At 68.3% G+C, this 686608-nt stretch carries 697 protein-coding genes, 13 tRNA genes, 3 pseudogenes and 1 riboswitch (1 of these 714 running past the window's edge); of the genes and pseudogenes, 383 read left to right on the top strand and 330 right to left on the bottom strand.

Annotated features, from left to right (window positions below):
* Together AB0F51_RS15310 and AB0F51_RS15305 are read right to left on the bottom strand one after the other, a co-directional pair.
* Positions 1–431 (bottom strand): IS3 family transposase (locus AB0F51_RS15310; RefSeq protein WP_360279707.1); only part of this gene is annotated, 431 nt, incomplete at its 3' end.
* Between the two features lie 80 nt (positions 432–511).
* Positions 512–841, bottom strand: a complete 330-nt coding sequence (locus AB0F51_RS15305; RefSeq protein ID WP_360279705.1) for a transposase — start codon at positions 839–841, stop codon at positions 512–514.
* A 316-nt stretch (positions 842–1157) separates the two neighbouring features.
* Between AB0F51_RS15305 and purD the strand changes: the two genes are divergently transcribed.
* Positions 1158–2447: a phosphoribosylamine--glycine ligase gene (gene purD, locus AB0F51_RS15300; RefSeq protein WP_360279702.1), complete on the top strand. Its 1290-nt coding sequence runs from the start codon at positions 1158–1160 to the stop codon at positions 2445–2447.
* A gap of 62 nt (positions 2448–2509) precedes the next feature.
* Here the strand turns inward: purD and AB0F51_RS15295 are convergent, their stop codons facing one another.
* Positions 2510–3181: a TetR/AcrR family transcriptional regulator C-terminal domain-containing protein gene (locus AB0F51_RS15295; RefSeq protein WP_360279699.1), complete on the bottom strand. Its 672-nt coding sequence runs from the start codon at positions 3179–3181 to the stop codon at positions 2510–2512.
* A 104-nt stretch (positions 3182–3285) separates the two neighbouring features.
* Here AB0F51_RS15295 and AB0F51_RS15290 point away from each other — a divergent pair, with 104 nt between their 5' ends.
* The 9 genes from AB0F51_RS15290 to AB0F51_RS15250 all read left to right on the top strand — a co-directional run bounded on the left by AB0F51_RS15290 (position 3286) and on the right by AB0F51_RS15250 (position 11788).
* Positions 3286–4254, top strand: coding sequence for an NAD(P)-dependent alcohol dehydrogenase (locus tag AB0F51_RS15290; RefSeq protein ID WP_360279696.1), 969 nt, complete (start codon positions 3286–3288; stop codon positions 4252–4254).
* Positions 4255–4330: 76 nt separating this feature from the next.
* Entirely contained in the window at positions 4331–4834 is a 504-nt protein-coding gene (locus AB0F51_RS15285) for a SigE family RNA polymerase sigma factor (protein WP_360279693.1), read from the top strand.
* Complete coding sequence (locus tag AB0F51_RS15280; protein ID WP_360279690.1) at positions 4827–5405, top strand: hypothetical protein; 579 nt, start codon at positions 4827–4829, stop codon at positions 5403–5405. Before AB0F51_RS15285 ends, AB0F51_RS15280 begins: the two co-directional genes overlap by 8 nt.
* Positions 5406–5417: 12 nt before the next feature.
* A complete protein-coding gene (gene purB, locus AB0F51_RS15275) occupies positions 5418–6863 on the top strand; it encodes an adenylosuccinate lyase (RefSeq protein WP_360279687.1) in 1446 nt (481 codons plus the stop codon).
* Positions 6864–6866: 3 nt separating this feature from the next.
* A complete protein-coding gene (locus AB0F51_RS15270; protein WP_360279684.1) occupies positions 6867–7223 on the top strand; it encodes a hypothetical protein in 357 nt (118 codons plus the stop codon).
* Between the two features lies 1 nt (position 7224).
* A complete protein-coding gene (locus tag AB0F51_RS15265) occupies positions 7225–7623 on the top strand; it encodes a hypothetical protein (RefSeq protein ID WP_360279681.1) in 399 nt (132 codons plus the stop codon).
* Between the two features lie 63 nt (positions 7624–7686).
* On the top strand, positions 7687–8919 hold the full coding sequence (locus AB0F51_RS15260; RefSeq protein WP_360279678.1) for a bifunctional glycosyltransferase family 2/GtrA family protein: 1233 nt from the start codon (positions 7687–7689) through the stop codon (positions 8917–8919).
* Complete coding sequence (locus AB0F51_RS15255; RefSeq protein WP_360279675.1) at positions 8919–10901, top strand: glycosyltransferase family 39 protein; 1983 nt, start codon at positions 8919–8921, stop codon at positions 10899–10901. The genes AB0F51_RS15260 and AB0F51_RS15255 overlap by 1 nt, the downstream gene beginning before the upstream one ends.
* A gap of 467 nt (positions 10902–11368) precedes the next feature.
* A complete protein-coding gene (locus AB0F51_RS15250) occupies positions 11369–11788 on the top strand; it encodes a hypothetical protein (protein ID WP_360279673.1) in 420 nt (139 codons plus the stop codon).
* On the opposite strand, the gene AB0F51_RS15245 is transcribed toward AB0F51_RS15250, so the two are convergent.
* Positions 11761–13188: a hypothetical protein gene (locus AB0F51_RS15245; RefSeq protein WP_360279670.1), complete on the bottom strand. Its 1428-nt coding sequence runs from the start codon at positions 13186–13188 to the stop codon at positions 11761–11763. The two genes, AB0F51_RS15250 and AB0F51_RS15245, sit on opposite strands and share 28 nt — an antisense overlap.
* Positions 13189–13243: 55 nt before the next feature.
* Positions 13244–13879 carry a TetR family transcriptional regulator C-terminal domain-containing protein gene (locus AB0F51_RS15240; protein WP_360279667.1) on the bottom strand — a complete coding sequence of 212 codons (636 nt, stop codon included), beginning with the start codon at positions 13877–13879 and terminating at the stop codon, positions 13244–13246.
* A 47-nt stretch (positions 13880–13926) separates the two neighbouring features.
* Here AB0F51_RS15240 and AB0F51_RS15235 point away from each other — a divergent pair, with 47 nt between their 5' ends.
* Complete coding sequence (locus AB0F51_RS15235) at positions 13927–15027, top strand: FAD-dependent monooxygenase (protein ID WP_360279664.1); 1101 nt, start codon at positions 13927–13929, stop codon at positions 15025–15027.
* Complete coding sequence (locus AB0F51_RS15230; protein WP_360279661.1) at positions 15024–15899, top strand: phosphoribosylaminoimidazolesuccinocarboxamide synthase; 876 nt, start codon at positions 15024–15026, stop codon at positions 15897–15899. The genes AB0F51_RS15235 and AB0F51_RS15230 overlap by 4 nt, the downstream gene beginning before the upstream one ends.
* 15 nt (positions 15900–15914) lie before the next feature.
* Here the strand turns inward: AB0F51_RS15230 and AB0F51_RS15225 are convergent, their stop codons facing one another.
* On the bottom strand, positions 15915–16403 hold the full coding sequence (locus AB0F51_RS15225; RefSeq protein ID WP_360279658.1) for a hypothetical protein: 489 nt from the start codon (positions 16401–16403) through the stop codon (positions 15915–15917).
* Positions 16404–16478: 75 nt separating this feature from the next.
* Entirely contained in the window at positions 16479–16991 is a 513-nt protein-coding gene (locus AB0F51_RS15220) for a PadR family transcriptional regulator (RefSeq protein ID WP_360279656.1), read from the bottom strand.
* 114 nt (positions 16992–17105) lie between these two features.
* Between AB0F51_RS15220 and purS the strand changes: the two genes are divergently transcribed.
* The 6 genes from purS to AB0F51_RS15190 are packed head-to-tail and all read left to right on the top strand — an operon-like array spanning position 17106 to position 23590.
* Complete coding sequence (purS, locus tag AB0F51_RS15215; protein WP_360279653.1) at positions 17106–17357, top strand: phosphoribosylformylglycinamidine synthase subunit PurS; 252 nt, start codon at positions 17106–17108, stop codon at positions 17355–17357.
* Positions 17354–18025, top strand: a complete 672-nt coding sequence (gene purQ / locus AB0F51_RS15210) for a phosphoribosylformylglycinamidine synthase subunit PurQ (protein ID WP_360279650.1) — start codon at positions 17354–17356, stop codon at positions 18023–18025. Before purS ends, purQ begins: the two co-directional genes overlap by 4 nt.
* Positions 18025–20100, top strand: coding sequence for a hypothetical protein (locus AB0F51_RS15205; protein ID WP_360279647.1), 2076 nt, complete (start codon positions 18025–18027; stop codon positions 20098–20100). The genes purQ and AB0F51_RS15205 overlap by 1 nt, the downstream gene beginning before the upstream one ends.
* Positions 20078–22339, top strand: coding sequence for a phosphoribosylformylglycinamidine synthase subunit PurL (gene purL / locus AB0F51_RS15200; protein ID WP_360279644.1), 2262 nt, complete (start codon positions 20078–20080; stop codon positions 22337–22339). Before AB0F51_RS15205 ends, purL begins: the two co-directional genes overlap by 23 nt.
* 1 nt (position 22340) lies before the next feature.
* Positions 22341–23033 (top strand): tyrosine-protein phosphatase, encoded by a 693-nt coding sequence (locus tag AB0F51_RS15195; protein ID WP_360279642.1) that lies wholly within the window; start codon positions 22341–22343, stop codon positions 23031–23033.
* A 59-nt stretch (positions 23034–23092) separates the two neighbouring features.
* Complete coding sequence (locus AB0F51_RS15190) at positions 23093–23590, top strand: DUF1707 domain-containing protein (RefSeq protein ID WP_360279640.1); 498 nt, start codon at positions 23093–23095, stop codon at positions 23588–23590.
* Positions 23591–23612: 22 nt separating this feature from the next.
* Here the strand turns inward: AB0F51_RS15190 and AB0F51_RS15185 are convergent, their stop codons facing one another.
* Both AB0F51_RS15185 and AB0F51_RS15180 read right to left on the bottom strand, forming a co-directional pair.
* Entirely contained in the window at positions 23613–24476 is an 864-nt protein-coding gene (locus tag AB0F51_RS15185; RefSeq protein ID WP_360279637.1) for a hypothetical protein, read from the bottom strand.
* Complete coding sequence (locus AB0F51_RS15180) at positions 24463–25074, bottom strand: sigma-70 family RNA polymerase sigma factor (RefSeq protein ID WP_360279634.1); 612 nt, start codon at positions 25072–25074, stop codon at positions 24463–24465. Before AB0F51_RS15180 ends, AB0F51_RS15185 begins: the two co-directional genes overlap by 14 nt.
* Positions 25075–25178: 104 nt before the next feature.
* Between AB0F51_RS15180 and AB0F51_RS15175 the strand changes: the two genes are divergently transcribed.
* The 3 genes from AB0F51_RS15175 to AB0F51_RS15165 are packed head-to-tail and all read left to right on the top strand — an operon-like array spanning position 25179 to position 26713.
* A complete protein-coding gene (locus tag AB0F51_RS15175; RefSeq protein WP_360279631.1) occupies positions 25179–25511 on the top strand; it encodes a YnfA family protein in 333 nt (110 codons plus the stop codon).
* Between the two features lie 15 nt (positions 25512–25526).
* Entirely contained in the window at positions 25527–26078 is a 552-nt protein-coding gene (locus AB0F51_RS15170; protein WP_360279629.1) for a GNAT family N-acetyltransferase, read from the top strand.
* On the top strand, positions 26075–26713 hold the full coding sequence (locus AB0F51_RS15165; RefSeq protein ID WP_360279626.1) for a hypothetical protein: 639 nt from the start codon (positions 26075–26077) through the stop codon (positions 26711–26713). Before AB0F51_RS15170 ends, AB0F51_RS15165 begins: the two co-directional genes overlap by 4 nt.
* 33 nt (positions 26714–26746) lie before the next feature.
* Here AB0F51_RS15165 and ptsP read toward each other — a convergent pair whose 3' ends face one another.
* The 5 genes and pseudogenes from ptsP to AB0F51_RS15140 all read right to left on the bottom strand — a co-directional run bounded on the left by ptsP (position 26747) and on the right by AB0F51_RS15140 (position 31408).
* Positions 26747–28750: a phosphoenolpyruvate--protein phosphotransferase gene (ptsP, locus tag AB0F51_RS15160; RefSeq protein ID WP_360279745.1), complete on the bottom strand. Its 2004-nt coding sequence runs from the start codon at positions 28748–28750 to the stop codon at positions 26747–26749.
* Positions 28748–29128: pseudogene (dhaM, locus tag AB0F51_RS15155) on the bottom strand (dihydroxyacetone kinase phosphoryl donor subunit DhaM); the annotation flags it as partial. The pseudogene dhaM and the gene ptsP, both read right to left, overlap by 3 nt.
* A 43-nt stretch (positions 29129–29171) precedes the next feature.
* The gene (dhaL, locus tag AB0F51_RS15150) at positions 29172–29792 is read right to left on the bottom strand and encodes a dihydroxyacetone kinase subunit DhaL (RefSeq protein WP_360279742.1); all 621 of its coding nucleotides are present in this window, start codon (positions 29790–29792) and stop codon (positions 29172–29174) included.
* 2 nt (positions 29793–29794) lie between these two features.
* Positions 29795–30799 (bottom strand): dihydroxyacetone kinase subunit DhaK, encoded by a 1005-nt coding sequence (gene dhaK, locus AB0F51_RS15145; RefSeq protein ID WP_360279623.1) that lies wholly within the window; start codon positions 30797–30799, stop codon positions 29795–29797.
* Between the two features lie 48 nt (positions 30800–30847).
* A complete protein-coding gene (locus tag AB0F51_RS15140) occupies positions 30848–31408 on the bottom strand; it encodes a sigma-70 family RNA polymerase sigma factor (RefSeq protein ID WP_360279620.1) in 561 nt (186 codons plus the stop codon).
* Positions 31409–31469: 61 nt separating this feature from the next.
* Between AB0F51_RS15140 and AB0F51_RS15135 the strand changes: the two genes are divergently transcribed.
* The gene (locus AB0F51_RS15135; RefSeq protein ID WP_360279617.1) at positions 31470–33221 is read left to right on the top strand and encodes a serine/threonine-protein kinase; all 1752 of its coding nucleotides are present in this window, start codon (positions 31470–31472) and stop codon (positions 33219–33221) included.
* A 74-nt stretch (positions 33222–33295) separates the two neighbouring features.
* On the opposite strand, the gene AB0F51_RS15130 is transcribed toward AB0F51_RS15135, so the two are convergent.
* Positions 33296–34486 carry an MFS transporter gene (locus tag AB0F51_RS15130; RefSeq protein ID WP_360279613.1) on the bottom strand — a complete coding sequence of 397 codons (1191 nt, stop codon included), beginning with the start codon at positions 34484–34486 and terminating at the stop codon, positions 33296–33298.
* A gap of 65 nt (positions 34487–34551) precedes the next feature.
* Here AB0F51_RS15130 and AB0F51_RS15125 point away from each other — a divergent pair, with 65 nt between their 5' ends.
* Positions 34552–35295 (top strand): winged helix-turn-helix domain-containing protein, encoded by a 744-nt coding sequence (locus AB0F51_RS15125; protein WP_360279610.1) that lies wholly within the window; start codon positions 34552–34554, stop codon positions 35293–35295.
* Here AB0F51_RS15125 and AB0F51_RS15120 read toward each other — a convergent pair.
* The 3 genes from AB0F51_RS15120 to AB0F51_RS15110 all read right to left on the bottom strand — a co-directional run bounded on the left by AB0F51_RS15120 (position 35288) and on the right by AB0F51_RS15110 (position 37391).
* Positions 35288–35989 (bottom strand): hypothetical protein, encoded by a 702-nt coding sequence (locus AB0F51_RS15120; protein WP_360279607.1) that lies wholly within the window; start codon positions 35987–35989, stop codon positions 35288–35290. The two genes, AB0F51_RS15125 and AB0F51_RS15120, sit on opposite strands and share 8 nt — an antisense overlap.
* Positions 35990–36054: 65 nt before the next feature.
* Positions 36055–36783, bottom strand: coding sequence for a hypothetical protein (locus AB0F51_RS15115; RefSeq protein WP_360279604.1), 729 nt, complete (start codon positions 36781–36783; stop codon positions 36055–36057).
* Positions 36780–37391, bottom strand: coding sequence for a transcriptional regulator (locus AB0F51_RS15110; RefSeq protein ID WP_360279601.1), 612 nt, complete (start codon positions 37389–37391; stop codon positions 36780–36782). The genes AB0F51_RS15115 and AB0F51_RS15110 overlap by 4 nt, the downstream gene beginning before the upstream one ends.
* Positions 37392–37586: 195 nt before the next feature.
* Between AB0F51_RS15110 and AB0F51_RS15105 the strand changes: the two genes are divergently transcribed.
* From AB0F51_RS15105 to AB0F51_RS15085, 5 genes are read left to right on the top strand one after another with little or no spacing between them, the layout of a single operon-like run.
* Positions 37587–38879 (top strand): extracellular solute-binding protein, encoded by a 1293-nt coding sequence (locus AB0F51_RS15105; RefSeq protein WP_360279598.1) that lies wholly within the window; start codon positions 37587–37589, stop codon positions 38877–38879.
* Positions 38876–39817: a sugar ABC transporter permease gene (locus tag AB0F51_RS15100; protein WP_360279595.1), complete on the top strand. Its 942-nt coding sequence runs from the start codon at positions 38876–38878 to the stop codon at positions 39815–39817. Before AB0F51_RS15105 ends, AB0F51_RS15100 begins: the two co-directional genes overlap by 4 nt.
* Complete coding sequence (locus AB0F51_RS15095; RefSeq protein ID WP_360279592.1) at positions 39814–40641, top strand: carbohydrate ABC transporter permease; 828 nt, start codon at positions 39814–39816, stop codon at positions 40639–40641. The genes AB0F51_RS15100 and AB0F51_RS15095 overlap by 4 nt, the downstream gene beginning before the upstream one ends.
* 4 nt (positions 40642–40645) lie before the next feature.
* Positions 40646–42241: an alkaline phosphatase D family protein gene (locus tag AB0F51_RS15090; protein ID WP_360279589.1), complete on the top strand. Its 1596-nt coding sequence runs from the start codon at positions 40646–40648 to the stop codon at positions 42239–42241.
* Positions 42238–43080 carry a discoidin domain-containing protein gene (locus tag AB0F51_RS15085; RefSeq protein ID WP_360279586.1) on the top strand — a complete coding sequence of 281 codons (843 nt, stop codon included), beginning with the start codon at positions 42238–42240 and terminating at the stop codon, positions 43078–43080. The genes AB0F51_RS15090 and AB0F51_RS15085 overlap by 4 nt, the downstream gene beginning before the upstream one ends.
* On the opposite strand, the gene AB0F51_RS15080 is transcribed toward AB0F51_RS15085, so the two are convergent.
* Positions 43074–44516 carry a family 43 glycosylhydrolase gene (locus AB0F51_RS15080; RefSeq protein WP_360279583.1) on the bottom strand — a complete coding sequence of 481 codons (1443 nt, stop codon included), beginning with the start codon at positions 44514–44516 and terminating at the stop codon, positions 43074–43076. The genes AB0F51_RS15085 and AB0F51_RS15080 overlap by 7 nt on opposite strands.
* Positions 44517–44611: 95 nt before the next feature.
* Between AB0F51_RS15080 and AB0F51_RS15075 the strand changes: the two genes are divergently transcribed.
* Positions 44612–44869, top strand: coding sequence for a hypothetical protein (locus AB0F51_RS15075; RefSeq protein WP_360279580.1), 258 nt, complete (start codon positions 44612–44614; stop codon positions 44867–44869).
* Here the strand turns inward: AB0F51_RS15075 and AB0F51_RS15070 are convergent.
* Positions 44830–45531, bottom strand: coding sequence for a hypothetical protein (locus AB0F51_RS15070; protein ID WP_360279578.1), 702 nt, complete (start codon positions 45529–45531; stop codon positions 44830–44832). The genes AB0F51_RS15075 and AB0F51_RS15070 overlap by 40 nt on opposite strands.
* Positions 45532–45749: 218 nt before the next feature.
* Here AB0F51_RS15070 and AB0F51_RS15065 point away from each other — a divergent pair, with 218 nt between their 5' ends.
* The 12 genes from AB0F51_RS15065 to AB0F51_RS15010 all read left to right on the top strand — a co-directional run bounded on the left by AB0F51_RS15065 (position 45750) and on the right by AB0F51_RS15010 (position 57093).
* The gene (locus AB0F51_RS15065; RefSeq protein ID WP_360279575.1) at positions 45750–45983 is read left to right on the top strand and encodes a hypothetical protein; all 234 of its coding nucleotides are present in this window, start codon (positions 45750–45752) and stop codon (positions 45981–45983) included.
* 82 nt (positions 45984–46065) lie between these two features.
* Entirely contained in the window at positions 46066–47460 is a 1395-nt protein-coding gene (locus AB0F51_RS15060) for an FGGY family carbohydrate kinase (protein ID WP_360279572.1), read from the top strand.
* Positions 47457–48074 (top strand): histidine phosphatase family protein, encoded by a 618-nt coding sequence (locus tag AB0F51_RS15055; RefSeq protein WP_360279569.1) that lies wholly within the window; start codon positions 47457–47459, stop codon positions 48072–48074. Before AB0F51_RS15060 ends, AB0F51_RS15055 begins: the two co-directional genes overlap by 4 nt.
* The gene (locus AB0F51_RS15050; RefSeq protein WP_360279566.1) at positions 48071–48868 is read left to right on the top strand and encodes a DeoR/GlpR family DNA-binding transcription regulator; all 798 of its coding nucleotides are present in this window, start codon (positions 48071–48073) and stop codon (positions 48866–48868) included. The genes AB0F51_RS15055 and AB0F51_RS15050 overlap by 4 nt, the downstream gene beginning before the upstream one ends.
* Positions 48869–48895: 27 nt before the next feature.
* A complete protein-coding gene (locus AB0F51_RS15045; protein WP_360279563.1) occupies positions 48896–50347 on the top strand; it encodes an FGGY-family carbohydrate kinase in 1452 nt (483 codons plus the stop codon).
* Positions 50347–51375 (top strand): 2-hydroxyacid dehydrogenase, encoded by a 1029-nt coding sequence (locus AB0F51_RS15040; RefSeq protein WP_360279560.1) that lies wholly within the window; start codon positions 50347–50349, stop codon positions 51373–51375. Before AB0F51_RS15045 ends, AB0F51_RS15040 begins: the two co-directional genes overlap by 1 nt.
* On the top strand, positions 51372–52139 hold the full coding sequence (locus tag AB0F51_RS15035; RefSeq protein WP_360279557.1) for an inositol monophosphatase family protein: 768 nt from the start codon (positions 51372–51374) through the stop codon (positions 52137–52139). The genes AB0F51_RS15040 and AB0F51_RS15035 overlap by 4 nt, the downstream gene beginning before the upstream one ends.
* Complete coding sequence (locus AB0F51_RS15030) at positions 52136–53023, top strand: sugar ABC transporter permease (protein ID WP_360279554.1); 888 nt, start codon at positions 52136–52138, stop codon at positions 53021–53023. Before AB0F51_RS15035 ends, AB0F51_RS15030 begins: the two co-directional genes overlap by 4 nt.
* The gene (locus AB0F51_RS15025) at positions 53020–53835 is read left to right on the top strand and encodes a carbohydrate ABC transporter permease (RefSeq protein WP_360279551.1); all 816 of its coding nucleotides are present in this window, start codon (positions 53020–53022) and stop codon (positions 53833–53835) included. Before AB0F51_RS15030 ends, AB0F51_RS15025 begins: the two co-directional genes overlap by 4 nt.
* Positions 53832–55154 carry an ABC transporter substrate-binding protein gene (locus AB0F51_RS15020; protein WP_360279548.1) on the top strand — a complete coding sequence of 441 codons (1323 nt, stop codon included), beginning with the start codon at positions 53832–53834 and terminating at the stop codon, positions 55152–55154. The genes AB0F51_RS15025 and AB0F51_RS15020 overlap by 4 nt, the downstream gene beginning before the upstream one ends.
* Positions 55151–55828 (top strand): glycerophosphodiester phosphodiesterase family protein, encoded by a 678-nt coding sequence (locus AB0F51_RS15015; protein WP_360279545.1) that lies wholly within the window; start codon positions 55151–55153, stop codon positions 55826–55828. The genes AB0F51_RS15020 and AB0F51_RS15015 overlap by 4 nt, the downstream gene beginning before the upstream one ends.
* A gap of 68 nt (positions 55829–55896) precedes the next feature.
* Positions 55897–57093, top strand: a complete 1197-nt coding sequence (locus AB0F51_RS15010; RefSeq protein WP_360279543.1) for a Gfo/Idh/MocA family oxidoreductase — start codon at positions 55897–55899, stop codon at positions 57091–57093.
* A 9-nt stretch (positions 57094–57102) separates the two neighbouring features.
* Here AB0F51_RS15010 and AB0F51_RS15005 read toward each other — a convergent pair whose 3' ends face one another.
* Positions 57103–57780: a GntR family transcriptional regulator gene (locus tag AB0F51_RS15005; RefSeq protein WP_360279540.1), complete on the bottom strand. Its 678-nt coding sequence runs from the start codon at positions 57778–57780 to the stop codon at positions 57103–57105.
* A gap of 81 nt (positions 57781–57861) precedes the next feature.
* Here AB0F51_RS15005 and AB0F51_RS15000 point away from each other — a divergent pair, with 81 nt between their 5' ends.
* From AB0F51_RS15000 to AB0F51_RS14970, 7 genes are read left to right on the top strand one after another with little or no spacing between them, the layout of a single operon-like run.
* Positions 57862–60705: a UxaA family hydrolase gene (locus AB0F51_RS15000; protein WP_360279537.1), complete on the top strand. Its 2844-nt coding sequence runs from the start codon at positions 57862–57864 to the stop codon at positions 60703–60705.
* A 23-nt stretch (positions 60706–60728) separates the two neighbouring features.
* The gene (locus AB0F51_RS14995) at positions 60729–61619 is read left to right on the top strand and encodes a fumarylacetoacetate hydrolase family protein (protein ID WP_360279534.1); all 891 of its coding nucleotides are present in this window, start codon (positions 60729–60731) and stop codon (positions 61617–61619) included.
* Positions 61616–63070 (top strand): aldehyde dehydrogenase (NADP(+)), encoded by a 1455-nt coding sequence (locus AB0F51_RS14990; protein WP_360279531.1) that lies wholly within the window; start codon positions 61616–61618, stop codon positions 63068–63070. Before AB0F51_RS14995 ends, AB0F51_RS14990 begins: the two co-directional genes overlap by 4 nt.
* A gap of 32 nt (positions 63071–63102) precedes the next feature.
* The gene (locus AB0F51_RS14985; RefSeq protein ID WP_360279528.1) at positions 63103–65052 is read left to right on the top strand and encodes a dihydroxy-acid dehydratase; all 1950 of its coding nucleotides are present in this window, start codon (positions 63103–63105) and stop codon (positions 65050–65052) included.
* Positions 65052–66359, top strand: coding sequence for a DUF2088 domain-containing protein (locus AB0F51_RS14980; protein WP_360279525.1), 1308 nt, complete (start codon positions 65052–65054; stop codon positions 66357–66359). The genes AB0F51_RS14985 and AB0F51_RS14980 overlap by 1 nt, the downstream gene beginning before the upstream one ends.
* Positions 66356–67240, top strand: coding sequence for a U32 family peptidase (locus tag AB0F51_RS14975; protein WP_360279522.1), 885 nt, complete (start codon positions 66356–66358; stop codon positions 67238–67240). Before AB0F51_RS14980 ends, AB0F51_RS14975 begins: the two co-directional genes overlap by 4 nt.
* Positions 67237–68631 (top strand): FAD-linked oxidase C-terminal domain-containing protein, encoded by a 1395-nt coding sequence (locus tag AB0F51_RS14970; protein ID WP_360279519.1) that lies wholly within the window; start codon positions 67237–67239, stop codon positions 68629–68631. The genes AB0F51_RS14975 and AB0F51_RS14970 overlap by 4 nt, the downstream gene beginning before the upstream one ends.
* Before the next feature lie 109 nt (positions 68632–68740).
* Here the strand turns inward: AB0F51_RS14970 and AB0F51_RS14965 are convergent, their stop codons facing one another.
* Together AB0F51_RS14965 and AB0F51_RS14960 are read right to left on the bottom strand one after the other, a co-directional pair.
* Positions 68741–68938, bottom strand: a complete 198-nt coding sequence (locus AB0F51_RS14965; protein ID WP_360279516.1) for a hypothetical protein — start codon at positions 68936–68938, stop codon at positions 68741–68743.
* Positions 68939–68976: 38 nt separating this feature from the next.
* Positions 68977–69059 (bottom strand) — tRNA-Tyr (locus AB0F51_RS14960).
* Between the two features lie 127 nt (positions 69060–69186).
* On the opposite strand from AB0F51_RS14960, the gene AB0F51_RS14955 reads away from it, so the two are divergent.
* Positions 69187–70002 carry an MBL fold metallo-hydrolase gene (locus tag AB0F51_RS14955; RefSeq protein WP_360279513.1) on the top strand — a complete coding sequence of 272 codons (816 nt, stop codon included), beginning with the start codon at positions 69187–69189 and terminating at the stop codon, positions 70000–70002.
* Positions 70003–70026: 24 nt separating this feature from the next.
* Here the strand turns inward: AB0F51_RS14955 and AB0F51_RS14950 are convergent.
* The 11 genes from AB0F51_RS14950 to AB0F51_RS14900 form a co-directional block, all read right to left on the bottom strand.
* A tRNA-Ser gene (locus tag AB0F51_RS14950) sits at positions 70027–70116 on the bottom strand.
* 83 nt (positions 70117–70199) lie between these two features.
* Entirely contained in the window at positions 70200–70586 is a 387-nt protein-coding gene (locus AB0F51_RS14945; protein ID WP_360279510.1) for a hypothetical protein, read from the bottom strand.
* A gap of 5 nt (positions 70587–70591) precedes the next feature.
* Entirely contained in the window at positions 70592–71212 is a 621-nt protein-coding gene (locus AB0F51_RS14940; protein ID WP_360279507.1) for a hypothetical protein, read from the bottom strand.
* 134 nt (positions 71213–71346) lie between these two features.
* Positions 71347–72489 (bottom strand): RtcB family protein, encoded by a 1143-nt coding sequence (locus tag AB0F51_RS14935; protein ID WP_360279739.1) that lies wholly within the window; start codon positions 72487–72489, stop codon positions 71347–71349.
* Positions 72490–72806: 317 nt separating this feature from the next.
* Positions 72807–72879: transfer RNA gene (locus AB0F51_RS14930), tRNA-Gln, on the bottom strand.
* Positions 72880–72910: 31 nt separating this feature from the next.
* Complete coding sequence (locus AB0F51_RS14925; RefSeq protein ID WP_360279504.1) at positions 72911–73357, bottom strand: HNH endonuclease; 447 nt, start codon at positions 73355–73357, stop codon at positions 72911–72913.
* 83 nt (positions 73358–73440) lie between these two features.
* Positions 73441–73514 (bottom strand) — tRNA-His (locus AB0F51_RS14920).
* A 2-nt stretch (positions 73515–73516) separates the two neighbouring features.
* Positions 73517–73590 (bottom strand) — tRNA-Arg (locus AB0F51_RS14915).
* Positions 73591–73736: 146 nt separating this feature from the next.
* Positions 73737–73812: transfer RNA gene (locus AB0F51_RS14910), tRNA-Pro, on the bottom strand.
* 91 nt (positions 73813–73903) lie between these two features.
* Positions 73904–73972 (bottom strand) — tRNA-Trp (locus AB0F51_RS14905).
* Between the two features lie 72 nt (positions 73973–74044).
* Positions 74045–74188: a hypothetical protein gene (locus AB0F51_RS14900; protein WP_360279501.1), complete on the bottom strand. Its 144-nt coding sequence runs from the start codon at positions 74186–74188 to the stop codon at positions 74045–74047.
* Between the two features lie 178 nt (positions 74189–74366).
* Between AB0F51_RS14900 and AB0F51_RS14895 the strand changes: the two genes are divergently transcribed.
* Both AB0F51_RS14895 and AB0F51_RS14890 read left to right on the top strand, forming a co-directional pair.
* Positions 74367–74762, top strand: a complete 396-nt coding sequence (locus AB0F51_RS14895) for an NUDIX domain-containing protein (RefSeq protein WP_360279498.1) — start codon at positions 74367–74369, stop codon at positions 74760–74762.
* Between the two features lie 125 nt (positions 74763–74887).
* Positions 74888–74963, top strand: a tRNA-Thr gene (locus AB0F51_RS14890).
* A 203-nt stretch (positions 74964–75166) separates the two neighbouring features.
* Here AB0F51_RS14890 and AB0F51_RS14885 read toward each other — a convergent pair.
* On the bottom strand, positions 75167–75946 hold the full coding sequence (locus AB0F51_RS14885; RefSeq protein WP_360279496.1) for a hypothetical protein: 780 nt from the start codon (positions 75944–75946) through the stop codon (positions 75167–75169).
* 275 nt (positions 75947–76221) lie between these two features.
* Between AB0F51_RS14885 and AB0F51_RS14880 the strand changes: the two genes are divergently transcribed.
* A tRNA-OTHER gene (locus AB0F51_RS14880) sits at positions 76222–76298 on the top strand.
* Between the two features lie 109 nt (positions 76299–76407).
* Here the strand turns inward: AB0F51_RS14880 and AB0F51_RS14875 are convergent.
* Entirely contained in the window at positions 76408–76554 is a 147-nt protein-coding gene (locus AB0F51_RS14875; RefSeq protein WP_360279494.1) for a hypothetical protein, read from the bottom strand.
* Positions 76555–76700: 146 nt separating this feature from the next.
* On the opposite strand from AB0F51_RS14875, the gene AB0F51_RS14870 reads away from it, so the two are divergent.
* Entirely contained in the window at positions 76701–77315 is a 615-nt protein-coding gene (locus AB0F51_RS14870) for a VOC family protein (RefSeq protein ID WP_360279491.1), read from the top strand.
* A gap of 4 nt (positions 77316–77319) precedes the next feature.
* Here the strand turns inward: AB0F51_RS14870 and AB0F51_RS14865 are convergent, their stop codons facing one another.
* The gene (locus AB0F51_RS14865; RefSeq protein WP_360279488.1) at positions 77320–77991 is read right to left on the bottom strand and encodes a GAF and ANTAR domain-containing protein; all 672 of its coding nucleotides are present in this window, start codon (positions 77989–77991) and stop codon (positions 77320–77322) included.
* A 390-nt stretch (positions 77992–78381) separates the two neighbouring features.
* On the opposite strand from AB0F51_RS14865, the gene AB0F51_RS14860 reads away from it, so the two are divergent.
* A complete protein-coding gene (locus AB0F51_RS14860; RefSeq protein ID WP_360279485.1) occupies positions 78382–79251 on the top strand; it encodes a family 16 glycosylhydrolase in 870 nt (289 codons plus the stop codon).
* A 10-nt stretch (positions 79252–79261) separates the two neighbouring features.
* Here AB0F51_RS14860 and AB0F51_RS14855 read toward each other — a convergent pair whose 3' ends face one another.
* Together AB0F51_RS14855 and eno are read right to left on the bottom strand one after the other, a co-directional pair.
* On the bottom strand, positions 79262–79894 hold the full coding sequence (locus AB0F51_RS14855; RefSeq protein WP_360279482.1) for a LysE family translocator: 633 nt from the start codon (positions 79892–79894) through the stop codon (positions 79262–79264).
* A 29-nt stretch (positions 79895–79923) separates the two neighbouring features.
* A complete protein-coding gene (gene eno / locus AB0F51_RS14850) occupies positions 79924–81207 on the bottom strand; it encodes a phosphopyruvate hydratase (protein ID WP_360279479.1) in 1284 nt (427 codons plus the stop codon).
* A 91-nt stretch (positions 81208–81298) separates the two neighbouring features.
* Here eno and AB0F51_RS14845 point away from each other — a divergent pair, with 91 nt between their 5' ends.
* Both AB0F51_RS14845 and AB0F51_RS14840 read left to right on the top strand, forming a co-directional pair.
* Positions 81299–81733, top strand: a complete 435-nt coding sequence (locus AB0F51_RS14845) for a VOC family protein (RefSeq protein ID WP_360279476.1) — start codon at positions 81299–81301, stop codon at positions 81731–81733.
* A gap of 8 nt (positions 81734–81741) precedes the next feature.
* Positions 81742–82029, top strand: coding sequence for a CPCC family cysteine-rich protein (locus AB0F51_RS14840; protein WP_360279474.1), 288 nt, complete (start codon positions 81742–81744; stop codon positions 82027–82029).
* A 21-nt stretch (positions 82030–82050) separates the two neighbouring features.
* Here the strand turns inward: AB0F51_RS14840 and AB0F51_RS14835 are convergent, their stop codons facing one another.
* The 5 genes from AB0F51_RS14835 to AB0F51_RS14815 form a co-directional block, all read right to left on the bottom strand.
* Positions 82051–82491 (bottom strand): NUDIX domain-containing protein, encoded by a 441-nt coding sequence (locus tag AB0F51_RS14835; RefSeq protein WP_360279471.1) that lies wholly within the window; start codon positions 82489–82491, stop codon positions 82051–82053.
* Between the two features lie 38 nt (positions 82492–82529).
* On the bottom strand, positions 82530–82838 hold the full coding sequence (locus AB0F51_RS14830) for a hypothetical protein (protein ID WP_360279468.1): 309 nt from the start codon (positions 82836–82838) through the stop codon (positions 82530–82532).
* Positions 82839–82903: 65 nt separating this feature from the next.
* Positions 82904–85294, bottom strand: coding sequence for an excinuclease ABC subunit UvrA (locus tag AB0F51_RS14825; RefSeq protein WP_360279466.1), 2391 nt, complete (start codon positions 85292–85294; stop codon positions 82904–82906).
* Positions 85295–85357: 63 nt separating this feature from the next.
* On the bottom strand, positions 85358–85768 hold the full coding sequence (locus tag AB0F51_RS14820) for a VOC family protein (RefSeq protein ID WP_360279463.1): 411 nt from the start codon (positions 85766–85768) through the stop codon (positions 85358–85360).
* A gap of 5 nt (positions 85769–85773) precedes the next feature.
* Positions 85774–86223: a helix-turn-helix transcriptional regulator gene (locus AB0F51_RS14815; RefSeq protein WP_360279460.1), complete on the bottom strand. Its 450-nt coding sequence runs from the start codon at positions 86221–86223 to the stop codon at positions 85774–85776.
* 102 nt (positions 86224–86325) lie between these two features.
* Here AB0F51_RS14815 and AB0F51_RS14810 point away from each other — a divergent pair, with 102 nt between their 5' ends.
* The gene (locus AB0F51_RS14810; protein WP_360279457.1) at positions 86326–87579 is read left to right on the top strand and encodes an MFS transporter; all 1254 of its coding nucleotides are present in this window, start codon (positions 86326–86328) and stop codon (positions 87577–87579) included.
* A 51-nt stretch (positions 87580–87630) separates the two neighbouring features.
* Positions 87631–89592, top strand: a complete 1962-nt coding sequence (locus AB0F51_RS14805) for a heparinase II/III family protein (RefSeq protein WP_360279454.1) — start codon at positions 87631–87633, stop codon at positions 89590–89592.
* A 9-nt stretch (positions 89593–89601) separates the two neighbouring features.
* On the opposite strand, the gene AB0F51_RS14800 is transcribed toward AB0F51_RS14805, so the two are convergent.
* Complete coding sequence (locus AB0F51_RS14800; RefSeq protein WP_360279451.1) at positions 89602–89970, bottom strand: VOC family protein; 369 nt, start codon at positions 89968–89970, stop codon at positions 89602–89604.
* 128 nt (positions 89971–90098) lie between these two features.
* On the opposite strand from AB0F51_RS14800, the gene AB0F51_RS14795 reads away from it, so the two are divergent.
* On the top strand, positions 90099–90509 hold the full coding sequence (locus AB0F51_RS14795) for a VOC family protein (protein ID WP_360279448.1): 411 nt from the start codon (positions 90099–90101) through the stop codon (positions 90507–90509).
* 78 nt (positions 90510–90587) lie between these two features.
* On the opposite strand, the gene AB0F51_RS14790 is transcribed toward AB0F51_RS14795, so the two are convergent.
* Positions 90588–91076: a DUF2199 domain-containing protein gene (locus AB0F51_RS14790; protein WP_360279445.1), complete on the bottom strand. Its 489-nt coding sequence runs from the start codon at positions 91074–91076 to the stop codon at positions 90588–90590.
* Positions 91077–91094: 18 nt separating this feature from the next.
* Positions 91095–92060, bottom strand: coding sequence for a 2-hydroxyacid dehydrogenase (locus AB0F51_RS14785; protein ID WP_360279443.1), 966 nt, complete (start codon positions 92058–92060; stop codon positions 91095–91097).
* Between the two features lie 122 nt (positions 92061–92182).
* Between AB0F51_RS14785 and AB0F51_RS14780 the strand changes: the two genes are divergently transcribed.
* Both AB0F51_RS14780 and uppS read left to right on the top strand, forming a co-directional pair.
* Positions 92183–92620: a VOC family protein gene (locus AB0F51_RS14780; RefSeq protein ID WP_360279440.1), complete on the top strand. Its 438-nt coding sequence runs from the start codon at positions 92183–92185 to the stop codon at positions 92618–92620.
* Between the two features lie 229 nt (positions 92621–92849).
* The gene (uppS, locus tag AB0F51_RS14775; protein WP_360279437.1) at positions 92850–93626 is read left to right on the top strand and encodes a polyprenyl diphosphate synthase; all 777 of its coding nucleotides are present in this window, start codon (positions 92850–92852) and stop codon (positions 93624–93626) included.
* 3 nt (positions 93627–93629) lie between these two features.
* Here the strand turns inward: uppS and AB0F51_RS14770 are convergent, their stop codons facing one another.
* The 4 genes from AB0F51_RS14770 to AB0F51_RS14755 form a co-directional block, all read right to left on the bottom strand.
* On the bottom strand, positions 93630–94139 hold the full coding sequence (locus tag AB0F51_RS14770) for a hypothetical protein (RefSeq protein WP_360279434.1): 510 nt from the start codon (positions 94137–94139) through the stop codon (positions 93630–93632).
* Complete coding sequence (locus tag AB0F51_RS14765; RefSeq protein WP_360279431.1) at positions 94139–94642, bottom strand: hypothetical protein; 504 nt, start codon at positions 94640–94642, stop codon at positions 94139–94141. Before AB0F51_RS14765 ends, AB0F51_RS14770 begins: the two co-directional genes overlap by 1 nt.
* Positions 94643–94663: 21 nt before the next feature.
* Positions 94664–95086: a hypothetical protein gene (locus AB0F51_RS14760; RefSeq protein ID WP_360279428.1), complete on the bottom strand. Its 423-nt coding sequence runs from the start codon at positions 95084–95086 to the stop codon at positions 94664–94666.
* A gap of 115 nt (positions 95087–95201) precedes the next feature.
* Positions 95202–95690: an Lrp/AsnC family transcriptional regulator gene (locus AB0F51_RS14755; RefSeq protein ID WP_360279425.1), complete on the bottom strand. Its 489-nt coding sequence runs from the start codon at positions 95688–95690 to the stop codon at positions 95202–95204.
* 201 nt (positions 95691–95891) lie between these two features.
* Between AB0F51_RS14755 and AB0F51_RS14750 the strand changes: the two genes are divergently transcribed.
* The 3 genes from AB0F51_RS14750 to AB0F51_RS14740 are packed head-to-tail and all read left to right on the top strand — an operon-like array spanning position 95892 to position 99411.
* Positions 95892–96980: a thiamine pyrophosphate-dependent enzyme gene (locus AB0F51_RS14750; RefSeq protein ID WP_360279422.1), complete on the top strand. Its 1089-nt coding sequence runs from the start codon at positions 95892–95894 to the stop codon at positions 96978–96980.
* A gap of 2 nt (positions 96981–96982) precedes the next feature.
* Positions 96983–97969, top strand: coding sequence for an alpha-ketoacid dehydrogenase subunit beta (locus tag AB0F51_RS14745; protein WP_360279419.1), 987 nt, complete (start codon positions 96983–96985; stop codon positions 97967–97969).
* Complete coding sequence (locus AB0F51_RS14740) at positions 97966–99411, top strand: dihydrolipoamide acetyltransferase family protein (protein ID WP_360279417.1); 1446 nt, start codon at positions 97966–97968, stop codon at positions 99409–99411. Before AB0F51_RS14745 ends, AB0F51_RS14740 begins: the two co-directional genes overlap by 4 nt.
* A 17-nt stretch (positions 99412–99428) precedes the next feature.
* On the opposite strand, the gene AB0F51_RS14735 is transcribed toward AB0F51_RS14740, so the two are convergent.
* Positions 99429–100136: a TetR/AcrR family transcriptional regulator C-terminal domain-containing protein gene (locus AB0F51_RS14735; protein ID WP_360279414.1), complete on the bottom strand. Its 708-nt coding sequence runs from the start codon at positions 100134–100136 to the stop codon at positions 99429–99431.
* Positions 100137–100538: 402 nt separating this feature from the next.
* Between AB0F51_RS14735 and AB0F51_RS14730 the strand changes: the two genes are divergently transcribed.
* Complete coding sequence (locus AB0F51_RS14730; protein ID WP_360279411.1) at positions 100539–101489, top strand: hypothetical protein; 951 nt, start codon at positions 100539–100541, stop codon at positions 101487–101489.
* Positions 101490–101544: 55 nt separating this feature from the next.
* A complete protein-coding gene (locus AB0F51_RS14725; protein WP_360279408.1) occupies positions 101545–102246 on the top strand; it encodes a sortase in 702 nt (233 codons plus the stop codon).
* A gap of 205 nt (positions 102247–102451) precedes the next feature.
* On the opposite strand, the gene AB0F51_RS14720 is transcribed toward AB0F51_RS14725, so the two are convergent.
* Positions 102452–103249 (bottom strand): serine protease, encoded by a 798-nt coding sequence (locus AB0F51_RS14720; RefSeq protein ID WP_360279405.1) that lies wholly within the window; start codon positions 103247–103249, stop codon positions 102452–102454.
* A gap of 568 nt (positions 103250–103817) precedes the next feature.
* On the opposite strand from AB0F51_RS14720, the gene AB0F51_RS14715 reads away from it, so the two are divergent.
* The gene (locus AB0F51_RS14715; protein WP_360279402.1) at positions 103818–104744 is read left to right on the top strand and encodes a hypothetical protein; all 927 of its coding nucleotides are present in this window, start codon (positions 103818–103820) and stop codon (positions 104742–104744) included.
* Position 104745: 1 nt separating this feature from the next.
* Here AB0F51_RS14715 and AB0F51_RS14710 read toward each other — a convergent pair whose 3' ends face one another.
* On the bottom strand, positions 104746–105930 hold the full coding sequence (locus tag AB0F51_RS14710) for an MFS transporter (protein WP_360279400.1): 1185 nt from the start codon (positions 105928–105930) through the stop codon (positions 104746–104748).
* Positions 105931–106063: 133 nt separating this feature from the next.
* Here AB0F51_RS14710 and AB0F51_RS14705 point away from each other — a divergent pair, with 133 nt between their 5' ends.
* Positions 106064–106531: a MarR family transcriptional regulator gene (locus AB0F51_RS14705; RefSeq protein ID WP_360279397.1), complete on the top strand. Its 468-nt coding sequence runs from the start codon at positions 106064–106066 to the stop codon at positions 106529–106531.
* A 21-nt stretch (positions 106532–106552) separates the two neighbouring features.
* On the opposite strand, the gene AB0F51_RS14700 is transcribed toward AB0F51_RS14705, so the two are convergent.
* From AB0F51_RS14700 to AB0F51_RS14680, 5 genes are read right to left on the bottom strand one after another with little or no spacing between them, the layout of a single operon-like run.
* The gene (locus tag AB0F51_RS14700) at positions 106553–109405 is read right to left on the bottom strand and encodes a bpX6 domain-containing protein (RefSeq protein WP_360279394.1); all 2853 of its coding nucleotides are present in this window, start codon (positions 109403–109405) and stop codon (positions 106553–106555) included.
* Positions 109402–110997, bottom strand: coding sequence for a hypothetical protein (locus tag AB0F51_RS14695; protein ID WP_360279392.1), 1596 nt, complete (start codon positions 110995–110997; stop codon positions 109402–109404). Before AB0F51_RS14695 ends, AB0F51_RS14700 begins: the two co-directional genes overlap by 4 nt.
* Before the next feature lies 1 nt (position 110998).
* Positions 110999–111373: a hypothetical protein gene (locus AB0F51_RS14690; RefSeq protein ID WP_360279389.1), complete on the bottom strand. Its 375-nt coding sequence runs from the start codon at positions 111371–111373 to the stop codon at positions 110999–111001.
* Positions 111370–112497 (bottom strand): AAA family ATPase, encoded by a 1128-nt coding sequence (locus AB0F51_RS14685; protein ID WP_360279387.1) that lies wholly within the window; start codon positions 112495–112497, stop codon positions 111370–111372. Before AB0F51_RS14685 ends, AB0F51_RS14690 begins: the two co-directional genes overlap by 4 nt.
* 47 nt (positions 112498–112544) lie before the next feature.
* The gene (locus AB0F51_RS14680; RefSeq protein WP_360279384.1) at positions 112545–113429 is read right to left on the bottom strand and encodes a LysR family transcriptional regulator; all 885 of its coding nucleotides are present in this window, start codon (positions 113427–113429) and stop codon (positions 112545–112547) included.
* 71 nt (positions 113430–113500) lie between these two features.
* On the opposite strand from AB0F51_RS14680, the gene AB0F51_RS14675 reads away from it, so the two are divergent.
* From AB0F51_RS14675 to AB0F51_RS14650, 6 genes are all read left to right on the top strand, one after another.
* Positions 113501–114556: an SDR family oxidoreductase gene (locus AB0F51_RS14675; RefSeq protein ID WP_360279382.1), complete on the top strand. Its 1056-nt coding sequence runs from the start codon at positions 113501–113503 to the stop codon at positions 114554–114556.
* A gap of 53 nt (positions 114557–114609) precedes the next feature.
* The gene (locus tag AB0F51_RS14670) at positions 114610–115200 is read left to right on the top strand and encodes an XRE family transcriptional regulator (RefSeq protein WP_360279379.1); all 591 of its coding nucleotides are present in this window, start codon (positions 114610–114612) and stop codon (positions 115198–115200) included.
* 79 nt (positions 115201–115279) lie between these two features.
* Positions 115280–116446: an FAD-binding oxidoreductase gene (locus AB0F51_RS14665; protein ID WP_360279377.1), complete on the top strand. Its 1167-nt coding sequence runs from the start codon at positions 115280–115282 to the stop codon at positions 116444–116446.
* On the top strand, positions 116443–118188 hold the full coding sequence (locus AB0F51_RS14660) for an FAD-dependent oxidoreductase (protein ID WP_360279374.1): 1746 nt from the start codon (positions 116443–116445) through the stop codon (positions 118186–118188). The genes AB0F51_RS14665 and AB0F51_RS14660 overlap by 4 nt, the downstream gene beginning before the upstream one ends.
* On the top strand, positions 118185–119087 hold the full coding sequence (locus AB0F51_RS14655) for a dihydrodipicolinate synthase family protein (RefSeq protein WP_360279371.1): 903 nt from the start codon (positions 118185–118187) through the stop codon (positions 119085–119087). Before AB0F51_RS14660 ends, AB0F51_RS14655 begins: the two co-directional genes overlap by 4 nt.
* Positions 119084–120085 carry a proline racemase family protein gene (locus AB0F51_RS14650; protein WP_360279369.1) on the top strand — a complete coding sequence of 334 codons (1002 nt, stop codon included), beginning with the start codon at positions 119084–119086 and terminating at the stop codon, positions 120083–120085. Before AB0F51_RS14655 ends, AB0F51_RS14650 begins: the two co-directional genes overlap by 4 nt.
* Here the strand turns inward: AB0F51_RS14650 and AB0F51_RS14645 are convergent.
* The 4 genes from AB0F51_RS14645 to AB0F51_RS14630 are packed head-to-tail and all read right to left on the bottom strand — an operon-like array spanning position 120082 to position 123583.
* The gene (locus tag AB0F51_RS14645; protein WP_360279367.1) at positions 120082–120906 is read right to left on the bottom strand and encodes a biotin-dependent carboxyltransferase family protein; all 825 of its coding nucleotides are present in this window, start codon (positions 120904–120906) and stop codon (positions 120082–120084) included. The two genes, AB0F51_RS14650 and AB0F51_RS14645, sit on opposite strands and share 4 nt — an antisense overlap.
* On the bottom strand, positions 120906–121505 hold the full coding sequence (locus tag AB0F51_RS14640) for an allophanate hydrolase subunit 1 (RefSeq protein WP_360279364.1): 600 nt from the start codon (positions 121503–121505) through the stop codon (positions 120906–120908). Before AB0F51_RS14640 ends, AB0F51_RS14645 begins: the two co-directional genes overlap by 1 nt.
* The gene (locus AB0F51_RS14635) at positions 121505–122257 is read right to left on the bottom strand and encodes a 5-oxoprolinase subunit PxpA (protein ID WP_360279361.1); all 753 of its coding nucleotides are present in this window, start codon (positions 122255–122257) and stop codon (positions 121505–121507) included. The genes AB0F51_RS14640 and AB0F51_RS14635 overlap by 1 nt, the downstream gene beginning before the upstream one ends.
* 18 nt (positions 122258–122275) lie before the next feature.
* The gene (locus tag AB0F51_RS14630) at positions 122276–123583 is read right to left on the bottom strand and encodes an NRAMP family divalent metal transporter (protein ID WP_360279359.1); all 1308 of its coding nucleotides are present in this window, start codon (positions 123581–123583) and stop codon (positions 122276–122278) included.
* A 169-nt stretch (positions 123584–123752) separates the two neighbouring features.
* Between AB0F51_RS14630 and AB0F51_RS14625 the strand changes: the two genes are divergently transcribed.
* From AB0F51_RS14625 to AB0F51_RS14615, 3 genes are all read left to right on the top strand, one after another.
* Positions 123753–124487 (top strand): GntR family transcriptional regulator, encoded by a 735-nt coding sequence (locus tag AB0F51_RS14625; protein ID WP_360279357.1) that lies wholly within the window; start codon positions 123753–123755, stop codon positions 124485–124487.
* A gap of 98 nt (positions 124488–124585) precedes the next feature.
* The gene (locus AB0F51_RS14620; protein ID WP_360279355.1) at positions 124586–126010 is read left to right on the top strand and encodes an aminopeptidase P family protein; all 1425 of its coding nucleotides are present in this window, start codon (positions 124586–124588) and stop codon (positions 126008–126010) included.
* A 220-nt stretch (positions 126011–126230) separates the two neighbouring features.
* Positions 126231–126467: a hypothetical protein gene (locus AB0F51_RS14615; RefSeq protein WP_360279352.1), complete on the top strand. Its 237-nt coding sequence runs from the start codon at positions 126231–126233 to the stop codon at positions 126465–126467.
* A gap of 28 nt (positions 126468–126495) precedes the next feature.
* Here the strand turns inward: AB0F51_RS14615 and AB0F51_RS14610 are convergent, their stop codons facing one another.
* Positions 126496–128019, bottom strand: a complete 1524-nt coding sequence (locus AB0F51_RS14610; protein ID WP_360279350.1) for an alpha/beta hydrolase — start codon at positions 128017–128019, stop codon at positions 126496–126498.
* A gap of 122 nt (positions 128020–128141) precedes the next feature.
* Here AB0F51_RS14610 and AB0F51_RS14605 point away from each other — a divergent pair, with 122 nt between their 5' ends.
* Positions 128142–128474, top strand: coding sequence for a DUF3817 domain-containing protein (locus AB0F51_RS14605; RefSeq protein WP_360279347.1), 333 nt, complete (start codon positions 128142–128144; stop codon positions 128472–128474).
* On the opposite strand, the gene AB0F51_RS14600 is transcribed toward AB0F51_RS14605, so the two are convergent.
* Positions 128471–129154 carry a hypothetical protein gene (locus AB0F51_RS14600; RefSeq protein WP_360279345.1) on the bottom strand — a complete coding sequence of 228 codons (684 nt, stop codon included), beginning with the start codon at positions 129152–129154 and terminating at the stop codon, positions 128471–128473. The genes AB0F51_RS14605 and AB0F51_RS14600 overlap by 4 nt on opposite strands.
* Before the next feature lie 396 nt (positions 129155–129550).
* Positions 129551–129643: riboswitch (glycine riboswitch) on the top strand.
* 78 nt (positions 129644–129721) lie between these two features.
* Here AB0F51_RS14600 and AB0F51_RS14595 point away from each other — a divergent pair.
* Positions 129722–131095 carry an L-serine ammonia-lyase gene (locus tag AB0F51_RS14595; protein ID WP_360279343.1) on the top strand — a complete coding sequence of 458 codons (1374 nt, stop codon included), beginning with the start codon at positions 129722–129724 and terminating at the stop codon, positions 131093–131095.
* Here AB0F51_RS14595 and AB0F51_RS14590 read toward each other — a convergent pair.
* The gene (locus tag AB0F51_RS14590) at positions 131057–131749 is read right to left on the bottom strand and encodes an alpha/beta fold hydrolase (RefSeq protein WP_360279340.1); all 693 of its coding nucleotides are present in this window, start codon (positions 131747–131749) and stop codon (positions 131057–131059) included. The genes AB0F51_RS14595 and AB0F51_RS14590 overlap by 39 nt on opposite strands.
* 100 nt (positions 131750–131849) lie before the next feature.
* Between AB0F51_RS14590 and AB0F51_RS14585 the strand changes: the two genes are divergently transcribed.
* The gene (locus AB0F51_RS14585; protein ID WP_360279337.1) at positions 131850–132422 is read left to right on the top strand and encodes a hypothetical protein; all 573 of its coding nucleotides are present in this window, start codon (positions 131850–131852) and stop codon (positions 132420–132422) included.
* A 29-nt stretch (positions 132423–132451) separates the two neighbouring features.
* Here AB0F51_RS14585 and AB0F51_RS14580 read toward each other — a convergent pair whose 3' ends face one another.
* The gene (locus AB0F51_RS14580) at positions 132452–133426 is read right to left on the bottom strand and encodes a hypothetical protein (protein WP_360279334.1); all 975 of its coding nucleotides are present in this window, start codon (positions 133424–133426) and stop codon (positions 132452–132454) included.
* Between the two features lie 142 nt (positions 133427–133568).
* Positions 133569–136922: a bifunctional lysylphosphatidylglycerol synthetase/lysine--tRNA ligase LysX gene (lysX, locus tag AB0F51_RS14575; RefSeq protein ID WP_360279330.1), complete on the bottom strand. Its 3354-nt coding sequence runs from the start codon at positions 136920–136922 to the stop codon at positions 133569–133571.
* Between the two features lie 58 nt (positions 136923–136980).
* Between lysX and AB0F51_RS14570 the strand changes: the two genes are divergently transcribed.
* From AB0F51_RS14570 to AB0F51_RS14555, 4 genes are all read left to right on the top strand, one after another.
* The gene (locus AB0F51_RS14570; protein WP_360279327.1) at positions 136981–137664 is read left to right on the top strand and encodes a DUF998 domain-containing protein; all 684 of its coding nucleotides are present in this window, start codon (positions 136981–136983) and stop codon (positions 137662–137664) included.
* Positions 137661–138410 carry an alpha/beta hydrolase gene (locus AB0F51_RS14565; protein ID WP_360279324.1) on the top strand — a complete coding sequence of 250 codons (750 nt, stop codon included), beginning with the start codon at positions 137661–137663 and terminating at the stop codon, positions 138408–138410. The genes AB0F51_RS14570 and AB0F51_RS14565 overlap by 4 nt, the downstream gene beginning before the upstream one ends.
* 88 nt (positions 138411–138498) lie before the next feature.
* A complete protein-coding gene (locus AB0F51_RS14560) occupies positions 138499–138684 on the top strand; it encodes a hypothetical protein (RefSeq protein WP_360279321.1) in 186 nt (61 codons plus the stop codon).
* Complete coding sequence (locus tag AB0F51_RS14555; RefSeq protein WP_360279319.1) at positions 138681–138860, top strand: hypothetical protein; 180 nt, start codon at positions 138681–138683, stop codon at positions 138858–138860. Before AB0F51_RS14560 ends, AB0F51_RS14555 begins: the two co-directional genes overlap by 4 nt.
* A gap of 37 nt (positions 138861–138897) precedes the next feature.
* Here AB0F51_RS14555 and AB0F51_RS14550 read toward each other — a convergent pair whose 3' ends face one another.
* From AB0F51_RS14550 to AB0F51_RS14535, 4 genes are all read right to left on the bottom strand, one after another.
* A complete protein-coding gene (locus AB0F51_RS14550) occupies positions 138898–140127 on the bottom strand; it encodes an ROK family transcriptional regulator (protein WP_360279316.1) in 1230 nt (409 codons plus the stop codon).
* 181 nt (positions 140128–140308) lie between these two features.
* Positions 140309–143227 (bottom strand): AAA family ATPase, encoded by a 2919-nt coding sequence (locus tag AB0F51_RS14545; protein WP_360279314.1) that lies wholly within the window; start codon positions 143225–143227, stop codon positions 140309–140311.
* Between the two features lie 112 nt (positions 143228–143339).
* Positions 143340–143555: a hypothetical protein gene (locus AB0F51_RS14540; protein WP_360279311.1), complete on the bottom strand. Its 216-nt coding sequence runs from the start codon at positions 143553–143555 to the stop codon at positions 143340–143342.
* On the bottom strand, positions 143552–146467 hold the full coding sequence (locus AB0F51_RS14535; protein ID WP_360279309.1) for a type 2 lanthipeptide synthetase LanM family protein: 2916 nt from the start codon (positions 146465–146467) through the stop codon (positions 143552–143554). Before AB0F51_RS14535 ends, AB0F51_RS14540 begins: the two co-directional genes overlap by 4 nt.
* Before the next feature lie 525 nt (positions 146468–146992).
* Between AB0F51_RS14535 and AB0F51_RS14530 the strand changes: the two genes are divergently transcribed.
* Together AB0F51_RS14530 and AB0F51_RS14525 are read left to right on the top strand one after the other, a co-directional pair.
* Positions 146993–148021 carry an MsnO8 family LLM class oxidoreductase gene (locus AB0F51_RS14530; protein ID WP_360279306.1) on the top strand — a complete coding sequence of 343 codons (1029 nt, stop codon included), beginning with the start codon at positions 146993–146995 and terminating at the stop codon, positions 148019–148021.
* A gap of 55 nt (positions 148022–148076) precedes the next feature.
* Positions 148077–149537 carry an NAD-dependent succinate-semialdehyde dehydrogenase gene (locus tag AB0F51_RS14525; RefSeq protein ID WP_360279303.1) on the top strand — a complete coding sequence of 487 codons (1461 nt, stop codon included), beginning with the start codon at positions 148077–148079 and terminating at the stop codon, positions 149535–149537.
* Here the strand turns inward: AB0F51_RS14525 and AB0F51_RS14520 are convergent.
* From AB0F51_RS14520 to AB0F51_RS14500, 5 genes are all read right to left on the bottom strand, one after another.
* The gene (locus tag AB0F51_RS14520) at positions 149534–150331 is read right to left on the bottom strand and encodes a hypothetical protein (protein WP_360279300.1); all 798 of its coding nucleotides are present in this window, start codon (positions 150329–150331) and stop codon (positions 149534–149536) included. The two genes, AB0F51_RS14525 and AB0F51_RS14520, sit on opposite strands and share 4 nt — an antisense overlap.
* 80 nt (positions 150332–150411) lie before the next feature.
* Complete coding sequence (locus tag AB0F51_RS14515; protein ID WP_360279298.1) at positions 150412–151638, bottom strand: glutathionylspermidine synthase family protein; 1227 nt, start codon at positions 151636–151638, stop codon at positions 150412–150414.
* On the bottom strand, positions 151638–152066 hold the full coding sequence (locus AB0F51_RS14510; RefSeq protein WP_360279295.1) for a hypothetical protein: 429 nt from the start codon (positions 152064–152066) through the stop codon (positions 151638–151640). The genes AB0F51_RS14515 and AB0F51_RS14510 overlap by 1 nt, the downstream gene beginning before the upstream one ends.
* Positions 152063–153424 (bottom strand): APC family permease, encoded by a 1362-nt coding sequence (locus tag AB0F51_RS14505; protein WP_360279292.1) that lies wholly within the window; start codon positions 153422–153424, stop codon positions 152063–152065. The genes AB0F51_RS14510 and AB0F51_RS14505 overlap by 4 nt, the downstream gene beginning before the upstream one ends.
* A 52-nt stretch (positions 153425–153476) precedes the next feature.
* On the bottom strand, positions 153477–154145 hold the full coding sequence (locus AB0F51_RS14500) for a polysaccharide deacetylase family protein (protein WP_360279290.1): 669 nt from the start codon (positions 154143–154145) through the stop codon (positions 153477–153479).
* A 61-nt stretch (positions 154146–154206) separates the two neighbouring features.
* Between AB0F51_RS14500 and AB0F51_RS14495 the strand changes: the two genes are divergently transcribed.
* On the top strand, positions 154207–154434 hold the full coding sequence (locus tag AB0F51_RS14495) for a hypothetical protein (protein WP_360279287.1): 228 nt from the start codon (positions 154207–154209) through the stop codon (positions 154432–154434).
* 39 nt (positions 154435–154473) lie between these two features.
* On the opposite strand, the gene AB0F51_RS14490 is transcribed toward AB0F51_RS14495, so the two are convergent.
* Positions 154474–155031, bottom strand: coding sequence for a GNAT family protein (locus tag AB0F51_RS14490; protein WP_360279284.1), 558 nt, complete (start codon positions 155029–155031; stop codon positions 154474–154476).
* A 52-nt stretch (positions 155032–155083) separates the two neighbouring features.
* On the opposite strand from AB0F51_RS14490, the gene AB0F51_RS14485 reads away from it, so the two are divergent.
* Entirely contained in the window at positions 155084–155677 is a 594-nt protein-coding gene (locus AB0F51_RS14485) for a TetR/AcrR family transcriptional regulator (protein WP_360279281.1), read from the top strand.
* Here AB0F51_RS14485 and AB0F51_RS14480 read toward each other — a convergent pair.
* From AB0F51_RS14480 to AB0F51_RS14465, 4 genes are all read right to left on the bottom strand, one after another.
* Positions 155658–158135, bottom strand: a complete 2478-nt coding sequence (locus AB0F51_RS14480; RefSeq protein WP_360279278.1) for a glycoside hydrolase family 2 protein — start codon at positions 158133–158135, stop codon at positions 155658–155660. The two genes, AB0F51_RS14485 and AB0F51_RS14480, sit on opposite strands and share 20 nt — an antisense overlap.
* A gap of 97 nt (positions 158136–158232) precedes the next feature.
* Positions 158233–158841, bottom strand: a complete 609-nt coding sequence (locus AB0F51_RS14475) for an SGNH/GDSL hydrolase family protein (protein ID WP_360279275.1) — start codon at positions 158839–158841, stop codon at positions 158233–158235.
* On the bottom strand, positions 158841–159938 hold the full coding sequence (locus tag AB0F51_RS14470; protein ID WP_360279272.1) for a Gfo/Idh/MocA family oxidoreductase: 1098 nt from the start codon (positions 159936–159938) through the stop codon (positions 158841–158843). Before AB0F51_RS14470 ends, AB0F51_RS14475 begins: the two co-directional genes overlap by 1 nt.
* Positions 159935–160681 (bottom strand): sugar phosphate isomerase/epimerase, encoded by a 747-nt coding sequence (locus AB0F51_RS14465; protein ID WP_360279269.1) that lies wholly within the window; start codon positions 160679–160681, stop codon positions 159935–159937. Before AB0F51_RS14465 ends, AB0F51_RS14470 begins: the two co-directional genes overlap by 4 nt.
* A gap of 353 nt (positions 160682–161034) precedes the next feature.
* Here AB0F51_RS14465 and AB0F51_RS14460 point away from each other — a divergent pair, with 353 nt between their 5' ends.
* A complete protein-coding gene (locus AB0F51_RS14460; RefSeq protein WP_360279266.1) occupies positions 161035–162048 on the top strand; it encodes a LacI family DNA-binding transcriptional regulator in 1014 nt (337 codons plus the stop codon).
* Between the two features lie 44 nt (positions 162049–162092).
* On the opposite strand, the gene AB0F51_RS14455 is transcribed toward AB0F51_RS14460, so the two are convergent.
* The 3 genes from AB0F51_RS14455 to AB0F51_RS14445 all read right to left on the bottom strand — a co-directional run bounded on the left by AB0F51_RS14455 (position 162093) and on the right by AB0F51_RS14445 (position 165426).
* On the bottom strand, positions 162093–164201 hold the full coding sequence (locus tag AB0F51_RS14455; RefSeq protein ID WP_360279264.1) for a molybdopterin-dependent oxidoreductase: 2109 nt from the start codon (positions 164199–164201) through the stop codon (positions 162093–162095).
* Positions 164202–164233: 32 nt separating this feature from the next.
* Positions 164234–164752, bottom strand: coding sequence for an AAA family ATPase (locus tag AB0F51_RS14450; RefSeq protein ID WP_360279261.1), 519 nt, complete (start codon positions 164750–164752; stop codon positions 164234–164236).
* Between the two features lie 74 nt (positions 164753–164826).
* Positions 164827–165426, bottom strand: coding sequence for a TetR family transcriptional regulator C-terminal domain-containing protein (locus AB0F51_RS14445; RefSeq protein ID WP_360279258.1), 600 nt, complete (start codon positions 165424–165426; stop codon positions 164827–164829).
* A 77-nt stretch (positions 165427–165503) separates the two neighbouring features.
* On the opposite strand from AB0F51_RS14445, the gene AB0F51_RS14440 reads away from it, so the two are divergent.
* From AB0F51_RS14440 to AB0F51_RS14430, 3 genes are read left to right on the top strand one after another with little or no spacing between them, the layout of a single operon-like run.
* Positions 165504–166067, top strand: a complete 564-nt coding sequence (locus AB0F51_RS14440; RefSeq protein WP_360279256.1) for a 2TM domain-containing protein — start codon at positions 165504–165506, stop codon at positions 166065–166067.
* 41 nt (positions 166068–166108) lie between these two features.
* Positions 166109–166756, top strand: a complete 648-nt coding sequence (locus AB0F51_RS14435) for a Pr6Pr family membrane protein (RefSeq protein ID WP_360279253.1) — start codon at positions 166109–166111, stop codon at positions 166754–166756.
* 7 nt (positions 166757–166763) lie between these two features.
* The gene (locus AB0F51_RS14430; RefSeq protein ID WP_360279250.1) at positions 166764–167411 is read left to right on the top strand and encodes a class I SAM-dependent methyltransferase; all 648 of its coding nucleotides are present in this window, start codon (positions 166764–166766) and stop codon (positions 167409–167411) included.
* 54 nt (positions 167412–167465) lie between these two features.
* Here the strand turns inward: AB0F51_RS14430 and AB0F51_RS14425 are convergent, their stop codons facing one another.
* Complete coding sequence (locus AB0F51_RS14425; RefSeq protein WP_360279247.1) at positions 167466–168104, bottom strand: transglycosylase family protein; 639 nt, start codon at positions 168102–168104, stop codon at positions 167466–167468.
* A 607-nt stretch (positions 168105–168711) separates the two neighbouring features.
* On the opposite strand from AB0F51_RS14425, the gene AB0F51_RS14420 reads away from it, so the two are divergent.
* On the top strand, positions 168712–169278 hold the full coding sequence (locus tag AB0F51_RS14420) for a response regulator transcription factor (protein ID WP_360279244.1): 567 nt from the start codon (positions 168712–168714) through the stop codon (positions 169276–169278).
* Here the strand turns inward: AB0F51_RS14420 and AB0F51_RS14415 are convergent.
* The 8 genes from AB0F51_RS14415 to AB0F51_RS14380 form a co-directional block, all read right to left on the bottom strand.
* On the bottom strand, positions 169257–170960 hold the full coding sequence (locus AB0F51_RS14415; protein WP_360279241.1) for an ABC transporter ATP-binding protein: 1704 nt from the start codon (positions 170958–170960) through the stop codon (positions 169257–169259). The two genes, AB0F51_RS14420 and AB0F51_RS14415, sit on opposite strands and share 22 nt — an antisense overlap.
* Complete coding sequence (locus AB0F51_RS14410; RefSeq protein ID WP_360279239.1) at positions 170957–172645, bottom strand: ABC transporter ATP-binding protein; 1689 nt, start codon at positions 172643–172645, stop codon at positions 170957–170959. Before AB0F51_RS14410 ends, AB0F51_RS14415 begins: the two co-directional genes overlap by 4 nt.
* 31 nt (positions 172646–172676) lie before the next feature.
* Positions 172677–174644, bottom strand: a complete 1968-nt coding sequence (locus AB0F51_RS14405) for a prolyl oligopeptidase family serine peptidase (RefSeq protein ID WP_360279237.1) — start codon at positions 174642–174644, stop codon at positions 172677–172679.
* A 133-nt stretch (positions 174645–174777) separates the two neighbouring features.
* A complete protein-coding gene (locus AB0F51_RS14400; protein WP_171673791.1) occupies positions 174778–174912 on the bottom strand; it encodes a SapB/AmfS family lanthipeptide in 135 nt (44 codons plus the stop codon).
* A 4-nt stretch (positions 174913–174916) separates the two neighbouring features.
* The gene (gene lanKC / locus AB0F51_RS14395) at positions 174917–177472 is read right to left on the bottom strand and encodes a class III lanthionine synthetase LanKC (RefSeq protein ID WP_360279234.1); all 2556 of its coding nucleotides are present in this window, start codon (positions 177470–177472) and stop codon (positions 174917–174919) included.
* A gap of 276 nt (positions 177473–177748) precedes the next feature.
* Positions 177749–178618 (bottom strand): hypothetical protein, encoded by an 870-nt coding sequence (locus AB0F51_RS14390; RefSeq protein ID WP_360279231.1) that lies wholly within the window; start codon positions 178616–178618, stop codon positions 177749–177751.
* 804 nt (positions 178619–179422) lie between these two features.
* Entirely contained in the window at positions 179423–180412 is a 990-nt protein-coding gene (locus AB0F51_RS14385) for an Abi family protein (protein WP_360279228.1), read from the bottom strand.
* 587 nt (positions 180413–180999) lie between these two features.
* Positions 181000–182469 (bottom strand): DHA2 family efflux MFS transporter permease subunit, encoded by a 1470-nt coding sequence (locus AB0F51_RS14380; RefSeq protein ID WP_360279225.1) that lies wholly within the window; start codon positions 182467–182469, stop codon positions 181000–181002.
* 88 nt (positions 182470–182557) lie between these two features.
* Between AB0F51_RS14380 and AB0F51_RS14375 the strand changes: the two genes are divergently transcribed.
* A complete protein-coding gene (locus tag AB0F51_RS14375; RefSeq protein ID WP_360279223.1) occupies positions 182558–183193 on the top strand; it encodes a helix-turn-helix domain-containing protein in 636 nt (211 codons plus the stop codon).
* A 3-nt stretch (positions 183194–183196) separates the two neighbouring features.
* Here AB0F51_RS14375 and AB0F51_RS14370 read toward each other — a convergent pair whose 3' ends face one another.
* From AB0F51_RS14370 to AB0F51_RS14355, 4 genes are read right to left on the bottom strand one after another with little or no spacing between them, the layout of a single operon-like run.
* Complete coding sequence (locus AB0F51_RS14370; RefSeq protein WP_360279220.1) at positions 183197–184291, bottom strand: ABC transporter ATP-binding protein; 1095 nt, start codon at positions 184289–184291, stop codon at positions 183197–183199.
* Complete coding sequence (gene modB, locus AB0F51_RS14365; RefSeq protein ID WP_360279218.1) at positions 184255–185067, bottom strand: molybdate ABC transporter permease subunit; 813 nt, start codon at positions 185065–185067, stop codon at positions 184255–184257. Before modB ends, AB0F51_RS14370 begins: the two co-directional genes overlap by 37 nt.
* Entirely contained in the window at positions 185064–185813 is a 750-nt protein-coding gene (gene modA, locus AB0F51_RS14360) for a molybdate ABC transporter substrate-binding protein (RefSeq protein WP_360279215.1), read from the bottom strand. Before modA ends, modB begins: the two co-directional genes overlap by 4 nt.
* Positions 185813–186208 (bottom strand): helix-turn-helix transcriptional regulator, encoded by a 396-nt coding sequence (locus AB0F51_RS14355; protein ID WP_360279212.1) that lies wholly within the window; start codon positions 186206–186208, stop codon positions 185813–185815. Before AB0F51_RS14355 ends, modA begins: the two co-directional genes overlap by 1 nt.
* A 91-nt stretch (positions 186209–186299) precedes the next feature.
* Between AB0F51_RS14355 and AB0F51_RS14350 the strand changes: the two genes are divergently transcribed.
* The 5 genes from AB0F51_RS14350 (at position 186300) to AB0F51_RS14330 (ending at position 192851) form a co-directional block, all read left to right on the top strand.
* Positions 186300–188234 carry an acyl-CoA dehydrogenase gene (locus tag AB0F51_RS14350; RefSeq protein WP_360279209.1) on the top strand — a complete coding sequence of 645 codons (1935 nt, stop codon included), beginning with the start codon at positions 186300–186302 and terminating at the stop codon, positions 188232–188234.
* Positions 188227–188844, top strand: a complete 618-nt coding sequence (locus AB0F51_RS14345) for a hypothetical protein (RefSeq protein ID WP_360279206.1) — start codon at positions 188227–188229, stop codon at positions 188842–188844. Before AB0F51_RS14350 ends, AB0F51_RS14345 begins: the two co-directional genes overlap by 8 nt.
* A 115-nt stretch (positions 188845–188959) precedes the next feature.
* Complete coding sequence (locus AB0F51_RS14340; RefSeq protein WP_360279204.1) at positions 188960–191017, top strand: MMPL family transporter; 2058 nt, start codon at positions 188960–188962, stop codon at positions 191015–191017.
* A 2-nt stretch (positions 191018–191019) separates the two neighbouring features.
* The gene (locus AB0F51_RS14335) at positions 191020–192165 is read left to right on the top strand and encodes a sensor histidine kinase (RefSeq protein ID WP_360279201.1); all 1146 of its coding nucleotides are present in this window, start codon (positions 191020–191022) and stop codon (positions 192163–192165) included.
* Positions 192162–192851, top strand: coding sequence for a response regulator transcription factor (locus AB0F51_RS14330; protein ID WP_360279199.1), 690 nt, complete (start codon positions 192162–192164; stop codon positions 192849–192851). Before AB0F51_RS14335 ends, AB0F51_RS14330 begins: the two co-directional genes overlap by 4 nt.
* Before the next feature lie 401 nt (positions 192852–193252).
* Here AB0F51_RS14330 and AB0F51_RS14325 read toward each other — a convergent pair whose 3' ends face one another.
* On the bottom strand, positions 193253–195799 hold the full coding sequence (locus AB0F51_RS14325) for a bifunctional FO biosynthesis protein CofGH (RefSeq protein ID WP_360279196.1): 2547 nt from the start codon (positions 195797–195799) through the stop codon (positions 193253–193255).
* Between the two features lie 113 nt (positions 195800–195912).
* Here AB0F51_RS14325 and AB0F51_RS14320 point away from each other — a divergent pair, with 113 nt between their 5' ends.
* Together AB0F51_RS14320 and AB0F51_RS14315 are read left to right on the top strand one after the other, a co-directional pair.
* Positions 195913–196452, top strand: a complete 540-nt coding sequence (locus tag AB0F51_RS14320; protein WP_360279193.1) for a TetR family transcriptional regulator — start codon at positions 195913–195915, stop codon at positions 196450–196452.
* A gap of 76 nt (positions 196453–196528) precedes the next feature.
* Positions 196529–198400 (top strand): FtsX-like permease family protein, encoded by a 1872-nt coding sequence (locus AB0F51_RS14315; RefSeq protein WP_360279191.1) that lies wholly within the window; start codon positions 196529–196531, stop codon positions 198398–198400.
* Here the strand turns inward: AB0F51_RS14315 and AB0F51_RS14310 are convergent.
* Genes AB0F51_RS14310 through AB0F51_RS14300 form a run of 3 tightly spaced genes read right to left on the bottom strand, consistent with a single transcriptional unit; the run spans position 198367 to position 199967 of the window.
* Complete coding sequence (locus AB0F51_RS14310; RefSeq protein ID WP_360279188.1) at positions 198367–198888, bottom strand: DUF2867 domain-containing protein; 522 nt, start codon at positions 198886–198888, stop codon at positions 198367–198369. The genes AB0F51_RS14315 and AB0F51_RS14310 overlap by 34 nt on opposite strands.
* Positions 198889–198902: 14 nt before the next feature.
* On the bottom strand, positions 198903–199457 hold the full coding sequence (locus tag AB0F51_RS14305; RefSeq protein ID WP_360279185.1) for a TetR/AcrR family transcriptional regulator: 555 nt from the start codon (positions 199455–199457) through the stop codon (positions 198903–198905).
* 57 nt (positions 199458–199514) lie between these two features.
* Complete coding sequence (locus AB0F51_RS14300) at positions 199515–199967, bottom strand: MarR family transcriptional regulator (RefSeq protein ID WP_360279182.1); 453 nt, start codon at positions 199965–199967, stop codon at positions 199515–199517.
* 52 nt (positions 199968–200019) lie between these two features.
* On the opposite strand from AB0F51_RS14300, the gene AB0F51_RS14295 reads away from it, so the two are divergent.
* On the top strand, positions 200020–200511 hold the full coding sequence (locus AB0F51_RS14295; RefSeq protein WP_360279180.1) for a cupin domain-containing protein: 492 nt from the start codon (positions 200020–200022) through the stop codon (positions 200509–200511).
* A gap of 37 nt (positions 200512–200548) precedes the next feature.
* Here the strand turns inward: AB0F51_RS14295 and AB0F51_RS14290 are convergent, their stop codons facing one another.
* Positions 200549–201805 (bottom strand): hypothetical protein, encoded by a 1257-nt coding sequence (locus tag AB0F51_RS14290; protein WP_360279177.1) that lies wholly within the window; start codon positions 201803–201805, stop codon positions 200549–200551.
* 40 nt (positions 201806–201845) lie between these two features.
* Here AB0F51_RS14290 and AB0F51_RS14285 point away from each other — a divergent pair, with 40 nt between their 5' ends.
* Together AB0F51_RS14285 and AB0F51_RS14280 are read left to right on the top strand one after the other, a co-directional pair.
* Positions 201846–202325 (top strand): MarR family transcriptional regulator, encoded by a 480-nt coding sequence (locus tag AB0F51_RS14285; RefSeq protein WP_360279174.1) that lies wholly within the window; start codon positions 201846–201848, stop codon positions 202323–202325.
* Positions 202318–202779: an isoprenylcysteine carboxylmethyltransferase family protein gene (locus AB0F51_RS14280; RefSeq protein ID WP_360279171.1), complete on the top strand. Its 462-nt coding sequence runs from the start codon at positions 202318–202320 to the stop codon at positions 202777–202779. The genes AB0F51_RS14285 and AB0F51_RS14280 overlap by 8 nt, the downstream gene beginning before the upstream one ends.
* On the opposite strand, the gene AB0F51_RS14275 is transcribed toward AB0F51_RS14280, so the two are convergent.
* Positions 202763–203467 (bottom strand): transporter substrate-binding domain-containing protein, encoded by a 705-nt coding sequence (locus tag AB0F51_RS14275; RefSeq protein WP_360279168.1) that lies wholly within the window; start codon positions 203465–203467, stop codon positions 202763–202765. The two genes, AB0F51_RS14280 and AB0F51_RS14275, sit on opposite strands and share 17 nt — an antisense overlap.
* 22 nt (positions 203468–203489) lie before the next feature.
* Positions 203490–205118 carry a GMC oxidoreductase gene (locus AB0F51_RS14270; protein WP_360279165.1) on the bottom strand — a complete coding sequence of 543 codons (1629 nt, stop codon included), beginning with the start codon at positions 205116–205118 and terminating at the stop codon, positions 203490–203492.
* A gap of 112 nt (positions 205119–205230) precedes the next feature.
* Here AB0F51_RS14270 and AB0F51_RS14265 point away from each other — a divergent pair, with 112 nt between their 5' ends.
* The 4 genes from AB0F51_RS14265 to AB0F51_RS14250 are packed head-to-tail and all read left to right on the top strand — an operon-like array spanning position 205231 to position 208386.
* Positions 205231–205881, top strand: coding sequence for a TetR family transcriptional regulator (locus AB0F51_RS14265; RefSeq protein WP_360279162.1), 651 nt, complete (start codon positions 205231–205233; stop codon positions 205879–205881).
* Positions 205881–207434 carry an MDR family MFS transporter gene (locus tag AB0F51_RS14260; protein WP_360279159.1) on the top strand — a complete coding sequence of 518 codons (1554 nt, stop codon included), beginning with the start codon at positions 205881–205883 and terminating at the stop codon, positions 207432–207434. Before AB0F51_RS14265 ends, AB0F51_RS14260 begins: the two co-directional genes overlap by 1 nt.
* A complete protein-coding gene (locus tag AB0F51_RS14255; RefSeq protein ID WP_360279157.1) occupies positions 207431–208063 on the top strand; it encodes a hypothetical protein in 633 nt (210 codons plus the stop codon). The genes AB0F51_RS14260 and AB0F51_RS14255 overlap by 4 nt, the downstream gene beginning before the upstream one ends.
* Before the next feature lie 23 nt (positions 208064–208086).
* Positions 208087–208386, top strand: a complete 300-nt coding sequence (locus AB0F51_RS14250; RefSeq protein ID WP_360279154.1) for a thiamine-binding protein — start codon at positions 208087–208089, stop codon at positions 208384–208386.
* On the opposite strand, the gene AB0F51_RS14245 is transcribed toward AB0F51_RS14250, so the two are convergent.
* Positions 208383–209126 carry an SDR family NAD(P)-dependent oxidoreductase gene (locus tag AB0F51_RS14245; RefSeq protein ID WP_360279151.1) on the bottom strand — a complete coding sequence of 248 codons (744 nt, stop codon included), beginning with the start codon at positions 209124–209126 and terminating at the stop codon, positions 208383–208385. The two genes, AB0F51_RS14250 and AB0F51_RS14245, sit on opposite strands and share 4 nt — an antisense overlap.
* 99 nt (positions 209127–209225) lie before the next feature.
* Here AB0F51_RS14245 and AB0F51_RS14240 point away from each other — a divergent pair, with 99 nt between their 5' ends.
* The 3 genes from AB0F51_RS14240 (at position 209226) to AB0F51_RS14230 (ending at position 212864) form a co-directional block, all read left to right on the top strand.
* A complete protein-coding gene (locus AB0F51_RS14240; RefSeq protein ID WP_360279148.1) occupies positions 209226–210077 on the top strand; it encodes a helix-turn-helix transcriptional regulator in 852 nt (283 codons plus the stop codon).
* A gap of 103 nt (positions 210078–210180) precedes the next feature.
* On the top strand, positions 210181–211479 hold the full coding sequence (locus AB0F51_RS14235; protein WP_360279145.1) for an RICIN domain-containing protein: 1299 nt from the start codon (positions 210181–210183) through the stop codon (positions 211477–211479).
* Positions 211480–211622: 143 nt separating this feature from the next.
* On the top strand, positions 211623–212864 hold the full coding sequence (locus tag AB0F51_RS14230; RefSeq protein ID WP_360279142.1) for a PIN-like domain-containing protein: 1242 nt from the start codon (positions 211623–211625) through the stop codon (positions 212862–212864).
* On the opposite strand, the gene AB0F51_RS14225 is transcribed toward AB0F51_RS14230, so the two are convergent.
* The gene (locus AB0F51_RS14225) at positions 212865–213746 is read right to left on the bottom strand and encodes a bile acid:sodium symporter family protein (protein WP_360279139.1); all 882 of its coding nucleotides are present in this window, start codon (positions 213744–213746) and stop codon (positions 212865–212867) included. It lies immediately after the preceding gene.
* Between the two features lie 101 nt (positions 213747–213847).
* Between AB0F51_RS14225 and AB0F51_RS14220 the strand changes: the two genes are divergently transcribed.
* From AB0F51_RS14220 to AB0F51_RS14210, 3 genes are all read left to right on the top strand, one after another.
* Positions 213848–214927, top strand: coding sequence for an oxidoreductase (locus AB0F51_RS14220; RefSeq protein ID WP_360279136.1), 1080 nt, complete (start codon positions 213848–213850; stop codon positions 214925–214927).
* Between the two features lie 77 nt (positions 214928–215004).
* Positions 215005–215841: an endonuclease/exonuclease/phosphatase family protein gene (locus AB0F51_RS14215; RefSeq protein ID WP_360279134.1), complete on the top strand. Its 837-nt coding sequence runs from the start codon at positions 215005–215007 to the stop codon at positions 215839–215841.
* Positions 215842–216138: 297 nt separating this feature from the next.
* Positions 216139–217620: a C40 family peptidase gene (locus tag AB0F51_RS14210; RefSeq protein WP_360279131.1), complete on the top strand. Its 1482-nt coding sequence runs from the start codon at positions 216139–216141 to the stop codon at positions 217618–217620.
* A gap of 110 nt (positions 217621–217730) precedes the next feature.
* Here AB0F51_RS14210 and AB0F51_RS14205 read toward each other — a convergent pair whose 3' ends face one another.
* Genes AB0F51_RS14205 through AB0F51_RS14195 form a run of 3 tightly spaced genes read right to left on the bottom strand, consistent with a single transcriptional unit; the run spans position 217731 to position 220410 of the window.
* Entirely contained in the window at positions 217731–218519 is a 789-nt protein-coding gene (locus tag AB0F51_RS14205) for an SDR family oxidoreductase (RefSeq protein WP_360279128.1), read from the bottom strand.
* A 16-nt stretch (positions 218520–218535) separates the two neighbouring features.
* Complete coding sequence (locus tag AB0F51_RS14200; RefSeq protein WP_360279125.1) at positions 218536–219447, bottom strand: LysR family transcriptional regulator; 912 nt, start codon at positions 219445–219447, stop codon at positions 218536–218538.
* A 9-nt stretch (positions 219448–219456) separates the two neighbouring features.
* A complete protein-coding gene (locus AB0F51_RS14195; RefSeq protein WP_360279122.1) occupies positions 219457–220410 on the bottom strand; it encodes a zinc-binding dehydrogenase in 954 nt (317 codons plus the stop codon).
* 85 nt (positions 220411–220495) lie between these two features.
* Here AB0F51_RS14195 and AB0F51_RS14190 point away from each other — a divergent pair, with 85 nt between their 5' ends.
* Positions 220496–220924 carry a MarR family winged helix-turn-helix transcriptional regulator gene (locus tag AB0F51_RS14190; RefSeq protein ID WP_360279120.1) on the top strand — a complete coding sequence of 143 codons (429 nt, stop codon included), beginning with the start codon at positions 220496–220498 and terminating at the stop codon, positions 220922–220924.
* Between the two features lie 15 nt (positions 220925–220939).
* Here the strand turns inward: AB0F51_RS14190 and AB0F51_RS14185 are convergent, their stop codons facing one another.
* Both AB0F51_RS14185 and AB0F51_RS14180 read right to left on the bottom strand, forming a co-directional pair.
* On the bottom strand, positions 220940–222562 hold the full coding sequence (locus tag AB0F51_RS14185; RefSeq protein WP_360279117.1) for an alpha/beta hydrolase: 1623 nt from the start codon (positions 222560–222562) through the stop codon (positions 220940–220942).
* Positions 222563–222685: 123 nt separating this feature from the next.
* The gene (locus AB0F51_RS14180; protein WP_360279115.1) at positions 222686–223174 is read right to left on the bottom strand and encodes an inorganic diphosphatase; all 489 of its coding nucleotides are present in this window, start codon (positions 223172–223174) and stop codon (positions 222686–222688) included.
* Positions 223175–223224: 50 nt separating this feature from the next.
* On the opposite strand from AB0F51_RS14180, the gene dacB reads away from it, so the two are divergent.
* The 13 genes from dacB to AB0F51_RS14115 all read left to right on the top strand — a co-directional run bounded on the left by dacB (position 223225) and on the right by AB0F51_RS14115 (position 234715).
* Positions 223225–224583 (top strand): D-alanyl-D-alanine carboxypeptidase/D-alanyl-D-alanine-endopeptidase, encoded by a 1359-nt coding sequence (gene dacB / locus AB0F51_RS14175; protein ID WP_360279112.1) that lies wholly within the window; start codon positions 223225–223227, stop codon positions 224581–224583.
* A gap of 37 nt (positions 224584–224620) precedes the next feature.
* On the top strand, positions 224621–225715 hold the full coding sequence (locus tag AB0F51_RS14170; RefSeq protein ID WP_360279109.1) for a zinc-dependent metalloprotease: 1095 nt from the start codon (positions 224621–224623) through the stop codon (positions 225713–225715).
* The gene (gene tilS / locus AB0F51_RS14165; RefSeq protein WP_360279106.1) at positions 225687–226727 is read left to right on the top strand and encodes a tRNA lysidine(34) synthetase TilS; all 1041 of its coding nucleotides are present in this window, start codon (positions 225687–225689) and stop codon (positions 226725–226727) included. Before AB0F51_RS14170 ends, tilS begins: the two co-directional genes overlap by 29 nt.
* 4 nt (positions 226728–226731) lie before the next feature.
* Positions 226732–227283, top strand: coding sequence for a hypoxanthine phosphoribosyltransferase (gene hpt, locus AB0F51_RS14160; RefSeq protein ID WP_360279103.1), 552 nt, complete (start codon positions 226732–226734; stop codon positions 227281–227283).
* A 183-nt stretch (positions 227284–227466) separates the two neighbouring features.
* Complete coding sequence (gene ftsH / locus AB0F51_RS14155) at positions 227467–229497, top strand: ATP-dependent zinc metalloprotease FtsH (protein WP_360279100.1); 2031 nt, start codon at positions 227467–227469, stop codon at positions 229495–229497.
* 13 nt (positions 229498–229510) lie between these two features.
* Positions 229511–230083 (top strand): GTP cyclohydrolase I FolE, encoded by a 573-nt coding sequence (gene folE / locus AB0F51_RS14150; protein WP_360279098.1) that lies wholly within the window; start codon positions 229511–229513, stop codon positions 230081–230083.
* 161 nt (positions 230084–230244) lie between these two features.
* On the top strand, positions 230245–231378 hold the full coding sequence (locus tag AB0F51_RS14145; RefSeq protein ID WP_360279095.1) for a S1 family peptidase: 1134 nt from the start codon (positions 230245–230247) through the stop codon (positions 231376–231378).
* A gap of 141 nt (positions 231379–231519) precedes the next feature.
* Complete coding sequence (gene folP, locus AB0F51_RS14140) at positions 231520–232317, top strand: dihydropteroate synthase (protein WP_360279736.1); 798 nt, start codon at positions 231520–231522, stop codon at positions 232315–232317.
* The gene (locus AB0F51_RS14135) at positions 232314–232778 is read left to right on the top strand and encodes a nuclear transport factor 2 family protein (RefSeq protein ID WP_360279092.1); all 465 of its coding nucleotides are present in this window, start codon (positions 232314–232316) and stop codon (positions 232776–232778) included. Before folP ends, AB0F51_RS14135 begins: the two co-directional genes overlap by 4 nt.
* Entirely contained in the window at positions 232775–233179 is a 405-nt protein-coding gene (folB, locus tag AB0F51_RS14130) for a dihydroneopterin aldolase (protein ID WP_360279090.1), read from the top strand. Before AB0F51_RS14135 ends, folB begins: the two co-directional genes overlap by 4 nt.
* On the top strand, positions 233176–233742 hold the full coding sequence (folK, locus tag AB0F51_RS14125; RefSeq protein WP_360279087.1) for a 2-amino-4-hydroxy-6-hydroxymethyldihydropteridine diphosphokinase: 567 nt from the start codon (positions 233176–233178) through the stop codon (positions 233740–233742). The genes folB and folK overlap by 4 nt, the downstream gene beginning before the upstream one ends.
* A gap of 2 nt (positions 233743–233744) precedes the next feature.
* Positions 233745–234263: a DUF3180 domain-containing protein gene (locus AB0F51_RS14120; protein WP_360279084.1), complete on the top strand. Its 519-nt coding sequence runs from the start codon at positions 233745–233747 to the stop codon at positions 234261–234263.
* 11 nt (positions 234264–234274) lie between these two features.
* Positions 234275–234715, top strand: a complete 441-nt coding sequence (locus tag AB0F51_RS14115) for a hypothetical protein (protein WP_360279081.1) — start codon at positions 234275–234277, stop codon at positions 234713–234715.
* A 20-nt stretch (positions 234716–234735) separates the two neighbouring features.
* Here the strand turns inward: AB0F51_RS14115 and AB0F51_RS14110 are convergent, their stop codons facing one another.
* Complete coding sequence (locus AB0F51_RS14110) at positions 234736–235941, bottom strand: NADH-quinone oxidoreductase subunit D (protein ID WP_360279078.1); 1206 nt, start codon at positions 235939–235941, stop codon at positions 234736–234738.
* Positions 235942–235967: 26 nt separating this feature from the next.
* Here AB0F51_RS14110 and AB0F51_RS14105 point away from each other — a divergent pair, with 26 nt between their 5' ends.
* A complete protein-coding gene (locus AB0F51_RS14105; protein ID WP_360279075.1) occupies positions 235968–236456 on the top strand; it encodes a PH domain-containing protein in 489 nt (162 codons plus the stop codon).
* A 107-nt stretch (positions 236457–236563) separates the two neighbouring features.
* The gene (locus AB0F51_RS14100) at positions 236564–237937 is read left to right on the top strand and encodes a PH domain-containing protein (protein WP_360279072.1); all 1374 of its coding nucleotides are present in this window, start codon (positions 236564–236566) and stop codon (positions 237935–237937) included.
* Between the two features lie 98 nt (positions 237938–238035).
* Here AB0F51_RS14100 and AB0F51_RS14095 read toward each other — a convergent pair.
* Together AB0F51_RS14095 and AB0F51_RS14090 are read right to left on the bottom strand one after the other, a co-directional pair.
* Positions 238036–238689: pseudogene (locus AB0F51_RS14095) on the bottom strand (SAM-dependent methyltransferase); the annotation flags it as partial.
* Between the two features lie 30 nt (positions 238690–238719).
* Entirely contained in the window at positions 238720–239301 is a 582-nt protein-coding gene (locus AB0F51_RS14090; RefSeq protein ID WP_360279069.1) for a 2'-5' RNA ligase family protein, read from the bottom strand.
* Positions 239302–239836: 535 nt separating this feature from the next.
* On the opposite strand from AB0F51_RS14090, the gene AB0F51_RS14085 reads away from it, so the two are divergent.
* From AB0F51_RS14085 to AB0F51_RS14055, 7 genes are all read left to right on the top strand, one after another.
* Entirely contained in the window at positions 239837–240694 is an 858-nt protein-coding gene (locus AB0F51_RS14085; protein WP_360279066.1) for a Rossmann-like and DUF2520 domain-containing protein, read from the top strand.
* Positions 240691–241518 carry a pantoate--beta-alanine ligase gene (gene panC / locus AB0F51_RS14080; protein WP_360279063.1) on the top strand — a complete coding sequence of 276 codons (828 nt, stop codon included), beginning with the start codon at positions 240691–240693 and terminating at the stop codon, positions 241516–241518. Before AB0F51_RS14085 ends, panC begins: the two co-directional genes overlap by 4 nt.
* A gap of 22 nt (positions 241519–241540) precedes the next feature.
* The gene (locus tag AB0F51_RS14075; RefSeq protein WP_360279060.1) at positions 241541–243199 is read left to right on the top strand and encodes an L-aspartate oxidase; all 1659 of its coding nucleotides are present in this window, start codon (positions 241541–241543) and stop codon (positions 243197–243199) included.
* Positions 243200–243201: 2 nt separating this feature from the next.
* The gene (nadC, locus tag AB0F51_RS14070; RefSeq protein WP_360279057.1) at positions 243202–244056 is read left to right on the top strand and encodes a carboxylating nicotinate-nucleotide diphosphorylase; all 855 of its coding nucleotides are present in this window, start codon (positions 243202–243204) and stop codon (positions 244054–244056) included.
* Entirely contained in the window at positions 244056–244814 is a 759-nt protein-coding gene (locus AB0F51_RS14065) for a type III pantothenate kinase (protein WP_360279054.1), read from the top strand. The genes nadC (AB0F51_RS14070) and AB0F51_RS14065 overlap by 1 nt, the downstream gene beginning before the upstream one ends.
* A 159-nt stretch (positions 244815–244973) precedes the next feature.
* Positions 244974–245423, top strand: a complete 450-nt coding sequence (locus AB0F51_RS14060; RefSeq protein WP_360279051.1) for a DUF6220 domain-containing protein — start codon at positions 244974–244976, stop codon at positions 245421–245423.
* Positions 245424–246848, top strand: a complete 1425-nt coding sequence (locus tag AB0F51_RS14055) for a multicopper oxidase family protein (RefSeq protein WP_360279048.1) — start codon at positions 245424–245426, stop codon at positions 246846–246848.
* 6 nt (positions 246849–246854) lie between these two features.
* Here the strand turns inward: AB0F51_RS14055 and AB0F51_RS14050 are convergent, their stop codons facing one another.
* Together AB0F51_RS14050 and AB0F51_RS14045 are read right to left on the bottom strand one after the other, a co-directional pair.
* Positions 246855–247415, bottom strand: coding sequence for a carboxymuconolactone decarboxylase family protein (locus tag AB0F51_RS14050; RefSeq protein WP_360279046.1), 561 nt, complete (start codon positions 247413–247415; stop codon positions 246855–246857).
* Between the two features lie 65 nt (positions 247416–247480).
* Positions 247481–247894 (bottom strand): TIGR03668 family PPOX class F420-dependent oxidoreductase, encoded by a 414-nt coding sequence (locus tag AB0F51_RS14045; protein ID WP_360279043.1) that lies wholly within the window; start codon positions 247892–247894, stop codon positions 247481–247483.
* An 84-nt stretch (positions 247895–247978) separates the two neighbouring features.
* Here AB0F51_RS14045 and AB0F51_RS14040 point away from each other — a divergent pair, with 84 nt between their 5' ends.
* Complete coding sequence (locus tag AB0F51_RS14040) at positions 247979–249283, top strand: hypothetical protein (RefSeq protein ID WP_360279040.1); 1305 nt, start codon at positions 247979–247981, stop codon at positions 249281–249283.
* Here the strand turns inward: AB0F51_RS14040 and AB0F51_RS14035 are convergent.
* The 3 genes from AB0F51_RS14035 to AB0F51_RS14025 are packed head-to-tail and all read right to left on the bottom strand — an operon-like array spanning position 249269 to position 251294.
* Positions 249269–249955 (bottom strand): DedA family protein, encoded by a 687-nt coding sequence (locus tag AB0F51_RS14035; protein ID WP_360279037.1) that lies wholly within the window; start codon positions 249953–249955, stop codon positions 249269–249271. The two genes, AB0F51_RS14040 and AB0F51_RS14035, sit on opposite strands and share 15 nt — an antisense overlap.
* A 46-nt stretch (positions 249956–250001) precedes the next feature.
* Positions 250002–250856 carry an SPFH domain-containing protein gene (locus AB0F51_RS14030; protein ID WP_360279035.1) on the bottom strand — a complete coding sequence of 285 codons (855 nt, stop codon included), beginning with the start codon at positions 250854–250856 and terminating at the stop codon, positions 250002–250004.
* Positions 250857–250862: 6 nt separating this feature from the next.
* Positions 250863–251294: an NfeD family protein gene (locus tag AB0F51_RS14025; RefSeq protein ID WP_360279032.1), complete on the bottom strand. Its 432-nt coding sequence runs from the start codon at positions 251292–251294 to the stop codon at positions 250863–250865.
* Positions 251295–251442: 148 nt separating this feature from the next.
* Between AB0F51_RS14025 and lysS the strand changes: the two genes are divergently transcribed.
* The 5 genes from lysS to AB0F51_RS14000 all read left to right on the top strand — a co-directional run bounded on the left by lysS (position 251443) and on the right by AB0F51_RS14000 (position 258239).
* Positions 251443–252963 (top strand): lysine--tRNA ligase, encoded by a 1521-nt coding sequence (gene lysS, locus AB0F51_RS14020; protein ID WP_360279029.1) that lies wholly within the window; start codon positions 251443–251445, stop codon positions 252961–252963.
* A 274-nt stretch (positions 252964–253237) separates the two neighbouring features.
* Positions 253238–253567, top strand: coding sequence for an Lsr2 family protein (locus AB0F51_RS14015; protein ID WP_360279026.1), 330 nt, complete (start codon positions 253238–253240; stop codon positions 253565–253567).
* Positions 253568–253905: 338 nt separating this feature from the next.
* Positions 253906–256452 (top strand): ATP-dependent Clp protease ATP-binding subunit, encoded by a 2547-nt coding sequence (locus tag AB0F51_RS14010; protein WP_360279024.1) that lies wholly within the window; start codon positions 253906–253908, stop codon positions 256450–256452.
* 156 nt (positions 256453–256608) lie between these two features.
* On the top strand, positions 256609–257130 hold the full coding sequence (locus AB0F51_RS14005) for a SigE family RNA polymerase sigma factor (protein WP_360279022.1): 522 nt from the start codon (positions 256609–256611) through the stop codon (positions 257128–257130).
* Positions 257127–258239 (top strand): CU044_5270 family protein, encoded by a 1113-nt coding sequence (locus tag AB0F51_RS14000; protein WP_360279020.1) that lies wholly within the window; start codon positions 257127–257129, stop codon positions 258237–258239. The genes AB0F51_RS14005 and AB0F51_RS14000 overlap by 4 nt, the downstream gene beginning before the upstream one ends.
* On the opposite strand, the gene AB0F51_RS13995 is transcribed toward AB0F51_RS14000, so the two are convergent.
* On the bottom strand, positions 258232–259428 hold the full coding sequence (locus AB0F51_RS13995) for a hypothetical protein (RefSeq protein ID WP_360279018.1): 1197 nt from the start codon (positions 259426–259428) through the stop codon (positions 258232–258234). The two genes, AB0F51_RS14000 and AB0F51_RS13995, sit on opposite strands and share 8 nt — an antisense overlap.
* Before the next feature lie 328 nt (positions 259429–259756).
* Here AB0F51_RS13995 and AB0F51_RS13990 point away from each other — a divergent pair, with 328 nt between their 5' ends.
* Positions 259757–262003: a kinetoplast-associated-like protein gene (locus AB0F51_RS13990; protein ID WP_360279015.1), complete on the top strand. Its 2247-nt coding sequence runs from the start codon at positions 259757–259759 to the stop codon at positions 262001–262003.
* Between the two features lie 72 nt (positions 262004–262075).
* A complete protein-coding gene (locus AB0F51_RS13985; RefSeq protein ID WP_360279012.1) occupies positions 262076–263029 on the top strand; it encodes a hypothetical protein in 954 nt (317 codons plus the stop codon).
* A gap of 59 nt (positions 263030–263088) precedes the next feature.
* Here the strand turns inward: AB0F51_RS13985 and AB0F51_RS13980 are convergent, their stop codons facing one another.
* On the bottom strand, positions 263089–263982 hold the full coding sequence (locus AB0F51_RS13980) for an A/G-specific adenine glycosylase (protein ID WP_360279009.1): 894 nt from the start codon (positions 263980–263982) through the stop codon (positions 263089–263091).
* Between the two features lie 32 nt (positions 263983–264014).
* On the opposite strand from AB0F51_RS13980, the gene AB0F51_RS13975 reads away from it, so the two are divergent.
* Complete coding sequence (locus AB0F51_RS13975; protein WP_360279006.1) at positions 264015–264668, top strand: hypothetical protein; 654 nt, start codon at positions 264015–264017, stop codon at positions 264666–264668.
* On the opposite strand, the gene AB0F51_RS13970 is transcribed toward AB0F51_RS13975, so the two are convergent.
* From AB0F51_RS13970 to AB0F51_RS13910, 13 genes are all read right to left on the bottom strand, one after another.
* Positions 264665–266149: a DHA2 family efflux MFS transporter permease subunit gene (locus AB0F51_RS13970; protein ID WP_360279004.1), complete on the bottom strand. Its 1485-nt coding sequence runs from the start codon at positions 266147–266149 to the stop codon at positions 264665–264667. The two genes, AB0F51_RS13975 and AB0F51_RS13970, sit on opposite strands and share 4 nt — an antisense overlap.
* A complete protein-coding gene (locus tag AB0F51_RS13965) occupies positions 266128–266697 on the bottom strand; it encodes a PadR family transcriptional regulator (protein WP_360279001.1) in 570 nt (189 codons plus the stop codon). The genes AB0F51_RS13970 and AB0F51_RS13965 overlap by 22 nt, the downstream gene beginning before the upstream one ends.
* A gap of 119 nt (positions 266698–266816) precedes the next feature.
* Positions 266817–267902, bottom strand: coding sequence for a DNA integrity scanning diadenylate cyclase DisA (gene disA, locus AB0F51_RS13960; RefSeq protein WP_360278999.1), 1086 nt, complete (start codon positions 267900–267902; stop codon positions 266817–266819).
* Positions 267903–268047: 145 nt separating this feature from the next.
* Positions 268048–268515 (bottom strand): hypothetical protein, encoded by a 468-nt coding sequence (locus AB0F51_RS13955; RefSeq protein WP_360278996.1) that lies wholly within the window; start codon positions 268513–268515, stop codon positions 268048–268050.
* A 55-nt stretch (positions 268516–268570) separates the two neighbouring features.
* Positions 268571–269509, bottom strand: coding sequence for a beta-ketoacyl-ACP synthase III (locus AB0F51_RS13950; protein WP_360278993.1), 939 nt, complete (start codon positions 269507–269509; stop codon positions 268571–268573).
* A 218-nt stretch (positions 269510–269727) separates the two neighbouring features.
* Positions 269728–271140, bottom strand: coding sequence for a DNA repair protein RadA (gene radA, locus AB0F51_RS13945; RefSeq protein ID WP_360278991.1), 1413 nt, complete (start codon positions 271138–271140; stop codon positions 269728–269730).
* 54 nt (positions 271141–271194) lie between these two features.
* Entirely contained in the window at positions 271195–272487 is a 1293-nt protein-coding gene (locus tag AB0F51_RS13940) for a hypothetical protein (RefSeq protein WP_360278989.1), read from the bottom strand.
* Complete coding sequence (locus tag AB0F51_RS13935; protein ID WP_360278986.1) at positions 272484–274259, bottom strand: sugar ABC transporter permease; 1776 nt, start codon at positions 274257–274259, stop codon at positions 272484–272486. Before AB0F51_RS13935 ends, AB0F51_RS13940 begins: the two co-directional genes overlap by 4 nt.
* The gene (locus tag AB0F51_RS13930) at positions 274259–275512 is read right to left on the bottom strand and encodes an ABC transporter substrate-binding protein (RefSeq protein WP_360278984.1); all 1254 of its coding nucleotides are present in this window, start codon (positions 275510–275512) and stop codon (positions 274259–274261) included. The genes AB0F51_RS13935 and AB0F51_RS13930 overlap by 1 nt, the downstream gene beginning before the upstream one ends.
* Positions 275502–276050 (bottom strand): hypothetical protein, encoded by a 549-nt coding sequence (locus tag AB0F51_RS13925; RefSeq protein ID WP_360278981.1) that lies wholly within the window; start codon positions 276048–276050, stop codon positions 275502–275504. The genes AB0F51_RS13930 and AB0F51_RS13925 overlap by 11 nt, the downstream gene beginning before the upstream one ends.
* A gap of 84 nt (positions 276051–276134) precedes the next feature.
* On the bottom strand, positions 276135–276833 hold the full coding sequence (locus tag AB0F51_RS13920; RefSeq protein WP_360278979.1) for a class I SAM-dependent methyltransferase: 699 nt from the start codon (positions 276831–276833) through the stop codon (positions 276135–276137).
* A 44-nt stretch (positions 276834–276877) separates the two neighbouring features.
* Entirely contained in the window at positions 276878–277327 is a 450-nt protein-coding gene (locus tag AB0F51_RS13915; protein ID WP_360278976.1) for a GNAT family N-acetyltransferase, read from the bottom strand.
* A 15-nt stretch (positions 277328–277342) separates the two neighbouring features.
* Positions 277343–278632 (bottom strand): MFS transporter, encoded by a 1290-nt coding sequence (locus AB0F51_RS13910; protein ID WP_360278974.1) that lies wholly within the window; start codon positions 278630–278632, stop codon positions 277343–277345.
* A 209-nt stretch (positions 278633–278841) separates the two neighbouring features.
* On the opposite strand from AB0F51_RS13910, the gene AB0F51_RS13905 reads away from it, so the two are divergent.
* Positions 278842–280266 carry a beta-N-acetylhexosaminidase gene (locus tag AB0F51_RS13905; RefSeq protein ID WP_360278972.1) on the top strand — a complete coding sequence of 475 codons (1425 nt, stop codon included), beginning with the start codon at positions 278842–278844 and terminating at the stop codon, positions 280264–280266.
* 99 nt (positions 280267–280365) lie between these two features.
* The gene (locus AB0F51_RS13900; RefSeq protein WP_360278970.1) at positions 280366–281862 is read left to right on the top strand and encodes a wax ester/triacylglycerol synthase family O-acyltransferase; all 1497 of its coding nucleotides are present in this window, start codon (positions 280366–280368) and stop codon (positions 281860–281862) included.
* Here AB0F51_RS13900 and AB0F51_RS13895 read toward each other — a convergent pair.
* The 3 genes from AB0F51_RS13895 to AB0F51_RS13885 form a co-directional block, all read right to left on the bottom strand.
* Positions 281848–282558, bottom strand: coding sequence for a peptidase E (locus AB0F51_RS13895; RefSeq protein ID WP_360278967.1), 711 nt, complete (start codon positions 282556–282558; stop codon positions 281848–281850). The two genes, AB0F51_RS13900 and AB0F51_RS13895, sit on opposite strands and share 15 nt — an antisense overlap.
* Before the next feature lie 7 nt (positions 282559–282565).
* On the bottom strand, positions 282566–283198 hold the full coding sequence (locus AB0F51_RS13890) for a VOC family protein (protein ID WP_360278965.1): 633 nt from the start codon (positions 283196–283198) through the stop codon (positions 282566–282568).
* A gap of 114 nt (positions 283199–283312) precedes the next feature.
* On the bottom strand, positions 283313–284053 hold the full coding sequence (locus AB0F51_RS13885) for a hypothetical protein (protein ID WP_360278962.1): 741 nt from the start codon (positions 284051–284053) through the stop codon (positions 283313–283315).
* Between the two features lie 66 nt (positions 284054–284119).
* Here AB0F51_RS13885 and AB0F51_RS13880 point away from each other — a divergent pair, with 66 nt between their 5' ends.
* The 6 genes from AB0F51_RS13880 to AB0F51_RS13855 are packed head-to-tail and all read left to right on the top strand — an operon-like array spanning position 284120 to position 288706.
* Positions 284120–285052: a Ppx/GppA phosphatase family protein gene (locus AB0F51_RS13880; protein WP_360278960.1), complete on the top strand. Its 933-nt coding sequence runs from the start codon at positions 284120–284122 to the stop codon at positions 285050–285052.
* Positions 285053–285074: 22 nt separating this feature from the next.
* Positions 285075–285938 carry a sugar phosphate isomerase/epimerase gene (locus AB0F51_RS13875; RefSeq protein WP_360278958.1) on the top strand — a complete coding sequence of 288 codons (864 nt, stop codon included), beginning with the start codon at positions 285075–285077 and terminating at the stop codon, positions 285936–285938.
* Positions 285935–286648 carry a TetR family transcriptional regulator gene (locus tag AB0F51_RS13870; protein ID WP_360278955.1) on the top strand — a complete coding sequence of 238 codons (714 nt, stop codon included), beginning with the start codon at positions 285935–285937 and terminating at the stop codon, positions 286646–286648. Before AB0F51_RS13875 ends, AB0F51_RS13870 begins: the two co-directional genes overlap by 4 nt.
* Positions 286645–287196: an HDIG domain-containing metalloprotein gene (locus tag AB0F51_RS13865; RefSeq protein WP_360278953.1), complete on the top strand. Its 552-nt coding sequence runs from the start codon at positions 286645–286647 to the stop codon at positions 287194–287196. Before AB0F51_RS13870 ends, AB0F51_RS13865 begins: the two co-directional genes overlap by 4 nt.
* Positions 287197–287243: 47 nt before the next feature.
* Complete coding sequence (locus AB0F51_RS13860) at positions 287244–287972, top strand: ABC transporter ATP-binding protein (RefSeq protein ID WP_360278950.1); 729 nt, start codon at positions 287244–287246, stop codon at positions 287970–287972.
* A complete protein-coding gene (locus AB0F51_RS13855) occupies positions 287969–288706 on the top strand; it encodes an ABC transporter permease (protein WP_360278946.1) in 738 nt (245 codons plus the stop codon). The genes AB0F51_RS13860 and AB0F51_RS13855 overlap by 4 nt, the downstream gene beginning before the upstream one ends.
* 3 nt (positions 288707–288709) lie before the next feature.
* Here the strand turns inward: AB0F51_RS13855 and soxR are convergent, their stop codons facing one another.
* Complete coding sequence (soxR, locus tag AB0F51_RS13850) at positions 288710–289177, bottom strand: redox-sensitive transcriptional activator SoxR (protein ID WP_360278944.1); 468 nt, start codon at positions 289175–289177, stop codon at positions 288710–288712.
* A 117-nt stretch (positions 289178–289294) separates the two neighbouring features.
* Between soxR and AB0F51_RS13845 the strand changes: the two genes are divergently transcribed.
* The gene (locus AB0F51_RS13845) at positions 289295–289978 is read left to right on the top strand and encodes an MFS transporter (RefSeq protein ID WP_360278942.1); all 684 of its coding nucleotides are present in this window, start codon (positions 289295–289297) and stop codon (positions 289976–289978) included.
* 15 nt (positions 289979–289993) lie between these two features.
* Positions 289994–290767, top strand: coding sequence for an MFS transporter (locus AB0F51_RS13840; RefSeq protein WP_360278940.1), 774 nt, complete (start codon positions 289994–289996; stop codon positions 290765–290767).
* On the opposite strand, the gene AB0F51_RS13835 is transcribed toward AB0F51_RS13840, so the two are convergent.
* Positions 290760–291794 (bottom strand): DUF695 domain-containing protein, encoded by a 1035-nt coding sequence (locus AB0F51_RS13835; protein ID WP_360278937.1) that lies wholly within the window; start codon positions 291792–291794, stop codon positions 290760–290762. The genes AB0F51_RS13840 and AB0F51_RS13835 overlap by 8 nt on opposite strands.
* A 217-nt stretch (positions 291795–292011) precedes the next feature.
* On the opposite strand from AB0F51_RS13835, the gene AB0F51_RS13830 reads away from it, so the two are divergent.
* The 3 genes from AB0F51_RS13830 to AB0F51_RS13820 all read left to right on the top strand — a co-directional run bounded on the left by AB0F51_RS13830 (position 292012) and on the right by AB0F51_RS13820 (position 293754).
* Positions 292012–292941: a proline dehydrogenase family protein gene (locus AB0F51_RS13830; RefSeq protein ID WP_360278934.1), complete on the top strand. Its 930-nt coding sequence runs from the start codon at positions 292012–292014 to the stop codon at positions 292939–292941.
* Positions 292942–293185: 244 nt separating this feature from the next.
* On the top strand, positions 293186–293503 hold the full coding sequence (locus AB0F51_RS13825) for a hypothetical protein (RefSeq protein WP_360278932.1): 318 nt from the start codon (positions 293186–293188) through the stop codon (positions 293501–293503).
* A complete protein-coding gene (locus AB0F51_RS13820; protein WP_360278929.1) occupies positions 293500–293754 on the top strand; it encodes a hypothetical protein in 255 nt (84 codons plus the stop codon). Before AB0F51_RS13825 ends, AB0F51_RS13820 begins: the two co-directional genes overlap by 4 nt.
* A gap of 29 nt (positions 293755–293783) precedes the next feature.
* On the opposite strand, the gene AB0F51_RS13815 is transcribed toward AB0F51_RS13820, so the two are convergent.
* The gene (locus AB0F51_RS13815; protein ID WP_360278927.1) at positions 293784–294341 is read right to left on the bottom strand and encodes an NUDIX hydrolase; all 558 of its coding nucleotides are present in this window, start codon (positions 294339–294341) and stop codon (positions 293784–293786) included.
* 13 nt (positions 294342–294354) lie between these two features.
* Positions 294355–294990, bottom strand: coding sequence for a maleylpyruvate isomerase family mycothiol-dependent enzyme (locus AB0F51_RS13810; protein WP_360278924.1), 636 nt, complete (start codon positions 294988–294990; stop codon positions 294355–294357).
* A 117-nt stretch (positions 294991–295107) separates the two neighbouring features.
* On the opposite strand from AB0F51_RS13810, the gene AB0F51_RS13805 reads away from it, so the two are divergent.
* The gene (locus AB0F51_RS13805) at positions 295108–295872 is read left to right on the top strand and encodes an inositol monophosphatase (RefSeq protein ID WP_360278921.1); all 765 of its coding nucleotides are present in this window, start codon (positions 295108–295110) and stop codon (positions 295870–295872) included.
* A gap of 9 nt (positions 295873–295881) precedes the next feature.
* Here AB0F51_RS13805 and AB0F51_RS13800 read toward each other — a convergent pair whose 3' ends face one another.
* Both AB0F51_RS13800 and AB0F51_RS13795 read right to left on the bottom strand, forming a co-directional pair.
* The gene (locus AB0F51_RS13800) at positions 295882–296649 is read right to left on the bottom strand and encodes an NAD(P)-binding domain-containing protein (RefSeq protein ID WP_360278918.1); all 768 of its coding nucleotides are present in this window, start codon (positions 296647–296649) and stop codon (positions 295882–295884) included.
* Positions 296646–297263 carry a TetR/AcrR family transcriptional regulator gene (locus AB0F51_RS13795; RefSeq protein WP_360278915.1) on the bottom strand — a complete coding sequence of 206 codons (618 nt, stop codon included), beginning with the start codon at positions 297261–297263 and terminating at the stop codon, positions 296646–296648. Before AB0F51_RS13795 ends, AB0F51_RS13800 begins: the two co-directional genes overlap by 4 nt.
* An 80-nt stretch (positions 297264–297343) precedes the next feature.
* On the opposite strand from AB0F51_RS13795, the gene AB0F51_RS13790 reads away from it, so the two are divergent.
* A complete protein-coding gene (locus tag AB0F51_RS13790; protein WP_360278913.1) occupies positions 297344–298048 on the top strand; it encodes a hypothetical protein in 705 nt (234 codons plus the stop codon).
* On the opposite strand, the gene AB0F51_RS13785 is transcribed toward AB0F51_RS13790, so the two are convergent.
* The gene (locus tag AB0F51_RS13785; protein ID WP_360278910.1) at positions 297950–298927 is read right to left on the bottom strand and encodes a WYL domain-containing protein; all 978 of its coding nucleotides are present in this window, start codon (positions 298925–298927) and stop codon (positions 297950–297952) included. The two genes, AB0F51_RS13790 and AB0F51_RS13785, sit on opposite strands and share 99 nt — an antisense overlap.
* A gap of 130 nt (positions 298928–299057) precedes the next feature.
* Here AB0F51_RS13785 and AB0F51_RS13780 point away from each other — a divergent pair, with 130 nt between their 5' ends.
* Together AB0F51_RS13780 and AB0F51_RS13775 are read left to right on the top strand one after the other, a co-directional pair.
* Entirely contained in the window at positions 299058–299453 is a 396-nt protein-coding gene (locus tag AB0F51_RS13780; protein ID WP_360279733.1) for a RidA family protein, read from the top strand.
* Positions 299450–299974, top strand: a complete 525-nt coding sequence (locus AB0F51_RS13775) for a DUF488 domain-containing protein (RefSeq protein ID WP_360278908.1) — start codon at positions 299450–299452, stop codon at positions 299972–299974. Before AB0F51_RS13780 ends, AB0F51_RS13775 begins: the two co-directional genes overlap by 4 nt.
* 18 nt (positions 299975–299992) lie before the next feature.
* Here AB0F51_RS13775 and AB0F51_RS13770 read toward each other — a convergent pair whose 3' ends face one another.
* Positions 299993–300697, bottom strand: a complete 705-nt coding sequence (locus tag AB0F51_RS13770) for an NUDIX domain-containing protein (protein WP_360278905.1) — start codon at positions 300695–300697, stop codon at positions 299993–299995.
* Between the two features lie 65 nt (positions 300698–300762).
* On the opposite strand from AB0F51_RS13770, the gene nadA reads away from it, so the two are divergent.
* The gene (nadA, locus tag AB0F51_RS13765) at positions 300763–301740 is read left to right on the top strand and encodes a quinolinate synthase NadA (RefSeq protein WP_360278902.1); all 978 of its coding nucleotides are present in this window, start codon (positions 300763–300765) and stop codon (positions 301738–301740) included.
* Positions 301740–302669, top strand: coding sequence for a carboxylating nicotinate-nucleotide diphosphorylase (nadC, locus tag AB0F51_RS13760; protein ID WP_360278899.1), 930 nt, complete (start codon positions 301740–301742; stop codon positions 302667–302669). The genes nadA and nadC (AB0F51_RS13760) overlap by 1 nt, the downstream gene beginning before the upstream one ends.
* Positions 302670–302684: 15 nt before the next feature.
* On the opposite strand, the gene AB0F51_RS13755 is transcribed toward nadC (AB0F51_RS13760), so the two are convergent.
* Both AB0F51_RS13755 and AB0F51_RS13750 read right to left on the bottom strand, forming a co-directional pair.
* Positions 302685–303554, bottom strand: a complete 870-nt coding sequence (locus AB0F51_RS13755; protein WP_360278897.1) for a PhzF family phenazine biosynthesis isomerase — start codon at positions 303552–303554, stop codon at positions 302685–302687.
* Positions 303547–303882, bottom strand: a complete 336-nt coding sequence (locus AB0F51_RS13750; protein ID WP_360278894.1) for a helix-turn-helix domain-containing protein — start codon at positions 303880–303882, stop codon at positions 303547–303549. The genes AB0F51_RS13755 and AB0F51_RS13750 overlap by 8 nt, the downstream gene beginning before the upstream one ends.
* Positions 303883–303965: 83 nt before the next feature.
* Between AB0F51_RS13750 and AB0F51_RS13745 the strand changes: the two genes are divergently transcribed.
* From AB0F51_RS13745 to AB0F51_RS13735, 3 genes are read left to right on the top strand one after another with little or no spacing between them, the layout of a single operon-like run.
* Entirely contained in the window at positions 303966–304550 is a 585-nt protein-coding gene (locus tag AB0F51_RS13745; RefSeq protein WP_360278891.1) for a carboxymuconolactone decarboxylase family protein, read from the top strand.
* Entirely contained in the window at positions 304547–305947 is a 1401-nt protein-coding gene (locus AB0F51_RS13740) for an MFS transporter (RefSeq protein ID WP_360278888.1), read from the top strand. The genes AB0F51_RS13745 and AB0F51_RS13740 overlap by 4 nt, the downstream gene beginning before the upstream one ends.
* Positions 305948–305980: 33 nt before the next feature.
* The gene (locus AB0F51_RS13735; RefSeq protein WP_360278886.1) at positions 305981–306274 is read left to right on the top strand and encodes a DUF1330 domain-containing protein; all 294 of its coding nucleotides are present in this window, start codon (positions 305981–305983) and stop codon (positions 306272–306274) included.
* Positions 306275–306284: 10 nt separating this feature from the next.
* Here AB0F51_RS13735 and AB0F51_RS13730 read toward each other — a convergent pair whose 3' ends face one another.
* From AB0F51_RS13730 to AB0F51_RS13720, 3 genes are all read right to left on the bottom strand, one after another.
* Positions 306285–306737, bottom strand: a complete 453-nt coding sequence (locus tag AB0F51_RS13730; RefSeq protein ID WP_360278883.1) for an SRPBCC family protein — start codon at positions 306735–306737, stop codon at positions 306285–306287.
* Between the two features lie 149 nt (positions 306738–306886).
* Positions 306887–307843: a hypothetical protein gene (locus tag AB0F51_RS13725; RefSeq protein ID WP_360278880.1), complete on the bottom strand. Its 957-nt coding sequence runs from the start codon at positions 307841–307843 to the stop codon at positions 306887–306889.
* 156 nt (positions 307844–307999) lie between these two features.
* Positions 308000–308350 (bottom strand): hypothetical protein, encoded by a 351-nt coding sequence (locus AB0F51_RS13720; RefSeq protein WP_360278877.1) that lies wholly within the window; start codon positions 308348–308350, stop codon positions 308000–308002.
* A 1086-nt stretch (positions 308351–309436) separates the two neighbouring features.
* Between AB0F51_RS13720 and AB0F51_RS13715 the strand changes: the two genes are divergently transcribed.
* Positions 309437–311836, top strand: a complete 2400-nt coding sequence (locus AB0F51_RS13715) for a tetratricopeptide repeat protein (RefSeq protein ID WP_360278874.1) — start codon at positions 309437–309439, stop codon at positions 311834–311836.
* Here AB0F51_RS13715 and AB0F51_RS13710 read toward each other — a convergent pair whose 3' ends face one another.
* Positions 311837–312247 (bottom strand): hypothetical protein, encoded by a 411-nt coding sequence (locus tag AB0F51_RS13710; RefSeq protein ID WP_360278872.1) that lies wholly within the window; start codon positions 312245–312247, stop codon positions 311837–311839.
* Positions 312244–312720, bottom strand: coding sequence for a hypothetical protein (locus AB0F51_RS13705; protein ID WP_360278869.1), 477 nt, complete (start codon positions 312718–312720; stop codon positions 312244–312246). The genes AB0F51_RS13710 and AB0F51_RS13705 overlap by 4 nt, the downstream gene beginning before the upstream one ends.
* A gap of 107 nt (positions 312721–312827) precedes the next feature.
* Between AB0F51_RS13705 and proC the strand changes: the two genes are divergently transcribed.
* From proC to AB0F51_RS13690, 3 genes are read left to right on the top strand one after another with little or no spacing between them, the layout of a single operon-like run.
* A complete protein-coding gene (gene proC, locus AB0F51_RS13700; protein ID WP_360278866.1) occupies positions 312828–313637 on the top strand; it encodes a pyrroline-5-carboxylate reductase in 810 nt (269 codons plus the stop codon).
* 16 nt (positions 313638–313653) lie between these two features.
* Positions 313654–313830, top strand: coding sequence for a hypothetical protein (locus AB0F51_RS13695; protein ID WP_360278863.1), 177 nt, complete (start codon positions 313654–313656; stop codon positions 313828–313830).
* A gap of 49 nt (positions 313831–313879) precedes the next feature.
* Positions 313880–314452 carry a hypothetical protein gene (locus AB0F51_RS13690; protein WP_360278860.1) on the top strand — a complete coding sequence of 191 codons (573 nt, stop codon included), beginning with the start codon at positions 313880–313882 and terminating at the stop codon, positions 314450–314452.
* 40 nt (positions 314453–314492) lie between these two features.
* Here the strand turns inward: AB0F51_RS13690 and AB0F51_RS13685 are convergent, their stop codons facing one another.
* Entirely contained in the window at positions 314493–314927 is a 435-nt protein-coding gene (locus AB0F51_RS13685) for a TIGR03618 family F420-dependent PPOX class oxidoreductase (protein WP_360278856.1), read from the bottom strand.
* 71 nt (positions 314928–314998) lie between these two features.
* Between AB0F51_RS13685 and AB0F51_RS13680 the strand changes: the two genes are divergently transcribed.
* Together AB0F51_RS13680 and AB0F51_RS13675 are read left to right on the top strand one after the other, a co-directional pair.
* Positions 314999–315385, top strand: coding sequence for a helix-turn-helix domain-containing protein (locus AB0F51_RS13680; RefSeq protein ID WP_360278854.1), 387 nt, complete (start codon positions 314999–315001; stop codon positions 315383–315385).
* Between the two features lie 10 nt (positions 315386–315395).
* Positions 315396–316298, top strand: coding sequence for a TIGR03560 family F420-dependent LLM class oxidoreductase (locus AB0F51_RS13675; protein ID WP_360278851.1), 903 nt, complete (start codon positions 315396–315398; stop codon positions 316296–316298).
* Here the strand turns inward: AB0F51_RS13675 and AB0F51_RS13670 are convergent.
* The 3 genes from AB0F51_RS13670 to AB0F51_RS13660 form a co-directional block, all read right to left on the bottom strand.
* Complete coding sequence (locus AB0F51_RS13670) at positions 316295–317056, bottom strand: endonuclease/exonuclease/phosphatase family protein (RefSeq protein ID WP_360278848.1); 762 nt, start codon at positions 317054–317056, stop codon at positions 316295–316297. The genes AB0F51_RS13675 and AB0F51_RS13670 overlap by 4 nt on opposite strands.
* A complete protein-coding gene (gene trpS, locus AB0F51_RS13665) occupies positions 317053–318021 on the bottom strand; it encodes a tryptophan--tRNA ligase (RefSeq protein ID WP_360278845.1) in 969 nt (322 codons plus the stop codon). Before trpS ends, AB0F51_RS13670 begins: the two co-directional genes overlap by 4 nt.
* 203 nt (positions 318022–318224) lie before the next feature.
* Positions 318225–318614, bottom strand: a complete 390-nt coding sequence (locus AB0F51_RS13660) for a PPOX class F420-dependent oxidoreductase (protein WP_360278842.1) — start codon at positions 318612–318614, stop codon at positions 318225–318227.
* Between the two features lie 67 nt (positions 318615–318681).
* Between AB0F51_RS13660 and AB0F51_RS13655 the strand changes: the two genes are divergently transcribed.
* The gene (locus tag AB0F51_RS13655) at positions 318682–319857 is read left to right on the top strand and encodes an acetoin utilization protein AcuC (protein ID WP_360278839.1); all 1176 of its coding nucleotides are present in this window, start codon (positions 318682–318684) and stop codon (positions 319855–319857) included.
* A gap of 147 nt (positions 319858–320004) precedes the next feature.
* Positions 320005–320223 (top strand): helix-turn-helix domain-containing protein, encoded by a 219-nt coding sequence (locus AB0F51_RS13650; protein ID WP_360278836.1) that lies wholly within the window; start codon positions 320005–320007, stop codon positions 320221–320223.
* Positions 320224–320300: 77 nt separating this feature from the next.
* On the opposite strand, the gene AB0F51_RS13645 is transcribed toward AB0F51_RS13650, so the two are convergent.
* Positions 320301–320825, bottom strand: coding sequence for a MarR family transcriptional regulator (locus AB0F51_RS13645; protein ID WP_360278833.1), 525 nt, complete (start codon positions 320823–320825; stop codon positions 320301–320303).
* Positions 320826–320889: 64 nt separating this feature from the next.
* On the opposite strand from AB0F51_RS13645, the gene AB0F51_RS13640 reads away from it, so the two are divergent.
* Positions 320890–322143: an amidohydrolase family protein gene (locus tag AB0F51_RS13640; protein ID WP_360278830.1), complete on the top strand. Its 1254-nt coding sequence runs from the start codon at positions 320890–320892 to the stop codon at positions 322141–322143.
* A 125-nt stretch (positions 322144–322268) separates the two neighbouring features.
* Here the strand turns inward: AB0F51_RS13640 and metG are convergent, their stop codons facing one another.
* On the bottom strand, positions 322269–323753 hold the full coding sequence (gene metG, locus AB0F51_RS13635) for a methionine--tRNA ligase (RefSeq protein WP_360278827.1): 1485 nt from the start codon (positions 323751–323753) through the stop codon (positions 322269–322271).
* Positions 323754–324013: 260 nt separating this feature from the next.
* Here metG and dnaN point away from each other — a divergent pair, with 260 nt between their 5' ends.
* Positions 324014–325171 carry a DNA polymerase III subunit beta gene (gene dnaN, locus AB0F51_RS13630; protein ID WP_360278824.1) on the top strand — a complete coding sequence of 386 codons (1158 nt, stop codon included), beginning with the start codon at positions 324014–324016 and terminating at the stop codon, positions 325169–325171.
* 3 nt (positions 325172–325174) lie between these two features.
* On the opposite strand, the gene crcB (AB0F51_RS13625) is transcribed toward dnaN, so the two are convergent.
* From crcB (AB0F51_RS13625) to AB0F51_RS13610, 4 genes are all read right to left on the bottom strand, one after another.
* Positions 325175–325549 carry a fluoride efflux transporter CrcB gene (crcB, locus tag AB0F51_RS13625; RefSeq protein WP_360278822.1) on the bottom strand — a complete coding sequence of 125 codons (375 nt, stop codon included), beginning with the start codon at positions 325547–325549 and terminating at the stop codon, positions 325175–325177.
* On the bottom strand, positions 325546–326043 hold the full coding sequence (crcB, locus tag AB0F51_RS13620; RefSeq protein WP_360278819.1) for a fluoride efflux transporter CrcB: 498 nt from the start codon (positions 326041–326043) through the stop codon (positions 325546–325548). Before crcB (AB0F51_RS13620) ends, crcB (AB0F51_RS13625) begins: the two co-directional genes overlap by 4 nt.
* Positions 326044–326131: 88 nt before the next feature.
* Positions 326132–326614, bottom strand: a complete 483-nt coding sequence (locus AB0F51_RS13615; RefSeq protein WP_360278816.1) for a GNAT family protein — start codon at positions 326612–326614, stop codon at positions 326132–326134.
* Between the two features lies 1 nt (position 326615).
* On the bottom strand, positions 326616–327275 hold the full coding sequence (locus AB0F51_RS13610; protein ID WP_360278813.1) for a class I SAM-dependent methyltransferase: 660 nt from the start codon (positions 327273–327275) through the stop codon (positions 326616–326618).
* Positions 327276–327463: 188 nt separating this feature from the next.
* On the opposite strand from AB0F51_RS13610, the gene AB0F51_RS13605 reads away from it, so the two are divergent.
* The 3 genes from AB0F51_RS13605 to AB0F51_RS13595 all read left to right on the top strand — a co-directional run bounded on the left by AB0F51_RS13605 (position 327464) and on the right by AB0F51_RS13595 (position 330051).
* On the top strand, positions 327464–327565 hold the full coding sequence (locus tag AB0F51_RS13605; protein ID WP_008356322.1) for an AURKAIP1/COX24 domain-containing protein: 102 nt from the start codon (positions 327464–327466) through the stop codon (positions 327563–327565).
* A 64-nt stretch (positions 327566–327629) separates the two neighbouring features.
* A complete protein-coding gene (locus tag AB0F51_RS13600) occupies positions 327630–328637 on the top strand; it encodes an NAD-dependent epimerase/dehydratase family protein (RefSeq protein ID WP_360278810.1) in 1008 nt (335 codons plus the stop codon).
* Positions 328638–328875: 238 nt separating this feature from the next.
* On the top strand, positions 328876–330051 hold the full coding sequence (locus AB0F51_RS13595) for a lysophospholipid acyltransferase family protein (protein ID WP_360278807.1): 1176 nt from the start codon (positions 328876–328878) through the stop codon (positions 330049–330051).
* A 231-nt stretch (positions 330052–330282) separates the two neighbouring features.
* Here the strand turns inward: AB0F51_RS13595 and AB0F51_RS13590 are convergent, their stop codons facing one another.
* From AB0F51_RS13590 to AB0F51_RS13580, 3 genes are all read right to left on the bottom strand, one after another.
* Entirely contained in the window at positions 330283–331404 is a 1122-nt protein-coding gene (locus tag AB0F51_RS13590) for a DUF5667 domain-containing protein (protein WP_360278805.1), read from the bottom strand.
* Positions 331405–331612: 208 nt separating this feature from the next.
* On the bottom strand, positions 331613–332155 hold the full coding sequence (locus AB0F51_RS13585) for a sigma-70 family RNA polymerase sigma factor (protein ID WP_020388025.1): 543 nt from the start codon (positions 332153–332155) through the stop codon (positions 331613–331615).
* Positions 332156–332198: 43 nt separating this feature from the next.
* Complete coding sequence (locus tag AB0F51_RS13580; RefSeq protein WP_360278803.1) at positions 332199–333083, bottom strand: HAD-IB family hydrolase; 885 nt, start codon at positions 333081–333083, stop codon at positions 332199–332201.
* A gap of 36 nt (positions 333084–333119) precedes the next feature.
* On the opposite strand from AB0F51_RS13580, the gene AB0F51_RS13575 reads away from it, so the two are divergent.
* The 9 genes from AB0F51_RS13575 to AB0F51_RS13535 all read left to right on the top strand — a co-directional run bounded on the left by AB0F51_RS13575 (position 333120) and on the right by AB0F51_RS13535 (position 343376).
* On the top strand, positions 333120–334568 hold the full coding sequence (locus tag AB0F51_RS13575; RefSeq protein WP_360278800.1) for an AMP-binding protein: 1449 nt from the start codon (positions 333120–333122) through the stop codon (positions 334566–334568).
* Positions 334569–334576: 8 nt separating this feature from the next.
* A complete protein-coding gene (locus AB0F51_RS13570; RefSeq protein ID WP_360278797.1) occupies positions 334577–334816 on the top strand; it encodes a glutaredoxin family protein in 240 nt (79 codons plus the stop codon).
* A gap of 172 nt (positions 334817–334988) precedes the next feature.
* The gene (locus AB0F51_RS13565) at positions 334989–335747 is read left to right on the top strand and encodes a redox-sensing transcriptional repressor Rex (RefSeq protein WP_360278794.1); all 759 of its coding nucleotides are present in this window, start codon (positions 334989–334991) and stop codon (positions 335745–335747) included.
* Positions 335744–337060, top strand: coding sequence for a glutamyl-tRNA reductase (locus AB0F51_RS13560; protein WP_360278792.1), 1317 nt, complete (start codon positions 335744–335746; stop codon positions 337058–337060). The genes AB0F51_RS13565 and AB0F51_RS13560 overlap by 4 nt, the downstream gene beginning before the upstream one ends.
* Positions 337057–337938 (top strand): hydroxymethylbilane synthase, encoded by an 882-nt coding sequence (hemC, locus tag AB0F51_RS13555; RefSeq protein ID WP_360278790.1) that lies wholly within the window; start codon positions 337057–337059, stop codon positions 337936–337938. Before AB0F51_RS13560 ends, hemC begins: the two co-directional genes overlap by 4 nt.
* 86 nt (positions 337939–338024) lie before the next feature.
* The gene (locus tag AB0F51_RS13550) at positions 338025–339689 is read left to right on the top strand and encodes a uroporphyrinogen-III synthase (RefSeq protein ID WP_360278788.1); all 1665 of its coding nucleotides are present in this window, start codon (positions 338025–338027) and stop codon (positions 339687–339689) included.
* A gap of 5 nt (positions 339690–339694) precedes the next feature.
* On the top strand, positions 339695–340672 hold the full coding sequence (hemB, locus tag AB0F51_RS13545) for a porphobilinogen synthase (RefSeq protein WP_360278785.1): 978 nt from the start codon (positions 339695–339697) through the stop codon (positions 340670–340672).
* A gap of 213 nt (positions 340673–340885) precedes the next feature.
* On the top strand, positions 340886–341350 hold the full coding sequence (locus tag AB0F51_RS13540) for an EVE domain-containing protein (RefSeq protein WP_360278782.1): 465 nt from the start codon (positions 340886–340888) through the stop codon (positions 341348–341350).
* A 490-nt stretch (positions 341351–341840) separates the two neighbouring features.
* The gene (locus AB0F51_RS13535) at positions 341841–343376 is read left to right on the top strand and encodes a DUF222 domain-containing protein (protein ID WP_360278779.1); all 1536 of its coding nucleotides are present in this window, start codon (positions 341841–341843) and stop codon (positions 343374–343376) included.
* A gap of 407 nt (positions 343377–343783) precedes the next feature.
* Here the strand turns inward: AB0F51_RS13535 and AB0F51_RS13530 are convergent, their stop codons facing one another.
* Positions 343784–344782, bottom strand: coding sequence for a CPBP family intramembrane glutamic endopeptidase (locus AB0F51_RS13530; RefSeq protein WP_360278776.1), 999 nt, complete (start codon positions 344780–344782; stop codon positions 343784–343786).
* Positions 344783–344898: 116 nt separating this feature from the next.
* Here AB0F51_RS13530 and AB0F51_RS13525 point away from each other — a divergent pair, with 116 nt between their 5' ends.
* A complete protein-coding gene (locus AB0F51_RS13525) occupies positions 344899–346929 on the top strand; it encodes a histidine kinase (protein ID WP_360278774.1) in 2031 nt (676 codons plus the stop codon).
* A complete protein-coding gene (locus AB0F51_RS13520) occupies positions 346929–347585 on the top strand; it encodes a response regulator transcription factor (RefSeq protein WP_360278772.1) in 657 nt (218 codons plus the stop codon). The genes AB0F51_RS13525 and AB0F51_RS13520 overlap by 1 nt, the downstream gene beginning before the upstream one ends.
* Positions 347586–347595: 10 nt before the next feature.
* On the opposite strand, the gene AB0F51_RS13515 is transcribed toward AB0F51_RS13520, so the two are convergent.
* The 4 genes from AB0F51_RS13515 to AB0F51_RS13500 form a co-directional block, all read right to left on the bottom strand.
* Positions 347596–348852: an MFS transporter gene (locus AB0F51_RS13515; RefSeq protein WP_360278769.1), complete on the bottom strand. Its 1257-nt coding sequence runs from the start codon at positions 348850–348852 to the stop codon at positions 347596–347598.
* 290 nt (positions 348853–349142) lie between these two features.
* Positions 349143–349667 (bottom strand): dihydrofolate reductase family protein, encoded by a 525-nt coding sequence (locus AB0F51_RS13510; RefSeq protein WP_360278767.1) that lies wholly within the window; start codon positions 349665–349667, stop codon positions 349143–349145.
* 49 nt (positions 349668–349716) lie between these two features.
* On the bottom strand, positions 349717–350097 hold the full coding sequence (locus AB0F51_RS13505; protein WP_360278764.1) for a hypothetical protein: 381 nt from the start codon (positions 350095–350097) through the stop codon (positions 349717–349719).
* Entirely contained in the window at positions 350084–350248 is a 165-nt protein-coding gene (locus AB0F51_RS13500; protein ID WP_360278761.1) for an NAD-dependent epimerase/dehydratase family protein, read from the bottom strand. The genes AB0F51_RS13505 and AB0F51_RS13500 overlap by 14 nt, the downstream gene beginning before the upstream one ends.
* Before the next feature lie 186 nt (positions 350249–350434).
* Here AB0F51_RS13500 and AB0F51_RS13495 point away from each other — a divergent pair, with 186 nt between their 5' ends.
* Genes AB0F51_RS13495 through AB0F51_RS13485 form a run of 3 tightly spaced genes read left to right on the top strand, consistent with a single transcriptional unit; the run spans position 350435 to position 352786 of the window.
* A complete protein-coding gene (locus tag AB0F51_RS13495; protein WP_360278758.1) occupies positions 350435–350962 on the top strand; it encodes a metal transporter in 528 nt (175 codons plus the stop codon).
* A gap of 10 nt (positions 350963–350972) precedes the next feature.
* Entirely contained in the window at positions 350973–352103 is a 1131-nt protein-coding gene (locus AB0F51_RS13490; RefSeq protein ID WP_360278756.1) for a histidine kinase, read from the top strand.
* On the top strand, positions 352100–352786 hold the full coding sequence (locus AB0F51_RS13485) for a response regulator transcription factor (RefSeq protein ID WP_360278753.1): 687 nt from the start codon (positions 352100–352102) through the stop codon (positions 352784–352786). The genes AB0F51_RS13490 and AB0F51_RS13485 overlap by 4 nt, the downstream gene beginning before the upstream one ends.
* Here AB0F51_RS13485 and AB0F51_RS13480 read toward each other — a convergent pair.
* From AB0F51_RS13480 to AB0F51_RS13470, 3 genes are all read right to left on the bottom strand, one after another.
* Positions 352743–353768, bottom strand: coding sequence for an ABC transporter permease subunit (locus tag AB0F51_RS13480; protein WP_360278751.1), 1026 nt, complete (start codon positions 353766–353768; stop codon positions 352743–352745). The two genes, AB0F51_RS13485 and AB0F51_RS13480, sit on opposite strands and share 44 nt — an antisense overlap.
* The gene (locus tag AB0F51_RS13475) at positions 353765–354664 is read right to left on the bottom strand and encodes an ABC transporter ATP-binding protein (protein WP_360278749.1); all 900 of its coding nucleotides are present in this window, start codon (positions 354662–354664) and stop codon (positions 353765–353767) included. The genes AB0F51_RS13480 and AB0F51_RS13475 overlap by 4 nt, the downstream gene beginning before the upstream one ends.
* 100 nt (positions 354665–354764) lie before the next feature.
* Positions 354765–356522 (bottom strand): hypothetical protein, encoded by a 1758-nt coding sequence (locus AB0F51_RS13470; protein WP_360278746.1) that lies wholly within the window; start codon positions 356520–356522, stop codon positions 354765–354767.
* A 213-nt stretch (positions 356523–356735) separates the two neighbouring features.
* On the opposite strand from AB0F51_RS13470, the gene AB0F51_RS13465 reads away from it, so the two are divergent.
* The 5 genes from AB0F51_RS13465 to AB0F51_RS13445 all read left to right on the top strand — a co-directional run bounded on the left by AB0F51_RS13465 (position 356736) and on the right by AB0F51_RS13445 (position 362139).
* Positions 356736–357698 (top strand): sugar ABC transporter permease, encoded by a 963-nt coding sequence (locus AB0F51_RS13465; RefSeq protein ID WP_360278743.1) that lies wholly within the window; start codon positions 356736–356738, stop codon positions 357696–357698.
* Positions 357688–358572, top strand: coding sequence for a carbohydrate ABC transporter permease (locus AB0F51_RS13460; protein WP_360278740.1), 885 nt, complete (start codon positions 357688–357690; stop codon positions 358570–358572). Before AB0F51_RS13465 ends, AB0F51_RS13460 begins: the two co-directional genes overlap by 11 nt.
* 20 nt (positions 358573–358592) lie before the next feature.
* Complete coding sequence (locus AB0F51_RS13455; protein WP_360278737.1) at positions 358593–359921, top strand: sugar ABC transporter substrate-binding protein; 1329 nt, start codon at positions 358593–358595, stop codon at positions 359919–359921.
* Positions 359922–360011: 90 nt separating this feature from the next.
* Complete coding sequence (locus AB0F51_RS13450) at positions 360012–361187, top strand: Gfo/Idh/MocA family oxidoreductase (RefSeq protein ID WP_360278734.1); 1176 nt, start codon at positions 360012–360014, stop codon at positions 361185–361187.
* Positions 361188–361230: 43 nt separating this feature from the next.
* Positions 361231–362139, top strand: a complete 909-nt coding sequence (locus tag AB0F51_RS13445) for a PmoA family protein (RefSeq protein ID WP_360278731.1) — start codon at positions 361231–361233, stop codon at positions 362137–362139.
* Between the two features lie 9 nt (positions 362140–362148).
* Here AB0F51_RS13445 and AB0F51_RS13440 read toward each other — a convergent pair whose 3' ends face one another.
* The 3 genes from AB0F51_RS13440 to AB0F51_RS13430 all read right to left on the bottom strand — a co-directional run bounded on the left by AB0F51_RS13440 (position 362149) and on the right by AB0F51_RS13430 (position 363685).
* On the bottom strand, positions 362149–363027 hold the full coding sequence (locus AB0F51_RS13440) for a phosphotransferase (protein WP_360278728.1): 879 nt from the start codon (positions 363025–363027) through the stop codon (positions 362149–362151).
* Between the two features lie 65 nt (positions 363028–363092).
* Positions 363093–363344: a hypothetical protein gene (locus tag AB0F51_RS13435; RefSeq protein ID WP_360278725.1), complete on the bottom strand. Its 252-nt coding sequence runs from the start codon at positions 363342–363344 to the stop codon at positions 363093–363095.
* 77 nt (positions 363345–363421) lie between these two features.
* Positions 363422–363685: a hypothetical protein gene (locus AB0F51_RS13430; RefSeq protein ID WP_360278722.1), complete on the bottom strand. Its 264-nt coding sequence runs from the start codon at positions 363683–363685 to the stop codon at positions 363422–363424.
* Positions 363686–364023: 338 nt separating this feature from the next.
* Between AB0F51_RS13430 and AB0F51_RS13425 the strand changes: the two genes are divergently transcribed.
* A complete protein-coding gene (locus AB0F51_RS13425; protein WP_360278719.1) occupies positions 364024–365700 on the top strand; it encodes a hypothetical protein in 1677 nt (558 codons plus the stop codon).
* Positions 365701–365773: 73 nt separating this feature from the next.
* Here AB0F51_RS13425 and AB0F51_RS13420 read toward each other — a convergent pair whose 3' ends face one another.
* Both AB0F51_RS13420 and AB0F51_RS13415 read right to left on the bottom strand, forming a co-directional pair.
* A complete protein-coding gene (locus AB0F51_RS13420; protein ID WP_360278716.1) occupies positions 365774–366973 on the bottom strand; it encodes a cytochrome P450 in 1200 nt (399 codons plus the stop codon).
* 42 nt (positions 366974–367015) lie between these two features.
* The gene (locus tag AB0F51_RS13415) at positions 367016–367960 is read right to left on the bottom strand and encodes a helix-turn-helix domain-containing protein (RefSeq protein WP_360278714.1); all 945 of its coding nucleotides are present in this window, start codon (positions 367958–367960) and stop codon (positions 367016–367018) included.
* Positions 367961–368032: 72 nt separating this feature from the next.
* On the opposite strand from AB0F51_RS13415, the gene AB0F51_RS13410 reads away from it, so the two are divergent.
* Positions 368033–368632 carry a DJ-1/PfpI family protein gene (locus tag AB0F51_RS13410; protein WP_360278711.1) on the top strand — a complete coding sequence of 200 codons (600 nt, stop codon included), beginning with the start codon at positions 368033–368035 and terminating at the stop codon, positions 368630–368632.
* Between the two features lie 8 nt (positions 368633–368640).
* Here the strand turns inward: AB0F51_RS13410 and AB0F51_RS13405 are convergent, their stop codons facing one another.
* Positions 368641–369714 (bottom strand): aldose epimerase family protein, encoded by a 1074-nt coding sequence (locus AB0F51_RS13405; RefSeq protein ID WP_360278708.1) that lies wholly within the window; start codon positions 369712–369714, stop codon positions 368641–368643.
* A gap of 477 nt (positions 369715–370191) precedes the next feature.
* On the opposite strand from AB0F51_RS13405, the gene AB0F51_RS13400 reads away from it, so the two are divergent.
* The 3 genes from AB0F51_RS13400 to AB0F51_RS13390 all read left to right on the top strand — a co-directional run bounded on the left by AB0F51_RS13400 (position 370192) and on the right by AB0F51_RS13390 (position 374962).
* Entirely contained in the window at positions 370192–370791 is a 600-nt protein-coding gene (locus AB0F51_RS13400; protein WP_360278705.1) for a cysteine hydrolase family protein, read from the top strand.
* A gap of 7 nt (positions 370792–370798) precedes the next feature.
* Positions 370799–371716: a DJ-1/PfpI family protein gene (locus tag AB0F51_RS13395; RefSeq protein ID WP_360278703.1), complete on the top strand. Its 918-nt coding sequence runs from the start codon at positions 370799–370801 to the stop codon at positions 371714–371716.
* A gap of 1104 nt (positions 371717–372820) precedes the next feature.
* A complete protein-coding gene (locus AB0F51_RS13390) occupies positions 372821–374962 on the top strand; it encodes an MMPL family transporter (protein WP_360278700.1) in 2142 nt (713 codons plus the stop codon).
* 47 nt (positions 374963–375009) lie between these two features.
* Here AB0F51_RS13390 and AB0F51_RS13385 read toward each other — a convergent pair whose 3' ends face one another.
* The 5 genes from AB0F51_RS13385 to AB0F51_RS13365 form a co-directional block, all read right to left on the bottom strand.
* A complete protein-coding gene (locus AB0F51_RS13385; protein ID WP_360278697.1) occupies positions 375010–378228 on the bottom strand; it encodes a glycoside hydrolase family 3 N-terminal domain-containing protein in 3219 nt (1072 codons plus the stop codon).
* 164 nt (positions 378229–378392) lie between these two features.
* Positions 378393–379193: a hypothetical protein gene (locus AB0F51_RS13380; protein ID WP_360278695.1), complete on the bottom strand. Its 801-nt coding sequence runs from the start codon at positions 379191–379193 to the stop codon at positions 378393–378395.
* Positions 379194–379251: 58 nt separating this feature from the next.
* Positions 379252–380712, bottom strand: coding sequence for a PQQ-binding-like beta-propeller repeat protein (locus tag AB0F51_RS13375; RefSeq protein WP_360278692.1), 1461 nt, complete (start codon positions 380710–380712; stop codon positions 379252–379254).
* Positions 380713–380885: 173 nt separating this feature from the next.
* Complete coding sequence (locus AB0F51_RS13370) at positions 380886–384107, bottom strand: BTAD domain-containing putative transcriptional regulator (protein ID WP_360278689.1); 3222 nt, start codon at positions 384105–384107, stop codon at positions 380886–380888.
* The gene (locus tag AB0F51_RS13365) at positions 384097–387333 is read right to left on the bottom strand and encodes a BTAD domain-containing putative transcriptional regulator (RefSeq protein ID WP_360278686.1); all 3237 of its coding nucleotides are present in this window, start codon (positions 387331–387333) and stop codon (positions 384097–384099) included. The genes AB0F51_RS13370 and AB0F51_RS13365 overlap by 11 nt, the downstream gene beginning before the upstream one ends.
* Positions 387334–387502: 169 nt before the next feature.
* Between AB0F51_RS13365 and AB0F51_RS13360 the strand changes: the two genes are divergently transcribed.
* Both AB0F51_RS13360 and AB0F51_RS13355 read left to right on the top strand, forming a co-directional pair.
* Positions 387503–388741, top strand: a complete 1239-nt coding sequence (locus AB0F51_RS13360) for an MFS transporter (RefSeq protein WP_360278683.1) — start codon at positions 387503–387505, stop codon at positions 388739–388741.
* Complete coding sequence (locus tag AB0F51_RS13355; RefSeq protein ID WP_360278680.1) at positions 388686–399248, top strand: MupA/Atu3671 family FMN-dependent luciferase-like monooxygenase; 10563 nt, start codon at positions 388686–388688, stop codon at positions 399246–399248. The genes AB0F51_RS13360 and AB0F51_RS13355 overlap by 56 nt, the downstream gene beginning before the upstream one ends.
* Here AB0F51_RS13355 and AB0F51_RS13350 read toward each other — a convergent pair.
* Positions 399215–399823: a hypothetical protein gene (locus tag AB0F51_RS13350; RefSeq protein ID WP_360278677.1), complete on the bottom strand. Its 609-nt coding sequence runs from the start codon at positions 399821–399823 to the stop codon at positions 399215–399217. The genes AB0F51_RS13355 and AB0F51_RS13350 overlap by 34 nt on opposite strands.
* A 230-nt stretch (positions 399824–400053) precedes the next feature.
* Between AB0F51_RS13350 and AB0F51_RS13345 the strand changes: the two genes are divergently transcribed.
* Together AB0F51_RS13345 and AB0F51_RS13340 are read left to right on the top strand one after the other, a co-directional pair.
* Positions 400054–401016 (top strand): LLM class F420-dependent oxidoreductase, encoded by a 963-nt coding sequence (locus AB0F51_RS13345; RefSeq protein WP_360278674.1) that lies wholly within the window; start codon positions 400054–400056, stop codon positions 401014–401016.
* Between the two features lie 234 nt (positions 401017–401250).
* Positions 401251–405000: a S8 family serine peptidase gene (locus tag AB0F51_RS13340; protein WP_360278671.1), complete on the top strand. Its 3750-nt coding sequence runs from the start codon at positions 401251–401253 to the stop codon at positions 404998–405000.
* Positions 405001–405127: 127 nt separating this feature from the next.
* Here AB0F51_RS13340 and AB0F51_RS13335 read toward each other — a convergent pair whose 3' ends face one another.
* A complete protein-coding gene (locus AB0F51_RS13335) occupies positions 405128–406501 on the bottom strand; it encodes a lytic murein transglycosylase (RefSeq protein WP_360278668.1) in 1374 nt (457 codons plus the stop codon).
* A gap of 321 nt (positions 406502–406822) precedes the next feature.
* Here AB0F51_RS13335 and AB0F51_RS13330 point away from each other — a divergent pair, with 321 nt between their 5' ends.
* The 3 genes from AB0F51_RS13330 to AB0F51_RS13320 all read left to right on the top strand — a co-directional run bounded on the left by AB0F51_RS13330 (position 406823) and on the right by AB0F51_RS13320 (position 408426).
* Complete coding sequence (locus tag AB0F51_RS13330) at positions 406823–407635, top strand: tyrosine-type recombinase/integrase (protein WP_360278665.1); 813 nt, start codon at positions 406823–406825, stop codon at positions 407633–407635.
* Positions 407636–407705: 70 nt separating this feature from the next.
* A complete protein-coding gene (locus AB0F51_RS13325; protein WP_360278663.1) occupies positions 407706–407918 on the top strand; it encodes a hypothetical protein in 213 nt (70 codons plus the stop codon).
* A 64-nt stretch (positions 407919–407982) separates the two neighbouring features.
* On the top strand, positions 407983–408426 hold the full coding sequence (locus AB0F51_RS13320; RefSeq protein ID WP_360278660.1) for a hypothetical protein: 444 nt from the start codon (positions 407983–407985) through the stop codon (positions 408424–408426).
* A gap of 55 nt (positions 408427–408481) precedes the next feature.
* On the opposite strand, the gene AB0F51_RS13315 is transcribed toward AB0F51_RS13320, so the two are convergent.
* From AB0F51_RS13315 to AB0F51_RS13105, 43 genes are all read right to left on the bottom strand, one after another.
* Positions 408482–408754 (bottom strand): hypothetical protein, encoded by a 273-nt coding sequence (locus tag AB0F51_RS13315; RefSeq protein WP_360278657.1) that lies wholly within the window; start codon positions 408752–408754, stop codon positions 408482–408484.
* Positions 408751–409437: a hypothetical protein gene (locus tag AB0F51_RS13310; RefSeq protein ID WP_360278655.1), complete on the bottom strand. Its 687-nt coding sequence runs from the start codon at positions 409435–409437 to the stop codon at positions 408751–408753. Before AB0F51_RS13310 ends, AB0F51_RS13315 begins: the two co-directional genes overlap by 4 nt.
* A 3-nt stretch (positions 409438–409440) precedes the next feature.
* Positions 409441–409650: a hypothetical protein gene (locus AB0F51_RS13305; protein WP_360278652.1), complete on the bottom strand. Its 210-nt coding sequence runs from the start codon at positions 409648–409650 to the stop codon at positions 409441–409443.
* On the bottom strand, positions 409647–410366 hold the full coding sequence (locus AB0F51_RS13300) for a hypothetical protein (RefSeq protein ID WP_360278650.1): 720 nt from the start codon (positions 410364–410366) through the stop codon (positions 409647–409649). Before AB0F51_RS13300 ends, AB0F51_RS13305 begins: the two co-directional genes overlap by 4 nt.
* Positions 410353–410652, bottom strand: coding sequence for a hypothetical protein (locus AB0F51_RS13295; protein ID WP_360278647.1), 300 nt, complete (start codon positions 410650–410652; stop codon positions 410353–410355). Before AB0F51_RS13295 ends, AB0F51_RS13300 begins: the two co-directional genes overlap by 14 nt.
* Before the next feature lie 40 nt (positions 410653–410692).
* Positions 410693–411322 carry a hypothetical protein gene (locus AB0F51_RS13290; protein ID WP_360278644.1) on the bottom strand — a complete coding sequence of 210 codons (630 nt, stop codon included), beginning with the start codon at positions 411320–411322 and terminating at the stop codon, positions 410693–410695.
* A gap of 18 nt (positions 411323–411340) precedes the next feature.
* Complete coding sequence (locus AB0F51_RS13285) at positions 411341–412969, bottom strand: hypothetical protein (RefSeq protein WP_360278641.1); 1629 nt, start codon at positions 412967–412969, stop codon at positions 411341–411343.
* Entirely contained in the window at positions 412966–415437 is a 2472-nt protein-coding gene (locus AB0F51_RS13280) for a phage tail tape measure protein (protein ID WP_360278638.1), read from the bottom strand. Before AB0F51_RS13280 ends, AB0F51_RS13285 begins: the two co-directional genes overlap by 4 nt.
* A 123-nt stretch (positions 415438–415560) precedes the next feature.
* Positions 415561–415932 (bottom strand): hypothetical protein, encoded by a 372-nt coding sequence (locus tag AB0F51_RS13275; protein ID WP_360278635.1) that lies wholly within the window; start codon positions 415930–415932, stop codon positions 415561–415563.
* On the bottom strand, positions 415929–416309 hold the full coding sequence (locus AB0F51_RS13270) for a hypothetical protein (RefSeq protein ID WP_360278632.1): 381 nt from the start codon (positions 416307–416309) through the stop codon (positions 415929–415931). Before AB0F51_RS13270 ends, AB0F51_RS13275 begins: the two co-directional genes overlap by 4 nt.
* Positions 416309–416674: a hypothetical protein gene (locus tag AB0F51_RS13265; RefSeq protein ID WP_360278629.1), complete on the bottom strand. Its 366-nt coding sequence runs from the start codon at positions 416672–416674 to the stop codon at positions 416309–416311. Before AB0F51_RS13265 ends, AB0F51_RS13270 begins: the two co-directional genes overlap by 1 nt.
* Positions 416674–417093 carry a hypothetical protein gene (locus tag AB0F51_RS13260; protein ID WP_360278626.1) on the bottom strand — a complete coding sequence of 140 codons (420 nt, stop codon included), beginning with the start codon at positions 417091–417093 and terminating at the stop codon, positions 416674–416676. Before AB0F51_RS13260 ends, AB0F51_RS13265 begins: the two co-directional genes overlap by 1 nt.
* A 2-nt stretch (positions 417094–417095) precedes the next feature.
* Positions 417096–417455 (bottom strand): hypothetical protein, encoded by a 360-nt coding sequence (locus AB0F51_RS13255; RefSeq protein WP_360278623.1) that lies wholly within the window; start codon positions 417453–417455, stop codon positions 417096–417098.
* Between the two features lie 2 nt (positions 417456–417457).
* Positions 417458–417829 carry a hypothetical protein gene (locus AB0F51_RS13250; RefSeq protein WP_360278620.1) on the bottom strand — a complete coding sequence of 124 codons (372 nt, stop codon included), beginning with the start codon at positions 417827–417829 and terminating at the stop codon, positions 417458–417460.
* The gene (locus AB0F51_RS13245) at positions 417829–419301 is read right to left on the bottom strand and encodes a hypothetical protein (RefSeq protein WP_360278617.1); all 1473 of its coding nucleotides are present in this window, start codon (positions 419299–419301) and stop codon (positions 417829–417831) included. Before AB0F51_RS13245 ends, AB0F51_RS13250 begins: the two co-directional genes overlap by 1 nt.
* A 213-nt stretch (positions 419302–419514) precedes the next feature.
* On the bottom strand, positions 419515–420162 hold the full coding sequence (locus AB0F51_RS13240) for a hypothetical protein (protein ID WP_360278614.1): 648 nt from the start codon (positions 420160–420162) through the stop codon (positions 419515–419517).
* Positions 420159–421325, bottom strand: a complete 1167-nt coding sequence (locus AB0F51_RS13235; RefSeq protein ID WP_360278611.1) for a phage portal protein — start codon at positions 421323–421325, stop codon at positions 420159–420161. The genes AB0F51_RS13240 and AB0F51_RS13235 overlap by 4 nt, the downstream gene beginning before the upstream one ends.
* Positions 421326–421359: 34 nt before the next feature.
* Positions 421360–421932 (bottom strand): hypothetical protein, encoded by a 573-nt coding sequence (locus tag AB0F51_RS13230; protein WP_360278608.1) that lies wholly within the window; start codon positions 421930–421932, stop codon positions 421360–421362.
* A gap of 11 nt (positions 421933–421943) precedes the next feature.
* Positions 421944–423506 carry a hypothetical protein gene (locus AB0F51_RS13225; RefSeq protein ID WP_360278605.1) on the bottom strand — a complete coding sequence of 521 codons (1563 nt, stop codon included), beginning with the start codon at positions 423504–423506 and terminating at the stop codon, positions 421944–421946.
* A gap of 1042 nt (positions 423507–424548) precedes the next feature.
* Positions 424549–424728: a hypothetical protein gene (locus AB0F51_RS13220; protein WP_360278602.1), complete on the bottom strand. Its 180-nt coding sequence runs from the start codon at positions 424726–424728 to the stop codon at positions 424549–424551.
* On the bottom strand, positions 424725–424934 hold the full coding sequence (locus tag AB0F51_RS13215) for a hypothetical protein (RefSeq protein ID WP_360278599.1): 210 nt from the start codon (positions 424932–424934) through the stop codon (positions 424725–424727). Before AB0F51_RS13215 ends, AB0F51_RS13220 begins: the two co-directional genes overlap by 4 nt.
* Positions 424931–425257, bottom strand: a complete 327-nt coding sequence (locus AB0F51_RS13210) for a hypothetical protein (protein WP_360278596.1) — start codon at positions 425255–425257, stop codon at positions 424931–424933. Before AB0F51_RS13210 ends, AB0F51_RS13215 begins: the two co-directional genes overlap by 4 nt.
* Entirely contained in the window at positions 425254–425709 is a 456-nt protein-coding gene (locus AB0F51_RS13205) for a hypothetical protein (RefSeq protein WP_360278593.1), read from the bottom strand. Before AB0F51_RS13205 ends, AB0F51_RS13210 begins: the two co-directional genes overlap by 4 nt.
* A gap of 157 nt (positions 425710–425866) precedes the next feature.
* Positions 425867–426259 carry a hypothetical protein gene (locus AB0F51_RS13200; protein ID WP_360278590.1) on the bottom strand — a complete coding sequence of 131 codons (393 nt, stop codon included), beginning with the start codon at positions 426257–426259 and terminating at the stop codon, positions 425867–425869.
* On the bottom strand, positions 426256–426729 hold the full coding sequence (locus tag AB0F51_RS13195; protein WP_360278587.1) for an XF1762 family protein: 474 nt from the start codon (positions 426727–426729) through the stop codon (positions 426256–426258). Before AB0F51_RS13195 ends, AB0F51_RS13200 begins: the two co-directional genes overlap by 4 nt.
* A complete protein-coding gene (locus AB0F51_RS13190) occupies positions 426726–427448 on the bottom strand; it encodes a hypothetical protein (RefSeq protein ID WP_360278584.1) in 723 nt (240 codons plus the stop codon). Before AB0F51_RS13190 ends, AB0F51_RS13195 begins: the two co-directional genes overlap by 4 nt.
* Positions 427449–427461: 13 nt before the next feature.
* A complete protein-coding gene (locus tag AB0F51_RS13185; protein ID WP_360278582.1) occupies positions 427462–428199 on the bottom strand; it encodes a hypothetical protein in 738 nt (245 codons plus the stop codon).
* A gap of 5 nt (positions 428200–428204) precedes the next feature.
* Positions 428205–428687 (bottom strand): hypothetical protein, encoded by a 483-nt coding sequence (locus AB0F51_RS13180; protein ID WP_360278579.1) that lies wholly within the window; start codon positions 428685–428687, stop codon positions 428205–428207.
* A gap of 3 nt (positions 428688–428690) precedes the next feature.
* Positions 428691–428999: a hypothetical protein gene (locus tag AB0F51_RS13175; protein ID WP_360278577.1), complete on the bottom strand. Its 309-nt coding sequence runs from the start codon at positions 428997–428999 to the stop codon at positions 428691–428693.
* Between the two features lie 2 nt (positions 429000–429001).
* Positions 429002–429472, bottom strand: coding sequence for a RusA family crossover junction endodeoxyribonuclease (locus tag AB0F51_RS13170; RefSeq protein WP_360278574.1), 471 nt, complete (start codon positions 429470–429472; stop codon positions 429002–429004).
* Positions 429469–429720 carry a hypothetical protein gene (locus AB0F51_RS13165; protein ID WP_360278571.1) on the bottom strand — a complete coding sequence of 84 codons (252 nt, stop codon included), beginning with the start codon at positions 429718–429720 and terminating at the stop codon, positions 429469–429471. The genes AB0F51_RS13170 and AB0F51_RS13165 overlap by 4 nt, the downstream gene beginning before the upstream one ends.
* Positions 429717–429956, bottom strand: coding sequence for a hypothetical protein (locus tag AB0F51_RS13160; RefSeq protein ID WP_360278569.1), 240 nt, complete (start codon positions 429954–429956; stop codon positions 429717–429719). Before AB0F51_RS13160 ends, AB0F51_RS13165 begins: the two co-directional genes overlap by 4 nt.
* Positions 429956–430222 (bottom strand): hypothetical protein, encoded by a 267-nt coding sequence (locus AB0F51_RS13155; protein ID WP_360278566.1) that lies wholly within the window; start codon positions 430220–430222, stop codon positions 429956–429958. Before AB0F51_RS13155 ends, AB0F51_RS13160 begins: the two co-directional genes overlap by 1 nt.
* The gene (locus tag AB0F51_RS13150) at positions 430219–430587 is read right to left on the bottom strand and encodes a hypothetical protein (RefSeq protein WP_360278563.1); all 369 of its coding nucleotides are present in this window, start codon (positions 430585–430587) and stop codon (positions 430219–430221) included. Before AB0F51_RS13150 ends, AB0F51_RS13155 begins: the two co-directional genes overlap by 4 nt.
* Positions 430588–430610: 23 nt before the next feature.
* Positions 430611–430928, bottom strand: a complete 318-nt coding sequence (locus AB0F51_RS13145) for a hypothetical protein (protein WP_360278561.1) — start codon at positions 430926–430928, stop codon at positions 430611–430613.
* A complete protein-coding gene (locus AB0F51_RS13140) occupies positions 430928–432022 on the bottom strand; it encodes an ERF family protein (protein ID WP_360278558.1) in 1095 nt (364 codons plus the stop codon). The genes AB0F51_RS13145 and AB0F51_RS13140 overlap by 1 nt, the downstream gene beginning before the upstream one ends.
* Positions 432019–432147 carry a hypothetical protein gene (locus AB0F51_RS13135; RefSeq protein ID WP_360278555.1) on the bottom strand — a complete coding sequence of 43 codons (129 nt, stop codon included), beginning with the start codon at positions 432145–432147 and terminating at the stop codon, positions 432019–432021. Before AB0F51_RS13135 ends, AB0F51_RS13140 begins: the two co-directional genes overlap by 4 nt.
* Entirely contained in the window at positions 432144–432533 is a 390-nt protein-coding gene (locus AB0F51_RS13130; RefSeq protein WP_360278552.1) for a hypothetical protein, read from the bottom strand. Before AB0F51_RS13130 ends, AB0F51_RS13135 begins: the two co-directional genes overlap by 4 nt.
* Positions 432526–432861, bottom strand: a complete 336-nt coding sequence (locus AB0F51_RS13125) for a hypothetical protein (RefSeq protein ID WP_360278549.1) — start codon at positions 432859–432861, stop codon at positions 432526–432528. The genes AB0F51_RS13130 and AB0F51_RS13125 overlap by 8 nt, the downstream gene beginning before the upstream one ends.
* Positions 432858–433133: a hypothetical protein gene (locus tag AB0F51_RS13120; protein WP_360278547.1), complete on the bottom strand. Its 276-nt coding sequence runs from the start codon at positions 433131–433133 to the stop codon at positions 432858–432860. The genes AB0F51_RS13125 and AB0F51_RS13120 overlap by 4 nt, the downstream gene beginning before the upstream one ends.
* Entirely contained in the window at positions 433130–433519 is a 390-nt protein-coding gene (locus tag AB0F51_RS13115; protein ID WP_360278544.1) for a hypothetical protein, read from the bottom strand. The genes AB0F51_RS13120 and AB0F51_RS13115 overlap by 4 nt, the downstream gene beginning before the upstream one ends.
* On the bottom strand, positions 433516–434031 hold the full coding sequence (locus tag AB0F51_RS13110) for a hypothetical protein (RefSeq protein ID WP_360278541.1): 516 nt from the start codon (positions 434029–434031) through the stop codon (positions 433516–433518). Before AB0F51_RS13110 ends, AB0F51_RS13115 begins: the two co-directional genes overlap by 4 nt.
* 112 nt (positions 434032–434143) lie before the next feature.
* Complete coding sequence (locus AB0F51_RS13105; RefSeq protein ID WP_360278538.1) at positions 434144–434371, bottom strand: helix-turn-helix transcriptional regulator; 228 nt, start codon at positions 434369–434371, stop codon at positions 434144–434146.
* Positions 434372–434484: 113 nt separating this feature from the next.
* Between AB0F51_RS13105 and AB0F51_RS13100 the strand changes: the two genes are divergently transcribed.
* The 9 genes from AB0F51_RS13100 to AB0F51_RS13060 all read left to right on the top strand — a co-directional run bounded on the left by AB0F51_RS13100 (position 434485) and on the right by AB0F51_RS13060 (position 444312).
* Positions 434485–434760 (top strand): helix-turn-helix transcriptional regulator, encoded by a 276-nt coding sequence (locus AB0F51_RS13100; RefSeq protein WP_360278535.1) that lies wholly within the window; start codon positions 434485–434487, stop codon positions 434758–434760.
* Positions 434761–434856: 96 nt separating this feature from the next.
* Positions 434857–436179, top strand: a complete 1323-nt coding sequence (gene hemL / locus AB0F51_RS13095) for a glutamate-1-semialdehyde 2,1-aminomutase (RefSeq protein WP_360278532.1) — start codon at positions 434857–434859, stop codon at positions 436177–436179.
* Positions 436180–436217: 38 nt separating this feature from the next.
* On the top strand, positions 436218–436841 hold the full coding sequence (locus AB0F51_RS13090; protein ID WP_360279730.1) for a histidine phosphatase family protein: 624 nt from the start codon (positions 436218–436220) through the stop codon (positions 436839–436841).
* Complete coding sequence (locus AB0F51_RS13085; protein ID WP_360278529.1) at positions 436841–437455, top strand: TlpA disulfide reductase family protein; 615 nt, start codon at positions 436841–436843, stop codon at positions 437453–437455. Before AB0F51_RS13090 ends, AB0F51_RS13085 begins: the two co-directional genes overlap by 1 nt.
* 41 nt (positions 437456–437496) lie before the next feature.
* Positions 437497–438216 carry a cytochrome c biogenesis protein CcdA gene (locus tag AB0F51_RS13080; protein WP_360279727.1) on the top strand — a complete coding sequence of 240 codons (720 nt, stop codon included), beginning with the start codon at positions 437497–437499 and terminating at the stop codon, positions 438214–438216.
* Between the two features lies 1 nt (position 438217).
* On the top strand, positions 438218–439837 hold the full coding sequence (locus AB0F51_RS13075) for a cytochrome c biogenesis protein ResB (protein ID WP_360278526.1): 1620 nt from the start codon (positions 438218–438220) through the stop codon (positions 439835–439837).
* Positions 439834–440838 carry a c-type cytochrome biogenesis protein CcsB gene (ccsB, locus tag AB0F51_RS13070; protein WP_360278523.1) on the top strand — a complete coding sequence of 335 codons (1005 nt, stop codon included), beginning with the start codon at positions 439834–439836 and terminating at the stop codon, positions 440836–440838. The genes AB0F51_RS13075 and ccsB overlap by 4 nt, the downstream gene beginning before the upstream one ends.
* A 3-nt stretch (positions 440839–440841) precedes the next feature.
* On the top strand, positions 440842–441093 hold the full coding sequence (locus AB0F51_RS13065; RefSeq protein ID WP_360278521.1) for a DUF4229 domain-containing protein: 252 nt from the start codon (positions 440842–440844) through the stop codon (positions 441091–441093).
* A 90-nt stretch (positions 441094–441183) separates the two neighbouring features.
* Positions 441184–444312 (top strand): BTAD domain-containing putative transcriptional regulator, encoded by a 3129-nt coding sequence (locus tag AB0F51_RS13060; protein WP_360278518.1) that lies wholly within the window; start codon positions 441184–441186, stop codon positions 444310–444312.
* Between the two features lie 3 nt (positions 444313–444315).
* On the opposite strand, the gene AB0F51_RS13055 is transcribed toward AB0F51_RS13060, so the two are convergent.
* The 4 genes from AB0F51_RS13055 to AB0F51_RS13040 all read right to left on the bottom strand — a co-directional run bounded on the left by AB0F51_RS13055 (position 444316) and on the right by AB0F51_RS13040 (position 447865).
* Complete coding sequence (locus AB0F51_RS13055) at positions 444316–445098, bottom strand: DUF4097 family beta strand repeat-containing protein (protein ID WP_360279724.1); 783 nt, start codon at positions 445096–445098, stop codon at positions 444316–444318.
* A 5-nt stretch (positions 445099–445103) separates the two neighbouring features.
* Positions 445104–445853, bottom strand: coding sequence for an ABC transporter permease (locus AB0F51_RS13050; RefSeq protein ID WP_360278517.1), 750 nt, complete (start codon positions 445851–445853; stop codon positions 445104–445106).
* Entirely contained in the window at positions 445850–446791 is a 942-nt protein-coding gene (locus AB0F51_RS13045) for an ATP-binding cassette domain-containing protein (protein ID WP_360278514.1), read from the bottom strand. Before AB0F51_RS13045 ends, AB0F51_RS13050 begins: the two co-directional genes overlap by 4 nt.
* An 87-nt stretch (positions 446792–446878) precedes the next feature.
* A complete protein-coding gene (locus AB0F51_RS13040) occupies positions 446879–447865 on the bottom strand; it encodes a winged helix-turn-helix domain-containing protein (protein WP_360278511.1) in 987 nt (328 codons plus the stop codon).
* A gap of 208 nt (positions 447866–448073) precedes the next feature.
* Here AB0F51_RS13040 and AB0F51_RS13035 point away from each other — a divergent pair, with 208 nt between their 5' ends.
* Entirely contained in the window at positions 448074–448694 is a 621-nt protein-coding gene (locus AB0F51_RS13035; protein WP_360278508.1) for a TetR/AcrR family transcriptional regulator C-terminal ligand-binding domain-containing protein, read from the top strand.
* A 61-nt stretch (positions 448695–448755) separates the two neighbouring features.
* On the top strand, positions 448756–450309 hold the full coding sequence (locus tag AB0F51_RS13030; RefSeq protein WP_360278505.1) for an MFS transporter: 1554 nt from the start codon (positions 448756–448758) through the stop codon (positions 450307–450309).
* Between the two features lie 51 nt (positions 450310–450360).
* Here AB0F51_RS13030 and AB0F51_RS13025 read toward each other — a convergent pair whose 3' ends face one another.
* Together AB0F51_RS13025 and AB0F51_RS13020 are read right to left on the bottom strand one after the other, a co-directional pair.
* Entirely contained in the window at positions 450361–450846 is a 486-nt protein-coding gene (locus AB0F51_RS13025; RefSeq protein ID WP_360278502.1) for a GNAT family N-acetyltransferase, read from the bottom strand.
* Positions 450847–450889: 43 nt separating this feature from the next.
* Complete coding sequence (locus tag AB0F51_RS13020; RefSeq protein WP_360278500.1) at positions 450890–451906, bottom strand: M48 family metallopeptidase; 1017 nt, start codon at positions 451904–451906, stop codon at positions 450890–450892.
* Between the two features lie 107 nt (positions 451907–452013).
* Between AB0F51_RS13020 and AB0F51_RS13015 the strand changes: the two genes are divergently transcribed.
* Positions 452014–453153 carry a PLP-dependent cysteine synthase family protein gene (locus tag AB0F51_RS13015; RefSeq protein WP_360278498.1) on the top strand — a complete coding sequence of 380 codons (1140 nt, stop codon included), beginning with the start codon at positions 452014–452016 and terminating at the stop codon, positions 453151–453153.
* On the opposite strand, the gene AB0F51_RS13010 is transcribed toward AB0F51_RS13015, so the two are convergent.
* Positions 453150–453506, bottom strand: coding sequence for an SMR family transporter (locus AB0F51_RS13010; RefSeq protein ID WP_360278496.1), 357 nt, complete (start codon positions 453504–453506; stop codon positions 453150–453152). The genes AB0F51_RS13015 and AB0F51_RS13010 overlap by 4 nt on opposite strands.
* Before the next feature lie 42 nt (positions 453507–453548).
* Positions 453549–453869 carry a multidrug efflux SMR transporter gene (locus AB0F51_RS13005; protein ID WP_360278493.1) on the bottom strand — a complete coding sequence of 107 codons (321 nt, stop codon included), beginning with the start codon at positions 453867–453869 and terminating at the stop codon, positions 453549–453551.
* 117 nt (positions 453870–453986) lie between these two features.
* Between AB0F51_RS13005 and AB0F51_RS13000 the strand changes: the two genes are divergently transcribed.
* The gene (locus tag AB0F51_RS13000) at positions 453987–454451 is read left to right on the top strand and encodes a MarR family transcriptional regulator (RefSeq protein WP_360278490.1); all 465 of its coding nucleotides are present in this window, start codon (positions 453987–453989) and stop codon (positions 454449–454451) included.
* On the opposite strand, the gene AB0F51_RS12995 is transcribed toward AB0F51_RS13000, so the two are convergent.
* On the bottom strand, positions 454423–455295 hold the full coding sequence (locus tag AB0F51_RS12995; RefSeq protein ID WP_360278487.1) for a 1,4-dihydroxy-2-naphthoate polyprenyltransferase: 873 nt from the start codon (positions 455293–455295) through the stop codon (positions 454423–454425). The two genes, AB0F51_RS13000 and AB0F51_RS12995, sit on opposite strands and share 29 nt — an antisense overlap.
* An 89-nt stretch (positions 455296–455384) precedes the next feature.
* On the opposite strand from AB0F51_RS12995, the gene menE reads away from it, so the two are divergent.
* From menE to menD, 3 genes are read left to right on the top strand one after another with little or no spacing between them, the layout of a single operon-like run.
* A complete protein-coding gene (menE, locus tag AB0F51_RS12990) occupies positions 455385–456485 on the top strand; it encodes an o-succinylbenzoate--CoA ligase (protein WP_360278484.1) in 1101 nt (366 codons plus the stop codon).
* A complete protein-coding gene (locus AB0F51_RS12985; RefSeq protein WP_360278481.1) occupies positions 456482–457408 on the top strand; it encodes an o-succinylbenzoate synthase in 927 nt (308 codons plus the stop codon). The genes menE and AB0F51_RS12985 overlap by 4 nt, the downstream gene beginning before the upstream one ends.
* Positions 457405–459045, top strand: a complete 1641-nt coding sequence (gene menD, locus AB0F51_RS12980; RefSeq protein ID WP_360278478.1) for a 2-succinyl-5-enolpyruvyl-6-hydroxy-3-cyclohexene-1-carboxylic-acid synthase — start codon at positions 457405–457407, stop codon at positions 459043–459045. Before AB0F51_RS12985 ends, menD begins: the two co-directional genes overlap by 4 nt.
* On the opposite strand, the gene mptB is transcribed toward menD, so the two are convergent.
* From mptB to AB0F51_RS12960, 4 genes are all read right to left on the bottom strand, one after another.
* The gene (gene mptB, locus AB0F51_RS12975) at positions 459032–460450 is read right to left on the bottom strand and encodes a polyprenol phosphomannose-dependent alpha 1,6 mannosyltransferase MptB (protein WP_360278475.1); all 1419 of its coding nucleotides are present in this window, start codon (positions 460448–460450) and stop codon (positions 459032–459034) included. The genes menD and mptB overlap by 14 nt on opposite strands.
* Positions 460451–460491: 41 nt before the next feature.
* Positions 460492–461253, bottom strand: coding sequence for an ABC transporter permease (locus AB0F51_RS12970; protein ID WP_360278472.1), 762 nt, complete (start codon positions 461251–461253; stop codon positions 460492–460494).
* A complete protein-coding gene (locus AB0F51_RS12965) occupies positions 461253–462236 on the bottom strand; it encodes an ATP-binding cassette domain-containing protein (RefSeq protein ID WP_360278470.1) in 984 nt (327 codons plus the stop codon). The genes AB0F51_RS12970 and AB0F51_RS12965 overlap by 1 nt, the downstream gene beginning before the upstream one ends.
* Before the next feature lie 65 nt (positions 462237–462301).
* Positions 462302–462928, bottom strand: a complete 627-nt coding sequence (locus tag AB0F51_RS12960) for a PadR family transcriptional regulator (RefSeq protein ID WP_360278468.1) — start codon at positions 462926–462928, stop codon at positions 462302–462304.
* A gap of 47 nt (positions 462929–462975) precedes the next feature.
* Here AB0F51_RS12960 and AB0F51_RS12955 point away from each other — a divergent pair, with 47 nt between their 5' ends.
* Entirely contained in the window at positions 462976–463809 is an 834-nt protein-coding gene (locus tag AB0F51_RS12955) for a GNAT family N-acetyltransferase (RefSeq protein WP_360278465.1), read from the top strand.
* Entirely contained in the window at positions 463806–464669 is an 864-nt protein-coding gene (locus AB0F51_RS12950; protein ID WP_360278462.1) for a GNAT family N-acetyltransferase, read from the top strand. Before AB0F51_RS12955 ends, AB0F51_RS12950 begins: the two co-directional genes overlap by 4 nt.
* On the opposite strand, the gene AB0F51_RS12945 is transcribed toward AB0F51_RS12950, so the two are convergent.
* The 6 genes from AB0F51_RS12945 to AB0F51_RS12920 all read right to left on the bottom strand — a co-directional run bounded on the left by AB0F51_RS12945 (position 464634) and on the right by AB0F51_RS12920 (position 470113).
* Complete coding sequence (locus tag AB0F51_RS12945) at positions 464634–465257, bottom strand: response regulator transcription factor (protein WP_360278459.1); 624 nt, start codon at positions 465255–465257, stop codon at positions 464634–464636. The genes AB0F51_RS12950 and AB0F51_RS12945 overlap by 36 nt on opposite strands.
* Entirely contained in the window at positions 465254–466432 is a 1179-nt protein-coding gene (locus tag AB0F51_RS12940) for a histidine kinase (RefSeq protein WP_360278456.1), read from the bottom strand. The genes AB0F51_RS12945 and AB0F51_RS12940 overlap by 4 nt, the downstream gene beginning before the upstream one ends.
* Positions 466433–466454: 22 nt before the next feature.
* Positions 466455–467222 (bottom strand): ABC transporter permease, encoded by a 768-nt coding sequence (locus AB0F51_RS12935; protein WP_360278453.1) that lies wholly within the window; start codon positions 467220–467222, stop codon positions 466455–466457.
* A complete protein-coding gene (locus AB0F51_RS12930) occupies positions 467219–468139 on the bottom strand; it encodes an ABC transporter ATP-binding protein (protein ID WP_360278451.1) in 921 nt (306 codons plus the stop codon). The genes AB0F51_RS12935 and AB0F51_RS12930 overlap by 4 nt, the downstream gene beginning before the upstream one ends.
* A gap of 67 nt (positions 468140–468206) precedes the next feature.
* Positions 468207–468827: an MBL fold metallo-hydrolase gene (locus AB0F51_RS12925; protein ID WP_360278448.1), complete on the bottom strand. Its 621-nt coding sequence runs from the start codon at positions 468825–468827 to the stop codon at positions 468207–468209.
* 2 nt (positions 468828–468829) lie between these two features.
* A complete protein-coding gene (locus tag AB0F51_RS12920; protein ID WP_360278445.1) occupies positions 468830–470113 on the bottom strand; it encodes an isochorismate synthase in 1284 nt (427 codons plus the stop codon).
* 307 nt (positions 470114–470420) lie between these two features.
* Between AB0F51_RS12920 and AB0F51_RS12915 the strand changes: the two genes are divergently transcribed.
* The 17 genes from AB0F51_RS12915 (at position 470421) to AB0F51_RS12835 (ending at position 489311) form a co-directional block, all read left to right on the top strand.
* Positions 470421–471119, top strand: a complete 699-nt coding sequence (locus tag AB0F51_RS12915; RefSeq protein WP_360278442.1) for a demethylmenaquinone methyltransferase — start codon at positions 470421–470423, stop codon at positions 471117–471119.
* A 149-nt stretch (positions 471120–471268) separates the two neighbouring features.
* Positions 471269–472582: a geranylgeranyl reductase family protein gene (locus AB0F51_RS12910; RefSeq protein ID WP_360278439.1), complete on the top strand. Its 1314-nt coding sequence runs from the start codon at positions 471269–471271 to the stop codon at positions 472580–472582.
* Positions 472583–472718: 136 nt separating this feature from the next.
* Positions 472719–473078 (top strand): NADH-quinone oxidoreductase subunit A, encoded by a 360-nt coding sequence (locus AB0F51_RS12905; RefSeq protein WP_360278437.1) that lies wholly within the window; start codon positions 472719–472721, stop codon positions 473076–473078.
* A gap of 3 nt (positions 473079–473081) precedes the next feature.
* Positions 473082–473636, top strand: coding sequence for an NADH-quinone oxidoreductase subunit B family protein (locus tag AB0F51_RS12900; protein WP_360278434.1), 555 nt, complete (start codon positions 473082–473084; stop codon positions 473634–473636).
* A complete protein-coding gene (locus tag AB0F51_RS12895; protein WP_360278432.1) occupies positions 473633–474340 on the top strand; it encodes an NADH-quinone oxidoreductase subunit C in 708 nt (235 codons plus the stop codon). The genes AB0F51_RS12900 and AB0F51_RS12895 overlap by 4 nt, the downstream gene beginning before the upstream one ends.
* Complete coding sequence (locus tag AB0F51_RS12890) at positions 474340–475677, top strand: NADH-quinone oxidoreductase subunit D (RefSeq protein WP_360278429.1); 1338 nt, start codon at positions 474340–474342, stop codon at positions 475675–475677. Before AB0F51_RS12895 ends, AB0F51_RS12890 begins: the two co-directional genes overlap by 1 nt.
* A complete protein-coding gene (gene nuoE, locus AB0F51_RS12885; RefSeq protein WP_360278426.1) occupies positions 475678–476490 on the top strand; it encodes an NADH-quinone oxidoreductase subunit NuoE in 813 nt (270 codons plus the stop codon).
* Complete coding sequence (nuoF, locus tag AB0F51_RS12880) at positions 476487–477794, top strand: NADH-quinone oxidoreductase subunit NuoF (RefSeq protein WP_360279721.1); 1308 nt, start codon at positions 476487–476489, stop codon at positions 477792–477794. The genes nuoE and nuoF overlap by 4 nt, the downstream gene beginning before the upstream one ends.
* Positions 477791–480223, top strand: coding sequence for an NADH-quinone oxidoreductase subunit G (locus tag AB0F51_RS12875; RefSeq protein ID WP_360278423.1), 2433 nt, complete (start codon positions 477791–477793; stop codon positions 480221–480223). The genes nuoF and AB0F51_RS12875 overlap by 4 nt, the downstream gene beginning before the upstream one ends.
* The gene (nuoH, locus tag AB0F51_RS12870) at positions 480220–481563 is read left to right on the top strand and encodes an NADH-quinone oxidoreductase subunit NuoH (protein WP_360278420.1); all 1344 of its coding nucleotides are present in this window, start codon (positions 480220–480222) and stop codon (positions 481561–481563) included. The genes AB0F51_RS12875 and nuoH overlap by 4 nt, the downstream gene beginning before the upstream one ends.
* Positions 481532–482152: an NADH-quinone oxidoreductase subunit NuoI gene (nuoI, locus tag AB0F51_RS12865; protein ID WP_360278417.1), complete on the top strand. Its 621-nt coding sequence runs from the start codon at positions 481532–481534 to the stop codon at positions 482150–482152. Before nuoH ends, nuoI begins: the two co-directional genes overlap by 32 nt.
* 35 nt (positions 482153–482187) lie before the next feature.
* Positions 482188–482997 (top strand): NADH-quinone oxidoreductase subunit J, encoded by an 810-nt coding sequence (locus tag AB0F51_RS12860; RefSeq protein ID WP_360279718.1) that lies wholly within the window; start codon positions 482188–482190, stop codon positions 482995–482997.
* Positions 482994–483293, top strand: a complete 300-nt coding sequence (gene nuoK, locus AB0F51_RS12855) for an NADH-quinone oxidoreductase subunit NuoK (protein ID WP_020391937.1) — start codon at positions 482994–482996, stop codon at positions 483291–483293. The genes AB0F51_RS12860 and nuoK (AB0F51_RS12855) overlap by 4 nt, the downstream gene beginning before the upstream one ends.
* A 12-nt stretch (positions 483294–483305) precedes the next feature.
* Positions 483306–485177: an NADH-quinone oxidoreductase subunit L gene (gene nuoL / locus AB0F51_RS12850; RefSeq protein ID WP_360278414.1), complete on the top strand. Its 1872-nt coding sequence runs from the start codon at positions 483306–483308 to the stop codon at positions 485175–485177.
* Positions 485174–486697 carry an NADH-quinone oxidoreductase subunit M gene (locus AB0F51_RS12845; RefSeq protein ID WP_360278411.1) on the top strand — a complete coding sequence of 508 codons (1524 nt, stop codon included), beginning with the start codon at positions 485174–485176 and terminating at the stop codon, positions 486695–486697. The genes nuoL and AB0F51_RS12845 overlap by 4 nt, the downstream gene beginning before the upstream one ends.
* An 11-nt stretch (positions 486698–486708) precedes the next feature.
* Positions 486709–488298, top strand: coding sequence for an NADH-quinone oxidoreductase subunit NuoN (gene nuoN / locus AB0F51_RS12840; protein WP_360279715.1), 1590 nt, complete (start codon positions 486709–486711; stop codon positions 488296–488298).
* A complete protein-coding gene (locus AB0F51_RS12835) occupies positions 488295–489311 on the top strand; it encodes a polyprenyl synthetase family protein (protein ID WP_360278408.1) in 1017 nt (338 codons plus the stop codon). Before nuoN ends, AB0F51_RS12835 begins: the two co-directional genes overlap by 4 nt.
* On the opposite strand, the gene AB0F51_RS12830 is transcribed toward AB0F51_RS12835, so the two are convergent.
* The 3 genes from AB0F51_RS12830 to AB0F51_RS12820 form a co-directional block, all read right to left on the bottom strand.
* Complete coding sequence (locus AB0F51_RS12830; RefSeq protein WP_360278405.1) at positions 489295–489909, bottom strand: AAA family ATPase; 615 nt, start codon at positions 489907–489909, stop codon at positions 489295–489297. The two genes, AB0F51_RS12835 and AB0F51_RS12830, sit on opposite strands and share 17 nt — an antisense overlap.
* 77 nt (positions 489910–489986) lie before the next feature.
* Entirely contained in the window at positions 489987–490451 is a 465-nt protein-coding gene (locus AB0F51_RS12825) for a cupin domain-containing protein (protein ID WP_360278402.1), read from the bottom strand.
* Between the two features lie 72 nt (positions 490452–490523).
* Positions 490524–491006, bottom strand: a complete 483-nt coding sequence (locus AB0F51_RS12820; RefSeq protein ID WP_360278399.1) for an Rrf2 family transcriptional regulator — start codon at positions 491004–491006, stop codon at positions 490524–490526.
* Positions 491007–491115: 109 nt separating this feature from the next.
* Here AB0F51_RS12820 and AB0F51_RS12815 point away from each other — a divergent pair, with 109 nt between their 5' ends.
* On the top strand, positions 491116–492072 hold the full coding sequence (locus AB0F51_RS12815) for a GNAT family N-acetyltransferase (RefSeq protein WP_360278396.1): 957 nt from the start codon (positions 491116–491118) through the stop codon (positions 492070–492072).
* Between the two features lie 71 nt (positions 492073–492143).
* Positions 492144–493358 carry an MFS transporter gene (locus tag AB0F51_RS12810; protein WP_360278394.1) on the top strand — a complete coding sequence of 405 codons (1215 nt, stop codon included), beginning with the start codon at positions 492144–492146 and terminating at the stop codon, positions 493356–493358.
* 7 nt (positions 493359–493365) lie between these two features.
* On the opposite strand, the gene AB0F51_RS12805 is transcribed toward AB0F51_RS12810, so the two are convergent.
* Positions 493366–493833 (bottom strand): phosphotransferase, encoded by a 468-nt coding sequence (locus AB0F51_RS12805; protein ID WP_360278391.1) that lies wholly within the window; start codon positions 493831–493833, stop codon positions 493366–493368.
* Between the two features lie 203 nt (positions 493834–494036).
* Here AB0F51_RS12805 and AB0F51_RS12800 point away from each other — a divergent pair, with 203 nt between their 5' ends.
* Both AB0F51_RS12800 and AB0F51_RS12795 read left to right on the top strand, forming a co-directional pair.
* Positions 494037–495047 (top strand): 1-aminocyclopropane-1-carboxylate deaminase, encoded by a 1011-nt coding sequence (locus AB0F51_RS12800; protein ID WP_360278388.1) that lies wholly within the window; start codon positions 494037–494039, stop codon positions 495045–495047.
* Between the two features lie 27 nt (positions 495048–495074).
* Positions 495075–495866: an alpha/beta hydrolase gene (locus AB0F51_RS12795; RefSeq protein ID WP_360278385.1), complete on the top strand. Its 792-nt coding sequence runs from the start codon at positions 495075–495077 to the stop codon at positions 495864–495866.
* Between the two features lie 178 nt (positions 495867–496044).
* Here the strand turns inward: AB0F51_RS12795 and AB0F51_RS12790 are convergent, their stop codons facing one another.
* The gene (locus AB0F51_RS12790) at positions 496045–498135 is read right to left on the bottom strand and encodes a PhoX family phosphatase (RefSeq protein ID WP_360278383.1); all 2091 of its coding nucleotides are present in this window, start codon (positions 498133–498135) and stop codon (positions 496045–496047) included.
* Between the two features lie 110 nt (positions 498136–498245).
* Positions 498246–499151, bottom strand: coding sequence for an EamA family transporter RarD (rarD, locus tag AB0F51_RS12785; protein ID WP_360278380.1), 906 nt, complete (start codon positions 499149–499151; stop codon positions 498246–498248).
* Positions 499152–499258: 107 nt separating this feature from the next.
* Between rarD and AB0F51_RS12780 the strand changes: the two genes are divergently transcribed.
* Positions 499259–500011, top strand: coding sequence for a TIM barrel protein (locus AB0F51_RS12780; RefSeq protein ID WP_360278377.1), 753 nt, complete (start codon positions 499259–499261; stop codon positions 500009–500011).
* Positions 500012–500017: 6 nt separating this feature from the next.
* On the opposite strand, the gene AB0F51_RS12775 is transcribed toward AB0F51_RS12780, so the two are convergent.
* Both AB0F51_RS12775 and AB0F51_RS12770 read right to left on the bottom strand, forming a co-directional pair.
* Positions 500018–502363 (bottom strand): FtsX-like permease family protein, encoded by a 2346-nt coding sequence (locus tag AB0F51_RS12775; protein ID WP_360278374.1) that lies wholly within the window; start codon positions 502361–502363, stop codon positions 500018–500020.
* Positions 502360–503067, bottom strand: coding sequence for an ABC transporter ATP-binding protein (locus AB0F51_RS12770; protein ID WP_360278371.1), 708 nt, complete (start codon positions 503065–503067; stop codon positions 502360–502362). The genes AB0F51_RS12775 and AB0F51_RS12770 overlap by 4 nt, the downstream gene beginning before the upstream one ends.
* Before the next feature lie 138 nt (positions 503068–503205).
* On the opposite strand from AB0F51_RS12770, the gene AB0F51_RS12765 reads away from it, so the two are divergent.
* Together AB0F51_RS12765 and AB0F51_RS12760 are read left to right on the top strand one after the other, a co-directional pair.
* Entirely contained in the window at positions 503206–504042 is an 837-nt protein-coding gene (locus tag AB0F51_RS12765) for a histidine kinase (protein WP_360278369.1), read from the top strand.
* A complete protein-coding gene (locus AB0F51_RS12760; protein WP_360278366.1) occupies positions 504039–504710 on the top strand; it encodes a response regulator transcription factor in 672 nt (223 codons plus the stop codon). Before AB0F51_RS12765 ends, AB0F51_RS12760 begins: the two co-directional genes overlap by 4 nt.
* On the opposite strand, the gene AB0F51_RS12755 is transcribed toward AB0F51_RS12760, so the two are convergent.
* A complete protein-coding gene (locus tag AB0F51_RS12755) occupies positions 504692–506092 on the bottom strand; it encodes a hypothetical protein (protein ID WP_360278363.1) in 1401 nt (466 codons plus the stop codon). The two genes, AB0F51_RS12760 and AB0F51_RS12755, sit on opposite strands and share 19 nt — an antisense overlap.
* The gene (locus tag AB0F51_RS12750) at positions 506089–506661 is read right to left on the bottom strand and encodes a SigE family RNA polymerase sigma factor (RefSeq protein WP_360278360.1); all 573 of its coding nucleotides are present in this window, start codon (positions 506659–506661) and stop codon (positions 506089–506091) included. Before AB0F51_RS12750 ends, AB0F51_RS12755 begins: the two co-directional genes overlap by 4 nt.
* Positions 506662–506837: 176 nt before the next feature.
* Between AB0F51_RS12750 and AB0F51_RS12745 the strand changes: the two genes are divergently transcribed.
* Positions 506838–507575 carry a M15 family metallopeptidase gene (locus tag AB0F51_RS12745; protein ID WP_360278358.1) on the top strand — a complete coding sequence of 246 codons (738 nt, stop codon included), beginning with the start codon at positions 506838–506840 and terminating at the stop codon, positions 507573–507575.
* Between the two features lie 95 nt (positions 507576–507670).
* On the opposite strand, the gene AB0F51_RS12740 is transcribed toward AB0F51_RS12745, so the two are convergent.
* Genes AB0F51_RS12740 through AB0F51_RS12725 form a run of 4 tightly spaced genes read right to left on the bottom strand, consistent with a single transcriptional unit; the run spans position 507671 to position 511470 of the window.
* Positions 507671–508327, bottom strand: coding sequence for an HAD family hydrolase (locus AB0F51_RS12740; protein WP_360278356.1), 657 nt, complete (start codon positions 508325–508327; stop codon positions 507671–507673).
* A complete protein-coding gene (locus AB0F51_RS12735) occupies positions 508324–509475 on the bottom strand; it encodes an alpha-hydroxy-acid oxidizing protein (RefSeq protein ID WP_360278353.1) in 1152 nt (383 codons plus the stop codon). The genes AB0F51_RS12740 and AB0F51_RS12735 overlap by 4 nt, the downstream gene beginning before the upstream one ends.
* Positions 509476–509486: 11 nt before the next feature.
* Positions 509487–510905: a nitrilase-related carbon-nitrogen hydrolase gene (locus AB0F51_RS12730; RefSeq protein ID WP_360278351.1), complete on the bottom strand. Its 1419-nt coding sequence runs from the start codon at positions 510903–510905 to the stop codon at positions 509487–509489.
* Positions 510886–511470, bottom strand: coding sequence for a TetR/AcrR family transcriptional regulator (locus AB0F51_RS12725; RefSeq protein ID WP_360278349.1), 585 nt, complete (start codon positions 511468–511470; stop codon positions 510886–510888). The genes AB0F51_RS12730 and AB0F51_RS12725 overlap by 20 nt, the downstream gene beginning before the upstream one ends.
* Before the next feature lie 99 nt (positions 511471–511569).
* On the opposite strand from AB0F51_RS12725, the gene AB0F51_RS12720 reads away from it, so the two are divergent.
* The 3 genes from AB0F51_RS12720 (at position 511570) to AB0F51_RS12710 (ending at position 513595) form a co-directional block, all read left to right on the top strand.
* Positions 511570–512778 (top strand): MFS transporter, encoded by a 1209-nt coding sequence (locus tag AB0F51_RS12720; RefSeq protein ID WP_360278346.1) that lies wholly within the window; start codon positions 511570–511572, stop codon positions 512776–512778.
* A gap of 62 nt (positions 512779–512840) precedes the next feature.
* A complete protein-coding gene (locus tag AB0F51_RS12715) occupies positions 512841–513272 on the top strand; it encodes an SRPBCC domain-containing protein (protein WP_360278343.1) in 432 nt (143 codons plus the stop codon).
* Positions 513269–513595: a metalloregulator ArsR/SmtB family transcription factor gene (locus AB0F51_RS12710; RefSeq protein ID WP_360278340.1), complete on the top strand. Its 327-nt coding sequence runs from the start codon at positions 513269–513271 to the stop codon at positions 513593–513595. The genes AB0F51_RS12715 and AB0F51_RS12710 overlap by 4 nt, the downstream gene beginning before the upstream one ends.
* Here AB0F51_RS12710 and AB0F51_RS12705 read toward each other — a convergent pair.
* Positions 513558–514931: an MFS transporter gene (locus AB0F51_RS12705; protein WP_360278338.1), complete on the bottom strand. Its 1374-nt coding sequence runs from the start codon at positions 514929–514931 to the stop codon at positions 513558–513560. The two genes, AB0F51_RS12710 and AB0F51_RS12705, sit on opposite strands and share 38 nt — an antisense overlap.
* Positions 514932–515072: 141 nt before the next feature.
* Between AB0F51_RS12705 and AB0F51_RS12700 the strand changes: the two genes are divergently transcribed.
* Both AB0F51_RS12700 and AB0F51_RS12695 read left to right on the top strand, forming a co-directional pair.
* Positions 515073–516320, top strand: a complete 1248-nt coding sequence (locus AB0F51_RS12700; RefSeq protein ID WP_360278335.1) for a DUF445 domain-containing protein — start codon at positions 515073–515075, stop codon at positions 516318–516320.
* Positions 516321–516429: 109 nt separating this feature from the next.
* Positions 516430–517764, top strand: coding sequence for a hypothetical protein (locus tag AB0F51_RS12695; protein WP_360278332.1), 1335 nt, complete (start codon positions 516430–516432; stop codon positions 517762–517764).
* 13 nt (positions 517765–517777) lie between these two features.
* On the opposite strand, the gene AB0F51_RS12690 is transcribed toward AB0F51_RS12695, so the two are convergent.
* Together AB0F51_RS12690 and AB0F51_RS12685 are read right to left on the bottom strand one after the other, a co-directional pair.
* Positions 517778–518872 (bottom strand): 2-oxoacid:ferredoxin oxidoreductase subunit beta, encoded by a 1095-nt coding sequence (locus AB0F51_RS12690; protein WP_360278329.1) that lies wholly within the window; start codon positions 518870–518872, stop codon positions 517778–517780.
* Positions 518869–520848 carry a 2-oxoacid:acceptor oxidoreductase subunit alpha gene (locus tag AB0F51_RS12685; protein ID WP_360278326.1) on the bottom strand — a complete coding sequence of 660 codons (1980 nt, stop codon included), beginning with the start codon at positions 520846–520848 and terminating at the stop codon, positions 518869–518871. The genes AB0F51_RS12690 and AB0F51_RS12685 overlap by 4 nt, the downstream gene beginning before the upstream one ends.
* A gap of 102 nt (positions 520849–520950) precedes the next feature.
* Between AB0F51_RS12685 and AB0F51_RS12680 the strand changes: the two genes are divergently transcribed.
* From AB0F51_RS12680 to AB0F51_RS12670, 3 genes are read left to right on the top strand one after another with little or no spacing between them, the layout of a single operon-like run.
* Complete coding sequence (locus tag AB0F51_RS12680; RefSeq protein WP_360278323.1) at positions 520951–521091, top strand: hypothetical protein; 141 nt, start codon at positions 520951–520953, stop codon at positions 521089–521091.
* Positions 521092–521131: 40 nt separating this feature from the next.
* Complete coding sequence (locus AB0F51_RS12675) at positions 521132–521947, top strand: hypothetical protein (RefSeq protein ID WP_360278320.1); 816 nt, start codon at positions 521132–521134, stop codon at positions 521945–521947.
* A 9-nt stretch (positions 521948–521956) separates the two neighbouring features.
* Positions 521957–522307 (top strand): NADH-quinone oxidoreductase subunit A, encoded by a 351-nt coding sequence (locus AB0F51_RS12670; RefSeq protein WP_360278317.1) that lies wholly within the window; start codon positions 521957–521959, stop codon positions 522305–522307.
* On the opposite strand, the gene AB0F51_RS12665 is transcribed toward AB0F51_RS12670, so the two are convergent.
* Entirely contained in the window at positions 522308–523216 is a 909-nt protein-coding gene (locus tag AB0F51_RS12665) for an ornithine cyclodeaminase family protein (RefSeq protein WP_360278315.1), read from the bottom strand.
* Between the two features lie 328 nt (positions 523217–523544).
* Here AB0F51_RS12665 and AB0F51_RS12660 point away from each other — a divergent pair, with 328 nt between their 5' ends.
* Positions 523545–523790 (top strand): hypothetical protein, encoded by a 246-nt coding sequence (locus tag AB0F51_RS12660; protein WP_360278312.1) that lies wholly within the window; start codon positions 523545–523547, stop codon positions 523788–523790.
* A gap of 282 nt (positions 523791–524072) precedes the next feature.
* Here the strand turns inward: AB0F51_RS12660 and AB0F51_RS12655 are convergent, their stop codons facing one another.
* The 9 genes from AB0F51_RS12655 to AB0F51_RS12615 all read right to left on the bottom strand — a co-directional run bounded on the left by AB0F51_RS12655 (position 524073) and on the right by AB0F51_RS12615 (position 533579).
* A complete protein-coding gene (locus AB0F51_RS12655; protein WP_360278309.1) occupies positions 524073–524795 on the bottom strand; it encodes an NPP1 family protein in 723 nt (240 codons plus the stop codon).
* A 242-nt stretch (positions 524796–525037) separates the two neighbouring features.
* Complete coding sequence (locus AB0F51_RS12650; protein WP_360278306.1) at positions 525038–527953, bottom strand: AAA family ATPase; 2916 nt, start codon at positions 527951–527953, stop codon at positions 525038–525040.
* A gap of 113 nt (positions 527954–528066) precedes the next feature.
* A complete protein-coding gene (locus AB0F51_RS12645; RefSeq protein WP_360278304.1) occupies positions 528067–528228 on the bottom strand; it encodes a hypothetical protein in 162 nt (53 codons plus the stop codon).
* A gap of 13 nt (positions 528229–528241) precedes the next feature.
* The gene (locus AB0F51_RS12640; RefSeq protein WP_360278301.1) at positions 528242–528373 is read right to left on the bottom strand and encodes a hypothetical protein; all 132 of its coding nucleotides are present in this window, start codon (positions 528371–528373) and stop codon (positions 528242–528244) included.
* A 497-nt stretch (positions 528374–528870) separates the two neighbouring features.
* A complete protein-coding gene (locus tag AB0F51_RS12635) occupies positions 528871–529782 on the bottom strand; it encodes a PfkB family carbohydrate kinase (RefSeq protein ID WP_360278298.1) in 912 nt (303 codons plus the stop codon).
* Positions 529779–530864, bottom strand: a complete 1086-nt coding sequence (locus tag AB0F51_RS12630; RefSeq protein WP_360278295.1) for an ADP-ribosylglycohydrolase family protein — start codon at positions 530862–530864, stop codon at positions 529779–529781. Before AB0F51_RS12630 ends, AB0F51_RS12635 begins: the two co-directional genes overlap by 4 nt.
* Positions 530861–531580 (bottom strand): GntR family transcriptional regulator, encoded by a 720-nt coding sequence (locus tag AB0F51_RS12625; protein ID WP_360278292.1) that lies wholly within the window; start codon positions 531578–531580, stop codon positions 530861–530863. Before AB0F51_RS12625 ends, AB0F51_RS12630 begins: the two co-directional genes overlap by 4 nt.
* A complete protein-coding gene (locus AB0F51_RS12620) occupies positions 531577–532113 on the bottom strand; it encodes a cysteine hydrolase (RefSeq protein WP_360278289.1) in 537 nt (178 codons plus the stop codon). The genes AB0F51_RS12625 and AB0F51_RS12620 overlap by 4 nt, the downstream gene beginning before the upstream one ends.
* A complete protein-coding gene (locus tag AB0F51_RS12615) occupies positions 532113–533579 on the bottom strand; it encodes a cytosine permease (RefSeq protein ID WP_360278286.1) in 1467 nt (488 codons plus the stop codon). The genes AB0F51_RS12620 and AB0F51_RS12615 overlap by 1 nt, the downstream gene beginning before the upstream one ends.
* 143 nt (positions 533580–533722) lie before the next feature.
* Here AB0F51_RS12615 and AB0F51_RS12610 point away from each other — a divergent pair, with 143 nt between their 5' ends.
* From AB0F51_RS12610 to AB0F51_RS12600, 3 genes are all read left to right on the top strand, one after another.
* A complete protein-coding gene (locus tag AB0F51_RS12610) occupies positions 533723–534487 on the top strand; it encodes an SDR family oxidoreductase (RefSeq protein ID WP_360278283.1) in 765 nt (254 codons plus the stop codon).
* Between the two features lie 86 nt (positions 534488–534573).
* On the top strand, positions 534574–535197 hold the full coding sequence (locus AB0F51_RS12605) for an NADH-quinone oxidoreductase subunit B family protein (protein ID WP_360278280.1): 624 nt from the start codon (positions 534574–534576) through the stop codon (positions 535195–535197).
* Positions 535194–535919, top strand: coding sequence for an NADH-quinone oxidoreductase subunit C (locus tag AB0F51_RS12600; RefSeq protein WP_360278277.1), 726 nt, complete (start codon positions 535194–535196; stop codon positions 535917–535919). Before AB0F51_RS12605 ends, AB0F51_RS12600 begins: the two co-directional genes overlap by 4 nt.
* Here the strand turns inward: AB0F51_RS12600 and AB0F51_RS12595 are convergent.
* Positions 535897–536751, bottom strand: a complete 855-nt coding sequence (locus tag AB0F51_RS12595) for an NAD(P)H-binding protein (protein ID WP_360278274.1) — start codon at positions 536749–536751, stop codon at positions 535897–535899. The genes AB0F51_RS12600 and AB0F51_RS12595 overlap by 23 nt on opposite strands.
* 88 nt (positions 536752–536839) lie before the next feature.
* Between AB0F51_RS12595 and AB0F51_RS12590 the strand changes: the two genes are divergently transcribed.
* Positions 536840–537790, top strand: a complete 951-nt coding sequence (locus tag AB0F51_RS12590) for a complex I subunit 1 family protein (protein ID WP_360278271.1) — start codon at positions 536840–536842, stop codon at positions 537788–537790.
* A 2-nt stretch (positions 537791–537792) separates the two neighbouring features.
* Here the strand turns inward: AB0F51_RS12590 and AB0F51_RS12585 are convergent, their stop codons facing one another.
* Genes AB0F51_RS12585 through AB0F51_RS12570 form a run of 4 tightly spaced genes read right to left on the bottom strand, consistent with a single transcriptional unit; the run spans position 537793 to position 541278 of the window.
* A complete protein-coding gene (locus AB0F51_RS12585; protein WP_360278268.1) occupies positions 537793–539028 on the bottom strand; it encodes an ABC transporter permease in 1236 nt (411 codons plus the stop codon).
* On the bottom strand, positions 539028–539690 hold the full coding sequence (locus tag AB0F51_RS12580; protein ID WP_360278265.1) for an ABC transporter ATP-binding protein: 663 nt from the start codon (positions 539688–539690) through the stop codon (positions 539028–539030). The genes AB0F51_RS12585 and AB0F51_RS12580 overlap by 1 nt, the downstream gene beginning before the upstream one ends.
* A complete protein-coding gene (locus AB0F51_RS12575; RefSeq protein WP_360278262.1) occupies positions 539687–540745 on the bottom strand; it encodes a peptidoglycan-binding protein in 1059 nt (352 codons plus the stop codon). The genes AB0F51_RS12580 and AB0F51_RS12575 overlap by 4 nt, the downstream gene beginning before the upstream one ends.
* A complete protein-coding gene (locus AB0F51_RS12570; RefSeq protein ID WP_360278259.1) occupies positions 540745–541278 on the bottom strand; it encodes a hypothetical protein in 534 nt (177 codons plus the stop codon). Before AB0F51_RS12570 ends, AB0F51_RS12575 begins: the two co-directional genes overlap by 1 nt.
* A gap of 141 nt (positions 541279–541419) precedes the next feature.
* On the opposite strand from AB0F51_RS12570, the gene AB0F51_RS12565 reads away from it, so the two are divergent.
* From AB0F51_RS12565 to AB0F51_RS12515, 11 genes and pseudogenes are all read left to right on the top strand, one after another.
* Positions 541420–542076, top strand: a complete 657-nt coding sequence (locus AB0F51_RS12565) for a response regulator transcription factor (RefSeq protein WP_360278257.1) — start codon at positions 541420–541422, stop codon at positions 542074–542076.
* A complete protein-coding gene (locus AB0F51_RS12560) occupies positions 542073–543395 on the top strand; it encodes a HAMP domain-containing sensor histidine kinase (protein ID WP_360278255.1) in 1323 nt (440 codons plus the stop codon). Before AB0F51_RS12565 ends, AB0F51_RS12560 begins: the two co-directional genes overlap by 4 nt.
* 30 nt (positions 543396–543425) lie before the next feature.
* Complete coding sequence (locus AB0F51_RS12555) at positions 543426–543770, top strand: YciI family protein (RefSeq protein WP_360278252.1); 345 nt, start codon at positions 543426–543428, stop codon at positions 543768–543770.
* Entirely contained in the window at positions 543767–545032 is a 1266-nt protein-coding gene (locus tag AB0F51_RS12550) for an RNA polymerase sigma factor (RefSeq protein WP_360278249.1), read from the top strand. Before AB0F51_RS12555 ends, AB0F51_RS12550 begins: the two co-directional genes overlap by 4 nt.
* Positions 545033–545115: 83 nt before the next feature.
* A complete protein-coding gene (locus AB0F51_RS12545) occupies positions 545116–545877 on the top strand; it encodes a methylenetetrahydrofolate reductase (RefSeq protein ID WP_360278246.1) in 762 nt (253 codons plus the stop codon).
* A gap of 208 nt (positions 545878–546085) precedes the next feature.
* Positions 546086–546307 (top strand): annotated as a pseudogene (locus tag AB0F51_RS12540) (4Fe-4S binding protein); the annotation flags it as partial.
* A 137-nt stretch (positions 546308–546444) separates the two neighbouring features.
* Positions 546445–546948, top strand: coding sequence for an NADH-quinone oxidoreductase subunit J (locus AB0F51_RS12535; protein ID WP_360278243.1), 504 nt, complete (start codon positions 546445–546447; stop codon positions 546946–546948).
* Positions 546948–547292 carry an NADH-quinone oxidoreductase subunit NuoK gene (gene nuoK / locus AB0F51_RS12530; RefSeq protein ID WP_360278240.1) on the top strand — a complete coding sequence of 115 codons (345 nt, stop codon included), beginning with the start codon at positions 546948–546950 and terminating at the stop codon, positions 547290–547292. The genes AB0F51_RS12535 and nuoK (AB0F51_RS12530) overlap by 1 nt, the downstream gene beginning before the upstream one ends.
* The gene (locus AB0F51_RS12525; RefSeq protein WP_360278237.1) at positions 547289–549055 is read left to right on the top strand and encodes a proton-conducting transporter membrane subunit; all 1767 of its coding nucleotides are present in this window, start codon (positions 547289–547291) and stop codon (positions 549053–549055) included. The genes nuoK (AB0F51_RS12530) and AB0F51_RS12525 overlap by 4 nt, the downstream gene beginning before the upstream one ends.
* A complete protein-coding gene (locus AB0F51_RS12520; RefSeq protein ID WP_360278234.1) occupies positions 549052–550599 on the top strand; it encodes an NADH-quinone oxidoreductase subunit M in 1548 nt (515 codons plus the stop codon). Before AB0F51_RS12525 ends, AB0F51_RS12520 begins: the two co-directional genes overlap by 4 nt.
* Entirely contained in the window at positions 550596–552050 is a 1455-nt protein-coding gene (locus AB0F51_RS12515) for an NADH-quinone oxidoreductase subunit N (RefSeq protein ID WP_360278231.1), read from the top strand. Before AB0F51_RS12520 ends, AB0F51_RS12515 begins: the two co-directional genes overlap by 4 nt.
* 4 nt (positions 552051–552054) lie before the next feature.
* Here AB0F51_RS12515 and AB0F51_RS12510 read toward each other — a convergent pair whose 3' ends face one another.
* Positions 552055–553227, bottom strand: coding sequence for a hypothetical protein (locus AB0F51_RS12510; RefSeq protein WP_360278228.1), 1173 nt, complete (start codon positions 553225–553227; stop codon positions 552055–552057).
* Between the two features lie 109 nt (positions 553228–553336).
* The gene (locus tag AB0F51_RS12505; protein ID WP_360278226.1) at positions 553337–554752 is read right to left on the bottom strand and encodes an MFS transporter; all 1416 of its coding nucleotides are present in this window, start codon (positions 554750–554752) and stop codon (positions 553337–553339) included.
* 148 nt (positions 554753–554900) lie between these two features.
* Here AB0F51_RS12505 and AB0F51_RS12500 point away from each other — a divergent pair, with 148 nt between their 5' ends.
* From AB0F51_RS12500 to AB0F51_RS12490, 3 genes are all read left to right on the top strand, one after another.
* Positions 554901–555893 carry an RNA polymerase subunit sigma-70 gene (locus AB0F51_RS12500; RefSeq protein ID WP_360278223.1) on the top strand — a complete coding sequence of 331 codons (993 nt, stop codon included), beginning with the start codon at positions 554901–554903 and terminating at the stop codon, positions 555891–555893.
* The gene (locus AB0F51_RS12495) at positions 555890–556507 is read left to right on the top strand and encodes a hypothetical protein (protein ID WP_360278220.1); all 618 of its coding nucleotides are present in this window, start codon (positions 555890–555892) and stop codon (positions 556505–556507) included. Before AB0F51_RS12500 ends, AB0F51_RS12495 begins: the two co-directional genes overlap by 4 nt.
* Before the next feature lie 288 nt (positions 556508–556795).
* Positions 556796–557170: a hypothetical protein gene (locus AB0F51_RS12490; protein ID WP_360278217.1), complete on the top strand. Its 375-nt coding sequence runs from the start codon at positions 556796–556798 to the stop codon at positions 557168–557170.
* A 69-nt stretch (positions 557171–557239) separates the two neighbouring features.
* Here the strand turns inward: AB0F51_RS12490 and AB0F51_RS12485 are convergent.
* Positions 557240–557322 (bottom strand) — tRNA-Tyr (locus AB0F51_RS12485).
* Between the two features lie 83 nt (positions 557323–557405).
* On the opposite strand from AB0F51_RS12485, the gene AB0F51_RS12480 reads away from it, so the two are divergent.
* Both AB0F51_RS12480 and AB0F51_RS12475 read left to right on the top strand, forming a co-directional pair.
* Positions 557406–557897, top strand: a complete 492-nt coding sequence (locus AB0F51_RS12480) for a YajQ family cyclic di-GMP-binding protein (protein ID WP_360278215.1) — start codon at positions 557406–557408, stop codon at positions 557895–557897.
* Positions 557898–557949: 52 nt separating this feature from the next.
* Positions 557950–558834, top strand: a complete 885-nt coding sequence (locus AB0F51_RS12475; RefSeq protein ID WP_360278212.1) for a phosphotransferase — start codon at positions 557950–557952, stop codon at positions 558832–558834.
* Here AB0F51_RS12475 and AB0F51_RS12470 read toward each other — a convergent pair.
* On the bottom strand, positions 558831–559514 hold the full coding sequence (locus AB0F51_RS12470; protein WP_360278209.1) for a response regulator transcription factor: 684 nt from the start codon (positions 559512–559514) through the stop codon (positions 558831–558833). The genes AB0F51_RS12475 and AB0F51_RS12470 overlap by 4 nt on opposite strands.
* On the bottom strand, positions 559511–560233 hold the full coding sequence (locus AB0F51_RS12465; RefSeq protein ID WP_360278206.1) for a HAMP domain-containing sensor histidine kinase: 723 nt from the start codon (positions 560231–560233) through the stop codon (positions 559511–559513). The genes AB0F51_RS12470 and AB0F51_RS12465 overlap by 4 nt, the downstream gene beginning before the upstream one ends.
* Positions 560234–560393: 160 nt before the next feature.
* On the opposite strand from AB0F51_RS12465, the gene AB0F51_RS12460 reads away from it, so the two are divergent.
* Together AB0F51_RS12460 and AB0F51_RS12455 are read left to right on the top strand one after the other, a co-directional pair.
* Complete coding sequence (locus AB0F51_RS12460; protein ID WP_360278203.1) at positions 560394–560777, top strand: response regulator; 384 nt, start codon at positions 560394–560396, stop codon at positions 560775–560777.
* A gap of 140 nt (positions 560778–560917) precedes the next feature.
* The gene (locus AB0F51_RS12455; RefSeq protein WP_360278201.1) at positions 560918–561652 is read left to right on the top strand and encodes a hypothetical protein; all 735 of its coding nucleotides are present in this window, start codon (positions 560918–560920) and stop codon (positions 561650–561652) included.
* A 5-nt stretch (positions 561653–561657) separates the two neighbouring features.
* Here the strand turns inward: AB0F51_RS12455 and AB0F51_RS12450 are convergent, their stop codons facing one another.
* From AB0F51_RS12450 to AB0F51_RS12440, 3 genes are all read right to left on the bottom strand, one after another.
* Positions 561658–564048 (bottom strand): LamG domain-containing protein, encoded by a 2391-nt coding sequence (locus tag AB0F51_RS12450; RefSeq protein ID WP_360278198.1) that lies wholly within the window; start codon positions 564046–564048, stop codon positions 561658–561660.
* Positions 564048–564536, bottom strand: coding sequence for a hypothetical protein (locus AB0F51_RS12445; protein ID WP_360278195.1), 489 nt, complete (start codon positions 564534–564536; stop codon positions 564048–564050). The genes AB0F51_RS12450 and AB0F51_RS12445 overlap by 1 nt, the downstream gene beginning before the upstream one ends.
* Before the next feature lie 77 nt (positions 564537–564613).
* A complete protein-coding gene (locus tag AB0F51_RS12440) occupies positions 564614–565159 on the bottom strand; it encodes a hypothetical protein (protein ID WP_360278193.1) in 546 nt (181 codons plus the stop codon).
* 200 nt (positions 565160–565359) lie between these two features.
* Between AB0F51_RS12440 and AB0F51_RS12435 the strand changes: the two genes are divergently transcribed.
* From AB0F51_RS12435 to AB0F51_RS12425, 3 genes are all read left to right on the top strand, one after another.
* Entirely contained in the window at positions 565360–566997 is a 1638-nt protein-coding gene (locus AB0F51_RS12435) for a PAS domain S-box protein (RefSeq protein ID WP_360278190.1), read from the top strand.
* A 197-nt stretch (positions 566998–567194) separates the two neighbouring features.
* Complete coding sequence (locus tag AB0F51_RS12430) at positions 567195–568343, top strand: radical SAM protein (protein ID WP_360278188.1); 1149 nt, start codon at positions 567195–567197, stop codon at positions 568341–568343.
* A gap of 68 nt (positions 568344–568411) precedes the next feature.
* On the top strand, positions 568412–569329 hold the full coding sequence (locus AB0F51_RS12425; protein ID WP_360278185.1) for a hypothetical protein: 918 nt from the start codon (positions 568412–568414) through the stop codon (positions 569327–569329).
* Here AB0F51_RS12425 and AB0F51_RS12420 read toward each other — a convergent pair.
* Both AB0F51_RS12420 and AB0F51_RS12415 read right to left on the bottom strand, forming a co-directional pair.
* The gene (locus AB0F51_RS12420; RefSeq protein WP_360278182.1) at positions 569322–570620 is read right to left on the bottom strand and encodes a hypothetical protein; all 1299 of its coding nucleotides are present in this window, start codon (positions 570618–570620) and stop codon (positions 569322–569324) included. The genes AB0F51_RS12425 and AB0F51_RS12420 overlap by 8 nt on opposite strands.
* Before the next feature lie 94 nt (positions 570621–570714).
* A complete protein-coding gene (locus AB0F51_RS12415; protein ID WP_360278179.1) occupies positions 570715–571506 on the bottom strand; it encodes a helix-turn-helix transcriptional regulator in 792 nt (263 codons plus the stop codon).
* Between the two features lie 104 nt (positions 571507–571610).
* Between AB0F51_RS12415 and AB0F51_RS12410 the strand changes: the two genes are divergently transcribed.
* Together AB0F51_RS12410 and AB0F51_RS12405 are read left to right on the top strand one after the other, a co-directional pair.
* The gene (locus AB0F51_RS12410; RefSeq protein ID WP_360278176.1) at positions 571611–572474 is read left to right on the top strand and encodes a phytanoyl-CoA dioxygenase family protein; all 864 of its coding nucleotides are present in this window, start codon (positions 571611–571613) and stop codon (positions 572472–572474) included.
* Positions 572475–572589: 115 nt separating this feature from the next.
* Positions 572590–572910, top strand: coding sequence for a hypothetical protein (locus tag AB0F51_RS12405; RefSeq protein WP_360278173.1), 321 nt, complete (start codon positions 572590–572592; stop codon positions 572908–572910).
* 10 nt (positions 572911–572920) lie between these two features.
* Here the strand turns inward: AB0F51_RS12405 and AB0F51_RS12400 are convergent, their stop codons facing one another.
* The 11 genes from AB0F51_RS12400 to AB0F51_RS12350 form a co-directional block, all read right to left on the bottom strand.
* Positions 572921–573940, bottom strand: a complete 1020-nt coding sequence (locus tag AB0F51_RS12400; RefSeq protein ID WP_360278171.1) for a lactonase family protein — start codon at positions 573938–573940, stop codon at positions 572921–572923.
* A gap of 45 nt (positions 573941–573985) precedes the next feature.
* Positions 573986–574624, bottom strand: a complete 639-nt coding sequence (locus AB0F51_RS12395; RefSeq protein WP_360278168.1) for a methyltransferase domain-containing protein — start codon at positions 574622–574624, stop codon at positions 573986–573988.
* Entirely contained in the window at positions 574611–575954 is a 1344-nt protein-coding gene (locus tag AB0F51_RS12390; RefSeq protein WP_360278165.1) for a cytochrome P450, read from the bottom strand. The genes AB0F51_RS12395 and AB0F51_RS12390 overlap by 14 nt, the downstream gene beginning before the upstream one ends.
* Positions 575951–577312, bottom strand: a complete 1362-nt coding sequence (locus tag AB0F51_RS12385) for a cytochrome P450 (protein WP_360278162.1) — start codon at positions 577310–577312, stop codon at positions 575951–575953. The genes AB0F51_RS12390 and AB0F51_RS12385 overlap by 4 nt, the downstream gene beginning before the upstream one ends.
* Positions 577309–577860, bottom strand: a complete 552-nt coding sequence (locus AB0F51_RS12380) for a GNAT family N-acetyltransferase (RefSeq protein WP_360278159.1) — start codon at positions 577858–577860, stop codon at positions 577309–577311. The genes AB0F51_RS12385 and AB0F51_RS12380 overlap by 4 nt, the downstream gene beginning before the upstream one ends.
* Positions 577861–579135, bottom strand: coding sequence for an MFS transporter (locus AB0F51_RS12375; protein ID WP_360278157.1), 1275 nt, complete (start codon positions 579133–579135; stop codon positions 577861–577863). It lies immediately after the preceding gene.
* Positions 579125–579856, bottom strand: coding sequence for an NTP transferase domain-containing protein (locus AB0F51_RS12370; RefSeq protein WP_360278154.1), 732 nt, complete (start codon positions 579854–579856; stop codon positions 579125–579127). The genes AB0F51_RS12375 and AB0F51_RS12370 overlap by 11 nt, the downstream gene beginning before the upstream one ends.
* Positions 579853–580509, bottom strand: coding sequence for an ATP phosphoribosyltransferase (hisG, locus tag AB0F51_RS12365; protein WP_360278151.1), 657 nt, complete (start codon positions 580507–580509; stop codon positions 579853–579855). Before hisG ends, AB0F51_RS12370 begins: the two co-directional genes overlap by 4 nt.
* Positions 580506–582161: a hypothetical protein gene (locus tag AB0F51_RS12360; RefSeq protein ID WP_360278148.1), complete on the bottom strand. Its 1656-nt coding sequence runs from the start codon at positions 582159–582161 to the stop codon at positions 580506–580508. Before AB0F51_RS12360 ends, hisG begins: the two co-directional genes overlap by 4 nt.
* Positions 582162–583364, bottom strand: coding sequence for a DUF1152 domain-containing protein (locus AB0F51_RS12355; RefSeq protein WP_360278145.1), 1203 nt, complete (start codon positions 583362–583364; stop codon positions 582162–582164).
* 330 nt (positions 583365–583694) lie between these two features.
* Positions 583695–584108, bottom strand: a complete 414-nt coding sequence (locus AB0F51_RS12350) for a MarR family transcriptional regulator (RefSeq protein WP_360278143.1) — start codon at positions 584106–584108, stop codon at positions 583695–583697.
* Positions 584109–584203: 95 nt separating this feature from the next.
* Between AB0F51_RS12350 and AB0F51_RS12345 the strand changes: the two genes are divergently transcribed.
* Positions 584204–585088, top strand: coding sequence for an LLM class flavin-dependent oxidoreductase (locus AB0F51_RS12345; RefSeq protein WP_360278140.1), 885 nt, complete (start codon positions 584204–584206; stop codon positions 585086–585088).
* A gap of 9 nt (positions 585089–585097) precedes the next feature.
* Here AB0F51_RS12345 and AB0F51_RS12340 read toward each other — a convergent pair whose 3' ends face one another.
* Together AB0F51_RS12340 and AB0F51_RS12335 are read right to left on the bottom strand one after the other, a co-directional pair.
* Positions 585098–585790 carry an RraA family protein gene (locus tag AB0F51_RS12340; protein WP_360278137.1) on the bottom strand — a complete coding sequence of 231 codons (693 nt, stop codon included), beginning with the start codon at positions 585788–585790 and terminating at the stop codon, positions 585098–585100.
* An 87-nt stretch (positions 585791–585877) separates the two neighbouring features.
* On the bottom strand, positions 585878–586420 hold the full coding sequence (locus AB0F51_RS12335) for an AAA family ATPase (RefSeq protein ID WP_360278134.1): 543 nt from the start codon (positions 586418–586420) through the stop codon (positions 585878–585880).
* Between the two features lie 65 nt (positions 586421–586485).
* On the opposite strand from AB0F51_RS12335, the gene AB0F51_RS12330 reads away from it, so the two are divergent.
* Positions 586486–587784: an AlkA N-terminal domain-containing protein gene (locus AB0F51_RS12330; RefSeq protein ID WP_360278131.1), complete on the top strand. Its 1299-nt coding sequence runs from the start codon at positions 586486–586488 to the stop codon at positions 587782–587784.
* Here the strand turns inward: AB0F51_RS12330 and AB0F51_RS12325 are convergent.
* Together AB0F51_RS12325 and AB0F51_RS12320 are read right to left on the bottom strand one after the other, a co-directional pair.
* Positions 587773–588567 carry an isocitrate lyase/phosphoenolpyruvate mutase family protein gene (locus tag AB0F51_RS12325; RefSeq protein WP_360278129.1) on the bottom strand — a complete coding sequence of 265 codons (795 nt, stop codon included), beginning with the start codon at positions 588565–588567 and terminating at the stop codon, positions 587773–587775. The two genes, AB0F51_RS12330 and AB0F51_RS12325, sit on opposite strands and share 12 nt — an antisense overlap.
* 2 nt (positions 588568–588569) lie before the next feature.
* Positions 588570–588866: an antibiotic biosynthesis monooxygenase gene (locus AB0F51_RS12320; protein ID WP_360278126.1), complete on the bottom strand. Its 297-nt coding sequence runs from the start codon at positions 588864–588866 to the stop codon at positions 588570–588572.
* Between the two features lie 168 nt (positions 588867–589034).
* On the opposite strand from AB0F51_RS12320, the gene AB0F51_RS12315 reads away from it, so the two are divergent.
* Entirely contained in the window at positions 589035–589829 is a 795-nt protein-coding gene (locus AB0F51_RS12315; protein ID WP_360278123.1) for a methyltransferase domain-containing protein, read from the top strand.
* 9 nt (positions 589830–589838) lie between these two features.
* On the opposite strand, the gene AB0F51_RS12310 is transcribed toward AB0F51_RS12315, so the two are convergent.
* The 3 genes from AB0F51_RS12310 to AB0F51_RS12300 form a co-directional block, all read right to left on the bottom strand.
* A complete protein-coding gene (locus tag AB0F51_RS12310; protein WP_360278121.1) occupies positions 589839–590219 on the bottom strand; it encodes a VOC family protein in 381 nt (126 codons plus the stop codon).
* A gap of 10 nt (positions 590220–590229) precedes the next feature.
* Positions 590230–591075, bottom strand: coding sequence for a TrmH family RNA methyltransferase (locus AB0F51_RS12305; RefSeq protein WP_360278118.1), 846 nt, complete (start codon positions 591073–591075; stop codon positions 590230–590232).
* Positions 591076–591193: 118 nt separating this feature from the next.
* Positions 591194–592057: an alpha/beta hydrolase gene (locus AB0F51_RS12300; RefSeq protein ID WP_360278116.1), complete on the bottom strand. Its 864-nt coding sequence runs from the start codon at positions 592055–592057 to the stop codon at positions 591194–591196.
* A gap of 71 nt (positions 592058–592128) precedes the next feature.
* Here AB0F51_RS12300 and AB0F51_RS12295 point away from each other — a divergent pair, with 71 nt between their 5' ends.
* Positions 592129–592611: a CGNR zinc finger domain-containing protein gene (locus tag AB0F51_RS12295; RefSeq protein ID WP_360278113.1), complete on the top strand. Its 483-nt coding sequence runs from the start codon at positions 592129–592131 to the stop codon at positions 592609–592611.
* 1 nt (position 592612) lies between these two features.
* On the opposite strand, the gene AB0F51_RS12290 is transcribed toward AB0F51_RS12295, so the two are convergent.
* The gene (locus tag AB0F51_RS12290) at positions 592613–593803 is read right to left on the bottom strand and encodes a TerC family protein (protein WP_360278110.1); all 1191 of its coding nucleotides are present in this window, start codon (positions 593801–593803) and stop codon (positions 592613–592615) included.
* Between the two features lie 134 nt (positions 593804–593937).
* Here AB0F51_RS12290 and AB0F51_RS12285 point away from each other — a divergent pair, with 134 nt between their 5' ends.
* Together AB0F51_RS12285 and AB0F51_RS12280 are read left to right on the top strand one after the other, a co-directional pair.
* Complete coding sequence (locus tag AB0F51_RS12285; RefSeq protein ID WP_360278108.1) at positions 593938–594549, top strand: TetR family transcriptional regulator; 612 nt, start codon at positions 593938–593940, stop codon at positions 594547–594549.
* 75 nt (positions 594550–594624) lie between these two features.
* Positions 594625–596175, top strand: coding sequence for an FAD-dependent monooxygenase (locus AB0F51_RS12280; protein WP_360278105.1), 1551 nt, complete (start codon positions 594625–594627; stop codon positions 596173–596175).
* On the opposite strand, the gene AB0F51_RS12275 is transcribed toward AB0F51_RS12280, so the two are convergent.
* Complete coding sequence (locus tag AB0F51_RS12275) at positions 596145–596708, bottom strand: XRE family transcriptional regulator (RefSeq protein ID WP_360278103.1); 564 nt, start codon at positions 596706–596708, stop codon at positions 596145–596147. The genes AB0F51_RS12280 and AB0F51_RS12275 overlap by 31 nt on opposite strands.
* A 39-nt stretch (positions 596709–596747) precedes the next feature.
* Here AB0F51_RS12275 and AB0F51_RS12270 point away from each other — a divergent pair, with 39 nt between their 5' ends.
* Together AB0F51_RS12270 and AB0F51_RS12265 are read left to right on the top strand one after the other, a co-directional pair.
* Entirely contained in the window at positions 596748–597272 is a 525-nt protein-coding gene (locus AB0F51_RS12270) for an N-acetyltransferase family protein (protein WP_360278100.1), read from the top strand.
* Between the two features lie 74 nt (positions 597273–597346).
* A complete protein-coding gene (locus tag AB0F51_RS12265; protein WP_360278097.1) occupies positions 597347–598297 on the top strand; it encodes a hypothetical protein in 951 nt (316 codons plus the stop codon).
* A 1-nt stretch (position 598298) separates the two neighbouring features.
* Here AB0F51_RS12265 and AB0F51_RS12260 read toward each other — a convergent pair whose 3' ends face one another.
* Positions 598299–598892 carry a M15 family metallopeptidase gene (locus AB0F51_RS12260; RefSeq protein ID WP_360278094.1) on the bottom strand — a complete coding sequence of 198 codons (594 nt, stop codon included), beginning with the start codon at positions 598890–598892 and terminating at the stop codon, positions 598299–598301.
* A gap of 88 nt (positions 598893–598980) precedes the next feature.
* On the opposite strand from AB0F51_RS12260, the gene AB0F51_RS12255 reads away from it, so the two are divergent.
* The 3 genes from AB0F51_RS12255 to AB0F51_RS12245 are packed head-to-tail and all read left to right on the top strand — an operon-like array spanning position 598981 to position 601326.
* Positions 598981–599643, top strand: a complete 663-nt coding sequence (locus tag AB0F51_RS12255) for a response regulator transcription factor (RefSeq protein ID WP_360278091.1) — start codon at positions 598981–598983, stop codon at positions 599641–599643.
* Positions 599640–600791, top strand: coding sequence for a HAMP domain-containing sensor histidine kinase (locus tag AB0F51_RS12250; RefSeq protein ID WP_360278088.1), 1152 nt, complete (start codon positions 599640–599642; stop codon positions 600789–600791). The genes AB0F51_RS12255 and AB0F51_RS12250 overlap by 4 nt, the downstream gene beginning before the upstream one ends.
* Positions 600792–600834: 43 nt before the next feature.
* The gene (locus AB0F51_RS12245) at positions 600835–601326 is read left to right on the top strand and encodes a GNAT family N-acetyltransferase (protein ID WP_360278085.1); all 492 of its coding nucleotides are present in this window, start codon (positions 600835–600837) and stop codon (positions 601324–601326) included.
* Positions 601327–601331: 5 nt separating this feature from the next.
* Here AB0F51_RS12245 and AB0F51_RS12240 read toward each other — a convergent pair whose 3' ends face one another.
* A complete protein-coding gene (locus tag AB0F51_RS12240) occupies positions 601332–602246 on the bottom strand; it encodes a M23 family metallopeptidase (RefSeq protein WP_360278082.1) in 915 nt (304 codons plus the stop codon).
* Positions 602247–602504: 258 nt separating this feature from the next.
* Here AB0F51_RS12240 and AB0F51_RS12235 point away from each other — a divergent pair, with 258 nt between their 5' ends.
* The 7 genes from AB0F51_RS12235 to AB0F51_RS12205 all read left to right on the top strand — a co-directional run bounded on the left by AB0F51_RS12235 (position 602505) and on the right by AB0F51_RS12205 (position 605181).
* The gene (locus AB0F51_RS12235; protein WP_360278079.1) at positions 602505–602687 is read left to right on the top strand and encodes a putative leader peptide; all 183 of its coding nucleotides are present in this window, start codon (positions 602505–602507) and stop codon (positions 602685–602687) included.
* A 473-nt stretch (positions 602688–603160) separates the two neighbouring features.
* The gene (locus AB0F51_RS12230; protein WP_360278077.1) at positions 603161–603400 is read left to right on the top strand and encodes a DUF1684 domain-containing protein; all 240 of its coding nucleotides are present in this window, start codon (positions 603161–603163) and stop codon (positions 603398–603400) included.
* Positions 603401–603460: 60 nt separating this feature from the next.
* Positions 603461–603637, top strand: a complete 177-nt coding sequence (locus AB0F51_RS12225; RefSeq protein WP_360278074.1) for a hypothetical protein — start codon at positions 603461–603463, stop codon at positions 603635–603637.
* Between the two features lie 122 nt (positions 603638–603759).
* Positions 603760–603832: transfer RNA gene (locus tag AB0F51_RS12220), tRNA-Thr, on the top strand.
* A 50-nt stretch (positions 603833–603882) separates the two neighbouring features.
* A tRNA-Met gene (locus AB0F51_RS12215) sits at positions 603883–603956 on the top strand.
* 67 nt (positions 603957–604023) lie between these two features.
* Positions 604024–604191 carry a 50S ribosomal protein L33 gene (rpmG, locus tag AB0F51_RS12210; protein ID WP_020388160.1) on the top strand — a complete coding sequence of 56 codons (168 nt, stop codon included), beginning with the start codon at positions 604024–604026 and terminating at the stop codon, positions 604189–604191.
* Positions 604192–604320: 129 nt separating this feature from the next.
* Entirely contained in the window at positions 604321–605181 is an 861-nt protein-coding gene (locus AB0F51_RS12205) for a phytanoyl-CoA dioxygenase family protein (protein WP_360278071.1), read from the top strand.
* 6 nt (positions 605182–605187) lie between these two features.
* On the opposite strand, the gene AB0F51_RS12200 is transcribed toward AB0F51_RS12205, so the two are convergent.
* Positions 605188–605946 (bottom strand): hypothetical protein, encoded by a 759-nt coding sequence (locus tag AB0F51_RS12200; protein ID WP_360278069.1) that lies wholly within the window; start codon positions 605944–605946, stop codon positions 605188–605190.
* Between the two features lie 78 nt (positions 605947–606024).
* Here AB0F51_RS12200 and AB0F51_RS12195 point away from each other — a divergent pair, with 78 nt between their 5' ends.
* From AB0F51_RS12195 to AB0F51_RS12185, 3 genes are read left to right on the top strand one after another with little or no spacing between them, the layout of a single operon-like run.
* On the top strand, positions 606025–606447 hold the full coding sequence (locus AB0F51_RS12195) for a MaoC family dehydratase N-terminal domain-containing protein (RefSeq protein WP_360278066.1): 423 nt from the start codon (positions 606025–606027) through the stop codon (positions 606445–606447).
* Positions 606444–606851, top strand: a complete 408-nt coding sequence (locus AB0F51_RS12190; RefSeq protein ID WP_360278063.1) for a MaoC family dehydratase — start codon at positions 606444–606446, stop codon at positions 606849–606851. The genes AB0F51_RS12195 and AB0F51_RS12190 overlap by 4 nt, the downstream gene beginning before the upstream one ends.
* Positions 606848–607888 (top strand): UDP-N-acetylmuramate dehydrogenase, encoded by a 1041-nt coding sequence (locus tag AB0F51_RS12185; protein ID WP_360278060.1) that lies wholly within the window; start codon positions 606848–606850, stop codon positions 607886–607888. The genes AB0F51_RS12190 and AB0F51_RS12185 overlap by 4 nt, the downstream gene beginning before the upstream one ends.
* Here AB0F51_RS12185 and AB0F51_RS12180 read toward each other — a convergent pair.
* Entirely contained in the window at positions 607885–609225 is a 1341-nt protein-coding gene (locus tag AB0F51_RS12180) for a hypothetical protein (RefSeq protein WP_360278057.1), read from the bottom strand. The two genes, AB0F51_RS12185 and AB0F51_RS12180, sit on opposite strands and share 4 nt — an antisense overlap.
* 127 nt (positions 609226–609352) lie before the next feature.
* Here AB0F51_RS12180 and AB0F51_RS12175 point away from each other — a divergent pair, with 127 nt between their 5' ends.
* A complete protein-coding gene (locus AB0F51_RS12175; protein ID WP_360278054.1) occupies positions 609353–609853 on the top strand; it encodes a hypothetical protein in 501 nt (166 codons plus the stop codon).
* Here AB0F51_RS12175 and AB0F51_RS12170 read toward each other — a convergent pair.
* The 3 genes from AB0F51_RS12170 to AB0F51_RS12160 form a co-directional block, all read right to left on the bottom strand.
* Positions 609850–611217, bottom strand: coding sequence for a TrpB-like pyridoxal phosphate-dependent enzyme (locus AB0F51_RS12170; protein ID WP_360278052.1), 1368 nt, complete (start codon positions 611215–611217; stop codon positions 609850–609852). The genes AB0F51_RS12175 and AB0F51_RS12170 overlap by 4 nt on opposite strands.
* 97 nt (positions 611218–611314) lie before the next feature.
* The gene (locus tag AB0F51_RS12165) at positions 611315–612367 is read right to left on the bottom strand and encodes an adenosine deaminase (RefSeq protein ID WP_360278049.1); all 1053 of its coding nucleotides are present in this window, start codon (positions 612365–612367) and stop codon (positions 611315–611317) included.
* A 94-nt stretch (positions 612368–612461) separates the two neighbouring features.
* Entirely contained in the window at positions 612462–613655 is a 1194-nt protein-coding gene (locus AB0F51_RS12160; protein ID WP_360278047.1) for a pyridoxal phosphate-dependent aminotransferase, read from the bottom strand.
* 352 nt (positions 613656–614007) lie between these two features.
* On the opposite strand from AB0F51_RS12160, the gene AB0F51_RS12155 reads away from it, so the two are divergent.
* The 5 genes from AB0F51_RS12155 to rplA all read left to right on the top strand — a co-directional run bounded on the left by AB0F51_RS12155 (position 614008) and on the right by rplA (position 616788).
* Positions 614008–614080, top strand: a tRNA-Trp gene (locus AB0F51_RS12155).
* Positions 614081–614135: 55 nt separating this feature from the next.
* The gene (gene secE / locus AB0F51_RS12150; protein ID WP_360278044.1) at positions 614136–614378 is read left to right on the top strand and encodes a preprotein translocase subunit SecE; all 243 of its coding nucleotides are present in this window, start codon (positions 614136–614138) and stop codon (positions 614376–614378) included.
* A 58-nt stretch (positions 614379–614436) separates the two neighbouring features.
* A complete protein-coding gene (gene nusG / locus AB0F51_RS12145; RefSeq protein WP_360278041.1) occupies positions 614437–615513 on the top strand; it encodes a transcription termination/antitermination protein NusG in 1077 nt (358 codons plus the stop codon).
* A 12-nt stretch (positions 615514–615525) separates the two neighbouring features.
* Positions 615526–615957, top strand: coding sequence for a 50S ribosomal protein L11 (gene rplK / locus AB0F51_RS12140; protein ID WP_020388147.1), 432 nt, complete (start codon positions 615526–615528; stop codon positions 615955–615957).
* A gap of 108 nt (positions 615958–616065) precedes the next feature.
* Positions 616066–616788 carry a 50S ribosomal protein L1 gene (gene rplA / locus AB0F51_RS12135; RefSeq protein WP_360278037.1) on the top strand — a complete coding sequence of 241 codons (723 nt, stop codon included), beginning with the start codon at positions 616066–616068 and terminating at the stop codon, positions 616786–616788.
* A gap of 676 nt (positions 616789–617464) precedes the next feature.
* Here the strand turns inward: rplA and AB0F51_RS12130 are convergent.
* A complete protein-coding gene (locus AB0F51_RS12130) occupies positions 617465–618280 on the bottom strand; it encodes an acyl-CoA thioester hydrolase/BAAT C-terminal domain-containing protein (protein WP_360278035.1) in 816 nt (271 codons plus the stop codon).
* Between the two features lie 145 nt (positions 618281–618425).
* Between AB0F51_RS12130 and AB0F51_RS12125 the strand changes: the two genes are divergently transcribed.
* The gene (locus AB0F51_RS12125; RefSeq protein ID WP_360278033.1) at positions 618426–618785 is read left to right on the top strand and encodes a VOC family protein; all 360 of its coding nucleotides are present in this window, start codon (positions 618426–618428) and stop codon (positions 618783–618785) included.
* A 195-nt stretch (positions 618786–618980) separates the two neighbouring features.
* On the opposite strand, the gene AB0F51_RS12120 is transcribed toward AB0F51_RS12125, so the two are convergent.
* Positions 618981–619232: a YfbU family protein gene (locus tag AB0F51_RS12120; protein WP_360279713.1), complete on the bottom strand. Its 252-nt coding sequence runs from the start codon at positions 619230–619232 to the stop codon at positions 618981–618983.
* Between the two features lie 151 nt (positions 619233–619383).
* On the opposite strand from AB0F51_RS12120, the gene hrpB reads away from it, so the two are divergent.
* Positions 619384–621897 (top strand): ATP-dependent helicase HrpB, encoded by a 2514-nt coding sequence (gene hrpB / locus AB0F51_RS12115; RefSeq protein WP_360278031.1) that lies wholly within the window; start codon positions 619384–619386, stop codon positions 621895–621897.
* Position 621898: 1 nt separating this feature from the next.
* On the opposite strand, the gene AB0F51_RS12110 is transcribed toward hrpB, so the two are convergent.
* Positions 621899–622930, bottom strand: coding sequence for an alpha-hydroxy acid oxidase (locus tag AB0F51_RS12110; RefSeq protein WP_360278028.1), 1032 nt, complete (start codon positions 622928–622930; stop codon positions 621899–621901).
* A gap of 222 nt (positions 622931–623152) precedes the next feature.
* On the opposite strand from AB0F51_RS12110, the gene AB0F51_RS12105 reads away from it, so the two are divergent.
* Positions 623153–624277 (top strand): hypothetical protein, encoded by a 1125-nt coding sequence (locus AB0F51_RS12105; RefSeq protein WP_360278025.1) that lies wholly within the window; start codon positions 623153–623155, stop codon positions 624275–624277.
* On the opposite strand, the gene AB0F51_RS12100 is transcribed toward AB0F51_RS12105, so the two are convergent.
* From AB0F51_RS12100 to AB0F51_RS12090, 3 genes are read right to left on the bottom strand one after another with little or no spacing between them, the layout of a single operon-like run.
* Positions 624270–624899: a bifunctional 4-hydroxy-2-oxoglutarate aldolase/2-dehydro-3-deoxy-phosphogluconate aldolase gene (locus AB0F51_RS12100; RefSeq protein WP_360278022.1), complete on the bottom strand. Its 630-nt coding sequence runs from the start codon at positions 624897–624899 to the stop codon at positions 624270–624272. The genes AB0F51_RS12105 and AB0F51_RS12100 overlap by 8 nt on opposite strands.
* Positions 624896–626512, bottom strand: a complete 1617-nt coding sequence (locus AB0F51_RS12095; RefSeq protein WP_360278020.1) for a D-aminoacylase — start codon at positions 626510–626512, stop codon at positions 624896–624898. The genes AB0F51_RS12100 and AB0F51_RS12095 overlap by 4 nt, the downstream gene beginning before the upstream one ends.
* Positions 626513–626522: 10 nt before the next feature.
* Positions 626523–627830, bottom strand: coding sequence for an amino acid deaminase (locus tag AB0F51_RS12090; protein ID WP_360278017.1), 1308 nt, complete (start codon positions 627828–627830; stop codon positions 626523–626525).
* Positions 627831–628080: 250 nt separating this feature from the next.
* Here AB0F51_RS12090 and AB0F51_RS12085 point away from each other — a divergent pair, with 250 nt between their 5' ends.
* The 6 genes from AB0F51_RS12085 (at position 628081) to rplL (ending at position 632880) form a co-directional block, all read left to right on the top strand.
* On the top strand, positions 628081–629091 hold the full coding sequence (locus tag AB0F51_RS12085; protein WP_360278015.1) for a sugar kinase: 1011 nt from the start codon (positions 628081–628083) through the stop codon (positions 629089–629091).
* Positions 629088–629822: an IclR family transcriptional regulator gene (locus tag AB0F51_RS12080; RefSeq protein WP_360278013.1), complete on the top strand. Its 735-nt coding sequence runs from the start codon at positions 629088–629090 to the stop codon at positions 629820–629822. The genes AB0F51_RS12085 and AB0F51_RS12080 overlap by 4 nt, the downstream gene beginning before the upstream one ends.
* Positions 629823–629865: 43 nt before the next feature.
* Positions 629866–630270: a RidA family protein gene (locus tag AB0F51_RS12075; RefSeq protein ID WP_360278010.1), complete on the top strand. Its 405-nt coding sequence runs from the start codon at positions 629866–629868 to the stop codon at positions 630268–630270.
* Between the two features lie 115 nt (positions 630271–630385).
* Positions 630386–631564, top strand: coding sequence for an MFS transporter (locus AB0F51_RS12070; protein ID WP_360278007.1), 1179 nt, complete (start codon positions 630386–630388; stop codon positions 631562–631564).
* A 240-nt stretch (positions 631565–631804) separates the two neighbouring features.
* Entirely contained in the window at positions 631805–632425 is a 621-nt protein-coding gene (gene rplJ, locus AB0F51_RS12065; protein WP_360278005.1) for a 50S ribosomal protein L10, read from the top strand.
* A 68-nt stretch (positions 632426–632493) separates the two neighbouring features.
* A complete protein-coding gene (rplL, locus tag AB0F51_RS12060) occupies positions 632494–632880 on the top strand; it encodes a 50S ribosomal protein L7/L12 (RefSeq protein WP_360278003.1) in 387 nt (128 codons plus the stop codon).
* A gap of 77 nt (positions 632881–632957) precedes the next feature.
* Here rplL and AB0F51_RS12055 read toward each other — a convergent pair whose 3' ends face one another.
* The 3 genes from AB0F51_RS12055 to AB0F51_RS12045 are packed head-to-tail and all read right to left on the bottom strand — an operon-like array spanning position 632958 to position 635580.
* Positions 632958–633470, bottom strand: a complete 513-nt coding sequence (locus tag AB0F51_RS12055; protein ID WP_360278000.1) for an SgcJ/EcaC family oxidoreductase — start codon at positions 633468–633470, stop codon at positions 632958–632960.
* A 54-nt stretch (positions 633471–633524) separates the two neighbouring features.
* A complete protein-coding gene (locus AB0F51_RS12050; protein WP_360277998.1) occupies positions 633525–634109 on the bottom strand; it encodes a phosphatase PAP2 family protein in 585 nt (194 codons plus the stop codon).
* Between the two features lie 7 nt (positions 634110–634116).
* Positions 634117–635580, bottom strand: coding sequence for an alkaline phosphatase PhoX (locus AB0F51_RS12045; RefSeq protein ID WP_360277996.1), 1464 nt, complete (start codon positions 635578–635580; stop codon positions 634117–634119).
* 251 nt (positions 635581–635831) lie between these two features.
* Between AB0F51_RS12045 and AB0F51_RS12040 the strand changes: the two genes are divergently transcribed.
* From AB0F51_RS12040 to AB0F51_RS11965, 16 genes are all read left to right on the top strand, one after another.
* Complete coding sequence (locus AB0F51_RS12040) at positions 635832–636779, top strand: ABC transporter ATP-binding protein (protein WP_360277993.1); 948 nt, start codon at positions 635832–635834, stop codon at positions 636777–636779.
* Complete coding sequence (locus AB0F51_RS12035) at positions 636776–637549, top strand: ABC transporter permease (protein WP_360277990.1); 774 nt, start codon at positions 636776–636778, stop codon at positions 637547–637549. The genes AB0F51_RS12040 and AB0F51_RS12035 overlap by 4 nt, the downstream gene beginning before the upstream one ends.
* A gap of 2 nt (positions 637550–637551) precedes the next feature.
* Positions 637552–638382, top strand: coding sequence for an ABC transporter permease (locus tag AB0F51_RS12030; RefSeq protein WP_360277988.1), 831 nt, complete (start codon positions 637552–637554; stop codon positions 638380–638382).
* A gap of 1 nt (position 638383) precedes the next feature.
* A complete protein-coding gene (locus AB0F51_RS12025) occupies positions 638384–639700 on the top strand; it encodes an MCE family protein (protein WP_360277986.1) in 1317 nt (438 codons plus the stop codon).
* Positions 639697–640728 carry an MCE family protein gene (locus tag AB0F51_RS12020; RefSeq protein ID WP_360277983.1) on the top strand — a complete coding sequence of 344 codons (1032 nt, stop codon included), beginning with the start codon at positions 639697–639699 and terminating at the stop codon, positions 640726–640728. The genes AB0F51_RS12025 and AB0F51_RS12020 overlap by 4 nt, the downstream gene beginning before the upstream one ends.
* Positions 640725–641741, top strand: coding sequence for an MCE family protein (locus tag AB0F51_RS12015; protein ID WP_360277981.1), 1017 nt, complete (start codon positions 640725–640727; stop codon positions 641739–641741). Before AB0F51_RS12020 ends, AB0F51_RS12015 begins: the two co-directional genes overlap by 4 nt.
* Complete coding sequence (locus tag AB0F51_RS12010) at positions 641738–642925, top strand: MCE family protein (RefSeq protein WP_360277978.1); 1188 nt, start codon at positions 641738–641740, stop codon at positions 642923–642925. Before AB0F51_RS12015 ends, AB0F51_RS12010 begins: the two co-directional genes overlap by 4 nt.
* Positions 642922–644163: an MCE family protein gene (locus tag AB0F51_RS12005; protein WP_360277975.1), complete on the top strand. Its 1242-nt coding sequence runs from the start codon at positions 642922–642924 to the stop codon at positions 644161–644163. The genes AB0F51_RS12010 and AB0F51_RS12005 overlap by 4 nt, the downstream gene beginning before the upstream one ends.
* Positions 644160–645452: an MlaD family protein gene (locus tag AB0F51_RS12000; RefSeq protein WP_360277972.1), complete on the top strand. Its 1293-nt coding sequence runs from the start codon at positions 644160–644162 to the stop codon at positions 645450–645452. Before AB0F51_RS12005 ends, AB0F51_RS12000 begins: the two co-directional genes overlap by 4 nt.
* Positions 645449–645943: a hypothetical protein gene (locus AB0F51_RS11995; protein WP_360277969.1), complete on the top strand. Its 495-nt coding sequence runs from the start codon at positions 645449–645451 to the stop codon at positions 645941–645943. Before AB0F51_RS12000 ends, AB0F51_RS11995 begins: the two co-directional genes overlap by 4 nt.
* 347 nt (positions 645944–646290) lie before the next feature.
* Positions 646291–646728: a hypothetical protein gene (locus AB0F51_RS11990; RefSeq protein ID WP_360277966.1), complete on the top strand. Its 438-nt coding sequence runs from the start codon at positions 646291–646293 to the stop codon at positions 646726–646728.
* A gap of 271 nt (positions 646729–646999) precedes the next feature.
* Positions 647000–650485, top strand: coding sequence for a DNA-directed RNA polymerase subunit beta (gene rpoB, locus AB0F51_RS11985; RefSeq protein WP_360277964.1), 3486 nt, complete (start codon positions 647000–647002; stop codon positions 650483–650485).
* A 68-nt stretch (positions 650486–650553) separates the two neighbouring features.
* Positions 650554–654414, top strand: coding sequence for a DNA-directed RNA polymerase subunit beta' (locus AB0F51_RS11980; RefSeq protein WP_360277961.1), 3861 nt, complete (start codon positions 650554–650556; stop codon positions 654412–654414).
* Between the two features lie 77 nt (positions 654415–654491).
* Positions 654492–654899, top strand: a complete 408-nt coding sequence (locus AB0F51_RS11975; protein WP_360277958.1) for a DUF1801 domain-containing protein — start codon at positions 654492–654494, stop codon at positions 654897–654899.
* 231 nt (positions 654900–655130) lie between these two features.
* Positions 655131–656681, top strand: a complete 1551-nt coding sequence (locus tag AB0F51_RS11970; RefSeq protein WP_360277955.1) for a nuclear transport factor 2 family protein — start codon at positions 655131–655133, stop codon at positions 656679–656681.
* Positions 656674–657414 (top strand): maleylpyruvate isomerase family mycothiol-dependent enzyme, encoded by a 741-nt coding sequence (locus tag AB0F51_RS11965; protein WP_360277952.1) that lies wholly within the window; start codon positions 656674–656676, stop codon positions 657412–657414. The genes AB0F51_RS11970 and AB0F51_RS11965 overlap by 8 nt, the downstream gene beginning before the upstream one ends.
* Here the strand turns inward: AB0F51_RS11965 and AB0F51_RS11960 are convergent.
* Positions 657404–658759, bottom strand: coding sequence for a DUF1501 domain-containing protein (locus tag AB0F51_RS11960; RefSeq protein ID WP_360277943.1), 1356 nt, complete (start codon positions 658757–658759; stop codon positions 657404–657406). The genes AB0F51_RS11965 and AB0F51_RS11960 overlap by 11 nt on opposite strands.
* A 14-nt stretch (positions 658760–658773) precedes the next feature.
* A complete protein-coding gene (locus AB0F51_RS11955; RefSeq protein ID WP_360277940.1) occupies positions 658774–660504 on the bottom strand; it encodes a DUF1800 domain-containing protein in 1731 nt (576 codons plus the stop codon).
* A 539-nt stretch (positions 660505–661043) separates the two neighbouring features.
* On the opposite strand from AB0F51_RS11955, the gene rpsL reads away from it, so the two are divergent.
* The 30 genes from rpsL to AB0F51_RS11805 all read left to right on the top strand — a co-directional run bounded on the left by rpsL (position 661044) and on the right by AB0F51_RS11805 (position 679794).
* On the top strand, positions 661044–661418 hold the full coding sequence (gene rpsL / locus AB0F51_RS11950; RefSeq protein WP_012923692.1) for a 30S ribosomal protein S12: 375 nt from the start codon (positions 661044–661046) through the stop codon (positions 661416–661418).
* Positions 661418–661888 (top strand): 30S ribosomal protein S7, encoded by a 471-nt coding sequence (gene rpsG, locus AB0F51_RS11945; RefSeq protein ID WP_012923691.1) that lies wholly within the window; start codon positions 661418–661420, stop codon positions 661886–661888. Before rpsL ends, rpsG begins: the two co-directional genes overlap by 1 nt.
* A gap of 71 nt (positions 661889–661959) precedes the next feature.
* Positions 661960–664071, top strand: coding sequence for an elongation factor G (fusA, locus tag AB0F51_RS11940; RefSeq protein WP_360277937.1), 2112 nt, complete (start codon positions 661960–661962; stop codon positions 664069–664071).
* Between the two features lie 72 nt (positions 664072–664143).
* Positions 664144–665337: an elongation factor Tu gene (gene tuf / locus AB0F51_RS11935; RefSeq protein ID WP_360277934.1), complete on the top strand. Its 1194-nt coding sequence runs from the start codon at positions 664144–664146 to the stop codon at positions 665335–665337.
* 364 nt (positions 665338–665701) lie between these two features.
* Positions 665702–666010: a 30S ribosomal protein S10 gene (rpsJ, locus tag AB0F51_RS11930; protein ID WP_012923688.1), complete on the top strand. Its 309-nt coding sequence runs from the start codon at positions 665702–665704 to the stop codon at positions 666008–666010.
* A 16-nt stretch (positions 666011–666026) separates the two neighbouring features.
* Positions 666027–666683 carry a 50S ribosomal protein L3 gene (gene rplC / locus AB0F51_RS11925; protein WP_360277931.1) on the top strand — a complete coding sequence of 219 codons (657 nt, stop codon included), beginning with the start codon at positions 666027–666029 and terminating at the stop codon, positions 666681–666683.
* Entirely contained in the window at positions 666680–667375 is a 696-nt protein-coding gene (rplD, locus tag AB0F51_RS11920) for a 50S ribosomal protein L4 (protein WP_360277928.1), read from the top strand. Before rplC ends, rplD begins: the two co-directional genes overlap by 4 nt.
* Positions 667372–667677 (top strand): 50S ribosomal protein L23, encoded by a 306-nt coding sequence (gene rplW / locus AB0F51_RS11915; RefSeq protein ID WP_112243217.1) that lies wholly within the window; start codon positions 667372–667374, stop codon positions 667675–667677. Before rplD ends, rplW begins: the two co-directional genes overlap by 4 nt.
* Positions 667677–668510, top strand: coding sequence for a 50S ribosomal protein L2 (rplB, locus tag AB0F51_RS11910; RefSeq protein ID WP_360277925.1), 834 nt, complete (start codon positions 667677–667679; stop codon positions 668508–668510). Before rplW ends, rplB begins: the two co-directional genes overlap by 1 nt.
* A 15-nt stretch (positions 668511–668525) precedes the next feature.
* Entirely contained in the window at positions 668526–668807 is a 282-nt protein-coding gene (gene rpsS / locus AB0F51_RS11905) for a 30S ribosomal protein S19 (protein WP_020388105.1), read from the top strand.
* A gap of 49 nt (positions 668808–668856) precedes the next feature.
* Positions 668857–669405, top strand: coding sequence for a 50S ribosomal protein L22 (rplV, locus tag AB0F51_RS11900; RefSeq protein ID WP_360277921.1), 549 nt, complete (start codon positions 668857–668859; stop codon positions 669403–669405).
* Positions 669405–670250 carry a 30S ribosomal protein S3 gene (gene rpsC / locus AB0F51_RS11895; protein ID WP_360277918.1) on the top strand — a complete coding sequence of 282 codons (846 nt, stop codon included), beginning with the start codon at positions 669405–669407 and terminating at the stop codon, positions 670248–670250. The genes rplV and rpsC overlap by 1 nt, the downstream gene beginning before the upstream one ends.
* 3 nt (positions 670251–670253) lie before the next feature.
* On the top strand, positions 670254–670673 hold the full coding sequence (gene rplP, locus AB0F51_RS11890) for a 50S ribosomal protein L16 (RefSeq protein WP_132190622.1): 420 nt from the start codon (positions 670254–670256) through the stop codon (positions 670671–670673).
* A complete protein-coding gene (gene rpmC / locus AB0F51_RS11885; RefSeq protein ID WP_360277914.1) occupies positions 670673–670972 on the top strand; it encodes a 50S ribosomal protein L29 in 300 nt (99 codons plus the stop codon). The genes rplP and rpmC overlap by 1 nt, the downstream gene beginning before the upstream one ends.
* Complete coding sequence (rpsQ, locus tag AB0F51_RS11880; protein WP_360277911.1) at positions 670969–671268, top strand: 30S ribosomal protein S17; 300 nt, start codon at positions 670969–670971, stop codon at positions 671266–671268. The genes rpmC and rpsQ overlap by 4 nt, the downstream gene beginning before the upstream one ends.
* 91 nt (positions 671269–671359) lie before the next feature.
* Complete coding sequence (rplN, locus tag AB0F51_RS11875) at positions 671360–671728, top strand: 50S ribosomal protein L14 (RefSeq protein ID WP_077019238.1); 369 nt, start codon at positions 671360–671362, stop codon at positions 671726–671728.
* Position 671729: 1 nt separating this feature from the next.
* Positions 671730–672137, top strand: coding sequence for a 50S ribosomal protein L24 (rplX, locus tag AB0F51_RS11870; RefSeq protein ID WP_343976436.1), 408 nt, complete (start codon positions 671730–671732; stop codon positions 672135–672137).
* Positions 672137–672709 carry a 50S ribosomal protein L5 gene (gene rplE, locus AB0F51_RS11865; RefSeq protein WP_360277907.1) on the top strand — a complete coding sequence of 191 codons (573 nt, stop codon included), beginning with the start codon at positions 672137–672139 and terminating at the stop codon, positions 672707–672709. Before rplX ends, rplE begins: the two co-directional genes overlap by 1 nt.
* A 1-nt stretch (position 672710) precedes the next feature.
* Positions 672711–672896, top strand: coding sequence for a type Z 30S ribosomal protein S14 (locus AB0F51_RS11860; RefSeq protein ID WP_012923674.1), 186 nt, complete (start codon positions 672711–672713; stop codon positions 672894–672896).
* 97 nt (positions 672897–672993) lie between these two features.
* On the top strand, positions 672994–673401 hold the full coding sequence (gene rpsH, locus AB0F51_RS11855; protein WP_020388096.1) for a 30S ribosomal protein S8: 408 nt from the start codon (positions 672994–672996) through the stop codon (positions 673399–673401).
* Positions 673402–673428: 27 nt separating this feature from the next.
* Positions 673429–673971, top strand: a complete 543-nt coding sequence (gene rplF / locus AB0F51_RS11850) for a 50S ribosomal protein L6 (protein WP_360277903.1) — start codon at positions 673429–673431, stop codon at positions 673969–673971.
* A gap of 2 nt (positions 673972–673973) precedes the next feature.
* Positions 673974–674357 (top strand): 50S ribosomal protein L18, encoded by a 384-nt coding sequence (rplR, locus tag AB0F51_RS11845; protein ID WP_360277900.1) that lies wholly within the window; start codon positions 673974–673976, stop codon positions 674355–674357.
* Between the two features lie 33 nt (positions 674358–674390).
* A complete protein-coding gene (gene rpsE / locus AB0F51_RS11840) occupies positions 674391–674990 on the top strand; it encodes a 30S ribosomal protein S5 (protein WP_360277897.1) in 600 nt (199 codons plus the stop codon).
* Complete coding sequence (gene rpmD / locus AB0F51_RS11835) at positions 674990–675172, top strand: 50S ribosomal protein L30 (RefSeq protein ID WP_020388092.1); 183 nt, start codon at positions 674990–674992, stop codon at positions 675170–675172. Before rpsE ends, rpmD begins: the two co-directional genes overlap by 1 nt.
* 1 nt (position 675173) lies before the next feature.
* Positions 675174–675614 (top strand): 50S ribosomal protein L15, encoded by a 441-nt coding sequence (gene rplO / locus AB0F51_RS11830; RefSeq protein WP_360277894.1) that lies wholly within the window; start codon positions 675174–675176, stop codon positions 675612–675614.
* 134 nt (positions 675615–675748) lie between these two features.
* A complete protein-coding gene (gene secY, locus AB0F51_RS11825; protein ID WP_360277891.1) occupies positions 675749–677050 on the top strand; it encodes a preprotein translocase subunit SecY in 1302 nt (433 codons plus the stop codon).
* Complete coding sequence (locus AB0F51_RS11820) at positions 677050–677622, top strand: adenylate kinase (protein ID WP_360277888.1); 573 nt, start codon at positions 677050–677052, stop codon at positions 677620–677622. The genes secY and AB0F51_RS11820 overlap by 1 nt, the downstream gene beginning before the upstream one ends.
* A 9-nt stretch (positions 677623–677631) precedes the next feature.
* On the top strand, positions 677632–678456 hold the full coding sequence (gene map / locus AB0F51_RS11815; protein ID WP_360277885.1) for a type I methionyl aminopeptidase: 825 nt from the start codon (positions 677632–677634) through the stop codon (positions 678454–678456).
* Between the two features lie 73 nt (positions 678457–678529).
* Complete coding sequence (locus AB0F51_RS11810) at positions 678530–678985, top strand: DUF1707 domain-containing protein (RefSeq protein ID WP_360277883.1); 456 nt, start codon at positions 678530–678532, stop codon at positions 678983–678985.
* Positions 678982–679794, top strand: coding sequence for a hypothetical protein (locus AB0F51_RS11805; RefSeq protein WP_360277881.1), 813 nt, complete (start codon positions 678982–678984; stop codon positions 679792–679794). Before AB0F51_RS11810 ends, AB0F51_RS11805 begins: the two co-directional genes overlap by 4 nt.
* Here the strand turns inward: AB0F51_RS11805 and AB0F51_RS11800 are convergent.
* Positions 679791–680660: an NAD(P)-binding domain-containing protein gene (locus AB0F51_RS11800; protein ID WP_360277878.1), complete on the bottom strand. Its 870-nt coding sequence runs from the start codon at positions 680658–680660 to the stop codon at positions 679791–679793. The genes AB0F51_RS11805 and AB0F51_RS11800 overlap by 4 nt on opposite strands.
* Before the next feature lie 82 nt (positions 680661–680742).
* Here AB0F51_RS11800 and AB0F51_RS11795 point away from each other — a divergent pair, with 82 nt between their 5' ends.
* The 10 genes from AB0F51_RS11795 to AB0F51_RS11750 form a co-directional block, all read left to right on the top strand.
* Entirely contained in the window at positions 680743–681081 is a 339-nt protein-coding gene (locus tag AB0F51_RS11795) for a helix-turn-helix domain-containing protein (protein WP_360277875.1), read from the top strand.
* Between the two features lie 145 nt (positions 681082–681226).
* The gene (gene infA, locus AB0F51_RS11790) at positions 681227–681448 is read left to right on the top strand and encodes a translation initiation factor IF-1 (RefSeq protein ID WP_012923661.1); all 222 of its coding nucleotides are present in this window, start codon (positions 681227–681229) and stop codon (positions 681446–681448) included.
* Between the two features lie 29 nt (positions 681449–681477).
* Positions 681478–681591, top strand: coding sequence for a 50S ribosomal protein L36 (gene rpmJ / locus AB0F51_RS11785; protein ID WP_008361054.1), 114 nt, complete (start codon positions 681478–681480; stop codon positions 681589–681591).
* Positions 681592–681791: 200 nt separating this feature from the next.
* Positions 681792–682163, top strand: coding sequence for a 30S ribosomal protein S13 (gene rpsM / locus AB0F51_RS11780; RefSeq protein ID WP_012923660.1), 372 nt, complete (start codon positions 681792–681794; stop codon positions 682161–682163).
* A gap of 38 nt (positions 682164–682201) precedes the next feature.
* Positions 682202–682609, top strand: a complete 408-nt coding sequence (gene rpsK / locus AB0F51_RS11775) for a 30S ribosomal protein S11 (RefSeq protein WP_012923659.1) — start codon at positions 682202–682204, stop codon at positions 682607–682609.
* Positions 682610–682635: 26 nt separating this feature from the next.
* On the top strand, positions 682636–683244 hold the full coding sequence (gene rpsD / locus AB0F51_RS11770) for a 30S ribosomal protein S4 (RefSeq protein WP_020388082.1): 609 nt from the start codon (positions 682636–682638) through the stop codon (positions 683242–683244).
* A gap of 100 nt (positions 683245–683344) precedes the next feature.
* Positions 683345–684370 (top strand): DNA-directed RNA polymerase subunit alpha, encoded by a 1026-nt coding sequence (locus AB0F51_RS11765; RefSeq protein WP_020388081.1) that lies wholly within the window; start codon positions 683345–683347, stop codon positions 684368–684370.
* 59 nt (positions 684371–684429) lie between these two features.
* Positions 684430–685134, top strand: a complete 705-nt coding sequence (gene rplQ / locus AB0F51_RS11760; protein WP_360277870.1) for a 50S ribosomal protein L17 — start codon at positions 684430–684432, stop codon at positions 685132–685134.
* An 83-nt stretch (positions 685135–685217) separates the two neighbouring features.
* On the top strand, positions 685218–686030 hold the full coding sequence (truA, locus tag AB0F51_RS11755) for a tRNA pseudouridine(38-40) synthase TruA (RefSeq protein WP_360277868.1): 813 nt from the start codon (positions 685218–685220) through the stop codon (positions 686028–686030).
* Positions 686023–686608, top strand: partial view of a methyltransferase gene (locus tag AB0F51_RS11750; RefSeq protein WP_360277865.1) — the 5' portion only. 35 nt of this gene lie beyond the right edge of the window; 586 of the gene's 621 nt are visible here — the first part of the coding sequence; it begins with the start codon at positions 686023–686025; its stop codon lies beyond the right edge, outside the window. The genes truA and AB0F51_RS11750 overlap by 8 nt, the downstream gene beginning before the upstream one ends.

The raw sequence follows: 686608 nt of genomic DNA, 5'->3' as shown, positions 1-686608 counted from the left end.
TCATCGATGGCCCAGCCCAGCACCCGGCGTGAGCAGGCATCGCGCACGACGGCCAGGTAGAGCCAGCCTTGGTGGGTGTGCAGGTAGGTGATGTCGGAGATCCAGACCCGGTCCAGTGTCCCGGTGTCGAAGACCCGGTTCACCAGATCCGGGCGCGGCGGCGCGTGGTCGTCGCGCCGGGTGGTGATGGTGAACGGGCGCGGTGAGACACCTCGCAGCCCCAGTGACGCCATGGTTTTCGCGACGGTCTTGCGGGTCACCATGACCTGGGCCGCGCGGAGCTCGGCGGTGATCCGCGGTGCCCCGTAGACACCGTCAGAGGCCGCGTGCGCCTGAGCGACCCGGGCCGCGAGCTGCTCACGCCGGGTCTGACGTGGACCAGGACCGGCCGTACTGCGCCGCCGCCACGCGTAGTAACCCGACCTGGACACCCCCAGCAACACACACATCCGAGCGATCCCGGGACCGGCCTTCTGCGACTCAACGACATGACTGATGACCTGGAAGGCATCTACCGGTTCTTGTCGGAGGCGAAGAAGGCCGCTGCTTTTTTCAGGAACTCCCGATCCATCTTCAGCTGCGCGTTCTCCCGCCGCAGCCGCTCCAACTCCGCCCGCTCACCCTCATCCAACCCACCCCCAGACTCACCAGCCGGCACCGTTGGAGGACTCGCCCCGCCCGGCTCCAACTGCCCGGCCTTGTCCAGCAGCACCCACCGCGACAACAACTGCGGCCCCACCCCGATCTCCCGAGCAACCTGAGCAATCGGCCGATCCGACTCGATCACCAACCGAGCCGCCTCCCGACGAAACTCCGGCGTGTACTTCCTCGCCTTTCCCATAACGACATCCTTCCCACGAGATCAACATCTCGCCAGACAAGGTGTCCACCCAACGGGGGCAAGCCCACGCAGAGCGCGCACATCCCGCGCGGAGCGCATTCCCGCGCGGAGCGCACATGCGGCGCGGAGCGCAATCGCAGGCGCGACGAAGGAGCGGGGCTCGCGCACGGCGGTACACGCGCGCGCCGCGCGTCCTCCGCGCGACGTAGGAGCGGCTCTTGTGAACTGGGCGGGCGGGAGCGTCCCGGAACTGGAGCGACGGAGGAGCGGAAGTGCAGGGCGCGTGGGAAACGACGGTGCACTAGGCTCGTGGCTCGTGAAGGTTTTAGTTGTTGGTACCGGCGGTCGTGAGCACGCACTGGTCTGGGCGTTGAGCCGGGATCCTGAGGTCGAGCAGGTTGTTGCGGCGCCGGGGAACCCTGGGATCGCCGCGTTGCAGCCGGCGTACGACGGGCAAACGGTCGTTTGTCGCGACGTGGACGTCTCGGACCACGACGCGGTCGTCGCGCTGGCCACCGAGGTGGGTGCTGACCTGGTTGTGGTCGGTCCCGAGGCGCCGCTGGTTGCCGGGCTGGCTGATCCGCTGCGCGCGGCCGGGATCGCGGTCTTCGGGCCGTCGAAGGACGCGGCCCAGCTCGAGGGCTCGAAGGCCTTCGCCAAGGACGTGATGGCCGCCGCGAGCGTGCCGACCGGCCGGGCTTACGTCTGTACGACGCCGGAAGAGGCCGCCGAGGCGATCGATGCGTTCGGCCCTCCTTATGTGGTCAAGGACGACGGCCTCGCCGCCGGCAAGGGCGTCGTGGTCACCTCCGACCGGGTCGAGGCGCTCGAGCACGCGGCCGGCTGCGAGCAGGTGCTGATCGAGGAGTTCCTGGACGGTCCCGAGGTCTCGCTGTTCGCGATCACCGACGGCGTCACCGTGCTGCCGATGCAGCCGGCGCAGGACTTCAAACGCCTTGCGGACAACGACGAAGGCCCGAACACCGGCGGCATGGGCGCCTACACTCCGTTGCCCTGGGCACCGGAAAAGCTGGTCGAGGAGATCACCGAGAAGGTGCTCCAGCCGACCGTCGACGAGATGCGTCGGCGCGGCATCCCCTTCACCGGACTCCTGTACGCCGGACTGGCGCTGACGTCCCGCGGTGTCCGGGTGATCGAGTTCAACTGCCGCTTCGGCGACCCGGAGACGCAGGCCCTGCTCCCGTTGCTGAAGACCCCGCTCGGCGGTCTCCTGTACGCCGCCGCGACGGGCAAGCTCGCCGATGTCCAGCCGCTGAGCTGGAAGTCGGGCGCGTCCGTCGCCGTCGTGGTGGCCGCGAAGAAGTACCCGGCCAAGCCACGCAGCGGTGACGTCATCAGCGGGATCGACCAGGCCGAGGCCGGTGGTGTCCGGGTCTTCCACGCCGGTACGACGATCGAGGACGGCGAGGTCGTCACGGCGGGCGGCCGGGTACTCGCGGTCAGTGCCACCGGCAAGGATCTCGACGAGGCCCGCCAGCGCGCCTATGCGGGTGTCGGGCAGATCCGCATCAAGGGCTCGCAGCACCGCACCGACATCGCCCTCAAGGCAGCCCGCGGCGAGATCGAGCTGCTTCCGGTCGGCTAGCCGAAGTCGGCCGACCGAGGCGGGTGGCCGAGGTGAGCTGGCCGAGGTGAGTCGGCCGTTGCTCAGCGGGCGGCCGGTAGCGAGCCGGCTAGGCCGTCGAGGATCAGGCCGAGCCCGAAGTCGAACTCGTCGCCGAAGTCGTACCCGGGCTGGAGCACGTGCTCGGTCGCCAGTTCGGTCAGGTGCGGGTACTGCCCCGATGTGAACTGCTCCATCATCGCCCCGGCAACCTCGGCGGCGCCGTCGGTGCCTTCGAACGGCAGCGACGTCTCCTGCAGTGCGAAGCCGTACACATACGCATCGATCAGCGCATACGCGTGCGCGGTCATCGCCACCGAGAAGCCGGCGCCGCGCAGGGTCCCGATGTTGGCGTCGTGATGACGCAACGTCGCCGGTCCGGGGCTGGTCCGTGACTCCATCAACGCGATCGCCCACGGATGCCGCCGCAGGACCTGCCGGGCGGAGTGGGCGCGCTTGGTGATCTCCGCGCGCCACTCGCCGTCCGGGGACGGCAGGTCGATCTCGGCGAAGACCAGGTCGACGATGCCGTCGAGGATCTCGTTCTTGTTCGCGACGTAGTGGTAGACCGACATCGGCTTGACGTCCAGCTGAACCGCCAGTGACCGGATCGTCAGCCCGCCCAAGCCGCCGCCGTCCGCCACCGCGACGGCGGCCCGCAGTACCGCATCGCGGCTGAGCTGGGTCCGGTCCGGGGCTTTCGCTGATCGTGGCATCGATCGGACGATAGCAGTTTCGTACTAAGTACGGTACCGTCCGTACTAAGTACGACGGGCCAACGTCCCCGTCGGCCAGGGAGGGGATCGCGGTGGACAGCAAGATGCGTGCAGTCGTACGGGACAGGTACGGCTCGGCCGATGTACTACGGGTGGCGGAGATCGCGCGGCCCACACCGGGCAAAGGCAAGGTGCTGGTGCAGGTCGAGGCGGCGGGGCTCGATCGCGGCGCCTGGCACCTGATGACCGGCAAGCCTTATCTGCTCCGCCTGGTCTTCGGACTCCGGCGCCCGCGCAACCCCGTACTCGGCGGTGACCTGGCCGGCCGCGTGGTCGGCGTCGGACCCGGCGTGACCGGGTTCGCCGAGGGTGACGAGGTGTTCGGGATCGGCGAGGGCACCTTCGCGGAGTACGCCGTCGCGCGGGCGGACAAGCTCGCCCTCAAGCCGGCCGGCCTTGGCTTCACCGAGGCTGCCGTGCTGGGGATCTCCGGCCTCACGGCGCTGCAGGCGCTCCGCGACAGCGGCAAGATCAAGGCCGGTCAGAAGGTTCTGATCACGGGGGCGTCTGGCGGCGTCGGCAGCTTCGCCGTGCAACTCGCCAAAGCGTTCGGCGCCGAAGTCACCGGCACAGCCAGTACTGCGAAACTCGCGCTGGTGCAGCGCCTCGGTGCCGACCACGTCATCGACTACACCCGGGATGACTTCGCGGACGGTACGCAGTACGACCTGATCATCGATCTCGCGGGCAATCCGTCGATCTCCCGCCTGCGCCGCGCCCTCACCAAGACCGGTACGGCGGTCATCGCGGGCGGTGAAGGCGGCGGCTCGCTGGGCGGCGGGATCGATCGGCAGCTCCGGGCCCAACTGCTGTCACCGTTCATCGGACAGCGGCTGACCGGTCTGCTCTCGCAGGAGAAGGCCGCCGACCTCGAGGTCCTGAGGGAGCTGGTCGAGGCAGGCAAGGTGACGCCGAGCATCGACAGCGTCGTACCGCTGGACAAGGTCCAGCAGGCACTGTCCGACCTGGAGGCGGGCCGGATCAGCGGCAAGCTCGCGGTCACTGTCTCCTGAGGCGTCGCCGCGCCTGTAACTTCAGTGGTTCTCGCGGTGAGGGAACCGCCAGGGCAGGTCGGGGGTGTAGGTCGGTATGAGGCTGACGGAAGCGGACGAGGCGGCGCTGCGCGAGTTCTACTCGGCACAGCAGCCACGGCTCGTCGGCGTGGTTGCGCTGCTGACCGGGTCCCGGGCCGAGGCCGAGGACATCGTTCAGGAGGCCTTCGTCCGGCTGGTACCGCGGTGGGCGAAAGTCTCCCGGTACGAGTCGCCCGAGGGCTGGCTGCGCCTGGTCGCGATCCGGCTGGCGGGCAACCGGCACCGCAACGCGACCCGCTTCGCCTCACTCCTGCGCAGGGTGCCGGCGTCCGACGTACGGGATCCGGCCGATGGGCAGGAGGTCGACCTCGAGCGGGCGCTCGCGCAACTGCCGATGCCCGCCCGCCACGCCGCCGTCCTGTACTACGTCTGCGACCTGCCCGTGCCCGAGATCGCGAGCACGCTCGGGATCGCCGAGGGCACCGTCAAGTCGCGGCTGTCCAGGGCCAGGACGGCACTGTCCCAGTCGCCGATTCTCCGAGGTGCCGACCATGAATGACCTGAAACACGACCTCCAGTCGATCGCCGACCGGCACGCGAACCAGGCGGGCGGCGACTTCGACACTGTCCTCCGTACTGCGACCGGTCGCCGCCGTCGCCGCGTCGCGGGTATCTCGGCCGTCGCGTGCGCAGTACTGGCGGTCGGTGCGATCGCCACGCTCTCGCCGTGGCAGAACGACACCGAGGTGCCGGTCGCGTCGACACCGACGCCCAAGCCGACCCTGGACCCGAAGTTCCAGGGCACGATGACAATCACCCCTGCCACGGCGGCGCCGGGAGCGGAGATCGCTCTCACCTACCCCGCCGGTTACGGACGCGGGATCGGCTTCGAGCTCGCCCAGCCGGGCGACGGCAAGCCGCTCTACTACCTGATTGCCGGGCGCGGGGCGAAGAAGCCGACCTGGCGCAGCGTGGCGAACGCCGAAGGGCTCGTCATCCCCGATATCGGCATCCAAGGTCCCGGACCGGACCGACTTGTCGTACCGGACACCGCCGCGGATGGCACCTACCTGCTCTGTACTTCGAACGCCAGCGACAAGGCCTGCGCCCTGCTGACCGTGGCTCGGTGAGGCTGGGAGAGAATGGGGTACGTGCCGACTCCCAGCAAGCCCCGGATCCCGAACGTTCTCGCCGCCCGCTACGCCAGCCCGTCGATGGCGCAGCTGTGGTCGCCGGAGTACAAGATCGTGCTCGAGCGGCAGCTGTGGCTGGCTGTCCTGGGGGCGCAGAAGGACTTCGGGGTGGACGTCCCGGACGGGGTGATCGAGGACTACCGGGCGGTGATCGACCAGGTCGACCTGGAGTCGATCGCGGCCCGGGAGCGGGTCACCCGGCACGACGTGAAGGCGCGGATCGAGGAGTTCAACGCGCTCGCCGGGCACGAGCACGTGCACAAGGGCATGACGAGCCGGGACCTGACCGAGAACGTCGAGCAGCTCCAGATCCGGGCCGGTCTGGAGCTGGTCCGCGATCGCGCGGTGGCGGCCGTCGTCCAGCTCGGGCAGAAGGCGGCCGACCACGCCGCGCTGGTGATGACCGGCCGGTCGCACAACGTCGCGGCCCAGGCGACCACGCTCGGCAAGCGGTTCGCCTCGGCGGCCGACGAGCTGCTGGTCGCGATCGCCCGGCTGGAAGACCTGATCGAGCGGTACCCGCTGCGTGGCATCAAGGGCCCGGTCGGTACGTCGCAGGACATGCTCGACCTGTTCGGCGGCCAGGAGCGGCTGCTGGCCGGACTGGAGTCGGAGGTCGCGCAGCACCTGGGCTTCCGCCGCGTGCTGACCAGTGTCGGCCAGGTCTACCCGCGCTCACTCGACTACGACGTCGTCTCGGCGCTGGTCCAGCTCGCGGCCGGGCCGTCCAGCCTGGCCACCACGATCCGGTTGATGGCCGGGCACGAGTTGGTCACCGAAGGCTTCAAGGAGGGCCAGGTCGGCTCGTCGGCGATGCCGCACAAGATGAACACCCGGTCCTGCGAGCGGGTCAACGGGCTGGCCGTCATCCTGCGCGGCTACGCGTCGATGACCGGCGAGCTGGCCGGCAACCAGTGGAACGAGGGCGACGTCTTCTGCTCCGTCGTACGCCGGGTCGCCCTGCCGGACGCGTTTTTCGCGCTGGACGGGTTGTTCGAGACGTTCCTGACCGTGCTGGACGAGTTCGGTGTCTACCCGGCGGTGGTGGCGCGCGAGCTGGAGCGGTACCTGCCGTTCCTGACCACTACGAAGGTGCTGATGGCCGCGGTCAAGAACGGGGTCGGCCGGGAGACCGCGCACGAGGTGATCAAGGAGCATGCCGTCGCGATGGCGCTCGACCTGCGCAAGGGCACGACGGAGAACGACCTGTTCCGCCGGCTTGGCACGGACGGCCGGCTGGGGCTGACCGAGGACCAGATCGTCGGCATCGTCGGCGAGCCGCTGTCGTTCACCGGAGCGGCCGTCGCGCAGGTGAACTCGGTGGTCGCCGAGATCGAGCAGCTGGCCAAGCGCTACCCGGAGGCCGCCGCCTACACGCCGGGTGACATTCTCTAGCTCGTGTTCGAACCGCTGACCTGGGTCCTGGTCGCCCTTTCGCTGGCAGCAACGGTCTTCGCGCTGGTCCTGGCCGGGCTGGACCGCCGGATCAACTGGTGGTTGCTCGGGCTGATCGGCGTGGTCGAGGTCGCGCTGGTGGCCCAGTTGGTGGTCGGCATCGTGCAGCTTGCCGGGACCGAGCGCGACGTCTCCGGGCCGTTCTTCGTCGGCTACCTGGTCGGGGGGCTGCTGGTGCTGCCGATCGGTGCGCTGTGGGCCCTCGCTGACAGCAGCCGGTGGGGCGCGGGCGCGCTGGCGATCGCGTGCGTCGTGATCCCGGTCGTCGAGTTGCGGCTGCACACTCTCTGGGCCGCCTGACATGGCCGACGCGTCCGCGGTCAAGCACGGGCCGGGTCGCATCCTGATCGCCGTGTACGGGGTCTTCGCGCTGGCGGCGACGTCGCGGGCCGCAGTACAGATCGCTACCCAGTTCTCGGTCGCGCCGATCGCCTACGTGCTGTCGGCCGTTGCCGCGGTCATCTACTGCGCGGCGACCTTCGCGTTGGCGAAGGCAACGAGTTTCTCCCGGCGGGTGGCGACGGCGGCGATCGTCGTCGAACTCGTCGGCGTCATTGCCATCGGCGCTTTCAGCTACACCGCCCCCGAGGACTTCCCCGACGCCACCGTCTGGTCCCACTTCGGGCAGGGGTACGGGTACGTGCCCTTGGTGCTGCCCGTGCTCGGCCTGCTCTGGCTGCGTCGTACCGCGAAGGACTGACTCCCAGGGAACTCCCAGCCGCGCAGAGGGAGTGGTTCAGGTTCACCGGACAGCATCGGTGACATGCAGAAATCAGGTCCTCCCCGGGTCGAGATCGTCGTACCCGTTCGCAATGAGGAGTACGACCTCGGTCCGAACATCCGGCGGCTGCGCGCGTTCCTGGACAGTGCGTTCCCGTTTCCGGCCGAGGTCTGCATCGCCGACAACGGCAGTACCGACGCCACCTGGGAGCTCGGCCGCCTGCTGGCGACCGAGCTGCCCGGGGTCCGGGTGGTCCGGATCGAGGAGCCCGGTCGCGGTCGCGCGCTGAAGCAGGTCTGGTCGTCGAGTGAGGCGGAAGTCCTTGCCTACATGGATGTCGACCTGTCGACCAATCTCAACGCGCTGTTGCCCCTGGTCGCGCCACTGCTGGCCGGGCACAGCGACGTGGCGATCGGGTCGCGGCTGGCCCGCGGGTCCCGGGTGGTCCGGCGACCGAAGCGGGAGGCGATCTCGCGCGGCTACAACCTGTTGCTCAGAGCAACTTTAGGGACCGGGTTCTCGGACGCGCAGTGTGGGTTCAAGGCGATCCGCCGGGACGTGGCGGTCGAGTTGCTGCCGTTGGTGCGGGATACCAGCTGGTTCTTCGACACCGAGTTGCTGGTGCTGGCCGAGCGGACCGGGCTGCGGATCCACGAAGTACCGGTGGACTGGATCGACGACCTCGACTCGCGGGTCGCGATCGCCAAGACGGTGGTCGAGGACCTGCGCGGAATCGCCAGGCTGAGCAGGGATCTCGGCCGCGGGCGCATCCCGTTGGAGCCGGTGCGTGAGGAGTTCGGCCGACCTTCGATCGCCGATCCGCGGACGGCTCTGGCTGCTCGGGTACTGCGCTTCGCGGGGGTCGGTGTGCTCAGTACGCTCGCGTACGTCCTGTTCTACCTGGGCCTGCGGCACGCGATGCCTGCCCAAGCGGCCAACGTGGTGGCACTGCTGATCACCGCCATCGGGAACACTGCACTCAACCGCCGCGTCACGTTCGGCGTACGGGGTGTCGAGAACCGTGGCCGGCATCAGCTGCGCGGCCTCGTCACCTTCGGGATCGGCTGGAGTCTGACCGCGTCCTCGCTGTGGTTGCTGCACGCGGCGGTCGCCGTACCGGCGCACGGCCTCGAGCTCACCGTCCTGACGGCCGCCAACCTGGCCGCGACGGTGGTCCGGTTCACCCTCTTCCAGGCCTGGGTCTTCGACGACGACGCGCCCACCCTTCCCACCTTCGAACCCCCGGCGGTTCTCGACACGACCCGGAGCAACTGATGAGCACTCTCACCGAACCCACCACTACCGCGGCGCCGTCGCGCGCCAGACCGACGACCCGTCTCACGGCGTACGCGATCAGCCGCGACCAGGTCCTGTACGGCGGTCTACTGGTGCTCACCGCGGTTGCCTACGTGTGGGGGCTGTCGAAGAACGGCTACGCCAACGAGTACTACGCGGCGGCGGTGCAGGCCGGTTCGACCAGCTGGAAGGCCTGGTTCTTCGGGGCTTTCGACTCGTCGAGCTTCATCACGGTGGACAAGACGCCCGCCTCGCTGTGGGTGATGGGGTTGTCCGGGCGGATCTTCGGGTTCGGCGTGTGGAGCATGCTGGTCCCGCAGGCGCTGATGGGCGTTGCGAGCGTCGGCTTCGTCTACGTGTCGGTGCGTCGGTGGTTCTCGGCTGGTGCTGGGTTGCTGGCGGGCGCAGTACTGGCGTTGTCGCCGGTGGCCGTGTTGATGTTCCGGTTCAACAATCCTGATGCGTTGCTGGTTCTGCTGCTGGTGGCGGGTGCGTGGGCGGTGACCCGGGCGATTGACTCGGAGAAGTACGCGTGGCGGTGGATGGCGTTGGCCGGGGTGTTCGTCGGGTTCGGGTTCTTGACGAAGATGCTGCAGGCGTTCTTGGTGCTGCCGGCTTTCGGGTTGGCGTACTTGATCGCTGGCAAGCCGGCGTTGGGCAAGCGGTTGGTGCACAGTCTGGTCGCGCTCGGTGCTCTGATCGTCAGCGCGGGTTGGTGGATCGCGATCGTCGAACTGGTGCCCGCCTCGGCTCGGCCCTATATCGGTGGGTCGTCGACGAACAGCATTCTCGAGTTGACCCTTGGTTACAACGGACTTGGGCGGCTGACAGGCAATGAGACCGGCTCCGTCGGCGGCGGCACCGGGAATCCCGGCTGGGGTGGCGCGACCGGGGTGCAGCGGTTGTTCGGTGGTGAGTTCGCGAGTCAGATCGCGTGGTTGCTGCCGGCGGCGTTGCTGGCGACCGTCGTACTGGTTGTTGCTGCGGGCAAGGCTCCTCGGACTGATCGAACGCGAGCGTTTGCGGTGTTGTGGGGTGGATGGCTGGTTGTGACTGGGCTCGTCTTCAGCTACATGCAGGGGATCATCCACAGCTATTACATGGTCGCGCTGGCGCCGGCGGTTGGTGCGCTGGTGGGTGCCGCTGCGACGGTGTTGTGGCGGCGTCGTACCGAGTGGTTGGCGCGAGCGGCGCTTGCTGGTGGGGCTTTGCTGACTGCTGGGTGGAGCTTCTCTCTGCTGAACGCAGTACCTACTTGGATGCCGTGGTTGCGGTGGGCGGTGCTGATCGTCGGGGTGCTGGCTGCTGGGTTGGTGCTGGTGCTTCCGGAGTTGAAGCTGGATCGGGCGGCGGTACGGCGTACTGGGGTGTTTGCGGCGACTCTGTTGGCGTTGACGGCGCTCGCTGGGCCTGCGGCGTACTCGGCGCAGACGATCAGCACCGCACACGCCGGCGCACTGCCGTCGGCCGGGCCTGCCGGTGTCGCTGGCCGCGGCGGCCTGATGGGCGGAGGCGGCCGCATGGGCGCGGCGCCTGCACAGCCACGCGGTACTGCGCAGGGTGGTACCCCTGGTCGCGTGCAGCGTGGCGGCGGGATGGGTGGATTCCTTGGTGGGGGTGGGATCAGTGGAGTGTCCAGTGAGCTGGTCTCGCTGCTGCAGCAGGGCGCGAAAGGCTACACGTGGGCGGCCGCGGCGGTCACGGCGAACGGGGCCGCGCCGGTGCAGATCGCTGCCGGGGTCCCGGTGATGGCACTGGGCGGCTTCAACGGCACGGACCCGGCGCCGTCGCTGGCCGAGTTCCAGCAATTGGTTGCCCAGGGCAAAGTCCACTACTTCATCGGCGGCACCGGCGGCTTCGGCGGCCGCGGCGGCACCTCGAACGAGATCAGCACCTGGGTAGCCGCCAACTACCAACCCCAAACCATCGGCAACACCACCATCTACGACCTCACCAACTAACCACAGGAGCAACCGATGACGAACCCCACACCCCAGTGGATCGCAGGCGCCCCCACTCCAAGCCAAGCCAACGATCACCCAACCGCCGCCCCACACCACGGCGTCCCGCCGGCAGGCTCGCCACTCCCCGGAGCCGCCAGGGCGGCGACCAGCACGGCGGAGCAGCTTAAGGCTGATGAGCGCCGCCCGAGCGGCCTAGCCCTGGCCGGAGCAGGCTCACTCCTCGCAGTACTAGCCTTCCTAGGCGGCACCGCAGTAGGCCACGCCTGGAACGGCTCCGAGAGCTCAACCCCCACACAATTCAACGGCCCAGGCCGCTTCGCCCCAGGCCAAGGCGCCCAACCTGGCCAACTCCCCCAAAACACCACCCCTGGCCCGAAACCCACCGGCCAAACCAGAACCGGCTGAGAGATGGGCTACAAGGGTTGGGGGGTTCGGGGGAGGGGGTTGTGGGGTATGGATCGGGCGTGGAATGGGCGAACGTCACCTGGTTCTTGACCGCGCTTGGGGCGGTTGTTGTGCTGTTGACGCATGTTCGGCTGGGTGGTGACAAGGCTGAGACGCGGCGGGCCAGTGGTGTGGCTAGCTTCTCGGGTGCGTTGGTGCGGATTCATACGACCGTCGGCTTTGTCACGTTGGTCGCCTGGGTGGTTGCCCTGGTCACCGGTCGGCGGGAGGTCGCGCTGGGGGCGTTGGTCGGGTGGTGGGTGCTCTCGGTCGTCGGATTGTTGCTGCTGGCCCGTTGGTTGCCGAGTGCGAGCAAACACGCCAAGGACAAGGCGACCGACGCCTGGGGCTCCGGTGCCGGCCTTTCCCTGCTCGGTCATGTCGGCATGGTCGTGGGCGTCGTCTACTTCACCTACGTTGCCTTCACCGACCGCCTCTGACCGCTCAGGCGGAAGGCAGCAGCCTGCACCGCGGCGCGCAGTACGGTCTGCGGCCGGGCCAGTGAGTTCGGATGCGCGAGCATCGTCGTCACCTGGTTGAACTGCTCGTTGAGCTTGGCATCCACCGCCGCGCCCTGGAAGATCAGCCCGGAGATCCATTTCACCAACCGGTATCCCCGCGGGAACGGCCCGTTGACGTGCGGGAGTGCGAGGTCGGCGAAGGTCGAGACCTGCCAGGCCGCGTCGACGACCACGCGCACCTGCTCGAAGTACGCATGAGCCGGCTCGTCGAGCGAAGGTCCGGAGCGCAGGTACGCCGACAGACACGAGGCGTGCAGCGCGGCCGAGGTCATGCCTTGGCCGTAGATCGGGTTGAACGACGCCACCGCGTCACCCGCCACGACCAGACCGGCCGGGAACCGTTCCAATTGGTCGTAGTCGCGCCGCCGGCTGTCTGCCTGGTGGTAGGTGAGGACGTCACCGATCAGCTCGGCCCGCTCGGCGACCTGCCCGAACGCGGGCGGGAAGTCCTCGCGGCACCGCCGGCGGAAGTCTTCGATGTCGCGACTCGGCCGGTCGTCGCCGTACCCGGCGACCAGCACCAGCCAGCGGTCGTCCTCGACGGCCAGGACACCGCCCATCCGTGGTGTCTCCCCGCTGCCGGGCTGATGCTGGGCGACCGAGACCTGGACGTCGCTGATCTCCGGGTCGCGCCGGAACAAGGCGGTCGCGTAGTTGAGCTTGATCGGCATCCGGCGCAGTGGCGGCTGCGGCCAGCCGGCCGCCCCGAGCCAGTCGCTGAGCCGGCTCGACCGTCCCATCGCGTCGACCACCAGCTCGGCCGGCTCGACCACAGGGTCGTCCGCATCGGCGGGCTGGTACCGGACCGCGCTGACCCGATCGCCGCTGAACTCGATCCCGTCGACCCGGCCGGGAACGAGGGTGACGTTCGCGAGCTCCAGCGTCCGCCGCCGGACGTGGGACTCCAGGAAAGGACGCGTGCTCACCAGCGACGGGCCGAACAACTCCCGCGAGACCTTCGGGCGCAGTACGCCGTTCACGAAGTTGTCGATCTCCTCCGGCGGCGGGTCCAGCGCTCCCGCGGCGATCGCCTCGGCCGTGAAACCAGGGAACCAGCGGTCGAGCTGCGCCTGCCCGCCCGGGAGCAATGCGTGCACCTGAGTCCCTTGCGGTACGCCGGGCCGCGGCGAGGCCGTTTCGCCGGACGGGTCCCGCTCGATCACGAGCACCTCGTCGGCATGGTCACTCAGCACCCGCGCGGCCAGCAGACCGGCCATACTCGCGCCGAGCACAATGGCGCGCCGCATCAGGATCCTGGTGTCGGCCGGGCGTTCCGCAGTACTGATGCGGGCAAAGCGTTGAGTTACTGACTCGGTCATCCGCGGCCCCCCAGGCTGCATCGACGGTGAGCCTCAACTCTAGGTGAGCGATGAGTCACTCGCTGTACTTCGCCTGTCGCAAACCGGTCAGCATTGCCGACAGGCTTGTCCGTACTGCGTGTTCGAAGGCCTCCTCCGACAGCGAGCTCCCCGCACCGGCGACTCGGTCGTACATGAGGCCGTCCATCAGCGCGGCGACTGGCCAGGCGGCTTGGTCCGGATCGGGAACATCCAGAGCGGCAAGAAAAGTCGCGAGGTTCTCGCGGAGCCGACGGCCCCCCTCGATGATCGCGTTGCGGAGGTCAGGCCGGCGGCTCGCCTCCAAGGACAGCTCATAGCGGGCGACCAGGTCGTCCGGGCGATCGCGGACGAGCTGCAGCAGCATGTTGACCAGGAACTCCTCCAGATCGAGGCCGGGCGGCCGTGCCGTGCCTGCGGAGCCGCGGGCGAGGTCTCGCTCGAGCATGCGGTCGACGCAGGCGCTCAGCAGAGCGTCCCGGGTGCGCAGGTAGTACGACGTGGAGCCCGGCGGCAGCCCGGCTTCCTCATCGACCGCGCGATGGGTGAGCCCCCGCAGACCGCGGGTCGCCACCAGGTGGATGGCCGCGTCGGCGATGGCGGCCCGCCGGTCCTCGCCGAGCGGCGCCGCCGACCGTTGAGCCGCCGGTACCGGCCGGGCCTTTTTCGTCACAGCGCCTACTCTACCCAGCGAGACTCTACAGGCGTAGAGTCCGCACCATGAGAACGGCGATCGTGGTGGGGGCGGGGATCGGTGGGGTGACGGCGGCCGTCGCGCTGGAGCAGTGCGGCTGGCAGGTCACGGTGCTGGAGCGAGCGCCGGAACTGGGCGAGATCGGCGCGGGCATCTCGGTCTGGCCCGGAGCCGTCGCCGTACTGGAGGAGCTCGGGATCAAGGGAGTCGAGCAGGTCGCGAGACCCGGCGAGTCCGCCGGGATGCGGCGATGGGACGGCCGCTGGATCGTCGAGGCGGCCGATCTCGGTGTCGAGTTGCCGGTGATGATCCATCGCGCGCAGTTGCACTCGCTGATCACCGACCGTCTCGGTCCAGCGGCGACCATCCACACCGGCACCACTGTCACCGGTCTCACGCAGGACGCCGACGGCGTCACCGTGCAGGCGGGCGATCAGGAGTACCGCGCGGATCTGGTGGTCGCCGCCGACGGGCTCCGCAGTGTCATCCGCGGGCTGCTTCATCCGGAGTACGACGGACCGCGGTACTCCGGCTATACGGCGTACCGGGGGATTGCCGAGGCGGAGCTGACCGACGGCGGCGGCGAAACTTGGGGCCGAGGGCAACGATTCGGGTTCGCCCAGCTGATCGACGGCCGCTACTACTGGTACGCGACCGCCAATCGCCCCGCGGACAGCCCGACAGGCGATCCGGAGTCCGACGTCCGTGAGCGGTTCGCCCGCTGGCACGAGCCGATTCCCGCGTTGCTCGCGGCCACCTCCGAAGTACTGCAGAACGACATCTACGACCTGCGCACCCCGCTCGTCCCGTTCGTGCAGGGTCGCGTGGCGCTGCTCGGTGATGCCGCCCACGCGATGACGCCCAACATGGGTCGTGGCGCCTGCTCGGCGATCGAGGACGCCGGCGCGCTCGCCCGCGTACTGCGGGACTCCCGCGATCTGGCCGCGTACGACGCCGAGCGCCGGCCCGCGACGACCAAGCTGGTCAAGCGGTCCAGAGCGATCGGGGTGATGGGTCAGTTGGACAACCCGTTCCTCAGCACAGCGCGTGACGGCCTGCTCGGGTTGGGCGGCAAAGCGGCCGGATTGCTCGCCCGGAGGCGGCGGGTGGAACAATCACGGGTGTGATCACACCTCCGCAGGCTGCCGAGATCCCTGGTGCGAAGCACCTCCACTCCGGCAAGGTCCGGGACCTGTACGAGCTGGAGTCGGGTGAGCTGCTGATGGTCGCCAGCGACCGGATGAGCGCGTTCGACTGGATCCTGGAGCCGCCGATCCCGGACAAGGGCAAGGTGCTGACCGCGATGAGCCTGTGGTGGTTCGAGCAGCTCGACGTGCCGAACCACATCATCTCCACCGACGTCCCGGCCGAGCTGGCCGGCCGCGCGGTGGTCTGCGAGCGGCTCGAGATGCTGCCGGTCGAGTGCGTCGCGCGCGGCTACCTGAGCGGCACCGGCCTGGTCGACTACAACGCCACCGGCGAGGTCTGCGGCATCCCGCTGCGCCCCGGACTGGTCGAGGGCTCCCGGCTGGACGAGCCGATCTTCACCCCCGCGACCAAGGCCGACCTCGGCGAACACGACGAGAACGTCTCGTACGACGCTGTGGTGGCGACCGTCGGCGCGGAGACGGCCGAGGCGCTGCGCACCCTGACGCTGGACCTGTACTCGCGGGCGCACGCGATCGCCGAGCAGCACGGGATCATCCTGGCCGACACCAAGTTCGAGTTCGGCCGCCGTCCGGACGGCACGCTCGTGCTCGCCGACGAGGTGCTCACCCCCGACTCGAGCCGCTTCTGGCCGGCCAGCGAATGGGATCCCGGCAAGCAGCAGCCGTCGTACGACAAGCAGATCGTGCGCGACTGGCTGCAGTTCGAGTCGGGCTGGGACCGCCACTCCGGCGACGCGCCGCCGGCGATGACGGCCGAGGTGGTCGAGCGGACGCGCGCGGCGTACATCGACGCCTACGAAAGCCTCACCGGCCAGACCTTCACCAGCTGACCGCTGGAGCCGGGCTCAGAACAGGCTCACGCCGAGGGCGAGGGTGATGAAGCGGGCCAGGCGGCCGGCCAGGACGGACAGCGAGAAGGTGACGATGCCCATCCGGCTCGCGCCCGCGATCAGCGCCACGCCGTACAGGGGTGGGATGCCGACCGTGGAGCTCAGCAGGGTGACCGGGATGCCCCAGCGGCGGTCGCTGAGGGCGTCGAGGAGGCGCTTGCTGACATCGCGGTTCCACTGGACGAAGCGGCCGCGCCGGGTGCCGAGGTCGACCGGCTTGGGTTCCTTGCCCTTCTTGGCGGCGTACCCGGGCCGGTAGCGGACCGCAAGGAACATCGCCACCTTGCCGATGGTCTGCCCGACCGACACCCCGATCGCCGCCACTACCGGATCCAGAGCACCTGAGGCGCCCACGCCGAGCACGTACACCTCGGCGTTCAACACTGGGATGACGGCAGACCCGATCCCGAATCCCACCGCCAGCACCAGCTCCCACGCCCACATGGTCTAGAGGCTATGTGGCGCTCCCTGACAAATCAGGGAGGCCAGCACCACTTCAGGGAGAAGCCAGCACCACCCCTAGGTGGACCGCAGATTCTCCGCCGCGCTGTCGAGCCAGCGGAGGTCGGCGTCCAGGTGGATGGCCACGAAGTCGCGCGCCAGCCGGGCGGGAGCGTCGTCTTCCGGGCCGGGCGGAGTACTGCGGAGTTCGCGGATCCGGCGCAGGTGGCTGGCCCGCTGGCTGGCCAGGAACTCGGTCGCGTCCTCGCCGGTGTGCAGGGACGCGATCACCTTGCGGACCATCTCGTCCACGGCTCCCACCGCGGGCTCGATCGGCTCGGCCAGCCAGGCGGCCAGGTGCTCGCGGCCCTTGGGGGTGAGTCCGTAGACGGTCCGCTCGGGTCCGCCCTCCGAGCCGCGGTCCACCACCTCGACGAGTTCGTCGCGTTCCAGCCGGGACAGCGTCGTGTACACCTGCCCGAAGGCCAGCGGGCGACTGTCGGGGAACCACGCGTCGTGGCCGCGTTTCACGTCGTACCCGTGGGCCGGGCCGCGGTGCAGCAGGCCCAGAACGAGCTCAGCAGTGGCCATGGCCTGGACTATACACACGATGTATGTACTCAGTGAATAGTCGAGCGATGCGGGGAGTCCGGGTGGTGGTCGGTAGGATTCAGGCGTCATCCCCGGTCCGAACCAGGAGTTTCAGTGGCTCGCGTTGTCGTCGACGTCATGCTCAAGCCCGAGATCCTCGACCCGCAGGGCAAGGCGGTGCACGGCGCGTTCGGCCGGCTCGGCTTCGACGGCGTGGCCGATGTGCGTCAGGGCAAGCGCTTCGAGATCACCCTGGACGGTGAGGCGACCGAGGAACGGGTCGCCGAGATCCGCAAGGCGGCCGACACGCTGCTGGCCAACCCGGTGATCGAGGACTACACCCTGCACGTCGAGGGCGACCAGTGAAGATCGGGGTCGTCACCTTCCCGGGCTCGCTCGACGACGTCGACGCCCGCCGGGCAGCGGCCGTCGCGGGCGCCGAGGCGGTCGCGCTCTGGCACGGCGACGCCGACCTGCACGGAGTCGACGCGGTCGTCCTGCCGGGCGGTTTCTCGTACGGCGACTACCTGCGCGCCGGTGCCATCTCCCGGTTCGCGCCGGTGATGGACACCATCATCAAGAAGGCCGGCGAGGGCCTGCCGGTGCTGGGGATCTGCAACGGCTTCCAGGTGCTCTGCGAGTCGCACCTGCTGCCGGGCGCGCTGATCAAGAACCACCACCGCAAGTTCATCTGCAAGGCCCAGCCGCTGCGGATCGAGAACAACCGCACCGCGTGGACCAGCGACTACGACGCGAACCACGAGATCACCATCGTGCTGAAGAACCAGGACGGCTCGTACGTCGCCGACGAGGCGACGCTCGACCGGCTCGAGGGTGAGGGCCTGGTGGTCGCCCGCTACCTGGACGAGAACCCGAACGGTTCCTACCGCGACATCGCCGGCATCAGCAACGAGCGCGGCAACGTGGTCGGCCTGATGCCGCACCCGGAGCACTGCGTCGAGACCCTGACCGGCCCGAGCACGGACGGCCTCGGCTTCTTCACCTCGGTCCTGAAGGCCGTCGTCTCCTCCTGATGAACTCTCGTGGGGTCCGGCGGCTGCTGTTGTCAGCCGTCGCCCTCGTAGCAGCCAGCGCCGTCTCAGCCGGTACTGCGGCGGCCGCGTTGCCGCAGGAGCCGCAGGACCTGCTGGCGAAGGTTGTGGTGATCGGCGTCCCCGGCCTGAGCTGGTACGACGTGAAGGCGTCGCCCGAGCTGACCGCCTTGGTGGACCAGTCGCATGTCGGCTCGATCACCGTAAAGACCGCCGGGCCGCATACCTGCCCGGTCGACGGCTGGCTGACGATCAGTGCCGGCACCCGCGCTTGGGGCAGCGTCCCTGACCAGCAGTGTGGTGACCTGCCCGGTGTGGTCAACGGCAGGGTGCAGGGCTGGCAGACGTACGTCGACCGCCAGGCTGAACACCACACCGGCGCGCCGCTCGGCCGCCTAGCGGAGAGCAGAGAGCGGCTCTGCGGGTTCGGCCCGGGTGCCGCCATCGCCCTCGCCAGGCGCGACGGCACAGTCGGCAACTGGCAGCCGCAGCTGGACCAGGCCCTGCTGGCGAGCCCGGCCTGTAGCGACGCGATCATCGACGCCGGCCCTCTGCCGCTCCGTGAAGGTCGCGACGAGGCGCGCAAGAAGGTCGCCGACCTGGTCGCGCAGGCACGTGCCGCCGACGGGTGGGTCCTGCTGGTCGGCATCAGCCAGCTGACCGCCAACGCCCATCAAGAGCCCTTGGTCGCGATGCAGCTCCCGCCGGACAACGGCCCGCGCTGGCTGACCAGCGACTCCACCCGCCGTCCAGGGCTCATCCAACTGACCGACATCACGGCGACCGTCCTCCGCGGCGAGAGCAAGCCTCTGGACCCAGCCGGTGAGGAGAAGGCCGGCCCGCTGGGCGGCAACGAGATCCACTTCACCGGCGACCGCCACACGAACGCAGCCGCCGTGATCGAGGACCGGCTCGACACCAACGAGCGGTTCGAGCATCCGCGTCCCATGCTCGTCGCTGTCGCGATGACCTTGCTGGTGGCGCAGTTGGCCGCACTCGGCTGGTTCCTGAAGACCCGGAGCCGGCGGGCGCGGAGTACGAGTGAATTCACCATGCTGGCTCAGGGCGCGTTCTTCATCGCCGTCTTCTTGTCCACGGCAACCGTCTGGTGGCGCTGGCCGGAGCCAGGCTTCTCCCTGTACTGCGTGGTGCTGGCGATCAGCGCGGCCTTTGCCGGGCTGACCAGAGCGGTGCTGAAGCAATGGGCCGGGCTGGGCATCCTGCTGGCGGCGTACCTGATCCTGTTGGTCGATGGAGTGCTGGGGACGCCGCTGCAGTTCGGCAGCATGTTCACTGACGGCCCTGTGATCGGTGGTCGGTTCTACGGCTTCGGGAACTCCACCTTCGCCACCCTGGCGGTTGCTGCGCTCGTCACGGCCGGCTGGGTCGCGCAAAAGCTGATCGACCAGAGTCGCGTCAAGGCGGCTCTCGCAGTACTGGTTATCGGCGGTCTGGCGATCATCGTGGACGGCAAGCCCGGCTGGGGGACCGACTTCGGCGGGATCATCGCGCTGACGCCCGCAGTACTGCTGATGGCCTGGTTGACCTGGCGAGGCAGCATCTCGCTGAAGGCCCTGGTCGGCGTTGGGCTGGCCGGAGTACTCGCGGTCTCCGCTGTCGCCGTGCTGGACTACCTGCGGCCGGAGGACCAGCGCAGCCACTTCGGCACCTTCGTGGAGACAGTGCTCGACGGTGACGTGGCCGATGTGCTGATCCGGAAGCTGCAGATGTCGCTGGGCTTCTTCCAGACACCCGCCGGCTGGTTCATGCTCGCCGGTGTCGTGCTGGCGATGATCGCGACCGTCCGGCCGGACAAGGTCCCCTTCGAGGCTTACCGCCGTTTCTACGTCAGCCGGCCCATGGTCCGGCCGACGCTGCTGGCCCTGTCGATCTGCGGTCTGGTCGGCATGCTGCTCAACGACGCCGGGGTCGCGCTGCCCGCGATCATGACCGGCTTCACCCTTCCGCTGCTGGTGGCCCACCTGCTGGCGGCTAACGTTCTTCCCGAGTCCCACCTAGTTCAGGAGTCATCAAGTGTCGACCGACACCGTCAGTAACGCGACCAGTACGCCGGACGTGGAGCAGCCGTGGGCGGAGCTCGGGCTGAAGCCGGACGAGTACCAGCGGATCCGCGACATCCTGAAGCGGCGGCCGACCAGCTGCGAGCTGGCGATGTACTCGGTGATGTGGAGCGAGCACTGCTCGTACAAGTCCTCCAAGGTGCACCTGAAGAAGTTCGGTGACATCCCGCAGGAGACCCCGGCCGGCAAGATGCTCGCCGGGATCGGCGAGAACGCCGGCGTGATCGACATCGGCGAGGGCTACGCGGTCACCTTCAAGGTCGAGTCGCACAACCACCCGTCGTACGTCGAGCCGTACCAGGGCGCGGCGACCGGGGTCGGCGGCATCGTCCGCGACATCCTGGCGATGGGTGCCCGCCCGGTCGCGGTGATGGACCCGCTGCGGTTCGGCCCGCTCGACGCGCCCGACACCAAGCGCGTCCTGCCCGGCATCGTGTCCGGCGTCGGCGGCTACGGCAACAGCCTGGGGCTGCCGAACATCGGCGGCGAGGTCGTCTTCGACGCGACGTACCTGGGCAACCCGCTGGTGAACGCCCTCTGCGTCGGCGTCATGCGGCACGAGGACCTGCACCTGGCAAACGCGACCGGCGTCGGCAACCAGATCATCCTGTACGGCGCCAAGACCGGTGGCGACGGCATCGGCGGCGTCTCCGTGCTGGCCAGCGAGACGTTCGCCGACGGCGGCCCGACCAAGCGGCCCGCGGTCCAGGTCGGTGACCCGTTCATGGAGAAGCTGCTGATCGAGTGCACGCTCGAGCTGTTCGCGGCGGGGGTCGTCGAGGGCATCCAGGACCTCGGTGGCGCGGGGCTTTCGTGCGCGACCTCGGAGCTGGCCAGTGCCGGCGACGGTGGCATGCACGTGTCGCTCGACAAGGTGCCGCTGCGGGACGCTTCGCTGGCTCCGGAAGAGATTCTGATGAGCGAGTCGCAGGAGCGGATGATGGCGGTCGTCACGCCGGCCAACGTCGAGAAGTTCCTGAAGATCTGCGAGAAGTGGGACGTGCAGGCCGATGTGATCGGTGAGGTCACCGACATCGGGCTGCTGCAGATCGACTGGCACGGTGAGCGCGTGGTCGACGTGCCGCCGCGGACCGTCGCGCACGACGGACCGGTCTACGAGCGCCCGATGGCGCGGCCGGCCTGGCAGGACGAGCTGCAGGCCGACGGCGCCGAGAGGTTGCCGCGGGCAACCACCGGCGAGGAGCTGCGGGACACCCTGCTCAAGCTGGTCGCGTCGCCCAACCTGTGCGACAAGTCCTGGGTCACTGACCAGTACGACCGGTACGTGCTCGGCAACTCCGTGCTCGCGCAGCCCGAGGACAGCGGGATGATCCGCGTCGACGAGACCAGCGGCCTCGGTGTCGCGGTCTCTACCGACTGCAACGGCCGGTTCGCGAAGCTCGACCCGTACACCGGCGCGAAGCTCGCGCTGGCCGAGTCGTACCGCAACGTCGCCACCACCGGTGCCCGGCCGGCCGCGGTGACGGACTGCCTGAACTTCGGTTCGCCCGAGGACCCGGGCGTGATGTGGCAGTTCAGCGAGGCCATCCGCGGCCTCGTGGACGGCTGCATCGAGCTCGGCATCCCGGTCACCGGTGGCAACGTGTCGTTCTACAACCAGACCGGCGAGACGCCGATCCTGCCGACGCCGGTGGTCGGCGTCCTCGGTGTGATCGACGACGTGACCCGGCGGACCCCGATCGGTTTCACCGCCGAGATGGAGGGTCACCAGCTCTACCTGCTCGGCGAGACCGAGGAGGAGCTGTCGGGTTCGGAGTGGGCGCACGTCATCCACGGTCACCTCGGCGGACGCCCGCCGGCGGTCGACCTGGCGGCCGAGCAGCAGCTGGCCGACATCCTGATCAACGCCTCCCGCGACGGTCTGATCGACGCCGCCCACGACGTCAGTGACGGCGGTGTCGCCCAGGTCCTGGTCGAGTCCACCCTGCGCGGCGGCACCGGCGCCCGGGTCTGGGCACCGGACGGTCTCGACCCGTTCCTGTTCCTCTTCGCCGAGTCCGCCGGCCGCGCCGTGGTCGCCGTACCGCGCACCGAAGAGGTCCGGTTCACCGACATGTGCACCGCCCGCCGCTTCCCGCACACCAAGATCGGCGTCGTCACCGGCGAGTCCCTCGACGTCCAGGACCAGTTCGAGATCCCGCTCACCGAGCTCCACAGCACCTGGACCGCCACCCTGCCCAACGCCCTCGGCTGAGATGAGCCGTGAGCTGGACTGGGACGGCGCGGTGAACGCGCGGGACCTGGGTGGGTTACCGGCTGGATCGGGGACGATCCAGCCGGGGCGGATCTATCGGTCGGCCCGGCCCGACCTGCTGACCGATACCGGCTGGGAGCAGCTTGCCGAGGCCGGGGTCAGCACGGTCATCGACCTGCGGAACGACGACGAGCGGCTCGAAGTACGGGTGCTTGATGTCGTGCACCACCATCCGGTCGAGGATCAGCAGGATGCCGAGTTCATGGCCGTGTGGGGTGAGCGGCTCGACAGTCCGGCGTACTACGGGGAGGCGCTCCGCCGTTGGCCCGGGCTGATCACGTCGGTGTTCGCGCGGATCGCCGACGCCCCGCCGGGCGGCGTACTCGTGCACTGCAAGGCCGGCCGCGACCGCACCGGGATGGTCATCGCGATGCTGCTCTCCCTGGTCGGCACCCCGGTCGCGCACATCCTGGACGACTACGAGCTGGCCGTCCGCACGATGAACGCGTACTACGAGGAGCACCCCGGCGCCGGCGAACCGGCGATGACCGAGGACGAGTTGGAGTCGCACTGTGCGGACGCCTGCCTGGCGATGGTCGCCTTCCTCGGATCGACCGATGTCGCGGGGTATCTCACCAACAGCGGCCTCACCTTCGAGCAGCTGGACCGGTTGCGGGCCCGCCTGACGAGCTGAGCCGGTTGGGTCTCGCCCTGCCGGCTGGCACACTCGGGAAGAGGGAGTGGGGTGTTCGGATGAGCGATCGGTACAACGACCGGCCGAAAGCTGACTTGGCCAGGCTGGCGGGCTATGCCGCAGCCGCGAGCCAGGAAGCGCGCGTGGTCGCCGCGCGGCGCCGGATGCAGCCGGTCCGGCTCACCGACGAAGAGCGCAGGCTGGGCATCGACGAGCTGTCCGAGCAGTTCGCGATCGGCCGCCTCGACGAGGACGAGCTGCATCGCCGGGTCGACATCGTCAACGAAGCCGTCACGCACGGCCATCTCCAGGCCGCCTTCGAAGGGCTTCCGACGCCCGCGCTCTACACGCCCAAACCGCGCCCGGTCGGCCGCTGGCGCTGGGCGGCATTCGTGGGCGCGGTCTGGATGGCGCTGCCGTTCTTCCTGACCGGCTTGGTCTTCCTGGTCTTCGGCCGCGAGATCGCCGCCGCCATCTTCGGCCTCCCGGCTCTGGCCTGGGTCGCCGTCACCTGGCGCTGGGCCAAGGCGCCGGCGCGCAAGTCCCGCCGGAGCTGAGGCCCGGCGGGAGAGCACGGGTCTACTTCTCCGGTTCCGGGCCGATCCAGGCCTCGACGACGCCCGGGGACCGCGGCCAGATCTCGTGGACGTACCAGTCGCCCGGCGCCGGGTCGACCTCCTTGGCGGTGTTGACGCCGTCGACCATCGTAGTCTTCGAGTTGAGGTAGCCGCCGATCCGCACACCCCGCGCGGCGACGAGCTTCTGCACCTCGGCCACCCGCTTGTTCTGGTACGACAGACCGGCCAGCTCCTCGCCGCGACCGTTGGCCTGGGCCGGCATGTACTGGTACTGCTCACCTGGCCTGGCGGCCCGGCCGAACATGATCTCGGCCTTGCCCTTGAAGGTCTTCACCACCTCGACGCCGTACTGGCAGCCGGGGTCGGTCGCGTTCAGCGTGGCCGCGCAGTTCTCACCCGGCTTGAGCAGGCCGATCTTGTTCTCGTCGCTGCCCACCTGGTACCCGAAGGTCGCGTACTTGTCGACGGCCGACGGCGCGACCGGGACCATCCTCACCTTGATGTCCAGCCCGAGCTTCTTGAACTGCTGGTTGTAGGCCTTCGGGTCGGCGTTCTCGTCGACCACCCGGACGATCAACCGCTCGCCCTGGTCCGTCACGGACAGCGCTTGCGGCAGGTCCTGGCCCGGCCGGTTCACCACGGCCGCGGCGGCTACTCCACCGATGACCAGCATGCTGGCGGCCACCAGGGCCAGGCGGGGGCGGTTCGGCGTACGGCGGGGTGTGAGGTGGACGACTCGGGTTTCGGTGTCCTCGGCGGCGGTGGTGATGCCGTTGGAGAGGTCGGCCCAGGCGGCCTCGCTGGCTGAGGTGTTGGGGGAGGGGTTGAGGCCGCGGGTCACGGCGTCGATGTCAGGCGTCTTCATGGGAGACCTCCTTCTTGAGCGGTACCAGGGACCGGTTGGCCAGCGGAGCGGTCAGCAGCTTGGCGAACCGTTTCCGGGCCCGGTGCAACCTGATCCGTACTGCGTTGCGGGTGATGCCGAGGGCGATCGCGATCTGGGCGGTGTCGAGCTCTTCCCAGGCCACCAGCGACAGCAGTTCGCGGTCCTGCTCGGGGAGGCACCGGAAGGCGATCGCGGCGGGGGAGTTGTCGGTCAGCGTCCGGGCCGGCTCGTCGGTCTCGGCCAGCTCGTTGCGGAGGCGGTCGGCCAGCGCGTGCCGGCGGCCCTCCCCGCGCTGGTGGTTGGCGAGCACTCGCCGTGCCACGCCGTACAGCCAGGGTCTGGTCTCGTCCCCGGCCGGCACGTCGTCCAGCCGGCGCCAGGCGACCAGGAACGTGTCGGCGAGCAGGTCGGCGGCGTCGTGCCGGTTCCCGGTCCGGCGGAGCAGGTAGCCGAGCACTGCCTCGCGGTTCGCCGCGAAGAGCTCCTCGAACCTCTCCCGCCGGCGGTCCCGCGGCCCGTCGCCCACGCCTGCCTCGCTCACTGGCCCCGGCCGGGCCCTCGTCGGTGTCTGCGTCATACCCCACACATGTCCGGCACCCCGCCCACCCATTTCACCCCACCCACATTGCAACCACCCGCAGGTTTCTCCTCGACGCGGGGGTGGGCGCTTAGCCTGCTGGTATGACCGTGGTGCGTTCGATGGGGTTGTTCGGGGTGGCGGCGGTGGCTGAGATTGGTGGGGCGTGGCTGGTGTGGCAGGGGGTCCGGGAGCAGCGGGGGTTGCTATGGGTGCTGGGCGGGATTGTTGCCCTGGGCGCCTATGGGTTCGTCGCCACGCTTCAGCCCGACCCGAACTTCGGCCGCATCCTGGCGGCGTACGGCGGTGTGTTCGTGGCCGGGTCGCTCGCCTGGGGAGTGCTGCTCGACGGGTTCCGCCCGGATCGGTGGGATCTCGCCGGGGCGCTGGTCTGTCTGGCCGGTGTGGGGCTGATCATGTACGCGCCGCGCGGCTGAATTAGCCTGGGCTGCGTGGAGCCCTTGCTGCGTCTTGCCGTACCCACTGACGCGCCCGCCGTCGCGGAGCTGATGCAGTCCTCCGTGCTCAGCCTCTTCCCGGCGTACTACGACCAGGCGCAGACCGCGAGCGCAGTGCGCCACATCGCCGTACTGGACCAGGCCCTGATCGACGACGGCACGTACTACGTGCACGAGGCCGGCGGCGAGATCGTCGCGTGTGGTGGCTGGAGCCGGCGCAACAAGCTGTTCAACGCGTCGGTCGCGGGTGCCGACGAGCGGCTGCTCGACCCGGCCACCGAACCGGCTCGGGTCCGCGCGATGTTCGTCCGCGGCGACTGGACCCGGCGCGGGCTCGGGCGGGCCATCCTGAATGCCTGTGTGGACGCCGCCCGCGCCGAGGGGTTCACCCGGCTCGCGCTGATGGCGACACTGCCCGGCGTACCGCTGTACAAGTCCTTCGGCTTCACCGAGGTCGAGACCGCCGAGCTGACGATGCCCGACGGCGTCGTCCTGGGCGCGGTCGCAATGGAACGCGCAGTCGATCTGAACGGAGACCAACGATGACCGCAGGCACCACCGTCCAGGCACCCGACGGCACCGAGGTCGTGCTCGGCGAGATCGGCACCCGCGTGCTGCTGGAGAACTCCCGCGTCCGCGTCTGGGAGGTCTCCCTCGCACCGGGCGAGGCGCAGGGCTGGCACCTCCACCACAACCCGTACGTCGTCCTGTGCCTGGCAACCTCGCCGTGTCACATGGACTGGCTGGACGGCAGCCCGGCTCGCCAGCTGAGCGAGACGGTCGGCGGCTCGGTCTATCGCCCGGTCTCCCCGGTGCACATGCTCACCAACGACGGCGACTCGCCGTACCTGAACCGCCTGATCGAGCTGCTCGACCTGGGCGAGGAAGCCTCCGGCGAGCCCTACACCAACGCCGCCATGGGCGAGGGCAGCTTCGCCAGCATCGGCGAGGTCCCGGCGAAGGTGGTCATCGACGACCCGGACGTCCAGGTCCTGCACGTCACTCCCGAACCAGGCGAGAGCTACACCTGGATCGCCGGCGAGCACCCCACCCTGATCGCCGACCTCGACCTGAACACCCCAGACGTCACCTACCTCCAGCCCGGCGAGTCCTACGACCTACCAGCCAAAACCACCCAAACCAACGGCTTCAACCTCGTAGAACTCCGCTACTACAGCTGAACCCGCGCTGCGCGCCGGCAGGGCGCGGAGCGCTCAGGCGATGGTGTTGCGGACTGCGGTGGCGCTCCCGAGCGTCAGCGCCTTGGTGGCGAGCGCGGTGGCGGCTGCGAGGTTGGTTCGGCGCAGCCGGGCTTTGACGGTTGGGACTTGCGGGCCTACGGCGCTCAGCTCGTGGACGCCGAGGCCGGCTAGCAGTACTGCGGCGTCGGGGTCGCTGGCCAGGTCGCCGCAGACGGCTACCTCAAGGCCTTCCGGTACTCCGCGCACCACGCGATCAATCAGCTGAAGCACCGCCGGGTCGAGCCCATCGGCCAAGCCCGCGACCGCGCTGTTCCCGCGATCAGCGGCCGTCGTGTACTGCGTGAGGTCGTTGGTCCCGATACTCACGAAGTCGAGCCCCGCGGCGAGCGTGCTGATCCGCAAGGCCGCGGCCGGTACCTCGACCATGATGCCCACCTTGAGCTCCGCGGGCCGCCCGATCGCCGCCAGCTCTTCCAGCGCCCACGCGACTTCCTCGGCCGTCGTGACCATCGGGAACATCACGTGCACGGGCGTCTCCGCCGCCACCCGGCAGATCGCCGTCAACTGATCCCGCAGCAACTCCGGCCGGCGCCGGAACACCCTGATCCCACGCTCACCAAGGAACGGGTTCGCCTCCCGCTCCTGGGGCAGGAACGCGAGCGGCTTGTCGCCCCCGATGTCCCAGGTCCGAATCGTGATCGGCTTCCCACCGAACGCCGCCGCGATCGCCCGGAACGCCTCGACCTGCTCCTCAACACTCGGTGCCACCCGCCGCTCGCCGAACAGCACCTCCGTCCGCACCAGCCCGGACCCATCGGCTCCACGTGCATCCAGCGCATCCTGCACCGACCCGACGTTCGCGAGTACTGCGATCGTCCGGCCGTCCACGGTCACCGCCGGCTGCTCGGCTTCCGCCAACGCCGCTTCCCGCTCAGCCGCGCGTTCGCGCAACGCAGTACGGAGGCTTTCACCGCCGTCAGCTGGGTCGACCACGAACTTGCCGGCTCGCGCGTCGAAGCCCACCAGCGCCCCCGCGGGCACGGCCACTTCGCCGATCCCGGTCATCACCGGGATGCCGCGCGACCGCGCCACGATCACCCCGTGCCCGGTCGTCCCGGCGGCCCGGACGGCGACCCCCACGATCCGCTCGGCATCAATCCCGGCCGCGGTAGCCGCATCAAGCTCCCGTACTACGAGCAGCCCGTCTTCGGCCGGACCCATGTCGCTCGCGCCAACCAGAGCACGCAGTACGCGATCGCGGACGCTCCGGACGTCCTGAGCCCGCTCCCGCTGGTAGGGATCGTCCAACGCCTCGAAGCTGGCCGCGACGGCATCCAGCGCCGCCTGCCAAGCTTCCGGCGCACTCTTGTCCTCGCCCTGCGTGATGGGCCGGAAGACGGCGTCGAGCACCAGGACGTCACCCAGCAAAGCCAGCTGGGCATCGAAAATCGAAGCCTCCGCGGCCCCGACCGTCCTGGCCGTCTCGTCCCGGAGCGCTGTCAACTGAGCTTCGGCGACCTCGCGCGCGTCATGAGCCCGCTGCCGCTCGACATCGACATCTCCGGCCTGGTAGTTGCTCAGGTCAACCTCTTGGTCAGCCAGAATCGCCGGCCCGATCGCCACATCCAGCCCTGACCCGCTTTTGCCGACGGCTGTCGTCGGAGGCGCCTGCGCCGGTACGTCGTCGAACCCGCGATCAGCGAGCGCACCGAGAGCAGCCAATGCCTCGGCGGCCTCCGGCCCACTCGCGCCGACCCGCAAACGATGCCCCTGCTGAGCATTGAGTGTGGCCACCATGCTCAGACTGCCTGCCTCGACCGGGCCTTTCCCGGTGGTGAGATTCGTCAGTGTCACCTTCGCGTCGAACCGTTGCACCAGCCCGACCACCTTCGCCGCCGGTCGCGCGTGCAAGCCATGCTCGTTGCCAACGGCAATCTCAAGAAAGTGGTCAGAGGCAACTTCAAGCGGCGAGCCGGCAACAACCGCGTCCCCGAGATGATCCTGCTTCCCCGCCAACCCCCGCGAAGCCTCCGCCAGTACTGCGTCCAGGCCGGCTCCCGTCGACGCGGTGACCACGGCTGCGACGAGCCCTTCCACCAAAGGCGCGCTGGACAACTTCACCCGCTCGGCGAGCTCCGGATCGACGAACTCCAGTGCCATCTCCGCACTCAGCACCGCGCTACCCAGATCGAGCAGCACCAACACGCCATCAGGACTGTCGGCAACCCCGACCGCCTCCGCCACCGCGGCCGCGTCCGTCCCGAACGTCGTTTCGTCCAGCCCCGCCGCGACCGCGATCACCGGACGGTCGCCCTCGGCAACCATCTCGGACGCCAGCCCGACCGCCGCCTCCGCCAGCGCCCGGCTGTGCGAGACGACCACGATCCCGATCACGCCGTCACCGCATCGGGCCTGCGGCTCGCCGACCTGCTCGGCATCATGCCAGCGTGCGTGCGGCCGACTCCAGCAGCAGTGTTGTGCTGGTTGCTCCAGGGTCCAGATGGCCCGCGCTGCGCTCACCGAGATAGCTGGCTCGGCCCTTGCGTGCAACCAGCGGAGTCGTCGCGTCCCGACCCTTGGCCGCTGCCTCGGCCGCAGCCGCGAGAGCCGCACCGAGATCGGCCCCGCCCGCGACAGCAGCGTCGTACGCGTCGAGAGCCGGTGCCCAAGCGTCGTACATGGTCTTGTCCTCGAGCTCGGCCTTGCCACGCGCGAGGATGCCGCCGACGCCCGCCTTCAACGCCTCGCCGACCGTCGCCGGCGTGATCTCCGCGCCGGCCAGCGCCGTGCCGAAGCGCAGGAAGAACGTCCCGTACAGCGGCCCACTCGCCCCGCCGACCTTGCTGACCAGCGTCATCCCGGCTTTTTTCAGCAGCTCGTCGACGGACTCGAAACTCGTCTCGTCCAGCACCGCCACAACGGCCGCGAACCCACGATCCATGTTGCTGCCATGGTCCGCGTCCCCGATCGCCGAGTCGAGCTCAGTCAGATACGCCGCGTTCTCATGAAACGTACTAGCCGCATCCCGCAACCAGTTGCTGAACTTCTCCACTCCCATGCTCACGCGCCCCAGCGTAGGCCGGGGGTGTTTACCGGGGCGTCCCAGAGGCGTACCAGTTCGTCGTCCGCCTTCAGGAGGGTGACCGAGCAGCCGGCCATCTCGAGTGAGGTGATGTAGTTGCCGACCAGTGAGCGGACGACCGTGATGCCCGCGCGGTCCAGCAGTTGCTGTACCTCGTTGTACATCAGGTACAGCTCGAGCAGTGGAGTGCCGCCCATCCCGTTGACGAAGGCAATCACCGAATCGCCTTGCTGGTAAGGCAGATCACCGAGGACCGGATCGACCAGCAGTGCGGCGATCTCCTTTGCCGATGCCAGCGGCAACCGTTTCCGGCCGGGCTCGCCGTGGATGCCGATGCCGACCTCCATCTCGTTCTCGGCCAGCTCGAAGGTGGGTTTGCCCGCAGCCGGCACGGTGCATGAGGTCAGCGCCATCCCCATGCTGCGGCCGTTTTCGTTCACCCGCTTGGCCAGGTCGGCGACCTCCTGCAGCGGCCGCCCCTCCTCCGCGGCGGCGCCGACGATCTTCTCCAGCAGCACGGTCACGCCGACACCCCGGCGTCCGGCCGTGTAGAGGCTGTCCTGGACCGCGACGTCGTCGTCGGTGACGACGGACAGGACTTCGGTCCCGGCGTCGGCGGCGGCCAGTTCGGCGGCCATCTCGAAGTTCATCACGTCGCCGGTGTAGTTCTTCACGATGTGCAGGACGCCGGCGCCCGCGTCGACGGCCTTGGTCGCGGCCATCATCTGGTCCGGCACCGGCGAGGTGAACACCTCACCCGCGCACGCGGCGTCGAGCATGCCCAGCCCGACGAACCCACCGTGCAACGGCTCGTGCCCGGACCCACCGCCGGAGATCAGCCCGACCTTCCCGGCCCGGGGCGCGTCCTTGCGATAGACGATCCGATTCTCCAGATCCACCCGCAGGCGATCCGGATGCGCCGCCGCCATCCCGGCCAGCGCTTCACTCACAACATCGGCAGGGTCGTTGATGAGCTTCTTCATGCCCCCCATCTGAGCACACCCCGAGCCCCCGCGGGAGCCCCCAAAGTCTCAGTCCTTCGGGCGCAGGAGCGGGCGGACTACCTCGCGGGCGTCGTGGATGCGGGACTTGATGGTGCCGAGGGGGGCTCCGACCTCGGCGGCGATCTCTTCGTACGAGAGGCCGTAGACGTCGCGCAGGACCAGTGGCGTCACCATCTGCGGGCGGTCGCGTTCCAGCGTCTCCAGGGCTTCGAGCAGGTCCAGGCGGGTGCCGGCGATGACGCTGGTGGTGCGCGGGTCCGGCTTGTCCATCTGCTCGGGGTTGTGCGCCGCCTGCGCGGTCCGCTTCAGCTTGCGGTACGTCGACCGGGCCGAGTTCGCCGCGACCGAGTGCACCCAGGTTGAGAAGCTGCTCCGGCCGGAGTACGTGTGGATCTTGGTGGCGATGTTGAGCAGTGCTTCCTGGGCGGCGTCCTCGGCGTCGGCGGAGTACGGCAGCACACTGCGGCAGATCCGCAGGACGCGGGGATGCACCAGCCGGAGCAGGTCGTCCATCGCGTTCTTGTCACCACCGGCGGCACGCTCGGCCAGGACGGCCAGGTCGTCGGTCGGACTGCTGCTGTCGCTCATCTGCGCCTTCGTTGTATCGGTCCCCAGGGCGTAGGACTCCGCGTGCACCATAATGCCTTGTATGGGGGTCCCTACCAGACTAGGCCGGTACGTCGTGCGCCGCCGCCTGGGCTCAGGCGGTTTCGCGACGGTGTGGCTGGCGTACGACGAACAGCTCGACGCCGAGGTCGCGGTCAAGGTGCTGGCCGACAACTGGGCCCACGACGACTCGGTCCGGCGCCGCTTCCTCGAGGAGGGGCGGTTCCTTCGCCGGGTCGAGTCCGAGCATGTAGTCCAGGTCCACGACGTGGGCGAGCTGGAAGACGGTAGGCCGTTCCTGGTGCTCACGTACGCCGACCGCGGCACGCTCGCGGACCGGCTGAAGAAGGACCCGCTGTCGTTGGAGCCCGCCATCGGCGTGATCGTCCAGGTCGGGCGCGGCCTGCAGGCGCTGCACCGGCGCGGGCTGCTGCACCGCGACGTGAAGCCCGCCAACGTGCTGTTCCGCAGTATCGACGACGACGGCGAGCGGGCCGTGCTGTCCGACCTCGGTCTGGGCAAGTCGCTCGACGAAGTGTCGAGAATCACCATGCCCGGCGGGACTCCGTCGTACGTGGCTCCTGAGCAAGCGTTGGGGGAGCGGCTCGACCAGCGCGCCGACCAGTACTCCCTGGGTGCGGTCGCCTACGCAGCGTTGACCGGCCGATCGCCGCATCAGGTGGACGGCCTGGGCGCCGCCGGGCGGGTCAAGGCAGCGCCGCCACCCAGTTCGCTGGGTTTCGAGATCCCGGAGCGGGTCGATGCGGCGATCGTCCGCGCACTCGACCCGGACCGCGAGAAGCGCTGGCCCGACATCGAGTCCTTCACCCGCGAGTTGGTCGGCGGTCTCGACGCCACCACCCAGAGCTTCCTGGTCGGCTCACCCGCCGGTACTCCGGTCCCGCTCACCGCGCCCCTGACGCTCGCGGCGGCCTCGACCACCGCGAAGGAGACCGAGGTCGGTGAGAAGACCGCCCTGAGCGAGTCGAACGCGCCGACCGTGGTCAAGACCGGCACCACGACTGTCCCCGCGGATGCGACCGGCAAGGCGGAGCCAGCGGGGGAGACGAGCAAGACAACGGACGGCGATGCTGCAGCGGCGTCGGGCCACGCAGGAGGCCCGGGACAAGCTGCGGGCCCCCGGCAGGTTGCGGGCCAGGGACTGGGAGCGGCATCGGGCGAAGGGCAGGCATCAGGCGGGGGACAGGCAGCGGGGAGCGCGGCGGCAGCAACGGGCGCAGTACCGGCCACGGGCGCAGTACCGGCGGCGCCGCCGCGGCGTCGGCGTGGGCGCTGGGTGTTGGCGGCCGTGCTGGCGTTGGTGCTGGGAGCAGGCGGCGGCTTCGGCGTGCAGCGGTACCTGCAGGAGACGCAGTTCACCAAGGTCACCGAGGGCAACTTCTCCGTGAAGCTGCCGCACGAGTGGGCCTCGGTGGTCGCCACCACGAACTGGCGTCCGCCCGGCGCGACGACGGAGCAGCCGGCCCTGCGGGTCAGCAAGGACAACCGCTGGACCGAGCCCGGCAGCGACACCCCCGGCGTCTTCGTCGGCCTGCTCGGATCCAACATCCCCCCGGCGAAGGCCATGCCCGACCCGAAGCAGTACGGCTGCACGGAGATCCCGCAGTCGAGCGAGGACACCCAGATTTCGAGTAATTGCAGAAATGGCACTACGCTGCTGCAGAAAGTAGCCAGCACGGGGGCTGGCGAGTCGATGCTGATCCAGGTCCAGGTGCCTGGATCCGAGAGTGACAAGGCCATAGAGGTGGCGAATTCGGTCACCTTCTCCAGCTGAAGGATCACCGTGAGAGTTGTCGCCGAACGGCTCCGTCCGTCCCCCGCACTGGTTCAGGCGAGCCGTCGCCGGTTCTACCGGCTGCGCTCGGTCATCTTCCGCACCATCTGGCCGCGCTGACCGATCGTCAGCCAGGTGACGGCCAGCGCGAACAACCACAGCGCGGCACCGATCCAGGCGAGCTCGTGCAGCCCACGGACGAACGCGTCCCCAGTCGCATGGCCGCCCACCACAGCGCCGTAGAGAGCGATGCCCACCGCTCCGACGGCCTGCCGTGCTGTGTTGTTCACCCCGCTGGCCAGCCCCGCGTACTGCGACGGCAGCGACCCGACAGCGGCGCTGACCACAGCAGCCGTCAGCAGCCCCATGCCCAGCCCGATCCCGAGCTCAGCCGGTACTACGGCCGCATACCCACTGTCCGGAGCCACCAACAGCAGACAGGCTGACCCGGCGGCGCCCAGGAGCAGCCCGGCGCTCATCGGGAGCCGTGGCCCGTACCGCGCCGTCACCCGTCCTGACACGGGCCCGAGCACCGCAAGCGGAACGAACAGCGGCACCAGCTCCAGTCCAGCCCGCAGCGCGCTGTGGCCCAGCCGCTCCTGCAGGTAGAGCGTCACCACGAGCACAGTCCCCAGCCCGACCAGATTCATCAGCCCTGCCACCAGGTTGCTCCCCACGAACGCCTGGGTAAGCGGAGGCCGCCGTAGTCCACCCACGGCGGGCCTGGTCGCCGGGATCAGCCGGTAGCCGACAGGAAGCGCCACCGCGATCACCGGAAGGTTGACGAGGAACACTGCTCGCCAGCTGAAGGCACTGACCAGAGCACCACCCAGTAGCGGCCCAGACGGTAGAGCCAAGGCCCCAGCGCCCGCCCACAGACCCATGGCCCGCGTACGCGCGGCAGCATCGGAGTACAGGCTGGTGATGAGGGCCAGTGTGCCGGGGAGTAGGAGGGCGGCGCCGATGCCCTGGATTGCGCGGGCCAGGACCAGGGCGTGGATGGACGGAGCGAGACCGCAGCCCAGCGAGGCGAGGCCGAAGACGGTCAGCCCGGCCAGGACCACCTTCCGGTGGCCGATGCGATCGCCTGCGACACCGCAGAGCAGCAGGAGACAGGCCAGCGTCACCATGTAGCTGTCCACGACCAACTGCTGTCCGGCGAGGCTGGTGTGCAGGTCCACTCGCAGCGACGGCAGGGCGACGTTGACCACCGTCACGTCGAGTTGGATCAGGAAGATCCCGGCACAGAGCAACGCGAGCACCATGCGTCCAGCCTTGCGGCGAAACACTTCGAGCCGGCCCGAACTGTGCCGGTGCCACCATGGATTTCATGGAGTACTCCGGAGACGCCGACGTGGCCCAGGCAGCCGCCCTGCTGGCCGAGCCCGCCCGTGCCAAGGTCCTGATGGCCCTGGCCGACGGACGCGCGCTGCCGGCGTCCCTCCTCGCGACCGAGGCTGGTGTGAAGCCTCAAACGGTGAGCTCTCACCTGGGCAAGCTGGTCGCCGGTGGGCTGCTCGAGGTCGAGCGCTCGGGCCGCCACCGCTACTACCGCCTCGCCGGCCCAGAGGTAGCGGCCGCAGTGGAGGCGGTAGCCAGGATCGCGAAGCCGGAGCCGGTCAAGTCCCTCCGCCAGAGCACGCGTGCCGCCGCCCTCCGGGAAGCGCGCACCTGCTACGACCACCTGGCCGGCCGCCTCGGTGTCGCCCTGCTCGAAGCCCTGGTACGCCGTACCGCCCTGATCCGCACAGACGACGGTGACGGGGCCGAGCGACGCCCGGAAGACCCCCTGGCCCAGCAACTCCCCGACTGCCCCTATGCCCTGGGCCCAGCAGCGCCCGAGGTATTCGATGCCCTAGGCATCGACCTGAGCGCCGGTACGTCGTCCCGCCGGCTGCTGCGCTGCTGTGTCGACTGGAGCGAGCAGAAGCATCACCTGGCCGGCCGTCTGGGCGCTGCGGTCACCAGCAGCCTGCTCGAGCGCGACTGGCTCGAGCGCCGCAACTATCCCCGGGCGGTCGCCCTGACTGCCACCGGCGAGCGGGAGCTCACCGGACTGCTCGGGATCAGTTGAGCCGCGAGTCCGAGCGAGTGGCCGACTCGGCCGCGTGGTCGAGGACGTCCTCGAGCGCCGCCTTGTCCTGCGGAAGCCCGGTGACCGCGATCTCGAAGTGGCACAACCCAGCGGGGTTCGCCACCCAGCGCACGATCACGTACCGGAGGGTGTGCTCCGGTACGTAGCTGTAGAGCAGCGTCGCGTCCTGCGTCTTCGGATCGACGGAGTGCGACCTGATGGTCAGCATCTGGGAGGCCGGTAGGTCCTGCAGCAAGTCGATCCTGGCGGCCATCGACAGCGCGGGCGACCGCTGGACGGTGAAACCCGCCTCGATCCGGATCCAGCGCTTGTGGGCCGGCTCGTTGTAGCGCACGTACTTCTTGGTGTCCGGGGGAAGGCTGAGCTCCCAGTCGCCCGGAACGCGCAGGCTGACCGCGGACTGCAGAGCGCCCCGCACGGTGAAGCTGCGGACCTTGTACCGGATGTCCTTCGCCTGCAGCGGTTCGCTGTCGTCGGGCAGAATCGTCTTGGGCGACGGTGTGGCGGTCGCCGGAGCGGAGGGTGAACCGGCCAGCGGTGCCGCCGCGGTCCCGGCCGAAGCCTGCTCGCCCGTGGTCAGCAACCCCAGCCCGTAGCCCCCTGCTCCCCCCAGCAGGGTCACTCCGAGCAGGCCGGAACCGAGCAGCGCGCGCCCGAGTCTCCTGCCGGCCACGCCCACCCCTCCTTCCGGTCCGTCCCGCTACGTTTTGGACACCGTAAACCGTGCTTCGGTTCGGGTCAGTCCCGGAACTTCACCGATCTGGTCGCCTGGTCCAGTATCTCGTTCAACGCCTTCACGTCCTGGGGTAATCCGGCGATGCTCATCTCGACGGTCGCCTTGTCGTCGTCACCGGTCGCCACCCAGCGGACGATCACGTACCGGACCACCTCGTCGGGGATGTAGGTGTAGACCAGCGTGGAGACCGTCCGCAGCCGGCCGTCGTCTCCCTCGACCTGGCTCACCTTCACGTCCGGGGACTTGATCTGCACGTCGTTCTCGTACGGCTGGCTCTCCGCGAGGCCCGTGACGATCTCCTCGCGCGACTGCATCACCGACTTGTCCGGCGGGAACCCCGACTCCACCCGGATCGCGCGTTCGCCCTGCGCGCCGACGAACTTGACCTCGGTGGGTGCCTTCGGATTGTCGATCAGCTTCCAGCTGGCCGGCGTCCGGATCGAGAGCCGGACCTGCTCGCCGGTCGTGCTCTCGACGCTGAAGTTGCGGGTCTTGAACTCCAGGTCACCGGGCAGCAGCGGCGGCACCTTGCTCGGCTTGGGCGTCTTGCGCGACAGCGGGGTGGACGGGGTGGACGGGGTGGACGGGGCGACCTTGGTACCTGCCAGCGGACCGGCCGCCACGCCGTACGGCGTCGGACCGGGCTCGGCCAGCTCGCCACCGTAGTACCCGGCGGCGCCGCCGGCGATGGCGAGCAAGGCGATGCCGATGACCAGGACCGGCGTCTTCACGCGTGCACCAGGTCCCAGAAGGCGAGTTCGAAGCGGACCACCCGGTCGAAGGCCAGCGTCATTGCCGGCGTCAGCGGTTCCCGGTCGACCAGCCCGGCCAGCTGGTCGACGTACGCCGCGAACTCCGGCGACGACCAGTTCGCGATGAAACCGGCGTACTGCGTCTCCGGGCCGGTCGTGTCGCGCACGGAGGCCCACGCGTCGTAGTACGCCTTCTCGACGGCGTAGAGGACCGTGATGCCGACTGGCCAGCCCTCGTCGACCGAGGTGAACAGGTACGACGAGTAGCCCAGGTTGAGCAGCGAAGGCTCGACGGTGAGGTCGACACCACGCTCCGTGGCCGCCTGCTCGAACAGTGCGAGCTCCGGCACCAACGCGGCCAAACCGCCCGCGAGCACTTTCCTGGCCTCGTCGTCGGGCGCGACCTCGGACAGCGCTTCGAGGTAGCGCTGGAACGAGCGGACGAAGAAGTAGTCCTCCGCGATCCAGCGATCGAAGGTGGCCTTGGGCAACGAACCGGCGGAGGTCCGGGAGACGAACGGGTGGTCCAGGATCCGCTGCCAGGCGGCTGCCTGCGCGGTCAGCAGGGCACGGGTGGTCTCGGGCACGCCGCCATCTTCTCAGGCAACTGCCAGACGGCCCCTACTGAATCCTTTCAAGCGGTCACCGCCGAACCCTTGACAGGCCCTCACCGGTCTTCGTAGCTTACGCCGAGTGGGGAATATAACAGTTCTTCACGTTCTGTTCACATTCAACGGTGATATTTCCCGCGGGGCTTCGGCGCCCCGGGCTCAGGAGGAACCGTGGCATCCGAGATCATCCGTACGCCGGTCAGCCGGCGGCGACTCCTGCAACTGCTGGGCGGCGCCGCGGCAGCGGGCGCCCTGGCCGGCTGTGGCGGTGGCGGCTCCGGCGGTAGCAGTGGTGGCGCTCTGAAGGTGATCGGCGCCGGCAGCCAGGAGGCCGGCCTGCGCAAGGCGCTGGAGGAGTACAAGAAGCAGAACGGCTCCTTCGAGTTCAACCTCTCGTTCTCGCCGGCGGACCAGTTGCAGACCGCACTCCGGGCCCAGCTCGCGGCGGGTAATGCTCCCGACCTGCACGCCGTCTACCCCGGCAACGGCAGCGCGATGTCGATGGTCCAGCTCAGCAAGGCGAATCTGCTCGCGGACCTCAGCGAGCAGGCCTGGACCCAGAAGATCCCGACCGGCTTCAAGGGCGCCTACCAGCAGGACGGCAAGACCTTCATCTTCTCGCCGGGCACCAGCGTGCTGGGCGCGATCTACAACAAGAAGGCGTTCGCCAAGGCCGGGGTGGAGATCCCCACCACCTGGAGCGAGTTGCTCACAGTGTGCGAAACCCTCAAGAAGAAGGGCATCATCCCGCTCGCCCTCGGTGCCCAGACGCCCTGGGTCACCCAGCTGATCAACTACGCCCTCGTGCCGGGCACGGTCTACTCCAAGCAGCCCGACTTCGACGACAAGATGGCCGACGGTTCCGCCACCTTCGCCGGCTCCGGCTGGGCCGACGCGATGAACAAGTACCTCGAACTGCAGAAGCGCGGCTTCTTCAACGACAACCCGAACGGGACGACGTACGAGCAGGCGACCTCGATGGTCGGCACCGGCAAGGCCGCGATGGCCGTCCAGGTCTCCGCCGTCCTGCAGGCGTACCGGGCGGCCGCGCCGTCACCCGACGACCTCGGCATGTTCCCGCTGCCGGCCACCGACACGGTGGCCGACAACTGGATCCCCGGCGGCATCGTGGTCGGCCTCGCGGTCAGCGCGAAGAGCAAGAAGGCCGACGAGGCCCGCAAGTTCCTCGAGTACTGCGGCCAGCCCGCGATGGTCAACGCCTGGGCCGAAGCCGTCGCCTGCGTTCCCCTGTACTCCGAGGGCGAACCGAAGGTCGACCCCGTGCTCAAACCGTTCCTGCCGTTCCTGTCGGGTGACAAGGCGGTCCCGTTCATGGACCAGCGCTGGCCGAACGCGGAGGTGCAGCCGACGCACTTCGCCGTCGTACAGGAGCTGCTGGGCGGGAAGACCACGGTCGACGGTGCGCTCAAGAAGATGGACGCGGCCTACCGGAAGACCACATGACGGCAGTCATCACCCCGCCGGACGCCGCGAAGCACCGGACACCGGTGAAACGACCGGGTCGCCGGGGCGGCATCGCGCCGCCCTGGCTGTTCGCGGCGCCCGCGCTGGTCGTCTACGCGCTGGTGATGCTCTACCCGAGCATCGTCGGCGCGGGGTCGGCCTTCACGGACTGGTCGGGGGTGGGGGAGCAGCGCTCCTTCGTCGGCCTGGACAACTTCCAGCAGCTGGTCCATGACGACCAGGCGCTCGGCGCGCTCCGCAACACGCTGTCCCTGACGCTCGCGATCGTGGTGGTCCAGAACGGCCTCGGGCTGCTGCTCGCGCTCGGGGTGCACACCACCATCAAGAGCCGGATGGCGCTCCGGGTGATCTTCTTCGCGCCGGTTGTGGTCAGCCCGGTGATGGTGTCCTTCCTCTGGAAGTACGTCTACAACCCGGCGCCGGAGGCGGGCCTCAACGCGGCACTCGACGCGGTCGGGCTGGGCTCGCTGCGGCAGGACTGGCTCGGCAACCCGTCACTGGCCATCTGGTCGGTCGCCTTCACCGTGATCTGGCAGTGCGCCGGCTACTCGATGGTGATCTTCCTGGCCGGTCTGGAAGGCGTGCCGAAGGAACTGCACGAGTCGGCGATGGTCGACGGGGCGGGCACCGTCGCGCGGTTCCGGCACATCACCTGGCCGCTGCTGGCACCCGCCGTGACGATCAACGTGATGCTGTCGACCGTCGGCGGCCTGACGTTGTTCACCCAAATCATCGCGATGACCAACGGCGGCCCCGGGTACGCGACCGACACCTTGTCGACGGTGCTCTACAAACAGGCCTTCGTGTTCGGGAAGTTCGGCTACAGCACCGCGGTCGCCCTCGTGCTGGCGATCTTCGTCGCGGCCGTCTCGTTCATCCAGATCGCCTACCTGCGATCCCGGGAGACGACAGCATGAGAACCGCGTACCGTCCCCGCACCTTCGTCCTCGAAGTCGTCATGATCGCGACTGCCGTCGCCTTCCTCTTCCCGGTCTACGCCCTGGTGACGCTGGCCTTCAAAGACCCGGGCCAGATCGCCAACAAACCGCTGTCCCCGCCGAACCCACCCTCGACCGAGAGCTTCGGTACTGCGTGGCAGTCGGCCTCACTCGGATCGGCCTTGCTCAACAGCACGCTGATCACCGTCTCCAGCGTGGTCCTGCTGATCGTGCTCGGCTCGCTGGCGGCGTACTTCCTGGCCAGGCAGGCCGGGCGGCTGAGTTACAGCCTCTACATCCTGTTCCTCGTCGGCATCATCCTGCCGTTCCAGCTGGGCATGATCCCGCTCTACCAGCTGGTCAACGACCTCGGCCTGCTCGGCACGTACCAGGGCATGATTCTCTTCTACACCGGGATCCAGCTGCCGTTCACGGTGTTCCTCTACACCGGCTTCATCCGGTCGCTGCCCGCCGACTACACCAACGCGGCGCTGATCGACGGAGCCTCGCACCTGCAGGCCTTCGTGCACGTGATCTTCCCGCTGCTGCGGCCGATCACCGGCACCGTGCTGATCCTGAACGCGGTGCACATCTGGAACGACTTCTTCACCCCGCTGCTCTACCTGGGCGGTTCGGGCCGGGAGACCGTCCCGGTCCGGGTCTTTGCCTTCGTCAACGAGTACACGTCGGACTACGGGCTGGTCGCCGCGGGCCTGGTGCTGGCCGCGTTGCCCATCCTGCTCGTCTTCCTGGTCCTCCAGCGCTACGTCATCCGCGGTTTCTCCAGTGGACTGAAGGGTTGATCACGTGACCGAAGATCTCCGCCCAGCGGTGAGGCTGGCCCGGCGCCGGTTCCTCACCCTCACCGGCGCCGCCACCGCGGTGGCGTTCGGGACCAACCTGCCGGGCACCGCGCTCGGCAGTGGGAACGCCGGTGGGCTCACCGGCAACCCGTTCACTCTCGGCGTCGCCTCCGGTGACCCACTACCGGATGCGGTCGTCATCTGGACCCGCCTCGCGCCACAGCCGTATGAGCCGCTCGGCGGAGCGCCGTACAAGGAGGTGGGAGTCGACTGGCAGGTGGCCAGTGACGAGCACTTCCGGCGGGTGGTGCGATCCGGGCGAGCTACTGCGCGACCGGAGTTCGCCCACAGCGTGCACGTCGACGTACGGGGTCTGGAACCCGGTCGGCACTACTGGTACCGCTTCAAGGTCGACCGCTACCTCAGCCCGACAGGCAGGACCCGTACTGCGCCCGCGCCCGGCCAGCGAGGCGGCCAACTCACGTTGGGTGTCAGCTCTTGCCAGGCGTGGACCGACGGCTACTACACGGCTCAGCGGCACCTGGCCAACGAGGATGTCGACGCTGTGGTGTTCCTCGGCGACTACATCTACGAGTTCGGCATCTCCACCGCCGGCGGGCTCCGCAACGTGACTACACCGGTCCCCAGCCAGTTCCGCACCGAGGCGGACACGCTGGACCGCTACCGACTCCAGTACGCGCTCTACAAGTCCGACCCCGATCTGCAGGCGGCCCACCAGAGTGCTCCCTGGATCACGACCTGGGACGACCACGAAGTACAGGACAACTACGCCGGCTCGATCTCCAAGGCGAATGCTCCAGTAGAAGACTTCCTGGTACGCCGGGCCAACGCGTACCGCGCGTACTGGGAACACCTGCCCCTGCGCGGCCCAGCCCCACAAGGGCCGAACTACCTGCTCTACCGGCGTTTCACCTTCGGGCAGGTCGCACAGCTGAGCGTGCTGGACACCCGGCAGTACAGGTCGGACCAGGCAGCCGGTGATGGCTGGAAGGTCGACTCGGAGGCGCGTCGCGACCCGGCCCGAGTGCTGGCCGGTCAACAGCAGACGCAGTGGTTCCTGCAGGGCCTCAACCGCTCCCGGACCACCTGGAACGTGCTGGCCAACCAGGTGATCATGAGCCGGATGGACCTCGACCCGACGCCGGTGGACCTTTACAACATGGACGCCTGGGACGGGTATGGCGCCGAACAGAAGCTGATGCTCGATGGGCTCGCGGCCAATCGCCATCGCAACCCGGTGGTGCTGACCGGCGACGTGCATGCGGGCTATGCGCTCGACATGAAGCGTGACTTCGCCGATCCCGACTCGCAGACCTATGGCGTGGAGATCGTGCCGACGTCGTTCAGCAGCGGCGGCAACGGCGTACCGGTGTCGGCCAACGGACAGAAGTTCCTGTCCGGCAACCCGCACCTCAAGTTCGTCGACGAACGTCGCGGCTACTCCGTACTCCGCTTCGACAACGCGCAGCTCCGCGTCGATTGCCGGATGGTGCCCTACGTCGACAAACCGGGAGCGCCGATCTCGACCGTCCGCTCGTTCGTGGTGGAAGCCGGCAACCCCGGTCTGGAGGAGCTATGAGAGCCCGCACCCTCGCACTGATCGTCGCCGTGGTCGCCGGGATCGCCACCACCGGCCCGGCCGTCGCGGACCGTGCTGTGCAACGAGGTCTGACGCTGTCGGCCGATGTCGCGCAAATTGCCGTCACCCCGGTGCCGTGCGCCAAACAAGGCTTCGAGCTCCGCTTCGGCAACACCGGCAGGACCGCCGTGTACGCCGACGCGTTCCTCGATGCGCCGGCACCACTGACGCTGTCGCGCCGCCTGGTGTCGAGCTACCTGCCACCCGGCTACACGCTCAAGGTGCAGATCGCTGTCAACGCCCCTCGCGGGACAGCGCCCGGCAAGTACTCGATCACGGTGAAGGCCGGGGACCAGACGCTGACCCTTCCGGTCGAGGTCGGCGTGGCGCCGGTCGACACCACCGGCAACCTCGCCCGCTACGTCCCGGTGACCGCATCTAGTGAGCACCTGCCCAACTACCCGGCCTGCGGCGCGGTCGACGGCGACCGCGACTCGGAGCACTGGGGCAAGACCACCGGCTGGAACGACTCCACCCGAGGCAACTTCCCAGACTGGCTACAAGTCACCTTCGACCAGCCCCAGACCGTCGGCCGAGTGGACCTCTACACCCTCAACTCCAAGCAATACCCAGCCGCGAACTACGGCCTGAAGGACTGGGACGTGCAGGCACTCGTCAACGGCTCCTGGCAAACCGTCACCCAAGTCCGCAACAACACAGCCCCTCTCACCACCTCCACCTTCCCCCCACTAACAGCAACCGCCATCCGAATCCTCACGTTGTCCAGCAACGAGGGCCTCACGTACTCGCGGATCGTCGAGCTGGAGGTCTATCAGTAGACCTCGATGCGGTCCAGGCTGATGACGGTGTTGGACGATGACGGGTTCTTGGTGCCGGTGACTCGGAGCTTCAGCGTGTGGGGGCCGGCGGGCAGGGTTGGGCTGATGTAGGTGAGTTGCTCGCCCACTCGCAGGGAGCTGTAGTAGTCGATGCGTTGTTCGGGGCCGCCGTCGATGGAGATGCCGGCGATGCCGTTGCCGGTGTCCAGGACGCTGAGCAGGGCGACTTTCGTACCGGTGAACCGGATGGTGGCCGAGGCGTTGAGTTGGTTGCTCCAGTGGTCGTTGCCCCAGAAGCACTGGTTGCCGCAACCCGAGCCGGACGACCACGCACCGGCGTACTCGATCTGGTTCTGGCCGGTGCCGACGTCGGTGTCGTTGATGACCGAGGTGGTCGCGCCGGGGTCGCCCGAGGGCAGTGTCTGGGTGGCTCCGGCGGCCAGGGGGCTGCCGAGCTTCGGGGTGCCGTCGGCGTTCCAGCTGATCTTCTGGACGCGTGCGGTGCGGAAGGCATACGTGTAGGCGCTGGTGTTCTTGCCGTGGTACGCGATCCAGTCCTGCGTCCCGTCGGGGGACTGGAAGAAGGAGTGGTGGCCCGGTCCCCAGACGCCGGTCGTGTTGTTGCGGGCGAAGATCGGCCCGGCGTGCTGGACCCAGTTCGCAGCGACCATCGGGTCGGCGCCGTTCGCGATGCTCTTCATCCACAACTGGTAGTCCGGCTTGCCGGTGTCGCAGGTGGAGTAGGTGAGGAACGTCCGCCCGTTCCGGTACAGCGGCGTCGGCCCTTCCCGTACTTCGGTACAACCCCCGCTGGCGGGGATCGCGACCCGGGAGCCGGTCGCCGTCCACGGGTTGCTCATCCGCACGATGTAGAGCTGCGCCGGTCCACCCTGGCCGCGGCCGGGGCCTGTCCAGACGAAGTACTGCTGGCCGTTGTGCGTGATCGGTTCGCCGTCGATGGCGTACTCACCGAAGTCGGCGATCTTCGCCTTGAAGCTGTACGGCCCGGTCGGATCGTCACCGGCCGACTCGAGGACGTACATCCTGTGGTTCGCGTCCACCCCGTCGGACGCGGTGTAGTAGATGTACCAGCGATTGCCGACGTGCCGGAACGCCGGCGCCCACATCTGGGTGTTGCGGCTCGGGTCGCTGTCGCGCCAGACCACCTTCTCCGGTGCGACCAGTAGCGTCGCCAGGCTCGGGGACGACCAGATGCCGATGTGGTCGCCGGTCGTGGTTGCCACGTGGTACTGACCGCCGTAGTAGAACAGCGACGGGTCGGCACCCGGGTTGACGGGGTTGCGGAAGGTCTGCGCGAGTACCGCGTTCTGCACGGGCTTCTCCAGCGCCGGCGCGGAGGCGGCCGGCAGTCCAGTCATCAGCACGGCGGCGGCGAGAGCGGCCAGCGTGAGCACAGCGGGGCGGATGGATCTCATATACCTGTTTACAACGATGGAACCTGATCCGTAAACAGTTCACACCAGGATCGAATAGTTGGTTATCTTCCACCGCACGGGGAACCGTCAGAGGGATGGGCAACGTCCTAGCCCGCATGAAGCTCAAGGTTCGCGTGGTGCACTACTACTGCCGCGGCGGCGTGGACTGCTGGTACGCCGATATCGACGACGCCGACGACCGCCAGCCCGACGACCCGTTCTGGTACGTCGACGGCTGCCGCACGCAGGCCGAGGCGCTGTCCGCCGCCTGCACCCAGTTGGCCGCCCTCGACCAGGCGATCGCGGCCGGCGCCTACCCGACCCGCTTGAGCGAAAGCGGTTTGGCCGCCTGAGCGGTGAGATTGTTCAGCCGGAACTTGTTGCTTAAGGCAAGCAACGTTTCGGTCAGCAGTCCGGCCCGTGGCGCGACCAGGTCGTGCTCGAGCAACTGGGTGTCGCCGGTCAGCTCGTACTCGCGGGCGCTGTCGGCGACCAGGTTCAGCAGCTCGGTGTTGCTGCGCAGGGTCAGCCGTTGCAACGCGATCCGGTACGCCGCGACCCCGTCCTGCCTGCGCTTGAGTCGCTCGCCCAGGACGAGCTCGGACCACGCGTCCGCGAGTTGAAGGGACAGTCCGGTCAGCCAGGGTTGCACCGCGGCGCCGACGCGTTCGCGATAGTCGTCGAGCCAGGGGGAGCTGATCCCGCTCCCCGGGCTGATCGTGAAGGTGGCCGGTGTCGTCCCGTCGGCGACGATCGCGCGCAGCAGTGCCACGTTCTCCCGGACGGTCGCGAACCGCGGCGACCCGGCGAACAGGTCCAGCTCGTACTCGACCAGGATGCCGATCCGCCGCAGGGTCTGTACTGCGACCAGGAGCTCGCGCAGCCGGGCCGGGTCGCCGGCGATCCCCGCCAGGTCCAGCCGGACGCGGATCAGTCCCTGCGCGCTCAATCTCCGGAAGTCCTCGGTCGCGACTTCGCGCGGCGTACAGGACCTGCTCCACAGATCAGAATCCATGGTTCCCCCCACGATGCCGATCGACTGCCTTCAACGTCCGCCAGTCCGGGGGAGATGTCAAGGGTCACGGCGGTAGCCGCGGTGGTACTCAAGCCAATAATCTTTACCAAGATTTAGGCGTGACGTTCACATCGACTGGTCGTTGATCTGTCAGACAACCTGTTGACCACTCTCGGACTCCTGGAGATCGTCACCGAATCTCTGGGGAAAGGCTGCCCGTGCACCGATTCAACCCACCGCCCAGCTGGCCCGAGCCGCCGACCGCCACCTGGCGTCCGCCGATCGGCTGGGAGCCCGACCCCGAGTGGCCGGATGCTCCGGCGGGCTGGGGTTTCTGGCTCAACCGGCACGGCCGCAAGGCCAGTGGACCGATCGGTGCGTACGGCGCCGTCGACGCCGGCCGGATCGAACTCGCCACCGCGGACCGCTCGCTCCTCCTGATGCAGAACTGAACTCATCCCACGCTCTTACCGCGATCTGATGTTATGTTATCAACGTAGCTAACATCAGCGTCGTCGCTAGGGGTGTGCGGTTGTGCCTGAGCCTGCTTGGATCGGGGTCGATCTCGGGACGCAGAGCGTCCGCTCCGTCCTGGTCAGCGCTGCCGGTGATGTCCTGGCTCGTGCCTCCCGCCCCCTGACCAGCAACCGCGACGGCGTCCGCCACGAGCAGGACCCACGCGAATGGCTGGACGCGGTCGACGCCACGCTCGCCGAAGTCGCAACGCCCGCAGTACAGGGTGTCGCCATCTGCTCGACCTCCGGAACGGTCCTGCTCACCGATAACGCCGGTGCGCCGACCACACCCGCGCTCATGTACGACGATGCGCGAGCCGCCGACTATCTCGACCGGGTCGTTCAGGCGGACCCCGCGCGGTGGTGGACCGCGATGCAGCCGACCTGGGCCTTGCCCAAGATCCTCTGGTTGCTCGACCAGCACCCGGAAGCCGGCCGCATCGCGCACAGCGCGGACGTCGTCGCCGCCCACCTGATCGGCGGCCCGGTCGCCACCGACACCAGTCACGCGCTCAAGACTGGCTATGACCTGGAAGCCGACAGCTGGCCGGTCCAAGCCTTCGGCAGCCTCGGTCTCCCGGCCGAACTTCTCCCCGAGGTCGTCCTCCCGGGCACCGAACTCGGGCGCGTCTACACAGCAAAAGCCCAGGTCACCGGGGTCCCTGCCGGTACGCCGGTCTACGCGGGCATGACTGACGGCTGTGCGGCCCAGATCGCCGCGGGGGCGCTGTCGCCGGGAGCCTGGAACTCGGTCCTTGGCACGACTCTCGTCCTCAAGGGCGTCAGCAAGGACCTGCTCAACGACCCGACCGGAGCTGTTTACAGCCACCGCCATCCCGACGGCGGCTGGCTTCCCGGTGGCGCCTCCAACACCGGCGCCGGCGCACTCACCGCGATGCTGCCGGGCGCGGACCTCGACGCGCTCGACCAGGCAGCCCGCGCACTCGGCCCGATCGACGCGGCCATCTACCCGATCACCGGGCGAGGCGAGCGCTTCCCCTTCGTCGCACCGACCGCCGAACGCTTCGAACTCGGCAACCTCCCCGACGACCTGCACCGGTACTGCGGTGTCCTGCAAGGCGTCGCCTTCATCGAGCGACTCGCCTTCGAGCACCTGGAAAGCCTCGGCGCAGAACCGGTCCGCTCGGTCTCGCTCACCGGCGGCGCGACTCGCAGCGGCTACTGGAACCAGCTCCGCGCCGACGTCCTCGGCGTACCGGTCGAGCTGCCCGCGGCCGCGGACCCGGCGTACGGGATGGCTGTGCTCGCGGCGTCCGGCGGCGCCTCGGTGACCGAGACGGCGGCGCGCATGGTCCGCGTCGAGCGCGTACTCGAGCCGCGACCGCAAGAACGACTGACCACCTTGTACGGCGAATTCGTGGCGGAACTGGACCGGCGGGGGTATCGCGGATGAAGACGATCGTCGTCCTGGCCCGGCACGGGCGGACCGAGTGGCACCACGGCAACCGGTACACCGGGTCGACGGATCTGCCGATCGACGGGGTCGGCCACGTGCAGGCGCAGTACCTGAAGGAATGGGCCCTGGACTTCAGCCCGGACGCACTGTGGTCGTCGCCGATGTTGCGAGCGCGGCAGACCATGACGCCGACGGCACAGGCGCTCGGGCTGACGCCGGTGCTGGACGACCGGTTGCGCGAGGTCGACTTCGGTTCGGCCGAGGGACTCAGTCTCAGCGAGCTGCCCCCGTCGGTGGCCAAGGCGTTCGAGCTCGACCCGGTCGGCGCACACTTCCCGGGCGGCGAGGACCCAGCCGCCGCGGCGGACCGCGTCGAGGAGGTCTTCCACAAGATCGGCCGCGAGCACCAGGGCCGCAAGGTGCTCGTGGTCGCGCACAACACGCTGATCCGGTTGCTGGTCTGCCGGGTGCTCGGCCTGGAACTCAAGGACTATCGCAGACTTCTGCCGGCCCTCGGTCCCGCGGCGTTGGTGCGTTTGCGCTGGCAGGACGGCACAGTGGGACTCGAAGCGTTCAACACCCCCGCTGTGCGAATGGAGATTCCGGGATGAGTTCTGACACGGCCGACACCTCCGAGCTGAGCCGGCCCGCCCGGCGCCAGGCCGAGATCGCGGCGTACGTCGTCGAGCACGGCTCGGTCTCGGCGAACGATCTGGTCGAGGCGTTCGGGGTCAGCGTGATGACGGTGCATCGCGACCTGGACGAGCTGGAGCGGCAGGGCGTGGTCCGCAAGTACCGCGGTGGCGTGACGGCCCAGCCGACCAGTGTGTTCGAGAGCAACGTGGCGTACCGGCTCAACACCGCGCAGGCCGAGAAGGCTGCATTGGCCCGGCACGCCCGCGCAATGATCGAGCCCGGGATGTCGGTGATGCTCGACGACTCGACCAGCGCGCTCGCCCTGGTCGACCTCTTCGAGGACATCACTCCGTTGACGGTGGCAACGAACTTCCTGCCCGCCATCACCCGGCTGACCCAGCTGCGCGACGTCACGCTGCTGGCGTTGGGCGGAATCTACTCGTCGACGCACGACTCGTTCGGTGGCATGCCGTGCGCGCAAGCCGTCGAGGCGCTGCACACGGATCTGCTGTTCTGCAGTGTGTCCGCGGTGTCGGCGACACACGCGTTCCACCAGGAAGAAGAGATCGTGCTGGTCAAGCAGGCCATGATGCGGTCCGCCCGCACCAAGGTGCTGCTCGTCGACCACGGCAAGCTGCAGCGGACCGCGTTGCACCGGCTGGCACCGCTGACAGGTTTCGACGTGGTCGTGGTGGACGAGAAGACGCCGGCCGACCTGATCGCGGCGCTTCGCGACCACGGCAGCACGGTCGAGGTCGCGCCACTTTAAGAGCTTCATCGGTGAGGGGAGTCCGGGATGGATGTGGGAGTGGACGTCGGCACCACCGTCACGAAGGCGGTGGCCTTCGACGAGGCCGGCCGTCAGGTGGCGGAAACCTCGCGGCCGACCCGCCTGGTCCGTCCCGGTCCCGGCCGGTTCGAGCACGACACCGACGAGGTCGTTGCCTCAGTCAACGAGGTGGTCGCGGAGCTGGCTTTGCCGGAAGCGGGGCTGGTGGCGATCACGGCCCAGGGCGACGGTCTCTGGTTGGTGGATGCGGGCGGCCGACCGGTCCGGCCGGCGATCTCGTGGCTGGATGCTCGCAGCAACGAGATCCTCGAGCGCTGGACCGTCGACGGGGTTGCCGAGCAGGTGTTCCGGCGCTCCGGCAACCGGATGTTTCCGGGCGCCTCAGGGCCGCTGCTGGCCGCAGTACTGGCTGAGGAGCCTGACGTACTGCGTCGCGCGGCGACTGCGGCGTACTGCAAAGACGTGGTGATGCAGCGGTTGACCGGCGTACGGGCGACCGATGTGTCCGATGGGTCCGCGCCGTTCCTTGACCCGCGCACGAACAGCTATGACGCCAAGGCGTTGGAGGCGTGTGGGCTGACCGACTGGCAGCACTTGCTTGCACCGGTCGCGCCGGACGGTCCTGTTGGTGAACTTCGCGATCCTTCACTCGGTCTTCCGCTGGGAACTCGCATCTCTGCAGGACCCTATGACCTACCGGCTGCGGCTCTGGGCGCAGGTGTGAGCGAGGTCGGCGATGCGCTTCTGACGGTCGGTACGACGCTGGCCTGTCAGGTGGTGACCCGGGAGTTGCCGGTTGATGAGGAGCCTGCGGGACTGTTCCTCGGCACCTGGACGCCAGGCGTCTGGTTACGTGCGATGCCCGCCATGGTTGGCACGGCTGCTCTCGATCGGGTGCTGTCGCTGCTTGGGGTCGGTGTCGCCCAGTTGCCGGCGCTGCTGGCCGAAAGTCCGGCCGGTGCCAACGGCGTGACCGTGCTGCCTTACCTGTCCGAAGCCGGCGAGCGGGCGCCGTTCGTGGACACCGGCGCACGCGGCACGATCGACGGGATTTCGCTGTCGACGACCCAGGCGGACGTCGTGCGGGCGACCTGCGAAGGCATCGCGTACGCCGCCCGGCACTGTCTCGAAGCGGCCGGTTGGACCGGCAAGGTGACCGTCTGCGGCGGTGGCGCCAACAGTCGCGAGTGGACGCAGATCCTCGCCGATGTCCTGAACAGCCCTCTGCACACGACCGAGGCGTCCCAGGTCGCCGCTCGCGGGGCGGTGATCGGCGCGAGGCTCGCCGCTGGGCAGGCAGCCGGTCCGGAGTGGATCGCCGAGACCCGGCAGATCGATCCCGACCCGTCCCGTGCGGCCTTCTATGACGAGGGTTTCGCCCACTACCTGCGCCGCAGCGAAGCGGCCCGTCCCCGCTGGGCCGACCCGGCCCCCACCGCCCGACCTTCTGGAGCTTGATGAGAACCGTCCGCACCCTGCTCGCCGGCGACCACTTCGTCGGCAACGACCTGCTCGAGGCGGCGCTGACGTCGGCGTTGCCGGACGTCGCTTTCGAGTTCGAGCGGGTCACGCTGCCCTGGCCGCTGACGCCGTTCGGCCGGGTCGCCGAGGTCGACGAAGCCAGCGACGCCGAGGACCAGCTGATCGCCGCGCTGCCCGGAATCGAACTGGCGATCACCCAGATGGGCCCGTTCACCGAACGCGTCCTGGACTCCGCGCCGGACCTGCGCTTCCTGGTCTGCTGCCGTGGCGGCCCCGTCAACGTGAACGTGCCTGCGGCAACCAAGCGCGGTGTCATCGTGTCGTCCACGCCTGGCCGCAACGCGGGCGCCGCGGCCGAGCACGCCGTCACACTGATGTTGGGTGCCCTACGCAAGCTTCCCCACCTGCAGAAGACTCTTGAGCAAGGCCAATGGCGTAGCGATCTCTACGCGTACGACGACTGCGGCGCGGAACTCGATGGCGCGACGGTCGGCCTGGTCGGCTACGGCGCGATCGGCCGCCGGGTCGCCCGCGTGATGGTTGCCTTCGGCGCGCGAGTACTCGTAGTGGACCCGGCCGTCGACCCCACCTCACCCCCGGACGGGACCGAGGTCGTCGAACTGGACGAGTTGCTGCGTCAGTCCGACGTGGTCAGCCTGCACGCCCGCCTGACCGACCAGACCCGCGGCATGATCGGCGCTCCCGAGATCGCGACGATGCGCCGAGGCGCAGTACTGGTCAACACCGCCCGAGGCGGCCTACTCGACTACGACGCGACCGTGGACGCGTTGGAGTCCGGACAGTTGGGCGCGGCCGCTTTCGATGTCTTCCCGGTCGAGCCAGTGCCGACGGACTCAAGGTTGCTGACGGCACCTAATGTCGTGATGACCCCGCACCTAGCCGGCGCCACCAAACAAACCGCCCACCGAGCTGCGTCAATCGCAGCCGAAGCCGTCGCCGCCTACCTCTCCGGCCGCGACCCGCTGGGGCTGGTTTCAGCGTGAGCTTTGCACAACAGCTGGCGGTTCGGCTGGCTGAAGCTGCGGGTGAGGAACTGCTGAAGCGGCAGGCTGGGTTGGTCGGTGGGGGCGAGGTTGAGACCAAGTCTTCCGTCAGTGATCCGGTGACGGCGGCTGATCGCGCGTCGGAGCAGTTGATCGTCGACGGGCTCGCCGCGGCGCGGCCCGGGGATGGGCTGCTGGGAGAAGAAGGCGCCTCGAAGGCTTCGAGCACAGGTTATACCTGGGTGATCGATCCGCTCGATGGGACCGTGAACTACCTCTACGGCCGGCCGGACTGGTGTGTGAGTATCGCGGTGGAGGACGAAGCCGGTGCAGTCGTCGGGGTCGTTCACCAGCCGACGACGGGGATCACTTGGTCGGCCACTCGTGGAGAAGGCGCGTTTCGCGACGGTCGGCGTCTCGGTCCCGTCAACGCGGTCGGGCTGGCGACCGCCTTGGTGAGCACCGGCTTTTCATACTTGCCTGAACGCCGTGCCGAGCAGGCAGACCACCTCAGCCGCCTGCTGCCCGTAGTACGAGACATTCGTCGAGGCGGGTCTGCGGCGCTTGATCTCTGCTCGGTTGCCGACGGCACCGTTGACGCGTACTACGAACATCTGATCCAGCGATGGGATGTCGCCGCGGGTGGTCTCATCGCGCGGGAGGCCGGTGCCGAGGTGACCGCGCTGTCGGACGGCGTCCTGGCCGCTGCGCCGGAGCTCGCCGCTGCCCTTGCCGAATTGCTGACCCCGAGGAGGCCGGTGTGAGCGCCTTGTCCGTACGGCGGCGCGAGTACGGGTTGTTCGCGTTGCTGGTGGCACCCAATCTGCTGGTGATCGCGCTGTTCGCGTACTGGCCGATCGTCTACAACGCGTTCCTCAGTCTGACCGACTGGAACATGATCGCGGCCCGCCCGACCTTCGTTGGCCTGAGCAACTACGGCCGGACGCTCACCGACCCCGCCTTCCACCAGACGCTGGGGATCACGATCGTCTTCACCGGCCTGATCGTGGCCGGCAGCCTGGTGATCGGGCTCGCGCTGGCGTTGCTGTTCAACCTACCGCTGAAGGGCCGCGGTGTCGTCCGGACCATCTCGTTCGCGCCGCACATCCTGTCCGGGGCGGCCGTCGCGACGATCTGGCTGTTCATCTTCGACCCCGGCTACGGCCTGCTGCGCGCGCTGATCGAACCGTTCGGTGCCGAGCCACCGGACTGGATGAACAACTCCGACTGGGCGCTGCCCGGCCTCGTCATCGTCTACCTGTGGAAGAACGCGGGTTTCACCGCGCTGATCTACCTGGCCGGTCTGCAAGGCCTGCCGAAGGAGCTCGACGAGGCCGCGGCGATCGACGGCGCGAGCACCTGGACCCGGTTCTGGGCGATCAAGTTGCCGCTGCTCGCGCCGATCACCTTCTTCTTGCTGATCACCACAGTGATCGGCACCTTTCAGGCCTTCGACGTGATCGCGGTGATGACCGGTGGCGGTCCGGGCGACGCCACCACCACGCTCAGCTGGTCGATCTACAACGAGGGCTTCCAGGCCTTCAACGCCGGCCGGGCCGCGACGCTGTCGATCATCATGTTCGTCATCCTGCTGATCGTCACCACCGTCCAGGCCCGCGTGATGGAAAGGCGGGTGCACTACCGATGAAGACCAGACCCCTCCAGTACGTCGCCCTGCTCGGCGTCGCAGCCATCTTCCTCGGACCGCTGTACTGGTTGCTCAGTACGGCGTTCAAGCAGCCGGCCGACATCTACCAGTGGCCGCCCATGTGGTGGCCGGACAACCTGACCTGGGAGAACTTCTCGCTGGCCTGGAAGGCGGCACCGTTCGACCGGTTCTTCCTCAACTCGGCGATCATCACCGTCGCGGGGACGGCGCTGAAGGTGGCTAACGCAGTACTGACGGCTTATGCCTTTGCGTACTTGAGGTTTCCGTTCAAGAAGGTGCTGTTCCTGCTGATCCTCGGCGCGATGATGGTGCCGGGTCACGTGACGTTGCTGCCGAACTACCTGACCGTCGCGTCGCTGGGCTGGATCAACACGTACGCCGGGTTGATCATCCCGGGCATCGGCTCCGCGTTCGCGACCTTCCTGATGCGCCAGCAGTTCCTCACCCTGCCGTCGGAGGTGACCGATGCGGCCGCCGTCGACGGCGCCGGACACCTGCGCACGCTGTGGCGGGTGGTGCTGCCGATGTCGCAGCCGATGCTGATCACGGTCGTGGTGATCACCGCGGTCGAGGAGTGGAACAACTTCGTCTGGCCGCTGATCGTCACCAACACCGCCGAGATGCGCACGCTGCCGGTCGGCCTGCTGATCCTCAAGGACGAAGAGGGCCTGGCCAACTGGGGAACGATCATGGCCGGCACGTTGCTCGTGCTCGCGCCGATGCTGCTGATCTTCCTCGTAGCCCAGCGCTACATCGTCGGCGGCATCACCCAGGGAGCGCTGAAGGGATGACGATGCGACGCAGGATGTTCCTGGGCCTCGCGGCCGGTACGGCGCTGGCGGGCTGCGGCTACCGCTCCGTCGACGCGATCTACTCCCAACCGGCCGGCAGTGTGCCGAAGCAGTACGCGAACCGGGTCCGGGTCGTCTTCTGGTCGTCGTACGGCGGGGTGAACGGCAAGGCGGTCGACGGACTCGTTGCCAAGTTCAACGATGCCCAGGACGACGTGTACGTCGAGGTGCAGTTCCAGGGCAGCTACGACGACGTGGCCCAGAAGGTCGCGGCCGCTCTGGTCGCCAAGCAGGCGCCGGATCTGGCCATCCTGTCCGACGTCACCTGGGAACGGTTCTTCCTCAACGACGCACTGGAGCCGCTGAACGGCTACTTCACCGACGGGTTCGGCCCGGCCGTCTTCCAGTCCAAGCTGTTCGGCGAGTACGTCGTGAAGGGACAGAGCTGGGCAGTGCCGTTCGCCCGCAGTACGCCGATCCTCTACTACAACCGGGAGGCGTTCGCCAAGGTCGGGTTGCCGGATCGGGCCCCGCGGACCTGGAGCGAGCTGCGGTCGTGGGCGCCGGAATTGGCCAAGGTGCAGTCGGGCGGCCGGTCGTTGCGGACGATCGCATACGCGAAGGTCGACGGCGACTGGCAGTTCCAGGGCAACGTGTGGCAGTTCGGCGGCGCGTACTCCGATGGGCTCGACGTGAAGATCGACCAGGACGGCGCGGTGGCCGCGGGGGAGTGGCAGCGCGAGATGGTCCACAAGCTCGGTCTGGCGTACATGTCCAGCAGCCCGAGCACCGACTTCGCCAACGGGCTGGTGGGTGTCATCCAGGAGTCGACCGGTGGGATGAAGTCGATCACCGGCAAGGCGAAGTTCAAGGTCGGCGCCGGCTTCATCCCGTCGGAGGTCGCGGCCGGGATCGCGACCGGCGGCGGCGGGATCGGGATGCTGCGGAACATCTCCGACGAGCGCAAGCAGGCCGCCGCGACGTTCCTGACCTTCCTGGCGCGGCCGGAGAACTCGGCCTGGTGGACGGCCCAGACCGGCTATCTCCCAGTGGTGAACGCGGCCCGCGAAGACCCCGAGCTGAAGAAGCTCATCGCCGAGCAGCCGAACTACGGCGTCGCGATCGCGCAGCTCGCGAACGCGCGGCAGCAGGACGCGATCCGGCTCTACGGGCGGAACTCGAACGTCGCGATCTACACCGGCCTGCAGCAGATCTATGCCGACAACGCGGCACCCCGCGAGGTGTTCAAGTCGGTGGCCCGCCGGCTCGACGCGATCGCCGACGAGGTCCGTCGCCAGTACGAGGAGAAGGTGCTGTGATCATCACCGGCCATCGCGGGGCGCTCGGCTCCGAACCGGAGAACACCCTGCGGTCGTTCCACCGAGCCGTCGCCGACGGGTGCGACGAGATCGAGCTGGACCTCCGCGTCACCGCCGACGGCGAACTCGTCGTCCTCCACGACGCCACCGTCGACCGCACTACAAACGGCACCGGCGCCGTCGCCGACCTGCCTTTCGCCGTACTGCGTTCGCTGGACGCGGGCCTCGGCGAAGTCGTCCCGACCTGGGCGGAGACAACTGAGGAGATCTCGGTGCGCTTCCAGGCGGAGGTCAAAGCTGTCGAAGCTCTTCCGTTGCTGGCCGAGTCCTTGAAGGACAGCGCGTTGGCGGATCGCACTCTGGTGACGTCTTCTGCGGCGGACATCCTGCTGGCCATCCGCGACCTGCTTCCGTCGGTCGAAACCGGCCTGATCCTCGCGCGCACACCTCCGGTCGACGAGATCCTCGCTCGTGTTGAGGCGGCCGCCGCCACCTGGGCGCTCTGTGGCATCACCGACCTGACCCCCGAGACGGTCACCACTCTCCACTCCCACGGCCTTTCCGTCACTGCGTGGCCCGTCCCCGACCCCCGGACCTACGAGCGCGCCGTCGCCCTCTCCGTAGACGGCATCACCACCGACCACCCCGACCGTCTCCCCCTCACCCGCCCCTGACACACCTTCACATCTCAGTGTTCAAAATTGTTCTTACATGGGTGAAGAATGTGTGATTGCCTGGAGGCATGAGCATCAGTATCGGCGTGGTCGGAGCCGGCCAGTTCGCCCCCTCGTTCCTGCGGTTGTGGTCCGCCCATCCCGACGTCACCGACGTGCGGCTGACCGACGTGCTGCCCGACCGGCTGGCCGAGATGGCCGCCAAGCAGGGCGTCTCGATCACCTACCAGTCGTTCGAGGAGATGCTCGCCTCCGACGTCGACGCGGTGGCGATCTTCACCCAGCGCTGGCTGCACGGCGAGATGGCGATCCAGGCGCTCGAAGCCGGCAAGCACGTCTACTCCACCGTCCCGATGGCGATCGAGGCCGACCAGATCGCCCGCATCATCGAGCTGGTCAAGGCGACCGGCCTGACCTACATGATGGGCGAGACCAGTTTCTACTACCCGTCCTCGGTCTACTGCCGCCAGCGCCTGGCCGCCGGTGACTTCGGCCGCGTCTTCTACAGCGAAGGCGACTACGTCCACGACATGGATCTCGGGTTCTACGCGGCGTACCAGTACAGCGGTGGCGAGGACTGGAAGAAGACCGCCTCGTTCCCGCCCATGCTGTACCCGACGCATGCCGTCGGCAACGTCTTGTCGGTGACCGGCCAGCACGCCACCCACGTCTCCTGCATCGGCGTGCAGGACGACCGCGGCGACGGCGTCTTCGACAAGGAGATCAGTGCCTTCGACAACGACTTCAGCAACGCGACGGCGCTGTTCAAGCTCGCCGACGGCGGCATCATGCGGACCAACGAGATGCGCCGCGTCGGCTACCCGTCGCACCTGCGCGAGTCGCGGCTGCGTGTGTTCGGGACCGAGGGCAGCTTCGAGCAGCTCGCCACGACCACGCTCTGGCAGACCAAGGAAGGCGTCGAGGACGTCAGCCACCTGATGGAGACCAAGCCGAGCAGCTCACTGGACGACGACGACCTGGCGAACGTCGACCCGGCGCTGCGCGACGCGTTCCGCTCCGGTCTGTCGCCGGTCCACGACCGTGACCGCCTGCCGGCGGAGTTCGCCGGCCTGCACAACGGCCACGAGGGTTCCCACCACTTCCTCGCCGACGACTTCGTCCGCGCGGTGGCCGACAAGACCCTCCCGCCGATCAACGCCTGGGTCTCCGCCCGCTACACACTGCCCGGCATCTACGCCCACCAGTCCGCCCTGCAAGGCGGCGTCCAGCTGGAAATCCCAGATCACGGCGACGCGCCCGCGTAGTACCGGCTTCTACTGTTCGTAGACCTTTCGCAGCCGTAAGGACATCGAGTTGTCCAGGTGTTTGGTCATCGCGGCCTCGGCTGCGGCGGGGTCGCCGGAGGTGATCGCCTCGACAATCTGGCGGTGTTCGACCAGCACCTCGGGGCCGGTGTCCCGGTCGTAGTGGAGGCGGAAGATGTGCAGGTGGCAGTGGGTGCGCTGGAAAGCCAGCCGCACCTGCTCGCTGCCGGACAGTGCGGTGATCAGCGAGTGGAACCGATTGTCGTGCGCCGTGAGCGACTTGTACCCGGCGTAGTCCGCTGATGTCGGCTCGACCGCGGTCGCGAGCTCGGCGCGGAGGCGGTCGCGGCCGGTGTCGTCGACGAGTTCGGCGGCCCGCCGCGCCGCCCAAGGCTCCAGCAGCAGCCGGAACCGGTACAGGTCGTCGAACTCCTCGCGGCTCAGCAGCGGGGTGGCCCGGTAGCCCTTGAGCGGCTCCTTGTCCGCCAGGCCCTCCGACTCGAGCCTAGCCAGCGCCTCCCGGACCGGCGTGGACGAGACCTGGAAGTCGCGCGCCAGCCCGTCGATGGAGATCCGCGCGCCCGGCCGGATCGCGTGGTCCATCAGCATCGTCTTGATCGCCTCGTACACGTCGTCGGCGAGCATCTGCCGGCGCAGCAGCCGCCGGTCCTGCGGCTCCACTGTCATCGGGCCCTCTTCTCCAGGGACTGGTCATGCCCTTGACCCAGCCCGCCCAGTTCGGCAGGGTGGCATCGGTAATCATGCATCATGCACGATTCCATCCGAACCAGCCACCCGGAGGCGGAAATCACGATGCTGAGGTTCGACGAGGTCGGCGTCCTGCCCGAGCCCGGGGACAACGTCGCCATCTCCTCGCGCCGCCTCCCAGCCGGCACCGTGATCGACTTCGCCGGTACGCCGGTGACGCTGCCGCACACCGTGCTCGAAGGCCACCGCTTCGTGGCGAGCCCGATCGCGACCGGCGAGCCGCTGCTGTCCTGGAACACCCCGTTCGCCCGCGCCCTGCGCGACCTCGACATCGGCGACTACGTCTGTACGCCGACCAGCCTGGCCGCCGTGTCGGCCAGAGGGGTCGAAGGACTCCCCGCCGAGCCGAGCGCCGAGAACGAGCCCCTCGACCCGTACGAACTCGACGAGTCGGCCCTCAACTTCGGCCGCCAGGTCACGTCGGTGGAGCAGCCCGGGACGTTCCTCGGCTACCCCCGTGAGCAAGGGCCCGCGGGTACCCGCAACCACGTCGTACTGATGGCGACGAGTTCGCGGAGCAGCGGGTTCGTCACGGAGCTCGCACGGCGGTTCGATGGCGCTGAAGGGTTCGACGGCGTCGTACCGGTCGCGCACACCGAAGGCGGCGAGGACGGTACGCCGAACAACCTCCACTTCCTGCTGGCCACGTTGGCTGGGTTCGCCCTGAACCCGAACGTCGGCGCGGTCCTGATCGTCGACACCGAGGGGGAGTTGGTCTCCGGGCAGGCGATCAAGGACTTCATGGCCGAGCACGGCTATCCGGAGATCCGGGTGCCGCATGCGTACTTCACCAGGAGTGCGGGTTTCGAGGCTGATCTCACCGCGGCGGGCCGGCTGGTCGAGCCATGGTTGCCGGTGGTCGCCGCGCAGGAACGGCAGGAGGTCCCGCTCGCGGATCTCTGGATCGGCTTGCAGTGTGGGGGATCCGACGCGTTCTCCGGGGTCAGCGCGAATCCGCTGGCCGGTGCGGTCGGGCGCGAGGTGATCCGGCACGGCGGGATCGCAGTACTGGCGGAGACCGATGAGTTGATCGGTGCCGAGGGCTACGTTCTGAAGAACGTCCGGGACTTGCCGACGGCCAAGCGGTTCTTGCGGACCGTGCAGTCGTTCAAGGAGCGTGTTGGGTGGCACGGGCACACGGCTGAGGGCAATCCGTCCGGTGGGAACGTGTATCGCGGTCTCTACAACATCGTGCTCAAGTCGGTTGGGGCGGCGCGAAAGCTGGATCGCGACGTACGGCTGGACCACGTGATCGACTACGCGGAGCGGATGCCCGGGCACGGGTTCGTCTTCATGGACAGCCCCGGCAACGATCTGGAGTCGGTCGCCGGACAGGTCGCCAGCGGCTGCAACCTGATCTTCTTCACCACCGGGAACGGCTCGATCACCAACTTCCCGTTCGTGCCCACGATCAAGTTCGTCACCACTTCGGCGCGGTACGAGCTGCTACAAGCCGAAATGGACGTAGACGCCGGCCGCTACCTAACCGGCACCCCCATGGATGACCTAACCGCCGAGACCCTCGACCTCACCGTCCGAGTAGCCTCCGGCGAACCCACCGCCGGCGAACGAGCCGGCCACAGCCAAGTCTCCATCTGGCGCAACTGGCGCCAAACCGCCCCCCGCAAGAACATCTCCATAACCCCCAACGGCCGCCAAACCCGCTCGCTGACCGACCTCCCCCCAGAAGACCGAGACGCCCCGCTCCCCGGCACCCCACTCACGATCGCCGGCTACGCCGGCTCCCCGGTGGGCGGGGCAGTAGGAGCCTCCGCCCCCGCCGCGCCTGCTTCCGCCGCCGCCTCCGGCGCCGTGCTTCCCGGCTCCTCCAGCGCGCTTCGGCTCTTGCGGGTTGATGACCGGCTGGTGCCCGAGCCTGTCGGGCTCATTCTGCCGACGAGTTTGTGTTCTGGGCAGATTGCTTTGCGACTGGCTGGGCAGGGGGAGTTGGAGGGGTGGGCTGGGGAGGCGGTGACGCGGATGGTGGCGTTGCCTCATACGGAGGGGTGTGGGTCTAGCGGTGGGGCGTCTGAGGAGACGTTTGCCCGCACGATGCTCGGCTACCTGCTGCACCCGAACACCCGGATGGCGCTTCTCCTCGAGCACGGTTGCGAGAAGACGCACAACGACTATTTCCGATCCCGTCTCGTCGAAGCCGGCGCGGATCCGTCGCGATTCGGCTGGGCCAGCATCCAGGCGGATGGCGGCATCGACGCCGTCACCACCCGCGTCCGCGACTGGTTCAGCAGCTTCGACCTCCCCGCCCCCGAAGAGGTCACCGGCACCCTCGGCGCCCTGACCGTCGCCCTCGAAGCCCGCGGCCAACTAACCCCCGAGACAGCTGAAGCAATGGCCAGAGTCGGCCGCGAAATAGTCGCCGCCGGCGGCTCAGCCGTCCTCTCCTCCCGCGGCGCCCTCCTGGCCAACGAGACTTTCCGGTACGCCGCCTTCGGCTCTCCCGCCGCGGTCGAACCGACCATCGCCCACGGTCAGCGGTTCACCGCCAACGGCTGGCACGTGATGCGGATGCCAGGAACCGACTGGATGGAGACCGTCACCGGCTTCGGCGCCGGCGGAGTCCAGCAAGTGCTCGCACACGTTGCCGGTGGCACCTTGTCGGCCCAGCGATTCGTCCCGGTCGTCGAGTTCAGCACCGACCCCGAGACGGTCGTGCAGTACGGCGACGATCTCGACGCAGTTGCCTCAGGCAACGCACAGGAGCAGGCAGCGGTCGCGCTGGAAACCCTGGCCGCAGTGGCCAGCCGCCAACAGATTCCGAAGGCCGTTGCGTCCGGCAACGTCGGCTTCCAGATCACCCGCGGTCTGCTCGGCACCTCGATGTGACGTCTCTCGAAAGGTGGAACCACATGCACTTGGTCCGGTACCTACTCCCGGGACAGCGACCCCAGGTCGGTGTCCGAACCGGTGACACGGTGGCACCGGTCAGCGGGGTCGCCACCATGGCGGAGCTCCTCCGCCTGAGCGCGGACGAGTTTCGCGACGCGACCGACCGACGCGGGGACGGCGTACCGGTGGCTGAGGTGACCCTGCTGCCGCCGCTCGACGGGCGGGGCGAGGTGTGGTGCGCCGGTGTCACGTACGAGCGGTCGCGTGGCGCGCGGATGGAGGAGAGCACCGAGCAGTCCGTCTACGACCGCGTGTACTCCGCGCCGCGTCCTGAGCTGTTTCCGAAGTCGCCCGCGTGGCGGCTCGTCACCGACGGCGAGCAGATCGGCATCCGCGAGGACTCCGGCCACGACGTACCGGAACCCGAGCTGGCGATCGTCGCGAACAGCCGTGGCGAGATTGTCGGCTTCACCATCTGCAACGACGTCAGCTCCCGCTCGATCGAGGGCGAGAACCCGCTCTACATCCCGCAGGCGAAGGTGTTCGCCGGCGGCTGCGCGCTGGCGACCGGGATCCGGCCGGTCTGGGAGGTCGCGGACCCCAAGAACCTCACCATCGACCTCGCGATCCGGCGCGACGGCGCTGACGTGTTCACCGGTACGACGTCGACCAAACAGCTGATCCGCGAGCTGCAGGACCTGATCGACGTGCTGTTCGCAGGCAACGACTTCCCCGACGGTGTCGTGCTCGCAACCGGCACCGGGATCGTGCCCGAACTGGACTTCGCGCTGGCCGCCGGCGACGAGGTGGCGATCTCGATCAGCGAGGTCGGCACGCTGACGAATACGGTGGCAGTCGGCCGGGAACCTTTCGCCTTCCTGGCAGCACAGAACCTGGAGGAGACCCGATGACCCCCGACACCACTCCCGCCGAGCTCGAGCAGGCTCTCAGCGACGCCGCGGAGGCCGCCAAGCCGCTCGCCGCCTCCGAGCCCGCAGTACGGGCCGGGTGGATCCGTGCGGTGGCCGATGCGCTGGATGCCGCTGCCGACGAGCTGGTACCGATCGCGATGCGTGAGTCGTCGTTGCCCGAGGCCCGGTTGCGCGGAGAGGTTGCCCGGAGCAGCGGTCAGCTGCGGATGTTCGCCGACGCGCTCGCCGAGGGATCGTTGCTCGACATCATCATCGACACCGCCGACCCGCAGGCCAAGCCGGTACCGCGGCCCGATCTCCGGCGGGTGCTCGTTCCGCTCGGACCCGTTTTGGTGTTTGCTGCCAGCAACTTCCCGTTCGCTTTCAGTGTCTGCGGCGGTGACACCGCATCCGCGCTCGCGGCCGGCTGCCCGGTGGTCGTCAAGGCCCACCCCGGTCACCCTGAGCTGTCGGTGCGGACCGCTGAGGTGATGATCGAAGCGCTGCGTGCGGCTGGTGCGCCTGCCGGCACGCTCGGCCTGATCCAGGGGTACGACGTCGGCGTGACCGCGCTGAAGGATCCGCGGATCACGGCGGCCGGGTTCACCGGGTCGGTACCGGCCGGGAAGGCGCTGCACGAGATCGCGGTGACGCGGCCGGAGCCGATCCCGTTCTACGGTGAGCTCGGCAGCCTCAACCCGGTCTTCGTCACCCAGGCGGCGATCGATGCTCGCGGCAACGAGATCGCTTCCGGCTATGTCGGATCGTTCACGCTGGGCGTCGGGCAGTTCTGCACCAAGCCGGGACTGCTGTTCCTGCCGGCCGGTCACGGGCTCGAGGAGAAGTTGGCTGACGCAACCGGTCAGGTCGCCGAGGCGCCGATGCTGAACGACCGGATCGCGTCGGGCTTCTCGTCCGGCCTCGACCGGCTGCGCAAGGTCGACGGTCTCCGGGTGATCGCTGACGGCGGCGCGACCCTGCTCGGTACGACGGTCGCCGAGCTGCTGGAGCGTCGCGAGGAGATCCTGGAGGAGTGCTTCGGCCCGGTGTCGATCGTCGTCGAGTACTCCTCGGTCGAGGAACTGACGGCGGCGGTCGAAGCCTTCGAGGGCAACCTCACGGCGACCCTGCACGGCGAGGAGTCGGCGGACGCCGACCTGGCCCGCACGCTGCTCCCGAAGCTGACCGAGCGCGCCGGCCGGGTCCTGTGGAACGGCTGGCCGACCGGTGTCGCGGTCGCCTGGGCCCAGCACCACGGCGGCCCGTTCCCGTCGACGGTCGGCTCGATCCACACCAGCGTCGGCGTCACCGCGGCCCGCCGCTTCCAGCGCCCGGTCGCGTACCAGGACCTCCCGGACACAGTCCTCCCCGAGGTACTCCGCAACGCCAACCCAACCGGCATCCCACGCCGCATCAACGGCACCGTCACCACCACCGAAGTCCCCCGATAACCCCGGCCCACCCCACCGCGGAGGCTTTCCCCATGACCGACCCGAACGACCCGAACTACCCCGCAGTAGCCGACCCCAACGACCCCACCCCCACCACCAGTGGTGGTGAACTGCAGGAGAAGGCGGGCCGCCCGGCTGCCTCCGCCGGAGGCGGCGAGCCGACGCCGGAGAAGACTGGTCGCCCGGAGGGCGCACCCCCGAGCACCACCGGTGCATCGGCGCCCAGCGGCACCTCGCCTTCCTCTCCCGCCGCCGCAGGCGGCGGCACGGGTCGCCGGAGCTTCGATCACTGGTTTGGGGAGAAGGATCGGAACGGGTTCATCCACCGGTCGTGGATGCGGGCTCAGGGGTTCTCCGACGAGGTGTTCGACGGGCGTCCTGTGATCGGGATCTGCAACACCTGGTCCGAGTTGACGCCGTGCAACGCTCACCTGCGCCGCCTGGCCGAGTCGGTCAAGCGGGGTGTGTGGCAGGCCGGCGGGTTCCCGCTCGAGTTCCCGGTGATGTCGCTCGGCGAGACGATGTTGCGCCCGACCGCGATGCTCTTCCGCAACCTGCTCAGCATGGATGTCGAGGAGTCCCTCCGCGGCAACCCGATCGACGGCACCATCCTGCTGACCGGCTGCGACAAGACCACCCCGGGATCGATCATGGGTGCGGCGAGTGTCGACCTGCCGACCCTGGTGGTGACCGGCGGCCCGATGCTGAACGGCAAGTTCCGCGGCTGCGACATCGGCTCCGGTACTGCGGTCTGGCGGTTCACCCAGGACGTCAACGCCGGCCGTATGACGCAGGAGGACTACGCCGCCGCCGAGTCGGGCATGTCCCGCAGCAACGGCCACTGCATGACGATGGGTACGGCGTCCACGATGGCTTGCATGGCCGAGGCGCTCGGCCTTCAGCTGACCGGCTCGGCCGCAATCCCAGCCGTCGACTCCCGCCGCTATGCGATCGCCCAGCAGGCCGGCCAGCGCATCGTCCAGATGGTCGAGGAAGACCTCAAGCCGAGCGACATCCTGACCCGCGACGCGTTCGCGAACGCAGTACGGGCGAATGCCGCGATCGGCGGTTCGACCAACGCAGTGATCCACCTGCTCGCGATCGCCGGCCGGGTCGGCGTCGACCTGACGCTGGACGACATGGACGAGTGGGCTCGCGGCGTACCGTGGCTCGTCGACCTGCAGCCGTCGGGCAAGTACCTGATGGAGGACTTCTACTACGCCGGCGGCCTGCCCGCGGTGATGCGCGAGATCCTGCCGCTGTTGAAGGCCGACGCGATCACGGTGACCGGCAAGACCATCGGCGAGAACGTCGCGAACACCGAGCGAACTGTCGACACCGATGTCATCCGTGCCGTCGGCAACCCTCTCGGTAGCGGCGCCGGAACCGCAGTACTGAAAGGGAATCTGGCTCCGGACGGTGCCGTGGTCAAGCAATCGGCAGCGTCGGAGAGATTGTTGCAGCATCGCGGTAAGGCGCTCGTCTTCAGCAGCATCGAGGAGTACGACCTGGCCGTCGACGACCCGGATCTCGATGTCGACGAGGACACCGTGCTCGTCCTCCAGAACGCCGGGCCGCGCGGCTACCCGGGTATGCCCGAGGTCGGCAACCTCACCATCCCGCGCAAGCTCGCCGAACAAGGCGTCGAGGACATGGTTCGCATCTCGGACGCCCGGATGAGCGGTACGGCGTACGGGACGGTGGTCCTGCACGTCACGCCCGAGGCAGCTGTCGGCGGTCCGCTGGCACTGGTCCGGACCGGCGACTGGATCGAGCTGGACGTCCCGGCGCGGAGGTTGCACCTGGACGTCTCCGAGGAGGAGCTGGCCAAGCGCCGCGCGGACTGGCAGCCGCCACCCGCACCGACCGATCGCGGCTGGGCTCGCCTGTACGTCGATCACGTCACCCAGGCCAACCTCGGTTGCGACCTCGACTTCCTCGTCGGCCGCACCGGCTCGGCCGTAGCCCGCCAGAGCCACTGATGTCCTGGGGCCCGTTCGAGGCGATCCGTGGCCTGCGTCCCGCCGGGGTACTCCCGCAGGTCACACCGGTCCGCCGCCTGCTCCCCGACGTCCCCACCGAGGCCGACCCGTACTCCGCTGCGCAGGCCGCGCTGGCTCCGTTGGCCGGGTCGGTCAGGCCAGGGGCGCGGATCGCGGTGACCGCAGGGAGCCGGGGCATCCACGATCTGGTGACGGTCGTCCGGGCCGCAGTGGACTGGTTGCGTGCGGCCGGCGCCGAGCCGTTCGTCGTACCGGCGATGGGCTCGCACGGTGGCGCGACGGCGGACGGGCAGCGCGAGATGCTGGCGGGTCTCGGGGTGACACCCGAGTCCGTCGGCTGCCCGATCGAGGCGACCATGGAAACGGTCGTTCTGGGCCACTTGGAGGACGGGACTCCGGTTCACCACGACGCGCTGGCGGCCGCGGCCGACGGGGTGTTGCTGATCAATCGGGTGAAGCCGCATACCGACTTCCACGGTCCGGTCGAGAGTGGGCTGGGCAAGATCCTGGCAATTGGCCTGGGCAACCATCAGGGCGCGGCCGCCTTGCATGCGGGCGGGATCCCGGCGCTCGGGTCCGCGATCGAGTCGGCGGCTCACCTGGTGGTTGCCGCTGGCAAGATCCTCGGCGGTCTCGCGATCATCGAGAACGCCTACGAGAAAACTGCATCGGTTGAACTGGTGGTTGCCGAAGGCATCGCCGGGCCGGCAGAGAATGCCCTGCTGCAGTTGGCCGGAAGTCTGATGGCCCGGTTGCCGTTCGACACGCTCGACGTGCTCGTGGTGGACGAGATGGGCAAGGACAAGTCCGGCACGGGGATGGACACGAACGTGATCGGGCGGTGCTGGGTGCACGGCATCCCCGAGTTCGAGTCGCCGTCGATCGCGGCGATCAGCGTGCATCGGCTGTCAGAGGCGTCCCACGGCAACGCTTCGGGGCTCGGGCTTGCCGACGTGATCCCGGCCTCGATGCTCGATCAGCTCGACCTGCGGACCAGCTACGTGAACGCGCTGACCTCGGGTGCCGGGGGAGCGCGGCGATCACGGATGCCGATGGTGCTGGAGGACGACGCGGCCGCAGTACTGGCCGCGGTGACGATGAGCGGGCGGCGGGACTGGAGTGAGCTGCGGCTGGCGCGGATCGCCGACACGTTGTCGCCGAACGAGTTGATGGTGTCGCCCGCCCTGCTGGACGAGGTGGCCGAACGGTTCGATCTGGAGATCACCGGGACCGCGCGGGACCTGACCGACGCGACCGGATCGCTGACTGGCTGGGGAGAAGGATGAACCTGCGGGAAGCCCACGCGCTGCTGGCCGATCGTGGCCTGATCACACCGGCCCAGGACTTCGCCTCGACGCGGCGGTTCGGCGACGGAGCGCAGTACAAGGTGGAGATCCCGAGTTGCGAGGGGCCCGCGGTGATGCGGACTGTGCTCGACGAAGCGACGGCGCGCGGCGTCACGATCGACCGGGTCTCGCAGGGCAGTGGCGTGATGATGCTGACCGACGAAGAGATCGACGAGATGCTCACGCTCGGTGCCGCTCACGATGTCGAGGTTTGTCTCTTCCTCGGTCCGCGCGGCGCCTGGGACACGGGCGGTCAGGCGAAGGTCTCGGCGGCTGTCGGTGGGGTTGCGCGTGGCAACGACATGGTTGCCGCGTCGCTGTGTGATGCCTACCGCGCGGTGGAGCTCGGCGTCCGCAGTCTCCTGGTGGGGGACATCGGCGTACTGGAGCTGCTCGGCCTGTTGAAGAAGGAAGGCGAGCTGCCGGCCGACCTGGTGCTGAAGACATCCGTGCTGATGCCGTTGCCCAACGCATCGACCGCGGCGCTTTACGAGCGGCTTGGCGCGACCAGTCTGAACGTGTCGACCGATCTCCCGATCAGCGTGCTGGCCGAGATCCGTTCGGTGACGAGCGTCCCGATCGACATGTACATCGAGGTCCCGGACGATCAGGGCGGGCACGTGCGGTTCTACGACGTACCGGACGTGGTGCGGGTGGCGGCGCCGGTCTACCTGAAGATGGGACTGCGGAACGCGCCGAACATCTACCCGGCCGGCGAGCACCTGGCCGCGACGGCCGAGGCGCTCGGGCGCGAGCGGGTACGCCGAGCCGCGCTGATCCTGCGGCTGCTGGCCGAACAGGATGAGCAGGACGACGTATGAGCGCTGCGCTGATCGACCGGCTGCGCGCCTCGCTGGGGGAGAAGGCGGTCGTCACCGATCCCGACGTACTGGACAGCCATCGCAATGACCACGCGAGCTTCTGCGTGGCCGGGGTGCCGCTCATGCTGGTGCGACCGTCGTCGACCGCCGAGGTGCAAGAGGTGGTGCGCGCGGCAGGGGAGTACGGCGTACCGGTGGTGACTCAGGGCGCGCGGACCGGGCTGTCCGGTGCCGCTAACGCGATCGACGGGTGTCTGCTGCTGTCGACCTCGCGGCTGAACCGGATCCTCGAGATCTCGGCGGAGGATCAGGTCGCGGTCGTCCAACCGGGTGTGGTGAACTCCGAGCTGTCGCGAGCCGTGCTGGAGCAAGGGCTGTTCTATCCGCCGGATCCGTCGTCGTGGGAGATGTCGACGATCGGCGGCAACATCGCCACCAATGCGGGTGGGTTGTGCTGCGTGAAGTACGGCGTGACGGCTGACTTCGTGCGCGGGCTCGAGGTGGTGCTCGCGTCTGGCGAGGTCGTGCGCACTGGTCGACGGTCGGTGAAGGGGGTCGCGGGGTACGACCTGACGCGGCTGATGGTCGGCTCGGAGGGAACGCTGGGGATCGTCACGGAGGCGACGCTCGCCCTGCGACCTACTCCTGAGGCCGCACTGACCGCGGCTGCGACGTTCCTTTCCATCGAGGCCGGGATCGCCGCTGCGGCCGCGGTGATGGCGTCTGGCCTGCGGCCTTCGCTGCTGGAGTTTCTCGATGGGCCGACCGCTCGGGCGATCCAGAACTATCGCGACATGGGGCTGCCTGCTGATGTGGGTTCGCTGTTGATCGCGCAGTCGGATCGCGGCCCGCGGGCTGCTGAGGATGTGGCTGAGATCGCCCGCATCTGCACGGAGTTCGGCGCAGTCGACGTGGCGGTTGCCTCCGATGCGGAGGAGTCGCGGATGTTGCTGGAGGCTCGGCGTCTGGTGAACGCCGCGCTGGAGCCACTCGGCGTGACGCTCGTGGACGACGTCGCAGTACCGCGCAGCAAGCTCGTCGCGTTGCTCGACGGGGTTGCGGAGATTGGCGCGAAGTACGACGTACTGATTTGTTGCCCTGGGCATGTTGGCGACGGCAACATGCATCCGACGGTCGTCTTCGACCGCGACGACCCGGCCGCCGAGGCTCGCGCCTTGGAGGCCTTCGGCGCAGTGATGGAACTCGGTCTCGCCCTCGGCGGCACCATCACCGGCGAACACGGCATCGGCACGTTGAAGGCCCGCTGGCTCGAACAAGAACTCGGCCCAGTCAGCCTCGACCTGCACCGCAAACTCAAACACGTCTTCGACCCGACCAACCTCCTCAACCCCGGCAAGGTCCTGCTCGGCAAGGTCGATCGAGCGAGCTGAGAGTCTCCCTGCCTGGAGTCGAACCAGGGACCCGGCCTTCGGAGGGCCGGGCGTGCATCCGTCACCAGAGAGCTTTCCGGGTACGCCGGTTCGGCGTACCCGGAGGTTTCTATTCCTCGACCGAGACGACGCGCACCCAGTCGGAGCAGTCGCCTTCGCACCAGACGTGATCGCCGGCGCGCGCGATCCGATCACGCTGCACCTGCCCACAGGCAAGCCGCACCCGCCGCAGGGCATGCCCCTGCCGGACCGGAGCACCGGTCCTACCACCAGGAACCTTCTTCCGCTTGTTTCTGAGATCGGCCATGGCCGGTCCTCCTCTCTCACTGACTGATTTGAACGAAGTGCAGGAGACAGGATTCGAACCTGCTCAGCGCAAAGCAACGGGCTTACAACCCGCCCCACCTCTCCCACGATGGCGCTCCTGCTCGATGTTTCGGTTGTGCGTGCGATCCGGCGCACCGTAGGCCTCCGGACACGTTCGGTGGTTGAGATCTCCCGGGGGTTGACTCGTTGCCCTAGGCAGGCACACCATCCGAAAGAAGGGGGAAAATTATGGAAATCCATCGGATCGGACGCGACGCAGTTGTTCTGAACGACCAGCTCGAAGTGCCGGGGATCGGCTTTCTGGCGGTCAACGCCTATGTCCTGAAGGCGGCCGAGCCGGTGGTCGTCGACACCGGGTTGAGCCTTCCCGACCGGAACTTCGTGGAAGCGCTCGGTTCCGTCATCGATCCGGCCGACGTGCGCTGGATCTGGCTGACGCACCCGGATCGCGACCACACCGGCGGGCTCTTCGACCTGCTCGAGGCTGCTCCCCAGGCGCGGGTGATCACCACCTACATCGGCGCGGGCATCCTCTCGACCGAGCGTCCGTTGCCGTTGGACCGGGTCTACCTGCTCAATCCCGGCCAGTCACTGGACGTCGGCGACCGCACGCTCACCGGTTTCCGTCCGCCGCTGTACGACAGTCCCGCGACGGTCGGCTTCTACGACGACCGGTCGAGGATCTGCTTCAGCTCCGACTGTTTCGGCGCTCCGATGCCGACCAGCGAACTTGCCGGTGGCAACGAGGTCAGGGACGTACCGCGCGACGCGCTCCGTGCCGGTCAGTTGCTCTGGGCAACCCTCGACAGTCCGTGGGTGCACAACGTGGACCAGACGAAGTTCCTCGGCACCGCCGAACCCATCCGTGCCATGGATCCTGACGTCATCCTCAGCACCCACCTACCACCAGCCGCCGGCCAGCTGTCAGAGTTCCTCGACATGCTCGCCACCGCCCCGTCCTCCGACCCCTTCATCGGCCCCGACCAACGAGCCTTGGAGGAAATGCTCGCCAGCTTCGAACCAGCCGCCGGCGCGCAGGTATAACCCACCTCAACTTAAGAATTTTCGCGGTGAGGGCGAGATTCGAACTCGCGGACCAGCCAGCGGCCGATCGACGGTTTAGCAAACCGCTGCCCCTGCCATCAGGCGGACCTCACCCGGCCCGGCCGCCGTGCCCCCACGACGGCCAGGCTCTCCATTGCCCCCGGCGACTCCGGGAGACTGGGCTTTCGTAGTACCGGCTACTGCTGGAGTTCTCCGATGGCGCTGATCGTGGCGTCCGACTTCGGGCAGCACCAGCTGGGCCCTGCCTTCGTCAGCTTCGGCGTCAGCGGATGGGAAGCGGGATGGTCCGGGCACTCCGGCCAGGTCGCGGGAAGCCCACGCCCCGGCAATTCCTCCAGTACGAACTCCTGCACCTGCTCGGCAACGTGCACCAGCCGCCGAGGCTGGTCCATGTCAATCGGCGCAAGCACCCCAGTCCGCCACTGCCGCCCAGCCAAAAGCCAGACCGACTCGTACGCCGGGTCGTCGGTCGCCGGCTCATCCAAGATGTCCAGCTCGATCCCACCGGTGTTCCGAAGATCCCGCACGACAGCGTCCAGCGCGTTCCCAAGAGGTGTCTTCACCCGAATCAGTCTGCCAGTGTGTGGACACGCCCCGCCCAGGTGATGGAGCCGGTTCCACCTCCGCCGAGGTTGTGACGGAAGGTCAGGTAGTCCTGGTAGTCGACGGTGGAGTTCCGCTTCGCACCGCTCATGGTTCCGTGCAAGAGGTAGTCCTTCGGGACCACATGGGGGGCGTTGCGCGGCATCTTCGTGCCGTTCACCCACCAGTCCAGACCTTGCTCGGTGACATTGCTGACGATGATCGCTTTGACGGCCGAGGAGATCGCGTAGCTCCACGCGAGGCGGTCTGTGGTGGAGCACGTGTACTGAAGGGTCAGGCTTCCGTTCGTATCGGACCATCGCCCGTTGCCACCGCACGAGATGTACTCCGGGCCGAGTTGCGCGGGTGCGATTTCGCTGGCCAGCTTCTTGGCGTAGGTGTCGGCGAGTTTGCTGGAGACCGGCTTGTCGAACTTCAGATCGATCGTCGAACGGTACTGCTTCGCAGCATCGGATTCGACATGAACGCTACTGACATTGGTCGGGTCGCTTTGTGGTGAGGCGACGGAGGCTGGCACAGCAGTCACTGAGCCGAGGAGAAGCGTTGCCACGAAGGCGAATGCGGTGGTGGCGCGCTGATAGGACATGACTTCCTCCAGTGGGCGGAAAGTTGCCTGGAGCGCCGAAGCTACGGCTGGCATTCCTTTGTGGGCCAGCGTTTTGCAGGTACCTGCAGCGTTCACGGCCGCCGTATCCCCTGTGTACGGCGGCTGTTCACGTATCAGCCCTTGACGCAGATGACCTGTTTGAGGTGGGCGACTACCTCGACCAGGTCGGACTGGGCGGCGATGACCGAGTCGATGTCCTTGTACGCCGCCGGCAGTTCGTCCAGTACGCCGGCGTCCTTGCGGGACTCCACTCCGGCGGTCTGGGCGATCAGGTCGTCGACCGTGTAGCGGCGCTTCGCCTCGTTGCGGCTCATCCGCCGGCCTGCCCCGTGTGAGGCCGAGTAGAAGGACTGCTCCGAGCCGAGTCCGCGGACGACGTACGAGCCGGTCCCCATCGATCCCGGGATCAGCCCGAGGTCACCGGCACCCGCCCGGATCGCGCCCTTGCGGGTGACCAGCAGGTCGAGGCCGTCGATCGTCTCCTCGGCCACGTAGTTGTGGTGGCACGAGATCGGCTTCTCGAAGGTGATCGGCTGGTCGAACGACTCCCGGACCGCCTGCATCACCAGGGCGAGCATGACCGCGCGGTTCCGCGAGGCGTACTCCTGCGCCCAGGTGAGGTCCTGGCGATACGCGTCCATCTCCGGCGTACCGGCCAGGAAGACCGCCAGGTCGCGGTCCGGCAGGTCGGCGTTGTGCGGCAGCGCCTTCGCGATCCGCATGTGCCGCTCCGCCAGTTCCTTGCCGATGTTGCGCGAACCGGAGTGCAGCATCAGCCAGACCCGGTCCTCGTCGTCGAGGCAGACCTCGATGAAGTGGTTGCCGCCACCCAGCGAACCCATCTGCTGGTGCGCCTTCTTCTCCCGGTCCTGTACTCCGTCGTGCAGGCTGGTGAACGAACCCCAGAACCGGTCCCACCCGCGGTCGAGCCCGAGCTTCCGCACGCTGACCGGGTTCTCGTGCGCCCGGAAACCGACCGGTACTGCGGCCTCGATCCGCGACCGGATCCCGGCCAGGTCGTCGGGCAGATCCGATGCGGTCAGCGAGGTGAGCACGCCCTCCATGCCACACCCGATGTCGACCCCGACCGCGGCCGGCGACACCGCCTGGTACATCGCGATCACCGAACCGACGGTCGCCCCCTTGCCCAGGTGCACGTCCGGCATCACCCGGACGCCGTGCACCCACGGCAGCGCAGCAATGTTCCGCAGTTGCTGCAGCGCCGGCGCGCCCACCTCATGCTCCTGAGCCCACATCAGAGTGGAGCTCTTGGCCCCACTCAGCTCGACCGGGTACTGAACGTTCATCTCCCCACTCCTCTGGTTGGTTGCGGTGAGCCTGGGACTTGAACCCAGACATCCTGTGAAGGATCGGCCGTTTTCGAGACGGCTGCCGGTAGGCCTACGCTCGGCTTAGCTCACCTGGCGTGGAGATCCCGGGTGTCGAACCCGGTGAAGCGACCTTGCAAGGGTCACCCGCGTGCCGACGCGATCCCCGTACTGCGGTTGGCGTGCGCAGTACCGGCTGCTGCGAGTTGTCCGCAGTACCGGTTCCCGCGCTTACGCAGTACCAGCTGCCAGGGCAGGGCTCGAACCTGCGGGACCTCGGGTCAGAACCGAGGGTGGGATTCCGTCACCCACCTGGCATCGCTCTGACGCGGCACCGGTGGGTACGACGTCAGAGTGCTAACTCGGCACGCGAGGGGATCCACGGTTGCCACAGCAGTGGCATCCCGGCTTCCTCGGGCGTGCGGCAGCCCTTCTTCTCGTTGCAGGACGCGTGGGCGGCGACGGCGTTCAGCCACTCGCCGCGCCCGCCACGGGACCGGGGTACGACGTGGTCCATCGTGGTGGCGCCCGTTTGACCGCAGTACGCACAGCGGTACTTGTCACGCTTCAGTACGCCGAGCCGCGTGTACTGCAGCCGGCCGGACGCGTAGCGCCACTTGGTCACGACGTACCGGACCAGGCGGAGTACCCGGGGGAAGGGGAAGGGACCGATGCTGGCGCCGTCATGCGCCTCCTCGACGACAGCGACCTCCCGGACGAGCATCCGGATGGCGTGCTGCACCGACACGACGTGAAGCTGCTCATATGAGGCGTTGAGCACGATGACACCGCTCATGCGTGGTACCTCCTCTCCTCCAGTGTGCCCGACAGGTAGTTGCCGGGTCGGCTTTTCCGGTGCGGCTTGCGCGGTTTACTCAGGGTGTCCGGCGGGACTCGAACCCGCTTCCTCCGGGTCCACCACCCGGTGCCTCGACCGCTTCAGCCTCGGACACAGCACGCCCGGCAGGATTCGAACCTGCACCCTCCTGCTTCGTAGGCAGGCACTCTCTCCAGTTGAGCCACGGGCGTTCACCGGCCCTGCGCCGGATGTTCGGATTTCCGGCGCAGGGCGCGTGCGTGGGTGACGGCGGCTGGTCAGAGCCTCCCCTGACCGCTGCGCGTCGACCCTTGGTTTGGCGCTCGCTCGGCCGGTAGCAGAGCATCCTGCGTGCGCCTGGTCGAGCTGGGGAGATTCGAACTCCCGTTCCCCTCATCCCAAATGAGGTGGCCTGGCCGCTGGCCCACAGCTCGTTCCCCCCGGCGCCCTTGGTGGGTGCCGGGGTATTGCAATGGCATATCCAGTTGTCAATTCTTCGCATTGCGGTCCGTGGACAGCAAAAAGCATCGGTGGAAGGAATCGAACCCTCGCAGCACGGGTTTGGAATCCGGCTCGCAACCATTGCGCACCGACATGACGGTAAAAACAAAAGAGCCGCCTGATCCGGGCTCTCCCGGCTCTGGCGGCTCCTGCTGATCTGGATGATCAGTCAGATGGACCGCCGGACGCCGGGCTGGGCTTGCCCGCGAACTGGTGCAGATCGGCGTACTGGCGCACGGATCGCGAGCAAGCAGGCAGGACGAAGCGCTCTTCGCGCCACTCCATCCCGAACTCTTGCTTGCCGGTCACGGTGCTCTCCTAGTCTGTTGGTCCTTGCGGGCATTAGTTTCACCCGCCGACGTTCCCTAAGTCAATGCATTTCTCAAAACTTCTATTCCCCGGCATTTCCGCCGCGCTGGTACGCCGGTACGACGCGCGCCGCCTGCCCGCCGGTTCCGCCCTTTCCGTCCGGTGCGAAGATGGCGGAATGATCGACAAGGTGGCCTGGATCGAACTCGTGGACGGCCGTGTGCTCAGCACGAGATCCAAGGGCAAGGACACGTACTACCTCCCCGGCGGCAAACGCGAACCCGGCGAGTCCGACGTCGAGACGCTGGTCCGCGAGATCTCCGAGGAACTGTCCGTCCAGCTCGACCCGGCGACCGCAGTACACCTCGGCACCTTCGAGGCCCAGGCCCACGGTCACCCGACCGGCGTCACCGTCCGCATGACTTGCTACACCGCCCAGTACTCCGGCACGCTCGCCGCCGCCAGCGAGATCGCCGAAATCGTCTGGCTCTCAGCCGCCGACACAGCCCGCATCGCCCCGGTCGACCACCTGATCTTCGCCCACCTCCAAGCCACCGGCCTCCTCCACCGCTGACCCGGTGCAGGCGCTCCCACCTCGCGCCCGCCTGCGCCAGTAGCCCGGTTCCGGACCCCGATTCGGTATCCGATTCGGAATCAGCCCGCCCTCCCGCTACACTCTTGCATCGGCCCTCGGGCCACGCCGCCTTAGCTCAGTCGGCAGAGCGTCTCACTCGTAATGAGAAGGTCGTCGGTTCGATTCCGACAGGCGGCTCCACACGAACCCCCAGGTCAGAGGCCAGTTCCTCCGCCCGGGGGTTTCTTCATTCCAGCAGCCGTGGTGAGGGTCGTGGTGCGAGTGGGCCCTATCATCCACCGCATGGGCAAGGAGAAGGCGAAGTCCATGCGGTCTGCAGGCCAGATCGCCCTGACCTGCGCATATGCCCTCGGAGAGGTGACCTGCGGCCGGAGCTGCCGTCATCAGGCACTGTGGGCCGGTAGTTCGGGGGCCAGGTCGTCGATCAGCTCCTGAAGGAGTGCTGCGGCAAGCTCGTCGGGGCCGCCGGCGTTCCGCAACTCCTGCTGGAACTTGGCGAGCTCGGCAGGCACACGGCGTACGGCTTGCTGCCAGTGCGAGCGGAGGAAGAGCTGGGCTGCGGGACCGAGCACCGGTCGCAGCAATCCCCGGCCGCGGACCGTCAATGACGCGGTCAGCAGGGAGGTGCGGGAGTCCTGATCGTCGATCCGCACGACCAGCTCGGCCCGGGCGAACTTGTGCAGCACGGTGCCAACCACCTGGGGCGCCGTGCCCGGTGCGGGCGGCAGCCCGTCGAACGCGACGGTTGCCCCGCCGTCGATGGGTCCACTGAGCAGCTTGACGATGTCCGGAAGCATCACCCGGAACTCGACCCGGAGCTGTTGCGGATCCATCGGCCGCGTCACCGCCAGCGAACCGTCCACCGCCGCCTGACGGAGGCGGATCGCGAACTGCGTGCTGTCGTCCGCGGTGAGCTCGATCGCCACCGGCTCCTTGACGGGCTGGTCGGCGTCGATCGCCGAGACCATCGTGTACCGGGCGCCGACGCGCGGATGCTCCCCGGCGTCCAGGTGCAGGCCTTCGATGCGTCGACCGTCGTGAACCAGGAACCCGCCGTCGCCGAACGACAAGGCCCGGGCCCGCTGCAGGAGCCGGGGGATCGCGGCCACCACCAGTGGTGCCTCGGGCCGCTCGATCGGCACGCTCGCGACAAGTTTGGCCATGCGGCGGATGCTAGCCCGCCGCGAGGCCAGCCCGGTCCACCTTGGACAGCGTACGGCGGTTGGGACTACAACAGTCTGGCTGGCAGCTGGGAGATGACAGTCACGGAACGCCGCTGGCAATGGAGCTGAGCCCGCAGTCCACCTTCGAGTACCGGACATCACACCGGGGATCCAGGTCAACTCGTAGGCCGCGGACGTGGTGCAGGATGTGGTGCGAACTCCTCGAAACGTATGGTGGAATTCGAGTGCGGTGCGGGCATTCGTGTTGCTAGAGCGCTGCTAGGTAAAGGATGCGACGCTGAGCGTCCTCCTCGTGAGAAGGTCGTCGGTTCGATTCCGACCGGCGGCTCCACACGAACCCCCAGGTCAGAGGCCAGTTCCTCCGCCCGGGGGTTTCTTCGTGCAAGCACTCGTGGTGCGGGTCGTCCGGCCGCGCGCCGACCTCGAACCCGCTAGTCGGTCTAGTAGCGCTCCTGGGTGAGCTTTTTGGCCTTCTTGTAGGACACGGCCTTGCCCGTGTTGACCTTCGCTTCGATCTTGTCGAGCTTCTTGTCGTTCTTTGCTTCCTTCTTGGCCTTCTTGTCCGAGGTGCCTTTGCCCCAACCCATGGTGGCTCTCCTTCTGTCAGTTCCGGTCTGGTCCACCTTCTGACGACAGGAGTTCGCGGCCGGTTCCACCCAGATCCAGTTCAATTCGCTGGTAGCGGGAGGATGCGATGCTGAGCGTCGTGGGTTCCGGCCGGTTGGGAGGGTGCATGCTGATTGACCACCTCGTCTATGCGCATCCTGACCTCGATGCTGCTGTGGCCGCGATCCAGCGTCGCTTTGGGGTCGAGGCTGGTGGGGGTGGCAGCCATCCGGGGCGGGGTACGCATAACAAGCTGCTTGGGTTGGGGGAGCGGACCTACCTGGAGCTCATCGCGCCGGACCCCAGCCAGCCAGAACCGGCGACGCCGCGGCCTTACGGAGTCGACGGCGTCACGCAGGGCGGTCTGGTCGGGTGGGTTATCGCGGTCGAGGACATCGAGGCGGCGCGGGCGTACGCGCGCTCGCACGGGTTCGACCCAGGTCCAGTGATCGACGGGCACCGGGAGGACTCAAACGGCAGGCTGTTGCATTGGCGGCTGACCGCCAACGCCCAGGTCGCTGGTGTGATTCCGTTCCTGATCGACTGGGGAGACACCCGCCACCCCGCGATCGATGCGCCAGCCGGTCTCACCCTGCGCTCTCTGTCGATCGAGCATCCTAGGCCGGCCGAGATCGAGACAGCACTGGCTGCGATGGGAGCCGACGTCGAGATCCGCCAAGCACCTCACCCCGCCCTGGTGGCCCGGATAGCCGGCCCCCACGGCGAGACGGAACTACGCTGACGAATCAGTTGGGAAGACCGCCGGTGGTGATGACGTAGCGGGCCACCTCGCGGAGGCGCTCGTTGCGGGCTTGGGAGTAGCGGCGGAGTACGCCGAAGGCCTGGACGGCGTCGAGGCCGTAGCGCTCCATCAGTCGCCCGACCGCCTGGCCGACTTCCTTGCCCGAGTCGACGGCTTGATGCAGGGAAGTCTCCATCCGGGCCGAGCAGATCGCGATGGAGGCGTGCAGTGCGAGCAAGTGGGCAGCCTCGCGGTCGCCGTCGTTGAAGACGAACGGTTCCGAGGAGATCAGGTTCAGGGCGCCGCTGGTGGCATGCGTGGTGAACAGCCGGATCGCCAGCACGCTGCGGATCCCGTTGGCGGCGGCGGTCGGCGCCCATTGGGGCCAGCGAGTGTCGGTGGCGGTGTCTGCGACCAGTACGTCGTCGTGATCGGTGATGACCTGCAGGCTCGGCCCCTCGCCGAGGTCGATCTGGAGCTGGTCAGCCTTGGTGATCGACTCGTCGGTCGCGGCAAAGGTATGAGCGTGTTTGCGCTGCATCAGCAGGACCGAAGCGTGGTCGTAGTGCAGTGCTTCGACCGCGAACTGCAGGACAGCGTCCACCGCGCCCAGAACGTTGCTCTGGTTGTGCAGGCTCATCGCCAGGTCGCCGAAATCGCCGGCTTGGTCGGTCATCCGTGTTTCTCCTTGCGCGGACAGGCTGTGGCAGTTCTGGACCCAGCAGAGGTCCAGTTGTCGGATCAGAACAGCTGTGGAACCGTGCGTCGACGCCTTGAGACGGGTAGGGAACCAGCGAAGGGGACAGCCGCGCGCGCTGGTGTCTCAACGCGTGCGACCTGGTGCGCCAGTGGTCTCGAGCCCGCTAACGAACCTGCCGCGCATAGTGCCCGCCGTTCGGGATGCGCAACCTCACGTCTCGGCTGGTGAGATGGGTGACGGTTTTGCTCAGTGTTTGCTCAGCGGAAATCCGGTTTGCCTCTTGCCTGATTTCGCCTTGGAATGAACGGGTTTCGGCCACTTGGACCGGGGGTTGTGTTCCGCTGGAACATGGCCTTTCCTTTCCGCATGAAGAACATCAGCCGCCGCTCCGCGCTGGGAATGTTCGGCGCGGCCGCCCTGGTTCCGGTCACAGCCGCTCCACCCGCCCACGCGCGGCCGGCGGCTCCGGCCGCCAGTTGGGAGAACGTCGTCGAGAAGACCTCGTTCAGCAGCCGCACCGCCTTCGAGGCCGAGTGGAACTACCTCTATCCGTGGGGTGACACCCACAACGGCGCGGCCAAGATGGTCAGCAGCCAGATCTCGCTGTCGGGCGGGATCCTGACGCTGAAGGCCACCCGCCTGGCGCAGCCGGCCGGCACGAGCCCGCACGACCCGAAGGCGCCGCTGTGGTACCGCTCCGGCGCCGTCCACGCCAAGGAACTGATCACGGTCGACGACCAGTTCCCGGCGTACAGCATCGAGGGCGAGTTCCGGACCCAGACCGGAACCGGGATCTGGCCTGCCTTCTGGACCACCGGGACCGGTGACGCCTGGCCGCCGGAGAGTGACATCCTGGAGTACGTCGGCGACGCGACGAACCTGTTCAACACCTGGAACCGCGACGGCTCCGATCCCGGCACTGATCCGGACGTCGAGCGCACCCCGATCAGCGGGCACGATCCGAACGCCTGGCACAAGTACCGCATCTGGATCGAACGCGACGGCAGCACCGGCGACGTACTGATCGACTACTACTTCGACGACGTCTGGAAGGCCACCCATCGCGGTGTCGGCTGGGTCGGCGTACCGCAGCGCCTCATCATCAACCTCCAGATGGGTTCGTGGGCCTCCGGTATCGAACCGGGCGGACCCGGTTGGGCCCAGCAACCCGGCCCTTCCGGCGACACCTACTTCCGGGCCCGCAACGTGTGGTTCGGCCGCACCCGCAACTGGTGACCCTTGAGACTCATCTGGTGGCGAGGGCTGTCCGGATGCCCAGGGCGATCAGGACGGCGCCGGAGATCCTCGACATCGCAGTACGGAGAGTCGGGGATTGGAACGCGCGCCGCGAGAGGTGCACCGTGCCGGCCCAGATGAAGAGCCAGCCGGCGGCGACCATCACGTGGACTGCGCAGAGGAGCATGATCTGCGGCAGTAACGCGTGGTCGCGATCGAGGAACTGGGGTGCGATGGTCAGGTAGACCGCGGCGGCCTTCGGGTTGAGGACGTTGCCGAGGTAGCCCTGGACGATGTCGCCGCGGCCGTTCCAGGGCAGGGAGCGAGGCTTGGGTGACGCGGCGCGGGTCGCGGCTGAGCGGGATGCCCAGATTGCCTGGACTCCGATCACGATGAGGTACGCCGCGCCGACCAGCTTCACCACAGTGAACGCGGTCGACGACTTCATGACCAAGGCGGAGAGCCCGGCGCCGGCGAGCAAGGCGTGGGTCACCAAGCCGAACGACGTACCGGCAATCACTCCGGCGCCGGCACGGAGACCGGTGCCGAGCACGCGCTCGGTGACGAGAGTGAGGCTCACTCCTGGGGTCAGGCAGATCGGCAGGACGGCCAGGCCGAATCCGAGGAGCGCCAGCCAGTTCATCACCGCACCTTACCCAACGGGCGGCCGGGTCAACTTCGCAATCCGAGGGCAGCCGCACCGGCGTACCGGGCTGAGGTTCCGAGTTCTTCCTCGATGCGGATCAGTTGGTTGTACTTCGCGGTGCGGTCGGAGCGGGACAGCGAGCCAGTCTTGATTTGGCCGCAGCCGGTGGCCACGGCGAGGTCGGCGATGGTGGTGTCCTCGGTTTCGCCGGAGCGGTGCGACATGACGACGGTGTAGCCGGCCTGGTGGGCGGTGGCGACCGTGTCGAGAGTTTCGGTCAGCGTGCCGATCTGGTTCACCTTGACCAGGATGGAGTTGGCGATGCCGTCGTTGATGCCCTCGCGAAGGAGCGTCTCGTTCGTACAGAAGACGTCGTCGCCGGTGAGCTGGATGCGGTGGCCGAGCTTGGTGGTCAGCGATCGCCAGCCGTCCGCGTCGTTCTCGGCCATCGGGTCCTCGATCGAGGCGATCGGGTACCGGGCAACGAGCCCGGTCAGGTAGTCGACGTGCTCGGCGACGGTACGGCGTACCCCCTCGCCGGTGTAGTCGTAAATGCCGTCGCGGAAGAACTCCGAGGAAGCCGGGTCCATCACCAAGGTGATATCGGTGCCCGGCTTGTACCCGGTCCGCTCGATCGCCTTGAGGACGAACTCGAGCGCCTCGTCCGCGGTCCGCAGCTGCGGGGCGAACCCGCCCTCGTCGCCCACGCCCGTGTTGTGGCCGGCGGCAATCAAATCGCGGCGCAGGGTGTGGAAGACCTCCGAGCCCATCCGGACCGCCTCGGCGAACGTCGCGGCGCTGATCGGCGCGATCATGAACTCCTGGAAGTCCAGCGGGTTGTCGGCGTGCGCGCCACCGTTGATGATGTTCATCATCGGGACCGGCAGGGTTCGCGCGTTCGCGCCGCCCACATACCGATAGAGCGGCAATCGATGAGCCGCGGCTGCAGCTTTTGCCGTTGCCAGCGCGACACCCAGTACTGCGTTCGCGCCCAGGCGCGCCTTGTTCGGCGTACCGTCCAGCTGGATCAGCGTCTCGTCCACACCGGCTTGATCCTCGGCATCGAGCCCCTGGATCGCGGCGGCGATCTCCGTCGAGACGGCCGCGACAGCACCCTGAACTCCCTTCCCGTGATAGCGATCGGGGTCGCCGTCCCGCAGCTCCACCGCTTCCCGAGCCCCGGTCGAAGCCCCCGACGGCACCGCCGCCCGCCCCAAGCTCCCATCGGCCAACACGACATCCACCTCAACCGTCGGATTCCCCCGACTGTCAACAATCTCCCGCCCCACAACCCTGCTGATGACAGTCATTCGCACCCCTCCGCCTAGTAAGTTCCTATCGGGAACTCTATCGCAAGAATGGTGGGTGGAGGTGGGGGTGGTCCGCGGCTATGGTGGGGCGATGGCGTCGGTCAGGCAGGTTCAGGTTACGTTCGACTGTGCGGAACCGGAGCGGGTTGCCCGGTTCTGGTGTGAGGTGCTCGGGTACGTCGTGCCTCCGCCGCCACCCGGCTTTGGTAGTTGGGAGGAGTTCAATCTGTCCCTCCCCGCTGAGCGGCAGGACTCCGCCTTTGCGTGTGTTGATCCCGAGGGGATTGGCCCGCGGCTGTTCTTCCAGCGGGTCCCCGAGGGCAAGGTCGTCAAGAACCGGGTGCACCTCGACGTACGGGTTGCCACCGGACTCGTGGGCGAGGAGCGTCTCGCCGTACTCGAAGCCGAATGCGCCCGACTCGTCGCGCTCGGCGCGGAACGCTACGAACTCCTCGTCGCCGACGGTTACAACGAGTCCTGCCTCGTCATGAAAGATGTCGAAGGCAACGAGTTCTGCCTCGACTGAGCGGCCGGATGAGCTCCTTCGTCAACGTCTTCAAGCCGGCCGGCGACGGTCCGTACGGCTGTCCTTGCTGCGGCTACCTGACCCTGGGGGAGCGGGGAGGGTTCGAGATCTGCGATGTGTGCTTCTGGGAGGATGACGGCCAGGACACGCACGATGCCGACGTGGTGCGTGGTGGACCCAACGGTCCGCTCAGCCTGACCCAGGCCCGCCTCAACTTCGCGAAGTTCGGAGCTTGCTCGGAACGGCATGTCGCGCACGTCCGCCCGCCCACCGCCGAAGAACATCCACTGCGCTGACCTATGCGCCGAGGTGTTCGGCTAATAGGGCTCTGACGTCGGTGGGTAGAGGCCGAGGTTGTCGAAAGCGTCTGGGGTGGCCCAGAGGAGTTCGAAGGTGTTGTTGGGGTTGTGGGCTTCTGCTTCGGGGCCGGACAGGGTCGGCGTACCGGCGACGTCGGTCATCAGGAAGTACGACGCGGGCCGGCCGTTGTGGGTGCTGGTCCACAGCAGGCGGTCGATGCGAGCCGTGAGTGTCGTCTCCTCGGTCAACTCCCGTACTGCGGCCACTTCGGCGCTCTCGCCTTCCTCGACGTGCCCACCGGGCAGGACCGCATAGTGGTGCCCAGGACACTCCGGCCCAGCCAGATCGCCGCCTACACACATAGCGCAGTCGCCCGCGGCGTCAAGCCGCAGGTACCGCTTGATCACCAGCGCCCGCCCACCATCAACAACCACAGCCACAGCCCTCGGAATCGGCACACGCAACACGATCCCAGACCCCTCCGACAAACCCCGGTTCAGACGTTCTCGCGGTGGCGAGGTGGAGGGCTGGGTTTGGTGTGGGCGCGGATGACCGCGACGATCCAGGTCAGGAAGCCTGTGGCGAGACCGGCGGCCGTGCCGGCTGGGACGTGGTTGGCGAGATGGCCGAGGAGAGCGCCGAGGGTGCCGCCGAGGAGCAGGACGATGCTGAGCAGGCCGAACGAGTCGTTGCCAAGGTCTCTGAGGCGTTTGTCGAGGGGCTTGCGGCGGCCCATCAGCAGGAAGGTTTGGGCGCTCAGGACGACCGCCAGCAACAGCAGGAGCAAGTACCCCGTGGTGCCCATGGTGTCGATGCTCGCATGGCCAGGAGGTCTCCGGGGGGCGGGACCCGGAGGCCCCGCCCCCGACGCTAGCGGGCGACGTAGGCCGCGAGGTGTTTGCCGGTGAGGGTGGGTTGTTTGGCTACCAGGTCGGCTGGGGTGCCTTCGAAGACGATCTGGCCGCCGTCGTGGCCGGCGCCCGGGCCGAGGTCGATGATCCAGTCGGCGTGGGCCATCACGGCCTGATGGTGCTCGATGACGATGACCGACTTGCCGGCGTCGACCAGGCGGTCGAGGAGGGCGAGGAGTTGTTCCACGTCGGCCAGGTGCAGGCCGGTGGTGGGCTCGTCGAGGACGTAGATGCCGCCCTTCTCGCCCATGTGGGTGGCCAGCTTGAGGCGCTGGCGTTCGCCGCCGGACAGCGTGGTGAGCGGCTGGCCGAGGCTCAGGTAGCCGAGTCCGACGTCGGCGAGGTGGGACAGGATCTTGTGCGCCGCCGGTGTCTTGGCATCCCCGTCCCCGAAGAACTCCGTTGCCTCCGATACCGGCATCGCCAGTACTTCGCTGATGTCGCGCCCGCCGAACTGGTACTCCAGCACCTCTTCCTTGAACCGCTTCCCCTCGCACACCTCGCAGGGAGTCGCGACGCCCGCCATCATCGCCAGGTCGGTGAAGATGACACCCGCGCCGTTGCAGTTCGGGCAGGCGCCCTCGGAGTTCGCGCTGAACAGCGCCGGCTTCACCCCGTTCGCCTTCGCGAACGCCTTGCGGATCGGCTCGAGCAGACCCGTGTACGTCGCGGGGTTGCTGCGCCGCGATCCCCGGATCCCGGTCTGGTCGATCGACACGACGTCGGCCGACGGCGGCAGCGAACCGTGGATCAACGAGCTCTTGCCCGAACCGGCGACACCCGTGATGACGGTCAGCACGCCGAGCGGGATGTCCACGTCGACGTCCTGCAGGTTGTGCGTGGAGGCGCCGCGGATCTCCAGCTTGCCGGTCGCGGAACGCGGCTCCGGCTTCAGGGTGGCCCGGTCGTCGAGGTGCCGGCCGGTGAGCGTGTCGCTGCCGCGGAGACCCTCGATGGTGCCCTCGTAGCAGATCGTGCCGCCGCCGGTGCCCGCGCCGGGGCCGAGGTCGACGACGTGGTCGGCGATCGCGATCGCCTCCGGCTTGTGCTCGACCACGAGTACCGTGTTGCCCTTGTCGCGCAGCCGCAGCAGCAGTTCGTTCATCCGCTGGATGTCGTGCGGGTGCAGCCCGATGGTCGGCTCGTCGAAGACGTAGGTGACGTCGGTGAGCGAGGAGCCGAGGTGGCGGATCATCTTGACCCGCTGCGCCTCACCACCGGACAGCGTGCCGGCCGACCGGTCCAGTGACAGGTAGCCCAGGCCGATCTCGACGAACGAGTCGAGCGTGTGCTCCAGCTTGTCCAGCAGCGGGGCGACGGACTTGTCGTCCACCCCGCGCACCCACTCGGCCAGGTCGCTGATCTGCATCTTGCAGGCGTCGGCGATGCTGATCCCGTCGATCTTCGACGACCGGGCACCCTCGTTCAGCCGGGTCCCGTCGCACTCGGGGCAGGTGGCGAAGGTGATCGCCCGCTCCACGAAGGCGCGGATGTGCGGCTGCATCGCCTCGACGTCCTTGGCCAGGAACGACTTCTGGATCTGCGGGATCAGGCCCTGGTAGGTCAGGTTGATGCCCTCGACCTTGATCTTGGTCGGCTCCTTGTAGAGCAGCGCCTGCAGCTCCTTCTTGGTGAACTTGCTGATCGGCTTGTCGCAGTCGAAGAACCCGCAGCCGCGCAGGATCCGGCCCTGCCAGCCGTCCATGCTGTAGCCGGGGATGGTGAGCGCGCCCTCGTTGATCGTCTTGCTCGCGTCGTACAGGGCGGTCAGGTCGAAGTCGGTGACCGATCCGCGCCCTTCACAGCGCGGGCACATGCCGCCGGTGATGCTGAACTCGCGCCGCTCCTTGGTCTGCTGGCCGCCCTTCGACAGGGTGACCGCGCCCGCTCCGCTGATCGAGGCGACGTTGAAGGAGAACGCCTGGGCCGAGCCGATGTGCGGTTTGCCGAGCCGGCTGAACAGGATCCGCAGCATCGCGTTGGCGTCGGTCGCCGTACCGACGGTCGAGCGCGGGTCGGAGCCCATCCGCTCCTGGTCGACGATGATCGCGGTGGTCAGGCCTTCCAGTACGTCGACGTCGGGCCGGGCCAGCGTCGGCATGAAGCCCTGGACGAAGGTGCTGTACGTCTCGTTGATCATCCGCTGCGACTCGGCCGCGATGGTGCCGAACACCAGTGAGCTCTTGCCCGAGCCGGAGACGCCGGTGAACACCGTCAGCCGGCGTTTCGGGATCTCGATGCTGATGTCCTTGAGGTTGTTCACCCGCGCGCCCTGGACCCGGATCAGCTCGTGGCTGTCGGCAGCGTGGGGTCCGGTCGACGGCGTACGGGTCGTGGTGCGCTTGCTCATCAGTTCTCCATCTCATCGGGCGCGCGCCGTCCCCGACGGCACCTGGCAGGGAAGGCGGACCGCTCAGCGCACTTCCTGGAGCCGGACCATGTTGCCGGCCGGATCGCGGAAGGCGCAGTCGCGGACGCCGTACGGCTGGTCGATCGGCTCCTGGACGATCTCGATGTCACTGGCCTGCAGCTTCGCGAACGCGGCATCGACGTCCGGCGTGGCCAGCAGGATGCCGCCGTACGTGCCCTTGGCCATCATCTCGGTGATCACCTTGCGCTCCTCCTCGGTGATCCCGGGGTCGGCCGCCGGTGGGTGCAGCACGATGCTGGTGTCCGGCTGGCCGGGCGGGCCGACGGTCAGCCACCGCATGCCGTCGTAGCCGACGTCGTTGCGCAGTTCGAAGCCGAGCGCGTCGCGGTAGAAGGCGAGCGCGGCGTCCGCGTCGTTGTGGGGCAGGAAGCTGGCGTTGATCGTGATGTCCATAGCGATCACGCTAACGGCGCGGCGGCGGCCGGTGCTTCTCGATTCCTGATCGGTCTGCTCACCTGTTTCGAGAAGAACGACGGCATCCCGGCCAGCGCGCCCGCCGCGTCCCGCCGGTAGACACTCGGCGGTACGCCGACCAGCTCGGTGAAGCGGGTGCTGAACGTGCCCAGCGAGGAGCAGCCGACCTCGAAGCACACCTCGGTGACGCTCAGGTCGCCACGGCGCAGCAGGGACATCGCACGCTCGATCCGGCGCGTCATCAGATACGAGTACGGTGACTCTCCGTAAGCGATGCGGAACTGGCGGCTCAGATGACCGCCGGACATGTTCACCCCGCGGGCGAGCGCCTCGACGTCGAGCGGCAGCGCGTACTCCCGGTCGATCCGGTCGCGGACCCGCCGCAGCAGCACCAGATCGCGCAGGTGCTGCTCGCTGTCCGTCCTGCTCCCCATGGGACCGATCGTGCCATATTCCGCGCGCTGACGGGACGTGTCGAGGACGGCCGGGCCCGCTCCGACGTACCAGGTGACCATCGCCTACGGAAGGGGACTCCGATGCGTACGACAGCGGATCGTCTGCTGCGGACCTACTTGACGCTCATGGTCGTCGCGACGGGTGCCTCGTCGATGATCTGGGGGATCAACACGTTGTTCCTGCTGGACGCCGGGCTGAGCGTGACCCAGGCGTTCGCGGCCAACGCGTTCTTCACCGTGGGACAGGTGCTGTTCGAGGTACCGACCGGTGTCATCGCCGACACCGTCGGCCGGCGGGCGTCGTACCTGCTGGGGGCGGCGACGCTGACCGTGTCGACGCTGCTCTACGTGCTGCTCTGGCATCTCGAGGCGGGGTTCTTGCCCTGGGCACTGGCCTCCGCGCTGCTCGGGCTCGGGTTCACCTTCTTCAGCGGCGCCACCGAGGCGTGGCTGGTCGACGGGCTGGCAGCAAGCGGGTACGAAGGCTCGCTGGAATCGGCCTTTGCCAAAGGGCAGGTCGCGAGCGGTATCGCGATGGTCGGCGGCACGGTCGCCGGCGGAGTACTGGCTCAACTGACCAACCTCGGTACGCCGTACCTGGTCCGGGCCGGCTTGCTGGTCCTGACCTTCGTGGTGGCGTGGCGGGCGATGCACGACATCGGGTTCGCGCCGAAGCCGCGAGTCTCGGTCGTGGGGGAGATGCGCGCCATCTTGCGGGCCTCACTCGACCACGGGCTGCGCAACCCGCCGGTTCGCTGGTTGATGCTCTCGGCACCTATCACCATGGGCGTCAGCATCTACGGCTTCTACGCGACGCAGCCGTACCTGCTGGAGCTCTACGGCAACACCGATTCGTACGCAATTGCAGGGATCTCCGCCTCGCTCGTCGCCGTGGCCCAGATCGTCGGCGGCCTGTCCGCAACGGCCGTGAGCAAAGCGTTCCGGCACGGTACGTCGGTATTGCTCCTCACCGCGACTGTCACAGCGGTCATGTTGTTGCTGATCGGCCTGGTGACGAACTTCTGGCTGGCCATGATCCTGCTGGCCGCCTGGGCCATCATGTTCTCGACCGCCGTACCGGTCCGGCAGGCGCTGCTCAACAGGCTGATCCCCTCGGCGCAGCGAGCGACGGTGCTCTCGTCGGACAACTTGCTCGCTTCGGTGGGTGGTGCGGCCATCCAGCCGACGCTGGGCCGAGCGGCTGACGCATGGAGTTACGGCACGGCGTACCTGATCAGCGCCGGCATCCAACTCCTGGCCGTGCCCTTCGTACTCCGGGCCCGGAAAGCTCGCGTCGCACCGGACGAAAAAATGCCCTGCGCAACTTTCTCCTGAGTTTCCTCATCGTGCTCCGTGTAGGGGGAGGAGCAAACGAGGGGGGAGATCGTGAAGAGTCGGGGATGGACGAGTGCGGCGGTGGGGTTCGCACTCGCGATGGGGGGACTGGTGGCCGGACCGCCGGGGGCGGTTGCGGCGCCACCGGGTCCGGGGATCACTGTGTTGCCGGATCTGCCTGAGCCGGGGTTCGCACAGTTCGACCCGGCCAAGAGCAACGTAGTACCGGCGACCAAGGCTGCCGCGACTGATGTGCAGAGCGCTGCTCCCCGGACGTTGGCGGGCAGTGCGACGGCTGCCGGGACTTATACGTGTCCCGGTTTCAGCACGGTGGACGACGCGACCACGGTGGCGATGCTCCAGAACGATCTCTTCGCCTGGGGGCCGTACGCGGCGTACAAGGTCGGCAACGGCAGCGGGAACATCAACTGGCGGCTCAACCCGTACAAGAATCCCAGCTGGTACATGTGGTTCCACTCGCTTCGTTGGCTAGGGCAAGGAATCATGGCGGCCGGGCAGGGCAACACGGCCGCGATGACCCGGGTCGCCGCGATCACCAAGGACTGGGTGGCCGACAACCCGTACTCGTGGAAGGCCGACATCGGTGCGGACGAGTCCACGAAGCACCGGGCGAACGTGCTGATCTGCCTGCGCCAGGCGGTACTCTCCGGACTCGCCGTGAGTCAGTTGCCGGCGCAGTACAGCTGGATCGACGCCGCGCTGGTCAATCATGGGGCGTTCTTGACCGCGTACTGGAGCGGCGCCTGGAACCATGGCACGGACGAGAGCATCGCACTCTTTGGTATCGGGTGCACTCTGAATCGGTCCGCCTACAAGACCACCGCGCAGAACCGGCTGGCCGCCGGGATCACCACCTCGATCGACGCGCAGGGTTCGACCAACGAGCAGTCGACCGCCTACGCACAGTTCAACTACGCGCTCTGGGGACGCGCTGCCGCCGTACTGCAGCAGTGTGGAGCCGACCCCGGTACGACGATCACCACCCGGCGGGCCCTGCTCGCCAAGTGGCTCAGCCTGGCCACGAACTCGCTCGGCAAGCTGCACCAGATCGGTGACTCCGAGGTCGTCGCCACCACTCCGGTCGCCGGCACGCCGCTCGAATACGCGGGCTCGCGCGGTGTCAACGGGATCGCCCCGCCGAGCCGCGTCGCCGCGTACTCCGCCGGCTACGTCTTCGGCCGTACCGGGTGGGGTCAGACGCGACCCTTCGCGCAGGAGTCGACGTACAGCATCCGGTACGGCGCAGCGCGGGCCGTGCACGGTCACAGTGACCACACGGCCATCACCTACACGTCTCGCGGTCGCGACATCCTGATCAACGGCGGTCACGCGGGCTATCAGAACGACGCCTGGCGGACGTGGGCGAAGGGACAGTTCGCCGCCAGTGCGATGACGACTCCGTTGGCCGCCGAGACCTATCCGGTCACCAGGCTGCTCAGGTCGGGGGTCTACCCGACCTCGGAGTTCTACGAGTTCGCGGATGCGCCGGGAGCGGGGATCAGCCGTAAGCGCGCAGTACTGGTGCTCAAGGATCCCGATCTGCTCGTCACCCTCGACAGTGGGAGCTCCACGAAGGCGCAGCAGTTCCAGACGCTGTGGCACCTGCCGTCGGACCAGAAGGCAACGGTGTACTCGCGCACCACGGCGATCGGGATGAAGACCGGCGACACCAGCCGGACGATCCTCTTCCAGATCCCGTTCCGGCAGGTGCTGCCGCGGGGCGCGATCCTGCTGAAGCAGGCGCAGACCAGCCCGATCCAGGGCTGGCACTACCCGACCATCTTCCGCCGGAACTCAGCACCCACGCTCTTGTTCGCGCGATCGGGTTACAGCGCGTCGATCCTGTCCGTCGTCGCACCCGTCCACGCCACCGGATCCGTGCAGTACAAGGGTCGCTGGTCCGGTACGACGTACGTCGTCGACCTCGTTGTCGGTGGCAAGAAAGTCTCCTTCGGCATCACCACCGGCGGCTCGGTGTACCGCGTCGCGTAACCCGATCGGTCAGACCTCGGCTGGGCTCATCTCCAGACAGAACTCGTTGCCTTCGGGATCCTGGAGCGTGACCCAGCCGCGGCCGTTCGGTTTGCGATGGTCCTCGTGCACGGTGGCACCCAGCGCGAGGAGGCGCGGGAGTTCCTCGTCACGGGTGCGTTCGGTCGGTTGCAGGTCGAAGTGGATGCGGTTCTTGACCGTCTTGCCTTCGGGGACGGCGATGAAGAGCAGACCGGGCACCGGAGCCGGCGCCTCCACCAGTACTTCGGTGTCGCCGGGCTCGTCCTCGGCGGAGACCGGCCAGCCGGTGACCTTGCTCCAGAAGGTGGCGAGCTCGTACGGGTGGGCGCAGTCCAGGGTTACGTGCCTCAGGATCATGCCGGTCAATCTAGAACGGATGGTTGCCTTGGCGCCGCTGAATTTGCAGGGGTGGTGAGGGCTCGAAAGTGTCCGGGGGCGGGTCTAGGGTGCGAAGCATCAGGGGTAGATGGGGAGAGGAGCAAGTGATGGCATCGAGGCTCAACCCGTACATCGGTTTCGACGGGAACGCACGGCAGGCGTTCGAGTTCTACCAGCAGGTGTTCGGTGGGGAACTGGCTGTGAACACGTTCGGCGAGTTCGGCGCGCCGGACACCGAGGACAGCGACAAGATCATGCACGCGATGCTCGAGACGCCACAGGGCTACACGCTGATGGGCTCGGACACGCCGAGCGACAGTGAGTTCCAGTCCGGCACCAACATCGCGGTCAGCCTGAGCGGCGACGACGAGTCCCTCCGCGAGACCTTCGCCAAGCTGGCCGATGCCGGCACGGTGACGATGCCGCTGGAGAAACAGATGTGGGGCGACGAGTTCGGCATGGTCACCGACCAGTTCGGCGTCTCCTGGATGATCAACATCACCCAACCCCAGAGCTGATCCCAGCCGGTACTGCGTCCGCCGGGCCCGCGGGTCCGGCGCCAGAGCCGCGCTGCCCGCGGCGGTCCGGAGTACGGGCTAAGGAAGAACCTCGTCGTGGGGCCAAGTGTGGGTGAGGACCCGGGCGAGGACCGGGTCCTCGGAAGACACGCAGTACGGCGTCTCCTCCGCGCTGCGCACAGCCGCGACCACCGGGCTGCCCAGGAGGTCCCACGGGTCGATCCGGTTGGCGAGTCTGCCGTCGAGGCGTAGGTCGAGGTAGGCGGGGTTGTCGCCCCACCAGACGGCGAAGGCTTCCTGCAGCTGTGCGGGGTGGACGCCGATCCAGACGCCGTACGTCAGCGTGTGGTCACCCTTCAAGTGGATCGGCAGCAGAGCCCGGACGAACGCGCCGTAGCCGTCAGCCTGCAGCATCACCGACTCGGTGGGAGTGTCGTGGCTCATCCAGAGGCCCGGCAGTTGTTCCCAGTCGGGGAGCTCGACCAGCGGGGTCGGGAGCTGGAAGCGGAGGTGGCGGTTGTGCGCGCCGACGGAGCGTCCGCAGGTCGCGCAGTTGTCGGTGTGCACTGGCTGAGTATGCGTGCTTCAGGGGTTTTGGACGAGGGGTTCGGATTCTTTGACTGGGGTCAGGGGTTTGCCGTGGGTGAAGTAGTGGGTGAGGTTGTCGACTACTAGTTGGCCCATGGCGTTGCGGGTGGGGATGGTGGCGGAGCCGACGTGGGGGAGGAGGACTGCGTTGTCCAGCTCGAGCAGGCCCGGGTGGACTTCGGGTTCGTTCTCGAACACGTCGAGGCCGGCGCTCAGGATCGTTCCCGAGCGGAGGGCTTCGACCAGTGCCTCCTCGTCGACGACGGTGCCGCGGGCGACGTTGATGAGGATGCCGTCGGGACCGAGTGCTTTCAGGATCTCGGCGTCGACCAGGTGCCGGGTCTCGTCGCCGCCCGGAACCACGATCATCAGGATGTCGACGGCGGCCGCCAGCTCGGAAAGCGTCGGATAGTAGCGGTAGGCAACGTCTTTGCGATGGCGGTTGTGGTAGGCGATGGAGATGCCGAACGCCTCCGCCCGCTGGGCGATCGCCTCGCCGATCCGGCCGAGGCCGAGGATGCCCATCGTGCGGCCGTTCAGCGTTGCCTTCGTCAACGGGTAGGCGCCCTCGGTCCACGACGCGGCCCGCAGGTAGCGCTCGGCGCGGGACAGTTCACGAGCCGTCATCAGCAGGAGCCCGAGAGCCGTGTCGGCGACCTCGTCGTCCAGTACGCCGGGAGTGTTGGTGACGATGACCCCCCGCTCGGCGGCCGCTTGCGCGTCGATCTTGTCGTAGCCGACGCCGAAGCTCGCGACCAGCCGCACCGCGGGCAACCGGTCGAGGAACGCGCCGTCGATCGCAGTACCGCCAGTCGCGACCGCGGTGATGTCCTGGGCCCGCTCGGCCAGTACTGCGTCCGGGTCGTCCGACTCCCACAGCCGGATCACGTCGAAGTGTTCCGCGGTCCCGGCCAGCACCGTCTCGTTCATCGGACCGGGCAGCAGAACGGTGGGACGTGACATCGCAACTCCCAGGGGTCGAGGGTCTCCCAACCCTATTCCGCCGGCCTGCAGCGCGAACGGGCCGACCTAGGAGTTCGAGTAGCGGCCGCCAGCTGGCCGCTACTCCCGGCAGGGTGCTGCGCATGACGGAGAACAGAGCTGCCAGCTTGCACGCGTACTTCGGATACCGGGACGCGGTCGCCGCGTTGCGATGGCTGGAGGACGCGTTCGGGTTCGAGACGACCATGCAGTACCCCGACGACAAGGGCGGGATCATGCACGCCGAGCTGCGGCGTGGAGATGCGGCCATCACTCTCTTCACCGACGAAGAGGGCTACGAGAAGCTGCCGCGCAAGGGTGACAGCGTCGGGCACGGGCTGTACCTCGCGCTCGGCTCGCAGGCCGAGGTGGACGAGGTGTACGCCAGCGCGACCAAGCACGGCGCCGAGACCGTGTGGGCACCGGACAACACCGAGTGGGGCAACTACCGCTGCCGCGTCGCCGACCCAGAAGGCTACGAATGGACCTTCGGCACTCACATCCCCGGCCAACCCACCGCCAACTGGACCGAAGAAGCCTGACAGCTCCCCGGCCGGTGAGGAGGCCTGACGGCTCTCCGGCCAGCCAACCGCCGCCCGGAGCGAGGAGGCCGGCCCCTGTTGCTGGAGGACAACGGCCATCTTGGGGAAACCGAGTAGACATCGGCTGGATCGCTGGACTGCAACGGGGTTTGCTGAGGGGGCAGGTGGCGTTTCGTACGGTGGGCGAAGGGCTTTCTTGTTACGCCCTGAGACGAGTAGGTTACTCCGCATGCCCGCTCTCGGTCCGCTGTATGCGTTGTACGTCCGCCGCCTTCGGTCTCAGCTCGCCGGCCGGGAACTGCCCGAGCACATCGGGGTGGTGACGGACGGGAACCGGCGGTGGGCGCGCGGCAAGGGGCACAGCAACCCGAGCGTCGGCCACCGCCGCGGAGCCGAGCACATCGAGAACCTGCTCGGCTGGTGCGAGACCGCCGGCGTACCGCACGTCACCGTCTTCCTGTGCTCCACGGAGAACCTCGCCAAGCGCGACGACGCCGAGGTCGCGTACCTGATGGAGGTCGTCGAGGAGATCGTCGCGGGCCGGCTCGCGCAACCCGGCGGCCGCTGGCAGGTACACATCGCCGGCCTGCTCGACCTGCTCCCGGACAGCACGGCGCACGCCCTGAAGAACGCGGTCGACGCGACCAAGGACTGCACCACCGGCAACCACATCACCCTCGCGATCGGGTACGGCGGACGGCAGGAAGTCGTCGAGGCGGTCCGCTCGCTGATGGAGTCGGAGGCGGAGGCGGGCAACGATCTCAGAGGCCTGGCCGAGACGCTCTCGGCCGACGACATCACCAAGCACCTCTACAACGTCGGCCAGCCGGACCCCGACCTGATCATCCGGACCAGCGGCGAGCAGCGGATGTCGAACTTCCTGCTCTGGCAGAGCGCGTACTCCGAGCTCTACTTCTGCGAGGCGTACTGGCCGGCCTTCCGCGAGGTCGACTTCCTCCGCGCCCTCCGCTCGTACGCCGACCGCCACCGCCGCCGCGGCGCCTGAGCCTCAGTCGCAAGCGGGTGTGGAGAACTCCTCGACCGTGGAGATCTTGTCGTCCGGCCCCGGCCCGACCGCAGTACCGGCCGTAGCAGCCTGATGCCTGACCAGACCGGGCTCCAGCAACTTGAGGTCGGAGAAGGTGAACTCGGTTCCTCTGGCCGCCCAGTTGTCGCCCCAGAGTTGCACGGAGTACGCACCTGTTGCCTGCGGGAGCTCCCCTGACAGTTGCCAGCCGCTGCCGCCGGTCAGCAACGAGAACTGGACGACACCCTTGGCCGGGTCGGCGTTGTTGTACTCGACGGACGGCGGCACGACCGTGGTGGGCAGGTTGGGCGGTCGGTGCGAGACCTTGATTCTCGTGATGTGGGCGTCGCAGTCCCGCAGTACGAGGACAGGCTTGCCGGCGTCGTCCACCGTCACGCCCACCGAAGCGGGTGATCGCCGCGGCCCGCAGCCGGCCAGGGACATCACCAGACAGCCGATGACGCTCACCCACGCGACCTTCCGCCAGCTCATCAGCCGCAGTCCTCGGGGGTGAACTCGTCAAGGCTGACGGTCTCCGTGGAGTTGGCCCGCGGCAACACCTTCGTGATCAGGATCTGGCCCGGCTGGAGGTCGTTCAGCATCGTCGGGGTGAACGCGATGGCCGCCGCGTTCGACGAGCCGTCCTTCTTCCGGCCCTTCAGGGAGTAGCGATGGGTGGGATCGAGCTCCGGTACCGGCGCCTGCGACTTCCAGCCCTTGGCGCCCTCGACCAGCGGGAACTGCACGATGCCCTTCGGGGAGCGCGGGTTGGACCACTCGGCCAGCACCACGTCATCGGCGGTCGTCTCGGTCTGCACGTGGTCCAGCAACTTCAGTTTGTCGATATCGCCCTTGCAGTCCTGGAGCACGACGATGACCTTGCCGGCCTCGTCCACGGTCACCCCGATGACGCCGGACTCGGTCGGGCTGCACGCGGTCAGCATGGCCGCAGTACAGGCGACCACCCCGACCCACACCAGTTTCCCCCGGCTCATGCGTCAGAGCGTAGGGCGTGCTCAGGGGCAGTCGTCGGTGATGAAGTCCTCGAGCGAGGTGATTCTGTACTGCGGGGTGGCGGGCGACGCGCCGTACGACGGGACCTCGTCGCGGCGGAGCCAGTCGTGCCGGACCTGCCCCGGTTTGAGGGTCTTGAGGTCGGCAAGGGTGAACTCGGTACCCCGCCCCAGCCACTTCCGGCCGTCGCTCCAGGCCTCGACCACGAACTTGCCACCCGCGTGCGGCTTCGGCACGGTCCCGTCCGGCCGCCACCCGTCCGTACCGGTCAGCAACGGAATCTCGACGACCTCCTGGACCGGCTGCTCGTTCTCGTAGGAAACCCGCACCGACGGCTTGGTCTTGTCGTAGAGCACCAGCTGAGTGATGTCGGCCCGGCAGTTCTGCAACACGATGACCGGATTCCCCGCCCCATCGACAGACATCCCCACAGCAGCCTCAGAGGTCCCCGGCTCACACGCGGCCCCCACCACCGCCACCCAGACGGCAGCCCCACCCAAAACCACCCACCGACGCCGCCCCATCTTTCGAGAGTAAGCCTTAAAGCGTGCCGAGGTCTTCGAAGATGAGGGCTGTTCTGGTGGCGAGGACTTCGGGGATGGCTTGGAGCTTTTCCAGGACGACTCGGCGGAGACCTTCGTTGTCGGCGGCGCGGACCAGGAGGATGGCGTCGAAGTCGCCGCCGACCAGGGCCATGTGCTTGACCTCGGGGATCGCCTGGAGTTGTTCGCGCAGGGTTCGCCAGGAGCTCTGGCGGAGACTCAGGGTGACGTACGCCGAGGTCGCCAGCCCGAGTTTCAGCGGATCGACGGTAGCGGTGAAACCCGTGATCACGCCGGTCGTGGTGAGGCGTTCGACCCGGGCGTAGGCGTTCGCTCGGGAGATGTGCACCTGGTCGGCCAGAGCCCGGATGGAGAGCCTGCCGTCGCGGCTGAGCGCGGCCACGATCTGCCGGTCGAGCTCGTCGAGCGCTGGGGCGGCGGCCATCTGTCCAGGTTCGGCCGTGCCGACCGCTACGTCCTCGGACATTCTGCTCCTCAGGATGGTCGGATGTAACCGAACGTCCCAGGATTCTCCCAGCTATGGATCCGAATGGCCAGAAGTATGACGATGAGACATCCGTACGTCTTCCCTGCGCAGGAGGGTTTTCATGAACGAGCGAAGCGAGTTCATCATCAAGCAGAGCCTGCCTCGTGCCTCATCGGCGCCCGGAGCGAAGCGAGGACGTCGATGAGGTTCGTCGAGGAGCGTTTGCTCCCCTCCGCTGAGCCAGTTCAGCTGGTCGACCAGAACGGCACGCGGCACGACAACCCGCAGTACGGGATGCCGTCGCCGGAAGCCCTGGTCGACGGCTACGCACAGTTGGTCGTGGGCCGCAGGATCAACGACCAGGCCAGCGCGCTCGTCCGGCAGGGCCGGCTCGCCGTCTACCCGTCGTCGCACGGCCAGGAGGCGTGCCAGGTGGCCGCCACGATGGTGCTCGGCGAGCAGGACTGGCTGTTCCCGACGTACCGGGACACCGTGTCGATCGTCAGCCGCGGTGTCGACCCGATCGAGACGCTGACGCTGCTGCGCGGCGACTGGCACTCCGGCTACGACCCGTACGACCGCAACGTGGCGCCTCAGGCGACGCCCTTGGCGACGCAACTGATCCACGCCGTCGGGGTCGCGCACGCCGCGCGGCTCAAGGGTGAGGACACCGTCGTGATGGCGCTCTGCGGCGACGGGGCGACCAGCGAGGGTGACTTCCACGAGGCGCTGAACTTCGCGGCCGTGTTCAAGGCGCCGGTGGTGTTCTTCATCCAGAACAACGAGTACGCGATCTCCGTGCCGCTCGCTCGGCAGACCGTCGCGCCCTCCCTTGCGCACAAGGGCATCGGGTACGGCGTACCGGGGGAGCGGGTCGACGGCAACGATCTGGCCGGACTGCTCGCAGTACTGGGCTCCGCTGTTGACAAGGCGCGCGCTGGGGAAGGGCCGCAGCTCGTCGAGGCGCACACGTATCGCGTCCAGGCGCACACCAACGCCGACGACGCGACTCGCTACCGCAACGACGCGGAGGTCGCTCCTTGGCTGGAACGCGACCCGCTGAAGCGACTGGATGCCTACCTGACGGCCGAAGGACTGCTTGACGACGTACGGCGAGGTGAGGCGGCGGCTGCTGCCGAAAAGGTCGCCGAGGAGTTGCGGGTGGGGCTGATGCAGGAGCCGTCGACCGATCCGGCGGAGCTGTTCGCGCATCTGTACACGACGCCGACGCCGCAGTTGCGGGAGCAAGCCGCGTTCCTGCAGGACGAGCTGTCGCGAGAGGAGGCCTGACCATGGCGCACGAAAAGCTCTCCATGGCCCAGGCGCTGAACCAGGCGCTGCGGGACGCGATGCGGGCCGACGACACGGTGCTGATGTTCGGCGAGGACGTCGGCGCGCTCGGCGGGGTCTTCCGGATCACCGACGGGCTGACCGCCGAGTTCGGCGAGGATCGTTGCTTCGACACCCCGTTGGCCGAGTCCGGCATCGTCGGGATGGCGGTCGGGCTGGCGATGAACGGGATGCGGCCGGTCGTCGAGATGCAGTTCGACGCGTTCGGCTACCCGGCGTTCGAGCAGGTGGTCAGCCACGTGGCGAAGATGCGAAACCGGACCCGCGGCAAGATCACGCTGCCGCTGGTGATCCGGATGCCGTACGCCGGTGGCATCGGCGGCGTCGAGCACCACTGCGACTCCTCCGAGTCGTACTACGCGCACACGCCGGGGCTGACGGTCGTTGCCCCGGCCACCGTTTCCGACGCGTACACCTTGTTGCGCAAGGCAATCGAGTTCCCCGACCCGGTGATCTTCATGGAGCCCAAGAAGCTGTACTGGGCCAAGGAAGAGGTCGACCTGAGTGTCGAAGGACCGGGGATCGGGACGGCCGTCGTACGGCGAGAGGGTGCGGACGCGACGCTGATCGCGTACGGGCCGTCGGTGCCGATCGCGATGGAGGCGGCCGAAGCGGCTGCTGCCGAGGGGCGTCAGTTGCAGGTGGTGGATCTGCGGTCGCTGGTGCCGTTCGACGACGAGACGGTGTGCGCGGCGGTTCGTAGTACTGGTCGGGCTGTCGTGGTGGCCGAGGCGAGCGGGTTTGCGAGTGTCTCGTCGGAGATCGTTGCCCGGGTCACCGAACGGTGCTTCCACTCGCTGGCGGCGCCGATCCGGCGGGTGACCGGGTTCGACATCCCGTACCCGCCGCCGAAGCTGGAGCGGCACCAACTGCCCGGCGTGGACCGGATCCTGGACGCTGTCGACTCCCTGCAGTGGGAGGACTCATGAGCGGCACCCGGACGTTCCTGCTGCCGGATCTCGGTGAAGGGCTGACGGAGGCGGAGATCGTTCGCTGGCTGGTCGAGGTGGGTGACGTGGTCGCGGTCGACGCGCCGGTCGCCGAACTCGAGACGGCCAAGTCGATCGTCGAGGTCCCGTCGCCGTACGCCGGCGTGGTCGCCGAGCTGCACGGCCCCGTAGGCACGACCATCGACGTCGGCAAGCCACTCATCACCATCGGCACCCTCGACCAAGCCGCCGAAACCTACCGCCAGGAAGAAAAAGCCGGCTCCGGCAACGTCCTCATCGGCTACGGCACCCCAGAATCCGCCGCATCCGGCCGGCGCCGACGCCCCCGCAGTACAACGCCCACAGCGGTTACTGCGAAGAACGTCGAGGGCGCACCGCACTCCACCGCGGCAGCTCCTCGTCCGGCTGCGCCGGCCGAGTCGCAGGTCGGTGGCGCGGCCGCGCGCTCCTCCGAAGCACATCGCGGCGCTTCGGCTTCAGCCGACCCGGCACCCGCCGCTTCCGCGCCGCGGGCGCGGAAGGTGCCTTTGGTGGTTTCGCCGTTGGTTCGGCGGATGGCCAAGGATGCGGGGGTGGATCTGCGGGAGGTCGAGGGGTCTGGCGCGGGTGGGTTGATCGTGCGGCGGGATGTTGAGCGGGCGATTGCTGCCGGCTCGGCTGCCTCGGCTGTTGCGTCGCCTGCTGTGGCTGACGAGGTGCCTGCCGAGGTGGATGCGCGGACCGGGTTGGGGGAGTTGCGGCGGGTTCCGGTGAGTGGGTTCCGGAAGGCTGTGGCGGCGACTTTGAGTCGAAGCCGGCGGGAGATTCCGGAGGCGACGACCTGGGTGGACGTGGATGCGACCGCTCTGCTCGAGTTGCGCGAGTCGTTGCGGACGGCAACCGATCCGGGTCCTGGACTGCTTGCGCTGATGGCGCGATTCGTCGTCGCAGGGTTGAAGAAGTACCCCGAGCTCAACGGGTTCGTCGACACCGAGCGCGAAGAGCTGGTGCAGTACGACGGCGTCAACCTCGGTCTGGCTGCTCAGACCGAGCGCGGTCTCGTAGTACCGGCTATTGCCGACGCGCACCTGCTGACCGCCCGCGGGCTTGACGCGGAGATCCGCCGTCTGACCGCGTCAGCACGAGACGGACGGCTGACCGCGCGCGAGTTGGCGTGTGGGTCGTTCACGCTGAACAACTACGGCAGTTTCGGCGTCGACGGCAGTGCGGCGATCATCAACCACCCGCAGGTCGCGATCCTCGGCGTCGGCCGGATCATCGACCGTCCGTGGGTCGTCGACGGCCAGTTGGCGGTCCGCAAGCTGACCCAGTTGTCGCTCGTCTTCGACCATCGAGTCTGCGACGGCGGCACCGCGGCGGGCTTCCTCCGCTTCGTCGCCGACGCCTTCGAGTCCCCGGCCTCGATCCTGGCCGACCTCTGAGCCGGCCGAGCTGAATCTCAGGAGAGCTGGCGCGGGCGGAGGCCGATGAGAATCGCGCGGAGACCGGTCTGGAAGCGTGCTTCGGGACCAGCCAGGTCCTCGCGACTGAGGTACGCCGACAGCGTGGCGGCGCCGATCCCCAGCTGATCGCCCGCCGCGGAGGCCCATTCGCGCTCGGCCAGCCCGCTCCGGCGTACGGTCGCCACCCACGCCGCGTCGGTCACCGCCGCCCCGACGACGTAGTGGAAGACCGCCGACACCGCCGCGTCGAGATGGACGCCCTTGAAACCCGCCGTGCTGAGGATCGCCTGGATCCGCTCGGCATAAGCCTGGTAGTGCGGTCCGAGCCCGGCATGACTCGCCATCAGCTGCGCCGCCCACGGATGCTCAGCCAGTACTGCGTACGCGGCGCGCGCCAGCACCGTCAGTTGGTCGCGCCAGTCGCCTTCGTCGGCCGGCACCAGCGCCTCCGCCAGCACCGTGTCGACGGCGAGTTCGAGCAGGTCGTTCTTGTTCGCCACCCGCCAGTAGAGCGCCGAGGTGGCAGCGGTTCCGAGCTCGGCGGCCATCCGCCGCATCGACAGTTTCTCCAGCCCGTCGCGGTCGAGCAGCTTGATCGCGGTCTCGACGATGTCGTCGCGGCTGAGCGGCGCGCGGGTCTCACCCGGCTCGGTCCGCAACCAGACCGACCCGAGCACTGTCTTCTCATCCGCTTCGCGTGCCATTCGCGGAATCCTACTGATACGGCGTTCCAGCGCGAAATACGGCGTATTAGTTGCCTCGATCATCTGGTAGTCACGTTCAGGTCAGTTGCTTGATTCCCCTGTTTTGACTACGCAGCGCGCTCGCCGGAGCCGAAAGCGTTTCGTTATGTAAGGGCTCGGCGTGGCGCAGCCCGATGACTTGCATCTGCTATGGCAAGCACACCAGAATGCCGAGGGCGTGTCCCTTCGGGGTTGGTCCTGGTGCAATTCGGCCGGACCGGTAGGGCGCGCGACGACACACCGCCGGATCCCGGCCCGCACTGGGGCGGGGCCCACCTGTCCGGCCTGGAGAATCGCTCCGGTGTCGGAAGATGACATCGCCCGTCCGCCTGGATCGGCATGACAAGTGGGGAAACAGAACCTGTGAACGAGGAAGCAAAGTCGGAGCGCTCTGGTGCGCTCAAGGCCATCAGCTCCAAGAGCACCGCGCTGCTCGGCGGCGCCGGCGCACTGGCGCTGGCCATCGGCGGCCTGACCGTGGCGTTCGCGCCCGGTGCCTCGGCCGACGGGATCGAGAAGCCCGGCAACCCGACCTGTGCGGAACTGGTTCCCGGGTCGACGGAACTCAAGATCGAGCCGGTCAAGTCGGGCTCGAAGACCGAAGGCCCCTACACCGCGACGATCGTGGTCAGCACGCTCGCGGTCGACGACCCGGCTCACCCCGGTGACCAGACCGGCAGCGAGGTCTTCAGCTTCACCGTCCTCGGTGGCACCGTTCAGGGCGTCATCGTCAAGGGTGGTCCGACCGCGAACTTCTACGACTACAGCCCGGCCGGTGCGCTGGCCGGAACGGCCCTGCACGCCCCGGTGAACAAGGACAAGTTCTACGGGCTGAGCCACGTCTCCTTCTGCTTCGTCGAGAAGACGACGCCGACCCCGACGCCGACTCCCACGCCGACGCCGACGCCGACGGTGTCTGACACGCCGACGCCGACCCCGACGCCGACCCCCACGCCGACGCCGACCCCCACGCCGACGCCGACCCCCACGCCGACGCCGACGGTGTCTGACACTCCGACTCCGACCCCGACTGTGTCTGAGACGCCGACGCCGTCGGACACGCCTTCGACTCCGGGTGACACGCCGACTCCGAGCGACACGCCGACCACGGTGCCGACCTCCTCGCCGAGCACCCCGGTCGTCGTACCGACCGAGGTCGACGCTGGTCTGTCCGGCCCGGCACTGTCGAACACCTCCTCGAGCTCCGGTAGCAACCAGGGCATCTGGGGCGGACTACTGCTGGCCTTCGGTGCGATCCTGCTGTCCGCAGGTGTGCTGAAGTCCCTGAAGCGTCGCGGTGCCCACGCCGCCTGACACTCCTGCTGAGCGCCGGCTCCAGGCTCGCTCCCGTTCACGCAAGTGGACGGCAGTGATCCTGGCGGCCGGCGCCGCATTGGTCCTGTTCGGCGGATACCTCCAGTTCAGGGGTGATCCTTCGTCCGCCGAGCAGGGTCCGGCCACCCAGGGTGGCCCGACTCAGCAGAGTCCGGCACCCAGCAGTTCCCGGCGTCCAAAGCCGGCTCCAACGGCCAAGCCGTCGGCATCCGCCACCCGTACGCCGGCCCGAACCCCCACCAAACCGGGGCAGTCGGCAACGACCTCTACCACGACCACGCCCCCGGCCAGTCGCGCGAAGCCGGGTACGCCGGTCCGCGTATCCGTCCCGAGTCTCGGTGTCTCCGCCCGGGTGCTCGGCATCCGCGCCCGTGGTGGCGCGTTGATCCCGCCGTCCAACCCCCGGCTCGTCGGCTGGTGGTCCGACGGTGCTCGCCCGGGTGCGGCGAAAGGCTCGGCGATCATCACCGGGCACACCGTCCACAACGGTGGCGGCGCCTTCGACGATCTCGAGGAGTTGCGGACGGGCGACGCGGTCACGGTGACGACCGGCAAGGGCACGATCAAGTACTCCGTCGTGGGCGTCGCGGTGTATCGCAAGGGCGCTCTGGCCAAGCAGGCCGCTCGGTTGTTCGACCAAGGCGTGGCCGGTCGGCTGGTCCTGGTCACCTGCGAGGACTGGGACGGCACGAAGTACCTGAGCAACGCCGTCGTTATCGCCCAGCCAGTTTCCTGAACTTGCTCTGGGCAAGAACCCCAGGAAACTTGCTCCAGGCAAGAAGCCCCGGACCGCCGCCCCCACTCACCAACCCGTCCGAGCAGCCCTCGTCAGGCGTCGCTGCGCCTGGCTGGTGCTGCGGAGGGGAGGTTTGTGAGTGGGGCCGGTCCGGGCAGGCCGATGGCCGGGCCCGTGGGGGACCGGCCATCGGTGGGTGGTCGGACTAGTTGTTGATCTGGGTGGTCAGGGCTGAGGCGTACGACGCGACCTCGGCGTACACGCCCGGGTTGTTGGCGTCGGCGCAGCCGATACCCCAGGAGACGACACCGAACAGGCGGCCGTTGAGGACCAGCGGGCCGCCGGAGTCGCCCTGGCAGGAGTCCTTGCCACCGGCCTTGTAGCCGGCGCAGATCTCGCCGTTCGCGACATAGCCTTCGCTGGCGTAGACGTTTCCGCAGTACGCGTCGCCGAGGACCGGGACGACGACCTTCTGCAGGCGGTTCGCCGGGCCGGTGCCCTCGGTCTCGCCGTACCCGTAGACGGTCGGCTGGGCGCCGACGGCGTCCGCGGTGCGGCTGGTCTCCAGCGGGAGGGTCGGGACGCCGGTGAACGGCGTGGCCAGGGTCAGCACAGCGACGTCGTGGCCGGCCGCCTGCCCGTACAGCGGGTCCTTCCAGATCTTGGAGATCTTCGAGGTCCTGCCGCCGGTGGTCGAGTTGAGGTTGTCGCGGCCCTGGATCGCTGTGTAGGTGCTCATCGACTGGTTCATGCAGTGCGCGGCGGTGACGATCTTGTTCGCCTTGACCAGGGTGGCGCCGCAGTACTGGCCGACCGGGGACGACGAGCGGCTGTTGTTCAGGGCAATCATCCACGGAACCTGGGCGGTGCCAGCGGTGGTGCCGCCGACGATGTTGGTGCCGGGCGGGGGCGTCCGGGCCTCGGCCTGCGCGAGCGCGCCGGCCGAAGCGACGGCCACAACAGCCGCCGCGAGTACCGCGCGGAACTTGAGCTTTCCGGTCATGCCTCACACTCCAGATTCATCTCGGGCCGCGGTTGGGCGGGGCGGCCGTCTGCGGAGAAGAGTTGTCCGAACACGGTGCGTAGCGCAAGCGATTGTTTGGGCACATCGGTGACGCTGCAGTCCTGTGTCACCGACTTAAGTCGCCCACCCAGAGACCTCGGACCGACGAAACCCCCGCCCCGACGCCGAAAACTAAGCTCCCATGACAGAAATCAACCGAGCCCAGTTCCTAACCCGAGCCGCCGCCCTTGCTCTGCTGGCAGCCGGTACGACACCCGCCGCTAACGCGACGGGGGCGGGGGCGAGCTCCGCCGCTGGCGCGCCGGGGGGAGCGGCAGCCGTCCCGGGAGCTGCGGGGGTCGGCGCAGGGGCTGCCGGCGCGGTGGGAGACGCAGGGTCTTCTGTGGGGGGTGCTGGTGGCAACTACGCCTTGAGGGGTGGAGCCGGTGGTGGGGGTGGGGCAGGTTCGGGTGCTGGTTTGCAGGGGCTGGCATTCAAAGGGGTGGCGTATGACGTTGGGACTGGGTTCTTGGGGGATGACAGTCGGGTGCGGTGGAGCCGGGGTTTGATGCGCGGTGAGATTCGGGCGATCCGGGAGCAGTTGCATGCCAACTGGGTGAGTGTTTACGGCAGCGACGTCGGTCGGCTGCGGGAGACGGCTGAGGAGGCGCTCAGGATCGGGTTGACGGTTTCGGTGCAGCCTCGGGCGTTTGATCGGCCGCAGGAGGATGCGCTGGAGCAGTTGCGGCAGACCGCGGTGGAGGCTGAGAAGCTGCGCCGGCGGTACAAGCCTGAAGTGATCCTGGTGATCGGCTGCGAGTTCATGTTGTTCACGCCGGGGATCGTGCCGGGGGCGAACTTCTTCGAGCGGGTCGAGTACCTGACCAAGGGCGAGTTCGACATGGCCGAGCTGCAGCGGAAACTCAGCACCTACGTCGCGACAGCGGTCAAGGTTGCCCGCAGCAACTTCACGGGACGGATCACGTACGGCGCCGCCGCGGACCTGGAGCGGATCGACTGGTCGCTGTTCGACATCGTCGGCCTGGACTACTACTCCTACCACGCCGATCGGGCCGCTCACGCCCAGGAGCTGGCACCGTTCCGGCGGTGGAACAAGCCGATCATGATCCTGGAGTTCGGCTGCTGCACCTTCACCGGCGCACCGGAGATGGGCGGGATGGGCTGGGAGATCGTCGACTTCGAGAAGGATCCGCCGGAGATCAAGCCTGGCTACTACCGCGACGAGCAGGAGCAGGCCGACCACCTCCGCACCATGCTCGAGGTCTTCACCGAGGAGGGTTTCCTGGGCGCCGCGCCGTACACGTTCATCTCGCCCGACGCGCCGCACCGCAAGGAGCGCCGGTACGACGAGGACATCGCCGCGTTCAGTCTCTGCAAGGTGATCCGGCAGACCTCCTCGGACCCAGCCTCGAAGTACCGCTGGGAGCCGAAGAAGTCCTTCCACGCGGTCAGCCGCTTCTACGCCACCTGCTGAATCAGACGGTGGTCAGGACCGGTTCGCGGGAGCTTGCGGTGCGGCGGTGGCGGTCCAGGAGGCCGGAGGTGATGGCTGCTGTGAGGCCGGCGGTGGCTAGGGCGGCGCCGACCCAGTTGGGGGCGGTGTAGCCGAGGCCGTGCTCGATGGTGAGGCCGCCGAGGTAGGCGCCGACCGCATTGCCGAGGTTGAAGGCGGCGATGTTCGCCGCGGACGCGAGAGCCGGTGCGCCGGCCGCCTTGTCCATCACTCGCTTCTGCAGTGGTGCCACCGTCGCGAAGCCGGCCGCGCCGAACAGCGCGATCGTGAGTGCCGACGACACTCGTCCATGCGCAGAGAAGACGAAGGCCAGCAGTACGACGGCGAGCAACGCCAGGATCGCGTACAGGCTGGGCATCAACGAGCGATCGGCTGCCTTGCCGCCGAGCAGGTTGCCGACCACCAGGCCGCCGCCGAACAGCACCAGCAACCAGGTGACGGCACCGGACGAGAAGCCGGCCACCTCGGTCATCATCGGCGCGATGTAGGTGAAGGACGCGAACACTCCGGCGAACCCGAGCGCGGTCATCGCCAGCGCCAGCCAGACCTGCAGATTGCGGAAGACTGCCAGTTCGCGGCGCAGCCCGGGCCCTTCGCTCACGCTCTGCCGGGGAACGAGGAACACGATGCCGAGCAACCCGACCACCCCGAGCACGGTGACCGCCCAGAAGGTGGATCGCCAGCCGAACTGCTGACCGAGCGCAGTACCACCCGGTACTCCGAAGACGTTCGCCACCGTCAGGCCGGTGAACATCAGCGCGATCGCACTGGCCTGCTTGGCCTTCGGAACCAGCGACGCGGCGACGACCGAGCCGACGCCGAAGAAGGCGCCGTGCGACAGCGCCGCCACGATCCGCCCGGTCATCAGGACGCCGTACGTCGGGGCGAGCGCGGAGATCAGGTTGCCCGCGATGAACACGCCCATCAGTGCGACGAGCACGGTCTTGCGGGAGATCTTGGACCCGATCGCGGTCAGCAAAGGAGCACCGACCACGACGCCGAGGGCGTAACCGGAGATCAGCAGGCCGGCCGACGGGATGCTGACCCCGAAGTCGGTGGCGACCTCCGGCAGCAGGCCCATGATGACGAATTCGGTGGTGCCGATCCCGAAGGCACCGATGGCCAGTGCCAACAACGCGGCAGGCATGACGGGGTTTCTCCTCGAATGTAGTCTTGTGACTGTTACCGGCGTCCGCGATAGTTGCAGACGCGGGCTATTGCATGAGCTTCATACTGCCTCATGCAAGGGTATTGTTCAAGCGAGAAGCCGAGGAGGGGCCGTGGGGCTACCAGATGACGCTGCTGAGGCGCGCGCTCAGGGATGGCGGACGCTGGCCGCGCTGCACGCCCGGATCGAGGACGAGCTGGAGCGCGCCCTGCAGAAGCAGCACGGGCTGTCGGTCAGCGAGTACTCCGTCCTGGACGTCCTCGCCCGGCAGGACGAGCACCACCTGCGGATGAACCAGCTGTCGAACGCCGTGGTGCTCAGCCAGTCGGCGACAACTCGCCTGGTGAACCGGCTCGAAGACCGCAAGCTGCTGGAGCGCTACCTCTGCCCCACGGACCGCCGCGGCATCTACACCGAGGTCACCGAGGCCGGCCGCGCCCTACTCGCCGAGGCCGAGCCCACGCACAACGAAGTACTGACCGACGCCCTGCAGAAGGCCGCAGAGTTCCCGGAGTTGGCTCCCTTGGTCGACGCGCTCGCCAAACTCGCCCTTCCCACCGCGGTGCCCGCAAAGGTCTAACTCAACCACTGGCCTGATCAGTCAGTGGCGGGTGCGGAAGTTCGCCAGGACTTGCGGGCCGGCCGGGTCGATGACGGCGATCCGGCCGTCCAGGGTCCCGAGCGCGAGCAGCCCGTCATGGTCGCGGAGGTGCGGGGAAGTGGCCTGGTCGACACGGGCGACCTGGCGGCCGTCGTACTCGATGGTCAGTGGATCGCCCTCGACTTGGCCGAGGTACGCGAGTGCCTTACCGCTGCTGGCCAGCCAACGGGTCAGCAGTTCGCGCTTGGTCGGGTGTCCGTTGCGGTCGTACGACGTGAGGCTGTCCCCGTCGGCGACCACGAACCGGTCTGGCAGGAGTGCTTGCGACTCCGTCAGGATGTCTCGCGGCAGGTTGCGACGCACCCGAAGCGTCATCGAGGGCAGCTGCCAGCGGAGCAGCTGGAGTTGCGGTTCCTGGGTGGAGTTCGCGGGCATCACCGTGACGACCGCGGTCAGCAGGTCTGGGGTGCGGTTGATCGCCACGACTCCGTGCTGGGGATCCAGCTCGCGCCACACGGTCCGCGGCCGGCTCGACAGGGTGTCGACGAACGCGAGACCGGTCTCGTCGATCACGGTGACCAGCCCACCGTCGTACGAGGGAAGCAGATGCCAAGGTGGCAGCGTGGTCCAGCGCCGGATCGTTCTAGTGGCCAGGTCGAGCCGGTGGATCGTCTGGAGCGAATCGCTTCTGGTGACGAGCAGCGCGGTGCCACCATGGTCCGCGACCACCAGCGAGTGCACCGGCAGGTCCCAGCTGGCTCGCGTGCGGCCGTCGTGGGTGAGCAACCGGACTCCGTGATCGCCATGCGCGACCAGTACTGCGCCCCCGCGCAGCGCTGCCGCGTCGTGCACGGGGAGTCCGCCGGGCCCGTCGTCGAGCGTGAAGCGCATTGACTTGCCCCGACTCGACGACCTCATCGGTACGCGAGGCAGGTCGGCCCGGAGCAGGGGGTCGCAGCGGTCGCGCAGTACTGCGATGGCGCGGCGGGCGGTGTTGTCGTCGGTGGCGCCAGCTCGCAGGAGCGATCGAAGGGCGGCGCTGGCCAGCCGCTTGTCCTGGGCCCGATCCGTACTACGCAAGGCGACCAGCGCGAACGTGAATCGTTGCCGCGCCTCCGCGTCGTCGGATTCGAGCAGGGCCACCGCACGGTCGATGTTCTCGGGCGTCGGGTACTCCGTCGCCAGGTAGGCGAAGAGCTGGGCGGCTCGCGGCCCACCCATCGCCATACCGGCGGCGATGTCGGGCACGACGCTCGATCGAAGGTCGGCATCGGGCCAGGCGGCCTCCACTGCGGCAACGGGATCTCCCGCGTCGCGGCAGTACTGGATCCAGGCCCGGCGTAGCTCCTGGGCCTGCTCCGCGTCGACTCGGTGGAGACGCTCGATACCGGTCGCGAACGCTCCCGTACGCCGGGCGAAGTCGACGGCTCGATCGCGATCGCCCGCGCGCCACCACAGCCTGATGACCAGGGCGGCTTCAAGTTCCTGGTTCTCGGCCAGTTGGGCGGCGAGACGGAGACGATCGTGCCGTTCCAGTACGTCGACGGCGGCGCGGGTGTCGTTCAGGAGGTCGGCGTAGACGAAGGCTGCCTGGTCGGGCCGGCCGGTGCGTTCGAGTTCGCGGGCGGCGTCGAGGTAGAGCTTCTCGAGCCGTTCGTAGGTGGTGGGGAAATCGCCGAACTCCGCAGCGATGCCGCGGGAGGTGCTGCCGGGGGTGAGGGAGGTTCGGGGCTGGGGGAGCCGGAGGGTCCTGAGCCGGCCGATGGACGGACCGTTGAGGCCGATCGCGTCCCGCAGCGCCTGGTCGAAGTCCCGCTGCTCGAACCGGCGGGTCAGCTCCTCGAGGTAGCGCTGCTGAGCGCGGTTGACGAAGTGCCCGGCCGGCGAGCGCCGGATCATCGTCGACCACAGCCTCCGGAGCAGCCCGGGACCGCTGGGTTGGCCGGTTGGTGATGCGCCGGCGCCTGCTTCCGGCCGACCGGCCGCGCCGGAGCTTCCTTTGAACCGTCTGATCAAGACGCCCAGGACGATGATCAGCGCCACCGTGCGCACCGTGTGCAGAAGATCGTCGGCGGTGCCGAGCATCACGACGCAGACGACCAGCACCAGACCGGCGAGGGAGGCAAGGATCCAGAGCAGCCGGATGACGGACGGCGGAGTGCCTTCGGGAGAACCTGTGGCCCACCCGGCGCGGGCGGACGCGGGGTTGCGCCAACCGCGACGGGCCGCGAGACCCGGCCAACCGCGGCTGGCCGTGAAGCCGAAGCGGCCGTGGTGGGGTGGTTGGTCGAGGGTGTCGCGGAAGTCTTCGGCGGTCTTGGTGGGGCGGCCGACGTGGGCGGCGCCTCTGAGGTCTGGTGGCGGGGTGGTGATCGCCTCGACCGGGACCTCGGCGGTCTCGGGGGCTCGGTCGAGAGGTTTCAGGTGGTGGATGGTGAGGCTGCTGAGATCGACCCAGGTGCTGGTGTCGACCGACTGCGTCGCCGCCCAGGCGATCGAGACGGTCTCACCGGCGATCGGCAGCGTGATGGTGTCCGTGCCGCCAGAGGCAGCTGCGGAGCCGCCTCGGGACTCGGAGGATGCCGGGGAGTCGGTGGTGGTGGCGTGGGAGTGCTGCGTGGACCAGCCGGTCGGGGTTCTGGTGAGCGGCAGGCCCGGCGCCCGTTCTGCGCGTACCGGAACCGGCTCGGGAAGCGTCAGCAGCCAGCTGCCGTCGGGGAGCGCACGCAAGGTCGAGCCGGGCTGCCAATGAGTGAGTACTCGGCGGCGGGCCTCGGCCGGACCGATCGTCGGTACGTCGAAGAGCAGCGCGGCGGCGAGCGTCGTACCGCGGAAGGGGACGTGGGCAGTCACTCGTCACCGCGCAGGGTGGCCACGAGGGTGTTGTCGGTCAGGTCGACGACGTCGACGCGGTGCTCGAGTTCGATGGCCAGGAGTGGGGCGAACGGGTGCAGGGACGGGGTGCGCAGTACGCCGGAAAAGTGGGGCAGCGCACGGTCGTCGGTCAGGGTGCAGAGCTGGATCGTGCCGTCGGCCGGGGTGAAGCACAGCAGGGTGGGCGAACGTTCGAGGGTGAGCAGACCGAAGGGTTTCGCGCCGGGGGGAACGTGGATCGGGATGTCGGCCCGTTGGTCTTGGGGAGAGATCAGCCACGCATCGCCGTCGTGGCGGGCGATGAGGTCGTTCTGTCCGAAGATCACCGGTTCGGTGGACGTCCGGGGCTCGTCCAGCTTGTGGCCGGCGGCCACTGCGACGACGGGCAGTTCCTCGGGTGGTTCGGTGGGATGCAGTCGCCACCAGCGGTCGCCGAGCGGGCAGATCAGTGCACCGGCGGAGAAGTACAGCGGTGGAAGATCGCGCGCTGCGAGGTCGTTGAGGTCGGCAACGGTCAGGCGCAGCTCGGAGACTTGGACGGAGAGCCGGTCCAGTCTGCCCAGGACCTTGCCGATCACCTCGACCTGCAGGCTCTGGCCGATCAGCACCAGCGCGACGACACGCCTGCTGAAGACGGCGGCGGCAACCACCGTTCCACCGAGTCGGTAGTGCCGCGGCTTGGCCGATTCGCTCTCCACGGTAAGGGCAACCAGCTCGGCCAAGTCGTTGCCTCGGGCAAGTAGGCGGCGAGGTGCGCCGGTGAAGGCCGCGAACCGCGTTCTACCGCCACCGGAGGCGGTGGCGACCGCAGGACCAGCTTGTAGTGCGGCGCCCCGCAAAGCCCGGATGGCCAGGTCACGCCGCGGCAGCGCGAGCTCGATCCGATCACCGCCCAGCCGTACTTCGGCAGCCGTAGGCCCGTCGTCGCCCCATGCCGCCTCGCGGCTCACCAGCAGCCGACGTCGCCCGGGGAGCTGCTTGGCCAGCCGTGGCCCGGCCAGCACCCAGAGCTCCTCGTCGCCGCCTTCCCAGTGCTCGATCTCGGCCGGATCAGGCTCCTCGGCACGCCTGGCAGTGACCCAGTTCGCCAGTACGGCGGTGGGCTCGCCGCCCTGCCACGCCCCAGGCTCATCACCAAGAATCCCGATCGACAACTCATGTCCTCGCGCAGTGGCCCGCCGCAACAGCACGATGAGCGCCGCCAACTGCACCAACCGCCCAGCCCCGAGCTGGTCGGGCCCGCAGTCAATCAGTACTGCGACGCCGGCCCGCTGCCGGTCCTGCTGGTACGCCGGCTCCAGGTACAGCAGCTCAGCATTCGCCGCACGCCGGAGAAACTCATCCGGTACTGCGTCAGCCAGCGCCCACTCGGATATGAGCAACCTGGCCGGTGAGCCGTGCCGGGTGATCCCGTCGTACCCGTCGAGCGGCCCGTGCGTGCCGGACCCCACGTCCTGCCGGGTGATCAGCTGGTCGAGCTGGCGGACGAGAGGGCCGAGCGCGATGGCGAGCTCGGGATCGAGTGGAGCTAACGCTTCGCCCCACGGCTGCAGGCCCGGAGGTAGCTGCACGTCAACCGCCCAGCAGGGCAGGGTCGGCCGGACGACGCGGAGCCTGCGACATCAGCAGCCGATCCGGCAGGAGCACCGTCAACTCAGCCGCGGGCAAAGCGGCACGGAGCAAACCAAGCGGAGGCCTCGGCATCGAGATGGTCGGAACGAGTACGCCGCTGTCCCAGCCGAGATAGATCGCACCATCGGCCCACGGCAGATCGTTGCCCAGCACAACCAACCAGTCGTCGCCGGCAACGGCTCGCAGGTCTTGGCCTGACAGTCGCGCAGCAGTTGCTTTGCGCAACGGAGCGAGTGCCGCGCCGGTGGCCACCACCGCGGCCGGGGCAAGTGGCGGTTCGCGTCGTACCCATTCCAGCTGCATCGGGAGCGTCACGGCTGGAGCTTGGTGAGCAGTTTGTCACGCAGATCCGCCAGGGCAGGCGAGAGGTCGGAGTGCGCGAAGCCGGCGTCGATTTCCCGCAGCGTGGCCTCCAGACGCAGCCGGGTGTCAGGGTCGGCGGGCTGACCGTCGAGAAGGGTGAGCAGCTCGGAACCTGTCTGGCAGAGGCGTTCCGCCCGAGCCGCGGGACCGCGGGAGAGCTCCTCCGCGGAATGCACCAGGCTCGCGTTGCGGGACCCCGTCAGCAGATCCGCGAGAGTCTCCCGAGCTAGCACCTGCGTGTCAGCGGTCGGCGCGATCAAAGGCAGGACCCAGAGGTCGGCCTCGGAGGCGACCGGCCGTCCATCCAGGACCGCGGCAGCCGCGATCAACCGCTGGGCCCGGACCGCACGGCGGTCGCTCAGCGCGATACCGGCTCCGCGCAACCGGCGGATCGCAGTACCGAGGAGCGGGCGAACGCCGGTCATGTCGACCGCCAGAGCCTCGGCGGACAACCGGTCTACGGAGGCCAGCAGGTCTCCGGCCGGTGTTGCCGAACTTGGGCGCGACTGCCAGCCGACCTCGAGGAGCTCTTCCAGGCGGGCGTCCGCGACCGGTTCGACGAAGATCCGGGCCAGGAACCGGTCCGCGAAGGCGGCCAGCGTGTGATCCTCGGGCAGGGTGTTGGCAGCGCCCACGCAGACCCGTAGCGGAACCGTGCGGGCGGTGCTGCCGCGGCGGAAGGTCCGCTCGTTGAGTACGCCGAGCAGGGTGTTCAGGATGGCGGTCGAGCCGAGGAAGACCTCGTCCAGGAAGGCGATCTCCGCCTCCGGCAGCATCCCGGTGGTCTCGATCTCGACGACACCCTCGCGCAGCCGCCGCAGGTCGACCGGCCCGAAGATCTCGTTCGGCTCGGTGAAGCGACCGAGCAGGTACTCGAAGTAGCGGCCGCCGAGTTCGGTCGCGACCCGGCGGACGGCCTCGGACTTCGCCGTACCGGGAGCTCCGATCACCAGCAGGTGCTCGCCCGCGACCGCGCACAGCACCACCACTTCGGCGATCAGTTCCCGATCGACCAGCCCGGCCCGGGCCAGACCTACCGCTGTCTTGACCGCACGGGCATCGACCTCGAGTGACATGGGGCGGAGTCTAAGCGGCGCCGGGACGCCAGGTTTTCCACAGGTGGTCAGCGCCCGGTCAGCTTCGGCCAGACGGTGGTCAGTACTTCGATGAACGCGGTGGCGAGCGGGTCGGGGGTGCCACGGGTGTAGGCGGTGAGGGGGCGAGTGGTGGGTGGGTCGGTTCGTAGTACGTGGCCGTCGAAGCCGGGCGGGAGGATGTTGGCGGGGACCAGGGCCGGACCGAGACCGGCGGCGGCCAGGGCGGGGGCGGCGGCCGTCTGCTCGATGTGGACCGCGGCTCGGGGCTCGAACCCGGCTTTCGCACAGGCTTGGTTCAGTACGTCGGCCAGTCCGTGACCCGGCGTGTAGTGCACCCAGCTGCGGTCGGCCAAGTCGCTGAGGCGGATGCTCGTCCCTTTTGCGGCGGGATCGTCGGAGCCGACGACCACGACCAGCTCCTCCTCACCCAGGACCTGGGTGGTGCCCGGCCAGTTCGCCGGCTCGGGGCCGACCGCGAGATCCGCCTGACCTGCACGCATGGCGTCGGCCAGCTCGTCGGTGTGCCGATGCTCGAAGAGCCGGATGCCGACCTCTGGATGAGTCCGGCGCCAAGCCTTCAGAGCGGTCGGGAGGATGCCGAGGCTGATCGAGTACAGCGTCGCGATCTGCAGCTCACCGACCTCCAGCCCGGCCGCCTGGCGCGCGGCGCAGCCGGCCCGTTCGGCGTCGGCGAGAGCGGCCCGAGCGTGCGGGAGCATCGCGCGGCCGGTCGGGGTGAGCCGTACTGCGCGCGGGAGGCGCTCCAGCAGCGGGCCGCCCGCGGATCGCTCCAGCGCCCGGATCTGGTGAGAGAGGGCCGGCTGGGTGACGTGCAGGAGCTCGGCCGCCTTGGTGAACGAGCCCAGGTCGACGACGGCGACCAGATATTCGAGCTGTCGCAGCGTCGTCATGAACGCAGCTTATGGGAAGAGTGAAAAGTATGTCTTGGACTTATCCACAGGACAACCCACAGGCTGTGGGTATGGAACAGATGAAGCTCGCGCTGGTCGTCGGCGCGCGCGGAGTGATCGGGACCAATCTGGTCGAGTACTTGGAGTCGCTGCCGGACTGGCGGGTGGTCGGCCTGTCCCGGCGAGGCGGCGTGGACAGCGCCAGGGTTCGGCACGTCGCAGTTGATCTGCTGGATCCCGACGACACCCGCGCCAAGTTGTCCGGGCTGACGGACGTGACGCACGTCTTCTACGTCGCCTACCAGGATCGCCCGACCTGGGCCGAACTGGTCCCGCCGAACCTGGCCATGCTGGTGAACGTCGTCGACGCGATCGAGCCGGTCGCCCGCGGGCTGCGCCACGTCAGCCTGATGCAGGGGTACAAGGTGTACGGCGCACATCTCGGGCCGTTCAAGACGCCCGCTCGCGAGGACGATCCGCCGCACCTGCCGCCGGAGTTCAACGTCGACCAGCAGCGGTTCCTGGAGGAGCGCGCGGCCGGCGCGGACTGGGATTGGTCAGCCCTGCGGCCGTCCGTCGTCGGCGGAGTTGCCCTGGGCAACCCGATGAACTTGGCGGTCGGAATCGCTGTCTACGCGTCGATTTCGAAGGCTTCGGGCGTCCCGCTGCGCTTCCCTGGCAAGCCTGGCGCCTACAACACCCTGCTCGAAATGACCGATGCGGGTTTGTTGGCCAAGGCAACCGTCTGGGCGGCAACCTCGCCGGCCGCGGCGAATCAGGCGTTCAACATCACGAACGGCGACCTGTTCCGGTGGAACGAGCTCTGGCCGAAGCTGGCCGCGTGGTTCGGCCTGGAGGTCGCGCCGCCGTTGCAGATGTCGCTGGAGACCGTGATGGCTGACAAGGAACCACTCTGGAAGGAGCTCCAGGCGGCCCACGGCTTGGCCGCCACGTCGTACGCCGAGGTCTCGTCGTGGCCGTTCGCCGACTTCGTCTTCGGCTGGGACTACGACTTCTTCGCCGACGGGTCGAAGGCGCGGCGGGCCGGGTTCCACGAGTACGTCGACACCGAGGCGATGTTCATCGGCATCTTCGAGACCCTTCGCCGCGAGCGCATCATCCCCTGATCCGCACCAGGTGTGGCATGCTCCGGGCTGTGTCGGCTCAGGGATCAGGTCAGGTGTCGGGTCAGAGTGCGGGGCGCGTGCTGGCGTCCAACCTGCGGTTGCGACGGGACGAGCAGGCGATCTCACTGTCCGAGCTGGCGCGGCGGTCGGGGATCGCCAAGGGCACGTTGTCGCAGCTGGAGTCGGGCGCGGGGAACCCGACGCTAGAGACAGTGTTCAGCTTGTCGAACGCTCTGGGCGTCCCGGTCTCGTCACTGCTGAGTGAGCCGCCGGCCTCGGACCTGGTCCACGTGCGGTCGGCCGACGTCGAAGTACTGGCCGGTGACGCGGTGGATCTGCGGATGCTGCGGCGCCTGGAACAGCCGGGGTCGCTGCTGGAGATCTACGACCAGCAGATCCGGCCGGGGGCGGTGCAGCACTCCGCCGGGCACCCGGGGACCGAGCATCACGTAGTACTGGCCGGGCGGTTGCGGATCGGGGCGCAAGGGCAGCAGTTCGAGTTGAACGCCGGTGACTATCTGGCCTTCCGGGCGAACAGCGCGCACGAGTACGAGGCAATGGGCGGGCTGGTCCGGTCGGTTTTGCTGCTCGAGTACCCGCCGGACGTCCAGCCGGCGCCGATCGACGGGCTCCACCTCAGCTGAGACCCGGCGTTGACCTCAGCGGTTGACGGACGTACGCTCGAATCGTTCATTTTACTGAACGGTCCAGTGAGAGGTCCGGATGGCTGAGGTCGACGTCGTGGTGGTCGGGGCAGGGATCGTCGGTGCGGCGTGCGCCGAGGCCCTGTCGGCTGCCGGCGTCCGGGTGCTCGTGCTCGATCGCGGCGCCCCGGCGAGCGGGACCACGGCCGCCGGTGAGGGCAACATCCTCGTCTCCGACAAGGGGCCCGGGCCCGAGCTCGACCTGGCGATCGCGTCGCGGGCGGAGTGGCTCGCACTACTGGACCGGTTGCCTGAGCGGGTCGCTGACGTGGAGTGGGAGCCGAAAGGCGGGCTGGTCGTTGCGACCGGCGAGCCTGGACCGCTGGAGGATTTCGCCGCGGCGCAACGAGGTGCTGGGGTCGATGCCCGGGTGATCAAGCCCGTGGACGCCTTTGAGTTGGAGCCGTTGCTGACCCGCGCCGTGACTGTTGCCGTGCACTACCCGGATGACGCCCAGCTCCAACCGGTGCTCGCGGCGACGGCTCTGCTGGCCGCAGTACGGGCCCGTGGTGGTTCGGTTCGCGGTGGTGTCACCGCCTTGTCCGTACTGCGATCCGCCGGCGGGCGGGTGACTGGGGTCGAGACGGACGCCGGGGTTGTTGCTTGTGGGGCCGTGGTCAATGCGTGTGGGCCGTGGGCGGGGGCGTTCAGTTCGCTGGCGGGTGCGCCGATCCAGATCCTGCCGCGCCGGGGGATGATCCTGGTGACTGCGCCGTTGCCGGAATGCGTTCGGCACAAGGTTTACGACGCGGATTACGTTGGTGCTGTGGGCAGTGGCGAGGCGGAGCTGCAGACGTCGACGGTGGTGGAGTCGACGCGAGCCGGCACGGTCCTGATTGGGTCGAGCCGCGAGCGTATCGGGTTCGACGACGCGGTACGGGTGAAGGTACTGCGGGAGTTGGCGCGCAAGGCTGTTGGACTCTTCCCGTTTTTGGGTGAGGTGCCGGTGATGCGGGCGTACGGCGGGTTCCGGCCTTATGCGCCGGATCATCTGCCGGTGATCGGGGCCGATCCGCGGGTCGAGGGGCTTTGGCATGCGACTGGGCATGAGGGTGCGGGGATTGGGTTGGCTGCCTCGACTGGGCGGTTGATCACTGAGCTCTTTGTTGGACTTGAACCGCATGTTGATCCGACGCCGTTCCGGGTCGACCGGCCTGCTCTGCTGGCTGCGGAGGGGGTGGCATGAGTCCGTACTTGCGCCCGGTTGAGGGCGATCCGGCTGAGCCGCGTCCTGGCGAGGGCATTGCGATCACGGTCGACGGTGAGCCGGTGGAGGCGGTGCCGGGGCAGAGTGTTGCGGCGGCGTTGATGGCTACTGGGCGGGATTCCTGGCGTACTACGCGCGATGGCGGGCGTGCGCGGGGTGTGTTCTGTGGGATCGGGGCTTGCTTTGACTGCTTGGTGGTGGTCAACGGGCTGCCGGACGTGCGGGCGTGTCAGCGGGTGGTTCGGGATGGTGACGAGGTCACTACGCAGCGGGGTGCTGAGCTGCCTGCTTCTGGTGGGGCGCGGGTGGGGGCGGCGACCGGCGTACGGCAGGTGCCTGTTGTTGTGGTGGGGGCTGGGCCCGCTGGGATGAGTGCGGCGGTGGCGGCGGCTGATGCTGGGAAGGCTGTGTTGCTGGTTGATGCTGCTGAGCGGGTTGGTGGGCAGTTCAATCGGCAGTTGCCGGAGGAGTTCCGGGCCGAACGGCCGGAGAAGCTTCAGCATGACTGGAAGGCCTTTGCGCGACTGCGGGACCGGATTGCGACTGATCCGAGGATCACGCATCTGACTGGTACTAGCGTTTGGGCGCTTGAGCGCCCTTCGTCTTCTGGTGGAGTGGTTTCGAGACTTTGGTTGCAGACCGGCGCGGCTGATGCGGCCGGGCGGCAGGTGTCGGCGGTGGAGACGCCGGCGCTGGTGCTGGCGACCGGGGCGTATGACCGGGTGTTGCCTTTCCCTGGGTGGGATCTGCCGGGCGTTTACAGCGCAGGAGCCGCGCAGGCGTTGGCGAAGGGGCAGCGGATCTCTGTTGGCCAGCGGGTTGTGGTCGCGGGGACCGGGCCGTTCCTGTTGCCGGTGGCGGAGTCGCTGGTCGGAGTCGGGGCCGAGGTCGTCGCGCTCCTGGAGGCCAACCACCTGGCGACCGTGGCGAAGGGCATGTTGTCAGATCCCCTTGCTGGCTCGGGAAAGCTCTCGGAGGCTGTTAGCTATGCGCGTCTGCTCGCGCGCCACCGGATTCCGCTCAGACACGGCCGCACGGTGGTCGCCGCCCACGGGACCGAGCGGGTTGAGGCTGTCACCATCGCCCGCCTCGACCGCGGGTGGAAGCCGATCCCCGGCACAGAAGAACGCGTCGAGGTCGACGCCGTCTGCCTAGGTTTCGGCTTCACCGCCAACCTGGAACTCGCCGTCTCCGCCCGCTGCTCCCTCACCGAGGGCCCGGACGGCGGCCCCGCAGTACAAGTAGACGAACACCAACAAACCACCACCCCCGGCATCTACGCCGCCGGCGAACTAACCGGCATAGGCGGAGCCGCCCTCGCAGCCGCCGAAGGCTGGCTAGCCGGCACAGCCGCCGCCTCGTCGCCTGCATCAACCTCGGTACGGCGATCTGTTGCTAAGGGCAAGCGGTTTGCCGAGGTGCTGGCGGCTGCTTATCCGGTGCGGGATGGGTGGGTGGGGTGGAGTGGCCCCGACACCGTGGTTTGTCGGTGTGAGGGGATTTCCAAGGGGGAAGTGGAGGAGGCGGTTGAGGCCCGCGATGTAGGTGGAAGTCGGAGTTTGAAGTTGAGTTGCCGGGCTGGGTTGGGGATGTGTCAGGGGCGGGTTTGTGGCCGGAGTGTGGCCGCGATCAGTGGAGTGCGTAGTGAGTACGGGCGGCCGGTCGCGCAGCCTGTGCGTTTGATGGATTTGGCCGCAGCGGAAATTCTGGAGGACTTGTGACTGAGAAGCTTGATGGTGTGATCGTGGCGACCGCGCTGCCGTATGCCGAGGATGCGGCTGCGCCGGCGGGCCTGCGGCCTGACTACGACCGGTACGCCGAGCACTGCCGCTGGCTGATCGAGAACGGCTGCCGCGGCGTCGGCCCGAACGGGTCGCTGGGCGAGTACTCGTCGCTCACCGACGACGAGCGGCGTCAGGTCGCCCGCACCGCGATCGAGGCTGTTGGCAACGACGGGATCGTGGTGGTCGGCGTACACGGCGCCGGTGCGCACCAGGCGCGCTCCTGGGCGGAGAAGGCAGCGGAGGACGGGGCGCACGGCGTACTGTGCCTGCCGCCGACCATGTACCGCGCCAACCGCGGCGAGGTGATCCACCACTTCACCGAGGTCGCCAAGGTGGGGCTGCCGGTGATGGTCTACAACAACCCGCACGACACCAAGGTCGACCTGACGCCCGATCTGCTCGCCGAGATCGCGGAGATCGACAACATCGTCGCGGTCAAGGAGTTCACCGGTGACGTCCGGCGCATCCTCGAGATCCGTGAGCTGGCACCGAACCTGACCGTCGTGGCCGGCGCCGACGACCTCACCCTGGAAGCGCTGCTGATGGGCGCGACCGGCTGGTTCGCCGGCTTCCCGAACGTCTTCCCGGCCGAGTCGGTCCGGCTCTACAACCTCGCCCTCGAAGGCAAGCTGCAGGAGGCACGCGCGCTGTACGAGCCGCTCGTCGCATCGTTCCGGTGGGACTCGCGGGTCGAGTTCGTGCAGGCGATCAAGTACGGCATGGACTACGTCGGCCGGTACGGCGGCCCGTGCCGTCCGCCGCGCGGACCGCTCGTGCCGGAGCACCTGGCCCAGCTGGAGCAGGACATGAAGAAGGCAGTGGAGTCGTTGCGATGAGGTCGATCCGGACCCTGAGCGCGATCGACTCGCACACCGAGGGGATGCCGACCCGGGTGATCACCGGTGGGGTCGGCGTCATCCCCGGCGCGACGATGGCCGAGCGGCGCGAGTACTTCCTGGCCCACGACGACGACCTGCGGCTGTTCCTGATGAACGAGCCGCGCGGTCACTCGGCGATGAGCGGCGCGATCCTGCAGCCGCCGACCCGGCCGGACGCCGACTGGGGTGTGCTCTACATCGAGGTCTCCGGCTGCCTGCCGATGTGCGGGCACGGCACGATCGGCGTCGCCACCGTGCTGGTCGAGTCGGGCATGGTCACGGTGACCGAGCCGCTCACCCAGGTCCGGCTGGACACCCCGGCCGGCCTGGTCGTGGCAGATGTTGCCGTCAGCAACGGCCGGGCCGAGCACGTGACGATCCGCAACGTACCGGCGTACTCGCATGCTCTGGATGCCACGGTCAAGGTGGACGGGCTCGGTGAGGTCACCTACGACATGGCGTACGGCGGAAACTTCTACGCGATCCTGCCGTTGGAGCAGCTCGGAATTCCGTTCGACCGGTCGGAGAAGGACCGGATCCTGCGGGCCGGGCTGGACATCATGGACGCGATCAACGCCACCGACCGGCCGATCCACCCGCTGGACCCGTCGATCAACGAGTGCAAGCACGTCCAGTTCACCGCACCCGGCGCGGGCGGGGCGCACTCGCGCAACGCGATGGCGATCCATCCCGGCTGGTTCGACCGGTCGCCCTGCGGTACCGGGACGTGCGCCCGGATGGCCCAGCTGCATGCCCGGGGCGAGCTCGGCCTCAACGAGGACTTCGTCAACGAGTCCTTCATCGGCACCCGCTTCACCGGCCGGCTCCTCGAGGAAACCACAGTCGGCGACCACACGGCCGTAGTACCAACCGTCACCGGCCGCGCCTGGATCACCGGAATGGGCCAGTACCTCCTCGACCCCACCGATCCTTTCCCGACCGGCTTCGTGCTCTAGACGAAGCGGAGTTGCTGGCCGGGGCGGAGTTGGGCGCAGGCGTCGAGGTCTGCGCCGGCTACGTAGGCGATGACGGGGTAGCCGCCGGTGACAGGGTGGTCGGCGAGGAACAGGACGGGGAGGCCGGAGGGTGGGATTTGGAGGGCGCCTAGGGCCATGCCTTCGCTGGGGAGTTCGCCTTCGCGGAGGCGTTGCAGGGGCGTGCCTTCGAGTCGTACGCCGATTCGGTTGCTGTTGCTGCTGACGGTGTAGGTCTGGCCGAGCAGCGCGCCTTCGGGGAACCAGTCCTGCCGCGGCCCAGGAGTCACCCGTACTACGACCTCGCCCGCTGCCGGGTCGGCCACCGGAGCGAGGTCGACGCCTGGCATCGGTCCGTGCTCGCAGCCGACGGGCAACACGTCGCCGGCTTGCAATGGCGCCGGACCCAACCCCGACAACAGATCGGTCGACCGCGATCCGAGCACTGGCGGAACAGCAAAACCACCCCGTACTGCGACGTACGTCCGCAACCCACTTCGCGGCGGACCGAGCCGCAGTACGCCGCCTGCTCGTACCGTGGTCGGCGCGTTGAGCGGCACACCCGCACAGGGCGCGCCGGTCACGGCAATCACCACGTCCGCCTCCGCCCGCAACACCAATCCGCCGAAGGTCACCTCGATCGCAGCTACCCCGTCAGCGTTACCCACAAGCCGATTCGCCAACTCGTAGGACCGCTGATCACACGCCCCGGACCGCGGCACCCCCAACGCCGCCTGCCCAACTCGCCCCCGATCCTGAACAGTCGCCAACGGCCCCGTCTCCAGCACAGTCAGTTTCGTCATCAGCTGCTCACGAAGCGGACGCGGCGGCCGGGTTGGAGGAGGGCTGCGGGGTCGCGGTTTTGGTCGAAGATCTGGAGGGTTGTGTGGCCTAGGAGTTGCCAGCCGCCCGGGGATTCGCGGGGGTAGACGCCGCTGAATTCGCCGGCCAGGGCTACCGAGCCGGGCGGGACCTTGGTGCGGGGAGTTTTGCGGCGGGGGATGTCCCAGGTGCCGGTGCCGGTGAGGTAGCCGAAGCCGGGGGCGAAGCCGCAGAAGGCTACCGTCCAGTGCTCGCTGGTGTGGCGTTCGATCACCTCGTCGACCGAGCAGCCGAGGAGTTCGGCCAGGTCGGGGAGGTCCTCGCCGTCATAGATCACCGATATCTCGATCAGCTCGCCAGCAGCCTGCTCACCGGCGACCGGCCGTACTGCGCGCAACGCCCGAGTCAACGCATCCAGGTTGGAGTCGTCGGTCGTGACCAGGACGGTCCGTGCCGCCGGGACGATGTCGACGACACCGGCGGGTGGTGCAGCGGACAGCGCGGCGTAGTACCCGAGGACCTGGTCGAGATCCTCGAGTTCCACCAGTACGGCGTGGTCGCCGGCGGGCAGGATGCGCATCAGCGGGCGAACGGGGTCAGTGTGACGCCCGCTCCCTCCAGTGCCTTGCGGACCTGTTGGGCGATCTCGACAGCGCCCGGGGTGTCGCCGTGGACGCAGATCGAGTTCGGCCGCAACGTCAGCGACCCACCCGAGCTGTCCCGGATCGCCCCGCCGGTCGCCATCGCAGTACAGCGGGCCGCGATCTCCGCGCCGTCGTGCAGCACCGACCCGGCCTCACGCCTGGACACCAACGTGCCCTCCGGCGTGTAGGCCCGGTCGGCGAACGCCTCGTGAACGACGGTCAGCCCCGCTTCGGCGGCGAGCCGGAGCCAAGCCGAGCCGGGCAGACCGAGCACCGGCAAGCCGGCGTCGTAGTCGACGATCGCGCCGACCACGGCCGCTGCTTGCTCCTCGTGCGTGCCGATCGTGTTGTAGAGCGCCCCGTGCGGTTTCACGTACCGGACCCGGTCGCCCGCGATCCGGGCGAACGCGTCCAGCGCACCGAGCTGGTAGACGACCTCGTCGCGCAGTACGGCGGGTTCGACGTCGAGGAAGCGGCGGCCGAAACCGGGCTTGTCGTCGTACCCGACGTGCGCGCCGATCGCGACGCCGCGCTCGACCGCCTGGCCGGTGACCCGGCGCATGATCGAGGGATCACCGGCGTGGAAGCCGCAGGCGACGTTGGCGCTGGTGACGACGTCGAGCAACGCGGTGTCGTCGCCCATCGTCCACGAGCCGAAGCCCTCACCGAGATCGGCATTGAGATCCATCAGACCGCTCCTAACCGACTAGCCGAAGAGCTCGAACACGGGCTTGACCGAACGGATGGCCAGGTAGATGGTCAGCAGCCAGGCCGCGCCGCCGAGCAGCAGCAACCACTTGGGGTACCGGTACCCGCGCAGCAGGTCCTTGCGCTGCCATGCCACCCAGAGAAGCACACCGATCCCGACCGGCAGCAGCAGCCCGTTGAAGGCGCCGGCGAACACCAGCAGCTGGGTCGGCGCGGTGCCGACGGACAGGAAGATCACCGTGCTGACGGCGATGAACGCGACCACGAGGGCGGTCCGGGTGCGGTCCGACGTCTGCGTCCGCGACGTCACGAAGGTGACGGTCGTGTACGACGCGCCGATCACGCTGGTGATCGCGGCCGCCCAGAGCACCACCCCGAAGGCGCGCAGGCCGAACTCGCCGGCCGCGTGCTGGAAGGCGGACGCCGCCGGGTTCTTCGGGTCGAGGGCCTGACCGCCCGCGACGACGCCGAGGATCGCCAGGAAGAGCACGATCCGCATCACGCCGGTGATCAGGATGCCGGTGACGGAGCCGCGGGTGATGTCGTGGACGTGCTGCGGCCCGGAGACGCCCGAGTCGAGCAGCCGGTGCGCACCGGCGTACACGATGTAGCCGCCGATGGTGCCGCCGATCAGGGTGGTGATCGCCAGGAACTCGACCTGGTCGGGCAGGACCACGTTCTTCAGCGCCGTACCGACCGGTGGGCCGGAGGTGATCGCGATGTACGTGGTCAGCAGGATCATCAGCGCACCGAGGACCAGGACCACCCGGTCCATCGCGACACCGGCCCGCTTGGACAGGAAGATGCCGATGGCAACCAGTGCGGACAGTGCGCCGCCCAGCTTGGGATCCAGCCCGAGCATCGCGTCCAGGCCGAGGCCGGTGCCGGAGACGTTGCCGATGTTGAAGACCAGTCCGCCGACGAACAGCAGCGTGGCCATCACGTAGCCGAGGCCGGGGAAGACCAGGTTGCCGAGCTCCTGGGCGCGCCGGCCGGAGACGCCGATCACCCGCCAGACGTTCAGCTGCAGCGCGATGTCGACCAGGATCGAGGCGGCGATCGCGAACGCGAAGGCGGCACCGAGGCTGACCGTGAAGGTCGTCGTCTGGGTGATGAACCCGGGACCGATGGCCGAGGTCGCCATCAGGAACATCGCGCCGAGCAGTGTCGACTTGGTGCTCGCCTTCATCGCGGTCTCGGGCGTCTTCTTGCCCGCCGCGGGTGGCAGCGGCCTGGCTGCTCCGGTACTGCGGGTCGCGGGGCGTCGGGTCGGCTTGGACGTCGGTTTCGTGGGTGGCTTCGACATGGCGGTGCTCCTGGGTCTTCAGAAAGCTTTCGGGTCGGTCTCCTGCAGACGGTCGGTAGGTGTCTGAACGCCTTGAGTGACTTCGAGCGTAGAGATTGTTCAACAATCCTGCAAGAGTCTTGTTCAATCGAACTTCCCACCGCGCCGTGCGGTGAGCGATGATGCAGGCATGTCCATCAGTCAGCGCGGCGACGGCGACGACGAAGGCCGGCGGGCCTGGCTGCGCAGTGTCGCCGCGGACGTGGCCCGGCAGGACCGCAGCAGCTCGGCCGAGCGCGCGGCGAACATCCTTCGCCGCAGCATCACCGAGGGTGCGCTGAGGCCTGGCGCCCAGCTGTCGGAGATCGAGCTCACCGAGGTCCTCGACGTCAGCCGGAACACGCTGCGTGAGGCCTTCCGGCTGCTCACTCACGAAGGACTGCTGGTCTACAAGCTGCACCGCGGGGTGTTCGTCCCCGAGCTGGACGAGCAGGACGTGGTCGACCTCTACCGCCTTCGCCGGGTCCTCGAGGTCGACGTCGTCCGCGGCCTCGAGAAGCGCGTTCCCGAGTTGCCGGAAGGACGGCTGGAACCACTGCAGGACGACGTCGAAGCAGCCGAAGCCGCCGCACTCGCCGGTCGCTGGCCGGCGGTCGGTACGGCGAACATGCGCTTCCACCGGCACCTCATCGGCCTGGCCGACAGCCGTCGCCTCGACGACATCACCGGCCGCCTGCTCGCGGAGCTGCGCCTGCTCTTCCACGTCATCGCGAGGCCGCAGGAGCTCCACGAGCCCTACATCAAGCGCAACCGGGGCATCTTCGAGCTGCTCGCGGAGCGCAGGTACGAGCAAGCCGCCGACCAGCTCCAGCAGTATCTCCTCGACTCCGAACAAGGCCTCCTCGACGCCTTCAAGTCCCGCTGACCCCAGCTATTGGCTTGCGGAGTGCCACCCCTAACTGAGTTGATGGACCAAAGCCCTGGATTGGCCCTGACGGCGACGCTTCTTAGGGGGAGCAGCAGATGAGTGAAGACCGGACCGAAGAGCAGCGCAAGTCCTATCGGCCGATCGACGCGGCCGGGTTCCGGGCGTCGATCGCGCGGGACTGGGGGCCGGTCGACCGGTCGGTGGTGTTGCCCGACGGGCTGGCCGATGCGGCGGCGGAGCACCGGCGCAAGCTGAGTGCCGCGTTGCCCGGCCGCCGGATCGCGGTCGCCGCCGGGCGTGCGCCGGTCCGGTCGAACGACACCGACTACCGGTTCCGCGCGGACAGTGACTTCGTCTGGCTCACCGGTTGTCAGGCCGAGGGTTCGGTCCTGGTCATCTCGGGTGACGGCGACGCGACGCTCTACCTGCGCGAGACCGCCGGTCCGGGCGAAGCCGACTTCTTCGCGAACGCGCGGGACGGTGAGCTGTGGATCGGGCCGGTCCCCGGACTGAAGGACTGGTCCGAGGCGCTGCAGTTGCCGTGCCGTCCGATCGAGGAGCTGCCGGCCGCCGTGCGCGGCGCAGTACCGGCGATGATGACGACGTACGGCGTGGAGCCGTTGCTGGACGCGTTGGTGGGTGGCAGCCCGTCGAACACGCAGGAGCTGCGGCAGGTGCTGTCCGAGCTCCGCCGGATCAAGGACGACTGGGAGCTCGACCAGTTGCGCGAAGCCGTCGCTGGGAGCGTGCTCGCCTTCGCCGATGTGGCACGGGAACTTCCCGAGGCGGTCCGTGGTGGCGGCGAGCGCTGGCTGGAGGGCACCTTCGACCGACGCGCCCGTACTGCGGGCAACGGGCCGGGGTACGCCTCGATCGTTGCTGCTGGCAACCACGGACCGGTGCTGCACTGGGTTCGCAACGACGGAGCCGTGCGCGAGGGGGATGTCATCCTGCTCGACGCCGGTGTGGAGACCCGCACGCTCTACACCGCCGACGTGACCCGGACCTTCCCGGTGACGGGCGAGTACACCCCGGCGCAGCGGCAGGTGCACGACCTGGTGCACAAGGCTCAGGTCGCCGCGCTCGCGGAGGTTCGCGCCGGCGCGCCGTACCGGGCCTTCCAGTACGAAGCGATGCGGGTGCTGATCGAGGGGCTGCGGGACTGGGGCGTGCTCGACGTGTCGCTGGACGAGGCGCTCGGGCCGGACGGGCAGCAGCACCGCCGGTACGTCGTCTGCGGGCTCGGCCACTACATCGGGCTCGACGTCCACGACTGTGACGCAGCGCGTCCGGAGCGGTACCTCGCCGGGGATCTGGAGGCCGGGATGGCGCTGGCTGTCGAGCCGGGCCTTTACTTCCACCCGCACGACGAGACGGTCCCGCCGGAGTTGCGCGGTATCGGCATCCGGATCGAGGACAACGTCGTGGTGCACTCCGATCGGCTCGAGATCCTCACCGAGGCGTTGCCGATCACCACCGACGGACTCGAGGCCTGGACCCGCGCCCAGCTCCCGAGCTGAAGAGACTTCTCAACAGCCACTCAGAGTAGTCAAGCAACCACTTAAAATAAGCTGGTCACAAGCAGTAACATTCGTCGGCCCAGCACGATGTAACGAGCGGGGGAGGGTCAATCTCGGCCCGGTGCGCGGTAGTGGGGGGCCGCGGCTGCGCACCGGCCGAGCTGGCCCCGACTGGGAACCCGGGGGGGATCCCAGGGCACAACAGCACGGGGGGATTTCGATGAACCTGCGAGTGCGGGTGGTGCGCTGCATGTGCGCCGGGGACCGCTCCTGGTACGCCGACATCGATGACGCGGAAGATCCGCAGCCCGACGATCCCTACTGGTTCGTCGACGGCTGCCGGACCCAGGCCGAAGCACTCGAGCTCGCCTGCGCGCGACTGCCCGAGCTCTCGGCCGAGGCCTACCGAGGTAGCTCCCTGAAACGCGTCCAGGAAGCCAACCTCGTCTCCGTCTGAACCAGCTCAGCCTCAGCCAGTCGGCGGGTCAGTCGGTCGGTGGGACGGCGGCGCAGGTGGTGCCGCGGGCGGGCACCTTCAGCGCGACCAGGTAGTCGTCGACCGTCTGCAGGGTGCAGGGGCTTGCGTCGTAGCTGCCATGGCCCCAGCCTTCGTAAGTCACCAGTACGCCGTGCCGCCCGAGCTGGCGGGCCACGCTCTGGGCCGAGCTGTAGCCGGTGGCGGGGTCGTGCAGCGAGTTCAGCAGCAGCGCCGGTGTCTTCAGGTGCACCCGCACGTCCTGCTGCGGGTTCGGCGCCTTCGGCAGGCCCAGGCAGTTGGTCACGGCGATCAACGTCGGCGGGATCTTCACGTCTGGGGTGTTCCGGGCGATCCGGCGCAGGTGAGCGGCGTATTCGTCGTACGTGCGGACCGGCAGGCTGAAGTCGCGGCAGAACGGGACCAGCGGGTTCTGGGCCAGCCCGGTCGGTACCGGCGGCTCAGCGGTCGGCGGCTCGCTCACTTCGAGTTGCTTCAGCATGTCGGCGAGGTCCGGCCACCTCGGGCCGTACAGCATCCGGAACGCACCGAACGTCAGGGTGAACGGCGTCGCCGTCAGCTTCGGCTGCCGCGGATCCGGTAGCTCACCGCGACCGGCCCTTGCGACCAGGTCGGCCCACAGCGCTTGAATGTCGCGCCCGTGCAGCGAGCAGGTGGTCGTCTCGTTGCACCACTTCACGAACTCGGTGAACGAGTCCTGAACCGTCGCGGCCTGCTTGTCGAGCCAGTCACCGGTCGTCGTGTCGCCGTGGTCGAAGACGCTCTCCAGGACCAGGGCGCGCAGGCGATGTGGGTACCGCTCGGCGTACTGCTGACCCAGCAGGGTGCCGTACGAGCTGCCGTGGAAAGTCAGCTTCGACTCACCCAGCGCCGCGCGGATCGCGTCGACGTCCCGCACGGTCTGCAGGGTGTCGACGTGGTCGTACAAGGGTCCGGTGTGGGCGCGGCAGTCCTTCGCCAGTTCACGGTTGTAGCGGATCGTTTCCGCGAACTGCGCCCGGCTGGTGATCAGCGGCGAGGGCTGCTTCACCAGCAGCGGGGCCGAGCAGACGATCGGGTTGCTGCGCGCGATCCCGCGCGGATCGAAGCTGACGATGTCGAAGCGGTCCTGGATCGTGTCGCTGAAGCGATCCATCCCGGTCCGGATCCGGTCGACGCCCGAGTCGCCGGGACCGCCGGGACCGAAGAAGAGGGTGCCGACGCGAGCGGCCGGGTCTTGCGCAGTACGGCGGGCAATGGCCAGGCCGAACGTAGGTCCGTCGGGCCGGTTCCAGTCCACCGGGAGTTGCAGGGTGGCGCACTTCGAGCCCGCCACGAGCGCGGGGTCCTCTTTGGGCTTCACCTCGCAGTCGGTCCACTGGAGGGCAGCCGGTGTCTTGGCGGTCGGTCGAGCCGCCGGTACTGCGCCTGCCGGTACTGCGCTCGCCGGTACTGCGGCCAAGCCGGCCAGCGCGACGCCCGCGACCACACCTAACGCGGTGGTCGTGAGCGGTCGTCCAGGTCTGGTAGTCACAAGGGATCCTTTGCCGTTGGGGACCCTTCTGATCCTCGGTAAACGGCTTCCCAGGCACATCCGGGGCAACCCTTGACCGAACCCCCGGCGGGTTTGGGGGACTTGTTAGGGTCACTGGTCTGATGACTGAGACGACTGTCGCTGTAGAAGCTCCGGCCGGATCGAAGTACGCAACGGTGTTCCGCGCCGTGGCGATCGCCGAGGCGATCTCGTGGACCGGCCTGCTGATCGGGATGCTGTTCAAGTACGTGCTGTCCGACAACGAGATCGGCGTGCAGATCTTCGGCCCGATCCACGGCGGCATCTTTATCGCCTACGTGATCACGGTCGCCGTCGTGCGCAAGCCGCTGCGCTGGAACATCCCGGTCACGCTGGCAGCCCTCGCCGCGAGCATCCCACCCCTGTTCACCTGGTTCTTCGAGATCTGGGCGAAGCGCACCGGCCGGCTGTCCTAACGCTCGCAGCCTTTGCAGGGCTTGCGAGTGCGGAGGAAGTAGCCGGCGGTCGCGACGGCCAGCCCCGCGCCCCAGACGAGGTATGCGGGGACGGCGATCCAGAAGAAGCTGGCGGGCAGCGAGGTTCCGGCGTATACGGCTTCGCCCTGGATGCCGGCGACGATCATCTGGACCAGCCCGACTCCGAAGTACGCCGTGATGCCGGTGCCGAGGGCCGCGCCGGGCAGGAGCAGCATCCAGCGCGGAAAGACTCGTCCGAAGCGGGTCACCAGCAGGAGCGGGAGCGCAGTACCGGCGAGCAGGAAGCCGCCTTCGAAGAGGACCATCGAGACGCCGGTCCGGTACGGCGTGGCGTCGAGCCCGACCGCAGCTTGAGCAGCCAGCCGTACTGTGCAACCTCCGACGGCCACCCACCCGGCGATCACGGTCCAGCGTGGTGTGGTGAGCAGCTTGGGCAGCCCGATGCACCTCAGGCACTCGGGATTGAGTTGTCGCTGCTTGGCCAGCGCAGTACCGGCCAGCAGGACCGCGCCGGTCAAGCCACCCAGCCGGCTCATCATCCCGGCGACGTCGAACGGAATGCCCAGCCCGGGCAGCAACCCGCCAACGACGTCGAGCAGCACGAGCGCGCAACTGGCAACCCACCCGGCAGCCAGCGCCCACGCCACCCCAATCCCCATCCGCGACCTCGGCCGGAGCATCAGACCAACAGCCGCAGCCACACTCACCAAACACCCCGCCACCGAAACCCACCCCGGCACCAGCAAATCCGACGGCAACTCCCACACCGGCGCATGCCCCACCACAAACCAAACCCGAACCACCCCATACCCCACACCCCACCCAACCGCCCCCCACCCCACCCACCCCATCCACCACGGGATCAGGCGAAGCTCCGTGGTAGCGGCTGCGCGGCGAGCCTCCGCGGCGGCCGCGGGCGTGGTTCGTGTCATGGCTCAACAGTTGTCCGGTGCGGGACGGAACAGATCCATCGGATGGGGGAGTTGGGTCCACCGTCGGATTGACGTGTGTGGTGGGGGCGCCGTACCGTCGCGGCGAGCAAAGAAACAGCCGCATGAACCCGTGCGGGAGAGACCCGGGCTGGACCCGGGCGCCGTAGGAGCAACTCTCCCCAAGAATCTCTCAGGCACCTTCACCGTGCGGGCGAGGCACCTCTGGAAGGCAGACCTGCCTGACAGAGCGGGGAGGCATACCAATCGGTCAATGGCGACCAGGAGGCCTCCAGCATGGCGATCAGCGTGTTCGACCTGTTCAGTATCGGGATCGGTCCGTCGAGCTCCCACACCGTGGGACCGATGCGAGCCGCCCGGACGTTCGCTCTCGGCCTGGCCGAGGACGGACTGCTCGACCGTACGGCGGCCGTCGAGTCGCAACTGTTCGGTTCGCTCGGGGCGACCGGCCACGGGCACGGCAGCAACAAGGCGGTCATCCTCGGTCTGGAGGGTGAGGACCCCGAGACCGTCGACACCCGCTCCGTCGAGAGCCGGGTCGCCGCGATCCGCGCGGCCGGCGTACTGCGGCTCGCCGGGCAGCGGGAGATCCCGTTCGACGAGAACAGCCAGCTCGTCATGCACCGCCGCAAGGCGCTGCCCTACCACCCGAACGGGATGACGTTCCTGGCCCGCGCGGCCGACGGCGCCGTACTGCGGGAGCGCACCTACTACTCCGTCGGCGGCGGGTTCGTCGTGGACGAGAACGCGGCGGCCGGTGACCGGATCGTCGCGGACCGTACGCCGCTCAAGTACCCGTTCCTGTCCGGCGCCGAGCTGCTCGACCGGTGCCGTGAGTCGGGCCTGCCGATCAGCGAGGTGATGCTCGCCAACGAGCTGGCCTGGCGGACCGAGGACGAGATCCGCGCCGGCCTGCTGCACATCTGGCAGGTGATGCAGGACTGCGTCGAGGAGGGCTGCGAGACCGAGGGGACGCTGCCCGGCGGGCTGAAGGTCCCGCGGCGCGCCCACGCGCTGCACCAGAAGCTGAGCGGCGACAAGTGGTCGGTCGATCCGCTGAAGGTGATGGACTGGGTCAACCTGTTCGCGCTCGCGGTCAACGAACAGAACGCGTCCGGCGGCCGGATCGTCACCGCGCCGACGAATGGTGCCGCGGGCATCATTCCCGCGGTGCTGCTGTACTACCGTCGATTCGTGCCCGGGGCAACGGAAGACGGTGTGGTCCGGTTCCTGCTCGCGGCCGCGGCGATCGGCGTTCTGTACAAGGAGAACGCGTCCATCTCGGGCGCCGAGGTCGGTTGCCAGGGCGAGGTCGGCTCGGCCTGCTCGATGGCCGCCGCCGGGCTGTGCGAAGTACTGGGTGGTACGCCGGAACAGGTCGAGAACGCGGCCGAGATCGCGATGGAGCACAACCTCGGGCTGACCTGCGACCCGGTCGGCGGACTGGTTCAGATTCCGTGTATCGAGCGCAACGCGATGGCGTCGATGAAGGCGATCAACGCGGCCCGGATGGCGATGCACGGCGACGGCGTGCACGTCGTCTCGCTGGACAAGGTGATCAAGACGATGCGCGAGACCGGTGCGGACATGAAGATCAAGTACAAGGAGACGTCACGAGGCGGCTTGGCCGTGAACGTGATCGAGTGCTGACGGATCCTCCACGTGCGCGCTGTGGCCGAGGCCGGGCAGCGTGACGACCTGATCGTGCAGCGCGGCCAGCTCGGCGTCGGTGTTCATCGGGTCGAGCTCGCCCCGCGCCAGTACGACGTCCGCCTGGCTCGCCGCGATCAGCTCGGCCATCTTCGGCGCACCGACCCCGAAGGTGGCCGGATCCATCGCGAGCCGCCAGCGTCCGCCGACCTCCAGCAGCCCGCTGTCCACCGCCTCACTCGCGGGATCGACCAGCCCTTGCAGCCCTGAGACCTTGAGGTACCGCGCAGCCGCTTCGTCCCTGGTCTCGAACCACGCGATCGGTTTCTGCGCCAAAGCGGCCGCCTTGGCGAGCTCGTCGACCGACCACGAAACCTTCACCCCGAGGGCAATCACCCGGTCCACCTGTACGCCGTACCGGCCACTGGCCAGCTCGAGTGCGATCACTCCACCCAACGAGTGTCCGACGACGACCAGCTCCCGGCGTACCGGCAGAACCTCGGCAACCGCGGCCGCCATCGACTCGAACGTGTACCGCGACAACGCCCCCGCCCGCCCGTGCCCCGGCAAGTCCGGCGCCACCCGAGGCTGAGCCCACTCGTCCCAGACCCGCCCGGTCCCGCCAAGCCCATGCAGCAACACCAGAGATGACATGGCGGTCAGGGTGCCAGAAATCTCCGGTACTGGCGAGAAAGATGTGTCGAAGGGGTGTTTCAAACAGCCCTTTGAACGGTACGGTTCGGGTCTTGTGAGGATGTCCCGCCGTGTTGTTGTTGCCGTCGTCGTGCCGGTGGGGGTGTGTGCCGTTTTGCTGGTGGTCGCCTTGGTGGGTGGGCCACGGGCGCCGGTGATTCCCTTGCCGGGTGGTGCTGGGGTCGAGGCTGCCAAGCCGGTGACTGGGCCGCCTCCACCAAGTGAGGCCGCGGAGACGTTGCCCGCGATTCCTCAGGAGAGGACGCCGACGCCGTCGTCACCGCCGCTGTCCACCGGGCCGCTGGACGAGAACGGGCAGCCGGGGCAGCCGCCGGCGACGAGTGGGCCGGGCGACGGGCGTCCGTCGGCGACCACCTCGCTACTTTCAGAGCCACCGACTCCGGAGCCGACACCGGGAGTGGTCGAGCGCCGCAACCCTTCAATGCCTCCAGCAACTAAAACCCCGCCCGTCCCGCGGCCGACCGACCCGGGTCAGCCGCCCAGCACACCCGGTACGCCGAGCCCGCCGCCGACGGTCACGCCCACCGCTACGCCGACTGGACCGCCGGACCAGCCCAAGCCGCCCACCCTCGCGGACACCCTGCTGGTCCTACTCGGCAAACTCCGCCGCTGAGCCCCACCTCAAACCTTCGGCTGAGGTGGTCAGTACGGGTCGACGCTGCTCGAGCTGGCGTTGCCCAGGACTGACGGCTTGAGCTGGACTTCCCAGCCCTGGTTCTTGCTGAAGCCCTGGTCGAACCGCTTGAAGGAGCAGTCGGAGCTGAACTGGCGACGCTTCGGGTTCCAGTCCTTGCCGCTCTTCACGTACAGGTTGTACGCGCCGCCGATCCGGTAGACGGTCGCGGTCTTCTTCGACTGGACGTACAGCATGATGTGCGGCTTGCTCGGTGGCTTTCCGGGGGTGACGATCGAGACCGCGACGTCCAGGGCGGAGCCGTTCTTCACCCGCAGCGCGCCGTTGCCGCCGGCGCCGGTGCGGACGATGACGTCGCCGTTGGCCGGCCGGGTGTCGGTCGGCTCGGGGCCGAGGTCCGGCAGGGTCCGGCCGAAGATCAGGCCGAGGGTCCGCAGCTGGGCGACGGCGGTGGACATCGTGGTGGTGAGTTGGCGCTGCAGCGACTGGGAGACGTACGCGAGTCCGCCGCAACCGACGTCGCTGGTGTCACCGGCCGACAGTGCGTTCGCGGCGGCCTTCAGGCGCAGCTGCAGCACGCGGTTGGCGGCGACCGCGCGGGCCGGTGGCTTGATCGATCCGAGCGCGCGCGACTCCGCGTTCAGCGTCTGGGTCAGGTTTTCCATCGCGGCGCTCAGGCTGCTCTCGGTCTTCACCGTCGCGAGCGCGTTGATGTCACCCGCCAGCCGCTGGTCGAGCCGGATCAACGCCGTCTGGTACTGCGCCTGCGTCAGCGGCCCGGCCGGTACCGACGGTGTTGTCGTGGTCGGTGCCGAGGTGGGCGCCGAAGTCGGTGCCGAGGTCGGCGCGCTGGTGGGTGCGGTCGTCGGCGTACTGGTCGCCGGGTCCTCACTCGTCAACGTCTTCTTGTCGTCCGAACCGCCGCAGCCGGCCAGCAGCGCCAGCACGGCGACACCGGTCGTGATGGACAGAGCTCTGCGCATGAAAATGCCCCCACGCCTAGAAGAATCCCCTTGTCAGCAAACCCTATGCGGCAAAGGGCTTTCCAGCATCCCCAATGACCGCATCGTGTCAGACGGGAGACCTCGCCGCCCGGTTCCATCCTGCTGACAACAAGCCGGTTTTTCAGTTGCGGGGCGCCGGACGGACGAACGGGAACGCCAAGGTGGCGCGGATGTTCTGCCCGGTGAGCATCATCATCACCCGGTCGACGCCGATGCCGAGCCCGCCGGTCGGTGGCATCGCGTACTCCAGCGCGCTGAGGAAGTCCTCGTCCAGCGACATCGCCTCGGGGTCGCCGGCCGCCGCCTTGAGCGACTGCTCGGTGAGCCGCCGCCGTTGCTCGACGGGATCGACCAGCTCCGAGTACGCCGTACCGATCTCCGCGCCGAAGGCGACCAGGTCCCAGCGTTCGGCCAGTCGTGGGTCGGTCCGATGAGTACGCGTCAGCGGTGACGTCTCCAGCGGGAAGTCGGTGTAGAAGGTCGGCAGGGTGGTGGCCGGCTCGACCAGTTCGTCGTACAGCTCGAGCACCAGCTCGCCCGCCGACAGGCCGAACCCGGCGTGCACGCCGTGCTTGGCGCACAGCTCGCGCAACGTCTCGACCGGCGTACCGGAGTCGATCGGTACGCCGGCCGCGCGGCTGACCGCGTCGTGCACGGTGATCACCGGCCACTCGCCCGAGATGTCGATCTCACCGTCCGGGCGCTGCACCACCGGCTTGCCGAAGACCGCGGTGGCGGCCTCGATCAGCAGTTCGCGGGTGAGTTCGCGCATCACGGTGTAGTCGGCGTACGGCTGGTAGGCCTCGACCGAGGTGAACTCCGGGTTGTGCGTCGCGTCGGCGCCCTCGTTGCGGAAGTTGCGGTTCAGCTCGAAGACCTTGCCCAGCCCGCCGACGCTGAGCCGCTTGAGGAACAGCTCGGGGGCGATCCGCAGAAACAGGTCGGTGTCGTAGGCGTTGATGTGGGTGACGAACGGCCGCGCGTTCGCGCCACCGTGCACCGCCTGCAGCATCGGCGTCTCGACCTCGATGAAGCCGCGGGACTCGAACCCGTTCCGCAACGCCCGGACCGCGGTACTGCGATGGTGCATCATCTGCAGCGAGTCGGGGTTCATCACCAGGTCGAGATGCCGCTGACGGACCCGTGCCTCCGGGTCGGTGAAGCCCTTGCGCTTGTCCGGCAGGGGATGCAGGCACTTCGCCGCCATCAGCCACTCGGTCCCCGCGATCGACAGTTCGCCGCGGCGGCTGGTGACGACCTCGCCGGTGACGCTGACGTGGTCGCCGATGTCGACCAGGCGCCGCCAGTTCTGCACGGCCTCGGCGCCGCAGGTCTCGGCGGACAGCATCACCTGCAGCGTCGCAGAACCGTCCTGCAGTTGCGCGAAGGAGAGGCCTCCGTGGTTCCGCATCCGCATCACCCGGCCGGTGACGGAGACCTCCTGGCCGGTGTGGTGATCGGGCGCGAGGTTCCGGTACAGCGCGCGGATCCGTTCCAGCGTCTCCGTGCGCGGCACCGTGACCGGGTACGGCTCGATGCCCTGGGCAACGAGTTGGCCGAGTTTGGCCCGCCGGATCTGCTCCTGCTCGGTGAGTTTGCGGTCCGGCAGCACCGGCCGCAGCAGTTCCTGCTCCTGCTGCCGAACGGCCGCGGCGAACTGGCCGCCGTCGGCCGCCATGATCGCGTGCCGCTCGGCTGTCTCCAGGCTGTCGACCCGGGTCCACGGGCGAGGCGCGGGGAGGAAGCCTTCCGCAGTACCGGCGGCCAGCAGTACCTGGGCCAGCGAGGCGCCGCGGGAGTAGCAGATCAGCCGGGGTGACCAGCGCGGCAGGTACTTCTCGTTGGACTGGTAGAGACTCTCCAGCTGCCAGAACCTCGACGCGGCGGTCAGCAGCGCGTTGGTGAGCCGCAGTACCGGCCCGGCGCCCACGCGCTCGGCGTCGCTGAAGATCTCCCGGAACATGGCGAAGTTGAGCGAGATGTGGTGCAGGCCGAGGTCGCCACTGGCTTCGACGAGCCCGTTGACCATGAACTCCATCAGGCCGTTCACAGACTCCGGATCGCGCCGCATCAGGTCCAGCGAGGCCCCGCGCACACCCCACGGGACGAAGGAGAGCAGACCCCGTACGACGCCGTCGGAGTCGCGCGCGATCACCATCACGCAGCGCGCGTCGGCCGGGTCGCCGAGCCGGCCGAGCGCCATCGAGAAGCCCCGCTCGGTCTGCGCACCACGCCACTTCTCCGCGAGTTGCACGTACTCCGCCAGGGCCTCGGGCGACAGGTCGCCGTGCCGGACCACTTCCGCGTGGTAGCCGGCGCGCTGGACCCGCGTGACGGCCTGCCGGACCGGGCGCATGGTCCGGCCTTCGAGGGTGAAGTCGGCGACGTCGATGATCGCCTCGTCACCCATCGCGAGCGCTCGCAGGCCGGCGTCGACGTACGCGTGCGCGGCCTCCTCGCTGGCCGACAGGACGGCGGGGGACCAGCCGTAGGTCCGGGCCTCGGCCAGCCAGCGCTGGATCGCGCCGGGCCAGGCGGCCGGATCGCCGATCGGATCGCCGCTGGCCAGGCTGACGCCGTTGACCACCCGGTAGGCGATCGCCGCTTCGTTGTCGGGGGCAAACATCACGGCCTTGTCGCGCCGGGTGGCGAAGTAGCCGAGCGAGTCGCGTTCGCCGTACTCGAGCAGCAGCCGGCGCAGCTGCAGTTCCTCGGGCTGGCTCAGGTAGCGGACCCGGCGGACCGAGCGCAGGAAGATCGCGAAGGCGATCACCAGGCAGGCCGCGGAGATCGCGCCTACTGTCAGGCCGACCCAACCGTGGCCTTCGTGCCCGGCGCCCATCTTGCTGCGGCTCTGGCCGAGTGCCGCGATCACGGCCCAGCCGATCTTCTCCTTCTGGCCCTCCAGGGTCTTCGGGAAGATCTGGGTCAGCGTGATGCTGACCGCGATCGAGATCAGCAGGCCACCGACCAGCGCAGCGACCGCCTGCCGGCGGGTACCGGGCGCCAGCCGGGCCGGGAAGGCGGCGCGGATCTTCCAGAGCAGCAGCACCAGCGAGGCGACCACGATCACCTGCGCGATGGCGAGCTCGAGATCCTGCGGCTTGGCCTCGCCGAACTCCTCGATCAGGTTCTGGTCGCGCGGATTGGCCAGCCGGACGCTGGTCAGGCCGACCGCGGCCACCGCGGAGAGCAGCCAGAGGACCTCGAAGACCCAGAGCACCCACAGCAGCGCGGCCCGCTTGCCGCGCAGCAGTGCGCTGCCGACCACGGCGAGGTAGACCGCCGAGAAGAAGGTGTGACCGGCCGGGATGCCGAAGAAGTCGAAGGCCAGGTCGACCCGCTTCACGTACTCCGGTACGACCAGGTGCAACGGGATCGCCAGGAACGACCAGACCGACGCGACAACGACGACCCGGCCGACCCAGACAGCCGCACGCTGCTTCCACTTCGGGATGACCTGTTCCGACGACACCCAGCGATCATCCCATCCCGGGGTAGTGACTTTGGTCTTGTGTGTCACTCTGGCCCGCATGACGGCCGTCCCCGCCCGCTTTCCCTACCGGCTGATGCGGGGTGTCCTGATCGGCGCGGGAGTTCTGTACTGCAGCCTCCTGCTCGAACTGATGGCCGGCTACCCCCTGGATGTTCACACCTCGTTCCTCAGCGAGCTGGGCGCGCTCGACCAGAAGACCAGCCTGTACGCGCGGGCGCTGGACCTGGGCTCGGCCGTCCTGTTGTTGCTGGCGGCAATCCTCGGCCGGCCGGCCGCCCGGATGCACCGCGACATCGCCGGGCTGCTGATCAGCTCGGCCGTCTTCGGCGCCGGGACACTGTCCGACGCGTTGCTGCCGCTGAGTTGCGCGCCGTCGGTGAGCCAGGCCTGCCGGGACGCCGCGGCGGGACACTCCAGCACCGCGTTCCTTCTGCACGAGATCACCTCGAGCATCGCATGGTTCGGGAGTGTCAGCCTCGGCGTCTTCGCCATCCTCGTGCTGCGTCGATCGGGCTGGGGCGGCTTCTGGGGCAAGGTGGTCGCCGGCCTGGCCGCAGGGGCGATCTTCACGCAGGTGTGGCTGATGATCGTGATGAGCTTCGAAGTCCTGACCGGTGGTGATCTGCATCAGCCGGGGATCCTGCAACGGGTGTCGGTGGGGCTGGTCTGCTTAATGCTGGCGACATTGCTGCCTGGTCTGAGGCAGGCTTTCACCCGATGAGTACCAGCTGGGTGGTTTTGCCGGGTCTCGCTGAGGCGCCCGAGGAGTTCGCTGAGGTCGTGTCGTTGCTTCCGGACGACGACCTGCACGTGGTCGATGCCTGGCGTACGCCGATCACCGCGCCGGTCGAGGCGTTGCGCGAGAGTTCCGGTGTGACGGTCCCGGTGGGACTGGTCGGCCACTCGATCGGTGGACTCGCTGCACTGCGCTGGACGCTCACCCATCCCGGCGAGATCGACAGGCTGGTCCTGGTCGACTCCAGCCTCACGTCGGAGACGGGCTGGCGCTGGCTCTATCCGGGCACGCGGGGCGACCGGCTGGTCCGCTCGGTACTACGGGTGCTGGGGCGCATCGGCGTACCGGGGCTGCTGGGGACGTCGGTGTGGCGGGCCTTCGTGTGGGTCGGCAGTATCCGGAAGAGCAGTTCATTGCCTAGGGCAACTGTTCGCGATCGGTTCGGGGCCGCTGACTCGTGGCTGCTGTTCTGGGACGAGTTGGCCGGTAGCTGGGCGCTCGCCGCTGAGGTCGCCAAGCTATTGGAGTCGGTGCCGGATCGCCTGCCGCCCGCGATCGTTCTGGTGGCGACGGGTGGTAGTTCGCGCTTCACCGCGAAGAGTTGGCTCGCGGGTCAGCGGGCGCTGGCCGCTCAGCTGCGTGCGACGGTCGAGGTGCTGCCCGACTCGGCACACCTGGTCCACCTGGACCGCCCCGACGCCATCGCAAAGGCCGTAACCAACCTCGCCTGAAAGGGCTTGCCGGTCCTGGCGGGGGAGTTCTATGCTCATTCCACTGAAACACTCGTGTCAGTAACTGAGAGTGGCAGAGGTGGGGCATGTGAACGAACTGGAGACGCTGGTCAGCCGCCGGCTGCGCTGGAGCTGGCGCGTCGACGACGGCCGGGTCGATCGCGGACGGAGTGCCACGCCACGGCACCGAGTCGCTCGGGAGCGGCTGCGAACGGCCTGCCGGCTGCGGCAGCGCGAACTGGATCGCCTGCACCCCTGGGCGGTCCGGCGATGATCGTCATCACCTGCGTCCACTGCGGCAAGCGGCAGTTACTGCCGTTGACGATGGTCAACGGCATGACCCGGACCGTCGGCGACGACGGCCGGGTGGTTCATCACCTCACCTACACCTGCTGGTGCGGCCGGTCAGGGATCAAGACGATCCACGGCCCGGTCGAGGCAGGCTTGTGAGTCAGGCAGGGGACCTGCCGCTCGGGGGAGGTGTTGGTCAGGCCGAGGTGGTGAGGGCGGGAGTGGGGAGCTTGCGCTGCCAGACCTCGTCGAGCGCCATCCGCATGGCGCCGGTGACGACTGCGTCCTCTGCCAGTGCTGACAGCTCCAGCTTCGGGTGGTTGAGGGTGAGCAGCCGGAGCTGGTCGGAGATGGCATCCAGCAGCACCGCTCCGGCCCGGGCCACACCGCCACCGATGACAACGGCAGTCGGGTCCAGCACCAGTACTGCGGGCGCAAGGGCGCGGGCGAAGTCGCGGGCGACCTGCTGCACCACGGCCTGGGCAACCGGGTCGCGCTCGGCGGCGGCCGCGAAGACGTCGGCAGTGTCGAGTTGGTCGCGGCCGAGCTCGGCAAGACGGGAGTCGGGGTTGGCCAGTGCGGCCTGACGGCCCAGCTCGGCGATCGCCTCGGAGCCGACCGCACGTTCCAGCGGGCCACGGCTGTCCTCGGGGTTGATCACGTCGTCCGGTGCGGTGGCGATGAAGCCGATCTCACCGGCCGCGCCTGTACCGCGGTGGAGCCGGCCGTCGATCACGATGCCGGCACCGAGCCGCTCACCCCACTGGACAGCCAGCAACGTGCCCGTGCCGCCGCGAGCCGCGGCGATGGCCAGAGCAGCCAGGTTGGCGTCGTTGTCCAGCATGACCGGGCAGTCGAGCAGGCTGCGGACGTGCTTGGTGAGGTCGACCGCGGACCAGCCCGGAACGCTCGGGACCAGCTGGACCCGGCCGGTGTGCTCGTCCACGATGCCGGGGCTGGCCGCGACGGCTGCCGCGATGTCCCCGGCCGGGACCTCCGCCTCGGCGAGCGCCTCGGTGATCACCTCACTGATGACCCCGAGCAACTCCTGGGCGGTCCAGCCGGGGCCGGACCGGCGTACCAGGGAGAGCTTGCGGCCGGCCAGGTCGGAGACGCCGACGGTGACGCGGTGCGGGCCGACGTCCAGCCCGAGCACGGGGGCCGCGCGCCCGCGCAGGGAGACCCGGATGGCCGGGCGGCCCAGCGAGCGGTCCGCGGAGTCGGGGCCGTGCTGCTGCAACCAGCCGGCGTCCAGCAACTCGTCGACTGCCTGGGCCACGGTCGGCCGGGCCAGTCCGGTGCGTTCGACCAGTTCGGCGACGCGCAACGGTGCCGGTGCCGAGCGGCGGACCGCGTCCAGCACCGCGGCGACGTTGATCCGTCGCAGCATCGTCGTACCGCCGCCGCCGACCGTTCCCTTGCTCATGTCCGACCCCTTGCCTGCCACTCGCCCATCCTATATATAAAGCGAGCGTTCATAAATGAACCGGCCAGTTGCGCGTGTGCCGCCGGATCTCGGAGGGCTGGCGGTCGCCCGGAAAATCCGTGAGTCGACAAGTATCACCCGCAGCCCGTCCTGCCGCCCAGCACACGCGCGGGATCCGGGATCAGTCCTGCAACACCGTCCGGGCGAAGCTGCTGAGCGCCTCCCGGTCCGGCTGCTGGGTCTTGGTCATCAGGCTGGCGACGTGCTTCTCCACCGTCCGCGGCGAGATGTGCAACCGCGACGCGATCGACTTGTTCCCGATCCGGTCCACCAGCAGCTGCACGACCTCGAACTCCCGCGTCGTGATCCCCAGCTGCCGCAGATGCGCCGGCACCTGGTCCGACCCAGTACGCCGCTGCGAAACCGTAGCCCCGAGCTGCCGCAACATACTCCGGCAAGCACTGGCCACCGCCGGCACCTCAGCATTATGAAAATAATCCTCAGCCTGCCGCAACCACCCCACCGGCTCCCCCCACCCATCAGCCGCAGCCTGCTCGGCCACCAGTCGCAAGCCCATGTGTCGTGCCATCGGATAGATCGCTGCGCTCTTCAGTGCCTCCTCGATCTTGGTGCAGGCTTCCTCGAACCGGCCGTCGCGACCGAGCAACACCGCGTGGGCGAATTGGACGAACTGTCTGTTCCAGCGCATCCGGCTTGTCGCGGACGATGTCGCCGCCTCGAAATGAGCCCACCCGTTTCGCCTCGAGAGCACCCCGAGCAGCAAGGCGGCGCCGTTCTTACCGGCCAAGTGGAACTGGGTCGGGTTCTGAGCGTCGTAAGCCAGTGCCTGCGCCATCTCCGATTCGGCCAGCTCGCGATTCTCTTCGAGTAAGGCGCAAAACGTGCGTGCCAACCCGAAGGACACCGGGAGCTCGTGGGAGGCTCTCTCCCCGTACTCCGCCAGTTCGGCGATCGTCTGCTCCATCGCCACACGCTGCCCCTGGTGGCCTGCGAGCATCGCCTTGGTCACCAGCAAGTAGGGTGCCCGGCGACTCAGCCTGAGTCGCCGGGTGACCTCCAGATTCTCCGCGATCTTGATCGCCGCCACGTCGTACTCGCCGCGGAGCACGGCCTGCTGGGCCAGTACCTGGTCGACGTCATAGGCGCTGGGGATCGCTCCGATCTTCAGTGCCTGCCGTCTGGCTGTCTCCAACTCGGTGACGTCGCCGTCGGCCAGACACATCGTGCCGGCCTGGAAGATGTGGGCGATGACGCGCTGCAGGCCCATGTTGTTGTCGGTGGCTACCTGCCGCGCGCGTTGGAAGTAGCTGATCGACTGTTCGAGGTCGTGCTCGCGGGCCAGGATGCCGAGGAGTTGCCAAGCATCGGCTTCGACTGTCGGCAGCTTGGCGCGCTGAGCGGCTTCAGCAGCCTCGATGCCCAGCTTGGCAGCGGACTTGAGGCGTCCGGGACTGCTCCTGGTCATTTCCAGCACTGCCGCGATCGCCTGCAGCGGAGCCAGGTCAGCGTCGCCGGCGTCCGGACCGAGGAGGGCTCGAGCTGTACCCACGTGTGAACTCGCGGACGCCCAGCGACTGGCAGAGTATTCGAACTCCGCGAGCCGGACGTGCAGCGCGGCGACCCGACGGCTGTCCAGACCGCGGCTGGCCAGTTCGTCGACGAGCTCCGGCCGAGCAGCCGGGTGCTCGAACTGGCCGGATTCGCCGAGGGCCAGCAGCAGTGAACCGAGCACCTCGGCGCGGTAGCCGATGTCAGGATCGTCGGCCAGCAAGGTATAGGACCGGTCGAGCAGCTGAGCGGCGCTGTGCAGCGAACCTTGGTCGAAGGACCGCCGCCCGGCCTCGGCGAACAGGCGCGCCGCGCGGGCCGGATCTCCGCCGGTCTGCGCCAGCTCCGCGACCATCAGCGACCATTCGCCGGGCAGCCCTGGATGCAGGACCTCGATCGCGTCGGCACAGCGCCGCGCCAGCGTCGCGCGTTCAGTCGGGTTGTAGCCGGCCAGCAGCGCCTCGGCGGTCAGGGGATGCCGAAACGCGTACCAGTCCGGGACCGGCTCGTCCGGGCCGACCAGTTGGGCGGCCAGCCCGGCCCTCAACGTTGCGAGGAGCTGTCGTTCGTCGACGGCGCTGGCCTGCCGAACCACGCTGAGGGGAAAGCGGTGCCCGATCACCGCCGCCAGCGCCAGCAGTTCGCGGGACTGCGGCCCCAGCTGGTCCGTCCGGCTGTTGATGCTGTGCACCACTGCCGCCGGAACAGTCATCTTCAGGTTGTCGACGACCTGGACAGCGCCATCCACCCCGGACAGCAACTGGCCCGACCGGCTCGCTTCCTGCAGCAGTTCCTCGGCGACGAACGGGACGCCTGCGCTGTCCGCCCACAACCGGTCCGCGAGTTGCTCGGGCACGGCTGCGGGGTCGACCTCGAGGCGGCCGGCCGCGAGTTGCCTGACCTGGTCGCGAGTGAGTGGGCCGAGCTCCAGCGAACTGGCCGTGCCGCACTGATTTGCCAGTTGGGCGAGTTCTCCGGCGGGGCAGGGCTCCGAGCGCACGGTGGCGATCAGGGCTATCGGCTGGTCCTCGAGGTTGTCCAACAGATACTCGATGACGGCCAGCGTCTCCGGATCGGCTCCGTGGAGGTCCTCGAGAACCAGGAGGCAACCGCGACCGCGACCCGCTATGCCGAGCAGCCGAAGGATGGCTTCGCCGAGCACCACTGCTGAGATGGCAGTCTCGGTGGTGTGATCGTCCCAATCGGGAACCAGCCGTCCCAGCACCCGCCGATAAGGGCCGAGGGCCTCCGGATCAGGCATTTCGCCGCGACGGATCAGCGACAGGAGCGCTTCGGTGAACGGCCGGAAAGCAGTCGCCGCCCCGACCGCTCCGACGCGCCCGCGAAGGGTGAGCATGCCGCTTTCGAGCGCGAGGCTGGTGCCTACCGCGGCGAGCCTGGTCTTACCGATCCCTGGCTCGCCGGTCAGGAAGACAGCATCGCCACGGCCGGAACGGGCGGCAGCCAGCAGATCACCGAGCCGACCGATCTCCCCATCCCTGCCGACCACTCTGGGCGCATGGGTCCGCATCCCTGCACTCTAATGGTGGACCGACCAGATCGCAGGCGGATCGGCTGGTCGGCCGGAGTGGATCACTCGTTTGGTTGAAGCCGCGGTGATCACTCCGGCCGCCTCTTGTCCGCTAGGCCAAACTGGGATCGTTGATGGTCGTCAAAGTCGAGCAGCCGTCGACGACGGTGTGGACGGCCATCGTCGCAACGCTGGCGGTGCCGACCAGCGCCAGTGCACGACTGCCGATCCTGCTGCGCTTGGGCGGGCTGATGGGGCCGAGCGGATCGATCTGGTCGCCCCCGGTCGGGCGCGGGTCGCGGTCGTCGTTGCGGTCGTGGACGGTCATGGTGTTTCCCCTGTCGAATGGTGGCCGCCGGTAAGGCCCTGTGATGGGGGCCGGCCGGATGCCGGTTCCTGCAGCAGAACGGACGGGATCTGCCCGTGAAAACCGAGGCGGAGTAAGCCATAGCCAATGCCGGCCAGTCCTGTCAACAGACCTGGCGATGGCACCGAGCGTGGCGTTCCGCACTGCGGCCCGTACTGCTGTACTGCGGCGAGCACCAGCCCGGCCCGGCGGCGCCGGATCGCCTCGACGGCTGGGTGATCGCGTTTGGTGAGCCACAGGAGTGGCTCGACCGCGCCGAGCTCGCCGTGACACAGACTCATGTCGGCAAGCACCGGACGTTCAGCGCTGTAGCGCAAGTAGGTTTCCAGATCTGCCGGCTCGCCCGCCCGCAGGGTGGCGAGTACAGCGCCGGCGTAGCCGGCGCACCAACCTGCGTCCGCTACGCCGCCTTGCCGATCGAGACCGGCCGAGGCACGAGCCGCCTCGGCGTACCGCGACCCGTTCGAAGCATGGTTGCCGAGGGCCCAGGCCAAGCCCGCATAGCCACGAGCGAACCCGGCCGGCGGTTCGGCGTTCCCAGGGCGCACTCCGAGATCCACTGCGGCCACCAGTTCGTCGGCGTACCGGGCAGCCAGTCGGCCGGCCTCCGGATGTCCGTCGATGCCTTGAACCGCGGTCAGCCCGCCGGCCGCGCCTTCGGTGTAACTCGGGAACCCCTCTTCGGTCGACGGGATGCGCTCCATCAGTTGAAGCGCAAGGACGAGCCACTTGGACAGCGTCGAGTCATCCAGCAGGTCCGCCAGCCGGCTGAGGCCGTAGCTGATTCCGCCCAGACCGTGCAGACCGGCGCCGACGGGTTGCACGAACTCGGGATTCGTTGCCAGGATTTCCAGGATCTGGGGCATCGGGCGGATCGCGTCGCGGGCCAGTTCGCGGTACTTGTCGGCGCCGGTCAGAACTCCGATCTGCGCCAGGAACAAGGAGGTCCCGAGAAAGCCGTTGGTGAGCCCCGCGCCCATCGGAAGAACGGTCCAATGGTGATCGTCGAGTAGTTCGAGGCCGAGCCAGTTCGCTCGTTCGCCGGACTCACCGAGAACCTGGGCCATGATCTCGTCGGCGATGTCGGTGGCCGCCGCCAGCAGCTGGTCCGGATCGGGTTCGGTGGCGCCGAGGCCGGCTCTGGTCACGGTGCCCGAATGCAGCACCGGCTCGGGACGGGTGGCGAGGCTGGCGGAGATCACCCACCGCTGGCGATGCTGGTCGACCTCGCCCATCGCCGCGATCTTGGCCTCGACGGCGGCGAGTCCCTCGGTTTCCAGCAGACCGGGTATACGGGAACCATCTGCTGCCCACACGTCACGGCTGTCGGGCCGGGCGGTGAAGATCGGGATGTTGCCCGACCACAGATCGGCGAGCTCCGCGGGCACCAACCGTCGCAGTTTCTCATCGGCGTCCCACAACAGATCCAGCAGTTGACTGTGGCCGATCGCATCGCGGAGCGCGTCCGGATGGGTCGACTCGTCCAGCAGGAAGGCATAGACCCGCGAGGGCCGTGCCACATACCGGATCTCGTCCGCCGCGCAGCGCGCCAGTAGTCCGTCCGGGCCCAGCAATTCGGCACGGTGCCAGGCGATCGCCTCGTACGCGGCCCGGAACCCCGCCAGGAGGGAGACTTCGTGATCCCTGGGCTCCGGCACTGAACCGTCGACTGTGGGGCGGTTGCCGCGATGCCGGGTGCGGCCGGCACGACGAACCAGGTGCATGGAATCCAGGCCGGCGTCTGCCCAGTCGACCACCTCGTGAGGGCTGACGCCCTCGTCGCCGCCGATGCCGGAAAGGTCGGCCGCACCATGCTCCCCGACCACCATCAGGGGGAGTAGCGAGGTCCGGGAGACTGAGCTGAGGAAGGCGGCGTAAGCCGGGTCCTGAGCAAGGGGACCGGTGGCGGCAACGGCCGGATGAAACAGGGTCTCGACGTCGACCAGGACTGGCTGATCCCCGCTCGCGACGAGATTCTCGTAGTGCATGTCGGTACCGTCGAGCGCGTAGAGCAACGCAAGCAGGGCGCCTTGGCGCTCGTAGAAGCGGCGTACCTCGGTTAGGTCGTTGCACGGGGTGTGGTCGATGTACTCGAGCCAGCCGTAGCCCGGGCGGCGGAGTAGCCGGACGGTCTGGAGGCCTAAGCCGGTCTTGGTGTTCAGCCAGTTGACGATGTCGTTGAAGTGGGCGTGGAGGTCGAGCGGCCTTGGTTTGTAGATGAGTTGGCGGCCGTTGGTGAAGGTGAGGGTGGCTGTGGAGCGGCCGCCTCGGTGAGGGTCGCCGCCGGGGGTGATGCTCAGCAGGGGGCCGGGGTCGGTGCCTTCCAGGAGGGTCGCGATCAGTTGCTCGCGGTCCTCGGCGAGGCGGTCCAGCAGTTCGAGGTGCCCCCCGACGGCCTGCCGGCACGCCTCGCCCAGGACCCGGGCCAGCACTGGGTATGCGGCCAGGAATTCCGCCAGCTCGCTCCCTCCGACGAGCCGGTGGGTGAAGTCGAGAAATCGCTCCGCCGGTGTGTCACCGGCCAGCTCGCCCCGGTCGCGAGCCCGGGCGAGTTCCAGCACCAAGGTCCGGGACGCCAAGCGGACCAGGCGAAGACCCAGCCGCTGGATGAACTGCTCGGCCAGTACTCCGCCATGTCCCGCGGCACTCAGGTCCTGCCGCGCAGTGGCCAGCAACGGCTCGAGGCACCGGACCAGCGCCTGCTGCCAATCACCTGTCACCGGCGCAGAGACAACAGCCCTGGCCGTACTGCGCTCCACGTACTCCGCCCAGGCGGGCATCGGGGAGCCCTGCTCATGCGGGCCCATCCCGGCGGACCACCAGGCGTTCGGCTGGTCGGTTCGGGCGGTCCCGGCGGTTGCGGAGTTGAGCACGGGCCCAGGCTGACATCGCGACATGGGTGTTGCCATGGGTACGGAGCCCCCATATTCCTGCCAGGACCGGTGACCGGCGTAAGGGCGGTGGGGTTCCTGGTGCTGTACCGCGGGGTGTCGACTGGGGAGTACAGCACCCCGCGGTCCAGCATCGCCCACGCCGGACGGCCTCTGGTGGAAGGCCGTACGGTGCGGGAATCCAGGTGCTAGTGCACCGTGTCGGACGTTCCGTTAGCGATAGCGGTGTCGAGGTGCGTGCCTGGGCGCCGGTAGCGCAACGGAACGTCCGACACGGTGCACTCGGCGAGTTGCCGAGCTTCCGGTGCCGTGAACGATGCCTGACCGGCCGAGCTGGCAGCAAGAGCCGGGGCTACCCAATTTCCGCTCTCCGCACCTGGTTGCGAGCGTAGGTGCGGACAAGGCAGAACATGGGGGACGAACCCCCATGTGCGAACCGGCGCCGGCTGCAACGGTAGACAGGTGTACAGCACATCCGCTCCCGGACTCCCGGTCTCAGCTCACTCGGTGCTCGACGTGGTGCCGCAGGTGCCGGGTCAATCCGCTGCGGCCGCACTCCGGGAGACCGTCGAGGTGGCGCAGGCTGCTGACGACCTCGGTTACCGGCGGTTCTGGATCGGCGAGCAACACGGTGTCCGCGGAGTTGGTGGGGCGAGCCCCGCGGTCGTGGCCGCAGTACTCGCCGCCAGGACCGACCGGATCCGGATGGGCTCGGGCAGTGTGCAGCTGACGAACCACCAGTCCCTCGTGGTCGCGGAGCAGTTCGCGGCGCTGGCGGCGGCGTACCCGAGCCGGATCGATCTCGGTGTCGGCAAGGCGCCGGCTGTCCCGCCCAGTACTGCGGCTGCGCTCGGCGTGACCGACAAGGACAGCTTTCCCCAGCGACTGGATGAGCTCTGCCGCTTCCTGCGCGACGGGCTGCCCGGACGTGCGCCTGTTGGCGACGTTCGGCTCGCGCTGGCGGGAATGCCGCCACCTGTCTTCGTGATGACCGACAACCCGACTGGTGCGCACGTGGCCGCAGTACGGGGACTGCCTGTCTTCCTGACTCACCATGTTGCCTCGGCGTGCACGGTTGCGTCAGCGTCGGCGTACCGGGACAGCTTCAAGGCGACAGGACCGACGGGGAAGCCGTACGTCGGTGTGACAGTGGGAGTTGTTGCCGCTAGCACCGAAGAGGAGGCAGTGGCGCGGCTGGCGGAGTACGTGCGGCTGAAGTCGCGGCTGAAGACTGCTGCCAACAGGGCAACGCCTGCCGAGCTCATGGAGCTGCTGGAGCCGCCGCTCACGAGTCGTGAGCGCAACAAGGCAGAGCGGCTGGTGGACGAACCCGGGTACGTCATCGGCACCCGGGCCGGAGTAGCAGCCGGCCTGGCGTCGGTGGCGGCCAGCACTGGAGCGGACGAGGTCATGCTGGTCCCACTCGCCTTCGACGGGCTGGTCCGGGCAGCCATCCTCCGCACGGTGGCAGCCGGCCTGACCCGCGCGATCCGCAGCGTCCCTCGCCACGCCCCTCACTTCGTCGCCACCGCCTAGTCACTCCGCACCACCGGCCTAAGGTGGTAGGGGTGTCTACTGAAAGGCGGAGCTGATGTCGCGCGAGCAGGAAGTCGTCGAGGGTTGTCCGACCGAGCTCTTCATCGCAGGCAAGTGGCGACCAGCAGAGGGCGGCAAGACCCTCGCTGTGGAAGACCCGGCCACCGGTACGACGTTGTGCGACGTGGCGGACGCGAGTCCAGCGGACGGGATGGCGGCGCTGGACGCGGCCGTCGCGGCGCAGGCCGACTGGGCTGCGACTCCTCCCCGGGAGCGCGGGGAGATCCTCCGGCGGACCTACGAGCTGATGACCGAGCGGGCCGACGAGCTGGCCCTGCTGATGACGCTGGAGATGGGCAAGCCGGTCGCGGAGTCCAAGGGCGAGATCGCGTACGCCGCGGAGTTCTTCCGGTGGTTCGCCGAGGAGGCGGTCCGGATCGAGGGCGGCTACCAGGTGGCGCCCAACGGCAAGGGCCGGGTGGTGGTGATGCGCCAACCGGTCGGGCCGTGCCTGCTGATCACCCCGTGGAACTTCCCGGCCGCGATGGGCGCCCGCAAGATCGGCCCGGCCGTCGCCGCCGGCTGCACGATGGTGATCAAGCCGGCCGCGCAGACGCCGCTGTCGATGCTGAAGCTGGCCGAGCTGATGACGGAAGCCGGCTTGCCGCCCGGCGTCCTGAACGTCGTCACCACCCACGACTCCGGTGGCGTGATGGAACCGCTGATCCGCGACGGTCGCGCCCGCAAGCTGTCCTTCACCGGCTCGACCCCGGTCGGCGTGAAGCTGATCGAGCAGGCCGCCGAGAAGGTGCTGCGCACGAGTATGGAGCTGGGCGGCAACGCGCCGTTCCTGGTCTTCGACGATGCGGACCTGGACAAGGCGGTCGACGGCGCGATGCTGGCCAAGATGCGCAACGGCGGCGAGGCCTGTACCGCGGCCAACCGGATCTACGTGCACTCCTCGGTGCTCGAGGAGTTCGCCGCGAAGCTGACCGAGCGGATGGCGGCGCTGACGGTGGGCCGGGGTACCGAGGACGGTGTCGACCTCGGTCCGCTGATCGACGCCAAGCAGCGGGACAAGGTGAAGGACCTGGTCGACGACGCGGTCGCGCAGGGCGCCGAAGTACTGACCGGCGGGAAGGTTGCTGAAGGCAACGGATATTTCTACCCGCCGACCGTGCTGACCGGCGTACCGAAGTCGGCCCGGTTGCAGAAGGAGGAGATCTTCGGCCCGGTCGCGCCGCTGACCGCGTTCGAGGACGAGGACGAGGCCGTCGCGATGGCGAACGACACCGACTTCGGGCTGGTCGCCTACCTGTTCACCCGCGACATCAGCCGCGCGCTCCGGGTCAGCGAGAAGCTCGAGACCGGCATGGTCGGCCTCAACCAGGGCATCGTCTCCAACCCGGCCGCGCCCTTCGGCGGCGTCAAGCAGTCCGGTCTCGGCCGCGAGGGCGGCACGGTCGGCATCGACGAGTACCTGGAGGTCAAGTACCTCGCGGTCGCCGTCGACTAGCCGGCCCGGACGGCGCCCACGATGAGCGTGTTGCGGGCCTGCTGGCCGACCGGGACCGAGGTGTGGACGCCGTCCCGCAGGTGAGTTGTGAGCCGCCGTGGATCCGAGGCGAGGAACTCGGCCCAGCCGACGATGCGCAGGTTCGGGTGCCGTTGCCGGGCGGCCGCCAGCTGAAGGTTGATCCACTGACTGTTGCGTTGATCCGCGAGCCGCGCGGCCGGGGTCTGCCTGGTGCGGGCGACCTGGACGTTCACCCAGAACACCGTGCGGTCCGGGCCGGCGATCCGCATCGCCCGGTCGACCTGGGCCGCGAAGCCTGCCGGGTCGAAGATGTCGTTGGAACCGAGACTGAGCAGGATCCGGCGGGGCAGGCCGAAGTCGTCGGCCCACTGCTGGAGCGCGTCGACCGCCGGCGCTGTCGGCCGGCCGGACCAGTTGTGCGTCGCGAGACTGTCCCCGGTCGTGCGCGACAGCAGCGCCGCCAGCGACCTGCCGTCCTGCACGGAGATGCTGTCGCCGAACATCACGATCCCGTCCTCGCGGCGCACCCGCCTGACGTGCTCGTCCGGCGAGATGCTCCTGCTCTGCTGCCGCCACGGAGCCGGGTGACCTGAGCCGTACCCAGCGCCGGTCCCGCTGTTGGACGCCACCGGCACCGGGTCTCCAGCCGACGAGCCAGGCCCGGTTCGCTCGTCTCGTCCGGCCGGAACGACCAGGACGGCCAGCAGGACGGCGCAGGTCACCACCAGCATCCCGAGATCGACCGTCAGCCTGCCCAGCAGTTTGGCCCGCATCGTCGCCCACTTCTGTCGCCCGCCCCGTCAGAAGGTTTATGTCCGCAGGCGGCGATCAGTTCCCCGAAGGGCGGAGTGGGCTACTCCTGGAGCCACTTCTGGATGGTCTCCGGGTCCGGGCGGGCCTCGGTGCCGATCGCGTGCGGGACGAAGCGCGCGTAGTAGTCGGTGACCGGGCCGTCCGACTCGCGGACCATCATGCCGGCCGCGACCCCGTCCACGATCCAGCTGCCGATCACTGCTCGGTTGCCCTCGTACGACGGCAGCGGGCTCCACTCCTGGTAGACCATCGTGTCCGTGTCGTAGGGGCCGTCGTGGACGTCGTCCTCGGTGGAGGTGATGGTGTGGATGCGGATGTTGCTGCCCTCGCGCCCGTGCAGCGGCTTGGCCACCCATTCGAGCAGGTCACCCGGCGACCCGAAGTACGCCGGGAGCAGGTTCGGGTGGTCGGGGTAGAGCTCCCACAGCACCGGCAGGATCGCCTTGGTGGACAGCATCGTCTTCCAGATCGGCTCGATCCACTGCACCGGCTCACGCTCCAGCCCGGACAGGATGTACCGGCCGAACTCGTCGTCGAGCATGTCCTCCCACGGGTAGAGCTTGAACGCGGTCCGGATCTTCCGCCCGCCCCAGTCCACGAACGCGCGCTGCTCCGACTCCCAGCCGAGGTCCTCGATCTCGTGCCCGTACGTCGCCAGCCCGGCCATCGCAGCCGTGTCGCGCAGGTAGGCCACCGTCATCGCCTCTTCGCCGGTGGTCTCGGCGGCCGAGTTGAAGAAGTGCGCCTCGTTGCCCGGGAACCGCCCGGCCGCGAGCTGCTCGCCCCACCACTTGACCAGCCGGTCGTGCACGGAGTTCCACTGGTCGGCGTCGGGGAAGACGTCCTCCAGCCAGTTCCACTGGATCACCGCCGACTCCACCAGCCCGGTCGGGGTGTCGCCGTTGATCTCCAGCATCTTCGGCTCGGCCCCGTTCCAGACCAGGTCGAACCGCGCGTACACCGACGGGTCGTCGCGTTTCAGCGACTCCCGGACCAGCGGCAGCGTCCCGGACGCCAGCCCCAGCTGCGCGTCGCTGAAGCGGTCACCGGAGGCCATCACCGAGGCGGCGTGCTTGCACATCTCGTACAGCTCCTCGGTGACGCGTTCGAGGTGCAGGACCTCGTCCATGGTCACCTCGTACCAGGCGCTCTCGTTCCAGTACGGCGTCTGACTGCCGTCGGGCCAGTCCGTCATCGGGAAGACCAGGCCCTGCTCGACGACCTTGTCCTTCCAGCCCGGGCGGGGTTTGATCGAGTGCCGCCACATCAACCGCCAGAGCTCCCCTTGCCGGCCTTGCCGAAGCCGCCGCGCGCGATGGTGCCGATGTTGCCGCCCTTGGTGGACAGGCCACCGCGCTGGATGGTCGCAGTACCGCCAGAGGCGTTGCGCAGGCCGGACGAGCGGTAGGTGCCGTCGGCGACGTTGTAGCGTCCGCCGACCGGCGGGACGAACGCTCCGCCGCGGGTGGCCATGTAAAACCAGAAGAAGCCCGATCCGGACCCGTGGTACTCGCGCTCGTCCTTGCAGTTGTCGTCGTCGGTGCGCTCCTGGGTCTGCGGGTCGACACAGATCGCGGCGTAGTCGGCCTGATCGTCGTCGTCGCTACTGCACCCGGTCAGCGATGCGGCGACCAGCGCGGTCAGGCCGAGCGTGATGCCGACACTGCGCATCCGCCGGCGTCCTGATTGAGTCATGTCCTGCCCTCCCCCTCGGCGGGCGGCTTCATCGAGAACATGATCAGCGCGCCCACCACCATCGTGACACCCACGACAACCAGCGGACCGGTACCCACATCCGAGACGGCCAGGACCAGTACTACGACGAAGGACGCTGCCGCGAGCAGAGGAACGACCGCCCGCTGCAGCACTCGTCCCCTGATCTCCCCACTGAAGTACACCGGTACTGCGACCGCAGTGGCGAGGTAGTAGATCGACACCAGGATCGAGACGGCGCCGACGGCGTCAGCCAGTACTGAGTCGGAGATGAGCACCAGCGTCACGTAGATGGCGAGACTGGCGCCCGCGAAGACCCAGGTGGAGACGCTGGGTGTGTGGAAGCGAGTGGAGATCCGTGCGAACTGTCCCGGGAACGCATCCCGGCGGGCCATGGACAGCATCGTCCGGGCGGTCGGCAGGATGGTCGTCTGGGTCGAGGCCAGTGCGGACACGAGTACTGCGCCGGCGAGGAGCTTGCCGCCCGCAGTACCGAGCAGGTCGTTGCTGAGTACTGCGAAGAAGTCGTCGTCCTCGATGGCGGCCAGCGGGTCGTTGCCGGCGTACGCGATGGCGGACCACGCGACCACGGCGTACAGGACGACGAGGAAGCCGTTGGCGATGAGGGCCGCGATGGCCGGAGTACGCCGCGGGTCGCGGGTCTCCTCGTTGACGCTGAACGAGGAGTCCCAGCCCCAGTAGAGGAACACGGCGATCAGTACGCCGGTTGCCCACGCACCCTGGCCGGTGGCCGAGAACACCGGGATGCTGAAGGTACCGGCGTCCAGGAACGCGTTGATCGCGAACCAGAGCAGTGCGACGACCTCTACCGTCAGCAGGATCGCCTGCGTCCAGGCGGCGATCCGGATGCCACGGTAGGCGAGCAGTGCCATCCCGATGATGAAGACCGAGCCCAGACCGGCCTGCGCGACCCGGGAGTCGGCGGCGTCGTCCAGGCCGAACAGCACGTAGGTGTAGACGGCAGCGACCTGGGCGAGGTTGCTCATGACGAGCACACAGGCCATCACTGTGGTCCAGCCGACCATGCGGCCGATACCCAGCCCGAACGCCTTCTCCGTCCACGGGAACGTCGTACCGCAGTCCGGCTCGGCCCGGTTGAGCTCCCGGAAGCAGAGCGTGACCAGGATGACCGGCACCGCGCTGAGCGCGAGTACCAGGGGAGTGGCGGCGCCGACGTACACGACGAGCAACCCGACCGCCACAGCCAGCGAGTACGCCGGTGCGGAGGAGGAGATCCCGATCGCGGTGGACGTGCCCAGGCCCAGCGCGTCCCGCCGCAGGTTGCGCCCACGGGACCGCGAATCAGCTGTCGTTGTCATCGTCCCCCCAGGGTGCCACCTGGGCGGTCCGCTGTCCGGCAGGCGCCCGCCGTCAGCCGTTCATCAGTTCCGTCACCGTCACGAGCTCGAAGCCGCGGGAGCGCAGGCCGGTGATGATCGGGGTGATCGCCTCGTCGGTGTACGGCGCGTTGTCGCCACCGTGCAGGTGGAGGACGACGATCGAGCCGTTCTGCACGTGTGAGAGCACCTGCTGGACGATCCGCTCCGGCGACTTGGCGAAACCGTCGGCACCCGGTACGTCGAGCCCGACCGCGGTGACGCCGGCCGAAGCGAGCTCGTGGAGGGCGGTGCCGTCGTAGCAGCCGCCTGGGAAGCGGAACCACCTGGTGGCGTGGTCGTCGAGCTGGTCCAGCAGGGTGACCGCCTCGCGCACGTCGTTGAGCATGTCGGCCTTGGGGACCGAGCCGAGTGTGTAGCAGTGCTTGGTGAAGCCCTTGTGGTCGTAGGAGTGGGTGCCGAGCTCGAACAGCGGGTCGGCGGCCAGCTCGCGTGTGCGCTCCGGGTACTGCTCCATCCACATGCCGGTGAGGAACAGGGTGGCCGGCACATGCTGCTTGCGCAGCTCGGTGATCAAAGCGTCGTTGTAGTACGACTTGACCTTGCCGTGCTGGAGACGTTTCCGCATCAGCGCGGTGAGATCCGCATCGAACGTCAACGCCACCCGCTTCTTGTCCCGCGGCCCGTGCTGGACGACCGGCATCAGGTTGGTCTGCCGCGACTCACCCGGCCTTGGCGTGTTGCTGGGCGTGGATGGCTTGGGGGTGGCCGTCTTGCTGGGTGTCGTTGCCGTCGGCCCGCTTGTGGCCGGCGTACTGGCTGGACTGCTCCGACTCGGCGTACTTGCCAGCCCGCTTGGACTTGGCGCACTGGCCGGTCCGCTCAGCGTCGGCGTACCGGCCGCTGTCCCCACCGGTGCTTCCGTGTCTCCACAGCCAGCCAGTACTACGGACGCGGCCGCGGCGAGCGCGGCGATCCTGATCCCCCAGTGAACAGTCACAGGCCCCGAGTATGCCCGGCGTGGAGGGTCGTCAGGCCCAGGTGCGCTGCTCCCACTCGTCGCGGACGATCGCCCAGACCTGGATGTCGTGGAGCTTGCCGCGGTACGGGAAAGCCTGCCGTAGCGTGCCTTCGTGTGACATCCCCAGTCGCTTCGCCACCGCGGCACTGCGGGTGTTGGCCGGTACGCAGCGCCACTCGACCCGGTTCAGGCCGCGGGTGCCGATCGCCCAGTCGATCAGCAGCTGGGCCGCGCGGGTGATGAGGCCGTGCCCCTCGGCCTCGGCGGCCAGCCAGACGCCGAGCTCGCAGCTGCCCCACTGCGCCTCGAAGGTGCGGAACAGCAGACCGCCGACGAGCCGGCCGTCCAGCCAGATGCCGTAGATCCGGCCGCCGTCCGCCGCCTGGCGATCGGCGTACCGCTGCAGGAAGCTTCGCGCGCTGTCCTCGTCGACGACGATCCCGGCCCAGGGGATGTAGGCCTCGATGTTGGCCCGGGCCTGATCGACGTGCCCCAGGAACTCGGCCGCCTGCCAGGGCTCCAACGGCCTCAGCTCGGCGTTCTCGATGAGCTTGGTTCTGAACAACATCGTTGCCTCCCCGTGCGGTACATAACAAGTGTTCCGTACCTACTCTAGGACCATGCCGGCAAAGGTGGATCACGAGGCCCGACGACGAGACGTCTCCGCCGCGGTGTGGCGCATCCTGGCCGCGGAGGGTTTCGGCGGCCTGACCATGCGCGCGGTCGCGACGGAGCTGGGCGCGACCACGGGTTTGGTGACGCACTACTTCCCCTCCAAACAAGCACTGGTCGTGCACGCTCTGGAGCTCGCGGAAACCCGCACCCGGGAACTGACCCCGTCGATCGAAGGCCTCCGAGGACTAGCAGCCCTCGAACAAGCGCTGGCCGGAGTGCTGCCCCTGACCCCAGAGACAACCGAGATCAACCGAGTCTGGGTCAGCTCCTGGGACGTAGCCCTGGCCGACCCCGCCCTCCGCACCTTGGAAAAGGCCCGCTACCAACGCTGGCGAGCCCGCCTCAAACCCCTCGTCGAACAGTCCCAGCAAGAAGGCGACCTCCCACCAGGCAACCCCGACGACCTGGTCGCCTCCCTGGCCGCCTTCACCCACGGCCTAGTAGTACAAGCCCTCTTCGCCCCCCGCACGTTCCCCCATCAACGCCTCCTCGATCTCCTGCAGTCACATCTGAAGGCGCTCAGGCCAGCAGGTCGTTAGCTGAGCGGAGGACTGGCTTGGTGATGGAGGTTGTGGGGGTGTTGGCGGCGGTGACGTGGAAGGTGTGGGTTTCGTTGGCGTTCAGGGTGATCAGGCAGGTGTCTACCCGGGCGTTGGTGTCCAGGCGGTCTGGGAAGAGTGTGAGGTCCTTGGTGAGGGCGGTTGCTGTCACGGTTACGTCGTAGCCGTCGGTGGTGGGGGTGACCTCGGCGGTGTAGGCGTCGGCCTCGAGTTGCAGCGAGGTGTCTTCGACGAAGTACCAGTACGCCGTACTGTCGTCTGCGCCGCGTACCTCGACGTACTCCGTCGTGGGATCAGCCGGGGTTGCGACCGACTCGGGCAGTGAGTTGAGGGTGGCCTGGCGAGCCGGGACCTCCAACGCGAACGTCTCGCTGGCGATCACCTCGCCGCCCTTGGTCGTACTGCGTCGGGTCACCGTCAGTTCGGTGCTCCAGGCAAGGTCCGTGTCGTTGTGAGCGGCAACCACTAGGCCGTCTTCGCGTGGCTGGACGGTCAGCAGGCGGTCGGCGTACACGCGCTTCAGTGCGTGCCACAAGGGTTTCCGGATGCCGTGCCCGTCGACTGCGGCCCAGGAGACGACCGGCCAGTTGTCGTTGAGTTGCCAGACGATCGCGCCGGTGTTCAACGGGTACAGGCTGCGGAAGTGTTCGATGCCATAGGCAATCGCCCGGGCCTGGTTGAGTTGCGTCGTCCAGTGCCAGTCGTCCATCGTCTTCCACTTGGGCAAGTGGTCGCCGAGGCCACGCTCCAGCTTCAGGTTGCCTTCGAAAGCCTTCTGGTGCACCAGCATCTGCTCGCCGTACGGGTCGAGCGGTTCGTCGTGCACGACCGAGGTCAGCGTCGACCAGGCCGGCGGGCCCTGGAAACCGAACTCGGACACGAAACGCGGCTTGTACTTGCGGTAGGTCGAGTAGTCGACCTGGTTCCACACGTCCCAGATATGCATCGTGCCGTTGCGCTCGTCGTTCGGGTGGATGTGGCGGTCGTACGAGAACGGGCTGCCGGCCGAGTACGGCGTCCGTGGGTCGAGCTCGGCGACGATGCGGGGGAGCAGGTCGAGGTAGTAGCCCTCACCCCAGGCCCGGCCGGCCAGCGGTTCGCGCCAGCCCCATTCGACGTACCCCCAGATGTTCTCGTTGTTGCCGTTCCACAGTGCGAGGCTGGCGTGCGAGCTCAGCCGGGTGACGGCCTCGCGGGCCTCCGCCTCGACCTCGCTCCAGAGCGGTTCGTCCTCGGAGTACGCCGCGCAGGCGAACAGGAAGTCCTGCCAGACGAGTACTCCCAGCTCGTCGCAGATGTCGTAGAAGTCGTCGCTCTCGTAGAGGCCGCCGCCCCAGACGCGGAGCAGGTTCATGTTCGCATCGATCGCGTCGCGGATGCTGCGCTCGTACGTCGTCCGGTCGAGCCGCGTGACGAAGGCGTCGTCCGGGATCCAGTTGGCGCCGCGGACGTAGACCGGCTTGTCGTTGACGGACAGGACGAACGGGCCGCCGTACTTGTCGGGGGCAACGTCCATGGTGACGGTGCGGAAGCCGACCCGGCCCTGCCAGCCGTCGGTGTGGTCGCCGGCGGTCACGGAGATGCTGACGTCGTACAGGGGCTGGTCGCCGTACCCGCGCGGCCACCACTTGTCGACCGCGTCGATCGTCGACGTGACACCGACCTCCTCGGTGCCCGCGGCAACGGTCATCTGGGTGGTGGTGCCGCCGACCTCGACGGTGATGGTGGCGTCCCCGGTGGCGCTGTCGCTGGACCAGGCGAGCGTGACCCGGCTGTCCAGGACACCGCGATCGCGGTCGAGGCCGGCGAGCGGCCGGACGGAGGCGATCCGTACGCCGGTCCAGGACTCGATCCGGATCGGCCGCCAGATCCCGGCCGTGGCGACATCCGGGCCCCAGTCCCAGCCGAAGTTGCTGGCCATCTTGCGGATCGCGTTGTACGGATGAAGGTTCGTGTGCGGCCAGAGCCCGGACTGCTCGCGCAGCCGGTTCGCCGTACCGACCGGCGAGGCGAACTCGACGACGAGCTCGTTGCGTCCTGCAACCAACAGGCCGGTGATCGCGAACCGGTACGACCGGTGCTGGTTGCAGGTCTCGCCGAGTTCGGTGCCGTTGAGGGTGACCCGCGCGGCCGTGTCGAGCCCGTCGGCGACGAGTTCCTGAACGGTGTGCTCGTCGGGGGTCCAGTCGAAGACCGTGCGGTAGCTCCAACTCGTCTTGCCGATCCACGCGAGCTTGCTCTCGTTGTCCCCGTCGAACGGATCGGGGATCACGCCCGCCGCCAGCAGGTCCGTGTGCACCTCACCAGGAACAGTCGCCGCCACCGGCGCCGCCAGCAGCGCACTGTTCCGATCCGGCACCGGCCCGTCCACCGCCCGCAAAGTCCAGACGGCCCCGCCCTCGGTGGTCAACGGCACAGTCCTGAGCGTCGAGGTCACAGGCAGCTCTCTCTTTCAAACGATGTACTGGACCGGTTAAGTAAGCGTATGTGAAACGACCGGGCAACCCTGTGGGCAGCCCGGTCGCTTCGAGGTTCTAGCGTGCGAGCACTGTCTGTTGCCAGAGGTTGGCGAGGGCCTCGTGGCCTGCGTGGCTCGGGTGGACGCCGTCGTCGGCGAGAGTGACGGCGCCGACGGTGGCTGCTTGGCGGTTGAGCTCGACGTCGGCCGGTACCAGCAGCGCGCCGTACTCCGCCGCGAGGCGCCGGACCACCTCGATCTTCGGGTCCAGGTCCTCTCGCCACTCGTGCTGCTCCTCCTTCACCGCAAGGAGGAACGGCTCGACCAGGACGAACTGGGCCTGGACGCCGTCGAGCAACGCCCGGTACGACCGCTCGAACGACTCCGTCGAGGTCGGATCGTCTTTGTCGTAGCGGCGCCAGGTGTCGTTGATGCCGATCAGGACCGAGACGAGGTCCGGCTCGTGCGCGAGGACATCGGTCTGCCAGCGCGCTTCGAGATCCTTCGCGCGGTTGCCGGAGATGCCGACGTTGACGATCCGCGGCCGGTCCGGGCCGAGGGCGTCGTACAGGTTCTTCACGTAGCCGTCGCCCAGGCCGGCCGGATCGCTCCGGCGGCCGCAGTCGGTGACGGAGTCCCCGGCGAACACGATGGTTCGCCGGGGATCCAGGATGGCTGAGCTCATCAGATCGTGGACGCGCTGACGTCCCAGTCGTCCGGCAGGACGGGCGGGACCTCGACGGTGCTGGTGACATCCACGAAGCTGCCGGTGTCGATGGACTCGGTGATGGAGGCCATCACATCGACGATGTGGAAGGCCAGCGCGCCAGTCGCCCGGTGCGGCCGGTCCTCGCGAATCGCCCGCGCCATCTCCAGTACGCCGGTACCGCGCTGGGCCGTCGCCTTGGTGCTGGCCACCGTCTCCCAGTCGTCGGCGTCGCGGCGGCGGATCTTGATGTCGCCGTCGAATCCGTTCGGGTCCGGGATGGCCAGCGTCGCCTCCGAGCCGGTGATCTCGACGAAACCGTGCCGCGGCAGCGGTGAGTCGAAGCTGAAGATGCTCTGCGACGACTGTCCCGACTCGAACCGTGCGATCGCGCTGACGTGGGTCGGCACCGTCACGTCGAAGTCCGTGCCCTGCAACGGGCCGGAGCCGATCGTGCGCTTGGCCCGCGACTTCGAGCCGATCCCGGCAACCGCCGCGACCGGGCCGAACAGCTGCACCAGCGAGGTCAGGTAGTACGGGCCGATGTCCCACAGCGGTCCGGCGCCCTCCTGGAACAGGAAGGCCGGGTTCGGGTGCCACGACTCCGGGCCGGGCGACTGCATCAGGGTGAGCGCGGTGAGCGGCTCGCCGATGTCACCCTTCTCGATGATCCGCCGCGACTCCTGCAGACCCGGTCCGAGGATGGTGTCCGGGGCGCAACCCAGCCGCAGGCCCGCGTCCTGGGCGGTCGCGAGCAGCTTGAGGCCGCTGTCCTGGTCGAGCGAGAACGGCTTCTCGCTCCACACATGCTTGCCTGCGGCAACGGCCGCCAGGGCGACCTCGACGTGCGCGATCGGGATGGTCAGGTTGACCACGATCTCGACGTCGGCGTTGCCGAGCACGGCCTCGGGGCCACCGTGGTTCTCGATCCCGTACTCCGCCGCCTTCGCGGCCGCCGCCTCCGGGCGGAGGTCGCCGATGGCAACGACCTTGAGGTCGGGGAAACTCTGCATGCTCTTGATGTACGCGTCGGAGATGACTCCGGCGCCGATCACACCTACGCCGACAGCACTCATGCAACGTCCTCCCCGGTGAGGTAGGCGAAGCTGCCCGCGACGGCGTCGAAGATGTCGCCCTCGAAGTCGTCGAGCTCCACCACCCGCAGGGTGCCCGGCGACGCGGCGAGGATGTCCTTGACGGCGATCGTGCCGGCGCCGACCGCGACCTGGGCCTTGTTGTTCAGCGTGCCGTCGCCGTCCTTGACGTGCAGCGCCTTCACCCGGTCACCGAGCCGGCCGAGCAGAGCCGGTACGTCGGCGCCGCCGACCGCGGCCCAGTAGGTGTCGATCTCGAGGACGACCTCGTCGGACAGGTTGTCGGCCAGGATCTCCAGGCCGTGCACGCCGTCGATCACCGACTCCAGCTCGAAGTGGTGGTTGTGGTAGCCGACCGTGATGCCGTGCTCGGCCGCCTCGGCGGCCGCCTTGTTCAGTGCCTCGGCGGTCGCCTTGATGTCGTCGGCGGACTGCCAGCGCGCCGGGTCGACGTACGGGTCGATCACGGTGCTGATGCCGAGCTTCTTGGCCACCTCGAAGATCGGGGCGCTGTCTTCCTTGAGCAGCCCGGCGTGCGTGGTGGGAGCCGACAGGCCGTACTTGGGCAGCGCCTCGGCCAGCTGGTCGGCCAGGCCGACCACGCCGAAGGGCTCGACCTTGCGGTACCCGATCTCGGCGATGCGGGCCAGCGTGGCGTCGAAGTCCTCCTCCAGCTTGTACCGGACCGTGTAGAGCTGTAGGGACAGATTGTCCACTGCGACCATGTTTTTCTCTCCTCGTCTTCGGGGCACCCGCTGCCCAAGGAAGCCCCGGACTGGACTAGCCGAACCGGTTAAGTAACTCGCGGCAGCCTATCCCAGCCATCCGCCCCTCGACCACCCCCCAATCACCAGTCGAGCCGCCTCCACGGCCTGAAGGCAAGCGCTTGCCCATGGCCCTGAGAAAGTGGAGCCAGGGGCAACTACTTTGGGTGTCCGGACCGCAGGTGGTGGAAAGAGCGGTAGCTGTGGGTGGTGGAGAGCGGTTACCTAAAGACGCGGAGTACACAGGGGCCGCAGAATGAGGGGTAACCGAACCGCCCGTCACGGTTCGGACCGCCCGTTCGAAGGAGGCCATCGTGCCCCGTGTCACGATCAAGGAGATTGCCCGACGGGCCGGCGTCTCCAAAGGCGCGGTTTCGTACGCGCTCAACAACCAGCCGGGGGTCTCCGAGGCCACCCGGGCCCGGGTGCTCAAGGTTGCCGAGGAACTGGAGTGGGTGCCCAATCGGGCGGCGCGGCAACTGTCGGCCGCCCGGAGTGAGACCTTCGGTCTGGTCCTGGCCAGGACGGCCAAGACCCTGAGTGAAGAACCGTTCTACATGGGCTTCGTCGGTGGCGTGGAGTCCGTGCTGAGTGAGCGGTCGTACGCGCTCGCCCTGCAGGTCGTACCGGACCTGGAGGACGAGATGGCGACGTACCGGAAGTGGGCCGCGGAGCGCCGGGTGGACGGCGTGCTGGTGGTCGACCTGCGGGTCGACGATCCGCGGATCCCGTTGCTGCGCAAGCTGGAGCTGCCCGCGGTGCTGGTCGGGGATCCGGCGCTCGCGAAGGGGCTGGCGTGCGTGTGGACCGACGGTACGACGGCGATGAACGCCGCGGTGGAGCATGTCGCGTCGCTCGGTCATCGGACGGTCGCCCGAGTGGCCGGGCCACCCGAGCACGGTCACGTCTGGATCCGGGATCAGGCGTTCGCGGCGGCCAGCCGGCGGTTGGGGCTGGATGCGCGGGTGGTGCACACCGACTTCTCCGGTGAGGAAGGTGCCGTCGCGACGCGCGAACTGATGACGGCCGAGGGGAGGCCGACGGCGATCATCTATGACAACGACCTGATGGCCGTGGCCGGATTGTCGGTGGTGAACGGTCTGGGATTGAAGTCGCCCGATGACGTCACGCTGGTCGCCTGGGACGACTCGACGCTGTGCCGGTTGACCCACCCGACGCTGACGGCGATGAGCCACAACATCGTCACCTACGGCGCGGAAGTCGCGCACCGGCTGTTCGACCTGCTCGAGGGCGCGCTCCCGGAGGCGCACCTCTGCTCCACCCCCGCCCTGGTAGTCCGAGGCAGCTCAGGCCCGCCACCCAGCTGACCTGCTGAGCGCGCCCGGCCCGCACGACGGTCTCCGGGCGCGCGTTAGCTGGTCGGAGCCGCGGTGACCTTGACTGGGACGCCGTTGAGGGCGGCGGTGCCGGCTATGGGGTCGGTGAGGGTCGGGTCGGTGATGTCGTTGGCGCTGGCGCCGGCGACCTGGTTGGCGACCGAGAGGTGGGCGCCGGGGCGGCCGTGGCCGAAGCCGTGCGGGAGGCTGACCACGCCAGGCATCATGTCGTTGCTCGCGGCAACTTCTACCGCGACGCTGCCGGCGGCCGAGCTGATCTCGACCAGTTGACCGTCCGCGAGGTCGCGCGACTTCAGGTCGTCGGGGTTCATCAGCAGTTGGTGGCGCGGCTTGCCCTTCACCAGGCGGGCCGAGTTGTGCATCCAGGAGTTGTTGCTGCGCAGGTGCCGCCGCCCGATCAGCAGCAGGCCGTCATCGGCGCCACGATCGCCGAGCAACACCTCCTCGGCACGCGGCAGGTCGGCGAGGATCATCGCCGGCGCGAGATCGATCCGCTTCGTCTTGGTGTGCAGAGCTCCAGGCAACGCCGGCTGCAACGGCCCGAGATCCACTCCGCCGACAGACTTCCGCAGCTTGCGCACCGACAGCCGATAAGGCCCGATCCGCAGCCCGAGATCGACGATGCGGCGCGGCGACAACCGCAGCCGCAAGGACGCAAGGGCACGCCGGCGACTGCGCGGCGTACTGCGCAACAACGCCAACCCGAGCCCCCGGAAGATCTCCCAGTCGTGCCGCGCCTCCGAAGGGCGAGGCAGTACTGCGTCGTTCCACCGCGCGGTGTTCCGTACTGCGAGTTGGTGGAAAGCCAGGTCGTAGTGCTCGCGTTCCAACGGAGGTGTCGGCGGCAGGATCACGTCGGCATGCCGGGTCGTCTCGTTGATGTAGGGGTCGACGCAGACCATGAAGTCCAGCGTCTCCAGCGCCTCGTCCAGCCGGCGGCCGTTCGGGGTGGACAGCACCGGGTTTCCGGCGATCGTCACCATCGCGCGGATCTGCCCGTCACCCGGTGTCATGATCTCCTCGGCCATCGCGGACGCCGGCAGTTCGCCGCCGAACTCGGGCAGCGACCGCACCCGGCTCTTCCATACTCCGATATGCCCACGCCCGATCCCGCGCAACGTGTCGACGGCCGGCCGCGGGAACATCGACCCACCCGGCCGATCGAGATTGCCGGTGATGATGTTCAGCACCTGCACGGCCCACTGGCACAACGCGCCGAACTGCTGCGTCGACACCCCGAGCCGCCCGTAGCAGGCCGCCTTGTCGGCACCCGCGAACTCCCGCGCGATCCGCCGGATCGTCTCCGTGTCGATCCCGGTCACCGCCGCAGCTCGCTCCGGCGTCCACACCCGAGTCGCAGAGACAACCTGATCGAAACCATCCACGTACGCCGCCGGCTTCGCGTGACCGTCGGCGATGATCTGCTGGATCAACGCGAGCAGGAACGCGGCGTCGGTGCCCGGCCGGACGAAATGATGCTCGTCCGCGACCGCGGCCGTCTCGGTCCGCCGCGGATCGATCACCACCACCCGCCCGCCACGCTTCTGCACTTCCTTCAACCGCCGGCCGAAGCCGGGCGCGGTCATCATGCTGCCGTTGGAGGCGAGCGGGTTCGCGCCGAGCATCAGCAGGTACGACGTCCTGTCGATGTCCGCCACCGGAACCATCAACTGGTGCCCGTAGAGCAGATGCACCGCCAACATGTGCGGCAGTTGGTCGACCGAGGTCGCGCTGAACCGATTGCGTGTCTTCAGCAGTCGGACCACAGTCGGCATATGCGTCATCGCGCCGACGCTGTGCACGTTCGGGTTGCCGAGGTAGACGCCGATCGAGTTCGTGCCATGGGTCTTCTGGACCGACCGTAGTTGCTCGGCGACGTAGGTGTAGGCCTCTTCCCAACCCAGCTCCTGCCAGCCGGTGGCAGTGCGCCGTACTGGTTGGGTGAGGCGGTCCGGGTCTTCCTGGAGGTCGCGCAAGGCGACTGCTTTCGGGCAGATGTGTCCACGGGACAACGGGTCCGCCTCGTCACCACGGATGTCCGTGACGCGTCCGCCCTCGACGGTCACGAGCACACCGCAGATGGCCTCGCAGAGGTTGCAGGAAGTACGCCGTACGGTCGCCATCCAGCCAAACTACTCCGGAGTAGTCATCGCGACTACTCGAACCGTGCCTCGTCGAGGCGACCGAGGATGGCGTCGACGGTCTCGCCGGGGGACAGGTCGGAGTTGTCGAGCCACAGACCACGGCGCGGGCTGAAGGCGTGCAGCTCGTAGTCGAGCTCGTCGACCGAGTGGGGGTGGCCGTAGCCCAGCCGGTTGTGGATCACCTCCGGCCGGGGAGTCAGCACGACCAGGTAGCGCGGCCGGGTCTGGATGCCGTCGAGGAACTCGCGCAGCAGTTCGCCGATCACGACGTCTTCCAGTACGACGGTGAAGCCACCTTGCGCATACCCATCGGCGGCCTGGCAGGCCAGCCGGTAGCGCAGTTTGAGTTGTCGCTGCGCTTCCTCGCCGTCCTCGACCGTCGACGAGGCCTGGCCGCTGACGATCATCCGCCGGAACACGTCGCCGCGCAGATGGACGCCGTACTGGAACCGCTCGGCGAGCAGCTGGGAGACGGTGGATTTGCCGGCCGCCATGATTCCGCTGACGACGATCACCCCCTCGGTCTCCATGTAGGGGATGGTGCCATGCACGACGGGCTTTGGTCAGGCCTCGCGTGTCCCTTCTTCCCTGCTGGACAAGAGGTTCAACGCTCTAGTTCTTCCAGATGCGCGCGAAGGATTTCGCGGACGCGATCAGGGGTGCTGCTCGTCGGCTGCACGGACGCGTGTAAAGAGAGTCCGTCGACCAGTGCATGGAGGCGTTCGGTTTCCAGGTCGAGCTTCAGGTCGGGACGCAAAGCGCCGCTCTGGGCCAGGTTGTGGAGGAGCATTTCGCACAGGTCGCGCAGTCCCTGGTTGACCGGGGTGAGCAGTTCGCGCAGGCCGCCGGCGCCCGACTCGGCCTGGGCCTGGGCGGTGAAGGACAGCCAGATGTCGAACTCGGCCTGCCGTTCGGTGTCGAGCGGGATCACCTCCTCCAGGTAGCGCAGGGCGATCTCGGTCGGCGTACCGGCCGGCTCCATGGCGCTGATCCGCTCGCGGACCCGGCGGGCGACCAGATCCATCGCGAACGCGATCAGGCCCTGCTGGTCGGGGAAGTAGTAGCGGACGGCGCCGGCGGACCAGCCCGCCTCGGCGGCGACGGTCCGGACCGAGGCGGCCCGGATGCCGTCGCGGCGGACCACCCGCCACAGCGCCTGGGCGATCTCTTCGCGGCGGGTGTCGTGGTCGACGATCTTTGGCATGTGTCCTTTTTAGCACGAGCGTGTTAGGGTTTCTCGTATTGACACGGTTGTACTGAAACAACGGAGAGGTGAATCCCGTGCTGCTGGCTGTGATCGCCGGATGTGAGATCGGATTCTGGGTCCTGCTCGCCGCGGGAATGCTGACCCGGTACGTCCTGCGCCTGCCGCGGGCCGGCCTGGTGCTGCTCGCGATGGTTCCGCTCGTCGACGTCGTGATGCTGGTTGCCAGCGTGATCGACATCCGGTCCGGCGGCGAGCCGTCGTTCAAGCACTCGCTGGCCGCGATCTTCATCGGTGTCAGCGTCGGCTTCGGCCACCAGAGCCTGAAGTGGGCCGACGGCTGGGCGGCGTACCGGTTCGCCGGTGGGCCGCGACCGCAGAAGCCGAAGAAGGGCAGCCGTGAGAAGGCGCGCCGCGAGCGTCAGGGCTGGTACCGGCACCTGCTCGCGTACTGCGTGGGCGTCGGCGTGATGATCGCGCTGGGCCTGCTCTCCGGCCAGGGGTACGACACCCTGCTCGGCCCGGCGGCCGGCTGGACCGTGGCGCTCGTGATCGATGGGATCGTCTCGTTCAGCCACAGCGCTGACGTCAAGGACGACGAGGACCACGACAGCGAACTCCAGACCAGGCAACCCGCCTGACATCCCAGCCAGACCAGCCCGTACGCCGTACATTTTCGATCATGACATCGGCGGCGGGGCGGGTCTGGTTCGGCGTGACGGCAGTGGTGGTCGCGCTCGGCATCGTGGTGCAGTTGTTCGTGTCGGGAACGTCGGCGGGCGGCGAGGGCTTCTACAAGGAGAACCCCGAGCGGGTGCTCAACGTCTTTGCCTACTTCACCATCCAGTCCAACCTGTTGCTCGGCGGGACCTGCCTGCTGCTGGCGCTCGCGGCCGGCGCGCGGGAGAGCACGTGGTTCAAGACGCTGCGGCTCAACGGCGTGCTGTGCATCGCGGTGACCGGGATCGTGTACCACCTGGTGCTGGCCGGCACCGATGAGTTGTCCGGCTGGGCTTCGGTCGCGAACCTCATCGTCCACACGGCCACGCCGCTGCTCGGCGTACTGGGGTGGTTGCTGTTCGGGCCGCGGCGGCGTACCAGTGGGCAGATCGTCGCCTGGTCGCTCGCGTTTCCGCTGCTGTGGTTGGCGTTCACGCTGATCCGCGGCGAGGGGACCGGCTTCTATCCCTACCCGTTCGTCGACGTCGGCGAGCTCGGCTACGGCAGGGCCTTGCTGAACTGTCTGCTGGTCGCGCTACTGTTCCTGGCTCTGGCAGCCGGGGCCACCCTTCTCGACCGCCGAATCGGTAGACAAACCGTCGAGAGGTAGTGCCACCGTGCTGGTGACGTCTCGCTCGTACCCGGAGTACGAGGCGATGTTCGACCTGACCGAGCTCCCCGAATCCGTGCTCGACTGCTGCGCCGGCGGCTCGAGCTTCACCGCCGAGGCCGCCGCCCGGGGCGTCGACGCCGTCGCGGTCGACCAGGCCTACGAGCTGCCGACCCCCGAACTGCTCGACACCGTACGGCGGAGCCTGCCGGCCGGCGCGCAGATCGTCGACCAGCACGCGACCAGCTTCACCTGGAACTGGTACGGCGATCCGTCGCGGAAGGACGAGTTGCGGATCGAGGCCGCGGATCGCTTCCTGCAGGACGTTTCGGCCGCACCCGACCGGTACGTCGCGGGCAGTTTGCCGGAGTTGCCCTTCGAGGACGGGCGGTTCGACCTGGTGCTGTGCTCGCACCTGCTGTTCACCTGGGCCGACAAGTACGGCCGTGACTGGCACTTGGCGGCGTTGAAGGAACTCGTCCGGGTCAGCCGGTCCGAAGTACGGATCTTCCCGCTCGTGCAGCAAGGGGCGGGCGAGCCGGTGCCGTATCTGCAGGAGTTGCTGGATGACTTGCGGCCGGTGCGTTCCGAGATCCGCAAGGTGCCGTACGAGTTCCAGGTCGGCGCGAACGAGATGCTGGTCCTGAAACGCTGACGAGGTACGGCCGCGGGCGGTGGGGGGATTCCGCCCGCGGGCCGCAATGAGGGATCAGCGCAGGTAGCGGCCGCAGACCGGCCACGGGGACGCGCCACGCTGGGCGTAGAGCTTCTTCGCGCGCATGAGCTGCTCGGCTGCCGAGGCCTGGGCCGGGCTGCCGGAGCCGCCGACGCTGCGCCAGGTCTGGCGGTCGAACTGGAACAGGCCGTAGTACTTGCCGTTCGCGCTCACGGCCCGCGGGTTGCCGCTGGACTCGCAGTTGGCGACCTTGGCCCAGGCGCCGCTGAGGTTCGCCTTGCCGCTGGAGGGGCGGTCGTCGGAGCGGCTGCTGCGCTCGGTCTTGCGCTCCGTCTTGCGGACCGTCTTCTTCTTGACCGTGCGGACCTTCTGGTCGGCCCGCTTCTCGGTCCGCGGGACGGCGGCCGGAGCCACGCCGTCGAGCTTGAGGGTCTGACCGATCAGGATCAGGTCCGGGTTGTCCAGGCCGTTCAGCTTCGCCAGCTGGCGCCAGTCGGCGCCGTTGGCCTGGGCGATCTCGGAGAGGGTGTCACCCGCTTTGACCTTGTAGTCGGCGGCGAACGCGCCACTGGCGCCTGCGGCCGTGATGCCGGCACCGAGGCCGGCAATGGACAGGGTCCGGACTACCCGGCGGGTACTTCGCCGGGGACGGGCATGTCGGGCTTTGGACATCAGAGTTCTGCTCCTCATGAGCTGTGGGCATGGTGATACTTCTCCAGCCCGGATGATTCAGCCGCGTGCGCACTTGCCCCGAGAACCCGGACCCCGCGCAAGTGCGGACGGGGTGGGGTGAAGGTGGACGTCACCTGGGTGCGTCGGCTCGGATCGCCGGCCATCGGGATCGGTGACCGTACCGGGCTCCGCAGTCTGGGTGAGGTACCACTCCCTTCGGGGGTGCAGGGGACGAGCATCCGGGCAGGTCACGAGACAGCGTCCGAATGGTCACGCCTCGGTAACGACGTGACCGGCCCATCGTGCTGGACGAATCGCCGGAGCGCAAGAGGCATCGGTGGATCAGTCCGATATTTCGCAGACTTCGAAGGTGCCGAAAGCCAACAACAGAACGGTTTCCGGGCCGGAACCGTGCGGTTTCCCGAGGCCCGTCCCACCCGCTGGACAAGCGCTTGCTTCAGGCATCGGACCGGATTCGTGCGTGCCATCGGGGCCGTTCGCTCGTTGAGCAGGCGACGGGCTGGTCACCGGGGGTGGCCGTCCGGGCTGAGGCAATCGACGATGGGGGCAAGCGGTGATCCGAGTGGTCCTCGGGCACCGCGGCGCTATGGTGCGAGGCGCACTGGCCGCGGTGCTGGCACGAGAGAACGACCTGGACGTGGTGGCCGAGGTGGATCGCTCGGACGACGTCCTGGCGGTGATCGGCCGGCGGCCGGACGTCGTGCTGCTCGATCCCCAGCTGCCGGGCAAGGTCGCGATCGAGGACCTGTGCCGCCGGCTGACCGGCCGCGGCGTGCTGGTGCTGATCGACCACGAGGCGATCGCGGCCACCAGCATGGCCCTGGTCAAACAGGCGCCCCGGATCGGCCTGATCGCGACCGACTCGTCGACCGACCACCTGGTCGAGGCGGTGCGGGACGTCGCGAAAGGGCTGCCGGTGGTCGACGTCCGGCTCGCGGTCGCGGCGCTCAAGGCGGGTGACAACCCACTCACCGACCGCGAGTGCGAAGTACTGCGGCAGGTGACCACCGGTGCGACCGCGCAGGAGATCGCCCGGACGCTCAGTCTGAGTGCCGGCACGGTACGCAACTACCTGTCCCGGATTCTGTCCAAGACGGGTGCGCGCAGCCGGATCGAGGCGATCCGGAAAGCTCAGGACGCGGGCTGGATCTGATCCCGCCGGAGCTGTTGACCCTCGGGCTGCCAGTGGCCGAGCAGTTCGCGGTAGAGCGGTGATTTCCGCAGCAGTGTCGGGTGGTTGCCGATCGCGGCCTTGTTGCCGTCGAGGACGAGAATGCGGCGAGCACGCAGCGCGGAGCTGATCCGGTGCGCGATCACGATCAAGGTGCCGCCGCGCGCCGCGAAAGCCTCTTCGGCCCGCCGCTCAGCCTCGGGGTCGAGGAAGCAGGTCGCCTCGTCGAGGACGACCAGTGAGGCCGGCGACAGGTAGGCCCGGGCCAGCGCGATCAGTTGCCGTTCACCGGCCGACAACTCCTGCGGTCGCACCCGCGCACCGAAACCGCCGAGTCGCTCGACCAGCCGCGTCGCGCCGACCGCGTCGACTGCCTCCGTCACCTCCGAGATCGTGGCATCCGGCAGCAGGTAGGTGAGGTTCTCCATCAGTGGCCCGCTGAACACGTACGCCTCCTGCGGAATCAGCACCCGCGTCTCCGCCAGCCGCTCCACCGGTACTTCGCTGGGCGGTACGCCGCCAAGCAGCACCCGGCCACTCGTGGGCGCGAGCATCCCGCAGACGAGTCCCGCGAGAGTCGACTTGCCGATGCCGCTCGGGCCGACAACGGCCAAGTGCTCGCCTTCGCCGACGGTAAGGTCCAAGCCTTCAAGCACGGGATCCGCGGACGGCCCATAGGCGAAGGTCAGACCGCGCAGCCGCAACTGGTACCCGTTCACCTCGGTCACCGGACGCGGCGCAGGCATCGGCGCGGCCGAGTCGAGGATCCGGCCGAGGGTGATGACGTACCGCAGGCCGCTGTCGCCGAGGGCACTCATCACCGTGTTCAGCGCGGGTTGCAGACCGATCAGGACGTACGTGAGCCCGCCGAGCAGCGTTCCGGTGCTGATGCCACGCCCGACCAGCCACGGCCCGGCCGCCAGCAAGATCAGGAGCGGTGCCCAGCCGCCCACGGCGAAGCACAACGTCCGCAGGGCAGCCACCTTCGCCAGTGACCGTTCCGCGGCCGCCTGGGCCTCGATCGGCCGCCCAACCAGCTTTTCGGCGAAGTCCTCGGCGCCTGTCGCCGCGACGTCGCGGACTCCACCAAAAACCATCCCGGCCGCGGTCGCCAGCTCCTCATCGGCCTGCAACGACGCCCGCACCCGGTCGGCCGCCATCCCGAGCACCGCCAGCGACAACGCGAACCCAGCAAGGAAAGGCGGTACGACGAACAGCGCCACCAGCGGGGCCAGCGACAGCAGCCCGACCACCACTCCGAGCAGCGTGACCGCGAAGTTGCGGATCACGAGCACCAGCCCGGCAAAGGTGTCCCGGACGATCTCGACCTGGCGGTTCAAGCGAGCCACCGCCGCGTCGTCACCGGTTCGCAGCGCGCCGGCCACGACACGGCGTACGAGGTCGTCTCTCAGAGGCTCGACCAGGTGGCCGAGGCGGCCGTAGACCTGGTGGGAGCCAGCAGCGCCGAGGCACGCGGCGGCGATCAGTCCGCCGAGCCACGCGATGCCTTGCCAGGCGCGGCCGGCCAGGAAGTTGTCGGTCGCGTGGGCGACGGCCACACCGTAGACAGCGGTCGGGAGGATGTCGGGAATCGACCACAGGGCCAGCTTCAGCGTGGATCGTTTCCGCAGGGCCGTGGCGCCGTAGCGCAGCTCACGTCTCATCCGAACACCTCGCGGTACGAGGCGTCCTGCCAGAGGTCCTGATGCGTACCCACGCCGCGCACCCGGCCGCCGTCCAGCCAGACGACGAGGTCGGCGCGGGCAGCGGTCGCGGTCCGGTGCGTGACGATCAACCGGGTACGCCGGTACCGGTCCTCGGTGAGCGTCTTGCTGATCTGCAGCTCGGTCGCGGTGTCGAGACTGGAGGTGGCGTCGTCGAGCACCAGCAGGCGATTCGCGGGCCAGGCCCGGGCCAGGCCGAGCCGTTGCCGCTCGCCACCGGACATAGGTGCCTTGGGCAACGGTGTGAAGTAGCCGTCGGGCAGCCGGCGGACGAAGTCGTGGGCATGTGTCGCGCGCGCCGCGGCCAGCGTCCGGACCGGCCCGATCGCGTCGTGCGAGATCGCGTCGCCGACGGTGGTGCCGACCAGGGTCGGGCGTTCGAAGGCACAACCGACAGCGGTTCGCAGGGCGTGATGGTTGAGGGCGGGCAGCGGTACGCCGTCGAGCAGCACCTGGCCGACCGAAGGGTCACGCAACCGCGCCGCGAGCGAGGCCAGCACGGACTTGCCGGCGCCACTCGGACCGACCACCGCAACCGTGGCGCCGCCGGGAAGGTCGAGGTGCACGTTTTCGAGCAGTACTGCGTCGTCCACGACGACCGTCACGCCGTCGAAGGTGAGTCGGCCCGGCCCGGGTGGCAAGGGCAGGAGGCCGTGCGCGACCTTGTCGATGGCGAACACTTCCGCTGCTCGCTGGATGCCCGCCCGTGCTCGCGCGATCTCGCCGATCACGCCGGTGAGACTGCCGAGGCCTGCCCCCAGTACGGCGTACTGGCTGGCGGCGAACAGTTCGCCCGCGGTGATCCGGCCGTTGACGAGTTGGAGTCCTCCGACAGCCAGGACGGCCACCAGGACCAGGGGGCCGACGATCGCGGCCTGGGCGCCTGAGCGGGCCAGCACCTTCCAGGTTTCCAGGCCGTGCCGGTGGAGCTCAGGGAGGAAACCGAGGATGCGGCGCTCTTCGCGGGATGTGGTGCCGGCTGAGGCGATGGTGCGAAGACCGGTGACCGCTTCGGTCAGCAGAGCGGAGATCCGGCCCTGGGTCTGCTGGTAGGCCAGGCTGATCTCGGCGGTCCGGCGGGCGAAGACGAACAGGACGCCGACGACCAGGATCACGCCGCCGAAGAAGGCTGCGGCGAGCCAGGGATCGATGAGCGCGAGCAGGACCAGGCTGCCGATGGGCGGGGCCATGGCGGCGACGGTGGTGACTGCTGCGGGCCCGGCCTGCGCTGCGTCGGAGGCGTTGCCGGAGACGCGGCTGACGAGGTCACCGCTGTCGAACTCGCGGCTGCCCTCGGCGCCTCCTCGGACGACCTGGCTGACGAGCCCATGCCGCAGCCAGGCGGTTGTGCCGGCGACACAGGCGGTGCCGGCGAAGGCGTCGATCAGGCTGCAGAGGACGCCGACCCCGATCAGGACGGCCGCGATCGTGAACCACCGGCCGTAGCCGGAGCCGGCCACGATCGCGTCGACCGAGTGCCCCAGGACGGAGGGAAGGGCGAGAGAGACGGCGCTGTTGGCGAGAGCGGTCACTCCGATGACTGGCAACCACGCCCGTCCGTGCCGGGCCACTGCGCCGAACGTGGTGGGCGCAGGCCGGTAGGCCGGACCGAGGGCGGTGGTCATGCGGGCAGCCCGGTGCGGTGCGCAGCGGTGGTCATCGGGTCAGGCCGGTGTGGTGGGCTAGGAAGGCGAGCATGTCGGCGGCCAGGCCGATGCCCTTGCTGGTGGAGCCGCCGGCGTGGCCGGTGTCCTGTTCGTAGCGCAGCAGGACCGGGCGATCGCTGCTGGTCGCGTGTTGCAGCGCGGCGCACATTTTCCTTGCGTGCAAGGGATCTACGCGCGTATCGCCACCAAAGACGGTGAACAGCACAGCCGGATACTTCTCACCCGAACGCACCCGGTGGTACGGCGAGTAGGCCAGCAAGGTCGCCAGTTGCGCAGGGTCGGACGCCGAGCCGAACTCCGGCACCCAGCTCGGGCCGAGCCCGAACTGCTCGTAGCGGACCATGTCGAGCAGCGGCGCCGAGCACACCGCGGCCGCGAACAGCTCCGGCCGTTGGGTGATCGCCGCGCCGACCAGGAGGCCACCGTTGGACTCACCGCACAGCGCGAGCTGCTCCGGCGTCGTCCAGCCTTCGGCGATCAGCGTCTCGGCGGTCGCGAAGTAGTCGTCGAAGACGTTCTGCTTCTGGTCGAGCATGCCGGCCTTGTGCCAGTCGTTGCCGCGCTCGCCACCACCCCGCAAGGTGGCGGTGACGAAGACGCCGCCGGCCGCGACCCAGGCGAGCGTGAAGGCGGAGTACGTCGGTGTCAGCGACTGCCCGAAACCGCCGTAGCCGTAGAGGATCGTGGGCCGTGGACCCGGCTTGCCCGGCTTGGCGACGACGAGCATCTGCAACGGAGTGCCGTCTGCGGAGGTGTAGTCGATTTGCCGCGACTCGGCGTCCGCAGTACCGATCGCGCCTGGTGGTGACGACCACAGCGTCGTACGGGCCGAGGTGGCGTCGTACTGATAGACGGCAGTGGGGGTGACGCTGTCGGTGTAGGAGAACCAGACCTGGTTGTCGCCCTCCGGCCGGGTGGCCAGCGAGCCGACCGAGCCGACGCCGGGCAGCGGGACCTCGCCGAGCTGCCGGCCGGTGCTCAGGTCGTGGATCGCGATCTCGCCCACCGCGTTCCTGGTCCGGCCGACCAGGACGACCTTGTCGAGGATCGCCAGGCCGCTCAGCGGTGCATCGGGGTCGGCCGGGACGTAGTCGTGCCAGACCAGCGGTTTTTCGGGATCGCCGACGCAGATCTTGCCGGTCGGGGCGTCGCGGGTCGTCACGACGTACAGGCGTCCTTCGCGGCTGACCGTCATCACGGTGATTGCATCGATGCCACGTTGCACGATGGTCGGCCGGCCACCGCGCTGGAGATCCGCGAGCCACAGATCGTTCGCCGCTCCACGCGCCGCCGAGATGGTCAGCCAGCGCCCGTCTACACTGAGATCCAGCCCGTACGACGCTTCGTCGGTGAGCACCGGCTCGTCGCCGGGCCGGCCGAGTTCGTGGCGCATCACTCGCCGGCAGCGCACGTAGAAGAAGGACTTCCCGTCGGGGAGCCAGGCGACGGAAGAGTAGCGACAACCATCGATGGGGCCGTCGACGAGTTGGCCGGTGGCGATGTCGAGAACGTGCAGGATGGACTGCTCGGTCCCGCCCTGCGAGATCTGGTACGCCAGCAGGGTCCCGTCGGGGGAGGGCTGCCAGCTGTCGAGCGTGGTCCGGCCGGTGGGGTCGAGCTGGTGCGGATCGAGCAGCACCGCGTCGTCGACGTACAGGACCGGGTGTTCCTGCTCGGCGGCGCGGCGGAGGACGAAACAGCGGTCGCCGCGCCAGACCGGGGTGGAGACCGAACCGACGCTGGACAGTGCTCGGACCCGGGTGCGGAACTGGTACCGGCCGGGGAGCGTGGTCGCGTGGTTCAGCCAGAGCTGGTCCTGGGCCGCCTGCCACTGCCGGGTCTGCGGTGTGGTGGCGTCTTCCAGCCAGCGGTACGGGTCGGGGATCTCGTGCCCGTGCAGCTGATCGACGAGCGGCAGCCGCTCGGCGTCGGGATAGCTCAGGTCGAGGTGGTGCACGGATCCTCCCGTCGGGGGAAACAGGTTCGGCCCTGGGTGGGAATGCTGCCCACCCAGGGCCCCCGGAACCTGACGGCCTCGTCGTCCACGATCATCACGCACAGATCGCGGACAGCGGTGCCACAGCGTCCGATCAGTGGCAGAGCAGAAGGCTCAGGTTGCTCGGACGCTGGGAACCACAGCCGAGCACGGTGAGCGTCGAGCCACCGTGGTGGTGTCCGCCGCCGTAGCCGGGGGTCTCCAGACCCTGAAGGTCGAGAAGTGCCATTTGTTTACACCTCCTCGGGAGGAAATAGAAGGGATGGGGACTCGGACCACTGGGGAGATCCGAGGAACGGGAGGGTGACCGGCTGCTCGTGCAGCGCGGCACCCAGGGCCAGCAGGACGCCGGCCGATCCGGTCGCCAGGTCCATCGAGAGACGGAGCAACTGGTTGCCGGGATACGCCAGGCCGCCTTCGAACGGCATCGCGTGCCAGCCCAGACCGCGGACCAGGTCGTCGGTCTCCAAGCCCAGCGCCGGGGCAGCCAGGAGGAGACCGGCACGACCCATGAACAGGCCTGGCTGGACGTAGTAGGAGCAGCGGGCAACCCGCCGCAGGGCCTCGAGCTCTGTCGCCAGGTCGGACTCCGGCCGGCGCTGCAGGAAGCGTTGCAGGACGACGGCGAGACCGATCGAGCCCTCTTCCAGGTAAGGCAGCGTGCGCCAGCCCTGGTTGACCTGGAGCGTCCCGTCGGGAGTCCGGACGCAGCGCCGCAGGTCTTGCCGGATGGCGATCTCCGCGAGGTCCAGCAGCCCGGTGTCGCCGGTCAGCTCGTAGGCTTCGAGGAAGAGCAGCGCGGGCCCGGACGAGCCGTACATCAACCCGGCCCTCGGCTTCCCGTCCCCACTCAGCTCCGGTACGTCGGTGACGTCACCGAGCCGGTCCGCCACCAGGTCGACCACGTGGATCGCCTTGGCCCGGAGCGCGGGTTCGCCGGTGAAGTGCAGCAGGTTGAGGCCGATCCCGGCCAGGCCGCTGTGCAGTCCGAGCTCGCGGGTCTCGAGCTGGTCGGCGAGCGTGCGTTCGACCAGGTCGAGGGCGTCCTGCTCGTGACCGAGCTCGTTCAGGACGTGCGCGATGCCGTGCAGTCCGTCGTACAGGCCGGGGCCGATCTCGCTGGTCAGCGCGTGCTTGCGCAACCACTCCTCGTACTCCGGGAAGCGGCCGGCGCCCGTCTTGGCGAGCGCGTAGAGGACTCCTGCCGCGCCGGTGGCGAGGTTGGTGCCGCCGCCGGGCTGGAACTGTGCGATGTCGCCGGGGAACAAGCGATCGTCGCGATCGGGCGTGGCGCTGGCAACGATTGCCTTCGTCAGCGCCGCGCGGACCTCGGGCCACTCCGCCCGGCCGGGCAGAACCAGCTCGGGAGCGATCTTGAGGTCGGGGCCGACGATGGTGCGAACGGCTGCGTCGAGTGTTTCGCGGGGGACCGGGAAGGTCTCGGCGATCATGTCGGCGAGCTGGAAAGCCTTGCCTGGATGGAGATTCAGCAGCATCGTCGTCTGCGGCGCGAACAGGCCGAGCGTGATACAGGCGAGTGCGTAGAGGTCGACATCCGGACCTTGCCGGTCGCCGGGAGCGGCGTACCCGGGGTGCGCGAGAGCCGACCTTGCCTGATCCTCGACCAGCGTTGCGACCTCGAAGTCGATGAGGACCATGCGGTCATCACTGGCCAGCAGGACGTTGTCGGGGTGCAGGTCGCAGAAGACGACTCCGCGATCGTGCAACTGAGCAACAGCAGCCTGTACGTCGGTGACGATGCGCGCGGCCCATTCGGCGTACTCCGCCAGCTCGGCCTCGGTCGCGTCGGGATGGGTGAGCGGGTAGCGGCGTACCAGTTCGCGTTGCAGCGGGTTGGCGTCGACGAACTCCTGGACCAGGAAGTGGTGCTCGCCCAGCTCGAAGTAGTCGTGCACCTTCGGGACCACGTCGAGTCCTTCGAGGCGCTGCAGGATGTCGCGCTCATGGCCGACCCGGGCCACCGCGTCGCGGCCGCTCATGTCCAGCCCGGCCAGCGGCCGGCCCTCCTTGAGGACGACCTTCGCGCCGGTCTCGTTGTGGTGGCCGAGGTAGACGCCGCCGCCGTTGGAGAACTGGATCACGCCGTCGATCGTGTACGCCAGCTCGTTGGTGGTGACCGCGTTGCGCGCGTCCAGGTGGGACTGCAGGAACGGCGGCAGGCTCACCCACGGCGGCATCGAGAACGTCGGGCCGCGATGGTCCGGGACCAGCCGGCCGCGGTCGTCCTCCAGGGCCAGCACGCGCTCGCCGCCCTCGTTGAGGCAGTAGCGGCTGACGAACGCGCCGTACCGGACGAAGAGCGGGCCTTCGGCGTACCGGAGATCGCTCAGGATGTACGGGCCGCGGACACCCTGCAGGAGGTCGTCGAGATCCTTGAGCACGAGCTCCAGCTGCGCTTCGTCTACCGGGTAGATCGTGACCAGCTTGCCGCTCGAACCGCGCGGGGCGGACTTCGAGTTGACCATCACCATCACGGGCTCGTTGCGCAGGAACTTGAACGCGATCCCGCGGGGAACGCAGTAGTCCCACACCGCGGCGAGCGTCTGCTCGGCGTCGTCGAGCCCGGAGGAGACGTGGATCTTCCAGCCCTGGGCCGGCAGCTCGAGGCCGTCCGGCGCGTAGTGCATCCAGGTCTCGCCGGGGACGTGGCTCCAGCCCGCGGGGACCGGTCGCGCACAGACGGCGAAGTCCGGATGCTCGGCACCCCGGTTGGTCGGAGAGTCGTAGAATCGCCGGTCGGCGAGGCAGTACAGCTCGTAGCTTTCCATGGCGGTTCGTCCCCCTCTCTTTCGGTGTGCCCGGCACATCTTGGGCAACCGGAGGAGGGCTCGCGTAGTGCAGGACGTCACGACTAGACCGTGAAGAACTCATGGCCTACGGATGGGTAAGTAACCACTCTTTGTTACATCACGGTCACTTTGAGCGGTGAAATCACTGTTACACCATGTCAATTCGTGGCGGTGGCGTAACAGGGCGTAACTTCACCGGATTTGCCTCGTAGGCCTGGGTTCGGGTCTGGTTCGGGCCGGTTTGGGGGTCTGCGGTCACTTGGCTGAGCGGTGTTGTTGGCTGGCGAAGTACGCGACCTTCCGGGCCCGCATCACCTCGCCCAACGGCCGGTGGTCGACGAGTGCGTTCCAGGGGTCGAACTTGGCCGACTCGATCTCCTCGTCGAAGGCGGCGTCGGCGTGCTGGCGGGGGATGCTGAGCCGGCCGACGGTCAGGTACGGCGCATCCCAGTTGACCGAGGCGTCCTCGATCGGGGTGTGCTGCTCGTCGGTGAAGAACTGGACCTGGAAGTCGTAGCTCAGCGGGCCGTTTTCGAGGCGCTGGTAGATGTCGGCGGCCCAGTCGTCACTGGCGTTCTCGTTCACCTCGTTGGAGGCGGCGGCCAGTTTCACGCGGACGGCGTACGGGCCGAAGGCGATCGGGGCGGCACTGAAGAAGTCCTGGGTAGCGAAGCCGGTGAACGGCTCTTTGAGTGCGCCCTGGACGGTCTTGAGCTGGGACAGCATCCGGGGTTTCTTCAGCAGCCGGAGCAGGATCTTGCCCGGCGTAAGGGCGCCGGTGGTGACGATGTCGGTGAAGTCGTCACTGGTCGCGGAGCTGAACCGCTCGTGGTTGATCAGCGCAAAATCCTGCGAGACCGCCTCACCCCCGAGCGCCGCCCGCCCACTGACGCCGAGCACCTTCAATGAGAACCCACGAATGTCCGGGACGCGGTCAGGAGCCCGGTTGAAACCACCGTTGGAGAGCCGGACCCACACGTCGTACGTCGCCGGGATGGCAAAGATCCCCTGCTTGGCGTACTCCGGAAGCTCACCCGGCACAACAAGAGTCGCCCGCAACGCCGCAACTTGCTTGCGATGCAACGCCCGCCCAGCCCCGAACTTCTCGTCCTTCGTGCCCTGCATCTCGGCAAAAGCAGCCCCTTGCCGCTCATGCCGCTCAGCCTCCCCGGGCCGAACCACTTCACGCCACTCAGTACTCGGCTCAGCCACAACATCTCCCATCACCGAAGTCCAGCGGACACCCCAGTATCCGCCCACCCAACAGTTGCACCAGGCAACCGCCAGCCAACGAGCCGCCGTGGCGAGGCGAGATGTCGGGACAGTAGGTGATGCCGGGTGTGGGGGTTGCAACGCACTGCGGCTTTGACACGCCTGCGCGGCCACGCCCCAGAGGTGCAGGTGGATCGGCGAGGTGAGTACCGGTGGGGCTCAGTGCCCGCTGCGGCCCCACAGGAATGCACCTGATCAAGCTGATGGCGGAAGGCGCGCCAAACGTGCCGCGCCCTCCACCGAATCCATCTGAGAGGAAACATGCCTTTGGTGAAGGCGCAGCCATGTTGAGGACGAGAGGCAAAACGAGGACGTCGGATGAGCGGCCGCGGCAGCGGTAGCGAGGGCGCAGTAGACGGCAGCGATGCCTCCAGGGGCGCCCCGAAGGACTTCGCGGCCGTCTTAAACGGCGACCAACGAAGTCCCGCGAAGCTGGTTCGCGATGATGATGACTGCGGTCAACTGTCGCGCGATCGATCTCCTGCGGTCAGCTGCCATCCGGCACGCGGGTCGGAGCCTGGACGACCCCGACGAGCACTGCGAGCCGGCCGAACCAACCGACATCGCCGGAGTCGTCTGGTGGACGGGTCGACACACCACTAGCGATCCTTGTTGGCGGCTGCTGGCGCGTTTCTTACGGACACCCGCGGCTTGTGGCTACTGCCAGAGGTCGAGCTTGTTCCAGTCGGCAGGCACACCCATCGCCTCGGTGCTGAGGAGACCGGACGACGGGAAGTCGAGGATCAGTTCGGCGACTCTCCCGCGCCAATCGCAGTCCGGATCAATGACACCGATCAGATAAGCCATCACCGCCAAGGCGTTGTACACACCGAAGCGCGCCTTGGCGCTGTCGTGCTCGCTGAGATGATCGAGCAGTGGAATGCCCCCACGAGGCGACCGCTTGGGTGCTGTGACCAGCTTCCGGTTGAACAGCCGTGCGTGATGCGCGGCGACGTTTCGCACGTAGTTGAGGCTGGCTATCCAGCTCGACATAACGCGTTTCGAGGGTACGCCGTACCACTGCGCGATCCTTGTCGCGAGCGGGTTGTTCAGGCCGCTGTACAGCCGGGCGAGGTGCCCGAACTCCATGATTTCGGTCAGCGCCCAGATCGGCATCCTGCCGTCGTACCGCTCCCGAAAATGCTTGACGAACGCTTCGTCGGAGCTGTTCTGACGCTGCTCGACCCGTTCGATCCAGTGGTCAAGCTTGCTCGGCAGGCGATCGCCGGTCTGTGGGTCGGTGTCCTGCGCCGTGAAGCTGGGCCCGAAGTTGGCTGGGTCTTCATGGGCGTAGGCGGACACCTCGCCCAAGATGTGCCCGACGCTCGTTCGAAGTGACACCTCGATGCGCTCGGTCCCGTCCAGCACCAACATCCGCAGCTGGCGATCAAAATCGATCAACGCCGCGGCGGCGGCGATGGAAGTGCCTGCCTGATAGCTGTCGAGGATGACCAAGGCATCGTGGCCATCTGGCCCAGCCACCCACTCGGAGACTCGGAACGGATAGAGGTAGCCGGTCAACCGGTAGTAGCCGACGGCGTTGAGGATGGACGCTGTCACATCTCGATCGCCGACGTCGACGCCGCGCTCGGCGAGTCGTTCGATCTGCTCCAGAATCGGCAGCCACGGCTTCTGGTATTCCGCCATGACTCGTCCTCCGGGGAAAAGAAAATCAGCCCGAGCCGTTAGGCGTCCGGGCTGATCATGATGGAACCACAGTACCACTGTGCCACTCCGGTCGCGAGGCCCGTTGACCTCGAGTCAGGTTGCGACACCCAGTGCCTGTCCCAGGGATGACTTCGGACATCGGCACACGTACGGGTGGGTGAACACCCGAGCATGACCAGAGCGACGCGGGTTCGTGGCGCTTGCGCGGTTCGCCGCCAGTGGTTCGGGTGGGCACGATGCTCCGGCCCGCGAGGTGAGCACGGGTGGGTGCGAGACCCCCGGCCCCGATCGGAGCGACGCGGGTCCGTGGCGCCTGCGCGGTTCGCCCCAAGAGGTTCGGGTGGGCACGACGCTTCAGCACGCGAGGTGAGTACGGGTGGGTGCGAGACCCCGGCCCCGACCGGAGCGACGCGGGTTCGAGCCGCCTGCGCTGTCCACCTCTAGAGGTTCGGGTGGGCACGATGCTTCAGCCCGCGACGTGAGTACGGGTGGGTGCGAGACTCCCGGCACGACAGGAGTCAGGGCCGGAGGGGAGATCCCTTCGGCCCTGACATCTGTTTGGTGGGTTAGTGCTCGATGTTGCCTCGGGCGGTTTTTGGCATCAGGAAGCCGGCGGCGAAGGCGAGGGCGATGGCTCCGATCGTGGCCAGCAGGGCGGTTTGGGTGCCGTCCAGGGCGGCCGCGGCGCGGGCGGTCGGGTCGGCGTGGGCTACCTTGCCCATGAAGATCGTTCCGATCACCGCGATGCCGAGGGCGATGCCGACCTGCTCGAACGAACCCAGCATTCCGCTCGCGGAGCCGACCTCGGTGTCCCGGACGCCGCTCAGGACGATGTCGAACAGCGGCACGAAGACCATGCCCATCCCGATGCCGCCGAGCAGGGTCGGCGCCGCGATGTCCCAGCTGCCGACGCTCACGCCGGTCGCGGCCAGTACGGCGTACGTCCCGGCCAGGCCGGCCGCCATCGTGGCCAGACCGATGTGCAGCAGCCGGCGACCGTACTTCTGCATCGTCATCCCGGAGATCGCCGAGCCGATCAGCGCGCCGAGGGCCCAGGGTGCCAGTGCCAGGCTGGCCCGGATCGGGCTGTAGCCGAGGCCGACCTGGAGGAACATGCCGAGGACGAACGTTCCGGCCAGCGCTCCGAAGAAGACGACCGCGAAGAAGACACCGGAGACGTACGAGCGGCTCTTCAGCAGCCGGGGCTCGATCAGCGGGGTGACACCGCCACGGCTGCGGCGGGACTGGTGGATGCCGAAGCCGACCAGGACGGGCAGCGACGCGATCAGCAGCAGCTTCGACCACAGCGGCCAGCCGAGCTCGTGACCCTGCACCAGCGGGTAGACCAGGGCGAACAGTCCGGCGCTCGCGATCAGCAGGCCGGGGACGTCCAGCGAGACGCGGCGCTCGGCCGGCTTGGTGTTCGGCAGGTGCTTGGCGGCGACGACGAAGGTGAATAGACCGATCGGGAGGTTGATCAGGAAGATCGCGCGCCAGCCGGTGCCGAGCAGGTTGGCGTCGAGGACGCTACCGCCGATGATCGGGCCGAGCACCGCGGCCAGTCCCATGATCGGGCCGAAGAACCCGAAGGCCTTGGCTCGCTCGTCGGGCTCGAACAGGTCCCGGACCAGACCGAACCCCTGCGGCAGCATCACCGCTGCGAACGCCCCTTGCGCGACCCGGGAGCCGATCAGCATCTCGGGTGACACCGCCAGACCGCAGAGCAGCGACGTCACGGTGAAGCCGGCGACTCCGATCAGCAGCGCCCGCTTGCGGCCGACCAGGTCACCCAGCCGGCCGCCGACCAGGAGCAGGACGGCCAGCGCCATCGTGTACCCGGCGGCCATCCACTGCAGGCTGGCGTAGGAGCCACCGAGGTCGCCCCGGATGGCCGGTGCCGCGACGTTCATCACGGTCGAGTCGAGCAGGTCCATGACGGCCGCGGTCATCACGGCGGCGAAGGCGAGCCAGCGCTTGCGGAGGCGCGGCGGGGCGGCGGCGGTCTCGGTGCGGGGGAGTACTGCGACTGCGGTCATCTTCGGCTCCAGTTTCGAACGGAACGAACTGTTCTGTTCCAAACGATAGCGGAACGGATCATTCCGTTCAAGTGCTAATCTGGATGACATGACCAAAACTTTGAGTGGCCGCCAGGCGCAGGCGGCCCGGAACGACGAAGTGATCCTGGCTGCCGCCCGGGCGGTCTTCATCGCCGATCCCGGTGCGCCGATCGCGGCGGTGGCCGAGCGGGCCGGGGTCGGGATCAGTGCCCTCTACCGCCGGTACGCGAGCAAGGAGGAGCTGCTCCGCAAGCTGTGTGCCGACGGCCTCGCCCGGTACATCGCGGAGTCGGAGAAGGCGCTGGCCGACGACCGGGACCCGTGGACCGCCTTCGAGGCGTTCCTGCACGCCCTCGTCGACGCCGACACCAACTCGCTCACCCAGCGGCTCGCGGGCACCTTCACGCCGACGCCCGAGCTGTTCGAGGCGGCCGGCCGGGCCGGTGAGCTGAATGTGGCCATCTACGAGCGGACCAAGGACTACCTGCGCCCGGGCATCGTGGTGGAGGACTTCGCGATGATCCTGGAGCAGATCACCTCGATCAAGCTCGGTGACGAGGCGCGGACCAACCGGCTGCGCCATCGGTATCTGACGCTGGTGCTGGAGGCGATGCGCCGTACCGGCGAGCAAGCGGGCGGCGAGCCGGAGCTCCCCGGCCCGCCGCCCGGCTCCGACGAGCTGACCAACCGCTGGCGGGTCTAGGCCTCAGGCTGGGTAGGTCTGGATCTCGGTGGCCTTCAGAGTGGTGTGAAGGTGCTGGCCGGGGGTCAGACGGAGTTCGGCGACCGCGGCTGGGGTGATGTCGGCGAGGAGGGTTGCGGGGCCGGCCGGTGAGGCATTCAGGCGGACCCGGACGGTGTGGGCGTGCTGTTCGATTCCCGCGACCACGGCCGGCCAGGTATTGCGGGGGCTGCCCGCGGGCGGTTCGGCGTACAGGCTGACTGCTGATGGTGGGAAGGCGACGTGCACTGTGCCGGTCGCGGGAGACGCGATGTTGATCCTGCCGCCGGTGGGGAGGGTGACCGTGGTGCCGTTGGCGGTGCCGCGGTAGAGATTGAGGCCGACCAGCTGGGCGACGTACTCCGTGCGCGGGCGGCGGGCGATCTCGGTCGGTGGGCCTTGCTGGACGATCTGGCCGTTCTCCACGATCACCAGGCGGTCGGCGAGGACCATCGCGTCGAGCGGGTCGTGGGTGACGAGCAGCGTGCGGCCGTCGTACCGCTGCAGGTGCTGGCCGAGCTCGGCGCGGACGTAGAGGGTGGTGCCGGCGTCCAGGGCGGCCAGTGGTTCGTCGAGCAGCAGGAGTTCCGGGGCGGTGGCGAGGGCGCGGACGAGCGCGACGCGTTGGGCTTGGCCGCCGGAGAGTTTGCGCGGGCGGGTCTTCGCGTACTCCGACAAGCCGACCGTCTCGAGCCAGCGAGCCGCCTCGGTGCGTGCCGTGTGTTTGTCCGTACCGCGGGCACGCAAGCCGAAAGCAACGTTCTCCAACGCACTCAGGTGGTTGAAGAGCAGGTAGTCCTGGAACACGACCCCGATCGGTCGTCGGTCAGCCGATCGGAAGATGCGGGGCGGCGCGTCCCAGCGGTCGTCGCCCAGCCGGATCTCGCCGTCATCGATTGGGAGCAGCCCGGCGATGGCCCGCAGCGCGGTGGTCTTGCCCGCGCCGTTGGGGCCGAGCAAGGCGACGACCTCGCCTGGTTCGACGGTCAGGGCGAGGTCGAGGCGGAAGGCTTCGCGGGTCACCCGCAGGTCGGCGTACAGGGTCATCGCAGACCACTGATCCAGCGTTCGCGCAGGCACGCGAGCACCGCGACGGAGACGGCCAGCAGAACGACACTCAGTACTACGGCGACGTCCGGGTCGGTCTCCAACGCCAGGTAGACCGCCAGCGGCATGGTGGTCGTCCGTCCCGGCAGGTTGCCCGCGAAGGTGATCGTCGCCCCGAACTCGCCGAGCGCACGAGCCCAGCACAGTACTGCGCCCGCCACGATCCCCGGCGCGATCGACGGGAGGGTTACGCGGCGGAACGTGAGCCAGCGCCCGGCTCCCAGTGTCGCGGCGGCTTCCTCGTACCGCGGGTCGGCAGCGCGCAGGGCACCCTCCACCGAGATCACCAGGAATGGCATCGCCACGAACGCCTCCGCGACCACCACGCCGGCAGTTGTGAAAGGCAACGAAAACCCGAACCACAGATCGAGCCGTTCCCCGATGAGTCCACGCCGCCCGAGCACCAGCAGCAGCGCCACCCCACCGACCACGGGCGGCAACACCAACGGCACGGTCACCAGCGCGCGGATCACGCCCCGGCCGGGCAGCTCCGCCCGAGCGAGCAACCAGGCGAGCGGGACGCCGAGCAACAGGCAGAGCAAGGTCGCCGCGCTGGCACACAGCAGCGACAACCTGAGCGCCTGCCCGACCTCAGCACTGAACAACCGCTCCGGCAATGTTGCCCACGGCGCCTGAATCAACAGTCCGGCCAACGGGACAAGCAAAAAGCAGAGGCCGAGCAACGCGGGCAGCACCAGAACGACCGGCAATCGCCCGCCGATCCGCCGCCGCGTCGTCACCGCAGTCATGGGGTTTCGAAGCCTGCGGTGGTGAGGGTCTTCTGGGCAGCCGGAGAGAGAACGAAGCTGACGAAGGCGTTGGCGGTGGTGGGGTTCTTGCTGGTGGTGAGGGTGGTGATGGGGTAGTCGTTGACGGCCTGCTCTGCTTCTGGGAAAGGGATTCCGTCGACTTTGGCCTTGGCGGCCAGGATGTCGGTTTTGTAGACGAGGGCGGCGTCCACCTCGCCGAGGGTGACTTTGGTGAGCGCGGCCTTCACGTCTTGTTCGAGGCTGTCGGGTTCCGGGGTGAGCTTGGCGGCTTCGAAGACCTTCTTGGCCGCGGCGCCGCACGGGACCTGCTCGGCGCACAGAGCGAGTTTGCGGTTCTTGTCGGTGAAGTCCGTCAAGCCTTTGACGCCGGCCGGATTGCCCTTCGGCACGGCGATCTCCAGCTTGTTCCGGGCGAAGGTTGCCGGGGCGCCCTTGTCCTTCACCTGGTCCATGTTCTTCGGCGCGGCCGAGGCGAAGACGTCGGCGGGCGCGCCCTGGTTGATCTGCTGCGCCAGGGCGGAACTGCCGGCGAAGTTGAACACCACCTTCACGCCGGGATGCGCGGCCTCGAAGTCCTTGCCGAGCTGGGTGAAGGTCCCCGTCAGCGAGGCCGCCGCGAAGACGTTGATGGTGCCCGAGAGGCCCGCGGGGTCAGCAGGCGCGTTGCCGCCGCAGCTCACCAAGGTCAGAGCGGCCAGCACTGCAGCGACGGTACGGCGGAACATCACGACTCCGGGATCTCGACGACGACGTGAGTGGACTTGATCGAGGCGACGGCGATCACGCCCGGTTCGAGGCCGAGCTCGTCCGCCGCCTCGCGACTCATCAGCGAGACGACCCGGAACGGCCCGGCCTGCATCTCCACCTGAGCCATCACCCCGTCCTTGACCACGCGCGTGACGATCCCGCGCAGCCGGTTGCGCGCCGACGCGGCCGTGGTGGTGCCCGGCTCGGGCGACTCGGCCAGCCGTTGCGCGAAGGCAGCCAGCTCGGCGCCCTCGACCGCCATCCGCCCGCCCTCCTGTACTGCGGGCAACCGCCCCTGCTCGACCCAGCGACGCACGGTGTCATCGCTGACCCCGAGCAACGCGGCCGCCTCACTGATCCGCAAATTCGGCACGAGAGCCAGCTTATCGCCGCATCTGCGCCTGCAACAGACCAACGTGAGCGTCGTTACGGACCGCCCGCCGGCAGCGGCATAGGTTTGGTCCATGAGTACGACGGGGCTGCGCGAGTATCTGGACGGTCCGCACAAGGCGGCACGGGATCTGGTCCGGGACGGGCTGGCGACGAACGCCGGGCTGCTCGACGCCGGACAGGAACTGAGCCGGGGGGAGTACCGGGACAAGGTGCTCGAGGTGATGCAGCAGATCACCGCTCAGGGGCACACCGGTCGCGGTTTCCCGAAGGAGTTCGGCGGCCAGGGCGACCTGGGCGGGTTCATCGCCGGGTTCGAGACGCTGGCGTTCGGCGACCTGTCGCTGATGGTCAAGGCGGGCGTGCAGTTCGGCTTGTTCGCCGGCGCGATCCTGCACCTGGGCACCAGCCGGCACCACGAGGAGTACCTGACCGACGCGATCGAGGGCCGGCTGCTCGGCTGCTTCGCGATGACCGAGACCGGCCACGGCTCCAACGTCCAAGCCCTCGGTACGACGGCGACGTACGACCCGGCGACCGAGGAGTTCGTGATCCACACGCCGACCGCGGCCGCGCGCAAGGACTACATCGGCAACGCGGCTCGGCACGGCCGGATGGCCACCGTCTTCGCGCAACTCGTGGTCGGCGGCGAGACCCACGGCGTGCACTGCCTACTCGTCCCGATCCGTACTGCGGACGGCGACCCGATGCCCGGCGTGACCCTGTCCGACTGCGGCGCCAAGCTCGGCCTCAACGGCGTCGACAACGGCCGCATCGTCTTCGACCAGGTCCGCGTACCACGAACCGCCCTGCTCGACCGCTACGCCCAAGTCGATGCCGAGGGCAACTACAGCAGTGAGATCGAGAATCCGGACCGGCGCTTCTTCACCATGCTCGGCACCCTCGTCCAAGGCCGCGTCTCGGTCGGCGGCGCGGCGATCAACGCCAGCAAGGTGGCCCTGACGATCGCGATCCGGTACGCCGATCGCCGCCGCCAATTCGGCGCGCCAGGCAGCGCGGACGAGGCGTTGCTGCTGGACTACCGGATGCACCAGCGTCGCCTGTTGCCGCTGCTGGCCCGGACCTACGCGCTGCACTTCGCGCAGGCCGAGCTGGTCGACGAGTTCGTCCGGATCTTCGGCAGCGAAGAGGTTGCCGACGAAGAACACGACCAGCGCGCGTTGGAGGCCCAGGCGGCCGGTACGAAGGCGCTCGGCACCTGGCACGCGACCGAGACCATCCAGATGTGCCGCGAGGCGTGCGGCGGTGCCGGGTACCTGGCGGAGAACCGGCTCTCGACCCTGAAGGCCGACACCGACGTGTTCACCACCTTCGAGGGTGACAACACGGTGTTGCTGCAACTCGTCGCCAAGGGGCTGCTGACCAACTACCGGGAGTCGTTCGGCAAGCTCGACCCGCTCGGGACGGCCCGGTTCATCGCGGCGCAGGCGGTCGAGATCGCGGTCGAGAAAACGGCCCTGCGGATCCTGATCGAGCGGCTGCGCGACGCCGTACCGAATCGCAACGACACCACCGATCCCGACGCCGGCCTGCGGGACGACGCGTACCACTCGGGTCTGCTCCGGTTCCGTGAGGAGCACATGCTGGCCGCGGTGGCGCGACGGCTGAAGCGCGGGATCGACGACGGCGTCGAACCGTTCGAGGTGTTCAACCGCTGCCAGGACCACGTCATCGCGGCCGGCCGGGCGCACGTCGAGCGGGTGGTGCTGGAGGCGTTCGCGGCCGCAGTACAAGCTGCGCCGGAAGGTACTGCGTCGGCGCGGCTGAAGGATCTCTACGACCTGCACGCGCTCGCCACGATCGAGGCGGAGCGGGCTTGGTACCTCGAGCACGGCCGGTTGTCGACGGCCCGGTCGAAGGCGATCATCGCGCTGGTGAACGAGCTCTGCGCCACCGTCCGGCCGTACGCCGGGGAGCTGGTGGACGCTTTCGGAGTACCGGGCGCGGCGGTCGATGTGCCCATGGTTGTACCGTCGCAGCATGAGTGAGCCGATTGAGCCCGCGTCGGCCGCCGAGGCCGCCCGCGAACTGGCGAAGGTGTTGCTGGAGCAAGCCGACGCGCTGGACCTGCACGACCTGCGGGCCACCACGGCGATCGAGAACGTCCGGGTCCAGGCCCGGGTGCTCGCCGACGCCGTGCACGAGCGCGGCTGGGGAGACATCTTCCTCGGGATCGACTCCTACGACCCCGACGAGCTGGACGACCTGCCGCTCGGACCGGACGACTTCGACGACCCCGACGACTACCGCGAGATGGTCGAGCGCGGTGAGCTGGACGACCTGGACGAGCCGCTGGTCCCGGAGAACGGGATCCGGCTCAGCTACCAGGCGCGGTACGACTTCGTCGTGACGGATCCTGAGGCGTTCGTCGCCTATGTCCGCAGCCGCGCGGACGAGGCGCAGAACGACGAGGTGATCGACGACATCGAGGACGCCCGGTCGGCCTTCGAGCTGCTCGGCTACCTCGACGGCCTGGGCTCCAAGGACTACGACACCGTCGGCCTCACCCCGGCCGGCGGCGAGGAGTCGCACAAGGTGGTCGAGTTCTCCCTGTGGGACCTCGACCCGACCCGCCGCGACGACACCTACCCGTACTGACCCCGTCCGGGGGGCATGTCAACCACGGGAGTACTCCCGACTGTCCACTCCGGGCGGACGCTTCACCTCACCCTGCTGGGCCACTGTTTGAGGTCCACAGACAGGGGAGGTTTTCATGTTCACGTTGCCGACTGGGCGGCGAGGTAAGTGGGGTGTGGTCGCGGTCTGGGTGCTGTTGCTGGTGGCGGTGTTCCCGCTGGCGGCGGGGCTGGGTGACGTGCAGAGTGACGACGTCACCGACCAGTTGCCTGGCGGTGCGGAGTCGACGCTCGTGCACCAGGTCGAGGACCGCGTCCCAGGCTCTGAAGACGACGAACTGATCGTCGTCTACCACCGGGACGGCGGTCTCGCCGACGGGGACAAGCAGGCGGTGGCGCGGCAGCACGCCACCCTCGCGCGAGAGTTCAAGGTCGACATGCCGCCCGTTCCCTCCAAGGACGGCACCGCGCTCATGTACGCCGTCGGCCAGCCGGCGGGCGCGGACGACGCCGCGGTCGCGAAGTTCGTCGAGCGGGTCCGGGCGGTAACCGCCGACCGGCCCGGTGGCCTGCAGGCCGAGGTGACCGGCCCGGCCGCGATCGAGGCGGATGTCGACGCGGTGTTCGAGGGGATCGACACGACCCTGATGCTCGTCACCGTCATCGTGGTGGCGGTCCTGCTGATCATCACCTACCGCAGCCCGTTCCTCTGGCTGGTGCCGCTGCTGACCGTCGGGGCCGCCGCGTACCTGTCGATGGCGCTGGTCCGGGTCGTCGCCGGTGCGCTCGACCTGACGGTCAGTACGCAGAGCTCGTCGATCATGATCGTGATGGTGTTCGGCGCCGGGACGGACTACGCGCTGCTGATCGTCGCGCGGTACCGCGAGCAGCTGCGGCACCACCGCGACGTCCATGCCGCCATGCGAGCCGCCCTGAAAGGTGTAGGACCGGCGATCCTCGCGTCCGGCTCGACGGTCGCCCTCGGCCTGGGGTGCCTGGTCGTGGCCGACATGAACGACATCTCGGGAATTGGGGTGATCGGCGCGCTGGGAATCCTGGCGACTCTGGTGACCATGCTGACGCTGTTCCCCGCAGTACTGACGGCGCTTGGCCGCAGGGTCTTCTGGCCGCGCGTCCCCCAGCTGGGCAGTACTGCGCCAGCAGGCCGCGACTGGTGGCGGTGGGTCTTCGCCCGGCCGTTGCGGTCGGCCGGAGTTTCGGTGCTGGCCCTCGGCCTGCTGGGGCTCGGGGTGCTCGGCCTCTCGACGGACCTGCGGCAGGCCGACTCGTTCACCAACACCCCGGAGTCGGTGACGGGGTTTGCGACGCTCGATCGGGCCTATCCGGGCGAAGGTGGCCGCCCCTTCACCGTTGCCAGTCCTACCGATCAGGTGGCGCAGGTGCTGGCTGTGGCACGTGCGACGGACAAGGTGGTGTCAGCTGAGACAGAGCGGGAGGGCAACGGCTGGTCGCTGGTCGACGTCGTACCGGCGGCTCAGCCGGACAGCGATGAGGAAGCGGCCCTGATCAAGCGCCTGCGGGCCGATCTGCCGCCCGCTGCGCTGGTCGGTGGCGAAGGGGCGGAGCGGGTCGACGTCCAGGAGGCGAGCGCCGCCGACACCAAACTGGTGATTCCGCTCGTACTCGCCGTGGTGTTGCTGGTGCTGTTCCTGCTGCTCCGGTCCTTGGTCGCCTCGCTGCTCGTCGTGGCCGCGGTCGTGCTCTCGTATCTCTCGGCGCTGGGAGTTGGCTCGCTGGTGTTCGAGCACGTGCTCGGGTTCGGCGGGGTGGAACCGACGTTGCCGGTGCTGGTGTTCGTGTTCCTGATGGCGTTCGGCGTCGACTACGCGATCTTCCTGGTCGCCCGTATCGGGGAGGACCGCAAGGAGCTCGGTACGACGGCCGCCACCCGGCAGGCCGTGACGGCCACCGCACCGGTGATCGCCTCGGCGGGATTGGTGCTGGCGGCAACTTTCGCCGTACTGGCGTCACTGCCGTTCGTGCCGATGGTGGAGATGGGTGTGGTGGTCGCGGTCGGGGTTCTGCTGCAGACTCTGCTGGTAGCGCCCGCGTTGCTGGCGCCGATGATGGTGGGTCTGCGCCGATGGATCTGGTGGCCGAGCCGCTCGACGGACGACCCACAACCGGCAGCAGTCCCGGAGGAGTCGGTGCTGGTCGGCGAGGAACGGAGCTGAGGATGGGGACGGTGGTCTTGGTGGGAGCGAGGCGGTGGGGGATCGGCAGGGGCGACCTGCTGCTGACCGCCGTCCTGCTCGTCCTGCCGGTGGCCGCCGTCCTCGCCCTGCCGTGGCAGTGGCTCGACGACGGGCAACTGGACGCTCTCGGGATCACCCTGCTCGTCCTGGCGACCCTGCCGGTTCTCGTCAGACGCCGCTTCCCGATCCAGGCGCTGCTCTTTTGCATAGCAGTCCAGATGGTCTACCACGGCTTGAACTACACGCACGAAATCATGCTCCCGGTAGCGGTAGTCCTCATCTACACGGTCTCCCTGACCACCTCCCGCGCCTCAACGCTGGCGATGGTCGGAATCAGCGTCGCCGGAGTCCTGGTGGCCGCGAGCATCCCGCAGAACGAATCGGTCGGCGCGGAGGTGATCAGCCCTCTTGGCTGGTTCGCGGTCGCCGCGGTCGGTGGCCAGGCGATGCGTCTGCACCGCGCACTGCTCGCGGAGACGACCGAGCGCCGGGTCGCCGAGGAACGGCTGCGCATCGCCCGGGACCTGCACGACGTCCTGGCCCACCACATCGTCGTGATCAACTCCCATGCCGGCGTGGCCGCTCATCTGCTCGACGAGCGCACCGATGATCCGACCCTCGCCCCCATCTCCCAGTCGCTGCACACCGTCGCGGACGCGAGCAGCGGCGTACTGGCCGAGCTGAGAACCACCCTCGACGTACTGCGCGGCAACGAGGTCGACGGGGATCGGCACCCCACACCGGACCTCGACGGTTTGGCCAGGCTGGCAGCTGTCACCACAGCGGTCGGAGTACAGGTCGAGCTGCGCGTCCTCGGCGCCACCCGGCCGCTGCCGGCCGCCGTCGAGATCACTCTTTACCGGATTGCCCAGGAGGCCCTGACCAACGTGGTGAAGCACGCAAACGCCCAACGGGCCCGCGTGGAACTCGAGTACGACGTGGCGGAGGTCCGGCTCGAGGTCACCGATGACGGCCAGGGGAGGGCCGACAGCGGCACCGCGGCCGGCTACGGCATCGTGGGAATGAACGAGCGGGCTCAATCCGTTGGTGGTCGGCTGGTCGTCGGTGACGGCCCGTCCGGCGGGTTCCGGGTCGCGGTGTCCATACCTAGTCCGGGAGCGCGATGATCAGGGTGGTGCTGGCCGACGACCAGGAGCTGGTCCGGAGTGCCTTCGCGATGCTCGTCCGGTCCGCACCGGACATGGAGGTCGTCGGTGAGGCGGGCGACGGCGACGAGGCGGTCGAGCTGGTTCGGTCGACCCGGGCCGACGTCGTCGTGATGGACATCCGGATGCCGGGGACGGACGGGATCACGGCGACCGGCCGGATCGCGGCCGACGAGGATCTGAGCGGCGTCCGGGTGCTGGTCCTGACCACGTTCGAGAGCGACGACAACGTGCTGGCGGCGTTGCGGGCGGGGGCGAGCGGTTTCCTGGTCAAGGACACGAAACCCGCGCAGTTGCTGGCCGCCATCCGTACTGTGGCCGCCGGCGAAGCGCTGTTGTCGCCCGGCGCGACCCAGGCACTGATCGCCAAGGTGCTGACGCAACCGGAGCCGGTCGGGCCGGCGCCCGGCGCACTGGCTGCGCTGACCAGGCGCGAACGCGAAGTACTGACGCTGATCGGACGCGGCCTGAGCAACGGCGAACTCGCCGATCGACTGGTGATCAGCCCGCTGACCGCGAAGACTTACGTGAGCCGGTTGTTGACCAAGCTGGATGCCCGCGACCGGGCGCAGCTGGTGATCGCCGCCTACGAATCCGGTCTGGTCCGGACCGCCGGCTACCGCGACGCGGCTGAGGGCCGGGCCTAACTGGGGGCCGGAGGCAACTGGTTGAGAGTTGGATTGTTGTTGCGGTAGGCAACTTGTCTACTGGCGAGTACGGAAAGCGACGCCCGGTATACACAGCGTCGCTTTGTCCTAGATCAATGCAAATGTTTGACCGCTCTCATGGCGGCGCTGAGCCACGCCGTGACAACGTTCAGTTGTCGGCGACGGACGGGTCGCGGACACAGGCTCCAGGCGGTACCGCAGTACTCCCGTCCGCGACCGGACTGTTCCTCCCCTGCCGGTCACGGAATGAGTCAGCGGCTCCGCCCTCCTTCGGGCCGAACGCCCTCTCGGGGCAAAGCAGAACGCCGGCCGTGTCGCCGGGGTGCCGGTCGCCAGTGAGGTGGTGACCGACACCTGACACGGTCGGCGTCTCTTTTTGGTCAGGCCAGTTCGAGTGCGGTGTGCGAGGTCTGCGGGACCTCGCCGTACGTCGTGGTGCGTTGCCGGGCCGGGCGGCCCGCGGCGGTGGCCATCTGGGTGAGCTCCTCGATCGACTTGCGGGAGCCGTGCTTGGAGCCGGCCATCCGGCTGATGGTCTCCTCCATCAGGGTGCCGCCGATGTCGTTGACGCCGCCGTTGAGGACCGCCACGCAGCCGTCGGTGCCGAGCTTCACCCAGGAGCACTGGATGTTGTCGATCCGCCCGTGCAGCATGATCCGCGACATCGCGTGCACGGCGCGGTTCTCGTCGTACGTCGGGCCGGGGCGGGCCACGCCGGCCAGGTAGATCGGCGAGTTGGTGTGGATGAACGGCAGCAGCACGAACTCGGTGAAGCCGCCGGTCTGGTCCTGGACCGCCGCGATCGTGCGCAGGTGCTGGACCCAGTGGTGCGGCGCGTCGACGTGGCCGTACATCATCGTCGAGCTGGACGGCAGGCCGACCTTGTGCGCGGTCGTGATCACCTCGATCCAGCTTGCCGTCGGCAACTTTCCCTTGGTGAGGATCCAGCGCACGTCGTCGTCGAGAATCTCCGCGGCGGTGCCGGGGATGCTGCCCAGGCCGGCCTCCTTGACCGAGATCAGGAAGTCCTCGATCGACAAGCCGGTGCGGACCGAGCCGTTGACGATCTCCATCGGCGAGTAGGCGTGGACGTGCATCTCCGGGACGCGGTCGCGCACGGCGCGGACGAGGTCCGCGTACGCAGTACCGGGCAGGTCGGGGTGGATGCCGCCTTGCATGCAGACCTCGGTCGCGCCGATCACCCAGGCCTCCTCGGCCCGCTGGGCGACCTCGTCCATCGACAGCGAGTAGGCGTCGGCGTCGGTCCGCCGCTGAGCGAACGCGCAGAACCGGCAGCCGGTGTAACAGACGTTGGTGAAGTTGATGTTCCGGTTCACCACGTAGGTGACGTCGTCCCCGACCGTCGCCTTCCGCAAGTCATCCGCAATCCGAGCCAACTGATCCAACGCCGGCCCGGTCACCGTCATCAACGTCAACGCCTGCGAGTCGGAAAGCCCCGCCGGATCCCGCTCGGCCGCAGCCAGCGCTTCCTTGACGTCTCCTTGAATTCTTTCTGGTGCCGCCCGGTTCTTGACGTCCTCGCGGAGGACGTCCCAGTCGCCGTACGCCGCGTCGAAGTCGGAGCGGGTTTCGGTGCGGCGGCCTTCGGTGTCGATGGCGGTGTGGAGGTCGGTGCGGCCGACGCTGTCCCAGCCGCCGTCGGGCTCCTGCCAGGGCAGGCCCTTCGGGAAGGCGTCCTCGTTGGCGAGTCCGGTCTCGGGATCGACGAGCGCCTCGACGTGCGAGATCAGTCGCGGGTCGAGCCAGGGCTCACGCAGGTACTCCGGGTGCGCGGTCAGCCTTTCGCGCAGAGTGAATCCGGCATCCGCGGTGACCTTGGCCAGGTCGTCGATCTGCGGCCAGGGGCGCTCGGGGTTCACGTGATCCGGGGTCAGCGGCGAGACACCACCGAAGTCGTCGACACCCGCGTCGAGCAGCAACCGCGCCTCGGCCAGGTCGACCAGGTTCGGCGGGGCCTGGACGCGCATCCGCGGGCCGAGCACGATCCGGGTGGCGGCGATCGCGGCCAGCCACTCGTCCAGCGGTACGTCGGCGTCGTTGCGCATCGCGGTATCCGGCTTCACCCGGAAGCCCTGGATGATGACTTCCTGGATTCCGCCGTACTGGCGGGCGATCTTGCGCAGCGCGAAGATCGAGTCGGCCCGCTCGGTGAGGTTCTCCCCGATGCCGATCAGCAGCCCGGTGGTGAACGGCACGTTCGAACGGCCCGCGTCCTCCAGCACCCGCAACCGGATCGCCGGGTCCTTGTCGGGCGAGCCGAAGTGCGGCTGACCCTTCTCCTCGAACAGCCGCCGCGACGTGGTCTCCAGCATCATGCCCATGCTCGGCGCGACCGGCTTCAGTCGCTGCAGGTCCTGCCAGGACATCACGCCGGGGTTGAGATGTGGGAGCAGCCCGGTCTCTTCCAGTACGCGGATCGACATCGCCCGCACGTAGTCCAGCGTGCTGTCGTAGCCGGCTTCCTCGAGCCATTTCTTGGCCGCGTCCCAGCGGTCCTCAGGAGCATCGCCGAGGGTGAAGAGAGCCTCCTTGCACCCGAGAGCCGCACCCTGCCGGGCGATCTCCAGCACCTCGTCAGGACTCAGGTACGGCGAGTGCACGCGGCCGGGCGTGGTCGCGAACGTGCAGTAGTGACAGCGATCCCGGCACAACCGGGTCAGCGGGATGAACACCTTCTTGGAGTAGGTGATGATCCCGCTCCGACCGGCGTCGGCCAGCCCTTGGTCGCGGACCCGGGCGGCGGTCGACATCAGTTGGTCGAGAGCGTCACCGGAGGCGGACAGCAGTACTTCGACCTCCGCCGGGTCGAGCGTCTTGCCGTCGTCGGCCCGCTTCAGCGCACGCCGCATGGCGGTGCTGATCGGGGCCTTCGGGGGAGTGGCGGAGGGTTGTCCAGGAGCAGTCACGTCTTGAAGCGTAGGTGCCCTCCGGACCGGATCCAGCCGATTCCGGGGACCAAAAACAATCAGTACGTCTGTCCTGATACCTTCCGTTTGGGGAAAGGCCGAGGAGGTGTCCGATGGCGGATGGACGGCGGGTGCGGGGGCGGTTGCGGCGGGTGGAACTGCTGACGGCGGCGCTGGCGGTGATCGAGCGGGACGGGGTGGCCGGGGTCAGTCATCGGGCCGTGGCGGCCGAGGCCGGGGTCTCGGTGGCGTCGACGACCTATCACTTCGCGACGCTGGATGACCTCTTGGTGGCGGCGCTGACCTGGGCCGCCGAGGATCTCGCGGCCGAGCTGCACGAGCGGGTCAACGAGATGGGCGCGCGGCCGGCCGACGAGCTGGCGCGGCTGGTCGAGCACTGTCTGGTGTACCGCCGCGGCCGCACGCTGGCGGAGTACGAGCTGTGTCTGATGGCTGCGCGACGCCCGGCTCTCCGCCCGGCGGCCGCCGCCTGGCTCGAACCGCTCACCCAGATCGCCCGCAACTTCACCACCGACCCCCAGAAGGCCAGCCTCCTGGTCGCGACCCTCGACGGCATCCTGCTCCAGTCCCTGATCGGAGCCCGCCCCTACAACCACAACGACTTCACCGCCCTCCTCACTCACCTCCGCTGAGTTGGTAGCGCCCGCGCTACCTCGGTGGGGCGTTCGGGGGAGGGTGTTGAGGCGATCGAGGCGGTTGGCTGGGGGCATGCTGAGGTTGTCTGTGGGTGCGCTGCGGGATCGGTGGCAGTTGTTTGCGGGGGCTGTGGTGGCGGTGGCCCTTGGGGTCGGGCTGGTGCAGTCCGGGTTGCAGGTGATGGCTGCCACGGATCGGGTGGTGTTGCCGGCGGGACTTTCGGGGATCGAGCGTGCGCGCATCCGGGAGGGGTACGCGGGTGCCGCCACCTTGCTCGGGATGACGGTGATGCTTGCCGTCTTCCTCACGGTATTCATCGTCAGTACGACGTTCGGCTTCACCGTGGTGCAGCGGCGACGTGAGCTGGCGCTGCTCCGGTTGATCGGTGCGCAACGCGGCAGCTTGCGGCTGATGCTGCTCGGCGAGGCGCTGCTGCTCGGAGTACTGGGGACCGCGGTTGGCGTACCGGTCGGTGCTCTCGGCACCTATGCGCAGTCGAAACTCCTTATTTCCTTGGGAATGCTGCCACCTTGGTTTCATGCGCCGTGGGACTTAGGTGCCCTGTACGCCGCCGCCATCGTCGGCGTCAGCACCGCGCTGACCGGCGTACTGGCTGCTGCCTGGCGGGCTTCTCGTATCACCGCGTTGGAGGCGCTGTCGGATCTGCCCGGCAATCAACCCGTGATGACCGGCTGGCGCTGGTTCTGGGGACTGTCGGCCGCGGCGTTCACCGCATTGCTCGTCATCGTGGCGCAAGCGGCGGGAGATCTCGTCGCCGGTCTGATGATCGCGCTGCTGGTGATGGTCACCGGCTCGGTCGCCTTGAGCCAGCTCAGCCCGATCGCCGTACCGTGGGCCGGCCGCCTCCCCGCACTCGTCCTGCGCGGCAACCTGGTGGCCGACCTCGCGCGCGCCAACGTCCTGCACGCAGTACGGCGAAGCGCTGCCACGGCGGCTCCGTTGATCGTGCTGGTCGGACTCTTGGTCGGCCTGTGGGGAACCTTCGGCACCCTCGCCAAGGCCGTCGGCGAGGAGCAGCGCCAACTCGTCACCGCCGACCTGGTGGCCGACGGCCTGGTGCCTCCAGCCGCCGACATCGCCGCCGTCTCGCCGCAGACAGCCGTCCCCGTCACGGTGCGACGCAAGGGTCACACCGTGTACTCCGAAGCGATCGGCATCGATCCCAAGGCATGGCAGCAGACCCACAAGCTGCGGCCGCGCAAGGGATCGCTCAACCAGTTGACCGGAGCAACCATCGCGATCGGTCCGGGGATGAGTGCCGAGGGCTACAAACTCGGCTCAGTGCTGTCGGCTACCTTCGACAAGCGGCCGGTCAAACTCAAGGTGGTCGCGATCCTGCCGGAGACCCTCGATGTCGGCGACAACTTCTTCGTCCCGCGCGCACTCACGCCCAGCGGGCGGACCGAGACGTTGGTGAAGGTTGCTGAAGGCGTCGACCCGGCAATGGTCGCGCGGAGACTGGGTGACGCGCAGCCGATCGCCGACTGGGCAGAGGATCGCGGCAAGGCGCAGCAACGCGGCAACACGGGGATCTTCGCAGTACTGATGGGCCTGGCCGGTGTGTACGCCGCGGTCGCCGTGGTGAACGCGATCGTGATGGCGGCGGCCGACCGGCGACGCGAGTTCGCCCTGGCCCGGATGGCCGGCCTGACCAGAGCTCAGGTGGTGCTCGTGGCGCTGATCGAGTCGCTGACCGTCGTGCTGATCGGCGTACTGCTCGGCTGTGTCGTGGCCGCCGCAGCCCTGGCCGGCGTCGCCACCGGTACTGCGAACACCTATGGGGTCGTGGTTCTCGCGATCCCCTGGCGACTGCTCGCCCTCATCCTCGGCGGCTCGCTCGTCGTCGTCGGATCAACGGCGGCGGCCACCGCCTGGGCGGCAACCAGGCCTCAGCCGATCACGCTGTTGGGTGGTCGTGAGTAGCGCGCACCCGAGCGCCCCATGAAGTAGACGATGACGTGGTGGAACGGCCGGATCAGTCCGAAGTACAGGCGTCCTGCCGGGCGGAGGTAGCGCACGAGGGTGACCAGCTTGAACTCACGCGCCGGGCCGGAGTCGTCGACGATGATCGCGAGGTAGGCGACCATGTGGTTGTCGACGATCTTCAGGAGTAGGTAGTGCTCTTCCTCGCCGCGGTCCACCGTGAAGAACGACAGTGGTTCGCCCGGTGTGAAGGTGACGTCCTCGGGACGCAGCTTCGTCTTCGCCGGCATCCCGTCCATCTCCAGCCGGAGCACCTTCGCCACCGGAACCCGGAGGGCGAACAGCGCGCGGCTCACGACGGATTCGTTGCCCAGGGCACCGGCGACGAACTCGCGCAACGTCACCGGCCCGGACGCGGTCTTCACATCGACGACGTCGGACGACGGCAGCAGGTCGGCCAGTTCAGGGAGATCGGTTCGGGTCGGCATCGATTGGCTCCTGGTCAGGTGAGGAACGGTTCGCCGGTCGCCAGCGTCAGCGTGGTGGCGTAGAGAGCGCGCAGTTCGGCGCCCTTCATCGGCGGCACGACCTGCTCGGCGCCGATCAGGATCAGGTAGAGCAGCCGGGCCAGCTGGTCAGGCTCCTTGACCGAGCTGATGCCACGGCAAAGCTCTTGCAGATAAGCGGTCCTGGCCCGATCGACGCGCTCCTGCGCCAGCCGTGCCTCCGGGTCCTGCAACGCCCACGCCCGTACTGCGATCTCGAGCTGGACGCTGTCGGAATCGGCCAGGACCAGGTCCAGCAACTTGGCCAGTTTGGTGGCGGCGTCAGCCTCGGGCCGCCGCTCGACGGTGTCGATCAGCCGGGTGGTGAACTGCTTCTCGAAGTACTCGAGCAGCGCGGTCCGGAAGCCGCCGGTGCCTTTGAAGTGGTGGTAGTACGAGCCCTTGCTCAGGCCCAGCTCGGTGGTCAGCCGCTCGATCGTGAGGGCGGGCGAGCCCTCCTCGGCCAGCACCTTCAGACCGGCATCAAGCCAGTCCTCCTTCGTCGTCGCCATGCCGAAAACATACCATACCGTCTGGTATGGCCCTGGTGTTTCCGGCGTCGGTGGTCTTCAGGAGGGGTCTAGTTGAGCGGTGACGGCGCGGAAGGCGCGGCCGACCGCTCGGAGGTCGGCGGGGTCGATGACGTCGACGAAGCCTTCACGCACCACCTTGAGGTTGTCCCGGGCGGCTCGGGTCAGCAGCGCCGCGCCTTCGTCGGTCAGGGCTGCGAGCACGCCCCGCCGGTCGTCGGCGGTGGTGTCCCGACGGATCAGCCCGCGGTCTTCCAGTCGCCGGATCCGGTGGGACAGCCGGCTCCGCGAGTGGTAGGCGAGGTCGGCCAGTTCGGCCATCCGCATCGACCGGCCGTCGGCCTCGGAGAGCCGGACGAGGATCTCGTAGTCCGCGAGCGTCAGGTCGTGGAGCCGGCGCAGTTCGCTGTCGAGCAGGTCGATGAACCGCACGGACCCCTCGATGAAGGCGCGCCAGTCCTGCTGTTCCTGCTGGTTGAGCCATTCGGTCACCGGATCATTCTAACGGTTGAAAGCTTCAACTACTCGACATAGAGTGATTGATATGTTCAATCAAAAAGCTGACGCGTGGGTCGTCAGCGAAGAAGATGCCGAGCGGGTGGAAGAGCTGTCGCTGTGGATGCTGGCGGACAGCAGTCACACCGGGGGCGCACTGGGCGCGAACCGCCTGCGACTCGACGTGGGGATGGCCGGCGCCAAGCCGCACTACCACCAGCAGTCGTCCGAGGCGTTCTACGTGCTGGACGGCACGCTCTCGATGCTGGTGGACGACCGGATGATCTCGGTCGGCAAAGGCGGCTACGTGGTCGTACCCCCAGGCCTTCCGCACGCCTTCGGCGCCGCGCCGCACGACAGCGTGGACCTCTTCATCACCTTGACCCCGGGCATCGACCGGTTCGACTACTTCAGGATCCTGCCGAGAATCCTTCGCGGTGAACTCTCGGACCACCAACTAGCCGAACTCCACCACCAGTACGACGTCCACTTCGTCGACAGCCCGACCTGGGACGCAGCCAGACAGCAAGCGGCAAGCTGAAGAGCCGAGTCGCCGACGGGGTGGCCGATTTCGGCGGTCAGCTGCCTTCTGTATATGCGGCGATTGTCTGGGCGGCTTGCGCTGGACCGTCGACGGCGGCGTAGAGCTTCTGGATCTGTACTGCGGCGTCGCGGTGGCTCGGGCTCTCGAGCATCTCTGTCGCGAGGGTGGCGAGGTTTGTGGTGGGCGTCGCGTGGCGAGCAGCGCCGAGGCGTTCGAGGAGGGCGATGTTGAGGTCTTGTTCGGGGTGCAGGGGGAGGCCGAGGAGTGGGGTGCCACTGGCCATGGCTGTTTGGGTGCTGCCTTGGCCGGCAGTGGTGATGGCGAGGTCGACCTGGGGCATGACGAGGTGGCTGGGGAGGGTGCCTTCGATCATGATGCGGTCGCTGGCGAGGTCGCCGAGGTCGTGGATGGTGCCGGCGACGAGAAGGCGCACGTCGAGGGTGCCGAGCGAGGCGATCGCGGCGCGCACCTGGGCGGGCGGAGTCGACGTCATGGCCAGGTAGATGGTCGGGCCTGGGTGGTCGAGGAACTTCTGCACCCGATCCGGCAGCGGAAGGTCGAGGTGGGCGAAGAGTGGGCCGACTGCGGTCAGGCGCGAGCTTGGGCGGTAGCCGACTCTGCCTTTAGGGGTCCAAGCGGCGAGTTCGGCGGCTGAGACTCCTAGGACTTCGGGGACTTCCGGGACCAGCGAGAGATCGCCGAGCAAGAGGGCGGCGAGGCTGGGAACGCCTTCTATACCGAGCGATTCGGCGACCCGGTTGAAGCCTCCGCAGTACGACGTCGTGCGGTTGACGGTGCGATTGATCAGGAACCGGCTGAGCCATTTCGGGGCGCGCCGGAGACGCGGGTCGACCGGATGAGTCGGGGCCGGGAGCAACCGTTTCTCGAAGACGGGCGGCACGAAGCTTCCGGCGTGTTCCGTGATCAGCCGTACTCCGGCCAGCCGCGTCGACAGCAGAGTGGTGACCGTGAAGCCCGTCACCGCGACCTTGATCCCGTGTGCCTTGAAGTACTCCGCTTCCGCCTGCACGTAGGACCGGATCTCGTCATCGTCGTACATGCTCTGCCGTGGGTCACCCAGTCCGACGGCCGAACCGACGAAACGCGCGGCTCGGGTCGTCGACAGGCCAGGACCCAGTACGTCGTACGGGATGCCGGCCAGGAAACGTTCGTGCGGGCCGCCGTGCGTGGCGACGCGGACCGGGAGCCCGAGGTCGGTCAGGGCCCGATGGAGCTCCAGCATCCGGGAGGTCTCGGACAGGTAGGCGCAGTGTGGCAGTAAGCAGATCATGATCTTGCCCCCTTCGACGATGATAGGTAATATATTGCCTATGTCCTCGAAGAACAAGACCGCGGAGCTGCTCGGGATCGGGCCGGAGTCCGGGCTGGAGCCGTCGATCCGGGCGTTCCGGACCACACTCACGCTCGCCCAGAGGTTGCGGCAGGCAATGGACGAGCGGCTGCGGGAGGACGATCTGACCACCCAGCAAGCCGCGTTGATCACGGTGGTGGTCGCGGCCGGCAAGCCGTCGCTGGCCGAAGCCGCGGCGGCGCTCGGCAGCACTCATCAGAACGTGGCGCAGATCGTCGCCGCGCTGGTCCGCAAGGATCTGCTACGGGTCGAGCCGGATCCTGCCGACAAACGCCGGAAGTTGCTCGCAGCAACGAATCACAGTGCCGAGTACTGGAAGCAGCGTGACGAGGGCGACCATGCGGCCGTGGCCGGCTGGTTCGGTGATCTCACTCCGGCTGAGCTCAAGACCTTCTGTGAGCTGTCCGACCGCGTGCTCGCCAGGCTGTCTCATGCTTAAGGCAGTGCTCGGCAGCACGGCGTTCTTCTTCGCCGCACCCTGTGTGGTCGCGGGCGTGATCCCGTGGTGGATCAACGGCTGGTCCGAGGTGAGGTTCTGGCCGGCCTGGCTGCTGATCCTCGGCGGGGTGGTGATCCTGCTGCGCGCGTTCGTCCGCTTCGTCCGCGAAGGCCGTGGCACCCCGGCGCCGATCGCGCCGACAGAGCAGCTGGTGATCGGCGGCGACTATCGCTTCGTCCGCAATCCCATGTACGTCGGGGTGGTGGCGACCGTGCTCGGCCAGGCGCTGCTGTTTCTCGACGCCTGGCTGCTCGGGTATGCGGTGGTCGCGTGGGCGGTGATGGCGTCTTTCGTGCGTTGGTACGAAGAGCCCGTACTGCGACGTCGCTACGGCTCGCAGTACAACGAGTACTGCAAGTCCGTGCCGGCCTGGATCCCTAAGGTGCGACGGTAGCGTCGAACTGGCCGGCGCGGTGCAGAGCGTCGGCCACGAAGCCGTTCGCCTTCAGCTCGTCGACCGTGTCGCGCAGGAACTGGACGGTTTCCGGCTGACGGTCCTTGGTCGTGCCGACCGCCTGCTGGATCTGCATGAAACGCTCGTCGACCAAGCGGACGTCGTTGTTCTCGGCAACGAACTTGGTGATCGGCTGACGGATCCCGGCCGCCACCTCGAGGTCTTCGGCGCGAAAGACGTCCGTCCCTTCCGGTCCGCGCACGACCGTCGCGTTCTGCAGCGTCCGGGTCAGGAACAGGTCGTAGGCCGAACCCTGCTTCACCCCGATCCGCACTCCCGGGCTGTCCACCTCGGCGACCGTGGTGAGCGGCGAGTCCTTCGGTACGGCGTACACGCCCTCGATGACGACGTACGGCGCGGTGAACGCGACCTCGGCCTCCCGCGCCGGGTCGATCGCGAGGAAGCAGAGGTCGGCCGCGCCGGACGTCATCGCCTCGAACGACTTCCGCGCCGCGTCGAAGCACAAGAACTCCACCGGTACGCCGAGCCGCGCCGCGATCTCCCGGGCGAGGTCGACCGTGATCCCGGCCGGCTGCTCGGGCGTGCCCTGGGCAAGCACCGGATTACCCAGGTTGATGGAGGCACGCAGTACGCCGGTCGGGGCCAGGTCGGTGGAGAGGGAGGTCATGAGGCCCGAGCGTATAACCCGGTCAGGTCCGGAGATCCGTGGCGATGACGCGGGCGATGTTGCGCTCGGCAAGGGCGGTGATGGTGACGAACGGGTTGACGCCGATCGAGCCGGGGATGAGTGAGCCGTCCGTCACGTAGAGGTTGCGGTAGCCGCGCACCCGCCCGTAGTCGTCGGTCGCCTCACCCAGCACGCAACCACCGAGCGGGTGATAGCAGAAGTCGGCCGCGAACTCCCGGTTCCCATCGAACAGATCCCGCCGGTACGTCGTACCGGTGGCCCGGTTGATCCGGTCGAACAAAGCCCGCGCGGCGGCGATGGACGGGTTGCTCTGGGTCGGGCTCCACCGCAGGTCGGCCCGGTTCGTGTGAGCGTTGTAGGTGAAGCGGCCGCGTTCGGGGTTGGCGGTGATCGCCAGGTAGAGGCTTGCCCAGGTCTCCAGTCCGACCGGCAGCGGAGCGATCTCCGCGAAGGCGGGATGGACCGGGTCGTTCCAGTTGTCGATGGCCAGTGTCGGGATCGTCGACTGGAGCAGGCCGGTGGGGTCCCACAGGTTGTTGGCGCGGGACGTCATCACGTTGCCGTTCGGTCCCCAGTTGTTGCCGATCGCACCGGAAAGGTTGGGGAGGGCATCGGTTTCGCGGGCTCTGAGCAACAGTTCGGTGGTGCCGATGCTGCCGGCGCCGAGGAAGAGGTACCGGCAACCGAGTTCGCTCCTGCGGAGGAGCTTGCCGGTGGCATCGATCTGCTCGAGCGCCAGGACGTAGCCGGAGCGGTCCTGGCGGATCGCGGTGACCCGGGTGAGGGTCCGGATGGTCACCTGGCCGGTGCCGACCGCGTCGGCCAGGTAGGTCTTGTCGAGGCTCTGCTTGCCGTGGTTGTTGCCGTAGATCACCTCGCCGGCCAGTGCGGACCGCGGCACCTCCCGGCGCTCTTCGCGTTGCAGGTAACGGAAATCGTAGACATTCGGGATGACGGTCGTCTTGAAGCCGGCCTGGTGTGCGTGCCGGCGGGACACTCTGGCGTAGCGATAGACCGGCGTCCTTTCGAGGTAGCGCGGGTCGATCGCGTTGACCCCGAGCATCCGGTTGGCCAGCGGGAAGTAGCGCTTGTACATCTGGTCGGCGTCGACGCGGGGAAGGACCTTCTCGAAGTACGAGCGGCGTGGCGTCGGCGCCATCCCGCCGTTGACCAGGGAGCCACCGCCGACGCCGCGTCCGACGTACACGCCCATGTTCGGGAAGTCGATCCGGTCGAGCACGCCGGCGTACGGCGTACCGATGTCGCGGTTGACCACGTCGAGCCACAGGAACGTGTCGAGTGGGGCTTTGGTGCGGCGGTGGAACCACATCGAGCGGGAGTCCGGGTTCAGGGTCGAGCAAAAGATCTTTCCGTCCCTGCCGGGCTTGTTCCACAGCTGGCCCATCTCCAGCATCGTCGTTCTGATGCCGGCCTCGCCGAGCCGCAAGGCTGTGACGGCGGAGCCGCCGGTGCCGATCACGATGGCCGGGACGAACTCACGCTTGCCGGCGGCGGTGGCGCGGGTGGTGCTGATCTGGGTGAGGCCGAGGGCGGCCGCGGAGGTGAACGCGGTCAGGCCGGCGAACCGGCGACGGGACATAACGGACGGGTCAGTCTCGGAAAGGCGCATTGGCGCACCGTAATAGGTCGACTGCGGGGAGTAGCAGTCTCTGTGGTCAGCGTCACAGAATTTGTGCATCTATGCAAAGTTGCAGGAATAATAAGTTGCACGCACTGCAAGTTTGACCGACCGTGGAGACGTGATGGAGATCGAGGACAACGCCGCGCCCCCGGGCCGCCGGGAACGCAAGAAGCGGGAGACGCGGGCGGCGCTGACCGCCGCGGCGCTCCGGCTGGCCCTGGAGAAGGGGCCGGACAACGTCACGGTCGAGGAGATCAGCGAGGCCGCCGACGTCTCGGTCCGCACCTTCTTCAACTACTTCTCGCACAAGGAACACGCCATCCTCGGGCGCAATCCCGAGCATCTCGCCAGGGCGCTGGAGCGGTTCCGGTCCGCGCCGGCCGAGCAGTCGCCGCTCACCATGATGTGGCTGATCATCCACGACGTCCTGCGGGAGCTGATCAGCGAAGGCGAGTTGTCACGCCGCGGCGAGCTGATCATGGGCAATCCGAACCTGCTCTACCACTTGATGCTGTCGAGCTTCGACGACGAACGGCAGTTGTCGGCCGCGCTGGCGGAGCGGATCGGCGATCCACTCCGGGCGATGCTGATCGTCAGCACGGCCGGCGCCGCCTGCCGGGTGGCGATGGAACTGCACAAGCAGACGCCGGATCGCCCAATCGGCGAGGTACTCGACCGCGCCTTCCAACTACTTGCCCAAGGCGTCGATCCTGCGTTCGCGCCGGATCCGGACACACAGAAAGGCTCTTGATGACCACGACCTCGGCCGAGGGGACCGGTACTGTCGCGGCGCTGACGCCGCGACAGACCGTGCAGGCCATCTCCGGTCTGATGATGGGAATGTTCGTGGCGATCCTGGCCGGCACCGTAGTGTCGACCGCACTGCCCAGGATCATTCACGACCTGGGGGCGAGCCAGTCGTCGTACACGTGGGTCGTCACGCTCGAGCTGCTCGCGATGACGGCCACGGTGCCGCTGTGGGGCAAGCTCGCCGACCTCTACAACAACAAGTTGCTCGTCCAGCTGTCGCTCGGGTTCTTCGTGATCGGCTCGATCGTGGCCGGCCTCGCCCCTAACATCGAAGTACTGCTGGGCAGCCGAGTGCTGCAGGGTCTGGGGGCCGGCGGCCTGACCGCGCTGGTCCAGATCGTGATGGCCGCGATCATCCCGCCGCGCGAACTCGGCCGGTACTCCGGCATCTTCGGTGCGATCTTCGCGTCGGCGACCGTCGGGGGACCGCTGCTCGGTGGTTTCCTGGTCGACTCGCCGCTGGGCTGGCGTGCCTGCTTCCTGGTCGGTGTGCCGTTCGTGCTCGCCGCGATCGTGCTGCTGCAGCGCACGCTGAAGCTGCCCACCGTGCGCCGCGAGGTGAAGATCGACTGGTGGGGCGCGTTCCTGATCACCGCTGGCGTGAGCACCTTGCTGGTCTGGTCGTCATTCGCCGGGAACAAGTTCGACTGGGCGTCCGGCTGGAGTTTCCTGCTGGTCGGTGCCGCCGTGGTGGCACTGGTCGCGGCCGTCCTGGTCGAGCGCCGGCACCCGGAACCGATCATCCCGATGGACCTGTTCCGCAATCGCACGGTGACCCTGTCGATCGTCGCCAGCGCGCTGGTCGGGATCGCGATGTTCGGTGGCTCGGTGTTCCTGGCGCAGTACTTCCAGATCGCCCAGGGCTACTCGCCGACCAAGGCCGGTCTGATGAGCCTGCCGTTGATCCTCGGCATGATGGTCGCCTCCACGATCGCGGGTGGGCTGATCACGAAGTACGGGAAGTGGAAGATCTACCTGGTGGTGGGCAGTGTGCTGCTGCCGATCGGGCTGGCGCTGTTCGGCACGATCGACGCGCACACCAGCTCGATGACGCTGTGGGGCTTCATGGTGGTGCTCGGCGTCGGCATCGGGCTGGTGATGCAGAACCTGGTGCTCGCCGCACAGAACGACGTACCGGCCCGCGAGCTCGGCGCGGCCACCTCGGCGGTCAGCTTCTTCCGCAGCATGGGCGGCACCATCGGCGTCAGCGTGCTCGGCGCGATCCTCGCCAACAAGGTCACCGAGACGCTGAACCCAGACGGCGCCTCATCCGGCACCAACACAGTGCCAAACATCGCCGAGCTACCACCAGCGGCGCGGGTCGCGGTCGAAAACGCCTACGGCGCAGCAACAGCCGACCTATTCATGATGTCCGTACCGTTCGCAGTACTAGCCCTCATCGCCGTCCTCTTCATCAAGGAAAAGCCCCTCCTAACCACCTCAGCCACCGAACGCCGCGCCCACGAAGAAGCAGCTGACAAACTGGACACGTGACTGAGGTGGTGGCACCCGACGAGGCGCGGGCCGCTCTCGAACGCATCGTGTCCGGGCTGGTGGGCGAGCGCCTCGTCGGCATCCGCTACTCCGACGTCTACAACTTCGGTCCGGAGTTGAGGGTCTGGGACCACGGCGACTGGCACCACGCAGTCATGGGGGTCGAGTTCATGCTCGGCACCGGCCCGGCTTCGATCATCTGGACAAGTACGTTTCACCCCTACGGTGTGGAGGTCTTCCGCGAGCCATTGTCGAATCATCTCGTCCTAGGGCCAGAAGGCCCTGAGATGTGGGAAGCAGGAGACCACCCGCACTGGCGGGAGCGGATGAAGTCTCCGATCTCGAACGCGTTGTTGTTCTGGGATCGCATCGTGGTTGGCCCTGCATACCGCGCCGACGGCGGTGAGCGGCTTTCGGAGGCCGACAGCGTCGAAGTGCCGGTGGCCTTGCGGCTGGAATTCGCCGCAGGCCCCCTTCCGGTCTGGTTCGTCTCGGCCGTCCCGAAGCTGTCGGAGCCCGACGATGCCTTCGTTCACGGTGACGAGATCATGGTGGTCTTCGCCGCCGACAAGATGAGGCGGCTCGGCTTTCCTGATGGGCAGTTCATCGCCACGGACGGACAGCCCTGAGGCCCGACGATGAAGGAGACAACATGCTCGTGGCGTTTTCAGTCGCTCCTGCGGTGTCCACCGCGGAGGACGGGTCCGTGTCGGACGCCGTCGCTGCCGCAGTTCGCGTCGTGCGTGAGTCAGGGCTGCCGAACCGCACCGACTCGATGTTCACAACCTTGGAAGGGGAGTGGGACGAGGTGATGGCGGTGGTTAAACAGGCGGTGGAGGCGGTTGCGGCTGTTTCGCCTCGGGTCAGTTTGGTGTTGAAGGCTGACATTCGGCCTGGGTACACCGGGCAGCTGACCGCAAAGGTGGAGCGGATCGAGCAAGCCCTCTCTTAGTGGGAGTTGAGGGTGTTGAGGGTTTCGGCGTAGCGGTTTTCGCGGTCTGCGTTGCGGAGGAAGTTGACTCGTTGGACGGTGATCTCGTCTGCGGCGGGGTGGTCGCGGAGTAGGGCGATCGTCTCGGTGAGGTAGTCGTCCAGGGGCATGGCGCGGGGGTCGTTTTCCTGGTTCATCAGTGGGGTCTGGACGGCCGGGGGGATCAGTTCGATGACCTGGATCGGGGTGTCGGCGAGCTGGATGCGCAGACTTTGGGTGTAGCTGTGGACGGCGGCCTTGGTGGCGTTGTACGTCGGGGTGATCACGAGCGGTACGAACGCCAGTCCGGACGAGACGGTCAGGATGGTCGCGTCCTGCTTCGTCGCCAGGTACGGCGTGAAGCGGGTGACCGTCCGGATCGTGCCGAGCAGGTTGGTGGTGATGATCGACTCCGCCGTGGCCAGGTGAGCCGGGTCGAGCAGGTTCTCCGGGTGCATGATGCCGGCCATCGTGACGATCGCGTTCAGCTCGGGGTACCCGCTCGTCACGTCCTCGAAGGCGGTGTCGATCGAGTCGGGGTCGGCGACGTCGAGCTGGACGGTGCCGATGCCGGGGTGCTCGGTCGCGATCTGGTCCAGCAGCTCCTTGCGCCGGCCGCCGATGATGACGGTGTTGCCGAGTTCCTGCCAGCGCAGCGCCAGCCCCAACCCGAGACCCGAAGTACCGCCGGTGATGAAGATCGTGTTGCCTGTCGTTTTCATGGCTTCAGCCTCGGCCGGTCCGGAGCCGGCAACCAGGCTCGGTTCAGCCACTGCTCGACAAGCAGTGGTTAACGCTCGGTCCTGCTGAACAATGGACCCATGGACTACGGGGAACTGTCGCACTTCCTGCGCAAGCGCCGCGAAGCCTTGCAGCCTGAGGACATCGGCCTCCCGCGCGGCCGCCGGCGCCGTACTCCGGGCCTGCGGCGCGAGGAGGTCGCTTCGCTCGCCGTGATGTCGACGGACTACTACAGCCGTCTCGAAGGCGGGCGTGGTCCGCAGCCGTCGACCGAGATGCTCGCGGCCATCGCACGCGCTCTGCGGCTGACACTGGACGAGCGGGATCACTTGTATCTCCTGGCAGGCCACGGAATCCCGCCACGGGCATCCGGCGGTGACCACGTGAACCCGGGCCTGTTGCGGATCATGGATCGCCTCGTGGACACCCCTGCCCAGGTGATGAATCGGCTCGGCGAGACCCTGGTGCAGACACCGGCGGATGTCGCCTTCGAGGGCGAGCTGACGAACTTCGAAGGGCTGGAGCGCAGCGGTATCTACCGGTGGTTCATGGTCGACGGCGAGCGTGACCGCTATGCCGACGACGAGGTGCGCGCCAACCACAGCCGCGTCCTTGTGTCGGGTCTGCGATCCGCCTTCGCCACCGACGGGAGCAAGTCGCGGGCAGCAACCATCGTGCGGGCACTGCTGGACGGCAGCGCGGAGTTCGGCCGGCTCTGGGACGCGCACGAGGTCGGGATCAGGCACGTCGGTACCAAGCGATTCCGGCACCAGGCCGTGGGTGAGTTGGAGTTGCACTGCCAGCTGCTCGACGACCAGGAGCAGCAACAGACGTTGCTGGTTTTCACCGCCGCACCGGGCAGTGTGAGCGCCGAGCGGCTGGAGCTCCTCTCCGTCCTCGGCAGTCAGCGGCTGCTCGGCGCCGAAAGCTGAAAGACTTTCGGAAAAGGCTTGCTGAAGTCTTTACCCGGCTTCGGCTGTGGGTTAATTTAAGGCTTAAATTCAAGCCGTACCGCGCACTGAGGGGATCCGCCCAATGCCCACTCGGAAGCTTTTGCCTGCCCACAAAGCCATTGCCCGCCTGCTGGCCCTGCTCCTGATCGCCTGTCTGAGTCTGACTTCAGGGAGCGCGTTCGCCCGGCCCGACGCCGTCGACGCCACCTTCAAGGTGCTGGCGTTCTCCAGCGGTACCTACGACGCCGCCCACATCGACTTCCAGAAGGAGGCGAGAGAGCGGTTCCCCCAGTTCGGTGCGCAGAACGGCTTCACCTATGAGCAGACGAACAACTGGGACCGGCTGAACAGCCTGACCGCCGCTCAGGCCCAGGTGGTGATGTTCCTGGACGACTCACCGCACTCGGCCGCGCAACGCGCCGGATTCCAGCGCTACATGGAGAACGGCGGCGCGTTCTTCGGCTTCCATGTTGCCGCGTACAACGATGCCAACAGCAACTGGCCGTGGTTCAACCAGACCTTCCTGGCCACCGGCCGGTTCGCGACCAACACCTGGGGACCGACAGCGGTCACCTTGAAGGCCGAGAACCGCTCACACCCGTCGCTGGTGAACACGGGTGCGACGTTCCGCTCGTCGGTCAGCGAGTGGTACAGCTGGCAGTACGACCTGCGCAGCAACCCGAACATCCAGATCCTCGCGTCGATCGATCCGTCCAGCTTCCCGGTCGGCACGGATCCCAACCAGAGCTGGTACGGCGGCTACTACCCGATCATCTGGACCAACAAGAACTACAAGATGATCTACGCCAACTTCGGCCACAACGCGATGAACTACCAGACCAACACGCGACTGTCGTCGACCTTCGACAGCCCGGCGCAGAACCAGTTCCTGATGGACGCGCTGAAGTGGCTCGGCGGTGGCGGCGGGACGGTCCCGCCGGTCGACCAGCCGGTACCGACGTCCTGGTACGCGGTGGCCAACAAGGGCAACGGCAAGTGCGTCGACGCCCGTGCTGCGGGCACCGCCAACGGCACGGTGATCCAGCAGTACAGCTGCAACGGCTCGCAGGCGCAGCAGTTCCAGTTCCAGCCGACCTCGGACGGCTTCACCCGGGTCAACAACCGCAACGACGCCACCAAGGTGATCGACGTGACCGGCGTTTCATCCGCCGACAACGCCGGCCTGCAACTGTGGACCTACGGCGGCGGCAACAACCAGCAGTGGCAGGCAGTCCCGGAAGGCGGCGGCTACTTCCACTTCGTCAGCCGCCTGAGCAACAAGTGCCTGACGGTCCCCAACGCCTCCACCGCCGACAGCACCCAACTCGTCCAGCAAACCTGCACCAACGCAGCTACACAGTCGTTCGCGCTCGTCGGCTGATTGGCGGCTTCGCTGGAGGCGCCTCGGGGCAACGATTGACGACCTCGCGGCGCCTTCGGTCGCGAAGTTTCCGTAACGGATTCCGGCTGATCACGATCTAGCTGTCATTGGCGACTAAGCGGCCGGGGGGCAGCATGCAAGGCTTGTACGACGGTTTCGAGGGATACCGCCTCAGCTCATCGGAGGAGATAGGCAAGGCTCTGCAGACGGGACTCGTGACACTGGACGCGAATGCTCTTCTGAATCTCTACCGATACAACGCAGGCACGCGGGACGACCTCTTTCAAATCCTTGAGCGACTTGGCGACCGCTTGGTTGTTCCGCACCAGGCGCTCAAGGAGTTCTGGAGAAATCGCATCACCGCGATGGGAAATCCCAGCACAGCCATCAAGGATGTGCGCTCCGCCTTCGAGAAGAACTGCAGGTCCACGGAAAGCGCTGTGCTCACCTGGGCGAAGCACGTCGCCCTCGAAGACGAGCGTCGTAACGAGCTTCTCGGGATGGTCAAGCGCCTCTACGATGACTTGACAGATGCGGTGACAGTCGGAGGCCCCGGCGACATCGCGATCGGAGCATCTTCCAGCGATGGGATTCTGATTCGGCTGGAAAGGCTTCTCGACGGTTCGGTCACGCCTGAGCTCGACAAAGAGACGTGGGACATATGCGTGGCCGAAGGGCAACGCAGGGTCGAAGCCGGCGAGCCACCTGGCTATCTGGATGCGGTGAAAGACGAATCATCCTTGCCTGAAGGCTCGGCCGGCGACTACCTGGTCTGGTTCCAGGCGTGCCAGGCGGCCAAGGCTCGACGCTTGGATCTTGTGCTGGTCACTGGCGACGAAAAGGAGGATTGGTGGTGGCGCCATCACTCCGAGTTCTTCGGGCCTAGGCCGGAGCTTTCGGCCGAACTACTCAGCTTGACGGGGCAGCGGTTGTTCATGCTGCGGCCAAAGGATCTGCTGGCGCACTCGCAGGCGCTGGCTGTGACGGTGCGACGCGAGTCTGTAGAAGATGCTGAGCGGCCGCGGCCGGAGTACGAAGTGACTTGGACAGCCAGCGGAGTGAACGAGCTTCTGAGGCGGCTCGACGCGCAAGGACCTGTTCAAGCCGAGGTGATCCGCCTGGCCGCACAGTCGGGCGGTCGAGTTGAACGTCAGGCGGTGTACGAGCTTGGTGACATCGACGACAAGACGACCCTGAACGGATTCACCAAGCCGGTCCGGCGGCTGACCGCCGACCTGCAGAGGGAAGGGATCGTCGCTGACGGTGTGCCGACTGCTCTTGTCCCTCTCTATCGATCGGGAGGAAAGGCATCCTCGTTCCGGGTTCCGAGTGAGATCGTCCATATCCTGCAGGGCACCGACGACCAAGAACTGGATGCCGAGTAGTCACTGCCGAGCCGGCTGGTGCTGCGTCGCTCGTCGGCTGAGGTAGAAGGCGAAGGCTGCGGTGGGGAAGAACATGACGATGCCGTAGACGGCGACCGGGATGGACATCTCGCTGTTGCCGAGGAGGGACGGGCTGAGCGCGATGGTGAGCGCCAGGGTGGCGTTGTGGATGCCGATCTCCATCGAGCAGGCGATGGACTGGCGCTCACCGAGCTTGGCCAGCTTCGGTACGACGTACCCGAGGGCGAGGCTGAGCACGTTGAGCAGGAGTGCGACCATGCCGACGGCGGCGATGTAGTCGAGCACGTTGTCGCGCTCGGTGTAGATCGCGGCGAAGATCACCAGGGCCAGGACGATGATCGAGCCGATCTTGACCGGCCGGGTCATCCGTGCGGCGAAGCCTGGCTTCTTGCTGCGCAACAGCATTCCCAGCGCGACCGGGACCAGCACGATCGCGAACACCTGCAGCATCTTCGCCGGTTGCAGCCCGATCTCGCCGTCGCCCATGAAGTGGGCGAGGGACAGGTTGACCACGATCGGCAGGGTGATCACGGCGAGCACCGAGTTCACCGCGGTCAGCGTGACGTTGAGCGCCACGTCGCCACCGGCCAGATGGCTGAACAGGTTGGCGGTGGTGCCGCCAGGGGACGCGGCCAGCAGCATCATCCCGACGGCCAGCGCGGGAGCCAGGTCGAAGAGCTTGACCAGGCCGAAGCAGATTGCCGGGAGCAACAGAACCTGTGTGCCCAGTGCAACCAGTACGGCGCGCGGCATCCGTAGTACCCGGGTGAAGTCGGCGACCGTGAGGGTCAGGCCGAGGCCGAGCATGATGATCGCCAGGGCGATCGGCAGCAGGACGGAGGTGAGGACGGAGTCGTTCACTGCGGCTCCTTCTTGGGGTACCCCGGGGAATGGCGGATGCTCAGAGTGACAGTGCCCGCAGGCCTCGGCAAGACCTAGCCCTCTGTATTACGTTGCCGGGCATGAAGACCATGCGCATAGCCGCTTTGGCGGCCGGAGTTCTGCTGACCATCACACAGCTCGTCCCGGCCCAGGCGGCCGGCAAGCACGGACCGAAGTACGAGTGGGACCTGAAGCCGACCGGGAGCGCGTCGCAGTTCCGGGGGCTGGCCGCGGTCAGTGCGGACGTGGCGTGGGTGGCCGGAAGTCAGGGCCAGGTACTGCGAACTGTCGACGGCGGTAAGAAGTGGCAGAACGTCAGCCCGCCCGGCCAGACCCTCCTGTTCCGTGACGTCGAGGCGTTCGACGCCGACACGGCCGTGGTGCTCGCGATCGGCACTGGCGACGCCTCCCGGATCTACCGGACCGCGGACGGCGGCAAGACCTGGTCCGAGTCGTTCCGCAACACCGACCCGGTGGCGTTCTACGACTGCCTGGACTTCAACAACAAAAAGCACGGCCTGGCGTTGAGCGATCCGGTGGACGGCAAGTTCCGGATCGCGGAAACCTCTGACGGCGGCAAGTCCTGGCAGATCCAGTCGACCAAGGGGATGCCGGCGGCGCTGCCGGGCGAGTTCGCCTTCGCGGCGAGCGGGACCTGTCTGGTGGCGGGACCGGGGCGGATGGCCTGGTTCGCGACCGGCGGCGGTGACCGGCCGCGGGTGTTCCGGACCCTCGACGGTGGCCGGTCCTGGAAGGTGACCGACTCTCCGATGGCCAGTGGTGAAGCGGCCGGCATCTTCACTCTTGCCTTCCGCGGTCCGCTGCACGGCGTGGCGGTCGGCGGTGACTTCGCGACGACGGGTGGCGCGGTGAAGGCCGCGTCGTACACGTCCGATGGCGGTCGTAGCTGGACGCTGGTGCCGGCCGACAAGGCGCCGAAGATGTACCGCAGCGGGTCGGCGTACGTGCCTGGGACGCTGGCGACCTTTGTTGCCGTCGGTCCGACGGGGAGTGACGTGAGCGTCGACGGTGGCCGGAGCTGGACGCAGTTCGACGACGGCAACTACGACAGCGTCGAGTGCGCGGGGCACGGGTTCAGGGCAGCCTGCTGGGCCTCGGGTCCGAAGGGTGCGGTCGCCCGGCTGGCCGTCAGCCACTGAGCCGGCCTTCGGGTAATTCACGCCGGCGACACCCGGATGTCGTGCGGGTGTCGCCGGTTGACGGTCAGGATGGGGTCATGCGAAAACTTCCCACCAGGTTGCTGGTCACTTTCGTGGGGCTGCTGATGGTGCTGCCGACGGCCGCCGACGCCACCGCGCGCGGCAACGACCAGTCGGACCGGCCCGGTCGTCCGCTGAAGGTGATGACCTACAACATCCACCACGGCGCCGGGATCGACGGCGTACTGGATCTCGAGCGGATCGCCCGGATCATCGAGAACTCCGGTGCCGACTTGGTCGGGCTGCAGGAAGTCGACAGGCACTGGAGCGCCCGCAGCAACTGGGTCAACCAGCCGGCCTGGTTCGCCGCGCGGCTGAAGATGCACTACGCCTACGCGGCCAACCTGGATCTGCCGCCGCTGAACCCGGGCGAGCCGCGGCGGCAGTACGGCACGGCCATCTTGTCGAAGAGTCCGATCAAGCACTTCGAGAACACGCTGCTGCCGAAGTACCCGACCGGTGAACAGCGTGGGCTGGCGGTGGCGACGACCAAGCTCCGCGGGGTCGACCTGCGCTTCGCCAACACTCACCTGACCTCGAACAACAATGCGGAGCGGCTGGAGCAGGCCCAGAAGGTGGTCGAGTTGCTGGACGGCTCGACGGTCCCGACCCTCCTGGTCGGCGATCTCAACGCCAGGCCGGCGGCGCCGGAGATCACCACGCTCACGAAGGTCTGGCGCGACACCTGGGCCGAGGTCGGCGCCGGCCCGGGCTACACCAGCCCGGCGGAAAACCCGGCGGCCCGGATCGACTACCTGCTGCACACCCGCAAGGTCGAGCCGGTGTCGGCGGCGGTCCTGACCACCAACGCCTCCGACCACCTTCCCGTGATCGCCACCTACACGCTCAGCTAGCCCGTACTACGTCCTGCCGGCCGGCGCTCATCCCTTCCCGGGGTGGGCGCCGGTTTTCGTTGCCCACGGCCACCGGGCCTGGTTGCCGTCGGCCCGGAATTCTGGGCCAGACCACCAGGGCGCGGGAATTACAAGCTTGTAGTTTGTCAAGCCGACACGCAGGTGAAATAAAGGTATTAGTGTGAAAGGTGTTCCCATTGTGGCTGCAGGCAACTAGTGTCACGTATGAGGTCCAGTTGGACCAAAAGATCGCCAATCCTGGGGAAGGGGCTGGCGACCGGCGGAAGGAAGCACCCGATGCGGACGCCCTCAGGGGTCACGTCCGGCAAGCGGGACACGGGCACTGGGAAGACCGGTAGAGCTCTGCTCTCCGGGGTGCTCGCGGTCTCACTGGCCGGCACCGTGGCCCTGATCACCGTTCCGGCCCAGGCGGACCCCAAGCCGCCGGTCATTCCGTCCCAGTCCACCGTCGACGCCGCCCGGAAGGCGGCCGCCGCGAAGGCCGCCCAGGTTGCCGCGATCGAGCAGCAGCTGGCCGGCGCCGGCGCCCGGCTGGAGCAGCTCGGGCTGCAGGCCGCCAAGGCCGGCGAGATCTACAACGGTGCGATGTACCGCCTGCAGCAGGCGCAGAGCGAGGCCAAGGCCGCCGCGGACCGGGCCGACCGGGCCGAGAAGAGGCTGGCGGCTCAGCGGCAGCAGATCGGTCGCTTCGCGGCCGCGTCGTACCAGGGTGGTGGTGACCTCGCCCAGCTCGGGCCGCTGTTCAGCGCCGATGGGCCGCAGCAACTGCTCGACTCCGCCGGTGCCGCGCGCTCGGTGTCGCAGGCGATGCAGGGGTCCTACCTGCGGTACACCGCGAGCCAGGTCGTCACCAACGCGTTCAAGCTGCAGAAGGACCAGGCCGTCACCAAGGTGAAGGCCGCGACCGAAGAGGCGGCCAAGGCCAAGGCAGCCGCGGAAGCCGCCGAAGCCGAGCAGCGGTCGGCGGTGGCGGCGATCGCCGTACAGCGCAAGCAGCAGATCGCTCAGCTGGCCACGCTGCGCAACACCTCGGTGCAGGTGGCCGAGCAGCGGCAGCGAGGACTCGAGGAGCTGGCCCGGCAGCGGGCCGCGGCACTGGCTGCGAAGAAGGCCGAGGAACTGCGCAAGCGGATCGCCGCGCGGGAAGCGGCCGAGCGTGCGGAAGCAGCCCGCGAGGCCCGGGCGGAGGCGGCCCGGCAGGCTGCCGAGGAGGCCCGGGAAGCTCGTGCGGAGGCGGCGCGGAAGGCTCGCGAGGAGCGCGAGCACAAGAACAACAACAGAAACAACAACGGCAAGGGCGACAGCAAGAAGCCGGTGAAGAAGCAGCCGCCGAAGAAGCAGCGGCCCGGTACCGGTGGGAAGCGAGACGATGGTGGCTCCGGGCGCAACTCGCGCGGCGCCCGAGCCGCCATCGACTTCGCCCTGGCGCAGATCGGCGACCCGTACGTCTGGGCCGCGGCCGGTCCGAACGCGTGGGACTGCTCCGGGCTGACGATGCAGGCGTGGCGACGGGCCGGGGTCCGGCTGCCGCACTACAGCGTCGCGCAGTACGAGCAGACCAAGCGGATCTCCGAGGACGAGCTGCGGCCGGGCGACCTGATCTTCTGGGCCGAGACCGCCGGTGACCCGGGCACGATCTTCCACGTCGCGATGTACCTGGGCGGTGGCCGGATGGTGCACGCGCCGCGGACCGGCCGCCCGGTCACGATCGACAGCGTCTACTACTGGGAGGACCCGGACTTCTTCGGCCGGCCGTGATTCGAACCCAGCCCCGAGGGGAACCCGCCCCGCGGTGATGGTGAGGCAGTGCCGCGTGAGGCAGTGCAGGATGAGGCAGTGCAGGGTGAGGCAGTCCAGTTCGTGAACGACTAGACCAGCCGGTGTCCGCCGTCGGCGTGCAGGACGGTGCCTGTGATGAAGCCATTGCGCAGCAGGGCGATGATGGCGGCCGCGATGTCCTGGGTCCGGCCGATCCGGCCGGCCGGCAGGCGGCGCGCCATCGCCGCCAGGGTGGCCGCCGTCGCGTCCCCCGCGACGGACTGCCAGATCGGCGTGTCCACCCAGCCGGGCGAGATGACGTTGACCCGCAGCGGCGCCAGTTCGACCGCCAGCGCCGCGGCGAGCGAGCCGAGCGCGCCGTTGAGTGCCGCGACCATGGCGCCCTTGGGACCCGGCCGGTACGCCGCGATGCCGGACGTGAACACGATCGAACCGCCGGCCGCGAGCCTGGGCGCGCCGTGCTTGGCGAGCAGGAGCGGTCCGAGCAACTTGGATTCGATGGCCGACCGCGCGGTGCCGATGTCGTACGTGCTGATCGGCTGGTAGGCGCCGCCGATGTCGGCGGCGGTGGTGACGACGTGGTCCAGCTCGCCGACGGCCTCGAAGAGCTGCTCGACGTCCCGCTCGTCGCCGAGGTCGGCGACCACCGTGCGCAGACGGCCGGCTGCGTGCTGGCCGTCCGGGTTCCGGCCGTCCGGGTTCTGGGCGGCTGGGTTCTGGCTGGTCAGTTGGTGGCGGGCGGTGGCGAGGCGGTCGGGGGAGCGGCCGGCGATGGTGACTTCGGTGCCTTGGGCAAGCAGTTCTCCGGCGAGCGCCAGCCCCATGCCGGAGCTGCCGCCGACGACGAGGACACGTTCGGGAGTGTGGTCGGAGGTCATGTCCCGAGCGAACCAGTCAGTGGCCGGGACCGTCCACGACGCGTTTACTCATGGCCGTGAGGCCGGGGCTAACGAGCATCGCCCGGAGGACGGGATTGCGGGTGCCGGTGCGCCAGACCGCGTCGTACCGGGCGACCAGTGGCCTGCCGGTGAGTGGACGCCAGACCACCTGCGGATCGGTGCCGGGGTCGGCTGCTCGGCGGGTCCCGAGGCTGATCGCGTCGCGCCTGACCAGCAGGGCGGAACGGAGCTGGGAGTGGCTCATGCTGGTCTGGCTGACCTTCGGGTAGCCGCCGAGCCGACCGATGGCGTCGTCGTAGAACAGTGGCGCCGACTCGCGGTGGATCCAGATCAGCTCCACTCCGGCGAGCTGTTCGACCGCGATCTCCGGTTGCCGGCTGAGCGGGTTGGTTGCTGTTAGCAACACGCCGAGCTCCTCCTCGGCAAGCGGGTGAGATTCAGTGGCCGGGGGCAACTCGACCGGTGCTCTGACCAGAGCGAGATCGAGCTGATCCGTTGCCAGCAAGCGCAGTTGGTCGACCGTCGTACCGGCGATCGGGGTGACGGTGCAGCCTGGAAGAGACTCGCTCGCCAGCTCTTCGAGTGCTGACGGCAACCATCCCGGTACGCCGTTGAGCAGGCCCAGGCGCAGTACCGGCTCGGCCAGGCCGGCGGCTCGGCGGGTCTCGCGCAAGGCGGCGTCGGCCGAGCGGATCGTCTCGGCGGCCCGGTCCAGGAACACCTTGCCGGCAGGAGTGAGTTCCACCCCGCGGCTGTGCCGGATCAGCAGCGCCGCGCCGATCTCACGCTCGACCTGCTTGATCTGCTGGCTCAGCGTCGGCGTGGAGATGTGCAGCCGGCCGGCAGCCCGCCCGAAGTGGAGCTCCTCCGCCACCGCAACGAAGTACCGCAACTGCCGAAGCTCCACCCCTGCACTCTAGAACGTGACCACCAGCCGTCCGAGGTTCGTCCGGTCGTCGAGGATCTTGTGCAGCCGGCTGACCTCGGTGAAGGAGAAGCGGGTGTCGATGGCGGGGCGTAGTTCGCCGGTCTGCCACAGGCGGGTGACCTCGGTGATGTCGTCTCTGGCCTCGGCCGGCCGGGCGGCTCGCCAGGCGAGCGTGGAGACGCCGGTAACGGACTTGAGGGTGAACAGGCTGCCCGCCGGGATCGTTGGGAGTTCGCCGCTGATGGCGCCGTAGCTGACCATCCGGCCGAGTGGGGCGATTGCCTGCAGGCCCTGGTCGAAGGTCTTGCCGCCCACCGAGTCCAGTACTACGTCGACCGGCGGCAGTTGCTCGGTCCAGTCGTCGGCACTGAGGTCGATCGCCAGGTCGGCGCCCTGGCTGCGGATGAAGTCGAGCTTGTGGCTGGAGGACGCAGTACCGATGACTGTTCCGGCGTCGAGTGCACGGGCCAGTTGGACCGCCAGGTGGCCGATGCCGCCGGCTGCTGACTGGATGAGGACCGTCTCGCCGGGTGCGACGCGTCCTGCCTTCAGTAGGCGGAGCGCTAGGGGTGCAGGCATCGACAGGGTGGTTGCCTCGCCGGCATCGGCGTCCTCAGGGATCGGTGCCAGCCATTCGGCATCGACGGCCACCTGCTCGGCGAAGGCGTCCTCCGACACGGCCGCGACGCGCTGCCCGGCCTGTACGCCGGGTGGCACGTTCGGGCCGAGTCGGGTGATCCGGCCGACGACGTCGCCGGTCAGCGCGCCGGGCAACGGCCGGGTCCACGGGCCGTCGCCGCGGCGGAACATCGTGTCGATGGCGTTCGCCCCGACTGCCTCGACCTCGATCAGGACCTGACCGTCGGCGGGCTCGGGGACGGGGACGTCGGCTACCTGGAGGACATCCGGGCCGCCGTGTTCGTAGTACCGGATCGCGCGCACAGTCCGACTCCAAATCGTGGGAGATATAAATGATGGGAGTTTCCTACGATAGGGCATCGGCACGGCCGGGCCTAGAGTGGACAGGGTGAAGTCGTTCCAGCACCGCCTCGGCGATCGCGTCGTCTGGCAGCTGGCGAGGGCGAGTCAGCAGTGGCAGCGGCTGGTTCGGCGCGAGATGGCGGCGGCCGATCTGCGCACGCAGTACTACCACGTGCTGGCCAGCCTGGCCGACGACGGCGAGGCCGCGCAGACGGCGCTGGCGGACCGGATCTCCTTCGACCGCAGCGATCTCGTTACCGTGCTCGACGAACTGGAGCGCCTCGGCCACGTCGTACGCCGGGCAGACCCCGCCGACCGGCGGCGCAACATCGTCGGTATCACCGCGGCGGGCGAGAAGCTGCTGGCCGAGATGGATCAGCTCGTCGTCGCCGCCGAGGGGCGGCTGCTGGAGCCGCTCACTGCTGCCGAGCGGAAGACCTTGCTTGAACTGCTCAGCCGCCTGGGCCAGGACTGACCCAGGCGGCTGCCGTCACCAGCGGACTGTGGTGCTGGGCTCTGTTGAGGCCCTGGTGGTCAGTGCTGGGTCGTTGGCTGCGCAGCGGGTCCCTGGGGCGGGCACTGTCAGGTTGAGGAAGTAGTTGTCGGCTGCCGCGCGCGTGCAGGCCGTGCGGTGATAGACGACGTGGCCGGTGCCTTCATAGGTGACCAGTACTGCGTTACGCAGCTGGCGCCGGGCGTTGACGGCCCAGGAGTAGCCGGTGGCGACGTCGTGCAGGCCGTTCATCATGAGGATGGTCGGCGTGCCCTTGACCTTCAGTGTGTGCTGCGGGTTGTTGACCTTGCCCGGCCAGCCGATGCACTGAGTCATCGACTGCAGCGCCAGCACGGAGGCACGCATCCGCGGTGCGACGTTCACGCTGGCCCGGTAGAGGGCATCCAGCTCGCCGAAGCCGTGGATCGGCAGGGACCAGTCCTGGCAGAAGTGCGGCCGCACGTCCTCCACCAGCTCAGCAGCTGCCGCAGTCCGCTTCACAGCCGGTACTGCGGGCTGCCGCGCGGCGGTGAGCTCCGCACGGGCGGTGCGCACAGCGGCTGACGGCGTACCGGTGTGCAGGGAGCTGAGGTAGGCGCCGAGCTGGGCCCAGCGCGGGCGGCTGGAGAAGAACTGGGTGAGGTCGAGCAGGTACCAGTTGCTGACCTTGCTGCCGTCGGCCGGGTCGACCAGGGTGCCGGCGTCTGCCTTCGCCAGCAGTTCGGCGTACACCTTGGAGACGTCCTGGCCGCGCAGTGCGCAGTTGGTGCTCTTGCCGCACCAGTCGACGAACTGCTGGAAGGCGTCCTCGGCGAAGTGGCTCTCGCTGAGCAGGAAGCGCCAGGTGCCGAGGCTGTGGTCCATGTTGCCGTCGTTGACCATCGAGCGGATGCGGTGCGGGAACAGCTCGGCGTACATCTGACCCATCAGGGTCCCGTACGACGCGCCGTACCAGTTGAGCTGGTCGGCGCCGAGCGCTGCACGGACGGCATCGACGTCGCGGGCGACCGAGATGGTGTCGACGTGGTCGTAGAGCGGCCCGGTCTGCTTGCGGCAGTCGGCGGCCAACTGGCGGTTGAACTTCACCAGTGCGGCGTACTCCGCCCTGGTGCGCGGCAGGATCGTCTCGCCGGGCTGGGCGAAGGCGTGGGCGCTGCAGACCACCGGGTGGCTGCGGGCGACGCCGCGCGGGTCGAAGCCGATGATGTCGAAGCTGCGGAGGATCTCCGGGCTGAAGCGGGAATCCGCAGCCAGGGCCATGCTGACGCCGGAGCCGCCGGGACCGCCGGGGTTGATGAACAGCGGGCCCTTGGACGCGGCGGGGTCGTCGGCCGGTCGCTTGGCCACTGCCAGCTCGAACGTCGCTCCGCCGGGGTTGCTCCAGTCCACCGGCAGCGTGATCTTGCCGCAGGACATCGTCGGCACCTCGGCGCACGGAGCCCAGCTGATCGACCTGACCTGCTTGGCGGCTGCTGTCTCAGCGGCGGCCGTCGCAGGAGTTGGCGCGGCGGTTGCCGGGGAGGTGAGGCCGGCGAGCAGCAGCAGACCGGCCCCGGCAGCGGTAAGCCTTCGCAGACCTACCCGCGGGGTCGGCTGTCGTTCGGTGGTCCGGCTCGGCATGGAGGTCCTTCCGTCGGGTGCATCCTGACGGTGCGGAACCTACCGCGTACAGAGGGCGATCGGCAGCGTCGCTGCAGCTAGTTGCAATGCGGTGCACCGCAACCAGCCACGACCGGCGGAGCTTTAGTGGCCCTCGATCTTCAGGCGCTCGAAGGAGGCGGTGATCTCGGCCTCGGCGTCGGCGCGGCCGACCCAGGTCGCGCCCTCGACGGACTTGCCCGGCTCGAGGTCCTTGTAGACCTCGAAGAAGTGCTGGATCTCCAGCCGGTCGAACTCCGGCACGTGATGAATGTCGCGCAGGTGCTCCTGCCGCGGGTCACCGGCGGGGACGCAGAGGACCTTGTCGTCCGGTCCCTTCTCGTCGGTCATCCGGAACATGCCGATCGCCCGGGCCCGGATCAGGCAGCCGGGGAAGGTCGGCTCCGGCAGCAGGACCAGAGCGTCCAGGGGGTCGCCGTCCTGACCCAGGGTGTCCTCGATGAACCCGTAGTCGGACGGGTACTGAGTGGACGTGAACAGGGTGCGGTCCAGCCGCAGCCTGTTCGTCTTGTGGTCCAGCTCGTACTTGTTACGGGTGCCCTTGGGAATCTCGATGAAGACGTCGAACTCCATACGGCAGATACTGTCACGGTTCGGACCGATGAAATGACAGGAGTAGCCAGGTGGCCCGTCCTCCCCGTGCGGTCTTCGTCACGCTGCTGACCGCCGGCGTACTGGCCGGACTGGTCAGCAGTGCGCAAGCAGCACCCTCTACTTCTCAGTCAGGCACCGGTACTACGGCAGCGCCCGCCGTGCTGGAGCCGGCCAAGCCAGAGGGAGCCGCGCCGACCGCCGCCGGAGTACAGAAGGCTCTGGTAGCTGCTCTGAGCGATCCGTCACTCGGCAAGCACTTCGGCGCCTACGTCTACGACGCCTCACGCGGTAAACCGGTGTTCTCGACCGGTACTGCGAAGGGCTTCGTGCCCGCGTCGACCATGAAGCTCCTGACTACGGTCTCGGTGCTGGAGGCGCTCGGTCCCGAGCACAGGTTCGCCACGAAGGTGGTGCGGTCCGGCAACTCGATCATCCTGGTCGGCGGCGGCGACCCACTGCTCGTCACCAGGCGACAGGGCAACTCGCTGGACTTCCCGACCCGTGCCTCGCTCCAGGACCTGGCCGTCAGTACTGCGAAGGCGCTGCGCGCCGACGGCGTGTCGAGCGTCACGCTCGGATATGACGCGACCCTGTTCACCGGACCGGCCGCGAACGCCAAGTGGGAGCCGAAGTACCTCACCGAGGGGATCGCTGCCCGGACCTCGGCGCTCTGGGTGAACGAAGGCCGCCTCGCCTCCGGCATGGCCAAGCGGGCCGACTCACCGGCTCAAGCGGCCGCGACTGCCTTTGCCACTCAACTGAAGGCGGTGGGGATCACTGCGACCGGGATCAAGCCGGTGACGGCGGTGGCGGGCGCGACGGCCATCGCGCAGGTGCAGTCGCCGACGCTGGGCGACCTGGTCGAGTACGTGAACCTGCACAGTGACAACGACGGTGCGGAGGTGCTCCTGCGCCACGTCGGGCTGGCGACCAAGAACGGCGGCTCGTACGCCGGGGGCATCGCCGGGCTGCGCGCGACTCTCACCAAGCTGGGGCTGGACGTCAGCAAGGCGCGATTCGAGGACGGCAGCGGACTGTCTCGCACGAACCTGGTGCCGCTCGACGTACTGGCCGGGGCCGTCCGGGTGGCGGCCGAGGCGGACAAGCCCAAGCTGCGGCACCTGCTGACCGGGCTGCCCGTCGCAGGGTTCAACGGAAGCCTGGAGCAGCGCTTCGCCGGGCCGGGGACCGCTACCGGGACCGGGATGGTCCGTGCCAAGACAGGCACCCTCACCAGCGTCCACTCCCTGGCCGGCTACGTGCGGACCGCGGCGGGGACGCTCCTGGTCTTCGCTGTAGCCACTGACAGCGCCCCGCCCGCCAAGGCGCTCGATGCCCGCGCAGCCCTGGACCGAGCCGCTGCAGCCCTCGCTGCCTGCGGCTGTTGACCAGGCGCATGTTGGAACATGCCATTAGGGTCGATGTATGAGTACGGCGGAAGGTAACACTGCGGCTGACATGGTCGACTGGCAGCTGGCGACAGGCGTGGCTCGGAAGCTCCTGCGGCCTGGTCCGGCGGTCAGCCGGGCTGAGGCGAACCGGGTGGTTGCCGAGCTGAGGCAGTTCGCGGCTGACTCGGAGCACCACGTGCGGGAGTTCACGGGGCTGCAGGCGACGTCGGCCACTGCTCCAGTGGTGATCGTGGACCGGCCCGGCTGGGTGCAGGCGAACGCTGACGGCTTCCGGACCGTGCTGAAGCCACTGGCCGACAAGCTGCGCGAGAAGCAGGAGCGGACGGGCGGGCTGTCGTCCGCCGTCGGCTCCCGGGTCACGGCGATCGAGGCGGGCGCCCTGCTGGCCTTCCTCTCCTCCCGGGTGCTCGGGCAGTTCGACCCGTTCTACCCGTCCGTGCCCGACCCGACCCGCCCTGACCTCACCGGGCGGCTGTTGCTGGTGGCACCGAACGTGATGCACGTGGAGTCCGAGCTGGGCGTAGTACCGCGGGACTTCCGGTTGTGGGTCTGTCTGCACGAGGAGACCCACCGGGTGCAGTTCACCGCAGTACCGTGGCTGCGGGATCACCTGCGGTCGGAGATCGCGTTGTTCCTCGACCACGCCGAGCTGGACGCGTCGGCGTACGCGGCGATGTTCCGTGAGGCGGTGCAGCGGCTCGGGCGGTCGGTGAAGGGCGAGGCCGAGCTGAGCCTGGTCGACCTGATGCAGTCGCCGGAGCAGCGCGCAGTACTGGACCGGCTGACCGCGGTGATGTCGCTGCTGGAAGGGCACGCCGACTTCGTGATGGACGGCGTCGGGCCGAGCGTGATCCCGACGGTCGAGACGATCCGGTCCAAGTTCACGTCGCGCCGGACCAGCGGCAACCCGGTCGACCAGCTGCTGAAGCGGCTGCTCGGGCTGGACGCGAAGCTGAAGCAGTACCAGGACGGCGCGGCCTTCGTCCGCCGGGTGGTGGACCGCGTCGGCATGGAAGGCTTCAACCGCGTCTGGACCGGCCCCAACACCCTCCCCACCAAACACGAAATCGCCACCCCCGATGCCTGGATCACCAGACTCCACGGCTGACACAACAGCCTCTGTACTGCGGGGGCGGCTTCATCCCGCCGTTGCCAGGGTGCGGGAGGCGACGCGGGCTGCTCTGGGCGACTTGCCTCAGGGGACGACCGTGCTTGTTGCCTGCTCTGGTGGGGCCGACAGCTTGGCGTTGGCTGCTGCTGTGGCGTTTGAGGGGCCGAAGCTTGGGCTGACGGCTGGGGCTGTGGTTGTTGATCACGGGCTGCAGGCGGGGTCTGACAAGACTGCGGAGGCGGCGGCAGGGCAGTGTCGGGGGTTGGGGCTGGAGCCGGTGCAGGTGCGGAGGGTGGAGGTCGGGAGTGAGGGCGGGCCCGAGGGAGCCGCCAGGGCTGCCCGGTACGACGCTCTGCGGGATGCGGCTGACCAGCTCGGTGCGGACGTCGTCCTGCTGGCTCACACGCGGGACGACCAGGCGGAGACCGTCCTGCTCGGGCTAGCCCGCGGCTCGGGTGCACGCTCGCTAGCTGGCATGGCCCCGACCGCAGGACTGCTCCGACGCCCGTTGCTGGACGTTCCCCGTAGTACGACGGTCGCCGCCTGCATCGCATCGGGTCTGCGGCCGTGGCATGACCCGCACAACGACGACCCGAAGTACCGACGGGTTCGAGTGCGGCACGAAGTACTGCCAGTGCTGGAAGAGGCACTGGGCCCGGGCGTGACGGAAGCCCTCGCCCGTACTGCGGGCCTGCTGCGCGCCGACGCGGACGCCCTCGACGTACTGGCTGCTGACCTGGCAGAGACGGCGGTAAAGCATGCCGAGGGGGAGGTGCTCTGCGACGTGGGAGCACTCGAGGAGGAGCCTGCTGCGCTCCGCACACGGGTACTGCGGCAGGCTGCGCTGGAAGCCGGTTGCCGGGCCAACGACCTCACCGCCGGGCACGTCGCGGCCGTCGACGCCCTCGTCACCGACTGGCGCGGACAACGCTGGATCGACCTGCCCCAAGGAGTTCGCGCCGTCCGCCGAGGCGGATTCCTGTTCTTCGGCACTGATGTGACAGGCTGAGCTCGTGGATGCGGCGGACATCGAGAAGGACCTGGCCCAGATTCACTTCACCGAGGAGCAGATCCAGGCGAAGCTGAGGGAGCTGGCCGGGCGGATCGAGCAGGACTACGAAGGCAAGGACCTGCTGCTGGTCGGCGTCCTGCGTGGTGCCGTGATGGTGATGGCCGACCTCGCCCGCTCGTTCAGCCGGCACGTCGAGATGGACTGGATGGCGGTCTCCTCCTACGGCTCGGGCACCAAGTCGTCCGGGGTGGTCCGGATCCAGAAGGACCTGGACACCGACATCACCAACCGGCACGTGCTGATCGTCGAGGACATCATCGACACCGGGCTGACGCTGACCTGGCTGGTCAGCAACCTGCAGTCCCGCAAACCCGCCTCGGTCGAGATCTGCACCGCGTTCCGCAAGCCGGACGCGGCCAAGATGGCGGTCCCGGTGAAGTACGTCGGGCTGGAGCTGCCGGACGAGTTCGTGGTCGGCTACGGCCTGGACTACGCGGAGAAGTACCGCAACCTGCGCTGTGTGGCGACGCTCGCCCCGCACGTCTATTCCTGACCTCCCGGACGGGCCGCCCCGGCCCTGACTTGGGGACGGCCTGTAAACAGGGTCGTACCGTGGTTCGGTGACCCTCGTGGTGGGCAGGCTTGCCCGGCACGAGACACTTGGACTGGTATTACCGTCACAAGGCCGTTATCCCGGGCCTGCTGAGCTAGGAGGGACGGGGCGCCAGCCCTGATCATGGACGTGAAGCGCTTCTTCCGCGGACCTATTTTCTGGATCCTCATGGCCTTCGTGGGCGTGCTGGTGATCGGACAGCTCCTGACCGGCTCGACCGGGTACAAGACCGAGCCCACCGGCAAGGTGGTGCAGCTGATCACGCAGGCCACCTCGTCGAACGAGAAGTCGATCAAGGCGGTCACGCTGATCGACCCCGACCAGGAGATCCGGGTCGAGAAGACCGACGGGACCAAGGTCCGGGCGCACTGGGTCGACGGCCAGGCCAACGCCCTGGGCGGTGACCTGCAGAAGCTGTTCCAGGACGGCAAGATCGAGAAGTACGACGTGGAGAACCCCAAGCCGAGCTTCATCGGCCAGGTCTTCTCGACGCTGATCCCGTTCCTGCTGATCGCGGTGGTGTTCATCTTCTTGATGAACTCGATGCAGGGTGGCGGCTCGCGGGTGATGAGCTTCGCCAAGTCGAAGGCCAAGCTGGTCACCAAGGACACCCCGAAGACCACCTTCGCGGACGTGGCCGGGGCCGACGAGGCGATCGAGGAACTCGGCGAGATCAAGGAGTTCCTGCAGGAGCCGGGCAAGTTCCAGGCGGTCGGGGCGAAGATCCCCAAGGGCGTCCTGCTCTACGGCCAGCCCGGTACCGGTAAGACGCTGCTGGCCCGTGCGGTCGCCGGTGAGGCCGGGGTGCCGTTCTACTCGATCTCCGGTTCGGACTTCGTCGAGATGTTCGTCGGTGTCGGTGCCTCCCGGGTCCGCGACCTGTTCGAGCAGGCCAAGACCAACGCGCCCGCGATCATCTTCATCGACGAGATCGACGCCGTCGGCCGGCACCGTGGCGCGGGTCTGGGCGGTGGCCACGACGAGCGCGAGCAGACGCTGAACCAGCTGCTGGTCGAGATGGACGGCTTCGACGTCCGCGGCGGCGTGATCCTGATCGCCGCGACCAACCGTCCCGACGTGCTCGACCCGGCCCTGCTGCGGCCGGGCCGCTTCGACCGGCAGATCCCGGTCGACGCGCCGGACCTGCCCGGCCGCGACAAGATCCTGAAGGTGCACGCCCGGGGCAAGCCGATGGCCGAGGACGTCGACCTGACCGCGGTCGCGCGCCGGACACCGGGCTTCACCGGTGCCGACCTGGCCAACGTGCTGAACGAGGCGGCCCTGCTGACCGCCCGGCTGAACAAGAGCCAGATCGACAAGCACGCGCTCGACGAGGCGATCGACCGCGTGATCGCCGGTCCGCAGCGCCGGACCCGGCTGATGTCGGACAAGGAGAAGGTGCTGACGGCGTACCACGAGGGCGGGCACGCCCTGGTCGCCGCGGCGCTGCCGCACTCCGACCCGGTGCACAAGGTGACGATCCTGCCGCGTGGCCGCGCGCTGGGCTACACGATGGTGCTGCCGGACGAGGACAAGTACTCGACCACCCGCTCGGAGATGCTCGACAAGCTGGCCTACATGCTCGGTGGCCGCGCCGCCGAGGAGATGGTGTTCCACGACCCGACCACGGGTGCCAGCAACGACATCGAGAAGGCGACCGCCCTGGCCCGCGCGATGGTCACGCAGTACGGGATGACCGAGCGGCTCGGCGCGATCAAGTTCGGCCAGGACTCCGGTGAGCCGTTCCTGGGCCGTGACCTGGGCAGCCAGCGCAACTACTCCGAGGAGATCGCCGCGGCGGTCGACGAGGAGGTCGGCAAGCTGATCCTGAACGCGCACCAGGAGGCCTTCGACATCCTGGCCGAGAACCGCGCGGTGCTGGACCACCTGGTCGAGGAGCTGCTGGAGAAGGAAACCCTGGACAAGGGCGAGATCGCCCGCATCTTCACGCCGATCCAGAAGCGTGAACTGCGGCCGGCCTGGACCGGGTCCTCGACCCGGGTGCCGTCCCAGCAGCCGCCGGTGAAGCCGCTGCCCAGCCGCGGTGAGCAGAACGGTTCGCTGTCCGACGTGATCCCCGGTGGGTCGGTCGGTCCGGACGAGGCCGCCAAGGGCCCGAACTACGGCGGCGGTCCGACCCCGCCCGCCGAGTGAGCCCGGACCACCTGTGACCTCGCCGAGGTTCGATCACGCCCGAGCCGAAGCCGCGGTCCGGGAGCTGCTGATCGCGATCGGCGAGGACCCTGATCGTGAAGGTCTGAAGGAAACCCCCGCCAGGGTCGCGCGCTCGTACGCCGAGATCACGGCCGGGCTGGGGCAGACCCCCGAAGACGTCCTCACCACCACGTTCGAGCTCAGCCACGACGAGCTGATCCTGGTGAAGGACATCGAGGTCTGGTCGATGTGTGAACACCACCTGGTCCCGTTCACCGGGGTGGCCCACGTCGGCTACATCCCGGGCACGGACGGCCGGATCACCGGGCTGTCGAAGCTGGCTCGGCTGGTCGACGTCTACGCCAAGCGCCCGCAGGTGCAGGAGCGGCTCACCACCCAGGTCGCCGAGTCCCTGGTCGAGCTGCTGAAACCGCGCGGTGTGATCGTCGTGATCGAGTGCGAGCACCTGTGCATGACGATGCGCGGCGTCCGGAAACCGGGCGCCAAGACGATCACTTCGGCGGTCCGTGGCCAGCTCCGCAACCCGGTCACCCGGGCCGAGGCGATGAGCCTGATCGTCGGCTGACCTGCGCGTCTTCCGCTCTTTCGCTGGTACGCCGTAGCCCCGGCGGGCCCGCGCTCGTTGAACTTCCGAAGCTGTTACCCATGGACATTCCGTGTCCGAGCGCCTACGGTCCGTAGTGGCGTTCTGCCTCGAATGCAGGGCGCCGGCGTGAGGAGGAAGGTATGTCAGGGCGTTTTCGGGTCGGCGCCGCACTCACCGGGATCGTCGTACTGACGGCTGCCGGACTGGTCGCGGCGAACGGCGCCCAGGCGGACGGCGAGGTCGCAACGGCCAAGCTGCCCGCGGCCGATCAGCAGTTGCTGCAGGTCCAGGACCAGGCACAGACGCTCGAAGGCAAGCTCGGCTCCCGAGCCGTCGGCAGCTATCTCGACGACGCCGGGTCCCTCGTCGTCTCGGTGTCCGACCAGGCGACGGCCAACGTCGTCCGGCAGGCCGGCGCGATCCCCAAGCTGGTCCGCTACACCCTCGAGCAGCTGCTCGCGGTCAAGTCGCAGCTCGACGACATCGCCACCAGCTCGAGCGCCGGCCGGGTCCGGTCCTGGTACGTCGACCCGATCAGCGGCACCGTCGTCGTCACAGCCCCCAGCGGCACCAAGGACCCGATCACCCAGCGGTTCCTGCGCAAGGCGCTGGCCAACGGCGACAAAGTGACACTGCGCCGCTCGCGGGGCACCGTCACCACCACCGACGAGTCGTTCGGGCTGCTCGGTGGCTACCAGGTCGACAAGAACACCGGCTACACCTGCTCACTGGGCTTCAACGCCCGGACCAGCGACGGCGGCCGGATCTTCCTCACGGCCGGGCACTGTACGGCGGGCAGGCCGTCCTTCTCCCGGAACGGCTACATCATCGGCAACACGCGCAGCTCCAGCTTCCCCGGCAACGACTTCGGCACGGTCAGCGTGATCGAGGGCTGGGACCAGCAGGGCCGGGTCGAGCGCTGGGGTGCCTCCGACGTGATGATCCGCGGCACGGCCGATGACATGGTCGGAGCGGAGCTGTGCAAGTCCGGCAAGAGCACCGGCTGGACCTGCGGCAAGATCGTGGCCCGCAACGTGACCGTGAACTACGGCAACAACCGGGTCGTGCGCGGTCTCTTCCAGCACACCGCCTGTGTCGAGTCCGGTGACTCCGGTGGCGCCAACGTGACCGGCGACTACGCGCAGGGAATCACCAGCGGCGCGGCCTTGATCAGTGGGCAGTGTCTGGACAAGCATGGGCAGGCCAACGAGTCGTACTCGCAACCGATCGGTGAGGCGCTGTCCGCTAGCGGCGCCTCGCTGGTACTGGGTTAGCGGCCCCGGGCGGGAGCCCGGAGTCGATGGGGGCCTGGTACCTAGGTGGGGCAGTTCAGGCGCGGCCACTACGGTGGTCGGGTGCGAACTGCCCCACCGAATCATGTCGAAGGCCTGCCCGGACCGGATCGCTGTCTGGTGATGGGGGTCGTCAACGTGACCCCGGACTCCTTCTCCGACGGCGGTGAGTGGTTCGAGCCGTCGGCCGCGATCAAGCACGGCCGCGAGTTGCTGGCCGAAGGCGCCGACCTGCTCGACGTCGGTGGTGAGTCCACCCGGCCCGGCGCCGAGCGGCCGGCGCCCGCCGAGGAGATCCGCCGGGTCCTGCCGGTGATCGAGACGCTGGCCGCCGAGGGCGCGCTGATCTCGATCGACACGATGCGCGCCGATGTCGCCGCTCTCGCGCTGGACGCCGGTGCGGTGATGGTCAACGACGTGTCCGGCGGCCTGGCCGACCCGGAGATGCTCGGGCTGGTGGCCGACCGCGGTACGCCGTACGTGTGCATGCACTGGCGGGGGCACTCCGCGGACATGCAGCAGCGGGCGCAGTACGACGATGTGGTGGCCGAGGTGATCGCCGAACTGGCTGCCCGGCTGGAGGCGATCAGCGCGGCCGGAGTAGACCTGAATCGGGTCGTGCTCGACCCGGGGCTGGGGTTCGCGAAGAACGCCGACCACAACTGGGAGGTGCTGCGGCGGCTGCGGGAGTTCGCAGTACTGGAAAGGCCGTTGCTGATCGGTGCCTCGCGGAAGGCGTTCCTGGGTAGGCTGCTCGCCGACGAGGAGTCCGGCGAGCCGAGACCGGCCGTACGACGAGACGACGCCAGCGCTGCCGTTTCCGCCCTCGCCGCCGCGACCGGCGCCTGGTGTGTCCGGGCCCACGCGGTGGCACCGAGTGCGGACGCGGTACGGGTTGCGCGCCGGTGGGGAGCGGTATGACCGAAGAGCCGGGCGGTACGCGACGGGGTACGGGTGCGTCGGCGGAGACCGTGGTGCTGAATGCGAACACCGCGTTCTACAACGCGTTCGAGGCGGGCGACCTGGACCTGATGGCGGCGGTCTGGCTGCCGGAACCCGATCCGGTCTGCATCCATCCGGGCAACGCGGCGATCTACGGGTACGCCGAGATGATGCGGGCGTGGGCGATGATCTTCGCCAACACCCCCTACATCCAGTTCTTCCTGACCGACGTGCAGGTAAGAGTGGATGAAGACGTGGCCTACGTCACGTGTACGGAGAATGTCCTGTCGTCGGGTGAGGGTGCCCCCGAGGAGGGATTCGCCGGTGGCAAGGCGCTGGCCACCAACGTCTTCCGCAAGACGACTTCCGGCTGGCGGTTGTGGATCCACCATGCCTCCCCGGTACTGTCGTCTGGGGGTCGACCGGAGGAGGCAGAGTGAGCGGTCCCGGACTGTCCCCTGAGCTGCGGCCTCCGGACGTGATCGAGATCCGTGGCATCCGGGGATTCGGGCGGCACGGAGTGTTCGAGCACGAGCGGACCGACGGGCAGGAGTTCGTCGTGGACGTGCGGCTCGAGCTGGACACCCGTCCGGCGGCGGCCTCCGACCAGCTGGCCGACACCGTGAACTACGGGCTGGTGGCCGAACAGGTGCACGCGGCCATCGAGAGCGACCCGGTGGACCTGATTGAGACACTGGCACAACGGATCGCGGACCTGTGCCTCGCCGACCGGCGGGTGACGGGCACCGCGGTGACCATCCACAAACCCTCGGCGCCGATCACGGTGCCGTTTGACGACGTTGTCCTGACCGTGCAGCGCAGAGCCGGAGAATCCTCGTGACCGAGACCCCAAGTCCCCACGTCATCGACGCGGACACCCTCAGTGGTGGCCTCAAGCCGATCCGGCAGGTGATTCTGTCGCTCGGCAGTAATCTCGGCGACCGCGAAGCCAACCTGCAAGGTGGCGTCGACGCGTTGCGGGACACCCCCGACGTGGTCGTCGTGGACGTCTCGCCGATCTACGAGACCGCGCCGATCGGTGGCCCGGACGAGTCCGGGCCGTACCTGAACATCGTCCTGCTCGCCGACACCACCCTGTCGGTCGACACCTTGCTGGACCGCGCGCACGCGGTCGAGCAGGCGTTCGGCCGGGAGCGCAGCGTGCCGGGAGCGCCGCGGACGCTCGACGTCGACCTGATCACCTACGGCAAGAAGACGATCGAGTCCGAGGAGCTGACCGTGCCGCACCCGCGGGCGCACGAGCGCGCCTTCGTGCTGGCGCCCTGGCTGGACATCGAGCCCGACGCGGTCCTGCCCGGTGTCGGCCCGGTCGCGGAGTTGCTCGCCAAGATCGGTACCGAGGGCGTGAAGCGGCTCGACGAGCTCACCATCGAGCTGCAGTAGTGGTGTCAGGCGGGACCGGTCCGGGCCGGGCACCAGGGGCCGGCAAGGAGCCGCCGCGCCCCGGGTCGGTCCGGCCGACCTCACGACGGCTCCTGGTCGCGATCGTCGTCCTCGGGGCGGCGATCGGCTGGACCATGGTGAAGGCGATCGAGTCCGGCGGCGGGGTCGCGCCGATGGTGTCCTGGCTCACCCTGGTCGCCTGGGGCTTCCTCGCCGCGCTGCTGTTCGCCGCGGCCCGCAACACCCACCAGCGGATCCAGGTCCGGCGGGAACGGGTCGAGCCGTCCCGCGCGGTGTTCCTGTTGCTGATCGGAAAAGCCAGCGCATTCGTCGGCGCGTTGTGCACCGGCGTTTACGCAGGGTTCGCGTTATCCTTCCTGGGCGCGGTCAGTGCCACCGGACCGCGTAACCGTGTGATCAACGCCGGTGCTGCGGCGCTGATCTCTGTGCTGGTCGTCACGGCCGGATTGCTGCTCGAACGGGCGTGTCGCATCCCCGATGACCCCGAAGACACCCCCTAACATGTCGGTCCATGGGGTCAAGGGGTAGCCGCCGTCGAACCAGGGCCACAGTTCTCGTGGTCGCCAACGTGCTGCTCGTCCTGATCTGCCTGGCCGTGAGTATTTCGCTGTTCTCCCAGAACCAGTGGATCCTGCGCGCGGCCGCCGTCGCCGCGGTCGCTGTCGCGATCGGCTCCTCGGCCCTGACCCGCCACCAGCTCCTGATCGAACGCCTCGCGCACAGTGACGAACGCGCCCAGGTGGCCCAGGAGTACTCCCGCATCACCAGCGCGCGCGTCGTCGAGAACGCCGAGTTCGTCGACCTGATGCAGCGCCGCCTCGACAAGATCGACGAGCGCCTGGACAAGATCGACGAGGAAGTCGCCACCGTGGTGGCCGCCGGCGACAAGCACTCCCAGGCCGACGCCCCGACCGTCGTCGACCTCAAACTCCGGGGCCTCGCCGCCTCCTGAGCTGTACGACGGTGCCGCGGCTACTTGTCGATGTCGCCGACCACGAAGAACATGCTGCCGAGGATGGCAATCATGTCGGCGACGATCGTGTTGGGGAGCATTTCGGGGAGCACCGAGATATTGTTGAAGCTGGCCGAGCGGAGTTTCAGCCGCCAGGGGGTTTTGTCGCCCCGGGAGACGAGGTAGTAGCCGTTGATGCCCAGGGGGTTCTCGGTCCAGGTGTAGGTCTGGCCCTCGGGGACCTTGAGGATCTTGGGAAGGCGGACGTTGACCGGGCCGGCCGGGAGCGTGCGCAGGTGGTCCAGGCAGGCGTCGACCAGGTCGAGCGAAACCTTCACCTGCTCGAGCAGGACGGAGAAGCGGGCGAAGCAGTCGCCGTCGGTGCGGGTGACGACGCGCAGTACGCCGTCGCGGGCGAGTTGCTCGTAGGCGAGGTACGGCTCGTCGCGGCGGAGGTCTGCGTCGACTCCGGAGGCCCGGGCAATCGGGCCGGAGACGCCGTACGCCGCGATCAGTTCCGGTGAGAGCTTGCCGATTCCGACCGTCCGGGCCCGGAAGATCTCGTTGCCCAGGACAAGGTTCTCGATATCGGGCAGCCGTCGCCGTACGGCGGTCGAGGCGGCTCCTGCGCGGTCCAGCCAGCCGTACGGGAGGTCTTCCTTCAGCCCGCCGACCCGGTTGAACATGTAGTGCATCCGGCCGCCGGACAGCTCCTCCATCACCGCCTGGATCGTCTCGCGCTCGCGGAACGCGTAGAAGACCGGCGTGATCGCGCCGAGCTCGAGCGGGTAGGAGCCGAGGAACATCAGGTGGTTCAGGATCCGGTTCAGCTCGGTCAGCAGCGTGCGCAGCCAGACTGCGCGGACCGGGACCTCCAGGCCCATCATCTGCTCGACGGCGAGCACCACGCCGAGCTCGTTGGAGAACGCGGACAGCCAGTCGTGCCGGTTCGCCAGCACGATGATCTGGCGGTAGTCGCGCACCTCGAACAGCTTCTCCGCGCCCCGGTGCATGTAGCCGACGATCGGCTCGCAGGCGACGATCCGCTCACCGTCCAGGGTCAGCCGCAGCCGCAGTACGCCGTGCGTCGCGGGGTGCTGCGGCCCGATGTTGAGCACCATGTCGGTGGTGGGCAGCTCGGACCCCACAGCCGTCCCACCCCGCTCGAACGCCGGGTCGAACCCAGCCGCGCCCGCCCCGATACCGACAACTCGTTCCACACTCATAACCCCTATCGTGACAGGCTGGTGTCGTGGACGACCTCTTTGCTCCTGCCGATGTCAGCTGGACGCCGGTTTCGCCGAAGCTGGCGACCGTGCGCAGGCTGAACGCCGCCATCACGTTCGGCCTGCTGGCGATCGCCGGGCTGCTGCCGCTGGGGCTGCTGCTGAACTGGCTGTACGGCGTCCTGTTCCTGCTGCTCACCGGGCTCGGGTTCGCCTGGTCGTGGGTCCTGATCGGGCGCAACCAGCAGTCGTGGAAGTACGCCGAGCGCGAGGACGAGCTGCTCGTCAGCCACGGCATCATGTTCCGCCAGTTGGTGGTGGTCCCGTACGGGCGGATGCAGTTCGTGGATGTGGCCGCCGGGCCGCTGGAGCGGTCGTTCGGGCTGGCGACGGTCGAGCTGCACACTGCCACTCCGGCCACCGATGCGAAGATCCCCGGGCTGCACCCGGACGAGGCGGCCAGGCTCCGCGACCGCCTGTCGGCTCTCGGCCAGGCACAGGCGTGGGGCCTGTGACCGAGCCGTCAGCGCCGTCCGAGGCGCAACAGCCCCAGCCCCAACCCCAGCCACAGCACCCGCCGCAACCAGGACCGCAGCTCCTGCCGCCACCGATTCAGGAGCCGGTGACCGGTGCCCGGCTGCACCCGCTGACGCCTTTCGTGAAGGGCTGGGGGTACTTCGTCGTCGCGGCGTTCGCGATGGCCAACAACGAGGGTCTGCGGAGCAACCTCAAGATCGCCGGCATCGGCCTGGTCGGCGTACTACTCGGCGGGATCCTGCTCGGCGCGCTGTTCTGGTGGTTCACCAAGTGGCAGCTGACCGAGGACGCGGTCCGGGTCGACAGCGGGTTCCTGTACCGCCGGACCCGGATCATCAGGTTCGACCGGATCCAGGCGATCGACGTGGCCCAGCCGTTCGTGGCCCGGCTGTTCGGCATGGCCGAGCTGCGGATGGACGTCGCGGGTGGCGGCAAGAGCGATGGCCGGCTGAGTTACTTCACGTACGACGAAGCGCAGAAGCTGCGGGCGACCCTGCTCTTCAGGGCCAAGGGCGAGCACGCCGTCCAGCACCAGCCGTCGTCGGAGATCGATCCTCAACCGCTGCTGGTGGTCCCGACGACTCGGTTGCTCGGTGCAACGTTGTTGTCGTCGACAGTGCTCGGTAGTGCGGCCGGCCTGATCTGGTTGATCGTTGCCACCACGGTGCTGGAGTTCCACGTCGGTCTGTTCGCCGGTCTGCCGCTGCTGCTGGGTGTCGTGCAGCCCATCTGGAAGCAGGTCGTCGGCAACCACGGCTTCACCTTGTCGGAGACGCACGAAGGACTGCGCACCAAGCGGGGGCTGTTCGACGTACAACGACAGACAGTGCCGCCGGGTCGGGTGCAGGGCCTGCTGATCACCGAGCCGTTGATCTGGCGGCTGCTCGGCTGGTCTCGGGTCGACCTGGACATCGCCGGCGTGGCTGGCTCCAAGGCGGATGGTGAAGACGAGAACGAAGGAGCCCAGCTGCTTCCGGTCGGTGAGCGCCAGGAGGTAGCGGGTGTGCTCGCGAGAGTGCTGCCCGGCCTCGATCTGTCGGCCATCGAGATGCACCAGGCGCCGGAGCGAGTGAAGTGGCTGCGGCCGGTCGGCTGGCGCTACCTGTCGTATGGCTTCGACGGACAGGTGCTGGTGACCACCCGCGGCTGGGTGAGCCGCCGTACGTCGATCGTGCTCCACCACAAGACGCAGTCGGTCCGCCTGCACCAGGGACCGATCCAGCGCCGCCTGGGCGTGGCCAACGTCCATGTGGACACCCCACAGGGTCCGACTGACGCCATCGCGCTTCACCGGGACCAGGTAGAGGCCGCGGCGCTAGTAGAGGCTCAAGCCAACAGAGCACGCGAGGCACGTCGTACTGCGGACTCGGTGCCTGCCCAGACCCAGCCGAACCCGCCGAGCCCTGACGGGTTCAGCAGCTCGGCCGCCTCTCCTGCAGACGACAGCTCGGCCAAGTAGCGCAGCGGCTCCGCTCTAGCCAGCTCCTGGCTAGGGCGCTCGGCCGAGATGCCCAGTGCCCGCAGTGCGTCCCGCTGCGTCGTGAGCTGACCAGAGACGGCAGCAGCCAGTGAGTCCAGCGCTACATGCGCAGTGACGTCACAGGAGCCGTCCAGAGCCACCTCACACTCCCTGCCGCCCCTGAACCCAGTCAGAGTCCCGTACGGCGGCCTGCCGGCTCGCAGGTGCCCGTAGTCGATCGCAACCGCCAGACCGTCCGACAGGCGAGTGACGACGTCCGCCCACGCCTGGTCCCGGGCGAGCCCGATCTCCGCCCGATCGCCCGGCTCCGTCAGCGGCCACCAGGTGTCGAGCCACACAAGGTCGTTGCCTTTGACAACATCAACGAGGGTCTGGTCGGCCAGCACATAACGGGCCTGGCCGGCCGGGTCGAGCTCGACCACCTCGCAAGGCACGTTGTCCAGCCACTCGTTGGCGATCACCAGCCCGTTGAGCTCAGCCGGCAACTCGTCGTCCAGCTCGATGTCGGTGACGTCGAGCCCGAGCGGGCGGAGTACCCGGCCCAGCTCTCCTTCGCCGGCGGCGATGTCGGTGACCTGGGTGACCTCCAGTGCCTGCGCCAGGCGCGCCACGGCGGTGGCGAACAGCGGCGAGGCGTGCACCGAAGTACGGAAGTGCGCTGCCGGTCGTTCGCGGCGGTAGAAGCCTGACGGTCCGTAGAGAGCCTCGTCCCAGGCCTGCCGCAATGTCATCTGTCCGTCAGTCGCCACAGAGTCTGACCGCTACCTCAGTTCGGGGTCGCCGCCGATGGCGACGGCGCCGGTGAGTTGCCAGACGCCGTCGTCGCCCTCGCGCCAGATGGTCAGGTCGTCGAGAAGGATGCTGGGGATCTTCTCGGCCGCCAGCGCCGCCTGAGCCTCGGCGACCAGGGCCGGGCTGCCTTGGGCTGAAGACGCGATGGTCAGGTGCGGGTGTGGGTCGGGGAACTCACCGCCGTACGGCGGGCACTCGGGGAAGGCGGCGAGCACGGTCGCGATCAGGTCGCGGACCTGGTCGAAGGGCTCGGGACGCAGCCAGGCGGTGCCGTTCGGGAACTGGCCGGCCGTGGAGAAGGTCAGCTCGAAGGGTTCGAGGTCCGCGACGGCGTCCTCCAGCCGCTGGACGTCCTCCGGCTTGGGCTCCCGCAGCCATGGCACGAGCACAGTCACGTGCGGCGGGACCAGCTCGGTGAGAGCCGCAGTCGGCCGGTACGAGGAGAAGGACACGGAGCGCCACCGATCGGTGAACTCCGTCAACTCCGGCACCGCGATCAAGATCGCCGTCCGCCCAGTCTGCGCCGCCCACGCATCACCATGTCCACTCACCGGCCCATAGTCCCACCACCAAGACAACCTTCAACCAAAACACCCCGGGGCAATCCGTGCAGGGCTCAAGGGTGGTGGGGGATGGCGTGGGGGGCACGGGCTTCAGCGCGCTCGCCCGCTCGGAGCGGCGGGCAACTGCACCTCGCTTCGCTCGGGGTGAGCGAGCCAAGGCTCGTGGCGGTAGGCGAAGCGCCGTGCGCCGCTCGACCTGGGCTGTGCCTCGCTCCGCTCACGACGGTCGGGGCAAGGGGCCCGGGGGCTGCGATGCCCCGCTCTGGGCTGGGCTACTGCACCTCGCTTCGCTCGGGGAAGTGGGGTGAGTGCCCGGGGCGATAGCGGGTGCTTGCGGGCGGGGTGGTGGCGGGTGGTTGCGGCGTTGGAGGTGTGGTTGGGGGTGGTGGGGGCGAGGGTGCTGGCTCTCACACTGGTGGGGGAGGTTTGGGGGTGGGGTGGGTGGAGGGTTCGGCACTACGCTGTGGGGGACCGCGTCAATCGTCTGGTACCCCGAACGGGGACTGGAACGTAGAGAGTGGACATGGAACGTATCGGCATCATCGGCTCCGGCCGGGCCGGGAGCGCCTTGGGAGCAGCCTTGGCGTCTGCCGGGCATCCCGTCACCGGCGTCACCGCGCGCTCGCAGGCGTCGCTCGACCGCGCCGCGAGACTGCTCCCGGACGTCCCGATCCTGTCGCCTCCCGAGGTGACGGCCCGCGCCGACGTGGTGCTGGTCGCAGTACCGGACAGCGCGATCAGAGAGGTCGCCGGCCGCCTCCCCCTGACAGCGGAGCAGTACGTCGTCCACCTGTCCGGTGCCTACGGCTTGTCCGTACTACGACCAACAGCCGCGACCCCAGTGGCGCTGCACCCTCCGATGACGTTCACGGGCGACCAGCCGGACCTCAGCGGCATCACCTTCACCGCAACGGCTCCTGACCACGCCAAACCAATGGTGGAGCGGCTGGCGAAGGCACTCGGGGCTGACGTGCAATGGGTCGCGGAGAACCGCCGTGCGCAGTACCACGCAGGTCTGGTGCATGGCGCGAACCACCTGACCACCCTGCTCGCCCAGGCGTTCGCAGTACTGCGAGAAGCCGGTGTCAGCGACCCAGCGGCAACACTGCGCCCGTTGCTGACCGCAACTCTCGACAACACGCTGCGGTCCGGTCATGATGCGCTCACCGGGCCGATAGCGCGCGGCGACGTCGACACGGTGGCAGCCCATCTGTCCGTACTGCGAGGGCGCACCGCGAGCACGTACGCCGAGCTGGCCCGGGCGACGGTGGACCTGGCAGCGGCGGACGGCCGGCTGGATCGCAGTACGGCCGAGCGGTTCTCCGAAGTACTGGCAGCAGAGGTGCTTGAGCAGGATCGAGCAGGGGAGGCACCACGGTGAGACTCACCCAGACGAAGGCCGAGCTGCGGGCGGCCGCGGCGATCCGGCCACGGGCCGTCGTGATGACGATGGGAGCCCTGCACGAGGGCCATGCGGCGTTGCTCGCCGAGGCACGCGAGCGGGTCGGGCCGGAGGGCAGCGTGGTGCTGACGATCTTCGTGAATCCCTTGCAGTTCGGGCCGACCGAGGACTTCGACCGCTATCCGCGCACGCTGGCCAGCGACCTGGCGATCGCCAAGAACGAGGGTGTCGACCTGGTCTTCAACCCGTCCCGCGACGAGCTCTACCCGAACGAGCCGTCGATCACCGTGCATCCCGGCCCGCTGGCCGACGAGCTGGAGGGCATGGTCCGGCCCGGGCATTTCGCCGGTGTGCTCACGGTGGTGACGAAGATGCTGCACCTGACCGCGCCCGACCTGGCGCTGTTCGGTGAGAAGGACTACCAGCAACTGACGCTGATCCGTGAGATGGTCTGCGATCTCGACATGGACGTCGACATCGTGCCGGTCCAGACCGTGCGCGAGCCCGACGGTCTCGCGCTGTCCTCACGCAATCGGTACCTGGACGAGACCGAGCGTGACGAGGCGCTGGTTCTCTACCGCGCGTTGACGGCCGGAGCGAAGGCAGGGATGAACGGACCGGACGCCGTACTGGCTGCTGCTCATGCCGAGCTGGAAGCCGTTCCGTCGGTGCAGATCGACTATCTGGCGCTACGGGCGCCCGACCTCGGCCCGGTCATCGGCCCGGGCGAGGCGCGGATGCTGATCGCCGCCCGAGTAGGTAGTACTCGTCTCATTGACAACATTTCCATCACGCTGCGCTGAGATCGATTGATACCGTCGCGGAATGACTGCACCTGCTGTACCGCAGCGGTTGACTGCGCCTGAGCCTGGTTGGACCGAGACGGTTGACGTGGTGGTGGTCGGCTCGGGGATCGCGGGGCTGACGGCCGCCCTGAGGGCTCGTGAGCTCGGTTCAGTGCTGGTGGTGACGAAGGATGTGCTCGCTTCCGGGTCGACCCAGTGGGCCCAGGGCGGGATCGCCGCGGCGCTCAGCCCGGAGGACTCGCCCGAGGACCACTTGAAGGACACCCTGGTCGCCGGGGCGGGGTTGTCAGACCCTGAGGCCGTCCGGGTGCTGGTGACAGAAGGGCCGGACGCAGTACGGGAGCTGATCGAGCTCGGAGCGGTCTTCGACACCGGCGCCGGGGGAGACCTGTCGCTGACCCGCGAGGGCGGCCACCACCGCAACCGGATCGCCCACGCGGGCGGCGACGCCACCGGCGCGGAGATCGAGCGGGCCCTGGTCGCCGCGGTGAAGCGCGCGCCGGACATCCGGATCATCGAGCACGCGCTGGTGCTCGACCTCCTGCTCGCCGACGACGGCGCGGTCGCCGGCGTCACGCTGCACGTGATGGGCGAGGGGCAGCTCGACGGCGTCGGCGCGATCCGCAGCCGCGCGGTCATCCTCGCCTCCGGCGGACTCGGCCAGCTGTACGCCGCGACGACCAACCCGAGTGTCTCGACCGGTGACGGGATGGCGCTCGCGTTGCGGGCCGGCGCGAAGGTGCGCGATCTCGAGTTCGTCCAGTTCCACCCGACCGTGCTCTGGCTCGGCAAGGGCGCGAAAGGCCAGCAGCCGTTGGTGTCCGAGGCTGTTCGGGGTGAGGGCGCGTTCCTGGTCGACCACGAGGGCAAACGGTTCATGCAGGGTCAGCACGAGCTGGCCGACCTGGCGCCGCGCGACGTGGTGGCGAAGGCGATCATGCGCCAGATGCTTGCCTCAGGCAAGGATCATATGTTGCTGGACGCCCGCAGTTTCGGCGACGAGAAGTGGCGGGTCCGCTTCCCGACCATCCTGGCGTCCTGCCGTTCGCACGGTATCGATCCGGTGCACGAGCTGATCCCGGTCGCACCGGCCTGTCACTACTCGTCCGGTGGCGTCTGGACCGACCTGCACGGCCAGACGTCGGTGCCCGGCTTGTACGCCTGTGGTGAGGTCGCCTGCACCGGAGTGCACGGTGCGAACCGGCTCGCTTCCAACTCGCTTCTGGAGGGCCTCGTCTTCGCCCGCCGGATCGCGGCTTCGCTGGCCGAGCGGTTGCCGGAGCTCCGCGAGCCGGCTGTCGACCATCGGGTGCCGGGGCTGGTGGACGAGGACGTAGTACCGGAGTTGCAGCGAGTGATGACCGTAGGTGCCGGGGTGATCCGCAGTGAGCGTGGACTGTCGGAGGCGGGTGACAGACTCGCCAAGCTGATCGAGCAACCGGCCGAGCAGCCCGGAACGCCTGACTGGGAGGCAACGAACCTGGCCACGGTCGCCTCCGCGTTGATCGCGGCGGCAGCCACTCGCGAGGAGAGCCGCGGCTCGCACTGGCGGGAGGACCACCCGGATCGCGACGACCAGCACTGGTCAGGCAGTCTGGACCTGACACTGCCGGCCGAGGATGATTCGGCACGGCCCGCCGCGACGTTCGTGGCTCAAGCACCACCTGAGGGGAACTAGCAATGGATGACACGCTCGACAGGCAGTGGGTCGAGGACCTCGTCCGGGCCACCATCGAGGAGGACCTGGCCGGTGGCGTCGACGTCACCACCACGGCCACGGTCGACGAGGAGCACGTCTCGGTCGCGGAGTTCGTGGCCCGGGCCGACGGCGTCGTGGCCGGCCTGGAGATCGCCGAACTGGTGATTCGGCTGATCGCGGGCAAGGACGAGGTCGAGATCGAGCACTCCGTCACGGACGGGGCCAAGGTCACGACGGGCGCGGTGTTGATGACCGTCCGTGGCAAGACCCGGCAGTTGCTCACTGCGGAGCGCACTGCGCTCAACCTGCTCTGTCACCTGTCCGGCGTGGCGACGCTGACCAGCCGCTGGGTCGCAGCCGTCGACGGCACCGGGGCGGTCATCCGGGACACTCGCAAGACCATGCCGTTGCTGCGGTCACTGGAGAAGTACGCCGTGCGCTGCGGTGGCGGCCAGAACCACCGGATGGCGTTGTCCGACGCCGCCCTGATCAAGGACAACCACGTGATCGCCGCCGGCGGTGTCGCCGAGGCGTTCGGGCTGGTCCGCAAGGCCTATCCGGACCTGTCGGTCGAGGTCGAGGTGGACTCGGTCGAGGACGCCCTGATCGCGGTCGACTCCGGCGCCGAGCTGATCCTGCTCGACAACATGCCGGTCCCGCAGCTGCGGGAGGCCGTCGAGAAGGTGGCCGGCCGCGCCCGGCTGGAAGCCTCCGGTGGACTCACTCTCGACGCGGCCCGCGAGGTCGCCGAGACCGGCGTGAACTACCTCGCCGTCGGTGCGCTCACCCACTCCGCACCCGTGCTCGACATCGCGATGGATCTCCAGGCCGCCTGATGCTGCTCGCCGTCGCCGTTGAGAACACCAGAACGCTGGTCGGCCTGATCTTCGAGGGCACGGTCAAGCGGCACTGGTCGGTGGGGACGGATCCACGCCGTACTGCGGACGAATGGGCCGTCCTGCTCGAGGGACTGCTGGCGGGGGAGTCCGAGGTGTCGGGGATCGCGCTGTGTTCCGCAGTACCGCATGTCCTGCACGAGCTGCGCGAGGTCGTCGCGCGGTACTACCAGGACGTGCCGAGTGTCGTCGTCGAGCCGGGCGTGAAGACCGGCTTGCCGGTCCTGGTCGACAACCCCCGCGAGGTGGGCACCGATCGGATCGCCAACGCGCTCGCGGCCGTCAACCGGTACGGCGCCCCCTGCATCGTCGCCGACTTCGGTACGGCGACCACGGTGGACGTCGTGAACGCGAACGGAGCCTTCATCGGCGGCGCGATCGCACCCGGCATCGAGACCGCCGTCGACGCGCTCGGCGTGGAAGCGGCCCAGTTGCGGCGGGTGGAGCTGCTGCGCCCGCGGGCGGTGGTCGCCAAGAACACCGTCGAGGCGCTGCAGTCCGGCGCGATCTTCGGCTTCGCCGCCCTGGTCGACGGACTGATCACGCGGATCATCGCCGAGCAGGGTTTCGAGCACGTCACCGTGGTCGCGACGGGTGCGTTGGCGCCGCTGGTGGTCGGTGAGTCGAGCCAGATCCAGCACCACGAGCCGTTCCTCACGTTGCAGGGTCTGGACCAGGCTTTCACCCGCAACCACTGACGGTCACTCTCCGTACGCCCAGGGCGCTCGATTCTGGGATCTTGCGCACAGCGCGTCACAGGATCACGATGAGGTGAGCGGCCCCCGGGCGGGGAGGCCCGGGACCACAGGGTGATCCCTGTGGTCGCAGCGTCGTGGGTCGCGGTCCGGGGGAGGATCATGAGATCGACTTATCGCGTACTGGCCCTGCTCATCGCGCTCGGTGTGGTCGTCCAGGCCATGAGTGTCGCGCTCGGCTGGTTCATGGTGCTGAAGGACGTGGACGAGGGCGCGGTGTTCGACAAGAACTCCGATTTCAACTTCGGCCAGGTCACCCACGGCATGGTCGGCATGATGGTGATCCCGCTGCTGGCCATCGTGCTGCTGATCGTGTCCTTCTTCGCCCGCATCGCCGGCGGGGTGAAGTGGGCGGCGATCATCTTCGGCCTGGTCGCCCTGCAGATCGCGCTGGCTTTCGGCGGCTTCGGCGTCCCCGCCATCGGAGCGCTGCACGGGCTCAACGCGCTGGCTCTGCTCGCGGTTGCCGGGATGGCCGGCCGGCGTGCGGCCGAGGCTCAGCCGTCGGCCGTGGTCGACACGGAGGCAGTCACTCAGCCGCCGGCCGTCTAGATGCCGAGTCGCCGCACCCTGGTCGCCCTGGCGGCCACGTTGGTGGTGCTTGCTCCGATCGGCTGGTTCTGGTCGCAGAGCCTGGTGCCGGACGGCCTGTCGGCGATGGACATGGGGTACGCCGACTACGGTGGCGGGCCGTCGATGGCGGCCGGGCACCATCACCGCAGCCTGGCGGAACTCAAGGCTGCCGCCGATCGGGCCCCCGATGTGTCGGTGCGACTGGTAGCGCGTAAGGAACGTTTCGAGATCCCGGGCCGCGGGTCGATGGAGGGCTACACGCTCAACCACACGTCGCCCGGTCCCCAGATCACCGCGAAACAGGGCGAGCTGGTCGAGGTGACGCTGGTCAACGAGTCGGTGCCCGACGGGATGACCCTGCACTGGCACGGCGTCGACGTACCGGCTGCTGAGGACGGAGTCGCCGGGGTGACGCAGGATGCGGTGCTGCCGGGCCAGACCTTCACCTATCGGTTCGTGGCGGTCGACGCGGGCACCTACTGGTACCACTCACACCAGTTGTCGCACGAGCAGGTGAAGAAGGGCCTGTACGGCGTACTGGTCATCACACCCGGTACTACGGACGTGGTGGCCGCAGTACACACCTACGACAAGGTCAGAACGGTCAACGGCGGGTACGGCGAACGTCGGGTGGCTGGGAAGCCCACTGTGCGGCTACGGCTGATCAACACGGACAACGGACCGATGGCGGCCTGGGTAGACGGCGCCGGGTATCGAGTGGTCGCAGTAGACGGTACTGCGGTGAACGCGCCGACTCCTGTCGAGGGAAAGTCAGTACTGGTGACGGCGGGCGGCCGCATTGACTTGGAGATCACCACCTCGGGCAGGGCTGTCCGGATCGGCCTGGGTGGCGGACCGACGACGCTGGTGATCGGCGAGGGGGATGCGCCGGCCGGGCCCGAGCCGGCGCAACGGGTCGACCTGCTGAGCTACGGGAAGCCGGCCGCGCTGCCGTTCGACCCGTCGAAGGCGGATCGGAACTTCGAGTACCGGATCGGCCGCCGACCCGGCTTCTTCGACGGGAAGCCCGGCCTGTGGTGGACGATCAACGGTCACCAGTTCCCCGGCGTACCGGTCTTCATGGTTGCTGAAGGCAATGTGGTGCGGATGACCGTGCGGAACACGTCGGGCCAGGTCCACCCGATGCACCTGCACGGTCATCATGTCGTGGTGCTGAGTCGCAACGGAGTAGCGGCCAGTGGCAGTCCCTGGTGGACCGACTCGCTCAACGTCGAGGACGACGAGAGCTACGAGATCGCCTTCGTGGCCGACAATCCAGGCATCTGGATGGACCACTGCCACAACCTCCCGCACGCCGCCCAGGGCCTGGTCACCCATCTGATGTACGACGGAATCAGTACTCCGTTCCACCTGGACGGCGCCACTCACAACCAACCGGAGTAGTCGCCGTCAGTCGTCGATCGGGCGGCCGACCGTGAGCGCCTCCTTCATCTGAGGAGACAGGTTGTGGTAGATCGCGTCGGGCCTGGTGCCGGTGCCGTCGAGGGTCTTGGAGAAGAAGGCCCGGGCCGCGGCCGCGAGCGTGACGTCGAGGACGTCCTCGTCGGACAGGCCGAGGGCGCGCAACTGGTCGACGTCCGCTGCGGTGACGGAGTCCGCGGCGAGCGCGACCTTGCGGGCGAAGGCCATCACCGCCTCGTCGACCGGGTCGCTCGCCGGCTTGTCCACCAGCGCCGCCACTTCGGCGTCGGAGAAGAAGTTGTCGGCCAGCACCTGCCCGTGGGCGAGGCTGCAGTAGCTCGACTTGAGCGCGGTCGCCGCGGCCACGGTCGCCAGCTCGTACCGGCGCAGGTCCATGTTCGCCTTGATCGCGCCGTTCAGCTGCTTCCAGGCCTCGAAGACGGCCGGCCGCGCGGAGAAGGTGATGGCGAAGTTCGGCACGTGGCCGGCCTCCGACCGGTTCGCGTCCAGGTAGTCGCCCGACGGTTCCGGCGTACTGATGAATGCCATGGTGTCCCCCCCGTGGTGAGATGCTCCTCTTCGCAGCGTCTCACCGATCGGCTGATCGGTCGAGATCAGCTGAACGACCAGCCGGTCCAGCGCTCGACGGTGACCGTGATGACCGGGCCGCGCGGCGGATCGAGCACGTACTGCGGATACTTTGCCGCGAGCAACGAGATTGCGGCCGGGTGCTCCGGGTCCACCCGCGCGGTGCCGTCGACCCGGACCCACCACAGCTGCCGCCAGTCGGCGTCGTACCGGTCGCAGAGGACCGCGACGTGCGGGTTGGCGGCCAGGTTGCGCAGCCGCTGCAGGTCGGTGGTTGCCTTCGGCTTCTGGTCGACCGCGATCACCAGTTCGTCACCGGTGATCGCGAAAACGATTGGGACAAGATGGGGCCGAAGTTCGTCGCCCGGAGTGATACTGGCCAGGTAGGCGTGATCGGCCGCGGCGAGGCGTTTGCGGCAGGCGTCCTCGGTGAGTCGCACGCTGGTGACCCTACTGCCCGGGCGGGCCGGACCCGCTGGGTATCGTCTACGCCGGTGTCCCTCCAAGAGTTCGGGTGAGGCGAGATGGTGAGGTTGCGCAACGTCTTGTCGGCCGCTCTCGCGGCCGGCCTGGGCGCGGCTGTGCTGACGTCCTGTACGGCGGACCCGACGCCGACCAACGTGACGGTTGCTTGGGCCGACAGCACCCGCCAGGAGGTCCGGGTCAGCTGGAAGGACTCCGACGCTCCGAACCGGATCACCATCGAAGGCGTGCTGAGCACCAGTCCGACGTACGTGAAGTTCCTGCCGGCGAGCGAGCCCAACACCTGGAAGATCCCGGCCTCGGAGTTCCCGCCGGACGGCACCTACAAGGTCTCCGTCGGTGTCGGTACGTCGACCGAGGGCATGTCCAGCAAGCTCGCGAGTTCGCCGGTCTTCGACACCGAGGGACCCGTGCGGCCCAATGGCGCGACGGCGACTCCGGTAGGCAGGCGGGACGTGTTGGTGCGCTGGACCGTGCCGCCGCAGCCGCAGGACTTCAGCCCCAACGACCCGCTGGACGTGACCGGCGCCAGCCAGAGCTACGTCCCGGTGGTCGGCCGTCCTGGGCAGCCGCTGCGCGCGGCCGGGCCGGCGACGACATCGACGCGGCAGGTGATCAAGAGCCTGAAGCCGCCGTACCTGTTCCAGTTGCGGGCTCAGAACGAGTGGTCCACCGCGATCGGCGGGCAGCTCTCGGCCCGGGTCAGCTCGACCGGTGCGACGGTCCCCGCTCTGACGCAGTACGGGGTGCCGGTCCGGATCCGGGGCCGGACGATCCTGCAGGAGGTCATCTGCGCCGACGAGGGTAGTTGCGTGCAGCAACGGTCCACGTCGGCCGGGCTGCCGCTGGTGGTGCTGACCCAACTGACGCCGGGCGCGCGCTGGACACCGGCTGCCCGCGGCAAGACCACGGCGGGTGGGCACTACGACATCCCGATCGCGGCCGGTGCGAGCCGGCCGTACAAGGTGCTGATGCCCGGCTACAGCCAGGTCGGCACGGCCGCGATCCGGTCGACCAGCCGGCCGCAACTGATGCAGACCGTCGTACGGCCGGTGTCCACCGGTTTCGTCGGCGGTGCGATGAAGAAGCGCGGCGAGACCATCACCGCGGTCCTGGTGGTCCAGCCGGCCATGAACACCACCGTCTACCTGCAAGCGTGGAACCGGCAGGCCAGGAAGTGGGTGGGCGTCAAGGCGCTCCCGATGCGCAAGGGCCAGGCCGCGTTCGCGTTCAAGCTGGCCAAGCCGGGCATCTACGTCTACCGGTTCGTGATCCCCAACGCGACGATGCTGGGCCGGCCGCTGCTCGGCCGGGTCTCCAAGAACCTGTCGCTAAGCGTCCGCTGACTCCACGGCGTTCCCGAGACCGGCCGGTACTGCGTCCGACGGCGCGGCCTGCTCCGGATTGCGCCGCTTGCGGACCTTGTAGACCACGTACGCCGTGCCGAGGCCCACCGCGATCGCGACCAGCGCCCAGATCGACAGCTGGCCGAAGATCTTGTCCGCGTTGTCGCCGACCTGGTAGGCGACCAGGCCGATCGTGGTCGCCCAGGCGATGCCGCCGGTCGCGTTGGCGGCCAGGAAGCGGGGATAGTTCATCCGCAGCATGCCCGCCATCGGGCCGGCGAAGATCCGCAGCAACGCGACGAACCGGCCGAAGAAGACCGTCCAGACGCCGTACTTGTGGAAGTACTTCTCCGCCTTCTCGATCCGCTCCTCGGAGAAGTGGTGGAACCGCCGGCCGAGCCGCTCGAACAGTCCCCGGCCCGCCTTGCGGCCGATGTAGTAGCCGATCGAGTCGCCGATGATCGCGCCGGCCGCGGCCGCACCGATCACGAACGCCACGTTCAGCTGCCCCTGCGAGGCCAGCAGCGCCGCGGCGATCAGCGTCGTCTCCCCGGGCAGCGGCACGCCCATCGACTCGACCCCGATCACCAGACCGACCACCAGGTACGCGGCGATCGCCACGCCGCCGGTCGGGATCGTGATCGCCAGCGCGTGCATCGTGAGTTCCCCCATGCCCCCATCCTGGCACCGGGAGGCAACTGATTACCTGACGCGGGAGCTATTCCGGGGGAATTTCAGGGTTTGCCCCGTTGAACGCCTTCGTCACGTTCTGCAGCGCCGAGGTGACCTCGGACGGGATCACCCAGAACGTGTTGCCCGGGCCCTTGGCCAGCTCGGGCAGCATCTGCAGGTACTGGTAGGCCAGCAGTTTCGGGTCCGGATCGTTGCGGTGGATCGCCTCGAAGACGGTGTCGATCGCCTTCGCCTGGCCCTCGGCACGCAGGATCGCGGCCTGCCGGTCACCCTCCGCGGTCAGGATCCGCGCCTGCCGCTGGCCCTCGGCGGCCAGGATCGCGGCCCGCTTCTCCCGGTCCGCGCGCATCTGCTTCTCCATCGACTCCTTGATCGACGGCGGCGGGTCGATCGCCTTCAGCTCGACCCGGTTGACCCGGATCCCCCACTTGCCCGACGCCTCGTCGAGGACGCCGCGCAGCTGGGAGTTGATGTGCTCGCGCGACGTCAGCGTCTTCTCCAGGTCCATGCTGCCGATCACGTTGCGCAGGGTGGTGACGGTCAGCTGCTCGATCGCCTGGATGTAGTTGAAGATCTCGTACGCCGCCGCGCGCGGATCGGTGACCTGGAAGTAGAGCACGGTGTCGATGTCGACCACCAGGTTGTCCTCGGTGATCACCGACCGGGGCTCGAACGAGACCACCTGTTCGCGCAGGTCGATCAGGGCCCGGGGCCGGTCGATGAACGGGATGACGATGTTGAGGCCCGGCTCGAGCGTGCGCAGGTAGCGGCCGAGCCGTTCCACGTTGCTGGCTCTGGCCTGCGGCACGATCCGCACGGTCCGCAGTACCAGAACGACGGCCAGCAGAGCCACGATCAGCCCCACGATCAGCTCGGCCATGACTACTCACTCCCGGGGATGGACGAGGGCCGTCGCGCCCTCGATCGCGAAGACGTCGACAGTGGTCCCGGCCGGGATCAGCAGGTCGGGATCGTAGGACCGCGCGGTCCACTCCTCGCCGCCGATCCGGACGCGTCCGGGCTCCCGCCCGACCACACTCAGGACGACGGCCTCACGCCCGACCAGCGCGGCCACACCGCTCCGCAGCTGCGGGTACGCCGTCAGGTGCCGCCGGGCCACCGGCCTGACCAGGACGATCAGTGCCGCCGCGGTGACCGCGAAGGCCAGCAGTTGCAGCCCCACGCCCAGCCCGAGCGCGGCCACCCCACCGGCCGCCAGGCCGGCCAGAGCGAGCAACAGCAGGTCGAGAGTGGCCGTCATCAACTCGGCGATCCCGAGCACGGCCGCGATACTCAACCACAGAAGCCAGGTCTGCATGCGATCACCTGCACCGGCGGAACTACCTCTTGCCTCGACGGTACCCCCGCAACCACGGTCGCGGACCTAACAGTTCGGGCTTTCTTCCCGGCTGGGGTGTGGACAATGGATTCGTTGGTCTGGGCGGGGAGTCACTAGCCTTTGAGCTATGACTGACTCACGTGAGAACCCGGTAACGCCCGACAGCGGGCAGGACGACCTGCCTGAGCAGATCCGGGTACGCCGGGACAAGCGTGACCGGCTGCTGGCCGAGGGGGTGCAGCCCTACCCGATCTCGGTGCCGCGGACGCACCTGCTGAAGGACCTGCGGGCGAAGTACGACGGGCAGGAGCTGGAGCCGGACACCAAGACCGGTGAGCAGGTCGCGGTGGCCGGCCGGGTGATCTTCCTGCGCAACACCGGCAAGCTCTGCTTCGTCCGGCTGCGCGAGGGCGACGGGACCGAGCTGCAGGTGATGCTGTCGCTGGCGGACGTCGGCGAGGAGGAGCTGGCCCGGTTCAAGGCGCTGGTGGACATCGGCGACCTGCTGTCCGTCCAGGGCGAGGTGGTGACGAGTCGCCGCGGTGAGCTGTCCGTGCAGGCGACCGGCTGGCAGATGGCGGCCAAGACGCTCCGGCCGCTGCCGAACGAGCACAAGCCGCTCAACGAGGAGGCCCGCGTCCGGCTCCGGTACGTCGACCTGATCGTGCGCGCCGAGGCCCGCGAGATGGTCCGCACCAAGGCGGCCGTGCTGAAGTCGCTGCGCTCGACCTTCGACGGGCACGGCTTCATCGAGGTGGAGACGCCGGTCCTGCAGCTGACCAACGGCGGCGCCGCGGCCCGGCCGTTCAGCACCCACCTGAACGCCTTCGACCAGGAGATGAAGCTGCGGATCGCGCTCGAGCTGGATCTCAAGCGGGCGATGATCGGCGGCGTCGACCGGGTCTTCGAGATCGGCCGGACCTTCCGCAACGAGGGACTCGACTCGACCCATGCGGCGGAATTCTCGATGATCGAGTCCTATCAGGCCTACGGCGATTACGATTCCATCGCCGAAGTGACCGAGGAGCTGATCCGGAACGCGGCCCGCGCGGTCGGCAAGAGTGTGGTCACTGCCCGCGACGGTTCGCAGATCGATCTGGACCAGCCGTGGCGGCACGCGACGCTATTCGAACTGGTCTCCGAAGCGGTCGGGGAGACCGTCGACGCGACCACCGACGCGACCCGGCTGACGAAGATCGCCGAGCAGCACGAGATCGACCTGCAACCAGGCTGGAATGCCGGTGAGATCGCGTTGGAGATCTACGAGAAGCTGGTCGAGCACACGCTGATCCAGCCGACCTATGTGCGGGACTATCCGGAGTCGGTGCGGCCGCTGGCCAAGCCGCACCGCGAAATTCCGGGCCTGGTCGAGGCGTGGGACCTGATCATCAACGGGGTCGAGCTCGGCACCGGGTACTCCGAGCTGAACGACCCGGTGATCCAGCGCGATCGCCTGGAGACACAGTCGTTGCTGGCCGCGGCCGGCGATCCCGAGGCGATGGAACTGGACGAGGACTTCCTGCGCGCGATGGAGTTCGGCATGCCGCCGGCCGGTGGGATGGGGATGGGCCTGGACCGGTTGGTCATGTTGTTCACCGGGGCCGGGATCCGGGAGACGATTCTGTTCCCGCTGCTGCGTCCGGAGTAGCCACTAAATCGGGCCCGGGAGCCGTTGCATAGCACAACCAACGGCCAAATCCATTCCCGGGTCCGAAAGTTATGCGATCCGGTCGGTGAGCACGATGAATACCCATCGTCACGATGGATGGCGGCGCCGGTACAGACCGGAGTTTTTAGTCACATCTTTACCGGCCATTCCGCCTGTTGAATGACACGGTACCGGTTTGTGCTGTACAAATCAGTAACAAGTTATTCGGCAGGGGGATTGTGCCCGGTGGCGGGCGCGGAAAGGACTGTCATCGATGGCGCAAAGGGTTCAGGTGGTTCTCGAGGACGATCTCGACGGCGGTAAGGCCGACGAGACCGTGACCTTCGGGCTGGACGGTTCGACGTACGAGATCGATCTGTCCAAGAAGAATGCCGCCAAGCTGCGTGACGCCCTGGCCGCGTACGTCGGCGCGGGGCGCCGGGTCTCCGGACGCCGCGGTGGCGCCGGCCGGACGCGTGGACGGGGCCGGTCGGCGACCGACTCCGCGGACATCCGCGCATGGGCCAAGGAGAACGGCTACGAGGTGAGCGAGCGCGGCCGGATCTCGGCCGAGGTGCGCGCGGCGTACAACGACGCCAAGTAATTCCTGGACTAAGCGTCGGTCCCGGTACCTCTGAGGTGCCGGGACCGTCCGCATTCCGGCCGTTTCACACTGTGGACAGGTTCGGTGGGCCGGCCTGCGAGTCGGTGCCTGACCGGGCAGCAAAAGGGACGAATTCGCTGGTGGCGAACACCGGGCGCGTCGGGAACACCGGGCGTCCGAGCGGGGTTGTTCCCTTGTGATCCCCAGTTGGCGGCCGTACCGGAGGTCGTCGCTTGTTCGCTGAGAGCGAGGTCGTCGGTGCCGGGGACTAGCATGCAGGTACGGGGGTCGGCCTACACGGCACGTCCGACTCCTCTGAGGCAAGGAGCGCTTTGGCGATGTTTGAACGATTTACGGACCGCGCCCGTCGGGTAGTCGTCCTGGCTCAGGAAGAGGCCAGGATGCTCAGCCACAACTACATCGGGACCGAGCACATCCTGCTCGGCCTGATCCACGAGGGTGAGGGTGTCGCCGCCAAGGCTCTCGAGAGCCTGGGTATCTCGCTGGAGGCTGTCCGTTCTCAGGTCGAGGAAATCATCGGCCAGGGACAGCAGGCTCCGAGTGGGCACATCCCGTTCACCCCTCGCGCCAAGAAGGTACTGGAGCTCTCCCTGCGTGAGGCCCTGCAACTGGGTCACAACTACATCGGCACCGAGCACATCCTGCTCGGTCTCATCCGTGAGGGTGAGGGTGTCGCCGCGCAGGTCCTGGTCAAGCTCGGAGCGGACCTGAACAAGGTCCGGCAGCAGGTCATCCAGCTGCTGTCCGGGTACCAGGGCAAGGAGACGGCGACAGCCGGTGCCGGGACCACCGAAGGTGCTCCCAGCAGCTCCCTGGTGCTCGACCAGTTCGGCCGGAACCTCACCCAGGCCGCCCGTGAGTCCAAGCTCGACCCGGTGATCGGGCGCGAGAAGGAGATCGAGCGGGTCATGCAGGTGCTGTCCCGGCGGACCAAGAACAACCCGGTCCTGATCGGTGAGCCGGGCGTCGGCAAGACCGCGATCGTCGAGGGCCTGGCCCAGGCGATCGTGCGTGGCGACGTGCCCGAGACCCTGAAGGACAAGCAGATCTACACGCTCGACCTCGGCGCGCTGGTGGCCGGGTCGCGCTACCGCGGTGACTTCGAGGAGCGCCTGAAGAAGGTGCTCAAGGAGATCCGCACCCGCGGCGACATCGTGCTGTTCATCGACGAGATCCACACCCTGGTGGGTGCGGGTGCCGCCGAGGGCGCGATCGACGCGGCCAGCATCCTGAAGCCGATGCTGGCCCGCGGTGAGCTGCAGACCATCGGTGCCACCACCCTCGACGAGTACCGCAAGTACGTCGAGAAGGACGCCGCGCTGGAGCGCCGGTTCCAGCCGATCCAGGTGGCCGAGCCCTCGATCGCGCACACGATCGAGATCCTCAAGGGTCTGCGGGACCGCTACGAGGCGCACCACCGGGTCACCATCACCGACCCGGCCCTGGTCGCCTCCGCCCAGATGGCCGACCGGTACATCTCGGACCGCTTCCTGCCGGACAAGGCGATCGACCTCATCGACGAGGCCGGCTCCCGGTTGCGGATCCGCCGGATGACCGCTCCGCCGGACCTGCGCGAGTTCGACGAGAAGATCGCGAACGTGCGCCGGGAGAAGGAGTCGGCGATCGACGCCCAGGACTTCGAGCGGGCGGCTTCTCTGCGCGACGACGAGAAGAAGCTGATCAACGCGAAGGCCGAGCGGGAGAAGCAGTGGAAGGCCGGCGACATGGACGTCGTCGCCGAGGTCGACGAGGAGCTGATCGCCGAGGTGCTCAGCACCGCGACCGGCATCCCCGTCTTCCAGCTGACCGAGGAGGAGTCCTCGCGGCTGCTCAAGATGGAGGAGGAGCTGGCCAAGCGCTACATCGGTCAGGAGGACGCCGTGAAGGCGCTGTCCCGGTCGATCCGGCGCACCCGTGCGGGTCTGAAGGACCCGCGCCGGCCGAGCGGCTCGTTCATCTTCGCCGGCCCGTCCGGGGTCGGTAAGACCGAGCTGTCCAAGGCGCTGACCGAGTTCCTGTTCGGTGACGAGAAGTCGCTGATCAGCCTCGACATGTCGGAGTACTCCGAGAAGCACACGGCCTCGCGGCTGTTCGGTTCGCCTCCCGGGTACGTCGGCTACGAAGAGGGCGGCCAGCTGACCGAGAAGGTCCGCCGCAAGCCGTTCAGCGTGGTGCTGTTCGACGAGGTGGAGAAGGCCCACCCGGACATCTTCAACTCGCTGCTGCAGATCCTGGACGAAGGCCGGCTGACCGACGCCCAGGGCCGCGTGGTCGACTTCAAGAACACCGTCATCATCATGACCACGAACCTCGGTACCCGCGACATCGCCAAGTCGGTCAGCACCGGCTTCCAGCGGGTCAACGACGTGTCGGGTTCGTACGAGAAGATGAAGGCGAAGGTGACGGACGAGCTCAAGCAGCACTTCCGTCCCGAGTTCCTGAACCGCGTCGACGAGATCGTGGTCTTCCACCAGCACGGCAAGGAAGAGATCGTCAAGATCGTCGACCTGATGGTCGCGCAGGTGGAAGAGCGGCTGAAGGACAAGGACATGGGCATCGAGCTCACCCCGGCGGCGAAGGCACTGGTCGCCGAGCGTGGCTTCGACCCGATCCTGGGTGCCCGCCCGCTGCGTCGCGCGCTGCAGCGTGACGTGGAGGACGTGCTGGCCGAGAAGATCCTGTTCGGGGAACTGCGTCCCGGCCAGATCGTGCTGGTCGACGTCGCCCCCGAGGGCGCCGTCACCGAGGACGGGGTGCCGGAGTTCTTCACCTTCACCGGCGCCCAGAAGACGCCGAGCCCGGATCCGGACCTGGAGCTGACCGAGATCGCCGGCGGCGGCCCCTCGGCCGTCCAGGACAGCTGAGCTCCAAACAGTAAGCAGTACGGCCGAAGGACCCCGCGGATCTCGCGGGGTCCTTCGTCGTTGTCCGGGGGGAGAGAAACCGGTGATGCAACCGGGGCTTCGCGCCACCCAGTACTAAACGGTGAGGAAGCGCCCGACCCAACCACCGGAGGATGCGTGGCCATCGACCGCGACGAGGAATTCACCAGGTACGTCCATGCCCATCGAGGGCGGATGATGCGCCTGGCTCGGCTGCTGACCGGCGGCGACGCGCACTGGGCCGAGGACCTGGTCCAGACCGCCCTGACCAAGCTCTACCTGAAGTGGGCCGCGATCCGGCCCGAGGTCGGTGCCGCCCGGTACGCCGACAAGATCCTGGTGAACTCGTTTCTCGACGAGAAGCGCCGCTTCTGGCGGCACCGGGAGACCCTGACCGACGACCCGGCCGAGCCGGGCAGGCCGACCCAGCCGGGCTCCGGGAGCGAGGACCGGCTGGACGTCCTGGCCGCGCTGGAGCAACTGCCCAAGCGGCAGCGGGCCGCAGTCGTGCTGCGGTTCTTCAGCGACCTGGACGTGGCCGCGGTCGCGGAACTGATGACGTGCAGTCAAGGGACTGTGAAGAGTCAGACCGCTCGTGGGCTGGACAAGTTGCGCGACCTCATGGCCGATCCCCTGGACACCCTGGAGCATGTGCGATGACTGATCTGAAGGACCTTCTCAACCAGGCCGCCGGTGACGAACCGGCCGTCACGAACACCGAGGTCGCCGCCGACCTGTCCCGGGCCAAGCGGGCCGTTCGCCGCCGCCGGCTGACCGGGATCGGGCTGACCACCGGCGCCGCGGCCGTCACGATCGCGGCCCTCGCAGTACCGCTGGTGCTGTCCGGTGGGACTGGTTCCCCGGTGGCTGGGCCGCCGGACTCGATGCCGAGTTCCGCTGTTCCGGAGCGGGCGCTGTCGGCCAGTGAGGTGCTGCTCGTCGCCGCTGAGCAGGAGGAGAAGGCCGAAGCGACGTCCGGCAAGTACTTCCGGGTCCGGACGGCCTACACCGCCGAGTGGACGGTCGGGGCAGACGGCAAGGTGACGTGCTGCGCCTCGACGCCGGCCGGTCCCGGTGGCTACAAGCTCCGCGAGCTGAACGTGATGGAGAAGTGGACGGGCCTCAAGGGCGGCACCGCCTGGCAGGGCACGCGTTCACTGGGCGCGAAGCCGGCCACTGCAGCCGACATGGCCGCGTGGAAGCGGGCAGGCTCACCGACCAGCTGGAACGCCGGGCCGAGCGACACCGTCGACCGGCATGACGTGATCATCTCGAGCAAGCCGGGCAAGGGTGACCTGCTCGAACTGAAGGGCCAGGCCGACCGGTACTTCGATCTGGGTGAGAACGCCACCTTGCAGGATGTCCTGCAGTTGCCGACGACACCCGAGGCGTTGCGGGCTCGGCTGCTCAAGGAGAAGGCAGTGCGGGCTCCTGACGCCACCGACGTATCGGCACTCGCCCAGATGGCTTCGGGTCTGCTCAGCGACACCCCTGCTCCGCCCAAGGTCCGTGCGGCGGCGTTCCGGCTGCTCGCGAGCTTGGACGGCGCGACGGTCAAGCAGGGCGTGAGCGATGTGGTCGGCCGGAAGGGGACCGCCGTCGCGTTCTCGTTCCCGGCGTACAAGCTGGAGCTTCAGCTGATCATCGACCCGAAGACCGGGAAGCTGTTGAGCAGCCGGCACACCGGTGGCAAGAACGGCGCCAGCACGGTCCTCGTGTCGGGCTGGACCAACAGCTCTCCGCAGGTCCCGCCGGCGACGCTCAAGTGAGCTGAGGTTCCTGGCAAGCCGCGCACTGGCCGCGGCGGCGGTAGTAGTACGCCGCCGTGGCCAGTCCTACGGAGGCGCCCCAGACGGGGAACGGGAAGATCAGCAGATGGCCGAGGTTGGTGAGGATGGAGGCGTCCGCCGACCAGACGAGCTGGACGAGAGACGGGCTGCCGACCAGCAAGAGGGTGGCGGCCACGGCACCCGGGATGACGACTGCCTTGACCGGGATCGGCCGGCCCGCGACGTACGGGATCCAGCGGGGCCAGGTCTCACCCCACGGGCGGATCAGGCCCAGTGTCGCGATCGAGGCTCCGATGGCGATCAAGCCGAGTCCCAGGCCGAAGAGCTTGATGCCGGGCTGAGCGTCGAGCTCGGCGGCTGTGAATCCCACTGGGTTCGGCAGCAACCAGGTCATCCGCAGTACGGCGTACGGGAGAGGGCAGAGGACGGCCACCACGGTTGCCCAGAAGCCCCACCGGCGGGCGACCTCAGGACGCGTCCAGCGGCCCCCAGGACGCCCGCACCGGCTGCAGCGGCCCTGTGCGCTCCGGAGCCCGCGTACGCCGAGCAGAGCCCAGCCTGCGCCCAGCAGGAAGGCCGCGAAGACGAACAACGGCCGGGTGCCGACCTTCTCCGGTCCTTCGGCGATTGCGGCCGCCAGGTTCTTGATCGCACCCCAATCGAACAACCCCGTACTGAGTTCCAGTCCAGCAACCACGACCACGATCGCCAGCAGTACCACCCGAGTGGCCGGCTGCCGCCACGCACCGACAGCCAGGAACCCCACGGCCACCGGCAATCCGACCAGCACCAGCAGGTACCCGGTGACCATCACGACCATGACACTGGGCGCCAGCAGGCCGAACACCACGACCTGCACCCCGGTCAACCACAACAACGGCCGGTACGCCGACGGGCTCCACTCCGTCCGAGCATGCCCAACAGCAGCCGGTACTCCGAGCAGCCCCAGTACTGCGATCAGTCCTGCGCCCCACTGCTCCGGCAAGAACGCCAGCAGCGACAAGCGTTCGCCATCAGGCGGCACCTTCCCGAACGGGTAACCTCCGGCGCCCATCACCCAGGCCAAGCCCCAGGCACCGAACACCAGCGAGCCGACCGCTACCGCCACTGCCAACACTGGCGTTCTGCGAGCAGTCGCCTCGTCCACGAGCTGCCGATCTGTCCGCATGACCATCAACCTCCGCGCCCCAGGCACTGGGCGTCTGTCGCCCACACTGCAACCCTGCGGCGAGCAGAGCGGGGTGCGCTTCACGCTGACGGCTGAATAGCTTCCCCCATGGGGGTGACCGCTGCAGGATGGCCATCGGGGAGTCGACCGAGAGACACGCGAGCGTTACACCTCGCCACCGCGTTCGTCGTAAAGTCCTTCGGTGGTCCAGCTCACGGTCCGGAAAGAAAATCGCCCGTCGGCTGCACTCGCTCGTTGTAGTTACGTGACCACCGCTTTGGGACCCGGACTGTTGGAGAGGGGGCCGGAGATGGAATCATCTCGTCGCATGGACGCACCGCGTCTGCCGCTGACCCAGGAACCGGTCCTCGACGCCGGTTCCTTTGGCGTGCGGCAAGCGGGTGGTGTGCTGGAGCGCGCGCAGCGGATCGCGGACACCTTGCGCGAGCAGGCGGAGTACGAGAACGACACCGCGCTGGCCGAGGCGGAGCGGATCCGCACCGAGGCCGGCCGGCTGCGGGCCGAGGCCGAGCAGGAGTCGCAGCAGCTGCGTGCGGAGGCCGAGGAAGAGGCCCGCAGGCTGCGCGCCGACGCGAGCTCGGCCGCCCAGCGCCTCCTCAACGACGCCGAACGCGCCGCGGAAAAGCTGCGCGAGGAGTCGACCGCGGAGGCCGAGCGGGTTCGGTCGGAGGCGATCGCCGAAGCGGAGCGGGTGCGCTCCGAGGCCGAAGCCGAAGCGGAGCGTCTCGAGCGCGAGTCGACCGCGGCTGCCGACAAGTTGCGCAGCGATTCCATGGCGGCTGCCGAGCAGCTGCGCGAGGAGTCGACGGCGGCCGCGGAGAAGTTGCGTGACGAATCGACGGCGACCGCGGAGACGTTGCGGAGTGAGTCGACGGCCGAGGCTGAGCGGCTTCGGTCGGAGTCGACCGCAGAGGCGGAGCGCGTTCGCGCTGATGCGGTCGCTGAGGCCGAGCGGGTCCAGACCGAGGCGACTGCGGAAGCCGAGCGGGTTCGGGCCGAGGCGATTGCCGAGGCCGAGCAGGTGCGGGGCGCGGCGGCCGCCGAGGCGGAGCGGCTGAAGGTCGAATCGGAGCGCGCGGCCGAGCAGCTGCGCAGTACGGTCGAAGCAGAGGTGGCCAAGCGGCGCAGTGAGGCCGAGGCGGCGGCGGAGAAACTGCAGTCCGACTCGCAAGCAGCGGCCGACAAGCTGCGGGAGGAATCCCAGGCGGCGGCTGATCGCCGGCTCGCCGAGGCCGAAGCAGAGGCCGCCCGGCTGAAGGAAGAAGCCGACGAGATTCTCGAAGAGGCCCAGCTGGCCCGCGAGGCCGCGGCCCAGGCAGTCGACCGCGCAAGCCGCGAGGCCCAGCAGCTGGTCGCCGACGCCGGCGAGCAGGCCGCGCTCGTCTCGCAGGCAGCAGTCCGCAACGAAGCCGAGCTGATCGCCCGGGCCGAGTCCGAGGCGATCGAGCTGCGCACCGCGGTCGAGCGCGAGGTCGACGCCGCGCGGGAGAAGTCGCGCGCCCAGATCGCCGCCGCGCACGCCGAGATCGAGCGGCTGCGCGGGGAGAACCGGGCCGAGCTGGAGCGCCGGACCGCCGAGCTGGAGGAGACCGAGCGCGCCAAGCTCGCCGCGATCTCGCTGGAGATCGACAAGCTCCGCTCCGCCGCGCTCGAGGAGATCGCCGCGCAGAAGGCCGAGGCCGAGCAGGCCAACGAGCGGCTGATGGCCGATGCCCGCGCCCAGGCCAAGCTGGTCGTCGACAGCATCGAAGCAGACCGCCGTACCGCGGCCGCCGAGGCGCAGCGGATCGTCGAGGAAGCAAACAAGGCGGCCGAGACCGCGCTGGCCGAGGCCGAGAAGCAGACCGCCTGGAGCAAGAAGACGGTCGACGAACTGGTCGCCGCGGCCGAGCAGGAAGCGCGCGGGATCCGCGACCGCGCCGCGATGGACGTCGCCGAGCTGGCCCGCCGCAAGCGCGCGCACCTGCGCCGCGTGGTGAGCCGTTCGACCAGCCGGCTCCGGGAAACCCAGACCGCGATCGCCAAGGAGAACGCCGAGCTGACCGCGCTGGCCGAGAAGACGCTGGCGTCGGCCAACGCGGAGGCCGAGGCGACCCTGAGATCTGTCACCCAGCAGGCCGAGAAGGTGACCGCGCAGGCGCAGGCCAAGGCCGACCGGTTGAAGGCCGCCGCCGAGGTCGAGGCCAAGGAGATCGTCGCCCGCGCCACCCGCCGCGAGACCGAGGCCCAGGCCAGCACCCAGGTACTGCGCGAGCGCGCGGCCAGCGACCTGGCCGAGGCGCAGCGCCAGGCACACGAACTCATCCGCAAGTCCCGCGCCGAGGCCCAGGGCCTCGAGGCGCAAGCCCGCGAGCACGCCGACGAACTGCGTGCGCAGGCCCGGAAACTTCTCGCCGACGCCGAGGCGAGGGTCGCCGCGCTGAACCAGCGCCGCGACGAGATCACCAAGGAGCTCACCCAGCTTTCGGGTGTGATCGAGGCACTCGCTGTACCCGGGTTCCGCGCAGGTGGTGGAATGTCCGGTAGCGAGGGTTCCACGGGGGAATCAGGATGAGGACGTGACAGTCAGATCCTTGTCAGTGACAATGTGTGATCCACCCACCCACCGAAGTGAGCATCAGAAGACATGAGCAGTGAATCCCCAACCCCGTTCCGCACCGTTCTGCGTGGCTACGAGCCTGCCCAGGTGGACCAGCACGTTCGGGAGCTGACCACCTCGCTGACCGCGCTGCAGCAGCAGTCGGAGCAGCTGCAGCGCCACGTTCAGGAGCTGCAGGCCCGGACGGACGCGGCCGAGTCGGCCGTGATCACCGCCCAGGAGGACAACAAGGACCGCACGCCCACCTTCACCGAGTTCGGTGAGCGGGTCGCGAAGATCCTGTCGCTGGCCGACGACGAGGCCCGTGATCTGGTCACCCGCGCCCGGACCGACGCCGAGGCGATCGTCGCCGACGCCGAGGCACACGCCAAGAAGGTCCGCAAGGAGGCCGAGCAGTACTCCCTGGACTGGAAGAGCGAGGTCGACGCCGAGGCCGCCCGCATCCTCGAGGAAGCGCGCACCCAGGCCGACGACATGCGCGACGAGGCCGAGCGCGACGCGACCGCGCGCCGCAGCGAGGCCCAGGCCCTGTACGAGCAGGAGCGGGCCAAGTCCGCCCAGGCCGCGGCCGCCTTCGAGACCACCCTGGCCGAGCGCCGGGGCAAGGTCGAGCAGGAGTTCGCAGCCCGGACGGCACTGGCCGAGCAGCAGCTGGCGGCGGTCACCGACCGTGCGGCCCAGGTGCAGCGCGAGGCCGACCGGTCCCGGTCCGAGGCGGAGCGCCTGGCCCAGCAGCAGCTGGCCGACGCGAACCGTCAGGCCCAGGAGATCGTCGCGGCCGCGAAGGACAAGTCCGAGCGGATCCGCGCGGAGTCCGAGCGCGAGCTCGCCGCCGCGACCCAGCGTCGCGACAGCATCAACGCGCAGCTGACCAACGTCCGGCAGATGCTGGCCACGTTGTCCGGCAGCCCGGCGATGCCGCTGGACCTGCTCGCCGACGACGCCGACGAGCCGGCGGCGAACAGCAGCAAGAAGAACTGATCACCACCCGCTGAGGCCGGCCCGGTTCTGGGCCGGCCATCAGCATGCTCTGCCGCGGATCAGGCCGGCAGGCGGTAGCGACCGTCGGCCACCGGGTCCACCAGGCCGTCGGCGACCAAACCGTCGAGGGCCCGTTCACGCTGCGCTGGTTCGGGCCAGCACGCGTCCAGCTCGCTCTTGCGAACCGGGCCGTGCGCGGCGCGCAGTACTGCGAGCAGGCGGCCCCTCGCCTGACGGTCAGTGCCCTCGTAGGTCTGGCCTTTGCGGGGCGGCCCGTCGTACGGCGGACTGCCGGCGAGGACCCAACTGCAGCGGCTGCGGATCGGGCAGTCGGCGCAGCGTGGGGTGCGCGCAGTACAGACGAGTGCGCCCAGCTCCATCGTCGCCACCGCCCAGCGGGCTGCCGTGGACTCGTCTGCGGGTAGTGCGGAAGCTGCGAGTCGCAGGTCGGCGGCAGTGGGCGAGATGCTTGGTTGCGCGGCGCCAGTGAGCGCCCGGGCGAAGACCCGCCGCACGTTGGTGTCCACCACGGCATGACGCTGCCCGTACGCGAACGAGGCGATCGCTGCCGCTGTGTACGTCCCCACACCCGGCAGTGCGAGCAGTGCCGCGTGGTCCTCCGGTACTACGCCGCCGTGCTGCTCCACTATCGCCTTAGCCGCCGCATGGAGCCGCAGTGCTCGCCGGGGGTACCCCAGCCGGTCCCAAGCCCGCACAGCCTCACCTGGAGCCTCCGCCGCCAGGTCAGCCGGCTTTGGCCACCGCTTCATCCATACCTCGTACGCCGGGAGCACCCGGGCGACCGGTGTCTGCTGCAACATGAACTCGCTGACCATCACGGCCCAGGCGCCCGCGTCCGGCTCGCGCCATGGCAGTGAGCGCGCGTTGGCGGCGTACCAGTCGAGGATGGGCTCGTGCAGGGCTGATGCGAGCGGGAGCGGCGAGTCTGACATGTCGAGCACAATCCTGACATTAAGGTGCGAACATGAGCAGCCTGCTCCGACCAGTCGGGCATCTGCCCGCCAGCGTGTACTGGTTCCGGCGGGCGCTCCTGCTCGTCGTCCTGGTGGCCCTGGTGTTCGTCCTGGTCCGGGTGCTCGGCGGTGGCGGCAGCGATCCGAAGAACTCCGCGGCGTCCGGGCCCGATCCGTCGACCACGCCGACCGCCGTACCGACCTCCGCGGGGAAGACCTCGACGTCCGGCAAGACCACCAAGACCTCGGAGCCGACCAAGCCGCCCGAGACTCCGAAGGACGTCAAGTGCACCGGCAGCGACGTGACCGTCGAGGTCCTGCCCGCCACCCGGAACCTGCCGGCCGGCGGCGCGATGAACCTGGTGGTCCAGCTGAGCGCCGTCCGCGACGAGTGCCGGGCCGAGGTCGATCCGAGTGAACTGTCGCTGACCATCACCTCGGGTGAGGACCAGATCTGGACCACGGAACACTGCGAGAAGGTGATTCCGCGCGCCACCCTGGTCCTTGCCAAGGGCAAGCAATCCCCGTCGATCATCGCCTGGGACGGCCGCCGCTCCCGGCCGGGCTGCCTGCCCGGCCAGCTGAAGGCGAAGCCCGGAACCTATGTGGTCAAGGCGACCTACGACGGCCGCGACTCGGCCCCGCAGGCCTTCACGATCGTCTAGACCTTCGCGGCCGGCCGTTCCATGTGGGCCGGCTTGGCGAACAGTGCCGCGGCTACCAACCCGATCAGCACGACGACGGCGGGCAGCATGAGCGACTGAGCCATCGAGTCACTGAAGCCCTGTTGCAGCGCCGCCGGCAACTCGCCGCCCCTTCCTTCGGCTGCCTCGCCACCAGCCATCGCCGGCAGATTGACGGCCAGCCGCGCCTCCATCAGTACTGCGATCCCCGCGCTGCCGAGCACGGCGCCGACCTGACGCGTGGTGTTGTAGACGCCCGCACCCGCTCCGGCTTGGTGCATCGGGAGGTTGCGGGTCGCAGTACTGCCGATCGGTGCCCACATGAAGCCGTTGGCGACACCGAGCAGGGCGATCGGCAACAGGAGCTGCCAGATCGGGACGTCCGGCTCGATCACCTGGCTGAGCCAGAACAACGAGACCGAGCAGCAGAGCAGGCCGAAGCCGGCAAGGTACCGCGGATGTGCCTTGTCGGTAAGGCGTCCGACCAACGGCGCGAGCCCACCGGCGAAGACCGCCATCGGCACCAGCAGCAGGGCCGACCGGGTCGGGGAGAGTCCGCGAACGTTCTGCGCGTACAGCATCAGCGGGAACGCCATCGCGGTGATCGCGAAGCCGACCGTGGTGATGGACATGTTGGCCAGCGAGAAGTTGCGGTCCTTGAACAGGGACAGCGGCAGCAGCGGCTCGCCCTTGTTGCGCGCCTGCCAGAACAGGAAGGCGGCGATCACCAGCAGGCCGACGATGATCAGCCCCCAGACCGAGATCGGTCCGGTGATCTTGCCCCAGTCGTACTTCTGCCCCTCCTGGATGCCGAACACCAAGCAGAACAGGCCGACCGTCGACAGCGCGACGCCGAGCAGGTCGAACTTGTGCTCGTGCGTCGGCAGGTCCGGCACCAGTCGCCAGGCGAGCACGAAGCCGACCACACCAACCGGCGCGTTGATGAAGAAGATCCACTCCCAGCCGAGCCCGTCGACCAGCACCCCGCCGAGCATCGGGCCGACCAGCGTCGCGACGCCCGCGGTCGCACCCCACAGGCTCATCGCCTTGCCGCGCTGGTCCGCCGGGAAGATCCGGGTGATCACGGCCATCGTCTGCGGCGTCATCATCGAGGCGCCGAAGCCCTGGAACACGCGGGCCACGATCAGCATCTCGATCGAGTCGGTCAGTCCGCACCAGATCGAGGCGAGGGTGAACAGGGTCAGGCCGGTCAGGTAGATCCGCTTCGGCCCGATCCGGTCACCGAGCCGGCCGGTGATCAGCAACGGTACGGCGTACGCGAGCAGGTAGGCGCTGGTCACCCAGACCACGGTGCCGACGTCGGTGTGCAGGTCGGTCAGGATCGCCGGGGTCGCCACCGACACGATGGTCGAGTCGACCAGGATCATGAAGAAGCCCAGTACCAGGGCCCACAACGCGGGCCACGGCCGCACGTCCGGCTTCACTTGTTGCGGGGTTGCCATGGCAGGTCCTTGCTCTCGATCCGATCGATGAGGGTGGCGAGCCAGTCGCGTTCGGCGGCGAGCTGGTGGCGGACGTACGCGCCACCGATCCAGAACGGCTCGGGTACTTCGGCCTCGCGGGCATCGGCAAGTCCTTCGTCGATGTCGGCGAGCCAGGTGTCCAGGTCGGCGACCCGGCGACGGAACCGCAGTACGGCGTCGTCGCGGTCGAGGTTGTGCGCTTCGCTCAGCACCACCGGGAACAGCGGGTACTCGTAGACGTACTTCTCCAGCCCCGACTCGATCCGCCGCTGCAGCGCCTCGTCGCCCTCCGGGGTGATCTCGTACGTGGTCCGCTCGGGCCGGTTGCCGGCCCGTTCGGTGCCGGTCGCCCGCACGTAGTTCTGGCCGGCCAGCCGCTCGACCGTGTGGTAGAGCGAGCCGGGGCGGACCTTGACGATCCGGTCGTTCTGCCGGCTGATCAGCAGTTGGTACATCTCGTAGGCGTGCATCGGCCGCTCGTTGAGCAGCGCCAGCACCGAGATCGCCAGCGGGGTCAGCTCAGCCATCTTCCTCCGTCCGGAGTGTTCCACGCGAAATGTTCCACGTGGAGTATTACGCGGCTCGTGCAGTCAACGCAAGCCACCCCCGGTTCGACCAGCGAACCGGGGGTGGTTGAGGACTGCGGTCAGACGTAGCGTTCGAGGATGCTCGACTCGGCCAGCCGGGACAGGCCCTCGCGGACAGTCCGGGCCCGGTTCTCGCCGACGCCGTCGACGGTCTGCAGGTCGTCGATGCTCGCCGCGAGCAGCTTCTGCAAATGGCCGAAGTGCTCGATCAGCCGGTCGATGACAGCACCGGGCAGCCTCGGCACCTTGGCCAGCAGGCGGTACCCGCGCGGGGTGACGGCCGCGTCCAGTTGCTCGGCGCCACCGAGCTGAAGGGCGCGAGCGACCTGGCCGATGTCCAGCAGGTCGGTCGGGCTGACGGCGTCGAGCTCCAGCAGTACGTCGTCCGCGGTCTTCGGGCGGCGCCCGGCGGCCGGGGGCAGGTAGTCCCGGACGACGAGCTCGCGTTCACCGGCCACTCCCGCGACCAGTTCGTTGAGCTGCAGGGTGAGCAGCCGGCCGTCGGTGCCGAGCTCGACGACGTACCCGTCGATCTCGGTCGCGATCCGGCGGACCATCTCCAGCCGCTGGGCGACGTCGCGAACCGTCACCAGGTCCTCGATCTCCAGCGCGGACAGCGTACCGGACACCTCGTCGAGACGCAGCTTGTAGCGCTCCAGGGTGGCCAGTGCCTGGTTCGCCCGGGACAGGATGGCGCCGGAGTCCTCGAGCACGTAGCGCTGGTCGTCGACGTACAACGCGATGATGTGCATCGACTGCGAGACGGAGATGACCGGGAAGCCGGTCTGCCGGGCGACCCGGTCGGCGGTGCGGTGCCGGGTTCCGGTCTCCTCGGTGTGGATGGACGGATCGGGCATCAGGTGCACGGCGGCGCGCAGCATCTTGCTGATGTCGCGGTCGAGGATGATCGCGCCGTCCATCTTGCTCAGCTCGCGCAGGCCGGTGGCGGTGAACTCGACGTCGATCTCGAACCCGCCGGTGGAGATCGAGTCGACCGTCTTGTCCTGGCCGAGCACCAGCAGGGCACCGGTCCGGCCCCGCAGGATCCGTTCCAGGCCTTCACGCAGTTCGGTCCCGGGTGCCACCGCCGCGAGGGTCGCGCGCATCCGGGCATCGGTGCTGTTCTTGTCGGAAGTCGAGGCCACGATCACTGAGTCTATGCGTCGCGCAGGCGGGTTGTGACCGCCCCACTGCCATCGAGGCACCACCAGCCACCGGCGATCCGGTCGCGTTTGCAAACGCCCGTGCATCAGATCGTGCAACCCTCGCGTGCACCTCCTGGGCTGAGCGTCAGCTCGGGGTCCGGCGGGCCTGGATCGCGATACCGATCAGCACCAGCCACAGGCTGATCACCAATCCGATAACAGGTGACCAGCTGTCGTCGTACCGCGTGTCGCCGGTGGTGTGGTCGTCGATCGCGAGCGGCAGGGTGAGCAGCACGATCACCAGCCCGGCGATCCCGGCGGCCAGTGAGGTCCAGCGCTCCGGCGGACGGATGACGGCCAGAACCAGAACGGCCAGGTACCCGACGAGCACCAGCGGTGCGAGCAGGTACAGATCCAGGCCGGTGCGATCCAGGTGCTGTTCGATCGGTCCGGCCGGCGACGACCTGATCACCCGGCGGTCCATCCAGCCGGAGCCGAGCAGCACGAACAGCCCCACGACCGTTGCGAACGCCGCAACTCGGTACGTCGCCAGCCACACGGCGCCGCCCGGTGAGTGCAGGTGGTACCGGGTCTCCAGCTCGAACTGACTCATGACCCGAGATGCTGTCAGCCCCCGGGGTCGCTGCTGTGGACCAGGTGTTCTGTCGTTACGGGCAGCGAATGATTTGGCCGGCGTAGGACAGGCCGCCGCCGAAGCCGAAGAGGAGGACGGGGGCGCCGGCTGGGATCTCGCGGCGCTCGACCAGCTTCGACAGCGCGATCGGGATGCTCGCGGCCGAGGTGTTGCCCGACTCGACGACATCGCGTGCGACCACCGCGTTGACCGCGCCGAGGCGCTTGGCCAGCGGCTCGATGATCCGCAGGTTGGCCTGGTGCAGGACGACACCGCCGAGCTCTTCCGGCGTGACGCCGCCCTTCTCGCAGACCTGCCGCGCGATCACCGGCAGTTGCGTGGTCGTCCAGCGGAAGACGCTCTGGCCCTCCTGGGCGAACTTCCCGTCCCGGCCCTCGATCCGGACCGCGTCCGACATCTCCGGCACCGAACCCCAGACGACCGGGCCGATCTCCGGCTCGTCGGTGGCGACCAAGACGGCCGCGCCGGCGCCGTCGCCGATCAGTACGCAGGTGGTCCGGTCGGTCCAGTCGGTGAAGTCGCTGAGCTTCTCGACACCGATCACCAGCGCCTTGGACGCCGCGCCCGCGCGGATCGCGTGGTCGGCCGTCGCGAGCGCGTGGCTGAAGCCCGAGCACGCGGTGTTCACGTCGAGCGCGGCCGGGGTGCTCAGCCCGAGCCGGGCCGCCACCCGGGCGGCGATGTTGGGGGAGCGGTCGATCGCCGTACAGGTCGCGACGACGACCATGTCGATCTCGGCGGTGTCGAGCCCGGAGTTCGCGATCGCCTTCTCGGCGGCCCGCCAGGCCATCTCGTCCACCTGCTCGTCGGGCGCCGCGATCCGGCGTTCCTTGATCCCGACCCGGCTCTGGATCCACTCGTCGTTGGTCTCGACCATGGTGGACAGCTCGGCGTTGGTGAGCACCCGCTCCGGCTGGTAATGGCCGAGGGCGACAACTTTGGAACCGGTCATCTCAGGGGTGCTCCTGCGGTCGGGGGCCGGCCTGAGGTCGAAGGCCGGACGTGGGGGCGCCTCCAGAATACGGTCCGGCGTACCCGCCGGTAGACAGCCGTCTCACGCCCCGGGCCGGGACGTCGGCGGCCACGTCCGGAGCGCCTCCAGAGTGCGTGCCGCCGTACGTTACCTCCGTACCGTAGACACTGTCTACTCCGCGCCCGAAGAGGAGACCGTCAGCCGAGGCCGGCGGCGACCAGGGCGGCTCGGATGTCGCCGGCGGCGAAGGTGCGGAGGCCGTACTTCGCTTGCAGGTCGAGGGGTTTGGAGTCCTTGGAACGGTTCGGGACGTCGGCCGGGATGATCGCCTTGGTGAAGCCGAGCCGGGCCGCTTCGGCCAGCCGTTTCTCCAGGCCGCCGACGCGCCGGACCTCGCCGGCCAGGCCGACCTCGCCGATCGCGATCAGGCCGGGATGGATCGGTTTGTCCATCACCGAGGACGCGACCGAGATGGCCACCGCCAGATCGGCGACCGGCTCGGTGATCTTCACGCCGCCCACGGTCGCGACGTACACCTCCTGGTCGGTCAGCTTCAGTCCCGCGCGGTTGCCCAGTACGGCGAGCACCATGGCAACGCGCGATGACTCGAGCCCGGACGTCGTACGCCGTGGCTGTGGTGCCGCCGACGGCCCGACCAGAGCCTGTACTTCGGCCAGCAGCGGCCGGCGTCCTTCCATCATCACCGTCACGCAGGTGCCCGCGACCGGCTCGGCGTGCTCGGAGACGAACAGTCCGGTCGGGTCGCTCACCTCGACGATCCCGGTGTCGACCATGTCGAAGCAGCCGACCTCGTCGGACGGGCCGAAGCGGTTCTTGGTGGCGCGCACCATCCGGAACCCGGAGTGTCGGTCGCCGTCGAACGCGAGCACCACGTCGACCAGGTGCTCGAGCATCCGCGGACCGGCGATCGCGCCGTCCTTGGTCACATGGCCGACGAGCACGACGGCGATGTTGCGCTCCTTGGCCAGCCGGACCAGCGCGCCGGTCACCTCGCGGACCTGGGTGACGCCACCTGGCGCGCCGTCCACCTCGGGGTGCGCCATCGTCTGCACCGAGTCGATCACCAGGAACGTCGGGTCGACGGCATCGACCTGCCCGACGACGGCACCGAGATCGGTCTCGGCCGCGAGGAAGAGCTCGTCCACCAACGCGTCGGTCCGCCCTGCCCGCAACCGGACCTGGGCTGCCGACTCCTCGCCCGACACATAGAGCGTGCGCTGCCCACGTCGCGCCGACTGCGCCGCGACCTCCAGCAGCAGCGTCGACTTGCCGACGCCGGGCTCACCCGCGAGCAGGATGACCGCACCCGGTACGACGCCGCCGCCCAGCACCCGATCGAGCTCACCGATCCCGGTCGGTCGCGACTCGGCCTCGACCGCGGACACCTTGGAGATCGGCATCGCCGGTGACGACACCGGACCCGCGGTGATCCGGGCAGCCTTCGGAGCGCCCACCTCGGCGACCGTGCCCCATGCCTGGCACTCACCACAGCGCCCGATCCAGCGCGCGGTCGTCCACCCACATTCACTACAGGCGAACGGCGACTTCCCCGCCGCTTTGCTCCTCGCCGACCCCGCTGCCTTCACCATGCCGCCAACCTATTTCACCCCACCGACAAACCCGGGTTCCCCATCCACAAGTAGTCAGCGGCGGAGGTGGGACAGGAGGCGGCGGAGCCAGTTGGTGCCGGGGCGACGAGGGGAGTCGTCGGGGACCGGTGGGGCTTCGGAGGAATCGCGGGCTGCCTTCAGGTATCGGGCGAGGATGGGGTGGCGGGATTCGTCGCCGTGGAGGTCAGCGCTCTGTTCGAGGTAGGCACGGGCGTTGTCGAGGCGCCCTGCGACTACCTCTGCCGAGCCGAGGTGTTGTAGGCAGCGGGCTCGCCCCTCAACCTCATCGACTTCCGCGTACAAGTGCTCGGCCTGCTGCCACCAGCGCTTGGCCTCCTGCGGGCTGCGCTGCATCCACGCGGCCACCCCCGTCAGCTCAAGCGCATGTGCGTGAGCTGAAGCATCGCCCGCCACCGCCGCGCGCGCAGCGGCCGGCCGTAGCTGGTCCAGCGCGCCCTCCGGGTCCTGCTGGTACAGGTGCACGATCGCAAGGTTGATCTGAATCGCCACGTCAGCTGCCAAGTCCGGCCCTGGCCTGCTCAGCCGTGCATCGTCCAGCCGATCCCGCGCGTTCAGCACAGCCTCGTCGCGATCGTTGCCCGCCGGTGCCTGCTCCGCCCGCGCCAGGTGCAGCAACGCCCGCTCCACCTGCCGACGCGTCGTCAGCGCCGCCGCAGTACGGCCATGCGTCGCCACGTTGTCCGAGATCCCCAGCCGTGTACTGGCCGCCTCTAGATCACCCATCAGCCGGTACGCCGTCGCCGCCCGCGCTGCGGCGAGCTCCGTCAGCTCGCGCCGCCCGCAGCCGTCGCCCACCGCCGCAAGCAGCTCACTGAGTTCCAGCAAGGCCCGGGCGTCCTGCCGTTTCAGGTACCAGGCCTCCAAGGCGTCACACAGCCTGGCAATGTCGTCCGCGTTGTCCTCACGGGCCTTCTCGTTCGACAGCAACTCCCGCAGCCGCGGCTCCTCCTGCTGGAACCATTCCGCGGCGGCCAACCCGCCAGCGTCCGAGCCCAGCGACACCAGCCACTGCTCGGCTTCCTCTGCGGCGACGTGCAGCTCACTCAGCTCCCGCGGCGTACCGGCCCGCCAGCGGCGGTAGCGACGCAGTCCGACCGGCGCGTTGTAGATCGCCCAGATCAGCGCGAACAGGATCGTGAGGCTGATCCCCACGACACTGATCCAGCCACCATGGTCGAGACTCTGCGACAGCTTCTCGCCCGCAAGACCCAGCAGCAGACCTGACGCCAGGGCACTGATGCCGAAGACGTCACCACGGCGCCCCTCCTGCTTAGCGGCGGGCTTCTCCGGCTCGACCGGCGTCACGGCTTGCTCCCCACGGTCAACCCACGCACCACGGTCGGCCAGAACGACAGCAGCAACACGGCAGGCACTACCGACGCCACGACGGCGGCAGCGGCCACTGTCCCACTAGACGACGAGAACTGCCGGGCTTCACCCCACAACACCAGCGACAGCGGCGTAGTGCCGGGTCCGCTGATCAGGAAGCCGACGATGAAGTCGTTCCACACCAGCGCGAACTCCAGCACAGCAACAGCAACCAGCGCAGGCCGATAGGTCCGCTGCACAGTGGCCAGTACTGCGCTCTGTCGCGCCGGCCCCTGAAGCGCCTCAGCCACCAACACGGGCGGCGCCGATGCAAAGGCCGACCGCAGCAGCAGTACTGCGAACGGCAACCCAGCAGCCGCGTGTACCAAGGCCAACGCGACCCGCGACCCGGTCAACCCCGCCGCGTCGATCGCGTCTCGCAGCGGCGCGGCGTACATCTGCACCGGCGTCACCGCCAGCACCACAAACGATGAGGTCACCACTCGGCCCAGCCACTGCGGCAACCCACCCCAAGCCACCAGGTACGCCGTCGGCACAGCGATCACCAGCAACACAGCAGTGGCGATCGTGGAGATGAGCACGGTCGACAGCAACGCCCGCAGCAAGCCCGCATTGGCTGCAGCGGCAAACGACTCGAACCCCAACCCCTCAAGCGACCACCACCCACGCAACCCGGCCTCACGGGGCGAGTGCAACGCAGTCGCCAGCAGCACGACGGCCGGGAGGATCCAGAACAGGCTCACTGCGAACCCGACAGTCCACCCGATCCGCCGTGACCTGCGACTGGGCCTCGACCGCCCCAGTGCAGGGGTGGTGCGAACCGCACTCACCGGCATCGCCCACCGCCGGCGCCGCAACCCGCGCACCCCGATGATCGCGACAGCTGCCACGATCGCGAACAGCACAACGCCCAAGGCCGCAGTACGGCCTGCTGGTTCGCCTGTGCCGGCTGCACGCCACCAGTTGAGTCCGAGTACGTCCGCATCGCGTTGCATCGGCCCTGGGACCACGATCAGCACCAGGTCGAACACCCGGACCGCCGCAATCACCAGAGTCAGAGTGACCACACCAGTGATCGGCCTGAGGAGCGGCAACTCCAGTGCCAGCAGCCGACGCCAACCGGTGACCCCTTCGGCCGCCACGGTCCGGCTCACGTCGTCGGGGATGGCGTCCAGGCCGGCGCGGAACAGCGATACGACGTACCCGAGCCAGGTCCAGCCGAAGGCGGACACCAGTACCAGCCAGAACAACCCGGGACCGAGCCAGACCGGGCTGGAGTCGAACAGCTTCGTCCAGGCCGCGGTCAGCGTGCCGCGTTCCGGGGTGGCGTCGAAGATGAGCCGGAACGTTACCCCCGACACCAGCACGGACACAGCGAACGGAATCACCAACGCTGGTTGAAGAAACGTCGACAGGCCGGGCAGCCGGTAGCTGACCAGCGCCAGCAGGAAGCCGACCACGACCAGGCCGAGCGCCACCGCGATCCACGCCACACTGTTGCCAACGGCATGCAGTGCCGCCGGGTCGCCCATCACTGCGAAGTTGCCGAACCCGAAGGAGCCGTCCGGGCGTCTGAAGGCGGCCACTACCGTCACAGCGATCGGGATGAGCAGCAAGGAGCTCAGTAGGAGCGCCGGAAGCCCCAGTAGATAAGGCCCTGCCGGCCGCCGGGGTTTACCCGGGACGGGGCGGCCACTGATCTCCCGTCCGACGATCTCGAGCGACAGGCCGTTGCTCTGCAGCCCCATCAGCTCTCCACCTTTTTCAATTCGGCCAGTGCGACGTCGACGGCCTCCGGTACGACGTCGCTGCCGCGGTTGCCGATCCGCACCAGGAAGTCGGTCAGCACGTGCCACAGCCCGTTCATCGCCCCCAGTGGTCCGAGCCGGTCGGACAGGTCGAACTGCAGCGAGTTGCCTGGCGCGATCAGTTGCCGAGCGAGCCGAGTGAGCTCAGGGGAGTAGCCGGTGGTGCGCCCGTCGGCCAGGAAGCCGCCTGCCGCAATCCACGGATCCACCGCAGCAGGCGCTGCCAGCCGGCGGACGAGATCGCGGGCATCGTCAGTGGCCGGCTTCGGCAACACCATCACATCGCCGCCGACCACGACCGGAGCCGTGGCGCCCGGACTGATCGGCGGGAAGGTGAACATGCCGATGTCACCAGGGTCGGCTGCGAACGAGCGCACTACCGGCTCCGCGAAGTCGGACGCGAGCACCATGGCCGCCCGGCGATGCCCGAAGACCTCCACGATCGCATCAGGGAACTGCTGCACCAGCGACCGCTCCACCCCACCTGCCAAAGCCCCTGGAGCCGACCACATCGTGCCGAGCAGTCGCAGCGCCGCACTGAACTGCGGCTGCTCGGACGGTCGTGGGTGATCCGCACTGGCCAAGGCCTGGTACGCCGACGGCGACGACCCGAGCAACACGTTCTCCAGGAAGTCGGTGAGCACCCAGCCGTCGCCAGCCGCCAACGCCAGCGGCCGGACACCAGCCTGCGACAGTGTTCGGTTCACCTCGAGCCACTCGCTCCACTGCGTAGGCGGCCGCAGCCCGGCCTTCTCCAGCACCGACGGCCGGTACCAGACGGCTGACTTGTTGGCTGTCTTGAAGGGCAGCCCGTACGTCGTACCGCCGATGACCAGCAGCTCGTCCCAGAGCCGGGCGCGGCCCCGATCGGCCAGGTCGTCCGGCATCGATTCCAGATCCTTCTTGTGCTGTGGGACGAGCCCCGGCTGCGGCAGCATCACCAGGTCGGGCCGACGGGCAGACCTGGGGCCGAACGCGGTGGAGATGTCATCGCCGAGCGGAACTACCTCAACCGGGTAGTCCAGGTCACCGAGCCCGTCGAGCACCGAGTGGAAGGCACGCAACTCCTGCCCACTCCAGCTCACTGCGATGCGCACACTGCGGCTGAGACCGAGCACGTCGCGAGTCCCCGAGCAGCCGGTCGCCAGGAGTGCGGCGGAGGCTCCGAGAAAGGCTCTGCGGCTAGTCGGCATGCTGGAACCCCGTAGTACGGGCTGGGTCGGTGGTGATCAGCAGAAGGGCAGGGAACCACAGCTCGGGGTTGTCGAACTGCAGGAGCGATCCCCAAGTGGGTAAGCCCGCAGCGTCCTCAAGGACTATGGCAGCGGGATGCGCACGAAGTGCCCGGGCTACTCCGGCCAAGCGGCGGCGACCTGGTGTGATCTCGTGCGGGTAGCGGTCCAGTACGTCTTCCAGTCCGCAACGGCTAGCGGTGACTCGGCACTCCTCGGCTGCAGCCCGGCGGGTCACGCGGTGAGTGACTGTATGGCCGTGCACCACGTTGCCGAGCACAGTGAGGTGGGGAAGCAGACCGCCTTCGGCAGGGACCAGCCGCACGGCGCCACTAGCCTTGATGATCGCGTCTGTAGGTGGTTCGTCGAGTCCGCTGATCAGATCAGCCAGCAGTCGCGCAGTTGTCGCGTCAGGGACCACCAGGGCTCGCTGCTCGCCACGGATGACCTCTAGGCGCCGGGGTATCCCGGGCAGCCCTTCGAGCAGCAGTCCGTCCATCCCGCCCTGGCGCCTCCCAGATAGGTGCGAATGCTCACCTTAGGGGGACATGAGGTTCTCCGCAGCCCAGCGCGCGTCCTGAAGCTAGTAGGTCTTGCTCCACAGGTTGATCGCGTAGTCGACCTCGACACCCGTGTGCGAGGCGATGATCCGCTCGGCGTCGGCCGGCTTGAACTCGATCCGGATCACTGCCTCCAGGTCCGCGCGCCGCTCGAAACGCCAGCCCATGTCCAGCGCGGTCCGCTGCCAGCCGCGGGTCAGCCAGAAGCGTTCCACCTCGGCCGGTTTGATCATCGGATAGCACTCGCTGAACCAGCGCCCGAAGGTCGACCGGCTGCCGTCGTTGTCGATCACGAACGCGGTCCCGCCCCGCCGCATCACCCGGTCCAGCTCGGCCAAGCCGGGCTCGCAGCCCGGTCCGAAGAAGTACGCCCAGCGCGCGTGCATCACGTCGATCGAGGCGTCCGCGACCGGCAACTTCTGTGCCGTCCCCTGCCGCACCTCGACGTTGGACAACAACCTGGTACGCCGCTGCGCAGCGCCCACCAGCTCGCCATGCGGCTCGACCCCGATCACCTGACGGGCAGTCGCCGCAAACCGGGGCAAGTGGTAGCCGGTGCCACACCCCAGATCCAGGACCGTCGCACCGTCCCAGTCCCGGATCGCCCGCATCGCCGGCTCGATCACCCCGTCCGGATCGACCGCCCGGTTCTCCACCTCGTAAACACCGGGGTGGTGCCAGATGTTCGGGCTCGGAATCCCACCCTCCGCGATGTTCACCACGCCCGCAACCCTACCCATCCGCGGGCTGCGCACCGGCGTACCGGTCAGCTGTCGAGGCGCATGTAGAACGAATCGGGGTCAGCGTCTTCGGGGAGTTCCTCGGGGCCGAGGAGGCGGAAGCCGCACTTTTCCAGGACGCGGCGGGAACCGATGTTGGTCTTCAGCAGGTCGGCGTGCAGCGGCCGATCGGGCAGCTCTGCGAGGAAGAGCCGCAACGCCGCGGTGGCGACCCCGCGACCCCAGAACCGCTGGGCGATCCGGTAGCCGACATGCCGGCCGCTGTCGTCGACATAGCTGACCGTGTCACCGGCCAGTTCGCCGTCGACGATGATCGCCCGCGTCTCGATCGACGGATCGGCCTCGACCTTGGTCCGGTGTGCGTAGAAGTCGGCTTCCTCGCGGATCGGCATCCCGGCCATCGCGGCGCCGGCCGGATCGTGCTGGTGCTCGAACAGTTCCGGCAGGTCGTCCGGCGTGATCGCGCGCAGGCTCACCTCATGCGGGTCACGTTAACCCGCAGTACCGCCTGCTCTGCCAGCGGTTTTTGCGGTCGCCACCGTCAGTACCGCGACGGGGATGAGCAGCATGCCGCACAGTACTGCGAGCCAGTGGAAGCCAAGCAGGGCAAGGATCGGTCCTGCGGCTGTACCGGCGATGGAGGCCAGCACGCCCATGGTGAGGTCGGACAGGCCTTGGGCCGAGGTGCGGATGTCCTCCGGGACCGAGCGCGACAGCAGTGCCGAGCCGGAGACCAAGCAGGCCGACCAGCCGAGGCCTAGGAGTACCAGTGCGAGTGCTGTCAGGCTGTGCGCGTCGTCCGGAGCCAGAGCCGCCACTGCCATTGCACTGGTCAGGATGGTCACGCCGATACCGATGGTCTGGATGCGGCCGATCCGGTCGGCCAGGAAGCCCATCACGGGCGACAGGGCGTACATGCCGGCCACGTGGCCGCTGATCACGAACCCGACGATGGTGAGCGAAGCGCCGTGGTGGCGGAGGTGGACCGACGTCATCGACATGACGCCGACCATCACCGCGTGCGCGGTGGCGATCGCCAGCAGCCCGAGCCGGGCCTGCGGGATCGCCATCACCCGGCGGAAGGTGATCGTCAGCGGCTGACGCTCCAGGACGGCGGGCCGGACCGTGACCTGCTGGAGGCGGCGCAGGCCGAACCAGACGGTCGCCAGGGCGAGTGAGAACGCGGCGACGGAGAAGATGTAGGGACCGGCCAGCGCGAGCATGCCGAGCGAGGACCCGAGTGAGCCGCCGACGCCGGTGAGGTTCGGGCCGACCACGACGCCGATGGTGGTGCCCCAGACGACCATCGACAGGGACCGCGCGACCTGCTCCGGAGCGGCGGCGTCGGTCGCGGCGTACCGGGACTGCAGGTTGGCCGCCGATCCGCTGCCGAACAGGCAACCGGCGAACAGCAGCAGCGCGAGCGAGTCGATCTGCGCGGCGACGATGCTGAGCAGCGCGCCGGCGGTGGCGATCAGGTAGCCGGCTGTCAGCGAGATCCGCCGGCCCTGTGAGCGGGCGAGCCTGGCCAGCGGCACCGCGAGAATCGCCGCGCCCAGCGTCGTGGAGGTCGCGACGAGCCCTGCCATCGACGTCGATCCGGAGATGTTCTCGGCGAGCAACCCGGCCACCGCGAACCCGCTCGCGACCGCGACCCCGCCCAGCACGTTGCTGACCACCAGCACCGACAAGGTCCCGCGCTGCAACGAAGCAGCAGTAACGGGAGCCTGTACTACGTCTTGCGGGATGCTGGGTTCGGGTGGGGCTGAGTCGGCGGGCACAGGCCTACCTTCTCACTCGGCAAGCTGCTGCGGCAGCGAGTTTCTCCCGACCACAGTGCTTGATAGTGCTCATCAATGCCAATTTTGTGCAGTTCAGAGCGTGGACCCACGCTGGGCGCGAAGGTCTCAGCGCGGGTAGGGTCGCCGCAAGCGGCTTTTCGCTGGAAGCTTTCTTTTATCAGTTCCCATGCCCTCATTTTGGAGTCCGGATGTCCGAACAGATCGCGATCGTCCCCGCCCCCCGAGAGCTCGTCGCCGGCGAGGGCCACTGGGTCTCTGCCGACCCGGCCGCCGAGGCCGTCCGTACCGTCGTGGAGAACCTCGGCGAGACGGAGTACCGGATCGACGTGACGCCCGACGGTGCCCGGCTGTCGGCCGGCTCGGAGGAGTCGCTGCGGTACGCCGACCAGACCTATCGCCAGCTGCTCGACGCGGCGACCGAGACCGACGGCGGCCTCGCCGTACCGGCCGTGCACATCGCCGACGCGCCCCGGTTCGGCTGGCGCGGGCTGATGCTGGACGTCGCCCGGCACTTCATGCCCAAGGAGTTCGTCCTGCGGGTGATCGACGCGATCGCGCTGCACCGGCTCAACGTGCTGCACCTGCACCTCACCGACGACCAGGGCTGGCGGGTTCAGATCGATGCGTTCCCCAAGCTCACCGAGGTCGGCGCCTGGCGGCCCGAGACCATGGTCGGCAAGATGTCGCACGGCCAGACCGAGTTCACCTACGACGGGACGCGGCACGGCGGGTTCTACACCAAGGACGACCTGCGCGAGATCGTCGCCTACGCGGCCGAGCGCGGCATCACCGTCGTACCGGAGATCGATCTGCCCGGGCACATGCAGGCCGCGATCGCGGCGTACCCGGAGCTGGGCAACAATCCGGACAGCCAGCTCGGGGTCCGGCAGATCTGGGGGATCAGCGACGACGTCCTGAACGTCAACGACGAGACGGTGGAGTTCGTCCGGACGGTACTGCGCGAGGTGCTGGATACCTTCCCGAGCCCGTACATCCACCTCGGCGGCGACGAGTGCCCGGACGTCCAGTGGCGTACGTCGGAAGCGGCGCAGGCGCGGCAGGCCGAGCTCGGGCTCACCGATGCCGGCCAGCTGCAGGGCTGGTTCACCGAGCAGGTCGCGGCGGTGCTGACCGAGGACGGCCGGCGGCTGGTCGGCTGGGACGAGATGGTCGAGACCGACTGCCCGAAGGACGCGGTCATCATGGCGTGGCGCAGCGCCCAGCGCGGCGAGGTCGCGGTGAAGGCCGGGCACGAGACCGTGATGGCGCCGTGCGAGTCGGTGTACTTCGACTACTACCAGGGTGACCCGGCCACCGAGCCGCTCGCGATCGGCGGAAACATCCCACTGCGGACGGTCTACGACTTCGAGGTGATCCCGCCCGGCCTGTCCGCCGAGGAGGAAGCGCGGATCGTCGGCACCCAGTGCCAGATCTGGACCGAGTACATGGAGGACCCGGAGCGGGTCGGCTACATGCTGTTCCCGCGACTGTCCGCCTTCGCCGAACGCGCCTGGGGTTCACCGAAGACGTCGTACGACGAATTCCTAGCCCGGCTCCGCCCGCACCTGGCCCGCATCGAGGCCCTCGGCCTGAACTACCGCCCGCTCGACTGATCCCTGACCTTGCAGATACTGCGCGGGTAACTAAAGTCGCCTCAGGTTGTCAGCACGAGCTGGCGGTCTGAGGCGCTTTTGTTCCGGGGCGGAGGACGGATGACCGCGGTGGGGCCGCTGGACGCGATGTTCCTGCTCGGCGAGACGCGCGAGCAGCCGATGCACGTCGGTGGCCTGATGCTCTTCGAGTTGCCGGAGGGTCCCCGGGATCAGGTGTTTCCGGACGGGACGCGGGACTACGTGTCGCGGCTGTACCAGGAGATCACCCAGGGCCAGACGATCAATCCGGTCTTCAGCCGGCGGGTGCGGAACCGGCCGCTGGACCTCGGCTACTGGTCGTGGGAGCAGGATCAGGAGATCGACCTGCAGTACCACGTCCGGTTGTCGGGTCTGGCTCGTCCCGCGCGGTACCGGGAGTTGTTCGAGCTGACCAGCAGATTGCACGGCACTCTGCTCGATCGGCGCCGGCCGTTGTGGGAGATGCAGTTGATCGAGGGCGTTCAGGGGCGCCGGTTCGCGATCTACACCAAGATCCACCACTCGATGATCGACGGCGTCACCGCACTGCGCTGGATGCAGCAGATGCTCACCACGGACCCGAAGCGGACCGGGATGCCGGCGCCCTATGCCCTCCCGATGGACCAGCCCGGAGGGCTCGAGGACTGGTCTCGCAGTAACCGGGTGGAGCCGGGGAGTGGGCAGTCCGGGGTTGCTGGTGGCGGAGTGCCGACGATGGCTGAGCTCTTCGCGGCGGTGGGACGGCTACCGGATGAGGCCGGCCGCGTTGCCGGTGGGGTGGGGCGGGTGCTGGCGGATCTGGCCGGGCTGTCGTCGGTCGGGCTGCGCGGCGCGGTCAGGAGGTTGCAGACCGAGCACTCGTCGGTCGCGTTCCAGGCGCCGCAGACGATCTTCAACCAGCCGATCACCGGAGCCCGCCGGTTCGCGGCCCAGTCGTGGCCGATGGAACGGCTGGAGAAGGTGCGGGCGGCAACGGGCGCGACCTTGAACGACGTGATGCTGGCGATGTGTTCGGGTGCCATGCGCAACTACTTGCTGGAGCTGAACGCCCTTCCGGACAAGGCGTTGACGGCGATGGTGCCGGTCTCGTTGCGCAGTACCGGCAAGGCCGCTCCGGGTGGCGCGAACTCGCTGGCCACGCTGATGGCGGATCTGGCCACGGACGAAACCGACCCCGGCCGCCGGATCGGCCGCATCATGGACTCCACCGCCTACGGCAAGGAATTCCTGTCCCAACTGAGTCCCCTGCAGAACCTGATGATGGGAGCACTCGGCGTCGGCTCGGCAGGCCCCGCCGCGGTCATCCCTGGCCTGGCGGGCCGCACCCCACCGCCGTACAACCTGGTCATCTCGAACATCCCCGGCCCGCCCGAGAGCCCCCTGTACTGGAACCGCTCTCGCCTACTCGGCCTCTACCCCGCGTCGATCGTCCTCAACGGCCAGGCGCTCAACATCAGCGTCACCAGCTACGCCCAGCAACTCCACTTCGGCCTCGTAGGCTGCCGCCGGACCGTTCCCCATCTGCAACGCCTCCTGACCCACCTGGAAACGTCTCTGGCTGAACTAGAGCTTCTCTAGATACCGAGGCACGATCTCCGCCTCGCCACCCGGCTCGACGTACCAGGCCCGCGCTTCAGGCAGCACCGACACGGCCTCGTGGAACGTGCCGTCGACGTAGTGCAGACCCACGCCGTCCTCGGTCGCGTAGCCCGGCGGAAGCTCGCCCGAGGCAACCAGTTTCCGGTACGTCGTACGCCGCGGCTGGTCAGCGAGGTCGTCGTGGACGCCGTTGCTCCACGGGAGCCAGCCGAGTCCGTTGCTGAAGGCATCGAGGGAGCCGCTGAACGAGTCGGTCGGGCCACCGATGTGCCAGCACAGGCTGCCGGCGCTCTGGCCGGCCATCACCACGCCGTTCTGCCAGCACTCGTGCAGGATCTCGGGCAGCCCGTGCGCCCGCCAGACCGCCATCAGGTTCACCACGCTGCCGCCGCCGACCCACAGCACGTCCTGCTCCAGCAGGAACGAGCGGACGTCGGCGACGTTCGGCCGGGTGAACAGCGTCAGCACACTCGACTCGACCGAGGGGTCGTTGCCGAAGGCATCTTCGAACCAGCGGACCACTGCCGGGTTGTCGCCCTCGGCCGTCGGGATGAAGCAGAACTTGGCCGGACCGCTGACGGCTGCCAGCGATACGGCGTACGAGATCAGGTCGCGGGTGCGGGAGCGGTCGCCGGTGAGGATGCCGGAGATCGCGAAGATCTGCGTCGGGCTCATCGGCCGGTCAGAGGCGGACGATGCCGTCGGGGGTCTGGAAGATGGCGGCCACCAGGCCGGGCTGGCCGTTGGGGCCGACCCAGGCGACGTCGAGGTCGTCGAGCAGGTGGTCTGCCGGGTGGCCGATCCAGTCGGTGACGCGGGTGGGGTCACCGGCGATCTCGAGACCGGTCAGCTTGACGCCCTTGCCGCCGACCGACGGGTGCTGGGTCAGGTCGTCCCAGTGGATGAAGAACGGCAGCTGCGGGTCCGACATCAGGCCCTTGACGCCGATCTGGCGCCAGCTGATGTTCACCCCGTCAGGCCGGTGCCGGTTGCCCGGGACTGCCTCACGCCCGAGCCGCTTCTCCATCCGCGGCATGTCGCGGACCGCCACCACCCAGCCGAGCCAGCCGCCGCCGAGCTCCTTGCGGGCGCGGACGGCCTGGCCGAACGGCGCCTTGTCCGAAGCCGGGTGGTCCAGCACGTCGACGACCTCGATGTAGCGGTCGTTCTCCAGCGGCAGGACGTGGTTCACCGTGCCGAAGCGTGGGTGGACCCCGCCGTCCACGAACTCCGCACCGAGCACGGCCGACAACCGCTCGACCGTCGCTTGGTACCCGTCGGGCCCCGCCGCATATGAAAGATGATCCAAGCGCATGTCAGTCATTGTGTCCGCTATCAGGCCGCGGCGCGGATCCGGGGTGTCGAAGGAAGGCAACCCTAACTACAAAAACAAGAGAGTGGAGGCCGGGAGAAACAGGGGAAAGAGTTCCTAGCGGGAAGCCGGGTGCGGCAGCAACTGACGGCCCGCGTCGAGGTGCTGCCGGCAGTACTCCGCCAGCACGTCGTACGCCTTCAGTCCCATCAGCGTCTGCAGCTCGACCTTGCTCGACTCGAAGACCGCCTCGACCGCGATGTGCGCCTCGGTGTTACCGGTGCAGTACCAGTCCAGATCGTGCCCACCCGGCCCCCAGCCGCGCCGGTCGTACTCCCCGATCCCGACCTCCGTGTACGACGTCCCGTCCGGCCGCTCGACCTCGCGGAAGGTCCGCCGGATCGGCAGCTGCCAGCAGACGTCCGGCTTGGTCTCGACGAAGTGGACGCCCTGCTTCAGCGCCAGACCGTGCAGCGCGCAGCCGCCACCACCGGGGAAGTCCGGCCGGTTCAGGAAGATGCAGGCGCCTTCCCAGACGCGCGTCTTGCGGTCGCCGTCGTCGTCGGTCTCGACCCAGCCGTTCTTCTTGCCTTCCTTGCGGTACTGCCAGTCCTCGTTGCTCAGCTGCTTGACGTAGCCCTTGACCCGGGCCTCGTCCTCCTCGTCGGAGAAGTGCGCGCCGAGCGTGCAGCAGCCGTCGTTCGGGCGGCCCTTGTAGATGCCCTTGCAGCCCCCGCCGAAGATGCAGGTCCAGTTGGAGGTCAGCCAGGTCAGGTCACACCGGAACACCTGGTCGGGGTCGTCGGGGTCGACGAACTCGACATAGGCACGGGGGAAGTCAAGAGATACCTCAGGCACGTGGCAAGAGTACGTCTTTCCCGCCGCCCGCTCAGCCACAGACTCCGAGTCCAGTAGCGTGAGGGTATGCGGCTCGGCGTACTCGACGTGGGATCAAACACTGTCCATCTCCTCGTGGTGGATGCGCATCGTGGTGCCGCGCCGCTGCCGGCGTACTCGCACAAGACGGAGCTGAAGCTGGCCGAGCACCTGGACAAGGACGGCAAGATCGCCAAGTCCGGTGCCGACGAGCTGGTCTCCTTCGTCACGGAGGCGGCCGAGCTGGCCGAGGACAAGGGCTGTGAGTCCGTCCTCGCCTTCGCCACCTCCGCGCTGCGCGAGGCGCCGAACGGCGAGAAGGTGCTGGACCGGGTCCGGAAGGAGGCCGCGGTCGACCTCGACGTGCTGTCCGGACAGGACGAGGCGCGGCTGACCTTCCTCGCCGTCCGCCGGTGGTTCGGCTGGTCGTCCGGCCGGCTGGCGGTCTTCGACATCGGTGGCGGGTCGCTCGAGATCGCGGCCGGCTCCGACGAGGAACCCACGGTCGCGGTCTCCGTGCCGCTGGGCGCCGGCCGGCTGACCCGCGAGTCGCTGACCCAGGACCCGCCGGACAAGGACGAGGTCAAGGCGCTGCGCAAACGGATCCGGGTCGAGATGGCGGCGGTCGCGGGCGACGTACTGCGGGCCGGCAAGCCGCAGCGCTCGGTGGCGACCAGCAAGACGTTCCGGTCGCTGGCGCGGATCTGTGGGGCGGCGCCGTCCGACGACGGGCCGTACGTGGCCCGCTCACTCGACCGCGAAGACCTGACCGAGTGGATGCCGAAGCTGACCGCGATGTCCGCGGCCGAGCGGGCCGAGCTGCCTGGCGTCTCGGCGGGTCGCTCGAACCAGCTGGTCGCCGGCGCGCTGGTCGCCGACGCCGTGATGGACCTTTTCGACCTGGCCTCCCTGGAGGTCTGTCCGTGGGCCTTGCGCGAAGGCGTGATTCTGTCCCGTCTGGACCAGTTGCAGCCCCGATGAACAAGCGCGAAGGCACGACGAAATGACCCGCAACACCGCCAGGATCGGCCTGTCCAACGCTTCGGTCTACCCGGAGTCGACCGCCAGCTGCTTCGAGCTGGCCTCCCGGCTCGGGTACGACGGCGTCGAGGTGATGGTCGGCATCGACCCGCTGAGCACCCAGATCGACGCCATCCAGCGGCTGGTCGACTACCACCAGTTGCCGGTGCTCGCGATCCACGCGCCCTGCCTGCTGATCACCCAGCGGGTCTGGGGCACCGACCCGTGGGGCAAGCTCGAGCGCAGTGCCGAGGCGGCGTCCGCGCTGGGTGCCGACGTGGTGGTCGTCCACCCGCCGTTCCGGTGGCAGCGCGACTACGCGCGCGGGTTCGTCGAGGGCATCGCGCGGCTGGAGGCGGAGACCGGGATCATCTTCGCGGTCGAGAACATGTACCCGTGGCGCGCGCCCGGCAAGGGGTTGCAGGCGTACGCGCCGAGCTGGGACCCGACCGAGCAGACCTACGCCCACACCACGCTGGACCTGTCGCACTCCTCGACCGCCGAGCAGGACTGCGTCGAGCTCGCCGCGACGATGGGCAAGACGCTGAAGCACGTGCACCTGACCGACGGCACCGGCTCGGCGAAGGACGAGCACCTGGTGCCGGGCCGTGGCACCCAGCGGGCCGCCGATCTGCTGCACGGGCTGGCGAACCAGGACTTCACCGGGCACATCATCATCGAGATCAACACCCGCCGCGCGACCAGCCGGTCCGAGCGCGAGGTCGACCTGATCGAGTCGCTCGAGTTCACCCGCAAGCACTTCACCCGCACCACCGACGCCGTCCTGTCCCGGCGCCAAGCCTTCGCCGTGACCAGCGACGGCGAGGTGTCGGAGCTGACCTCGTGAGCCCGAGCACGCCGGCCGCCGCGGGCAAGGTGCCGACGCCGGACCGCGGCTCGCCTCGTACGCCGAAACCCGCTACCGGCAAGCCACGCACGCCCCGCACCCCACGCAGTACGGCGAAGTCCGCTGCCGGCTCGCGGAGTCCGGGGCGCCGGCCCGGTGGGCCCGACACTCGGGGAGAGATCCTGCGGGCGGCTCGGGAATCCTTTGCCAGCAAGGGATTCGCGGCGACCTCGCTGCGAGCCGTCGCGCGTGAGGCGGGCGTTGATGCGGCGCTCGTGCACCACTACTTCGCCGGCAAGGACGAGCTGTTCATCGAAGCGATCGGGCTGCCGATCGATCCACGGCAAGTGGCCGCGCGGGTGCGGCAAGGTCCGCCCGACGAGCTCGGCCGGCGGATCGTCACCACCTTCCTGTCCGTCTGGGAGTCGCCCGAGGGGCAGCAGCGGATGAAGGCGCTCCTGCGCAGCATGGCCGGCCACGACGAGGTAGCCCGGCTGATGCGGGAGGGCATCACCCGGCTGATCATCAAGCCGGTGTCACAGACCCTCGACGTACCGGATGCAGAGTTGCGCGTGACGCTGGTCGCCAGCCAGCTGATGGGGATGGCGATGGCCCGGTACCTGGTGGAGCTCGAGCCGATCGCCTCCGCCAGCGTCCCCGACCTGATCGAGCGGCTGGCCCCGACCTTGCAGCACTACCTGACCGCGTGAAGCTGCCCACCGACAGCGAGATCCGCGACCTGCACGCGCAGTACGCGCCGACCCGCGAGGCCTTCGAACTCGTCCACGGCCACTGCCAGATCGTCTGTGACCTGGCCGAACAGCTGATCGTGCGCAACAACCTCGAAGTGGACGTCGACCTGGTCCGCGCGGGCAGCCTCCTGCACGACATCGGGGTCTACCGGCTCGACGGCTCCGGCTACATCCGCCACGGAGTACTCGGGCATGAGCTGCTGCAGGAGCTGGGTTTTCCCGAGGAGCTCTGCCGGTTCTGCTCGCATCACACCGGTGTGGGGTTGAGCCGCGACGACGTCGTACGGCAGAACCTGCCGATCCCACCTGGCGACTACCTGGCCGAGACGGCTGAGGAGGAGTTGGTGATGTACGCCGACAAGTTCCACAGCAAGACCACGCCACCGAAGTTCGTCACGGCCGCGGAGTACCAGACCTCCGTACTGCGCTTCGGCGCGGCCAAGGCCGCTCGCTTCGCCGGGCTGGTCGAGCGGTACGGCGTACCCGAGCTGCCTTCCCGAATCTGACTCTCCGACCAGTTGCCAGTCGACCGGCTTCGCGCTAAATTCATCACATGATGAAAAACGAGGTGGCGGTGTCTTGCCGGGACGTCGTGGTGGTGCGCGGGGCTCGTGAGGTCCTGCACGGCCTCAGCTTCGATCTCCGGGCCGGCACGGTGATCGGGCTGCTCGGCCCGTCCGGGTGCGGCAAGACCACGCTGATCCGGGCGATCGCCGGGTTGCAGGCCAAGGTCACCGGTGACGTCCAGGTGCTCGGTCTGCCGGCCGGTGCGGCCGAGCTGCGCGGTCGGATCGGCTACGTCACCCAGGAGCCCAGCGTCTACGGCGACCTGTCCGTCACGGAGAACCTGCGCTTTTTCGCCGCAGTACTGGGTGCTCCGCCCGACGATGTCGATCGGGTCATCGATGTCGTGGATCTCCGCAGTCACGCGGACGAACGTGTCGACCAGCTCTCCGGCGGTCAGCAGTCCCGGGCGTCGCTGGCCGCGGCGCTGCTCGGCAGCCCCGAGCTGCTCGTCCTTGACGAGCCCACGGTCGGCTTGGATCCCGTACTGCGACGCGACCTCTGGGACCTGTTCCACCGGCTGGCCGCTGACGGCGCGACCCTGCTGGTCTCGAGCCACGTGATGGACGAGGCGAGCCGCTGCGACCGGCTGCTGCTGATGCGCGACGGCGATCTGCTCGCCGACGAAACCCCGCAGGCGCTGCTCGACTCGGCCGGGACCGTCGACATCGAGCAGGCCTTCCTCACCCTGATCGACCGGAAGGCCGGTGCCCGATGACGCTCCGAGTGACGTTCGCGATGACCGCCCGGGTGATCGCCCAGTTGCGCCGTGACCACCGAACGGTGGCGATGCTGATCGTGATGCCGGCCTTGCTGGTCAGCCTGATGTGGTGGATGTTCCAGGACTCGCCGGCCACCTTCGACCGGGTCGGCGGGCCGCTGCTCGCGGTCTTCCCCTCCATCATCATGTTCATCGTCACCTCGGTCGCGACGCTGCGGGAGCGGTCCACCGGCACGCTGGCCCGCCTGTTCACGATGCCGATGGGCAAGCTCGACTTCCTGCTCGGCTACGCGCTCGCCTTCGCGCTGATCGCCATCGTCCAGGCCGTCGTGGTGGTGTCGATCGCCCTCTACGCGCTCGACCTCGACATCCGCGGTGACGCCTGGCAACTCGGCGTGGTCGCGGTCCTCGACGGCATCCTCGGTACTGCGCTCGGCCTGTTCGCGAGCGCGTTCGCAGCGACGGAGTTCCAGGCGGTCCAGCTGATGCCGGCCGTGATGATCCCGCAGTTGCTGCTCTGCGGCCTGCTCCTGCCCCGCGACCAGCTTCCCGGCGTACTGCACGCTGTCAGCGACGTGCTACCTCTTTCGTACGCCGTGGACGCGGTCGCCGGTGTTGCTAGAGGCAACGGGTTTGGGGAGGGTGCCGGGACCGATGCGCTCATCGTGGCCGCATTCATCCTGGCCGCTCTCACCCTCGGCGCGGCAACCCTCCGGCGCCGTACCCCGTAGCAGTCAGCGGCGAGGTGATTGTCGCAGGCGGACCGGGCCCGGGCCTTGGTCCTGCAGGGTGTCGTCGGGGTTGAGGAGTGCGCAGGCTTTCATCGACAGGCAGCCGCAGCCGATGCAGCCGGTGAGTTCGTGTTCGAGGTCTTCGAGGACCCGGCGGCGTTCCTGGAGCTGGCGCTTCCAGGTGCGGGACATCCGCTGCCAGTCCTCGTGGGTAGGGGAGTGGTGGTCCTGGGGAAGGCAAGCGAACATGGCGGCCAACTCGGCCAGCGGTACGCCGAGCCGCTTGGCGACGATGATCAGCGAGATACGGCGCAACATGTGGCGGGCGTAGAGCCGCTGGTTGCAGCCGTCGCGGGACGAGAAGATCAACCCTTTGCGCTCGTAGAAGTGCAACGCCGACGCGGAAACACCGGTACGCCGGATCACCTCGCCGATCGCGAGGGGAACGTTGGGGTCCACCGAGCTGTCCATCGTGGGCAGGACGCTACGAGTTCAACCACGGTTGAGGTCAAGGACTTGCGCTCAACCATGGTTGAGCCGCTGAGCTGATCCGGCCAATCTTCCCGGACCCGCGAAAGTGAGCCCGTCATGACCTCGTCACCTCCGTCCACCAAGCCGGCGACCCGAACCGCGACGCCCACCCTGCCTGTCGTACTCGCGGCCGTGGTGCTGGTCGCGATGTCGATCTCCGGCACCGCGGTGGCCTTGCCGAGTATCGGCAAGGATTTCGGCACCTCCGGATCGCCGTTGAACTGGGTGGTCGCGGGCTACAACCTGGCCTTCGCCGCCATGACGCTGGTGGCCGGGGCAACCGCCGACCGGGTCGGCCGGCGCCGGGTGTTCGTCGGCACCGGGGGCATCTTCGCGACCGGCTTCCTGGTGACGGCGCTCAGCCCGTCGATCGTGATCACCGACGCGGCCCGGATCCTCTCGGGGATCGGCGCCGCGGGCATGATGGCGGCAGGCGGCGCCCTGCTCGCGTCGACGTACGACGGCCCGGCGCGCAACCGCGCGTTCGCCCTGATGGGCACCATGGCCGGTGTCGGCATCGCGATCGGACCGACGTTGTGCGGCCTGCTGGTCTCGGCCACCGGCTGGCGCGGCAGCTTCGCCGTCTTCGCGATCATCGGCCTGCTCGTCGCGGTCGGCGGGACCCGGTTGCGCGAGTCGCGCTCACCCGGTGGTTCCACCGACTGGCTAGGCAGCATCCTGTTCGTCGCCGCCCTGTCCATCCTCATGTACGGCGTCCTGCAAGCGCCCGCCCGCGGATGAACGGATCCCCGCATCGTGGTGTCCTTGCTGGTCGGCCTGCTTGCCCTGGTGGTGTTCGCGATCGTGCAGCGCCGGACCGAGGCCCCGGTGCTGGCGCCCGCGCTCGTGGCGAACCGTCAGTTCATGGCGTGGAGCCTGGCGACGGTGACGACGTCGATCGGGTTCCTCGGAGTACTGGTGTTCCTGCCGACGTACCTCCAGGCCGCGACGGGGTTGAGCCCGGCCGTCGCGGGGCTGACCATGTTGTTGCTGACCGCACCTGTCCTGGTGATGCCGATGATCGCGGTATCCCTGGTGAACAAGGGGATCTCGGCTCGCTTGCTGATCCTGCTCGCGCTGGCATTTGTTGTCATCGGCAACTTGTCGCTGATGGTGTTGCGACCCGGCGACACCGTGGCGGTGATCGTCGTACCGCTGCTCCTGATCGGCATCGGGATGGGCGCGTCGTTCGGGCTCACTGACGGCCAGGCGATGAGTCTCGTCCCGCCGGACACCGTCGGCGCGGCAGCAGGGTTTCTGAACACCCTTCGCGGAGCCGCCGAGGCGCTCGTCATCGCCGGCTTCAGCGCTTCGCTCCTCGGCTTCCTCACGTCCAAGCTCGAGGGCGACATCAGTCGAGCCGCGGCCGTCAGCTCCGGCCGCATCGGTGATCACGCACAGTTCGAGCTGGATGCCATCACTTCGTCGTGGCAGCTGACGCAACTGTGCATCGGCATCCTCTGCTTGACCTTGAGCCTCGTCGTCGCTGGCCTGATGTACAAGCGGACAGCGGAGGTGAAAGTCAGCTGAGGTGGCGGACGCCTTCCCAACCGGCGTCGGTGGAGACGTTGACTGTCACCCGGCCGTCCGGCCAGCCGCCGATCGCGGCTTCGACCTGGGCAGCGGCGGGCGTGGTGCCGTCGACGTAGTAGTGCAAGATCCGGTGTCCCGCGGCGGTCTCGTGCGCGAGCAGCCGGCCGGAGTCGCCGAGGCGAGCGGTCAGATGATCCTCGAAGTCACGCAGGTGGCTGAGTGTCTCGTCCAACGGCAGGCCGTCTTCGCGAGCTGCCTTGTACGGAACCGAGACAGCGACGTGCGTGTCCAGGTGGGGGAGCTGCACCGACCGCAGCGGCACCATCGCCGTCGCGACCAGCCGATGCCCGTCGGCCGTCGTACCCTCCATCAACCGCCAGCTCGGCCCACCGTCCTCGGCAACATGATCAGCAGCAAACGCCGCCACAGCCGGCAACAACTGAGTGATCGGTACTGCGTCCGCCGGGCGCTCCACCGCGGTCTCGATCGCGCCGACCCAGGTCTCGACGAGCTCCTCGCCCAGCACCAGGTCGAGCAGCAGGAACGTGACCCGCTTCTGCAGGTGCTCCGGAAGGTCGCTGAACGTCGGATGGTGGACCCCGACGTGCAGGGCGGCTTCGCGGGTGTCAGCCTCGATCGTGACGACCGCCGCGTCGATCTGCACCGGCGGCATCCCCTCGAAGCGGATCGTGACATCCGGCGCCGGGCGGCGCATGTCGGCGTACTCCCAGGTCTCGTCCGACGGCGGTGCCGCCCGCAGCCAGCGCCGGGCGAAGGCGCGAGTACTGGGGTCGCCGGCGGCCGTCACCACCAGGACGTGCGAGGCGTGCAGGCCGGGGCCGAGCTCCCAGTCGAGGTTGCCGTGGATCCGCGAGACGTAGCGCGACAGCACCTCGGCGGTCGAGTTCGGGTCCTGCTTCGCGATGGCAGCCGCCACCGCGTCCGCGCCTTTCGCGGTCCACCAGGCCCAGAACTCACCGATCGGGTCACCGGTCGCGGCCTTGCGGCGCTTGAACAAAGGCATGCTCGCATCCTCCCTCGGAACGCGGGCCAACCGGAACCGGGGCGTTTGTATACCAGGACCAGTGGTACCACTGGTGTGGTCCTGGCCACACTCGCGGTGCAGAGTGGGCGTGACCATTAGGGGCCGAAAGGTTCAGGCGCGTAGCCTGCTGACACCCCTGATTCATCGCGCGGCACAACGGGGCCGGGTGGGACGGGAAACGAGGAGGAACGCAAAAGTGCTTCGGCGAGTCCTGCTGGGCGTGTCCCGCAGCCCCAAGATCAAGAAGGCCGTCACCGCGCTGCCGGTGTCCAGCGGCATCGTGGCCCGGTTCGTGGCCGGCGAGACCGCTCCGGAGGCCGTCCTGGCCACCGAGAAGCTGGTCAGCAACGGCCTGAACGTCACCCTCGACCACCTGGGCGAGGACGTCACCGATGTCGCCGCCGCCACCGCGACGGCCGACGCCTACCTCGACCTGCTCCGTCAGTTGTCCGCTGCCGGGCTGACCACCAACGCCGAGGTCTCGGTGAAGCTTTCTGCTGTCGGCCAGGCGCTGCCCGGCGACGGCGAGAAGATCGCCCTGGAGAACGCGCGCTCGATCTGCCACGCGGCCCGCAACGCCGGTACGACGGTCACCCTCGACATGGAGGACCACACCACCACCGACTCCACCCTGAGCATCCTGCGCGAACTGCGCCAGGACTTCCCCGAAACGGGAGCCGTCCTACAGGCCTACCTCCGGCGTACCGAAGCAGACTGCGTCGACCTGGCGTACGCCGGCTCACGGGTCCGCCTGTGCAAGGGCGCCTACAAGGAGCCCGAGTCGGTCGCCTTCCAGGACAAGCGCACCGTCGACAAGGCGTACGTCCGCGCGATGAAGGTCCTGATGAACGGCGCCGGCTACCCGATGATCGCCTCCCACGACCCCCGCCTGATCGCCATCGCCGGCTCCCTCGCCGACCGCGCAGGTCGCGCTGCGGGCAGCTACGAGTACCAGATGCTCTACGGCATCCGGCCGGAAGAGCAGCTCCGCCTGGCCCGCAACGGCCAAACGGTCCGCGTCTACATCCCGTACGGCGAAGACTGGTACGGCTACCTGGTACGCCGCCTCGCCGAACGGCCCGCCAACCTCCAGTTCTTCGCACGCTCGCTCATCAGCAAGAAGTAGCACCCCACGCGGGCTCCGACGCCCGCTCCTGCGTCGCGTGCTCGTTCGACCGCTCCCACCCGCCCGGTGTGATGCGCTCCTGCGTCGCGCGATTCGACCACGGTGCGGCAGCAGCCTGCTGCGTGAGCTACTGCGGTCGCGTGGTCCCGCCGCGCGTACGCGCGGCGCTCGGGTAAGTCGCGACCGCCCGGCCGATTGGTCCGGGCCCGCATAGACTCTGCCTCCTTTCGTTGAGGGGGCAGGTATGAAGAGGGCATATGCCGTCACGGCGGCCGTCGTACTGGCCGCTGGTTCGGCGGGTGTCGGTGGTATCCGCTGGGCGGTCGGGCGCAACGATCCGACGCAACCGGCGACTGTCCAGGCGGTGGCAGCGGCCGCTGCTCGGCACGTGCCGAGCGATGCGAAGTTACTCAAGGTGATGGACGGCGGAGGCGACAGGCTGTACGCACGACTCACCTATGACGTCGGCGGCAAGCCGGTTCTGGTTGGGATCGAGGTGCACCGGTTGAAGGGATGGCCGGCCGACTCGATGGGCGACTGCGACAACTGTCGCTCGACATGACGGTCTGTGAGACCCGCCATCTCGAGGACGGTGTGAAGCTGACCGTCGCCCGTGTCACCGACCAGGACACGACAATGGTGGCGGTCACACGCCCAGACGAATTCCTACTCGTCTCAGCATCCCCTCGCGGCGTCTCCGACCCGCCGATCACCGCCGACGTACTGACCGCCATCGCCACCGACCCCCTGATCGGCTTCAAAACCAACCACCAGATGCTCAAGGCCGGGAAAGACATCCAGCTGACCGGCTGATGCACGCACTATCTCTGCACTTCAGCTGATCAGCCTGGGGGAAACGCCAGCACGTGAAGTAGACCCACAAGAGATGCCGCGCCGACGATTTCGCCGGCTTCGATGCGAGCGCGGATCGAGCTGAGTGGGACCCACTCGACGAGTTCGGCCTCGTTGATGTCGGTGGGGTCGCCGATGTGGTCGGCGCCGTGGGAGACGAAGAGGAGGTTCTCGGCATCGGTCGTGCCTACTGATGGCTGCAGAGCTACCAACGGCTCGACGTTCTTCGGGCGCCAGCCGGTCTCTTCCTCGACCTCGCGGGCGGCCGTCACGGCTGGATCCTCGTCGGGGTCGACATAACCGCCGGGGAGTTCCCAGACCCAGCGGTCGATGATGAAGCGGTGCCGCCACATCATCAGGACGTTCTCGTGCTTCTCGTCGAGGACGACCATCATGGCGGCCTTGGGCATCCGTAGTACGTACTGCTCGAACTGGACGCCGTCGGGAAGTTCGACGGACGCGATGCTCAGCTGCAGTCGCCGGGTGTTGTCGATCAGCCGCTCGCCGTGGACCTTCCAGAGTGTTACTTCGTCGCCCTCGGATGCCACGACATGACCCTACTCAACTGGCAGCTCCGGCCGAGCGGGTGCGGAGGAGGTTGATGCCGGGGCCTTTGAGGTCGGTCCAGTACGTGGTGCGGCCTGTCATGGCCAGGGTGAGGGCGATTGTGGGGCCGGTGATCAAGTCGCCGGTGCCTGTGGTGAAAGGGCCGTCTGTGGCGACTAGGCGTAGGTCTCGGATGCGGCTCTTTGCCAGGACGACGAGGTCGGAGCCCGCGTAGTACTGGGCCAGGCGGGTGATGGTGGCGATGGGGTAGTCGCGGTGGATGGCGAGGGGGCGGCGGATGTCCTCGCCGTGGACGATCGTTTCGCCGAGCATCGCGATCACCGGGATCGGTGCCTTTGTGGTGCTCGGGATGATCCGGCGGAAGCGTTCGAGGGTTTCGGTGGGTGAGGTGCCGAGGTGGTCGGCCAGTCGGTACGCGACCTGTTTGTCGAAGTCGAAGCGGCAGCGGATCACGCCGGCCATCCATCGGACGGGATTCAGGCTGGCGCCCGCGGTGAGGTGGGCCAGGGTCTCGCGCACGGTGAAATCGCTACAGAGCGACTGGCTCTCCCACTGGTCGTCAGTCAGCCCGACCAGGTCGTCGGCCAAGGCGGCGCGCTCGGCGTGGATCAGCTTCCAGAGGTCGTTCATCGCGGGTCTCCTGTCGGATCGGTTTCCGGTAAGACCGGACCGGCGCCGCGGAATCATCGCCCGAGGAGTGGAATTCCTCTTTTCCCGAGCGGTGCCTGCTGACGTAGCGTCGGGGAAGTGGACAGGGGCGATGATCTACAGCTTGCGTTCGACACCGCTGATCTGGCGGCGAAGCTCGCGCTGCCGTACTTCGAGGCCGGGGTTTCGGTTGCGCTGAAGGATGACGGCACGCAGGTGACCGAGGCGGATCGCGCGGTCGAGCGGTTGATCCGCGAGACGCTGTCCGTGGCGCGGCCGGGCGATGCGCTTCTCGGCGAGGAGTTCGGGCGGCTCGGTGACTCCGAGCGGGTCTGGGTCATCGACCCGATCGACGGTACGAGGTTCTTCAGCGGGCGGGATCCGAACTGGCGGGTGCAGCTCGCGCTACAAGTTGCCGGGAGCATCGAAATTGCCGTGGTCGCAGCTCCTGCGCTGGGACGTTGCTGGTGGGCGACTCGGGGAGGCGGTGCTTTCGAGTCCTCCTGGCCGCGCGACGAGGCCGAACCGCAGCGACTCGAAGTCAGCAGTACTTCGTCGACGGCCGGCGCTCGCCTTGCTGCGTTGGACGACGCGTCGAGAGCGCGGTTTTCCGCTGGTGTGGTGCGCCCGCCGGCCAGCCCGCTACCGCTCGTCGAACTCGTCCGCGGCGAGATCGATGGGTTCCTGGTCGAGCGCTACTTCCTCTGGGACCACGCACCCTGGATCCTCATCGTCGAGGAAGCCGGCGGCCGTTTCACCGACCGCACCGGCGGACGCGCAGGCGATCAAGGCGGCGGCCTCTACTCCAACGCCAACTTGCACCAGGAATTGCTGACCGCACTCGGCTACTCAGCACATCCCTGAAGCTCAGGTCTATTTTTCGAGGTCAGCGAGAAGGCCGTCGAGCACCTGCGTCAGGGCTGCGGAGTTGTCAGAAGTGAACCAGGTCGTGCGAATGCGCTCGTTGCTTCCTCTCGGCGTCTCATGGTCGGACGCGAGCTGCTGCAAGGTGCGGTTGTCGTCACCCAGTGCGCGACCGAGCTCCCGAAACACGCCGCGAACATAGCGTTCCGCGTCGTCGGAGGCGATCCCATGACCGGCCGCCCACGCCGCGACGGTGGTGAGGTACTGGAGGTGGGCAGTCAGCGTCCCGGTCACCGCGGAGAAGACGTTGAAGGCATGCTCGTCCGCGGCCGGGAGAGCTCCGCCCAGCAACTCGAAGAGGGAATCCACCTCCGGATGGGACGGGCAGGTCACCGTGACGGAGCGGCGTTCGCGGATGGCCGGCAGCGGAATCGCCCGGACGATCGGGGCATCGGTGGTCAGCGAGGTGCGCAGGTCTTCGGTGCCGACGCCGGCCATCACGTTGACCAGGATCTTGTCGTCGGGAACAGTCAAGCCGCCGAGCGCTTCGTGCCGATCCTGACGGCGTATGGCGATGATCACGATCTCGGACTGGTCGACCACCGCCTGGTTGTCAGGACACACGCGCACCTGCTTGTACTGCGTGGAAAGCTCCGCCGCCGCACGAGCTCCCCGGGGCGAGAGGAACACGTCGAATTCCCCATCGCCCTGGTGATACAGACCGTCCACGATGGCCCGGCCGATTTCTCCCACTCCGATGATGCCAATGCGCTTCACCGCTTCGCTCCTCTTTCCGTCGTCAGGTCTTGGTGGCGTCTTTCCAGCCAGGGGAGTGCGAGTTCGAGGGTCAGCTCGATGGTTTCGTCTGAGGTGAGGCCGCGTTCTTTGAGGGCGAAGAATGCCGGTGGACCGATGACTGAGGCAACGACCGCCACCGATCGTTCGTCCGACGACAGGTCACCGAGGGCGGTTCGCATCAGGCGCTCGACGTCGGCGTAGTACTGGTCGACTCCGCCGCCCCATGCGCGGATGAGTTCCGGTTCTCGTTCGTAGGCGCGCCACCAGGGTCGGCTTCGCTCGTAGAAGGACGCGAGCTCGCGGGCCAGCCGCTCGAGGCGTTCGCGCAAGCTGCCGAGACCGTCGAAGATCGCTGCAGTCGGGACCCGGAGCTCGGCGAGCATCGCCTCGAAGACCGCTTGGGCCAGGTCGTCCTGCTGCGGGAAGTGGTTGCGCACGGTGGCCGGCGCGACGTCCGCGGCCCGGGCGATCGCGAGGTTGGACGCGGCGGCCAGGCCGCGCTCGCGGAAGATCTCCAGGGCCGCGGCGATGATCCGGGACCGGTTCTCGGCCTTCGGGGCGGCCCGCCGGCCGAGATTGTAAGGACGAGGCATGCGGCCTTCCTCGGCATTCTATTGACTGCTGGTGGCAGCCAAATGATACTCGCAGAAAGGGGAGCGGGGTGGAGGTCGGCATGGACAACGCAGGAACTCGAGGAACAGGCCGGCTGGCCGTTGCCCTAGGCGTCATCGCCGCCGGCAGCGCGGTCTCGCTCGGAACGTATTTCCTCGTCCGCGGCCCGTTCGGGACGATCAACGACATCGGCAACGCCACGGTCGGCGTACTCAGCGCGGCCCTGGCCTGGCGGCTCCGCCGGTACGTCGAAGGCCGCACCGGCGACCTCGCCGTCGGCGCGGCAACCGTCGGCGCAGCGATCACCGTGGCGGGGTCAGCACTCGTGGTCTCCGAGACAACGGGGTACTTCCTCGCCGGGCTCGTGTCGAGCGTGGGCTTCGCCGGAATCGGCGTGTGGCTTGTGACCATCAACCGCAGCAGGGCTCAGGCCGCCGAGTGGCCTCGTCGACTCCGATCGCTGGGAGTTGTGGCCGGCGGGCTGATGTCCCTAGGCGTGGTCACCCTGCCTGGAGTTCTCCTCCGGTACGACGACATGGCGACCGCGCCCAGTTGGATCTGGCTCGGGCAACTCGGCTGGCTCGGGATCTTTGTCGCCTACCCCACCTGGGCGATCTGGCTCGGCATCGTCGAGACGCACCGAGGCCAAGCAGGTCAACCCGGGGGATCAGGAGGGCGGTTCGTAGTACGTGATGAGGGTGGCGGCGCGGTTGCGGAGGGTGGTACGGAGCCATTCGGGGGAAAGGGCCTGCGCGCCGGTGGATAGTTGCCATAGCGCCCACTCGGCATGTCTGGCGTCCTGGAAGGTGACTTCGAGTCGCAGCCAGCCGTCTGGTTCGGTTTCTTCGGCGAGGACGGCGAGTGCGGTGCCGACCAGTTCCTCTCGGCGGGTCGGGCTCACTCTGGCCAGTACGGTGACTTGGTCGTCGCCGCCGCTGCGGAACCGGACGCTGCGTTCCTGCCAGGCCTGGTCCAGATCAACCTGGTTCGCCCGCTCAGCGGGCTCGGAGAGTTCTTCGGCGGCCAAGATCCGGGACAGCCGATAGGTGCGGTCGGCCCCTGATTTGGTTGCCAGCAAGTAGCTCTTCTCGCGGACGGTGACCAACCCGATCGGGTCCACCGTGCGCCACTCGGGGGCGCGGTTCAAAGCGGCGTACTGGATGCGCAGTTTGTGTCCGGCCAGTACTGCGCGCCGGACCTCGGCCACGACGGTGTCGGGCACCTCCTCGGTGACCGGCCGTCGGGCGAGCAGGTCAGCCTCTGGGTCGATGAGCAATCGCTGGGCCGCGCCGGCGGCGGTGTCCCGGTAGCTCTCGGGCAGTGCGTCGAGCACCTTGAGCATCGCGGATGCGAGCGCCGAGCCGAGACCGAATGCCTGAGCGCCGCGACGTGATCCGGCAACCACGAGGGCGAGGGCTTCCTCGTGGTTCAGTCCGGTGAGCTCGGTCTGGAAGCCGGGCAGCAGTTCGAACCCGCCGTACCGGCCGCGTTCGGCGTACACCGGGACGCCTGCCGCCGACAGTGCCTCGATGTCGCGCAGCACGGTGCGGGTGGACACCTCGAGTTCGCTGGCGAGCGTCTCGGCAGACAAACGACCGCGCTGGCGCAGCAACAAGACCAGCGAAACCAACCGGTCTGCGCGCATGCGGAAACTCTACCGAGATACACGACAGAAGATGTCGTGATTCGTTGGCAGGCTGATCAGCACGACGTCGAAGTACCGGCTACCGGAGCCGCGGGACGTCCCCGATGAAACCAATGGAGCTGATGTGGCAGTGGAACGAACGACGGTCAACCCGTGGGCCTGGTCCGGCGAGCTGGGCTACAACCAGGGCGAGGTCGTCTCCGGGCACACCCGGACCCTATATTGCGCCGGCCAGACCGCGATGAGCGCCGACGGCAAACCCGAGCACGCCGGTGACATGGCGGCGCAGGTGGCGCTGAGCCTCGACAACCTGGAGGCCGTCCTCGGCGAGGCGGGCATGTCCCTGGCGAACCTCGTCCGGCTCAACGTCTACACCACCGACGTCGACCTGCTCTTCCAGCACTACGGCGTACTGGCGTCGAGGCTGGGAGCAGCCGGCGTCGCTCCGCCCACCACGATGCTCGGCGTGACCAGGCTGGCGATCCCGGACCTGATGGTCGAACTCGAGGCCACCGCCGTCGCATGACACAACCACGCCGCCTCGGTGGGTACCAGGTTGACGTGCTCAAAATGGTCACGATCGGCGTCTACGGCTTCACAGTCGAAACCTTCCTGGAAACGCTCACCGACGGCGGCGTGGATCTACTCCTCGACCTCCGCCAACGCCGCGGCGTACGGGGTCCTGAGTACTCCTGGGCAAACTCGGCCCGTCTCCAGCAAGCACTAGCGGAAGCAGCCATCGACTACCGCCACCTGAAGGAACTCGCGCCGACCACCGAACTACGCCACCTGCAGTACGCCGAAGACGCCCGCAACGGCGTAGGCAAACGCAACCGCACCACCCTGGCCCCGTCGTACGCCGCCCGCTACACCCAAGAAATCCTCAACCCCTACGACCTAGCCGCCCTCGTGTCAGACCTCCCGCCCAACTCGGTGAGCGCCCTCTTCTGCGTAGAACGCGACCCAGCCGCATGCCACCGCTCCCTCGTAGCCACCCGCCTCCACACCGAACACGGCATACCGATCAAGCACCTCCACCCGAAGTAGAACGCAGCTGACCCCGGATCATCGGGGCGGGCGGAGGATGGCGAAGGGGTCTGTGACGGTTAGTTCGCGGGTGACGAACTTGTAGACGGTGGCCGGGCGGCCGCCGGACTGGCCGGAGCTGGCGCGCCGGTCGGTTGGGTTGATCACGTGCCGGCGCGTCAGGACGCGGGTGAGATTCGTGGCGCCGAGCTGGTAGCCCAGCGCCGCACCGAAGAGATCCCGCAGCTCGGCGATGGTGAACTCGAGCGGAGCCAGTGCGAACCCGATGTTCGTGTACGAGAGCTTCGCGCGCAGCCGCCCGACCGCAGCGTCGATGAAGTAGTGATGGTCGAACGCGGTCCGCGGCAGGTCCTCGACCGGATGCCAGGCCGTGTCGGACGGAAGGTCCGGCTGGACGTCGGACGGAACCAGGCCGAGATAGCCGGTGGCCAGCACCCGGGCCCGAGGATCACGGTCGACTCGACTGTGGGTGGCCAGCTGCTCCAGATGGGCGACGTCGCGGACGTCGACCTTCGCGGCGAGGTGCCCGGTGATGGCCTCCCGGAACCTCTCGGTGGACTCGACACCGCCACCGGGAAGAGCCCATCGGTCCCGGTGCGGGCTCCGGGCGCGCTTCCACAGCAGGACGCACAGCCTGCCGTCGCGGACGGAGAGGACCACCGCGAGTACTTCGTGGGGATAACTGGGGAAGTTAACCCGATCACCTTCCTTGGTTGCCGCCACGTCGCCGATGGTATCGTCATCCTAGTTATCGCCTGTGAAGCGAAAACCTCTCAAAGGACAGCGACGTGACTATTGCCGAGACTCGATCGACCCACTGGCAGGACGAGGTACGCCGCCTCGCCCGGGAGCGGGACGCAGTGATCCTCGCCCACAACTACCAGGAGCCGGCGATCCAGGATGTCGCCGACCATGTCGGCGACTCCCTCGCGCTGTCCCGGATCGCGGCCGGGACCGACGCCGGCACGATCGTCTTCTGCGGCGTGCACTTCATGGCCGAGACCGCCAAGCTGCTCAGCCCCGACAAGACCGTGCTGATCCCTACCGCCCAGGCAGGCTGTTCTCTGGCGGACACCATCGACGCGGATCAGTTGCGTGCCTGGAAGGCCCAGCACCCGGGTGCAGCGGTAGTTGCCTACGTCAACACCAGTGCGGCGGTGAAGGCGGAGGCCGACGTCTGCTGCACGTCGTCCAACGCCGTGGAGGTCGTCAACTCGATCCCACGCGATCAGCCGGTGCTGTTCCTGCCCGACCAGTTCCTCGGGGAGCACGTCCGGCGGCAGACGGGCCGGGACAACATCGAGGTGTGGATGGGTGAGTGCCATGTGCACGCCGGTATCAGCCCGGTCGACCTACGCGCCCAGGTCGCGGCCAATCCCACCGCCGAGGTCCTCGTTCATCCCGAGTGTGGCTGTGCGTCGTCGACGATCTGGCTGGCCGGGCGGGGCGACCTGCCGGCCGAGCGGACCCACATCCTCTCCACAGCGGGGATGCTGGAGACCGCCCGCGGCATGAAGGCCGAGACCGCCCTCGTCGCCACGGAGATCGGCATGCTGCACCAGCTGCGCAAGGTGAATCAGCACACGACGTTCGTCCCGGTGAACCCGAAGGCGTCGTGCCGGTTCATGAAGATGATCACCCCGGAACTGCTGCTCCGGTGCCTGCGCGAGGGCCGCGACGAGATCCAGCTGCCGAGCGAGATCGCCGAGCGGGCCAGGCGTTCGGTCCAGCGGATGGTTGCCATCGGCAAGCCCGCGGCCGCGTGATGACCGCCAGGCGCAGTACGGACGAGGGGACGCTCCTCGGGCAACCAGCGACAGCTTCGGTCCTGGCCGCGGTCCGGGCCGCACTGGCCGAGGATCACGCGGCGGACGACGTGACCACGCGCTGGAGCGTCCCGGCGGCGCTGCGCGTCGAGGCGACGATGATCGCCAAACAGCCGGGACGGGTCGCCGGGCTGTCCGTCGTACAGAGTGTGTACGACGAGGTCGACTCCACCGTCGTTGTCCGGCCGGCCGTTGCCGACGGCGACGCAGTCGTTCCTGGACAGCTGCTGGCGTCGATCAGTGGCCCGGCCCGCTCGATCATCACCGGCGAGCGGGTCGCACTGAACTTCGTCCAGCGGATGTCGGGGATCGCCACCCTCACGTCGGCCTTCGTGGCCGCGATCGGCGGATGCGACGTGCGGCTCCTCGACACCCGGAAGACCGCCCCCGGCCTCCGGGTGCTGGACAAGTACGCCGTGACCTGCGGCGGCGGGACCAATCACCGACTCGACCTCGCCACGATGGTGCTCCTCAAGGAGAACCATCTCGCCGCGGCGGGCGGAGTACGGTCGGCCGTTCGACGAGTCCGCGACGGCATGGCTGCGGAAGGCCAGGAGCTGGCCATCGAGGTCGAGGTCACCACCCTGGCCGAAGCCCGCGATGCGCTCGACTGCGAGGTCGAGTGGATCATGCTGGACAACATGTCCACCGAAGACGTCGCCCTGGTCGTGAAGGAGCGCGACGCTTCGGGGTCCGCCTGCCGGCTCGAAGCCTCCGGCACCATCAGTCTGAACACGATCGCCGACATCGCTGCCACCGGCATCGACGCCCTCTCGGTCGGCGCCATCACCCACTCCGCCAGCGCACTCGACATCAGTCTGCTGGTCACCCCGGCCCCTGGATCTCGTCCGAGACCGCGAGAACACTGAGCTGCTATGGGCCGGCTAGGGCATGCGGATGCTGGGTGTGACATCTGCGGCGCCACCCAAGCGGACCAGCAGCCCCGACGCGTCGTGCTGTGCGGTGGCGGTGATCGTGGAAGGACTGCCGAGGGAGTCACCCATGTCGACAGCGATGTCGCTGATGCCCTCGCCGGCCAGGTGCGCAGCGAGGCAGGCGGTGCTGTTGGCGTTGGCGATGTCTTCCGCGACGCCGATCGACGGGGCGAACATGCGGGCGGCGGCGCGGCCGCTGGGCGTCGGCACCGAGTAGGCGTAGCAGCCCAGGAAACCGAGCCGGTCGCAGGCGTCACGGAGCCGTTCGAAGTCTGGGCTGAGGGTGGTGAGAGCCGATCGCGTAGTAAGGGGAACCAGCAACCGCGACCGCCCCACTGAGGCGACGCGAGTGCCGGGAGCGAGTGTGCCCGGGGTGACACCGAGTGCGGGCAGGACAAGGTCGCACTCGATCGCTGTGGGCCTGCGGAGGTCTACGGGCCCAGGATCGAAGGCGGTATTGAAATGAGTGTTCTCTCTCGCGGACCAACCAGTGAAGACACGCCCTCCCGCGTGGATGGTGGCTCGATACTCCTGGCCCCCTGCGCGCTCGGCCAGGAAGGCCAGCGCGGCAACCGTCCCATGACCGCACCCGGGCAGTTCTCCCTCGGCGGTGAAGAAGCGGAGGGAAACGACCGGACCACCCCGTCGGCTGTCGTGCACCGACACGAAGACCGCGTGCGACGTTCCTATCGCAGCCGGCACACGACGGCGTTCGTCGTCACTCAACGGCGCCTCGTCCAGTACCGCGGTGGGACTACCGCCCTGGCCGTCGCGCAGACATGCGCGGACGATCGTGACGGGCAGACCGTGCCTACTCATCCTGTTCTTGCGCCTGCGCCCAGGTGGTCGCCCATTCGTCGAACGGTCGGAGGGCATGACTGAGCGCTGCCCCCAGGGGAGTGAGCTCGTAGCCGTCGGCTGAAGAGGCGATGATCCCGCTTGCCGTGAGTTCGCGCAGCCGCTGGTAGAGGACACTGGAGGACATTCCTTCGCAGTGCGCCAGCAGCGCGCGGGCGCCGAGCGGGCCCGACCGCAGCTCCCAGAGAATCCGCAGTGCCCACCGACGACCGAAGAGGTCCATCGCGGCCATGATCGGGCGGCCGGTCGTCGATCCACGAACCGGTGTGCCTGGGCGCGGTGTCGGCATGGTCCTCCTTGTGTTTCGTTATTCGAAACACTAGCATCCACTCCGTGTTTCTGATTTAGAAACAACCTCAACCGGGAGCGCCGATGTCGCGAATAGCCCTGCTGGAACCGCCGTACGCCGACGAGGCCGGCGCGCTGCTCGGGCGCATGATGCCCGGGGACGTGCCGCCGATCGGGCTGTTCCGGATGTTCGCCAGAAACCTCCCGATGGCCGACGCCATGCACGGATGGGGGCGCTATGAGCTGGGCCGGCAGCTGACCCTGACCATGCGTGAGCGCGAGCTCGCCATCGACCGGACGTGCGCGCTGTGCGGCTGCGAGTACGAGTGGGGCGTGCACATGATGACGTTCGCCGAACGGATCGGGCTCACCCGCGAGCAGTCGGCATCCCTGGTGCACGGCGGCGCCACTGACGAGTGCTGGACGTCCGAGCGGGAACGGCTGCTCATCCTCGCCGTCGACGCGCTGCACGAGCGTTCCGACATCGATGACGCGCTGTGGACACGGCTCGTGTCGGTCTTCGACGAGCTCCAGCTGCTCGATCTGCTTCTGCTGTGCGGGTGGTACCACGCCGTCAGCTTCGCCGCGCGCGCCGCGCGTGTGCCGCACGAGCCCGGCGCGCCCCGCTTCGCCGACTTCCTCCCCATCACGACCGCGACCGACCGGTGAGCCCTACCCGGGAGCAGTCCGAGGCGCGGCTGCTGGTCCCCGCCCTGATGTTCATCGCCCTGGTCGTGGCAGCAGTCGCCAGCCTCGGGGCGCCGCTCATCACCAGCGTGGCGACCACGTTCCACGTCTCGCTCGACAGCGCGCAGTGGACGCTGACCATCCCATTACTGAGCGGCGCCGTCGCCACACCCGTCCTCGGCCGGCTCGGAGCCGGCCCACACCGACGAGCCACGATTCTCGTCACGCTGGCGGTCGTCGTCGCGGGCAGCGCGCTCACCGTGCTCCCACTCCCGTTCGCCTGGCTGCTCGTCGGCCGGGCTGCCCAAGGTGTGGGACTCGGTCTGACGGCGCTGATGATGGGCGTGGCCCGCGACCATCTCCCCGAGGCGCGCAGCGCGGCCACCATCGCCCTGATCTCGGTGGTCTCGATCATCGGGGTGGGCGTCGGCTACCCCCTCGCGGGCCTGGTCACCGAGTTCGGCGGGGTGCGCGCCGCCTATGGCCTCGGTCTGCTCGTCACCGCCGTCGCCTTCGTCACCGCGTGGCGCTCCATCCCCGCAGCTCCCGAAGGCCGCTCCGCTCACGTGGACGTGGCCAGTGCGCTCGTCCTGGCGGGTGGACTGCTCCTCGTCCTGCTCCTGGCCGGCGAGAGGAGCCTGTGGAGCCGGCACCTCGCCGTGGCGGCGGGCCTCGCTGTCGTCGCGGTGGTGCTGCTCTGCGTCTGGGCCGTGATCGAGCTGCGCAGTACGACGCCCCTGGTCGATGTGCGGGCGGTCCGGCACCCGGCGGTCGCGGGGGCGAACCTCGCCATGTTCGTCGGTGGGATCGGCATGTACCTCCTGCTCACGCTCATCACCCGGTACGCGCAGACGCCGCACGGGGCCGGCTACGGCTTCGGGCTGACGACCTTCGTCGCCGGGCTGATCCTCATCCCGTTCTCGGTGCTGGGGTTCGTCGCGGGCAAGCTCACGCCGCGGGCCCGGACGCGGATCGCCGACCCCCTGCTCCTGGCCGGCAGTGCCGTCGTGGTCGGCGGCGGGTTCGCCTTGTTCGCGGCGGCCCGGTCGAACCTGCCCGAAGTGTTCGTGGCGATGGGCGTGCTCGGCTTCGGCGTCGGCGGCTTCACGGCCGCCATGCCCGGCGTCATCCTGGCCGTCACCCCCAGGAGCGAGACGTCGAGCGCCATGAGCTTCAACTATGTCGTCCGCAGCGTCGGGTACTCCCTGGGCAGCGCCATCGGCGGCCTGATCCTCGCCGCGGGCACCAGCCCCGGCCACCTCTTCCCCGACGACAGCGCGTACACCACCGCGGCGCTGGTCGGCATCGGCGCCATGGCGATCGCGACGCTGACAAGCCTCGCTCTGGCCCGCCGACGCTCGTCCGAGTCCAACCCGTAAGTCAGATGCACTCATCCCAACACTGGAGGTTCCATGCCCAAGGGCTACTGGGTCAGCGTTTACCGCACCATTTCAGACCCTGAGAAGCTGGCTGCTTACAACGAGCTGGCAGGTCTGGCCGTCCGTCCCGCGGGTGGGCGGACCCTCGTCCGTGGCGGTCGGGTCGTGGCGCATGACGCCGGAATCGCCGAGCGTACCGTCCTGGTCGAGTTCGACAGCTTCGAGCAGGCCGTCGCGGCGTACGAGAGTGCGGCCTACCAGGAGGCGCTGGTCGCCCTGTCCGACGGCGTCGAGCGCGACTTCCGCATCGTCGAAGGCATCGACTGACAGTCGGCGACTATCCGTCGGTGCGGGCGGCCTCCTCGGTTGCGGTGAGCATGTCGGTGAAGGTTGCCGTCAGCATCTTGTCGATCATCGGGCCGGTGAGTCGGCCGAGCGGGCCGCCACGGGGCACATAGCGGTAGTCGAAGGTGGCCAGCGTCCCGTCGCCGTCGGGCTCGAGGGTGAGGGTGGACTCCGCCTGCTTGAACGGCACCGAAGCGCTCGCCTGGTTGCGGGTGTCGATCCTGCGACCCTCCTCCCAGGTGGTGACGGTTTCCTCCATGCTGCCGATCGGCTTCAGGTCGACGTGGCGGCGAGCACCCACGCCGCTGGTCTGCCCGCCGACGGCTTTCGTGGCCCTGAGGCCCTTCCAATGGTCCGCGAGATGCGGAAAGTCGGCGTACAGGTTCCAGACCGACTCCGGCGCCGCGGCCATCCGGCGCTGCACCAAAATGTGACGCTCAGACATGAGGATCACTCCAACTGGCTGTAGAGCACTGCCTCGGATTCCCATCGTCACCCCAGCAACCGCACCGCGCAATCAAGGGAAAAGCCCAGGTCGAGTGACCTGGGCTTCTGCCGGTACTACGAATCGTTGCTCAGCGCATCGGGCGAAAGTCACTCGCCGATCAGCTGGGTGTTGGTGATGTACCGCATGTGGACCGTGCCGTTCTGCGGCAGCGCGACGCTGCCGATCGTGTTGACGATGGTCTTCGAGCCGTTCGCCTTGCTGAGGGCGTACACGGTGGCCGTGCTGGCGGTGTTGTTGAAGCCGGTGAGCAGCGTGCCGCCGTTGTTGCCGCAGCGCTCGGCGACCAGTTGGTGGTAGGCCCCGAAGCCGGTGGTGCGGACCAACTTGAGGGTGCCCTTCAGCTGCCGCGTCTTGGGGAGGTGGATGGTGTAGATCGCGCCGGTCTTGGTGACCCCGAGCAGCGTGTCGTAGGTCGCGGTCTCGGCGATCGTGGTGATCGACTTGAACGACCTGTAGCCCAGCGCGCTACCGGCGGCCGAGACCGGACCGGTCGGGCGGTTGATGCTGTAGCGGTACAGCGTGCCGTTCGTGTTCAGGCCGTAGAGGAACATGTTCTCGACGTAACCCGCCGCGTTGACGTAGCGCGAGCTCGCCAGGGAGTTGAAGCTACCCCAGCCGGTGCCGAGCCTCTTCGAGCTGACCACCGGAGGTGACGTCGGAGTCTTGTACGACTCGGCGGTGGCGTACAGGCTGCCGCTCACCAGGACGAGGCCGGAGTAGTACTTGGTGGTGCCCGACCCCGCCCAGGCGAACCAGGTGGAGCTGGCGCGGATACCGAACAGCTTGTACGCCTCGTACGGCGCCGCGGTCACCGGCTTGGTCGCGGTGATCCGGTAGCCACCGTTCTGACCGGTGGCAGTCACGGCACCGACATCGACCCGGCAGGCCCCCGCGGCAGTCTGCGCCTTGGCCGTGGGCTCTCCCAGCACCCCCGCCCGCGGCTGAGGCTTGCCCTGCACCTCTGCGGTGGCCTGGTTGGCCGCCACAGCCCCCGTGACCAGGCTCAGCCCGGCCACCGCAAGAGCAAAACGACGAATTCTCATCTGTAACTTCTCCCTAGGTACTCGATGCCCCCCGAGGGCTTCTCGCACCGACGAATGTCCGATCAACCTAGCGACTCACGGGCTGTACCAGAACGGGTTTGCAACAACCTGCAACCAGGATCGGAGTGCGCCGAAGCACGGCAGGAACCAGAGCGATCAACTGGGCGTGTGTTGATCCGGCTCGGGCAGTGGCAGCCCGAGGACCGCCGCCAGCCACCTCAGGTTGATCGACGCCAGGTCGGCGAACACCCGACGGAGCCAATCTGGCTGCTCGCTCACGCAGGCGCGCTGCAGCGACGGCTCTGCAAGCCTCGCGATGAGGGGTGCGGGTTCGGTGCACACCTGCCACGGCGGCGGCCCACCCTCCAGGTGAAGCGTGGGGAGCAGCTGCACGAGGTCGTGCGACTCGTGGCCGGCTCCGGCGTGCGACCAGTCGACGAGGCGAACTTCGCGCTCGCCGGCGTTGCTGAGGATGCACACGTTGTCGCTGCGGACGTCCGCGTGCACCAGGTACGCACCGAGCTCGAGAGCGGTGTCCGCCTCCGCGTCGACGGCGGTCAGAGTCTCGGCATTCGCCTCGAGCCAGCCGGGGATGACGACACCGACCTCGACAAGCCGGTCGGCCAGCTCGATAACGCGGCCACTGTGGTCCCGGCCAGCTGTTCGTCCGCGGCAGGTCGGCAGGGAGCGGCACTCGGCGCAAACGGTCGAGCGTGCGGCGGAGAACGTCGATGTCGCCGGGTCGCCAGACCGTCGACGTGCCGCCGCCCGGATTCTCGGCGCCGGCCGCAGGCCAGTAGGCGGCGGACAGGTCCTCCGTCACGAGCAACGGCTGTCCGGTGCCGTCGTCCTGCCAGCCGAGAACCTCGGGAGCGAGGCTGGTGCCTCGCAGGTGATCGAGGACCCGGTGCTCGTTGCGCAACCAGCCCGCGGTCTCTTCGGTCGTCGCCCCTTTGACAAACGCGGCGCTGCCATCGCTGAACGCGACGACAAGCCGGTCCGCATCCGACAGCCCGAACTCAGGCGCACGCCAGGCCGCCGCAGTCTTGCCGAGCAGCGATCCGACCGTCCCGACGATCACAGGCATTTCGGCAGCTGTCACGCCCTAGGTATAACAGGCATCTTCGATGCGCCGTCCGGGTGCGACGGCCTTGGTTCGAGCGCGGCTGGTGAGATCCACGGAGTTGCTCATGGCTGGGTTTCCAGTGGAGCGCCCATGGACTCGGGAATCTCGGAGGGGGCCGGGGTTAGCTCAGAGCTGTTCGCCAGGCCCAGGCCGGCCTCCGCGACAGGTTGGCGGCCAACGGGACCCCGGGCCGCCCGAGACGAGTCCGCTCCGAGTCGGCGCCGCGCGCAATCACACCACCGCGTTCCGCTTGCCCAACCGGCGCGCCGCCTCTGTGGTCGAACTGCGCGACGAAGGAGCGCCAACTCCGGATGGGTGGGAGCTGGCGAACGAGACCGCGACGTAGGAGCGGCGTCGGAGGCTGCGTGGGCGTAGTACCCGGCTAGATGTGAGCAGTTTTCGGGAAGGGGCGGGGGTGGGCCGAGGGGGTTCTAAAGTAGACCACTTCGGATCTGGGGAGGGTGTGGGTGGAGGCTGGGGCTCCGTCGCCGGGTGGGGTGCGTACGGTCGGTGAGCTGGGGGCGCGGTTGCGGGAGCTACAGGTCTGGTCGGGGTTGTCGTATCGGGAGATCCATCGGCGGGTGGTGCGGTCTCGGCAGGAGCGGGGGATCGCCGAGTTGCCGGCGTTCAATACGACGTACCGGTGTCTGTCGCCGGGGCGGACGCGGTTGGATGTGGAACTGGTGGTCGACATCGCCCGGGCGGTGCTCGGGAACGAGTCGCGGGCGGCTGAGTGGCGGCAGGCTCATCAGGTGGTTTCGGGGCTCGCGGCCGATGCCTCGGTGGTTCATGTTGCCGACCGGGTGGAGTCCGACGAGTTCTCCTTCATCGGCAGGTCGTCGACGATCGCGGCTGCGCTAGCCGCGTTGGAGACGCACCACCTCGTGCTGATCGACGGGATGCCAGGAGTGGGCAAGACCAGCCTGGCAGGTCGGGTCGCGAGTCAGGTGCCTGATGTCGAGCTGCAGTTCTCGGTCAATCTGCGCGGCTACGACCCAGCCCGGCCGCCCGCCGATCCCGGCGCAGTGCTCGATGGTTTCCTGCGCCGGCTCGGTGTCCCGGGCAGCCGCATCCATGGGCTCGACCTGTCGGCTCGCTCGGGATTGTTCAGCGAGCTCGTCGCTGGGCGCAGGACCGTAGTACTGCTCGACAACGCGGCCTCCGACGACCAAGTGCAGCCGCTCCTCGCCGACAGCGCCCTCACGCTCGTCACCAGTCGACGGCGCCTTACCGCATCCCCAGACGCCTACCGGATCAACCTCGAAGTGTTCGAACCATCCGAGTCGGCAGTGCTGATCCGCCGGGCGGCAGGCGCCGCAGTCGACGATGAACCCGAAGCGGCGGTCCAGATCGCCGAGCTGGTCGGACACCTCCCGCTGGCGCTCGCAGCGCTGGCCGGTCGGATCAAAGCGCAACCCGAGTGGACGCTCGGCGACCATCTCGAGCGGCTGCAGGAGCACACGGCTCGGCTGAGACTCGACGACGGTGTCGCGGCCTCGCTTTCCCTGTCCTACCAGGCATTGCCGATCCAGACTCGCCGTCTGCTGAGGCTGCTCGCCTTGCATCCCGGCCGGGATTTCGACGTGTACGCCGCTGCCGCGCTGGCCGGAACGGACCGGGAGTCGGCACAACAGCACCTGGCCAACCTCGTGCAGATGAATCTGCTGGAGGAGCACGGATCCGGCCGGTACGAACTCCATGACCTGGTACGCCTCCTGGCCTCCGACCAGTCGAGGGACGAGGACCCTGCCTCGGTACGCCGTGCCGCCCTCGACGGCCTCTTCGACTACTACCGCAAGACACTCGCCACGGCGGCGACCGCGTACGCGCCACACGACCAGGCGCGGATCGAGTTGACCGAGCGGGCCGGTCTGTCAGAACGCCAGTTCGCCGACCGCGACGACGGACGCGCCTGGCTCGACCTCGAGCGACCCAACCTGATCGCCACCGCCCTGTACGCCGCGGACCACGGCCGGCCGGAGTACGCGACCGCGTTGTCCGCGATGCTGATGTACTACCTCGGTACGGCGAGCCTCTTCACCGGAGCCGAGGTTCTGCATCTGACCGCGATCCGCTGCGCACGGTCCAACTACGAACGCGGCCGCTCCTACAACAACCTCGGCGCACTGTACTGGCGACTCGGCCGGTACGCCGATGGTCGCGCGGCGTACCAGCATGCGCTGGACTACGCCCGGCTGGCGGGCAACCGGGTCGGCGAAGCGAGCGGACTGTCGAATGTTGCTCTAGGCCACTATCGTCTGGGTGACTACGAGGCCGCGATCGCCTGCCAACGGGAGGCTTTCCTGTTGTTCGATGCCGAGGGCAACCTCAGTGGTATGACGTCGGCATTGTCCGGGCAAGGCTGGCCCGAGTTGCGGCGAGGCCGGCCGGAGGTCGCGCTGAAGCTGTTCGAGGAAGGGCTGGCGATCAGCCGGAAGCTGGGTTCGGAAACCTTCGAGGAGGCGTTTGCCCTCAACAACGTGGCGGCCGCGCACGAGGCGCTCGGCCGGCTGGACGAGGCGTGGCAGGGCTACGAGCAGTCGCTGGAGTTGGCGCGCCGGTTGTCCTTCGTCAACAGCGAATGCGACAGCCTGAACTCTCTCGGCCGCCTGCAGGTCGCTGCGGGCCGCATCGACGAGGCGCTCGCCCTGCACCAGCAGGCGCTCGACATGGCCGTCCGTCTCGGCAGCAGGCCGTTCACCATCGAGGTCCGTAACGACTACGGCCACGCCCTGTCCGCGGCCGGCCGGGTCGCGGAGGCCATCGTGCAGCACCGGATCGCGCTGGAGGATGCCGAGCGCATCGAAGACCGGTACGAACAGGACCGCGCGTCCGCGGCCCTGTCCGCATCCCACGAACTCACCTGATCAACAGGGCCAGCCGTACTCCGTGCCGTACCAAGGGCTCCACCCGGTCTCGCCCCGGGTGTCACTGCCCTTTGCCTCGTACAACTTGAAGCGGACGCACTTGCCTTCAATGTGGTCGAAGTCGCAGTAGTCCCAACCACCGGCGGCCGGCAAGGCCTGGCAGTACCGGTCCTTGTCGTAGTTGGTCTGCACGTGGACGACGGTTGCCCAGCCGTTCTCGTCGCTGTCCAGCACCCACTGTTTGTCGCCGACCCACTGGAAGCAGGTGGCGCCGTACGGCGCGGTGAACATCCGGCACTGCGAGTGGTCCGGCCCGGCTGCGGCCGCAGTACTGGCGCTGGCGGCGATCAAGAGCAACGCACCGCCGGCCGCGCCGATAGCCGTTCGCGCCCGGCGCATGGTGCCGGTCACGGGGACCCGAAGATGCAGCGGTTGCCGGTGGAGGTGCTGTACCAGTCGGACCAGGCGCTGAACCGGCCGAGGCTGGTGCCCTTCTTCTCATAGAGGAAGAACCGCACGCACTCGCTCTCCCGGTGGTCGAACCCGCATTCCTTCCAGCCGTCCGCGGCAGCGGGAGCCGCGCACTCGCGGGTCTTGCCGTAGTTGGTCTCGAGGTGCACGATCGCGGTCCAGCCGTTCGGGTCCAGGTCGCGCACCCACTGGTCGTCGCCGTCCCACTGGTAGCAGGTGGCGGCCCAGGAGGTGGCGATACCGATGCAGTTGGTCGGCCCGGCGGCCAGGGCGGTGGTGGCCGACGCCGTACCGGCCAGCTGCGGGGCGGGAGCGGGCGCCGGGGCAGCCGCGGCGACGGTGGCGCCGCCGAGGGAGATCATCGCCGTGCCGGCGAGGGCCGCGAGGACCCGTTTGAGGGCGGGACGGGGCATGGAGAATCCTTTCGGTGGGGGCGATTGCCGGATCAGCGTGCATCCCACGAAGTGGCCGGTCCCGGAATTCGAACGAAGTCGAACAGCGGCAGCGCTAACCTGACGGCATGAGTACGAACGGGCAGGTGGCCATCCTCGGCGCGGGTGTGATGGGCGAGACGTTGTTGTCCGGGCTGCTGCGGGCCGGGCGGCGACCGGAGGAGTTGCTGATCACCGAACGCCGCGAGGAGCGCGCGACCGAGCTGCGCGAGCGGTACGGCGTGGACGTGCTGACCAACGTGGAGGCCGCGGCGAAGGCGGACACACTGGTGCTGGTGGTCAAGCCGCAGGACATGCCCGAGCTGCTCGCCGAGATCGCCCCGGCGGTCCGCCCGGAACAGACGGTCGTCTCGCTGGCGGCCGGGATCACCACGAGTTTCATCGAGTCGCGGCTGCCCGAGGGCGTCGCCGTCGTCCGGGTGATGCCGAACACGCCGGCTCTGGTCGACGAGGGGATGGCGGCGATCTCCCGCGGAGCGCACTGCGACGAGAGCCACCTGGTGCTCGCCGAGGGGCTGCTGGCCGCGACCGGCCGGGTCATCCGGGTGCCGGAGAAGCAGCAGGACGCGGTCACCGCGATCTCGGGTTCGGGTCCGGCGTACATCTTCTTCGTGGTCGAGTCGATGATCGAGGCGGGCGTGCACATGGGCCTGCCCCGCTCGACCGCGACCGAGCTGGTCGTCCAGACCGTGGTCGGCTCGGCCAAGCTGCTCCGCGAAACCGGCGAACACCCGACCGTACTGCGCGAACGCGTCACCTCCCCGGGCGGTACGACGGCCGCCGCGATCCGCGAACTCGAGGACCACAAGGTCCGCGCCGCCTTCCTGTCCGCCATCGAAGCCGCCCGCAACCGCTCCCGCGCCCTTGCCGCCGAGTAACCCGTCCGAGTTCAGCGTGAAGAATGGTGGGCCGTCGGCTGAGCAGGTGGCGGGGGTGGTGGAGCGGCTGCGGGGTTATAGCACCTCGGCGTTGACCAGTTACCGGGTGTCGTTATCCTGGGGTGCCGCGGTCTTCCTGCCGGCGGCCGCGGCGGTCGTCGCTGCGACGGCCTGGGCCTTGTTCAAGGGATAAGTCGATGTCGGGTCAGCTGCTTGGGGCTGATGGGTCTAACGTCTCGCCCATGGGAAATCGTTCGGGTGGCACCGACGACGCTGCCGCACGCCCTGACGCTCAGCCCTCCGGCGAGGCGCTGCCCTGGCGGGTGCCGCTGGATCCGGCGCCGTGGTGGGCGTGGGCCCTCTTCGTCGTCCCGTTCCTCGCCGTACCGGCGCTGAACTCGTGGTTGTGGATGGGCGCCCGGGACTTTCTCGCGGTCGGCCTGTTCACCCTGATCGGGGCCTCGGTCGTCCGGGTCGCCGGTGGGGTCGTGCTGTACCGCGTCGAGATCACCGAGACCGCGCTGAAGGCCCGGACCAGCCTGCTCGTCCGCAGCCTCGCCTGGCAGGACGTCGACGAGATCGAGATCGTCGACGACGCGGTCGTGCTGACCAGCGGCAAGGACGAGAACGAGATCAACGGCATCGCGACCGGCCAGGCCGCCCACGCCGCCGCGGTCATGCAGGCCGCGCGCGAAGCCGCCGGCGCCCGCCCGGTACGCCGGTCCCGCCCGCGTCCCGGCATCGGTGTCGTCTTCGTGCTGTCCTATCTCGTCCTCGCCGTCGGCGCCTTCCTCATCCGCTGGCAACTCGTCTAAGCCCGCAACTCGGCTGACCCGCGCCGCCGGGGCAACTCGTCTAACCCCGCGCCGCCCACGGCCCTTCGCCGGTGATCTTCTCCGGGGTGATCCGCGCGATCACCGCGGTTTCGGAGTACCGGTTCTCGAACGGGTAGTCCTTGCCGAGGTACCGCTGCGCCTGCTTGTCCATCAGCGCCGTCCACTCCTCGCCGATGTCCGGCCCGATCACCTCGGCGCGCCCACGGATCACCAGGTACTGCGAAAGTCCGCGCCGGCTCGGCTGGTCGTCCTCGATGACGAGCGTCACCCGGGGATCGCGGCGCAGGTTGCCCGCTTTGCGCTGGTAGCCCTCCATCCCGATCAGTACCTGGTCGCCGTCGCGCTCGGCCCAGACCAGCGACGCCTGCGGGGAACCGTCGGCATCCACGGTGACCAGGACAACGTGGTTGTCGGTCTCGAACAGCCGGTGGGTGCTCTGCGGCAGGGGAATCACGGTTAGTCCTTTCTCGCGGTTTCGTCCGACGGTAGACAGCGCAACGGGAACCCCTGGGTACCCTTGGCGCCGTGGACGGGATCGGTGGCGGTGACGTTTTCCTGGCGGACTGCCCGGCGCGACTGGCGGTCGAGGTGATCGCCGACAAGTGGTCCGTCGTGGTGCTCTGGGGACTCAGCGAAGGGCCCCGGCGGCACGGCGAGTTGGTCACGTTGATCGGCGGGATCTCGAAGAAGGTCCTCACCCAGACGTTGCGCCGCCTGCAGCTCAACGGCCTCGTGACCCGCACCGATTACGGCGGCGTACCGCCCAGGGTCGACTACGAGCTGACCGAGCTCGGCGCCAGCCTGATGGAGCCGATCCGGATGCTGACCAGCTGGGCCGCCATGAACGGCGAGGCTGTGCTCGCCGCCCAGGAAAGCGCAGAAAGCACGGAGTCAGCCCAGGAGAGTGCCTAAGCTCGGGGGCATGGACTTTTCCCTGTGGCCGAGCACGGCCCGGACCTGGCAGGAAGTACTCGAAGGCGCGGAGTACGCGGAGAGGACCGGCTGGTACGGCGTCTGGGTGGCCGACCACTTCATGGTGAACGGCGACGACCTGTCGCTTCCGTTGAACGAGTGTCTCGCGCTGCTGGGCGGTCTCGCCGTCCGTACTGAGCGGGTGCGGATCGGTTCGATGGTGCTCGGCAACACCTACCGGCATCCGGCCGTGGTGGCGAACCAGGCGGCGACGCTCGACCAGATGAGCGGCGGCCGGTTCGTGCTCGGGATCGGCGCCGGCTGGCAGGTCAACGAGCACCAGGTCTACGGCATCGAGTTACCGCCGGTGAAGGAGCTGCTGGCCAGGTTCGAAGAGGCCTGCCAGGTGTTCACCGGGTTGCTGACCCAGGAGCGGACCACCTTCGACGGCAAGTACTACCAACTCAGCAACGCGCCGCTGGAGCCCAAGCCGGCCAAGCTGCCGATCCTGATCGGCGCCTCCGGTGAAAAGGTTGCCTTGGGCATCGTTGCGAAGTACGCGGACGAATGGAACCACTGGGGGCTGCCCGAGGTCGCCGAGCACAAGGGCAACGTCTTCCGCGAGCACTGTGAGCGGATCGGCCGCGACCCGTGGACCGTGCGCCGCTCGACCCAGGCGATCATCGAGATCCTGGTTCCGGGTGACACCGAGGCCGAGGAGCGGCGCGACCGGCGGATGGCCGCCGGTCAGCCGACGATCATGGGCTCCGCGGAGTACGTGCTCGACACGGTCGCGCGTTATCCGGCGGCCGGGATCGACGAGTTCCTGGTCCCAGATGGCTTCCTGGGTAGCGGTTCGCGTCGCTTCGACGCGTTGGAGCGCCTCCGCGAAGAGGTCTTCAACAAGCTCTAAACAGCGAGCTGCAGTGTCGCAACAACCGGCCAGTGGTCGCTCGGCAGGCGACCGCCGGGCCGGTCGTGCGACACCTCGGCGTCCACTACCTTCCAGCCCTTGCCGATCAGGATGTGGTCGATGCGTTCCTGGTCGGTCGCGCCGGTGAAGTCGTGAAAGGTGCCACCCGCCTCCGCCGGTACTGCGTCCCGCCACCCAGCATCGAGCAACGCCTTCAACGGCGCCGATCCCGGCTCGACGTTCAGGTCGCCCACTAGGACCCAATGCCGATCGGGCTCGCCGGCCGTCCAGCGGTCGAGCAACTTGGACGACTCCACCCGAGCGACCTCGCCCAGGTGGTCGTAGTGCGTGTTCGCGATCCCGGCCAGCGCGCCGCCCTCATGCCTCAACCGAACCAACGTGGCAATCCGAGTCAGCGACGCATCCCACCCGACCGACCCAGGCGTCGCCGGTTCATCGGACAGCCAACGCGTCTCGTGCGACTCCACCCGCCAGTCGCCCCGCCGGACCATCACCACCGAGTGCTCACCGCCAGCGCGGCCGTCGTCCCGTCCCGCACCGACGATCTCGTACTGCGGGAACGTCTCGCGCAGGTACTCCAACTGGTCGGGCAGCACCTCCTGCAGCCCGACCACATCGGCCGCAAGCCCCTCGATCGCGCCCGCGGCCGCCTCGCGACGCAGTACCCACGAGTCGTCGCCGTCCGGCGCCGAGGAGTTGCGGATGTTGAACGTCGCCAGGCGCAGAAGCAAGCTCACACCGACGATCCTGCCAAACCCATCGCGCGAGTCGCCGCCCGGAGTCGTGGCGCGCTGGCCTCGATCGCCCGATCGCGACCTTCGGCCAGCACAGCGTCGAGCCCGGCCGGGTCGGACGCGAGTCGCGCGTACTCCTTCTGCAGTGGCTCGATCACCGCCAGCACGGCATCAGCCACATCCGTCTTCAAGGCCCCGTACGTCGAGTAGCTCTTCGCCAGCTCGACCGGATCGCCGTCGGTGCAGGCAGCCAGGATCTCCAGCAGATTGGTGACGCCAGGTTTCGCCGCCTCGTCGTGGCGCACCTCGCCGTCGGAGTCGGTCACCGCGCGCATGATCTGCCGGCGGATCACGTCCGGCGGGTCCAGCAGCCGGATCGTGCCGACCGCGTTGTCCTCGTCGGACTTGCTCATCTTCGCCGTCGGGTTCTGCAGGTCCTTGATCCGCATCGCCAGCGCGGCCTTCTGCAGTTGCGGGACGACGAATGTCTCGCCGTACTCCCGGTTGAACCGGATCGCGATGTCGCGGGCCAGTTCGACGTGCTGGTCCTGGTCACCGCCGACCGGGACGCGGTCCGTGCCGTAGAGCAGGATGTCGGCCGCCATCAGGCACGGATAGGTGAACAGCGACGCCCGGGTCATCGGTCTGCCCCGGCCCTTCTCCTTGTACTGGATCATCCGCGACAGCTCCCCGACGTACGAGGTGCACTCGAGCAGGTACGCGAGTTGCGCGTGAGCCGGGACGTCGGACTGGACGAACACCGTGCCCGGTGGAAGTCCGGCCGCGAGCATCAACGTGGCCATCTCGCGGGTCAGCGCGGCCAGCCGCTTGGGGTCGTGCTTGGTGGTCATCGCGTGCTGGTTCGCGACGAAGTAGAAACCGTCCGGGTCGGTGAACCGCCGCAGCGCGCCGAGGTGGTTGCCGAGGGTGAGCCGGCCGGACGGGGTGATACCGGAGAGCGAGGTCATGAGGTTCCTTGTCGATCGGGCCTCACCGACCGACGGGCAAACAAAAAGGCCGCCTCGGCGAGGCGGCCTTTTGGATGCGTGTGAACGCCGGGGGTCCGCCTAAGCGGCCCACCACTGCTGCAAGGTCTGCGTGTTCACCCCAAAACCATAGCCCGTACTACGACCCGCCCGCCACTCCCGCCGGTGCCGGCGGCCGGAGCCGGTCAGGACGCCACGTTGCGGCGGCTGGACCCCTCGAAGCCCCAGCTGAGGATGCGCTCGGGGTGGATCCGGATGATCTCGCGGCTGAAACCGGGCATCGGCGGAGTCACGTCCGAGATGGCCTCGGCCCGGCCGCGGATCTCGATCCCGCGGACCTGCCAGCCGTGCTCGGTGGACAGGTCGTCGATGACCAGCGACACCTGGGGATCGGCCTGCACGTTGTGGAACTTCCGGCTCGCGCCCATGCCGTGGCCGCCGATGTCGATGTGGTCGTCGGCGACGAAGTACCCGACCGGGTTGTTCTGGACGGTCCCGTCCGGGACCTTCGTCGCCAGCCGTCCCAGCTTCTGGCCGCGCAGGTAGTCCAGCTCGCCGCTACTGAAGATGCTCATCCGGTCACCCTGCAACCTGAACAGGGGTTGAGGTCAAGGCCGGGGCTCGCGGGCTAAGGTCAGGGGCATGAGCGGTGAGGCGATGCTGGTGTTCGACGAGGGTCTGACGGCGTACGACTTCGGTCACGGGCACCCGATGAGTCCGGTCCGGGTGGACCTGACCATCCGGCTGGCGCGCGCGTTCGGCGTACTGGATCAGCTGAAGGTGGTGCCCGCGCCGGTGGCCGACGACGCCCTGCTGCGGACCGTGCACACCGCCGAGTACATCGAGGCCGTGAAGCGGGCCGGTGAGGATCCTGATCAGCCCGATACCGAGCACGGACTCGGCACTGACGACACGTATTGCTTCCCGCGGATGCACGAGGCGTCGGCGCATGTGGTGGGTGCGTCGGTCGAGGCCGCCCGGGCCGTCTGGGAGGGCGACGTACTGCACGCCGCCAACATCTCCGGCGGGCTGCACCACGCGATGCCGGCGATGGCCAGCGGCTTCTGTGTCTACAACGACCCGGCCGTGGCGATCCAGTGGCTGCTCGACCACGGCGCCGAGCGAGTCGCGTACGTCGACGTGGACGTGCACCACGGCGACGGCGTACAGGCGGTGTTCTACAACGATCCCCGAGTGCTGACCGTGAGCGTGCACGAGTCGCCGACGACGCTGTTCCCGGGGACCGGTTCGGCCGGGGAGACCGGCGGACCGGGAGCGGAAGGTACTGCGGTCAACATCCCGCTGCCGCCTGGCACCGGGGATGCGGGCTGGCTGCGGGCGTTCCACGCGATCGTGCCGGACGTGCTCAAGGCGTTCCGGCCGTCCGTGCTCGTCACCCAACACGGGTGTGATTCCCATGTGGACGATCCGCTGGCCCACCTGACCAAGACGGTCGACGGGCAGCGTGCGGCGTACCTGGCCCTGCACGACCTCGCGCACGAGCTCTGTGACGGCAAATGGGTCGCGACCGGTGGCGGTGGGTACGCGATCATCGACGTCGTGCCGCGGGCCTGGACGCATCTGCTCGCGATCGTGGCCGGCCAGCCGATCGACCCCGAGGCGGCGGTGCCCGAGTCCTGGCGCCAGGACGTGCAGATCCTCTACGGGCGGCTCGCCCCGTCGCGGATGACGGATGGCCGCGCTCCGGCGTACTCCGACTGGTCGACCGGCTACAACCCTGAAACCTGGCTCGATCGCTCGATCAAGGCGACCCGGGACATCAGCTTCCCGCTGCTCGGAATCGACCCGACGTACTGATTCCGGACTGAATTCACGCTGACCATCCAGTCACACCAGACACCCTCTTTCCCATTCGCACCAACAGCCACTAGGCTCGGTGCATGCACGGGCGGAGGTGCCGGAGGGGAAGCCGGCGCACGACTCGTGCTGGAAGTGCGGTGCGTTATGGCATCAAAGAAGTCCGGTGGTGGTGATTCGCCGCTCGCCGAGGTGAAGTTCCTGACCGTGGCGGAGGTCGCCACGGCCATGCGCGTGTCCAAGATGACGGTGTACCGCCTGGTGCACTCCGGAGAGCTGCCCGCGGTGCGGGTGGGTCGGTCGTTCCGGGTCTCCGAGGACGCCGTGCACGACTACCTCAAAGGCGCGTTTTACCAGGCCGGGTAACCACGAGAAGCGAGGGCGGCCGGAAACCCCGCGAGGGACCGGCCGCTTCGCCTTGCCTTCTGGCCGACCGAGGGCGACTAGCTTCTGATCTCGGTACGCCGGGCGCGCGCGGCCGGCCGGTTCTCGGCGAAGAGCGGCCGCAGCGCCTCTGCCGCTGTCCGCACTGCCTCCGCCGGCACGTCGGCCCACATCTCGTCGTGCGCCGCCGAACTCGCCTGGACAGCCTGCTCCGCCGCTTCGACGCCCTTCGTGGTCAGCCGGATCTGCGTCCCCCGGCCGTCCTCCGGGTCGGGCTCACGCACCACCAGTTCGCGATTGACCAGCTGGTTGACCACGTTGCTGGTGCCTCCTGACGACAGCATCAGGCTGCGACTCAGATCCGTCGGCTTCATCCGGTACGGCGCTCCGGAACGTCGCAGCGTGACCAGGACGTCGAACTCGGCGGTGGTCAGCCCGAGCTCGCGCAGGACCCGGCGGGTCACCTCGTTCAGGTCGCCGGCCAGCAGCATCACCCGCTTGGTGAGCTCCGACGTCGGGTAGAGCACGCCGGGCAGTTCCTGCCGCCAGGACTCGATCAGCTGGTCGACCCGGTCCTCGCTCATGGTTGACAGTCTATGTCTCTTTGATGATAGCTTTCTAAAAAGCTTTCTAGTGAGGAGACTTCTCGTGAGCCGTTTGCTGCTGCGGGGTGGGCTGGTCATCGACACCGAGCCGGGTGTCGTCGTGCACCGCGATACCGACGTACTGATCGAGGACGGCAGGATCGCTGCCGTCGGGCCGGGTCTGGCTGTCACGGATGCCGAGGTGATCGACGCGAGTGACCGGATCGTGCTGCCCGGGTTCGTGGATACCCATCGGCACCTGTGGGAGACGGCACTGCGGGGGATCGCGGTCGACGTGGACCTGGGCTGGTACCTGGAACACGTGCTCGGCGGGTACGGACCGCGGTACCGGCCGGAAGATATTGCTGCGAGCAACCTTGCTGGCGCGCTGGAGTGCCTCGATGCGGGGATCACGACCGTGCAGGACTACTCGCATGCGCAGTACAGCATCGAGCACACGGATGCGGCCCTCGATGCGCTGACGTCGAGTGGGATCCGGGCAGTCTTCGGGTACGGTCCGTCGCCGATGCTCGGCACGCCGGTCGATCCGGCCGGGATGCGGCACGCGCTGGACCGGACGACCGGGCTGGTCACGGCCGCCGTTGCCGCGATCGGGCCGTCGTACGTGCCGATCGACGTCGTACGCGCCGACTGGGCGCTGGCGGCCGAGCTGGACCTGCCGATCGTCGTCCACATCAGCAGCGGGCCGGTGGCTAGCCATCCGCTGCAACTCCTGCGGGACGAGGGCTTGCAGCGGCCGAACGTGCTCTTCGTGCACGGGAACAGCCTGCCCGACTCCGAGCTGAAGCTGATCGCGGACAACGGCGCGGCCGTCGCCATCACGCCGGCGGTCGAAGCGCGGATGGGGATCGGCGCCCCGATGGCCGGCCGGTTGAAGGCGGCTGGGGTGACCACCGGGCTCGGTATCGACGTGGTGACCACCGCGCCGGGCGACATGTTCAGCGCGATGCGCGAGCTGCTTGCCCTCGGCCACAAAACACTGACGGCGGCCGAGGTACTCAGGATCGCCACCCTGGAAGGCGCGCGGGCCCTCGGGATGGCTGATCAAATCGGGTCACTGCGGCCCGGCAAACAGGCCGACATCACCCTGGTCCGAGCCTCCGACCTCAACCTGATCGGCGGCCTTCACGACCCGATCGGCACCATCGTCACCGCAGCCCACCCCGGCAACGTCGACACCGTCCTGGTAGCCGGCAACCCCGTCAAACGCAACGGCCGCCTGCTCCACAACGATCTGGAGACGACATTCACCGCAGTCCGCAACACCGTCAACCACCTGCACGCCCCCTCCGCTTGAGGCGCTGTCTAGGAGAGCTTCGTGTGGAGGGCCGCGGCGTCGGGGTGGTTGAGGGCGTCGAGGATGGTGGCGGCTTGTAGGGCAGCGAGCAGGACCCGCGGCCGATCGGCTGCCCGGCAGGACTGTCAGGTGAGTCTCGGGAACAGGGGAGTGGCGGGCGGGAGCTTGCCTTCGACTGGAGTGCACTGCGCGGTGATGCGTGCGGCGGCGCTCGGGAGGAAGGGGGACAGCTCGGTGGCGAGTTGCAGGCAAGCGTGGTGCAGGTTGCCCAGAACTGTGTGGAGCAAGGGATCCTGCGACCTGGCGAGCTGCCATGGTGTGGTGGTCTCGATGTAGCGGTTGGCGGACTCGACGATCTCCCAGAGCGCGTGGGCTGCCTGGCGGAAGTCGTAGTTGGCCAGGGCTTCGTCGATGCGGGCGGGCGCATTGCTGACGGCGTACTGGAGTTCTCCGGCTTGCGGGTCGGGCACGGTGGCGGCGGGGACGCGGCCGTCGCAGTACCGGTGGATGAGTGAGACGACCCGGTTGACCAGGTTGCCGAGGCCGCCGGCGAGGTCGGCGTTGCTGCGGGCGATCAGGCGCTCGCGGGTGAAGTCGGCGTCGCCGATCCTCGGTACGTCGCGGAGCAGCCACCAGCGGACGGCGTCCGTGCCCACCTCGGCGACGAGCTCGGCCGGATCGATCGTCGTACCGGCGGACTTGCTGATCTTGCGGCCGTCAACAGTGAGGTAATCGTGAACCAGAATCTCGGTCGGCAACGCCAGACCGGCCGAGAGCAACGTCGCCGGCCAGTAGACCGCATGGAAGCGGACAACTCCCTTGCCCAGCAGGTGAATCCGACGATCTGACTCCTGCCACCAGTGCTCGAGATCGGGACTGTCGGTGCCATACCCGAGACTGGAGACATAGTTGCCTAGGGCATCCCACCAGACATAGACGACCTGGTCGGGATCGCCAGGCACCGGGATTCCCCACCCACGCGCCCGCCGCTGCGACCGCGAGACCGAGAAGTCGTGCAGCCCACCCTCGATCAGCGCCAGTACTTCGTTGCGCCGGCTGGCCGGTTCGATCCGGATCCGGCCGCTGGTGATCAGTTCGCGCAGTGGTTCGGCGTACCGGGAGAGGCGGAAGAACCAGTTCTCCTCGGCGACCAGTTGCGGTTCGGTGCCATGGTCGGGACAGCGGCCGTCGGCGAGGTCCTCAGGTTGGTAGAACTGCTCGCAACCCACGCAGTACAAGCCTTCGTAGTGCTTGAGATAGAGGTCGCCGGCCGCGGCGCAGCGTTGCCACAGTTGCTCGACGCCGGTGCGGTGACGTGGGTCGCTGCTCGTTCTGATGAAGTCGTCGAAGGACAGGTCGAGGGGTGTGCGCAGGCCCTCGAAGGCGGCGGCGTTGCGGTCGACCAGTTGCTGGACGGGGATGCCTTCCGCCTCCGCTGCCAGGACGTTCTTGAGGGAGTTCTCGTCCGTGCCGGTGAGGAAACGGACCTCGTCACCGCGGTGCCGGCGATGCCGGGCGAGGACGTCGGCCTGGACGAGTTCGAGAGCGAAGCCCAGGTGCGGGCGCGCGTTGACGAACGGGATGGTGGTGGTCACGTAGGTGCGGGTCATGGGTCTCTCCTGTGCTGAAAGGGAGAGCCGGGACGCCGCCCGGTGAACGCGAACGAGGCCCCGACTCGGGGCCTCGGATCGAAGATGCGTCCGTCGTTGCTACCCCGGCTGGCGGGGCATCATCTGCTGCGACGGGAAGTGGTTCATACCTTCAGGCTACCTGAAGCTTTCGGCCCGCTGGTAGCTGTTTTGCAGCCCGCGGAAACTGTCGGTGGCGGGTGGTTGAGTGGAGCCCAGTGAGGAAGCTGGGAGGGGTTGGCATGAAGGTACGGGTGGAGCGGGATCTGCTGGTGGAATCGGTGGCCTGGGTGGGGCGAAGTCTGCCCAGCCGGCCGAGTGTGCCGATTCTGGCGGGGTTGCTGATGGAGGCATCGGAGGGGCAGCTGACGCTGTCCGGCTTCGACTACGAGACGTCGCACCGGGTGACGCTGCCGGCCCAGGTGGCCGATCCGGGGACTTGCCTGGTCTCCGGCCGGCTGGTCGCGGACATCGTGAAGAGCCTGCCGCACCAGGCGATCGACTTCCACGTCGACGGGGCGAAGGTCCTGCTGGTGTGCGGCACCTCACGATTCACGCTGCAGACGCTGCCGGTGGGGGAGTATCCGGCGCTGCCCGAGCAGCCACCGGCCAGCGGGGTGATCCGCAGTGAGGTGTTCGCTCAAGCGGTCTCACAGGTCGCTGCTTCGGCGAGCCGGGACGACACGATGCCGGTGTTCACCGGGGTGCAGGTGGAGATCCAGGGATCGACCATCACGCTGCTCGCCACCGACCGGTACCGGCTTGCCGTCCGCGAGCTGGAGTGGGAGCCGAACGATCCGGAGCTGACCGCCACGACGCTGATCCCTGCCCGGGCGCTGTCCGAGACGGCCAAGGCGATGAGCGGGTCGACCCTCACGCTGTCGCTCGATCAGGACGCCGCCGGGGGCGACGGACTGGCCGGGTTCGCGGGCGAGGTCTCCGGGGGCGAGCGATGGACGACGACTCGGTTGCTGGACGGCAGCTTCCCCAAGGTGCGCAACCTGATGCCGGATCCTGCGGCGATCCAGACTCGGGTGCGGGTCCCGACCGCCACGCTCGTCGAGGCGGTCAAACGCGTCGCGCTGGTCGCTGAGCGGAACGCACCGGTCCGGATCACGTTCACCGCGGAGGGCGCGACCCTCGATGCGGGCAGCGGCGAAGAGGCGCAAGCCTCCGAGGAGATCGAGACCCAACTCACCGGTGAGCCCGTGACGGTCGGCTTCAACCCGACGTACCTGCTGGACGGCCTGCACGCGATCGGTACGCCGGTGGCGCAGCTCGCCTTCACCCAGCCGACCAAGCCGGCCGAGTTGACGGGCACGACTGAGCTGGTCGCGTCCGATGACGAGCCGCTGACCGACTTCCGTTACATCTTGATGCCGGTGCGGCTGCACGGGTGAGGATCAGGTCCAGATGGCTTGGCTGACCGCCACGCCCAGCGTCGCGGCGCCGACGGCGGCGAGGATGCTGGCGGTGACGTTCGCCAGGGCGGTGAGCTTGGCGTTCTGTTCGTACAGGCGCAGGGTCTCGTAGGAGAACGTGGAGTAGGTGGTGAGCGCGCCGCAGAAGCCGGTGCCGATGAGGAGCTGGACCCAGTGCGGCGCGTCGCCGGCCAGAGTGGCGCCGGTGACGAAGCCGAGGATGACGGAGCCGATCACGTTGACAGCGAACGTGCCCCACGGGAACGCGCTGTCGTGACGCGCCTGCACAGCCCGATCGGTCAGATAGCGCAACGGAGCCCCGGCAACAGCACCCGCGATCACCAACAGAAGCTTCATCGGCCGCTCCTGCTGGAGTTTCTGCTTCTGCGGACTAGGGCTCGGATTGCGCGGGTGGCTGCCAGGACGGCGGCGATCGCGCCGACGACCGTGATCAGTAAATAGCTCAGCGCGGTGAGCGGCTGCCCGTCAGCGATCAGTTGCTGGATGTCGACGGCGTACGTCGAGAACGTGGTGAAGCCGCCCAGGATTCCAGTACCGGCGAATGGCCGGATCAGCCGATGCGCAACCCACACCTCGGAGACCAGCACCATCAGCACCCCGATCAGCGCACACCCGGTCACGTTGATCACGACCGTGGCCCAGGGCAACGATCCGGACGGCGCCGGCCAGGCCTGGCCGATCAGATACCGCGCAGACGCCCCGATGGCGCCGCCGAGCGCGATGACAGCAAGCACAGCTCCCTCACCCTGCCTTGCGGGCGCGGTGACAACGGGGTGGCGCAGATCGACATCGGAGTCGACCGGCTCCCGCGGCGACGGATCGCTGTGCACAACCACCTCCAGAGCTACTGACCCGCACAATATGCCCGCCGTACCGGCTTCCGCGCGACCGACTCCGGAGATCGTCGCTGAGAGAGTTCTACAAGGTGAGGACCCAGTCGTTGCAGCGCATCCAGTGTCCCTTGGGGTACTCGAAGTCTCTCGTCTCGACGAAGGTGAACCCGGCCTTGCGGCACAGCGCGTTCGAGGCTGCATTGTCCTCGCCGGGATAGGCATGCAGCGTGCGATGCGTTCCCACCGCCGCGGCCGCCTTCGCGACCTCGGCGAGTGCCGCCGCCGCGATCCCCTTGCCCTGATGCTCCGGCAGCACCGCCCAGCCGGTCTCCCAGACCGTCTCGCCGGCCTCCTCGTGCTCCCAGAAGCCCATCGACCCAGCTGTCTCGCCTTCGTCCGTCTCGATCACGTACATCTGGCCGACGAACTCGTTGGCGGCGTACCGCTTCTGTCTCACCGCGAGCTGCTCCGCGGTCTCGGGGCCGCCGAGGTACGCGGTCATCTCGGGGGTGTTGCAGCGCTCCAGGAGCCAGAAGTCGTCGGCCGACCAAGGCCTGAGGTGGACCACGTCAATTCCTCCGGGCCTTGAGGGCGAGGGTGTGGGGGACGGGCATGCCGTCTGGCTCCTCGACGTGTTCCAGCGTGAGCTCGGGGCGGAGGAACGCGTTGAGGAGCTCCGACAGCGTGAGATGACGCATGCCGACCCGGCTGCGGATACCGTCATCGGCCCAGTACGGCGCCGCCTCGTGCCAGCCAGGAGTCCGGTACGACGGGTGGACCAGCCGGGTGCCGTCCTCGTTCCACTCGACATGAGGCCCGTTGAAAGCGGGGTGGACGCCGTAGCAGACCAGCAGCCCGTCAGGACGCAGTACGCGGACAGCCTCGCCCAAGGCGCCGGGGAAGTCGTCGAGGTCGGTGGAGATCCACATCGCGATCACTGTGTCGAACGAGGCGTCGGCGAAGGGGAGCGCGGCGGCGTCCGCCTCGATCAGCGGGCCGTCGGTCCTGGTCCGGGCCAGCCGGAGCTGGTCGGACGAGCGATCGACGCCGATCACCGTGCGGCCACTGTCGCGAATGGTGTCGAAGTTGCGCCCGGTCCCGCAGCCGAGGTCGAGACACGGGCCCGAACCGGGGCCGAGCAGCTCCGGCAGACCGGGTTGGTGGCGAGGTGCGCCGACCACGAAGCGGGCGTCGTACCAATCGGCCAGTCCGTTGTAGCGAGCGGTCATCGAGGCCTCCCCAGTCGACGGAAAACCAGCCTAGCCAAGGCCTCCGACAGTGCCCGGGGCCCGCCGGTTCGCGCTGGAATCAGGCTGGGACCGCGCCCGGAATGCGCTCGGTACCGCCTCACTTAGGTCAGGGAGGTGACCAACAGGTAGGCTTTGCCGACGCTCTCTTTAAGTTTGGAAGGTCCACTGTGGGTTCCGTTATCAAGAAGCGCCGTAAGCGTATGGCGAAGAAGAAGCACCGCAAGCTGCTGAAGAAGACGCGGGTGCAGCGCCGCAAGCTCGGCAAGTAGCAGTTCCCGCCGTCCTGTTCTGCAGGGCGGCGTCGACGGAGTTGCTGTCTGGCTGGGGGTACTCGTGGCACAGGTAGTGATGGTTACCGGCGTCTCCCGGGACGCCGGTGCTCGTTGTGCCCGCCGCCTGGCAGCCGATCCCGGAATAGACACCGTGATCGGCATCGATGTGGTGCCGCCAAGGGCCGAACTCGGCCGGGTCCGGTTCGTCCGGGCGGACATCCGCAACCCCGTCATCGCGAAGGTGATCGCCGGTGAGGACGTCGACACGGTCGTCCACACGGGCGTCGTGGCGACCCCTGGCAGCGCCGGGGGACGGTCGTCGATGAAGGAAATCAACGTCATCGGCACCATGCAACTGCTCGCCGCGTGCCAGAAGGCGCCTGGCGTCCGCAAGCTGGTGGTCAAGTCCTCGACCACCGTGTACGGCGCGGGGCCGCGCGACCCGGCGATGTTCACCGAGGAGATGGCCCCGAGAGCGATCCACCAGACCGGGTTGAGCAAGGACGCGGTCGAGGTCGAGGGCTACGTCCGTGGGTTCGCCCGGCGGCGCCCCGACGTCTGCGTCACCACGCTGCGGATGGCCAACTGGATCGGCCCACGCACCGACTCCCCGATCACCCGGTACTTCGCCATGCCGGTGGTGCCGACCGTGCTCGGTTTCGACGCCCGGCTGCAGTTCCTGCACGAGAGCGATGGTGTCGAGGCGATCCACCACGCGACCGTGACCGAACTACCCGGCACCTTCAACCTGGCCGGCGACGGCGTGCTCCTGCTCTCCCAAGCGATCCGCCGCCTCGGCAAGCCCGCTCTCCGGATGCCCTCCTTCACAGCGTCCAGTACGGCGGCAGTGGTTCGCCGGGCGCGACTGGCTGACTTCTCGCCGGACCAGATCACCTTCCTGACCTACGGGCGCGTGGTGGACACCACCCGGATGCGGACCGAGTTCGGGTTCGAGCCGGAGTACACCAGCGCCGCCGCCTTCGACGACTTCCGCGCCACGATCGGCACCGGAGCCGTCACCCAGGCCTCGCGCCTGCTCACCGCCGGACTGGGGGCCTTGCGTGGCTGACGCCGACATCATCCCGATCGGCTCAGGCGGCCGCCCGGGCCGAGGCAGCGGTCGCCGCACCACTCCGTCAGCCGCGGCTCGCGCCTTGGCCGGGCCCAAGAACCGCTCGACTGGCTCCGCGGCGGGTGATGGTGCTGGGGCTGGCGATGCGAAGAGCACTGGCAAGGGGAGAGCCGGCGAGGGGTCCGGCAAGCCTCGTGCGGGGAAGACGAAGCGGGCCGCGGGGTCTGGCGATGGTGTGGGTAGGTCTTCGCGGGGGCGGGCTCCCAGGCCGGTTGAGGCTGAAGATGGCGCGGCGACTGGGTCGACGGAGCAGGAGAGTCACGAGTTCACCGGGCCGGTCGGCGTACCGGACGCGGGCGGGCTAAGCGGCGTACCGGATGGCGGCGGGTTGGGCGGCGTACCGGGTGACGGTGGGTTGAGCGGTGTACCGGGTGACGGTGGGTTGGGCGGCGTACCGGATGCGGGCGGGGTGAGCGGCGTGCCGGGGGCTGAGGGGGCTTCTGGGGTTGAGGTTGGCGAGGACGGGGCGGGGCGGGACTTTGCCGCGTTTGAGAAGGTTGTGCGGGAGACGCTCGGGGCTGACGGGGAGCGGAAGGTTGCCGAGCTGCTGGCGTTTCTGCGCCGGCGGCTGACGGGGGACTACGAGGTCGACGAGTTCGGCTACGACGCGGACCTCACCGACCAGGTGTTCCTGTCGGCGCTGCGGCCGCTCGCGGAGAAGTGGTTCCGGGTCGAGGTGCGCGGGATCGAGAACATCCCCGACACCGGCAGCGCGCTGATCGTCGCGAACCACTCCGGCACGATGCCGATCGACGGGCTGATCACCCAGCTGGTCGTCGCCGACCACACGAACCGGCCGCTGCGCACGCTCGCGGCGGACCTGGTGTTCAAGACGCCGTTCGTCGGCGAGATGGCCCGCAAGGGTGGCGCGACGCTGGCGAGCAACGACGACGCCGAGCGGCTGCTCCGCCAGGGGAACCTGGTCGGTGTCTGGCCGGAGGGGTTCAAGGGGCTGGGGAAGCCGTTCAGCGAGCGGTACAAGCTGCAGCGGTTCGGCCGGGGCGGATTCGTCAGCGCGGCCATGCGGACCGGCGTACCGATCGTGCCGTGCTCGATCGTCGGCGCCGAGGAGATCTACCCCCTGGTCGGCAACCTCGCGTCGCTGGCCCGGCTGGTCGGCGTCCCGTACATCCCCGTCACCCCGTTCTTCCCGTGGCTGGGCCCGCTCGGCATGATCCCGCTGCCGTCGAAGTGGCTGATCGAGTTCGGCGAACCGATCCGCACCGACGACTTCCCCGAAGGCGCCGCCGACGACCCGATGCTGGTCTTCAACGTCACCGACCAGGTCCGCGAAACCATCCAGCAAACCCTCTACACCCTCCTCATGCAACGCCGCAGCGTCTTCTTCTGAACCCCATCGCCCGGCGCCGCGCGGGTGCTGAGTGTGCCGACCGACAGGATGTCCCGGCGCCGGCGACCGTCCGAGACGCAACCCCAGGCGGGCACCCAGCAGAAGACAGCCGAACACCTCCTGTCGCTCGGGACAGTCACGCCCACGCGCGTACGACGTCGTGTGTGATCTGGGAAAGCGAAGAGCCCAGCTCCTGGGGGAGGCGGGCTCTTCGGGGTGTTGGGGGAAGGGTTACTTCCAGGGTGGGAGGAGGGTTTGGATTACGCCTGGGATGTTGATGGTGGGGAGGGGCAGGCTGACGGTCGGGAAGGGCCAGGGCCAGCTCGGGGTGCCGGGGGTTGGCAGGGACGGGACTACTGGGCCCGGTCCTGACGGTGTTGTGGTCGGCTTGCTCGAGGGGGCCGGTGGCGTCTTCAGGTCGGTCGGCTTGTTGGTCGGCTTCTCGACGATGGTGGTGTCCACCGGCTTGGTCGGCACCGGGGTGGGGGCCGTCGTCGCGCCCGGATCGGCCGGCTTGCCCGAGGGCACCTTGGTCGGCTTCGAGGTCGGCTCCGTTTCCGCCTTGATCGGCGAGGTCGGCTCCGTCCCCGGGTTGATCGCCGGTGGTGGCCCCGCGTTCTTGGCCGGCTTCGGCTTCTCGCACTTCGGGCAGGCCGCGCTCGCCCGCTGCGCCAGCTCCTCGAGCGAGGACAACGCCTCGACCGCGGGCTTGAGCGACTCGGGCGGCAGCTTGGGTGCGAGCTCACCGATGGCCTGGCGGGCGCTGGTGATGAACGCGGTGACTGCCGTGATCGCAGCCGGGTCACCGGTCTGCTGGTACGACGCGACGAGCCGGGTGATCCCCTGGCGCGACTGCGCGGTGAAATCGGCCAGCGTGCCGTTGATGGTGGCCACGTCGCCACCGTTCTTCACCAGTTCGCGGATCTCGGACAACCGGGTCTGGGCGTGCTCGAGATCGCGTCGGCCCCGGGAGTCGTCCCCGACGCTGACGTTGGTAGAGACGTTCTCGATGCTGCGCTTCATCCCGTACAGCGCGTCACCGGGCATCGCCTGCTGAGCGGCGGCGGCAGAACCGATGCCACCTCCGAGCAGAACCAGCGCGGCGGTACTGGCCACCAGCCGGATACGCCGGCCGTGACGATGGCGGATATCTGTCACGGACGCGTCGTCGTCCTCGCGCGGAGGCGGATCGTCCGAGAAATCCGGAGGGCTGGGTACCACGGTCGGAGTCGTGGTCGCGGCGCGTGCCGCGGCCTGCTCGAGGAGGCGGTGCCTCAGCTCGGCATTGAACTCCGGTCGCGGTGTCACTGCGCCGGCGGTCCTCAGCCGTCCGACCAGTTCCACAGCTTCCATCAGCTCAGGGTCATCGCTCAGTCGCGAAGAGTGACGGGGCCCGTGATCGACGGCGTGCGCGAAGGTCTCCGCGCGCGCTCGAGCCCTGTGTAGGTCACTCATGAGTTCTCGTTCTCCTCAATGGCCAATCGGGGTCACCGAAAGGTCCTCACCAGGCAAACGAGGAATATCCCTGACGGGTTACGAAAGACATTCGTTGTCATCCTCCTCACCTCAAGTCCTTGGGGATAACCTTCGCCAAGTGCCGGACGGCCCTCAGTTGCAGTTGCTTGACGGCGCCCTCGGATTTCTCCAGCGCCTTGGCCGTCTCGGCGATCGACAGACCGGCGAAGAACCGCATCGTCAGGCAGTCGCGCTGCTCCTCGGGCAGCGCCGCCACGGCGTCTCGCAGTACTTCGGCGGTGGCGGCGGCCAGTACGTCGACCTCCGGGCCCTCGGTCTGCCGGTCGTGCGTCTCGATCTCGTCGGTGACCACCTCGAGCCGGACCCGGCCCGACTTGTAGTGGTCGGTGATCAGGTTCCGGGCGATCGTCACCAGCCAGGCGCCGAAGTCCCGGCCCTGCCAGCGGAACGAGTCCAGCGCCCGCAGCGCCCGGACGAACGTCTCGCTGGTGAGGTCCTCCGCGAGTGCCGATGACGACACCCGGGCGTAGATGTAGCGATACACGGTCAGCGAGTACTCGTCGTACAGCTCGCCGAACGCACCGACGTCCCCTGCCTGGGCGCGATCGACGAGCTCTGCGCGTCTCATCCCGTCCGGGCTTGGCTCCGGCGTCGTCAAGTTCTCTCCCCGTTCAACTGACACGTCTACGTCTGACACTGCCGCGAATGGCCACAGCGGCTGAGACAGCACCGAGCGTTACGCCTGAAGCACCCGCTGTCAACAGCGCGCGGCGTGCCGCTTTCCTTCCGGTCCGGTAATCCCGCACCGGCCAGCCGGCCACTTCGGCGTGCCGGCGAAGCTTCGCGTCGGGGTTGATCGCGCAGGGGTGGCCCACCAACTCGAGCATCGGCAGATCGTTGACCGAGTCCGAGTAGGCCGCACAATCGGCCAGGTGAAGCCCCTCGTGCGCCGCCAGCGCGCGGACCGCCTCCGCCTTCGCCGGGCCGTGAAGAATATCTCCCACCAGAGCGCCTGTATAGATCCCGTCCCGCGATTCTGCAATCGTTCCCAGCGCACCGGTCAGGCCGAGCCGGCGGGCCAGCAGCCGGGCGACCTCGACCGGCGCGGCGGTCACCAGCCAGACCCGCTCGCCGGCGTCCAGGTGCGACTGGGCGAACGCCTTGGTGCCCGGCCAGACCTTGTCCGCGATCAGTTCGTCGAAGATCTCCTCGACCAGGATCTGTACTTCGGACACCCGGTGCCCGGCGATGAACGCGAGCGCCGAGGAGCGCGCGTTGGCGACCGACTCCGGGGTCTCGCCCTGCAGCCGGAAGCGCAGCTGGTCGATCGCCTTGCGGGTGATCTCGGCGCTGGTGAAGAACTTGCGCCGGTACAGACCTCTGGCCAGGTGGTACACCGAAGCGCCGCGCAACATCGTGTTGTCCACGTCGAAGAACGCGGCGGCATGGGTCACCGGCGGTGTCTGCAGCGCCGCCTCGAGCTCGGCCGCGGCCGCACTGGCCTCACCGGCCAGCACCGACCGGGCGCGCAGATCACGCGTCGTTGGTCGAGTCACAGGATGACCCTAGCGGGGTCGTGACAGACTCGCCTGGTGAACTTCAACTTCGCGGATGTTCTTCGTGACACAGCGCAACGTCACGGCGAACGTCCGGCGCTGGTCGACGGGGACCGGCGGCTGACCTGGAGCCAGCTCGACGCGGCCGTGGACGCGGCTGCCCGCGGGTACTCGGCGGCAGGTCTGGTGCCGGGGTACCGGGTGGTGCTGCTGCTGGCGAACAGCATCGAGTTCGTCACCTCCTACCTGGGATGTCTTCGCGCCGGACTGGTCGCCGTGCCGCTGAACACCGGCCTCACCAAGCGCGAGATCAGTACCGTGATCGCGCACTCCGGAGCCCGTCTCGCGGTCGCCGACGGGGACCTGGCGGACAAGGTCGAGGGGATCAGAGTCGTCCGGGCGGGCGAGCTCAGTGGTCACGCTCCGCTTACGCCACAGACCGACCCGGAAGCGCTCGCCGTACTGCTTTACACCTCCGGGACGAGCGGTGAGCCGCGGGTCGCGATGCTCACCCACCGGGCCCTCGGCGCGAACGTGCGCAACCTGGCCGATCTCGGCGAGGACCGGATGGGGCCCGACGACGTCGTCCTGGGCGTGCTGCCGATGTTCCACGCGTTCGGGCTGAACGCGGTCCTCGGCTGGGCCGTCGCGACCGGGGCCCTGCTCGTCATCGAGCGCCGCTTCGACTCGACCGGCACCATCGACCTGGTACGCCGGTACGGCGTGACGCGGCTCCCACTCGCTCCACCGGCCCTCAACGCGTTCATCGCCCGGCCGGATCTCCAAGAGGCGCTGCAGACCGTCAAGGTCGTGCTGACCGGCGCCTCGACCCTGGATCGCGGGCTCGCGGACCGGTTCGAGCAGGCCAGCGGGCTGTTCGTGCACCAGGGCTACGGGTTGACCGAGGCCTCGCCCGGCGTCACCACCACCCTCGGCGAGCACGATCCCAAGCCTGGTTCCGTCGGCCGGCCGCTGCCCGGTGTCGAGGTGCGGATCGCCGACGAGCGCGGCGAGGACGTCGAGGGCGACGATCCCGGCGAGATCCTGGTCCGCGGCAAGAACCTGTTCTCCGGCTACTGGCCGGACGGCGTCGACGGGCCGGACGAGGACGGCTGGTACCGCACCGGCGACGTCGGGTTCCTGGACGCCGATGGTGACCTGTTCCTGGTCGACCGGCTCCGCGAGCTGATCATCGTGTCCGGCTTCAACGTCTTCCCGAGCGAGGTCGAGGAGGTCCTGGTCCAGGCTCCGGGTGTGCGCGAGGCGGCCGTGATCGGCGTACCGTCCGACGACACCGGTGAGGCGGTCAAGGCGTTCGTCGTACCGGCGACCGGGTCCGCGCCGGATCCCGCGGAGATTCGCGAGTACGCCGAGACGCGGCTCGCGCGCTTCAAGTGCCCGGTCGAGATCGAGGTGGTCGACCACCTGCCCCACTCGGTCACCGGCAAGGTCGCCAAGGGCCGGCTGCGGGAGGCGGACCGATGAGCGCCGGCGTGACTGAGCGGGTCACTCTCTACGGCAAACCGGGCTGTCATCTCTGCGACGACGCCCGGGTGATCGTGGCTCAGGTCTGCGCGGAACTAGGGGTCGGCTGGAACGAGATCGACATCACCCAGGACGAGAACCTGTTCAAGGAGTACGGCGAACAGATCCCGGTCACCTTCGTCGACGGCCGCCAGCACGATTTCTGGCGCGTCGACCCGGTCAGGCTCCGGAAGGCGCTGACCAGCTAGGCGGGGAGCCGGGCGGAGGGGCCTTGACAAGCCGGACCCGAACCGGTTCGCCGGTCAGTGCTCTGCGTCACGACGCCGTTCTCGATTTTGTTCTCACGTTCACAAGCTCCTAGAGTGGGGTAGTCGCCAGCCGTGAGGCGGTGACCCGCGAACCACCCTTTCCAGGAGAATTGTGACGCCTGCCCGCAGCCGTCGCCCCGGCGCGCCGACGAGAACCGACCGCGGCATTCCCGAGGCCACTGTCGCGCGCTTGCCGGTGTACCTGCGGGCCCTGACCGCCTTGTCGGACAGTGGCATCGCCACCGCGTCGAGCGAGGATCTGGCGACCGCGGCCGGCGTCAACTCGGCCAAGCTCCGCAAGGACCTGTCCTACCTCGGCTCCTACGGCACCCGCGGCGTCGGGTACGACGTGGAGTACCTGCGCTACCAGATCGCCCGCGAGATCGGCGTCACCCAGGACTGGGCCGTGGTCATCGTCGGGATCGGTAACCTGGGTCACGCGCTGGCCAACTACTCCGGTTTCGGCACCCGCGGTTTCCGGATCGTCGCCCTGCTCGACGCCGACCCGAAGCTGGTCGGCGAGCGGATCGGCGACATGGTCGTGCGCGACTTCGCCGAGCTGGAGGAGATCGTCGCCGCCGACCGGGTCTCGATCGGTGTGATCACCACGCCGGCCGGTCCGGCCCAGGAGGTCTGCGACCGGCTTGTATCAGCCGGCGTCACCAGCATCCTCAACTTCGCGCCGGTCGTGCTGTCGGTACCGGCCGGTGTGGACATCCGCAAGGTGGACCTCTCGATCGAGTTGCAGATCCTGGCGTACCACGAACAACGAAAGTCCGGAGAGGCGGCGCTGCCCGAGGTGCCCGAACTGCCAGCGATGAACGGTGTGGTCACTGATCTGCCCAGCGTGGGTGGAGGTGTCGGCGCGTGAGCTATTTGGTCGTCGGCATTTCGCACCGGTCCGCTGACATCTCCGTCCTGGAGCGGGTCGCGCTCGATCCGGACGCCGCGACCAAGCTGGCGCTGGCCGTGCAGCACACTCCGGCGGTCTCGGAGTCGGCCGTGCTGGCCACCTGCAACCGCACCGAGGTCTACGCGAACGTCGACCGCTTCCACGCCGGGATGGACGAGGTCACCGCGATCCTCGCCGACATCACCGGCGTACCGCTGCTGGATCTGGCCGAGCACCTCTACGTGCACTTCGAGGAGGGCGCGGTCGCGCACCTGTTCCAGGTCGCCGTCGGGCTCGACTCGATGATCGTCGGCGAGAGCCAGATCGTCGGCCAGGTGAAGGAGTCGCTGCGCGTCGGCCAGGACCTGGAGACGATCGGTACCGGCCTGAACGCCCTGTTCCAGCACGCTTTGCGGGTCGGCAAGCGGGCTCGCGCCGAGACCGGGATCGACTCGGCCGGCCGCTCGGTCGTCTCCGCCGGACTGGAAGCCGTCGGCGGGTTCGAAGGCCGCCGCGCGCTGGTCGTCGGGGCCGGCTCGATGGCATCTCTGGCCGCGCAAACCTTGCTGAACGGTGGCGCGGCGAGCGTGACGATCGCCAACCGCAACTACGAGCGGGCCGTCCTGCTGACGGACCGGGTCGGCGGTACTGCGATCAAGCTCGCCGACGTCCCGTCCGCGTTGCACGAGGCCGACCTGGTCGTCTCCTGCACCGGAGCGCGGGGCGTCGTACTGACCGAGGACATGATCCGGAGTGCGGCGGACGGCCGGCCGCTCGGCGTACTGGATGTCGCACTGCCCCGAGATGTCGATCCGGCCGCGGCCCGCATCGAGGGCGTCACGCTGGTGACCCTGGCCGATCTGGCCGGTACCGCGGGCGGCAGCGCGGACGACGTCGACGCCGTACGGCGAATCGTCGCCGAGGAGACCGGTGCCTTCGAGGCGACCCGGCGAGCCGCGTCCGTCACGCCGACCGTCGTCGCGCTGCGGGCAATGGCCAGCCAGCTTGTGGACGCCGAGCTGGCGAGGCTGGACCGCAAGCTGCCGGGCCTCGACGAGACCCAGCGCACCGAGGTGGCCCGGACGATCCGCCGGGTGGTCGACAAGGTGCTGCACACCCCGACCGTGCGGGTGAAGGAACTGGCCGCCGATCCGGGCGGACCGACGTACGCCGACGCGCTGCGCGAACTGTTCGCGCTCGACCCGGCCACCGTCGACGCGGTCACCGCGCCGAAGGCGCCCCAGGACACCACCGCCACAGCGGCGCAGACCAATGGAGGTGACCCCGCGTGATCCGGCTCGGTACCCGCAGGTCAGCGCTCGCGACAGCCCAGGCGAACCACGTCGCCGACCAGCTGCGCGCTCTCGGCCACGAGGTCGAACTCGTCTTGATCACCACCACCGGTGACACCAACCGGGCGCCGCTGGAGCAGATCGGCGGTACCGGCGTCTTCGTCAGCGCGCTCCGCGACGCCTTGCTGGCCGGCCAGATCGACATCGCGGTGCACTCGCTGAAGGACCTGCCGACCACGCCGGAGGCCGGGCTGACGCTCGGCGCGATCCCGCACCGCGAGGACCCGCGCGACGTACTGGTCGCCCGGGACGGCTTGAGCCTCGGTGAGCTGCAGACCGGAGCGCTGGTCGGGACCGGTTCGCCGCGCCGGGTGGCGCAGCTGGAAGCACTTGGGCTGGGCCTGGAAATGACCGGGATCCGCGGCAACGTGGACACCCGGATCGCGATGGTCACCGAGGGCAAATTGGACGCGGTGGTGCTCGCAAGGGCAGGGTTGGCCCGGTTGGGCCGGCTTTCGGAGGTCACCGAGACGCTGGATCCGATCCAGGTGCTGCCGGCACCGGGACAAGGTGCCCTGGGCATCGAGTGCCGCGCCGACGACGCCGCGGTACTGCAGGCTCTCGCCCCGCTGGAGGACCCCGCGGTCCGGGCGGCGGTGACGGCCGAACGGCAGATGCTGGCCACGCTCGAGGCAGGGTGCACGGCTCCGGTCGGCGCGCTCGCCGAGGTGGTCGAAGGTGAGGACGGGCCGGAGCTGTGGCTCCGGGGAGCGCTCGGCCAGGAGGGCGGCGTACGGCGGCTGTCGGCGAACGGGCCGGTGGACGACCCACGGGCTCTGGGGCGGGCACTCGCGAACGAGTTGCTGGAGCAGACATGACACCGGCACGGGGAACGACGCAGGCGAGTACGGATACGAGTACGAGTACGAAGACGAGCAGGACAAGGGCAAAGGCGACAGCAGACGTGAGCAGCGCGAAGACAGCGGCCACCAAGGCACCCCAGAAGGTGCCGGCGAAGATCGCAGCCAGCACCACGACCGTCAAGCAGACCAGACCGCTCGGGCACGTCACCTTCGTCGGCGTCGGCCCGGGTGACCCGTCGCTGCTGACGATCGCCGGCCGCGACGTGCTGGCGAACGCCGACGCGGTGGTGGTCGAGGGTCCGGAGCACGACGCGTTCCTCGGGTACTGCAAGCCGGGCGTCGAGGTCATCGACGGCTCCGGCGCCGAGGGCAGCCGGGCGCTGCGGGTCGCCGCCCGCGCGCGGCTGGTGGTGAAGACCGCCAAGGCCTCGGCGAACGTGGTCCGCCTGCTCACCGGCGACCCGTTCACGTTCTCCAGTGGAGCCGAGGAAGCCGCCGCCTGCCGCAAGGCCGGGATCAGCTTCAACGTGGTTCCCGGTGTCAGCGAGGTCAGCGCCGTACCGGCGTACGCGGGGATCCCGCTGACCATGAAGAGCGACCGTGAGGTCACGGTGCTCGACCTGGCCGAGTCCAAGCTCGACTTCAGCCGGGTGCACCCGAAGCAGACACTGGTGCTGTTGAACGCCGTCGACCTGCTCAAGGAGACGACCGCGGCGCTGCTCGAGGCCGGCTTCGACGCCGGTACGCCGGTCGCCGCGACCGTCGGCGGGACGACGACCTCGCAGGCCAGTGTGGTCGGCACGCTCGGCACCATCGTGGCCGACCTGCGCGCGGCCAAGCTGGTCGGCGAGGCGGTGATCGTGGTCGGCTCGGTGGTCGAGCAGCGCGAGTCGCTGTCCTGGTTCGAGACCAAGCCGCTGTTCGGCTGGCGGATCCTGGTGCCGCGCACCAAGGACCAGGCCGGCCCGCTGATGGACCGGCTGCGCCGCTACGGCGCGATGCCGGAAGAGGTCCCGACGATCTCCGTCGAGCCGCCGCGCAACCCGCAGCAGATGGACAAGGCCATCCGTGGCCTGGTCGAGGGCCGCTACGAGTGGGTCGCCTTCACCTCGGTGAACGCGGTCAAGGCGGTCCGGGAGAAGTTCGACGAGTACGGGCTGGACGCGCGGGCGTTCTCCGGGCTGAAGATCGCGGCGGTCGGCGAGAAGACCGCCGAGGCGATCGGCGCCTGGGGCATCCGGCCGGACCTGCTGCCCTCGGGTGAGCAGTCCGCCGCCGGGCTGGTCGAGGACTGGCCGCCGTTCGACGAGGTGCTCGACCCGATCAACCGGGTCTTCCTGCCCCGGGCGGACATCGCCACCGAGACACTGGTGGCGGGCCTGACCGATCTGGGCTGGGAGGTCGACGACGTCACGGCGTACCGGACCGTGCGGGCCGCCCCGCCGCCCGCGCCGACGCGGGAAGCGATCAAGTCGGGCAAGTTCGACGCGGTCGTGTTCACCTCGTCCTCGACCGTGCGCAACCTGGTCGGCATCGCCGGCAAGCCGCACGCGTCGACGGTGATCGCGGTGATCGGCCCGGCGACGCTCAAGACCGCCGAGGAGCACGGCCTGCGCGTGGACGCGATGGCCGAGTCCCCGTCGGCCGAGGAGTTGGCCGACGCACTTGCTCGCTTCGGTGCGGATCGGCGTGACACCATGCTGGAGGCCGGTGAACCGGTCACCCGTCCGTCCGAGCGCCGCTCGGGTTCTCGCAGGAAGAGCTAACTCCGATGTCTGGTTTCCCGGGTGTGAGGCCGCGGCGGCTCCGGTCGTCCGCGGCGATGCGCAAGCTGGTCGCCGAGACCACGCTGGAGCCTCGTCAGCTGATCCTGCCGATGTTCATCCGGGAAGGCGCGCGAGAGCCGATCGCGATCAGCTCGATGCCGGGCGTCTACCAGCACACCCGCGACACGGCCCGCAAGGCTGTCGCCGAGGCTGCTCAACTGGGGCTCGGCGGCGTGATGCTGTTCGGGGTACCGGAGAAGAAGGACCCTGAGGGCTCCGGTGCTCTCGATCCGGACGGCATCCTCAACGTGGCGATCCGGGACGCGGTGTCCGAGGTGGGTGACGACCTGCTGGTCATGTCGGACCTCTGCCTGGACGAGTTCACCTCGCACGGGCACTGCGGCGTACTGGACTCTGCCGGCCGGGTCGACAACGACGCGACACTGGCCATCTACGCGGAGATGGGTATCGCCCAGGCCACCGCGGGCGCTCACGTGGTCGGTCCGTCGGGGATGATGGACGGCCAGGTCGGAGCCGTCCGTACGGCGCTGGACGGCGCCGGCTTCCAGGAGACGGTGATCCTCGCGTACGCCGTGAAGTACGCGTCGGCCTTCTTCGGCCCCTTCCGGGAAGCCGTCGGCTCGTCGTTGACCGGCGACCGCAAGACCTACCAGCAGGACCCGGCGAACGCCCGCGACGCGATCCGCGAGGTCGACCTGGACATCGCCGAAGGCGCCGACATCGTGATGGTGAAGCCCGCCCTGGCCTACCTCGACATCATCCGCCAGGTCCGCGACCACGTGAACGTCCCGGTCGCGGCGTACAACATCTCCGGCGAGTACGCGATGGTCGAAGCCGCAGCCGCCAACGGCTGGATCGACCGCGACCGCGCAATCCTCGAAACCCTGACCTCAATCCGCCGAGCCGGCGCCGACACCATCCTGACCTACTGGGCCGCAGAAGCAGTCCAGCTGCTCAGGTAGTACTCACCCACGCCCCTCCAGGCTCGCTCCTCCGTCGCTCCCTTCCGCGGCTCCCGCCCACGCCCGCGCGCTCCTACGTCGCTGGGTGCCCCCTGGGGCTGTCGCTCTGCAGGCACTCCGGCCAGCGCATCCCCCTGACTACTGGTAGGAAATACCCAAGCCGGGTTTCGTTCCTCGAGGAACGGCCCACCAGCTTGGGGAGGTGGATCTGCCATGGCCAGCCAACGTGTGACTCAAGAAAACTTCGGCAGCTGGATCATGAAGTGCAATCCGGCGGTCTCCAATCTGCCGGAGTTGATCGAGCACGGTGTCAGTAGCTGGTGCGTCCAGAAGACCTACCGCACAAGGCTTTTCGAGCCCGGCCAACCAGTCCTCCTCTGGGTCAGCGGCTCCGCGCGAGCCACACCAGCCCCAGGCATCTGGGCCACCGGCCACGTCACCGGCCCCGCCGACTGGCGCCCTTCATCTTCCGGGGAGCCGCCGAAGTACGTCGTACCGCTAACCCTCGACTTCCTCCCGCAGCCGATCCCCAGAGCACTCCTCGTCACCCACCCAGCCCTGACCGACCTCGAAGTCCTCCGCCAACCCCAAATGAGCAACCCAAGCTTCGCCACCCGGTCTCAGTACGCCGCCCTGCAACACTTCCTGAGAACCGCGCAAACCCCACGCGCTCAGTAGGCAGCAAGAAGCCGGGGAGGGAAGACCTGCGCTCCTGCTCCCAACTGCGCCGGGCGAAGCGACTCGTAGAGACGTACCCGACGATCAGTCCGTCTTCCTGCTGCCATCCGAGGTCCAGCTTGGCAGGAAAGCAGTTGACCCTGGCGAAACTGTTGCCGCCGACAACCACTCCGCCAAGCAGGCGCACCCAGCCGCGTTCGCTCAGCAAGCTGTCGGAGTCCAGCACGATCGCGCCAGGCGCGGACCTGTCACCCACCTGAAGCTGCACGATCGGGCCTGTCCGCTTCCTGTGTCACCCGCTGACCCCTGCACATCGACCGCGCTGCCAGAGCTGACTCCGTCAGAGGCAAGGCCGCTCTACACCTGTGTTCATCCACAGGCATAGGCTCCCTGTGCACAACTTGTCCGATTCCGGCCAATCTGGATTCCCCTTAAAAACAAGGCGATCCGAGCCCAGAAACTGTCGGAGGCGGTCTCTAGAGTTTGCTGCATGGAGACCACGCAGCTACTCCCACCGTCGAGGCTCGGCGACAGCGCCCTGCTGTCCACCCTCGACGCGGTAGACGCTGCTCTCTCCACCCTGAACACCTATCACCTCCAGCTCCTCGCCGACCTCGACCAACGCGGCCTCGCCACCGAACACGGCGCCCGCGACACCATCGAATTCCTCTCGCTTCGTCATCACCGCAACCGCCGCGCGATCCGCCGAGACCTCAAGACCGCCAAGGCTCTGCCGAAGTACAGCGCCGTCAGCGCCGCCCTGCCCGACCCCGTGGCACCAACAAACCCACAGCCCGCAGCTCACGACGCACCGACGCCGGGGTTGACCCCGGCACAGGCCGAAGCCATCATCACCACCTTGGAAAAGGCCCCGGCCACAGTGCCGGACGAGGCACTGCGGGTGGCCGAGGAACAGATGATCGAAGTCGCCCGCCTCCTCACACCCGACGACCTGCTGGCCTTCGGCCGCGAGGTGCTGGCCAGGCTGGACACCGACGGCCCCGAACCCGCCGAGAACGACGCCCACACCCGCGAAACCCTGACCCTGCGCCGGGCCGAAGGCGGCGTGAAGTTCTCCGGCTACCTCGCCGGTGAGAATGGCGAGCAGTTCCGCACCCAGATCAACCGCCTGTCCAAACCCCACCGAACCGTCGACGGCGAACTGGACCCCCGCCCGCACGACAAGCGCCAGGCGGACGCCCTCACCCAGATCCTTAACACCGCCGCCGCCACCACACCCCGCCCCCACGACGAAGCCGACACCTCCACCGGGCCAGGCGTTCCGCACATCACCATCACGATCGATTTCGAGGACCTGCGTACCGCCACCTCCCAAGCCGTGGGAGAGTTGGTCTACGGCGACAACCTGTCCGCCGCAGCCGTACGCCGCCTCGCCTGTGACGCCGCGATCCTGCCGATCGTGCTCGGCTCGGACTCCCAACCGCTGGACGTCGGCACCGAGCAGCGCTTCGTCACCCGGCCGATCCGGCGGGCGCTGTTCAAGCGCGACAAGGGCTGCGTGATCTGCAAGGCGCCACCGTGGCAGTGCCACGCCCACCACCTCATCCACTGGATCGACGGCGGCCCCACATCGATCACCAACCTCGTCCTGCTCTGCGCCGGCCACCACCGCGCCGTCCACTCCGGGCAATGGACCATCACCGTCACCGGCGGCATGGTCCAGGTCACCCGACCGACCTGGACCACCCCCGGCACCACCACCGCCGCAGACCTGGCCAACCTCACCAACCTGAGCAGGTACTCCGCCCCGCCCACACCCGCACACGTCGGCGTCGACCCGCACCACCTGAACCCCCACCACCTCCCCAAGCCCTCACCCGGGCAGGTCAGCGTCAACCCCCACCACCAACACCCCGACCGGCTCCCCACCACCAGCCTCACCAGTCGACCCGGCCCGGACCCCAAGATCCAGACCGCCACCGGAACCCTGCCCTGGCTCACCCCAGAAGCCACCACCCTCCTCGATCCCTGGGGCGACAGCGGCACCCCCTCCGCAGGCCCGTAACACCACCCCGCCCACCGGCGCCCCCGCAGCCGCCGGCGCTCCCCACAACCCCCAGCGCCTGCACACCAACCTCGGGCGCCGCTAATCAACGTCCTCACCCACCCGCGTCCTCACCCACCCGCGTCCTCACCCACCCGCGTCCTCACCCACCCGCGTCCTCACCCACCCGCGTCCTCACCCACCCGCGTCCTCACCCACTCGCGTCCTCACCCACCCGCGTCCTCACCCAGCCGATCCCACGACCCGTCCGATCCCACGCCCCACCGACCAGCCAAGCGAACCCACCAAGCCCGCAACCACGCGCCTCGCGCACGACCCGCCGCCCCCGTCACAGTCGCCCGCGCAATCCATCCGCGCCATTGTCACCCGCCGTCCGCGCAGTCCATCCGCCTTCAACCTCTCCTCCATCAGACCAAAGGACGGTTGATGCCGTCGGCAACCGTTCTTTCGGTGGGTGGGGGAGTGAAGTGGGTGGTCAGGTTGCGGCGGTTGGCCAGGTGGAGGATCAGGGCGGTGAAGGTGATGGTGAGGGTGGTGTCGAGCAGGAACATCGGCCAGGGCATGTCGGCGGCTGTTTCGTCGGAGGCTAGGCCGCCGGTATAGGCGGCTGCTGCGCCGAGGCCGAGGACGTTGGTGGTGATGTGGAGTCCGAGGGCGGCCTCGAGGCCGCCGGTGCGGATGGTCAGCCAGCCGGTGCAGAGACCGAAGATGACCAGGCTGGCGAATCCCCATGGCGTGCCCAGGCCGTGCGCCGCCGCGAACAGTACGGCCTGCGGGATCAGCACCAGAAGGGGCGAGCGGACGAAGCAACCCGTTGCCTGCAGCAACCAGCCGCGGCAGACGTACTCCTCGGCCGCGGCCTGGAACGGGACCAGGCAGACGACGACCGCGAGTCCGGTGAGGAACGTCCCCCAGCCGACCCATGCGGAGTCGTCCAGCGGGTCCATCAGGAAGGAGACGGCCAGCAGTACGGCGATGGGTGCGGCGGCGAGGGCCAGGCAGGTTCGCAACCACGACCACCGAAGGTGGCCGACGACCGAGGACAGCGTGCCCCAGCGGCGTTTCTGGACCCAGCGCGCGGTCAGGGCGAGCGCCGGGAGCGGGACAGCACTGAGGAGGAGCAGGAAGGCGGTGTCGGGGATATCGCCGAACAGCGGCCAGTCGTCGGCATCCCTGGGAACGTCGAGGAAAGCGCCGGTGATGTCCACCACCCCGAAGATCGGCACCATTGCGGCTACCGTCAGTCCGAGCAGGACGATGGTCCCGAGGAAAGGGCGCCACCAGTTGTGCCGGCCGGTGACCAGTGCAAGTCGCTCGTACGAGACCGGTTCCGCCGCCTGCGGGGCGATGACGGGTCCCACCATCTGCCCCGGTACGACAGGCACTTCCATCTGCTCGAATGTCATGCCCAGAGCATGGTCGCCGACGGCCGCCGAGGCGTCAGTCTTAAGCACGATCGCGGCCTCTATCGCTGGGTAGAGACGCCTGTGCGCCGGGTAGAGACGCTTATGCTTCGGCTCTGATGGAACACCTCCGCAACTGGCTGCTGCCTGCCGTCCTCGGGATCGGCTGGGTGGCGTTGTCGCCCACCATGGCGGCCGCGCTCGACCTGCCGATGAGCCGGCAGGAGCTCGTCGTCATCGGCATCGCATCGGTGGTGGCGGCGGTCGCGCTGGGGTTCCGTCGCCGTACGCCGCTCGCGACACTCGGCGTGGTGACCGTAGTGGCGGTCCTCGGCCAAGTCGCCACTGGGCCGGACGGGTTGGGCCTGCTGCCGACCGAACTGATCGCCCTGTACTCCGTCGCAGTGCGCTGCCCCCCGGCGGTCAGCTGGCGGGCCGCTGCCGCGCTCGTTGTCGTGATGAGCCTGACTGCCCTCGGTCTTTACGGCCCCGGACCGGACTCCGCCGCGGAGGCTGTGCTCAATCTGGTTCTGAGTCTCGTCATCCTCGGCGGCGGACAGAACCGTCGACGCCGGCTGGCCGTCCGCGCGCAGGCCGCCCAGGAGCTGCGCGACGCCGAGGAGCGCAGACGCAGCGCGGCGGCCGTCGAGCGTCGCCGGCTCGCGCGCGAACTGCATGACGTCAGCGCCCACCACCTCACGTCGATCGTCGTCAGCGGCGGCGCCGCGGAACGGCTGAGCGACCGCCGGCCTGAACTTGTCGAAGAGGCGCTGGCATACGCCGCGCGCACGGGCCGCGAGACGCTGGTGTCCCTGCGGCGTCTGGTGGCGGTGCTGGGGACAGGCCACCGCGACCAGGGCGAGCCACTCGGCGGCCGGATCGCGGAGCTGGCCGAGGCCTTCACCCGGTTGGGGCAGGAGGTACAGGTCGATGTCACGCCCGAGGTGCACGGGCCGGTCGCGGAAGCTGTGTTCGGCATCGTCCGGGAGTCGCTCACCAATACGCTGCGGCACGCGCCGGGCGCCGCAGTACGGGTGCTCGTGACGCGTGAAGGTGACCGCATCCACCTCCTGGTGGAGAACGGCCAGGCCACGGGCATCCCCTCGGCCGGCCAGGGCAGCGGGCGGGGGATTGCCGGCATGAAAGACCGCGCTGAAACCCTCGGCGGCACACTCACAGCACGTCCCGCCCCAGACGGAGGCTGGCGAGTCGAGGCCAGCCTGCCGTCGAAAGCCCTTGTTTTCAACGCAGGGGATGCCCTGTACGCCGGGGCGCCGCCGCCGGGGTTGCCGTTGTCGGCGCATCATCGGCCGGTCGGGCGGTGGCGGGATCACTGGTTGGCCGAGCTCAGCATGGTGCTCGCGGTCGCGGTCGCGGCAGTAGCCGGGGTGGCTGCGACGATCTCTGAAGAAATGCCGGAAGCAGACTCCGCGGCCGTCGGTCTTGCGTTGCTGCTGGCGCTGATTCCCGCCCTGGTGTTGCTCGGGCGCCGGAATCGTCCGTGGACGGTGCTGGCCGGAGTCACCGTCGCGGTCTGGCTCTGGCCGGTCGCGATCGGTCTTGGCCAGCTGCCTCAACAGCTGGCGCCGGCGGTTGCGGTCTGTCTCGGCGCACCGATGGCAGCGGTCTATGCGGTCGCGGCGTACGGGCGCGGGGCGTACCCGACCTGGGCCTCGGTGCCTGTCGGCGCGGGCGGGTTCGGTGTGGCGGCGGGTGTGTTGGTGTTCCTCACGCCGCAGGAGGCTGACCTGACCGGGCCGGGGTTTGCCATCTTCATCATGGTCCTCGCCGGCGTTGTTCTGGCGGGTCCGCTGACAGCTTGCTGGGCGGTTGGAGCTCTCGCACGTAAGCGAAGAAGCCGGCGGCTGGATCACGACGGCCGGGCGCTCGCCGAGCTGGTCCAGGCGGCCGAGACCGAAGTACATGGCGAGCGACAGCGCATCGCCACCGGACTGAGCGGCAGCGTGCTGACCCGCACGAGCCGGATGATCGCCCTCGCGGAGGCAGGTCAGCTCGAAAGCGTCACCACCGAGGCGAGATCCGCGCTGACCGCGATGCGTGAACTCCTCGAGACCCTCGACGACCCTGGCACCCCAGCCGCCCGCACGCCCCAACTCACGCCTCCGCAATCCGACGAGAAGAGGTTCTGATGGCCGTTCGGGTGCTGGTTGTGGATGATCAGGCGGTGGTTCGGGCCGGTTTCGCCGCGATTGTGGATGCCGAGGACGATTTGGTCGTCGTCGGGCAGGCCGGCGACGGGGCGGAGGCTGTCTCGCTGGCTGCGGCGCTGGAGCCTGACGTCGTACTGATGGACATCCGGATGCCCGGTCTGGACGGGCTTTCGGCTACTCGGTTGCTCACCGACCTCGGGGAGCGGCCGCGGGTTCTGGTGCTCACCACGTTCGATCGCAACGAGTACGTCTATGAGGCATTGCGGTCCGGGGCGTCCGGGTTTCTGCTCAAGGACGCCCGGCCCGAGGATCTCCTGACCGCGATCCGGGTCATCGCGGCCGGGGAAGGCATGCTCGCGCCCGCCGTGACCCGGCGGTTGATCCAGGCCTTCGCGAAGGGAGCACCGGCGGTCGGGACGAGCGAAGTACTGGGCAAGTTGACGCCTCGCGAGCTGGAGGTCCTGACGCTGATCGCGGCCGGGCTGACCAACGCGGAGATCGGCGCCAAACTCGGCGTCGCCGTCGGGACGGTGAAGACCCACGTCAACGCGTTGCTCACCAAGATCGGCGCGCGCGACCGCGTTCAAGCGACGATCATCGCCTACGACCACGGCCTGGTCCGCCCACGCGCCTAACCCGCGCCGTCTAGTCCGCCGCGTCCTCGGCGGCGGCGTCGGCCTTCGCGTCGTACCGGCGAAAGGTCTTGTTAGCGGTCAGCAGCATGATGCCCAGCACGCAGGCCGCGCCGCCCGCCACGATGCTGGTGACCGGGCCGAACATCCCAGCCACCCCGCCGGCCCGGACGTTGCCGAGATTGGGCCCACCCAAGCCGATGATGAAGTCGAGCGAGTTGAGCCGGCCGCGGAGTTCGTCCGGCGTCTTGGTTTGCAGGATCGTCGCGCGGAAGACGGTGGTGACGATGTCGGCGGCGCCCGCGATCGCGAGAAAGACTACGGCCAGCCAAACCGAGTGGGTGAGGCCGACCGCGCCGATGCCCGCGCCCCAGATCGCCACCGAGACGAGCATCGCGCGCCCTTGATGGCGGAGGCGTGCGAGCGGTCCGGACAGCACAGCGGCAACCAGACCACCGACGCCGATCGCGGCGAACAGGTAACCGACCGTCCGTGGCCCGCCCCCGAAATGCGTGGCAGCGAGAGCAGGGAAGAGCGCGGTCGGCATCGCCAGGACGGTGGCGTTGAGGTCGATCAGGAAGATCATCCCGATCAACTTGTGGTTCACGGCGTACCTCAGCCCCTCCACCACCGACGGCAGCCCGACGCCCGACCCACCACCCTCAGGCGGCATCGGTGGCAGCCGTCGTACGCTCACCAGCACCGCGACGAAGGTCAACGCATCCACCCCGTACGCCGCTTCCAGGCCGGCCGTCGCGATCAGTACTCCGGCCAGCACCGGCGCGGCGATGATCGCGACCTGGAAGGACAACTGGGTCAGCGCGGCCGCGGCGGGCAGCCGTTCCAGCGGCAGCACCCGGGGGATGAACGTACGCCGAGCAGGCGTGTCGACAGCCGACAACGCGGAAGCAATTGCCGTGAGCAAGTAAAGGAGCCAGACCTGACGCCAGTCCAGCAACGCCTGCAGCGCGAACACCAGCGAGACGGCCATCAGCCCGCTGCCGGTCAGCAGTACGAGCCGCCGCCGGTCGACCGCATCAGCGATCGAACCCCCGAACAACCCCAGCACCAGCGTGGGCAGCAGAGACGCCAGGCTGATCGCGCCGACGGCGACTGACGAGCCGGTCAGGTCGTACGTCTGGATCGCGACCGCGACCATGGTCATCATGCTGCCGATCGACGACAGCGACTGCCCGGCCCACAACCACCGGAACTCCACCGACTCCCGCAACGGCGTCACATCGGCGAACAAACTCCCCGGCCCAGGCACAAGGATCGATTCTGCTCGCGCCCCCGCCCCCAGGCAAACGCATTCTGTCTCCAGACGCATCGCCGTAAGCTCGGAGCAGGTCAGTGTCACCACCAGGGGAGGCGACGTGGAGCTAGCAGCGACGAGCAGGCCGCTGACTGGAAGGCGCCCGGCGAGTGGAAGACGCTGGTACGCCGCCTGGGCGGCCACCAACACAGCACTCGGCGCCCTGCTGGCCTACCGCGCCTCGCGACGGGCGGGATCGTCGGGATGAGCGCGGGTCTGCTGCTGGCTCCCGCTCTCCTGTTCTTCTAACGCCTGACGGTGTAGTCCGACTGGATGAGGCCGGCGCCGAGGGTGCGGGTGGCGTTGTGGGTGAGGGCGACGTCGGCGTCGAGCTCGCCGAACAGCGGGATGCCCTGGCCGAGCAGGACGGGGACGACGGTGATGGTCAGCTCGTTCAGCAGGCCGGCCCGGAGGAACGTCTGGATCACCCGGCCACCGTCGGCGTACACCCGTTTGGCGCCGCGGTCCTCCAGCGTCTGGACCAGCCCGTCGAGGGTTCGGTGCACGATGATCCGCTCGTCGGCGTCAGGGTCCAGCGTGGTGCTCAGCACCTCGACCTGCTTGCCCTCGTAGGGCCAGAAGCCGAAGGTGAGCACCTTCTCGTAGGTGCTGCGGCCCAGCACGACGGTGTCGATCGCCGTCATGAACTCGTCGTACCCGGTGTCGCCGGCCTGCTCGCCCCGCTCGGTCAACCAGTCGATCGACCCGTCCGGCCGCGCGATGAACCCGTCCAGACTGGTCGCAATGAAAACCGCCCCATGAAAACTCACCCTCCCTTTCTACAACGTCCCACCGACACACCCCAGCAAGGGACCAGACTCAGCGGAAGTCCCCGGCATGCTCCTCGGCCCACGCGGCGAAACTGCGCGCGGGCGACCCGGTGACCTCCTCGACCGTCGACGTGATCAACTCCGAAGGCGGACGGCCGACGTTGGCGAGCAGCGCCTCGACCAGAGCCGGCGGACGACCATCGGCCAGCAGTTGCCCCCGGGCATCCTCAACCGGCGCCGCCTCGAAGCGCAGCTCCCGTCCGAGTGCCGCACCCAGCGCCGCGACCTGCTCGGCCCGGCTCACCACCTGAGGCCCGGTGAGCACCAGCCGCTGACCCACAAACTCGTCGGACGCCAACACCCGAGCGGCAACCGATGCGACGTCCCGCTCGTGCACAACCGCGGTGGCCGGGATGTCAGTCGACCCCATCGAGCGCGTCCCGCAGACTCTCCGGCCGCGACAGGTCGCCGCCTGTCCGACGGGAGAACGCACGGACGTCAGCGGCCGGAAGTTGGCCGAGTTGATCGAGCAGCTCCCGGCCGACGTTGCCGCTGGCACCGGTCACGAGGATTCTGGTCATGCTGGGTGACAGCTTCCGTAGTACCGGCTGTATTCCCGTCAGCCCATCCTCCGCATCCCCCACAGCGGCACCCTCGAGACCACCATCCGGCTGGGCACCTAGACGAACCGAAAGCACGGTGGCCACCCCAAGCGACCGTACTTTCGGCCGGTTCGCCGGCCGCCCGGCCTTCCTAGCCTGAGCACCATGACTCGCAAGCTGTACGACCTCGGGCTCGCCATCGTGTTCGTCCTGGGCATCGCGTTCACGGCCTTCATGCTGATGACCAGCTGGGGTGGCACTTCGTGGGTGTTCTGCTCGGCCATCTCGATCGTCGTCGGCGGCCTCGCGTTGCTGCGCGAGCGGCAGAAGCTCCTGACGGCGATCGCCGGGCTGGCCGTGACGGGGATCGCCATCGCCGTGGCCGCTGCGGGCAACCTGCCCGAGGAACCAGCGCCCATCACGGCGCTCGCCCTGGCGGTGCTGGTCGGCTCGGCGATCCGAACGCTTCCGATCGGGCCGGCCGCCGGGGTGGCCGCGGCCGGTGTCGCGGTCGTCGGTGCCGCCTGGTTCGACGGTTCCGGCGCCGTGACGGTCATGGCCACGACGGCGATGATCGCCGCACTCGTCGTGGGAGCGGTACTGCGTGGTCTCGACCGCCTCCGGCCTGCCAAGGCCCCGACCCTTCAGGCCGGCCCTGCCGAACGAGGCGGTTCCCGGTCATCGACTCGGTAGCCTGAGCGTCGTGACCATTCCGGACCGATGGGTCAGGGGCCTGTCCACCGTCGGGCTCGGTGTCTCCTTCCTCGTTGCCATCGGCATCCAGTCGCTGGCGCTCGCCCAGACGTGGGGAGCGGCGTACTGGGTTCCCGGCTGTGTCGCTGCTGTCGTGGTGTGCGGCCTCGCGTTAGTGCGGCAGCGGGAACGGTTCTGGACGGCCGTCGCGGGTCTCGTCGTGGCCGCGCTGGCGGTCCTCGTGCCGCTGCTCCCCGAGAGCCGGTTGCCCGTCGGTCTAGGGCCTGCCTTGGTTCTCGGGCTGGCGGTGCTCATCGGATCCGCAGTACGAGCGCTGACACCTGTGCAGGCCGGGGTCATCGCGGGTGCCGGTCTGCTGGTCGTCGCCGGTCAGTTCGCGGCCAAGCCTGCATCGGCCGTCCCCGCGATCGCTGCCGCGGCCTGGCTTGCGGGCGTCGGGACAGGCCTGCTGCTGCGCGGACTCGACGACCGGGCAAAAACCCTCGCCGACCAGGTACGCCGGGCCGAAAGGCTCGAGCTTGCCCGCGAACTGCACGACATCGTGGCGCACCACATCACCGGAATGCTGATCCAGACGCAGGCGACCCAGATCATCGCGCGGCGCAATCCGGAGCAGGTACCGGAATCGCTGACCGAGATCGAGGCCGCCGGGGCGGAGGCCATGAGTGCGATGCGCCGCGTTCTCGGACTGCTGCGCGACACCGACGACGCAGCGCCCGCGACGCCCGGGCCGGAAGATTTGAGCGCGCTGGTCGAACGCTTCAGCAGGCAAGGCCCACCGGTCCACTTGACCATGCCCGATGACGAGAGCGACTGGCCGCCGGAGGTGACCAGTACCGTCTACCGGATCGTGCAGGAGGCGCTGACGAACGTCCTGCGGCATGCGCGGCAGGCCACCTCGCTCGACGTCACCGTCACCCGCGACCCGGAGGCGGTCACCGTCGAGGTCACGGACGACGCTCCGACGAACCAGAACCGTCCCCACCACCGCTCGGGGTACGGGCTGATCGGTATGCGCGAGCGCGTCGAAACGCTCGGCGGCCTCCTGTACGCCGGTCCGCGGCCCGGCGTAGAGGGCTGGTCGGTCCGCGCCACTTTGCCCATCGAGGAGTCCGGATGACGCTCAAGGTACTGCTCGCCGACGACCAGGCGATGATCCGCCGGGGGCTGCGGCTGATCCTGGAGGACCAGCCTGACATCACCGTCATCGGCGAGGCCGCGGACGGCGCCGAGGCGGTCGAGCTGGCCCGGCGGCTGCGGCCGGACGTGTGCCTGGTCGACATCAGGATGCCCAAGCTCGACGGCATCGAGGTCACCCGCGCGTTGGCCGGCCCGCAGGTGACCGATCCGATCCGCGTCGTCGTGGTCACCACGTTCGACCTCGACGAGTACGTGTACGGCGCGCTGCGCGGTGGCGCGGCCGGTTTCGTCCTCAAGGACGCCGGGCCCGGTCTGCTGGTCGAGGCCGTTCGCGCTGCCTGCAACGGCGAGGCGCTGGTGTCGCCGTCGATCACCCTGCGGCTGCTCAAGCATCTCAACGCGACGGCACCCCGCGGTCGCGGGATGCCGTCGCCAGAGCTGTCCGGGCGGGCGCTCGAGGTGGTGCGGGCCATCGCGCGAGGCCGTACCAACCAGGAGATCGCCGCCGAGCTGTTCATCTCACTCAGTACCGTCAAGAGTCACCTGGCGGCGATCCAGTCCAAGCTCGGGGTGCGCAACCGAACCGAGATCGCGGTCTGGGCCTGGGAGAACCACCTGGTCAGCTCGCCCGCCGACGGATCCGCCACAGACCGAACGCGATGAGCAGCCCGCTGATCGCCAGGTAGGTGCCGGTCTCCAGCCACTGCAGCGGCCAGTAGCGGCTGCGCGGGTGATAGCGCACGTCGACGTGAAGGTCGAGCTTGGCCAGGCACACCGCCGCGTCGCCGAAGGTGCCGCTCGCGCCGGTCTTGGGCGGGCTGTCGAGACACTTGCCGAACCTGGTCCCGTCGAGGTCCTTGCCGTCCGCGGTACGCATCGGGCTGGTCTCGGCGATCCACGCATCCGGCGCGCCCGGGACCTTCAGACCGTTGATGACGGCGCCACCGCCGATGCTGCCCAGGTTCTGCGCCTGGTTGATCGCCGCGGCCGTGAGCGGCAACGTGGTGGTGGCGGGTGGCAGCAGCACCGGACGGATCACGTTGGGGAAGAAGAACTGGAAGGCGATGAAGACGACGAGCGTCACCGCCATGGCGGGCAGCGTGCGTCGCAGTACGAGCCCGACGACCGTGCCGAAGGTGAAGGCCAGCGCGGCGTAGCCGATCGGGGCGAGGTTGCGGGCGCCGAACACGAAGGCCTGGAAGTCGTCCTTGACGACCTGATCGAACGGATGGGCCGCCCAGGTGAGCAGAGCGGCGCACCCACCAGTGAGAACGACGGCCGCCGAACCGACCAGCAGGAGCTTGGTGAGGAGCCAGCGTCGGCGGGTCACGCTCTGGTTCCACACCAGCCGGTGCGTGCCGTTCTCGAGTTCCCGGGCGATCATCGGCGCGCCCCAGAACGCTCCGATCACGGCCGGAACCAAGGCAAGCCCGGCCGCGAGGAACAACAACGTGTTCTGGTGGGCACTGCGAAACTGGCTGGTTGCCTGGGCACAGTCCACCACGTTGCGGCAACTGGCACGGTAGATGTCGTACCCGTCGCGGATTTCGCCGCCGTAGTACAGCAGGTACGCCGTGACGATGGCCAGCGCGCCGGCGCCGACGAGGGCCTGGATGCGGAACTGCCGCAAGCTCAGCCAGATCATCGCGCGACCTCCCAGTTCGCGGCCTCGACACCGGCCGCAGCCCGGGTCATGTAGGCGAGGACGAGTTCTTCGAGCGAAACCGGGTGCAGTGGGCCTGATGCGACGCTGGTGCGAACGATCGCGCTGCTGTGGTCGCCACTGTGTTCGACCGAGATTACCTCGACGCTCGCGGCCAACCGGTCGAAGTCACCGCGAGGTGCCACCAGCCGGTCGTGGCCGGCCAGCAGGTCACTAGTCTCACCTGCGAGCTGCACCTGCGAGTCGCACAGCACGATGATGTAGTCGCAGACCTGCTCGATGTCGCCGAGCAGGTGAGAAGACAGCACCGCGCTGGCACCGAGTTCGCGGACGAACTCCATCAGGTTCTGCAGGAAACCCTTGCGGGCAAGGGGATCTAGCGCGGCTGCGGGCTCGTCGAAGATCAGCAACTCGGGCCGCTTGGCCGCCGCGATCGTCAGCGCCAGTTGCGCTCGCTGCCCGCCGGAGAGTTGGCCCGCCTTCTGTGCAGGGTTCAGTCCCACTTGCCGGATCCGCCGCTGCGCGAGGGCAGGATCCCAGGCCGGGTTCAGCTTTTGGCCGAGGACCAGATGTTCGGCAACGGTGAACGAGCCGTAGACCGGCGTGTTCTGCGCGACAAAACCCACGCGAGCCAGATGCGCAGCGTTCGCCGCCGGTCTCGATCCCAGCACGGTCAATGAGCCGGCGCTCGGTTCGATCAGCCCACAGGCGAGATGCAGCAGCGTCGACTTGCCGGCGCCGTTCGGGCCGACCAGGCCGATGACCCGGCCGGACGGGATGGTGAGGTTGACGTCGTCGAGGGCGAGCTTGCCGCGACGGCCGTACTTCTTGGTCAGTCCCCGGGCATGGAACACCGGAGGAGAGTCTGCGTTGGGCATGCTCTCATCCTGGAATTCCACCGCGGACGCAGCACCAACCCAAAGCACGGTCACCCCCGTCGGCGGCCGTACTTTTGACCGGTACTCCGTCCGCGCCGGCTCAGGCTGTGCGGAGGCGGAGGGTGTAGCGGGCGGGGGAGCGCCCGGTGATGTAGACGCGCTGGCCGTCGGGGGTGAGGCTGCCGTTCAGGTGGGTGTAACGCTCGCCCGGGTCCATGGTCACGCGGGCCGGTCCGTTGCCGGGGCCGAACTCGATCCGGTCGGTGCCGACCGTGTAGCTGCAGGTGCCCTCGACGAGCTGGTAGTTGCCAGCGGCATCGAGTTGCTGGACGCCGCTGAACGTGCCGCCGGACCGGAAGCACAGTTCGATCGCGAACGGTACTTCGGAGTCCGCCAGCTCGATGGCCAGATCGAACCCGTTGCTCACCTCCGTCACGGTGACCGAGGTGGTGAGCGTCCGGTACTGCTTCGGCCGGTGCGGGAAGTCCATCTTGGCGTAGAAACGGCCTTCGTTGGTCAACGCGTAGTCGCCGTCGGCCCGCCGGTACCGCTTCGGCAGCGGCAGGTGGTACGGCACTTTCACCTCGTCGCCGAGCCGGAAGCTGCGCTCACCACTACGCCGCAGACCGTCGCTGCGGAAGTGCCCGGTGCTGAAGAACTGCGGTGACAACCGGACCGAGTCGAGGATCGCGGCGCCGCTGCGGAACCTGAAGAAGGTGGGGTTGGTCGACAACCCGGACGCGATGACCGGGATGTCGTGGAAGTCGGTGCCGCCGAAGATCGTCGCAGTACGGGCGCCGCGGCGGATGCGGGCCAAGTGGTGCGCGGGGAATTCCTGGACGAAGTCGGTCGGTGCCGGTACCGCGGCCGGAAGTTTCGCCGCGAGGTCGGGACGCTCGAGGACCTCGGCGAGGAAGTCGCCGAGCTCACCGGTGCCGCGGCGCTCGATGTCCTTGGCGATGGTGGCGAACCGGCCGTCCCCGTCGTGCAGCGCGAGCTCGCGGAACTGGGTCAGGTACCACCAGACCTCGCGGATCCGGTTCTGGTCCTGCCGGCGCGAGGCGACCGAGTCCACCTCGCCGTTCGGCTCCAGCAGGTACAAGGTGGCGGCCAGGTTCCGGCGGATGAAGGGCAGCAGTTCGGGCTTGCGGCGCAACCACGCGATCGTGAGCAGCGAAGGGTTCGTCACCTCCGAGGCGTACGTGGAGCTGCGTTCGCTGTAGATACCGTCGGGGGTCGCGTCGATGCCCTCGTCGAGCCAGTCGTCGATGCGGGCGGCGTACCGGCGGTCGGGGTAGAGGTGGTTGATCCGGGCGAGCGCGGCCGAGACCTCCCACCGGTGGTTCGGTGTGTGCACGCCGCCGGTGGCCAGTGCGGGCCCGGCCTTGCGGATGATGGTTTCGAGGACGGCGCGGACCGGTTCGGTCGCGACGGTGTCATCGGCCTGCAGCAGTTCCTGGATCATGCAGAGGTCCTGGAGCGCGAAGGCGCTGTCCGGCGGTGAGTGCAGGTTGCCGATGTCGTAGGTGCCGTCATCGTGCTGCAGTGTCGCGAGCCGGTCGACCAGGAACGCCAGCGGGGCGATCAGGCTGTCGTCGTGGTGGCGCGCGGACCGCGCCCAGACGTAGCCGGAAACCAGTCGGCGCGCTTTCCGGGCGGTGCCGCGCGGGCTGTCCGTCGTACTGCGATAGCTGTCCAGGACGAGCGGGATCTGCGCCTCGTTGAATTTCGTCAGCAGATTGAGGAATTCCTCGTCAACGCCGGCGTTCGCGCCGGCGGCGGCCACCGCCGACCCGGCCGGAAGGCTGCCGGCGGCCAGTGTTCCGAGGGATCCGGCCAGGAACGTCCGACGCTGCATAAGGGCCTCCACAGGCAGGGAAAGCGGTTGCCAAATGCCCAGTACTGTTCCTCCGCAGGGTGACTTTGTCAAGACTTGGCAAGTGACCGGATCTGGTCTCGGTAATTACTGGAAAAGTCTTGTCTGAAACCGGTTCCCCGACTATGTTGACCGACCTGGGCAAACGCTTTCCACCAGGTTCCCAGCCTCGAGACTTTCCGGAGGAAAGAAGGAATGAGCGCGCTGAGTGAACTTGGCACGCTCAGGCGGAAAAAACCGTCTGGGCAGCAGCCCGACCGGCCGGGCAGGCCGGTGAAGGCCGGTAAGAAGAAAGACAACCTGGCGGCGTACCTGTTCCTGACGCCTTGGCTGATCGGGCTGTTCGTGATCACCGTCGGGCCGATGATCGCCTCGCTCTACCTGGCGTTCACGGACTACAACCTGATCCAGCCGCCGGAGTGGATCGGCCTGGAGAACTTCTCCCGGATGCTGTCCGACGAGCGGCTGCACAACTCGCTGCGCGTCACCTTCACCTACGTCCTGGTCTCGGTTCCCCTGCAGCTCGCGCTGGCTCTGCTGCTGGCCGTCGTCCTGGACCGTGGTGTCCGGGGGATGGCCTTCTACCGGTCGATCTTCTACCTGCCGTCGCTGCTCGGCTCCAGCGTCGCGATCGCGATCCTGTGGAAGCAGGTGTTCGGCACCGAGGGCCTGCTCAACCAGCTCCTCGCGCAGGTCGGCATCGAAGGCAAGGGCTGGATCTCCGACCCGAGCACCGCGCTCGGCACGCTGGTCGCGCTGAACGTCTGGACCTTCGGTGCCCCGATGGTGATCTTCCTGGCCGGCCTGCGGCAGATCCCCGCCATGTACTACGAAGCCGCCGCCGTCGACGGCGCCGGTGCGTGGCGCCGGTTCCGCACCATCACGATGCCGCTGCTCACGCCGATCATCTTCTTCAACCTGGTGCTGCAGATCATCCACGCGTTCCAGTCGTTCACGCAGGCGTTCGTGGTCTCCGGCGGCACCGGCGGACCGTCCGACTCCACGATGTTCTACACGCTCTACCTCTACGACCGTGGCTTCGGCAACTTCGACATGGGCTATGCCTCGGCGATGGCGTGGTTCCTGCTCGTCATCATCGCCGTCCTCACCGCGGCGAACTTCGTCGCCTCGAAGTACTGGGTGTTCTATGACGACTGAAACGATCGGCCGCACGGTTCCGGCCACCCGCAGTACCGGGTTCGGCTGGAAGCGGATCAAGCCCGTCCTGATCCACGTCGCTCTGGCCGCGTCCGCGCTGGTGATGCTCTATCCGGTGATCTGGATGGTGGTCAGCTCGCTGCGGCCCGGCGACGAGATCTTCCGCGAACCCGGGATCCTGGTCCGCGACCTGCAGATCAGCAACTACCGGGTCGGCTGGAACGCGCTGACCGAACCGTTCACCCGGTACCTGCTGAACTCCGCGGCGGTGGTGTTCGGGGCGATCCTGGGCAACCTGGTGTCCTGCTCGATGGCGGCGTACGCGTTCGCCCGGCTGGACTTCGTCGGCAAGAAGTTCTGGTTCGCCATCATGCTGGTGACGATCATGCTGCCGATCCACGTGGTGATCGTGCCGCAGTACATCTTGTTCTCGCAGGCGGGCTGGATCAACACGTTCCTCCCGCTGGTGGTGCCCAAGCTGCTGGCCACCGACGCGTTCTTCGTCTTCCTGATGGTCCAGTTCATCCGCGGCATCCCGCGCGAGCTCGACGAGGCGGCCCGGATCGACGGCTGCAGCAAGACCGGGATCTTCCTGCGGGTGATCCTGCCGCTGATGGTGCCGGCCCTGGCCACCACCACGATCTTCACGTTCATCTGGACCTGGAACGACTTCTTCAGCCAGCTGATCTACCTGACCGATCCGAAGATGTACACCGTGCCGGTCGCGCTGCGGTCGTTCGTCGACGCCACCGCCAGTACCAGCTGGGGCTCGATGTTCGCGATGTCCGTCGTCTCCCTGGTCCCGGTCTTCCTCGCCTTCCTGCTCGGCCAGCGGTTCCTGGTCAAGGGCATCGCCACCACCGGCATCAAGTAACCCCGCGAAAGGTACAAGTCATGAGGCCGTTCACCCGAACGAGGTCAACCAGGGGGCCACGCCGGCTGCGCGCCGTCGCTGCCGTCGCGATCGCCACCAGTCTGCTGGCCGCCAGTGCCTGTGGCGGCGACTCCGGCGGCGGCGCGAACGCCGACGGCGAGGTCACCCTCCGGTTCAACTGGTGGGGATCCGACACCCGGCACAAGATCACCCAGGACGTGATCGACGCGTTCCAGAAGGAGAACCCGAAGATCAAGATCAAGGGTGAGTACGGCGAATGGTCGGGCTACTGGGACAAGCTCGCCACCACGGTCGCCGCCAACGACGCGCCGGACGTCATCCAGATGGACGAGAAGTACCTGCGCGAGTACGCCAAACGCGGGGCATTGCTGGACCTGAAGAAGGCCGAAGGCCTGGACACGGGCAAGTTCGAGCCGGACACCTTGGGTGCCGGTGAGTTCGACGGTGGGCTGTACGGACTGAGCGCGGGCATCAACGCGTTCACGATCGTGGCGAACCCGGCGGTCTTCAAGGCGGCCGGAGTGCCGTTGCCCGACGACAAGACGTGGACCTGGGACCAGTACACCCAGCTCGCCGCGCAGATCACCACCAAGCTGAACGGCAAGGGCTGGGGCACCGGCGCGTACGGAACCAACGACGCGAGCCTGAACGTGTGGGCCCGCCAGCGTGGCGAGTCGTTGTTCACCAAGGACGGCAAGGTCGGCGTCACCCCGGAGGTGGTGACCGACTTCTACACCAACCTGCTGAAGATGCGCGACGCCAAGGCCACGCCGTCGGCGGAGTTCACCTCGCAGGACATGAACGCGCCGCTCGACCAGGGTGGGATGGCGACCGGCAAGCTGGCCATGAGCTACGCCTGGAGCAACCAGCTGAACGCCCTGAGCAAGGCTTCCGGTCAGGAGCTGAAGCTGCTCCGGCTGCCCAGCGTCAGCGGCAAGGCGACCGAGAACGGCTCGTACTACAAGGGCTCGATGTTCTGGTCGATCTCGTCGCGGTCCAAGCACCCCAAGGAGGCCGCGAAGTTCGTCAGCTACCTGGCGAACAGCACCGCCGCCGGTGACCTGTTGCTGGCCGAGCGCGGCGTACCGCCGAACACCGAGATCCGCGCCGCCGTCGGACCGAAGCTGAAGCCCGCCGACGCAGCGTCGCTGGCCTTCATCCAGGGCATCGCCAAGGAGCTCGGCGAGCCGTCCCCGCCGCCGCCGGTCGGTGGTGGGCAGGTGGAGAAGATCATCCAGCGCTACACCACCGAGGTGATGTTCGGGCGCCAGCAACCCGCGCAGGCGGCCAAGGCGTTCATCGACGAGCTCAACGGAGAACTGAAATAGCCTTTGCCGAGGGCAATGGCAGAACGTGAAGTTCGGTGCAACCCGTCGACGGATGCCGTCGGCGGGTTGCTGAACGACAGGAGAGATTCGGTGTCGGAAGTGCGGTCTGAGGAGACAGGCGGTTCAGGGCAGACCTCGGCGGACGCGCTGCCGCGGGTCGCGGTGGTCGGCATCCACGGGCACGGCGCAACGCACGTCAGCCACGCCGCCCAGCTTGCAGCCACCGGTCGCTGCCACTTCACCGCTGTCGCCGACCCCCGGCCGCCAACCGCCGAGCAACTGGCCATCAGCCCTGCTCCAGCCGTGTACGCCGATCTGGCGGAATTGCTCGCTGCCGAGCAGGTCGACGTGGTGGTCATCTGTACGCCGATCCACACGCACGTCCCGTTGGCCGAGCTGGCCCTGCGAGCGGGTGCGGACGTGTTGCTGGAGAAGCCGCCGACGCCTTCGCTGGAAGAGTTCGAGCGGTTGTCGGCGATCGTTGCCGAGACCGGGCGGATCTGCCAGATCGGGTTCCAGGCGCATGGCTCGGGTGCGGTCCGCGCGCTGGCGTCAATGGTTGCCGAGGGCACCTTGGGTGACATCCGGGGAATCGGTGCCTCGGGCACCTGGGTGCGGACCCAGGCCTACTGGCAACGCGCCAAGTGGGCCGGCCGCCGGACGCTCGACGGCGTCGCGGTGGTGGACGGAGCGGTGACGAACCCCTTCGCCCACTCGGTGGCCGCCGCCTTGCTGGTGGACGGTTCCGGTCGTGCCGACCAGGTGGAGTCGGTCGAGACCGAACTCTTCCACGCCAATCCGATCGAGGCCGACGACACCTCGACCGTTCGTATCCGCACCAAGCGCGGCACCACCATCCTCGCCGCCTTCACCCTCTGCGCCGTGGAGACCACACCGCCACTGGTGACGGTCTACGGCTCGAAGGGCCGCGCCGTACTGCGCTACAACCTCGACGAACTCGAGATCACGACCGCCGAGGGCACCACCACCACGCAGTACGGGCGGGATGAGCTGCTGGCCAATCTGCTCGATCACCGGCGCGACGGGGTGCCGTTGCTCGCACCGTTGGAGGGAACCGGGGGCTTCACCCGCGTGCTCGACGCGGTCCGGGCAGCGCCGCCGCCCGCGGCGATCCCCGCCGAGCTGGTGAGCTGGGAAGGGATCGGCGACGACCGTCATCCCGTCGTACGGGACGTGGAGAAGTGGATCGAGCAGGCGTCCGAGCGGCAGTCGCTGTTCAGCGAGCTCGGGGCGCCGTGGGCCTGAACCATCGAGAACCTGGCAACCAACAGAATCGGAGCTTCGACAGATGACGCAGCAGCTCGGTTGCAACCACGCCGTAGGCCGGTCGATCCAGGTCACGGCCGACGACCGCGAACTGTTCACCTACGTGTACCGCCCGACCGATCCGCAGCGGGAGTCGCCGCGGCCGTACTTGCACCCGATCCGCACGCTGGGCGGTGACCTGGTCTCGGTGTTCCGCCCGCACGACCATGTCTGGCACAAGGGCATGACCTGGTCGCTGCCGCACTTCGGGCACGAGAACTTCTGGGGCGGCCCGACGTTCTCGCGCGAGAACGGTTACCAGCAGCTCGACAACAACGGCTCGATGGACCACGACCGGATCGATGCGCTCGACGTGTCCGATGACCTGATTCGGTTCTCGCACCACCTGTCCTGGCACACGCAGGCCGGCGCGCACGTCGTCGACGAGCAGCGCACGCTGACCACCCGGCTGGCCGACGACGGCTGGGTGCTGGTCTACGAGACGGCGATGACGAACGTCTCCGGCGAGACGATCCAGATCGGCAGCCCGACAACGGCGGGTCGCCCGAACGCGGGGTACGGCGGCCTGTTCTGGCGCGGCCCGCGGTCCTTCACCGGCGGCACGGTGCTCGCACCACAAGGCCTCGGTGGCGACGAGCTCCGCGGCCAGCGCGCGCCCTGGATGGGCTTCTCCGGCAAGCACGACACCGTCGACCGCGCATCGACGCTGATCATCGTCGACGCCGCCGAGAACCCGAACCATCCGCCCGAGTGGTTCGTCCGCTCCGAAGACTTCGCCGCGGTGTGCCCCGCCCCGTTCTTCTCCGAAGAACTCCCCTTCGCCCCCGCCGAAACCCTCACCTTCCGCTACGCCACCCTGGTGGCCGACGAGTCCTCCGACAACACCCGCTCAGCCCACCTCGCCACCCAGGCGATGAAGGCGCTCACCTAGGCCTTCGCTTCACAGCAGCCGCCCGGCGGCCTCATGAAGCGCCGCAAGCTCCGCCTCCGCCCAGCCCTCACCGATCGACTCGGTGCCGCGGGTCAACGGCTTGTCAACCAAGTGGAAGTGAAGGTTGGCAAGCCGGCCCGCCACGGTGAGATAAGGGATCGCGGCGAGGTCGGAATCGGAGACCGGCCGGCGGCTCTGGTAGCCGGCGAGAAAGGCCGGCCAGTACGGCGTCGCCGCGACGCCGGTGAAGTCGGCGGCGCGGTAGCCGTCGCCCGACAGGTCGAAGTCGTACAGGGCGAGCCCGTCCGCGGTGACGAACACGTTGTCGAGACTGACATCCCCATGACAGATGCCCCGGGCAAGCACACCGGAGTACTGCGCAAGGTGGTTCCGTACTGCGCCCGCCAACTCCCGCAGCAGGTTTCCCTCCGCAGCCGGCTGACGGGGTAGGGCGCGTGGCGAGAAGTCGTCGGTGGCGTCGTGAAACGCGGCGATCAGTACGCCGAACGAGTGGTACAGCTCGTCGTCGAAGGGCGGCTGCGGCTTGCTCCCAGCGAGGTACGTCGACAACGTGTACGGCCGAGCCCCTTTGGCGGCCTCGAGCACCCCAACTTCGGAGCCATCGGCAAGCATCACCACCTCTGGCACTTGAAGCCCAGCCCTGGCCAGCTGTGCCGAAAGCCTCGTCTCCCAGAGGATTTCAGGCACTGTCCAGTGGTTGGCGCGATAGAGCTTGAGCACGTAGCGCGCGTCGGGAGCCGTCACCTCGTACACGTCGTTGACCAGCGACCGCAGCAACGTGCAGCGGGTGAACGGAACCCCGTAGACCTCAGCGAGCCGCCCGCGAAGGGCCTCTGGATCAGGTAGTGAACGCAGTGTTGGAAACACGTTCAGCAGGCTAGTGCGGACTGGGGAGCGCCGTGTCCTCGACGTTCCCCAGCCCGCGGTTCGGGTTAGCGGACCCAGAGGGTGTATTCGCCGCTGGGGCCGGCCAGGGTGCACTTCCATTCGTTGAAGCCTTCGCGGACGTACTGCTGGCCGGCGTCCTGGCAGCGGGGCTTGTTCGGGTAGGTGTGGATGACCTGCCAGCCGGGCACGGCTGAGGCGACGGTGGTGCCCGCGGTCTGCGCCGATGCTGCAGGGGCTAGTGCCAGCAAGCCGAGGGTGGCCAGGCCGGTGGTCGCGAGTGCTGCGGTGATGCGCATGAGCTGCTCCTTGAGGTAGTGCCGGGCGGACTGAGGGGGCGCCGCCCCCGGCGTCCCCTCAGTCCGGATCGGGGTGGTCAGCGAAGCCAGAGCCAGTACTCGCCGGTGGGGCCGGCCTGAGTGCACTTCCACTCGTTGAAGCCTTCGCGGACGTACTGCCGTCCGGCGTCGGCGCAGCGGCGGTAGTTCGGGTACTTCGCGATGGCCTGCCAGTCGGCCGCGGTCGACGCGACGGCGGTGGAGGTGACGGTGGTCGGCGCGGCCTGTGCCGCGGCCGGAGCGAGAGCGAGCAGGGTGAGGGTGGCCAGACCGGTGGTAACGATTCCTGCAGTGACACGCATGGGCGGCTCCTTGTCAGGGAATCGGCGTCTCGAGGACGCCGCTTGCCCGAAAGCTAGCGACGCCACCCCGCCGCTGACCGGGTTTTCGAACGAAATCGATCAGCACGGCCCGCAGTACTGCGCGAACTTCTCCCGTACTCCGGGCCCGCTCGTTTTCGCATTAGCAGGTGTGAAGGCGATGCTTGTGGGGGAGGTAGGGGTAGCGGTAGGAAATCGTTTCCGGTATCGCCTCCCCTGAAGGGCCCGGGAACCGGTAGCCTCATCCAGCCACCTGGGGAGGCATCGCAACCACCACCGACGAACTGCCGGAGAGCCCAAACCGGTCAGGAGACCACGTCTTGCAGGAGAACACCACCAGCACCAGTACTGGCGAGCTCGCCAACGTACCCCTCACGGGTGCTGACAAAGTCGCCTACGCTTTCTACGCCACCGCTGCCACCGCAGCCCTCGTCGGTCAGGTCTGGGCCGGCGTCACCCACATCCCCTGGCCGGATGAGGGGTTCTCGACGGCCCTCAAGATCGCGCTCGTCACGCCGGCCGTGGCCGTGATCGAGCTCGGTGGTGTGGCCACCGCTGCCCTGGCCGACCTGCGCCGTCGCAAGGGTGAGCAGGCCTACGCCTACCGGGCCATGTCGCTGTTCGCCGCGATCGTCGCGCTCGTCTTCAACGTGGTCGGCCACTGGCGGCCGGAGGAGCGCTTCCTGGCCTTCGGCTTCGGCGGCCTGTCCGCGTTCGCCTACGTGCTCTGGCTGATCCACAGCTCGGCGCGCCGCCGCGACGCGCTGCGCAAGGCCGGCCAGATGGCCACCACCGGACCCGTGTACGGCGTGGTCCAGTGGGTGCGCGAGCCCAAGGTCACCTGGCTGGCGCGGTCGATCGCCCTCGAGCACGGCCTCGGCCTGTACGAGAGCATCCGGGCCGCCCGGGTGCAGCTGCGCAACAACGCGCGCCGCGACGCGATCGCCGGAACCGTTGCCGAGTACATCCGTTCCGAGCACCAGGACGAGCGGCTGGCGAAGATCGCCGAGACGACGTACGACGCGGACCGGCTGGCCGGGATGCTCGAGGACCGGATCAACTACGAGGTGATCACCAACAAGCTGACGCTGGCGATCTCCCCGCCGCCGGACCCGGAGCCGGCCAAGGAGGAGCACGCCGATCTGCGCGCCGCGGTCTGGGTGGTCGAGGGCACGACTCCGCCGCCGGTGCAGCACATCCCCGTCCAGCAGCTGCCTGCCCAGCAGGGCCGGCCCTCGGGTGGCGTGCCGCTGCGCGACGACGAGCAGTGGGGCGAGGCGATGACCGGTGAGTTGATGGCGGTCGACTACCTGCCCTACGACCGTAGTACGGACGAAGCGCACGACGCCGAGGTTGTCGAGGAGGCCGCTGCTGCCGAGGCCGCAGCCCAGGCGGCCGCTGCTCAGCAGCCAGTGGTGGCCAAGCCGCGTCCGGAGTCGCCGTTCGTCCAGCACGCGGCCGACGAGAAGCCGCCGGCCGTCGACCAGCACGTGGTCAAGCCGAAGCGCACGACGCCGAAACCTGCCGCCACCAAGCCGACCGGCACGACCAGCACGGCCTCCGCTGCGAAGAAGAAGACGGTCGTGCGCAACACCGTGCCGCAGTCCGTCGCGCCGGTACCGGCGGTCGAGGAGCCGGTCGTTGCCACCCCGGAGCCCGTGATCACCGAGCCCGTCATCGCCGAGCCGGTCAAGCCTGCCGTCAAGGTCGAGGAGCCGGCCGTTGTCGCTCGCGAGTTCACCGCGCGGGCCGCGTCGGCGTCGTCGCGTCCGGCCCCGCGGCCGAAGGCGTCGAACGGCAGCGGGAGCGATCTGGACAAGAAGCGGATGCGCGCCTGGGCGTTGCTGTCCGACTGGCCCGAGGACCGTCCGCGCACCGCGGCGACCCTCGCCTCCGCGATCGCCTCGTCCGAGGCGGACGCCGAGCGGCTGCTCGCGGAGTACGACAAGGAGCACGGCACCAGCAACCTCACCCTGGTCGCCAACGCGCAGAACTGATTCACCGACCAAGGGCGGTCACCGGTACGCCGGTGGCCGCCCTTCGCCGTGTCAGCCCAGGTTGCCCGCCGTGTCAGCCCAGGTTGACCGGAAGCTCGGCCAGGCCGCTGACCAGCACGCGGCGCCACTTGAGTTCCTCAGCGGGTTTGGCGAGGCTCATCTTCGGGAAGCGCCGCAGCAGTGCCAGCAGCGACTCCTGCAGCTCGATCCGCGCGAGCTGCGCGCCGAGACAGAAGTGTGGTCCGAAGCCGAACGACAGTTGCTTGTTGTCCTGGCGGTCGAGCTGCAACTCGTCCGGGTTCTCGAACTGGCGCGGATCACGGTTCGCGGAGTTCAGCGCGGCCATCACCCCTTCACCCGCCTTGATCTGTACGCCGTGCAGCTCGACGTCCTCGAGCGCCACCCGCAACTGACCCACCTCGCTGAAGCGGTTGAAGCGCAACAGTTCCTCGACCGCCGACGGCACCAGCTCGTGGTTCTCGACCAGCCGGGCCCAGTTCTCCGGCCAGCGCAGCAGCGTCGCGACACAGCTGGAGATCTGGTTCGCCGACGTCTCGTGTCCGGCGACCAGCAGGTTGACGCCGAACGAGATCAGCTCCTCGTGACTGAGCCGGTCGCCTTCCTCCCGAGCCCGGACCAGTTCGTCCAGCAGGTCCTCGGCCGGCTTGGCGCTGTCGGCGAGCTTGCGGGTGACGAGTGCGTCGATGTACGCCGTCAGGTCGGTCATCGCCTGCTCGACGCGATCCTTCTCCGCCATCCGCATGCTGTAGCCGAGTTCGGTCCACTCGCGGAACTGCTCGCGATCGGCGTACGGGACACCGAGCAGTTGGCAGATCACCTGGATCGGCAACGGCAGTGCGACGAGCTCGCGGATGTCCGCGCCGTCACCGGCTTTGGCGACGTCCTCGGCCAGCTGCGCCGACAAGTCCGCGACCCAGGGCCGGGTCCGCTCGATCCTGCGGTGCGCGAATGTCGACGACACCAGCTTGCGCAGCCGGGTGTGCTCGGGCGGGTCGGTCGTGGTGAGGCTGTTCGGCATCGGCTTGGCCAGTGCGACTCGCGGCGCACCTTGCTTCACCACCGCGGCCCGCGAGAACCGTGGATCGGCGAGCACCAGCCGCACGTCGTCGTACCGGGTCACCAACCAGACCTCGGCCCCGGCCAGCGTCCGCACGCGCGCGACCGGCCGCTGCTCCCGCAACTCGGCGAACGTCGGCGAGGGATCGAACTGGAACGCGTCGTCGAACGGGATGTCAAGCACCGGCTCCGTCATACCCCGACCCTATGCGGGTTAGGTAACCCTTCGCTCGTTCGCTCAGCGGGTCGAGAAGGTTCTCCGGTACGCCGTGGGCGTCGTGGCCAGCGCCTTGGTGAAGTGCTGGCGGAGAAGGAGCGGACTGCCGAAGCCGCTGGCCGTCGCGATCTGGTCGATGGTGAGGTCGGTGGTCTCCAGGAGTTCCTGGGCGCGGTTGACCCGCAGGCGGATCAGCCATTGGAGCGGCGTGCTGCCGGTCTGCGCGCGGAACTGGCGGCTCAGGGTGCGGGTGCTCATCGAGGCCTGTGCGGCGATCGAGGCGAGCGTCAGCGGTTCGGTCAGGTGGTCCTGCATCCACCGCATCACGGGCTCCAGCGAACCGTCGCCGGCGATCGCAGGTGCGGTCAGGAACTGCGCTTGGCCGCCGTCGCGATGCGGCGCCATCACGAGTCGCCGTGCGACGTTGGCGGCGACTGCGGATCCGTAGTCCCGCCGGACCAGATGCAGACAGAGATCGAGACCCGCGGTCACTCCGGCGGACGTCAGCAAGTCGCCGTCGTCGAGGTACAGCACGTCGGTGGCGACCTCGACCAGCGGATAGCGGCGCGTCAACTCCTCCGCGTGCGCCCAGTGCGTCGCGGCCGGACGCCCGTCGAGCAACCCGGCCGCCGCCAACGTGAACGCCCCGGTGCACACCGAAGCAATCCGCACACCCCGCCGATGCGCTTCCCGAACCAGCTCGACCACCTCACCCGACGCCTCGTACGACGCCGGCACGATCAGGGTGTCAGCCTCCAACGCGTCGTCGAACCCGTACGGCGCTTGCGCACGGAGGATCTCCAGCCGATGCGCGCGGATCGTAGTACCGGCTGAACTACCGCACACCCGTACGTCGTACAGCGGCTCGTTGGTGATGGGGTCATGGGCGGCCGCGAACACCTGACAGGCCCCGGCCAACTCGAGTCCGACGGCTCCCTCGATGGCGAGCACGGCAACGATGCGCATGGCTTGAATCTAACCAGGATGGTCCTTCAAGCCACTCTGATGATTCCGCCGACGAGGGCAGGCTCGGTGGTCATGCGGATCGATGTGTTGATGTTCGAGGGCGTGGCCGAGGTCGATGCCTTGGCGACTTATGCGGTGTTTGCGAACGCCCGGAGCCGAGGGCTGGAGGTCGAACCGCGGCTGGTGACGGCGGACGGGGCTCGCGAGGTGACGGGTTGCTATGGGACGAAGTTCGCGGACCTGGAGCGGTGGGATCCTTCGTCGGCGCGGGTGCTGGCGGTGTCCGGCGGGTGGATCCTGGAGGAGATCGAACGTGGCGTCATCCCCAGACAATTGGCCGAGGCGAAGGCTGCCGGCGGTGACCAACTGATCCTCGCCGGCATCGACTCGGGGTCTTTACTCCTGGGGGCGGCAGGGCTGATCAACGGCCGGCCGGCCACCACCCATCGAGCCGACTATGGGCGCCTGGCGGAGTGGGCCGAGGTCATCGACGCCCGGATCGTCGACGACGGCGACCTGGTCACCTGCGGAAGCGGCTGGCTGGCCGGCATCGACCTCGCCTACTGGCTCCTGGAACGCGAACTGGACGGCGCCGCGACCGAGGTCGTAGCGCTGGAGCAATGGACCGGCCGGGATCGCCAAGGCACCGTGTGGAGACGGTCCTTGCTGTAGGCAACCAACTACTGGGTGCTGAACGTGTAGGTGGTAGTGGAGGTGTAGGTCTCGCCGGGGTTCAGGGTGGTGCTGGGGAAGGCCGGCTGGTTGGGGGAGTCGGGGAAGTGCTGGGTTTCGAAGGCGAAGGCATCGCCTTGGCGGTAGGTCTTGGTCCCGATGCCCGCGAAGGTGCCGTCGAGGAAGTTGCCGCTGTAGAACTGGGCGCCGGGTTCGGTGGTGTGGACGGTGAGTTGGCGGCCGTTCTCCGGCTCCCAGAACCGGGCGGCGAAGCGCAGGCCGTCGTCGCCGGGCTCGCCCAGGACGAAGTTGTGGTCGTAGCCGCTGCCGAACAGGAGCTGGGGATGCGCGTCCCGGATCCGCGCGCCGATCGGCGTCGGCGTGCTGAAGTCGAACGGCGTACCGGCGACCGGTGCGAGTTCGCCGGTCGGGATGAGCCCGGCATCGACCGGCGTGTACTGCGCGGCATTCAGCTCCAGCACATGACCTTCGACCGACCCCGAGCCCTCACCGGCGAGATTGAAGTAGGTGTGGTTCGTCAGGTTGACCACGGTCGGCTTGCCGGTCACGGTCGCGTGGTAGTCGATCCGCAGGCTGTCCTGCAGGTCCAGCGTGTAGGTGACCGTGCTGGTCAACTCACCCGGAAACCCCATCTCGCCATCCGGGCTGACATACCTGAAAACCACTCCCACGGTCGACGAGGTCTCGACGGGCTCAGCACTCCAAACGACCTTGTCGAAGCCGGCCGGTCCACCGTGCAGAGCGTTGTCGCCGTCGTTCACCGGCACCTGGTAGCTCTGCCCGTCCAGCGTGAACTGCCCCTTGGCGATCCGGTTCCCGAACCGGCCGATGGTGGCACCGAAGTACGGGCTGTGTGCCGCGTAGTCGGGCAGGTTGCCGAACCCGAGACTGATGTTCTCGGTCCGACCGTTCCGGTCGGGCGTCTCGATCCGCTGAATGGTCGCACCCCAGGTCAACATCGAGATGGTGACCCGTCCATTGGTAAACGTGTAAACGTCCACCGGCACGCCGTCAGGAGTACTACCGAACCCATCCTTGCGGATCCCCACCTGTAAACCCATAACCCCGACCCTATCCGCCCCACCGCCGCCCCTCGCACCAGCAGCCGCCAGCTGGAATCGTCCTGCGAACAACGGCTCGGTGTATCGCACCCACCCGTACTCGCGTTCCGAGCCGGCGCGTCTTGCCCACCCGAACCTCCGGTGAGGCAAGGCGCATGAGTAGCTGGCTCGTGTCACGTGGCACTGGCCGCTATGTTGCGACCGCCCGACCGCCCGACCGCCCGACCGCCCGACCGCCCGACCGCCCGACCGCCCGACCGCGTCTCGGGTCGATGTGGGCGGCGGACGAGTGGGTGCGCAGTCGACCGTTGCGGGTTCTGTGCCGGTGTGCGCTCAGCGCGCAGAGGTTCGGGTGGGTGCAACGCGCCGGCCCGCGACACGGGTACGGGTGGGGAGATGTATCTGTGACCGGATCGGTCCGGTGTGGGCCTGGATGGGGCCTTACCGGCTAGCTACCGGAGCGCCGACGATGGACGCATGACTCAGACTGCTTTGCTTGTGATCGACGTTCAGGAATCTTTCCGCACTCGGGAGAACTGGAGTGCTGTGAACCACCCCGACATCGCCGACCGGGTGAACCAGCTCGTCCATGGCGCCCGTGCGAACGGTGACCTGGTCGTCTGGGTGCTGCACTCCGAACCCGGTACCGGCGGTGCGTTCGACCCGGCCAACGGACACGTCCGCTTCATCGAGGGACTCGAGCCGGCCGACGGCGAACCGGTACTGACGAAGACCGCGCACAACGCTTTCACCACCACCAATCTGCAGCAGTTGCTCACCCAGCACGGCGTCCGCGAGCTCGTGATCAGCGGCATCCGGACCGAGCAGTGCTGCGAGACGACCGCCCGCGTCGCATCGGATCTCGGGTACGACGTCGTGTTCGTCACCGAGGCCACCGCGACGACTCCGCTGCCGCACTGGACGATGCCCGCCGACGCGACGCTGGCCGAAGTACTGGCCGATCCGCGCACGTTGTCGCCGGAGACGATCACCGAGCGCACGGAGTACGCGTTGGCCGGCCGGTTCGCCACCATCCGGACACTGGACGAGGTGGCGCCCGCGGTCATGGCATCCTGACCGGATCATGCCGATCCGAGTCGTCTTCTTCCTGCTGCCGAAACTGCACCTGCTGGACCTTGCCGGTCCGGCCCAGGTGTTCTCGACCGCGAACGACCTCGGGTACGGCTACGAGTTGACGTACGTCGCGGAGAGCCCGGAGATCCTGACCGCGCAGGGCGTGCCGGTCCGGGCGCGGCTGGAGTGGCCGGAGCTCGGGCCGGCCGACCTCATCGTCGTACCGGGCTGGCGGTCGCCGCGGCTGACGCCGACGCCGCAGATCACCGCGGCGACCAAGCAGCGGCTGCGGGCTCATCATGCGGGCGGCGGTTCGGTCGCCAGCGTGTGTTCGGGTGCTGACGCGCTCGGCGCGGCCGGCCTGCTGGACGGCCGCCGCTACACCACTCACCACGACCTCACCGATGAGCTCGCCGCGCGCTACCCGAAGGCGAACATCGTCCGCGACGTCCTGTACGTCGTCGACGACCGCGTGATCACCTCGGCCGGAATCGCCAGCGGGATCGACCTGGCACTCCACCTGGTCGCCACCGCCCGGGGTGCCGAGGCGGCCGCGCGGGTGGCGCGCGAGATGGTCGTCTACGCGCGCCGCAACGGCGACGAACTGCAGGACAGCGTGATGCTCCGCCATCGTGGCCACCTCAGCGACCTCGCCCACCGCGTCCAGGACGTCATCGACAGCCGGTACGCCGAACCGCTGCGGCTGGCTGAGCTCGCTGCCAGTGTGGGCGTCAGCGAACGGACGCTGACCCGCATCTTCACCCAGGCAACAGGGCTGACGCCTTTGCGGTACCAGCAACTGCTCCGGCTGGAGCGGGCCGAGCACCTGATCGGTCACGGCGCGACCGTCGAGGCGGCGGCCCGCGCCGTCGGCTTCGAAGACGCCCGCATGCTCCGCCGCCTCCGCGCCCGAGCCCTCGCCAGCTAACCCCACCACCCACCGCCCCGTGGCGCCGGGCGCCACCCGGCGGTGCCTGGATGCTGACGGGTGCCGGCCCTCCGTTACGGCGACTCCTGCTGGTGGTCCGGTTGCCGTGGCTTCCGCGCCGGTCGTGGGCCTCGTGGCGCTGGGCGCCACCTCGGCGGTGCCCGGATGCTGACGGGTGATGGCTGTTGATGGGTGGGGGCTGCTTGGGGTTGTTCTGCGGGTTGAGTTCGTAGCGGTGCTGCGGCTCTCGCGCCCGTCGGCCTCGTGGCGCTGGGCGCCACCTCGGCGGTGTCCGGATGCTGACGGGTGCTGGCTGTTGATGGGTGGGGCTGCTTGGGGTTGTTCTGCGCGGGCGGGTGTCGTAGGTGTGCTGCAGCTCCTGCGCCGGTCGTCGGTCTCGTGGCGCTGGGCGCCACCTCGGCTGTGCCCGGATGCTGACGGGTGTTGGTCGTTGATGGGTGGGGCTGCTTGGGGTCGTTCTGCGGGTTGAGTTCGTAGCGGTGCTGCGGCTCTCGCGCCCGTCGGCCTCGTGGCGCTGGGCGCCACCTCGGCGGTGCCCGGACGCTGACGGGTGCCGGCCCTCTGTTGCGGCGACTCCTGTTGGTGGACGGGGTGGCATGGTTGTGCGGTTGGTGCTTTGCGATAGGTCAGCGGCTAGGTGGGTAGGGCGCAACCCCGGTCGGCGATGGCTCGCGCGCGGCATCTCGGTGAGGGGAATCGGGATGGTGCCGAGCGGCGGCGGACGCGCGAGCTGCGAGCTCCAGCCGCGTGACATGCGGGGTCAACACCTTGGGGCGTGACACGACATCAGAGTGGTGCGATGCGCAGCGCCACTCGGGTTGTCTGCTCGGCGCTGCACGCGCCCAGTGGTTCGGGTGGGGGCGAAACGCCCGCCCGCAAGGTGAGTACGGGTGGGGTCGAGAGTCCGCCCGCAAGGTGAGTTCGGGTGGAGTCGGAAGCCCGCCCGCAGGGTGAGTGCCGGCGGGGGTAGACCTAGCACCCCTGTCGTCCGGGGGCTGACACTCCTGAGATCTTTCGCTGCTGGCGTCAGGCTCGAACTCGACCGGGCAGGGCGCCCGTGCGGGGACGGCGAGAGGTAACAGGATGAACAGGGGATCGGTGACGGTGCGCGTCGCGCGCTGGAGTGCAACCCATCCAGGACGGGCGATCGGCCTCTGGCTGATGCTCGTCGTTGTCGCGGTCGGCTTGATGATCGCGGTTCCGAAACAACAGACCAAGGCAGAGGACACCTGGATCGGCCAGTCCGGCACCGCCTCCGAGCTGATCCGTGAGGCCGGTCTCGAGAACAAGCCGTCCGAGACGGTCCTGCTGACCGACCCTGACGGCCCGCTGGACAAGGCCGCCGCCACCGCGGCGTTCACCCAGCTGCAGCAGAAGATGAAAGCGATCGATGCCGTCGCCGAGGTCGGTCAGCCGATCTGGGCGGCCAACGGCAAGGCCGCGCTGCTGCCGGTGTCGTTGAAGGGCAACGTCGACGACGCCGCCGACAACGTCGACAAGTTGCAGGCGGCAACCAAAGAGGTGCAGCAGGCCAACCCGTCGCTGACGATCGAGCAGGCTGGTAGTGCCTCGATGAACGCGGGGATCTGGAAGCAGGTCGGCTCCGACCTGGCCCGGGCCGAGAAGATCAGCCTGCCGCTGACCTTCGCGTTGATGCTGCTCGCCTTCGGTGCGCTGATCGCAGCCGGAATTCCAGTCCTGCTGGCGTTCTCCGCGGTCGGCGCTGCACTCGGCTTCTACGCGCCGCTGTCGTACCTGTTCCCCGACGGCGGATCGGTCGCGAACGTAGTATTGCTGATCGGTATGGCCGTCGGCGTGGACTACTCGCTGTTCTACCTGAAGCGTGAGCGCGAGGAACGGCGACGCGGGCATGGCACGGTGGACGCTGTCGAGATCGCCGCGGCCACCTCGGGACACTCGGTGGTTGTCTCCGGCCTTGCCGTGATCGTGTCGATGGCAGGGCTGTACATCGCGAAGGACCCGGTTTTCTCGTCGATGGCGACAGCGACGATCGTGGTGGTCGCGGTGGCGGTGCTCGGTTCGCTCACCGTGCTGCCGGCCCTGCTCGCCAAGCTGGGTCACCGCGTCGACCGTCCGCGGGTACCGCTGTTGTGGCGGCTCAACCGGCGGATCGGCCCGGGTGGCATCAGCCGCCGCATCCTGGCCCCCGTACTGCGCTTCCCGAAGGTCGCGCTGGTCGGCTCGGCCGTCGTGGTGGTGGCGCTCGTCGTACCGGCGCTCGGGATGAAGACGGAGCCGGGCGGGTTGAGCACGTTGCCGCAGAGCATTCCCGAGGTTCGCACGATGAACGCACTGCAGCAGAACTTCCCCTCCCAGGGCATGGCGTACGACGTGGTCGCGAAGGGCGACGGCGCGGTCGCCGGGCTGACCAAGCTGCGGCAGGCCGCGGTGGACAGCAAGGAGTTCGTGGTGACTCCGGGCAGCGAGATCCGGGAGGCGGGCGGGACCGCAGTACTGACTGTTGTGTCGGTGCGGCCAGACACGAGTGAGAATGCCAGGGCGGCGCTGGAACGCCTGAGGAATGACCTGGTTCCGCAGGCGTTGAACGGGACGACCTGGGCGGTCGGTGGCGAGACGGCGCAGTCGGTTGACTACGGGCAGCACCAGCGGGACCAGTTGCCTTACGTCATCGCCTTCGTGCTCATCCTGACGCTGCTGATGATGGCCTTCACATTCCGCAGCCTGGCGATCGCACTCGTCACGACGCTGCTGAACCTGGCCTCCGTGGGAGCCTGCTTCGGCGTACTGGCGCTGGTCTTCCAGCACACCTGGGCCGAAGGGCTGCTGGACTTCACCTCACCGGGCTTCGTGGTGTCGTGGATCCCGGTCTTCCTGTTCGTCATCCTGGTCGGGTTGTCGATGGACTACCACGTGTTCGTCCTCAGCCGGATCCGCGAAGGCGTCCAAGCGGGGCTCTCGGCGCAGGAGGCGGTCCGCAAGGGCGTAGTCGAGTCGGCCGGAGTGGTGACCAGCGCGGCCGCCGTGATGGTGTCGGTGTTCGCGGTCTTCGCTTCGCTCGGGATGATCGAGATGAAGCAGATGGGTGTCGGCCTGGCGGTCGCAGTCCTGATCGACGCCACCCTGGTCCGCATCGTGATCCTGCCGTCGATCATGGTCCTGCTGGGACGCAAGGCCTGGTGGCCGAACAAGCTGTCCGCCCAGCAGCCTGTTGTTGCCGATGAGCGAGAGCTCGTCACGGTCTGATCTGCCAGAGGGCCGGCGAGGTGCAACTCGCCGGCCCTCGGGCTTTGCTACTTGAGTTTGTACGCCGCGGTCAGCTTGGCGATCGCGGCACCGAGCTCACCGCTGAGAGCCAGGTGCTCCGCATCGGCGGTGAGCTTCGACGTCGCCTCGTCGAGGTTCTGGCCGATCTGGTCCTGGGCGATCCAGCGGGCCGCGGCGACAACAGCGTCGCCGTCGCCGAACGAGTCCACCTTCGAACGCTGCAGGTACTTACCCGCCTGGCTCAGCGCTGTCAGCGCAGATGTTGCCTGCGGCCCCGACCAGTCCTTCACCCGGAGCACCAGGTCGAGGTAGATGATCGAGGCAAGCACATTCGGATCGAGCGCACCCTTGCGAACCAGCGAGTTCTTTGCATCGAGCAACTGCTTGCGAGCCGCCGCCTGACTGGTCAGACCCCAGCCGAACGGGTACTGCGGGTCGTACGCCGCGTCGCCGACGTTGATCGGCTGCTGCTCGACCGACTTCGCCCAGGTCACCGGGAGCCGACCGGTGAAAGGCTTCTTGCCGAACAAGACGTCCGCGACGCCGGCCCCCTCGGTGCCGGGCAGCCAGGACGCGACCAGTGCGTTGATCTTGCCGAGTTGGTCGGCGATCACCGGCGGACGCCCGGAGACGACCAGGACGACACACTTCATCGCCGCGCACACCTTGTCCACCGCGGCCTTGTCGGCGGCGTTCAGAGCCAGTGTGTGACCGTTGTTGCCGACGTCGCCGATGCCCTCGGCGTACGGCTTCTCGCCGACCACGACGACACCTACGTCATGTCCCTCCAGCGGAGCGGAGGCGTCCTGGCTGAACGTCGTCGTCGGTGCGACCTGCTTGATCCCGTCGAGGATCGTCGTACCGGTGGTGGTGTTGCCAGAGGCACCTTGCCAGGTGATGCTCCAGCCGCCCATCTGGTTGCCGAGGTCGTTGGCGTTGCTGCCGGCAACGTAGACCTTCGCGGTCGGTGCCAACGGCAACAGGTTGCCGTCGTTCTTCAGCAGCACCTGCGACTTGGCCGCGGCCTCCCGGCCGATCGCCCGGTGGGCCGCCGAACCGACACTGGTCAGCTTGCTCGGATCGGCGTACGGGCGCTCGAACAAGCCGAGCTTGAACTTCTCGGTCAGGATCCGGCTGACCGCGTCGTCCACCCGAGCCTGCGGGACGCGACCCGCGGTGACCTCGTCGGTCAGCCCCTGGGTGAAGCCCTGGTAGTTGGTCGGCACCATGATCATGTCGAGCCCGGCGTTGATCGAGGTCCGGATGTCACTCGGGTAGTCGCCGGGCAACTGGTCGATCGCCTGCCAGTCGCTGATCACGAAACCCTTGAAGCCCATCTTCTGTTTGAGCACGCCGTTGATCAACGCGGCATTGCCGTGCATCTTCAGCGGGCCCTGGTCGTCACCGATGATGTCGACGCTCGAGTACGACGGCATCACGGTGCCGACGCCGAGGTCGACCGCTGTCTTGAACGGCGCGAGATGGATGTCCTCGAGCTGCTGCTGAGTGACCTCGGTGACGCCCTGGTCGATCTTGTAGCTGCCGGTCGTCGACGACCCGTACGTCGTACCGCCGTCGCCGACGTAGTGCTTGGCGCTGGCGAGCACGTGGTTGTTCTGGGCGAGCTGGCTGCCGTCGGCCTTGCCCTGCATGCCGGTGACGACACTGGCCATCAACTTCACCAGCGCGGGATCCTCGGAGAAGCCCTCGTACGCGCGGCCCCAACGGTCGTCACGGACCACGCAGACGCACGGCGCGAAGTCCCACGGAACGCCGGTGGCACGGACCTCGGTCGCTGTCACCTCGCCGGCCTTCTTCGAGAGCTCCGGGTCGTGGGTGGCGCCCATGCCGATGTTGTGCGGCAGGATCGTCGCGCCGACCACGTTGTTGTGACCGTGCACCGCGTCGACGCCGTAGATCAGCGGCACCTGCAACCGGGTCGCCTGCGCGTTCAGCTGGAAGCTGTCGATCATCGCGGCCCAGCCGGCCGGGGTGTTCGGCGTCGGCACCGAACCGCCACCGGACAGCAGCGATCCGAGCGCGTACGTCGCGATGTCGCTCTTCGACCGCAGCGCGTTCCGCTCGGCCTGGGTCATCTGGCCGGCCTTCTCGGCCAGCGTCATCCGGGCCAGCAGGTCCTTCACCCGGAGGTTCACCGGGAGCTTGCTGTTCAGGTACGGGAGGTCGTGCGCGTTGATGACCACCTGCGGTGTGACGGTCGGTGCCTTCGCGCCGGTCACGGTGAGTTCCAGCGGAATGGTCTCCGCGACCTCGGCGGTCTTGTCCTTCAAGGTGACGACCTGGACGACCTGGGACGCACCGGACGCAGTACCGGCTGGAAAGGTGAAGGTGCCGGAGACCGGTTGGTAGTCGCTCGAACCGGCGGTTCCGGCACCTGTGCGGTACTCGATGGTGACCGGCTCCTCCAGCGGCGTGCTGCCGGTGGTGGCGACCGTGAGCTTCACCTGCGCGGTGTTGCCCTCCTTGACCGGGTAGACACCGGCGTCCGTGACGACGCTCGCCTTCAGGGCCGGGTCGGCCTTGCCGAAGACCTCGACCTGGTCGATGGCGAACTCACCAGGAGCCCCACCCGGCATGGTGAACGCGTAGCCCCACATCTGGGTCAGGTTGAGGATCTGGTCGATGCCACCGACCGGCTGGTAGTCGCCGCGATAGACGAGCTCGCTGAACGGGATCTCGACCAGGTGCCAGCCCTGCCAGTCGTCGGTGAAACTCGTGTTCCACAGTTCGGAGGCTTCGGCGTTCGCGCCGCCGTCCTTGATCTCGAAGAAGATCCGCTTGCCGGAGCCGGGCGGCAACGGCGCGGTGTTCTGCCCGTACCACCAGAACCGGATGCCCTTGTGCGTCGACCAGTTGCCCGGGTTCTGGTCGAACGTGACGTCGTGACTGAACCCGCCCCAGCCGCTGATGTTGTAGCTGCCGTGCAGCACCTTCTCGCCGGCCGGTGCGTCGGCGCGCGCCTGGAACTCCATCGTGGGCGGATCGTCGGCGTCACTGCCCCAGCCGAAGATGCCGGGGTTCGGCGGCGAGGCGAACGCCTCCGCCCCCTCGAACGCGGCCAGCATGATCGGCGCCGGCTCGTCGGCGGCCGCCTGCGCGGCCGCCCCGAGCGGCAGGAGGCCGGTCACCAGGGCGGCGACCGTGATGAGAGTCGTACGCCGGCTGGGCGCGCGGAAATTGGGCGCTGGGAATCTGGACGGGCGGGATCCAGGCCACCTGGGCATGGGCGACTCCTCGAGTTCGGGCGCGAGCCTCACGCTCGCGTCGGCCCGACTCTCAGCCCTCCCGAGCGCCGGGTCAAGACCCTGCCGGTTCCGGAACTAGAGCGCTCTCACACCGCAGTCTGCCGTGAGCCCCTCCCCACGTGCGGGCTCACGGCAGACGCGACTCAGTAGGCCTGGGTGCCGAGTCCCTTGCGGAGGGACGCGGTACAGAAGGCCGTGAAGTTGGCCGCGCTGGTGATGGAGCCGCTCGGCCGGCCGATCCGGCGCAGTACGGCGGTGGAATCGCCCTGGGTCTCGGGACCCCAACTGCCGTCGACCCCGGTGCCGAGGCCCCAGACGTAGCGGCAGGCGCCCTGGACGATGTAGATCTGCGAGGAGGAGCCCGTGTTGAACGCCGCGGCGCCCCCGCCGTACACCTGGTTGTCGACATGCATGTGGTTGTGGTGCTGGGTGTTGTCCTTGTAGGTGAGGACGTGCCGGAACCAGCGCATGTAGCCGGCCGCCGTAGCCCAGTACCTCCGCTGGTACGTCGCCGCGTCGCCGGAGTTCTTCCACAGGTCGTACCGCATGCTGATGATCTTCGGGACGCCGCTGGCGTTGAGGTAGACGATCTTGCCGATGTCGAACGCCCGGCCCTCACCGTGCATGCCTGGCTTGTCGGTGTAGGCACCGTAGGAGTAGATCCGGGCCGGCCAGCCCCACCCGGACGGCGCGTTGGTGTCCATGTACTTCCGCCACTCGTTCAACTGGTTGTAGAAGGTCGAGTTGAAGCTGAAACTGCTCACTTTCTCGGTCGGCTCGTAGTACAGGCCGCAGCCGGTCGTGCCCAGGTAGTTCCGCGAGATCATCGTCAGCGGCGCCATCTCGGGCATTTCGGCGGCCAGCGCGCGGCCGGGCAGGATCAGGCCGGCGGCACCGGCCGACCCGGCGATCAGCAACTTGCGGCGGGACAGGTTCGCGGTCATCACAACTCCTGGTTCGATGGGCGGAACAACTCGTGGACGGAACAGCGTGAGGGTGTGCTCATCCCCGCTGGGCGAGGACGATCGTGGCTGCGTAACCGGCATCTCTCGAGCCGGCCTGGGTCCGGAAGAAGGCGAGGTGACCGTCGTGCCAGTCGATGCCGCCGGGCTCCGGATACTGGGTGAGCCCGCTGCCGCCGGGCCGGGTCAGCGATTTGTTTGCTTCAGGCAACGTCGCGGTCGCGGTCATCGCACCGGTCGCCCGATCGACCCGCACGAGGGCACCTGGGTCGTCCTTGGTCGGCAGCAGGTAGACGAGTGGATGCCCTTGCGGATCCAGTCCGATCGGCTCGGTGACCTTGTGCTCGGCGTCCCACTCCGACCGCCACAGTTCGTTGCCGGAGCCAACGTCGTACGCCGCGATGCCGTGGCTCTGCGGGAGGAACAGCGTGCCCGCGGAGACGACGTGCCGCGAACAGTCGTGCAGCCCCGCGCCGCCGGCCAGCTCGCAGGGATCCAGCCCGGTCCGGCTCTTCAGGTTGACGACAACCTGGTGCCGTCCGGTCCGTGGGTCGACCCGCCAGATCTCCTTCTGGGCAGCGCCGTCGAGGACGCGGACGAGCAGGGGATCCACCGAGAGCACGCCCATCAGGAAGGTCTGCCGCTTGCCCTGTACCGGCAGCTTGAACTGCCACAAGGTCTTGCCGGCGGCATTGAAACCCAGCAGCTGACGGCCCTTGTCGCCCGACGGCGAGCAGTTGCGATACGCCAGGCCAGTGGTCCCGATCGCGTCGAAGTGGGTGGTGAAACAACCGGCCTTCGGATCCGGATGATGGATCACCGCACCGCTGCCCAAGTTGAGGATGTGGCCGCCCTTGGCGGTGGGGACGTAGAGGCGGTCACCGAGAATCGCCGGATGATGGTCGTACTGCGGGAAGTCCAGCACGCCCGGCCTGAACCGCGGATCTCCGGCCGGAGCAAGCTCCTTCGACCACACCACCTTGCCGTTGGCGAGGTCGACGACGGTGACCCGACGGCAACCGTCCCGTCGCGTCCCTTGCAGTACCGCGACGTACCCCTTGCCGGACGGTTGCCTCGACGCCTTGCAGTAGTGGTTGTCCGGCACCTGCAGCCGGTACGCCGTCCTGCCGGTGGTGAGGTCATAGCCGACCAACTCGTTCGGCATGGAGCGAACCAGATACTTGCCGGTCCACCACCGCGCAGTCAGCCGATCACTGCCTTCCCGCGGCAGGTAGTTCGGCGCGAACCGCTCCTGCAGCACGTACTGGAGCTCACGATCGACATCGAGCCTCGAATCACCGAACAGTCCGAGCTCGTTCCGGAAGTAGTACACCCCGCCGCCGGCGACGCCGACCAGCGCGACCACCAGCACCAGCACAACCGCAACCAGCTTCTTCTTCGGCTTCCGATGCCCAGCGCCAGGCTGCGGCGGCCAGTACGGCGTGGGCGGCGACCCGTACGCACCAGGAGGCCCGTACTGCGCGGGCGGCGGTCCATACACGCCGGGAGGCGGCCCGTACTGACCTGGTGGTGGTCCGTAGGGGCCGGGTGGTGGGGGCGGTTGGGTGGAGGACACAGAGGGAAGTGAACCGGCGCGCGGGGGCGGCCGGTAGAGGCCTCGGGCAATCAGAAAGCGACCGGAAAGCAGGCAGAAAGCGGATTTTCAGAAGCTGGTCACATGCCCAGCAACTGCCGTACCTCCACGGCTTCGGGCGACCCGTAAGCCTCAAACATATTCAGCGCTTCGCGGAGTTGCTCGCGGCTCGAGCCGGTCTCACCCAACAGCCGCAGCGCTCGCGCGAGCCCGAGGAAGTGCCCGGTCCGCTGCTGGATCGCCAGAGCTTCCTCGCCACAACCAATCGCCTTCTCCGCCCGGCCCAGAGCCAGCTCGACCCGCCCGACCGTGACAAGGGCCTCAGCACGTTGGACGGGACCCCACCGCCAGTTCCTGGCCAGCTCGACCGCCGTGGTGGCATGGGCTTCCGCGTCCGCCAACTCACCTGCGGCCAGTGCCGCCTCGGCCAGTCCACGCACTGCCGGAATCCTTTGCTGCAGCACGCGCCCCAGATCGGCGAACTCGGTGGCCCGCTCGAACTCGTCGCGGGCCGCCTCGATCTCTCCGCGGGCGAGACGGCTGAGGCCGAGGTGGTAGTGAGCATCGCTGCGGATCCATGGCTGACCTATGTCCTGGGCACAACTGACGGCCTCCGACGCCTGATCGAATGCTTCGTCTCGGCGTGCCGTGTCGCGGTACAAGGTGGTGCGATAGATGCGGAACTTGTGCGCATTGAGCTGGTCGCCGTAGCGAGTGACCGCATCATCGGCTCGTTCGATCAGCTCGTCGATGCCGTCGAGGTGACCGAGCATCGTCCGCAGCCCGATCAGTTCGGGCAGCCCGAGCGCAATGGCCCGGTGGCCGTCAGTGCCGGCGAGGCCGAGGATCTGCTCGTAGCGCCGCGCAGCCCCGTCGAGGTCGCCGCGCAGGGTCGCGATCAGCCCGAGGTTGGCCAAGGCCGTCCTGCTGGTCGCGTCGTCGTTGTCCGGGAGGTCGAGGATGCGGGCGAGGTACTGCTCGGCGTCCTCGAGGTCGCCTCGGCCCTGGTGCACGATCGCGGCGACGTTGAGGCAGTAGGCGAGCAGGGGACGGTGATCCACCAGCTCGGCGTGCCGTAGCGCTTCCGCCAGGAGCTCCTGATCCACGGGAAGATCGAACCGGTGCCGCATCGCGGTGCGCTCGGCGAGCAGGTTCGCTAGTGCATGCTGATCACCCGCGACTCTGGCGGCCGCTGTCCCGCTCTCCGTCATCGTGTGGAGGTCGACGATGTACCCCTGGTCCGCCATCCGGTTCAGCATCCCGGCGGTGAGGTGCCACGTCCACGGCGCGTGCCTCCGACTGCCCGCGGCCGCTTTGACAGCGGCCGCGAGGTTGGGAAACTCGGATCGCACCCAGGCCAACGCCACCTGTGGGTCGTCGAACGTGATCGCTGGGAGGGCGTCGGGCAAGGTCGGGGCCGGCGGATGGCGCCGGGTCGAGGCAACCAGGGAGAGCGCCGCGAGCTTGCCTTGGTGGTACCAGGCGTAGAGGCGCTCGAGCGCGCCCTCGCGGGTCTCCGTGGAGTCTTCGGCTTCGGCTCGGCGACGTGCGTCGTCCCGAAGCAGGTCGTGAAAGCGGTAGCGGCCGGGAGCGTGTTCGTGGAGTAGGTGTGCGCTGGTGAGTTTGCGCACCGCCTTGCGGGCGGCGAACGGCGTCGTACCGCTCATCGCGGCGATCGCGTCGACGGTGAAGTCGAGGCCGGGGACCAGACCGAGGCGGCGGAAGAGTTGGCGGGTTTCGGGATCGAGGCGTTGGTAGGACAGGTCGAAGGCGGCGGTGACGGCTGAGTGCTCGTCGTCCTGCAGTGTCAGGGCGGTTGAGCCGCGTTCTTCGAGTTCGGTCAGATAGTCGGCGAGGGTGCGATGTGGTTCGTCGGCCAGTTGGGCGGCGGCGATTCGCAACGCGAGGGGGAGGCCGGCGCAGGCTTTGATCAGCGCGGTTGCCTCGGCGGGTTCGGCGGCCAGGCGGTCATCGCCGAACAGGCGGGTGAGCAGGTCGCGGGCCGCATCGGCCGGCAGTTCGCCGACGCCGATCCGATGAGCGCCTTCGCGGGCCATCAGGCCGGAGAGTTTGTTGCGGCTGGTGACGATGGTCAGGCAGCCGGATGTTGCCGGAAGCAACGGACGGACCTGGTCGGCGGAGGCGGCGTTGTCGAGCAGCACCAACAGCTTGCGCCCGTGCAAGACCGACCGGTACTCCGCCGTCGCATCCGCCACGGACTCCCAAGCCTGCTTGGTGTCTACGCCGAGCCCGCGCAGCAGCTGCCCGAGCGCAGCCAGCGGGTCGAGCGTCGGACCGGACGAGTGCCCACACAGATCGATGTAGAGCTGCCCATCGCCGAACCGATCAGCGACCTGATGCGCATGTTGCAGAGCAAGTCCGGTCTTGCCGATCCCGGCCATCCCGGTGAGCAACACCAGCCCATCTCCACCGTCGAGCTCCTCCAGCTCGTCCTCTCGCCCGAAGAACGCACCTGGCGGCGGCGGCAACTGCCCCGGCCGCACAGAGACCGCCCGCGCCCCCGAGCCTTGCGTTGCTGCCGGCGGGAGTGCCATCGGCACAGCGACCAGGTCGAGCTTCGGATCCTCGCGCTGAATCGCCTCGCCCAGCTCCCGAAGCTCTTTGCCTGGTTCAGCTCGTAGCTCGCGAGCCAAACGTTGACGAGCCGCGCGGTAGGCGACCTCCGCCCGCGTCCGCCGCCCCGATCGATAGAGCGCCAGCATCTGCTGACCAATCAGCCGCTCCCGCAGGGGATACTCCGCGACGAGTTCGCTCAGCTCAGGCACGATGTCCCGGGCCCGCCCGCTAGCCAGCTCGGCTTCAAACAACTCCTCGTACGCCGTCAGCCGCGTCTCCGCCAGCCGTTGAGCCGCCGGCGCAACCACTTCGGTCTCATCCACATCGGCGTACGCCGCGCCACGCCACAAGCCGAGAGCCTCGCGAAACAGCGCCACAGCCCCGTCGAGATCCGCCGTACGACGGCCCTCATCGTGCAACCGGTCGAACACCTCGGCATCAACCTCGTCCGACTGAACGCACAGCTGGTAGCCACCAGAAACGCGGATCAATCGATCAGGGCTGTCGAGGACCTGCCGCAACCGATGCACGTGGACCTGCATGCTGTTGGCCGGCCGTTGTGGCGCCGAAGCACCCCACAGGGCCTCAGCCAGCACTTCGGTCGGCACCGGCCGACCCGCACGGACCAGCAAGACCGCGAGCAGTTTGCGCCGCAGTTCCGAGATCGGCCCGACCACCTGCCCGTCACGGACTACTCGTACCGGTCCCAGCACCTCAAAGCGCATCCAGAACCTCCCGTACCGGAGCAGCCTCAGGCGATCCGTACGCCTCGAACATCCGCAGCGCCTCCCGGAGATGTTCGCGGTCCGAGCCGGCCTCGCCCAGCAGCCGATGCGCCCGCGCGCGCCCAAGGAAGTGGCCGGTCTTCCGGTGGATCGTCATGGCTTCCTCACCGTGACCGACTGCGTCGTGCGGACGTCCCAAGGCCAGTTCGACCCGCCCGAGCGTGACGAGCGCCCCGGCTCGCTGAACCGGGTTCCAGGGTGAGGTCCGGGCCAGTTCGACCGCCTTGATCGCATGGGCGTGCGCGACCGGAAGGCGGCCCGCCGCGAGTTCTGTCTCGGCCAGTCCACGCACGGCCGGGGTGTGGCACATCGACGGATCCGTCGTGCTCTGCAGATCGTCGGCCCACTCGACGGCCGACGTGAAGTTGGTGCGGGCGGCGGCGAGATCACCGACCGCGAGGTGACACATGCCCAGCTGGTAGTACGCGTCGCTCTGGGCCTGGGCCTGGTCCAGTTGGTGCGCGGACCGGCTGGCCGCTGACGCTTGTTCGAAGGCCTCGGCGAGGCGTCCGGTGTCGCGGTACCAGATCGCCCGGTACAGGTGCAGGAGATGCGCCTTGACCCGGCTTTCGAATCGGGTGAACGCGTCATCGACGCGGGTGATCAGCTCTTCGAGGCCGTCCAGCCGGCCGAGCATCGTGCGGGCCCGGATCAGCTCGGGCACTGCGAGCACGACCATCCGGTCGTTGTTCTCACCGGCCAGTCCGAGCAGTTCCTCGGCGTTCTGCTCGTACCTGAGGAGTTCGCCGCGCTGGTAGGCGATCCCGCCGAGGTTGCTCAGCGGGCTGGCCTGTCCGTTCTGGTCGCCGTTGGCCCGGGCGAGGTCGACGGCTCGGGTCAGGTGCTGCTCGGCGACCTCGAGGTCTCCGGCGGCCATGGCGATGACCGCGGCGACGTTGATGCAGTAGGTGAGCAGCGCCTGGTCGCCGAGCTGTTCGGCATGTTGGAGCGCCTCGGCGAGGACGCTTCCGTCCGTGGCCAGGTCGACTCGATGCCTGGCCGCTGCCGTCTCCGCCAGCAGGTTCGCGAGCGCGTGCCGGTCGCCGGCTGCCCTGGCCGCCGCGGTTCCGCGGTTCGCCATCGCGCTGACGTCCGTGATGTAGCCGACCTCGGCCATCGGGAGCATCAGGCCGATCGCCAGCCGCCAGGTCCAGTGGGAATGTTCGTCCCGCTCTCCGGCGACTTTGACCGCGGCCACGATGTTCGGAAACTCGGCCCGTACCCAGACCATCGCCTCCCGGAGATCGGAGAAGCTGATCTGGGGCGTCCCGGCGGGGAGCCGGGGAGAAGGCGGTTGGCGGCGCATCGACGCACGCAGGGCGACGGCGGCCGTCTTGCCCTGGTAGTACCAGGCGAACAGGCGTTCCAGTACGTCGCTGCGCGCCTGCTCGGAGTCCTCGGTTTCGGCCCGACGGCGTGCGTCGTCCCGGAGCAGGTCGTGGAAGCGATACCGGCCGCGCGAGTGCTCGTCGAGCAGATGCGCCGTGGTCAGTCTGCGCACAGCATCCCGAGCCACGGCGGGCGTCGTACCGCTGAGGGCGGCGACGGCGTCGACGGTGAAGTCGAGGCCGGGCACGAGGCCGAGGCGGCGGAACAGTTGGCGGGTTGCCGAGTCGAGACGTTGGTAGGAAAGGTCGAAGGCGGCGCTGACGGCCGAGTGTTCGTCGTCGTGCAAGGCCAGTGCGGTCGAACCGTGTTCCTCGAGCTCGGTCAGGTAGTCGGCGAGGGTTCGGTGGGGTTCGTCGGCCAGCTGGGCGGCGGCGATCCGCAGCGCCAGCGGGAGGCCGGCGCAGGCTTTGACCAGGGCGGTTGCCTGGTCGGGCTCGGCGGCGAGCCGGCCGCCGCCGACGAGGCGGCTGAGCAGGTCGCGGGCGGTTTCCGAGGGGAGTTCGCCGACACCGATCCGGTGGGCTCCTTCGCGGGCGATCAGGCCGGAGAGTTTGTTCCGGCTGGTGACGACCGTGAGGCAGCCTGATGTTGCCGGTAGCAACGGTCTGACCTGTTCGGCCGAGGCGGCGTTGTCCAGCAGGACCAGGAGTTTGCGTCCGTTCAGGACGGACCGGTACTCCGCGGTGGCGTCGGCGACTGACTCCCAGGCCCGGTTGGTGTCGGCGCCAAGGCCGCGAAGCAGCTGTCCGAGCGCGGTCAACGGGTCGAGGGCCGGGCCGGATGCGTGGCCGCACAGGTCGATGTAGAGCTGGCCGTCGCCGTACCGGTCGGCGACCTGATGCGCGTACTGCAACGCCAAGCCGGTCTTGCCGATCCCGGCCATCCCGGTCAGCAGCACGAGGCCATCGGTCGCCCCGTCGAGTTCGTCGAGCTCGTCTTCCCGCCCGAAGAACGCACCGGGTGGCGGCGGCAACTGGCTTGGTCGCACGGACGGCGTCCGGGGTGGCTGCGGCTGCTCAGCTGCTCCTGCGACATGATCGAGCACCGCGTCTTCGCGCTGGATCGCTTCGCCCAGTTCCCGGAGTTCGCGTCCTGGTTCGGCTCGCAACTCGCGGGCCAGTCGTTGCCGTGCTGATCGGTAGGCGACTTCGGCTCGGGTGCGTCGGCCGGATCGGTACAGGGCCAGCATCTGCTGACCGATGAGCCGCTCCCGCAACGGGTACTCGGCGACGAGCTCGGTCAGCTCAGGCACGATCTCACGCGCTCGCCCGCGAGCGAGCTCAGCTTCGAACAATTCCTCGTACGCCGTCAGCCGCGTCTCCGCCAACCGCTGAGCCGCCGGCGCAACCACCTCGGTCTCGTCGATGTCGGCGTACGCCGCACCTCGCCACAACTCCAGGGCCTCCCGAAGCAGCGCAACAGCCCCGTCGAGATCACCCGACTCCGCCGTACGGCGCCCCTCGTCGTGCAACCGGTCGAACACCTCGGCATCAACCTCATCGGGCTGGACGCACAGCTGGTAGCCGCCGGAGATGCTGATCAGTCGATCAGGGCTGTCGAGGACCTGCCGCAGCCGATGCACGTGGACCTGCATGCTGTTGCCCGGTCGTTGCGGCGCCGAAGCACCCCACAGCGCCTCAGCCAGGACCTCCGTGGGCACCGGACGACCCGCACGCACCAGCAAGACCGCGAGCAGTTTGCGCCGCAGTTCCGAGATCGGCCCGACCACCTGCCCGTCCCGAACCACCCGTACCGGCCCCAGCACCTCGAAGCGCATCACCACCTCCCGTCCTCCCATCATCGACCACGATTGGTCCACTCTTCGAGCGCTGCGTCCATGCGATGGACCGGTTGACAAACGTTTGGATCAAAACCGTCGTCTGCCGTCCTCTTGGTCTTTAGCTGCCGGATCTCGTCCGCCGGGACCGAAGAGGAGGGGGTCGTCGATGGGTGGGCCCCGGGAACCGCGCGGGTTCTGGTTGGTGGTCGGCGGGTATGCGGTGTCGTCGTACGGCAACTATCTGAATCTCATCGCGTTGGGGCTGTTCAGCTACCACCTGACCGGGAGTGCCTGGGCGACCGGCGTGGTGATGGCGATCCGGCTGGGCGCCGGGTTCGGCACCGGACTGGTGGTCGGCAAGGTGCTGGACCAGGTCAATCGGCGACCCCTGCTGATCGGGATGGACCTGTTGCAGGCGGCGGCCATGGTCGCGCTTGTCGTCTTGCCGAGTCTGGTCGTGCTGCTCCTCGTCGCGGTGATCCTGGGGGTGGGCAACACCACGCTGGTCGTCGCGTTGCGCAGCGGCGTACCGGAGCTGGTCGGGACGGACGAGCGGGCCAGGGCTAATGGCCGGTTGGTGACTGCCCGGTCGTTGGCCACCGTGCTGGGGTTCGGGTCGGCCGGGTTGATCATCGACCTGGGTGGCTACGACACGGCCTTCCTGGTGAACGGCGGCTCGTTTCTCGTCTCCGCCGTCGCGCTGGCCTTCGTCACCTGGCCTGACCCACGACCGACCGCTGAGCCCGCGGCCGGCGATGGAGGTGCTCGTCGCGCCGTCTGGCGGATGTTGCCGCCACTGATCGCCGGCATGGTCGTGGTGCGCGGCCTGGACGCACTCGCATCTGCCGGCCACAACGTCGCCCTGCCGATCTTCGCCAGTACTACGGCACCGGCGAACCCCGCGAGTCTGATGGCCGAGTTCATGACGTCCTGGGCGATCGGCAGTCTGTGTGCCCACCAACTCGTCAGCAGGCTGGTGATCGGGCGGCTGAAGGCGACGCTCGATCATCACGTCTTCGCGGCCGCGACCTGCGTGATGTCGGTCTGTTTCGTCCTTGCTTTCACCGGCCTGCCCACGGGCTGGCTGATCGCGGTCTGCCTGGTCGCGGGACTGGCCGACGGCGTCACCGAGATCGGTTACGTGTCCACCCTCCAGACCCTGCCCGGTCAGGAGCGGACGCGGATCTTCGGGCTGTCGGCCAGCGTGGAGAACTTCGCCTTCGGTGGCGGCATGGTCGTCGCCGCCGGGTTGCTGGCGACCTGGCCGGCGCTCCCTGTGGTCGCTGGGTTCCACGGCATCGCGCTGATCGGCGTACTGGTCTTTCTGTTGCTCTCAGTGAGGAGAACACATGATGGTGAACGCGTCGATCAGCCACGGCCCACGGCTGGTACCGGCCCAGGATGATCCGGCCGATGTGGTCAAGGCACTGGTCCGGGCGGCTGCCGAGTTTCCTGCGGCCGGTGTCCGTACGCCGGGAGGTCTGCTCGCCTACCCGGAGCTGCTCGACCAGGCGCGGCGGACGCTGAGCGGGTTGCGTGCCGCGGGTCTTTCCAGTGGGGATTCGGTGATCGTGCTGGGTCTTCCGCTGGACGACTTCTTCGCCGCGTTCTGGGGTTGTCTGCTGGGCGGCATCCGGCCGGCCGTCATCAGTGAGCCAGTGTCGTTGGGATCGCCGGTGTTTGATCGGGTGCGCCACACCTGGGAGTTGCTGGACAGCCCGCCGATCCTCACCGATCGAGCGAATGCCGCCGTGCTGGCGGGTGAGCCGTTCTTGGTGCAGTTGGCCGAGGAGTTGACGCTGGCGCCGCAGGCTGAGGAGCTTCACGAGCCGGCGCCTGAGGAGATCGCGCTCCTGATGTTGTCATCGGGGAGCACCGGCGCTCCCAAGGCGGCGGCTCTCACACATCGCGGCTTGATGGAGTTCGCCGCCGGATCGCGACGCTCGCTCGACCTGCGGCCAGAGGAGTCGATGCTCAACTGGCTGCCCGTCGACCACAGTGGTGCGCTCTTGCTTTACCACCTTCTGCCGGTGTTCGCCGGCGCGACCAACGTGCACCTGCCGACTGCCGACGTACTCGCGGATCCACTGCTCTGGTTGAAGAAAGCAGCGCAGTACGGCGTCGCGCACGCCTGGTCGCCGACGTTCGGGCTCCAGCTCGCGGCTGACGAGCTGGCCGCGCGACCGGAGTACGGACTGGACCTGAGCAGCATCAGGTCGCTGGTCAGTGGCGGCGAGCAGATCGTCTTGCCGGTCGTCGATCGGTTCCTCGCCGCGACCGCGAGGTCAGGGCTAGCCAGGGAAACCTTTCGGCCGTGCTGGGGGATGGCGGAGACCGCCACGGCGATCACCGTCGGCCAGTTGACCTCCGACGGCGGCGTGGTCCGGGTGCTCAAGTCGTCGCTCGCGGCTGACCTGGTGCTTGCCGGCCCGGAGGTGCCCGACGAGGACTGTACGACGTTCGCCGCGGTCGGCCCGCCGGCTCCTGGAGCGTCGGTTCGCGTGACGGACGAGCAAGGCGAGGTGCTGCCGGAGCTGCGGATCGGCCGCCTCGAGGTCAAGTCGGCGCGCATCACGGCCGGTTACGTGAACAACGAGCAGGCGACGCAGGCTGCGTTGCATGGCGAGTGGTTCCGGACGGGTGACCTGGCTTTCGTTTCGGCGGGTCAGGTGGTGATCACCGGGCGGGAGAGCGATCGCGTCGTGCTGAACGGGAACACCCTGTTCTGCCACGAGATCGAGGAGGTTGCCGGCGCGGTCGAAGGGGTGAGCCTGCGTGGAGTCGGCGCCTGCGGAGTACCCAATGCGCGCACCGGCACCGAGGACTTGGTGGTGTTCTTCGAAGACGAGGGCGCGCCGGATGATGTGGCATCGGCGATCCGGGCCGCGCTGTTCCGGCGGCTGCGGCTGACGGCGGCGGAGGTCGTGCGGGTGCCTGCGGGTGAATTCCCGAGAACTGCAAGCGGCAAGGTACGCCGTATCGAACTCCGCGAGTGCTACCAGGCCGGCCGGTACGACGAACCGCCCGCGGTGGCGCCCTCACCTGGTGAGGTGTTGGGGGAGGTGCGTCGGCTGGTGCAAGAACTCGTCGACGGGGCGGTGCGGGACGACGTACCGCTGTACGAACTCGGACTGACCTCGATCAAGGTCGCCCGGTTGCGGGCCGGGCTGGCCGAGCGGTTCGCCATCGACGTACCGGTGACTGTGCCGTTCGAGCATCCGACGGTGCGGGCTTTGAGTTCTTGGATCACGGCCACCAACGCTGTTGGTTTTGGAGGTCCTGAGGTGAGCGAGCGGCCGGTCGATCGGCGGGTGGCGGTCATTGGGCTGGCGGCGCGGTTCCCCGGGGCGCGGACGGTCGACGAGTACTGGGCCAATCTGGTGGGTGGCGTGGAGAGCGTGTCTCGCTTCGTGGGGGACGGCGGGCCGGATCACGTGCCGGCCGGTGGGGTGCTCGAGGATGCGGATGCCTTCGATGCGGAGTTCTTCGGGCTGTCGCCGAAGGAGGCGGGTCTGACCGATCCGGCGCATCGGCAGTTCCTCGAGGTGGCGCATGAGGTGCTGGAGAACGGCGGCTATGCGGCCAATCCGTCGAGCCTCCGGATCGGGGTCTACGCCGGGACGGGGATGAATCTGTACGGGCATCAGGATCGTTTGACCAGCGATCGTGTGGCGGTCGACGACGTACCGACCGCGATGCAGGCGACGATTGGTGACACCGCGGACTTCCTGGCCAGTCGGGTGGCATATCGGCTCGGGCTGACCGGGCCGGCGATCGGCGTACAGACGGCCTGTTCGACTTCGCTCGTCGCGGTACACCTTGCTGTGCAGGCGTTGCTCGACTCCGACGCCGACCTCGCGATCGCCGGTGCCGCTGCGGTTCGGCTGCCGCAGGATGCTGGGTATCAGTACGTCGAAGGCTCGATCCTCTCGCCGACCGGGCGCTGCCGTCCGTTCGACGCCGAAGCTGACGGAACGGTCGGCGGCAACGGGGTCGCAGCCGTCTTGCTGAAGCGGCTGGACCGGGCGATCGCCGACGGCGACACCATCCACGCGGTCATCCTCGGCAGCGCGGTCAACAACGACGGCATCGGCAAGGTCGGCTTCACGGCGCCGAGCATCGCGGGCCAGGCCGAGGTGATCCGCCGCGCCTTGCAGCGCGCTGGCGTCGGACCAGAAACCATCTCGTACGTCGAAGCTCACGGAACCGGTACTGCGCTCGGCGACCCGGTCGAGTTCGAAGCACTGTCCCGCGTCTTCCGCGAGGGCGGCGCCCGTACTGCGAAGTGCGCGCTCGGGTCGGTCAAGGCGAGCGTGGGACATCTGGACTCCTGCGCGGGCATGGCCGGGCTGATCAAGGCGGTGCTGATGCTCCGGCATGGGCAGTTGGTCCCGACGATCAACCTGAACCAGCCCAATCCTGAGCTGGGGATCGAGGACAGTCCGTTCGAACTCACCACGGTGGGGCGCGCCTGGGCGTCGGACGGCTCGCCGCGGCGGGCTGGGGTCAGCTCCTTCGGAGTTGGCGGGACCAATGCTCATGTGGTGTTGGAGCAACCGCTGGTGAGGGCGCGAAGCGAGCGGCGTACCGGGGCCGTAGTACTGCCGGTCTCGGCGAAGTCGGAGGCTGCGCTGGTGGAGTTCGCGGCTTCGTTGCGGACCCATTTGCTGGCGCATCCGGAACTGGAGGCGGCCGATGTGGCGACGACGATGGCTGTGGGGAGGCCGCACTACCCGCATCGCTGGGCCGTGACGGGATCCGATACCGGGGAGTTGGCGTCTGCGCTGGCCTCGACACCGCGGGTTGTTGCCGGGGGCCCGCTCGCCTTTGCCTATACCGGCCAGGGGAGTGCCTATCCGGGGATGTCCGACTGGTTGTACCGCACGTTCGACGCGGCCAAGGCGGTCTTCGACGAGGTCGAGCGAGCGGTGGGGGAGCCGGTTGTCTCGGGCCGGGCTGAGGTGGCGCAGGTCGGGTTGTTCGCGCATCAGGTCGCCTGGACGGAGGTTTGGCGGTCGCTGGGTGTCGAGCCGGACTTCGTCTTTGGTCACAGCGTGGGGGAGTTCGCGGCGATGTACGCCGCCGGGGCGTTGTCCGTGGCGGACGGCGCCTTGCTCACCGCGCGTCGCGGGGAACTGATGGCCGCGCTGGAGCCGGGCGAGATGGTTGCCGTGAGCACGGAACTGCCCGTGGCGCAACGGATCGCGGCTTCCTCCGGCGTGGAGGTAGCGGCGGTCAACGCCCCGGACCGCCAGGTCTTATCGGGCGCGCCAGACGCGATGGCACGAGCTGTCTCACTACTGGACCGTGAAGCCATCACGTGGCGCCGCCTACCGGTGACCCGAGCCTTCCACTCCTGGCTGGTAACCCCCGCACTAGAACCGCTAGCCGAGTACGCCGAAAAGCTGACGTTCACCGCTTTGCAGAAACCACTGTTCAGTGCCGTCGACGGCGCCGTCCTGTCTCGCGTCGATGCACACTACTTACAGACCCACGCCCGCCGCCCAGTCCGCTTCGACCTAGCCGTCGCAACTGCCGCGAACCACGGTGCCAGACGATTCCTAGAACTCGGCCCAGACGCCGTCCTGACACCTCTAGGCCGCCGCGCCCGACCCGCCACCGAGTGGACCCCCACCCAACGCAAAGGATCAGAGCATCAGTTCGCCGAGGCAGTAGCAACCCTCTACCAAGCCGGCACCACCATCAACTGGCCCCTCCTAATCACAGGCCACCGAATCCCCCTCCCCAACCACCCCCTAGCAAAAACCCACACAAAGCCATCCCCCGAACCCACCCCACAACCCGCCCAAACCCCACCCACCGCAACCCCACAACCCACCGCAACCCCACAACCCACCGCAACCCCAACCCTCGCCCTCCAAGCCCAGCTCCGCGCCCTCCTAGCCCCTTCCCTAGGAATGCCCCCCGAATCCATAGACCCCGACACCCCATTCCTAACCCTCGGCGCCGACTCCCTCTCCCTGATGAGACTCGTCACCGACCTAAAACAAACCCACGGCCTAACCATCGGAGTCCGCCGCCTCTTCACCGACACCAACACCCTCACCAAACTAACCACCCTCCTCCAGCAGCAAGCACCAGAACCCGCACCCCCTGCAGCACAACACCAGGCACCTCAGCCCACGCAGTCAGCTCAACCCGCACGGCCCGTGGAGCAACTGCAACCAACTCAGCTCGCGCTGCAACAGCAGCAAGCCGAGCCCGCGCAGTCAGCTCAGCTCGAACCTCCTGCGGAGCAACCGCAGGCAGCTCAGCTCTCACCGGGTGCGCAACCTCAGACATCTCGTACTGCGCGGCCTTTGCCTGCCGCGCCCGAGGCAGGACTTCAGGTGGTGATCGATCGGCAGCTGCGGCTGGCCGAGCGCATGGTCGACCGAGTCTCGGATCTGATGTCGGAGCAACTAGCACTCCTCAACAGCACTCCCGCTCCACCCGCTGGAGCGCCTTCGGCGCATGCAGTGGATGGGGTGGAAGTGGCACCGTCGGTGCAAGCGGAGCGTGCCGCTGGCACCGGTTCTGGGAGCAGCGGGCCTGGGGAGGGTGCAATGGTTTCGGCGGTTAGTGGGGCTGCCGCGTGGGGGGAGCGGGCGGTGGTTGCTGGTGTGGGGCGGCGGGGTGGGTGTGAGTTCAGTTTGTATTTTTTTGGGGATTATCCGGATTCGGCGGAGCGGGACAAGTATGGGTTGATTTTGCGGGCTGCTGAGTTTGCGGATCGGCGGGGGTTTCATGCGGTGTGGTTGCCTGAGCGGCATTTTCATTCGTTTGGGGCCTTGTTTCCCAACCCGTCGGTGCTTGCGGCTGCGCTGGCTACTCGGACTGAGCGGATCAGGTTGCATGCGGGTTCCGTGGTGCTTCCGTTGCACAACCCGATTCGGGTGGCCGAGGAGTGGTCTGTGGTGGATAACCTGTCCGGTGGGCGGGCGGGGATGTGTGTCGCGAGCGGCTGGCATGCGCGCGACTTTGTGCTTGCTCCCGGCAACTACGGCAAGCATCGTGAGGAGCTCTACGATCGGCTGGACACCGTGCGCAGGTTGTGGGCGGGTGAGGAGATCTCCGCGACCGCCGGTGACGGGCAACCGATCGAAGTGAAACTGCATCCTCAACCCCTCCAGAACCAGCCGCCGTTGTTCGCCGCCGTTGTCGGCAACCCGGAGTCCTACAAACTTGCCGCCCGCAACGACATCGGTGTAGTCACCAACCTGATGGCGCAGTCCGTCGAGGATCTCGCCACCAACATCGCGCTCTACCGCGCCACCCGAGCCGAGCACGGTCTCGACCCCGGCGCCGGCCGGGTCGTCGTGCTCCTGCACACCTACCTCGGCGACGACCTGGAGTCGATCCGTGCGGAGGCGTACCAGCCGTTCTGCGACTACCTCCGCTCGTCACTGTCCCTCTTCGGCCAGGTGACCAACAGCCTCGGCTTCCAGATCGACCTCGAGAAGACCGCGCCGGACGACGTCGACTTCCTGCTCGGCCAGGCCTATCAGCGGTACTGCGAATCGCGAGCCCTCATCGGTACTCCGGAAACCTCCGCCCCCATCATCGACTCGATCCTCGCAGCCGGCGCCGACGAGCTCGCCTGTTTCGTGGACTTCGGCCTGACCCCCGACCAGGTCATGCAGAGCCTGACGGTCGTCGACACCCTCCGCGCGCAGTACTCAACCCCTGCACGCCGGGACCAAGGACGACCGCTGACCGCAGCCGAGCGACGGATCTGGTTCCTGGAGCAGGTGAACCCCGGCAGCAACACCTACCACGAACCCAAAGCCATCGAGCTCCGCGGCAAACTGGACACCGACGCCCTCCAAGGCGCTCTGCAAAAGGTCATCGACCGCCACCCGGCACTGCGCACCACCTTCCGCGAAGTCGACGGCGAACCGCGCGCCTTCGTCAGCAACCGCCTACAGCTCGGCTTACCAACAGAGCCGGGCAACGACCTCCAGACAGTCCTGTACGACGTACGCCTGGGCGACCTGGATCTCGGCAACGGACCGTTGCTGAGAGCAAAGTTGGTCCGGCTCTCCGACGAGCACCATGTCCTGCTGCTCGTCGCCCACCACATCATCTTCGACGCCTCCTCGACGCCCGTCCTGGCCAAGGACCTCGCCGCCTACTACCGAGCCTGGCCCATCGATCCAGACCTCCCACCGACATCCGACGGCCTCGAGCCCGCCGAGACCCCGACGGACGATGACGTGACCTTCTGGGTCGAGCAGCTCACCGACGCCGAGGAGTTGCAGCTTCCCACCGACCGGCCGCGACCCGAAAACCGCAGTGGCGCAGGCAAATCACTGACGCGCGACCTCGACGCCAAGCTCACCGAGCGAATCACCTCCTTCGCCAGTCGGACAGGCGTCACCACCTTCAGCACCTTGCTCGCCGGCCTCGCAGTAGTTCTGGCCAGGTTCAGCGGGCAGCGCGACTTCATCCTGGGCACCGGTGTCTCGGGGCGAGGCAACCATGCCCGCGACGCCATCGGGATGTTCATCGACACCCTGCCCCTGCGCGTCGTCGTACCCGAGAACGCGGACTTCGCCGACCTGGCCCGGGAGCTCGGTCTGTCGCTGATGGATGCCGTCGACCACCGGCAGGTGCCGTTCGACGAGATCGTTGCCGCGGTCAACCCACCGCGCGTTGCCGGGCGCAACCCGTTGTTCGGAGTGGCAGTCGAGTTCGAGAACGGTACGGAGAAGGTCTCCTTCGCGCCCCCGACGGTCGGCGCCACGCTGCTCGACCTGCCCAGCGAACGAGCCCCACTCGACCTTGTGCTCTACCTGACAGCACAACCCGATGGCCTGAGCTGCGTCGTCGAATACGACACGGACCTCTTCGACGAACCAACTGTCGTGCGGCTCCTCGAGTATCTGGAGCTCACCCTCGACCTGGCCACCGCCGACCCGGCCGCCGACCTGGCGTTCCTCACCAAGGAAGACACAGAACGCCTGGCAGAGCTGGAAGGTACACCAGGCAACCAGCCAAACCATTGCCTGCATCAACTATTCGAGCAGCAGGCCGATCGAACCCCCACCGCAATCGCCCTCAGAGGCGCGTACGGCGAACTCACCTACGCCGAGCTCGACAGAAGAGCCAACCAGTTCGCCGCCGAACTGATTGCCCGAGGCATCCACCGTAACGAGCTCGTCGCGATCTGCCTACCGCGAGGCACCGAGCAGATCGCCGCCATCCTCGGCGTACTCAAGAGCGGCGCCGGCTACCTCCCCCTCGATCCCGCACTCCCGGTAGACCGCCTGCGCTTCATCCTCGAGGACTCCGGCGCGGTCCAGCTCATCACCACCGACGGCATGCCCGACCTCGGAGCCCAACCACGGCTCCTGGTCGAGCGGCTCGACAACCACACCGAACGACCGCAAGCAGTCGTCGCCCCCGACGACCTGGCCTACTGCATCTACACCTCAGGCTCGACCGGTACGCCGAAAGGCGTGCTCGTCCCACACCGAGGCACCGCCAACTACGTCCGCCAGTACGTCGCCGTCCACCCTCCAACAGATGGCTTGCACTGGGCATCCCCGATGTTCGACGGCAGCGTGCACGAGATCTTCACCTGCCTGGCCGCCGGACAGGCGCTGGTCCTGATCGACGACGCGGCCCGCCACGACTTCGTAGTACTGGCCGAAACGATCCGCCGGTACGACGTACAGCGAATCGCCCTGCCGTTCAGTGCCGTCCATGCGTTGCTGGCGACGCGGCCGTCCTTGCCCTCGCTGCGAGAGATCTACGCGGCGGGGGAGCCAACCACCCCCGGAGCGGTCGAGTACGACTTCCTCGCCGCTCATCCGGATTGCGTGCTCTACAACGGTTATGGGCCGACCGAGGCTTCCATAGGCGTGACCGAGCACCGGGTCGAGGTGGGCGACACAACGCCGGCGATCGGCCGGCCGATCCCGGGCGTCCGGATTCGGCTGCTCGACGCGGATCGCCGACCGGTACCGATCGGTGCGATCGGCGAGATCTGCGTCCAGGGCGACTGCGTCACCAACGGCTACTTGAACCGTCCTGATGAAACGGCAGCCGCCTTCTTCGCGCCCGGTTGGTATGCGACGGGCGATCTCGGCCGCTGGCGCACGGACGGCACGTTGGAGTTCCACAAACGCCGGGATGACCAGATCCAGATCCGTGGAGTCCGGATCGAGCCGGGTGAGATCAGGGCGGCCGTTCTCAGCCACTCCGAGGCGTCTGATGCCGCCGTGGTCGCGGTCGACGGCGAGTTGGTCGGCTACGTGGCCGGCCCGGTGGACTTCACCGAGCTGACCGAGCGCCTGGCCGCGCGACTCCCGCAGTACTTCGTGCCCCGCCGATGGGTCCGGCTGGATCGGTTGCCGCTGACAACCAATGGCAAACTCGACCGCAAAGCCTTCCCGGCGCCTGGCGGTCCGCAACGGCACACCACCGCGCCGACCACGCCGACCGAGCGACTTCTGCACGACGTGTGGAGCGAGGTGCTCCACAAGACCGACCTCGGCGTCGATGACTCGTTCTTCGAACTAGGTGGACACTCCCTGCTGGCCGTCCGCCTGCTCAACCGCATCCACGCCACGACCGGTGAGAAATTCACCCTCACCGAGTTCTTCCGCGCCCCGACCATCCGCGCACTCGCAGCCAAGATCGACGGCCCGGTCAAGATCGAGATCGAGGACACCGCACCAGCGACGTACGCACAACGCCGCGTACTGCGTCGCCACCGCGCCCGGGCCGACGCCTCGGTCTACAACGGCATCGCCCGCGTCGACATCTCCGGAGACCTGGACCCTCCCACCCTGCAAGCCGCTCTGCGGCGTCTCGCACAGCGCCATTCCGCCCTGCGGACAAGGGTTTTCGACGACCGCCAAGAGGTGCTGGAAACCGTCCCGATCGATCTCCCGGTCACCGACCTGCCCGACGACGAGACCAAGATCCACGAGTGGTGCGTAGCCGCCGCCCACCCGGCTCTGGATCCCGCCGAAGCCCCACTCTGGCGAGTCCGCCTCGGCCGCGTGTCACCCCACCGCTGGGTACTCGTGGTCGTCGTCCACCACGCCATCTACGACGGTTGGTCCGCCCGGCTGTTCTGGCAGGAACTCTCCGCCCTGTACTCCGGTGCCGAGCTCCCCGCCCCATCCGGTCAGTTCAGCGACTACGCCCGATGGGAGCGCGCCAACCTCACCGGCGAGACGAGGACGGAGCTGGAGGACTTCTGGCGCACCACACTCGCAGGTGCCTCACTCCGGCCGAACCTGCCAACCGACCACCCGAGACCGGAGGTCTTGTCCGGCCAAGGCTCCACCCACCACGTAGACCTGCCGCAAGAACTCGCCGAACGGATCAGATGTCAAGCAGCCGCAGCCGGGACCACGCCGTACGTCGTCATGGCGGCCGGGTTCGCCCGCTGGCTGGGTGATCTTTGCGGGCACGACGAGATCGTGCTGCCGGTGTCCAGCGCGCGCCGGAGCCGCCCGGAACACGACGGCATCATCGGCTATCTCGGTGAGGCCGTCCTGGTACGAGTCAGGCTCGACGCGGCTGACCTCCTCGCGGAGACGGCCAAGGCCCTGTACTCCGCGCTGGACCACGAGACGTTGCCCTTGGCGGAGGTCGTCCGGGTTGCCCTGCCGGAGCAGGCGGAGCTGCCCTACCCGGCCGTGCTGTTCACGGTCATCAACGGTCCGCACGCCAGCCTGACTCTGCCGACTGGCGAGTTCCCTGCCCGCGGCGTCGCAGTACCGGGGCAGGCTCGGACGGAGCTGTACGTCGTCTTCACTCTGACCGAGGCGGGCTTCACGCTCGACATCGAGTACTCCACCGACCTCTTCACCCCCACCATGATCGCCGGCTGGGCCGCGGCGCTGACCGCGCAGCTGGGCTACGAGCCGAGGGGGACCGACGCGAGCAGCTGAGGTCGCATGAACGGCCGAGGACCATCCGGGGCGTGCCAGAAGCGGACGAGTTCGGCCGCCCGGATGGTTGCCTCACCCAAGGAAACCGAACGGTGTTCCCGCACCCACTCGATCAGCACCTCGGGCGACGGGATGTCACCGGTGAAGTGCAACAGGTTCAGGTACCAGATGTCGCGCCGGCCGTAGCCGAGCTCGTGCCATGCGTCCGGCCCCAACTCGTCCTTGAGCTGATCCATGAACAGATCAGCCTGATCATCAAGCGGAACAGCCGAAGCCATCACGGTGCCGGGCGTGAGCGTGAGCCCGGTGACCTCGATCCGGGCCGGCCCGATCGTGCTCGCGGCGCGTTCCATCGCGGCCCGGTAGCGCTTGATCACCGGCTCGTCGGGATCGACGTCCGGCCGGTAGAACTCGAGCGCCCGCACCGTGAGATGCGCCGATCCCACCTGCCCGGTCTGCCAGTGCCCACCACCCGCGATCGCCGCCGCCTCCACCGTCAACGCGTCGAGCCGCCGACTCAGTGCGCCGTCAGCCGGCGGCCGCAGTACGACCGACACCGGCCATCGCCCACCCACTTCAGGCGGAACATCCTGCTGATGATCGCCGCGACGAATCAACGGGACAGCCTCGGTGAACAACTGGTCGAACTTCGTAGAACTGATGATTCCTCCTGGGGTCGGCAGGTACGACGCCCGCGGCACGCCAGTGGTTCGCGCTGATTCAGAAGACGGAGTGCGGTGATTCAGCAGTTATTCAGTAGCTGAGGTGCTGGACCGGTTCAGGGGCGGGCCGGTTGGATGAGCACATGACTACACGGTTTGGATTGTTCGTTCCGCAGGGGTGGAAGATGGACCTGGCGGGGATCAGCGACCCCGTCGACCAGTGGGAGGCCATGACCGCCGTCGCGCGGAAGGCCGACGAGGGGTCCTGGGACTCGATCTGGCTGTTCGACCACTTCCACACGGTGCCGGAGCCGAGCACCGAGAGCACCTTCGAGTGCTGGACGGCCACCGCCGCGCTGGCCCGCGACACCCAGCGGGTCAACATCGGCCAGATGGTTGGCTGCAACGGCTACCGCAACCCGTCGCTGTACGCCAAGATCGCCTCGACCGTCGACGTCGCCAGCCACGGCCGCCTGTACGCCGGGCTGGGCGCGGGCTGGTACGAGCACGAGTGGAAGGCCTACGGCTACGAGTGGCCGGAGCTCAAGGACCGGATGGGCGCGTTCCGCGAGGCCACCGAGATCATCTACAAGATGTGGACCGAGGACGAGCCGGTCTTCAACGGCAAGTACTACTCGATCGACAAGCCGATCAACGAGCCGAAGGGCGCGCGCTTGCCGCACCCGAGCCTGTGGATCGGTGGCGGCGGCCCGAACGTCACGCTGAAGCTCGTCGCCCAGTACGCCGATGCGGCCAACATCGGCGGCGGCAACCCGGACGTGATCCGGGAGAAGGCGGCCATCCTCAAGGGGCACTGCGACAAGCTCGGCCGCGACTACGACCAGATCATCAAGTCGACCGGGATCAACGCGTTCCCGATCGACAAGGGCGCCGACCCGCGGAAGGCGACCGCGCAGGCGCTCGGGCCGATGAACTGGGAGAAGTTCAGCAACGACAACCTGATCGGCACCGAGGACGAGATCGCGAACAAGGTGGAGGCCTCCCTCGAGGCCGGTGCCGACTACGTGATCTTCTACGTGCCCGGCGTCGCCTACGACCTGGACCTGGTCGACCGCATCGAGCAGGTCGCCAAGCGCTTCGCCTGACCCAGCACGCCAGCACGCCAGCAAGCCAGCAAGCCAGCAAGCCAGCAAGCCAGCACGACAGCCCGCCAGCCCGCCAGCCGGCACCCGGTCCTCCACGCCTGACCCCAGGCCGGGGCTGGCTGGTATCGGTCATGGCGGGTGTACGCCAGGCCGATTGATGGACCGTGGCCGGAGGCAACTGTAAGGCTCGCGGGGATGGCCCCGCGAGGGTCGGGGCATCTGGAGGTGCCCCCTGTGACTTCGTCACGCCTTGCAGCCATCTTGTCCTCCGCCGTGACGGCCGGCGCCTTGCTGGCGTCGACCGTCACCCCGGCCGGCGCGGTGGTCCCGGCCGCGCCGGCGGCGGATCTCACCGCCGTTCCTCCGACGGCGGGCCCCTCCGCTGGTGGTGCCGGTGCAGGATCCGGTACCGGCGCCACCAGCCCCGCCGCGCGCCCGACGCCCGGCGCGAGCACGCACCGGATCACCCTGGTGACCGGCGACGTCGCCGAGCTCACCATCACGCAGGGCGGTCAGCGGTCCGCGCGACTGGTGGACGGCGGCAACTACTACCTCGGCGACTTCGAGAACGAGCTCACCCTGGTCCCGGTCGCGGCGTACCCGTTGCTGACCGAAGGGCGGTTGGACAGCCGCCTCTTCAACCTGACCAAGCTGGTTGCCCAGGGCTACGACGACGCGTCCACCAAGAACCTGCCGCTGCTGCTGACCTCACCGACCAGCACGCTGAAGGCGCCTGAAGCGCCGGTGGCCGCGACCAAACGACTCACGCTGGCGAGCGTCGGCACCACCGCCGTGACGGTCCGCAAGGACCAGGCCAAGAACTTCTGGAACGGCATCAAAGGCAACACCCTCCGCGGCAGCAGCAGCGGCGTCGGTAAGATCTGGCTCGACGGCCGCACCCACGCCACCCTCGACCGCTCGACGAAACAGATCGGTGCCCCCACCGCCTGGCAGTCCGGGTACGACGGCAAGGGGGTCAAGGTCGCCGTGCTCGACACCGGGTACGACGCGCAGCACCCCGATCTGCGCAAGCAGGTCATCGGTTCGCAGAGCTTCATCCCCGACCAGCCCGTCCAGGACCGCCACGGTCACGGCACCCACACCGCCTCGATCGTCGCAGGCCTCGGTACTGCGTCCGCCGGCAAGCGCAAGGGCGTGGCCCCCGGCGCACAGCTGCTGATCGGCAAGGTGCTCGACGACAACGGCAGCGGCCTGGACTCCGAAGCGATCGCCGGGATGGAGTGGGCCGTCCAGCAGGGCGCCAAGGTGATCAGCATGAGCCTCGGCGGACTGCCCTCGGACGGCACCGACCCGATGAGTGAGGCCGTCGACCGCTTGTCCGCCTCCAGTGACGCCCTCTTCGTCATCGCCGCCGGGAACTCAGGTGCGGAGGAAACCGTTGGTTCTCCCGGTGCCGCCGCGGCCGCGCTGACGGTCGGTGCGGTGGATCGCGACGACCGGCTCGCGTCCTTCTCCAGCCGCGGTCCGCGGCTCGGTGACGGTGCGATGAAGCCCGAGGTGACCGCTCCGGGCGTGGACATCGCCGCCGCGCGGGCAGCCGGTACCGACAGCGGCCACTTCCTCGACCAGTACTACACAGCCATGAGCGGTACGTCGATGGCGACTCCGCACGTCGCGGGTGCCGCCGCGATCCTGGCGCAACGCCACCCCGAGTGGACCGGTGAACAACTCAAGGCGGCCCTGGCGACTACCGCCGTACCGAGCAAGGGCGCGACGCCCGTGCAGCAAGGGCTCGGGCGGATCGACATCCCGAAGGCGCTCGATCCGAAGGTCCTGCCTGACCAGGCCAACCTGTACTTCGGAGATCTGTCCTGGTCGGGGACCGCACCGGCTCCGGTGTCCCGGAAGATTGCCTACCGCAACAACTCGTCGAAGCCTTTGACGCTGGATCTCAGTGTGGCCGCGACCTCGCCGGGTGGCGTGCGCGCGGCGGTCGGGGTCAGCCCGGCCAGGCTGACGATCGCGCCGGGAGCGACCGCGTCGGCGACCGTGACGGTCAACCTCGCAAAGACCCAGGCGGCGAAGTACTCCGGTGAGCTGGTCGCGCGCGGCGGCGGTTCGTCGTACCGGACCGGACTCGGGTTCGCGGCGGGTGGGCGGCTGCACCAGGTGACGGTGAAGGCGCTCGGTCGCGATGGCAAGCCTTTCGTGCCCTCCGCGTTCAGCGCGAGCGGCGTGCAGTTGTGGAACTACGACACCGGCGACGTGACCGCGATCGCCTTCGACCAGACCGGCGCCCAAACCCTCGAGGTGCCGACCGGCCGGTACAGCGTGATGTCCTTCGTGATGGGTGCCGACGAGGCGGGCTGGACGAACTCGATCATCCTGCTGGGCGAACCCGACGTTCGCATCACCGGTGACCGGACCTTCGTCTTCGACGCCCGCAAGGCGCACAAGGTGACCGTGAAGACGCCGCAGCGAGCGGATCCGCAGAGCGTCGGCATCGCCTGGCGGCGCACAGTCGGCGGGCGCGACGCCGTCTCCGGCTGGGGCTACGGCAAAGATGTTGCCAACGGCATCTATGTGCAGAACTTCGGCAAGATGGCCGACGGCACCTTCCAGGTGGTGCAGCGATGGGACCTCGCCCAGCCCGCGCTGACCGTCGACGTCACCGGCTCCGGCGGCTTCCGGCTGCCGACGCCCGACAAGGGTGCCTACGAGACGGTCTATGTGGGCCAGGAGAAACTGCCGCTCGTCAACGCCGGTGACGGCAGCCCGGCCGAGCTGGCAGCGGCGCGAGGCAAGATCGCGCTGATCCGCTGGCGCGATGTCGACACGACGCCCGGGCAGCTCCAGGCGGCCAAGGACGCGGGCGCCAAGGTCGTCTTCCTCTACAACGAGCATCCCGGCTTCTGGGGTGACGGTGGCGAGGTCGGCCTGCCGGTCTACCTGCTGCGTCAGCCGGAAGGCCAGAAGTTGCTCGACCTGCTGAAGCAGCGCGAGGTTGTTCTCCAGCTGAACGGTCTGCGCGACAGCACCTACCGCTACGACCTCGCGGTCGGCCCGCAGGTGGTCAACGGCCCGCTCACCTACGACTTCGCCCGGATGCGGCCGGCCGTGGTAACCACGAAGTACGGGAAGAACGAGGCGTGGTTCCTGCACCTCGATCAGCGGATGGCTCACTTCCCCGGGTTGGCGACCGCGCTGACTGCCTCGCGGGAGGTGGCCGGGCCGGTGACCAGGACGGACTACCTGGCCAGTGACGTCCCTGGCGTCACCTGGGACGAGAAGACGGCGGCGGGGGTGTGGAACGAGTCCGGGTTCGAGTACAGCCTGGCAAGGAGCTACCGGCCAGGCGAGAAGGCCACCCATGAGTGGTGGTCGCCGCTGGCTCGCCCGGCGGTCCCGGACGGGACGGGCAGCGAGGCGGACGGGCTCCCCGCGGCCCGGTTCGAGAACGCGTTGCGGGTGGCGATTCCGCAGTACGTCAACGGGGATCGCAGCGTCTACGGCTGGGTCGACAGCCGGGGTGACACTACGTCGCTCACGCTCAGCAGCAACGGCAAGGTGCTCGGCAGCAAGGACTGGTCGGTGGCGCAGTTCCCGGTCCCGGCGAAGGCTGCCTGGTACGACCTGACGCTCGACGTACGGCGGGGTGAGGACAGCTGGGCCAAGACGTCCACGGCAACCCACACCAGCTGGCACTTCCTGTCAGCCCCGACGAAGTCGCGTGCCGTGCTGCCGTTGGTGCAGGTCGACTACCGGCGTACCGGTGACACGCTCGAGCTGAAGGCCGGCTACCAACCCGGCGTACGGGGTCTCGGCATCTTCCGCACCACAGCAGAGGTCTCGTACGACGCGGGCAAGACCTGGCGCCGGCTCACCGTCGTACCGCGCGGCCTTGATCGCGGCAGCGTGCGGCTCCCGGCGACGAAGGGGGAGCTGACCCTGCGGGTGACGTCGCGCGACCTGATCGGCAACAGCGTCAGCCAGACGATCGAGAAGGCCTGGACGACAAAGTGAAAGATTCTCAAGTAAGCGCTTGACCACCCAAAGGGCGACGCCACGGAAGCCGGGGGGAGTAGCTCCGTGGCGTCGCCGGGGGCGCGCCTAGGGAGGGGTGGGGGCAGGCGCGCCGGTCCAGGGTGGTTCAGTTCCCGAGGACGCCTCCACCGAGAACGCCGAGCAGGCCGAGTGCGGAGAGCAGATTGCGGATGACCTGGTCGACGGCCTTGGTGCCGCCGGTCTGGTACGCGGTCACGCACTTCTGCAGCTGATCCTGGGTCGGCCGGGTGATCGTCACCTTCGCCATTTCGGACTGGCAGTAGGTGGTCGCCGTGGTCAGTTCGGTCAGGGTGGTGCCGACCGAGCCGACGATGAGGCCGACCGACGTCTGCAGCTTCGCCACCACCGGCGGCGCCGGCGGCTTGGACGTCGGGGGCTTGCTGGTCGGCGGGGTGCTCGGCTCGCTCGTCGGCGGCTTCGTCGTCCCGGGCTTGCTCGGGGTCGTCGTCGGCGGACGCTTGGTCGGCGTGGTCGTCGGCTTGCCGTCGCCCTCCTGGACCATGGTCGGCTTCGACGTCGGCTTCGTCCCGGCCGGGTAGGTCGGCAGGTCGACGGCCTGCGGCAGGTTGTCATCGGCCGGCGCGTCGGTCTCCGGGTCGCCGATCCGGTCACTGGCCCGGTCGACACCCTGGTCGTCGCTCTCGGTCCCGTTGCCGACGGCGATCCAGCTGCCACCCGCGTAGGCCTTGGCGATGCTGATCACCAGGTCGGCGTACTGCTGGGAGTGGTTGTAGCGCAGGACGGCCGCGTTCAGGTCGGAGGCCTTGGAGAGGTTGCCGCTGCCGGAGCACAGGTAGACGGCGGTCGACATCGCCGCGTCGTCGATGTCCTGCGGGTTCTTCACGCCGTCGCCGTCACCGTCGACACCCATCAGCTGCCAGGTCTGCGGGATGAACTGCATCGGCCCGACGGCCCGGTCGTAGGCGGCGTCGCCGTCGAGCTTGCCGCCGTCGCTGTCGGTGATCCGCGCCGTGCTCGTCCCGTCGAGCCGGGGCCCGAGGATGCCGGGCGTGACCACACCGTTCGTCATCAGCGAGTTGCCGCCGAAGCGGCCGTGGTTCGACTCGACCCGGCCGATCGCGGCCACCAGCGTCCACGGCAGCTGGCACCCGGGGTCGGCCTGGGCCATCACCTGCTGGGCTCGCGAGTAGGCCTTCAGCGCGGCGTTGGGAATGCCGTTGCGGGACAGGCCGGAGACCACCTGGGTCGGCTGCTCACCGGGATCGACACCGTTGCCGACGACGCCGGGCACCGCGATGTTGGCCGGGTCGCCGATCGGTGTCTTCGGTACGACGACCGGACTGTTCCCGGACGATCCCTGCTCCAGCGCCGCCGTCGCGACGGCAGGATCGTCGGTGGCACTGACGGTGAACGCGCTCGCGAACAGCGCCAGCGGAATCAGCGGCGCCACCTGACGCCACCCGCCTCCGCCCAGGGCGCGACGCTTGCCCATCGCCATCGATGATCCCCTCCGTGACTCATCGACTTGTCCCGCCTCACACCGCGGACAAATCTCCTGATCCTGTCTCCGGCCACCGTTCGTCTGCTTGGTCTAACGCCCGTCCCGTGCGTGGGTTACGTGGCAGACGCAGACAGTGCACGACCGGTCACCCGGGTACCCATACTGGCGCATATCCGGCCGATTGCAACACGCAACGTAATGACAATGTTTTCGATTTCCCGGTAACTTTGGAACGGCTCGGGGATGAGTCGGGTGCGATGCGCGGTACCCGAACGGCAGCAGCATGAATGCCGATCTTGGTCTTGGGAGGCCTGCCCCATGCCCGCGTCATCGCTCGAGCACGAGCTCATCGAGGAATGGTCCGACTGGATGCGCGCCGCCGGCGCCGCTCCGAACACGATCCGAACCCGCACCGACGGGGTCAAGCTGCTCTGGTACTCGGCTCAGACCGAGGACCCGGTGCAGATCCCCACCAAGGCCATCGTGCGATGGCTTGCCAAGTGCAACAGCAAGTGGACCCGCTGCACGTACGCCTCATCGGCCCGGACGTGGTTCCGGTTTCTGGTCGACCAGGGCCACCTCGAGGTAAGCCCGATGGACCGGCTCGCGGTCCCGCCGACACCTCGCAGCGTTCCCCGGCCGGCGTCCTCGGACGTCGTCCGCGAGACCCTGGCGGTCTGCGGCCGCCGAGCTCACGCGTACATCATTCTCGGCACGTTCCTGGGCCTGAGGGTCCACGAGATCGCGAAGGTCCGCGGTGACCACTTCGACGACGGTTGGTACTTCGTCACCGGCAAGGGCGACGTCGGAGCAGCGATCCCGACTCACCCGCTCGTCGAGCAGCTGCGGAAAGGCTTCCCGTCGACGGGCCCTTGGTTTCCGGGCGTCGAAGGCGGGCACGTCCGGGCGACGACCGTCACGAAGACCGTCACCCGGGCATTCAAGAAGGCCGGCTACCAGGTCACGGCTCACCAGCTGCGGCACTGGTACGGCACCCACGCCCAACGAGTCGGGAAGGACTCCAGGGCGACGCAACACCTGCTGCGTCACGCGAACCTCGCGAGCACCCAGATCTACACCGAGGTAGCTGACCGGCATCTGCAGGAGATCGTCCGCCGCCTGGCGGTCTGATCAGTAGGCGGCCCCGAAACAGCGACGCAACCGCTGCCCGGGGCCTCGAACGGACAACGGAGGTCCGAACGTGAACGACACCCTATCCACGCCCGATCCCGCCCGGCAGGTGGCCGAGGTGCGGCAGATCATCGCCGATCGCCACCTGCACACCTGCGACGTGTCACTGCTCCGGATCCGGCGGGTGGTGGAACCGCCGCTCCCCGAGCCGGAGCCGGTCGAGACCAACGACCGCGGCTGGCCGCGGCTGCACGAGAGCCCGCCCGACGAGCGGCAGGTGTGACCCCCTGTAACGGTCCCATGGTGGTCTGCGATACACCCGCAGTAGCCAACCCGAGGGGACCACCATGCGAGCGATCGCGATCACCGCCGCTGCCGTGCTGCTGGCGGCGGGCTGTGCCAACGACCAGGCCAGTCCGCCGGCGGCGAGCACCAGCCCGTCGACCAGTACGTCGGTCAAGGCGACGCCCAAGCCGAGTCCGCCGGCGACGTCGGCACCGGCCAAGTTGACCGCCGAGCAGGTGGTCGCGGCGTTCGCGGCCGCGAAGCTGCCGGTCAGCAACCCGCGCGACAACTCGAAGAACTGCGAGTCGCTCGGGTGCGCGGAACTCACCACGACCGATGACATCAGCGTCTACACGTGGGACGACCCGGCGAAGCAGCAGCACTTCGCGAAGGTCTACGGCGCGCAGGCGTTCAGCTCGGGCAACGTGGTCCTGTCCTACGCGGCCGCCAGGACACCGGCCGCGAACCGACTGAAGTATCAGCAGGTGCTCAAGGGCATGGGCTGAGCACGACGAAGCCCCCCGGACCGCAACCCCGGGGGGCTTCTGCATGTGCCGGCGGCTACCGCCAGGCGTCGGGTTCTGCCGGTGTCTCGGGCACGAGCTCGGCCGGCTGACCGCTCTTGGTGCGCGGGTCGCTGGTCGGCGTGACTCGTGACCGGGCGAGCTCGGCCGCGCCGGGCACCAGGACGACGCCGCCGAACGCGATCCACAGCGCTGCCTTGTCCTGCGCTACGACGCCGTACGCGACCGCCAGGGCGGCGCCGGGGAACAGCAGGCCGTACAGGTAGGCCCGGACCGGCTCGCGCCGCAGAGCCGCTGCTAGGCGCTTCACTCCGGTGCCTTCACGGCGGCCTCGATCTTGCCGAGCGCGGCCAGCTCGGCGGCGCGATGCTCGCGGGCCTCATCCCAGAGCGTGTCCGCCGTACCGGACTCGTCCTTGAACAGCTCGCGCCCGTACTGCCGGTGAGCGCGCAGCGTGCCGTTGAATACCGCCTCTTCGATCTCCTTGGGAGTTGCCATGTCGAACCAGTCCTTCGGTGCGGGGGGTTGTGCAGGGGTGTCGCCGACCGGTGCGGTGATCACCCAGCGGCGGGTGTCGTCGTACAGCGACTTGGTGGCCATGACCGAGACGTGGGTGTGGCCGGTGTGGGGGTTGTCGCCGGGGTACGGCGCCCACGTGAACGGCGCGTAGTACTTGCCGTCGACGGTCTTGCCGTACGACCGGAAGATCCGCCGGTTGCTGATCACGTACTTGATCCGCGGGTCGCGCCGGAGCCGGAGGATCTCGGCGAAGCCAGCCGAGCTGAAGCCAGCTTCGGGGTCGTTGTACCAGTCGCCGGCGGTGACGACGTTGAGCTCGCTGGCCGGGTCGTCGACCCACGGGTTGTGGTCGGAGTCGCGGGAGGCGTGGGCGGCGTCGCCGATGAATCCGGGGTTGGGCGTGCCCGGGTACGCCGCCTTGATCTGGTCCCGCAGGACGAGCAGCGACTTGGCGACGCGCCAGGGCACGGCCATCGCTCAGTCCTCGCCGACGAACTCGTCGGCCTGCTCGTCGCCGTCGACGCCCGTGTCGTCGCCGATCTCGGCGGGGGTGTCGTCGGCTTCCTGGCCGCTCCACAGGTTCTTGTCGGCGGCCAACTCCTCCTCGGTCGGTGCCCCCGGCTGGGGAACCTCCGTAGCGACCGGCTCGGCGGCGTCGCTCGGCTCTTCGGTCACGTTCTCGCTCATCGCTTCTTCCCTTCACTGGTTGGGTTTTGATCGTCTAGGACGCAGCCGACAATCCAGACGCCGGCGGGCTGCTCGACGGTGACGACGTGCAGTCGCTGCAGCGTGCTACCGGTCGGACAGGAAGGCCCAGCGGGCCCAGGTGGCCCCTGCGGTCCAACCGGCCCCGGGGCCCCGTCTTTTCCCGGTTCACCAGGTGCGCCGGCCGCCCCGTCCTTCCCAGGTGCGCCGTCCTTGCCGGGGGCCCCGGCCTCGCCGTCGACGCCATCGGCGCCAGGTGGCCCTGTGAGCCCTCGAACACCTGGCGGGCCCTGGGGCCCCTGGCACTTGGTGACGAGGATCAGGCAGCCGGGGGAGGCGCCGTTCGTGCCCGGTTTTCCCTGAGGGCCCGGAGGACCAGCCGGTCCCTGCGGACCTTGCGGGCCCGCCGGGCCGCGAGCACCAGTAGCACCCGTGTCTCCTTTCTCGGCCGGCGGCCGCTCGGTGATCTCCTTCGCCTGCTGGCAGACGCCCTTGCCTAGCACCTTCTCGGCTGCGTTCGCGCCCAATCGGACACAGGCCGCCCGGTTCTTCGTGGCCAGGTCGGCGAGCTCGTACTCGGCCGCGGCCTGTCCCGTCTCGGCGTCCTGCTTCTGCAGCGTGGTCACGACCAGGCCGGCCGCGCCGCACACCAGCCCGGCGACAGCGACCACCGGGAAGAGCCACCTACCCCTCGTCATCCGCAGTCACCTCGCCTCGAGAGTGCTTCGGCCGCGGCCGCGACGGTGGCCACTGCACCAGGTCCTCGATCCCGTCCGGCTCGACAGCCTGCGGGCAGTTCGCGATCGTTGCCCGCAGCAACACCACGGCTCGCAGCACCCTCGGGTGCCAGCGGTGGTAGTCCTCGAGCTCGGCCGCGTCCTCGCCGTTCAGCCGGGCACGGCGCCGATCGAGCGTAGCGATCCCGCCGAACACCGTCCCGATCAGCAGCCCGATCGCACCGATGATCGCCGGTAGATCGTTCACGCCACCTCATCTCCCGTGCCTCCAGCCCGGTTGGTTCTCACTACAGGAAAGCGCTCGTCGCCGGCGGGTAGCGGAGGTTGAACCCGAAGACGTCGTTCAGTGCCCACGCCACCGGCGCGGCCGCGCCCATCCGCTGTCCGGCCTCGGCTACCGCTCCGAACGAGGTGGTCGTCCCGACCGTCGCGCATGCCCGGTGGAATGTCGTACCGGCCGAGGCATCGAGGTACGCCAGGCTCCCGATGTACTGCTGGTCGTAGTCGGCCCGGACGGCGATCGGCAGCGTCCACGCGTAGTTGCCGACGCCAAGGTTCGAGGTGCTTCCTACCTGGATCCGGCAGTCCCACTGGACCATCCCGCCGGAGTACCGCCACCGGCTCACCACCACCGCGTTGCCGTAGGTGATCGACGACCCGCCGGCCGTGAATACCGGGGTGAAGGTGGTCTTCTCCGTCGACTCGAGCGGGATCCAGTTGGCGCCGTTCCACATGTACAGGATCTGCACGTTGTCTGCCCACGCGAGCATCCCGAGCTCGCGAATGCCGGCGGGCAGCGCGTTGAGCAGTGCCGTCGTGGTGGCGAACCGCATCACGGTCTGCCGCATCAGGTAGCCGTTGACCTCGCTCGCGAACAGCGGCGGGGGTCCATCTACGAACGTTTTGAAGCCGGCCATTGGGTCATCCTCTCCGGGTCACAGCGCGGTGCCGATGTAGCCCGGCTGGCCTTCGCGCCATTCCGGGGAAGCGTTGACGGACGCCGGCGCCGGGTTCGACGTGTACAGCACCCAGAACCCGTCGCCCGACGACCCGGACAGGTGTTTGGTTCGGACCGTGCCGGGCGCCGGAGCGGCCACCACGTCGGGGACCCCCAGCGACGCCTGGTCCGACGTGATCAGCCTCGTGGAGGTTGGCAGCGAGAACACCACTTCGTAAATCGTGGCGTCGGACGGGTACGGCGGGACCAGCCACTCAAGATCCCACGAGCCAGGTACGCCGGTCTGCGGGTGTACCTCGGGCGTGCCGGGGTCGAAGTCGCTCAGCCGGTCGAGCAGGTGCGGCGGGCCGAGCGTGTAGCGCACGATCCACCGGTCCGGGGTGACCTCGTGCTCCCGACCGAGCACCGCGACCCGCTCAACGGTGCCGTCGTGCTCGAGCAGCGCCATCCCCGGCACCGTGCCCTGCAGTTGCTGTACGGACTGCAGAGGGCCGGACAGGGCCTGGGTGAACGGCATGGGCGCGGCCTTCAGCGGCAGCGTGCCGATCACTGCCCGGGTGAACCAGTACGGGTTGGTTCCGGGCGACGCGATATCCAGCGTGCCCAGGTCGATCACGACGTCGCGTGCGCTGGCTCCCGACGCCCGGTAGGGGCCCTGCCGGAACTCCACCGGCGTACCGCCCGCCGGCGGCGCCTCGACGTCGTACTGCCCCCACCGCAGGGTCGCGGCGTTCGTGAACAGCGAGACGTCTTCGCCCTCGTCGCGTTTGGTGTAGCCGACGTACCGGCCCAGGTGGGTGAACTCGTCGCCTGGGTCGGTGGCCTGCCCCGCGACGTGGGCCGGGTCGTCGGTGAACGTCAGCGCGGCCGCAGCTGTCGCGCCGGTCAGCCACTGGTTGTTCGGCTTGAGCACGAACGGCTGAGCCTTCAGCGGCTGGTACTTGAACGTCATGTTCCGCAGCCGCGCCTCGGCCCGCAGCGTGTCCAGCAGCGACCCGAGCTGGTCGGCCGCGAAGTACAGCTTCCGGACCGTCGCGGTATCCCACGCGGCGTTCGACCAGTTCAGCGGTAGGTCGACCGCGGCCGCCTCGGTAGTCACCGCCAGACCCGTCCACGACGTGATCCGCTGAGCGAGCGTCTCGTTGGTGAAGTTCCGGGGCGGCGTCGACATGCCGGCCAGGTTCTCCTCACCGCTCATCGCGATCAGCGAGATCCGGTGCGTCTTCACCGCGGTGTTGCCCGGCTTGTATTCGGCGTTCACCTCGACCGACTCGGACAGCTTCACCTGCGCGATCCGGCCCCGGTACACCTCGATCGCCCCGTACTTCACCGCGAACCACCGCAGCCGCAGATCCATCGCCTCAGGCAGTGTCGCGCTCAGCTGGCACGTCTCGACCTCACGGTGCACAAACATGCCGTCCTCGACCGTGGTCTGGGAGTTGATGTTCAGCGTGGTGAACGTCGCCGGCAGCAGCTCGTCCGCGCCGGCACCGCCGAGCGAGTCCTCACCCAAGATCGCCTCGCCGAGGATGAACCCAGGCTCGGCGGTGTAGAACTCCAGCTGCGACGCGTCGAAGTTGCGGCCGCGGGCCCACGCCGGCCTCACGCCGGCACCGCCCGCCACGACGTGCCGTTGAAGCCCTCGTAGTCCTGGATCGCAGACACGACCCGGCGGCCGACCTCCGGCCCGTCAGTGAGCGCGTAGACGTTGACCACGACAGGGCCCGCCGCACCAGCAGCGAACTGCGCCCCACCCGCCAGTGCCCCGGCCGCGGTGAGGTTCACCGTGGGATCCGCCGACAGGCCACCGGTGATCAGCGTGGACACATCGCCGAGCGTCCGCTTCAGGTCCGGCAGCTGGGCCTTGATCTCGTCGATCAGCCCGCCCATGATCGCCGCGCCGGCTGGCTTCAGCAGCCGCTTGTCCTTGTCGAGCGGGCCCTTCCACGACGGGATGATGTTCGTCACCCCGCTGAGTACGCCCTGCAGAGAAGGCAGCTTCGACTGGATCCCGTCGATCAGACCAGAGATCACCCTCGAGCCGGCGTTGAACAGCGCGCCGCCCCAGTTCCCCCCGCTGGCCGCCAGGGCGCCGGGGATGCCGCGTACGAACCCGACCGCCTTGTCCAGCCCGCTGCGCAGCCCGCGGTCCAGTCCGCCCATGGCATCACCGCCCATCCGGACCAGCGCGCTGACCACCGCACCCCCCGGCAGGGCGTTGATCAGTGCGGACCCGGTGTTCTTCGCCAGGGCGGCCGCTCGACCCGTCACGGTCGGCTGCGACCCGAGCAGGCCCCGGTCGATCGCGCTACCGAGCAACGCGCCGCCACGCTGGAAGATCGAGATCGGGTTGTACTGGATCGCGGCCGCGCCCAGCTTCACCATGACCCGCGAGACCGCGCCGGCCGGGTTGTGAGCGCCGAAGGCACTCGACACCGCAAGCGCGCCGGTGGTGCCGGCCGACGCGAGCGACCCTAGGGGCAGGAACGACGCCAGGTTGGACAGGTTCCGCGACAGCCAGCCGGCGGCGTTGGCCTGCATCGTCGAGTCGGTAACGAACCGCTGCCCGAACTCGAAGATCGCGTTGCCGGCGATGTTGCCGAACTTCGTGCCCAGGTTCGCCTGCTCGGCGATCTTGCCGATCGCCTCGAACTTCTTCACGATGCCGGGCGTCTCGCCGCCACCGTCGTCGCTCGAAAGCAACGTGTTCAGCGCCTTGAGCGACGCCAGCTGGTTGCTGAGGTCGATCTCGGCGACCGTCTTCAGATGCGGCGCCACGGTGGACAGGGCAGGGCTGAGCTTCTGCTCGAGGTTGTCGGCCAGCTGACCCGTGTTCGTCGCGAGGTCGAGGAAGGTCTGCTTGTTGTCGTCGATGAAGGTGACGACCTCGCCGAGCGCGGTCTTGATCTTCGGCAGGCCCTTGTCGACGAAGGCGTCGATCTTCGGCTGGACCTTGGTGCCGAACGACGTCCCCCACTCCTCGAGCTTCGGGATCACCTTGGTGCCGAGGAAGTCGACCACGTTGGTCTTTACCGTGCGCGTGAACGAGGTCAGCCGCGCCTTCGCGTTGTCGTTCAGCGTGGTCCCGGCCCGGTCAGCGGCGCCGGCCAGATCGCCAAGGCCCTGCACCGCGGTCGACGGATCCAGCGCGAACAGCGCAGCCTGCATGTCCTCGGCCTTGGTGCCGAACAGAGCGACGGCGGCCGCGTCCCGCTTCACCGGGTCTTCCATCGCCCGCAGCCGGTCGAGCACCAGGTCGAGGCCGGCCGACGCGCCCGGGCCGCCCTTGGCGAAGATCTGCTGCATCTTGTCGGCATTGAGGCCGATCGACTTGAAGCCCTCGACCGTGGTCGCGCTGCCGTCCTTCGCCCGGATCGCGAACTCCTTCAGCGAGTCCGCAACGGTGTCGGCATCGCGGGCGCCAGCCCGCAGACCCTGGTTCAGCAGACCCAGCGCCTTAGGCCCATCGATGCCCAGGGCACGGAACTGCGTCGAGTACTCGGTGAAGGTGTCGAGCAGATCCTCCGACTTGTTGATGCCGAGCTGCTGACCCCGCACCAGCAGATCGAACGCGGCCTTCGCGTTCGGGGCGAGCTTGTTCTTCAGGATCTGCGCGACAGCCCGCGTCGAGGCCTGCGCGTCCTCCCCCGAGAGAACGATGTAGTTCTGGATATCGGCACCGACAGCGGCGATCGCCTCACGGCTGTCGTTGATGCCGACGACCCCGTTCTCGAAGGCAGCCCGGATCGTGTCGCCGGCATCCTCGACCGACTCGCCGAACCCGCTCTTGTACAGGTCGCCGGCCGCCGCGCCGATCTTCTCGGCATCCTTACCGGTCAAGCCGAGCTGGGCCTGCAGCTTCGACTGGGCCGCGCCGAAGTCGAGCCCTTCGGCCAGGCCGGCCCCGAGTGCGGCCGCGGCGCCGAGGGCCCCGAGCTTGAGCTTGTCCTTCAGCCCGGACCAGTCCTTGCCCGCCTTGTCGACGGTCGACTCGACGTCGCTTGAGAACTGCGAGAGGCCTACCTTGGCCGCGCCGACATCGGCGAGAAAGGCGATCTTGACGATGCCGGGCACTGGCCTACCTCCTCCGTCTAGCGAGCGCTATGAACGCTCGTCGTTCCAGCTTGGTGAGCTCCACGTACTCGCTCGGTGGGATGCCGGTCAGCAGGCAGAACGCGGCCTTCTCCTCGGCCCGGCTCAGCGCTTGCCGGCTTCTTTTCCCGCTTCGGTCGGCACCAGCAGGTCGTTGTCGTTCGCGGTCTTCTTGGTGAAGTACTTGCTGACGTCGCCGTTGGGCATCTCCATCGCAGCCTTGAACGCGATCGCGGCTTTCTCGCCCGCGCGCATCCGATGCACTCCGATCAGGGCCCGGCCCACGGTGTAGTTCGACCTCATCCCATCGATCGGCTTTTTCAGCTGCTCCTCGATCGCGAGCTCGTCCCAGCCGGTCAGCGAATCGACCATCTCCTCGACCGTGAGCTCGGTCTTCGGCCAGGTCTCAGCAGCGGGCTCGCTGGCTGCGGTGGTGGCCTCTGCGGCCTCTGTGGTCTTGCGGCTTGGTGCGGTCATCCGAGTCCCCGTCTCCTGATCTTGTCTTGCAGTTCGTCTTCGAGCATCGCGGGCAGCCGTGGCTTCAGCTGGTCGTCCGCGCGCTGCATGAACCGTTGCGCTGGGATATTTCGCCGGGGCCATCCGTAGTTCTGCACCCCGGCGTAGTTCCTGGTCTTGCCCCGGCCGGCCATCACCACCGAGCGGTTCTTGGCTCGGTTGCCGCGGACGCTCCCGGCGAGCTTGCCGGACCGGGAGTTGACGAACCCGGCAGCGATATCGGCACCCCGGCTAGCGATCGACCCGAACGTCTCCTTGAAGTCGTCCACGTCGAGGCCGAGCTTCGACAGGTTCGCGAGAGCCTGCTTCAGCCCGCTAACCCGGGTGCCGGTCGCCATTACGGGATCGAGACCGCTTCGACCGTCACGGTGGTGACAGCCGAGTAGGTCCAGTTGATGCGGCGGGTCACCGGATCCATGAACCGCCGCAGCCGCGCCCCGGAGAACACCACGACCCGGGACTGCGCGTTCGTGACCGCCAGGGCCGCGTCCGGGTTGATTGCCGCAGCCCCTTCAGGCGTCTGCGTGGTCGGGTCGTCGAGCGTCCACGTGATCGGAGCGCCGCCGCCGTTCGCGACGCGCACCGTGAGTCGCTTGACGCCCGCCGGAACCACGACGTAGTTGCCGGTGGCATCGGCTGCGGCCGGCCCTGGGTTGACGGCGAGTGCGCTGGACGCGTCGACCAGCGTGACCTGGGTGGCCATTACGCCGTCACCCGGACGGGCTTGCCGGTGCAGGGCCACACGACGGACGCGGTCATGCGTGCCGTGGTCGACGCGTCCGCTTCGCCGCCGAGGAGGTCACCGTCCGGCTCGGACACGACCGCCGTGCCGGTGAAGTGCGGCTGCGTCGGCGACGGAGCCGCGTTGCCGTACGGCGCGATGGTGTAGTCGATCTCGGTGCCGGGTGCGGTGAACATCAGGTCCCACAGCGACCCGGCTACCGCGTCCTGCACCATCGTGATCTCGAGGTTGTACTGCCGAGCTCCGCCGGCGGCCGCGTCCGCGAACGTGATGAAGTCCGCGTCGGACTCACCACTGGTCACCTTCGCGACCGATACCTCGTCGGTGTACGCGTCGCCTTCGACCTCGAGGGTCAGCAGCCTCGTACCGATTCCTGCCATGGCTATAGCCCTTCTGCTTCTCGCCGGCCCTCTATGACCATGGCTTTGATGATCTGGCCGTCTGTTTGTGGGATTTCTTCGTTGCGGACCTGCGTGAGGTTCATGAGCGGCCACAGCGCGTTGCTGAGGTCGACCAGGTGCTCGTCGACGAACTTCTGCGCGGCGGCCATATCGCTGGGGACGCAGACCACGACGCCCCAGTACTGCCAGGCGCCGTTGATCTTCTTGCCGGGGAACTCGGTCCGGAGGTGCTCGATCCAGCCGCGGCCAGGCCCGGTGACCGCCTTGTAGTACGGCTCGACCGAGATGCCCTCGAGTGCCGACACCGCTTCGGCCAGGAGCTCGCGCACGACCTCGGCCACGGCTAGACCTCCTCGGCGACGACCGGCGTACGGGCCGCCCCGAAGAAGAACCTGCCTTCGGACTCGATCCCGCACAGCTTGGCGATATCCGGATCGGACCGCAGGAAGTCGCTGCCACCGAACTCGGTGTTCAGTGACGTACCGAGCGGCGACGTACGCCGGGCATAGAGCCGGTTCGCGAGCATCGCCGTGCCCAGCTTGACGTCGGCGCCCGGCGTGAACACCGCCGGGTCACCGACGAACAGGTCCTTGCGTCGACGCTCGATGAACGCGGCCGCGGCGTCGACGTCGGCCTGCCAGGCCAGGTCGGAGTCTGCGACGACGGAAGCCTCCACCATCGCCGCAGCCACCGAGTAATCGAGCCAGGCTGCCATCAGGCCGCGTTGACGACCTTGGCGAACGCCGCCGCCTTCAGCGTGTTGAACGCGACGTAACCGCCGTAGGCGATCTGGACACCGAGCACCGAGGGCAGCACGGCCTGCAGCAGACCGATGCGCTCCTCGTAGACCTCGGTCCAGCGCTTCGCGCCGATGATGACGGTGCCGGACGGGAACGACGGCACGACGTACCGCGGCAGCCGCAGCAGGTTGCCGTCGAACGACCCGGCCTCGGTGTCGCCGACGTTCTTCTGCATCGCGACCTGGGACTCGATCAGCGGGCCGAGCGTGCCCCACATGTCGAGGCTCATCCAGATCGTGTCGGGCAGGCGGCCGGCGCCCGCGTAGGCCAGGGCGGCGCCGGCGTAGATCGCCGTGATCCAGTCCTTGAGGGTGGATGCGGCACCGGTGCCGGCGACCTCGACCGTGGCGGTGACCGCGGCCGCGAACGCGTCACCAGCTGCGTTCTCGGTGACCAGGCCGTACTGGTCGGTCAGGTCGTTGAGGATCGCGTCCCACGCGGCCGGGGAGGTCCAGTCGATCTCCTGCCGGGACACGTCGAGCCAGCCGCCCCAGGTCTCCTTCGTGAAGGTGACCGAGCCGATCGTCATCTTCTGCGAGCCGAGCCCTGTCGACGTCGCCTGGGTGGTCTGCTTGCCCATGGCAACGTGCTGGGTCACGACCGGCCGCTTGAAGGTCTCACCGGCGAAGTCGAGCGGCTTGGCGCCGATCGACGAGATGAACGGTCGCGCGTTGTCGACGTCGTTCATCACTTCGCCGATGATCGGCACGGGGATGATGCCCGGGGTGTCGCCGGACACCTGGGTAACACGGGCCTCGGTGCGCAGCGTGGCCGCGTTCGTGCGGGCCTGGCGCACCTGGTCGTCGGTGGCGCCGGGGAACACGACACCGGAGGCCAGGAGCCGGTCCCGGGCCTCGACGTCGGAGTGTCCGCCGTGGCCGAGGTCGGCCGCGCGGCACATGTCGACGAGCACCTGGCCGCGGGTCTTGTAATCGCCGACCCGGGCCTGGGTCCGTGCGGCGGTGTGGCCGTCCGCGCCGGCGCTGGTCGCGCCGTTGGGCTGCCCGCCGGCGCTGCCGCCGGAGGGGACGTACCGGGCGCCGGCCTGGTCGCTGGCGCCGCGCAGCTGCTCGAAGTCCTCGATCGGCTTGATCTGCTTGTCGAGCTCCTTGATCCGGGTCCGGTACTTGGCCAGCGTCTCGTCCTCGGAGGTGCTGAGGTCGCGGCCGGCGTCGTTGACCTCCTTCAGGGTGCGCTCGACGAACGCAATGCACTCGTCGCGCTCCTTGTAGAAGCGATCGAGGATCGGCGAGGGGTTGGCGCTGCGGCCGTCCGCGCCGACGATCGGCCAGACGGGCTTGCCGCCGACGATGCCGACTGCCTGCAGGCCGGTGCGGGGGTGGAACGGGAGTCCCAGCTTGTCCAGCTGGACGCGGGTCGTACGCATGATGCCCTCCGGGCACTCGACGGAATGGGTGGTGTCTCCGGTCGGGTGTTCTTCCGGGTGGGCCCAGGTGCCCGCTAGGGCGGCGTGGATCCGGCGCGGTGAACGGCGCGGCCTGTCAAGGCCAGATGGTACGACAACGGCCCCCGGTGGGCCGCCATTGATTAGGCGGTACCGGGGGCCGGTGCGAGTCGCCGGACTCGCTCACATCATCACCTAGCGGGGGCCGGCCTTCACGTCCTCGAGATAGCGCGACCAGGCGTCGACCCTGCGCTGGCCGGCCTCGCGCCCGGGTGGCGTCGCCGAGCGGACCCACTCGACCGGCGTACGGATGAACGCCGGCGTCGACACCAGCCCTACCGACACCAACCGCGACTCGATCCGCTCGACCCGGTCTTTGTGGTCCGACCCGAGGTCCGGGTTCCACTCCTTGGCCATCGTCCAGTTGGACCGGATCGGCAGGAAGCGAACCGAGAAGTACCCCAGGGCGGCGTTCCCGTTCTCGTCCGGCGTCGCCAGCTGGGCCGCACGCTGCGACTTCTGGTCGTTGTACAGGTCCCACACGACCCGCAGGAGCTCGTCCCGGTCGTCCCACTCCGACGCGACGCCGATCGGCATTCCGACGTGCCCAAACTCGGCCATGTCGTCGTGGAAGACGTGCAGCGGCAACGACCGCGCCGCCTCTTTGATCGACTTCGCGAACGACCCCGGCAGGTGCGACTCGACGAAGAACCCAATGTCGGCCGGGTCGTTGTAGGACATCGCGATGCCCTGCATCTTGGTCTTCGTCGCGTTGAGCTCGAGGTCGACGAGCTCGACCTTCGTGGCCCGCCGCTCGGTCGGGAGGGTTGCTGTCTGGCTCATCCGGTCGCGCCTTCCTCGTCGTCGGTGTCGGTGTCCCCACCAGGGAGGACCGTGAGTTGCGGAGTGCCCGGTGCCGCCGGCGCCTTCGGTACCTGGAGCTCGCCCATCAAGGGCTCGGGCGCCATGCCGAGATACACCCGGCCCTCCTCGCGGGTCATCAGGCCGGCTTCGACGGCCATCTTCACCGAGGCGATCGAGGAGGCGAAGTCGTCGCGCGTCAGCTGGTTGCGGTCGAACCGGAGCTTCCGTTCCATCGGGGTCCACTTCAGCCCCCAGACCTGCTCGAAGTTCCGCATCACCGGCTCGAGCGCGGTCCGCTGCATCACCAGGAACATCGGCCCCGGCGACTTGTAGGTGTGGCTCGAGGACTGTCCGCCCACCCAGTACGGGTCGAGGTTCAGCAGGTTCGCCATGTCGACCAGCGTCATCTGCCGGGCCAGCGTCGCTTCCTGCGCTTGCGGCGAGAACGCCAGCGGCTGGACAACGGTGCCGTTCGGGAAGATGCCAGCCTTGCGACCCGGCCCGGCGTACTTCTCCTCCCAGGCGTCGGCGGCGTCGTCGAGCTCTTCCTCGGTGAGGTGCTTCTGCGGAGCGATGACCGCGACCGAGGGCACCCCGCCTTTGGTCAGATTCGCCGACTCGGCGGCCTCCTCGAGGCCGGCCCGGTTCAGCGTGTTGAGGTACCGCTCGACGATGCCCCAGCCGCGGTGAGGCTCACCAGGCGCCGCTCCCCACCGGACGTGCACGACGTCTTCGCGACGGGCGACCTTCTGGCCGTTCAGGTAGTAGTCGGGGTAGCCGCGGCCGTGGGAGACGTCGATCCCCCACTCAGCGGCCGGGAACCACCGGGTGACCGCCGGCAGGCCGGTACGACGGTCCCGGGAAGCGACCAGGTGCAACGCGTTGCCGTGGACCAGGTAGTCCTCGACGTGCACCTGGATGAACAGGGCCAGCGACTCGAGGTTGACGTCGGGCATCTGCAGCAGGCGCGGCCGCGGCGTCAGCGGAACCGGCCCGTCGTACTCGTCGAGGTCGCACTGGGAGATCAGCCCGCCGTACAGGGCCATAGCGCGACCGACCGCCGGCAGTGCTTGCGCGGTGACCGAGTCCCACACCTGCCGGGTCAGGGTTGCCGGGTCGACTACCGGCGGCCAGATTTGCACGCGATGCCCCTTCTCTCAGTCGGGGTGGGGACGGTCAGGACTCGTCGGAAGCCGCGGCCCGCGCCTGGGTCTTCCACTCCGTGGACTTGCGGGACGCCTCGCGCAGCGCCTCCTCCGGGGTGTAGCGGGTGATCTCGCCGTCCGTGTAGTCGACCGGCTTGGCCGCGCGCTCGGCCTTCGACAGCTCCGGCAGGGCCGCGACGGTTGCGGCGTGCGCGTCCGCCTCCGGCTGCGACTGCGGCATGTCCGGGCCCAGCGAAGCGGGCGCCTCGTCGGGGTACTGGTCGGCGGTCAGGCCGGCGTCCCCGGACGCCTCCGGGTCGTCGACGGTCTTGGCGTGGTCGGCCGGCGAGAACTGCCCGGTCGCGGCCTCGTTCGGTCCGGCCGCCTCGGTGCCGTCCGGCTTCTCGCCGAGCTCGCCGGTCGCCGCGGTGTCGGTGCCGGACAGGTTGATGATCCCGAGCCGGCCCTGCCCCTCGCGCTCGGCCTGGACGACGCGGTCGTACTCGTCGCCGGTGACGTCGTCGCCCTTCAGGAAGGCGACGACCTGCGAAACCGTGTAGTCGTTGGGGTTGTCGCCGGCCTGGAACCGCTTCTCTTCAGCCACTGCTAGCTCCTTCATCGGATCTTGAATCGGCCTAGGTCAGGCTCGATCTCCCTCGGGTGGTCCACCGCCCAGACTGCCGCAGTGGCTGCCACCAGCGCGGTAATGGACACGTCCGGGTCGACGCGCCACGCCCACGCACCGCTCGGTCCTGTACGACGCTTCCCCACGTGCTCGAGAGCGGTGTTCAGTGCCGCCTGGCCGATATGGCGTAGTTTCGCACCTCCGCGCGCTGTCACCTCGCCGTGGAACTGGGCACACGCCGCCGAAAAGTCCATCTGCGAAAGGCGAAGCACGTCGAGGCCTCCGGCAATGATCTTGTCGGCGGCATGCCGTGCCGGGCCTGAGTTCTGCACCGCAACCTGCGGAACGACCCCGTTGAAGGTCCACCGCTTCACCAGCGCGGCAACGGCATCGGGCAGCCACGTAACGCCGTCCTGGACCTTGATGACCTCGATGATCGCCGAGCCGTTCGGCGCCCGCCAGGCCACCGCGATCGACCCGTCGCGGCCATCCGGATCCGCTTCGAAGCCGAACCCGACTGTGCCGCGCGCAGGGATCGGCCGGTCCGACATGGCGGCGACCCACTGCGGCTGGGAGATCACGTTCCAGCCGCCCGTCGACGACTGCAGACGGTTGCCGTAGGCCCGGATGAACTCGCGCCGGCCTAGCGTCTTGAGCTCGCTGGCGATGTGGTGGCGCATCTTGTCCGCCGGCGCCTTCGGGTGGTACCCGACCGCGGGATGGATCGCGATGCACTCGGCGATCAGCTGGTCGTCAGTGAGCTCGTCGATCGGGATCCCGCCCGGCTCGTCCTCGAGCGACCACTCGAAGTACGCGATCCCCGATCGGCGATCCATCTCGACCGCGGCCCGGCCCTTCTTCACGTCCGCGTTGAGGCCGGCCGACGCCTCGGTCCCCATCGTCGACGTCTTCCAGGCCTGAGCGTTCTTCGTCAGGAAGCCCGGCGAGTACGACGCGATCAGGCCCTCAGCTGCGACCGCGTCAAACGCCCACCACTCGTCGACGTCGACCAGGTCGGGCGACTCGCCGTGCATGTTCTCGTCGTCCGGCGCGAACGGGACCAGCAGAGCGCCCGTCGACTTCCACCGCAGCCGCTCCCGGGCCACCGTCACCCACTGCTTGAGGTGCGGCGCGAGCTCCGGCGTGTTCATCATCGCCTCGGACGCCTTCTCCCAGCGCTTCACGGCCTTCTTGCCGTTCTGCGCGGTCATCCACAGCTCGCCGGCCGGGATCAGCTGCATGCGGTGGGCGTACAGCGGGATCTTCAGCGTGGTCTTGCCGGCCTGCCGAACCACCGTCACCACGACCTCGTCGTACGCCCACCAGCCGGTGTCCGGATCCACTTCGTTCGCGACGTCGTGGACGTACGCCTGCCAGGGCATGAACGGCAGACTGATCGTCGTCGCCAGCCGCGACAGCTGACCGCCGTACGTCGGCCTATGCGGGGAGCGCGGTGTCGCCCACCTCGGGGCTGGTCCCCACTCCGGACGCCAGTCCAGCGGGGTGTGCGTCTCCCGAGCCGGGGCCACTGGCGGCAGCAGCAGGTCGGTCACTGTCGCCTCCCTGGCCCGGTTGGTTGCCTTCGGCCAACGGTAGGCGAGACAGCACCTTGTCCAGCTCCGATGCCAGCCTCACGAGCTCCGAGACAGGCAGATCGGGCTTGTCGAGGGCCTTCGCCAACCGTTCCGCGACCCGGGCGTGCGGATCATGCCACGGCTTCATGCGGTCAGCCTGCCGCGCGGCCCGAATCGACCGGCGTACAGCCGCCGCAACGGTCGATTGGGTGCTCATGGCCGCGATCCTAGGCATTCTGGCGGCTGGAATCGCGAATTCCGGGACGAATTCGCTGTGCGCCGATCTGCGGGCCTAACTCGACCGCAACCACCCATCACCACCCCTGTTCGGAGCTCCTAGGTACCGCCCCGGGCCGGGCGCGGCGGGTCCGGGGAGAGAGAGAAACGGAAGAGCGGCGACTTCCTGGCCTCGAATCCGCCAGGCTAAAACGGCCCTTCCTGGCTGCCTCGAGGTTGGCGTGTGCCGCGTGCTGGAGTGCTGTTTCAGGGTGTTGTTTGTGCGTCCCAGTCACGTCTCTGGGATTGCAGCTTGCTGATTGTTGCGTCGTGTCCGAGCTGTCCTGCGTCCGCGCCTGCTGCGTAGTTCCCGATGCACTCGTACCCGTCTGCCTCGAGCGTGCGGCGCTTGCCGTGCTCGGCCCTGAGGTTGTCGGGATCTAGTGCTAGGTGGGGGTGGGTGGACCAGGGGAGGACGTGCCCGCAGGTGTCTGCTCCCGGGTGCCCGCAGCGCCAGCAGATCCCCTCGTCTCGGCTGATGATGTGGGCTGCCATCGCCATCCAGCGACGGCCGGTGCGTGGGTCGCCGGGGGTGGTCATGCGGTGGGGTAGTCGTCGCCTTGCATCTGGCAGCTGGGTGCGTCGCAGGTGTGCGTGCATCCGTGGCTCGCCGCGGGGGTGGCTGTGGCGAGGGGGGTGGGTGTCGCGAGGGGGGTACCTCGCGATTCGAGCTTGGCGATGCGACGGCCTTGGCGGATGAGGCTGAGGCATGCGATGAGGAGACCGAGGGCGAGCAACACGTCGGTCATCGCACCTTGCCGATCGGGTCGCGGTACCAGGCGGGGGTGTACTTGCGGCTCGGGTGACCGAGGACGTGCAGGATCTGAGCGCGCTGGGTTGCGGTCAGCTCGAACGGTTCGTAGTGAGGGCAGGCCTTGCAGTAGCAGGTGGCCAGGCAGTATCGGCCGGGGGCGAGGGCGCTCATCGCGGTGCTGGCCTTCGGCTCAGGCAGGTGTCGAGGTGGGCGACGGCGATCAGCTGGTTGGCGCCGCAGTTGCAGTGCTGGGGCCGGCGTACGGGGTGGACGTGTGGGCGTGGGCGGTGGGGGTGGGTGGCGAGCCATTCCCCGAACTCCCGTACTGCGGTGAGGTCGTCGGCGCCGGGCTTGCGTGGCCCGCAGAGGAAGCTCATGCCTGCTCGGCCCCCATGCGCTGTTGGGTTGCGCGTACGACCTCGGTCATGGCTGCGCGGTCCTCGTCGGTCCACTCGCCGCTGCCGAGGACGCGGATCGTCTGGCCGTCGACCTCGAGCGGCCTGCAGGTGTCCGGGTCGCCCTGGTCGTCGTCCGCCTGGTCCGCCTGGTCCTCGTCGGTCCACTCGTCGAGCAGCTGGTCGAGGTCGTGCTCGAGCGCGTCGAGGCGGTAGTGGGCCTGCTGCAGCGACCAGCAGAGGCCGAGGATGCACACCATCGCGGCGACGAACAGGGCGCCGAGTACTTGATCGGCGGTGCTCATGCGTGGGGCCTTCCGCCGCAGTTGCGGCCGTCGCAGGTGATCTCGTCGGCGGGGTCGTCTTCGGGGCGGTGGGCCTGATGGCCGGGATCGCCTGGGTAGCGGCGAACCTCGATGCCGTCGAGAGGGGCGGTCCACGGGTCGGCAGTAGGCGCGTGCTGGTCCTGGCAGGCCGGCCAGGTGGCGTGCCCGCACTCGGGCCGGTCGACGGGTACGACGCGGCCGGCCAGCTGGCAGTACTCGGTGTGCGGCTGGCCAGGAGTCGAGTGGCAACTGGGGCACTCGGCAACGACCCGCCGCCACAGGATCGTCTGGCCATCGGCCTGCTCGTAGCTGATGTGGTCGCCAGCGATGTGCACAACCATCGTCCGGTTGAAGGGCTCACCGGGCGGGATTCCGAGGGCCTCGAGAGCGGCCCAAACGGTGGCTCTCGGGATGGTCTCTACGGCGGTCATTTTCGGGGGTCCTTTCGCGTATAGCCCGGCACTAAGCCAGCCATCTAGATACGGGGGTTACGGGTGGTCTTTACGGGTGGTGTGACTTCCAGAGGTCACGCTTTCTCGGGCGTTTAGTCACGCTTTTAGTCACGCATTAGGGGTTTATCCACAGGCCCTATGTGTGACTTCCAGAGGTCACGCTTTCTGGCCCGTCCGGATCGCCCGGATTGCGTGACTCCTGGGGGTCACGCTTTAGCTGAATAATTCGGGCGCCTTCTCGGTGGTAACTGGACAGCTTCGTGATCACCCAGTTCTGCTGCTGGCCGCGGTGCACCTTGCTGTGCACGGGCCGGATGAGGGCCCGGTCCTTCAGCCGCTTGAGGGCCTGTCGGACGCTGGCCGGCGTCGACCTGGCCTTGTACGCGAGGATCTCGGCCGAGCACTCGTTGGCGGCCGTGCGGTCCTTGTCGTGGGCGTCCTCGGCCAGGCAGATGAGCACGCGGAAGTCGAGCGGGGGCAGGTCGTCCGGGGCGTGGTGGAGCACCTCACCGACGATCCGGCCGCTCATATCGCCTCCCACAACGTGCGAGTGGTGGACAGGTACGACCCGTTGTCGCGTGGCCTACTGGGCATGTCCCACCCACCTCGAGGCGGACGTTCCGCCAACACACGCCAGCCAGCAGCTCGAAGGCTTGTGCCGGGCTCGTTCGACTGGGTGTAGGTGACCAAGCGGCGATAGCCGAGCGCCTTCGCAGCACGCCACGCAGCCCCGTACAGCAGGGAGTTGACGTTGGGTGTGCCGTCAGCGGCCGTGCGGGTCACCTCGAGCGTGAGACCGTCGTCGAGGCCGCGAGCTACCGGCCGGCCAACGATGGCGACGCCAACCAGTTGGTCGTTGTCGTCGGCGGCGCCGAGACAGAACACCATGCCAACAGGCCCAGGAAGGTGCCGGTGCCAGGCCTCCACGAAGCGGACGGCGTCTCGGAAGCGGAGCGGTACTACGCGCAGCCGGGCCGCCCCCAGCGGCATGGGGGTCATGCGATCGCCCGCCCTGCAGGCTGAGCGGCCGGGTCGTCGAGCTGCTCGTCGTCCCACGCCAGCGGAGGCACCCAGCCGCGGGCCTGGGCCATGTTCCGGGCGCGAGTAGCCGAGCAGCGCTCCCGGTGCGTGGTCTCTGGCGGCGGGGTCATCGACAGCTCGGCGTACAGGGGCCTGATCGCGTTGCTAGTGGCAACGAGCAGGGCCGGGCGGCTGCCATCCATCACCGGCGTGAAGTTCGACGGCGTGATGCCCAGACGCCTCGCGAGCTTGGCCTGGGAGTAGCCGAGCGCGACGAGGGCGCGGAGCCGACGTACGTAGATCGTCGCGTCGACCAGGGCGTGGTCCGCGAGGTCGAGCTGGACGGCCAGCAGCCGTTCGGCGGTCTCCTTGCGGAGACGCTTCGTGGGGCCGCGGCCGCGCTTGTCGTGCAGCAGGGCGTACACGCCGCTCCCGCTCACCTCGGCGCGCTTGGCGACCTGCCTCCAGCCCATCCCGCCCGCCTGCAGCTTCTTGACGTGCAGGCGGGCGGGTTCGGCGTCGACGAGGTTGGAGCGGCCGTACACGCGCTGCCGGTTCAGGTTCGCTGCGTAGTCGCTGTTGGCAGCTCCGCAGGGGTAGCAGCGGCACTTGTCGTGGACGTAGCAGGCGCGCGTGCCGTGCTCGTGCTGTGTGTTCGGGTGGTGGCACGGCTTAGGCGTGCGGTCGACGTCAGGCATCGCGGATTCGCTCTCACGGTGTCGTGGTTGGGAGGCTCAACGGCGCCTTCGGCAGAGACAGCTGCAGCGTGGTGAGTCGCTGGTTGATCGGGCCCATCAGTACGGCGGCCCAGAACGCGCATCCGTCGCCGTGGCCTGTGCCGGCGGTCACCCAGGGGTGTACGCCGTCCTGCAGGTACATCGGGATCCGGTTGGGGCTTGAGGCGAACCACACGGACCAGGGCACGATCTGCGAGGGGGCCAGTTGGTCGCGGATCTGAGCGTTGATCCAGCCGCTGTTGCGCTGATCCGACAGCTGTACCGCGTCGGGTTCGCCGGTGCGGGCGGCCTGTACGTCGACCCACAGCAACCGGTCGGGAACGAGCAGGTAGGCGCTAGTGCGCTGGATCTGTGTGGCCATCACGGTCGGGTCGAAGATGTCGTTCGAGCCTTTGGCCATGACGACGAGAGGCGCGACCACGGGCTGTGCTGTGAGCCAGTCGACTGCGGGGGTCGTCGGCCGGCCGGACCAGTAGTTGACCGCGAGCGTCTTCCCCTTGGCTGCGAGGGCATCGCGGAGATCGGTCCAACACCTAGTGGTGATGGAGTCGCCGACGAGCAGGACGTCAGCGGTTGCCGGATCGCCGATGGTGCCGTGGGCAAGGGTCTGCCAGGCTCCGATATCGCCGGATCCGTAGCCGGCGCCTGCCGGTGATGCGGCGGCGACCAGGAGGGCCGCGGTGGTCACGAGCGCTGCGAGCGCTCGCTTCACGTTGTTCAGCATGAGTTCCCCGCTTCGTTGGTTTGGGTGTCGTCGCGGACCCACTGCATGACGGGTCGCGGCGGGAGCAGATCGCAGAAGGCCGGCCCGCATTGGGTGCGCGGGTGTACGCCGTACTGCGTGGTGTGGTCGCCGAACTCGGTCTGAGCTCGGGTGAGCGTGTACGTCGCGCCGCACTTCGGGCAGCGCCATCCGCAGCCCTCGGAGCGCCAGGAGCGGCCGAGGAAGCGCACGCCAGGGCAGGCATTGCGGTGAGTGCCGTGGGCCGGGCAGAGCTCGGCAGCGGGCCGACCGGGATACCAACCGGGCTGCTCCTGGCAGCGACAGCCGGTGGTGAGCTGCAGCATCGGGCGACGCCACCCGCCGGCGAAGTACGAACGCCAGTGCGCCCGGCTGAAGGCCGCGGTGATCTGCCGTACGGCGGCACGGACCGACTCTGCGTCGAAGTGGACGGTGACGTCGATGTTTTCCAGGGCCACGGCTCAGTCCTCGTTGCCCTCGTCGAAGATCCCCAGCTCATCGAGCGTCCCCCGCATCAACGGCGGGATCTGGTCCACGAGCTCGGGGAGCCTGTGGACGGTCTCCTGCCGCTTCCCGAGCGTCCCGTCCTTCAGGTACGGGTACGCGGTGCCGAAGACGATGCAGCCGTGCCCGCCGCCTTGGGCGGGGTAGATGGTGCGAGTGATCTCGACGACGCGGGCGCGCCTGTACCCGCCGTCGAACCACTCGACGTCGAACCAGTCGATCGGGTCGAGCTCGACCTGGGTCTTGAACTCCTTGCGCACCTTCACGGTCAGGCTCCTATCGGGTAGATGCGGATGACGACGCCGGGACGGTCGAGGCAGTCAGCCGGGTCGATCCACGGGACGGATGGGGAGTCGGGGTAGCGCTTCCACACGGTCAGGCCGCACACCTGCGCGTCGTTGCCGAAGACACCGGACTGGGCCAGGCCGTCGAGCAGGGCGCGGCCGAGCTTGTCGACGTCGCCGTGCCCGGGCGACACGGTCATCGGCCAGGCGCGGACTCTCAGCGGCACGGTGCGCGGCCGCGGGATCGTGTGGGTCGCGACGACACGCAAGGGCCCTACCAGCCCCGTGACTGGTAGGGCCCGCCCGGCCTTCTCGACGCGTGCGCGCCACCCCTTGAGCTCAGATTCGTTGTCTGGCTGGAGGTTCTGGAAGGTGCCCGGTAGGTGCCGGCCCTTGCAGGTCATCGAGCCCTGGGGTTTCGGGGCACCGAAGACCTGCACGGCCCACTCGGTCAATCTGGGTCCTCCTCCGCAACGACCGGGGAGGCGGCCAGCGCACGAGCAGCTGCGTTGAACAGGCGCCAGGTCGTCTCGGCGATGACCGCGGTTCCGTCAGGGAACCGGACCACCAGGGCGACGCTGGCCCGTCCGTTGGCGGTGCCGTTGCGGAGCAGCCCGATCCGCTCGAGCGTGCCGTGCCCGTTCGGGTCGACGTCGTTCCACGGCGTCTGCCCAACGTCCGGCGTGATCGTCAGCGGGATCACGCCGGACCGTCCTCGACCGGATCCGCGCTCGGTGCGGGGGTGGCCGGCCGAAGGTCGAACGTGATCCGGACCTGGCCCTTGCTGGTCAGGAACTCGCACTGATTCGAGCTCGCGACCAGGTGATCGGCCAGGCTGCGCGCGTCGGTGAAGTCGTCCGCGCCGAACTCCTCGAGCAACACCTCGAGCTTGGCCGTGGTGAGCATGTCGTCGTACGGGTTGCTCAGCCGCTTGGCCATCAGCGGGTCTCCTTCGCGGGGATCGGGAGCAGGCTGCCGAACTGGGCCCGCACGAAGGCGTCCTTCGCCTCGAGCAGCTTCCGCAGCGCGACGGTGAGCTCGGGGCTGTCCGGCGTGGTCAGCAGCATCGAGACAGCCAGCTGGCAGCAGGCCTCGGACGCCAGCCGGGCATCGCCCGTCAGGTGGTCGTACGCGAAGTACTGGCCGACCTGGCGGGTCGCGTTGTAGCGGCCCTCCAGCGCCTCGAACAGCGTGTTCTGGATCACTGGGGACCCTCCGCGTCGTCGTCGTCCTCGGGGTCGCCGGTGGGCAGCACGGTGACGCCGTCCGGGTCGTGCTCGTCGAACGGCAGCGGGGTGTGGCCGAGCCGCTCTTCGGCCTTGCGCATGACCTCCTCGCGGATCGCCTGCGACACCTCGTCGACCTCGCCGAGCGGCTCGATCTTCAGGACCCGCAGCGTCGGGATCTCGTCGCCGGTGTCGAGGTTCCGCTTGATCTCGAGGACGTCGCCCCAGACGACGTACAAGCGCTGGGTCTTCGGGGTCTGCAGCAGGTCGGCGAGCACCGAGTGCATGCCGTTGCTCTCCGGTGAGGCGGGCAGCCGCCCGGCGAGCTTCACTTCAGTGGACACGGTTCTCCTTGTGGGGTTGGCGATCAGAGGTCGAACAGGGCGGGCGGCGGGTCGGGCCGCGGCTTGGGGGTGGATGCCGGCCGATCGGGGCAGGTGCCGAAGTGGGCGGCGTACCGCTGGTACGGCGCACCGACCGCCGGGTGGTCCTTCGAGATGACGAAGCCGTGGAAGCCCGCGCCGATCTGGCGGGCGCACACGTTGCCGTCAGCAACGGGCAGCGGGTCACAGGGGACGCGGCCGCCGGTGTACGTCATCTTCACGAACACGATCCGGGCGCCGCAGCTGTCGCAGGTCGCGGGGCCGGTCTTGCGGACGGTGCGCGAGCGGGAGCGGCGAGGCATCACACGCCCCCGCTCGCGGTGTCCGATCCCGCATGCACACGGGAGTCACCGGACGCGCCTTGGGCGCCGGCGGCGGGATCGGAGTCTTGGAGTAGTGGGCCGGGCATGTTGCCGGTCCGCTGGGCAATGTCGACGTCGGCCTTCAGCGCCTGCAGTACGACGGAAGCGTCGGCGTCGGTGAGATCACCGCGGGACTTGATCGTCCGGCCGAGTGTCCTCGTCAGGTACTCGATCTGCCCGGCGCGGTCCTCCTTGTAGCCGAGCTTCTCGAAGAGCACGAACATGTGCGCCTGGTCGCGCCTGCTCATCGGCTCCTGCCGGGCCTCGGGATCGCTTGAGGGCGGCGGGGTCGTCGGATCGCTGCCGGCGTCGGCAGTGGGAAGGCTCGTCAGGTACGCGGCGAACGCCCGCAGCTGGCCGGCGGTCGCCGTGGTCAGGACGCCACCCTTCGACCAGGTACGGAAGAGCTCGGCCGCCTGCTCTTGGTTGAACTCGCCGTAGTGAAGCGCCCACGCGCCCCGTACGGCGTCGGCAGCGTGCTTGAGCTCCGACGCTGCCTGGGCCTGCTCGGCCTCGGCCTCGGCGGCTGCCTGGGCCTGCCGATCGGCGCGCTGGGCCTGGCGGTCAGCTTCGGCGGCGGCCGCGTCATCGTCATCCTCGGGAGACACACCAGTGACTGCGCACAAGGCGTACCGGCGGGCATAGGTGATCTGCGATCCCATCGCCTGCGGAGAGCGGACGTCCTCGGACAGCGGGTAGAGACCGCCGAGCCGCTGGCCGCTGGCGTGGAGCAGTTCGTACCGCAGTACGAACCGGTTCGCGATGAGCGTCGGCCAGGCGGTGAACGACAGGCCGTGCTTGCCGAGCAGCGGCAGCACCGAGGCGGCGACCGTGGCAAGGCCGGCGTACTTGTAGGTGTAGGAGACGGGCTTGCCCTGCTTGGTTTCGCCGGTGACCTTGGCGACCTCGCGGGCGACGATCGCGGGCAGCTCGGCCTGCACGTGAGCGAGCGCGGCCGCCAGCTGGTCGACGCCCGGGGGCTCGACCTGCGGCGCCTGCTGGATCTCCGGCGTTGGCTCGGCAGTGGTGGTCACAGGTCGTCGTCTCCGTAGTCGGCCAGGCAGATGCCGTCGTCGTCGTGGTCCTCTCCGTAGTGGCCGCACTCGCAAAGGTCTGCGTCGGCGTCGGAGGGGTCGAAGCAGTAGCAACTGCAGGTCATCGGTGGTCCTCGTGCTCGTGGTCGGGGCCCCACAGGGCCCGCTGCTCCATCTCCCGCAGTACTGCGGCCGCGCGGGCCGCGTCCTGCGGGTCGGTGTCCTCGTGCAGCGCGATGCCGGCGATGAACGCGACCGCGGTGGCCAGCAGGTCGCCGATCCGCATCGGGTCGTCGTCGAGGTCGGCCCAGATCGCGCCGACGATCGCGTCGAACTCCTCGGCGGTGAGTGGAGCCGGTACGCCGGTCACCGCTTCGTCGTGCGCATTGGTGCAGCAGACAAGCGGGCAGGTCGGCGCGTGTCCGGTGGCCGGAGATGCCGTAGCAGCGGCACCCCCGGCCTTCGGGTCCTCGAGCTCGGTGGGAACGAGGACCAGCTCTGGATCAGGCACCGTTGCCTCCGGCCATGAAGCGGTCGACGCGGGCCTGCTGCGCGGCCTCGTCCGGATCCGGCGACCACGGCTCGGCCGACTCGCACTCCGGCGGGATGCCGCCGATCGCCTCCTCGACCACGGCCAGGGCGTCAGCGAGCTTGTCCATCGCGTGCCGGCGTACCGCCAGGTCGGTTGCCCGGAGGATCGCCTTCGCGAGCTCCGCTGTACGGGCCGGACCGATCAGGCCGGCCACCGTGCGGGACAGCGCGGGCGCGGTTCCCTCGAGGGAGTCGGACAGCTCTTGCTCGGCGGTCCGGTAGTGCGGCCGCTCGTCGACGGCCGTCACGACTTGCGCCTCTCGTCGAGCAGCGACGTCGCGACGATGCGCACGACCTGCTCGATCCGGAACCCGCTGTCGAGCGTGCGCGCGGTGCCCGCCCCGGTGTGGCGGGCGTGCCACGCCCACTCCTCGGCATCGGCCGGCGCCCACAGCGTGGTCAGGATCTCGCCGGTATCGACGGCCCGGATCTCAACGGCCATCTCGTGCTCGACCAGGCGGGCGGTGAAGCTGCCGTGCTGGTTGAACGCGTCGGCCGCCTGCTTCGCAAGGGCGCTCATCGCTCGACCACGACCCAGTCGTGACCGAAGAACGGCTCCTGAGCCCGGCAGGTCTTCCCCGGCTCCCACGAGCCGTACTGCCTCTCGCCGTAGGCCATCAACATCGGTGCGGGCAGCGACGGGCCGTGCGAAATCCCGATGCGGTCGACGACCATGAAGTCGGTCGGGTTTACCCACAGGCGATCGCCGACCTTCAGGTCGTTGCCAGGGATCGGGGTCAACCCCGAAGCGGCGACGTACGACGCCGGGGTGGTCTTCTCGAGCTCGTCGGCCAGGTCGCGCAGGCGGTCGACGACTGTGCCGCGAGCTTCGCAACCGCCCGGGCAGATGTACGGGGACCGGCAGATCGGGTTGGGGCACGCCGGGGCCGCGATGGTGGCGGTCACGGGAGCATCACCCACTGACCGCAGCCCTGGCTGGAGAACGCCACGTCATCCGGGCCGATGGCAACGACCTGCGGGCCGTTCACGAACCCCTTGGACATGACGCCCTCCGGCTCGCCGGACAGGTCACGCAGTCGTTCCCAGAAGCACCACTCGCCACCCTCGGACCGGTAGGTGCCGCGCTTGATCTCCTTGCCGATCAGCCAGGTCCCGTCGCCCTTCACGTGGTCGCTGAGCTTCGGCGAGTACTCGACCGGCTTGGTCCGCTGCGGTGCTGCAGCGCCGGGCTTGACGGTCGGGGTGACGACCACGGCAGCCGTGTCGGCGGCGCGGGTCGCGGTGGCGTCGCGGTACACGACGTACGCCACCACCATGACGATCACGGCGAAGATGGCGCCGGCCGCGATCAGGTAGCCGTGATCAGCGACGCTGCTGCGCTGCCGAGCTTCGGCCTTCTCGGTCAGCGGGTAGCCCGGCGTCGGCCGGGCGTACTGCGGGAACTTCGGTTCACTCATGGGTCCTGCTCCGATCAGGAAGAGGCGGCCGTCCCGGCGGGGTGGAGTCACCCGCAGTACCGGCGACGGGGGGCACACCGGCACGGGTTGTGGCCCGACCGGGACGGCCTGCTCAGGTGGTGGCCGGTTGCTCGGCCAGTAGGGCGGCCAGCGGCACGCCGAGGTGGTCAGCCACGGCAGTGAGCTCGTCGACGTTGAAGGCGACCTCGCCGCGCAACCGCTTGGAGACGCTGGTCTGCGGGAGGCCGAGCTTGGAGGCGATCGCGACCTGCGAGATCCCCCGCCGCGCCATCTCAGCCCGGACGTTTGCGCCGATGCGCTGTGCTGGGGTGTCGGTCATGACGACTGTTTTAGTCGCTGGACGACTAGTCAGTCAAGTTCTAAGTCAGAACTTTCTGACCCTGAGTATTCTGTGAGCTTGTAGGTGATCCTCTGGCGGGATATTCTCCGCTCATGAGCACCCTGACGGTCGTCCCGGATCAGCCCGCCCGGCTGACGGAGCAAGTTGCCGCCGAGGTCCGCGCCCACATGGCCCGTGCGCGGATCAATCAGACCCAGCTGGCCGAGGTCCTGGGCATCACACAGTCGAGCGTTTCGAAGCGCCTGCGAGGGGTGATCGCGTTCAACGTCGACGAGCTTCAGCAGGTCGCCGGCCTCTTGGGCGTGCATCCCGCGGCGTTGCTTGGGGGTAACCCGCCGTCACCAAACGGGCCTGTTATTGGCGCGTAACAACGCACAAGTGAAGCCCCCAGGCGCGGCCGGTCCGCCGGAACGGTCCGTAGCGGGCGGTCCCCGCCCGCCCGGCGGACCGGTCGGTCGGGGAGAATGGCGGCCGTGCCCGACCACACCAAGCTTTCCGCCGACCTGTTCGACCGAGCCTCCGCCGTCACGCCGGGCGGGGTGAACTCTCCCGTCCGGGCCTTCCGTGCCGTCGGCGGCGTGCCGCGGTTCATGGCCTCCGGTGACGGATGTCACATCACCGATGTCGACGGCAACACCTACGTCGACCTGGTCTGCTCCTGGGGCCCGATGCTGCTCGGCCACGCCCATCCCGAGGTGACGGCGGCCGTCCAGGCGGCGGTCAGCCGCGGTACGTCGTACGGGACGCCGACCGAGAACGAGGTGCTGCTGGCCGAGGAGATCGTCGGGCGGACCCCGGTCGACAAGGTCCGGCTGGTCTCGTCGGGGACCGAGGCGACGATGTCGGCGCTGCGGCTGGCCCGCGGGTTCACCGGGCGGGACAAGATCGTCAAGTTCGCCGGCTGCTACCACGGTCACGTCGACGCGCTGCTGGCGCAGGCGGGCTCGGGCGTCATCACCCTCGGCATCCCCGGTACGCCGGGCGTCACCGAGGCGACCACGGCCGACACGATCGTGCTGCCCTACAACGACCAGGCAGCCGTCACCGAGGCCTTCGCGCAGTACGGCGACCAGATCGCCGCGGTGATCACCGAGGCCTCCCCGGGCAACATGGGCGTCGTCCCGCCGGTCGACAACTTCAACGACTTCCTCGCCAGGACCTGCCGGGACAACGGCGCGCTGTTCATCTCCGACGAGGTGATGACCGGCTTCCGGATCACCAGGTCCGGCTGGTACGGCGTGGACGGTGTCCAACCTGACCTGATGACGTTCGGCAAGGTGATGGGTGGCGGCTTCCCGGCCGCGGCGTTCGGCGGACGGGCCGACATCATGGCGCACCTCGCGCCCGAGGGCTCGGTCTACCAGGCGGGCACGCTGTCGGGGAACCCGGTCGCCACGGCGGCCGGCCTGACCACGCTGCGGCTCGCGACCGACGAGGTCTACGGCCGGCTCGACGAGACGTCGGCCACCATCCAGCGGCTGGTCGCGACGGCGCTGGACAAGGAGGGTGTGCCCTATGTCATCCAGAACGCCGGGAACCTCTTCAGCGTCTTCTTCGTGGACTCGGAGGAGGCCAGCGGGCCGATCCGCGACTTCGCCGGGGCCGGAGCCCAGGTGCTGCCACGGTTCGCCGCTTTCTTCCATGCCATGCTGAATGCCGGCGTCTACCTGCCGCCGAGCGCCTTCGAGGCCTGGTTCGTGAGCGCCGCCATCGACGACGACGCACTCGCCCAGCTCGAGACCGCACTGGCGCCGGCTGCCCGCGCCGCCGCGGCTGTAGAGAACTGAAGGGAACGACGGTGACCGAAACGACGGTCGTGCACCTGATGCGTCACGGCGAGGTGCACAACCCGACCGGCGTGCTCTACGGCCGGATCCCCGATTTCCACCTGTCCGAGCTCGGTCGCAAGATGGCCGAGCGGGTCGCCGAGCACGTGGCCGGCCGGGACATCGTGCACCTGGTCAGCTCGCCGCTGGAGCGGGCCCAGGAGACGATGGAGCCGATCGCCAAGACGTTCGGGCTGACCCCGGACATCGACGAGCGGGTGATCGAGGCGGCGAACCTGTTCGAGGGCAAGAAGTTCGGCGTCGGGGACGGCGCGCTGCGCAACCCGAGCGCCTGGTGGCTGCTGCGCAACCCGATGAAGCCGTCCTGGGGTGAGCCGTACCAGCAGCTCGTCCGGCGGATGCGCGACGCGATCGAGACCGCCCGGCAGAAGGCCGCCGGTCACGAGGCGCTGATCGTCTCCCACCAGCTGCCGATCTGGATCGTCCGGTCGGCGATCGAGGGCCGCCGGCTGATGCACGACCCACGCAAGCGGCAGTGCAGCCTGGCCAGCCTCACCTCGTTCACCTTCCACGGCGACTCGATCGTCTCGGTCGGCTACGCCGAACCGGCCAAGGACCTGCTGCCGGTCAAGGACCCCAAGAAGTTCGTGGGCGGCGCCTGATGCGTTCCACCCGTACTGCGCACCCGCTGCCGCCACGCCGCCGCCGCGGCGCGGTGCTCGCCATCGCCGCGGTGCTGCTCACCGCAACGGCCTGTACGTCGGGCCAGGAAGCGAAGGACAGCCGGCAGGGCCAGACGGGTTTCGTCAGCGGTACCGGCCGGGTGTCGAGTTTCGCGCCGGCCGACCGGGTGAAGGCGCCCGACTTCAAGGGCACCACGCTCGACGGCAAGCAGTGGAACTTCTCCGACCAGGCCGGCAAGGTCGTCGTACTGAATGTCTGGGGTTCGTGGTGTCCGCCCTGCCGGAAGGAGGCGCCGGACTTCGCGGCGGCGGCGAAGGAGCTCGGGCCGAACGTCCAGTTCATCGGCCTGAACACGCGCGACCTCGATCCGGCCCCGGCGAAGAAGTTCGTCGAGGCGTTCGAGATCCCCTACCCGAGCATCTACGACCCGGCCGGCAAGCAGCTGCTGCTGTTCCGTGGCCAGAAGATCTCGGCCGTCTCGATTCCGGCGACGCTGGTGATCGACAAGCAGGGCAAGGTGGCCTCCCGGGTGATCGGTGAAGTCACCAAACAGACGCTTCTCGGCATGGTGAACGATGCTGCCGCGGGTTGACCCAGGAATCCGGCACTGTGGGTGAGTGGTTCGCCCAGTCGATGACGGGCTCGATGCTGGTGGCACTGCCGATCGCGGTGCTGGCCGGTGCGATCTCGTTCTTCTCACCCTGCGTGGTTCCGCTGCTGCCCGGCTACCTCTCGTACGTGACCGGCCTGTCCGCGGCCGAGCTCGGGTCCGAGCGACGGGGCCGGATGCTGGCGGGGACGAGTCTGTTCGTGGCCGGGTTCTCCGCCGTGTTCATCCTGACCGGGGTGCTGTTCGGTGCCGTCGGCAACGCTCTGCTCGACCACCAGGCCGTGATCACCAAGGTGCTCGGCGGCGTGACCGTAGTACTGGGCCTGATCTTCCTTGGTGGCTTCGGTTTTCTGCAGCGCGACGTCCGGGTGCACCGAGTGCCGGCCGTCGGGATCGCGGCGGCGCCGTTGCTCGGCGTACTGTTCGGGTTCGGCTGGACGCCGTGTATCGGGCCGACGCTCGGTACGGTGATGAACCTGGCGGCGACCGAGGGCAGTACCGGCCGGGGTGCGACCCTGGCGCTGGTGTTCAGCCTCGGGCTGGGCATCCCGTTCATCGTCGCCGCACTCGCCTTCCGCCGGATGCTCGGTGCGGTGGCCTGGGTCCGCAAGCACCAGGTGCTGGTGATCCGGATCGGCGGCGTGCTGATGATCGCCGTGGGGCTACTGCTGCTGACAGGGGTGTGGGACTCGATGACCGCGGATCTCAGGCAATGGGTCGCCAACTTCGGATCGGCGGTGTGACGTGACCGACGTCAAGGAGCGGGTCGAGACGCCGACCCCGCCGGACCTGCCGAAGCTCGGCCTCCTCGGCTGGCTGCGCTGGACCTGGCGCCAGCTGACCTCGATGAAGACGGCCCTCGTGCTGCTCTTCCTGCTCGCCCTCGGCGCGGTCCCCGGGTCGCTGATCCCGCAGACCGCGATCGACCCGGTCAAGGTGGCGGACTTCTTCGAGCAGCACCCCAAGCTCGGGCCGTTCTACGACAAGCTCGGCCTTTTCGACGTCTACAAGTCGGCCTGGTTCTCGGCCATCTACCTGCTGCTGTTCATCTCGCTGATCGGTTGCGTGGTGCCCCGGCTGCAGGTCTACCTGAAGGCGTTGCGGGCCCGCCCGCCGAAGCCGCCGCGCAACCTCAACCGCCTGCCCGGGTACCAGTCGTTCGAGCCCACCACGTCCGACGGTGACGTCCTGGAGCTGGCCGCGACCGAGCTGCGCCGGCGCCGCTTCCGGGTCGAGCTGTACGACGGCGCGGTGGCCGCCGAGCGTGGGTACCTGCGCGAAGCGGGCAACCTGCTCTTCCACTTCTCCCTGATCCTGGCCCTGATCGGTGCGGCCTGGGGTGCGCTGTTCGGCTACCGCGGCACCGTACTGGTTGTCGTGGGCAACGAGTTCTCGAACTCGGTGGCGCAGTACGACGACTTCACCCCGGGCCGGGTGTTCACCCCGGACGACCTGCCGCCGTTCTCGCTGAAGGTGAACAGCTTCTCGGTGAAGTTCGAGACCACCGGTCCGCAGCGGGGCGCGGCGCGCGAGTTCAACGCGCCGATCACCTACCAGGAGACGCCGGACTCGCCGGAGAAGTCCTACGACCTGCGGGTCAACCACCCGCTCAAGGTCGAGGGCACCAGCGTGCACCTGCTCGGCCACGGCTACGCGCCGAAGGTGACGGTCCGTGACGGCAAGGGCGAGGTCGCCTTCTCCGGACCGGCGCCGTTCCTGCCGCAGGACGGCAACTTCTCCTCGTTCGGCGTGATCAAGGCCCCCGACGCGCGACCCGAGCAGCTCGGCTTCGAAGGTTTCTTCCTGCCGACCGCGGTGATCGACCAGCGCGGCCCGGTCTCGGTCTTCCCCGACGCGGTCAACCCGGTGCTGGCGATGACGGCGTACTACGGCCGTCCGGCGCAGGAGACCGGCAAGCCGCAGTCGGTGTACCAGCTGGACAAGTCGAAGCTGACCCAGTTCGGCGACGGCAAGGGCGACAAGCTGCGGTTCCAGCTCGGGCCCGGCCAGACCAAGGTGCTGCCGGACGGCCGCGGCTCGATCACCTTCGAGTCCTACGAGCGCTGGGTGAAGCTGCAGGTCAGCCACACTCCCGGCCTGAATCTCGCGCTGGCCGGGATCTCGCTGGCGATTCTCGGGCTGATGGGCTCGCTGTTCATCCACCCGCGCCGTACCTGGGTGCGGGTCCGTACCCAGGACGGGCGTACCGTGGTCGAGGTCGCCGGTCTGGACCGGGGACCCGAGCGCGGCCTCGGGGACGAGATCCAGGCCATCGCCGACGCGCTGAGACCAGCCTCGAAACCGGCCTCGGAACCAGCCTCGAAAGCAGAGCAGCCCGTGACACCGAAGCAGGAGCAGCCATGAGCACGGAGACGTACGCACACATCTCCAACCTGGTCATCCCGACGGCGACCGTGATCTACGCGATCGCGATGATGTCGCACGCGATGGAGTGGGCGATGGGGCGCGCCGTCGTCGTCGCCGAGCAGACGGCCGACGTACTGGTCGCGGCGGGTGGTGGAGCGGACGTAGTACCGGCTGGTGGCTCTGGCGCTTCGGGAGCTGAGGCTTCGGATGGCGCCGAGGGCAGGACGCGGTCGGCGCGGGTCGAGGCGGCTAGCCGGATCGGGGTCATGCTGACCTGGCTGGCGTTCGCGCTGCACCTCACCGGTGTGGTGACCCGTGGCCTCGCCGCCGGGCGGGTGCCGTGGGGCAACATGTACGAGTTCTCCATCACTGCCTCGCTGGCGGTGGCGGCGGTCTACCTGCTCTTCGTGCACCGCTACAAGCTGCAGTGGCTGGGCCTGGGCGTCACGCTGGTCGTAGCTGCTGTGCTCGGTCTGGCAACGCTGGCGCTCTACACCCCGGCCGGCCCGCTGGTGCCGGCACTGCACTCCTACTGGCTCGTGATCCACGTGTCGGCCGCAGCGATCTCCGGTGGGGCGTTCACGGTCGGCGGGCTGATCTCGGCCCTGTACCTGGTCAAGGCGCGCGCCGAGAGGCGAGTGCTGGCCGGCGGGACGATGTCGGCGTCGCTGAAGCGGCTGCCGAGCGCCGAGGCGATGGACGGTACGGCGTACAAGGTGCTCGCGTTCGCCTTCCCGCTGTGGACTTTCGGGGTGCTGGTGGCCGGTCCGATCTGGGCCGAGTACGCCTGGGGCCGGTACTGGGGCTGGGACCCCAAGGAGGTCTGGTCGCTGGTCACGTGGGTCGTCTACGCGGCGTACCTGCACGCCCGGGCGACGGCCGGCTGGCGTGGTCGCCGGGCCGCGACGATCGCGATCGTGGGCTGGTTCGTCTTCATCTTCAACTTCGTCGGGGTGAACCTGCTGGTCTCCGGCCTGCACTCGTACGCCGGGGTCTGACCGATGAAGGAATTCGCCATCTACACCGGCCTGCGACTGGCCCTGTTCGTGGTCAGCTTCGGCCTGCTCTGGGTCGCCTTCCACACCTGGCTGACAGTCTGGCCCCTGGCTCTCCTCGCCCTGGTCATCACCTCGATCCTCTCCCTCTTCGTCCTCCGCTCCGCCCGCGAACGCCTGGCCGGCAAGATCGAATCCCGGGCCGACCGCATGTCCGCCCGCATCGAGGCATCCCGCAAAGCCGAAGACGACGACTGACCTAGAAGTACAAAGAAATCCCGCCGGGGAAGCGGCAGGGAGCGGCCGTGCGGGCGATGGCTGATCCTGGGGTCGTGACAGAATCAGCCGGTGCGGATCAGGCTGCTGGGGACATTTGAAGTTCGCACGGACGACGGCCTGGCCGACGTGCCGGGGGCTCGGTTGCGGGGGTTGCTGGTTGCCTTGGCGCTCGAGCCGGGGCGGGTGGTGTCGAAGGCGTCCCTGGTCGACTGGATCTGGGGGGAGCATCCGCCGGCTGAGGCGGCGAATGCGTTGCAGCGGTTGGCTTCTCGGCTGCGGAAGGTGTTGCCTGCCGGTGTGATCGAGGGGTCGCCGGGTGGCTACCGGTTGACCATCGAGTCTGACGCGGTTGATGCGCTGCGGTTCGAGCGGCTGGTCGGTGAGGCTCGCGATCAGGCGGATTCGCTGCGGGTGCCTTTGTTGCGTGAGGCCCTGGGTTTGTGGCGTGGTGCGGCCTTGCAGGACGTCGGGCTGGAGGACAGCGAGGCGTTCGACGCGGTGGTGACTCGGCTCGAGCGGCTCCGCCTGGAGGCGCTGGAGGATCGGTTCGAGGCAGAGGTCAGTGTCGGCAACGGCGCGGAGGTGGTCCCCGAGTTGACCGACCTGGTGGCCGCCTACCCGGTACGGGAACGGCTGGCCGCCGCGCTGATGCGGGCCCTTGTCGCGGCCGGTCGCAAAACCGAGGCGCTGCTTGCGTACGAAAAAACGAGGGAAGCCCTGGCCGATGCACTCGGCGTCGACCCCTCCCCGGAGTTGTCGGCCTTGCATGTCGCGCTGTTGCGAGACGAGGTCGGGCAGCAGCGGGAGGACAATCGCAAGACGAACGTGCGCGCCGAGCTCACCAGCTTTGTTGGCAGAGACGCCGACGTGGCCCTGGTGCGCGAACTCGTCGCGGAGCACCGGCTGACCACGCTGATCGGGCCGGGCGGTTCGGGCAAGACCCGGCTGGCCGCGGAGGCCGCGCGCACGATGACCCAACCGGACGGAGTCTGGCTGGTCGAGCTCGCCGCCATCACCACGGACGGCGACATCGCGCAGACGACGCTCAGCGCGCTCGGGCTCCGGGACGCGCTGCTCGGGGCGGCACCAGACGCGGACCCGGTGGACGGGCTCATCGCCGCGATCCGCGACCGCGAGGCGCTGCTGATCCTGGACAACTGCGAGCACGTGATCGAGGCGGCGGCGAAGTTCGCCGATCGGGTGCTCGGCGAGTGCCGCCGGCTGCGGATCCTGGCGACCAGCAGGGAACCGTTCGGTATCACCGGTGAGGCGCTGTGGCTGGTCGAGCCGCTGGCCCTGCCGACCGACACCGGCCCGGAGGAGATCGGGTCCTCACCGGCCGTCCGCTTGCTGCGCGACCGGGCGAGTGCGGTGCGCAAGGACCTCGGCAGCGACGCGCAGACCCTGGCGACGATGGCACGCATCTGCCGCGCGCTGGACGGGATGCCCCTGGCGATCGAACTGGCCGCCGCGCGGTTGCGCACGATGTCCGTCGACCAGCTCGCCAACCGGCTCGACGACCGGTTCCGGTTGCTGACCAGCGGTAGCCGCACCGCCTTGCCGCGCCACAAGACGCTGCGTGCGGTGGTCGACTGGAGCTGGGAACTGCTCTCCGACGCCGAGCGGCTGGTACTGCGCCGGCTGTCGGTCTTCTCGGGTGGAGCCGGCCTGGACGCGGCCGAGCGGGTCTGCGTCGGCGACGGAGTCGAGCAGTACGAAGTACTGGAGTTGCTCACCTCGCTGGCCGAGAAGTCGTTGCTGGTCAGTGGGCGTGACGGCGATCCGAGGTACCGGATGCTCACCACGATCAGGGAGTACGCCGCGGAGCGGCTGGCCGAAGCGGGGGAGTCGGACCTCGCTCGTCAGGAACACCTCGCCTACTTCATCGAACTCGCCGAGACCGCGGAGCCACACCTGCGCCGGGCCGAGCAGTTGGAGTGGCTCGCGACGCTAGAGGCCGACCACGACAACCTCAGCGCGGCTCTGCGGGGCGCGATCGCGGCAGGTGATGCGCAGGCGTCGATGCGGCTCGCGGCGGCAACCGGGTGGTACTGGTGGCTCGGTGGACGCCGGACCGAGGGCCTCGAGTTGCTGCTCGCGGCCGCCAACCTGCCCGGTGAGGCGACCGATGACGTCCGGGCGATGACGTATGCGCTGGTCGTGCTCTACGTGACATCCGGCCGCGGCGACGAACATCTCGGCGCGGAGTGGATCCACAAGGCGCATGAGTTCAGCGAGCGGAGCGGCAGCGACAACCCCCTGCTGGCGTTCTCGACGCCGCTGGAACGCCTGCTGCAGGCGCCGGAGGAAGCGGCGACGGTGTTCGACTCGTTGCTGGACAGCGTCGATCCCTGGGTGCGCGCGATGGCTCGGTGGCAGGGCGCCAAGATGCGGGGCATGGTCGGTCAGGCCGGCCAAGAGGTCGAAGCCCGGCTGGAGCAGGCTCTGGCGGAGTTCCGGACGCTCGGCGAGCGGTTCGGGATCTCACTGGCGCTGTCCGAACTGGCGCGCCAGCTTGCCGCCCGGGGTGAGTTCGCCGGTGCCTGCGAGTACTACGAACAGGCGCTGGTGGTGCTCGATGAGATCGGTGCCGTCGAGGACGTCATCGAAGTACGGGCTCATCAGGCCCAGTTGTACTGGCTCGGCGGCGATCGTGACGCCAGTGCCGCGGCCATCGCGGAGGCCGAGCGGAACGCCGAAGGTGTCACCTGGCCGTACGCCCTGGCCAACCTGGCCCTGGCCAAGGCGGAGCTCGCGCGCCGGGAGGGTGATCCCGAGGAGGCCCGGCGGCAGCTCGGTCTGGTGACCACTCATCTGGGTGATGTCGCGGGGCTGGAGAACATGAGCGCCTGGATCGAGGACCTGCTCGGCTACCTCGCCGAGGATCCGGAGGAGTCCCGGAAGCATCGGGCGGCTGCCTGGCGGGCGGCGTCCGCGACCGGAGCACCGATGCTGATCGCCCAGGCCCTCATCGGGATCGCCGAGCTGGCATTGCGCCGGGGCCAGTACGAGCAGGCCGGACGGTTGCTAGCGGCAAGTATCAGTGTCCGTGGACTGCCGGACCGCTCGCATCCGGAGCTGGCCAGGATCGAGCAGGACGTACGACGTCACCTCGGCGAAGCACGCTTCGCCGAGGTGACGGAAGAAGGAACGCAGGCGAGCTGGACCGAACTGGCGGAGGAGACCCTCGCATCCTGAGGGTCAGCTCGCGGCGCGCTGGACGAGGATGTCGCCGTGCCGGGTCCGGGCGTGGACCGAGACCCGGCGGTCCGACGGGCGGGGCTCTGTCCCCATGGCGACGAAGTTGTGTACGGCGCCGCGCTCGCTGGTGACGTCGACCGAGGCAGCGGTTCCCTCGCTGATCCCGACCTCGATGTTTCCGTTGCCGTTGACAAGTTTCGCCTGGCCCTGCGTCATCACCCCGATCCGGATGGTCCCGCTGGCGGTGGTGGCGGTGACGTGACCGTCGGCGCGGTCGATGTCGACCTCGGCGCTGCTACTGCTGAGCTCGAGATCGGCCGCGACCCGGCCGATCCGGACCTGCCCGCTCGACCCGTCGACGGTGGCCCGGCCGGCGATGTGGCCGACCGCGAGCTCACCGGCCGACATGTTCACCTGCAGGCCCTCGACCCGATCCAGGTGGACCTTGCCTGACGCCATGTGCAGCTCGCAGTCGCCGTACGAGCCGTCCGCCTGGATCGTCGAGTGGGCGAGGTAAGTGACCAGGCTGGACCCGGCCGGCAGGCCGATCGTGATGGAGACCGAACCGTTCTTGTCCCCGGAGGCGGTTGTCTTGACCGACAACCGCCCGCCGGCGAACGCGACCTTGGTCTTGGCCGCCACCTTGAGATCCGACTTGCTCGTCCTGTCGATCGGCTCGACCTGGACGACGGTGTCGGTTCGGTCGGTCGCGGTCACCTGAACTCGGGCACCGGCGACCTGCACGGTGGCGGCGATGGGGTTGGGAGTGGTGAAGGTAGGCATCGTGATCACGCTCGCTTCTTGAAGGTGGAACGGGCCCAGAGGTAGCCGACCAGGGCGATACCGACGCACCAGGCGATGGCGGCGATCGCGTCACCGGACGACGGCGCGCCGTTGAGCAGGCCGCGCAGGGTTTCGATGATCGGGGTGAAGGGCTGGTACTCCGCGAACTGCCGGACGCCCGGACCCATCTGCTCCGCCGGCACGATCGCGCTGCTGAAGAACGGCAGCATCACCAGCGGTACGGCGGCCAGACCGGCCGTCTCCGGCGACTTCGACACCAGCCCCAGGGCAACGGTGAGCCAGCCGGTCGCGAACCCGAGCAGGACGACGAGGCCGAGTACGCCGAGCCAGTCGACCAGGCTCGCCTCCGGGCTGAAGCCCAGTGCGAAGGCCACTCCGATGAGGGCCGCGATGGCCACCAGGTTGGTCAGCACGCTGGCGACCACATGTCCGGTCAGTACCGCTCCGCGGGACACGTCCATCACCTTGAACCGATTGATGATGCCCTTGGTCATGTCGGAGTTCACCGCCACGGCCGTTGCCCCGAGCCCGTAACAGACGGCCAGCAGCATCAGGCCGGGTGTCGCGTAGTCGATGTAGTCGACCCCGACGTTGAAAGCGTCGCCGAAGACGTAGACGAACATCAGCATGATCACGACCGGCATCAGGACCGCGCTGAACACTGTGGTGGGGTTGCGGGCGATGTGCCGGAAGTTGCGCCGCAACATGATGGCCGAGTGGGACTGGGTGCTCATTTCGCTGCCTCCGTGCTGGTACGGCCGGTCAGGGCCAGGAAAACGTCGTCGAGGTCCGGCGTGTGGACCGAGAACTCGTCGATGTCGATCGACTTGTCGTCGAGCTCGTTGAGCAGAGCCCGGACCGATTTGGCGCCGCCGTCACCCGGGACCCGCAGTACCAGGTCGTCGTCGTCACGGGTGGCGCCGGGCAGGGCCAGCGCGGCTGCTTCGAAGGCGGTGACGTCCGCGAAGCGGAGCCGGATGTGGCTGCCGGGCAGTTGACGCTTGAGCTCTTCAGGGGTGCCCTGGGCAACCAACCGGCCGTGGTCCAGTACTGCGATCCGGTCCGCCAGCTGGTCGGCTTCCTCGAGGTACTGGGTGGTGAGGAAGATGGTGACGCCGTCGGCCACCAGTTCGCGGATGATCTCCCACATCGTGCGCCGGCTGCGCGGGTCGAGGCCTGTCGTCGGCTCGTCCAGGAAGATGATCTGCGGGTTGCCGACCAGCGTCATCGCCAGATCCAGCTTGCGGCGCATCCCACCGGAGTACGTCGAAGCCTGCTTCTGCGCCGACTCGGTCAGGTCGAACCGCTCCAGCAGTTCGGCGATGATCCGCTTGCTCTCACCCGAGCTCAGGCCTTTGAGGTCGGCCATCAGCTGCAGGTTCTCCTGGCCGGTCAGCAGCTCGTCGACCGCCGCGAACTGGCCGGTGACGCCGATGGCCGCCCGGACCGCCTTGGTCCCGGTGGTGACGTCGTGCCCGGCGACGCTGGCCGTCCCGCTGTCGGCCGTCATCAGGGTGGTCAGCACGTTCACGGTCGTCGTCTTGCCGGCCCCGTTCGGACCGAGCAGGGAGAAGATCGTTCCCTTGCCGACTTCGAGGTCGATGCCGTCGAGGACCACCTTGTCCCCGAAGGCCTTCCGCAGCCCGGAGGCCGCAATCGCTGTAGTGGTCATGGGAAGACCATCCAGCCCCGCGCCGCCACGCTCCTGACACGGCCCTGACACCACATCTGACACGCCGGGCCGCCCGGCGGACAGGTGTCAGTCGGCCTGCTGGGACTCGGTCAGGAGCAGGTTGCCCAGCTTGGTTCGCCAGTAGAGGACTTCCCGGCCCGAGCGGCGACGCTGGACGGCGCCGGCTTCGCGAAGGATCTTGAGGTGGTCGCCGACGGTGCCCAGGGACATGCCGGTGATGGCCACCAGTTGGGTGGTGCTCATCGGGGATTCCAGGCGGGTGAGCACGTCGGCTCTGCCTCGTCCCAAGAGGTTCGCCAACGCGTTGGGCGCGGGGACGAGGTCCTCGGCGAAGACGCCGGTGACCGGGTAGACGAGGCCGAAGCGGTTGTCCTCGTCCCACATCGACCAGCCCCGGCCGGTGCAGTGCGTCGGGATGAAGTAGAGCGCCTTCGCCTTGCGCAGATCGCGCGGTGGGTAGCCGAAGGTGTTGATCTGCAGCTCGCCGCCGCCCAGCCAACGCATGCCAGGACGCATGTCGTCGATGACCGCGGACCAGCCGCCGGTCGCGAGTCGCGCAGTACGGGCGACCACGTCAGTCCGGAGTACTCGCCGGCGGCGGTCCCATTCCGGTTGGACGGTTTCCGTCCACACCCAGGTGACCAGTTCCGCGGTGGCGTCCGCGAGGACCCTGTCCTCCGGCCCGGAGGCGGTCAGGATCGAGGGCAGGCGGCCGGGGCGCACCTCGTACAGCTGATCGCGGATCTGGTCGTCGGTGTACGAGCCGAAGATCTCCAGCTCGGCCTCGAACGGCAACCCGAGTCGCCGCGGCGCCCGGGTGAGGAACTGGACGGTCCAGCTGGGCGCGAAGGAGTGCTCGACGAGAGCCCGTACTACGGGCCTGCCGGCAACCATCTCCCCGAATGCGGGCCGATGCGTGTCGCGCCACTCCTGCTGCCACGGCTGGGGTGTCGCGACCGTGAGCAGCTTCAGCGCGGCCACCGTCTCGGCCATCTCGGACAGCCCGAACGAACTCTTCGCGAGCAGGTCCGCGTCGATCCGCCAGATCCCCACGTTTGCCTCCGTGAAAACTCTACGAGCCGACGGGGGCCGCTGTGCCGGGTGCGGGTAATACCACCGGGCTACTGGTACGGAGAGTGACGTAGGACACGGTGGAATTTGCCGGAAATTCGTTTGTGCATTCCTTCACATGAGTCGTACGGTGGTGGATGAAACGAAACCGTTTCGTTCTATCAGCGATCGATCAACTACTCAGGGTGATATGCAGACCAGGACAGATGCCTCCGATGCAGCGCCGCGGCAGCGGCCTCGGGTCGAGGGCGGGCGCGAGGAGGAGATTCTCGACGCGACCGTCGAGGTGCTCGCCGAGCTCGGCTACGACCGGCTGACGATGGACGCGGTGGCGACGGCCGCCAAGGCCAGCAAGGCGACGCTGTACCGCCGGTGGTCGACCAAGGCGGAGCTCGTGGTCGACGCCATCACCCGGGCCAAGGGATGTCCGGTGCCGGACGAGGTCGACACGGGCAGCCTGCGCGGCGACCTGATCGCCATGTCGTGCGGCGAGGGCGGCTTCACCTCCGACAAGCTGATGTCGGTGATGGCCGGTCTGCTCACCGCGCTGCACCGCGACGAGGACCTCAAGAAGGCTTTCGACGAGCACTTCCTGGCGCCGCGGATCGGGGTGACCAGCCGGATCTACCAGCGCGCTGTCGAGCGCGGCGAGATCGCCGCCGACGTCGACGTCCAGCTGCTGTCGGTCACCCTGCCGGCCATCATCGTCCACCACGCCTTCGTCCTGGGCATTCCGCCCACCGACGAGCTGATCCTGCGAGTGATCGACAACGTGATTCTGCCTGCGGCGCGGGGGTCGCAGGTGAGCTGAGCCGGTGAGGGGCCGGTCGGCGACCAACAAGCCAGTAACACCCAAGAGGGGAAACACCAGCATGTCTGAAGACGTCATCCAGGCAGGCCCGCCAGAGGGCCGCCCGGTGGACACGGTGGCCGAGCCGGCCGCTCACGGCCACCGCAATCTCGGGATCGCGCTCGCGCTGATCAGCATGGCGCAGCTGATGGTGGTGCTCGACGGCACCATCGTCAACATCGCCCTGCCGCACATCCAGACCGACCTCGGCTTCACCAACGCCTCGTTGCCGTGGGTGGTCAACGCCTACGCGCTGGCCTTCGGTGGTCTGCTGCTGCTCGGTGGCCGGATCGGGGACATCCTCGGCCGCCGCAAGGTGTTCATGTTCGGTGTCGTGCTGTTCGGCGTGGCCTCCTTCGTCGGTGGTATCGCGCAGAACGAGACCGTGCTGCTGGCCAGCCGGATCCTGCAGGGCGTCGCGGCCGCCGCGGCCTCGCCGAACGCGCTCGCGCTAATCACCACCACGTTCCCGGCCGGCAAGGAGCGCAACCGCGCGATGGCCGTGTACGCCGCGATGTCAGGTGCCGGTGCGGCCGTCGGCCTGATCCTCGGTGGTCTGCTGACCGAGGCCTCCTGGCGCTGGACCTTCTTCATCAACACGCCGATCGGCCTGATCGTGGCCGTGCTGGCGATCCGCTACCTGGGTGAGTCGGCCCGCCAGACCGGCAAGTTCGACCTGCCGGGCGCCATCACCGGCACGGTCGGTCTGACCGCGCTGGTCTACGGTCTGACCCACGCCGCCGAGAGCGGCTGGGGTGACAGCGTCACCGTCTCCTTCATCGCGGGCGGCGTGGCCCTGATCGGGCTGTTCCTGTTCATCGAGGCCCGCTCGCGGCACGCGCTGATGCCGTTCCGGATCCTCGCGAACCGGACCCGTGGGATCAGCTTCTTCGTGATGCTGATCGTCGGTGCGGCGCTGTTCTCGATGTTCTACTTCCTCGGCATCTTCATCCAGAACGTGCTCGGCTACAGCGCGCTGAAGACCGGTTTCGCCTTCCTGCCGTTCAGCTTCGGCATCGTGATCGCGGCCCAGATCGCCTCGGTCCTGATCGCCCGGATGGACCCGCGCTGGATCTCCGGTGCCGGTGCGGCGATCGCGGCCGGCGGAATGTTCGGCTTCACCCAGCTCGAGGTGGACTCCAGCTACCTGACCCACCTGCTGCCGTACATCCTGCTGCTGTCCTTCGGGATGGGCCTGATCTTCGTACCGCTCACGCTGACCGCGGTCAGCGGGGTCGCCAACGAGGACTCCGGGGTCGGGTCGGCGGTGCTGAACACGGTCCAGCAGATCGGTGGTGCGATCGGCCTGGCCCTGCTCGGCACGGTCTCCACCAACGCGATCAAGGACAAGTTCGCCGAGCTCGCTCCGGGCCTGCAGCAGGCCGCTCAGGCGGCGCCGGACCAGGCCAAGCAGCTCCAGGGCCAGGCCACGGCGATCGCGACCACCCACGGGTTCACCACCGCGTTCATGGTCTCGGCGATCATGTTCGTCGGCGCCGCGGTGATCACCCTGGTCGGCCTGTCGGTCAAGCACAAGGACCTGGCCGGCGGCGACCAGCCGGTCCACATGGGCTGACCACCTGAAAACCCGAAGGGCCGCTTCCCGGGAGGGGGAGGCGGCCCTTCGTCATTCCAGCGGTTTGCGCATGACCAGTTCACGGTGGACGCCGTCAGGCATCAGCTCGCCCTCGATGTCCGTGTCGGCGAACCCGCTGCGCAGGTAGAGACCGTGCGCCCTGTCGTTGCCATCAGCAACAGACAGCTGGAGGGTGTGGGCCTTCGCGTCCCGAGCCCGTTGCTCGACCCGTGCCATCAACTGATCGCCGGTCCCGCGACCACGCCCCGCGGGAGCGACCCACATCGAGATCAGCTCCACGACGCCGTCCTCATCGGTCGGTACGCCGCTCGCCATGCCCACCGGCGTGCCGTCCAGCACGGCAACAAAGTTGCGGGAGCCGGCTAGTTCCAACCGCGCCCGCCATCGTTCTTCCTCAGCGTCAGCCCAGTCGGCCAGCCGCGATCCGAACGCGTACGGCGCCTCCTCCAGCGCAGCAAGCCGAAGCTCGCGCCAGATCTTCCAATCGTCGGAGGTCAGTTCCCGGATCTCGATCACCCCGCCACCTTCTCGCGACGGCGGGGTGTCCTTCAAACGAGTATCAGCGGGGTGGGAACTTGGAGGAGACCCAGTCGCGGACGCCGCCGAGGCCGTCGCCCATGTCGCGGAGGAGTTTGGCCAGCGGGTCCTGGGAGCGGGCGAAGGCGTCGGAGTACGACTTGGCGGCGTTCTTCGCCTCCTGCGTCATCGAGGCGTCGCCGTCGTCCTGGCGCTTCGGGTAGTTGCCAGAGACGATCTGGGTGTACTCGCCCTCGTCGACCCAGCGGCGCAGTTCGTGCGCGCGGATGACGGCCAGCGGGTGGGTCTGTGCCTCGAGCAGCAGCAGCTTCAGCACGCTGTCGCGCAGGTCGCCGGCACTCTCGTACTCCGTGCCCTGGGCAAGGAAAGCCGTCGTGTCCAGCTGGTCGAGCTGCCCACCACTCGCGAGCTTCATCTGCACCCGCAGCGCGGTCGCCGGGTCCTGTACTGCGAGCAGGCCGGCCCGGTCGCCCGACAGCTCGGCCTTACGCGACCACTCGTGCAGTGCGGCGATGATCGCGCGCAGGCCGAAGGCGCCGATCGGCATCCAGTTGACGGCACCGGTGAGGCGCATCAGCCAGAGCAGCAGCGACTGGTAGAGCGCGTGCCCGCTCTGCGCATGGCCGAGCTCGTGACCGAGGATGAACCGGGTCTCCTCGTCGTCCAGCCCCTGGATCAGCGCACTGTTGAGCACGATGAACGGCTTGTCCATGCCGATCGTGACCGCGTTCCAGACCGGGCTGTTGGTGACGTACAGCTCCGGCAGCTGGCGGACGTCGAGCGTCGTCCCCGCCTCGGTGTAGAGCTGGTGGATCTTCGGGAACTGCCGCTCGTCGACCCGGATCGCCGAGCCGAGGTACTGCAGCCGGAAGGCGCGCTCGTTGATCAGCCCGGACATCTTCCGCAGGATGAAGTCGAAGCCCTTGAGCTGCCGCAGCGCGACCAGCGCGCCGCGGTCGGCCGGGTGCTCCCAGGCCCGCGAGCTGATGTCGGTCAGAGTCACCCGCGGCCGGGTCGGCCGCTCTTCGTTCTCGGTCATCGTTCCCCCACGGGTCGGCGTAGTGCCACCCAACCTAGCCGCTCGCGGGGTCCGGTAGCAGAGAGTAGGAATACCACTACCCAAGGTCTCTGTCTTAGCCTGAGCCCATGAGTGAGGCAAGCGGGGTCAAGGGACGGCCGGTGCCGTCGCGGGAAGTCGATCGGCGCGACGACAAGGCGCGGGCGTGGGTGTCGGAGGCGATCCGGCTGGTCGAGGCCGACGCGAACCGGAGTGCGGACACGCATCTGCACGTGTTCCCGATGCCGGCGGTGTGCGGGGTGGACCTGTACCTGAAGGACGAGTCGGTGCACCCGACCGGCTCGCTCAAGCACCGGCTGGCGCGGTCGCTGTTCCTCTACGCGCTCTGCAACGGCTGGATCGGCGAGGGCACCACGGTGATCGAGGCGTCCAGCGGCTCCACCGCGGTCAGCGAGGCGTACTTCGCCCGGCTGCTCGGGCTGCCGTTCGTCGCGGTGATGCCGGCCTCGACCAGCCCGGAGAAGATCGCCCTGATCGAGTTCTACGGCGGTCGCTGCCACTTCGTCGAGCGGTCCGGCCAGATCTACGGCGAGGCCAAGCGGCTCGCGGAGGAGACCGGCGGCCACTACATGGACCAGTTCACCTACGCCGAGCGCGCCACCGACTGGCGGGGCAACAACAACATCGCCGAGTCGATCTTCACCCAGCTGAGCCTGGAACAGTACCCGGTCCCCACCTGGATCGTGGTCGGCGCCGGCACCGGCGGCACGTCCGCGACCATCGGCCGGTACGTCCGCTACCAGCGGCACGACACCTCGGTCGCGGTGGTCGACCCGGAGAACTCGGCCTTCTTCCCGGCCTTCGAGTCCGGTGACGGCGACTTCGCCACCGGCCGGCCGTCGCGGATCGAGGGGATCGGCAGGCCCCGGGTGGAGCCGTCGTTCGTGCTCGGCGTGGTCGACCGGATGATCGCCGTACCGGATGCCGCCTCGATCGCGGCGATGCGGTTCTGCTCGAAGGTGACCGGCAGGCTGGTCGGTGGCTCGACCGGGACGAACCTGTGGGGTTCGCTGCGGCTGGCGGCGGAGATGCGGCGTACCGGCGTGGAGGGCAGCATCGTCACGCTGCTGTGCGACAGCGGCGACCGCTACAGCGACACGTACTACGACGACGACTGGCTGAAGCGCAACGGGATCGACCTGGCGCCGTACACCGAGACGCTGGAAGGCTTCGCCCAGTCGGGCCGTTGGCGTGAGCCGGTTCGCTAAGGCGTGTCCAATCGATCGGCGAGCTTGAGCCAGATGACGCCGGCGATGATCAGGCCGAGCCACAGCGACTGGACGAGAGTCAGGCGTTCGTCGAAGAAGACAGGGCCCAGTACTGCGGCTCCGGCCGCGCCGATTCCTGCCCAGACCGCGTAGCCGATGCTGACCTCGATGGTGCGCAACGCGGCGCTCAGCGCCCACAGGGTGAGCAGGAAGAACACGACGGCGACCAGCGACCAGGTCAGGCGGGTGAAGCCGTGGCTGCCGCCGACCGAGAGCGCGTAGCCGATTTCGAACCCGCCGGCCAGCAGCAGCATGAGCCAGGAGCGGGCGGCGGAGGGACTCGTCGAGGACATCTGGGGTTCCTTTCGTGGTGATCGGACGAGGACAGGCCGGTACTACGCAGCGCCGCTGAGCTGGAGGCCGACGACTCCGGCGATGATCGCCGCGATGCCCAGCCCCTTGCGCCAGCTGAGCCGCTGGCCGAACAGCAGTGCGCCGAGCAGCGTGATGCCGACTCCGGACACCGAGGTCCACACGGCGTAGCCGACGCCGACGTTGAAGGTCAGCAGCGCCCGGCTGAGGAAGTACGTGCCGAAGGCGCCGCTGACCAGCGTCACGAGCGTCCACTTGCGGTTGGTGAAGCCTTCCGCCTTGCCGGCCGCGATCGCGACGACGATCTCGAAGACGACCGCGACACCGAGGTAGAGCCACTGCATGGGAGATCCTTTCGCGGTGAGTATTTGCTTGTACATGCAAACACTTCATCACGATCTTCGTCAACACAGGGAGCAACAGGTCCCGTGAATGCTTGTATGAGCATGTACTCTGAGTCCATGACGACCTCCGTGACCGCGCGCGCGTCCGACACCAGTGCGTGGGATCGCGTCCTGATGCTGCACGCCCGGGTGGAACGCGAACTGACCCTGGCTCTGCACAGCCGGCACCAGATCGGGCTGTCGGAGTACCGCTCGCTGGAGCATCTCGCCCACTCCGACACCAGCGAGCTGCGGATGCAGGACCTCGCCGACAAGGTGGGCCTGGGGCAGTCCTCGGTCACGCGACTGGTCGAGCGGCTACAGAAGGCCGGGTTCGCCTACAAGGACCTGTGCCCGTCAGACAAGCGCGGTGTCTACGCGGTCATCACCGACCAGGGTCGGCAGCGCTACGAGCTGGCACGCGCCACCTATGCGGAAGTCCTGTCGTCCGCACTGAACGTGTTCGCCGCCGACGCGGAACTGGGTCCCACGGTCCAGGCTCTGCGTACCGCGATCAGCTCCCGAGGAACAGGCCGACCGTGAGACCGGCGGCGTAGACCAATTCGGTGAGGCCGGTGCCCTTGAGCACCGGGATGAGTGCCGGGCCGACCGCGTCGCTGACGACGACCTTGATCGACTTGACCGCCAGCGGCAGAGCGATGAGGGCCAGGAGTGCCCAGGGGGTCGCCAGTGCTGACAGGGCCGCCAGGATGAAGGCGAGCGCGACCAGCCCGGCGTACAGGCGGCGGGAGCGGGCAGCACCCAGTACTACGGCCAGAGTCCGCTTGCCGGTCACCGAGTCGGTGGGGATGTCGCGGAGGTTGTTGGCGACCAGGAGAGCGCAGGCGATGCTCCCGATGGCCACTGCACCGGCTACTGCTGTCCAGTGCAGCTTCTCGGCCTGGACGTACGTAGTACCGAGTACTGCGACCAGGCCGAAGAACACGAAGACGCTGACCTCACCAAGAGCCCGGTAGCCGTAGGGCTTCTTGCCGCCCGTGTAGAACCAGGCTCCGAGGATCGAGGCGGCTCCTGGGACGAGCATCCACCAAGTGGTCGTCGCGGTGAGCACCAGGCCGAGTACTGCGCCGAGGCCGAAGCAGATGAACGCCACGGTCTTCACCTGCTGCGGGCTGGCCACCTTGGAGCCCACCAGGCGCAGTGGGCCGACCCGGTTCTCGTCGGTACCGCGGATGCCGTCGCTGTAGTCATTGGCGTAGTTGACGCCGATCTGGAGCGCCAGAGCGACGCCCAGCGCCAGCAGGGCCTTCCACCAGACGAAGCCGTCCAAGTAGGCGGCTGCGCCCGTGCCGACGAGCACAGGGGCGATCGCGGCGGGCAGGGTGCGAGGGCGGGCGCCTTCGATCCACTGGGCAGGGGTGGCCATGGCAACCGATTCTGTCAGCCGCTGGGCAAGGGCTTGCAGGCGGCACAGGCTGCGGGGCCCACCGGGCCGCGCCGTACGCTCGGAGTGACATGTCTACGTTGCGGCTGGTCCCTGGCACCCCGGATGCCGTGCTGTCGGCTCTGAGCGCCCTCCTCGAAGGCACCGGTACTGCGTTCGCTCCGTTGCCGGGTGATCCCGCCTCGGCGGAGCGGGTGCGGCAGGCGGTGGTTTCGGGCGAGCCGCTCGAGCTGGAGGACTGTGGGGTCGTACTGACCACCTCCGGCTCGTCGGGCGAGCCCAAGGGCGTGATGCTCTCCACCAGCGCGCTGGTCGCGTCTGCCACCGCCACCCACGAGCGGCTGGGTGGACCGGGCCAGTGGCTACTGCCGATGCAGCCGTACTTCGTGGGCGGGTTGCAGATCCTCACCCGCTCGGTGCTGGCCGGCTGCGCGCCGGTGGTGGCGGCCGACCACCCGAGCTTCACGGCCGCGGCCAAGACGATGACGGGGGAGAGGCGCTACACCGCGATGGTCCCGACGCAGCTCGCTCGCTATCTCGAGACGGAGCAGGACGCGCTGCTGACCTTCGACGCGATCATCATCGGTGGGGCGGCGATGCCTGCGGATTTGAAGGCGAAGGCTGCTGCCGCGGGCGTCACAGCGATCCCGTCCTACGGCATGACCGAGACGGGCAGTGGCTGCGTCTACGCAGGCGAACCACTGCAAGGCACCTCGCTGCGGCTGGACGACCACAGAATCTGCATCAGCGGGCCGACGCTGTTTTCTGGCTATCGGTTGCGGCCGGAGTTGACGGCTGAGGTGCTCAAGGACGGGTGGTTCCGGACGCAGGACCGGGGTGAGTTGGTCGACGGCAAGCTGAGGGTGACCGGGCGGGTCGACGACGTGGTGATCTCGGGTGGGGTCAACGTCACACTGACCGCTGTGCAGGCGCGGCTGCTGGAGCATCCGGAGGTGAAGGACGCCGTGGTGCTGGGGGCTCCTGACGCTGAGTGGGGCTCGCGGGTGGTGGCGTTCGTGGTGGGCGCAGTGGCACTGGACGAACTCAGAGACTTTGTCGGTGAGGTCCTGCCGCGGACCTGGGCGCCGCGGGAGGTCGTGCGGCTGGACAGCCTGCCGATGCTTGCTTCGGGCAAGGTTGATCGGCAGCGGCTGCTGGGCGGTGTGCGGTGATCACCTACGCGATCGGGCTGAAGAACAAGTTCCGCGGGATCACGGTGCGCGAGGGGATGTTGTTCGAGGGGCCGGCAGGGTGGGCCGAGTGGTCGCCCTTCCTGGACTACGACGACGCGACCTGTGTGGCTTGGCTCCGGGCCGCTCGGGAGGCCGCCTTCGACGGCTGGCCCCAGCCGCTGCGGGACGTCGTACCGGTGAATTGCACTGTGCCGGCGGTTGGGCCGGAGAGGGCTGCGGCGATTGTGCGGGCGTCAGGGTGTGCGACGGCCAAGGTGAAGGTGGCTGAGCCAGGGCAGACGCTTGCTGATGACTTGGAGCGGGTCGAGGCCGTCAGGGATGCGATCGGCCGTGGGCAGGTGCGCATCGATGCCAATGGAGCCTGGTCGGTCGACGAAGCCCTGCGGGCGTTGAAGGAGCTCCGGCGGTTCGACTTGGAGTACGTCGAGCAGCCCTGTGCCGCAGTGGAAGACCTGGCGGCTGTACGACGCCGTACCGACGTGCTGATTGCTGCAGACGAGTCCATCCGGCGGGCCGAGGATCCCCTGCTGGTGAAGAAGCTCGAGGCCGCTGACATCGCAGTACTGAAGGTGCAGCCGATCGGAGGCGTCCGGGCCTGTCTGGACATCGCTGAGCAGATCGGTCTGCCGGTGGTCGTCTCCTCCGCACTGGAGACGTCGATAGGCATCGCTGCCGGTGTAGCTCTCGCGGCGGCGCTCCCGGAGCTCCCGTACGCCTGCGGCCTCGCCACTGTCTCCATGTTCACGGCAGAGGTCGTCGACGAGCCGCTGCTCCCCGTCAACGGATTCCTGCCGGTGAAGCGCCTTGAACCGGCTCCAGAGTTGCCAACTGCCGACCAAGCAACCACAGCCAAGTGGGAAGCGCGGTTCGCGAGGGTAGACGCATTGAGAGGAAGCAAATGAACCCGTCCACGGCGTTCGCGACAGTGGTGGTCGACGAGCTGATCAGGTCCGGCGTCCGCGAGGCGGTGCTGACTCCCGGCTCGCGCAGTACGCCGCTGGCCTTGGCCCTCGCCGCTGCAGACCGAGACGGGCGCCTGCGCCTCCACGTACGGATCGACGAACGTACTGCGGGCTTCCTCGCCATCGGACTGATCCGCGGTACCGGCCTGCCGGTGCCGGTCGTGACAACGTCCGGTACTGCGGTCGCCAACCTCTACCCGGCTGTCCTCGAGGCATCCCACAGCGGCCTGCCCCTGATCGTGCTGAGCGCTGATCGCCCGCCCGAGCTCCGGGGGACGGGTGCCAACCAGACGACCGACCAGCTGAAGGTGTTCGGCGACGCCGTCCGCCTCTTCCACGAGATCGGTACGCCGAGCAAGCAGGTCGGCCAGGTCGCGTATTGGCGCTCGCAGATCGCCCGCGCCGTGTCGACGGCTGTAGGTGCACGCACGTCGGACCCTGGACCGGTGCAGCTCAACTGCCCGCTGGTGGAGCCGCTGGTGCCGACTGACGATGGCGACTGGCCGGAGCCGCTCGACGGGCGTAGTACCGGCCCATGGACGAGTGTGCACGCTACTGCGGCTCAGCCCTCTGCTGTTGCTCCCGGACCGAAGACCGTGGTGGTTGCGGGCGACGGCGCCTCGCAGGCGGCTCGGCTCGCTGCCGAGGCCGGCAACTGGCCGTTGTTCGCCGAGCCGTCCAGCCGGGCGAGGACCGGGCCGGCCGTCGTCTCGGCGTACCGGTTGTTGCTGGCGGCAAGCTCTTTGGGTGAGGAGATCGAGCGGGTGCTGGTGTTCGGGCACCCGACCCTGTCGCGGCCGGTCAGCAAGCTGCTCGCGCGTCCCGACGTCGAGGTGGTCGTCGTGTCGCCGACCGGTCTGTGGCCGGACGCCGGACGCCGGGCCGCGGCCGTCGTGACCGGTCTCGAAGTGATCGGCTCGGACACCACCGACTGGCTGGAGCGCTGGCTGCAGGCCGACCAGCTGGCACGGCCGGCGATCGACAAGGTGCTCTCCGGCAGCCTCAACGGACCGGCCGTCGCCGCCCTGATGGGCGAAGTCATCGGTGCCGACGGCATGCTCATCGTCGCCTCGTCGAACCCGGTGCGCGACCTCGACCTGGCGCCCGTCGTACCGATCCGGACAGTGGCCAATCGCGGCCTGGCAGGCATCGACGGCACGCTCTCCACCGCTGTCGGCGCTGCCCTGGCGAACGCGGGCGCGACGTACGCGCTGGTGGGTGACCTGGCGTTCCTGCACGACGCCAACGGCCTGGTGATCGGCCCGGCCGAGCCGCGTCCCGACCTGCGCATCGTGGTCGTCAACGACAACGGCGGCGGCATCTTCAGCACCCTCGAACAAGGCGGCACCGACCACGCCACCCACTTCGAGCGCGTCTTCGGCACACCGCACAACGTCGACCTCTCCGCACTTGCAGCGGCCACCAGTACGCCGTACCGGCTCGTCGACACAACAGACGCACTAAGAGACGCCCTGGCCCAGACAGTCGCCGGCATCGACATCATCGAAGTACGGGTCGACCGGTCGACGCATCGCGACCTGCAGGCCGAGTTGCGGGCTGCAGTCAGCCAGTTGTAGCCACGACGGCCGGTTGGAGGGTGCGAAGGCGACCTAGTAGGCAGCCGAGCACCACGAGGACCAGCGAGGTCGTGACGAGGATGGGGATGACTGCACCGCGCAGGGACGAGTTGAGCGGGGCAGCGATGGTAAGGATCGTGCTGACGCCGATCAGAGCAGTGGTGAGCTTGCGGCCCGGTCTGGCCACGGCGAGGAACGGCAGGCACCACACGAAGTACCAGTCGTGAGCGGTCGGTCCCAGCAGAACCACTGCCAGCAAGGCAATTCCCACTGCTCTTGCTGCATTGTGAATGTGGGACCGCAGGCCCAGTAGCGCTATCAACCCGACGGCCGCGAGCATTCCGAGCAGCCGCACGATCTGCAAGGCCTGCTTGGCGGCGGTGTCCTCGCCGAGCCAGGACAGTACTCCGGACGCGCCCAGGCCGATGAGGTTGGCGATGGACAGCGGCGACCGCACGAGCCCTGGCACGTCGAGTGCGCTCAGCCACCCCGATCCGACGCCAGTCAGCTCGCCAATGGTCACCAGGGTCAACACCGAGACCCCACCGGCGATCGCCAGGCTCGCCAGTCGCAGACGTGCGCGACCAGCCAAGGGACTCATCACTGCGGCTATCGCGATGACCACCAGCCCACCGGGCAACTTCACCGCAGCCGCAGCACCAGCTAGTACGGCAGCTGTGCCCCAATGACCAGTCAGAGCCAGAGCAAACGCAGAACAAGCCAGTCCCAGCATCAGTACGTCGTTGTGCGCCGCGCCCAGGCCATGCGTGATCAGCACTGGGTTGGCGACCACCAGCCAGGTCGCAACCATCGGGTCCACTCGGCAAGCGGTAGCGAGCCGCGGTACGGCCCAGGCGATCAGCACGAAGCCGAGTACTGCCAGCAAGCGGTGCGCCAGCATCAGGACGTACGGGTCGAGGGTCAGGCGCGCTGCGAGCCCGCCGTACGCGAGAGGCAACGGCCCGTACGGCGCCGGCGTCGCCATCCACATCGGGTCGACTGCCTCGATGACCGGGCCGGACAGGACGCCGGGACCGACGCTGTAGGGGTCGTAGCCGTTGGCGACCAGTGCGCCTTGAGCGGCGTAGCTCCAGGCGTCTCTGCTGAAGAGCGGAGGGATGAGTAGCAGCGGTGCGCTCCAGCACAGGACTAGCGGCGTCAGGCGGCAGTGCACGCCGGCTAGCACTTGGCGGCCGACTGAGAGCCAAGCCCACACCAGTAGACCGAGCCCGGCGACCATGAAGGTCAGGCCGGTCATCCGGCCGGGCAAGGTGGCCCGCAGGTCACTGGCGATGGGCAGCGACGCCACCCACGAGGACTCCGGCACCACCGACGTCACCAAGGATGCGGCGGCCACGATCCCCGACCCCACCAGCCCACGAAAAAACGCCGACGGCACCCGCATGCCGCCGACGCTAGTTCGGCAAAGCGACCCACCGATGAACGCTAGGCGGATTCCTTCCGGAAGGTCCGCGCGCCGACGGTCAGGCCGATGACGGTGAGCAGGACCACCCAGAACAGGCCCCACAGGGACGCGCTGCTGGCGATGTCGCCGCGGAAGAGGGCGCGGACGCCGTTCACCACGTGCTTGAGCGGGCTGATGTCCGACAACCGCTGCAACCAGGTCGGGCCGATCTGCATCGGGAGCAGGATGCCCGACAGCAGCAGGAGCGGCATGGCGATGCCGTTGAGCAGCGGCGCCAGGGCGTCCTCGCTCTTGGTGATGAGCGCGACGGAGTACGAGAGCGAGGCGAAGGTCGCGCCGAGCAGAGCGACGATCACCAGCGACAGCAGTACGCCGTCCCAGGGTGCGCGCAGGCCGAGCGGCAGGGCGGCCAGCAGCAACAGGACCGACTGTACGACGAGGACCACCACGTCCCGTAGTACGCGGCCTGCCATCAGTGCGATGCGCGAGGCCGGGGTGACCCGGTCGGCCTCGATCACGCCGGCCCGGTACTCCGCGATCAGGCCGAAGCCGACGAACATCGCGCCGAACATGCCGAGCTGGACGATCAGGCCGGGAATGAACACCTGGTAGGCGTTCGTGGTCGCGCCCTCGCTGATCGTCGAGGTGATCGGCTTGAGCAGCGGGCCGAACAGGAACAGGTACATCAGCGGCTGGCTGAGCATCAGGATGGACCACATCGGGTTGCGCAGCGACAGCCGCATCGCGCGGTTGAAGACGATCCAGGTTTCGCGCAGCACCATCACGCGACCTCCTTCTCTTCTTCCGCGGGGGTGTCCTCGTCGCGCAGCGAGCGCCCGGTCATGGTCAGGAAGACGTCGTCCAGGGTCGGCCGGTGCACCTCGACGCCGTTCAGCTCGATGCCCTGGGCATCGATCGAGCGGAGCAGGGACGGCAGCACCGAACCACCCTTGGGGATCCGGAAGGCGACCACGTCACCGTCGATCTCGACCGCGACCGCGCCGGGAAGTTCGGCCACGATCTTGGTCACCGGGGTGGCCTGCGTCTCGTCGACCAGGCTGAGCCGGACCGCGTCGCCGGAGACCTGCTGCTTGAGCTCCTCCGGCTTGCCGGCGGCAACGATCTTGCCGTGGTCGATGACCAGGATCCGGTCGCAGAGCGCGTCGGCCTCGTCCAGGTAGTGGGTGGTCAGGAAGATCGTCGCGCCGCGCTCGCGCAGCCTGCGGATGTGCTCCCAGAGGTTCGCTCGCGCCTGCGGGTCGAGTCCGGTGGTCGGCTCGTCCAGGAAGATCAGCTTGGGGTCGTGGATCAGCCCCATCACGATGTCGAGCCGGCGCCGCTGGCCACCCGACAGAGTCTTGCACTGGCGTCGCCACAGGCCGGGCAGGTCCAGCTGCTCGAACAGGGCCTGGCCGTCGGCGGCTGCCTTCTTCTTGTCCACGCCGTACAGCCGGGCGTGGTCGACCACCTCGTCGCCGGCGATCGCCTCGGGCAGGGTCGACCCGCTCTGCGGGACGTAGCCGATCCGCCGGCGGACGCCGACCGGGTCCTTCGCCAGGTCGCAACCGGCGACGGTCGCGGTGCCGCTGGTCGGCTTGATCAGGGTGGCGAGCATCCGCATGGTGGTGGTCTTGCCGGCCCCGTTCGGGCCGAGGAAGCCGACGATCTCCCCGTCGGCGACATCCAGGTCTACCCCCTGCACGGCCTGCACCGGCCCGCGCTTGGTCTTGAAGGTGCGGACGAGTCCGCGAGCTTCGATCATCATGCCGACCAGTCTCAATCAGTCAACCTTGAATAGTCAACATTGACTAAATCGGCGAACTCGATACCTCAGTTCGGCGGGTCCGGGATGACGCCCCAGTGCGTGGTCGTGCCCGGTGGCGGCTGCCAGGACGGCGGCTCGCCCGCGAACGCGTACTCGCCGTCGGCGATCCGCTGCCGGAACTCCTTGGTCCACTCCAGCTCGCCCCGGTCGCGCGCCATCGAGACGCGGAACATCTCGACCACGTGGTTCGGGGTGGCGGGGTCCTCCAGGATCTGGCGCTCCTTGAACGGTTCGAGCTTGGCGAGCTGCTCCAGCTGGACGATCCGGGACTCCAGTGCGGCCAGCACCTCGTCGCGGCGCAGCGACCACATGAAGCTGAGGGCGGCCTGCATCACGCCCGGCTGGAAGCCGTCGACGTTCCACAACGCGGCCCGCAGCAGCGAGATGTACTCCATCTCCCCGTCCGCCGTCAGCTTGTACGACGTCCGGCCGGGCTTGTTGCCTTCACCCTCCTCCAGCTCCACCAGGTAGCCGTGCTTGGCCAGCGTGCGCAGGCCGGTGTAGACGGAGCCGGGGTTGATGTTCGCCCACTGATCCACCTTCCAGGTCATCAGCTCGCGCCGCAGCTGATAGCCGTAGGCGGGCTGGAAGATCCGGACGACCCCGAGCAGGAGCAACCGCGTGGTGGACATAAAACGCAGTGTAAATTCACGCCGCCCCGGCCGTAGAGTTGCCGGGCATGAGCGTACGGGTGACGAACGATCCAGCCGAGTTCCAGGCGACCACCTTCGCCTTCCTGGAGCGCGACCCGGTGCTGCACACCATCCTGATGACCAACGTCGCGGAACGCGCCGCCGGCAGCTACCCCGCCACGGAGACCGAGCCCTCGTACTACGTCTCCGTCCACGACGACTCCGGTGAGGTGGTGGGCGCCACGATGCGCACCCCCAACCGCCCGATCCACCTCGGCTCGCTGCGCGAGGACCTGGCGATCGAAGTGGCCGACGCGTACGCCGAACTGCTTCCCGACGCCCCCGGCGTGGCCGGCGACCGCGTGGCGGCGACCAGCTTCGCGAACCGCTGGAGTGAACTGCACGGCACCACCTGGACCGAAACCCGTGCCGTCCGGCTGCACAAACTGATCGAGCTGAACCAGCTCGAGGCCGAAGGCGAGCCCCGCCGGATGACGGAGTCCGACCTCCAGCGTGCCGCCGAATGGAACACCGACGGTTTCGCGACCGAGTCGCCGACGCCGGACCTGGTCTGGGCCAGGCATCAGCTCGAGTCAGGCGCGCTGTGGTTCTGGCAGGTCGACGGAGTGCCGGTGAGCATGGCGTCGTACCACCTGCCGCTGTTCGGGGTCTGCCGGGTCGGCCCGGTCTACACCCCGCCCGAACACCGCGGCAACGGGTACGCCGGGGCCCTGACCGCGCACGTCACCGCGCAAATCCTTGCTCAGGGCAACCAGGCTTGCCTCTACACCGATCTCGCCAACCGCACGTCCAACAAGCTCTACGCCCGCATCGGCTACACCCCCGTCGCCGACGCCATCGACCTCACCTTCAGCTCATGAGAATCCGGACAACCAGCGACCCCGCTGAATTCAAGGCGACGGTTTTCCCTTCTCTGCAAGCCGATCCGATCCTCCACACGTCCTTGCTCAGCAATGTCGAGGACAGGGTCAACGGCATCATGCACGACCCGGCATCGCCGGTGTTCCTGTCCGTCCATGACGACCACGACGCCGTCATCGGCGCGGTCTTCTGCAGTGCATCCCGAGGTATCCAGCTCGGCGCTCTCCCCGACACCCTGGTCCCAGTGATCGTCGACGTCTGCGCCGACCTGGCACCGAACCCCGACGAGATCGGCGGTACTGCGAGCGCCGCGCGACGGCTGGCCGAGTTGCTTGCCGCGCGCAACGGCAAGACTCCGCGGCAGACGCAGGGAATCCGGCTGCACAAGCTCGACGAGTTCGTGGCGCTCAAGGCCGACGGTGCTCCTCGGCGGGCTGTAGCGGCGGACGTCGAGGTCATCGCGGCCTTGATGCCCGGCTACCGAGCCGACGTCGGGCATGGTCTGCCACCCGCTGAGGAAGAGGGCTGGGCGCGCACCAGGATCGAGCGGGGCAGGCTGTGGGTCTGGGAGAACGAAGGCCGGGTGGTGAGTGTGGTCGGGCATCAGGCGACGCTCTTCGGCGCGACCAGAGTCGGTCCGGTCTACACCCCGCCGCGCGACCGCGGTCGCGGTTACGCGGGTGCACTCACCGCGCACGTCACCCGGCAGTTGCTGGACGCCGGTTCCCAGGTGTGCTTGCACACCGATCTCGCCAACCCGACGTCCAACAAGATCTACGCCGCCATCGGCTACCGGCCGCTGGTCGACCTGGTTGTCTACCGGCTAGATCCAGCCGTGGGTGCGGGCGAGTTGGACTGATTCGTGGCGGTTGCTGGTGCCGAGCTTGGTGGCTGCGGACGACAGGTAGTTGCGGACGGTGCCGGGGGAGAGGGATGCGCGCTCGGCGATCTGTTCGATCGGGGCGCCGTCGGCGGCGTATTCGAGGACCTCGGCTTCGCGGGGAGTCAGCGGGTTGTCACCGGCGCTGATGGCTTCGGCGGCGAGCTCCGGGTCGACGTACCGGCCGCCGGCGTGGATCGTGCGGATGACGTCGGCGAAGACGTGCGCCGACACAGTCTTCGGTAGGAAGCCGCGAGCACCGGCCGCCAGTGCCTGCTTCAGATAGCCGGGCCGGCCGTGGCCGGTGACGATCACGCAGGTGCACTCCGGCAGTTCCTTGTGCAGCGCCTCGACTACACCGATTCCGCCCATCGCCGACGACGCAGCCAGTCCGGGCATCTGAAGATCCAGTACTGCGACGTCCGGCCGGTGCAACCGCGCCATGGCCACTGCCTCGTCGGCGGATGCTGCCTGGCCGACCACCTCCAGGTCGTCCTCCAGCGACAGCAGGGCGGCGAGTGCGGTCCTGATCAGGTTCTCGTCGTCGGCGAGCAGCAGCCGGATCACGCGACCACCGGCAGCCGCGCGACCAGGACGAACCGCCCTGGAGGATTATCGACCGTCAGGGTCCCGCCGAGCTCAGCGAGCCGCTCGCGCAGACCGGTGATCCCCATGCCGCCGCCGTTGGAGGTGCTGGAGCTCACGCCGTCATTGTCCATCCGCAGCACGGTCCCGGCGGGGCTGTGATCCAGCTCGATCTTGCAGGTGGTGGCGTTGGTGTGCCGGATGACGTTCGTGGTGCCCTCTCGGACGACCCAGCCCAGAGCTGCCTGCGTGGCGGGCAGCAGGGCCGAGCCGTCACCGATCACCCGGCAGTTGACCCCTGCGGACCGGAGTACCGACTGGGCGCCGGCCAGCTCGGTGGTGAGGTCCGTGGCGCGGTAGCCACCGACCACGGCTCGCATCTCGCGGAGGGAGTCGTGGGCGATCCGGCGTACGTCCAGCATCTGCTCCGCAGCTTTGGGGTCACCACGGTTGGCGAGGGCAGCGGCAAGCTCACTCTGTACTGCGACCAGCGACAGGTTGCGGCCGAGCGTGTCGTGCAGGTCTCGCCCGAAACGCAGCCGCTCCTCGGCGATCGCCAGTTGGGCGGTCAGCGCCCTGGAGCGGTCGATCTCCCAGCCGAGGCTGAGCGTCCAAACCGTGATGCGGCAGGCGAACACGATGCAGCCCAGCGAATAGGCGTTCACGAGGGCCGGCCCCACCCGGACCGACAGCGCGCCGTTCACCACGGCTCCCAGCAGGATGAGGGCGAGGAGAGCCGACGGCCGCAGCATCGGGGTCAGCGCGAAAAGCAGGGCGCCCACCAGCAGCACGATCGTCAGGTCGCGGATCCCTGAGTCTTCACCGGTCCACCGGAAGGATGGGAACGCGAGAGCCGCCGCCGGAACTCCTGCGACGGTCAGGGCCACGGCGGTCGCCACCAGGCGATTGCTCACTCGCGTCCCGCCCAAGTACTGCGCGATGCCGGCCCGGAGTACGAGCAGGTTCACCACAGTGTGCGCAAGCGCGATGAGCAGGAAGACGACCACTGCGGCAGGCCTGAAGTCCCGGGTGCCGAAGGTGATCAGCAGCGCGAGGAAGAACTCCGCGCAACACAGGGCGTACAGCGGCCAGCGCAGGCTGATGTCGAAGCGCTCGGCTCTGCTGCGGTTCAGCCACCAGCGCGGGACGGGCACCATAGTGATCAGCCTGTCACGATGGTCAACGGCGTGGCTCCCAACGGAACCAGCGGCGCGTCGCCAGACCGCCCACGACCACCCAAGCGAGCAGGACAAGCAGAGGCCGTACTGCGGGTCCGAACGACCCGGCGAAGTCCACAGTGCTCCCGTCGGCGACAGTGCCCGAGAGCCCGAGTCGCAGGAGTTCCACTACCGGTGTGAGCGGCAGCAGCCTGGCCAGCTGCTCCAGAGGCTCCGAGAGATCGGCGAGGGGGAAGTAGAGGCCGCTGAAGGTCAGCGGGATGACCAGCAATGGCGTCGTCGTCAGCTGGGCCATCTCCACGCTGCTGGTCAGTGCTGTGGTTGCAGTCGCCAGGAGGACGAACACGAGCGAACCGAGCATCAGGGCGAGGATGATGAGCGGAGGGTTCACCAGTAGCGGGAGGCCGAACAGTGCGGCGCTTGTGACAGCGGCCAGCACGGCCTGACCCCAGGCGATCGCCACTGCGGGTGTCGCAGTACCGGCCAGGATCTGCAGGTCTGTCGCCTCGCCCGTGCGTAGCCGCTTGAGCATGAGCTCCTCGCGACGGGCGACCAGCGCCGTGACGAGGTGGTAGTAGACGAAGAGATTCAAAGCCACCGCACTCACGGTGACGACAATCGCCACCCCCGGATCGGCAGCCACCGCAGCCATCAACTCCGCCGACGACCGCAACCCAAGGACTACGGCGACCGGGAGCCCGACCGCGATCAGGACCGCCAGGGGATTGCGCCGCAGTAGCAAGGCTTCCGACCAGGCCAATGACCTCATGCGAGCACTCCCTGATCAGATTCGGCGATGCTTAGGAAGGCTTCTTCCAGGGAGGCTGGGCGGGCGGTGAGTTCTTCCAGGTTGAGGTCGTTGCGGGCTGCCCAGGTGAGTAGTGCTGTGAGGGTGGGCTGGAGGTTCTCGGTGTCGAGGACCACGTGGGTTCCGTTGATTGTGGCAACTACTTCTGGCAGGGGTGGGAGGGTTGCGTCGGTGGGGAGGTGGAAGGTGATGCGGGCTGGGCGGATGGCGGCTATTTCGGGTGGGGTGCCTAGGGCGACGATGCGGCCGTGGTGCAGGATCGCGAGGCGGTCGGCCAGCTCGGCGGCTTCGGCCAGGTAGTGGGTGGTGAGCAGGATCGTCGTACCGGAATGCAGCAGGTGGGACATCAGTTGCCAGGTGTGCTGCCGGTGCTCCGGGTCGAGGCCCGCGGTCGGTTCGTCGAGGAACAAGAGGTCGGGATGGCCGGCGATCGCCAGGGCCAGGCTGAGCCGTTGACGCTCCCCGCCGGACAGCTGGCGGACCCGGACGCCTGCCCTGCCGGTCAACTCGACAAGCTCCAGGATCTCCCCGGCCGGGCGCGGATTGCTGAGCGTGCCGGTCCACATCTTGACGGTCTCAGCGACAGTCAGGTCGGCGGCGAAACCCCTGTCCTGCAACATGATTCCGGTCCGCGGCCGGACGGCTCGCCGTTCGCGGTACGGGTCGTGGCCGAACACCCGGACGGTCCCGGAGGTCGGCCGGGCGAGACCCTCGAGCACCTCGAGCGTCGAGGTCTTGCCCGCACCGTTGGTGCCGAGCAGCGCGAAGAGCTCACCCCGCCGGACCGAGAAGTCGATACCCCGAACAGCGTCGTACGCCGGTCGGCCGGCGTACCGGCGGGTGAGCCGGTCGACCTGGATGATCGCTGATTCGTCCATACGAACCAGCTTGGTGGCCGGGCGGCGGCCGGTGGTGTGCAGCTGTCACCGGTAGTGGTGACAAATGTCAGTTGACCTCGACAGAGTCGCCCGGGGTGACGAGCAGGAACGGCCGGCCGCCCTGGCCGTCGAGGAAGCGCTTCGCCTGGCCCTGACCGACCGCGCTCAGCGGTGCCTCGTGGATGCCGATGGTCTGCTCGGCCTGGACGGCGCGCGCGTACTCGACGGCCGGCGGCAGTGAGAACCACGGACCACCGATCGGCACCAGGTTCGTGTGCACCTTGCGGTCCGGCTGGGTGAAAGAGTCGCCCGGGTGGTAGACCGCGTCCTCGATCAGAAAACCGACATTGACGCACGGAACACCCAGCTCCGGCAGGATCACCGCGTGATCCTTGCCGTAGGCACGGACCGCGAAACCGGCCGCCTCGAAAACGTCGCCATCGGCAACGACCTGGACCCGCTCGGCCAGCTCACCGGCCCGCGCGGCGACCCCGGCGTTGGTCCAGATCGGGGCGTCCACGTGCTTCAGCCGGTCGACGTCGAAATGGTCCGGGTGCTCGTGCGTGACCAGGATCGCGTCAACACCCTCGAACGCCGCATCCTCGGCGAAATTGCCCGGATCGACCAGCAGGACCTTGCCGTCCTTCTCCAGCGTGACGCAGGCATGCGAGTACTTGGTGAGCTTCACAGTCAGTCTCCCAGCGCATCTCTCATCGGTACGAGCTTGGCGTTCGTCTCGGCCAGTTCGGCCTCCGGGTCGGAGCCCGCGACGATGCCGGCACCGGCGAACAGCCGCATCCGGGTCGGGTCCTCGGGATCGGCCTGGCCGCACCGCAGCGCGATGCACCACTCACCGTCGCCGGCCGCGTCCATCCAGCCGACCGGCCCGCTGAACCGGCCCCGGGGCATCCCCTCGATCTCGCCGATCACGTCCCGGGCGACGTCGGTCGGCGTACCGCAGACCGCCGCGGACGGGTGCAGTGCGGCGGCCAGGCCGAGTGCGGAAGCGCCGTTGGCCGCGACGCCGGCGACGTCGGAGGCCAGGTGCATCACGTTCGGCAGGTGCAGCACGAACGGGGTCTCGGGCACGTTCATCGACTTGCAGTGCGGCTTCAACGCGTCGGCCACCGAGCGGACCGCGAACTCGTGCTCCTCGAGATCCTTGCTAGACCGAGCCAGCGACGCGGCCAGCGCCAGGTCGTGCGCGTCGTCACCAGTACGACGGATCGTGCCCGCCAGCACACGCGAAGTGATCAGCCCTTTTTCACGGCGTACCAGCAGTTCGGGGGTGGCGCCGATCAGGCCGTCGACCGAGAAGGTCCAGCAGTTCGGGTACGCCGCCGCCAGCCGGCGCAGCGGCCAGCGCAGGTCGATCGGGTTGGGTGAGATCGCGATCAGGTCGCGCGCGAGCACCACCTTCTCCAGCTCACCGCTGGTGATCCGCTTGACCGCGTCGGCGACGATGCCCGCCCACTCGGTACCGGACCGCGCACCGTCGGCGAAGGCGACCGCACCGACCGGATCCGGCTCGTACGACGTCAGCTCCGGCGGCGCGGCCAGCGAGCTCGCCCCGGAGATCGTGGTCACCCAGGTGATGCCACCGCGCCGGCCGACGATCACCTCCGGCACCACCAGCTCACTGGCGTCGGAGTCGGTGAACCCGAACGACCCGAAGCAGACCAGTCCAGAGCCTGGTACGCCGATCTCGTCCCGCACCACGGCGCTGGCGGTGAGCTCCTTCCACCATTGCTGTGCCTCGGCGAACCGGTTGCTACCGGCAACGTCCAGCCGGGCGGCGACGCCCCAGCCGACGTGCCCGTCGCCCCGGCGTACCCAGGCCAGCCCGCCGGTCGGCGGCAGATGGTCCATCAGGGCGGCGGCGACGCCCTCGACCCGCTGGCTGCGAACCACCAGCCGCGGTGCCGGCTCGGCACCGGACAGGGAACCGGGTCGGACCGGGTCAGACAAGCTCACGGCAACACTCCTCGCTCGCTTCCCGGCCCCGGGTCTCGATGGCCGGCCGGCTCATTGGAGATTCGCTCACGAGATGCAAGCGTAGGCCGCCCGAATGTCCAGCGAATTTCGGCGCCTGTCAGAGCCGTGATCAACCTCGCGTACTACACCGCCCTCCGCACACCATCTCCGGTGTCCAGGCACGCACCTCGCGGCGTTGGAGGGAAGGCCACGATGAACACCGCATCGAGGCCTTCCCTCCGCCTTGCGATGCACGCACCTGGACACCGGAGCTGGCGCACGGAGAGCGGTGCAGCACACTAGACAGGTGACCAGGGCGGACTTGAGCAAACAACCCGAGCAAGTGGCCGCGATGTTCGACAACGTGGCCGAGGGCTACGACCGGACCAACGCGGTCGCCACGATGGGGCTGGAGAAGGCCTACTGGCGGCCGCAGACACTGGCTGCGATCGGGCCGCGACCGGGGATGAAAATCCTCGACCTGGCCGCCGGAACCGGCGCGTCCAGCGTGAAGCTGCGCGAGGCCGGGGCCGAGGTGGTCTCGTGCGACTTCTCGGTCGGCATGCTCCGGGTCGGCAAGCGCCGGTACCCCGAGCTGGACCTGGTGGCCGGTGACGCGTTGCGGCTGCCGTTCGCGGACGAGACGTTCGACGTGGTCACCATCTCCTGGGCGCTGCGCAACGTGGTCGACGTCACGGTCGCGCTGACCGAGATGCTCCGGGTGACCAAACCGGGCGGCCGGCTGGTGGTGCTGGAGAACTCGCACCCGACCTGGAAGCCGTTCCGGATCGCCTACCTCAAGTACATGATGCGAGCCGTCCCGGTGGTCGCGAAGGCGGTCTCGACGAACCCCGACGCCTACGAGTACCTGGCCGAGTCGGTCCGCGCCTGGCCGGCCCAGATCCCCCTGGCGAACACGATCGAGGCAGCCGGCTGGACCCAGGTCCAGTGGCGCAACCTGACCGGCGGCCTGGTAGCAATCCACCGCGGCGTGAAGCCTCGTTAATTACGCAAGGAAAAGTGCGCATAAATCGGTTGCAGGGAAGGGGTTCCGGGCCGGTTTCGTGTCCAAGTCAGGCAGTCCTAGACTGTCGGATGACCAGGCCTCGTGAATCCCTTCACGAGTGACGCAGCCAACCTCCAGGCCGGGATGAGATGAGCCAGAGCGAGCCGTTCAGGCAGCAGGCCGAGACCGCTGATGTGATCGTTGTCGGTGCCGGACCCGCAGGCTCGGCGGCCGCCTACCATCTGGCGAACGCCGGTCTCGACGTACTGCTGCTGGAGAAGACCGCCTTTCCGCGCGAGAAGGTGTGTGGCGACGGCCTCACCCCGCGGGGGACCAAGCAGCTGATCAACATGGGCATCGACATCTCGCCCGAGGCAGGCTGGATCAAGAACTACGGCCTGCGGATCCAAGGCGCCGGGCACCAGTTGCAGCTCGACTGGCCCGACCTGGCCAGCCACCCGAACTACGGGCTGACCCGCAACCGGATGGACTTCGACGACATGCTGGCCCGCCAGGCCGTCAAGGCCGGCGCCCAGTTGCGCGAGCGGACCAACGTGACCGCGCCGATCCTGGACGACAAGGGCTTCATCGTCGGTGTCACCGCCAAGCCGGTCGACGACAACGGCCGCCGGGCCGGTGACGACATCGAGTTCCGCGCGCCGCTGGTGATGGCCGCCGATGGCAACTCGTCGCGGCTGAGCGTCGCGATGGGCCTGCACAAGCGCGACGACCGCCCGATGGGCGTCGCCGTGCGCACCTACTTCACCAGCCCGCGCCACGACGACGACTACCTCGAGTCATGGCTGGAGCTGTGGGCCGACGACCCGCAGCACCCGGGTCAGCGCAACCTGCTGCCGGGGTACGGCTGGATCTTCGGGATGGGCGACGGCACGGTCAACGTCGGCCTCGGCATCCTGAACACCTCCGACGCGTTCGGCAAGGTCGACTACGCCGACCTGCTGAAGCAGTGGCTGAAGAACACCCCGGACGAGTGGCAGTTCCGCGACGAGTTCCAGACCATCCCGATCCGCGGGGCGGCGCTGCCGATGGGCTTCAACCGGCAGCCGCACTACACCCGCGGCCTGATGCTGCTCGGCGACGCGGGCGGGATGGTGAACCCGTTCAACGGCGAGGGCATCCCGTACGCGATGGAGTCCGGATCGTTCGCCGCCGAGGTCGCCGCCCAGGCGCTGCGCCGGCAACCGCACCAGCGCGAGCGCGCGCTGTCGGCGTACCCGAAGGCGCTGAAGCAGGAGTACGGCGGGTACTACACGCTCGGCCGGGTGTTCGTGAAGCTGATCGGCAACCCGGAGGTGATGCGGCTGTGCACGAAGTACGGACTGCCGCGCACCACCTTGATGAAGTTCACCCTGAAACTGCTGGCCAACCTCACCGACCCGCGCGACGGCGACGTGATGGACAAGATCATCAACGGTCTCACCAAGGTCGTCCCGGCCGCCTGATCGGTGGGGCGCGTGAGGTGAGACACAGCGGTACTGGTAACACAGTGCTGCACCGCAACAGGGCAGTGACGCAGTACACCGAGTAGGCAACCGACCCACGCAGTACGGACGAAAGTTTGGAGGGAGCACCCCCAAGATGCACCCTTACGTACCGATCCTCATCCTCGGTGTGCTCGCGACGATCTTCGTTGCGGGCACCTTGGTGACGAGCGCGATCGTAGGCCCGCGGCGCTACAACCGGGCCAAGCTCGACTCGTACGAGTGCGGCATCGAACCGACGCCGCAGCCGGTCGGTGGTGGGCGCTTCCCGGTGAAGTACTACATCACCGCGATGCTCTTCATCGTCTTCGACATCGAGATCATCTTCCTCTACCCCTGGGCCGTCGCCTTCGACCAGATGGCGCTGTTCGGGCTGATCGAGATGGTCATCTTCATCGTTACCGTCTTCGTCGCGTACGCCTACGTGTGGCGCCGCGGCGGACTGGAGTGGGACTGACCTATGGGTGCTGAGGAACAACTTCCGGCCGGCGTCTTGCTGACGACCGTCGAGGGCCTGTTCGGCTACATGCGCAAGGCGTCGTTGTGGCCGGCAACCTTCGGGCTGGCCTGCTGCGCGATCGAGATGATGACGACCGGTGCCCCGCGCTACGACGCGGCCCGGTTCGGCATGGAGGTCTTCCGCGCCTCGCCGCGGCAGGCCGACCTGATGATCGTGGCCGGCCGGGTGAGCCAGAAGATGGCCCCCGTCCTGCGCCAGATCTACGACCAGATGCCGAACCCGAAGTGGGTGCTGGCGATGGGTGTCTGCGCCTCGTCGGGCGGCATGTTCAACAACTACGCGATCGTGCAGGGTGTCGACCACGTCGTACCGGTGGACATGTACCTGCCCGGCTGCCCGCCGCGGCCGGAGATGCTGCTGGACGCGTTCCTCAAGCTGCACGAGGACATCCAGCAGGGCAAGCTCGGCGCGCACAAGCGGGAACTGCAGGCCGAGCAGGAGGCCGCGGCACTGACCGCGTCCCCGACTCTCGAGATGAAGGGGCTGCTCCGGTGAGTGACCACCAGCCTGAGAACCTTCCGGCGACCGCGCCCGGTGGCGACGCTCAGACGCCGGCGGCCGAGGTCATCGACCAGCGCGAGGGCATGTTCGGCGTCCGCGGCACCGGTGACACCTCCGGCTTCGGCGGCCTGCGCCGCCAGGTCGCGCTGCCGGGCGGATCGGCCAAGCCGTACGGCGGCTGGTTCGACGCCGCCACCGAGAAGCTGGAGAGCCTGGTCGGCGACGGCGCGATCGAGAAGGTCGTGGTCGCGCACGGCGAGCTGACCCTGCACGTCGCCCGCGAGCGGCTGGTCGAGGTCGCCCAGCACATCCGGGACGACGCGGACCTGCGGTTCGAGTTCTGCTCCGGTGTCTCGGGTGTGCACTACCCGAACGAGACCGGCCGCGAGCTGCACGCCGTCTACCACCTGCTCTCGATCACCCACAACCGGCGGATCCGGCTGGAGGTGTCCTGCCCGGACACCGACCCGCACATCCCGTCGATCGTGTCGGTGTACCCGGCCAACGACTGGCACGAGCGCGAGACCTGGGACTTCTTCGGCATCATCTTCGACGGACACCCGGCCCTGACCCGGATCCAGATGCCCGACGACTGGCCCGGCCACCCGCAACGCAAGGACTACCCGCTCGGCGGCATCGACGTCGAGTACAAGGGCGCCGTCATCCCGCCGCCCGACACGCGGAGGTCTTACAACTGATGACCACGACAGATCCGTACGCGACGACTCGCGACACCACCGAGGGCAAGGTCTTCACCGTCACCGGTCAGGACTGGGACTCGGTCGTGTCCGGCCTGGGCGACGAGCCCGAAGAGCGCATCGTCGTCAACATGGGCCCGCAGCACCCGTCCACCCACGGCGTGCTCCGGCTGATCCTCGAGATCGAGGGGGAGACGGTGACCGAGGCCCGCTGCGGCATCGGCTACCTGCACACCGGTATCGAGAAGAACATGGAGTTCCGCTCCTGGACGCAGGGCGTCACGTTCTGCACCCGGATGGACTACCTGTCGCCGTTCTACAACGAGACGGCGTACTGCCTCGCGGTCGAGCGGCTGCTCGGGATCGAGGACCAGATCCCGGAGAAGGCCAACGTGATGCGGGTGCTCCTGATGGAGCTCAACCGGATCAGCAGCCACCTGGTCTGCATCGCCACCGGTGGGATGGAGATCGGCGCGCTCACCGTGATGACGATCGGCTTCCGCGAGCGGGAGATGACGCTCGACCTGTTCGAGCTGATCACCGGCCTGCGGATGAACCACGCGTTCATCCGGCCGGGCGGCGTCGCGCAGGACCTGCCGCCGGGCGCGCTGGACAAGATCCGGGACTACATCACCTGGATGAACAAGCACCTGCCCGAGTACGCCGAGCTGTGCAACGCGAACCCGATCTTCAAGGCGCGCCTGCAGGACGTCGGCTACCTGGACCTGACCGGCTGCATGGCGCTGGGCATCTCCGGCCCGCCGCTGCGCGCCACCGGCTACGGCCTGGACCTGCGCAAGACCCAGCCGTACTGCGGGTACGAGACCTACGACTTCGACGTACCGACCTGGGACACCGCCGACTCGTACGGCCGGTTCCGGGTCCGGTTGCAGGAGATGCACGAGTCGCTGAAGATCGTCGAGCAGTGCGCCGACCGGCTGGCCAAGATGGAGGGCGAGCCGGTGATGGTGGCCGACAAGAAGATCGGCTGGCCGAGCCAGCTGGCCGTCGGCAACGACGGGATGGGCAACTCCCTCGACCACATCAAGCACATCATGGGTGAGTCGATGGAGGCACTGATCCATCACTTCAAGCTGGTCACCGAGGGCTTCCGGGTACCGGCCGGCCAGGCCTACGTGGCGATCGAGTCGCCGCGCGGCGAACTGGGCTGCCACCTGGTCTCCGACGGCGGCACCAAGCCGTACCGGGCGCACTTCCGCGACCCGTCGTTCGCAAACCTGCAGGCGATGCCGATCCTGTGCGAGGGCTCACAGGTCGCCGACGTGATCGTCGCCGTCGCCAGCCTTGACCCGGTGATGGGTGGAGTGGACCGATAGATGGCTGACACAACCGTTCCCTACAGCACAGGCGACTCGCTGATCGGTGAGACCACGATCGCCGAGATGCGCGAGCTGGCCGCCCGGTACCCGGTCGGCCGCTCGGCCCTGCTGCCGATGCTGCACCTGGTGCAGTCGGTCGAGGGCCGGATCACCCCCGAGGGCATCGAGGCCTGCGCGCAGGTGCTCGGCCTGACCGGCGCCGAGGTGTCGGCGGTGGCGACCTTCTACACGATGTACAAGCGCCGCCCGGTCGGCGACTACCACGTCGGGGTCTGCACCAACACGCTGTGCGCGATCATGGGCGGCGACCTGATCTTCGAGCGGCTCAAGCAGCACCTCGACGTCGGCAACGACGAGACCACCGAGGACGGCAAGATCACCCTCGAGCACCTCGAGTGCAACGCGGCCTGCGACTACGCGCCGGTGATGATGGTGAACTGGGAGTTCTTCGACGACATGACGCCGGAGTCGGCGACCCAGCTGGTCGACGACCTGCGCGACGGCACCGAGGTGAAGTCGCCGCGGGGCGCCACGATCTGCACCTGGAAGGAAGCCGAGCGCGTGCTGGCCGGCTTCCCCGACGGCCGTGCCGACGAGGGCCCGACCGGTGGCAAGGCGACGCTGGCCGGTCTGCGGCTGGCCCGCGAGCGCAACTGGACCGCGCCGGAAGGCACCCACTCCCGGCGCGGCAACGGCGCCGCCGCCGAGCAGACCGTTTCCGCCGAGGCCGCTTCCGGGCCCCGTCCGGAAGACCAGCCAGGCAAGGAATCCCAGGCCGTGCACACCGACGACAGCCGCAAGGAGGACTGACCGTGCTCACTCCCGTGCTGTCCGACAACTGGGACCAGATCCGGTCCTGGCAACTGGCCTCCTACCAGCGCTCCGGCGGGTACGACGCGCTGCGCACCGCGCTGCGGATGCAGCCGGCCGACGTGGTCACCGCGGTCAAGGACTCCGGCCTGCGTGGCCGGGGTGGCGCGGGCTTCCCGACCGGGATGAAGTGGTCGTTCATCCCGCAGGACAACCCGAAGCCGAAGTACCTGGTGGTGAACGCCGACGAGTCCGAGCCGGGCACCTGCAAGGACATCCCGCTGATGCTCGCCTCGCCGCACACGCTGGTCGAGGGCGTCATCATCTCGGCGTACGCGATCAACGCGAACACCGCGTTCATCTACGTCCGCGGTGAGGTGCTGCACGTCATCCGCCGGCTCCAGCAGGCGGTGGCCGAGGCCAAGGAAGCCGGCCTGATCGGCACCAACATCCTCGGGTCCGGTTACGACATCGACGTCATCGTGCACGCCGGCGCCGGTGCCTACATCTGTGGTGAAGAGACCGCCCTGCTCGACTCGCTGGAAGGTCGTCGTGGTCAACCCCGGCTGCGTCCTCCGTTCCCCGCGGTGGCCGGCCTGTACGGCTGCCCCACTGTCATCAACAACGTCGAGTCGATCGCGTCTGTTCCCTCGATCATCAACAACGGCGCCGACTGGTTCGGCTCGATGGGCACCGAGAAGTCCAAGGGCCCGACGATCTACTCGCTGTCCGGCCACGTCACCCGGCCCGGTCAGTACGAGGCGCCGATGGGGATCACGCTGCGGCAGCTGCTCGAGCTGGCCGGCGGGATCCGCGAGGGTCACGAGCTGAAGTTCTGGACCCCTGGTGGGTCCTCGACGCCGCTGCTGACCGCCGAGCACCTCGACGTACCGCTGGACTACGAAGGCGTGTCGGGGGCCGGGTCGCTGCTCGGCACCAAGGCGCTGCAGATCTTCGACGAGACCACCTGCCCGGTGCGGGCCACGCTGCGCTGGACCGAGTTCTACAAGCACGAGTCCTGCGGCAAGTGCACCCCGTGCCGTGAGGGCACCTGGTGGCTGGTGCAGATCCTGGAGCGGCTGGAGGCCGGTCAGGGCGACGAGTCCGACCTCGAGACCCTGCTGGACCTGAGCGACAACATCACCGGCCGGTCGTTCTGCGCGCTGGCCGACGGTGCCACCGCGCCGATCACCAGCTCGATCCAGCACTTCAAGGACGACTACCTCGCGCACTTCACGAACGGCGGCTGCCCGTTCGACCCGATGTTGTCCACCGTCTTCGCGACCGCTGGAGCAACCGCATGACGATCCAAGCCAATCCGCCGGCCGGCAGCGGCGCCGTGGAGAAGGTCGACCTGGTCACTGTCACCATCGACGACGTCGAGGTGAAGGTCCCGAAGAACAGCCTGGCGATCCGGGCCGCCGAGCAGATCGGCGTCCAGATCCCGCGGTTCTGCGACCACCCGCTGCTCGACCCGGTCGCCGCCTGCCGTCAGTGCCTCGTCGAGGTCGTTGACGCGGGCAACGGCCGGGGGATGCCGAAGCCGCAGACCTCGTGCTCGCTGACCGTTGCCGACGGCATGGTCATCCGGACCCAGATCTCCTCGCCGGTGGCCGACAAGGCCCAGCAGGGACAGATGGAGTTCCTGCTGATCAACCACCCGCTGGACTGCCCGGTCTGCGACAAGGGTGGCGAGTGCCCGCTGCAGAACCAGGCGATGACGAACGGCCGGGGCGAGAGCCGGTTCCACGAGGTGAAGCGGACCTACCCCAAGCCGATCAACATCTCCGACCAGGTGCTGCTGGACCGCGAGCGCTGTGTGCTCTGCGCCCGCTGCACCCGGTTCTCGATGCAGATCGCCGGCGACCCGTTCATCGAGCTGCTCGAGCGGGGCGCGCTGCAGCAGGTCGGCATCTACGAGAAGGAGCCGTTCGAGAGCTACTTCTCCGGCAACACGATCCAGATCTGCCCGGTCGGCGCGCTGACCAGCGCGGCGTACCGGTTCCGGTCCCGGCCGTTCGACCTGGTCTCGGTGCCGTCGGTGGCCGAGCACGACGCGTCCGGTGCGGCGATCCGGGTCGACTACCGGCGCGGAAAGGTGATGCGCCGGCTGGCCGGCGACGACCCCGAGGTGAACGAGGAGTGGATCTCGGACCGGGACCGGTTCGCGTTCAACTACGCGAACACCGGTGACCGGCTGACCCACCCGCTGATCCGCGAGGACGGCGAGCTGCGGGCCGCTTCCTGGCCGGAGGCGCTGGACTTCGCGGCGAAGAAGCTGACCGCCGCGCGCGGCAACGCCGCAGTACTGACTGGTGGCCGGCTCACGCTGGAGGACGCCTACGCGTACTCGAAGTTCGCGCGGGTTGCTCTTGGCACGAACGACATCGACTTCCGGGCCCGGCCGCACTCACCGGAGGAGGCCGACTTCCTGGCCGCCGCGGTGGCCGGCACCGGCCTCGGGACGACGTTCGCCGACCTGGAGAAGGCCGGCTCGGTCCTGCTGGTGGGCTTCGAGCCCGAGGAGGAGTCGCCGTCGGTCTTCCTGCGGCTGCGCAAGGGTGTCCGGTCCAACGGGACCAAGGTGTTCACCGTCGCGCCGTTCGCGTCGCGCGGAGTGGAGAAGCTGTCGGGCGTCGTCGTCCACGGCAGCCCGGGCACCGAGGCCGCGGTACTGAACGATCTTCGTGGTGCGGGCGAGGCCGGCGCCGCGGCGCTGGACGCGCTCGGCGCCGACTCGATCATCGTCGTCGGTGAGCGGCTCGCGTCCGTCCAGGGCGCGTACTCCGCCGCGCTGCGGCTCGCGCTGGACACCGGCGCACAGCTGGTCTGGATCCCGCGTCGTGCGGGTGACCGCGGTGCACTCGAGGCCGGCTGCCTGCCCGGTCTGCTGCCGGGCGGTCGCCTGGTGACGGACGCGGCCGCGCGGGTCGACCTGCAGGCCGCGTGGGGCGTCGAGCACCTGCCCGGCACGGTCGGCAAGGACGCGGGTGAGATTCTCGCCGCGGCCGGATCGCTGCAGGCACTGGTCGTCGCGGGCGTCGAGATCGACGACCTGCCCGACCCGGCGGCGGCCCTGGCCGCGCTGGAAGCCGCGCCGTTCGTGGTCAGCTTCGAGGTCCGCAACTCGCAGGTGACCGAGCACGCCGATGTCGTCTTCCCGGTCGTTCCGCCGGCGGAGAAGAGCGGCACCTTTGTGAACTGGGAGGGTCGCGAGCGGCCGTTCCCCGTTGTCCTCAAGGTGCCGGCCGCGATGCCGGACGTCCGGGCGCTGGCCGCACTGGCCCAACAGATGGACTCCTCGCTCGGCTTCAGCACTCCGGCCGGGGCGAAGAAGGAGTTCGACGAGCTCGGCCGCTGGGACGGCGACCGGGCCGGCGAACCGACGTACCAGCCGGGTCCGGCGCTGGGGGCGTTCGACTCGACCCGGCTGGCGACCTGGCGGATGCTGATCGACGACAGCCGCGGCAACGACGGCGAACCGCACCTGGTCGCGACCGCCCGCCGGCCGGTGGCGCGGATCTCGCAGACCACGGCTCACCGGGTCGGCGTGAACGACGGTGACGAGCTGGTGGTCAGCACCGACGCCGGCTCGATCCGGCTGCCGGTGGTCGTCACCGCGATGTCCGACAACGTCGTGTGGCTGCCGACCAACTCGGCCGACTCGCACGTCAGACGCTCGCTGCACGCAGATCACGGCTCGATCGTGACGATCGCCGGAGGGAACGCATGATCTCGCTCGCTGTGCCGATGGCACCGCCGCCGGACGCCGGGGTCGGCAACGACCCGTGGTGGGTGGTCGGCCTCAAGGTGCTGCTGGTCTTCGTCTTCCTGGTCGTGCTGACCCTGTTCAACATCTGGCTGGAACGCCGCGTGGTGGCCCGGATGCAGCACCGGATCGGCCCGAACGTGCACGGCCCGTTCGGTCTGCTCCAGTCGCTGGCCGACGGCATGAAGCTGATGTTCAAGGAAGACCTGATGCCCAAGGGCGTGGACAAGCTCGTCTACGTCGCGGCCCCGGTGATCGTCTCGATCCCGGCCTTCCTGACCTTCGCGGTGATCCCGTTCGGGCCGACGGTGAAGATCCCCTTCACCGACACCTACACCCGGCTGCAGATCACCGACCTGCCGGTCTCGGTGCTGTACGTGATGGCGATCGCGTCGATCGGCATCTACGGCATCGTGCTCGGCGGCTGGTCCTCGAACTCGACGTACTCGCTGCTCGGTGGTCTGCGCTCCAGCGCGCAGATGATCTCCTACGAGGTCGCGATGGGCCTGGCCCTGGTGACCGTGTTCCTGTTCGCCGGCTCGATGTCCACCTCGGAGATCGTCGGCGCGCAGAGCCACCACCAGACGCTGAACCTGCCCTTCGACATCGACATCCCGATCCCGGGCTGGTACGCCGTCCTGCTGTTCCCGTCGTTCGTGATCTACGTGATCTCGATGATCGGCGAGACCAACCGGGCGCCGTTCGACCTGCCGGAGGCCGAGGGCGAGCTGGTGGCCGGCTTCCTGACCGAGTACTCGTCGATGAAGTACGCGATGTTCTTCCTGGCCGAGTACATCAACATGGCGACGGTGTCCGCGCTGGCCACCACGCTGTTCCTGGGCGGTTGGCAGGCGCCCTGGCCGATCTCGCTGTGGGACGGCGCGAACAGCGGCTACTGGCCGGTGCTGTGGTTCGTCGGCAAGCTGATGGGCTTCATCTTCTTCTACATCTGGCTGCGCGGAACGCTGCCGCGACTGCGCTACGACCAGTTCATGAAGCTGGGCTGGAAGATCCTCATCCCGGTCTCGCTGGGCTGGATCCTGCTGGTCGCCACGGTGCGCGCGATCGGTCGCGAGGTGGACAGCGGCAGCCAGCGCAACTACCTGCTGATCGCGGCCGGCGTCGTCGCGCTGTTCGCGGTGCTCTCGATGTTCCTGCCGCAGAAGAAGACCGACTCCGACGAGCCGGTGGCGGAAGCGGACTTCGACGCGTTCGCCGGGGGCTTCCCGGTGCCGCCACCCCTGGCCGATACCACCAGCCGAAGCGAAACCGATGTTCGCAGCAAGGAAGGAAGCCGTGGCTAGCGTCAAAGAGTCCCTCTGGGATCCGGTCGCCGGGTTCGGGGTCACCTTCCGGACGATGTTCCGCAAGGTGTTCACCGAGCAGTACCCGTTCGACAAGAAGCCGACCGCGCCGCGGTTCCACGGCCGGCACCAGCTGAACCGCTGGCCCGACGGCCTGGAGAAGTGCATCGGCTGCGAGCTGTGCGCCTGGGCCTGCCCGGCGGACGCGATCTACGTCGAGGGTGCGGACAACGCCGACGACTCCGCGGACGGCTCCGGCCGGTTCTCGCCGGGTGAGCGCTACGGCCGCGTCTACCAGATCAACTACCTGCGCTGCATCCTGTGCGGACTCTGCATCGAGGCGTGCCCGACCCGGGCGCTGACGATGACGAATGAGTACGAGCTGGCCGACCGCAGCCGCGAGTCCCTCATCTACGAGAAGAAGGACCTGCTGGCACCGCTGCTGCCGGGCATGCAGGAGCCGCCGCACGAGATGCAGCTCGGCAAGTCTCAGACCGACTACTACCTGGGGCTGACCGGCGCGGCCGTCGTACCGGAGAGCGCTTCGATCCACCCGGACAGCTCGCTGCAGGGCGGTGGCGACAAGTGACCGTCCTCGTCACCGGCGGCCAGGTCGCCTTCTGGATGCTGGCCCCGATCATGGTGCTGGCCGCGATCGCGATGATCCTGGTCCGCAAGGCCGTGCACTCGGCACTGCTGCTGGCCACCGTGATGGTCTGCCTAGCGGTGCAGTACGCCGCGCAGGACGCGCCGTTCCTGTTCGCGGTCCAGATCATCGTCTACACCGGCGCGATCCTGATGCTGTTCCTGTTCGTCCTGATGCTGGTCGGCGTCGACGCGTCCGACTCGCTGGTGGAGACGATCCGCGGTCAGCGCGCGCTGGCCGGACTCGCCTTCCTCGGCATCGCCGTGCTGCTGATCTTCGCGGTCGGCAACGCGAAGTACGGCGACCCGATCGGCCTCGGCCAGGCGCAGCCGGACGGGAACCCGAAGGGGATCGCGCAGCTGCTGTTCGGCAAGTACGTGTTCGCCTTCGAGGTCACCTCGGCGCTGCTGATCACCGCCGCGATGGGCGCGATGATGCTGGCCCACCGCGAGCGGCTGACCAAGAAGCTGACCCAGCGCGACCACGCCGAGGAGCGGATCCGCAAGTACGCCGAAGCCGGCGTGCACCCCGGTCCGCTGCCGACGCCCGGTGTGCTGGCCCGGCACAACGCCGTCGACACGCCGGCCCTGCTGCCCGACGGCTCGATCGCGCCGACCTCGGTTTCGCGGGTGCTGCAGGCACGTGGCACGGTGTTCCCCGAGACCGCGGAGCGCGCGGACGTCGACCTGGTCCGCGAGATCACCGACGGCGACGCGGGCGACGAGGTCCCGCCGGAGCCCACCGGCACGGATCTGACCGGATTCGCCGAAGGAGACGAGAAGAAGTGACGACGGAGCCTTACATCGTCTTGTCGGCGATGTTGTTCAGTATCGGCGCGCTCGGCGTGCTGGTACGGCGCAACGCGATCGTCGTCTTCATGTGCGTGGAACTGATGCTGAACGCGACCAACCTCGCGTTCGTCAGCTTCGCCCGCCAGCACGGCAACCTCGACGGCCAGATCGCCGCCTTCTTCGTGATGGTGGTGGCCGCGGCCGAGGTCGTGATCGGCCTGGCGATCATCATGGCCATCTTCCGCACCCGTCGTTCGGCCTCGGTCGACGACGCCAACCTGCTCAAGTACTGAGGTCGATCACCGATGAGTCATGAGCTGACGTGGCTGCTGGTCGCGATCCCGGCGGTCTCCGCGGCGATCCTGCTGCTTGGTGGCAAGGCCACCAACGCGTGGGGTCACCTGCTGGGGACCGCGGCGTCGCTGGCCTCGTTCGTCTGCGGGGTCCTGCTCTTCTTCCAGATGCAGGGGCTGCACGACGAAGAGCGGTCCGAGACGATCAAGCTGTTCGAGTGGTTCTCGGTCGGCAACGTGCACGTGGACGTGACGTTGCTGGTCGACCAGCTGTCCATCCTGTTCGTGCTGCTGATCACGGGTGTCGGGTCGCTGATCCACATCTACTCGATCGGCTACATGGCCCACGATCCCCGGCGCCGGCGCTTCTTCGGGTACCTGAACCTGTTCATCGCCTCGATGCTGCTGCTGGTCCTGGCCGCCGACTACCTGCTGGTCTTCGTCGGCTGGGAAGGCGTCGGTCTGGCGTCGTACCTGCTGATCGGGTTCTGGCAGCACAAGCACTCGGCCGCGACCGCCGCGAAGAAGGCGTTCGTGGTGAACCGGGTCGGTGACATCGGCCTGTCGCTCGCGGTGATGAGCATGTGGGCGCTGTTCGGCTCCTCGGCCTTCGTCACCGTGAACGCCGGCGTCGAGCACGTCTCCAGCACCTGGGGCACGCTGCTCGGCCTGATGCTGCTGCTGGCCGCCTGCGGTAAGTCCGCGCAGGTCCCGCTGCAGTCCTGGCTGCTGGACGCGATGGAGGGCCCGACCCCGGTGTCGGCGCTGATCCACGCGGCGACGATGGTCACCGCGGGCGTCTACCTGGTGGTCCGCTCGCACGCGATCTACGAGATCACCGACGCGGCCTCGACCGCGGTGGTGATCGTCGGCACGGTGACCGCGCTGGCCGGTGCGATCATCGGTTGCGCCAAGGACGACATCAAGAAGGCGCTGGCCGGTTCGACGATGAGCCAGATCGGCTACATGATGCTCGCCGCGGGTCTCGGCCCGGCCGGGTACGTGTTCGCGATCTTCCACCTGCTCACCCACGGCTTCTTCAAGGCCAACATGTTCCTCGGCGCCGGCTCGGTGATGCACGGTATGAACGACGACGTGAACATGCGCCACTACGGCGGCCTGGCCAAGTACATGAAGATCACCTTCGCGACCTTCGCGTTCGGCTACCTGGCGATCCTCGGCATCCCGCCGTTCGCCGGCTTCTTCAGCAAGGACAAGATCATCGAGGCCGCGTTCGCGGACAACATCGTGATCGGTCTGTGCGCGCTGCTCGGCGCCGGGATCACCGCGTTCTACATGACCCGGCTGATGCTGATGACGTTCTTCGGCGAGAAGCGCTGGGAGAAGGACGTGCACCCGCACGAGTCACCCGCGGTGATGACCGGTCCGCTGGTCGTCCTGGCGGCGCTCTCGCTCGGCGGTGGCGCGCTCTACTTCGCCGGTCACTGGATCGTCGACTGGCTCGAGCCGGTGGTCGGGCACGAGGAGCACCACCCGCCGGTCAGCGCGCTGGTGATGACGCTGATCACCCTCGCGGTGGTTGCCGTCGGCATCGTCATCGCGGTGGTCCTGTACCGCCGCGACATCCCGCGCGAGGCGCCGGTCCGGGTCTCGCCGGCCACCACCTTCGCCCGCCGTGACCTGTACGGCGACGCGCTGAACGAGGCGGTCCTGATGCGCCCGGGCCAGTACCTCACCCGGACGCTGGTCTGGCTGGACAACCGCGGAGTGGACGGTCTGGTCAACGGACTGGCCGCGCTCTTCGGCGGGCTGTCCGGCCGGATGCGCCGGTACCAGACGGGCTTCGTCCGTTCCTACGCACTCAGCATGGTCTTCGGCGCCGCATTCGTGGTCGTCGCCCTCCTCGCGGTGAGGTTGTCGTGAAAATCGGTTGGCTGACCCTGACACTGCTCCTGCCGCTGGCAGGCGCCCTGGTGACGATGGCGGTGCCGAAAACCAAGGCGCTGCTGTCGAAGCAGGTGGCACTGGCGTTCTCTCTCGTCACGCTGGCACTGACCGCCGTGATCGCGGTCGGCTACCACCAGAACGGTGCTGCTGACTACGAGGAGAACTACACCTGGATCAAGGCCTTCGGCGCGCACTACGCGCTCGGCCTGGACGGCGTCGGCATCGTCTTGGTGGTGCTCACCGCACTGCTGACGCCGATCGTGCTGATCGCCTCCTGGAACGACGCGAAGACCGGTCGCTGGAGCGAGAAGTCGTTCTTCGCCTGGATCCTGGCGCTGGAGGCGCTGTCGCTCGGCGTGTTCGCCGCCACCGACGTGTTCCTCTTCTACGTGCTGTTCGAGGCCACGCTGATCCCGATGTACTTCCTGATCGGCGGGTTCGGTGGCGCGCAGCGGTCGTACGCGGCGGTGAAGTTCCTGCTCTACTCGCTGCTCGGCGGTCTGCTGATGCTGGCCTCGGTGGTCGGCCTGTACGTCATCTCGGCCAAGAACGGCGCGCCGTCGTACCTGCTGGCCGACCTGGTCAAGCTCGACCTGAGCCAGAACACCGAACGCTGGCTGTTCCTCGGCTTCTTCTTCGCCTTCGCGGTGAAGGCGCCGATGGTGCCGTTCCACACCTGGCTGCCGGACGCCGCCGCCGAGGCGACCCCCGGTACGTCGGTCCTGCTGGTCGGCATCCTGGACAAGATCGGCACCTTCGGGATGATCCGGTTCTGCCTGGGCCTGTTCCCGAACGCGTCCGAGTGGGCCACCCCGGTCGTCCTGGTGCTGGCCCTGATCAGCGTCCTGTACGGCGCGCTGGTGGCGATCGGCCAGACCGACATCAAGCGGCTGATCGCCTACACCTCGATCTCGCACTTCGGCTTCATCGTGATGGGCATCTTCGCGCTCACCTCGCAGGGCCTGACCGGATCGACGCTGTACATGTTCAACCACGGACTCTCCACCGCGGCGCTGTTCCTGGTCGCCGGGTACCTGATCTCGCGCCGCGGTTCGGCCCGGATCGCGGACTACGGCGGCGTGGAGAAGGTGGCCCCGGTGCTGGCCGGCACCTTCCTGTTCGCCGGTCTGTCCAGCCTGGCGCTGCCCGGCCTGTCGCCGTTCATCTCCGAGTTCATGGTGCTGGCCGGGACGTTCAGCCGGCACAAGGTGATCGCGGTGATCGCGGTGCTCGGCATCGTGCTGGCCGCGCTCTACATCCTGATCATGTACCAACGCCTGATGACCGGCCCGGTCCGCGACGGGGTCGAGAAGCTCAAGGACCTGAACTTCCGTGAGGTGTTCGCGATCGCGCCGCTGGTCGTGCTGATCATCGGCCTCGGCATCTACCCCAAGCCGGTGGTCGACATCATCAAGCCGGCCGTTGAGTCGACGATGCAGCGCGTGGGCGTCACCGACCCGGCCCCGCAGGTTCCCGTGACGGAGGGACAGAAGTGAGTGCAGTGCTGATGGCGCAGGTGCTGCCGCTGGCAGACTTCGTCGCCCCGAAGATCGAGTACAACGAGCTCGCACCACTGCTCGTCGTCTTCGGCGCGGCCTGTGTCGGCGTCCTCGTCGAGGCGTTCCTGCCGCGCGCGCTGCGGCACATGGTCCAGCTGGGCATCGTGCTGGTCGCGCTGCTCGGTGCCGGTGTGTGGACCGTGCAGCTGATGACGGAGAAGAAGGAACTGCTAGCGGCTCAGGGCGCCATCTCGGTGGACGGCCCGGCGCTGTTCACCTGGATCACGCTGCTGGCGCTGACCCTGATCAGCGTGCTGCTGTTCGCCGAGCGCTCGGTCGACGGCGGGCTGTCCGCCTTCGCCGGCCAGGCCGCCGCAGTACCGGGCAGTCAGGCCGAGCGGGAGGGCACCGCGGCCAAGGTCGAGCACACCGAGGTCTTCCCGCTGACGCTGTTCGCGGTCGGCGGCATGATGCTGTTCGCCTCGGCCAACGACCTGCTGATCCTGTTCGTCGCGCTCGAGGTCTTCTCGCTGCCGCTGTACCTGCTCTGTGGGCTGGCGCGCCGTCGCCGGCTGATCTCGCAGGAAGCCGCGATGAAGTACTTCCTGCTCGGCGCCTTCGCCTCGGCCTTCCTGCTCTACGGCATCGCCCTGCTCTACGGGTACGCCGGGACGATGTCGCTCGGCGGCATCTCCGACGCGCTGGCCACCAAGACCCACGGCGACGCGATCCTGCTCGCCGGTACCGGCCTGATCGCGGTCGGCCTGCTGTTCAAGGTCGGCGCGGTGCCGTTCCACTCGTGGACGCCGGACGTGTACCAGGGTGCGCCGACGCCGGTCACCGGGTTCATGGCGGCCTGCACCAAGATCGCCGCGTTCATCGGGCTGATGCGTGTCTTCTACGTCGCGCTCGGCGGCAGCCGCTGGGACTGGGCGCCGATGATGTGGGTCGTCGCCATCCTGACCATGGTGGTCGGCTCGATCGTCGCGATCACCCAGACCGACGTGAAGCGGATGCTCGCCTACTCGTCGATCGCGCACGCCGGCTTCCTGCTGACCGCGTTCGTCGGTCTCGCGCAGGCCGGCAGCGGGGTTCGCAGCGGCAGCATCACCTCGACGCAGGCGGTGCTGTTCTACCTGGTGTCCTACGGGTTCGCGACCATCGGTGCCTTCGCGCTCGTCACGCTGGTCCGCGACGCGGGTGGCGAGGCGACGCACCTGTCCCGCTGGGCCGGGCTGGGCAAGAAGTCGCCGCTGCTGGCGGGTATCTTCGCCTTCTTCCTGCTGGCCTTCGCCGGGATCCCGCTGACGTCGGGCTTCACCGGCAAGTGGGCCGTGTTCACCGCGGCCTGGACCGGTGGCGCGTGGCCGCTGGTCGTGGTGGCGGTGCTGTGCAGCCTGGTCGCCGCGTTCTTCTACGTCCGCGTGATCGTGCTGATGTTCTTCTCCGACCTGCCGGCCGACGCGCCGGACGTGGCGCTGCCGGGTTGGCAGACCACGACCGCCGTCGCCCTGGGTCTGGCTGCCACGGTGGTGCTCGGCCTGGTTCCCGGTCCGGTGCTCGACCTGGCCGCCCGCGCGGGTGAGTTCATCCGGTGAGTCCCTCCCCGCTGCCGGCCGAGAGCCTGGGATTCGCGTTCGCCGACGAGGCGCTCGAGTCCCGGGTCCGGGCTGGGCTGGAAAGGGTCGAGCAGGCGCTGCGGGACTCCGCGCAGTCCGAGGCCCCGTTCGTCACCGAGGCGGCCCAGCACGTGATGGTTGCCGGCGGCAAGCGGTTCCGGCCGCTGCTGGTACTGCTCGCCGCCGAGCTCGGCCCGGAGCCGGGAGCGCCCGAAGTGGTCGACGCGGCCGTGGTGGTCGAGCTGACCCACCTGGCCACGCTGTACCACGACGACGTGATGGACGAGGCCGCGTTGCGTCGCGGCGCGGACAGCGCGAACGCGCGTTGGGACAACTCGGTCGCCATCCTGACCGGTGACTGGCTGTTCGCCCGCGCGTCCGACCTGGTCGCGTCACTCGGCCCGGAAGCGGTCCGGATCCAGTCGCGCACCTTCGGCCGGCTGGTCGAGGGACAGATCCGGGAGACCCTCGGCGTGACCGAGGGCGACGACCCGCTCGCGCACTACCTGTCGGTGGTCGCGGACAAGACCGGCTCGCTGATCGCCACCTCGGCGCTGTTCGGTGCCCGGTTCGCGGGCGCGTCGGCCGAAGTACAGGAGACGGTCCGGGCCTTCGGTGAGGAGATCGGTCAGGCGTTCCAGCTGGCCGACGACATCCTCGACGTCATGTCGGAGGAGTCGGGCAAGACGCCTGGGACGGACCTGCGTGAAGGGGTTCCGACCCTGCCGGTGCTGATCTTCCGGGCCCAGGCCGACCCGTCACAGGAAGCGGACGCGCGGCTGCTCGAGCTGCTCGACTCCGACCTCAGCGACGACGCCCGGCTGGCTGAGGCACTCGGCTTGCTGCGCGCCCACCCGTCGCTCCAGCAGGCCGAGGACGACGTCCGCCGCCGCGCCAACGACGCCCGCAAACTCCTCCAGGACCTTCCGCAGGGTCCCGGCCGCTCGGCTCTTGAATCGCTGTGCGACCTGGTGGTCACTCGCTCCGTTTAGTTGTTCGTGGGCCGAAGGTGATCTTGGCCAGTTGGTTTGCTTCCTGGCGGGTCAGGATCACTGCGGTGGCGGCGCCGGGGACGACTCGACCGGGGTCGGTGGCCGCCAGGTTTCGGAGTACGGGCCAGCGGCGGCTGTGGGTGGCCATGCTGCCTTCCCGTACGACGCGGGCTCGTGCTTGCTGACCGAGGCGGGCGACGTCGGCCGGTACGTCGAGCATGATCAGGTGGATCGGCCGCCCCGCAGCCTTTGCCGCTCGCCCGATGAGTTGCCGGACCAACGGTTTGGTCGCGCAGTCGTGGATCACCAACGGGCCTGGGGTGTTGATCGCCCGGAGTACGAGCGCGTAGTAGGCGAGGTGGAGCGCTGGGCGCCAGACGGTGTACGGGATCGTGCGCAGTACTGGCTTCCAGCGGTTCCTCAGGCGTTCGGAGTCGAGGACCTGGACATCGCTGGCGCCGGTGAACAGTCGCCGGAGCAGGGTGCTCTTGCCGGCGCCAGGGATCCCGGCGATCACGACGATCGAGTCGGCCGGGTAGTGCAGCTTTGTGGTGCCCAGGTCTTCGCGAATACTCGATGAGATCAACAACGCGGTCACAGGGAGCCTCCTTCGGCGTTCAGCCCATGATGACCGGCGCCTCTGAGAGCGCGATGAGAATCCGCTGAAGACTCTGCCTACTGCCCTTCGCGGCCTGCCCAGGTGGGGCTGTTGACGTAGTGGTTGTCGTAGAGGTCGCTGGTAGTGGCGAGCACGGACGGGTCGGTGTCGCCGCGATACACGCCTTCCAGCAGGCGGTAGTAGTCGAAACGCGGCTTGGCGTGGGTGAGGACGAAGAGTACTTCGGCGTCCGTCGTACCGGCTGCTTCGAAGGCGTGCGCGGTGTTCGGCGGTACGACGAGGAAGTCGCCCTGGTCGAGGGTGATCAGGTCGTCGCCGGTGAGGACGCGGAGGCTGCCGGTGAGGACGTAGAACAGTTCGGAGGCCTCCCGGTGGAGGTGCGGGGGAGCGCCTTCCTTGCCAGGCTTGAAGATCGAGCGGTGGCTGGTGAGGTGGCCGCCGGTCGCCGGGGTGTCGGCGAGCAGGGTGACACCACTGGCCTCGAGAACCTCGGCGTCGGTGTTCCGGATGAGAACGGTCATGGTTGTCTCCTTAGTTGTGGATAGCAAATATCCAGAATGCGTCGCTGGGTTTGCCGTTGTTTTGCTGGGATTTCAGGACTTGAGGTTGGCGAACCAGCGCCGGGTGTTGTCGGCGGTCCGGGGGTAGGTGGCCTCGACGTCGGCGACCAGGTCGGCGATGGTCTGACTGGCGAGCTCGCGGCGATAGGTGAGCTCGGCCTTCCGCATGGCCTGCGAGACCAGGCAGATCTTCCGGTAGTCGGCCTTGGGGTCGGCTCCCGGACCGGCCTTCAGGATCTCGGTGCACCGGAAGGCTTCGTCGGCTCCGTCGATCGCGACCACGACGTCAAGCAAGGTGATCTTGTCCGCCGGCTTGGCCAACTGGAACCCGCCTTTGGGTCCCGAGGTCGACGAGAGAATCCCGGCTCGGGTGAGCGCCTGAAGCTGCTTGTTGAGGTAGGCGGTCGGCAAGTCGTAGAACGCCGCAAGCCGCTTGGCGGTCACCGCCTCGCCCGGCACGAAACACAGATTCACACAACTGTGCACCGCCCACTCCACCCCCTCGTTCATCTTCATAATCTAGATACTAAATATCCAGAATACCCCTGTCAACCTGTCCGGCGGACGCCGCGCGGACGGGGGATTGCGGAAGCAGGGCGTCCGGGATGGGGTTTAGCATCGGGGGATGGAGCAGGAGTTCAGTGGCGAGGTGTTCGAGTGGCGGGGGCCGGCGCCGTTTTACTTCGTTGCGGTGCCGGAGCGGGAGGCTGACGCGCTGCGGGTGGCGGCTTCGGTTGCCAGTTACGGGTGGGGGATGCTGCCGGTCCGCGCCCGGATCGGGAACACCGAGTGGAAGACCTCGCTGTGGCCGAAAGACGGTGGCTATCTGATCCCGCTGAAGGACGCCGTGCGCAAGCCCGAGCAGCTGGACGTCGGCGACGTGGTGGACGTCTTGCTCATGGTCGACGGTCTGCCCGATCAGGGAAGGCCGCAGCCAGCCAAATCATCCGCTCGGCCGCGCCAGCAAGTGCCCCGCCCGAAGGGTTCGCGGGAGCCGATTTCGGCCGAGCAGCTCACGATCGTTCCGGCTAACCAAGCGACCTGGGAGGACCTGCAGGCGGTCTTCGGTACGACCGGCGACACCTCACGCTGCTGGTGTCAGCGCTTCCGGATGCTGCCCAAGGAGTCCTGGGCCTCCGAAGGACCCGAAGAACTCGCCGCCCGGCTTCGTGACCAGACCTCGTGCGGCGATCGGACGGCTGAGGCGACAAGCGGTCTGGTCGCGTACTTCGATGGTGAACCCGTCGGCTGGTGTGCAGTCGCTCCGCGGGCCGACCATCCGAGGCTGCTGCGCAACAACCGAGTCCCTTGGGAGGGTCGGAACGAAGACAAGACCGACCCCACTGTCTGGGCCGTGACCTGCTTCGTCACCCGCGTCGGCTATCGCCGTCGAGGAGTCAATCACGCGCTCGCCCGCGCCGCCGTCGACTTCGCACGCGAACGCGGCGCCCGCGCGCTGGAGGGCTACCCGGATTTCGTGGAAGGCGGCTCGGTCGGCACGCTCGCGACCTTCGCCGACGCCGGTTTCACCGAGGCGAGCCGCCCAGGCCTACGCCGCGCAGTACTGCGTATCGACTTCTGAAACAGCGGATCAGCAACTGATACAGCGTTTTTCAGCGAGCGAACGGTCCTGCTCGGGGAGAAGATGCACGAGTGCGCATCCTCCCGCCGGGCGCTGGTCATGACGCCGCTGTCTTGTTGCAGACCCGTGGGATCCGGGCGTTCGGCGACGGGGTGGTCAGCGTGGTGCTCGCTGGCTACCTCGCGACGCTCGGTCTCTCCGAGGCCCGGATCGGGGTGGTCATCGCCGCGACCCTGCTCGGTTCGGCGGCGCTGACGCTCGGCGTCGGCCTTCGCGGACATCAAGTCGGCCGGCGCCGACTGCTGCGGTTCGTGTCGGTCGCCATGATTCTGACCGGCCTCGGCTTCGCCGCGGCGAACGGTTTCTGGGTACTACTCGTGGTTGCCTTCGTCGGCACGCTCAACCCCTCGAGTGGCGACGTCAGCGTGTTTCTCCCGACCGAGCAGGCCTTGCTGCCAGGCACCGCGCCCGACACCGAGCGGACGGCCCTGTTCGCCCGCTACGCGCTGATCGGCTCGCTCGTCGCAGCGTTCGGCGCGCTGTGCGCTGGCGTGCCCGAATGGATCGCCGCACACATCGACGCCAGCGAGGAGACCGCGCTGCGTTGGACGTTCATCGGGTACGCCGTACTGGGCGTGGCGATCCTCTTGCGCTACCGCTCGTTGTCGCCGGCGATCGAGCCGAGGACCGAGGCGCCCGCCGTCGCGCTCGGCCCGTCACGCGGCATCGTGTACCGGCTCGCCGCACTCTTCACGCTGGACGCGTTCGGCGGTGGCTTCGTCATCACCGCCCTCGTGGTGCTGTGGCTGCAACGCCGCTTCGACCTGTCGATCGCCATCAGCGGCGCGGTGTTCTTCTGGGCCGGCCTGCTGTCGGCGTTCTCGTCACTCGTCGCCGTGCACATCGCCCGCCGCATCGGGCTGGTGCGGACGATGGTGTTCACCCACCTTCCAGCGAACGGGTTCCTGATCCTGGCCGCGTTCATGCCCAACGCGCCACTCGCAATCGCCGCTCTGCTGGCGCGCGCCGCGCTGTCGCAAATGGACGTCCCCGTGCGTACGTCGTATGTGATGGCCGTTGTCTCGCCGGCCGAGCGCCCGGCCGCGGCGAGCGTCACGAATGTGCCGCGCAGCCTGGCGTCTGTGCTGCCGCCCATCGTGGCCGGCTGGATGTTGGGTCAATCGACGTTCGGCTGGCCGCTCGTCATCGCCGGCGTACTGAAGATCTGTTACGACCTCCTCCTGCTGCGGCAGTTTCACGACATCCGTCCGCCGGAGGAGCTGTGAGTTGGCGTCAGTTCGCTTGTTGGTGGGCGGCGAGGATCTCTTCGAGAACGAGCGATGTGTCGGCAGGCAGGCCCTCGCCGTCGCGGACGGATCCAGCGCAGACGACCAGTGCTTTCCAGAGCGCCCAACCTTGGCCGCGTAGCCAGGTCGCTTCGTCCACCTGCAGCCGATCGCGGAAGGCGGCCCGGCTCTCGCCGGTGAGCATCGTCCAGGCGATCGCCAGATCACAGGCCGGGTCGCCGACTCCACAGGTGCCGAAGTCGATGACGGCCGCGAGCGCTCCGTCCTCCACCAAAAGGTTGCCTGAGGCAATGTCTCCGTGGAACCAGATCGGCCGGCCGTCCCACGGCGTACCCAAGGCTCGTTCCCAGATCTCCTCGGCGACCTCGGTCCGGATCAGTCCTTGCAACGTCTTCAGGCTGGTCCGCGCCCACCCGTCATAGGTCGCCTGCGCAGCGACCAACCGCCGCGCCACCCCAACCCCCACTTCCGGCGATCCGGCAACGGCAACAGCTCAGCCAGCTCACTCATCAGACGGCGAACGTACGGCTGTCCTCAGCCACCCCGCAATCCGATTTCCCCACCCGACAGCTCGCAGATTTGACAGATCTGATGCTGCAGAGTGCAATATATTGCATGCTGGCACCCTGAACCCTTGCTGACCGACGAGAGTGACTCATGAGCCTGAGCGACTTCCCCCGCTATCCGCTGACGTTCGGGCCGAGCCCGATCCATCCGCTGAAGCGCCTGTCCGAGCACCTCGGCGGCGCCGCGATCTGGGCCAAGCGGGAGGACTGCAACTCCGGTCTCGCGTTCGGCGGCAACAAGACCCGCAAGCTCGAGTACCTGGTCCCCGACGCGCTCGCCCACGGCGCCACTCACCTGGTCACGATCGGCGGCGTCCAGTCCAACCACACCCGCCAGGTCGCCGCCGTCGCCGCGTCGCTCGGGCTGGGCGCGAAGCTGGTCCAGGAGAGCTGGGTCGACTGGCCCGACGCCGTCAACGACCGGGTCGGCAACATCCTGCTGTCGCGGATCATGGGCGCGGACGTCGAACTGGTCGAGGCCGGGTTCGGTATCGGCTTCAAGGAGAGCTGGGAGAACGCACTGGAAGAGATCCGCGCGGCCGGCGGTACGCCGTACGCGATCCCGGCGGGCGCCTCCGACCACCCGCTCGGCGGTCTCGGCTTCGCGAACTGGGCGGACGAAGTACGCCGTCAGGAAGAACAACTGGGCGTCTTCTTCGACACCATCGTGGTCTGCTCGGTGACCGGCTCCACCCACGCCGGCATGATCGCCGGGTTCGCCGGTCAGGACCGCCCGCGCCGCGTTCTCGGTATCGACGCCTCCGCGAAGATCGACGAGACCCGCGCGCAGGTGGAGAAGATCGCCCGCGCCACCGCCGCCAAGATCGGCCTCGGCCGCGAGCTCCGCGACGACGAGATCACCGTCCTGGACGGCTGGGCCGGCGAGTACTACGGCATCCCGGTGCAGTCCACTCTCGACGCGATCCGCCTGACCGGCCGCCTCGAGGGCGTCATCCTCGACCCGGTCTACGAAGGCAAGTCGATGGCCGCGCTGATCGACCTGGTGCGCTCGAACGACATCCCCCGGACCTCGAACGTCCTCTACGCCCACCTCGGCGGCCAACTCGCCCTCAACGCCTACAGCGCCCTGTTCAAGTCCTGATCCACCCGGCGGCTATTGTCCGCAACTATGTTCGGAGTGCGAGGCAAGACGGCCCATCTGGCGTGGTACCGGACCGATGAGGAGGCGGCGGAGGTTGCCTTTCTGCATGGGTCTTCGGACTCTGCGTTCTGCTGGGAGCCGTTACTTCGGGCAATGCCCGGGGTTCGGGCGCTCGCGTTCGATGCGCGGGCGCACGGTGAGTCCGGGCTGCCGGAGGAAGACCTGAGCTACGAGGTACTGCGCGACGATGCGGCGCTCGTGCTGTCGAGTCAGCCCGGCGATGGCGGGTTCGTGGTGGTCGGTCATTCGCTGGGTGCGCTGACGGCCGCATACCTCGCCGCGTCGAGGCCGGACCTGGTTCGTGCGGTCGTGCTGGAGGACCCACCAACCGGAGAGCCGCAGCCCGGCCAAGAGCCCACCTCGGAGAAGATGCCGACCTGGCTCGAAGAACTCCTGGCCCTCGACGTGCCGGCCCGGATTGCCAAGGGCCGAGCCGACAGCCCCGCTTGGCCGGACGACGAACTCGAACCCTGGGCCATCTCGAAGGACCAGGTCAACGAGCATGTCTTCGATCTGCCGTTCCAGCCCCCAACCCCACTGACCGACCAGCTGGCCGCAATCACCTGCCCCACCCTCCTGATCCACGGCGACGCCGACCGCGGCTCGCTGATCACCCCCGAGTACGCCAAACGCTGCGCCGAAGCCGCCGCCGGCGACTTCCAAACAGCCCACATCCCCGCCACCGGCCACTCAGTACACCGCGACAACCGCCCCGAGTACGTCGCAGCCCTAACCACCTTCCTCAACCAACACCGCTGACCGGCGCTGTCCGACTGGCTCCGCCGCGTTCTCGCGGACGGGGTTGCCTGGGCGTCAGTGCGGTCGTGGCAGCGGGACGAGCGGCGGAGGAGCGAGGTAGCTGGGGGGGTGGGGAGCGGGCGACGGAGGAGCACGCGTGGGCGTCCGCAGTACGAGAGTTGCTCCCCACCCAATGAGGTCAGCTGCCTACGCGGCCGCCGTCTTTGCGCCAGATGCAGGAGATGGCGGGGCGGGGGAAGGGGTGGGTGTGGGGCCAGGTGGAGGCTGGCTTTTCGAAGGTGGCGGTGTCGGTTTCGCCGGGGTGCTGGACGGCGACGAAGACGGTTTCGTCGTCGTCGGAGACCAGCGGGCCGCAGGCTTCGGCGGCGAACGGGACGGAGAGGAACTGCTTGACGTGGCCGCGTTCCGGCCCGGCGACCGGGACGGTGAAGATGCCGTCGTTGGAGCCGAGGACGTTGCCGTCGGTGGAGATCCACAGGTTGCCGGAGCCGTCGAAGGTGACGTTGTCGGGGCAGGAGATCGGGCTGACCTTGGTCTTGTCGTAGCCACCGAAGTACGTCTCCTGCGCGGCCGGGTCGCCGCAGACCAGGAAGAGGGTCCAGTAGAAGCCGGTCTTGGCCGCGTCGTCGCCCTCCTCGGTGAGCTCGAGGATGTAGCCGTTGCGGTTGCCGGCCTTCTCCACCAGGGGGCCGGTCAGGGTGTCGCGGACGTGCGACTTGGCCAGCGGGTTCGCCTCGTCGACGGCGAACTTGGCGCCGCGGTCGGAGTTGTTGGTCAGCGCGGCGTAGATCCGGCCGGTGACCGGGTTGCGCTCGATGTCCTCGGGCCGGTCCATCCGGGTCGCGGACACCTTGTCGGCGGCGGACCGGACGTTGATCAGCACGTCGGCGACGCTCATCCCGTCGATGAACGACTTCTTGTCCGTGGTCAGCGGGATCCACTGGCCGGTGCCGTCGAACAGGCCGTCCGCGGTTCCGTCGCCGGTGAACTTCGCGACGAACAGCGTGCCCTCGTCCAGCAGGCCGAAGTTCTTCGCCCGGTTGTCCGGGTCGTACTTGCCGGCCGAGACGAACTTGTAGATGTACTCGCCGCGCTCGTCGTCACCCAGGTAGGCCGCGATCCGGCCGTCGGCGGTGATCGTGATGGTCGCGCCCTCGTGCTTCATCCGGCCGAGCATGGTGCGCTTCTTCGGCGTCGACTTCGGGTCGTACGGGTCGACCTCGACGATCCAGCCGGCCCGGAACACCTCGGTCGGCGTCTTCGACAGGTCCCACCGCGGGTCGACGATGCTCCACTGCCGAGCCGACTTGGTCGCCGTCGTCGGTACGCCGTACCGCTTGTAGCTGTCGACGTACTCCGCCGGGACGGTGCCGCTGACGTCGAAGTACCCATTGAAGTTCTCCTCGCCGGACAGGATCGTGCCCCACGGCGTGACGCCACCGGCGCAGTTCCCGAAGGTGCCGTAGGCAACCTTCCCGACGCGGCTGTCGGCAGCCGCCGGACCGGTCACCTCGAACTTGGTGTTCGCGGTGATGCGCCGGTTGTAGCGGCTGCCCTCGCGGTCGCGGCGCCACTTGCCGACGTGCCCGTCGCGCTTGATCTGGACCACCGACATGCCGTGCGCGGCCAGCCCGATCTCGGCCTGCGTCTTGGCGTCGTACTTGCCGGTCGGGAACATCAGGTACTCGTCGGTGTACTCGTGGTTGCAGACCAGCAACGCCGTCCGGTCGTTCTTCAACGGGACGACCATCGTGTAGTCGTTGTTGTAGCCGAACTGCTTGGCCTGCGCGGCCGCAGACTGCTTGTTGGCGTCGAACTTCGGCGCACCGGCCTCGACCGGGTCACCCCACGCGATGACGACGGCCTGGTCGTACCCCTTCGGGATGACGATGTCGTCCTCGCGGTTCGGCGGTACGACGCTGTGGGTCAGCGCGCGACCGTGCCCACCGAAACCGGGGAAGGTGCCGTTGCCCTGATCAACGTTGCTAGGGGCAAGCAGCTCGGCGGCGGCCGGGCTGGAGGCGAGCGCGCCGATACCGGCGGCCGCGACACCGGCGGCGCCCAGCTTCAGCATCCGGCGGCGGGAGAACGCCGACTGCAGGACGGTCTGGATGTGCTCGTTGCCGGACGTGTTCGGCTCGGCGTGGTCGCACTGGTTGGCGCACTTCAGTTCGCAGGTGCGAAAGGTGCGGGATCCGTGACGGGTGCCGATCTGGCTGATCAGCGGCAGCAACTTGGGGCTCACTCGCAGTACTCCGGCTTCTGGCATGAAATGCAGCGGACGCCGTGAGGCTAGGGAGTCGAAGCGGGGTGCGGGTGAAGGTCAGATGAACGGTGGACGGCTTAGGTTGCCCTCAGTCACCAAGAGCGGTTGAACGGCTACACCGTGGCGGCGACCGGCTCGAGCCGCAGGGCCCGACGGCGGGCCATGCTGTCCCAGGTGAAGATCATCAGCGCCAGCCAGACCAGCGCGAAACCGGCCCAGCGCATCGAGGACATCTGCTCGTGGAAGACCAGGATGCCGATGACGAACTGCATGATCGGCGCGACGTAGTTCAGCAGGCCGAGCGTCGTCATCGAGACCCGCGTCGCCGCCGCGCCGAAGAGCAGCAGGGGTACGGCTGTGAGCGGTCCGGTCAGCAGAACCAAGGTGAGGTACCCCGGGCCTTGGTGCGTCACGGTCGAGTCGCCTTGCAGGGCGAGCACCACCAGCATGGCAAGTGCGAGCGGCGCGATGGTTGCCGTCTCGACAGCCATCCCTTCGATCGCGCCGGCGCCGGCCCTTTTCTTCGCCAGCCCGTAGAACCCGAACGAGAAGGTGAGCACGATCGCGACCCACGGCGGCCGGCCGTTCTCGATGGTCAGCGCGGCGACGGCCACGAAGGCGATCCCCAGCGCGATCCACTGGGCGACCCGGAGGCGCTCCTTGAGGAAGATCACCCCGAGCAGCACGGTGAACAGCGGAGTGATGAAGTACCCGAGCGAGGTCTCGACGACGCGGCCGTTGTTGACGCCCCAGATGTAGCCACCCCAGTTGACCGAGATCAGCACGGCCGCGGCGACCAGAGGCCACCTGCGTCGCGGCTCGGCCAGCAAGGCCCGGACCTGCCCGAAGCGGCGTCGTACCAGCACCAGTCCCACGATCGTGAGCATCGCCCAGAGGATCCGGTGGGCCAGCAGTTCGAGCGCGCCGGAGGAGTCCAGCAGCTTCCAGTAGAGCGGGAAGAGCCCCCACAGCAGGTACGCCGTCAGGCCGAAACCGAATCCCCTCCGCTGCTCTGGCACGAGTGCGAGTCTAGATCAAGCGTCAGTGGTGTCCACCTAGTTTGCCCATGACGTGAGACGGGCTTTGCGGATGAGGTTGGATAGAGGGTGGACAGAGGAGGTACGGCGTGGGCGTGAGGACCGGACTGGTCTCGGTGACGTTTCGGCAGCTGGCGGTCGACGAGGTCGTCAAGGTGGCCAAGGACGCAGGGCTGGCGGCGATCGAGTGGGGTGGTGACATCCACGTTCCGCTCGGCGACCTGGCCGCCGCCCGCAAGGCCCGCGAACTCTGCGAGGCGAACGGGCTGGCCATCGCCGCGTACGGCTCCTACCTCCGCGCCGGCAGTGTCGACCGCGAGGAGATCAGGACCGCCGTCAACACCGCGGCCGAGCTCGGCGCACCCCGGATCCGGGTCTGGGCCGGAACAGTCGGTACTGCGGAAGCCGGCGTCGGTGACCGGATGGCGGTCACCCGAGGCCTGGCCGAGCTGGCCGATGTCGCGGCCGGGGCGGGGATCGAGATCGCGATGGAGTTCCACCGCGGCACCCTCACCGACGAGGTCGACTCGACGATCACTTTGCTCCTGGATGTCGGCGCCCCCAACCTGACGACGTACTGGCAACCGCCGGTCGACCTGAACGATGCCGAGTGCCTGCAGCAACTCGAGTCGCTGATGCCGTGGCTGAGCACCGTGCACGTCTTCTCCTGGTGGCCCTCGAACAACCGCCTCCCGCTGGCCGGCCGCGAGTCCCTCTGGCGCCCAGTCCTCGACCGCCTGTCCGCCGAACCCCGCGAGATCAACGCCCTGCTGGAGTTCGTCGCCGACGACTCCATCGACCAGTTCTCCACCGACGCCGCCAAACTCCACAGCTGGGTCTGACAGCGCTCATTCGTTGTGGAGGACTGTGGCGATGGTGGCGCGGGCGGCTGTGCGGGCTGGGAGGTAGGCGCCGGCGGCGGCGATCAGGATGCCTGCTAGGACGAACAGTGCGAGCAGGCCAGGCGGGTAGACGTCGAGCATGAAGTCCGGGAGGTCGATCTGGGCGCCGTTGGCCATCGCTGGGATCACCAGGCGATGGGCGAGGATGCCGAGTGGGATGCCCAGCAGGCCGCCGAGTGCGCCCAGGGCGGTCATCGACGTCACCACCATCACGATCACCTGCGCGGGCGTCATCCCGATCGACTTGAGCATGCCGAGGTCTCGCCGGCGTTCGCGGGTGTTGAGGATGACCGTGTTGAAGACGCCGAGCGCGGCGACCGTCCCCAGCATCAGCGTGAGCAGGATGACGGTGGCCAGGACGATCGTGACGAACGTGCCGGCGTCCTGACCTTCGGCCTCCATCAGACCGGAGTCCTTCGCCAGGATCGCCTGGACCACACCGTCGAGATTCGTCCCCGGCTTCACGTTGATCTCGTAGGTGTTCGCCCGGAGGTCCGGTGCGATCTGGCCGAGGGTCGCCCAGTTGGACAGCACCTCGTCACCTGAGTTGTACATCGCCTTCCCGACGATCTGCGCCCGCACACTCTTGCCCCGCGCTTGCAGCGTGATCGTGTCACCGACTGCCAGCCCACGCTGCCGCAGAAAGCGTTCCGACACCACAACCTCGCCCGGCCCGTCGAACCAGCGACCAGCCAACAGCCGGTACCCGACCTGCTCGAAGTCCCCGCGATAGAAGGACACCCGGAGATCCGCTTGGCTACCTGCCAGCCGCATTTCCAGGTCGGTGAACGCGCCCACCGACAACACCCCGGGGACAGCCCGGATCGCGGCTTCGTCCTCCGCGTCACTCAGCTTCGCGCCTGGCGGCGTGCCAGGGCCGCCCGGTTCCGCCCCGGCCGGTTCACCTCCGCCCGGCTCCGCACCGTTCGGGCCGGCGAACATCGCCAGGTCGACCGCCCCGACCCGACTCGACGCGGTCTGGTACGTCGTCAACGACTTCCCCAGCCCGACCGCCAAGGTCACACTCGTGACCCCGAGCACCACAGCCGCCAACGTCAGCGCGGTACGCCCGGGCCGAGCGAACGGCAGACCCAACCCAAGGCTCAGCGGCCGCGGCAACCGGCTGCCACTGAGCCACCGCTGAACCCGCAACCCGCGCCCGGCCTTCGGTGCGCTGCCCGCACTGATCGCCTGAGCAGCCGACAGACTCCGCGCCCGCAGCGCCGGCGCCAACGCGGACAGCGCCACCAGAGCCGGTACGCCGAACAGCGCCGCGAGATCCACCCAGATCGGTACGCCGACCCCTCCCGCGCCGTAGTTCTCGAAAGCCCTGGTCAGCAAGGAGGTGGCGAGAACGTTGCCCAGGACAACACCACCCGCACACCCGACCACGGCCGGGATCGACACCATCCCCAGGTAGACCGTCAACACCTGCATGGGCGTGAACCCGAGCGCCTTCAGCACCCCAATGTGCTTGAACCCGGCAACGACGGCACCACTCACCACATTGGCCACGATCAGGACGGCGACAGCGAGCCCGAGCCATCCGAACACCATCAGGAACGGCACGAACGTGTTCGGCTCACCGGCAACCTGGGCCCGCAGCGCGAGATAGGACTGTGTCCCGATCAGCGCACCGGACGGCAGTCCAGCAGTCACAGCCTTCTGCCCAGCAGCCACGTCCTCATTGGTGGCAGCCCGGGTGAATCGGTAGAGCATCTGCGTCGACGTCGGATGCAACGCGCTCATCTGCTCCGGCGTGACCCACGCCTCCGCCGACTGGCTCACGCTGTACGCGAACCCGACGATGGTGAACGTCCGGCCTGCCGTGGAGACGGTGTCGTTCAGCTTCGCCGTACCCCGGCCTTGGGAGTCGGTCGGGTTGCGGTTGAGCACGATTTCGTCTGCCTTGGCAGCCCACCGCCCCTGCCACACGTTGAGCCGGTCGACCGCGCCGCCCGGATCCGCACGCCCCACCGTCACCAGCGAGTCCATCATGCTGGACCGGTCGAGCTCGAGCGTCGCCTGCGCGAACGGGCCGGCAACGGCCGCCGCATTCCGCGCCGCCTCGGTCAGTTGGGTGTCGCTGACCTTGCTGCGGTCGTACGACGCGGTCAGCTGAGCACCACTCTGTTTGGTGTACGCGCGGTCGAACGGACCGCTCGATGCCGCCAGCAGGCCGAGTGCGACCACGATCATCGTCGTGGACAGCAGGACCACGACGCCGATGACCAGGGTCTGCACGCGACGTCGTCGTACTGCTGCCCGTGCGACGGGCCAGACGGCGCTCACGCCGTACGCTCCAGGCTGCGTTCGCCCGCGATCCGGCCGTCGACGAAGTCGAGGACCCGGCTGGCGCACCGCGTCGCGAGTTGCTGGTCGTGCGTGACCAGCAGCAGGGTCTGGCCGATCTGGTTGAGATCGAGCAAGAGATCCATCACCTGTTCGCCGGCTCGCGTGTCCAGTGCCCCGGTCGGCTCGTCGGCGAGCAGAACGGCCGGGCGGTTCATCAGCGCGCGCGCGACGGCGACGCGCTGCCGCTCACCGCCGCTCAGCTGCGACGGGTAGACGTTGCGCCGCCCGGCGATGCCGAGCTCCTCGAAGAGTTCGAGTGCCCGCTTGCGCGCGTGGCCGGCCGCCGTACCGGTCAGCTGGGCCGCGAGTGCGACGTTGTCGAGTGCGGACAGGTCGTCCAGCAGGTTGAAGAACTGGAAGATCATCCCGATCCGCCGGCGCCGGAACAGTGCCAGCCCTTTCTCGTCCAGCCTGCCGAGATCGTCGCCGTGCACCACGACCGACCCTGACGTCGGCCGGTCCAGCCCGGCGACCATGCTGAGCAGGGTCGACTTGCCGCTGCCGGACGGCCCCATCACCGCGACCGCCTCACCGGCGTGGATCTCCAGCGACACCGAGTCGAGGGCGACCGATTCGCCGTACTCCTTGCGTACGGCGGTGAGCTGGACGACCGCCGGTCCGTTGCCTACGTCTGCTGTCATGCTGCTCACGCTAGGGCTGGACGACGGTCGCCGGCGTCAGCCTGCCGGGGTAACGTCCGCGCCTTGTCATCCTGCAGATGTACGGCCTGCCCCCGTCGGTTGATGCGCAGTCACGAACGGCTTTGGGACAGTGGTCTCGTGATCATCCTTGGGCTGCTCGCCGCGGCGCTTGCCGTGCTGGCCGGGTTCCTCGCGTTCGCGCTGGTCAGAGCGCGGCGTGCCCACACGCGCGCGCTGGAGGAACGCGGCTGGTTGCTGGAGCGCGAACGCGAGGCAGCCGCCCAGAACGCGGTGGATGCCGAGCGGGCCCGGATAGCGCACGATCTCCATGACATCGTCACGCACAACGTCAGCGTGATGGTCATCCAGACCGGTGCGGCCCGCCAGGTGCTGGCTACCGAACCCGAGCAGGCCGAGGCCGCCCTGCTCGCCGTGGAGGCCGCAGGTCGCGACACCATGTCCGAGCTCCGGCATCTGCTCGGTTTGCTCGCGCCGAAAGCCGATGGCACCGACGAGGACCTGTCCGCGGACTCCCTGACCACCGACGCCCTGGCGCCTCAGCCGAGCCTGACCCGCCTCAGCGCGCTGATCGACCGCATCGCCTTCGCCGGCCTTCCGGTCGAGGTGCGGATCTCCGGAGAGCCCCGGCCACTTCCGACCGGTGTGGACGTTACGGCGTACCGGGTGATCCAGGAGGCACTGACCAATGCCCTCAAGCACGGCGACGGCGTGAAGGCCGAGGTGACCGTTCGCTACAGCGATCACGCCGTCCGGGTGGAAGTCCTCAACACCGGGCCGAGCGTCTTGCGGGGCGGTAGTCGCCCAAGCGGGCCCGCGCGGGCTCCCGGAGGCGAGGGCCGCGGGCTCCTCGGCCTGAAGCAACGCGCCGCTGTCTACGGCGGGGAGCTCGATGCGCGCCGCCGCCTCGGTGGCGGCTTCCGGGTCCGGGTCAAGCTTCCGCTGGAGCGCCCGTGACGACGCGGGTGGTGATCGCGGACGATCAGGCGCTGGTGCGTACTGGCTTCCGGATGATCCTCACGGCCGGCGGTATCGAGGTGGCCGGCGAGGCCGCGGACGGCGCCGAGGCAGTAGAGGCCGTACGACGACTGCGCCCGGATGTCGTCCTGATGGACATCCGAATGCCCACCATGGATGGTCTGGAGGCCACCCGCCGCATCCTCGCCACCTCAACCGGCTGCCGCGTCCTCATCCTCACCACCTTCGACCTGGATCGCTACGTGTACGCCGCGCTCGCGGCAGGCGCCAGCGGGTTCCTGCTGAAGGACGTGACGCCCGAACACCTGGTCGCGGCCGTCAGCCTGGTCACGACCGGTGACGCACTCCTGGCTCCGTCCATCACCCGGCGCCTGGTCGAACGCTTCGCCATCCCGGCCGCGACCCAGCCTGCCGTCCACCGCGACCTGACCACCCTCACTCCCCGCGAGCTGGAGGTCCTCACCCTGATGGGGCACGGCCTGTCCAACGCCGAGATCGCGACCGACCTCACCCTGAGCGAAGCAACGGTCAAGACCCACGCCGCCCGGATCTTCGCGAAACTGTCCCTCCGCGACCGGGCCCAGGCGGTAGTCCTCGCCTACGAAACCGGCCTCATCACGCCCGGCGATCAATCGGCAGGCAGATAGAGCGCGATGACCAGGTGGCCGCTGGTGTACTTGCCGGTGGACAGGTGGACCTTTGCCTTGCCGGCCGGCCGTCCAGCCTCGCCGACCAGGCCGATGCCGCCGCCGACGCTGGGAGTGCCGTGGGTCAAGCCGCTGATCTCGACCGTCGGCTGGTCGCCCTTCAGGCCGGCCGTCCCGTAGGCGACCAGGAACGGCTTGTCCGCGGGGGTGGCGAGCTCGAGGTCCTTCGTGGTCTTGAGCTCGGCCTGCTTGACCTCGGCGAGCCGGTAGTTGTGACCGGCGTACTCCCTGACGACGTCCAGCGTCGTGTCCTCGATGGTCCGCTGCTCGCCCTTGGCGTAGATCCCGAGGCCGATCCAGTCGTTCGGCCTGCTGACCGGGCGCCCGTTCTTGTCCTCGAGCTGCACGGCCACCTTCACTCGCTGTCCGGCCTTCGGTAGCGTTCCAGGGATCCAGCTCGATCCGGTCGCGGCATCCGTGGTGTTGCCGGAGCAACTCGTCTTGCCGATGGCCACTCCGTTGAACTTCACGCTCACCTCGTACTGCGGATCGGTGCCCGGGCCGGTCGCCGTACAGAGGTCGTACAGGCTGACCGGCCGGCCCGTCGCGATGAAGTCGAACTCGAAGGACGACGTGCCCCGATCGGCGATCTTTGCGCCGAGCAGGGTGTCGCCTCCGACCTTGGCGCGGTACCGGATGCCGTCCTTGACGTAGTCGGCCGCGGAGGTCGGTGGCGCCTGGGCCGGCGGACCTTCGGGCGTCACGGCGGCGGTGCGGTAGATGCCCAGGGCAATCTGGGCGTCGCCGCGGCTGGCCGCCCGGCCTTGCTCGTCGGTGAGCCGGACACTGACGTGGGCAGGCTTCCCGGCCGGAGCCGCGAGCCACAGCAGGCTGTTCGCCTGGACCCAGATTCCAGGAGTCGGCTGGTCAGGAGTCTGGTCGCCGACGCACGGCGCGGTACCGACGACGAAGTCGTTGACCTTGACGGTCAGGAAAGAGCCACTGCTCATACTCGCCGCACACACGGTCGCAAATCTGGTGTCGCCGCCCTCCGGCACCCAGTTGAAGTCCAGGGTGTTCTGGCCGAGATCGCCGATCCAGCCCTTCTCGAGCCGGTCCGCGCCCTCGAAGGCGGGCAGCAGGATGCCTTCCTTCTGGACATCATGCGGTACGTCGTCGGCGGGCTGCGGCATCGTGGCCGGGATGATGCCGGAGGCAACGGCCGCGATGATGGCGAGGCCGCCGATGGCGCCCGCGGCGGCCGCGGTACGGCGGCGCTTGGTGCGGGCGATCTTCGCGCGGACTCCGGGCAGCAGGTCCGGGGCGTTGTCGGTCGAGTCGGCGCGGGTGGCGAGCTCGTCGCGCAGGTCGGTGAGTTTCATCGGGTGGCCTCCCGGTCGGCTGAAGAATCGGCTGGGGAGTCGGTGGTCAGCAGGGCCGGGTCGAGACGCAGCTTGGCGAACGCCTTGCTGGTCTGGCTTTTCACCGTGCCGGGACTGCACCCCAGAACGCGGGCGGTCTCCGCCTCGGACAGGTCCTCGTAGAACCGCAGTACGACGACAGCGCGCTGCCGGCGGGGGAGTCGTTGCAGGGCTCGCCAGACGTCGGTGCGCTCCTCGGCACTGGCCGGTACTGCGGTCTCCGGCAGCTCCTCGGTCGGTTGCTCGCCGTTCCAGCGGCGGCGCCACCAGGAGGCGTAGGTGTTGACCATCACCTTGCGGACGTACGGCTCGGGGTCGCCGCCCTCGATCCGGGACCAGGCGAACCAGGCCTTGGCCAGTGCCGTCTGGACCAGGTCTTCCGCGAGGGCGTGGTCCTGGGTCAGCAGGTAGGCGGTCCGCAGCAGCCGGCGGGACCGCGCGAGCACGAACGCGTCGAACCCCTCAGCAGCCGTCACCGCGAGCCCCGTTCCCCGTGCACGCAGTGTGAGCGTGCTGTCGTCGATGGTCACATCATGGTGGACCGCCGAGGTTCCCCGATCGGTTGCCCGGCACCAGCCATTCGTCGAAAAGTTTCCGCTGAGGCCTGGTCAAGCGGTGGATAGTGGCGGGAAGGTAGCCGGAGACAGGCGCGTTTCGCCCCAAATGCGTTCGGAGGATTCCCGTGAGAAGTCAGTTCAGTAGCCGCGTGATCAGAATTCTGTCCGTTCTCGGGTTGCTGGCGGCCATGCTCGCCGTCAGCGTCACGACCCAGGTGGTGACGGCGACCAAGGCACATGCCGACGGTTGCTACACCTGGAGCCGCACGCTCAGCGAAGGCGCCAGCGGTGAGGACGTCCGCCAGTTGCAGATCCGGGTCGCCGGCTATCCGGCGTACGGCGGCCACATCGCCGCGGACGGTGCGTTCGGTCCGGCGACCAAGGCAGCGGTCCAGCGCTTCCAGTCCGCCTATGGTCTGGGCGCTGACGGGATCGCCGGGTCGGCGACGTTCAGCAAGCTCTATGCGCTGCAGGACGACGACTGCACCCCGATCCACTTCACCTACGCCGAGCTCGATGACGGCTGTGGTGGCAGCGGCTGGGACGGTGGGCCGCTGTCGGAGGCTGCGACCAAGGCCAACGCCCTGCAGACCATGTGGCAGCTGGAGGCTCTGCGGCACGCGCTGGGCGACCAGCCGTTGAACATCACCAGCGGCTTCCGCAGCATCTCGTGCAACAACTCGGTCGGCGGCGCCAGCAACAGCCAGCACCTGTACGGCCGGTCAGCCGACCTGGTCGGCGCACCCTCCTTGTGCACGCTGGCCAAGCAGGCCCGGTACCACGGGTTCGGCGGCATCTTCGGTCCCGGCTACCCGGGCCACAACGACCACACCCACCTCGACATCCGCACCAGCAACTCCTGGTCGGCGCCCAGCTGCGGGATCTGACTCAGCCGGAGAGGCCGACTCTTCGAGCACCCCGAGGGCCGGGATCCAGGCCCGGCTCGCAGTGCGGCCCGAGACGATCGGGCCGCACTGCCGGGTCAGACTGCACGGACCAGGTGGGCCAGCGAGATTCCGGCCGCCCGGTCCAGGTGCTCGGCGGTGAGACCGGCCGCGCGGGCTCCGAGGACGTCCAGGTCGAGGTTGTCGCCGATCATCAACGTCTCGGCCGGGTCCGTGCCGAGTGCCTCGCAAGTCAGGTGGTACGCCTCGATCGCCGGCTTGCTGAATCCCAGCGCCTCCGACGTCGAGACCACGTCGACGAGGTCGGCCAGCCCGATCGCGACCAGCTTGGCGTTCTGCTGCACGGTGTTCCCGTTCGTCAGTACGCCGATCCGCCACCCGTTGCCACGAGCAACCTCCAGGGCCGGCCGGGCATCGGGGAAGGCAGTCCAGCTCGCCCGGTACTCGTCGAGGTAGCCGGCGAACACCCGGTCGAGCTCTTCGTCGGTAGCAGGTAGCGGCTGGCCGAGCAGTGGCAGGAACTCGTGCAGCCGCGCGCGGCGCTGGCCCTGGTGGGTGAGCTCCCCTGTGAGCCACCTGCCGTACTGCCGCCCCTCGATGTCGAACCAGGTCGCCACCAGTTCGTCGTCGACCTCGAGGCCGGTCAGCACCGGCACCCACGCCCGCAGCCCGGCGATGGCCGAGGACGTGTGGTCGAAGAGGGTGTCGTCGAGGTCGAAGATGACCGCCTTCACGCCGGTACCACCGAGGTTCGGTTGAGCTCGCGGTGGTTCGCGTACCCCGACAGGGCCAGCGTGAGGTCGAGCTCGGCCAGCAGACAGCGCAGTACATGGTCGACTCCCGCCTGGCCGGCCAGTGCGAGGCCGTAGAGGAACGGGCGGCCGAGCAGGATGGCCTTGGCGCCGAGGGCGAGAGCCTTGGCGGCGTCCGCGCCCGTCCTGACCCCCGAGTCGAACAGCACCGTCACCTGTTCGCCGACCGCGTCCGCGATCGCCGGCAGCGCGTCCAGCGAGGCGATCGCGCCGTCGACCTGGCGGCCGCCGTGGTTCGACACCACCAGCCCGTCGACACCGTGCTCGGCGGCGAGCTTGGCGTCGTCGACGGAGGTGATGCCCTTGAGCACGATCGGACCGCTCCAGTTGTCGCGCAGGAAGGACAGTTCGTCCCAGCCGAGCCCGACGTTCGGGAACATCTGCGCCCAGTGCATCACTGCCGCGGTCGGGTCCTCGGCGATCGGCTTGGCGAGCTTGGCCTGGAACGCCGGGTCGTTGAAGTAGTTGGCCAGTCCTTCGCCCTTGAGGAACGGCAAGAAACCGCGATCGAGGTCGGCCGGGCGCCAGCCGATCGTGCCGGTGTCCAGGGTCACCACCAGCACGGAGTACCCGTTGTCCTTGGCGCGCTGGAGGAAGCTGAGGCAGACGTCCTTGTCGGTCGGCCAGTACAGCTGGTACCACTTGCTGTCCGCCTCGATCTGCTCGAACGAGTGACTGGCCTGGGTCGAGTGCGTGTAGGTGAGGCCGAGCGCACTGGCCGCTCGCGCGGTCGCCAGTTCGCCCTCGGGATGGGCCAGCGTCTGGACGCCGACCGGGGCGATCAGCACCGGGGCGGACATCTTGGTGCCGAGGATCGTGCAGGACAGGTCGCGTTCGGTGCTTCCGCGCAGCATCCGGGGAACGAGTCGCCAGCGGTCGAACGCGGCCAGGTTGGCGCGAGCGGTCGAACCACTGCCGGCACTCGGCACGATGTAGCCCATCGCCTCGGCCGACAAACTCGCAGCCGCCTGTGACTCCAGCCGGGCCAGGTCGGTAGTGATTTCCGGCCGGGTGTCGGAGAACATCCCCTGGACGTAGATGCTCAACTGGTGGTCGCCGAAGTTCGCCATGCTGGATGCTTTCACGCCCGCTTGCCCAGCCTCAACGCCCCAAGGCCCAGTACTACGAGTCCGCAGCTCAGCCAGCCGAACCAGTCGCCCCACTTGGTGTAGAGCGTGCTGTCGATCCCGGGCCTGATGTTGCCCAGCAAGACGGCGGTGTCGCCGGTGGCAGCGGCCACCTGGCTGGTGACGCGGCCGTAGGGGTCACTGAGAGTCAGCAGGCCCTGGCTGCCGTTGCGAGCGATGGGGATGCCGTTCTCGATACCTCGCAGCAGCGCGTGCCGGCTGTGCAGCCAGCCGTCGTTGTCGAAGTCGAGCGCCGGGACCAGAAGCAGGTCGGCCTTCGACTGGCCGTACTGCCGCGCCAGCGCGGGGAAGTCCAGGTCCTTGCAGATCAGCACACCCCAGCTGCCCATCAGGGCAATGTGGTCGCCGGATGCGTAGGGCTCGATCCCAGGGATCAGGTGGTGCTTGTCGTACGACAACGGCTGGCCGCCGGCGGGGTGGAAGACCAGTGCGCGGTTGTAGTCGTTGCCCTGGTCACCGAAGACGGTGAGGCCGACGACAAGTTCCACTCCGTTGCTAGTGGCAATCTTCTGCAGCCGGCTCTGCAGGTCGGGAAGCGCGGTCGCGTCGACGTCGATGAACTTCTCCGGCAGGACGACCACCTTGGCGCCGGCGGCCGCGGCCGTCCCGATCTGCTGTGCGTAGGTGGACAGGATGCCCGGTCCGCTCGGGCCGGTCCACCGCGTGTCGTCCTCACCGTTGCTCGCCGAGATGATCGCGACCTTGACGGCTTGCGCCGGTGCGTCACCGCCCAGCCGCCACGCGCCGTACCCGATGGTGCCCAGGGCAACGATTGTGAGTGCCGCGACGGCCTGCAGACCCGTGCGCCGGGGCGCATGCGCCATCACCGCGATCGCGGCTGCCGGCGTGAGGAGTAGGAAGCTCAGTCCCCAAACCCCTGTCAGGGAAAGGATCTGAGCGATCGGGTGAACATCTGCCTGGGTGTAGGCCAGGCTGGTGAAGGCGCCGTGGGGTGACACCAGGGTGATCAGATAGTCGGCGGCCGCCCAGCTTGCGGGTGCGGCCACTGCAGCCAGGAGGAATCGGCGACGCAGGATGAGTGCTCGGAACAGCAGGACGGTCAGCGTGAAGACGCCTGCCAGCAGGGCGAGGAAGCCCATCGCCGCCGGTGGTAGTTCGAGATCTGTGAGCAGGTAGCTCCAGAGATTGGCGAGGCCGAGCGACCAGCCGATGAAGGCGGTCACGGCGGCGAGCCGTTTGCTGAGGGCTGGGGCGACGAGCAGGACGGGCAGTGGTGCGAACCAGGTGAGGGCTGGGATGGTGTGGAGGCCGCTTCCGAAGTACAGGAAGATGCCGGTGAGCAGGGCCGCGGCGGCGGCGTACGGACGTGGGTTATTGCGGACGGAGGCCATCGATCATCCTTTCGCCCAGGCTCAGGCACAGGGCGCGGAAGTCGGCTTCGGGCATGCCGATCCGGTCGCCGTGGTAGAGCTGGATCAGGCCGTGCACGAAGGCGGCGATCATCAGGCTGGACTCCCAGATGTCGTCGTCGCGGAAGAGTTGCTGCGTGATGCCGTCCGCGATCGCGTCGGCCAGCAGAGTGAAGGTGGGCGAGCGGCGAGCCCGGAAGTCCTCGGGGAACCGCCGCGCCTGGTCCCGCCGCTCGGTGAACATGTACTGGTAGAGCCGGGGCTGGGCGAGGGCGTAGTCGACGTGGTCGGCGAGCATCTCGCGCAGCCGTTGGTCGGCCGCCACGCTGCGCGGCTCGGCCTCCCAGCGCTGGACCAGCTCGGCGAACGCGGCGTCGGCGACTTCGTGCAGCAGTGCGTCGCGGTCGGGGAAGTACTGGTAGATCGCCATCGGCGTGATGCCCACCGCGGTGGCCACCTTGCGCATGCTGACCGCGTCCGCCCCCTGCTCGGACAACAGCCAGCCGGCTGCGGCGGTAATGCGATCCCTGGTGCTCACCTCGGTCATAAAGACATTTCAGCGCAAATGCCTATACGCCGTATAGGGGAATAACCCTGGCCAACCCCTGAATTCGCCGGGCGGTGCGCGATGCGACAATCAGGTGTGATGACTTCGGTGACTCCTGACAGGTCGGGTGCGCGGCATGTCGGGCTGGCGTTGCTCGCGCTGGCGATCGGCGGGTTCGCGATCGGGACCACCGAGTTCGTGACGATGGGGCTGCTGCCGCAGATCGCCGACGGGGTGGACATCTCGATCCCGACGGCCGGCCACGTCGTCGCGGCGTACGCGATCGGGGTGGTGGTCGGTGCGCCGGTGATCGCGGCGCTCGGAGCCCGCACCGGGCGGAAGCGGCTGTTGCTCGGGCTGATGGGTCTCTTCGTCCTCGGCAACGTTCTGTCGGCGGTTGCCACCAGCTACGAGGTGTTGATGGCGGCCCGGTTCATCACCGGCCTGCCGCACGGCGCCTTCTTCGGGATCGGTGCAGTGGTCGGTGCCTCGATGGTGCCGGCCGGCAAGCGGGCCTGGGCGGTCTCGATGATCATGGTCGGGTTGCCGGTGGCAAACATCGTCGGCGTTCCGGTGACCACGCTGCTCGGGCAGGAGTTCGGCTGGCAGTTGCCTTTTGTCGCGGTCGGCGTTCTCGGGTTGCTGACCCTGGTCGCGGTCTGGTTCTGGGTCGCGCCGCAACCGGTCGGCAACGACGTCAACATCCGCCGCGAACTGAGCGCCCTGGCCAAGCCGCAGGTCTGGATGGCGTTGCTGGTCGGGATGGTGGGCTTCGGCGGGATGTTCGCGACGTACTCGTTCATCACTCCGACGATGACCGATCTGGCGGGCTTCAGCGAGGCGGCGGTGACGATCGTGCTGGCCGTGTACGGCGTCGGCATGACCGGCGGCACCCTGGTCGGCGGCCGGCTCGCGGACCGCGCCCTGATGCCCAGCCTGTACGGCGGACTGGTGGCCGTGACCGTCGTGCTGACCACCTTCGGTTGGCTGGCACACAGCAAGGCGGGTGCGCTGGTCGCCGTCTTCGCGCTGGGGTTCAGCGCGAGCATCTTGATTCCTGCGTTGCAGACACGGCTGATGGATGTTGCGCACGAGGGTCAATCGCTGGCGGCGTCGTTGAACCACTCGACGCTCAACGTGGCCAACGCGCTCGGCGCTTGGCTCGGCAGCGTCGTACTGGCGGCCGGGTACGGGTACGAGTGGCCGAGCCGGGTCGGTGCTGCGCTCGCGGTCGCCGGGCTTGTCCTCGCTCTGGTGTCGGGACGGATGGACCGGCGTACGGGGGAGCTGGTTGAGGCTCGGTCCTAGGTTGCGGGCCGCGGCATGATCTGCAAGCCTGGGGTTGCATATCATCGGCTCCGGAGGCGATCGTGGCAGCGCTGGACATCAACCGCAGCATCGACATCAAGGCGACGGTCGCCAAGGTCTGGGCCGCGCTGACCGAACCCGAGTTGCTGAGGGAGTGGTTCGGCGATCTGGTCGAGTTCGACCCGTCGCCCGGAGCCACCGGTGTGGTCGGCTGGACGGCGGAGAAGATCGGGCCGTTCCAGATGGTGGTCGAGCAGGTGGACGCGCCGAAGACGCTGGTCTACCGGTGGGCCCGCGAGGCCGGGGTCGAGCTCACGCCGGAGAACTCCACCGTCGTCCGGTTCGACGTGGTCGAGATCGACGGTGGGACTCGGGTGACGGTGCAGGAGACGGGGTTCGAGACGCTGAGCGATCCGCAGGCCGCGCGTCGCGGAAATGCCGACGGGTGGCCTCGCGAACTGCGCCAGCTCGCGGACCTGGTGGAGTCGCTGTGAGCGGGACGAGTACGGAGGTTCCCGCCGTACTGGCGGTGCTGGCCGACGAGACCCGCTGGCGGATCCTGACCGAGGTCGGCCGGTCCGAGCTGTCCGCGAGTGCGCTGGCCGGACGGCTGCCGGTGAGCCGCCAGGCCATCGCCAGGCATCTGACGGTGCTGGCCGACGCCGGGCTGGTCGAGCCCGTGCGCGCCGGCCGCGAGATCCGGTACCGGGCGCTCGGCTCGCGGCTCAGCGCGCTGGCCAGTGAACTCGACGTCATCGGCCGGGAGTGGGACCGTCGGCTCAACGCGCTGAAGCGCGTTGCGGAACGCCTCGACTGAGGCCGATCCAGACCAGGCCTGCGCTGACCAGGGTCACGACGACGTTCACGCCCAGGGCGAAGTGAATGCCGGTCAGCTCGATGCTCCGGGTCGCGGCGATCGCGCTCAGGATCGGGATGCCGACCGAGATCGCGACCTGCTGGGTCATCGTGGTCAGTCCGGTGGCCAGACCTTGTTCCTCGTTCGGCAGGCCGGACGTACCGGTCACCGTGTAGGCGACGATGGACGTCACGTGGCCGAAGAATCCGATGAACAACGCGGGGATCAGGAGGGCCAGGCCGATCCGGTCCGACCCGACGAAGAGCAGTGGCAGCGTGGACAGGCCTTGCACGGTCATGCCCGCAACGAGCACCGTCCGGTAGCCGTGCCGGCCGATCAAGCGCCCGGCGATCACGCCGGCTGCCACCGCTGCCAGGCCGGGTACGCCGAAGATGAGGCCGGTCGTGAGTGGGGCGAAGCCGAGGATGCGCTGCAGGTACAGGGTCATCAGGAAGACCATGCCGGTGTTCATCGTGAAGACGATGAAGCCGGCGTAGTTCCCCCACTTCACCGTGGATCGCTTGAGGATGCGGACAGGAGCCAGCGGCGCGGCCGCGCGGAGCTCGATCAGCAGGAACGCGACCAGGAGTACGCCGCCGATGACGACCGCGAGGATGCTGTGCTCGACGGCGGCGTACACGATGGCCAGCAGGCCGCCGGTCACCGTGATCGCGCCCGGGACATCCAGCTTCACCCGCTCGGACACTCTGCTCTCGTCGATCACGAACGGCGTGCAGACGACGATCAGAACGGTGACCGGAACATTGATCAGGAACGCGGCTCGCCAGCTCAGCAGGCTGACCAGAGCGCCGCCGACCAGCGCGCCGATGGTGAAGCCGCCGGACAGCAGTGCGCCGTTGAGGCCGAGGACACGGTCGCGGAGCGCACCTTCGGCGAATGTTGTGGTGAGCAACGAAAGCGCCGCGGGGAGCGCCATCGCGGTGGCCAGTCCTTGCAACGCGCGCGCGATCAGCAGTGCTTCGGGGCTGCCGGCCAGACCGCCGAGTAGTGAGGCGCCGGCCAGCAGGACCATGCCGCCCAGGAACAGCCGACGCCGGCCGAACAAGTCGGCGAACCGACCCAACAGAAGGGCGAAACCGGCCGACGGAAGCGCGTAGGCGGCGGGGATCCACGGGTACTGCGCTACTTCCATCCCCACGCCCGCGCCGGTTTCCGGCAGCGCGACGTTGAGGATCGAGAAGTCGACGGACACCAAGAACCCGGCGCCGAGCAGCACCAGCAGCACCACGCGCTGTCTGCTGGTCAACCGTGGCGGTGAGATCGCGTCGGTGGTCAAAGCATCATCCTTTGCTGTCGAAAGGCACCGTCCAATGTGCAACTCCAGGATTGCACGTCGCCTTTTGATGTGCAACGTGTGAGTTGCAGTACCAGCGGCGCCCCGGTTGGGGCGGTTTCGGTTGATTGGTTAGATCGGGGTATGGCGACGTTGACGTTGAGTGGCCCGGACCTGGTTCGCCGGCGCGGGTTGCGGCAGATGCGGACGGTGGCGCTGTCCCTGCTGGTACTGGCGGCGGTGGTCTACGTCCTGACGCTGCACCACGGCGGTGCGTGGGGGTACGTGAACGCGGCCTCCGAAGCGGCGATGGTCGGTGCGCTGGCCGACTGGTTCGCGGTGACCGCGTTGTTCCGGCATCCGCTCGGGCTGCCGATCCCGCACACGGCGATCGTGCCGACCCGCAAAGACGCGCTGGCCGAGAGCCTGGAGCAGTTCGTCACCGAGAACTTCCTGTCCGAGGAAGTCGTGGCCGAGAAGATGCGCAGCGCCGAGGTGAGCCGCCGGGCCGGGGAATGGCTTGCCTCCGGCAACCATGCCGAGCGGATCGTCGAGGAGGGTGCCCGAACGGTCGGCGCCGCGCTGCCGAAACTCGGCGACGACGACGTCACCGCGTTCGTCCGCGGCTCGCTGCTGCCCCGCTTCGCCAAGGAGCCGCTCAGCCCGATCGCCGGGCACTTCCTCGCCTCGGTGGTGGACGACGGCGCGCATCACGCCTTGTTCGACCTGCTGATGGTCGAGGCCTACGACTGGCTGGCCGAGAACCGCGAGACGCTGGCCGAGGTGGTCGCGCCGCGGGCGCCGAGGTGGTCACCCCGCTGGGTCGACTCGATCGTCATCGACCGGATCCACCGCGAGGCGCTCGCCTGGTTGGCCGCAGTACGGGATGATCCGCGGCACCCGGCCCGCAAGGCGGTCGACCGGCTGCTGGTCCAGCTGGCCGACGACCTGCAGAACGACCCGGAGATGATGGAACGCTTCGAGGCGTTCAAACGGCGGATGCTCAGCCACCCCGACATGGGCACCAGCCTGACCGCGGTCTGGGACGCCGTCCGGACCTCCTTGATCGACGCGATCGGCGACCCCGAGGGCCCGCTGCGGGTGCGCGCCACCCAGACCATCCAGGACTTCGGCAAGCGGCTGCAGACCGACGAGACGCTGATCGCGAAGGTCGACACCCGCGCCGCCGAGGCGGTCGGCTACGTGGTCCGCACCTACGGCACCGAGATCGTCTCCGTCATCTCCGACACCATCGAACGCTGGGACGGCCGCGAAGCCGCCGCCCGGATCGAACTGCACGTCGGCCGCGACCTCCAGTTCATCCGCATCAACGGCACCGTCGTCGGGGCCTTGGTAGGCCTCGTCATCCACACCGTCAGCCACCTGCTCTAGCCGGCCTGTCAAAAGCTGCAGGTACGGCGGCCTGCCGGCGGGTGGGCGGTATCCTTTGCCGGCTGGGCCTGGGTGGGTTCGGCTGGGGGGATAGGCGAGGGTTTCTGCGATGGATGACGAGCAGTTGACCGGCGCGCCGGTCAAGCGTGGGCCGGGGCGGGCGGTGTGGGTTGCCGGGGGAGCCGCTCTCGCGGTGGCCGTGGCTGCTGTGGCGTGGTCGGTGGTGGGGCGGGAGGATCCGGGGCCCGCGCCGGGTGGCGGTGGGGTGTCGGTGACGCCGACTGCGACGGGCTCTGTGCCGGATGCCGAGACGCAGATGCTGACCGAGATCGACGCAGTACTGAAGGCTCGCGCGGCGGCTGTGCTGGCGGGCCGGCTGCCGCAGTACCTGGCCACTGTGGACGCGAAGAACGCCAAGCTGGTGCAGCGGGACAAGCAGGTGTTCGCCAATCTGCGGAAGCTCGGGCTGAAGCAGTTCAGCTATGCCCGGGAGACTAGTTTCGTTCCGGAGAAGCACGGCACTGACGGGTGGGCCGTCCGGCTCATGATGGTGCTGCAGATCGAGGGGATCGACGCGGCGCCGCGGGCCACCCCGCTCGGCTACACGTTTGCCCAGCGAGGCGGCCGCTGGCTGCTGGTGGCCGACGACGATCTTGCCGCCGAATCCGATCGCGGTACCTATCGCGAACCCTGGGATCTCGGCCCGATCGAGGTCGCCCGGGGAGGGGGCGTGCTGGTCGTAGTACCGGCCGGCGAAGGGGCCAACGCCCGGCGGCTGGTGCAGGAGTCGAGGGAGGCCCTGCCCGCGGTACGGCTCGCGACTCGGCGGGCTCAGCAGGGGATCCTGGTCATCGCGATGCGCGACCGCAAATCGATGGATACCGAATGGGCCACCGGCGGTCATCCGGCCGGCGCCGTCTCGGTCCGGAACTACTCACCCACCGACGCCGCGCTGACCAGTTTCAAGGTCACGGGCAGCCGGATCGTGATCAACCCGACCTACCGCGAGACCTCGGACCGGTTCCTGCTCGCGCACGAGTTCACCCACGCGGCGCTGTCCACTCTGGGCAACAGCGCGCCGACCTGGCTGGTCGAGGGCTTCGCGATGTACGTCGAGAACCGCCTCGCCGAGCAGAGCGGCAGCGCCGACCAGGTCGCCGACTGGCGCGACAAGCTGCTGAGCAAGTCCGTCAAACCGCTGGTCGTCCTGCCCATCGACGGCATCTTCCACGGCGACTACGACGAGGAGAGCTACGGCGTCAGCTGGCTCATCGTCGAGTACCTCGTCACGAAGTACGGCCTGGACAAGGTCAACGCCCTCTACGCCGACCTCGCCAAGGGCTCCGACGACCCGGCCGCCCGCGAACAAACCCTCCGCAAACACCTGAAACTCTCGGAAGCGGCCCTGGTAGCCGCACTGAAGAAGTACACAGGGCCGTCCTGAGCGCTTGCCGTACCTAGTCGACCGTCCAGGTGTCGGTGCCGGTGATGAGGGACTGGAGGTTGGTGTTGCCGCCGGCGGTTTCGTGGGCGGTGGCCACCTGCTGGCGGACCATGTCGTCGTACGCCGGCCGGTCCACCGAGCGGAAGATGCCGATAGGGGCCTGGTGGAGGACGCCTGCGTCGGTCAGGCGGGACAGGGCGAACGCGTACGCCGGGTCGTCGGTGTGGGCGTCGTGGACGACCAGGTCGGACTCACCGCCGGGGAGGTCCGCCACCTCGCGGACCGCCAGTGAGGCGAAGCCGTCACGGACCACGCCGAGGTGGCCGTCGGTGCCGAAACGGATCGGTTCCCCGTGCGCCAGCGGGATGATCGCGTCGTCGCGGGTCTCCGGGTTCTTGAACGCGTCGAAGGCGTTGTCGTTGAAGATCGGGCAGTTCTGGTAGATCTCCACGAACGCCGTACCGCGGTGCTCGGCCGCGGCCCGCAGTACCGAGGTGAGGTGTTTGCGGTCGGAGTCGACCGTGCGGGCGACGAAGGTCGCCTCCGCGCCGAGCGCCAGCGAGACCGGGTTGAACGGGTTGTCCACCGAGCCCATCGGCGTCGACTTGGTGACCTTGCCGGGCTCGGAGGTCGGCGAGTACTGGCCCTTGGTGAGGCCGTAGATCCGGTTGTTGAACAGCAGGATCTTCAGGTTCACGTTGCGGCGCAGGGTGTGGATCAGGTGGTTGCCGCCGATCGACAGCGCGTCGCCGTCACCGGTCACCACCCAGACGCTCAGGTCCGGCCGGGCCACCGCGAGCCCGGTCGCGATCGCCGGGGCGCGGCCGTGGATCGAGTGCATGCCGTACGTCGACAGGTAGTACGGGAAGCGGGACGAGCACCCGATCCCCGACACCATCGCGACGTTCTCGCGCTTGATCCCGAGCTCGGGCAGGAAGCCCTGGAAAGCAGCCAGTACTGCGTAGTCGCCGCAACCCGGGCACCACCGGACCTCCTGGTCCGACACGTACTCCTTGCGGCTCTGTGGCTCGGTCGCGGCCGGTACGCCGCGCAGTCCGCCCGGCAGGCTGTGCATTCCCCCCGGCAGACCGAGATCGACGGTGCTCATCGTGCTCCCTCCGGGTGGTGGATGCCGTTCGGCTGGATGTTCAGGGCCTCGCCGTGGGTGAGGTTGGCGGCGGCCTCGCCGAGGTGGCGCGCGTCGTCGTCGATCCCTTCGGTCTCCTCGACCAGGTTGCCGATCACCTCGGCCAGCTCGGCGGCGCCCAGCGGCATGCCGCGCACCTGCGCGTAGGAGACGACGTCGACCAGGTACTTCGCGCGCAGCAGCATCGCGAGCTGCCCGAGGTTCATCTCCGGGACCAGCACCTTGTCGTACTTCGCGAGCACCTCGCCGAGGTTCGGCGGGAACGGGTTCAGGTGCCGCAGATGCGCCTGGGCGACCTTGCCGCCGACCTTGCGGACCCGGCGGCAGCCGGCCCCGATCGGGCCGTAGGTGCTGCCCCAGCCGAGGACCAGGACCTTCGCCGTACCGTCCGGGTCGTCCACTTCCAGCGGCGGGACGGTGATGCCGTCCACCTTCGCCTGGCGGGTCCGGATCATCAGGTCGTGGTTGGCCGGGTCGTAGGAGATGTTGCCGGTCTTGTCCTCCTTCTCGAGCCCGCCGATGCGGTGGTCGAGACCCGCCGTACCGGGGATCGCCCAGGCTCGCGCCAGCGTCTCCGGGTCACGCAGGTAGGGAAGGTAGACCGGCTCGCCCTTGGCGTTGGTCGCGTTGGGGCCGACCGTGAAGTTCGGGTCGATCGTCGGCAGATCCTCGATCTGCGGGATCTGCCAGGGTTCCGAGCCGTTGGCCAGGTAGCCGTCGGACAGCACGATCACCGGGGTGCGGTAGGTGACCGCGATCCGGGTCGCCTCGACCGCGATCGAGAAGCAGTCGGCGGGCGACTGCGCGGCGACCACCGGCAGCGGCGCCTCGCCGTTGCGGCCGAACATGACCTGCAGGAGGTCGGCCTGCTCGGTCTTGGTCGGCATGCCGGTCGACGGGCCCGCGCGCTGGATGTCGCAGACCACCAGCGGCAGCTCGAGCATCACGGCGAGACCGATCGTCTCGGACTTCAGGCTGATGCCCGGACCGGACGACGTGGTCACGCCGAGCGCGCCACCGAACGACGCGCCCAGGGCGGCGCCGACACCGGCGATCTCGTCCTCGGCCTGGATCGTGGTCACGTCGAACCGCTTCAGCTTCGACAGTTCGTGCAGCACGTCGGAGGCCGGCGTGATCGGGTAGGCGCCGAGCACCAGCGGCAAACCCGCGCGCTGCGCGCCCGCCACCAGGCCGTACGCCAGTGCGAGGTTGCCGGAGATGTTGCGGTAGGTGCCGGTCGCCATCCGGGCCGGCTTCACCTCGTACCGGACCGAGAACTCCTCGGCGGTCTCGCCGAAGTTGTAGCCGGCCCGGAACGCCGCGATGTTGGCGTCGCGGATGTCCGGTTTGCCGGCGAACTTCGACTGCAGGAAGTCGATCGTCGACTCGACCGGGCGCTGGAACAGCCAGGAGACCAGCCCGAGGGCGTACATGTTCTTCGCCCTGGACGCGTCCTTGCGGGACAGCCCGAACTCCTTGACCGACTCCACCGTCATACCGGTCAGGTTCAGGCCGATCACGTGGTACGCCTCGAGCTCGCCGGTCTCCAGCGGGTTCTCGTCGTACCCGATCCGCTTCAGGTTGCGTGCGGTGAAGTCGGCGGTGTCGATGATCAGGGTCGCGCCGCGCGGGACGTCGCTCAGGTTCGCCTTCAGCGCGGCCGGGTTCATCGCGATCAGGACGTCGGGCGCGTCACCCGGCGTCAGGATGTCGTGGTCGGCGAAGTGCAACTGGAACGACGAAACCCCCGGCAACGTTCCGGCAGGTGCCCGGATCTCGGCTGGGAAGTTGGGCAACGTCGACAGGTCATTGCCGAACGATGCCGTCTCCGCGGTGAATCGGTCCCCGGTGAGCTGCATCCCATCGCCGGAGTCGCCGGCGAAACGGATCACCACGCGGTCGAGCTGCTTGACCTCGATGGTCACTTTTCTGTTCATCTCCAAGTCGAAGCTTGGGTCGGCCGGTCCTCTCGTGAAGGACAGGTCGATCCCCCCAGTCAGGGCGATACCTCAATGTTAGTTCGCCCTTAGTACGGAACCATGCAGAAGACCGGATGGTCCACAGCCTGGGATCAGCAGAACAAATCCGCGGAGGACGGCAAACCTGTCAGTGTGACGTACCGCAGTCGTTCGCTTGCCATCTGCAGTCGGGTCCGGCAGGGTGTCTTCATCAAGCTGTGATCTACCCCGGGGCCCAACCCGGGCTCGAGGGAGTTCCACCATGGGCGTGCGCCCGATCATTGGCCTGCTGGTTGCTGCCGTCCTTCCGCTCAGTGGTTGTGCTGCCACGGTGGCGCCGGCCCAGAGCGCCCTGTCGGTTCCGGACGCCAGGGTCGCGCCCGCCGTCGTCTCGACCACGCCGGTCCGGACGGTGAAGATCACCAGCATCAAGACCACCAACACGACCAAGGGCGTGCTGACCGTGGTCGGGCAGATCACCCCGGCGCCCGCGCCCAGGACGCGCGTCTCGCTGCAGCGCTGGTCGTCGAAGCTGCGCAGGTGGGAGGAGGTCGGCCACGGGGTGACCTCGGGGTCGAGCGTCACCATCCCGCCGACGCTTCCGGCGTCCGTGAAGACGTACCGGCTGGCGATCGGCTCGCAGGCGCCGTACGCCGCGGCCGTGTCGCCGATGATCAGCTTCTCGCACTACGTCTTCCGCGGGATCTTCAAGAAGCCGCTGCTCGCCACGGGCGGCAAGGGGCACCCGCAGTTCACCGTCGTACCGCCGTCCGAAGGTCCGCGCCGGGCGGAGGCCGAGCTGATCGCGGACCGGCGCGGCTACGTCTGGGGCGACATCGACACCACCGGTTGCCGCGGGGTGCGGACGTGGCTCGGCAACATCACCGACGGCACGATCCGGACGTCGCTGCTGAACGGCACCACGGTGATCGGCTCGGTGGACATGAAGCAGGAGACCGAGACCTGGCTGACCCGCGACATCCGCGGCGTCAACCGCCTGCGCTTCCAGGTCGCCGACCTGAAGTCCGGCTACGGCCCGATCGTCGCCGTCGACGCGTTGGTGCTCTGCACCAATTAGGCTGTCGCCATGACCTATGGCGTGATCGGCGCGATCGTCGGACTCGGCCTGGTCGGGCTGCTCGGGGCCTTCGCGCTCAACAAGGCGCTGACGATCACCTACCCGACCGCGGACAAGCTCACGACGTACGAGTCCGGTGTCGACCCGGTCGGTGAGGGCTGGGCGCAGGTCCACATCCGGTACTACCTGTTCGCCTACCTCTATGTGATCTTCGCCGTGGACGCCGTCTATCTGTTCCCGTGGGCGACCGTCTTCGCGGCGGTCGGCGTGGCCAGCCTGATCGAGATGTTCGTCTTCCTCGGCTTCGTCGCGGTCGGCCTGCTCTACGCCTACCGCAAGGGCGTCCTCAGCTGGACCTGATCAGCCTGCGGCGAGCGACTGCGCGAGGGCGTTGGCGATGGCCCAGTCCTGGCAGCCGACGCCGACGGACTTGAAGACCGTGCGCCCGGTTGGTGTGGGTATTGGGCTCGCGAGGGCAGTGCCCAGCTCGAGGAGTTCCTGTACTACGCCCGCGCCGACCGCGTCGATGATCTCGCCGGACTCCTCCAGGGCGGCTTCGCGCTGGTCGACCATGACTGTCGAGGCGGTGGCGAGCAGGTCGCGGGGGAGTTCTCGCATCGTCGGGCGGAAGGCACCGATCGCGTTGACGTGCACCCTGGCCGGGAGGGCTGCCGCGTCGAAGAGCGGGGTGGATGACGAGGTCGCGCAGCAGACGATGTCCGCCGTGGCGATCGCGTCGTCGATGGAGGTACCGGGCGTGAAGGTGACGTCGGGGAACTCTGCGGACAGAGTCGCGGCCAAGGAGGTAGCCCGGTCGGGGTTCCTGCCCGTGACGGCGACGTGGGCGATACGTCGTACGGCGAGAACCGCGCGGACCTGGTCGGCGGCTTGGGCGCCGGTACCGAGGAGGGTGAGGCGAGTCGCGTCCGGAGCGGCGAGCAGATCGGTGGCGACACCGACGGCCGCGCCGGTCCGCAGGGTGGTGATCGAGGTGCCATCAGCGACGAACTGACCGCCACCACCGGTCCAGATCACGGTCGCCCGAATCGCCGGGAGCTGGTCGAGCGCGATCCCGATCTTCTTCACCACCGCGGTCCTGGACGGCGAGTGGTACGCCGACATCACCAGCACCGCCCCACCTCCGAAGACCTGCCGAGCCGGCAACACGAACTCCCCCGCCGCCAACCCCAGAAACGCCGCCCGAACAGCACCAATCGCAACCGGCATCGAAACGGTCCGCCGCACGTCCTCCGCACTCAGCACCTTCATAAGACGCCGAGGCTATAGCAGCCCCAACAGGTACGGGCCGAGACGTACCGAGGTGCTGCGGAAGCGTGGTCTGGGCGATTTGGTGATTCGGAAGGTGCTGGGTGCGAATCTGGTGCGGGTGGTCGGTGGTGGGGATTTTCGTCACGGAGGGTGATCGGGTGGGCGGGATGAAGTTGTTGCCGTGGTCACCGTTGGTGATTGCGGTGGGCAACTTTTGGGTTCGGGAAGCTCGCTCTGTAACGGATTGCAACGAGACTGTCGCCAAGTCAGAACATTGGGGTTACAGTGATCACTGGGGGATACGGGGCAATCACGGGGCGGTGAGGGCATGTCTTGGCAACTCTGGGTGTTGATTGCGGCGGCAGGGACCGGTGTTACCGCGGTCCTGCTGGCGAAGCTCAGCCAGGCACAGGAGGTCTTCGAACGCATCGTCGAGCCCGGTCCGCGACCGCCGGCTGACCTGCACGCGGTCCACCACCCCGAAGAACCAGTCCGGGTACGCCGACGGCGAGAGCCCAAACCGACCTGGTTCCCGCAGCCGGCCCATCACCACCGCTCGCGCGGCCACCACTAACCAGCCACCACAACACGACGCGGCCACCACAGACCGCGCCCCACGCAGTACCACGCGGCCGGCACGGACCGCGCCCAACGCAGCACGACGCGGCCGGCACGGACCGCGCTCTCCACAGCATCGCTCGGTCAGCACTTGATTGCGCGCCAATAAGCGCCGCTTGCGTCGCCACCTCTGACCCGTGGCAGCGTTCGCGGTAATAGTGGGCGCCCACTACGTACCTGTTCCCCAGGCCATCACCCCCCGGCCTTGAGAGCATGCGCAGCGGGCGCCCACCTCGTGCTAGGCCCAGGGGTTGAACGGGACGGCGGCGGGCTTCGCGGCGTTCAGCAGGTTGCGGAAGCGGTCGTCCTTGTCGGTGATCTTGATCGTCGCGGAACCGAAGTCGGCATTCATCAGGGTGTCGCGCAGGCCGGTGCTCGGCCAGCCGTTCCAGTCGACCAGCGGGGGATAGCGCCAGTTGTGGTAGTGGTTCTCCGGCGGTTCGTCGTTGCTGTTGGCGAGCCGGAAGAAGTGCGTGCTCGCGCCGTCCTTGTGGTAGACGACCTTCGGATGCGTACCGTCGAAACGCACCTGTGAGCGCGGGTAGGTGACCCGGCCACTGTGCTGCGTCGTGGTCAGGTACTCGACCTGGTTGGTCGCCTGGTTGACCCACGAGATGACGTGCTCGAAGTCGTGCCGGTGACCGCCGAGTCCGCTGCCGGCCACCGCCTGGTCCTTCTCGAAGTAGCTGGCGTAGACGACCGCGCACCACCCGTTGTTGCACTTCGAGCGGGCGTAGGTCTGCGAGTTGTCCAGGTCGGACTGGTCGTGGCAGTTGCCGTTGACGGCGCCGGTGGTGTTCAGGCCGCCGTTGAGGGCGCCATTCGAACCGATGGCTGGTACGGCGTAACACCCGTCGGTGTCGTAGTCGTAGGCCGGCGAGAAGGACTGCTCCAGCCCGCCGGCATTTTGCGGCAGGTGCGGCGGCGGCGCGGCGTACGCGACCGCGGCAGACGTCACCATCAAAGCGGCCGTACCAAGAACCACACCAAGAACCCGGCGACGCCGCCGGTGCACGGGTGGTCGGGTGGGGGTGGGGGGCGGTGGGTTTTGCATGGGGTGCTCGTTTCGGGGCGGGTGCACCCGTGGGGCGGCAGGGCGTCCGCGGGGGCGGGGGGCGGATGCGAACGGTGTTGAGGATGTCACCCCGAGGACACGTCAGTACATACTTGACGTGACCAAGAATTGACGCTCGGTGAACTTTGTTAGCCGAGCAGCCCGTCCCGCCGGGCCACGGCGGCTGCCTCGGTCCGGCTGCGCACGCCCAGCTTGGCCAGGATGTTGGAGACGTGCACGCTCACCGTCTTCTCCGAGATGTAGAGCTCCCGAGCCAGCTGACGGTTGGTCCGCCCCTCCGCCAGCAGAGCCAGTACTTCGCTCTCGCGGGCGGTCAGCGCGGCCGGCCCGACCCCGGCGTCTGCTCCACCGAGGGCATCGAGCAACGGCTTGGCACCGAGCTCCCGGGCTGCTTCGCTGGCCAGCGCCACCTGCTCGTTGGCATCGGCAACCTTGCCGGCCGCCCGCAACGCGGCGGAGAAGTGCAGTCGCGACCAGGCCTGCTGATGGACGTCGCCGTACCCGAAGGCGTCGACGGTTCGCTGCCAGGTGGCGACATGCTCCGCCGGCGTCGGCGGGTCGATGTCGGCCAGCCAGCGCAGGCGCTCCCACTCGGCCTCGAGCCGGGCCAGCCACGCGATCCCCTCGACACCGAGCACCCGGCCCGGCGGCAACCCCTTCTCGGCCGTGGCCTGACCGTCCGCCACGAGTTCGGCCCCGCGGGCCACCAGTTCGGCGGCCGCGCTCGGCTCGTGGACGGCGCGCTGGCACAGCACCTGCAGCCCGATCGCCGCGAAGCGGATCCGGGCCATGAACCACTCGGTCTGGAAGACGTCGATGAGCAGCGACGACACGTCGGCCAGCAACTTCTCCGCCTCGGCCACTTGGTTCAGCTGGAGATAGGCGTCGACGGCCGGCTGCAGACCGATGATCGGCAGCATCACGTCGAGCGTCCACCACTTGCGCAACCGCTGCAGCTCCTCGGCGACCGAGGTGTCGCCGCGCCCGCCGCGGACAGCGAACCCGACCGCTCGCAACGCCGCCGCGGCGGCAGCGGGCGTCATCGAGTCGATCTGCGCGGTCGCCGCGGCCTCATCCCACTCGCCCAGCACGAACTGGGTCAGCGCAAGCATCCGCCGCGCATCGAACCCGTACGCCGCCCACTGACGCCCGAGCTCGCCCGCTCGCTCGGTGGCCAGCAGGAACGCGGGCTTGGCGCTGGCGAGGTCGCCCATCTCGTAGTAGATCGAGCCGAGCAGGAACCGGCTGCGCACCTCGGCCGCCGGGTCGCCCGTCAGCTGAGCGCGGACCGCGGCCTCCTCCAACTGCTTGGCCGCGGCGATCGGATCACCAGCTCGCCGGCGCAACTGCGCCAGCGTGATCCCGGCGTCGCTCGCGGCCGACTCCTGGCCGACCTCCCGCGCGATCTGCAAGGCCTCGTTGGCCCAGCGCTCGGCTTCCATCGGCCGCCCGAGCGCGTCCGACACCCGCGCGTACATCGAGGCGACCTGCGCCTTGAACACGCTGGCCGGCTCGTCCGAGGTCAGCCGCATCGCCTGCGAGATGGCCTCGTGCGCCTCCTGGTCGTGGTCGATCGCCAGCGCGATGTCGGCCAGCGGCATCAGCAGCTGAGCCCGCTGCAGCCGCGGGGCGTCGGCCGGCAGCTCGGCCAGCGCCTTGCGCAGCAGCTTGAGGGCGCGCAGTTGCTGCGCCGACAAGGCCGCGGCCGTCGCAGTCTCGACAATCAGCCAGGTCTTGTCGATGCTCGCGTCGCTCGACGCGTTCGGGTAGAGCTCCAGCGCCATCTCGTAGTGCTTCAGCGCCTCCTGCGGAGCCGCCACCGAGATGGCCTCCTGCCCCGCCCGGACTCGCGCCTCGAAAGCAGTGGCCAGGTCGTGGGACCTGGTCGCGTGTCCAGCCAGCTCCGCCGCAGTACCGGCGACTGTCTGGTCCTTCAGAGCTTTCGCGTACGCCGCATGCTGCCGCACGCGCTCGCCCGGCAGCAGGTCGTCGTACACAGCCTCTGCCAGCAGCGCGTGCCGGAAGTAGTAGCTCGCGTTGCCGGGGTGCTCGATGATGTGCGCGTCGATCAGTTCCCGCAGCGCCGCGTCCAGCTCACGGTCGGGCAGGCCGGCCACAGCAGTCAGCAGCGTGTGGGGAACGCGTCGGCCGGCTACTGCGATCACCCGGGCGACCTGGCGGGCGTCGTCCGACAGTGGGTCGAGCCGGACGAGCAGCAGGTCGGCCAGGTCCGGCGGTACTGCGTCGGCGTCGCCCATCGACGCGGCAGCGGCCAGCTCCTCGGTGAAGAACGCATTGCCGCCCGCACGCTCGAGGATCCGGAGCTGCTCGATCTCCGGGAGAGGCGTGGTGAGCAGGGCGGACAGCAGGGTGCGGGAGTCGGTGTCGTCCAGGGGCAGCAGGTTGACCCGGCGTACGCGCGGGTTGCGGGACCACTCGGCGATCGGCCGGCGCAGCGGGTGCCGCCGGTGCAGGTCGTCGCTGCGGTAGGACACGACGAGAGCCAGCCGCTGAGACGTGAGCCGGGTGAGCAGGAAGCCGATCAGGTCGCGGCTGGAGTCGTCGGCCCAGTGCGCGTCCTCGATGATCACCACGAGCGGCTCGCTGGTCGACAGCGCGGTGAAGGCACCCAGTACTGCGTCGAACAGCGCAGCACGGTCCAGCTGTCCCTCTTGCGGGACGGGCTGGGCGCCGATCAGCCGGTGGGTGGGCAGCAGCCGGCCGATCGCCGGGAAGTTGGTCAGGACGCTCTCGACCAGCTCGGGCCGCTCGCCGGCCAGCCGGCCGAAGATCTCGGTGAACGGCAGGTACGGCAGGCCGGCGTCGCCGAAGTCGGTGCAGTGCCCGACCAGGACGCCGAAACCGCGCTCGTGCGCACCGGTGGCCACCTCGTCGAGCATCCGGGTCTTGCCGACGCCGGCGTCACCGGACAGCAGGATCGCGCCGGCGCGGCGGGTTTTCGCCTCGTCCACGGCGCTGAGCAGTGCGGCCAGCTCGGTCGAGCGGCCGACGAGAGGTGTCGAGTTCCAGGGCACGTCGTCCATCTTCGCCCCTGGCGCCGACACAAATCGACGGCATCCCGTCCGTTGTGTCCCTACTGACAAAGAAACGCCGTCCCCGACCGGGACTATCTGGTCGGGGACGGCGGTCACGGCGCTCATGCGGCCGTGGTGGGCCGCAGGACGCGGCGAGCGTGCCGCGGCTCCGGCTGGCCGGTCTCCTGGCGCTCCCGGCGGGCGGCGGCCCGGCCGAAGTCACGCTTGATCCGCTCCTGGCGGTAGGCGGTCTCCGCCTGGGCTGACTGAACTGTGGTGAACATGGTGTCCCTCCCTTCAGGCGCTCTTGGCGAACAGGTGGACGATGCTGCGGCGGGTCCCCGACTTGCGGTTGGCCCTGCGGTAGTCACGGGTGAGGCGCTCCCTGCGGTAGCTGACCTCTGCCTTGACCGACTCGTTCGTGTACATCTGGTGCCTCCTGGCTGGTGTTGCCTCGACTCCTTGTCGATGCCCCTAATCTGCTCGTCTGAGGAGGACCGGCACATCGGAACTAGTCCCTATCCAGGGCCTCGGCCGGGCCCTAGGGAGTCCCTACGCCCAGTCCTGCGCCTAGCCCTGCGAACAGCCCGGGAACAGCAGTGCGGCCGAGACCCGGGAGGGGTCTCGGCCGCACTGGTGGAGGGGGCAGGGGGTGGTCGGGCGCTCACATCGCAGTCCTGGCCACGACGGCCGGCCTGCAGGGTGTAGCGGTCACTGGCTTCGCAGGCCTGCGCCGGAACCACAGCAGGCGCAGGCTGTTGGCGGTCTCGAAGTCGCGCCTGATGCGCTCTTGGCGGTAGGAGATCTCCGCTTGGAGCGACTGACTGGAGTATTGGTACACGGTGTCCTCCGGGAGCCTCGGTCGATGCCTCGACTGTGCTCGCCTGAGGAGAAGAGCCACATCAGCACTAATCCCTATGCCGCGCCTAGAGACCCCTTAGATAGGCCTCAAGCTCGTCCCTAGTGGGTGCGGTGGCCGGTCCGCGCCGGGTGACCGCAAGGGCAGCGGCCGCGTTCGCCCGGCGTGCAGCCTCCACCGGGTCCTTGCCCTCGGCAATACCGGCCAGAAACGCCCCTGCATGCGCATCCCCAGCCCCATTGAGGTCCACAGCCGGTACTGCGAACCCGTCCACCTGCGTGACGTCCTGACCCCGTACTGCGACCAGGCAACCACCCGGCCCGGTGCGGACGAGCACATCGGCCCGGCCCGCTCTCTGTCGTACTGCGTGAGCCGCCTCGGCCGGGTCGGACAGGCCGGTCAGTGAGGTGGCCTCGGCCGCGTTGGAGCTCCACCAGTCGGCCCTGGCGAGCACGGCCTCCAGGGCCTGGTCGGGGATCTCGGCAACGAGTGGGCCGGGATCGAAGAACACCTGGACGACGTCCGGCAACTTGCCGAGCCAGGGGAGTAGGGCGGTGCGGTTGGAGTCGTGCAACAGGCTGTACCCGGACAGGTACACGAGGTCGTCGGCTGCGGGCTCCGGGAGTTCGTCGCCGGTGAGAGTGGCCTCGGCGCCGGGACTGGTGACGAAGGTGCGTTCGCCGGTGGCGTCGACGAGGGTGACGACGAAGCCGGTGTCGATGTCTTCTCTTGCCGGGTGCAACCACTTGATGCGCGCCGTCTGCAGCGCGTCGCGGGCTTGGGCTCCGAAGGGGCCGGTGCCATGCGCACCGGCGTACAGGGTGGGGAGGCCTTGGCGGACGGCGGCGGTCATCACGTTGAAGCCGCCGCCGGGGGTGGCCGTCGTACTGGACGCGATGACGTCGCCGCCGCGGGCCGGAAGGTCGCCGACGGTGAGGACCAGGTCGATCACGACGTTGCCGAGGTGGAGGAGTCTCATCCGGCGCGGATCTTCAGGAGCTGGCCGGCGAGGTCGTCGAGCTCGAGGTTGTTGACCTCGGCAACTTTGGCGCGGGCGTCGGCGGGGAAGCCGTCGATGCCGTGGCACGCGCCGGCGATGGCTCCGGCGATCGCGGCGATCGTGTCGGTGTCACCGCCGAGCGAGGCAGCCAGGCGGGTGGCCAGCCAGGGGTCGTCGGGGTACGCGGCGAGGACGGCGAACGCGGCCGGTACCGACTCCTGGCTGGCGAGGCTGGTGCCGACGAGGTCGTAGAGAAGTGCAGACACGGCGCCCGGCCGAGGAGGGGTGTTGCCAGGCGCCGTGTCGATCAGGGAGGTGGCCCAGGTGATGCGGGTCGCGATGTCCGCACCGGCCACCCGATGGCCGCTCGTCGAGGCTTTGGTCGCGGCGGCGACCGCGAACTCGGTCGCCTCGTTGGTGGTCGCGCCGTCGATGCCCGCGCTGACCGCGGCCGCGACGGCTGCTGCGGCGGCCAGTGCGAGGCCGGTGTTGTGGGTCGCGGCGCTGGCGGCGACCACGCGATCGACGATCAGGTCGAGGTCGGCGGATGGGGTGGCGATGCCGACCGGGGTGATCCGCATTGCGGCGCCGTTGGTGGTGCCGTAGCGCCCGGTTTCTTCGATGTCCTTGCCTTGCAGCAGCTCGTCGATGGCGCGCCGGGTCGACGGTCCGAGCAGATCGAGCGAGCCGCGCTCCCGCATGCCGTCTTCCCACTCCAGCAGTTGCCGAGCGAGCTCCCGGCCGTCGACCTTCCCACCCGACGTCACCACCAACTTCGCCAGCAACACGGCCTGCTCGGTGTCGTCGGTCACCGCCCCCGCCGGCATCCCCGCCGCCAACGGCTGATCGTCCGGCGCCGGATGAAACCCATCGATCACCTCGCCGTACCGCGCAACGATGAGTGCCCGAGGCAACGACTGAGTCGGCATGCCAAGGGCATCTCCAATAGCCAACCCGTAGAGCGCGCCTGCGGCGCGCAGGGTGGGGGCGGAGGCGCGCGCGGCGGACCGCCCATCCCATCCGCCGGCGCCGGAGGCGCCGGGCTTGTTTGGCGGGCTCATCGAGTCGATCCGGAGTAGGTGAGGTTGAGTTCGAAGTGGGTGGGGTCGAGGAGGCTGTCCACCTGTTCGGCGAAGCGGTTGTCGGCGGTGTAGCTGACTCGGCGGGTGTGGAGGAACCAGGTGCCTTCGGGGCGGTCGAGGAGGATGGCTTCTTCGGGGTCGAGGGGGCGGCCGCGGAGGCGTTGTTCGCCGTGGTCCAGGTGCAGGCCGGCGCGGCTGAGGGTTGCCGTGATGGAGTCGCCGTCCAGCCCGCGTTCCGGCAGGTCGCGCAGGGCTTCCAGTGCCGGGATGCAGCTGCGCTCGATCGAGATCGCCTCGCCGCCCACGATCACCCGCAGCCGCTGGATCACGATCACGTCGGGCGAGTCCAGCCCGAGCCGCTCGGCCAGTTCATGGTCCTGTTCGTGGGCCAGCCGCAAGGTCTTCACCCGCGTCTCGACACCCTGCTGAGCCAGCGCGTGCGACCAGCCGAGCCGGTCGTCCAGCGGCCGGCCGTCGAACAGGACGAACGATCCCTTGCCGGTGCGGGTGGTGATCAGCCCGTCCTCGTTCAGTACGGCGAGCGCCGAGCGGACCGTGTTCCGGCTGACCGCGAACCGCTTCGCCAACTCGATCTCACCGGGCAACTGGCTGCCGTGCCCGACCCGGCCGGAGCGGATCTCACGAGCCAGGATCGAGGCGATCCGCTCGTGTTTGAGATTCACTCCACGAATCACTGGCTCTGCTTCCGAACCTCGTCCACCGTGACGACCTCGAGCATCGGCGAGTACAGCCGCAGGATGTCGAGCGTCTTCTGATGGCTGGCCTCATCAACCCCCGCACACGCATCAGCCACGACCTGAACCTGTACTCCGGCGTCGACCGCCGCCAGCGCGGTCGTCAGCACGCAGCAGTCGGTGGTGACACCCGCGAGCACCAGGGTTCCGTCCGGCCCCACCGCCTCGGCCAACTCGGGCCCCCACTTGCCGAAGGTGCTCTTGTCGAGAGTCGGCGCGCCGTGGAACTCGTCAACCAGTTGATAGGCGTAGGAGTCCGGCGACTGCAACGCGAACGGCCACTGTTCGTAGTACGGGACCCAGGATCCGGTCGGCTGCTCCGGGGCGACGAAGCGGGTGAAGATCACCGTGGGGAAGAGCTCGATGAGCTCCTGGGTCGGCTTGATCACGCGCTGGAAGTCGGGCGTGGCCCAGCCGCTCTCGGGATCGGCGAAGATGCGTTGCAGGTCGATCAGGGCCAGGACTCGTGCCATCAGGCGGTCACCTCCTGGGCCCGCACGCGCGAGCGCCCGGCGAAGTACTGGACCAGGAACGACACGACCAGCGCGAACAGTACGCCGAGGTTCGCGAACGCCCACGCGCCTTCCTTGCCGCCGAGGCCGAGCGGTTCGAGCAGGTAGCCCTGCCAGGTCAGCCAGCCGGCCAGGCTGTTGGTGACCAGTCCCCAGCCGATCGCGGTGGCGATCACCATGGTTGCTATCGGCAACCACTGGATGTCGCCGTACCGGCCGCGCCGGTCGAAGAGGTCGGCCTCGGCGTAGTCGCGCCGGCGGGTGGCGATGTCGGCGAGCATGATGCCGCACCAGGCCGCCACCGGGACGCCGAGGGTGATCAGGAAGCCCTGGAACTGGGACAGGAAGCTCTCGCTGGAGAAGAACACCACGTAGACGGTCCCGGCGATCATCACGAGGCCGTCGACGAACGCCGCGACGTACCGCGGGGCGGGCAGTCCGAGCGACAACAGGGCGAGCCCGGACGAGTAGATGTCCAGCACCGCGCCACCGACCAGCCCGAGCACGGCCACGATCACGAACGGCACCAGGAACCAGGTCGGCAGCGCCTCGGCCAGGGCTCCGATCGGGTCGGAGGCGATCGCCGTACTGAGGTCTTGGGAGGAGCCGGCGAGCAGCAGGCCGAAGACCAGCAGGACGACCGGCGCGATGGTGGAGCCGAACGTCGTCCAGCCGACCACGCCGCGGCTGGACGCGGAGCGGGGCAGGTAGCGGGAGTAGTCGGCGGCCGCGTTCACCCAGCCGAGGCCGAAGCCGGTCATCAGGAAGACGAGTGCGCCGATGACTTCCTGGCTCGACCCGCTCGGGAGCGAAGTGACGGTGCTCCAGTGGACCTGGTCGGCGACGAGGGCGATGTAGACGACGGTCAGTACGCCGGTGACGATCGTGATGACCGTCTGGGCGCGCATGATCAGGTCGAATCCGAGTACGCCGCAGAGGACGATCAGGGCGCCGACGACGACCAGCGCGACCAGTTTGGTGAGATCGCCACCACCCCAGCCGAGCCGTTCGAAGACGGTCGCGGTGGCCAGCGTCGCGAGAATGGTCAGCACGGTCTCCCAGCCGACGGTCAGCATCCAGCTCACCAGCGACGGAAGTTTGTTGCCGCGGACGCCGAACGCCGCCCGGCTCAGCACCAGCGTCGGCGCCGAGCCGCGCTTGCCGGCCAGGGCGATCAGCCCGCAGAGCAGGAACGAGAAGGTGACGCCGAGGACGCCGGCGATCACCGCCTGCCAGAACGAGATCCCGAAGCCGAGCGCGAAGGCGCCGTAGCTGAGCCCGAGCACCGAGACGTTCGCCCCGAACCACGGCCAGAACAGCTGCCGCGGGGTGCCCTTGCGGTCCGCGTCGTCGATCACGTTCAGGCCGTTGGCCTCGACCGCGAACGCCCGCACTTCCGGCGCATCCACCCGCAACTGATCGGCCATCGAGTAACTCCTGCCCGAAAAATGGACCTGTTCAGTCCTGTCCAGTTCACGGTAGGTCGGCGGCGGGGCGCGGTCAAGGAACGGGTTGACCTAGAGGTTGCTCTAGGACCTAGCGTGCTGAGTCCCGAGCGGAGGAGACGGCTGTGCGGAGATTCGAGGACAAGGTCGCTTTCGTGACCGGAGCCGCCCACGGCATCGGCCGGGCGACCGTACTGCGCCTCGCAGCCGAGGGCGCCGCCGTCGGGGCTGGCGACGTCGATGCCGGGGGCGCCGCGTCGGTCGTTACCGAGGTCGTGCAAGCCGGTGGGTCGGCGGTGGCGCTCGACTGCGACATCACCGACACGGGCTCGGTCGAAGCGGCGGTTGCGGCGACAGTGGCGCAGTACGGGCGGCTCGACGTACTGGCCAATGTTGCCGGGCACAACCTCGGTGGGCTCGAGGGAGCCGAGCCCACCGAGGAGCAATGGGGCCGGCAGTACGACTTCACCTTCACCGGCGCGGTGCGCTGCATCCGGGCGTCGCTACCGCACCTCGTCGAGTCCCGTGGGTCCGCTGTCCTGGTCGGCTCGATCAGCGCGGAGATTGCCCTCGGCACTCCGCCGTACGCCGCTGCGAAGGCCGCGCTGGCCAACCTGGTTCGCAATCTGGCCTCCGACCACGGACCGAAGGGTGTCCGGTTCAACGTGGTGGCGCCGGCGACGGTGGCGACGGACCGGTTCATCGGCAACGAGGCCCTGCTGGAGGAGCTGAAGGTGATCTACCCACTCGGACGGGTGGGGAAGGCCGAGGATGTGGCGGCAGCGATCGCCTTCCTCGCGTCCGACGACGCTTCGTGGATCACCGGCATCACCCTCCCGGTGGAAGGCGGCCTGACATCCGCAACAGGCCACCTACTCAACCTGCTGTGATGAAGGCATGCCGAACCCGGGGCATTACGCGCCACTCGAATACCCGGAGATCTTCGCGGAGGGGATAGTCGGACTAGGCTGAGCGCATGCCAGACAGCGGAGTTCATCTGCCGATGCCGACGGTGCGGCCGGCCGTCGGGGGGCTGGCGAAGCTCGCGCCCGAGCCGGTGCGGTACCTGCTGAACTGGGGCCGCAAGTACTCGCTCTGGGTCTTCAACTTCGGTCTCGCCTGCTGCGCGATCGAGTTCATCGCGGCCTCGATGGGCCGGCACGACTTCATCCGGCTCGGCGTGATCCCGTTCGCGCCGGGTCCGCGGCAGGCCGACCTGATGGTCGTGTCGGGCACGGTGACCGACAAGATGGCGCCGGCGATCAAGCGGCTCTACGACCAGATGCCGGAGCCGAAGTACGTGATCTCGTTCGGCTCCTGCTCCAACTCGGGCGGGCCGTACTGGGACTCGTACTGCGTCACCAAGGGGGTCGACCAGATCATCCCGGTCGACGTCTACGTGCCCGGCTGCCCACCGCGGCCGGAGGCGCTGCTGCAGGGCATCCTGAAGTTGCAGGAGAAGATCGCGGGTGAGAATGTCGCCGACCGGTACGAACCGTCGCCACTTGCCCTGACCCGCTCGCTGGTCACCCCGCCGGAGGCTGCTGCTGGGCCGACGGATGGTGCTGGCCAGCCGGGCTCTGCCGGGAAGGCGCGATGAGCGACGACGTGGTGGGTGCGCTCACCGAGGCGGGTATCACGGCGACCAAGGTGGACAGCTTCGGCCCGCCGACGATCGACGTACCGGCCGAGTCGTGGGTGGCGGCGCACGAGGTACTGCGGGACGAGGTCGGGCTGACCTTCTTCGACTTCCTCACCGCCAGCGACGAGCTCGCCGACGGGTTCCGGGTGGTGACCCACCTGGCCGACTTCTGGGGCGGCGCGCACGTCGACCACGTGATCGTGCGCACCCTGATCCCGCGCGAGAACCCCTTGCTGCCAACACTTTCCGCTCTGTACGCCGGCGCGAACTGGCACGAGCGGGAAACCTTCGAGATGTTCGGCATCACCTTCGAAGGCCACCCCAACCTGGTACCCCTGCTCCTCCCCGACGGCTTCGAGGGCAACCCCCTCCGCAAGGAGTTCGTCCTCGCCTCCCGAGTAGCCAAACCATGGCCCGGCGCCAAAGAACCCGGCGAATCGGACCACGCCCCGGCGAAGAAGGCAGGCTCCCCAAGCCGCCGCCGCACCCTCCCCCCAGGCGTCCCCGACCCCGACTCCTGGGGCCCCCGCCCACCCGGTTCCCCAGCCCCAGACCCTCTAGCCCCCGCCCTAACCGCCGCCACCCCAGCCCGCCCCCGCCGAACCCCAGGCGAACGCCGCGCCACAAAGCAAGCCGAACCCAAACCCCCCGAAGCACCTACCGAAGACCCCTCGTCCTGACTCGGAACTCGTCGGCGTGCTCCTCGGCCCACTCGCGGAACGTGAGGGCTGGGCGGCCGAGTAGCGACTCGACGTCGGAGGTCACCGGCTCGGGGGTGTCGATCAGCGAAGCCCAGTAGGCCAGCGCCCCGTCGGCGAAGTTCGGGTCGACGCCCTGCTCGACCATGGCCCGCCGTACCTCCTCCGCGCTCTGCTCCTGCACCCGCACCGACTTGCCGATCGCCTCGCCTAGTACGGCGACCTGCTCGGCCTGGGTCAGGACCTCTGGGCCGGTTAGGCGGTAGGTCTGGCCGATGTGTTTGTCATTGAGCAACGCCAGTACTGCGACCGCCGCGATGTCGCGTTCGTGGATCAGGGACCGGCCGGCTCCAGGTGACGGCATCCGTACGACGTCGCCCGTGCGGAACTCGTCGGCCCATTCCTGTGTGTTCACCATGAACCCGCCCGGCCGCAGGAACGTCCAGTCGGCATCGCTGAGCAGCAGCTCGATCTCACCCCACACCCCGCTCGCAGCAGGGTCCTCGTCGGCGACGTTCAACGATGACAGGTAGACCACGCGCGACACCTGCTTGGTCAACGCGGCCACCACATCACCCGCGCCCTCAGCGCTGTACGACGGCCACAGCAGGAACGCCGCATCAACCCCACTAGCCGCCCGCTCGACAGCAGCCGGGTCGTAAATGTCGCCGTGCACCACCTCCACGTCAACAGGCAGTCCGGCGAACAAGGGGGACCGGACCAACGCCCGCACACTCACCCCCGCGTCCAGCAGTCCCTGTACTACGTGGCGCCCGACGCGCCCGGTCGCTCCGGTGACGAGAATGGTGGTCATCTTCAGCAGCTCCTTGAATCGGTGGTTGTCCACACCCTGCGACCTCAACGTTGGTTCAGGTCAAGCCGGACTCGGTAGGGTGGCGGTCATGCTCGAGTTCCTGGTGCGGGTCGTAGGAGTGCTGGTCGCGTTCCTGGTCGCGCCCTTGCTGGTCGGCCAGGCCGAGCACAAGGTGATGGCGCACATGCAGTCGCGGCTCGGGCCGATGTACGCCGGCGCGTTCCACGGCTGGGCTCAACTGGTGGCCGACGGCGTGAAGTTCCTGCAAAAGGAGAGCGTCACCCCGGCCGCCGCGGACAAGCGCGTCTTCGAGTGGGCGCCGATCGTCGCGATCCTGCCGTACATGGCGGCGATGGCCGCGATCCCGCTCGCCCCGGGCATCGTCGGCGCCGACCTGGATTCGGGCCTGTTCTACGTCCTCGCCGTGATGAGCATCGGCGTACTGGGCTCTTTGATGGCCGGCTGGGCGAGCGGCAACAAGTACAGCCTGCTCGGCGGGCTCCGAGTCGCGGCCCAGCTGATGAGCTACGAGCTGCCGTTCGTACTGTCCGCGGCCTGCGTCGCGGTCGCGGCCGGCACGCTGAGCCTGACCGGCATCGTCGGCGTCTGGAACCCCTGGTGGTTGCTCTGGCAACTGCCCGGCATGGTGGTGTTCTTCATCGCCGGGCTGGCCGAGTTGCAGCGTCCGCCGTTCGACATGCCGGTGGCCGACTCCGAGGTGATCTTCGGGCCGTACACGGAGTACACCGGGCTGCGGTTCGCGATGTTCCTGCTCGCGGAGTACGCCGGGATCGTCGTCCTGGCCGGCCTCACCACGGTCCTGTACCTCGGTGGCTGGAGCGGGCCGGGCCCGGACAGCATCGGCTGGATCTGGACGATCCTGAAGGTGGCGGCCGTCTCTGTGCTGGTCATCTGGATCCGGGTGGCCTTCCCGCGACTGCGCGCCGACCAACTGCAGAAGCTCGCCTGGCAGGGCCTCGTGCCGGTGGCGCTGCTCCAGCTCGCGCTCACCGGCATCGGGGTCGTCATCTTCTACTAGTACTACGGCGTCGCCAGCGCCTCGGTAGGCGACAGCCTGGACGCGCGGATCGCCGGATAAAGCCCCGCGAGTCCACCGATCACGAACGTCGCCGCCACCCCACCGGTCAGCGCCCACAACGGGATGACCGTCATCCAGTCCTGGTACGACGAATAGCCCGCGGTGACCGCGCTGCCCAGGATCGCCCCACCGATACCGCCCAGAGCCGACAGCAACAACGACTCGGTCAGGAACTGGGTGCGAACCTGACCCCTGGTCGCACCCAGCGACCTCCGCAACCCGATCTCGGCCCGGCGTTCCAGCACTGAGATCACCATGATGTTGGCGACGCCCACTCCGCCGACCAGCAGCGCGACCGCGCCCAGCCCGAGCAACAGCCCAGTGAACGCCTCGCCCGCAGCCTGCTTGGCCGCGAGCGCATCGGACGGCCGCGAGACGTCAACCTCGTTCGGCGCCTCCGGATTGGCGGTAGCACCCAGTACGTCGCGAACCGCCGCAACCTGCGCGTCGGGGGAGCGCGTGTAGATCTTCGTGGCATGCCCGTCGAAGCCCAGGGTCGAACTCGCCGCGGGCCAGCCGATCAGCGCGGCGCTGTCCAGCTCGGGCGCCAGCGCGGCGGGCTCGAGGATGCCCACGACGGTGAACCACTCGTAGCCGATCAGCACCTTCGTGTCGACCCCTGACCGGTTGATCCCGAGCCGTTCGGCCGCCGCGGAGCCCAGCACCGTCGCCGGATAAGTTCCGGTCGCCGCGTCGAGCCAGCGGCCGTTGCGGACCGTTGCCCCGATCGTGGCCAGCAGGTCGGTCCGCGCGGCGTACGCGGCGATGCCGTTGGTCTGGATCGCCGGGATCCGGTCGCTGCGATAGACCGACGCGCCGTCGACCCGCCCGATCGCGGACAGGGCCTCGACCGGGCCGATCCGCCGGACCATCGCCTCCGCGGTCAGCGGCAGCTCCGCCTGCTCACCGGTCAGCCGGGTGCCCGGCGCAACGGTCAGGAGGTTGGTGCCCAAGGCATCGAGTGTCCCGTTCAGCTCGGCCCGCGACGACGCCGAGATGCCCACTACGGACACCATCGCCGCGATCCCGATCGCGATGCCCAACGCCGAGAGGAAGGCCCGCAACGGCCGGGTCCGCAGCCCGACGGCGCCGACGCGGACCACGTCCCCGAAATTCATCCGGGCCGGCCGCAACTCCGATCCGCGGCCGGCCGCATGCGCCGAGACCTGAACTGCCATCAGTGCACCTCCGTGGTGATCCGGCCGTCGCGCATCAGCACCTGTCGCGGAAGAGAAGCGGCGATGTCCCGGTCGTGCGTGATGACGACGACCGTCGTACCGGCGCCGTTCAGATCGCGCAGCAACTGCATGACTCCGGCCCCGGACGCCGAATCGAGCGCACCGGTCGGCTCGTCAGCCAGCAGTACTGCGGGCTCTCCGGCGACTGCCCGAGCGACGGCGACCCGCTGCCGCTCCCCACCGGACAGTTCGTGCGGCTCGTGATCCAAACGGTGAGCCAGGCCAACCCTTTCAAGGGCTGCTGCCGCGCGTTTGCGGCGCTGGGAACGCGGCAGCCCGGAGTACAGGAGTCCGTCGGCGACGTTGTCGACGGCCCGTACGCCGGAGGCCAGGTGGAACTGCTGGAAGACGAACCCGATCCGGCCGGCCCGCAACGCGGACAGCCCCGCGTCGGAGAGTCGCGCCACGTCGTACCGGTCGATCCGGACGTGGCCGGTGGTCGGGCGGTCGAGGGTGCCGAGGATGTTCAGCATGGTCGACTTGCCGGAACCGGAGGGGCCGACGATCGCGACGAGTTCGCCGGGCTCGATCCGCAGCGACACCCCGGCCAGCGCGGCGACCCCACCGGCGTACACCTTCGTCACGTCGGTCAGCTCGATCACTTGGGCACCCCCACGGCCAGGCCTTCGGTGATGCCTTTGCCGCTGATCTCGACCCGGCCGGCCGCGAACAAGCCGGTCTTCACCGGCAGGTACCGCGTCGTACCGTCACCGCCGGCCACCTCGACGCCGAAGCCACCCTCCTGCAGGGCGAGCAGCGCGGCGACCGGAACGGTCAGCACGTTCTTCCGTTCCGCGGCCGTGAACGTCACGTCGACGGAGGCGAGCGAGTACGCCGCCACCGCCTTCTGGTTGCTCAAGGCAATGATTACCTCGACCTTGGTCTCCGGCTCCTGGTCCTGGCCGGCGGCCGGCACGATGAGCGTCGAAACCTCGGAGATCTTGCCGGTGACGGTCTTGTCGTCGGGCAGCGTGACTGTCACGGTCGCGCCCTTCTTCGCCAGCCGCTGGTCCGATGCCTCCAGCTCGACCGTCACGGCCTTCGTCGTACCGGTGTAGCTGAACAGCCTCTGGCCGGGCGTGACCTGATCGGCGGTCTGCGCCTGCAGGCTGTCCACTCGGACCGCTGCGGGAGCGAACACGACCTGTCCCAGCTCGACCACGCCGGTCTCCTCCAGGCCGCGGTCCTCCTGCCACTCCTCGACCGCCTCGGCAGTAGCCGACGTGTACGTGTCGTCGACCGTGAAACCGTCGTAGCCCAAGGCCTTGAGGTTCTGCTCGAGCTGCAGGACGTCCTGCCCCTCGCTGTCCTCTGCAAGCCGCCGGTACGCCGGCAATGCGCCGTACAGCAAGGTGGTGGGCAGGTTGTTCACCTGGTAGAGGGTCTGGCCGCGACTGATCTGCTGCCCGCTCTCGGGGAGCCAAGTGAGTGTCCCGGCGCCTCTGCTGGCTGCCGTGGTGCTGGTGCCGTAGGCGAGCTCGCCGTCGGCAGTGTCGGTGTCCTTGAGTGTCTGGCGAGTCACCTTGGCGGTGTTGACCAGCGCAGCCGGCGCATCGTCCGCTGCCTGGCTGCTGTCGCCTCTGGTCAGCAGTGTGGCGGTGAGCCCACCTCCAGCGGCCAGTACTGCGACCGCTGTCAGCAGGGCTCTACGGGCCATCACTTACCTGCCAAGATGCTCTGGCAGGCCTGCTGCGCCTTGGCCATGTCCGGGTCCTCCCCGACCGACTTGTCGATCATGATGCCGCGCTGGCCGGGCTTCGGGTCCGGGAACTTCTCCACTCCGTTCTCCCGCATACAGGCGGCGTACTTGCGGCCGTTCTCCTCCTGCTGCGGGTTGGTCCCCTCGCCCTGCGGGCCGTACTGCTTGCAGGCCTCCATCGCCTTGTCCATCTGCTCTCTGGTGACGCCGCTGCTCGGGTCGAGCTTGATCATCGGGCCCTTGCCCGGCTCGGGGTCCGGCACGTTGATGCCGTTCTCCCGCAGGCACTGGGCGAACTTCATCGACTTCTCGTCCCGGCTGAGACCGGAGGTGTCACCACCAGTGCCGCCGGTGCTGGTGCTGGCAGAGGGCTGGTCGCCGCGGGACGCCACCTTGTTGTCCGTCGCGTCGTCGCCGGAACCGCAGCCGGTGAGGGCCAGCGTCAGAGTCAGGGCCAGAGCGGCCACCGCGCCGAGGGAATGCTTGCGCATCACGTTGTTCTCCTTGGGATCGGATTGGTGGCTCAAGACAAGTCGGCGGCCCGTTTCCCCACTGTTTCCTCCGCGAGGTAACGCCGGGGAAACGCGGCGTCGGCGATCATGGAGGCACGGACGGGGAAAGGATGGCGCTGCATGCGGGTGTTGGTGGCCGAGGACGAACCGTTGCTGGCGGCAGCGATCGCGGAGTGGTTGCGCGACGAGACCCACGCCGTCGACGTGGCCGAGAACGGTGAGGCCGCGCTGGAGCGACTCGCGGTCAATCAGTACGACGTACTGGTCCTGGACCGTGATCTCCCGCTCGTTCACGGTGACGACGTGTGTCGGCAGTTGGTCGACTCGGAGTCGGCGACGCGCGTCCTGATGCTGACGGCCGCCGCGTCGATCACCGATCGGGTGGACGGGCTGGGTCTGGGTGCCGACGACTATCTGACCAAGCCGTTCGCGTTTCCCGAGCTGGCCGCACGGGTGCTGGCACTGGGCCGCCGCAGCCGCCCGGCCGATCCACCGGTACTACGGCGTGCGGGGCTGACGCTGGACCCGTCGCGGCACGAGGTGTTCCGTGACGGTCGCTATGTGCCGCTGGCGAAGAAGGAGTTCGCAGTACTGGCCGAGTTGCTGCGGGCCGACGGTGCGACCGTGTCGGCCGAACAGTTGCTGGAGAAGGCCTGGGACGAACACGTCGATCCGTTCACCGGCGCGGTCCGGCTCACCATCCTCAAGCTGCGCCGCAAGCTCGGCGAGCCCACGATCGTCGAAACCGTCACCGGAGTCGGGTACCGAATCCCATGAAGCTGACCCTGCGCGCCCGCCTCACCCTGATCTACGGCGGCCTCTTCCTGCTGGCCGGCGTACTGCTGCTGGGCGTCACCTACGCCCTCTTCAGCCAGCAACTCTCCGGCCGCAAGGTCATCATCCAGGGCACCTTCCACACCACGTCGCCTGCTGCCGCGGGGAAGGGCACACCCGCCACCTCGGGCGCCGGCGCCACTTCGGGTTCCACTGCCGCCCCGACGCCCAGCCCAGCCTCCACCGCGCCGCCTTCTTCTCTGCCCGCGCTGCCTCAGGGGCAGTACCTGCCCAAGGGGCTCTACCTGATGAACCGGGATGGGGTTGTGCTCACCGGCTCGGACGCCGAGCAGGCGATGCGGCAGCAGAGTGCGGAGGTGAAGGCAGCTGCCACCAAGACGCTGCTGGGCCAAGGCTCGATCGCGCTGGTGCTGGTCGGCGGGCTGGCGGCAGGGTTCGGCTGGTTGGTGGCCGGACGAGTGCTGGCACCGCTGCATCGCGTCACCGACACGGCGAAGCGGATCGCGGCCGCGCCGGCTGCCGGACGCGGACTGCACGAGCGGATCGCGCTGAACGGCCCGGACGACGAGGTGAAGAAGCTGGCCGACGCCTTCGACACGATGGTCGAGCGGCTCGACCACTCCTTCGACGGGCAGCGACGGTTCGTCGCGAACGCCTCGCACGAGCTGCGGACTCCGCTCACCCTCGGCCGCGCCCTGGTCGAGGTCGCCATGCACCGCAAGTCCGCCTCCGACGACGTCAAGCAGCTCGGCGAGACCCTGCTGGAGATCAACACGCGCCACGAGCACCTCATCGCCGGCCTGCTCCTGCTCGCCGACTCGGAGAAGCAGCTCACCGCGACCTATCCGGTGAACCTCGCCGATGTGATCACGCATGTCACCGCTCAACTCACGGCCGAGGCGAACACGTCGGGTGTCACCCTCACCGCGGCTGCCGGCGACGCGCCCACCAGCGGCGATGCGCTGCTGCTCGAGCGGCTCGTCCACAACCTGGTGGAGAACGGCATCCGCCACAACGTGGGTATTGGCGGCTGGGTGCGCGTCACGAGTCGTACGACGGGCGACCAGGTCGAGGTGGAGGTGACCAACAGCGGGCCGCACGTTCCGCCGTACGAGGTGGAAGCGTTGTTCAAGCCGTTCCACCGGCTCGCCGACAACCGGCTGGTCGGGGCGAAGGGGGCGGGGCTGGGGTTGTCGATCGTGCAGTCGGTGGCGCAGGCGCACGGCGGGTCGGTGAGCGCGAAACCCCGCGACGAGGGCGGGCTGGCGATTACCGTGTGGCTGCCTGTCGATCCGGGCTGAGCCCGTTCGTATAGGGGTAAAGGAGGCACCATGAAGCAGTACCTGCTCAGCATCTACCAGCCCGACGGACCGCCGCCCGGCCCCGAGATCCTCGACCCGATCATGAAGAACCTAGCCGCCTGGAACGACGAGCTCCGCGCAGCCGGCGCCTGGGTCTTCAGCGCGGGCCTGCACCCACCGGAGTCCGCGACCGTACTCCGCGCCGACGGCGACGAACTCCTGATGACGGACGGCCCCTTCACCGAAGGCAAAGAACACCTAGGCGGCTTCACCGTCATCCAGGCCGAAGACCTAGACGAGGCCCTCACCTGGACCCGCAAACTAGCCACCATCCTGCAGCCCTTGTCCATCGAGGTCAGACCCTTCGCCGAATGACCGACCACCTCACGCCCCCACCACCCCCCGGCCCCGCCTCAACCGCGACCGGTGGGGTTTCGGCTGCGGAGGTGGCGGGGGTGTTTCGGGCTGAGCATGGGCGGGCGGTCGCAGTACTGGCTCGGGTGTTCGGTGATCTTGATATCGCCGAAGACGCGGTCCAGGAGGCCTTCGCGGCGGCGGTCGAGAAGTGGCCGGCCGCGGGGATGCCGCCGAGTCCGGCTGGGTGGATTATCACGACGGCGCGGAATCGGGCGATCGACCGGCTGCGGCGGGAGTCCTCTCGGGAGGACAAGCACGCTCAGGCGGCGCTGTTGCAAGCCCAGGACGAGCCAGTGGAGGAGGGTGTTGTGCGCGACGACCGGCTTCGGCTGATCTTCACCTGTTGTCACCCTGCGCTCGCGCTCAACGTCCGCGTCGCGCTCACGCTTCGGCTGCTCGGCGGGCTCACGACCACCGAGATCGCCCGTGCCTTCCTGGTCCCCGAACCGACGATGGCGCAGCGGATCGTGCGGGCGAAGGCGAAGATCCGCAGCGCGGGGATCCCGTACCGGGTTCCGTACGAGGCTGATCTCCCCGAGCGGGTCCGCGGCGTACTGGCCGTGGTCTACCTGATCTTCAACGAGGGGTACGCCGCGTCGTCGGGGGATGAGCTGATCCGCACCGAACTCTGCCAGGAGGCGATCCGCCTCGGCCGGCTGCTGGTCGAACTGATGCCCGACGAGCCCGAGGCGGTCGGCCTGCTCGCGCTGATGCTCCTACAGGAGTCCCGCCGCCCGGCCCGGGTCGCCGGGGACGGCTCACTCGTCCTGCTGTCCGACCAGGACCGCACCCTCTGGGATCGCGCGCTCATCGCCGAAGGCCAAGACCTCGTACGCCGCTGCCTCCGCCGCGACCAGCCCGGTCCGTACCAACTCCAAGCCGCGATGAACGCAGTCCACAGCGACGCGCCCACCGCCGAGGACACCGACTGGCGCCAGATCGTCCAGCTCTACGACCACCTCTTGATGCTCGAACCAAGCCCGGTCGTCGCCCTCAACCGAGCCGTAGCCATCGCCGAGACAGACGGCCCAGCCGCAGCCCTGACCCTGGTCGATGACCTCGACCTAGGCAACTACTACCTCTTCCACGCCATCCGAGCCGAACTCCTCAAACGCCTGAACCGCCGCCCCGAAGCCGCCGCAGCCTACAAATCAGCCTTGGCCCTCACCGAAAACACCCCCGAACGCCACTTCCTCCAACAAAACCTCAACGCCCTCTAGCCGACCGGTACGCCGACCAGCGTCCAGACCAGTGGCTGATACTGCCCATTGGGTGACGGTACGGGTGGTTACAGTCCGGTGCTATGGGTGACGGGTTTGAGTTGGTGTGTGAGGTGGAGCCGCCGACGCGGCCGGATTTGAAGAAGGTTCGGCATCAGATCGGGGTGATGAGTCCGATCGCGGACGCCTTCCTCATCCCGGACAACCACATCGGGCGGGCGACCGTTTCCAGTGTTGCGGTGGCCAATGAGGTGCAGGCGATGGGGGCTCGGGGGATCGCGTGTCTCAACTCGCGGGATCGCAACCTGCTCGGATTCCGGCGAGACCTGCTGACCGCCGCGGCGTACGGCGTCGAGCAGTTCCTGTTCGTGCACGGTGACGACCCGACGGCGGGTGGGCGGACCAGTCAGCTGACTGTCCGGACGATGATCGAGCAGGCCCGCGAGACCAGCTTCCCCGGGATCGCGCCGTTCCAGGTCGGCGCGGCGACGCGGCTGCGCGCAGTACCGGCGTGGAAGGCCGAGGCTGACTTCCTCTACGTGCAGGTCAGCTACGACCTCGACGAGTTGCTCCGGTGGCGGGACAGTGTCGCGCTCGACATTCCCGTGTACGCCGGGGTGATGGTGCTCGCGAGTGCCAAGATGGCCGCCGATCTGGCCAAACTCCCGCAGCTGACCATCCCCGACGCGCTGGTGGAAGCGGTCGAGCGGGACCGCGACGCAGGGGTCGACGCCGCCTGCGAGCAGATCCTGAGGATCCGGGAGAGCGGGGCCTTCCAAGGCGTGCATCTGATCCCGGTGAGCCGCTATCGGCAGGTCGCGGCGCGCCTGGAACGCGAACTCTGACACCTCCTGGCACCGTGACCCGGCGAAACCGACTAATGTCAGCGTGCAGGACCGACTGACCGGAGGAGGGGGCGTGGCCGTACCAGGGAAGGGTCTGATCGATGGCCTGAAGGTCACCGCCAAGACCCTGGGCCGCCGTGCCGTCACCGAGCAGTACCCCGACGTCCAGCCGGAGCTCGCCCCGCGGACGCGCGGCGTGATCGCGCTGATGGAGGAGAACTGCACCTCCTGCATGCTCTGCGCGCGCGAGTGCCCGAGCTGGTGCATCTACATCGACTCGCACACCGAGACCGCGCCGTCGGTCGGTGAGCAGGCGCGGGAGCGCAGCCGCAACGTGCTGGACCGGTTCGCGATCGACTTCAGCCTGTGCATGTACTGCGGGATCTGCATCGAGGCCTGCCCGTTCGACGCGCTGTTCTGGTCGCCGGAGTTCGAGTACGCCGAGACCGACCTGCGCAACCTGACCCACGAGAAGGACCGGCTCCGCGACTGGATGTGGACGGTCCCCGCGCCGCAACCGATCGACCCGGGCCCGTCGGTGATCGAACCCGCCGCGGAGGACGAGGCGTGACCACTGCGCTCTTCTCCATCGCGGGGGCGGTGGCGCTGCTGGCGGCGGTCGTGGTCGTCACGTCCCGGCGGATCGTGCACGCCGCGCTCTGGCTGGTCGTCGCGCTCGGTGCCGTCGCCGGCTGCTTCGGCGCACTCCACGCCGAGTTCGTTGCCCTGGTACAGATCCTCGTGTACGTCGGCGCGATCGTCGTCCTCGTCCTCTTCGCCCTGATGCTGACCAAGGCCCCGACCAACCCGCTGCCCGCGCTGACCACCCGCCGCAGCCCGTTCGCGGCGGTCGTCGCCCTCGTCTTCGCCCTGGTCCTGGGCACCGGCGTCGTGCTTGCCTTCGGCAACGAAAAGATCAAGCCCGTCCCGGACGGCTCGGCCGAGGCGGTCGGTACGGCGGTGTTCCGCACCTGGGTGCTGCCGTTCGAGGTCCTGTCGGTGTTGTTGCTCGCAGCCCTGATCGGCGCGATCGTGCTCTCCCAGCGCACTGGCAAGAGGGGCGACAGCTGATGCCGCTCATCGTCCCCCTGTTGCTCGCCGTCGCGCTGTTCTGCATCGGCGTGTACGGCGTACTGGCGCGCCGCAACGCGATCACGATGCTGATGTCCTTCGAGCTGATGCTCAACGCGGTCACCCTGAACCTGGTCGCCTTCGACGCCTGGCACGTCGACGGCCTGGCCACCGGGCAGACGCTCGCGGTCTTCGTCATCACCATCGCCGCGGCCGAGATCGGGCTCGGCCTGGCGATCGTGCTGCTGCTGTTCCGCGGTCACGGCCACGTCGACGCCGACGCCGCCCGCGACCTGCTGGAGCAGGACGCCCCTGAATCCGTAGAGAAGGGCGCCGAGCGGTGATCGCCACGGCGTGGCGCGTGATCGGCGTCGGCTTCTCCCTGCTCGTCGTCCTGGCCGCCGGTCTGCTGTACGGCGTGGACCCCCAGCAGACGAACCTCGGCGGGACCTTCGTCGGCAACGACGTCTTCCTCAGCTACGACTTCCGTACCGACGACCTGACCGTCCTGCTGCTCGCGATCGTCGGCGTCGTCTCCGCCTGCGTCCAGGTCTACTCGATCGGCTACCTGCACGAACGCGCTGCCTCCTACACCGCGCTCGTCACCTTGTTCACGGCGTCGATGGTCACCGTGGTCGTCTCCGACAGCCTGTTCCTGCTGCTGATCGGCTGGGAACTGATGGGCGCCTGCTCGTACCTGCTGATCGGCCATTACTGGGAGCGCCGCGACGCCCGCTCCGGCGCGATGAAGGCCTTCCTGATGACCCGGCTCGGCGACGTCGGGTTCCTGTTCGGCATCTTCGTCCTCGGCCTCGGCTACGACACCTTCAAGATCTCCGAGCTGGGCGACAGCCCGATCTCGCCCGGCACGCTCACCACCGGCACGCTGCTGATCCTGGTCGGCATCGTCGGCAAGTCCGCGCAGGTCCCACTGCAGACCTGGCTCCCTGACGCGATGCCCGGCCCGAGCCCGGTCAGCGCGCTGATCCACGCCGCCACGATGGTTGCCGCCGGCGTCTTCCTGATCGCCCGCCTGTACGACGTCTTCGCCGCCGCCGAGACGACGCTGACCGTGCTGGCCGTGATCGCCTGCGTGACGATGCTGTTCGCCGCGTTCTGCGCGATGGCCGCGGTCGAGGTGAAGCGCGTCCTCGCCTGGTCGACCGTGAGCCAGCTGGCGATCATGTTCGCCGGTCTCTCGCTCGGCACCGACGACGGCCGCCACGCCGCGCTCTTCCACTTGCTCACCCACGCCGCGTTCAAGGGCCTCCTGTTCCTCTGCGCCGGTGTCCTGCTCCACCAGGTCGGCAGCGCCGCCTTCGTCGTACTGCGCCGCTACACGCGCAAGGGCGCACTCCGCAAGCGCATGCCGGTCACCTTCGTCACGATGACGGTCGGCCTGGCCGCGCTCGCCGGCGTACCGGGTTTCGCCGGCTTCTTCTCCAAGGACTCCGTGGTCGAGGCCGCCTGGCACCACGCCCGCGACGGCTCGGCGGTCGGCTGGGTCGTGCTCGTCTCCGTCGCCCTGACGGCTGCCCTCACCGCCTTCTACTGCGTCCGCCTCTGGTTGTGGGTCTTCTTCCGTACTCCGGCGCTGGCCGGCGCGCTCGGCGCGTTCGAGGACGACGACCCGATGGCGGATCTCGAGGAACCGGACACCAGCAAGCTCCGCGACGGCTCCTGGCTGATGCTCGCGCCGCTGATCATCCTGGCTCTCGGCTCTGTCGGGCTCGGGTACGCCGACGGTGCTCACTTGAGTTGGCCGATCGCGTTGGCGACGACCGTGCTGGCGGTGCTCGGCGCGCTGCCGGCGTACTCGTTGTGGCAGCGCGGTGCTGATCCGCGACCGGTCTTCCTGGAACGCGAGTTCGGGGTGGATCGCGCGTACCAGCGGCTGTTCGTAGTACCGGTGCAGTGGCTGGCCAAGTTGGCGGTCGATGGCGATCGGGATGTGGTCGGGGCTTATGTCCGGGCGACTGGGCGGGCCGGCGTGCTGGCGTCGGCTGGGTTCCGGAAGTTGCAGACGGGCAATGTGCAGACCTATTTGACGGCTGCGGTGGTCGGTGCGGTCGCGCTCGCGATCCTGGCGGGAGTGATCGGCTCATGAGCGTCTTGCTGATCGCGCTGCTCGCAGTACCGGCGCTGGCCGCGGCGATCCTTTGGGCGCTGCCCTCGAACACCGGCGACCGGGTGGCCGCGATTGTCGGGTCGGTTGTCTCGGGTGTCGTGTTCGTCGGCTCAGCCGTGCTCTGGTGGGATCTGCTCCGGCCCCGCGGCGAAAGCGTGTTCGTCAACGTGCTCCTCGGCGACCAGCCCAGGACCCTGCCGGGCAAGGTCTATGCGTACGCCGAGACCGACGTCTCGTGGATTCCCCCCTTGGACGTGCGGTTCCACCTCGGCATCGACACCATCTCGATGCCGCTGATCGTGCTGACCGCCCTGCTCGTCTTCCTCTGCTGCCTGTACTCGCTGCGGATCACCCCACGCGCAGGCCGGACGCGCTCCCTGATCGCCTTGCTGCTGGTCATCGAGACCGGCGTGATCGGGACCTTCTCGGCGCTCGATCTGGTGCTGTTCTTCCTCTTCTTCGAGGTCGTGCTGATCCCGATGTGGCTCGTCATCGACATCTGGGGTGACGAGCACGACCGGGAAGGACGCCGTCGTGCGGCGACCACGTTCGTGCTGATGACCGTGTTCGGGTCGGCTCTGATGCTGCTCGGCTTCCTGCTGGTGCACCGGCTGGCGGGCACCTTCGACCTCGAAGTACTGGGTCAGGACCCGATCGCCGGTGGGCACGGGATCGCGCTGATCGCGGCCGTGCTGATCGCGCTGGGGCTCGCGGTGAAGATGCCGCTCTGGCCGCTGCACATCTGGTTGCCCGACGCCCATGCCAAGGCGCCGACGGTCGGCTCGGTGCTGCTCGCCGGAGTACTGCTGAAGCTCGGCAGTTACGGCATGATCCGGATTCTCCTGCCGGTGCTGCCTGACGCGACCGCCACCATCGCGCCGTACCTGGCCGGCTTCTCGACCGTTGCGATCGTCGCGGGCTCACTGGCCTGTCTGGCGCAGACCGACGTCAAGCGGCTGATCGCGTACTCGAGCGTCGGCCACATGGGTTTCATCGGTCTCGGCATCGCCACCATGTCGCCCGAAGGGCTGGCCGGCGCGATGTACGCGAACATTGCCCACGGCATCATCACCGGCCTGCTGTTCTTCCTGGCCGGGGCGATCAAGGACCGGCACGACACCAGCGACCTGCGCGCGATCGGCCGGGCTCTGTACGCGCGGCTGCCACGGATCAGCGGACTGCTCACGTTCGCCTGTCTCGCGTCGCTCGGGCTGCCGGGACTGGCTGGGTTCTGGGGCGAGATGCTGATCCTGCTCGGCGCCTACCACCCGGCGGACTCGTTGCCCAGGACAACTTTCCTGCTGCTGATGGTGATCGCCGGGCTGGGCGCGGTACTGACTGCGGCGTACTTCCTCAAGCTGGTCCGGCAGCTCTGCCAGGGTGACCCGGCCGAGAACCCGGCCACGGCCTTCGCGGTCGACGTGAGCCCGATCGAGCTCGCAACCTGGTCGCCGCTGGTCGTGCTCACCGTCTTCCTGGGCGTCTGGCCACCGTTCCTGCTCGACTACTGGACGTTCCTATGACGATCACCTGGACCGACTGGCAGGCGACCGCCGTACCGCTGGTACTGGCGCTCGGCGCTGTCGCCGTACTGATGATCGACGGCTTCTGGACCACCGGTACGAAACAGGTCAAGCACACCGTCATCACGCTGATCACCGGTGGCGTGATCTTGTTCGGGCTCGCCTTCGTGGTGGTGCAGCGCGACGGGTTCAAACCCGCGTTCTGCCGGTTCGCGGTCGAAGGGCCGGCGGAGTGCAGCCTGGTGCTCGAACCGTTGACGATCGGGCTGTGGGCCGTGCTGCTCATCGGCGGGCTCGGGGTCGTCGGGCTTTCGGCGTACCGGTTGCTGTCCGCGGACATCCCGGTGGGGGAGTACCACTTCCTGCTGCTCAGCGCGCTGGTCGGAGCGACGGTGCTCGCCGGGGCGCGCGACCTGGCGACGGTGGTGATCGCGCTGGAGGTCGTCTCGCTGCCGAGCTTCGCGATGGTCGCGCTGCGCCGGGACAGGCGCGGCTCCGAGGCGGCGTTGAAGGCCTTCTTGGTGTCGGTGCTGTCCACGGCCGTGATGCTCTTCGGCATCTCCTACCTGTACGGCGTGACGGGGTCGCTCTACCTGCAGACGATCGCGACCCGGCTGCCGGTCATCGACCCGGACCTGCGGCGGGTGGCCTTTGCGGCAGGGCTCTTCGTGATCGTGGGCTTCGGGTTCAAGATCGCGGCGGTCCCATTCCACGGCTGGCTGCCGGACACGTACTCCGGTGCGCCGGTCGAGGTGACCGCCTTCCTGGCCGTCGTGTCCAAGTCGGCGGGTGTGGCCGGGCTGCTCGTCCTGGTGACCTTCGGAGTCGCCCCGTCGGGGTCGGACCTGCAGCTTGTCGTCGCGGTACTGGCTGCGGTGACGATGACAGTGGGGAACCTGGCCGCGCTGCGGCAACGCGAGGCCGTGCGACTGCTCGCCTGGTCGTCGATCGGCCAGGTCGGGTTCTTGCTGGCTCCCCTGGCAGTGGGGGACGCCCAGGCAGTCGTGGGTTACCTGGCGGCGTACGTGGTGGTCACACTCGGCGCCTTCGGTGCGGTCGCGGTGGTCCAGCGTCACCGGCCGGGCGGGCTGCACCTGGAGGACTACCGAGGCATGGTCCGCTCCGAGCCCGGTCTCGGCGTGGCGCTCGTCTTCTTCCTGGTGGTCCTGGCCGGCCTGCCACCGGGGCTGGCCGGCCTGTTCACCAAGTTCGCCGCCTTCCAGGCCGTCATCGACGCCCACTACGGCTGGCTCGCCGTCGTCATGGCCGTGAACGTGATGATCGGCCTGGCGGTCTACCTGCGCTGGATCGCCGAACTCTTCCGCCTGCCCGCCGACGACCCGTTCTCAACCGACATCGAGTCCCCGGCGGTAGGCGTCATCTCCCTGTGCGCAGGCGCCGCAGTTGTTCTCTCGATCCTCCCCAGCACTCTCTTCGCGCTGGTCAACTGAGGATCTACTGCTGTCCCAGGATCGTCACCGACGAGATGGCGTCCGTCGTCGAGGCTGCTGAGGCCTTCGGGGCGAGGGACAGGCGCAGCAGCGTGTCGTAGTCGACCAGTTCGAGCGGCGTCTTGCTCTCCGGGATCGTGGTGAGATCCTGGTTGCCGGTCACCAGCACCTTGCGCGGTTCGCTGACCTCCACGCCGTACTTCGTCTTCGCGAACTCACGATTCTCGGCGTTCCCGAAGTACTCCCCGTACTGCGCGAGGCGCGCGGCCCCGTCCTGCGTGGCGATCGACCGGCGACGCTTCTTGCCATCCTTCGCGGTCTCCAGCAACGGCAACGCCAGCTCACCCAGGATGTGGGTGCCGTCGGAGCGCTCGAGGATGAAGTCGGGCGAGCTGTCCTGACCGTCGAGGACCGGCTCGCGGATCAGCTGGGTCGCGTCGAAGGCGGCCAGCAGAACCTCCTCGTGCTGCTGCAGGAAGTCGCCGACGGTCGTCTTGCCCAGTGAGTGCTGGTAGGTGCTCGCGAACGGAGCTGCCTTGAGCAACTTCTCGACTCCACCCCGCGGAACCGCGGCCGTGCCGACCGGGTCCAGGTGCGGCGCGGCGTTGACGAGGCCCTGCAGGTAGTCGCGGTACTTGTCGGCCGGCTCGGAACGGTGGATCGCGATCGCGAGGAAGGCCCAGTGCACGCGGACCGACGTACCGAGGCTTGAGGTGAGCAGCACCCGCTGGAGCGCCGTGTAGTTGCCCGGCGCGAACTTGAGCAGCTGCCCATCACCGATGTCCGCCGTACCGATCAGCTCCGACAAGGTCAACCGCTGAGCCGTCGGGAACCCTGCGGTCAGCACGCCATTCCCGTACTCCGTGGCGATGGTCGTGTCCTGGTAAAGGGTGTCGTTGGACAGCCGCACCACAGGCTTGCCGGCACCCGTCGCCCCGAAGTACTCGTCAATTCCGGCAGCCTTCTGCCGCCGCACCTCGAGCGACCGGTACTCCCGCGTCACCCCGACGAGCTCCAGGATGTTCCAGTCCGGCGTCTCGGTCAGCACCAACTGCCGGGGATACAGCAACGGCCCAACCAGCTCCCGCGAGTGACTAACCGGCAAATGCCCACTGACGCCCTTGAGGTGCTCCCCCCAAAACTGACTGTTCACCTTCACGAACTCGGTGGGTTTCATCGCCCGCAGTCTCCTCGCTCCAACTCAGCCAACCCCGACTCAACGACCAACCTCCGCTATCCCACCACTATTCCCCGCAATGCCGCACTCCAGGTCATCTGCTGCATGACTACTGTGCGCGCTGCCGGCGTCGGACGAGGCCGACGACGGCCGCGACCGTCAGACACAGCAGGGCGAAGGCGAAGCACGCCAGAAAGGCGGCTCGGACTCCTGCCAGGAGCCCGTCTCCGACGTTCGTGGCGGCGACGGAGCTGCACAACGCGATGCCCAGAGCCGCGCCGACCTGGAAGACCGAGTTGTTGATGCCTGAGGCCAGGCCGGCCTCTGCCGGCGCGGCGCTGGAGAGGGCGGCGATGGCGGAGGCGACGACCGTCACGCCGATGCCCGCACCGAACACGACCAGAGCCGGGAACAGCTCGATCCAGTAACTACCGCCGGCCGACACCCGGGACAGCAGGAAGGCTCCCGCGGCGAGCGTCGTCGCGCCACAGATCGCGACCTTCGGATAACCGAACCTGGTGGTCAGCGGTCCCGCAAGGTTGGAGCCGACGACCGATGCGAAGGCGTAGACGGCGGTACTGAGCCCGAACCGGACGGCCGAGTAGCCGAGCACCTGCTGGGCGTAGACGGACATCATCAGCGCCCCGCCGTAGATCGTCATGGCCACGAGCAGGGTCATCACGTTGCCGCCCACCAGGGCCGTCGAGCGGAAGATCCGCAGCGGCGTGAGCGGAGCCTTGGCCCTGCGTTCGATCAGGACGAACGCCGCGAGCAGGACAGCGGACGCGCCGAGCAGGAGCGGCGTCTGGGCCGATCCCCACCCGGCCTCCGGAGCCTCGACCACGCCATAGACGAGGAGCCCGAGGGCGACGGTGACCGTGACAGCGCCGAGCGGGTCGTACGACCGCCGACCGGGCGCCACCGGCGTCTCGCGCAGCAACCTGGGGCCGACCACGAGGACGACCAGGGCGAGGGGCAGGTTGATGAGGAAGATCCAGGGCCAGCCCAGGCCTTCCGTGATGGGACCGCCGATCAGCAGCGCGGCGGTGGCGCCGAAGGCCCCGACACCGGTCCAGATACCCACCGCCCGGTTCCGCTCGGGGCCGACCGCGAAGGTGGACATCAGGACGGCCATCGCGGTGGGTGCCATGATGGCGGCCGCCGCGCCCTGCACCGCCCGGGCCCCGACCAGGACGCCGCTCGACCAAGCTAGCCCGCAGGCGAGCGAAGCCACCAGGAACAAGGCGGTGCCGACGAGGAACATTCGGCGGCCGCCAAGGAGGTCGGCGGTCCGGCCGCCGAGCAGGAGCAGGCCGCCGAAGGTGAGCAGATAGGCGCTCATCACCCACTGCGAGGATCGGAGGCCGAGGCCCAGGTCGGATTCGATCGACGGCAGCGCGAGGATGACGATCTGGGAGTCGACGATGATCATGAAGTACGCCGTACACAGCAGCGCCAGCGCCTTCCACCGGCGGGGATCGGGTGGGGTGGTCGAGGACTGAGGGTCGTTCGTTGTCTCCAGCACGTAGCTTTGACCAGAGCGCGGGGGCGGATTCGTCGCGGCGAATCCGGCGGAATCGTCCCCCTGGGGACCCGCGACGAATTTCCGCGGTCCGGCTGGTCTGTCTCTCGGGTGTGCCGGCGACCGCCGGCCGACGAGGAAGGTGGATCGCGTGGCAGAGGTAGTCGCATCGGGTGGGCCGGCCGGACGAGTGGGGGAGCAGGAGCGGCCGAGCGAGGCCGAGTTCGCCGCGCTGACCTCGCCGTACCGGGCGGAGCTCCTGGCCCACTGTCAACGGCTGCTCGGCAGCCGGCACGACGCCGAGGATCAGCTGCAGGAGACCTTGCTGCGCGCTTGGCGGGCGTATCCGTCCTTCGAGGGCCGGTCCTCGGTCCGGACGTGGCTGTACCGCATTGCCACGAACGTCTGCCTGACGGCGATCGAGCGGCGAGCCCGGATCCCGCTGCCGACCGGCTTGCCCGAGAGCGACGCAGCCGAGCAGGCCGTGCAGGAGTGGTCCGCCGCGGGAGGTCCGTCCGACGCTGACCCGGCCGCGATCCTGGGCACGCGGGAGGACAGCAAGCGGGCGCTCCTGGTGGCGTGGCGCCATCTAGCGCCACGCCAGCGGGCCGTGCTGGTGCTGGCCGACGTGCTCGGGTGGCAGGCAGTCGAGATCGCCGATCTGCTCGGGATGTCGGCCAGCGCCGTCTACAGCATGTTGCGGCGAGCCCGTGAGCAGCTGGCCGATGCGCGAGCCGACGGTCGAGGGGAGCCGCAGCCGGACAGCGCCGAGCGCAAGTTACTCGAGCAGTACGCGCACGCCATCGAGGCCGGCGACGTCAGCGTTCTCGTGACGCTGCTGGCCGACGACGCCGTCTGCGAGCGGCCACTCGCCACCAGCCGGGTCGTCGGGCGCGACGAGATCGCCCGGTTCGTTGCCCAGTGCCCTGCTTTCGGCAGGTGCAAGATGGTCCCGATCACGGTGGACGGCAGGCCGGGTTTCGCGGTCTACCAGCTCGACGAGGATGGCAGCCACCGCGCGGCGAACATCGACGCGCTGACCGTCTCGCCGAGCGGAGTGCGCCACCTCGAGGTGATGGAGGACCGGACGATGTTCGCAAGCCTCGGCCTCCCGCTGGTACTCGACGAGGCCGGTGCCGAGTGAGCGTCGACTGGGATGACCTGCCCCTGGCTGCCGCCGAGGCGGTGCTCTCGGTGCTGGCGGATCAGGTCCATCGCGACTGGCAGGTGCGAGCAGGCGATACCGACTGGACCTGCCGCGAGATGCTCGACCACCTCGTCCACGGTGTCACCGGATACGCCGGCTTACTGATCGTGCGGCCGGTCGATCGGTACATCGGACTCCGCGCCGGTATCCACCCGCAGGCCGACGTACCGGAAGCCATCGAGGCTGTCCAGATCGCCGCGGCCCTGCTCGCGACGACAATCCGGGTCACCAGTCCGGACGTCCAGGCCTTCCACCCGTGGGGCACGTCGGACCGCACCGGCTTCGCCGCGATGGGCGCCACCGAGCTCTTGGTCCACGGCCACGACCTCACCCGATCACTCGGCCTCGACTGGATGCCACCCGACGACCTCGCCGCCCAAACCCTGGCCCGCCTGTTCCCCGAGGCTCCGACCGCCCATCCGCCCAGCGCCACTCTCCTGTGGTCCACCGGCCGCCTCGGCCTCCCCGGCTTTCCCCGACTGACCAACTGGCAATGGAACGGCCGCCCTCAACCAAGCCTTGTTACGGGTGCAGAATTCGCCTCTGCGTAGGTATCAGCCGCCAGATTTCCGAGCCCAGAGAAGTACGCCCTGACCAGCAGAAACTGCGCCGATGCTTGCTTCGGCGGGTGCCGGCAGGCGAGCTGGAGGCGGAGCCGATCCCGTTCGCCCGGACGTGAGCGGCTCCGTCTTGCCAGCGGGTGAATACCAGATGTATTTATCTGGAAAGCAAGCATTTGAATTCTCATGAATTGCGGGAAATTGCCATTCAGGTCTTTTCTTGGGTAATCCTTCCGGGCTAAGGTCACCGGCCACGCCTTGATTACGGGAGGAATTCGAATGACCACACCGAGTAAGCTCCGCCGTACTGCCGTGGCCGCGGTCACCATGCCGCTGCTCGCGGGCGGCTTGATCGTCGCCGGCACGCAGACCGCCCAGGCGGCCTGCAGTCACCCCGCCTGGCAGAACTACAGCCCCGGCGCCGGCCGGGTCACCTCGACGTCACCGATCCGGACCGGTCCGTCCCAGGACTGCGGAGTGGTGACGAACGTCGGCACCGGCAAGGACCTGTTCTACCACTGCTGGGTGGAGAACACGGCCGGCAACAAGTGGACCCATGTCCGGATCGCCAACACCAACACCATGGGCTGGGTCTACAACGGCAACCTGAACGACGGCGGCAGCGTCCACCCGGACAACCGCTGCCAGGCCTGACGGCCACAGCCGGACCCAACGAAACAGCCCCTGATCTGGAGTCCAGGTCAGGGGCTGTTTCTGCTCCTGTGGCGGGTGCAGGGTTCGAACCTGCGTAGGCATAAGCCGACAGATTTACAGTCTGCTCCCTTTGGCCGCTCGGGCAACCCGCCAGGGTGGCTGCTGGTTCGTGAACCGGCGTGAGAGACGATACAACAGACAGTGCCCCTGACAGCAAATCGGAAAGGAACTGCCCATGGCATCGGAGTCCTCGTTCGACATCGTGAACAAGGTCGACCAGCAGGAGGTGGACAACGCCGTCAACCAGGCGGCGAAGGAGATCAGCCAGCGGTTCGACTTCAAGAACGTGGACGCGGGGATCAAGCTGTCCGGCGAGACGATCGACATGCAGGCCAACACCGAGGAGCGGGTGAACGCCGTTCTCGACGTGCTGAAGGACAAGCTGGTCAAGCGGCAGATCTCGCTCAAGGGCCTGGAGGCCGACGAGCCCAAGCTGTCGGGCAAGATCTACAAGATCACCGCCACGATCAGCGCCGGGATCACCCAGGAGAACGCGAAGAAGCTGTCCAAGCTGATCCGCGACGAGGGCCCCAAGGGCGTCAAGGCGCAGATCCAGGGCGACGAGCTGCGGGTGTCCAGCAAGAGCCGTGACGACCTGCAGGCCGTCCAGTCCCTGATCAAGGGCCAGGACCTCGATTTCGCGGTCCAGTTCGTCAACTACCGCTGACCCGTTCGTGCCGGATTTGCGCGGGTGGATCAGGACTGACTTCGGTTTGGACGTGACCGAACTCACCCAGGTCCACCACGGCGCCGACCTCGCTGCCGAGGTCTGGCGGGCCCGGACGAGCGACGGTCGGCAGTTCGCCGTGAAGTGGAGCGGAGCCGGTACCGATGCGGGCCATCGGGCAGCGGCGTTCCTCTCGGCCAGCGGGATTCCCGGGATCCCTTCGCCGGCGCGGACCGCGAGCGGTGACCTGTTCCGGTACTACGAGGGCAAGCGCCTCACCGTCACCCAGTGGATCGACGGATCGCGGGCGGCCGACAGCGGGCTGACGCTCGACCAGTGGACGGAGTACGGCGCTCTGCTCGCGCGGGTGCATGCTGCCGAACCACCCGCCGTACTGCGTGACGGGCTGCCTCGCCACAGTCCGGTCGACGCCCGGATACCTGCCCTCGTCGAGGAGCTCCAGCAGCGTTTGGCGACCCAGCCACCGGCGGACGACATCGAGGCCGAGCTGGCGGCCGTCTGGTCGGAGTACCGGCCGAAGCTGATCACCCTGGCGATGACTCGACCAGCCGAGCCCACGGGGCCGAAGGTGATCTGTCACGCCGACCCGCACCTCGGCAACGTGCTCGTCGGCGACAGCGTGCAGTTGATCGACTGGGACGACGTCGTCCTCGCGCCGCGTGAGCAGGATCTGATGTTCATGCTCGGCGGGATGGGCGATCTCGGGCCGACCACCTCTGCTCAGCTGACCGCGTTCCTGACCGGGTACGGCGACATCGCCATCGACGAGTCCGCAGTCCGGTACTACCGGCACGTCCGCGCTCTGGAGGATGTCGCCCTGTGGTCTCAGCAGGCCCTCACCGGCCCGGACCGCCGCTACGCCCTCTCCGTTGCCCAGGGCATCCTCAGCCACGGCCTCGCCGCCCTGCTCAGCTAGCAAGAGCGGTGGAAGCGATACCCAAAGCCGCGCACTGATTCGATCAAGGAGCCGGTCGAGTTCCCCACCTCGAGTTTGCGGCGGAGCCGGAGTACCGCGAACTTCACCCGTTCCGGGCCGAGGCCACTGGGGTCGTCCCACACCTGCGCGAGCAACTGGGTGGCGTTCAGGATCGATCCCTGATGCCGCACCATGACGGCCAGCAGGCGGAACTCCGTCGGGGTGAGCCGCACCTCGACACCGTTCAATTGCGCGGATCTCTGCAACGGGTCGATGCGCAGCCGGCCGTCGTCGTAGATCTCGGTCGCCCAGGTCGGCGGTGCCGCTCTGCGCAGCAGAGCCGCCAGCCGCGCCACCAACTCGTTGCTGCCGAACGGTTTGGTCAGGTAGTCGTCGGCGCCGGCCCGCAGGCCGCGGACCTTGTCTGCCTCCTGGCCGCGTCCGCTCAGGATCAGAATCGGCAGATCGCTCAGGTCCCGAACCCGCTCGAGCACCTGCCAGCCGTCCATCCCGGTGAGACCGATGTCCAGGATCAGCAGGTCGGGGCGCAGGCTGTGCACCGCCCGGATTCCCGCCCGGCCGGTCTGGACATGGTCGACCTCATAGCCTGACCGGCGCAGGAGTACGCCGAGCGCCAGTCCGACATCGGCGTCGTCCTCGATCACCAGGACACGGCTCATCGGCCCGGTCGCCCCCAGGGGAGGCGGACGGTAACCGTAGTACCGGAGCCTGTGTTTTCTGCCTGGATGGTGCCACCGTGGCTCACGGCGATGGCCCGGCTGACCGCCAGGCTCACCCCGGTACTGCGCTCAGGCGCCGGCCGGCGGAATGCGGTGAACAGCTGGTTGAGCTGGTCGTCGGGAAGGCCAGGATGGGAGTCGGTCAGCTCGATCTGCCAGCCGGTCGAGGTCGGAGCGGCGCGCAGGTCAACGGATCCACCCGGACCGGCAGCCTCCAGCCGGCTGAGCACGAGGGCTGCGAGCATCTGCTGAAGGTGCACCTGGTCACCGTCGATAGGCGGTCCGTCGGCACTCTCACTGCGAAGGACGACCGCTGGAGAGTGGGAGTGCTGGTCCGCCGCGACGGTTCGCACCAGTTCAGGGATGGACACCGGCGCCAGGTTCAGCCGCAGTTGCCCTGACTCCAACCGGGCGAGGAGATCCAACTCGTTGACCAGGGCAAGCACTCGCTCGCTGCTGCGCCGGATGATCTCGACGAACTGCCGGTGCTCCTCGGTCAGCTCTCCCTCCCCGGCATCGGCCAGGAAGCCGGAGAAGGCCAGCAACGACGTCAGTGGGCCTCGCAACGCGTGGCAACCGGCCGCGACCAAGTCGTTGCCGGCAGGCGGGCTGCCGCCGCGCCGACCGCACTCGCAGACGTCGAATCGCGCTGCTGTCATCTCTTGCCTGTCCCGTTGTGCCGGGCTGCGGCAGCTTCAGATCACCAGGTACGACGCTGCAGGCCGACCCCTCATCATAGTCGAAATCCCCAGCGATCGGTGGCGATCCCGCTACTCTGAGTGAGAATGGCGAACGATCGAGACAGCGGGAGAAGGGCGGATGGTGGTTACGGACCTCGTGCTGGTCGTGGATGACGACGCCGCCATCCAGGAGGCCATCCGGCGGATCGTCTCCAGCCGCGGCTACTCGGTACTGACTGCCTCCGACCCCCGCGGCGCGCTGCGTGCCGCGCAGGCCGCGGACGGTCCGATCAGAGTGTTGCTCACTGATCTGGGCATGCCGGGAGACGTCAGCGCCGCCCAGTTGGTCGAGCAACTGTCCGCCCGCTACCCCGACCTGCGCGTCGTCTTCGTGTCCGGATTGCCGAAGGAGGTCGCCGTCGGCCAAGGACTGGTCGGCGCGGACGCCGGCTTCCTCGAGAAGCCGTTCACCGCCGACCAGGTGGCGGCGACCATCCAGGCGGTGCTCGCCGACGCCGAGTAGTCTCCTCCACTCTCTCCATCCCAGCCATTGCCGCCTCTGTAGGCATCCCCGATCTCCAGGCCTTGTGGGCGGCGCGCCCCGCGCAGTACGGGTTGGAAATGCAGTGGTTGGGGGCGGGCGGGGCGCCTAGCCTTCTAGGCATGTATGCATTGATCCCGGTGGCTGACGCGCCTGAGCTGGACGAGGAAGCGGGCCGGCGGTTCGTCGAAGAGTGGCCGGAGTTCATCTTCCACGACGAGGGCGTGACGCCTTATCGGGAACGGCGGATCAGCTACTTCCGCGATTGGGAGTTCTACCTCGTCGACGGTGACCGCCGGCTGATCGGCGGGTGCTGGGGCGTGCCGATCGCCTGGGACGGAACCGTGGCGGATCTGCCTGGTGGCTTCACGGACTCGCTGGCCCGGTCGGTGGAGTCGCATGAGGCCGGGGTGGTGCCCAATACGTTCGTGTTGATGGCGGCGGCCGTCCGCAACGACGAGCAGGGCAAGGGACACGCGAGCCGCGTGATCACCGCAGTACGGGACCGGGCGGTTGCTGCTGGCCTGCCTCAGGTGATCGCGCCAGTGCGGCCGACCCTCAAGTCTTCCTACCCGCTGATCGACATCGCCGAGTTCATGACCTGGACCCGCGCGGACGGCCTTCCGCTGGATCCCTGGGTCCGCACGCATGTGCGGCTGGGCGCCACCATCCTCGCGCCCGCCCCGGCCTCCCAGACGATGACCGGCACAGTCGCCGACTGGGAGAAATGGACCGGCCTAGCCCTACCGGCCACCGGCACCTACGTCATCCCCGACGGCCTGACGACTCTCGCTGTGGACCGTAGCGCTGATACCGGCCTCTACATCGAGCCGAACATCTGGATGCGCCACCGCTGACCAAGTCATGGAGTACCGAACTGGCGGTGGTTGGTGACTGTGGTTTGGTTCAGCGCTGTTGTGTAGAGGGAGACGTCGTCGATCGTGCCGTCGAAGTACGCGGGTGAGTTGGGGTCCAAGGAGTTCGGCACGGCACCGATGGAGAAGCCGTACGGGTCGAGCGCCGTCGCCCGGACTGCAGACTGCGGTGTGAGCGCGACGCCGTCCAGGTAGAGGGTGATCGAGGTGCCGCTATAGGTCTTGACGAGGTGGTGCCAGAGCCCGTCGTTGACGGCGGCCGCCGGCGTGAACGTCTTGTCCGAGCCGGATCCACCTCCCCAGGCAGTCATCGACGCACCGCCTGCGTTCAGGCTCAGGGCGAACAGCTGGTTCGTCGCCGGCGTGCCGTAGCTGAACAGCATCTGCTTGGCCGAACTGGTCGTCTTGAACCACAGCTCCACCGAGCGGGCTGAGGCGCCGACCGGAAGGCCTGTCGTCCCCGCTGCCCGCACAAAGTCGTTGAGGCCGTCGAACCGGGCCGCGGTGTTGCCGCTCGCGGTCAGTGCTCCGGTGACGCCGAAGCTCACGCCGTTCTTGTAATCGGCGGTGTTGGTGCCCAGGCTGTCCGCGGCGCGGGGATAGGTCGACAGGTTCACCTGGAAGTTGTCGAGCTGAAGGCCGGTGCTGTCGCTCTGGCCGACAATCGTGGCCGTCGAGCCCAGCCGGACCCCGGCCCGGCCGGCCAGAGTGATCGGGGTGGGATCGACCGCGGAGCCGACCAACGTGTCGTTGACGAACATCCGGATCGTCGATCCGGCCATGTCCAGCCGGAGACGGTAGGTCTGCCCGATGGTCAGCGCCTGCGGGGAGTCGTCCAACGGGGTGCTGACCCCGCCGACGACCCGGGAGAGCTCCCACTGATTGGCGCCGAGGAGCACACGGTGGTAGCTCGCGAGGTAATAGGTGCCACCGCCACTGCTGCCGAGCTGGACACGACCTTCGACGCCGATGTCGTCAGCGGCCAGCGACGACTTCACGGTGATGTCGGCCTCGACCGAGTAGTCGGGGCTCGAAGGTGCAGCCGAGGTGTAGTAGCTGGCCACGCCGATCAGGCTGGCACTCTGGCGAAGCCGGCCCTGATTCGTGATGACGCCGGTGCTGGAGTCCGTTCCCCACCTGGTCCATGTGCTGTCGGTGGTGTGGGAGGACAACTCCGTACCGGTCGCATCAGTGAACTTGTCGGCGGAGACAAGCGCGGCCGTCGTCTCACCGAGCCGCCAGAGGCTGAGGGCTCCGGTTGTTGTGCTGACGGCTCCGGCGTAGCTGACGATGGCGGCGTTGGCGTTCGGCGCGATGAGCTGGTTGCCCACCAGGTCGGTGACGACGTACCGATAGAGGTAGCAGGTATCCGCCGTCACCTGGCTGTCGACGTACGGCGAGGCCGGGCTGGGCGGACCCAGGTCGGCGAAGGAGCTGTAGCTGCCCACAGCCGGGCATATGCCGGAACTCAAGGGCGCCTCGGCTCGCTGGAGCTGTCGGCTGGCGACGCCCGAACCGCCTGTGTCAGTTGCCACTGTGAACGAGAGCTGGACGGATCGGCCAGGCTGATAGCCCGCCAGATAGCTGAGGGTGCCACCGACTGGAGGGGTCGAGTCGTCGACGAAGGACAACGTCGACGCGCTGGTGTTGCCGGCAAGATCCCGGCCCGTGATGAGTTCGGTGGGCGAACTGGTGGTCGCTGCGGGCCAGGCGAACGCGTTGGAGACATACGGTCCGCCCGTGGGGGTGGATACGGTCGACGGGTTGTGAGTCCAGGTCGGCCCGCCGGTCAGCGGTGTCGTCGTACTCGATGCAGGCCCTGAGCCCGCGTCGGTGACGGCGTTCGTCAGCCGGAACGAGCCTGCGGCCAGGCCGCGGTAGAAGACCGTGTTGCCGCTGAGGGCTGCGTTGCCTGAGGCAACAATGATGGTCACGGCGTTCGTCGGCGCGACCAGGTCCGAGGTGACCTGGTTGCTCATCGGACTCTCGAGGCCGCGCCAGTTGATCCCGATCCGCGGAATGACCGAGTAGACCCACCGGCCGGCGGGCACTGCCGAGTCCGTGCACGTCGGCACGGTGACCGCACAGACGAAGTACGGCGTACTGGTCGCGACGTCGTAGCGGGTGACGAGGTAGTCCGCGACCGGGGCACCATTCGCCAGCGTGCTGGTGGCCCAGCCGATGGTCACCGTGTTCCCGAGGCCGCTCACCGTGGGCGTCGCGCCCTGGTTCACCGTCGTTGCGGCGGCTCCTCCGGCGCCGGCGCTCGAACCGCTCGTCCAGTACGCCGCCGCGTTGCCGGCCACTACGGTCACCAGCACCAAGGCGACGGTGACAGCGACGGCGATGGCGGTCACGCGACCGGTCCGGCTGATCATCAGCCGGCCAGCAGGAACACGGTGAACTCCGCACCTTGGCAGGCGTTCGCGGCGGCAGCGCTCATCGCCAGCGCGGCAGGCAGGGTCACTGGTAGCGAGCCGTTGACGGCCCCGGCCTTGGCGGGGACGGTCCACCCGGCCCCACCGTTCGTTTGCTGGGTGTAGGTCAGCGTCGAAGTGGCGCATCCGGCATGGGCGGCGTCTACGGCGAACCCACCTGTGCCGGTGCCTGCGTCCAAGGACAACTCGGTGATCCGGACACTGAACAAGTTCGGGTTGGAGATCGTCAGCACCACCCCTGCGGTGGAGCCGGGCGCGAGCCGGGTGGTCGGCGTACCCGGCGTCATCGTCAGCGACAGCGCTGTCCCGGAGTTGCCGCCGGCAACTCCATCACCGGACCCGGACCAGAAGGCATCGGCGGTCACGGCGGTGACGGCAGCAAGCATGCCGATGGCAACGACAGTTGCGGTCCGCAGGGTGTTGTTCATGATCCCTCCACCTCGGTCCTGACTCGCCAGTGGGGTGACGACCTCACCCGTCACCCCACGTTCCGCGGCATCCCGTGTTACGCCGCGGTGATGGTGAGGTTGATGGTGGTGTTCTTGCAGTCGTCCTGGTTCACCGTGGTGTTGACCATCGCGACCGTGCCGCTCAGCCTGCCCCCGTACGACGTTGCCTCCCGGGTGAAGGTCACGGAACCAGGGGCGAGATCCATGCCTACCGCCGCCGGCTGGACCACGGCGAAGTCGGCAACTGTGCACACCGCAGCAATCGCGCCGGCCGGATGGTCGGCGGCAGTGGTTCCGGTGCCCGCGCCGGCCAGGTTCATGTACGTGACGCTGACCTTCGCAATCGTCACCGAGGTGAGGTACTGCGGCGTGTCCGCGGTGTTGGTGATCGTGTAGTTGACGGGCTGAGCCAGACTGCCCGGCGTCATACCACTGACGACACCGACCTGCACGACAGTCAACGCTGTGCTGGTACCCGTGGTGCCCTTCCCTTCGCCCTGGCCGGTCGTCGTCCAGTACGCGTAGGCGATGCCGGCGAGCGAGACAACAGTCACGACCGCCAACGGGATCGAGACGCGCTTCTTCCTGAGGATCGGAAACATGGAAATCTCCTTTGTGAAGTGATGCTGCCGAGTCGCGCAGACCTCTTCGGGACGGAAGCGCGGTGTTGCGTCTGGTCACAGGCTGTGCCTGGGCGGGTGCGGTCAGCGGTGCCGCCAGGTTGCAGAACGGGTGCCATCTCCCCCGCTGCCCGCCGCCGGACGACCTGGGCTGCCTATAGTGCAAAGGTCGTCACACGGGGGTGACACAGGTGCTGGAGCAGCCGACAGAACTGCCGGTGGGATGGCTCGAGGTGGCTCCGGACGCCACCGTGGGCGTCACCGCGGACGGCCTCATCGTGCTGGCGAACGCCCGCGTGGAGGCCTTGTTCGGTTATCTCCGCGAGGAGCTGATCGGGCGTCCGGTCGAGATCCTGGTGCCGGAGGGCGCCCGGCCGCTGCACCCGGCGAAGCGGGCCAGGTACGCCGTCGATCCCCGGCCGCGGCTGATGGACGGGCACTCCGAGCTCACGGCCCGCCGCAAGGACGGCAGCCAGTTCCCGGCCGAGATCTCGTTGTCGCCGATCGAGACCCAGAACGGGATCATCACCTTCGCCGCGATCCGGGACGTGACCGAGCGGCGCGAGCTGCAGGCCGAACGCGAAGTACTGCGGGCCCAGGCGGAGCGGGAGCAGCTGGAGAACCGCTCCCACCAGTCGCAGCGGCTGGAAAGCCTGGGGCAGCTGGCCGGGGGCGTGGCCCACGACTTCAACAACCTGCTCTCGGTGATCCTCAACTACGCGTCCTTCGTCGAGGAGGAGATCAAGGCGGTGCGCGGCGCCGACCAGGGTCGCTGGGACGCGGCCCTGGAGGACCTCCAGCAGATCCAGGGTGCCGCCGAACGAGGCGCCGCGCTGACCCATCAGCTGCTCACCTTCGGCCGCCGGGAGGTGGTCAGACCGCGGGTGCTGTCCCTGAACGCGGTGGTGAGCAACGTGGAGCATCTGCTCCAGCGGACCCTGGACGAGCAGATCGACCTGGTCGCCGCGCTGGCGCCGGACCTGTGGCCGGTGATGGCCGATCCCGGCCAGATCGAGCAGGTCCTGGTCAATCTCGCGGTCAACGCCCGGGACGCGATGCCGAACGGCGGGGTGCTGAGGATCGACACGGCCAACGTCGTCGTCGACGAACCCTATGCGGCGAACCATCCCGGTCTCCGGCCGGGCCGGTACGTCCGGCTCCGCCTGAGCGACAACGGCAGCGGCATGCCGAAAGAGGTGATCGACCACGCCTTCGAGCCGTTCTTCAGCACCAAGCCCAAGGGTGAGGGCTCGGGCCTCGGGCTGGCGACGGTCTACGGCATCATCACCCGGGTCGATGGATTCGTGCAGATCATGTCCCGGCCAGGGGAAGGCGCCACCTTCTTCATGCTGATCCCGGCCACGGTGGTCCAGCCTGCTGCCGAGGCCGCCGATCCCGAGCCGCCGGCCGGCTCCGCGGGCCGGTCCTCGGGTGGGGGCGAGACCATCCTCGTCATCGAGGACGAGGACGCGATGCGCGAGGTCACCCGCCGCGTGCTGATGCGGAAGGGCTACCGGGTGCTGACCGCACCCGACGGCGTCAGTGCGCTCGACCTGCTGCGCAGTACCGACGAGCCGATCCAGTTGCTCCTCACCGATGTCGTGATGCCACACATGCTGGGCAAGGATGTCGCGGACAAGGTCGCCGTACTACGGCCCGGCATCCGCGTCCTCTACATGTCCGGCTACGCCCAGCCGATGCTGACCTCGCAAGGAACCCTGCTGCCGGGCGTCACCTTGATCGAGAAGCCTTTCGCGCAGACGGAGTTGCTCGAACTGGTCCGAGCCGTCATCGATGCCCCCGCCGCCCCGGCGAGCTGATCAGGAGGTGCGGGGCGTGGGCCATCAGCCCGGCAGGCCTCGCAGTACGGGCCCTCAACTGACGGTGATCCACTATGAATGAAACAATTGCTTGACCAGATGTTTCGCGAATTTATTGAATTGGGAATCGAGTCGAACCGCATCGGATCGACTCGCCGTGTCGCGAGATTATTCTCGCCGCAGCGTATTCTGACGAAATGGCAACTGATGGCGGGGATTCATCGGGAATGTTGCAGGGGATTCTGGATCTGACCGTGAAGTTGCGGCAGGCGTCCGTTGGGCCCGCCCTGCGGGATCTGGCGGCAGGCCGATCGCCGCAAGCGCCGGTCGTGGTCGAACTCGATCCGACAAGCTACTGCGACCTTGCCTGTCCCGAATGCATCAGCAGTCCGCTGCTCAACAAGGACCGCTTCACCGACGAGGCACTGGTCAGACTGGCCACCGGATTGGCTGACGCGGGCGTGCTTGCAGTGATCCTGATCGGTGGCGGCGAGCCGCTGTTACACCCGGCCACGCCGAAGATCATCGAACTGCTGTCGAGTCGCGGGGTGAAGATCGGCTTGACGACCAACGGGACGCGTGTCGATCGGCACCTCGATGTACTGGCCGAGCATGTCGCCTGGACCCGGGTATCGGTCGATGCCGCCTCTGCCCGGACGGCGGCAAGTTTCAGGCCGACCCGCTCGGGTCGTGAGAAGTTCGACCAAGTGATCGAGAACATGCGTCAGTTGGCAGCCCGGAAGAAGGGGCTGCTCGGGTTCTCCTTCTTGCTGATGTCTCGGCGCGAGCCGGACGGCCGGATTCGAGAGTCGAATTTCGGTGAAGTGGAAGCGGCGGCAAGATTGGCGCTGGATATCGGTTGTGACTATTTCGAAGTAAAGCCGGAATATGACATGGGTCATTATCTGATCAGCCAGGACCCCCGGTTGGTCGCTGACCTGGAGGCTCAACTGGTGGATATCAGGGCTTTGGAGTCGCCCACCTTCGCAATTTTGCAGCCCAAGAACTTGTCGGTGATCCTGGCTGCCGAGCAGACTTCCCAGCCAAAAGACTACGAGTCGTGTCCGACGGCGGAACTCAGGACGCTGCTGACTCCGGGCGGGGCGTATGTGTGTCCGTATCACCGTGGTAACCCGGCGGCTCGGTACGGCGATCCGGCCAGCACGAATTTCGGCTCCCTCTGGCATGGGGAAGCTCGAGCCGACGCAGTGCGGCGGATCAATCCCAGGGTTGACTGCGGATTCCACTGCATCCGCCATGAGGCCAATCTCGAACTCATCCAGATCAGCAGGGATGGAGTGCCTACGGACTATTCGAATCTGCCGGACAGTGATCTGTTCCTATGAAGACCGCGTCTTGCTCCGGGCGGATCTGCATTGCCGGTGAGGACTTGGACTGGACGGTAGGACCTGCCGTGCTCGCAGCGATCTCCCTGCAGACGGAGGTGACGGTGGCGCGCACGGCCGATGAGCAGACCCTGCGGGTCAGCAGCGGCTGGCCGTACCATCGTGAATTGGCGATCGACGCTATGTCGCCAGAGCCTTGCCGTGACGAAGCGTTCAGCCATATCTGGGCCGCAGCTTGCGTCTTCAGCCAAGCCACGCAGAGGTCCATCGGAGGCCTCGCCTTGCGCGCCCGGTCGAGTATTCCGCCGGCGTCGGGCCTCAGCAGCAGCGCAGCGATTACGGTGGCGACGATCGCGGCCCTGGACTCCTTCTTCGGACAGTTGATCCCCTGTGCCGACCTGCTGGAACTGGCCTACGCCACTGAGGCGGTTGCCTTGCAGACCGGCGCTGGGCAGATGGACTTCTACGGATGCGCCCTTGGCGGCGTCCATTACCTGGACTGCGCGAATCAGCCACCGGCGCCGGTGGAGCGACTGGCGATGCCGTCGCCCGTCTCCGTGCTTGTTGTCGATACGCGTGTCAAGCGCAGTACGAAGGACATCATCGCCGCGAAGCGGCTTCGATGGTCTGCCGGTGAGCCGGACATGATGGCCTACGTTCAGGAAACTGCTGATCGGGTGGCGGAGATCAGGAAGTTGCTCGGGGGGCAGGATTCGGACCCCTGGGAGCTTGGCATGCTGATCAACGACTGCCAGACCCTGCTCCGTGATCGGCTGAGGGTGTCCACCGAGCTGATCGACGAGTGTGTTGCCCGAAGCCTGGCGCGCGGTGCCTATGGCGCGAAGCTCACTGGCACAGGTCTGGGCGGTTGTCTTTTCGCACTGGTGCCACCAGATGTCGAGGACCGCGTCGTCACAGCTCTAGAAGGACTTCCGGTCACAGTGCACCGGGGTCGTATCGCGGAAAGCGGCCTCACTGTCAGTTGAGCAATACGTTTCGATGCTGCCACCCCAGTGCGAGGCAAGCAGCGCTCGGGGAACTCATCATCCCTGCGGACAGGTAGTAGTCGACTTCTTCCGACACCAGCGGGATGCCCCGGACGCCGGTCTTCGTGCGCTTGTGGCCGATCATGATTCCTTCCGCGTTCTTCTCGACCAGGGTGGGCGCCACCCGGCTGAACGCGTCATCCTCCACCACCATGACGGTGAGCAGATGCCCCCACAATTCGACGGCATCGAGTCCGAACCCGAGGTAGTGCAGCCGGATCTTCCCGGCTGCGCGTTCCTGGTCGAGTTCGAGGTAGGGGGTCTCGGTCGCGTAGTCGACGGTCATTCCCATCGTGCCGTCGGCCTCCGGATTGCCCAGTATTTCCTCGCTGAACTCACGCATGATCGTCCGCCAGATGTCAAAGTCCTCCCGAAGTGCTGCTGGTGACTTGCTCCCGGGCTGGAACACGCCGGTCGGTACCACCATGTACGCGCCGGCGAAGGTAACGGTCGCCTCCGGGTCACGCAGGTTGAGGAAGAACTCGGCATCGCCGTTCGGCTGCCGCCGGATCAGCAGTGTGCTTACGGCAATGGAAATCGGCCGTAGGGCAGGGTTGAGCAACTGGGAACGGAGTGCACGGCGCAGCGGCAATGATCGCCAGGTGGGCTGTCGGACCTCTTCCTCCGGTCCCTGAACGGCTGCCACAGCAAGCTCGTGGCAGAGCGCCTCGGCGATGTCGATCGTGGGAAAATACCGGCTCTCGGAGAAGGTCAGCCGAGGGGAGGCGGGGTCCGACCAGTCCGCTGCTGTCAGACTGAAGGTCGGATTGTCGAAGAACAACGTCGGCCTGGCGATCGCGCCGAGCGCTTGGCTGTAGGAGTCGAAACGGCGCCTGTTGTCCGAGACCGGGAGCACCCTCCGCGCGAATCTGGAGATCTTCTGCGGCGCTCTTGGCGCTTTTCCACCCGCCCATATCAATGTCACAGCATCGAGCGGTGCAGGCGCGGCCGGCAACCAGTGAGGGAAGCTCAGCAGTTGCGTTCGAGGAATCAAGATCGGCCCGTTGGCGGTGGATGTGTGGAGTTTCGCGGCCAAGGAGACCAGCGCAGGCCGGTGCTCCTTCAGATGCCGGCGTGTGTCCCGGAACTCCTGCTGGCTTTGCGTCGTCCCCTCGAACCAGTTCGACCTGAGCGCGGCGTAGGCCGCGACGCTACCGACGGCCAAGGCGACGACCGCGATAATCACTCCCACGACCTCGACGGACATCTCCGCCACCACCCCATTGAGCATGCCGAGCAGTGTGCCCGACAACTACCTGATCGGATAGGGCGATCGGCCTTTCCCTGAATCTTGCTGGCAGGACGACAGCTTTACAGTCTGTTCCCTAGCCCTGTCGGTCAACCACTGCATTTCCGGCCCGTACTGCGCGGGGCGCGCCGCCCAGTTCGCGGTGGCAGGTCTTGTTGAAGGCCTGGAGATCGGGGATGCCTACGGAGGCGGCGATGGCTGGGATGGAGAGGGTGGAGGAAACCAGGAGGTGCCGGGCGTGGGCCATGCGACGCTGGCGGATGTAGGCGACCACTGTCATCCCGGTCTCCGCACGGAAGAGTCTGGTGAGGTGGTTGTGGGAGACGCCGGCTATCGCGGCCAGTGACGGCACTGTCAGCGAGCGGGCCAAGTTGCCTTCTATGTAGCTGATGGCGGTCGACACCGCCGAGTGGTCGGCCGCTGCGCCGCCTTCGGTGAGTGGCGCCGGCAGCTGGGCAACCCGCCACAGTGCGGCCCACACCTCGGCCACTACTCGAGCAGAGCCGCTGGGGGAGGCCCCAATGGCCGAGCGGAGCATGTCGGAGAGCACGGGCGCCGCAGTACCGGCGTCTTGCGCCACTGGAACGTACGACGGCTCGCCCACCTCTCGCGGCCGGAAGTGCACGAAGAGGTGCTCCGACCGACCCCGGTAGTCGAACTGCACCTGTACGTCGGCCGGCGTCAGGCTGACCCAGCCCGGCGCGACCGCGTACGTCGTACCGGCCACTGTCAGGTCGGCCGAGTAGCCGTAGAGGTGGAGCTGCCACAGGTCCGGCAGCCGGAACACGTCTCGCAAACCGCGGACGCCGTGCACCCCGACGCCCACGTTCACCAGCTCCGGAGGGGCGGCCAGATGCAACGGAAACATGGTGAGAAATTACCACCACTGGTGAACTCAACCCACGCGACAGAGCACCACCACTGCCTAGCCTGAAGGAGTAGAAACCACTAGTCGCCCCGATAGGGAGAGACATGCCGCATCCGCATCGCAAGAACCTGCTCACCTCCGTCCAGATGGCCGGCTTCGTCGCCACCGGCGCGTTCCGGATGGACGCGGTGGTCCCCGACGAGATGAACCAGCAGGCGATCGACGTCCTGAAGGCCGGCATTCCTGGCGTCCCGTACGGCACTCCGCTGTCGGAGGCGTTCGTGGACAGCGAGTTCGTCCAGCGGCTGGTGCAGCTGCCGGAGGTCGCCGGCGCGATCCACAGCCTGGTCGGCCCGGAGCCGACCGTCGACCACCACGCGGTCCACATCCGCAAGGCGAACGAGGGTGAGGCGCAGAACCTGCACGGCGACGCGATCATCGACGTCCGCGAGGACGCCTTCGACGTCCAGCTCATGTACTACCCGCAGGAGGTGACGCTGGAGATGGGCGGCACGCTCAGCATCCCCGGCAGCCACCTGCGCAGGACCAACGAGTCGGACACCGGCCGGTACCAGAACCTGCTCGGCCAGACCCGGCTCACCTGCCCGCCCGGCACGGTCGTGTTCCTGCACCACGGCATCTGGCACGGCGGCCGCAAGAACGACAGCGACATCGACCGCTACATGTTCAAGATCCGGTTCAACCCGACCGTTCGCCAGGTCCGGCTGTGGAACACCGACGACCTGTACGACGACCAGGTGGCCGCCGAGCTCGGCCAGACCTTCCCCTGGTACGAGGGGGCCACCGGCCGGCTGGAGATCTACAACCGGGTCAAGCTGTGGCAGGCCCTGACCGGCGACGACACCTACGACCCGGACTACTGGGTCACCCGGGTGTCGAACCGCCCGCGCCGCGTGGTGGCGCAGCGCAGCCTCAACCCGCACGCCGCAAAGAAGGAGATGGCATGACGGTGCTTTTGGCCTCGCCTCCGGCTCGGCGGGTCATGAGGCTGAACTCCCGGCCTTCCCTCGTCGCTCCGGTCGCTTCGCTCCCTCCACTCCTCAGTCCAGGCCAGGAGGCCTCATGACCACCAACTTCACCACCACCCAACAGGACTCCACCACTACCCAACAGTCCGTCCGCCAGCAGGTGCTGGTGCTCTACCTGGCCTCGTCCGCGCTCGACTCGCGCACGGTCGGCTGGTCGACGTACGACGGGACTGGTGCGACGACACCCACGACAGGTGACTGCGACGTCCCGCCGTACGCCAGTGGACTCGATGCGCTCAAGGACGGCTGGCGGCTGTTCCAGGCCGCGCAGCTGCTCCCGCCGCAGCCGGGTCACGAGTACGACGTGTCGTTCCTGAAGCACGAGTTCTTCTTCGAAAAGCTCGTTGCCGTCTGAGAGCCCTGCGTTAGAGCGGCAGGACACAGACCGGTTTCGGCCAGCTCAGCGGCGTCCCCGTTGCGGTGAGGGCGCCGCTGCTCTGGTCGATGGTGAAGACCGCGATCGTGTCCGAACGCTCGTTCGCGGCGTACAGGTGGTTTCCATCTTCGCTGAAGGCGAGGTGCCGCGGCCAGGTCCCACCGGATCCGATCGTCTGGACCAGCTTCGCCTCGAGTCCGTCCGCGCCGATCGCGAACACCGCGATGGTGTCGTCGCCGCGGTTCGAGCCGTAGACGAACCGGCCGTCCGCCGACACAAGCACCTCGGCCGGGAAGTTGTCGCCTTCGGCACCTTCCGGCCGCGTCGACAGCGTCTGTACTACGGCCAGCTCACCCTCGGCGAAGCTGCAGACGATGAGTGTCGAGTCGAGCTCGTTGATCAGGTACGCCGCCGCACCGCCCGGGTGGAAGGCGAGATGGCGCGGCCCGGCCCCGGGGTGGACCTGGAGGCGGCTCACCGCTTCGAGCCGGCCCTCCTTGCTCAGCGTCGAGACGTGCACCGAGTCCGCGCCGAGATCGATGTCGAAGGCAAACGATCCCGACGGGTCGAAGGTGACCTGGTGGGCGTGCGGGCCCTCCTGCCGTTCCTGGTTCGGCCCGTCGCCGTCGCGCTCCAGGATCTGGGTCGGGTCGCCGAGCGATCCGTCCGCCTTGATCGGGTGGATCGCGATCGAGCCGGAGCCGTAGTTGGCCGACAGCACGAACCTGCCGGACGGGTCGACCGCCAGGTGGCACGGGTGCGCTCCACCGGTCGGCTGGTGGTTGAGGAACTCCAGAGTGCCGCTGTCGCCGACCGCGAAGGCGCTGACCCGGCCGGCGTCCAGCTCGTTGGTCGCATACAGGTACCGGCGGTCGGCCGAGAAGGCCAGGAACGACGGATTGGCACTCTCGGCGGCTACACGCAAACCAGTCGCGGTACCGAACCCGATCCCGTCACCGCCACCCTCCTGAGTGGTGTAACTACCAACAAAAATCTGCTCCGAAGTCATATCCCCACCCTGCCAGGTAACCGGCCGTCCGGCAGCCGTCATCCACTATTCAGGAGGTGACGACCGACCGGGCGCCTGCGCGATGGTCAGAATCCCCGCCGCAGGGAGATGCCCGATGCGCTCGTAGGTCCGGGGCGACGTATGGGTGATCGTCCAGCCCAACCCGTGGAACCAGTCCGCGATCTCGTTCACTGTCAGCCTCCTTGGGCCGAGATCACCAGGATGGTCCGACGAGAACGCCAACATGAAATAGCGGCAGCCGTCGGCGGCGAGTCCTTTGAGCGTCTCGGCCCAGACCTGCCGATCGTGGTCGGTGAGGCCGTGAAAGAAACCGCAGTCCAGCACCGCGTCGAACCGCTGTGCCGGTGACCAGTTCAGCACATCGGCGCAGAGGAAGGAGACGTCCAGTTGTCGCGTCCGCGCCTTCTGTCTGGCCATCTCGATCGCGCGGGCGGAGGCATCCACCCCGGTCGATGCATGTCCCAGCTCCGCTGCCAGCAGCGCGTGTTCACCGGTACCGCAACCGACATCCAGGAAGGATCCTGCGGCTTGCCCCGACCGGAGCAGGGACTCGAAGACCTTCTGGGGCCGACCGAGATCCCACGGCGCCTGCGATTCGTAGTACGAGTCGAAATCTTGTGGCGAGCGAGGTCTGGCCACGTGCTGGGATTCACTGTTCGGCATGTCGTCCTTTCGGTTGCCTGGCCGTGGCGTGGAACCGCACTGGCTTGCTGGTCACGCTGTCGAGTTCGACGCCCAGCAGATGTGCCGGCATCTGTTCGGGGTCGGCGAGGGTCAGCTCCCAGTCCCGCACGATGGACCTGATCAGCAGGCCGGCCTGCTGCCGGGCAAAGGACTGCGCCGGACAGCGCCGGACCCCAAGACCGAACGGGAAGTAGGTGCCGTCGGCGCCGCGCTCGGTCGTGAAGCGCTCCGGATCGAACTCTTCCGGGCGTGGCCAGGCGGCCGGCTGGAAGTGCTGGATCAGTGGACTCGTGACGAAGACCGTGCCGCGCGCGTACTCCGTCCCCGCGATCCGCAGCGGGACCATGCTCTCTCGCGGGATCGACCACGACGGTGGATGCAGCCTCAGCGTCTCGGAAACGACCGCATCGGCGTAACGACCGTCCTCCGACTGCAGCAGTCTGTCCTGGACCGACTTGTCAGCTGCCACGTGCCACATCAGCCAGGTCAAGGTGGTGGTCATGTTCTGCAGTGCAGCGGCGAAGAAGGCCCGCGCCTGGTCGCCGGCCGCGCGGACGGGCAGATCGGGGTAGCTGGCGACGGCCTGGGCGATGTCGCCGAAGACAGTGTCCGCTCGCGCGGAGTGGGCGATCACCGATTCGAACGCCGTCTTGACGGCGGCCTCGCGAGCCGCGAACCGTGACTCGACCACCACGTCGGACGCCGATCCATGGCCGGCCGGGCACTGTGACGACCCGCCGGCCGCGCGCCCGTTCTCCTGCTGCATCCAGTCGTACGCCGTCTGGCGGGAGTCGAACAGCACCGAGTCGACAAGGCTCAGGTCGTCGGTCAGTTCGGGTGCACCGAACGAGTACAGGACGGTCAGAAAGGCCAGCCGCCGGCTGTCCTCCAACAGATCCCGGCCAGGTTCGGCGACCCAGTCCGCTGCCAACGTGTCGAGGGCCGGTACCAGTCGTTGCCGGTAGTCCGAGAGCCGGGATCCGCTCAGCCGACCGATGATGGAACGCCGCAGGTATCGGCGCCAGGTGGTGATCTCGCTGACCACCTCGGCTGCGGTCGTCTCGGCCAGTGGCTTCCGGATCGCTGTCCCGTCACCGATGAACGCCGGCCACAGTTGCGTGTTCCGCCCCTTGGTGAACGCCTTCGCCTGACTGACCAGAATCATCGGAACCAGTTGCGCCGCCGTGACGATGGCCAGGGCCGGCCGCTGTTCGGCCACCAGGGTGCAGACCGGATCGCCGGAAGCCCTCAGCATCGGCAGCAACTCCTCGAAGGTCTGCCCGGTGTACTCGATCTCGGCGGTGCTCACCGCGCCTCCACCTGAACCACCGCGCGCTGACCAGGAGTGATCCCCAGGTCCACGCCGAGCCAGTGGGTCAGGCCGCCCTCCGGCTGTTCGACGCAGACGAGCCTCACCGTCCGGACCACTCTCCTGCAGATCTGGAAAACATGCTCGACGGAGTGATTCATCGCAGGACAGGTTCTCGGGCCGAGGCTGAAAGGGAAGTAGGAGCCCGACGGCCTCGGCGGTTTGACGAAGCGGTCCGCCACGAACTGGTCGGGCTGGTCGTAGACCTGAGCGTCATAGTGCTGGATCAGCGGGCTGGCGATCAGGGTTGTTCCCTTGCGGATGGTGGTTCCGCCGATCTTGAGGTCGGCCAGCGCCTCCCGGGGGATGGACCAGGCGGGTGGATGCAGCCGCAAGCTCTCGTAGACGCTCGATCGCAGCAAAGCGTCGGCCTCGGCGGCGGGGAGAGCGTTGATCCGATCCTGGAGCGCTGGATCTGTCGACAGGTGCCAGAGAACCCAGGTCAGCGCTGAGGACAGGGTCTCGGTACCAGCGATGAAAAGACCCTGCATCTGAGCCGGCAGAGTCTGCGCGGGGATCGGACTGAGGTAGTTGCCGGATGCCTGGGCCAGGAGCGAGAAGATGCTGTCGTCCGATGCCTCGGTCGCACTGCGCACCACCGACTTGAACGATCTCTCCATCACCATGACGCGTTTCACCAAGGGGGCCAGCGCCGGCCTGACGGCTGCCTGCAGGAGTAGCCGGGCCCGGTCGCGACGCCGGAGGTTCCGGTCGAAGGGACAGGCCAGCGGGGTGTCCAGCGCCAGCTTGGCGGCGATCCTCGATTTCCACAGTTGCTCGCTGACCGCGACCAGTTCGGGGCGGGTGGCCGGCCCGGCGAAACACGCCACGAAGCTGTCCAGAGCGACCAGGCGGCTGTCGGCGATCAGCTCGCCCTGACCGGCTTCGATCCATCGGCGACAGAGGTCGTCCGCGAGCTGTCCCGCGATCGCCGAGTACGCCGGTGTTTTCGCCGCCGAGAACTGTTCGGACATGCTGCGCCGCCGGAACCTGCGCCAGCTGGCGAGCGAGATGTCGATCTCGGGATCGCCGGTCTCCTGGGCCTGCAGCGGAGGCCTGATCCCGGTGCCGTCGCCGATTGCCGTCCGCCAGTACTGCGTCCGCGCACCCTTCTCGAAGTACTTGGCGCCGTGGGCCAGCACGACGTCGACGACGCGCGGATCGATGAGGACGCCGAGGTCGTGTTCGCCCGTGCCGATCAGCTCGATGTCCTTCGTGCTTCGCCGCAGGTCGGGCAGCAGGTCTTCGAACGCCCGCGGCAGACTTGCCGTGGCTCCCAGCGCGCTCTGGATGCTCACGCGCGGTCCGGTGGCTCGATCGGGTTGGTGAGCGAGTAGACCAGCAGATCGGTACGGCCGGAGTGGGTGAAGCCGGCGTTCTTCAGTCGTCCCTCGTACTCGAATCCCGCGGCCAGGGAGACGCGCTGCGAGCCGATGTTCCCCGGTGCGCAGAACAGCTCGACGCGCTCCATGCCGTGGCCGAGAGCCCAGGTGCTCAGCAGCCGGGTGGCCTCGGCCGTCAGCCCCTTGCGGCGCATCCAGGGAGCTGTCCAGTAGCCGACCTCGGAGACCCTGGTCCGCCAATTGGTCCGCTTCAGCGAAACGGATCCGGCGAACTGGTCTCCCGGTCCGCAGAAGGCGAGATGCAGTCCGTCACCCGCCAGCCGAAGCTCCTCGGCCATCCCTCCGCACCAGGTCTTGCCGTGCTCGGGGAGGTAGGGATTCGGCAACGGCAGCCACCGCTGGGTCTCCGGGTCGTTGCAGGCCTCGACGACCATTTCGGCGTCCTCCGGACCGAACGGCCGCAGGGTGACCTGCTCATTCGACAGTGCTGGGACGGTGAACATCTACCGATCTGCTCCATTCTGCGTGGATACGGGTGGCTGGTCCGGTTGCGAGCTCAGGGAGCGGACCTGTGGGTCCAGCAGGAGCGGGAGCGTGGTGACGACGCAGGCGGCGAAACCGACGGCCAGGACCACCGAACGACCGGCGTGCTCCGCCCAGACCCCGACGAGCGCATAACCGAGGGGCATCAGCGCGGCCGACACCATCATGTCGAGGGCCGTGACCCGTCCGAGCAGCTCGGTCGGCACCTCGCGCTGCACCGCGGTGTAGTAGAGGACGATGTAGACCTCGAGCCCTACGCCTGCGACGAAGTGGGCGGAGACCAGAACCGCGGCCGGTACGGACGCCAGCATCGCCAGCATCACCAAGCCGAAGGCGGCGACCCCCACGAAAGCCGGTACACCGGGAGATCGGGTCTTGATCCTCGACGCCAGCATCGCGCCCACGATCGCGCCGACGGCGTAGACCGTCATGCTCAGCGGGTAGCTGTCCGAGTCGCCGTAGTGGTCGAGCGCCACGATCGGCAGCAGGACGAACCATGGCGCGACGGACAGTGGCATCTGGATCAGTCCTGACAGGAACGTCAGCGCCAGCCAGCGGCGCCGGCGAACGGCCTGCAGGCCCGCCGTGAAGTCCTTGATCGTCGGCCGGCCGGCCGTTGGCTTGCGGACCGAGGCCCGGACGGCGAGCAGGGTGCCGGTACTGACCACGAAGGTCAGTACGTCGATCCACAGTGCGGCCGTCGGACTCCACCAGGCGACCAGGATGCCGCCGAGCGCGGGCCCCGCGATCGCGGCGGTTCTGGTGACCAGCGATCCGATCGCGTTGGCCTGCTGGAGCAGCTCTTCGGGGACCAGTTGTGGATAGAGCCCCCGGAAGGCCGGTCGGAAGAACGCCTCTCCGAGCCCGAAGATCAGCATCACGACGGTGATGACGCCGGCGCCGGCCCCGGTCTCGAAGCACCAGATGATCGTCAGGACTGCCAGGACCCGTGCCACGTCGGCGCCGATCATGACGTAGGTCCGGGGGAATCTGTCGACGACGACACCGCTGACCATCAGGGTCACCACCATGGCGAGACTGCGTGCCGCGAGCGCGCCGCCGATGGCCGCCGCGCCGTCGCCGCGGGCGATCAGTGCCAGGGTCACCGCGATCGGCAGGATTCCGTCACCGATCGCACTCACCAACTGACCACCCGCCACCAGGCTGAAGTCACGCTGCCTGAGTGCTGTCCGCAGGGTGGCCCGTTGCTGCGTGCCCGCTTCGTCAGAAGTCATCGAGTTGCGCCCTGTCTGTCCGCCAATACTTCTCGTACTGCGCGAGCGTCCCGAGGTCGGTGTAAGGGCCGCCGAACTCGATCGCCACCACCGATTCCGCCCCGGACAGCTCGACTACAAGCTGAATCAGGGTAGTCGCAGTCGGTGCAAGCTCTCTGATCCGGCCGACCATGGCCTGGGGGAGCGCCAACCGGCCCACCAACCGTCGAGACCCGGTCACATCACCGACCGAGGGGACTTCGCGGACCGCTGGAACGCGCACCGCGCGGGGCGCCGCGGCACGCTCGTCGAACAGCAGCGCGACCGGTGCGCCCGTTGCCCTGGCGAACTCGACGAGCTTGGCGCTCAGCGCGGCCGGCACGAACTCGTCGCAGTGAGCGATCAGCAGGTCGCCGTCGCCGGGAAGGTCGAGGCTCTTCAAGGAGTCGGCGGGTTCAGGCGTTCGGCTGGTGTCGACGGGCACCAGCCGGAGCGCGACTCCCGCTGTCCAGGGCTCAGCGCCGAGGGACTCGGTCACGTGTGCGGCGATCGCCAGCCCGTCGCGTCCTCCGTCGTGAACGACGGTGACGGTCGTGGCACCCGCCTTGATGCACTCGCCGGCGACCCGGTCCAGAAAGTTCTTCGTCCCGAACGGGAGAAGCACCTTCGGGACGGCGGCGGTCAGCGGGTGCATCCGCCGGCCGCTGCCTCCGGCCAGGAGCACCGCGTTGATCTGGGTCACGTGAGCAGCCCGAGCACGGCCCCGAGGTCCTTGCCGCTGTGCTGCCAGTCCGGACGGGCATAGACACGTGCCGACGTGGTGACGATCGGTTCGAGGAGCTCGAGGCCGTTGGCCCGCGCCGTGTCGCCAGTCATGTAGGCGTCGACGACGACATCCGCGAGACCGCAGCGCGCATAGAGCTCGGCCGCCCCCGAAACAGGCAGTTGGGTCGTGGCAGGCATCCCGTCCTGAGCGAAGAAGTCGCGGGAGATCCCGGGGTACTGGGTGACGACACGAAGCTGAGGACGCGACCTCCAGTCCTTCATGTCAGCCGTTCCCACCACGCCGACCGTGCACGACTGGAATCCGGTGTCATGAAGCGCCGCGTACTCGATGCCGGCTTCCAGCACGTAGTCATGCCCGGTCACGATGAGGTCGGCCAGTCCGGCATCCAGCAAGTACGGCAGGTCGTTCGAGCGCGCGCACAGGACGACGAGTGCGTCGGACTCGAAGACGAGCCCACGGGTTCCGGCCGGCATGCCCACCAGCCCGCCGACCATCGCAGTGGTCTCGTCGAGGAGTCGCCCGGCATTGGGAACCGCCAGTATCGGCCTGGCCTCCGCGGTGAACAGATGTGCTGTGGAGCTGGTGAAATCCGCCAATGGGTTGATCATCGAGCACCCCCGTCTCGCGGTGGAAGGTAGTGGAACACCCTGCGGTAGAAGTCGAGATTGCCGTCCCGGAGCACGACTGCCCGGGCGGACCAGATGTCACTGCCCGGATCGCCCGGCAGGTCGAGCTCGGCTCGCAGGCGGGCCTGGCCGGATGCGAGGGACCAGCTCGATATCGGCAGCGGCTGCGGCTTGGTCTTGTCGCGGATCTGCAGGACCACCAGGCCCGCTCCGGCCGCCGGCGCCGCCGGCAGGGTCAGGTCCACGATCAGTCGCCGGGAGTTGGTTTCGATTTGGAGCGCGTTGGGACCCGGGGGTGAACCGCCCGGTCCACAGATGTTGCAGGCCAGGCCACAGACGGCACATTCGCTGATCCACCGCTCCACCTGGCCGACGGATGTCAGCCTTAGCGGTGTCGCGAAGATGTGGCCGCCGCATTGAGCACAGCGACCGTCGATCTGAACCCGTTCCCCCGATTCGAGCCAGAGGCGAAGGGACGGTTGCAGGAGGTCTCCGACGTGGGCACCGGGATGCGCCTCGGACAAGAGGCCGTCGGCCAGCAGTTCGGCCCCGATGTCGATCCACTCCTGCGCTGCCGAGGCCAGTGATGTTTCGACGGCAGGTGGTACCGATCCCCGCATGACCTGATGTGCGTGAGCCGACCAAGCGGCCGCGTTGAGCCGCGTTCTCGCGGCGGACCATCGGCTGACACCCGTCACGATGGCGGCGGGTTCCTGGAGTGACTTGCTCGCCACGAAAGCGACTGTGCGCTCGAGACGGTCCATGTCGCGGAGGCGGCTCAGCAGGGGGCTGGCCGGGGGCTTCCGGGCTTCGGCAGTGCCGCCGCCGGATATTGGCTCAGTGGGCGGATCGGACAGGACGACGGTGGGGTCCCCCAGTACGACGAGGAATCCCTGACGATCGGCATCCCGGCCGACGTTGAGCTCGGCCACCGCCTCGGCCAGAGTGCGGCCGGTCGACATCAGGTTCCGGAGATGCTCTACGTCTGATCGCGAACTGGCGGTCTGCCGGGTGGTGCCGACCACCGCCGCCACTGATCCGCTCTGAAGCGCCGCCACCGCCAAGCTGTTGTCACCCGGGTACATCTGTGGCGCCAGCAACATGCTCGTACAGGACAGCAGGACGAGAACGCGGCAGGACAGCTCGTCCATGGTCATCAGTTTCTGGCCGGTGGCGCCCTTCTTGCACCGCCCGCGCGCACATCCGCCCGGCACCGGAAGGCCGGCGGCGGATTCGACCTCGGCCGTACGTCCGCACAGCACCACACTGCCCAGGTTGAGATGCATCCCGTCCCCGTGCCCGACGACGGCCAGCATCTCGACCGGTCGCGTCAACTCCGCGCGGCGCTTCGTCGTATCGGCCGCGGCATGAGCTTCGACCACGAGCTGGCCCGCCGTCCGGTCCGCTGGGCGCTGGGGGAGGTGGGCAAGGTCGGTCAGCTCGATGCTGAGCGGTATGCGTCGCCGCACGGTCGCCGCTGTCAGGGTCTCGATCAGGTCCAAGGTGAAGGCACGACGAGGGCCTTGCAGGACCACCCCCGACGTGGCCGACGTCATCGCCTCGACGAGTTCGTCGACGTCGCGGTCAGAAGTGACCGTGGTGACCACCGGACCTTGGCGCATTCCCACTTGCATCTAGAAACCCATCGCTTTCAAGTCGTATTGCGAACCGGTGGGAGGCGCTTGAATCTCTGCACGCGATTGAAATTCCTGAATCACCGCGGGAAGCAGGTCCACCGGGATCGCCGGCCTGCGGTAATCGTCGCCCAGTTGTCCGGCCACCACCCGGTGAAGCCGATCCAAATCGCTCGCACCGGTCAGCCGGAAACCCTTTGCCAATCGACGCACGCTCACATGGGTGGCGCTCGGGAGGATGGATCCGAGGAAGTCCTCCGACAGTTTCGGCCTGCCTTCCGGCGCTGTCGCCCGTCGAGCTGCAGCGACCTCGTGGCCGAACTCCGAAGTAAGGCCGAGCATCTTGATGGAATTGTCCAGCGCGGCAAAAGAAGTCGAATTCCGGACGGCCCGGGCGACCAGGTTCCGCTGGTAGACGTGGTTCGCGTCGAAGGTCCACGCGGTGCCACAGCGCCGATCGACGCAGACCAGTTCGGAGCCGGGCCTGATGTCGATCCGGCCGATGATCCCGATCGCTCCCAGGAGAGCGAGCAGACTCGACTCGCTGTGCACCCAGCAGTAGTCCCGATAGACCTGAGCGGCCAGTCCGGCGCTGATCCGCAGGCGGCCCGACGGCTCGAGATCCCGCACGATGCTGCCGAGGTGATCGAGCGAGAGTTCGCCGTCGACGCCCAGTCCCAGCACCGTCACGGTCGCGGTGAAGTCCTGGTCCGCGACAGCCGCCAGCAAGGCTGCGTCCATAGTCGGACTGATGAGGCCCGCCTCGTCGCCCCGCGCCAGGATGTCGCCGCCCGTGTCGACCAGATCGACGCATTCGTAGCCCCCGCTGTCCATGATCGCCTGGAGCTGTTCCCGCAGGCCCTGCACGCCGTCGGCCAGGTCCAGGTACCAGATCGGCGGCTCCACGGAGGCCGCCAACTGGGGCAGCTGGGTCAGGCCGCCGGGGATCCGAGTGCGCTCGGTGAACTGGCCGAGCCGGCCGACGGGCCGGAGGCCACGCACCGCGTTGCGCGGCCTGGGGCCGGGAAACGGGTCGAGGGTGCTGCGTTCCCAGACAGCCGATGCATAAGCATTTCCGAGCGCGCCCCCGATGATTCGCTGGTCGAGGCTGATGGCGGTGATCAGATCACCCGTTCCGCCGGATGCAATCCGTAAAGTCCTCATAATCGGCCGGATCGTGCGGGCGGCAATTGCCGCCCGCACGAAACGTTAAATCACCAGCTGTTTACGGTCTCAACCACGGGAAGGTCTTCCAGGGCCTCGATCGTGATGTTCTCGTGCATTTGTTTCCCCTATCTCATGGGTATGAAACCGGACAAATGCCGCGCATCTGGTTGCGCAGCGCGGTCATACCATCACGCGTCTGTCGGGGGTGTCAACGAATGTTCAGCCAGATTGCATCTTGTTGCAATCTGGGCGACGACGAGGCTTAGCGGAGGGGCGTCGGCGTGAGAAAGGCCACAGGCGGATCGTTGGTTCGGGCCTTGACGATCGGCGGCGAAGTCGCGGGCCGGGCCGAATAGCGGCGCGGGGCTAGAGCGTTATCTGGGTGATGGCCTTGGTGAGGGTTTTGCGGGTGGCTGGGGTCAGCAGGGTGGTCAGGGCCTCGACGCGGTTGGTGAAAGCGGTGTGGGCCTGGTCGGCGAGGGTGTGGCCGTCGGGGGTCAGTGCGATCTGACAGGCGCGGCGGTCGGTCGGGTGGGCGTTGCGGGAGACCAGGGAGCGGCGTTCCAGGCGGTCGACCATGCTGGTCAGGCTGGAGCGCTCGATGCTCAGGATGCGGCTCAGGTCGGTCATGCCCTGAGGACCGCCGAGCAGGACGCAGAGCAGGTGGGCCTGCTGGGGAGTGAGGCCCAGCGGGCGGCTCGTTTCGGCGTACAGGTCCTGGAGGACGTGCATCAGGGTGACCAGGGAGCCGACCAGTTCGCTGTCTGTCTTCGTTGCCACGTCCCTACTGTAGTCCGGTCTTCGGACTGTTCGGTGTGCTAATAATTAGGAGAGCTACTATTTAGGCCTACGAACTACTTTCTGGAGGCAAGAACATGACTGTGCGCTTCGGCTACGGATCGCCGGCGGACGTCCGGGCGGTGGGGGAGATCGTCCGGCTGGCCGAGCAGGCCGACCGGGACGGGCTCGACCTCTTCTCGCTGTCGGACCACCCGTACCTGCCCGACCTGCTCGACGCCTACGCGACGCTCTCCTTCGTGCTCGGCCGCACGACCCGCATCTCCGCGCTGGCCAACGTCACCAACCTTCCGCTGCGACCGGCACCGATGCTCGCCCGGACGGCGTCCTCGCTGACCGCCGTCTCCGACGGCAGGTTCGTGCTCGGGCTGGGCGCAGGTGGCGCGTGGGACAAGATCACCACGATGGGAGTGCCGCGAGTCAGCCCGGCCGAGGCCGTTGAGGCGTTCGAGCAGGCGATGATCCTGGTCCGCCAACTCTCCGGCGGCGGCCCAGCCATCACCGACCCGTACTCCGGCGTGACCGCACTCGCGCCCTCCCGCTTCCCGGCGCCCCCGATCTGGACGGGGTCCAACGGCCCCAAGTCGTTGGCCGCAACGGGTCGCCAGGCCGACGGCTGGATCCCTGGGCACGCCGCCGACTGGCTCAGCGAGCGGTACCGGTGGTCCCGGCCGATCATCGACGAGGCGGCCCTGTCGGTCGGCCGCAAGCCGTCCGATGTCGCCACCATCTACAACTTCCCAGGCAGGATCACGACCCAGCCGCTCGCCAAGACCCGCGACGGCGACGGTCGCTGGATCGGCGGCTCGCCCGCTCAATGGGTGGAGGAGCTGACCAGCGCCGTACTCGAGCACGGCGCCGCCGGCTTCATCCTCTTCCCGTCGGGTCCCGAGCCTTTCGAGACCACGTTGAGCCGCTGGTCCCAGGAGGTCGTCCCCGCAGTACGGGCCGCGATCGGCTAGCTGGTGAGGCTACTCCTCGATGGCGCCGCCGACGCCGCGCAGGTGTTCGCGGAAGGTCAGCGACGGACGCTCCTTACGCGCCGCGAGATAGGCGTCGAAGCGGACCTGCTCGCGCAACGTCGTACCGGAGCGGATCAGGTCGGCCTGCTTGCGTTCGGTCGCCTGGATCGACTCCGCGAGGTCGAACAGTTCGTCGACGCGGTCCGCCGGGACGAAGATGACGCCGTCCTCGTCACCCAGGACGACGTCGGCCTGGGTGACGGTCCATTCCCCGACGGTCGCGGACTCCAGCGCGTTGTCCGGCAGCGGATCGAGACGTAGCGGCCCGGTGGGCATCGCGCCGAGGCTGTAGACCGGCAGGCCGATCGCCCGGATGTCGACGGTGTCGCGGTGCAACCCCCACACGACCAGGCCGGAGATGCCGGCCGCCTGTGCCTCCAGCACGACCAGGTCGCCGACGCAGGCCTCGTCGCGCCGCGCGTTGTTGTCGACGACCAGCACGTCACCGGGCTCGGCAGACCCGAACGCTTCCAGGAACACGTCGACACTGCCGACATGCCGCGCCGGCAACACCCGGCCGGCGATGCGTCCCGGTGTCACGGCCTGCAGGGACGCCGTCCGTACTTCGATGCCGGCGCGCAGGCAGGCGTCGGCGACATGAGGAGTGGTCAGATTCCCGAACCGCTTCAGCAGAGCACCCATTCCCTGACCTTAGTCAGAGAATCGATACCTCGCCAGAACCATCCAGTACTCCGGCCCAGTACTCGAGAAACCTGGTACTCGAGAAACCTAGTACTCGAGAAACCGGACAAGTTCGGGCAGGTCCGGGTGGTAGCCGTCGGTGGTGTCGACCGTGATGGTCGGGACCGGGAGTGAGATCGGGTTGAAGCTGTCGTGGCTGCGGCGCCAGGTGTCGGCGGAACGGTGCCCGTCTTCGTGCGCCTTGCGGAGAGTATTCTCGGCGGCCCGAGTCGTGATGCGGTCGTGCGCGACGTCGGCCGGCACCGTGCAGTGGATGATCCGCACCTCGGCGAGCCCCAGGAACGGCGTCAGCCCCGGACGCCAGACATGATCCTGAAAGGCGGCCTCGGCCACCACCGAGGATCCGCGCCCGATCAGCAGCCCGATCACGTCGAAGAACGTCGCCAGGGTCCGCATCGTCAGCGGATCACCCGGCCCCGGTACGAAGCCCGGGTTCGCGTGCACCATCCCTTCCTTGATCTCGTCCCGGCAGACAGCAGGACACCCCACCGCGCCGGCCACCCGATGAGCCAACGTCGTCTTGCCACTCCCCGGAGGCCCACTCACCACCACAAGCATCGGCTTCGCCACCCGCGCACCTTAACGCTGTCCGGATCTGGCTGGACGGACGATGAGGCGCGTCGGAGGATGAGCGGGTGACTACGTACTCCGCGGTGCGGACGACCGGGATCTACTGTCGTCCCGGGTGTGGCGCCAAGCCGCTGGCGGAGAACGTGCAGACCTTCGAGCTCGCCGCCGCGGCCGAGGCAGCGGGGTATCGCGCCTGTCTGCGGTGCCGGCCGTATCGGGTCGCTGGGACTGTGGCGGACGAGGCTCCCGAGTTGGTCTGCCGTGCGGTCCAGTTGATCATCACCGGGCTGCTCGACGAGGCCGACGAGACAGCACTGGCCGCGAGGCTCGGGTTGTCGGCGCGGCATCTGCGGCGGATGTTCAACGACCATCTCGGCGTCACCCCGGATCAGTTCGCCCGGTCGCGGCGCGCGCACTTCGCGCGCCGGCTGCTGGACGACACTGATCTGACGATCGCCGACATCGCGTTCGCGTCGGGCTTCGGCAGTCTGCGCCAGTTCAACCGGGCGATGCGCGAAGTGTTCCGCTCAACCCCACGCGAGCTGCGCGAACGGCGCCGCCGGACCGACCGGCTGGCTGCCGACGGCGGCCTCGTACTGCGGATGCCGTTCACCCCGCCGTACGACTGGGACGCGATGCTCACTTTCCTCGCCGCCCATGCGATCCCCGGCGTCGAGTCCGTCGTCGACGGCACCTATCGCCGGACCATCGCCCTCGACGGCGATCCCGGACTGCTCGAGCTCACGGCCGGTGGCGCCGATCACCTGCTGCTGCGAGCACATCTGCCGTACTGGGAAGGCGTGATCCACGTCGTCGAGCGCGCTGCTCAACTCGTCGGTCTTGATACCGAACCCGTCCTGGCTGCTGCCCAACTCGGCGGCGACCCGGTCATCGGCCCGCTGATCAAGGCTCGCCCGGGTCTCCGCGTTCCTGGTACGTGGGGCCCGTTCGAAGTGGCCGTCCAGGCGATCGTCCGGAACCAAGCGCCGGGCGAGGCGAACGAGATCCTCGCCCATCTGGTCAGCACCGCCGGTACGCCGGTGGCCGGGCTCCGTCACGAGCTCACCCATGCTTTTCCCTCCGCCGAAGCCTTGATCGCGCAGTACGACGGACCGGGTCGCCTTGGCCAGACTCTCCGGGGACTGGCCCAAGAGGTTGCTTTCGGCAACCTCAAGCTGGATGGTGCCGAGCCGCTCGAATCCCTGGTCCAGGCGCTCACCCGGATCGACGGGATCACCGAAGTGGCGGCCCATCACATCGCGCTCCGGCTGGGAGCGCGCGACGCGTTTCCCGCCGAGGTCACCGGCGAATCCGAAGCTTGGAGACCTTGGCGGGCTCTCGCGTACATGCACCTAACGCAATAGCTTGTTGCTCGCGGCAAAGTCGGAGGCCGCGGCCAGGACTTGGTAGGTGCCAGTAGCAAGCAGTTCCGTAGCTGCCGCGGCCGCGAGCCCGTAGGCGCCCGCGCTGATGGCCGGTCCGACGCTGATCCGGGCGACACCCAGCGCGGCCAGCTCGGCGATGGTCGGAGCGCCGGCGCCAGTCATCACGTTCAGTGGAAGCGGTGACCCGGCGACCAGTTCGCGGATGGTTTCGGCGTCGACCACACCTGGTACGAAGAGCACGTCCGCCCCGGCTTCGGCGTACAGGCGAGCCCTTTCGAGTGTGCCGGTGCCGTCGCCGAACAGGTGGGTGTCGGTCCGCGCGTTGATCACCAGATCGACGCCTGCGGCAACCGCTGCCTCGCGGGCGGCGGCGATGCGTTCGGCCAGGAACTCCGGTTCGGCCAGCACTTGCTGGACGCTGTCCTCGAGATTGATGCCGACGACACCGATCGCGAGGACGTCGGTCACGGTCGCGGCGACCTCGGCCGGCGTCGCGCCGTACCCGGACTCCAGGTCGGCATTGATCGGCACGGAGACCACCTTCGCGATCCGCCGCAGGACGGCGAGCGCCGCGTCGCGGGTGAGCCCACCCGCGTCCGCGACTCCCTCCGCCCACGAGACCCCGGCACTCGTCGTCGCGACAGCCTTGGCACCGGCCGCCTCGACCGCGCGCGCCGAGCCCGGATCCCACGCGTTCGGCAGAACCAGCGGCCCATCATCATGCAACCCCCGAAAAGCCCGCGCCTGCGCCTTCCGGTCCACGGTCACAGGCTGACCAGCAACTCGTGGTCGATCTCGACGAACTCGACGATCAGGTCCGCGAACTGCCCGGCGATCAGCTCCTTGTACGCCGAGGAGCCGGTGTGCGCGTCGTACGCCGCCTGGTCGGCGAAGTGCTCCACGAAGAGCATGTAGTCGGGCTTGGCCGGGTCGCGGTAGACCCGGAACGACAAGGTGCCTTCCTCCTGCCCGGGTCCCTGCGGCGCGAAGGCCAGCACGAGCTCCTCGGCCTTGGCCTGGTTGCCGTCCTTGAGGTGGATGGGAAATACCTTTGCGAGCACTGTCTTCCTCCTGGTGGGTGGTTCTCAGGAGTCAAGGTTCGCCTCCCGGCCGCCCTCGGGTCTGGCCATATTCGGTCATCTCCGTGCATCCATTGGATGAGACGATATGTCTCATAAAGCAAGATCTGCCGTTAGGGTGAGCGGGACAGCGAGGACGAAGGAGTCCCCATGAACAACGTGTACACCCACGGCCACCACGAGTCCGTACTGCGCTCGCACAGCTGGCGTACCGCCGAGAATTCGGCCGGCTACCTGTTGCCGCAGCTCCGGCCCGGCCTGTCGCTGCTGGACATCGGCGCGGGCCCCGGCACCATCACGGCGGATCTCGCCCGGCTGGTCCAGCCCGGCCGGACGACGGCCCTCGAGGCCAGCGAGAAGGCGCTCGACGTCACCCGCGCCACCTTCGCGAAGCTCGACCTCGAGGTCGACTTCGTCGTCGGCGACGTGCATCGGCTCGACCTGCCGGACGACTCCTACGACGTGGTGCACGCCCACCAGGTCCTGCAGCACGTCGCCGATCCGGTGCAAGCGCTCCGCGAGATGCGGCGCGTCTGCAAGCCGGGCGGCATCGTCGCGGCCAGGGACTCGGACTACAGCGCCTTCGCCTGGTTCCCGCAGCTGCCGGAACTGGACGAATGGATGGCCCTCTACCAACGCATGGCCCGCGCGAACAGCGGTGAACCGGATGCCGGCCGGCGCCTACTCTCCTGGGCACTGGAGGCTGGATTCGAGAAGGTCGACGCGACGGCGAGCAACTGGACGTTCACCAGCGAAGCGGATCGCGCCTGGTGGGGTGGCATGTGGGCCGACCGCGTCCTGCAGTCTGCGCTCGCCGATCAGGCGCTGGCGTCCGGCGTACCGCAGGAAGACCTCGAGCGGATCTCGGCCGCCTGGCTCACCTGGGCTGCCGACCCGGCCGGGTTCATCTCCCTGCTGCACGGCGAGATCATCGCCGTTGCCTGAGGCAACTGATCAGCCGGCCAGGACGACAAGGTAGCCGTCCGGGTCACGCAGCCAGATCTCCTCGTGGCCGGCGTTCGGGTTGTGGTGGAGGTCGGTCTCGATCGTCACGCCGGTCGCCTTGATCCGCTCCACGGCGGCCGCGAGCGGGTCGACCTCGAACCACACCGCGACACCGTTGCCCAGTGGCAACGAGGGGTCGCCGATCGTCCCGTGATGATGCCCGAGCTCCAGCTTGTGCAACTGAAGAACCATGGTGCCGCCCACCATGATCTGCTCGTACTCCGGTCCGCCGTGGCCGCTCGTCGCGTCCAGCACAGCGCAGTACCAGGCGCTGCTCTTCTCGACGTCGGTCACGGCGATCATGGTTTGGGTTCGAACGGTTGCGCTCATGGGGGTGACGCTATGCGCTGGTGGCGCCGCCGGTCTTGAAGGAATGGGAACGCTGGCGGGAGACCTCGTACAGGACGGCTGTCGCGGCGTTCGCGGCGTTCAGCGAACTGGCGGAGCCGGTCATCGGGATGCTGAGCAGGTGGTCGGCGAGGTCCTTCCAGGCTGAGCTCAGCCCGGAAGTCTCGTTGCCGATCAGGAGGAGGGTCGGCCGGGTCAGGTCGAAGTCGAAGATGTCGGCCTCGCCCTTCTCGTCGGTGCCGACCACAACGATCGGCGTACCGAGGGTGCGTTGTTGCTCGACCCAGGCCATCACCTCGCGCTGCGACGGCACCCGCACGGCCGGCAGCGCGAAGAGTGAACCCGTGCTGGCCCGGACCGCCTTCGGATCGTAGACGTCGGCGGCGTGCCCGGTGACGATCAGGCCGTCGGCCCCGAACGCGTCGGCGGAGCGGATGATCGAGCCGATGTTGCCCGGTCCGGTCGGGCGGTCGAACACGACGCCGAGGAAGTCCCGTTCCACCTTGATCCGGGCGAGGTCGTCGGCGGGCATCTCGACCACGGCGATCAGCTCGGGTGGCGTCTCGTCCTTCTCGCCGAGCTCGGCCAGCAGCTCCGGCGCCATGCTCACCCGCTCCGCGCCTTGCTGTGACCGCAGCAGGTCGGCGGCCCAGTGCGACAAGTGCCGCTCCGAGTTGTAGATCAATGCCCGAATGGTCCAGCCGTGCTCGACCGCGAGGGTGATCGGCCGGACGCCCTGCACCAGGAACTCGCCGGCCCGCAACCGCTTGTTCCGATTGCCCAGCAGCGCCTGCCACACCTGGAACCGGGCATTCCGGCTACTGATCCGCTGTTCCATAGCCCCCCACTCTAGTGTCCTGAGTCGGAAGTTCCTGCGCATCTCCGGCGCCCAGGCACGCACCTGGACACCGGAGCTGCTGCAGCAACTTCCGACTCAGGACACTAGGTGTCCGCAATCAGCCAACCTTGCGGCTCAGGAAATCCCGGATCAGCTCGGCGATCTCGGTGGCGTGCGACTCGAGGGCGAAGTGACCCGCGTCGAGGAGGTGGATCTCGGCCTCCGGCAGGTCGCGCTGGAACGCCTTCGCGCCGGCGGGCGGGAAGATCTCGTCGTTCCCGCCCCAGGCCGCGAGCAGCGGCACCTGGCTGGTCCGGAAGTACTCCTGGAACTTCGGGTAGAGCCTGAAGTTGTCGGGATACGTGCGGACCAGATCCAGCTGCACCTGCTCGGCGCCCGGTCGCGCCAGCAGCGACAAGTCGTGCTGCCAAGCGTCGGGGCTGAGCAGACTCTGATCCGAGACGCCGTGCTGGTACTGCCACTTCACCATGGCCGGGCTCTGCATCCCGGCCGCCGCGTCGGCGGTCTCCGGCGTCGGGTCGGCGGCGTACGCGAGGACGTCGGCCCACATCTCCTCGACCAGGCCGTCCTCGTAGGCATTCCCGTTCTGGGTGATGATCGCCGTGATCCGCTCCGGGTACTCCAGCGCCATCCGCCAGGCGATCGGCGCGCCGTAGTCCTGCACATAGAGCGCGTACTGCGTCAGGCCGAGCTTCTCGGTGAAGCCGGTCGTCAGGGCGGCCAGCGCGGCGAAGCTGTACTCGAACTCGTCGGCCGGCGGCATCGCCGAGTAGCCGAAGCCGAGGTGGTCGGGCGCGATCAGGTGGTACCGGTCCGCCAGCAGCGGGATCAGGTTCCGGAACATGTGCGAACTGGTCGGAAACCCGTGCAGGAGCAGCAGAACCGGCGCATCGACCGGGCCGGCCTCACGGTAGAAGAGCTGGTGGCCGTCGACCTCGACGGTGCGGTGGTGAACGGTCATCGCCTAACCCCTTTGCAAGTTTTATCTGGTTACAAGGGTGAGCTAACACCACCGTCATGTAACCTGTCAACATGGCCAATGCGGTTATGTCTGACGAGGCAGTCCTGCTCGAGCTGCTCAACTCGGCGCGGATGGTCGACGGCGTACCGATCGACGAGCTGCGCGGCGCGGGCGCGTCCGAGTGGCTGCGAGCGCACGGCATCCCCGGTACTCCGACGGCCGTGCGCGAGCTTCGCGATGCCATCGCCGGCGTAGTACGGGGCGAGCGGGCGCCGGCCGTTCTCCAGCGGTTCGTCGACGGGATGCGCCAAGTGCCGGTGGTTGGTGAGTCCGGGGTGGAGTGGAAGGTGGAAGGTGGCCGGTTCGCGTCCCGGGCTGTCCTTGCGTGGTCCGGGTTGCAGGGCCGGTTGCGGCCGTGTGAGAACGACAGTGAGTGTCGGTTGTTCCTCATCGACCGGAGCAAGGCGAATGCGCGGCGCTGGTGCTCGATGTCAACGTGTGGCAACCGGTTGAAGGCCAGGCGGCATCAGGATCGGGTTCGGAGTACTGGCTGAGTCAGGGGCTGGTGGTGGCTGAGTTGCGGCTCTCGATGACTCGGGCGCACAGTTCCATCAGCTCCCGCTCGTTCTTGACGATCTGCTTGGCCTTGGGGCCGAGCGCAACGATGTGCTCGCGGGACTCCTCCAGCCGGCTGTACAGCCGCTCGCGCTCGGCCGCGTCGTCGGTGTAGTCCGCGTCCAGGTAGGCGAGCGCGTCGCGGCGGATGTTGGCCATCGCGGTCTGCGTGCGGCCGCGGGTGCTGAACAGGGATGCCAGGATCGTGACCAGCAGCACGACCACGATGACCACCAGGGACAGGCCGGTGCTGATCTCCGCGACCTCGACGTGGTGGCCGGCGTTGACGAACGGCAGGTTGTTCTCGTGCAGCGCGTGCAGGATCAGCTTCGCGCCGATGAAGGCGAGGATCGCGGCCAGCCCGAAGGACAGATAGATCAGCCGGTCCAGCAGGCCGTCGAGCAGGAAGTAGAGCTGACGCAGGCCGAGCAGGCTGAACGCGGTCGCGGTGAAGACGATGAACACGTTCTGGGTCAACCCGAAGATGGCGGGGATCGAGTCCAGCGCGAACATCAGGTCGGTACCGCCGATGGCCACCATCACCAGCAGCATCGGCGTCATCATCCGGCGGCCGTCCTGACGGGTGATCAGCCGGTCGCCGTCGTACGACTCGGTGGTCGGGAGCAGGCGGCGGGCGAGGCGGACGATCACGTTCTGGGCCGAGTGCGACTCCTCGGTCTGCGGTTTGAGCATGTTGCCCGCGGTGATCAGCAGGGCGAGGCCGAACAGGTAGAACACCCAGGAGAAGGTGTTCAGCAGGGCCGAGCCGAGGAAGATGAAGCCGGCCCGGGCGATGAGTGAGATGACGATGCCGGCCAGCAGCACCTTCTGCTGGTTCTCCCGGGGCACCCGGAAGCTGGTCATGATGATCAGGAAGACGAACAGGTTGTCGACCGACAACGCCTTCTCGGTGATGTAGCCCGCGAAGTACTCCGAGCCTGTGTCGGTGCCGCCGAACAGCAGCAGGCCGACTCCGAAGAGCAGCGCGATGCCGACGTACACGCTGGACCAGAGTGCCGCCTCGCGCAGGGTCGGGACGTGGGCGCTGCGAACGTGGAAGATGTAGTCGAAAGCCAGCAGGGCAAGGATTCCCAGCACGGTCAGGGACCATGCCAGCGGGGATACGGTCATCGTCTGCGTTCCGATCACGAGGGGCCGGGGTTCAGCCAATCACGCTCCAGCCGACCCTGTCGCTGAACGACCGGAATGGAAAATTGCCTAAAAGGCATCTTTGCACTTTCGGCAATCATTGCTACGGTGGTCGCATGGAGAGCGCCGGACTGCGGGAGCGGAAGAAGCAGGAGACCCGGATCGCGCTGAGCTGGGCGGCCGTCCGGCTGACGGTGGAGCGTGGGTACGGCAACGTACGGATCGAGGACATCGCCGCCGAGGCGGGCGTCTCGCTGCGCACGTTCCGGAACTACTTCTCCAGCAAGGCCGAGGCGATCGCCGCCCGGCACGTGGAGCGCCAGCTGCAGATCTCCGCGGAGCTGCGCGCTCGTCCGGCCGACGAGCCGTTGTGGGTGGCGATCCGGGCCGCCATCGAGCAGCACCTCACGCTCGGCGCCGAGGGGCGTGGGGGTCACGAGAAACCGGACGAGCAGTGGCTCGCCGGTGTGCGGCTGATGATGACCGAGCCCGCCTTGCTGGGGGAGATGGCCAAGGCGAACGAGGCAGCCGGTGGTGAACTGGCCGCGGCGATCGCCGAACGGACGAACACCTCGGGGCTGTATCCGCAGTTGGTCGCCGCCGTCGTCGGCGCCGCGGCCGCGGCGGCGACCGCGGAGTGGCTGCGCGCCGACCCGCCTCGATCCATGGCCGAACTGATGGCCGAAGCACTCGACCGGGTCGAGGCCGGGCTGCCCGAGCCCAACTGACCCGTTGCTGAACGACACCCCGGTGTTCCCGGGGCGATGACGCACGCCCGAAAACAGACTGGAAGGACACTGCTCATGCTGCAAGATGTCGTGATCGCCGGTGCCGGCCCGAACGGACTGATGCTTGCCTGCGAGCTCCGGCTGGCCGGGCTGCGGCCGATCGTGCTCGAACGGTTGCCGGAACGCAGTACGGAACCGCGGGCCAACGGGTTGGTCGGTCAGGTCGTCCGGATGCTCGACCGGCGCGGGTTGTACGAGCGGCTGGCGGGCGAGGACGGGCCGCCCGAACCTGTTGCCGGTTTCGTCTTCGGGGCGTTGCCGTTGCAGCTCGACGTACTGGATGACAATCCGCTGTACCTGCTGGGCGTTCCCCAGGTCCGGATCGAGGAGGTGCTGCAGGAGCGCGCTTTGGAGCTTGGTGTGGAGATCCGTCGCGGGCACGAACTGGTCGGGCTGTCCCAGACGGCCGATGCGGTCACGGCGCAGATCGCCGGGCCGGAGGGAGAGTACGAAGTACAGGCCCGGTACTTCGTGGGTGCCGACGGTGGCCGCAGTCTCACGCGCAAGCTGGTGGGCATCGATTTCCCGGGCGTCATTCAGGACAGGATGGTCTCCCGTACTGCGAGTGTGGCGGTGCCCGAAGGGTGGGTCGACCCGGCGACGCTGGCGTTGACCGTGCCTGGCTTCGGGGTGATCCCGCCGTTCCGGCATCTGCGGACCGAGCGTGGGCTGTTCGTCTTCGCGCCGTTCCCGGGGCGGGCGCCGGCGATGAGCACGGGGGAGTGGGATTCGCCGGCGGACGGCCCGGTGACGCTGGCCGAGGTCCAGGAGAGTGCCGAGCGGGTGCTGGGGGCTTCGTTGCCGTTGTCGCCTCCCGAGGTGGACGGCCCGCACATCTTGCGGCGAATTGCCGGAGGCAACAGCCGGTTGGCGGAGCGGTTCCGCGAGGGGAGAGTGTTGCTGGTCGGCGATGCGGCCCACGTGCACTCGGCGATCGGTGGACCTGGGCTGAATCTCGGGCTGCAGGATGCGATCAACCTCGGGTGGAAGCTTGCGGGTGAGATCCAGGGATGGGCGCCTGAGGGGTTGCTCGACAGTTACGAGGCTGAGCGGCGGCCGGTGGGGAAGCGGGTGGTGATGCACACGCAGGCGCAGGCGGCGTTGATCGCGCCCGGGAGTGAGGTGACCGCGTTGCGGGAGTTGTTCACGGAGCTTCTCGGCTATCCGCGAAACGTGCAGCACCTTGCCGATCTGATGTCCGGCGCGGACATCCGGTACTTCGACGGTGCGCATCCGCTGGTCGGGCGGTGGGCGCCTGATCTGGTGCTCGATCGCGGTGACGGGCCGGTGCGGTTGGCTTCGGTGACTCGGGCGGGGCGGGCGGTGCTGCTCGACTTCTCCGGTGATTCATTCTTTGCGGGCGAGGCGTTGAGTGACCGGGTGGAGATTGTTGCCGCCAGCACCGATACGCCAGGGGCTCCGCTGGCGATGTTGCTGCGGCCCGATGGGTATGTGGCTTGGGCGGCAGACAGCACTGGGGATGCGGAGCGGGAAGGGCTGCGAGCGGCGGCGGGCCGTTGGTTCGGCGTACCGGCTCAGCGGCCTTTGACCAGTGCCACCAGGTAGCGGCAGGGATCCTGTGCGGGGTTGATGAAGGTGCAGGGGGCGGGGGCGCCCAGCTGGAGGCAGTCGCCGGTGGAGAGCTGGTGCAGGTGGTCGCCCTCGCGGAAGTGCAGGTTGCCTTCGAGGACCCAGATCTGCTGGTACTTGAAGATGTAGGCGTCGGCTGGATACGACACCTCGGCGCCGGGGGGAAGCTCGACTTCGACGAGTTCGAGTGGGCCCTCGGTGGCGGGGGAGATGGCCCGGCGGCGGTAGCCGGTGGCCGGGTCGGTCCAGGTTGGCTGGTCGGCGGCTCGGCGAAGGAGGTCGCCCGTGCTTCCTTCGGCGCGGGCGACCAGCTCGGAGAGAGTCAGGCCGAGGGCGCCGGAGAGCCGGCCGAGCAGTACGGCGGTCGGCTGGGCCTCGCCGCGTTCGATCTTGCCGATCATCGCTCGGGAGACGCCGGAGCGGTCGGCGAGCGCGTTCACCGACAGGTCGCGGCTGAGCCGGGCGGACTGCAGGGTCGCGGCGAGTGAGGCGGACAGCGGATCTTCCATGCTTGCCACTATAGCGGCAGTTGTGGCTACTATTGTGGCATGGGAAAGATCCGCGAGGCCAACGAACTCGACGCCGCGGCCTGCGCGGCGATCTACGCGCCGTACGTCCGGGACACCGCGATCACGTTCGAACTCGAGCCGCCGACGGTGGAGGAGATGGCCGGGCGCATCACGCGCTCGGTGCGCACGCATGCGTGGCTGGTGCTCGAGGATGACGAGGGCAGAGTGGTCGGGTACGCGTACGGCGGCCCGATGAAGCCGCGGGCGGCGTACCGGTGGTCTTGTGAGGTGTCCATCTATCTGGAGACCGGGCGGCGGCGCACTGGCGGTGGGCGGGCACTCTACGAGGCGCTCTTCGAGCGACTGACCGAGCGCGGGTACCGGACGGCTGTCGCCGGCATGACCCTGCCCAACCCGGCCAGCGAGGGATTGCACGCGGCCCTTGGTTTCGAACCCATCGGCACCTACCGGAAGATCGGCTGGAAACACAACGCCTGGCACGACGTCGCCTGGTCCCAACGCCCCTTGGCAACCGCAGAAGACCCACCCACCGAACCTGCGTAGAGCCCCGGACCGGTTCCGCCGGAAACCTGGATACTGGCGGTTGTGTCGAAGTTCAGCGAGCCCGTGAGTGGACCGTGTTCACCTTCCTCCCGGGGCTGGACCTGCGGCTGCTCTGTGACGTGCTCCGGTCTGTTGAGCTCGGCTTTCGGCCGAACGAGGCGCGGGTCCAGGCGCTGGGGGCCGGAGGGATCACGGCGTCGTACGACGATGCGGTCTGGGAGACGATCCTGGCGACACCTGAGGTCTACGGGTTCGAGCTGGAGACCGAGGGCGCCGGTCCGGGACTGGGGTGCAGCGTGCTCGGTACGTGCGGTGAGGTGATGGTCTCCGGCGTACCGGCCACTGAGAGGCTGGTGGCGGCGCTGCTGGACCTCCCCGGACTTCTCGGTGGGGCGTCCGGAGATTTCACCGACGCGCGCTGGCAGGGCGAGACCGACCCGAACCACTACCGGATGTGGTGGGACGGCCCGTGGGAACACCTGCCGCGCACTGTGGACGAGTGGGGCGACGAAATCATCGACGTCTCCGGACACCCTGGCCGGATCACCGAGGTGCCAGGGATGCGCCTCTGGCCCGCGCAGGACGTGTGGTTCGGTCCCGCCGCGGCGCTCGTCATCGACTACGAGGCCATCGCGGGCCTGCCGGTCGGCCGCGTCAGCGACCTGGGCGGCGGCCGTTTCCATGTCCGGCTCTGGGAGGACGGCGCTTCGCTCGACGAGATCCGCCGGGTCCAGCAGACGGTGCGTGACCACCTGCGGTACGACGCCGCGGTGGCCCGCGACGACGAGATCCGGGCCGCGCTGACGGCCGGCCAGGCGGACGACCCGATGCTGGTCGTCCAGCGCGGAAACTTCCCGCACGGTGGAACGGAACGATTCCTGCAGTACTTCTCGGCCACCAAGTACCCGACGACCCGCTCGCGGGCTGCCTGGCTGAACGTCAAGGAGTTCGACGACCGCAATCGCGAGGTGTACAACCAGGACGTCGACCTGACGACCGCACCTCATCCCGACCTGTCGTCGTGAGCTAGCCGCTGTTCGTGCTGCTCTTCATTGGTGGGCATTTGCTGCCGGGGGTGGTGGCTAGTTCGAAGTGCCAGATTTCGTTGGCGAGGGTTTGGCAGAGGCCGAAGCGGTGGCCTTTGCGGTTCAGCCAGTCGTCCGCGTTGGTGGGGCCTACGTCGATCGCGCTGCCGGTGACGTGGTGGGACTCGTTGGGGTCGGCCACGTATTCGGCGGCCTTTTCGCGGCTTCCGTATTTGGCGATCGCTTTGTCCAGCAGTTCTTGCTGATAGGTGCGGCTGCGCCAGCCGGTGGTCAAGTGCAGTGTGATGCCGTCTCGTTCGGCTGCCGTGGCGGCGTTCTGGATTGCCTTCAGGAGTTGGGGATTGAGGTTCGCCACCCCGGGCAGCGACGTGTCGAAAGGTGACGCGTTGTCCGGGAGTACACCGTCCTCGGGGCCGGGAGAAGTCGCCGAGGAGCTGGAGACCGGGCGGTGGTCGTCCATCGACGTGCAGGCGGCCAGGCCGAAGCTGATGACCGCGGCAACTATTGCGAGAGCGATCAGCGCGGTCAGCCGTTGTTCTTTCTTGCGGGTGGCAACGAGTTCGTCGGGAAGCATGCGGCCAAGCCAACCTGGCGTGATGTTGCGAGAGCGTCAGCGTTTCCGGATACGTTTTTGATAGGCCTCGCCTGCTTCAATAGGGGTTATGCGGGTTCTGGTCGTGGAGGACGAGGTCTATCTCGCCGAGGCGATCCGGGCCGGGTTGCGGCTGCAGGCGATGGCTGTCGATCTCGCGTACGACGGGGTCGGCGCGCTCGACTCGCTCGCCGTCACGGAGTACGACGTCGTCGTGCTGGACCGGGACATCCCAGCGCCGAACGGTGACGAGGTGTGCCGCCGGATCGTCGCGCAAGGGCTGCCGTGCCGGGTGCTGATGCTCACGGCCGCGGGTGAGCTGGACGACAAGGTGAGTGGGTTCGAGGTGGGTGCCGACGACTACCTGACCAAGCCGTTCGAGCTGAAGGAGCTCGTCGTCCGGCTCCGGGCGCTGGCTCGGCGGCCCACCGTGTCGACGCCGACGGTGATCGAGTACGCCGGGGTGACGCTCGACCCGTTCCGGCGGGAGGTGTACCGGTCCGGGCGCTACGTGAAGCTGAGTCGCAAACAGTTCTCGGTGCTGGAGGTGCTGATGACGGCCAAGGGCGGAGTGATCAGTGCCGAGACGTTGCTGGAGCGAGCCTGGGACGAGAACACCGACCCGTTCAGCAACGCCGTCCGGATCACGATCTCCACGCTGCGCAAGGCGCTCGGCGATCCGTGGGTGATCCACACCGTCCCCGGCGTGGGCTACCGGATCGGCGAGTCATGAGCGCGACGCCCGTAGTACCGGCCGAGGCTGGGTCTGGCTCGTCGACCGCCGGTGCGTCGCTGGTCAATTGGCGACCGCGGTTGACTGTGCGGCTTCGATTGACGCTCAGCTATGCGTTGCTGCTGGTCGTGGCCGGCGGGGTGGTTGCCGTCATCATCTACGCGGTCATGCGGTTCGTGCCGAACTATCCGCTCACTGCGGCCAATCCCCGAGACGTCGGACCGGTCGCCACCCGGGGCGAGATTCTCGACCTGGTGGTCAAGCTGTCGGCGTACGCGATGGCGTTGCTGGCGGTGATCGGGATGGCGGGCGGCTGGATCATCGCGGGCCGGATGCTGCGGCCGTTGCAGGAGATCACGGCCGCTGCCCGGCTGGCCGCGAGTGGGTCGCTGGATCATCGGATCGGCCTGGGCGGCCGGCCTGACGAGTTCACCGAGTTGTCCGACACGTTCGACGAGATGCTCGAGCGGTTGGAGCGGTCGTTCACGCAGTACCGGCGGTTCGCGGCGAACGCCTCGCACGAGCTGCGCACCCCGCACACCGTGATGAAGACGATGCTCGAAGTGGCGATCGCCGATCCCGATCACCAGGACGTGCGGGAGCTGGCCAGCCGGTTGCACGAGACCAACCAGCGCGGGATCGACATCGTGGAGGCGCTCCTGGCGCTCGCGTCGCTCGGCAACCGCAAGGTCGAGCTGGAGCCGGTCGACCTGGCGGAGGTCGCGCGGCGGGCGGTCGAGGAGCTGCGGCCGGAGGCGGAGGCCGCGGGCGTGACGCTCACCGTGGACCTCCAGCAAACAGTTGTCGCGGGCAATGAAACCCTGCTGCGCCAGCTGATCGTCAACCTCGGCCAGAACGCGATCCGCCACAACCTCCCGAGCGGCGGTACGGCGAAGCTGACCGTCCGGCCCGGCGGGCGGCTGACCGTCGAGAACACCGGCGAGGTGCTCGAGCCATCGATGGTTGCCACCCTGACCGAACCGTTCGCCCGTCGTGGCAGGCTCGCCCAACGCCCTGGCCGGCAAGGCGGGCACGGCCTCGGGCTGGCACTGGTCGCCGCCATCGCGACCGCCCACAACGGAACTCTCACCCTGACCCCCGGCACCCCAGGCGGCCTGACAGCCAGCGTTACCTTGCAACCGGCCTGACCCCGGGACTCTGTTGCACCCGGTGGCGGGTGAGGATGGGGGTATGGGTGAGGTGACTGTGCGGCGGGCTGTTGAGGCCGATGAGGCGGCGTTGCTGGCGATCGAGTTGACGGCGTGGGACGCCTCGTCGGGGTTCCCGTCGATGACGGCTCCCGATCGGACCGCGTTCTTCAGCGAACGCAGCGGGCCGGACGCGCATCTGGTCGCCGAGCTGGACGGTGAGGTCGTCGGCTACGTGCGGTTGCAGGACAAGTACCCGTTCCCCGAGGGGGCCGGTGTCCTGTCGGTCAACGGACTCGCGGTCGCCGGTTCAGCCCGCGGGCGCGGGATCGGCTCGATCCTGCTGACCGCGGCCGGCGACGAGGCGAAACGCCGCGGCGCTCGCAAGATCACCTTGTTCGTCCACGGCACGAACACCGTCGCAAGGCGGCTTTACGAGCGCCACGGGTACGTCGTCGAGGGAACTCTTCCGCGCGAGTTCGTGATCGACGGCCAGTACGTCGACACCCACGTCCTGGCCAGACATCTGGACTGACGCGATTACGGATTGACACCGTGCTCGATGAGCCAGGGCTTCGGGTTGATCGGGCCGTCGCCACCGGGCAGTACTTCGAAGTGCAGGTGCGGGCCGGTCGTGTTGCCGGTGACCCCGATCGAACCGACCTGGCTGCCGGCCTGGACCGAGTCGCCGACCGAGACGGTGAACTCGGACATGTGGCTGTACGACGTCACGGTGCCGTCGGCGTGCCGGACCTTCACCTGACGGCCGTACGCGCCCTCGTAGTCGGCCTGGATCACTTCACCGGCCATCACGGAGCGGACCGGCGTACCGATCGGGGCCGCGAAGTCGAGGCCGGTGTGGTTCCTGGCCCAGCGTCCGCCGGCCTGGCCGAAGGTCGCGGTGATGCGGTAACCGGTGGTGGGCAGGACGACCTTGGGTGCTGCCTTCGCCTTGGCGATCGCCTCAGCCTTGGCTGCTGCCTTCGCCTTGGCGATCGCCTCGGCCTTGGCGGCGGCGGCCGCCTTGCGAGCCGCGAGCTGCTTGGCCGCGGCCAAGGCTGCGGCGCGGCGCTGGGTCAGGTTCGCGTTGGCGGCCAGCTTGGCGGCGCGGGCCTTGGCCGCGGCGGCTGCCGCGGCCTGTGCCTTGCGGGTCGACTCCAGCGACAGCTCGAAGCGCGACATGTCCCGGGTGGCGAGCTCACGGCGCTCGATCCGCGCGGCGGTGATCGCGTCCAGCTGCTGGGAGCTGGTGGTGGTGCTGGCGGTGCCGGCGGTGGCCGGACCTGCGGTGGGGGACAGAGCGACGGCGCTGGTACCGGCGGCGGCAGCGAGAGCGGCGGTCAAACCGACCAGCTGGACGCCACGGACGGAAGAGCGACGGGTCAGGCGGTGCTTCGCCACCCGACGGGCGCCGGCCGGAGTACGACGTGGCGCCGTACGTCCTGCTTCCGACACGTCATGGTGAGGGGACACGAGAGCCTTCCAGAGTCGAGTAGCCGCCGAGGTCGTCCCCAGCGGCCCAATGACCATAACGATGAGGTCACGGCCAGCTCAAACGCGCACTGCGACCGAATCACGGAAATCGGCTACGGTCAGTGACTGCTTTGTGCCGCCGTGTCGCGCGTCAGGCGTGGCCGGCGGCCACAAATAGTTGAATCCGGGCGTGACGCGGATCACTCGCGTCATACCGTTTGAAGGCCCTCTCGACCCGCTATGGGCGTCCAGAATATGAGAGGTTTGTCGACTGACTTACTATCCTTTCGACGTCCTCGCATACTGGTTTCACCAGGCCGCAGGAAGGAGACGGTGATGTCGGAACCAGCCCGGCGTGAACTCGCCTACTACCGTCTCCACATCGACCTGCAACGCGTCTCCAGCGCCCTGTGTCGGCTCTGACCGCTCGACTCTCTGAGGTACTGGGAGTACCCACCTCGCTCTGAAGTACACACATCCACCCTGCGGAACGTCGCCGAGGCACTGGGGCTCGGCGAGCTTCCGCAGGCGGCGAGATGTCGGGTGTACGGCGCGCAACGGCAACGAGTAGCCATCGCCGGGTTCTGACCCTGCGACCAAGGTGCCGGTGTTCGACGTACCCGCCCTGGACGCCCGAGAGCAAGCAGAAGCGACAACAACAAGGGGCCCACAGCAACTATCCCGAGGAGGCGGCGCCAGCGAACGCCGCCTCCTCAACCGGCCTGCCCTATCTCCCGACCGGCTACGCCGCAGACCGCGGTCAACCCGGCATGGGTCGTCACAGGGCATTTCACGCCGTACGAGGAGACAGTGCGTCAACGCGATCGGGACGGTTCACCTGGCGCTCGGCGATTCGGCGTACGAGCTGGTTGCGACCGCCGGCGGTGGAGGGGCGGGTGTCGCTGTCGTTCCATGACGAGACGAACGGCGACGAGACGGCTGCCTGGCGCGCGGTCATCACCGGGCGCGTGCAGGGTGACCGGACTGTCGTCGTGGACTTCAACTGGGCCATCAACCTCCCCTTCGCCTTCACCCCCTTCGGCACCTGCCCCGCCCCGATCATCGGCAACCACCTGCCCCTCCCGGTCACGGCCGGCGAGAAGAAGCGCAGGTGGAGTTCTGTACGTACACACTGATCGACAACTCGCCGGACCCGACCAGCGGGCACCAGCTCACGCCCGCACGAACGCTTGCAGGTGATTGACAAGTTCGGGCGGTGCCAGGAGGCCTTCGGGTGCGGGCTGTCCGGGGTCTCGTTGGAGGTGTCCGGGCTGCCCGAGCGGGTGAGCCGGGAGAGTGTCGAGCGGTTCGTGACGGACGTCATGCCGGTACTGCGGGCCGCGTACCCGGGGCGGGTCTGGAATCGGGTGTAAAACTGGTCGGAAGGACTCTGGGGAACCGGTATGCTTCTCTGGTCGGACGAGGGGTCCAGCAGGGCTCTTCCTCCCCGATTTCACATCGGGGTAGGAGACCGTGTACTGTCTCTCCTCGGCCCGCCCCTTTAGCTCAGTCGGCAGAGCGTCTCCATGGTAAGGAGAAGGTCTACGGTTCGATTCCGTAAAGGGGCTCTGAGAAACGCTGCACCACCCGGTTCGCCGGGTGGAGCGACGGACTCTCTGGCGGGGTAGCTCAGGTGGTTAGAGCACACGGCTCATAATCGTGGTGTCGCGGGTTCGACTCCCGCCCCCGCTACCCACCATCGCGGTATCTCGAGAGCACGATCACCCAAGTTGCGTGCTCCTGAAAAGAAGAGGCAGTAATGGCCAAGGCAAGCGACGTCCGCCCGAAGATCACGCTGGCGTGCACGGTGTGCAAGGAGCGCAACTACATCACCAAGAAGAACCGGCGCAACGACCCGGATCGTCTTGAGCTGAAGAAGTACTGCGCGCGTTGCAACGACCACACGGACCACCGCGAGACCCGCTGACCTCAGCAGTCTTCCAAGAGGCCCGCTTCGCTCCGGCGAAGCGGGCCTTTTGCTTGTCCCCATCGAACCATTGCATCGTTGTAGAGCCAGTGGTCACACTGGGATCCGCGACAAGCTGGGAGGCAGTGGATGGGAAGCACGGGTGAGGCCGGGACGGTGGTCGAGCCGCTGACCGCGGCGAAGGTGGACGCGGCGAAGGAGCAGATTTACGGCGACGGCATCGTCGGGTTCAAGGGAGCGTTCAGCCGCGACTGGGTCCGCCGGCTCGGTGAGGACGTCGACATCGCGTTCCGGGAGGCGCGGGCGCGTCCCGGCGGGGCGGTGGGGCGCGGGCCGCAGCGGTACTACGTGGAGATCCATCCCGAGCAACTCCGCGGTTTCGCCGACCTGGCCGGGCATCCGTGGATCACCGCGGTCGCCGAGGCGGTGCTCGGTCCGCAGTACGAGATCGTCGAGGTCGGGTTCGACGTACCGCTGCCGGGGGCGGAGTACCAGCCGTGGCACCGCGACTTCCCGATGCCGGAGGAGACCCGGTCGGAGCGCCGGCTGACCTCGCTGGCGATCAACGTCACCACGGTCGACACGACGGACGAGATGGGGCCGTTCGAGATCGCGCCCGGGACGCAGTGGGACGACAGTGACGAGTTCGAGCACGGCATGTTCCCGCCGAAGGAGCACTACGACCGTTATCGGCAACGGGCTGTCCGCAAGTACCCGCAGATGGGTGACATCTCTATCCGCTCGGCGTTGACGATCCACCGCGGTACCAAGAACCGCTCGCAGTTGTCCCGGCCGGTGCTGGTCTTCGGCTTGGACGCTCCCGGGGCGGGTAACGCCGAAAGGCACGACCTGGCCGTCACCAAGGGCTACTGGGCGACGCTGCCGCAGTCGATCCGGGACCACCTGCACTGCCCGATCGTGGACGAACTGATCCCGATCAACCAGAAGCACACGATCGAGGGTCTGGTGATGGGCGACGCCGAGAGCTGATGGCTCTCAGACGGTGAGGATCGGCCGGCCGCCTTCGTAGGCGATCAGCCGGTCCTCCCGCGGCGTCAGGCAGCAGGAGCCGCAGAGAGCGCCGCAGCCTTTCTCGCTCGTGTAATAGAGACAGCAGGTGTTGCGGAGGTAGACCAGCTTGCCGGCGGCCTCGGTGACCTCACCTAGGCGGGCTAGACCGCCTGGGGCTTTGGTGACGAAGGTCTGCCAGCGTTCGAGGAGGTACGACGGGGCTACCGCCTCCTCCTCGCGGGTGGCCGCGCAGAACGCCATCGCGCAACCTGCGGCGACTCCGCCATGCAGCTGCCGCAGGCCGGCGCGGGTGCGGCGGTGGAGCTCTGCCGAGAGGGGGAGCAGGTGCTGCGTCAGCACCACGTCGTACAGGGTCGGCAGGCCGCCGGGGAGGAAGCGGGCGGAGCGGATCGCGATTGAGGCGAGTCCGTGGCCGTCATGGGGTTTCACCCACAGGTTGGCCGGGCGGATGTCGAGGACGCGGCCTTCGAGGGCCCAGAGGAGCAGTGCGGTGGCGGGCGCGCGGCCGGCGTAGAACGACATCAGGCTCAGCGCGTTCGCGTGGGCCGAGACGTGGTCGCTTGCCTCGTGGTCGCGTTTGAGCAACTCGGTCAGCTCCGGGCCGTCCGGTTCGAGCAGCCGGTCGACCCGCAGCCAGTCGGCCCCGGTGGGCTCCCCGATCTCCAGCCCGTACCTCGGGGCGAAGCGAGCCAAGGCGGCTATCCCCGCACGTCCTGCCGTCACACGTCCAACCTTTCCATCTCTCGGGAAGGAGTGGGTGGCGGCACTCGGCCTCCAAGTCTGCCAGTAGGGTTACTCGATATGACGATCGACGCCACGATGGTCGGCCGGAGCTATGCGGCCGCCGAGTCCTATCAGGTCGGCCGGGAGAAGATCCGGGAGTTCGCCGACGCGATCGGTGACCCCAACCCGGCGTACCGGGGCGACGACGCGGTCGCGCCGCCGACCTTCGCGTTCATGGTCGCCAACTCGGCGCTGATCGAGCTGCTCGGCGACGCTGACCTCGGGCTGCGGCTGGACCGGATCGTGCACGGCGCGCAGAAGTTCAGCTACACCCGCCCGATCAAGGCCGGCGACGAGATCGCCGCGACCGCCACCATCACCACCGTGCGCAAGGCCGGTGACGTCGAGGTGATCATGTACGAGACCGCGCTGACCACCGTCGACGGCGACCCGATCGCCACCTCCGCGTCGACGATCTCTCACAACCGGGCGGATGCATGAGGACCGTCGAGGTTGGTACCGAGCTGCCCGCGCTGACCGTCACCCTGCGGCGCGAGGACCTCGTCCGGTACGCCGGTGCGAGTGGCGATTTCAACCCGATCCACTGGAGCGACCGGATGGCGGCCGCCCTCGGGCTGCCCGGCGTGATTGCACACGGCATGCTCACGATGGCCAGCGCGGCTCGCGTGGTCACCGACTGGCTGGACGACCCGGCAGACCTGGTCGAGTACGGCGTGCGATTCACCAAGCCGGTCGTCGTACCGGATGACGACAAGGGTGCCACCGTGACCTTCTCGGCGAAGGTCGACAAGGTCACCGACGGGCTGGCCGAGATCGACATCACCGCGCTGGCCGGCGAGGAAAAGGTGCTCGGCCGCGCCCGGGCGGTCGTGCGCGTCTCGTGAGCACTCCTGCTGTCTCCGAGGACATCCGGCTGGCCAACTTCACCACGCTGAGGATCGGCGGCCCGGCCGACCGCCTGGTCGAGGTCACCACCGAACAGGACCTGATCGACGCGATCCGCGAGGCCGACGCGGCCGCCCAGCCGGTGCTGCTGCTGTCCGGCGGCAGCAACATGGTGATCGGCGACGAGGGTTTCCGCGGCACGGTGATCAAGGTCGCCACCCGCGGGATCCGGCCCGACGCGGACGCGTGCTCCGGTGCGATGGTCCACGTCCAGGCCGGCGAGGACTGGGACGCGGTCGTCCAGCACGCGATCGCTGAGGAGTGGAGCGGCCTGGAGTCCATGTCCGGCATCCCCGGGCTCGCAGGCTCGACGCCGGTCCAGAATGTCGGCGCCTACGGGCACGAGGTGGCCGAGACGATCGCCTCGGTGCGGGTCTGGGACCGGGTCGACAACGCAGTACGGACGATCTTCGCCGCGGACTGTGGCTTCTCCTACCGCAGCTCACGCTTCAAGGAAGACCCCAGCCGGTACGCCGTCCTGGAGGTCGCCTTCCAGTTGCCACTCGGCGACCTGTCGGCCCCGATCGGGTACGCCGAGCTGGCCCGGGTGCTCGATGTCGAGCCGGGGTCCCGCGCCCCGATGACCGAGGTGCGCGAAGCCGTGCTCGGGTTGCGCCGGAGCAAGGGCATGGTGCTGGACGAGGCCGACCACGACACCTGGAGCGCCGGGTCGTTCTTCACCAATCCCCTGCTCGACACCGCGGCCGAAGTACCGGCCGGTGCGCCGCAGTGGCCGCAGCCGGACGGGCGGGTGAAGACCAGCGCGGCCTGGCTGATCGAGCACGCGGGAGTCGCCAAGGGGTTCGCGATCGGCGACGCCGCGGTCTCCAGCAAGCACACGCTCGCCCTCACCAACCGCGGCAACGCCAGTTCGAAGGAACTTCTGGCGCTGGCGACCCACGTCCGCAACCAGGTCCAGCACGCCTTCGGCATCACCCTCGTCAACGAGCCCGTCCTGGTGAACTGCAGCCTCTAGGCGTTGACCTTGCTGGTTGCCTGTTCCAGTGGGTCTCGGATGGTGGCCGGGAAGCGGACGAACTCGCGGATCGCCTGCTGCAGCACCTGCGCCTTGGGGTCCTCGGCGTACTGCGTCGTCCGGGTCAGCGCGGCCACCTCACTGACCCGGTGGATCAACGGCCGCATCCGGTACTCCGTTTTGGTGGCGAGCACCGGCGTCAGGCACTCCCTGGCGCCGTCGAGCTCGCCCAGCAGGAGATGCGCCTTCACCTGCTGCAACCGGACCATCCGCTCGGAACCCGGGTTGCGCACCGCATGCGGCGCCTGCTCGAACAGGCTGACACTGCGATCGGCGTGCTCCAGCGTCAGCCGTGGCTCACCGAGTGCCAGGTGGGTGTCCGACCAGAGGCCGGCGGCACGTTCCGGCGTACAGAGGAAGACGCCGCCGACTTCGGGGACGGCGCTGTCGGGTGTGGTGCGTTGGGCCTGGTCGAGCGCTTCCCGTGCCTCGTCGGTCCGGCCTGCCCGGGCCAGATCGAGGGCCGCGGCGGAGGCCAGGAACAGTGCGGAGCTGCCGGCGGCGTACTGGAGTCCGTCCTGGGCGAACTCGGCCGCATGCTCCACATCGTCCTGCCAGAACGCCACCGTGTGCTGAGTGGCCCGGACCCAGGCGCGGAGCTCGTTGTAGCCGGAGGCGTCGGCACACGCCCATGCCGTCCGGGTATGGCTCTCGGCGACGTCCGGGCGGCCCAGGTCCACCGACATCCAGCCGAGCAGGGTGAGGGCCCAGCCGGCGGCGGCGTACAGGTCTCGGGTCTGTTGGGGTGGTTGGCGGCCGGACAGCAGCCGGAAGGCTCGGTCCCGGATGGCGACGCTGCGCTGGAACAGGGGTTTGGTGGGCACCTTCAGGTAGTTCTGGGCGATCCGCTGGATGTCGGCGTGCAACTGCTCCACGGTGAGGCCGCCGACGTTCGACTCCTCGGCGAGTGCGAGCAGCGAGATCGACTCGTCGCCGGAGTCGATCAGCTCGTCCTCCATCCCGGCCATCGAGCAACTGCTCCCTTCCGGGCACAGCGGCCCGGGTCCGCCGGCCTGGGTGAAGCCCAGTTCGCTGTCGGTGGCAACGTTCAGCACCTGGCGGAGCCCCGATCGGTACGCCGCGCCCGGCCAGCGCACCGCGCCCCGTTCGAGCTTGGCGATGTAGTGCCCGTCCAGTTCGTACCTCGTGTCGGTGGTCGCCCAGAGCCAGGCGCAGACCGCCTCGGCAAGTTCCGCGCGGGACATGTGGGCACCCGGCGTACTGGGCGACGGAGTCCGTTCGCGGGCGGCTCGCAACAACTCGTTCGGCTCTGACATGGCGGTAACTGTAGGTGTCCGGACACGCTCCGCGATGCTCTTCAGGGCCGCTGTGGACCAGCTGCCCCAAGTTGCCCCGACATGCCCCGATTCCCTGCCCCGCTTGAGGGTCTGGCTAGGGTGAGGCATGCCCGAACCCGTCACCACTCTGCACGCCGAGCTGTCGTTGTTCGGCCGCGCGGAGGAGGCGTTCGCGTTGCTGGAGACCTTCCTCGAGGTCGCCCGGCCGAGGATCGGCTCGGCGGTGCTCGATCCGGTTCTGCTCGCGCTGCCGGACGAGATGACCGACGACCGCGCGGTCGTCCAGAGTCTCATCGATGCCGTCGACAACGAGCCGCCGCCGAAGCGACGGTTGCTGACGACCACCGAACGCGCGTACGACCTCGACGACGAGCAAGCCCGCTGGGACTTCACCCGGCTCGCCTATTGCTCGCCGCTGGCAACGGTGTGGAGCGAGGGGAGTCGCACGACGTACTTCGAGGCCTCGCGCGCCAGTGCGACGTACTGGTTGCCGGACAGCCTCAAGGCGCAGTACTTCGACGCCATCACCGCCAAGGGCTGGGCGATCCCCGCGGACTGGCTGTCAGCCGTCGCGAAGACCCCCAAGCCCTGGTGGCGACGGTTCTAGACAGCTGGTAGCCGCTCGAGGGCCGCGGCGACGGAGGCCTGCAGGTCGGCGTCGTCCCAGGCCTTGTCGGTCATCGCGCCGGACAGGTAGGCGTCGTACGCCGCCAGGTCGAGGTGACCGTGTCCGCACAGGGCCGTCAGGATCACCTTCTCCTCGCCGGACTCCTTGCAGCGTTGGGCTTCGTCGATCGCGGCGGCCAGCGCGTGGGTGGGTTCGGGCGCGGGCACGATGCCCTCGGAGCGGGCGAACAGCACGCCGGCCGCGAAACACTCCGACTGCGCCTTGGCGATCGCCTCGATCTCGCCCGTCTCGTAGAGGTGGCTGATCAGCGGGCTCATCCCGTGGTACCGCAGACCGCCGGCGTGGATCGGGTCCGGGACGAAGTCGTGGCCGAGCGTGTGCATCTTCATCAACGGCGTCATCCCGATCGTGTCGCCGAAGTCGTAGGCGTAGGTGCCCTGCGTCAGCGTCGGGCAGGCCTGCGGCTCCACCGCGCGCACGACGGGTGACATCCGGCCCGCCCACTTCTCCCGCAGGAAGGGGAAGGCGAGGCCGCCGAAGTTCGAGCCGCCGCCGGTGCAGCCGACCAGGACGTCCGGGGTCTCGCCGACCATCGCGAGCTGGATCAGCGCCTCCTCGCCGATGATCGTCTGGTGCAGCAGCACGTGGTTGAGCACGCTGCCGAGCGCGTAGTGAACGTCCGGATCCTGCACCGCCATCTCGACCGCTTCACTGATCGCGATGCCGAGCGAGCCGGTGGAGTCTGGGTTCTCGGCAAGGATCTGCCGGCCGGCTGCGGTGAGGTCAGACGGGCTCGGGTGCACGGTCGCGCCGAAGACCTCCATCATCGTCCGCCGGTAGGGCTTCTGGTCGTACGACGCCCGCACCTGCCAGACCTCACACTCCAGCCCGTACTGCGCGCACGCGAACGCGAGCGCCGTGCCCCACTGACCGGCACCTGTCTCGGTGGTCAGCTTCCGCACGCCGGACTTCGCGTTGTAGTACGCCTGCGGTACTGCGGTGTTCGGCTTGTGCGACCCAGCGGGGGAGACACCTTCGTACTTGTAGTAGATCCGGGCCGGCGTATCGAGCGCCTTCTCCAGCCGATGCGCCCGGTAGAGCGGACTTGGCCGCCACAGCCGGTAGACGTCGAGCACCTCGCCAGGAATGTCGATGTACTGCTCCTGCGAGACCTCTTGCATGATCAGGTCCATCGGAAACAGCGGAGCCAGATCATCCGGCCCCACCGGCTGTCCCGTGCCGGGATGCAGCACCGGCGGCGGTGGCGTCGGCAGATCGTGCAGCACGTTGTACCAGCGGGTCGGCAGCTCGTCCTCAGGCAACAGGATCTTCGTCGGCATCATGTCGCAAAGTTAGGCCCGCGCCCAGCCTGCCGCAATGCCCTCCAGGTGCACCTGACAAGCACTTCTTGTGCACTGGCCAGGCTGCGGTCGTCGAGGGTTAGGCCGGCACCGGCGCGGCGGTGATGGACGGCTCGCTCACTCCGAGCCAGTCGTCGATCTCGCCGAGCAAGGTCTTCTGGACGTCGGGTGGTGCGGTCGACGCGAGGACGGAGCCTCGGGCCAGGCCGGCCAGTTCTTCGTCGGTGAAGCCGTGCACGCTTCGAGCTGTCTCGTACTGCTCTGCGAGCCGGGAACCGAACAGCAACGGGTCGTCGGCGCCCAGTGCGATCTTCGCGCCCGCTTCGTACAGCTGGCGCAACGGCACGTCCTCCGGCCGGCGGTAGACGCCCAGCGACACGTTGGAGGCCGGGCAGACCTCCAGCGCGACTCCGGCGTCGACAACGCGCTTCAGCAGGTCCGGATCTTCGACCGAACGCACCCCATGCCCGATCCGCCCGGCACCAAGCTCGTCGAGACAGGTCCGCACCGTTGCAGGACCACAGAGCTCACCCCCATGCGGTACTGCGAGAAGCCCCGCCTGTCGCGCGATCCGGAAAGCGGCGGCGAACTCGGACGTAGTACCGCGTCGCTCGTCGTTGGACAGGCCGAACCCGACCACCCCGCGCCCGACGTACTGCGCTGCCAGCCGGGCCAGCGTCCTCGCGTCGAGCGGGTGTCTGGTGCGGTTGGCCGCGATCACCACCTGGACGGCGATCCCGGTGCTCGCGGCGGCGTCCCGCGCTGCGTCGAGGACCAGATCGGTGAACTCGGTGATGCCGCGGAAGCGGCTGGCGTAGCCGGACGGGTCGACCTGGATCTCGAGCCAGCGGGAGCCGTCCGCGCGATCGTCCTCGGCGGCCTCGCGGACCAGGCGGCGGACGTCGTCCTCGGTACGCAGTACGGACCGGGCGACGTCGTACAGGCGCTGGAAGCGGAACCAGCCGCGCTCGTCGGCGGCGGACAGGTCAGGCGGCCACTCGGTGCGCAGCGCGTCCGGGAGCCGGACCCCGTGCTTGTCGGCCAGCTCGACCAGGGTGAGGTGCCGCATCGACCCGGAGAAGTGCAGGTGCAGGTGGGTCTTGGGCAGCAGCCGCAGGTCCCGATCCGTCATTACAGAAGGTTACCGACAGACCGCCCGGGAGTGGAAACCGGGCGGTCTGCCGATGGGGTCTTGCGGCCGAGCTGAGGCTCGGCAGGCGGGCCGGTCAGCTCAGCAGCTTGGCGATCCGGGAGACGCCCTCGGTCAGGTCGGCGTCGCCCAGGGCGTAGGACAGCCGCAGGTAGCCGGGAGCGCCGAACGCCTCACCCGGTACGACGGCGACCTCGGCCTCGTCGAGGATGATCGCGGCCAGCTCGGCCGAGGTGTTCGCGACCTTGCCGTTGATCTCCTTGCCGAACACACCCTTCACCGACGGGTACGCGTAGAACGCGCCGGTCGGCTCCGGGCACTCGACACCCGGGATGTCGTTCAGCATCTGGACCATCGTCTTGCGGCGCCGGTCGAAGGCCACCTTCATCTCGTCGACCGCGCTCAGGTCACCGGTCAGGGCGGCGATCGCGGCGCGCTGGGCCACGTTGCAGACGTTGGAGGTCTGGTGCGACTGCAGGTTGGTGGCGGCCTTGATGACGTCCTTCGGGCCGATCATCCAGCCGACCCGCCAGCCGGTCATCGCGTACGTCTTGGCCACACCGTTCAGGACGACGGTCTGGCCGGCCAGCTCCGGTACGACGACCGGCAGCGAGGTCGACTTGGTGTCGCCGTAGGTGAGGTGCTCGTAGATCTCGTCGGTGATCACCCAGATGCCGTGCTCCAGCGCCCAGCGGCCGATCGCCTCGACCGCCTCCGGGGTGTCCACCGCGCCGGTCGGGTTGGACGGCGAGCAGAACAGCAGCGCCTTGGTCTTCTCGGTCCGGGCCGCCTCGAGCTGCTCGACGGTGACCAGGTAGTTCTGGCTCTCGTCGGCCAGCACCTCGACCGGCACGCCGCCGGCCAGCTGGATCGCCTCCGGGTAGGTGGTCCAGTACGGCGCCGGCAGCAGCACCTCGTCGCCCGGGTCGAGCAGCGTCGCGAACGTGTTGTAGACCGCGTGCTTGCCGCCGTTGGTGACGAGCACCTGGCTCGCCTCGATCTCGTACCCCGAATCCCGCTTCGTCTTCTCGACGATGGCCTGCTTCAGCTCCGGCAGACCGCCCGCCGGGCTGTAGCGGTGGTTCTTCGGATCGCGGGCCGCCGCGACGGCGGCCTCGACGATGTAGTCGGGGGTCGGGAAGTCCGGCTCACCGGCGCCGAAGCCGATCACCGGGCGCCCGGCCGCCTTCAGGGCCTTCGCCTTCGCGTCGACAGCGAGGGTGGCCGATTCACTGATTGCACCGATACGTGCGGAGATGCGGGAGACCATGGCTCCCATCCTGGCACTGCTCACCCGGCGCTGACATCTCGGTATCGCCTGGTGACCGGAACGCCGCCCGAAACGCCCGCCGAACGCAGGACCGCGACCGTGGCCGGGCGGCGGCCGGAACTGTGGACCGGCCCCCCGCGTTGGCAGCTGCGTGGAGACGGTAAGGTTCTGCCCGCAGTACGACGTCCGGCCGGAGGCCCACGGGAGTTCGGCGCCGTGGCGGGGACCGGGAGCACCCTGGGGCTCAGTTCGACCAGGTGGCCCTGACCCCGTACACTCTTCTAGTCCGGGCGTAGATGGCCCTGACTCGGCATGCCCGAGATCAGGTCCAGCGGCGTCTGGAACTTTGCAGAGGGCACTAGCTCAACTGGCAGAGCATCGGTCTCCAAAACCGAAGGTTGGGGGTTCAAGTCCCTCGTGCCCTGCAAATCCTGACCGGCACCACGCCGGCCAGGCCGCCGCTAGCGAAAGAGGTAGGTCGTGACGGAGACGCGCACGCCGGCACCGTCCGGCGCCGGCAAGCCTGCGGACAGCAAGTCGGGAAACCGCCTGCTGCGCTTCTACCGCCAGGTGGTCGCCGAGCTCCGCAAGGTGGTCTGGCCGACCCGCAAGCAGCTGTCCACCTACTTCGTGGTCGTGCTGACCTTCGTGGTGTTCGTCATCGCGATCGTTTCGGTGCTCGACCTCGCCTTCGGCTGGGCGATGTTCAAGATCTTCGGCTGACGCTCCAGCCGATCGAACCACCAGCCGGAGCCCACCGGTTCCACCACCCGATGCACAGATGACGGAGTACAACGTGTCCGACCAGCGCGACGACGAGGTCCTCGACGTGGAGGACGAGTTCGACGTATCCGCTGACTCCGACGACGACCTCGATCTCGACTTGGGTTTCGACGACTCCGACGACGATGACGATGACGACGACCTGTTCGCGGACCTCGAGGTCGAGGTCGACGCCGACGAGGACGACGTACCGGTGGCCGCCGACAGTGAGTACGTCGCCGACGACGACGCCGAGGAAGGCGCCGCGGACACCGACGACTCCGACGACGAGCCGGTGGTGGTGGTAGCCGCCGACGACTCCGACGACTCCGACGACGACGAGGTCGCCGCCGCGGACGACGTACAGGATGTCGTGGACGAGCCGGCCGTTGCCGACGAGGACTCCGACGAGGTCGTTTCCGACGACTCCGACGACGACGAAGCTGAGGCCGAGGAGGTCGAGCCGGCCGAGCCGGGCGACCCGCTGGAGGAGCTGCGCAGCACGCTGCGCTCCCAGATCGGCGACTGGTACGTGGTGCACACGTACTCAGGGATGGAGAACCGGGTCAAGGGCAACCTGGAGAACCGGATCAACTCCCTGAACATGGAGGACTACATCTTCGAGATCGTCGTGCCGACCGAAGAGGTCGCCGAGATCAAGAACGGGCAGCGCCGGATGGTGAAGCGCACCGTGCTTCCCGGCTACGTGCTGGTCCGGATGGACCTGACGGACGAGTCCTGGTCGACCGTGCGGCACACGCCGTCGGTGACCGGCTTCGTCGGGAACAGCCAGAAGCCCGTCCCGCTCAGCCTCGAAGAGGTCGAGAAGATGCTCGCCCCGGCCGTCGTGGCGGCGGCCGAGGCAGCGGCAGCCGAGACCGGCGCCGCCCCCACCAAGACCGCGGCCAAGAAGAAGGTCGAGGTCGCCGACTTCGGTGTGGGCGACTCGGTCATGGTCGTCGACGGGCCGTTCGCGACCCTGCACGCCACCATCACGGAGATCAATGCCGACGCCCAGCGGATCAAGGCGCTGGTGGAGATCTTCGGCCGGGAGACCCCGGTGGAACTCAGCTTCAGCCAGATCCAGAAAGTCTAAGGACCCGAGACAATGCCTCCCAAGAAGAAGATCGCTGCCCTCGTGAAGGTGCAGCTCCAGGCCGGCGCCGCGACCCCGGCCCCGCCGGTCGGTACCGCGCTCGGTCCGCACGGCGTCAACATCATGGAGTTCTGCAAGGCGTACAACGCCCAGACGGAGTCCATGCGCGGAAACGTCGTGCCGGTCGAGATCACCATCTACGAAGACCGCTCCTTCACGTTCATCACCAAGACGCCGCCGGCGCCGGAGATGATCAAGAAGGCCGCGGGCCTGCAGAAGGGTTCGGCCGTCCCGCAGAAGGACAAGGTCGGCAAGATCACCAAGGACCAGGTCCGCGAGATCGCCACCACCAAGATGCCGGACCTGAACGCCCGCGACATCGACGCCGCGATGAAGATCATCGAGGGCACCGCCCGTTCCATGGGCGTCACGATCGAGAAGTAGTACCTCTTTCCGGTTCACCTCGGTGAACCAGCAGGAGTGGAAGGGCGAGAAGTTCGCCCGTCATCACCACACCGGACGATGAGTAAGCGTCCGTACACAGGAGAAGAAATGGCACAGCGCAGCAAGAGCTACCGCGCGATCGCGGAAAAGATCGACTTCGACCACCTGTACTCCCCGCTCGAGGCGATCCGTTTCGCCAAGCAGGGTGCGACCGGCAAGAAGTTCAACTCGACCATCGACGTCGCGATGCGGCTCGGGGTCGACCCCCGCAAGGCCGACCAGATGGTCCGCGGCACCGTGAACCTTCCGCACGGCACCGGCAAGACGGCACGGGTCCTCGTCTTCGCCACCGGTGAGAAGGCCGAGGCCGCACTGGCCGCCGGCGCCGACTACGTCGGCGACGACGACATGATCAAGAAGGTCACCGACGGCTGGCTCGACTTCGACGCCGTCGTCGCCACCCCGGACATGATGGGCAAGGTCGGCCGGCTCGGTCGCGTCCTCGGCCCGCGTGGCCTGATGCCGAACCCGAAGACCGGAACGGTCACCCCGGACGTGACGAAGGCTGTCACCGACATCAAGGGCGGCAAGATCGAGTTCCGCGTCGACCGGCACGCGAACCTGCACTTCATCATCGGCAAGGTCTCCTTCGACGAGGCCCAGCTGGTGGAGAACTACAGCGCCGCACTGGAGGAGATTCTCCGGCTGAAGCCCTCCAGCTCCAAGGGCCGCTACATCAAGAAGACCGTCTTCTCGACGACGATGGGCCCCGGCGTTCAGGTAGACCCGAACGCCACCCGCAACCTGCTCGAGGAAAACGTCGAGGCCTGAGCCTCAGTTCTCTTCGTCCGAAAGGCCCCGGTCTGGTGACCGGGGTCTTTTGCGTACTCCGGGAAGTACCCCACGCCTCCCTCCGCTGCTCGCTCCTGCGTCGCTCGCTGCTTCGGGTGCTCCCGCCCGCCCTTTGCGAGTGCGGCGCGGGCTCCTGCGTCGCCTGCTTGGTGAAGGCGAGACGTGTCAGCCGACCTGCGTGGGCTAGCCGCGTGGGTTGACCCCACGGCGCCCTGCGCTGCTCGCTCCTCCGTCGTTCGCTGCTCCGGGTGCTCCCGCCCACCCCTCGGCGAGTGCGCGCGGGCTCCTGCGTCGCCTGCTTGGTGAAGGCGAGAGGTGTCAGCCGACCTGCGTGAGCTTGCCGCGTGGGTTGACCCCACGGCGCCCTGCGCTGCTCGCTCCTCCGTCGTTCGCTGCTCCGGGTGCTCCCGCCCACCCCTCGGCGAGTGCGCGCAGGCTCCTCCGTCGCCTGCTTGGTGAAAGCGAGCGGCGTGGAGGTGGTCGCTGCGTGACTGCGTGGGGTAGTGGGTGCTCGCGGCTCCTGCGTCGCCGCTTCGTGCAGGCGAGATGGGGTAGATGCTCGGAGTTCCTGCGTCGCTGTGCTTGGCGATGGCGATGGGTGGCGGCGGGGCTGCGCCTGCAGTCGGTGAAGGGCGCACCGGCGTGCAAGCTGAGGTCAGTGCAGATTCAGGGCTGTGCGGATCGCTGGCCAAGCGAGCTTTCCCAGGCGCTTCGCGGCGTCTGGGTTGCCTCCGACGAGGTAAGGGCGGGTTGGGTTTGCTGGGGTTTCTCCCGGGAGGGTGATGGGGTGGCCAGCTGCCGGGTCCTCGACTACGACTGTGTCCAGGCCGTGTGCCGTTCGGCTTGCTGCTATGGCGCGTGCGTGGGACACGCTTGGCCATACCTGGTCGTCGCCACCTGCGACCAAGACGAGGTCACCGCGGAAGTGTTCGATCGGGATTCGGGCGGCCTCGACGACCGCGGTGCCGGCCGCTTCCCGGCTGCGTAGGTAGTGCGAAGCAAACGCCGGTATCGGACCATCGGGGACCCAACTGCGGTCCAGTGGGACGAAAGGCAGTGGTTCGCCGTCCCAGGTCCACTTGCTTCGGGGTGGGTCGGCGTCGTCCTGGTGATGCCCTTCCCAGACCACGTCTGTTGGCGCCAACGCAACAACGGCAGCGATTCTGGGATCCCGTACCGCCGTGAGGAGTGCTGCTTCGGCGCCATAGGACAGTCCCATCACCGCGAGCCGATCGCAGTCGGCCGCCAGTAGGTCGAGTGCTTGGGTGAAGGTTTCGAGGGCCACCTCGCACGGCACCGTGGGTTGCCCGACGCCTCCGAACCAGCGCAACGCCAAGGCGGTGGCTCCTGCGGACGCCAGGACGTCCGCCCGGCCGCTGTCGAGCCGGCCGCTGGACCCGGCCAAGACCAGTACCCCGGTTCCGGTGCCTTCCCGAGGACGTGACCAGTGCAGGTCTACATCAGCGATCACAGGGCACCACGCATGCCCGAGACATTACAACGCAAGGGGCGGGGCCTAAAGCTCAGCAATTTTGGAGAAGGAGGTGCCGGGCCGGGGTGGGTACGGTGGTCGCGCCGCCCGGTCAGGTTCGAGGGGATGTCAGGGAGGAAGCACAGTGATCACTCACATCGGTGCCGCGGTGATGTATGTGGCGGATCAGGAAGCGTCGCGGGCGTTTTACGTCGACAAGCTTGGGTTTTCGGTCGTGCGGGACGAGGAGATGTGGCCGGGGGCGCGCTGGTTGGAGATTGCGCCTCCGGAAGGTCAGACGTCGATCGTCTTGTCGGCGGCGGAGGCTTTCGGTAAGAAGCCGGGGGGTGCGTACCTCACCTTTGCCTGTGATGACATCGAGGCCACGGTGGAGCAGTTGCGCGCTGCCGGTGCTGAGGTCACCGATCCGGTGGAGGAGCCCTGGGGGACCTACATCAAAGTCCTCGATCCCGACGGCAACGAAGTACAGGTTCATCGGAAGTGACCCTCAGCCGGCACGCGACGGGCTGCGTGCCGAAGGACAGGATGTAGTCGTCGCTCAGGTAGGGCGCTCAGGCGTGGTTTGACCCGGGCATACGGTGTTTCGCCGGTGCGCTACCTGTCGTTCGGCACACTTCCGGGGCTCGGGCAATCACGATTTCGCCCGTTCTCGCCCCGCCGTCCGAACTCACGCACTCGCTCAGTACCCGGCTCGTCGACTGGGGTGCAGTGCCGCTGCAGCCACCTGCCGCAGTTCGTCGGCGGTGAGCAGGTAGTCCGTGCGCCCACCGCGGCGAACGACGCCGCGCCAGATCGGTTCGTAGGCTTCGAGCATTCGTCGGTATGCCCCCAGCCGAGGCGAGTGCGAATTGCCCCGATCGTTCGCCCGCGAGAAAACGTCGGTGTGCTGTTGCCACTTCCCGTTGGACACGAGCCAACGGGCGTATTCCAGCAGCCGGCTTTCGAAGTGGTCGCTCAGGTAGGGCGCTCAGGCGTGGGTCGACCCGGGCGTACGGTGTTTCGCTGGTGCACTACCTGTCGTTCGGCACACCTTCTGCGTCCGGGGAGCACCAGCCCAGCACTGGTCGGTTAGCGTCGGGTTCGTGTTGCTTCCTGATCGGTCTGTGCTCGGTGCGGATCTGCCTGTCCGGGGAGCTCTGCCAGCTACCGTTGAGGCGGTGCGGTCGCGTGGGACGGCGATTCTCGTCGCGCCGCCTGGGTCGGGGAAGACCTCGCTGCTGCCGCTCGCGCTGGCCGATGCTCTCGACGGCACTGTCATCGTCGCGGAACCGCGCAGGATGGCGACCCGCGCTGCCGCAAGCCGGCTGGCTGCCCTGATCGGTGAACCGCTCGGCCGGCGGATCGGCTACGCGATGCGTGGCGAGCGCAGTGGCGGAAAGGACCTTCGGGTCGAGGTCGTGACAACAGGCCTCCTCGTACGGCGCCTGCAGCAGAACCCCGAACTCCCCGGCATCGCCGCAGTCGTGATCGACGAATGCCACGAGCGTCATCTCGATGCCGATCTTCTGCTCGCCTTCTGCGTCGACATCCGTGCGAACCTGCGCGACGACCTGGCCATCGTCGCGACCTCGGCAACTCCGGACACAGAAAAGCTGAGCCGCGCCCTCGCCACCGACGGCCCGGCGCCCGTCGTCACCGCGTCGGCTGCGAGGTTCGACGTCGCGATCGAGTGGGCGCCGCCGCCGGTCCCGGTGCCGTTGCTTCCCGGCGGCCGGGTCGATCCGCGGCTCCTGGATCACGTTGCCGCGGTGGTCCGGCGGGCACTGGCCGAGAACGACGGTGACATCCTCGTCTTCGTCCCCGGTGAGGCCGAGATCAACGGCGTGACGCGTCGGCTGGCTGGGGAGAACGTGCTGCCGTTGTTCGGTCGGCAGTCGCGGGCGGAGCAGGATCGTGCCTTGGCGCCGGGTGCCGAGCGGCGCATTGTGGTGACGACCTCCGTCGCGGAGAGTTCGCTGACTGTGCCTGGGGTCAGGGTGGTGGTCGATTCCGGTCTGGCCCGTGAGCCGCGGACCGATCAGTCCCGCGGTCTCGGTGCGTTGGTCAGTTGCCGGGTCTCGAAGTCGTCGGCCGAACAGCGGGCCGGCCGGGCGGGGCGGGAGGCGCCTGGTCGGGTCTATCGGTGCTGGTCTGCCACTGATCACGCGCATCTCGACGATCACCCGGCGCCGGAGATCGCTACCGCGGACCTGGCCTCCTTCGCGCTCGATCTCGCTGCCTGGGGTGCGCCTGGTGGTGACGGGCTTGCTCTGTTGGAGGCGCCGCCGGTCGTGTCGATGACTGCGGCGACCGAGCTTCTGCGCCGGCTGGACGCGATCGACGACGGCGGCCGGATCACTGCACGAGGACAGCGGATGGCGGCGGTCGGTGCGCATCCGCGGCTGGCTCGCGCGCTGCTGGACGGTACGCCGTGGGTCGGTGCCGAGCGAACCCGCGAGATCGTCGCGATGCTCTCGGACGACTCCACCCGCGACGGCGACGACCTCCCGGCGCGCTGGCGTGCCCTCCGCCGAGGCGACGATCGCGCCGCCACCAGCCGCTGGCGAGAAGAAACAAAACGCCTAGCCCGAGGGGTCGAGCAGCAGCCGCAGAACTCCGCCTCGGACGACGCAGTAGTTCCCGATGACCTGGCCGCCGGGATTGTGGTGGGGTTGGCTTATCCGGATCGGATTGCGCGGGCTCGTGGGGTCGACTCGGCGACGTATCAGATGTCTGGCGGTACCGGCGCGGCCCTCGATCCACACTCCCCACTGCGAAACCTGCAGTGGCTGGCGATCGCGGTCGCCGATCGAGCGCCGGGCCGCGCCGACGCCAGGATCCGCTCCGCCGCACCCATCGACGAGGCGACGGCTCGGGCAGTCGCCGGTGAGTTGGTGTCGTCCACCGATCAGATCCGCTGGGAAGACGGGCGTATCGTGACTCGCCGCGTCGAGGCGTTCGGTGCGATCGTGCTGAACGACGTACCGCTCGCCAAACCCGACCCGCTGCTCGTGCAGGCCGCCGTACGCGACGGGCTGCGTCGCGAAGGTCTCGCCGTACTGCGCTGGTCCGACGCCGCCCTCGCTCTTCGCACCCGGCTCGCGTTCTGCCATGCGCACCTCGGCGCACCCTGGCCGGCAGTCGACGATGCCGCCCTGCTTGCAAGCCTCGACGACTGGATCGGCCAAGAACTCGCGACGGTCCGTGGTGCGCGCGACCTCACCTGCATCGACGTGGCGTCCGCACTGCGACGGTTGCTGCCGTGGCCTGCTGCCACCCGGTTCGACGAGCTTGCGCCGGAGTCGCTTCCAGTGCCGTCCGGCTCACGGATACGGCTGATGTACGACGGGGCCGAGCCGCCGGTGCTGGCCGTGAAGCTGCAAGAAGTGTTCGGCTGGACCGCGACCCCGATGGTCGCCGACGGCCGCGTACCGGTGGTGCTTCAACTGCTCTCACCTGCGAGACGTCCGGTCGCGATCACCAGCGATTTGGCATCGTTCTGGATCCAGGGCTATCCGCAGGTCCGCGCCGAGCTGCGGGCCCGCTACCCACGTCATCCCTGGCCGGAAGACCCCCTGACGGCCGCCCCGACCAAACGAGTCAAACCCCGCCAGTAGCTCAGGTGGCGAGGAGATCGGGGGTCAGGTCCGCAACGCGACGGGCGCCGATCAGGCGGAGGGCGTGGTCGAGTTCGTCGCCCAGGTCGGTGAGGAGGCGGGTCACGCCGGGGGAGCCGTCGACTGTGAGGGCCCACAAGGCCGGCCGGCCGACGAAGACCGCTCGGGCGCCGAGGGCGAGGGCAGTCAGTACGTGTTCACCGCGACGGATTCCGCCGTCCACATAGATCTCGGTGGAAGTGCCGGCGAGGGCAGCGGCTACCTCGGGGAGGGCTCGGGCGGTGGGGATCGACCCGTCGAGCTGGCGGCCGCCGTGGTTGGACACGATCACGCCCGCCGCGCCCGCGTCGGAGCAACGTTTGGCGTCGTCGCCGCGGAGTACACCCTTCACCAGCACCGGCAGCCCAGTGCGCTCGGCCAGCCAGCCGATCACGTCCGGGGTGAGGTCATCGGCTTTGCCCAGATCTTCCTCGCCGTACACGCCCTCCTCGAGGTTGGCCAGGATCTGCCCAGGCGGCACCACCTCCCAGACCGACGGCCCGTCATCCTCCTTGCGCCCCACCACAGGTGTGTCAGCAGTCAGTACTACGGCCCGCGCGCCGGCCGCGACTGCCGCGTCCAGCATTCGCAAGGTGATGTCGCGGTTCTTCACCACGTAGATCTGCAACCACCAGGGCGTACCGACCGCGCCGATCGCGGCGAACGTAGTACCGGCGTTGCTGGAGACTCCGACCACTGAGTTCGCGGCTCCGACACCAGCAGCCATCGCCACCTCGCCGTCGGGGTCCGCCTGCCGTTGCATGGTTGTCGGTGCGACCAGCACGGGGAGGTCGACCGGCGTGCCGAGGACAGTGGTCGTGAGGTCGACCGTCGACACATCGGTCAGCACGTGCGGGCGGAAGCGGTAGGCGTTCCAAGCAGCCGTGGCCTCCGCGACGCTGATGCCACCGGCCGATCCCTGGCGGAAGTACCGGTGCACAGCCTCCGGCAACTTGTCGGCAGCGGCCGCTTCCAGCCCGTCGATCCATCGCATGTCGACGATCCTTCCACCCCACACAGCCCGCGGAAAAGTTCAGCGGCCGGCTGGAGCGCGCGGTATCGTGGACGACGTGAAGCATTCTGGGCAGCGATTTCCGCGCCCCGGCCGGCACAGTGGTGCCGACGGGGTGAGCTGCTGCTGCGCTCTCTCCTGAGGTGACCGCGGCCGGTCGGGGTGTCTGTTCCCCGGACCCGCTGCTCACAGGAGAGATAACCCATGGCTGTACTCACCGTCGAAGAACTGCACGCTGCCCTCGCCCTCCGCGACCTCGCTGATCCCGCGCAAGGCCCTCATGCGATCCAGCTGGTCGTCGACCAGATCCGTACCGCGCTCGGCAACGCCTGGCCGTACACGGAGATCTGGACCCGGCGAGATCATCCGGTCGTTTCGCTGGCCGACAACTACGACAATCTCGGGTACGCCGCGGGCGCGGTCACCCGTGAAGAGCGCTACACCCGCTACGCGTCTGCGGGCGAGGTACTGCGCAGCCACACCTCCGCGATGATCCCGCCCGCGCTGCGTGAACTGGCTGCCTCCGACGCATCGGACGTCCTGATGGTCTGCGCCGGTATCTGTTACCGCCGCGACTCGGTCGACTGGCAACACACCGGTACGCCGCATCAGCTGGACCTGTGGCGCATCAGCCGCAACGTCACCCTCGGCGAGCCCGAGCTGGAGGACATGATCGAACGGCTTGTCGCCACCGTCCTCCCGGGCCAGACCTATCGGACCGTGCCCGCCGTCCATCCGTACACAATCCACGGCCGCCAGATCGACGTCCTGCTCGACGACCAGTGGATCGAGATCGGCGAATGCGGAGTGGCCGCCCCCGCCGTACTGCGCAAAGCCGGGCTGGACGAGAGCTGGACCGGACTCGCGATGGGCCCCGGCCTCGACCGCCTTCTCATGCTCCGCAAGGGAATCCGCGACATTCGGTTGCTCCGGTCAACAGATCCCCGAGTGGCCGAACAGTTGCTGGACCTTTTGCCGTACAAGCCGGTTTCGGCGATGCCCGCAGTACGACGAGACCTGTCGATCGTGGTCGGTCCAGACGCGGACCTGTCGGACGAGGTCCTCGGCGACCGGGTCCGCCAAGCCCTGGGCGCTGACGCGGACGCCGCGGAATCCGTCGAGCTACTCAGCGAAACGTCCTATGCAGACCTGCCCACACAAGCCCGCACTCGTCTGCAACTACAACCAGGCCAGCGAAACGCCCTGATCAGACTCGTCCTCAGACCCCTCGACCACACCCTGACCGACGCCGAGGCCAACCACCTCCGCAACCAGGTCTACACAGCCCTCCACGAGGGCCCGGTCCTGGAGTTGATCGGCATCAGCTGAGAGCGGCGCAGAAGGCCTTTGCGTTGGTGGTGATTTGGGACCAGTTGGCGGAGGTGATGTCTGCGGGAGAGACGACATCGGTGCCGGCGCTCACCGCGAGGGCGCCGGCCTCCAGGAACTGGCGGGCGTTGCTGGCGTTGACTCCGCCAGAGGGGACCAGTGGGACACCGGGGAAAGGGCCGTTGAGGTCTTTCAGGTACTTCGGGCCGAGGTGGTGGGCGGGGAAGATCTTGACCGCGTCCGCGCCGAGTGCGAGTGCTGTCATCACCTCCGACGGGGTGAAGGAGCCCAGGATGACGGGGATCCCGGCGTCGTGTGCCGCCGCAACGATCGCGGCGGCTTCGGGGCCTTGGCCCGGTGTCACCAGGAACGCGGCGCCCGCGTCGACCGCCGAGCGCGCCTGGGCGGCCGTCTGGACGGTGCCTGCGCCGACCACGGCACCCGTATCGCCGGTCGCGGCACGCTCGAGGTGCCGGGGGAGGTCCGCGGTGGTGAACGTCAGCTCGATCACATGGATGCCGCCGGCAACGAGTGCGCCGCACAGGTAGCGGGCGTCGTCGAGCGCGGGTGCCCGGACTACGCTCAGCACCCGGTCGGTGCGGAGCAGCTCCAGCGTGGTCATCTGAATTCCTTCCTGAAACTACGGCGGATGGCGCGACCGGGCAGAGCGTCGGTGCGGTGCCCGTTCTCGATGACGGGGACCCCGCCGACCAGCACCCAGGGGATGCCTTCGGCCTGCTGGCGGGGGTTGTCGAAGGTGGCGGTGTCTCGCACCCCGGCGGGATCGAAGAGCACCAGGTCCGCGTGGTACCCCTCGCGGACCAGCCCGCGATCGGACAGTCTCAGCCGTCGCGCCGGCCGGCCGGTCAGATGATGGATGCAGTCGGCGAGCTCGAGCACCCCGAGTTCGCGGACGTAGTACGCGAGGTACCGCGGGAACGTCCCCCACGCCCGCGGATGCGGTTTGCCGCCGACCAGGATCGCGTCCGAGCCGCCGGTGTGGGTGGGGTGCCGCATGATCGCCCGCACGTTTTCCTCGTGCCCGACGTGCTGCAGGATCGTGGTCGCGAGGTTGTCCTGGATCAGCAGGTCGAAGAACACCTCGGCCGGCTTCTGGCCGCTGTCGGCGGCGAGTTGCGCGACGGTGCGGCCCACCACGCCGCTGAGGGCCTCGTTCTTCACCCCGCCGATCTCGATGGTGTTCCAGTCCGTCACGCAGCCGTGGCATCCGTCGGTGCCGACCTGCTCCAGCTCGAAGGTGATCCGCTCGCGGACGGCCGGATCGGCCAACCGGGCCAGCAGCGTGTCCGCGCCGTCCTCGGTGCTCCAGCTCGGCAGGATCGCCGACAAGGTAGTTGCCCCAGGCAAATATGGGTAACTGTCGATGGTAATGTCGACGCCGTCCGCGAGTGCGTCGTCAATCATCGCCAGCAGGTCGGGTCCGCGGCCCTTGTTGGGTTCGAAGTTCATCGTCGCGTGGGTCAGGTGCAGCGCGCAGCCGGACTGCCGCGCCACCTCGATCATCTCGCCGTACGCCTCGAGCGCGCCTTTCCCGTACGAGCGGTGATGTGGGCTGTAGAAGCCGTTGTACTGCGCGACGACCTTGCAGAGCTCGACCAGTTCGGCGTTATCCGCGAACATCCCGGGCGGGTACGTGAGCCCGCTGCTCATCCCCACCGCGCCATCCCCGAGCCCGTCGGCCAGCAGCCGTTTCATCTCGGCAATCTCGGTTGCGGTCGCCGGCCGGTTCTCCGTACCGACCACCATCATCCGGAGCGTGCCCTGCGGGACCAGGTACGCCGCGTTGCAGGCGATCCCTCGGTCGAGCCGGTCGAGATAGCCGCCGACCGTGGACCAGGAGAAGTCGAAGTCGTCGGGCTCGCCGTTCCAGCCGGCGATCTGGCGACGCAATGCCTTCCGGGTCGCCTTGTCGATCGGCGCGAACGACAGCCCGTCCTGGCCGAGTACCTCCAGCGTGACGCCCTGGCTGACCTTGGCGGTGTGATCCGGGTTGGCCAGGATCTGCAGATCCGAGTGCGCGTGCATGTCGATGAAGCCGGGCGCGACGACCAGCCCGGTGGCGTCGATCTTCCGGTCGGCCCGCAGCACGTCGCTGCCGGGCAAGTAGTTGCCGACGGCCACGATCCGGCCGCGGTCGACGACGACGTCGGCCTGCACGCCCGGCGACCCGGTGCCGTCGATGACGGTGCCACCGCTGATCAGCAGGTCGGTCATCGCGGACCCATCAGAAGAACGTGCGGATCAGGTCGACGACCACCGGGTCATCGGCCTCCGGGTCGTCGATCACCGGGACGAGTCCCCACTTGTCGAACGCAGTACAGGGGTGTGACAGTCCGACCCGCAGTTCGTCACCGATCACCAGTGGGGTTTCGCCATCGGGGGAGAAGCGCAGGAAGCCGTGCTGGTCGTTCAGCTTCGTCACGGTCATCCCCTCGACCTTGCGCACGCCGTCGCCGGTGGAACGCGGCCGGAGCAGCTGCGGCTCGGGCAGCCCTTCGTCGTACGGCAGATCGCGCTTGCCCGCGTCGAAGATCGCCAAGCCTGCTTCGGGTTGTGAAGTGATCCGGACCCAGCCGTGCATGGCCGACACCAGCCGGTCGCCGTCAGTCCGAGGTGTTGAGCCCAGCGGCGAGTGCTGCCGGTAGTAGCCGTCGTCATGCGCGATGTAGGCGCCGGACCGCAGTACGACCCGGGCGCCTTCGCTGGCGAGTGGAGCCAGCACCTGCGCCACCTGCTCGAAATACGCGCTACCGCCCGCACTGACCACCGGTACTACGTCAGCCTCGTACTGCAAGCCTCTGTGCACAGCAGCGAGCTCACGGACGTAGGAGCGGACATGCTCCAGCCCGGCCTCGTCAGCGCCATGTGCAATCGCCCCTTCGTAGCCAGCAACGCCAGCAAGCCGCAGTGTCGATGCAGCGGCGATCGCGGCGCCTACAGCCAGCGCAGTCTCGGTGTCACGCGCACCGGTCCGCCCATCGGCTCCACCGACCTCCACCAGTACGTCGAGCCGCCGCGCGCCGGCATCGACGTACGCCGACCGCGCAGCCTCCAGCAACTCGACTGTGCGGACAGAGTCGGCCCAGACCAGCACCTCGAACGACGGGTCGGCTGCAAGCTCGTCCGCGATCCACCGCAGCTGCATTGGGGAGATGACCGAGTTGGCGATCATCACGCGGCTGACCCCGTACTGCCGGGCGACCCCGAGCTGGAAGGCGTTGGCCAGGGTGATCGCCCAGGCGCCGGCGTCCAGCTGCTGCGCCCAGAGCGCAGGAGCCATGGTGGTCTTGCCGTGTGGCGCCAGCTCGACGCCGTGGTCCGCACACCAGCGGGCAAGCGTCGCGACGTTGTGCTGCAGGCCTGGTGCGGACAGGGTGAGCAGGGGAGTGGGCAGGTCGGACAGCCGCGGCTTCTCGGCCAGTACGTCGGCCACGGTCCGGCCCCAGAACGCGGGCGGCAACGCCTTGTCCTGCCAGCTCACTCGCTGGTCCGCGAGGGCTGCGACGGCGGCGGCATCGTACGAAGCTGACATGACATCCCCGGCATGATTGCGTAATGTGCAACACTCGTTGCGCATCCTGACGTACCGGTTGTAGCATCGCGCCGGAACTCCCGTCAACGACAGCCGCACCCAGCCGACCAGCCGGCCCAGCTCAACCCGCCGGCCCGCCAACCCAGTCCTACCCGCCGCCCAGCCCGACCCGCCGCCCAGCCCGACCGGCCGGTCATGACGGCCCAGCCCAACCCGCACTGCCAGTCAGCCTGCCTGAGAGGACCTATCGATGACCGACCCGGTACCGCGGGCGATCTGTCTCGGCGAGGCGATGATCATGCTCGCCGCCGAGGCCGGTGGTGCTCCGCTGGAGGACGTCGAGACGTTCCGCCGTTCGGTCGGCGGTGCCGAGTGCAACGTCGCCGGCGGACTGGCTGCGCTGGGAGTCCCTACCGGCTGGCTCTCGCGGCTAGGCACCGACGGGTTCGGCAAGCACGTGCTCCACGACCTGCAGAGCCGTGGTGTCGACGTCGGTGGAGTCGAGGACGACCCGACCCGGCCGACCGGCCTCTACGTGAAGCACAGCTTCAACGGCCGGACACAGATGCACTACTACCGCTCTGGTTCGGCCGCTGCCGCTATGGATCCCGCCTTCCTGGACAGGCCCGCAGTACGCGACCGGTTGGCTGGTGCGGACCTGGTGCACACCACTGGGATCACTGCGGCCATCTCCACGACTGCTGCCGAGATGCTGGATCGGCTGGCGGCTCTGCGGGACACCTTGGGCTTCACCTTGAGTGTTGACCTCAACTGGCGACCTGCTCTCTGGCGTGACGCCGACCCGGCTCCACTGTGGCGACTGCTGCGCGCGGCTGACGTAGTACTGATCGGTGCGGATGAGGCAGTGGCGTTCGCTGGTACCAGTGATCCTGGTGAGCTGCGGGAACTGGTTGGGCCGCGCTCGACCATCGTGCTGAAGTCGGATGCTCACGTAGCGCTCGCGCTGGAGCCGGACGGACGCAGTACTGAGGTATCGGCGCTCACCGTCGACGTAGTAGAGCCTGTTGGCGCAGGAGACGCCTTCGCTGCCGGATACTTGGCCGGGACGTTACAGGGGCTGCCGATGGAGCAGCGGCTGCGGCTGGGACATCTGAGTGCGGCGGCTGTGCTGGCTGTGCCGGAAGACCATGCGCCGCCTCCTGATGCCGCGACGCGGCAGGCGTTGCTTGCCTGCTCCGAAGCGGAGTGGGCAGTCGCCCAGGTCGGCCCGGCCGGCGTCCGGTTAGGAGGTGTGGTGTGAGTCAGAGCCTGGCGAGAGCCCTGCAGATCCTGGTCAGCCTGGGGGAGGGCGACCGCTCGCTCGACCAGCTGGCGACCGAGCTCGACGTCCACAAGACCACAGTCCTGCGGCTCCTGCGGACCATGGAGGCCGAACGCTTCGTACGACGCGACGAGGCGCACCGCTACCGGTTGGGCTCCCGCCTGTTCTCGCTGGCGGACGCATCGCGCGAGCAGCACGTCGTACGGGCTGTCGCTGCTCCGCATCTGCGGCAGCTCAACCAGCGGACCGGCCAGACGGTGCATCTCGCGGCGTACGAGAATGGGCAGGTCATCTACATCGACAAGCTCGACAGTGTGCAGTCGGTGCGGATGTACAGCCAGATCGGCGTACCGGCCGCGTTGCACTGCACGGCTGTCGGCAAGGTGCTGCTGGCGGCCCAGCCGAAGCGGCAGCGGGAAGGCCTGCTGAACACCATCGACTACCACCGGTTCACGCCGAACACGATCACCGGACCGGACGCCCTGCGCGACGAGCTGGACCTGGTCCGTTCGCAGGGCTGGGCCCACGACCGGGCCGAGCACGAGTCGTTCATCAACTGCATCGGGGCGCCGATCGTCGAGCGCTCCGGTCGCGTGGTGGGCGCCGTCTCGATCTCGGTGCCGGACGTGCTGCTCAACTACGAGCAGGTGCTGGAACTGCTGCCCGACCTGCTCGCCACCACGGCCGCCATCGGCGCCGACTACACCTGATCGCGCCATCCTCACCGGCCGACCACATCGAGAGGAACCCCGTATGTCCGACAAGACCGCCGTCTCCACCCCCGAGGCTCCCGCGCCGCTGCCCGTCTTCTCCCAGGGGGTCCGCAAGGGCAACGTCCTGCAGGTGTCCGGTCAGGGCTCGGTCGACCCGGAGAGCGGCGCGTTCGTCTTCGAGGGCGACGTGAAGGCACAGACCACCCGGGTGCTGCAGAACATCGAGGCGATCCTGAAGGCCGGCGGCGGCAGCCTCGACGACGTGGTGATGTTCCGCGTCTACCTGACCGTCCGCGACCACTTCGCCGCGATGAACGAGGCGTACGCCGAGTTCGTCACCGCCCGCACCCCCAGCGGCGTCCTCCCCGCCCGCACCACCGTCTTCACCGGCCTCCCCCTGGAACAAATGCTGGTGGAAATCGACGCCCTCGCCGTCCTCCCCTGACCCACTCGAGAGCCTCCTCACCGTCGTACCGGTCCGCCGCCCGGCGGGTGTGCAGGTGTCCTGATGCCAGGGACCGGCATCTCATTCGGTAGTTGCGGATGAAACGATGGGTGGGATGACCGAGTCCTTCAGTTGGCGGCGGATTGGGCCCTCGGTCTATCTGCCGGCGTTGTTGTACGGCATCGGCCAAGGGGCTATCGCTCCTGTGGTTGCGTTGTCGGCGCGGGATCTCGGGGCGTCGATCGCCGTGGCCAGTCTGGTGGTTGCCGCCGCTGGGGTCGGGCAGGTGATCGGGGACATTCCAGCCGGGACGCTGACCGCTCGGATTGGTGAGCGGCGCGCGATGTTGCTGGCCACCGGGCTTGTGTCGGTCGCGTTGGCCGCGTGTCTGGTCGTGCCGAACGTGTGGGGTCTCGCCCTGGCGATCGTGGCGACCGGTCTGGCCGGTTCGGTCTGGGGGCTGGCCCGGCAGGCCTATCTCAGCGAAGCCGTCCCGCTGCGGATGAGAGCGAGAGCGCTGTCCACACTGGGCGGGATCGCGCGGATCGGTTCGTTCATCGGCCCGTTCCTCGGCGCCTTCGCGATGAAGTTCCTCGGCACCGACGGCGCGTACTGGGTCCACCTCGGCGCCGCCGTACTCGCCTGCGTGGTCCTGCTGAGCCTGCCCGACCTCGAGTCCGTACGCCGTAATCGCGCGACCAACCCGGTGGTCCTGCAATCCACCCGCGCCGTCCTGCGCGAACACTTCCCCGTACTGCGGACCCTCGGCGTCGGCGCCCTTCTCGTCGGGGCGGTCCGGGCTTCGCGGCAGGTGGTGATCCCGCTCTGGGCCGAGCATCTCGGGCTCGACGCCCAGACCACGAGCGTGATCTTCGGCCTCTCGGGTGCCGTCGACATGCTGCTCTTCTATCCGGCCGGCTCGGTGATGGACCGGTTCGGCCGCAAGTGGGTCGCAGTACCGTCGATGCTGGTGCTCGGGCTGGCGCATCTGTTCCTGCCGCTGACGCACTCGGTTTCCACCCTGACCGCGGTCGCCCTGTTGATGGGAGTCGGCAACGGACTGGGCGCCGGCATCCTCATGACGCTGGGCGTCGACGCGGCACCACCGGGCAGCCGGGCACAGTTCCTGGGCGCCTTCCGCTTGTTCGCCGACACAGGCAGCGGAGCCGGCCCGTTCCTGATCGCCGGGGTGACAGCCTTGGCCGGCCTCGCCCCCGCAGTACTGGTCATGGGACTCACCGGTTGGGCCGCCGCAGCGGCCATGAGTAGGTGGATTCCAGCCCGGCCCCGGTAACCGATTTGGTGCCCGCGTCACCGGCGGTTACTCTTGAGGCTGCCGAAGACCGCTGGTCGTTGCTCCCGGAGCAACTGAAGGTCCCACAAGTTCGTGGGCGGCCCGCGCAGGTGACAAGTAAGTGAGACTGGTTTGTTCACGCCCTTGCGCCTGCGCAGGGGCGTTTTCGATTTTGTGGATCCTGGCCGGTGCGGCTGACAAGCCCAACCCTGTGTGAACAAGCAGGGCGGAAGGAGACCCATGGCGAGGCCGGACAAGGCAGCCGCCGTCGCAGAGCTCACTGAGAACTTCAAGAGCTCCAACGGCGCCGTGCTGACCGAGTACCGCGGACTCACCGTGGCGCAGTTGCGGCAGTTGCGCACTACGCTCGGTGACGACGTGAACTACGCCGTGGTGAAGAACACGCTGACCCAGATCGCGGCCAAGGACGCGGGTGTGGAGTCGTTCGACTCCCTGCTCGAGGGTCCGTCGGCCATCGCCTTCATCAAGGGCGACCCGGTGGTCGCGGCCAAGGGCCTGCGTGACTTCGCCAAGGCGAATCCCCTTCTCGTCATCAAGGGTGGTGTGCTGGATGGCAAGGCACTCAACTCTGACGAGATCAACAAGCTCGCTGACCTCGAGTCGCGTGAGGTTCTCCTCTCGAAGCTCGCAGGTGCGATGAAGGCGGCCCCGCAGCAAGCGGTGTCGTTGTTCGCTGCTCCGCTGTCGCAGGCCGCGCGCCTGTTCGCGGCGCTGCAGGACAAGCTGCCGGCCGGCGACGCCCCCGTGGCGGACGAGGCTCCGGCTGCGGAGGACGTGCAGGACACGACCGACGCACCTGCCGAGGCGAGCACCGAGGAGACCGCGTCAGCTGACAGCTGACCCGTTCGCTTCACGCAGTACCCCATTCAGTGATCACCAGCAACACTTTTGAAGGAAGGACCGCCAAAATGGCGAAGCTCAGCACCGAAGAGCTGCTCGGTCAGTTCAAGGACCTCACCCTGCTCGAGCTCTCTGAGTTCGTGAAGGCCTTCGAGGAGGAGTTCGGCGTGACCGCCGCTGCTCCCGTCGCGGTTGCCGCGGCCCCGGCCGCCGGTGGCGGCGCGGCCGACGAGGTCGTCGAGCAGGACGAGTTCGACGTCGTCCTGGAGTCGGCCGGCGACAAGAAGATCCAGGTCATCAAGGAGGTGCGTGGCCTCACGAGCCTCGGCCTGAAGGAGGCCAAGGACCTCGTCGAGAGCGCGCCGAAGGCCATCCTCGAGAAGGTCGACAAGGCTGCCGCGGAGAAGGCCAAGGAGGCCCTCGAGGGCGCCGGCGCCACCGTCACCCTCAAGTGACCCGTGCGGCCTAGCCGCACACCAGCAGTACCAGCGAAGGGCGGTCCCGCCAGGGGCCGCCCTTCTGCCTGCCCGGGTCAGGGCAACGGCTCGACCCGGGTGTTCTGGAACGAGGCCTGCAGCCAGCGGCCGTGCTTGCGGTGCATCACGTTGGTGTTGATCGACAGCGAGTCGGCCCGGCAGGTCGTCGCCGGAGCCGTGATCAGGCAACTGGTCCGGACGATCACCGCGATGTCCCGCTCGAGATAGCGGATCTGCTCACTGAGCGTCCGGAACGTGGTGTCCTCGATGTAGGTGTCGAAGTAGCGCTGCATTTCCCGGGCGATCTCGGTCCGCCCGCGCAGGTGATCGCCGTTGAAGGTCACCACGTCGGCGTCGGGATGAAAGGTGGCGGCGAACTCGGCGCCGCTCTCGTGGGTCCAGGCATCCGCCTGTTGCTGGAGCAACCGGTCGAAAGCCACCTTGTCCGGAACCCGCCCGGCCTGCTCCTGGTCGGTCGCGGCGCCCGCGGCTCCCGCCGTCAGCGTCACGCCCAGCCCGAGCGCGGCCACTCCGGCCACGGCCATTCTCCGCATCGTTCGTCCGAGCACGGGACACTCCTCCTATATGTCGAGCTGCTAGATGTAGCCAGCCTACATATAGATTCAAGTGCGGCCCCGCCACCGGCCGAGGACGGCGACCCAAGCCCCTGCCCAGAGCCAGCCGGCGAGGAGGTCTGACGGGTAGTGGCGGCCCAGTACCAGCTGGGAAAGTCCGACAAGCCCAACCGCAGTAAGTAGTAGACCGACGACCCACGCAGGACGGCTGTGCAGGATCAGCAGCAGAGTGCCCGCCAAGGCAGCGGTGTTGGCGGCGTGGCCACTGGGGAAGCTGTACTCCGAGACCGTGTCCGGCAGTGGCCAGAGGTCGGGACGGGACCGGCCGACCAGCTCCTTCAGCAACGGATTGACCGCCCAGACGACAGCCACCCCTGCGCCGAACAACGTCGCGTCAGCCGGCCGGTGCCGGACGAGCAGTACGACGAGTACGCCGGCCGCGACGACTCCGAGCGGTACCAGCTCGGTGGCCTTGCTCAAAACGAGCATGACCGGATCGATCGACCGGCCCGCGTCGTGCACCCGGATCAGCAGTCGCCGCTCGCCTGGTATCGAATCCGCAGCAACGACCCAGGCGCCGAGCGCCCCAGCGGCGACCATCGACACCACCGAGACGCCCAGCGGCGTGCGCACTGCTTCGTCAGACGCCGATTCGTTGCCAAGGGCCCCAGATTGCGAAGGACATGCCGCGGCTGGCTTGGATGTTGACGAACAAGGTGTGCCCGTCCGGGCTGAACGTCGAACCGGCGAACTCGTCGCCGGAGCGGTCCACCCCGGTACTGCTGGTCAGGCGGTTCAGTGCGATGTCCCAGAGTTGGCCGCCGCGGGACAGGCCGCGCAGGTAGTTGTCCTGTGTGCTGTCCTCGCAGAGCACCAGCGTTCCGCGCGGGCTGGTCGTCACGTTGTCCGGGAAGTCCAGGGTCGAGCGGTTCGGCGACTGGTACAGCAGCTGCAACTTCTCGGCGCGGGTGTGATAGCCCCAGATCTGGCCGAACCCGTTGCCGTAGCCGTTCACCGAGTCCGGCCCGGTCTCCGCCGGTCCGCCCCCTTGGGTCGAGCAGAAGTACACGACGTTCTTGTCGTAGACCGTGCCCTCCAGCCGGGAGAAGTACGCCGCACCTTGGGAGCGGCCCTGGTCGCCGACGTACACCAGCGCTTGGTCGTTCGTGGTCGGCGCGGTTTGCCCTGGCGTATAAGGGAAAGTCGGCGCCGGGTCGTCGATGTCCACCCACTCGACGTCGTACGTCGCCCGCTTCGGCTGCTCGGCGGCCAGGTTCAGGTTCGGGCGACCGCGGACAGCGAGCATCTGCAGCCGGCCGTTGTTGTCCAGCCGGCCGGAACGCAGCGGGTTCGAGGCCGGCCGGTAGCGGTAGAACCCGGACGGGAACGCGAAGTTGTCCTCGGTCAGGTAGAGGATCCCATCGGCCGGGTCGAACGCGACCGCCTCGTGCGCGAAGCGGCCGGCCCGGGTGATCGGCTGCCGGTTCGACTGGCCGCCCGCCGGGACCTCGAAGATGAAGCCGTGCGGCTTGGTCAGCGCCAGGTTCGGCGTACCGGTGAAGTCGGGTCCGACGTCCGGGCCGTTCACCGTTTCCTCGCAGGTGATCCAGCTGCCCCACGGCATGATGCCGCCGCTGCAGTTCATCATCGTGCCGTTCAGGCTGGTGTACGCGTCGCGCACCTCACCGAAGGGCGTTACCTCGACGGTCGTCGTACCGCCCTGCGCGTTGGCGTCGTACGGCGTACCGGGGCCGAACGGTGCGCCCGGGCTGTTCAGCTCGTGGTTGCGGACCAGCAGCACGTTTCCGCCGGACCCCCGGAACGCGCCCATCCCGTCGTGCCGGCCGGGCAGCTTGGTGCCGTCCCGCAGTACGACGGGGAACTCCGTGTCGTGGAACGAGCGGTACGAGAAGCCCTCCGGCAGGTGCAGCCGGACCTTGCCGTCCCGCGCGTCCGGGATCGGCCGCAGGGCCCGGAAGGGTGCGTTGCCCTTGGGCTCCGCCATCGCGTCCCGGGCCACGACCCCCTGGAACGGTCCACCGGCAAGGATGCCGCCGGCAACGGCCATGCTGCCCCGGAGGAAGGTACGGCGTTCGATGCTCATCAGTTGCCCCTCTCAAGCGTTCGGCCAGAGTTCGACGCTAACCTTCTGCTCGAGCTGCCGACAGACCTGGCGGTCGGCGGTACGCAGCGTGATCCCGGCGTGACCACAGCGTGACGAATCGGTCATCCAACACTTGACACACAGGGGTTACGTAAAACCGTACTCGTGCGTAACCTAAGCAACCGCGCCCTCGTTGAACCGGCGAAAGCACGTCGGTCGGGGCTGCGTGAGAGAACCCGTGAGGAGGACCGGTGGGCGTAGAGGTCCGTGTCGAAGGACTGACGAAGTCCTTCGGGAGCCAGCTGATCTGGGGCGACGTGTCCCTGACGCTGCCCGCCGGTGAGATCTGCGTCATGCTCGGTCCTTCCGGTACCGGGAAGTCCGTATTCCTGAAGACGCTGATCGGTCTGCTCAAGCCGGACCGGGGTCACGTGCACATCGAGGGCGTCGACATCGCCACCTGCTCCGAGCGCCAGCTCTACGAGGTCCGCAAGCTGTTCGGCGTGCTGTTCCAGGACGGCGCGATGTTCGGCTCGATGAACCTGTACGACAACGTCGCCTTCCCGTTGCGCGAGCACACCAAGAAGTCCGAGTCCGAGATCCGCTCCATCGTGATGGAGAAGATGGAGATGGTCGGCCTGGTCGGCGCGGAGAAGAAGCTGCCCGGCGAGATCTCCGGCGGCATGCGCAAGCGGGCCGGCCTGGCCCGCGCGCTGGTGCTGGAACCCGAGATCCTGCTCTTCGACGAGCCCGACTCCGGTCTGGACCCGGTCCGGACGGCGTTCCTCAACCAGTTGATCATCGACCTGAACGAGATGACCCAGGCGACCTGCCTGATCGTCACCCACGACATCAACACCGCGCGGACGGTGCCGGACAACATCGGCCTGCTGTACCACCGGCACCTGGCGATGTTCGGTCCGCGCGAGATGCTGCTGTCCAGCGAGGAGCCGGTGGTCCGCCAGTTCCTGAACGCGCAGCGGATCGGCCCGATCGGGATGTCCGAGGAGAAGGACGCCGACGAACTGGCCGCCGAGGCGGACCAGGAGCTGCCGCCGCTGCCCCCGATCCCGATCCAGCAGCTGCCCAGCAGCGGCGTACTGCGCCCGACGCAGCGCCCGCCGGGCGAGTGGTGCGAGCAGAACGGCGTGACCCCACCCCCCGGTTCGTTCGCCGGCGCCACCGTGGGGGTCACGTGAGTGCATCTGTGACCGCCCCGCTGAAGCACGCCGGCTCGCTGTTCGCCTTCGCGCTCGACACCGCCCGGGCCTCGGTACGCCGGCCGTTCCAGCTGCGCGAGTTCCTCCAGCAGGCCTGGTTCGTGGCCAGCGTGACGATCATCCCGACCGCGCTGGTCGCGATCCCGTTCGGTGCGGTGATCGCGCTGCAGGTCGGTGGGCTGATCAAGCAGTTCGGCGCGCAGGCATTCACCGGGTCGGCCGCCGTGCTGGCCGTGGTCCGCGAGGCTTCGCCGATCGCGACCGCGTTGCTGATCGCGGGCGCCGGCGGCTCGGCGATCTGCGCCGACCTGGGCGCGCGCAAGATCCGCGAAGAGCTGGACGCGATGATGGTGCTCGGCATCGACCCGATCCAGCGCCTCGTCGTACCGCGGGTGCTGGCCACCATGCTGGTCGCGTTCTTCCTGAACGGATTTGTCAGCGTGGTCGGCGTGATGGGCGGTTACGTCTTCAACGTGGTCCTGCAGGACGGGACGCCCGGTAGTTATATAGCCTCCTTCACGGCGCTCGCCCACCTGCCCGACCTGTGGCAGGGCCAGGCGAAGGCGCTGGTGTTCGGCTTCATCGCCGCCGTGGTCGCGTCGTACAAGGGCGTGAACGCCGGTGGTGGACCCAAGGGGGTCGGCGACGCGGTGAACCAGTCCGTCGTGATCACCTTCATGCTGCTGTTCGTCGCGAACTTCGCGATGACGGCGATCTACTTCCAGCTCGTACCGCCGAAGGGGGCCTGACCGTGTCAGCCCTCGTCGACACCTTGGTGAAGAAGCCGCTGAACTCGCTCGACCGGCTCGGTGAGCAGCTCGCCTTCTACCTGAAGGCGCTGGCCTGGTCGGGCAAGTCGGTCACCCGGTACCGGCGCGAGATCCTCCGGCTGCTCGCCGAGGTGACGCTGGGCACCGGCGCGCTCGCCGTCATCGGCGGAACCGTCGGCGTGATCACCTTCCTGGCCTTCTTCACCGGGACCGAGGTCGGCCTGCAGGGCTACTCGGCGCTGAACCAGATCGGTACCTCGGCCTTCGCCGGCTTCGTCAGCGCCTACATCAACACCCGCGAGATCGGTCCGCTGATCGCCGGTATCGCGCTGGCCGCGACCGTCGGCTGTGGTTTCACCGCCCAGCTCGGCGCGATGCGGATCAGCGAGGAGATCGACGCCCTCGAGGTGATGGCGATCCCGTCGCTGCCCTACCTGGTCACCACCCGGATCATCGCCGGCCTGATCGCGGTCGTCCCGCTGTACGTCGTCGGGTTGCTGTCCTCGTACTTCGCCACCCGGCTGACCGTGACGACGTTCTACGGGCAGAGCACCGGGACGTACGACCACTACTTCCATCTGTTCCTACCGCCCGGCGACGTGCTCTGGTCCTTCGGCAAGGTGCTCGTCTTCTCGGTGCTGGTGATCCTGGTGCACTGCTACCACGGCTACCACGCGACCGGCGGCCCCGCGGGCGTCGGCGTCGCCGTCGGCCGCGCAGTACGAACCTCGATCGTCGTCATCAACGTCGTCGACCTCCTGCTCTCGATGGCGATCTGGGGCACAACAACCACCGTCCGGCTGGCAGGTTGAGATGACCAGAAGACTGCTCGGGACCGCGTTCATCGGCATGTTGTGTTTTCTGCTCTGGCTGACCTACGCCTTCTACGCGAAGGTCTTCACCGACACGGTTGACGTGAAACTGCAGACCAGTCACATCGGTCTGCAGCTGAATCGGCACGCGGATGTGAAGTTGCGCGGCATCATCGTCGGTGAGGTGCGGGACGTGTCCACCGACGGCGACTTCGCCACCGTGCATCTGGCGCTGAAGCCGGACCAGGTGAAGGAGATCTCCAGCCAGGTCAGCGCGCGGATCCTGCCCAAGACGCTGTTCGGCGAGAAGTACGTCGCGCTGGTCCCGCCGACCGGTACTGCGGGCCGCGCGATCCGGGCCGGTGACACCATCTCGCGGGACAAGACCGCGGTCGGCATCGAGATCGAGAAGGTGCTGAACGACGCGCTGCCACTGCTGCAGGCGGTCGACCCGGCCGACCTCAACGCGACGCTGAACACGCTGGCGACCGCACTGGAGGGACGCGGCGAGGAGATCGCCGGCACCCTCACCCAGCTCGACAGCTACCTGAAGAAGCTGAACCCCAACGTGCCGAACCTGATCGCCGCGCTGACCAGGCTGACCCAGGTCTCGCAGCTGTACGGCGAGGTCACCCCCGACCTGGTCCGCGCGCTGCGCAACCTGACCATCACCGGCAACACCGTGGTGGAGAAGGAGAAGCAGTTGCAGACGTTCTTCGCCGACGTGCAGACCTTCTCGGCCACCGGGAACACCTTCCTGACGGAGAACGAGGACCGGGTGATCCGGCTCGGCGAGGTGAGCCGGCCGGTGCTCGACCTGCTGGAGAAGTACTCGCCGCAGTTCCCCTGCTTCCTCAAGGTGATGACGGACACGGCGCCGATCCTCAACGACACGTTCCGCGACGGCGCGCTGCACATCAATCTCGAGCTGATCACCAACCAGCCCACGCCGTACCAGCCGAACGAGCTGCCGAAGTACCGGGACCGCCGCGGCCCGACCTGCGTCGGCAAGAACTACAGCCACCCGGGCGAGAAGCCGGGCCCGTACACGCAGGAGAACCCGGCGCCGTACATCACCGGCGACGACGGCGTGATCGGCGACCACAACAAGCTGACCCGCTTCCCGGTCAACCTGCAGCTGAACCGGGCGATGCCCGGCTTCGCGGCGGACACGGGCGGCGCCGGTACGCCGGCCGAGCAGACGGTGATCGACTCCTTCGCCGGCCCCGCGATGGGCGTCCCGGCCGGCGAAGTACCGGATCTGACCACGCTGATGATCGGCCCGCTGGTCCGCGGAGGGCAGGTGAACCTGAAATGAAGTTGCTGGACAAGAAGACCTCGTTCGACACCGTGCGGCTGGCGATCTTCGTCGTGGTCACCACGATCGCGACCGCGCTGCTGGCCGTCACGATCGGCAACATCAGCTTCAACGCGACCACGAAGTACCGGGCCGTGTTCACCGACGTGGTCGGGCTGAACAAGGGCGACGACATCCGGATCGCCGGGGTGAAGGTCGGGCAGGTCGACAAGATCGCGCTCTACCAGGACAAACTCGCGATGGTCAGCTTCAGCGTCGACTCCGACCAGGTGATCGACACCAGCACCCGCGCGACGATGCGGTACCGGAACCTGGTCGGCAACCGCTACATCGCGCTCACCGACGGGGTCGGTGGCGGCACCCGGATGAAGGCGAACGGGATCATCGACCAGAGCCGGACGGCCCCCGCGCTGGACCTGTCGGTGCTGTTCAACGGGTTCAAGCCGCTGTTCACCGCGCTGACGCCCAAGGACGTGAACCAGTTCGCGTTCGAGGTGATCAAGGTGCTGCAGGGTGAGGGCGGCACGATCGAGAGCCTGCTGGCCCGGACGGCGTCGCTGACCACCACTCTGGCCGACTCCGACCAGGTGATCGGCGACCTGATCATCAACCTGACCTCGACGCTGCAGATCGTCTCGCAGCGGCAGCAGAACTTCTCCCAGCTGCTGGTCAACCTGCAGCAGTTCATCACCGGGCTGAGCCAGGACATCAACCCGATCCTCAACTCGGTCGGCTCGATCAACTCGCTGAACACCAAGACGGCCGGCCTGCTGCAGCAGACCCGGGTCCCGCTGAAGGCGGACCTTGACCGGCTGCGCCAGGTGTCGACCACGCTCGACGACACCCAGGCGATCTGGGTCAAGACGCTGCAGAACATGCCCGGCAAGCTCGAGACGATGACCCGGACCGCGTCGTACGGGTCGTGGTTCAACTTCTACCTGTGTGGCTTCGACGGCAACGTCACGCTGCCGCTCGGCACCCGGATCCCGATCAGTCATGACGTCAACTCGGCGAGGTGTGCCAAGTGAAGCCGTTCAGGGAACAGAACCAGGTCACCATCGGGGTGGTCGGCCTGACCGTGCTCGGACTGGTCATGCTGGCCTCGTTCAAGGCGCAGGACCTGCCGCTGATCGGGGGCGGGACCAAGTACTCCGCGCAGTTCTCCGAGGCCGGCGGGCTGAAACCGAAGGACGAGATCCGGGTGGCCGGCGTCCGGGTCGGGCAGGTTCGCAAGGTCGAGCTGGCCGGCACCCACGTCAGGGTCGACTTCGTCGTCGACCGTGGGGTGAAGCTCGGCGACAAGACCGGCGCCGAGATGAAGATCAAGACGCTGCTCGGGCAGAAGTACCTGAAACTCGACCCGGCCGGGGAGGGCGAGCTGAAGGAGGGCTCGGAGATCCCGCTGAGCCGGACGATCTCGGCGTACGACGTCGTCGACGCGTTCACCGATCTGGCCAACACCACCGAGCGGATCGACACCGCCCAGCTGGCCAAGGCGCTGGACACGTTGTCGGCGACCTTCAAGAACACCCCGGAGGAGGTGCGGGCGTCGCTGACCGGGCTGTCCCGGTTGTCGCGTACCGTCGCCAAGCGCGACGAGGAGCTGAAGAAGCTGCTGCAGCACTCCGATGTGGTCACCAAGATCCTTGCCGATCGCAACCAGCAGCTGATCAAGCTGATGAAGGACGGCAACACGGTGTTCCAGGCCGTCCAGGCGCGCCGGGTGCTGATCCACCAGTTGCTCGTCTCGACCCAGAAGCTGTCCGCGCAGATCACCGCGCTGGTCCGGGAGAACCGCAAGGACCTGGCGCCGACGCTGACCAAGGTGAACGCCGTACTGGCCACCCTGCTGAAGAACCAGAACGCGCTGGATGCCAGCATCCGCGGGCTCGCGCCGTACGCGCGGGTCTTCACGAACACGCTCGGTACCGGGCCGTGGTTCGACACGTATGTGCAGAACCTCGTGCCCGTCCCGGAGATCCCGTTGCCGCAGGTGCCACTCGGGTTGCCGCCGATCCTGACCGGAGGTGGCAGCCGATGAAGGTCGCTTCCTTGTCCCGGCTGATTGCCATCGGCGTCGTCCTCGTGGTGCTCGCGGTCAGTCTGATCTCGCTGTGGCCGCAGCCCGAGCGGGTCTCGGCGACGGCGTACTTCCCGCGGGCGGTCAGCATCTATCCGGGCTCCGACGTCCGGATCCTCGGCATCAAGGTCGGCGAGATCGAGAGCGTGACGCCGGCCGGGCGCGCAGTACGGGTGAAGTTCTGGTGGGAGGCCAAGCACAAGGTGCCGGCCAACGCGAAGGCGGTGATCGCGTCGCCGTCGATCGTTGCCGACCGCTACATCCAGCTGACCCCGGCGTACTCCAAGGGCGCCGTGATGGCCGACGGTGCGCAGATCCCGCTGGAACGGACCGCCGTACCGCTCGAGCTCGACCAGATCTACCAGAGCCTCAACGACGTGTCCGTCGCGCTCGGTCCCAAGGGCGCCAACGATCAGGGTGCGCTGTCGCGGCTCCTCGACGTCTCGGCGGCGAACCTGAACGGCCAGGGTGCGAAGCTGAACCAGACGATCACCGACGTGTCGACGTTGACCCAGACGCTGGCGGGCAACTCCAAGAGCCTGTTCAGCACTGTGCGGCAGCTGCAGACCTTCGTGTCCGCGCTGGCCGCCAACGACACCCTGGTGAAGCAGTTCAACGCCAACTTCGCGGCCACGTCGACCACGCTGGCCGGTGAACGCCAAGACCTGGCCGCCGCGCTGTCCACGCTGGCGACGGCACTCGGTGAGGTCGCCGCGTTCGTCAAGGACAACCGCGCGCTGCTCAGGACCACGGTCTCGGGTGCCACCGACATCTCCCAGATCCTGGTCAAGGAGAAGGCCGCGCTGGCCGAGATCATCGACACCGCGCCGCTCGGCCTGGGCAACCTGGCCCGCGTGTACAACCCGCAGTACGGCACGCTCGACCAGCGGATCAACCTGGCCCAGCTGGACGACCCGGCCACCTTCATCTGCTCGCTGCTGCTCCAGGCCAACCAGCCGCTGTCGACCTGCTCGGCGCTCAAGCCGGTCTTCGACGCGTTGCCGAAGCTCCCGCTGCTGAGCAGCGTCACCGGCTCCGGAGGCCCAGCCGGTACGCCGTGGGCTCCCGCCCCCGAGCCCAAGCTGCCGAGGCCTGACCCGGTCGACGAGACGCTCGGCGGCCTGGTTCCTGGAGAGACCCGATGAGGCGGCTCCGCAGTACTGCGCTAGTGGCCGGTGTGGTCGCGATGGCGACCCTCCTGAGCGGCTGCGACTTCAGCGTCTACTCCCTGCCGTTGCCGGGTGGCGCCAAGATCAAGGGGCCGTCGTACACGGTGACGGTGGAGTTCGCCGACGTACTGGACCTGGTGCCGAAGTCCTCGGTGAAGGTGGATGACGTCACCGTCGGCACGGTCGAGAAGGTCTGGCTCGACGGGTACGTCGCCAAGGTCCGGGTCAAGCTGCCGAAGAGCCTCGAGCTGCCGGACAACGCGCGCGCCACGATCCGGCAGACCAGTTTGCTGGGCGAGAAGTTCGTCTCGCTGGCGCAGCCGTCGGGTAGCGAGAAGCCACGCGGCCGGCTCGACAACGGCGAACTGATCCCGCTGTCGCGGACCACCAGCAATGTCGAGGTCGAGCAGGTCCTGTCCGCGCTGTCGCTGCTGCTCAACGGTGGTGGCGTTGCCCAGCTGCAGATCATCACGCAGGAGCTGAACAAGGCGCTGACCGGCAACGAGCCGGCCATCCGCAGCGTGCTGACCCAGCTGAACACGTTCGTCGGCACGCTCGACCAGAACAAGCAGAAGATCGTCACCGCGATCGCCGCCGTCGACCAGCTGGCGAAGAAGCTGAACGCGCAGAAGGCCACGCTGGCGACCGCGATCGACTCGCTGCCGAAGTCGATCGCCACCCTGGACCGGCAGCGCGCCGCACTGGTCAAGACGCTGCAGGCGCTGGCCAGCCTCGGCAACACCGCGACCAGGGTGATCACCGCGTCGCAGAAGGACCTGGTGGCGAACCTGCAGTCGCTCTACCCGATCCTGACCAAGCTCGCCGAGGCCGGTGAGAACCTGCCCAAGTCGCTCGAGCTGTTGCTCACCTACCCGTTCCCCGACGCGGCAGCCAACGCGGTGAAGGGGGACTTCACCAACCTCGAGATCACCCTGGACGTGAACACCCGGAAGGCGTTGCAGGGCATCCTCAACCTGAACCTGCCGAGCACCGGCCTGACGCTGCCGACGCTGCCGATCAACGTGCCGCTGAGCAACCCGCCGAAGTTCCCGACCAGCTCGTCCAGCGGTGGCCTGCCGCCGTTGCCGGTCCCGACCGGGACGGCGACCACCTGCGTCACACTGCTCGGCCTGCCGGTCTGTACGCCGAAGCTGAACCGGTCCGCGTTCGATCCCGAACTCGCGAAGGTCCTGATGCCGGGGGTGGCCAAGTGATCACCAGAACGGTCCGGATCCAGCTGATGGTCTTCCTGCTGATCACCCTGGTCGGCGTCGCCTACGTGGGCGGCAAGTACGCGCAGGTCGACGAGTTGCTGTTCGACGACGACTACACGGTCAGCGCCAGCTTCGCCGAGTCCGGCGGCATCTTCTCCGGCGCCGAGGTGACGTACCGCGGCCAGCCGGTCGGGCGGGTCGGCGAGCTCCGGCTGCTGTCCGACGGCGTCGAGGTCGACCTGGACATCGACAAGAAGACCAAGATCCCGAACGACCTGCTCGCGGTGGTCGCCAACCGGTCCGCGATCGGCGAGCAGTACGTCGACCTGCAGCCGCGGCGCGACAGCGGCCCGTACCTGCAGGACCGCTCCAAGATCTCCCGGCAGAACACGGTCCTGCCGATCGACACCACCGAGCTGCTGCTGAACCTGGACCAGCTGGTGAACTCGGTCGACAAGAAGAGCCTGCAGACGACGGTCAAGGAGCTCGGCGCCGCGCTGCGCGGCAAGGGCACCGACCTGCAGAAGATCATCGACAGCTCCGGCTCGCTGATCAGCGACGCGGACGCGAACATCCTGCAGACGATCAAGCTGATCAACGACGGCAATACCGTGCTTGCCACCCAGGTCGGCAGCGGCGACGCGATCAAGACCTGGGCGAAGAACCTGGCGCTGCTGTCCGACACGCTGGTCAGCTCGGACGCGGACCTGCGCTCGGTGATCGACAACGGCAGCGGTGCCAGCACCCAGCTGACCGCGCTGATCACGGAGAACAAGGCCGACCTCGCGGTGCTGCTGGGTAACCTGCTGACGGTGAGCGAGCTGACCGCAGTACGGCTGGACGCGGTGGAGCAGTTGATGGTGGTCTACCCGGCCGTGTCGATGGGCGGGTACGTCGTACCGGCCAAGGACCCGGGGACCGGGCACTACGACGCGCACTTCGGGCTGGTGCTCGGCTTCAGCCCGCCGGCCTGCCGGGCCGGTTACAACGGGACCGACAAGCGCGTTCCGCAGGACACCACGGGCAAGCCGGCCAACACCAAGGCAGGCTGTACGGCGCCGCCTGGATCGGGAGTCAACGTGCGCGGTGCGCAGAACAAACCGACCCCGTCGTCGCGGGAGGACGCGAACCGGATCGGGTACGGCATCGGGTACGACCCGGCGACGGGGATCGCCGGCGGTAAGGGCGGGATGCCGGAGATGGTGCTCGGCTCGACCGGTGGCCAGGAGGCGTTGCTCGGCAAGGACTCCTGGAAGGCCCTGATCCTCGGACCGGTGAGTGGGGAGTGAAGGCCGCTCGGAAAGGCCCGGTCGTCCTGGCGTGGGCGCTCAGCGTGCTCGTGCTGGTCGCGCTCGTCGGTGCGACGCTGTCGGTGGTCGCCTTGCGTGGTCAGGAGACGCGGAAGAGTGACCGGGAGAGCGCGATGAAGGCGGCGCGGCAGTTGGCGCTGGACTTCACGACGTACAACTACCAGAGCTGGGACGCCGACGCCCAGCGGGTGCTGGACGACTCCACCGGGCAGTTCAAGGAGGAGTTCAAGTCGGCGTCGGACTCGGTGAAGACCGAGGTGACGGCGAACAAGGCGACCTCCAAGGGCGACGTGAAGGAGGCCGCGGTGGTGTCGAACGACAAGGACTCGGCCCAGGTGCTGGTGATCGTGAACGCGGTGGTCACCAACACCGCCTCCAAGGACGGGGTCGAGCGCCGCTACCGGATCAAGCTCGACCTGGTCCGGGAGAAGAACCGCTGGCTCACCGCCGACTTCAAGGTGGTCGGCTGATGCCCCGCCGAATAGCCGGCCAACGCCGCCGCCCAGATGTCAACCCCCAAACCGCCCCAAACAAACCAGTGACTCAGGCCACACCAGAGGCCCTGGAGACCACTCCCGAGCCCTCCGAAACCCCACCGATTGTCACACAGAGTGACGAACCTCAGCCTGAGGAGACCGCGGCGCCGTCCGCGAAGGCGGCCGATTCATCCGCCGCCGAGCCGGAGGCTGAGTCGGCCTCGGCCCCCGCTGAGACGGCTGCCGACCCCGCCTCCGCGTCATCCCCTGAGACGGCCTCTGTGGTTGCTGGGCGGTCGCGGGTTGGGGTGGTGTTGTCGGCGGCTCTGGGGGTGTTGCTGGTGTTGATTTTGGGGTTGACTGGGATTCTTGGGGTTAAGGCTTGGAAGGGGAAAGAGGCGGAGGACGCGCGGGAGCAGGCGGCTGCTGCTGGGCGGAAGGCGGCTGAGACGGCGCTCAGTTATGACTACCGGACGCTCGACAAGAGCTTCGCGGATGCCCGGGCGACGATGACCGCGGACTTCGCCGGCAAGTTCGACGCCACCGCCAAGGTGGCCGGTGAGCTGGCCACCAAGACCAAGGCGACCGTGCGCGCCGAGGTCCGGGAGGTCGGCGTACGGGACGGCGACGCGGACCGGGTCACGCTGATCATCTTCGTCAACCAGACGACCACCAGCACGATCACCCAGGGTAAGCCCCGGGTCGACCTGAACCGGACGAGATTCACGATGGTCCGAAACGGTGGTCAATGGCTGGTCCAGGAGATCGCCGGACTGTAGTCTCTTTGTGACTCCGGAGAGGTCGTGCCGGGTGGCTCGCGGGCTGGTTACCCGCTGGAGAACCCGGGTCGATTCTTGACGGAGAGGGTGGTCCGAAGGCATAGTGTCGGACCCCATTGGACAGGCTTGCCCTGATCGGGTAGCCTATTGCTTTGCGCTGCCTTTAACCGCACCCTTGTTCATCCTCAGAACTTGACGAGGGTCGTTTGGCATGCGCTCCCAGCACCGAAGTGCCAGCACCGAATTTTGCGAGCCCGTGGAAGGACGCCCCTTGGTCGCCTCGCGCAACCCCCAGTCCGACAGCATTACCGACGTTTCCGGCGCACCACGCCGCATCTCCTTCGCAAAGATCTCCGAGCCTCTCGAGGTTCCGGATCTTCTTGCGCTGCAGGTGGACAGTTTCGACTGGCTGGTCGGAAACGAAACCTGGCAGGCCAGGGTGGCCGCCGCCGAGGCGGAGGGACGGACCGATCTGTCCTCCCCGTCCGGCCTGGAGGAGATCTTCGAGGAGATCTCCCCGATCGAGGACTTCAGCGGCACCATGTCGCTGTCGTTCCGCGACCACCGGTTCGAGCCCCCGAAGAACACGGTCGACGAGTGCAAGGAGCGTGACGTCACCTACTCGGCGCCGCTGTTCGTCACCGCCGAGTTCATGAACAACGAGACCGGCGAGATCAAGAGCCAGACCGTCTTCATGGGTGACTTCCCGTTGATGACGCGCAAGGGCACGTTCGTGATCAACGGCACCGAGCGTGTCGTCGTGTCCCAGCTGGTTCGCTCGCCCGGTGTGTACTTCGAGCGCACGCCGGACAAGACGTCGGACAAGGACATCTTCACCGCCAAGATCATCCCGTCGCGCGGTGCGTGGCTGGAGTTCGAGGTCGACAAGCGCGACATGGTGGGCGTGCGGCTGGACCGCAAGCGCAAGCAGAACGTCACCGTGCTGCTCAAGGCGCTCGGCTGGACCGACGCCCAGATCCTCGAGGAGTTCGGCGAGTACGAGTCGATCCGCCTCACCCTGGAGAAGGACCACACCTCCGGGCAGGACGACGCGCTGCTGGACATCTACCGCAAGCTGCGCCCCGGCGAACCGCCGACGCGCGAGGCTGCCCAGGCGCTGCTGGACAACTACTACTTCAACGGCAAGCGCTACGACCTGGCCAAGGTCGGCCGGTACAAGATCAACAAGAAGCTCGGCCGGGACGAGACGCACGACACCGCCGTACTGACGATCAACGACATCGTCGCGACGATCAAGTACCTGGTGGCGCTGCACGAGGGCAAGACCGAGCTGACCGCGCCGCAGGGCGAGATCGTCGTCGAAGAGGACGACATCGACCACTTCGGCAACCGCCGTCTGCGCACGGTCGGTGAGCTGATCCAGAACCAGCTCCGCACCGGCCTGGCCCGGATGGAGCGGGTGGTCCGCGAGCGGATGACGACCCAGGACGTCGAGGCGATCACGCCGCAGACCCTGATCAACATCCGCCCGGTGGTCGCGGCGCTGAAGGAGTTCTTCGGCACCTCGCAGCTGTCCCAGTTCATGGACCAGACCAACCCGATCGCCGGTCTGACCCACAAGCGCCGCCTGTCGGCGCTCGGCCCGGGTGGTCTGTCCCGGGAGCGGGCCGGCTTCGAGGTCCGCGACGTGCACCCGTCCCACTACGGCCGGATGTGCCCGATCGAGACCCCGGAAGGCCCGAACATCGGCCTGATCGGCTCGCTCGCGACGTACGGCCGGGTGAACCCGTTCGGGTTCGTCGAGACGCCGTACCGCAAGGTCGTCGACGGCCGGGTCACCGACCAGGTCGACTACCTGACCGCGGACGAGGAGGACCGGTTCGTCATCGCCCAGGCCAACGCGGCCCTGACCGACGACGACGCGTTCGCCGAGGACCGGGTGCTGGTCCGCCGGCGCCACGGTGAGGTCGAGCTCGTGCTGGTCGACGACGTCGACTACATGGACGTCTCGCCGCGCCAGATGGTGTCCGTCGCCACCGCGATGATCCCGTTCCTCGAGCACGACGACGCCAACCGCGCCCTGATGGGCTCCAACATGCAGCGCCAGGCCGTTCCGCTGATCACCGCGGACGCCCCCCTGGTCGGTACCGGCATGGAGTTCCGCGGAGCGGTCGACGCCGGTGACGTGCTGGTGTCGGAGAAGGCCGGTGTGATCAAGGAGGTCTCGGCCGACCTGATCGAGGTCGCCGCCGACGACGGCACGTACCAGACCTACCGGCTGCAGAAGTTCCGTCGCTCGAACCAGGGCACCTGCATCAACCAGCGTCCGCTGGTCGACGCCGGGCAGCGGGTCGAGGTCGGCTCGCCGCTGGCCGACGGTCCGTGCACGGACGAGGGGGAGATGGCTCTGGGCCGGAACCTGCTCGTCGCGTTCATGCCGTGGGAGGGTCACAACTACGAGGACGCGATCATCCTCAGCCAGCGCGTCGTGCAGCAGGACCTGCTGACCTCGATCCACATCGAGGAGCACGAGGTCGACGCCCGCGACACCAAGCTCGGCCCGGAGGAGATCACCCGCGACATCCCCAACGTCTCCGACGAGATGCTGGCGGACCTGGACGAGCGGGGCATCATCCGGATCGGCGCCGAGGTCACCACCGGTGACATCTTGGTCGGCAAGGTCACGCCCAAGGGTGAGACCGAGCTGACCCCGGAGGAGCGGCTGCTGCGCGCGATCTTCGGTGAGAAGGCGCGCGAGGTGCGCGACACCTCGCTGAAGGTGCCGCACGGTGAGAACGGAACCGTCATCGGGGTCCGCGTCTTCGACCGCGACAACGGCGACGAACTGCCGCCGGGCGTGAACCAGCTGGTCCGCGTGTACGTCGCGCAGAAGCGCAAGATCTCCGTCGGTGACAAGCTCGCCGGACGCCACGGCAACAAGGGCGTCATCTCGAAGATCCTGCCGGTCGAGGACATGCCGTTCATGGAGGACGGCACCCAGGTCGACATCATCCTGAACCCGCTGGGCGTGCCCGGCCGGATGAACGTCGGCCAGGTGCTCGAGACCCACCTCGGCTGGGTTGCCAGCCGCGGCTGGAAGGTCGACCCGGACAACACCGAAGAGTGGGCCCAGCGACTGATCAAGATCGGCGCCGGCGAAGCCGAGCCGTTCACGAACGTCGCCACCCCGGTCTTCGACGGCGCGCGGGAGGAAGAGGTTACCGGCCTGCTCGGCTCGACCCTGCCGAACCGTGACGGCGACCGGATGGTCGACAGCACCGGCAAGGCGAACCTGTTCGACGGCCGCTCGGGTGAGCCTTTCCCGCAGCCGGTCGGCGTCGGTTACATGTACATGCTGAAGCTGCACCACCTGGTGGACGACAAGATCCACGCCCGCTCGACCGGTCCGTACTCGATGATCACCCAGCAGCCGCTGGGTGGTAAGGCGCAGTTCGGTGGTCAGCGGTTCGGCGAGATGGAGGTGTGGGCCCTCGAGGCCTACGGTGCCGCCTTCGCGCTGCAGGAGCTGCTCACCATCAAGTCCGACGACGTCGTCGGTCGCGTCAAGGTGTACGAAGCGATCGTCAAGGGCGAGAACATCCCGGAGCCGGGTATCCCGGAGTCCTTCAAGGTTCTGGTCAAGGAAATGCAGTCCCTGTGTCTGAACGTGGAAGTGCTCTCGTCCGACGGAAGCCGGGTCGAGATGCGGGACAGCGAAGAAGACGTCTTCCGCGCTGCGGAAGAACTGGGAATCGACCTGTCCCGGCGTGAGCCGAACAGCGTCGAGGAGGTCTGAGCGGGTTGCCGCTTGAGATCAACAGCCAACTCACTCAGACCATTTTTACAATCGGGAGATAACACATCGTGCTCGACGTGAACTTCTTCGACGAGCTTCGGATCGGCCTGGCGACCGCGGATGAAATCCGCCAGTGGTCGCACGGCGAGGTCAAGAAGCCCGAGACGATCAACTACCGGACGCTCAAGCCTGAGCGTGACGGTCTGTTCTGCGAGAAGATCTTCGGTCCCACCCGGGACTGGGAGTGCTACTGCGGTAAGTACAAGCGCGTTCGCTTCAAGGGCATCATCTGCGAGCGGTGTGGCGTCGAGGTCACCCGCTCCAAGGTGCGCCGCGAGCGGATGGGCCACATCGAGCTGGCCGCGCCGGTCACCCACATCTGGTACTTCAAGGGTGTCCCGTCGCGACTCGGCTACCTGCTCGACCTCGCCCCGAAGGACCTGGAGAAGGTCATCTACTTCGCGGCGTACATGATCACCGACGTCGACGACGAGGCGCGGCACCGCGACCTCTCGTCGTTGGAGGGCCGGACCGATGTCGAGCGCAAGCAGCTCGAGAGCCGGCGTGACAACGACATCGAGGCGCGGCTGAAGAAGCTCGAGGAGGACCTCGCCCAGCTCGAGGCCGAGGGCGCGAAGGCCGACGTTCGCCGCAAGGTGAAGGAAGGCGCCGAGCGTGAGGTCAAGCAGCTGCGCGACCGTGCGCAGCGCGAGATCGACCGCCTCGACGAGGTGTGGAGCAGGTTCAAGAACCTCAAGGTCCAGGACCTGGAGGGCGACGAGATCCTGTACCGCGCCATGAAGGAGCGGTTCGGCAAGTACTTCGAGGGCGCGATGGGTGCCGCCGCGATCCAGCGGCGCCTGGAGACCTTCGACCTCAAGGCCGAGGCAGCCAGCCTGCGCGAGACGATCAAGACCGGTAAGGGCCAGCGCAAGACGCGGGCACTGAAGCGGCTCAAGGTCGTCACCGCGTTCCTGGCCACCAACAACAGCCCGATGGGTATGGTCCTGGACTGCGTCCCGGTCATCCCGCCGGACCTGCGGCCGATGGTCCAGCTCGACGGTGGCCGGTTCGCCACCTCCGACCTGAACGACCTGTACCGCCGGGTGATCAACCGCAACAACCGGCTCAAGCGCCTGCTCGACCTGGGTGCGCCGGAGATCATCGTCAACAACGAGAAGCGGATGCTGCAGGAGGCCGTCGACGCACTGTTCGACAACGGCCGTCGTGGCCGTCCGGTCACCGGCCCGGGCAACCGGCCGCTGAAGTCGCTGTCCGACATGCTCAAGGGCAAGCAGGGCCGGTTCCGTCAGAACCTGCTCGGCAAGCGCGTCGACTACTCGGGCCGCTCCGTCATCGTGGTCGGCCCGCAGCTGAAGCTGCACCAGTGTGGTCTGCCGAAGGCGATGGCACTGGAGCTCTTCAAGCCGTTCGTGATGAAGCGGCTGGTCGACCTCAACCACGCGCAGAACATCAAGTCCGCCAAGCGGATGGTCGAGCGTCAGCGCGCCCAGGTCTGGGACGTGCTGGAAGAGGTCATCACCGAGCACCCCGTGCTGCTGAACCGCGCGCCTACCCTGCACCGACTGGGTATCCAGGCGTTCGAGCCGCAACTGATCGAGGGCAAGGCGATCCAGATCCACCCGCTCGTCTGCTCCGCGTTCAACGCGGACTTCGACGGTGACCAGATGGCGGTGCACCTGCCGCTGTCGGCCGAGGCGCAGGCCGAGGCCCGGATCCTGATGCTGTCGACGAACAACATCCTGAAGCCTGCTGACGGCCGTCCGGTCACGATGCCGACCCAGGACATGATCATCGGCATCTACTTCCTGACCATGCTGAAGGAAGGCGCCCTCGGTGAGGGTCGCGCGTTCAGCTCGCTGGCCGAGGCGCTGATGGCCTTCGACCGCGGCGAGCTGTCGCTGCAGGCGAAGATCACGCTGCGGCTGTCCGAGGCCGGCGCGCCGGCCGGAGCGGCCGAGCGCCCGAACGGTGGGTTCTCCCTGGAGACCACGCTGGGTCGCGCCCTGTTCAACGAGGCGCTGCCGAGCGACTACACCTTCGTGGACACCGAGGTCGGCAAGAAGCAGCTGGGCTCGATCGTCAACGATCTGGCCGAGCGCTACTCCAAGGTCCAGGTGGCGAACTGCCTGGACGCGCTGAAGGACCTCGGTTTCCGCTGGGCCACCCGTTCCGGTGTCACGGTGTCGATCGACGACTTCAGCACGCCGCCGAGCAAGCCCGAGATCATGGCTCGCTACGAGTCGCAGGCCGAGAAGGTCCAGAAGCAGTTCGAGCGGGGTCTGATCACCTCGTCCGAGCGGCGGCAGGAACTGATCGAGATCTGGACCGGCGCGAACGCCGAGGTCGGTAAGGCCATGGAGGAGAACTTCGCCAAGGCCAACCCGATCTGGATGATGGTCCACTCGGGTGCCCGAGGCAACATGATGCAGATCCGGCAGATCGCCGGTATGCGTGGTCTGGTGGCCAACCCGAAGGGCGAGATCATCGCCCGGCCGATCAAGTCCAACTTCCGCGAGGGCCTGTCGGTGGTCGAGTACTTCATCGCCACCCACGGTGCTCGTAAGGGTCTTGCCGACACCGCGCTGCGGACCGCCGACTCGGGGTACCTGACCCGTCGTCTGGTGGACGTGTCGCAGGACGTCATCATCCGCGAGGAGGACTGCGGTACCGAGCGCGGCCTGCCGAAGAAGATCGGCGAGAAGGGTCCGGACGGCAAGGTCGTGCACGCCGAGAACGTGGAGACCAGCGCCTACGCACGGACGCTGGCCACCGACGTCTCGGGTGCGGACGGCACCGTCGTACTGACGGCCGGCAGCGACCTGGGCGACGTCTCGATCGCCAAGCTGGTCGAGGCCGGGGTCGAGGAGGTCAAGGTCCGCTCCGTGCTGACCTGTGACGCCAAGACCGGTACCTGCGCGAAGTGCTACGGCCGTTCGCTGGCGACCGGCAAGCCGGTCGACATCGGTGAGGCCGTCGGCATCATCGCGGCGCAGTCCATCGGTGAGCCGGGTACGCAGCTGACGATGCGGACCTTCCACACCGGTGGTGTCGCGGGTGATGACATCACCCACGGTCTGCCGCGTGTCGTCGAGCTCTTCGAGGCCCGTCAGCCCAAGGGCAAGGCGCCGATCGCCGAGGCGGCCGGCCGGATCGCGATCGAGGACACCGACAAGACCCGGAAGCTGGTGCTCACCCCGGACGACGGTTCCGAGGAGGTCGCCTACCCGGTGTCGAAGCGTGGCCGGTTGCTGATCGAGGACGGTCAGCACGTCGAGGTCGGTCAGCAGCTGACACAGGGTACGCCGGACCCGCAGGAGGTTCTGCGGATCCTGGGCATCCGCAAGGCGCAGGAGCACCTGGTGGACGAGGTCCAGGAGGTGTACCGGTCGCAGGGTGTGGCCATCCACGACAAGCACATCGAGATCATCGTCCGGCAGATGCTGCGCCGGGTCACGGTGATCGAGTCCGGCGAGGCGAACCTGCTGCCGGGTGAGCTGGCGGACCGGCTGATGTTCGAGGCCGAGAACCGTCGCGTCGTGGCCGAGGGCGGTACGCCGGCCTCGGGTCGTCCGGTGCTGATGGGTATCACCAAGGCGTCGCTCGCGACCGAGTCGTGGCTGTCGGCCGCCTCCTTCCAGGAGACGACCCGGGTCCTGACCGAGGCCGCGATCCACGGCAAGTCCGACTCGCTGGTCGGTCTGAAGGAGAACGTCATCATCGGAAAGCTGATCCCGGCCGGTACCGGTATGGACCGTTACCGCAACATCCGGGTGGAGCCCACCGAGGAGGCGAAGGCCGCGATGTACTCGATGGTCGGCTACGAGTCGTACGACTACGACTTCGGCCCGTCCGCCGGGCAGTCGGTCCCGCTCGACGACTTCGACCTGGGCTCGTACCAGAACTGAAGTCCCGCAGTACCTGCCGAGGGCGGCACCCCCACCAGGGGGTGCCGCCCTCGCGGCGTTGGGGGCACGATGACCAGATGGCCGAGAACAAGACCACCCGGACCGACGCCTCCGTCGAGGACTTCCTCGCCACGGTTCCCGAACCGCGCCAGTCCGATGCGCGGGAGCTGACCACGCTGCTGACGGAGCTGGCCGGCTGCCGGCCCGCCCTCTGGGGCGACGCGATCATCGGGTTCGGCGAGCGCCACCTGGTCTACCCGAGCGGCCGGGAGCTCGACTGGTTCGAGATCGGCTTCTCACCCCGCAAGACCTCGCTGACGCTCTATCTGACCGAGGGCTTCGACCGGTACGCCGAGTTGCTGGCGCGGCTGGGACCGCACAAGCACACCGTCTCCTGCCTCCACCTCAAGCGGCTCGCCGACGCTGATCGCGACGTACTCACCGAGCTCCTGGCCGGTTCGATCGCGGCTGTCCGCGCGAGCTGAGCGCGGCTCCCCGGCGCGAGCTGATCGTGGCCGCTCGGGAAAGCTGATTGTGGTCTCTCATCGGGGGCTTTGGAGGGCTCGTTGCTCTTGGCAACCAGGGGGGGAGGGGGCTGGATCGACGTAGTTGCAGGGGTTGCCGGTGTTGCTGGTGTGACTAGCGGTCGGCTGTGTTCGGGTGGCTGCGGAGTGTTGCGAGGGGTCGGCGTGGAAGTGTCGGCGGGATGCGCGAAGATGACGCGTATGACGGACCTCCCGGCCTACCTGCAACCGTTCGTGCTGGACGTCGAGCAGGGTGCGGAGCGCCGCGTGGACCGGGTCGGCCAGGTCGACTTCTATCGGCCTACAGGCGCGGCCCGGACCGGCGCGATCCTGTTGGTCCACGGGGGTCCTGGGCCGGCTGATCTCGAGGTGCAGCCGAGGGACTGGCCCGTCTACCAGGGGTACGCCGCAGCCATCGCTGAACGCGGTCAGGTGGCCGTCACCGTCGACCACAGCCTGATCCGCGGACTCGACCAACTGACCGCCGCCGCGGACGACGTGGAGGCCGCTGTCGGCCTGCTGCGCGCGGATCCCCAGGTCGATCCGAGCCGCGTGGTGCTGTGGTTCTTCTCCGGTGCCGGCCTGCTGGCGGGGGAGTGGTTGGACAGCCGCCCCGACTGGCTCCGCGCCGTCGCCCTGACCTACCCCCTACTCGCCACTCCGCCCGGTGTCGACGAACTGGTTTCCGCCGCCGAAGTGATCGGCAAACACAAGGACCTGCCGGTGCTGCTCACGAGAGTCGGCCGCGAGCGCGAAGAGCTCGCCCGACCGGTGGCGGAGTTCGTCTCCGCCGGTGGCGCCGCGCTGGACATCATCGACGTACCGAAAGGGCAACACGGCTTCGACATGCTCGACCACAGCGAAGAGTCCCGCGCCGCGGTGACCAAGGCCCTCGACTGGGCCATCGCCCACCTGGGCGAAGACCCCACCAGCCAGCTCCCCATCCCCAGCACCACCATCCCAGCACCCCAAGCCACCAAAGTGGGCCTGGTCCCAGCCCCCACCCCCCGCGCCGCCGGAACCACCCGAACCGCCACCCCGCGCACAGGCGCCACCCGAGCCCCCGCAGACACCCCGGCGACAACCTCCGGCGAGCCGGCAAGCCAGTCCGCCGCAAGCAGCACAGCCACCACCACCCGCCCAGCGGGCACCAGCGGCGCAGCCGCGTCGACCACGGCGACGGGCGTTGCGGACGCTGCAACCAGCGCGAGCGGCTCAGCCGCCTCAGCTACTGCGACCCGCACGGCGGACGCTGGAACCGGCGCTGCCGGCGCGGCCGCATTGTCCGGGGCGACCAGCGCCGGCGCCTCGGCTTCCACGGCCGGCGCTGCCGGCGCAGTGGACGTGGGCGAGGAGGCTGCCGGGCCCGCCGGCCGGCAGGCTTCGGGTGCTACGGCTGCGGTGAGTTTGCCTGTGGAGACTGCTGCTTCTCGGGTTGTGGGGCGGGAGCATGTGGCGTACGACGCGCATGATCTGGAGGCGTTTCTGGCGATGTACTCGCCGACCGCGCAGCTCCAGCTTCCGGATGGCACGGTGATGCGGGGGAGGCGGTCATTGCGTGAGTACTACCGGCCGCAGTTCGAGGCGGGGCAGTGCAAGAGCGAGCTGATCCAGCGGATGCTGGTCGGTGACTGGGTGGTCGAGCAGTCGATCACCCATGGCTCCGACCAGGGTCCGACTCCGACGATCACGCTGTACCACGTGCAAGAGGGGCTGATCACCGAGGTCCGGTTCCTTGCCTGACGGTCTCGATCATCTCGAGCAGTTCGAGCGCGTCGCGGCCGAGCTGGCGGAGGCCTTCGCGGCCACCGATCCAGCGGCCGCGGTGCCGAACTGCCCGGGCTGGACCATCGCCGACCTCGCCCTGCATGTCGGCACCGGTCAGCGCTGGGCCGCTTCGATCCTGCTCAGCGGCACCGCCCAGCGCGAGCCGAAGGTGCTCCGCGGCACGGCCTCCTGGTCCGACTGGTACGCCGGGACGTCGGCCGCCCTGATCGCTGCGATCAAAGCGGTCGATCCCGACGAGCCCTGCTGGAACTTCGCTCCGGTCGACCAGTACGCCGGCTTCTGGGTCCGGCGGCGCCTGCACGAAACAGTCGTCCACCTCGTCGATGCCCGGCAGGCCACGGCACCCGAGGCAGACCCCGGCATCCCGCCGGCCGTCGCGGCCGACGGAGTGGACGAGGTGTTCGGCGTCTTCCTGCCCCGCATGCTGCAGCGCGGCTTCCCAGCCGCGGTCGACGCCCCAGTCGGCGTACGGGCCGTCGACACCGGCGACGAGTGGACGCTGACCCCCACCACCGAAGGCCAGCCACCGCAGTTCCATCGCGGCGAGGCGCAAGGCGCCGCAGTAGTCTTCGGTACCGCGCAAGACCTCCTGCTGGCCTTGTGGCGACGCCTCCCTGCGGACCGCCTGACCGTCGAGGGCGACCCGCATGCAGCCGCAGGCCTCCTGACCGGCAAGGTCACGCCATGACGCCGAGGGGCGACGGCTTCCAGCCCGGGAAGACCTTGGCCGCCTGAGCTGCACTGAGCCCGAGCCGGCCCATCACTACCTCCGACAACAGGTCGCGGTAGTCGTTGGTGCCGGGCACATCGCCCTGATCCAGTACGCCGGGCGCCAACCCCTCCCAGCGCCCGTGCACACCACCCTTGACGCCGCCACCGAGCACCAGGGCGACCCCACCGTGCCCATGGTCCGTACCGCTGTTGGCGTTCTGCCCGACCCGTCGGCCGAACTCGCTCATGGTGACCACCGTGGTCTTGTCCAGGTCGGGCCCCAGCTCAGCGGCGAAGGCGGCCAGTGCGCCCGCCACTGTCTTCAGCGAGTTGGTCATGTCGCCGCCGTCGACCGTGCCGAGGTCTGTGTGCATGTCCCAGCCACCCAGGTCGACAGTGGCCACTCGTACGCCGGCCTTCGCCTTGATCAGCTGCGCAAGCGTCGCTAGGGCCGCACCGAAGTCCCCATCCGGGTAGCCGCGCTCCTTGGCCGGCTTCTGCTGCTGCTTGGCGTAGCTCTGCGCCGAAGCCGCCGCCTGCAAGGCATCCAGCCCCTGCGCACCCAGTGGGTGGTCGATCCCGGTGTAGAGCGTCTCCAGAGCCGCCAGTGTCTGTGGCGCGACCCCGTCGATGCCCTTGACGGTGAAGTCCTTCAGTGAGGTCAACATGACCGGGTCGGAGTTCCCCAGCAACGCCCGGCTCATCCGGGCGCCGATCCCCAGCCCCCGGAACGTAGTACCGGGTCCTAGCTCCTGGAGGACTCTGTCGAGCCAGCCGGACTGCACGGGCGATCGGGCCGCACCACCGCGTTCCAGGCAGTCCTGGGCCTGGAAGTGGCTACGTGTCAGGTCTGGTGTCGACACAGCCGGTACTGCGGCCAGCCGTCCCGCCGTCATGAGTGGCAGCAGCGGCGCCATCGCGGGATGCATCCCGAAGCCACGCTGCACGTTGAGCAGAGAAGCGGCCCGTACTGCGATCCCTGGCCGCGCCTTGAGCAGCTCGGGATCATCGGCCGGCACCAGTACCGACAACCCGTCCATGCCACCTCGCAGGAACACCACGACCAAGGTGCCGCCGGGATCGACGTTGGGCGCCGCCCACGAGACGCGCGTGGTCACCAGTTGCGTCGCGGCAACCCCGACACCAAGTCCCCCGGCCAGCAGGCGACGCCGAGTGAAGCCCTTGCTCCACTGCTCTTGTCTGTCTGTCGCATCGGACGTGACAGCCGCAGCCTGTGCTCGCAGTACGGCGTCTGCCGGTGTCGGGCCGAGCCGTCGCCAGTCCGGGCAGTCGGGGTGCAGCGAGGCGAGTGTGTCTTCCATGAGTCGGTGCTCCTTCAACGGACCAGGAACTGCGGGGAGTCGAGAACCAGCGCGATCACATGTCCCGCCTGCCACTCCATCCGCCCCTGGTCGACCCGGGAGGTGAGCTTGGCCTGAACAAACGTCGACAGGGCCGTGCGCTGCCGGGTATCCGGGCGCTGGCCAATCAGCCGCTCTCCCAGCCGGTCGAACCACTCCCGGTAGGTGTCACCCTTACGAGGGCGCAGCGCGGTCGGCAGCTTCTCCTGCTTCAGCCCCTCCCACCAGCCGTGCGACAGTGCGCGGTGCATGGACCAGCGCTCCAGCAGCTGTCCCGCGGACGCCCAGGCCGGTGCGACGTCCGGGTAGCCGTTGGGGGAGGGCCAGGCCAGTGGTGCATGGCCCAGGTTCGTCAGCTGCCAGTAGACGGCCTCCAACCCTTTGGCGGTGGTCGGCCCGAACGGCAGGTCGAGTGCGCGGGCACTGCTCACCACATCTTCCAGCGGCCGTTTCGTCTTGCTGCCAAGGGAGTTCCAGAACTCACTGCTGCGGAACAGCGCAGTCAGCATCGGCAGGATGGCGGTGTTGTTGCGCAGGTAGATCTGCGCCAGCCGGTTGACCAGCTCGGCCGGGGGAGAGTCGTCGACGAACCGTACGACGAGCTTGCGCGCGATGGTCCGCGCAGTCGCCGGGTGTGTGGCCAGGTAGTCGAGATAGCGGTCGCCGGTGGCCAGACCGCCCTTGGCCGAGCTGTTGGCCGCAGACCAGTCGAGCACCTTCACCCTGCCAGTGCGGTGCTTGTCAGCGACGTACTCGAAGGCGCCTTCCTTGGTAGCGCCGCGGCCGCTCAGTACGTAGGCACTAGCCCGCACGTCCTTCTCCGTATACCCCGAGGACACTCCAACGGTGTGCAGCTCCAGCAGCTCACGCCCGAGGTTCTCGTTGACGCTGTCGCGGGTCGAGGCGTCGTTGTCCAGATAGCGCAGCATCGCCGGATGCCGCATCGCGGCCTTCAGCATGTCGCTGTACCGGCCGAACGCGTGCCGCCGGATCACCGCCACCGCGTACTGCGGCGCGACGTCCCAGCCCCGGTCCGACGGCGTCGCCACGTGCAGGTGGTTGGCGAAGACGTCCACCACCACCTCGAAGAGCTGCCGGCTGCCGAACATCTGGCGGCCCAGGGTCGCTATCCCGGTGTGGAACATCGCCTCCCAGGAGTACTCGTCGATCGACCGCCGAATGGTGGCCGGATCGGCACCGGCCAGGGCGAGAGCGCGCCAGGCCTGGTCACCGGCCGGATCCTTGGCGACCGGCGACAGTTGCGCCGCCAGCCACTTGTCGATCCCCAGCCGCTCCAGCTCGCGTACGTCGGCAGGGCGCGGGCCGAAGGTCGCCCGGTTCAGCAGATGCCGGCGGGCCTGGGCGTCGGTCAGCGGCCCGCCCTTGCTGATCAGCACGCCGGGGGAGGTGCGACCCGCTTTGGCAGCGGCCGCATAGCCGGCGTACTCCTGTGGCTTGCCGGTCACCTTGGGCTTCTTCGAGCCCTTGCCGGCGACGAAGCTGGAGTCGCGGTCCTCGTCGACGGTCGCGAGACTCGGCTGCTGGGCGACGCGGGCCCGGCCGGCCGTAGTACTGGCTGGGTCCTTCGGGGTCTCGGCGGCCAGAACACGGTTCCGGAGAGTGTCCGGGCGGCTCAGGATCTCGGCTGCCAGCCCGCCGGCGGCCAGGGTGCCTGCGACGGCACCGATGGCCGCCCGGCGAGCCACCGGCGACAGGGTCCTTGGGGCGGAAGGACCCGGCGGCGGCTGGGTGTCCGCGGTGAGGCGGGGACGGTTCGGGGGGACGGGACCGTGTTCCACGAGGGGGTTCTCCAGGCGCGGGCGGTGGCTACGACAAGCTCCCCGTTATCAGGTCGTTACACCTGACGGGCGTGACTATGCCGCAAAGTCCGGCGCCGCGGTCCGGTCCGGCCGGACTTTTACCGCGATCAGACATTTCGCCTGGTTATGGCCGCGTCGAGAGTGCCGTCGCGCGTCGGGTAGACTGGCAGTGCGGCTGCGCCTCTGCAGCGCTCGGTGTTCTGTTTTGACCGTGCTAGAGGCAGCCGCTAGTCTTAACGATCGTGCCCGGGTCATCCTGGGCCGTCATGCGTGCCCCTCGTATTCCGGGACAGCGCGCGTGGCACGGGACTTGCTCCGACAGTCAGAAAGTTTATGACTCCGGCGTGCCTGTGCCCACGCGACACACCCGACCGCGGGGGTCAGGCGCGCAGCAACCGACCGGACGACAGAAAGAGACCTACGCGGTGCCCACCATTCAGCAGCTGGTCCGCAAGGGCCGCCAGGACAAGGTGTCGAAGAACAAGACGCCGGCCCTGAAGGGTTCCCCTCAGCGTCGTGGTGTTTGCACGCGCGTTTACACGACGACTCCGAAGAAGCCGAACTCCGCGCTCCGCAAGGTTGCCCGTGTCCGCCTCACCAGCGGCATCGAGGTCACCGCCTACATCCCGGGCGTCGGCCACAACCTGCAGGAGCACTCGATCGTGCTCGTGCGTGGCGGTCGTGTGAAGGACCTCCCGGGTGTCCGGTACAAGATCATCCGCGGTTCGCTCGACACCCAGGGTGTGAAGAACCGGAAGCAGGCTCGCAGCCGGTACGGCGCGAAGAAGGAGAAGAGCTAATGCCGCGCAAGGGTCCCGCCCCGAAGCGGCCGGTCATCATCGACCCGGTCTACAGTTCGCCGCTCGTCACCCAGTTGATCTCCAAGATCCTGGTGGACGGCAAGAAGCAGATCGCGCAGAGCATCGTCTACACCGCCCTCGAGGGCACCCGGACGAAGACGGGCACCGACCCGGTCATCACGCTCAAGCGCGCCCTGGACAACGTGAAGCCCAGCATCGAGGTGAAGAGCCGCCGCGTCGGTGGTGCCACCTACCAGGTGCCGATCGAGGTCAAGCCCGGTCGCTCGACCACGCTCGCCCTGCGCTGGCTCACGTCGTACTCCCGGGCCCGTCGCGAGAAGACGATGGCCGAGCGCCTGATGAACGAGATCCTGGACGCGTCCAACGGTCTCGGTGCGTCGGTGAAGCGCCGCGAGGACACGCACAAGATGGCCGAAGCCAACAAGGCTTTCGCCCACTACCGCTGGTGAGCCGGGGCCCGTTCCGGGCCCCCGCGTTCACTCTTTTGAAGCTAGACAGAAGCGAGAGGTAGACCACCGAGGTGGCCGTACAAATCACCACCGATCTGGGCATGGTGCGCAACATCGGCATCATGGCCCACATCGACGCCGGCAAGACGACGACGACCGAGCGGATTCTCTTCTACACCGGTATCACCTACAAGATCGGTGAGGTCCACGACGGCGCCGCCACGATGGACTGGATGGAGCAGGAGCAGGAGCGCGGCATCACCATCACGTCCGCCGCGACGACCTGCACCTGGAAAGACCACACCATCAACATCATCGACACCCCCGGGCACGTCGACTTCACTGTCGAGGTGGAGCGCTCGCTGCGCGTCCTCGACGGCGCCGTCGCGGTTTTCGACGGTGTCGCCGGTGTGGAGCCGCAGTCCGAGACCGTGTGGCGCCAGGCGGACCGGTACGGCGTACCGCGGATCTGCTTCGTCAACAAGCTGGACCGGACCGGCGCGGAGTTCATGCGCTGCGTCGACATGATCGTCGACCGGCTGGCCGCGGTGCCGCTGGTGCTGCAGCTGCCGATCGGCGCCGAGTCCGACTTCATCGGTGTCGTCGACCTGATCGGGATGCGCGCGCTGACCTGGCGTGGCGAGACCACGATGGGTGAGGACTACACCGTCGAGGAGATCCCGGCCACCCACACCGAGATCGCCGCCGAGTGGCGCGACAAGCTGATCGAGACGCTGGCCGAGGCCGACGACGAGATCATGGAGATGTACCTGGAAGGCCAGGAGCCGACCCAGGAGCAGATCATGGCCGGCATCCGCCGTGCGACGATCGCCTCCAAGCTGACCCCCGTGCTGACCGGTACCGCGTTCAAGAACAAGGGCGTCCAGCCCCTGCTCGACGCGATCAACGCCTTCCTGCCGAGCCCGCTCGACGTCCCCGACATCGAGGGTCACGACATCAAGGACGGCAGCGAGGTCGTCCTGCGCAAGCCGGACGACAGCGAGCCCTTCTCGGCGCTGGCCTTCAAGATCGCGGCCGACCCGCACCTGGGCAAGCTGACCTTCATCCGGGTCTACTCGGGCAAGCTCGAGACCGGCACCCAGGTGCTGAACCCGACCAAGGGCCGCAAGGAGCGGATCGGCAAGATCTACCGCATGCACGCGAACAAGCGTGAGGAGATCGCGTCGGTCGGCGCCGGCCACATCGTCGCCGTGATGGGTCTGAAGGACACCACCACCGGCGAGACGCTGTGCGACCCGGCCAAGCCGGTCCTGCTGGAGTCGATGACGTTCCCGGCTCCGGTCATCTCGGTCGCCATCGAGCCCAAGTCGAAGGCCGACCAGGAGAAGCTGGGCGTCGCGATCCAGCGGCTGGCCGACGAGGACCCGACCTTCCAGGTCCGGACCGACGAGGACACCGGCCAGACGATCATCGCCGGCATGGGTGAGCTGCACCTCGAGGTGCTGGTCGACCGGATGAAGCGCGAGTTCCGCGTCGAGGCCAACGTCGGCAAGCCGCAGGTCGCCTACCGCGAGACCATCAAGAAGAAGGTCGAGAAGGTCGACTACACGCACAAGAAGCAGACCGGTGGTTCGGGTCAGTTCGCGCGTGTGATCATCACCATCGAGCCGACTTCGGTCGAGGCCGGTGGCGAGGGCGGTTACGAGTTCGTCAACGCCGTCACCGGTGGACGCATCCCCCGCGAGTACATCCCGTCGGTCGACGAGGGTGCTCAGGAAGCGATGGAGTTCGGCGTACTGGCCGGCTACCCGATGGTGGACGTCAAGGTCACCCTGACCGACGGTGCCTACCACGACGTCGACTCCTCCGAGCTCGCCTTCAAGATCGCCGGGTCGATGGCCTTCAAGGACGCCGCCCGCCGGGCGACTCCGGTCATCCTCGAGCCGATGTTCGCGGTCGAGGTCATCACGCCCGAGGACTACATGGGTGAAGTGATCGGCGACCTCAACTCACGCCGAGGCCAGATCCAGTCGATGGACGAGGGCCCCGGTGGCAGCCGGGCTGTGAAGGCCCTGGTGCCGTTGTCCGAGATGTTCGGGTATGTCGGGGACCTGCGGTCGAAGACCCAGGGCCGCGCGTCGTACTCGATGCAGTTCGATTCCTACGCCGAGGTTCCGAAGAACGTGGCGGAAGAGATCATCAAGAAGGCCCGCGGCGAGTAATCTCGCTCCGGACCAACCAACCCACAGCGCGTCGGCGTACGGCGTAAGTCAACATTTTCCAGGAGGGCCCCAGTGGCTAAGGCGAAGTTCGAGCGGACTAAGCCGCACGTCAACATCGGCACCATCGGTCACATCGACCACGGTAAGACGACTCTTACCGCGGCGATCACCAAGGTGCTGCACGACAAGTACCCGACCCTCAACGAGGCGTCGGCCTTCGATCAGATCGACAAGGCGCCGGAAGAGCGTCAGCGCGGTATCACCATCTCCATCGCGCACGTCGAGTACCAGACCGAGGCCCGGCACTACGCACACGTCGACTGCCCGGGTCACGCGGACTACATCAAGAACATGATCACCGGTGCGGCCCAGATGGACGGCGCGATCCTGGTCGTCGCCGCCACCGACGGCCCGATGCCCCAGACGCGTGAGCACGTGCTGCTCGCCCGTCAGGTCGGCGTGCCGGCGATGGTCGTCGCCCTGAACAAGTGCGACATGGTCGACGACGAGGAGATCCTGGAGCTCGTCGAGCTCGAGGTCCGCGAGCTGCTCTCCGAGCAGGAGTTCGACGGTGACAACGCCCCGGTCGTGAAGGTCGCGGCGCACCCGGCTCTGCAGGGTGACGCCAAGTGGGGCGAGTCGATCATCGAGCTGATGGACGCGGTCGACGCCTACATCCCGCAGCCGGAGCGCGAGATCGACAAGCCGTTCCTGATGCCGGTGGAGGACGTCTTCACCATCACGGGTCGCGGCACGGTCATCACCGGCCGGATCGAGCGCGGTGTCGTCAAGGTCAACGAGACTGTCGACCTGATCGGCATCCGTCCGGAGAAGCAGACCACCACGGTCACCGGTATCGAGATGTTCCGCAAGCTGCTCGACGAGGGCCAGGCCGGTGAGAACGTCGGTCTGCTGCTTCGTGGCACCAAGCGCGAGGACGTCGAGCGCGGCATGGTCGTCATCAAGCCGGGCACCACGACCCCGCACACCAACTTCGACGCGTCGGTCTACATCCTGTCGAAGGAGGAGGGCGGCCGTCACACGCCGTTCTTCCAGAACTACCGGCCGCAGTTCTACTTCCGCACCACGGACGTCACCGGCGTCGTCACGCTGCCCGAGGGCACCGAGATGGTCATGCCGGGCGACAACACCGACATGTCGGTCGAGCTGATCCAGCCGATCGCCATGGAAGAGGGCCTGAAGTTCGCGATCCGTGAAGGTGGCCGCACCGTCGGCGCCGGCCGGGTCACCAAGATCCTCAAGTGATTTCACGAGGTCCGCGAGGGCTCGCACGCTGAGCCTCCGCGGACCTCTGCTTTGCACGCGGGGGTCGGTGACTCCGGAACGGTTCCGGTTCCCAGCGTGCGGAGCCACCCGATTGGCGTTTCGGCGTCAATCTCTGGCACAATATTCAGGTTGCTCAGGCGAGGCCGCCGGGGCGCGCCCCAGACATGTTTCTGGCAGGTGCGCCGGACCGGAGACCATGCCGAGGTTCCGGTCCGAGACCGAGCCCCGATCACCATCCCAGGGTCGAAAGTGTGTGGCGACGCGCGTGCCGCGTCCGCGACACACCCGACCGCGGGGGTCGGAGCGACAAAGACGAAGACGAAGAGAAGGACGTAGCGAAGCGATGGCGGGACAAAAGATCCGCATCCGGCTGAAGGCCTACGACCACGAGGTCATCGACAGTTCGGCGCGCAAGATCGTCGACACGGTGACGCGTACTGGTGCGAAGGTTGCTGGCCCGGTGCCGTTGCCGACGGAAAAGAACGTGTTCTGCGTCATCCGCTCGCCGCACAAGTACAAGGACAGCCGCGAGCACTTCGAGATGCGCACCCACAAGCGGCTCATCGACATCATCGACCCCACGCCGAAGACCGTCGACTCGCTGATGCGGCTCGACCTGCCGGCCGGTGTCGACATCGAGATCAAGCTCTGAGGGAAACGCGAAACCAATGAGCAATCAGAAGAACACGCGCGGTCTGCTGGGCACGAAGCTCGGTATGACCCAGACCTGGGACGAGAACAACCGAGTCGTCCCCGTCACCGTGATCCAGGCCGGCCCCTGTGTGGTGACCGAGGTTCGTACCTCGGCCAGCCACGGGTACGACGGCGTCCAGATCGCCTTCGGCGACATCGACCCCCGCAAGGTGAACTCGCCGATGCGCGGCCACTTCGAGAAGGCCGGCGTGACTCCTCGCCGTCACCTGCTCGAGCTGCGGACCGCTGACGCCAGCGAGTACACGCTGGGCCAGGAGATCAAGGCCGAGGCGTTCGCCGCGGGCGAGATCGTCGATGTCTCCGCCACCAGCAAGGGCAAGGGTTTCGCCGGTGTGATGAAGCGCCACGGCTTCCACGGCCTGCGCGCGACCCACGGTGTGCACAAGAAGCACCGCTCGCCGGGTTCGATCGGCGGCTGCGCCACCCCGGGCCGGGTCTTCAAGGGCCTGCGGATGGCGGGCCGGATGGGCAACGAGAAGGTCACCACGCAGAACGTGACCGTCCACGCCATCGACGCCGAGCGCGGCCTGGTCCTGCTCAAGGGTGCCGTTCCCGGCCCCAAGGGCGGCCTGGTGCTGATCCGCAACGCCGCGAAGGGAGCCACCAAATGAGCACCGTCGACGTCGTCGCCGTGAAGGGTGACAAGGTCGGGAAGTTGGGCTCCGTCGAGCTCCCCGCCGAGCTGTTCGACGTCCAGGTCAACATCCCGTTGATCCACCAGGTCGTCGTGGCCCAGCTGGCCGCCGCCCGTCAGGGCACGCACAAGGTCAAGCGCCGGGGCGAGGTGTCCGGTGGTGGCGCCAAGCCGTACCGCCAGAAGGGCACCGGCCGCGCCCGTCAGGGCTCGACCCGCGCACCGCAGTTCACCGGTGGTGGCGTGGTGCACGGCCCGACCCCGCGCGACTACAGCCAGCGGACCCCGAAGAAGATGATCGCCGCCGCCCTGCGCGGTGCGCTCTCCGACCGGGCCCGTGACGGCCGCGTGCACGTGGTCGAGCAGTTCGTGGAAGGCGACCAGCCGTCCACCAAGGCCGCACTGAAGGTCCTCAGCGAGGTCACCGAGTTCCTCAAGGTGCTGATCGTGGTGGAGCGCGACGACGACGTCTCGCTGCTCAGCCTGCGCAACGTGCCGACCGTGCACCTGATCGCGGCCGACCAGCTGAACGCGTACGACGTGCTGTGCAACGACGCGGTGATCTTCACCAGCGCGTCGCTGGACGCCTTCGTCGCCGGTACGCCGAAGGGCAAGTCCGTCAAGGCCGTCGCGACGTCGACCGAAGCCGAGCAGGAGGTAGAAGCATGAGCCACGGAGTCAACAAGGACCCGCGGGACGTGCTGCTGCGGCCGGTCGTGAGCGAGAAGAGCTACGGCCTGCTGGACGAGCAGAAGTACACGTTCGAGGTCGCCCCGGACGCCAACAAGACCGAGATCAAGCTCGCGGTCCAGAAGGTGTTCAAGGTCCGCGTGACCAGCGTCAACACGATCAACCGCAAGGGCAAGCGCCGCCGGACCCGTACGGGCTGGGGCAAGCGTCCTGACACCAAGCGAGCGATCGTCAGCCTCGCCGGCGACGACCGCATCGACATCTTCGGAGGCCAGTCGTAATGGGTATCCGCAAATACAAGCCGACAACGCCGGGCCGTCGTGGCTCGAGCGTGGCCGACTTCGTCGAGCTCACCCGTTCGACCCCCGAGAAGTCGCTGCTGCGTCCGCTGCCCAAGAAGGGCGGCCGGAACAGCTCCGGCAAGATCACCACCCGGCACCACGGTGGCGGTCACAAGCGGGCGTACCGCCTGATCGACTTCAAGCGGTACGACAAGGACGGGGTGCCGGCCAAGGTCGCGCACATCGAGTACGACCCGAACCGCACCGCGCGGATCGCACTGCTGCACTACGTCGACGGCGAGAAGCGCTACATCCTCGCCCCGGCCAAGCTGGAGCAGGGCACGATCATCGAGAACGGCCCGGCGGCGGACATCAAGGTTGGCAACAACCTCCCGCTGCGCAACATCCCGGTCGGTTCGACGGTCCACGCGGTCGAGCTTCGCCCCGGTGGCGGCGCCAAGATGGCCCGCTCCGCCGGCGCCAGCGTTCAGCTGGTCGCCAAGGAGGGCCGGATGGCCACCCTGCGGATGCCGTCCGGCGAGGTCCGGATGGTCGACGTGCGCTGCCGCGCCACCCTCGGTGAGGTCGGCAACGGCGAGCAGTCGAACATCAACTGGGGCAAGGCCGGCCGGATGCGCTGGAAGGGCAAGCGCCCGACCGTCCGTGGTGTCGCGATGAACCCGGTGGACCACCCGCACGGTGGTGGTGAGGGTAAGACCTCGGGTGGACGTCACCCGGTGTCCCCGTGGGGCCAGCCTGAGGGCCGCACCCGCGGCCGCAAGGAAAGCGACCGCATGATCGTCCGGCGCCGCAAGGCCGGCAAGAAGCGCTGATAGGAGCCGGACAGAATGCCACGCAGCCTGAAGAAGGGCCCGTTCGTCGACCACCACCTGCTCAAGAAGGTGGAGGTGCAGAACGAAAAGGGCACCAAGAACGTGATCAAGACCTGGTCGCGCCGATCGATGATCATTCCCGACATGATCGGCCACACGCTCGCGGTGCACGACGGGCGCAAGCACGTCCCGGTGTTCGTGACGGACGCGATGGTCGGGCACAAGCTCGGCGAATTCGCCCCGACCCGGACGTTCAAGGGTCACGAGAAGGACGACCGCAAGGCACGGCGTCGCTGACCCCGGTCAGTGATTACGCGCAAGCAACCTACGGAGAGATTCGAACATCATGAGCGTTCAAGAGCGTAGGGCCGTCAGTGCCCGTCGCGAGAGCCTGCTGGGCGAGGAGCCCGGGGCCTTCGCGGTCGCGCGCTTCGTCCGCGTGACGCCTATGAAGGCGCGCCGCGTGGTCGACCTGGTGCGCGGCATGGGCGTCGACGACGCACTCGCCACTCTGAAGTTCGCCCCGCAGGCCGCTGCCGCGACCGTGTACAAGGTCGTCGACAGCGCCGCGGCGAACGCCGAGGGCACCGAGCACCTGAGCCGGACCGACCTGGTCGTGGTGAAGGCCTTCGTGGACGAGGGACCGACGCTGAAGCGTCACCGCCCGCGTGCACAGGGCCGGGCCACCCGGATCGACAAGCGGACCAGCCACATCACCGTCGTGGTCGGCCCGAAGGTCGAGGTCGCGCCGCAGGCCAAGAAGGCCGATGCCAAGAAGGCAGAAGCCAAGCAGGACGACGCCAAGTCGGGCGGCACGGCCAAGAAGGCCGCCGCCAAGAAGGCGCCGGCCAAGAAGGCGACCGCCACAAAGGCTGAGAAGAAGGAGACCCGATAGTGGGCCAGAAGGTTAACCCGCACGGGTTCCGACTCGGCATCAGCACCGACCACAAGAGCCGTTGGTACGCCGACAAGCTCTACAAGGACTACGTGGGCGAGGACGTCAAGATCCGTCGCCTGCTGAGCAAGGGCATGGAGCGCGCCGGTATCTCCCGCGTGGAGATCGAGCGCACCCGTGACCGGGTTCGGGTCGACATCCACACCGCGCGTCCGGGCATCGTGATCGGTCGCCGCGGCGCCGAGGCGGACCGGATCCGGGGCAGCCTGGAGGAGCTCACCGGCAAGCAGGTGCAGCTGAACATCCTCGAGGTCAAGAACGCCGAGATCGACGCTCAGCTGGTCGCGCAGGGCGTGGCCGAGCAGCTGTCCGGCCGCGTGGCGTTCCGCCGCGCGATGCGCAAGGCGATGCAGACCACCATGCGTGGCGGCGCCCTGGGCATCCGGATCCAGTGCTCCGGCCGTCTGGGTGGCGCCGAGATGTCGCGGTCGGAGTTCTACCGCGAAGGACGGGTGCCGCTGCACACGCTGCGCGCGGACATCGACTACGGCTTCTACGAGGCCCGCACGACCTTCGGCCGGATCGGCGTGAAGGTCTGGATCTACAAGGGCGACGTCGCCGGCTCCCGGGCCGAGCGCGAGGCGCAGGCAGCTGCCCGCGCCGCCACCCAGCAGCGTGGCCGTCCGGCCCGCCGTGACGGTGGCGACCGTGGCGATCGCGGTGGCCGTGGCGGCGACCGTGGTGGCCGTGGTGGCGACCGTGGTGCCGCCCGCAACGACGCTCCGAAGGCCGAAGCTGCCCCGGCAGCCGACAAGCCGGCCGAGACGACCGGAACGGAGAGCTGAACCGTGCTCATCCCCCGCAAGGTCAAGCACCGCAAGCAGCACCACCCGAAGCGCTCCGGCGCTGCCAAGGGTGGTACGACGCTGGCGTTCGGTGACTTCGGCATCCAGGCGCTGGAGAGCCACTACGTCACCAACCGGCAGATCGAGTCCGCTCGTATCGCGATGACCCGGCACATCAAGCGTGGCGGAAAGGTCTGGATCAACATCTACCCGGACCGCCCGCTGACCAAGAAGCCGGCCGAGACCCGGATGGGTTCCGGTAAGGGTTCGCCCGAGTGGTGGATCGCGAACGTCAAGTCCGGACGCGTGATGTTCGAACTGTCCGGTGTCCCCGAGGACGTCGCCCGCGAGGCGATGCGCCGCGCGATTCACAAGTTGCCGATGAAGTGCCGCTTCATCACCCGAGAGGCAGGTGAGAACTGATGGCTACCCTGACCGCCGCCGAGCTGCGGAACCTGGGAAAGGACGAGCTTCTGGAGAAGCTCGGTAACGCCAAGGAGGAGCTGTTCAACCTCCGGTTCCAGGCTGCCACGGGTCAGCTGGAGTCCCACGGCCGGCTGCGCGCCGTCCGCAAGGACATCGCCCGCATCTACACGGTGCTGACCGAGCGCGCGCTCGGGATCACCGAAGAGGTTGATTCGGCACCCGTGGCCGAGGCTGACGCCGAGGTCAAGACCGAAGAGACCGCGGACGACAGTGAAAAGGCCGGGAGCAAGGCATGACCGAGAACGCAGCTAAGGACGAGACCGTGAGCACGACCCAGCAGGCGCGCAGCAGCCGCAAGACCCGTGAGGGCCTGGTGCTGAGCGACAAGATGGACAAGACCGTCACCGTCGAGGTCGAGGACCGGGTCAAGCACAAGCTGTACGGCAAGGTCATCCGTCGCACCAGCAAGCTCAAGGCGCACGACGAGCAGAATGCCGCCGGTATCGGCGACCGGGTCCTCCTGATGGAGACCCGGCCGCTGTCGGCGACCAAGCGCTGGCGCGTCGTGGAGATCCTCGAAAAGGCGAAGTGACCAACGACGCCACGCAGTACCCAATCGAAATCATTCGTTCCGCAAGGCTCACCGCGTGTGAGAACCAGCGAGACAACCAGGAGATCAACAGATGATCCAGCAGGAGTCGCGACTGAAGGTCGCCGACAACACGGGTGCCAAGGAAATCTTGTGCATCCGCGTTCTCGGTGGCTCCGGTCGGCGCTACGCCGGTGTCGGTGACACGATCGTCGCCACCGTCAAGGATGCGATCCCGGGTGGCGGCGTCAAGAAGGGCGACGTCGTCAAGGCTGTCATCGTGCGCACCGTGAAGGAGCGCCGGCGTCCGGACGGCTCCTACATCCGGTTCGACGAGAACGCCGCCGTGATCCTCAAGGCCGACGGTGAGCCGCGCGGTACCCGTATCTTCGGGCCGGTCGGCCGGGAGCTGCGCGAGAAGCGCTTCATGAAGATCATCTCGCTCGCTCCGGAGGTGCTCTGAGATGTCAGGCAAGCCCCAGCAGAAGGTGCAGCGTTCGCTGCACGTCAAGAAGGGTGATCTCGTTCGCGTGATCGCCGGCAAGTCCAAGGGCCTCGAGGGCAAGATCATCTCGGTCCTGCCCGAGGCCGAGAAGGTCATCGTCGAAGGCGTGAACCGGGTCAAGAAGCACACCAAGGTGCAGCAGGCCCAGCGCGGCGGCACCACGGGTGGCATCGTCACCCAGGAAGCCCCGATCCACGTCTCCAACGTGATGCTTCTGGTCGAGGTCGAGAAGGACGGCAAGAAGCAGAAGGTGACCACCCGCGTCGGCTACAACCGCGTCGAGGTGCAGAAGCGGCGCCCCGACGGTTCGACGTACACCGGTTTCCGGAGTGTTCGGATCGCCCGGCGTACCGGCGAGGAGATCTGATGACCACCGCAACCCCCGAGGCGAAGACGTTGCCCCGGTTGAAGACCAAGTACCGCGAAGAGATCGTCGGCAAGCTGAACGAGGAGTTCCAGTTCGCCAACGTCATGCAGGTGCCCGGGCTCACCAAGATCGTGGTGAACATGGGTGTCGGCGAGGCGGCCCGCGACTCGAAGCTGATCGACGGTGCCATCAAGGACCTGGCCGCGATCACCGGCCAGAAGCCGCAGGTGACCAAGGCCCGCAAGTCGATCGCGCAGTTCAAGCTGCGTGAAGGCATGCCGATCGGCGCGCACGTCACGCTGCGCGGTGACCGGATGTGGGAGTTCCTGGACCGGCTGCTGTCGCTCGCGCTGCCCCGGATCCGCGACTTCCGCGGCCTGTCGCCGAAGCAGTTCGACGGCAACGGGAACTACACCTTCGGCCTGACCGAGCAGGTGATGTTCCACGAGATCAACCAGGACCGGATCGATCGGGTTCGCGGGATGGACATCACCGTGGTGACCACCGCCAAGAACGACGACGAGGGGCGCGCGCTGCTGCGGCAGCTCGGCTTCCCGTTCAAGGAGAACTGACGTGGCGAAGACAGCACTCAAGGTCAAGCAGGCCCGCAAGCCGAAGTTCGCGGTGCGTGGCTACACGCGCTGCCAGCGTTGCGGCCGGCCCAAGGCCGTCTTCCGCAAGTTCGGCCTGTGCCGGATCTGCCTGCGCGAGATGGCGCACCGCGGCGAGCTGCCCGGCGTCACCAAGTCCAGCTGGTGACCATCCGTACCGCCGGCACCGTTCTTCTCTCTACTCAAAATCTAGTCACCGTAGGTCGCCATGAGGCGAAACCACGGCGGGAAAGAGGCCCCAGGCCATGACGATGACCGACCCGATCGCAGACATGCTCACTCGTCTGCGCAACGCCAACCAGGCGTATCACGAGTCGACCCAGATGCCGTACAGCAAGATCAAGCAGGGCATCGCCGACATCCTCCAGCAGGAGGGTTACATCTCCTCCTACAAGGTGGAGGAGCCCAAAGAGGGCACCGTCGGCAAGACGCTCGTTGTTGATCTGAAGTTCGGCCCGAGCCGGGAGCGCTCGATCGCGGGCGTCCGCCGGATCAGCAAGCCCGGCCTGCGGGTGTACGCGAAGTCGACCAATCTGCCCAAGGTGCTCGGTGGCCTCGGCGTCGCGATCATCTCGACGTCGCAGGGACTCCTGACCGACCGGCAGGCCAAGAACAAGGGCGTTGGCGGGGAAGTCCTCGCCTACGTCTGGTGACGAAGAACCGGAAGGAGGACCACTCTCATGTCTCGCATCGGTAAGCTCCCGATCACGGTCCCGGCCGGCGTCGACGTCACGATCGACGGCCAGACGGTCACCGTGAAGGGCCCCAAGGGCCAGCTCACGCACAGCGTTGCAGAGCCCATCGTGGTCAATCGCGACGAGGACGGCACGATCGCCGTCACCCGTCCGGACGACCAGCGCAAGAGCAAGGAACTGCACGGCCTGTCCCGCACTCTGATCGCCAACCTGGTGACCGGCGTGACGGACGGCTACGAGAAGAAGCTCGAGATCGTCGGCGTCGGGTACCGCGTCCTGGCCAAGGGACCGACCCAGCTGGAGTTCTCGCTCGGCTACAGCCACACGATCACGGTGGACGCCCCTGAGGGCATCACCTTCGTGGTCGAGGCGCCGACCAAGTTCTCGGTGCAGGGAATCGACAAGCAGTCGGTCGGCGAGGTCGCCGCCAACATCCGCAAGCTGCGCAAGCCCGAGCCCTACAAGGGCAAGGGTGTGCGGTACGCGGGCGAGCAGGTGCGCCGCAAGGTCGGAAAGGCTGGTAAGTAACCATGGCGATCGGATTGCGTCACAACAAGCATTCCGCCAAGAAGACCTCTTCCCGGCTGCGTCGCCAGATCCGCGTCCGCAAGAAGGTCAACGGCACGGCCGACCGGCCGCGCCTGGTGGTCAGCAAGTCCTCGAAGCACCTGTTCGCTCAGGTCATCGACGACGTCGCCGGCGTCACCTTGGTGTCTGCCTCCACGATGGAGGCCGACCTGCGTGGTGCGGAGGCGAACAAGACGGACAAGGCCAAGACCGTGGGCGGCCTGATCGCCGACCGCGCGAAGGCAGCCGGCATCGACTCGGTCGTGTTCGACCGGGCCGGGAACAAGTACCACGGCCGCATCGCGGCCCTGGCCGACGCCGCCCGTGAGGGCGGCCTCGGCTTCTGACATGGCGACGCAAAAGGAAGAAGGTAGTTCGAAATGAGCGGAGGCCAGCAGCGTCGCGGAGGCGGCGCCGGTGGTGAGCGCCGTAACCGCGACGGTGGTCGTGGTGCGGCAGCTGACAAGACCGCCTACATCGAGCGCGTGGTAGCCATCAACCGTGTCGCCAAGGTCGTGAAGGGTGGTCGTCGCTTCAGCTTCACCGCCCTCGTGGTCGTCGGCGACGGTGATGGCACCGTCGGTGTGGGATACGGAAAGGCCAAGGAGGTGCCCGCGGCGATCGCCAAGGGTGTCGAGGAGGCCAAGAAGTCGTTCTTCAAGGTGCCGAGGATCCAGGGCACCATTCCGCACCCGGTCCAGGGCGAGAAGGCCGCAGGCGTTGTGATGCTGCGTCCGGCCGCTCCCGGTACCGGTGTGATCGCGGGTGGTTCGGCGCGTGCGGTACTGGAGTGCGCCGGGATCCACGACATCCTCAGCAAGTCGCTGGGCTCGTCCAACGCCATCAACGTGGTTCACGCCACCGTCGAGGCGCTGCGCAGCCTGGAGACCCCGGAGGCCGTGGCGGCTCGCCGTGGTCTGCCGGTCGAGCACGTCGCTCCGGCGGCACTGCTGAAGGCGCGGGCGGAGGCGGCATCCTGATGGCACGCTTGAAGGTGACCCAGACCCGTTCCGGCATCGGTGGCAAGCAGAACCAGCGCGACACGCTGCGCACCCTGGGCGTCAAGCGGATCGGCGACACCGCCGTCCACGAGGACAAGCCCGAGGTTCGCGGAATGGTCCGTGCGGTTCGCCACCTCATCACCGTCGAAGAGGTTGACTGACATGGCGCTCAAGGTTCATCACCTGCGTCCGGCGCCCGGCGCCAAGACCGCCAAGACCCGCGTGGGTCGTGGTGAGGGCAGCAAGGGCAAGACGGCCGGCCGCGGTACCAAGGGCAGCAAGGCCCGCAACAACATCCCCGAGAACTTCGAGGGTGGCCAGATGCCGCTGCACATGCGGCTGCCGAAGCTGAAGGGCTTCAAGAGCAGGAACCGAGTGGAGTTCCAGGTCGTTAACCTGGACAAGCTCGGACAGCTGTTTCCCGAAGGGGGCGAGGTCGGCGTTGCCGACCTGGTCGCCAAGGGTGCGGTCCGTGACAGTCTTCCGGTGAAGGTACTGGGAGACGGCGAACTCACGGTTGCTCTGCAAGTTTCGGTGCACAAGTTCTCGAAGTCCGCCAAGGAGAAGATCGCGGCGGCCGGAGGAACCACCACCGAGGTGTGAGCAACCAGGGCTCGTGCGAGCCAGCGCTTGTATATTGAGCGCTGGATGTCGGACGAGCCCTGGTTCGTCTCTTGCCCAGCTGCTTTGCTAGGCCCTGCCCTGCCCGGGGCAAGGGAAACTTGTGGGAGGACAGGGTGTTAGGCGCCTTCGCCAACGCGTTCAAGACTCCGGACCTGCGCCGGAAGATCTTGTTCGTGCTCTTCATTGTCGTGATCTTCCGGATCGGTTCCGTCGTACCGGCACCTGGCGTCAACGTCAAGTCGCTGGACACCTGTCTGAAGCTGTCCCAGACGGGCGCGAACGCGAACCTCTACAACCTGATCAACCTGTTCTCCGGCGGGGCACTGCTGCAGCTCGCGATCTTCGCGCTGGGCATCATGCCGTACATCACCGCCAGCATCATTCTGCAGCTGCTCACCGTGGTCATCCCGCGGCTGGAGTCGCTGAAGAAGGAGGGGCAGGCGGGTCAGACCAAGATCACCCAGTACACCCGGTTCCTGACCGTCGGACTGGCGATCCTGCAGGCGACCGCGTTCGTCGCGCTCGCCCGGACGCCCGGCCGGCTGTTCCAGGGCTGCAACGAGCCCCTGCTCTACAAGGACGGCTGGTTCCCGGTCGTGGTGATGGTGCTCACCATGACCGCCGGTACCGGCGTGGTGATGTGGCTCGGTGAGCTGATCACCGATCGTGGTGTCGGCAACGGCATGTCGATCCTGATCTTCACCCAGATCGTCGCCACCTTCCCGTCGCAGCTGTGGAGCATCCGCAAGTCCAAGGGCGTCGGCACCTTCCTGGTCGTGCTCGCCATCGGCCTGGTGATCATGGCCGCGGTCATCTTCATCGAGCAGGCGCAGCGCCGGATCCCGGTGCAGTACGCCAAGCGGATGGTCGGCCGGAAGATGTTCGGCGGTACGTCGACCTACATCCCGCTGAAGGTGAACCAGGCCGGTGTGATCCCGGTCATCTTCGCCTCCAGCCTGATGTACCTGCCGGTGCTGGTCAGCCAGTTCAAACAGGACGAGAAGTGGGCCCAGTGGATCCAGGGCAACCTGGTCAAGGGTGACCACCCGATCTACATGGTGACGTATGTCGCCCTGATCATCTTCTTCACGTACTTCTACGTCTCGATTACCTTCAACCCGAAGGAAGTTGCAGACAACATGAAGAAGTACGGCGGCTTCATCCCCGGGATCCGGGCGGGCCGGCCGACCGAGGAGTACCTCTCCTACGTTCTGTCCCGCATCACGTTGCCCGGCGCGATCTACCTGGCGATCATCTCGATGATCCCGCTGGTCGCACTCGTCCTGCTGAACGCCAGCCAGAACTTCCCGTTCGGCGGTACCTCGATCCTGATCATGGTCGGTGTCGGCCTGGACACGGTGAAGCAGATCGAGTCGCAGCTGCAGCAACGTAATTACGAAGGGTTCCTGCGCTGATGAGAATGTTGCTGATGGGTCCGCCGGGAGCGGGTAAGGGTACGCAGGCAAAGGTGCTTGCGGACCGGCTCGGGATCCCGGCCGTATCCACCGGCGACATCTTCCGCGCCAACGTCGCGGACGAGACCGAGCTCGGTCTCGAGGCGAAGCGCTACATGGACGCGGGCAACTACGTCCCCGACGAGGTCACCAACGCAATGGTGCGCGACCGGTTGTCGGAGGCGGACGCGGGTGAGGGGTTCCTGCTCGACGGGTACCCCCGCACGTTGCCCCAGGTCGGCACGCTGGACGACATCCTGGCCGAGCACGGCCACGAGCTGGACGCGGTGGTCGCGCTGGTCGCGGACACCGACGTCCTGGTCGACCGGATGTTGCGCCGGGCCAAGGTCGACGGGCGTTCCGACGACTCCGAAGAGGTCATCCGGCACCGCCAGGAGGTCTACGCGGCCGAGACCAAGCCGCTGCTGCGGGTGTACGCCCAGCGCGGCCTGCTGGTCGAGGTGGACGGCGTCGGCGAGATCGCCGAGGTCAGCGAGCGCGTGCTCGCCGCCCTCAAAACCCTGGAAGGCTAAGAGCAGTCAGTGATCTTTAAAGACCGCGGGATCGAGATCAAGACCCGCGAACAGATCATCGCCATGCGTGCGGCCGGCCTGGTGGTCGGCCGCACGCTGGAACTGCTCCGCGGTGAGGTCAAGGCCGGTGTCAGCACCGGTGAGCTGGACGCGATCGCCGAGGACGCCATCCGGTCGGCCGGCGCGCAGCCGTCGTTCAAGGGCTACCACGGCTTCACCGGCTCCATCTGCGCGTCGGTGAACGACGAGATCGTGCACGGCATCCCGGGCGGCCGGGTGCTGGCCGAGGGCGATCTCATCTCGATCGACTGCGGCGCGATCGTCGACGGCTGGCACGGCGACGCCGCGATCACGGTGCCGGTCGGCCAGGCCGCACCGGAACTGCTCGAGCTGGCCCGGATCTGCGAAGAGTCGATGTGGCGTGGGTTCGCCGCCGCCCGGCTCGGTGGCCGGCTGACCGACATCTCGCACGCCGTGGAGAGCCACGTGCGCGCCAACTCGTCGTACGGGATCGTCGAGGACTTCGTCGGGCACGGGATCGGGTCGGCGATGCACCAGCCGCCGAACGTGCCGAACTTCGGCAAGGCCGGCAAGGGACCCAAGCTGGTCGAGGGTCTGGCGCTCGCCGTCGAGCCGATGCTCACGCTCGGCAAGCAGGACAACCACACGCTCGAGGACGACTGGACGGTCGTCACCGACGACGGCCTGGCCGCGGCGCACACCGAGCACACCTTCACCCTCACCCCGCAGGGCCCGTGGGTACTGACCGCCCTCGACGGCGGCGAGGCCAAGCTCAAGGAGCTCGGCGTCACGTTCGGTCCGCTGGCCGACTGACCCCGGCGCAGGACACTGGCCGTCCGCCTCTCGGGGGACGCCGGGTAACCGGTGGCTGAGGCACACTTGAGACATGCCCAGTCAGTACCAGCCACACCAGCGTTTCACCGAGGCCGACCGCGACAAGATCGCCGGGCGGTTGCGGGACGCTTTCGCCGACGGCCGTCTGGACCAGCCCGAGTTCACCTCGCGGCTCGACCAGCTGTACGCCGTCCAGACGTACGGCGAGCTGGAACCCCTGGTGCGTGACCTGCCGCCGGTCAGGACCTACCAGACCCCGGCCGTGGTGCAGAACGCGACGCCCACGCCACCGCCCGGTGAGTTCCCCGAGCGGCAGCGGGGTAAGCAGGCCGAGAGCCACGGACTGCGCAACCTGGGCGGTGGCTTCACCGGCGTGGTCCTGATCAACGTGGTCATCTGGTTCGTGATCGGCCTCGGCAACGGCGGTCACTGGCCGCACTTCTGGCCGGTCTGGCTGCTGATCCCGTGGGCGTGCATCGTCCTGGGCCAGCTCGGAAAGCGGCGTTGACCGCCGCCCCGGTCAGTCGCCATACCCGGCGTACCCGGCTCCGGCCGGACTGGGTGTGGCAACTGCGGCAGGGCTCGGCACTGGTTTTCGTGCTGTGGTTCGCCGTCGCGATCCCGCTGGTGATCGTGGGCCTGCTGGTCGAGCCCCGTTGGGTCGGCTGGCTGGTACTGGGCTGGTTCCTGGCCCTGGTTGTCTTCACCTTGGCGATGCGGCTTGCCGACATGCGGCTGCGGCGGGCCTGGGTGGACATGGCCGAGCAGCTCGGCTGGGAGGTCGACGCCGGTGGGCAGGCGGTCCTGGAGCGCTGGCCGTTCCCGCCGTTCACCACCGATCCCGCAGCTGAGGTCTTCGACGTCATTGCGGGCCGGCACCGCGGCCGGGAGCTGCTGACCGGCAGGTTCCGGCACAAGGTCGGCAACCGCCAACTGGGCTTCGACTTTCTCGACCTGGCCGTCGACCGGCCGTTGCCACCACTCCAGGTCCTGCCGGCCTCACTCGCCCCGGTCGCGGCCGCGAGCCTGCTGCCGATCAGCCTCAGAGTTGAAGGCCTGCCCAGCACCTACCTTCTCTTCAACGGCCGCGAGGACCTGGCCGGCGAGGTACTGCATCCGCGTGCGGTCGAGGCCCTCGCGCAGGTGCCACCCTTCGGCTTCAGCTGTGAGGGCCGCCGCTTCGTCCTCATCCTGCCCGCCTATCGCGACACCGATACCGCCCTGGCGCAACTGGACGCCGCCTGCGACCTGCTCGACCTGATGCCAGAACATGTCTGGCAAGCAGGCGAGCAGTGGCTGGCCACCAGACCCCTTTAGTCCTTGGCGAGTAGCCGCACCAGGACAGCCAGGTCCTCGTCGCCGTGGCCCTCGGCGACGGCCCGTTCGAGCAGGGAGCGGATCGGCACCAACAGCATCGGATCGACGCCCTGTGCCTCCGAGGCGTCGAAGAAGTTGGGGAAGGCGGCCGACTGCATGGCGAGGTTCGAGCCGGCCGGACCCGGCGCCGCGCCGTACTCGAGATCGTTCGCCATGCCGCTGACTGTGCCGAGCATGGCGGTGAGCCAGGGGACCAGCAGGTCGGCGGCGAACGCGGTCGGTGAGAGCTTCTCGCTGGAGACCATCGCCAGGGCGTGCGCGGCGCCGCCGAACATGCCGTACATCGCGCTGAGCAACGCGAGATCCTGCAGCGCTGCCAGCCCGGCGTCACTGCCGACATAGGTCGGCTTGGCCAGTACTGCGAGGTCGTCCCGGTACTGCTCGAAGGCTTCGGGCGACCCGCTGTAGAGGATGAACGCGGCCGGTCCGCCGATCATCACCGGCACGGCCATGATGCCGCCGTCCAGGTACTGCGCGCCCTGCTGCGCGGCCCAGTCGGCGGCGCGCCTGGCCTGCTCGGGAGTGCCGTTGGTGAGGTTGACCAGCGTCCGCCGGGCCAACTCGGGAGCGACGGGCTCGAGGGTACTGCGCACCGAGGTGTCGTCGAGCAGACAGGCGACGATCAGCGGGCTGGCGGCGATCGCGTCGCCGACGGTCTTCGCGCGGGCGGCGCCCAGGTCGTCGAGTTCGGGGGAGCGGCCGGGGGTGCGGTTCCAGACGGTGGTCGGGTGGCCGGCGGCCAGGAAGGTCCGGGCGAGGGCGGTCCCCATCGCGCCGAGACCGAGAACGGTGACAGGAGTCTTCATGTGGTCCAGACTTGCGGCTGAGCTATAAAGTCGACAAGTACCTACTTTTTAGTCAGGTACGCACCGAAAGGTAAGGATGACCATGCCTGCCGTCAGGCCGTACACCTGTGGACTCGACGCCGCCGCCGACGTGATCGGCGGCAAGTGGAAGCCGCGGATCCTCTGGGCCCTGCACCACGGGCCGCGGCGGTTCGGCGAGCTGCGCAAGGAGGTCACCGGGGTGACCGAGAAGATGCTGATCCAGCAGTTGCGTGAGCTGGAGAGCCGCAACATCGTCCACCGCGAGGTGTTCCACCAGGTTCCGCCGAAGGTCGAGTACTCTCTTACCGAACTCGGTGAATCGCTCAACATCGCGTTGATGCCCCTCGATCAGTGGGGCGCCGACCACATGACCGAGATCGAGGCCTCCCGGCCCGGTTAGGCCGGTCGCAGGCCCCGATTGGGTTTTTCGTGGGGTAGTGGCGTAAACTCTTCCCTTGGCCCTTCGTGGCCTCTTCTCGTGCTGCCCACGGCGGTACGGGTGCGAAGTACCACCATTCAGTTGTCGTCTACAGAAGTGCGAGGACATGCCCAAAAAAGAGGGAGTAATCGAACTCGAGGGCACCATCGTCGAGGCCCTGCCGAACGCGATGTTCCGTGTTGAGCTGTCCAACGGGCACAAGGTGCTCGCGCACATCAGCGGCAAGATGAGGCAGCACTACATCCGGATCCTCCCCGAGGACCGGGTCGTCGTGGAGCTGTCGCCGTACGACCTCACCCGGGGTCGCATCGTCTACCGGTACAAGTAACCAAGCCACCTGTCGAAGAAAGAAGCTCGATGAAGGTCAATCCGAGCGTCAAGAAGATCTGCGACAAGTGCAAGGTGATCCGCCGTCACGGCCGGGTCATGGTGATCTGCGAGAACCCGCGGCACAAGCAGCGGCAAGGCTGATTCAGCCTTAACTCGAGCAGGACACGGCACTTTCGCACCACAGCGCGCACGCTCATCCAGCAGATTGCACCGCTGGATGCTGCCCCCGGAACAGAGGCCGGGGCCTTGCCGGTAAGTGTTCAATTTTTGGACAAACTCACCGAGGCGGGCAAGGACGCGGCGCGCCACCACACCTCTGCCGACGAAAGGAACACCGCCACATGGCACGCCTCGTAGGAGTTGACCTTCCGCGCGACAAGCGCATCGAGGTCGCTCTCACCTACATCTTCGGTGTAGGTCGTACTCGCGCCCTGAAGACGCTCGAAGCCACCGGCATCTCCGGTGACAAGCGCGTCCACGAGCTGGGCGACGAAGAGCTGGTCAAGCTCCGGGACTGGATCGAAGGCAACTACAAGATCGAAGGTGACCTCCGTCGCGAGGTGACCGCGGACATCCGCCGCAAGATCGAGATCGGGTCGTACCAGGGTCGCCGGCACCGCAGCGGCCTGCCGGTGCGTGGTCAGCGCACGCGGACCAACGCCCGTAGCCGTAAGGGTCGTCGCAAGGCGATCGCCGGCAAGAAGAAGAAGTGACCCGGATGACCGTCGACCACCCCAGGAGTAGCTGACCTATGCCTCCCAAGAGCCGCACCGCGGCCGGCGCCAAGAAGGTGCGCCGCAAGGAGAAGAAGAACGTGGCCGCCGGCCACGCGCACATCAAGAGCACGTTCAACAACACGATCGTGACGATCACCGACCCGACCGGCGCGGTCATCTCGTGGGCCTCCGCGGGCACCGTCGGCTTCAAGGGTTCGCGCAAGTCGACCCCGTTCGCCGCGCAGATGGCAGCCGAGGCTGCCGGCCGGCGTGCGATGGAGCACGGCATGCGCAAGATCGACGTCTTCGTGAAGGGTCCCGGCTCCGGCCGGGAGACCGCGATCCGTTCGCTGGGTGCGGTCGGCCTCGAGGTCGGCACAATCCAGGACGTCACCCCGACCGCGCACAACGGCTGCCGCCCGCCCAAGCGGCGCCGGGTCTGATCCCAGAGAGAGGAAGGTAGCGAACAATGGCCCGTTACACCGGACCCATGACCAAGAAGTCGCGCCGTCTCGGGGTCGACCTCGTCGGTGGCGACAAGGCGTTCGAGCGTCGTCCGTACCCGCCGGGTATGCACGGCCGCGGCCGCCCGAAGGAGAGCGAGTACCTGCTCCAGCTTCGTGAGAAGCAGAAGGCCCGCTACGCCTACGGCGTACTGGAGAAGCAGTTCAGCCTGTACTACAAGGAGGCCTCGCGGCGTCCTGGTAAGACCGGTGACAACCTGCTGATCATCCTCGAGTCCCGCCTGGACAACGTCGTGTACCGCGCCGGACTGGCCCGGACCCGTCGTCAGGCGCGTCAGCTCGTCGTACACGGTCACTTCACCGTGAACGGCATCAAGGTGAACATCCCGTCGTACCGCGTTTCGGCGCACGACGTGATCGACGTCCGGCCGAAGTCGGTCGAGATGACGCCGTTCATCATCGCCAGGGAGACCCACTCCGAGCGAGTGGTTCCGGCCTGGCTCGAGGCGCTGCCCGAGCGGCTGCGGATCCTCGTGCACCAGCTGCCCACCCGGGCACAGATCGACACCCAGGTCGCCGAGCACCTGATCGTCGAGCTCTACTCGAAGAACTGATCCGGTCCCGCCGGCGACTCCGGTCGCCGGCGGGCTGGTTCGTTCTTCACTCTGCGACCTCAAATAGTGGTCGTCGCGGATCTAGAAGGAAGAACACACAGTGCTTATTGCGCAGCGTCCCACCCTGGCCGAAGAGGTCGTCGACGAGCACCGCTCGCGGTTCGTGATCGAGCCGCTGGAGCCGGGCTTCGGTTACACCCTCGGCAACTCCATCCGCCGTACCCTGCTGTCGTCCATCCCGGGCGCGGCGGTGACCAGCATCAAGGTCGACGGGGTACTGCACGAGTTCTCCACCGTCGCCGGGGTGAAGGAAGACGCCACCCAGCTGATCCTGAACCTCAAGGACCTGGTCGTCTCCTCCGAGCACGACGAGCCCGTCACCATGTACCTGCGCAAGCAGGGCCCCGGTGACGTGACCGCCGCCGACATCGCGCCGCCGGCCGGTGTCGAGGTGCACAACCCGGACCTGAAGATCGCCACCCTGAACGAGAAGGGCCGGCTCGAGATGGAGCTGGTCGTCGAGCGGGGCCGTGGCTACGTCTCCGCGGTTCAGAACAAGTCCGCGGACGCCGAGATCGGCCGGATGCCGGTCGACTCGATCTACTCCCCGGTCCTCAAGGTCACCTACAAGGTCGAGGCGACCCGTGTCGAGCAGCGCACCGACTTCGACCGGCTGGTCGTCGACGTCGAGACCAAGCCGTCGATGCTGCCGCGTGACGCCGTCGCGTCGGCCGGTAAGACGCTGGTCGAGCTGTTCGGCCTGGCCCGCGAGCTGAACGTCGAGGCCGAGGGCATCGACATCGGCCCGTCGCCGGTCGACGAGCAGATGGCGGCCGACCTGGCCCTGCCGGTCGAGGACCTGCAGCTGACCGTCCGCTCCTACAACTGCCTCAAGCGTGAGGGCATCCACACCGTGGGTGAGCTGATCTCGCGCAGCGAGCAGGACCTGCTGGACATCCGCAACTTCGGCTCCAAGTCGATCGACGAGGTCAAGCTGAAGCTGGCCGAGATGGGCCTGTCGCTGAAGGACTCGCCCCCCGGCTTCGACCTGCGCGCCGCCGCTGAGGCGTACGGCGACGACGCCGAGGACGAGGACGAGAGCTTCGCCGAGACCGAGCAGTACTGAGCTAGCACGGCCCATCCAAGGTCCGCACCCGGGCCTGAGATTTCCTGGAGTAAAGAGAGATGCCTACCCCTACAAAGGGATCCCGCCTCGGCGGCAGCGCGGCGCACCAGAAGCTGATCCTCAGCAACCTCGCGACCTCGCTGTTCGAGCACGGCTCGATCACGACCACGCAGGCCAAGGCCAAGCGCCTGCAGCCGCTGGCCGAGTCGATGATCACCAAGGCCAAGCGCGGTGACCTCACCTCGCGCCGTCAGGTGATGAAGCGGATCCGCGACAAGTCCGTCGTGCATGTGCTGTTCACCGAGATCGGTGAGCGGTACGCCGACCGTCCGGGTGGTTACACCCGGATCATCAAGCTCGGCCCCCGCAAGGGCGACAACGCCCCCATGGTGAAGATCGAGCTCGTCGAGGCGCTGGCGGACTCGCCGAAGGCCAAGGCGGCGGCGAAGAAGGCCGCTCCGGCCAAGAAGGCGACCGCGAAGAAGGCGGCTGCCAAGGACGAGGCCAAGGCTGACGAGGCTCCGGCCGAAGAGGCCAAGGTCCAGGACGTCGTCGCGGGCAAGTACGAGGGCTCCGCGGCCCCGCTGGACGGCGGCGCCGCTCCTGAGGGCTACGACATCAAGGGCAACGAGAACTCGATGAAGTACCACACCACCGAGTCCCCGTGGTACGAGCAGACCGAGGCCGAGGTCTGGTTCAAGACCGAGGAGGCCGCCGCGGCGGCCGGCTTCGCCAAGGCCGGCGAGTCCGAGGACGACAAGTAACACCTGCTTCAAGCCTGCGGCGCCCCTTCGCTTTCGAGCGGAGGGGCGCCGCTGCGTTGGATTGCCCTGCGTTAGATTGGCCTGTGCGCTGGCGGATCGATCTCAGGTATGACGGCACCGAATTCCACGGCTGGGCCCGTCAGGAGGGCCTCAGGACCGTGCAGGGGGTGCTTGAGCAGGCGCTGGCCACGGTACTGCGCCAGCCCGAGCTCCCGACGGTGACCTGCGCCGGCCGGACCGACACCGGAGTCCACGCCAGGGGCCAGGTGGTGCACGTCTGGCTGCCCGAGGGCGTGGCCGCCCGCAACCTGGTGCACCGGCTCAACGGCGTACTGCCGGACGATGTCTGGGTGAGTGGTGCAGCGGAGGCCGCTGAGGGCTTCGACGCCCGCTTCTCAGCCTTGTGGCGCCGTTACGTCTACCGGATCTGCGACGACCCCGCCGCCCGCGACCCGCTGACCAGGAACCACGTACTGCGAGTCCTCCAGCCGCTCGACGTGGACCGGATGAACGAGGCCTCGGCGCGGCTGCTCGGCGAGCACGACTTCGCCGCTTTCTGCAAGCGCCGGGTCGGGGCGAGCACTGTCCGTGCCCTGCAGGAGTTCAGCTGGCGACGGACCGCTCCGGGGCTGGTGGAGGCCACAGTGATCGCGGATGCCTTCTGCCACTCGATGGTGCGGGCTCTGGTCGGCTCCGTCGTACCGGTGGGGGATGGGCGTCGCGACGTGGACTGGCCGGCCACTGTGCTGGCTGCACGGGTCCGGGACTCGGCAGTGACCGTACTGCCCGCTCATGGGCTCACCCTGGAAGAAGTGCGATACCCGGCAGACGAAGAACTGGCCGCAAGGGCTGTAGAGGCTCGTGCCGTCAGGGGAGAGGTGCACACGCGTGGCTGACCACTACTTCTCGGCAGAGCCGACGTCAGCCGACGTACGGCGTACTGTCGAGGCCCGGATCTGGGGGAAGGACTACACCTTCACCACGGCGACCGGTGTCTTCTCCCGGGACCGCCTGGATCGGGGTACGTCGATCCTGCTGCGTGAGGCTCCTGCTCCGACCAGTGGCGGCACCTACCTGGACCTGGGCACCGGCTACGGGCCGATCGCGTGTGCCCTGGCAGTGGAGGATCCCAAGGCGCAGGTCTGGGCGGTCGACGTGAACAGCAGGGCGCTGGAGCTGACGGCGGAGAACGCGAAGGCGGCCGGGGTGGCCAAGCGGGTCCACCCGGCGCTGGTGGACGACGTACCGGCGGACGTGCGGTTCGACCAGATCTGGTCGAACCCGGCGATCCACATCGGTAAGCCGGAGCTGCACAAGATGCTGCTGCACTGGCTGGCTCGTCTTGCCCCTGGCGGCGTGGGATGGTTCGTCGTCGGCAAGAACCTCGGTGCGGACTCGCTGCAGCGCTGGCTGACCGATCAGGGCTACCCCTGTGACCGGATCGGCAGCGCGAAGGGCTTCAGGGTCCTGCGGG

It is taken from the genome of Kribbella sp. NPDC023855, assembly GCF_040639475.1.
In the GTDB taxonomy this organism is placed as follows: Bacteria; Actinomycetota; Actinomycetes; order Propionibacteriales; family Kribbellaceae; genus Kribbella.
This window is presented reverse-complemented; position numbering and strand designations above follow the sequence as displayed.

Excerpts from the sequence above, each read along its gene's own strand:
- AB0F51_RS13500 (WP_360278761.1), bottom strand. The coding sequence starts at position 350,248 with ATGACCAGAATCCTCGTGACCGGTGCCAGCGGCAACGTCGGCCGGGAG.
- AB0F51_RS14445 (WP_360279258.1), bottom strand. The coding sequence starts at position 165,426 with ATGCCAAAGATCGTCGACCACGACACCCGCCGCGAAGAGATCGCCCAG.
- AB0F51_RS14350 (WP_360279209.1), top strand. The coding sequence starts at position 186,300 with ATGAGTACGACGGGGCTGCGCGAGTATCTGGACGGTCCGCACAAGGCG.
- AB0F51_RS12105 (WP_360278025.1), top strand. The coding sequence starts at position 623,153 with ATGGCTGTACTCACCGTCGAAGAACTGCACGCTGCCCTCGCCCTCCGC.
- AB0F51_RS14895 (WP_360279498.1), top strand. The coding sequence starts at position 74,367 with ATGATCGACAAGGTGGCCTGGATCGAACTCGTGGACGGCCGTGTGCTC.
- AB0F51_RS14980 (WP_360279525.1), top strand. The coding sequence starts at position 65,052 with ATGTCCTGGGGCCCGTTCGAGGCGATCCGTGGCCTGCGTCCCGCCGGG.
- AB0F51_RS14075 (WP_360279060.1), top strand. The coding sequence starts at position 241,541 with ATGACTGCACCTGCTGTACCGCAGCGGTTGACTGCGCCTGAGCCTGGT.
- AB0F51_RS13400 (WP_360278705.1), top strand. The coding sequence starts at position 370,192 with ATGACTCAGACTGCTTTGCTTGTGATCGACGTTCAGGAATCTTTCCGC.
- AB0F51_RS13195 (WP_360278587.1), bottom strand. The coding sequence starts at position 426,729 with ATGACCCCCATGCCGCTGGGGGCGGCCCGGCTGCGCGTAGTACCGCTC.
- AB0F51_RS12160 (WP_360278047.1), bottom strand. The coding sequence starts at position 613,655 with ATGGTCTCCCGCATCTCCGCACGTATCGGTGCAATCAGTGAATCGGCC.
- AB0F51_RS14815 (WP_360279460.1), bottom strand. The coding sequence starts at position 86,223 with ATGGGGAGCAGGACGGACAGCGAGCAGCACCTGCGCGATCTGGTGCTG.
- AB0F51_RS12660 (WP_360278312.1), top strand. The coding sequence starts at position 523,545 with ATGTCTTGGCAACTCTGGGTGTTGATTGCGGCGGCAGGGACCGGTGTT.
- AB0F51_RS13290 (WP_360278644.1), bottom strand. The coding sequence starts at position 411,322 with ATGGCCGGCTTCAAAACGTTCGTAGATGGACCCCCGCCGCTGTTCGCG.
- AB0F51_RS14825 (WP_360279466.1), bottom strand. The coding sequence starts at position 85,294 with ATGAGCAAGCGCACCACGACCCGTACGCCGTCGACCGGACCCCACGCT.
- AB0F51_RS13860 (WP_360278950.1), top strand. The coding sequence starts at position 287,244 with ATGATGAAAAACGAGGTGGCGGTGTCTTGCCGGGACGTCGTGGTGGTG.
- AB0F51_RS13825 (WP_360278932.1), top strand. The coding sequence starts at position 293,186 with ATGAAGAGGGCATATGCCGTCACGGCGGCCGTCGTACTGGCCGCTGGT.
- AB0F51_RS13220 (WP_360278602.1), bottom strand. The coding sequence starts at position 424,728 with ATGAGCGCCCTCGCCCCCGGCCGATACTGCCTGGCCACCTGCTACTGC.
- AB0F51_RS14660 (WP_360279374.1), top strand. The coding sequence starts at position 116,443 with ATGAGTCCGTACTTGCGCCCGGTTGAGGGCGATCCGGCTGAGCCGCGT.
- AB0F51_RS14250 (WP_360279154.1), top strand. The coding sequence starts at position 208,087 with ATGCTCGTGGCGTTTTCAGTCGCTCCTGCGGTGTCCACCGCGGAGGAC.
- tilS (WP_360279106.1), top strand. The coding sequence starts at position 225,687 with ATGCCTGGATCACCAGACTCCACGGCTGACACAACAGCCTCTGTACTG.
- mptB (WP_360278475.1), bottom strand. The coding sequence starts at position 460,450 with ATGCGGGTGCCGTCGGCGTTTTTTCGTGGGCTGGTGGGGTCGGGGATC.
- AB0F51_RS15010 (WP_360279543.1), top strand. The coding sequence starts at position 55,897 with ATGAGCATCAGTATCGGCGTGGTCGGAGCCGGCCAGTTCGCCCCCTCG.
- AB0F51_RS13020 (WP_360278500.1), bottom strand. The coding sequence starts at position 451,906 with ATGACCGAGAACGAAGAGCGGCCGACCCGGCCGCGGGTGACTCTGACC.
- AB0F51_RS13900 (WP_360278970.1), top strand. The coding sequence starts at position 280,366 with ATGACCGCGGTGGGGCCGCTGGACGCGATGTTCCTGCTCGGCGAGACG.
- AB0F51_RS12090 (WP_360278017.1), bottom strand. The coding sequence starts at position 627,830 with ATGTCAGCTTCGTACGATGCCGCCGCCGTCGCAGCCCTCGCGGACCAG.
- AB0F51_RS12635 (WP_360278298.1), bottom strand. The coding sequence starts at position 529,782 with ATGAGACTCCTCCACCTCGGCAACGTCGTGATCGACCTGGTCCTCACC.
- AB0F51_RS14385 (WP_360279228.1), bottom strand. The coding sequence starts at position 180,412 with ATGGCGGAATACCAGAAGCCGTGGCTGCCGATTCTGGAGCAGATCGAA.
- rplC (WP_360277931.1), top strand. The coding sequence starts at position 666,027 with ATGAGCAATCAGAAGAACACGCGCGGTCTGCTGGGCACGAAGCTCGGT.
- AB0F51_RS12935 (WP_360278453.1), bottom strand. The coding sequence starts at position 467,222 with ATGAGGTCATTGGCCTGGTCGGAAGCCTTGCTACTGCGGCGCAATCCC.
- AB0F51_RS14235 (WP_360279145.1), top strand. The coding sequence starts at position 210,181 with ATGCCCACTCGGAAGCTTTTGCCTGCCCACAAAGCCATTGCCCGCCTG.
- AB0F51_RS12595 (WP_360278274.1), bottom strand. The coding sequence starts at position 536,751 with ATGACCACCATTCTCGTCACCGGAGCGACCGGGCGCGTCGGGCGCCAC.
- AB0F51_RS12490 (WP_360278217.1), top strand. The coding sequence starts at position 556,796 with ATGACCACACCGAGTAAGCTCCGCCGTACTGCCGTGGCCGCGGTCACC.
- rpmG (WP_020388160.1), top strand. The coding sequence starts at position 604,024 with ATGGCCAAGGCAAGCGACGTCCGCCCGAAGATCACGCTGGCGTGCACG.
- AB0F51_RS13385 (WP_360278697.1), bottom strand. The coding sequence starts at position 378,228 with ATGCCCAGGTGGCCTGGATCCCGCCCGTCCAGATTCCCAGCGCCCAAT.
- AB0F51_RS14755 (WP_360279425.1), bottom strand. The coding sequence starts at position 95,690 with ATGTCCGAGGACGTAGCGGTCGGCACGGCCGAACCTGGACAGATGGCC.
- AB0F51_RS12950 (WP_360278462.1), top strand. The coding sequence starts at position 463,806 with ATGAGAATCCGGACAACCAGCGACCCCGCTGAATTCAAGGCGACGGTT.
- AB0F51_RS14795 (WP_360279448.1), top strand. The coding sequence starts at position 90,099 with ATGGCATCGAGGCTCAACCCGTACATCGGTTTCGACGGGAACGCACGG.
- AB0F51_RS13970 (WP_360279004.1), bottom strand. The coding sequence starts at position 266,149 with ATGGCAACCCCGCAACAAGTGAAGCCGGACGTGCGGCCGTGGCCCGCG.
- AB0F51_RS14135 (WP_360279092.1), top strand. The coding sequence starts at position 232,314 with ATGACCGAAGAGCCGGGCGGTACGCGACGGGGTACGGGTGCGTCGGCG.
- hemL (WP_360278532.1), top strand. The coding sequence starts at position 434,857 with ATGGCGGCCGTGCCCGACCACACCAAGCTTTCCGCCGACCTGTTCGAC.
- AB0F51_RS12515 (WP_360278231.1), top strand. The coding sequence starts at position 550,596 with ATGACGATCACCTGGACCGACTGGCAGGCGACCGCCGTACCGCTGGTA.
- AB0F51_RS14010 (WP_360279024.1), top strand. The coding sequence starts at position 253,906 with ATGTTTGAACGATTTACGGACCGCGCCCGTCGGGTAGTCGTCCTGGCT.
- AB0F51_RS12690 (WP_360278329.1), bottom strand. The coding sequence starts at position 518,872 with ATGAGCACCGTCGATCTCGGTCTGCCGGGGGGAATGCACAGCCTGCCG.
- ftsH (WP_360279100.1), top strand. The coding sequence starts at position 227,467 with ATGGACGTGAAGCGCTTCTTCCGCGGACCTATTTTCTGGATCCTCATG.
- AB0F51_RS12430 (WP_360278188.1), top strand. The coding sequence starts at position 567,195 with ATGGCAACTGATGGCGGGGATTCATCGGGAATGTTGCAGGGGATTCTG.
- AB0F51_RS14935 (WP_360279739.1), bottom strand. The coding sequence starts at position 72,489 with ATGTGGGCTCAGGAGCATGAGGTGGGCGCGCCGGCGCTGCAGCAACTG.
- AB0F51_RS14680 (WP_360279384.1), bottom strand. The coding sequence starts at position 113,429 with ATGACGACGCTGCGACAGCTCGAATATCTGGTCGCCGTCGTCGACCTG.
- AB0F51_RS14585 (WP_360279337.1), top strand. The coding sequence starts at position 131,850 with ATGTCCCGCCGTGTTGTTGTTGCCGTCGTCGTGCCGGTGGGGGTGTGT.
- AB0F51_RS15305 (WP_360279705.1), bottom strand. The coding sequence starts at position 841 with ATGGGAAAGGCGAGGAAGTACACGCCGGAGTTTCGTCGGGAGGCGGCT.
- AB0F51_RS12825 (WP_360278402.1), bottom strand. The coding sequence starts at position 490,451 with ATGACCGTTCTCATCCGGAACACCGACGCCGAGGTTCTCGAGGCCAGT.
- AB0F51_RS13050 (WP_360278517.1), bottom strand. The coding sequence starts at position 445,853 with ATGAGCACCCAGTCCCACTCGGCCATCATGTTGCGGCGCAACTTCCGG.
- AB0F51_RS14260 (WP_360279159.1), top strand. The coding sequence starts at position 205,881 with ATGACCACGACCTCGGCCGAGGGGACCGGTACTGTCGCGGCGCTGACG.
- AB0F51_RS14410 (WP_360279239.1), bottom strand. The coding sequence starts at position 172,645 with ATGACCACCGCCCTCGGTCCGGCCTACCGGCCTGCGCCCACCACGTTC.
- AB0F51_RS13240 (WP_360278614.1), bottom strand. The coding sequence starts at position 420,162 with ATGAGCCAGACAGCAACCCTCCCGACCGAGCGGCGGGCCACGAAGGTC.
- AB0F51_RS12020 (WP_360277983.1), top strand. The coding sequence starts at position 639,697 with ATGAAGTTGCTGGACAAGAAGACCTCGTTCGACACCGTGCGGCTGGCG.
- AB0F51_RS14665 (WP_360279377.1), top strand. The coding sequence starts at position 115,280 with ATGGCTGAGGTCGACGTCGTGGTGGTCGGGGCAGGGATCGTCGGTGCG.
- AB0F51_RS13980 (WP_360279009.1), bottom strand. The coding sequence starts at position 263,982 with ATGTCAGACTCGCCGCTCCCGCTCGCATCAGCCCTGCACGAGCCCATC.
- AB0F51_RS13335 (WP_360278668.1), bottom strand. The coding sequence starts at position 406,501 with ATGGCGATGGGCAAGCGTCGCGCCCTGGGCGGAGGCGGGTGGCGTCAG.
- AB0F51_RS13965 (WP_360279001.1), bottom strand. The coding sequence starts at position 266,697 with ATGGCTGAGCTGACCCCGCTGGCGATCTCGGTGCTGGCGCTGCTCAAC.
- AB0F51_RS12340 (WP_360278137.1), bottom strand. The coding sequence starts at position 585,790 with ATGGGTGCTCTGCTGAAGCGGTTCGGGAATCTGACCACTCCTCATGTC.
- AB0F51_RS13435 (WP_360278725.1), bottom strand. The coding sequence starts at position 363,344 with ATGCGCATCACCGCAGCACTCGCGACCACCGGCCTGGCCACCCTCGGC.
- AB0F51_RS14435 (WP_360279253.1), top strand. The coding sequence starts at position 166,109 with ATGACATCGGCGGCGGGGCGGGTCTGGTTCGGCGTGACGGCAGTGGTG.
- rplN (WP_077019238.1), top strand. The coding sequence starts at position 671,360 with ATGATCCAGCAGGAGTCGCGACTGAAGGTCGCCGACAACACGGGTGCC.
- AB0F51_RS13120 (WP_360278547.1), bottom strand. The coding sequence starts at position 433,133 with ATGAGCGCCCTTGCGAAGCAGGCGGCCGACGCGTTCAACCAGCACGGC.
- AB0F51_RS12905 (WP_360278437.1), top strand. The coding sequence starts at position 472,719 with ATGCACCCTTACGTACCGATCCTCATCCTCGGTGTGCTCGCGACGATC.
- AB0F51_RS14710 (WP_360279400.1), bottom strand. The coding sequence starts at position 105,930 with ATGCCTGCCGCGTTGTTGGCACTGGCCATCGGTGCCTTCGGGATCGGC.
- AB0F51_RS14845 (WP_360279476.1), top strand. The coding sequence starts at position 81,299 with ATGGCGTCGGTCAGGCAGGTTCAGGTTACGTTCGACTGTGCGGAACCG.
- AB0F51_RS15260 (WP_360279678.1), top strand. The coding sequence starts at position 7,687 with ATGCAGAAATCAGGTCCTCCCCGGGTCGAGATCGTCGTACCCGTTCGC.
- AB0F51_RS15165 (WP_360279626.1), top strand. The coding sequence starts at position 26,075 with ATGACCGCAGGCACCACCGTCCAGGCACCCGACGGCACCGAGGTCGTG.
- AB0F51_RS13880 (WP_360278960.1), top strand. The coding sequence starts at position 284,120 with ATGCGGCTCGGCGTACTCGACGTGGGATCAAACACTGTCCATCTCCTC.
- AB0F51_RS14400 (WP_171673791.1), bottom strand. The coding sequence starts at position 174,912 with ATGGCACTTCTCGACCTTCAGGGTCTGGAGACCCCCGGCTACGGCGGC.
- AB0F51_RS14765 (WP_360279431.1), bottom strand. The coding sequence starts at position 94,642 with ATGAGCCGGGGGAAACTGGTGTGGGTCGGGGTGGTCGCCTGTACTGCG.
- AB0F51_RS12875 (WP_360278423.1), top strand. The coding sequence starts at position 477,791 with ATGACGATCCAAGCCAATCCGCCGGCCGGCAGCGGCGCCGTGGAGAAG.
- AB0F51_RS11960 (WP_360277943.1), bottom strand. The coding sequence starts at position 658,759 with ATGGAAGACACACTCGCCTCGCTGCACCCCGACTGCCCGGACTGGCGA.
- AB0F51_RS13355 (WP_360278680.1), top strand. The coding sequence starts at position 388,686 with ATGATGGTGAACGCGTCGATCAGCCACGGCCCACGGCTGGTACCGGCC.
- purB (WP_360279687.1), top strand. The coding sequence starts at position 5,418 with ATGGGGTACGTGCCGACTCCCAGCAAGCCCCGGATCCCGAACGTTCTC.
- AB0F51_RS14340 (WP_360279204.1), top strand. The coding sequence starts at position 188,960 with ATGTTCACGTTGCCGACTGGGCGGCGAGGTAAGTGGGGTGTGGTCGCG.
- AB0F51_RS13035 (WP_360278508.1), top strand. The coding sequence starts at position 448,074 with ATGCAGACCAGGACAGATGCCTCCGATGCAGCGCCGCGGCAGCGGCCT.
- AB0F51_RS14970 (WP_360279519.1), top strand. The coding sequence starts at position 67,237 with ATGAGCGCTGCGCTGATCGACCGGCTGCGCGCCTCGCTGGGGGAGAAG.
- rpsG (WP_012923691.1), top strand. The coding sequence starts at position 661,418 with ATGCCGCGCAAGGGTCCCGCCCCGAAGCGGCCGGTCATCATCGACCCG.
- AB0F51_RS14605 (WP_360279347.1), top strand. The coding sequence starts at position 128,142 with ATGACTGAGACGACTGTCGCTGTAGAAGCTCCGGCCGGATCGAAGTAC.
- AB0F51_RS13245 (WP_360278617.1), bottom strand. The coding sequence starts at position 419,301 with ATGCGTACGACCCGCGTCCAGCTGGACAAGCTGGGACTCCCGTTCCAC.
- AB0F51_RS13390 (WP_360278700.1), top strand. The coding sequence starts at position 372,821 with ATGAACAGGGGATCGGTGACGGTGCGCGTCGCGCGCTGGAGTGCAACC.
- rplA (WP_360278037.1), top strand. The coding sequence starts at position 616,066 with ATGGCACAGCGCAGCAAGAGCTACCGCGCGATCGCGGAAAAGATCGAC.
- AB0F51_RS13000 (WP_360278490.1), top strand. The coding sequence starts at position 453,987 with ATGACGACCTCCGTGACCGCGCGCGCGTCCGACACCAGTGCGTGGGAT.
- AB0F51_RS13735 (WP_360278886.1), top strand. The coding sequence starts at position 305,981 with ATGCCCAAGGGCTACTGGGTCAGCGTTTACCGCACCATTTCAGACCCT.
- AB0F51_RS14555 (WP_360279319.1), top strand. The coding sequence starts at position 138,681 with ATGATCGTCATCACCTGCGTCCACTGCGGCAAGCGGCAGTTACTGCCG.
- AB0F51_RS12260 (WP_360278094.1), bottom strand. The coding sequence starts at position 598,892 with ATGCTTCCCGACGAACTCGTTGCCACCCGCAAGAAAGAACAACGGCTG.
- AB0F51_RS12695 (WP_360278332.1), top strand. The coding sequence starts at position 516,430 with ATGGATGACGAGCAGTTGACCGGCGCGCCGGTCAAGCGTGGGCCGGGG.
- AB0F51_RS14580 (WP_360279334.1), bottom strand. The coding sequence starts at position 133,426 with ATGCGCAGAGCTCTGTCCATCACGACCGGTGTCGCCGTGCTGGCGCTG.
- AB0F51_RS13470 (WP_360278746.1), bottom strand. The coding sequence starts at position 356,522 with ATGCAGCGTCGGACGTTCCTGGCCGGATCCCTCGGAACACTGGCCGCC.
- AB0F51_RS15055 (WP_360279569.1), top strand. The coding sequence starts at position 47,457 with ATGAAGACGATCGTCGTCCTGGCCCGGCACGGGCGGACCGAGTGGCAC.
- AB0F51_RS12995 (WP_360278487.1), bottom strand. The coding sequence starts at position 455,295 with ATGGCCACCCCTGCCCAGTGGATCGAAGGCGCCCGCCCTCGCACCCTG.
- AB0F51_RS13410 (WP_360278711.1), top strand. The coding sequence starts at position 368,033 with ATGCGGATCGATGTGTTGATGTTCGAGGGCGTGGCCGAGGTCGATGCC.
- AB0F51_RS13480 (WP_360278751.1), bottom strand. The coding sequence starts at position 353,768 with ATGATCTGGCTGAGCTTGCGGCAGTTCCGCATCCAGGCCCTCGTCGGC.
- AB0F51_RS13010 (WP_360278496.1), bottom strand. The coding sequence starts at position 453,506 with ATGTCCTCGACGAGTCCCTCCGCCGCCCGCTCCTGGCTCATGCTGCTG.
- AB0F51_RS13930 (WP_360278984.1), bottom strand. The coding sequence starts at position 275,512 with ATGCCGACTAGCCGCAGAGCCTTTCTCGGAGCCTCCGCCGCACTCCTG.
- AB0F51_RS12720 (WP_360278346.1), top strand. The coding sequence starts at position 511,570 with ATGACTTCGGTGACTCCTGACAGGTCGGGTGCGCGGCATGTCGGGCTG.
- AB0F51_RS15255 (WP_360279675.1), top strand. The coding sequence starts at position 8,919 with ATGAGCACTCTCACCGAACCCACCACTACCGCGGCGCCGTCGCGCGCC.
- AB0F51_RS12465 (WP_360278206.1), bottom strand. The coding sequence starts at position 560,233 with ATGACAGCAGCGCGATTCGACGTCTGCGAGTGCGGTCGGCGCGGCGGC.
- uppS (WP_360279437.1), top strand. The coding sequence starts at position 92,850 with ATGCCCGCTCTCGGTCCGCTGTATGCGTTGTACGTCCGCCGCCTTCGG.
- AB0F51_RS12630 (WP_360278295.1), bottom strand. The coding sequence starts at position 530,864 with ATGAGCCCGCCAAACAAGCCCGGCGCCTCCGGCGCCGGCGGATGGGAT.
- AB0F51_RS13365 (WP_360278686.1), bottom strand. The coding sequence starts at position 387,333 with ATGCGCTTCGAGGTGCTGGGGCCGGTACGGGTGGTTCGGGACGGGCAG.
- AB0F51_RS13135 (WP_360278555.1), bottom strand. The coding sequence starts at position 432,147 with ATGACCTGCAGTTGCTACTGCTTCGACCCCTCCGACGCCGACGCAGAC.
- AB0F51_RS15245 (WP_360279670.1), bottom strand. The coding sequence starts at position 13,188 with ATGACCGAGTCAGTAACTCAACGCTTTGCCCGCATCAGTACTGCGGAA.
- lanKC (WP_360279234.1), bottom strand. The coding sequence starts at position 177,472 with ATGGAAAGCTACGAGCTGTACTGCCTCGCCGACCGGCGATTCTACGAC.
- AB0F51_RS13995 (WP_360279018.1), bottom strand. The coding sequence starts at position 259,428 with ATGCGGACAGATCGGCAGCTCGTGGACGAGGCGACTGCTCGCAGAACG.
- AB0F51_RS12235 (WP_360278079.1), top strand. The coding sequence starts at position 602,505 with ATGGGCGTCCAGAATATGAGAGGTTTGTCGACTGACTTACTATCCTTT.
- AB0F51_RS14415 (WP_360279241.1), bottom strand. The coding sequence starts at position 170,960 with ATGAGACGTGAGCTGCGCTACGGCGCCACGGCCCTGCGGAAACGATCC.
- AB0F51_RS14855 (WP_360279482.1), bottom strand. The coding sequence starts at position 79,894 with ATGAACTGGCTGGCGCTCCTCGGATTCGGCCTGGCCGTCCTGCCGATC.
- AB0F51_RS14290 (WP_360279177.1), bottom strand. The coding sequence starts at position 201,805 with ATGATCTGCTTACTGCCACACTGCGCCTACCTGTCCGAGACCTCCCGG.
- AB0F51_RS12270 (WP_360278100.1), top strand. The coding sequence starts at position 596,748 with ATGGGAAAGATCCGCGAGGCCAACGAACTCGACGCCGCGGCCTGCGCG.
- AB0F51_RS13990 (WP_360279015.1), top strand. The coding sequence starts at position 259,757 with ATGGACGCACCGCGTCTGCCGCTGACCCAGGAACCGGTCCTCGACGCC.
- AB0F51_RS12560 (WP_360278255.1), top strand. The coding sequence starts at position 542,073 with ATGAAGCTGACCCTGCGCGCCCGCCTCACCCTGATCTACGGCGGCCTC.
- rplX (WP_343976436.1), top strand. The coding sequence starts at position 671,730 with ATGTCAGGCAAGCCCCAGCAGAAGGTGCAGCGTTCGCTGCACGTCAAG.
- AB0F51_RS14455 (WP_360279264.1), bottom strand. The coding sequence starts at position 164,201 with ATGGCGACCGTACGGCGTACTTCCTGCAACCTCTGCGAGGCCATCTGC.
- AB0F51_RS14185 (WP_360279117.1), bottom strand. The coding sequence starts at position 222,562 with ATGCCGAGCCGGACCACCGAACGACAGCCGACCCCGCGGGTAGGTCTG.
- hemB (WP_360278785.1), top strand. The coding sequence starts at position 339,695 with ATGTCTGGTTTCCCGGGTGTGAGGCCGCGGCGGCTCCGGTCGTCCGCG.
- rplB (WP_360277925.1), top strand. The coding sequence starts at position 667,677 with ATGGGTATCCGCAAATACAAGCCGACAACGCCGGGCCGTCGTGGCTCG.
- AB0F51_RS14285 (WP_360279174.1), top strand. The coding sequence starts at position 201,846 with ATGTCCTCGAAGAACAAGACCGCGGAGCTGCTCGGGATCGGGCCGGAG.
- AB0F51_RS14000 (WP_360279020.1), top strand. The coding sequence starts at position 257,127 with ATGACTGATCTGAAGGACCTTCTCAACCAGGCCGCCGGTGACGAACCG.
- AB0F51_RS13305 (WP_360278652.1), bottom strand. The coding sequence starts at position 409,650 with ATGAGCGAGAACGTGACCGAAGAGCCGAGCGACGCCGCCGAGCCGGTC.
- AB0F51_RS12860 (WP_360279718.1), top strand. The coding sequence starts at position 482,188 with ATGCTGGCCCCGATCATGGTGCTGGCCGCGATCGCGATGATCCTGGTC.
- AB0F51_RS13650 (WP_360278836.1), top strand. The coding sequence starts at position 320,005 with ATGGCATCAAAGAAGTCCGGTGGTGGTGATTCGCCGCTCGCCGAGGTG.
- AB0F51_RS15075 (WP_360279580.1), top strand. The coding sequence starts at position 44,612 with ATGGGCAACGTCCTAGCCCGCATGAAGCTCAAGGTTCGCGTGGTGCAC.
- AB0F51_RS13485 (WP_360278753.1), top strand. The coding sequence starts at position 352,100 with ATGACGCTCAAGGTACTGCTCGCCGACGACCAGGCGATGATCCGCCGG.
- AB0F51_RS13530 (WP_360278776.1), bottom strand. The coding sequence starts at position 344,782 with ATGACATTCGAGCAGATGGAAGTGCCTGTCGTACCGGGGCAGATGGTG.
- AB0F51_RS14715 (WP_360279402.1), top strand. The coding sequence starts at position 103,818 with ATGCGCGGTGAGATTCGGGCGATCCGGGAGCAGTTGCATGCCAACTGG.
- AB0F51_RS12205 (WP_360278071.1), top strand. The coding sequence starts at position 604,321 with ATGGGAAGCACGGGTGAGGCCGGGACGGTGGTCGAGCCGCTGACCGCG.
- AB0F51_RS11810 (WP_360277883.1), top strand. The coding sequence starts at position 678,530 with ATGCCCAGTCAGTACCAGCCACACCAGCGTTTCACCGAGGCCGACCGC.
- AB0F51_RS12735 (WP_360278353.1), bottom strand. The coding sequence starts at position 509,475 with ATGGCGAACTTCGGCGACCACCAGTTGAGCATCTACGTCCAGGGGATG.
- AB0F51_RS13705 (WP_360278869.1), bottom strand. The coding sequence starts at position 312,720 with ATGCCCCGTCCCGCCCTCAAACGGGTCCTCGCGGCCCTCGCCGGCACG.
- AB0F51_RS14270 (WP_360279165.1), bottom strand. The coding sequence starts at position 205,118 with ATGCGCCTTTCCGAGACTGACCCGTCCGTTATGTCCCGTCGCCGGTTC.
- AB0F51_RS12450 (WP_360278198.1), bottom strand. The coding sequence starts at position 564,048 with ATGATCAGCCGGACCGGTCGCGTGACCGCCATCGCCGTCGCTGTCACC.
- rpsE (WP_360277897.1), top strand. The coding sequence starts at position 674,391 with ATGAGCGGAGGCCAGCAGCGTCGCGGAGGCGGCGCCGGTGGTGAGCGC.
- AB0F51_RS14145 (WP_360279095.1), top strand. The coding sequence starts at position 230,245 with ATGTCAGGGCGTTTTCGGGTCGGCGCCGCACTCACCGGGATCGTCGTA.
- AB0F51_RS14630 (WP_360279359.1), bottom strand. The coding sequence starts at position 123,583 with ATGTCGAAGCCACCCACGAAACCGACGTCCAAGCCGACCCGACGCCCC.
- AB0F51_RS12005 (WP_360277975.1), top strand. The coding sequence starts at position 642,922 with ATGAGGCGGCTCCGCAGTACTGCGCTAGTGGCCGGTGTGGTCGCGATG.
- AB0F51_RS12965 (WP_360278470.1), bottom strand. The coding sequence starts at position 462,236 with ATGATGATCGAAGCTCGCGGACTCGTCCGCACCTTCAAGACCAAGCGC.
- AB0F51_RS14770 (WP_360279434.1), bottom strand. The coding sequence starts at position 94,139 with ATGAGCTGGCGGAAGGTCGCGTGGGTGAGCGTCATCGGCTGTCTGGTG.
- AB0F51_RS13030 (WP_360278505.1), top strand. The coding sequence starts at position 448,756 with ATGTCTGAAGACGTCATCCAGGCAGGCCCGCCAGAGGGCCGCCCGGTG.
- AB0F51_RS14475 (WP_360279275.1), bottom strand. The coding sequence starts at position 158,841 with ATGAGCTCAGCCATCCTGGATCCCCGGCGAACCATCGTGTTCGCCGGG.
- AB0F51_RS12725 (WP_360278349.1), bottom strand. The coding sequence starts at position 511,470 with ATGACCGAGGTGAGCACCAGGGATCGCATTACCGCCGCAGCCGGCTGG.
- rpmJ (WP_008361054.1), top strand. The coding sequence starts at position 681,478 with ATGAAGGTCAATCCGAGCGTCAAGAAGATCTGCGACAAGTGCAAGGTG.
- AB0F51_RS12345 (WP_360278140.1), top strand. The coding sequence starts at position 584,204 with ATGACTGTGCGCTTCGGCTACGGATCGCCGGCGGACGTCCGGGCGGTG.
- AB0F51_RS15295 (WP_360279699.1), bottom strand. The coding sequence starts at position 3,181 with ATGCCACGATCAGCGAAAGCCCCGGACCGGACCCAGCTCAGCCGCGAT.
- AB0F51_RS13690 (WP_360278860.1), top strand. The coding sequence starts at position 313,880 with ATGGGAAATCGTTCGGGTGGCACCGACGACGCTGCCGCACGCCCTGAC.
- AB0F51_RS12255 (WP_360278091.1), top strand. The coding sequence starts at position 598,981 with ATGCGGGTTCTGGTCGTGGAGGACGAGGTCTATCTCGCCGAGGCGATC.
- AB0F51_RS13210 (WP_360278596.1), bottom strand. The coding sequence starts at position 425,257 with ATGAGCACCGCCGATCAAGTACTCGGCGCCCTGTTCGTCGCCGCGATG.
- AB0F51_RS12675 (WP_360278320.1), top strand. The coding sequence starts at position 521,132 with ATGGGCGTGCGCCCGATCATTGGCCTGCTGGTTGCTGCCGTCCTTCCG.
- menE (WP_360278484.1), top strand. The coding sequence starts at position 455,385 with ATGTCTACGTTGCGGCTGGTCCCTGGCACCCCGGATGCCGTGCTGTCG.
- AB0F51_RS13360 (WP_360278683.1), top strand. The coding sequence starts at position 387,503 with ATGGGTGGGCCCCGGGAACCGCGCGGGTTCTGGTTGGTGGTCGGCGGG.
- AB0F51_RS13370 (WP_360278689.1), bottom strand. The coding sequence starts at position 384,107 with ATGCGCTTTGAGGTGCTGGGACCGGTACGAGTAGTCCGTGACGGGCAG.
- AB0F51_RS15280 (WP_360279690.1), top strand. The coding sequence starts at position 4,827 with ATGAATGACCTGAAACACGACCTCCAGTCGATCGCCGACCGGCACGCG.
- AB0F51_RS12170 (WP_360278052.1), bottom strand. The coding sequence starts at position 611,217 with ATGATGCCGACGAAGATCCTGTTGCCTGAGGACGAGCTGCCGACCCGC.
- crcB (WP_360278822.1), bottom strand. The coding sequence starts at position 325,549 with ATGAAGCTTCTGTTGGTGATCGCGGGTGCTGTTGCCGGGGCTCCGTTG.
- AB0F51_RS13660 (WP_360278842.1), bottom strand. The coding sequence starts at position 318,614 with ATGAGCATCTTCAGTAGCGGCGAGCTGGACTACCTGCGCGGCCAGAAG.
- AB0F51_RS12815 (WP_360278396.1), top strand. The coding sequence starts at position 491,116 with ATGGAGCAGGAGTTCAGTGGCGAGGTGTTCGAGTGGCGGGGGCCGGCG.
- AB0F51_RS12180 (WP_360278057.1), bottom strand. The coding sequence starts at position 609,225 with ATGTCAGAGCCGAACGAGTTGTTGCGAGCCGCCCGCGAACGGACTCCG.
- rpsS (WP_020388105.1), top strand. The coding sequence starts at position 668,526 with ATGCCACGCAGCCTGAAGAAGGGCCCGTTCGTCGACCACCACCTGCTC.
- AB0F51_RS14955 (WP_360279513.1), top strand. The coding sequence starts at position 69,187 with ATGGAAATCCATCGGATCGGACGCGACGCAGTTGTTCTGAACGACCAG.
- AB0F51_RS12025 (WP_360277986.1), top strand. The coding sequence starts at position 638,384 with ATGACCAGAAGACTGCTCGGGACCGCGTTCATCGGCATGTTGTGTTTT.
- AB0F51_RS12100 (WP_360278022.1), bottom strand. The coding sequence starts at position 624,899 with ATGACCACGCTGGAGCTGCTCCGCACCGACCGGGTGCTGAGCGTAGTC.
- AB0F51_RS15020 (WP_360279548.1), top strand. The coding sequence starts at position 53,832 with ATGACGATGCGACGCAGGATGTTCCTGGGCCTCGCGGCCGGTACGGCG.
- AB0F51_RS13055 (WP_360279724.1), bottom strand. The coding sequence starts at position 445,098 with ATGCCTACCTTCACCACTCCCAACCCCATCGCCGCCACCGTGCAGGTC.
- AB0F51_RS14450 (WP_360279261.1), bottom strand. The coding sequence starts at position 164,752 with ATGGAGACCGAGGGGGTGATCGTCGTCAGCGGAATCATGGCGGCCGGC.
- eno (WP_360279479.1), bottom strand. The coding sequence starts at position 81,207 with ATGACTGTCATCAGCAGGGTTGTGGGGCGGGAGATTGTTGACAGTCGG.
- AB0F51_RS13730 (WP_360278883.1), bottom strand. The coding sequence starts at position 306,737 with ATGTCTGAGCGTCACATTTTGGTGCAGCGCCGGATGGCCGCGGCGCCG.
- AB0F51_RS14215 (WP_360279134.1), top strand. The coding sequence starts at position 215,005 with ATGCGAAAACTTCCCACCAGGTTGCTGGTCACTTTCGTGGGGCTGCTG.
- AB0F51_RS14735 (WP_360279414.1), bottom strand. The coding sequence starts at position 100,136 with ATGGCACGCGAAGCGGATGAGAAGACAGTGCTCGGGTCGGTCTGGTTG.
- AB0F51_RS13790 (WP_360278913.1), top strand. The coding sequence starts at position 297,344 with ATGGACAACGCAGGAACTCGAGGAACAGGCCGGCTGGCCGTTGCCCTA.
- rplF (WP_360277903.1), top strand. The coding sequence starts at position 673,429 with ATGTCTCGCATCGGTAAGCTCCCGATCACGGTCCCGGCCGGCGTCGAC.
- rpsK (WP_012923659.1), top strand. The coding sequence starts at position 682,202 with ATGCCTCCCAAGAGCCGCACCGCGGCCGGCGCCAAGAAGGTGCGCCGC.
- AB0F51_RS14485 (WP_360279281.1), top strand. The coding sequence starts at position 155,084 with ATGCCGGCAAAGGTGGATCACGAGGCCCGACGACGAGACGTCTCCGCC.
- AB0F51_RS13975 (WP_360279006.1), top strand. The coding sequence starts at position 264,015 with ATGAGCAGCCTGCTCCGACCAGTCGGGCATCTGCCCGCCAGCGTGTAC.
- AB0F51_RS12470 (WP_360278209.1), bottom strand. The coding sequence starts at position 559,514 with ATGAGCCGTGTCCTGGTGATCGAGGACGACGCCGATGTCGGACTGGCG.
- AB0F51_RS13455 (WP_360278737.1), top strand. The coding sequence starts at position 358,593 with ATGAGGCCGTTCACCCGAACGAGGTCAACCAGGGGGCCACGCCGGCTG.
- AB0F51_RS13080 (WP_360279727.1), top strand. The coding sequence starts at position 437,497 with ATGACGGGCTCGATGCTGGTGGCACTGCCGATCGCGGTGCTGGCCGGT.
- AB0F51_RS12195 (WP_360278066.1), top strand. The coding sequence starts at position 606,025 with ATGACGATCGACGCCACGATGGTCGGCCGGAGCTATGCGGCCGCCGAG.
- AB0F51_RS13725 (WP_360278880.1), bottom strand. The coding sequence starts at position 307,843 with ATGAGAATTCGTCGTTTTGCTCTTGCGGTGGCCGGGCTGAGCCTGGTC.
- AB0F51_RS13895 (WP_360278967.1), bottom strand. The coding sequence starts at position 282,558 with ATGAGCCCGACGCAGATCTTCGCGATCTCCGGCATCCTCACCGGCGAC.
- AB0F51_RS15080 (WP_360279583.1), bottom strand. The coding sequence starts at position 44,516 with ATGAGATCCATCCGCCCCGCTGTGCTCACGCTGGCCGCTCTCGCCGCC.
- AB0F51_RS14305 (WP_360279185.1), bottom strand. The coding sequence starts at position 199,457 with ATGGCGACGACGAAGGAGGACTGGCTTGATGCCGGTCTGAAGGTGCTG.
- AB0F51_RS14050 (WP_360279046.1), bottom strand. The coding sequence starts at position 247,415 with ATGGCATTCATCAGTACGCCGGAACCGTCGGGCGACTACCTGGACGCG.
- AB0F51_RS13310 (WP_360278655.1), bottom strand. The coding sequence starts at position 409,437 with ATGGCCGTGCCCTGGCGCGTCGCCAAGTCGCTGCTCGTCCTGCGGGAC.
- AB0F51_RS14170 (WP_360279109.1), top strand. The coding sequence starts at position 224,621 with ATGAGTACGGCGGAAGGTAACACTGCGGCTGACATGGTCGACTGGCAG.
- AB0F51_RS12300 (WP_360278116.1), bottom strand. The coding sequence starts at position 592,057 with ATGACCGTTCACCACCGCACCGTCGAGGTCGACGGCCACCAGCTCTTC.
- AB0F51_RS12605 (WP_360278280.1), top strand. The coding sequence starts at position 534,574 with ATGCCAGACAGCGGAGTTCATCTGCCGATGCCGACGGTGCGGCCGGCC.
- AB0F51_RS13520 (WP_360278772.1), top strand. The coding sequence starts at position 346,929 with ATGGCCGTTCGGGTGCTGGTTGTGGATGATCAGGCGGTGGTTCGGGCC.
- AB0F51_RS14975 (WP_360279522.1), top strand. The coding sequence starts at position 66,356 with ATGAACCTGCGGGAAGCCCACGCGCTGCTGGCCGATCGTGGCCTGATC.
- AB0F51_RS13540 (WP_360278782.1), top strand. The coding sequence starts at position 340,886 with ATGGCCAGCCAACGTGTGACTCAAGAAAACTTCGGCAGCTGGATCATG.
- AB0F51_RS13160 (WP_360278569.1), bottom strand. The coding sequence starts at position 429,956 with ATGGCCAAGCGGCTGAGCAACCCGTACGACGACATGCTCACCACGGCC.
- AB0F51_RS13145 (WP_360278561.1), bottom strand. The coding sequence starts at position 430,928 with ATGCCTCGCCGCTCCCGCTCGCGCACCGTCCGCAAGACCGGCCCCGCG.
- trpS (WP_360278845.1), bottom strand. The coding sequence starts at position 318,021 with ATGACCTCGCTCTCCGGTATCACCCCGTCCGGCCGGCTCACCCTCGGC.
- AB0F51_RS14390 (WP_360279231.1), bottom strand. The coding sequence starts at position 178,618 with ATGCAGGGCACGAAGGACGAGAAGTTCGGGGCTGGGCGGGCGTTGCAT.
- AB0F51_RS13380 (WP_360278695.1), bottom strand. The coding sequence starts at position 379,193 with ATGACCGCGAACCTGTCCCGCCGCAAGTTGCTGATCGCCGGGTCGGCC.
- AB0F51_RS15205 (WP_360279647.1), top strand. The coding sequence starts at position 18,025 with ATGAACTCTCGTGGGGTCCGGCGGCTGCTGTTGTCAGCCGTCGCCCTC.
- nadC (WP_360279057.1), top strand. The coding sequence starts at position 243,202 with ATGGATGACACGCTCGACAGGCAGTGGGTCGAGGACCTCGTCCGGGCC.
- AB0F51_RS15100 (WP_360279595.1), top strand. The coding sequence starts at position 38,876 with ATGACGGCAGTCATCACCCCGCCGGACGCCGCGAAGCACCGGACACCG.
- AB0F51_RS15265 (WP_360279681.1), top strand. The coding sequence starts at position 7,225 with ATGGCCGACGCGTCCGCGGTCAAGCACGGGCCGGGTCGCATCCTGATC.
- AB0F51_RS13795 (WP_360278915.1), bottom strand. The coding sequence starts at position 297,263 with ATGCCTCGTCCTTACAATCTCGGCCGGCGGGCCGCCCCGAAGGCCGAG.
- AB0F51_RS12095 (WP_360278020.1), bottom strand. The coding sequence starts at position 626,512 with ATGACCGACCTGCTGATCAGCGGTGGCACCGTCATCGACGGCACCGGG.
- AB0F51_RS13810 (WP_360278924.1), bottom strand. The coding sequence starts at position 294,990 with ATGAACGACCTCTGGAAGCTGATCCACGCCGAGCGCGCCGCCTTGGCC.
- AB0F51_RS14515 (WP_360279298.1), bottom strand. The coding sequence starts at position 151,638 with ATGTGGCGGCACTCGATCAAACCCCGCCCGGGCTGGAAGGACAAGGTC.
- AB0F51_RS13785 (WP_360278910.1), bottom strand. The coding sequence starts at position 298,927 with ATGCGCGCAGACCGGTTGGTTTCGCTGGTCTTGTTGCTGCGCCAGCGC.
- nuoN (WP_360279715.1), top strand. The coding sequence starts at position 486,709 with ATGGCGCAGGTGCTGCCGCTGGCAGACTTCGTCGCCCCGAAGATCGAG.
- rplD (WP_360277928.1), top strand. The coding sequence starts at position 666,680 with ATGAGCACCGTCGACGTCGTCGCCGTGAAGGGTGACAAGGTCGGGAAG.
- AB0F51_RS12360 (WP_360278148.1), bottom strand. The coding sequence starts at position 582,161 with ATGCAAGTGGGAATGCGCCAAGGTCCGGTGGTCACCACGGTCACTTCT.
- AB0F51_RS15135 (WP_360279617.1), top strand. The coding sequence starts at position 31,470 with ATGGGGGTCCCTACCAGACTAGGCCGGTACGTCGTGCGCCGCCGCCTG.
- AB0F51_RS13430 (WP_360278722.1), bottom strand. The coding sequence starts at position 363,685 with ATGCGTGTCACTGCAGGAATCGTTACCACCGGTCTGGCCACCCTCACC.
- AB0F51_RS15085 (WP_360279586.1), top strand. The coding sequence starts at position 42,238 with ATGAGAGCCCGCACCCTCGCACTGATCGTCGCCGTGGTCGCCGGGATC.
- modA (WP_360279215.1), bottom strand. The coding sequence starts at position 185,813 with ATGTTCCGCCGTACCGTCGCTGCAGTGCTGGCCGCTCTGACCTTGGTG.
- dhaL (WP_360279742.1), bottom strand. The coding sequence starts at position 29,792 with ATGGGAGTGGAGAAGTTCAGCAACTGGTTGCGGGATGCGGCTAGTACG.
- AB0F51_RS14295 (WP_360279180.1), top strand. The coding sequence starts at position 200,020 with ATGTTCAATCAAAAAGCTGACGCGTGGGTCGTCAGCGAAGAAGATGCC.
- modB (WP_360279218.1), bottom strand. The coding sequence starts at position 185,067 with ATGACTGCGGTGACGACGCGGCGGCGGATCGGCGGGCGATTGCCGGTC.
- AB0F51_RS13110 (WP_360278541.1), bottom strand. The coding sequence starts at position 434,031 with ATGAGTGAACCGAAGTTCCCGCAGTACGCCCGGCCGACGCCGGGCTAC.
- AB0F51_RS13855 (WP_360278946.1), top strand. The coding sequence starts at position 287,969 with ATGACGCTCCGAGTGACGTTCGCGATGACCGCCCGGGTGATCGCCCAG.
- AB0F51_RS12890 (WP_360278429.1), top strand. The coding sequence starts at position 474,340 with ATGACCACGACAGATCCGTACGCGACGACTCGCGACACCACCGAGGGC.
- AB0F51_RS13750 (WP_360278894.1), bottom strand. The coding sequence starts at position 303,882 with ATGCCGACACCGCGCCCAGGCACACCGGTTCGTGGATCGACGACCGGC.
- AB0F51_RS14510 (WP_360279295.1), bottom strand. The coding sequence starts at position 152,066 with ATGACTCAATCAGGACGCCGGCGGATGCGCAGTGTCGGCATCACGCTC.
- AB0F51_RS14570 (WP_360279327.1), top strand. The coding sequence starts at position 136,981 with ATGACGGCCGTCCCCGCCCGCTTTCCCTACCGGCTGATGCGGGGTGTC.
- AB0F51_RS14345 (WP_360279206.1), top strand. The coding sequence starts at position 188,227 with ATGAGTGAGCCGATTGAGCCCGCGTCGGCCGCCGAGGCCGCCCGCGAA.
- AB0F51_RS12415 (WP_360278179.1), bottom strand. The coding sequence starts at position 571,506 with ATGTTTCCGTTGCATCTGGCCGCCCCTCCGGAGCTGGTGAACGTGGGC.
- AB0F51_RS12175 (WP_360278054.1), top strand. The coding sequence starts at position 609,353 with ATGCCCGAACCCGTCACCACTCTGCACGCCGAGCTGTCGTTGTTCGGC.
- AB0F51_RS13935 (WP_360278986.1), bottom strand. The coding sequence starts at position 274,259 with ATGGGGCTGCAGAGCAACGGCCTGTCGCTCGAGATCGTCGGACGGGAG.
- rpsM (WP_012923660.1), top strand. The coding sequence starts at position 681,792 with ATGGCACGCCTCGTAGGAGTTGACCTTCCGCGCGACAAGCGCATCGAG.
- AB0F51_RS14830 (WP_360279468.1), bottom strand. The coding sequence starts at position 82,838 with ATGGGCACCACGGGGTACTTGCTCCTGCTGTTGCTGGCGGTCGTCCTG.
- AB0F51_RS13065 (WP_360278521.1), top strand. The coding sequence starts at position 440,842 with ATGAAGGAATTCGCCATCTACACCGGCCTGCGACTGGCCCTGTTCGTG.
- AB0F51_RS14085 (WP_360279066.1), top strand. The coding sequence starts at position 239,837 with ATGGAACGTATCGGCATCATCGGCTCCGGCCGGGCCGGGAGCGCCTTG.
- AB0F51_RS13415 (WP_360278714.1), bottom strand. The coding sequence starts at position 367,960 with ATGCGCATCGTTGCCGTGCTCGCCATCGAGGGAGCCGTCGGACTCGAG.
- AB0F51_RS12685 (WP_360278326.1), bottom strand. The coding sequence starts at position 520,848 with ATGAACAGAAAAGTGACCATCGAGGTCAAGCAGCTCGACCGCGTGGTG.
- AB0F51_RS14650 (WP_360279369.1), top strand. The coding sequence starts at position 119,084 with ATGAGGTCGATCCGGACCCTGAGCGCGATCGACTCGCACACCGAGGGG.
- rplE (WP_360277907.1), top strand. The coding sequence starts at position 672,137 with ATGACCACCGCAACCCCCGAGGCGAAGACGTTGCCCCGGTTGAAGACC.
- AB0F51_RS14760 (WP_360279428.1), bottom strand. The coding sequence starts at position 95,086 with ATGTCTGTCGATGGGGCGGGGAATCCGGTCATCGTGTTGCAGAACTGC.
- AB0F51_RS14965 (WP_360279516.1), bottom strand. The coding sequence starts at position 68,938 with ATGGCCGATCTCAGAAACAAGCGGAAGAAGGTTCCTGGTGGTAGGACC.
- AB0F51_RS14885 (WP_360279496.1), bottom strand. The coding sequence starts at position 75,946 with ATGGCCAAACTTGTCGCGAGCGTGCCGATCGAGCGGCCCGAGGCACCA.
- AB0F51_RS12520 (WP_360278234.1), top strand. The coding sequence starts at position 549,052 with ATGAGCGTCTTGCTGATCGCGCTGCTCGCAGTACCGGCGCTGGCCGCG.
- AB0F51_RS12620 (WP_360278289.1), bottom strand. The coding sequence starts at position 532,113 with ATGGCACGAGTCCTGGCCCTGATCGACCTGCAACGCATCTTCGCCGAT.
- rplL (WP_360278003.1), top strand. The coding sequence starts at position 632,494 with ATGGCGAAGCTCAGCACCGAAGAGCTGCTCGGTCAGTTCAAGGACCTC.
- AB0F51_RS13610 (WP_360278813.1), bottom strand. The coding sequence starts at position 327,275 with ATGACCGCTCGCTACAACGGACTGGCCGATTGGTACGACGCCCGCTTC.
- AB0F51_RS12585 (WP_360278268.1), bottom strand. The coding sequence starts at position 539,028 with ATGGCAGTTCAGGTCTCGGCGCATGCGGCCGGCCGCGGATCGGAGTTG.
- AB0F51_RS14615 (WP_360279352.1), top strand. The coding sequence starts at position 126,231 with ATGAACCTGCGAGTGCGGGTGGTGCGCTGCATGTGCGCCGGGGACCGC.
- AB0F51_RS14425 (WP_360279247.1), bottom strand. The coding sequence starts at position 168,104 with ATGTCCAAAGCCCGACATGCCCGTCCCCGGCGAAGTACCCGCCGGGTA.
- rplQ (WP_360277870.1), top strand. The coding sequence starts at position 684,430 with ATGCCTACCCCTACAAAGGGATCCCGCCTCGGCGGCAGCGCGGCGCAC.
- AB0F51_RS12315 (WP_360278123.1), top strand. The coding sequence starts at position 589,035 with ATGAACAACGTGTACACCCACGGCCACCACGAGTCCGTACTGCGCTCG.
- AB0F51_RS13460 (WP_360278740.1), top strand. The coding sequence starts at position 357,688 with ATGACGACTGAAACGATCGGCCGCACGGTTCCGGCCACCCGCAGTACC.
- AB0F51_RS13345 (WP_360278674.1), top strand. The coding sequence starts at position 400,054 with ATGACTACACGGTTTGGATTGTTCGTTCCGCAGGGGTGGAAGATGGAC.
- AB0F51_RS14310 (WP_360279188.1), bottom strand. The coding sequence starts at position 198,888 with ATGCCGACCCGAACCGATCTCCCTGAACTGGCCGACCTGCTGCCGTCG.
- AB0F51_RS12665 (WP_360278315.1), bottom strand. The coding sequence starts at position 523,216 with ATGAAGGTGCTGAGTGCGGAGGACGTGCGGCGGACCGTTTCGATGCCG.
- dhaK (WP_360279623.1), bottom strand. The coding sequence starts at position 30,799 with ATGAAGAAGCTCATCAACGACCCTGCCGATGTTGTGAGTGAAGCGCTG.
- AB0F51_RS13505 (WP_360278764.1), bottom strand. The coding sequence starts at position 350,097 with ATGGGGTCGACTGACATCCCGGCCACCGCGGTTGTGCACGAGCGGGAC.
- AB0F51_RS12010 (WP_360277978.1), top strand. The coding sequence starts at position 641,738 with ATGAAGGTCGCTTCCTTGTCCCGGCTGATTGCCATCGGCGTCGTCCTC.
- AB0F51_RS12285 (WP_360278108.1), top strand. The coding sequence starts at position 593,938 with ATGGAGAGCGCCGGACTGCGGGAGCGGAAGAAGCAGGAGACCCGGATC.
- lysS (WP_360279029.1), top strand. The coding sequence starts at position 251,443 with ATGACTGACTCACGTGAGAACCCGGTAACGCCCGACAGCGGGCAGGAC.
- AB0F51_RS14740 (WP_360279417.1), top strand. The coding sequence starts at position 97,966 with ATGAGCGGCACCCGGACGTTCCTGCTGCCGGATCTCGGTGAAGGGCTG.
- nuoH (WP_360278420.1), top strand. The coding sequence starts at position 480,220 with ATGATCTCGCTCGCTGTGCCGATGGCACCGCCGCCGGACGCCGGGGTC.
- nuoI (WP_360278417.1), top strand. The coding sequence starts at position 481,532 with ATGTTCGCAGCAAGGAAGGAAGCCGTGGCTAGCGTCAAAGAGTCCCTC.
- AB0F51_RS12930 (WP_360278451.1), bottom strand. The coding sequence starts at position 468,139 with ATGGACGAATCAGCGATCATCCAGGTCGACCGGCTCACCCGCCGGTAC.
- AB0F51_RS14320 (WP_360279193.1), top strand. The coding sequence starts at position 195,913 with ATGGCGGATGGACGGCGGGTGCGGGGGCGGTTGCGGCGGGTGGAACTG.
- AB0F51_RS15025 (WP_360279551.1), top strand. The coding sequence starts at position 53,020 with ATGAAGACCAGACCCCTCCAGTACGTCGCCCTGCTCGGCGTCGCAGCC.
- AB0F51_RS14645 (WP_360279367.1), bottom strand. The coding sequence starts at position 120,906 with ATGACGAAACTGACTGTGCTGGAGACGGGGCCGTTGGCGACTGTTCAG.
- rpsH (WP_020388096.1), top strand. The coding sequence starts at position 672,994 with ATGACGATGACCGACCCGATCGCAGACATGCTCACTCGTCTGCGCAAC.
- rpmC (WP_360277914.1), top strand. The coding sequence starts at position 670,673 with ATGGCTACCCTGACCGCCGCCGAGCTGCGGAACCTGGGAAAGGACGAG.
- AB0F51_RS13330 (WP_360278665.1), top strand. The coding sequence starts at position 406,823 with ATGCCCGCGTCATCGCTCGAGCACGAGCTCATCGAGGAATGGTCCGAC.
- AB0F51_RS12075 (WP_360278010.1), top strand. The coding sequence starts at position 629,866 with ATGTCCGACAAGACCGCCGTCTCCACCCCCGAGGCTCCCGCGCCGCTG.
- nuoE (WP_360278426.1), top strand. The coding sequence starts at position 475,678 with ATGGCTGACACAACCGTTCCCTACAGCACAGGCGACTCGCTGATCGGT.
- AB0F51_RS12085 (WP_360278015.1), top strand. The coding sequence starts at position 628,081 with ATGACCGACCCGGTACCGCGGGCGATCTGTCTCGGCGAGGCGATGATC.
- AB0F51_RS13465 (WP_360278743.1), top strand. The coding sequence starts at position 356,736 with ATGAGCGCGCTGAGTGAACTTGGCACGCTCAGGCGGAAAAAACCGTCT.
- nadC (WP_360278899.1), top strand. The coding sequence starts at position 301,740 with ATGACCGCCAGGCGCAGTACGGACGAGGGGACGCTCCTCGGGCAACCA.
- AB0F51_RS14025 (WP_360279032.1), bottom strand. The coding sequence starts at position 251,294 with ATGCAGACCTGGCTTCTGTGGTTGAGTATCGCGGCCGTGCTCGGGATC.
- AB0F51_RS12380 (WP_360278159.1), bottom strand. The coding sequence starts at position 577,860 with ATGTTCACCGTCCCAGCACTGTCGAATGAGCAGGTCACCCTGCGGCCG.
- AB0F51_RS15005 (WP_360279540.1), bottom strand. The coding sequence starts at position 57,780 with ATGACAGTGGAGCCGCAGGACCGGCGGCTGCTGCGCCGGCAGATGCTC.
- AB0F51_RS11795 (WP_360277875.1), top strand. The coding sequence starts at position 680,743 with ATGCCTGCCGTCAGGCCGTACACCTGTGGACTCGACGCCGCCGCCGAC.
- AB0F51_RS14315 (WP_360279191.1), top strand. The coding sequence starts at position 196,529 with ATGCTGAGGTTGTCTGTGGGTGCGCTGCGGGATCGGTGGCAGTTGTTT.
- AB0F51_RS13420 (WP_360278716.1), bottom strand. The coding sequence starts at position 366,973 with ATGACGGAGCCGGTGCTTGACATCCCGTTCGACGACGCGTTCCAGTTC.
- AB0F51_RS13090 (WP_360279730.1), top strand. The coding sequence starts at position 436,218 with ATGCGTCACGGCGAGGTGCACAACCCGACCGGCGTGCTCTACGGCCGG.
- AB0F51_RS14640 (WP_360279364.1), bottom strand. The coding sequence starts at position 121,505 with ATGCGCATCCTGCCCGCCGGCGACCACGCCGTACTGGTGGAACTCGAG.
- AB0F51_RS15225 (WP_360279658.1), bottom strand. The coding sequence starts at position 16,403 with ATGTGGGCGTGGGAGCTGGTGCTGGCGGTGGGATTCGGGATCGGGTCT.
- AB0F51_RS14875 (WP_360279494.1), bottom strand. The coding sequence starts at position 76,554 with ATGGGTTGGGGCAAAGGCACCTCGGACAAGAAGGCCAAGAAGGAAGCA.
- AB0F51_RS12250 (WP_360278088.1), top strand. The coding sequence starts at position 599,640 with ATGAGCGCGACGCCCGTAGTACCGGCCGAGGCTGGGTCTGGCTCGTCG.
- AB0F51_RS14870 (WP_360279491.1), top strand. The coding sequence starts at position 76,701 with ATGCTGATTGACCACCTCGTCTATGCGCATCCTGACCTCGATGCTGCT.
- AB0F51_RS14470 (WP_360279272.1), bottom strand. The coding sequence starts at position 159,938 with ATGAGTGCTGTCGGCGTAGGTGTGATCGGCGCCGGAGTCATCTCCGAC.
- AB0F51_RS14380 (WP_360279225.1), bottom strand. The coding sequence starts at position 182,469 with ATGACCGCAGTCGCAGTACTCCCCCGCACCGAGACCGCCGCCGCCCCG.
- AB0F51_RS14990 (WP_360279531.1), top strand. The coding sequence starts at position 61,616 with ATGACCCCCGACACCACTCCCGCCGAGCTCGAGCAGGCTCTCAGCGAC.
- AB0F51_RS12555 (WP_360278252.1), top strand. The coding sequence starts at position 543,426 with ATGAAGCAGTACCTGCTCAGCATCTACCAGCCCGACGGACCGCCGCCC.
- AB0F51_RS13925 (WP_360278981.1), bottom strand. The coding sequence starts at position 276,050 with ATGGACGGACTGCTGCTCGAAGGGCTGCCCGGGATACCCCGGCGCCTA.
- AB0F51_RS12575 (WP_360278262.1), bottom strand. The coding sequence starts at position 540,745 with ATGGCCCGTAGAGCCCTGCTGACAGCGGTCGCAGTACTGGCCGCTGGA.
- AB0F51_RS15180 (WP_360279634.1), bottom strand. The coding sequence starts at position 25,074 with ATGACGCAGACACCGACGAGGGCCCGGCCGGGGCCAGTGAGCGAGGCA.
- AB0F51_RS12570 (WP_360278259.1), bottom strand. The coding sequence starts at position 541,278 with ATGCGCAAGCATTCCCTCGGCGCGGTGGCCGCTCTGGCCCTGACTCTG.
- AB0F51_RS13950 (WP_360278993.1), bottom strand. The coding sequence starts at position 269,509 with ATGACCGGTTCCAAAGTTGTCGCCCTCGGCCATTACCAGCCGGAGCGG.
- AB0F51_RS12275 (WP_360278103.1), bottom strand. The coding sequence starts at position 596,708 with ATGGAAGATCCGCTGTCCGCCTCACTCGCCGCGACCCTGCAGTCCGCC.
- AB0F51_RS15095 (WP_360279592.1), top strand. The coding sequence starts at position 39,814 with ATGAGAACCGCGTACCGTCCCCGCACCTTCGTCCTCGAAGTCGTCATG.
- AB0F51_RS14420 (WP_360279244.1), top strand. The coding sequence starts at position 168,712 with ATGGTGCGAGGCGCACTGGCCGCGGTGCTGGCACGAGAGAACGACCTG.
- AB0F51_RS14210 (WP_360279131.1), top strand. The coding sequence starts at position 216,139 with ATGCGGACGCCCTCAGGGGTCACGTCCGGCAAGCGGGACACGGGCACT.
- AB0F51_RS13215 (WP_360278599.1), bottom strand. The coding sequence starts at position 424,934 with ATGAGCTTCCTCTGCGGGCCACGCAAGCCCGGCGCCGACGACCTCACC.
- AB0F51_RS12445 (WP_360278195.1), bottom strand. The coding sequence starts at position 564,536 with ATGAACAACACCCTGCGGACCGCAACTGTCGTTGCCATCGGCATGCTT.
- AB0F51_RS12310 (WP_360278121.1), bottom strand. The coding sequence starts at position 590,219 with ATGAGCGCAACCGTTCGAACCCAAACCATGATCGCCGTGACCGACGTC.
- AB0F51_RS13525 (WP_360278774.1), top strand. The coding sequence starts at position 344,899 with ATGGAACACCTCCGCAACTGGCTGCTGCCTGCCGTCCTCGGGATCGGC.
- AB0F51_RS12070 (WP_360278007.1), top strand. The coding sequence starts at position 630,386 with ATGACCGAGTCCTTCAGTTGGCGGCGGATTGGGCCCTCGGTCTATCTG.
- rpsD (WP_020388082.1), top strand. The coding sequence starts at position 682,636 with ATGGCCCGTTACACCGGACCCATGACCAAGAAGTCGCGCCGTCTCGGG.
- AB0F51_RS12795 (WP_360278385.1), top strand. The coding sequence starts at position 495,075 with ATGTTCGGAGTGCGAGGCAAGACGGCCCATCTGGCGTGGTACCGGACC.
- nuoL (WP_360278414.1), top strand. The coding sequence starts at position 483,306 with ATGAGTCATGAGCTGACGTGGCTGCTGGTCGCGATCCCGGCGGTCTCC.
- AB0F51_RS14520 (WP_360279300.1), bottom strand. The coding sequence starts at position 150,331 with ATGCGGGCCAAACTGCTGGGCAGGCTGACGGTCGATCTCGGGATGCTG.
- AB0F51_RS13300 (WP_360278650.1), bottom strand. The coding sequence starts at position 410,366 with ATGACGAGGGGTAGGTGGCTCTTCCCGGTGGTCGCTGTCGCCGGGCTG.
- AB0F51_RS15190 (WP_360279640.1), top strand. The coding sequence starts at position 23,093 with ATGAGCGATCGGTACAACGACCGGCCGAAAGCTGACTTGGCCAGGCTG.
- AB0F51_RS14015 (WP_360279026.1), top strand. The coding sequence starts at position 253,238 with ATGGCGCAAAGGGTTCAGGTGGTTCTCGAGGACGATCTCGACGGCGGT.
- AB0F51_RS14550 (WP_360279316.1), bottom strand. The coding sequence starts at position 140,127 with ATGAGCAAGGGAACGGTCGGCGGCGGCGGTACGACGATGCTGCGACGG.
- AB0F51_RS14865 (WP_360279488.1), bottom strand. The coding sequence starts at position 77,991 with ATGACCGACCAAGCCGGCGATTTCGGCGACCTGGCGATGAGCCTGCAC.
- AB0F51_RS15235 (WP_360279664.1), top strand. The coding sequence starts at position 13,927 with ATGAGAACGGCGATCGTGGTGGGGGCGGGGATCGGTGGGGTGACGGCG.
- AB0F51_RS14590 (WP_360279340.1), bottom strand. The coding sequence starts at position 131,749 with ATGTCATCTCTGGTGTTGCTGCATGGGCTTGGCGGGACCGGGCGGGTC.
- AB0F51_RS14620 (WP_360279355.1), top strand. The coding sequence starts at position 124,586 with ATGAGTGAAGACCGGACCGAAGAGCAGCGCAAGTCCTATCGGCCGATC.
- AB0F51_RS12820 (WP_360278399.1), bottom strand. The coding sequence starts at position 491,006 with ATGAAGATGAACGAGGGGGTGGAGTGGGCGGTGCACAGTTGTGTGAAT.
- AB0F51_RS13190 (WP_360278584.1), bottom strand. The coding sequence starts at position 427,448 with ATGCCTGACGTCGACCGCACGCCTAAGCCGTGCCACCACCCGAACACA.
- AB0F51_RS12730 (WP_360278351.1), bottom strand. The coding sequence starts at position 510,905 with ATGGCCTCCGTCCGCAATAACCCACGTCCGTACGCCGCCGCCGCGGCC.
- AB0F51_RS12960 (WP_360278468.1), bottom strand. The coding sequence starts at position 462,928 with ATGTCCACCACGCGGTTGCTCCTGCTCGGGGTCGTCCGGATCTTCCAG.
- AB0F51_RS13495 (WP_360278758.1), top strand. The coding sequence starts at position 350,435 with ATGACTCGCAAGCTGTACGACCTCGGGCTCGCCATCGTGTTCGTCCTG.
- AB0F51_RS13270 (WP_360278632.1), bottom strand. The coding sequence starts at position 416,309 with ATGGCGACCGGCACCCGGGTTAGCGGGCTGAAGCAGGCTCTCGCGAAC.
- AB0F51_RS14275 (WP_360279168.1), bottom strand. The coding sequence starts at position 203,467 with ATGACCTCCCTCTCCACCGACCTGGCCCCGACCGGCGTACTGCGTGCC.
- AB0F51_RS11800 (WP_360277878.1), bottom strand. The coding sequence starts at position 680,660 with ATGAAGACTCCTGTCACCGTTCTCGGTCTCGGCGCGATGGGGACCGCC.
- nusG (WP_360278041.1), top strand. The coding sequence starts at position 614,437 with ATGACGGAGTACAACGTGTCCGACCAGCGCGACGACGAGGTCCTCGAC.
- AB0F51_RS13250 (WP_360278620.1), bottom strand. The coding sequence starts at position 417,829 with ATGGCAGCCTGGCTCGATTACTCGGTGGCTGCGGCGATGGTGGAGGCT.
- AB0F51_RS15290 (WP_360279696.1), top strand. The coding sequence starts at position 3,286 with ATGCGTGCAGTCGTACGGGACAGGTACGGCTCGGCCGATGTACTACGG.
- AB0F51_RS12645 (WP_360278304.1), bottom strand. The coding sequence starts at position 528,228 with ATGTTCACCACAGTTCAGTCAGCCCAGGCGGAGACCGCCTACCGCCAG.
- AB0F51_RS13200 (WP_360278590.1), bottom strand. The coding sequence starts at position 426,259 with ATGAGCGGCCGGATCGTCGGTGAGGTGCTCCACCACGCCCCGGACGAC.
- AB0F51_RS13405 (WP_360278708.1), bottom strand. The coding sequence starts at position 369,714 with ATGGGTTTACAGGTGGGGATCCGCAAGGATGGGTTCGGTAGTACTCCT.
- AB0F51_RS13445 (WP_360278731.1), top strand. The coding sequence starts at position 361,231 with ATGACGCAGCAGCTCGGTTGCAACCACGCCGTAGGCCGGTCGATCCAG.
- AB0F51_RS14375 (WP_360279223.1), top strand. The coding sequence starts at position 182,558 with ATGACCAAAACTTTGAGTGGCCGCCAGGCGCAGGCGGCCCGGAACGAC.
- AB0F51_RS14860 (WP_360279485.1), top strand. The coding sequence starts at position 78,382 with ATGAAGAACATCAGCCGCCGCTCCGCGCTGGGAATGTTCGGCGCGGCC.
- AB0F51_RS12110 (WP_360278028.1), bottom strand. The coding sequence starts at position 622,930 with ATGCGATGGATCGACGGGCTGGAAGCGGCCGCTGCCGACAAGTTGCCG.
- AB0F51_RS12375 (WP_360278157.1), bottom strand. The coding sequence starts at position 579,135 with ATGACTTCTGACGAAGCGGGCACGCAGCAACGGGCCACCCTGCGGACA.
- AB0F51_RS14465 (WP_360279269.1), bottom strand. The coding sequence starts at position 160,681 with ATGGTCGCAGTGGACAATCTGTCCCTACAGCTCTACACGGTCCGGTAC.
- AB0F51_RS13645 (WP_360278833.1), bottom strand. The coding sequence starts at position 320,825 with ATGAGCGAGGACCGGGTCGACCAGCTGATCGAGTCCTGGCGGCAGGAA.
- AB0F51_RS14600 (WP_360279345.1), bottom strand. The coding sequence starts at position 129,154 with ATGGGGATTGGGGTGGCGTGGGCGCTGGCTGCCGGGTGGGTTGCCAGT.
- AB0F51_RS13265 (WP_360278629.1), bottom strand. The coding sequence starts at position 416,674 with ATGGCCACCCAGGTCACGCTGGTCGACGCGTCCAGCGCACTCGCCGTC.
- AB0F51_RS13655 (WP_360278839.1), top strand. The coding sequence starts at position 318,682 with ATGAGCGGTGAGGCGATGCTGGTGTTCGACGAGGGTCTGACGGCGTAC.
- AB0F51_RS11820 (WP_360277888.1), top strand. The coding sequence starts at position 677,050 with ATGAGAATGTTGCTGATGGGTCCGCCGGGAGCGGGTAAGGGTACGCAG.
- AB0F51_RS15070 (WP_360279578.1), bottom strand. The coding sequence starts at position 45,531 with ATGGATTCTGATCTGTGGAGCAGGTCCTGTACGCCGCGCGAAGTCGCG.
- AB0F51_RS14750 (WP_360279422.1), top strand. The coding sequence starts at position 95,892 with ATGAGGTTCGTCGAGGAGCGTTTGCTCCCCTCCGCTGAGCCAGTTCAG.
- AB0F51_RS13905 (WP_360278972.1), top strand. The coding sequence starts at position 278,842 with ATGTCCGAACAGATCGCGATCGTCCCCGCCCCCCGAGAGCTCGTCGCC.
- AB0F51_RS13585 (WP_020388025.1), bottom strand. The coding sequence starts at position 332,155 with ATGAGACGCGCAGAGCTCGTCGATCGCGCCCAGGCAGGGGACGTCGGT.
- rpsQ (WP_360277911.1), top strand. The coding sequence starts at position 670,969 with ATGACCGAGAACGCAGCTAAGGACGAGACCGTGAGCACGACCCAGCAG.
- AB0F51_RS12755 (WP_360278363.1), bottom strand. The coding sequence starts at position 506,092 with ATGAAACTCACCGACCTGCGCGACGAGCTCGCCACCCGCGCCGACTCG.
- AB0F51_RS12420 (WP_360278182.1), bottom strand. The coding sequence starts at position 570,620 with ATGCTCAATGGGGTGGTGGCGGAGATGTCCGTCGAGGTCGTGGGAGTG.
- AB0F51_RS12410 (WP_360278176.1), top strand. The coding sequence starts at position 571,611 with ATGCCGCATCCGCATCGCAAGAACCTGCTCACCTCCGTCCAGATGGCC.
- AB0F51_RS13890 (WP_360278965.1), bottom strand. The coding sequence starts at position 283,198 with ATGCGCTTGGATCATCTTTCATATGCGGCGGGGCCCGACGGGTACCAA.
- AB0F51_RS13205 (WP_360278593.1), bottom strand. The coding sequence starts at position 425,709 with ATGACCGCCGTAGAGACCATCCCGAGAGCCACCGTTTGGGCCGCTCTC.
- infA (WP_012923661.1), top strand. The coding sequence starts at position 681,227 with ATGCCCAAAAAAGAGGGAGTAATCGAACTCGAGGGCACCATCGTCGAG.
- AB0F51_RS13775 (WP_360278908.1), top strand. The coding sequence starts at position 299,450 with ATGACACAACCACGCCGCCTCGGTGGGTACCAGGTTGACGTGCTCAAA.
- AB0F51_RS12655 (WP_360278309.1), bottom strand. The coding sequence starts at position 524,795 with ATGGTGACGTCTGCCGCGGTCGCGTACGCCGCGCCGCCGCCGCACCTG.
- AB0F51_RS15195 (WP_360279642.1), top strand. The coding sequence starts at position 22,341 with ATGAGCCGTGAGCTGGACTGGGACGGCGCGGTGAACGCGCGGGACCTG.
- AB0F51_RS14335 (WP_360279201.1), top strand. The coding sequence starts at position 191,020 with ATGGGGACGGTGGTCTTGGTGGGAGCGAGGCGGTGGGGGATCGGCAGG.
- AB0F51_RS12940 (WP_360278456.1), bottom strand. The coding sequence starts at position 466,432 with ATGGTGCCCGTCCCGCGCTGGTGGCTGAACCGCAGCAGAGCCGAGCGC.
- metG (WP_360278827.1), bottom strand. The coding sequence starts at position 323,753 with ATGACCCGCACCTACGTGACCACCACCATCCCGTTCGTCAACGCGCGC.
- AB0F51_RS12510 (WP_360278228.1), bottom strand. The coding sequence starts at position 553,227 with ATGAAACCCACCGAGTTCGTGAAGGTGAACAGTCAGTTTTGGGGGGAG.
- AB0F51_RS13535 (WP_360278779.1), top strand. The coding sequence starts at position 341,841 with ATGGAGACCACGCAGCTACTCCCACCGTCGAGGCTCGGCGACAGCGCC.
- AB0F51_RS12550 (WP_360278249.1), top strand. The coding sequence starts at position 543,767 with ATGACCGACCACCTCACGCCCCCACCACCCCCCGGCCCCGCCTCAACC.
- AB0F51_RS13475 (WP_360278749.1), bottom strand. The coding sequence starts at position 354,664 with ATGCCCAACGCAGACTCTCCTCCGGTGTTCCATGCCCGGGGACTGACC.
- AB0F51_RS14810 (WP_360279457.1), top strand. The coding sequence starts at position 86,326 with ATGCGTACGACAGCGGATCGTCTGCTGCGGACCTACTTGACGCTCATG.
- AB0F51_RS13820 (WP_360278929.1), top strand. The coding sequence starts at position 293,500 with ATGACGGTCTGTGAGACCCGCCATCTCGAGGACGGTGTGAAGCTGACC.
- AB0F51_RS14055 (WP_360279048.1), top strand. The coding sequence starts at position 245,424 with ATGCCGAGTCGCCGCACCCTGGTCGCCCTGGCGGCCACGTTGGTGGTG.
- AB0F51_RS12045 (WP_360277996.1), bottom strand. The coding sequence starts at position 635,580 with ATGAGCATCGAACGCCGTACCTTCCTCCGGGGCAGCATGGCCGTTGCC.
- AB0F51_RS12615 (WP_360278286.1), bottom strand. The coding sequence starts at position 533,579 with ATGGCCGATCAGTTGCGGGTGGATGCGCCGGAAGTGCGGGCGTTCGCG.
- AB0F51_RS13275 (WP_360278635.1), bottom strand. The coding sequence starts at position 415,932 with ATGACCGCACCAAGCCGCAAGACCACAGAGGCCGCAGAGGCCACCACC.
- AB0F51_RS13015 (WP_360278498.1), top strand. The coding sequence starts at position 452,014 with ATGAGTGAGGCAAGCGGGGTCAAGGGACGGCCGGTGCCGTCGCGGGAA.
- AB0F51_RS12440 (WP_360278193.1), bottom strand. The coding sequence starts at position 565,159 with ATGTTTCCGATCCTCAGGAAGAAGCGCGTCTCGATCCCGTTGGCGGTC.
- AB0F51_RS13845 (WP_360278942.1), top strand. The coding sequence starts at position 289,295 with ATGACCTCGTCACCTCCGTCCACCAAGCCGGCGACCCGAACCGCGACG.
- AB0F51_RS12910 (WP_360278439.1), top strand. The coding sequence starts at position 471,269 with ATGAGCCAGAGCGAGCCGTTCAGGCAGCAGGCCGAGACCGCTGATGTG.
- AB0F51_RS14205 (WP_360279128.1), bottom strand. The coding sequence starts at position 218,519 with ATGACCTCCGACCACACTCCCGAACGTGTCCTCGTCGTCGGCGGCAGC.
- AB0F51_RS14280 (WP_360279171.1), top strand. The coding sequence starts at position 202,318 with ATGCTTAAGGCAGTGCTCGGCAGCACGGCGTTCTTCTTCGCCGCACCC.
- AB0F51_RS13590 (WP_360278805.1), bottom strand. The coding sequence starts at position 331,404 with ATGGAAGCTGTGGAACTGGTCGGACGGCTGAGGACCGCCGGCGCAGTG.
- AB0F51_RS11970 (WP_360277955.1), top strand. The coding sequence starts at position 655,131 with ATGACGCGTATGACGGACCTCCCGGCCTACCTGCAACCGTTCGTGCTG.
- soxR (WP_360278944.1), bottom strand. The coding sequence starts at position 289,177 with ATGGACAGCTCGGTGGACCCCAACGTTCCCCTCGCGATCGGCGAGGTG.
- AB0F51_RS13755 (WP_360278897.1), bottom strand. The coding sequence starts at position 303,554 with ATGAGTAGGCACGGTCTGCCCGTCACGATCGTCCGCGCATGTCTGCGC.
- AB0F51_RS12455 (WP_360278201.1), top strand. The coding sequence starts at position 560,918 with ATGTATGCATTGATCCCGGTGGCTGACGCGCCTGAGCTGGACGAGGAA.
- AB0F51_RS13835 (WP_360278937.1), bottom strand. The coding sequence starts at position 291,794 with ATGCCTTTGTTCAAGCGCCGCAAGGCCGCGACCGGTGACCCGATCGGT.
- AB0F51_RS14030 (WP_360279035.1), bottom strand. The coding sequence starts at position 250,856 with ATGGCCGAGCTGATCGTGGGGCTGATCGTGGCTCTGCTGGCCGTCGTT.
- AB0F51_RS14720 (WP_360279405.1), bottom strand. The coding sequence starts at position 103,249 with ATGACCGGAAAGCTCAAGTTCCGCGCGGTACTCGCGGCGGCTGTTGTG.
- AB0F51_RS15140 (WP_360279620.1), bottom strand. The coding sequence starts at position 31,408 with ATGAGCGACAGCAGCAGTCCGACCGACGACCTGGCCGTCCTGGCCGAG.
- AB0F51_RS12790 (WP_360278383.1), bottom strand. The coding sequence starts at position 498,135 with ATGCCAGAAGCCGGAGTACTGCGAGTGAGCCCCAAGTTGCTGCCGCTG.
- AB0F51_RS14220 (WP_360279136.1), top strand. The coding sequence starts at position 213,848 with ATGAAGACCATGCGCATAGCCGCTTTGGCGGCCGGAGTTCTGCTGACC.
- AB0F51_RS14525 (WP_360279303.1), top strand. The coding sequence starts at position 148,077 with ATGTCGCGCGAGCAGGAAGTCGTCGAGGGTTGTCCGACCGAGCTCTTC.
- AB0F51_RS14545 (WP_360279314.1), bottom strand. The coding sequence starts at position 143,227 with ATGCGGACCCATGCGCCCAGAGTGGTCGGCAGGGATGGGGAGATCGGT.
- AB0F51_RS14180 (WP_360279115.1), bottom strand. The coding sequence starts at position 223,174 with ATGGAGTTCGACGTCTTCATCGAGATTCCCAAGGGCACCCGTAACAAG.
- AB0F51_RS13875 (WP_360278958.1), top strand. The coding sequence starts at position 285,075 with ATGACCCGCAACACCGCCAGGATCGGCCTGTCCAACGCTTCGGTCTAC.
- rpmD (WP_020388092.1), top strand. The coding sequence starts at position 674,990 with ATGGCACGCTTGAAGGTGACCCAGACCCGTTCCGGCATCGGTGGCAAG.
- AB0F51_RS14065 (WP_360279054.1), top strand. The coding sequence starts at position 244,056 with ATGCTGCTCGCCGTCGCCGTTGAGAACACCAGAACGCTGGTCGGCCTG.
- AB0F51_RS14565 (WP_360279324.1), top strand. The coding sequence starts at position 137,661 with ATGAGTACCAGCTGGGTGGTTTTGCCGGGTCTCGCTGAGGCGCCCGAG.
- AB0F51_RS15000 (WP_360279537.1), top strand. The coding sequence starts at position 57,862 with ATGCACGATTCCATCCGAACCAGCCACCCGGAGGCGGAAATCACGATG.
- AB0F51_RS14060 (WP_360279051.1), top strand. The coding sequence starts at position 244,974 with ATGAGATCGACTTATCGCGTACTGGCCCTGCTCATCGCGCTCGGTGTG.
- folP (WP_360279736.1), top strand. The coding sequence starts at position 231,520 with ATGGGGGTCGTCAACGTGACCCCGGACTCCTTCTCCGACGGCGGTGAG.
- AB0F51_RS14780 (WP_360279440.1), top strand. The coding sequence starts at position 92,183 with ATGACGGAGAACAGAGCTGCCAGCTTGCACGCGTACTTCGGATACCGG.
- AB0F51_RS14820 (WP_360279463.1), bottom strand. The coding sequence starts at position 85,768 with ATGGACATCACGATCAACGCCAGCTTCCTGCCCCACAACGACGCGGAC.
- AB0F51_RS13955 (WP_360278996.1), bottom strand. The coding sequence starts at position 268,515 with ATGAGTCAGTTCGAGCTGGAGACCCGGTACCACCTGCACTCACCGGGC.
- AB0F51_RS12280 (WP_360278105.1), top strand. The coding sequence starts at position 594,625 with ATGCTGCAAGATGTCGTGATCGCCGGTGCCGGCCCGAACGGACTGATG.
- AB0F51_RS12590 (WP_360278271.1), top strand. The coding sequence starts at position 536,840 with ATGCTCGAGTTCCTGGTGCGGGTCGTAGGAGTGCTGGTCGCGTTCCTG.
- AB0F51_RS14925 (WP_360279504.1), bottom strand. The coding sequence starts at position 73,357 with ATGAGCGGTGTCATCGTGCTCAACGCCTCATATGAGCAGCTTCACGTC.
- AB0F51_RS14110 (WP_360279078.1), bottom strand. The coding sequence starts at position 235,941 with ATGAGTGTGGAACGAGTTGTCGGTATCGGGGCGGGCGCGGCTGGGTTC.
- AB0F51_RS12245 (WP_360278085.1), top strand. The coding sequence starts at position 600,835 with ATGGGTGAGGTGACTGTGCGGCGGGCTGTTGAGGCCGATGAGGCGGCG.
- AB0F51_RS15285 (WP_360279693.1), top strand. The coding sequence starts at position 4,331 with ATGAGGCTGACGGAAGCGGACGAGGCGGCGCTGCGCGAGTTCTACTCG.
- AB0F51_RS12305 (WP_360278118.1), bottom strand. The coding sequence starts at position 591,075 with ATGGAACAGCGGATCAGTAGCCGGAATGCCCGGTTCCAGGTGTGGCAG.
- AB0F51_RS12680 (WP_360278323.1), top strand. The coding sequence starts at position 520,951 with ATGCAGAAGACCGGATGGTCCACAGCCTGGGATCAGCAGAACAAATCC.
- AB0F51_RS12700 (WP_360278335.1), top strand. The coding sequence starts at position 515,073 with ATGGCGACGTTGACGTTGAGTGGCCCGGACCTGGTTCGCCGGCGCGGG.
- menD (WP_360278478.1), top strand. The coding sequence starts at position 457,405 with ATGAACCCGTCCACGGCGTTCGCGACAGTGGTGGTCGACGAGCTGATC.
- AB0F51_RS14540 (WP_360279311.1), bottom strand. The coding sequence starts at position 143,555 with ATGACCGTCCACGACCGCAACGACGACCGCGACCCGCGCCCGACCGGG.
- AB0F51_RS12405 (WP_360278173.1), top strand. The coding sequence starts at position 572,590 with ATGACCACCAACTTCACCACCACCCAACAGGACTCCACCACTACCCAA.
- AB0F51_RS13100 (WP_360278535.1), top strand. The coding sequence starts at position 434,485 with ATGAGCACCCTGACGGTCGTCCCGGATCAGCCCGCCCGGCTGACGGAG.
- AB0F51_RS12670 (WP_360278317.1), top strand. The coding sequence starts at position 521,957 with ATGACCTATGGCGTGATCGGCGCGATCGTCGGACTCGGCCTGGTCGGG.
- AB0F51_RS13005 (WP_360278493.1), bottom strand. The coding sequence starts at position 453,869 with ATGCAGTGGCTCTACCTCGGTGTCGCGGTCGTCTTCGAGATCGTCGTC.
- AB0F51_RS14240 (WP_360279148.1), top strand. The coding sequence starts at position 209,226 with ATGGACTACGGGGAACTGTCGCACTTCCTGCGCAAGCGCCGCGAAGCC.
- AB0F51_RS14940 (WP_360279507.1), bottom strand. The coding sequence starts at position 71,212 with ATGTCCTATCAGCGCGCCACCACCGCATTCGCCTTCGTGGCAACGCTT.
- AB0F51_RS15050 (WP_360279566.1), top strand. The coding sequence starts at position 48,071 with ATGAGTTCTGACACGGCCGACACCTCCGAGCTGAGCCGGCCCGCCCGG.
- AB0F51_RS12770 (WP_360278371.1), bottom strand. The coding sequence starts at position 503,067 with ATGACAGCAGACGTAGGCAACGGACCGGCGGTCGTCCAGCTCACCGCC.
- rplK (WP_020388147.1), top strand. The coding sequence starts at position 615,526 with ATGCCTCCCAAGAAGAAGATCGCTGCCCTCGTGAAGGTGCAGCTCCAG.
- AB0F51_RS14115 (WP_360279081.1), top strand. The coding sequence starts at position 234,275 with ATGGGGTCAAGGGGTAGCCGCCGTCGAACCAGGGCCACAGTTCTCGTG.
- AB0F51_RS14785 (WP_360279443.1), bottom strand. The coding sequence starts at position 92,060 with ATGTCACGTCCCACCGTTCTGCTGCCCGGTCCGATGAACGAGACGGTG.
- AB0F51_RS14675 (WP_360279382.1), top strand. The coding sequence starts at position 113,501 with ATGGAACAGATGAAGCTCGCGCTGGTCGTCGGCGCGCGCGGAGTGATC.
- AB0F51_RS14245 (WP_360279151.1), bottom strand. The coding sequence starts at position 209,126 with ATGAAAACGACAGGCAACACGATCTTCATCACCGGCGGTACTTCGGGT.
- AB0F51_RS15130 (WP_360279613.1), bottom strand. The coding sequence starts at position 34,486 with ATGGTGCTCGCGTTGCTCTGTGCCGGGATCTTCCTGATCCAACTCGAC.
- AB0F51_RS14490 (WP_360279284.1), bottom strand. The coding sequence starts at position 155,031 with ATGTTGTTCAGAACCAAGCTCATCGAGAACGCCGAGCTGAGGCCGTTG.
- proC (WP_360278866.1), top strand. The coding sequence starts at position 312,828 with ATGAGTACGAACGGGCAGGTGGCCATCCTCGGCGCGGGTGTGATGGGC.
- AB0F51_RS14625 (WP_360279357.1), top strand. The coding sequence starts at position 123,753 with ATGTCCATCAGTCAGCGCGGCGACGGCGACGACGAAGGCCGGCGGGCC.
- AB0F51_RS13675 (WP_360278851.1), top strand. The coding sequence starts at position 315,396 with ATGGACTTTTCCCTGTGGCCGAGCACGGCCCGGACCTGGCAGGAAGTA.
- AB0F51_RS14500 (WP_360279290.1), bottom strand. The coding sequence starts at position 154,145 with ATGCCGGTCGTCCAGCACGGGCCGCGGGACAAGAAGCGGGTGGCGTTG.
- AB0F51_RS12460 (WP_360278203.1), top strand. The coding sequence starts at position 560,394 with ATGGTGGTTACGGACCTCGTGCTGGTCGTGGATGACGACGCCGCCATC.
- rplV (WP_360277921.1), top strand. The coding sequence starts at position 668,857 with ATGAGCGTTCAAGAGCGTAGGGCCGTCAGTGCCCGTCGCGAGAGCCTG.
- rplO (WP_360277894.1), top strand. The coding sequence starts at position 675,174 with ATGGCGCTCAAGGTTCATCACCTGCGTCCGGCGCCCGGCGCCAAGACC.
- AB0F51_RS14505 (WP_360279292.1), bottom strand. The coding sequence starts at position 153,424 with ATGACAACGACAGCTGATTCGCGGTCCCGTGGGCGCAACCTGCGGCGG.
- AB0F51_RS12545 (WP_360278246.1), top strand. The coding sequence starts at position 545,116 with ATGGGTGACGGGTTTGAGTTGGTGTGTGAGGTGGAGCCGCCGACGCGG.
- AB0F51_RS12970 (WP_360278472.1), bottom strand. The coding sequence starts at position 461,253 with ATGGTGCTGCGCGAAACCTGGATCGTCTTCAACCGCGCGATGCGGCTG.
- AB0F51_RS15220 (WP_360279656.1), bottom strand. The coding sequence starts at position 16,991 with ATGGCCACTGCTGAGCTCGTTCTGGGCCTGCTGCACCGCGGCCCGGCC.
- AB0F51_RS12400 (WP_360278171.1), bottom strand. The coding sequence starts at position 573,940 with ATGACTTCGGAGCAGATTTTTGTTGGTAGTTACACCACTCAGGAGGGT.
- hisG (WP_360278151.1), bottom strand. The coding sequence starts at position 580,509 with ATGATCAACCCATTGGCGGATTTCACCAGCTCCACAGCACATCTGTTC.
- AB0F51_RS14635 (WP_360279361.1), bottom strand. The coding sequence starts at position 122,257 with ATGGATCTCAATGCCGATCTCGGTGAGGGCTTCGGCTCGTGGACGATG.
- AB0F51_RS11975 (WP_360277958.1), top strand. The coding sequence starts at position 654,492 with ATGGCCGAGAACAAGACCACCCGGACCGACGCCTCCGTCGAGGACTTC.
- AB0F51_RS13105 (WP_360278538.1), bottom strand. The coding sequence starts at position 434,371 with ATGACCGACACCCCAGCACAGCGCATCGGCGCAAACGTCCGGGCTGAG.
- AB0F51_RS12900 (WP_360278434.1), top strand. The coding sequence starts at position 473,082 with ATGGGTGCTGAGGAACAACTTCCGGCCGGCGTCTTGCTGACGACCGTC.
- AB0F51_RS15185 (WP_360279637.1), bottom strand. The coding sequence starts at position 24,476 with ATGAAGACGCCTGACATCGACGCCGTGACCCGCGGCCTCAACCCCTCC.
- AB0F51_RS15045 (WP_360279563.1), top strand. The coding sequence starts at position 48,896 with ATGGATGTGGGAGTGGACGTCGGCACCACCGTCACGAAGGCGGTGGCC.
- AB0F51_RS12650 (WP_360278306.1), bottom strand. The coding sequence starts at position 527,953 with ATGGACGACGTGCCCTGGAACTCGACACCTCTCGTCGGCCGCTCGACC.
- radA (WP_360278991.1), bottom strand. The coding sequence starts at position 271,140 with ATGGTGAAGGCAGCGGGGTCGGCGAGGAGCAAAGCGGCGGGGAAGTCG.
- AB0F51_RS12295 (WP_360278113.1), top strand. The coding sequence starts at position 592,129 with ATGGCCAATGCGGTTATGTCTGACGAGGCAGTCCTGCTCGAGCTGCTC.
- rplW (WP_112243217.1), top strand. The coding sequence starts at position 667,372 with ATGAGCCACGGAGTCAACAAGGACCCGCGGGACGTGCTGCTGCGGCCG.
- AB0F51_RS12290 (WP_360278110.1), bottom strand. The coding sequence starts at position 593,803 with ATGACCGTATCCCCGCTGGCATGGTCCCTGACCGTGCTGGGAATCCTT.
- rpsJ (WP_012923688.1), top strand. The coding sequence starts at position 665,702 with ATGGCGGGACAAAAGATCCGCATCCGGCTGAAGGCCTACGACCACGAG.
- rplJ (WP_360278005.1), top strand. The coding sequence starts at position 631,805 with ATGGCGAGGCCGGACAAGGCAGCCGCCGTCGCAGAGCTCACTGAGAAC.
- AB0F51_RS15040 (WP_360279560.1), top strand. The coding sequence starts at position 50,347 with ATGAGAACCGTCCGCACCCTGCTCGCCGGCGACCACTTCGTCGGCAAC.
- AB0F51_RS13045 (WP_360278514.1), bottom strand. The coding sequence starts at position 446,791 with ATGACCACTACAGCGATTGCGGCCTCCGGGCTGCGGAAGGCCTTCGGG.
- AB0F51_RS12165 (WP_360278049.1), bottom strand. The coding sequence starts at position 612,367 with ATGACGGATCGGGACCTGCGGCTGCTGCCCAAGACCCACCTGCACCTG.
- AB0F51_RS14745 (WP_360279419.1), top strand. The coding sequence starts at position 96,983 with ATGGCGCACGAAAAGCTCTCCATGGCCCAGGCGCTGAACCAGGCGCTG.
- AB0F51_RS14685 (WP_360279387.1), bottom strand. The coding sequence starts at position 112,497 with ATGTCACTCGAGGTCGATGCCCGTGCGGTCAAGACAGCGGTAGGTCTG.
- AB0F51_RS12600 (WP_360278277.1), top strand. The coding sequence starts at position 535,194 with ATGAGCGACGACGTGGTGGGTGCGCTCACCGAGGCGGGTATCACGGCG.
- AB0F51_RS12395 (WP_360278168.1), bottom strand. The coding sequence starts at position 574,624 with ATGCCGAACAGTGAATCCCAGCACGTGGCCAGACCTCGCTCGCCACAA.
- AB0F51_RS13320 (WP_360278660.1), top strand. The coding sequence starts at position 407,983 with ATGCGAGCGATCGCGATCACCGCCGCTGCCGTGCTGCTGGCGGCGGGC.
- AB0F51_RS13745 (WP_360278891.1), top strand. The coding sequence starts at position 303,966 with ATGTCGCGAATAGCCCTGCTGGAACCGCCGTACGCCGACGAGGCCGGC.
- AB0F51_RS13395 (WP_360278703.1), top strand. The coding sequence starts at position 370,799 with ATGCCGATCCGAGTCGTCTTCTTCCTGCTGCCGAAACTGCACCTGCTG.
- AB0F51_RS12955 (WP_360278465.1), top strand. The coding sequence starts at position 462,976 with ATGAGCGTACGGGTGACGAACGATCCAGCCGAGTTCCAGGCGACCACC.
- AB0F51_RS12565 (WP_360278257.1), top strand. The coding sequence starts at position 541,420 with ATGCGGGTGTTGGTGGCCGAGGACGAACCGTTGCTGGCGGCAGCGATC.
- AB0F51_RS14595 (WP_360279343.1), top strand. The coding sequence starts at position 129,722 with ATGGCGATCAGCGTGTTCGACCTGTTCAGTATCGGGATCGGTCCGTCG.
- AB0F51_RS14985 (WP_360279528.1), top strand. The coding sequence starts at position 63,103 with ATGACCGACCCGAACGACCCGAACTACCCCGCAGTAGCCGACCCCAAC.
- AB0F51_RS12800 (WP_360278388.1), top strand. The coding sequence starts at position 494,037 with ATGAGCCTGAGCGACTTCCCCCGCTATCCGCTGACGTTCGGGCCGAGC.
- AB0F51_RS13260 (WP_360278626.1), bottom strand. The coding sequence starts at position 417,093 with ATGGCAGGAATCGGTACGAGGCTGCTGACCCTCGAGGTCGAAGGCGAC.
- AB0F51_RS12480 (WP_360278215.1), top strand. The coding sequence starts at position 557,406 with ATGGCATCGGAGTCCTCGTTCGACATCGTGAACAAGGTCGACCAGCAG.
- AB0F51_RS14040 (WP_360279040.1), top strand. The coding sequence starts at position 247,979 with ATGGTGAGGTTGCGCAACGTCTTGTCGGCCGCTCTCGCGGCCGGCCTG.
- nuoK (WP_360278240.1), top strand. The coding sequence starts at position 546,948 with ATGCCGCTCATCGTCCCCCTGTTGCTCGCCGTCGCGCTGTTCTGCATC.
- AB0F51_RS13985 (WP_360279012.1), top strand. The coding sequence starts at position 262,076 with ATGAGCAGTGAATCCCCAACCCCGTTCCGCACCGTTCTGCGTGGCTAC.
- ccsB (WP_360278523.1), top strand. The coding sequence starts at position 439,834 with ATGAGCACGGAGACGTACGCACACATCTCCAACCTGGTCATCCCGACG.
- AB0F51_RS12190 (WP_360278063.1), top strand. The coding sequence starts at position 606,444 with ATGAGGACCGTCGAGGTTGGTACCGAGCTGCCCGCGCTGACCGTCACC.
- AB0F51_RS15125 (WP_360279610.1), top strand. The coding sequence starts at position 34,552 with ATGGAGTACTCCGGAGACGCCGACGTGGCCCAGGCAGCCGCCCTGCTG.
- rplR (WP_360277900.1), top strand. The coding sequence starts at position 673,974 with ATGGCGATCGGATTGCGTCACAACAAGCATTCCGCCAAGAAGACCTCT.
- AB0F51_RS14330 (WP_360279199.1), top strand. The coding sequence starts at position 192,162 with ATGATCAGGGTGGTGCTGGCCGACGACCAGGAGCTGGTCCGGAGTGCC.
- AB0F51_RS14800 (WP_360279451.1), bottom strand. The coding sequence starts at position 89,970 with ATGATCCTGAGGCACGTAACCCTGGACTGCGCCCACCCGTACGAGCTC.
- AB0F51_RS15175 (WP_360279631.1), top strand. The coding sequence starts at position 25,179 with ATGACCGTGGTGCGTTCGATGGGGTTGTTCGGGGTGGCGGCGGTGGCT.
- AB0F51_RS14035 (WP_360279037.1), bottom strand. The coding sequence starts at position 249,955 with ATGGGGGAACTCACGATGCACGCGCTGGCGATCACGATCCCGACCGGC.
- AB0F51_RS12640 (WP_360278301.1), bottom strand. The coding sequence starts at position 528,373 with ATGTACACGAACGAGTCGGTCAAGGCAGAGGTCAGCTACCGCAGGGAG.
- dnaN (WP_360278824.1), top strand. The coding sequence starts at position 324,014 with ATGAAGGTACGGGTGGAGCGGGATCTGCTGGTGGAATCGGTGGCCTGG.
- AB0F51_RS13085 (WP_360278529.1), top strand. The coding sequence starts at position 436,841 with ATGCGTTCCACCCGTACTGCGCACCCGCTGCCGCCACGCCGCCGCCGC.
- AB0F51_RS14995 (WP_360279534.1), top strand. The coding sequence starts at position 60,729 with ATGCACTTGGTCCGGTACCTACTCCCGGGACAGCGACCCCAGGTCGGT.
- AB0F51_RS14840 (WP_360279474.1), top strand. The coding sequence starts at position 81,742 with ATGAGCTCCTTCGTCAACGTCTTCAAGCCGGCCGGCGACGGTCCGTAC.